Origin of the sequence: Rhizobium changzhiense (assembly GCF_013087625.1) — a bacterium.
GTDB classification, from domain to species: Bacteria; Pseudomonadota; Alphaproteobacteria; order Rhizobiales; family Rhizobiaceae; genus Rhizobium; species Rhizobium sophorae.
Window position 1 is genome coordinate 218,824 of sequence record NZ_JABFCQ010000002.1, and the last position, 911,017, is coordinate 1,129,840.

General features: G+C 61.4%; 874 protein-coding genes, 3 tRNA genes, 18 pseudogenes and 5 riboswitches (2 of these 900 running past the window's edge). Of the genes and pseudogenes, 449 read left to right on the plus strand and 446 right to left on the minus strand.

Going from position 1 to position 911,017, the window contains the following annotated elements; all coding sequences use genetic code 11:
* From G9X68_RS10500 to lpxB, 16 genes are all read left to right on the plus strand, one after another.
* Positions 1-844, plus strand: the 3' portion of a protein-coding gene (locus tag G9X68_RS10500; RefSeq protein ID WP_171603045.1) for a substrate-binding domain-containing protein. The gene continues 725 nt to the left of window position 1, outside the view; only the last 844 of its 1,569 coding nucleotides appear in the window; the start codon falls outside the window, past its left edge; its stop codon occupies positions 842-844.
* 7 nt (positions 845-851) lie between these two features.
* Complete coding sequence (locus G9X68_RS10505; RefSeq protein ID WP_171602327.1) at positions 852-1,469, plus strand: 5-bromo-4-chloroindolyl phosphate hydrolysis family protein; 618 nt, start codon at positions 852-854, stop codon at positions 1,467-1,469.
* Positions 1,469-2,575, plus strand: coding sequence for a type 2 periplasmic-binding domain-containing protein (locus G9X68_RS10510; RefSeq protein ID WP_171602328.1), 1,107 nt, complete (start codon positions 1,469-1,471; stop codon positions 2,573-2,575). Before G9X68_RS10505 ends, G9X68_RS10510 begins: the two co-directional genes overlap by 1 nt.
* A gap of 181 nt (positions 2,576-2,756) precedes the next feature.
* Positions 2,757-3,524, plus strand: a complete 768-nt coding sequence (gene rpsB, locus G9X68_RS10515; protein WP_064654227.1) for a 30S ribosomal protein S2 — start codon at positions 2,757-2,759, stop codon at positions 3,522-3,524.
* A gap of 240 nt (positions 3,525-3,764) precedes the next feature.
* Complete coding sequence (gene tsf / locus G9X68_RS10520) at positions 3,765-4,691, plus strand: translation elongation factor Ts (RefSeq protein ID WP_003559063.1); 927 nt, start codon at positions 3,765-3,767, stop codon at positions 4,689-4,691.
* A 96-nt stretch (positions 4,692-4,787) separates the two neighbouring features.
* Positions 4,788-5,510 (plus strand): UMP kinase, encoded by a 723-nt coding sequence (gene pyrH, locus G9X68_RS10525; RefSeq protein WP_003539289.1) that lies wholly within the window; start codon positions 4,788-4,790, stop codon positions 5,508-5,510.
* Between the two features lie 268 nt (positions 5,511-5,778).
* Positions 5,779-6,339 (plus strand): ribosome recycling factor, encoded by a 561-nt coding sequence (gene frr / locus G9X68_RS10530; RefSeq protein ID WP_018241888.1) that lies wholly within the window; start codon positions 5,779-5,781, stop codon positions 6,337-6,339.
* 37 nt (positions 6,340-6,376) lie between these two features.
* The gene (locus G9X68_RS10535; RefSeq protein WP_003539291.1) at positions 6,377-7,120 is read left to right on the plus strand and encodes an isoprenyl transferase; all 744 of its coding nucleotides are present in this window, start codon (positions 6,377-6,379) and stop codon (positions 7,118-7,120) included.
* Positions 7,120-7,950 (plus strand): phosphatidate cytidylyltransferase, encoded by an 831-nt coding sequence (locus G9X68_RS10540; protein ID WP_171602329.1) that lies wholly within the window; start codon positions 7,120-7,122, stop codon positions 7,948-7,950. Before G9X68_RS10535 ends, G9X68_RS10540 begins: the two co-directional genes overlap by 1 nt.
* A 37-nt stretch (positions 7,951-7,987) precedes the next feature.
* A complete protein-coding gene (gene rseP, locus G9X68_RS10545; protein WP_206679695.1) occupies positions 7,988-9,112 on the plus strand; it encodes an RIP metalloprotease RseP in 1,125 nt (374 codons plus the stop codon).
* Positions 9,113-9,310: 198 nt separating this feature from the next.
* Positions 9,311-11,644 carry an outer membrane protein assembly factor BamA gene (gene bamA / locus G9X68_RS10550; protein WP_129420786.1) on the plus strand — a complete coding sequence of 778 codons (2,334 nt, stop codon included), beginning with the start codon at positions 9,311-9,313 and terminating at the stop codon, positions 11,642-11,644.
* 50 nt (positions 11,645-11,694) lie between these two features.
* Positions 11,695-12,759 (plus strand): UDP-3-O-(3-hydroxymyristoyl)glucosamine N-acyltransferase, encoded by a 1,065-nt coding sequence (gene lpxD, locus G9X68_RS10555; protein WP_171602330.1) that lies wholly within the window; start codon positions 11,695-11,697, stop codon positions 12,757-12,759.
* The gene (fabZ, locus tag G9X68_RS10560; protein ID WP_171602331.1) at positions 12,752-13,219 is read left to right on the plus strand and encodes a 3-hydroxyacyl-ACP dehydratase FabZ; all 468 of its coding nucleotides are present in this window, start codon (positions 12,752-12,754) and stop codon (positions 13,217-13,219) included. Before lpxD ends, fabZ begins: the two co-directional genes overlap by 8 nt.
* Positions 13,216-14,034 carry an acyl-ACP--UDP-N-acetylglucosamine O-acyltransferase gene (gene lpxA / locus G9X68_RS10565; protein ID WP_171602332.1) on the plus strand — a complete coding sequence of 273 codons (819 nt, stop codon included), beginning with the start codon at positions 13,216-13,218 and terminating at the stop codon, positions 14,032-14,034. The genes fabZ and lpxA overlap by 4 nt, the downstream gene beginning before the upstream one ends.
* 3 nt (positions 14,035-14,037) lie before the next feature.
* Entirely contained in the window at positions 14,038-14,919 is an 882-nt protein-coding gene (locus G9X68_RS10570) for a UDP-2,3-diacylglucosamine diphosphatase LpxI domain-containing protein (RefSeq protein ID WP_171602333.1), read from the plus strand.
* The gene (lpxB, locus tag G9X68_RS10575) at positions 14,916-16,085 is read left to right on the plus strand and encodes a lipid-A-disaccharide synthase (RefSeq protein WP_171602334.1); all 1,170 of its coding nucleotides are present in this window, start codon (positions 14,916-14,918) and stop codon (positions 16,083-16,085) included. The genes G9X68_RS10570 and lpxB overlap by 4 nt, the downstream gene beginning before the upstream one ends.
* A gap of 31 nt (positions 16,086-16,116) precedes the next feature.
* On the opposite strand, the gene gltA is transcribed toward lpxB, so the two are convergent.
* On the minus strand, positions 16,117-17,406 hold the full coding sequence (gene gltA, locus G9X68_RS10580) for a citrate synthase (RefSeq protein ID WP_003539304.1): 1,290 nt from the start codon (positions 17,404-17,406) through the stop codon (positions 16,117-16,119).
* 290 nt (positions 17,407-17,696) lie between these two features.
* Between gltA and G9X68_RS10585 the strand changes: the two genes are divergently transcribed.
* A complete protein-coding gene (locus G9X68_RS10585) occupies positions 17,697-20,129 on the plus strand; it encodes a ComEC/Rec2 family competence protein (RefSeq protein ID WP_171602335.1) in 2,433 nt (810 codons plus the stop codon).
* Here G9X68_RS10585 and lexA read toward each other — a convergent pair.
* Positions 20,110-20,829 (minus strand): transcriptional repressor LexA, encoded by a 720-nt coding sequence (gene lexA, locus G9X68_RS10590; protein ID WP_029873161.1) that lies wholly within the window; start codon positions 20,827-20,829, stop codon positions 20,110-20,112. The two genes, G9X68_RS10585 and lexA, sit on opposite strands and share 20 nt — an antisense overlap.
* Positions 20,830-21,024: 195 nt before the next feature.
* On the opposite strand from lexA, the gene G9X68_RS10595 reads away from it, so the two are divergent.
* From G9X68_RS10595 to G9X68_RS10665, 15 genes and pseudogenes are all read left to right on the plus strand, one after another.
* On the plus strand, positions 21,025-21,921 hold the full coding sequence (locus G9X68_RS10595; protein ID WP_171602336.1) for a VOC family protein: 897 nt from the start codon (positions 21,025-21,027) through the stop codon (positions 21,919-21,921).
* Positions 21,918-22,763, plus strand: a complete 846-nt coding sequence (kdsA, locus tag G9X68_RS10600) for a 3-deoxy-8-phosphooctulonate synthase (protein WP_171602337.1) — start codon at positions 21,918-21,920, stop codon at positions 22,761-22,763. The genes G9X68_RS10595 and kdsA overlap by 4 nt, the downstream gene beginning before the upstream one ends.
* A gap of 137 nt (positions 22,764-22,900) precedes the next feature.
* Positions 22,901-24,175 carry a phosphopyruvate hydratase gene (eno, locus tag G9X68_RS10605; RefSeq protein WP_171602338.1) on the plus strand — a complete coding sequence of 425 codons (1,275 nt, stop codon included), beginning with the start codon at positions 22,901-22,903 and terminating at the stop codon, positions 24,173-24,175.
* A gap of 136 nt (positions 24,176-24,311) precedes the next feature.
* Positions 24,312-24,632 carry an FtsB family cell division protein gene (locus G9X68_RS10610; RefSeq protein WP_017960293.1) on the plus strand — a complete coding sequence of 107 codons (321 nt, stop codon included), beginning with the start codon at positions 24,312-24,314 and terminating at the stop codon, positions 24,630-24,632.
* A gap of 145 nt (positions 24,633-24,777) precedes the next feature.
* On the plus strand, positions 24,778-25,824 hold the full coding sequence (gene pdhA, locus G9X68_RS10615; protein ID WP_171602339.1) for a pyruvate dehydrogenase (acetyl-transferring) E1 component subunit alpha: 1,047 nt from the start codon (positions 24,778-24,780) through the stop codon (positions 25,822-25,824).
* Positions 25,825-25,839: 15 nt separating this feature from the next.
* Entirely contained in the window at positions 25,840-27,225 is a 1,386-nt protein-coding gene (locus tag G9X68_RS10620; RefSeq protein ID WP_168308814.1) for a pyruvate dehydrogenase complex E1 component subunit beta, read from the plus strand.
* Positions 27,226-27,240: 15 nt separating this feature from the next.
* Entirely contained in the window at positions 27,241-28,593 is a 1,353-nt protein-coding gene (locus G9X68_RS10625; protein ID WP_171602340.1) for a pyruvate dehydrogenase complex dihydrolipoamide acetyltransferase, read from the plus strand.
* 18 nt (positions 28,594-28,611) lie between these two features.
* Entirely contained in the window at positions 28,612-29,253 is a 642-nt protein-coding gene (locus G9X68_RS10630; protein WP_003539320.1) for an SGNH/GDSL hydrolase family protein, read from the plus strand.
* 2 nt (positions 29,254-29,255) lie between these two features.
* Complete coding sequence (locus tag G9X68_RS10635) at positions 29,256-29,837, plus strand: GNAT family N-acetyltransferase (protein WP_171602341.1); 582 nt, start codon at positions 29,256-29,258, stop codon at positions 29,835-29,837.
* Between the two features lie 16 nt (positions 29,838-29,853).
* Complete coding sequence (gene lpdA, locus G9X68_RS10640; RefSeq protein ID WP_171602342.1) at positions 29,854-31,302, plus strand: dihydrolipoyl dehydrogenase; 1,449 nt, start codon at positions 29,854-29,856, stop codon at positions 31,300-31,302.
* Positions 31,303-31,378: 76 nt separating this feature from the next.
* Positions 31,379-31,633 carry a GlsB/YeaQ/YmgE family stress response membrane protein gene (locus tag G9X68_RS10645; protein ID WP_003539329.1) on the plus strand — a complete coding sequence of 85 codons (255 nt, stop codon included), beginning with the start codon at positions 31,379-31,381 and terminating at the stop codon, positions 31,631-31,633.
* 25 nt (positions 31,634-31,658) lie between these two features.
* On the plus strand, positions 31,659-31,907 hold the full coding sequence (locus G9X68_RS10650) for a GlsB/YeaQ/YmgE family stress response membrane protein (protein ID WP_171602343.1): 249 nt from the start codon (positions 31,659-31,661) through the stop codon (positions 31,905-31,907).
* Positions 31,908-31,944: 37 nt separating this feature from the next.
* Positions 31,945-32,916 (plus strand): lipoyl synthase, encoded by a 972-nt coding sequence (lipA, locus tag G9X68_RS10655; protein ID WP_171602344.1) that lies wholly within the window; start codon positions 31,945-31,947, stop codon positions 32,914-32,916.
* Positions 32,917-33,215: 299 nt separating this feature from the next.
* A pseudogene (locus G9X68_RS10660) lies at positions 33,216-33,793 on the plus strand (AAA family ATPase).
* A 9-nt stretch (positions 33,794-33,802) separates the two neighbouring features.
* Positions 33,803-34,255: a type II toxin-antitoxin system RatA family toxin gene (locus G9X68_RS10665; protein ID WP_129420805.1), complete on the plus strand. Its 453-nt coding sequence runs from the start codon at positions 33,803-33,805 to the stop codon at positions 34,253-34,255.
* A 14-nt stretch (positions 34,256-34,269) separates the two neighbouring features.
* On the opposite strand, the gene G9X68_RS10670 is transcribed toward G9X68_RS10665, so the two are convergent.
* Positions 34,270-34,773: a CinA family protein gene (locus G9X68_RS10670; RefSeq protein WP_171602345.1), complete on the minus strand. Its 504-nt coding sequence runs from the start codon at positions 34,771-34,773 to the stop codon at positions 34,270-34,272.
* Entirely contained in the window at positions 34,770-35,984 is a 1,215-nt protein-coding gene (locus G9X68_RS10675) for a bifunctional 2-C-methyl-D-erythritol 4-phosphate cytidylyltransferase/2-C-methyl-D-erythritol 2,4-cyclodiphosphate synthase (RefSeq protein ID WP_171602346.1), read from the minus strand. Before G9X68_RS10675 ends, G9X68_RS10670 begins: the two co-directional genes overlap by 4 nt.
* Positions 35,985-36,129: 145 nt before the next feature.
* Here G9X68_RS10675 and dusB point away from each other — a divergent pair, with 145 nt between their 5' ends.
* The 3 genes from dusB to ntrC are packed head-to-tail and all read left to right on the plus strand — an operon-like array spanning position 36,130 to position 39,745.
* On the plus strand, positions 36,130-37,146 hold the full coding sequence (dusB, locus tag G9X68_RS10680) for a tRNA dihydrouridine synthase DusB (RefSeq protein ID WP_171602347.1): 1,017 nt from the start codon (positions 36,130-36,132) through the stop codon (positions 37,144-37,146).
* Complete coding sequence (locus G9X68_RS10685; RefSeq protein ID WP_171602348.1) at positions 37,143-38,297, plus strand: two-component system sensor histidine kinase NtrB; 1,155 nt, start codon at positions 37,143-37,145, stop codon at positions 38,295-38,297. Before dusB ends, G9X68_RS10685 begins: the two co-directional genes overlap by 4 nt.
* Entirely contained in the window at positions 38,294-39,745 is a 1,452-nt protein-coding gene (gene ntrC, locus G9X68_RS10690; protein ID WP_003539347.1) for a nitrogen regulation protein NR(I), read from the plus strand. Before G9X68_RS10685 ends, ntrC begins: the two co-directional genes overlap by 4 nt.
* A gap of 191 nt (positions 39,746-39,936) precedes the next feature.
* Here the strand turns inward: ntrC and G9X68_RS10695 are convergent, their stop codons facing one another.
* The 6 genes from G9X68_RS10695 to G9X68_RS10720 all read right to left on the minus strand — a co-directional run bounded on the left by G9X68_RS10695 (position 39,937) and on the right by G9X68_RS10720 (position 45,427).
* Complete coding sequence (locus tag G9X68_RS10695) at positions 39,937-40,920, minus strand: HupE/UreJ family protein (RefSeq protein WP_171602349.1); 984 nt, start codon at positions 40,918-40,920, stop codon at positions 39,937-39,939.
* Positions 40,917-41,798 carry a peptidyl-prolyl cis-trans isomerase gene (locus G9X68_RS10700; protein ID WP_171602350.1) on the minus strand — a complete coding sequence of 294 codons (882 nt, stop codon included), beginning with the start codon at positions 41,796-41,798 and terminating at the stop codon, positions 40,917-40,919. Before G9X68_RS10700 ends, G9X68_RS10695 begins: the two co-directional genes overlap by 4 nt.
* A 46-nt stretch (positions 41,799-41,844) precedes the next feature.
* Entirely contained in the window at positions 41,845-43,743 is a 1,899-nt protein-coding gene (locus tag G9X68_RS10705; protein WP_171603047.1) for a DUF3604 domain-containing protein, read from the minus strand.
* Between the two features lie 148 nt (positions 43,744-43,891).
* Entirely contained in the window at positions 43,892-44,227 is a 336-nt protein-coding gene (locus G9X68_RS10710) for a hypothetical protein (protein WP_171602351.1), read from the minus strand.
* Entirely contained in the window at positions 44,224-45,036 is an 813-nt protein-coding gene (locus tag G9X68_RS10715; RefSeq protein ID WP_171603048.1) for a DUF2092 domain-containing protein, read from the minus strand. Before G9X68_RS10715 ends, G9X68_RS10710 begins: the two co-directional genes overlap by 4 nt.
* A gap of 97 nt (positions 45,037-45,133) precedes the next feature.
* On the minus strand, positions 45,134-45,427 hold the full coding sequence (locus G9X68_RS10720; RefSeq protein WP_171602352.1) for a hypothetical protein: 294 nt from the start codon (positions 45,425-45,427) through the stop codon (positions 45,134-45,136).
* 265 nt (positions 45,428-45,692) lie between these two features.
* Between G9X68_RS10720 and G9X68_RS10725 the strand changes: the two genes are divergently transcribed.
* The 3 genes from G9X68_RS10725 to G9X68_RS10735 all read left to right on the plus strand — a co-directional run bounded on the left by G9X68_RS10725 (position 45,693) and on the right by G9X68_RS10735 (position 49,408).
* Entirely contained in the window at positions 45,693-47,876 is a 2,184-nt protein-coding gene (locus G9X68_RS10725) for an adenylate cyclase (RefSeq protein ID WP_171602353.1), read from the plus strand.
* 263 nt (positions 47,877-48,139) lie between these two features.
* On the plus strand, positions 48,140-48,895 hold the full coding sequence (locus G9X68_RS10730; RefSeq protein ID WP_244956148.1) for a hypothetical protein: 756 nt from the start codon (positions 48,140-48,142) through the stop codon (positions 48,893-48,895).
* Between the two features lie 39 nt (positions 48,896-48,934).
* Positions 48,935-49,408, plus strand: coding sequence for a hypothetical protein (locus G9X68_RS10735; protein WP_171602354.1), 474 nt, complete (start codon positions 48,935-48,937; stop codon positions 49,406-49,408).
* Positions 49,409-49,449: 41 nt separating this feature from the next.
* Here G9X68_RS10735 and G9X68_RS10740 read toward each other — a convergent pair whose 3' ends face one another.
* Complete coding sequence (locus G9X68_RS10740; RefSeq protein ID WP_171602355.1) at positions 49,450-49,824, minus strand: hypothetical protein; 375 nt, start codon at positions 49,822-49,824, stop codon at positions 49,450-49,452.
* 130 nt (positions 49,825-49,954) lie between these two features.
* On the opposite strand from G9X68_RS10740, the pseudogene G9X68_RS10745 reads away from it, so the two are divergent.
* The 7 genes and pseudogenes from G9X68_RS10745 to hflX form a co-directional block, all read left to right on the plus strand.
* Positions 49,955-50,269, plus strand: a pseudogene (locus G9X68_RS10745) (helix-turn-helix domain-containing protein); the annotation flags it as partial.
* A gap of 600 nt (positions 50,270-50,869) precedes the next feature.
* Positions 50,870-51,859, plus strand: coding sequence for a potassium channel beta subunit family protein (locus tag G9X68_RS10750; RefSeq protein WP_171602356.1), 990 nt, complete (start codon positions 50,870-50,872; stop codon positions 51,857-51,859).
* A gap of 1,132 nt (positions 51,860-52,991) precedes the next feature.
* Complete coding sequence (locus G9X68_RS10755; protein WP_171602357.1) at positions 52,992-55,268, plus strand: sensor histidine kinase NtrY-like; 2,277 nt, start codon at positions 52,992-52,994, stop codon at positions 55,266-55,268.
* Entirely contained in the window at positions 55,258-56,622 is a 1,365-nt protein-coding gene (gene ntrX, locus G9X68_RS10760; RefSeq protein WP_129420810.1) for a nitrogen assimilation response regulator NtrX, read from the plus strand. The genes G9X68_RS10755 and ntrX overlap by 11 nt, the downstream gene beginning before the upstream one ends.
* Positions 56,623-56,686: 64 nt before the next feature.
* Positions 56,687-57,550 (plus strand): D-amino-acid transaminase, encoded by an 864-nt coding sequence (locus G9X68_RS10765; RefSeq protein WP_171602358.1) that lies wholly within the window; start codon positions 56,687-56,689, stop codon positions 57,548-57,550.
* A gap of 112 nt (positions 57,551-57,662) precedes the next feature.
* Complete coding sequence (gene hfq / locus G9X68_RS10770; RefSeq protein ID WP_003539403.1) at positions 57,663-57,905, plus strand: RNA chaperone Hfq; 243 nt, start codon at positions 57,663-57,665, stop codon at positions 57,903-57,905.
* A 77-nt stretch (positions 57,906-57,982) separates the two neighbouring features.
* The gene (gene hflX / locus G9X68_RS10775) at positions 57,983-59,308 is read left to right on the plus strand and encodes a GTPase HflX (RefSeq protein ID WP_171602359.1); all 1,326 of its coding nucleotides are present in this window, start codon (positions 57,983-57,985) and stop codon (positions 59,306-59,308) included.
* A 172-nt stretch (positions 59,309-59,480) separates the two neighbouring features.
* On the opposite strand, the gene mazG is transcribed toward hflX, so the two are convergent.
* Positions 59,481-60,326: a nucleoside triphosphate pyrophosphohydrolase gene (gene mazG / locus G9X68_RS10780; RefSeq protein WP_171602360.1), complete on the minus strand. Its 846-nt coding sequence runs from the start codon at positions 60,324-60,326 to the stop codon at positions 59,481-59,483.
* Between the two features lie 21 nt (positions 60,327-60,347).
* Entirely contained in the window at positions 60,348-60,935 is a 588-nt protein-coding gene (locus G9X68_RS10785; RefSeq protein ID WP_171602361.1) for a deaminase, read from the minus strand.
* 268 nt (positions 60,936-61,203) lie between these two features.
* Between G9X68_RS10785 and cysG the strand changes: the two genes are divergently transcribed.
* Genes cysG through G9X68_RS10810 form a run of 5 tightly spaced genes read left to right on the plus strand, consistent with a single transcriptional unit; the run spans position 61,204 to position 66,409 of the window.
* The gene (cysG, locus tag G9X68_RS10790; RefSeq protein WP_171602362.1) at positions 61,204-62,640 is read left to right on the plus strand and encodes a siroheme synthase CysG; all 1,437 of its coding nucleotides are present in this window, start codon (positions 61,204-61,206) and stop codon (positions 62,638-62,640) included.
* A gap of 2 nt (positions 62,641-62,642) precedes the next feature.
* On the plus strand, positions 62,643-62,957 hold the full coding sequence (locus G9X68_RS10795; RefSeq protein ID WP_171602363.1) for a DUF2849 domain-containing protein: 315 nt from the start codon (positions 62,643-62,645) through the stop codon (positions 62,955-62,957).
* Between the two features lie 8 nt (positions 62,958-62,965).
* Positions 62,966-64,636, plus strand: a complete 1,671-nt coding sequence (locus tag G9X68_RS10800) for a nitrite/sulfite reductase (RefSeq protein ID WP_171602364.1) — start codon at positions 62,966-62,968, stop codon at positions 64,634-64,636.
* Between the two features lie 10 nt (positions 64,637-64,646).
* Positions 64,647-65,159 carry a DUF934 domain-containing protein gene (locus tag G9X68_RS10805; RefSeq protein ID WP_171602365.1) on the plus strand — a complete coding sequence of 171 codons (513 nt, stop codon included), beginning with the start codon at positions 64,647-64,649 and terminating at the stop codon, positions 65,157-65,159.
* 38 nt (positions 65,160-65,197) lie between these two features.
* Positions 65,198-66,409 carry a UbiH/UbiF family hydroxylase gene (locus G9X68_RS10810; protein WP_171602366.1) on the plus strand — a complete coding sequence of 404 codons (1,212 nt, stop codon included), beginning with the start codon at positions 65,198-65,200 and terminating at the stop codon, positions 66,407-66,409.
* Here G9X68_RS10810 and G9X68_RS10815 read toward each other — a convergent pair.
* The 8 genes from G9X68_RS10815 to G9X68_RS10850 all read right to left on the minus strand — a co-directional run bounded on the left by G9X68_RS10815 (position 66,377) and on the right by G9X68_RS10850 (position 74,658).
* A complete protein-coding gene (locus G9X68_RS10815; RefSeq protein WP_171602367.1) occupies positions 66,377-67,339 on the minus strand; it encodes an AEC family transporter in 963 nt (320 codons plus the stop codon). The two genes, G9X68_RS10810 and G9X68_RS10815, sit on opposite strands and share 33 nt — an antisense overlap.
* Positions 67,340-67,517: 178 nt before the next feature.
* A complete protein-coding gene (locus G9X68_RS10820; protein ID WP_171602368.1) occupies positions 67,518-68,453 on the minus strand; it encodes an MBL fold metallo-hydrolase in 936 nt (311 codons plus the stop codon).
* 212 nt (positions 68,454-68,665) lie between these two features.
* Entirely contained in the window at positions 68,666-69,154 is a 489-nt protein-coding gene (locus G9X68_RS10825) for a cupin (protein ID WP_171602369.1), read from the minus strand.
* Positions 69,155-69,451: 297 nt separating this feature from the next.
* Positions 69,452-70,243, minus strand: coding sequence for an SDR family NAD(P)-dependent oxidoreductase (locus G9X68_RS10830; protein ID WP_171602370.1), 792 nt, complete (start codon positions 70,241-70,243; stop codon positions 69,452-69,454).
* Positions 70,244-70,714: 471 nt separating this feature from the next.
* Positions 70,715-71,509, minus strand: coding sequence for a potassium channel family protein (locus tag G9X68_RS10835; RefSeq protein ID WP_171602371.1), 795 nt, complete (start codon positions 71,507-71,509; stop codon positions 70,715-70,717).
* Positions 71,510-71,572: 63 nt separating this feature from the next.
* Positions 71,573-72,343 (minus strand): SDR family NAD(P)-dependent oxidoreductase, encoded by a 771-nt coding sequence (locus G9X68_RS10840; protein ID WP_171603050.1) that lies wholly within the window; start codon positions 72,341-72,343, stop codon positions 71,573-71,575.
* Between the two features lie 312 nt (positions 72,344-72,655).
* Complete coding sequence (locus tag G9X68_RS10845; protein ID WP_171602372.1) at positions 72,656-73,111, minus strand: NUDIX hydrolase; 456 nt, start codon at positions 73,109-73,111, stop codon at positions 72,656-72,658.
* An 83-nt stretch (positions 73,112-73,194) separates the two neighbouring features.
* Positions 73,195-74,658 carry a CYTH and CHAD domain-containing protein gene (locus G9X68_RS10850; protein ID WP_171602373.1) on the minus strand — a complete coding sequence of 488 codons (1,464 nt, stop codon included), beginning with the start codon at positions 74,656-74,658 and terminating at the stop codon, positions 73,195-73,197.
* 128 nt (positions 74,659-74,786) lie between these two features.
* On the opposite strand from G9X68_RS10850, the gene G9X68_RS10855 reads away from it, so the two are divergent.
* The 3 genes from G9X68_RS10855 to G9X68_RS10865 all read left to right on the plus strand — a co-directional run bounded on the left by G9X68_RS10855 (position 74,787) and on the right by G9X68_RS10865 (position 78,309).
* Positions 74,787-75,242 carry an NUDIX hydrolase gene (locus G9X68_RS10855; protein WP_171602374.1) on the plus strand — a complete coding sequence of 152 codons (456 nt, stop codon included), beginning with the start codon at positions 74,787-74,789 and terminating at the stop codon, positions 75,240-75,242.
* Positions 75,239-76,267 carry an extracellular catalytic domain type 1 short-chain-length polyhydroxyalkanoate depolymerase gene (locus tag G9X68_RS10860; RefSeq protein WP_171602375.1) on the plus strand — a complete coding sequence of 343 codons (1,029 nt, stop codon included), beginning with the start codon at positions 75,239-75,241 and terminating at the stop codon, positions 76,265-76,267. The genes G9X68_RS10855 and G9X68_RS10860 overlap by 4 nt, the downstream gene beginning before the upstream one ends.
* 179 nt (positions 76,268-76,446) lie before the next feature.
* A complete protein-coding gene (locus G9X68_RS10865) occupies positions 76,447-78,309 on the plus strand; it encodes a glycoside hydrolase family 15 protein (RefSeq protein ID WP_171602376.1) in 1,863 nt (620 codons plus the stop codon).
* A 708-nt stretch (positions 78,310-79,017) separates the two neighbouring features.
* On the opposite strand, the gene G9X68_RS10870 is transcribed toward G9X68_RS10865, so the two are convergent.
* Positions 79,018-79,767 (minus strand): cytochrome c biogenesis protein CcdA, encoded by a 750-nt coding sequence (locus G9X68_RS10870; protein WP_171602377.1) that lies wholly within the window; start codon positions 79,765-79,767, stop codon positions 79,018-79,020.
* A 230-nt stretch (positions 79,768-79,997) separates the two neighbouring features.
* On the opposite strand from G9X68_RS10870, the gene G9X68_RS10875 reads away from it, so the two are divergent.
* Positions 79,998-80,073, plus strand: a tRNA-Lys gene (locus G9X68_RS10875).
* Positions 80,074-80,254: 181 nt separating this feature from the next.
* Here G9X68_RS10875 and G9X68_RS10880 read toward each other — a convergent pair.
* Positions 80,255-80,692, minus strand: a complete 438-nt coding sequence (locus tag G9X68_RS10880) for an ATPase inhibitor subunit zeta (RefSeq protein ID WP_342355323.1) — start codon at positions 80,690-80,692, stop codon at positions 80,255-80,257.
* A gap of 203 nt (positions 80,693-80,895) precedes the next feature.
* Here G9X68_RS10880 and G9X68_RS10885 point away from each other — a divergent pair, with 203 nt between their 5' ends.
* Entirely contained in the window at positions 80,896-81,099 is a 204-nt protein-coding gene (locus G9X68_RS10885; RefSeq protein ID WP_129420829.1) for a CsbD family protein, read from the plus strand.
* 89 nt (positions 81,100-81,188) lie between these two features.
* Here the strand turns inward: G9X68_RS10885 and G9X68_RS10890 are convergent, their stop codons facing one another.
* A complete protein-coding gene (locus G9X68_RS10890) occupies positions 81,189-81,416 on the minus strand; it encodes a hypothetical protein (protein ID WP_171602378.1) in 228 nt (75 codons plus the stop codon).
* A gap of 147 nt (positions 81,417-81,563) precedes the next feature.
* On the opposite strand from G9X68_RS10890, the gene G9X68_RS10895 reads away from it, so the two are divergent.
* Entirely contained in the window at positions 81,564-81,734 is a 171-nt protein-coding gene (locus G9X68_RS10895; protein ID WP_012757375.1) for a hypothetical protein, read from the plus strand.
* Between the two features lie 356 nt (positions 81,735-82,090).
* A complete protein-coding gene (locus G9X68_RS10900) occupies positions 82,091-83,605 on the plus strand; it encodes an FAD-dependent monooxygenase (RefSeq protein ID WP_171602379.1) in 1,515 nt (504 codons plus the stop codon).
* Here G9X68_RS10900 and G9X68_RS10905 read toward each other — a convergent pair.
* Positions 83,602-84,243 carry a hypothetical protein gene (locus G9X68_RS10905; protein WP_342355329.1) on the minus strand — a complete coding sequence of 214 codons (642 nt, stop codon included), beginning with the start codon at positions 84,241-84,243 and terminating at the stop codon, positions 83,602-83,604. The two genes, G9X68_RS10900 and G9X68_RS10905, sit on opposite strands and share 4 nt — an antisense overlap.
* On the opposite strand from G9X68_RS10905, the gene G9X68_RS32300 reads away from it, so the two are divergent.
* Positions 84,124-84,462, plus strand: a complete 339-nt coding sequence (locus G9X68_RS32300; RefSeq protein WP_342355332.1) for a hypothetical protein — start codon at positions 84,124-84,126, stop codon at positions 84,460-84,462. The two genes, G9X68_RS10905 and G9X68_RS32300, sit on opposite strands and share 120 nt — an antisense overlap.
* Here G9X68_RS32300 and G9X68_RS10910 read toward each other — a convergent pair.
* From G9X68_RS10910 to coxB, 5 genes are read right to left on the minus strand one after another with little or no spacing between them, the layout of a single operon-like run.
* Positions 84,438-85,484 carry a c-type cytochrome gene (locus tag G9X68_RS10910; protein WP_171602381.1) on the minus strand — a complete coding sequence of 349 codons (1,047 nt, stop codon included), beginning with the start codon at positions 85,482-85,484 and terminating at the stop codon, positions 84,438-84,440. The genes G9X68_RS32300 and G9X68_RS10910 overlap by 25 nt on opposite strands.
* Positions 85,475-86,107 carry a cytochrome c oxidase assembly protein gene (locus G9X68_RS10915; RefSeq protein ID WP_171602382.1) on the minus strand — a complete coding sequence of 211 codons (633 nt, stop codon included), beginning with the start codon at positions 86,105-86,107 and terminating at the stop codon, positions 85,475-85,477. Before G9X68_RS10915 ends, G9X68_RS10910 begins: the two co-directional genes overlap by 10 nt.
* Complete coding sequence (locus tag G9X68_RS10920) at positions 86,104-86,484, minus strand: hypothetical protein (RefSeq protein WP_171602383.1); 381 nt, start codon at positions 86,482-86,484, stop codon at positions 86,104-86,106. Before G9X68_RS10920 ends, G9X68_RS10915 begins: the two co-directional genes overlap by 4 nt.
* A gap of 4 nt (positions 86,485-86,488) precedes the next feature.
* The gene (gene ctaD, locus G9X68_RS10925) at positions 86,489-89,005 is read right to left on the minus strand and encodes a cytochrome c oxidase subunit I (protein ID WP_171602384.1); all 2,517 of its coding nucleotides are present in this window, start codon (positions 89,003-89,005) and stop codon (positions 86,489-86,491) included.
* Positions 89,002-90,054: a cytochrome c oxidase subunit II gene (gene coxB / locus G9X68_RS10930; protein ID WP_425328640.1), complete on the minus strand. Its 1,053-nt coding sequence runs from the start codon at positions 90,052-90,054 to the stop codon at positions 89,002-89,004. Before coxB ends, ctaD (G9X68_RS10925) begins: the two co-directional genes overlap by 4 nt.
* A gap of 931 nt (positions 90,055-90,985) precedes the next feature.
* Between coxB and G9X68_RS10935 the strand changes: the two genes are divergently transcribed.
* On the plus strand, positions 90,986-91,276 hold the full coding sequence (locus G9X68_RS10935) for a DUF982 domain-containing protein (protein ID WP_171602385.1): 291 nt from the start codon (positions 90,986-90,988) through the stop codon (positions 91,274-91,276).
* 186 nt (positions 91,277-91,462) lie between these two features.
* Here the strand turns inward: G9X68_RS10935 and G9X68_RS10940 are convergent, their stop codons facing one another.
* Positions 91,463-92,290 carry a nickel-binding protein gene (locus tag G9X68_RS10940; protein WP_171602386.1) on the minus strand — a complete coding sequence of 276 codons (828 nt, stop codon included), beginning with the start codon at positions 92,288-92,290 and terminating at the stop codon, positions 91,463-91,465.
* Positions 92,291-92,830: 540 nt separating this feature from the next.
* Between G9X68_RS10940 and G9X68_RS10945 the strand changes: the two genes are divergently transcribed.
* The 3 genes from G9X68_RS10945 (at position 92,831) to G9X68_RS10955 (ending at position 93,644) form a co-directional block, all read left to right on the plus strand.
* On the plus strand, positions 92,831-93,088 hold the full coding sequence (locus G9X68_RS10945) for a DUF982 domain-containing protein (protein WP_011651896.1): 258 nt from the start codon (positions 92,831-92,833) through the stop codon (positions 93,086-93,088).
* Positions 93,089-93,192: 104 nt separating this feature from the next.
* The gene (locus tag G9X68_RS10950; RefSeq protein ID WP_162039352.1) at positions 93,193-93,363 is read left to right on the plus strand and encodes a hypothetical protein; all 171 of its coding nucleotides are present in this window, start codon (positions 93,193-93,195) and stop codon (positions 93,361-93,363) included.
* Positions 93,363-93,644, plus strand: coding sequence for a hypothetical protein (locus G9X68_RS10955; RefSeq protein ID WP_171602387.1), 282 nt, complete (start codon positions 93,363-93,365; stop codon positions 93,642-93,644). Before G9X68_RS10950 ends, G9X68_RS10955 begins: the two co-directional genes overlap by 1 nt.
* A gap of 31 nt (positions 93,645-93,675) precedes the next feature.
* Here G9X68_RS10955 and G9X68_RS10960 read toward each other — a convergent pair whose 3' ends face one another.
* Both G9X68_RS10960 and G9X68_RS10965 read right to left on the minus strand, forming a co-directional pair.
* Positions 93,676-94,941 carry an MFS transporter gene (locus tag G9X68_RS10960; RefSeq protein ID WP_171602388.1) on the minus strand — a complete coding sequence of 422 codons (1,266 nt, stop codon included), beginning with the start codon at positions 94,939-94,941 and terminating at the stop codon, positions 93,676-93,678.
* 177 nt (positions 94,942-95,118) lie between these two features.
* A complete protein-coding gene (locus G9X68_RS10965) occupies positions 95,119-96,615 on the minus strand; it encodes an FAD-dependent oxidoreductase (protein ID WP_171602389.1) in 1,497 nt (498 codons plus the stop codon).
* A gap of 44 nt (positions 96,616-96,659) precedes the next feature.
* Here G9X68_RS10965 and G9X68_RS10970 point away from each other — a divergent pair, with 44 nt between their 5' ends.
* Both G9X68_RS10970 and G9X68_RS10975 read left to right on the plus strand, forming a co-directional pair.
* Positions 96,660-97,184 carry a MarR family winged helix-turn-helix transcriptional regulator gene (locus G9X68_RS10970; protein WP_171602390.1) on the plus strand — a complete coding sequence of 175 codons (525 nt, stop codon included), beginning with the start codon at positions 96,660-96,662 and terminating at the stop codon, positions 97,182-97,184.
* 110 nt (positions 97,185-97,294) lie between these two features.
* On the plus strand, positions 97,295-97,771 hold the full coding sequence (locus G9X68_RS10975) for a DUF2938 domain-containing protein (RefSeq protein ID WP_171602391.1): 477 nt from the start codon (positions 97,295-97,297) through the stop codon (positions 97,769-97,771).
* A gap of 404 nt (positions 97,772-98,175) precedes the next feature.
* Here G9X68_RS10975 and G9X68_RS10980 read toward each other — a convergent pair whose 3' ends face one another.
* The 3 genes from G9X68_RS10980 to G9X68_RS10990 are packed head-to-tail and all read right to left on the minus strand — an operon-like array spanning position 98,176 to position 101,170.
* Entirely contained in the window at positions 98,176-98,817 is a 642-nt protein-coding gene (locus G9X68_RS10980) for a ThuA domain-containing protein (protein ID WP_171602392.1), read from the minus strand.
* 18 nt (positions 98,818-98,835) lie between these two features.
* A complete protein-coding gene (locus G9X68_RS10985) occupies positions 98,836-99,936 on the minus strand; it encodes a Gfo/Idh/MocA family protein (RefSeq protein WP_171602393.1) in 1,101 nt (366 codons plus the stop codon).
* A 34-nt stretch (positions 99,937-99,970) separates the two neighbouring features.
* Positions 99,971-101,170 carry an ROK family transcriptional regulator gene (locus G9X68_RS10990; protein ID WP_003539497.1) on the minus strand — a complete coding sequence of 400 codons (1,200 nt, stop codon included), beginning with the start codon at positions 101,168-101,170 and terminating at the stop codon, positions 99,971-99,973.
* A 203-nt stretch (positions 101,171-101,373) separates the two neighbouring features.
* Here G9X68_RS10990 and G9X68_RS10995 point away from each other — a divergent pair, with 203 nt between their 5' ends.
* The 7 genes from G9X68_RS10995 to G9X68_RS11025 all read left to right on the plus strand — a co-directional run bounded on the left by G9X68_RS10995 (position 101,374) and on the right by G9X68_RS11025 (position 108,082).
* Entirely contained in the window at positions 101,374-102,678 is a 1,305-nt protein-coding gene (locus tag G9X68_RS10995; protein ID WP_171602394.1) for an ABC transporter substrate-binding protein, read from the plus strand.
* An 82-nt stretch (positions 102,679-102,760) separates the two neighbouring features.
* A complete protein-coding gene (locus G9X68_RS11000; protein WP_003559249.1) occupies positions 102,761-103,699 on the plus strand; it encodes a carbohydrate ABC transporter permease in 939 nt (312 codons plus the stop codon).
* A complete protein-coding gene (locus tag G9X68_RS11005; protein WP_131644008.1) occupies positions 103,692-104,540 on the plus strand; it encodes a carbohydrate ABC transporter permease in 849 nt (282 codons plus the stop codon). The genes G9X68_RS11000 and G9X68_RS11005 overlap by 8 nt, the downstream gene beginning before the upstream one ends.
* A gap of 22 nt (positions 104,541-104,562) precedes the next feature.
* A complete protein-coding gene (locus G9X68_RS11010; protein ID WP_171376041.1) occupies positions 104,563-105,636 on the plus strand; it encodes an ABC transporter ATP-binding protein in 1,074 nt (357 codons plus the stop codon).
* Positions 105,637-106,070: 434 nt separating this feature from the next.
* Entirely contained in the window at positions 106,071-106,736 is a 666-nt protein-coding gene (locus G9X68_RS11015; RefSeq protein ID WP_244956150.1) for a protein kinase family protein, read from the plus strand.
* A 90-nt stretch (positions 106,737-106,826) separates the two neighbouring features.
* Positions 106,827-107,549, plus strand: a complete 723-nt coding sequence (locus G9X68_RS11020; RefSeq protein WP_171603053.1) for a phosphotransferase — start codon at positions 106,827-106,829, stop codon at positions 107,547-107,549.
* Between the two features lie 32 nt (positions 107,550-107,581).
* Positions 107,582-108,082 (plus strand): GFA family protein, encoded by a 501-nt coding sequence (locus tag G9X68_RS11025; protein ID WP_171602395.1) that lies wholly within the window; start codon positions 107,582-107,584, stop codon positions 108,080-108,082.
* Between the two features lie 143 nt (positions 108,083-108,225).
* Here the strand turns inward: G9X68_RS11025 and G9X68_RS11030 are convergent, their stop codons facing one another.
* Positions 108,226-108,996, minus strand: coding sequence for an alpha/beta fold hydrolase (locus G9X68_RS11030; protein ID WP_171602396.1), 771 nt, complete (start codon positions 108,994-108,996; stop codon positions 108,226-108,228).
* 166 nt (positions 108,997-109,162) lie between these two features.
* On the opposite strand from G9X68_RS11030, the gene G9X68_RS11035 reads away from it, so the two are divergent.
* Positions 109,163-110,161, plus strand: coding sequence for an AraC family transcriptional regulator (locus G9X68_RS11035; RefSeq protein ID WP_244956151.1), 999 nt, complete (start codon positions 109,163-109,165; stop codon positions 110,159-110,161).
* 215 nt (positions 110,162-110,376) lie between these two features.
* Here G9X68_RS11035 and kdgD read toward each other — a convergent pair whose 3' ends face one another.
* The 3 genes from kdgD to G9X68_RS11050 all read right to left on the minus strand — a co-directional run bounded on the left by kdgD (position 110,377) and on the right by G9X68_RS11050 (position 113,086).
* Positions 110,377-111,303 (minus strand): 5-dehydro-4-deoxyglucarate dehydratase, encoded by a 927-nt coding sequence (gene kdgD, locus G9X68_RS11040; protein WP_171602397.1) that lies wholly within the window; start codon positions 111,301-111,303, stop codon positions 110,377-110,379.
* Positions 111,304-111,335: 32 nt separating this feature from the next.
* Complete coding sequence (locus tag G9X68_RS11045; RefSeq protein ID WP_168311863.1) at positions 111,336-112,310, minus strand: mannonate dehydratase; 975 nt, start codon at positions 112,308-112,310, stop codon at positions 111,336-111,338.
* A gap of 65 nt (positions 112,311-112,375) precedes the next feature.
* The gene (locus G9X68_RS11050) at positions 112,376-113,086 is read right to left on the minus strand and encodes a FadR/GntR family transcriptional regulator (protein WP_029873220.1); all 711 of its coding nucleotides are present in this window, start codon (positions 113,084-113,086) and stop codon (positions 112,376-112,378) included.
* A 133-nt stretch (positions 113,087-113,219) separates the two neighbouring features.
* Between G9X68_RS11050 and G9X68_RS11055 the strand changes: the two genes are divergently transcribed.
* Genes G9X68_RS11055 through G9X68_RS11075 form a run of 5 tightly spaced genes read left to right on the plus strand, consistent with a single transcriptional unit; the run spans position 113,220 to position 118,336 of the window.
* Positions 113,220-114,815 carry an ABC transporter substrate-binding protein gene (locus tag G9X68_RS11055; protein ID WP_171602398.1) on the plus strand — a complete coding sequence of 532 codons (1,596 nt, stop codon included), beginning with the start codon at positions 113,220-113,222 and terminating at the stop codon, positions 114,813-114,815.
* A 21-nt stretch (positions 114,816-114,836) separates the two neighbouring features.
* Positions 114,837-115,865, plus strand: a complete 1,029-nt coding sequence (locus G9X68_RS11060) for an ABC transporter permease (RefSeq protein ID WP_065279877.1) — start codon at positions 114,837-114,839, stop codon at positions 115,863-115,865.
* Entirely contained in the window at positions 115,862-116,764 is a 903-nt protein-coding gene (locus G9X68_RS11065) for an ABC transporter permease (protein WP_168316923.1), read from the plus strand. The genes G9X68_RS11060 and G9X68_RS11065 overlap by 4 nt, the downstream gene beginning before the upstream one ends.
* Positions 116,751-117,596: an ABC transporter ATP-binding protein gene (locus G9X68_RS11070; RefSeq protein ID WP_171602399.1), complete on the plus strand. Its 846-nt coding sequence runs from the start codon at positions 116,751-116,753 to the stop codon at positions 117,594-117,596. The genes G9X68_RS11065 and G9X68_RS11070 overlap by 14 nt, the downstream gene beginning before the upstream one ends.
* Complete coding sequence (locus G9X68_RS11075) at positions 117,593-118,336, plus strand: ABC transporter ATP-binding protein (protein WP_171602400.1); 744 nt, start codon at positions 117,593-117,595, stop codon at positions 118,334-118,336. The genes G9X68_RS11070 and G9X68_RS11075 overlap by 4 nt, the downstream gene beginning before the upstream one ends.
* A gap of 22 nt (positions 118,337-118,358) precedes the next feature.
* Here G9X68_RS11075 and G9X68_RS11080 read toward each other — a convergent pair whose 3' ends face one another.
* Complete coding sequence (locus G9X68_RS11080; protein WP_171602401.1) at positions 118,359-119,414, minus strand: LacI family DNA-binding transcriptional regulator; 1,056 nt, start codon at positions 119,412-119,414, stop codon at positions 118,359-118,361.
* 185 nt (positions 119,415-119,599) lie between these two features.
* On the opposite strand from G9X68_RS11080, the gene G9X68_RS11085 reads away from it, so the two are divergent.
* The 5 genes from G9X68_RS11085 (at position 119,600) to G9X68_RS11105 (ending at position 126,651) form a co-directional block, all read left to right on the plus strand.
* Positions 119,600-122,122, plus strand: coding sequence for a hypothetical protein (locus G9X68_RS11085; RefSeq protein ID WP_171602402.1), 2,523 nt, complete (start codon positions 119,600-119,602; stop codon positions 122,120-122,122).
* 65 nt (positions 122,123-122,187) lie between these two features.
* Positions 122,188-123,447, plus strand: coding sequence for an ABC transporter substrate-binding protein (locus tag G9X68_RS11090; RefSeq protein WP_171602403.1), 1,260 nt, complete (start codon positions 122,188-122,190; stop codon positions 123,445-123,447).
* An 11-nt stretch (positions 123,448-123,458) separates the two neighbouring features.
* A complete protein-coding gene (locus G9X68_RS11095) occupies positions 123,459-124,496 on the plus strand; it encodes a carbohydrate ABC transporter permease (protein ID WP_171602404.1) in 1,038 nt (345 codons plus the stop codon).
* Positions 124,493-125,542 carry a carbohydrate ABC transporter permease gene (locus tag G9X68_RS11100; RefSeq protein WP_171602405.1) on the plus strand — a complete coding sequence of 350 codons (1,050 nt, stop codon included), beginning with the start codon at positions 124,493-124,495 and terminating at the stop codon, positions 125,540-125,542. Before G9X68_RS11095 ends, G9X68_RS11100 begins: the two co-directional genes overlap by 4 nt.
* A 29-nt stretch (positions 125,543-125,571) precedes the next feature.
* Complete coding sequence (locus G9X68_RS11105; protein ID WP_171602406.1) at positions 125,572-126,651, plus strand: ABC transporter ATP-binding protein; 1,080 nt, start codon at positions 125,572-125,574, stop codon at positions 126,649-126,651.
* Between the two features lie 23 nt (positions 126,652-126,674).
* On the opposite strand, the gene G9X68_RS11110 is transcribed toward G9X68_RS11105, so the two are convergent.
* The 8 genes from G9X68_RS11110 to G9X68_RS11140 form a co-directional block, all read right to left on the minus strand.
* Positions 126,675-127,139, minus strand: coding sequence for a DUF411 domain-containing protein (locus G9X68_RS11110; RefSeq protein ID WP_171602407.1), 465 nt, complete (start codon positions 127,137-127,139; stop codon positions 126,675-126,677).
* 59 nt (positions 127,140-127,198) lie between these two features.
* Positions 127,199-127,486: a copper-binding protein gene (locus G9X68_RS11115; RefSeq protein WP_168311881.1), complete on the minus strand. Its 288-nt coding sequence runs from the start codon at positions 127,484-127,486 to the stop codon at positions 127,199-127,201.
* Positions 127,487-127,509: 23 nt separating this feature from the next.
* Complete coding sequence (locus G9X68_RS11120) at positions 127,510-127,989, minus strand: cupredoxin domain-containing protein (RefSeq protein WP_171602408.1); 480 nt, start codon at positions 127,987-127,989, stop codon at positions 127,510-127,512.
* Between the two features lie 31 nt (positions 127,990-128,020).
* Positions 128,021-129,367, minus strand: coding sequence for a multicopper oxidase family protein (locus G9X68_RS11125; protein WP_171602409.1), 1,347 nt, complete (start codon positions 129,365-129,367; stop codon positions 128,021-128,023).
* A 13-nt stretch (positions 129,368-129,380) separates the two neighbouring features.
* Positions 129,381-130,847 (minus strand): TolC family protein, encoded by a 1,467-nt coding sequence (locus G9X68_RS11130; RefSeq protein ID WP_171602410.1) that lies wholly within the window; start codon positions 130,845-130,847, stop codon positions 129,381-129,383.
* Positions 130,844-131,071: a hypothetical protein gene (locus tag G9X68_RS31855; protein WP_240603319.1), complete on the minus strand. Its 228-nt coding sequence runs from the start codon at positions 131,069-131,071 to the stop codon at positions 130,844-130,846. Before G9X68_RS31855 ends, G9X68_RS11130 begins: the two co-directional genes overlap by 4 nt.
* A gap of 93 nt (positions 131,072-131,164) precedes the next feature.
* Positions 131,165-131,578, minus strand: a complete 414-nt coding sequence (locus tag G9X68_RS11135) for a hypothetical protein (protein ID WP_171602411.1) — start codon at positions 131,576-131,578, stop codon at positions 131,165-131,167.
* Positions 131,579-131,731: 153 nt separating this feature from the next.
* Positions 131,732-132,235: a cytochrome b gene (locus G9X68_RS11140; RefSeq protein WP_171602412.1), complete on the minus strand. Its 504-nt coding sequence runs from the start codon at positions 132,233-132,235 to the stop codon at positions 131,732-131,734.
* A gap of 234 nt (positions 132,236-132,469) precedes the next feature.
* On the opposite strand from G9X68_RS11140, the gene G9X68_RS11145 reads away from it, so the two are divergent.
* The 8 genes from G9X68_RS11145 to G9X68_RS11180 all read left to right on the plus strand — a co-directional run bounded on the left by G9X68_RS11145 (position 132,470) and on the right by G9X68_RS11180 (position 138,438).
* Positions 132,470-133,030, plus strand: coding sequence for a cytochrome c (locus tag G9X68_RS11145; protein WP_171602413.1), 561 nt, complete (start codon positions 132,470-132,472; stop codon positions 133,028-133,030).
* A 166-nt stretch (positions 133,031-133,196) separates the two neighbouring features.
* Positions 133,197-133,406, plus strand: coding sequence for a hypothetical protein (locus tag G9X68_RS11150; protein WP_003586528.1), 210 nt, complete (start codon positions 133,197-133,199; stop codon positions 133,404-133,406).
* A gap of 10 nt (positions 133,407-133,416) precedes the next feature.
* The gene (locus tag G9X68_RS11155) at positions 133,417-133,791 is read left to right on the plus strand and encodes a GFA family protein (protein ID WP_171602414.1); all 375 of its coding nucleotides are present in this window, start codon (positions 133,417-133,419) and stop codon (positions 133,789-133,791) included.
* Between the two features lie 161 nt (positions 133,792-133,952).
* Positions 133,953-135,245 carry an efflux RND transporter periplasmic adaptor subunit gene (locus tag G9X68_RS11160; RefSeq protein ID WP_171602415.1) on the plus strand — a complete coding sequence of 431 codons (1,293 nt, stop codon included), beginning with the start codon at positions 133,953-133,955 and terminating at the stop codon, positions 135,243-135,245.
* Positions 135,246-135,257: 12 nt separating this feature from the next.
* Positions 135,258-135,974, plus strand: a complete 717-nt coding sequence (locus G9X68_RS11165; RefSeq protein ID WP_171602416.1) for an ABC transporter ATP-binding protein — start codon at positions 135,258-135,260, stop codon at positions 135,972-135,974.
* Complete coding sequence (locus G9X68_RS11170; RefSeq protein ID WP_171602417.1) at positions 135,964-137,166, plus strand: ABC transporter permease; 1,203 nt, start codon at positions 135,964-135,966, stop codon at positions 137,164-137,166. The genes G9X68_RS11165 and G9X68_RS11170 overlap by 11 nt, the downstream gene beginning before the upstream one ends.
* 74 nt (positions 137,167-137,240) lie before the next feature.
* On the plus strand, positions 137,241-137,600 hold the full coding sequence (locus G9X68_RS11175) for a VOC family protein (RefSeq protein WP_171602418.1): 360 nt from the start codon (positions 137,241-137,243) through the stop codon (positions 137,598-137,600).
* Between the two features lie 223 nt (positions 137,601-137,823).
* Positions 137,824-138,438 (plus strand): GntR family transcriptional regulator, encoded by a 615-nt coding sequence (locus G9X68_RS11180; RefSeq protein WP_171602419.1) that lies wholly within the window; start codon positions 137,824-137,826, stop codon positions 138,436-138,438.
* 51 nt (positions 138,439-138,489) lie between these two features.
* On the opposite strand, the gene G9X68_RS11185 is transcribed toward G9X68_RS11180, so the two are convergent.
* Positions 138,490-139,302, minus strand: a complete 813-nt coding sequence (locus G9X68_RS11185; RefSeq protein ID WP_003559318.1) for a ferredoxin--NADP reductase — start codon at positions 139,300-139,302, stop codon at positions 138,490-138,492.
* A 356-nt stretch (positions 139,303-139,658) separates the two neighbouring features.
* On the opposite strand from G9X68_RS11185, the gene pcsA reads away from it, so the two are divergent.
* From pcsA to G9X68_RS11255, 14 genes are all read left to right on the plus strand, one after another.
* On the plus strand, positions 139,659-140,387 hold the full coding sequence (gene pcsA / locus G9X68_RS11190) for a phosphatidylcholine synthase (RefSeq protein WP_012757415.1): 729 nt from the start codon (positions 139,659-139,661) through the stop codon (positions 140,385-140,387).
* Between the two features lie 10 nt (positions 140,388-140,397).
* The gene (locus G9X68_RS11195; protein ID WP_171602420.1) at positions 140,398-141,378 is read left to right on the plus strand and encodes a quinone oxidoreductase family protein; all 981 of its coding nucleotides are present in this window, start codon (positions 140,398-140,400) and stop codon (positions 141,376-141,378) included.
* A gap of 39 nt (positions 141,379-141,417) precedes the next feature.
* On the plus strand, positions 141,418-142,986 hold the full coding sequence (locus tag G9X68_RS11200; protein WP_171602421.1) for an ATP-binding cassette domain-containing protein: 1,569 nt from the start codon (positions 141,418-141,420) through the stop codon (positions 142,984-142,986).
* Positions 142,976-144,061, plus strand: coding sequence for an ABC transporter permease (locus G9X68_RS11205; protein WP_171602422.1), 1,086 nt, complete (start codon positions 142,976-142,978; stop codon positions 144,059-144,061). Before G9X68_RS11200 ends, G9X68_RS11205 begins: the two co-directional genes overlap by 11 nt.
* Positions 144,058-144,978, plus strand: a complete 921-nt coding sequence (locus G9X68_RS11210; RefSeq protein WP_171602423.1) for an ABC transporter permease — start codon at positions 144,058-144,060, stop codon at positions 144,976-144,978. Before G9X68_RS11205 ends, G9X68_RS11210 begins: the two co-directional genes overlap by 4 nt.
* A 50-nt stretch (positions 144,979-145,028) precedes the next feature.
* Positions 145,029-146,105, plus strand: a complete 1,077-nt coding sequence (locus tag G9X68_RS11215) for a BMP family ABC transporter substrate-binding protein (protein WP_003539583.1) — start codon at positions 145,029-145,031, stop codon at positions 146,103-146,105.
* Positions 146,106-146,251: 146 nt separating this feature from the next.
* On the plus strand, positions 146,252-147,214 hold the full coding sequence (gene ytfQ / locus G9X68_RS11220) for a galactofuranose ABC transporter, galactofuranose-binding protein YtfQ (RefSeq protein WP_003539585.1): 963 nt from the start codon (positions 146,252-146,254) through the stop codon (positions 147,212-147,214).
* A 229-nt stretch (positions 147,215-147,443) separates the two neighbouring features.
* Positions 147,444-148,967 carry a galactofuranose ABC transporter, ATP-binding protein YtfR gene (gene ytfR / locus G9X68_RS11225; RefSeq protein ID WP_171602424.1) on the plus strand — a complete coding sequence of 508 codons (1,524 nt, stop codon included), beginning with the start codon at positions 147,444-147,446 and terminating at the stop codon, positions 148,965-148,967.
* Entirely contained in the window at positions 148,964-149,977 is a 1,014-nt protein-coding gene (locus tag G9X68_RS11230; RefSeq protein ID WP_171602425.1) for an ABC transporter permease, read from the plus strand. Before ytfR ends, G9X68_RS11230 begins: the two co-directional genes overlap by 4 nt.
* Positions 149,974-150,942 carry a galactofuranose ABC transporter, permease protein YjfF gene (gene yjfF, locus G9X68_RS11235; RefSeq protein ID WP_171602426.1) on the plus strand — a complete coding sequence of 323 codons (969 nt, stop codon included), beginning with the start codon at positions 149,974-149,976 and terminating at the stop codon, positions 150,940-150,942. Before G9X68_RS11230 ends, yjfF begins: the two co-directional genes overlap by 4 nt.
* 16 nt (positions 150,943-150,958) lie before the next feature.
* On the plus strand, positions 150,959-151,744 hold the full coding sequence (locus G9X68_RS11240) for a FadR/GntR family transcriptional regulator (RefSeq protein ID WP_171602427.1): 786 nt from the start codon (positions 150,959-150,961) through the stop codon (positions 151,742-151,744).
* A 164-nt stretch (positions 151,745-151,908) separates the two neighbouring features.
* Positions 151,909-153,270, plus strand: a complete 1,362-nt coding sequence (glmU, locus tag G9X68_RS11245) for a bifunctional UDP-N-acetylglucosamine diphosphorylase/glucosamine-1-phosphate N-acetyltransferase GlmU (RefSeq protein WP_171602428.1) — start codon at positions 151,909-151,911, stop codon at positions 153,268-153,270.
* A gap of 109 nt (positions 153,271-153,379) precedes the next feature.
* Entirely contained in the window at positions 153,380-155,206 is a 1,827-nt protein-coding gene (glmS, locus tag G9X68_RS11250; RefSeq protein ID WP_171602429.1) for a glutamine--fructose-6-phosphate transaminase (isomerizing), read from the plus strand.
* 134 nt (positions 155,207-155,340) lie between these two features.
* Complete coding sequence (locus G9X68_RS11255; RefSeq protein WP_129420888.1) at positions 155,341-156,048, plus strand: DUF502 domain-containing protein; 708 nt, start codon at positions 155,341-155,343, stop codon at positions 156,046-156,048.
* Positions 156,049-156,129: 81 nt separating this feature from the next.
* Here the strand turns inward: G9X68_RS11255 and recG are convergent, their stop codons facing one another.
* A complete protein-coding gene (gene recG, locus G9X68_RS11260) occupies positions 156,130-158,235 on the minus strand; it encodes an ATP-dependent DNA helicase RecG (protein ID WP_171602430.1) in 2,106 nt (701 codons plus the stop codon).
* Positions 158,236-158,327: 92 nt separating this feature from the next.
* Between recG and G9X68_RS11265 the strand changes: the two genes are divergently transcribed.
* From G9X68_RS11265 to G9X68_RS11275, 3 genes are read left to right on the plus strand one after another with little or no spacing between them, the layout of a single operon-like run.
* Positions 158,328-158,633 carry an FAD assembly factor SdhE gene (locus G9X68_RS11265; RefSeq protein ID WP_012757428.1) on the plus strand — a complete coding sequence of 102 codons (306 nt, stop codon included), beginning with the start codon at positions 158,328-158,330 and terminating at the stop codon, positions 158,631-158,633.
* The gene (gene mfd, locus G9X68_RS11270) at positions 158,630-162,133 is read left to right on the plus strand and encodes a transcription-repair coupling factor (RefSeq protein WP_171602431.1); all 3,504 of its coding nucleotides are present in this window, start codon (positions 158,630-158,632) and stop codon (positions 162,131-162,133) included. Before G9X68_RS11265 ends, mfd begins: the two co-directional genes overlap by 4 nt.
* Positions 162,134-162,149: 16 nt before the next feature.
* Positions 162,150-162,617: an OsmC family protein gene (locus G9X68_RS11275; RefSeq protein ID WP_171602432.1), complete on the plus strand. Its 468-nt coding sequence runs from the start codon at positions 162,150-162,152 to the stop codon at positions 162,615-162,617.
* Positions 162,618-162,634: 17 nt separating this feature from the next.
* Here G9X68_RS11275 and G9X68_RS11280 read toward each other — a convergent pair whose 3' ends face one another.
* Both G9X68_RS11280 and G9X68_RS11285 read right to left on the minus strand, forming a co-directional pair.
* Complete coding sequence (locus G9X68_RS11280) at positions 162,635-163,306, minus strand: DsbA family oxidoreductase (RefSeq protein ID WP_171602433.1); 672 nt, start codon at positions 163,304-163,306, stop codon at positions 162,635-162,637.
* A 62-nt stretch (positions 163,307-163,368) separates the two neighbouring features.
* Entirely contained in the window at positions 163,369-165,171 is a 1,803-nt protein-coding gene (locus G9X68_RS11285; protein WP_171602434.1) for an extracellular solute-binding protein, read from the minus strand.
* A gap of 282 nt (positions 165,172-165,453) precedes the next feature.
* On the opposite strand from G9X68_RS11285, the gene G9X68_RS11290 reads away from it, so the two are divergent.
* Entirely contained in the window at positions 165,454-166,116 is a 663-nt protein-coding gene (locus G9X68_RS11290) for an invasion associated locus B family protein (RefSeq protein WP_168311909.1), read from the plus strand.
* A 114-nt stretch (positions 166,117-166,230) separates the two neighbouring features.
* On the opposite strand, the gene hspQ is transcribed toward G9X68_RS11290, so the two are convergent.
* From hspQ to G9X68_RS11305, 3 genes are all read right to left on the minus strand, one after another.
* A complete protein-coding gene (hspQ, locus tag G9X68_RS11295; protein WP_130739298.1) occupies positions 166,231-166,560 on the minus strand; it encodes a heat shock protein HspQ in 330 nt (109 codons plus the stop codon).
* Between the two features lie 158 nt (positions 166,561-166,718).
* Complete coding sequence (gene glnA / locus G9X68_RS11300; RefSeq protein WP_011651961.1) at positions 166,719-168,128, minus strand: type I glutamate--ammonia ligase; 1,410 nt, start codon at positions 168,126-168,128, stop codon at positions 166,719-166,721.
* Between the two features lie 78 nt (positions 168,129-168,206).
* A complete protein-coding gene (locus tag G9X68_RS11305; RefSeq protein ID WP_003539626.1) occupies positions 168,207-168,545 on the minus strand; it encodes a P-II family nitrogen regulator in 339 nt (112 codons plus the stop codon).
* A gap of 343 nt (positions 168,546-168,888) precedes the next feature.
* Here G9X68_RS11305 and G9X68_RS11310 point away from each other — a divergent pair, with 343 nt between their 5' ends.
* The 4 genes from G9X68_RS11310 (at position 168,889) to G9X68_RS11325 (ending at position 174,783) form a co-directional block, all read left to right on the plus strand.
* Positions 168,889-170,361, plus strand: a complete 1,473-nt coding sequence (locus G9X68_RS11310; protein WP_171602435.1) for an NAD(P)H-hydrate dehydratase — start codon at positions 168,889-168,891, stop codon at positions 170,359-170,361.
* A 345-nt stretch (positions 170,362-170,706) separates the two neighbouring features.
* Complete coding sequence (gene pstS / locus G9X68_RS11315) at positions 170,707-171,798, plus strand: phosphate ABC transporter substrate-binding protein PstS (RefSeq protein ID WP_171602436.1); 1,092 nt, start codon at positions 170,707-170,709, stop codon at positions 171,796-171,798.
* A 117-nt stretch (positions 171,799-171,915) separates the two neighbouring features.
* Entirely contained in the window at positions 171,916-173,649 is a 1,734-nt protein-coding gene (locus tag G9X68_RS11320; RefSeq protein WP_171602437.1) for a Na/Pi cotransporter family protein, read from the plus strand.
* Between the two features lie 114 nt (positions 173,650-173,763).
* Positions 173,764-174,783, plus strand: coding sequence for a DUF808 domain-containing protein (locus tag G9X68_RS11325; RefSeq protein WP_171602438.1), 1,020 nt, complete (start codon positions 173,764-173,766; stop codon positions 174,781-174,783).
* 21 nt (positions 174,784-174,804) lie between these two features.
* On the opposite strand, the gene corA is transcribed toward G9X68_RS11325, so the two are convergent.
* The 4 genes and pseudogenes from corA to uvrA form a co-directional block, all read right to left on the minus strand.
* Entirely contained in the window at positions 174,805-175,770 is a 966-nt protein-coding gene (corA, locus tag G9X68_RS11330) for a magnesium/cobalt transporter CorA (protein ID WP_171602439.1), read from the minus strand.
* Positions 175,771-175,872: 102 nt separating this feature from the next.
* Complete coding sequence (locus G9X68_RS11335; protein WP_171602440.1) at positions 175,873-176,679, minus strand: DUF72 domain-containing protein; 807 nt, start codon at positions 176,677-176,679, stop codon at positions 175,873-175,875.
* 24 nt (positions 176,680-176,703) lie between these two features.
* Positions 176,704-177,122: pseudogene (locus G9X68_RS11340) on the minus strand (GNAT family N-acetyltransferase).
* A complete protein-coding gene (gene uvrA, locus G9X68_RS11345; protein WP_171602441.1) occupies positions 177,119-180,040 on the minus strand; it encodes an excinuclease ABC subunit UvrA in 2,922 nt (973 codons plus the stop codon). Before uvrA ends, G9X68_RS11340 begins: the two are co-directional and overlap by 4 nt.
* Before the next feature lie 283 nt (positions 180,041-180,323).
* On the opposite strand from uvrA, the gene G9X68_RS11350 reads away from it, so the two are divergent.
* Positions 180,324-180,830: a single-stranded DNA-binding protein gene (locus tag G9X68_RS11350; RefSeq protein WP_171602442.1), complete on the plus strand. Its 507-nt coding sequence runs from the start codon at positions 180,324-180,326 to the stop codon at positions 180,828-180,830.
* A gap of 129 nt (positions 180,831-180,959) precedes the next feature.
* Here the strand turns inward: G9X68_RS11350 and G9X68_RS11355 are convergent, their stop codons facing one another.
* The gene (locus G9X68_RS11355; RefSeq protein ID WP_171602443.1) at positions 180,960-181,607 is read right to left on the minus strand and encodes a MarC family protein; all 648 of its coding nucleotides are present in this window, start codon (positions 181,605-181,607) and stop codon (positions 180,960-180,962) included.
* A 236-nt stretch (positions 181,608-181,843) separates the two neighbouring features.
* Between G9X68_RS11355 and gyrA the strand changes: the two genes are divergently transcribed.
* On the plus strand, positions 181,844-184,681 hold the full coding sequence (gene gyrA, locus G9X68_RS11360) for a DNA gyrase subunit A (protein ID WP_171602444.1): 2,838 nt from the start codon (positions 181,844-181,846) through the stop codon (positions 184,679-184,681).
* A gap of 162 nt (positions 184,682-184,843) precedes the next feature.
* Here the strand turns inward: gyrA and G9X68_RS32175 are convergent, their stop codons facing one another.
* The 3 genes from G9X68_RS32175 to G9X68_RS11365 all read right to left on the minus strand — a co-directional run bounded on the left by G9X68_RS32175 (position 184,844) and on the right by G9X68_RS11365 (position 185,580).
* Entirely contained in the window at positions 184,844-184,978 is a 135-nt protein-coding gene (locus G9X68_RS32175) for a hypothetical protein (protein WP_018445350.1), read from the minus strand.
* A 36-nt stretch (positions 184,979-185,014) separates the two neighbouring features.
* A complete protein-coding gene (locus G9X68_RS32180) occupies positions 185,015-185,143 on the minus strand; it encodes a hypothetical protein (protein ID WP_260685777.1) in 129 nt (42 codons plus the stop codon).
* Positions 185,144-185,292: 149 nt separating this feature from the next.
* Positions 185,293-185,580, minus strand: coding sequence for a hypothetical protein (locus tag G9X68_RS11365; RefSeq protein WP_171602445.1), 288 nt, complete (start codon positions 185,578-185,580; stop codon positions 185,293-185,295).
* 135 nt (positions 185,581-185,715) lie between these two features.
* On the opposite strand from G9X68_RS11365, the gene coaD reads away from it, so the two are divergent.
* The 5 genes from coaD (at position 185,716) to tgt (ending at position 189,662) form a co-directional block, all read left to right on the plus strand.
* Positions 185,716-186,210 carry a pantetheine-phosphate adenylyltransferase gene (coaD, locus tag G9X68_RS11370; RefSeq protein ID WP_171602446.1) on the plus strand — a complete coding sequence of 165 codons (495 nt, stop codon included), beginning with the start codon at positions 185,716-185,718 and terminating at the stop codon, positions 186,208-186,210.
* A 58-nt stretch (positions 186,211-186,268) separates the two neighbouring features.
* Positions 186,269-186,841 (plus strand): peptidylprolyl isomerase, encoded by a 573-nt coding sequence (locus tag G9X68_RS11375; RefSeq protein ID WP_171602447.1) that lies wholly within the window; start codon positions 186,269-186,271, stop codon positions 186,839-186,841.
* A 29-nt stretch (positions 186,842-186,870) separates the two neighbouring features.
* Positions 186,871-187,380 (plus strand): peptidylprolyl isomerase, encoded by a 510-nt coding sequence (locus tag G9X68_RS11380; protein WP_003539661.1) that lies wholly within the window; start codon positions 186,871-186,873, stop codon positions 187,378-187,380.
* A 69-nt stretch (positions 187,381-187,449) separates the two neighbouring features.
* Positions 187,450-188,535, plus strand: coding sequence for a tRNA preQ1(34) S-adenosylmethionine ribosyltransferase-isomerase QueA (queA, locus tag G9X68_RS11385; RefSeq protein ID WP_171602448.1), 1,086 nt, complete (start codon positions 187,450-187,452; stop codon positions 188,533-188,535).
* Positions 188,532-189,662 carry a tRNA guanosine(34) transglycosylase Tgt gene (gene tgt, locus G9X68_RS11390; RefSeq protein ID WP_171602449.1) on the plus strand — a complete coding sequence of 377 codons (1,131 nt, stop codon included), beginning with the start codon at positions 188,532-188,534 and terminating at the stop codon, positions 189,660-189,662. Before queA ends, tgt begins: the two co-directional genes overlap by 4 nt.
* A 31-nt stretch (positions 189,663-189,693) precedes the next feature.
* Here tgt and G9X68_RS11395 read toward each other — a convergent pair whose 3' ends face one another.
* The 5 genes from G9X68_RS11395 to G9X68_RS11415 all read right to left on the minus strand — a co-directional run bounded on the left by G9X68_RS11395 (position 189,694) and on the right by G9X68_RS11415 (position 194,326).
* Positions 189,694-190,122 carry a DUF4864 domain-containing protein gene (locus G9X68_RS11395; RefSeq protein ID WP_171602450.1) on the minus strand — a complete coding sequence of 143 codons (429 nt, stop codon included), beginning with the start codon at positions 190,120-190,122 and terminating at the stop codon, positions 189,694-189,696.
* An 80-nt stretch (positions 190,123-190,202) separates the two neighbouring features.
* Positions 190,203-191,468, minus strand: coding sequence for a beta-ketoacyl-ACP synthase II (gene fabF, locus G9X68_RS11400; RefSeq protein WP_171602451.1), 1,266 nt, complete (start codon positions 191,466-191,468; stop codon positions 190,203-190,205).
* 13 nt (positions 191,469-191,481) lie between these two features.
* Complete coding sequence (locus tag G9X68_RS11405) at positions 191,482-191,988, minus strand: winged helix-turn-helix transcriptional regulator (protein ID WP_171602452.1); 507 nt, start codon at positions 191,986-191,988, stop codon at positions 191,482-191,484.
* Between the two features lie 41 nt (positions 191,989-192,029).
* Positions 192,030-192,332 (minus strand): hypothetical protein, encoded by a 303-nt coding sequence (locus tag G9X68_RS11410; protein WP_171602453.1) that lies wholly within the window; start codon positions 192,330-192,332, stop codon positions 192,030-192,032.
* A gap of 131 nt (positions 192,333-192,463) precedes the next feature.
* On the minus strand, positions 192,464-194,326 hold the full coding sequence (locus G9X68_RS11415) for a calcium-binding protein (RefSeq protein ID WP_171602454.1): 1,863 nt from the start codon (positions 194,324-194,326) through the stop codon (positions 192,464-192,466).
* Between the two features lie 261 nt (positions 194,327-194,587).
* On the opposite strand from G9X68_RS11415, the gene G9X68_RS11420 reads away from it, so the two are divergent.
* Entirely contained in the window at positions 194,588-196,960 is a 2,373-nt protein-coding gene (locus G9X68_RS11420; protein ID WP_171602455.1) for an alpha-amylase family glycosyl hydrolase, read from the plus strand.
* A 19-nt stretch (positions 196,961-196,979) separates the two neighbouring features.
* Here G9X68_RS11420 and G9X68_RS11425 read toward each other — a convergent pair whose 3' ends face one another.
* A complete protein-coding gene (locus G9X68_RS11425; protein WP_029875172.1) occupies positions 196,980-197,168 on the minus strand; it encodes a hypothetical protein in 189 nt (62 codons plus the stop codon).
* Positions 197,169-197,313: 145 nt separating this feature from the next.
* Complete coding sequence (locus G9X68_RS11430; protein WP_171602456.1) at positions 197,314-197,451, minus strand: hypothetical protein; 138 nt, start codon at positions 197,449-197,451, stop codon at positions 197,314-197,316.
* Positions 197,452-197,462: 11 nt separating this feature from the next.
* Between G9X68_RS11430 and G9X68_RS11435 the strand changes: the two genes are divergently transcribed.
* The 6 genes from G9X68_RS11435 (at position 197,463) to G9X68_RS11460 (ending at position 203,174) form a co-directional block, all read left to right on the plus strand.
* Positions 197,463-197,858, plus strand: coding sequence for a hypothetical protein (locus G9X68_RS11435; protein ID WP_171602457.1), 396 nt, complete (start codon positions 197,463-197,465; stop codon positions 197,856-197,858).
* A 200-nt stretch (positions 197,859-198,058) separates the two neighbouring features.
* Positions 198,059-198,889, plus strand: coding sequence for a metallophosphoesterase family protein (locus G9X68_RS11440; RefSeq protein WP_171602458.1), 831 nt, complete (start codon positions 198,059-198,061; stop codon positions 198,887-198,889).
* Positions 198,886-200,133 (plus strand): ABC transporter ATP-binding protein, encoded by a 1,248-nt coding sequence (locus G9X68_RS11445; RefSeq protein WP_171602459.1) that lies wholly within the window; start codon positions 198,886-198,888, stop codon positions 200,131-200,133. The genes G9X68_RS11440 and G9X68_RS11445 overlap by 4 nt, the downstream gene beginning before the upstream one ends.
* Positions 200,126-201,049 carry a carbohydrate ABC transporter permease gene (locus tag G9X68_RS11450; RefSeq protein ID WP_171602460.1) on the plus strand — a complete coding sequence of 308 codons (924 nt, stop codon included), beginning with the start codon at positions 200,126-200,128 and terminating at the stop codon, positions 201,047-201,049. The genes G9X68_RS11445 and G9X68_RS11450 overlap by 8 nt, the downstream gene beginning before the upstream one ends.
* Positions 201,046-201,882: a carbohydrate ABC transporter permease gene (locus G9X68_RS11455; RefSeq protein ID WP_171602461.1), complete on the plus strand. Its 837-nt coding sequence runs from the start codon at positions 201,046-201,048 to the stop codon at positions 201,880-201,882. Before G9X68_RS11450 ends, G9X68_RS11455 begins: the two co-directional genes overlap by 4 nt.
* A 26-nt stretch (positions 201,883-201,908) precedes the next feature.
* Positions 201,909-203,174 (plus strand): ABC transporter substrate-binding protein, encoded by a 1,266-nt coding sequence (locus G9X68_RS11460; RefSeq protein WP_171602462.1) that lies wholly within the window; start codon positions 201,909-201,911, stop codon positions 203,172-203,174.
* A gap of 74 nt (positions 203,175-203,248) precedes the next feature.
* Here G9X68_RS11460 and G9X68_RS11465 read toward each other — a convergent pair whose 3' ends face one another.
* Positions 203,249-204,229, minus strand: a complete 981-nt coding sequence (locus G9X68_RS11465; RefSeq protein WP_171602463.1) for a substrate-binding domain-containing protein — start codon at positions 204,227-204,229, stop codon at positions 203,249-203,251.
* A 228-nt stretch (positions 204,230-204,457) separates the two neighbouring features.
* On the opposite strand from G9X68_RS11465, the gene G9X68_RS11470 reads away from it, so the two are divergent.
* Positions 204,458-207,376 carry a M16 family metallopeptidase gene (locus G9X68_RS11470; RefSeq protein WP_171602464.1) on the plus strand — a complete coding sequence of 973 codons (2,919 nt, stop codon included), beginning with the start codon at positions 204,458-204,460 and terminating at the stop codon, positions 207,374-207,376.
* A 14-nt stretch (positions 207,377-207,390) separates the two neighbouring features.
* Here the strand turns inward: G9X68_RS11470 and G9X68_RS11475 are convergent, their stop codons facing one another.
* The 3 genes from G9X68_RS11475 to G9X68_RS11485 form a co-directional block, all read right to left on the minus strand.
* Positions 207,391-208,071, minus strand: a complete 681-nt coding sequence (locus G9X68_RS11475) for a GNAT family N-acetyltransferase (protein WP_171602465.1) — start codon at positions 208,069-208,071, stop codon at positions 207,391-207,393.
* Entirely contained in the window at positions 208,068-208,559 is a 492-nt protein-coding gene (locus G9X68_RS11480) for a MarR family winged helix-turn-helix transcriptional regulator (protein ID WP_171602466.1), read from the minus strand. The genes G9X68_RS11475 and G9X68_RS11480 overlap by 4 nt, the downstream gene beginning before the upstream one ends.
* Before the next feature lie 117 nt (positions 208,560-208,676).
* On the minus strand, positions 208,677-209,843 hold the full coding sequence (locus G9X68_RS11485) for an MFS transporter (RefSeq protein ID WP_171602467.1): 1,167 nt from the start codon (positions 209,841-209,843) through the stop codon (positions 208,677-208,679).
* Between the two features lie 176 nt (positions 209,844-210,019).
* On the opposite strand from G9X68_RS11485, the pseudogene G9X68_RS11490 reads away from it, so the two are divergent.
* A pseudogene (locus G9X68_RS11490) lies at positions 210,020-210,930 on the plus strand (agmatinase).
* A gap of 52 nt (positions 210,931-210,982) precedes the next feature.
* On the opposite strand, the gene plsY reads toward G9X68_RS11490, so the two are convergent.
* Positions 210,983-211,642, minus strand: a complete 660-nt coding sequence (plsY, locus tag G9X68_RS11495; protein ID WP_171602468.1) for a glycerol-3-phosphate 1-O-acyltransferase PlsY — start codon at positions 211,640-211,642, stop codon at positions 210,983-210,985.
* 157 nt (positions 211,643-211,799) lie between these two features.
* On the opposite strand from plsY, the gene G9X68_RS11500 reads away from it, so the two are divergent.
* Entirely contained in the window at positions 211,800-213,308 is a 1,509-nt protein-coding gene (locus G9X68_RS11500) for a winged helix-turn-helix domain-containing tetratricopeptide repeat protein (RefSeq protein ID WP_171602469.1), read from the plus strand.
* Between the two features lie 331 nt (positions 213,309-213,639).
* Positions 213,640-214,845: a trypsin-like peptidase domain-containing protein gene (locus G9X68_RS11505; protein WP_171602470.1), complete on the plus strand. Its 1,206-nt coding sequence runs from the start codon at positions 213,640-213,642 to the stop codon at positions 214,843-214,845.
* Positions 214,846-215,014: 169 nt separating this feature from the next.
* Here G9X68_RS11505 and G9X68_RS11510 read toward each other — a convergent pair whose 3' ends face one another.
* From G9X68_RS11510 to G9X68_RS11525, 4 genes are all read right to left on the minus strand, one after another.
* A complete protein-coding gene (locus G9X68_RS11510) occupies positions 215,015-215,548 on the minus strand; it encodes a YidB family protein (RefSeq protein ID WP_171603055.1) in 534 nt (177 codons plus the stop codon).
* Positions 215,549-215,719: 171 nt separating this feature from the next.
* Positions 215,720-216,061, minus strand: a complete 342-nt coding sequence (locus G9X68_RS11515) for a hypothetical protein (protein WP_129420969.1) — start codon at positions 216,059-216,061, stop codon at positions 215,720-215,722.
* Positions 216,062-216,225: 164 nt separating this feature from the next.
* Positions 216,226-216,906 (minus strand): peroxiredoxin-like family protein, encoded by a 681-nt coding sequence (locus G9X68_RS11520; protein ID WP_171602471.1) that lies wholly within the window; start codon positions 216,904-216,906, stop codon positions 216,226-216,228.
* Positions 216,907-216,981: 75 nt separating this feature from the next.
* Positions 216,982-220,218, minus strand: a complete 3,237-nt coding sequence (locus G9X68_RS11525; RefSeq protein ID WP_171602472.1) for an adenylate/guanylate cyclase domain-containing protein — start codon at positions 220,216-220,218, stop codon at positions 216,982-216,984.
* 269 nt (positions 220,219-220,487) lie between these two features.
* Here G9X68_RS11525 and G9X68_RS11530 point away from each other — a divergent pair, with 269 nt between their 5' ends.
* Positions 220,488-220,739 (plus strand): ribbon-helix-helix domain-containing protein, encoded by a 252-nt coding sequence (locus G9X68_RS11530; RefSeq protein WP_129420972.1) that lies wholly within the window; start codon positions 220,488-220,490, stop codon positions 220,737-220,739.
* Between the two features lie 2 nt (positions 220,740-220,741).
* Positions 220,742-221,092, plus strand: a complete 351-nt coding sequence (locus G9X68_RS11535) for a type II toxin-antitoxin system RelE/ParE family toxin (protein WP_171602473.1) — start codon at positions 220,742-220,744, stop codon at positions 221,090-221,092.
* Positions 221,093-221,302: 210 nt separating this feature from the next.
* Here the strand turns inward: G9X68_RS11535 and ilvB are convergent, their stop codons facing one another.
* Together ilvB and G9X68_RS11545 are read right to left on the minus strand one after the other, a co-directional pair.
* Positions 221,303-223,009 carry a biosynthetic-type acetolactate synthase large subunit gene (ilvB, locus tag G9X68_RS11540; protein WP_171602474.1) on the minus strand — a complete coding sequence of 569 codons (1,707 nt, stop codon included), beginning with the start codon at positions 223,007-223,009 and terminating at the stop codon, positions 221,303-221,305.
* 416 nt (positions 223,010-223,425) lie between these two features.
* On the minus strand, positions 223,426-224,514 hold the full coding sequence (locus tag G9X68_RS11545) for a LacI family DNA-binding transcriptional regulator (RefSeq protein ID WP_171602475.1): 1,089 nt from the start codon (positions 224,512-224,514) through the stop codon (positions 223,426-223,428).
* A 348-nt stretch (positions 224,515-224,862) separates the two neighbouring features.
* Between G9X68_RS11545 and G9X68_RS11550 the strand changes: the two genes are divergently transcribed.
* From G9X68_RS11550 to G9X68_RS11560, 3 genes are all read left to right on the plus strand, one after another.
* Positions 224,863-225,825 carry a sugar-binding protein gene (locus G9X68_RS11550; protein ID WP_027665802.1) on the plus strand — a complete coding sequence of 321 codons (963 nt, stop codon included), beginning with the start codon at positions 224,863-224,865 and terminating at the stop codon, positions 225,823-225,825.
* Positions 225,826-225,904: 79 nt separating this feature from the next.
* Positions 225,905-227,446 (plus strand): sugar ABC transporter ATP-binding protein, encoded by a 1,542-nt coding sequence (locus G9X68_RS11555; protein ID WP_171602476.1) that lies wholly within the window; start codon positions 225,905-225,907, stop codon positions 227,444-227,446.
* 42 nt (positions 227,447-227,488) lie between these two features.
* Entirely contained in the window at positions 227,489-228,514 is a 1,026-nt protein-coding gene (locus tag G9X68_RS11560; protein WP_171602477.1) for an ABC transporter permease, read from the plus strand.
* A gap of 89 nt (positions 228,515-228,603) precedes the next feature.
* On the opposite strand, the pseudogene G9X68_RS11565 reads toward G9X68_RS11560, so the two are convergent.
* From G9X68_RS11565 to G9X68_RS11580, 4 genes and pseudogenes are all read right to left on the minus strand, one after another.
* A pseudogene (locus G9X68_RS11565) lies at positions 228,604-229,053 on the minus strand (helix-turn-helix domain-containing protein); the annotation flags it as partial.
* A gap of 442 nt (positions 229,054-229,495) precedes the next feature.
* Positions 229,496-231,646 (minus strand): mechanosensitive ion channel domain-containing protein, encoded by a 2,151-nt coding sequence (locus G9X68_RS11570; RefSeq protein WP_171602478.1) that lies wholly within the window; start codon positions 231,644-231,646, stop codon positions 229,496-229,498.
* A 138-nt stretch (positions 231,647-231,784) separates the two neighbouring features.
* Positions 231,785-233,095: an epoxide hydrolase family protein gene (locus G9X68_RS11575; protein ID WP_171602479.1), complete on the minus strand. Its 1,311-nt coding sequence runs from the start codon at positions 233,093-233,095 to the stop codon at positions 231,785-231,787.
* A 67-nt stretch (positions 233,096-233,162) separates the two neighbouring features.
* A complete protein-coding gene (locus tag G9X68_RS11580) occupies positions 233,163-233,606 on the minus strand; it encodes a VOC family protein (RefSeq protein WP_171602480.1) in 444 nt (147 codons plus the stop codon).
* Between the two features lie 304 nt (positions 233,607-233,910).
* Between G9X68_RS11580 and G9X68_RS11585 the strand changes: the two genes are divergently transcribed.
* Positions 233,911-234,864, plus strand: coding sequence for an alpha/beta fold hydrolase (locus tag G9X68_RS11585; protein ID WP_171603056.1), 954 nt, complete (start codon positions 233,911-233,913; stop codon positions 234,862-234,864).
* Here G9X68_RS11585 and G9X68_RS11590 read toward each other — a convergent pair.
* The 5 genes from G9X68_RS11590 to G9X68_RS11610 all read right to left on the minus strand — a co-directional run bounded on the left by G9X68_RS11590 (position 234,853) and on the right by G9X68_RS11610 (position 239,207).
* Complete coding sequence (locus G9X68_RS11590; protein ID WP_171603057.1) at positions 234,853-235,761, minus strand: LysR family transcriptional regulator; 909 nt, start codon at positions 235,759-235,761, stop codon at positions 234,853-234,855. The genes G9X68_RS11585 and G9X68_RS11590 overlap by 12 nt on opposite strands.
* 104 nt (positions 235,762-235,865) lie before the next feature.
* Positions 235,866-236,558, minus strand: coding sequence for a DUF599 domain-containing protein (locus G9X68_RS11595; protein ID WP_171602481.1), 693 nt, complete (start codon positions 236,556-236,558; stop codon positions 235,866-235,868).
* A 109-nt stretch (positions 236,559-236,667) separates the two neighbouring features.
* Positions 236,668-237,624, minus strand: a complete 957-nt coding sequence (locus tag G9X68_RS11600) for a 5-oxoprolinase/urea amidolyase family protein (protein WP_171602482.1) — start codon at positions 237,622-237,624, stop codon at positions 236,668-236,670.
* Positions 237,612-238,319 carry a 5-oxoprolinase subunit B family protein gene (locus tag G9X68_RS11605; protein ID WP_171602483.1) on the minus strand — a complete coding sequence of 236 codons (708 nt, stop codon included), beginning with the start codon at positions 238,317-238,319 and terminating at the stop codon, positions 237,612-237,614. The genes G9X68_RS11600 and G9X68_RS11605 overlap by 13 nt, the downstream gene beginning before the upstream one ends.
* A 108-nt stretch (positions 238,320-238,427) precedes the next feature.
* Positions 238,428-239,207, minus strand: a complete 780-nt coding sequence (locus tag G9X68_RS11610; protein WP_171602484.1) for a LamB/YcsF family protein — start codon at positions 239,205-239,207, stop codon at positions 238,428-238,430.
* Positions 239,208-239,508: 301 nt separating this feature from the next.
* On the opposite strand from G9X68_RS11610, the gene G9X68_RS11615 reads away from it, so the two are divergent.
* Positions 239,509-240,033: a PAS domain-containing protein gene (locus tag G9X68_RS11615; protein ID WP_171602485.1), complete on the plus strand. Its 525-nt coding sequence runs from the start codon at positions 239,509-239,511 to the stop codon at positions 240,031-240,033.
* A 71-nt stretch (positions 240,034-240,104) separates the two neighbouring features.
* Here the strand turns inward: G9X68_RS11615 and G9X68_RS11620 are convergent, their stop codons facing one another.
* Both G9X68_RS11620 and G9X68_RS11625 read right to left on the minus strand, forming a co-directional pair.
* Positions 240,105-240,482 carry a hypothetical protein gene (locus G9X68_RS11620; protein WP_171602486.1) on the minus strand — a complete coding sequence of 126 codons (378 nt, stop codon included), beginning with the start codon at positions 240,480-240,482 and terminating at the stop codon, positions 240,105-240,107.
* Between the two features lie 66 nt (positions 240,483-240,548).
* Positions 240,549-241,220, minus strand: coding sequence for a hypothetical protein (locus G9X68_RS11625; RefSeq protein WP_171602487.1), 672 nt, complete (start codon positions 241,218-241,220; stop codon positions 240,549-240,551).
* Between the two features lie 270 nt (positions 241,221-241,490).
* Here G9X68_RS11625 and G9X68_RS11630 point away from each other — a divergent pair, with 270 nt between their 5' ends.
* Positions 241,491-242,117 carry a TerC family protein gene (locus tag G9X68_RS11630; protein ID WP_171602488.1) on the plus strand — a complete coding sequence of 209 codons (627 nt, stop codon included), beginning with the start codon at positions 241,491-241,493 and terminating at the stop codon, positions 242,115-242,117.
* On the opposite strand, the gene G9X68_RS11635 is transcribed toward G9X68_RS11630, so the two are convergent.
* The 3 genes from G9X68_RS11635 to metG are packed head-to-tail and all read right to left on the minus strand — an operon-like array spanning position 242,114 to position 245,274.
* Complete coding sequence (locus tag G9X68_RS11635) at positions 242,114-242,932, minus strand: MBL fold metallo-hydrolase (RefSeq protein ID WP_171602489.1); 819 nt, start codon at positions 242,930-242,932, stop codon at positions 242,114-242,116. The genes G9X68_RS11630 and G9X68_RS11635 overlap by 4 nt on opposite strands.
* Positions 242,933-242,936: 4 nt before the next feature.
* Positions 242,937-243,719, minus strand: coding sequence for a TatD family hydrolase (locus tag G9X68_RS11640; protein ID WP_171602490.1), 783 nt, complete (start codon positions 243,717-243,719; stop codon positions 242,937-242,939).
* Positions 243,720-243,723: 4 nt separating this feature from the next.
* Positions 243,724-245,274 (minus strand): methionine--tRNA ligase, encoded by a 1,551-nt coding sequence (gene metG / locus G9X68_RS11645; protein ID WP_171602491.1) that lies wholly within the window; start codon positions 245,272-245,274, stop codon positions 243,724-243,726.
* A 234-nt stretch (positions 245,275-245,508) separates the two neighbouring features.
* Here metG and G9X68_RS11650 point away from each other — a divergent pair, with 234 nt between their 5' ends.
* Positions 245,509-246,297, plus strand: coding sequence for a sulfite exporter TauE/SafE family protein (locus tag G9X68_RS11650; protein ID WP_171602492.1), 789 nt, complete (start codon positions 245,509-245,511; stop codon positions 246,295-246,297).
* A 40-nt stretch (positions 246,298-246,337) separates the two neighbouring features.
* Here the strand turns inward: G9X68_RS11650 and G9X68_RS11655 are convergent, their stop codons facing one another.
* The 4 genes from G9X68_RS11655 to G9X68_RS11670 form a co-directional block, all read right to left on the minus strand.
* Positions 246,338-247,363: a DNA polymerase III subunit delta' gene (locus tag G9X68_RS11655; protein WP_171602493.1), complete on the minus strand. Its 1,026-nt coding sequence runs from the start codon at positions 247,361-247,363 to the stop codon at positions 246,338-246,340.
* 24 nt (positions 247,364-247,387) lie between these two features.
* Positions 247,388-248,068, minus strand: coding sequence for a dTMP kinase (gene tmk / locus G9X68_RS11660; RefSeq protein ID WP_171602494.1), 681 nt, complete (start codon positions 248,066-248,068; stop codon positions 247,388-247,390).
* Positions 248,069-248,199: 131 nt separating this feature from the next.
* Positions 248,200-249,393 (minus strand): D-alanyl-D-alanine carboxypeptidase family protein, encoded by a 1,194-nt coding sequence (locus G9X68_RS11665; RefSeq protein WP_171602495.1) that lies wholly within the window; start codon positions 249,391-249,393, stop codon positions 248,200-248,202.
* A 71-nt stretch (positions 249,394-249,464) separates the two neighbouring features.
* Positions 249,465-250,571: a septal ring lytic transglycosylase RlpA family protein gene (locus G9X68_RS11670; protein WP_171602496.1), complete on the minus strand. Its 1,107-nt coding sequence runs from the start codon at positions 250,569-250,571 to the stop codon at positions 249,465-249,467.
* A gap of 394 nt (positions 250,572-250,965) precedes the next feature.
* Here G9X68_RS11670 and G9X68_RS11675 point away from each other — a divergent pair, with 394 nt between their 5' ends.
* Both G9X68_RS11675 and G9X68_RS11680 read left to right on the plus strand, forming a co-directional pair.
* On the plus strand, positions 250,966-251,475 hold the full coding sequence (locus tag G9X68_RS11675) for a hypothetical protein (protein ID WP_171602497.1): 510 nt from the start codon (positions 250,966-250,968) through the stop codon (positions 251,473-251,475).
* Positions 251,476-251,589: 114 nt separating this feature from the next.
* Positions 251,590-251,793 carry a hypothetical protein gene (locus G9X68_RS11680; protein WP_171602498.1) on the plus strand — a complete coding sequence of 68 codons (204 nt, stop codon included), beginning with the start codon at positions 251,590-251,592 and terminating at the stop codon, positions 251,791-251,793.
* 93 nt (positions 251,794-251,886) lie between these two features.
* Here G9X68_RS11680 and G9X68_RS11685 read toward each other — a convergent pair whose 3' ends face one another.
* The gene (locus G9X68_RS11685; RefSeq protein WP_171602499.1) at positions 251,887-252,213 is read right to left on the minus strand and encodes a GYD domain-containing protein; all 327 of its coding nucleotides are present in this window, start codon (positions 252,211-252,213) and stop codon (positions 251,887-251,889) included.
* Positions 252,214-252,483: 270 nt separating this feature from the next.
* Between G9X68_RS11685 and G9X68_RS11690 the strand changes: the two genes are divergently transcribed.
* Positions 252,484-252,573 (plus strand) — tRNA-Ser (locus G9X68_RS11690).
* Between the two features lie 394 nt (positions 252,574-252,967).
* The gene (locus G9X68_RS11695; RefSeq protein ID WP_171602500.1) at positions 252,968-253,693 is read left to right on the plus strand and encodes a 3-keto-5-aminohexanoate cleavage protein; all 726 of its coding nucleotides are present in this window, start codon (positions 252,968-252,970) and stop codon (positions 253,691-253,693) included.
* Between the two features lie 330 nt (positions 253,694-254,023).
* Here the strand turns inward: G9X68_RS11695 and G9X68_RS11700 are convergent, their stop codons facing one another.
* On the minus strand, positions 254,024-254,476 hold the full coding sequence (locus tag G9X68_RS11700) for a hypothetical protein (protein WP_244956152.1): 453 nt from the start codon (positions 254,474-254,476) through the stop codon (positions 254,024-254,026).
* A gap of 122 nt (positions 254,477-254,598) precedes the next feature.
* Positions 254,599-256,041 (minus strand): MFS transporter, encoded by a 1,443-nt coding sequence (locus G9X68_RS11705; RefSeq protein ID WP_171602501.1) that lies wholly within the window; start codon positions 256,039-256,041, stop codon positions 254,599-254,601.
* Positions 256,042-256,185: 144 nt separating this feature from the next.
* Here G9X68_RS11705 and G9X68_RS11710 point away from each other — a divergent pair, with 144 nt between their 5' ends.
* Positions 256,186-257,082 (plus strand): LysR family transcriptional regulator, encoded by an 897-nt coding sequence (locus G9X68_RS11710; RefSeq protein WP_171602502.1) that lies wholly within the window; start codon positions 256,186-256,188, stop codon positions 257,080-257,082.
* Between the two features lie 97 nt (positions 257,083-257,179).
* Positions 257,180-257,401, plus strand: coding sequence for an alkylphosphonate utilization protein (locus G9X68_RS11715; protein ID WP_020050017.1), 222 nt, complete (start codon positions 257,180-257,182; stop codon positions 257,399-257,401).
* 24 nt (positions 257,402-257,425) lie between these two features.
* On the opposite strand, the gene G9X68_RS11720 is transcribed toward G9X68_RS11715, so the two are convergent.
* The 3 genes from G9X68_RS11720 to G9X68_RS11730 form a co-directional block, all read right to left on the minus strand.
* Complete coding sequence (locus G9X68_RS11720) at positions 257,426-258,253, minus strand: transglutaminase-like domain-containing protein (RefSeq protein WP_171602503.1); 828 nt, start codon at positions 258,251-258,253, stop codon at positions 257,426-257,428.
* A gap of 138 nt (positions 258,254-258,391) precedes the next feature.
* Complete coding sequence (locus G9X68_RS11725; RefSeq protein ID WP_171602504.1) at positions 258,392-259,264, minus strand: transglutaminase family protein; 873 nt, start codon at positions 259,262-259,264, stop codon at positions 258,392-258,394.
* A gap of 490 nt (positions 259,265-259,754) precedes the next feature.
* Positions 259,755-259,910 carry a hypothetical protein gene (locus tag G9X68_RS11730; protein WP_018445292.1) on the minus strand — a complete coding sequence of 52 codons (156 nt, stop codon included), beginning with the start codon at positions 259,908-259,910 and terminating at the stop codon, positions 259,755-259,757.
* Between the two features lie 735 nt (positions 259,911-260,645).
* Here G9X68_RS11730 and G9X68_RS11735 point away from each other — a divergent pair.
* Positions 260,646-260,900: a GlsB/YeaQ/YmgE family stress response membrane protein gene (locus G9X68_RS11735; protein ID WP_168311315.1), complete on the plus strand. Its 255-nt coding sequence runs from the start codon at positions 260,646-260,648 to the stop codon at positions 260,898-260,900.
* A gap of 79 nt (positions 260,901-260,979) precedes the next feature.
* On the opposite strand, the gene G9X68_RS11740 is transcribed toward G9X68_RS11735, so the two are convergent.
* Positions 260,980-261,261 (minus strand): hypothetical protein, encoded by a 282-nt coding sequence (locus G9X68_RS11740; protein ID WP_025394620.1) that lies wholly within the window; start codon positions 261,259-261,261, stop codon positions 260,980-260,982.
* A 219-nt stretch (positions 261,262-261,480) separates the two neighbouring features.
* Here G9X68_RS11740 and G9X68_RS11745 point away from each other — a divergent pair, with 219 nt between their 5' ends.
* From G9X68_RS11745 to G9X68_RS11765, 5 genes are read left to right on the plus strand one after another with little or no spacing between them, the layout of a single operon-like run.
* Positions 261,481-263,373 (plus strand): peptidylprolyl isomerase, encoded by a 1,893-nt coding sequence (locus G9X68_RS11745; protein ID WP_171602505.1) that lies wholly within the window; start codon positions 261,481-261,483, stop codon positions 263,371-263,373.
* Positions 263,374-263,381: 8 nt separating this feature from the next.
* On the plus strand, positions 263,382-264,398 hold the full coding sequence (gene trpD, locus G9X68_RS11750; protein WP_171602506.1) for an anthranilate phosphoribosyltransferase: 1,017 nt from the start codon (positions 263,382-263,384) through the stop codon (positions 264,396-264,398).
* A gap of 9 nt (positions 264,399-264,407) precedes the next feature.
* Positions 264,408-265,220 carry an indole-3-glycerol phosphate synthase TrpC gene (gene trpC / locus G9X68_RS11755; protein ID WP_171602507.1) on the plus strand — a complete coding sequence of 271 codons (813 nt, stop codon included), beginning with the start codon at positions 264,408-264,410 and terminating at the stop codon, positions 265,218-265,220.
* Position 265,221: 1 nt separating this feature from the next.
* Positions 265,222-265,719 carry a cyclic pyranopterin monophosphate synthase MoaC gene (moaC, locus tag G9X68_RS11760; RefSeq protein ID WP_171602508.1) on the plus strand — a complete coding sequence of 166 codons (498 nt, stop codon included), beginning with the start codon at positions 265,222-265,224 and terminating at the stop codon, positions 265,717-265,719.
* Entirely contained in the window at positions 265,716-266,939 is a 1,224-nt protein-coding gene (locus tag G9X68_RS11765; protein WP_171602509.1) for a molybdopterin molybdotransferase MoeA, read from the plus strand. Before moaC ends, G9X68_RS11765 begins: the two co-directional genes overlap by 4 nt.
* 10 nt (positions 266,940-266,949) lie before the next feature.
* On the opposite strand, the gene G9X68_RS11770 is transcribed toward G9X68_RS11765, so the two are convergent.
* Positions 266,950-267,615, minus strand: a complete 666-nt coding sequence (locus G9X68_RS11770; RefSeq protein WP_171602510.1) for a class I SAM-dependent methyltransferase — start codon at positions 267,613-267,615, stop codon at positions 266,950-266,952.
* A 659-nt stretch (positions 267,616-268,274) separates the two neighbouring features.
* Here G9X68_RS11770 and G9X68_RS11775 point away from each other — a divergent pair.
* The 3 genes from G9X68_RS11775 (at position 268,275) to G9X68_RS11785 (ending at position 271,725) form a co-directional block, all read left to right on the plus strand.
* Positions 268,275-268,649, plus strand: a complete 375-nt coding sequence (locus G9X68_RS11775) for a c-type cytochrome (protein WP_171602511.1) — start codon at positions 268,275-268,277, stop codon at positions 268,647-268,649.
* 343 nt (positions 268,650-268,992) lie between these two features.
* Entirely contained in the window at positions 268,993-269,466 is a 474-nt protein-coding gene (locus tag G9X68_RS11780) for a (2Fe-2S)-binding protein (protein WP_171602512.1), read from the plus strand.
* 12 nt (positions 269,467-269,478) lie between these two features.
* Entirely contained in the window at positions 269,479-271,725 is a 2,247-nt protein-coding gene (locus G9X68_RS11785) for a xanthine dehydrogenase family protein molybdopterin-binding subunit (protein ID WP_171602513.1), read from the plus strand.
* 247 nt (positions 271,726-271,972) lie between these two features.
* Here the strand turns inward: G9X68_RS11785 and G9X68_RS11790 are convergent, their stop codons facing one another.
* A complete protein-coding gene (locus G9X68_RS11790) occupies positions 271,973-272,866 on the minus strand; it encodes a LysR family transcriptional regulator (protein ID WP_171602514.1) in 894 nt (297 codons plus the stop codon).
* Positions 272,867-273,043: 177 nt separating this feature from the next.
* Here G9X68_RS11790 and G9X68_RS11795 point away from each other — a divergent pair, with 177 nt between their 5' ends.
* Positions 273,044-273,889: an SDR family NAD(P)-dependent oxidoreductase gene (locus G9X68_RS11795; RefSeq protein ID WP_171602515.1), complete on the plus strand. Its 846-nt coding sequence runs from the start codon at positions 273,044-273,046 to the stop codon at positions 273,887-273,889.
* 19 nt (positions 273,890-273,908) lie between these two features.
* Here G9X68_RS11795 and G9X68_RS11800 read toward each other — a convergent pair whose 3' ends face one another.
* The 5 genes from G9X68_RS11800 to G9X68_RS11820 all read right to left on the minus strand — a co-directional run bounded on the left by G9X68_RS11800 (position 273,909) and on the right by G9X68_RS11820 (position 280,159).
* The gene (locus tag G9X68_RS11800) at positions 273,909-274,343 is read right to left on the minus strand and encodes a GNAT family N-acetyltransferase (RefSeq protein WP_171602516.1); all 435 of its coding nucleotides are present in this window, start codon (positions 274,341-274,343) and stop codon (positions 273,909-273,911) included.
* Between the two features lie 66 nt (positions 274,344-274,409).
* Positions 274,410-276,380, minus strand: coding sequence for a DEAD/DEAH box helicase (locus tag G9X68_RS11805; protein ID WP_171602517.1), 1,971 nt, complete (start codon positions 276,378-276,380; stop codon positions 274,410-274,412).
* Between the two features lie 99 nt (positions 276,381-276,479).
* A complete protein-coding gene (locus G9X68_RS11810; protein ID WP_171602518.1) occupies positions 276,480-278,336 on the minus strand; it encodes a CHASE2 domain-containing protein in 1,857 nt (618 codons plus the stop codon).
* Positions 278,337-278,341: 5 nt separating this feature from the next.
* Positions 278,342-278,860 carry a FecR domain-containing protein gene (locus G9X68_RS11815; protein WP_171602519.1) on the minus strand — a complete coding sequence of 173 codons (519 nt, stop codon included), beginning with the start codon at positions 278,858-278,860 and terminating at the stop codon, positions 278,342-278,344.
* A gap of 153 nt (positions 278,861-279,013) precedes the next feature.
* Positions 279,014-280,159: a citrate synthase gene (locus G9X68_RS11820; protein WP_171602520.1), complete on the minus strand. Its 1,146-nt coding sequence runs from the start codon at positions 280,157-280,159 to the stop codon at positions 279,014-279,016.
* Between the two features lie 83 nt (positions 280,160-280,242).
* Here G9X68_RS11820 and G9X68_RS11825 point away from each other — a divergent pair, with 83 nt between their 5' ends.
* Positions 280,243-281,331: a citrate synthase/methylcitrate synthase gene (locus G9X68_RS11825; protein ID WP_171602521.1), complete on the plus strand. Its 1,089-nt coding sequence runs from the start codon at positions 280,243-280,245 to the stop codon at positions 281,329-281,331.
* A 37-nt stretch (positions 281,332-281,368) separates the two neighbouring features.
* Here G9X68_RS11825 and G9X68_RS11830 read toward each other — a convergent pair whose 3' ends face one another.
* The 5 genes from G9X68_RS11830 to G9X68_RS11850 all read right to left on the minus strand — a co-directional run bounded on the left by G9X68_RS11830 (position 281,369) and on the right by G9X68_RS11850 (position 286,189).
* Positions 281,369-281,839, minus strand: coding sequence for an SRPBCC family protein (locus G9X68_RS11830; protein ID WP_171602522.1), 471 nt, complete (start codon positions 281,837-281,839; stop codon positions 281,369-281,371).
* 73 nt (positions 281,840-281,912) lie between these two features.
* The gene (locus G9X68_RS11835; RefSeq protein ID WP_003539844.1) at positions 281,913-283,541 is read right to left on the minus strand and encodes a CTP synthase; all 1,629 of its coding nucleotides are present in this window, start codon (positions 283,539-283,541) and stop codon (positions 281,913-281,915) included.
* A gap of 143 nt (positions 283,542-283,684) precedes the next feature.
* On the minus strand, positions 283,685-284,215 hold the full coding sequence (gene secG / locus G9X68_RS11840; protein WP_171602523.1) for a preprotein translocase subunit SecG: 531 nt from the start codon (positions 284,213-284,215) through the stop codon (positions 283,685-283,687).
* A 118-nt stretch (positions 284,216-284,333) separates the two neighbouring features.
* Complete coding sequence (gene tpiA, locus G9X68_RS11845) at positions 284,334-285,104, minus strand: triose-phosphate isomerase (RefSeq protein ID WP_171602524.1); 771 nt, start codon at positions 285,102-285,104, stop codon at positions 284,334-284,336.
* A 185-nt stretch (positions 285,105-285,289) separates the two neighbouring features.
* Complete coding sequence (locus G9X68_RS11850; RefSeq protein WP_171602525.1) at positions 285,290-286,189, minus strand: alpha/beta hydrolase; 900 nt, start codon at positions 286,187-286,189, stop codon at positions 285,290-285,292.
* 219 nt (positions 286,190-286,408) lie between these two features.
* Here G9X68_RS11850 and parE point away from each other — a divergent pair, with 219 nt between their 5' ends.
* From parE to G9X68_RS11865, 3 genes are all read left to right on the plus strand, one after another.
* Positions 286,409-288,511: a DNA topoisomerase IV subunit B gene (gene parE, locus G9X68_RS11855; RefSeq protein WP_171602526.1), complete on the plus strand. Its 2,103-nt coding sequence runs from the start codon at positions 286,409-286,411 to the stop codon at positions 288,509-288,511.
* A 159-nt stretch (positions 288,512-288,670) separates the two neighbouring features.
* A complete protein-coding gene (locus G9X68_RS11860; protein ID WP_171602527.1) occupies positions 288,671-289,825 on the plus strand; it encodes an esterase-like activity of phytase family protein in 1,155 nt (384 codons plus the stop codon).
* A 116-nt stretch (positions 289,826-289,941) separates the two neighbouring features.
* Complete coding sequence (locus tag G9X68_RS11865) at positions 289,942-291,159, plus strand: AI-2E family transporter (protein ID WP_003539854.1); 1,218 nt, start codon at positions 289,942-289,944, stop codon at positions 291,157-291,159.
* Between the two features lie 19 nt (positions 291,160-291,178).
* Here G9X68_RS11865 and G9X68_RS11870 read toward each other — a convergent pair whose 3' ends face one another.
* Positions 291,179-291,637: a GNAT family N-acetyltransferase gene (locus tag G9X68_RS11870; protein WP_171602528.1), complete on the minus strand. Its 459-nt coding sequence runs from the start codon at positions 291,635-291,637 to the stop codon at positions 291,179-291,181.
* Between the two features lie 129 nt (positions 291,638-291,766).
* On the opposite strand from G9X68_RS11870, the gene G9X68_RS11875 reads away from it, so the two are divergent.
* Positions 291,767-292,159 carry a hypothetical protein gene (locus G9X68_RS11875; RefSeq protein ID WP_171602529.1) on the plus strand — a complete coding sequence of 131 codons (393 nt, stop codon included), beginning with the start codon at positions 291,767-291,769 and terminating at the stop codon, positions 292,157-292,159.
* On the opposite strand, the gene G9X68_RS11880 is transcribed toward G9X68_RS11875, so the two are convergent.
* The 3 genes from G9X68_RS11880 to G9X68_RS11890 form a co-directional block, all read right to left on the minus strand.
* Positions 292,156-293,298, minus strand: a complete 1,143-nt coding sequence (locus G9X68_RS11880; RefSeq protein WP_171603058.1) for a DUF2336 domain-containing protein — start codon at positions 293,296-293,298, stop codon at positions 292,156-292,158. The genes G9X68_RS11875 and G9X68_RS11880 overlap by 4 nt on opposite strands.
* 107 nt (positions 293,299-293,405) lie before the next feature.
* On the minus strand, positions 293,406-294,017 hold the full coding sequence (locus G9X68_RS11885) for a flavin reductase family protein (protein WP_168316994.1): 612 nt from the start codon (positions 294,015-294,017) through the stop codon (positions 293,406-293,408).
* Complete coding sequence (locus tag G9X68_RS11890) at positions 294,017-294,601, minus strand: nitroreductase family protein (protein WP_168316995.1); 585 nt, start codon at positions 294,599-294,601, stop codon at positions 294,017-294,019. The genes G9X68_RS11885 and G9X68_RS11890 overlap by 1 nt, the downstream gene beginning before the upstream one ends.
* A 113-nt stretch (positions 294,602-294,714) precedes the next feature.
* Between G9X68_RS11890 and G9X68_RS11895 the strand changes: the two genes are divergently transcribed.
* Entirely contained in the window at positions 294,715-295,812 is a 1,098-nt protein-coding gene (locus G9X68_RS11895; protein WP_171377764.1) for a hypothetical protein, read from the plus strand.
* 3 nt (positions 295,813-295,815) lie between these two features.
* On the opposite strand, the gene G9X68_RS11900 is transcribed toward G9X68_RS11895, so the two are convergent.
* From G9X68_RS11900 to G9X68_RS11925, 6 genes are all read right to left on the minus strand, one after another.
* Complete coding sequence (locus tag G9X68_RS11900) at positions 295,816-296,649, minus strand: lysophospholipid acyltransferase family protein (RefSeq protein ID WP_171602530.1); 834 nt, start codon at positions 296,647-296,649, stop codon at positions 295,816-295,818.
* A gap of 101 nt (positions 296,650-296,750) precedes the next feature.
* Positions 296,751-298,736, minus strand: a complete 1,986-nt coding sequence (thrS, locus tag G9X68_RS11905; RefSeq protein WP_168311344.1) for a threonine--tRNA ligase — start codon at positions 298,734-298,736, stop codon at positions 296,751-296,753.
* A 123-nt stretch (positions 298,737-298,859) separates the two neighbouring features.
* Positions 298,860-299,387 carry a DUF1697 domain-containing protein gene (locus G9X68_RS11910; RefSeq protein WP_062944392.1) on the minus strand — a complete coding sequence of 176 codons (528 nt, stop codon included), beginning with the start codon at positions 299,385-299,387 and terminating at the stop codon, positions 298,860-298,862.
* Complete coding sequence (locus G9X68_RS11915; protein ID WP_206679721.1) at positions 299,384-299,812, minus strand: DUF2267 domain-containing protein; 429 nt, start codon at positions 299,810-299,812, stop codon at positions 299,384-299,386. Before G9X68_RS11915 ends, G9X68_RS11910 begins: the two co-directional genes overlap by 4 nt.
* Complete coding sequence (gene yidD / locus G9X68_RS11920) at positions 299,809-300,213, minus strand: membrane protein insertion efficiency factor YidD (protein ID WP_171602532.1); 405 nt, start codon at positions 300,211-300,213, stop codon at positions 299,809-299,811. The genes G9X68_RS11915 and yidD overlap by 4 nt, the downstream gene beginning before the upstream one ends.
* A 5-nt stretch (positions 300,214-300,218) precedes the next feature.
* Entirely contained in the window at positions 300,219-300,665 is a 447-nt protein-coding gene (locus G9X68_RS11925; protein WP_171602533.1) for an iron-sulfur cluster assembly scaffold protein, read from the minus strand.
* 306 nt (positions 300,666-300,971) lie between these two features.
* Here G9X68_RS11925 and folE point away from each other — a divergent pair, with 306 nt between their 5' ends.
* The 3 genes from folE to G9X68_RS11940 all read left to right on the plus strand — a co-directional run bounded on the left by folE (position 300,972) and on the right by G9X68_RS11940 (position 303,140).
* Positions 300,972-301,586: a GTP cyclohydrolase I FolE gene (gene folE, locus G9X68_RS11930; RefSeq protein ID WP_017960561.1), complete on the plus strand. Its 615-nt coding sequence runs from the start codon at positions 300,972-300,974 to the stop codon at positions 301,584-301,586.
* Between the two features lie 25 nt (positions 301,587-301,611).
* Entirely contained in the window at positions 301,612-302,064 is a 453-nt protein-coding gene (gene hisI, locus G9X68_RS11935; RefSeq protein ID WP_012757552.1) for a phosphoribosyl-AMP cyclohydrolase, read from the plus strand.
* A gap of 113 nt (positions 302,065-302,177) precedes the next feature.
* Positions 302,178-303,140 carry a patatin-like phospholipase family protein gene (locus G9X68_RS11940; protein ID WP_171602534.1) on the plus strand — a complete coding sequence of 321 codons (963 nt, stop codon included), beginning with the start codon at positions 302,178-302,180 and terminating at the stop codon, positions 303,138-303,140.
* Between the two features lie 4 nt (positions 303,141-303,144).
* Here G9X68_RS11940 and G9X68_RS11945 read toward each other — a convergent pair whose 3' ends face one another.
* Positions 303,145-303,603 carry a MarR family winged helix-turn-helix transcriptional regulator gene (locus G9X68_RS11945; RefSeq protein ID WP_171602535.1) on the minus strand — a complete coding sequence of 153 codons (459 nt, stop codon included), beginning with the start codon at positions 303,601-303,603 and terminating at the stop codon, positions 303,145-303,147.
* A 287-nt stretch (positions 303,604-303,890) separates the two neighbouring features.
* On the opposite strand from G9X68_RS11945, the gene G9X68_RS11950 reads away from it, so the two are divergent.
* From G9X68_RS11950 to G9X68_RS11965, 4 genes are all read left to right on the plus strand, one after another.
* On the plus strand, positions 303,891-304,721 hold the full coding sequence (locus G9X68_RS11950) for a p-hydroxycinnamoyl CoA hydratase/lyase (protein ID WP_171602536.1): 831 nt from the start codon (positions 303,891-303,893) through the stop codon (positions 304,719-304,721).
* Between the two features lie 57 nt (positions 304,722-304,778).
* The gene (locus G9X68_RS11955; protein ID WP_171602537.1) at positions 304,779-306,359 is read left to right on the plus strand and encodes an AMP-binding protein; all 1,581 of its coding nucleotides are present in this window, start codon (positions 304,779-304,781) and stop codon (positions 306,357-306,359) included.
* Between the two features lie 93 nt (positions 306,360-306,452).
* The gene (gene mhpT / locus G9X68_RS11960; RefSeq protein WP_171602538.1) at positions 306,453-307,727 is read left to right on the plus strand and encodes a 3-(3-hydroxy-phenyl)propionate transporter MhpT; all 1,275 of its coding nucleotides are present in this window, start codon (positions 306,453-306,455) and stop codon (positions 307,725-307,727) included.
* Positions 307,728-307,759: 32 nt separating this feature from the next.
* On the plus strand, positions 307,760-309,205 hold the full coding sequence (locus tag G9X68_RS11965; protein WP_171602539.1) for an aldehyde dehydrogenase: 1,446 nt from the start codon (positions 307,760-307,762) through the stop codon (positions 309,203-309,205).
* A gap of 162 nt (positions 309,206-309,367) precedes the next feature.
* On the opposite strand, the gene G9X68_RS11970 is transcribed toward G9X68_RS11965, so the two are convergent.
* Together G9X68_RS11970 and G9X68_RS11975 are read right to left on the minus strand one after the other, a co-directional pair.
* Positions 309,368-309,802, minus strand: a complete 435-nt coding sequence (locus G9X68_RS11970) for a CBS domain-containing protein (protein WP_003539882.1) — start codon at positions 309,800-309,802, stop codon at positions 309,368-309,370.
* A 91-nt stretch (positions 309,803-309,893) separates the two neighbouring features.
* Positions 309,894-310,685, minus strand: a complete 792-nt coding sequence (locus G9X68_RS11975; protein ID WP_171602540.1) for a rhomboid family intramembrane serine protease — start codon at positions 310,683-310,685, stop codon at positions 309,894-309,896.
* Between the two features lie 265 nt (positions 310,686-310,950).
* Between G9X68_RS11975 and G9X68_RS11980 the strand changes: the two genes are divergently transcribed.
* The 7 genes from G9X68_RS11980 (at position 310,951) to G9X68_RS12010 (ending at position 317,742) form a co-directional block, all read left to right on the plus strand.
* Positions 310,951-311,595: a PAS domain-containing protein gene (locus G9X68_RS11980; RefSeq protein WP_171602541.1), complete on the plus strand. Its 645-nt coding sequence runs from the start codon at positions 310,951-310,953 to the stop codon at positions 311,593-311,595.
* Between the two features lie 124 nt (positions 311,596-311,719).
* On the plus strand, positions 311,720-312,331 hold the full coding sequence (locus tag G9X68_RS11985; protein ID WP_003539887.1) for a PilZ domain-containing protein: 612 nt from the start codon (positions 311,720-311,722) through the stop codon (positions 312,329-312,331).
* Positions 312,332-312,699: 368 nt separating this feature from the next.
* On the plus strand, positions 312,700-313,665 hold the full coding sequence (pip, locus tag G9X68_RS11990) for a prolyl aminopeptidase (protein ID WP_171602542.1): 966 nt from the start codon (positions 312,700-312,702) through the stop codon (positions 313,663-313,665).
* Between the two features lie 384 nt (positions 313,666-314,049).
* Positions 314,050-314,655 carry a transglutaminase-like cysteine peptidase gene (locus G9X68_RS11995; protein ID WP_171602543.1) on the plus strand — a complete coding sequence of 202 codons (606 nt, stop codon included), beginning with the start codon at positions 314,050-314,052 and terminating at the stop codon, positions 314,653-314,655.
* 206 nt (positions 314,656-314,861) lie between these two features.
* Complete coding sequence (locus G9X68_RS12000; RefSeq protein WP_171602544.1) at positions 314,862-315,647, plus strand: hypothetical protein; 786 nt, start codon at positions 314,862-314,864, stop codon at positions 315,645-315,647.
* A gap of 134 nt (positions 315,648-315,781) precedes the next feature.
* Positions 315,782-317,353 (plus strand): serine hydrolase, encoded by a 1,572-nt coding sequence (locus tag G9X68_RS12005; RefSeq protein WP_171602545.1) that lies wholly within the window; start codon positions 315,782-315,784, stop codon positions 317,351-317,353.
* A 113-nt stretch (positions 317,354-317,466) separates the two neighbouring features.
* Entirely contained in the window at positions 317,467-317,742 is a 276-nt protein-coding gene (locus tag G9X68_RS12010; RefSeq protein WP_131718531.1) for a hypothetical protein, read from the plus strand.
* A gap of 87 nt (positions 317,743-317,829) precedes the next feature.
* Here G9X68_RS12010 and G9X68_RS12015 read toward each other — a convergent pair whose 3' ends face one another.
* The gene (locus tag G9X68_RS12015) at positions 317,830-318,267 is read right to left on the minus strand and encodes a DUF1489 family protein (RefSeq protein WP_003559632.1); all 438 of its coding nucleotides are present in this window, start codon (positions 318,265-318,267) and stop codon (positions 317,830-317,832) included.
* Between the two features lie 61 nt (positions 318,268-318,328).
* Positions 318,329-319,732: an L-serine ammonia-lyase gene (locus G9X68_RS12020; protein ID WP_171602546.1), complete on the minus strand. Its 1,404-nt coding sequence runs from the start codon at positions 319,730-319,732 to the stop codon at positions 318,329-318,331.
* Between the two features lie 396 nt (positions 319,733-320,128).
* On the opposite strand from G9X68_RS12020, the gene G9X68_RS12025 reads away from it, so the two are divergent.
* A complete protein-coding gene (locus G9X68_RS12025) occupies positions 320,129-320,566 on the plus strand; it encodes a VOC family protein (protein WP_171602547.1) in 438 nt (145 codons plus the stop codon).
* Between the two features lie 87 nt (positions 320,567-320,653).
* Here the strand turns inward: G9X68_RS12025 and G9X68_RS12030 are convergent, their stop codons facing one another.
* The 5 genes from G9X68_RS12030 to G9X68_RS12050 form a co-directional block, all read right to left on the minus strand.
* Positions 320,654-323,836, minus strand: a complete 3,183-nt coding sequence (locus G9X68_RS12030; protein ID WP_171602548.1) for an efflux RND transporter permease subunit — start codon at positions 323,834-323,836, stop codon at positions 320,654-320,656.
* Positions 323,833-325,269 carry an efflux RND transporter periplasmic adaptor subunit gene (locus tag G9X68_RS12035; RefSeq protein ID WP_206679699.1) on the minus strand — a complete coding sequence of 479 codons (1,437 nt, stop codon included), beginning with the start codon at positions 325,267-325,269 and terminating at the stop codon, positions 323,833-323,835. Before G9X68_RS12035 ends, G9X68_RS12030 begins: the two co-directional genes overlap by 4 nt.
* Complete coding sequence (locus tag G9X68_RS12040) at positions 325,266-325,640, minus strand: FixH family protein (protein WP_171603060.1); 375 nt, start codon at positions 325,638-325,640, stop codon at positions 325,266-325,268. The genes G9X68_RS12035 and G9X68_RS12040 overlap by 4 nt, the downstream gene beginning before the upstream one ends.
* A gap of 158 nt (positions 325,641-325,798) precedes the next feature.
* Positions 325,799-326,182: a hypothetical protein gene (locus G9X68_RS12045; protein WP_171602549.1), complete on the minus strand. Its 384-nt coding sequence runs from the start codon at positions 326,180-326,182 to the stop codon at positions 325,799-325,801.
* A 62-nt stretch (positions 326,183-326,244) separates the two neighbouring features.
* A complete protein-coding gene (locus G9X68_RS12050) occupies positions 326,245-327,444 on the minus strand; it encodes an acyltransferase family protein (protein ID WP_171602550.1) in 1,200 nt (399 codons plus the stop codon).
* 302 nt (positions 327,445-327,746) lie between these two features.
* Between G9X68_RS12050 and G9X68_RS12055 the strand changes: the two genes are divergently transcribed.
* Positions 327,747-328,511, plus strand: coding sequence for a DUF599 domain-containing protein (locus tag G9X68_RS12055; RefSeq protein WP_003539916.1), 765 nt, complete (start codon positions 327,747-327,749; stop codon positions 328,509-328,511).
* Positions 328,511-329,500, plus strand: a complete 990-nt coding sequence (locus tag G9X68_RS12060) for a heparan-alpha-glucosaminide N-acetyltransferase (protein WP_171602551.1) — start codon at positions 328,511-328,513, stop codon at positions 329,498-329,500. Before G9X68_RS12055 ends, G9X68_RS12060 begins: the two co-directional genes overlap by 1 nt.
* 27 nt (positions 329,501-329,527) lie before the next feature.
* On the opposite strand, the gene G9X68_RS12065 is transcribed toward G9X68_RS12060, so the two are convergent.
* On the minus strand, positions 329,528-329,920 hold the full coding sequence (locus tag G9X68_RS12065; protein WP_168311362.1) for a MerR family transcriptional regulator: 393 nt from the start codon (positions 329,918-329,920) through the stop codon (positions 329,528-329,530).
* Positions 329,921-329,983: 63 nt separating this feature from the next.
* Positions 329,984-331,399: a magnesium transporter gene (gene mgtE, locus G9X68_RS12070; protein ID WP_168311363.1), complete on the minus strand. Its 1,416-nt coding sequence runs from the start codon at positions 331,397-331,399 to the stop codon at positions 329,984-329,986.
* A gap of 242 nt (positions 331,400-331,641) precedes the next feature.
* Between mgtE and G9X68_RS12075 the strand changes: the two genes are divergently transcribed.
* The 3 genes from G9X68_RS12075 (at position 331,642) to G9X68_RS12085 (ending at position 333,421) form a co-directional block, all read left to right on the plus strand.
* Positions 331,642-332,136, plus strand: coding sequence for a peptide deformylase (locus G9X68_RS12075; protein ID WP_171602552.1), 495 nt, complete (start codon positions 331,642-331,644; stop codon positions 332,134-332,136).
* 83 nt (positions 332,137-332,219) lie between these two features.
* Positions 332,220-332,738, plus strand: coding sequence for a BON domain-containing protein (locus G9X68_RS12080; RefSeq protein ID WP_171602553.1), 519 nt, complete (start codon positions 332,220-332,222; stop codon positions 332,736-332,738).
* 317 nt (positions 332,739-333,055) lie between these two features.
* Positions 333,056-333,421, plus strand: coding sequence for a hypothetical protein (locus G9X68_RS12085; RefSeq protein WP_171602554.1), 366 nt, complete (start codon positions 333,056-333,058; stop codon positions 333,419-333,421).
* A gap of 110 nt (positions 333,422-333,531) precedes the next feature.
* On the opposite strand, the gene G9X68_RS12090 is transcribed toward G9X68_RS12085, so the two are convergent.
* A complete protein-coding gene (locus tag G9X68_RS12090; RefSeq protein WP_171602555.1) occupies positions 333,532-333,888 on the minus strand; it encodes a winged helix-turn-helix transcriptional regulator in 357 nt (118 codons plus the stop codon).
* A 128-nt stretch (positions 333,889-334,016) separates the two neighbouring features.
* On the opposite strand from G9X68_RS12090, the gene G9X68_RS12095 reads away from it, so the two are divergent.
* Positions 334,017-334,895 carry an NAD(P)-dependent oxidoreductase gene (locus tag G9X68_RS12095; protein WP_171602556.1) on the plus strand — a complete coding sequence of 293 codons (879 nt, stop codon included), beginning with the start codon at positions 334,017-334,019 and terminating at the stop codon, positions 334,893-334,895.
* Between the two features lie 116 nt (positions 334,896-335,011).
* Here the strand turns inward: G9X68_RS12095 and G9X68_RS12100 are convergent.
* Positions 335,012-335,096 (minus strand) — tRNA-Leu (locus tag G9X68_RS12100).
* 182 nt (positions 335,097-335,278) lie between these two features.
* Here G9X68_RS12100 and lipB point away from each other — a divergent pair.
* The 8 genes from lipB to sugE all read left to right on the plus strand — a co-directional run bounded on the left by lipB (position 335,279) and on the right by sugE (position 341,994).
* Complete coding sequence (lipB, locus tag G9X68_RS12105; protein ID WP_171602557.1) at positions 335,279-335,998, plus strand: lipoyl(octanoyl) transferase LipB; 720 nt, start codon at positions 335,279-335,281, stop codon at positions 335,996-335,998.
* 75 nt (positions 335,999-336,073) lie between these two features.
* A complete protein-coding gene (locus G9X68_RS12110; protein WP_171602558.1) occupies positions 336,074-336,994 on the plus strand; it encodes a DMT family transporter in 921 nt (306 codons plus the stop codon).
* Positions 336,995-337,091: 97 nt separating this feature from the next.
* The gene (locus tag G9X68_RS12115) at positions 337,092-337,796 is read left to right on the plus strand and encodes a hypothetical protein (RefSeq protein WP_171602559.1); all 705 of its coding nucleotides are present in this window, start codon (positions 337,092-337,094) and stop codon (positions 337,794-337,796) included.
* A 75-nt stretch (positions 337,797-337,871) separates the two neighbouring features.
* The gene (locus G9X68_RS12120; protein WP_171602560.1) at positions 337,872-339,893 is read left to right on the plus strand and encodes an acetyl-CoA carboxylase biotin carboxylase subunit; all 2,022 of its coding nucleotides are present in this window, start codon (positions 337,872-337,874) and stop codon (positions 339,891-339,893) included.
* 185 nt (positions 339,894-340,078) lie between these two features.
* Positions 340,079-340,405, plus strand: coding sequence for a hypothetical protein (locus tag G9X68_RS12125; RefSeq protein WP_171602561.1), 327 nt, complete (start codon positions 340,079-340,081; stop codon positions 340,403-340,405).
* Between the two features lie 110 nt (positions 340,406-340,515).
* The gene (locus G9X68_RS12130; protein WP_168311371.1) at positions 340,516-340,989 is read left to right on the plus strand and encodes a GNAT family N-acetyltransferase; all 474 of its coding nucleotides are present in this window, start codon (positions 340,516-340,518) and stop codon (positions 340,987-340,989) included.
* Between the two features lie 10 nt (positions 340,990-340,999).
* A complete protein-coding gene (locus G9X68_RS12135; protein WP_171602562.1) occupies positions 341,000-341,467 on the plus strand; it encodes a YaiI/YqxD family protein in 468 nt (155 codons plus the stop codon).
* A gap of 212 nt (positions 341,468-341,679) precedes the next feature.
* The gene (gene sugE, locus G9X68_RS12140) at positions 341,680-341,994 is read left to right on the plus strand and encodes a quaternary ammonium compound efflux SMR transporter SugE (RefSeq protein ID WP_003559670.1); all 315 of its coding nucleotides are present in this window, start codon (positions 341,680-341,682) and stop codon (positions 341,992-341,994) included.
* A gap of 42 nt (positions 341,995-342,036) precedes the next feature.
* On the opposite strand, the gene G9X68_RS12145 is transcribed toward sugE, so the two are convergent.
* The 7 genes from G9X68_RS12145 to crcB form a co-directional block, all read right to left on the minus strand.
* Positions 342,037-342,429: a DoxX family protein gene (locus G9X68_RS12145; protein WP_171602563.1), complete on the minus strand. Its 393-nt coding sequence runs from the start codon at positions 342,427-342,429 to the stop codon at positions 342,037-342,039.
* A 139-nt stretch (positions 342,430-342,568) separates the two neighbouring features.
* Positions 342,569-344,101 carry an acyl-CoA carboxylase subunit beta gene (locus tag G9X68_RS12150; protein ID WP_171602564.1) on the minus strand — a complete coding sequence of 511 codons (1,533 nt, stop codon included), beginning with the start codon at positions 344,099-344,101 and terminating at the stop codon, positions 342,569-342,571.
* Between the two features lie 48 nt (positions 344,102-344,149).
* On the minus strand, positions 344,150-344,608 hold the full coding sequence (locus G9X68_RS12155) for a calponin homology domain-containing protein (RefSeq protein WP_168317020.1): 459 nt from the start codon (positions 344,606-344,608) through the stop codon (positions 344,150-344,152).
* A 67-nt stretch (positions 344,609-344,675) separates the two neighbouring features.
* Entirely contained in the window at positions 344,676-345,461 is a 786-nt protein-coding gene (locus G9X68_RS12160; protein WP_168317021.1) for an ATP12 family chaperone protein, read from the minus strand.
* 9 nt (positions 345,462-345,470) lie between these two features.
* Positions 345,471-346,124 (minus strand): HAD-IA family hydrolase, encoded by a 654-nt coding sequence (locus G9X68_RS12165; protein ID WP_168317022.1) that lies wholly within the window; start codon positions 346,122-346,124, stop codon positions 345,471-345,473.
* Positions 346,121-347,113 (minus strand): RluA family pseudouridine synthase, encoded by a 993-nt coding sequence (locus tag G9X68_RS12170; protein ID WP_168317023.1) that lies wholly within the window; start codon positions 347,111-347,113, stop codon positions 346,121-346,123. The genes G9X68_RS12165 and G9X68_RS12170 overlap by 4 nt, the downstream gene beginning before the upstream one ends.
* Before the next feature lie 94 nt (positions 347,114-347,207).
* The gene (gene crcB / locus G9X68_RS12175; protein ID WP_168317024.1) at positions 347,208-347,585 is read right to left on the minus strand and encodes a fluoride efflux transporter CrcB; all 378 of its coding nucleotides are present in this window, start codon (positions 347,583-347,585) and stop codon (positions 347,208-347,210) included.
* Between the two features lie 121 nt (positions 347,586-347,706).
* Here crcB and G9X68_RS12180 point away from each other — a divergent pair, with 121 nt between their 5' ends.
* The gene (locus G9X68_RS12180; protein WP_168317025.1) at positions 347,707-347,973 is read left to right on the plus strand and encodes a hypothetical protein; all 267 of its coding nucleotides are present in this window, start codon (positions 347,707-347,709) and stop codon (positions 347,971-347,973) included.
* A gap of 175 nt (positions 347,974-348,148) precedes the next feature.
* Here G9X68_RS12180 and G9X68_RS12185 read toward each other — a convergent pair whose 3' ends face one another.
* On the minus strand, positions 348,149-349,150 hold the full coding sequence (locus G9X68_RS12185) for a DUF1775 domain-containing protein (RefSeq protein WP_168317026.1): 1,002 nt from the start codon (positions 349,148-349,150) through the stop codon (positions 348,149-348,151).
* Between the two features lie 71 nt (positions 349,151-349,221).
* Positions 349,222-349,602 carry a hypothetical protein gene (locus G9X68_RS12190; RefSeq protein ID WP_171602565.1) on the minus strand — a complete coding sequence of 127 codons (381 nt, stop codon included), beginning with the start codon at positions 349,600-349,602 and terminating at the stop codon, positions 349,222-349,224.
* Between the two features lie 156 nt (positions 349,603-349,758).
* Positions 349,759-349,851, plus strand: a riboswitch (glycine riboswitch).
* A 156-nt stretch (positions 349,852-350,007) separates the two neighbouring features.
* Here G9X68_RS12190 and gcvT point away from each other — a divergent pair.
* The 4 genes from gcvT to G9X68_RS12210 all read left to right on the plus strand — a co-directional run bounded on the left by gcvT (position 350,008) and on the right by G9X68_RS12210 (position 354,771).
* Entirely contained in the window at positions 350,008-351,144 is a 1,137-nt protein-coding gene (gene gcvT, locus G9X68_RS12195; protein WP_171602566.1) for a glycine cleavage system aminomethyltransferase GcvT, read from the plus strand.
* Positions 351,145-351,167: 23 nt separating this feature from the next.
* A complete protein-coding gene (gcvH, locus tag G9X68_RS12200) occupies positions 351,168-351,530 on the plus strand; it encodes a glycine cleavage system protein GcvH (RefSeq protein ID WP_003539971.1) in 363 nt (120 codons plus the stop codon).
* Positions 351,530-354,394, plus strand: a complete 2,865-nt coding sequence (gene gcvP, locus G9X68_RS12205; RefSeq protein ID WP_171602567.1) for an aminomethyl-transferring glycine dehydrogenase — start codon at positions 351,530-351,532, stop codon at positions 354,392-354,394. The genes gcvH and gcvP overlap by 1 nt, the downstream gene beginning before the upstream one ends.
* Positions 354,395-354,525: 131 nt before the next feature.
* Positions 354,526-354,771, plus strand: a complete 246-nt coding sequence (locus G9X68_RS12210) for a DUF982 domain-containing protein (protein WP_171603061.1) — start codon at positions 354,526-354,528, stop codon at positions 354,769-354,771.
* Between the two features lie 181 nt (positions 354,772-354,952).
* On the opposite strand, the gene G9X68_RS12215 is transcribed toward G9X68_RS12210, so the two are convergent.
* Complete coding sequence (locus G9X68_RS12215) at positions 354,953-355,921, minus strand: SDR family NAD(P)-dependent oxidoreductase (RefSeq protein WP_171602568.1); 969 nt, start codon at positions 355,919-355,921, stop codon at positions 354,953-354,955.
* Positions 355,922-356,055: 134 nt separating this feature from the next.
* On the opposite strand from G9X68_RS12215, the gene G9X68_RS12220 reads away from it, so the two are divergent.
* The 4 genes from G9X68_RS12220 (at position 356,056) to G9X68_RS31860 (ending at position 359,031) form a co-directional block, all read left to right on the plus strand.
* On the plus strand, positions 356,056-356,640 hold the full coding sequence (locus tag G9X68_RS12220) for a TetR/AcrR family transcriptional regulator (RefSeq protein ID WP_171602569.1): 585 nt from the start codon (positions 356,056-356,058) through the stop codon (positions 356,638-356,640).
* 166 nt (positions 356,641-356,806) lie between these two features.
* On the plus strand, positions 356,807-357,853 hold the full coding sequence (locus G9X68_RS12225) for a glycoside hydrolase family 25 protein (RefSeq protein ID WP_171602570.1): 1,047 nt from the start codon (positions 356,807-356,809) through the stop codon (positions 357,851-357,853).
* Between the two features lie 160 nt (positions 357,854-358,013).
* Positions 358,014-358,319: a flagellar basal body rod protein FlgC gene (locus tag G9X68_RS12230; RefSeq protein ID WP_171602571.1), complete on the plus strand. Its 306-nt coding sequence runs from the start codon at positions 358,014-358,016 to the stop codon at positions 358,317-358,319.
* Positions 358,320-358,701: 382 nt separating this feature from the next.
* Complete coding sequence (locus G9X68_RS31860) at positions 358,702-359,031, plus strand: hypothetical protein (protein ID WP_244956153.1); 330 nt, start codon at positions 358,702-358,704, stop codon at positions 359,029-359,031.
* A gap of 99 nt (positions 359,032-359,130) precedes the next feature.
* Here G9X68_RS31860 and sufA read toward each other — a convergent pair whose 3' ends face one another.
* From sufA to G9X68_RS12270, 7 genes are all read right to left on the minus strand, one after another.
* Positions 359,131-359,523, minus strand: a complete 393-nt coding sequence (gene sufA / locus G9X68_RS12240; protein WP_171602572.1) for a Fe-S cluster assembly scaffold SufA — start codon at positions 359,521-359,523, stop codon at positions 359,131-359,133.
* Positions 359,524-359,638: 115 nt separating this feature from the next.
* Complete coding sequence (locus G9X68_RS12245) at positions 359,639-360,019, minus strand: SUF system Fe-S cluster assembly protein (RefSeq protein WP_003559708.1); 381 nt, start codon at positions 360,017-360,019, stop codon at positions 359,639-359,641.
* 12 nt (positions 360,020-360,031) lie between these two features.
* Positions 360,032-361,273, minus strand: a complete 1,242-nt coding sequence (locus tag G9X68_RS12250; RefSeq protein WP_171602573.1) for a cysteine desulfurase — start codon at positions 361,271-361,273, stop codon at positions 360,032-360,034.
* A gap of 12 nt (positions 361,274-361,285) precedes the next feature.
* Positions 361,286-362,560 carry a Fe-S cluster assembly protein SufD gene (gene sufD / locus G9X68_RS12255; protein ID WP_171602574.1) on the minus strand — a complete coding sequence of 425 codons (1,275 nt, stop codon included), beginning with the start codon at positions 362,558-362,560 and terminating at the stop codon, positions 361,286-361,288.
* 24 nt (positions 362,561-362,584) lie between these two features.
* On the minus strand, positions 362,585-363,340 hold the full coding sequence (gene sufC, locus G9X68_RS12260) for a Fe-S cluster assembly ATPase SufC (protein WP_018445225.1): 756 nt from the start codon (positions 363,338-363,340) through the stop codon (positions 362,585-362,587).
* 190 nt (positions 363,341-363,530) lie between these two features.
* Positions 363,531-365,000, minus strand: coding sequence for a Fe-S cluster assembly protein SufB (gene sufB / locus G9X68_RS12265; protein WP_168317039.1), 1,470 nt, complete (start codon positions 364,998-365,000; stop codon positions 363,531-363,533).
* 93 nt (positions 365,001-365,093) lie between these two features.
* On the minus strand, positions 365,094-366,311 hold the full coding sequence (locus G9X68_RS12270) for a cysteine desulfurase family protein (protein WP_171602575.1): 1,218 nt from the start codon (positions 366,309-366,311) through the stop codon (positions 365,094-365,096).
* Positions 366,312-366,528: 217 nt separating this feature from the next.
* Here G9X68_RS12270 and G9X68_RS12275 point away from each other — a divergent pair, with 217 nt between their 5' ends.
* Complete coding sequence (locus tag G9X68_RS12275) at positions 366,529-367,206, plus strand: alpha/beta hydrolase (RefSeq protein ID WP_003559715.1); 678 nt, start codon at positions 366,529-366,531, stop codon at positions 367,204-367,206.
* A gap of 142 nt (positions 367,207-367,348) precedes the next feature.
* The gene (locus G9X68_RS12280; protein WP_168317041.1) at positions 367,349-368,524 is read left to right on the plus strand and encodes an acyltransferase family protein; all 1,176 of its coding nucleotides are present in this window, start codon (positions 367,349-367,351) and stop codon (positions 368,522-368,524) included.
* Here G9X68_RS12280 and G9X68_RS12285 read toward each other — a convergent pair.
* Together G9X68_RS12285 and G9X68_RS12290 are read right to left on the minus strand one after the other, a co-directional pair.
* A complete protein-coding gene (locus tag G9X68_RS12285) occupies positions 368,521-369,048 on the minus strand; it encodes a GNAT family N-acetyltransferase (protein ID WP_171602576.1) in 528 nt (175 codons plus the stop codon). The two genes, G9X68_RS12280 and G9X68_RS12285, sit on opposite strands and share 4 nt — an antisense overlap.
* On the minus strand, positions 369,045-370,163 hold the full coding sequence (locus G9X68_RS12290; RefSeq protein ID WP_171602577.1) for an anhydro-N-acetylmuramic acid kinase: 1,119 nt from the start codon (positions 370,161-370,163) through the stop codon (positions 369,045-369,047). The genes G9X68_RS12285 and G9X68_RS12290 overlap by 4 nt, the downstream gene beginning before the upstream one ends.
* A 133-nt stretch (positions 370,164-370,296) precedes the next feature.
* Between G9X68_RS12290 and tyrS (G9X68_RS12295) the strand changes: the two genes are divergently transcribed.
* Entirely contained in the window at positions 370,297-371,553 is a 1,257-nt protein-coding gene (gene tyrS / locus G9X68_RS12295) for a tyrosine--tRNA ligase (RefSeq protein WP_171602578.1), read from the plus strand.
* Between the two features lie 56 nt (positions 371,554-371,609).
* Here tyrS (G9X68_RS12295) and G9X68_RS12300 read toward each other — a convergent pair whose 3' ends face one another.
* Complete coding sequence (locus tag G9X68_RS12300; protein ID WP_171602579.1) at positions 371,610-371,930, minus strand: hypothetical protein; 321 nt, start codon at positions 371,928-371,930, stop codon at positions 371,610-371,612.
* Positions 371,931-372,154: 224 nt separating this feature from the next.
* Between G9X68_RS12300 and G9X68_RS12305 the strand changes: the two genes are divergently transcribed.
* Positions 372,155-373,816 (plus strand): alpha-amylase family protein, encoded by a 1,662-nt coding sequence (locus G9X68_RS12305; RefSeq protein WP_171602580.1) that lies wholly within the window; start codon positions 372,155-372,157, stop codon positions 373,814-373,816.
* Positions 373,817-373,854: 38 nt separating this feature from the next.
* Here G9X68_RS12305 and G9X68_RS12310 read toward each other — a convergent pair whose 3' ends face one another.
* The gene (locus G9X68_RS12310; protein WP_171602581.1) at positions 373,855-377,253 is read right to left on the minus strand and encodes a YhdP family protein; all 3,399 of its coding nucleotides are present in this window, start codon (positions 377,251-377,253) and stop codon (positions 373,855-373,857) included.
* A 124-nt stretch (positions 377,254-377,377) separates the two neighbouring features.
* Between G9X68_RS12310 and G9X68_RS12315 the strand changes: the two genes are divergently transcribed.
* The 5 genes from G9X68_RS12315 to G9X68_RS12335 all read left to right on the plus strand — a co-directional run bounded on the left by G9X68_RS12315 (position 377,378) and on the right by G9X68_RS12335 (position 382,234).
* Complete coding sequence (locus tag G9X68_RS12315) at positions 377,378-377,851, plus strand: peroxiredoxin (protein WP_171602582.1); 474 nt, start codon at positions 377,378-377,380, stop codon at positions 377,849-377,851.
* On the plus strand, positions 377,848-378,675 hold the full coding sequence (locus tag G9X68_RS12320; RefSeq protein ID WP_171602583.1) for a DUF455 family protein: 828 nt from the start codon (positions 377,848-377,850) through the stop codon (positions 378,673-378,675). Before G9X68_RS12315 ends, G9X68_RS12320 begins: the two co-directional genes overlap by 4 nt.
* A gap of 104 nt (positions 378,676-378,779) precedes the next feature.
* Positions 378,780-380,099 (plus strand): peptidoglycan DD-metalloendopeptidase family protein, encoded by a 1,320-nt coding sequence (locus tag G9X68_RS12325; RefSeq protein WP_171602584.1) that lies wholly within the window; start codon positions 378,780-378,782, stop codon positions 380,097-380,099.
* 138 nt (positions 380,100-380,237) lie between these two features.
* Entirely contained in the window at positions 380,238-381,803 is a 1,566-nt protein-coding gene (locus G9X68_RS12330) for a DEAD/DEAH box helicase (RefSeq protein ID WP_171602585.1), read from the plus strand.
* Between the two features lie 8 nt (positions 381,804-381,811).
* Positions 381,812-382,234 carry an NUDIX domain-containing protein gene (locus G9X68_RS12335; protein ID WP_171602586.1) on the plus strand — a complete coding sequence of 141 codons (423 nt, stop codon included), beginning with the start codon at positions 381,812-381,814 and terminating at the stop codon, positions 382,232-382,234.
* On the opposite strand, the gene G9X68_RS12340 is transcribed toward G9X68_RS12335, so the two are convergent.
* Positions 382,235-382,552, minus strand: coding sequence for a TfoX/Sxy family protein (locus G9X68_RS12340; protein WP_003540033.1), 318 nt, complete (start codon positions 382,550-382,552; stop codon positions 382,235-382,237).
* Between the two features lie 35 nt (positions 382,553-382,587).
* Positions 382,588-383,082: a flavin reductase gene (locus G9X68_RS12345; RefSeq protein ID WP_171602587.1), complete on the minus strand. Its 495-nt coding sequence runs from the start codon at positions 383,080-383,082 to the stop codon at positions 382,588-382,590.
* Positions 383,083-383,263: 181 nt separating this feature from the next.
* Here G9X68_RS12345 and G9X68_RS12350 point away from each other — a divergent pair, with 181 nt between their 5' ends.
* The 5 genes from G9X68_RS12350 (at position 383,264) to purB (ending at position 387,757) form a co-directional block, all read left to right on the plus strand.
* Complete coding sequence (locus tag G9X68_RS12350; protein WP_171602588.1) at positions 383,264-384,346, plus strand: ABC transporter substrate-binding protein; 1,083 nt, start codon at positions 383,264-383,266, stop codon at positions 384,344-384,346.
* 67 nt (positions 384,347-384,413) lie between these two features.
* On the plus strand, positions 384,414-385,091 hold the full coding sequence (rpe, locus tag G9X68_RS12355) for a ribulose-phosphate 3-epimerase (RefSeq protein ID WP_064247082.1): 678 nt from the start codon (positions 384,414-384,416) through the stop codon (positions 385,089-385,091).
* The gene (locus G9X68_RS12360; protein ID WP_171602589.1) at positions 385,088-385,813 is read left to right on the plus strand and encodes a DUF2259 domain-containing protein; all 726 of its coding nucleotides are present in this window, start codon (positions 385,088-385,090) and stop codon (positions 385,811-385,813) included. The genes rpe and G9X68_RS12360 overlap by 4 nt, the downstream gene beginning before the upstream one ends.
* 32 nt (positions 385,814-385,845) lie before the next feature.
* Positions 385,846-386,331 (plus strand): hypothetical protein, encoded by a 486-nt coding sequence (locus G9X68_RS12365; protein ID WP_171602590.1) that lies wholly within the window; start codon positions 385,846-385,848, stop codon positions 386,329-386,331.
* A 118-nt stretch (positions 386,332-386,449) separates the two neighbouring features.
* The gene (purB, locus tag G9X68_RS12370; protein ID WP_171602591.1) at positions 386,450-387,757 is read left to right on the plus strand and encodes an adenylosuccinate lyase; all 1,308 of its coding nucleotides are present in this window, start codon (positions 386,450-386,452) and stop codon (positions 387,755-387,757) included.
* 78 nt (positions 387,758-387,835) lie between these two features.
* On the opposite strand, the gene G9X68_RS12375 is transcribed toward purB, so the two are convergent.
* The 3 genes from G9X68_RS12375 to G9X68_RS12385 all read right to left on the minus strand — a co-directional run bounded on the left by G9X68_RS12375 (position 387,836) and on the right by G9X68_RS12385 (position 389,733).
* Entirely contained in the window at positions 387,836-388,228 is a 393-nt protein-coding gene (locus G9X68_RS12375) for a hypothetical protein (protein WP_171602592.1), read from the minus strand.
* Positions 388,229-388,287: 59 nt separating this feature from the next.
* Entirely contained in the window at positions 388,288-388,767 is a 480-nt protein-coding gene (locus G9X68_RS12380) for a low affinity iron permease family protein (protein WP_171603062.1), read from the minus strand.
* A gap of 153 nt (positions 388,768-388,920) precedes the next feature.
* Positions 388,921-389,733 carry a DUF2189 domain-containing protein gene (locus tag G9X68_RS12385; protein WP_171602593.1) on the minus strand — a complete coding sequence of 271 codons (813 nt, stop codon included), beginning with the start codon at positions 389,731-389,733 and terminating at the stop codon, positions 388,921-388,923.
* 175 nt (positions 389,734-389,908) lie between these two features.
* Here G9X68_RS12385 and G9X68_RS12390 point away from each other — a divergent pair, with 175 nt between their 5' ends.
* The 7 genes from G9X68_RS12390 (at position 389,909) to G9X68_RS12420 (ending at position 395,882) form a co-directional block, all read left to right on the plus strand.
* Positions 389,909-390,463, plus strand: coding sequence for an RBBP9/YdeN family alpha/beta hydrolase (locus G9X68_RS12390; RefSeq protein WP_168311247.1), 555 nt, complete (start codon positions 389,909-389,911; stop codon positions 390,461-390,463).
* Positions 390,464-390,559: 96 nt separating this feature from the next.
* Positions 390,560-392,881 (plus strand): bifunctional diguanylate cyclase/phosphodiesterase, encoded by a 2,322-nt coding sequence (locus G9X68_RS12395; protein ID WP_171602594.1) that lies wholly within the window; start codon positions 390,560-390,562, stop codon positions 392,879-392,881.
* Between the two features lie 271 nt (positions 392,882-393,152).
* Complete coding sequence (gene purC / locus G9X68_RS12400) at positions 393,153-393,917, plus strand: phosphoribosylaminoimidazolesuccinocarboxamide synthase (protein ID WP_018242191.1); 765 nt, start codon at positions 393,153-393,155, stop codon at positions 393,915-393,917.
* 15 nt (positions 393,918-393,932) lie between these two features.
* Positions 393,933-394,175, plus strand: coding sequence for a phosphoribosylformylglycinamidine synthase subunit PurS (purS, locus tag G9X68_RS12405; protein ID WP_018072257.1), 243 nt, complete (start codon positions 393,933-393,935; stop codon positions 394,173-394,175).
* A gap of 44 nt (positions 394,176-394,219) precedes the next feature.
* Positions 394,220-394,774, plus strand: a complete 555-nt coding sequence (locus tag G9X68_RS12410; protein WP_171602595.1) for an RNA 2'-phosphotransferase — start codon at positions 394,220-394,222, stop codon at positions 394,772-394,774.
* On the plus strand, positions 394,771-395,442 hold the full coding sequence (purQ, locus tag G9X68_RS12415; RefSeq protein ID WP_171602596.1) for a phosphoribosylformylglycinamidine synthase subunit PurQ: 672 nt from the start codon (positions 394,771-394,773) through the stop codon (positions 395,440-395,442). The genes G9X68_RS12410 and purQ overlap by 4 nt, the downstream gene beginning before the upstream one ends.
* A gap of 44 nt (positions 395,443-395,486) precedes the next feature.
* On the plus strand, positions 395,487-395,882 hold the full coding sequence (locus G9X68_RS12420) for a hypothetical protein (protein ID WP_171602597.1): 396 nt from the start codon (positions 395,487-395,489) through the stop codon (positions 395,880-395,882).
* Positions 395,883-395,926: 44 nt separating this feature from the next.
* Here G9X68_RS12420 and G9X68_RS12425 read toward each other — a convergent pair whose 3' ends face one another.
* On the minus strand, positions 395,927-396,184 hold the full coding sequence (locus G9X68_RS12425) for a DUF1127 domain-containing protein (RefSeq protein WP_171603063.1): 258 nt from the start codon (positions 396,182-396,184) through the stop codon (positions 395,927-395,929).
* Positions 396,185-396,265: 81 nt separating this feature from the next.
* On the opposite strand from G9X68_RS12425, the gene G9X68_RS12430 reads away from it, so the two are divergent.
* Entirely contained in the window at positions 396,266-397,684 is a 1,419-nt protein-coding gene (locus G9X68_RS12430) for an aminotransferase-like domain-containing protein (RefSeq protein WP_171602598.1), read from the plus strand.
* A gap of 122 nt (positions 397,685-397,806) precedes the next feature.
* A complete protein-coding gene (locus tag G9X68_RS12435; protein ID WP_171602599.1) occupies positions 397,807-398,376 on the plus strand; it encodes an acyloxyacyl hydrolase in 570 nt (189 codons plus the stop codon).
* A 91-nt stretch (positions 398,377-398,467) separates the two neighbouring features.
* On the opposite strand, the gene lhpI is transcribed toward G9X68_RS12435, so the two are convergent.
* Complete coding sequence (gene lhpI / locus G9X68_RS12440; RefSeq protein WP_171602600.1) at positions 398,468-400,210, minus strand: cis-3-hydroxy-L-proline dehydratase; 1,743 nt, start codon at positions 400,208-400,210, stop codon at positions 398,468-398,470.
* Between the two features lie 262 nt (positions 400,211-400,472).
* On the opposite strand from lhpI, the gene purL reads away from it, so the two are divergent.
* Together purL and G9X68_RS12450 are read left to right on the plus strand one after the other, a co-directional pair.
* Positions 400,473-402,704, plus strand: a complete 2,232-nt coding sequence (gene purL, locus G9X68_RS12445) for a phosphoribosylformylglycinamidine synthase subunit PurL (RefSeq protein WP_171602601.1) — start codon at positions 400,473-400,475, stop codon at positions 402,702-402,704.
* Positions 402,705-402,723: 19 nt separating this feature from the next.
* Positions 402,724-402,957, plus strand: a complete 234-nt coding sequence (locus G9X68_RS12450; protein WP_004676237.1) for a BolA/IbaG family iron-sulfur metabolism protein — start codon at positions 402,724-402,726, stop codon at positions 402,955-402,957.
* Between the two features lie 328 nt (positions 402,958-403,285).
* Here G9X68_RS12450 and G9X68_RS12455 read toward each other — a convergent pair whose 3' ends face one another.
* Genes G9X68_RS12455 through G9X68_RS12500 form a run of 10 tightly spaced genes read right to left on the minus strand, consistent with a single transcriptional unit; the run spans position 403,286 to position 410,650 of the window.
* On the minus strand, positions 403,286-404,323 hold the full coding sequence (locus G9X68_RS12455) for a Gfo/Idh/MocA family protein (protein ID WP_171602602.1): 1,038 nt from the start codon (positions 404,321-404,323) through the stop codon (positions 403,286-403,288).
* Between the two features lie 2 nt (positions 404,324-404,325).
* On the minus strand, positions 404,326-404,775 hold the full coding sequence (gene aroQ / locus G9X68_RS12460) for a type II 3-dehydroquinate dehydratase (RefSeq protein WP_171602603.1): 450 nt from the start codon (positions 404,773-404,775) through the stop codon (positions 404,326-404,328).
* 32 nt (positions 404,776-404,807) lie between these two features.
* Positions 404,808-405,176, minus strand: a complete 369-nt coding sequence (locus G9X68_RS12465; RefSeq protein WP_171602604.1) for a 5-carboxymethyl-2-hydroxymuconate Delta-isomerase — start codon at positions 405,174-405,176, stop codon at positions 404,808-404,810.
* Positions 405,177-405,191: 15 nt separating this feature from the next.
* Complete coding sequence (locus tag G9X68_RS12470) at positions 405,192-406,052, minus strand: shikimate dehydrogenase (RefSeq protein ID WP_171602605.1); 861 nt, start codon at positions 406,050-406,052, stop codon at positions 405,192-405,194.
* A gap of 18 nt (positions 406,053-406,070) precedes the next feature.
* On the minus strand, positions 406,071-406,844 hold the full coding sequence (locus G9X68_RS12475; RefSeq protein WP_171602606.1) for an amino acid ABC transporter ATP-binding protein: 774 nt from the start codon (positions 406,842-406,844) through the stop codon (positions 406,071-406,073).
* 5 nt (positions 406,845-406,849) lie between these two features.
* Positions 406,850-407,674: a transporter substrate-binding domain-containing protein gene (locus G9X68_RS12480; protein ID WP_171602607.1), complete on the minus strand. Its 825-nt coding sequence runs from the start codon at positions 407,672-407,674 to the stop codon at positions 406,850-406,852.
* A 43-nt stretch (positions 407,675-407,717) separates the two neighbouring features.
* Entirely contained in the window at positions 407,718-408,368 is a 651-nt protein-coding gene (locus tag G9X68_RS12485; RefSeq protein ID WP_171602608.1) for an amino acid ABC transporter permease, read from the minus strand.
* A gap of 9 nt (positions 408,369-408,377) precedes the next feature.
* A complete protein-coding gene (locus G9X68_RS12490) occupies positions 408,378-409,046 on the minus strand; it encodes an amino acid ABC transporter permease (protein WP_171602609.1) in 669 nt (222 codons plus the stop codon).
* Positions 409,047-409,094: 48 nt separating this feature from the next.
* Complete coding sequence (locus G9X68_RS12495; protein WP_171602610.1) at positions 409,095-409,916, minus strand: sugar phosphate isomerase/epimerase family protein; 822 nt, start codon at positions 409,914-409,916, stop codon at positions 409,095-409,097.
* Positions 409,916-410,650: a GntR family transcriptional regulator gene (locus G9X68_RS12500; RefSeq protein ID WP_171602611.1), complete on the minus strand. Its 735-nt coding sequence runs from the start codon at positions 410,648-410,650 to the stop codon at positions 409,916-409,918. The genes G9X68_RS12495 and G9X68_RS12500 overlap by 1 nt, the downstream gene beginning before the upstream one ends.
* A gap of 252 nt (positions 410,651-410,902) precedes the next feature.
* On the opposite strand from G9X68_RS12500, the gene G9X68_RS12505 reads away from it, so the two are divergent.
* From G9X68_RS12505 to G9X68_RS12520, 4 genes are read left to right on the plus strand one after another with little or no spacing between them, the layout of a single operon-like run.
* Complete coding sequence (locus G9X68_RS12505; RefSeq protein ID WP_171602612.1) at positions 410,903-411,796, plus strand: intradiol ring-cleavage dioxygenase; 894 nt, start codon at positions 410,903-410,905, stop codon at positions 411,794-411,796.
* A gap of 21 nt (positions 411,797-411,817) precedes the next feature.
* On the plus strand, positions 411,818-412,435 hold the full coding sequence (locus G9X68_RS12510; RefSeq protein ID WP_171602613.1) for an FAA hydrolase family protein: 618 nt from the start codon (positions 411,818-411,820) through the stop codon (positions 412,433-412,435).
* 7 nt (positions 412,436-412,442) lie between these two features.
* Positions 412,443-413,207: a 4-hydroxy-2-oxoheptanedioate aldolase gene (hpaI, locus tag G9X68_RS12515; protein ID WP_171602614.1), complete on the plus strand. Its 765-nt coding sequence runs from the start codon at positions 412,443-412,445 to the stop codon at positions 413,205-413,207.
* 13 nt (positions 413,208-413,220) lie between these two features.
* The gene (locus G9X68_RS12520; protein WP_171602615.1) at positions 413,221-413,937 is read left to right on the plus strand and encodes a transporter substrate-binding domain-containing protein; all 717 of its coding nucleotides are present in this window, start codon (positions 413,221-413,223) and stop codon (positions 413,935-413,937) included.
* A 71-nt stretch (positions 413,938-414,008) separates the two neighbouring features.
* Here G9X68_RS12520 and G9X68_RS12525 read toward each other — a convergent pair whose 3' ends face one another.
* Positions 414,009-415,187, minus strand: coding sequence for an alpha/beta fold hydrolase (locus G9X68_RS12525; protein WP_171602616.1), 1,179 nt, complete (start codon positions 415,185-415,187; stop codon positions 414,009-414,011).
* A 163-nt stretch (positions 415,188-415,350) separates the two neighbouring features.
* On the opposite strand from G9X68_RS12525, the gene G9X68_RS12530 reads away from it, so the two are divergent.
* The 6 genes from G9X68_RS12530 (at position 415,351) to G9X68_RS12555 (ending at position 420,332) form a co-directional block, all read left to right on the plus strand.
* Positions 415,351-415,581, plus strand: a complete 231-nt coding sequence (locus G9X68_RS12530) for a hypothetical protein (RefSeq protein WP_171602617.1) — start codon at positions 415,351-415,353, stop codon at positions 415,579-415,581.
* A 173-nt stretch (positions 415,582-415,754) separates the two neighbouring features.
* Positions 415,755-416,090 (plus strand): Grx4 family monothiol glutaredoxin, encoded by a 336-nt coding sequence (gene grxD / locus G9X68_RS12535; protein ID WP_171602618.1) that lies wholly within the window; start codon positions 415,755-415,757, stop codon positions 416,088-416,090.
* Between the two features lie 137 nt (positions 416,091-416,227).
* Complete coding sequence (locus tag G9X68_RS12540; protein ID WP_171602619.1) at positions 416,228-417,433, plus strand: multidrug effflux MFS transporter; 1,206 nt, start codon at positions 416,228-416,230, stop codon at positions 417,431-417,433.
* Positions 417,434-417,468: 35 nt separating this feature from the next.
* Positions 417,469-418,749 carry a multidrug effflux MFS transporter gene (locus tag G9X68_RS12545; RefSeq protein WP_171602620.1) on the plus strand — a complete coding sequence of 427 codons (1,281 nt, stop codon included), beginning with the start codon at positions 417,469-417,471 and terminating at the stop codon, positions 418,747-418,749.
* A 174-nt stretch (positions 418,750-418,923) separates the two neighbouring features.
* A complete protein-coding gene (locus G9X68_RS12550; RefSeq protein ID WP_171602621.1) occupies positions 418,924-419,505 on the plus strand; it encodes a TetR/AcrR family transcriptional regulator in 582 nt (193 codons plus the stop codon).
* Positions 419,502-420,332, plus strand: coding sequence for an EamA family transporter (locus tag G9X68_RS12555; protein WP_171602622.1), 831 nt, complete (start codon positions 419,502-419,504; stop codon positions 420,330-420,332). The genes G9X68_RS12550 and G9X68_RS12555 overlap by 4 nt, the downstream gene beginning before the upstream one ends.
* Before the next feature lie 46 nt (positions 420,333-420,378).
* Here the strand turns inward: G9X68_RS12555 and G9X68_RS12560 are convergent, their stop codons facing one another.
* From G9X68_RS12560 to G9X68_RS12610, 11 genes are all read right to left on the minus strand, one after another.
* Positions 420,379-421,203 (minus strand): inositol monophosphatase family protein, encoded by an 825-nt coding sequence (locus G9X68_RS12560; RefSeq protein ID WP_171602623.1) that lies wholly within the window; start codon positions 421,201-421,203, stop codon positions 420,379-420,381.
* Positions 421,204-421,243: 40 nt separating this feature from the next.
* On the minus strand, positions 421,244-422,071 hold the full coding sequence (locus G9X68_RS12565; RefSeq protein WP_171602624.1) for an inositol monophosphatase family protein: 828 nt from the start codon (positions 422,069-422,071) through the stop codon (positions 421,244-421,246).
* 47 nt (positions 422,072-422,118) lie between these two features.
* Positions 422,119-422,988: a tRNA 2-thiocytidine(32) synthetase TtcA gene (gene ttcA, locus G9X68_RS12570; RefSeq protein ID WP_171602625.1), complete on the minus strand. Its 870-nt coding sequence runs from the start codon at positions 422,986-422,988 to the stop codon at positions 422,119-422,121.
* A 60-nt stretch (positions 422,989-423,048) separates the two neighbouring features.
* Positions 423,049-423,978 carry a glutaminase gene (locus G9X68_RS12575; protein ID WP_003540105.1) on the minus strand — a complete coding sequence of 310 codons (930 nt, stop codon included), beginning with the start codon at positions 423,976-423,978 and terminating at the stop codon, positions 423,049-423,051.
* 102 nt (positions 423,979-424,080) lie between these two features.
* Positions 424,081-424,698, minus strand: a complete 618-nt coding sequence (rpsD, locus tag G9X68_RS12580; protein ID WP_003586216.1) for a 30S ribosomal protein S4 — start codon at positions 424,696-424,698, stop codon at positions 424,081-424,083.
* Between the two features lie 221 nt (positions 424,699-424,919).
* A complete protein-coding gene (locus tag G9X68_RS12585; RefSeq protein ID WP_171602626.1) occupies positions 424,920-426,434 on the minus strand; it encodes a helicase HerA domain-containing protein in 1,515 nt (504 codons plus the stop codon).
* A 109-nt stretch (positions 426,435-426,543) separates the two neighbouring features.
* Positions 426,544-427,719 carry an MFS transporter gene (locus G9X68_RS12590; RefSeq protein WP_171602627.1) on the minus strand — a complete coding sequence of 392 codons (1,176 nt, stop codon included), beginning with the start codon at positions 427,717-427,719 and terminating at the stop codon, positions 426,544-426,546.
* 91 nt (positions 427,720-427,810) lie between these two features.
* On the minus strand, positions 427,811-428,614 hold the full coding sequence (gene murI / locus G9X68_RS12595) for a glutamate racemase (protein ID WP_027684519.1): 804 nt from the start codon (positions 428,612-428,614) through the stop codon (positions 427,811-427,813).
* On the minus strand, positions 428,595-429,425 hold the full coding sequence (locus G9X68_RS12600) for an RNA methyltransferase (RefSeq protein WP_171602628.1): 831 nt from the start codon (positions 429,423-429,425) through the stop codon (positions 428,595-428,597). The genes murI and G9X68_RS12600 overlap by 20 nt, the downstream gene beginning before the upstream one ends.
* Positions 429,426-429,429: 4 nt before the next feature.
* Entirely contained in the window at positions 429,430-431,469 is a 2,040-nt protein-coding gene (locus tag G9X68_RS12605) for an FUSC family protein (RefSeq protein WP_171602629.1), read from the minus strand.
* Positions 431,470-431,566: 97 nt separating this feature from the next.
* Positions 431,567-432,115, minus strand: coding sequence for a hypothetical protein (locus G9X68_RS12610; protein WP_171602630.1), 549 nt, complete (start codon positions 432,113-432,115; stop codon positions 431,567-431,569).
* A gap of 186 nt (positions 432,116-432,301) precedes the next feature.
* Between G9X68_RS12610 and G9X68_RS12615 the strand changes: the two genes are divergently transcribed.
* The 3 genes from G9X68_RS12615 to G9X68_RS12625 all read left to right on the plus strand — a co-directional run bounded on the left by G9X68_RS12615 (position 432,302) and on the right by G9X68_RS12625 (position 434,735).
* Positions 432,302-433,513, plus strand: coding sequence for an NADP-dependent isocitrate dehydrogenase (locus tag G9X68_RS12615; RefSeq protein ID WP_094085842.1), 1,212 nt, complete (start codon positions 432,302-432,304; stop codon positions 433,511-433,513).
* 71 nt (positions 433,514-433,584) lie between these two features.
* The gene (locus G9X68_RS12620) at positions 433,585-434,031 is read left to right on the plus strand and encodes a GNAT family N-acetyltransferase (RefSeq protein ID WP_171602631.1); all 447 of its coding nucleotides are present in this window, start codon (positions 433,585-433,587) and stop codon (positions 434,029-434,031) included.
* 77 nt (positions 434,032-434,108) lie between these two features.
* On the plus strand, positions 434,109-434,735 hold the full coding sequence (locus tag G9X68_RS12625) for a glutathione S-transferase family protein (RefSeq protein ID WP_171602632.1): 627 nt from the start codon (positions 434,109-434,111) through the stop codon (positions 434,733-434,735).
* A 44-nt stretch (positions 434,736-434,779) separates the two neighbouring features.
* On the opposite strand, the gene G9X68_RS12630 is transcribed toward G9X68_RS12625, so the two are convergent.
* From G9X68_RS12630 to recA, 3 genes are all read right to left on the minus strand, one after another.
* Positions 434,780-435,631 (minus strand): AraC family transcriptional regulator, encoded by an 852-nt coding sequence (locus G9X68_RS12630; protein WP_171602633.1) that lies wholly within the window; start codon positions 435,629-435,631, stop codon positions 434,780-434,782.
* A gap of 316 nt (positions 435,632-435,947) precedes the next feature.
* The gene (gene alaS, locus G9X68_RS12635; RefSeq protein ID WP_171602634.1) at positions 435,948-438,602 is read right to left on the minus strand and encodes an alanine--tRNA ligase; all 2,655 of its coding nucleotides are present in this window, start codon (positions 438,600-438,602) and stop codon (positions 435,948-435,950) included.
* A gap of 154 nt (positions 438,603-438,756) precedes the next feature.
* Positions 438,757-439,851 (minus strand): recombinase RecA, encoded by a 1,095-nt coding sequence (recA, locus tag G9X68_RS12640; RefSeq protein WP_003540131.1) that lies wholly within the window; start codon positions 439,849-439,851, stop codon positions 438,757-438,759.
* A gap of 229 nt (positions 439,852-440,080) precedes the next feature.
* Here recA and G9X68_RS12645 point away from each other — a divergent pair, with 229 nt between their 5' ends.
* Positions 440,081-441,025 (plus strand): carbohydrate kinase family protein, encoded by a 945-nt coding sequence (locus G9X68_RS12645; RefSeq protein ID WP_171602635.1) that lies wholly within the window; start codon positions 440,081-440,083, stop codon positions 441,023-441,025.
* An 85-nt stretch (positions 441,026-441,110) separates the two neighbouring features.
* The gene (locus G9X68_RS12650; protein WP_171602636.1) at positions 441,111-442,037 is read left to right on the plus strand and encodes a pseudouridine-5'-phosphate glycosidase; all 927 of its coding nucleotides are present in this window, start codon (positions 441,111-441,113) and stop codon (positions 442,035-442,037) included.
* Between the two features lie 247 nt (positions 442,038-442,284).
* Here the strand turns inward: G9X68_RS12650 and cckA are convergent, their stop codons facing one another.
* A complete protein-coding gene (cckA, locus tag G9X68_RS12655; protein WP_171602637.1) occupies positions 442,285-444,888 on the minus strand; it encodes a cell cycle histidine kinase CckA in 2,604 nt (867 codons plus the stop codon).
* Between the two features lie 299 nt (positions 444,889-445,187).
* Between cckA and G9X68_RS12660 the strand changes: the two genes are divergently transcribed.
* Complete coding sequence (locus G9X68_RS12660) at positions 445,188-446,246, plus strand: flagellar biosynthetic protein FliO (RefSeq protein ID WP_171602638.1); 1,059 nt, start codon at positions 445,188-445,190, stop codon at positions 446,244-446,246.
* A 443-nt stretch (positions 446,247-446,689) separates the two neighbouring features.
* A complete protein-coding gene (locus tag G9X68_RS12665; protein ID WP_171602639.1) occupies positions 446,690-447,325 on the plus strand; it encodes a DUF1062 domain-containing protein in 636 nt (211 codons plus the stop codon).
* 62 nt (positions 447,326-447,387) lie between these two features.
* On the opposite strand, the gene dksA is transcribed toward G9X68_RS12665, so the two are convergent.
* Positions 447,388-447,807, minus strand: a complete 420-nt coding sequence (gene dksA / locus G9X68_RS12670; protein ID WP_003569003.1) for an RNA polymerase-binding protein DksA — start codon at positions 447,805-447,807, stop codon at positions 447,388-447,390.
* A gap of 276 nt (positions 447,808-448,083) precedes the next feature.
* Here dksA and G9X68_RS12675 point away from each other — a divergent pair, with 276 nt between their 5' ends.
* The 3 genes from G9X68_RS12675 (at position 448,084) to G9X68_RS12685 (ending at position 451,207) form a co-directional block, all read left to right on the plus strand.
* Positions 448,084-448,578: a SixA phosphatase family protein gene (locus G9X68_RS12675; RefSeq protein ID WP_171602640.1), complete on the plus strand. Its 495-nt coding sequence runs from the start codon at positions 448,084-448,086 to the stop codon at positions 448,576-448,578.
* A 77-nt stretch (positions 448,579-448,655) separates the two neighbouring features.
* Positions 448,656-450,131, plus strand: coding sequence for a YcjX family GTP-binding protein (locus G9X68_RS12680; RefSeq protein WP_171602641.1), 1,476 nt, complete (start codon positions 448,656-448,658; stop codon positions 450,129-450,131).
* Positions 450,128-451,207, plus strand: a complete 1,080-nt coding sequence (locus G9X68_RS12685) for a YcjF family protein (protein ID WP_171602642.1) — start codon at positions 450,128-450,130, stop codon at positions 451,205-451,207. The genes G9X68_RS12680 and G9X68_RS12685 overlap by 4 nt, the downstream gene beginning before the upstream one ends.
* 63 nt (positions 451,208-451,270) lie before the next feature.
* On the opposite strand, the gene G9X68_RS12690 is transcribed toward G9X68_RS12685, so the two are convergent.
* On the minus strand, positions 451,271-451,408 hold the full coding sequence (locus G9X68_RS12690) for a hypothetical protein (RefSeq protein ID WP_171602643.1): 138 nt from the start codon (positions 451,406-451,408) through the stop codon (positions 451,271-451,273).
* A gap of 9 nt (positions 451,409-451,417) precedes the next feature.
* On the opposite strand from G9X68_RS12690, the gene G9X68_RS12695 reads away from it, so the two are divergent.
* Complete coding sequence (locus tag G9X68_RS12695; protein ID WP_003540146.1) at positions 451,418-451,969, plus strand: hypothetical protein; 552 nt, start codon at positions 451,418-451,420, stop codon at positions 451,967-451,969.
* Positions 451,970-452,037: 68 nt separating this feature from the next.
* On the opposite strand, the gene folK is transcribed toward G9X68_RS12695, so the two are convergent.
* Genes folK through folP form a run of 3 tightly spaced genes read right to left on the minus strand, consistent with a single transcriptional unit; the run spans position 452,038 to position 453,780 of the window.
* Positions 452,038-452,556, minus strand: coding sequence for a 2-amino-4-hydroxy-6-hydroxymethyldihydropteridine diphosphokinase (folK, locus tag G9X68_RS12700; RefSeq protein ID WP_171603064.1), 519 nt, complete (start codon positions 452,554-452,556; stop codon positions 452,038-452,040).
* Positions 452,549-452,914: a dihydroneopterin aldolase gene (gene folB, locus G9X68_RS12705; protein WP_171602644.1), complete on the minus strand. Its 366-nt coding sequence runs from the start codon at positions 452,912-452,914 to the stop codon at positions 452,549-452,551. Before folB ends, folK begins: the two co-directional genes overlap by 8 nt.
* Positions 452,911-453,780, minus strand: a complete 870-nt coding sequence (gene folP, locus G9X68_RS12710; RefSeq protein ID WP_171602645.1) for a dihydropteroate synthase — start codon at positions 453,778-453,780, stop codon at positions 452,911-452,913. Before folP ends, folB begins: the two co-directional genes overlap by 4 nt.
* Positions 453,781-453,881: 101 nt before the next feature.
* Here folP and G9X68_RS12715 point away from each other — a divergent pair, with 101 nt between their 5' ends.
* Positions 453,882-454,508, plus strand: coding sequence for a DUF922 domain-containing Zn-dependent protease (locus G9X68_RS12715; RefSeq protein ID WP_171602646.1), 627 nt, complete (start codon positions 453,882-453,884; stop codon positions 454,506-454,508).
* A gap of 317 nt (positions 454,509-454,825) precedes the next feature.
* Here the strand turns inward: G9X68_RS12715 and G9X68_RS12720 are convergent, their stop codons facing one another.
* Both G9X68_RS12720 and G9X68_RS12725 read right to left on the minus strand, forming a co-directional pair.
* Positions 454,826-455,146, minus strand: a complete 321-nt coding sequence (locus tag G9X68_RS12720) for a 2Fe-2S iron-sulfur cluster-binding protein (protein ID WP_003540151.1) — start codon at positions 455,144-455,146, stop codon at positions 454,826-454,828.
* A 260-nt stretch (positions 455,147-455,406) separates the two neighbouring features.
* Entirely contained in the window at positions 455,407-455,790 is a 384-nt protein-coding gene (locus G9X68_RS12725) for an Hpt domain-containing protein (RefSeq protein ID WP_003540152.1), read from the minus strand.
* Positions 455,791-456,252: 462 nt separating this feature from the next.
* On the opposite strand from G9X68_RS12725, the gene G9X68_RS12730 reads away from it, so the two are divergent.
* On the plus strand, positions 456,253-463,377 hold the full coding sequence (locus G9X68_RS12730; protein WP_171602647.1) for an apolipoprotein A-IV repeat region-like domain-containing protein: 7,125 nt from the start codon (positions 456,253-456,255) through the stop codon (positions 463,375-463,377).
* A 72-nt stretch (positions 463,378-463,449) separates the two neighbouring features.
* On the opposite strand, the gene G9X68_RS12735 is transcribed toward G9X68_RS12730, so the two are convergent.
* On the minus strand, positions 463,450-464,199 hold the full coding sequence (locus tag G9X68_RS12735; RefSeq protein WP_171602648.1) for an aminoacyl--tRNA ligase-related protein: 750 nt from the start codon (positions 464,197-464,199) through the stop codon (positions 463,450-463,452).
* A gap of 372 nt (positions 464,200-464,571) precedes the next feature.
* Between G9X68_RS12735 and G9X68_RS12740 the strand changes: the two genes are divergently transcribed.
* Entirely contained in the window at positions 464,572-465,447 is an 876-nt protein-coding gene (locus G9X68_RS12740; RefSeq protein WP_171602649.1) for a D-alanyl-D-alanine carboxypeptidase family protein, read from the plus strand.
* Between the two features lie 26 nt (positions 465,448-465,473).
* On the opposite strand, the gene G9X68_RS12745 is transcribed toward G9X68_RS12740, so the two are convergent.
* The 5 genes from G9X68_RS12745 to G9X68_RS12765 form a co-directional block, all read right to left on the minus strand.
* Entirely contained in the window at positions 465,474-466,727 is a 1,254-nt protein-coding gene (locus G9X68_RS12745; RefSeq protein ID WP_171602650.1) for a sensor domain-containing diguanylate cyclase, read from the minus strand.
* A gap of 148 nt (positions 466,728-466,875) precedes the next feature.
* Positions 466,876-467,487 carry an ABC-type transport auxiliary lipoprotein family protein gene (locus G9X68_RS12750; protein WP_171602651.1) on the minus strand — a complete coding sequence of 204 codons (612 nt, stop codon included), beginning with the start codon at positions 467,485-467,487 and terminating at the stop codon, positions 466,876-466,878.
* Positions 467,488-467,511: 24 nt separating this feature from the next.
* Positions 467,512-468,882, minus strand: coding sequence for an MlaD family protein (locus G9X68_RS12755; protein ID WP_171602652.1), 1,371 nt, complete (start codon positions 468,880-468,882; stop codon positions 467,512-467,514).
* Between the two features lie 9 nt (positions 468,883-468,891).
* Positions 468,892-469,734 carry an ABC transporter ATP-binding protein gene (locus tag G9X68_RS12760; RefSeq protein WP_171602653.1) on the minus strand — a complete coding sequence of 281 codons (843 nt, stop codon included), beginning with the start codon at positions 469,732-469,734 and terminating at the stop codon, positions 468,892-468,894.
* Between the two features lies 1 nt (position 469,735).
* The gene (locus G9X68_RS12765) at positions 469,736-470,905 is read right to left on the minus strand and encodes an ABC transporter permease (RefSeq protein WP_171602654.1); all 1,170 of its coding nucleotides are present in this window, start codon (positions 470,903-470,905) and stop codon (positions 469,736-469,738) included.
* Between the two features lie 102 nt (positions 470,906-471,007).
* Between G9X68_RS12765 and dgcA the strand changes: the two genes are divergently transcribed.
* Positions 471,008-471,991: an N-acetyl-D-Glu racemase DgcA gene (gene dgcA, locus G9X68_RS12770; protein ID WP_171602655.1), complete on the plus strand. Its 984-nt coding sequence runs from the start codon at positions 471,008-471,010 to the stop codon at positions 471,989-471,991.
* On the opposite strand, the gene G9X68_RS12775 is transcribed toward dgcA, so the two are convergent.
* From G9X68_RS12775 to G9X68_RS12785, 3 genes are all read right to left on the minus strand, one after another.
* Complete coding sequence (locus G9X68_RS12775) at positions 471,943-473,163, minus strand: MFS transporter (protein WP_171602656.1); 1,221 nt, start codon at positions 473,161-473,163, stop codon at positions 471,943-471,945. The two genes, dgcA and G9X68_RS12775, sit on opposite strands and share 49 nt — an antisense overlap.
* A gap of 212 nt (positions 473,164-473,375) precedes the next feature.
* A complete protein-coding gene (locus tag G9X68_RS12780) occupies positions 473,376-474,218 on the minus strand; it encodes a UDP-2,3-diacylglucosamine diphosphatase (protein WP_168311198.1) in 843 nt (280 codons plus the stop codon).
* Entirely contained in the window at positions 474,194-474,454 is a 261-nt protein-coding gene (locus tag G9X68_RS12785; RefSeq protein WP_171602657.1) for a hypothetical protein, read from the minus strand. Before G9X68_RS12785 ends, G9X68_RS12780 begins: the two co-directional genes overlap by 25 nt.
* On the opposite strand from G9X68_RS12785, the gene G9X68_RS12790 reads away from it, so the two are divergent.
* Positions 474,431-475,180, plus strand: a complete 750-nt coding sequence (locus tag G9X68_RS12790; protein WP_171602658.1) for a histidine phosphatase family protein — start codon at positions 474,431-474,433, stop codon at positions 475,178-475,180. The genes G9X68_RS12785 and G9X68_RS12790 overlap by 24 nt on opposite strands.
* Before the next feature lie 62 nt (positions 475,181-475,242).
* On the opposite strand, the gene G9X68_RS12795 is transcribed toward G9X68_RS12790, so the two are convergent.
* Together G9X68_RS12795 and G9X68_RS12800 are read right to left on the minus strand one after the other, a co-directional pair.
* Positions 475,243-478,395: an efflux RND transporter permease subunit gene (locus tag G9X68_RS12795; protein ID WP_171602659.1), complete on the minus strand. Its 3,153-nt coding sequence runs from the start codon at positions 478,393-478,395 to the stop codon at positions 475,243-475,245.
* A gap of 5 nt (positions 478,396-478,400) precedes the next feature.
* Positions 478,401-479,579: an efflux RND transporter periplasmic adaptor subunit gene (locus G9X68_RS12800; RefSeq protein WP_171602660.1), complete on the minus strand. Its 1,179-nt coding sequence runs from the start codon at positions 479,577-479,579 to the stop codon at positions 478,401-478,403.
* A gap of 217 nt (positions 479,580-479,796) precedes the next feature.
* Between G9X68_RS12800 and G9X68_RS12805 the strand changes: the two genes are divergently transcribed.
* Positions 479,797-480,357 carry a TetR/AcrR family transcriptional regulator gene (locus G9X68_RS12805; protein WP_171602661.1) on the plus strand — a complete coding sequence of 187 codons (561 nt, stop codon included), beginning with the start codon at positions 479,797-479,799 and terminating at the stop codon, positions 480,355-480,357.
* Positions 480,358-480,417: 60 nt separating this feature from the next.
* On the opposite strand, the gene G9X68_RS12810 is transcribed toward G9X68_RS12805, so the two are convergent.
* Positions 480,418-481,857 carry an FAD-binding oxidoreductase gene (locus G9X68_RS12810; RefSeq protein WP_171602662.1) on the minus strand — a complete coding sequence of 480 codons (1,440 nt, stop codon included), beginning with the start codon at positions 481,855-481,857 and terminating at the stop codon, positions 480,418-480,420.
* A 229-nt stretch (positions 481,858-482,086) separates the two neighbouring features.
* Between G9X68_RS12810 and G9X68_RS12815 the strand changes: the two genes are divergently transcribed.
* Positions 482,087-484,399 carry an NADP-dependent malic enzyme gene (locus G9X68_RS12815; RefSeq protein ID WP_168311191.1) on the plus strand — a complete coding sequence of 771 codons (2,313 nt, stop codon included), beginning with the start codon at positions 482,087-482,089 and terminating at the stop codon, positions 484,397-484,399.
* Between the two features lie 171 nt (positions 484,400-484,570).
* Here the strand turns inward: G9X68_RS12815 and G9X68_RS12820 are convergent, their stop codons facing one another.
* The gene (locus G9X68_RS12820) at positions 484,571-485,104 is read right to left on the minus strand and encodes a ribonuclease H family protein (RefSeq protein ID WP_171602663.1); all 534 of its coding nucleotides are present in this window, start codon (positions 485,102-485,104) and stop codon (positions 484,571-484,573) included.
* Positions 485,105-485,233: 129 nt separating this feature from the next.
* Between G9X68_RS12820 and G9X68_RS12825 the strand changes: the two genes are divergently transcribed.
* On the plus strand, positions 485,234-485,830 hold the full coding sequence (locus tag G9X68_RS12825; RefSeq protein ID WP_171602664.1) for a demethoxyubiquinone hydroxylase family protein: 597 nt from the start codon (positions 485,234-485,236) through the stop codon (positions 485,828-485,830).
* Positions 485,831-485,979: 149 nt separating this feature from the next.
* Here the strand turns inward: G9X68_RS12825 and G9X68_RS12830 are convergent, their stop codons facing one another.
* Positions 485,980-487,617: a hypothetical protein gene (locus G9X68_RS12830; RefSeq protein WP_171602665.1), complete on the minus strand. Its 1,638-nt coding sequence runs from the start codon at positions 487,615-487,617 to the stop codon at positions 485,980-485,982.
* Positions 487,618-488,192: 575 nt separating this feature from the next.
* On the opposite strand from G9X68_RS12830, the gene G9X68_RS12835 reads away from it, so the two are divergent.
* On the plus strand, positions 488,193-489,290 hold the full coding sequence (locus G9X68_RS12835) for a DUF2865 domain-containing protein (protein WP_171602666.1): 1,098 nt from the start codon (positions 488,193-488,195) through the stop codon (positions 489,288-489,290).
* A 116-nt stretch (positions 489,291-489,406) separates the two neighbouring features.
* Here G9X68_RS12835 and G9X68_RS12840 read toward each other — a convergent pair whose 3' ends face one another.
* Together G9X68_RS12840 and bluB are read right to left on the minus strand one after the other, a co-directional pair.
* Positions 489,407-490,153 (minus strand): SDR family NAD(P)-dependent oxidoreductase, encoded by a 747-nt coding sequence (locus G9X68_RS12840; protein WP_171602667.1) that lies wholly within the window; start codon positions 490,151-490,153, stop codon positions 489,407-489,409.
* 151 nt (positions 490,154-490,304) lie between these two features.
* Positions 490,305-490,991: a 5,6-dimethylbenzimidazole synthase gene (gene bluB, locus G9X68_RS12845; protein ID WP_171602668.1), complete on the minus strand. Its 687-nt coding sequence runs from the start codon at positions 490,989-490,991 to the stop codon at positions 490,305-490,307.
* Between the two features lie 42 nt (positions 490,992-491,033).
* Positions 491,034-491,221: riboswitch (cobalamin riboswitch) on the minus strand.
* A gap of 366 nt (positions 491,222-491,587) precedes the next feature.
* Here bluB and G9X68_RS12850 point away from each other — a divergent pair.
* From G9X68_RS12850 to G9X68_RS12860, 3 genes are all read left to right on the plus strand, one after another.
* Positions 491,588-493,462 (plus strand): methyl-accepting chemotaxis protein, encoded by a 1,875-nt coding sequence (locus tag G9X68_RS12850; protein WP_171602669.1) that lies wholly within the window; start codon positions 491,588-491,590, stop codon positions 493,460-493,462.
* A gap of 60 nt (positions 493,463-493,522) precedes the next feature.
* The gene (locus tag G9X68_RS12855; RefSeq protein ID WP_171602670.1) at positions 493,523-494,104 is read left to right on the plus strand and encodes a hypothetical protein; all 582 of its coding nucleotides are present in this window, start codon (positions 493,523-493,525) and stop codon (positions 494,102-494,104) included.
* Positions 494,105-494,430: 326 nt separating this feature from the next.
* A complete protein-coding gene (locus G9X68_RS12860; RefSeq protein ID WP_171602671.1) occupies positions 494,431-495,495 on the plus strand; it encodes a 3-deoxy-7-phosphoheptulonate synthase in 1,065 nt (354 codons plus the stop codon).
* On the opposite strand, the gene G9X68_RS12865 is transcribed toward G9X68_RS12860, so the two are convergent.
* Both G9X68_RS12865 and G9X68_RS12870 read right to left on the minus strand, forming a co-directional pair.
* Positions 495,492-496,319 (minus strand): TolB family protein, encoded by an 828-nt coding sequence (locus G9X68_RS12865; RefSeq protein ID WP_171602672.1) that lies wholly within the window; start codon positions 496,317-496,319, stop codon positions 495,492-495,494. The genes G9X68_RS12860 and G9X68_RS12865 overlap by 4 nt on opposite strands.
* Positions 496,320-496,397: 78 nt before the next feature.
* Positions 496,398-498,077 carry an NAD+ synthase gene (locus tag G9X68_RS12870; RefSeq protein ID WP_171602673.1) on the minus strand — a complete coding sequence of 560 codons (1,680 nt, stop codon included), beginning with the start codon at positions 498,075-498,077 and terminating at the stop codon, positions 496,398-496,400.
* A 177-nt stretch (positions 498,078-498,254) separates the two neighbouring features.
* Here G9X68_RS12870 and G9X68_RS12875 point away from each other — a divergent pair, with 177 nt between their 5' ends.
* Positions 498,255-498,785, plus strand: coding sequence for a DUF1003 domain-containing protein (locus G9X68_RS12875; protein WP_171602674.1), 531 nt, complete (start codon positions 498,255-498,257; stop codon positions 498,783-498,785).
* Here the strand turns inward: G9X68_RS12875 and G9X68_RS12880 are convergent.
* Entirely contained in the window at positions 498,782-499,180 is a 399-nt protein-coding gene (locus G9X68_RS12880; RefSeq protein WP_171602675.1) for a GFA family protein, read from the minus strand. The two genes, G9X68_RS12875 and G9X68_RS12880, sit on opposite strands and share 4 nt — an antisense overlap.
* Before the next feature lie 296 nt (positions 499,181-499,476).
* Here G9X68_RS12880 and G9X68_RS12885 point away from each other — a divergent pair, with 296 nt between their 5' ends.
* A complete protein-coding gene (locus G9X68_RS12885) occupies positions 499,477-501,315 on the plus strand; it encodes an ABC transporter ATP-binding protein (RefSeq protein ID WP_171602676.1) in 1,839 nt (612 codons plus the stop codon).
* 72 nt (positions 501,316-501,387) lie between these two features.
* On the opposite strand, the gene G9X68_RS12890 is transcribed toward G9X68_RS12885, so the two are convergent.
* Positions 501,388-502,761 (minus strand): class II 3-deoxy-7-phosphoheptulonate synthase, encoded by a 1,374-nt coding sequence (locus tag G9X68_RS12890; RefSeq protein WP_029875504.1) that lies wholly within the window; start codon positions 502,759-502,761, stop codon positions 501,388-501,390.
* Between the two features lie 219 nt (positions 502,762-502,980).
* On the opposite strand from G9X68_RS12890, the gene G9X68_RS12895 reads away from it, so the two are divergent.
* Entirely contained in the window at positions 502,981-504,270 is a 1,290-nt protein-coding gene (locus G9X68_RS12895; protein WP_171602677.1) for a vWA domain-containing protein, read from the plus strand.
* A gap of 19 nt (positions 504,271-504,289) precedes the next feature.
* On the opposite strand, the gene gor is transcribed toward G9X68_RS12895, so the two are convergent.
* Complete coding sequence (gene gor / locus G9X68_RS12900; RefSeq protein WP_171602678.1) at positions 504,290-505,675, minus strand: glutathione-disulfide reductase; 1,386 nt, start codon at positions 505,673-505,675, stop codon at positions 504,290-504,292.
* A gap of 226 nt (positions 505,676-505,901) precedes the next feature.
* Here gor and G9X68_RS12905 point away from each other — a divergent pair, with 226 nt between their 5' ends.
* Positions 505,902-506,114, plus strand: coding sequence for a hypothetical protein (locus G9X68_RS12905; protein ID WP_171602679.1), 213 nt, complete (start codon positions 505,902-505,904; stop codon positions 506,112-506,114).
* Between the two features lie 57 nt (positions 506,115-506,171).
* On the opposite strand, the gene G9X68_RS12910 is transcribed toward G9X68_RS12905, so the two are convergent.
* The 3 genes from G9X68_RS12910 to rpiA form a co-directional block, all read right to left on the minus strand.
* The gene (locus G9X68_RS12910) at positions 506,172-506,456 is read right to left on the minus strand and encodes an acylphosphatase (protein WP_171602680.1); all 285 of its coding nucleotides are present in this window, start codon (positions 506,454-506,456) and stop codon (positions 506,172-506,174) included.
* Positions 506,457-506,553: 97 nt separating this feature from the next.
* Entirely contained in the window at positions 506,554-507,117 is a 564-nt protein-coding gene (locus tag G9X68_RS12915; protein ID WP_171602681.1) for a DUF2059 domain-containing protein, read from the minus strand.
* A 15-nt stretch (positions 507,118-507,132) separates the two neighbouring features.
* Positions 507,133-507,831 carry a ribose-5-phosphate isomerase RpiA gene (gene rpiA / locus G9X68_RS12920; RefSeq protein WP_171602682.1) on the minus strand — a complete coding sequence of 233 codons (699 nt, stop codon included), beginning with the start codon at positions 507,829-507,831 and terminating at the stop codon, positions 507,133-507,135.
* A gap of 204 nt (positions 507,832-508,035) precedes the next feature.
* Between rpiA and G9X68_RS12925 the strand changes: the two genes are divergently transcribed.
* The gene (locus G9X68_RS12925; RefSeq protein ID WP_171602683.1) at positions 508,036-508,752 is read left to right on the plus strand and encodes an HAD family hydrolase; all 717 of its coding nucleotides are present in this window, start codon (positions 508,036-508,038) and stop codon (positions 508,750-508,752) included.
* Positions 508,753-509,071: 319 nt separating this feature from the next.
* Here G9X68_RS12925 and G9X68_RS12930 read toward each other — a convergent pair whose 3' ends face one another.
* The gene (locus G9X68_RS12930) at positions 509,072-510,985 is read right to left on the minus strand and encodes a L,D-transpeptidase family protein (RefSeq protein WP_171602684.1); all 1,914 of its coding nucleotides are present in this window, start codon (positions 510,983-510,985) and stop codon (positions 509,072-509,074) included.
* Between the two features lie 77 nt (positions 510,986-511,062).
* Positions 511,063-511,299: a hypothetical protein gene (locus G9X68_RS12935; protein WP_171602188.1), complete on the minus strand. Its 237-nt coding sequence runs from the start codon at positions 511,297-511,299 to the stop codon at positions 511,063-511,065.
* Between the two features lie 90 nt (positions 511,300-511,389).
* On the opposite strand from G9X68_RS12935, the gene fumC reads away from it, so the two are divergent.
* Positions 511,390-512,781, plus strand: coding sequence for a class II fumarate hydratase (gene fumC, locus G9X68_RS12940; protein ID WP_171602685.1), 1,392 nt, complete (start codon positions 511,390-511,392; stop codon positions 512,779-512,781).
* Between the two features lie 135 nt (positions 512,782-512,916).
* Here fumC and G9X68_RS12945 read toward each other — a convergent pair whose 3' ends face one another.
* Positions 512,917-513,750: an Ig-like domain-containing protein gene (locus tag G9X68_RS12945; RefSeq protein WP_138329244.1), complete on the minus strand. Its 834-nt coding sequence runs from the start codon at positions 513,748-513,750 to the stop codon at positions 512,917-512,919.
* Between the two features lie 188 nt (positions 513,751-513,938).
* Here G9X68_RS12945 and G9X68_RS12950 point away from each other — a divergent pair, with 188 nt between their 5' ends.
* Positions 513,939-515,546: a fumarate hydratase gene (locus G9X68_RS12950; protein ID WP_171602686.1), complete on the plus strand. Its 1,608-nt coding sequence runs from the start codon at positions 513,939-513,941 to the stop codon at positions 515,544-515,546.
* A 25-nt stretch (positions 515,547-515,571) separates the two neighbouring features.
* Here G9X68_RS12950 and G9X68_RS12955 read toward each other — a convergent pair.
* A pseudogene (locus G9X68_RS12955) lies at positions 515,572-515,779 on the minus strand (hypothetical protein).
* Positions 515,780-516,126: 347 nt separating this feature from the next.
* Between G9X68_RS12955 and G9X68_RS12960 the strand changes: the two are divergent.
* Positions 516,127-517,194 carry a GGDEF domain-containing protein gene (locus tag G9X68_RS12960; protein WP_171602687.1) on the plus strand — a complete coding sequence of 356 codons (1,068 nt, stop codon included), beginning with the start codon at positions 516,127-516,129 and terminating at the stop codon, positions 517,192-517,194.
* Between the two features lie 196 nt (positions 517,195-517,390).
* Here the strand turns inward: G9X68_RS12960 and G9X68_RS12965 are convergent, their stop codons facing one another.
* Both G9X68_RS12965 and G9X68_RS12970 read right to left on the minus strand, forming a co-directional pair.
* Positions 517,391-518,002, minus strand: a complete 612-nt coding sequence (locus tag G9X68_RS12965; protein ID WP_171602688.1) for a pyridoxamine 5'-phosphate oxidase family protein — start codon at positions 518,000-518,002, stop codon at positions 517,391-517,393.
* A gap of 37 nt (positions 518,003-518,039) precedes the next feature.
* Complete coding sequence (locus tag G9X68_RS12970; protein ID WP_171602689.1) at positions 518,040-519,020, minus strand: alpha/beta hydrolase; 981 nt, start codon at positions 519,018-519,020, stop codon at positions 518,040-518,042.
* A 47-nt stretch (positions 519,021-519,067) separates the two neighbouring features.
* Between G9X68_RS12970 and G9X68_RS12975 the strand changes: the two genes are divergently transcribed.
* Both G9X68_RS12975 and G9X68_RS12980 read left to right on the plus strand, forming a co-directional pair.
* Positions 519,068-519,547 (plus strand): MarR family winged helix-turn-helix transcriptional regulator, encoded by a 480-nt coding sequence (locus G9X68_RS12975; RefSeq protein WP_171602690.1) that lies wholly within the window; start codon positions 519,068-519,070, stop codon positions 519,545-519,547.
* A 69-nt stretch (positions 519,548-519,616) separates the two neighbouring features.
* Positions 519,617-520,240, plus strand: a complete 624-nt coding sequence (locus tag G9X68_RS12980; RefSeq protein WP_171602691.1) for a nuclear transport factor 2 family protein — start codon at positions 519,617-519,619, stop codon at positions 520,238-520,240.
* Positions 520,241-520,265: 25 nt separating this feature from the next.
* On the opposite strand, the gene G9X68_RS12985 is transcribed toward G9X68_RS12980, so the two are convergent.
* Together G9X68_RS12985 and G9X68_RS12990 are read right to left on the minus strand one after the other, a co-directional pair.
* Complete coding sequence (locus G9X68_RS12985; RefSeq protein ID WP_171602692.1) at positions 520,266-521,456, minus strand: low temperature requirement protein A; 1,191 nt, start codon at positions 521,454-521,456, stop codon at positions 520,266-520,268.
* Positions 521,457-521,517: 61 nt separating this feature from the next.
* Positions 521,518-521,892: a gamma-butyrobetaine hydroxylase family protein gene (locus tag G9X68_RS12990; protein ID WP_171602693.1), complete on the minus strand. Its 375-nt coding sequence runs from the start codon at positions 521,890-521,892 to the stop codon at positions 521,518-521,520.
* 135 nt (positions 521,893-522,027) lie between these two features.
* Between G9X68_RS12990 and moaA the strand changes: the two genes are divergently transcribed.
* Complete coding sequence (gene moaA / locus G9X68_RS12995; RefSeq protein ID WP_171602694.1) at positions 522,028-523,074, plus strand: GTP 3',8-cyclase MoaA; 1,047 nt, start codon at positions 522,028-522,030, stop codon at positions 523,072-523,074.
* A gap of 160 nt (positions 523,075-523,234) precedes the next feature.
* Here moaA and G9X68_RS13000 read toward each other — a convergent pair whose 3' ends face one another.
* Positions 523,235-524,020 carry a class I SAM-dependent methyltransferase gene (locus tag G9X68_RS13000; protein WP_171602695.1) on the minus strand — a complete coding sequence of 262 codons (786 nt, stop codon included), beginning with the start codon at positions 524,018-524,020 and terminating at the stop codon, positions 523,235-523,237.
* A 115-nt stretch (positions 524,021-524,135) separates the two neighbouring features.
* On the opposite strand from G9X68_RS13000, the gene G9X68_RS13005 reads away from it, so the two are divergent.
* The 3 genes from G9X68_RS13005 to G9X68_RS13015 are packed head-to-tail and all read left to right on the plus strand — an operon-like array spanning position 524,136 to position 527,095.
* Entirely contained in the window at positions 524,136-525,272 is a 1,137-nt protein-coding gene (locus G9X68_RS13005; protein WP_171602696.1) for an ABC transporter substrate-binding protein, read from the plus strand.
* 6 nt (positions 525,273-525,278) lie between these two features.
* The gene (locus G9X68_RS13010) at positions 525,279-526,349 is read left to right on the plus strand and encodes a FecCD family ABC transporter permease (RefSeq protein ID WP_171602697.1); all 1,071 of its coding nucleotides are present in this window, start codon (positions 525,279-525,281) and stop codon (positions 526,347-526,349) included.
* A complete protein-coding gene (locus G9X68_RS13015; RefSeq protein ID WP_171602698.1) occupies positions 526,343-527,095 on the plus strand; it encodes an ATP-binding cassette domain-containing protein in 753 nt (250 codons plus the stop codon). Before G9X68_RS13010 ends, G9X68_RS13015 begins: the two co-directional genes overlap by 7 nt.
* 114 nt (positions 527,096-527,209) lie before the next feature.
* Here the strand turns inward: G9X68_RS13015 and G9X68_RS13020 are convergent, their stop codons facing one another.
* The 4 genes from G9X68_RS13020 to G9X68_RS13035 form a co-directional block, all read right to left on the minus strand.
* On the minus strand, positions 527,210-528,160 hold the full coding sequence (locus tag G9X68_RS13020) for a sugar-binding transcriptional regulator (RefSeq protein WP_168310840.1): 951 nt from the start codon (positions 528,158-528,160) through the stop codon (positions 527,210-527,212).
* A 21-nt stretch (positions 528,161-528,181) separates the two neighbouring features.
* The gene (locus tag G9X68_RS13025) at positions 528,182-529,648 is read right to left on the minus strand and encodes an FGGY family carbohydrate kinase (RefSeq protein ID WP_171602699.1); all 1,467 of its coding nucleotides are present in this window, start codon (positions 529,646-529,648) and stop codon (positions 528,182-528,184) included.
* 69 nt (positions 529,649-529,717) lie between these two features.
* Positions 529,718-530,674, minus strand: coding sequence for a transketolase family protein (locus tag G9X68_RS13030; protein WP_168310842.1), 957 nt, complete (start codon positions 530,672-530,674; stop codon positions 529,718-529,720).
* Positions 530,674-531,483, minus strand: a complete 810-nt coding sequence (locus tag G9X68_RS13035) for a transketolase (RefSeq protein WP_171602700.1) — start codon at positions 531,481-531,483, stop codon at positions 530,674-530,676. The genes G9X68_RS13030 and G9X68_RS13035 overlap by 1 nt, the downstream gene beginning before the upstream one ends.
* A 204-nt stretch (positions 531,484-531,687) precedes the next feature.
* Here G9X68_RS13035 and G9X68_RS13040 point away from each other — a divergent pair, with 204 nt between their 5' ends.
* The 6 genes from G9X68_RS13040 to ribB all read left to right on the plus strand — a co-directional run bounded on the left by G9X68_RS13040 (position 531,688) and on the right by ribB (position 538,187).
* On the plus strand, positions 531,688-532,668 hold the full coding sequence (locus G9X68_RS13040; protein WP_171602701.1) for an ABC transporter permease: 981 nt from the start codon (positions 531,688-531,690) through the stop codon (positions 532,666-532,668).
* 116 nt (positions 532,669-532,784) lie between these two features.
* The gene (locus G9X68_RS13045) at positions 532,785-533,714 is read left to right on the plus strand and encodes a sugar ABC transporter substrate-binding protein (RefSeq protein WP_171602702.1); all 930 of its coding nucleotides are present in this window, start codon (positions 532,785-532,787) and stop codon (positions 533,712-533,714) included.
* A gap of 28 nt (positions 533,715-533,742) precedes the next feature.
* Complete coding sequence (locus G9X68_RS13050; RefSeq protein ID WP_171602703.1) at positions 533,743-535,221, plus strand: sugar ABC transporter ATP-binding protein; 1,479 nt, start codon at positions 533,743-533,745, stop codon at positions 535,219-535,221.
* Positions 535,222-535,243: 22 nt separating this feature from the next.
* The gene (locus G9X68_RS13055) at positions 535,244-536,032 is read left to right on the plus strand and encodes an SDR family oxidoreductase (protein WP_171602704.1); all 789 of its coding nucleotides are present in this window, start codon (positions 535,244-535,246) and stop codon (positions 536,030-536,032) included.
* A 266-nt stretch (positions 536,033-536,298) separates the two neighbouring features.
* A complete protein-coding gene (locus G9X68_RS13065; protein ID WP_171602705.1) occupies positions 536,299-537,081 on the plus strand; it encodes an SDR family oxidoreductase in 783 nt (260 codons plus the stop codon).
* 193 nt (positions 537,082-537,274) lie between these two features.
* A riboswitch (FMN riboswitch) is annotated at positions 537,275-537,425 on the plus strand.
* A 126-nt stretch (positions 537,426-537,551) separates the two neighbouring features.
* A complete protein-coding gene (gene ribB / locus G9X68_RS13070; protein ID WP_168310848.1) occupies positions 537,552-538,187 on the plus strand; it encodes a 3,4-dihydroxy-2-butanone-4-phosphate synthase in 636 nt (211 codons plus the stop codon).
* Between the two features lie 65 nt (positions 538,188-538,252).
* On the opposite strand, the gene G9X68_RS13075 is transcribed toward ribB, so the two are convergent.
* Positions 538,253-539,020, minus strand: coding sequence for an SDR family oxidoreductase (locus tag G9X68_RS13075; protein ID WP_171602706.1), 768 nt, complete (start codon positions 539,018-539,020; stop codon positions 538,253-538,255).
* A 329-nt stretch (positions 539,021-539,349) separates the two neighbouring features.
* On the opposite strand from G9X68_RS13075, the gene G9X68_RS13080 reads away from it, so the two are divergent.
* The 3 genes from G9X68_RS13080 to mobB are packed head-to-tail and all read left to right on the plus strand — an operon-like array spanning position 539,350 to position 541,427.
* Complete coding sequence (locus G9X68_RS13080) at positions 539,350-540,258, plus strand: DMT family transporter (RefSeq protein WP_171602707.1); 909 nt, start codon at positions 539,350-539,352, stop codon at positions 540,256-540,258.
* A gap of 21 nt (positions 540,259-540,279) precedes the next feature.
* On the plus strand, positions 540,280-540,909 hold the full coding sequence (mobA, locus tag G9X68_RS13085; RefSeq protein WP_171603065.1) for a molybdenum cofactor guanylyltransferase MobA: 630 nt from the start codon (positions 540,280-540,282) through the stop codon (positions 540,907-540,909).
* Positions 540,906-541,427, plus strand: a complete 522-nt coding sequence (mobB, locus tag G9X68_RS13090; RefSeq protein WP_171602708.1) for a molybdopterin-guanine dinucleotide biosynthesis protein B — start codon at positions 540,906-540,908, stop codon at positions 541,425-541,427. The genes mobA and mobB overlap by 4 nt, the downstream gene beginning before the upstream one ends.
* Here mobB and G9X68_RS13095 read toward each other — a convergent pair.
* The 3 genes from G9X68_RS13095 to G9X68_RS13105 form a co-directional block, all read right to left on the minus strand.
* Positions 541,359-543,524: a hybrid sensor histidine kinase/response regulator gene (locus G9X68_RS13095; RefSeq protein WP_171603066.1), complete on the minus strand. Its 2,166-nt coding sequence runs from the start codon at positions 543,522-543,524 to the stop codon at positions 541,359-541,361. The two genes, mobB and G9X68_RS13095, sit on opposite strands and share 69 nt — an antisense overlap.
* Positions 543,499-545,010: an ATPase domain-containing protein gene (locus tag G9X68_RS13100; RefSeq protein WP_171602709.1), complete on the minus strand. Its 1,512-nt coding sequence runs from the start codon at positions 545,008-545,010 to the stop codon at positions 543,499-543,501. Before G9X68_RS13100 ends, G9X68_RS13095 begins: the two co-directional genes overlap by 26 nt.
* 152 nt (positions 545,011-545,162) lie before the next feature.
* On the minus strand, positions 545,163-546,056 hold the full coding sequence (locus tag G9X68_RS13105) for a LysR family transcriptional regulator (protein WP_171602710.1): 894 nt from the start codon (positions 546,054-546,056) through the stop codon (positions 545,163-545,165).
* 186 nt (positions 546,057-546,242) lie between these two features.
* On the opposite strand from G9X68_RS13105, the gene G9X68_RS13110 reads away from it, so the two are divergent.
* Entirely contained in the window at positions 546,243-546,638 is a 396-nt protein-coding gene (locus G9X68_RS13110; protein WP_171602711.1) for a (R)-mandelonitrile lyase, read from the plus strand.
* 14 nt (positions 546,639-546,652) lie between these two features.
* Positions 546,653-547,642: an aldo/keto reductase gene (locus tag G9X68_RS13115; protein ID WP_171602712.1), complete on the plus strand. Its 990-nt coding sequence runs from the start codon at positions 546,653-546,655 to the stop codon at positions 547,640-547,642.
* 48 nt (positions 547,643-547,690) lie between these two features.
* On the opposite strand, the gene maiA is transcribed toward G9X68_RS13115, so the two are convergent.
* The 5 genes from maiA to G9X68_RS13140 all read right to left on the minus strand — a co-directional run bounded on the left by maiA (position 547,691) and on the right by G9X68_RS13140 (position 552,439).
* The gene (gene maiA, locus G9X68_RS13120; RefSeq protein ID WP_171602713.1) at positions 547,691-548,326 is read right to left on the minus strand and encodes a maleylacetoacetate isomerase; all 636 of its coding nucleotides are present in this window, start codon (positions 548,324-548,326) and stop codon (positions 547,691-547,693) included.
* 274 nt (positions 548,327-548,600) lie between these two features.
* Positions 548,601-549,017: an organic hydroperoxide resistance protein gene (locus G9X68_RS13125; protein WP_171602714.1), complete on the minus strand. Its 417-nt coding sequence runs from the start codon at positions 549,015-549,017 to the stop codon at positions 548,601-548,603.
* A 191-nt stretch (positions 549,018-549,208) separates the two neighbouring features.
* Positions 549,209-550,531, minus strand: a complete 1,323-nt coding sequence (locus G9X68_RS13130; protein ID WP_171602715.1) for an ATP-binding protein — start codon at positions 550,529-550,531, stop codon at positions 549,209-549,211.
* The gene (locus G9X68_RS13135) at positions 550,528-551,268 is read right to left on the minus strand and encodes a response regulator (RefSeq protein WP_171602716.1); all 741 of its coding nucleotides are present in this window, start codon (positions 551,266-551,268) and stop codon (positions 550,528-550,530) included. The genes G9X68_RS13130 and G9X68_RS13135 overlap by 4 nt, the downstream gene beginning before the upstream one ends.
* 121 nt (positions 551,269-551,389) lie before the next feature.
* A complete protein-coding gene (locus tag G9X68_RS13140; RefSeq protein ID WP_171602717.1) occupies positions 551,390-552,439 on the minus strand; it encodes an alpha/beta fold hydrolase in 1,050 nt (349 codons plus the stop codon).
* Between the two features lie 358 nt (positions 552,440-552,797).
* On the opposite strand from G9X68_RS13140, the gene G9X68_RS13145 reads away from it, so the two are divergent.
* From G9X68_RS13145 to G9X68_RS13195, 11 genes are all read left to right on the plus strand, one after another.
* Positions 552,798-554,573 carry a cytochrome c biogenesis protein DipZ gene (locus G9X68_RS13145; RefSeq protein ID WP_171602718.1) on the plus strand — a complete coding sequence of 592 codons (1,776 nt, stop codon included), beginning with the start codon at positions 552,798-552,800 and terminating at the stop codon, positions 554,571-554,573.
* A gap of 54 nt (positions 554,574-554,627) precedes the next feature.
* Positions 554,628-555,386 carry an alpha/beta fold hydrolase gene (locus tag G9X68_RS13150; RefSeq protein WP_171602719.1) on the plus strand — a complete coding sequence of 253 codons (759 nt, stop codon included), beginning with the start codon at positions 554,628-554,630 and terminating at the stop codon, positions 555,384-555,386.
* Positions 555,387-555,772: 386 nt separating this feature from the next.
* A complete protein-coding gene (locus G9X68_RS13155; protein WP_171602720.1) occupies positions 555,773-556,495 on the plus strand; it encodes a DeoR family transcriptional regulator in 723 nt (240 codons plus the stop codon).
* 177 nt (positions 556,496-556,672) lie between these two features.
* Complete coding sequence (deoC, locus tag G9X68_RS13160) at positions 556,673-557,701, plus strand: deoxyribose-phosphate aldolase (protein ID WP_171602721.1); 1,029 nt, start codon at positions 556,673-556,675, stop codon at positions 557,699-557,701.
* 5 nt (positions 557,702-557,706) lie between these two features.
* Entirely contained in the window at positions 557,707-560,094 is a 2,388-nt protein-coding gene (locus G9X68_RS13165; RefSeq protein ID WP_171602722.1) for an aldehyde dehydrogenase family protein, read from the plus strand.
* 158 nt (positions 560,095-560,252) lie between these two features.
* Positions 560,253-560,708 (plus strand): RbsD/FucU family protein, encoded by a 456-nt coding sequence (locus tag G9X68_RS13170; protein WP_171602723.1) that lies wholly within the window; start codon positions 560,253-560,255, stop codon positions 560,706-560,708.
* 11 nt (positions 560,709-560,719) lie between these two features.
* On the plus strand, positions 560,720-561,652 hold the full coding sequence (gene rbsK / locus G9X68_RS13175; protein ID WP_171602724.1) for a ribokinase: 933 nt from the start codon (positions 560,720-560,722) through the stop codon (positions 561,650-561,652).
* Positions 561,649-562,524: a carbohydrate ABC transporter permease gene (locus G9X68_RS13180; RefSeq protein WP_171602725.1), complete on the plus strand. Its 876-nt coding sequence runs from the start codon at positions 561,649-561,651 to the stop codon at positions 562,522-562,524. Before rbsK ends, G9X68_RS13180 begins: the two co-directional genes overlap by 4 nt.
* The gene (locus G9X68_RS13185; RefSeq protein ID WP_171602726.1) at positions 562,521-563,549 is read left to right on the plus strand and encodes a carbohydrate ABC transporter permease; all 1,029 of its coding nucleotides are present in this window, start codon (positions 562,521-562,523) and stop codon (positions 563,547-563,549) included. The genes G9X68_RS13180 and G9X68_RS13185 overlap by 4 nt, the downstream gene beginning before the upstream one ends.
* A gap of 44 nt (positions 563,550-563,593) precedes the next feature.
* Positions 563,594-565,048: an ABC transporter substrate-binding protein gene (locus G9X68_RS13190; RefSeq protein ID WP_171602727.1), complete on the plus strand. Its 1,455-nt coding sequence runs from the start codon at positions 563,594-563,596 to the stop codon at positions 565,046-565,048.
* 115 nt (positions 565,049-565,163) lie between these two features.
* Positions 565,164-566,252, plus strand: coding sequence for an ABC transporter ATP-binding protein (locus G9X68_RS13195; protein ID WP_171602728.1), 1,089 nt, complete (start codon positions 565,164-565,166; stop codon positions 566,250-566,252).
* Between the two features lie 210 nt (positions 566,253-566,462).
* On the opposite strand, the gene G9X68_RS13200 is transcribed toward G9X68_RS13195, so the two are convergent.
* A complete protein-coding gene (locus tag G9X68_RS13200; protein WP_171602729.1) occupies positions 566,463-568,637 on the minus strand; it encodes an OmpA family protein in 2,175 nt (724 codons plus the stop codon).
* 331 nt (positions 568,638-568,968) lie between these two features.
* Between G9X68_RS13200 and G9X68_RS13205 the strand changes: the two genes are divergently transcribed.
* The 4 genes from G9X68_RS13205 to G9X68_RS13220 all read left to right on the plus strand — a co-directional run bounded on the left by G9X68_RS13205 (position 568,969) and on the right by G9X68_RS13220 (position 571,962).
* The gene (locus G9X68_RS13205; RefSeq protein ID WP_171602730.1) at positions 568,969-569,742 is read left to right on the plus strand and encodes a transporter substrate-binding domain-containing protein; all 774 of its coding nucleotides are present in this window, start codon (positions 568,969-568,971) and stop codon (positions 569,740-569,742) included.
* Between the two features lie 113 nt (positions 569,743-569,855).
* Positions 569,856-570,662: an ABC transporter permease gene (locus G9X68_RS13210; RefSeq protein ID WP_171602731.1), complete on the plus strand. Its 807-nt coding sequence runs from the start codon at positions 569,856-569,858 to the stop codon at positions 570,660-570,662.
* On the plus strand, positions 570,659-571,489 hold the full coding sequence (locus tag G9X68_RS13215) for an ABC transporter permease (RefSeq protein WP_171602732.1): 831 nt from the start codon (positions 570,659-570,661) through the stop codon (positions 571,487-571,489). Before G9X68_RS13210 ends, G9X68_RS13215 begins: the two co-directional genes overlap by 4 nt.
* Positions 571,490-571,695: 206 nt before the next feature.
* Positions 571,696-571,962 carry an usg protein gene (locus tag G9X68_RS13220; RefSeq protein WP_018242327.1) on the plus strand — a complete coding sequence of 89 codons (267 nt, stop codon included), beginning with the start codon at positions 571,696-571,698 and terminating at the stop codon, positions 571,960-571,962.
* Positions 571,963-572,012: 50 nt separating this feature from the next.
* Here the strand turns inward: G9X68_RS13220 and G9X68_RS13225 are convergent, their stop codons facing one another.
* A complete protein-coding gene (locus G9X68_RS13225) occupies positions 572,013-572,738 on the minus strand; it encodes a DUF2270 domain-containing protein (RefSeq protein ID WP_171602733.1) in 726 nt (241 codons plus the stop codon).
* 132 nt (positions 572,739-572,870) lie between these two features.
* Between G9X68_RS13225 and G9X68_RS13230 the strand changes: the two genes are divergently transcribed.
* From G9X68_RS13230 to G9X68_RS13245, 4 genes are all read left to right on the plus strand, one after another.
* Entirely contained in the window at positions 572,871-573,689 is an 819-nt protein-coding gene (locus tag G9X68_RS13230) for a class I SAM-dependent DNA methyltransferase (RefSeq protein ID WP_171602734.1), read from the plus strand.
* A gap of 102 nt (positions 573,690-573,791) precedes the next feature.
* Complete coding sequence (locus G9X68_RS13235) at positions 573,792-574,478, plus strand: glutathione S-transferase family protein (RefSeq protein ID WP_171602735.1); 687 nt, start codon at positions 573,792-573,794, stop codon at positions 574,476-574,478.
* Positions 574,475-574,816, plus strand: a complete 342-nt coding sequence (locus tag G9X68_RS13240) for an ArsR/SmtB family transcription factor (protein ID WP_171602736.1) — start codon at positions 574,475-574,477, stop codon at positions 574,814-574,816. The genes G9X68_RS13235 and G9X68_RS13240 overlap by 4 nt, the downstream gene beginning before the upstream one ends.
* Positions 574,813-575,289 carry an SRPBCC family protein gene (locus tag G9X68_RS13245; protein ID WP_171602737.1) on the plus strand — a complete coding sequence of 159 codons (477 nt, stop codon included), beginning with the start codon at positions 574,813-574,815 and terminating at the stop codon, positions 575,287-575,289. Before G9X68_RS13240 ends, G9X68_RS13245 begins: the two co-directional genes overlap by 4 nt.
* 77 nt (positions 575,290-575,366) lie before the next feature.
* On the opposite strand, the gene G9X68_RS13250 is transcribed toward G9X68_RS13245, so the two are convergent.
* The 10 genes from G9X68_RS13250 to G9X68_RS13295 form a co-directional block, all read right to left on the minus strand.
* Positions 575,367-575,834 (minus strand): DUF1801 domain-containing protein, encoded by a 468-nt coding sequence (locus G9X68_RS13250; RefSeq protein WP_171602738.1) that lies wholly within the window; start codon positions 575,832-575,834, stop codon positions 575,367-575,369.
* A gap of 45 nt (positions 575,835-575,879) precedes the next feature.
* Positions 575,880-576,350: a DUF1801 domain-containing protein gene (locus G9X68_RS13255; RefSeq protein ID WP_171602739.1), complete on the minus strand. Its 471-nt coding sequence runs from the start codon at positions 576,348-576,350 to the stop codon at positions 575,880-575,882.
* 11 nt (positions 576,351-576,361) lie between these two features.
* Positions 576,362-576,583, minus strand: coding sequence for a hypothetical protein (locus G9X68_RS13260; RefSeq protein ID WP_171602740.1), 222 nt, complete (start codon positions 576,581-576,583; stop codon positions 576,362-576,364).
* Between the two features lie 57 nt (positions 576,584-576,640).
* The gene (locus G9X68_RS13265) at positions 576,641-577,051 is read right to left on the minus strand and encodes an SRPBCC family protein (protein ID WP_171602741.1); all 411 of its coding nucleotides are present in this window, start codon (positions 577,049-577,051) and stop codon (positions 576,641-576,643) included.
* Complete coding sequence (locus G9X68_RS13270) at positions 577,048-577,371, minus strand: ArsR/SmtB family transcription factor (RefSeq protein WP_171602742.1); 324 nt, start codon at positions 577,369-577,371, stop codon at positions 577,048-577,050. The genes G9X68_RS13265 and G9X68_RS13270 overlap by 4 nt, the downstream gene beginning before the upstream one ends.
* 246 nt (positions 577,372-577,617) lie before the next feature.
* Complete coding sequence (locus G9X68_RS13275) at positions 577,618-578,445, minus strand: ATP-binding cassette domain-containing protein (protein WP_171602743.1); 828 nt, start codon at positions 578,443-578,445, stop codon at positions 577,618-577,620.
* 10 nt (positions 578,446-578,455) lie between these two features.
* A complete protein-coding gene (ssuC, locus tag G9X68_RS13280; protein WP_171602744.1) occupies positions 578,456-579,292 on the minus strand; it encodes an aliphatic sulfonate ABC transporter permease SsuC in 837 nt (278 codons plus the stop codon).
* Positions 579,293-579,370: 78 nt separating this feature from the next.
* Entirely contained in the window at positions 579,371-580,546 is a 1,176-nt protein-coding gene (ssuD, locus tag G9X68_RS13285) for an FMNH2-dependent alkanesulfonate monooxygenase (RefSeq protein ID WP_171602745.1), read from the minus strand.
* A 369-nt stretch (positions 580,547-580,915) separates the two neighbouring features.
* Positions 580,916-581,881: an aliphatic sulfonate ABC transporter substrate-binding protein gene (locus G9X68_RS13290; RefSeq protein WP_171602746.1), complete on the minus strand. Its 966-nt coding sequence runs from the start codon at positions 581,879-581,881 to the stop codon at positions 580,916-580,918.
* Between the two features lie 198 nt (positions 581,882-582,079).
* Positions 582,080-582,448, minus strand: a complete 369-nt coding sequence (locus G9X68_RS13295) for a hypothetical protein (RefSeq protein WP_171602747.1) — start codon at positions 582,446-582,448, stop codon at positions 582,080-582,082.
* Positions 582,449-582,714: 266 nt separating this feature from the next.
* Here G9X68_RS13295 and G9X68_RS13300 point away from each other — a divergent pair, with 266 nt between their 5' ends.
* Positions 582,715-583,584, plus strand: a complete 870-nt coding sequence (locus tag G9X68_RS13300; protein ID WP_171602748.1) for an NAD(P)-dependent oxidoreductase — start codon at positions 582,715-582,717, stop codon at positions 583,582-583,584.
* Positions 583,581-584,264: a DNA alkylation repair protein gene (locus tag G9X68_RS13305; RefSeq protein ID WP_171602749.1), complete on the plus strand. Its 684-nt coding sequence runs from the start codon at positions 583,581-583,583 to the stop codon at positions 584,262-584,264. The genes G9X68_RS13300 and G9X68_RS13305 overlap by 4 nt, the downstream gene beginning before the upstream one ends.
* A 27-nt stretch (positions 584,265-584,291) precedes the next feature.
* On the opposite strand, the pseudogene G9X68_RS13310 reads toward G9X68_RS13305, so the two are convergent.
* The 5 genes and pseudogenes from G9X68_RS13310 to G9X68_RS13330 form a co-directional block, all read right to left on the minus strand.
* Positions 584,292-584,411: pseudogene (locus tag G9X68_RS13310) on the minus strand (LysR substrate-binding domain-containing protein); the annotation flags it as partial.
* Positions 584,412-584,730: 319 nt separating this feature from the next.
* Positions 584,731-585,759 carry a porin gene (locus tag G9X68_RS13315; RefSeq protein ID WP_171602750.1) on the minus strand — a complete coding sequence of 343 codons (1,029 nt, stop codon included), beginning with the start codon at positions 585,757-585,759 and terminating at the stop codon, positions 584,731-584,733.
* Between the two features lie 712 nt (positions 585,760-586,471).
* A complete protein-coding gene (locus tag G9X68_RS13320; protein WP_003540387.1) occupies positions 586,472-586,960 on the minus strand; it encodes an Lrp/AsnC family transcriptional regulator in 489 nt (162 codons plus the stop codon).
* 69 nt (positions 586,961-587,029) lie between these two features.
* On the minus strand, positions 587,030-587,662 hold the full coding sequence (locus G9X68_RS13325) for a uracil-DNA glycosylase family protein (protein ID WP_171602751.1): 633 nt from the start codon (positions 587,660-587,662) through the stop codon (positions 587,030-587,032).
* A gap of 4 nt (positions 587,663-587,666) precedes the next feature.
* Positions 587,667-588,224, minus strand: a complete 558-nt coding sequence (locus G9X68_RS13330; RefSeq protein WP_171602752.1) for a thermonuclease family protein — start codon at positions 588,222-588,224, stop codon at positions 587,667-587,669.
* A gap of 106 nt (positions 588,225-588,330) precedes the next feature.
* Between G9X68_RS13330 and G9X68_RS13335 the strand changes: the two genes are divergently transcribed.
* Positions 588,331-589,866 carry a sensor histidine kinase gene (locus tag G9X68_RS13335; RefSeq protein WP_171602753.1) on the plus strand — a complete coding sequence of 512 codons (1,536 nt, stop codon included), beginning with the start codon at positions 588,331-588,333 and terminating at the stop codon, positions 589,864-589,866.
* A 104-nt stretch (positions 589,867-589,970) separates the two neighbouring features.
* On the opposite strand, the gene G9X68_RS13340 is transcribed toward G9X68_RS13335, so the two are convergent.
* Both G9X68_RS13340 and cobT read right to left on the minus strand, forming a co-directional pair.
* Positions 589,971-590,360 (minus strand): diacylglycerol kinase, encoded by a 390-nt coding sequence (locus G9X68_RS13340; protein ID WP_171602754.1) that lies wholly within the window; start codon positions 590,358-590,360, stop codon positions 589,971-589,973.
* A gap of 137 nt (positions 590,361-590,497) precedes the next feature.
* Entirely contained in the window at positions 590,498-591,514 is a 1,017-nt protein-coding gene (cobT, locus tag G9X68_RS13345; protein WP_171602755.1) for a nicotinate-nucleotide--dimethylbenzimidazole phosphoribosyltransferase, read from the minus strand.
* Between the two features lie 169 nt (positions 591,515-591,683).
* Between cobT and G9X68_RS13350 the strand changes: the two genes are divergently transcribed.
* The 5 genes from G9X68_RS13350 to G9X68_RS13370 all read left to right on the plus strand — a co-directional run bounded on the left by G9X68_RS13350 (position 591,684) and on the right by G9X68_RS13370 (position 594,964).
* A complete protein-coding gene (locus G9X68_RS13350; protein ID WP_171602756.1) occupies positions 591,684-592,466 on the plus strand; it encodes an adenosylcobinamide-GDP ribazoletransferase in 783 nt (260 codons plus the stop codon).
* Positions 592,467-592,484: 18 nt separating this feature from the next.
* Positions 592,485-592,703 carry a DUF1289 domain-containing protein gene (locus G9X68_RS13355; protein ID WP_171602757.1) on the plus strand — a complete coding sequence of 73 codons (219 nt, stop codon included), beginning with the start codon at positions 592,485-592,487 and terminating at the stop codon, positions 592,701-592,703.
* Positions 592,700-593,401 carry a TIGR02281 family clan AA aspartic protease gene (locus G9X68_RS13360; RefSeq protein WP_171602758.1) on the plus strand — a complete coding sequence of 234 codons (702 nt, stop codon included), beginning with the start codon at positions 592,700-592,702 and terminating at the stop codon, positions 593,399-593,401. The genes G9X68_RS13355 and G9X68_RS13360 overlap by 4 nt, the downstream gene beginning before the upstream one ends.
* A 74-nt stretch (positions 593,402-593,475) precedes the next feature.
* Positions 593,476-593,913 (plus strand): EamA family transporter, encoded by a 438-nt coding sequence (locus G9X68_RS13365; protein WP_171602759.1) that lies wholly within the window; start codon positions 593,476-593,478, stop codon positions 593,911-593,913.
* A gap of 127 nt (positions 593,914-594,040) precedes the next feature.
* Positions 594,041-594,964: a LysR family transcriptional regulator gene (locus G9X68_RS13370; protein WP_171602760.1), complete on the plus strand. Its 924-nt coding sequence runs from the start codon at positions 594,041-594,043 to the stop codon at positions 594,962-594,964.
* Here the strand turns inward: G9X68_RS13370 and G9X68_RS13375 are convergent.
* From G9X68_RS13375 to G9X68_RS13430, 12 genes are all read right to left on the minus strand, one after another.
* Entirely contained in the window at positions 594,927-595,664 is a 738-nt protein-coding gene (locus G9X68_RS13375; protein WP_171602761.1) for an SDR family oxidoreductase, read from the minus strand. The genes G9X68_RS13370 and G9X68_RS13375 overlap by 38 nt on opposite strands.
* A 112-nt stretch (positions 595,665-595,776) precedes the next feature.
* Positions 595,777-596,538, minus strand: coding sequence for an ABC transporter permease (locus tag G9X68_RS13380; protein WP_003540416.1), 762 nt, complete (start codon positions 596,536-596,538; stop codon positions 595,777-595,779).
* Entirely contained in the window at positions 596,535-597,461 is a 927-nt protein-coding gene (locus G9X68_RS13385; RefSeq protein ID WP_171602762.1) for an ABC transporter ATP-binding protein, read from the minus strand. The genes G9X68_RS13380 and G9X68_RS13385 overlap by 4 nt, the downstream gene beginning before the upstream one ends.
* Positions 597,462-597,992: 531 nt before the next feature.
* Positions 597,993-599,606, minus strand: a complete 1,614-nt coding sequence (locus G9X68_RS13390; protein WP_171602763.1) for a glycoside hydrolase family 43 protein — start codon at positions 599,604-599,606, stop codon at positions 597,993-597,995.
* Positions 599,607-599,699: 93 nt separating this feature from the next.
* A complete protein-coding gene (gene mgrA, locus G9X68_RS13395; RefSeq protein WP_171602764.1) occupies positions 599,700-600,731 on the minus strand; it encodes an L-glyceraldehyde 3-phosphate reductase in 1,032 nt (343 codons plus the stop codon).
* Positions 600,732-601,042: 311 nt separating this feature from the next.
* On the minus strand, positions 601,043-602,176 hold the full coding sequence (locus tag G9X68_RS13400; RefSeq protein ID WP_171602765.1) for a Gfo/Idh/MocA family protein: 1,134 nt from the start codon (positions 602,174-602,176) through the stop codon (positions 601,043-601,045).
* Positions 602,177-602,185: 9 nt separating this feature from the next.
* The gene (locus G9X68_RS13405; RefSeq protein ID WP_168314354.1) at positions 602,186-602,947 is read right to left on the minus strand and encodes a sugar phosphate isomerase/epimerase family protein; all 762 of its coding nucleotides are present in this window, start codon (positions 602,945-602,947) and stop codon (positions 602,186-602,188) included.
* Between the two features lie 37 nt (positions 602,948-602,984).
* A complete protein-coding gene (locus tag G9X68_RS13410; RefSeq protein ID WP_171602766.1) occupies positions 602,985-605,444 on the minus strand; it encodes a glycoside hydrolase family 2 protein in 2,460 nt (819 codons plus the stop codon).
* A gap of 435 nt (positions 605,445-605,879) precedes the next feature.
* Complete coding sequence (locus G9X68_RS13415; protein WP_171602767.1) at positions 605,880-606,971, minus strand: ABC transporter ATP-binding protein; 1,092 nt, start codon at positions 606,969-606,971, stop codon at positions 605,880-605,882.
* Between the two features lie 4 nt (positions 606,972-606,975).
* Entirely contained in the window at positions 606,976-607,920 is a 945-nt protein-coding gene (locus tag G9X68_RS13420) for a carbohydrate ABC transporter permease (RefSeq protein WP_168310910.1), read from the minus strand.
* Positions 607,913-608,818: a carbohydrate ABC transporter permease gene (locus G9X68_RS13425; protein ID WP_168313757.1), complete on the minus strand. Its 906-nt coding sequence runs from the start codon at positions 608,816-608,818 to the stop codon at positions 607,913-607,915. Before G9X68_RS13425 ends, G9X68_RS13420 begins: the two co-directional genes overlap by 8 nt.
* A 179-nt stretch (positions 608,819-608,997) precedes the next feature.
* The gene (locus G9X68_RS13430) at positions 608,998-610,233 is read right to left on the minus strand and encodes an ABC transporter substrate-binding protein (RefSeq protein WP_168313758.1); all 1,236 of its coding nucleotides are present in this window, start codon (positions 610,231-610,233) and stop codon (positions 608,998-609,000) included.
* Positions 610,234-610,687: 454 nt separating this feature from the next.
* Between G9X68_RS13430 and G9X68_RS13435 the strand changes: the two genes are divergently transcribed.
* Positions 610,688-611,731, plus strand: coding sequence for a LacI family transcriptional regulator (locus tag G9X68_RS13435; RefSeq protein ID WP_012757809.1), 1,044 nt, complete (start codon positions 610,688-610,690; stop codon positions 611,729-611,731).
* A 57-nt stretch (positions 611,732-611,788) separates the two neighbouring features.
* Here the strand turns inward: G9X68_RS13435 and leuS are convergent, their stop codons facing one another.
* Together leuS and G9X68_RS13445 are read right to left on the minus strand one after the other, a co-directional pair.
* Entirely contained in the window at positions 611,789-614,305 is a 2,517-nt protein-coding gene (gene leuS / locus G9X68_RS13440) for a leucine--tRNA ligase (protein WP_171602768.1), read from the minus strand.
* 394 nt (positions 614,306-614,699) lie between these two features.
* Positions 614,700-615,608 (minus strand): LysR family transcriptional regulator, encoded by a 909-nt coding sequence (locus tag G9X68_RS13445; RefSeq protein ID WP_171602769.1) that lies wholly within the window; start codon positions 615,606-615,608, stop codon positions 614,700-614,702.
* A gap of 175 nt (positions 615,609-615,783) precedes the next feature.
* Here G9X68_RS13445 and G9X68_RS13450 point away from each other — a divergent pair, with 175 nt between their 5' ends.
* Genes G9X68_RS13450 through G9X68_RS13460 form a run of 3 tightly spaced genes read left to right on the plus strand, consistent with a single transcriptional unit; the run spans position 615,784 to position 618,069 of the window.
* A complete protein-coding gene (locus G9X68_RS13450) occupies positions 615,784-616,398 on the plus strand; it encodes a C39 family peptidase (RefSeq protein ID WP_171602770.1) in 615 nt (204 codons plus the stop codon).
* A gap of 34 nt (positions 616,399-616,432) precedes the next feature.
* Positions 616,433-617,509, plus strand: coding sequence for a D-alanine--D-alanine ligase family protein (locus G9X68_RS13455; RefSeq protein ID WP_171602771.1), 1,077 nt, complete (start codon positions 616,433-616,435; stop codon positions 617,507-617,509).
* 14 nt (positions 617,510-617,523) lie between these two features.
* A complete protein-coding gene (locus tag G9X68_RS13460; RefSeq protein ID WP_171602772.1) occupies positions 617,524-618,069 on the plus strand; it encodes an AAA family ATPase in 546 nt (181 codons plus the stop codon).
* 45 nt (positions 618,070-618,114) lie between these two features.
* Here the strand turns inward: G9X68_RS13460 and G9X68_RS13465 are convergent, their stop codons facing one another.
* The 5 genes and pseudogenes from G9X68_RS13465 to gndA form a co-directional block, all read right to left on the minus strand.
* Positions 618,115-618,732, minus strand: a complete 618-nt coding sequence (locus G9X68_RS13465; protein ID WP_171602773.1) for a class I SAM-dependent methyltransferase — start codon at positions 618,730-618,732, stop codon at positions 618,115-618,117.
* Between the two features lie 99 nt (positions 618,733-618,831).
* A complete protein-coding gene (locus tag G9X68_RS13470; protein WP_171602774.1) occupies positions 618,832-619,341 on the minus strand; it encodes a GNAT family N-acetyltransferase in 510 nt (169 codons plus the stop codon).
* A gap of 56 nt (positions 619,342-619,397) precedes the next feature.
* Complete coding sequence (locus G9X68_RS13475) at positions 619,398-619,892, minus strand: GNAT family N-acetyltransferase (protein ID WP_171602775.1); 495 nt, start codon at positions 619,890-619,892, stop codon at positions 619,398-619,400.
* A 13-nt stretch (positions 619,893-619,905) separates the two neighbouring features.
* A pseudogene (locus tag G9X68_RS13480) lies at positions 619,906-620,079 on the minus strand (carbon-nitrogen hydrolase family protein); the annotation flags it as partial.
* A gap of 82 nt (positions 620,080-620,161) precedes the next feature.
* Positions 620,162-621,613, minus strand: coding sequence for an NADP-dependent phosphogluconate dehydrogenase (gene gndA, locus G9X68_RS13485; protein WP_171602776.1), 1,452 nt, complete (start codon positions 621,611-621,613; stop codon positions 620,162-620,164).
* A 210-nt stretch (positions 621,614-621,823) separates the two neighbouring features.
* On the opposite strand from gndA, the gene G9X68_RS13490 reads away from it, so the two are divergent.
* The 3 genes from G9X68_RS13490 (at position 621,824) to G9X68_RS13500 (ending at position 623,444) form a co-directional block, all read left to right on the plus strand.
* The gene (locus G9X68_RS13490; RefSeq protein ID WP_171602777.1) at positions 621,824-622,615 is read left to right on the plus strand and encodes a helix-turn-helix domain-containing protein; all 792 of its coding nucleotides are present in this window, start codon (positions 621,824-621,826) and stop codon (positions 622,613-622,615) included.
* A gap of 70 nt (positions 622,616-622,685) precedes the next feature.
* Positions 622,686-623,084: a polyketide cyclase gene (locus G9X68_RS13495; RefSeq protein WP_017988601.1), complete on the plus strand. Its 399-nt coding sequence runs from the start codon at positions 622,686-622,688 to the stop codon at positions 623,082-623,084.
* Positions 623,085-623,444, plus strand: a complete 360-nt coding sequence (locus G9X68_RS13500; protein WP_171602778.1) for a VOC family protein — start codon at positions 623,085-623,087, stop codon at positions 623,442-623,444.
* 128 nt (positions 623,445-623,572) lie between these two features.
* Here G9X68_RS13500 and G9X68_RS13505 read toward each other — a convergent pair whose 3' ends face one another.
* From G9X68_RS13505 to G9X68_RS13535, 7 genes are all read right to left on the minus strand, one after another.
* Positions 623,573-624,289, minus strand: coding sequence for a PAS domain-containing protein (locus tag G9X68_RS13505; protein WP_171602779.1), 717 nt, complete (start codon positions 624,287-624,289; stop codon positions 623,573-623,575).
* Positions 624,290-624,527: 238 nt separating this feature from the next.
* Entirely contained in the window at positions 624,528-625,463 is a 936-nt protein-coding gene (locus G9X68_RS13510; RefSeq protein ID WP_171602780.1) for a lipid A biosynthesis lauroyl acyltransferase, read from the minus strand.
* Between the two features lie 4 nt (positions 625,464-625,467).
* On the minus strand, positions 625,468-626,496 hold the full coding sequence (locus G9X68_RS13515; protein ID WP_129420340.1) for a zinc-binding dehydrogenase: 1,029 nt from the start codon (positions 626,494-626,496) through the stop codon (positions 625,468-625,470).
* Between the two features lie 56 nt (positions 626,497-626,552).
* A complete protein-coding gene (locus G9X68_RS13520) occupies positions 626,553-627,839 on the minus strand; it encodes a beta-ketoacyl-ACP synthase (RefSeq protein WP_171602781.1) in 1,287 nt (428 codons plus the stop codon).
* 12 nt (positions 627,840-627,851) lie between these two features.
* On the minus strand, positions 627,852-629,057 hold the full coding sequence (locus tag G9X68_RS13525) for a beta-ketoacyl-ACP synthase (protein ID WP_171602782.1): 1,206 nt from the start codon (positions 629,055-629,057) through the stop codon (positions 627,852-627,854).
* Positions 629,054-629,536 (minus strand): 3-hydroxyacyl-ACP dehydratase FabZ family protein, encoded by a 483-nt coding sequence (locus G9X68_RS13530; RefSeq protein ID WP_171602783.1) that lies wholly within the window; start codon positions 629,534-629,536, stop codon positions 629,054-629,056. Before G9X68_RS13530 ends, G9X68_RS13525 begins: the two co-directional genes overlap by 4 nt.
* Positions 629,537-629,740: 204 nt before the next feature.
* The gene (locus G9X68_RS13535) at positions 629,741-630,019 is read right to left on the minus strand and encodes an acyl carrier protein (RefSeq protein WP_003540486.1); all 279 of its coding nucleotides are present in this window, start codon (positions 630,017-630,019) and stop codon (positions 629,741-629,743) included.
* Between the two features lie 443 nt (positions 630,020-630,462).
* On the opposite strand from G9X68_RS13535, the gene G9X68_RS13540 reads away from it, so the two are divergent.
* Positions 630,463-631,185, plus strand: coding sequence for a Crp/Fnr family transcriptional regulator (locus G9X68_RS13540; protein WP_171602784.1), 723 nt, complete (start codon positions 630,463-630,465; stop codon positions 631,183-631,185).
* Between the two features lie 113 nt (positions 631,186-631,298).
* Here G9X68_RS13540 and G9X68_RS13545 read toward each other — a convergent pair whose 3' ends face one another.
* The 8 genes from G9X68_RS13545 to G9X68_RS13580 all read right to left on the minus strand — a co-directional run bounded on the left by G9X68_RS13545 (position 631,299) and on the right by G9X68_RS13580 (position 637,934).
* Complete coding sequence (locus G9X68_RS13545; RefSeq protein WP_129420337.1) at positions 631,299-631,727, minus strand: L,D-transpeptidase; 429 nt, start codon at positions 631,725-631,727, stop codon at positions 631,299-631,301.
* A 150-nt stretch (positions 631,728-631,877) separates the two neighbouring features.
* Positions 631,878-632,078, minus strand: coding sequence for an ECs_2282 family putative zinc-binding protein (locus G9X68_RS13550; protein ID WP_171602785.1), 201 nt, complete (start codon positions 632,076-632,078; stop codon positions 631,878-631,880).
* A gap of 80 nt (positions 632,079-632,158) precedes the next feature.
* Positions 632,159-633,139, minus strand: coding sequence for an adenosylcobinamide-phosphate synthase CbiB (gene cbiB / locus G9X68_RS13555; RefSeq protein WP_171602786.1), 981 nt, complete (start codon positions 633,137-633,139; stop codon positions 632,159-632,161).
* Complete coding sequence (cobD, locus tag G9X68_RS13560; protein WP_171602787.1) at positions 633,136-634,161, minus strand: threonine-phosphate decarboxylase CobD; 1,026 nt, start codon at positions 634,159-634,161, stop codon at positions 633,136-633,138. The genes cbiB and cobD overlap by 4 nt, the downstream gene beginning before the upstream one ends.
* Positions 634,158-635,465 (minus strand): cobyrinic acid a,c-diamide synthase CobB, encoded by a 1,308-nt coding sequence (locus tag G9X68_RS13565; RefSeq protein ID WP_171602788.1) that lies wholly within the window; start codon positions 635,463-635,465, stop codon positions 634,158-634,160. Before G9X68_RS13565 ends, cobD begins: the two co-directional genes overlap by 4 nt.
* Positions 635,462-636,301 carry a uroporphyrinogen-III C-methyltransferase gene (cobA, locus tag G9X68_RS13570; protein ID WP_171602789.1) on the minus strand — a complete coding sequence of 280 codons (840 nt, stop codon included), beginning with the start codon at positions 636,299-636,301 and terminating at the stop codon, positions 635,462-635,464. The genes G9X68_RS13565 and cobA overlap by 4 nt, the downstream gene beginning before the upstream one ends.
* 189 nt (positions 636,302-636,490) lie before the next feature.
* On the minus strand, positions 636,491-637,444 hold the full coding sequence (locus G9X68_RS13575) for a nucleoside hydrolase (RefSeq protein ID WP_171602790.1): 954 nt from the start codon (positions 637,442-637,444) through the stop codon (positions 636,491-636,493).
* Positions 637,445-637,514: 70 nt separating this feature from the next.
* Positions 637,515-637,934, minus strand: a complete 420-nt coding sequence (locus tag G9X68_RS13580) for a cobalamin biosynthesis protein (protein ID WP_171602791.1) — start codon at positions 637,932-637,934, stop codon at positions 637,515-637,517.
* Between the two features lie 100 nt (positions 637,935-638,034).
* Between G9X68_RS13580 and G9X68_RS13585 the strand changes: the two genes are divergently transcribed.
* The 3 genes from G9X68_RS13585 (at position 638,035) to G9X68_RS13595 (ending at position 640,089) form a co-directional block, all read left to right on the plus strand.
* On the plus strand, positions 638,035-638,820 hold the full coding sequence (locus G9X68_RS13585) for a TSUP family transporter (protein WP_171603067.1): 786 nt from the start codon (positions 638,035-638,037) through the stop codon (positions 638,818-638,820).
* Positions 638,821-638,929: 109 nt separating this feature from the next.
* Complete coding sequence (locus tag G9X68_RS13590) at positions 638,930-639,295, plus strand: nuclear transport factor 2 family protein (protein WP_003560158.1); 366 nt, start codon at positions 638,930-638,932, stop codon at positions 639,293-639,295.
* Entirely contained in the window at positions 639,295-640,089 is a 795-nt protein-coding gene (locus G9X68_RS13595; protein ID WP_171602792.1) for a helix-turn-helix domain-containing protein, read from the plus strand. The genes G9X68_RS13590 and G9X68_RS13595 overlap by 1 nt, the downstream gene beginning before the upstream one ends.
* Positions 640,090-640,094: 5 nt before the next feature.
* On the opposite strand, the gene cobO is transcribed toward G9X68_RS13595, so the two are convergent.
* From cobO to cobU, 4 genes are read right to left on the minus strand one after another with little or no spacing between them, the layout of a single operon-like run.
* Positions 640,095-640,745, minus strand: a complete 651-nt coding sequence (gene cobO / locus G9X68_RS13600) for a cob(I)yrinic acid a,c-diamide adenosyltransferase (protein WP_171602793.1) — start codon at positions 640,743-640,745, stop codon at positions 640,095-640,097.
* Positions 640,746-640,758: 13 nt separating this feature from the next.
* Positions 640,759-644,916 (minus strand): cobaltochelatase subunit CobN, encoded by a 4,158-nt coding sequence (gene cobN, locus G9X68_RS13605; protein ID WP_171602794.1) that lies wholly within the window; start codon positions 644,914-644,916, stop codon positions 640,759-640,761.
* A gap of 4 nt (positions 644,917-644,920) precedes the next feature.
* Positions 644,921-645,961 carry a cobalamin biosynthesis protein CobW gene (gene cobW, locus G9X68_RS13610; protein WP_171602795.1) on the minus strand — a complete coding sequence of 347 codons (1,041 nt, stop codon included), beginning with the start codon at positions 645,959-645,961 and terminating at the stop codon, positions 644,921-644,923.
* A gap of 4 nt (positions 645,962-645,965) precedes the next feature.
* Entirely contained in the window at positions 645,966-646,475 is a 510-nt protein-coding gene (gene cobU, locus G9X68_RS13615; RefSeq protein WP_171602796.1) for a bifunctional adenosylcobinamide kinase/adenosylcobinamide-phosphate guanylyltransferase, read from the minus strand.
* 377 nt (positions 646,476-646,852) lie between these two features.
* Positions 646,853-647,249, minus strand: a riboswitch (cobalamin riboswitch).
* A gap of 259 nt (positions 647,250-647,508) precedes the next feature.
* Between cobU and G9X68_RS13620 the strand changes: the two genes are divergently transcribed.
* Positions 647,509-649,299 carry a chloride channel protein gene (locus G9X68_RS13620; protein ID WP_171602797.1) on the plus strand — a complete coding sequence of 597 codons (1,791 nt, stop codon included), beginning with the start codon at positions 647,509-647,511 and terminating at the stop codon, positions 649,297-649,299.
* A 21-nt stretch (positions 649,300-649,320) separates the two neighbouring features.
* Here G9X68_RS13620 and G9X68_RS13625 read toward each other — a convergent pair.
* From G9X68_RS13625 to G9X68_RS13635, 3 genes and pseudogenes are all read right to left on the minus strand, one after another.
* Positions 649,321-650,366, minus strand: a pseudogene (locus G9X68_RS13625) (adenylate/guanylate cyclase domain-containing protein).
* Positions 650,367-650,706: 340 nt separating this feature from the next.
* Complete coding sequence (locus tag G9X68_RS13630; RefSeq protein ID WP_171602798.1) at positions 650,707-651,477, minus strand: SDR family oxidoreductase; 771 nt, start codon at positions 651,475-651,477, stop codon at positions 650,707-650,709.
* Positions 651,478-651,576: 99 nt separating this feature from the next.
* A complete protein-coding gene (locus tag G9X68_RS13635; RefSeq protein WP_171603068.1) occupies positions 651,577-653,031 on the minus strand; it encodes a cobyric acid synthase in 1,455 nt (484 codons plus the stop codon).
* A 621-nt stretch (positions 653,032-653,652) separates the two neighbouring features.
* Here G9X68_RS13635 and G9X68_RS13640 point away from each other — a divergent pair.
* Together G9X68_RS13640 and G9X68_RS13645 are read left to right on the plus strand one after the other, a co-directional pair.
* Positions 653,653-654,654: a glycine betaine ABC transporter substrate-binding protein gene (locus G9X68_RS13640; RefSeq protein WP_171602799.1), complete on the plus strand. Its 1,002-nt coding sequence runs from the start codon at positions 653,653-653,655 to the stop codon at positions 654,652-654,654.
* A 20-nt stretch (positions 654,655-654,674) separates the two neighbouring features.
* Complete coding sequence (locus tag G9X68_RS13645; RefSeq protein ID WP_171602800.1) at positions 654,675-655,028, plus strand: hypothetical protein; 354 nt, start codon at positions 654,675-654,677, stop codon at positions 655,026-655,028.
* A 48-nt stretch (positions 655,029-655,076) separates the two neighbouring features.
* Here G9X68_RS13645 and G9X68_RS13650 read toward each other — a convergent pair whose 3' ends face one another.
* Both G9X68_RS13650 and G9X68_RS13655 read right to left on the minus strand, forming a co-directional pair.
* Positions 655,077-655,232 (minus strand): entericidin domain-containing protein, encoded by a 156-nt coding sequence (locus G9X68_RS13650; RefSeq protein ID WP_003540537.1) that lies wholly within the window; start codon positions 655,230-655,232, stop codon positions 655,077-655,079.
* 164 nt (positions 655,233-655,396) lie between these two features.
* Positions 655,397-656,338: a LysR family transcriptional regulator gene (locus G9X68_RS13655; RefSeq protein ID WP_171602801.1), complete on the minus strand. Its 942-nt coding sequence runs from the start codon at positions 656,336-656,338 to the stop codon at positions 655,397-655,399.
* 73 nt (positions 656,339-656,411) lie between these two features.
* Here G9X68_RS13655 and G9X68_RS31870 point away from each other — a divergent pair, with 73 nt between their 5' ends.
* A complete protein-coding gene (locus G9X68_RS31870) occupies positions 656,412-656,633 on the plus strand; it encodes a hypothetical protein (protein ID WP_240603064.1) in 222 nt (73 codons plus the stop codon).
* On the opposite strand, the gene G9X68_RS13660 is transcribed toward G9X68_RS31870, so the two are convergent.
* The gene (locus G9X68_RS13660; protein WP_171602802.1) at positions 656,611-657,219 is read right to left on the minus strand and encodes a LysE/ArgO family amino acid transporter; all 609 of its coding nucleotides are present in this window, start codon (positions 657,217-657,219) and stop codon (positions 656,611-656,613) included. The two genes, G9X68_RS31870 and G9X68_RS13660, sit on opposite strands and share 23 nt — an antisense overlap.
* A 100-nt stretch (positions 657,220-657,319) precedes the next feature.
* Between G9X68_RS13660 and G9X68_RS13665 the strand changes: the two genes are divergently transcribed.
* On the plus strand, positions 657,320-658,213 hold the full coding sequence (locus G9X68_RS13665) for a LysR family transcriptional regulator ArgP (RefSeq protein WP_171602803.1): 894 nt from the start codon (positions 657,320-657,322) through the stop codon (positions 658,211-658,213).
* Positions 658,214-658,251: 38 nt separating this feature from the next.
* On the opposite strand, the gene G9X68_RS13670 is transcribed toward G9X68_RS13665, so the two are convergent.
* The 9 genes from G9X68_RS13670 to G9X68_RS13710 form a co-directional block, all read right to left on the minus strand.
* Positions 658,252-658,611 (minus strand): FlxA-like family protein, encoded by a 360-nt coding sequence (locus G9X68_RS13670; protein ID WP_171602804.1) that lies wholly within the window; start codon positions 658,609-658,611, stop codon positions 658,252-658,254.
* Positions 658,612-658,718: 107 nt separating this feature from the next.
* Positions 658,719-659,201 (minus strand): transcription elongation factor GreA, encoded by a 483-nt coding sequence (greA, locus tag G9X68_RS13675; protein ID WP_171602805.1) that lies wholly within the window; start codon positions 659,199-659,201, stop codon positions 658,719-658,721.
* Positions 659,202-659,392: 191 nt separating this feature from the next.
* On the minus strand, positions 659,393-659,578 hold the full coding sequence (locus tag G9X68_RS13680) for a DUF3008 family protein (protein WP_028756545.1): 186 nt from the start codon (positions 659,576-659,578) through the stop codon (positions 659,393-659,395).
* A 122-nt stretch (positions 659,579-659,700) separates the two neighbouring features.
* On the minus strand, positions 659,701-659,934 hold the full coding sequence (locus tag G9X68_RS13685) for a DUF2171 domain-containing protein (protein WP_171602806.1): 234 nt from the start codon (positions 659,932-659,934) through the stop codon (positions 659,701-659,703).
* Positions 659,935-660,015: 81 nt separating this feature from the next.
* A complete protein-coding gene (locus tag G9X68_RS13690) occupies positions 660,016-660,972 on the minus strand; it encodes a DUF2950 domain-containing protein (protein ID WP_171602807.1) in 957 nt (318 codons plus the stop codon).
* 20 nt (positions 660,973-660,992) lie between these two features.
* The gene (locus tag G9X68_RS13695; RefSeq protein WP_171602808.1) at positions 660,993-662,357 is read right to left on the minus strand and encodes a DUF3300 domain-containing protein; all 1,365 of its coding nucleotides are present in this window, start codon (positions 662,355-662,357) and stop codon (positions 660,993-660,995) included.
* A 176-nt stretch (positions 662,358-662,533) separates the two neighbouring features.
* Positions 662,534-663,562, minus strand: a complete 1,029-nt coding sequence (locus tag G9X68_RS13700) for a DUF2955 domain-containing protein (RefSeq protein ID WP_171602809.1) — start codon at positions 663,560-663,562, stop codon at positions 662,534-662,536.
* Positions 663,552-664,658 (minus strand): HlyD family secretion protein, encoded by a 1,107-nt coding sequence (locus tag G9X68_RS13705; protein WP_171602810.1) that lies wholly within the window; start codon positions 664,656-664,658, stop codon positions 663,552-663,554. Before G9X68_RS13705 ends, G9X68_RS13700 begins: the two co-directional genes overlap by 11 nt.
* Before the next feature lie 152 nt (positions 664,659-664,810).
* Positions 664,811-665,068 (minus strand): VIT1/CCC1 transporter family protein, encoded by a 258-nt coding sequence (locus G9X68_RS13710; protein WP_171602811.1) that lies wholly within the window; start codon positions 665,066-665,068, stop codon positions 664,811-664,813.
* A gap of 144 nt (positions 665,069-665,212) precedes the next feature.
* Between G9X68_RS13710 and G9X68_RS13715 the strand changes: the two genes are divergently transcribed.
* From G9X68_RS13715 to G9X68_RS13735, 6 genes and pseudogenes are all read left to right on the plus strand, one after another.
* Positions 665,213-667,033 (plus strand): adenylate cyclase, encoded by a 1,821-nt coding sequence (locus G9X68_RS13715; protein ID WP_171602812.1) that lies wholly within the window; start codon positions 665,213-665,215, stop codon positions 667,031-667,033.
* A gap of 142 nt (positions 667,034-667,175) precedes the next feature.
* Positions 667,176-668,489: an alpha/beta fold hydrolase gene (locus G9X68_RS13720; RefSeq protein ID WP_171602813.1), complete on the plus strand. Its 1,314-nt coding sequence runs from the start codon at positions 667,176-667,178 to the stop codon at positions 668,487-668,489.
* A gap of 49 nt (positions 668,490-668,538) precedes the next feature.
* Complete coding sequence (locus G9X68_RS13725; RefSeq protein WP_171602814.1) at positions 668,539-670,695, plus strand: mechanosensitive ion channel family protein; 2,157 nt, start codon at positions 668,539-668,541, stop codon at positions 670,693-670,695.
* A gap of 50 nt (positions 670,696-670,745) precedes the next feature.
* Positions 670,746-671,151: pseudogene (locus tag G9X68_RS31875) on the plus strand (hypothetical protein).
* Positions 671,152-671,258: 107 nt separating this feature from the next.
* Positions 671,259-671,906: a MarC family protein gene (locus G9X68_RS13730; RefSeq protein WP_171602815.1), complete on the plus strand. Its 648-nt coding sequence runs from the start codon at positions 671,259-671,261 to the stop codon at positions 671,904-671,906.
* A gap of 329 nt (positions 671,907-672,235) precedes the next feature.
* Positions 672,236-672,436 (plus strand): hypothetical protein, encoded by a 201-nt coding sequence (locus G9X68_RS13735; RefSeq protein WP_168311610.1) that lies wholly within the window; start codon positions 672,236-672,238, stop codon positions 672,434-672,436.
* Between the two features lie 123 nt (positions 672,437-672,559).
* On the opposite strand, the gene G9X68_RS13740 is transcribed toward G9X68_RS13735, so the two are convergent.
* Complete coding sequence (locus tag G9X68_RS13740; RefSeq protein WP_171602816.1) at positions 672,560-675,352, minus strand: DEAD/DEAH box helicase family protein; 2,793 nt, start codon at positions 675,350-675,352, stop codon at positions 672,560-672,562.
* A gap of 488 nt (positions 675,353-675,840) precedes the next feature.
* Between G9X68_RS13740 and G9X68_RS13745 the strand changes: the two genes are divergently transcribed.
* Entirely contained in the window at positions 675,841-676,860 is a 1,020-nt protein-coding gene (locus tag G9X68_RS13745) for a GlxA family transcriptional regulator (protein WP_168311611.1), read from the plus strand.
* Between the two features lie 226 nt (positions 676,861-677,086).
* Here G9X68_RS13745 and G9X68_RS13750 read toward each other — a convergent pair whose 3' ends face one another.
* Together G9X68_RS13750 and G9X68_RS13755 are read right to left on the minus strand one after the other, a co-directional pair.
* Positions 677,087-678,418: a diguanylate cyclase gene (locus G9X68_RS13750; protein WP_017960878.1), complete on the minus strand. Its 1,332-nt coding sequence runs from the start codon at positions 678,416-678,418 to the stop codon at positions 677,087-677,089.
* Positions 678,419-678,604: 186 nt separating this feature from the next.
* Positions 678,605-679,435 (minus strand): response regulator, encoded by an 831-nt coding sequence (locus G9X68_RS13755; protein WP_171602817.1) that lies wholly within the window; start codon positions 679,433-679,435, stop codon positions 678,605-678,607.
* A 291-nt stretch (positions 679,436-679,726) separates the two neighbouring features.
* On the opposite strand from G9X68_RS13755, the gene G9X68_RS13760 reads away from it, so the two are divergent.
* Positions 679,727-680,710 carry a squalene cyclase gene (locus G9X68_RS13760; RefSeq protein WP_171602818.1) on the plus strand — a complete coding sequence of 328 codons (984 nt, stop codon included), beginning with the start codon at positions 679,727-679,729 and terminating at the stop codon, positions 680,708-680,710.
* A gap of 127 nt (positions 680,711-680,837) precedes the next feature.
* On the opposite strand, the gene G9X68_RS13765 is transcribed toward G9X68_RS13760, so the two are convergent.
* The gene (locus tag G9X68_RS13765; protein WP_171602819.1) at positions 680,838-681,362 is read right to left on the minus strand and encodes a DUF6428 family protein; all 525 of its coding nucleotides are present in this window, start codon (positions 681,360-681,362) and stop codon (positions 680,838-680,840) included.
* Between the two features lie 42 nt (positions 681,363-681,404).
* Between G9X68_RS13765 and G9X68_RS13770 the strand changes: the two genes are divergently transcribed.
* From G9X68_RS13770 to arsK, 6 genes are read left to right on the plus strand one after another with little or no spacing between them, the layout of a single operon-like run.
* Entirely contained in the window at positions 681,405-681,761 is a 357-nt protein-coding gene (locus tag G9X68_RS13770; RefSeq protein ID WP_171602820.1) for an ArsR/SmtB family transcription factor, read from the plus strand.
* Positions 681,758-682,288 (plus strand): arsenate reductase ArsC, encoded by a 531-nt coding sequence (locus tag G9X68_RS13775; RefSeq protein WP_171602821.1) that lies wholly within the window; start codon positions 681,758-681,760, stop codon positions 682,286-682,288. Before G9X68_RS13770 ends, G9X68_RS13775 begins: the two co-directional genes overlap by 4 nt.
* The gene (locus G9X68_RS13780) at positions 682,288-682,983 is read left to right on the plus strand and encodes an MIP/aquaporin family protein (protein ID WP_171602822.1); all 696 of its coding nucleotides are present in this window, start codon (positions 682,288-682,290) and stop codon (positions 682,981-682,983) included. Before G9X68_RS13775 ends, G9X68_RS13780 begins: the two co-directional genes overlap by 1 nt.
* The gene (gene arsC / locus G9X68_RS13785) at positions 682,980-683,402 is read left to right on the plus strand and encodes an arsenate reductase (glutaredoxin) (RefSeq protein ID WP_171602823.1); all 423 of its coding nucleotides are present in this window, start codon (positions 682,980-682,982) and stop codon (positions 683,400-683,402) included. The genes G9X68_RS13780 and arsC overlap by 4 nt, the downstream gene beginning before the upstream one ends.
* A complete protein-coding gene (arsH, locus tag G9X68_RS13790) occupies positions 683,377-684,102 on the plus strand; it encodes an arsenical resistance protein ArsH (protein ID WP_171602824.1) in 726 nt (241 codons plus the stop codon). Before arsC ends, arsH begins: the two co-directional genes overlap by 26 nt.
* Entirely contained in the window at positions 684,099-685,334 is a 1,236-nt protein-coding gene (arsK, locus tag G9X68_RS13795; protein WP_171602825.1) for an arsenite efflux MFS transporter ArsK, read from the plus strand. The genes arsH and arsK overlap by 4 nt, the downstream gene beginning before the upstream one ends.
* Before the next feature lie 20 nt (positions 685,335-685,354).
* Here the strand turns inward: arsK and G9X68_RS13800 are convergent, their stop codons facing one another.
* From G9X68_RS13800 to G9X68_RS13820, 5 genes are all read right to left on the minus strand, one after another.
* On the minus strand, positions 685,355-685,621 hold the full coding sequence (locus G9X68_RS13800; RefSeq protein ID WP_168313812.1) for a hypothetical protein: 267 nt from the start codon (positions 685,619-685,621) through the stop codon (positions 685,355-685,357).
* 112 nt (positions 685,622-685,733) lie between these two features.
* The gene (locus tag G9X68_RS13805; protein ID WP_171602826.1) at positions 685,734-688,271 is read right to left on the minus strand and encodes a mechanosensitive ion channel family protein; all 2,538 of its coding nucleotides are present in this window, start codon (positions 688,269-688,271) and stop codon (positions 685,734-685,736) included.
* A gap of 91 nt (positions 688,272-688,362) precedes the next feature.
* Positions 688,363-688,914: a DUF924 family protein gene (locus tag G9X68_RS13810; RefSeq protein ID WP_171602827.1), complete on the minus strand. Its 552-nt coding sequence runs from the start codon at positions 688,912-688,914 to the stop codon at positions 688,363-688,365.
* A gap of 220 nt (positions 688,915-689,134) precedes the next feature.
* The gene (locus G9X68_RS13815) at positions 689,135-690,199 is read right to left on the minus strand and encodes a sensor histidine kinase (RefSeq protein WP_171602828.1); all 1,065 of its coding nucleotides are present in this window, start codon (positions 690,197-690,199) and stop codon (positions 689,135-689,137) included.
* Positions 690,200-690,476: 277 nt separating this feature from the next.
* The gene (locus G9X68_RS13820) at positions 690,477-691,922 is read right to left on the minus strand and encodes an MFS transporter (protein ID WP_171602829.1); all 1,446 of its coding nucleotides are present in this window, start codon (positions 691,920-691,922) and stop codon (positions 690,477-690,479) included.
* Positions 691,923-692,008: 86 nt separating this feature from the next.
* Between G9X68_RS13820 and G9X68_RS13825 the strand changes: the two genes are divergently transcribed.
* From G9X68_RS13825 to G9X68_RS13890, 14 genes are all read left to right on the plus strand, one after another.
* The gene (locus tag G9X68_RS13825; RefSeq protein WP_171602190.1) at positions 692,009-692,158 is read left to right on the plus strand and encodes a hypothetical protein; all 150 of its coding nucleotides are present in this window, start codon (positions 692,009-692,011) and stop codon (positions 692,156-692,158) included.
* 444 nt (positions 692,159-692,602) lie between these two features.
* A complete protein-coding gene (locus G9X68_RS13830) occupies positions 692,603-693,928 on the plus strand; it encodes an ABC transporter substrate-binding protein (protein ID WP_168313817.1) in 1,326 nt (441 codons plus the stop codon).
* A gap of 123 nt (positions 693,929-694,051) precedes the next feature.
* Positions 694,052-695,020, plus strand: a complete 969-nt coding sequence (locus G9X68_RS13835) for a carbohydrate ABC transporter permease (protein ID WP_171602830.1) — start codon at positions 694,052-694,054, stop codon at positions 695,018-695,020.
* On the plus strand, positions 695,017-695,970 hold the full coding sequence (locus tag G9X68_RS13840; protein WP_171602831.1) for a carbohydrate ABC transporter permease: 954 nt from the start codon (positions 695,017-695,019) through the stop codon (positions 695,968-695,970). The genes G9X68_RS13835 and G9X68_RS13840 overlap by 4 nt, the downstream gene beginning before the upstream one ends.
* Positions 695,967-696,185, plus strand: a complete 219-nt coding sequence (locus G9X68_RS13845) for a hypothetical protein (RefSeq protein WP_129420277.1) — start codon at positions 695,967-695,969, stop codon at positions 696,183-696,185. Before G9X68_RS13840 ends, G9X68_RS13845 begins: the two co-directional genes overlap by 4 nt.
* A gap of 3 nt (positions 696,186-696,188) precedes the next feature.
* Positions 696,189-697,286: an ABC transporter ATP-binding protein gene (locus tag G9X68_RS13850; protein ID WP_171602832.1), complete on the plus strand. Its 1,098-nt coding sequence runs from the start codon at positions 696,189-696,191 to the stop codon at positions 697,284-697,286.
* A complete protein-coding gene (locus G9X68_RS13855; protein WP_171602833.1) occupies positions 697,279-698,286 on the plus strand; it encodes an ABC transporter ATP-binding protein in 1,008 nt (335 codons plus the stop codon). The genes G9X68_RS13850 and G9X68_RS13855 overlap by 8 nt, the downstream gene beginning before the upstream one ends.
* A 53-nt stretch (positions 698,287-698,339) precedes the next feature.
* Entirely contained in the window at positions 698,340-699,980 is a 1,641-nt protein-coding gene (locus tag G9X68_RS13860) for a dihydroxyacetone kinase subunit DhaK (RefSeq protein WP_171602834.1), read from the plus strand.
* Between the two features lie 47 nt (positions 699,981-700,027).
* Positions 700,028-700,648, plus strand: coding sequence for a dihydroxyacetone kinase subunit DhaL (gene dhaL, locus G9X68_RS13865; RefSeq protein WP_171602835.1), 621 nt, complete (start codon positions 700,028-700,030; stop codon positions 700,646-700,648).
* A gap of 14 nt (positions 700,649-700,662) precedes the next feature.
* Positions 700,663-701,061 carry a dihydroxyacetone kinase phosphoryl donor subunit DhaM gene (gene dhaM / locus G9X68_RS13870; RefSeq protein WP_171603069.1) on the plus strand — a complete coding sequence of 133 codons (399 nt, stop codon included), beginning with the start codon at positions 700,663-700,665 and terminating at the stop codon, positions 701,059-701,061.
* A complete protein-coding gene (locus tag G9X68_RS13875) occupies positions 701,061-701,405 on the plus strand; it encodes an HPr family phosphocarrier protein (protein WP_171602836.1) in 345 nt (114 codons plus the stop codon). Before dhaM ends, G9X68_RS13875 begins: the two co-directional genes overlap by 1 nt.
* On the plus strand, positions 701,389-702,993 hold the full coding sequence (locus tag G9X68_RS13880) for a putative PEP-binding protein (protein ID WP_171602837.1): 1,605 nt from the start codon (positions 701,389-701,391) through the stop codon (positions 702,991-702,993). Before G9X68_RS13875 ends, G9X68_RS13880 begins: the two co-directional genes overlap by 17 nt.
* A 1-nt stretch (position 702,994) precedes the next feature.
* The gene (locus G9X68_RS13885; RefSeq protein WP_171602838.1) at positions 702,995-703,405 is read left to right on the plus strand and encodes a hypothetical protein; all 411 of its coding nucleotides are present in this window, start codon (positions 702,995-702,997) and stop codon (positions 703,403-703,405) included.
* A gap of 47 nt (positions 703,406-703,452) precedes the next feature.
* Entirely contained in the window at positions 703,453-704,454 is a 1,002-nt protein-coding gene (locus G9X68_RS13890) for a dihydroxyacetone kinase subunit DhaK (RefSeq protein WP_171602839.1), read from the plus strand.
* A gap of 826 nt (positions 704,455-705,280) precedes the next feature.
* Here the strand turns inward: G9X68_RS13890 and G9X68_RS13895 are convergent.
* The 3 genes from G9X68_RS13895 to G9X68_RS13905 form a co-directional block, all read right to left on the minus strand.
* On the minus strand, positions 705,281-706,009 hold the full coding sequence (locus G9X68_RS13895) for an esterase family protein (RefSeq protein ID WP_171602840.1): 729 nt from the start codon (positions 706,007-706,009) through the stop codon (positions 705,281-705,283).
* Positions 706,006-706,965 carry an acetylxylan esterase gene (locus tag G9X68_RS13900; RefSeq protein WP_171602841.1) on the minus strand — a complete coding sequence of 320 codons (960 nt, stop codon included), beginning with the start codon at positions 706,963-706,965 and terminating at the stop codon, positions 706,006-706,008. Before G9X68_RS13900 ends, G9X68_RS13895 begins: the two co-directional genes overlap by 4 nt.
* An 81-nt stretch (positions 706,966-707,046) precedes the next feature.
* Positions 707,047-707,646, minus strand: a complete 600-nt coding sequence (locus G9X68_RS13905) for an NAD(P)H-dependent oxidoreductase (protein ID WP_171602842.1) — start codon at positions 707,644-707,646, stop codon at positions 707,047-707,049.
* Positions 707,647-707,739: 93 nt separating this feature from the next.
* Between G9X68_RS13905 and G9X68_RS13910 the strand changes: the two genes are divergently transcribed.
* The 3 genes from G9X68_RS13910 to G9X68_RS13920 all read left to right on the plus strand — a co-directional run bounded on the left by G9X68_RS13910 (position 707,740) and on the right by G9X68_RS13920 (position 709,975).
* Positions 707,740-708,411: a TetR/AcrR family transcriptional regulator gene (locus G9X68_RS13910; RefSeq protein WP_171602843.1), complete on the plus strand. Its 672-nt coding sequence runs from the start codon at positions 707,740-707,742 to the stop codon at positions 708,409-708,411.
* Positions 708,412-708,482: 71 nt separating this feature from the next.
* Positions 708,483-708,632 (plus strand): hypothetical protein, encoded by a 150-nt coding sequence (locus G9X68_RS13915; protein WP_171602844.1) that lies wholly within the window; start codon positions 708,483-708,485, stop codon positions 708,630-708,632.
* Positions 708,629-709,975 carry an epoxide hydrolase family protein gene (locus G9X68_RS13920; protein WP_171602845.1) on the plus strand — a complete coding sequence of 449 codons (1,347 nt, stop codon included), beginning with the start codon at positions 708,629-708,631 and terminating at the stop codon, positions 709,973-709,975. Before G9X68_RS13915 ends, G9X68_RS13920 begins: the two co-directional genes overlap by 4 nt.
* A 90-nt stretch (positions 709,976-710,065) precedes the next feature.
* Here G9X68_RS13920 and G9X68_RS13925 read toward each other — a convergent pair whose 3' ends face one another.
* Together G9X68_RS13925 and G9X68_RS13930 are read right to left on the minus strand one after the other, a co-directional pair.
* Entirely contained in the window at positions 710,066-710,458 is a 393-nt protein-coding gene (locus G9X68_RS13925; protein ID WP_171602846.1) for a VOC family protein, read from the minus strand.
* A gap of 183 nt (positions 710,459-710,641) precedes the next feature.
* Complete coding sequence (locus G9X68_RS13930; protein WP_171602847.1) at positions 710,642-711,424, minus strand: alpha/beta fold hydrolase; 783 nt, start codon at positions 711,422-711,424, stop codon at positions 710,642-710,644.
* A gap of 342 nt (positions 711,425-711,766) precedes the next feature.
* Here G9X68_RS13930 and G9X68_RS13935 point away from each other — a divergent pair, with 342 nt between their 5' ends.
* Positions 711,767-712,459, plus strand: coding sequence for a GntR family transcriptional regulator (locus tag G9X68_RS13935; RefSeq protein ID WP_171602848.1), 693 nt, complete (start codon positions 711,767-711,769; stop codon positions 712,457-712,459).
* 5 nt (positions 712,460-712,464) lie between these two features.
* Here G9X68_RS13935 and G9X68_RS13940 read toward each other — a convergent pair whose 3' ends face one another.
* Entirely contained in the window at positions 712,465-712,860 is a 396-nt protein-coding gene (locus tag G9X68_RS13940) for a Rap1a/Tai family immunity protein (RefSeq protein WP_171603070.1), read from the minus strand.
* 121 nt (positions 712,861-712,981) lie between these two features.
* Positions 712,982-713,065 (minus strand): annotated as a pseudogene (locus tag G9X68_RS31880) (O-methyltransferase); the annotation flags it as partial.
* A gap of 244 nt (positions 713,066-713,309) precedes the next feature.
* On the opposite strand from G9X68_RS31880, the gene G9X68_RS13945 reads away from it, so the two are divergent.
* Positions 713,310-714,080 carry a siderophore-interacting protein gene (locus tag G9X68_RS13945; protein ID WP_171602849.1) on the plus strand — a complete coding sequence of 257 codons (771 nt, stop codon included), beginning with the start codon at positions 713,310-713,312 and terminating at the stop codon, positions 714,078-714,080.
* A 148-nt stretch (positions 714,081-714,228) separates the two neighbouring features.
* On the plus strand, positions 714,229-714,735 hold the full coding sequence (locus tag G9X68_RS13950; protein ID WP_168313833.1) for a MarR family winged helix-turn-helix transcriptional regulator: 507 nt from the start codon (positions 714,229-714,231) through the stop codon (positions 714,733-714,735).
* A gap of 82 nt (positions 714,736-714,817) precedes the next feature.
* Here G9X68_RS13950 and G9X68_RS13955 read toward each other — a convergent pair whose 3' ends face one another.
* Complete coding sequence (locus G9X68_RS13955) at positions 714,818-716,119, minus strand: epoxide hydrolase family protein (RefSeq protein WP_171602850.1); 1,302 nt, start codon at positions 716,117-716,119, stop codon at positions 714,818-714,820.
* 232 nt (positions 716,120-716,351) lie between these two features.
* Here G9X68_RS13955 and G9X68_RS13960 point away from each other — a divergent pair, with 232 nt between their 5' ends.
* A complete protein-coding gene (locus G9X68_RS13960; protein ID WP_171602851.1) occupies positions 716,352-716,768 on the plus strand; it encodes an NUDIX hydrolase in 417 nt (138 codons plus the stop codon).
* A gap of 42 nt (positions 716,769-716,810) precedes the next feature.
* Here the strand turns inward: G9X68_RS13960 and G9X68_RS13965 are convergent, their stop codons facing one another.
* Both G9X68_RS13965 and G9X68_RS13970 read right to left on the minus strand, forming a co-directional pair.
* Complete coding sequence (locus G9X68_RS13965) at positions 716,811-717,857, minus strand: DUF3095 family protein (protein ID WP_171602852.1); 1,047 nt, start codon at positions 717,855-717,857, stop codon at positions 716,811-716,813.
* A gap of 118 nt (positions 717,858-717,975) precedes the next feature.
* Complete coding sequence (locus G9X68_RS13970) at positions 717,976-718,371, minus strand: Ohr family peroxiredoxin (RefSeq protein ID WP_171602853.1); 396 nt, start codon at positions 718,369-718,371, stop codon at positions 717,976-717,978.
* A gap of 281 nt (positions 718,372-718,652) precedes the next feature.
* Here G9X68_RS13970 and G9X68_RS13975 point away from each other — a divergent pair, with 281 nt between their 5' ends.
* Entirely contained in the window at positions 718,653-719,450 is a 798-nt protein-coding gene (locus G9X68_RS13975; protein WP_171602854.1) for a class I SAM-dependent methyltransferase, read from the plus strand.
* A 17-nt stretch (positions 719,451-719,467) separates the two neighbouring features.
* On the opposite strand, the gene G9X68_RS13980 is transcribed toward G9X68_RS13975, so the two are convergent.
* From G9X68_RS13980 to G9X68_RS13990, 3 genes are all read right to left on the minus strand, one after another.
* Positions 719,468-719,815 carry a CAP-Gly domain-containing protein gene (locus G9X68_RS13980; protein WP_012757920.1) on the minus strand — a complete coding sequence of 116 codons (348 nt, stop codon included), beginning with the start codon at positions 719,813-719,815 and terminating at the stop codon, positions 719,468-719,470.
* Positions 719,816-719,941: 126 nt separating this feature from the next.
* Positions 719,942-721,249 carry an extensin-like domain-containing protein gene (locus G9X68_RS13985; protein ID WP_171602855.1) on the minus strand — a complete coding sequence of 436 codons (1,308 nt, stop codon included), beginning with the start codon at positions 721,247-721,249 and terminating at the stop codon, positions 719,942-719,944.
* Between the two features lie 151 nt (positions 721,250-721,400).
* Positions 721,401-723,218 (minus strand): methyl-accepting chemotaxis protein, encoded by a 1,818-nt coding sequence (locus G9X68_RS13990; protein ID WP_171602856.1) that lies wholly within the window; start codon positions 723,216-723,218, stop codon positions 721,401-721,403.
* 289 nt (positions 723,219-723,507) lie between these two features.
* Here G9X68_RS13990 and G9X68_RS13995 point away from each other — a divergent pair, with 289 nt between their 5' ends.
* The gene (locus G9X68_RS13995) at positions 723,508-723,894 is read left to right on the plus strand and encodes an acyl-CoA thioesterase (protein WP_003540707.1); all 387 of its coding nucleotides are present in this window, start codon (positions 723,508-723,510) and stop codon (positions 723,892-723,894) included.
* Between the two features lie 18 nt (positions 723,895-723,912).
* On the plus strand, positions 723,913-724,500 hold the full coding sequence (locus tag G9X68_RS14000; RefSeq protein ID WP_171602857.1) for a hypothetical protein: 588 nt from the start codon (positions 723,913-723,915) through the stop codon (positions 724,498-724,500).
* 352 nt (positions 724,501-724,852) lie between these two features.
* Here G9X68_RS14000 and G9X68_RS14005 read toward each other — a convergent pair whose 3' ends face one another.
* From G9X68_RS14005 to G9X68_RS14015, 3 genes are all read right to left on the minus strand, one after another.
* On the minus strand, positions 724,853-726,025 hold the full coding sequence (locus G9X68_RS14005) for a DUF1501 domain-containing protein (protein ID WP_171602858.1): 1,173 nt from the start codon (positions 726,023-726,025) through the stop codon (positions 724,853-724,855).
* 12 nt (positions 726,026-726,037) lie between these two features.
* Positions 726,038-727,549: a DUF1800 domain-containing protein gene (locus G9X68_RS14010; RefSeq protein WP_171602859.1), complete on the minus strand. Its 1,512-nt coding sequence runs from the start codon at positions 727,547-727,549 to the stop codon at positions 726,038-726,040.
* A 212-nt stretch (positions 727,550-727,761) separates the two neighbouring features.
* Positions 727,762-728,109: a DMT family protein gene (locus G9X68_RS14015; protein ID WP_171602860.1), complete on the minus strand. Its 348-nt coding sequence runs from the start codon at positions 728,107-728,109 to the stop codon at positions 727,762-727,764.
* A 302-nt stretch (positions 728,110-728,411) separates the two neighbouring features.
* On the opposite strand from G9X68_RS14015, the gene G9X68_RS14020 reads away from it, so the two are divergent.
* Entirely contained in the window at positions 728,412-729,245 is an 834-nt protein-coding gene (locus G9X68_RS14020) for an RDD family protein (protein ID WP_171602861.1), read from the plus strand.
* Between the two features lie 71 nt (positions 729,246-729,316).
* Here the strand turns inward: G9X68_RS14020 and G9X68_RS14025 are convergent, their stop codons facing one another.
* From G9X68_RS14025 to G9X68_RS14035, 3 genes are all read right to left on the minus strand, one after another.
* Entirely contained in the window at positions 729,317-730,567 is a 1,251-nt protein-coding gene (locus tag G9X68_RS14025; RefSeq protein ID WP_171602862.1) for an MFS transporter, read from the minus strand.
* Positions 730,568-730,860: 293 nt separating this feature from the next.
* A complete protein-coding gene (locus tag G9X68_RS14030) occupies positions 730,861-731,670 on the minus strand; it encodes a class I SAM-dependent methyltransferase (protein ID WP_171602863.1) in 810 nt (269 codons plus the stop codon).
* A gap of 212 nt (positions 731,671-731,882) precedes the next feature.
* Positions 731,883-732,932 (minus strand): class I SAM-dependent methyltransferase, encoded by a 1,050-nt coding sequence (locus G9X68_RS14035; RefSeq protein WP_171602864.1) that lies wholly within the window; start codon positions 732,930-732,932, stop codon positions 731,883-731,885.
* Between the two features lie 98 nt (positions 732,933-733,030).
* On the opposite strand from G9X68_RS14035, the gene G9X68_RS14040 reads away from it, so the two are divergent.
* Positions 733,031-734,104 (plus strand): GlxA family transcriptional regulator, encoded by a 1,074-nt coding sequence (locus G9X68_RS14040; protein ID WP_171602865.1) that lies wholly within the window; start codon positions 733,031-733,033, stop codon positions 734,102-734,104.
* Positions 734,105-734,178: 74 nt separating this feature from the next.
* On the opposite strand, the pseudogene G9X68_RS14045 reads toward G9X68_RS14040, so the two are convergent.
* A pseudogene (locus tag G9X68_RS14045) lies at positions 734,179-735,061 on the minus strand (NmrA/HSCARG family protein).
* Positions 735,062-735,161: 100 nt separating this feature from the next.
* Between G9X68_RS14045 and G9X68_RS14050 the strand changes: the two are divergent.
* Positions 735,162-736,082 (plus strand): annotated as a pseudogene (locus tag G9X68_RS14050) (LysR family transcriptional regulator); the annotation flags it as partial.
* A gap of 25 nt (positions 736,083-736,107) precedes the next feature.
* Here the strand turns inward: G9X68_RS14050 and G9X68_RS14055 are convergent.
* The 5 genes from G9X68_RS14055 to G9X68_RS14075 form a co-directional block, all read right to left on the minus strand.
* Positions 736,108-736,359, minus strand: a complete 252-nt coding sequence (locus G9X68_RS14055) for a hypothetical protein (protein ID WP_171602866.1) — start codon at positions 736,357-736,359, stop codon at positions 736,108-736,110.
* 101 nt (positions 736,360-736,460) lie between these two features.
* Positions 736,461-736,838 (minus strand): response regulator, encoded by a 378-nt coding sequence (locus G9X68_RS14060; protein ID WP_171602867.1) that lies wholly within the window; start codon positions 736,836-736,838, stop codon positions 736,461-736,463.
* Between the two features lie 131 nt (positions 736,839-736,969).
* Positions 736,970-737,326: a DUF4087 domain-containing protein gene (locus G9X68_RS14065; RefSeq protein WP_425328641.1), complete on the minus strand. Its 357-nt coding sequence runs from the start codon at positions 737,324-737,326 to the stop codon at positions 736,970-736,972.
* Positions 737,327-737,475: 149 nt separating this feature from the next.
* Complete coding sequence (locus G9X68_RS14070) at positions 737,476-739,236, minus strand: phospholipase D-like domain-containing protein (RefSeq protein WP_171602868.1); 1,761 nt, start codon at positions 739,234-739,236, stop codon at positions 737,476-737,478.
* A gap of 260 nt (positions 739,237-739,496) precedes the next feature.
* Positions 739,497-740,285 carry a DUF899 domain-containing protein gene (locus G9X68_RS14075; protein ID WP_171602869.1) on the minus strand — a complete coding sequence of 263 codons (789 nt, stop codon included), beginning with the start codon at positions 740,283-740,285 and terminating at the stop codon, positions 739,497-739,499.
* A gap of 267 nt (positions 740,286-740,552) precedes the next feature.
* On the opposite strand from G9X68_RS14075, the gene G9X68_RS14080 reads away from it, so the two are divergent.
* The 4 genes and pseudogenes from G9X68_RS14080 (at position 740,553) to G9X68_RS14090 (ending at position 742,579) form a co-directional block, all read left to right on the plus strand.
* Entirely contained in the window at positions 740,553-741,053 is a 501-nt protein-coding gene (locus G9X68_RS14080; RefSeq protein ID WP_168311663.1) for a GNAT family N-acetyltransferase, read from the plus strand.
* Between the two features lie 86 nt (positions 741,054-741,139).
* Positions 741,140-741,303: pseudogene (locus tag G9X68_RS31885) on the plus strand (adenylate/guanylate cyclase domain-containing protein); the annotation flags it as partial.
* A gap of 58 nt (positions 741,304-741,361) precedes the next feature.
* Positions 741,362-742,009, plus strand: a complete 648-nt coding sequence (locus G9X68_RS14085) for an ankyrin repeat domain-containing protein (RefSeq protein WP_171377416.1) — start codon at positions 741,362-741,364, stop codon at positions 742,007-742,009.
* Positions 742,010-742,054: 45 nt separating this feature from the next.
* A complete protein-coding gene (locus tag G9X68_RS14090) occupies positions 742,055-742,579 on the plus strand; it encodes a YHS domain-containing (seleno)protein (protein ID WP_168311664.1) in 525 nt (174 codons plus the stop codon).
* Between the two features lie 19 nt (positions 742,580-742,598).
* Here the strand turns inward: G9X68_RS14090 and G9X68_RS14095 are convergent, their stop codons facing one another.
* Together G9X68_RS14095 and G9X68_RS14100 are read right to left on the minus strand one after the other, a co-directional pair.
* Positions 742,599-744,815: an adenylate/guanylate cyclase domain-containing protein gene (locus G9X68_RS14095; RefSeq protein WP_171602870.1), complete on the minus strand. Its 2,217-nt coding sequence runs from the start codon at positions 744,813-744,815 to the stop codon at positions 742,599-742,601.
* Positions 744,816-744,981: 166 nt separating this feature from the next.
* On the minus strand, positions 744,982-746,721 hold the full coding sequence (locus G9X68_RS14100; RefSeq protein ID WP_171602871.1) for a rhomboid family intramembrane serine protease: 1,740 nt from the start codon (positions 746,719-746,721) through the stop codon (positions 744,982-744,984).
* Between the two features lie 243 nt (positions 746,722-746,964).
* On the opposite strand from G9X68_RS14100, the gene G9X68_RS14105 reads away from it, so the two are divergent.
* Both G9X68_RS14105 and G9X68_RS14110 read left to right on the plus strand, forming a co-directional pair.
* Entirely contained in the window at positions 746,965-747,732 is a 768-nt protein-coding gene (locus tag G9X68_RS14105; RefSeq protein WP_171602872.1) for an adenylate/guanylate cyclase domain-containing protein, read from the plus strand.
* 161 nt (positions 747,733-747,893) lie between these two features.
* Positions 747,894-748,349, plus strand: coding sequence for a DUF805 domain-containing protein (locus G9X68_RS14110; protein ID WP_171602873.1), 456 nt, complete (start codon positions 747,894-747,896; stop codon positions 748,347-748,349).
* 275 nt (positions 748,350-748,624) lie between these two features.
* On the opposite strand, the gene G9X68_RS14115 is transcribed toward G9X68_RS14110, so the two are convergent.
* Entirely contained in the window at positions 748,625-749,014 is a 390-nt protein-coding gene (locus G9X68_RS14115) for a hypothetical protein (protein WP_171602874.1), read from the minus strand.
* 148 nt (positions 749,015-749,162) lie between these two features.
* Entirely contained in the window at positions 749,163-749,396 is a 234-nt protein-coding gene (locus G9X68_RS31890; protein ID WP_244956154.1) for a DUF982 domain-containing protein, read from the minus strand.
* A gap of 306 nt (positions 749,397-749,702) precedes the next feature.
* On the opposite strand from G9X68_RS31890, the gene uvrB reads away from it, so the two are divergent.
* From uvrB to G9X68_RS14140, 4 genes are all read left to right on the plus strand, one after another.
* Positions 749,703-752,729, plus strand: coding sequence for an excinuclease ABC subunit UvrB (gene uvrB, locus G9X68_RS14125; RefSeq protein ID WP_171602875.1), 3,027 nt, complete (start codon positions 749,703-749,705; stop codon positions 752,727-752,729).
* 654 nt (positions 752,730-753,383) lie between these two features.
* Positions 753,384-754,034: a hypothetical protein gene (locus G9X68_RS14130; RefSeq protein ID WP_244956155.1), complete on the plus strand. Its 651-nt coding sequence runs from the start codon at positions 753,384-753,386 to the stop codon at positions 754,032-754,034.
* A 64-nt stretch (positions 754,035-754,098) separates the two neighbouring features.
* A complete protein-coding gene (locus G9X68_RS14135; protein ID WP_171602876.1) occupies positions 754,099-754,485 on the plus strand; it encodes a GNAT family N-acetyltransferase in 387 nt (128 codons plus the stop codon).
* A gap of 381 nt (positions 754,486-754,866) precedes the next feature.
* Positions 754,867-757,638 carry a metal-binding protein gene (locus G9X68_RS14140; RefSeq protein ID WP_171602877.1) on the plus strand — a complete coding sequence of 924 codons (2,772 nt, stop codon included), beginning with the start codon at positions 754,867-754,869 and terminating at the stop codon, positions 757,636-757,638.
* 86 nt (positions 757,639-757,724) lie between these two features.
* On the opposite strand, the gene G9X68_RS14145 is transcribed toward G9X68_RS14140, so the two are convergent.
* Positions 757,725-758,036 carry a putative quinol monooxygenase gene (locus G9X68_RS14145; protein WP_171602878.1) on the minus strand — a complete coding sequence of 104 codons (312 nt, stop codon included), beginning with the start codon at positions 758,034-758,036 and terminating at the stop codon, positions 757,725-757,727.
* Positions 758,037-758,216: 180 nt separating this feature from the next.
* Between G9X68_RS14145 and G9X68_RS14150 the strand changes: the two genes are divergently transcribed.
* The 3 genes from G9X68_RS14150 (at position 758,217) to dusA (ending at position 760,616) form a co-directional block, all read left to right on the plus strand.
* Positions 758,217-758,684, plus strand: a complete 468-nt coding sequence (locus G9X68_RS14150; protein WP_168311672.1) for a DUF3828 domain-containing protein — start codon at positions 758,217-758,219, stop codon at positions 758,682-758,684.
* Between the two features lie 532 nt (positions 758,685-759,216).
* Positions 759,217-759,429 (plus strand): cold-shock protein, encoded by a 213-nt coding sequence (locus G9X68_RS14155; RefSeq protein ID WP_003540801.1) that lies wholly within the window; start codon positions 759,217-759,219, stop codon positions 759,427-759,429.
* A 185-nt stretch (positions 759,430-759,614) separates the two neighbouring features.
* Positions 759,615-760,616: a tRNA dihydrouridine(20/20a) synthase DusA gene (dusA, locus tag G9X68_RS14160; RefSeq protein WP_171602879.1), complete on the plus strand. Its 1,002-nt coding sequence runs from the start codon at positions 759,615-759,617 to the stop codon at positions 760,614-760,616.
* 37 nt (positions 760,617-760,653) lie between these two features.
* Here the strand turns inward: dusA and G9X68_RS14165 are convergent, their stop codons facing one another.
* Positions 760,654-761,610, minus strand: a complete 957-nt coding sequence (locus tag G9X68_RS14165) for a S1C family serine protease (protein WP_171602880.1) — start codon at positions 761,608-761,610, stop codon at positions 760,654-760,656.
* Between the two features lie 630 nt (positions 761,611-762,240).
* On the opposite strand from G9X68_RS14165, the gene G9X68_RS14170 reads away from it, so the two are divergent.
* The 3 genes from G9X68_RS14170 (at position 762,241) to G9X68_RS14180 (ending at position 763,807) form a co-directional block, all read left to right on the plus strand.
* Positions 762,241-763,077 carry an alpha/beta fold hydrolase gene (locus G9X68_RS14170; protein ID WP_171602881.1) on the plus strand — a complete coding sequence of 279 codons (837 nt, stop codon included), beginning with the start codon at positions 762,241-762,243 and terminating at the stop codon, positions 763,075-763,077.
* 43 nt (positions 763,078-763,120) lie between these two features.
* On the plus strand, positions 763,121-763,402 hold the full coding sequence (locus G9X68_RS14175) for a hypothetical protein (RefSeq protein WP_171602882.1): 282 nt from the start codon (positions 763,121-763,123) through the stop codon (positions 763,400-763,402).
* 195 nt (positions 763,403-763,597) lie between these two features.
* Positions 763,598-763,807 (plus strand): hypothetical protein, encoded by a 210-nt coding sequence (locus tag G9X68_RS14180; protein ID WP_171602883.1) that lies wholly within the window; start codon positions 763,598-763,600, stop codon positions 763,805-763,807.
* Between the two features lie 162 nt (positions 763,808-763,969).
* On the opposite strand, the gene G9X68_RS14185 is transcribed toward G9X68_RS14180, so the two are convergent.
* Together G9X68_RS14185 and G9X68_RS14190 are read right to left on the minus strand one after the other, a co-directional pair.
* The gene (locus G9X68_RS14185) at positions 763,970-765,022 is read right to left on the minus strand and encodes a calcium-binding protein (RefSeq protein WP_171602884.1); all 1,053 of its coding nucleotides are present in this window, start codon (positions 765,020-765,022) and stop codon (positions 763,970-763,972) included.
* Positions 765,023-765,095: 73 nt separating this feature from the next.
* The gene (locus G9X68_RS14190; protein WP_171602885.1) at positions 765,096-765,356 is read right to left on the minus strand and encodes a hypothetical protein; all 261 of its coding nucleotides are present in this window, start codon (positions 765,354-765,356) and stop codon (positions 765,096-765,098) included.
* 147 nt (positions 765,357-765,503) lie between these two features.
* On the opposite strand from G9X68_RS14190, the gene G9X68_RS14195 reads away from it, so the two are divergent.
* The 3 genes from G9X68_RS14195 (at position 765,504) to G9X68_RS14205 (ending at position 767,535) form a co-directional block, all read left to right on the plus strand.
* Positions 765,504-765,983, plus strand: coding sequence for a BA14K family protein (locus G9X68_RS14195; RefSeq protein ID WP_171602886.1), 480 nt, complete (start codon positions 765,504-765,506; stop codon positions 765,981-765,983).
* Positions 765,984-766,244: 261 nt separating this feature from the next.
* On the plus strand, positions 766,245-766,787 hold the full coding sequence (locus G9X68_RS14200) for a BA14K family protein (protein WP_171602887.1): 543 nt from the start codon (positions 766,245-766,247) through the stop codon (positions 766,785-766,787).
* 157 nt (positions 766,788-766,944) lie between these two features.
* The gene (locus tag G9X68_RS14205) at positions 766,945-767,535 is read left to right on the plus strand and encodes a GNAT family N-acetyltransferase (protein ID WP_171602888.1); all 591 of its coding nucleotides are present in this window, start codon (positions 766,945-766,947) and stop codon (positions 767,533-767,535) included.
* A 132-nt stretch (positions 767,536-767,667) separates the two neighbouring features.
* On the opposite strand, the gene G9X68_RS14210 is transcribed toward G9X68_RS14205, so the two are convergent.
* The 3 genes from G9X68_RS14210 to G9X68_RS14220 form a co-directional block, all read right to left on the minus strand.
* Positions 767,668-768,567, minus strand: a complete 900-nt coding sequence (locus G9X68_RS14210) for a DUF3313 domain-containing protein (RefSeq protein WP_171602889.1) — start codon at positions 768,565-768,567, stop codon at positions 767,668-767,670.
* A 180-nt stretch (positions 768,568-768,747) separates the two neighbouring features.
* Entirely contained in the window at positions 768,748-770,100 is a 1,353-nt protein-coding gene (locus G9X68_RS14215) for a sensor histidine kinase (protein WP_171602890.1), read from the minus strand.
* On the minus strand, positions 770,100-770,771 hold the full coding sequence (locus tag G9X68_RS14220; protein WP_171602891.1) for a response regulator transcription factor: 672 nt from the start codon (positions 770,769-770,771) through the stop codon (positions 770,100-770,102). The genes G9X68_RS14215 and G9X68_RS14220 overlap by 1 nt, the downstream gene beginning before the upstream one ends.
* 139 nt (positions 770,772-770,910) lie before the next feature.
* Here G9X68_RS14220 and G9X68_RS14225 point away from each other — a divergent pair, with 139 nt between their 5' ends.
* Positions 770,911-771,057 (plus strand): hypothetical protein, encoded by a 147-nt coding sequence (locus G9X68_RS14225; protein ID WP_165503865.1) that lies wholly within the window; start codon positions 770,911-770,913, stop codon positions 771,055-771,057.
* Positions 771,058-771,071: 14 nt separating this feature from the next.
* Here the strand turns inward: G9X68_RS14225 and G9X68_RS14230 are convergent, their stop codons facing one another.
* Positions 771,072-771,614: an NADPH-dependent FMN reductase gene (locus tag G9X68_RS14230; RefSeq protein ID WP_171603072.1), complete on the minus strand. Its 543-nt coding sequence runs from the start codon at positions 771,612-771,614 to the stop codon at positions 771,072-771,074.
* A gap of 162 nt (positions 771,615-771,776) precedes the next feature.
* On the opposite strand from G9X68_RS14230, the gene G9X68_RS14235 reads away from it, so the two are divergent.
* Genes G9X68_RS14235 through G9X68_RS14245 form a run of 3 tightly spaced genes read left to right on the plus strand, consistent with a single transcriptional unit; the run spans position 771,777 to position 774,399 of the window.
* Positions 771,777-772,796, plus strand: a complete 1,020-nt coding sequence (locus G9X68_RS14235) for an ABC transporter ATP-binding protein (RefSeq protein WP_171602892.1) — start codon at positions 771,777-771,779, stop codon at positions 772,794-772,796.
* Positions 772,793-773,593 (plus strand): ABC transporter permease, encoded by an 801-nt coding sequence (locus tag G9X68_RS14240; RefSeq protein WP_171602893.1) that lies wholly within the window; start codon positions 772,793-772,795, stop codon positions 773,591-773,593. The genes G9X68_RS14235 and G9X68_RS14240 overlap by 4 nt, the downstream gene beginning before the upstream one ends.
* Before the next feature lie 2 nt (positions 773,594-773,595).
* A complete protein-coding gene (locus G9X68_RS14245) occupies positions 773,596-774,399 on the plus strand; it encodes an ABC transporter permease (RefSeq protein ID WP_171602894.1) in 804 nt (267 codons plus the stop codon).
* Positions 774,400-774,424: 25 nt separating this feature from the next.
* On the opposite strand, the gene G9X68_RS14250 is transcribed toward G9X68_RS14245, so the two are convergent.
* Positions 774,425-774,946 (minus strand): winged helix-turn-helix transcriptional regulator, encoded by a 522-nt coding sequence (locus G9X68_RS14250; protein WP_171602895.1) that lies wholly within the window; start codon positions 774,944-774,946, stop codon positions 774,425-774,427.
* Positions 774,947-775,036: 90 nt separating this feature from the next.
* Here G9X68_RS14250 and G9X68_RS14255 point away from each other — a divergent pair, with 90 nt between their 5' ends.
* Entirely contained in the window at positions 775,037-775,678 is a 642-nt protein-coding gene (locus G9X68_RS14255) for a dihydrofolate reductase family protein (RefSeq protein ID WP_171602896.1), read from the plus strand.
* Between the two features lie 279 nt (positions 775,679-775,957).
* A complete protein-coding gene (locus tag G9X68_RS14260) occupies positions 775,958-776,161 on the plus strand; it encodes a hypothetical protein (protein ID WP_171602897.1) in 204 nt (67 codons plus the stop codon).
* 141 nt (positions 776,162-776,302) lie between these two features.
* Here the strand turns inward: G9X68_RS14260 and G9X68_RS14265 are convergent, their stop codons facing one another.
* Positions 776,303-776,947 carry a TetR/AcrR family transcriptional regulator gene (locus G9X68_RS14265; protein ID WP_171602898.1) on the minus strand — a complete coding sequence of 215 codons (645 nt, stop codon included), beginning with the start codon at positions 776,945-776,947 and terminating at the stop codon, positions 776,303-776,305.
* Positions 776,948-777,034: 87 nt separating this feature from the next.
* Between G9X68_RS14265 and G9X68_RS14270 the strand changes: the two genes are divergently transcribed.
* Positions 777,035-777,688, plus strand: coding sequence for an O-methyltransferase (locus tag G9X68_RS14270; protein ID WP_171602899.1), 654 nt, complete (start codon positions 777,035-777,037; stop codon positions 777,686-777,688).
* 51 nt (positions 777,689-777,739) lie between these two features.
* Here the strand turns inward: G9X68_RS14270 and G9X68_RS14275 are convergent, their stop codons facing one another.
* Complete coding sequence (locus tag G9X68_RS14275; protein WP_171602900.1) at positions 777,740-778,363, minus strand: TetR/AcrR family transcriptional regulator; 624 nt, start codon at positions 778,361-778,363, stop codon at positions 777,740-777,742.
* A 135-nt stretch (positions 778,364-778,498) separates the two neighbouring features.
* On the opposite strand from G9X68_RS14275, the gene G9X68_RS14280 reads away from it, so the two are divergent.
* Positions 778,499-779,530: an aldo/keto reductase gene (locus G9X68_RS14280; RefSeq protein WP_171602901.1), complete on the plus strand. Its 1,032-nt coding sequence runs from the start codon at positions 778,499-778,501 to the stop codon at positions 779,528-779,530.
* A gap of 183 nt (positions 779,531-779,713) precedes the next feature.
* Here the strand turns inward: G9X68_RS14280 and G9X68_RS14285 are convergent, their stop codons facing one another.
* Positions 779,714-780,589, minus strand: a complete 876-nt coding sequence (locus tag G9X68_RS14285; protein ID WP_171602902.1) for a bifunctional helix-turn-helix transcriptional regulator/GNAT family N-acetyltransferase — start codon at positions 780,587-780,589, stop codon at positions 779,714-779,716.
* Positions 780,590-780,651: 62 nt separating this feature from the next.
* On the opposite strand from G9X68_RS14285, the gene G9X68_RS14290 reads away from it, so the two are divergent.
* On the plus strand, positions 780,652-781,545 hold the full coding sequence (locus G9X68_RS14290) for a hypothetical protein (protein WP_171602903.1): 894 nt from the start codon (positions 780,652-780,654) through the stop codon (positions 781,543-781,545).
* A gap of 523 nt (positions 781,546-782,068) precedes the next feature.
* On the opposite strand, the gene G9X68_RS14295 is transcribed toward G9X68_RS14290, so the two are convergent.
* Positions 782,069-782,536, minus strand: coding sequence for an Lrp/AsnC family transcriptional regulator (locus G9X68_RS14295; protein WP_171602904.1), 468 nt, complete (start codon positions 782,534-782,536; stop codon positions 782,069-782,071).
* A gap of 124 nt (positions 782,537-782,660) precedes the next feature.
* On the opposite strand from G9X68_RS14295, the pseudogene G9X68_RS14300 reads away from it, so the two are divergent.
* Together G9X68_RS14300 and G9X68_RS14305 are read left to right on the plus strand one after the other, a co-directional pair.
* Positions 782,661-783,871 (plus strand): annotated as a pseudogene (locus G9X68_RS14300) (argininosuccinate synthase).
* Positions 783,872-784,125: 254 nt separating this feature from the next.
* The gene (locus G9X68_RS14305) at positions 784,126-784,299 is read left to right on the plus strand and encodes a hypothetical protein (protein ID WP_164735915.1); all 174 of its coding nucleotides are present in this window, start codon (positions 784,126-784,128) and stop codon (positions 784,297-784,299) included.
* 161 nt (positions 784,300-784,460) lie between these two features.
* Here G9X68_RS14305 and G9X68_RS14310 read toward each other — a convergent pair.
* Positions 784,461-784,728 (minus strand): annotated as a pseudogene (locus G9X68_RS14310) (VOC family protein); the annotation flags it as partial.
* Positions 784,729-785,129: 401 nt separating this feature from the next.
* On the opposite strand from G9X68_RS14310, the gene G9X68_RS14315 reads away from it, so the two are divergent.
* Positions 785,130-785,906 carry a phosphodiester glycosidase family protein gene (locus G9X68_RS14315; RefSeq protein ID WP_171602905.1) on the plus strand — a complete coding sequence of 259 codons (777 nt, stop codon included), beginning with the start codon at positions 785,130-785,132 and terminating at the stop codon, positions 785,904-785,906.
* 10 nt (positions 785,907-785,916) lie between these two features.
* Here the strand turns inward: G9X68_RS14315 and G9X68_RS14320 are convergent, their stop codons facing one another.
* Positions 785,917-787,797, minus strand: coding sequence for an ABC transporter ATP-binding protein (locus G9X68_RS14320; RefSeq protein ID WP_171602906.1), 1,881 nt, complete (start codon positions 787,795-787,797; stop codon positions 785,917-785,919).
* 178 nt (positions 787,798-787,975) lie between these two features.
* On the minus strand, positions 787,976-788,542 hold the full coding sequence (locus tag G9X68_RS14325; RefSeq protein ID WP_171602907.1) for a YybH family protein: 567 nt from the start codon (positions 788,540-788,542) through the stop codon (positions 787,976-787,978).
* A gap of 89 nt (positions 788,543-788,631) precedes the next feature.
* Here G9X68_RS14325 and G9X68_RS14330 point away from each other — a divergent pair, with 89 nt between their 5' ends.
* Both G9X68_RS14330 and G9X68_RS14335 read left to right on the plus strand, forming a co-directional pair.
* Positions 788,632-789,621, plus strand: a complete 990-nt coding sequence (locus G9X68_RS14330; protein WP_171602908.1) for a LysR family transcriptional regulator — start codon at positions 788,632-788,634, stop codon at positions 789,619-789,621.
* A gap of 121 nt (positions 789,622-789,742) precedes the next feature.
* Complete coding sequence (locus tag G9X68_RS14335; RefSeq protein ID WP_171602909.1) at positions 789,743-790,144, plus strand: GFA family protein; 402 nt, start codon at positions 789,743-789,745, stop codon at positions 790,142-790,144.
* A gap of 80 nt (positions 790,145-790,224) precedes the next feature.
* Here the strand turns inward: G9X68_RS14335 and G9X68_RS14340 are convergent, their stop codons facing one another.
* From G9X68_RS14340 to G9X68_RS14350, 3 genes are all read right to left on the minus strand, one after another.
* Complete coding sequence (locus tag G9X68_RS14340; protein WP_138334747.1) at positions 790,225-790,698, minus strand: VOC family protein; 474 nt, start codon at positions 790,696-790,698, stop codon at positions 790,225-790,227.
* 300 nt (positions 790,699-790,998) lie between these two features.
* Complete coding sequence (locus tag G9X68_RS14345; protein WP_171602910.1) at positions 790,999-792,003, minus strand: carbon-nitrogen hydrolase family protein; 1,005 nt, start codon at positions 792,001-792,003, stop codon at positions 790,999-791,001.
* Between the two features lie 221 nt (positions 792,004-792,224).
* A complete protein-coding gene (locus G9X68_RS14350; RefSeq protein WP_171602911.1) occupies positions 792,225-792,614 on the minus strand; it encodes a VOC family protein in 390 nt (129 codons plus the stop codon).
* Between the two features lie 193 nt (positions 792,615-792,807).
* Here G9X68_RS14350 and G9X68_RS14355 point away from each other — a divergent pair, with 193 nt between their 5' ends.
* Both G9X68_RS14355 and dapB read left to right on the plus strand, forming a co-directional pair.
* Positions 792,808-793,023, plus strand: coding sequence for a hypothetical protein (locus G9X68_RS14355; protein ID WP_171602912.1), 216 nt, complete (start codon positions 792,808-792,810; stop codon positions 793,021-793,023).
* 138 nt (positions 793,024-793,161) lie between these two features.
* Entirely contained in the window at positions 793,162-793,932 is a 771-nt protein-coding gene (dapB, locus tag G9X68_RS14360; protein WP_171602913.1) for a 4-hydroxy-tetrahydrodipicolinate reductase, read from the plus strand.
* A 15-nt stretch (positions 793,933-793,947) separates the two neighbouring features.
* On the opposite strand, the gene G9X68_RS14365 is transcribed toward dapB, so the two are convergent.
* The 3 genes from G9X68_RS14365 to G9X68_RS31895 form a co-directional block, all read right to left on the minus strand.
* Entirely contained in the window at positions 793,948-794,868 is a 921-nt protein-coding gene (locus tag G9X68_RS14365) for an ornithine cyclodeaminase family protein (protein ID WP_342355326.1), read from the minus strand.
* A gap of 98 nt (positions 794,869-794,966) precedes the next feature.
* Positions 794,967-795,473, minus strand: a complete 507-nt coding sequence (locus G9X68_RS14370) for a GNAT family N-acetyltransferase (RefSeq protein WP_171602915.1) — start codon at positions 795,471-795,473, stop codon at positions 794,967-794,969.
* 129 nt (positions 795,474-795,602) lie between these two features.
* Complete coding sequence (locus tag G9X68_RS31895) at positions 795,603-796,025, minus strand: hypothetical protein (RefSeq protein WP_244956156.1); 423 nt, start codon at positions 796,023-796,025, stop codon at positions 795,603-795,605.
* A gap of 314 nt (positions 796,026-796,339) precedes the next feature.
* Here G9X68_RS31895 and G9X68_RS14375 point away from each other — a divergent pair, with 314 nt between their 5' ends.
* The 4 genes from G9X68_RS14375 (at position 796,340) to G9X68_RS14390 (ending at position 800,248) form a co-directional block, all read left to right on the plus strand.
* Positions 796,340-797,743: a pyridoxal phosphate-dependent decarboxylase family protein gene (locus tag G9X68_RS14375; protein ID WP_171602916.1), complete on the plus strand. Its 1,404-nt coding sequence runs from the start codon at positions 796,340-796,342 to the stop codon at positions 797,741-797,743.
* Positions 797,744-797,817: 74 nt separating this feature from the next.
* Positions 797,818-798,138 (plus strand): arsenate reductase/protein-tyrosine-phosphatase family protein, encoded by a 321-nt coding sequence (locus tag G9X68_RS14380; protein WP_171602917.1) that lies wholly within the window; start codon positions 797,818-797,820, stop codon positions 798,136-798,138.
* A gap of 229 nt (positions 798,139-798,367) precedes the next feature.
* Positions 798,368-798,958, plus strand: a complete 591-nt coding sequence (locus tag G9X68_RS14385; protein WP_244956157.1) for a hypothetical protein — start codon at positions 798,368-798,370, stop codon at positions 798,956-798,958.
* A gap of 504 nt (positions 798,959-799,462) precedes the next feature.
* Positions 799,463-800,248 (plus strand): class I SAM-dependent methyltransferase, encoded by a 786-nt coding sequence (locus G9X68_RS14390; RefSeq protein WP_171602918.1) that lies wholly within the window; start codon positions 799,463-799,465, stop codon positions 800,246-800,248.
* A gap of 153 nt (positions 800,249-800,401) precedes the next feature.
* On the opposite strand, the gene G9X68_RS14395 is transcribed toward G9X68_RS14390, so the two are convergent.
* From G9X68_RS14395 to tyrS (G9X68_RS14405), 3 genes are all read right to left on the minus strand, one after another.
* Entirely contained in the window at positions 800,402-800,824 is a 423-nt protein-coding gene (locus tag G9X68_RS14395; protein WP_138334759.1) for a TIGR02594 family protein, read from the minus strand.
* Positions 800,825-801,324: 500 nt separating this feature from the next.
* Positions 801,325-802,500 (minus strand): MFS transporter, encoded by a 1,176-nt coding sequence (locus G9X68_RS14400; protein WP_171602919.1) that lies wholly within the window; start codon positions 802,498-802,500, stop codon positions 801,325-801,327.
* 137 nt (positions 802,501-802,637) lie between these two features.
* Positions 802,638-803,930, minus strand: a complete 1,293-nt coding sequence (gene tyrS / locus G9X68_RS14405; RefSeq protein WP_206679704.1) for a tyrosine--tRNA ligase — start codon at positions 803,928-803,930, stop codon at positions 802,638-802,640.
* Between the two features lie 338 nt (positions 803,931-804,268).
* Between tyrS (G9X68_RS14405) and G9X68_RS14410 the strand changes: the two genes are divergently transcribed.
* Positions 804,269-806,170 carry a potassium transporter Kup gene (locus G9X68_RS14410; RefSeq protein WP_171602921.1) on the plus strand — a complete coding sequence of 634 codons (1,902 nt, stop codon included), beginning with the start codon at positions 804,269-804,271 and terminating at the stop codon, positions 806,168-806,170.
* Between the two features lie 182 nt (positions 806,171-806,352).
* Here G9X68_RS14410 and G9X68_RS14415 read toward each other — a convergent pair whose 3' ends face one another.
* From G9X68_RS14415 to G9X68_RS14425, 3 genes are all read right to left on the minus strand, one after another.
* Positions 806,353-807,405, minus strand: coding sequence for an NAD(P)-dependent alcohol dehydrogenase (locus G9X68_RS14415; protein WP_171602922.1), 1,053 nt, complete (start codon positions 807,403-807,405; stop codon positions 806,353-806,355).
* Positions 807,406-807,471: 66 nt separating this feature from the next.
* Entirely contained in the window at positions 807,472-807,780 is a 309-nt protein-coding gene (locus tag G9X68_RS14420; RefSeq protein WP_171602923.1) for a putative quinol monooxygenase, read from the minus strand.
* 47 nt (positions 807,781-807,827) lie between these two features.
* Positions 807,828-808,628, minus strand: a complete 801-nt coding sequence (locus G9X68_RS14425) for a type 1 glutamine amidotransferase domain-containing protein (RefSeq protein ID WP_171602924.1) — start codon at positions 808,626-808,628, stop codon at positions 807,828-807,830.
* Between the two features lie 343 nt (positions 808,629-808,971).
* On the opposite strand from G9X68_RS14425, the gene G9X68_RS14430 reads away from it, so the two are divergent.
* Positions 808,972-811,860: an ATP-binding protein gene (locus tag G9X68_RS14430; protein WP_171602925.1), complete on the plus strand. Its 2,889-nt coding sequence runs from the start codon at positions 808,972-808,974 to the stop codon at positions 811,858-811,860.
* Between the two features lie 66 nt (positions 811,861-811,926).
* Here G9X68_RS14430 and G9X68_RS14435 read toward each other — a convergent pair whose 3' ends face one another.
* The gene (locus tag G9X68_RS14435; RefSeq protein ID WP_171602926.1) at positions 811,927-813,510 is read right to left on the minus strand and encodes a Na+/H+ antiporter; all 1,584 of its coding nucleotides are present in this window, start codon (positions 813,508-813,510) and stop codon (positions 811,927-811,929) included.
* A gap of 340 nt (positions 813,511-813,850) precedes the next feature.
* Here G9X68_RS14435 and G9X68_RS14440 point away from each other — a divergent pair, with 340 nt between their 5' ends.
* A complete protein-coding gene (locus tag G9X68_RS14440; RefSeq protein ID WP_171602927.1) occupies positions 813,851-814,627 on the plus strand; it encodes a dioxygenase family protein in 777 nt (258 codons plus the stop codon).
* A gap of 97 nt (positions 814,628-814,724) precedes the next feature.
* Here the strand turns inward: G9X68_RS14440 and G9X68_RS14445 are convergent, their stop codons facing one another.
* From G9X68_RS14445 to G9X68_RS14455, 3 genes are all read right to left on the minus strand, one after another.
* On the minus strand, positions 814,725-815,501 hold the full coding sequence (locus G9X68_RS14445; RefSeq protein WP_011652532.1) for a molybdopterin-binding protein: 777 nt from the start codon (positions 815,499-815,501) through the stop codon (positions 814,725-814,727).
* A complete protein-coding gene (locus G9X68_RS14450) occupies positions 815,498-816,340 on the minus strand; it encodes a cytochrome b/b6 domain-containing protein (protein ID WP_171602928.1) in 843 nt (280 codons plus the stop codon). Before G9X68_RS14450 ends, G9X68_RS14445 begins: the two co-directional genes overlap by 4 nt.
* 86 nt (positions 816,341-816,426) lie before the next feature.
* Positions 816,427-816,696: a pentapeptide MXKDX repeat protein gene (locus tag G9X68_RS14455; RefSeq protein WP_018485766.1), complete on the minus strand. Its 270-nt coding sequence runs from the start codon at positions 816,694-816,696 to the stop codon at positions 816,427-816,429.
* A gap of 234 nt (positions 816,697-816,930) precedes the next feature.
* Between G9X68_RS14455 and G9X68_RS14460 the strand changes: the two genes are divergently transcribed.
* The 3 genes from G9X68_RS14460 (at position 816,931) to G9X68_RS14470 (ending at position 818,537) form a co-directional block, all read left to right on the plus strand.
* Positions 816,931-817,479 (plus strand): sigma-70 family RNA polymerase sigma factor, encoded by a 549-nt coding sequence (locus G9X68_RS14460; RefSeq protein ID WP_168313114.1) that lies wholly within the window; start codon positions 816,931-816,933, stop codon positions 817,477-817,479.
* A complete protein-coding gene (locus tag G9X68_RS14465) occupies positions 817,476-818,120 on the plus strand; it encodes an NrsF family protein (protein ID WP_171602929.1) in 645 nt (214 codons plus the stop codon). Before G9X68_RS14460 ends, G9X68_RS14465 begins: the two co-directional genes overlap by 4 nt.
* 135 nt (positions 818,121-818,255) lie before the next feature.
* Positions 818,256-818,537 (plus strand): nodulation protein, encoded by a 282-nt coding sequence (locus tag G9X68_RS14470; RefSeq protein ID WP_171602930.1) that lies wholly within the window; start codon positions 818,256-818,258, stop codon positions 818,535-818,537.
* Between the two features lie 63 nt (positions 818,538-818,600).
* On the opposite strand, the gene G9X68_RS14475 is transcribed toward G9X68_RS14470, so the two are convergent.
* The 8 genes from G9X68_RS14475 to G9X68_RS14510 form a co-directional block, all read right to left on the minus strand.
* Complete coding sequence (locus G9X68_RS14475; protein ID WP_171602931.1) at positions 818,601-820,094, minus strand: right-handed parallel beta-helix repeat-containing protein; 1,494 nt, start codon at positions 820,092-820,094, stop codon at positions 818,601-818,603.
* A 435-nt stretch (positions 820,095-820,529) separates the two neighbouring features.
* Positions 820,530-822,017: a right-handed parallel beta-helix repeat-containing protein gene (locus G9X68_RS14480; protein ID WP_171602932.1), complete on the minus strand. Its 1,488-nt coding sequence runs from the start codon at positions 822,015-822,017 to the stop codon at positions 820,530-820,532.
* Positions 822,018-822,340: 323 nt separating this feature from the next.
* Positions 822,341-823,552: an ABC transporter permease gene (locus G9X68_RS14485; protein WP_171602933.1), complete on the minus strand. Its 1,212-nt coding sequence runs from the start codon at positions 823,550-823,552 to the stop codon at positions 822,341-822,343.
* A gap of 4 nt (positions 823,553-823,556) precedes the next feature.
* Complete coding sequence (locus tag G9X68_RS14490; protein WP_171602934.1) at positions 823,557-824,696, minus strand: ABC transporter permease; 1,140 nt, start codon at positions 824,694-824,696, stop codon at positions 823,557-823,559.
* Complete coding sequence (locus G9X68_RS14495; protein ID WP_171602935.1) at positions 824,693-825,391, minus strand: ABC transporter ATP-binding protein; 699 nt, start codon at positions 825,389-825,391, stop codon at positions 824,693-824,695. Before G9X68_RS14495 ends, G9X68_RS14490 begins: the two co-directional genes overlap by 4 nt.
* Positions 825,388-826,620, minus strand: coding sequence for an efflux RND transporter periplasmic adaptor subunit (locus tag G9X68_RS14500; protein ID WP_171602936.1), 1,233 nt, complete (start codon positions 826,618-826,620; stop codon positions 825,388-825,390). Before G9X68_RS14500 ends, G9X68_RS14495 begins: the two co-directional genes overlap by 4 nt.
* Before the next feature lie 215 nt (positions 826,621-826,835).
* A complete protein-coding gene (locus G9X68_RS14505) occupies positions 826,836-827,909 on the minus strand; it encodes a helix-turn-helix domain-containing protein (protein ID WP_171602937.1) in 1,074 nt (357 codons plus the stop codon).
* A gap of 106 nt (positions 827,910-828,015) precedes the next feature.
* Positions 828,016-828,996 (minus strand): SDR family oxidoreductase, encoded by a 981-nt coding sequence (locus G9X68_RS14510; protein WP_171602938.1) that lies wholly within the window; start codon positions 828,994-828,996, stop codon positions 828,016-828,018.
* A 265-nt stretch (positions 828,997-829,261) separates the two neighbouring features.
* Between G9X68_RS14510 and G9X68_RS14515 the strand changes: the two genes are divergently transcribed.
* On the plus strand, positions 829,262-829,438 hold the full coding sequence (locus G9X68_RS14515; RefSeq protein ID WP_171602939.1) for a hypothetical protein: 177 nt from the start codon (positions 829,262-829,264) through the stop codon (positions 829,436-829,438).
* A gap of 8 nt (positions 829,439-829,446) precedes the next feature.
* Positions 829,447-829,821, plus strand: coding sequence for a VOC family protein (locus tag G9X68_RS14520; RefSeq protein ID WP_171602940.1), 375 nt, complete (start codon positions 829,447-829,449; stop codon positions 829,819-829,821).
* 97 nt (positions 829,822-829,918) lie between these two features.
* Here the strand turns inward: G9X68_RS14520 and G9X68_RS14525 are convergent, their stop codons facing one another.
* From G9X68_RS14525 to G9X68_RS14565, 9 genes are all read right to left on the minus strand, one after another.
* Entirely contained in the window at positions 829,919-830,500 is a 582-nt protein-coding gene (locus G9X68_RS14525; protein ID WP_171602941.1) for a dienelactone hydrolase family protein, read from the minus strand.
* Between the two features lie 315 nt (positions 830,501-830,815).
* Entirely contained in the window at positions 830,816-832,336 is a 1,521-nt protein-coding gene (locus tag G9X68_RS14530; RefSeq protein WP_171602942.1) for an FAD-dependent monooxygenase, read from the minus strand.
* 524 nt (positions 832,337-832,860) lie between these two features.
* Positions 832,861-833,646 (minus strand): ATP-grasp domain-containing protein, encoded by a 786-nt coding sequence (locus G9X68_RS14535; RefSeq protein WP_171602943.1) that lies wholly within the window; start codon positions 833,644-833,646, stop codon positions 832,861-832,863.
* A gap of 69 nt (positions 833,647-833,715) precedes the next feature.
* Positions 833,716-834,081, minus strand: coding sequence for a cytochrome C oxidase subunit IV family protein (locus G9X68_RS14540; RefSeq protein WP_171602944.1), 366 nt, complete (start codon positions 834,079-834,081; stop codon positions 833,716-833,718).
* A 7-nt stretch (positions 834,082-834,088) separates the two neighbouring features.
* Positions 834,089-834,808, minus strand: coding sequence for a heme-copper oxidase subunit III family protein (locus G9X68_RS14545; protein WP_171602945.1), 720 nt, complete (start codon positions 834,806-834,808; stop codon positions 834,089-834,091).
* Between the two features lie 11 nt (positions 834,809-834,819).
* Positions 834,820-835,539, minus strand: coding sequence for a cytochrome c oxidase subunit 3 (locus G9X68_RS14550; RefSeq protein WP_171602946.1), 720 nt, complete (start codon positions 835,537-835,539; stop codon positions 834,820-834,822).
* Positions 835,536-837,314 (minus strand): cytochrome c oxidase subunit I, encoded by a 1,779-nt coding sequence (gene ctaD, locus G9X68_RS14555; RefSeq protein ID WP_171602947.1) that lies wholly within the window; start codon positions 837,312-837,314, stop codon positions 835,536-835,538. The genes G9X68_RS14550 and ctaD (G9X68_RS14555) overlap by 4 nt, the downstream gene beginning before the upstream one ends.
* Before the next feature lie 47 nt (positions 837,315-837,361).
* Positions 837,362-838,180 (minus strand): cytochrome c oxidase subunit II, encoded by an 819-nt coding sequence (locus G9X68_RS14560; RefSeq protein ID WP_171602948.1) that lies wholly within the window; start codon positions 838,178-838,180, stop codon positions 837,362-837,364.
* A 163-nt stretch (positions 838,181-838,343) separates the two neighbouring features.
* On the minus strand, positions 838,344-838,733 hold the full coding sequence (locus tag G9X68_RS14565; RefSeq protein WP_171602949.1) for a c-type cytochrome: 390 nt from the start codon (positions 838,731-838,733) through the stop codon (positions 838,344-838,346).
* Positions 838,734-839,001: 268 nt separating this feature from the next.
* Here G9X68_RS14565 and G9X68_RS14570 point away from each other — a divergent pair, with 268 nt between their 5' ends.
* Positions 839,002-839,646: a LysE family translocator gene (locus G9X68_RS14570; protein WP_171602950.1), complete on the plus strand. Its 645-nt coding sequence runs from the start codon at positions 839,002-839,004 to the stop codon at positions 839,644-839,646.
* 117 nt (positions 839,647-839,763) lie between these two features.
* Here the strand turns inward: G9X68_RS14570 and G9X68_RS14575 are convergent, their stop codons facing one another.
* Both G9X68_RS14575 and G9X68_RS14580 read right to left on the minus strand, forming a co-directional pair.
* The gene (locus G9X68_RS14575; protein WP_171602951.1) at positions 839,764-840,687 is read right to left on the minus strand and encodes an MYG1 family protein; all 924 of its coding nucleotides are present in this window, start codon (positions 840,685-840,687) and stop codon (positions 839,764-839,766) included.
* A gap of 225 nt (positions 840,688-840,912) precedes the next feature.
* A complete protein-coding gene (locus tag G9X68_RS14580) occupies positions 840,913-841,821 on the minus strand; it encodes a LysR family transcriptional regulator (RefSeq protein WP_206679705.1) in 909 nt (302 codons plus the stop codon).
* 104 nt (positions 841,822-841,925) lie between these two features.
* Here G9X68_RS14580 and G9X68_RS14585 point away from each other — a divergent pair, with 104 nt between their 5' ends.
* Complete coding sequence (locus tag G9X68_RS14585) at positions 841,926-843,296, plus strand: lactonase family protein (protein WP_171602952.1); 1,371 nt, start codon at positions 841,926-841,928, stop codon at positions 843,294-843,296.
* A gap of 256 nt (positions 843,297-843,552) precedes the next feature.
* Complete coding sequence (locus G9X68_RS14590; RefSeq protein ID WP_171602953.1) at positions 843,553-844,050, plus strand: HIT family protein; 498 nt, start codon at positions 843,553-843,555, stop codon at positions 844,048-844,050.
* A 62-nt stretch (positions 844,051-844,112) separates the two neighbouring features.
* Here the strand turns inward: G9X68_RS14590 and G9X68_RS14595 are convergent, their stop codons facing one another.
* From G9X68_RS14595 to G9X68_RS14605, 3 genes are read right to left on the minus strand one after another with little or no spacing between them, the layout of a single operon-like run.
* A complete protein-coding gene (locus G9X68_RS14595; protein WP_171602954.1) occupies positions 844,113-844,877 on the minus strand; it encodes an ABC transporter ATP-binding protein in 765 nt (254 codons plus the stop codon).
* Complete coding sequence (locus G9X68_RS14600; protein WP_206679706.1) at positions 844,874-845,905, minus strand: FecCD family ABC transporter permease; 1,032 nt, start codon at positions 845,903-845,905, stop codon at positions 844,874-844,876. Before G9X68_RS14600 ends, G9X68_RS14595 begins: the two co-directional genes overlap by 4 nt.
* A gap of 5 nt (positions 845,906-845,910) precedes the next feature.
* Complete coding sequence (locus tag G9X68_RS14605) at positions 845,911-846,927, minus strand: ABC transporter substrate-binding protein (RefSeq protein WP_171602956.1); 1,017 nt, start codon at positions 846,925-846,927, stop codon at positions 845,911-845,913.
* Between the two features lie 178 nt (positions 846,928-847,105).
* Positions 847,106-847,361: riboswitch (cobalamin riboswitch) on the minus strand.
* Between the two features lie 144 nt (positions 847,362-847,505).
* On the opposite strand from G9X68_RS14605, the gene G9X68_RS14610 reads away from it, so the two are divergent.
* The 3 genes from G9X68_RS14610 (at position 847,506) to G9X68_RS14620 (ending at position 849,380) form a co-directional block, all read left to right on the plus strand.
* Positions 847,506-848,141, plus strand: a complete 636-nt coding sequence (locus G9X68_RS14610; protein WP_171602957.1) for a TetR/AcrR family transcriptional regulator — start codon at positions 847,506-847,508, stop codon at positions 848,139-848,141.
* Positions 848,138-848,686 (plus strand): hypothetical protein, encoded by a 549-nt coding sequence (locus G9X68_RS14615; RefSeq protein WP_171602958.1) that lies wholly within the window; start codon positions 848,138-848,140, stop codon positions 848,684-848,686. Before G9X68_RS14610 ends, G9X68_RS14615 begins: the two co-directional genes overlap by 4 nt.
* Positions 848,687-848,777: 91 nt before the next feature.
* The gene (locus G9X68_RS14620) at positions 848,778-849,380 is read left to right on the plus strand and encodes a tetratricopeptide repeat protein (RefSeq protein ID WP_171602959.1); all 603 of its coding nucleotides are present in this window, start codon (positions 848,778-848,780) and stop codon (positions 849,378-849,380) included.
* 65 nt (positions 849,381-849,445) lie between these two features.
* Here the strand turns inward: G9X68_RS14620 and blh are convergent, their stop codons facing one another.
* Together blh and G9X68_RS14630 are read right to left on the minus strand one after the other, a co-directional pair.
* Entirely contained in the window at positions 849,446-850,726 is a 1,281-nt protein-coding gene (blh, locus tag G9X68_RS14625) for a bifunctional sulfur transferase/dioxygenase Blh (RefSeq protein ID WP_171602960.1), read from the minus strand.
* Between the two features lie 165 nt (positions 850,727-850,891).
* The gene (locus G9X68_RS14630) at positions 850,892-851,260 is read right to left on the minus strand and encodes a DsrE family protein (RefSeq protein ID WP_171602961.1); all 369 of its coding nucleotides are present in this window, start codon (positions 851,258-851,260) and stop codon (positions 850,892-850,894) included.
* A gap of 70 nt (positions 851,261-851,330) precedes the next feature.
* Between G9X68_RS14630 and G9X68_RS14635 the strand changes: the two genes are divergently transcribed.
* Positions 851,331-852,320 carry an AraC family transcriptional regulator gene (locus tag G9X68_RS14635; protein WP_171603075.1) on the plus strand — a complete coding sequence of 330 codons (990 nt, stop codon included), beginning with the start codon at positions 851,331-851,333 and terminating at the stop codon, positions 852,318-852,320.
* Between the two features lie 30 nt (positions 852,321-852,350).
* On the opposite strand, the gene G9X68_RS14640 is transcribed toward G9X68_RS14635, so the two are convergent.
* The 3 genes from G9X68_RS14640 to G9X68_RS14650 all read right to left on the minus strand — a co-directional run bounded on the left by G9X68_RS14640 (position 852,351) and on the right by G9X68_RS14650 (position 853,658).
* The gene (locus G9X68_RS14640; RefSeq protein ID WP_171602962.1) at positions 852,351-852,833 is read right to left on the minus strand and encodes a cupin domain-containing protein; all 483 of its coding nucleotides are present in this window, start codon (positions 852,831-852,833) and stop codon (positions 852,351-852,353) included.
* A gap of 42 nt (positions 852,834-852,875) precedes the next feature.
* A complete protein-coding gene (locus G9X68_RS14645) occupies positions 852,876-853,256 on the minus strand; it encodes a VOC family protein (protein ID WP_171602963.1) in 381 nt (126 codons plus the stop codon).
* A gap of 159 nt (positions 853,257-853,415) precedes the next feature.
* A complete protein-coding gene (locus G9X68_RS14650; protein ID WP_171602964.1) occupies positions 853,416-853,658 on the minus strand; it encodes a YjiS-like domain-containing protein in 243 nt (80 codons plus the stop codon).
* 176 nt (positions 853,659-853,834) lie between these two features.
* On the opposite strand from G9X68_RS14650, the gene G9X68_RS14655 reads away from it, so the two are divergent.
* Together G9X68_RS14655 and G9X68_RS14660 are read left to right on the plus strand one after the other, a co-directional pair.
* Entirely contained in the window at positions 853,835-855,847 is a 2,013-nt protein-coding gene (locus G9X68_RS14655) for a BTAD domain-containing putative transcriptional regulator (RefSeq protein WP_171602965.1), read from the plus strand.
* A 106-nt stretch (positions 855,848-855,953) separates the two neighbouring features.
* On the plus strand, positions 855,954-856,490 hold the full coding sequence (locus tag G9X68_RS14660; protein ID WP_171602966.1) for an ATP-binding protein: 537 nt from the start codon (positions 855,954-855,956) through the stop codon (positions 856,488-856,490).
* Between the two features lie 377 nt (positions 856,491-856,867).
* Here G9X68_RS14660 and G9X68_RS14665 read toward each other — a convergent pair whose 3' ends face one another.
* A complete protein-coding gene (locus G9X68_RS14665; protein WP_171602967.1) occupies positions 856,868-857,281 on the minus strand; it encodes a hypothetical protein in 414 nt (137 codons plus the stop codon).
* Between the two features lie 259 nt (positions 857,282-857,540).
* Here G9X68_RS14665 and G9X68_RS14670 point away from each other — a divergent pair.
* Positions 857,541-857,609: pseudogene (locus tag G9X68_RS14670) on the plus strand (DNA-binding response regulator); the annotation flags it as partial.
* A 367-nt stretch (positions 857,610-857,976) separates the two neighbouring features.
* On the opposite strand, the gene G9X68_RS14675 reads toward G9X68_RS14670, so the two are convergent.
* Entirely contained in the window at positions 857,977-858,189 is a 213-nt protein-coding gene (locus G9X68_RS14675; RefSeq protein ID WP_168312616.1) for a hypothetical protein, read from the minus strand.
* 348 nt (positions 858,190-858,537) lie between these two features.
* On the opposite strand from G9X68_RS14675, the gene ftsZ reads away from it, so the two are divergent.
* On the plus strand, positions 858,538-859,557 hold the full coding sequence (gene ftsZ, locus G9X68_RS14680; protein WP_011652582.1) for a cell division protein FtsZ: 1,020 nt from the start codon (positions 858,538-858,540) through the stop codon (positions 859,555-859,557).
* A gap of 213 nt (positions 859,558-859,770) precedes the next feature.
* Here the strand turns inward: ftsZ and G9X68_RS14685 are convergent, their stop codons facing one another.
* The 3 genes from G9X68_RS14685 to G9X68_RS14695 form a co-directional block, all read right to left on the minus strand.
* Positions 859,771-861,312, minus strand: coding sequence for an Ig-like domain-containing protein (locus G9X68_RS14685; protein ID WP_171602968.1), 1,542 nt, complete (start codon positions 861,310-861,312; stop codon positions 859,771-859,773).
* 248 nt (positions 861,313-861,560) lie between these two features.
* Positions 861,561-861,818 (minus strand): hypothetical protein, encoded by a 258-nt coding sequence (locus tag G9X68_RS14690; protein WP_240602963.1) that lies wholly within the window; start codon positions 861,816-861,818, stop codon positions 861,561-861,563.
* A 407-nt stretch (positions 861,819-862,225) separates the two neighbouring features.
* A complete protein-coding gene (locus G9X68_RS14695) occupies positions 862,226-863,056 on the minus strand; it encodes a helix-turn-helix transcriptional regulator (RefSeq protein ID WP_171602969.1) in 831 nt (276 codons plus the stop codon).
* A gap of 90 nt (positions 863,057-863,146) precedes the next feature.
* On the opposite strand from G9X68_RS14695, the gene G9X68_RS14700 reads away from it, so the two are divergent.
* Complete coding sequence (locus G9X68_RS14700; protein WP_171602970.1) at positions 863,147-864,037, plus strand: SDR family oxidoreductase; 891 nt, start codon at positions 863,147-863,149, stop codon at positions 864,035-864,037.
* A 99-nt stretch (positions 864,038-864,136) separates the two neighbouring features.
* On the opposite strand, the gene G9X68_RS14705 is transcribed toward G9X68_RS14700, so the two are convergent.
* Complete coding sequence (locus G9X68_RS14705; RefSeq protein WP_129420129.1) at positions 864,137-864,343, minus strand: hypothetical protein; 207 nt, start codon at positions 864,341-864,343, stop codon at positions 864,137-864,139.
* 1 nt (position 864,344) lies between these two features.
* Positions 864,345-864,545: a hypothetical protein gene (locus G9X68_RS14710; protein WP_168312621.1), complete on the minus strand. Its 201-nt coding sequence runs from the start codon at positions 864,543-864,545 to the stop codon at positions 864,345-864,347.
* Positions 864,546-864,763: 218 nt separating this feature from the next.
* On the opposite strand from G9X68_RS14710, the gene G9X68_RS14715 reads away from it, so the two are divergent.
* Complete coding sequence (locus tag G9X68_RS14715) at positions 864,764-864,937, plus strand: hypothetical protein (protein ID WP_003540992.1); 174 nt, start codon at positions 864,764-864,766, stop codon at positions 864,935-864,937.
* A gap of 254 nt (positions 864,938-865,191) precedes the next feature.
* On the plus strand, positions 865,192-865,884 hold the full coding sequence (locus tag G9X68_RS14720) for a DJ-1/PfpI family protein (protein WP_342355327.1): 693 nt from the start codon (positions 865,192-865,194) through the stop codon (positions 865,882-865,884).
* A gap of 36 nt (positions 865,885-865,920) precedes the next feature.
* Here G9X68_RS14720 and G9X68_RS14725 read toward each other — a convergent pair whose 3' ends face one another.
* Positions 865,921-866,409 (minus strand): anthrone oxygenase family protein, encoded by a 489-nt coding sequence (locus G9X68_RS14725; protein ID WP_171602971.1) that lies wholly within the window; start codon positions 866,407-866,409, stop codon positions 865,921-865,923.
* 91 nt (positions 866,410-866,500) lie between these two features.
* Here G9X68_RS14725 and G9X68_RS14730 point away from each other — a divergent pair, with 91 nt between their 5' ends.
* Positions 866,501-867,100, plus strand: coding sequence for a TetR/AcrR family transcriptional regulator (locus G9X68_RS14730; RefSeq protein ID WP_171602972.1), 600 nt, complete (start codon positions 866,501-866,503; stop codon positions 867,098-867,100).
* Between the two features lie 128 nt (positions 867,101-867,228).
* Positions 867,229-868,161: a hypothetical protein gene (locus G9X68_RS14735; protein WP_171602973.1), complete on the plus strand. Its 933-nt coding sequence runs from the start codon at positions 867,229-867,231 to the stop codon at positions 868,159-868,161.
* 59 nt (positions 868,162-868,220) lie between these two features.
* Here G9X68_RS14735 and G9X68_RS14740 read toward each other — a convergent pair whose 3' ends face one another.
* The 4 genes from G9X68_RS14740 to G9X68_RS14755 form a co-directional block, all read right to left on the minus strand.
* Complete coding sequence (locus G9X68_RS14740) at positions 868,221-868,664, minus strand: SRPBCC family protein (RefSeq protein ID WP_168312623.1); 444 nt, start codon at positions 868,662-868,664, stop codon at positions 868,221-868,223.
* Between the two features lie 114 nt (positions 868,665-868,778).
* On the minus strand, positions 868,779-869,192 hold the full coding sequence (locus G9X68_RS14745; RefSeq protein WP_171602974.1) for a GFA family protein: 414 nt from the start codon (positions 869,190-869,192) through the stop codon (positions 868,779-868,781).
* Between the two features lie 179 nt (positions 869,193-869,371).
* A complete protein-coding gene (locus tag G9X68_RS14750) occupies positions 869,372-870,064 on the minus strand; it encodes a type 1 glutamine amidotransferase domain-containing protein (RefSeq protein WP_171602975.1) in 693 nt (230 codons plus the stop codon).
* A gap of 165 nt (positions 870,065-870,229) precedes the next feature.
* On the minus strand, positions 870,230-870,781 hold the full coding sequence (locus G9X68_RS14755) for an alpha/beta fold hydrolase (protein ID WP_171602976.1): 552 nt from the start codon (positions 870,779-870,781) through the stop codon (positions 870,230-870,232).
* A gap of 330 nt (positions 870,782-871,111) precedes the next feature.
* On the opposite strand from G9X68_RS14755, the gene G9X68_RS14760 reads away from it, so the two are divergent.
* Positions 871,112-871,594, plus strand: a complete 483-nt coding sequence (locus G9X68_RS14760) for a DUF4168 domain-containing protein (RefSeq protein WP_171602977.1) — start codon at positions 871,112-871,114, stop codon at positions 871,592-871,594.
* Positions 871,595-871,769: 175 nt separating this feature from the next.
* Here the strand turns inward: G9X68_RS14760 and G9X68_RS14765 are convergent, their stop codons facing one another.
* Positions 871,770-872,156, minus strand: a complete 387-nt coding sequence (locus G9X68_RS14765) for an ectoine synthase (protein WP_130710439.1) — start codon at positions 872,154-872,156, stop codon at positions 871,770-871,772.
* A gap of 130 nt (positions 872,157-872,286) precedes the next feature.
* Here G9X68_RS14765 and G9X68_RS14770 point away from each other — a divergent pair, with 130 nt between their 5' ends.
* From G9X68_RS14770 to G9X68_RS14815, 10 genes and pseudogenes are all read left to right on the plus strand, one after another.
* Positions 872,287-873,165, plus strand: a complete 879-nt coding sequence (locus G9X68_RS14770; protein ID WP_171602978.1) for a LysR substrate-binding domain-containing protein — start codon at positions 872,287-872,289, stop codon at positions 873,163-873,165.
* A gap of 224 nt (positions 873,166-873,389) precedes the next feature.
* Positions 873,390-875,045 (plus strand): putative bifunctional diguanylate cyclase/phosphodiesterase, encoded by a 1,656-nt coding sequence (locus G9X68_RS14775; protein ID WP_171602979.1) that lies wholly within the window; start codon positions 873,390-873,392, stop codon positions 875,043-875,045.
* A gap of 75 nt (positions 875,046-875,120) precedes the next feature.
* The gene (locus G9X68_RS14780; protein ID WP_171602980.1) at positions 875,121-875,630 is read left to right on the plus strand and encodes a hypothetical protein; all 510 of its coding nucleotides are present in this window, start codon (positions 875,121-875,123) and stop codon (positions 875,628-875,630) included.
* Complete coding sequence (locus G9X68_RS14785; protein WP_171602981.1) at positions 875,627-876,799, plus strand: class I SAM-dependent methyltransferase; 1,173 nt, start codon at positions 875,627-875,629, stop codon at positions 876,797-876,799. Before G9X68_RS14780 ends, G9X68_RS14785 begins: the two co-directional genes overlap by 4 nt.
* On the plus strand, positions 876,799-879,159 hold the full coding sequence (locus G9X68_RS14790; protein WP_171602982.1) for a SpoIIE family protein phosphatase: 2,361 nt from the start codon (positions 876,799-876,801) through the stop codon (positions 879,157-879,159). Before G9X68_RS14785 ends, G9X68_RS14790 begins: the two co-directional genes overlap by 1 nt.
* 3 nt (positions 879,160-879,162) lie before the next feature.
* A complete protein-coding gene (locus G9X68_RS14795) occupies positions 879,163-879,723 on the plus strand; it encodes a slr1658 superfamily regulator (protein WP_171602983.1) in 561 nt (186 codons plus the stop codon).
* A gap of 7 nt (positions 879,724-879,730) precedes the next feature.
* On the plus strand, positions 879,731-880,069 hold the full coding sequence (locus G9X68_RS14800; RefSeq protein WP_017961073.1) for a slr1659 superfamily regulator: 339 nt from the start codon (positions 879,731-879,733) through the stop codon (positions 880,067-880,069).
* 247 nt (positions 880,070-880,316) lie between these two features.
* The gene (locus tag G9X68_RS14805) at positions 880,317-880,961 is read left to right on the plus strand and encodes a hypothetical protein (RefSeq protein ID WP_171602984.1); all 645 of its coding nucleotides are present in this window, start codon (positions 880,317-880,319) and stop codon (positions 880,959-880,961) included.
* Positions 880,962-881,560: 599 nt separating this feature from the next.
* Positions 881,561-883,336 (plus strand): adenylate/guanylate cyclase domain-containing protein, encoded by a 1,776-nt coding sequence (locus G9X68_RS14810; RefSeq protein ID WP_171602985.1) that lies wholly within the window; start codon positions 881,561-881,563, stop codon positions 883,334-883,336.
* Between the two features lie 100 nt (positions 883,337-883,436).
* Positions 883,437-884,349, plus strand: a pseudogene (locus G9X68_RS14815) (LysR family transcriptional regulator).
* 250 nt (positions 884,350-884,599) lie between these two features.
* Here the strand turns inward: G9X68_RS14815 and G9X68_RS14820 are convergent.
* The 5 genes from G9X68_RS14820 to G9X68_RS14840 all read right to left on the minus strand — a co-directional run bounded on the left by G9X68_RS14820 (position 884,600) and on the right by G9X68_RS14840 (position 891,312).
* Positions 884,600-886,732 (minus strand): beta-galactosidase, encoded by a 2,133-nt coding sequence (locus tag G9X68_RS14820; RefSeq protein WP_171602986.1) that lies wholly within the window; start codon positions 886,730-886,732, stop codon positions 884,600-884,602.
* A 17-nt stretch (positions 886,733-886,749) separates the two neighbouring features.
* Entirely contained in the window at positions 886,750-887,895 is a 1,146-nt protein-coding gene (locus G9X68_RS14825) for an ABC transporter ATP-binding protein (RefSeq protein WP_171602987.1), read from the minus strand.
* Between the two features lie 46 nt (positions 887,896-887,941).
* Positions 887,942-888,793 (minus strand): carbohydrate ABC transporter permease, encoded by an 852-nt coding sequence (locus G9X68_RS14830; RefSeq protein ID WP_171602988.1) that lies wholly within the window; start codon positions 888,791-888,793, stop codon positions 887,942-887,944.
* Positions 888,793-889,677, minus strand: coding sequence for a carbohydrate ABC transporter permease (locus G9X68_RS14835; RefSeq protein WP_171602989.1), 885 nt, complete (start codon positions 889,675-889,677; stop codon positions 888,793-888,795). Before G9X68_RS14835 ends, G9X68_RS14830 begins: the two co-directional genes overlap by 1 nt.
* A gap of 360 nt (positions 889,678-890,037) precedes the next feature.
* Positions 890,038-891,312, minus strand: coding sequence for an ABC transporter substrate-binding protein (locus G9X68_RS14840; protein WP_171602990.1), 1,275 nt, complete (start codon positions 891,310-891,312; stop codon positions 890,038-890,040).
* A gap of 200 nt (positions 891,313-891,512) precedes the next feature.
* On the opposite strand from G9X68_RS14840, the gene G9X68_RS14845 reads away from it, so the two are divergent.
* The 3 genes from G9X68_RS14845 to G9X68_RS14855 all read left to right on the plus strand — a co-directional run bounded on the left by G9X68_RS14845 (position 891,513) and on the right by G9X68_RS14855 (position 894,252).
* Positions 891,513-892,730 (plus strand): ROK family protein, encoded by a 1,218-nt coding sequence (locus tag G9X68_RS14845; RefSeq protein WP_171602991.1) that lies wholly within the window; start codon positions 891,513-891,515, stop codon positions 892,728-892,730.
* A 348-nt stretch (positions 892,731-893,078) separates the two neighbouring features.
* A complete protein-coding gene (locus G9X68_RS14850) occupies positions 893,079-893,465 on the plus strand; it encodes a cupin domain-containing protein (RefSeq protein WP_171602992.1) in 387 nt (128 codons plus the stop codon).
* Positions 893,466-893,724: 259 nt separating this feature from the next.
* The gene (locus G9X68_RS14855; RefSeq protein ID WP_171602993.1) at positions 893,725-894,252 is read left to right on the plus strand and encodes a cupin domain-containing protein; all 528 of its coding nucleotides are present in this window, start codon (positions 893,725-893,727) and stop codon (positions 894,250-894,252) included.
* A gap of 77 nt (positions 894,253-894,329) precedes the next feature.
* On the opposite strand, the gene G9X68_RS14860 is transcribed toward G9X68_RS14855, so the two are convergent.
* Positions 894,330-895,067: a phosphotransferase family protein gene (locus G9X68_RS14860; RefSeq protein WP_171602994.1), complete on the minus strand. Its 738-nt coding sequence runs from the start codon at positions 895,065-895,067 to the stop codon at positions 894,330-894,332.
* Positions 895,068-895,408: 341 nt separating this feature from the next.
* Here G9X68_RS14860 and G9X68_RS14865 point away from each other — a divergent pair, with 341 nt between their 5' ends.
* Positions 895,409-895,744 (plus strand): antibiotic biosynthesis monooxygenase family protein, encoded by a 336-nt coding sequence (locus G9X68_RS14865; protein ID WP_171602995.1) that lies wholly within the window; start codon positions 895,409-895,411, stop codon positions 895,742-895,744.
* Positions 895,745-895,892: 148 nt separating this feature from the next.
* On the opposite strand, the gene G9X68_RS14870 is transcribed toward G9X68_RS14865, so the two are convergent.
* Entirely contained in the window at positions 895,893-896,756 is an 864-nt protein-coding gene (locus G9X68_RS14870) for a DMT family transporter (protein WP_171603077.1), read from the minus strand.
* Positions 896,757-896,858: 102 nt separating this feature from the next.
* Between G9X68_RS14870 and G9X68_RS14875 the strand changes: the two genes are divergently transcribed.
* Together G9X68_RS14875 and G9X68_RS14880 are read left to right on the plus strand one after the other, a co-directional pair.
* Entirely contained in the window at positions 896,859-898,271 is a 1,413-nt protein-coding gene (locus G9X68_RS14875; RefSeq protein WP_171602996.1) for an aminotransferase-like domain-containing protein, read from the plus strand.
* Between the two features lie 199 nt (positions 898,272-898,470).
* Positions 898,471-900,294, plus strand: coding sequence for a methyl-accepting chemotaxis protein (locus tag G9X68_RS14880; protein WP_171602997.1), 1,824 nt, complete (start codon positions 898,471-898,473; stop codon positions 900,292-900,294).
* A 233-nt stretch (positions 900,295-900,527) separates the two neighbouring features.
* On the opposite strand, the gene G9X68_RS14885 is transcribed toward G9X68_RS14880, so the two are convergent.
* The gene (locus tag G9X68_RS14885) at positions 900,528-900,929 is read right to left on the minus strand and encodes a response regulator (protein ID WP_171602998.1); all 402 of its coding nucleotides are present in this window, start codon (positions 900,927-900,929) and stop codon (positions 900,528-900,530) included.
* 10 nt (positions 900,930-900,939) lie between these two features.
* On the minus strand, positions 900,940-902,685 hold the full coding sequence (locus G9X68_RS14890) for a sensor histidine kinase (RefSeq protein WP_171602999.1): 1,746 nt from the start codon (positions 902,683-902,685) through the stop codon (positions 900,940-900,942).
* An 86-nt stretch (positions 902,686-902,771) separates the two neighbouring features.
* Here G9X68_RS14890 and G9X68_RS14895 point away from each other — a divergent pair, with 86 nt between their 5' ends.
* A complete protein-coding gene (locus G9X68_RS14895) occupies positions 902,772-903,326 on the plus strand; it encodes a GNAT family N-acetyltransferase (RefSeq protein ID WP_171603000.1) in 555 nt (184 codons plus the stop codon).
* Positions 903,327-903,456: 130 nt separating this feature from the next.
* The gene (locus G9X68_RS14900; protein WP_171603078.1) at positions 903,457-904,329 is read left to right on the plus strand and encodes a hypothetical protein; all 873 of its coding nucleotides are present in this window, start codon (positions 903,457-903,459) and stop codon (positions 904,327-904,329) included.
* Between the two features lie 67 nt (positions 904,330-904,396).
* Here the strand turns inward: G9X68_RS14900 and G9X68_RS14905 are convergent, their stop codons facing one another.
* The 5 genes from G9X68_RS14905 to G9X68_RS14925 form a co-directional block, all read right to left on the minus strand.
* Complete coding sequence (locus G9X68_RS14905) at positions 904,397-905,311, minus strand: phosphotriesterase family protein (protein WP_171603001.1); 915 nt, start codon at positions 905,309-905,311, stop codon at positions 904,397-904,399.
* A gap of 181 nt (positions 905,312-905,492) precedes the next feature.
* Positions 905,493-907,781: an autotransporter family protein gene (locus G9X68_RS14910; RefSeq protein WP_171603079.1), complete on the minus strand. Its 2,289-nt coding sequence runs from the start codon at positions 907,779-907,781 to the stop codon at positions 905,493-905,495.
* Positions 907,782-907,950: 169 nt separating this feature from the next.
* Positions 907,951-908,319, minus strand: a complete 369-nt coding sequence (locus G9X68_RS14915) for a hypothetical protein (RefSeq protein ID WP_171603002.1) — start codon at positions 908,317-908,319, stop codon at positions 907,951-907,953.
* 201 nt (positions 908,320-908,520) lie between these two features.
* A complete protein-coding gene (locus G9X68_RS14920; protein WP_171376927.1) occupies positions 908,521-909,153 on the minus strand; it encodes a Vgb family protein in 633 nt (210 codons plus the stop codon).
* Between the two features lie 54 nt (positions 909,154-909,207).
* Complete coding sequence (locus G9X68_RS14925) at positions 909,208-910,428, minus strand: helix-turn-helix domain-containing protein (protein WP_171603003.1); 1,221 nt, start codon at positions 910,426-910,428, stop codon at positions 909,208-909,210.
* A gap of 119 nt (positions 910,429-910,547) precedes the next feature.
* On the opposite strand from G9X68_RS14925, the gene G9X68_RS14930 reads away from it, so the two are divergent.
* Positions 910,548-911,017, plus strand: the 5' portion of a protein-coding gene (locus G9X68_RS14930; RefSeq protein WP_171603004.1) for a DUF899 domain-containing protein. Its footprint extends 328 nt past the window's final position; the window shows 470 of its 798 coding nt (coding positions 1-470); it begins with the start codon at positions 910,548-910,550; its stop codon lies off the right edge, out of view.

Consider the following 911,017-nt stretch of genomic DNA (forward strand, 5'->3'; position numbering starts at 1 on the left):
CGCGATCTATCCGGCCGATGGTGTGGCCATGGCGGATTCGCCGATCGGTTTCGTCGATCATGGCCGCGGGCCAGAAGTCCAGACCTTCTTCAACGATCTGCTCGCCTATCTGAGCTCGGCCCCGGTGCAGCGGCGAATCGCTGATACCGGCCGGCGCATTCCGCTGACCGGCGTCGCCGCAAAATCGGAGCCAAGCTGGAATTTCGATCCCGCCCGGCTGGTGACGGCGATCCGCATGCCGGAGGCGCGCGTCATCCGCCAGGCGCTCAACCTTTATCAGGCAGCACTGCGCAAACCGTCGCTGACCGCGCTCTGCCTCGATTTTTCCGGCTCGATGCAGGGTGACGGCGAGGACCAGCTGCAGAAGGCGATGCGTTTCCTGTTGACGCCCGACGAAGCGAGCAAGGTGCTGGTGCAATGGTCGCCCGCCGATCAGATCATCGTCATTCCCTTCGACGGCAGCGTGCGCAACACTTTCATGGCGAGCGGAAATCCGCTCGAGCAGGAAGGGCTGCTGAACGAAATTTCCCGGCAGAAGGCGAATGGCGGCACGAATATGTATGCCTGCGCCGAACGGGCTCTGCAGCAGATTGCCCGAACCGACAAGCTCTCGACTTATCTGCCCGCCATCGTCATCATGACCGACGGCAAGTCCGATGATCAAAGCCGGGCCTTCACGAACGAATGGAACGCGATGGAGCCGCATGTGCCGATCTTCGGCATCACATTCGGCGATGCCGACAAGTCCCAGCTCGACAGCCTCGCTAAGCTGACCTCGGCGCGCGTGTTCGACGGCGGTTCGGATCTTGCCACCGCTTTCCGCACCGCGCGAGGCTACAATTAGGACAGGCATGCGCAACTGGCTCGGCAATGACGGCAACTGGATCGTGGCGGGACTGGCGGCGGCAATCACCGTGCCGCTCTTGAGCTTTGCCGCCGGCATGCCCTTCTGGATCGCCGCCATCATCGCCCTTCTGGTCTTTGCCGGCCTCGTCATTCTGCTCGCGCCGCGCCGGCTGTTCGAAGGCTTCGACATCAAGAGCATCGGCAGCGGGCGCGTCGCCTTTGCCCGCGACCTGCTGGAGGCCGCCGTTCCGTTTGCGCAGAGGCTGGAGACCGCCGCCGACACGATCAGCGATCGTCAGATGGCAGCCGCAGTCCGGCATCTCGCTGAGATCGCCGCCGATGTCTTTCGCAAGGTCGAGGCCAAGCCCGAGAGCGCCAATGCGGTACGGCGATTCCTCTCCTACTATCTCCCGCGCGCCGCCGAGGTGGCGGAAGGTTTTGCCGTCATCGAGGCCAAGCGTGTTCCGGATCCCAAGCAGTTGCAGGAGGTGCGCGGCGTGCTGCTGAAGCTCGAAGAGGCTTTCGTCCATTATGCCGACAGCCTGGTCGATGAGGAGCTCGGCACGCTGGACACCGATCTGCGCCTCATTCAGGCATCGCTCAAAGAGGATATCGGACGCTGATGGCCCTTTCTCGTCGCGCCTTTGGAGTGGGACTGCTTGGAGCCGGCGTCGTCGGCACCGGCGGTTATTTCGCTGTCCGGGATCGGCCGGAATTGCAGGGCCTGCTCGGCAGCCGCACGACGCTGTTCGGCTTCGTCGGCGGCGAGAAAGAGGCTTTCCTGGCCGACCCCGACGTCGTCAGGGCGCTCGGCGGATACGGATTGACGATGGACAGCCGCGTCGCCGGTTCCGTCGAGATGGTCCGCGAACAGGCACTGCTGTCGCAGCATCCGCAATTCCTCTGGCCGTCCTCCTCGATCATGGTCGATATCGCCAGGCAGAACGGCATTTCTATCCGTAACGACCGCGTCGTGCTGAACACGCCGATCGTCGTCTATTCTTGGCAGCCCGTCGTCGACGGACTGATGAAAGCGGGATTGGTGACGGTGACGAACGAAGGCCATCATCAGCTCGACCTCAAGGCTTTGCTTGATGCGATTCTTGCCGGATCCGACTGGTCGAAGCTCGGCGTCAATTCGCTCTATGGGCGCGCGCGCATCGTCTCGACCGATCCCAACCGTTCCAATTCCGGCTTCATGTTTGCGGGCCTGGTGCTCAGCCTGTTCAGCGGCAATGTCGCGACATCCGCCGACCTCGCTACGTTCGGCGGCAAGGTGCAGGCGATCTTCCGCAACATGGGCTTCAAGTCGCCGTCCTCAGGCAAACTTTTCGACCAGTATCTCGCAGGCGGCCTCGGCGGCGAGCCGATGATCGTCGGTTATGAAAACCAGCTGGTCGAATGGATCCTCGCCGATCCCGCACGCTGGGACCGCATCAAGGTAAGTGCCGGCGCAAAGCCTGTGGTGCTCTATCCGCGCCCGACCGTCTATTCAGCGCATCCGCTGATCGTCGTCGACGAGAATGCCAACCGGCTGATTGAAGCACTGGTAAGCCCGAAGCTCCAGGAACTTGCCTGGACGAGACACGGCTTCCGCGGTCCGCTGGGGACCGCCACCGGCAACGCCGACAGCGCAATCGGCACCCTGCTGCCGGCTGAGGTCGATGCCATCCTGCCGATGCCCGACGCAGGCGTCATGCTGTCGCTGCTGCCGACGCTGGCAAGCTGAGCCGCCAGGTTTTTTCGGCATAAGCCTTGCTTTTGCGCCAAATCGAATGTATGGGCACCGGCATTCCACACGTAAGGCATGGGATCGTCCGGGAGAAATCCGGGCTGTTCCGCCCGGTGGCATCCTCGAAGAGGGTGCTGTTCGCCTTGCGGAGGTTCAACCGGAAAAGGAGTAACAAGGCATGGCATTGCCTGATTTTTCTATGCGCCAGCTTCTTGAGGCAGGCGTCCACTTCGGCCACCAGACGCATCGCTGGAACCCGAAGATGAAGCCGTATATCTTCGGCGATCGCAACAACATTCACATCATCGATCTGGCCCAGACCGTTCCGATGCTGTCGCGCGCCCTTCAGGTCGTCAGCGACACCGTTGCCCGCGGCGGCCGCGTTCTCTTCGTCGGCACCAAGCGCCAGGCGTCTGAGATCATTGCCGACAGCGCCAAGCGCTCGGCCCAGTACTACGTCAACTCGCGCTGGCTCGGCGGCATGATGACGAACTGGAAGACGATATCCAACTCGATCCAGCGTCTGCGTAAGCTCGACGAGATCCTGAACGGAGAAGCCCAGGGCTTCACCAAGAAGGAACGCCTGAACCTCGAGCGCGAACGCGAAAAGCTGGACAAGGCTCTTGGCGGTATCCGCGATATGGGCGGCACGCCCGACCTGATGTTCATCATCGACACCAACAAGGAAAAGATCGCGATCGACGAAGCCAAGCGCCTCGGCATCCCGGTTGTCGCCATCATCGATTCGAACTGCGATCCGGACCTGATCGACTATCCGATCCCGGGTAACGACGACGCATCGCGCGCGATCGCTCTTTACTGCGAGCTGATCTCCCGCGCCGCCATCGACGGCATTGCGCGTCAGCAGGGCTCTTCCGGCCGCGATCTCGGCGCATCCATCGAAGTTCCGGTCGAGCCGGCTCTCGAGGAAGCAGCCGAAGGCTGATGAAAGCGGGCGGATCGAACACTCCGCCAAAGCTTACAGAGACTGGGAAAGGCCGCTTGCGACTCATCGAAGTTCGGCGGCCTTGCCTGTTTCAAGGGGAGGGCGTCAGGCTCTCCGCCCGATAAGTTTCGTTATGACGCGTCTTCATCACGCTGTCATACATACAGGTACATTTCGTGCCTCAATCCGGTGCCGAGCCGCGCTTTGCGGCCCACCGTATGAACCGACAAGAGGAAGCTAATGAGCGAGATTACGGCTGCAATGGTGAAGGAACTGCGCGAAAAGACCGGCGCAGGCATGATGGACTGCAAGAAGGCTCTTGCTGAAACCGCCGGCGACATGGAAGCGGCGATCGACTGGCTACGCGCCAAGGGCATCGCCAAGGCCGACAAGAAGTCCGGCCGCACCGCTGCCGAAGGCCTCATCGGCGTTTCGAGCCAGGGCACCAAGGCCGTCGTCGTCGAAGTCAATTCCGAAACCGACTTCGTCGCCCGTAACGATGCCTTCCAGGAGCTCGTCCGCGGCATCGCCAAGGTCGCCGTCTCGACCGACGGCACTGTCGATGCCGTTGCTGCTGCGACCTACCCGGCATCCGGCAAGTCCGTGTCCGACACGATCAAGGATGCGATCGCAACGATCGGCGAGAACATGAACCTGCGCCGTTCGGTCGCTCTCTCGGTCGAGGACGGCGTCGTCGCCACCTATATCCACAATGCTGTTTCCGACGGCCTCGGCAAGCTCGGCGTTCTCGTTGCGCTGAAGTCGACCGGCGACAAGGATGCCCTCAACGCCATCGGCCGCCAGGTCGCCATGCACATCGCCGCGACCGCGCCGCTGGCGATCCGCCCGGAAGAAGTCGATGCCGCCGTCGCCGAGCGCGAGCGCAACGTCTTCATCGAGCAGTCGCGCGCTTCCGGCAAGCCCGACAATATCATCGAGAAGATGGTCGACGGCCGCATGCGCAAGTTCTTCGAGGAAGTCGCCCTTCTCTCGCAGGCTTTCGTCATCAATCCGGATCTGACGGTCGCAGCCGCCATCAAGGAAGCTGAAAAGGCCGTCGGCGCACCGATCGAAGTTGCCGGCATGGCCCGTCTGCTGCTCGGCGAAGGCGTCGAGAAGGAAGAGACCGATTTCGCGGCCGAAGTCGCGGCTGCCGTCAAGGGTTGATCTTCCAGTCATAATTGGGAAAACACGAAGGGCATCGCGTGACAACGCGGTGCCCTTCGTGTATCGGGCATTCACGGCAATTTACGAGGAGCCAAGATGTCTTTAGAGCCTGTCTATAAACGCGTTCTACTCAAGGCTTCCGGCGAAGCGCTCATGGGTGGCCAGGGTTTCGGGATCGATGTGACGGTGGCGGACCGCATTGCATCCGACATCGCCGAGGCACGGCATATGGGTGTGGAAGTCGGCGTCGTCGTCGGTGGCGGCAATATCTTCCGCGGTGTCGCGGTAGCGTCCAAGGGCGGCGACCGGGTCACCGGCGACCATATGGGCATGCTCGGCACCATCATCAATGCGCTGGCGCTGGCGACCTCGCTGCGCAAGCTGAACATCGATACGGTGGTGCTTTCGGCCATCTCCATGCCCGAGATCTGTGAGAGCTTTTCGCAGCGTGCAACCCTTTACCATCTATCGATGGGACGCGTGGTGATCTTTGCCGGCGGCACTGGCAACCCCTTCTTCACCACCGATTCCGCTGCGGCACTCCGCGCCGCCGAAATGGGTGCGGAAGCGATCTTCAAGGGCACGCAGGTGGACGGCATCTACACCGCCGACCCGAAGAAATATCCCGATGCGACCCGCCTCGACCGGCTGACGCACCAGGAAGTGCTGGACAGGGGGCTGGCGGTGATGGACGTTGCCGCTGTGGCGCTGGCCAGAGAAAATTCCATTCCGATCATCGTCTTCTCGATCCACGAGAAGGGTGGTTTTGCTGAAATCTTGACGGGCGGTGGCCTCAAGACCATCGTCTCCGACAACTGATATAAGCTGCGCCGCGGTTTCGGCGCAGCCCTCGCTAGAACATGATGGTTTTAGGCCCGCTTGGCCTGAAAGCTGAATCATGTTCTACATTAAATAGTTAGAGCATGATGTCGTCCGAAAGCCGCTGACACTTTCCGGCATCATGCTCTAGAGCATGTCGCGCAAAAGTGTGCAGCGGTTTTGCGAAAACGACATGCGTAGAACCAGGACTTAAAGTGCGGCAAGCGAATCTGAAAGATCGCGACGCGCTTTATACGGGAGCATCGACATGAGTGAAGGTATCGACATCAAGGAACTGAAGCGCCGCATGGACGGCGCGATTTCCGCATTCAAGAGCGACATCGCATCGCTGCGCACCGGCCGTGCTTCGGCCAACATCCTCGACCCGGTGACGATCGAGGCCTACGGTTCGCGCATGCCGTTGAACCAGGTCGCCAACATCACCGTGCCCGAGCCGCGCATGCTGTCGGTTTCCGTCTGGGACAAGTCGATGGTCAGCGCCGTCGAGCGCGGCATTCGCGAATCCAATCTCGGCCTCAACCCGATCGTCGACGGCCAGAACCTGCGCATTCCGTTGCCGGAGCTGAACGAGGAGCGCCGCAAGTCGCTCGTCAAGGTGGCGCACGACTATGCCGAAAAGAGCAAGGTGGCGATTCGCCACGTCCGCCGCGACGGCATGGACGGCCTTAAGAAAGCCGAAAAAGACGGCGTAATCGGCCAGGACGAGAGCCGGGCACAGTCGGAACGTGTACAGAAGATGACGGACGAGACGATTTCCGAAATCGACCGCTTGCTTGGCGAGAAGGAAAAGGAAATCATGCAGGTCTAGTGGATCTGTGCCTTTGCCTGGAAAGACCGGACGGGAAATGTCGGAATCTGTATTTGTGACTGTGCCAGAGCATGTTGCCATCATCATGGATGGCAATGGCCGTTGGGCCAAGCAGCGTGGCCTGCCGCGCACGATGGGCCATCGCAAGGGCGTCGAGGCGGTGCGCGAGACAGTCCGCGCCGCAGGTGCCGCCGGCATAAAATATCTGACCCTCTTTGCCTTCTCCTCGGAGAACTGGCGCCGGCCCGAAGCCGAGGTCTCCGATCTGCTCGGCCTGCTCAAGGCTTTCATCCGGCGCGACCTCGCCGAGCTCCATCGCCAGAACGTGCGGATCAAGGTGATCGGCGACCGCCACAGCCTGCGCAGCGACATTCTGGGCCTCTTGCTGGAGGCGGAGGAGACGACCAAGGACAACACGTCACTGACGCTCGTCATCGCCTTCAACTACGGCTCGCGTGACGAGATCGCCCGCGCCGTCGTCAGCCTCGCCCGCGACGTCGAGGCCGGCCGCCTGAGGGCGCAGGACATCACCCCGGCGCTGATCAACGCCCGTCTCGACACGGCCGGCATTCCCGATCCGGATCTCATTATCCGCACCAGCGGCGAAGAGCGGCTTTCCAACTTCCTCCTCTGGCAGGCCGCCTATTCGGAGTTTATCTTCCTTCCGGAATATTGGCCGGATTTCAGCCCCGAAATCTTCCGCTCGGCGCTCGAGACATTCGCCTCTCGTGACCGGCGCTTCGGCGGCCTGTCGTCGCAGGCGGCCGCGGTCGGCACCTGATGCAGAGGGAATTGAAGCTCCGCATCGTTTCAGGACTGATTCTTGCGGTCATCGTTCTTGCCGCCACCTGGTATGGCGGCCTTGCCTTCCGTATCCTGGCGGTCGTGATCGGCCTGCTGATCTATTATGAATGGTCGAAGATCACCGGCATCGCGCGGGATTGGGTCGCCAATGCCGTCGGCTGGATCGGCGAGGCGGCGATTGCCTTCCTGGTGCTTGTCGGCAATTTCGAATTCGCCGCCGGCATGCTGGCCGGCGTCACCGCCGTCGGCATCGCCCTGATCATCCTGCAGGGTACGAGCCGCTGGTTTCCGGCAGGCCTGTTTTATGCCGGCGCCACCGGCCTGGCGCTTGCCGCGATCAGAAGCGATGACCGGCCTGGCCTTTACGCCATGCTCTTCGTCTTTGCCGTCGTCTGGGCAACCGATATTCTTGCCTATTTCGTCGGCAGGGCGCTTGGCGGACCGAAGCTTGCCCCTTCGATCTCGCCCGGAAAGACCTGGTCGGGTGCAATCGGCGGCGCCGTTTCGGCGGTCGTAGCCGGCGTCGTTCTCGTCCATTTTCTCATTCCCGGCGCTGAAATCATCGCCGCCTTCGTGGCACTCGTTCTCTCGGTTTGCAGCCAATCGGGCGATCTTTTCGAATCGTTCATCAAGCGGAAATTTGGCGTCAAGGATTCGAGCCGTCTCATTCCCGGCCACGGCGGCGTCATGGACCGTGTCGACGGACTGATTTTCGCCTGTTTTTCGGCGTTCTTGCTTGCTGGGCTTTTTTCCCTGATAAAGGGGGCCGAAATGACGTCGCTCGGCGCGGCATTGTTCGGACTCTGACAACGCGGCAGTCTGACGGAAGGGACTTATAGAAACGATGAGCGGCATATACGCATTTCTGATGGGGAACATCGTTACCTTCATCCTCGTGCTGTCACTGCTCGTCTTTGTGCATGAGATGGGCCATTACCTCGTCGGGCGCTGGAGCGGCATTCGCATCCTTGCCTTTTCCGTCGGCTTCGGTCCGGAGATCTTCGGCTTCACCGACCGCCACGGAACACGCTGGAAAATCTCGGTGATCCCGCTTGGCGGCTACGTCCGATTCTTCGGCGACGAGGATGCCTCGAGCAAGCCCGACACCGACAAGATCGCCGCCATGTCCGAGGAGGACAGGGCGCGCTCCTTTGCCGGTGCCAAGTTGTGGAAACGCGCTGCAACCGTCGCGGCTGGCCCGATCGCCAATTTTCTGCTGGCGATCGCCATCTTCACCATTCTGTTCTCGGTCTATGGCCGCACGATCGCCGATCCCGTCGTTGCCGAGGTCAAGCCCGACGGCGCCGCCGCTGCCGCCGGCATCCTTCCGGGCGATCTGCTGGTCGCCATCGACGGCGGCAAGGTCGAGACCTTCGACGACGTGCGCCGCTATGTCGGCATCCGCCCGAGCCAGAAGATCGTCGTGACGATCGAGCGCGCCGGCCAGAAGCTCGATGTGACGATGGTGCCGCAACGCGTCGACCAGACCGACCAGTTCGGCAACAAGGTCGAGCTCGGCCAGATCGGCATCGTCACCAGCCGGGAGGTCGGCAACTTCCGCCTGAAGACCTATACGCCACTGCAGTCGCTGCGCGAGGCTGTGATCGAGACCCGCGACATTGTCACCGGCACCTTCAAATATATCGGCAACATCTTCAGCGGAACGATGCGCGCCGATCAATTGGGCGGGCCGATCCGCGTGGCGCAAGCCTCGGGCCAGATGGCGTCGCTTGGGATAGGCGCGGTGTTGCAGCTTGCGGCGGTGCTTTCTGTTTCGATAGGATTGCTTAACCTGATGCCGGTTCCGGTACTTGATGGCGGCCACCTGATGTTCTATGCGGTGGAAGCGGTGAGGGGGAAACCGCTGGGCTCTTCGGCCCAGGAAATTGCATTTCGCATCGGCCTGGCGATGATACTGACATTGATGGTTTTCACGACCTGGAACGACATTGGCTCGTTGAGAGGGTAAACGAGCAAGGCGAGGCTAATTACTATTTATTTACGATGTTTCAAGGCTGTAGTGGCGAATGGGTCACGCTTGCAAATGAAGTAAACAGAAATTAACGACCTGCCTTGCTTGTATGTCAAAAGCGGGTAAAACGACACACGTGACCGGAATCGGGGTTTCCTGGGGCCGGGGACGAGGGAAACAAAGGTAATAGGTGAAATGAAGGCTGGTTCAAAGTTTTTGAACGCAGTATCGGCGGTTGCGCTGTCTGCTGGTGTTGTTGCTTCGGGCGCAGGTGCTGTGACGTTCGTTTCCGCTACGGCCGCTGAGGCCGCGGTCATCCAGCGCATCGATGTGCGCGGCGCAAGCCGTGTCGGCGCGGAAGCCGTCCGGTCGAACCTTACCATCGCTCCTGGAAAGAGTTTTTCGAACAGCGATATCGATGCCTCGGTCAAGCAGCTCTACGGGACGGGTTACTTCTCCGACGTCAAGATCTCGGTCTCGGGCAGCACGCTGGTCGTCAACGTTCAGGAAGCCCAACTGGTCAACCAGGTCGTCTTCAACGGCAACCGCAAGATCAAGGACGACAAGCTCGCGACGATCGTCCAGACCCACGCTGCCGGCCCCTACAGCGACACCCAGATCCAGGCCGACATCCAGTCGATCAAGGAAGCTTATGCAGCCACCGGCCGCAGCGAAGTCGAAGTCACGACGCAGGTAGTGCCGCTCGGCGAAGGCCGCGTCAACCTTGCCTTCGTCATCAACGAGGGTGACCGCACCAAGATCGATTCGATCAACTTCGTTGGCAACAATGCCTACAGCGCCGGTCGCCTGGCTGCCGTCATCAACACCAAGCGTTCGAACTTCCTGTCGTTCCTGACCCGCAAGGACGTCTACAACGAAGACAAGCTCCACGCCGATGAAGAAGCGTTGCGCCAGTTCTATTACAATCGCGGCTACGCCGACATGCGCATCGTCTCTTCCGATGCCACCTTCGACGACGCGACCAACAAATACACGCTCACCTTCAACATCGAGGAAGGCCAGCGCTACGACTTCGGACCGGTGACCGTCCAGTCGACCGTCGAAGGTGTCGGCTCAGAGCAGTTGCAGCCGCTGGTGCGCACCCGCGAAGGCCAGGTCTACAACGCCAAGGAAGTGCAGAAGTCGATCGAGGCGATCTCCGATCAGGTGGCGTCTGCCGGTTATCCCTTTGCGCGCGTCACGCCGCGCGGTAACCGCGATCTCAACAACAACACGATCGGTGTCGAATATCTGGTCGACCAGGGTGAGCGCGCCTATGTCGAGCGCATCGAGATCCGCGGCAACAGCCGCACGCGCGACTACGTTATTCGCCGCGAATTCGACATGAGCGAAGGCGATGCCTTCAACCAGCAGATGATCACCAAGGCCAAGCGGCGCCTCGAAGCGCTCGGTTACTTCTCCTCGGTCAACATTTCCACCGCTCCGGGCAGTTCTCCGGACCGTGTCGTGGTGATCGTCGACGTGCAGGATCAGTCGACCGGTTCGTTCGGTGTCGGTGCGGGTTACGCCGCCGGCGGCGACGGTCTGCTGCTCGAAGCCTCGATCGAAGAAAAGAACTTCCTCGGCCGTGGCCAGTACATCCGCATCTCGGCCGGTGGCGGCCAGGAAGGCTCGCGCGCCTACGGCGTCAGCTTTACCGAACCCTATTTCCTCGGCTACCGTCTGGCGGCAGGCTTCGACGTCAACCGTAGCGAAACGTCGAGCAACGACGACTACGACTACGAGGAAACCAGCGTCGTCCTGCGTGTCACTGCGCCGATCACCGAAGATCTGGCGACGACCTTCCGCTATAACTACAAGCAGATGAAGTATGACGGCGATACCGACGATCTTTCGGCGACCTACGCCAATCTGGTCGACGAGAGCCCGTGGACACGCTCTTCCGTCTCGCAGACGCTGACCTACAACACGCTTGACGACACCGTCCTGCCACGTGAAGGCATCTATGCGACGGCGACGCACGAACTTGCCGGCCTCGGCGGCGACTCGCAATTCTACAAGATCTACGGCAAGGCCCGTTATTACCACTTGCTCGCTGACGATGCCGATATCATCGGCTCGCTCTCCGCTTCGGCTGGTTATGTCGTCCCCTTGGGTGACCATCTGAACGTCTTCGACCAGTTCACGCTGAACAACGGTGATATTCGCGGCTTCGAGAACAAGGGTATCGGCCCGCGCATCCGCGGGGATAACGATGACCCGCTCGGTGGCACGACCTATTTCACGGCGTCTGCAGAAGCGACCTTCCCGATGCCAGGCTTCCCGCGCGACTTCAACCTGCGCGGCGCAGTCTTTGCCGATGCCGGCACGCTGTTCGGCAACGACGTCGAGCTTCTTGGGTCCGACCAGGCCGACGGCACCAGCGCTTCGCTGCGCGCTTCCGTCGGTGTCGGCGTCGTCTGGCAGTCTCCCTTCGGTGCATTGCGTCTGGATTACGCGATCCCGGTCCTCAAGGAAGACTTCGACAAGACGCAGAACTTCAAGTTTGGCATCAACAACCAATTCTGATATCGGCAGTCCGGAACTGTAAGACTCAATTCCGTTCTGGAGCATTGCCGATGGAGCAAAACGTTTTTTTTCTGCCCCATGAAGGTCTGAAGCTCGCTGAGCTGGCAGAGTTTCTTGGGGCGGAGCTTGCTAGTTCCGACTATGCCGATGTTATCGTCAGATCCGTTGCCCCCATCAGCCGGGCCCGGGCGGGCGATGTCTGTTATATCCTGTCGCGTCGCAACCGCGATGAGCTGGTGACATGCGAAGCCTCGGCAGTGATCTGCGACAAGGCGCTCGCCGATCTTGTACCTCCACACATCCCGGTCATCCTGTCGTCCAATCCGCATGCGGCTTTTGCGATGGCGGGCGGCCTGTTTTATCCCGCGGCATTGCGCCCGGTCGTCTTTTCCGGTGAAGGCGAGATCGCGCCGAGCGCGGTGATCGATCCAAGCGCCAAGCTTGAAAAGGGCGTGATCGTCGAGCCGATGGCCGTCATCGGGGCGCATGCCGAGATCGGCGAAGGGACGCGCATCGGCGCGCACAGCATCATCGGTCCGAATGTCAAGATTGGCCGGGATTGTTCGATTGCGGCCGGCGCGAGCATTCTCTGCGCGCTGCTCGGTAACGGCGTCATCATCCACAACGGCGCCCGCATCGGCCAGGACGGTTTCGGTTATGCACCAGGCCCGCGCGGCATGATCAAGATCGTCCAGATCGGCCGGGTGATCATCCAGGATAATGTCGAGATCGGCGCCAACACCACGATCGACCGTGGCGCCATGGACGATACGGTGATCGGCGAAGGCACCAAGATCGACAACCAGGTACAGATCGGCCACAACGTTCAGATCGGCCGCCATTGCGCCATCGTCGCGCAGGTCGGCATCGCCGGCAGCACGAAGATCGGCAATGGCGTGCAGATCGGCGGCCAGGTCGGCATCAAGGGGCATGTGACGATCGGCGACGGCGTGCAGATCGCCGCCAAAAGCGGTATCATGACCGATCTTGCCGCCGGCGGACAATATGGCGGTATCCCTGCACGTCCGCTAAATGACTATCTGAGAGATGCCGCCCAACTGGTGTCCAAGACCAGGCTGCGCGGGAAGAAAACTGGAGGCAAGCAAAATGACTGAGGAAGCCACGACAACGCTTTCTTCGGCTGACATCATCGAGATCATGAAGCTGCTGCCGCATCGCTATCCCTTTCTCATGGTCGACAAGATCATCGAGATCGACGGCGACAACACCGCGATCGGCATCAAGAACGTCACGGTGAACGAACCGCATTTCACCGGCCATTTTCCGGAATCTCCGATCATGCCCGGCGTCCTCTTGATCGAGGGCATGGCTCAGACCGCGGGCGCGATCTGTGCCAAGAAGGAAGGCCAGCCCGGCAACCTCGTCTATTTCATGACCATCGAGAATGCGCGCTTCCGCAAGCCCGTCGTGCCCGGTGATCGCGTCGAATTCCATGTCAGGAAGCACAAGCAGCGCGGCAATATCTGGAAATTCCATTGCGACGCCAAGGTCGACGGCGCGCTTGTCGCCGAGGCCGATATCGGCGCGATGATCGTTCGTAAGGATCAGGCATGAGCACTATCGCCGAAAGCGCCCGCATTCATCCGATGGCTGTCGTCGAAGACGGCGCGACCATCGGTGAGGGCGTCAAGATCGGTCCCTTCTGCCATGTCGGGCCGCACGTCGTCCTGCATGCGAATGTCGAGCTTTTGTCGCATGTGGTCGTGACCGGCCGCACCGTGATCGGCAAGGGCACGCGCATCTTCCCGATGGCGGTCGTCGGAGGCGATCCGCAGAGTGTGCATCACGGCGGCGAGGAGACGACGCTGACGGTCGGCGCCAACTGCACGATCCGCGAAGGCGTGACGATGAACACCGGCACGGCCGATTTCGGCGGCCAGACGATCGTCGGTGACAACAACCTCTTCCTCGCCAATTCCCATGTCGCGCATGACTGCCGGGTCGGCAATCACGTGATCATGTCGAACAACGTCATGCTCGCCGGCCATGTCGTCATCGAGGACCGCGTCATCCTGGGCGGCGGCTCGGCCGTTCACCAGTTCACCCGCGTCGGTCGCCAAGCCTTCGTCGGCGGGCTCTCGGCGGTGAGCTACGACGTCATTCCCTATGGCATGCTGAACGGCAATCCCGGGCTGCTGAGCGGCCTCAACGTCGTCGGCATGACGCGCGCCGGCGTCGACCGCGCCGTCATTCACAGGGTGCGCCGCGCCTACAAGTCGATCTTTGAAGGAACAGGCTCCGTCCGCGAAAACGCCGCCGCCATCCGCGAAGAATATGCCGATTGCGAGCAGGTGGTCCACATCCTCGACTTCATCGCCGCCGACAGCGACCGCGCCCTGTCCTCGCCGACCCGGGGGCAGAAGGGCTAATCCGTGGCTTTTTCCGGCGACACCGCTGCGGGTCGGCTGGCGATCATCGCCGGCGGCGGTCTTCTGCCTTCCTATGTCGCCGAAGCCGCGCGCGCGGCGGGCGAAAATCCGGTTATCGTCGCACTGAAGGACGAAAGCGACCGGCGCTGGGAAGGTTATGACCACGCCGTCATCGCTATCGGCGATTTCGCAGCTCTCGATGGGTTGCTCAACCGTTATGGCATCGGCCGTGTGGTGATGTCGGGCAGCGTGCGCCGCCGGCCGGAATGGCGTGAGGTGCGTCCAACGCTGCGCATTCTGATGAAGGTGCCGGCCGCCATCCGTACGCTGCTGTCCGGTGGCGACGACACGGTTCTGCAGATGGTGATCCGGCTGATCGAGGGAAACGGCCGCCGCGTCGTCGGCGCCCATGAAATCGCCCCTGACCTTCTTGCCTCCGTCGGCCCGCTTGGCGCAGCAGCACCCGGCGAGGAGGACCGGCGCGATATCAGCCGCGCCGCCGAGGCCGCCGACATGCTGGGCCGGCTCGATGTCGGGCAGGGTGCTGTCAGCATCGGCGGGCGTGTCGTCGCACTCGAGGGTCTTGAGGGCACGGATGAGATGTTGGACCGTGTCGCGGGTCTCAGAAACGCCGGACGCATCTCGCCGCGCCGCCGCGGCGCTCTGGTCAAGCTCTGCAAGCCGCAGCAGGATATCCGCGCCGACTTGCCGGCGATCGGCGTTTCCACAATCCAGAACGCTGCGAAGGCGGGCCTTGCCGGCATCGCCGTCGAGGCCGGCCGCTCGCTGGTGCTCGATCGCGCCGCCGTCATCAAAGCTGCCGATGAGGCCGGGCTTTTCGTCTGCGGCATCGATCGCGGCCTGCCGGCATGGGGGCTCGAATGAACGGGGCGCCGCTGAAGATCGCCGTCATTGCCGGCGAGGTGTCGGGTGATCTGCTCGGTGCCGATCTCATCGCCGCCCTGAAGCGGATTCATAGCGGACCGGTGGAACTCGTCGGCGTCGGCGGCGAGGGGCTGCAGGCCGAAGGCTTGCAATCGCTGTTCGATTTTTCCGAGCTGTCAATCATGGGTATCACCCAGGTGCTGAGCCGGCTGCCAAAGCTCTATACCCTGATCCGCCAGACGACGGCTGCCATCATCGCCGCAAGGCCTGATATTCTTCTCATCATCGACAGCCCGGATTTCACCCATCGCGTCGCAAAGCGCGTCCGCACCGCGCTGCCCGATCTGCCTGTTGTCAATTATGTCTGTCCGAGCGTCTGGGCCTGGAAGGAATATCGCGCCACGCGCATGCTCGCCTATGTCGATCACGTGCTCGCCGTCCTGCCCTTCGAGCCGGCAACGATGCAACGCCTCAATGGCCCGGCGACAACCTATGTCGGGCATCGTCTGGTCGCCGACCCCGCTCTGCTGGAGACACGTCGCCTGCGCGTGGGAAGGCGACCCGGCAGCGGCACGATCCTGCTTCTTCCCGGCTCACGCTCCTCCGAGATACAGAAACTTCTGCCCTATTTCGAGGTCGCAACGAACGAACTCGTCGCCCGCAACGGGCCGACACGCTTCGTTCTGCCGACGGTGACGCACAAGGAGGCGCTTATCCGCGAAATGACGGCCGGGTGGGGGATAAAGCCGGAGATCGTCGTCGGCGCAGAAGCAAAATGGAAAGCCTTTGCCGAGGCCGATGCAGCCATGGCGGCATCCGGAACCGTTATTCTTGAACTGGCGCTTGCAGATGTTCCCGTCGTCTCCGCCTACAAGGTCGACTGGATCATGCGCATGCTGACATCGGGCATCAAGACCTGGACCGGCGCGCTGCCAAACTTGATCGCCGATTACCCGGTCGTCCCGGAATATCTGAACGACGTCGTTCGCGGCGCAAGCCTCGCGCGCTGGATGGAAAGGCTGTCGGCCGACACCTATCAGCTAAAGGCGATGAAGGAAGGGTACGACCTCATCTGGCAGCGCATGCAGACCGAAAAGCCGCCCGGCGAGCATGCCGCCGAGATCCTTCTCGATGTGCTGAAAAAGAAAAAACCCGGTCATTTCTGACCGGGTTTCTTTTGGGTTCTTTCTGAAGCGATCAGCGCTTCGAAACCGGAATATAGTCGCGCTTCGGTTCGCCGACATAGAGCTGGCGCGGACGGCCGATGCGCTGTTCCGGATCCTCGATCATCTCGTTCCACTGCGCGATCCAGCCGACGGTGCGGGCGAGCGCGAAGAGCACGGTGAACATGGTCGTGGGAAAGCCCAGCGCCTTCAGCGTGATGCCGGAATAGAAGTCGATGTTCGGATAGAGCTTCTTCTCGATGAAATATTCGTCGGTGAGCGCGATGCGCTCCAGCTCCATCGCCACTTCGAGCAACGGATCGTCCTTGATGCCGAGTTCGCCGAGCACTTCATGCGTCGTCTTCTGCATGATCTTGGCGCGCGGATCGTAGTTCTTGTAGACACGGTGACCGAAGCCCATCAGGCGGAACGGATCGTTCTTGTCCTTGGCGCGGGCGACATATTCCGGAATGCGATCGACCGTGCCGATTTCGTTCAGCATGTTGAGGGCTGCTTCGTTGGCGCCGCCATGCGCGGGACCCCAGAGGCAGGCAATGCCGGCGGCGATGCAGGCGAACGGGTTGGCGCCCGACGAACCGGCGAGACGGACGGTCGAGGTCGAGGCGTTCTGCTCATGATCGGCATGCAGGATGAAGATGCGGTCCATGGCGCGGGCAAGCACCGGATTGACCACATATTCCTCGCAAGGCACGGCAAAGCACATGCGCAGGAAGTTCGAGGCGTAGTCGAGGTCGTTCTTCGGATAAACGAAGGGCTGGCCGATATGGTATTTGTAGGCCATGGCGGCAAGCGTCGGCATCTTGGCGATCATGCGCAGGCTGGCGACCATGCGCTGGTGCGGATCGGTGATGTCGGTGGAGTCGTGATAGAAGGCCGACAGCGCGCCGACGCAGCCGCACATGACGGCCATCGGATGCGCATCGCGGCGGAAGCCGGTGAAGAAGCGGCTCATCTGCTCGTGCACCATGGTGTGGTGCGTGACGCGGTAATCGAAATCCTTCTTCTGCACGGTGGTCGGCAGTTCGCCGTAAAGCAGCAGATAGCAGACCTCGAGGAAGTCGCCGTGCTCGGCGAGCTGCTCGATCGGATAGCCGCGATGTAAGAGGACACCTTCGTCGCCGTCGATGTAGGTGATTTTCGATTCACAGGATGCGGTCGAGGTAAAACCCGGATCGTACGTGAAGGAAGCCGTGTTCTTGTAGAGGGCACCGATATCGATGACGCTCGGGCCGATCGTGCCGCTTTTGACAGCAAGGTCGACAGACTTGTCACCGATTTTTATTGTAGCGCTTTGATCCGTCATGCTGATCCTCCGAAATGGCGGTGGCGCCATAAAAGCGCCATAGGGGTTAAGCGTCCTCACCGATAGCTATATGATCGCGAAGCTAATGCCAAGTTACCGTGATGGCATTTTGTGCATTGCGGTATCACCTTTTAGGCACTGCAGCGATGAGCCGCATGCATATCGGAAGCCGATGATTCGACTGGTCTTTTGGCGCTCGCGATTTTCCCTCATATTTCAATCGATTATGCTTGCCGGATTTGATTGGAGGTTGCATTCTGGCCGCCTTCGCAGCCGGGCTTGGGCGGTTCATGCAGGAGTTGACGACAGTCGAATTGCGGCCGGAAGCGGGCGAAGGCCCTGCCGACTCCTCCAGTTTTTCACCACCTGTCGTGGTGACGCGAGCGACAAGGACGCAGTCGGAGACACCATTGCGCCACCGGCTGCCGGCCGCAGCCTCGCAATTGCTGCGTGCCGGCATGCGCATGCTGGGCGAGGAGGTAGACCATGGCCGCCTGCTGCTGTTTTCGCCGGTCTTCCTCGGCGCCGGGTCAGCCGGCTGGTTTCTCGCGGCATCGGATTTTCCTCTCGTTGCATCACTGCTCTGCCTGTTGGCGCTGACCGTGGCGGTTCTCATCGCCGGCCGCAGCCGGGCGGCAGTGCGGGCAACGCTGCTGGCGCTTTCACTCGTGGCCTGCGGCATGGTCACGGCGCAGTTCGAGAGCCAGCGGGCTTCCACCGTGATCCTCGATTCCGCCGTGACGACGACGGTGACCGGCCGTGTCGAGCGGCGCGAAGGTGATGGTCGCGGGCGGTGGCGCTACATTCTTGCCGTTACCGGCACTGAGGCGCCACAGGTGAAGCGGCCGCCGGACCGCATCACCGCAATCGCCCGCGGCGCGGACGTGGCCTTCGAGATCGGCGATATCATCACTGGCAGAGCGCGGCTGACGCCGCCGGCAGGCCCAGCGCTTCCCGGGCTCAACGACTTCTCCTTCGGTGCCTATTTCGATGGCATCGGCGCCAACGGCTTCTTCTACGGTGCGCCGACGAAGGTCGATGTGCAGGCAGGTCCGCAGGCGGCCAGATCGACGACCGAAGCGCTGCTGGAATGGCTCTACCGGCTGCGCAGCGGTATCGGCGACCGCATAAGGTCGATCCTGCCCGGCGACACCGGCGCTTTTGCCGCTGCTCTGGTGACGGACGAGCGGCGCGCCATCTCGGATGCGACGACGGAAGCGCTGCGCCAGTCCGGTCTGGCGCATATCATCGCCATCTCCGGTCTCAACATGGCGCTGTCGGCCGGAATCTTCTTCGTCGGCTTGCGGATGCTGCTCAGCTTCTTTCCCGGTGTCGCCGAGGCCTATCCGACGAAGAAGATCGCCGCCGCCGGCGCGCTCATCACCGTCACCGCCTATTTCCTGATCTCCGGCTTTGCGGTCTCTGCCGAACGCGCTTTCATCATGATGGCCATTATGTTGATCGCCGTCTTCTTCGACCGGCCGTCGATCAGCCTACGCAATGTCGCTCTCTCCGCGCTTGTCATCATTGTCATTTCGCCGTCCGAGGTCTTGGGTCCGAGCTTCCAGATGTCTTTTGCCGCCACATTGGCGCTGGTCTCTGGCTATCAGCTTTGGAAGGATCGGCGGGTCCGCGAAAACGCTTTCCTGAAGCTGCCGATCATCAGGCCCTTCGTTACCGTTGCGGGCTTCTTCGGCGGCGTCTTCCTGACCTCGTTGATCGGCGGTTTTTCCACCGCGCTGTTTTCGATCGAGCATTTTCATCGCCTGACCGCCTACGGCCTGCCGGCAAATCTCGCGACAATACCGATCATCTCCTTCATCATCATGCCGGCCGGCTTGCTGGCAATGCTGCTCATGCCTTTCGGCTTGGATGTTTGGGCCTGGAAGATCGTCGGATTCGGCCTCGATCTGGTGATCGCGGTCGCCAAGACGGTGTCCGGCTGGGATGGCAATATCGACGTCGGCCGTTTGCCCGCCTGGTATTTCACCGTCGCCGTGGCAGGCTTTCTGCTGCTGACGCTGCTCCGCACCCGGTTGCGCCATATCGGCACATCGATTATCGGGGTCGCAACGCTCATCCTGCTGCTTCTGCCGGTTCCCCGGCCGCCGGATCTGGTGATTTCGGAGGATGGTAGTCTCGTCGCAATCGTCGAGGCGGCGGCAATGGCTTCCAACCGTGAAAGACCGCCGGATTTCATCTTCGACCAGTGGCAGAGAGCGCTGGTCCTGCCGAAGCATGATCCGCCGAAGATGCTGGACGGTCCTGCTATCCCGCCGGAGGGAGAAGATCGCCGCGTCAGGCTTTCCCGCGATCAGCAGAACGAAGCAAGGACCGCGATGCGGGCCGCCGCATCGGGCGGTGACGCAAACCGCTTTTCCTGCGTCAAGAAGGCCTGGTGCACATCAAGGCTTGGCAATGGTCAGGTGGTAACCGTCATCGACAATGCCGCCTATCTCGGTCCGGCATGCGACGCGGCCGATATCGTCGTGACGTCGGTCCGCCTTCGCTTCAACAGCTGCCGCTCAGGTGCGACGCTCTTCACCGGTGAGACGCTGCGCAGGAGCGGTTCCATCGAGTTGCGCTTCACGGACGCCGGCCCGGAGGTCGCAACCGCATTCGATGCATTGTCGCGGCCATGGATGCGCCATCGCGCCTATGACTGGCGCAGCAATAGTTTTACCGAAACCGGACTGGCCAATGTCAGTGATAGCGGCGAATGAGGCCGACGAGTTTGCCCTGTACCTTGACACGGTCCGGCCCGAAGATCCGGGTCTCGTACGCCGGGTTGGCGGCCTCCAGCGCGATCGAGGCGCCCTTGCGGCGGAAGCGCTTCAGCGTCGCTTCCTCGTCATCGACGAGGGCAACGACGATATCACCGGGACTTGCAGTGCTGCCGTTGCGGATGATCACGGTGTCGCCGTCGAAGATGCCGGCGTCGATCATCGAATCGCCCTTGACCTCCAGCGCGTAATGTTCACCGGAGCCGAGCATGTCGGCCGGAACGACGATGTCGTGGGTGTTGTTCTGGATCGCCGAGATCGGAACACCGGCAGCGATTCGGCCCATGACCGGCACGGAGACCGAATTGCCGTTGTCGGCGACGGGCTTTGCAGGAGCAGGGGCGGCGACCGGCTGTGGCTTGCCGAGGCTGCCCTCGATCACGCTCGGCGAAAAGCCGCGCCGGGGCTGGATGCTGGGGCTGTAGGCCTCCGGAAGCTTGATGACCTCAAGCGCGCGGGCGCGGTTCGGTAGGCGGCGAATGAAGCCGCGCTCCTCGAGCGCTGTAATCAAGCGATGAATCCCGGACTTCGAGGCGAGGTCCAGGGCATCCTTCATCTCATCGAAAGATGGCGGAACGCCGGATTCCTTCATGCGCTCATGAATGAAGAGGAGAAGCTCCTGTTGTTTGCGCGTGAGCATCGACGTTGTGACCTCGTGATTGAAACAAATCCAGAACAGACACTATATGTTCCATATGTGTTCCGCAAGTAGCTAAATTTCCGTAAAACTTGGCGCCAACTCGTTGAGATTTTTATTTTCATTCGCCGGATTGGGACACAAGTCTTGTATTGAAGGTCGCGCTGCACATCTCTTGACCTTTCCAGGAGGGACATGATGAACGAGCATTCCGCCAAACCGTACCCGCTGGATCATATCGTGCTGCCGGTCGTCAATATCGATCTGGCGCGCGAGAGGCTCGGCAAGCTCGGCTTCACCGTTGCCGCCGATGCGCGCCACCCCTTCGGAACGGAAAACGCCTGCGTCTTCTTTGCCGACAAGACCTATCTGGAGCCGCTCGGGATTGCGAGCGTCGAAGAGAGCGAGGCATCGGCGCGGCAAGGCAACGTCTTCACCGCCCGCAACCAGGCCTTCCGCTTCCGCTGCGGCGAGGAGGGGCTTTCGGGGCTGGCTTTCGGCAGCAAGGATGCCGGCATCGATCATCAGAATTTCGTCGGCAACGGATCGAGCGCCGGCGAGATGCTGCAGTTCACCCGGCCGATGACGATGCCGGACGGTTCCGAGACGATTGCCGGCTTCAAGCTGGCTTTTGCCGCCGACCTGCGCGCGCCTGATCTCCTGCTTTTCACCGTCGAGCGCGTCAATCCGCTGCCGACCGACCGCGCCGCGCTTGAAACACATGCCAATGGTGTGACCGGCATAGTCGAGATCGCGCTTTGCACGCCGGAGCCGGCCGCCTTCGCTGCCTTCGTCAGCCTTGCCGTGGCGCAATCGGCAGTCGAGAAAACCGGTTTCGGCGTCAATATCGCGGCATCGAATGCCAAAATCAGCCTGATGACGCCAGAAGGGCTGGAGGCCTATTTCGACATTGGTGGCTCATCCGCCGATCGCGGCCTACGCGGCCGGGCAATCCTCTTCACTGTCGCCGATCTTGCCGTGACAGAAGCGCATTTGGCTGCTAACGGGGTGACTTACACGCGCAAGAACAATCGCATTCTGGTGAAGCCCGCGCCCGGGCAGGGCACGCTCTTCGCCTTCGAGGAAACACGATGAGCACTGATACGAATTCCGAAGTCAGGATCGGCGAAGGCCAAGGCCAGGTCACCTTTTCCAATACCGGCCGCCTGTCGCTGATTGCCGGTCCCTGCCAGATGGAGAGCCGCGACCACGCCTTCATGGTTGCCGGCACACTGAAAGAGCTTTGCGGAAAGCTCGGCATCGGCCTCGTCTACAAGAGCTCCTTCGACAAGGCGAACCGGACCTCGCTGTCGGCCGAACGTGGTATCGGGATCGAAAAGGGCATGGAGGTCTTTGCCGACCTCAAGAAGGAATTCGGGTTTCCTGTCTTGACCGACGTCCATACCGCCGAGCAATGCGCGGAGGTGGCAAAGATCGTCGACGTCCTGCAGATTCCGGCCTTCCTTTGCCGCCAGACCGACCTCCTCATCGCTGCCGCCAAGACCTGCCGCGTCGTCAATGTCAAGAAGGGTCAGTTCCTCGCTCCCTGGGATATGAAGAACGTCTTGAAGAAGCTCAATGCCAGCGGCAATCCGAACGTGCTGCTGTGCGAGCGCGGCGCCTCCTTCGGTTACAATACGCTGGTCTCCGACATGCGCTCGCTGCCGATCATGGCGGCGATGGGCGCGCCCGTTATCTTCGATGCGACCCATTCCGTGGCGCAGCCGGGCGGGCAGGGCGAATCCTCCGGCGGTCAACGTGAATTCGTGGAAACGCTGGCGCGCGCAGCGGTGGCTACCGGTATTGCCGGCGTCTTCCTCGAAACCCATCAGGACCCCGATAATGCCCCTTCCGACGGACCGAACATGGTCTACCTCAAGGACATGCCGCGACTTCTCGAAAAGCTGCTTGCCTTCGATGCGGTCGCCAAGGCTTGACGTTCAACAGCCTGACATGATCGTGCTGTAGGCCACATCCCAACGCTGGTCCGAAGGCTATTGCAGCATTGTAATTTGCACACCTTCGACTAAGACAGGTTTCGAACCATTTATCACCCACCGAGCAGGAAGAACCCATGACTGCAATCACCGATATCATCGCCCGTGAGATTCTCGATAGCCGTGGCAACCCCACCGTCGAAGTCGATGTCTATCTCGAAGATGGCAGCATGGGCCGCGCGGCCGTTCCCTCGGGTGCCTCGACGGGCGCACATGAGGCGGTCGAACTGCGTGACGGCGGCAAGCGCTATCTGGGCAAGGGCGTCGAAAAGGCGGTCGAAGCCGCTAACACTGAGATCTTCGACGCGATCGGCGGCATCGACGCCGAAAATCAGATCCAGATCGACAATATCATGATCGAGCTGGACGGCACGCCGAACAAGTCGCGCCTCGGCGCCAACGCCATCCTCGGCGTTTCGCTCGCCGTCGCCAAGGCTGCCGCCCAGGCATCCGGCTTGCCGCTCTACCGTTATGTCGGCGGCGCATCCGCCAGCCTGCTGCCGGTGCCGATGATGAACATCATCAATGGTGGTGCCCATGCCGATAACCCGATCGATTTCCAGGAATTCATGATCCTGCCGGTCGGCGCCGATTCGATCGCCGAAGCCGTGCGCATGGGTTCGGAAGTCTTCCATACGCTCCGCAAGGAACTTGCCGCACAGGGTCACAACACCAATGTCGGCGATGAAGGCGGTTTCGCACCGGGCCTGAAGAGCGCGCCGGAAGCTCTCGACTTCATCATGAAGTCGGTCGAGAAAGCCGGCTACAAGCCGGGCGAGGATATCTACCTCGGCCTCGACTGCGCCTCGACGGAATTCTTCAAGGACGGCAAATATGTTCTCGAAGGTGAAGGCCGCACGCTCGAATCAGGCGCCATGGCCGAATATCTCGCCGAGCTCGCTGCCAAGTACCCGATCATCTCGATCGAAGACGGCATGGCTGAAGACGATTGGGACGGCTGGAAGACGCTGACCGACCTGGCCGGCAAGAAGACCCAGCTCGTCGGCGACGATCTCTTCGTCACCAACTCCGCCCGTCTTCGCGACGGCATCCGCATGGGCGTTGCCAACTCGATCCTCGTCAAGGTCAACCAGATCGGCTCGCTGACGGAAACCCTCGATGCCGTCAACACGGCGCATAAGGCAGCCTATACCGCCGTCATGTCCCACCGCTCCGGCGAAACGGAAGATTCGACCATTGCCGATCTCGCGGTCGCCACCAACTGCGGCCAAATCAAGACCGGCTCGCTGTCGCGTTCCGACCGCCTTGCCAAGTACAACCAGCTGATCCGCATCGAAGAAGGCCTCGGCCCCCAGGCTCAGTATGCCGGCCGCTCGATCATTCGCGGCTGATCGGATCTGATGTTCAATGGTTTGACCCGCGCCCTTCGGCGCGGGTTTTTTGTTGCTCGGTTTTTAGAGTCAACGAACGGTTAATCTCTGCGCGTTAGATTGAATGAATTGGTAATGCGTTCAAGAGCATGCGTGTATGTGGACAAAGCATCATAAGAAGAGAAGGATCGGTCGCTTCGTCATTCCGGCCATGACGGTCGCCTTCCTGTCCTATTTCGGTTATCATTGCATCCATGGCGATTACGGCCTGCGCGCGACGGAGACGTTTGAGCGTCAGCGTGTCGCCCGTGAAAAAGAGCTTGCGGTCTTGAAGGCGAAGCGCGAACATCTGGAAAATCAGGTCGCGCTGTTGAGTGACGGCTCGCTCGACAAGGATATGTTGGACGAAAAAGCGCGTTATCAGCTCAACATGTCGCGTGCCGACGAGATCGTCGTATTCAATCACTATTCCAATTAACTGGAAACAGGTTAATTGGAATTTTCATAGTTTTTCCAATAATTTAGCGCCGAATACGAGCCATGCAATTATGGCATTGCTGTGGTCATATTTCTTCCCTATGGTACGCGCCACCAAGAAACGACAAACCCATAGGGAGGGTTGAATGGCGCCGCGAAAGACCGCGACCGTTTCCAGCCGCAAAACTGCAGCAAAACCGGCAGCCAAGGCATCGAATGGAGGCCCGGTAGCCGACTTCGATCGTGATGAGGAGCTCAAGGCCTATCGCGAGATGCTGCTGATCCGCCGCTTCGAGGAGAAGGCCGGCCAGCTTTACGGCATGGGCTTCATCGGCGGCTTTTGTCACCTCTACATCGGTCAGGAAGCTGTCGTCGTCGGCATGCAGATGGCGCAGAAGGAAGGCGACCAGGTCATCACCGCCTATCGCGATCACGGCCACATGCTGGCAACCGGCATGGAAGCGCGCGGCGTCATGGCGGAACTGACCGGGCGCCGCAGCGGCTATTCCCACGGCAAGGGCGGCTCGATGCACATGTTCTCGAAAGAGAAGCATTTCTACGGCGGTCACGGCATCGTCGGCGCCCAGGTCTCGCTCGGAACGGGTCTTGCCTTCGCAAACCGCTACCGCGGCAACGACAATGTCTCCATCGCCTATTTCGGCGACGGCGCTGCCAACCAGGGCCAGGTCTACGAGAGCTTCAACATGGCTGCTCTCTGGAAGCTGCCGATCGTCTATATCGTCGAGAACAACCGTTACGCCATGGGTACCTCGACCGCCCGCGCCACCGCGCAGTCGAACTACTCGCTTCGCGGATCCGGCTTCGGCATCCCGGGCATTCAGGTCGACGGCATGGACGTTCGCGCCGTCAAGGCGGCGGCCGATGAGGCGCTCGAGCATTGCCGCTCTGGCAAAGGCCCGATCATCCTCGAAATGCTGACCTATCGCTATCGCGGTCACTCGATGTCCGACCCGGCGAAGTATCGTTCCAAGGAGGAAGTGCAGAAGATGCGCTCCGAGCAGGATCCGATCGAACAGGTGAAGGCACGCCTCATCGAAAAGGGCTGGGCTTCCGAAGACGATCTGAAGGCGATCGACAAGGATGTCCGCGACATCGTCGCCGACAGCGCCGACTTCGCCCAGGCCGATCCGGAGCCGGATGCATCCGAGCTCTATACCGACATTCTGCTCTAATCGGGGAGGGAACCCATGCCTATCGATATCCTCATGCCCGCCCTCTCTCCGACCATGGAAGAAGGCACACTGTCCAAATGGCTGAAACAGGAAGGTGACAAGGTCACCTCGGGCGATGTGATCGCCGAAATCGAAACCGACAAGGCGACGATGGAAGTCGAAGCCGTCGACGAAGGCGTCATCGGCAAGCTGCTTGTCGATGCCGGCACTGAAGGCGTCAAGGTCAACACCAAGATCGCCGTGCTGCTGCAGGACGGCGAATCGGCCTCGGATCTTTCCGCCGCCAAGCCGGCCGCCGCACCAGCTCCGGAAGTTGCCCAGGAAGAGAAGCCGACCAACACCGGCTCTGCCTCCGCACCGCTTCCAGCCGAGCCGAAGGCCGTCGTTCCGAACGATCCTGAAATCCCGGCCGGCACCGAAATGGTGTCGACGACCGTGCGCGAAGCGCTCCGCGACGCCATGGCCGAAGAAATGCGCGCCGACGAAAACGTCTTCGTCATGGGCGAGGAAGTCGCCGAATATCAGGGCGCTTACAAGGTCACGCAGGGGCTGCTGCAGGAATTCGGCCCACGCCGCGTCGTCGATACGCCGATCACCGAGCACGGCTTTGCCGGCGTCGGCGTCGGCGCCGCAATGGCCGGCCTTCGCCCGATCGTCGAATTCATGACCTTCAACTTCGCCATGCAGGCGATCGATCAGATCATCAACTCCGCCGCCAAGACGCTCTATATGTCCGGCGGCCAGATGGGCGCTCCGATCGTCTTCCGCGGCCCGAATGGTGCGGCTGCCCGCGTCGGCGCCCAGCACAGCCAGGATTATGCAGCCTGGTATAGCGCCATTCCCGGCCTGAAGGTCGTCATGCCCTATACGGCATCCGACGCCAAGGGCTTGCTGAAGGCTGCGATCCGCGATCCGAACCCGGTCATCTTCCTCGAAAACGAAATTCTCTACGGCCAGCACTTCGATGTGCCGAAGCTCGACAATTTCGTTCTCCCGATCGGCAAGGCGCGCATCCATCGTCCGGGCAAGGACGTCACCGTGGTCTCCTTCGGTATCGGCATGAGCTATGCGACCAAGGCTGTCGCCGAACTCGAGAAGATCGGCATCGACGTCGAACTGATCGACCTTCGCACCATCCGTCCGATGGACCTGCCGACCGTCATCGAATCGGTGAAGAAGACCGGCCGCCTGGTGACCGTCGAGGAAGGTTATCCGCAGTCCTCCGTCGGCACCGAAATCGCCACTCGCGTCATGCAGCAGGCCTTCGACTATCTCGATGCGCCGATCCTGACGATTGCAGGCAAGGACGTTCCGATGCCTTACGCTGCCAATCTCGAAAAGCTCGCCCTTCCGAACGTCGGCGAAGTGGTCGATGCGGTGAAGGCTGTTTGCTACAAATAAGGGGAGGGTGTTTCGATGCCGATCAATATCACGATGCCCGCCCTCTCTCCGACCATGGAGGAAGGCAATCTTTCGAAATGGCTGGTCAAGGAAGGCGACAAGGTCAAGTCTGGCGATGTGATCGCTGAGATCGAGACCGACAAGGCGACGATGGAAGTCGAAGCCGTCGATGAAGGCACGGTCGCCAAGCTCGTCGTTGCCGCCGGCACCGAAGGCGTCAAGGTCAATGCGCTGATCGCGGTTCTCGCCGCCGATGGCGAGGATGTCTCCGCTGCGGCCAGCGGTGCCGGTTCCGCCGCCCCGGCGCCGAAGGCAGACGGTGCGGCCGCGCCGAAGGCCGAAGCTGCCCCGTCTACTCCGGCTGCGGCACCTGTCACCGCCGCTGCACCCGCGTCGGTTTCATCAGATGGCAGCCGCACCTTCTCATCGCCGCTCGCCCGCAGGCTTGCCAAGGAAGCCGGTATCGACCTTTCGGCAGTCGCCGGCTCCGGCCCGCACGGTCGCGTCGTCAAGAGCGACATCGAGGCCGCCGTTGCCGGTGGCGGCGCCAAGGCTGCAGCCCCCGCCGCTGCTGCTTCCGCTCCGCAAGCCTCCGCAGCTCCTGCTCCGGCTGCCACTGCGCCGAAGGGCGCCTCCGAAGAAGCCGTGCTCAAGCTCTTCGAACCTGGCTCCTACGAGCTTGTGCCGCATGACGGCATGCGCAAGACGATCGCCAGGCGGCTGGTCGAATCCAAGCAGACGATCCCGCATTTCTACGTCAGCGTCGATTGCGAGCTCGATGCGTTGCTGGCGCTGCGCGCCCAGCTGAACGATGCGGCTCCGCGCAAGGACAACGCTCCGGCCTACAAGCTCTCGGTCAACGACATGGTCATCAAGGCCATGGCGCTGGCGCTGCGCGACGTTCCGGATGCCAATGTCTCCTGGACCGACAGCAACATGGTCAAGCACAAGCACGCCGATGTCGGCGTTGCTGTCTCGATCCCCGGCGGCCTGATCACGCCGATCATCCGCAAGGCCGAGGAAAAGACCCTGTCGACAATCTCCAACGAGATGCGCGATCTCGGCAAGCGGGCCAAGGACCGCAAGTTGAAGCCCGAGGAATATCAGGGCGGCACCAGTTCGGTCTCGAACATGGGCATGATGGGCGTGAAGAACTTCGCAGCCGTCGTCAACCCGCCGCATGCGACGATCCTCGCGGTCGGCGCCGGCGAACAGCGGGTCGTCGTCAAGAAGGGCGAAATGGCGATTGCCACCGTGATGTCTGTCACGCTCTCGACCGACCATCGCTGCGTCGACGGCGCGCTCGGCGCCGAGCTGCTCCAGGCCTTCAAGGGCTACATCGAGAACCCGATGGGCATGCTTGTCTGATAGCGGCGCGAGGCGGAAATGACCAAGACCGTTCTTTGCTATGGGGACTCGCTGACCTGGGGTTATGACGCCGAGACGATCGGCCGTCATGACTACAAGAATCGCTGGCCGAGCGTGCTTCAGGCAGCGCTCGGCGGTGACGCGCGTATCATCGCCGAAGGCTTGAACGGTCGCACCACCGCTTTCGACGACCATCTCGCCGATTGCGACCGCAACGGTGCGCGCATCCTGCCGACGATCCTGCAGACGCATGCGCCGCTCGACCTCGTCATCCTTCTGCTCGGCACCAATGACATGAAGCCGGTTGTGGCAGGCTCGGCCTTTGCCGCATGCCAGGGCATCAGCCGGCTCGTGCGGCTGATCCGCAATCATGCCTGGCCCTTCGAATTCGATGGGCCGGAGATTCTGATCGTGGCGCCGCCGGCGATCCGCGCGACGGGCAATGTGCCCTTCGCCGCATCGTTTCCCGGCGGCATCGAGGAATCGGCAAAGCTTGCAACGCTTTATCGTGATCTTGCCGACGAACTCGGTTGTGGCTTCTTCGACGGCAATTCGGTCGCCAAGACCACACCGATCGACGGCATTCACCTCGATGCGGAGAATACGCGTGCGCTCGGCCGCGGGCTGGAATCGATCGTGCGGATGATGCTGGGGATCTGATCATGACCTCCTTCATCGCCCTCCGGCAGGCCTCACGGCGGGATGCCTCGGAGCTGGCGATTCTGGCGGATATCGCATCGCGCGGTTTTGCCTCCTGGCTTTGGTTTGCCGATGTGGAGAGCGGCGTGAGCGACACGCCGCTGGAGCGGGGCCGGCTGAAGATGAGCGAGGAGGAGGCTGTCGGCGGCTGGCGGGATGCCGTCATTGCTGAGGCCTATGGCGAAGTGGCAGGTGTGGCGATCGGCCATGCGCTGGAGGAGGGCATAGCCGATATCGAGGCGAGCATCCCGGCGACCGAACCGATGCTCGCCTTGCAGAAAACGGTGGTCGGAAGCTGGTTCATCGGCAGTCTCGGCGTCTATCGCCATCTGCGCGGCATCGGCATCGGGCGCAGGCTGCTGGACGATCAGATCGACAGGGCCGATCGGCGGCCCGTCAGCCTGATCACCGCAAGTGATAACGAGGCGGCTTTGTCGCTTTATGGAAGAAACGGATTCCTGGAGGCTGCGCGCGCCGATGCCGTGCCGCTTTTCGAAAACAGCAAGAGACATGCGTGGGTGCTCATGACCCGCAGCGCAGCGTAACAAAGGCAGGAAACACATGGCTGAATCCTACGACGTCATCATCATCGGTTCGGGTCCCGGCGGCTATGTCGCCGCCATCCGCGCCAGCCAGCTTGGTCTCAAGACCGCGATCGTCGAGCGCGAGCATATGGGCGGCATCTGCCTGAACTGGGGCTGCATACCCACAAAGGCGCTGCTGCGCTCGGCCGAGGTGCTCGACCATGCCAATCACTTCAAGGATTACGGCCTCGTTCTCGAAGGCACGGTCAAGCCGGATGCCAAGGCCGTCGTCGGCCGCTCGCGCGCCGTCTCCGCCCGCCTGAATGCCGGCGTCGGCTTCCTGATGAAGAAGAACAAGATCGACATCATCTGGGGCGAAGCGAAGATCACCAAGCCCGGCGAGATCGTTGTCGGCAAGCCGTCGAAGCCCGTCGTCGAGCCGCAGCATCCGCTGCCGAAGAACGTCAAGAGCGGCGAGGGCACCTATACCGCCAAGCACATCATCATCGCCACAGGCGCCCGGCCGCGCGCGCTGCCCGGCATCGAGCCGGATGGCAAGCTGATCTGGACTTATTTCGAGGCGCTGAAGCCGGATGTTCTGCCGAAGTCGCTGATCGTCATGGGCTCGGGCGCGATCGGCATCGAATTCGCCAGCTTCTATCGCTCGATGGGCGTCGACGTGACGGTCGTCGAAGTCATGCCGACCATCATGCCGGTCGAGGATGCCGAGATCACGGCGATCGCCCGCAAGCAGCTTGAAAAGCGCGGCCTCAAGATCTTCACCAGCGCCAAGGTCTCGAAGGTCGACAAGGCCGCCGACAGCGTCACCGCTCATGTCGAGACGGCCGATGGCAAGGTGCAGCAGATCACCGCCGACCGGTTGATTTCGGCCGTCGGCGTTCAGGGCAATATCGAAAACCTCGGCCTGGAGGCGCTCGGCGTCAAGACCGACCGCGGCTGCGTCGTCATCGACGGCTACGGCAAGACCAATGTCGCGGGCATCTATGCGATCGGCGATGTCGCCGGCCCGCCGATGCTGGCGCACAAGGCCGAGCATGAGGGCGTCGTCTGCGTCGAAAAGATTGCAGGCCTGCCGAACGTTCATCCGACAGACAAGGGCAAGGTCCCGGGCTGCACCTATTGCAATCCGCAGGTCGCCTCCGTCGGCATCACCGAAGCGAAAGCCAAGGAGCAGGGCCGTGACATCCGCGTCGGCCGTTTCTCCTTCGCGGCGAACGGCAAGGCGATCGCGCTCGGCGAAGACCAGGGCATGGTGAAGGTCATCTTCGACAAGAAGACCGGCGAGCTCCTCGGCGCCCATATGGTCGGCGCCGAAGTCACCGAGCTCATCCAGGGCTTCGTCGTCGCGATGAACCTCGAAACGACCGAGGAAGAGCTGATGCACACGATCTTCCCGCATCCGACCGTGTCCGAAACGATGAAGGAAGCGGTACTCGATGCTTATGGCCGTGTGCTGAACGCTTGAGAATTTCCGAAGCTGCCCTTTATGTCCGGAGTGGAAAGCCACTCCGCCGGGGTGGAAAAAACGAAAGGAAATCATCATGTCTATGGAGACGCAGGCGTTGCTGGTGTTTTTGCTGATCGGCTTGGTTGCAGGCTTCCTCGCCAGCCTGGTCGTCGGTGGCGGCGGGTTGATAAGATGCCTGCTGAGCGGCATCATCGGCGCCTTCGTCGGCGGTTATCTGTTCAGCGCGCTCGGCATTTCGCTGGGCATTGAAAACGCGCTGGTCGTGCAGATCATCCATGCCACGGTCGGCGCCATCATCGTGGTTTTGATCGCAAGAGCGGTCGCTTAACGGTCAAAAGAGGGCAGGGCAGGGCATGGAAAGCGTCGGCTGGATTTCGGCAATCATCATCGGCGGGCTTGCGGGCTGGCTCGCCGGCAAGCTGATGGAAGCGCGATACGGAATTTTCCTGAACATCGTGCTCGGCATCGTCGGCTCGGTCATCGCCAGCGCCATCCTCGCGCAGTTTCATGTCGCGGTGGTGGGGGGTCGGCTCGGCTATTTCGTGACGGGTTTCCTCGGCGCCTGCTTGTTGATATTCCTTGCGCGGCTGGTGCGGCGCTAGATTTGCCGCATAGGGGCGGTAGAAAGCTGAAACTGCAATGGTGACCATCCTCGATACGATCAATCCCGACGCCAAGCGCGTGCGGCATCCCGAGAAGGCTCATCGGCCTGATACCGAAGTCATGCGCAAGCCGGACTGGATTCGCGTCAAGGCGCCGACCTCCAAGGGTTACGCCGAGACGCGCGCAATCGTGAAAGAGCACAAGCTCGTCACCGTCTGCGAGGAGGCCGGCTGCCCGAATATCGGCGAGTGCTGGGACAAGAAGCACGCGACCTTCATGATCATGGGCGAGATCTGTACCCGCGCCTGCGCCTTCTGCAATGTCGCCACCGGCAAGCCGAATGCGCTCGACATGGCCGAGCCCGAGAATGTCGCCAAGGCGGTCAAGGAGATGGGCCTCAGCCACGTCGTCATCACCTCGGTCGACCGTGACGACCTGGAGGACGGCGGCGCCGAACACTTCGAAAAGGTGATCTGGGCAATCCGTGCCGCCTCGCCGGTGACGACGATCGAGATCCTGACGCCCGACTTCCTGAAGAAGCCGGGTGCGCTGGAACGCGTCGTCGCCGCCAAGCCCGACGTCTTCAACCACAATATGGAAACGGTGCCGGGAAATTATCTGACGGTTCGCCCCGGCGCCCGCTACTTCCATTCCGTTCGCCTGCTGCAGCGGGTGAAGGAACTCGATCCCACCATGTTCACCAAATCGGGCATCATGGTCGGTCTCGGCGAAGAGCGAAACGAAGTCCTGCAGCTGATGGACGATCTGCGCACAGCCGATGTCGATTTCCTGACGATCGGCCAGTACCTGCAGCCGACCCGCAAGCACCACAAGGTCGAAAGTTTCGTCACCCCCGACGAGTTCAAGTCTTATGAGACCGTCGCCTACAGCAAGGGCTTCCTGATGGTCGCCTCCAGCCCGCTGACCCGCTCCTCCCACCACGCCGGCGACGACTTCGCGCGGCTCAGAGCGGCGCGCGAGAAGAAGTTGCTGATGGCCGCTGAGTAGGTCCGGCACTTGCTTTTTGATTGAACCGCGGCGATTTTTGCCGCGGTTCTGACAATGCAACTTCTCTTTCGTCATGCTCGGGCTTGTCCCACGGCTGCGGTTTGCGCCGATAGCTGCCCCTCACCCTAACCCTCTCCCCGTAAACGGGGCGAGGGACGTGCCCTGCAAAAGGTTGGCGTGGGACGGAGAGGTCGCGGCTTGGTCCCTTCGCCCCGTTTACGGGGAGAAGGTGGCGGCAGCCGGATGAGGGGCAGGCCTCGCGATCTCCTTGGCTGAGGCGTCTCATTTTGAGGTCGACGATGAACGTCATCTCCGGTTTGAAATCGACGCTGGTCGAAGCCGAACGTATCCTGGTGATCGGCTCTCCCGGCAGCGGCAAGAGCACGCTCGCAAAGCGGCTGTCGCAAGCGCTCGGCCTTGATTACATCTCCATGGATCGCGACTTTTACTGGCTGCCGGGCTGGAGAAAGAGGCAGCGCGACGAGATCGATCGCCTGATCGCCAGGGCGGTGGTGAAAGAACGCTGGATTATGGATGGAACGGGGCTGAATTCCTTCCATCTGCGCTTTCCGCGTGCCGAGGCCGTTATTTGGCTTCGGCTGCCCAGATCTGCATGCCTGTATGGAGCAATATCGAGAGGGTTGCGCTATTTCGGGCGCAACCGTCCCGAACTGCCTGCCGGCTGTCCCGAACGCCTCTCGTTGGAGTTGCTTGCCTATATCTGGAATTTCGAGCGGGATGCCGCCCCTTGATCGAGACCGCACTTCGGGATCATGTTGCCGGCATCGCCGTGAACGGCACTGACGTGCCGGTTCTTCAGCTAAAATCCCGCCGCCAGATGCGCGAGCTTCTTGATCTTCTCGGCCGGCCCGATTAATTGCCGCTTATGCCGCAATTCGAAACGCACCGTCCCGTCCCGCACACGCCCGAGCAGATGTTCGATCTCGTCGCCGATGTCGAGCGTTATCCGGAATTCCTGCCGCTCTGCGAAGCGCTCGCCATCAGGAGCCGCAAGGAGCGCGACGGCAAGATCCTTCTGGTCGCCGACATGACGGTCGGCTATAAGGCGATCCGCGAGACCTTCACGACGCAAGTGCTGCTGAACCGGGCCGAGCACGTCATCGAGGTCAAATATATCGATGGCCCGTTCAAATATCTCGACAATCGCTGGCACTTCGCCGAGATCCCGTCCGGCGGCTGCACCGTCGATTTCTTCATCGATTACGAGTTCAAGAGCCGCATCTTGGGCGCGTTGATGGGCTCGATGTTCGACCGCGCCTTCCGCATGTTCACCGAAGCCTTCGAGACCAGAGCAAACAGGATCTACACGCCGGTTTGATGAGCGAACCCGCGTCAGGCCGCATAGAGCGAGCGCACCATCTCCAGCGCCGTCCTGATCGTCGCCACCCGAACCTCGCTGCGGCCGATATCGCCATAGAGCATTCTCCGATGGATAAGCGTGCCGGCGCGCGATTTGGCGGCGAGATGCACGAGGCCCACCGGCTTTTCCGCCGATCCGCCGCCGGGGCCGGCAATACCGGTGACGGCGACGGCGATCTCGGCGCGTGAGCGGAAGAGGGCGCCGTGCACCATCTGCCGCGCCGTTTCCTCGGAGACCGCCCCGAAGCGCAGCAGCGTTTCGACCTGTACGCCGAGCATCTCGATCTTTGCGCTATTCGTATAGGTGACGAAGCCGCGATCGACGACGGTGGACGAGCCCGATATCTCCGTCAGCGCCCCGGCGATCAGCCCGCCGGTGCAGGATTCAGCGGTCGAGACCATCAGCCCTGCAGCCGTGAAATCGCGGATGATCGTCTCCGCCGCCGAAAGGATATCGTCGGGAAAAAGACTCATCATTTCCTCCCGCGATAGACGACGGTGGCAGTCGCGATCGCCGCGATGCCTTCGCGCCGGCCGACGAAACCGATCGTCTCGTTGGTCGTCGCTTTGACCGAACAGCGCTCGATATCGATGCCGAGATAATCCGATAGTTTTGCCCGCATGGCGTCGCGATGCGGGCCGACCTTCGGTGCCTCGGCGATCAGCGAGACGTCGGCATTCATGATCGTGCCGCCGTGCTCGCGCACGATCCGGGCGGCATGCTCGATGAAGATTCGCGAGGCGGCCCCCTTCCATTGCGGGTCGGACGGCGGGAAATGATCGCCGATATCGCCGGCGCCGCAGGTGGCAAGCAGCGCGTCCGTCAGCGCATGCAACGCGACATCGGCATCCGAGTGACCTTTCAGCTTCTGGTCATGCGGAATGAACACGCCGCAGAGTGTCACGCCATCGCCTGCTACGAGCTGGTGCACGTCGTAGCCGTTGCCGGTGCGCACGTCCGGAAGCAGCGAAGCCGACAGCTTGTCGTCGGCCATGGCGATGTCGTCCTTGACCGTCAGCTTGACGTTGTCGGCCGTGCCCCCAACGATCGTCACCGGAATGCCCAGCCATTCGGCGATCGAGGCGTCGTCGGTGAAATCGCTTCGTCCGCTTGCGGCAGCCTTCTCATGCGCATCGAGGATTGTTTCGAAGGCGAAGGATTGCGGCGTCTGCGCTGCGTAGAGGAGCTCGCGTGAAACCGTCGTCAGCACGGTGCCGGCATTGTCGGCACGTTTCAGCGTATCGGTGACCGGGATCGCCGGCAGGACTGCCTGTGCGCCGTCGCCAAGGCTCTCGGCGATGCGATCGAGAAGCGCATGGTCGAAAAACGGGCGCACGGCATCATGGATCAGCACATGGCTGATTTGCTTGTCCTTGAGATATCTGAGGCCGGCAAGCACGGATTGCTGCCTGGTCGCACCCCCATGCACCGTTTCGATCGGCGTTGCCGAGATGTGGCGGAAGGCTCTTGCAAACAGCGCCTCGTCATCGGGGTGGATGACGACGACGATCTCAGTTGCCGCTTCCCATGTCATGAAGTTTTCAAGCGTATGCACGATAACCGGCTTGCCGCCGATCATGCGATACTGCTTGGGGCCTTCCTTGGATGATCCCGCGCGCTCGCCGCGGCCGGCGGCAACAATGACAATTCCAGCCGATATCGGTTGCTTAGAAGGCATTTGCAGCATAAATCCCCTAAATTATGCGGAATTGACCGGAGTGCTCTAACGTCTTGCTTTGGCCTTTTCCAGCATCTGCCCGAAAAATATCAATTCCGGTCCCAGCCCCCTTGGCAAGTCAGGGAATAATGGCTAAAAATAATGCAGTTCTATTGTGTGCCCGAAAGATAATCATTTGATTTCCAAGGACCTCGCAGCGCCTTTCCAAATCGGACCCGTGTCCGTGCGGAACCGCGTTGTACTGGCGCCGATGTCCGGCGTCACGGATATGCCCTTTCGCGAGCTTGCCTGGCGCTTCGGCGCCGGCCTCGTCGTCACCGAGATGGTGGCGAGCCGCGAACTGGTCAATGACACGGCCGAATCCTGGTCGCGGCTGAGCGCTGCGGGCTTCCGGCCGCATATGGTGCAGCTTGCCGGGCGCGAGGCGCACTGGATGGCGGAGGCCGCCAAGATCGCCGCCGATCACGGCGCCGATATCATCGACATCAACATGGGCTGTCCGGCAAAGAAGGTGATCGGCGGTTATTCCGGCTCGGCGCTGATGCGCGATCCCGATCACGCGCTCGGTCTCATTGAGGCGACGGTCAAGGCCGTCGATATTCCCGTGACGCTGAAGATGCGCCTTGGCTGGGATGAGAATTCGATCAACGCGCCTGATATCGCCCGCCGCGCCGAGGCGGCCGGCATACAGCTCGTGACCATTCACGGGCGCACCCGCATGCAATTCTACGAAGGCCGCGCCGATTGGGATGCGATCCGCGCGGTCCGCGAGGTGATCTCCATTCCGCTGATCGCCAATGGCGATGTCGAAACCGCGGGCGACGCGCAGGAAATATTGCGCCGCTCCGGCGCCGATGCCGTGATGATCGGCAGGGGCTGCCAGGGCAGGCCGTGGCATGCCGGCGTCATATCGGGGGCGCCCGAGCCGCTACCGCAGGAGATCGCCGATATCGCCGTCGAGCATTACCGGATGATGCTGGATTTCTATGGCGAGGCGGTGGCGATCCGCCATGCCCGCAAGCACCTTGGCTGGTATCTCCAGCGTTTCGCGCCTGATCTGTCAGGCGCTGAAAAAGCGGAGATCATGACCTCGCGCGACCCGCGCGAGGTGGCCGCGCGTCTTTATGATGCGTTGGCTGTGAATATTGTCGACAGCCGGGAGGCGGCATGACGAAGGATATGACATCTCCGTCCGATCACGCCGGCGGGACCGTCGCCATGGCCGTGCTGAACGCCATCCAGAACCCCGTCGTCATGGTCGACGAATCCGGCTTCGTCGTTTTCGCCAATTGGGAAGCGGAGGCCTTCTTCGGCGCCAGCGCCTCGCATCTGGCGCGTTATCGGATCTCGACCTTCATTCCCTTCGGCAGCCCGCTGCTCGCCCTGATCGACCAAGTGCGCGAGCGCAAGGCGCCGGTCAACGAATATCGCGTCGATCTGAGTTCGCCCCGCCTTGGCCAGGACAAGCTCGTCGATCTCTACGTCGCCCCTGTGCTCAGCGAGCCCGGCGCCGTCGTCATCGTCTTTCAGGAACGCTCGATGGCCGACAAGATCGACCGGCAGCTGACGCATCGCGCCGCCGCCCGCTCTGTGACCGGCCTTGCCTCGATGCTGGCGCATGAGATCAAGAACCCGCTCTCCGGCATCCGCGGCGCCGCCCAGTTGCTCGAACAATCTGCGGTCGACGACGATCGGGCGCTGACCCGGCTGATCTGCGACGAGACCGATCGCATCGTCTCGCTGGTCGACCGGATGGAAGTCTTTTCCGACGAACGCCCCGTCGACCGCATGCCGGTCAATATCCATTCCGTGCTCGATCATGTGAAGGCGGTCGCCAAGGCGGGTTTTGCCCGCAACATCCGGGTCACCGAGAGTTACGACCCGTCGCTGCCGGCCGTCTATGCCAATCGCGACCAGCTTGTCCAGGTCTTCCTCAATCTGGTGAAGAACGCCGCCGAAGCGGTCGGCGATCGGCCGGACGGCGAAATCATGCTGACGACGGCCTATCGCCCCGGCATCCGTCTTTCGGTCGCCGGCACGCGCGAAAAGATCTCGCTGCCGCTGGAATTCTGCGTCCACGATAATGGCCCCGGCGTTCCCCTCGATCTGTTGCCGCATCTCTTCGATCCCTTTATCACCACTAAGCCGAACGGCAGCGGTCTCGGCCTGGCGCTGGTCGCCAAGATCATCGGCGATCACGGCGGCATCATCGAATGCGACAGCCAGAACAGCCGCACGACATTCCGCGTTCTCATGCCTGCGTCGAAGGACGCCTCGCTCGAGGACGCCTCTATAGCAAGCTCGACAGGACATTCTCGATGACAGCCACGATCCTCGTTGCAGATGATGATGCGGCCATCCGGACCGTGCTCAACCAGGCTTTGAGCCGCGCCGGTTATGACGTCCGCATCACCTCCAACGCCGCTACCCTCTGGCGCTGGATTTCGGCAGGCGAGGGCGATCTGGTCGTCACCGATGTGGTGATGCCCGACGAGAACGCCTTCGATCTGCTGCCGCGCATCAAGAAGGCGCGGCCCGACCTGCCGGTCCTCGTCATGAGCGCCCAGAACACCTTCATGACCGCCATCAAGGCCTCGGAAAAGGGCGCCTACGACTATCTGCCGAAGCCCTTCGACCTCACCGAGCTGATCGGCATCATCGGCCGTGCGCTGGCCGAGCCGAAGCGCAAGCCCGCCAAACTCGAAGACGACATGCAGGACGGCATGCCGCTCGTCGGCCGGTCGGCGGCGATGCAGGAAATCTACCGCGTGCTCGCCCGGCTGATGCAGACGGACCTGACGCTGATGATCACCGGCGAATCCGGCACCGGCAAGGAACTCGTCGCCCGCGCACTGCATGATTACGGCAAGCGCCGAAACGGCCCGTTCGTCGCAATCAACATGGCCGCGATCCCGCGCGACCTGATCGAATCCGAACTCTTCGGCCATGAGAAGGGCGCCTTCACCGGCGCGCAGACGCGCTCCACCGGCCGCTTCGAGCAGGCCGAAGGCGGCACGCTCTTCCTCGACGAGATCGGCGACATGCCGATGGACGCCCAGACACGGCTCTTACGCGTCCTGCAGCAGGGCGAATACACCACTGTCGGTGGCCGCACGCCGATCCGCACCGACGTGCGCATCGTTGCCGCCACCAACAAGGACCTGAAGCAGGCGATCAACCAGGGCCTCTTCCGCGAAGATCTCTATTACCGCCTCAATGTCGTGCCGCTGCGCCTGCCGCCGCTGCGCGACCGCGCCGAGGACATTCCCGACCTGGTGCGCCATTTCATCCAGCAGGCGGAAAAGGAAGGTCTCGGCTCCAAGCGCTTCGATCAGGAAGCGCTCGAACTGATGAAGGCCTACGCCTGGCCGGGCAACGTCCGCGAACTGGAAAATCTGATCCGCCGCCTGATGGCGCTCTATCCGCAGGATGTGATCACCCGCGAGATCATCGATGCGGAACTGCGTTCCGACGTGCCCGACAGCCCGATCGACAAGGGGCCGATGCGCAGCGGCTCGATGACGATCGCCCAGGCCGTCGAGGAGAACATGCGCAGCTACTTCGCAGGCTTCGGGGACAATCTGCCGCCGCCCGGCCTCTATGATCGCGTGCTGACCGAAATGGAATATCCGCTGATCCTCGCCGCACTGACGGCGACGCGCGGCAACCAGATCAAGGCGGCCGATCTTCTCGGTCTCAACCGCAACACCTTGCGTAAGAAGATCAGGGAACTTGGCGTCTCGGTCTACAGGAGTTCCCGCACCGCCTGAGCGTGTTCGGGCTTGCACGGTGCTCCCGTATACGATTTCCCTGAAATCTTAGGAGTGTCATATAAGCGGCTGAAATAATTAATCTTTCTTCCGATAACGTTCTGCGAGCGTCTGGCACTGATTTCGCCCTCAGGCACCCAATCTAGTGCTCGCAATCGGGTGGCCGCTGACGTCCTCGACGGTTGCACTCGTCAAAATCCCGCGAGCCGCTGGGCCAGCCAGAACGCCGACACCGATCCAATCACGTAAGCGAGACGGAGGCGCAGCCGGAGAATGTCGGCCACCAACAGTCGAACACCGGCCATCGTCAGCAGGGCCGTGGCAACGAAGACAAGCTGTCCTGCCTCGACCCCTAGATTGAACGTAAGTAGTGCCAGCGGCACGTCCTTCTGCGGCAAACCGATTTCCCGTAAGGCACCGCCGAAGCCGAAGCCGTGCAACAAACCGAAGAGGAAACTTATGATCCATGGATACCGACTTGAGAGATCCCGCTTTCCTCGATCCGACCGAACGATCTCCGCGCCGACGAACATGATGCTGAGCGCTATCAAAACTTCTACCGGGGGCTGCGGCACGGCCGCGATCCCGAGCGTCGCGAAGGCGAGCGTCACCGAGTGCGCTACCGTGAAGGAGGTAATGGTCGCAAGTAGCGTCCTTGGATTCCCGATCAAAAGCAGGAGTGCGAACACGAACAGGAGATGGTCCACGCCGGTCATGATGTGCTGGACGCCGAGTACGAAATACGTCCGGGCCGTGGCCATCGCAGTTGGCGTCGCGGCGATCACGACGTCCGGATAGTCGGGTGAAACGCGGCTCGTCTGCGTTGTGCCATCGAAATTGACCACTCTGATCAGCGCATCCGTGTAGGTCGACGCGAGGCCGTTGATGGCGACCACGCCGCCCGCCAGACCGCCCTCGCACACCGCCTGCCAGCGGGTGATGAAAGCATTGTCGATGAAACCGCCTGCGCGGTCGCCGTCCTGCATGCAGGATGGAGGGAGGAGCACGTCGAGCGCCATCTTGTAGTCGCCCTGAGCGGGAACCTTCCACGTCAATGCGTAGCGATGCGTTGCAACCTCGTCGATCTCGAGGTAGGCCGGTCTCAGCTCATGCGCACGGGCTGCGGAACAGGCGAGAAGAACGAAGCCGATGATGAGGTAGAGGGATCGGGTCATCTGACCCCCGATGTCTTGATTGCCGATGCGGACGTGCCGGTCGGCCAGATCACACGCACCTCGTAGTGCTTCTTCATGTCATCGTAACGCCGGGCTGCGATCTGCGCACGTCTTCCACTCTCCCAGTCAAGCCGGACAGCCTCTCGCACATCCGCAAGCGGCGGCGTGCCTCCGTCCTTCTTCTCATCGACATAGACGAGATGGCCGCCGAAAGGAGAGTTGAAGGGTCCGACCCACTCGCCTTTGGGGACGAGTTTCAGGGCCGCGACGAAGTCCTTGCCGAAGATGCTGGCGACGACGTCGGCATCCGACAGTTCCATTCGTTCGGGAAGAAGGGTCGGATCGCCAGCGGTTTCCTCTGAAGCCGCTGCTGTTTCGAGGTGCGCCAGGACGATTTTCGCTCTTTCTACGGTGCTCTCGGATGATCCCTTGCCGTCGAAGAAGATCTGGCGGAACGCCAGCCTGTCCTGAGTGCGGAACTTTCCCGCATTTGCAGCGAGATACGCCTCCAGTTCTCCCTCCTTCGGTGTCAGTTCTTCACCGCTCGGCTCGAGCAGGAACTCCATCTTCTGCTGCATGCGACGCCGCACGAGGGTGTCGTCCTTGTCGAGGCTCATCTTCAATCCCTCCCTGTAGAAGACCTCCTCCTTGACGCGGCTTTCGACGAGGTTCGCGAACTCCGCTTCGGTCGGCGGTCGCTGCCAGGTTCGCGAGAAGCTCTCGAACAACTGGCCGAGCTCGCCCTGTCCCAGCTCGATTACCTGGCCATCCGCTGCCACAGGCGATCGGTTCACGGCCGAATACAGACCGAAGACCGTGACACCCAGCAGTAGGAAATGCACCAACGGTTCCCTAATGATCGTTTTGAGGATCTTCATTCCAGCCCCCTGGCTGTCCGTAAACTCGGCATGCACACGGCGGTCCTCATGCCGGATTGTACCAGATCGGCGAGGTGTAGGCCCGCTCCTGGGTCTTCATCCGCACCTCGGGTCCCATCTCGATGCCGAAATACTTGGCGTCGTAGGCGGTCCACCGCGGCGTGGGAATTTCGAGAACGCGACCGTAGTAGAACGCCCTCTGGCTCGGATCGAATTCAGGGTCCTTCCAGAATGCGATCAGTTCGGAAGAGCCGATGGTGTTCGTAAAGGTGGCGTTGGCGACGTCGACGGTATCGCCGACGGGAGGCAGCTTTCCATCCGCCCCTGGTTTGCGCGCGTCGGACCAAGCGACGTCGTAGACCTTCTCGTGGACTTCGCCCGCCGCATCGAGCCAGCCCTTCACCACCTGGTAGCGGTCGAGGTTGGCACCGATCGGATCCTTCAAAGCGGCGACCAGGAAGGTGGGAACCTTTTCGTTCGGAGCGGGGCCGATGTCGCCGCCCATTGGGACACCCTTCGTATATCCGGCGATTGCCGGGCTGCGGCTGGTGGCGTCGGCCTCATCGAAATCGAACCCGCCGAAGAAACGCACCAACATCCGTGGTCCCGTGGTCGCATAGGTCTCCCGCCGTTTCATCGCGTCGAAGATGGATGCGCGGGTGTTGTCTTGCGCCCAGACAGCCGCGTAGCCAGATGCCGTCTGCTCCCAGCCCGTAATGGTTATGCCAAGGCTGGGATTCTTCATGAACGGATGTTTCCAGCGCTCGGCATTCGGCTCATTGCTCGAGATCTTTCCCCAGAAGTTGTCGTCGTCCGCGGTGGAAAGGCCGGTATGAGAATCCGTGCTGCCCACCAAACCGAACTTGTAGGGATTGACCCCGAGTTCCTTTTCGAGCTTCAAGCCGGTCTGAAACGCGGAGCGGGTATACTCGTACTGCAGCATGTCAGGCGTCTTCTTCTGGCTGACATCCAGATTACCCTTGTCCCAGCGCTCAAAATTGGCGAATTCGTCGTTGGGAGAAAGCAACGGATGCGTCTCGCCGTCGCCTTTCATCTGGGTGGTCTCGTAGAGAACTTCCCAGCGCGTGCGCTGCTCCGCATATTCCCGGTCAATGGGTTTGCCCGTGAACGACTCGATGATCGGGAACATGGTACCGTTGCTGAGATTGCCGTTATGGGCGATCGCCAGCGCCTGGCCGCCTGTCTTGTCCTCATAGGCTGCAAGCCACTTCCACAGATCGCGGGGATTGTTGCTGCCGAGCGGCGGCTGGGTAGTATAAGGCTCGATCATCGCCGCCTTGTCGCCGTTGTCACGGAAGATGACGTTGCGGTGAAGGTTGTTGCCCGTGGCAAGCGACGTCCATTCGTAGCCGATCAGCGCGGTGAAGCGGCCCGGCTCGTTCGCCTCCTCGGCGGCATCGATGATGCTCTGCCAGGTGGACCTGTAGGCGGCTGTTCCGGGTCGATAAAGGAGATCAGGAGGGAATTTCCCTTGGGAGAACGTGGTGACGATGTCGTAGGCGGCGGCGGCCCCCTGGCCATTCTGGATCATGTCGAACCAGCTTCGGGCCTGGGCATTTTTCAGGATTTCGGGCTTGCCTGCCATAAAGTCGGCAATGAAGCCGAGATTGTCGGAGTGATCGGCGACGACGAGGAAGTCGAGGGGCCTTGAGAGCTTGACGGGCTGGCCGCTCGAGGCGGTGATTTCTTCTCCCTTTGCAAGCCTATAGGCCTCGCGCGGCCCTATCCTGGCTCCTGCCGCGCCCGCGTCGAACGACAGGTTGGTATGCAGGTGGGTGTCGCCGAAGAGCGGCCGCATTGGAAAGTTACGTCCGGCCCAGGGCGAATAGGGCCGCTTCTTCGGAAAGATATCGGCTCCGGTGGTCTTGGTGATGTCACCGATGTCGGTGTGAACTGCATCCTGGGACCAGACCGGGTGAGGCATTCCGGCGGACAGAAATCCGACCAAGGCGATACCCGTCCACAAGTCGCGTCTGTTACCACTGCTGTTCAAGTACATTCTCGTTCTCCTCTACCGAACACAGTTTCCGCTTCCAGGTCGGAATCTCGAAATCGCAAGTTCCAGGGTTTGATCAGTCCACGTTGACGACGACGTAGCGGCCCCCGGCGGACTGATAGTATGCTCCTCCACATCGCCAGACGACCGCTCCGCCGACGCTCGTCTTCGCACAGCCGGCAGGCAGGGCGGCGACATACATCGAAGTCCGACGGATGGTTCTGCGCGTTGTGCGGCGAGCCACGCCTGCCACGCTGCCTGGCGTCACCGGTCTGCCCACGCGTGCTTGTGCTTGCGTGACGATGAAACCGGGCTGGCCCAACAGGACTGAGAGCCAGCCGTCGGTCACGACGAGGGCCGCCGCCATGGCTGCGGCCGAGATGAATTTGGAAACCGTGCGCTTCTTGCTCATTCCTGTGCCTCCAGTACGAGATCGCCGACGGCGTCCGAATAGACCGCGTCGAGCTTCTTCGCGTCCGCCGGGGGGGTGAAGGAAAACTGCTTGTCGTCGACCTTGTCGGTGTTCCAGTCTCGTAGACGCAGCGTGTACTGCGGCGCGCCCGTCACCCATTTGGTGGTGATCACGTATTTCAGGGGCAGCTTGCGGTCGTCGGCGCTGATCCAGATCTGCCAGTCCACGCGATCGTTTCGAAACGCCAGGTGATCGCACTCGACGCCGCCGACAAAGGAGGTGCCGACCAGTGATCCGGAGACCACGCCGTCCATCAGAAGCGGATAGGGATCGGCGGCGAGCAGGTCGGCGCCGACCGCGTCGAGACCGGTCGACATGCGGAATTCGTCCACCGCTTCGTCGATCGACGGGCCGGGGCTGTCGATCTGCGCGTAGGCGTTCAATGCCTTGCCATAGAGCGAGACGACCTTGCCGTCGAAGACGACTTCGGTGTCCGAGTATGGACCGATGCGTGTGACGCGCAAGCCGCTGGGACGCGATACTGCGATCGTCCCCGAGGCGCTGTACTGGAGCTTCTGGCCCTGCCGGTCGACGATCTCATGATCGGTGTCGTACTCGGCGCTGAAGGAAGCCATGCCCTTGAGCTTGTCAGCCATGGCGTGCAGGATGGCGTCCGCATCGGGGTCGATGGCACTCTGGCTCAAGGCTGGCGCAGCCGACAGCGCGACAGTGATCGCGGCAGCCGCCAGACCTGTGGCTCGGCGCCGCGATCCAGGCCGGGCGGCGTCATGGATGTTCTCTCGCTTCATGTCGTTCAATCTCCGTCCTTTGGGGAATGTCCTAAGACGCCCCGGCATCGTCGGGCGGCGGCCTGTCGGTCCTTCCGCCTATTCGGCAGAGATGGCATCACCGACTTGAACCGGGCGACCATCCCTCGCTCTCCCTCAGTACCTCGCCGATCTCGCAGACGAGGGTTTCGATCATCTCCCGCCATTCCTGCTTTCGCTCCTCGCACAACGCCGGCGGCGCTGTCGGAACGCTTGCCAACGCCCGTTCGGCGTCGGCGAGGTCCGCGCACAGATCGCAGAAGTTTTCGTTCCTGTTCATCAGTCTGCGGATCGCCAGTTCGGCCCGCGGGAACCGCAGCGCCGCAGCCGAAAAGGCCAGCTCCTTACGAGTCAATTCGCCATTCGTCGCCATCCGCCCGCTGCCACCAAGTCGCTAAGATCTGGAGCCTAAGATTTGTTTTCATGGCGGGCTAGAGAACTACTGTAGGTTACGTGGTATAATGGGCGTTCAATAGGGATCGGGTGAGCAACGAAACACCGTGGAACCTCTTGGCAGGCGGGTCGACGCGGATCGACGACGATCGCAGGCATGCACGAAAGTATATTGCTGGCAGTGTAACGGTTAAGACTTGGGGTTGAACGAGCGTTCTATTCGGCTTTCACGCACGGGGGGTGTCGTGATACACACTGCAGACGCCAAGCAGAAGTCATTACGGCCTTCAGCGGACATGTGCCGTGAGCAGCTCGCGCGCATCCTAGGGAGCACCGACTTTGACGCGACCGATCGCGAGCATCGGTTTCTCGAATATGTGGTGGAAGAGTGCCTGTCGGGGCGGAACGCACGGATAAAGGCCTACAATATCGCGGTCGAAGTGTTCGGGCGCCTCGACACGTTCGATCCCCAGGTCGATCCGATCGTGCGCATCGCGGCGAGCCACCTGCGGAGATCTCTTGAACGATACTATTTGACGGCCGGGAAATCCGATCCGCTTGTTATTGGCATCCCCACGGGTTCCTACATTCCAACATTTCTCGCGCAGTCGCCGGCCAACGAAGGCATCGCGCCACGAACCGGGGTAGCCGCGCCGCCGGATCGTCCCCCTCCCGGCGCAGACGACATCCGCGCCCAACTTGAGCGCTTGGCGCTGAGCACGGAATTTCCTGATACCGGGAGGACTGGAGCATTTCTCTCCTATATCGTCGAGGAAGTGCTTGCGGGGCGCGCCAACCGGATCAAGGGCTACTCGATCGGGCTCGAGGTATTCAAGCGCAGGGATGACTTTACGCAGGACGATCCGGTCGTGCGGATCGAGGCCGGCCGGCTCCGGCGCGCGCTCGAGCGATATTACCTTGTGGCGGGACAGAACGATCCGGTTCGCATAGACGTACCCAAGGGAGGCTACGTCCCGGTTTTCCACTGGAATGCCGCAGCCTCCTCGGAAGGAGATAGCGCTGTCGGGGATGACCACGTCGCGGCGCCATCCGCTCACGAGCAACGCCTCCCGCGATTGCCAAGATTGGGTTTTATCGGGACGACGGTCGTGCTCGCCATCGCGCTCGCCGCCTCCTGCTGGACGGTCGGACGCTACGTCTCCGTTTCGCCAAGCCGCCTGTCGTCTAAACCTGACGGCCCGACACTGGTGATAGCACCGTTTGCCAATCTCGGATCCGGCCCGAATTCTGAACTATACACGAAGGGACTGACGGAAGAACTGCTGACGGCCCTTCCTCGGTTCAAGGAAATCAAAGTGTTTGGTCGCGAGACCTCGACGGCGTTGCCCACGGATGTGGCCGCGGCCCAGGTGCGGAACCAGTTCGGGGCGCACTACCTGCTCGCCGGCGGGGTACGCGTCTCTGACAAGCGCATCCGGGTCACCGCTCGCCTTGTTGACACGTCGGACGGCTCCGTTCTGTGGACCCAGGACTATGACAACGACCTGCGGTCGCGCGATCTGTTCGCGATCCAATCGGACGTCGCCAACAAGGTCGCAACGGCGATCGCACAGCCATACGGCGTCATCGCCCATGTCGACGTGGTCAACCCTCCTCCGGACGATCTCGGCGCATACGAGTGCACGCTCGGCTTCTATGCCTATCGCGTCGAGCTGACCGTCGAACGGCATGCCAAGGTGCGGGAATGCCTTGAGAGGGCGGTGGCGCTATATCCAGGATATGCGACAGCCTGGGGGATGCTGTCGATCATCTACCTCGACGAGGGCAGGTTTCAGTTCAACCCGAAGCCGGGTTCGCCCTCGTCCTTGCAGAGGTCGCTGCAGGCGGCACGTCGGGCGACCCAGCTCGACCCGGACAACAGCCGCGCCCTCCAGGCGCTCATGACGGCACTGTTCTTCAATCGACAGCCGGACGAGGCACTGCGGGTCGGAGAACAGGCGGTCGCTGCCAACCCAAACGACACGGAACTCAAGGGCGAACTCGGCACGCGCCTGGCCATGGGCGGGCAGTGGGAGCGAGGCGCAGCGCTTTTGGACGAGGCTCTCGCCTTCAATCCCAGAGGTGGCGGATACTATCACGGAACCCGCGCGCTCGCCGCGTATATGCTTCGGGACAATCCTACTGCGGTCTCCGAGATCAAGCGAGCGGACCTGCAGAAGTTCTCCCTCTTCCACGTAGTTGCGGCGGTAATCTTCGCGGAGGCCGACATGTTGGAGGATGCCCATCGGGAAGGTGAGATTTTCATGCGAATGCGCCCTGATTTTATTCCGAACATCGAGGAGGAACTCAAGGCGAGGAATTTCCGGCCGGATGATCAGTTGCGGCTGGTCGCGAGCCTTCGGAAGGCAGGGCTGCCAGTGCCAGCCGGAGTGGAGGCTTCCATCTCCAACTTCGTGGCGACGCCCTAGGTGGAGCCGATAATCCCCCCAGCGACCGGCGGGCCGCCACGTAAACTACGGTATGTTACGAGCATTCCGGGCCGCCGTTGCGTAGTGTCGATCCGGCCAGAGGTTCTGGGCGCGTGGTTTGCAGTTCCGCTGACGCGGTGCGCCATCGCTGTGTCCAAGGCGCGAAAGACTGCGTCCCGTCGAAACCGGCGGCAACTGCCACTGATCAAGCAGTTGCTGCAAGGGAGAAAACAATGAATACCTGTCTATCAGCGACAATCCTGATGGTCGGCCTGGCATTACCGACGTTTGGCAGGACCGCCGAGCTGGGTCCGTTGGCGACGACGTCACAGGCGTCAGAAAACGCGGACGAATGGACTTTCACGGTCGCGCCATATTTCTGGGGCGCAGGAATCTCCGGGGATACGGCGCAGTTCGGAGTGCCGGAAGTCCACATTGATGCCGATTTCGGCGACCTTCTCAAGAATCTCGACTTTGCGTTCATGGCGGCAGGCGAGGCGCGGTATGACCGCTTCAGCATCTTCGGCGATGTCATCTACACCAAGCTTGGCGCGGACGGTGATACGAGGAACGGGATCCTGGCTGACAGCATCGATGTCACGTCGAAGATGTTTTCGGGCCTTCTCGGCGTCGGCTATTCCGTACTCGAAGACCAGACAGGAAACCTCGACATCGTCGGCGGGATCAAGGTGTGGTCGGTCGACACGGACATCTCGTTCAACGGCGGCGTTTTCGGCGGACGCGAGGCGAGCGACAGTGCGACATGGGTCGACGGCGTTGTCGGCGTCAGGGGCAACTACTTCTTCACGCCGGAGATCTACTTGACTGGATGGGGTCTGGTCGGCGCAGGCGGCGCGGACATCGACTGGGACGTCGCGCTGGGCCTCGGCTATAAGTTCGACGACACCATATCGGCAGTCGCAGGATACCGCGCCTTGGGCGTCAATTATGACAGCGACGGGTTCGTCTTCGATGTTGTGCAGCAAGGTCCAATCTTCGGAGTGGCCATCCGCTTCTAGCGGCGTTGCTGCCAGCGAAGCACGGGAGACTGTTCCGAAATGGCCGTGAAGCCACGACAGGAAGCGGTCTATGCGATCCTTTTGGCAGCTCAGACGCTGGCAGTGGGATTTCTGCTGTGGACAGTGTTTCCGATCTTTTATTCGGTCGTCACGCATCTCGGCGAACGGCAGAACGTCTCCTGGTCGAGCCTTCTTGGTCTCGCAGCGGGCACTGTGCTGCTCCAAGCGTGCTACTGGGGCAGAGTGTGCTGTGTGGCCGTGCCTGCTCCCTGTCGCAACCTCTTCATCGCCCACCTGGTCTTTTTCGCCGCACGTCTCAGCTTTCTGTTCGGAGGCGCCTTCTTTTCGGCTATCTTCTTCAGACATCTGCCCGCGTTAGGGTCCGCACCCCCGTTCTGGGAGGTCATCGTCAGGGTGATTTCGATCGGGGCGATGCTGTTCGGACTGTTCTGCTACTCGCTCGAGCTGGAGCGGCTTGGAAAGGCGATCGAGGAAGCGCCTTCCACAATGTGAACCCGCGCACGGCTAAGACGGGGGAGGGGCGCCGCCGTTATTCAATCCTCGTTGCCTGCTCTTAGCCAGGCCAGGAGCAGGGCGAGTCCAAGTACGGCATGCAACAGTGCCGCCGGCAACAATAGTGGCCCGGCAGTCGCCGTTTCGACGGCGAGAGCAGCCAAATAGACGGCCGCCAGAGCGTTGTATGTTAGCATGGCGGCGAGCGCGGGGCTTCTGCCGCTAATCTCCCTGCCTGTCCAAGCCATGACGGTCAGCGCGAACAACGCGATGCCGGTCAATCGGGCGACCGCCAGGCCGGGGTAGGACAGCACCTCCCCTAGTAGCAGCCGCGCGACGATGTTCGGAGCCAGGGCGAGCGTGATGGCGGTTAGACCTTCGATGCATGCGGTCATCCTGAGCAGAGCTGGCGTCATGTCCAATCCTCTTAGGTCCAAGACAGTTCCCACCACATTAGCACACCGGACCACGCCTAGGCGGCTGGCAGTCCAAAGTGACAGCCGCAACTGCGGCGTCGTTCCAGGTCTGCGCCCCTCCAGCGAGGATAGTGAGATACCGAGCAGGCATATCCCTTTGCGTGGCGGGAAGATTGGCGCGAGAAGCAGGGCTACTACGATGGCGATCGCGCAAGCCGTCGAAGAAAACATGCGCAGCTATTTCGCAGGCGACAATCTGCCGCCGCCCGGCCTCTATGATCGCGGGCTGACCGAAATGGAATATCCGCTGATCCTCGCCGCACTGACGGCGACGCGCGGCAACCAGATCAAGGCGGCCGATCTTCTCGGTCTCAACCGCAACACCTTGCGCAAGAAGATCAGGGAACTTGGCGTCTCGGTCTATAGGAGTTCCCGCACCGCCTGAGCCTGCTCGGGGCGCGATGAAAAGAAGGCGGCGGGCCCTCATGTTTGCCCACCGCCCACCCCTCCCGGCGTCCGCCGCCACGGTCGGGAGGAGAGGTGAGCCTATCTGAGCCAGGCCACGGTTTGTATCCAAGCAGACAAACAAAGATGCAGTGTCATTCGACGGTCACATAAGCATTTGTGAGGAGTGTTTTGCCGCCAGGCAAATGTCATTGAAGTTGCTGCGATCATCGTCGCGGTGCCTGTGGATAAGCTGTGGATATCCGGTGGATGACAGGATCAATCAGCGCGCGATAACGTCGCAGTTTCCAATCGCATGTTGCCAATCCGTTCTGAATCTCATCATTCTACTGTTGCTGCCGTCGACTTCCGCCGCAAACGTCGTCGATCGCATGCCACGGGGCGCTCCGACTGATGTCGTGGAGCGCCCTTTTCTTTACCGTTTGGGGCTGACGGGAACTGCGACATCGTGTTCCATGCCGGTCAACGGGCTGAGCCTCGCATATCGTTGTTCATGCCATAGATTACAATCGGTCGTCGATCGACCGGGCGACGTCGGCCCGGTGACCGGCCGGCACATGTTCATAACGGGAGTTGCATGATGGAATATCGACGTTTGGGAAAGTCGGGCCTGAAGGTGAGCGAGTTCTCCTTCGGCTCATGGGTGACGTTCGGCAAGCAGGTCAATGGAGGAGACGCCGTCGACCTCATGAAGCTTGCCTATGACAACGGGGTGAACTTCTTCGACAATGCCGAGGGATACGAAAGCGGCAAGTCCGAGATCGTGATGGGCGAGGCGCTCAGCAGGCTCGGCTGGAGCCGCGACAGCTTCGTCGTCTCCAGCAAGGTCTTCTGGGGAGGCCAGAAGCCGACGCAGCGCGGCCTGTCGCGCAAGCATGTGACCGACGCCTGCCATGCAGCGCTCAAGCGGCTTCAGGTCGACTACCTCGACCTCTACTTCTGCCACCGCCCGGATATCGACACGCCGATCGAGGAAACGGTCCGGGCGATGCACGATCTCGTCGCCCAGGGCAAGGTGCTCTATTGGGGCACATCGGAATGGTCGGCGCAGCAGTTGACGGAAGCCCACGCCGTCGCCCGCGACCTGCGCATCACGCCGCCGACCATGGAACAGCCGCAGTACAACATCTTCGAACGACAGAAGGTCGAGTCTGACTATCTGCCGCTCTATGATCTGATCGGCCTTGGCACCACGATCTGGTCGCCGCTCGCCTCGGGTGTCCTGACCGGCAAATACAATGACGGCGTGCCGGCCGACAGCCGTATGAACCTGCCGGGCTATGAATGGCTGAAGGAAAAATGGTCCAGCGATGCCGGCCGCGCCCAGCTCAAACAAGTCGGCGAACTCGCAAAGCTCGCGGACGAGATCGGCATATCGATCACCCATCTGGCCCTTTTGTGGTGCCTCGCCAACCGCAACGTCTCGACCGTCATTCTTGGAGCCTCGCGCGCCAGCCAGCTGCAGGACAATCTTGCAGCCCTCTCACACCGAGAGAAGATGACTTCTGACGTGCTGGACCGGATCGACACGATCGTCGGAAACAAACCGGAAGGACCACGGCGCTTCTAGAGGACCCAACCTCTCTAGACGGGTCAGATTAAGGCCCGCCGGGAGACGTCGCTGGCCAATCGTTCCAGCACGAAGGGTGTGAGAGGGCCTATGTATCCGTGACTAGGTTGGATCGGCTGTAACGAGCTTTTTGCAACAGTGACATGCTAGGGAGGCGGGATGCATTTTCTTGAAGTTTTCGCGATCGGAAGTCTTATAGCCGCTGGAATTTTTCACGTCTGCATGCTCTTCGCCTTCGAGCACTTGACCAGTAAGATCAACAAATATGGGCCGAACTTGGTAACGAAAAGGGGAAGGGCGCTCCCCGAAATTGATCAGAACAGCCAAGTGATTCCACTGGAATTAAAGAGTAAATTCGTGCTTTACAGGCAGTGTTGGATCGTTTTTATGATCGTCTTCATGATGCCCGTGGTAGTTTACTTAATCAGTAAAGCAAAATGAAATGCTTTAAGTTTCGTATCCTTGTGTGGCTGTTATTTTTCTGCGCCATCAGTCAGGGGAAAATCGAGGCGAATTTGACAGGCATCAGTCTTTTCGCAAGACCTGATAGTTTTGCCAGTATGTATCTGAGAATAAACGCTTTCGATGAATCCTTCACTCGCTGCAGGGTCGCCATGAACGTTTCAAGTTCGATCGGCGATGTGAGTTGCAGAAGGTCTCTACGACTCATCAACGAGTTCTCTGACCTGGTCGGCATGGGCGTAATACGCGATGATGACGAGAAGACGCTCAAACGCGTCTTAGATTTTTTGATCCGATACAGGGATCATAGTAAATGAGCCTGCAGTCTATTCTCCAAAGCGACGGAAAGGCTGACGACACACAGCATGGCAAACGGGCGGGCGATTTGCCTCGCCTACAGCGTCTGCTCGTCAGCGCATCATTCCGGCAACCGCGACGCTGCGACTGCACAAGGAAATTCAACGCGTGGCCGATAACACAGGGTCATGCACGGCTTGACAATGTGACGACACGCGTTGCATTTTCGCCACAATGCGTTGCTTAAAGGTCACGCAAGGGTTTTGGACATTCGCTCCCGATCGAGTCGTTGCAGCGCTGGCTTTTTGAGCCGGCGTTGCTTGGTTTTCGATCGGATGGCGAGGGCGGCGGGTGCCGTCTGAAGAGAGGCCGAATGACGCAGGATGGGGTATCGCCGGCGGCGGCGGCGGCGGGCGAGACGGTGACGACGGTGACCGACCGCCGCGCGCTTTTTGCCGTGCCCGGCCTCGTACTCGCCGGCGGCGCGCTTCTCTGTGCCACGGCCACGCTTTTCGTGCTGCTTGGCCTGACGCCGATCGCCCCGACGTCGCATGTCGTCATCACCTCGGTGATCGTCAACTCCTTCTTTGTCCTGACGCTGCTCGCCTTGATCGGCCGCGAGGTGGCAAGGCTGCTGAAAGCCCGCACTCGTGGCCGTGCGGCAGCCCGCCTGCACATCCGCATCGTCGTGCTCTTTTCGATCGTGGCGATCACGCCGGCGATCCTCGTCGCCATCTTCGCCAGTATCACGCTGAACGCCGGCCTTGATCGCTGGTTTGCCCTGCGCACCCAGTCGATCGTCAGCTCGTCGCGCAATATCGGCCAAGCCTACATGATGGAGAATGCCAGCTACCTGCAGGGGCAGACGGTCTCCATGGCCAACGACCTGGAGCGCAACCGCGCGCTCTACAGCCTCGACAGGACCGGCTTTTCCGATCTGATGACCCGCCAGGCGAGGGGCCGCGGCCTGCTCGGCGCCTTCCTCGTCGAGCGCGACGGCTCGGTGATCGTCCAGGCCGATATCGCCACCGAAAAGCCGCTGCCGGCCATCCCGCAGGACGCATTGGAAAAGGCGGCCGCCGGCCAGCCGACGCTGATCCCGCCCGGCGTCACCAATCTCGTCGGCGCCATCATCAAGCTCGATGCCATCCAGGGCACCTTTCTGTATACGGTGCGCGCCGTCGATCCCAAGGTCATGGGCGCCATGCGGATGATGGAGGAGAACGCCACCGAATACCGTTCGATGGAGGCCAACCGCTTCTCGCTGCAGGTCGCCTTCGCCGTACTCTATATCGGCTTCGCGCTGATCGTGCTCTTGGCGGCGATCTGGACCGCGATCGCCGTCGCCGACCGCATCGTCCGGCCGATCCGGCTGCTGATCACGGCGGCCGACAGCGTTGCATCGGGCAATATGGACATCGTCGTGCCGGTGCATGCCGTTGACGGCGACGTCGCCAATCTCTCGCGCACCTTCAACAAGATGATCTCGGAAATCCGCACCCAGCGCGACGAGATCCTCGAAGCCAAGGACGAGGTTGACGACCGCCGCCGCTTCATCGAAGCGGTGCTGTCGGGCGTCACCGCCGCCGTCATCGGCGTCGAACAGGATCGCCGCATAGCCATCGTCAACAGTTCGGCCGAAACGCTGATGTCGCTGTCGGCCGACGAGATGCTCGGCAAGCAGCTGGTCGATATCGCGCCTGAGGTCGATCACGTGCTGACCGAGGCGGCGTCGCGTCATCGCGGCGATTTCCGCAAGCAGATCGCGTTGGTGCGTGGCGGCACTGTGCGGACGCTGAGCGTGCAGGTCACCCGCGAGGAAGTGCGCGACATGAGCGAATCCTACGTGATCACGCTCGACGACATCACCGATCTCGTCATCGCCCAGCGCTCGACCGCCTGGGGCGACGTGGCAAGGCGCATCGCCCATGAGATCAAGAACCCGCTGACCCCGATCCAGCTTTCCGCCGAGCGCATCCAGCGGCGTTACGGCAAGCAGATCGACCCGAACGACCGGACCGTCTTCGACCAATGCACCGATACGATCATCCGCCAGGTCGGCGATATCGGCCGCATGGTCGACGAATTCTCCGCCTTTGCCCGCATGCCGAAGCCGACCAAGGAGCCGAGCGACCTGCGCGATATCCTGCGCGACGCGATCTTCCTGCGCGAGATGGGCAACCATCACGTCACCTTCGAGCAGGATTTCGGCGACCAGCCGCTGGAGGGCCTGTTTGATAGCCGCATGCTCGGCCAGGCCTTCGGAAATCTCATCAAGAATGCCGTCGAATCGATCGAGGCCGTGCCGAGCGATGAGCGGGACGAACGCAAGATTCTCGTCCGCGCCGCACTCGATACCGGCCGCGACCGCTTCACCGTCGACGTTATCGACAATGGCCGCGGCCTGCCGGTGGAGAACCGCCACAGCATTCTGGAACCCTATATGACGATGCGCGAGAAGGGCACCGGCCTCGGCCTCGCCATCGTCAAGAAGATCATCGAGGAACATGGCGGGCAGCTCGAGCTGCATGATGCGCCCGCCGATTTTGACCGGGGAAGAGGGGCCATGATCCGCGTGCATCTGCCACGCCTTGATCCGACGCCTGCTGCTCCCGCATCTAATGACAAGGAAAGCGTTTATGGCCTCTGATATTCTCGTCGTCGACGATGAGCATGATATTCGCGAGATCGTTTCCGGCATTCTCTCGGACGAGGGACACGAGACGCGCACGGCCCATGACAGCGACAGCGCATTGGCGGCGATTTCCGATCGCGTGCCGCGGCTGATCTTCCTCGATATCTGGATGCAGGGCAGCAAGCTCGATGGCCTGTCGCTGCTCGACGAGATCAAGACCCGCCATCCGGAATTGCCCGTCGTGATGATTTCCGGCCACGGCAACATCGAGACCGCCGTCTCGGCGATCAAGCGTGGCGCCTTCGATTTCATCGAGAAGCCCTTCAAGGCCGACCGGCTGATCCTGATCGCCGAACGTGCGCTGGAGAATTCCAAGCTGAAGCGCGAAGTCTCGGATCTGAAGCGCCGCACCGGCGACGCGCTGGAGCTGATCGGCACCTCGGTCGCCGTTTCGCAGCTGCGCCAGACGATCGAGAAGATCTCGCCGACCAACAGCCGCATCATGATCCTCGGCGCCTCCGGTTCCGGCAAGGAGCTGGTGGCGCGGATGATCCACAAGAAGTCGGCCCGCGCCAACGGCCCCTTCGTTGCGATCAACGCCGCCAACATCACGCCCGAACGCATGGAGGTGGCGCTGTTCGGCACCGAGGGCACGCCCGGCCAGGCGCGCAAGATCGGCGCGCTCGAGGAAGCCCATCGCGGCATCCTCTATCTCGACGAAGTTGGCGAAATGCCGCGCGAGACGCAGAACAAGATCCTCCGCGTCCTGGTCGATCAGCAGTTCGAGCGGGTCGGCGGTTCCAAGCGCGTCAAGGTCGATGTCCGCATCATCTCCTCGACCGCCTATAATCTCGAAAGCCGCATCGCCGAAGGCTGGTTCCGCGAGGATCTCTATCATCGCCTTGCCGTCGTGCCGGTGCGTGTGCCCGCACTAGCCGAACGGCGCGAGGACATTCCCTTCCTCGTCGATCAGCTGATGCGCCAGATATCGGAGCAGGCCGGCATCCGTCCGCGCCGCATCGGCGATGACGCCATGGCGGTGCTGCAGGCGCATGACTGGCCCGGCAACATCCGCCAGCTGCGCAACAATATCGAGCGGCTGATGATCCTTGCCCGCACCGACGGCCCCGATGCGCCGATCACCGCCGACATGCTGCCGACCGATCTCGGCGACATGCTGCCGAAGGTGTCCGCCAAGAACGACTATCACATCATGACGCTGCCGCTGCGCGAAGCCCGCGAGATGTTCGAGAAGGATTATCTGATCGCCCAGATCAACCGCTTCGGCGGCAACATCTCGCGCACCGCGGAATTCGTCGGCATGGAGCGTTCGGCGCTACACCGCAAGCTGAAGTCGCTCGGCGTCTGATCGTTTCCGGCGCGGCTGCCGTCGCGCCGCGTCCCATATTGCTTCCCGGAAGATCAGGTTTCCCATGCCGAGAATTGCCTATGTGAATGGCCGTTACGTCAAGCATTCCGATGCCAGCGTGCATATCGAAGATCGCGGCTACCAGTTTGCCGACGGCGTCTACGAGGTCTGCGAAGTGCGCCACGGCTATATCGTCGACCTCACGCGCCATCTGAACCGTCTCGACCGATCGCTTAGTGAGTTGCGCATCGCCTGGCCGATGGGCCGGGCGGCACTGACGCAGGTCATTCGCGAGACGCTGCGCCGCAACCATGTCCGCAACGGGCTTTTCTACATGCAGGTGACGCGCGGCGTCGCCCGCCGCGATCATGTCTTCCCGGCCGAGGGAACGCCGCCCTCCCTGGTGATCACCGCCAAGAGCACCGATGCCAGGATCATCGCCGCCAAGAACGCCAACGGCATCAAGGCGATCACCCTTGTCGACAATCGCTGGGACCGCGTCGACATCAAGTCCGTCGGCCTGCTGCCGAATGCCATGGCCCGCCAGCAGGCAAAGGAGACCGGCGCCCAGGAAGCGATCTATGTCGACGGCGACGGCATGGTGAAGGAAGGGGCGGCGACCAATGTCTGGATCGTCGATCCGGACGGAACGCTGGTGACGCGCCCGGCCGAACACGGCATCCTGCGCGGCATTACCCGCACCACTCTGATGGATGTCGGAGCCAAGCTGGGGTTGAGTATCGCGGAGCGGAATTTCTCCGTTTCGGAGATGCTCGCAGCCCGCGAGGTCTTCCTCACTGCAGCCACAAGCATTTGTTTTCCGGTCGTTTCCGTCGATGGCCAGCCCATTGCCAACGGCCATCCGGGCAGCGTTTCGCAGAAAGTCCGCGAGGCCTTTTTCGACGTTGCGGAAAAGATTGCGATTTGATACCAAGATTTGCTGGACAGGTGGAATGAGGAAGCCACCGGTCTTCGCATGGTGAGGTTGATTGATATTCTACCGGCCAGATCAGGTCGGCAATAAAGAAAGAAGCGGCGCGATGGCGGAACGTTCTCAGAATCTTCAGGACTTATTTCTCAATACTGTTCGCAAGCAAAAGATTTCCCTGACAATCTTTCTGATCAACGGCGTGAAACTCACGGGCGTTGTTACGTCTTTTGACAATTTCTGTGTTCTTCTTCGCCGTGACGGCCATTCGCAGCTCGTGTATAAGCATGCGATCTCGACGATCATGCCGGGCCAACCCATGCAGATGTTCGAGAGCGAAGAAGCAGCGTCCTAACAGGATCAGCCGTCATTTCGACACGCGATACCAAGAACGATTCGATCATCCCTGAAGCCGCCAAGCACAGGGACGACATGCGCGCGACTGTCGTCGTGCCGGTTCTGAAATCGCGCAGTCGCGGCGGCCAAAGCGAATCGGCCTCGACCCGCACGCCGGAAAGCCGGCTCGAAGAGGCGACCGGCCTTGCCCAGGCGATCGACCTCGATGTCGTCAATGGCCAGATCGTCCCGGTCAATGACCCGAGACCGGCCACACTGCTCGGCACCGGCAAGATCGAGGAGATCATGGCGCTGCTCGACGAGCGCGATTCCGGTCTTGTCATCGTCGATCATCCGCTGACGCCGGTGCAGCAACGCAACCTCGAAAAGGAATGGAACGCCAAGGTCATCGACCGGACGGGCCTCATCCTCGAAATCTTCGGCCGCCGCGCCTCCACCAAGGAAGGCACGCTGCAGGTCGATCTTGCGCATCTGAATTATCAGAAGGGCCGCCTGGTCCGAAGCTGGACCCACCTTGAACGCCAGCGCGGCGGCGGCGGCTTCATGGGCGGCCCCGGCGAAACCCAGATCGAAGCCGATCGGCGGATGCTGCAGGACCGCATCATCAAGCTCGAACGCGAGCTGGAGCAGGTCGTGCGCACCCGCCAGCTCCACCGAGCCAAGCGCCGCAAGGTGCCGCACCCGATCGTGGCGCTGGTCGGTTATACTAATGCCGGCAAGTCGACGCTGTTCAACCGCATCACCGGCGCCGGCGTGCTGGCCGAAGACATGCTGTTTGCCACGCTCGATCCGACGCTTCGGCGCATGAAACTGCCGCACGGCCGCACCGTCATCCTCTCCGACACCGTCGGTTTCATCTCCGACCTGCCGACCCATCTGGTCGCCGCCTTCCGGGCGACGCTGGAAGAGGTGTTGGAAGCCGACCTCATCCTGCATGTCCGCGACATGTCCGATGCCGACAACCAGGCGCAGAGCTCCGACGTGATGCGCATCCTGAACGATCTCGGCATCGACGAGGCCGAAGCCGAAAAACGGCTGATCGAGGTCTGGAACAAGATCGATCGGCTGGAGCCCGAGGTGCACGACACCATGGTGCAGAAATCGGCCGGCGCCAGCAACGTGGTCGCGGTTTCCGCTGTCAGCGGCGAGGGCGTTGACACGCTGATGGAAGAGATCAGCCGCAGACTGTCAGGCGTGATGACCGTGGCAACGATCCGCCTTCCGGTCGACAAGCTGGCGCTGCTACCCTGGCTTTACGATCACGCGATCGTCGACGGCCGCGAGGACAATGAAGACGGCACGATCACCCTCGATCTACGCCTGTCCGAAACCGAGGCAACCGAACTCGAACGCCGCATCGGCAACGGACAGAAATCTTCAAAGGAAGATTGGGAGCGGTAAGCGTGCCTTCTTGCTCCCTCTTCTCCCCAGCGGGGAGAAGGTGCCCGTAGGGCGGATGAGGGGGCCACACGGCACGCCTTTCATTGCTCTTCGCTTCCGCTAAGCGCATTTGCCCTGCCGGCATCTTCTCCCCGCTGGGGAGAAGGGAGATGTGGCAACGCTGTGCTTCACTTCACTCAACCCCCGACGTCACAGCTCTTTCAATCGCCTTCGCCGCCTGCCAAATTTCTTCCATGCGCTCGAGAGTGGCCGCCTCCAGCGTCTCGCCCTCTTCTTCAAGAACCTGTTCTATATGGCTGAAGCGACGACGGAATTTCGTATTCGTTCCCCGCACTGCTTGCTCCGGATCCGCCTTCACATGCCGCCCGATATTGACGACGGCGAAGATCAGGTCTCCGAGTTCGTCGCTGACCTTTGCCTGATCGCCTTCCCTGAGTGCCGCCCGCAATTCACCGATCTCCTCCTCGATCTTGTCGAGGATCGGCTCTGGCGCTGACCAGTCGAAGCCGACCTTGGCGGCGCGTTCCTGCAACTTCAAGGCTTCCGTCAATGCCGGGAAGCTGCGCTGCACGGAGCCGAGGAAGCCACTGTTGAAGTCCTCGGTGATGCCGCGCCGTGACCGCCGCCCAGCGCGCTCGCGTTTCTCCGCCTGCTTGATCTCGTCCCATTGTCTCTTGACCGCGTCTGGCGTATCCGCCGCCGAGCGGGCAAAGACGTGCGGGTGGCGGCGGATCATCTTGGTGGTGATGGCGTTGACCACGTCGCCGAAGGAAAATTCGCCGGCCTCCTCGGCCATGCGGGCGTGAAAGACCACCTGCAGCAGCAGGTCGCCCAACTCGTCGCAGAGGTCGTCCATATCGCCGCGCTCGATCGCATCGGAGACCTCATAGGCCTCTTCGATCGTATAGGGCTTGATCGTCTCGAAGTTCTGTTCGATGTCCCAGGGGCAGCCGGTTTCAGGATGGCGCAGCGCCGCCATGATCTCGATCAGCCGCGAAATGTCTTTGGAAGGTTGCATGTTGCCTCAGGTCAGGGGGCTTCAGTTCAGTGGAATGTCGTTGGCGGTCTTCGACGACTGGTAGCTGGTCGACAGCGCGTCGTAGCGCGCCTTGATGCGGGCGGTCTGCGTCTTCAGCGCGGTCTTCAGCTGAGCCTCCTCGGTCTCGACGAGATCGGCGATGGCAAAGCTGTTCCAGAAGGCGTTTTGCCTGCGGTAGCCGCCGGGTTCAAGCCCGAAGACTTCCTTCAGGATCTTCAGATCGTGCGGAATGGCGAAGGCGTCGCGAGAATCCTCATGGCTGAAAAAATAGTAGAAATTGTCGAATCCCGCCCAGGTGATCGCCGACATACACATGGTGCAGGGTTCGTGCGTCGACAGGAAGATCAGATCCTTGGTCGGCGGCTTGTCGCCAAGCTCGTAGAAACGCTTCAGCGTATGCACCTCGCCGTGCCAGAGCGGATTCTCCAGCTCGTTATTGGTCTCGGCGACGACAAGCGAAAGATCGGATTTCCTTAAGATCGCCGCACCGAACACCTTATTCCCAAGCGAAACGCCACGCTCCGTCAGCGGCAGGATATCGTCTTCCATGACCTGAAGCAGGCGGGAGGCAATGGTCTTATCAGGCATGAGGGCCCTCCAGTTTTCCTCAGTCTATCGCCTTGGCGGCGCGAGTGAAATGCGTGAAGCACCGGTGGACGTCTTTTGTCACAGGCTTTATACTGCATTGCAGCAAACGGGCTGGAAATATGCGGCTTTTCGGCAGCACGGGTGACTTTTCTCAAATCACCGACGGCACGAGCAAAAGAATACCTGCTTGCTTGGGCTTTCGAATTTCTGTTCCTTCAATCCCTTGTCGATCAAGGGCATATTCCGGCAACTTCGAAGTGGATTGATGATGCCTCCCAAGACTGAACAGCTTTCGGTATTTCCCGCCTTCTTTCGCGTGGAAGGCCAGAAGACGGCTGTCTTCGGCAATGGCGACGAAGCTTTCGCCAAGGTGCGCCTGCTGCTGAACACAAAGGCGCGGATTGTCGCCTATGCCGACCGGCCGGAAGCCGATTACCACGCCTTCCTGATCGCCAACCGTATCGAGACCGTTCGCGCTGCCTTCTCCGCCGAACAGGTCGAGGGTTCAGCACTCGTCTTCGCCGCAACCGGCAATGAAGCCGACGACCGCAGCATCGTCGACGCTGCGCGTGCCGCCAGAATTCCGGCCAATGCCGTTGATCAGCCCGATTACTGCGATTTCTTCACGCCGGCGCTGGTCAACCGCGCGCCCGTCGCCGTTGCGATCGGCACCGAAGGGGCCGGGCCGGTTCTGGCGCAGATGATCCGCGCGCAGATCGACCAACTTCTTTCGCCCTCGCTCGGCCGCCTTGCCGGGCTGGCAACGAGCTACCGCAAGGCCGTCGAACAACTGATTCCGAGAGGCGTCTCCCGCCGGGTCTTCTGGCGCCGTTTCTTTTCCGGTGCCGTTGCCGATGCGGTCGCCAACGGCAACCTGCCGCAGGCCCGCCATGCCGCCGATCGGCTGCTGCACGCGATGGACAAGGTCGCCGGCCACGTCTGGCTGGTCGGCGCTGGTCCGGGTGCCGAGGATCTTCTGACGTTGCGCGCGCAGCGCGTGATGATGGAAGCCGATGTCATCGTCTATGATGCGCTGGTGCCGCAAGCGATCGTCGATATGGGCCGCCGTGATGCCGAGCGGCTTTCCGTCGGCAAGCGCAAGGGCTGCCACTCGAAGTCCCAGGAAGAGATCAACGACCTGCTGGTCGATCTCGGTCGCCAGGGCAAGCGCGTCGTCCGCCTGAAATCCGGCGATCCCTTGGTTTATGGCCGGGCAGGGGAAGAGATGGCGGCACTGCGCGCCGCCGGCGTCACCTATGAGGTCGTGCCGGGCATCACCTCGGCCTTCGCCGCCGCTGCCGATTTCGAGCTGCCGCTGACGCTGCGCGGCGTCGCCTCCTCGCTGGTCTTTACCACCGGCCATGATCTTACCGGCGACGTGCTGCCTGATTGGGCAAGCCTTGCCGTCTCCGGCGCGACGATTGCCGTCTATATGGGCCGCACGGTCGCTGCCTCCGTTGCCGAGCGGCTGATGCAGGCGGGCATTCCTGCGGAAACCACCGTCGCCGTCATCGAAAATGCCAGCCGCGCCGATCGCCGCCTGCTGCATGGCACGCTTGCCGATCTGCCCGATCTGCAGCGCCGCGACGAGTTGACCGGACCTGTCATGGTCATCATCGGCGATGCGGTCGCCGGCGCCAATTTCGAACTGTCCGAGCCACTGGTGCGCGCGAACGCCCGGCTCGAGGAACTTGCAAGGAGCTGAATATGGGTGACAAGGTTCTGACCGCCAACCGGCTGACGGACGGCATTGCCGTCTGGCTGGATGCGAACGGCAAGTGGTCCACCTCGCTGCAGGAGGCGCTCGTTGCCCGTCATGCCGAGGCCGTTGCGGCGCTGGAAGAGATCGGCAAGAAATCCTATGCCGACAACGAGGTCGTTGACGTCGCCGTCGTCGACGTTCAGGAAACCAACGGCATTCTCTGGCCGCTTCGCCTTCGCGAGCGCATCCGTGCGCAGGGCCCGACCATGGAATATGCCCCGGGCTACGCTCCTGCCGATCCCGAATTCATTGCAGTCTGAGGAAGACGATGTACCGTTACGACGAATTTGACCATGCCTTTGTTACCGAGCGCGTCGAGCAGTTTCGCGATCAGGTCCAGCGCCGCCTTTCCGGCGAGCTCGCCGAGGACGCGTTCAAGCCGCTGCGCCTGATGAACGGCGTCTACCTGCAGCTTCATGCCTATATGCTGCGCATTGCCATTCCCTATGGCACGCTGAGCTCGCGCCAGTTGCGCATGCTCGCCCATATCGCCCGCACCTATGACCGCGGTTATGGCCACTTCACCACGCGCCAGAACCTGCAGTTCAACTGGCCGAAACTGTCCGATATTCCCGATGCGCTGGCCGACCTTGCCAGCGTAGAGATGCATGCGCTGCAGACCTCGGGCAATTGCATCAGAAACGTCACCGCCGATCACTTCGCCGGTGCCGCCGCCGATGAGGTCGCTGATCCCAGACCCTACGCCGAAATCCTGCGCCAATGGTCGTCGGTCCACCCGGAATTCTCCTTCCTGCCGCGCAAGTTCAAGATCGCCGTCACCGGCGCCGAGCGTGACCGCGCCGCAATCCAGGTCCATGATATCGGCCTGCACGTGAAGACGAACGACAAGGGCGAGATCGGCTTTGCCGTCTATGTCGGCGGCGGCCAGGGCCGTACGCCGATGATCGCCAAGCTGATCCGCGACTTCCTGCCCGAGGAAGATCTGCTCTCCTACACCACGGCCATCGTGCGCGTGTACAATCTGCACGGCCGCCGCGACAACAAATACAAGGCCCGCATCAAGATCCTCGTGCACGAAACCGGCACCGAGGAGCTGACGCGCCAGGTGGAAGCTGAATTCGCCGCGCTGAAGGATACCGAGCTCAAGCTGCCGGAAAAGGACGTGCAGTCGATCGCTGCCTATTTCGCGCCGCCTGATCTGCCCGAGCGCGCCGAAGGCTGGGAAAACCTTGCCCGCTGGAAGAAGGCCGATTCCGGTTTCTCCCGCTGGGTCCAGCAGAACGTGCAGCCGCACAAGAACCCCGATTACGGCATGGTGACGATCTCGCTGAAGCCGATCGGCGGCATTCCGGGCGATGCCTCGGATGCACAGATGGATGCGATCGCCGATCTTGCCGAGGAGTATGCTTTCGACGAGATCCGCGTCAGCCACGAGCAGAACCTCATCCTGCCGCATGTGGCGCTTGCCGATCTCGAAGCCGTCTATCGCGGCCTCGTCGCCATCAATCTGGCGGAAGCCAATGCCGGCCTGATCACCGACATCATTGCCTGTCCCGGGCTGGACTATTGCGCGCTCGCCAATGCGCGCTCCATTCCGCTGGCCCAGGAAATCTCCCGCCGTTTCGGCAATGCCGAGCGCCAGGCCGAGATCGGCGAGCTGAAGATCAAGATCTCCGGCTGCATCAATGCCTGCGGCCATCACCATGTCGGCCATATCGGCCTGCTCGGTGTCGAGAAGAAGGGCGCCGAACTCTACCAGATCACGCTCGGCGGCTCCGGCGACGAACATACCTCGATTGGCGAAATCATCGGCCGCGGCTTCGAGCCGGACCGGGTGACGGACGCGATCGAGACGATCGTCGACACCTATCTCGGCCTGCGCCTTAATCATTCCGAGAACTTCCTCGCCGCTTATCGCCGTGTCGGACCGCAGCCGTTCAAGACTGCGCTCTACGGCTCGGCCGCCGAAGCGGCATAAGGAGGGGATGATGACGAAGATCTGGAGAGAAACCGGTTTTGTCGAAAACGATCCCTGGGTGATCGAAACCGACGAGGTGAAGGCGACCGAGGAGCAGAAGCCGCTGCTCGGTCTCGACGAACTGATCGCCAAGGCCGACGAAAGCAACGATGTCGGCCTCGGCGTGCTGATCAAGCCGGCCGACGATGTGCGCCGTCTGGAGCCCTATCTCGATCGCCTCGAAATCGTCGCCGTCGCCTTTCCGGCTTTCAACGACGGCCGCGCCTTCAGCCATGCCTCACTGCTGCGCCAGCGCCTCGGCTATACCAACGAGCTGCGCGCCGTCGGTGACGTGCTGATCGATCAGGTGCCGCTGATGCTGCGCGTCGGCATCGACAGCTTTTCGGTCAGCAATGCCACGGCATTGAAGCGGCTTTCCGAAAACCGTCTTCCCGCCATTCCCCATCATTATCAGCCGGCGGTGCGTGACGCCGACGCCGGCAAGGGCTATAGTTGGCGCCGTCAGGCGAAGCCGGCCGCATAAGCGGCCGGTCCGCCTATTTACGATGGCGGAACAGTAGCATGAAGACATTCGAAGTGGCGGTGATCGGTGGCGGTCTCGCCGGCATGATCGCCGCAATCGCGCTTGCGCGCGGCGGTCGCAACGTGGCGCTGGTGGCACCTTCGGCTCCGAAGGAGGACCGGCGCACCACGGCGCTGATGGATCAATCGATCCGCTTCCTCGACCGCCTGGCGCTATGGGAAAAACTCCGTCCCGCGGCCGCTCCTCTGACCAGCATGCGCATCGTCGACGGCACCGATCGGCTGCTGCGCGCGCCGACCACCACCTTCCGCGCCGCCGAGGTCGGCCTCGATGCCTTCGGCTATAATTTCCCCAACAAGGCGCTGATCGATATCCTCGAAGAGGCCGCAGCCGGCGAGGGCAATATCACCCGCTTTACCCATATGGCCGAATCGATCGAAATATCGGCTGAAACCGTCTCGATCACGCTGGCCGGCGGCGAGACGCTGTCGGCCGATTTTGCCGTCGGCGCCGATGGCCGCGGCTCGAAGCTGCGCGAGACTTCCGGCATTACCGTGCGCAACTGGTCCTATCCGCAATCGGCTATGGTGCTGAATTTCACCCATTCGCTGCCGCACCAGAACATCTCGACCGAATTCCACACCAAACACGGCCCCTTCACCCAGGTGCCGCTGTCGGGGAGCCGCTCCAGCTTGGTATGGGTGCAGGATCCCGCTGAGGCGGCGAGCCGCTCGGAATTGCCGCTTGCTGAGCTGGGCAGCCTTGTCGAGGCGCGTATGCAGTCCATGCTCGGCAAGGTTGATGTCGAAGAGGGCGTTCAGGTCTGGCCGCTCTCCGGTATGATGGCGCATCGTTTCGGCAAGGGACGCATCGCGCTGATCGGCGAGGCCGCCCATGTCTTCCCGCCGATCGGGGCGCAGGGGCTGAACCTCAGCCTGCGCGATATCATGGCGCTTGCCGATATCCTGTGCGACAGGGCGGAGTTGCCGGTGCCGGCCGATGCCGGCGAAAGCTTCGACCGCCGGCGCCGCGCCGATATCATGACGCGCACGGCAAGCGTGGATATTCTCAACCGCTCGCTGCTTTCGGATCTCCTGCCCGTTCAGCTGCTGCGGGCTGCCGGCCTGCATATCCTCTCGGCCATACCGCCGCTGCGCAACATCGTCATGCGCGAGGGCATCGAGCCCGGCCGCGGCTTTCGCGATATTCCGGATTCGCTACGGGAAAAGCTGAAGCGGAAGAAGGCCTGAGCGGATCACGATCAGCCAGAGCGAAACGCTCACCACCGAAAACACCGTCGTGATCAGGATCGTCGCCGAGGCGCGCTCCTGCCAGACGCCGTATTGCTGGCCGATGACGAAGACGTTGGTCGCCGTCGGCAGTGAGGCGAGCAGCACGGCGGCCTGAATCCAGACCGGCTCGAAACCACCCACCGCCGTCAGCGCAACGAAGACCGCGATCGGATGCAGGATCAGCTTCGCCGGCACGATATAGGAGATCTCGGCCGGGATCCGCTTCAGAGGCCGCAGCGCCAGCGTCACGCCCATGGCAAAGAGCGCGCAAGGAGCCGCCGCCTGGGCGAGATAATCGACGAGGCGTTGAAACGCCGGCGGCTGATCGATGTGCAAGGCGGCCATGGCAAAGCCCAGCGCCGTCGACAAGATGAAGGGATGCAGCGCGACCTTCTGGACGATATCGGCGGCAAGCTGGCCTGTTGAACGTTTGTCGTCACCGGCCGCCGCCATCAGCGCCGGCGCCACGATGAAATGCAGCGCGTTCTCGAAGCAGATGATCAGTGCCACCGGCACGGCAGCGCCTTCGCCGAGCGCCAAGAGTGCCAGGCCCGGCCCCATATAGCCGATATTGCCATAGGCGCCGGCAAAGGACTGGATGGTGCAATCGGCAAGCGAATTGCCGCGCAAGACGCGGCCGATGACAAAAAGCAGGATGAAGACCGCATAGGTCGCCGCAATATCGGTGACGATGAAATCGACCCGCGTCAGCTCTTCGATCGGCGTGCGCGAGACGAGCTTAAAGAACAGAGCGGGCAGGGCGGCATAAATGATGAAGGTGTTCAGCCAGCCCAACGCCTCAGCCGGCTGCTTCGTCGCCTTGGCGGCGATGTAACCGATCAGGATCAGGCCGAAGAACGGCAATAGAAGGCTGACGATATCGGCCAAGAGGTCTTCCAGGGCGCGGGGATTACAGGGCGGGTCAGGATCTGACTTAACGTAATTCCAGCAAACGTGCATAGCGGTTTTGCCGGAATTGCGTGAAAACAAAGAGATAGAGCGTTTTCGTCACTCGGAGAAAAACGGAAACGCTCTAATTTTGTTGAGGTCCTAACCCGACAGGACGTCAGTAGTCCCAGAAAGCCGCTACCCAGCGAAAGGCGTCGCCGTCGACTGCCACCCGGCCGACGGAGGGGAACGGCAGGTGTGTGGCCACCAGCTGCTCGCCGGTCTCGGCCAGTTCCCGCAACAGACGGAGCCGAACGCGCGCCGCCTCCTCGGGGTCATGTTCGAAGCCGTTGTACCAGTCGGGATGTTCAAATCCGACCGCGAACACGGCGTCGCCGGCAAACATCAGCCGGTCGCCGCCGGATGTCAGCCGGATCACGCTGTGCCCGGGGGTGTGGCCGCCGGTGCGATGGACGACCACGCCAGGCGCTACCTCGTATTCCTCATCGAACAGCCTGAGATGGCTGCTGTATTCTTTCGCGAACCGCTTGGCAGCTGCCCGAAGCGCGTCCGGGAAGCCCGGCGGCATGGAGACATGGGAGAAATCGGGCGCCTCCCAGAACTTGACCTCGGCCGCCGCCACGTGGATCCGCAGGTCCGGACGTAGCTGGTCCTTCACCCCGTCGACGAGCAGCCCGCCGATATGGTCCATGTGCATGTGGGTCAGCACCACGTCGGTCACCGACGCAAGATCGATGCCGGCGGCCTCCAGTCGCTTGATCAGCTGCCCGGCCCGCGGCAGGTGCAAGTCCGGATCGACCCCCAGTCCGGCGTCGAGGAGTATGGTCTGGCTGCCGCTGCGCACCACGACGACGTTCAGCGCCCAATCCAAAGCGTCCAGCGGCAGGTACATGTCTTTCAGCCAGGCCGCCCGGGCCGCCGGATCGGCGTTGTGGCCCAGCATCGCGGTTGGGAGCGGCAGCACTCCATCACTGATCACCAGCACCTCGATCTCGCCAATATTCAGCGCGTAGCGCGACGGGACCAACTCGTCGAGCGGAGGTCTGCCAGGGGGTGCGGTGTTTTCCAGGCTCATCTTTGTCTCAAGGTTCATGTTCGTCTCCTTCTGACCGCCGCCTTAAAGACGGCATCGACGACGCTACATGGAGGCGTCTTTGCGATCGATTGGTCGAGGGATAAGGACGAGTGGGGCCGAGGGACAGGACAAGCCATACCACGGCATAGGTGCGGGCCTAGCTTTTTGCTGCCGACGTGGTGCTGATGGGGGCGGAGTCGATCAGATCGGCGATCGCGGTGCGCCAATGACTACCGCCATTTCTCGATGAGAAATCCCGATGGTCCTTGAACGGGATCGGTGTGGGGTAGGGGTACTGACGAGATTTTCGTCAGCGTTTCGCTTGAAGCAGCCGACGTCTGAATGTCGGCATGCTGTCCCTTAGGATAAGCGCCGATGACCTGGAAGTTCGACGTGCAGCCGAGATTCTGATGCCCTGTCCCGGCTGGAAGCACCAGACAGTCTCCGGCCGCCACCGCTATTGCTTGACCGCCGGGACCACCAATCAGCAGCGTGGCGCTACCAAGTGCAATTCCCAGCACTTCATGGGCACCGGAATGGTAGTGCTGATAATCGAAGACACCGTTTGCCCAGATGCCTGTCCAACCGTTTGCCGCGAAGCGACGTTCGAAATCCGTCGGTCCGCCGTCGGCAAACAGCCCTCTGTAAAGCAATACAGGAAGATGCGGGTTGTTCGGGACCCAGTCGCTCGGCCCGAAAATTATCGTCTCGGTGTTCATACTGAATTCCCAACGTAGTCGTCGATTGCCGCGACGCGACGGCCATCGAGCCGTCGACGTTGTTCGCCCAACTCTTTCGCCGCTTTTTCCATTGAACTCATCTGCGCTGGTGTTCTCAAAGCTAAACTTTGGCGGTCGCCAGCGGTTCCTTGACGTGCCGTAGTTTAGGAGACGACGCATTAGATTTAAGCTCATCGATGATGTTGGGATCGCCGGCGGCGGCCCACGAATGTGGGGCAGCGCATTGCGGAGACAACTTCCGACGAAGACGGTGCAGTGGCCGGACGGTGGAGGCCGTCAGAGCGTGTCGATCAGGCCTCCGTCCACGCGCATCGAAGCTCCAGTCGTTGCGGACGCCAAAGGCGAGGCCAGATAGGTGACGAGATTGGCAATTTCCTCGACGCTCGCAGCGCGTTGGATGATCGAACCGGCGCGGTGCTTCTTGACGAAGTCCGCCGCCACCTCCTCGATTGGTTTCCCCGTCTTCGCACGTTCCTCGGCAAGCATCGCCTCGACGCCTTCGGACAGCGTGGGGCCGGGAAGGACGGAGTTCACGGTGACGCCCGTGCCAGCCATGCGCTTGGCAAGGCCGCGGGCAACTGCGATGTCTGCGGTCTTGCTGACACCGTAGTGGATCATCTCGACCGGGATGTTAAAGCCGGATTCCGACGCGATGAAGATGACGCGGCCCCAATCGAGCTTCTGCATGCCCGGAAGATATGCGCGCGAAAGCCTGACGGCGGACATGACGTTCACCTGCCAGTGGCGGTCCCATACCTCGTCGTCCGCATCGAAGAAGTCTAGCGGCTGGAAGATGCCCGCGTTGTTGATAAGGATGTCCACATGTGGAACTTGGGCGACAAGAGCGTCACATCCGCCAGCGGTTGCGAGATCTGCCGCCACCGCGGTCACGCTTCCCTTGGCGCCTTCGCCTTTCAGGCGGTCGGCGGCCTTCGCGGTCTTATCTTCGGACCGGCCGTTGACCACCACGTCCGCGCCCGCCCTCGCGAGCTGGCGGACGATTGCGTATCCAATGCCTTCGGTGGATCCGGTAACCAGAGCGGTCTTGCCTGTGAGGTCGATCTGCATCTTCTGCTCCTGTGAGGTTGGATGACAGAACGTATGAACTGGCGACCGGTCTCGCAACAGCCCACGATGCGGATAATCCTTTCGCGTAGGGGATGATGTCGGCGGCGGCGTGCTCCCTCGGTATGGGCGGGCTACAATCCGACGGACCCGATTTGAAATGGTGCGCCGGGGCGGCGCAAACCAATGAGCTGGCACAACAACATCTGCGGGGCTGCGCTCCAACCTGAAGACGTGGCTCGCTTGCAAGATGCCACGTTCATTGGTTGTCCCAATACGATCTTGGGCGCCCTCTTAGAGCAGTTCCAGGAAAAGTGCGAAGCGGTTTTCCCAGGGCAAAGCGCGAAGCGCTTTTGCCGGGAATCGCGTAAAAACAAAAAGTTAGAGCGATTCTGCGTTTCCGTGAAAAGCTGAACCGCTCTAGACAACGACTGCGTGCGATTTCCTGGCGTATCGTCTAGCCAGGGTCGACGGTCACGATCCCTCGTCCGGTATGTTCAAGACCTCTCCGCACGCCTTGCAATGAACGGCGTCCGCGTCATGGCGCTGAAGGCCGCATCGGTGACAAGAATAGGTCACTTTGTGAGGGCGGACGACTGCCTGAGCAAGCCTGACGAACAGGGAGATGCCGACGATCATCGTCACAACGGAAGTGAGCTTACCCAGCGTTCCCGGAAGCGTGATGTCTCCGAATCCCGTCGTCGTCACCGTCGCGACCGTGAAGTATAGCGCATCGACGAATCCTTCGCTTCCCTCCCTGTTGTAGAAGAAGGACGTATAGACGAACCCGGTTGCCATGAAGAGGAACACAAGGAGGTTGATCACCGCCCGGACGACGTCGAGAAGGTATAAATAGCCGGCCTTGCGCAGCAAGTCCTTGAGCAGCGGACTCGTGCCGATCGCCCAGAACCGCATGATCCGCAGGAAAGCGAAATTGTAGAGCAGGTCCGGCAGCAACAGCGTGGCCAGCACCACGAAGTCGATCCAGGTCATCGGCCGCCGAATCCACTCGCGCAAAGAGAATGCGGCGACCGCCCGGCCGACCATCTCGGCGGCGATCCACACTGCTATCGCATAGTCGATGATCAGATAGGACGGACCGGATCGCATGTACGGGCCGAGCAGGAAGAAGGCGAGAATGGCGACGTCAATGGCAGCAAATACCAGCCGAAAGGCGACCGCCTGCCTGCCGTCGGCCCTATCGAGCTTGCGCAGCACCTGACGAAGCGAATTCTGCCGAGAGCCGTTGTCGGTTTCGAAGGTTTTCATCCAGAGAATCTAGATCCCTCACTGGCGTCTGCAAGTCGCCAAGAAATCGACTCCTCGGTGATTTCAGGCGACGGACCATCCACCGTCCACCAGCAGGTTAGCGCCGGTGATCAGGCTCGCAGCCGGTGATGCGAGGAAGACGACGGCGCCCACCACATCATCGGTTTCGCCGATCCGGCCGAGCGGGATATGACCAAGCGTCGCTTCGCGATTGTCGGCATCGGATAGAAAAGGTGCGGTGCCATCGGTGTGGATGAACGTCGGCGATACGGTATTTACGGTGACATTGTAGCGTGCCCATTCGGCTGCAAGGCAGCGCGTGAGGTGATTGATTGCCGCCTTGCTCATGCAATAGATTGCCTCGCCACGCAGTGCCACGGTACCGGCCTGTGAGCTGATGTTGATGATCCGGCCCCCATTACGCTTGATCATCTGACGGCCCACAGCCTGGGTCATCAGAAAGGTGCCCTTGATGTTGACATCGAGTATCTCGTCAAGGTCCTTCTCCTCGACGAGTTCCGCGAGATTGCCCGGAGCCACGCCGACATTGTTGACGAGGACGTCGATCCGGCCGAACGTCGCAAGCGCCGCGTCGACCGCTTGTGCGATATGCGCCTTATTGGGAATGTCCAGTTCAACGGGCAGAACTTTTCGTCCCGCGCCCTCCAGTTCAGCAACCAGGCTCGCCGACGCTGCGACATCGCGGACCCCTAAAACAATATCGGAGCCTGCTGCGGCACAGGCAAGTGCGCAAGCTCGACCGATGCCACGGCTCGCTCCCGTCACCAAAGTCACCTTGCCCTCAAGGCTGAAGTCCGGCGCATTCTTCTGCATCACGATGCCTCCCTCGATGAAGCTCATTTATGGCAGGGTCGGTGGGCGGATGCCAGATGTTCTGCGAGTGCTGAGGAGTGCCCCTTGACCAATGAGCGATCCCGCAACGTGAGACCGTTGGTTGCGATTTTCGCAACGTCCGTGGGCGTCCCGGTCGCACGGGCCGCGTTTTCGGCAGCCACACGGGCGTCCCCATATTGCGACAGGCCTGTGACCTTGCGGCAGGCAAGAGACGAGTTCACATTCCAGGAACTCTTGGCTGACGAAAGGCGGAACCGAAATTCCCGAGATCGATAATCCGCGACCGTCGAGCTAGGGAAGTCGTCCCCCGCGCTCGACCATTCGTCCGAACTTCAGCAGCAGGCGCTCAAGGTCCGGCTCCTCTACGCGGCGGGCGGCCTCAATCGGCGTCAGCCACACGGAATCTCGCTGCGCCATTTCTGGAAAGCGCTTTCGGCTACGGCGGACCTCCAGTAGGAAGACGGCAACGACCGGTCGCGCTCCACTTCCGTCCTGCATCAGCTTGTCATAGAGGAACTCGCCGAAGGGCTTCTTCTTCGCCCTCCCGATCACGCCAGCTTCCTCCCAGGCCTCACGTTCTGCCACCTTGCGCGGCTTCAGACCTGCTATCGGCCATCCCTTCGGGATCATCCAACGTCTCGTCTCCCGCGTCGTGATGAGAAGCACCTGTGGCCCCTTGGCTGTGTTTCGGAAACACAATGCACCATACTGCTGGATCGGCTTCGGATAGACGTCAATCTCATTCATCTGTCTGCTCGATGTTCATCGACGTTCTCGGCAGTGCCGGATAGACCGAGATTCCTTCGCTTAAGGTTCGTGGCGTCCTCATGTCAGCGCCAGAAGCGTTTCGTGTCGATGACCTCATCTACTGAGGACTGCGCCATGCGGATCAACGCATTCTTGTCACCGTGGGAAACGACAGAATCTCGAGCAGGGTGGTCGGCCAGTCCATGCTGCTCAAGCACGTCCGGTCCCGTAGCAAGATCGTTCAATGCTCCAAGATGGTCCTGCAACTCCTCCATCGCTGCGATAAATTTCCGGTGCCGACGGGCGCCGCGCTTGTCGTCGAACAGCGATCCGAAGAACTCGGCCGCGTAGCGAAGCTTCTTGGCGTCCTTGCGAACCTGGTGACGATGCGCGTCGTCGGTCTCAGCCAGCGCACTGCCATGCTTTTTCAGCTTCTTGCGCATCTTGTCGAGGGCCTTCGCGGCAAACTCCGAAGCCGACGCGTCCTCGGAAGTTGCGCCACCGCCGCCTGCGCGATCGGTGTCACATTGAAGCCACTCGTTGAAATCGAGCATCAGCGCGCGCGCTCTCGCCGATTCCAGAGCCTCGACAGCGTCGCCGTATGCCGTGTTGCGGGCATCCTTGAGCTTGGCCCGAAGGTCGGAGTCCTTCGCCTTCATCAGCAGGACGTCGAGATTACGCGCTTCACCTAGGACGCCAGCGAGCCAGCGAAGCTCCCCCTGCAGCCTGCTCGGCTCGTCGCCCGTCAAGAGCGGTTTGAACAGCGAGAACGCAGAGCGGAGACGCCGAAGAGCTACCCGCGCCTGATGAAGGGCTTCGGAATTTCGTCGCTGGAGAAGGATCTCTTCGTTGAGACGGAACTGCCGAAAGCAGGACGCGGCGATCTCTCGAAAGGCGGTAGATGCCTTGATGTTTCGCTCAAGATCGAGGCGCTCTGCCTTGAACATGAATTGCTGCCTGTCCAGAAGTGCCAGACCCCGTTCGGACTTGGACTGAATGCCGAACCGGAAAGGTGCGATCGCGTCGCTCTTGCGAATAAATACGAACAGGTCTTTCGGATCGCCGTCCTTCAGTTCGACCTCGATTTCCTGAACAGGCGAGCGCCTGTTGCCAGACGCCACCTCTCCCCGATCGACGACCACCTCCAGCCGAGAGCCGTTCAACTCGATGTTCCAGACGCGGCGTTCAATGAACACGTTAAAAGCGGCTTCCACCTCAAGTTCCGGTCCGAACTCGCTTATGAGAGGGCTCGTATGGTCGAGGACGGGTTCCATCCCTTCAAGGGGGGTCTCCCATTCCGAACGGACAAACAGTGATTTCGCCGGTCCGGATGCCTTCACAGTCTGGACGTGGGAAGCGCCGGTAGAGCGGACACGCAGAGAGAACCCTTTTTCCGACAGCCGACGATCGTCCGTCTCGAAGTAGGTCGAAGACTGCTGCAGTGCCTCGTCAGGCTCCCCGAGAAGATCGGAACCTAAAAGGCTCTCAAGGGCTTCGTTAGAGAGATCGAGCTTGATTTCGATTTCTGATGGCAAGGCAGGCTCCATTCTGATTGGACGCTCCTCAACGCTTGAGGCCCTGTCATAGTTCGGTTGCGTCACGACGTGATGAAGCAAACTGGACTCTTCAACGTTGCCCAGCTAGCTTGCGCGGGCTTCGAAACCGGAGGCGGACGATGCTCAACGAAAAAGCCCAGACGGAACTTACGAAAACCATGTCTGGTCGCGATGTCGCGCAGGCTGGTGCTCTCTGCTACCGTCGGAACGAAAACGGTGGAGTTGAAGTCCTTTTTGTAGGCAGCCGACGGAACGGTCGATGGGGCATTCCGAAGGGGCACGTCGAAGGTGGTGAGGCCAGCAGCGCCGCGGCGCTGAGAGAGGCGTTCGAGGAGGCCGGGGTCACGGGCGTCGTGGACAAGGCCGTATTCGGTACGTTTTCTTATCGGAAGGACACGAGTCCCAACCAATACCACGTGGCCGTCCATCTTCTTAAGGTCTGGAGGATCGCGGACAAGTTTCCGGAGAAGCATGTCCGAAAGACACGGTGGTTCCCCTTGGAAACCGCGCTGCGGGAAGCAGCGCAGCCGGGCCTGCGGACGCTGTTGTCGCGGCTTGAGACCGTGGGCGTATGAAGTTCGGTTTCGGCAAATCGCTAGCCCGGGTCCTCAAATCCCAGAAGAAATTCAGCAGGCTGATCGAAAAGGGCCTCAAGGCGCCGCGAAACAAGGCGAAACGCGCGACGTCGACACCCCGTGCCGCGAAACCGACTCTGGTCGAGACGACCGCATTTGGAAGCAATCCCGGCCGCCTGATCATGAAAACCTTCGTGCCGACAGCGCGGCTGCCGAAAAACCCCGCACTTGTGGTCGTGCTTCATGGCTGCCGACAAACACCCGAAAGCCTGGATAGTGCCGCTGGCTTCTCCAAACTCGCAAAGGACCGCGGCTTCGTTCTCCTTTATCCTGAGCAGAGAAGCGCCAATAATTCGCAACGATGCTTCAACTGGTACCGCCCAAGCGCCGTCGCCAGAGACCGCGGAGAAATGCTCTCCATCAAGCAGATGATCGAACATGCTTGCGAAAGACATCGCATCGACCGCTCGAGGATCTTTATCGCAGGATTGTCTGCTGGCGGAGCGATGACGGCCGCGCTCGTTGCCATCTATCCCCCAATGTTCGCAGGCGCCGCGATCATCGCAGGCATGCCCGTCGGATCGGCCCGAGATGCGATGTCCGCACTACGAGCGATGAAGTCGGGCGCGACGCCGCCGCCCGGCGGCTGGGGCCGAGCTGTTACGAAGATCTCTTCCGAGGTCAAGGCGTGGCCCGCGGTAACGATCTGGCAGGGCATGGACGATAGGACTGTGAACCCGGTCAACGCGAGCGCATGCATAGCACAGTGGCTCGAAGTCCAGGGCATCGACGAAGGCAGCGGACGTGCGGAGGAAAAACCGTGGGGCAGATTGCAGTCGTGGCGGGCCGCAGACGGTCTGAAGCTGGCCTCCTATTCGGTCAGGAACATGGGGCACGGGCTTCCAATCAAAATGCGGGACGCTGCGAAGTCGAGACGATCTGGAGACCCTTACGTCATTGCGGCAGAGATTTCGGCTCCAGCAGAATTGCTGCGACTATGGGGCTTGAAGAGACCTATGCTATAGTCGAAAACGCTGTGGCTAGGCCAAATTTTGTCTATTCCCGTTAACGCAAGGTCATTGGCCTGCGGCCCTCTCCCGGCGACCTCATTCGCTATTGCCGTTTCGAACCAAAGCGCCAAATCGGTGAAGTGGCGAGCTCCCTGCGGACTTTTCATCCGAAGCTCAGCCAAGAGGAACGCAGCATGGATGCAAACAGCGGGCTCATCGGGGATAAGGTTGCCGCAAAACGTAGCCAGGAGGACGCAGCCGTCGTTCCGCGCGCGATAGAGAACCACGGCGTCATCGGCGATTTGGCGACGATCGCGCTTGTCGCTACCGACGGCACGATCGATTTTCTATGTTGGCCCGATTTCGACAGTCCGACAATTTTTGCCGCGCTGCTCGACCCGGAAAGTGGTGGCATGTTTCAGATCGCTCCGGAGCTTGCCGGCGCCCGCGTGACGCAGCAGTATCTTCCGGATACGAACGTCCTCCTCACACGTTGGATGGGCGACAAGGCAAGTGGCGAACTTACTGATTTCATGTACGTGAAAAACAGCCGTAGCGGCGGCTCGAGCATGGTTGTACGGCGCTTTCGTGTGACGCGCGGGAGTTTGAAGTTGCGTATGTCGTGCACTCCTCGGTTCGAATATGCGAGAAGACAGCTCCCGGCGAAGATGGAAGAGGGCGCTGTAATCTGGCGGCAGGCGAACGGCGAAGTTCTACGACTCTTGGCTGGTGTGCCACTCGTCGAGATCGATGGCGGCGTTATCGCCGAGATCACCCTTCAAGCTGGAGAAGGCGTTGATTTCATTCTCGACGACGGTGACGACAATGTGGAAGAAGCGACCACGGAGGAGATGGAAGATCAGACGGTCGCCTTCTGGCAGAACTGGGCGAGACAGTCGACCTATCGTGGACGGTGGCGCGAAATGGTCAATCGCTCTGCACTGGCGTTGAAGCTCATGACCTCGCGCAAGCACGGGTCGATCGTCGCCGCCGCAACCTTTGGCTTGCCGGAAACCCCCGGTGGCAGCCGCAACTGGGACTATCGCGCCACCTGGATACGCGACGCCTCCTTCACAGTGTATGCATTGATGAGGCTTGGCTATCGCGACGAGGCGATGGCATTCAACGACTGGATCGGCCAGCGGGCGTCGGCATGTGACGCCGGCGGCCGACTGAAGGTCATGTATGCGATCGACGGCGGCGAGGTGCCTAATGAGGCCAGCCTCGAGCACCTGCACGGCTATGGCGGTGCGACGCCCGTCCGGGTGGGAAACAACGCTTCAGAACAGTTTCAGCTCGACATCTACGGTGAGCTTCTCGACTCGATCTATCTGAGCAACAAATACGGCCACGCAATCTCTCACGATCACTGGGAGGGGGTTCGAAAGGTTGTGGAGTTTGTCTGCGACCACTGGGAGGATCCTGACGCCGGGATTTGGGAGATGCGCCGCGAGCCACAGGAGTTCCTCCATTCCAGGCTCATGTGTTGGGTGGCGGTCGATCGGGGAATACGTCTCGCGACCAAGCGATCCCTCGCGGCGCCTTTTTCCAAGTGGCATGACGTCAGGAACGACATTTACGAAGACATTTGGAAAAACTTCTGGAACGAGGAGAAGGGGCACTTTGTGCAGACAAAGGGCGGCGACACGCTTGACGCCTCGCTGCTACTCATGCCGCTGGTGAGGTTTGTCAGTGCCACGGACCCGAGGTGGCTGTCGACCTTGACGGCGATCGGCGACCAACTAGCGGACGACGGTGTCGTGCACCGATATCGAAGTAATGACGGCCTTGACGGGGAGGAGGGCGCCTTCTCAGCCTGCTCATTCTGGTATGCAGAGTGTCTCGCACGAGCGGGGGACACCAAGAAGGCTCGCAGGGTCTTCGAGTCGGTTCTGAATTATGCCAACCATCTCGGGTTATATGCCGAGGAGTTTGATACCAAGGCGCAGCTCGCTGGCAATTTCCCGCAAGCCTTTACTCATCTCGCTCTCATCAGCGCAGCGTTCTACCTAGATCGCGAGCTCGACGATCGCAATAGCCAGGAATGGCGGCCGTAGAGCCGACGAATACCGCTCCGCCTCCGAGTGGGGGCCGCCTTCAGATGGTAACAAAGCGTTCGTCACTTCCTCGGAGGACAGTAGGATCGCGCCCGGCCAGCGCCACCGGATGTATTTCAGCTTAAGTTTATGCGCTGGCGTTGGCAGTTTGGCTGCCTCGGAACTTTCAATGTCCCCAGTCGGTTCGTACTGTTGTGGAGGAACCGGCCATGTCCAAAAAGAACAATGCCCCATCAAAGCAGCCTGTCAATCGCCCCGACCATAAGGAACCGCCGGAGCCTGACGATGGTAAACACCCGGCCCGTGATACAAGAGAGGCGCCGGTGCCCAACCCAAACGGCGAGCCTGTCGAGAAACTTTAGCGACTGCCAGACCCGTCATTAATTGGCTTTAGGGTCAGCCTCGGTGTTGCTTTGAACAAGCGAGATCCGACCGTTTCGCACGATGACACAAAGACCGATCCTTGGGACCGGCTTGAGCGATAGAGATGGACATTAACTGGGATTACGAGACGAATTTGGATATTCCCGAGCTGAAGTCGGCAAATGCGAGACGAAGACTCACGTCTGTACAAAAGGCGCAACTAAACGCCTGCGCTGACATCTGACTTTTTTATGAGAGCAAGTTGCACGGAATTGTGGGCGCCGCGCTATTTCTGACGAGCCCACGCAACCTGCCACATGGCCCGGAAAATCGGCAACCGGTGGCCTAGCCGATCTGCATCAGGATGGGAAAGGTCTGCTGGAACCAGATCGCCACATTGCTGACCCATCCGAACAGGAAGGCGAGGCCGGTAAGCACGAGGAACAGACCCATCACCTTTTCCACCGTGCCGAGATGGCGGCGGAAGCGCGACAGGAAGCGCATGAAGGCGCCGGAAAAGCCGGCGGCGACCCAGAACGGGATGGCAAGGCCGAGCGAATAGATGGCGAGCAGCCCGGCGCCGGAGCCGACCGTCTCGCGCGAGGCGGCAACGCCGAGGATGGCCCCGAGCACCGGGCCGATGCAGGGCGTCCAGCCGAAAGCGAAGGCAAGGCCCATGATATAGGCGCCCGTCAGCGTCGCCGGTTTGCCGCTGCCCTGGAAGCGCGCCTCACGCGCCAGCACCCCGATTCGAAAGAGGCCAAGGAAGTTCAACCCCATGACGATGATGATCAGTCCGCCGATCTTCGACAGGAGGTCGAGATGCTGGCGAAGCGCCATGCCGATGCTGGAAGCACCGGCGCCGAGCGCCACGAAGACGGTGGCAAAGCCGAGCGTGAAGAGCAGTGCGGAGAAGAACACGCCGCGCCTGACGTCGGGCGCCACCGCCACCGCACCGCCGCCGCGGAACTGCTCGACGGATATGCCGGCCATATAGCAGAGATAGGGCGGAACGAGGGGCAGCACGCAGGGCGACAGGAAGGAAAGCGCCCCGGCAATCAGCGCGCTCCACAGGGAAATATCGGCAATCGACACGCATTCTCTCCGGCTGCAATCTGCGTGATGTTCCTAGCTTTGCAGCCAAGCGATTGCCAATCACCTTTTTGCGCGCGCAAGAAATCTGTCTCTGCACGCAAGACATTGTCTTGGCGCCCGCAAGAAATGTGCCGAACGTTTGCAAAAGGCAAAATTTTCGGTTGACCGGCATTGGTCGCCTGCCTATGTTCCGCCCACTTCCAGCCGGGGTGGTCACACCCGCGGAGAGGGAGAGCGTAGCTCAGCTGGTAGAGCAACTGACTTTTAATCAGTAGGTCTCGGGTTCGAACCCCGACGCTCTCACCATAATTTTCAAGCAATATCAATACTGTAGTATGTGTAAAGGGCGTCAGTGATTGGGGCCTTTTACGCACTTTACGCCCACGATTGGCACATGACACATGGGCATGTAAAAAAACCGCCGGCTGGTGAGGTCGACGGCTACATACCGTATGGAACGCGCCCACAGTGCAGGAGCGCTCCGTGCTCAAGGCTGTCCAGCGGCCTCGACCAGAAATTCACTCATCTTTGCTGCCACGTCCTGCTCGCTGACGTTCTGACCAGCCGCTTGAAGATCCGATATAATTTTCGAGAGAACTCCAGCGTCTCCACCCCCTTTAAAGCGGGCATCAGTGATTTCAGCGCCGTAGCCCGCAACATCATCCCGACCAATGAGGCCTGCAATCCATTGCGCCAAAAGCCTGTCCATGCGCGATTTGAGCTTGATGGACCTCTCGGCGTCTTGGAAGTATTGATCCTCCATCGCCTTTTTGCGGTCTCCTAAGTCGGCCATCGTTTTTTCTCCCTGATTTGTGTCATCTCCGCCTGCAGAGTATTTTAGCACATTAAACGCCACACCATCTGATTTAACGTGATGATCGGCGTTCACGACGAAGTCATCATCTCTTTGGACATCGTGGGTCACGGGATTCTATCCGCACCTCCCGCAAGCCCGAGCCTCACGAAGCATCGCTTTTCGTAATCATGAACGAGTTGACAAGCGCCGGTATAAATTTCGCGGAAAGAGGGGTTGAATTTCGAGAATTCCACCCCGCCAATACGTGCCGGCTGGAACCAACTTCCCCTGCGGTCCGTTTTCTTCTCATCGACAAACAGGAGAAATCGACCATGGATTGGAATCGTGTCGAAGGAAACTGGAAGCAGGCGAAGGGCAAGATCAAGGAGCAGTGGGGAAAACTCACTGACGATGATCTCGACCAGATCGCCGGCAAGCGCGACCAGCTGGAAGGCAAGATCCAGGAGCGTTATGGCATCGAAAAGGACCGTATCAAACGCGACATCGATGACTGGACCGGTCGCCAGACTTGGTAATGCCAGACTTGGTAATGACCGAACAAAAACCCGGTGAAAGCCGGGTTTTTGCTGCCGAAGGAGTTAAGCCGGCTGATGACTGTCGGATGTCATGAATATCCGCCAAACGCCAAGAGAAGGGCGCCAATCGCGATAATCGCGAGCGCCGGCCAGTTCTGGGATATCCCGAGGAACCTGAGGCCTTGGCGCCGGGGCTCCAGCGTGGTTCCGCCTTGCGGCATTTGATGCGGATTACTCGGTTTTCGACCAAGCACCGACGTAAAGAGAAAAAGAAGTCCGCCGATGATGAGAGCGGCTCCGGTCAGGATTGCCCACATGATGGCCTCCGCTAGCGATGAGGATGTGGGTTAAACCAAATCCGGACCTGATCGTTCCGTGAGCGGCTATTCACGTGAACAACCGCCGCGTCGGAACCAAAAGGCGCTCGCGGTGAATTTGACCGCTGAGCAATCCGGGAGATCCTGATGGACAAGACACCGAAGACGGCCATCCGCGGAATGATGTTGTACGTGCTCGCTCTTCTCGTCCTGGGGGTGCTGGCGGGCGCCGCCTACACGATCTATGGCCATCCCGCCGATCCGTCCGAGCGACCGGCGGCCGAGACGATTCCGCAAAAAGCTCCGGCTCCACAGTGACATACGTCCTTCCAAGTCATTGATTGATTGATCGCCCTTCGAGAGGAGCGATGACGAGGGAAGGCGCCTGCCACATCCAGCGCCCACCCGGTCAGGACGGTATTGAGAAGCTTGGGCTCCACAGCAAGAGACCCGCAAGTGGCAGCAAATAGGGCTTTGGAGAGCAAGCCCGAAATCCTGTCGCAAGTCCTTCCAACCAGTATGGAGCTTATATTTATAGGGAGAACAACCTGCGACAGAGAAAAACGGCATCTGCGCAGGGCCGATGGGCCGATTAGATGGGAGGCGGCCGTGCGGCCAGGTCTCTGAAACCTTGAGATATGGCGTTGGAACAATTGAAATAAGGGAGTTTGCGGATGAGAGAACATGCAGTCGTGGTTGCTGGGGCAGGGCCGACAGGCCTGATGCTGGCGGGCGAGCTGGCCTTGGCGGGCGTCGACGTCGCCATTGTCGAGCGCCGACCCGACCAGGGGCTTGCCGGTACGCGTGCCGGCGGTCTGAGTGCGCGCACGCTCGAGGTTCTCGATCAGCGCGGCATCGTCGACCGGTTCCTCGCCGAAGGGCAGATAGCCCAGGTCACGGGATTCGCGGTCACGCGTCTGGATATCAGCGATTTTCCGACCCGGCACAATTACGGGCTGGCGCTGCGGCAAAAGCATATCGAGCGCATTCTGGCCGGCTGGGTCGGCGAGCTGGCGGTGCCGATCTATCGCAGTCTTGAGGTAACGGGTTTCGCGCAGGACGAGACCGGCGTCACCATCGAACTCTCCGATGACGCCTCGCTCAGGGCAGGCTATCTCGTCGGCTGCGATGGCGGCCGCAGTCTGGTTCGCAAGGCTGCCGGCATTGCGTTTGAAGGATGGGATCCGACGACCGGCAACATTCTCGCCGAGGTGGAGATGGAAGAGGAGCCGCCATTGGGCATCCATCGCACGGCTCTTGGCATCTACGCCTTCGGCAGGGAGGAGTATGAAATCCACGACGGCAAGATCGTCTTTGCCAAGGAAGGTCCGATCGGCGTGATGGTGCCGGAGAAGACTGCCGGCGCGACGACCGAACCGACGCTCGGCGATCTCAGGGACGCGCTGATTGCCGCCTTCGGAACGGATTACGGACTCCATCGCGTCAACTGGATTTCCAGGTTCACCGACATGTCCAGGCAGGCGACGGCCTACCGCAAGGGCCGGATACTCCTGGCCGGCGATGCCGCCCATGTGCATTCTCCGGTCGGTGGGCAAGGCCTCAACACGGGCGTGCAGGATGCCGTCAATCTCGGTTGGAAATTGGCCCAGGTGGTGAAAGGGACATCGCCTGAAGCCTTGCTCGACACCTATCACGCCGAGCGGCATCCGGTTGCTGCCCGCGTGTTGCGCATGACGATGGCGCAGGTCGCATTGCAGCGCACCGACGATCGCACCGAAGCCCTGCGTGAGGTGGTGACGGAGCTGCTTGGCATGGAGGAGCCACGCAAACGGATCGCAGCCGAAATGTCCGGATTGGCGATCCATTACGAGTTCGGCGAGGGGCATCCGCTGCTCGGCCGACGCATGCCCGACCTCGACCTCACCACGGCGGATGGTCCTGTGCGCCTCTTTGCGCTGCTCCAAGATGCGCGGCCTGTATTCTTGAACCTCGACGCGCCCGGCAGCTTCGACATTGCGCCATGGTCGGACCGCGTCAGGTCGGTCGACGCCGGATATGACGGCGCATGGGAGCTGCCTGCGCTGGGCTTGGTCTCGGCGCCGACGGCAGTGTTGATCCGGCCCGATGGATATGTGGCGTGGGTGGGCAACGGGACGCAGGATGGTCTGCAAGCGGCTGTGAATAGCTGGTTCGGACAACTCGGCTCAAGGCCGAAAAGCGCTGATTAAGCGGCGAGCGAGATCGGATCGCAATCCGATATCGTCGCGAGATCCGGCATCGGTTTGCCGCGGCGTTCCCACGTCCGGCGGCTGATGCCGAAAGCCTCCCAGGGGCGCACTTGACTGAAAGAATTGGCGAGATAGTCGGCTCTGGAAAGCGCGCCGGCGGCACGCCGTTGCTCCTCTTTTCGGCTTCGGTCCCGCTGCCGCCGCTTTTCCTTTTGAAATTTTGCTCTCTTCCGTTTCGGCACATCGAACGCACCGATGGTGCGGATATCGAGGGCGCTCCGTTCCGCGTAGCTTAAATGCAGAGCGTGGCCGAGCGCGTCGGCCGACAAGTCAGAAAAGCGCACTTTTGTCCGCTCGTAGATCACCTCCTCTATGTCGGCTTTCCCGGCCCAGGGAAGCCATCGCGCCGCCCAGCCAAGGACCACCTCGACAAACTCTTCCTTGAATTCGACAAGGGCGAGACCGGCGATCACCTCGATGTAAATCAATGCGTCATCGGCCTCGGGCACGATCTCTCCATGGCGATGCTTGATCAGTTTTTCGATCTCGCGCATCCGGCCGCGGAAATGGTTCCAACGGCTGGCCCGCATGCGGCGCTGGACGGCCTTGTAACCGATGAGACAGTCGCCGATCTTGATGGCTGTAACATCCCGCGCCAAACCCTCCGGCCGATCGGCTTTTGTCGTCCGTTTTTCCGATTGAGCCGCTTGATCTGGACCCATAAGTCGAGCCATCGATTTTCCTTTGCCATCTGCCTGAAGAGTGTAAAGGAAGGCCGAGGGGGTGATCATCCACTTTTTGCGATCGGCGACCAGCGTCGCGCAGGAAAGCTTCAATCCAGGGGCAACGCCCCGTAATAGGCCGCGAGCGCCTGAATATCGTCGTCGCTGAGACCAGTAGCAGCCCTGGTCATCACACCCGCATAGGCGCCGCCGCCACGATTTCCGCTGCGGAAAAGACCGAGCTGGTTCTCAAGATAGGGTACCGGTTGGCCGGCGAGGCGTGGATAGGCCTCGTTGGCGCCGGCAGCATCGTGGCACGCGGCGCAGGCTGCGATGCCACGCGTCCGGTCACCGCGTTCCGCAAGGGCCCTGCCGTGAGCTCTTTTTTCCGAATCCCGGCCCGTTTCAGTGGCTGCGCCCTGGTTGGCGAAATAGTTTGCCAGCTTTTTTCGGTCTTCGCTCGATGTCCGCGAGAGCGCAACCTTCATGACACCGCTTGGACGTTTGCCGGTCGCATAAGCCTCAAGACTGTCGCGGAGGTAAGTCTCCGACTGGTCGGTGAGACGCGGGATGAGGCTGGTTTCGTCGGGGCCTGCCGACGAATGGCAGCCTTCGCAGCTTTTCACGATCGCAGCGAAGTCCCGGGATGCCGTCGCGGAAAAGCCGGCGAGCCGCTGATAGGCGGCCTCGTCGAGGCTTGGATATTCCCGCAGGAAGGCCACCATGGCCCAGACCTCGTCATCCCGCTCCAGCGAAGGCCAGGCGGGCATGCCGGTATAGCGCACGCCATGTTTGACGATCGCGAAGAGTTCGGCATCGTTCCATGTCGCGATGACATGCTGCAGGTCGGGCGGAGGAGGAAGCATGTTTTCGACCGTGGCGGGTCGCGGCATTGCCGGCGAACCGTGACAGCCCGCACATCCGGTTTCGTAGTGACCTGCGGCAAGCGGCAGCATGGCCGCCGTAAACCGTGGTGCATGCCCGCCGAGGGCTGCTGTGCGCACGGATGACCGCATCACCCAATGCAGGAACCAGTCCGTGACGCGCCAATGCCCGGTACTGGCACGGATGTCGATGATGCCGGCCCAAGCGACGAACAGGCCCGCTGCAGCAAGTGCTGCGGCGCCGGCAGATATCCGTCTCAACCTTATCCGCATTGGCTGCCCCTTGAAGACGTGGGCTTGAGGACGTCGGTAAGCAGGATGATGGCGCCGAGCATATAGGCGGCTGCGCCGACCAGGAGCATGACGACACCTCCGAGTTGCTGATCGGTGTCACGGCTGAGCGCGAAACCGAGACAGGTGACATCTCCGATCCCATAAAGCGGGCGGGGCGCAAGTGTCAGCAGGACACCGAGCAGCGTCATGTGGATCGAGGTGAAGAGCAGGCCGATGATGCCCGCCAGCCGCTGGGTGCCTTCCTCATGACGCCGGAAACACGCGGTCCACAACAGAATGCCGGCGAGAAGGAAGCTTGCCTGTTCGAGAAGCATCGCATCAAGCCGCGTTTCCGCCAGCCGACGGAGCGCCGGCATATGCCAGAGCCAGACGACGAGGAGCTCGGCGACCGAGGCGAGTACCGGCCCGAACCAAGGCAGATGGACGGCGGGATCGAGCCGCCTGCCGCTGACTGCGATCGCCAATAGCGGAGCTGCAATGGCGACGGTCGTCATGTGGACGATCATATGCGCCGTCAGTGATCCGCCGTTCCAGTTCGTCGCAAGAAGCGCCAGCGCCAGACAAAGGGCAAGGATGCCGGCGACAAGAGCAAGGTTCTTCATCTTGCGCAGGCCTCGATAAAAAGCAGCGGGACCGATACGAAGATGACCGCGACGAAACTCAGGCCCGACAGCAGCAGCGTTGCAAAGCCCTGGAACAGCAACCGGTCTTCCCTCGTCGGTTCGTCATGGGGCGGATCGCCGCTGCCGAAGCCCCATTGCCGCCAGGCGAGCCAGGCGGCGCCGAGAATGGCAAGCAGCGCGAAAACCGTCACAATCGACAGGGTAAAGCGGAGCATGCCGAAAGAGAAAGCGATCTCCGATGCTTTCGCGCAATAGACGGCTGCTGCGACATAGCAGACAAGAAAATGCAGAGCCCAGACGACCGGGCCGGTAAACAGGGTCCAGAGCGTTTCCGCTTCTTTGGGAATCAGGCGCATCTCGTCACCTCAACTCCGGAAACAAGCCCAGCACTCCGAAGGAGGTGAGGGCAGTGATGATGAGGAAGTGCCAGTAGAGCACGACGTTGCGCAGGTCGGCGTCATATTCCGCCGTCAGGCGACCCGCAAAACTACCCGCCAGACAATAGAGCTGCATGATCACGGCAACGAGGCCATGAATGACCGTCCAGAGTATGATGACCCAGACGATCGCCGGATAGACATGCGCCGTCGGCTGCATGTCGTAGAGATATGGACCCGCCAGACCGGCGGCGCAGGCGGCAAGTGTGAGGAACGTGGCGGTGAGGAGACAAAGGCGGACAGATGCCACTCGGCCCATGGTATTGATGTATTGCGCAAACAGCATGGCAAGCCAGGCAAGCGCAAAGAGCGTTGCCGCCATCAGCGGCCAGAGCCTGCCCGGACCCGGCAATCCTGCCGTAAAATCGGGATGGATAGTCCAGTAGAAAAAATAGCCGAACATCAAGCTGGCATAGGCCGTGCCGTCTCCGGCCATGGTGATGAATACCGCCCACCAGCCGACCGAAGCCGGGCCGGAGGCGTAAAGGGGAACCTGCTTGCCAAGCCCGATATTCCGGAGGTTTTGCCTTGGTATCTCGCTGGTTCCGGTCCAGAGCCAGATCAAGATGGCGGCAAGTGTCACGGTGGCGCATAGCGCCGTCAAGATCCACCAATGGAAGGTTAGCGCGATGAACGCGCCGCCAAGTGCCAAAGCGGAAATGATGGTCAGAAGCGACGTGCCGCCGACCCGCAGGCATTGCAGCGGTTCGGCGTCCAGAACCGACGTCACGAGCGTTTCGCGCCGACCATCGGCCGCGTCCGGCAGATAGAACCTACCCGCCTTGATGCCGTCGATCAGCTCCGGCTGGTCCCAGAGTGGATACCGGCTTTTGATGATCGGAATGGACCGCACGCCCCAATTTTCTTCCGGCTCGCTGATCCACTCCAGCGTTCCGGCATTCCAGGGGTTCATTTCGCCTGTCGGTTCGCGATGTTTCGGACGCAGGATATCGACAACGATGATGGTGACACCGGCGGCAAAGACGAAAGCGCCGATGGTGGAGACGAGGTTCAGAAGGTTCCAGCCGACGTCGGACGGGTAGGTGAAGACCCGCCGCGGCATGCCGCGCAGACCAGTCAGATGCATGGGGAAGAAGGCGGTATTGAAACCGATGAACATGAGCCAGAAGGCGATCTTGCCCCATCGATCCGAGAGTTTTCGCGCGTTGATCAGCGGAAAATAATAATAGATTCCGGCAACCACCGGAAACAGCATGCCGCCGATCATCACGTAATGGAGATGGGCGACGACGAAATAGGTGTCATGTGCCTGCCAGTCGAAGGGCGCGAGCGCCACCATGACGCCAGTCAGCCCACCCATGATGAAGATTGCCAGTCCCCCGGCGCCAAAGAGCATGGGAAGGGAAAAGATCACCCGGCCAGCCAGCATGGTGGCGATGAAGACAAAGATCTGCACGCCGGTCGGGATTGCGACGGCCTCGGATGCTGCCGAAAAGAAGGCCAGTGAAATCTGCGGCAGGCCCGTGGTGAACATGTGGTGGACCCAGAGCCCGAAGCTCAGGAACCCGGTGCCGACGGCGGCCAGCACGATCCAGGAATAGCCGATGATCGGGCGCTGCGCAAAGGTCGGAACGATCATCGCCATGAGCGCGATGGCGGGCAGGAAGATGATGTAGACCTCGGGGTGGCCGAAAATCCAGAACAGATGCTGCCAGAGCAGCGGATCGCCGCCGCGTGCGGAATCGAAAAAAGGCCAGTCGAACATCCGCTCCATCTCGAACAGGATGTCGCCGGCAATCAGCGGCGGGAAGGCGAAGAGGATCATGCCCGCCACGATCAGCAGATACCAGGCAAAGAGCGGCATCATGTTGATCCGCATGCCCGGCGCCCGGCATTTCATGATGCCGACGATGAGCTCGACGGCTGCGGCGATGGATGCGACCTCGATGAAGGAAAGGCCGAGCAACCAGATATCCGCGCCGATGCCGGAATATTGCTTGTCGGTGGCAAGCGGCGGATACATGAACCAGCCCGCATTGGGCGCCGCCCCGAAAAAGATGGACCCGCAGACAAACACACCGCCGAGCGCAAAACTCCAGAAGCCGAATGCGGAAAGCCGCGGAAAAGGCAGTTCCCGCGCGCCGAGCATGGAGGGCAAGAGGAAGATCGCGACCGCCTCGAAGATCGGAACGGCAAACAGGAACATCATGACTGTGCCGTGCAGCGTGAAGGCCTGGTTGAAGAGATCGGCGGAGAGAAAGTCGTTGTCGGGGACTGCCAGCTGCAGACGCACGAGCAGCGCAAGCATGCCGGCAAACAGCATGAAGATGAAGGCGGCCGATCCATACCATAGGCCGATCTGAGTGTTGTTGACGGAGGTCCAGTAACGCCAGCCTTTCGGATTGGCCCAGACGCGCCGAAGTTCCGCTTCCTGCGCGGCGGATGTTTCGGCTGAGACCGAAGCAAGCGGTTCCGTCATTTAAGCCCCCCGAGATAGCGGGCAATTTCCTCGATATCACCTTCAGGCAGCATGTCGAAAGCGGGCATCTTCGCGCCCGGTTTCACCGACGACGGTGAGCGAATAAAGCGGGCGATGTTTTCCGGCGTGTTGGCAAGCGCACCTGCGCCGATCGAGAGGCGGGCGCCGATCAAGGAGAGATCCGGGGCGATCTGGCCGGCGATCTGCAGTCCACGGAGTGAATGACAGGCCACACAGCCATGGCGCTGCAGGAGTTGTCGGCCTTCAGCCGCAACGCTTGCGTCGCCATCGATCAGCCTGCTGCGCCAAGTGCTGTAATCGTCCTCCTCCATGACGACAACCGAGAAAGCCATATAGGCGTGCGAAGCACCGCAAAACTCGGCGCAAGGGGCACGATAGGTGCCGGTGCGCGTTGGCGTCAGCGTGAGGAAATTGGTCCGGCCCGGAATCATGTCCATCTTGCCGCCAAGCGCCGGAATCCAGAAAGAATGAATGACGTCGGTTGCTTTGAGAGAAAAGGCCGCGGTTCGGCCGATGGGCAGGCGAATTTCGTTGGCGGTCTCGAAAGCCGGCTGGTCGCCGACGGCCGGATAGCGAATACGCCACCAGAACTGCTCCCCGGTCACTTCGATCGCCCCGTCCTTTGCTGCAGGCGGGTTCCAAGGCCGTATGGCCGGCATCAGCCAGACTGCGTAGCCCAGCAAAAGCAGAAGGACGACAGTCGGAAAAGCAACTCCACCCCAGGCAATGAGCGCGCCAGCCTTCTCCGCCGCCCAGGCTTCCCGTCGATGGCGCGCAGCGTGAATGAGCAGGAAGGTTACGCCGACCCAAATCGACATGCCGCCAACAAGCATGACGACAAACAGCCGATAAACCGCCTCCGATTCCTCGCCGGCGGGGCTAAGCGCGGACTGCTGACCGTTGCAACCCGCAAGAACGAGTGCACTGAAAGGAACAAGACATCGCAGGACTGTCGGTCTCCCTTTCCTCCAATGCTCAAGCTCTCCGATATGGAACGCGTATCTCCGATGGCAAGTGGCGGGGCAGATCGCCGATGCCATAAACACCGTCACAACAGACGACCGAAAATTCCTGCGGTGAAACAGCCGGCTCGGCCGTCTTAAAACCTGTCAGAAGGCGTTGGCGGATCAATCGCGCGCTTCGTGAAGTGTTTTTCAACCAGGCGCTTGCTCCGGCTTCCCTCGTCCATATGATCGCCGGGAGAAGAAGACGCGGTTGAGCCGCCGCATGCCATCAGCACCTCTGCAATCAGCGGAAGCCGAAGAAACTCAAAATCGCAAGCACGATAACGACAGCGCCGACAAGCCAGATCAAATTGTTCATGGGAAACCGTTCTCCTGTTTAAGGGTCGGGCCATTGTGACCCGATCACTTAACGGTGAGGCAGGGCTTGGAGTTCCCAACCGGTCCAATTGCTGTGGCGTGCCACCTTCGGCGCAAAACCAATTTTCGGCTCTATGTCTTTCAATAGCTGCACGAGCGAGCATTGCCGGGTCTGAATCCACCCGCGCATGCCGGGTTTACTGATGTATCCCGCTGATATTGAAAATCCTGGTGATCCTGCCTTGCAGGCGATGTGCAGGAAGACGTGAACGCGGACACACCGATCAGCACTCCCGCTACCAATGGAAAAAATCGGCTCATCTGAACGTCTCTTCGCAAGCTTGTCATGGTTGTAATCTACCATGTCAGGACGAGAATATACGAAAACATCTGGCCGCCAGATCACGCTCACCTGAGTCGAAACATTCGTATGATTGATCAATCAATTTATAATCGTGATGCGCCGTGCCTCAACCGATGATCAAATTCGCGTAAGGCTAATCTGGTCGGGTTATTCTGTCGCTATGGAAGTAGTTGCACGAAGTTAATAGTCAAGCGGACTCGATTGTGACTTGAACAGATCACGGTTTTTCAGTAAAATTACACCATAAAAAAGTAATATAAATGGGAGGATACTATGTCGTCAACTCGGTTTGATCCGATTCTGCTTCACCGCAAACATTTCATCGATGAGATCAGCTCCCTCGATGAAATCTTCGATTTTCTCGACGAGTGGCCGGAGGACAAACGGGGTTTGGCATATGACACGCTGTTAAAGGCATGCAGAGACACGGCTAACGGGCGTTTCCCGCTGAGCGCTGCACGCGAGAATTTCCGGCGGTTCCTGAAGATGTCTGGCGTGCTTGCCAAGGTCGAGGGTGGCCCCAAATTCGACGGACTGATGAACCATCAAATGGGTAATGCTTAGTCAGAGTATAGGCCTGTTGGGGGCAGTCTGCATGGCAGGGAGGGCGCGCCGTGACATTAGTTGCGGCGCGTTCTGGTTTCGATATCTTCTGATCGGATGATCGCCTATTTCTTCGCCACAAAGCGTCGCGGCAAGCCCTTCCAAGAGGCAGCCGGCTATTTGGTCGGGTGTTGGATCCAACAGATCCTAGTTTACGCCGGCATTGGCCCAATCGCATCGGAAGACCAGCACGGGCTTCGAGAACCCCTTGAACCGTCGGCGTGTTGCGTGAGCGAAGAGATCGGCAGCGCCATATTCCCGAAAAATATTCTCTGATACCAGGATCTGGTCGCTAGAGGCTGCCGCGCAGAGCCGCGCGGCAAGTTGCACGGTCGAGCCGAAGAGGTCGTTGCTGTCTTCAACCGGCTCGCCGCAGTCCAGTCCGATGCGGATATGGATCGGCTCGGTGTTTCCGCCGTTGTAACGCTCGAATTCCCGCTGGATCGCCATGGCGCATTCGACGGCCGCCGTTGTCGCGGCGAAGGCCGCCATGATGCCGTCGCCGGTGTGCTTCACTTCGCGGCCCGAATTCTGGCTAAGGCATCGGCGCACGATAGCGTCATGGGCTCTGACCATTTCGGTCGCAATGCGGTCGCCGAGGCGCGATGTCATCGCTGTCGATCCGACGATGTCGGTAAAGAGGATTGCCCGGTGGCCGGGATCGACGTCGCTGGACGACTGGCCAGGGGCCGGCTCAGGGTCATGAATTCGGCCAAGAAAAGCCTCGACCGCCGACAAGGCGACCTCGACGATTTCGCCGGCGACGAAGCCATGCGCCTCGCGATGCACGCATTGCGCGGTTTCCGCATCCGGCGCATCCACGAGACAAAAGGCGGTCCCGCGCCGCTGATCGAACCAGTAGGTCAGGAACTTGACGCCGTATTTGTCCTGAACATCGAGATCCATGCGATGTGCCCGGGCAACGTCGGCGGCTGTCGTTCCTTCAAGAAAGTGCCGATCCATGAAAATAGGCATCGCGCGCTCCTCCCAGATCCGCCGCGTGCAGGAGAGGCATTGTACGACCCGGACGAAACTCCGTCCACCTCCGGGACAATCAATGAATGATTAGAGAGGGTTTTTGCTTCCAGCAAAGCATATGTGTTGCTGTAATCATTATAGAGTATAGAAGGAAAGACTGAGTTTTAATCAGCGGCGCGTGGGATGAAAGCCCGATATTTACCATAATCAGTCGCTTAATGACTGGTCGGGAGCTGTCGGGATCTTCAAGCGTTCCGTGTTCTCAAGCGCGGCGGCTGCCGGACCCGGGATTGGAGTAACACGTCTGTGACGGCCATGATTGACGAGGGCATGATACCGAAAAGTGTGAGCGGCTTTCGGACGACATCATGGTCTAACTATATAATGTAGAACAGGATTCAGATTTTAGGCCGACCGGTCCAAAATCATCTGTTCTAGGATCAAAAGCCACGCTTCGGCCGGTAGGCGGCTTGCCAACGGCACGCAAATTGCATCGTATTCCATAGCTCCACCGAAATTGGGAAAAGCTGTAGCAAAGTGAGACAGACGGCACATTTTCGACCGGTTGGCTTGGCCTCAATGGGGCTCGGCCATTATGCCGTTATTAACTCTGTGTGGGACGCCGCGCGCACGCTCCTGCGCGACTGGCCGGTAGACGACGGCGAAGAGTATTTCGAGGCCGTCAAGTCGTGCCTGGATGCGATTATCGGCGATCTCCCACCGGAACACGTGCGGGCGGCCTTCATCCGGGCGGCACAGGAGGCCGGCATTGCCGTCATAGAAGCGGCGGACTGAATACTCTCCGCGCTTCCACCCATCCTCAAAGCCATATCGTCCGACGCTTGACTTTTCCTGCCGAAGTTCTAACTTAGAACAAAACAGGAACATTGGAGATGATCATGACGCATACGGAACAGGTGATCGCCAACGCCCTCGCGCTTGTCGAAGCGTCCCGCGCAGCCCGCGAGCGGGATCAACAGCGGCGTGCCGCCTGGCAGAGAAAGGTCGAACTCAGCCGGCCGCTGCCGCCCTTGCCGCGCCCCGTTCAATTGCCGTTGGCGCTGAACTGATGCAGCCGGCAAAAGCCTTGGAACCCCATCGGGCACGCCCCGAACGAGCCGGGATCGAGCTAGCTGGGCTCGAGCAAGCCTGGCCCGATCAAGCTTGGCCCGATCAAGCTTGGGAAGTCGAAGCCGTGCTTGCCTGGCATGACGACAATGCCAAGGCGGCGATACGCTCGCTGCTCGATGACTGCAAACATCTCCGCCAGCAATTGGCGTTGGCGGAAAGCGTGATGAGCCGCGGGATGGCCCGCGGATGGGCGCCGCGATATGAGCGTGACGCCCTCTGAAACAGAGGCGATCCAGGCCTGGCAAGAGGCGTCAGCCGCCGGCAGCATTCGTCTCCGGATCGATCGCGGGGAGCCTAATGCGGGCGATGACGGCCCCGGCCAGTGCGATCGCCACCACGGCGCCGATCCATGCGCCATACAAGCTCTGCCCGAGAATGACGCCGGCAAGGACCGGCGTGACGATGTCGGTGACGGCGACAAGCGACTGCGTTGCTCCCATGACGATGCCCTGGCGTTGCTGCGGCACGTGCACAGAGAGCGCCGCAACGAATGTCGGCCGCGCCAATGCCACGCCCGTGCTGATGCAAAGGACGGCGAAGGCGAGGGCGGCGATGTCGGTAGCAAGGCCAGCCGTGACATAGCCAATCGAGAGAATGGTGAAGACCAGGACGATCAGGCCTCGCTCAGAGAAGGTGCCGCCGAGCCATCTCAGCAGGAAAAGCTGGACCAGGACGTTGATCGCACCGTCGGCGGTGAGCAGGTAACCCAACTCCTTCGGACCAAACGCATGCTCGTTCCAGGTGAAGGTATCCGCCAGAAAAACGGCGAGCTGCGAACTGAACATCCCGTATGAGAAATAGTGGCAGAGAAGAACCGCGACGAGGACGCGGGTGACCGGCGAGGCAAGCAGGCTTCGGAAGGAAACCTTCTCGCCGACCGTCTCGTTCGCTTTGCTGTCGTTGCCGAACCGGCCGCCCACATCGGCGCCTTTCAGCCAAAGCCCGGTCACCAGCATGCTGGTTGCCGACAGGGCAAGCGCGACCCAGATCGGCGCCGTCAGGGAAATGTCGGCAAGGTATCCGGAGAGGCTCGGTCCGATCATTCCGCCAAGGCCGAGGCCTGCACTCAAAATACCGATGGCCTGGCGCCGGGTGGTGAGGCTGCTGTTGTCGGCGGCATAGGCTGCCGCGGCCGAGAAGTTGGCTGCGGTCAGGCCGAGCAGGATCCGCGCCAGCAACACGAAGACGACGCTGTTGGCAAGCGCCAGCAGCAAGAGGCTGATCAGCGCTCCGGCCTGGCTGGCGAGCAAAACCCTCTTGCGGCCGTAACGGTCGGAAAGTTGACCCAGCCAGGGAGCGGCAACGAACTGGCTGAGCGCTTCCGCACCGAGGACAAGCCCGAGAATGAGCGGCGACGCGCCGAGATTCCGGAGGTAGAATGGCAGGATCGGCAGGATGGCGCCGCTGCTGGCGGTATCGAGGCTGACGATGATCAAAACCGGCAGCATCAGCCGCCAGTCAAGTTTCTGCGACGCGGCGCTTGCGGCAGCATCGATCGGACGCAGTTCATCGCTCATCACATCTCTCTCTCATTGACGGTAGGGCGCTGCGACGCGGGCGGGCGGTCGCGCTGAGAAACCGCGTCGACGCACGTCTCCGGCGTGCCACGCGATCGCGGCGGTTTTTTCTGAAACCGGCTCCAGCAGCGCGCCTGTTTTCAGACGCGCCGAGGCGGTGGCGCTATGAGTTGCCGCTTATGCAGCAAGGCCGACATTTGCGAGATAGGCTTCCAGGGCCCAGGCGTGAGCAGACGCAATGATAGCGCCGACATAGCCGTCCGGACGCACGAGCACCCAGTCGCCAGATGCCAGACCGTAGGCATCATGGAAATGCCCGCCTTCGTCGATGACGTCTCCGCGCCGGCCGATCCTGTGGATGTGCAGTCCGGCACGCGGCGGCACGGTGGCTTGCTCGGCCTCGTAGCCGAGCAGCGTCCAGTGCGGCCCCCTGAACAGTTCGAACAGACGCATCGGCTGGCCGGCGACACCTTTGAGCGGCGCATCGGGTGCACGGTCGCCCGCAAGCAGGCCGGCGTTCCGCTCCGGCTTTTCCAGCGCGAAGGAGGAGGAGGGATAGCCGATATCGAGTTGATGCACATCGCGGCCGCGCCGCATATCGCCTCGCTTCATGGCGTCGAGAAGATGGGTCGCCAGGCCGAGCACGGCGGCGGCGACCGGGCGGCGCTCTTCCTCGTAGCTGTCGAGCAGCGCGTCGGGAGCACCGGCAGTGGCCGCAGCCAGTTTCCATCCGAGATTATAGGCGTCCTGAACGCTGGTATTCAGACCCTGTCCGCCGGTCGGCGGATGCGTATGGGCGGCATCGCCGACCAGGAACACGCGGCCGAGCCGATAGCGATCGGCAAGCCGGGCGTTCATATGGAAGGCTGACGCCCAGGAGACCGATTGGATCTCGATGTCGTCGCGGCCGGTGCGTTCCTTCACCAGGGCAGTCAAGCCTGCCGCGGAGAGGTCGACCTCGCCTTCGAGCGGGATGGGTGCCTGGATCTGGAACAGATCCGTTCCCGCGAGCGGGCAAATGGCGATCTGCCGCTGCATGTCGCCATCGCCGAAGCGATGCCATACGTCTCGGTCCAATCCCTTGAGAATGACATCGGCGACCATGGCGCGCACGCCGAGCGTCTTGCCGGGAAAGCCGATATCCAGTGCGTGGCGCACGAAGCTGCGGCCGCCATCAGCGCCGACGAGCCAGCGCACGCGGATGGCCTCTTCACCGGATGTGCCCTTAAGCCGCGCAGTCACGCCCGTCTCATCCTGTTCGAAGCCGATGAGTTCGCATCCGAATTCTGGGCCATGCCCAAGCTCGAGCAGGCGCTCGCGCATCACGCCCTCGGTCAGGAACTGCGGCACCATCAGCGGAAGATGATAGGGCTCGGCCGGCGTCGGCTCCCCACCCACCACGGCGTCGGATTCGCTGACGCTACCGTCGTCACGATATTCCCGCTGCCGGGGATAGACGCCGCCGAGCGCGACGATCCGGTCGAGAATGCCGAGATCCTCGAACACCTCCTGGCTTCGCGGCTGAATACCCTTGCCGCGGGAACCGCGGAATGGGTCTTTCAATTTTTCGATCAGGCGGAAGGATACGCCTCGCCTTGCCAGCTCGATTGCCAGCGTCAGGCCGGCAGCCCCGGCGCCTGATATCAGCACGTCGACTGTGGAATTCTCTGTCATTGATCTCTCCATATGTGTATTATGCACATAATAGGAGAATCGGCATGACGTCAACAAAGAATGTGCAAAATACACATATAAGCGGAAAACTGCGCGAACTGCATGGGGCTTTGATCGAGATCGTCAGCGTCATGAACCGCCCGCAGCGCGACGAGCAGATGGTCCGCGAGGCGGGTATTTCGCTCGATCGCGCCCTGTTTCCTCTGCTGGTCACGATCGAACGGCTCGGTCCCATCGGCGTGGTCGAACTCGCCGACCGCGCCGGCCGCGATTACACCACCGTCAGCCGTCAGGTCGCCAAGCTCGAAAGTCTCGATCTGGTGGAGCGCCGCGGCAATGCCGCCGACCGCCGCGTGCGTGAGGCGGTCATCAGCCCGAAGGGCAAGGCAATGACCGATCGCATCGACGTCGCCCGCGAGCGGATGGGCCGGGCCATTTTCGAGAGCTGGGATGAACACGACTTCAATGAACTCGTGCGCCTCATGCGGAAGTTTGCCGAGGATATTAGTGGCGATATCGGCAATGGCGCGGGAGAAACGCAAGGCGAGGGCGGACCGCAGCCGGATTAGCCTCGGAATCCTTCCCTATGTGGCCTTTGAATTCACCGGAGGCATTGCGCCGGCGCGTCTGCGATGATCTTGTCGCGTCCTGCAATCGCAACGTTTTCCGGTGATTCCCAATGTTCGATATTCTGTGGCGCGGCCTGGTGATCGGCGCCGGCGCAACCATCCTCATGGACCTCTGGGCGATCCTGCTCACCCAGTTCGGCCAGTCGGCGCCCAACTGGGCACCGGTCGGCCGCTGGTTCTGGCACCTTGGCCGCGGCAAGGTCTTTCACGAGAGCATTGCCGACGCCGAGCCCTATGCCCATGAACTGGCGCTCGGCTGGATCAGCCATTACGCCGTCGGCATTCTCTATGGGGTGATCTTTGCCGTCATCATGGGCTCGGCCTGGCTGGCGGCCCCGACATTTCTTCCCGCCTGGATCTTCGGCATCGTCACCGTCGGGGCAGGGTGGTTCCTGCTGCAGCCGGGCCTCGGCATCGGCTGGGCCGCCTCCAAACACCCGACCCCGAACAAGGTCCGGTGCTTCAATCTGCTGGCTCATACGGTTTTTGCGCTGGGGCTCTACGGGACGGCATTGATCATCCGCTGAGCCCGGGGGCGTTTCGTCCGCCCCAGGGCGAGGGGACATGCCGCAACGTCTCGATTCCCTCTTCTCCCCAGCGGGGAGAAGGTGCCCGTAGGGCGGATGAGGGGGCCGGCGAAGCCGGTCGTGTCGTCTCGACCGAGGTCAGGGCGCTGGATCTTGGCGTTGCCGTCGGTGTGGCGGGATAGGTGGATTATGTGCGAGGTGTTCCGTGTGGCCCCCTCATCCGCCTGCCGGCACCTCCTCCCCGAGGGGAGAAGAGATTATGCCGCGACCTCTCCGTCCCTCGCCACATCTCGCAAGGCACGTCCTTCGCCGCGTTTACAGGGTCTGGAGGGTCGAGACGAGTGGCTCGACCCCGATAAGGTTAGATGAGAGGCAGCCATCCGCACGAACCGGACGGCCTCACCTTACCGCGCAGCCCAGTTGGCGCCGCGGCGGAAGATGGTTTTCATCTGGGGAACGTCGAATTCCTTGGCCTGATGGCCGAGCGAGGAATAGAAGACGCGGCCCTTGCCGTATTTCCGCTTCCAGACGACCGGCATGACGACGCCGTCGATCCAGTAGGCGTGTTCGCCGGTGAACTTGGTCGTCGCCAGAACCTCGTTCGAGGGGTCGATATGCATGTAATATTGCTCTGACGTATAGGGGAAATCGGCAATACCCTCCATGAGGGGATCGTCTGGGCGGGTGATGTTGACGGTATAATCGATGATGTTGCCGGGATGAGCCACCCACTGGCCGCCGATGATGAACTGGTAGTCGACGGATTCGCGGAAGGCGTCGCCCGCGCCGCCGTGATAGCCGGCGATACCGACGCCGCTTTCGATTGCGGTGGCGAGGTTCTTGACCTCTTCCTTCTCGATCTTCGACATCGTCATGATCGGCACGACGAGGCTGAGATCATGGACGGAGGGGTCGGCAAGCGCCTCGGTGCCGTGTTCGAGATAGACCTTGAAGCCGTCCTCCTCGAGCATGGTCTTGATGATTTCGGCGCACTCCTGCGGCTCATGCCCGCTCCAGCCGCCCCAAACGATCAGTGCTTCACGCATAGTCTTTCCTCCTGAAACTTATTTCGCCAGCCGTCCGTCGACGATGGAATCGGACAGCGGGGCAGGGCGCTCCGTTGCCGTGGTGATGGTCACCGTCCGGCCAGTTTCGGCAGCGGTGTGAAATGCTTCCATGACTTCCAGCACATGCAGGGCTAGATCGCCATTGGCGCGGTGCGGCCGGTTAGAGCGGATCGCATGCGCCATGTCGGCAACGCCGAGCGAACGGAAGTTGCCCTCGGCATAAGGCGCTGTCACCGACTGGTCCTCGAAGCCACCGCCCTTCTTCAGATATTCCACAGGGCCGCCGAACTTGTTCGGATCGGGAACGATCAGCGTGCCCTCGGTTCCGTAGACTTCCAACGGCACATGCTTGTGGCCGGAGACATCGAAGCTCATGGCGATCTGGACGACGGCGCCGTTGGCAAAGGCCATCATGCCGGTGACATGGGTCGGCACATGCACGGGAATGCGTTCGCCATTGCGCGGTTCGCTTGATATCAGCCGTTCCGCGCGCGGCGTCGTCGCAAAACCCGCGACTTGAGAAACCGGTCCGAGAAGATTGACGAGATCGGTGATGTAATAGGGCCCCATATCGAGCATCGGCCCGCCGCCGACTTCGTAATAGAAGGCCGGGTTCGGATGCCAGCGCTCATGGCCTGGGCACATGAAGGTTGCCGAGCCGCCGACCGGCTGGCCGATGACGCCTTGGTCTATCAAGGCACGCGCCGTCTGGTGGCCGCCGCCGAGGAAGGTGTCGGGGGCAGCGCCGATGCGGAGATTCTTCGCCTTGGCGGCTTCCGCCAATTTTTTCCCTTCCGCGAAATTAATCCCGAGCGGCTTTTCCGAATAGGTGTGCTTGCCGGCCTCGAGCGCCTGCAACGCCACGGCAACATGGGCCTTCGGGATCGTCAGATTGACGATGATTTCAACCTTTGAGTCGGCGAAAAGCTCTTCAACCGTCTTGGCCGGAACGTTGAATTCCGCAGCCTTTGCTTCCGCCAGCTCCCGATTGAGATCGGCGACGCCGCGGATCTCGAGAATGGGAAAGGACGCCATTGCCGTGAGATAGGCGCCCGAAATATTGCCGCATCCGATGATGCCGATACCGACCTTGTCCATGAATTCCTCCATTGAGTCTTGATTGTGACGCTCGTCAGAGCGCCGGCCCTGTCGTGCTCCAGGGCGATTCGTAGAGTTCGTAGAGCGCCACCGCCGCCGCACCCTGCGCCCAGAAATCATCGGTCGAATCGTCGAAGACGAGTTCGCTCACCCCGCGCAGCGATGGCGGAATGGCGAGCGCATAGGCATCGCGCAGGCTGTTGAGAAAGGGTTCGCCGAGCGCCAGGCTCGATCCGACCAGAATGACCCGCGGCGGCGCAAACAGCGTGACGATGTTGGCAATGGTCAAACCCACCGCTTCGCCGGCGCGGATCGCAGCACTGATCAGCCGGTCGTCATCGGCCTTGATCAGCGCCTGGGCATGGTTCATGCCGCGGCCGAGACGGATCGCTTCGGCAAAACGCCCGTCGGCCTGCTGTTCGCCGAGGATGGCGCTTTCGCCGGCCTGGCTGAAAAGCCGGACGACGCCGTTCGGTCCCATGCCGAGCACCAGGTCGCCGAGATTGTGGCTCAGGCCGCCGGCGCCGCGAAACAGGCTGTTGCCGTGCAGGACGCCGAGACCCAGCGTTTGCTCCAGCGAAATCAGCACCATATCTTCGAGATCGCGGGCCTTTCCGAACCAGTGATGGCCAAGCGTAATGGCGTGGGCGTCGCTTTCGACAATGGTCGGCGTTGCCAGCCGCGTCGACATTTCGGCGGCGAAATCGACATTGGTGTCGCGAAAGATCGGGCTGCTGCGGATATATCCGGTGCGATGCTCGATGACGCCGGGAAAGCCGAGGCAGACGCTGTCGACATCCTCCAGCGACAGCCCGGCATCGACGACGCAGCGCCGGACGCCATCCTCGACGAGATCGGCGATGACGCCGATCGGCTGCCGGTCGATGCGGATCGGCAAGGCGAGCTTCGACAGCACGTCGCCGCGGAAATTGGTGACGACGAACACCATCCTGTTGGCGGCGATCTTGGCGCCGACCACGCGGGCGGCATCGGGATTGAGCTCCAGCATCACCCGCGGCCGACCGCGCACGGCCTCATTGCGAATATCGCCTTCGTGACGTGGCAGGATCAGCCCGTCGTCGAGCAATGAGGCGGTGATGGCCGAAACGGTCGTGGTGGAGAGTTCGGTACGCTCGCTGATCTCTATCCGCGAGATCGGACCATGGCGCCTGATGGTATCGAGCACGTTCAAGCGATTGATCGCGCGCATTAATTCGGGATCTGCGGTCTTCATTGGAACTAGCCAGGCGAGCGTTTCGTTGGGGCGGAACCCAAATATTTTTAACGGGTTACGAAATAAATAGCAGGGAATTCAGTGGCCCTGTCAAGCGCATTTGATAAAAATAGAGGCATTGGGTTGACAATATGCCAAAGCGCCGTTGAATTAATCCGCATAGGGGAAAAATTGTGAGGACAGGACCCCTGGGAGGAAAAATCATGACTTTTAGGTTCAAGAGCACCGCTCTTAGCGGCAGGCGTATCGCATCCATGGCCGCGGCTGCCGGCATGTTGCTGGCCGGAGCAGGTGCCGCTTCGGCGGCGACGGTGGTCAAATGGCTGCATCTCGAGCTCGACCCGAAATATGTCGCGGCCTGGGAAGACATCGTCAAGAAATACGAAGCCCAGCATCCCGACGTTGATATCCAGATGCAGTTTCTCGAAAACGAGGCCTTCAAGGCCAAGCTTCCGACATTGCTGCAATCCGACGACGTGCCGGATTTCTTTTTCAGCTGGGGCGGCGGCGTCTTGAAGCAGCAGTCCGAGACCGGCGCCCTTCAGGATGTGACACCGGCGCTGGATGCCGATGGCGGCAAACTGCGCAACGCCTATAGCCCGGCTTCGGTCAGCGGCCTGACCTTCGAGGGCAAGACCTGGGCTATTCCCTATAAGGTCGGTCTGGTCAGCTTTTTCTACAACAAGGAACTCTTTGCCAAGGCCGGCGTGAAGGCCGAGGACATCAAGAACTGGGCTGATTTTCTCGCCACGGTGAAGAAGATCAAGGACGCCGGCATCGTTCCTATCGCCGGCGGCGGCGGCGAGAAATGGCCGATCCACTTCTACTGGAGCTATCTCGTCATGCGCGAAGGCGGCCAGAAGGTCTTCGAAGCGGCAAAGACCGGCCAGGGCGAAGGTTTCCTCGATCCCGCGATCATCAAGGCCGGCGACGATCTCGCCGAACTCGGAAAGCTCGAGCCGTTCCAGCCCGGCTATCTCGGCTCGACCTGGCCGCAGGCGCTCGGCGTTTTCGGTGACGGCAAGGCTGCGATCATCCTCGGCTTTGAAAATACCGAGGCCAACCAGCGCAAGAATGCCGGTGACGGCAAGGGTCTCGCACCCGAAAATATCGGCCGTTTCGCCTTCCCGGCGGTCGATGGCGGCGCCGGCAAGCCGACCGATACGCTTGGCGGTCTGAACGGCTGGGCGGTCACCAAGAAGGCATCCAAGGAAGCGATCGATTTCCTCGCCTTCCTGACGAATGCGGAGAACGAGCGGGCGATGGCCAAGGCCGGCATGCTTCTGCCCGTTGCCGTCGGCGCCGGCGACGGCGTCACCAACCCGCTGCTTGCCGAATCGGCAAAACAGCTGGCCGGCTCGACCTGGCATCAGAATTATTTCGACCAGGATCTTGGTGCGGCGGTTGGCCGTGTCGTCAACGATGTGTCGGTGGAAATCGTCTCCGGTCAGATGAATTCCAAGGACGGCGCCCAGATGATCCAGGACGCTTTCGAGCTGGAACAATAACCAGCGCCTGCAGACCCATCCTGGCGCTCCAGTGAAGAGCTGGAGCGCCAGCATTGCTGCCGACATGCCGAAAGCAGGAACAATGGCCAATATTTCAGTCCCGTCGATAACCACGGCCGCAAGGCCGGCAAAAAGAGCCGCAAACAGCAAGAGCTCGGTCGCCCATGACCGGCTGGCGGTGCTGTTGATCTTCCTGCCGCCGGCGCTGCTGCTTTTCACGCTCTTCGTCATCATGCCGATGGGCGAGGCGGCCTGGTACAGCCTCTACAAGTGGAACGGCTACGGCACGCCGACCGAGTTCATCGCGCTGCGCAATTTCCAGGTTCTGTTTCGAAATGCGGCCTTCACGCAGGCGCTGGTCAATAACGGCCTGATCATCGTAATCTCGATCTGCATCCAGGTGCCGCTTGCCATCTGGCTGGCCACCATGCTGGCGCACCGCATTCCGGGTGTCGTCGGCTACCGCCTGATCTTCTTCCTGCCCTATGTGCTGGCGGACGTTGCCGCGGGCCTTATCTGGCGCTTCGTTTATGATGGCGACTATGGCCTGTTTGCCGCCGTTTCCAATTTCTTCGGCTTCGCCAACCCTTACGTGCTCGCCGACAAGGACGTGGCGATCTATGCCGTGCTTGGGGTCATCGTCTGGAAATATTTCGGCTTCCACATGATGCTGTTCATCGCCGGCCTGCAATCCGTCGACAAGAGCGTGCTGGAGGCCGCCGAAATCGACGGCGCCACCGGTTGGCAGAAGTTTCGCTACGTCACGCTGCCGCTGCTCGGCTCGACCTTGCGTCTTTCCATCTTCTTTGCCGTCGTCGGCTCGCTGCAACTCTTCGACATGATCATGCCGCTGACCGGCGGCGGGCCATCCAACTCTACCCAGACGATGGTCACCTTCCTCTATACCTACGGCGTCATGCGCATGCAGGTCGGCCTCGGCAGCGCCGTCGGCGTCGTGCTCTTCATCATCTGCGTGACGCTGGCCTTCGGTTACAAAAGGATATTCATGCGCCATGACTGATATGAGCTCTTCCATCCGCATGAGCACGTCCACGCGCGTCTATCTCTACGTGTCGCTGAGCCTGATTGCCGCAATCGTGCTTGTGCCGCTGCTGACGACGGCGCTCGGCGGCTTCAAGACGCTGGGCGACCTGCGCACCAATCCCTTCGGCCTGCCGACAGAGTGGCAATGGACGAACTACACCGACATTCTTTTCGGTGAACGCTACTGGCTGCAGATCGGCAATTCGCTGGTGATCGCGTCGCTCACCGTCCTCCTGACGCTGATCGTATCGTCGATGGCGGCTTTCGCCTTCGCCCATGTCCGCTTCTTCGGATCGTCTTTCCTGCTCAATTATTTCCTGCTCGGCTTGATGTTTCCGGCGGCGACCGCGATCCTGCCGCTGTTTATCCGCATCCGCGATCTCGGCCTGCTCGATACCTATTGGGGCGTGGTGCTGCCGCAGGTGGCCTTCGGCCTTGGCATGAGCATCCTGCTGTTTCGAAACTACTTCCGCAATCTTCCGGAAGAATTGTTTCAGGCGGCCTTTGTCGATGGCTGCGGCTATCTCCGCTTCTTCTGGCATATCTCGCTGCCGCTTTCCCGCCCGATCGTCGCCACTGTCAGCATCATCTCCTTCGTCGGCAGCTGGAACAGCTACATCCTGCCGCTGATCATGCTGAACTCGGAATCGAAATATCCCTGGCCGCTCGGCATCATGGTCTATCGCGGCGAGTACGGTACGGAGTGGCAGCTGGTGCTGGCCTTCATCACGCTGACAATCCTTCCCACCATCATCGTCTTTTTCGTCGCCCAGAGACACATCATAGCCGGTCTGACCGCCGGTGCCGTGAAGTCCTGAGCCGAACCGTTGGAGTGCAATTATGGCATCCGTTGAACTCACCGATATTCGCAAGACCTATGGCGCCGTCGACGTCATCCATGGCATTTCGCTTCATATCGAGGATGGGGAATTCGTCGCCCTCGTCGGCCCGTCCGGTTGCGGAAAATCGACGCTGCTGCGGATGATCGCCGGCCTCGAGGAGATCACCGACGGCGAGATCGCCATCGGCGGCAAAGTCGTCAATGCCATGACGCCGCGCGAACGCAACATCGCCATGGTCTTCCAATCCTATGCGCTCTATCCCCACATGACCGTTGCCGAGAACATGGGCTTCAATCTGAAGCTTGCCGGCGTTGCCAAACCCCAGATCGAGGCCCGCGTTGCCGAAGCCGCCCGTATGCTGGATCTCGCCAACCTCCTCGACCGCAAGCCGGCCCAGCTTTCCGGCGGCCAGCGCCAGCGCGTCGCCATGGGCCGCGCCGTGGTGCGCAATCCCGCCGTGTTCCTGTTCGATGAGCCGCTGTCCAATCTCGATGCCAAGCTGCGCGTTCAGATGCGCTCGGAAATCAAGACGCTGCACCAGAAGGTCAGAACGACATCGATCTATGTCACCCATGACCAGATCGAAGCGATGACGCTTGCCGACCGCATCGTCGTGCTCAATCAGGGCAGGGTGGAGCAAGAGGGGACGCCGCTCGAACTCTACAAAAAACCCGCCAATCTCTTCGTCGCCGCCTTCATCGGATCGCCGGCGATGAACATGCTCGAAGGCACGGTCGACGGTGAAAATGGTGGGCCTGCTGCTCGTCTCAGCGACGGCACGGCGATCCGAATAGCGCCCGACCGCAAGGTCAAGGCCGGCCAGGCCGTCACCATCGGCCTGCGCCCTGAACATCTCATTCCCGGTGTTGCCGCCGGCACGCCGCTTGCCGGCCGGACGATGCTGGTGGAACCGACCGGCGCCCAGACCCATGTCGTCTTCGATCTCGCCGGACAGCAGGTAACCGCCATCGTCGACGGCGAATACCCCGCCCGTTACGGCGCCGTCTTCGAGGCAAGCATCACCAGCGATCAGGTCCACGTCTTTGACCGCGGTACGGGTGTGGCGCTGTAGCTGCAACGGCCGCGGGGCACGCGAATCCTCGGCCCAGGTGATCGCCGAAACCTGTGCTGCCGCCACCTTTGCCGGGGTCGAGCCAGGGACATGCCGCGACTCGTTGCGGCCGCAAGACTCGGGCCACTACTCCCTAGACCATAAACTGCCATTGGTGGTATTTACTGCATAACTCCGAGAACCTTCAAATCATTGCATGCATCAGTGATGATCGCCTGGAGCGGTTCGAGATCGTCAGCATGAATTGTGGCGGCCGAAATTGCTTGAATGATCCGACGATTTCGGCGTTAGGCGCTCCCTAAGGTATACGTTCCGTATGGAAGAAGAGACTTCATTGGACGGCGGCGGGCGTACCCGAGTTTCGCGACGCGGTAGCGTGGTCTTTCGCGCATCAGGTCCATGGTCTCATATGGTCATAAGTCTTCTGCAGCATCTTGAGCGCTCCGGTTTCTCTGAAGCACCGCGCGTTAGGCCGAGGTTTCGACGAGCAAGGACGCGAAATTTTATCGTTCATTGAAGGTGAAATTCTTCATCCCGGGCCTTGGGCCGACGACGCACTTCCCCGGTTGGGAGATATGCTCAGACGACTGCACGACGCCACCAGTTCATTTTCAGTTCCAAAGAATGCCGTTTGGCGACCGTGGTTTGGCCGCTCCGTCGGTCGTGGTCCGCTGGTCATTGGTCACTGCGACACTGGACCTTGGAACATTGTATCCCGTGCAGGCCTGCCGATTGCTTTGATTGATTGGGAAGTTGCCGGTCCAGTGCGCCTGGATATCGAACTGGTCCAGGCATGCTGGTTGAACGCGCAGCTCTATGATGATGACATCGCGGAAAAGATGGGTCTCGGCTCGGCAACAGCGAGGGCACGACAAGTCCGCATGCTGCTCGACGGATATGGCCTCGCAGGGAATGCTCGAAGCGGGTTTATCGACCAGTTGATCGAATTCGCAGTTCTGGATGCAGCAGCACAGGCAATCGAATCCAGCGTCACGGCGGAAAGGACGAACCCTGAGCCACTCTGGGCAATAACGTGGAGAACAAAGAGTGCGGCCTGGATACTCCGGAATCGCCACATATTGGAGGCCGTTCTTGTTTGACGACGCGCCAACCCCCAGACGCACACCGAAGACCCGTCACTGGGTGATCGCGATCATTTCCGAAATGAACAAATCCGATGGTTTCCCCCTATGAACGATCAAGAGATACCAATGAGAGGTGGGCGGGTCACAGCGGGTGTGGTCCGACTTGGCGATACCATCAGAAGACCGATCACGACGGATCGGTCGCACGTACATACCCTGCTCCTCCATCTCGAACAGCAGCAATTTTCCAGGGTGCCCCGCTTCCTGGGAACCGACGAGCGTAATCGAGAGATTCTAAGCTTCCTCCCTGGGAATGTTCCCCAGGATTTGGACCATTTCGATGATGAACAACTGTCGGCCGCTGCAGCACTGTTGCGACGTTTTCATGATGCGACAGTGGGCTTGGTTCGGGACGAAGACGGTGTGACCGAAGTGATTTGCCACAATGATTGGGGACCGCCCAACGCCGTGTTCTTTGACGGCTTGCCCATGGGCATCATTGACTTCGACACTATCGCACCCGGTCTTCGTCTTTGGGATTTGGGTTACTCGGCCTTCGCCTGGCTCAATCTCGGCAATCCGGACTATACGGGCGACGAACAAATTCAACGGCTGTTCGTGTTTGCCAAGGGATATGGATTGAAGCGGTGCTCCGCTGCCGCAATCGCTGCCTACGCTGTCGCGCGGCAGACGGCCCTGGCGGTATCGGGAAAAACAAAAGGTAATGCCGATATGGCCGCGTGGGCGGAATCGGCCGCGATGTGGACCGTCCTTAACGTGACCGAGCGATTGGCACCCACCGGCTATGGACTGATGTCGCGGGTCTAGCCAGCTTCCGGCACTTTGAAGGAGGAGAAAAAATGAAACGCATCGAGATGGAGGTGAGCGGCGGCTGCCAGTGCGGTGCCGTGCGCTTCCACGCAACCGCTATGCTTGACAATTCGCATCTCTGCCATTGCCGGATGTGCCAGAAAGCCGCGGGCAACATATTTGCCGCGCTCGTCGCTGCGCCCGATGATGCGCTCAGCTGGACACGCGGCAAGCCGAGCGTCTGGAAAAGCTCGGAGCTTGTCGAGCGCGGCTTCTGCGCCAATTGCGGCACGCCATTGTTCTTCCACCACCTCGAAAACGGTCGCACCAACCTGATGATCGGTTCGCTTGACGATCCGCACGCCTTCTCGCCTCTTGCCAATACCTGTACCGAGAACATGGTGGCATGGTTCGATACGATCACGGGCATAGAAAATACCGGTGCGACCGAAGACAACGGCGCCGACTGGGCCGCGGCGATTAAGGAGAGCAACAACCAACACCCCGATCACGACACCACCTCATGGGCGGTGAGGGGGCATGATGGCTGAGTCGTAATACCGCGGTTGCCAGTGCGGCGCTGTCCGAGGCCATGGCGCGTGGGCAGTGGCGGGGCTTTGCTCTGCGACTGGGATCGTTGCACATCGATGCTACCGACCACCGCTAGGCGGGCGATAGCATCGGTTGACAAAGGCTACTTTGCTCCTGCGGCCGCTTCTATGACCGCAGCCACTTCCTTGGCGTGCGAGGCCAGCGAGGCGTGGCTACCCTCGACCGTCGTCACCTTGGCCTTCATCCGTTCGGCAAAGAAAGCCTGTGCGTGGGGATCAAGGACGAGGTCCTTGGAGCTCAGGACGTACCAGCTTGGCTTGTCGTGCCATGCCGCGACCTCAGCAGGCGCATCGAAGGCAGTGTGGTTGATCGGCATCTGGTGCGCTGCCAGATGTTCACCGATCTTCTTGGGCAGGTCGCCCGCCACTGCACTGGGGAACACTGCAGCATCGATGCTCAAGTAACCCTTTGCGTCGGGCCGAATGGCCGCCGCTCCCGGGGTTGCCGGACCGCTGGCTGCCAATGCAGTGATGGTTTCACCTTTCTCGGGCGCAAAGGCCGAGACATAGACGAGTGATGCCACCTTGGCGTTGTCGCCCGCCTCGCCGATCACCACGCCACCCCAGGAATGGCCCACCAGGACAACCGGGCCATTTTGCGCATCCAGCACCGCATTGGTGGCAGCGACGTCGTCAGCAAGCGAAGTCAATGGATTCTTTACCGCAGTCACCTTGTAGCCCTTGGCGGTCAGGATTGCAGCGACGCCGTCCCAACTGGTTTCGTCGACGAAGGCGCCGTGGACAAGAACGATATTCTTGATCGTTTGATCCGGGAGAGCCGGCTGAGCCCATGCAGGTGCGGCACCAAGCATGGCGGTCGTCAGCATTAGGGCGGACATAAGAAGAGATTTCATTTGGAGCTCCTATAGAGCGCATCAGCGCGATTGCTTAATTCGGATAATCTGCAATGCTATCGGCTACACGACGGCGGGAAGACCGGGATGGCCTTGCCTTCGCGCAAACACCTGAACTGCCAGATAATTCCTCATTGAAGACAAAACCAAACTAGGGCTTGCCGAGATGGATCACCATGACCAGAGCCCCGCAATGCATGCTCCGTCGTCCAAAAATGCGATCATGCTCGCCTCTCGGGTGGATCTGCTCTCCCAGATTTTGGCCATGGTCAGCCTGCATGGCGAAATCGTCTTTACAGTCGAGCTCAGCCAACCATGGGCGCTACGCTTTCATCCAGGAGCGGCTTATTTCTTCATCGTGCTCGAAGGGGGCCTGACGGTTGTGAACGATCAGGGCCATGCCTTGCAGGTGGCAACCGGCGATCTGATCATGCTGCCGCGGGGCCTTGGACACGGCTTGAGCGATGGCGAGTGTGCAACTGAGGCTGACTTGGCAGCCCTGATGGCGGCGCAGGTTACCGCCGAAAAACTCAATGTCTCCCACGGCGGAGGCGGCCAACAGACCAAGCTTATCGCCGGAGCCTTTCGGTTCGAAAGCGCTTCCGTGCCCTGGCTCGTATCGGCACTGCCGTCGGTCATTCACATTCCAAAAGCCAGCGGCGAGACCGCCGGATGGGCCGAGGGGCTTGGCTACTTCATGATGAAGGAAGCCCAGGAGGTGTATCCCGGCGCGTCCATCATGATTTCACGGCTGATCGACGTGCTGGTGATCAGTATCCTGCGGAGCTGGGTGCGGATTGAGCGGGGCGGCAATGTCGGCTGGCTTGGAGCGCTCGGGGATGCGCGCATCAGCCGCGCGCTCAAGGCCATCCACGACGAACCTTATCGGCGCTGGACCGTGCTCGATCTGGCTCGGGTGGCGGGCCTGTCCCGGTCCGGCTTCGCGGCGCGATTTACAGCATTGGTGAAAGAAGCACCACTTTCCTACCACAGCCGCTGGCGGCTAACGCTCGCCTTGGGCTTGATGCGCCAGCCTGATGCCAAGGTTGGGTCGGTCGCCCGGCAAGTGGGCTATGATTCCGAAGCAGCCTTCAGCCGAGCCTTCAAGGCACAGTTTGGTTTTGCGCCCATGAATGCCAAATCGACAACTTTGCAGGATCGATGATGGCGTAGATCCGGCGCAATGCATACCAGATTGTAACGCGCGAATGTCCGACGTGGGGTCGAATGCCGATTGGCAGCTTTCTGCTGAACTCGCCCCGATAACAGACGCGCCACTTCCGGCCCCGTAGCGGTCGTCTATCCAAGCCGAGCCGATGTCCGTTGTTGGTGCGAAACGGACAGCCGCCGGGCCACCCGGCGGCCTACTGCCGCGATATATTATTCCGCCGCGATCCGTGTCACGCCGTTGGCCTGGACGATCTTTTCCAGCAGCGCGAGCTCTTCCGGGGTAAGATCCGTCAAAGGCGGGCGCACGGGGCCGGGATTCTGCCCGAGGGCGCGAAGGCCGGCCTTGATGATCGAGACGGCGTATCCCTTCTTGCGGTTGCGCAAGGCGACGAAGGGGAAGAAGAAGCTCTTCAGGATCTCATCGACAGTCGCCTGATCGCCGGTGCGCAAAGCGCCGTAAAAGCGCTGGGCGAGGGCGGGCACGAAGTTGAAAACGGCCGAGGAATAGGTCGTCACGCCTGCGGCGAAATAGGCCTGGGCGTAAACCTCATGGGTCGGCATGCCGCCGACATAGACGAGACGGTCGCCAAGCAGGGTGGTGATCTCGATCACCTTGTCGACATCGCCGACGCCGTCCTTGAAGCCGATCAGGTTCGGGCATTCCTCCGCCAGGCGCGCGATGCTGTCGGCGGTCAGGATGGCGTTGTCGCGGTTATAGACGATGACGCCGATGCCGACCGATTGGCAGACTGCCTTGACATGGGCGATGAGACCCGCCTGTTCGGCAAACATCAGATAGGGCGGCAGCAGCAGCAGTCCGTCCGCGCTGGCCTTCTCGGCTGCGACCGCGATCTCGATGGCGAGCGACGTGCCGTAGCCGGTCCCCGAAATGATCGGCGTCTTGCCGGCCGACGCCTTGGCGGCCCGGACAACCTGCGGAATCTCGGCCGGATTGAGAGAGAAGAACTCCCCGGTGCCGCCGGCGGCAAACAGCGCTGCAGCGTCATAACCGGAAAGCCACTCGACATGACGGCGATACTTGGCTTCGTCGAACTTGAGGTGATCGTCGAAATGGGTGACCGGAAACGACAGGAGACCGCTACCGACGGCCTTCTTCAATTCAATCGGGTTCATCATGAAGTCCTATTCTTGACGTGTTGGAAACCGGCTCACTCGCTGTCGAGCACTTGCAGAAGTGCTGCGATATAGCCGTAACAAAAGGCAAATGCGGTGGCGGTCGGATCCTTGCCGCTGACGGTCGGCACATGGTCGGGCATCAGCATGTATTTGAAGCCCACCTCCTTGTAGATCCTGGCCGAGCGGACCATGTCCATGTCGCCTTCTTCGGGGAAGGTCTCCATGAAGGACAGCTTGCCGCCGCGAATGTTGCGGAAGTGAACATTGAAGATCTTGCCGCGCTGGCCGAACCAGCGGATGACATCGTCGATTTCCTTGCCGGGATTTTCCAGCATCTCGCCGATCGAGCCCTGGCAGAAATTGAGGCCGTGATAGGGGTTTTCGCGCATCAGCACGAACTTCTTCAGGCCTTCCACCGTACCCAGCACACGCGTGACGCCGCGATAGCCCGGCGGCGTATAGGGATCGTGCGGATGGCAGGCGAGCCGGACGCGGTTGCTTGCAGCGACAGGAACGACGCGCTCCAGGAAATAGTCGATCCGTTCCCAGTTTTCGTCCTCGGAAAGCACGCCGGCAAGGCCGGGCTCTGCCTGCTGATCCGTCTTGTCCCAGCGGAAGCTCGCATTCAGCGACCCGCCGCGTCCCGGCTCATCCGGCGTGCGGGGAATGCCGATCAGGTTGAGATTGTACTTCACCGCAGGAATGCCGGCGGCGGCGACATTCTCGATCAGCTTGCAGACGGCGTCGATCTGTCTGTCGCGCTCGGGGCCGGCAAGCAGGATATCGGGATAGGAAGCCTTCTCGATCGGCTGCGAGGGCAGGGGCAACTGGATCATGTCGAGGATCAGGCCGAAGCTTTCGACCTTGTCACGATGACGTTCGAGATCGGAGAGCGTCCAGCTGCTCGGCTTTCCCGGCGGATCGGCGTTGATATGCTTCACACCCAGTTGCGCGAAGATACGATAATCGTCGTCATCTCGCGCTGCGACCTGTGTTCCCAGATACATTTGAGTCTCTTTCGAAATTACATAATGTCATATGACATAATATGAATTTTGAAGAGTGTCGAGCCCTATTGCTGCTCGGCGAGCATGCGGTAGCGGCGTTGGCTGGCCAGCATATGGGCGCGCATTGCCTGGCGGGCGCGTTCGGGATCCTGATCGGCGATTGCCGCGAGGATTTCGACATGTTCGGCATAAACCTTCTGAAGATAGCTGCGATCATTGGCTTCCGGCAGTGTCGGAAACTGGCCGCGGGGGATGGCTCTGGGGCCGAAATGGCGCAGGACATCGACATAGAATCGGTTGTTCGTGGCGGCGGCAATCGCCATGTGGAAGGCGTAATCCGCTTCCACGGTTTGCTGTCCGGTTTCGATCAGGTGCGCCATTCTGCGGTTGGCTTCGCGAATCGCCGCCTCCTGCTCGGCCGTGCGGCGATAGGCGGCGATTGCCGCCGCTTCACCCTCGGCCGCCATACGAAACTCCAGCAATTCCAGGGTTTCCGGAATGCTTTTGATTTCCACCGGCGTCAGCGACAGGACCGAATGCGCCTTCGGATCCGCGACGAAGACGCCTTTGCCCTGGATCGGCTTGACGAAGCCTGCCGACCTCAGATCGGCTATCGCCTCGCGCACCACGGTGCGGCTGACGCCGAATGTCGCTTCAAGCTGCGGCTCGGTCGGCAGCTGGTCGCCGACTCGTAGCTTCCCCGTCTCGATCTGCGCCCGCAACTGATCGATGACCTGCTGCGCCAGTCTCTGCCGGCCACCGCCGAGTGTCGTCATCTTCCGTTCCCCCAATCCCTTTGCATCATGTCTCCCGCTCGGGTCTTGCAAATCATATCAGACTTCGATAAATCATAATACGACATACGGGCGACATAATATGTCTTTTATAGTAGTCTAGGGAGGACTGACAATGAAGCATTTTTCTAAGGGCTTGTTCGTCGGCGCCGTGATCGGCGCCCTGACGGTGGCTGCACCGCTCTCGCAGGCCGCCACACCGCAGGACCAACTGGTGGTCGGCACATCGCTGGCGCAGGTACTGTCGCTGGATCCGCAGCAGGCGACCGAAGGCAAGGCGGTCGAGATCATGTCGAATCTGTATGATCGGCTGGTCGCCAGCACGGCTGATGGTAAGATCCTTCCGCAGCTGGCGGAAAGCTGGAAGGTTGACGACAAGGGCATCACCTTTACGCTGCGCAAGGCCAATTTCGCCTCCGGCAACCCGGTCACCTCAAAGGATGTCGTCTATTCGCTGGCGCGGCTCCTGAAGATGGACCAGGCCGCCGCCGCTAACCTCAAGCGCGTCGGTTACGACAAGGACAATGTCGAAAAGCTCGTCAAGGCCGTCGACGACCAGACGGTGCGGATCGATCTCTCCGAGCAGGTGACGGCAGAGCTTCTGCTCTACCGGCTGACGACGACCACCACCAGCGTGGTCGACAGCGTCGAGGTCGAGAGCCACGCCGTCGACAACGACTACGGCAACGCCTGGATGCGAACCCATTCGGCTGGCTCCGGTCCGTTCACCCTCAATCGCTGGTCTCCGAACGAACTGGTAATCCTTGACGCAAACAAGGACTATATGGCCGGCGCGCCGAAAATGCGCCGCGTCATCGTCCGGCATGTGCCTGAGAGCCAGGTCGAGCGGCTGATGCTCGAACGCGGCGATATCGATATTGCCAGCGCGCTCACCGCATCGGATCTCGCGACGTTCAACGACAAGAAGGGCTTCGCCATCCAGCGTATTCCGACGGGCGGTTTCTACGTGCTGTCGATGAATGCCGGCAACAAATACCTCGCCAACCCGAAGGTCCGCGAAGCCATTGCCTACGGCATCGACTACAAGGGCATCGAAAAGACGATCATGGGTCCTTACGGCCGGGCCAGAAACGTTCCCGTTCCGGAGAATTTCGAATATGCCATCCCGAATCCCGATTGGCATCTCGACGTCGAAAAGTCCAAGCAGCTTCTGAGCGAGGCAGGTTTCAAGGACGGCTTCTCGCTGTCGCTGAAGACCATCGCGCAAACGCCGCGCATCGATCTTGCCACCGCCATCCAGGCATCGCTTGCCCAGATCGGCATCAAGATCGACATCCAGCAGGGCAACGGCTCGGAAATCATCGCCGCCCATCGCGCCAGGGATTTCGATCTGCTGATCCCGCAGACCAGCGCCTATATGCCGAACGTCCTCGGCTCGATGGAGCAGTTTTCCTCCAATCCCGACAACTCGAAGGAAGCCAACAATGCTGGCAACTTCGTTTGGCGCTCGGCCTGGGACATCCCGGAACTCACGGCTCTGACGGCCAAAGCATCGATGGAGCCGGACGCCAAGAAGCGTGGCGAACTCTATGTTCAGATGCAGAAGATGTTCGTCGAACAGAAGCCTGCTGTGCTTCCGCTCTTCGAGCGCTTTGAGCCGATCGTCCTCTCCACCAAGGTCGAGGGATATGTGGGGCATCCGTCTCAGCTGACGCGTCTCGAGAACGTGACCAAGGTCGAAACCCAGTAATACTTCCCAGGACAGCCGATCATGAAGGAACTCTCCGTAGCCGAATTTGGCCGACGCCTGGCGCATTTGCTGGTCAGCCTGTTCATCCTCTTATGTGTGACCTTCGTGATCGGCCGCGTCTTGCCCACCGATCCGGTCGGCGCGATTGTCGGCGAGCTCGCCGATCCCTCAGCCTATGCGGCGATGCGGGCGCGTCTCGGGCTCGATCTGCCGATCTACCAGCAGTTTTTCCTCTATCTGAACGGCCTGGCCCACGGTGATTTCGGCACCGCCGTCCTCACCGGCAATCCCGTCTCTTCGGATCTCGCTCAAGCCTTTCCCGCGACATTCGAACTCGCGACGCTGGCGGTGATCATTTCGACCTTCGTCGGTGTTCCGCTCGGGCTGGTCGCGGCACTCTTTCGCGACAGTTTCATCGACAAGACGGCGCGCGTGGTAGCACTCGTCGGTCATTCGATCCCGGTTTTCTGGTTCGGCATCGTCGGGCTCGTCATCTTCTATGCCGGCCTCAATTGGGTCGGCGGGCCGGGCCGGATCGATGTCTTTTACGAAGGCCTCGTCACGCCGCAAACCGGACTGTTGTTGGTCGACAGCCTGCTGCAGGGCGAGACGGAAATCTTCTGGAATGCGCTCGGCCATATCATTCTGCCGGCCGTCATCCTCGCCTATGCGGCGATGGCCTACATCACCCGCATGACACGCAGCTTCACCCTGGAGCAGTTGAGCCAGGATTATGTCATTGCGGCCCGAGCCAAGGGTGTAAGCCCGCTCGGCACGATCTGGCACCACGTCCTGCCGAACATTGCGGTGCAGCTGATCACCATCCTTGCCATTTCCTACGGCGGTCTGCTGGAAGGCGCTGTCGTGACCGAGATCGTTTTCTCCTGGCCGGGCATTGGCCAGTACATGACGAACGCGCTGATGATCGGCGACATGAACGCCATCGTCGCCGGCACCATCATTGTGGGATTCATTTTCATGTTGTTGAACTTCCTGGCCGACGTCGCTTACGCCGTCTTTGATCCGCGTATGCGGGAGGCGGCCCGATGAGCGATGTTATCCGCAGCGAGATTCATATCCGCCCGCCAAGTGTGTCGACCCGTATCGCGGCGTCGTTTGCGCGCGCCGGCCGCAAATTGGCCCACGAGCCGCTCGGACTTGCCGGTTTCGTCATCCTTGGGCTGCTTTGCATTGTCGCGATCTTCGCGCCGCTCCTGGCGCCCTACGATCCGGCCATACAGTCGCTTGGCGAGGCCTTGCAGCCGCCGAGCCTCGCGCACCTGGCAGGCACGGACGAATTCGGCCGTGACATCTTGAGCCGCCTCATCTTCGGCACGCGCATCACCATCCAGACCGTGCTGTCGATTTCCTTGATCGTCGGGCCGATCGGCCTGCTGATCGGCGTCGTTGCCGGCTTCTTCGGAGGGCGCACCGATGCGCTGCTGATGCGCGCCACCGATATCGTTCTGTCTTTCCCGTCGCTGATCCTGGCTCTGGCTTTTGCTGCCGCACTCGGCGCCGGCTTGACCACGGCCATCATCGCTATCTCGTTGACCGCATGGCCGCCGATTGCCAGACTCGCGCGCGCCGAGGCGCTTGTCGTCAGAAACGCCGACTATGTGGTCGCAGCCCGCCTTTATGGCGCCTCGCCGATGCGCATTCTTCTTCTCTATATCGCGCCCATGTGCGTTCCCTCCGTCATTGTTCGCCTGACGCTCAACATGGCGGGTATCATTCTGACGGCGGCTTCGCTTGGCTTCCTCGGCCTTGGCGCCCAGCCGCCGGCGCCGGAATGGGGCGCGATGATCTCCAGCGGCCGCAAATTCATGCTCGATTATTGGTGGGTTGCCGTCATGCCGGGTATCGCCATCCTCTTCACCAGCCTTGCCTTCAACATCGCCGGAGATGCTCTGCGCGACCTTTTGGATCCCCGCCATGCAAGATCGTGATCTGCAGCCCGTTCTTTCCGTCGAAGGATTGAGTGTCCGTTTCGGCCGAGGCGCCGTGCCCGCCGTCTCCAACGTCAGCTTCGACGTCGGGCGCGAACGCGTCGGGATCGTCGGAGAATCCGGTTCCGGCAAATCGACGACCGGTCGCGCCATCATGCGCCTTTTGCCGCCGGCCGCGGTGGTCTCGGCCGAACGCATGGATCTTAGCGGCGATCCGTTGCTTTCAAAGAGCGAGCGTCAGATGGGAGCGCTGCGCGGCAAGGACATCGCGCTGATCATGCAGGATCCGCGCTATTCGCTGAATCCGGTGCTCTCGATCGGCAAGCAGATCGCCGAAGCCGCCCGCCTTCACCTCGGTCTTCACAAGAAACAGGCGCATGAGGCTGCCCGCGCCATGCTGGAGCGCGTGCGCATCAGCGATGCGGAGCGGGTCATGGCGCTTTATCCGCATCAGATCTCGGGCGGCATGGGCCAGCGCGTGATGATCGCCATGATGCTGCTGGCGCGGCCGAAGCTTGTCATCGCCGACGAGCCGACCTCGGCGCTTGATGTCAGCGTCCGCAAGGACGTGCTGCTGCTGCTTGATGAGCTGGTGCGCGAGAACAATTCCGGACTGCTGTTGATCAGCCACGACATTCGCATGGTGGCAGCCTTTTGCGAGCGCATCATCGTCATGTATGCCGGCCGGATCGTCGAGACCCTGACCCGTCTCGAAGACGCCAGCCATCCCTATACCCGCGGGCTGATCGCCGCGCTGCCCGACCCCAGGAACCCGGTTCGCCGGCTTGCTGTTCTCGACAGGACGAAACTCGATCTGGAGGCGGCGCAATGATCAATGTGCGTGACCTCGATGTCGTCTTTGCCTCCGGCAAATCAAGCAACCATGTCGTCAGAGGCATCAGTTTTCAGGTTGGCCAGGGGGAGACGCTGGGAATTGTCGGTGAATCCGGATGCGGTAAATCGACGGTGCTGCGTTGCCTCGCCGGCATGGAGGCCGGCTGGACCGGTCACATCGAGCTTGGCGGCAAACCGATCGGCAAGAAGCGCTCCCGCGACGAGCTGACATTCGCTCAGATGGTGTTTCAGGACCCTTACGGATCTTTGCATCCGCGCCATCGTATCGGCACCGCCTTGGCCGAGCCGCTGCGCGCCATGCGCCATTCGGATATCTGGTCGAAGGTCGAGAGGGCATTGATCCAGGTGGGTTTGCCGGCGAGCTTCGCAAACCGTTTTCCGCATGAGCTTTCCGGCGGCCAGAGACAGAGGGTGGCAATCGCCCGGGCCCTGATCCTGTCGCCGCCCATCCTGTTGCTGGACGAGCCGACATCGGCGCTCGATGTCTCGGTCCAGGCGGAAATCCTCAACCTCCTTGCCGATCAGCGCGAGGAAAAGGGCCTGACCTATCTGCTTGTCAGCCACGACCTCGCGGTCATCGCCCATATGTGCGATCGGGTGTTGATCATGAAGAATGGCTGCTTCGTCGACGAGCTCACCAAAGCGGATCTGCAGGCCGGCACGACGCATGATGCCTATGCGCGAGAACTGTTCGAAGCGAGTTTTATCGAGGCTTGATATCCTCGACCACCGTGGCTCGTCAGCGACCTTCCGTTACGGCAGACACATGCCTGACGGCTGCAACGCTACCCCTTTCGACGAGATGGCAGGCGAGCTCGACCCGCCGCCGCGGCGCCGCAAGGCCGAGCATCATGTCGCGCAGCAGATCGAGCGCGGTAGCGCCGAGTTCGCGCATCGGAATATGTACCGTCGACAGCGGCGGATTGAGAAAGGCCGACTGCGGCAGGTCGTCTATGCCCATCACCGAGATGTCCTGCGGCACGGCATAACCCATCGCCTGCAATCCGCGCACCGCGCCATTGGCAAGACTGTCGCCCGCCGTCAGGATGGCGGTGAAGGAGAGGCCTTTCTCGCGGACAAGGCGGGTGATCGCCTCGGCGCCGAGATCCGGCAGCCAGTCGTCGACCTCGAGCACCAGATCGGCATCGGCCGTCAGCCCATGATGCTGCAGGGCATCGCGCCAGCCCTCGAGGCGCCGCTCGATCGTTCGCCGACCCGGCCTCAGCATAAACAGGATGCGTTCATGCCCGGCTTTGATCAGCCGCTCGGCGGCGATGAAGGCGGCCGAGCGGTTGCAGGGCGTCACGCTCGAAAGCCGCATATAGGGATCGTCGCTGTTGACCAGCACCACGGGCTTTCCGAGATCAGCCGCCGCCGCCAGCATCTCCTCTTCGTCGACGGTCAGGATCAGCATGCCGCCAAAGCTCGGATCGTCACGCATCTCGGCGACGACGCGGGCCTCATCCCCCTTGTCGGCGACCGGGCGTATCGCCAGTTCGATGCCGAGGGCGGCTGCGCGCGCATTCAATCCTTCGAGCACGTAGAGCGTGAACTGGTTGCGGACATAGTCGATCATCGCCGCGCCGGAGGCGACGAGCATGACCTTCTTGCCGGCAACACTCGCCGGCAGGGCGTAGCTGACCGCACTTGCCGTTTCCAGCACCAGCTTGCGGATCTCCGGCCTGACGCCCTTTTCGCCGGCCAGGGCACGCGACACCGTGCTGATCGAGACGCCGCATCTGGCGGCAATGTCGTCGAGGCGCGTACGCCTGCCTTTTTTCTCTTCCGCCGCCATGTCTTTTCCCCGCTTGCCGCCACTATGCAAAAATCTTTCAGATTGCGCAAATGGAATGCCTATGCACAATCATTGCCTGAGGAGTCCGCGACAAGCGGCAGAGCAGGGAGGCTTTGAAATGTGGCTAGACGGCCAGTCCACGCGTCGGGCGTTTTACCCGTCCCAAGGCTTGAGCGGGCTGAAATATGACCACTGAGCAGCAATCCCATCTCCGCCGCGCAACGCCAAAGGCTAGCCCGATCGTCTACTGGCAGCTCGCCCATCTGTGGCAGGAGCGCTACGACGTCGCCGACCGTCCGATGGAAGGCAGCATGGATCCATTTTTCTTCGTCACCAAGACGAAGAATTTCATCCCGCATGAATATCCCTGCCGCACCGAATTCAAAAAATCCTTCTCCGGCCGGCGGCCGCAACCGGCTGCCGAATTCGAGGCTGTCCGCTGGTGGCTTCCCTTTGCTTCCCCGCGTGTCGATCTCTCCGGCTTCTGGTTTCGCCCGACACGCATCGGGTGCTGGGCGCGCACCTTTCTCGATGTCCAGTCGATGGGGCGTGCGACGCTCCGCCTGTCGACCTGCGGTGGCGCAATCCTCTTCGTCAATGGCAGCGAGCAGGGCTTCATGGCGCCTTACCAGCGCAACCTCGAAGCCCAGCAGCTGTTCGAGGTCGAGCTGGCGGCCGGCCCCAACGAGATCCGCGTGTATTTCGACGATCTCGCCGAGCGTGACGCCCGTTTCTATTTCCAGCTGGATTATGTCGAAGGGCCTGAGGTCGAAACATCAGTTCCCGTTCCCATCGCCGCCGGCGATGCGGATGCGCTGGAGATCATCCTCGAAGGCATGCGCTTCGACCGCACCGCCTATCTCGGCGAAGACGTGACCATCCTTTTTCCCGCGCCGCTGCCGCTGGCGCTGAACTGCCATGTCGAGATCGAAGGCGACTTCATGTCGACCGAGCGCTTCGATTATGATTTCGATCTGGAAGCGGGAGCAACGAAACTGGCGCTCGGAACCTCGGCTGATATGCCCGCCGATTTCCGTCATTTCCGCATCACCTTCAAAACAGGCGCGCTTTCGCTCGGTCGCACGCTCGGCGTCGAGATCTGTCATCCTGAGCGACAGGGGGATGCACCCGCCGCCCTTGAGGAACGCGTCGCCGAGGCGCTGGCCGAGGTCGCCGCCCATTCCGAGCCCGACACCGTTTGCGCTTTCGCGCGTCTCGCTCTCGGGCAGGGCGGCGAGGAAACCGAGGCGATGATCTCGGCGATGCTGCCGGTCATCGAGGATTGCCACGACTGCGCCGATTTCGTGCTGGTGCCGCTGCTCTTTGCCTATACGCGCTGGAGCGATCTGCTGTCATCCGAACTGCGCGACAGGATCGAGCATGCCGTCCTCAATTACCGCTACTGGATGGATGAGCCTGGCAACGACGTTCAGTGGTATTTTTCGGAAAACCACGCGCTTCTCTTCCACACGGCCGCCTATCTCGGCGGCAGGCTGTTTCCCGATGCCGTCTTCGTCCGTTCCGGCCGCACCGGCGCCGAGCAAATGAAGGTCGGCGAAGGGCGTGTCCGCGCCTGGCTCGATCATTTCGAGCGCTGGGAAATGGCCGAATGGAATTCCGTTCCCTATTTCCCGATCGATCTCAAGGGGCTGACGGCGCTGGCCGCCTGCGCGCCGGATGAGACGATCCGCAACCGGGCGAGTGCCAGCATCATTCGCCTGATGGAGATCGTCGCACGCTCGGCCCATCATGGCATACTGACCGGCAGCCAGGGCCGCTCCTACGAACACACGCTACGCCCCGGCCGCTCGGTCGAACTGTCAGCTATCGCCCGGCTGCTCTGGGGCCGCGGCTGGTACGGCCGGCGTGTCCACGCTTTGCCACAGCTTGCCGTCTGCATTCGCGATCATGGCCTGCGTTTTCCCGAAGCGCTTGCGGCGATTGCGGCGCACCACTCGGACGAGGCGCAGGAATGGACCTTTTCCCAGGGTGAGAACCGTTTCGCCGCCCTCTACCACTATAAGACCCGTGACACCGCGCTCGGCACCATCGCCCATTATCGCCCCGGAGCATGGGGCTACCAGGAGACGGTGCTGCATCTGCGCTTGGGCGACCGGCCGGAAGCGCAGATCTGGATCAACCATCCCGGCGAAACCATCCAGTTCGGCTACGGCCGGCCGAGCTTCTGGGGCGGTTGCGGAACGCTGCCGCGTGTGCATCAGTATCGCGATCTGGCGATCCTCGATTTCGAGATCCACGAGGGCCAGCCGGATTTCACCCATGCCTGGTTCCCGCTCGAGGCCTTCGACGACACGGTGGTCGACGGCAATCTGGCGCTCGCCCGCTCCGGCAACGGGATTGCGATGCTGATCGGCAGCGGAGCATTGGAGCCGGTAAAGCTTGGCCCGACGACGGATATCGAGCTGCGGCTGGCCGGCCATAAGGGCCGCTGGATCGTCCGTCTCTCCGATATCGGGCGTGAGGGCGGCCTTGACGGCATGCAGGCGCGTTTCGCCGCGCTTTCGGCCCGCCGCGACGACGAGGGCGCGTTGATCGTCGTCGATCCGGATTATGGCCGGGTCGTCTTCGAAGAGGACGGCACCGTGCGCGCCGAAGGCCGTATTCTTCGCCCGGCGGACTGGTCGGTGCGGGGAGACGCGGTACATTTGGAGATACCGGGCCGGCAGCCTCGGCGCGCGGCCTCGTAGACGACGTGTCCGGCAGGTGGAGGACCAGCCGGGCGCAGGAATTCATCGGTCAAGAGGAGGAGAAAATGACCAGAATGAAATCGATCGGCGCGGCCTTTGCTGCGGTTCTCTTGAGTTCCGTTGCCGCCCATGCCGGCGACGTGCGCATCATGTGGTATTCCGACGGCGGCGAGGGCGAGGTGATCAAGGACCTGCTCTCGCGCTTCTCCAAGGCCAATCCCGACGTCAACGTCATCCTCGACGAGGTTTCCTACGACGTCGTCAAGGAACAGCTGCCGGTGCAGCTCGAAGCCGGGCAGGGGCCGGATATCGCCCGTGTCACCAATCTGAAGGCGCAGGCCCAGCACTGGCTCGATCTTCGCCCGCTCCTGGCTGATGCGAAATATTGGGACGATAATTTCGGCGCCCAGGCCGACTGGATGCGTCCGGACGGCTCGAATGCCATCACCGGCTTCATGACGCAGCTGACCCTGACCGGCGGCTTCGTCAACAAGACGCTGTTCGAGCAGGCCGGCGTCGAAATTCCCGGTCCGAAGGCCACCTGGGATGATTGGGCGGCGGCCGCTAAAAAGGTCGCCGACAGCCAAAAGGTCTTCGCCATGGCGATCGACCGCTCCGGCCATCGCGTCTCCGGCCCGAACATCTCCTACGGCGCCAACTATATCGCCGCCGACGGCAAGCCGGCGCCGATCGATCAGGGCGCCAAGGACTTCCTCAGCCGCTTCGTCAAGTGGAACGAGGACGGCACCATGAACAAGGATGTCTGGGTCAGTGCTGCCGGCACCACCTACCGCTCCGCCGCCGAGGACTTCATCAATGGCGGCCTTGCCTATCTTTATTCAGGCAGCTGGCAGGTTTCGGGCTTCGCCCAGAAGATTGGCGACAATTTCGACTGGGTGATGGCGGGCAGCCCCTGCGGCACGGCCGCATGCTCCGGCATGCAGGGTGGCGCCGGTCTCGTCGCCGTCAAATACACCAAGAACCCGAAGGACGTCGCCAAGGTGATGGATTACCTGGTAGGGGCCGACGTGCAGAAGGAATTTGCCGAACGCAGCCTGTTCATTCCAGCGCATAAGGGTGTCGCTGCCGGCCAGATGGACTTCAAGACCGGCAATCCGCATGTGAAGGCGGCGCTGAAGGCCTTCGTTGAGGCGGCCGGCCAGACGGCGGCACCCGCCATAAAGCTGCCGGGCTGGAAGTGGTCGGATGCCTATTACAGCGCCATCGTCGCCCGCATCAGCCAGGTGATCGCCGGCGAAATGAAGCTCGACGATGCCTATGCCCGCATCGACGAGGACATCAGGGCCAAGGTCGCCGGCAACTGACGGAAGAACAGATGACGGCGAAGACGGATTCTTCTGAACCACCTGTCAAAACCGGTCTGCGGCAGGCGCTGCTTGCGCCTGTCCGGCTTGTCATGGGGATCGTCGACATTCCCATGCGCGGCTGGCAGAAGCTGACCGGGCTGAACGGCATGGCGGGCGTCTTCCTGGCGCCCAATATGCTGATCTTCACCGTCTTCGTGCTGCTGCCGCTGGTCATCAACTTCATCTATTCGACGACGAGCGGCAGCGCCATCTTCCTGCAGAACAGGACCTATGTCGGCGCCGACCAGTACCGCATCCTCTTCGATTGCGGCTCTTATCTCGACCCTTCGACCTGCGCGGCCGACACCTTCTGGGCGGCCGTGCGCAACACCGCCGTCTTCGTCGTCTTCCAGGTGACCGTGATGCTGATCGCAGCGCTCGCAACGGCGCTGATCCTCAACCGCGAGCTTTCCAATCGCGGCTTCTGGCGCGCCGTCTTCTTCTTCCCGGTGCTGCTGTCGCCCGTCGTCGTCGGCCTGATCTGGAAATGGATCCTGCAGCGCGAGGGCCTGTTGAACTATGCGCTGAGCCCCTTCGGCTTCGAACCCTTCTCCTGGCTCAGCGATCGTTTCTGGGCCTTCTTCTTTGCCGTCTTCGTCTCGGTCTGGGCGCATATGGGCTTTTATGCGCTGATCCTGCTCGCCGGCCTGCAGGCGATTCCGCGGGATCTCTACGAGGCGGCGGCGATGGACAAGGCGAGCCCGACCCGCATCTTCCGGCGCATCACCCTGCCGCTGCTGATGCCGAACCTCATCGTTGTGCTGGTCCTGGCGCTGATCCGCGCCGTGCAGATCTTCGACGAGGTCTTCGTTTTGACCGGCGGCGGGCCGGGCACCAGCACCATGTACATCACCCAATATATCTACGAGACCGGCTTTGCGAGTTCGCTGCGCAATCCGGGGCTGGCGTCGGCTGCCTCGATCCTGATGGGCATCGTGCTCGTCATCCTGACGCTGGTCCAGCTCGGCGTCAGTAGCCGCAACGAGAAGAAGGGAGCACGTCAATGAGCGCGGTCTCTGCCTTTCTGCTTCGCCGCCGCGGCCGAGGCTGGCACTGGACGGACATCGTCACCTGGATCTGGCTGATCTCAGGCGTCTTCCTGATGTTCGGCCCGGCCGTCTGGCTGGTCTTCTCCTCGTTCAAGACGCCGGCGGCCCTTGCCGAGTTCCCGCCCTCCTTCCTGCCCTATGTCACCGAACAGGCAGTGGTGCCGGGTTACGACAAGCCGTTGCCGCTCTATAAGGTCGCAATGCCGGATGGCAGCACCCGTGTGCTGGCTGAAGTCCGCCGCATCGGCATCATCGGCCAGATGGTCGATCCGAAACAGCCTGGCGAAATCGTCAAGGCGAATATCAAGGATCGCACGCCGGTGCGTCAGGTCGAATTCGCCGGCGGCAACTACACCGAACCGTTCCAGCGCTTCGATTTCTTCCTGTTCCTGCGCAACTCCGTTTTCGTCACCGTCGTGGCGACGGCGATTACGCTGCTCGTCAATTCCATGGCCGCCTTCGCGCTGTCGAAATACCAGTTTCCCGGCCGCACCGCCGTCATGCTGATGATCCTTGCGACGCTGATGGTGCCGCTTTCGGTCATCGTCGTGCCGCTCTATTCCGTCATCGGTACGTTGAACCTCTTCGACAGCCTTTGGGGCGTCATCCTGCCGACGGTCGCCACCCCGACGGGCGTCTTCCTGCTCAGGCAATACATGCTGACGATCCCCGACGAATTGCTCGACGCCGCGCGCATGGACAAGGCCAGCGAATGGCAGATCTACTGGCGCATCATCCTGCCACTGTCGGCGCCGGCGCTGGCGGTGCTGGCGATCTTCTCGGTCGTCTGGCGCTGGAACGACTTCCTCTGGCCGCTGATCGTGCTGTCGCGCAAGGAACTCTATACGCTGCAGGTCGGCCTCAACGTCTATGCCGGCGAGCTCAATGTGCAATGGCACTACATCCTCGCTATGACCGTCGTCTCGATGATCCCGGTCGTGCTGATCTTCGTCTTCCTGCAGCGCTTCATCACGACGGGCATCGCCGGCTCGGGGCTCAAATAGGCCATCTTAAAAAAGAAACAGGAGAGTGCATGAGCGGGCTCGAGCTCAGGAACATCGTCAAGAATTTCGGCGCCGTCGAGGTCATTCGCGATGTCTCGCTTCATGTCAACGACGGCGAGTTCGTCGCTTTCGTCGGCCCTTCCGGTTGCGGAAAATCGACATTGCTGCGCCTGATCGCCGGCCTCGATAAGCCCACAGGCGGCAGCATCGCCATCGACGGCAAGGATGTTACCGCTATCAGCGCCGCCGATCGCGGCCTAGCCATGGTCTTCCAGTCCTATGCGCTCTATCCACATATGAGTGTTAGGGAAAACCTCGCCTTTGGTCTTGAGAACACCAAGGTGGCGAAGGCCGAGATCGAAGCGCGCATCACCGACGCCGCACGCATGCTGGAGATCGAACCTTTCCTGCAGCGCCGCCCGGGCCAGCTGTCCGGCGGCCAGCGCCAGCGCGTCGCCATCGGCCGCGCCATCGTGCGGCGGCCGGATGCCTTCCTGCTCGACGAGCCGCTATCCAATCTCGACGCCGAACTCAGGGTCAGCATGCGTGCCGAACTGGCGGCCCTTCACGCCCGCCTGAAGGCGACGATGATCTATGTCACCCATGACCAGGTCGAGGCGATGACGCTGGCCGACCGCATCGTCGTGCTGAGAGGCGGCAGGATCGAGCAGGTGGGAACACCGCTCGAACTCTACAACAAGCCGGCCAACCGTTTCGTCGCCGGCTTCATCGGCGCACCGCACATGAATTTTCTCGAAGGTGCGATTGTCGGTCACGAGGGTGGTTTCGCTGAGGTCGAAACGGTCGGCGGCCATCGTCTCTCGGTGATTGCCAAGGAGGCACGCCCGACGGGCGAAAGAGTCAGCATCGGCATCCGCCCGCAACACATTACCCTTGCCGATGCGGGCTCGGCGGGCAGGCTGGATACCCGCGTTACCCTTGTCGAGGAATTGGGCTCGGAGACCGTCGTCCACGCCGACGCAGGCGGGAAGAAGCTGATTGCGGTCTTTGCCGGCCAGCAGCGGATGAAATCGGGCGACAGCTTGCCGCTGCACCTCGACCACGATGTGCTGCACCTCTTCGGCGAGGACGGCCGGCGTCTGTCCTGAGCCACAGCTCGGGCTTGGAGGCGTCAGGCCTTGCGGGGACGAACCTCCATAAACACGTATGGCGCGCTGGTTTCCGAGGGGATCGCATAGACGTCATAGACCGCGGCCGGATCGACACCCATTCCCAATGAGCCGGACGGCATCCCCGGCACGGCCAGTCCTCGGACCGGGGGCCGCTCTCGAAGCAGGCGCTGCACGGCCTCGAGCGGAACATGTCCCTCAAGGTAGTATTCCTCGACGACAGCGGTATGGCATCCTTCCATTTCGGAAGGCACGCGAAGCCGTGCCTTGACTGCGGCAAGGTCGTCGGTGTTGTGGAGATCGACGGAATAACCCGACTCCGCCATTGCTTTCGCCCATTCGTGGCAACAACCGCAATTCGGGTCCTTATGGACAGTCATTTCTGCCGGAGCCGCGGCACGGGCCTTTCCACTCAGGAACACCAGGGCAGAGCCCGCCATTGCAATGAAACTTCTTCTTCTGTGCATCGTCTGCGCTCCTCGATGTCCTGCCGCCCGGATCGACCGACCCGGGCGGCAGGAGGCGGTTATTTTACATTGGTGACGGTCAGCTTGCCATTCACACGCTCGGCAACGAACTCGACATTCGCGCCTTCTTTCAGTTTTTCGATCAGAGCCGGGTCTTCGACGCGGAAGACCATCGTCATCGCGGGCATGTCGAGGTTCTTCAGATCCTCATGCTTGATGGTGACCTTCTTTGCCTTTGTGTCGACCTTGTTGACGACACCCTTGGTGAATTCCTCGGCGAATGCGCCGAAGGCTGCGCTGGCGCAGAGCAGGGCGGCGAGGCCGATTTTGATCATTGCAGTTTTCATGTGTGTAGCTCCTTTGTTGCAGATTACTTGCCGGCGACGGTGACGTCGCCATGCATGCCGGCCTCGTAGTGACCGGGGATCAGGCAGGCGAACTTGAATTCGCCGTCGGTGGTGAACTTCCAAACGATCTCGCCGGATTGGCCAGGCGGAAGACGGATGGAGTTGGGGTCGGCATGTTCCATTTCCGGGAACTTCTCCATGACCTTCTTGTGCTCCAGGATCTTGTCTTCCTGATCGAGTACGAATTCGTGGTCGACGGTTCCGGCATTCTTGATCGCGATCTTGACCGTCTGCCCTTTGCGGACGTTGAAGGCTGCCGGGGTAAACAGCATCTTTCCGTCGTCGGTTTCCTTCATCGTGACGCGGATGGTCTGTGTCGCCTTGGCCTTGTCGCCGGGTTCTCCGATAGCCATCTTCTCGCCGTGGCCACCGGCATGATTGCCTGAGGCAAGTGCCGGCGACGCGAGTGCTGCGAGGGCCAGTGCCATGAGATAATTCTTCATCCGTAATTCCTTTCGATGTTGAGATTGGACCTCAGCCGTTTGTCGGCTTCGGCGTGATTTGCGTTTTCGCGTCTTTGGCCTTGGTCGCGTCCGGAAGTTCTCCGGTCCACTCGAAGGCCTGCGTTCCGGGCGGGTTTTCGTACCAGCCGGGATCTGAGTAATCGTCCGCCGAGATCCCCTCGCGGACCTTAACGACCGAAAACATGCCGCCCATTTCGATCGGACCATGCGGCCCCCAGCCAGTCATCATCGGAACGGTGTTCTCGGGGATGGGCATTTCCATTTCGCCCATGTCGGCCATGCCCTTGGTGCCCATGGGCATGTATTCCGGCTGCAGCTTCCTGATCTTCTCGGCGACCTTCGACTTGTCCGCACCGATGAAGGTTGGAATGTCGTGACCCATGGCGTTCATCGTGTGGTGTGATTTGTGGCAGTGGATCGCCCAGTCGCCGGGATGCCTGGCGTCGAACTCGTAGGCTCGCATCGCGCCGACCGGGATGTCGATGCTCACCTCCGGCCACCGCGCCTCCGGCCGGACCCAGCCGCCGTCGGTGCATGTCACCTCGAAGTCGTAGCCATGCATGTGGATCGGATGGTTGGTCATCGTCAGGTTGCCGACACGCACCCGCACCCTGTCGTTCTTTGAAACGACGAGAGGGCTGATGTCCGGGAACACGCGGCTGTTCCAGCACCACATGTTGAAGTCGGTCATCTCCATGATCCGCGGCACGTAGGAGCCCGGGTCGATGTCGTAGGCGTTGAGCAGGAAGACGAAGTCTCGGTCGACGCGCATGAACTTGGGATCTTTCGGATGGATCACGAAGAAACCCATCATGCCCATCGCCATCTGCACCATCTCGTCGGAATGCGGGTGGTACATGAAGGTGCCGGATTTCACGAGGTCGAACTCGTAGACGTAGGTCTTGCCGACTGGAATATGTGGCTGCGTCAGGCCGCCGACGCCGTCCATGCCCGACGGCAGGATCATGCCGTGCCAGTGGATCGTCGTGTGCTCGGGCAGCTTGTTGGTGACGAAGATGCGGACGCGATCTCCCTCGACAGCCTCGATCGTCGGTCCCGGTGACTGTCCGTTGTAGCCCCACAGATAGGCGGTCATGCCGTCCGCCATCTCGCGTTCGACCGGTTCGGCGACGAGGTGGAATTCCTTGACCCCATTGTTCATCCGATGCGGCAGGGTCCAGCCGTTGAGGGTGACCACCGGCTGGTATTCCGGGCCGGAGCTAGGGTGGAGCGGCGGCTGCATCTCCGCCGATTCCATCGTCGGGGCCTCAGGCAGACCCATCGCCGACGTCTTCGTCCAGGCGGCTGTGGTGAGCAGAGCGGCGCTTGCTCCAAAAAGTTGTCGTCTGTTGAACATGGTGTGTCCTTTCTCAATGACCGCCGTCACCGCCGCTTTCGGAAGCAGCAACGACCTCGGCCTCTGCCGACGCCTTCGTCGCGCCGCCGCCGTAGATCGCAGGCGCCAGATTGGCTTCGGCCAGCCAGAAATCGCGCTTCGCGTTGACGGAGAGCAGGGTGGAGTTGATCTTGTCGCGGGTGTCTGTCAGCAGCTCGAAGGTGTTCGAGATCATGCCGTTGTAGGTCAGCAGGGATTCCTCCTCGACCTTGGTTCGCAGCGGCACGACGTTGTTGCGGTAGTGCCGCGCGATATCGTAGTTCGAGCGGTAAGCCTCGTAGGCGGAGCGTGCTTCCGAGCGGACGTTGACGGCTTTCTCTGCCAAGAGGTTCGCCGCCCGCATGTAGGCCAGCTCGGACTTGCGCATCCGGGCCTTGCCGGTGTCGAAGATCGGGATGGCGAACTCAAGCTCGACCTGCCCGGTGGTTCGCGTTTTCGTCTCGTCGTCCTCGATTTCCCGTTCCGTTTCGAAACCGGTCAGGATCTCGAGATCGGTCACATAGCGCGTCGCCTCGGCGAGACCGTAGGATCTGGCCGTGGCCTCAAGGTCGAGCTTGGCGATCTGCAGGTCGATGTGGTTCCTGAGAGCCTCGCTCTCGATGGTATCGCGTCTGACGACGGATTTGGGGAGCGGGGGCAGGCTGTTCGGAACCTGATAGTCCAGGTCGGAGCCCCAGAGACCCATCAGCCGCGTCAGCTCCTCCTTGGCGAGACGTGCCGATAGCCGAGCCTTCGCCGTCTCTCCGGCGAGTTCGGCGACGAACACATGTTCACGGGCTTGGGCGCCCTTGGCCATTGCACCTGTCTCGCCGAGTTTCTCGGCGAGTTCCGAGGCTGCGTCGGCAGTCGCCTGGGCGTGCTGGAGCTGCCCGACATTCTCCCATGACGCGACCGCACCGATCCAGGCGCGCCGGGTGTCAGCGGCGACCTGAAGCGTCTTCACCGCCGCGATCAATTGCGCCTGCCGGAAGCGGGTGTCGGCGATCGCCATGTCCCTGTTCTTCGTGGCGAGCGCCAGGATGTTCGTCGTGATCATCCCTTCGATCGTTTTGAACGCCTGCAGTTCCGGAGTTCCGATCCCGGTCGTGCCGATGGAGACGGCCGGGTTGATGAACATCGTCGACTGCCAGGCGTCGGCGGCGCTGTCGCCAAGATCGGCATAGGCGGCCTGGAGGCCCTTGTTGTTGAGCAGCGCGATCTGGACGGCAGTCTCGACGTCGAGAGGTTTCGTTCGAGCAAGCAGACTTTTGACCTGCGCGGCCGCCGATCGGGCCTGGCTCTGGTTCTGGATCCAGACGGTTTCTTTCGCCGTCACAGTGGCGGTTTTGTTGGCAACGGAGGTGAAGCCCGCCTCTTTGCGGGAATAGTCGGCGCCTGTAACGCAGCCGCTCAAGGCGAGCGGGAATGCCAGCGCCGCGATCAGTCTTGTGGTGCCGATCATGAGTCGTCTCCATTCATGGGAGACTGCAGATCGTTCTGTCTGCGCCAGGGTTTGGGATCGACCGGCTGGCGGGCGACGTAACCTGTGATCGGCGACCTGTATGCCGCCGGAAGCGCGGACGGCTGAACGACCGCGGTGGGAAACGCCACCACGTCGGGAGGAAGCGTGGATGCGCAGCCACCGGCAACAAGCGGCAGCCCCACCACGAAAAACGAGGGTTTCATTTTGAAATGTCCGAATAGGAGATAGCCTACAGGGCGCTCGCCCAGAAGCAGGCAAGCGTCCGACTAGACCCGATCAAGCGGGTGCGTCTCTATTCAGATATTCGGGGGACGGTGGAGGGGCGGCAGTTCGCCAAGGGTCGTCCGGTCGTCGATGAACTGCCGGATCGAGGTTACGACCGGTCCGCCGACATCTTGGCCTTCACAAATAATGCCGAGCCCACCACAGAAATCCTTGCAGCATTCTTGCTTGACGGGCTTCGATACGCCATCTGCGTTACCGCCGGCCTCGCCCTGGGAATGGTCATGGACAGCCATCTTCGTCATGTCATGGCCATCGTGATGCTGCACAGCATCGGTTTCGGACACGACCGCTGCCATTTCGGGGAACGAGGAGCCATGCATGGCGGCGCTAGCGTTCGACAGCGAGTACCCCGCCAGTGATACGATGATCACCAGCCGTATCATCACGAGCAGCCTGCTCATTGCGATTCGGTACATCTTGCCCATGCTCCTCGAACTACATGCTAAGCAGTTCGATTTCAATTGCAACTCATCTGTCGTCAATGTTCGAGCCTTTTGTGTGGCACGAACATCATCCCGTTCACGATCCTGGTGTTCGCCGCCAAGACCGGCCGCTATGTCGTGCTGACGCTGGCCACTCTAGAAATTCTCGGCTGACCGCTTCCGGCGCGAGAACACCATGCGGTCGACCGTCTCGTCCCGGGCGACCAGCGTGTGCCAGGCCGCTGCGGCGAGGTGCAGCGCGACCATCGCCAGGATAATCCTCGACCCGATCACGTGATACGGCGCAATGGCGAACGAGAGATAGCTCGCGACGAACCCCATGCAGGCCTGTCCGATGATTGCGACGTAGAAGCCGTAGTGAAGCGCCTTCGCGGCCCGCCCGGCCCATGAATCCGGCCCGCTGGTTTCGGGCGGTTGAAGGAGACGAAGAACCAGCCGCACGCCCATCAGCAGGCCGATCGCCATTCCCGCGTAGTTGTGAAGTTGGTGCTGGACGACGTCCCAAGAGGATGGCGTGATACCCATGTGGACGGCGTGATGGGTTCTCTCGATGCTGCCGCCGGTCAGATACTGGACCGGCACCATGAAGGCGACCAGCCAGTGGAGTCCTATCTGGGCGAGCGAGTAGCCACTCTTCATCGATCCTCTCCGAGCGAGAGGCGCAGACTAACCGGCGACAGTTAATGCTTTCTCATCGCCCGGTTGCAAAAAGATCTGAGTGCTACAGATCAACGCCGATTGGAAGCTGAGAATGCGCGGGCCGCCTGATGGGCGCGCATCCGCCCTCTTGCTGCCCAGATAAAGACGGATATCCGGTCACGGCATCGGATATCCGTTGCAGCATCATGGTCACCAATCCAGGCGGCGTCGTCGATGAGATTAACAGCTGACGCGAACAAATTCGGACTGCTCGCCTTCGTGGCAGCGGTCCTGATAACGGCGGCCATGGCTTCTGCCGAGGAGGACGTTATCGCCATTCGGCAGGCGGACATGAAAGCCATGGCCGCAGCGGCAAAGACGATCTCCGGCATGTTCAAGGATTCGACGACCTACAAGGCCAGCGAGTTCAAATGGGCGGCCGACACCATCCGCGACAGGTCTGGAGGCGTTCTCTCTGCACATTTCGCGTCCGCGTCCGCGGCCGACAGTCGGCAGTCGAAGGCCGGGCCGAACATCCTTAAGGAGCGCGACCGGTTCGACCGCATCGCCAGCGACCTGCGCGACTACGCCGTCGCGCTGGATGCCGCCGCGCAAAAGAACCCCGGGCCGATGCCTGCCAGCATGCGCATGAGGCCCGGAGAGGCCATGGGTGGCGGTCCTTTCGGCACTCACGTCCGCAACGAGCACGAACTGTCGACGATGCCGGCGGAACACGCGTTCCACCTCATGCTGCAGACCTGCACGACCTGCCACACCCGGTTCAGGATGGAATGATGGCTGCCACCGCAACCTCGATCAAAAAAATGCGCATATCGAACGAAAAGGTTCCAGGAAAACAACCGCATCCATCCATGCCCGAAGCCGCTATGCGGCTCGCGGGCTCTTTCCAAATCGACAGGTCGCTCTAGCTTAAAGGGGACGTGACGAAAAGGAGAAACCCATGACCGACGCACCGAATACGGCGACCCCGGCGCGAAGAGTGTTGCGTGGCCGCCCCTACAGCATCGGCGAATTTGCCAGGAAATACCGGTTGGACGACAAGGAGGCAAAGCGCCTCTACGACAAGTTCGGCCCGTCGGCCACCGAACTCGACCTGTTGATGGCAGCAAAGCGGCGCCCGCCGGGCCTTCCCACAAGTCTCGACGCCTGAAGGCGCCTCTATGAGGATCCGAACCGGAAGTTGCCTTTGCGGGGCGGTGGCCTATCGGGTGGAAGGCGAGCCGCTTCGCATCGGCCTCTGCCACTGCGCCGATTGCCGCAAATCGAGCGGCTCCGCCTTCACCTTCTTCGCGGTCTGGCCGCGCCAGGCTTTCTCCCATAACGGCGAGATCGCCACTTTCTCCGGCCGCAGCTTCTGCCCCGCCTGCGGCGGCAGGCTTTTCTGCCTCAGGGAAGACGAGGCGGAAATTCGCCTGGGATCCCTGGACACTCCGCCGACCGACCTTGCGCCTGGCTATGAAGTCTGGATCAAGCGGCGGGAACCGTGGCTGCATCCTTTGCCCGGCGCGGATCAATTTGCCGAGGATGCGGATTGACCGACGGTTGCGCACCGAAACTTGACTTTTCTTACCAATATTTCATTTCCCCCATCCGCAATTCCGTGCCACTTCCGCGGCAACGCTAATGCCCGGTTCATCTGCGTTGTGATTATTTCGCTGCAGAGGCCGCAGGCGGCCACTGACGGATTGAGGACGACATGAACAAAATCGTAAGCGGTAGCGAAACCGGAGCAAAGACAGGCGCGGCGTCCGATCTCGCAGCGGTCCTTGCCGCGTCGGGACGGCAGGGCAAGCGCAGCCGCTGGCGCGGACGCCTGTTCATCCTGCTGATCCTTATCGCTGCCGCAGCCGTCGCCGCTTATTTCTATATGGGCCGCGGGCAAAGCGAAGTGAGCTATGCCACCCAGCCGGCAAAACGCGGCGACCTGACGGTGCTCGTCACCGCCACCGGCTCGGTACAGCCGACCGAGCAGGTGGATATATCGAGCGAGCTTTCCGGCACGGTCCGCGACGTCAATGTCGATTACAACAGCACGGTCAAATCAGGCGAAGTGCTCGCTCTCCTTGATACGAACAAGCTCGAGGCGGATGTGAAGAGTTCGCGCGCCAAGCTCAATTCGGCCAAGGCGAACGTCGTCAAGGCCAATGCCGATATGCAATCGGCAAGCACCTCTCTCGAGCGGTTGAAGAGCCTCGTCAGGAGCAACGTCTCCACCCAGCAGAGCCTCGACGACGCCAGCTACAAATATGATTCCGCCGTCGCCGCCAAACAGATCAATGAGGCCGAGGTTCTCGCCTCAGAGGCCGACCTGCAGCTTGCCGAGGTCAATCTCGCCAAGGCGAAGATCATATCGCCGATCGACGGCGTCATCCTCACCCGCTCCGTCAATCCGGGCGCCACCGTCGCAGCCTCGCTGTCGGCGCCGATCCTTTTCACCATCGCCGGCGATCTGAAGAAGATGGAGCTGCAGGTCGATGTCGACGAGGCCGATGTCGGCCAGATCGCCGTCGGCCAGAAGGCGAAGTTCACTGTCGACGCCTATCCCGACCGGACCTTTCCCGCCGAGATCGAGCAGATCCGCTTCGCCTCCGAAGTGGTCAACAATGTCGTGACCTATAAGGCGGTATTATCCGTCGACAATGCCGATCTGCTGCTGCGCCCCGGCATGACGGCGACGGCCGATGTCACCGTCGAGGCCGTCAAGGACACGCTGATGGTGCCGAACGCCGCGCTGCGCTACGCGCCGGCGCAGGCGGAAAGGCGCGGCCGCGGCATTTTCGGCATCTTCGGCCCGCCGCGCCAGCGCAACAACAATGCCGGTCCGGCGCTGAAGGGCGCTGAGCGCCGCGTCTGGGTGCTGCGCAACGGCCGGCCAGTGCCTGTTGTCATCCAGGTCGGCTCATCCGACGGCCAGTTCACACAGGTCGTCTCCGGCGACCTCAAACAAGACGACGCACTGGTGATCGACGCCACGGCGCGTGCGAACTAGGCGGAGAGACGGATGGCAAGCCCGCCGCTCATCGAATTCCGACAGGTCTCGAAAATCTACGGCGAGGGCGAGGCGGCTATCCGCGCGCTCGACCGCGTCGACCTAGCGATCAACGCCCATGAATTCGTCGCGATCATGGGGCCGTCTGGCTCCGGCAAGTCGACGGCGATGAACATTCTCGGCTGCCTCGACGTGCCGACATCAGGCGATTACATCTTCGAGGGCATTCCGACCAGCGGCTTCGACCGCAGCCAGCTGACGCTGCTGCGCCGCCACATGCTCGGCTTCGTCTTCCAGGGCTTCAACCTCCTGTCGCGCACCTCGGCCGTCGAAAATGTCGAACTGCCGCTGATCTATCGCGGCATGGCGGTGCGCGAGCGGCGCAATCGGGCCCGCGAAGCCCTGGCGTTGGTCGGCCTCACCGGGCGCGAGCATCACAAGACACAGGAACTGTCAGGCGGCCAGCAGCAGCGCGTCGCCATCGCCCGCGCCATCGTCACCGAGCCGGCACTGCTGCTCGCCGATGAGCCCACCGGCAATCTCGACACCAAGACCAGCGTCGAGATCATGGATCTGATGACGCGGCTGAACCGCGAGCAGGGCATCACCATCGTCATGGTCACCCACGAGCCCGATATCGCCGCCTATGCCCAGCGGCTGCTGCGTTTCGTCGACGGCAAGCTGGAGACGGAAGTCGAGCACCGGAGGAGGGCGGATCATGTTCTTTGAGACGCTGAAGCTGGCGCTGCGGGCCATCAGCCGCAACATGCTGCGCTCGTTCCTGACCGTGCTCGGCGTCGTCATCGGCGTTGCCGCTGTCATCGCGCTGGTGACGATCGGCAACGGCACCACCGCGCAAGTCTCGACCGAGTTGTCGCGGCTCGGCACCAACATGCTCTTCGTCCGTCCCGGCCAGTTCGGCCCCGGCCGGGCTAGCTCCGAGGCCAAGCGCTTCAGCGTTAAGGACGTCGCGGCCATCCGCGACCAGATCGGGGGCCTCAGGGCCGTGGCGCCGCTCAACCAGTCGACGGCGACCGTGATCTTCGGCGGCCAGAACCATTCCACCAGCGTCTCCGGCACTACCAATGATTATTTCATCGCGCAGGACTGGAACCTGGCGCTCGGCCGCAATTTCACCCCTGCTGAGGAACGCGGCCAAGCGCGCTGCATCATCGGTGAGACGGTGCGCTCGCAGCTTTTCGGCAGCGCCGACCCCACAGGCCAGCAGATCCGCGTTGGCAAGGTCTCGTGCCCCCTCATCGGCGTGCTGGCCAAGCGCGGCCAGTCCGGCATGGGCAATGACCAGGATGATGTTGTCATCATGCCGGTCAAGGTGTTTCAGCGGCGCATCAGCGGCAACAGCAACGTGCCGCAGATTATCATCTCGGCGCGCGACGGCGTCTCCACCGCGAAGGTGCAGTCCGATGTCGAAAATCTCCTGCGCGAGCGCCGTAAGATCGTGCCCGGCCGCCAGGACGATTTCAACGTCAACGACATGACCCAGATCGCCGAGGCGATGACCGGCACGACGACGCTGCTGACCGGCCTGCTCGGCGCCGTCGCTGCGATCAGCCTGCTCGTCGGCGGCATCGGCATCATGAACATCATGCTGGTCTCCGTCACCGAGCGCACCCGTGAGATCGGCATCCGCCTGGCGATCGGCGCACTCGAAAACCAGGTGCTCACCCAGTTCCTGGTCGAGGCGGTGGCGCTGTCGCTGTTCGGCGGCATCACCGGCATCATACTGGGCCTCGGCCTCGGCTTCGGCACCGTGACGCTGCTGAAAGTGCCCTTCGTCTTCAGCCCGCTGATGGTCGCCGTCGCCTTCCTCTTCTCCGCGGCAATCGGCATGATCTTCGGCTATTTCCCGGCGAGAAGGGCAGCGCAACTCAATCCCATCGAGGCGCTGCGGCACGAGTAATGCGCCGTGGCAAAACGCATGATGTCCATCTACTCTTGTCAATCGAACGCAACCGCTATCGGAGGCCAAGCATCATGCCGCTCAACAGGCTGGTGATCTACGCTGGGAATGTCGAGGAAACGGCGCGCTTTTATGAGAAACACTTCGGTTTCAAGGCGACCAGCCTGCCGGGCGACAGGATCGTTGAACTCATCGCTCAGGACGGCGGTGCGAATATCATGCTGCATCAAGCCGCCAAGGGGCAGCGGAGCGGTCAATCCACCGTCAAGCTGGTCTTCGACGTGGAGGACGTCGAGGCTTTCTGCAGGCGATGCGCGGAGAATGGCCTGGAGTTCGGAGCCATCCATAACGCCGACGGTTATCTGTTCGCCAATGCAAAAGACCCGTGTCAAAATTCGATCTCGGTTTCGAGCCGGGCTTTTCGCAAGGGGTGACCGAGGGGTAGGTGCCGGCCTGATGACGTGGGCGAGGCGGCGTGCCTCAGTAGGCCGGCGGGTGGTAGGACCCTTCACGGCGCAGACGTCAATGCGTCGCCGAGTTTCAGCAGCCTCGCCTATGTTATCTATCTGTCTCTATTATGATATTCAGTGCCGACTTGTCTTCGGTTTTTGACCGTGCCACTATGTGATATATCAGACTTGGCGACGGAGCTCCTTATTGCAGACTTCACAGAGCCATCTTGCTTATCTCGCACTGGAGCATCTGATCGTGACGCTGGCGCTGAAGCCCGGCGCGCTTGTCACTGAAAAGCAGCTGATCGATATGGCAGGCCACGGGCGTACGCCGGTGCGCGAGGCGATCCAGAAGCTCGCCTGGCAGGGGCTGATCCTGGTGAAGCCGCGTGTCGGCCTGCAGGTCGCCGAGATCGCGGCTGAGGATCATGGCAATGTCATGCAGGTGCGCCGTGAGCTGGAGCCGATCGCGGCAGGCCTCGTCGCCGAACATGCGAGCGACGAGCAGCGCGCGCGCCTCATCGACTGCGCCGGCGCGATGGAGGAATGCGCCGTCACCGGCGATCTCGCCGGCTTCTTCGCTGCCGACAAGGCCTTCGACGAAATCCTTGAAGATGCCTGCCCGAACGGCTTCATCACGGCAGCACTCGGCCCGGTGCAAACGCATTCACGCCGCCTCTGGTACTCCAAGGCAAGCCCGGAGCGCATGGATCGCTCCATTGCGCTGCACGTGGCCGTCATCCGCGCTATCCATCAGGGCAGGCCGGATGAAGCGCGCGCCACCATGACGGTGCTGATCGATTACCTCAGCCAGACATAGAAACGGCTCCGTTTCCGGAGCCGCTGTCAGAGCTGATTGTCGAGAAAAACGTCAGCCGACGAAAGCGCGCTCGATGACGAATTCGGCGGGCTTGCTGTTGGCGCCTTCATCGAGGCCGGCTTTCTCGAGCAGTTCCTTGGTATCCTTCAGCATGGCCGAGGAACCGCAGATCATGCCGCGGTCGATCACCGGGTCGAGCGGCGGTACGCCGAGATCGGTGAACAGCTTGCCGGAGGAGATCAGGTCGGTGATGCGGCCGCGATATTCGAAATCCTCGCGCGTGACTGTCGGGTAGTGGCGCAGCTTGTCGCCGACGACTTCCTTCAGCAATTCGTCGTTCTGAATCTCGTGCACGAGGTCGAAGCCGTATTTCAGCTCGGCGACATCGCGTGTTGTATGGGTGAGGATGACTTCCTCGAACTTCTCGTAGGTCTCGGGATCGCGGATCAGGCTGGCGAAAGGCGCAATGCCCGTTCCCGTCGAGAACATGTAGAGACGACGGCCGGGCGTCAGCGCATCGAGCACCAGCGTGCCCGTCGGCTTCTTGCGCATCAGCACCTGGTCGCCCGGCTTGATCGCCTGCAGATGTGAGGTGAGCGGGCCGTCCGGCACCTTGATCGAGAAGAATTCAAGCTCTTCGGCCCAGGCGGGGCTGGCGATCGAATAGGCGCGGAAGACCGGCTTGCCCTCGACCATCAGGCCGATCATCGCGAATTCGCCGGAACGGAAACGGAAGCCCTGTGGCCGGGTCATCGTGAAGCGGAAGAGCCGGTCGGTATAGTGCGTGACATCGAGCACCGTCTCGGCGTAGACGCCGGCGGGGATGGACGAGGCGAAGTCTTCGGTCTTTGCAGGCGCGTTCATTGCGGTAGAGGATCCCGTTTCGTCGGATGAACTGTCGGATGCGAGCGAGATATTACATATCGGGCCGGAATTAAAGGCATTCCATTCCACGCGACGCTTCTAAAGGGAAATATGCATGTCATCGTCAGGATTCAATGGGGAGCAGGGGGCGGGTGGGGAATGTCGTATTTCCCGCTGGCGAAGCCCGGCAAAGGATGCATATTAGAGCAGCACGCCGGAAACACATGCCGATTTTCGGCAAAAACGGTGCGACAACAAAGACCTACGGCGTCGAACCCGATTCAGCGACAGGGTCCGGCGATGGTGGCGAAAAAAGATGCTTGCCGGGGCGAGCGCGATAGGGCGGTCGGGGGAATATGAAGATTTTCAACTACAAGCGTGTTCCTTATGCGGAGATGCGCGCCTTTTCCGTCCATATCCTGACGGCATCCGGCTCCTTCCTTGCCTTTCTCGGCGTCGTTGCCGCCGCCGAGCACCGCTTCATCGACATGTTCTGGTGGCTGGGACTTGCGCTTCTCGTCGACGGCATAGACGGGCCCATCGCCCGCAAGGTGCGCGTCAAGGAAGTGCTGCCGAACTGGTCGGGCGACACACTCGACAATATCATCGATTACGTCACCTATGTGCTTCTGCCGGCCTTCGCGCTCTATCAGAGCGGCATGATCGGCGAGCCCTGGTCCTTCGTCGCCGCCGGCATGATCGTCGTCTCCAGCGCCATCTACTATGCCGATATGGGCATGAAGACGGATGAGTATTTCTTCTCCGGTTTCCCCGTCGTCTGGAACATGATCGTCTTCACGCTGTTCGTCATCGATGCCAGCGCCACGACGGCGCTCACCGTTGTCATCGTTTCGGTGGTGCTGACCTTCCTGCCGATCAATTTCCTCCACCCGGTCCGGGTCAAAAGGCTGCGCCCGCTCAACCTCGGCGTCTTTTTCCTATGGTCGGCGCTCGGCATTTTTTCGCTGCTGATGCATTTCGACACACCCGAATGGGCGCTCATTCTCTTCATCGTGACCGGCGCCTATCTTTACGTCATCGGCGCGGTGCTGCAATTCTTCCCCGCCCTTGGACGCGAAGCATAGGACAGGCAAGATGAGCAAAACGCAGGCTGTTTCATTTTCGAGAACGGGTGGGCCGGAGGTTTTCGACTATGTCGAGATCGATCTTCCCTCACCCTCGGCGGGCGAGGTGCAGATCAGCCAGGCGGCAGTCGGGCTTAACTTCATTGACGTCTATTTCCGCAACGGCACCTACAAGACGCCGCATCTGCCCTTTGTCACCGGCAAGGAGGGCGCCGGCACTGTGACATCGGTCGGCCCCGGCGTCGAGGACTTCAAGGTCGGCGACCGTGTCGCCTATGCCAGTGCCGACGGCGCCTATAGCGCCGAACGCAATATCGAGACGCGGCATCTGGTGCATGTGCCCCAGGGAATCGAGCTCGAAACGGCAGCGGCAATGATGCTGAAGGGCATGACCGCCGAATATCTCTTGAACCGCACCTTCAAGGTCGGGCCTGAGACGGTCCTGCTGTTCCACGCCGCTGCCGGCGGCGTCGGCTTGATCACCGGCCAGTGGGCAAAGGCGCTCGGCGCCACCGTCATCGGCACGGCGGGGTCGCAAGACAAGATCGAGCTGGCGCTCGCCCATGGCTACGACCATGTGATCAACTACAAGAGCGACAGCTTCGTCGACCGTGTCCGCGACATCACCGGCGGCAAGGGCGTGGATGTCGTCTACGATTCCATCGGCCGCGATACTTTTCCACAGTCCCTTGACTGCTTGAAGCCGCGCGGCCTTTTTGCCTCCTTCGGCCAATCCTCCGGGCCGATCGAGAATTTCACCCTTGCGGCTTTGGCGCAGAGGGGCTCGCTCTTTGCGACGCGGCCGACGCTCTTCACCTATATCGCCGCGCGCCAGGAACTGATCGACAGTGCGAAAGCGCTATTTGATATTGTGCAAAGCAACAAAGTGCGTATCAATATCAATCAAACCTATCCGCTGCGTGAGGTTGGGCAGGCTCACGCGGATTTGGAAACAAGAAAAACAACAGGAACGACGCTGCTGATTCCATGAGATCCGAACGGACCGGTTGGCAGAAGAAATGAGGGGAACGTGTCGCCATTGAATGTGCCGGATTCCGGCGCGTTATTATCGGTCCAGAAGCTGACGAAGTTCTTCGGAAGCTTTGCCGCCTGCAATGAAATCGATCTCGATATCGCGCCGGGCGAAATTCATGCGCTTCTCGGCGAAAATGGCGCAGGCAAATCCACCCTGGTGAAGATGCTGTTCGGCGTTCTCGAGCCGACGGGCGGGCATATCCTCTGGCAGGGTCAGCCGGTTGCGATCACCTCGCCGGGCGAAGCCCGCAAGCTCGGCATCGGCATGGTCTTCCAGCATTTTTCGCTGTTCGAGGCGCTGACGGTTGCCGAAAACATCGCGCTGTCGCTCGATGACGCCATCCCGATCGACAGGATCGCCGAGGAGGCGAGGGCGCTGTCGGTTGCCTACGGCCTGCCGCTCGACCCGCATGCCCATGTCGCCGATCTCTCGGTCGGCGAGCGCCAGCGCATCGAGATCGTCCGCGCGCTGCTGCAGAACCCAAAGCTCATCATCCTCGACGAGCCGACCTCTGTTCTGACCCCGCAGGAGGCGGACAGGCTGTTCGAGACGCTGTTCAAGCTTCGTGCCGAGGGGCGTTCGGTTCTCTATATCAGCCACCGTCTGGAAGAGGTGCAGCGCATCTGCGATCGCGCCACCGTGCTGCGCCATGGCCGTGTGACCGGCGCCTGCGATCCGAAACAGGAAACGCCTGCCTCGCTCGCCCGCATGATGGTCGGCAGCGAAGTGGCAACCGTGACGCATCCGGAGCGCAGCGACAGGGGCGAGGTGCAGCTTGCGGTCGCCAACCTTTCCGTCGCCGCGCGCACGCCCTTCGCGATGCCGCTGCGCGATGTGTCGATGGCGGTGCGCTCAGGCGAGATCCTCGCCATTGCCGGGGTCGCGGGCAACGGCCAGAGCGAGCTCTTCGACACTCTCTCCGGTGAAAATCCGGTCGCCTCGGCCGAGGCGATCGTCATCCGCAAAAAGCCGGTCGGCAACCAGGGCATTACCGCCCGCCGTCTTCTCGGCGCCGGCTTCGTGCCGGAGGAGCGCCATGGCCATGCTGCCGTCTCCGCCATGAAACTGTCGGACAATCTCGTCCTTGCCCGCAGCCAGTCTGACCGCAAAGCGTTTCTGGGCCTGCTCGGCATGATCCGCCGCGGGGCGGTGAAGTCCGCCGCAAGGCGCATTTCCGAGGCGATGGATGTCCGCAAGAGCGGCGATGATCCGGCCGCCGGCTCCCTGTCCGGCGGCAACCTGCAGAAGTTCATCGTCGGCCGCGAGCTCGACCGTCAGCCGGCGGTGCTCGTCGTCAACCAGCCGACCTGGGGCGTCGATGCCGGGGCTGCAAGCCGCATCCGCCAGGCGCTCGTCGATCTCGCAAGAAACGGTTCGGCCGTCGTCGTCATCAGCCAGGATCTCGACGAGATCTTCGAAGTGGCGACAGATATCGCCGTCATCTGCGAAGGCCGTCTTTCCCGCCCGTTTCCAGCGGGCGAGCTGACGCGGGAAAGGATCGGCTTGCTGATGGGCGGACTGCACGAGAGCAGCTCCGCCCCGGAGGCGCTCCATGCGCATTGAACTCGAAAAACGTCCCGACGTCTCGAAGCTTTTCGCCTTCGTCTCGCCGCTGCTTGCCCTTGTCCTGACGCTGGTGTTCGGCGCCATCATGTTCGCCATGCTCGGCAAGGACCCGATCGCCGCGCTGGAAGCCTTCTTCATCGAGCCGCTGCTCGAGGTCTGGTCGCTGCACGAACTGGCGATCAAGGCCGCGCCCCTGATCCTGATCGCCGTCGGGCTGGCCGTCTGTTATCGCTCGAACAACTGGAATATCGGCGCCGAAGGCCAGTTCACCATCGGCGCCATCACCGGCTCCTATCTGCCGATCATTTTCTACGACTGGCATTCGCCACTCGTGCTGCCGCTGATGCTGATATTGGGCGCGCTCGGCGGTGCGCTTTTCGCTGCAGTTCCGGCACTGCTGAAGGCGCATTTCAACACCAATGAGATCCTGACATCACTGATGCTGGTCTATATCGCCCAGCTCTTCCTCGACTGGCTGATCCGCGGCGCCTGGCGCGATCCGAAGGGCTTCAACTTTCCGGTTTCCCGCGATTTCGCGCCGGAAGCGGTACTGCCGGCGATCTGGGAAGAGTCGGGCCGCGCCCATTGGGCCTTCGTCTTCGCCATTGTCGCCGCAATCGGCGTCTGGTTCATGCTGCGCTATACGCTGAAAGGCTTCGAGATCGTCGTGCTCGGCCAATCGGAACGGGCAGGGCGCTTTGCCGGCTTTTCGTCGAAGAAGATGATCTGGTTCAGCTTTCTCTTCTCGGGCGCGCTTGCCGGCCTTGCCGGTATAGCCGAGGTCTCCGGCTCGATCGGCCATTTGCAGCCGGCGATCTCACCGGGCTACGGCTTCACCGCCATCATCGTCGCCTTCCTCGGCCGCCTCAATCCGCTCGGCATCATCGCATCCGGCCTGGTGCTGGCGCTGACCTATCTCGGCGGCGAGGCGGCACAGCTTTCGCTCGGTGTTTCCGATAAGGTCACCCGCGTCTTCCAGGGCCTGCTGCTCTTCTTCGTACTCTCCTGCGATACGCTGATCTATTACAAAATACGCCTGGTCTGGTCGCGGTTAAGGGGCAGGGCGGCATGAGCATCTTCGAAGCGATTCTGCTGACGGTCATCACCGCCTCCACGCCGCTCGTCATCGCCGCACTTGGCGAACTCGTGACCGAGCGCTCCGGCGTTCTCAATCTCGGTGTCGAGGGCATGATGATCATGGGCGCGGTCGGTGCTTTTGCCACGGCACAGCTCACCGGCTCGGCCTATATCGGCATTGTCGGCGGTGTCGTCAGCGGTGCGCTGTTTTCGCTGCTCTTCGCCTTCCTGACGTTGACGCTCGTCGCCAATCAGGTGGCGACAGGCCTTGCGCTGACGATCCTTGGCCTCGGCGCCTCCGGCATGCTCGGCGAGGCCTTCGTCGGCGCGCCCGGCGTCCGGCTGCTGCCGATCGAGATCCCGGTGCTTTCGGCCATTCCCTATGTCGGAGCGGTCCTCTTCAAGCAGGATCTGATCTTCTACCTGTCGATCCTGCTCGTTATCGCCGTTAACTGGTTCCTCTTCAAGAGTCGCACCGGCCTGAAGATTCGCGCCATTGGCGATAATCACGCCTCGGCGCATGCGCTCGGTATCGATGTCATCCGCATGCGCTACCTCGCCGTGATGTTTGGCGGCGCCTGCGCCGGCCTTGCCGGCGCGCAACTATCGCTGATCTATACGCCGCAATGGACAGAGAACATGTCCGGCGGGCGCGGCTGGATCGCGCTGGCGCTCGTCGTCTTCTCCTCCTGGCGGCCTTGGCGCCTGCTGGCTGGCGGTTATCTCTTTGGGGCAGTAACGATCCTGCAATTGCACGCACAGGCCTTCGGCATCGGCATTCCCTCGCAGTTCCTCTCGATGCTGCCCTATGCGGCTACAGTTGTGGTCCTCATCATCATCTCGCATAATCGGCGCACGACGTTGATCAATACGCCGGCCTCGCTCGGCAAAGCCTTCGTGCCGGACCGGTGAACAACAACAAACAAGACGGGTTTCGAAACTTCCAACCAACAGGGATCAATATGAAAAAACTTGCACTTGCTCTCGCAGCGACAGCTGCCCTCGTCCTGAGCATCGGTTCGGCCGCCGAGGCGGCTGACAAGACCAAGGTCTGCTTCGTTTATGTCGGCACTCGCACCGACGGCGGCTGGACGCAGGCCCATGAGAACGGCCGCCTCCAGATCGAGAAGGAATTCGGCGACAAGATCGAGACGCCCTACCTCGAAAGCGTCCCGGAAGGCCCGGATGCCGAGCGCGCCATCGAGCGCATGGCCCGCTCCGGTTGCTCGCTTATTTTCACCACGTCCTTCGGTTTCATGGACCCGACTATTGCCGTCGCCAAGAAGTTCCCAAAAGTGAAGTTCGAGCACGCGACAGGCTTCAAGGCCGCCGACAATGTCGCGACCTACAATTCCCGCTTCTATGAAGGCCGCTACATCAGTGGCATTATCGCCGGCAAGCTCTCGAAAACCGGCACGGCAGGCTATATCGCCTCCTTCCCGATCCCCGAGGTGGTGATGGGCATCAATGCCTTCGAAACCGGCGCCAAGTCGGTCAATCCGAACTTCAAGATGAAGGTTATTTGGGTCAACACCTGGTTCGATCCGGGCAAGGAAGCCGATGCCGCCAAGGCGCTGATCGACCAGGGCGTCGATATCCTCACCCAGCACACCGACACGACGGCTCCAATGCAGGTCGCCGAGCAGCGCGGCGTCAAGGCCTTCGGCCAGGCTTCCGACATGATCAAGGCTGGCCCGAACGTCCAGCTGACCGCGATCATCGACACCTGGGGCAATTATTACGTCAAGCGCGTCAAGGCGCTTCTCGACGGCACCTGGAAGTCAGAGCAGAGCTGGGACGGCCTCAAGGACGGCATCCTGACGATGGCGCCCTATACCAACATGCCCGACGACGTGAAGAAACTCGCCGAGGAGACCGAAGCCAAGATCAAGTCCGGCGAATTGCATCCCTTCACCGGCCCTATCAACAAGCAGGACGGCACTCCGTGGCTGAAGGCCGGCGAAAAGGCCGATGACGGCACGCTGCTCGGCATGAACTTTTATGTCGAAGGTGTGGACGACAAGCTGCCAGGTAAATAATCCGGCAAGTCATCTCGCAGATGCGAAGAGCGCCCTTGTGGGCGCTCTTTTTTTGCTGCAATGCATCCTAAGATTCCGATTTACAAAAGTAATACTATATGATTTTTTGACCCTGCGCCGCGAGGATGCGGCATTGGGAGGAAATCATGAAATTGAAGACTGCACTTTTGAGTGCCACGATTCTGGCTGCCTGCATGTTCGGTTCGGCTTCGGCCGCCGGCCTCACTGTCGGCTTCTCGCAGATCGGTTCGGAATCGGGCTGGCGTGCGGCTGAAACGACCGTGACCAAGGAACAGGCCAAGAAGCGCGGCATCGATCTGAAGTTTGCCGATGCGCAGCAGAAGCAGGAAAACCAGATCAAGGCTCTGCGCTCCTTCATTGCTCAGGGCGTCGATGCCATTCTCATTGCTCCGGTCGTCGAAACCGGCTGGGACGACGTTCTCAAGGAAGCCAAGGAAGCCGAAATCCCGGTCATTCTTCTCGACCGTACCATCAAGGCTCCTGACGATCTCTACCTGACGGCCGTGACGTCGGACCTGGTCCATGAAGGCAAGGTTGCAGGCGACTTCCTGGTCAAGACCGTAGGCGACAAGAAGTGCAATGTCGTCGAGCTTCAGGGCACCACCGGTTCCTCGCCGGCCATCGCTCGCAAGAAGGGCTTCGAAGAGGCTCTTGCCGGCCACGACAACCTCAAGATCGTTCGCAGCCAGACCGGTGACTTCACCCGCACCAAGGGCAAGGAAGTCATGGAAAGCTTCCTGAAGGCCGAGAATGGCGGCAAGGATATCTGCGCTCTCTACGCTCATAACGACGACATGGCCGTCGGCGCCATCCAGGCGATCAAGGAAGCCGGCCTGAAGCCCGGCAAGGATATCCTCGTCGTCTCCATCGACGCCGTGCCGGATATCTTCAAGGCGATGTCGGAAGGCGAGGCCAATGCCACGGTCGAGCTGACGCCGAATATGGCAGGTCCGGCCTTCGATGCGCTCGAAGCCTATCTGAAGGACAAGAAGGCTCCGGCCAAGTGGATCCAGACTGAGTCGAAGCTCTACACACCGGCCGACGAACCGATGAAGGTCTACGAAGAGAAGAAGGGTCAGGGCTACTGATCTGATGTGACGCCGCTGCACAATTCCTGAAATCGGCATTCGATTTCTGGATAAAATCATGCAGCAGTTCAAAGCGCTACAGCGTCCTTATGCGTCTCGAAAAGATGCGGGGGCGCTGTAGAACCGCACCGGCCCGTCATGGACCGGTGCGGAACTGCCTTGCCGCCTTGGGACGTCATGTCCGGCCGCGGTGCGGCTTTTGCCGTCAATATCAGGAAAACAGACCCTTATGATTCACGATTTCGAGAACGTTCTCGCGGCCTCCGGAATATCGAAATTCTTTCCAGGCGCAGTGGCGCTGGATAAGGTCGATTTCACGCTCCGCAGAGGCGAGGTGCACGCATTGCTGGGCGAAAACGGCGCCGGCAAGTCGACGCTGATCAAGTGCATCACCGGCGCCTATCATCGTGACGAGGGCAGCCTGACGCTCAACGGCCAGGAAATCAATCCGGCCAATACGCTTGCTGCCCAGAAGCTCGGCATCGGCACGGTCTACCAGGAGGTCAACCTGCTGGCCAATCTGAGCGTCGCCGAAAACCTCTTTCTCGGCCGCCAGCCAAGGCGTTTCGGCATGACCGACGTGCGTTCGATGAACCGCAAGGCGCGCGATCTGCTCTCCGGCTACGGCGTCGATATCGACGTCACCGCCGAGCTCGGTCGTTTCTCCGTCGCCGTCCAGCAGGTGGTCGCCATTGCCCGTGCCGTCGACCTCTCCGGCAAGGTGCTGATCCTCGACGAGCCCACCGCAAGTCTCGACAATCAGGAAGTGGCGCTGCTCTTCCGCATCATCGACGACCTGAAGAAACGCGGCCTTGGCATCGTCTTCATCACCCATTTTCTCGAACAGGTCTATGCGATCAGCGACCGCATTACCGTGCTGCGCAACGGCAAGCTCGTCGGCACCCGCGACGCCTCTGATCTGCCGCGCCAGGGCCTGATCGCCATGATGCTCGGCCGCGAACTGGCCCATGTCGAGGAGACGGTGAGAGAACACACCCTCGCCGCGGGCGAGGTCAGATACCGTTTTTCAGGCTACGGTAAACGCGGCAAGGTCAAACCTTTCGATCTTGAAGTGCGCGCCGGAGAGGTGGTCGGCGTCGCCGGGCTGCTCGGCTCCGGGCGCACCGAAACCGCCGAACTGCTCTTCGGCATCGAGCATGCCGACAGCGGCAGCGCCACGATCGATGGCCAGCCAGTGACGATTTCGAGCCCCCGCGCGGCGATCGGAAAGGGTTTCGGCTTTTGCCCGGAGGACCGCAAGACCGATGGCATCATCGGCGACCTGTCGATCAGGGAGAACATCGCTCTGGCGCTGCAGGCCCGCCGCGGCTGGACGCGGCCGCTGTCGCGCGCCGAGCAGAATGCACTCGCCGACCGCTACATCAAGGCGCTCGATATCCGCACCACCGACCGCGAAAAGCCGATCCGGCTGCTCTCCGGCGGCAATCAGCAGAAGGCGATCCTTGCCCGCTGGCTGGCAACCAATCCCAAGTTTCTCATCCTCGATGAGCCAACCCGCGGTATCGATGTCGGCGCCCATGCCGAGATCATCAAGCTCATCGAACAACTCTGCGCCGAAGGCATGTCATTGATCGTAATTTCCTCGGAACTTGAAGAGCTTGTCGCCTATAGTTCACGTGTCATCGTACTGCGCGACAGGCAGCATATCGCCGAACTGACAGGCGAGCGTATCACCGCTGCCGGCATCGTCGATGCCATCGCTGCGGCCGAACACAAGATGGAGGATGCATGAGGTCCTCGCTGAAAGCGCTGGCCTATCGCCTGGCGCCGCAATTGATTGCGCTCGTTGTCATTCTTCTGTTGAATTTCATCACGTCACCGCAGTTTTTTAATGTCGTGGTTCAGAATGACCGCCTCTATGGCAGCCTGATCGACGTGTTGAACCGCGGCGCGCCGGTGGCTCTGCTGGCGATCGGCATGACGCTGGTCATTGCCACCAAGGGCATCGACCTGTCCGTCGGCGCGGTCATCGCCATTTGCGGCGCCGTTGCCGCATCGTCGATTGTCTCAGGAAATTCAGTTGCCTACACCATTATCCTGACACTTGCGATCGGGCTTGCCTGCGGCGTCTGGAACGGGTTCCTGGTGGCCGTCCTCAATATCCAGCCGATCATTGCGACGCTGGTGCTGATGGTGGCCGGTCGCGGCATCGCCCAGCTGATCACCGAAGGGGCCATCCTGACCTTCAACGATGACGGGCTGACCTTCTTCGGCAGCGGTTCCATGGCTCTCCTGCCGATGCCTGTCGTCATCTGGCTTCTCGTTGGCCTGCTCGTCATCCTGCTCGTCCGCCGCACGGCGCTCGGCATGCTGATCGAGGCCGTCGGCATCAATCGTCGCGCCAGCACGCTCTCCGGCATTCAAACGCCGGTGCTGCTGATGGCGGTCTATATGCTGAGCGGGATCTGCGCCTCGATTGCGGGCATCATTGTCGCAGCCGATATCAAGGGCGCCGATGCCAACAATGCCGGCCTATGGCTGGAACTGGACGCCATCCTCGCCGTCGTCGTCGGCGGCAATTCGCTGCTCGGCGGCCGCTTCAGCATTCTCGGATCGCTGATCGGCGCGATGATCATCCAGGCGGTGAATACCGGCATCCTGTCCGCCGGCTTCCCGCCTGAATTCAACCTGATCATCAAGGCTGTCATCATCATCGTCATCCTCGTTATCCAGTCGCCGGCGGTACAATCGCTCGCCATCTTCGCCAGCCGCCGGCAGGGCGGCAGGGAGCAGCTGAAATGAATTCCAAATACCTGCCGCTGCTTGCGACCATCGTCATCTTCGTGCTCGCCTATGCCGGATGCGCGCTGCAATATCCGAACATTCTGTCGACGCGCGTCATCGGCAATCTTTTGACCGACAACGCCTTTCTCGGCATCGCCGCCGTCGGCATGACCTTCGTCATCATTTCGGGCGGCATCGATTTGTCGATCGGCTCGGTCATCGCCTTTACCGGCGTCTTCCTCGCGGTGATCCTGCAGAACACTGCGATCCATCCGCTGCTCGCTTTCGCGATCGTGCTCGTCATCACCACTGCCTTTGGCGGTATCATGGGCGCGATCATCCACTATCTCGAAATGCCGGCCTTCATCGTCACCCTTGCCGGCATGTTCCTGGCGCGCGGCATGGCCTTCGTGCTCTCGATCGACAGCATCCCGATCAACCACGAATATTATTCGACGCTGACGAGCCTCTATTACCGTCTGCCTGGCGGCGGGCGGCTGACGCTGATCGGCGGCGTCATGCTTCTGGTCTTTGCCGTCGGCATCTTCGTCGCCCAGCGCACCCGCTTCGGCACCAACGTCTATGCGCTCGGCGGCGGCACGCAGACGGCGCGGCTGATGGGCGTGCCGGTCGGCCGCACGACAATCCAGATCTATGCGCTGTCGGGCTTTCTGGCGGGGCTATCCGGGATCGTTTTTTCGCTGTACACCTCTGCCGGATATTCTCTTGCAGCAGTCGGCGTCGAACTCGATGCCATCGCGGCGGTCGTCATTGGGGGGACGCTGCTGACCGGAGGAGCGGGATTCGTGGCGGGAACCTTGATCGGTATCCTGATCCAGGGGCTCATTCAGACCTACATCACCTTCGACGGCACGTTGTCGAGCTGGTGGACCAAGATCCTGATTGGCCTTCTGCTATTTGCATTCATCCTGATGCAGAAAGCCATCCTGTTCGTTTCCAGTCTGAACAAGAGGTACGCCTGAGGGGGAGACGGATCGCTTGCGCTACAAATTGGACGAGACACGCAAGACGGGGCGCAGAACCCGGACGAGCCATGCTCAGGTCGTCGACGAACTCGGCAAGGCGATCGTCGCCGGCACCTATCCCGTCGGCTCGATCCTTCCGGGCGATACGGAACTGGCGCAGCGTTTTAAAGTGTCCCGCACCGTCTTGCGCGAGACGATGAAGACGCTTGCCGCCAAGGGCATGGTCGTGGCCAAGGCGCGGGTCGGCACGCGTGTGACCGAAAAGAACCTCTGGAACATGTTCGACAGCGAGATCATCGCCTGGCACTTCGACAACGGCGTGACGGAAGAATTCCTGCTGCAGCTCTACGATATTCGTCTCGCCTTCGAACCCTTCGCCGCCGGTCTCGTCGCCGAGCGGGCGAATGCCGAGGAGATCGAGATGCTGCGCGGGCTGGCGCTCGAGATGGCGGCGGCCGGTCATACGGCCGACAGCCTCGCACTCGCCGACCTTCATTTTCACCTGGCGATCGCCGAAGCCTCGCACAATCCCTTCATGCGGACACTGGGCAGCCTCATCGAAGCAGCCCTCGTCGGCATGTTCCGCATGAGCACGCCGCCAACCGAAAACGGCTTCGCCAATATCGCCGACACCCATATGCGCATCGTCGATGCGATTGTTTCCGGCGATAGCAATGCTGCGCGCCGCGCGATGGAGGACGTTATCCTGGACGGCCGTCATCATGTGCACGAAGCCTTCGTGGCCCGCGGTTCCGACGCCGTCACAGGGCCGATTTCGGCCGCAATTTCACCTTTGTGAAGGCTTTGCTTATCGACAGGGCCACGCGTCTTTTCGAGAGCCGCAAAGGACGCTGCAGCACTTTGAATGGCTGCATAATTTATCCTTAAATCGATTCCGATTTAGGGAATTATGCAGTATGAGGCGATAAAGCCGCCTCATGGCGCGGATTCGCGGAGCAAATCATGGAACGCACTTGTCTTGCCGTCATCCTTGCCGCCGGTGACAGCACGCGGATGAAATCCTCGAAATCGAAGGTGCTGCATCCGGTCGCCGGACGGCCGATGATCGCCCATGTGGTCGAGGCGGTTGCCTCCGCCGGCATCTCGTCCGTCGCCCTTGTCGTCGGCCGTGATGCCGAGGATGTGGCAAAGGCGGCAAGCATCGACGGCGTCGGCATCGAGTCCTGTTTGCAGAAGGAACGCCTCGGCACCGGCCACGCAGTCTTGGCAGCGCGTGAAGCGATCGCCAAGGGTTACGACGATATCCTTGTCACCTATGGCGACGTGCCGCTCCAGACCGACGGCCCGCTGAAGGCCGCCCGCCAGGGCCTTGCAGACGGCAGCGATGTCGTCGTCATCGGCTTCCACACCGACCGCCCGACCGGCTATGGCCGCCTGCTCGTCAAGGACGGCGAACTCATCGCCATCCGCGAGGAGAAAGATGCGACCGATGCCGAGCGCACCGTCACCTGGTGCAACAGCGGGCTGATGGCGATCAATGGCCGCAACGCGCTCGATCTTCTCACGCGCATCGGCAATGCCAATGCCAAGGGCGAATTCTATCTGACCGATCTCGTCGAGATCGCCCGTTCGCTCGGCGGACGCGTCACCGCCGTCGATGCTCCCGAGATCGAGATGACCGGCTGCAATACCCGTGCCGAACTCGCTGTCATCGAGCGTTTCTGGCAGGAGCGCCGCCGCCACGAGATGATGCTGGCTGGCGTGACCATGATCGCGCCGGAAACCGTCTATCTCTCCTATGATACCGTCATCGGCCAGGACGCGCTGATCGAGCCGAACGTCGTCTTCGGTCCCGGCGCGGTGATCGACAGCGGCGCCGTCATTCACGCCTTCTCGCATATCGAAGGCGCTCATGTCAGTCAGGGTGCGACCGTCGGCCCGTTTGCGCGGCTGCGGCCGGGCGCCGATCTCGGCAACGGTTCGAAGGTCGGCAATTTCTGCGAAGTGAAGAACGGCCGGCTGGGCGAGGGCGCCAAGGTCAATCATCTCACCTATATCGGCGATGCCGTCATCGGCGCCGGAGCCAATATCGGCGCCGGCACGATCACCTGCAATTATGACGGCGTCAACAAGAGCGAGACGGTGATCGGCGAAAACGCCTTCATCGGTTCCAATTCCTCGCTGGTCGCGCCGGTGACGATCGGCGACGGCGCCTATATCGGCTCCGGCAGCGTCATCACCGCCAACGTACCGGCCGACGCGCTGGCGCTCGGCCGTGCCCGGCAGGAGATCAAGCCCGGCCGCGCGACGCTGCTGCGTGAGCGTGCGCTCGCCATCAAGGCGGCGAAGAAGGCGAAAGCCTGACCAGCCTTGCGTAACCGGCGGAAATTGAAAGTGACCGCCGAGGTGATTGAGAAATAAGCAGGAATCGTTAGGACTGGCCTCGTCATCGAAGCCTTTATGGGGATACTATATGTGCGGCATTGTGGGGATCGTCGGAACTGCGCCTGTTGCCGGGCGCCTGGTCGATGCGCTGAAGCGTCTCGAATATCGCGGTTACGATTCTGCCGGTGTCGCCACCATTCATGACGGTGTGATGGATCGCCGCCGCGCCGAGGGCAAGCTGTTCAATCTGGAAAAGCGCCTCGACAGCGAACCGCTGCCCGGCACTGTCGGCATCGCCCACACGCGCTGGGCGACCCATGGCGTTCCCAATGAGACCAATGCCCATCCGCATTTCGTCGAAGGCGTCGCCGTCGTCCATAATGGCATCATCGAGAACTTCTCCGAGCTTCGCGACGAGTTGACCGAAGAGGGTTCGGTCTTCCAAACCCAGACCGACACCGAGGTGGTTGCCCATCTGATGGCGAAATACTTGCGCGAAGGCCTGGAGCCGCGCGCCGCCATGCTGAAGATGCTGAACCGGGTAACCGGCGCCTATGCGCTGGCCATCATGCTCAAGGCCGATCCCGGCACGATCATGGCCGCCCGTTCCGGACCGCCGCTCGCCGTCGGCTACGGCCGCGGCGAGATGTTCCTCGGCTCGGACGCGATCGCGCTTTCGCCCTTCACCAACGAGATCACCTATCTCGTCGACGGTGATTGCGCCGTCCTCACCCGAGATGGCGTCTCGGTGCTCGATTTCGCCGGCAGGCCGGTCAAACGCGCCCGCCAGATCTCGCAGGCGACTGCCTATGTCGTCGACAAGGGCAACCACCGCCATTTCATGGAAAAGGAAATCTACGAGCAGCCGGAGGTGATCTCCCACGCGCTCAGCCACTATGTCGATTTCGCCGAGAATACGATCGGCGCCAACGCCGCCACGATCGACTTCAAAGCTGCGACCGGCTTGGCGATCTCGGCCTGCGGCACTGCCTATCTCGCCGGCCTCGTCGGCAAATACTGGTTCGAGCGTTATGCCCGCCTGCCGGTCGAAATCGACGTCGCCTCGGAATTTCGCTACCGTGAAATGCCGCTGTCGCCGTCGCAGGCCGCTCTCTTCATCTCGCAGTCCGGCGAGACCGCCGACACGCTGGCATGCTTGCGCTATTGCCGCGACAACGGGTTGAAGATCGGCGCCGTCGTCAATGTCCGCGAATCGACGATCGCGCGTGAATCCGATGCCGTCTTCCCGATCATGGCCGGCCCCGAAATCGGCGTCGCCTCGACCAAGGCCTTCACCTGCCAGCTCGCCGTGCTGGCAGCGCTGGCGATCGGCGCCGGCAAGGCGCGCGGCACGGTGAGTGCAGACGAGGAGAGGGCGCTGGTGCGCCATCTCGCCGAAATGCCGCGCATCATGAGCCGGGTGCTGAACCTCATCCAGCCGCAGATGGAAAGCCTGTCGCGCGAGCTGTCGAAGTGCAAGGACGTGCTCTATCTCGGCCGCGGCACCAGTTTCCCGCTCGCCATGGAAGGCGCGCTGAAGCTCAAGGAAATCTCCTATATCCATGCCGAAGGTTACGCCGCCGGCGAATTGAAGCACGGGCCGATCGCGCTGATCGATGAGAACATGCCTGTCATCGTCATCGCCCCCTACGACCGTTTCTTCGAAAAGACCGTCTCGAACATGCAGGAGGTCGCAGCCCGCGGCGGCCGCATCATCTTCATCACCGACGAGGCCGGTGCAGCGGCCTCGAAACTGCCGACCATGGCGACGATCACCCTGCCTGTGGTCGACGAAATCATCGCGCCGATGATCTTCTCGCTGCCGATCCAGCTGCTCGCCTATCACACCGCCGTCTTCATGGGCACCGATGTCGACCAGCCGCGCAACCTGGCGAAATCGGTGACCGTGGAATAAGCCTGTAACGCCGCGACCTTCGCTCGAAACATATTGTGCGGGACCCCGAATTCTGGCAATTTTGGTCTGCGGACAAGGGGGAAGGGCCGGCGTACCAGCCTGTCCACGACTGAGATGGAGATCATCAGGAAACGATGACCGACAACACCCCCAGAATGCCGGTCGCGACCCGGCTGAGGAATAATTTTCTCGCAGGGCTGATCATCTGCGCGCCGATCGCGATCACCATCTGGCTGACCTGGACCTTCATCCATTGGTCGGACAGTTGGGTCCGGCCCTATATTCCGGCGCGCTGGAATCCGGAAAGCTATCTCAATTTCGCCATTCCCGGTTTCGGCCTGCTGATCGCCGTCGTGCTGATCACCGTCGTCGGCTTTCTCGGCAAGAACCTCATCGGCCAGAGCATCGTCCGGTTCGGCGAATCGATCGTTCAGCGCATGCCGCTGGTGCGCACGGTCTACAGAAGCGTGAAGCAGATTTTCGAAACCGTGTTGAAGGAACAGGCGAACTCCTTCAAGAAGGTCGGCCTCATCGAATATCCAGGCCCCGGCCTCTGGGCGCTGATCTTCATTGCCACCGACGCCAAGGGCGAAATCGCTTCGAAGTTCAATGCCATGGGCCAGGATATGGTCGCCGTCTTCCTGCCGCCGACGCCGGTGCCGACAGCCGGCTTCCTCATCTTCGTGCCGCGCGAGAAGATCGTCATGCTCGATATGTCGCCGGAAGACGCCGCCAAGTTCCTGATTTCAGGCGGGCTTGTCGCGCCCGAACACAAGCCGGCCGATCCCCAGCAGAAGCATTTACCGCGGCCAAAGCCGGTGGCAGTTTCCAAAGCGGAATGATGCATGTCACCCAAAAGTGTTCAGCGGTTTTGGGGTAACGACATGCATGGAACAAAGACTTAAAGCGCGCCGTAGCGCGCTTCATCCAGCACTGAGAAAACGGATCGCCTCGTCGCGGCGGAAAAGATAGAGCAGGGTGCGGATCGCCGTTCCCCTCTCGGTGGTCAGCTCCGGATCGCGCTCGATGAGGTAAGCCGCATCCTTGCGGGCGATCTCCAACAGGTCGGCATGCGCCTCGAGGCTGGCGATGCGAAAGCCCGGCGTGCCGGATTGCCTTGTGCCGAGCAATTCGCCTTCGCCGCGCAGCTTCAGGTCCTCCTCGGCGATACGGAAGCCGTCCTCCGTCTCGCGCATGATCGAGAGCCTGGCATGACCGGTCTCGCCGAGCGGTCCCTTGTAGAGCAGGATGCAGGTCGAGGCCTCGTCGCCGCGCCCGACGCGGCCGCGCAGCTGATGCAATTGCGCCAGGCCGAAGCGTTCGGCATGTTCGATCACCATGATCGTCGCATCCGGCACGTCGACACCGACCTCGACGACGGTCGTGGCGACGAGCAGCCTGGTCTCGCCGTTCTTGAACGCCATCATCGCCGCATCCTTCTCCGGCCCGCTCATGCGACCATGGATGAGGCCGATGCCCGGGCCGAGTGCGGAGGTGAGCGTCGCATGCCGCTCCTCGGCCGACATCAGGTCGAGCTCTTCGGACTCCTCGACCAAAGGGCAGATCCAGTAGGCCTTCTTGCCCTCGCCAAGCGCGCTTTGCAGCCGCCCGACGATTTCGCCGGTCCGTTCCATCGGCACGGTGATCGTCTGGATCGGCTTGCGGCCGGCCGGCTTCTCGGTGAGTTTGGAGACGTCCATATCGCCGAAGGCGGCGAGCACCAGGGTGCGCGGGATTGGCGTCGCCGTCATGACCAGCATATGCGGCGAGAGGCCCTTGGCGGTCAGCCGCAGGCGCTGATGCACACCGAAACGGTGCTGCTCGTCGACGACGGCAAGCATCAGATTGGCGTAGGCGACGCTGTCCTGGAACAGCGCATGCGTGCCGATGATGATCTGGGCAGCACCCGAGGCAATGCGCTCCAGGATTTCCTCCCGTTCGCGTCCCTTGGTGCGCCCGGTCAGCACTTCGATGTTGAGCCCAGCGGAGGCAGCAAATTTCGAGATCGTCGCGTGGTGCTGCCGCGCCAGGATTTCGGTCGGCGCCATCAGCACGGCCTGGCCGCCGCTCTCAATCACCGCCGCCATCGCCATCAGCGCCACCAGCGTCTTGCCGGAACCGACATCGCCCTGCAGCAGCCGCAGCATGCGCTCGTTGCCGGCCATATCCTTCAAAACCTCGGCGATCGCCTCGTTCTGGCTGCCGGTCAGCGAGAAGGGCAATGTCTTCAGGATCTTGCTGCTGATGGCGCCGGTCGCAGTGACCGGCTGGCCCGCCACCTTGCGCAGCCTCTGCCGCACCAGGCTCAGTGACAGCTGGCCGGCGAGGAACTCGTCATAGGCAAGCCGCCGCCGGGCAGGGGCCTGCGGATCGATATCGCTGGGGTCGCGCGGCTCATGCAGCATGTGGAAACTGTCGCGGATCGACGGCAGGCCTTGCTTCTCAGTCAGCGCCAGGTCGATCCATTCCGGCAGCTCGGGAAAACGCGGCAGGCCGGCGTCAATGATCTTGCGCAGCGTCTTAGGCGAGAGCCCCGCCGTCAGCGGATAGATCGGTTCGACCAGCGGCAGGCTCTCCGCCTCGTCGGCCCTGACGATATAATCGGGATGCACCATCGAGGCGCGGCCGTTGAACCAGTCGATCTTGCCGCTGACCGTCACCTCCGCGTCGATCGGCAGCTGCTTTTCCAGCCACGCCGCCTGTCCGCGGAAGAAGACCAGCGTCAGCTCGCCGGTCTCGTCATGCAGGAAGACGCGGTAGGGGATATTGCTTTTGCCGCCCGGCGACACCTGGTGCCGGTCGACGCGCGCCGTGATCGTCACGATCGCACCCTGCGGCGCGCGGGCGATTCCAGGCTGGTTGCGCCGGTCGATCAGCGAGAAGGGCGCGTGGAAAAGAAGATCTATGACCCGGCAATCCTCCAGCGTCTCGCGCCCGAGCAGCTTGACCAACAGGTCGGCGATCTTCGGGCCGACGCCCGGAAGGCCCGAAATAGGGGAAAACAGAGGATCGAGAATGGCGGGGCGCATGCGGCCAAAATGCGATGAACAATGCGGCCTTGGCAAGGCTGACAAGCCGCTTTCCAGGGTCTATAGAGGCGCATCAACAGGAAGGTAATGCCATGACAGGTGTCACGCTCACGAGTGCCGGTCTCGACCCGCGCCGCCGCAGAATCCTTTTCCGCTGCTGGCATCGCGGCATCCGCGAAATGGATCTGGTTTTCGGCCAATTCGCCGAAGCTGAGGTCGCCAGACTGTCGGAAGCCGAGCTCGACGAGTTCGAGACGATCATGGCGGAAGAGGACAATGATCTCGTTCGCTGGATCATGGGAACATGGCCGGTGCCTGAGCGTTTCCAGACACCGATGTTTGCCCGCATTGCCGCCTACAAGCCCGATTTTGACAAGCCCCTCAGGACGCCGGAATGATTCCTGGTTTCGATGCGAAGAAGCTTGCGGCCATTGCCGAGCCGCTGACGATCGGCAATGTGCCGGCAGGTCTTGAGACGCTGCTGCTCGCAGAACTTGCCCGAACGGGAGAGCCGGTCGCCTATGTCATGTCCGACGGCCACCGCATGGCCGACCTGGAGCAGATGCTGGGCTTCGTCGCCCCCGACATTCCGGTTCTCACCTTGCCGGCCTGGGACTGTCTGCCCTATGACCGCGTCTCGCCGAGCGCCGACACCTCGGCCCGCCGGCTTGCCGCACTCGGCGGCCTGATTGCCCATCGCAAGAAGCCGCATGCGGCAATCGTGCTCGTCACCGCCAATGCCATGCTGCAGAAGGTGGCGCCGCAGGATGTCATCGAAAGCCTGAGCTTTTCGGCTCGTCCCGGCAACCAGCTGCGCATGGACGATCTCGCCGGCCGCCTGGAGCGCAATGGCTTCGAGCGGGTCGCGACCGTTCGCGAAGTCGGCGAATATGCCGTGCGCGGCGGTATTCTCGATGTCTTCGTGCCGGGTTCCGAAGAGCCGGTCCGCCTCGATTTCTTCGGTGAGACGCTGGAGAGCATCCGCAGCTTCGATCCGGCCAGCCAGCGCACGACCGGGCAGGTGCGATCCCTCGATCTCAACCCGATGAGCGAAGTGACGCTGACGCCGGATACGATCAGCCGCTTCCGCAAGAATTATCTCTCCGCTTTCGGCGCGACCACCCGCGACGACGCGCTATATCTCGCCGTCTCCGAAGGCCGCCGTTACCCTGGCATGGAGCATTGGCTGCCGCTCTTCTACGAGAAGCTCGATACCGTCTTCGATTATCTCAGCGGCTTCCGTATCGTCATCGACCATACGGTACGTGAGGCAGCAGAAGAGCGCTCCAAGCTCGTTTTCGATTATTACGATGCCCGCCTGAATTCCGGCCAGCCGGCCAAGGGCCAGATGACGCAGGGCACGCCTTACAAGCCGGTGACGCCGGGCCAGCTCTATCTCGACAGCAAGCTTTTCGTCAAAACCCTCGACGCGCTCGGCGCGATCCGCATCAGCCCCTTCAACGAGCATGAGGGCGAGGCGCGGCGGGTCGTCAATGTCGACGCCCGCCAGGGTCAGCGCTGGGCCCGCTCGAACGCCGAAGGCGGCGGTGATGCCGAGCGCATCAATATCTTCGACGTCGTCGTCAAGCATATTGCCGATCGCCGTGCCGCCGGCGCGAAAGTGCTGGTCACCGCCTGGACCGAAGGTTCGCTGGAGCGCCTGCTGCAGGTGCTGAACGAACACGGCCTGGAAAAGGTCAAGCCGATCGAGGCGCTGAAGGATGTCGGCTCGCTGGCGAGAGGCGAGGCGGCTGCCGCCGTGCTCAGCCTCGAAGCCGGCTTTGAGGCCGGCGATCTCGTCGTCATCGGCGAGCAGGATATCCTCGGCGACCGCATGGTGCGCCGCTCCAAGCGCCGCAAGCGCGCAGCCGATTTCATCTCGGAAGTCGCGGGCCTCGACGAGGGCTCGATCGTCGTCCACGCCGAACATGGTATCGGCCGCTTTATAGGGCTAAGGACCATCGAAGCCGCAGGCGCGCCGCATGCCTGCCTCGAGCTGCAATATGCCGACGAGGCCAAGCTCTTCCTGCCGGTCGAAAACATCGATCTCCTCTCGCGTTACGGCGGCGAAGGCACCGAAGCCCAGCTCGACAAGCTCGGCGGCGGCGCCTGGCAGATGCGCAAGGCCAAGCTCAAGAAGCGCCTGCTCGATATGGCAGATGCGCTGATCCGCATCGCTGCCGAGCGCCTGACACGCCATGCGCCGATGCTGACGACGCCGGAAGGCCTTTACGACGAATTCGCAGCCCGCTTCCCCTATGACGAGACCGAAGACCAGGATAACGCCATCGAGGCCGTGCGTTCCGATCTCGCCGCCGGCCGGCCGATGGACCGTCTGGTCTGCGGCGACGTCGGTTTTGGCAAGACCGAAGTGGCGCTGCGCGCCGCCTTCGTCGCCGCGATGAACGGCGCCCAGGTCGCCGTCGTCGTGCCGACGACACTGCTTTCCCGCCAGCATTTCAAGACCTTCTCCGACCGTTTCCGCGGCCTGCCGGTGCGCATCCAGCAGGCCTCGCGCCTTGTCGGCGCCAAGGAGCTGGCGCTGACCAAGAAGGAAGTGGCGGAAGGCAAGACCGATATCGTCGTCGGCACGCATGCGCTGCTCGGCGCCGGCATCAAATTCGCCAATCTCGGCCTGCTCGTCATCGACGAGGAGCAGCATTTCGGCGTCAAGCACAAGGAGCGGCTGAAGGAGCTGAAGAGCGACGTGCACGTGCTGACGCTGTCGGCAACGCCGATCCCGCGCACGCTGCAGCTTGCCATGACCGGCGTGCGCGAACTGTCGCTGATCACCACGCCGCCGGTCGACCGCATGGCGGTGCGCACCTTCATCTCGCCCTTCGACAGCCTGGTGATCCGCGAGACGCTGATGCGCGAGCATTATCGCGGCGGCCAGAGCTTCTATGTCTGCCCCAGGCTTGCCGATCTCGAGGACGTGCATGCCTTCCTGCAATCGGATGTGCCGGAGCTGAAGGTCGCCGTCGCCCATGGCCAGATGCCGGCCGGCGAACTCGAAGACATCATGAACGCCTTTTATGAAGGCCGCTACGACTTGCTGTTGTCGACCACCATTGTCGAATCCGGCCTCGACGTGCCCACGGCCAATACGCTGATCGTCCACCGTGCCGATATGTTCGGCCTTGCCCAGCTCTATCAGCTGCGCGGCCGCGTCGGCCGCTCGAAGGTGCGCGCCTTCGCGCTCTTCACCCTGCCGGTCAACAAGGTGCTGACGGCAACCGCAGAGCGTCGCCTCAAGGTGCTGCAGTCGCTGGATACGCTCGGCGCCGGTTTCCAGCTGGCGAGCCACGATCTCGATATTCGCGGCGCCGGAAACCTGCTCGGCGAGGAGCAGTCCGGCCATATCAAGGAAGTCGGCTTCGAGCTTTACCAGCAGATGCTGGAAGAGGCGGTTGCCGAGGTCAAGGGTGTCGACGAGATCCACGATACCGGCTGGTCGCCGCAGATCTCGGTCGGCACGACGGTAATGATCCCGGAAGGCTACGTGCCCGATCTGCACCTGCGCATGGCGCTCTACCGCCGTCTCGGAGAAATCACCGAGATCAAGGAGATCGACGGTTTCGGCGCCGAGATGATCGACCGATTCGGGCCGATGCCGATCGAAGTCCAGCATCTGCTGAAGATCGTCTACATCAAGTCGCTCTGCCGCACCGCCAATGTCGAAAAGCTTGATGCCGGCCCGAAGGGCGTCGTCGTGCAGTTCCGCAACAAGGAATTCCCCAATCCGGCAAACCTCGTCGGTTATATCGGCAAGCAAGGCACGATGGCGAAGATCCGCCCCGATCACAGCTTGTTCCTGACCCGCGACCTGCCGACACCGGAGAAGCGCCTGCAGGGTGCGGCTGTTATCATGACGCAACTGGCAGAGCTCGCGAAATAAACCGGAGGAGAGGGTGATGGCAAAATACGGCGCAACGATCGCCTGGCAGCGCAACGGCGAGACCTTCACCGATAACCGCTATAGCCGCGTCCATCGCTGGACCTTCGACGGCGGCATCCAAGTGCGGGCGTCATCCTCCTCGCACAGCGTTCCTCTGCCCTATTCCGTCGAGGACGCCGTCGATCCGGAGGAGGCTTTCGTCGCGTCACTCTCCAGCTGCCACATGCTCTGGTTCCTGTCGATCGCCGCCAAACAGGGCTTTCGCGTCGACAACTACACCGATGTCGCCGAGGGCATTCTGGAGAAGAATGCCGAAGGCCGCCTTGCCATGACCGTCGTGACGCTGAGGCCGCATGTCGTCTTCAGTGGCGAGAAGCAGCCCTCGTTAAGCGAACTCGAAGCCCTGCACCATCGCGCCCATGACGAATGTTTCATCGCCAATTCGGTGAAGACCGAGGTGAGGTGCGTTCCGATTCTGGGCTGAAGCTGGAGCCGTCGGCGTCAGTTGAGGCCCGACCGCGCCTCGGCCTTCGCCTGGGCGATATCACGCAGCGCGTTCGCCAGCACGTCAGGCGTCTGTGCGCCGCTGACGGCATACTGCTGGTCGAAGATGAAGAACGGCACGCCGTTGACGCCCATCTCCTGCGCCGCCTTGATCTCGGCGACGATCAGATCGCGGTCGGCATCGGAGGCAAGCAGCGAGGCGATGACCGAGCGGTCGAGGCCGGCCTTTTCGGCGATATCGAGCAGCACCGTATGGTCGCCGACATTGCGGCCTTCCTCGAAATTCGCCTTGAACAGCGCGGCAACGACCTTGTCCTGCTTCTCGCGGCCTTCGATCATCGACCAGTGGACCAGCCGATGCGCATCGAGCGTATTCGGGCCGATCTTGATCGCCTCGAAATCGAAGGCGATGCCGACCTCGCGGCCGTAATCGGTGAGCATCTTATGCGCCTGCGCCACGCGCTCCTCGCCGCCGAGCTTCTCCGCCAGCGCCTTCTTCTGGTCGACGCCTTCCTTGGGATAGTCGGGGTTGAGCCGGTACGGCCGCCAGTTGATGTCGACGCCGATCTCGTCCTGCACCTCGGCGATGGCGAGCTCCAGCCGCGCCTTGCCGAGATAGCACCAGGGGCAGACGACATCCGAGACGACGTCGATGGTGATACGCTCCATGAGGGTCTTCCTTATTCTGTGAGTCTCCGAAGAGACATTGGGCTGTGGCGGTTCGGCGGCCTTTACTGCACGCTCGCATCCCACCAGACCGGCAGCTGGTAGCCGTAAAGCGGCGTCGTGTCGGGACGACCGATGCGCCTGCTGCGGGCGACCCATTGCTGGCCGATGTGATAGAGCGGCAGCACGTAGTGGCTCGATAGCAGCAGCCGGTCGTAGGAGCGCACCGCGGCAGTGAAATCGTCCGCCGAACGCGCCCTCAGCACATGATCGATCAGTGTGTCGAGATCGGGATCGTTGGCGCCGGCAAATGTGTCGTTACCCTCCTTTGTGCGCTCAGTGGAAGACCAACGACCGACCTGCTCTATTCCAGGCGACAGCGTGGACACATAGGATTTGACGATCATGTCGTAATCACGGCTGCTCGTCCGGCTCTGATATTGCGAATCATCGACTGTGCGGATCGAAACGGCGATGCCGATCGCCTGCAGCGAACGCTGATAGGCGACGGCGAGCTTCTCCTGATCGGCATTCTGCGTCATGATTTCGAAAGCGAGTTGGCGGCCGGAGGCATCGAGCATCTTGCCGCCCTGGATCGTATAGCCGCCTTCTTTGAGAAGCGCGACGGCCTGCTTCAGCACGTTGCGGTCGCGGCCGGAGCCATCGGTGACCGGCAGCTTATAGGTGCCGTCGAGAATTTCAGGCGCGATTTTGTTCTTGATCGGCCCGAGCAAGGCAAGCTCCGCTGCATTGGCGGGAACGCCAAAGCTTGAAAGCTCGGAATTTTGCCAAAAACTCTGTGTGCGTTTGTAGGCGCCCGAATAGAGATTCTTGTTCGCCCATTCGAAATCGAATACCAGCGACAGGCCCTCACGCACCTTCGGATCGGCAAAGATCGGCCGGCGTGTGTTGAAGACGAAACCGAGCATGCCGCTCGGCAGTTTCGGCGTGAACACATCCTTGATCACGGCTCCCGACGTGACGGCGGGAAAATTGTAGGCATTGGCCCAGTGACCCGGATTGCCGTCGGGATAGATGTCGACATCGCCCTTCTTGAAGGCCTCGAACAGCGTCGTGTCCTGCAGATAATATTGCACCGTGATCTGATCGTAGTTGTCGGTGCCGACTTTTGACGGAATATCCTTGCCCCAGTAATTCGGATCTCGCTCATAGGTGATGCTCTCGCCTGGCTTCACCGTCTTCACCTTATAAGGGCCGGAGCCCACCGAAGGTGTCAACGAACTACGGTCGAAGGTTTCGGGGTCGATCGCATGTTTCGGCAGCACTGGGAAAAGACCCAAAATCAAAGGCGTCTCGGGATTGGCTTTGTCGGTGAAGGTCAAGCGCACGCTCCGCTCGCCCACCTTCTCCATCTTGGCGACGACTTTCAGAGCATTAGAGAAGCGCGGGAGGCCCTTGTCGCGCAGCAGATCAAAGGTGAACATCACGTCTTCAGGCGTCACCGGCTGCCCGTCGAACCATTTCGCTTTTGGATTAAGGTTGAATTGGATGAAGCTCCTGTCTTCGTCCCATTCGACCGTCTCTGCAAGCAGGCCGTAAAGTGTAAAGGGCTCGTCCCGGGAGCGCTGCATCAGCGAATCATAGACGAGATTGCCATATTCCGGATCCCACATGCCGCGCGCCGTCGTGCGCATGCTCTTGAGAATGAACGGATTGAGGTTGTCGAAGGTGCCGACGACGCCGTAGGTGATCTTGCCGCCCTTTTTCACGTCGGGATTGACGTAAGGGAAGTGCTTGTAGTCCGGCGGCAAAGCCGGCTCGCCATGCATCGCGATGCCGTGCAGCGGCTTGGCAGCGACAGCGCCGCACAGCAGCGAGAGGACGAGGGGGACGACGATACGGAGCATTCGGCAATCCTTGATCCGTGAAACGGGCATGATTCAGCCCAAGATTATCATGGGGTCGACCAATTCCAACACAGAGCGGCGATTTCTTTGTCATCGCGACGAAATGCACCTCAAATTGCCAAAGAAATGCTGGATATCTTGCACGCTGCGATGTAACAGGTGAACCCGAAGTTTCGGGGTCATGCATTTGCCTTATTTTTTTAAGAGGTGGAGTGCCGAACGACCCGATGGTTGGGGCGGCAAGACGCTGCCCCGAACGCATATCAGGAGACGGAATTCGTTATGATGTTCAAGTCTGAAAAGAAAATGCGGGCAGCACTGTCCGTTCTGGCAGTGGTGTTCGGCGCTTCGGCTCCGGTCTCCTCCTTCGCGCAGAGCGCGGCGGCACCGGCTCCGGCCGATGCCCCGGCGCAGGCCGCAGGAGCGCCGAAGCTCGGCTGGTACAAAACCTGCAGCAAGCAGGAAGACAACGACATCTGTGTTGTCCAGAACCTGATCCTCGCCAATGGCGGCCAGCTCGTCACTGCCGTCGGCCTGATCTCGGTCTCGGGCAAGATCAACCGCAAGCTCCTGCAGGTCTCGGTTCCGACAGCGCGCCTCATTCCTCCCGGCATCATGATGCAGATCGACGGCGGCAAGGGTCAGAAGCTCGACTACGCCGTCTGCCTGCCGGACAAGTGCACCGCCGAAATTCCGCTGACCGACGCGATGATCGCCAGCCTCAAGAAGGGCAGCGACGTGATCTTCACCTCGATCAACTTCCGCCGCGCCCCGAACCCGATCAAGATCTCGCTCGAAGGCTTCACCGGCGCCTATGACGGCGAACCGGTTTCCGAAAATAAGCTTGCCGAAAGCCAGCGCAGCCTGCAGGAAGGCATGCAGAAGAAGGCGGAGGAAGCCCGCAAGAAGCTGGAAGATGCCCAGAAGGCAGCCAAGGCGCAGTAATCCTGCTACCTTCTTTGAAACAGAAACCCGGCTTCGCGCCGGGTTTTTTGTTGCGCAAAGAAAAGGCCTCGCCGGGAGAAGCGAGGCCTTGATTAAACGATCGGCACGAGTGACTTAGTGGGCGAAGCTCATCTTGGGTTTGAACTGCCCTGACGGGGCCCGATCGAAAATCTGGTAGATCTGTGGGTTGCGAAGCGGCGTGCCGCTTTCGTCGTTCATCAGGTTCTGCTCGGAGACGTAGGCGACATATTCGCTTTCGTCATTCTCGGCGAGCAGGTGATAGAAGGGCTGGTCCCTGCTCGGGCGCACTTCGGCCGGAATGGAATTCCACCATTCCTCCGTATTCGCGAACTCCGGATCAACGTCGAAGATGACGCCGCGAAACGGAAAAACCTTGTGCCGAACCACTTCGCCGATACTGAACTTTGCTACTCTTTCTTTCATGGTACGACTTCCTTTCATCACCAAATTTGGTGATTGGTGTCGCGCAAATCAAGATTTTTGCGCGAGTTCGTCACATGAACGTCACATCCTCCTGCTGGCGTCCATGACCCGGGAGGTGAAAGCCCCGGCGAACCGGGGCTTTCGGTCTTCGCAGCCGATCAGGCCGAATAGTACATGTCGTATTCGACCGGATGCGGCGTCATTTCGAAACGCATCACCTCAGCCATCTTCAGCTCGATGAAGGCATCGATCTGGTCGTCGTCGAAAACACCGCCGGCCGTCAGGAACTTGCGATCCTTGTCGAGGCTTTCGAGCGCTTCGCGCAACGAGCCGCAGACGGTTGGGATCTTCTTCAATTCCTTCGGCGGCAGGTCGTAGAGATCCTTGTCCATGGCCTTGCCGGGATGGATCTTGTTCTTGATGCCGTCGAGACCGGCCATCAGCATGGCGGCAAAGGCGAGATAGGGGTTGGCGGTCGGATCCGGGAAGCGGACCTCGACGCGCTTGGCCTTCGGGTTCGAGCCGAACGGAATGCGGCAGGAAGCCGAGCGGTTGCGGGCCGAATAGGCAAGCAGCACAGGGGCTTCGTAACCCGGGACGAGACGCTTATAGGAGTTCGTCGACGGATTGGTGAAGGCGTTGATCGCCTTGGCATGCTTGATGATGCCGCCGATGTAGAACAGGCAGCTCTCGGAAAGGCCGGCATATTCGTCGCCGGCAAAGGTCGGCTTGCCACCCTTCCAGATCGATTGGTGCACATGCATGCCCGAGCCATTGTCGCCGAAGATCGGCTTCGGCATGAAGGTCGCCGTCTTGCCGTAGGCGTTGGCCACCTGGTGCACGACATATTTGTAGATCTGCATCTTGTCGGCGTTGCGCACCAGCGTATCGAACTTGATGCCGAGTTCGTGCTGGGCGGCCGCGACTTCATGGTGATGCTTTTCGACGACGACGCCCATTTCGGAGAGCACCGTCAACATTTCCGAACGCATATCCTGGGCGCTGTCGACGGGGGGGACCGGGAAATAGCCGCCCTTGACGCGCGGGCGATGGCCGAGGTTGCCGGTCTCGTAATCGGTATCGTCGTTCGACGGCAGTTCGGTCGAATCGAGCTTGAAGCCGGTATTGTAGGGATCGGCCTTGTACTTGACGTCGTCGAAGACGAAGAATTCGGCTTCCGGGCCGACGAAGACCGTATCGCCGATGCCGGATGCCTTGAGGTAGGCTTCGGCCTTCTTGGCGGTGCCGCGCGGATCGCGGTTATAGGCTTCGCCGGAAACCGGATCGAGGATGTCGCAGACGATAACCATGGTCGACTGAGCGAAAAACGGGTCCATATGCACCGTTTCCGTATCGGGCATCAGCACCATGTCGGACTCGTTGATGGCCTTCCAGCCGCCGATTGAGGAGCCGTCGAACATCACGCCGTCGGCGAACATGTCCTCATCGACGCAGACAACGTCCATCGTCACATGCTGCAGCTTGCCCTTTGGGTCGGTGAAACGCAGATCGACGAACTTTACGTCGTTCTCCTTGATCTGCTTCAGAATTTCGCTTGCGGTCGCCATTAATGAGTTTCCTCCGATTTGCGATGACGGTGTAGGTCGGCGATGACGGTAACGGACTTTGCGCGATTGGCAAAGTGGTCAGATGGCATCGATGCCGGTCTCGCCGGTGCGGATGCGGATAACCTCTTCGACGTTGGAGACGAAGATCTTTCCATCGCCGATGCGGCCGGTCTGCGCCGCCTTCCGGATCGCATCGATGACGGCCTCCGCATTCTCGTCGGCCAACACGACCTCGACTTTGACCTTCGGCAGGAAATCGACGACGTATTCAGCTCCGCGGTAGAGTTCCGTGTGGCCCTTCTGACGGCCGAAACCCTTGGCTTCCGTGACCGTGATACCCTGCAGGCCAACTTCCTGAAGGGCTTCCTTCACTTCGTCCAGCTTGAAAGGCTTAATGATCGCTTCGATCTTTTTCATGAGAAAATGTCTCTCCGCTTCTCTTGTTATGGCAGGAACTTTCCCGCTCGCCGGGTATGATGCAGATATCGTGCCAGTTTGAAATCCATCTTATCGAAAAAAGACGTCGATTCGGTCAAAACGCGAGCGTTTGCGGGGAATTCTACGTGGTTTTGGTGACGAACAGGTGGAAAAACGTTGACTCCCAATCAAAATCCCACTCGAAACTGAAAAAGTCAGGTATTTTCGCAATCGCGAAAGTACCTCACCTGGAGATGAAAAGGTAGGCATATGCCTAAATTTCGTCCTTCTCTTTGCTGTTTCAGCCGGTTGTTTTTTAGGCGTTTTTTGATTGAATAGGATGATGACCAAACATCTGTCCGACCTTCTTCTCACGCCTGCTGAAATGGCCGCCGTCGATGCAGCCGCTGCTGCGTCCGGCATCGACTCCTTCGGACTGATGGAGAGGGCGGGTGCTGCGGTCGCAGCCGCTGCTCTGCGCCTTCATCCCGGAGCGTTGCGCTTCGTCGTCGTCTGCGGACCCGGCAACAATGGCGGCGACGCCTGTGTCGCAGCACGTCATCTACAGCAGAGCGGGGCGAGGGTGGCGCTCTTCCACCTCGGCGATCCCAAGAGGCTGAAGGGCGATGCCGCCCGTGCCCGAGCCGGTTGCGTGCTCGAGGGGCAAAACCTCGACCTCTATCGGCCGGAAACCGGCGACGTCGTCGTCGATGGTCTGTTCGGGGCGGGGCTTGGCCGCGAAGTGTCGGCCGATGTGGGCGCGCTGATCGGGCGCGTCACCGAGGCCGGTATTCCCGTGCTCGCCATCGATCTGCCCTCCGGCCTTGATGGTCGCACCGGCAAGGTGCTGGGTGCCGCCTTCCGGGCCCGCAACACCATCAGCTTCATGACCCGCAAGCCCGGCCATCTGCTGATGCCGGGCAGGGAGCTTTGCGGTGAATTGGAAGTCTTCGACATCGGTATCCCCGCCCGCATCATCGGCGCCGAGGCAAGCGGTCTCATCGCCGAGAACACGCCGGATGCCTGGAAGGGTGCGCTGCCGGCCGAGCAACTGGAAACCCACAAATACAAGCGCGGTCATCTGGTCGTCTTCTCAGGTGAGGCCGACAAGACGGGTGCAGCGCGCATGTCGGCGATCTCGGGCCTGAAGGCCGGCGCCGGCCTGGTGACGATCGCCGCCCCCCGCGCGGCGATGGCCGCCAATGCTGCGCATCTGACCGCCGTCATGCTGCATGCCATCGACGACGAGGCCGACCTCGGCGACTGGCTCTCAGACAAGCGGCTGCAGACCTTCGTCCTTGGCCCCGGTTTCGGTATCGGCGCCAAGGCGCGCGGCTTCGTCTCGGCCCTTGCTGATCGCCATCTGGTGCTCGATGCCGACGGCATTTCCTCGTTCAAGGATGATCCGCAACAGCTGTTTGATCTTTTCCGGGGTGAGCCGCGTCTGGTGCTGACACCGCACGAGGGCGAATTCGCGCGGCTTTTTCCCGATATCGCCAGCGACGATGCGCTCGGTAAGGTGGACAAGGCTGTGGCCGCCGCCCGCCGCGCCAATGCCGCGATCATTTACAAAGGCGCCGATACTGTCATCGCCGCGACTGATGGACGTGCGCTCATCAATACCAATGCCCCGGTCTGGCTTGCCACCGCCGGTTCCGGCGACGTGCTTGCCGGCATCATCGGCGGCTTGCTCGCCCAAGGCCTGCCGGCCTTCGAGGCCGCCGCTGCCGGCGTCTGGCTGCACGGCGAGGCCGGCCAACGCGCCGGCAAAGGGCTGACGGCGGAGGAACTCGCAGCCGAGGTATTGCCGCTTTAGCGCCGCCGCATCCTCTTTCACCTCGAACGCAGAAGCAATCCGCACCGTCGGTCTGGCCGTGGCGCAGGCTGGGTTGTTTTACCATTATAAATGCGGCCGATGTGTCAGTTGAGTGACGGTTTTATTTCGGATTTTTAAAGCGACATCGATCAGCGAAAGATGTCCCGCGCCGAGAATCAGCAATCCGCAAAACTAAACTGTCATTAAAATGTTAATGAATGGAAATACTTAATGGTGTCAGGAATTCCTGTCGGCTGGAACAAGGGTTCGTACGCCGGGTCCTGAGCTGATCTGGTTTGAATTCTGATCGAGTGCGCAGTGAACGGTTGCAAGGGGGAAGCGCCGATGGAACGTTTTTTTCGGCAAGTCCACAGAGTGACGAGCGCCGCCGCCTGCTTTGCCGGACTTGCGGCAGTTGTTGGTTCACTGTCCATCGCTCCTGCAGCCACGGCCGAGCCCATTCGCGGCGCCGGCTCCACATTCGCGGCACCCATCATCGCGAAGTGGGCAGAGATCTACGAGAAGGCGCGGATGGATGACGGCGACTTCAGCTCACCCGACTGGACGGTAGACTACGAGCTCGTCGGTTCGCTGGCAGGTCTGATGCGCCTTGATCAGCCGGAGCTGGATTTCGCTGCGACCGATGTGCCTGTCTCCCACGACGAGCTTTTGAAGCATGGCCGCCAGCAGTTTCCGATCGTGCTCGGCAGCGTGGCGATTGCCGTCAATCTTGACGGTATCGACAAGGGCCGTATCAACCTGACTGGCCCGCTGCTTGCGAATATCTATCTCGGCAAGATCCAGTCGTGGGCTGACCCTGCCATCAAGGCGATCAACCCGGAGATCAGCCTTCCCGATCAGAAAATCAGTCCGGTTACCCGCAAGGACGGATCAGGCACCACCTTCATGTTCACCGAATTCCTGTCCTCGGCAAGCCCGGAATGGAAGGCGGCACATGGAGCGGATACGCTGATCGCCTGGCCTGTGGGGACGAGTGTCGAGGGAACCGGAGATCTCATTCGCGCGGTGCAGGCAACCAAGGGGGCGATCGCCTATGCCGATTTTGGCCAGGTCGAGCGTGCAAACCTGCCCTATGCCGCTGTTCAGAACAAATCCGGCCAGTTCGTAAAACCGGGACCGGATGGCGTGCGGGCTGCGGCCAGCACCGCCTCATGGGATGAAGCGAAAGCTTTTTCGGTGTCGCTCACGGATCAACCGGGAGAGGCGGCCTATCCGATCAGCGGGGCGACATTCGCTGTCGTTCCAATGAAGGGACAGGCGCCCAATCGCTATCGCCGCGTGCATGATTTTTTCCGCCTGGCGTTCGAGACAGGCAGTAAGGACGCCGAGGCGATGGGCTATGTGCCTTTGCCGCCGCAGCTCGTCAGTCAGATCGTCAAATACTGGCTGAAGCAGGATGCATCCGCGAGCCAGTAATTCGTTCGCGCATGATACGCGGTCGGGACATCCCTGACTGTATGAAATCGGGCATATGAGTGAGGCGCGGGGGCGCCGTTGAAGCGCGCCATTTTGGCGCCAAGGGGGTAAGGCGTAATGAACATCGACATTTTCAAGGATATTCTCGTGCCTGTTATCGGCGGGCTGGGGATATTCATGCTCGGTCTGGAGTTCATGTCGAACGGCATCCAGGCACTCTCCGTCAACAAGATGCGCGCATTTCTCGCGAGAGCCGCAGGCACGCCGATCAAGGGCGTTATCGCGGGAACGCTCATCACCGGTGTCATCCAGTCATCGACGGCAATGACGGTCATGGTCGTCGGCCTCGTCAATGCCGGCGTTGTCGGATTGCGTCCGGCGATCAGCGTCATCATGGGCGCCAACATCGGGACGACGCTCGGAAACGGCCTGATCGCCTTGCCGCTGGGGCCTCTTGGCCTGATCTTTGCGGGCGTTTTTTCGCTGGTCTACTGCTTTGCCAAGAGCGAGCGGATCCGCAACGTCGCGCTTGCCTGCATGGGCTTCGCGCTGATTTTCTACGGTCTCAATCTGATGACCGGCGGCCTTCGACCGCTGCGCAACATACCGGAGGTCATGGATGTTCTGTCGACGCTGACCGCCGACTCCTATTACAACCTGATCAAATGCGTGCTGATCGCCGCCGGCGTCACCGCGATGATCCACTCCTCGTCGGCGACGATCGGTATCGTCATGGGGCTCGGTGCGGCCGGTGTCCTTGACTGGACGACGGCGGTTGCCTTCTCGCTGGGTGCGGATCTCGGAACCACGATCACCTCCTGGATTGCCTCGCTCAATCTGTCGAAGAACGCCAAACGCGCTGCCTATGCCCATATGTCCTTCAACATTATCGGCGTCTGCATAACGGTGCCCTTGTTCTTCGTCTCGATCGACGTTCTGGCATGGGCGATGCAGTGGTTCGGCGGCGATCCCGGCGTTCCGGTCGTGGTCGAGGGCAAGGAGACATTTCCGCTGGTTCCGGTCGCTGTCGGTCTCTATTCGACCTTCTTCAACGTCTTCAACACGGCGCTGCTGTTTCCCTTCGTCAGCGTCTTCGAACGTGTCTTGTCGCGCATCGGCCGCATCGACGCCGAGGATGTGGAAGATTATTCGACGCCGAAATTCCTCGACCGCAAGCTCACAGGCGACTTCGCGCGGGCCGTTCCGGCCGTCCAGCAGGAGACCGCGCGTCATCTGCAGGCCGGCGCGATGTTCCTGGATATTGCCCGATCCGCCAAGTCGGCGCCATCAGATCCGGGCGAACATTATCTTGCCACCGATATCCTCAGCCGTGACATTCGCGATTATACCGCATCGCTGATGAAGGAGGATCTGCCTTACGAGCAACTCGATCTGGTCGCCAGCCTGATCGAGGAGGCGGATTTCACCGCTGCGTTGACGGAATCGATGCATCAGGTCGCGCGGCGCGTGAAGCGTGAAAAATTCAGCGAACCCGCTTTGGCGATCGTCAATCTTGCACTGAGCAAGCTCGATGCCTCTTTGCAGGATATCATGCCCGACTATGGCGTGGTTCGTCCCTCCATGCCGGCCGGCCATGTCAGCCTTCCCAACGTCACCGAACTGCGGGAACAGACACTGGCACTTGGCCCGAATGCCGGTGCGGCCGAACGCGGCACGATCCTGGCGCTTCTCGGCTCGGTCGAGCGCGCGGAGATTCTGATCCGCCGCATCGACGAGGAGCGCAAATCCGTGAACCGCCAGAGCGTTTTGTCACGGGTTTCGCAGAAACGGGAACGGCAGGCACGTCCTCCGCTGGACGAGGGCGGGTTGAGCCCGATACCGGCTGAATAACGGCCATTGTCGTCGCGATCCTTGCGTGGCATCTTCCCGCCGGAGGATGCCACGTTTCGTTGATTGGTTTTCCGTTTTTCACTGCGCAAGTCTGTCTTCCCGACGGAGGCTCGAATGAGTGTTGGCCTGATCGCCCTTCTTGATGATATCGCGGCATTGGCCAAAGTGGCTGCGGCGTCGCTCGACGACATTGCCGGCCAGGCGGCCAAGGCGGGCGCGAAAGCGGCCGGTGTCGTCATTGACGATGCGGCGGTCACGCCGCGTTACGTCACCGGATTTTCGGCAGCGCGCGAACTGCCGATCATCGGCAAGATCGCGCTCGGCTCGCTGAAGAACAAGCTGCTGATCCTGCTTCCCGCAGCGCTTATCCTGAGTCTTGTCGCCCCGCAGGCGATCACGCCGCTGCTGATGATCGGCGGGCTTTACCTCTGCTACGAAGGCGTGGAAAAAGTCTACGGACTAGTGCTGCCGCATGCGGCCCACGCCCATGAATCGGCACTCGAGGCCACGAGCCTCGATGCCAAATCGGTAGAAGACGAAAAGGTCGCCGGTGCAATCAAGACGGATTTCATCCTGTCGGCCGAAATCATGGCGATTACGCTCGCCGCGGTGCCGTCAGGCGGCATGTTCACGCAGGCCCTCATCCTCGCCGTCGTGGGACTGGGCATCACGGTCTTGGTCTATGGCGGCGTGGCGCTTATCGTCAAGGCCGATGATCTGGGTCTGATGCTGGCGCGTGTGCGCACGGGCTCTCCGATCGGCGCCTTCTTGCGTGCGATCGGAAAGGGGCTTGTCACAGGCATGCCTTATTTTCTGAAACTGCTCGGCATCGTCGGCACGGCCGCCATGATCTGGGTCGGCGGCGGCATCATCGTTCACGGCCTCGAATCCTATGGCCTCGGCGGCCCTGCACATCTGATCCATGATGCCGGGGAGGCGACCGCGCATGCCATTCCCGCTCTGGCATCCGTGGTCAGCTGGATCGTCGAGGCCGCAGGAGCGGGCATCGTCGGTATCGTCGCCGGCTTGATCGCTATTCCGGTCGCCGGCTACATCGTCTCGCCGATCTGGCGGTACCTCAAATCGCTCCTGCCGCGCCGCCGGAAAGAGGCGCTGGCGGACGGGAAGAAATGAAGCCCATCGGCGAGCAAGGCGTCATATCCAGCGGGCGCGCTTGAAACGGATGAAAAGTGCGATGCACATGACGGCGATGACTGCCAGGACGATAAAATAACCGTAGCTGGTTTTCAGCTCGGGCATATTGTCGAAATTCATGCCGTAGATGCCGGCGATTGCCGTTGGAACGGCGAGAATAGCAGCCCAGGCCGCTAGCTGCCGAGTGATCGTGCCCTGTCTTTGCTGTTCAAGCAGATTGCTCGCTTCGAAAACCGATGTGATCACGTCGCGCAAGCTTGCAACCATCGTCTCGACACGGTGCATGTGCTGAAGCGCATCGCGGAAATAAGGCTTCGCTTCCTTGTCAAGCGACGGCAGGTCGAGATGGTAGAGCTTGCCGCAAAGGTCCAGCATCGCATCCAGCACCCGCTGAAACAGAATGACTTCCCGGCGCAACTTGAAAATCCGGGCGATCTGGCTGCGGTCGAGAAACGCATCGAGCATTTTTCGTTCCATCTCGAGAACGGAATCCTCGATCGTGCGCACGATGGGAAGATAGCCGTCGATAATGAAATCGAGAATGGCATGCAGAATGTAGTCGGTGCCATGGCAGAGCGTCTGCGGCGATGTCTCCAGCCGGCCGCGCAGCTCTCCGTGCCCCCGCTCCGACCCATTGCGGACGGTGATGATATAGCGCTTGCCGACGAAAATTGCGGTTTCCCCGTAGGTAATATGGTCCGCCTCGAGCTGTGCCGTCTTTGCGATGACGAACAGCTGGTCGTCATAAACGCTGAGCTTCGGCATCTGCAGAGAACTGAGCGCATCGGCGATCGAGAGTTCGTGAAGGCCAAAACGGCCTTGCAGCAGCAGGAGTTCGTCCCGGCTAGGCTTGTGCAGCCCGATCCAAATGAATTCGTTGTCCGTCGCCGGAATGGAGGCCGCCTCGAAAGGTATGGCCTCGACCCGCCGTCCGTTGCGATAGAGATAGGATGCGGCAACGCTCATGCGGGCCCCCGGGTTACCACGCTCATGATGCCCTCATGGGTTGCGTGACTGACGATGTGATACCCACAATGTTACGATCCTTTTGTGACTATCCAGCCTCGCCTATTTCGCCAGCGCCTGCTGCAGGGCGATCGCCCCGTGCGGCGCATTGACCTTGCCCTCATGGATCATGAAGGCGAAGACGTCGCGCGGCTCGGTCTTCACCTTGCGATCTCCATCGATCAGCGGCAGGTCATCAGGAACTTTGCCCTCGGCCCAGGTCTCCAGCCGGCCTGCCCAGGCCTTCAAGTCCTTTTCCGGATAGCAGGTCGGAATATCGTCCGAACCCTTCTGCAGCCGCGCATAGACGAAGTCGGCCGTCACGTCGGCGATCATCGGATATTCGAAATGTTCAGCGCAAACAGGCGCCACGCCATATCTCGAAAGCAGCGCCACGAACTCCGGCACCTTGAAGGAATCGTGCCGTACCTCGACCACATGGCGGAGCGCCAGCCCGTCCTGTTTCGCCGGCAGCAGCTTCAGGAAGGCCTCGAAATCGTCTGCATCGAACCTCTTCGTCGGCGCGAACTGCCACAGCAGCGGCCCGAGATGATCGCCGAGTTCGCTGATGCCCGATGAAAGAAACCGCTCCATCGATTCACCGGCTTCGGCAAGCACCCGCCGATTGGTGACGAAACGTGTCGCCTTCAGCGAAAAGATGAAACCCTCGGGCACATCCGCCGCCCATTTGGCGAAGACCGCAGGCTTCTGCGTGCTGTAATAGGTGCCGTTGACCTCGATGACCTTCAGCTGGCGGCTGGCATAATTCAGCTCGTCCTTCTGCTTCAGGTCATCGGGAAAGAAATGCCCGCGCCAGGGCTCGAAGGTCCAGCCGCCGATGCCGGTGCGGATAGTGCCGGATTTCGTCATGTCGTCCTCCCCATTCGCAGCCGCTCAGGCCGCATTGATCTCTTTCGTCATGTCGACGAGTGTCCATCCTGGCCGATAAGGGTTCGGCCGGCGACCCGTTTCCTGAAACCCGAAGGCGCTGTAGAGCGCGATGTTCCGCTCCATCCGCGCATTCGTGTAGAGCCGGATCTCCGGCGTGGCCCATTCCCGGCACCCTGAAAGGCCGGCGAGACCGCGATGCTGAACAGCATGAGGTGATCGCAATGCTGCTCGACGACCACCAGGCCGGCCGTTTGCCCGCCGATCTCGCGCAGCCAGACCTCGCCGCGTTCGATCCGCGGCGCGTAATCCTCCGTCACCGGGATCGGCGGAGCGCCGAACAGCTCGGTATAGGGCCGGTAGGCGGCGGTTGTCAGCGTCGCGATCGTTTCCAGATCATCGGGCGATGCTGGCCTCATCGTCATTCAGCCGCAACCGCCTTCTTCACCGGCCGCCGTTCCAGCAATTCCTTCAGGAAGTGTCCGGTATAGGACCGCTTCTCCTTGACGATCGCTTCCGGCGTGCCGACAGCCACGATCTCGCCGCCGCCATCGCCGCCTTCAGGACCGAAATCAAGCACCCAGTCGGCGGTCTTGATGACTTCGAGATTGTGCTCGATCACCACCACCGAATTGCCCTGGTTGACCAGTTCGTGCAGCATTTCGAGCAGCTTGGCGACGTCGTGAAAATGCAGGCCGGTCGTGGGTTCGTCGAGAATGTAGAGTGTGCGCCCCGTCGAGCGTTTCGACAGCTCCTTGGCAAGCTTGACGCGCTGCGCCTCGCCGCCGGAGAGCGTATTCGCCTGCTGGCCGACCTTGATGTAACCGAGGCCGACATCCTTCAGCGACTGCAGCTTATCGCGCACGGCAGGCACCGCCGCGAAGAAATCGACGCCTTCCTCCACCGTCATGTCGAGCACGTCTGCGATCGACCTCTGTTTGAAGGTGACGTCGAGTGTCTCGCGATTATAGCGCTTGCCGTGGCAGACGTCGCAGGTGACGTAGACGTCGGGCAGGAAGTGCATCTCGATCTTGATGACGCCGTCGCCCTGGCAGGCCTCGCAGCGCCCGCCCTTGACGTTGAAGGAGAAGCGGCCCGGCTGGTAGCCGCGTGCCTTCGCCTCCGGCAGGCCGGCGAACCAGTCGCGGATCGGTGTGAAGGCGCCGGTATAGGTTGCCGGGTTCGAGCGCGGCGTACGGCCGATTGGCGATTGGTCGATATCGATCACCTTGTCGATATGCTCGAAGCCGTCGATGCGGTCGTGATCGGCCGGGTTTTCACGCGCGCCCATGACGCGGCGCGCGGCCGATTTATAGAGTGTCTCGATCAGGAAGGTGGATTTGCCGCCGCCGGAAACGCCGGTCACCGCCGTGAACACCCCGAGCGGGATCGACGCCGTGACATTCTTGAGATTGTTGCCGCGCGCCCCGACCACCTTGATCTCGCGGCCCTTCTTCGGCTTGCGGCGCTCGTCGGGAACGGGAACGCCAAGTTCGCCGGAAAGATATTTGCCGGTCAGCGAGTTCGGACTGTCCATAATGTCCTGCGGCGTACCATGGGCGATGACCTGACCGCCGTGAATGCCGGCAGCCGGGCCGATATCGACCACGTCGTCGGCCGTCATGATCGCATCCTCGTCATGTTCGACAACGATGACGGTGTTGCCGATGTCGCGCAGATGCTTCAGCGTGTCGAGCAGCCGGGCATTGTCGCGCTGATGCAGGCCGATCGACGGCTCATCGAGCACGTAGAGCACGCCGGTCAGCCCCGAGCCGATCTGCGAGGCTAGCCGGATGCGCTGGCTTTCTCCGCCCGACAAGGTGCCGGAATTGCGCGACAGGCTGAGATATTCCAGGCCGACATCGTTGAGGAAGCGCAACCGGTCGCGGATCTCCTTGAGGATGCGCACAGCAATCTCGTTCTGCTTGGCGTTGAAGCTTGCCGGTAGCGTCTCGAACCAGTCGCGGGCGACGCGGATCGACATACCAGTCACTTCGCCGATATGCAGCGTGTCGATTTTCACCGCTAAGGCCTCCGGCTTCAGGCGGAAGCCGTTGCAGGAAGGGCAGGGGGCAGCCGACATGAAGCGCTCGATGTCTTCGCGCGCCCAGGCAGAATCGGTCTCCTTCCAGCGGCGCTCGAGATTGGTGATGATACCCTCGAAGTTCTTCTGCGTCGTATAGGAGCGGGCGCCGTCGGCGTAGTGGAATTCGATCTTGTCGTTGGTGCCATTGAGGATGACGTCCTTGGCCTCGTCGGAAAGATCGTTCCAGCGGGTGCCGAGCTTGAAGCCGTAATGTTTGCCGAGCGCTTCCAGCGTCTGGTTGTAATAGGGCGAGGTCGACTTGGCCCAAGGCGCGATCGCGCCGTCCCTCAAAGTCCGTTCGGGCTCGGGCACGATCAGGTCCGGATCGATCTTCTGCTGGGCGCCGAGGCCGTCACAGGTCGGGCAGGCGCCGAACGGGTTGTTGAAGGAGAACAGCCTGGGTTCGATTTCGGGAATCGTGAAGCCGGAGACCGGGCAAGCGAACTTCTCCGAAAACAGCACACGTTCATGCGTCTCGTTCAGAGACTTGTTGGCCGAGCCACCGGCCGAGGTCTCTTCCGGCGGCAGCGGCTTGTCGGCGAATTCGGCGACCGCCAGCCCGTCCGCGAGCTTCAGGCAGGTTTCGAGACTGTCCGCCAGGCGCGCCGAGACATCCGAGCGCACGACGATGCGGTCGACCACCACGTCGATATCGTGCTTGTATTTCTTGTCGAGCACCGGCGCCTCGGCGATCTCGTAGAACTGCCCGTCGACCTTGACGCGCTGAAAGCCCTTCTTCATCAGCTCCGCCAGTTCCTTCTTGTATTCGCCCTTGCGCCCGCGCACGAGCGGCGCAAGGATATAAAGACGAGTGCCCTCGCCGAAATCGAGGATGCGGTCGACCATCTGGCTGACGGTCTGGCTCTCGATCGGCAGGCCGGTCGCCGGCGAATAGGGAACGCCGACGCGGGCAAAGAGCAGGCGCATGTAGTCGTAGATCTCGGTGACGGTACCGACCGTCGAGCGCGGATTGCGCGAGGTGGTCTTCTGCTCGATCGAGATTGCCGGCGACAGCCCGTCGATCTGGTCGACATCGGGCTTCTGCATCATTTCGAGGAACTGCCGGGCATAGGCCGACAGGCTTTCGACATAGCGCCGCTGGCCCTCGGCATAGATCGTGTCGAAGGCGAGCGAGGATTTGCCGGAACCCGACAGCCCGGTCATGACGATCAGCTTGTTACGCGGCAGATCGAGATCGATGCTCTTGAGATTATGCTCGCGCGCGCCGCGGATGGAGATCGTCTTCAGTTCGCTCATCGTCTCTGCTTTGGTTTTCTGGATGACAGCCCTTATTTAGTGATGCCGACGGGCGAGTCGAGGCTGAATATCCACAAGGGCTGAAGGTTTTCGATTCTGTTGACAGGATCATACGGATAAACTAGAACAAATAAAGAACAAAATTCCTGATGGATGCATGGGGCTTTCTGATGGATAAACATGTGGATTAAATGCCGCCCATGCGCATCGGCGGTCCGTGATGGTTTAAGGTGCGCCGATCGATTAAACGCCGCCGGGCAGGGCGGCAGGCAGGGTGAGAAGCATGGCTGGTAGTGTGAATAAGGTAATTCTGATTGGAAACGTCGGTGCAGACCCCGAAATCCGCCGCACTCAGGATGGCCGGCCGATCGCCAATCTTCGTATCGCGACCTCGGAGACCTGGCGCGACCGCAATTCCGGCGAGCGCCGTGAGAAGACCGAATGGCACACTGTCGTCGTCTTCAACGAGGGCCTTTGCAAGGTCGTCGAGCAATATGTGAAGAAGGGCGCCAAGCTCTATATCGAAGGCCAGCTGCAGACCCGCAAGTGGCAGGACCAGCAGGGCCAGGACCGCTACAGCACGGAAGTGGTGCTCCAGGGCTTTGGTTCGACGCTGACGATGCTCGACGGCCGCGGTGAAGGCGGTGGCGCGAGCGGCGGCCGTGGCACTGCCGGTGGCGGCAACGATTATGGCGACGACTACGGCGCCCCGGCTCCCTCCTCATCGCCGAGCCGCGGCGGTGGCGGCAGCAACTTCTCGCGGGATCTCGACGACGACATCCCGTTCTGATCGATAGCCTTTGCTGGCTTTGTGAAAGACGTGTGAGAGCATGATGCCTTGGATGGCGTCATGCTCTTTTTCTTTGATTCCGCGGCAGATCATTCAGGCCGGATCGGCCTCAATCATCTACGGCCGTTTTCAGTGCGGCGTCGCGCTGATCAGATTGAGCGCCGATTTCGCGCCGTCGACGACGAATTGGGCGGCAAGGGCGGCGAGGATGACGCCGAGGAGGCGTGTCAGGATGGCCCGGCCGGTGACGCCGAGGAAACGGTCCAGCCTTTCGGCGACGAGCAGCATGAGGAAGGTCAGCAACAGATTGGCGGCAAGGACGCCGATCAGCTGCGCCTTTCCGACGGAGGTCGCCAGCGTGCCGGCCAGCAGGATCGTCGCCGAGATCGCGCCCGGGCCGGCGATCAGCGGCAAGGCGAGGGGAAAGACGGCGATATTCTCGATATGATCCTTGGTGATCGCCACCTCCGTGGCCTTTTCCTTGCGGTCCTGGCGCTTCTCGAACACCATCTCGAAGGCGATCCAGAAGAGCAGCAGTCCGCCGGCGATGCGGAAGGCGCCGATCGAGATCCCGAGTACGCCGAGCACGCCGGCGCCGAACAGCGCGAAGACGGCGAGGATGATGAAGGCGATGACCGAACCACGCAGCGCCACCTGCGTGCGCTCGGTACGGCTCATGCCTGTCGTCAGGCCGAGAAAGATCGGTGCGAGCCCCGGCGGATCGATGGTGACGAGAAGCGTCGTGAAGGCGTTGATCAATTGGTCGGCGCTTGCCATCGGCTCTCCGGAACCCCATATCAGTGCGTGGTTTTTATGATTGTGAAGCGGGGATTCCGATTTGGCAAATATCCCGCGGCGGGCTGCGGCGGATTCGTCGGGCCCAGCCGCGCAACTTGCATGTTTTACCCTCTTTAAGCCGCAAAAGCCTGTTCAAAACGCGCTGTGAAATTGGCGCGGGAACAGGCTTTCCGCTATAAATCTTCAAGTGATTCTAGAAGAGATCGTGATCTGTTTTGACTGAGCAAACACCCCCCGGCGGCGGGAAGCTCCCGCCAGGCATCGAGCCCATCTCCATCATGGAGGAAATGCAGCGGTCGTATCTCGATTACGCCATGAGCGTCATCGTCAGCCGCGCGCTGCCCGACGTGCGCGACGGCCTGAAGCCTGTGCACCGGCGCATCCTCTACGGCATGTCCGAGCTCGGCATCGACTGGAACAAGAAATACGTCAAATGCGCCCGCGTCACCGGTGACGTGATGGGTAAATTCCATCCGCACGGCAATTCCGCGATCTATGATGCGCTCGCCCGCATGGCGCAGCCCTGGTCGCTGCGTCTGCCGCTGATCGATGGTCAGGGCAATTTCGGCTCGGTCGATGGTGATCCGCCGGCGGCCGAACGTTATACCGAATGCCGCCTCGAAAAGGCTGCCCACTCGCTGCTCGACGATCTCGACAAGGAAACCGTCGATTTCCGCGACAATTACGACGGCACGCTCTCCGAGCCGGTCGTGGTGCCCGCCAAATTCCCGAACCTGCTCGTCAACGGCGCCGGCGGCATCGCCGTCGGCATGGCGACCAACATCCCGCCGCACAACCTCTCCGAAGTCATCGACGGCTGTATCGCGCTGATCGACAATCCGGCCATTGAGCTGCCGGAACTGATACAGATCATTCCCGGTCCCGACTTCCCGACGGGAGCGAAGATCCTCGGCCGTGCCGGCATTCGCTCAGCCTACGAGACCGGCCGCGGCTCCGTTATCATGCGCGGCGTTGCCGCCATTGAGCCGATGCGCGGTGACCGCGAGCAGATCATCATCACCGAGATTCCCTATCAGGTGAACAAGGCGACGATGATCGAGAAGATGGCCGAGCTGGTGCGAGACAAGCGCATCGAAGGCATCTCCGATCTGCGCGACGAATCCGACCGCCAGGGTTATCGCGTCGTCGTCGAGCTGAAACGCGATGCCAATGCCGAGGTCATCCTCAACCAGCTTTATCGTTATACGCCGCTGCAGACGTCCTTCGGCTGCAACATGGTGGCGCTGAACGGCGGCAAGCCCGAGCAACTGACCCTGCTCGACATGCTTCGCGCTTTCGTCTCGTTCCGCGAGGAGGTTGTTAGCCGGAGAACGAAATTCCTGCTGCGCAAGGCGCGTGACCGCGCCCATGTGTTGGTCGGTCTCGCCATTGCCGTCGCCAATATCGATGAGGTCATCCGCGTCATCCGCCAGGCGCCCGATCCGCAGTCGGCCCGCGAAGAATTGATGACCCGCCGTTGGCCGGCGGCAGATGTCGAAAGCCTGATCCGTCTGATCGACGATCCGCGCCACCGCATCAATGACGACCTGACCTACAACCTCTCCGAAGAGCAGGCCCGCGCCATCCTCGAACTGCGCCTGGCCCGCCTGACGGCACTTGGCCGCGACGAAATCGGCGACGAACTCAACAAGATCGGCGAGGAAATCAAGGATTATCTCGATATTCTCTCCTCGCGCGTCCGCATCCAGACTATCGTCAAGGATGAACTCATCGCCGTCCGCGACGAGTTCGGCACGCCGCGCCGCACCGAGATCGTCGATGGCGGTCTCGAAATGGACGACGAGGACCTGATCGCCCGCGAGGACATGGTCGTCACCGTCTCGCATCTCGGTTATATCAAGCGTGTGCCGCTCACCACCTACCGCGCCCAGCGCCGCGGCGGCAAGGGCCGCTCCGGCATGACCACCCGCGACGAGGATTTCGTTAGCCGACTATTCGTCGTCAACACCCATACGCCGGTTCTGTTCTTCTCCTCGCGCGGCATCGTCTACAAGGAGAAGGTCTGGCGCCTGCCGATCGGCACGCCGACTTCACGCGGCAAGGCGCTGATCAATATGCTGCCGCTCGCACCGGGCGAGCGTATCACCACGATCCTGCCATTGCCCGAGGACGAGACGAGCTGGGACGATCTCGACGTCATGTTCTCGACGACGCGCGGCACGGTTCGCCGCAACAAGCTGTCGGACTTCGTCCAGGTCAACCGCAACGGCAAGATCGCCATGAAGCTCGAGGAGGAGGGCGATGAAATCCTCTCCGTCGAGACCTGCACCGAAAATGATGACGTACTTTTGACGACGGCGCTCGGCCAGTGCATCCGCTTCTCCGTCGACGACGTCCGGGTCTTTGCCGGCCGCAACTCGATCGGCGTGCGCGGCATCTCGCTTGCCGGCGGCGACCGGATCATCTCGATGACCATTGTGCGCCATGTCAACGCCGAGCCGTGGGAACGCGCGGCCTATCTGAAGCGCGCCGCCAACGATCGGCGCCTGACGACGGGCGAGGCCGAGGAGATCGCACTGGTCGGCGAGGAAGTCACCGAGGAAGGCCAGCTGAGCGACGAGCGTTACGAGGAGTTGAAGCTGCTCGAGCAGTTCGTGCTCACCGTCTCCGAGAAGGGCTTCGGCAAGCGTTCGTCGTCCTACGACTTCCGCATCTCCGGCCGCGGCGGCAAGGGCATCCGCGCCACCGACACGTCGAAGACCGGCGAGATCGGCGAGCTGGTCGCGGCTTTCCCTGTCGATGACGGCGACCAGATCATGCTGGTCTCCGATGGCGGTCAGCTGATCCGCGTGCCGGTCGGCGGCATCCGCATTGCCAGCCGCGCCACCAAGGGCGTCACCATCTTCTCGACGGCCAAGGACGAGAAGGTCGTCTCGGTCGAGCGCATCAGCGAACCGGAGGAGGATGAGGCCGAGGAGGCTGTCGAGGTCGCCGAAAGCGCCCCTGCTACCGACGAAGGTGCTGCCGATGAAGGTGGCGGCGACGAGGCACCGATTGCCGATGGCGATCCGGCCGGGCCTGCCGAGGAATGATCAAATGAACGGGGCGGCTTCGAGCCGCCCTTTTCTTTTCAGATGGATGATGGTTCAGGACGACACCAAAGAAAAAAGCCGGACGCTGGGTGCATCCGGCTTTGAATGGCCCTGGCGACGGAAGGGTGCCGCTCAAGGGTGGGAAGAGGAGAGAAAGGAACGTCAGAATGCTCTATGTTTTTCGTTCAGAGCCTTCACCTCTTCGCCTTCGCGCCGGAGCGCTGAAATCGTCGAGGCCACAGACACGATGAACATGACGCTGATAAGGGCGGTGAGCACTGTCAAGATCGTGAACATAGGCATTCCTTTCCTGGGGAGTTGCGTTCTCGCCCCTCAGTACTGGCCTAGCACGGCCGTACGGGCCGAAGCATAGGGACCATAAACCTTGGACGTATCGACCTTCTGATCATAGAGAGCGACAGTTGCGGTCAGCATGCCCGTGACCATTACCATCCAGAGCACGTTAATCATCGTAATCTTGCCGGGCATTTTTAATCCTTCCGCGCCGCTCTATGTATCGGTTGAATGAACGCATCCGTCTGTAAATGGTTCCGCCGGATGTTGATCGGGTGTTTACCAATGCCGATCTGAAGCGACCTTGAATGTCTCGTTCATCTGGCATTCAGATTCGAAGCTCGTTTTTCGCGCAGCCGGCCCTGAGCGCGAACGATCGCCGCATGCTCGGCAAGCTCCGGCCGCACCCAGCTCATCTCGTATCGATCGGCGAAATAGCCATAGGCCATCTCGGCGGCGAGGGAGGAAACGATGGCAAGTGCAACGAGCACGATCAGCATGGACCTGGTCTTTCGGGGAGCGCTGGACGCCGGAATGGCATTGGCTGCTTGGATGATCGGAGTTAAGCAGATCCTGTCTGAAACGGTCTTGAACGGGCCATTCATCCGCCGTTTAACCGCCCGGCGCATAACGTCCTTTACGCGTCTGAAAAGACGCGCGGTGCTCTGGCCGGAGCTGGGCAAATCACTTGCGGGAAGGCGGTATCCGTGACAAAAGGCGTCAAACCAACGGTCGGGCCAATGACGACAGCTTTCTATCCGGGGTCCTTCGACCCGATCACCAATGGGCATGTGGATGTTCTGGTCCAGGCTCTCAACGTCGCCGAAAAGGTGATCGTCGCGATCGGCATCCATCCTGGCAAGGCGCCGCTCTTCTCCTTCGAAGAGAGGGCCGAGCTGATCCGCCGTTCTCTGGCTCAAGCGCTGCCCGGCAAGACCGGCGATATTACCGTCGTCGCCTTCGACAATCTGGTCGTCGATGCCGCTCGCAGCCATGGCGCCACACTGTTGATCCGCGGTCTTCGCGACGGCACCGACCTCGATTATGAAATGCAGATGGCCGGCATGAACCGGACGATGGCGCCCGATATCCAGACCATCTTTTTGCCGGCGGGCACGGCCTCGCGGCCCATTACCGCCACATTGGTCCGCCAGATCGCCGCCATGGGCGGCGATGTCAGCGCTTTCGTGCCTGCCGCCGTCCTGCAAGCCCTCACATCCAAGCGCCCAAACTAGTAAGAACAAAGACTAGCAAGCGCAAAGACCAGGCGGACCCCGCCGCAATGGAGCTCATATGAAACTCTTCTATCTCGCATTTGCCGGCGTGTTGTATCTCGCCTCCTTCGCGGGGGATGCCTTCGCCCAGTCGGCCGATCATTATCTCACCATCGAGCTGAAGAATGGCCCGGTTGTCATCCAGCTCATGCCTGAGGTGGCGCCGAAGCATGTCGCTCAGATCGAGGCGCTGGCCAAGAAGGGCGAATACGATAACGTCGCCTTCCACCGCGTCATCGACGGCTTCATGGCTCAGACCGGCGACGTCAAATACGGCAACATGGAAAAGGGCTTCGATGCGAGCCTCGCCGGCACGGGCTCCTCGGATATGCCTGACATCCCGGCTGAATTCTCCAAGACCCCGTTCGTGCGCGGCACGGTCGGCATGGCTCGTTCGCAGGATCCGAATTCCGCCAATTCGCAGTTCTTCATCATGTTCGCCGAAGGCTCCTTCCTCAACGGCCAGTACACCGTCGTCGGCAAGGTCGTTTCCGGCATGGAGAACGTTGACAAGATCAAGCGCGGCGAAGGCCAGAACGGCGAAGTCAAAAGTCCCGACCGGATGATCAAGGTCACCCTGGGCAAGAAGTAAGTTACGAGAGAAAACGAGAGGAAAAGACAATGGCCGAGATCAAGGATCCCGAAAACACCGTCATTCTGGAAACCACCAAGGGCAAGGTTGTCATTCAGCTTTTGCCGCAGGTCGCCCCGGAGCATGTCGCCCGCATCAAGGAACTCGCTCGCGAGAAGGCCTATGACGGCGTCGTTTTCCACCGCGTCATCCAGGATTTCATGGCCCAGACGGGCGATGTCGAATTCGGCAAGAAGGGCTCGGAAACCTTCAATCCCAGTCGCGCCGGCATGGGCGGCTCCTCGAAGCCGGATCTGAAGGCCGAATTCTCTGCGACCACGCATACGCGCGGCACCTGCTCGATGGCCCGTTCGCAGAACCCGAACTCGGCCAATTCGCAGTTCTTCATCTGCTTCACCGACGCGCCCTGGCTGAACAAGCAGTATTCCGTCTGGGGCCAGGTCATCGAAGGGATGGACAACGTCGACAAGATCAAGCGCGGCGAGCCGGTTTCCGATCCGGACTCGATCGTCTCCATGCGGGTTGCCGCCGACGTCTGATTGTGATTTCTGCTGAAACCCGCCCTTGCGTGACTGCGCGAGGGCGGGTTTCGCTTTGAAAGTGCCCTGATGCGCGTAGACCTTTTCGATTTCGATCTGCCCGATGAACGCATCGCGTTGCGGCCCGCCGAGCCGCGCGACAGTGCGCGCCTGCTCGTCGTCGATCCGAATGCGGCAAACAGCCTTTCGGATCACAGCGTCGGCGATCTCACGTCCTTCCTGCAAGCGGGCGATGCGCTGGTCTTCAACGATACCAAGGTCATTCCTGCCCAGCTCGAGGGCATCCGCCATCGCGACGGCGCCGGCGGCCAACAGGTGTCGGCAACGCTGCATATGCGCACCGACCCCAGCCGCTGGAAGGCCTTCGCCAAGCCCGGCAAGCGTATCAAACAGGGCGACCGCATCGCCTTCGGCCATTCCGGCGAAAGCTGTTTCCTCGGTTCGCTCGATGCCACCGTCGAGGAAAAGGGCGAGGCCGGCGAGGTGACGCTGCTGTTTGATCTCTCAGGCCCTGCGCTTGACGAGGCGATCGCCGCCGTCGGCCATATCCCACTGCCGCCCTATATCGCCGCCAAGCGCCCCGAGGACGAGCGCGACCGCGCGGATTACCAGACGATCTATGCCCGCGAGGAGGGCGCCGTCGCCGCGCCGACAGCCGGCCTGCACTTCACGCCCGCGCTGTTCGAAGCCCTCGACAAAGCCGGCATCGAACGCCATTTTGTTACGCTGCATGTCGGTGCCGGCACCTTCCTGCCGGTCAAGGCTGACGATACCGACGATCACAAGATGCATCTGGAAAGCGGCTATGTCAGCGCCGAGATCGCCGCCCGGCTGAATGCCGTGCGGGAAAGAGGCGGGCGCATCGTCTGTGTCGGCACGACCTCGTTGCGGCTCATCGAGAGTGCCGCCGGTGAAAGCGGAGAGATCAAGCCCTGGGCCGGCGCTACCGGCATCTTCATCACGCCTGGTTACCGCTTCAAGGCGGTCGACATGCTGATGACCAATTTCCACCTGCCGCGCTCGACGCTGTTCATGCTGGTCTCGGCCTTTGCCGGCTTCGAGACCATGCACGCGGCTTATAAACACGCCATTTCGACCGGCTACCGCTTCTACTCTTATGGCGACGCGAGCCTTCTTTTCCGGAAAGACAAATGACAGACAACTTCCAATTCACCCTGAAGAAGACCGATGCCGGCGCCCGTCTAGGCCAGGTTTCCATGCCGCGCGGCGAGATCCGCACGCCGGCCTTCATGCCGGTCGGCACCGTCGGTACGGTCAAGGCGATGTATCTCGACCAGGTGCGCGAGACAGGCGCCGACATCATCCTCGGCAATACCTATCACCTGATGCTGCGCCCGACGGCCGAGCGCGTCGCCCGTCTCGGCGGCCTGCATAAGCTCATTCGCTGGGAGCACCCGATCCTCACCGATTCCGGTGGCTTCCAGGTCATGTCGCTGTCCGGCCTGCGCAAGCTCGACGAGCAGGGCGTCACTTTCAAATCGCATGTCGACGGCAGCCTGCACCATATGTCGCCGGAACGCTCCATCGAAATCCAGGGGCTGCTCGGCTCCGACATCCAAATGCAGCTCGACGAATGCGTGGCACTGCCGGCCGAGCCGAAGGAGATCGAGCGCGCCATGGAAATGTCGCTGCGCTGGGCCGAGCGCTGCCGGGTCGCCTTCGGCGAGCAGCCCGGCAAAGCGATGTTCGGCATCGTCCAGGGCGGCGATATCCCGGCGCTGCGCATCCGCTCGGCCGAGGCGTTGAGCCAGCTCGACCTCAAGGGGTATGCCATCGGCGGCCTTGCCGTCGGCGAGCCGCAGGATGTCATGCTGCAGATGCTAGAAACAACGCTGCCGGTCCTTCCTCTGGAAAAGCCGCGTTACCTCATGGGCGTCGGCACACCGGACGATATCCTGAAATCGGTCGCCCGCGGCATCGACATGTTCGACTGCGTCATGCCGACCCGTTCCGGCCGCCATGGCCTGGCCTTTACCCGCCGCGGCAAGGTCAACATCCGCAATGCCCGCCATGCCGAGGATATGCGCCCGCTCGACGAACAGTCGAATTGCCCGGCCTCACGCGATTATTCGCGTGCCTATCTGCACCATCTCGTCCGCTCCAACGAGGCGCTCGGCGGCATGCTGCTCTCCTGGCACAATCTCGCCTATTACCAGGAACTGATGCAGGGCATCCGCAAGGCCATCGCCGAAGGCCGCTTCGCCGATTTCATGGCGGAAACGCAGGAGGAATGGGCGAGGGGCGATCTCGAACCCGTTTGATCCAATCAGACGAAGTTTGATCAGAGCGGGATCATATGCCCTTGCTGTCCGCGTCCGGCATGATCTGCACACCGTTGATCCTGTAGCTGCCGTCCGGCTGGCGCATGATCTGGTAGATCGCCGTCCAGTCCTTGCCGTCGCGGCCTGAGATCAGCACCTCGTGATAGATCAGCGCGCCGTTGTCGATCGAGCGGCTGCGCCCGAAGGCGTAATTGCCAGGGTGATAGACCGGCTCGTAGCTCTTCTTCACCATGGCGAAGAACAGGTTCTTGTCGGGATACATCGCCTTGATGCCGGGGGCGGCGAAGGAATAGGCGGTCTCGGCATCGTCCTTGAGGAAGGCGTTGATCTGGTCCTCGATCATCGTCCGCGTCGTGTCGATCGGATCTTCGGCGCGGGCCGAGACAGGGGAGAGGGCGGACGCGGCACACAGGATGAGAACTGCGAAGAAGGCGCGCATGGGGATCTCCGGCTCTATCGAGGGAATGTTCCCCTGATAGAACCAAAGTGTAGGCGATTTCTGGCGTAAGAAAAGAGACTTTACGACCAGCGCCGGAACAGGGCGCTGGCATTCACCCCGCCGAAGCCAAAACCGTTGGTAATGGCGTAGTCCATCGCTAGCGGCCGCGCCGTCTTGCCGATCATATCGATGCCGTCGGCGGCGGGATCGGCCTCATCGAGGTTGCGGGTCGGCGGCGCGATCTGGTCGCGCAGCGCAAGGATGGTGAAGATCGCCTCCAGCCCGCCGGCCGCCCCGAGCAGGTGGCCGGTCGCTGATTTCGTTGCGCTGATGGCAATGCCGCCACTGCGGCCGAAGACCGTGCCGATCGCCGCGATCTCGCCCCTATCACCGACCGGTGTCGAGGTCGCATGCGCATTCAAATGCCCGACCTCCGAAGCCGGGATCTTCGCCTGCCTGAGTGCCGCCTCCATCGCCCGGCGCGCACCGTCGCCGTCTTCGGGGCCTGAGGTCATGTGGTAGGCGTCTGCAGCCGTGCCGTAGCCGACGAGTTCGGCGAGCGGTGTGGCGCCACGGGCAAGTGCGTGCTCCAGCGTTTCGACGACCAGGATGCCGGCGCCTTCGCCCATGACGAAACCGTCGCGGGCCGTGTCGAAGGGCCGTGACGCAAGTTCCGGTGTTTCGTTGAAGCCGGTGGAAAGCGCCCGCGCAGCGGCAAAGCCGCCGAGGCTCACCTTGTCGATGCAGGCCTCGGCACCGCCGCAGATCGCCACATCCGCTTCGCCGGAGCGGATCAGCCGCGCCGCATCGCCGATTGCCTGGACGCTGGCGGCACAGGCTGTCACCGGAGCCCCGAGCGGCCCCTTGAAGCCGTAGCGGATGCTGACCTGGCCGGCGGCGAGATTGACGAGGAAGGAGGGCACGGTGAAGGGCGACAGCCGCCGGACGCCGCGCGTTTCGCCGATCCGCACCGCTTCGGCGATCGCCGGAAAGCCGCCGACGCCCGACGCAATGATCGTTGCCGTGCGCTCGCGCTCGCCTTCATCAACGGGCATCCAGCCGGCCTGCCTCACCGCTTCTTCCGTCGCCGCCATGGCGAAGTGGATGAAGCGGTCCATCTTCTTCTGGTCCTTCGGCGTGATGTAACGGTCTGGGTCGAAACCAGCCTCTGCATCCTCAGCGATAGCGGGAACGATGCCGCCGACCTTGGCCGAGAGTTCGCCGACGATATCCTCCGCCAGCACTCTCAGCCCCGAACCGCCACCGAGAAGGCGCTTCCAGGCAGGCTCGACGCCGGTGCCGAGTGGCGAGACAAGTCCCATGCCGGTGACAACGATGCGATCCATTGTATTTTCCTCTCTATCCGTCGATGCCGAGATACCAGGCGCGCATGCGGGCGATCCGTTCGCGCACCTCGTCGTCGGCGGCGGGGCCTGCAAGCAGGCTGGTGTTTTCGGGGGTCACTTCTTCGCCGGTCCGCGCATCGACCAGCATCGTCTCGCGCTTTTTGCCGGAAGCGGCATCGCCCAAGAGAAAGGCGAGATCCTCTTCCGGGATGTGCCGGCTTCCCCAGGAAAACAGCGTCATCAGAACGGGAAAGAAGTCACGGCCCTTGTCCGTCAGCCGATATTCGTAGCGGGCAGGGCGCTGATGGTAGAGCCGCCGTTCGAACAGCCCCTTTTCCGTCAGATGCTTGAGCCGCCGCGTCAGGATATTCGGCGCCACGCCGAGGCTTTTCTGGAATTCATCGAAGCGTGAAAGCCCCTGGAAGGCGTCGCGCAGGATCAGCATGCTCCACCAGTCGCCGACGCTGTCGAGCGCGCGCGCCGCCGGGCATTTGAAATCGCTGAAGCTCGTTCGCTGCATGGCTGATGTCACTATAGCAGTGACTATCATCATGCAAGTTACTATCGGGACTCGCCCTCGAAAATCCGGGCGAGCAGGATGCCGGTGACCAGCATGCCGGCCGCGACGAAGATCGTATCACCAAGCGTACCGATATAGAGCGGCCCGATATTGGCGAAGAGCAGGAAGGCGATGAGGAAATTGGCCCAGCCCCAGACGACATTCGCCGTCGGCGAGCCGAGCTTTGTCCCTTGCGCGAAGGGGATGCGGAAGCGCCGGCCGCTGACGCCGTTGACGAAATGCGGGATGCCGTTGGTCAGAAATGCCGCGGCGGTGAAATGGACGATATAGGCGATCCAGGGCAAAGGATTCTCCTGACCTGCACGGGTGGCGTCAACGGAGAATGTGGCCGGGATTCCGGCTCCGGCAAGAGGAGGAGACACGACTGCCCGTGACGCTGTGGGTCCGCCGCCTGAAAGGCGACGGGCCGACCGGCTCAGACAAGCAAGAGATCTTTGAAGTGAAGTGCAGCGGAATTGTCGAGATCGGCGACATGGATTGCCCCGCCTGCTGCGCTTCCATCCGCATCATAGGATAGGATGCCGCTGGCCTGATCGTAGATCAGCTTGTCATCAGCCTCGAGCGCCTTCGTTCCCAGAACGAAATTCTCGGCCGAAAAGCTCGATGGTTTGAGCCCGGTGAAAATCGCATCGTCGAACACCAGCTTATCGCCTGCGGCTGAAGAGAAATCGACGATCTTGTCGACGCGTGTATTGCTGGGCTTCACATCGAAGACGAAGGAATCGGCTCCGCCTCCGCCCGTGAGAACGTCAGCACCGGCCTTGCCAATGAGCTTGTCGTTGCCGAGTCCGCCGACCAATCGATCGTTCCCTTTCCCGCCGTTGAGAAAATTGTTTCCGTCGTTGCCGGTGAGAACGTTGGCCGTATTGTTGCCTGTCGCGCTGAGATTGGCCGTCTCGGTCAAGGTGAGGTTTTCGATTGTTCCGATCGCATGCGCCGTGTCCGCGAGGCTGAAGGAGATCGAAGCCTTGACGGTATCCGTTCCGCCGCCCCGGCTTTCGTCGACGATTTGATTCGCATTGGTCACGGTGAAGGTATCGTTGCCGGTGCCGCCATAGAGATGATTGGTGCTCGGCGGCGTGCTGGTACTGCCGCGTTCGATGTCGATGATAACGGGATGGTCGAGGACATCGAGCGTCAGGGACGACACGTTGCTGAGGCTTTTGATCGCCGTCGTTCCGGTCACGGGGTCGAAGACCTTAACGGAGCCGAAGGAGGCGCCGAGATTGACTTTGACGGCTGTCGTCGCGGCCTGAATGGCCGTGTCGGTGGTCTGGTTCCAGATATCGGGCTCGTTCCAGATGATGATCTGGTAGCTTCCGTCCGATTTTTCCGTGAGCAAGCTGCGGGCCGAGGACGGCAGGCCGTCGATCGAATAATCGAGGGTTCCCGCGCTGAAGTTGGCCTTCGTCGCACCGTTGTCCTCAAGGATTGTGGTCAGATTGTGGATCGCCGTCGCCGCCGGCTTGGCCGAATAGTCGAGACGAAAAAGGCCGAAATGCTTTTCTTGATTGGCGCCCTGCGGATCGGAATAGGCGTCCAGCAGCTCGTAGATGAAGGTCTGTTTCGAGCCGAGTGCGGCGCCGTCCATCAGCGTATTGAGCAGGAGCTTTGCCTGCGTCGCCTCCCTGACGCCTTCCCACCCGCCATTGGTGTCGGCGGTGAGCGAGGTGTGGTATCCGGTCTCGGTGATCGCCAGCGGCTTGCCCGGATCGGCAGCGCGCTGAACGCCGGCTTCCCGGGAAAGCCATGAATATGGCTGGTCGCCATCCTTCGCATAGGTATGGATCGTCGTGTAGTCGGAGGCGGAAGCGACCGTATATCCGGTAAAGCCGAGGACCGGGATATTTTTCAGCAAGGGATCGGCGTTGACGGCGGCAGAGAGGTCTTTCTGATAGGCGAGCGCCGCAGCCTGGCCGCTCAGGCCATGATAGCTGACCGGCCAGTTGTTGACTTCGTTCGGTCCTTCGATGCCGACGACCGATCCGGGATGGGCCTGCACGAAGTCATGCAGCCGCTGGGCGACGGTCGCGGGGTCCACCTCTCGCTGGGCGCTGAAGACGAATTGCACGCCGGCTTCGGCTGCATCGCCGAGATGTGTTTGACCGTTGGGATCGGAAGCGGAGTTGGGGGCGTGATCGCGGACTGTATCAAGGCCAAGATGGTCGAGAGCCTTAACAACTTCTTCGACATTGGAATATTTTCCGTCGGTGTAGTCGATATGCGTGTCAATTCCAAAGGAACGAATAATATCGTTTATTCGAACGGCTTGAGCCAAAGTTTTTCTCCCAGTTTATGAGGGAATTGGCGATGGGAATTTATTCTTCACATTTCTGATGCCAATTCGATTTAATACACGAGGAGGACCGTGCAGTGCTGCCCGTTAACCATGATAAATTGTCCTGAATGTGGCCCGCGCCGGATCGGTTTTAATGCCGAACCTATGCTTGCATTTTTGCATCCAGCCGGCCGATCATGACCCAGTGAAACAGACGCATAGGCAGAATCTGGCGAAGTCCAACATGGCCCGGAGGATCCGATGACCGTTAATGTTCAATTCCGGTTTCGCAGCGGCTTGCTGTCGACGGCGTTCGACAATGTCCGTCTCCGCGGCTGTTGGGACGAGCAGGGCCGTCCCTCGAACGAGTGGGCATCTGTTCCGATGCAGCGCTCTCGCGACGAGGATGGTTATGATGTCTTCGTCGCCAGGGTTTCTTTTCCCGATGACGAGATCGGTACGCATTTTCGCTGGGGGATCGAAGTCGATCGCCCCGGCGCTTCAAGCCTGTGGGCAATCGCCGCCGAATTGGACGACGAGGCCTCGACGCGTCGCGAACGCTCCTTCGATCTCCAGCAGGGGATAGCGCCGCAGACCTATTATCTGACATGGATCGGCCGTCTGGGGGCCAACCGGGTTGAAAGGCGCAACAGTGTCGACGGCATTCGCTTTTCGGTCTGGGCGCCGAATGCGCGAGATGTCTTGCTCGTCCTCGCCGATCCGGCCATCGGCTACGTCGCCGACGACGGCACCGGAACGGTTGCAACCATCGGGATGCGCAGGACAGTTGATGGCTTCTGGAGCGTTGAAACCGGCGAAGACCACGGCCTTTCCGATTTCGACGGCATGGTCGGCACGCCCTATATGTACCGCATCACCAGGGATGATGGATCGCTCGCCTACCGCACGGATATCTGGTCGCTCATGCAGATCGGCGCCGGAGACTTCGATCCGGATGGAGCGAACTATCACGGATCGCCGGCCGCATTGGATGGACCGCAAAGCTGCTCGGTCGTCTGCGATCCGAAGCGGGTCGTACTTCCATCCGGGCAGGAGGTTGCCGCCGAGACGTTCTGGGCTGACGAATTCGTTGGAGGTCGAACACTTCCGGAGCGGCTCGAGGATCTGGTGATCTATGAATTGCACGTCGGCGCGCTCGGTTTCGGCAAGGCCGTGCCCGGCACGCTTGATGATGCCATCGCCTTCATCGAGCATCTTTCGGCACTCGGCGTCAACGCCGTGGAACTGCTGCCGATTGCGGAATTCGAAACGCGGGCCAACTGGGGTTACGGCACGTCGCATTTCTTTGCCGCCGACCAGGGGGCTGGCGGCACCGACCGGCTGAAGATGTTCGTCAAGATCTGCCACCAGCGCGGCATCGCCGTCATCCTCGATGTTTGTTACAATCACTTCGACCCGGACGGCGAACGGGCGCAATGGGCCTATGATTCCACCGATCACACCCGCAATATCTATTATTGGTATGAAGGACGCCCCGGCGATTACGGCGATCCGACAGGCGGCTACATCGATAACATCTCCACGGGATGGGCGCCTCGCTTCGATGAGGAAGCGGTGCGCCAGCTTTTCATCTCCAGCGCGGCGTTCCTCGTCTCCGTCTGCCATATCGATGGTTTCCGGCTCGATCAGACAAGTTCGATCCATCAATATCCGGTCCTGCATGCCGACGGCCGGCGCGCCGATCGGGCCGCAGCCTTCGGCGCCAAATTCCTGAAGCAATGGACCCGCACGATGCGGCTGATCAAGCCGCAGCTTTTCCTGACGGCCGAGGACTATTCGGACTGGTCGGCGATGACCGAGCCGAGCCTGACTGGCGACGGGCTCGGCTTCGATGCGACCTGGTACGGCGATTTTCATCACAACCTCGTCGAATATCACGGGGGCGCGCAGGCGCAGCTGTTGAAGAATGCCGGCTTCGGGGACAAGTGGGCGCTGACCATGTCGTCTCTTGCCGGCGCATTGCAGACGAGCGCGCGATCTAAGGTGGTCTATAACCAGTCGCATGACGATTGCGGCAATCGTGAAGGATCGGCGCGAACCGCCGTTATCGCCGTCAATTTTGCGCCGATCGTCGGTGAGACAAGGGCGTGGGCTGAGGCGAGATCCCGGTTTGCGGCGGCGATGACGCTGCTATCGGCCGGCACGCCGATGTTTTTCATGGGTGAGGAAATCGGCGCCCAGAAGCCCTATCGCTACAATGATTTCCTTGAGAACCGGGAGAATATTCTCGGCGAAGCGGAAGGCAGCGGCGCAGGGATGCTCAGCTGTTATCGCGATCTGATCGCGCTCAGCGTCCATCAGGATGCCATTCGCTCCCGCAACATCGACATTCCCCTGGTTCACGACGAAAATCGGGTGATCGCGTTTCATCGATGGAATGACGGCGAGGATTTCCTTGTTGTGGGGTCGCTGAACGACGCGCCCTTCGAACACGGATATCGGCTGCACAGCGAACGTCTGGGGGATGATCTCTGGGAGGAGATCTTCAATACCGATGCTCACCTATATGGCGGCTGGAACGTCGGTAACGGCGGCGGAAGAATCAGAGCCACGGCGGGAGTGCTGAATGCCGTGTTGCCGGCATCAGGCGTTCTGGTCTTTCGTAGGCTGTGACGCGCCACGCCCGGAACGGTCAGACAAAGCCGAGCGGCAGATTTTCCACTTTCCTGTCATTGCCGTAGTCGCGCTCATGCGGCGAGCGACGGCGGCCGTCGCGGCGAGCGGAAAGATCGATCCGGTTTTCGGCGAAAATTCCATCGGGCCAGGTGCCGGTGTCATGGCAATCGGCGTCGATCTTGGGGGCAAGGATTTTCAGGATCATCGGGGGTTCCTCCAGGCGGAGCATCAACATTGGAAATGGGCGTCCGGTTCCTTTTATAAGTCCAGAATTATTAATAAATTAACCATAAGCGTGGGAGCGAGGGGCGCGGCGGCATTCGATCCGGTCCCTCGCAAAAGGGTGACATTTAATGGATGATTGATGACGAGGAAATCGACGCCAGCATCCGCTCGGTCGCCGGGATCAGCCGTGCCCCTTCTCCTTCAGTGGAAATGGCGTTGCCGTGGAACTCCGGACCTGGATGGCCGTTGAGGTGCATGAACATAGGAGGTTTCCATGCAGCTGATCGATACGCGAGTTACACAGGCCGGCGACATCTTTACCGTCGAATTCCTGGGCGAGGGAGGAGAATCGATTACCGTCAAAATCGACAACTCCCATGGCGAACTCGATGAGACGACGGCGGTCGACCGCGCCAAGGTCATGATGGTTCAGCTGACCGCCTTTACCGGGGCGGAAGCAGACGGCAGCATCAACCGCTACGATGCCTTGAGCAACGGCAATTTCGACGAAGGCAGCAAAGGCCTGATCGGTCAGCCGAGTGCGCGTTCGGCCGGTGATAGCGAAACGCTGGAGGAGGAACTCAACGAGGGCCTGGAGGACAGCTTTCCGGCAAGCGACCCCGTCTCGGCAACGGTCTCGTCCATCCCCGCCAACGCACCACGGCATTGATTTCACCGCAGTTTCAATTCCAAATGCAAGAAGAAGGCTGCCCGGTTCGCGCGGGCAGCCTTCTTCTTGCATGACAGATTGATGTCAAAACTGAGAAACAGCTGAAAACTTCAGCTGTGTGATTGACATGGGAGCCTTCTAGAGAGGGCACGAGAAGGGAGCGCCGGTGAGGCGCTGCCGACCTCTCGGAGACGCGCCCCATGAAAATCATTCAGATCACTGACACCCATTTCAGCCCCGACAAGCCGCATTTCAACGGCAACTGGGCGCCGCTTCTGAGCTGGATTGAAGAGACCGGCGCCGACTTGATCGTCCATACCGGCGATCTCACCGTCGATGGTGCTGACAAGGACGCGGATATTACCTTCTCGATGGACCTGATGCGTCAGGTGTCGATCCCGATGCTGATCGTCCCCGGCAATCACGATGTCGGCCACCTCAAGGGATCAGACCAGCCCGTCAATGCCGAGCGTCTGGCGCGCTGGCGAAGCCTTGCCGGCGACGACCGCTGGCTGGAGGATTCGGCCGGCTGGCGCTTCCTCGGGTTGAACTCATTACTTCTCGGCCATGAGGATGACGAGGAGGAGGCGCAGTTCGAATGGCTCGATCAGGCGCTGTCCGGCAGGGTAGGGCGGCGCGTAGCGTTGTTCGCGCACAAGCCGCTCTTCGTCGATGCCGCCGACGAAGGCGATACCGGATATTGGAGCGTTCGCCCGGCTCAGCGCCGGCGGCTCTATGATCTGATTGCTGCCCATGACGTGGCGCTGTTTGCGAGCGGCCATCTCCACTGGGCCTGGCAGGGGCGCTTTGACAACACCCAGCTGATATGGGGTCCCTCGGCCGCCTTCATCATCGACAAGATGGAGCGCGAGATGCCGGGCGAGCGACTGATCGGCGCCGTCGTCCACGAGTTCGATACGACAGTCGAAAGCACGATCGCCGCCGTTCCCGGCATGACCGCTTATGTGCTCGATGACGTCGTGCACGAAGTCTACCCCCAGGCGGTCAAGCAGCAGGAGTCCGTCGAATGAGCGCGCTCTCGCTTCGCGGCATCACCAAGGCTTTCGGCGGCAACCAGATCCTGAGTGGCGTCGGCCTGGATGTCGCCGCCGGCGAATTCATCGCGCTGGTCGGCCCTTCCGGCTGCGGCAAGAGCACGCTGTTGCGCGTCCTTGCCGGCCTCGACCATGCCGACCAGGGCGAGATCCTGATCGGCGGGCAGGATATGTCCGGCGTTGCGGCCGCCGATCGCAACATCGCCATGGTCTTTCAGTCCTACGCGCTTTATCCGCATCTGACGGCCTCTGAGAACATCGCCGTGCCCTTGGCGATGCGCCGGCTGTCGAGGATGCAGCGGCTGCCCTTCATCGGGTCATTGATACCGGGCCAGCGCGCCACCCGCAGGGCGATCGCCCGTGACGTCAGGGATATGGCTACGTCGCTGAAGATCGATCATCTGCTTGACCGCAAGCCCGGCCAGATGTCGGGCGGCCAGCGTCAGCGCGTGGCGCTGGCCCGCGCCATGGTGCGCCAGCCGAGCATCTTCCTGATGGACGAGCCGCTCTCCAATCTCGATGCCAATCTGCGCGTTCACGCCCGCGGCGAGATCGTCGACCTGCATCGCCGCGCCGGCGTGCCGACGCTCTATGTCACCCACGACCAGGCGGAAGCGCTTTCCATGGCCGACCGTGTCGCCGTGATGATGGGCGGAAAGTTGCTGCAGATCGCCAGCCCCGAGGTCATCTACGATGATCCCGCCCATATCGAGGTCGCCCGCTTCATCGGCCAGCCGCGCATCAATCTGCTGCCGGCCTTTGCCGAAGGCGGCGTCATTCTCTGCGGCGGCCTGCGCCTGACGCTTGAAAATGCGCGCGACGGGAAGATGCCGGTCACGCTCGCCATTCGCCCCGAATTCGTCTTTCTGTCCAAGAACCGGCATGACGGCCTTGCCGCCCGGATCGAACGTGTCGAATTCCTGGGCTCCGAAGTCATCCTCCATTGCCGGCTCGAGGCGATCGGCGAGACTATCGTTGCCAAGGTTCAGCCGGCCGAAGCCTCCGGCCTGGTGGCCGGCGATCCGGTCGGGTTGCGGCTTTCGCCCGGCCGCACGCTGATTTTTGCCGAGGACGGCAGCCGGCTGGCCGGCGGCGTAGCAACGGGTGACGCCGGGCTCGGCGCTGCCGATGCAGGGCTCGCCAATAGCGACGCCAGGCTCGCTGCAAGCGATGCCGGGCTCGCAATAAGCGATGCCCAGCGGGAGAGGGCGCATGGCTAGCATCGTCTCCATGGCCGTGTCACACGATGCCGCCGTTGCGCATCGGCGCAGCGAAGCCCGCATCGCCTGGATGCTGGTGATGCCGGCTGTGATCCTGCTGTTCCTCTTCGTGCTTTTGCCGGTTGTATCAGTCATCGTACTCGGCTTCACCGATTTCGAGCTGGGCTACGGCAAGTTCCGTTTCGTCGGCTTCGAGAATTACGCGCACCTGATCACCGACCGGACGTTTCGCAAGTCGCTGTGGAATACGACGGTGTACACGGCGCTCGTCGCACCGGTCTCGATCCTTCTCGGCCTCGGCATCGCCATGCTGATCGAGAGCGAGACCAAGGCGCGCAGCTTCTTCCGCACCGCCTATTTCCTGCCGGTCGCTTCGCTGATCGTCGCCATGGCGACCGTCTGGCAATATATGTTCCACCCCACAATCGGCCCGCTCAACGCGCTGCTGGCCCTCGTCGGGCTTCCAGGCCCGAACTGGCTCGGCAGTTCCGGCACGGTGCTCTACAGCCTCTCGATCATCGGCGTCTGGCAATCGGCCGGCTTCAACATGGTGCTGTTCCTCGCCGGGCTGACGGCGATCCCGCGCGAGCTTTATGCGGCAGCCGAGGTGGATGGCGCCAGATCCTCCCTCGACCGTTTTCTGCTCGTCACCTGGCCGATGCTCGGGCCGACGACGCTCTTCGTCATCACCATCAGCATCACCAACGCGGTCAAGGTCTTCGAGACGGTCAAAACGCTGACCGAGGGCGGCCCGAACAAGGCGTCGGAGGTGCTGCTCTTTACGATCTACCAGGAAGGCTTCGTCTATCTGCGCGTCGGTTATGCCTCGGCAATGACTGTGGTCTTTCTGCTGATCCTGGTGGTGCTGATGTTCCTGCAGTACCGCATTCTCGATCGCCGGGTGCATTACACATGATGACGAGCGCTTTTTCCCTCGGCAGGATCATCCGTCTCACCTTGCTGTCGCTCGGTGCGATGGTCTTCCTGTCGCCCTATGTCTTCATGATCTCGACGGCAGGCAAGGCCCAAAGCGACATCTTCACCTCGTCGTTGTCGTTGATCCCGGCGCACTTCACCTATGTCGAGAATTTCGCCAAGGCCTTGAGCCGGGTGCCGATGGCGCAGCTGTTGTGGAACGGTGTCGTCGTCTGCGGGCTGATCTTCTTTTTCCAGGTGCTGGTGGCGATCCCTTGCGCCTACGCCATGGCAAAGCTGCGCTTCGGCGCCGCCCGCGCCATGATGGTGCTTGTCATGCTCGGCCTGCTGGTGCCGATCCATGCGACCGCGCTGCCGCTCTATGTCGCCTTCGACCGCGCCGCGCTGCTCAACAGCTACGCCGCCCTTGTCGCACCCTTCACCATTTCGGTCTTCGCGATCTTCATGTTCCTGCAGTTCTTCCGCGCCATGCCGGATGATCTTATCCATGCCGCCCGTCTCGACGGCATGTCGGAACTCGGCATCGTCGCCCGCGTCATCGTGCCAAATGCCTGGCCGGCGGTCACTGCCTTCGCCATCTTCTCAGTCGTCGCCCATTGGAACGATCTCTACTGGCCGTTGATCGTCATCAGCAAGCAGGACTACGCCACGCCGCCGCTCGGTCTGATGTATTTCCGCGCCGCCGAGGCCGGCGACGACTACGGCGCGCTGATGGCGGCGACCCTCATCATTACCCTTCCCCTCGTCATCGCCTTCCTGCTTGCGCAGAAGCGCTTCGTCGAGGGCATCACCATGACCGGTCTCAAAGGCTGACCGGTTTCAACCCAGGAGAACGAGCGATGAAACATATCACCCAGCTTCTCGCCGCAGCGACCGTATCGATGGCAATCGCGCTTCCCGCGCATGCCGAGACGACGCTGACGGTTCACTACCCTATGCCGGGCTTCTTCAAGGACGTGATGGACACGATCTCGAAGAAGTTCATGGAAGAAAACCCAGATATCAAGATTCAGTTCGCCAGCCCGTCGGCGACCTATGAAGAAGGCATCCAGACGATCCTTCGCCAGGTCGGCACCAGCGAAATGCCCGATATCACCTTCATCGGCCTCAACCGCCTGCGCATGCTCGATGAACGTGACGTCGCCGTCGATCTCGGCCCGCTCGTCCAGAAGGACGGCAACATGGCCGAGCAGGGCTTCTCCGACACGATCCTCAAGCTCGCCCAGGTCAAGGGCAAGCAGGTGGGCCTGGCTTTTGCGACTTCCAACCCGATCATGTATTACAACGCCGATCTCGTGAAGGCGGCCGGCGGCGATCCTGAAAATCCGCCGAAGACCTGGGATGAGGTCATCGCGCTCGGCGGCAAGATCAAGGCGCTCGGCAACGGCGTCGACGGCATCGATTTCCGCTGGCAGGGCGACGACTGGATGTTTTCCGCACTGCTCTTCGGCGCCGGCGGCAAGATGCTGAGCGACGACGAAAGCAAGGTTGCCTTCAACGGCCCGGAAGGTCAGAAGGCCGTCGAGGTCCTGCATCGTCTGGTCACCGAGGGCGGCATGCCTGTGTTCACCAAGGCCGCCGGCGAACAGGCTTTCGCAGCCGGCAAGGTCGGTTTCGAATTCCAGACAACCGGCGCGCTGCGCAACACGATCAAGAATGTCGGCAACAAGTTCGATCTGCGTACAGCCAAGATCCCGCTGATCGATCCGGTGAACGGCCGCCTGCCGACGGGCGGCAATGCCGTCGTCATCCTGACGCATGATGCCGCCAAGCAGGATGCTGCCTGGAAATTCGCCAAATTCGCCGCCGGCCCTTATGGCGCTTCCGTCGTCGTCCCCGGCACCGGTTATGTCCCGAACAACGAGCTCGCCGCGAAATCGGCCGACTATCTCGGCGATTTCTACAAGCAGAACCCGCTGTTCCAGGCAGGTCTCAGCCAGATGCCGGTGATGATCCCCTGGTATGCCTTCCCCGGCTCGAACGGCGTCAAGGTCACGCAGACGATCGTCGACAACCTCTCGCGCATCGTCGACCAGTCGGCCGAACCGAAGGAAGCGCTCGACGACGCAGCCGCCGATGTCGAGGGCATGCTGCCGCGCAGCTGATCTCCTTCCTCACTAGGCATAAGGTAGAGGCCGCCATGCCGAGCGCGTGGCGGCCTCTTCTTTTCCCAAGCTTCTCAGATGGCGCGCACGGTACCGCCGCGGCGAAGCGTATAGGCGACGTCGAGATGGCGGGCGGGCGCGGCATTCTCCGCCATGTCGAGCAGCAGCGAGGCGGCCGTCGCCCCCATGCTGGCATCCGGCATTTCGATGGTCGTCAGCGGTGGATCGATCAGCCGGCCGATGGCAATGCCGTCGAAGCCGGCGACCGAAACATCCCCAGGGACCGACAGCCCCTCGCGCTTCAGCGCGCCGATGACGCCGAGCGCCAGGAGATCGTTGGAGGCGATGATCGCCGTCGGCGCAAGCGAGCTCATCGCGCCGCCAAGATCGAGCTGGTCGTAGCCGCTGACGAAGGGGATCTGCACTGCATCGAGCGGTGTCAGCCCGTTCTCGGCCATGGCGTCGAGATAACCGCGGTAGCGAAGCTGGGCGCGGTCGGAGGCGGCGAAATTGCCGGAGAGAAACAGAATGCGGCGATGGCCGATGCCGATCAGGAATGTCGTGATCTCGCGGCCTGCGCCGCGATTGTCGACAGTGACGGCCGCCGGAAACTGCGCTGTCGGCAGGTTGTTGAGCAGCACGGTCGGCGGGAGCTTGGCAAGCAGCGCCTCGCTGGTGGATGGATCGCAGACGGTGAGGATTAGCCCGGTCGGCCGGTCGTTCAAGAGTGCGGCGACGGCATCGGCCTCGCGCGCCGGATCGTAGTTCGACTGGGCGATCAAGACGCCGTGGCCGGCCACCAGCATGCGGTTCTGGATGCTCGACAGCGACGAGGCAAAGACCGGATTAGTGATGCTCGGGATCAGCACGCCGACCACAGGCCTGCGTCCGAGCCGCCCTGCAGACAGGCCGGCCGGGCGATAGCCGAGTTCTGCGGCCGCACGGCGCACCTTGCGCACCATCAGGTCGCTGGCCGGTCCGTTGCGGTTGAGAACCCTGCTTGCGGTCGCCAGCGAGCATCCTGCCCGGAACGCGACCTGCTCCAATGTTGCCATCGAAAACGCCTCCTGGTGACAGCATCGAGGCGCAATCCCTTAGGCGGGTTTGATGACATTGGTCTGACACCTAGAGCATGATGCCGAAAAGTGTGAGCGGTTTTCGGACGACATCATGCACTAACTCTTTAATTGAGAACAGGATTCAGTTTTTAGGCCGACCGGGCCGAAATCATCCCGTCTTGGGAAGACTTATCTACTTCTTATTCATTACACACATGGAAGTTGATGGGAAATGCAACCTGTGGAATAGTCAGGTTGACACCATCTACCCCCTTCATTCTCATCACCTGGACAAGAATGTCTCACAAAAAAATGGAATGCTCCACGGTGCGCTGGTTTCTCGCGACGGTCTTCCTCGTCGTAAACTTCACGTCGCCAGCCTATGCGGACAACCCGTCCGTGCCCTGGCCACAAATGCGAAGCGACATCCAAGCCGACCCCCATGTGCGTTTCGGCATGCTCGCCAACGGCATGCGGTTTGCGATCATGCGCAATGTCACGCCGCCCGGACAGGCAGCGATCCGCTTTCGCATTGCCTCCGGTTCGCTCGACGAAAACGACAACCAGCAGGGTCTGGCGCATGTTCTCGAGCACATGGCCTTCAAGGGTTCGACACATGTCGCCGAAGGGGAGATGATCCGTATCTTGCAGCGTAAGGGCTTGGCCTTCGGGCCGGACACCAACGCCCATACCTCTTATGACGAGACTGTCTATGCGCTCGATCTGCCCGAGGTCGATGCAGACACGGTTTCGACGGGCCTGATGCTGATGCGAGAAACGGCGAGCGAGCTGACCCTCGACGCCGGCGCCTTCGATCGCGAACGCGGTGTCATCCTGTCGGAGGAGCGGCTGCGCGACACGCCGCAGTATCGCGCGGCTCTCGAAATTATGAATTCGCTGCTCGCCGGCAAGCGCGCGACCATGCGGGCGCCGATCGGTAAAGCCGACATCATCAGCAATGCGCCTGTGGCCCTCGTCCGTGATTATTACCGGACCAATTACCGACCCGATCGGGCAACGCTGATGGTGGTGGGCGATATCGACCCCGCCGCCATGGAAATGGAAATCCGGCAGCGCTTCGGCGATTGGAAGGCCGTCGATCCGGCGCCGACAAAACCGGATCTCGGCACGCTGGTGACGAAAGGCGAAAGCGCTGACCTCATCGTTGTTCCCGGTGGCATGACGAGCGTACAGGTCGCCTGGACACGTCTCTATGACGCCGCGCCTGACACCTTCGCCAAACGCCGCGCTGAGCTTATTGAAAATCTCGGTCTCATGGTTCTCAATCGCCGGGTGAGCACCATCGCCGGCAAGGCGGATGCCCCATTCATCAGTGCGGGCGTCGGCTCTCAGGATATCGTCGATTCCGCTCATGTTGTCCTGATCGCGGCGAACTCCGAGCCGGACAAATGGCCGGCGGCGCTCACGGCCATTGACCAGGAACAGCGTCGTATCCAGAAGTTCGGCGCTACGCAGGCGGAAATCGATCGCGAAATTCTCGACTATCGCTCGGCCCTGCAGGCTGCTGCGGCCGGAGCCGCGACGCGCACGACCACCGACGTCGCTTCCATGCTGGTGAACAGCGTCGATGACGATCAAGTCTTCACCTCGCCTACCGAAGAACTCTCGCTGTTCGAGACGATGACGAACGGCGTCACGGCGGCCGAGGTCAATCAGGCGCTGCAGCGTGCTTTCTCCGGCAACGGTCCACAGGTCGTGCTGCAGACGGCCCAATCACCTGAGGGCGGAGCCGACGCGGTTCGGCAAGTCTACGATGCGTCGAATGCCGTTGCCGTCTCGGCACTTTCGAGTGCAACTGACGTCGCCTGGCCCTACGCCCATTTCGGCGCGCCGGGCGCTGTGGTCGAACGCCGCGCCGTCGACGATCTCGGCTTGACCTTGGTGCGCTTTTCCAACGGCGTGCGGCTTACCGTCAAGCCAACCAAGCTGCGCGCCAACGAAGTGCTGGTGCGTGAAGATATCGGCGGCGGTCGGCTGGACCTGCCGCACGACCGTTCCGCCCCGATCTGGGCATCTCCGGCCGTCGTGCTGTCCGGCGTCAAGGCCATGGATTACCAGGATATCCAGAAAGCGCTGACGGCTAATATCGTCAGCATCGATTTCTCGGTAGGCGACAGCTCCTTCAGGTTCGATGGTCGTACAAGGACTGAAGATCTTGCGACGCAACTGCAGCTCATGACCGCATACACCTCCGATCCTGCCTATCGCCCCGAGGCGTTCAAGCGCGTGCAGCAAGCCTATTTGAGCGGTCTCGATCAGTATGAGGCGACGCCCGGCGGCATTGTCAGCCGCGATTTCCCAGGTCTCGTGCATTCGGGCGACCCGCGCTGGACCTTCCCCGATCGCGCGCAGTTGTCGGCCGCTCATCCAGAGGATTTCGAGGCGCTGTTCCAACCTATGATCTCCAACGGCCCGATCGATATCACCATCGTCGGCGACGTGACGGTGGACGATGCGATCCGGCTGACGGCTGAAACCTTTGGCACCTTGCCGCCGCGGCCGGAGACGATGTCGAGCAACGATCGCAACGACGTGCGTTTTCCGGTGACGAACGAGAAGCCCGTTGTGGAGACCCATAACGGCAGGGCAGATAACGCCGCCGCCGCGGTAGGGGCTCCGATTGGCGATTTGCTTTCCGACCTGCCGCGGTCCTTCGCCGCCAATCTCGCCACCCAGATTTTCCAAAACAGGTTGATCGACCAGTTTCGCATCGCAGAAGGAGCAGGCTATGTGCTGGAGGGCGATGCTGACCTGTCAAGTGAAGTCCCTGGCTACGGCTACGCATATTTCTACGCCGAGACAGACCCGGCAAAGGTCGCGCGCTTCTACGCACTCGTCGACGAGATCGCCAAGGATCTGCGGTCACGTGATGTCTCCCCGGACGAACTTGCGCGCGCCCGGGAACCCATCATCGAGACACTGAAGCATCAGCAGCAGGGTAACGAATATTGGATTGAATATTTGCGCGGCGCTCAGACGGATTCGCGCGGCTTAGACCGGATACGCGACAATCTCAGCGGCTACGACAGGGTCGCCGCCGCAGATATCCGCGCGTTTGCCACGACTTATTTCAGCCCGGAAAAATTCTGGAAATTCGAAGTGCTGCCGCCGGCGGTGCGATAGGTCGTGGGCACGGCTCAGGAACGGCGTTTGACCACGCGCATGTTCATCTCCGCGCGAAGCGCAAAGCCATGTGTCTTGTAGAGCGAAATGGCCGATGTGTTCGCCGCATAGGCGTGCAGATAGGCTGCGTCGCCGCTCGATGCGATTTCGCCGGCAACGAAGCGGAAGAGCAGGGTGCCGAGGCCGCGTCCCTGGACATCGGGATGGGTGCAAAGCCCGCTGAGCTCGATGAAGCCTGTCTGACGCATCCGTTGTCCGGCCATCGCCACCAGGCGGCCTTCGCTCTTGATCCCCCAGAAGCTGCCGAGGCTTTGGGCTCGCAATGTGAACGGCCCAGGTTTGGTCAGTGTCGCCAAATCAAGCATGTCGGCGGCATCGGCCTCCGTCAGCGGCTGGATGCGAGAATCCGAAATCCTCTCATGGTGCCGCTCGGCAATCATCTGGACCACCGATGCTTCCGCGACGACGGCAAGACCCGATGGGATGGCGATCGGCCGGGATTCGACGAGAATCATGCTCTCCTCCGGCGAAGGCAGGTTCTCCAGGGCATCGAGGCTCTCCGGCGTATCGTCGGCTGACGCTGCGAAAGGAACGATGGAGGGTGGGTATCGCCGCGCGGACTTGCCACCTTCGGCAAGATCGGCATGCGCGGTCTCGAGTGCGCTCCAGATCGGTCGGTCGAGAATATGTTTCACTGTGTTTCCTCCTTGGCGGCGTTGCGGCGCGCAAGCGGCACCGCCGCAAGCCCGTCCTCGATGGCCGCGAGCTGTTCGAGGATCGGCCCGTCGAGATCGCCGCAGAGATCGGCAACGGCGGCGGCGATGCGCGGCCAGATCACCTTTTTCGAATGGTCGACGAGGTCCTGTCCCTTGTCGGTCAGCGAGACCAGTCTGCGACGCTGATCATCCGGGGCCGGCTGCATGTCGACGTAACCGAGTTCGAGAAGCTGGCCGATGGTGCGCGTTGCGCCGGGCTGAGTGATACCCACCGCCTGCGCAAGCTCGCCGATCGTCAGTGGCCCGGCCCGGTCGATCGCTGCAAGGAATGGATATTGGCCTGCCTGGATGCCAAGGCCCGCCTCATCGATGATCTGCTGCGTATCGGCCTGCAGCCTTTCTCCGATGCGCCGCAGCCGGCTGCCCATGCATAGAAACCCGAGTGTTCTGACCACATCCTCGACCATGCCGATCTCCATTTGTATTGGGTGTTATATAACGTGTTATGGATTAAATGGCAATTCGTCTGCGAGGGTGGTCGGCAGATGAGGCCAGGGGAAGGGCGGCACATGCAAATGTCTCGATCAGCCCCGCCATTTCCTGGCCATCAGAAACACCGCCAGCACGCAGCTGAGGAGGCCAAGGGACAGTGGCAGACCCTGATGTCCGATCAGTTGCATCGCCAGTCCTGTCGCGGGCGAGCCGACGATGCCGCCGATGCCCCATACCAAGGCGAAGGCCGCGTTGCCGGCGATCAGAGCCTGGCCGGTGAACCGCTCGCCGAGTTGAATCAGCGACAGGGTGTAGATCCCGAATGAGACCCCGCCCCAGAGGAAAACGAGCGGCCAGATAAACCACGAATTGAAGGCCGACGGCAGCAGCAGGCAGCCGGCGAGGCAAGCCAGGACGCAGAAGAGCATGATCCGCGTCGAGCCGAACCGTTCGGCCAAGCGCCCAAGTAAAATCTGCAGCACGGCATTGCCGGCGATGAAACAGGTGATGAGCGAAGCGATACGCTCCTCGGCACTGCCGAGTGCTGCGCCATAGACCGCGAACAGGGAAAGCAGGATCTGCTCGAAGGCGGCAGCGGTGAAAACCGCAAACAACAGCAGCGGCGCCAGTGCGAAGAAGCGGCCGACCGATGTTGCCTCGCCTTCGTCAGGCATCTCAGGCAGGTGTGGGACGACCGCAAGCACGATCAGGCCGCAGAGGAGGAGGGCCGCAATACCGATCACGAAGGGTGGCCAACCCTCAGTGCCGGTGAGCCAGAGCGACAGCGGGCCGACGGCGAAGCCGCCCGAAACGACCGACGAATAGAGTCCCATGATCCGGCCCCGCCGCGGCGCCGGCGTGATCGTGATCAGCCAGGTCTCGCTGATCACGTAAAGCGGATTGGCGAAGACGCCGAGCAGGAAGCGCAATGGCATCCAGGCCCACACGTCCTCAGCCCAGGCGATCGCAATCAGGGTGAGGGCGGCCAGGATCGAACACAGGATCGCCAGCCGCGCCCCACCCACGCGCCGCGAAAGCGCCGGAATGACGGGCGCCGATAGGATGAAACCCAGCGGCGTCATCGCCGCCGACAGGCCGATCAGGCCCGATGTCGTTCCCTGCCGCTCCAGAATGAAGCTGAGCAGCGGATAGGTCAGCCCCTGCGCCACGGCGAACACCGTCACGGTCGCGATGATACCCGCCATCGCGGCCCAAGGGATCCGGTCCTCTCGCGCTAATTTGATGCTTTCGGCAGTCATGCAGATGTCCTCATCAGACCGTATGGTTTGACGGGCCGGGGCGTCAAAGAGGATGAATTCTGCACGAGGCTGGGAGCGTCGTACTTAAGCTCTTCCAAAAAGTTCTCAAAAACGTCCAAAGGGACTAAACAGGTCACCACCGCAATTCAGCCGGACATCATCAGGACCATCAGGAAATGAGTGCCTCACTTTCCTTTCTCGACCTTCCCGATCACCTCGCCGATGGGCGCTTGCCCCGTGCGGTGATCTTCGAAGTCGCTCACGGCAGCACCTATCCCGGCAAGGACAGCAGCGGCTACGCTTTGGCCGCTGACGCCATCCGCGCTGCGAGTGAGGAGGATGCCCCACTCGTCGAGCACTGGGATTTCGATCTCGGTGGGCTGCTGTTCGACGGCAGGCCGGTCTTATGCATCGACGTTGGAGACATCCAGACCACCCTGCATGACAATGCCGGCAACCGGGCCCGGATCGAGGCGAAGACGCGCGAGGTCCTGGCATTGCCGGCCATACCGATCCTGCTCGGCGGCGACTGTTCCGTGACCATTCCCTTCCTCACCGGCTTTGCGGATCACGGGCCGGTCTGGGTCCTGCAGATCGATGCCCATATCGACTGGCGCGACGAGGTGCATGGCGAACGCTACGGCTATTCAAGCCCGATGCGTCGGGCGAGCGAGATGCCGCATGTCGCCGGCATGGTCCAGGTCGGCCTCCGCAGCGTCGGCAGCGCAGGCCTCGCCGACATCGAAGCGGCGCGGGCCTACGGCAGCCACTTCGTGACCGCCCGCGAGGTTCACGCCGAGGGCGTCAAAGCCGCTCTCCGGCATATTCCGAGGGAGCGCGGGTCGTTGTCACCCTCGACTGCGACAGTCTCGATCCCAGCATTATGCCGGGCGTTGCGGCGCGTACGCCCGGCGGCCTCACCTACACTGAGGTGATTGACCTGATCGCGGGCCTCGGCAGGCGGGCCAGGATTGCAGGATTCGACCTTGTCGAGCTCTATCCTCCCGCCGATATTGATGGCCTGTCGGCCCTGACCGCCGCGCGCCTTCTCGTCAATTTAATCGGCGCCATCGTCCGGCAAGATTGAAACTCTGCTCGCTCTGGCAGCAAGCAGAGCATGGTGCGGCGCGTTTTCGCTTCTAGGCGACCTTGCCCAGACGCGGTTCCGTCCCGGTCAGTAGCCGCCGAATGTTGGTGCGATGGCGGGCAATCACGTAAATGCCGCCTGCGATCACCAGCAGCCGATAGGGCAGCGGTTGTTCCAAACCGCAGACGAGAGCGATGGCCGTCAACGCCGCCAGCATGGAGCTCAGGGAAACAATCCGGAAGGCCGCCAGGGCAACGCCAAAAACCGCCACAGCGCCCAAACCTACGGGCCATGACATCGCCAGCAACACGCCGAGCCCCGTGGCAACCGACTTGCCTCCCGTAAAGTTGAGCCAGACCGAACGGCCATGGCCTAACAACACGGCAAGTCCCGCCAGGCAAACAGCCCAAGGCGCCGAGCTTTGCAGATAGAGCGCCGTCGGTGGCGTGGCTGATGAGACTGTCAAGAACCAGGGATAAAACCACCGGGCAAAGATGACTGCTCCTACACCTTTCAGCACATCGATCAGCAGAACCACCAATGCAGGCCATTTGCCCAGCGTTCGCAATACGTTCGTTGCTCCGGTGGATTTTGAGCCGTGCTCCCGGATATCGATGCCCTTGAGCAGTTTGCCCGCCAGATAGCCCGTCGGTGTGGAACCGAAGAGATAAGCGATCGCCAATCCAACCGCACCCGCTGTCCAGAAAATCATGGGAGTCACCTCGACGCTCTATTTTCAGGCAGTCATCATTTGGTTGTCACCGCCATCAGCCACTAGAACACGATTTACACTGCCCGCGTCCTCAATGCCACGCGGCCTAAGCGACGAACAGTTCCACTCAAGCTTTAAAGACTCTAGGATGCGCCCCATGCAGGGATCACGCTTTGCCTTTGGTCCGTTCGTGCTTGATCCGGTGGCGGGAACGCTCCTTCGGAGCGATGATCCCGTCGCGGTCGGCCATCGCGGGCTGAAGCTGCTTGCCGCACTCGTCGAACGATCCGGCGAAATCCTCGGCAAGGCCGAGTTGATGGACGCGGCTTGGCCGGGCAGGGCCGTCGAGGAGGGCAATCTCACCGTCCAGATCGCACAGCTGCGCAAGCTGCTTGGTCCGGCCGCCGACGGCGGTGAATGGATCTCCACGGTTCCGCGCATCGGCTACCGCTTCATAGGCGCCGTCAACCAGTTGGGCGGCGTGAAGCGAAAACCTTTGCCGCTGCCCGACAAACCATCGATATCAGTGCTGCCCTTCGTGAATATTAGCAACGATCCCGAGCAGGAATCCTTCGCGGACGGGCTGACCGAGGACCTCATCACCGACCTCTCCAGGATGCCGGGTCTGTTCGTCATCGCCCGCAACTCGGCCTTCGCCTACAAGGGCAAGGCTATGGATGTGCGGGAGATCGCCGAGGAACTCGGCGTGCGCTACCTGCTGCAGGGCAGCGCGAGACGCGTCGAGGCGCGCGTGCGCATAAACGCCCAGCTGGTCGACGCGGTGGGTGGCGATCATCTATGGGCGGAACGCTTCGATCGCAGCCTGGAGGATATTTTTGCCGTTCAGGACGAGGTGACTGGTAAGATCGTCGAGGCGCTGCTCGGCCGGCTGCGCGCACCGCCGCCGCGCAACCGGCCCAAAAATATCGAGGCTTACGATCTCTGCGTGCAGGCGCGCAGGCTGATGGACGACACGCCGCAGGCGGCGCGGGAAGCGCATCTGATGCTGGCGCGCGCGATTTCGCTCGATCCTGATTATGCCGAGGCCTATCGCTGGCTTGCCATGAACCACTGGATGGGAGAGGTGCATTCCGGCGGACCAACGCAACCCACCCGTGACCTTGCCTTGGGGCTGGCGCGCAAAGCCGTCGGGATCGATCCCAACGATGCCGGCTGCCGCTGGATCCTGGCTTACCTGCTTGCCTATGAGCGCAGCTTCGACGAGGCGGAGGCGGAATTTGCCAAGGCGATCGAACTCGACCCGAACGAGGCCGACACCTTCGCGGCGCTATCCGACATCGCGGTCCTGGCCGGGCGGGTCGGGGAGGGCCTAGAGCATATCGCCAAGGCCTTCCGATTGAACCCGTTTCCGGCAAGCTGGTACTATCTGGCGCTCGGCCAGGCGCAATATGCTGCCGGCCAATACGCAACCGCTGTCGAGACGCTGCGCAACGACGAGACCTATCGCACGAGCTCACGCCGTTTCCTGGCGGCAAGTCTTGCCCAACTCGGCCGGCTCGACGAGGCACGCGCCGAGGCCGAACTGTTTCTCGTCGCCAACCCGCATTTTTCAACCCGCCACTGGGCGGCGACCGAGCCATTCCGCGACGCTCGGACGCTTGAGCATTTCGTTGACGGCTACCGCAAGGCGGGACTTCCGGAGTGACGCGCCGCAAAAAAACCATTGCCATCCGGCCGTCGATCACCTTTGAGGAACATGTAGAAGGGAGCTGTCACCATCATTACGGATGGGCGTCGGCGAGCCTTCGAGCATTTGCTCTCGGAGTGAGGTTCCCGCACCGGGACGGGTCGGAGAGTGTCGTGTCTTGCCAAATAAGAGCCATATTCGAACGAAGACCAAGATGCTCGTCGACCTGATAGGCGAAAGGTTCGAACGGCAGCGGTCGGGCGCGACTCAAAATTAAGCTTGAGAACAAGACCCAGTTGCAAAGGCTCGAGCTGAAGTTCTAGTCTGCAGGCGCCTGGGGAAACTTCAAATGTCAGCTTTGTCTCGCGTACTTATAGCAGGCGCTCTGTCTGTGACACTTGCTTCCAATTGCTTTGCCGAGAGCCCAACTTCTTCGGGAACCGGCTTCACTGTGACCGGTGACGGCTGGCTCATGACAAACGCTCACGTCGTCCAAGGCTGTGAGCGGATCGAAGTGAAGGGGAAGGGCGATGCGTCCGATCCTCGCATCGACGCGACAAATGACCTTGCCCTCGTAAAGGTTCAATCAACCGTCCCCCTCAAACCGGTAGTCTTCCGTCAAGCGCCGACTCGTCTGGGAGAAGATATCGTTGCCGTCGGTTATCCGTTGGCGAGCTTGCTCGCGGATTCCGTCAAGGTCACGACCGGGAACGTCAATGCGCTCGCCGGGCTTCGAAACGACACACGCTACATACAGATTTCGACGCCGATACAGCCGGGCAATTCGGGAGGCCCGGTTGTCGACCGCGACGGATTCTTGCTCGGGATCACAAGCGCTACATTCTCGAAGCAGGCTGCTGACGAAATTGGCATTACGGCGCAAAACATCAACTTTGCCATCCGCGCATCGGTTGCTGATTTATTCATGCAGTCGCAGAGCATAGTCGGTCAGTCCGGTGGTCGAGCCGCCGATCGGCAACCAATGTCTACAGCCGACCTTTCGGACAAGGTGACGCCTTCTGTATTCCAGATCCTTTGCTACGGGAAGCCCGAGGAGCAGGCGTCGATCACGCCTTCAGGCGCGGCGACAAGCCTACCCACGCCGTCGGCGTCGGCTCTCATCGACGCCCGCGGTTATGACGCAATCGGGTTCGACTATCGGACCATCAAGGACGTTACTTTCGCCAGCTGCCATGAAATCTGCGAGGGCGACAGCCAATGCAAAGCGATCACGTACAATACGAAGTACCGCGCTTGCTTCCTTAAGGACAACGTCGTGGCGCTTATCCGAAACGGCGACGCGGTGGCAGCGTATTCGTCGGCGAAGGCAGCCGACGTTATTATGTCTGACTTCACAAGCTACAGCGGCATGGATCTGCCGGGTGGCGACTACAAGCGGCTCCGCGAAAGCAACTATCTCCAATGCTTTACGGCCTGCATTGGCGACAATTCATGCAAAGCCTTCTCGTACGTGCCGAAGAAGTCCGAATGCTGGCTCAAGGATACGTTAGGGCGTCCGAAGGCAACCAAGGGCGTCGAGCTTGGCGTGAAATGACACGGCATGAATGTTCACTCGGCCAGCCCGCCGGGTCGAACTGTTCCTCATCGCCTCTTCGTTGCCAACTCGCACTTTTCAACCTGTCACTGGGCAACGACCGAACCACTCCGCGCAAGGCGGGACGTCCGGAGTAAGCCCGGTGCACCGCCTCATAGACGGCCGGAGGTTAGATGGTGCCGGGCCGCGCGGAGGTTGTTGATTGGCTCGCGGAAGACAAAAAATCCTCTTCGGCGGAGGGCAGTTTTCCCTCTGGTGTCAGGTCGTCGACCGCTTTGGGAAGATCGCGCTTCAGCCGCCCCAGAATCTCTTCATGCGAAAGGCCGGTACTGGCAGCGATCTCGTTGAGAACGTCCGGTCCCAGTGCTTCCGCGAGCTGGCCGTCATTGATGTCCGCATTCGGTCCGGGCTTTACCCAAGACTCCGCCTTGTCACCGTGACCATTCTGCTGAAACGTCTTCAGCAGGTCGCCCAAACCGCCGCTGACGACGCTGCCGGACGTCAGCCCGCCGAGAAGGCCGCCGAGACCACCCGAGCCTGTCAGTCCGCCAAGAAGGCCGCCAAGCCCGCCGGGCTGCTGGCTTCCCGCGCCACCCTGTTGAGGGTTCTGAATGCCCCGTAGGAGCTCCCCGATCTTATCTCTGTTCTGGTAGCCGGCAACGGCAAGGACGGCGAGAAGCGCCTTCAATTGACCGCTCATCATGATGAATCCTCCTATGGTGCTCAAAGGTGCACGCGACCCAAAGCAGAGCGCTGCATGGGCAGCAATGTCCAGGGTGGCCAAAGGTTCCGCCGGTTTGAAAACAAGGCCGCGCAACCGCATTCCTTCGAAGATCTCGAAGGCTCGGCCGTCCACCTCAGTTGCTCACGCCGGTCAGATTTCCGGGCAGCCTCGCCGGTTTGCGAAGGTCATTCGTTCCGGTCCACGGCGCGTCATCCCTTGCACAACGATACTGCGAGGAGACATGCGGACGATTTGCGCCCTGCGAAGTCCTTCGCTGCGTGCGATGTCGAGAGCATCATCCGGGTCGCATCCTCGCGGTCCGCGCCGATCATATCCGTCATATCGATCACGATCACGATTACGGTCGTAAACGCCGACGCCACCGGGGCCGACCCGCAACTCCAAGTCTTGCGCGGCCGCAATTGTCGGAGAGATCGTCAACCCGCTTATCGCAGCCAAGCCGACCAGTACGAACTGAAGAGATTTGCGCATGAGTTCCTCCCATGGTCCTATGCTTATCCTAATGACAACATCGCCATGCGAGATTTGTTCCTTGAGGCAAGAGGACTCGGCGGACGCCGAACGGGTAGTTCGTCTCATGGAAAGCGCGTCGCATGAATCCAATTCGATGCGACGCGTTTTAAAGATCATTTGCTTCAAACAGCCATGTTCGACGCTGCCGACATCACTTCCCGAGGGGCCGGACCGCCGAACATATGGCGACCACCATCCTCGACTTCGGTGAAACACCAGCGCACGACGCCATCCCGATCGAGCAGGAATTCGCCAACGAGTTGGCCGTGGCCGGCGGCGATCATCCGCGTGTCATCCTCGGTGATTTCATAGCCGTCCGCCTTGTCGAGGAATTCGGCCGCCGCCATCGGGTCCATGGGCTCCGGAAGCTCGCCCGGCATGTCGATGCGCATCGACATCACCGTGTTCATGCTGACTTTGCGCGGCCAGTCGTTCTCGGCTTCGGTGAACTGAAGGTTCGGCAGGCCGAAGGCCTTGTGCGATACCCGTTCCGGGTCAGAGGCCGCCAGCAGATTGGGAAGCGGATGGTAGCGGAAATAGAGGCGGGCGCGGTCGATCGGCGTATTGACGACGGTCAGGCTGTCGATGCCTTTCTCTTGCAAGGCATCGGTGAGTTCGGCCATGGCGGCAATCTGCCGGCGACAGAAGGGGCAATGTAATCCGCGGAACAACCCGACGAACACCGGCTTCTGGCCGCGAAAGTCGTCTATGGCGACCTTACCCTGGCGGGTGATCGCATCCAGCACCACGTTTGGTGCGCGATCTCCCGGCTGCAATGGTCTTGCTGCGTGGTTCTCCTGCATGTTTCGTTCCTCCCTTTATGTTTTTGAATCGATTTGCCAAATCGATCTCCGGCGATCACTGCAACGAGGACAAGATCAGTCGAGAAACGGCAAGACGACGAGCGTGCCTGGATCCAGGTTGTGGCGGATGCACACATCCTGTGCCAGCGTGAAATAGCGTTCGGCCTCGTCCATGTCGTCATGCTCAAGGCTGAGTGTCGCCAAGCCATCATAGCACGGAAACAGCAATTGCGGCTCGTCAATTTCCTTCGCAACCTCAAGGGCTTCCTCGTAATACTTACGGGCTAGCTTCGGCTGCCCGTGGCATTGATGAATTTGGCCCAGCACGATCAGCGGCACGGAGAGATGGTCGCGCTGATCGAGCGCCCGGTCGATTTCGACGGCTTTCTCCGCGGCCGGTACACCCTCGGCGGCGCAGCGATCGGTGAAGGTGCAGCAGGCAACGGCGAGGTTGGCGAGAAGTCGCGCCTGGAAGCCGAGATCGCCGATACGGGTCGCAAGCTCCAGCCCGCGCCGGCAGATCTTGATGGCGTTGGCCGGGTCGACAATCGTGTAGAGAACGCCGAGATTGGAATAGGCGCGACAGGCAGCACTTTGCAGATCGGCCCTTTCGGCGACCGAGAGGCTGCGCTCCACTTCCTGCACGGCCTCGCGGCGACGCCCGAGCCGCGCAAAGGCCGCCCCCTTGGTGTTCAGCGCCTCCGCCATCGCTCGCGCTGTCTCCCGTCCGGTCTCGGTCGTCCCGTCGATGGGCAGCGTTTGCAGGCATTGCAATGCCTGCGTCGCCCACTCGGCGGCAGCCGCCTGATCCCCCATGCGGAAGGCCAGATGGCCGCGCTCCTGCAGGACGTGTGCACGTTCGACCGGCGCATCGATTGTTGCGATTATCGCTTCGGCTTCGGCCAAATGTGTCTCCGCTTGATCGCGGCGTCCTGCATCGAGATGCAAACGGCCGATCTTGCGCAGTATCCGCGCTGCGGCGATCGGGTTGTCTTCGACACGGTGGATCGCCAGCGCTCGCTGATAATGGGTCAGGGCGGCGTCGCGGTGGCCGGCAGGGCCGCAGAGATCGGCAAGACGCTCCAGCAGCGCCAGTTGCTCCGGCGTCGCCTCCGCCTCGTTTGCGAACGCCGCGAGGGCCTGCCGGTAGAGGCGCATTGCATCGTCATTGGCGTAGGTTTTGCGCGCCAGATCGCCCGCCGCCATCAGATAGCTGGCCCCCTTGGCCTTTTCGTTGGTCAGGCTGAAGTGATGGCCGAGCTGCGCCAGATGCTCGGGCCGGTCGGGCGCTACGCCATATTGACGTTCCAGAACCCGGCCGATCCGTTGATGAAGCTCCATGCGCCGTTGCAGCAGGAGATTGTGATAGATGACGTCATGCATCAGCGTCTGGCTGAAGCGATAGCCAGGCGACCCGCCAGCATCCGGCCCGCGCAATTCCTCGATGATATTGGCATCGCAGAGATGATCCAATGCAGCATCGATGGCGGCCGGGTCGGTGGCGATGGTGCGGAGCAGGGTGGTATCGAACTTTGGGCCGACCACCGCCGCCTCCTGCGCCAACCGTCTGATCTCCGGCGGCAGACGATCGACACGGGCAAGCAACAGAGCTTGCAGGTTCACCGGGATATCGACATCCGTGTCTTCCGCTGCGACATGCCAGCGCTGGCCGTCATTGTGCAACGTGCCCATGTCGATCAGCGCCCGAAGGATTTCTTCGATGAAAAGCGGATTGCCGCCGGCGCGGTCGAGGATGCGCTTGCGCATCGTCATCGGCAATTTGCCATGACCCTCGCCAAAAAAGGCAGCAAGCAGCTTCTGCCCGTCGGCGGCAAAGAGTGGGCCAAGACGTTGTACGGTGACGCTGACACGATTGGAGTCCAGCGGGTCGGTCTTCGAGGTCGGCCGGTAGATCGCCAGCAGCATCAACCGGCTGCGCTCCAGCCGATCCATCATGAAGCGAAGCACTTCCAGCGAGGCGGCGTCCGCCCAATGCAGATCCTCGATCACAAGCAGCAGGGGACCTTGCGCCAGCCGCCGCTCGAAGACGGTGCGGACGGCATAGAAGAGCTGCCGCCGCAACTGCTCCGGCTCGATGTACCGCAACGCGCCATCGGGATCGCCGAGGCCCAGGACATGCAGAAACAGCGGCAGAAGCCCCTCGATCTCATCCTGCGTCAGATCGAGCGCGCGGAACCCCGTTGCCAGCAATTGCCGCGCCCTCTCGAGATCATCCCGCTCACCGATGCCGTAGGCGCTGCGCACGACCGCGCCGAGCGTGCCATAGGATTGTTCGCCGAGCGGAGAGCAGGTCGCTTTGCGGATGGCGAGGCCCTGGAAACGGGCAGCACTGCCGGCAATTGCAACGAATTCGTTGACCAGCCGCGACTTGCCGATGCCCGCTTCGCCGATCAGTCGGACAAGCTGCGCCGCACCGCCGCAGGCAAGGTCGAGGCATGTCAGCAACCGCGACATTTCCGTATCCCGTCCGATCATCGGCGCCTGAAGGCCGAGACTTTCGAGCCCGCGCGCCGTATGCGGCGCTTCCGACACCCCTGTCAGCCGGTGGACAAGGACGTTTCCGCTTTTGCCGCGCAACGTCTGCGCGCCGAGATTGTCGAAGGCAAAGGCATGGCGGGTGAGGCGATAGGTCAGCGGCCCGACAAGGATATCGTTTTCGCCGGCCATGGATTGCAGACGTTGGGCGGTGTTCACCGTATCGCCGGTCACCGAATAGGATTTTGTACTGACCGCGCCGAAGCCGCCGGTGACGACAGGGCCGCTATTGATACCGATATGCAGACGCAGCGGCACGCCAGCGCGGGCGTGCCAGCGCTCGCCGACCTGAGTGGCCCGACCGATCATATCGAGTGCAGCACCAAGCGCCCGGACCGGATCGTCCTCATGAGCGACCGGCGCGCCGAACAGCGCCAGCAGTGCATCTCCGACGAACTTGTCGACGAAGCCGCCATAGGCTTCGACCGCCTGGGTCATCTCTTCAAACAATTCGTTCTGCAGCACCCGCATGACTTCAGGGTCGATCTGCTCGCTCAGCGTCGTGAAGCCGCAGAGATCGGCAAAGAGCACAGTCACCGGCCGCCGGTCGGCATCGCTGTCTGATACCGCCTCGATCTTGGGCTTCGATGCTGGTTGGACTTTGCCTGATATCGGCGCGCCACATCCGGGGCAAAAGGCAAAATCGGGCTGACAAGCATAGCCGCAGGCGGCGCAGGTGACAGGCTGCCTTGCGCCGCATCGCGGACAGAAAGCAAAACCGCTCTGAATATCGAACCCGCAGCCGCTACACTCCATCGGACGCATCTCACGAAACCCCGATGTACGGCTATTTCAGCCGCAAACCAGCGGGCCTCAGACAGGGGACAAGCATGAACCTGCTGCCACAGGCCCGCAAGCACTAAACACAAGCGGCGGAACGGCTATGATGATCCTGGTCAGAAGATCTTAAGACAGCCAGGTCGCCGAGTGAGCTCGAGAAACCATGTCACGATTAAATTCCTTGTGATGAATATTGACAATATATGCTACGCTGTCCCACGATAGAGTAACGAAAGGGTAGGTCGATGGCATCGGGCAGCATTCATGTGAAGGTCAGCGGCGTGCTGCAAGATCACATTCAGCAGCAGATCGGTGACGACGGCCTCTATGAGAATGCGAGCGAGTACATTCGCGCACTGATCCGACGCGATTTGCAAACGCGCGACGAGGCATGGGATGCCCTGCAAAAGGAACTTGCACCCGCGATGCGTGCCGACGACAGCGAGTTTGTCGTCGTTTCCGCTGAAGACGTTATCCGCCGCAACAAGCGCCGCTGAGCATGGTAGCCTATCGGTTTTACCCACGCGCTGACGCCGCGCAGGACAAGATTTGGCGTGACAGTTTCGAGACGTGGGGAGAAAAACAGGCAGATGCATATATTCGCGGGCTGCATGTTTATTTGCAGCGTTTGTGCGAGGATCGCCTGATCTGGCGACGGCTTCCGCAACGGTTGGCAGTTCCCGCTGACATCAGGCGCCGGGCCTATTTCAGCCGCTATGAGCATCACTACCTATTCTTTCGTGAGCTTGAGAATGGTGATCTTGGCGTCATGAGCATTCTTCACGAGCGGATGGATTTACCGGTGCGGCTTAAAGAGGACTTGGCCGCTCTTTCAAACAAAGAGTCGTGACATAGTATCTTTGGTCGGAACGGCGCGTACCTGGAATTCCTCGGACCGCAATTCGGCTTCTCTGCGGCCTGAAGAAAATCGATCTCATAGAGCGGCATAGATACATGATCGAGACGCCAGCCTCGATCATGATGTCCTGGGTTAACATAGACGATGACTGCGGCCTGCAGGATCGCACGGCTTGCTTTTGGGGTGTTCGATCACCGGCCGTTACTGCCGAAGGGTGTCGGCGAGCCTTGCAACCCGGCAGTGAAGGAGCACCGGCCGGTCCACGTCGATCATCTCCTCGATCCTGGCATCGAGTTCGCTCGGGCTCTCGCAGCGAAGGCCGACGGCGCCATAGGCTTCCGCGAGCTTGGTGAAATCGGGCAGCGAGGCCGAATAAGCGCGCGATCGAACATTGCCATCCGGCATTTCTTCCCATTTTCGCGCCATGCTTGGGTGCTCATCGCTCAAGATGAAGATCTTGATCGGCGCTTGATGCTGTATCGCCGTCGACAGCTCTTTCATCGTCGTTTGCACCGATGCTTCGCCGGCAATATCGATGACAAGGCGGCCGGGATTTGCGAGCTGCGCCCCCAGCGCGGCAGGAAGACCGAAACCCATGGTCCCCAATCCCCCTGACGTAATCCAGCGATTGGGCCCGTCGAAACCGAAGAACTGCGCCACCCGCATCTGCTGACCGATCTCCGTGGCGATGATGGGGTCGTGCGGCTTTGTCAGCGCATGCAGGCGCTCCAGGGCATGTTGCGGCATGATTGCATGGTCCAGCCGCTCGTAGGAAAACGAATGGTGGGTTCGCCAGTGATCGATCTGCGTCCACCAGGCCCGCAACCGCTTCTGGTCGGGGATGGTGGAAAGTGAGCGCCAGGCATGGATCATATCCGCCAGCACATGCGCGGCGTCGCCTTGAATGCCGATATCGACGGGAACGCGTTTGTTGATCGACGAGGCATCGATATCGATCTGGATTTTCTTCGAGTGAGGCGAAAACTCATGGATGCGCGAGATCGCAAGATCGTCAAACCGCGCGCCGATGACGACCATCAGATCGCACTCGCCAATTGCCATATTGGCTTCATGCGATCCGTCCCGTCCGGCGACGCGCAGCCAGTTCGGCCCGCTGGCGGGATAGGCTCCAAGTCCCATGACGGTGGACGTTAAGGGAAAGCCGGTGAGGTCGACGAACTCACGCAATAATCGCGACGCCTCCGGCCCCGAATTGATGACGTCGCCGCCGGTGTAGATGATGGGGCGCCGGGCTTCGGCGATCAATGCGACCGCCGCTCGGATCGCGTTTCGATCGCCTCGCATTGCCGGCTGGTAGCTCGGCAACGGAGATACCTTGTCAGGTGAGACGTATGTCCCGCTGGCGAAGAGCACGTCCTTCGGCATGTCGACGAGAACAGGACCGGGTCGACCGGCCGCCGCGATCCGGAAAGCCAGATGGATCGTTTTGGCCAGATCGTCGACGTGTTTGACGAGGAAATTGTGCTTTGTGCAGGGACGGGTGATGCCGACCGTATCGCATTCCTGAAAAGCGTCCGTGCCGATCAGACTTGTCGGCACCTGCCCGGCGAGGCAGACAAGCGGAACGGAGTCCATAAGGGCATCCTGCAGCGCAGTGACCGCATTTGTAATGCCTGGTCCCGATGTCACCAGCATGACGCCAACTCGTCCCGTCGATCGGGCATAGCCTTCGGCTGCGTGTCCGGCGCCTTGCTCATGGCGCACCAGGAAGTGTCTGATGTCCTCCTGTTGGAAGATTTCGTCATAGATCGGCAGCACCGCTGCGCCGGGATAGCCGAAGATGTGTTCGACATCGTTGTCGCGTAGCGCCTGCAGAACGATCTCGCCGCCGTTCATGCGACGATCAGAGGGGGTGTTGAGGGAAGAGTTGGCTGTCTCGCCGGTCATATCTGGGTTCCGTCGTGAGTGAGGTGATAGCTGCGACGGGGCATAAAAAAAGGCCCCGTCAGGGACCTGTTTTCGGCGCATGGGTGGCTATTGCCGGACGATCAGACCGTCCTGCCCATGCGCGATATCACCACTACGAGAACCATTGCGATTTTCATGGGCGATAGAGCTAGCTCTAAATCTACACGTCGTCAACGTCGCCTCTGCGTAGATTGTATCTGTGGTTGAGAATATTTGAGATCGGTTGTTGGTCAGTGACGAGGCAACGGCAGGGGGCAACCCGTTCGCAACCTATCGACAAGGCAAACACTGCCCGTTCCATTCGCCGCTAAGCGATTTCGACCGCCTCTTCCAGTGTCGCCGGTCACGGTTTCCGAGCCAGCCGCCGGCGTTCCGTCCCGGCGCGAACCTAAGTTCTATGGCGAGGTATATGCGCCATCGAGGATCTGCCGTGCCTCGGCCCGCGGCGCGGCGACGGAATGACGCTTAACGAGCGAGCATTCGAGCTTCGCAATGGGATAGCGCTTGCCGGGTGTACTTTCCGGGTTGAGATGTTCGATCGCCCATTGCCCCATGGCAAGATGTGGAAGGACCGAGGTCGTCAGCGGGGGTACGAGATGTCGTGAAATTTCTTCGTCGTCATAACCCACCACCGACATGTCCTGGGGAATGCGAAGCCCTGCATCCTTGAGCGCTTCATAGCACCCGATGGCGGTGCGGTCGTTCTGGCAGAAGATCGCGGTGGGCGGCTCTTTCAGAGCAAGCAGTTTCATCGTGGAGGCATAGCCGGCACCGGCCGACCAGTCGCCCTCAATGACCAATTCCGGATCGAAGGGTATATCGGCGGTCGCCAGCGCGCGGCGATATCCCGTCAGCCGGTCCTGCGCCGCCTGCATCCAGATTTCGCCGGTGATCGTCGCGATACGATGGTGTCCGTGCATGATCAGATGCCGGGTGGAGCTCTGCCCTCCCGCGATTTCGCTCGGCACCACGGCGGGAAAGGCATGGTCTGCCGTATAACAGTTCAGCAGGACCGTCGGGATGTTGAGCTTGCGGACATAGGAAGGAAGCTCCACCTGGCGGGTATAGATTGTCATATAGATGAGCGCCGATATGCCTCCGTTCGTCAACGCCTCGATTGCCTTCGGCTCCATGACGGGATCACCGAGCGTCTGGGTTACCAGAAGGACATTGCCGGCGTTCCAGGAGGCTTGCCGCGCGCCTTCGATCGCAACGATCGCTTCCGGGCTGGTGGCGAGCTGATCGACGGCGAAACCGATGACGTTGTCCAGTCCCGAATAAGAGGCCTTCGTCGCATAGGTCTTCTCCATGTAGCCGAGCGCGCGCGCCGCCTCCCATACGCGATCGCGCGTCTGTTGTGAGATACGGGTGCCGGGCGTGTTATTGAGGACGAAGGAGACGGCCGCCTGCGAGCAGCCAGCCGCCGCGGCGATGTCCATCATCGTCACGCGCGCAGGTTTATTTTGGGTCTTGGGTTTTCGCATTCGTGGAAACGGTCTCTCTCGGGATAATAGGGTAGGGTGGATTGATCGTCGTCTTAGATAATTAATATTAGCATCTATCTGAAAGCGCTGGCAATTGCGTGAATTGCTGCAACACTTGCAGTTATTGGCCATTGCCAGTACAAAATTGCCGTCCTTAGTCCTCCGCGATCAAATGTTTTGATCTGCATTGATAATACTATTTACTAATTAAATTTCTTGTATACCGTCAAGGAGCGATCGGAACCTATGCCACTCGTCGCTTTGCGACGGCCCTAGGAGGGGGCGCGCATCCGGCCGGCCGTAAATCGGAAACGGGCCCGTGAACTGCGGCCCCTCGGGAGGTGTATTATGAAACAGCTGAAACGCAATGCAGCCTTGTTCTTCGCCGGGTTGATGTTGAGCGCGGCGCCGATTGCCGTATCGCATGCTGCCGACAAACCGACGCTTGCATTCGTCGTCAACGGCGCATCCGACTTCTGGAAAGCTGCAGAGGCGGGCGTGAAGAAGGCGCAGGGCGAGATGCCCGACTACCAGATGGAGCTGAAGTACCCTGAGCAGGCATCTGTCGCCGTTCAGCAGCGGCTTATGGAAGACTTGGTCAGTGCCGGCGTCAAGGGGATCATGGTTTCCGCAGTCGATCCCAAGACCCAGACGGACGGCTTGAACAAGATCGGCTCGCAGACTGCTCTCTTCACCACAGATAGTGACGCGCCGCAGACCAACCGCGTCGCCTATATCGGCTCATCGAATATCGACGCCGGCATGCAGGCCGCCGAAATCGCCAAGAAAGCGATGCCGGACGGCGGCAAATGCATCGGTTTCGTCGGCCTGCTCGGCGCCGACAATGCCAAGGAACGCATCCAGGGCATGAAGGACGGCCTGAAGGGCACGAAGATCGAGCTGACAGATGTACGCGGCGACGATATCGACCAGACGCGCGCAAAGAAGAACGTCGAGGACGCGCTGGTGGCCAGCCCCGACGTCACCTGCATGGTCGGTTTCTACTCCTACAATACGCCGCGCATCTATGAGGCGCTGCGCGACGCCGGCAAACTCGGCCAGATCACCGTCGTCGGTTTTGATGACGATCCGATCACGCTCGGCGGCGTTAAGGAAGGCACGGTCGCAGCGACCGTCGTGCAACAGCCGTTCGAATGGGCCTATCAAGGCATGAAGCTGATGGCGGCCTACCTCAAGGGCGACAAATCCGGCGTCCCCAGCAACGGCTTGATCATCATCCCGACGGTAATCATCGGCAAGGATGACGTTGACAAATATGCCGCCAGCCTGAAGGCCATGTCTGGAAAATAACCCTCCTTCGCGGCGGGGGCACTTGCCACCGCCGCGAAAGACGTGTCATGCCGACAGTATTGGTAGCCATGGACAGGCGATGAACCACAGCTCCGACATCCCGTCAGCGAACGCGCTTGCAACGCCATTCCTTTCGCTTTCCGGCGTTGGCAAGACCTATCCGGGCGTCGTTGCGCTTGAGGGCCTGTCGATCGACATCATACCGGGCGAGGTCATCGGCCTCGTCGGCGAGAACGGGGCTGGAAAATCGACGTTGATGAAGATTCTCGGCGGCGTGATCGCACCCGACCGAGGCACGATTCTGCTCGACGGCGCAGAGCTTCGTTTCCTCACTGTGGAATCGAGCATCGCATCCGGCATCGCCTTCGTACACCAAGAACTGAATCTCTTTGAGAATCTTGACGTTGCTGCCAATATCTTCCTGGGCCGCGAGCCGCTGAAGGCCGGACCTCTCAAGCTCGTCGATCGCGATCGGCTGCGAGACATGGTGAAGCCGCTGTTGAAGCGGGTAGGGGCTCATTTCTCCGCCGACACACCCGTGGCATCGCTTTCCCTTGCCGAGCAGCAGATGGTGGAAATCGCCAAGGCGCTGTCCATCAACGCTAGGCTCGTCATCTTTGACGAACCCACGTCCAGCCTGCCGCTGGCCGAAACCGAGCGTCTCCTGAGCATTATCAAATCGCTGAAGGCCGATGGCATCAGTGTGGTTTTCATCTCGCATCGCCTCCACGAGGTTGAGCGCGTAGCAGACCGGGTCGTAGTCCTGCGCGACGGCACGCTTGTGGGCACGCTTGCCAAGAAAGACATCGGTCACGACCAGATGGTCAAGCTGATGATCGGCCGGGTGCTTGCGGCCCGGACCGCAAAACCGCAGCGCTCGCCCGGCTCGGTTGCGCTGAAGGCAAGCGGCGTGCGCACCGAGGCCTATCCCGGTCGCCCCGTTGATCTGGAAATCCGGTATGGAGAAATCATGGGGCTTGCAGGTCTCGTTGGGTCGGGCCGCACCGAGCTTGCAAAAGTACTCTTCGGCATCGACCGGAGCTACGGCGGAGCCATTCTGCAGGACGGGCGGCAAATTACGATCAAGTCTGCCCGGGACGCCGTCGCTCGTGGCATTTTCCTGGTACCGGAGGATCGCAAGCGCAACGGCATTCTTCTTGATTTTCCGATCGCCCAGAACATAAGCCTTGCCGATCTCCCCAAGCTCTCCAGCCGTTTCATGCTTTCTGCTGAGCGGGAGAGGGCGGCGGCCGAAAAGCAGCGCGTTCGCCTCGGTATCAAGGCGCCCTCCGTTTCGACGCGAACCGGCACTCTGTCCGGCGGCAACCAGCAGAAGGTGGTGCTTGCCAAATGGTTGTCGATGAGCCCGAGGGTGATGATCTTCGACGAGCCCACGCGCGGCATCGATATCGGCGCGAAGAACGAGATCTACGGCCTGATGCGAGCGCTTGCCGATGCCGGAGTGGCGATCCTGATGATCTCCAGCGATATGGAAGAGGTGATCGGCGTTTCCGACCGCATCGCCGTCATGCACGAGGGCCAGATCGCCGGCATATTGGAAGAGGACGAAATCAGCCAGGAAAGCGTCCTTTTGCTTGCTGTCGGCAAAAGGGTAAAATAGCGGCTGCGGCCAATACAAATAAGTATCGGGGATGGATCTCGAATGATCAAAAAAGATCTCGGACTGCTGCTTTTGATCGTCGTCGTCGGCATTGTCGTCGCCATCATCAATCCGCGCTTCCTGCTGCCGATCAACCTAGCCAACACCGCCAACCTGATCGGTCTGTTCGGCATCCTGTCGATCGGCCAAGCCTTTGTCATCATCACAGGCGGCATCGAGCTTTCCGTGGGTTCGCTGGTCGCGCTTCTCGGCGTGCTCTTCGTCGATTTCATCGCGGTCCAGGATATGTCCTGGATGCTGGCGCTGCCGCTCATTCTCGCGCTCGGCGCGGTCATAGGCGCCGTCCACGGCTGGCTGATCACCCGGCTCAACCTGCAGCCCTTCGTCGTCACCCTCTGCGGCCTCCTGATTTATCGTGGGGCAGCGCGCTTCTATACGGCCGACGGAACAGCCGGTTTTGCCTTCGGCCAAAATTTCCCTGACCTCGAATTCCTGACCGCTGGGCGGTTTTACGGCGTTCCCAACACTTTCATCGCACTGGTCATCATTGCCGTGGTCATGTGGGTCATGCTGCATCGCTCTGTCTTCGGGCGTTATCTTTACGCGATCGGGAAGAACGAGGAGGCGGCCCGCTATTCTGGTATCCGTACCGGCCGCATGGTCATGTCGGCCTATGTCATCTGCGGGCTGCTGACGGCGCTTTCGGCGATTTATTTCGCCATGTACACGCGCTCGATCTCGCCGGCGAGCCATGGCCAGTTCTACGAACTCTACGCGATTGCCGCTGCCGTACTCGGCGGCTTTTCGCTCCGAGGCGGCGAGGGGTCGATCGTCGGCGTCGTGCTGGGAACGGTCCTCCTCCAGGAGTTGCAGAATCTGGTGAATCTACTTGGTATCCCTTCGTCGTTGAATTTCGCCGTCATGGGTGGCGTGATCCTCATCGGCGTCCTGATCGACCAACAATGGCACGCGATCCGCGCAAAGCGCCGCCTTGTCTCTGCCGCCCGGCAGACCGAAACCCGTCTTTCCAACGAAGGCAGTTTGCCGGTGGTTGCCAATCAGGATTAGGTCAGTGCATGGGCCACGCGTATCGCGACCTTGCCCCGTTGAAATAATCCGCTTTCAAGATCAGATCAGTTGGGGCGGGTGAGGGGCGCCGAACCATCGATCTGCACGAGTTCACCGAAACAATCGCGCCGGCCGCGCGGCTGGAAAACCCGCTTCTTGCGCTCACGCCGCGAGATCCAGATACCGGCCTCGGTCATCCATTGCCGCAGCGTCTCCTTGGCGACCGAAATATGATGCAGTTCGATCAGCTTCTCGCGCGCCAGCGTCGGACCGAAATCCAGATAGCGTTCGCGGATGAGATCCAGCGCCGCATTGCGAAACTCCTCGCTGTGGCGCCGATTGCTCGGTTGTGATCGCTTCTTGGAAACAAGGCCGGCTGGACCATTCCGGTCATAAGCCTGCAGCAGCCGATGGATCTGACTTCGGCTGAGCCCAAGCAGATCGGCGGCCTGGACGACGCTCAGGCGCTGATCACGGATCTTCTGAATAACTTCGAGGCGATACAACTCTTTCTGCGACATGGTGATCATAAAGGACATGACGACTCCGACCGCTCATGGTCTCGACCAGACTGGAGGTCGTCATCCTTGCTCCCAACGTTGGCGTTGACCAGCGCGTCGAGAGGCGAGACTGTCGCATCTCTAACTGGCCCAACTGTCGCATTACTAAATAGCCCTTACAAACATCGATCGCATAAGATAGATTATGGAACATAAGGATGCTGTTTGATTACAATGGCATACCTTCGTCATCCATCTCATTGGCCCACTCTTTTAAAATCGGCCCGCTCGAATTTGCGTCTTAACGATCCAGCCCATCGACGAGTTCACCTGCGGACAGGCCCTCATAGAACAGCTGATCCCAGCCAACAGACTCTCTCGAAACCCGTGTCTCGGACGACGCGCGCTTGGCGACAACGTCCGGGTCAGAGTGTTGCTTTGACGGGATCCGACGGAAAGCTCGCCTGTCCGCTCGCCGTTGCTATTCCTCAAGTGTCGAGATGACCTTTGGTGGCCTTTGCAGCTCCGAGGCGGCAGCGGTTGCTGCTGCATCGGCGGGACCGCCGGAAACATGAACGGTCGGCGTTGCAAACTGGATGCCTTTTTCCGCGAATGTCTTCTTGAGCATGGCGAGCGCCTTTCGGCGAACGCCGAACTGTTCGCCGGGTTTCGCCATGAATTTCAGCCGAATCTGCACGCCGTAGTCCGCCATCTGCTCGATCCCCTGCATTTTCAAGGGCTCGATGATGTTGGGCCCGAGTTCAGCATCCTCCAGAAGCTCAACGCCGATGCGCTTGATGGTCTTGCGGACCTCCTCAAGGTCGCTGTCATAGTTCAGGGTGAGCGTAATGATGTCGATGACCCAGTCGCGGCTGAGGTTTTGCACCGCGCCGAGTTCGCCGAAGGGAACGATGGTGACCGGACCGCGGTGATGGCGCAAGCGGATCGATCGCAGTGAGAAACCTTCGACCGTGCCCTTATATTTCGCCGCCTGAATGTATTCGCCGATGCGAAAGGCATCGTCGAATAGATAGAAGACGCCGGAGATGATGTCCTTGACGAGTGTTTGGGCACCGAAGCCGACGGCTATGCCGACGACACCGGCGCCCGCCAGCAACGGTCCGATCTGAATGCCAACGGCATCCAGGATCATCAGGAAGCCGACAGCGCCGATCGCCAGGAACAGTACATTGCGAAGAATTGGAAGGAGAGTATTCAACCGCTGACGCCGGCGCGCGTCGGGTCCGTCCTGATGCCCTTCCTGCACGCTTCGCGACGCTACCGCCATCTGACTGTCGATCAGCGTGCTTGCGAGCTTCCAGACAACGTCGGTCACCAGCAGCGCGATAACGATGCGGATTCCGGCGCGGATCAAACGCGTGGTCACCGTTTCGGCTGCGGCGAGGTCACTGAGATTGACATTCCAGGCGCGGGCAATGAGCAGCGCAGCGACCACAATGAGGCCGTTACGCAGCGTTTGCATGATGACAACGGACCATCCGACGATGGCCGGATCTTCGACCGCCTGCCCCTCCCCGGATTGTATAATGCGACGAATGATATCACGAGCCACCGAAACGGTAAGCGGCAGAAGCGTAGCGATGATCACCGTCCAGAATGCTCCGTGGAGACCGGACACCCATAACAGCCACGATAGCAGGATGCTCGCGCTGAAGCCGACACAGACCAACCGGCTCACGGGCGGTCCGTCAGAACGAAAATGCCGCAGCCAGATCATAACGATCAAAGCGATTGAAACGACACCAAGCCATGCTGCGGTAAAGAGGTCGACCAAGATCGGTGAAGCTCGGATCGTCCCGATCACTTCAATGGTGGCCCAGCCAGCCGCCAGTACTGCGACGATTCCGAGGAGCCAATAGTACCAGAACCAGGCAAGCGGGGTGATAAGCGTCAGAAGCCGCATATGCGGCAGACGGGCGCCCGGCGCGATGACAATACGGCCCACGAGCACGCCAAGGCGCACCATGAGCGCGGCCGATAGCAGGATGAGCGCAATATCGCGAAACACGGCAGGCCATGGAAAGAGGATAAACGCGCCGAGACTTCCAATCAGGTAACCGACCAACGCGAGAAGGCCCATTGATAGCCGGGCGGCGTGGAGCTTGATCCGCTGCCGGACGGTGTCGGCGGGCGCGTTCAGCACAAAATGGAGCAGCCCTCGCCCCGACCACCAGGCAAGGCGCTGCGCAACGAACCCGCCTGCGACGAAGAGTATGACCGCCAAGATCAGGCCGACAGGCTCGATACGATCATCCGTTTGGAAGACCCGGATCGCCGACTGGATCTGCCCGGGAAGCGTCGGAACGGCATCGACGAGTGTGAGCAACCTCTGGCGCAATTCCTGTAGTGACGTGGCAATCGACGTCGGTGCCGCCTCTTGCGAGACTGCTACCGGCTGCGCCGGTTCCTGATTGCCCGGAACGATCCGATTGACCAACGCTCGTCCGGAATCATCATTCGGCAATTCGATAATAACCCGGATCGGCCCCGAGGAATTGGTCGGCTCAGCCGCTGAGACGGGGTTTGCGCTCGCGAGCAGAAGCGTTGAAAATAGCACCGTCAGGAATGTGGACACTCTGCGGAGGGGATGACGGTCGTCGTTGATGCGCATATAGCCGTGGTCCCCGCGACGTTACCGTCGCTTTGCTGGGTTGGTCGAAACTTCGGACTTTGTGCAGCGTTGCACGACCAACGTCAATCGACCAACCCGTCTGGCGGACGCAGACTGCGAACCAAGGGCTAGACGGTATTAAGACCGCAAGCTTCTGAACGCGTCCCGGATCTCTTGACTGAAGAGTTCTGGCTCCTCCCAGGCAGCGAAGTGACCGCCCTTGGAGGCGCGATTGTAATAGATGAGCGTCGGATAGGCCTTCGACAGCCAATGCTTTGGCGGCTTGTAGACCTCTCCGGGAAACACCGTGACGGCGACCGGGACTTTGACGGGCGTGAGCTTCGCGCCCGACATGACGTTTTCCCAATAGATCCGGCCACTCGAGGGGCCGGTATTCGTCAGCCAGTACAGTGTGATGTTGTCGAGGATGGCATCCTTGCCAAGAGCCTGTTCGGGATCGCCGCGTGTATAGACCCAGTCGGCGATCTTGTCGTAAAGCCAGGCGGCGAGGCCAACCGGAGAATCCGCAATGCCGTAACCGATCGTTTCAGGCCGCGTGCTCATGATGGCTGCATAGCCGAAGCCGTTGTTGAGGAAGTCCCGGGCCTCGTCGAAGACGACCTTCTCGTCCTGAGACAAGCTGTCGGGAGCCGGCCCTCCACCTTTAAGAGCCTGGGCTGCGTCCGCTGGGAAGGTCGTGGCACGCTCGACCCTGTTGACGTGGATTGCGAGCAGCCCATCGGGCGCCTGGCGACCCAAGGCGTCGCTGATGATCGCGCCCCAGTCGCCACCTTGCGAGACATATCGGTTATAGTCCAGTCGCTTCATCAGCATGTCCCAGGCAGCCGCTATCCGCTGGGGGTTCCAACCTGTTGCTGGCGGTTTCCCGGAGAAACCGAATCCTGGAATCGACGGGATTACCAGGTGGAAGGCATCATCAGCCGTGCCGCCATGCGCCGTCGGATCCGTCAGCGGCCCGATGACATCAAGCAGCTCGAAGACCGAACCTGGCCAGCCATGGGTCATGATCAACGGCAGCGCGTTTTCATGACGGGAACGGACATGGATGAAATGGATATCCAGTCCATCGATATTGGTGAGATACTGCGGAAAACTGTTCAGCCTGCTCTCTGCCCGCCGCCAGTCATAGGCCGATTGCCAGTAGCCCACCAGATCCTTCAGCCTGTCGGGCTGGACGCCCTGCGAACGATCCATAACGGTTTCGCCGTCGGGCCATCGGGTCTCGGCAAGACGCCGCCTGAGGTCTGCAAGCGCCGCCTCGGAGACCTCAACCTTGAACGGTCGAACCTCCTCGGACGCGGCGCCGACAACATCAGCGGCGTTGGACGTGCGCGGAAGGAGAACGGCGGTTATGCCGGCCGCGGCAAAGCCTGACAGCAGTGAGCGGCGCGATACGTTGCGGTGTTTCAAAACGTTCAGCATTGCCATGATGCCGTGTCCTTTCGTGATATCGAGGAGAGGAAAAGATGCCCTGCCCGCTTCAATGCCGAAAACGTCAGGCCGCGCCCGCGCCGGAACGAAAGATAAGAAACTTGTTGCCTTCGGGATCGCGAAAATAGGCGCAGTAAGGACCCGTGCCGTTCTCGCCACGCGGACCAGGAGCCCCTTCGTCCGAGCCACCCGCCGCCAATGCAGTTGCATGGGCTTCGTCGACCTTTGAACGGGACGGAGCTTCGAAAGCAATCATTCCACCGTTACCGACGGTGGCAGGGCGGCCATCGAACGGCTTGATGATACCGAATTCGAGCGTGCGATGACCGTAGTAGATGGCTCGGTGGGGCTGGACGAGGACTCGTCCGATCCCGAACACGGCCAGAAGCTTGTCGTAGAATACCGAGGCGGCATCCAGATCGTTCGTGCCGACAGTGGCGTGGCCCGGGAGGCCGCGGACCTTGTCGGGGGCGGCCGCAACCTGTCTGCTTTGGGTAATGCCAGTCATATCAGTTCTTCCTTATACTGTCGCGGCCGACGTTCTGCCTTCCGCAAGCAAACGCCAACGAAGCTGTCTCAAATCGGCGGCTGGTGGATATTTGGGCGGGTCGACGGCCGGCCGGCACCTCGGGAAAGTGAGAGGCACCCTCTCGTTCAGATCTCAGCCTTGGGCAGCCGGGTTGCAGCGCTGCCGCCGTCGAGAGGGTTCCTCTCACTTTCTCCGGCTACCGCGGGCTGACGCCATGCTCAATTATTTGTGGAGACAGCAGGCTTTTGGGCTTCGGCTGACCGCCGTTCAGAAAGGACATCCTATGTCTAAGGACAAAACCGTAAATGCTGCATCAGTCGTGGCAACTCCGCCTTCCCACACGCCTGAAGCCTTCGCTTCCGCTTCCGGAGAATCCGCGAAAGACGCCGTAGACTTCATCGAGATCGACGAGATCCTGACGCTGAGGAGGATGATTGTCCGCGCCCCCGCGCCAAAAGGCACCGTGCTTTTCCTGCATGGATTTCCGGAAACACTGATGGTCTGGGAGGGCATCGCGACAACGCTTGCTCGCGACTACGACGTCCACGCCTTCGATTGGCCGGGTTACGGGCAGTCGTCGCGCCCGGATTTGAACCGGTTTTCCTACGCGCCGAAAGAGTACGCCCGAGTGTTGAAGGCCTATATCGAACGGGCAGGCATCGACCGGTCGAAGCTCGTGATCTACGCGACTGACATCGGTGCCCTCCCCGTCCTGCTGCTTGCTCTCGACGAGCTGCCGATCGCCAGGCAGATCATCGTCGGAGACTTCGCGCCGTTCGACCGGCCGCAATATATGTGGGAGAACCTGCAGAACCTCAAAGCCGAGCCCACCGCCTCGCCGACCCGTGCCTATATGAACAAGACGAACGACGAGATCCTTCAGAACGTGCACAGGCGCGGCCTCTCACCCGCTGAACAATTCGATCTGCCGATCGAGGTCCAGCAAGACATGGTCCGTTCGTGGAGCGTTGATGGGATCACTTCGGCGGACGCCTTTGCCCACTACTACGCGAATTTCACCCGCGACCAGCATCACCTGGAGGCCAACCTCGACCGGCTGAAGACGCCCATGAAGGTGATCTGGGGCGAGAAGGACATCTACATCGCAAGGGAAATGGGCATTGAGTTTGCCGGCAAGATTGGAGTGAAACTCGACGTCCTGCCCGGCATCGGTCACTTTCCCCACCTTCAGAATTCGAAACAAACAGTTGAAGAAATACGCACATCATTCAGATAATGTTTCATTTTCTTCGCGGATATTCCGCAACCGCGGCAGTGCCCAGTCGACAAAAGCCCGTACCTTCAACGCGAGAAGCCCCTGTCGCGCGTAGACGATATGAATGGGCTGGGGTGGACCGTCGCAATCGCGGAGGATCGGAACGAGCGCGCCGGACGCCAGTTCGTCTGGAATCTGATAGTCGAACAGTCGCGCGATCCCCGCCCCGCCGACGGCCGCCGCAACACAGTTTGCTGCGGTATTCACCTCCAGCCGGTTGCGGGGCACCGCCTCCATCGGCGTGCCGTCGGCGTCAAAGGTCCAGAAGAATGTTCGCTTGTTGAAGATGATCCCGTCCCGATCGATGAGATCGCCGGGACGCTCGGGCATGCCATGCCGCTTGAGATAGGCAGGACTCGCGCAGGTCAGCAGGCGGAATTCGCCGACCTTGACGGCATGGAGGGCGCTGTCGGCGAGGTCGCCGAGACGGATCGCTATATCCACCTGCTCGGACACGAGATCGACCGTGCGGTCGAGCGACAGAAGGTTCAGCGACACCTCCGGGTATTTGTCCATGAAGCTCAGCGCAATGGGCAGCACGTATCGGCTCCCGTATTCGATCGGCATCGTGATCGTCAGCACGCCTCTGGGCGTCTGGTATTCCCCGGACGCTCGTCGTTCGGCCTCATCGAGATCCGCCATGATCTTTCGAGCGGCGTCGACATAGTCGCGCCCTGCATCGGTGAGTTGAAGATTGCGGCTGGTGCGGACGATGAGGTTTGTCCCAAGATGTCGTTCGAGTTCGGCCACCTTGCGGCTGACGCTGGGCAAGGGCGCGTCGAGCTTCCTGCTGCCGGCAGAGATGCTTCCGGCGTCGACGACCGCCAGCAATATGCGCATCGCTTCGAGACGATCCATCGGACACCTCCAATAACACACCGCTTCTGTTTGTCGTTCGAGCGCCGCGGCTGCCACAACGGTCCCAAACAAATTTCCGCTTCGGCCCAGCTTAAGGCTTGGCTTTAATCAAGCAGCTTGCGTATGGCCATGATCCCCTTTGCAGCGTCCGACCAGGATTGACGCCAGATCAAAATACCGACGCTGAGGATGGTCGCAACAGCAAATGGGATTGGCCCTAGAAACCAGAAGGCGGCCGCGAAGGTGAAGTAGTAAGATCGGACGCCGACGCTGAACGATCGAAGCGCAGGGTTCAAAACGAGGGTCAGGGCGTTCGTCCAACCGGCGATATCCCTTTCCTCATCGCGGGATGGGCTCGCCCCGATCGCCGCCAGGCAGTAGTTGATCTGCCGGACCGCCCAGATGAAATCGGATAGGCCCCGCAGCAGCGTCGCCATGATCAGGAGGACCTTGCATTGGAAAAACCAGGCCGGGTCCTGGGCCGCAAACATCGCGATCAGGCCACTACCCGATCCATAATTCGGCTCCATGAACAGCGCGCCGCTGAGCCCGACGATGACGATGAGATTGGCGGAGCCGAAGAAGGATGCCGAATTGATCGTGTGCCCGAGGATCGCGGCATCGCCGATGAAGTTGTTGTCTCGCGTCAGCACCTCCCGCATCCAGGCGGCGCGAATGCGCACCATATCAACGGAAAGGCTGTCGTTCTTCCTCGGCCACCCCGCTGCCATCAAAGGCTCGACGGCCACCCAGACGAGAAGGAAGAAAACGATCGCCGCGATGTTCAGCAAATCCATGGTGCCCCCGAACCGAATGTGGATTTTTTCTGAACAGTACTTCGAGCTAACGGCAGCTCCAAGCGTCTATCGCCGCCCTGCCCTTCAGATCAACACTCCTGTTCGCGCGTCATGGTCGATCGCGGATTGCTGCGAGGTAACGCGACATCGTCGAAGCCCGAAGCCGAATGTGTTCGATCGCCTGCTGCGGCGTCACGGCCAGGAAGCCGACATGGTCGCGTGGGCGCAGCTGGACGAAGGCGTCCAGATCGGAATCGACTACCGTGGCGATCTTGGGATATCCTCCGGTCGTCTGGTGGTCGGCCAGCAGAATGGTGGGAACGCCGTCTCCGGCGACCTGCACCGAGCCCCGCACGATAGCCTCCGACGGCATGTCCAGCGCGACGCTTGGCGCAAGCGACGGACCTTGGAGGCGTACCCCCATGCGGTCATAGGCGTCGCTCAGGCGGAAAGGCGACGAAAGGAAATTCGACAAGGTTTCTTTCGAGAAGAACCGATCCTGTGGACCGACCACCACACGCAGCTCGGATCGCGGTCTTGCGATGACCGGACATATGATCGGACCATGTCGATCGTCTCGTACTTCCGGATCGGCGACGGTGATGGTCTGACCGGCTGCGAGGCGCCCGCCGCCAAGGCCGGAGAGACTGTGCGTCGACATGCTGCCCAGCCAGATCTTCGCCTCGATATGACCGGCGAAGGCCAGATATGTCCAGCTTCCCCAATGTCCCGGGCGAATTGCCAGCCGCTCCCCGGCCCTCAAGGTGGCGACCATCCATGCGCCGCGCTTGTTGCCGGCATGCTCTACGATAAAACCTCCTCCCGCGACGGCGAACGTAATTTCCCCCGAGATGCAGTCGAGAACCAGGCCGCCCATGGAGACTTCGATTGCCGGCTGACCGGCAGGATTGCCGATGGCGGCGTTGGCGGCTGCAAACGAGGTCCGGTCCATTGGACCGGAGGCCGGAACGCCGTACCGCATCGATCCGTGACGTCCTTCGTCCTGGACCGCGACATGAGGACCCGCGAAGTTGATTGCAAGGACGGCTTCGCTCATACGAGGCACCTCGCGTCGAATTCTGCCCGCGATATGCGGCGGAAACGGACCTCGTCGCCGACGTCGAAAAGGAACGGCCGGTCGTTGGACGTGGCGTCGAGGATTTTCGTCGGCGAACGGCCGATGATCCACCAGCCGGTCGGCATGGCGAGCGTGCTCACCAGGCACTGCGGACCGGCGATCAGCACGCTTCCAGCGGCGATGCCGCGAATAGGCGCCGGCTTCCTCGGCTGCTGAATGGCTTTGGGCACGCCTGCAAGGTAAGCGTAGCCTGGAGCGAAGCCGTACATGAAGACGCTGTAATCGCCGGAGAGATGGGCGGATATAACGTCTTCCGGCGACAATCCGCTCGCCTCGGCGACGGCGGCAAGGTCGGGCGCAAGATCAGGATCGTAGCAGACTTCGACTTCGCGCATCGCTCCAATCGTCTTTGGGACCTCAGCCGCCAGACGCTCGGCAATGGCCGCCTCCGTCGTCCGGTGATCGGCCACGAGCGGATCGAAGCATACGAGAATGCTGGCATAGGCCGGAACGGCTTCGACGAATCCTTGAAAGGGTGCCACCTTCAAGGCGGCATCCAGCTTGACGACACGATCGTGGATCCGTTTATCGATGGTTGCGCCGAATTCGACGAGCACCGCGTGCCCGCCCACCGGGCGGTAGGTCGGAACGCTGCCGGACGCTGCGGACGGGTCCTGTGACAAATCAGTCGGCGCCTTCGATCATGAAGTTCGCATGCGCAGCACCTGCCCGAAGCGCCTTGGCTTCCGGATCGGTGACGGTAACCTCGGCGATAAGATAGCCTTTGGCCATCACCTGTTTTCCTTTGTCGGTTGAAGGAATGGTGCCACCTCGATGCCTGCCTTTTGCAGTGCCTGGCGCACGTGGACGGCCATGGCGAGCGCTCCTGGGTTGTCCCCATGAACGCAGATCGAATGCGCATCGAGACGGATCGGAACGCCGTCGACCGTCGGCATGAGGCCGCTGGACAGGTACCCGATCAATCTCGATGCTGCCTCCGCGGGATCATCGATCATCGCTCCCGACAAGTTGCGCGGAACGAGCCGACCTGTGGAGAGGTAGCCGCGGTCGGCAAAAATCTCACTGAAGACGGTCATCCCGGCATCGCGCGCCGCATGCTCCAGCTCTGTCCCGGAGATCGCCAGTATGGCAAGTTCCGGCGAGACCGCTCGGGTTGCGCGTATGATGGCGTCGGCGACCGGCCGTTCGTCGGCCGCCCAATTGGCGAGTGCGCCGTGCGGTTTGACGTAGCGGACGCGGGCGCCCGCCAGAGCTGCAGCTCCCATCAGCGCTCCTGTCTGCGTCGCGACAAGCTGCTCCACTTCCCGGACGCTCAAGGGCATCAGGCGTCGTCCGAAGCCCTCGCGATCTGCAAAGCCCGGATGCGCTCCGGCGACGACACCCCGCTCGCTTGCGAGCGCCAGCGTCTCCACCATGGTCGCCGGATCTCCGGCATGCCCGCCGCATGCGATGTTGGCACTGGTGACGACGTCAAGGATCGCCTTGTCGTCGCCCATGCGCCAAGGTCCAAACGCCTCCCCCAGATCAGAATTGAGATCGATTTTCGTCATGATGTCCGTCAACCTCTCGCGCCGGTCTTGTCAGCTTCGTCGCTTTCTGGAACGTCGAAGCCGAGGTGGAGCACATCTTCGCCGCGCGCGTCAAGAAAACGACGCTGCTGGCTGCATGCAACGAGCTCGTGTGGCGGTCGCGAGGCCCTCGAAATGTCCTTGCAGTTGCGTCCGATAGAAAGGCGGCTAAGATCGGGGTGAAATGGTCGACCGCCCTGTCATTGATCGAGCGCGTCCTTTTCTCTCAAGAACCGGGGGACCTAGCCACCCGGCAGCATGGCGTGCAGACCGGGGATGCGGAATGAGTCTTGTCAACAAAGCTTTGGGAACGTCCGAATTTTCTTTTGCCGAAGAGCCGGGCATTTTTACCTGGGACTTGGCGACCGACAAGGTTTATGCGGATTCGGCGCTGGCAAACCTCTTTGGGCTTGATCCCGAAGAGACTCTCACGGGGCTGCCGGTCATCAGATACCTCGACCGGATTCATCCGGATGACAAGCCATCCGTGGCCAAGGCAATTTCAGAATCGGTGATCACAGGAAATCCGTATCGCTGTGATTATCGGGTATTTGATCGAAGCGGGCAAATAGTCGCCGTCGCGGCCTTGGGCCGCTGCTTCAGGGATGAAGCCGGAAACCCGTCGCAATATGCGGGTATCGTCTTCCCGACGAATGATCATGCCCAGCAAGACGAATTGTCCGCTCACTGCAGCGCGGCACTGAAAATCGCCCGGTCATCCGGCCTGCAGAGGACAGCCGATGCGCTGGAAGCGATCGTCAGGGAGCTTGCTAAGCCGATGCCTTCAGACGTCGCGCCGATTCACTGATTTCCTTCCGCGCAGCGGTGATTAAACTAACCGCGCAAAAGCGCGGCGTTCGCAATCAGGCCTCAGGCCCGTCACTGCCGTCTCACCTCGTGGATATGGCCGGCAAATCCCGCAAGCAGCACGCCGAGCGGAAGACGCCGAAGCAGTCTGGCTGCAATGAAGGTTGCGCCGATTGCCGCGGCAAGTTTCAGCCAGGGATAGTCGCCGAGCTGGACATGGGCGCTCGCATCGACCGATGTGGCCTTGGCTTTCAGCGCCGCTTCCGCATCCTCGCGCAGCACGCCTATGCGGGCATTCAGCAGCCTGACCTCATGCTGCAGGGCGTTCAGGCTCTCGTCGGCCTTTTCACGCGCCGTCTGCTCAGCGGCATCGGCAAAAGGCGGATCACCTTCCGCGATCAGTTCGTCGGGATCCGGCGGAAGGCCGTGGCGGTTGATGGATGATTGCATGGAGGTATCCTCGAATAGGTGAGCTAGAGGAAATGAGGCCCGGCATTGCGGCCAGGCCTCGTAACGTCAGTGGTCGCGCCGGAAGCCCTGGCTCTGGTGAGACCTGCCCTGGGATTGCGACTGGCTTTGCGATTGCCGGTCGGCATCGTCCGATGGCTCAGAGCTACTGCCGGGCAAGGTATAGGCGCGCACTTTGGCGCTTCCATGCGTGGTGTCGCGCATTGCCACTGGGCGGGCATCGTCGAATGCGCTCTCGGACACGGCGAGATCTTCCGACGATTTGCCGCCGGAGGGTTGGCCGGCAAAACCGGTATTGGATGCGCCTTGCTGTCTGTCCTCCAACGACCAGAGATCCGCGCGTTCATCCATGTCGATACTGCCCTCATCGTCCAGAATATCGTGGACGGTCTCGTAGAGCGCGTCGTCGATATCATTGACCTGAACGAGGAAGCCGCCTCGCCGCAAGCCTTCTGCATAGACCGCACGATCCTCGTCGGGGAAGAAGAAGTCTGCCAGCGCGTCGAAGAAGCCGCTGCGGTCTTCGCGCATTGCGCCGGCATTTTTTGCGTCCGCCTCATATCCGGGCATCAGCCTTATTCTCGCGACCGGCACGCCTGCGTCCTCGAGACGGGAAACGGCGGATTCGGCGTCCGATCGGTTATCGAAAAATGCGGCAAGACTGCTGCCGCCTGTCGGGCCTGAAAAGGCCGGGTTGGTATCGTTGTAAATGCTGCCCATGGGACTCTCCTCTCGATGTGCAGATCCAGCCGCCAATGCGTTTTGGCCGACGTTTGGCCGGCGTCTGGTTTCCTGACTTGAAGAACCGTCGGCTGAGTTGAATGTTCCAGGGGTGGCGATGGGATTGGCGATAGGCCCGGCGGTGACTCCGGCGCGTCGCCTGCCATTTCGGCGCAGACTCGCAAATTACGCCGCTTGCGAAATCTCTCAGCGGTTGACGTCAAACCTTCGAGACGCTAGCACGGCTTTGACGCATTGGGGATAATTCATATGGACATGTTTACGGCAGCCGGTCTGACGGCTTTGCTGCAGGTCATTGCTATCGACCTCGTTCTCGCCGGCGACAACGCCGTGGTTATCGGTCTTGCTGCTGCCGGCCTCGAGGCGACGCAGCGCCGCAAGGCAATTATCGTCGGCATTGTGGCGGCGACCGTACTGCGTATTCTCTTTGCCAGCGTCGCAGTCTACCTGCTGGCGATCGTCGGCCTGCTGCTGGCCGGCGGCCTGCTGCTGCTCTGGGTCTGCTGGAAGATGTGGCGCGAGCTTCGCGCCGGCCATGGCGAGAGCCATGAGGCGGTGGGTGCCGAAGGCGCGCCGAAAAAGACCTTCTTCCAGGCGGCGACCCAGATCGTCATCGCCGACGTCTCGATGTCGCTCGACAACGTGCTTGCCGTTGCCGGTGCTGCGCGCGAACATCCGAGCGTGCTGGTCATCGGTCTTGCCCTGTCGATCGCGCTGATGGGTATCGCCGCAAACCTGATCGCCCGGTTGCTCAGCAGCCATCGCTGGATCGCCTATGTCGGCTTGCTGATCATCCTCTACGTCTCGCTCGACATGATCCACCGCGGTGGCGTCGAACTGTGGCCGTACGTGCAAGCGAGCGGGTTAAAGCTTTAGAGCTTGACCTCGGTCTCGAAGCTCATCTGGTCATACGCCGGCACCACATGGTCCGGCGTCTCGGCCATCACCACGTCGTAGTCGAGCGGCGTGTGCATATGGGTGAGGATCGCCCGTTTCGGCTTCAGCCGGCCGATCCAATCGAGCGACTGTTCCAGCGACAGATGGCTCGGGTGATAGGTATATTGCAACGCGTCGATGATCAGCGTGTCGAGATTTTGAAGCTTCTCGACGGTCTGCGGCGGAAAATCGCTGATATCGCTGCAATAAGCCACATCGCCGATCCGGAAGCCGAGCGAGTGGATATCGCCATGCTGCTGGATGTGCGGATGGAAGGCGATCGTCCCACCGGGACCATGAATTTCAACGGGCGTGTCGAGGTTTTCGATGACGATCGGCAGCACGATCGGCGGGTAATTGCTGCCCGGCGGTGTTTCCAGGCAATAGCCGAAGGCTTCCCGCAGCCTGTCCATGGTAAATTGGTCGGCAAAGATCGGCACCCGGCGGCGCGTATTGTGAAAATAGCCGCGCAGATCGTCGATGCCATGAATATGATCGGCATGCGGATGGCTGTAGAGCACGGCATCGACATGGTCGGCCCCTGCCCTGATCATCTGTTCGCGAAAATCCGGTCCCGTGTCGATGACGACGGTGGTGACACCGCCATCCGGTGCGAATTGTTGTACCATGAAAGCGGCGCGCGTGCGCCGGTTCTTCGGATTGTCGGGATTGCAGGCGCCCCAGTCGCCGGTAATGCGCGGCACGCCGGGTGACGACGAACAGCCGAGAATGGTGAAACGCCGCCGGTAGAGCACGCCGCTAGACCCTCGGCATCTTCGAGAACAGCCGGAAAGCGTTCTCCGTCGTGATCCGTGCGACCTCGGCATAGGAAAGGCCGATCGTCTCGGCGAGCACCTCGGCGGTGTTGACGACATAGGAAGGTTCGTTGCGCTTGCCGCGCCAGCGCTTCGGCGCCAGATACGGCGCGTCCGTTTCCACCAGCAGCCGATCCTGCGGGATCGTCTTGGCGATTTCCCGCAGCTCTTCCGACTTCGGAAATGTCAGGATGCCCGAGAAGGAGACATAGCCGCCGAGCGCGACGCCAGTCTTCGCAAGCTCCGGGCCCGCCGAGAAGCAATGCAGGATGAAGGGGAAGGCGCCCTCCCCGGTTTCCTCGGTCAGGATCGTAGCCATGTCCTCGTCAGCGCTGCGGCTGTGGATGACGAGCGGCAGCCGGGTCTCGCGCGCTGCGGCGATATGGCGGCGGAAGCCGGTCTGCTGGTCCTCAGGCTTTTGCGTATCGTAGAAATAGTCGAGACCGGCCTCGCCGATCGCCACCACCTTCTCATGGGCATTGGCAAGACGCACCAGTTCATCCGTCTCAATATCCAGCTCTTCGTCGACATTGTTCGGATGCGTGCCGACCGAGCAGAACACCGAAGGATATTTCTCAGTGATGGCAAGCAGCGTCTCGAGCTTGCGTACCCGCGTCGAGATCGTCACCATCTGCGCGACGCCAGCCTGATGCGCGCGCGCGACGATCTCGTCCCGCTCCGCCTCGAAGTCGGCGAAATCAAGATGGCAATGCGTGTCGATCAGCACGGCCTCAAGCCTCCGGAGCCACGTAGCGCGGGAAGACCGGCGTCGGCGCTTCGAGCGCCGTTCCGGCAACGAGACGGCCGGCCTCGCCCAGAGCGGCGAAGTCGCGCTTGTCTTCGGGTGCCGCGACCAGATCGAGCAGCTTGGCCGATGATTCCGGTATGAAGGGCTGCAGCAGGATGGCGATCTGGCGCACGACTTCGGCAGTCACATAAAGCACCGTGCCCATACGCTCCGGATCGGTCTTCTTCAGCGCCCACGGCGCCTGGCCGGCGAAATAGCGGTCGGTCTCGGAAACCACTGCGATGATCGAGGCGAGCGCCCGATGGATCTGCTGCTTGCTCATGTCCTCGCGCGTCGATGCGTGCAGCGCGTCGACTTGGGCCAACATCGCCTTGTCCTCGTCGCTGAGCGGGCCGCATTCCGGGATCTTGCCATCACAGTTCTTGACGATCATCGACAGCGAGCGGCTGGCGAGATTGCCGATGCCGTTGGCGAGGTCGGAGTTGATGCGCGTGCCGATCGCCTCTTCGCTATAGCTGCCGTCCTGGCCGAAGGACACTTCACGCAGAAAGAAGTAGCGCACCTGGTCGAGGCCGAAATGGTTCACCAGATTGACCGGATCGACGACGTTGCCGAGCGACTTCGACATCTTCTCGCCCTTGTTGAGCAAGAAGCCGTGGGCAAAGACCCGCTTCGGCAGCGGCAGCTTCGCCGACATCAGGAAGGCCGGCCAGTAGACGGCGTGGAAGCGGATGATGTCCTTGCCGATGATGTGCACGTCGGCCGGCCAGTATTTAGCCCGCGGGCCGTTCCTGTCCTCGATATAGCCTGTCGCGGTAATGTAGTTGGTCAGCGCGTCGACCCAGACATACATCACGTGGGCGGGATCGTTCGGCACCTTGATGCCCCAATCGAAGGTCGTGCGCGAGACCGAGAGGTCCTTGAGGCCCGACTTGACGAAGGAGATCACCTCGTTGCGGCGCTCGGCCGGGCCGATGAAGTCGGGGTTTTCGTCGTAATGCGCAAGCAGCTTCTCCTGGTATTCGGAGAGCTTGAAGAAATAGCTTGCCTCTTCCACCCACTCGACAGGCGTGCCCTGCGGCCCGTAGCGCACGCCGTCGGCGCGCAGCTCCGTCTCGTTTTCCTGGTAATAGGCTTCGTCGCGTACCGAATACCAGCCGGCATAGCTGTCCTTGTAGATGTCGCCATTGTCGGCCATCAGCTTCCAGATGTTGCGCGACGTCTCGTGATGACGCTCCTGCGTGGTGCGGATGAAATCATCGTTCGAGGCGTTGAGCAGCGTCGCCATCGCCTGGAATTCGCCGGAGTTTCGGTCGGCGAGCGCCTGCGCGGTGATCCCCTCTGCACGCGCCGTCTGCTGCATCTTCTGGCCGTGTTCGTCGGTGCCGGTCAGGAAGAAGACATCCTTGCCATCCAGGCGTTGATAACGCGCCATCGCATCGGTCGCGATCAGCTCATAGGCATGGCCGATATGCGGCTTACCGTTAGGGTAGGAAATCGCGGTGGTGATGTAGAAGGGTGTCTTGTCTGTCATGGCGGCCAATGTCCGGCTAACTCTATAAAATGGTCAGCCGCTCTTAGCGCATGTCACCGTCAAGCGAAACCTCAAGTTTCGCCACTGTCGATGATTTCCGGGACGATGGGAGCGTGAACTTGACTCAGCTTCTCGCCCAATCTACCCGTCTTGGGAAAGAGGGCGGGACAAGAACGAAGTGCCAGTTTTCATCTACCGGATTTGTCGTGGCCCCGCGCCGTCGGGGGCGCTTGTTTGACCTTCGAGCCGCTCTATTCGCTTTCCGGCCTGTTCGTCGGCGCCCTTGTCGGCATCACCGGCGTTGGCGGCGGTTCGCTGATGACGCCGCTGCTGGTGCTGCTCTTCGGCATCCATCCCGCCACCGCCGTCGGCACCGATCTTCTCTACGCGGCGATCACCAAGACGGCCGGCACGGCCATTCACGGCATGCATGGGCGGGTCAACTGGAGGATTGTCGGCAGCCTCGCAGCCGGCAGCCTGCCGGCCGCCCTGCTGATGCTCTGGCTGCTGGCCGGCGTCGATCGCAAAAGCATCGACCTGACCAACACGATCACCACGGCGCTCGGCTGGCTTCTCGTCATGACCGCGATCATGCTGGTCTTCCGAGGCCCGATCCTCGAACTGGCGCGGCGCGCCATCGGCGATCGAACGCCGCCGAAGCCGACGACCATCCTTGCCCTCACCGTCATTCTTGGGTTCGTTCTCGGCGTCCTCGTCACCTTGACCTCGGTCGGCGCCGGCGCGCTGGGGGTGACGATCCTGCTGGTCCTCTATCCCAGGCTCGATGTGCGCGAGATCGTCGGTTCCGATATCGTCCACGCGGTACCGCTGACCTTGATCGGCGGCACGGGCTATTGGCTGATCGGCGAGATCGACTGGCCGATGCTGTTTGCCCTGCTGATCGGCTCTATCCCCGGCATCATCATCGGCAGCCTTCTGGCGCCGAAGCTGCACGAACGCACCATCCGCATCGTCCTTGCCGTCACGCTTGCCGTTGTCGCATTGAAGCTGCTGACCGGCTGATCAGGTGCATGATGCCGAAAAGCGGCGGCGGTGACGCGCTTTAAAGGCCCGGCTGCTTGATGTCGGCGAGAATGCTGATGATCGTCTGCTTGCGGTCGAGGTTATAGCCATCGGAAATGGTCAGCCGCTCGGTGATCTCGGAATAGAGCCGAGCCAGCCGCTCCGCCGCGGCGATCTGCCCCTCGCCGGCCGCCGCGCGCGCACGGTTCATGATGTCGTCGCCGACATGGCTGACGAAGAAATCGAAGATCGTGTCGCTTTCCCGGCCGGAAAGCGCGTCGGCCAGCCGATGCATCGCCTTGCGGGCGGTCGGCCCTTCGGCGGAAAGCATCTCGTCATAAGCGGCAATGATCTCGCCGCCGCCGTAGTTCAGGAGTTTCAGCGCTTCGCCGACGCTGCCCTTGGCGGCCGAAAGCACCGCCCCGCCCTCGCCTGATATGCCGAGATGGTCAAGGGCCGCGACGAGTTCATCATCGGCAAGCGGCGTCAGTTTCAGCGGCAGGCAGCGCGAGCGGATCGTCGGCAGCAGCCGTCCCGGCGCATGGGAGAGCACCAGGAACAGCGCCCGCTTCGGCGGTTCTTCCAGAATCTTCAGGATGGCGTTGGCCGCATTGCGATTCATGTCGTCGGCCGGGTCGATGATGACGATCCGCCAGTTGCCGGTGCCGGACGTCTGCGAGAAGAATTTGCCGGCGCGGCGCACCTCGTCGACGGTGATTGCCGATTTCACCTTGCCGGTCTTTTCGTCTACCGGCCGGGCAAGATGCAGCAGATTGTGCGAGGCGCCCGACGCGATCTGCCGGCTGACGGGAGAGGCAGGATCTGGATCGCCGATTTTCTCCGGCGCTGTCGCGGGATCGGGATGCGAGAGCACGTGGTTGGCGAAGCGGAAGGCGAGCGTCGCCTTGCCGATGCCCTCCGGCCCTTCGATCAGGATGGCGTGATGGCCTTTGCCGGAGCGATAGGATTGCCCAAGGAAGGATTCCGCCTCCTCATGGCCGAACAGCCTGGTGTTTTCCCCCGGCCAGATGGCGCAGTCGAGCAGTCCGGGCCTTTCTTCACTCATGATGGGCTTCACTCATGATGGGCCTCACTCATGGTGAGCGGCTTCCGGCATTCTGGCACGACCTGCGGGCGATAGCAGCTGCTTGACGATCGCCAGGATCTCGGCGGCAATCGCTTCTTCCGTCTGCATGGCATTGATCACGTGGCAGCGCTCCGGCTCACGGGCGGCGATATCGAGAAAGGCCTCGCGCCGTTTCTCGTGCGTTTCCAGCCGCTCCTTCTCGAAGCGATCGGGACCATCGGCCGCGGCGCGCTTCTGCGCCCGCTCCAGCCCGACCTTGGCGGGGATGTCGAGGATCACGGTACAATCCGGCATGACGCCGTTGATGGCGATGCGCTGCAGCGTCTCGATGAAATCAGGTTCGAGATTGCCGGTGATGCCCTGGTAGACGCGGGAGGAATCCATGAAGCGATCGCAGAGCACGACCTTGCCGGCGGTAAGGGCCGGCCGGATCACCTCTTCGACATGGTCGTTGCGGGCCGCCGCAAAGAGGATCGCCTCCATCCGCGTGCCGAAGGCTTCAGCTGCCCCCGACAGCAGCACATGGCGCACGGCTTCGGCGCCAGGTGATCCGCCTGGTTCGCGCGTCACCAGCACGTCGTGACCTTCGCCTTTCAACGCCTCGGCGAGGCGGCGGATCTGCGTGGATTTCCCAGCGCCTTCCCCGCCTTCAAACGTAACGAACAATCCCGTACCGGATGACAATGACAACTTCCCGCATTCCAGGCGCCTCACGCGCCCCGCTCCTTCTATCTATCCGAAGATATCAGGGAGGAAAACCTTTCGCCGCGGCGACATATTCACCTTTCCCGGCAAATTGCATTGAAAACAGCTCGTCAGACGGGCGCGGGCTTGTCCCAGAGCCAGGAGAAGAACAGCGATTCGCCGAGTTCCAACATGGCGTCGACCGCCCGGCTGCTGAGCGAGCCCTCGCCGACTGCCTGCACGGTATAGAGCGGCACTTCCCTGAGCAGCCGGCTGCCGGCGAAAATCCTCAGCGTGCCTGCCTGGGTATCCGGCTTGACCGGCGCCGTCAGCGGCCAGCGATAGATGATGCGCGCCGACAGCCGGTCGGGATTGCTGATCGGGATATAGACGCTGACCGGCGCCTTGGCGACGAGATCGACGGTGCGCGCCGTGCCGCCATAGACGCTGGCGGCGCCGATCACTTCGTTCTCGCTGAAGATCTGCCGGTTCTCGAAGGCCGTCAGTCCCCATTCGAGCACCCGCTTGGCCTCCTCCGTCCGCTCCTTGTCGGAAGCGATGCCGGCAAGCGCAACAAACAGCCGCCTGCCGTCGCGCTGCACCGAAGCGACGATCGAATAGCCCTCGCCCTCGGTAAAGCCGGTCGCAAGCCCATCGGCGCCGAGATCGAGCCCGAGCAGCGGGTTGCGGTTGCGCTGGAAGATCTTGTTCCACTCGAAATCCGGCTGCGCGAAATAGGAATAGAGGTTCGGATAGGATTGCTGAAGGGCGGCGGCGAGCGTCACCATCTCGCGTGCCGTCACCTTGCTCTTGCCATCGGGAAGGCCGGTGGAATTGCCGAACTCGGCCTTCTCCATGCCGAGTTCGCGGGCGCGCCGCGTCATCGACACGGCAAATTGCTGCTCGCTTCCGGCCATGCCCTCGGCAAGGATGATGCAGCTGTCATTGGCGCCCTGGATGGCGACGCCCTTGATCAGGTCCTCGACGCGCACGCGCGATTTGAGGCTGGCAAACATCGTTGCCGTCCGCGACGGGGCACCGCCCGTCCGCCAGGCATATTCGGAAACGGGATATTCGGTATCGAGCGTGATCTGGCCCTTGGTCACCGCCTCGAAGACGAGATCCATCGTCATCAGCTTGGCGAGCGAGGCCGGCGAAAAGCCCTGGTCCTCGTTCTTGGCGAGAAGCACCGTGCCGGTGGCGGCCTCGATCATATAGGCCTGCGCCGCCTTGGTGGCGAAGCCGGCGGCACCGCCATCGGCTGCAAAGGCTCCGGTGGCGAACGGCATCAGGCATGCAAGCAGGCGAAGCGCGGGCTTCAGCATCGCAATTTCCATTGATCGAGCGGCGTATTTCAGGAGGTTAGAACGCGAGGAAATCCGATGCAATTGCCAGTTCAGCGCGCGGCGAACTTTGCCTGCTGGCGCTTGGCCGAGGCAAGGATGGACTCTTGGGTCAGCCCGTCATTGCGCACCATCACCGCGTCGAAGGCGAGATCGACGGTCACCGTCTTCACCTCTTCGTTCTGGTAGCCGAGCGCCAGCGAATTCTGGGGCCGCTCATAGGGCATCGGACCGATCTCCGGCAGCACGACCATCTGGTCCATGGCCTGCGCGCCGTTGTTGAAGGATGGTGCCGATGGCGCGACCAGAACATGGGCAGCCGGCGCCAGAGCGGGTGTTGTGGCGGCTGCCGCATTGTTGCGGGCGCTCGGCGTCGAGCCGGCATAGGAGGTGGCCGACCTCGGCACCGGCACGTTGGCCGGCGTCTCGTAGTCTTCCGAACTCTGCAGCTGGTCGCGGGTGATCTTGCGGCTGTTGGAGGCGACCATCACGCCGGTTGCGATCTGGCCTTCCGGATTGACGCCGGGAATGCGGCTGCCCTTCGGCGCGTAGGAGGCCATCAGATAGGGCATGTCGTGGCCGTCCATGCGGGCCCGGCCGACATATTGCACGCGCACCTTGCCGGTGCCGCTGTGCTGCAGGTCCAGCATGTCGGCCGTCTTGTTGGAAAGATCGATGATGCGGCCTTCGTGATAGGGGCCGCGATCGTTGACGCGCACGATGACGGAAGAACCACTTTCGAGATTGGTGACGCGCGCATAGCTCGGCAGCGGGAAGGTCGGATGTGCGGCGGAAAGATGCATCTGGTCGTAGACTTCGCCGTTCGCCGTCAGGCGTCCATGAAAGGCAGAGCCATACCAGGAGGCGACGCCGACCTTGTTATAAGAGAAATCTTCTTTCGGATAATACCACTTGCCCTTCACCTCGTAAGGGTTGCCGACGATGTAGCGGCCGCCGCCCTTCGGGATATTGTTGCCGGTGGCGACCCGCGGGCTCGCCTTCACGCCATATTCGGATTCGGAGAAATATTCTTTGCCGTGGGCTTTTTTCTTCGGCACCGCCTGCGTCGTGCCGCAAGCCGCAACCGTTGCACACATCGCCGAGATCGCCAGCCACCGTGCTGTCGTTGCGAAAGACGCCGCCCCGTAATCCAGTTTCATATGCCCCACGCCGCTCAAAGATCGTTATGGTTAAGGAACCCTGCCCATTCTGGGGCAATAGCGCCTTATTCCCGCCCGCCTAACGAGGCTTTAATCTTGCTAAGTTCGTGGCAAATTTACGAACGATTTCGCAGCGATAGCGACAATTCTAATGATTATAGTTTATAGATCATTAACAAAAGCTCATTCCGCCTGACCTTCCGCCGCCGCAATGAGGCGCGAAATCATCGTGCCGATGCGGGGCATATGGTGAACATCTGGGTGAGTCCGGACGCCCCAAAGCTCCATATTGGAACACGGCCTGCGCGTATTTGAGGAGCGGCGGCGCGTCACTAGCTTGCCTATCCCCGTGATATGACGCTATGCACTCTCGACGCGGGTTGAGGGCATAAGAATGGACAGAATTTTCAAAAGCTTGATCTTGCTGGTCTTGATATCAGCCTCATCGGCCGACGGCGCCGTCGCGGAGGAAATTCCCGCCTATTGGCGCAAGACGATGACCAATAATCCCAAGACGAATTTTTATCTGGCCGAGGCCTTGAAACCCTTACCAAACAAGGATGCCGAAACCCTCAAGGTGCTCAGGCTGTCGCTGATCGCCGGCAACCTTTGCCTCGACGCCGCCATCGACCGGAGAGCAGGCGAAGCATTTCTTCAACGGGCAGGCTATGGCCGCATCCGCGGAAAGGCGTGGGACGAAGCCGCCTTCCTCGCCAACGACTGGTTCAAATATTTCAACTACCGCTCCCTCGCCCACCTCTGCGCCGGTATCGACTATATTTTCGGGCGGGAGGGAAAGCTGGTGCCCAATCTGGTCAAGCCCGGCAAGGGTGAGCCGAAGGGAACCTACGATCCCCAAAATCCCTACCTGCGGCTTCCGCCCTTGCGCAAACCGAATGGCTAGGTAGCGTCGCCGATAGATGTGATGCAACGCGGGTCGCGTATTTGACGCTTCGTGGCTGTATGGGAACGAATTGTCGGCCACGGGCTTTGAAGGTTAGATCTTTGGAGGATCACCATGAACGATGAAACCCTGACTCAGCTCGACACGATCAGCCAGCAGTTGCATGCCCGATCTTGCGCGCTTGCCCAGTCGGATAAAGACAACGACATCGCAATCCTGATGTCGGCCCTCGCCGTGACGATGGAGGCGGTTCGATCTCTCGGCGAGGATATGAAACAGCTCAACGGCCCGAAGGGCCTTGGATCTGACGGAAGCTAAATCTCTCATGTCGCCGGCGCAATTCACAGAGCTCGCGTCGGGAATGATGCGCGCCAAGCGCTCATCTTCGACATGTTGGAAGCCGTGGGCCACCTACGCTGCCGGTGGACGATACCGAATCGACTTCGCCTTTTCCAAGGCGTCGATCGTATCCTCGACGCTGAGCAGGACAGTGGTTTCCATGGAGCTGAGCGCGCCTCCTGCGCCGATGGCAAGCGCGACTGCCGCCATCGATACGTTATCAGGCGCCTCCCACAGATTCCAACCATCATGCTCGCCGAAGGCGTACCAGAAGCCATGGAGCTTTCCGCCCACGGATTCAATGTAGCTCCGTGCCGCCTCTCGGCGATCCTCGGGGTTTTCGATCATCCGCGCCCAGGTCTCGGGCGTGTAGCTGAAGCGTGTGAGATACATGGCCATGGTTTGTTTCCTCCGCCAGAACACGCAGTAAACGCTCAAGCCGGGGCGAACGCGAGTCATTTCCAATGTGCGGAATGGACCTACCTCGGCTCATGCTCGAGCTTATTCGCGCGTTGCGCCAAGGATGCCGGCAAATGCTGCAGAGCACGTTGACGCTGCTATCAAAGCTGCTAAAAAGCCAGCCATCGAGTGATTGGGTAGCAAATCGGCCGCGATGGCCGGTTGGTAGAAATCAACAAGATGTTGATGTCTCAACCTTTTCAATCAGATGGAAGAGTGTCCGAGTGGTTTAAGGAACCGGTCTTGAAAACCGGCGTGCGGGAAACCGTACCGTGGGTTCGAATCCCACCTCTTCCGCCATATGTCGTTTTCCGAAAATTGCCGTTTTGCGCGAGATCCATCCGTTATCGCAACCGTCAAGAAGGTTGGCCTTCCCTGAGGCAATAGATGAGTTTCACGCCTCCTCCTTTGCGTTGACGATGAGATAATATACAGGCAACAACAGGACGCGACCGCCATTAACTTAAGAATGGGGTCGGGCGGCAGATTGACGTCACGTCGCTGCCACGAGATCACGTGGCCGTCCTCTGGTCCGCATCCGCACAGCTTGACCTTGCACGAGAGCAGCAGTCGCCTATCTCGACTGACTTGATAATATTGGGCGCAATGGCAAAGGAAGCGACCTTGTCAGCAGCGCCCCTAAGTCCTCAGGTTTCCAGTGTCTTAAGCGGTCCAACAAGAGCGAGGCTCCTTTATGATCGTTCAAGCTTGCATCAACGGCGCGCGGCCGAGCGATTTCCATCCTCTCCTTCCGCTGACGATCGATGCCATGGTGCGTGACGCCGCGGCTTCGGTCGCTGCCGGCGCCGCAGAGCTCCATGTTCATCCGCGTGCGGCGAATGGTAAGGAGAGCCTTGCCGCCGTCGACGACACTGTCGGCGCGATCCGCCGTGCCTGTCCGGGAACGCTGATCGGCGTATCCACCGGCGCCTGGATCGAAGGCGATCGGGAGAAAACGCGGGAAGCCATCCGCCGCTGGCGTGTCCTGCCGGATTATGCCTCGGTGAACCTCTCCGAAGACGATGCGCCCGATGTCATGCAGTTACTGCGGCAGAAAGATATCGGCATTGAAGTCGGACTGGCATCGGTCGCCGATGCGGAGCGCTACATCGCCCTCGATGATCATGAGCGGGTCTTTCGCTTGCTCATCGAACTCGATGACGAACAGGATTTGCAGCGCGCATGTGATATCGCGGACGGCATTGTCGAGGTGCTCAGGGATAGCCGGGTCAATCGGCCCATTCTTCTGCACGGTTTCGACGACACCGTCTGGCCCTTCGTCAGGCTGGCGCGCGAGCGGCGCTACTCCACCCGTATCGGCCTGGAAGATGGCAAGCACCTCCCAGATGGGACGATTGCGAACGACAATGCCGCGCTGGTCGCTGCGGCCGTTGCGATCTTCCGTGGCCAATCGAACTGATCCCGATGTGTCGGCGGCCGGTCTGCAGTGCGGAATCTCTTCGGCGCCATCGGCCGGTATCGTCAAGGCGCAGAATGTTTCGAAATACAGGCTTGGCGATGTCGATGATTCGCCGGACAGCCCTCATGAGAAGTACGAGTATATCAGGACGCCAATAGAACCCCAGAAGATAAGCGGCGTCAGTATCATCCCCGCAACGAACATTTTAGTCACAGCAAAACTCCGAACACCTCCACGCATGTCGAAGCAACCTATTGCATCACCGGAAAGTTCCTATGGGCACGAAGTCCGGGATGGATCGGACCTTGGTCTGAGCTTCGCTCGCGCGGACTAACCGAAAACGTTCAGCCGCTCGATGAAGCGCCCCTTCTGAGCGTGGCGTTCACGGATCGAATGCAGGCGGCGGATGAAATCGGCCGTGCCGCCATTTTGTTCGGCAATCGTCTTCAGGTCGGCGAGCAGGCTGGTCGCCTTGTCATAGCCGGAAGCGTTGCGGCGCTCGATCTCGGTCTCGATCTCGCGCCAGACAGCATCGCCCCGCTGGATGATCGCGTTGAGGCGCGCGCGGCGGGCGCGGGCCTCTTCTGCCTCCTGCTTTTTTCGCTCTGCCGCCAGCCGCTCCTTTTCCTTGCGCTCGCGGATCCCGTCGATCTGCGCCGATGGTTTGCCGAAACCGGCGATCTCAGGATGGACGAGACTGTGATCGCCGAGATCGCCGCATTCCTGCGCGAGAGCGACGTGAAGTCGGTGGTGACGGTGGACGCAATCATCGGCTGCCCCCACGAGGAGGGAATCGACTATCCGAGCGGCGAGGCCTGCCCGGATTGCTCATATTGGAAGGGGAGAAACCGCTGGACCGGCAAACTCGAGTCCAGTTGAATTCCCGGCGATTTGTGCTCGCATGTTCATACCGGGCGCCGATCATGCGCCTTCGGATTGGTTCGACGGAGGTAAGTCCCGGCCGCGATGACGAGCGCGACGACAACCAGTGCTGCCGCAACGGCGAAGGTCATCCGCATGCCTGAGGCAACGGCCTCAGGATGCGCCGCTGTGATATCGGGTGTTCCCGAAGAGAACGCGAAGACGGCGCCCATCACGGATGCGCCGGTAATCAACCCGAGATTGCGCGACAGGTTGAGCATGCCCGAGATGACGCCTCGCTGGTCGGGGCGCACATCCGCCATGACGGCGGTGTTGTTGGCTGCCTGGAACAGCTGATAGCCGGGTGTCAGCATGGCGATGGCGGCGATGTAGCCTGATATTCCGGGAAGCACGGCCATGGCGACGGAGGCTGCCGCCATGGCAACGAGCCCTGCGACAACCACGAATGGCGCGTCCAGACGGTCGACCAGCCGACCGGCCGGGACCCCGCTCAAGATGGAGATGACGGGGCCGATCGACATGACGATGCCGACGAGAGCTTGATTGAGCCCGAGCGCATGGGAGAGGTAGAACGGCGCGACGACCAGCGTCGCCATCATCACAGTCGAAACTAGCATGTTCATCGCCAGGCTGGCGGTGAGCACGCGATTGCGGAATACTGTCAACTGGATCAGCGGCGATGCCACTCTTGCCTCGGCGAAGACGAACAAACCGGTGCCGAAGACGGCGGCTGAGAGCAGGACGATGTTCAGTAGGCCAAAGCGGCCGTGCCCGGTCGTCATCGCCAGCGCATAGGCGGAAAGCGTCAGCGCAAGCAGCAGTGTGCCCGCCATGTCGAAGCCCTTCCAATCCGTCTTCCCCTTGCTGATATCGGCGGGCAGATAGCGATAGGCGAGAACGAAGGTCAGAACGCCAAGCGGCACGTTGACGAGAAAGATTGCCGGCCAGCCAGGCCCGGCGATCAGCAGGCCGCCCAGTGAGGGCCCAAGAGCAGTGCCGATCGCCGACATCATTCCAAGCAACCCCATGGCGCCCCCGGTTCTTTCCTTCGGCACCGTTTCGCCGACAAAGGCCATGGTCAGCGCCATCATGATGGCAGCACCGAGACCCTGCACCGCGCGCGCGGCAATCATCAGCCATAACGTCGGCGCGAGGCCGCAGAGGATCGAGGCCAGCGTGAAGAGCAGGATGCCGATGAGCAGCAGCCGGCGTCGGCCGGTGATGTCGCCGAGCCGTCCGACGCTGACGATTAGGGTGGTGATGGCAAGGAGATAGGCGAGAACGATCCACTGAACATCCTGGAAGGCGGCGTTGAATGCTTTCGCAAGGCTCGGCAGGCCGACATTGGCGATGCTGGTGCCGAGTGACGGCAGCAACATGGAGAGGGAAAGACTAGCAAGCGCCCAGCGGATGGAAGGTGTCCGTTCGGCGATTGCCTCGCCTCGTTCTGCAATGATCGGCTTCACCCGTGAACTCCGTTTTCTCTTAGCTCCCCAGAATGGGACTGATGAAAACCTAATCCTCGGCTTGATATGGCGGAAGGCGCATGATTTGCACTTCATCCATGCGTTTAACGCCACATCAGCATGAAACCGTGTTATACCTGATGTATGTCGACACCCGATCTCAACTTGCTAGCCACCCTCGATGTGTTGCTAGCCGAGGGCAGCGTTGCGCGTGCGGCGCGAAGGCTGCGGCTCAGCCCGTCGGCGATGAGCCGGGCCTTAGCGCGATTGCGCGAGACGACGGGCGATCCGCTGCTGGTGCGCGCCGGCCGCGGCCTCGTCCCCACGCCGCGCGCGCTCGAACTGCGCGAGCGGGTCGGCCAGATTGTCGAGGACGCGCAGGCGGCCTTGCGTCCTGCCGAGGCGCTTGACCTTCAACGCTTGGTCCGGACGTTCACGCTGCGCACCAGCGAAGGCTTTGCCGAGAGCTTTGGACCTGATCTCATCGCACGCCTCGGCCGGCAAGCGCCCGGTGTGCGGCTGCGCTTCGTGCAGAAACCGGACAAGGACAGCGGCCCGCTTCGCGATGGAACCGTCGATCTAGAAACCGGCGTCGTCAGCGGGACGACGGGTCCAGAGGTGCGGGCGCAGGCCCTGTTCCGCGATCGTTTCATCGGCGTCGTGCGCTTGGGGCATCCGCTTTGCGAGTGCGAGATGACACCCTCCCTTTATGCCGGCGGCGAGCACATCTACGTCTCGCGGCGCGGCCTCGACAAGGGACCGATCGATGACGCCTTGAATGCGCTCGGGCTGGAACGGCAGATCGCCACCATCGTCAGCGGCTTTTCCACGGCACTGGCGCTCGCCCGGAACTCCGATCTGATCGCCAGCGTGCCCGAACGGCACACCGGAGCCTTACGCGCGGGGATGCATAGTTTTCCCCTCCCCGTCCCGACGCCTGAGATTACGGTCTCGTTGCTCTGGCACCCCAGGATGGATGCCGACCCCGCGCATCGATGGCTGCGCGGCTGCGTTCGGGACACCTGCGAGCGCGCTGATTGAAGGGCCGCGTAGGATCTAAGGTCTGACCGGATTGATCCGTGTGTTGACTATCCCGCGTCGCCGTGATTTCCCGTTGTGATCACCAAACGAGGACGTTATGACCGACATCATTGTAAAGGACAGCAACGGAAGCCAGCTTCACGACGGCGATTCCGTGACGCTGATCAAGGACCTCAAAGTCAAGGGAACCTCGGAGACGCTGAAGCGTGGAACGCTGGTCAAGGGCATTCGTCTGACCGACAATCCGGGCGAGATCGAGTGCAGCACCAAGCAGGTCAAAGGCCTCGTGTTGAAAACCGAGTTTTTGAAGAAGGCATAAAGTCCCTCGCCCGTGACTCCGCGATCAATCGGCTTTCACCGCCTCCGGCGGCACTTCCTCGGTGATCACCTCGAAACGGGAGAGCGTTGCCGGGCCGAAGGCTGTCGACATGGCGACGTCGGTGGCGTCGCGGCCGGTTCCGATCAGGATCCGGCCGATGCGCGGCGTGTTGTGGCGAGCGTCGACCGTATGCCAGTGGCCGCCGAGAAAGACCTCTAACCAGGCGCTGAAATCCATCGGATTGGGATCGATCGGCACGCCGATATCGCCGAGATAGCCGGTGCAATATCTGGCCGGGATATTCATGCAGCGGCAAAGCGCGATGGCGAGATGGGCAAAGTCGCGGCAGACGCCTGCCTTGTCGATGAAGCCGCCATGCGCGGTGCGCAGGAGGTCGGCCTTCTGGTAATCGAAGGTGATGTGGTCATGGACGAAATCGCAGATCGCCTGAACGCGCGCCCAGCCGAGCGGCGTCGACGAGAAGGTTGCCCAGGCGAAATCTGCAAGCCTGTCGGTGTCGCAATATCGGCTGCCGAGCAGGAAGACCAGCACATCGTCCGGCAGGTCATTGATCGCGTGCTGGACGGCATCGTCGGGAACGATGTCGGGTTGGCCGCTGTCGTAGATCTCGAATTCCGTGGAGATCGTCGTCAGCCCCGGCGGAGCGACGATCCGGCTGCAGGCATTACCGAACACATCGGTATAGCCCCAGGCCTCGATCGGCCGGTCGAAAGTCAGGATCTGATCGCTGAGAAGATCGGCGCGACGGGAGGGATGGATGTTGAGGACGAGCAGCATCGGCGTCGGCTGCGTGCATTCATAGCCCAGATGAAACCCGGCGCGTATCTTCATTGTCGCTTCCTTGTCGCGTCTCCGCATCGGTGGAGGTGAGTATGGAACGTTGATCGCGCTACCCGGTTCCGTGGCCGCGGGACTGTCACTGCGCGGCCAACTCGTGGCAGTCCCAGATTACTTCGGAGGTAATCGAGATTACCTCGTGGTGACGTTGACCTGCACCGTCATGCTGTCGAAATCCTTCCCGTCCCCGTCATAGCTGCCGCTCAATGGGACGGCCTGGCGCGGATCGCGGGCAACCGCGACACGAATGAGATCGCGATTGCCGACGATGCCGTTGGTCGGATCGAACTCGGTCCAGCCGGCGCCTGGAAGATAGATCTGGCACCACGCATGCGTGGAACCGCCGCCGAGCACGGTGGAACCGTCCCGGTCGGGAACATAGACATAGCCTGTGACGAACCGCGCTGCGAGGCCGAGGATGCGTGCCGCCTCCATCATCAGAAGCGCAAAATCCCGGCAGGTGCCGGAGCGAAGCTGCAAGGTTTGCACCGGCGTCTGCGTTCCATGTTCATGGCGCCGCGCATAGACGAAGCTCTCGCGGATGGCGTAACAGAGCGTCATCAGCAGATGCCCGGTCTCCGTCGGACGCCCAAGGCGCACGAACTGCCGCGCCCAGCGTCCGACCTCGTCGTTCGGATCTGGATAATGGCGCTGCATCGCCGGCGTCAGATCGGCGATTTCGTCCTTGTCGTAGGAGAATGGATAGGTCAGGGCTGCGTCGTCGACCTTGAGATCCAGGGCCACCTGCGGCGTATGATCGAGCGTGATCCAGGTTTCGAAACGAAGTTCGGACGCCGGCCTCGAAAAATCGACGAGTGCCACGCAATTGCCGAAAACATCGTGGATCCAGCGCACATGACTTTCCTCAGGATAGATCGTCAACGACGCTTCGAGCAGCCGCTGGTCGAAACTGTCGCGCGGCCGGAACATCAAGCGATGCTCACCGAAATCGACGTCCCTGACGTAACGATAGGACGTGATGTGGCGGACGGAGAAAATCGTCATAAGCCACCGTCGAATCTGTTCACTTTGCTGCTCCAAGGCGGCAACGCCGCCTCTCTTCTGCGGAAGCGCCCTGCCGGCTTTCCCGCTCATCCCGATTTCTTGTCATATAAGCACGTCTGAAAGATTGCTATTGTATCTTTACCCGATCGACGGCAGGGCCCGTCCAACCTAAGAGGATAACATGCATATCATCTGGGACGTTCTGACGCTTCTGCTGACAATCGGCTCGCTCTATGGCGGTCGCGAATACCGAATTATTCGCGCTCGTGCCCGCGCTCAGAACTGGGGCAACTTCTGATTCGATCCGGATATCTCTGATTCGATTGCGAATCATGGCCGCATCGGTCGTTGCCGGTCGCGCTACGTCGAATGACGTAAAGTCATGCGCTTAAGAAACTGCTTTATGAGTTGAGGCGGAGTCTATCCGTCCATTCTCCCTGTTAATCCTAAGCCCGCCTCACCCCAGGCGGGCTTTTTTTCATCGCTTGCATCACTTCTTGGCGCCGGCCGAAAGCACCCGATGTGTCGCATTGTCCATGGCGTGGCTCGCCTCCTGTCCGTCCTTCTTCAGCCCGTATGCGGTATTGCCGCACCCGGAAAGTGTCAGCAGGCAGATGCAGGCGATGGCGATTGCAGCTTTTGGCATCAAGTGTTTCCCCGGATTGAATGGCGATCAAGGGAAGATGACGCATTCTTCGCCAAAATCAATCCGCAGGCGTGGAACTCGGTGACGCCACAGGCGTTTACGGGAGCCATCCAATCGGGGTTAACGACATGGATTACCAGATTGCCTTCGCTGCGACGGTCGCAACAGCGTCCTTCCTCGTCTTCATGCTCGTTGTTCACAGGACGTAGATCCGGCTGGCCTGACAGCCAGTTCGCTACTGGAACAGCTTCAGCACATTCTGCGGCCCGCTGGATTGCAGCACCAGTTGCCGCCTCGACAACAAGACGGAGACCGGAAGGTCTGGAGCGCATAGATCGCAGATGATCTGTCACTAACACGGGAAAAGTGCAAAACAAAGTTTTCAACATCCGCAAGTATTTTTCTGCTCATCGATGTATTTAATTTTAATTAATTGCCAGGCTTAACTATTCATTAACAATATTGTTGCGCTCCGCCCGCTTCCGCTTATGCTTTACGCAAAGGGGAGAGGGATGATGTTTAGCAAAAGCCTGATTATGCCTATTGGCTTCGCATTGCTCGCCATTGCAGGCCTGCTGTTCCAGATAGTCGCCCACGCGCTGCGCTCTCCGGTCACCCTGCTGCAGCTGTGAGTCACATAAGTTGCTGAACCCGCACACGATCTCCGTAACTGGGAGTGGAACTTCCTTTCATTTCGTGCATTCTGTGACTCGTTTTGCCAGGAGGGAGATAACCATGGAAGACGCAGGCGTGGGTTGGATTGCAGCCATCATTATCGGCGGCGTCGCCGGATGGCTGGCGGAAAAGGCCATGCGCAGCAGCATGAGCCTGCTCATGAACATACTGCTCGGCATCGTCGGCGCCATCGTCGCCAACTGGATCCTGGGTCTGTTGCACATCCAGCCGCTCGCCGGTTGGCTGGGTTATCTGATCACCGGTTTCGTCGGTGCCTGCATCTTGATCGCGATCGGGCGCGTCATCCGCCGCTAAGGGGCGCTCTTGCCGATCGTCGGAAATATTAAAAGCCGGGCGTTCATCACGTCCGGCTTTTCCTTACCCTCAATTCCGTTCAGCGGCGGCTGAGCAGGCCGAACACGTAGGCAATGCCTGCCGTCACGGCGAGTGCCACGAGCGGTTCTTCGCGCACCTTGTCGCGCAGCCGTTCCGTCATCAGCGAAGCCTCGTCGGTCACCGCCGACTTCGCCCCCTGCCCCAGCGCGACCACGCTTTCCGTCAGTCGGGAGAGATCGTTGCGAAGGGCTGCAACCTGTGCCGACAGATCGTCTGCTGCAATATCAGCCTTGACGCGCGCAGCGGTGGATTCGGCGGAAGCGGTTTTCAATTCTGCCATGGTCTGCTCCTGTTTCATGGGATGCCGCTTCAACGAAATGGCGGCCCGAAAGGTTCCGCCGCTACCGATCTTTTGTTCGCCGCAAAGCCACCGCGGCTGTGCGGGCCCCTTGTGCAGCTTTTCGCGCGAGAAACCCTTCATTTCCTGTCGGCTTTGTTTTAAGGAACGTCGAATGTCCGCCGGCGCGCGGGTCAATGATACTGCGAGGTTTGCGTTTCTATGTTCCATATCCTGAGAAGAGCTGCTCAGACCTGGGTTGCCAAGCTCCTCCTGCTTCTGCTCGTCGCGTCCTTCGGCGTCTGGGGCGTGTCGCATGAGCTGCTATCAGGCGGCAACAGCACCACGGTCGTGACCGTCGGCGATCAGCATGTGGACGTCAACGAGTTCCACCTCGCCTATCAGCGCCAGGTGGCAAGCCTCAGCCAGCAGTTCGGCACGCGCCTCACCCCCGAGCAGGCCCGCGCCTTCGGCGTCGAGCAGCAGGTGCTCGCCCAGCTCGTCGCCGGCGCCTCGCTCGACCAGCTCGCCGAAGACATGAACCTCGGCCTTTCCGAAGATCGCCTCGCCCAGCTGATCGCTGACGATCCGGCGTTCAAGGCCGTCAACGGCCGGTTCGACCGCGAGCTCTTCATCTCGCGCCTGCGCAATGCCGGCATCCGCCAGGACGATTACATCAAGGAGCGCAGCAAGGTCGCTGTCCGCAGCCAGGTGGTCGATGCCATCTCCAACGGCTTCACCGCACCGAAGACGCTGGTCGACGCCCTGAAGCTCTATGGCGAAGAAAGCCGCAGCGTCGAATATCTGCTGCTCACCAATGCCAATATCGAGCCGATCAAGGCACCTGCCGACGACGTGCTGGCCACGTGGTTCGAAGGTGTCAAGCAGCGCTACCGGGCGCCCGAATACCGCAAGCTCGTCTATCTCAAGCTGCAGCCTGCCGATATTGCCGATGCCGCGACCGTTACCGACGACCAGATCCACGAAGCCTTCGACAAGAGCAAGGATACCTATCGCACGCCGGAAAGTCGCACCATCGAACAGCTGACCTTCGCCAGCAAGGATCTCGCCGCTGCCGCCGAAACGGCGCTGAAGAGCGGCACCACGTTCGATCAGCTGGTCTCCGACCAGGGCAAGACGGCAAGCGACGTGCTTCTCGGTGAGTTCACCAAGGACAAGGTTCCCGACCAGGCCGTTGCCGATGCAGCCTTCGCGGTTTCGCGCGATGGCGGCACGACGCCTGTCGTCGATGGCTCCTTCGGCCCCGTCATCCTGCGCGTCACCAACATCAAGTCGGAAACGGCGAAGAATTTCGACGAGGTGAAGGAGGATATCCGCAAGCAGCTGGCGCTTTCCAACGCCTCTCAGGAAGTGATCAACGTTCATGACCGCATCGAGGATCTGCGCGCTGGCGGTTCGACGCTCGAGGATATCGCCGGCCAGCTGAATCTCAAGGCCGTAACCGTCGATGCCGTCGATATGACCGGCGCCGACAAGAATGGCAAAGAGGTCAAGGATATCCCAGCCAAGCAGCAGCTGCTCGGCGAAGCTTTCAAGACCGAAGTCGGCGTCGATGCGCCGCCGCTGCCGATCGGCAATGACGGCTATGTCTGGTTCAACGTCCGCGAAATTACGCCGGACCGCGACCGCCCGGTCGCCGAAGTGCGCGAAAAGGCCGTCGAGGACTGGACGGCGGAGCAGCAGAAAGCCGAGCTAGCCAAAAAGGCCGACGCGTTGAAGGCCGAGGCGCAGAAGGGCACGGCCCTTGCCGATATCGCAACGCCGCTTGGCATTGCCGTCGAAAGCAAGAGCGGTGTCACCCGCGCGACCGATGATGCAGTCCTCGGCCGGGCCGGCGTCACAGCCGCCTTCTCGGGTCCGGTCGATACGGTCGCAAGTGCTGTCGGCGCCGATCCTTCGACGCAGATCCTGCTGAAGGTCACCGAGGTCAACACCCAGCCGACCGGTGATGTGCTGAACAATCGCGATGCCCAGATCACCGCCATGGCCAATGCCGCCGGCGACGATATTCTCGATCAGATGGTCAACCTGCTGCAGACGCAGTATGGCGCTCAGATCAACCAGACACTCGCCGAACAGGCAACGACCCGCTAGGAGGCTTTATGACCGATCTGAAGCCGTTCCTGGCCAAGGCCGCAAGCCGCGAGCCGCTGACGCGTGACGAGGCCCGCGCCGCCTTCGACATCCTGATGTCGGGCCAGGCGACCCCCTCGCAGATCGGCGGCTTCCTGATGGCGCTGCGCGTGCGCGGCGAAACGGTCGACGAGATCGTCGGCGCGGTGACCGCGATGCGCTCGAAGATGCTGACGGTCGAGGCCCCGGCCGAGGCGATCGACATCGTCGGCACCGGCGGCGACGCCAGCGGCACCTACAACATCTCGACGCTGGCAGCGCTGATCGTCGCCGGCGCCGGTGTTCCCGTCGCCAAACACGGCAACCGGGCGCTGAGCTCGAAATCGGGCGCGGCCGACAATCTGGCCGCACTCGGCGTCAAACTCGACGTCGGTCCCGAGATCATCTCCCGCTGCATCGCCCAAGCCGGCGTCGGCTTCATGTTCGCGCAGCTGCATCATTCCGCCATGCGCCATGTCGGCCCCTCGCGGGTGGAGCTCGGCACGCGGACGATCTTCAACCTGCTCGGGCCGCTCTCCAATCCGGCCGGCGTCCGCCGCCAGCTGCTCGGCGTCTTCTCGCCGCAATGGCTGGTGCCGCTTGCCGAAGTCATGCGCGATCTTGGCTCCGAATGCGTCTGGGTGGTCCATGGCGACGGCCTGGACGAGATCACCACCACCGGCATCACGAAAGTCGCAGCACTGGAAGACGGCAAGATCCGCACCTTCGAGCTCTCGCCCGCCGATTTCGGCGTCAGTCCTTGCGTGCTCGCCGACATCAAGGGCGGTGACGGTGTCGCTAACGCCGCAGCGCTTCGCGAAGTGCTCGGCGGCGCCAAGAATGCCTATCGCGATGTCTCGCTCGCCAATGCTGCCGCCTCGCTCGTCATCGCCGGCAAAGTCGAGACGATCCGCGACGGCATGACGCTGGCCACGCAGTCGCTGGATAGCGGTGCGACCGCGCTCGCCCTCGACAAACTCATCGCCGTTTCCAACGATATCGATTAGGATTGTTCGATGACCGATATCCTGAAGAAGATCGAACTCTACAAGCGCGAGGAGATCGCCGCTGCCAAGGCGGTAGTGTCGCTTGCAGATCTGAAGGCGATGCAGGCCGGCCAGTCCGCCCCGCGCGGCTTCCACAAGGCGCTCATTGCCAAGCGCGACGCTGGCCGCTTCGGCCTGATCGCCGAGATCAAGAAGGCAAGCCCCTCGAAGGGTCTCATTCGCCCGGATTTCGATCCGCCGTCGCTGGCGAGCGCCTATGAGGCAGGCGGTGCCGCCTGCCTTTCAGTACTGACTGACACGCCGAGCTTCCAGGGCGCGCCGGAATTTCTGACAGCCGCCCGCGCTGCCTGCACGCTGCCGGCGCTGCGCAAGGATTTCATGTTCGAGACCTATCAGGTGCACGAAGCTCGCGCCTGGGGCGCCGACTGCATCCTGCTGATCATGGCCTCGCTGTCGGACGATGAAGCCGAGCGCCTGCAGGACGAGGCCTTCGCCCTCGGCATGGACGTGCTGGTCGAGGTCCACGACGCCGAGGAGATGGAGCGGGCGCTAAAACTCTCCTCACCGCTCATCGGCATCAACAACCGCAATCTCCGTACTTTCGAGGTCAGCCTCTCCGTCAGCGAGACGCTTGCCCCCGTGGTGCCGGCAGACCGGCTCCTGGTCGGCGAAAGCGGCATCTTCACCCATGCCGATTGCAAGCGCCTGCAGGCCGTCGACATCAATACCTTCCTTGTCGGCGAAAGTCTGATGCGCAAGGAGGACGTCGCCGCCGCCACCCGCACACTGCTCTTTGGCGAAGCCGCCATCGCGGCCGAATGATATGAGCGGCCCAAAGCCAGGCCTCACGCATATCGGTGCCTCCGGCGAGGCGCATATGGTCGATGTCTCCGACAAGGCCGAGACGGTGCGCATCGCCACGGCCGAGGGCCATGTGAAGATGGCGCCGGAAACGCTCGCTCTCATCCGCCAAGGCAATGCCAAGAAGGGCGATGTGATCGGCACGGCGCGCCTTGCCGGCATCATGGCGGCAAAACGCACCGCCGATCTCATTCCGCTCTGCCATCCGTTGATGCTGACGAAGGTCACGGTTGAGATCGAGGAAGATGCTGCCCTGCCCGGCCTGCGCGTCACGTCAACCGCCAAGTTGACCGGCAAGACCGGGGTGGAGATGGAGGCGCTGACCGCCGTCTCGGTCGCTTGCCTGACCATTTACGACATGGCCAAGGCGGCCGATAAGGCAATGGAGATCGGCGGCATCCGGCTCCTTGAAAAGTCCGGCGGAAAATCCGGCGATTTCCGTCATCCGGAGGCAAGATGAACCTTCTCCCGGTTGCCGAGGCCCTGAACCGCTTGCTCTCCAGCGCAAAGCCCGTTGCTGCGTCCGAGACGCTGCCGCTTGCCGAGGCTGAGGGCCGCGTCCTGGCCGTCGATCTGACGGCCAACCTGACCCAGCCACCCTTCAATGCCTCCGCCATGGATGGCTATGCACTGCGCCGCGAAGACGCGCCGGAACCGGGCGCCATGCTGAAGGTCATCGGCATGTCTTCCGCCGGCCACGGCTTCGAGGGAAGCGTCAGCCAGGGAGAGGCCGTTCGTATCTTCACCGGCGCGCCTGTCCCGTCGGGCGCCGATAGCGTCCTGCTGCAGGAGGATGCGGAGAAGATCGAAGGCGGCATCAGAACCAATTTCCCCGTCCGGCAGGGCCAGCATGTGCGTCCGCGCGGCCAGGATTTCGCCGAAGGTGAAGCCGTGCTCTCGGCCGGCACCGTGCTTGATTTCTCGCGGCTGACGGTCGCTGCCGGCATGAACCGGCCTGATGTCGAGGTGCTGCGGCGCCCGCTGATCGCCATCCTCGCAACCGGCGACGAGTTGCTGCCGCCCGGAAGCAGGCCCGGCCCTTCGCAGATCATCGCATCCAATACGTTTGGTATTGCAGCCCTTGCCCGCAAAGCCGGCGCCGATGTGCTCGATCTCGGTATCGTGCCTGACGACAAGGCCAGGATCAGCGCGGCGATCGACACAGCGCGGGACGCCAGGGTCGATGTGATCGTCACCCTCGGCGGCGCTTCGGTCGGCGACCATGATCTGGTGCGGGCCACGCTGATCGAGGCCGGCATGCAGCTCGATTTCTGGCGCATCGCCATGCGCCCCGGCAAACCGCTGATGGTCGGCAGCTTCGGCGAGACGCATGTGCTCGGCCTGCCCGGCAATCCGGTCTCGAGCCTCGTCTGTTCGCTGCTCTTCCTGGAGCCGCTGATCCGCAAGCTCGCCTCCCTGCCACCGGTGCAGCGCGAGGTTACGGTGGAGGCAGCCGTCACCCTGCGCGCCAACGACCACCGGCAGGACTATATCAGGGCGAAACTTTCGAAATCCGCTGCCGGCCACTGGCTCGCCGAGCCTTTCGGCAAGCAGGATTCCTCGATGATGAAGGTCTTCGCCGAAGCCGATTGCCTTGTCATCCGCCCGCCGCATGCCCCGGAGCTGCCGGCCGGAGCGCCCTGCCCGGTGATGCTGTTGCGGCCGGATCTCTTGACATAATCTCAGCCTTTCAGCCGTTGCCGAAGAGCGAGAATACGCCCGCCGGCACCGCCCCACCGCCGCAGCCTCCGCCGAAATCCGCAACCGCATGGGTGGCGATTCGCCTGAGTTCGTCCTGCGGCAGGTAGGCGCGCTCTGGATCACCGATCAGCACCTCGATGCCGCTCGTCTGGCAACGCCGCAGGAAGGCCATGACCCGCAAGGCTAGCGCTGGATCGTAGAACAGGTCGCCGACCGCGAGGAGATCTGTCTCCGGTGGCGGCCCCTCGATGATATCGGCGGCCCGGGCTACGATATCCACGCCGTTGATCGCCGCGTTGAGGCCGATCGCGACAATGGCATTGGCATCGATGTCGACCGCCGTAACCGTGCGCGCTCCAGCCTTTGCTGCCGCGATAGCGACGAGCCCTGAGCCGGCGCCGAGATCGAGGACACGGCGGCCCGCGACCGTTTCCGGCTGGTCGAGCAGATGGCGAGCAAGCACGGCGCCGCCGGCCCAGGGATAAGCCCAGTAAGGCGGCGGATCGGCCTCTCTGCTACCGGCAAGCCGCCAGAGCCCGCTCGCAGGCCCTGCCGTATGAAGGCAAATCTCGGGGATCGAGGGAACGGGTGATATAGGCAGGTTGGCACGGATGAAGGCGGCCGGATCGGGTTGCGACATGCCCGGGCGTTTCATCGTCGTCTGCTCCTGCCGAGGCTGTAAGGGCGTCATCGTTTTTAATAACAAGAGCAGGTCGCCGTCGTGGAATTCCCCGCCATTTATGCACGCCACGATTGAGGTGAATAATGAAGCCGAGCCCAGGCTTTTCGCAAGGACTGAACCGCTATTCGTGACGAGGCGTGCCATATGCCATTCAAGAACGCAACACAGGCCGTTGAAGCGAGACCGTCTTGGGAGCCTCGGCGCGTGCGAGATCTGCGAGAAACTACTCCATCAGCGGGGAATCACCAAGCCGACGATAGGCGAACTTCCGTCCTGCAACCGATGTCTGAGGAAAGCTTAAGCTTTCCTGATTGCACGCTGCGGCAGGCATCAACAGGGTTGATTCCTGCTCGTGCAAAGCAAGGCAGACAACCTTCGTCGACGATCGTTGGCTGTCGGGCATTTATGAACCTCATTTCTAACATCATGCAAATAGTACCGCCTAATGCTCCATGCTGAGGCGAGGTAACGTCCCCAACCAACCGCCGTCTCCAGTGCGATGCCATGTCCGGAGAAGATGAGGCGTGTCTTGGGTCTAAGGTCTTTGGCGCGGCCTGCCAGCAACGGTGCTGGCGCGCGCTACTACACCGTCCTTTCAGGGCTTCGGCAGCCTGTATTCGGGAAGTACACGCATGACAAAAATTTTGGCTTCTGTTGTTATCTCCACCTTGATCCTTGCGTCGGCGACGGCTCTTGCGGCAGCGCAGGGAGATGTCGCCTTGGGACAAAAAGCGTTTCAGCGCTGTTCCGCCTGTCATTCGACCACGGATCAGAAAAAGGCTGGGCCGGGGCTCGGTGGCGTTGTCGGGCGCGCGGCCGGCGCTGCGGAAGGCGTCCGCTATTCGCCGGCCATGAAGGCGTCGGGATTAGTATGGGACGAGGCGACGTTGGACCGATTTCTAGCAGCGCCGCGCGAAGTCGTACCGACCACCACGATGACCGTGGGCGTACCCAAGCCTGAGGATCGGCTAAACATCATCGCTTACCTGAAGTCCCTGTCGGAGTAGCGGCGAACCTCGTGGCTGAGCAAGCCGGCGATCGATGGGCACCCAACGCGGCTGATCATCGCCGGTCGGTCTTGGGTTGACGTGTCTGCTCGTGCTTTTGCCTCGCATTCAGAAGCCGCCTTTCTAACGTCGTGCAGGTTTTTCCAACTAATTTGGCGCCGCCGGACGAGCTAACGTTGCCGCGGAGAGCAGGCTCTTGGTCGACGGCGTCTCATCATCCTGGAGGTTGCTGGCGGCACTCCCGTCGCCGTCGCTCGCCTCAGAGATCGACGGTTCTAACCGTTAGCTAACGACCGCAGTCAACGAGCACATCCATTATGAAACATCGGAGAACCGACCAGTCATGATCACACTGAATATCAACGGTAATCAGCACGAGGTCGATGCCGACCCGGAGACACCCATCCTTTGGGTCCTGCGCGACACGCTCGGCATGACCGGGACCAAGTTCGGCTGCGGCGCCGCGCTTTGCGGCGCGTGCACGATACATCTGGATGGTGAGGCTGTCCGTTCCTGCAGCACCCCTCTCTCCGCTGCCGAGGGCCTGAATATCACCACCATAGAAAAAGCGACCGACGGCAGCGACCGCGTCGGCGCCGCTGTGCACGCAGCTTGGGTCAAGCACGATGTAGCGCAGTGCGGTTATTGTCAGAGCGGCCAGATCATGAGCGCCACAGCGTTCCTGGCATCCTTGCCCTCCGGTTCGCAGCCGACCGCCTCGGAGATCGATACGGCAATGGAAGGCAATATTTGTCGTTGCGGAACCTATGTCCGTATCCGCGCCGCCATAGCCGATGCTGCCAGCAATCTCGTTTGAGGGAGACACCATATGTTGCCGAACATGGATTATAGCGAATTACCACGTGCGCTGCAGCACATGCTGGAACGGGGTCGTTCAACGGCGGTTCAGGCGTTGCCACGCCGCAGCTTTCTAAAGCTGACGGGGACCCTCGGTTTGGCTGTCGGCATTTTCCCCCATCTGGCCGCCGCCCAGTCCACCGACGCGGGTGAGGTGCCCACCGCTCTGAAGCCGACCGAGCAGCCTTCTGCGTTTGTTCAAATTGCGCCAAATGGCGAGGTTATGGTCACAATCAACCGGCTGGAGTTCGGTCAAGGCGTCCAAACGGCATTGCCGATGATCCTTGCCGAAGAACTCGATGCAGACTGGAACCTTGTCCGCAGCCAGCTCGGCACCAATGACATGGCCTATGTCGATCCGGCCTTCGGCATGCACCTGACCGGCGGTTCGAACACCATCAAGAACAGCTTTACGCAGTATCGCGAATTGGGTGCGCGTGTCCGCGCCATGCTCCTTGCCGCCGCCGCAGACCGCTGGAACGCGGATGTTGCCACTCTGCGAACCGAGGCCGGTGCGGTTCTCGCCTCCGATGGTCGCAAGCTGGGTTACGGCGAGCTCGCCGAGGCGGCCATGGCCTTGCCGGTGCCGCAGAAGATCACGCTGAAGGACCCGAAGGATTTCCGCATTATCGGCAAGCCCACCCAGCGCCTGGACGCAAAAGCCAAGAGCAGTGGCCAACAGAGCTTTGGCATCGATTTCAAGCTGCCGGGACAATTGACGGCCGTGGTTGCTCGCCCTCCGGTCTTCGGCGCCAAAATTGCCTCCCTTGACGACAGTGCAGCGCGCGCCATCAAAGGCGTGAAGGCCGTCCTGCGCGTGCCGCTGGATCGCGGTGCGGAGGGGGTGGCCGTCGTCGCGGACGGATATTGGCAAGCGTCTCAGGGCCGCGATGCCCTTAAGGTGGAGTGGGACGCGTCGAAGGTCGAAAAAGTCGATACCGAAACGCTGCTTGCACAATTCCGCGAGATGGCCACGCAGACTGGCCCGCGCCAATTCGATGCCGACATGGCGCCATTGGCAACCGCACCACTCAGTCTGGAAGCTGAATTCGTGTTCCCCTATCTCGCCCACGCGGCGATGGAACCGCTGAACTGTACAATTCGGCTTTCCGACGATCGCGCCGAGATCTGGATGGGGAGCCAAAGTGCCGGGCTCGATGCCGGCGCGGCCGCAACCGCGCTCGGCCTCAAGCCGGAACAAGTTGTGGTCAACGTGCAGACGTCGGGCGGTGGGTTCGGCCGGCGCTTTTCCAGCAGCAGCGACACCATCATCGAGGCGTGCCAGATAGCCAAAGCGGCCAAGGCGGCGGGGCTGGACGCGCCAGTGCGAACACTGTGGAGCCGCGAGGACGATATGAAGGGTGGCTACTACCGTCCACTGCACCTACACCGCGCTCGCATCGGCTTCGACAAAGAAGGTAACGTGCTGGCCTGGGATCACAGCATCGTCGGCCAGTCGATATTGACGGGAACTGTGTTCGAGCAGTTCATGGTGAAGAACGGCATCGATGCCGCCACGACCGAAGGCATGCGGAACCCTTATCCGCTTCCTATGTGCCTGACGGTGCATCATCCAGTTGTCAACGTGCCGGTTCTTTGGTGGCGCAGCGTTGGCTCCACCCATACGGCTTTTGTCATGGAAACCCTGCTTGACGATATAGCGCGCGCAACCGACCAGGACCCGGTCGCCTATCGCATGAAGATGTTCGGCAACGAGCATATTCGTCACCGGGATGCCCTGCAGCTCGCCGTAGACAAGAGTGGTTACGGCTCCAAGACCTTGGCCGAAGGTAGGGCCTGGGGTGTAGCTGTGCATGAATCCTTTGCGTCGGTGGTGGCCTACGTGGTGGAAGCCTCCGTTGTCGATGGACAGCCGAAGCTGCATCGGGTCACGGCCGGGGTTCACTGCAATCTGGCCGTCAACCCTCGTACCGTCGAAGCGCAAGTACAGGGCGCGGCAATCATGGGCTTGTCGACATGTCTTGCCGGCGCGGAAATCACGCTCAAGGACGGTATTGTGGAGCAAGGCAACTTCAGCGAATTCACGGTGGCAAGGATCACGGATGTGCCGGAGTTCGACGTCAACATCGTACCGAGCGCGGATGCACCGACAGGCATGGGCGAACCCGGCCTGCCGCCTTTGGCGCCGGCATTTGCCAATGCCATCTCGCGTCTGACAGGCAAGCCAGTCAGGCAGATGCCTTTCAACCTCGCTTAGAACCTGGCTCGGACGAGAGCCTGCCCCGGTCCTGTGTTCCGCTGAATGCAGCGGGCCGCACAGGGCCGCGATATTCCTGTTGCGTGACGTCTTGACAATAATGGCGCCAACACTTCGCGGTCAGCGATGACCGCGCGCTTCACAAGCAATCAGGACAGGCAGGACTTCACGTCTATCGGCAATCGCGCAACCGAGATCAATCCCCCAACGCATCGCGGCCATCTACCGGGCAGCCCTGGCAGGAGCGTCAGCCTTTGAAACGAAGCGCCTCGACGAGGAGCGCAAACGCAGCCGTATGCTGACGTCGGCTTGGGTAATACAGGTGATAGCCAGGGAACGGCTGGCACCAATCGTCGAGGACTCGGATCAGTCGCCCGTCTGCAATGTATTGTGAAACCTGACTTTCGAAAGTGTAGGCAAGCCCGAGCCCATCCAAAGCAGCGGCTTCCAGCATCAAGCTATCGTTGAGGATGAGCGGCCCGTTCATTCTGACCACAAGTTCCTCGCCGTCGCGCTCGAACTCCCAGGCATACAACCCACCTCCTGTGGTTTGCCGGTAGCTAATACCCCGGTGGTCGCCGAGATCGCGGGGCGTCATCGGGATTGTGCGGTTCTGGAAGTAGGACGGCGATCCGACGACTGCCATGCGAAGATCAGGACCGATCCTGACGGCAACCATGTCTTTTTGAACCTGTTCTCCAATGCGAATACCGGCGTCGAACCGGCCGGCCACGATATCCGTCAGGCCCTCGTCAAGAATGACCTCCATTTCAATGTCCGGGTATTCCGCCAAGAATGTTGTCATGACAGGCCAAAGCACGCTCATGGCGGCATATCGAAACGTCGTGATGCGGATAGTGCCCGCCGGCTTGTCACGAAGTGAGGTGACGGCTGCGATCTCGCTTTCGATGTGTTCGAAGGCAGGGCGGAGGCTCCGAAGCATACGCTCTCCGGCATCGGTCAGCGACAAGCTTCGTGTAGTGCGCGAGATTAGCCGCACCCCCAGCCTCTGCTCCAGCATCCTGACCGAGTAACTGACGGCAGACTGGGAAAGTCCCAGCTTGGCGGAGGCGCGGGTGAAACTTCCGGCCTCGGCGACGGCGATGAAGGCTGCAAGTTCGCTGAAGTCACCGTGTCTCATTTATCAGCCCCATTTCTAACTTCATGCAGATTATAGCGGCTAATCATCGTTTGTCTTCATCGCTATCTGTCACTTCACAAACCGTTGACCGGCAAGATCAACGATGATCATGCGGCGCACGGGCGGAAGGCCAACGCATAAAGTGTCGGTATACAACTCGCCATCAAGGAGAACTCTATGAGTAAAGTCTGGATGATCACAGGCGCCGGGCGCGGCATGGGGCTCGATTTCGCCAAGGCGGTTCTGGCGTCCGGCGACAAGCTCGTCGCCACCGGCCGAAATCGTGAGCGCGTTGCCACGGCCATCGGTCAATCGGAAAACCTGCTGGTCGTCACGCTGGACGTGACAAAGTCTGCCGATGCGGACTCCGCTGTCAAAGCAGCACTTGAACGTTTTGGTCGCATCGACGTGCTGGTGAACAATGCCGCGAACTTTTACGCAGGCTATTTTGAGGAATTGACCTCAGCCCAGATGGGTCTGCAGTTGGCCAGTAATCTCCTCGGCCCCATGAGTGTCACCCGCGCCGTCCTGCCGGTGATGCGCCGGCAGGAATCCGGCAAGATCGTCTCGATCTCATCGACGGCCAGCCTGCTGGGCTTTGAGTTTTGCAGCGCTTACTCTGCCGCGAAGTTTGCCCTCGATGGTTGGATGGAATCGCTGCAGCCCGAAGTGGCGCCGTTTGGTATCGAAACGATGATCGTCAATCCGGGCTTCTTCCGCACGGAATTGCTGACTGACGAATCAACCCAATATGCTCGGTCATCTGTCAGCGACTACGACGAAAGACGCGCCCAACAGCTGGCATTCTGGAAATCCGCCAACGGTCAGCAGAGCGGCGATCCCGCAAAACTCGCCCAGGCGCTGATCACCCTGGTCAACCAACCGGAGCTACCCCGCCGGTTCATCGCCGGAGCTGATGCTGTTGGCATGGTGGAACAGAAAATCGCGCTGTTGCAGCAACAGATCGATGCCTACCGCGACCTTTCAAGTTCGCTTGCCTTCGACGTGAAAGCCCAAGACTGAAATGACGCGTCGCTGAAACTTAGTAATTCTTCATGGCAAGATGCGGCATGCCACCGTCAAGAAATTCCGCGCCATAGGCGACGAAGCCGAAACGCTCGTAGAGCGGCAGATTGTTCGCCTGTGCTGTGAGATAGAAGCGGTTGTCGCGGGCAGCGCGATGCAGTTCCATCGCTTGCCCGATCATTGCGGCTGCAATGCCTTGGCCGCGCCGTAGACCGGCAACCGCAACCCGGCCGATCTTCACATGTTCCTCGGCGTAAATGACCCGCAGCGTGCCGGAGACTTCACCCGCCGTGACGGCGACAAGATGATGGGCGTTGAGGTCGTCGGCATCGAATTCCTCGGCTTCAGGAACCTTCTGCTCATGCACGAAAACAGCACGCCGCAGCCGGAAGGCCTCATTGCAGAGTGTACTGAAAACCGGGACGCTGAGGATTGCCGTTTCCATCACCATCCTTGCCACCCTCAGGGGATACGGCCCAAAGCCCTCCGCCGGACCAGCGAAGGGCTGCCGGCAAAATCAGCCGGGCTTCTTCTTTGAGAACTTAGCTTTTGGTCCGGTGCCGCCCTTACCCTCATATTTGAGGGCTTCGGATCTGGGGCCTTCGAATTTCGGCTTGTCGAATTTCGGCTTGTCGGATTTCGGGCCATCGAAAGCTGGCTTGCCCGGCTTCTTGCTCCAGGGCTTGCTATCCCGTCTGTCCCCACCGGCATTGTCGGCCGCGGCATATCCGCCGCCCGGACCCTTGCCGAACTTGTTCTTCGGCCGCTCGCTGCGGAACGAATCATCCGGCCGCTCGTCACGGGATGGCTTGCCGGCATAGGGTTTTGGCGCAGGCGCCCGGCTGAAATCCGGCGTGCCGGAAAGCCTGGTTACGCGGATGCCACGTTCGAGCGCCTTGTTCGGTCCGATCGCCGCCAGGAAGCTTTCGGCACTCGCCGCGGCGATCTCCACAAAAGTTTCCTCGGGCTGCATCTTGATCGCGCCGATCTCGCGCTTCGTCACATTGCCGTTGCGGCAGAGCATCGGGATCAGCCAGCGCGGCTCGGCATTCTGCTTGCGCCCGACCGAGACGGAGAACCAGACGCTGGCGCCGAAATCCTCGCGCGGTCCCTTCTGCGCCGGCTCGTACGGTTCGGCATTGTCGCGGCGCTTGCGGCTGCGCTCGTCCTGCACGGTAACCTCGATCAGATCCTCCGGCGCCGAATGATTGGTGCGGTAAAGACGCAGGAAGGCAGCGGCAAGCTTTTCCGCGCCGTGGCTGGCGAGAAGCTGCTGTACCAGCCCCTGCTCTTCCTCCTGCGGCGTTTCGTTGAAAATCGGGTCGGCGAGCAGCCGCTCGTCGTCGCGCTCGCTCACTTCCTCGGCCGAAGGCGGCCGCGCCCAGGCAGCCGAAATACCGGCATTCTCGAGCAGGCGCTCTGCCTTGCGCCGTGCATTCAGCGGCACGATCATGGCGCTGATGCCCTTGCGTCCCGCCCGGCCGGTACGGCCGCTGCGGTGCAGCAGCGTTTCCGGATTGGTCGGCAGGTCGGCATGGATGACGAGATCGAGGCCCGGCAAGTCGATGCCGCGGGCAGCGACGTCGGTGGCGATGCAGACGCGGGCGCGCCCGTCGCGCATCGCCTGCAGCGCATGGCTGCGTTCGTTCTGGGTCAGCTCGCCGGACAGCGCCACCACGGCGAAATTACGGTTGTTGAAGCGGGCGGTCAAATGATTGACGGCGGCGCGCGTCGAGCAGAAGACGATGGCGTTGGTCGCCTCGTAATAACGCAGCACGTTGATAATCGCATTCTCGCGGTCGCTCGGCGCCACCATGAGTGCGCGATATTCGATGTCGATATGCTGCTTTTCCTCGGCCGCGGTGCTGATGCGCACGGCATCGCGCTGGTAGCTCTTGGCAAGCTTGGCGATCGCCGCCGGCACGGTTGCCGAAAACATCAGCGTCCGGCGTTCGTCCGGCGCCGCATCGAGGATGAATTCCAGGTCTTCGCGGAAGCCGAGATCGAGCATCTCGTCGGCCTCGTCGAGCACGGCGGCCTTCAGTTCCGACATGTCGAGCGCCCTGCGGCGGATATGGTCGCAAAGCCGGCCGGGCGTGCCGACGACGATATGGGCGCCGCGTTCGAGCGACCGGCGCTCGCTGCGGATGTCCATGCCGCCTACGCAGCTGACGATCACCGCACCGGTCATCTCAAAGAGCCAGTCGAGCTCGCGCTTCACCTGCAGGGCAAGCTCGCGGGTCGGGGCGATGACGAGAGCGAGCGGCGCGCCGGCATTGCCGAAGCGCTCCCTGCCCTCAAGCAGCGTCGGCGCGAGCGCCAGGCCGAAGGCGACGGTCTTGCCGGAGCCGGTCTGAGCCGAGACCAGCGCGTCGGAAGCGGCGAGCGCCGGATCGAGCATCGCCTTCTGCACCGGGGTGAGTTCGGCGTAACCGCGCTTCTGCAACGCCTTGGCGATCGCCGGAACGACGCCGTTAAATTCTGTCATGGGTTCGATCTTTCGGAGCTGTCAGGCGCGTTGCTGCGCCATGGCCGGAGCCAGCCGGCGGGGTATTTGCGCCGTTCCTAGCCGCTCCCGCAGCGATTGTCAAAGCGTGCGGCTGCGCCACAGCCAGGCGTCGATGCGGCTTGCCCGGCCGCGCAGCGCCGTTTCCAACGGTCCCTCCATCCGGCCGGACTGCGTAAGCACGCTGTCGGGACCTGCGGCGCGGACGATTTCGGCGCTCAGCGCCAGTTCGACACCATGGCGGGCGGCGACCTCCATCAGGCGGCTGCCGACATTGACGGTGTCGCCCGCCGCCGTGATCTGCTGCCGGTCGCCGCTGCCCAATCGCGAGGCGACGATCGGGCCGCAATGGGCGCCGACCTTGAAGCCGATCTTCTTCTGGGCAAAGCCGGCATGCGCTTGAAGCCAGGCCCTTGTGCGCTCGCACAGACTGACGGCGCAGGCGGCGGCCCGGGCGGCATCGTCATCGGCGGGCTCCGGCAGGCCGAACAGAATCATCGCCCCATCGCCCATGAAGCTGGTGATGGCGCCGCCATGGGCGCGGGCCTCCTCGTCGACCAGTTCGAAGAAGTCGCTCAACATCTCGCTGACCGCCACCGGCCCGACATTTTCGCTGAGGCCGGTGAAGCCCGAGAGATCGATGAAGATGACGGCGGCGTTCTGGCGCACCGGCGCGGCGAGGAAATTCGGATCGCGTGCCAGCCACTCGCCGAGGCCAGGCGCCTCGATGCGCTGCAGCAGCGCGCTCTGTTCGGCGTAATGACGGGCGCGGCCGCGGTCGAGCCAGAGTTCGGCCGCGCCATAAGCCAGCGCCGGCGGCAGCGCTGCGGCGATCGGCAGCGCTGCACTCAGCCAATAGCCATGTGCGAAGGCCGACAGATTGACCATCGCCCAGACGATCAGCGTCAGCACGATGATGACATAGCCTGCCGCACTCCGGCGCCAGGCGACCAGCGACACGAGCACGATCGGCAGTCCGATGGCGGTGGCGGCATCGATCAGCCGCATCCTGCGGTCGCGCACCATGCCGTCGCCGGTAACGAGATGGGTGATCGCCGTCGACATCACCTCGACGCCGGGCATGACGGGATCGAACGGGGTCGGGAAGACGTCGCCGCCGCCGGTGACAGTCGAACCGATGACGACGATGCGGCCAGCGACCGCATCCGCCGAAAGCTTGCCGTCCAGCGCATCGGCGGCGCTGAACGTGGCGATGCTGCCGTGCCCGCCATAGAATGTCACCGGCAGACGCTGGCCGATATCAGTGGGAATACGCAGCTTTCCGAGCATGATGGCGTCGCGTTCGATCGTGGGATCGACGCCGAGCGCCACCGACGCGGCACGCAGCGGAAAAGCCGGATCCAGCCGGTCTGCGGCACGCGAGATCAGCGGGATAAAGCGCGGTGTGCCGGTCTGGTCGGTTGCGACGTTGACGATGCCGACCGCGGCGGCCTCGGCAAAGCGGGCGAGCGGCAAGAGAAGCTGGTTTGCCTCCGGGATGGCGGCAAGCGGATCCTCGGCCGCATCGGTGACCCGCTGGCGGCTTTGCGCAAAAGTGGCCGCGGCCGCAATCACGCTTGGCCCCTGGCGAAGGGCTGAGGTCAGGGCCGCGTCGCCCTCCTCCGGCCCCGGATCGACCAGCAGAATATCGATGGCCACGGCCTTCGGCTTAAGCGCGGTGATGGCATCGACGAGGCGCGCAAGTGTCGCCCGATTGAGCGGATAGCCGTGCGCCCCAGCGGTGCGGTCGTCGATCGCGACGATCGAGACGACGGGAGGCGGTGTTTTCGCCCCGACGATGAGGCTGCGGATATCGGCAAGCGAGGCCTCCATCCGGTCGAGAAGGCCGCTTCCGGCATGGAGATTGGTATAGCCGAGCGCAGCTCCCCAAAGACCGGCGAGCAGCAGCGCGATCACAGTCAGCAGGCGATGGCTCATGGGACTTATTGGCCGAGACGGGCAAGAAGGGCAGCGGCGCGCGGCGCCGGCCAGCGACGCACGACGAGGGGTTCGGTTCCGGCGGTAACGTCGACGCCCTCTCCCGGCGACAGCAGCACCGGTTCGCCAGCCGGCCGGCGAACCGCGACGCTGCCTCTGACGACCAGCACCGAGGTCTGGCCGCCTGCGACATCGACAGCCCATTGGGTGCCGCGCACGGCCGCAATCGCCTGCGGTGTCACGACCTGAAAACCACCGGCGTGCTGGGTGTTGTCGACGTCGACAAGAATGGCCTTGCGGCGCAGCGATGCCGAATCGGGGCTGCCGTCACGGTTGCGGTCGACGAGGCTGTAGGCCGCGCCGGCCTCCGCCGTCACAGTGACGCCGCCGGGACAATTGAGCACCTGGCGGGCGCCGGCATCACGCGATACCGTGCAGCCGGCAGACTGCGCAAAGGCCGCCCCATGCGGAATGAGGCCGACAGCGAGTGCGGCGGCAAAAAGGTTGCGAAGCGTCGTATTCATGGAAAGTCCCCTTGACCGTGCGGACGGGTCTTTTCGAAAGCGTCCATCAACCGCGTCTTCTTCCCAACCGTCTTCTAATATGAAGCATGATAGCCGAATTCAAATATTTCCCTAGACCAAAAAAGCAAATCGTCGCAATCGCCGGCGAAATTCTTACGCTCTATTATCCGTTTCAGGCGCCGGTCCGGTATAACGCGCCCGCGGCCGGATCAATTCGCCGCTGTCGATCTGTTCCATTGCATGGGCAAGCCAACCGACTGAACGGGCAAGCGAGAAAATGATGATCGGCGCCTCCCTCGGGAGATCGAAGGCGGCACACATCGCGGCAAGCGCGAAATCGACGTTGACCTTCTCGCCGACCATCTCCTCGCCCACTTCCCGGACCTCGGCAAATTGCGGCGGCAGGTGGAACTGCGACAGCAGCGCTAAGGCCCGGACATCGCCATCGGGATAGAGCGGATGGCCGAAGGCCGAAAGGCGATTGCCCTGGGCGAGCGTGCGGCGGATCGCCTGCTCCGCCCCAAGCGCGGAAGCGGTATCGATCAAGGCATCGACGCCCTGCCAGGCAGCGCCATGCAGCGGCCCTGTCAGCGTCGCCAGACCGGACAACACGACGGCCGAAAGGGCTGCACCCGCCGATGCCGTGACCCGCGCCGCGAAGGCCGAGGCGTTGAGTTCGTGATCGGCAAGCAGCACCAGCGCGCGGCGCAGGCAATCGGCAGCCGCCGGCCGCTGCCAGCTTGCAGCAAGCCTGAGATGCAGCGGCCGGTCCGACGACCCAGGTGCTAGCGCATCGGCGACTGTATGGAGAACCCCGCTTGCTTCACGCCGAAGTGCGGCCTGCGAGCGGCCGAGCGACGGCAGATCCGATGTCACCCGCCCCGCCAGCGCCAGGAATGCCGCCTGAAGCGACGGAGAGGCATGTCCGGCCCCGGCGCTGCAGGAGAGTGGCTCCGCGCCGTTCCAGAGCAGTGCCGCCGTCTGCTCCAGCATCGCGACTTCAGCGAAACCGGCCGCATCCTTTCCGCGATAGAAAAGCCGTCCGCCGATGATGGTGGAGATTGCCGAGGACAGAACCGGATAGCCCCAGCGGATCGCCTCGGCGGCGACCGTTTCGGTCTTGCGGCGGCCGGCATGGCGCTCGGCAAGCCGCTGGACGTCAGCGGCCTGGTAGAGGCTGCGGCGCGGGTCGGCGGGATCGGGCTTGGCGCGGATGCGCCCGCGGCTGACATTGGCGTAGAGCGTCTGCGGCTTGGTCTTCAGTGCCCGCAGCGCCTCCTCGGCAGTCAGCCACGACATCGGAACCTCATATTGATCAATTGCATCAAGATTGACGTCAATGAGACTAGGTCGGATCATCATTGTCGTAAAGGAGAAACAACATGAAAAACGGCTTGGAAGATGTCATTGCTGCCGAAACGCAGCTTTCGGATGTCGATGGCGAAGCGGGACGTCTGATCATCCGCGGCGTATCGCTGGATCACCTGATTGCAGACGGCACTTATGAAGGCGTCGCCGCCCTATTGCTCGATGGGCTGATGGAAAAAAGCTTCGACGAAGCGGAATTGCGCGACTGGTTGGCGCAGGCGCGAACGAGGATTTTCGGCCATATCAAGGCCGCCGATGCCGCTCTGCTCGCTTTGCCTCCTGTTGATGCGATGCGGGCGCTGATCGCCCGCCTGCCCGACGGCGAGGATTTCGATACTGCTCTCAGCCTTCTTGCTGCGCCCGCAGTTTTCCTGCCGGCGATCCTTCGCATGCAAAGCGGCAAAAGACCGATCGCGCCCAACGCCTCGCTGCCGCAGGCGGCCGATATCCTGCGTATGCTGACCGGAAAATTGCCGACCAGGGAGCAGACGGCGGCACTCGACACCTATCTCGTGACGATATCGGACCATGGCCTCAATGCCTCGACCTTCGCATCGCGCGTCATCGCCTCGACGCAGGCCGGCCTTAACTCTTCCGTGCTCGCCGCACTGAGCGCGCTGAAAGGGCCGCTGCATGGCGGCGCGCCTGGTCCTGTGCTCGACATGCTGGATGCGATCGGAGCGGCGGAGAATGCTTACCCATGGCTCGAGGAAGCACTCGACCGTGGCGAAAGGCTGATGGGCTTTGGCCACCGTATCTACCGCGTTCGCGATCCGCGCGCCGATGCGCTGAAGGGCGCGCTGAAGCCGCTGATCTCGACCGGACAGGTAAACAGCGCCCGCAGTGCGCTGGCGGAAGCCGTGGAGGCTGCGGCATTGGCGATCCTGAAGGCGCGCAAGCCCAACCGTCCGCTCGACGTCAATGTCGAGTTTTATACCGCGCTGCTGCTCGAAGCGCTCGGCTTTCCGCGTAAGGCCTTCACCGGCGTCTTCGCAATCGGCCGCACCGTCGGATGGCTGGCGCACGCGCGCGAACAGGCGCTCGACGGCCGGTTGATCCGGCCACGCTCGGTCTATATCGGGCCGCTGCCGGCGGCGGCGTGAAGGTTAATTCGGCGGCAGCATGTCCTGCCGCCGATCCTCAACCGCCGACGAAAGCGGCCAGCTTGTCGAGCGTCGAGCGGCAGCCTTCCTCATTGTCTTCGAGGCGGATCCCGGACGGAATATTGTCGCAGACCATCGTCACATCGGTGCCTACATCCGCAGGCGACAACAGCGTGCTGACGGTCATCTCGCCGGAAAAGCCCTCGTCCTCGGAATCGAAGACCGTTGCCCAGACGATCCGTTCGTCCGGCACGAGCTTGGCAAAGCGGCCTTCGAACCTGTCTGTCTTGTCGGAGGTCTTGCCCGGTTGCGATATCTCGTCGTCGGGATAGACGAGCGACATGCTGAAGGCGCCGCCTTCCCTGCCCTCGAAGGCATGGACGATGCCCTTCATCGTATCAGGCGGAAGCCAGGTGGCGACCGCATCTGCATCGAGGAAGGCGCGGTAGATGCGCTCGCGCGGCGCTGCGATGAAACGTGAGACGGTCGTGCTGCGTGAAGGGGTCATGCCGGCAAGTTAGCGCAGGCATGGATGTTATCCAGATCGCGCCTGAAACAACGCGATCTGGTGCTGTCAGTCGTCAGACGAGACGGCTCTGTTCCGTCGCCGCTTCTATGAAGCTGGCAAACAGCGGGTGCGGGTCGAGCGGCCGGCTCTTCAGTTCCGGGTGGTACTGCACGCCGATGAACCAGGGATGATCGGGATATTCGATCGTCTCCGGTAGCACGCCGTCCGGCGACATGCCGGAGAAGACCAGGCCGCAGTTTTCGAGCCGGTCCTTGTAGTCGACATTGACCTCGTAGCGGTGGCGGTGACGCTCGGAAATATCGGTGGAACCGTAGATATCCGAGATCTTCGTGCCCTTCTTCAGCGCCGCCTTGTAGGCGCCGAGGCGCATCGTGCCGCCGAGATCCCCGGCTGCCGTGCGCTTCTGCAACTCGTTGCCCTTGACCCATTCGGTCATCAGGCCGACCACCGGCTCTTTCGTCGGGCCGAATTCGGTCGAGGAGGCGCCGGACACGTCGGCGAGATTGCGCGCCGCCTCGATGACCGCCATCTGCATGCCGAAGCAGATGCCGAAATACGGCACCTTGCGCTCGCGGGCAAAGCGGGCAGCGTGGATCTTGCCTTCCGAACCGCGTTCACCGAAGCCGCCGGGCACGAGGATGCCGTGCACCTTTTCGAGATAGGGCGCCGGATCTTCCTTTTCGAAAACCTCGGATTCGATCCATTCGAGATTGACCTTGACGCGATTGGCGATGCCGCCATGGTGCAGCGCCTCGATCAGCGACTTATAGGCATCCTTGAGGCCGGTATATTTGCCGACGATCGCGATCGTCACCTCGCCTTCCGGCGTGCGGATGCGGTTGCAGACCTCTTCCCATGGGTCGAGACGCGGCTTCGGCGCCGGCTCGATACCGAAGGCAGCAAGCACCTCGTCGTCGAGGCCTTCCTTGTGGTAGGCGATCGGCACGTCATAGATGTTGGCGACGTCGAGCGCCTGGATGACGGCGGACGGGCGCACGTTGCAGAACAACGAAAGCTTGCGGCGTTCGGCTTCCGGAATTTCGCGGTCGGCCCGCACCAGCAGGATATCGGGATGAATGCCGAGCGCCTGCAGTTCCTTCACCGAATGCTGCGTCGGCTTGGTCTTGAGCTCGCCGGCCGCCGGAATATAGGGCATCAGCGTCAGGTGAACGTAGACGGCAGTGCCGCGCGGCAGGTCGTTTCCGAGCTGGCGGATCGCCTCCATGAACGGCATCGCTTCGATGTCGCCGACCGTGCCGCCGATCTCGCAGATGACGAAGTCGTAGTCGTCATTGCCCTCGATGACGAAATCCTTGATCTCGTTGGTGACGTGCGGGATGACCTGCACCGTCGCGCCGAGATAGTCGCCGCGCCGTTCCTTGTCGATGATGTTCTTGTAGATGCGGCCGGTGGTGATGTTGTCGGTCTTGGTCGCCGAACGCCCCGTGAAGCGTTCGTAGTGACCGAGATCGAGATCGGTTTCCGCGCCGTCGTCGGTGACGAAGACCTCGCCGTGCTGGGTCGGGCTCATCGTGCCCGGGTCCACGTTCAGATAGGGGTCGAGCTTGCGAAGCCGAACCCGATATCCACGGGCCTGCAGCAACGCTCCGAGAGCCGCGGCCGCAATTCCTTTTCCGAGAGAGGAAACCACGCCGCCAGTGATGAATACGTATCGCGCCATGGGAGTCACCGGATACCTTTTCAAAAACGATTCCACCAGCCCAAAAATTCTTTTCCAGAACTTTCGATGCGTGGCGCAGGAATCTGAACAAAAGAAAACCGGCAGACCCGAGGGCCTGCCGGCGGTTTATGTCGAAGACCGGTTTACTGTCCCGTCGGGACGCCGGAGGGCTGAGCCGGTGCCGGTGCGGCCGGAGCTGCGGGCGTTGCCGGGGCAGTCGTTGCCGGAGCAGTCGTTGAAGGCGCGGTGGCCGCCGGGGCCTGAGTCGCCGGAGTGCCAGTTGCCGGAGCTTGAGCGGCGGGAGCCTGCGGTGCGGGTGCCGCCGCGCCGCTGCTCGGAACGCCGTTGCCGGCCGGCGGGGCTGCCGGAGCCTGCGCGCCGCCGAGCGAATCGAGAATACCGTTGCCCTGGCCGCCTGTTGCCGGAATGCGGTCGAGAATGTCGCTCGGACGGCTCTCGTAACGCGTCAGGATGCCCAGGCCGAGCGAGGTCAGGAAAAACAGGGTCGCAAGGATCGCGGTCGTGCGCGTCAGCGCATTGGCCGTGCCGCGGGCCGACATGAAGCCGGAACCGCCGCCGATGCCGAGGCCGCCGCCTTCCGAGCGCTGGATGAGCACGACGCCGACAAGGGCGAGCACGATCATGAGATGGATGACAATCAATACGGTTTGCATGGGTCCAGTCCTGCCCGCGTGGAGACGGACAAAGTTAAGAATTCTGGCGGCTCTTTACATGAGGCTTTCATCTATTCCAAGCCCTTCGGCCCGGAATAAACTGCCAATGAACAATGCCTCAGGCTAGCAGCGCCTCATAGGCCCGGTAGATGGCGAGGAAGTCGGCCGCTTTCAAGCTCGCTCCGCCGATCAGCGCGCCGTCGACATTGGCAACGCCCATCAGTTCATGGGCATTGGCCGGCTTGACGGAGCCGCCATAGAGAAGACGCATCTTGCGGCCTTCATCGCCGAAGCGGGCCACAAGCTCTGCGCGCATGAAGGCATGCGCCTTTTCGACATCAGCTGATGTCGGCGTCACGCCGGTGCCGATCGCCCAGATCGGCTCGTAGGCGATGACTGTGCGCTCGACGGTGGCGCCGTCCGGAACCGAGGCGGAAAGCTGGCGCTTGATGACGTCGAGCGCCTGGCCTGTCCGGCGCTCATCCGCGGTCTCGCCGATGCAGATGATCGCCGTCAGCCCTGCGGCGAAGGCGGCCTCCGCCTTGGCGCGGACCAGATGATCCGTTTCGGCATGGTCGGTGCGCCGCTCGGAATGGCCGACGATGACATAGGTGCCGAAACAATCGGCAATCATCTCGGCCGAGATGTCGCCGGTATGCGCACCGGACGGGTTCTGATGGCAGTCCTGAGCGCCGATCGCCAGCGGGCTGTCGGTGCACAGCGCCGTCGCCACATAGAGCAGCGTCGCCGGCGGGCAGATCAGCGCTTCGACCTTGTCGGCCAACGGCGGGCGAACACCCTCGGCGATCGTCTTGATCTGATCCAGGGAGGCACGCATGCCATTCATTTTCCAATTTCCCGCCACAAGCGGGCGCACGTCAGGTGTCATGCCGGCCTTCCACAATCTGCTTATGCCTTGGGCAATATCAAAAGCTTGCAGCAAAGAAAAGCATCATGCCCTTGACGTAAGGGGAATCTCTGCAATCCCGAGCATATTTCTGCCGAAAACCGCCTTTTGGTTTTTTCTGCATGCCGTTATCGAAAAAACGGCTGCACAGTTTTGCGCAATATGCCTTAGCCGGCCAGAATCCAGTTCACCACCCTGCGCCAGTCGATCATCCGGATCGGTGTCCCGTGATTGCCGGTCTGAAACAGCGTGAAACGCGCCGGATATTTTGCCTTGTGCAGGCTTTCGAACAGCGCCTGCTGGTTAGCGGCGGCATAGACCGGGTCGCGGCTGCCATGGGCAAACCACAGCGGCAGCTTTGCCTTGTAGAAGGCGCTCTTGATGAAATCCGGATCGGAGACCCCGCTCATGATCAGCATGCCCTTCAGCCGCTTGACACTGTCGCTGTCGCGCGCAATGCCCCAGCAAACCTGGCTGCCCATCGAGGCGCAGGAAAGGATGATCGGCCGGCCGGGCGATTGCGCGCTGGCATAGCGGATGAGGCCGGCGATCGCCGCAACGCCGCTGCTGTCGAAGCTTTTGACCGTCGGCGAATAATAGACGCCGCCATTGCCGGCGACGAGGTTCTTGAGGCGGTTGAAATTGCCACCGAAGCTATAGTCGTTGGCGCCGAGCCGGCGGTCGCCGTCGCGGCCATGGATGAAAATCACCGTGAAGGCGGCACTGCCAGCCGGTCCCACCCTGGTGACATCGAGCTTAATGCCGTCGAGGGACAGCGTCTCGTCCGCTTGCGCCTTGCGGATGCCGAGTGCCACATATTTCTGCTGCACCCGCTTTTGCGGGATCTGATCGCGGCCGTTGATATCGCGCATCTCGTCATAGTCGATGACCTCGAAGGCGCCGCCGTCGCCTGTCTCCAACACGGACTGCTTGGAAAACAGATCGTCCTTGAAAGGCGGCAAAGCGTCGGCCGCCTCTGCCGGGCCAACAGCGGACAGGATGGCTGCGGATAAGAAAAACGCCGCAATTGCGGTGATGATGGTGCAATGACTTGTGGACATTCGCATTCGGATGGTTCCTGAAGCCTGCCGCCGCTTGCCATTCTGCGCCCGGCAACGCAAATCATTTGGGAAAAGCCCGCCAAATCCGGCGGTGTCGCGTATAGAGGTGCTTTCTGGCAAAATCTGCCTGATTCGCAAACGTGGCATGAAATGCGGTGATTTTGGGTCGGCGGCGGATGCCCGCCCAAGCCAGACCCAAGACAGGATGAAGATCTGAACGGCTCCATGGACGATAGCAACGACCTCTTTTCCGGAATGCCCCTCTCTGAAAAACGCGAGGAGGCGCAGAAGCCTGCGGTGCCCTCCGAACGGCCGCCGGTGACGGCTGCGCCCGCCGCAGCGGCAGCACCTCCTGCTGCCGGAGCCTCCGCACGCCCGGCGCCCGCCGCCTCGAACTCCGATGATTACGGCGCTTCGTCGATCCGCGTCCTCGAAGGCCTCGAGCCGGTGCGCATGCGCCCGGGCATGTATATCGGCGGCACCGATGAAAAGGCGCTGCACCACCTGTTTGCCGAAGTCATCGACAATGCGATGGACGAGGCGGTCGCCGGGCATGCCAATTTCATCGAGGTCTATCTTGACCTCGAGGGTTATCTCACCGTCTCCGACAATGGCCGCGGCATCCCGGTCGAGAACCATCCGCAGGTGCCGGGCAAGTCGACGCTCGAAGTCATCATGACCAAGCTGCATGCCGGCGGCAAATTCGACGGCAAGGCCTATGAGACGTCGGGCGGCCTGCACGGCGTCGGCGTTTCGGTCGTCAACGCGCTCTCCGACGATCTCGAGGTCGAGGTGGCGCGAAACCGCAAGCTCTACCGCCAGCGCTTCTCCCGAGGCCTGCCGCAGGGCGGTCTCGAAGAGTTGGGCGACGTCCACAATCGCCGCGGCACCCGCGTGCGCTTCCATCCCGACCCCCAGATCTTTGGGGATCACATGAAGTTCGACGCCGCCCGCGTCTTCCGCATGGCGCGCTCGAAGGCCTATCTCTTCGGCGGCGTCGAGATCCGCTGGAGCTGCGAGGCGGGCGTGCTGCCCGAAGGTTCCGAGGTCCCTGACAAGGCCGTCTTCCATTTCCCCGGCGGCCTGAAGGACTATCTCCAGGCGACGATGGGCAAGGAGTTCACCGTCACCCGCGAGATCTTTGCCGGCAAGACGGAGAAGGTGAGCGGCCACGGCTCGATGGAATGGGCGATTACCTGGTATGGCGGCGATCCGCAGGTGCATTCCTATTGCAACACCATCCCGACGCCCGAAGGCGGCACGCATGAGGCCGGCCTTCGCATCGCGCTGACCAAGGGCCTGAAGGCCTATGCCGAGTTGACGCAGAACAAGCGCGCCGCGCAGATCACCACCGACGACGTGATGATTTCGGCCGTCGGCATGCTGTCGGTCTTCATTCGCGAGCCGGAATTCGTCGGCCAGACCAAGGACAAGCTTGCGACCGTCGAGGCCCAGCGCATCGTCGAGAACGCGCTGCGCGATCCTTTCGACCATTACCTTGCGGACAATCCGAACGAGTCGGCCAAGCTGCTCGACTGGGTGATCGAACGCGCCGAGGAGCGCCTGCGCCGCCGCAAGGAAAAGGAAGTCAACCGCAAGAGCGCTGTGCGCAAATTGCGCCTGCCCGGCAAGCTCGCCGACTGCTCGCAGAACACCGCCGAGGGTGCCGAACTCTTCATCGTCGAGGGTGATTCGGCAGGTGGTTCGGCCAAGCAGGCGCGCAACCGCGCCAACCAGGCCATTCTGCCGCTGCGCGGCAAGATCCTCAACGTTGCCAGCGCCGGGCGCGAAAAACTCGGCGCCAACCAGCAGCTCGCCGATCTCATCCAGGCGCTCGGTTGCGGCACGCGCTCGAAATACCGCGACGAGGACCTGCGCTACGAGCGCATCATCGTCATGACCGATGCCGACGTCGACGGCGCCCACATCGCCTCTCTGCTCATCACCTTCTTCTATCAGGAGATGCCGGAGCTGGTGCGCGGCGGCCATCTCTTCCTCGCCGTGCCGCCGCTTTACAAGATCACCCAAGGCTCGAAATCCGCCTATGCCCGCGACGACAATCATCGCGCCGAGTTGATGCAGACGGAATTCAAGGGCAAGGCCAAGGTCGAGATCAGCCGCTTCAAAGGTCTCGGCGAGATGATGCCCGCCCAGCTCAAGGAAACCACCATGGATCCGTCCAAGCGCACGCTGCTCAAGGTGCTGATCGACGAGGTGGATTTCGAAGGCACCCGCAGCGCCGTCGACGATCTGATGGGCACCAAACCGGAAGCCCGCTTCCGCTTCATCCAGGACCGTGCGGCCTTCGCGGAGAACCTCGATATTTAAAGCGTCGCCACGCATTTTAGCATCGACGATTTCACGGAACTGACGAAGAACCGTAACAACTCCGTCAAACAACCGGCGCATGAAGCGGTCGGCGCGCCTTCCCCTCGGAGAAGCAACTGCGCCGGTTCGAACCGTTTCAACCCATGCCGGATATTTGTCATGACCAAGCGTTCTCTCGCGGCTGCCGCTTTCGTTCTCCTGTCCAGCACTGCCACCGCCAGCACCACAGATATCGGGGCCACCGATATCGGCGCCACTTTCGAGACCGCCTGCCCCTTCGGCGATTGCGCCGCCGGCATTTCGCTCTCCTATCTCGGTGAATTCGTCATCCCGACCGGCCATATGGAAAACGGCGTCGAATTCGGCGGTATTTCCGGCCTCGATTTCGATGCCGCCACCGGCCACTATATCGCCATCAGCGACGACCGTTCGGAAAGAGGCCCTGCCCGTTTCTATGAACTCGAAGTCGATCTCGACGCGTCGGGCCTCAAGGGCGTTTCGGTCGTCAAGCAGGTGACCTTGAAGGACAAGAATGGCGAGCCCTTCGCTGCACGGACCGTCGATCCGGAATCGATCCGCCTCGGCAAGGACGGCATCTACTGGGGCAGCGAAGGCGACGGCAAGGCGCTGCTGGCGCCCTTCGTCCGTGTCGCGTCGCCGGACGGTTCCTTCGTCCGCGAATTCAAGCTGCCGGAGGGCTTTGCGCCGACTGCGGACAAGTCGACCGGCATCCGGGACAATCTCGCCTTCGAGGATCTTGCTGTTGCGCCCTCCGGCGATGTTTTCGTCGGTGTTGAAGCCGCCCTTTACCAGGATGGTCCGAACCCCTCGCTGACGTCGGGCGGCCTGTCGCGCATCGTCCGCTACGACGGCGCCACCGGCGAGCCGAAGGCTGAGTACGTCTACCCCGTCTCGCCGATCCCGCAGGCCGCCACCAAACCCGACGGCGGCAATGACAACGGCATGTCCGAGTTTCTTGCCCTCGACGATCACCGCCTGCTTGCCGTCGAACGCAGCTATGCCCAGGGATTCGGCAACAATATCAAGATCATGATGATGGATCTGACTGATGCCACCGATGTATCCGCTATCGCTTCGCTCGCCAAAAACGACCAGCGCGTCGTCCCCGCCCGCAAGAGCCAGATCCTCGATTTGAGGGCAATCGGCCTCGTTCCCGACAATATCGAGGCGATGTCGCTCGGCAAGGCCAAGGACGGCGCCGACGTCCTCATTCTCGGCTCCGACAATAATTTCTCGCCCAGTCAGAAGACGCAATTCTACGCCTTCAAGGTTCTCAGCCGTCCGCAGCAGTAAGGCGTTCGGATCTGGGGGGCGAATAGCGACGCTTTGTATACGCTTTCCCGCTACGGACCTTGAAACCGCCGGGTTGATGGCCCATAACCAGAGTACAAGAATAAGAAGAGGCGCGCGTGGGTGTGTTCGACCGTCAGAAAAGCAATCATGAACCGCGATGGCTCGGATCGTCGGCGCAGACGCGCACGCCGCTGATTCCCTCCATTTCGGCGGCGCGCTGGCTGCTGGTCCTGGTCGTCGCTGCCGGCGTCTATTTCTTCTACGGCTTCCTCGTGCCGGTGCTCGCGGCCCTCGTCATCGGTTTTGCCAGTTGGCCGCTCTATCGCAAGCTTCTTGCCCGCGTCGGCGGCAATACGACGATCGCCGCGACCATCGCCATCATCCTGATCATCACTTTCCTGGTTATCCCGATCGGGCTTGCGGTTACCTATACGACGGGCGAAGTGCGCACCTGGGTCGCCTGGGCTATACACGCCAACCGCGCCGGCGCCCCGACACCCGACTGGATCGTCGCCTTGCCTTGGGCCGGCGCCTATCTCGATGAAGTCTGGACAAAATATATCGGCAGTCCCGGCGCCCTGGGCGAAGTTATCCAGGCGGTCAGCGGCGCCAATATCGGCAACATCTATCGCGCCGTGCTGGCCGCCGGCGGTGGCGCCTTCCACCTGCTGCTGACGCTGCTCTTCATGCTGATCGCACTGTTCTTCGTCTATCGCGACGGTTTCTCCTTCTCCAAGCAGATCGACATGCTGGGCGAGCGCATCCTGCCGAACCGCTGGGAGCGCATTTCCCGCGTCGTGCCGGCGACGATCAGCTCTACCGTCATGGGCATGACGCTGATCGCGATCGGCGAAGGCATCGTGCTCGGCCTTGCCTACTGGATTGCCGGCGTGCCCTCGCCGGTGACGCTCGGCGTGCTGACGGGCGTGATGGCGCTGATACCGGGCGGTGCGCCGCTCTCCTTCACGCTGGTCTCCATCTATCTGCTGGCGAGCGGCTCGCATGTCGCCGGCATCAGTCTCTTCGTCTGGGGGACGGTCGAGCTCTTCATCGTCGACAAGACGCTGCGGCCGAAGCTCGTCGGTGGTCCGATCAAGCTGCCCTTCCTGCCGACCTTCTTCGGCCTCGTCGGCGGCGTCAAGACGATGGGTTTCCTCGGCCTCTTCATCGGCCCGGTGCTGATGGCGCTGATCGTCGCCATCTGGCGCGAATGGATCCACGAGGCCCGCAACGCCGACAAGAGCGAGACCGGACCCCAGATCATCATCGACGAACAGGCCCCGCCGCCGGTCCCCGGTTCGCCGAAAACCATGCCGCGCGTCGCCGAAGGCTAAACATGGTTTCGCAGACCGGCTAGCCCAGCTGCTTTTCCATGAACAGGCTGAGCGGGTCCGGCAGATAGCTGCCAAAGGGCTCGATTTCCCGATATCCGTATTTGCGGTAGAGAGCGATCGCCTCGGGCTGGTAGATGCCGGTTTCGAGCCGGATCGCCGTCAGCCCCTTTTCCCCGGCGATCGCTTCGAGCGCATTCATCAGGCCGCTGGCGATCCTCAGGCCCCTCGCCTCGGGATCGACGAACATGCGCTTGATCTCCGCCGTATCGTCCCCGGCCTCGACCAGCGCGCAGCAGCCGACGATCGCATCGTCGTTGCGCGCGACGAGGAAGCTTACCGAAGGTTTCTCTAGCACGGAAAGGTCGACCAGATGGTTGCTTTCAGCCGGATAGAGCGATTGTGCATAGGCATCGGAGAGATCGAGAAGCCGGATGACGCCCTCCTGGCGTGGCGGTTCAAGAGCGATGGTGACGGACATGTTGGCTCCCTCTGCCGGCGCGTGACAAAATTTTCCCCGATATGACGAAGAGTTAATACCCTTGCCTTCATTCGGTTGGAATTGCGCCCTCTAAGACGATGAGGTGCTCAATAATCAAGGAAGCAGAATATGCAAGCGGTGCTGATCGCGATGACCATTCTCGGCTGCGACGATTCCATCAGCCAGTGCAATTATGTCGCGACGGTCGATAAACGCTGGGAAACTGTTTCCGCCTGTGATGCCGAAGCCGAACGACGGCTGAAGACCTATGTGAATGTCAACTATCCCTCGGTGATCGCGGTGTGCGAGGCGCCGAAACCGGCGCCCCTGCCAGCCGCCGCGCCCGAGGTCGCTGTCGCAGCGCCCCAACCCGCAGAAAGGATTGCCGGTTTTGCTGAGCGCATCGCCGGGCAGGTCCGCGCCCACCTTCCCTCTGGCAGAAGCGTCAAGGACACACTGACCAAACCCGTGCACTTCGTCTCCGCCAGCTATTCCTGGGTGGTGACGCGGCTGGCCGATTAAGCCGCCGCAAGCGCCGCGTAGACGCGGGCCGATTGTCGCTGCTCGTTAACGTGCAGCTTTTCCACCATGTCGAGCAACTCGCCGATCGCGCCATGCGCGTCGTGATGGCGGAATTTTTCGAGAAGACGGCCGCAGATAGTGCCGAGCACGCTGCCCGGCGCTTTTCTGGCGGCGTCCCGCCACAGCATTGTCGCCTCGACGAAGATCACGCTGATATCCCTCGGCAGACCGGCAGACTCATAAAGCGCACGCACGGCATGCATACGCCCGGTTGCCAGGATCGAACGCACTCGGCGCTCGCTGCACGCGGTCAGATCGACGATTGCGCCGGCGAAAAAGTCGACCTTGCCGGCGCAGAGCGCATGCATCAGGAAGGACGACGTCAGCCGGCCGTTGAGGCGCAGATGCTGGACGAGATCGGGTATTTCGCGCGGCGCAATGTCGCCTGCGATCGAAACGATGGCGGCCTCGGTTGCCTCGCGGCTGATCCGCTGAAGCCGCTGCAGGCCGATCGCCGCCTGTGCCAGCGGCAAGCCGACCAACGCATTGCTGACATGCTGGGTCAGCAGTTGCCGGGCGTCGGCGGGAAGATCGCTCCGGTCGAGAAGCAGGTTGCGGATATCGCAGCAGTCGCCGAGCCGTTCGGCGATGCGTTTCAACGACAGGCTGGAGATCACCGCGCCGTCATTCTCGAGCAGGCAGAGCAGTTCTTCCTCATCGCCGACCTCCGCAAGCGCGGCGGAAACCGGGCGCGTCACGTGCGCCCTCGCCGCGATCAGCATGCGGGTGGCGCCGTTGCCGCGCGCGGCAAGGTCGACGAGATCGGCGTCGCTCAAAAGCGGCGAACAGGTCACCGCATGGCAGGCGACCTCGGGCTGGTCTTCGGCAAGCGAAAGAATCAGGTTGCGCGGTGCATCGGGCGACCAGGCGATTGCCTCGGCCAGCGCAAGCCGCACGCGCGGCGACGGATCGTCGAGAAGAAAGGCCATCGCCATTTCGGCCGCCGCACGCTCATCCGCGGACATTTCGGACTGCAGATAGGCGCGCCCGAGGGCATTTGCGGCCCGGGCCCGGTCACCGGTCTTGGCCGTTTCGATCCAACGAAGGAAAGCTTCTACGATCACGCGACGCCCCAGCAGTTGAACGCGATTCCCTCGCGCTCCATTCAATGCTGCGACCGTAGTGGCAAAAGGTTTAAGATTGGTTCACCATGTTTCTTAAGTCTTTGGGCACATTGCCGTTCGGCTCAGCGTTGCTGCGGCTTCGGCCGGATCATCTCGAAAACATCGCTGCCTTCGCTGTAATCCATGTAGCCCATACGGGCGACAGGTCGCGCGATCGACATGTCGAGGCGGCCGTCCCTGACAATTGCTTCGTCGATGCGGATGCCGACCACTTCGCCGAAGACAAGGACATTTTCGGACGGTTCGCCCGACAGCGTCTTCGGCTCGATGATCTCGGTAACCTTGCATTCGAGCACCGCGAAAGCCTCGCCGACATAGGGCGCGTCGATTAGTTCGGCCGGCTTCGGCGTCAGGCCGGCGAAGTCGAATTCGCTGTGGCCATAGGGCAGCACCGCCGAGGAGAGGTTCATCTTCTCGGCGAGATCGCGGCTGACGAAATTGCAGGTGAAGACGCCGGTCTCGGCCGCATTACGCTGGCTGTGTTTGCGCCCGGCCGAAGAAAACATCACCAGCTTCGGCCGGTCGGCAACGGCATTGAAGAAGGAATACGGCGCCAGATTGATCGAGCCATCCCTGCCCTTGCTGCCGATCCAGCCGATCGGGCGCGGCGACACTATCGCCTTGAACGGATCATGCGCGAGCCCGTGCCGGTTGCTGTCGGTGGTGTAGAACATCAGTCGTCTCCGCCGACCCAGGTCACGGTATCGGCAAGCTCTGGCCGCGGCCGTTCGATTGCCGGAAATGTGGTCGAGCCGATATGGATGAAGCCCGCCACCTTTTCATCAGGCCCGACGCCGAGCAGCGGATAGGCGCGCTCGTCATAGGCGAACCACTCCGTCAGCCAGTTGGCGACATACCCATTGGCATTGGCGGCGAGGATGACGTTGAAGCAAAGCGCGCCTGCCGACATCAGCTGCTCCCATTCCGGGATCTTTATATGCGGCCCCGCCTTGCTGACGACGGCGACGACCACGGGCGCACGGGTGAAACGGCTGCGCTCAACCTGGATCATCTCTTCGGAAAGGTCGGGCTTTGTCTGAAGTGCCAGCGTCAGAAGTTCCTCGCCGATACGCACGCGCTGCTCTCCGCGATAGACGATGAAGCGCCAGGGCGCGATCTTGCCGTGATCGGGAACACGCGAGGCAAGACGCAGGATCTCCTCGATCTCGGCCTTCTCGGGGCCTGGTTCGCACATTTGGAAAGCGGGGATGGAGCGGCGCACGGCGAGGTAGTCGATCAGCTTGATATCGGATTTCATACGGGAGAAGCTCTCATTTTTATGCTGCTGCAAAGGGTGGGTCTTGAATTTGCCATCGCGTTGGTCTTGAAGTGACCTTTGCGATTTCAGAAGTCAATCGGTTCACGAAACAGATGTTTGGCATTTTGCCTTTTGCACGCATCGGCCTTGCCATTGCCCTGATGGTATTGATGCCCCTCGGCGCCGGCGCTCAGGATGCCTTCAAGGAATTCAAACAGCTTGAATCGACACCGAAGATGCCGAAGCTCGATGCCTTTATTGCGCCCGGCACGGTGCCCCAAGGGGTCAAGCTGCGCGACGTCCCGATGGAGGCCAAGCTGACGGCTGACGGCACGCCGGTCGAGGAGGGTCTTTCCTGGTACGTCTTCAGCCCGATCGCCGGAACCGATGGCAAGCTGCCGCTGATCGCCAGCGCCAAGGGCGGGCCTGCCGCCTTCCAGCTCGCCCCCGGCGATTATTTTGTCAACGTCTCCTTCGGCCGCGCCGGGGTCACCAAGAAATTGACCGTGCCCGCTGAAGGCGAGGTCGACAAGCAGGTGATGGTGCTCGATGCCGGCGGCCTACTGCTCAATGCCGTCTCCGGCGCCGACGCCCGCATTCGCCCCGACCAATTGAGCTTCTCGATCTATTCCTCGGAAGTGCGCGACGACGGCGAGCGCGGCCTCGTCGTGGCCGATGTCTCGCCGAATACCGTCGTCCGTCTCAATGCCGGCACCTATCACATCGTTTCCGAATATGGCAGCGTCAACGCCGTGATCCGCGCCGACATCCAGGTCGAGGCCGGCAAGCTGACAGAGGCGACGATCCAGCATCGCGCCGCGCAGATCACCTTCAAGCTGGTCTCCGATGCCGGTGGCGAGGCGATCGCCGATACGGCATGGTCGATCCTGACGGCCGCCGGCGACAGCGTCGGCGAAAGTGTCAGCGCCTTCCCGACCATGGTTCTCGCCGAAGGCGGATATTCCGCCGTCGCCCGCAACAAGGACAAGATCTACCAACGCGATTTCACCGTCGTCGCCGGCAGGAACACCGATGTCGAGGTTCTGATGAAGGACCAGCAGCCGCAGCCGCCGGTCAGCGCGGCCCGCACGGTGCAGCAAGTACCGGTCGGCACGCCACCACCGCCAGGCGTCCAGCCGGCTCCAGTGGAGCCGCTGCCCTCCTATGAACAACTCGTGCCGCAGGGCGGCGACGACACCAGCCTCGATTGACTTTTACCGCGCGCGGTTTCGGCTCAACCGATACCTTTGGAAGGCGCGCTTCGGCGGCGCCATCGAGAACACGGCCTCATAGAGACGGGCAAGCAGACCCTTGCGGTCGCCGCCGCTGCTCAGCGCCTGCCAGGTCAGCACCTCGCCGACATGCGCCGTGATCGTGCTGCCGGACAGCCGGCGGAACTCGCCGATCAGCAGCGACAGGCGCAGCGTCATCGACACCCGGCTTGCCAGATGAAACAGCCGCCCGTTCTGGCCTTCGAAATAGATCGGCAGCACGCTGGCATGCGTCGCCTGGATGAGTTTTGCCGGAAACATCTTCCACGGTAGATCCTCGGCGCGGCCGAAGCCCCTCTTGGCGGTTGCAACGCCGCCTGCGGGAAAGACGATGATGGTGGTGCCTTCCCCCAGCAGCCGCACCGCCTCATGCCGGCTCTTCATGTTCATCGCCATCGCCGCCTTGGTCGCCGCAAAGGAGATCGGCAGCGAATAGGGCGCCATCTCCGGCATCTTCAGAAGGTCGTTATGGATCAGCACCTTGAAGGGACGGCCGAGCTGTTCGGCAAGCGCCAGCACGGCGATGCCGTCGCCGATGCCGAAGGGGTCGGCGGGAACGGGTTCGAGCGGCCAACTGCCTTTGACGTCGACCGACACGTCGATAAGACCGAGCGTCCTGGCGAACACGCGGTCGCTCTTGCCGATGATGTCGCTGCGCCATATGTCGTAGAGCCTGACATAGCGGTCGCGGCCCGAAAGCCCTTCGATCGAGCGGATCAGCCAGCGCTTCAGGCGTGGATCGCGATCATTGGCATAGGATAATTCTTCGAAGCGCACTCCGGCCTCGGGATGACCCGCTCCCCGTTCGTGGCGACAATATTGCAGTTACATATCAGATTTCCGACAGCGCCGGGTTCGGCGCTGTCGGAGCCATTTGTTCAGGCCGCCTTGGCTTTTTTTGCTTCGGCCTTGCGACGAATGTCGGGCGGTGTCGCTTCGAGGGTAAGGCTCTCGACGGCGGCGTCGAGCCCCATCGAAACCTGGTCCTGGCTGCCGAGGCGGCGGATATTGACCGTGCGCTCCTCGGCTTCCTTCCTGCCGCAGACGATTATGACAGGAACCTTGGTGACCGAATGCTCGCGGATCTTGTAGTTGATCTTCTCGTTGCGGAAGTCGGTCTCGACGTTGAGGCCGGCCTCGCGCAGCGCCTCGGCCACCTCAAGCCCGTAGGCGTCGGCTTCCGAGGTGATCGTTGCGACCACCACCTGCAGCGGCGATACCCAGAGCGGCATATGGCCGGCGAAGTTCTCGATCAGGATGCCGAGGAAACGCTCCATCGAGCCGCAGATGGCGCGGTGGATCATCACCGGCTGCGTCTTTTCCGAGTTGCTGTCGATATAGAAGGCGCCGAAGCGTTCCGGCAGGTTGAAGTCGACCTGCGTCGTCCCGCACTGCCATTCGCGGCCGATCGCATCCTTCAGCGTATATTCGAACTTCGGACCGTAGAAGGCGCCCTCGCCCGGCACGATGCCGGTCTTGATATTGTTGGACTGCTGCTGGATCGTCTCCAGCACGCCCATCATCACGCTTTCGGCGCGGTCCCAGAGCTCGTCCGAACCCACGCGCTTGTCCGGCCGGGTCGAGAGCTTGATGGTGACCTCGTCGAAGCCGAAATCCTTGTAGACCGAAAGGATCAGCTCGTTGATCTTCAGGCATTCGGCGGCCATCTGCTCGTCGGTGCAGAAGATATGCGCGTCGTCCTGCGTGAACCCGCGCACACGCATCAGCCCGTGCAGCGCGCCCGACGGCTCATAGCGGTGGACATTGCCGAATTCGGCCAGCCGGATCGGCAGCTCGCGGTAGGATTTCAGCCCGTGCTTGAAGATCTGGATATGGCCCGGGCAGTTCATCGGCTTCAGCGCGAAGACGCGGTCGTCATCGGTGTCGTCGCCGGCAACCGTTACCTTGAACATGTTGTCGCGATACCAGCCCCAGTGACCGGAGGTTTCCCATAGCGACTTGTCGAGCACCTGCGGCGCATTGACTTCCTGATAGTCGTCGGCAAGCCGGCGGCGCATATAGGCAACCAGCGTCTGGAATACGCGCCAGCCCTTGCCGTGCCAGAAGACGACGCCAGGACCCTCTTCCTGGAAGTGGAAGAGATCCATCTCGCGGCCGAGGCGGCGGTGATCGCGCTTTTCGGCTTCGGCAAGCATATGCAGGTAGTTGTCGAGTTCCGACTGCTCGGCGAAGGCCGTGCCGTAGATGCGGCTCAGCATCGGGTTGTTGCTGTCGCCGCGCCAATAGGCGCCGGCCACCTTCAAGAGCTTGAAGGCAGAGCCAATCTGGCCGGTCGAGGCCATGTGCGGACCGCGGCAGAGGTCAAACCAGTCGCCCTGGTAATAGATCTTGAGATCCTGCCCTTCCGGGATCGCGTCAACGAGTTCGACCTTGTACTGCTCGCCCTTGTCGGCGAAGACCTGTTTCGCCTTCTCGCGCGACCAGACCTGCTTGGTGAAGGCGGCGTTGCGGGCGATGATCTCCTTCATCTTCTTTTCGATCTTCGGCAGATCGTCGAGTGTGAAGGGCTCGTTCTTGGCGAAGTCGTAATAGAAGCCGTTTTCGATGACCGGGCCGATCGTCACCTGGGTGCCGGGCCAGAGCTCCTGCACCGCTTCGGCCATCACATGCGCCGCGTCATGGCGGATGAGTTCCAGCGCGCGGTCGTCATTGCGGGTGATGATCTCGATCCTGCCGGTCGTCACGGGATCGGAAAGGTCGCGCACGGTGCCGTCGATCGCAACGGCGACCGCCTTCTTGGCAAGCGACTTGGAAATGGATTCGGCGACATCCCGGCCGGTTGCGCCGGCATCATAGCCGCGCACGGAACCATCGGGAAACGTCAGGGAAATAGCTTGGGACATCGAAATTCTCCTTGTCCAGTCCCGCCAACGAATGCGGGTGGTTGACACGAACGCGCCTCCGCGGAGCTGAATGCGCAGCCGCCTGATAGCCAGATTTGCTGTCTGAGTAAAGAAAAAGCGGGGTTATATAATCATTTCAGTCAGGCCGCGCACGGTGTTCCAGTTGCGCATCGTACCGACGCCGAGCCGCTTGGTCGTCAGCGCCGAAAGCAGCTTGGATTGGCTCGGCTTGCCGGCGAAATCGATCCAGAGATCGCCGCCGACGACGGCGATGCGCTGTCCCTCCGTCATCAGCGGTTTCAGTGCCTCCACCTTCTTGGGATCGACCGGCAGACGCATCACCCGGACGATGACCTGGTCGCCATTGCCGTCCTTGAAGGGATTGGTGCTGCAAAGCGCCATCCAGGTGCAGTCGCTACGCACGATGATATCGACATGTTTGCCGAACTTTTCTTCAAAACCCTCTTCCAGATGGGTCTCGACTTCGTGCGGCCGCATCTCGTCGGCCTCGAAGACAAGATTGCCTGTGGAAACCAGCGTGCGCGGCTCGCGATAACCGAGTTCTTCGGCAAGTGCGCGCAAATCCTGCATGATGACGCGGCGGTCGGGCGTCAGGACAATGCTGTGCAGAAGGGCGATGAAGGTGCTCATGGCTGCCAGAACTCCTCCGCGCCGTCGGGCAAGGTCCTCAGCACTCTGTCGAATGCGGCGGCGTCGACATGTTTTCGAACGGCCATCGCCACGTCTCGGATGGCAGTGTCGGGGGCAAAATTATGGTCACTGCGCAGTGTCCGCACCTCCCGCGTCATCGCCACACGATCCTCGAAAGACCGTTTGGCCTCGTCGGGATTCCAGTCGGCGACGAAGATCGCGCGCAGCACAGGCGGCAGCACATCGGCAAACCGGAGCGCGTCTGCGACATCGAGGCGGCGGCGGAACGTCTGAAAGACCCCTTGGGTCATCGTGTAGACCACGTTTCGGCTGTCGATCAACGTATCGGCTCTCACATCATCGAGATAACCGTCGAAGTCCTCCGATGCACGCCTGTATTCGCGGGGCATCGTCATGGCCGTCAGCCTCTCTTGCGTCCGAGGGTGAGATAACGCCAAGGGGTCCACCAGCGGAAGCCGTCGCCGAGCATCTCCGGCACCTGGTCGAGGCCGCTGGTGCCGCCCGGGCCGCAGCGGCCGACGCGAAACAGCGTCATCCAGCCGCCGGCCCAAAGGCCGTGACGGGCGATCGACTCGTAGCCATATTCGGAGCAGGTCGGGATATGACGGCAGGAATTGCCGACAAAGCCGGAAAGCGTCAGTTGGTAGAGGCGGATCAGCCCCATGCCGAGCAGGCGGTCGGGCGTCTTGCGGAACGGACCGGTATAGTTGCGGGAGGTGCGTGCGGCCTTTTCGCGCGGCTTTGCTGATCCGGCGGCACCGCCGTCGTCCTCATCGTCAGTCTGCTGGGCGCAGAACTCGCACATCTCCGTTACGCCTCGACAATTTCCGCCCGTTTCGCCTCGATCTGCCCGATCGCGTCGACGACGGCATCGAAGGTCAGCATCGTCGAGGCATGGCGGGCCTTGTAGTCCCGCACCGGCAACAAATAGCGCATGTCTTCGAACCGTCCATGAGGCCCCGCCCCGTCCGCCCTCAACATGGCGAGCATGTCCTGGCGGGCCTGGCGTAGTTCGTCCGACGTGGCGCCGACGACGTGGCGCGCCATGATCGAGGACGAGGCCTGGCCGAGCGCGCAGGCCTTCACGTCATGAGCAAAACCGGTCACGGTGTCGCCATCCATCTTCAGCCAGATCCGCACCTTCGAGCCGCAGAGCTTGGAATGGGCCTGGGCACTCGCATCGGCATCATCAAGCATGCCGGTCAACGGAATATTGCCGGCGAATTCGAGGATTTTGCTGTTGTAGATATCGTCCATGCTGGATTTCCGCTCCAAAATCGCTGCGGATCGGCCTCTCTGGGGGCGTTATTGTCGTCAAAACAAAAAACACACCGTGTCGTGTGAGGATACTTACATACGATGGCCGTCTTCCTATATGTATGTCGTTCGAAGGCCATGAAAATGCAATGGCCTGGTGTAAGTTTGATTGGGAAACCGTGCCGGACGGGCGAACTTGCCCTGAAAGCCCCGGAGCCTGCCAAAGGTGCATGAATTCCCGCATGGGATTGACCAGTGGCGATTCCGACAGATGGGTCCGCGGTGCGGACCAGGAGACCATTGTTCATGGACGCCATCGTAAAGAATTTTCCGCAGACGAACCGCGACTCGGATCGCCCTTCCCAGCAGGAGGCGGAGGAAGCCGTTCGCGTTCTGCTGCGCTGGGCCGGTGACGACCCGACGCGTGAAGGTCTGCTCGAAACGCCGGCCCGCGTCGTCAAATCGTACCGCGAGCTTTTTTCCGGTTACGACATGGCGGCGGAAGACGTGCTCGGTCGCACCTTCGAAGAAGTCGCCGGTTACGATGACATGGTTCTCGTCAAGGATATTCCGTTCTACTCGCATTGCGAACACCACATGGTTCCAATCATCGGCAAGGCCCACGTCGCCTACATGCCGGACGGGCGCGTGCTCGGCCTGTCGAAGATTGCCCGTGTCGTCGAGATCTATGGCCGCCGCCTGCAGACGCAGGAAACGATGACCGCGCAGATCGCCCGGGCCATCGACGATACGCTTAATCCGCGCGGTGTCGCGGTGTTGATCGAGGCCGAACATATGTGCATGGCGATGCGCGGCGTTCAGAAGCAGGGCTCGACCACGTTGACGACGACGTTTACGGGAACGTTCAAGACCGAGCCGGCCGATCAGGCCCGTTTCATGACCATGGTGCGGAGCCGCTGATACCGGCTCCCTCAGGAGGGCCGCGATGAGTCAACTGATCTTCAATCAACCATCCGAGGACAAGTCGGCGTTGGAAGACGCCGGTGATTTCACGCCGCGTTTCGACGACCGTGGCCTGATCACCGCGATCGTCACCGACGCCGGTGACGGCGAGTTGCTGATGGTGGCGCATATGAACGCCCAGGCGCTGGCGCTGACCATCCAGACCGGCACGGCCCACTATTTCAGCCGTTCGCGCGGCAAGCTCTGGAAGAAGGGCGAAACGTCAGGCAATCTCCAGACGGTGAAGGAAATCCGCACCGATTGCGATCAGGACGCCATCTGGCTGAAGGTCGAGGTCGCCGGCCACGACGCCACCTGTCACACCGGCCGCCGCTCGTGTTTCTACCGGACGATCACCCTTCGCGACGGAAAGCCGATGCTTGATATCGTCGATGACGAGCGCCAATTCGATCCCGCGGACGTTTACGGAAAATAGCGCGTCCCGGGCATTTGCCCCTTATTGCGCCAAAAACCGCCTCTATATACCATTTGGAAACCGATCGGGCAGACTATCGGGAACCAAGTGTTCTGTTGGGAGGGGAGAACGCCATGCTGAGCTGGAGTTTGCATCGTCAAAGCTCCGAGGGCGAAGGTGCCGGTTCCGGCATGTCGACAACACTCGCGACGATCCCGCCTCCCGCGCCTGTCAAGAAAATCAAGATCGCCCTGGCGCTCGGCGGCGGTGCTGCCCGCGGCTGGGCTCATATCGGCGTGCTGCGCGCGCTCGACGAGGCAAAGGTCGAGATCGGCATGATTGCCGGCACCTCGATCGGCGCGCTGGTCGGCGGCTGCTATCTCGCCGGCAAACTCGATGAACTCGAAAGTTTCGCGCGCTCGCTGACGATGCGCCGCATCGCAAGTCTCCTCGATCTTACGATTGGCGGCAGCGGCCTCTTTGGCGGCATGCGGCTGACCAAGCGTATGCAGGAACATCTCGAAGGCCTGAACGTCGAGGATCTCGACCGGCCGTTCGTCGCGGTCGCGGCCGAGGTCAATACCGGCCATGAGGTCTGGATTGCCAATGGTTCGCTGATCACGGCGCTGCGCGCCTCCTATGCCCTGCCCGGCATTTTCGAGCCGGTGCGCAGCAATCACCGCACGCTGGTCGACGGGGCGCTGGTCAATCCCGTCCCCGTCTCCGTCTGCCGCGCCTATGAGCAGCCGCTCGTGGTCGCCGTCAATCTCAATTACGATCTCTACGGCCGCTCGGCCGTCGTCCGGCACAATGCCAGCCTGTCGGCCCAGGAAGTGCAGAAACAGGAAGAGGCGCCCTATGCGCGCCTCGGCATGACCGGCGTCATGGTGCAGGCCTTCAACATCATCCAGGACCGGATCGCCCGCGCCCGCCTTGCCGGCGATCCGCCAGATATTTCGCTGCAGCCGCGTCTCAGCTACATCGGCCTTTCCGAATTCCACCGGGCGGGCGAAGCGATCGAACGCGGCTACGAGGAAGCCAGAGCCCGGCTCCCCGAGATCCAACGCATGCAGGAAGTCTACGCCAACCACCCCTAGAAGTTTAATTCCAGATTTTAGCCAGCAATTCCCGGAGCAAGTCTCGCTCCGACGGCGACAGATTTGCCAGGACACGTTCTTCGTGACTGAAAACGATGTCGTGCCAAGTTTCCAGAGCCTCATATCCCGCGTCGGTTAGATACAGGCGTTGAACGCGCTTATCCCTCTCGTCGTCGACCCGGCTAATGTATCCGGGGCCTGAAAGCTCATCCAGGAGCGGTACGATGTTTGCACGCTGCAGCCCCAGCATCCGGCAGATCTCCGCCGACGTTATCCCGGGCTGCTCATTGATAATGCAGGCAACGCTGAAGCCGCTTGGTCGTTGTCCAACCGTTGCGAGAGCATTGGTGATGTCCTGCATGTTGAGAGCCGAAGCGCGCCTCAAATGGTAGCCGACATAGTCTTCCAACTGCTGCGGTAGTTGTCCTTTTGTCGCCTTCGTCTTGCTCTTTGTAGGTCCCATTCAACTAAATCCGCCTTGTCACTTGCAATTTCAATATTGCTATGCCATATAGCAATTATCGCTGCGGTAAACCACCAACGCGATCGGATGAATAGCATGACTGCTATGACGATATCACTCTGTATTGCCGTGCCAACTGCATCGCCCGACGCAGCCGAAAACCCGACGAAGCTATTCTGTCAGGGCAGCTGTGACGCGGGCATTTGGAATACAAGCTGAGATCTGCTGCCTCGGATTAGGCAGGTCTTCTGCGAATTAGACACCTTATTCGGACACAGGAGAAGAGAATGCGCTTGGCTGATGATCCAGTCGCCTTCGACGTCGTCGATAATATTGCGTGGGTGCGGTTCAATCGCCCCGAAAAGCGCAACTGCATGAACCCCTCGCTCAACCGTCGCATGATGGAAGTCCTCGAGGAGCTTGAATATCGCGACGACGTCGGTGTGCTCGTGCTCTCCGGCGAGGGAACGGCCTGGTCGGCCGGAATGGATCTCAAGGAATACTTCCGCGAAAGCGAGGAAAAAGGCCTTGGGGCGGTGCGGAAATCTCAGCAGGAGGCCTATGGCTGGTGGCGCCGGCTGCGGTGGTATCAGAAGCCGACGATCGCCATGGTCAATGGCTGGTGTTTCGGTGGGGGTTACGGGCCGCTCTTCTCCTGCGATCTCGCCTTTGCCGCGGATGAAGCTCAGTTCGCCCTGTCGGAGATCAACTGGGGAATCTTGCCCGGCGGCGGTGCAACGAAAGTGGTCGCCGATCTCCTTTCGATGCGGGACGCCATGTATCACGCTCTGACCGGCGAGTTGATCGACGGCAAAAAGGCTGCCGAATGGAAACTCGTCAACGAGAGCGTTCCGCTTGCCGAGTTGAGAACCCGTGTAAAGCAGGTTGCAGACGTGTTGCTGAGCAAAAATCCGGTCGCCCTGAAGGCCACCAAGGATGCGCTTCGCCGTGTCGCCGAGATGACCTACGACAGCGCCGAGGACTATCTGGTGCGGGCGCAGGAGGCGGCGAACTATTTCGACAATGAAGGCCGCAAGGAAGGCATTCACCAGTTCATCGATGAGAAGACCTACAAACCTGGGCTGGGCGCCTATGACAAGACGCGGCAAGCATCCTGATCGCTGCCGCTGAGCATATCCCGCGCCGGGGAAAGCGCTGGGATGGGAGGAGAACCTATGACGGAGTGGAAAGCACCGGACCCGGTACGTCTGCACGCCAGTTTGCGCCCGGGCGCCCTCGCCTGCGTCGATTTATCGAGCGGGCGTCGCTGGACCTACGCGGAGTTGAATGACGCGGTCAACCGGGCCGCCTTCGTGCTGTCGGACATCTATCAGGTCGCACGTGGCGAGCGTATCGCGGCGGTCGCCAGGAACAGCGCCGATTTCATCATTCTTCAGCAGGCGGCGATGCGCCTTGGCGTCATCTTCGTGCCGATCAATTGGCGCCTTTCGATGACGGAGCAAGAGCAGATCCTGCTCGATTGCAAACCTTCGTTTGTTTTTGGCGATGCGGTCTCGCAGGTGTCGATAAAGGGCGCACGCACGCTCGCAATGGCTGACTTCGTCACTGCGGTTGCGCAAGCGAAACCGAAGGCGGCCCGGCCGACGATCTCTGCCGATTCTCCCGCAGTTCTACTCTATACGTCAGGAACCTCAGGGCGCCCGAAAGGCGTGATGCTGTCGGCCCGAAATATGTTCGCGACAGCGGTCAATTTCGGTGTCCTCGGCGAGGTCTCTCAGGAGAGCGTCTTTCTCTGCGACACGCCGATGTTTCATGTCATTGGACTGGTCACGAGCATACAGGCGCCCTTCCTGCAAGGCGCCACCGTCCTGATCTCCGGAGGGTTCGACCCCGTCGCGACCAATGATCGCCTGGCGGACGCGGCATTCGCAGTGACCCATTATTTCTGCGTCCCGCAAATGGCCGACGCGCTGCGAAAGGCGGAGAATTTTCATCCGGAGCAATGGGCGAGCCTCAAGGCGCTGTTTACTGGCGGCGCGCCCAATCCTCCGGCAAATATCCGCTGGTGGCTCGATCGGAATGTCCTGATGGTCGATGGCTACGGCATGAGCGAGGCCGGCACTTTGCTCGGGATGCCGCTGGATCGGGCCATCATTGCGGAGAAGGCCGGATCGGTCGGATTGCCGCCGCCGGACATGTCACTTCGGATCCTCGCGGACAACGGTCTCGATGCCCAGGCCGGCGAAGTCGGTGAAGTTCTCGTCTGCGGTCCAAACGTCAGCGCGGGCTATTGGGCGTGCCCGGACGAAAACGCCCGCGCCTTCACGGATGATGGCTGGCTGAAGACCGGCGATCTCGCTAAGGCGGATGCCGACGGCTACGTGACGGTCGTCGATCGCCGCAAAGACCTCTTCATATCAGGTGGCGAGAACGTCTATCCCGCCGAGGTCGAAGCGGCCCTGATGGAACACCCCGGCGTCAAGGAGGCAGCGGTCGTCGGCATTCCCGATGAACGCTGGGGCGAAGTCGGGTGCGCCTATATCGTCCTCCACGATGGTGCGATTGCATCCGCAGTCGATCTCGCCGCCCACTGTTCCGCATTGATCGCCCGGTTCAAGGTGCCGAAAGAATTTGTTCTGATCGATGCGCTTCCGCGCAACGGCGCAGGCAAGATCCTGAAACGTGAATTGCGGCGGCTGGCGCTCGGGAAAAACCCGGAACCGGATCGGATCGGCAATATCCCGCATGCCCGGCACGCGAGTGCGAAGCCGGAAGAGCTGGCCGCGCAACGTTAACGGAATACGAAACTGTCGTTCGACTTTGGCTGAACCGGGCTGTTCAGACAGGGATCACTCATGCCCGGTTGGTATTTTCTCAGGGAGGATAAAATGGGAAAATCTGCGCGTGGAATAAGTCTCCAAACCAGCGGCTACAAGGTGCTGATACTGTGTTTTTGCGCCGCGATGATCGAAGGTTTCGATATCCAGGCCGCAGGTGTTGCCGCGCCGAAACTCGCGCCTGCGCTTGGCCTTGCACCGGGTCAGATGGCCCTCTTCTTCTCTTCCGCCACGTTCGGGTTGATCTTCGGCGCCATTGTCGGCGGGCGAATTGCCGATCGATTTGGCAGACGAACCGGGCTGATAGTGTCGCTCCTGACGTTTGGCCTGTTCTCTTTGGGCACCGCTCTGGTCGGCTCTTTTCCCGCTCTGGTCCTTATGCGCTTCCTCACAGGTGTGGGCCTGGGTGGAGCGCTCCCAAATCTTGTGGCAATCGCGGCCGAGGCGCTCTCACGCGAACGGCGCGGCACGGCCGTCGGGCTGATGTACGCCGGCATTCCGATCGGCGGCGCGATCGCGAGTGCGGTCTCGATCCTCGGACTGCATGACAGCTGGGAATCGATCTTCGTCATAGGTGGCATTTTACCCGTTGCACTCGTGCCCGTACTCTTGTTGTCGCTGCCGGACCTGAAAGTCGCGCGGGACCATGGCGACGAGGCAAATATCAGCACCACGTTCAGATCCATTTTCGGTCCTTCGAGCTGGCAGACGACGCTGCTTCTGTGGCTTGGCTTCTTCTTCTCGCTCCTCGTTCTCTATCTCCTGCTGAACTGGCTGCCGGCATTGATGGTCGCCAAGGGCTTCAGCAAATATGACGCCGGAATAGTCCAGATCGTCTTCAACATCGGCGGCGCGGCCGGAAGCCTGATGGTCGGCAATGCGCTCGACGGCATTCATCGCCGCCGCGCGGTCATTCTCAGCTACGGCCTGCTTGTCGCCGCACTGTTCGGTGTCGCCCTGCTGCCGAACAACCTTGCCTTGGCTATCGTCTCGGGCGTGCTTCTCGGGGGTACGATCATCGGCGTACAGGCAATCCTCTACGGTCTCGCGCCGCAAAGCTATACGCAGGAAGTGCGCGGCACGGCGGTGGGATTTGCGGTCGCGGCAGGCCGCCTTGGTTCCGTCGCCGGCCCGCTCCTTGCCGGCGCGCTCGTTGCCGGCGGAAAGTCCGCGACTGAAGTTCTGCTGGGCATCGTGCCGATCGCCATTCTCGGCGGCCTGGCCAGCCTGCTGCTTGTCCACCGCTTGGCTAAGGCGCAAAATGCTGGAAACCGCGATGCAGCGGCAGAATACGAAAGCACCGCCGTTTCGCAGACATCCGCTTGATCAGCAATTTCAATGTCGAACAGGAAGCTTCTATGAACATTCCCCTTCTCATCAACGGCGCAGATAGTCCCGCCGCAAGCGGCAGAACCTACGATCGTTTCGACCCCTTTACCGAACGGCTTGCAAGCCGCGCATCCGCCGCCGGACTTGAGGACGTCGCTGCTGCAGTTGAAGCCGCCTCAACTGCATTTGCGGCATGGTCAAAGACAGGCCCCACTCAGCGCCGCGCATTGCTGACGAAGGCGGCGGAGATCATGGAATCCAAGGCTGGAGAATTCACCAGATTGATGATGGAGGAAACCGGAGCCACCGCACCGTGGGCGGGCTTCAACGTCATGCTTGCCGCCAATATTCTGCGGGAGGCCGGCGCGATGACAACCCAGATCGTCGGCGAAATCATTCCCTCCGACAAGCCCGGCGCGCTGGCCATGGGCGTTCGCCAAGCAGTCGGCGTTTGCCTGGCGATTGCCCCCTGGAACGCGCCCGTCATCCTGGCAACGCGCGCAATTGCAATGCCGATTGCCTGCGGCAACACCGTCGTCCTCAAGGCGTCCGAGCAATGCCCGGGCACACATCGGCTGATTGCCACGGCCATGACGGAGGCAGGCCTGCCGGCCGGCGTCATCAATGTCATCACCAATGCGCCCGAAAACGCGGCGGAGATCGTTGCAGCACTCGTCGCTCATCCGGCCGTAAGGCGGGTCAACTTCACCGGGTCGACCAAGGTCGGCAGGATCATCGCCAAACTTGCCGCCGAACACCTGAAACCCGCCCTGCTCGAACTCGGCGGCAAGGCGCCGCTCGTCGTTCTGGACGATGCCGACATCGACGGCGCGGTCAATGCCGCCGTTTTCGGCGCTTTCTTGCATCAGGGGCAGATCTGCATGTCGACGGAGCGCATCATCGTGCACCAGGCGATTGCCGATGAGTTCGCTGCCAAGCTTGCAGCGCGCGCGGCCCAATTGCCGGCCGGCGATCCCCGGGGACACGTAGTCCTCGGCTCGCTCATCAGTCTCGACGCCGCCAAGAAGATGGAAGCACTGATATCAGACGCCGAGGCCAAGGGCGCAAAGCTCGTCGCGGGCGGCAAGCGCACCGGCACCGTCGTCGAGGCGACGCTGCTCGATCACGTCACCCGCGAGATGCGGATCTATTCCGAGGAATCCTTCGGGCCGGTTAAGCCGATCATCCGAGTGGCCGACGAAGAGGAGGCAATCCAGGTGGCAAACGACACCGAGTATGGTTTGTCCGCCGCGGTCTTCAGCCGCAATGTCCAAAGGGCGATGGCCGTTGCGGCCCGCATAGAGTCGGGCATCTGCCATATCAACGGGCCGACCGTTCACGACGAGGCGCAGATGCCCTTCGGTGGTGTGAAGGGGAGCGGCTACGGACGCTTCGGAGGGAAAGCCGCGATCGCGGAGTTCACCGATCTACGCTGGATAACCATTGAGGACGCTGCCCAGCACTATCCGTTCTAACAGAACGAGGCACCTACAACTCAGAGCCGAGCCGACGCAGATCGCACAGACATTTCCGCGCGCGATCTGCCAGCCGACGTCGTCATGGCATGGCCGATAAAGCCTGCGACAGCACCTGGCTTCGCGAGGCTATCGCCGACAAAAGCCCAAGCGGCGAAAACCTCAGCCGGCGATATAGGCCTTGATTTCCTCGGCCTCACGCTCGACTTCGGCGATGCGCGATTTCACCACGTCGCCGATCGAAATGATGCCGGCAAGCTTGCCGTTGCTTTCCACCGGCACGTGACGGAAGCGGCGGCTGGTCATCAGCTCCATCAGCTCGTTGACGGTCGTCTCCTCATGGCAGCGGTAGACCTTCGCGGTCATGACCTGGGCCAGCGGCTGGTCGAGGCCTTCCTTGCCGTGTTTGGCGATCGCATGCACGAGATCGCGCTCGGTGAACATCCCCGAAATCCGATTCTCCATGCCGACGACGACGATGGCGCCGATCTTCTTCTTACTGAGGATGGCGGCCGCCTCGGCGACGGTGGTGCTCGGCGCGGCAGTGATGACGTCCCGGCCCTTCAGGTCGAGGATTGCTTTAACTGAACTGGTCATTCGAACCTCCTATGTCCGTGAAACACTTGTCACAGGCATCCGCGGCGGTTTCTCCCCCCAGCGCGGATAGGTCAATCGTGCACCGCCCGGCTCAGGATTGCAACATATCCTTCTCGGTTCCGTCAGGTTCCATCACCGGTGGGCGCGGCGCCCGGTCGAACAGCGAAAACAGCAAGAAGCCGAACACGAAACCGCCGATATGCGCGTCCCAGGCAATCGCCTGGTCGCTGTCGCCGACGAGCGGGATGCCGACCGCAATCAGCGCGTTGCCGACCAGCCAGAGCAGCATGAAGATGATGACGGTGCGGCTCTTCAGCGCCTCGAAGATGGAAAGCCGGGGATTGAGATGCGCAGGCAGCATCGGCCGACGTTCGGCCGGAAAGGCGAATCGGCAGGCGGCGCCCATCAGCCCGGAGATGACGCCCGACGCGCCGATCAGCAGCGACACGTCCCCCCAGTTCAGCACCGCGTGCACGGCGGCGGAAGCGACGGCGGAAAAAATCCAGAAGAGCAAGAAACGCAGCGTCCCGATGCGACGCACGACCGGCGCGCCGAAGGCCATCAGCCAGAAGGCGTTAAAGAGGATATGCTGGACGCTGCCGTGCAGCAGCGAATAGGTGACGGGCGTCCAGAACAGCTCCGGCCCCTGCTGCGAAAGCGGAATCACATAGCGGGCGGGCACGAAGCCGAAGGTGAAGAACAGCCAGTTCAGCGCGTCATCGGACAGCAGGAGCTCCTGCACCGCATAGATGACGGCCAGCAGGCAAAGGCTGAAGAACAGCGCCGGCGGAAGGTTGAAGACCGGTTCGCGCGGTGGCCGTGCCGGCGGCTGGACCTCGGGAGGTTCGGGCGCCTTATGCGACTCGGCCGACTGCTCATTCATCTGTGTTTTGCCTCGTTGAGGCCACAGCCATACAGGAGCGACTGTCAAAAAAAAAGCCGTCCGAAGTGCCGGACGGCGTGACCCTGAGCTCCAGGAAAAGGCCTCGGCCCGGGCAGGTTGTGCTGAACTTCGAAAGTCGAAGCGATGGCAGGACAGTCTCACGACGGGCATCGCATCTCAACCGAAACCATCTCTTAACCTTAACCGCCGCGATTTGGCATGAAACCCGCAAGGTAGAGCCTGTACGGGCAATGACTGCCCGAAAATGCTCCGGAATGGGACAGGTTGGTGTGAAATGCGGCTACAAACGACCATCGAGATTTTTGACTACTGGAACCGTATCCGCGGCGCTGCCGATGCGCCGCTGAAATCACAGGTCGACCCCTCCGCCGTCCCCCATCTTCTTCAAAGTCTCTTTATTCTGGAGACGCGCGAGGGCGGAGATATCTGCTTCCGGCTCGCGGGCACCCGCATCTGTGATCTCTTTGGGCGTGACTTGCGCGGCGAACGTTTTTCGTCTCTCTGGGCAAATGGTCAGCTCGCGGACATCGAACGCACCGCGATGGGCGTCATGAACCATGCCATGCCGGCCCTGTTCAACGCCACCGGCTACAGCACCGTCGGTCATCAGGCCTCCTTCGAGATTCTCATGATGCCGCTGCGTTCGTCGGACGGCGCCTGCGACCGGCTGCTCGGCGCGATCGCGCCGGCGGCGGCCGCGAGCTGGCTGGAGATCGTACCGCTCGAATTCCTGGCGCTCGACCGCAGCCGGCTGCTGCCCGGAAAATTCGACAAGCCAGCACCGGCCAAACTGCGCCCCATCAACAGGATCGTCGCTGGCAAAAGCACCCATTTCGGGCAGGTCATGCGCCGCATGGTGTCGCAGCTGCTGAGCGTGGAGGCGCGCTGACGGTCCCGTTTCGGCACATCGGGCATACTCGTTTTCCGCTATATGCGGACCGGGCAAAACAACCTTCTGTTAATGGATTGTGGGTAAAGATCGGTCTCTGCGATTTTCATGAAGAAGCCCTTTGATGCACTCGTTCCAGCCAGCTCAGACGCAACGACCTGCGCCGCGCCCTGAACAGGGCGTTTTCCAGCGCGTGCCCATCAATATGCAGGGCCGGCTGATGCTTGCGAACTACGAGGAATTCGAATGCATGGTGATCGACATGTCGCCTGGCGATATGTACGTCACCTGCCTCGGCCGGCCGCGCGCCAACGAACGCGTCGTCGCCTATATCGACCATCTCGGCCGCGTCGAAGGTTATGTCCAGACGATCGATGGCCGTGGCTTCACCATGTCGATCAACGCCACCGACCGGAAACGCGAGAAGCTCGCGGCCCAGCTCACCTGGCTTGCCAACAAGCATGAACTCGGCCTGCCCGAGGATCGCCGCCACGACCGTCTGACGCCACGCGACACGAAGACCGAGCTGACGCTTGAAGACGGCACGCGTTATTCCTGCCGCATCATGGACCTTTCGCTGTCGGGCGCTGCCGTCGACGTCGAGATGCGCCCGTCGATCGGAACGGCCGTGCGCCTCGGCAACATGCGTGGTCGCGTCGTGCGCCATTTCGTCGAAGGCGTGGCGATCGAATTCCTGTCGATCCAGTCCCGCGAGACGCTGCGCGAATTCCTTTAACAGCTGCGGAAAATGGCGCTGCCTTGCCGGGATTCGGTGGAGGGGCGCAATTCTCGACGAACTTCCATCGAACGCGGTTGCCAGGTCCGGCGTGCGCCCGGTCAGGTCGTGTTGAAAAGCCGGCACTTCACGGCAAGAGCTTTGCAAGCGGCAACGAATCTGGCTTTGGAAAGCACGCGCGAAACCTGTCGCAAGTCGTTCCACCCAGTCGGTAGATAATATTATGAGTGGAACAAGCTGCGACACCGATCGGCACCCAATGAGGTTGGGGAAAAATGTGCAGTTTTTTGGCCTCGCGAATGCCTCGCCCGTCATCCCTTCGTCACGGATATAATGGATAAGGGCCCGCCTCGATTGCAGGTGCGCCCATGTCAGATCTTTATCCCGAAATCGAACCCTATGATCATGGTCAGCTCGATACGGGCGACGGCAATCTGATCTATTGGGAGACCTGCGGCAATCCGGCGGGTCGGCCGGCGCTGGTGCTGCATGGCGGCCCTGGTTCCGGCTGTTCGACCGCGGTGCGACGCTACTTCGATCCCGACGCCTATCGAATCATTTTGTTCGATCAGCGCAATTGCGGCCGCAGCCTGCCGAGTGCTGCCGATCCCGAAACCGATCTCTCGCTCAACACCACCTGGCATCTCGTTGCCGATATCGAGCGGCTGCGGTCCTGTCTCGGCATCGACAGCTGGCTGCTTTTTGGCAATTCCTGGGGTTCGACGCTGGCACTCGCCTATGCCGAAACCCATCCGGAGCGAGTTGCTGCGATCGTCATCGCGGGCGTGACCACGACAAGGCGCTCGGAAATCGACTGGCTCTATCGCGGCGTGGCGCCGCTCTTTCCGGAAGAATGGCACCGTTTCCGCCAGGCGGTTCCTCCTGGCAGGCAGGAACAGGACGAGGACATGGTTGCCGCCTACCATCGTCTCCTCAACGATCCGAATTCGGAGACGCGCTTCAAGGCGGCGCGTGACTGGCATGACTGGGAGGCGGCCTCGATCCTGCTCGCCGATCCCCAAGGCCGGCCGCGCCGCTGGGCCGACCCGGCCTATTTGCTGACGCGCGCCCGCATCATCACCCACTACTTCACCAACGGCGCCTGGCTGGAGGACGGCCAACTTTTGAAGAATGCCGCACGGCTCAGCGGCATCCCCGGTATCCTGCTGCAGGGAAGGTTCGACATTGAGGCGCCGCTCGTCACCGCTTGGGAACTCGCCCGCGCCTGGCCGCAAAGCGAGCTCAGCATCCTTGCGCATGCTGCCCATTCCACCGCAAATCCGGAAATGAGCGCAGCGATCGTCGCCGCCACCGATCGATTTCGCGATATTTAGCAAAAATAATTTTCCCGCCCACACCGGCGATCTGAAAGATATTCTGCTTTTGGGTCGGCCGACTCGGTCAATTCCGGCGGCATCGATGGCCAGGCCCACGTCGCTGCAGATCGCCTGCCGGCAGCCGGAATTTATCCGGCTCAACGAAAATCCTTAACATGACGACGGCAGCGCAACCTTTTTGCGGGCGAAAGCCTTGTTGTGTGGATTAAAATTTTAAGCGAATTCGCGACAAATCCGCATCGAATTTTATGCGCATTCGAATCTGTTTTTAGCCAAGCTTTATCGGTATTTGAATCAACTAAGCCTTTAATTCTATTGCGTAATTTTGCGTGAGATAAAAACGTCTGTGCCATTGTCACCTCAACTTACGGGGAGACGGCAATGACAACTACGAACATCCTGAAAGGCGGCCTTCTGGCCGGTGCCATCATGATGACAATGGCGGGTTCGGGACAGGCGATGCCCGCCAGCATGGCCCTTGCAGGCAATGCCAGCCCGCCGATCGGACACTACGAATTCTGCAAGGCTAATCCGACGGAATGTGTTGAAGTCGGCGGCGATGCCGGACCGGCGATCCTCACCGAAGATCGCTGGAAGGAAATTCTCAAGGTCAACTACACCGTCAATTCGGCAATCCAGCCGATGACGGATGAGCAGATCTACGGGGTCGAAGAGCGCTGGGCCTATCCGCGCACCGTCGGCGACTGCGAGGATTATGCCCTGCTGAAGCGCAAGATGCTGATCGATGACGGTTTCTCGCCGTCCGACACGCTGATCACCGTCGTGCTGCAGCCGAATGGCGAAGGCCATGCCGTGCTGACGGTTCGAACCGATCATGGCGACTTCATCCTCGACAATATGCGCAACAAGGTGCTGCTGTGGTCGGATACCGAATACACCTATCTAAAGCGCCAGTCCGCCGACGATCCGGCCCGCTGGTCGAAGCTTCAGGACGGCCGCGCTGTCGCGGTCGGTAGCGTCAAGTAAGCACAGCCTGCCGGCCATTGCCGGTTGCAGCTGCGGCCCGGTCAGTCCCCGCATCCCGTCCCCGACCGGCGCCCAAGAGCCGTTCCCGCTGTCCCGGGAACGGCTCGCTCGCCCCTTTTCAAGCCTTACCCATCAACATCTTAGCGAATTATTAACCTTGCCGGTCCGATCATGGTGATGAGATTCATCATCGGCACCGGCGGCTCATGTTCTTCCTGCGGCGGACCGAAACCCGAAGAACCGCCATGAGCCATGCCGCGCACAGCGCACCCGACGAGCAGCCGCTTCTTTCCATGGGGTTTCTCCTCCGCACGATGGCGGTGATCTCAGTCCTGGCGGTCCTGACTGTTGCCATCAGCATCGGCGGCCGCTGGTTCGGCAGGCATATCTCGCTCGCCGGCAACACCGACAGCACGGCTGAAATCAAGCTGGCCATCGGCCGCGACACCGTGAAACTCCCCGAGAATGCCATCCGCTTCCCGAGTCAAAGGCATGAAGGCGCCGCCGAGCGCGTCGATCTCTACCTCGCCTGGCCGGAAATGCAGGGTTACGGCCAGGAAAACCACCTTCGATTCGACGATATCACCCAATCCTCCGGGCTGATCTTCCTGCAGCTCACCCAGAGCACCATGTCGCGCGACATGTCCGGGCGGCTGGAGCCGATCTATTCGCATCTGCTCGAAGGACCTGCGGAGCCCTTCCGCGACGGGCTGACGCTGCACCGTCTTCGCGCCGATGCGGGTTACGGCGACGAGGTGCTGCTGACGGCGCCCGTCAAGGGCGGGCCGGATTACGTCGTGCGCTGCATATTGCCGTCAGCCCCGGATAAGGCGGCGGGCGGAGACTGTCAGCGCGATATCAAGGTCGGTCGGGATCTCAGCGTTCTCTACCGCTTCTCAAGCAGCCATCTCGACGATTGGGAACATATTGATGCCGCTATCCGCACCTTTGTAGACGCGCGTCTTGTGAACCGTTCTGCAACAAGTCCCTGAAATGCTCCACGAACGGCGAAATAAACGATTCATCATAAACGGATTGGTAACGCCCAACCGGTAATTTTAGAAGACGAGCTGTGCGGCGGGAGGTGTGCGGTTCCTGCCAAAATCTGAAGTGCCAAATATCTGAAATGCAAGCGAAGAGTGGAATAGTGTCAAGGTCAGTCTCCTCCGTATCATCGCCCCGATCCGGCAGTTTTTTCGCAAGGCTGCTGGCGATCCTTTCGGTGGCCGTCACGATCGTCATGGTCGATTCGGTGAATGCCGACGCGGAAGCGGCAAATCCGAAATATGCAGGCATCGTCGTCGACGCCAAGACCGGCAACGTTCTCTACAGTGAGAACGCCGACCGGCTGCAGTACCCCGCCTCCCTGACCAAGATGATGACCCTCTACATGACCTTCGAGGCATTGGAGCAGGGTCGCATCCGCCTCGATACGCCGGTTCCCTTCTCCGCCCATGCGTCAGCCCAGGCGCCGACCAAGCTCGGCGTGCGCGCCGGCGGTACGATCACCGTCGAACAAGGCATTCTCGGTCTCGTCACTCTGTCGGCCAATGATGCCGCAACCGCGCTCGGCGAAATGCTCGGCGGCGGCAGCGAGGATCGCTTCGCCCAGCTGATGACCGCCAAGGCGCATGCGCTCGGTATGACGCGCACCACCTATCGCAATGCGAACGGCCTGCCGAATACGGCGCAGATGACGACGGCGCGCGACCAGGCCCGCCTCGGCATCGCCCTTCGCCAGCATTTTCCGCAATATTACGGCTATTTCTCCACCCGCGCCTTCAAGTTCGGCAGCCGCACGATCCGTAGCCACAACCGCTTGGTCGGTTCGGTGCGTGGCGTCGACGGCATCAAGACCGGTTACACGCGGGCGGCCGGCTTCAATCTGGTAAGCTCGGTGCAGGTGGACGGCAAGTCGATCGTCGGCGTCGTGATGGGTGGTGCCTCGACGCCTGCCCGCGATGCCCAGATGCGCAATCTGATCGCCACCTATCTGCCGAAGGCATCGAGCCGCGGCGGATCGTCGGCGCTGATCGCCCAGGCAGCCCCTGCCCCGGCAATGATCGTGACGCCGGTTCCGGTCCAGCCCCAGAAGGCTCAGCAAGTAGCGAAGACCATCACCGCAGCGCAGCCGCCCGTTTCGGCCGCCGCTGCCGATCTCAGCCTGCCGCACAAAGGCCCGCTGCCGGATGCGCGCTATCAGGTCGCCGAGACCGAGGTCGCCTATGCCGAGGCCGCTGCACCGAAATCCGACAATCCGCTGGTAGCACAGCCGATGCCGGCGCCCACCAAGGTCAAGACCATGACCTTCAAGCAACAGGCAGCGGTCGCCGCACCAAAGCCGACGCCTGCATCTGTGCCGTCGGAACAGGGCGATACGTCGGTCGATAACGTCACAACCGCCTCGACCACTCCCTCCCCGACTCGCGCTGCTTCAACCAGCAATGGCCCGGCAGGTTGGGTCGTGCAGGTCGGCATCTCGCCGAGCCGGCAGATGGCCATGGATCTCCTGGAGGGCGCCAAGAGCAAGGGCGGCAAGGCATTGGCCTCGGCAAAGCCTTTCGCGGTCGCCTACGCCGCTGGTGGTGACCAGCTTTACCGCGCCCGCTTCGGCGGCTTCGACGATCAGCGCGACGCCGTCAACGCCTGCAAGGCCTTGAAAAGGGCCGGCATCAAGTGCTGGGCGGCTGCCCAATGAGCTATTCGATGCTGCCTGCAAGATGGCCGGCGGCATCGGTGACGGCCGGAATCGGTGTTTGCGTTTCCGGCCACCGTTCTTGAACTCGATCAGTATTGCGTACGGGGAAAACAATGGCAATCAATGAGAATGTTCCGGGAATGCCTTCAGACCGCCGCACGGCAGCCAAGGGGCGCTCATCCCTGCATCCGCTGCACGAGGCGGCTTTGCGCCTCGCCGAAATCGGCCTGCAGAGGCCGAAGGCGAAGTCTCCGAAGACCCGGGACCTTATCAATCTGCTGCTGTGCCATGGTGCCCGCGCCTGGCGCTATTCCCAGCCCGAAGCCCGCATCCATCTGCATGTGACCTCGCCGGATGGCAGCGCGCCGGTGCAGCTGCGCCTGCGCTGAACTGCAGCGTGCCGCACGTCCTTTCAACGCACGGGGACGTTCAATCCACGCATGAACCTTTCCGGAAATCGCTTCGCTTTTCGGGGATTAGAGCAGACCAAGGTCCGTAAGCTCGCGGCGAAGGTCCGCGGGCATTTCGGCAATACCGGCGCCAAGGCTTGTCAGGTCGCGCGGCACGTCGTCCTCGGTGTAATAACGCCAGCCCTGGAAGGGACGCTTCGGCTGCACAGCCGTCTCGATGACCTCAGGGCCGAGCATCAGGCGGCAGCGCGAAATGCCTTCGCCGTCGGTGAAGGTCTCGATGTCGAGCAGCTTCTGCCTCGCCTGCACCTGCCCCTTGATCACCCAGTAGAGCGAGCCGCCGTCAAGCAGCTCCTCCATCCGTTTCGGCGCCATGCGCGTCGTATGGACCGAATGCGGCTCGAGCCCGGCGGCGATGGCACGCAGCGAGCGTTCCGCCACCCATTCACGCAGATCGTCTATCGAGTCGGCGCCGACACAGAGTTTGATGAGATGCAATGCCATGCTGCCGTTGAAATCCTTTTGGCAGCGAGCGTCAAGCACCAAGCATCCGGCATCCACAAACTCAACATTCGACGACGTTGACGGCAAGACCGCCGGTCGAGGTTTCCTTATATTTCTCGCTCATATCATGGCCGGTCTGGCGCATGGTCTCGATACAGGCATCGAGCGGCACGAAATGCTGGCCGTCGCCCTTGATGGCGAGCGAGGCCGCGGTGACCGCCTTGACGGCGCCGAGCGCGTTGCGTTCGATGCAGGGAACCTGCACCAGGCCTGCGATCGGATCGCAAGTCATGCCGAGATGATGTTCGAGCGCGATTTCGGCGGCGTTTTCAATCTGTTCCGGCGTGCCGCCCATGACGGCGGCAAGGCCCGCGGCCGCCATCGCAGCCGCCGACCCCACTTCGCCCTGACAGCCGACCTCGGCGCCCGAGATCGAGGCATTGTGCTTGATGATGCCGCCGATGGCGGCGGCCGTCAGCAGGTAGTCGCGGATGCCGTTCTGGTCCCAGTCCTCGTGGAAATGCTCATAATAGCGGATCGTCGCCGGAATGACGCCGGCAGCACCATTGGTCGGCGCCGTGACGACGCGCCCACCGGCTGCATTCTCCTCGTTGACGGCCATCGCATAGACGCTCAGCCAGTCATTGGCGAGCAGCGGGTTGATGCGGTTGCTGCGCCACTCCTCCTCCAGCTTGTCGTGAATCCTGCGGGCGCGGCGCTTGACGTTGAGACCACCCGGCATGATGCCATCGACCTTGAGGCCGCGTTCGATGCAGGAGCGCATTGCCTCCCAGATCCGGTCAAGCCCCTGGTCGAGCTCCTCTTGGCTGCGCTGGCTCTCCTCGTTCGCCCGCTTCATCTGGGCGATCGACAACCCCGAGCGCTCCGCCATCTCGAGCATCTGCTTGGCGGTGGAGAAGGGATAGGGCACACGCGTGCCGCCGGGCGCGTTCTTCTTCGCCCGCATCTGCTCCAGCTCGGTGTCGGTGACGACGAAGCCGCCGCCGACCGAATAATAGATGCGCTTGACGAGAAGCCGGCCGTCCCTGTCATAGGCGGAAAAGACCATGCCGTTGGCATGGCCGGGCAGCGACTGTTTTTTGTCGAAGATCAGGTCGGTTTTCGGCTGGAACTGATAGGCGGGATGGCCCTCCGGCGTGATGCGGCCGGTGCGCTCCACGGCGTCGACGATGCCGTCCATTCTGTCGGGATCGACGCTGTCGGGCGCTTCGCCCATCAGCCCGAGAATGACAGCCCTGCCCGTGCCGTGGCCGATCCCGGTATGGGCGAGCGAGCCGTGCAGGCTGACCTTGATGGCTGTGACCTGCGCGCCCGATGACGGGCGCGGCCATTCGTTCGAGAGGATCAGCTCGAGAAACCGGTTGGCCGCCGACATCGGACCCATCGTGTGCGAGCTCGACGGCCCAACACCGATCTTGAAGACATCGAATACCGAGAGAAACATGGGTGCGCCTTCTGAATACGAGGATGCAAGCTTAAGCGAGGTCGGTTTCGAATCCGTGCAGCACACCGACATCGCATGGAGCCGGTGCGACATTCCGGCTGCACACTGGAGCGCCGCGTGTCCAATAGGACGCGCAGGCACTTTGAGTGTGCGCATAATCCTTCCCGAAAATCGAATCCGATTTTCGGGGTCATGCGCTAAACCAAGTGGTCCGCCTTGCCCGATATCGACGCAGAACCGATTGGACAACCGGATTGCGATCTTGGCCGTTAGCACTGGTTGATGAAGGCTATGCAGCGGAAGAACCGGAGCCTTGTCTTGACAGTCTGCACCGACTGCCAATGTCCTGCTGACGTCGATGCTAGACGACACCTTGTCGATTGGGAGATTGGACACATGGCGCTCAAACGGATGGACAACGTGGGAATCGTCGTCGATGACCTCGAAGAGACGATTGATTTCTTTCGCGACCTCGGCCTCGAGCTCGAAGGGCGGGCTGCGATCGAAGGAGAATGGGCTGGACGTGTCACTGGACTGGGCGATCAGCACGTCGAGATTGCCATGATGCGCACGCCGGACGGCCACAGCCGGCTCGAACTCTCCCGCTTCCTCAGGCCGCCTGCCGTCGCGGATCACCGCAATGCCCCGGTCAACGCTCTAGGCTACCTCCGCGTCATGTTCGCCCTGGACGACATCGACGAGACGCTTGAGAGGCTCCGCAAGCGCGGCGCGCAGCTCGTCGGCGAAGTAGTGGACTATCAAGATACCTATCGGCTCTGCTACATCCGCGGGCCTGGAGGGCTTCTCATCGGACTCGCCCAAGAACTTGGCTGAGCGCTATGCGAACAGAATAATGAAGAGCGTCCAATGTCAGCGAGCGCCTCTCACAAAGAGTGGAAAATGTAACGCCGGTTTCAAGCATCACCATTCAGGAGCGCCGATCAGCAGACTGCGCTCGCTGTGCTCGGCGATGGACTTGTAGGTGGCAGCCGTCGCAGGCAGCCCCCATCCCTTTATCAATCCGTAGACAGCCGGAATGACGATCAGCGTCAGCAGCGTGGACGATACCATGCCGCCGATCATCGGCACGGCAATGCGCTGCATGATCTCCGAGCCAGTACCCGTCCTCCAGAGGATGGGAACGAGACCGGCCATGATGGCGACCACCGTCATCATCTTCGGCCGAACGCGCTCGACCGCACCGACCATAATCGCTCTGTTGAGATCTAGCCTCGAGAAGGCGCGGCCTTCCTTTTCGGAGACTTCGCGCTGCTCCTTCATGGCATGGTCGAGGTAGATCAGCATGATCACCCCGGTTTCGGCGGCGACCCCGGCAAGCGCGATAAAGCCGACGGCGACCGCGACGGAGGCGTTGAAGCCCATCCACCACATCAGCCAGATGCCGCCCACCAGCGCGAACGGCAGGGACAGCATGACGATCATGGTTTCTGTCAGCGCCTTGAAGTTCAGGTAGAGCAGCAGGAAGATCAGCGCCAGCGTCAAGGGAACGACGACGGCCAGCCGCGCCTTGGCCCGTTCGAGATATTCGAACTGGCCGCTCCAGGCGACGGAATAGCCTGGCGGCATTGTCACTCTCTTGGCCACCACCTGCTGGGCTTCCGCCACATATCCGCCGAGATCGCGATTGGCGATATCTACGTAGATGTAGACGGCAAGTTGGCCGTTCTCGGTGCGAATGGTCGTCGCCCCGCGGGTCAGCTTGACGTCCGCCACCTCACCGAGCGGAACGGTTCCGCCGCCCGGCAAGGATATCTGCACATCCCTGGCGATGGACTGCGGATCGCTTCGAGACGCCCGCGGATATCTAACCGCCACGCCATATCGCTCGCGGCCTTCCACCGTCTGGGTGACGACCTCCGAACCGAGAGCCATGCCGACGACGTCCTGGACATCGTTGATGGTCAGTCCATAGCGGCCGAGCGCCGCCCGATCTGGAACGATGTCGAGGTAGTAGCCGCCGATCACCCGCTCCGCATAGGCGCTCGACGTTCCGGGGATCGCCTTCAGCACGGTCTCGATCTGGCGGGCGATCTTCTCCATCTCGCCGAGATCGGTGCCATAGACCTTGACCCCGACGGGCGTCCTAATTCCGGTCGACAGCATGTCGATGCGAGCGCGGATCGGCATGGTCCAGGCATTTGAGACGCCGGGGAACTGCAGGGCGGCATCCATCTCCTGCTTCAGGCTGTCGGTGGTCACTCCCGGTCGCCATTCGGATTTCGGCTTCAGGGTGATGATCGTCTCGAACATTTCCGTCGGCGCCGGGTCGGTGGCCGTGAGCGCACGGCCGGCCTTGCCGAAGACGCTTTGCACTTCGGGAAAGGACTTGATGATGCGGTCCTGTGTCTGCATCAGTTCCGCCGCCTTGGTGACCGATATGCCGGGCAAGGTGGTCGGCATGTACATCAGCGTGCCCTCGTCGAGATTGGGCATGAACTCGCTACCGATATGCTGGACGGGCCAGACGGTGACCCCAAGGATCAGGAGTGCCGCCAGTATGGTCAGCGTCTTCACCCGCAGCACGCCCGAGATGACGGGGCGATAGATCCAGATGAGGAACCGGTTCAGGGGATTCTTGTGCTCGGGGACGATGTAGCCGCGAACGAAGAGGATCATCAGCGCGGGCACCAAGGTCACCGACAGCAGCGCGGCGGCCGCCATCGAGAAGGTCTTGGTGAAGGCGAGCGGGCCGAACAGGCGGCCCTCCTGCGATTCCAGCGTGAAGATCGGCAGGAACGACACGGTGATGATCAGCAGGCTGAAGAACAGCGCCGGGCCGACTTCGCTCGCCGCCTCGACCAGGATGTTGATGCGGGGCTTGTCCGGCGGCGCGCGTTCGAGATGCTTGTGAGCGTTCTCGATCATGACGATCGCCGCGTCGATCATCGCCCCGATGGCAATCGCGATGCCACCAAGGCTCATGATGTTCGCGCCAATGCCAAGTAGCTTCATGGCGATGAAGGCCATCAGAATGCCGACGGGCAGTATGATGATGGCGACCAGCGCACTGCGCACGTGAAGAAGAAAGGCGATCGTTACCAGCGCGACGACGATCGATTCCTCGACCAGCGTGCCTTTCAGCGTCTCGATGGCCGCCTCGATCAGTGTCGAGCGGTCGTAGACGGGAACGATCTCCGTGCCATCAGGTAGGCTGCTCTTGATCGACTCCAGGCTCTTCTTGGCGTTGTCGATGACCTTAAGCGCATTGGCACCAAACCGCTGTAGCACGATGCCGCTGGCGACCTCGCCTTCGCCGTTCAGTTCGGTGATGCCGCGTCGCTCGTCGGGAACGAGTTCCACCCTGGCGACGTCGCTCAGCTTGAGCGGCACGCCGTTCTGGCTCTTCAGCACGATGTTCTCGATATCGGGAATGCCCTCGAGATAGCCGCGCCCGCGCACCATGAACTCGAATTCTGACAGTTCGACGGTGCGGCCACCGACGTCGGTGTTGCTGGCGCGCACGGCATTGGCCACGTCATAGAGCGTGACGCCCTGCGCCTTCAGCCGGGCCGGATCGACGACGATCGAATACTGTTTGACGAAGCCGCCGACACTCGCGACTTCCGAGACGCCTTCGGACTTGGAGACGGCAAAGCGTATCACCCAATCCTGTAGCGACCGCAGTTCGGCGAGCGACAATTGCTTGGCGACAACCGCATATTGATAGACCCAGCCCACGCCCGTCGCGTCAGGGCCGAGTGTCGGCGTGATGCCTTGTGGCAGACGGCTCTGCGCGGCGTTCAGATATTCCAGCACGCGGCTTCGCGCCCAGTAAGGATCGGTGCCATCGTCGAAGATGACATAGACGAAGGAGACGCCGAAGAAGGAAAAGCCGCGGACGACCTTCGATTTCGGCACCGTCAGCATCGAGGTCGTCAGCGGATAGGTCACCTGGTCCTCGACCACCTGCGGGGCCTGGCCGGGATATTCGGTGTAGACGATGACCTGGATGTCGGAGAGATCTGGGATGGCGTCGAGGGGAAGGGACCGCAGGGCATAAACGCCGCCCGCGACGGCGAGCGCCGCCCCGACTAAAATCAACACGAAATTGTGGGCGGACCACGAGATGACGCGCGAGATCATGGCTTGGCCTCCTCGGTCATGGCGCTCAGCGCGGAATTGAGGTTGCTTTCGGCGTCGAGCAGGAAGTTGGCGGCAACCACCACCTTATCGCCGGCTGCCACGCCCTTGGTGATCTCCGTCTGGTCCTCGCCGCGCACGCCAAGCTTGACGTCCCTTGGTTCGAATTGCCCACCGCCCTTGTCGATGAAGACGACCTGGCGGTCGCCGGTATCGATGACGGCACTGTTCGGGACGGCGACGACGGGCTTCGGCGCCCCCGCCTCGATCTCGACCTCGGCATACATGTTGGACAGCAGCACGCCATCCGGGTTGGGAAGCTCGATACGGACCTTGGTCGTCCGCATCTGCATATCGACCTGAGGATAGATAAGGTCGACCACCCCGTTGAACGACTTGCCGGGAAGGCTCCTGACAGTGACGGTGACCTCGGCTCCGTTGCGGATGGAGGCCAGATCGTATTCCGGCACGTCAGCCACCACCCAGACATTGGAGATGTCGGCGATGCGGAACAGCACGTCGCCCGGTTTGGCCATCATCCCGGTCGTTGCCATGCGTTCGAGAATAATGCCGTCGCGCGGGGCGACGTAGCTGATGCTCGGCGGCACCTGACGGGTGTTCGCTACGCTATCGATGACCTCCTGCGGGACGCCGAGGTTCTTCAGTCGCAGCGCCGAACCAGCGTCGCCGTTGCCACGGGCATCGCTCCTGCCTGCGGCATATTCCGACGCGGCGGTCGCGATCTCTCTGGAATAGAAGCGGAAGAGCTTCTCGCCCTTGCGGATATGGTCGCCCGTGGTGACATCGGCGACATCGTCAACGAAGGAATCCGTTCGCATCGAGATGATGCTGACGAGACGTTCGTCCAAAGCGACGGTCCCCGGCACCTCTATTTTACGGGTGATGCTGGCCATCTCCGCGGTGGCCGTCTTCACGCCCGTGCGTTGCAGCTTGCCGAGTGAGACCTTCACGGTAGAAGCGTCACCCTGGTCGCCGTCGAATACAGGAATGTAATCCATACCCATCGAGTCCTTCTTCGGCACCTTGGAGGTGTCCGGTAGGCCCATCGGGTTTCGGTAGTAGAGGATCTTGCGCTCCGCCGGCTTCGCGCCGGTTTCGGCTGCCTCCACCGTTTTGTTTGGCTTGGCGGCGGTGTCGCTGAAGCTGACGTCTTCGCTTTCCCTGACGGCGACGAAAGGTCGGCCATCGTCGGTATTCTTCGGCGATGCAGAGAACCGGGACAGTCCGTCGGGATGGCGGTAGTAGATGACCGCGCCGCTCGGGGCGGTCATGGAAGCCTCGGGCGTAGCGCAAGCCGGCTCGACGACGTGAAGGCCAAGCCGCGCGCCAAGATCGTTCGTGCCAGCCCAATAGCCTCCCCCGCCGAGCAATACGGCGAGGGAGAGCGTGGCTGCCACACGAGATGGCGTGTTCAAGGGGCTGCCTTCAGGACGAGTTCGCCCTGAACTGTGTCAGGTTCGCCCTGGACCTTGGCGGCGAGCTTGAAACGCCAGCCGCCCGCCATGGTGAAGTTGGTCCTGAAGACGTAGACGCCCGGCTCCGTCGAGGAAGCAGCCTCGACCGGGGTCGTCATCATCTCCATGCCTTCCGGAGCCATGTCCATTCGAGTGGTGAAGATGACGGCGTCGGGAACCGGCTTGCCGGTGCGTTTGTCAACGAGGCGGACGGACACGAGCGATCCCTGGCCTTGTTTCCCATCGGTCGAAACAGGTTGGAATTCGTAGTCCTGCGAGGCTGCAAGGGTCACGGTGGCGGAGCCGACGATCAGCACGCTGGCGAGGAGCATCGTTCCTGCGGAAAGAGTAGTTTTGTTCATGATTTTCGATCTCGTCGGGACGGATGTCTGGATCGCGTCCTCGGGTCAAAAATGATCGCCGTGGGATCAGCACAGACGCAGTCAAGCGTCTGACGCGAACCGTAGGCATGCTCAAAAATGGATTGAGATCAGGCTTTCGGAGGTCGGGCCGGAGGCTCGACGAGCGCGGACATCAGTTGCGACGTCGGCAAGAGGTCGTAGCGGTGGGACTGCCATTCAATGGCGAACGACCAACCGTGACTCTCGGGAGCGTGGGCCGAGATCGAGGTCGTGCAAACCAGGGCCAGGGGGCATCCCTTGTCGCAATCCGGCTTGACAGGCTGCTCGTCCGGGCAGCAGGGCATATCTTTCGCCATCTGCATGCCGGGCATGGCGCTTGCCATACCCTCCATCGTTGCGGCACCCGAAGACGCCATAGCACTGCCGGCCAGCCCGATGCTCATCGGACCGATAACGATCGCGAGCATGGCGACAAACAAGAGCAGTCGATGAATGACAAGCGCACCTTTCATGTTCGCGAACTTATCCTCAGGCAAAACAATTTGAAAGTGGGTCACACAAACGTGCATCTGCGCTATGCGCGAAGCTTCTCGTCGCGATCATCTTGAATGATCGTGCCATCGGCTCCATCCCGGGGTTCGGCCGCCGTTGAGATTTGTCGTTGATCGGCCTTGGCTGACGTTGCGCCGCTCAGCAGGCGCTTTTCGATCTCCTGCAGGTCGAGTATTGCGCGGTCCATTTGGTCGGCCGGAGTTTTGCGCGAAACCAGACGCCGGCGATTATCCTGCCATAGCCGGACCAGCAGCCGCCGGCCTGGAACCTCTATCGTCTCGTGGATGAACCATGCCCCAACCACCGCAACGCAAAGCGTCACCACGACGAGCGCCGGTTCGGGCATCAAGGCATCAAAAGTCAGACGCGCCAGGAACATGATGGGGACATGGAAAAGGTAAAGTGAAAAACTGATCTTTCCGAAAAACCGTACTGGTGCAGCTGCCAGGACACGGGCAGAGATGGGAGGCTGTCGAGCGACGAGCCCGACAATGACGGCTGCGGCCACCGCACTTTGCAGGCCCCAGAATTCAGGGGAAAAGCCGGGCAAGATATGTCGGTAAGCGAAGAACACCGCCAGGAGGAAAAGCGTTGAAACTCCTGTGAGCGCAGATGGAATCCAGCTCTTCCAGTAGGAATGCATCATTCCGGCAAGTGCGCCGAAAAGAAAATACGGGAGCTTGGAGACGAGCATTATTCCCGGGCCAGGCAATTCAACCAGGCCATCCACGACGACGACCACGGTGAGGCCCACAATCATTCCGCTATAGCGGTGCGGCTGGGCCAAGCAAAGCCACAGGACGGGGAAGAGCAGATAGAATTGGATTTCGGGTGGTATCGACCAGAAAACGCCACTCGAGCCGAGAAGAAAGACATGACGGACAAAATCCGTGCTGCCAACGATCGGCTGAACAAAATCTAGATTTTGCATGCTCGACAGCATCGCCACAAAAATGACGGCCACCAGATAAACCGGATAGACTCGGGCAAAGCGGCTCACAAGAAAATCAAGCACGTTTTCTCTCGTGAGCGGCCGTGAGCCGTAGAGATGAGCCATCAGGAAGCCGCTGAGAGCAAAAAACAAACCGACAGCTTCGTCGCCCAGTGTCACGAGATGCGGAGCTGTGATCGGAAAGATAAAGCCAATATGGGCTTCAACGACCAGAAGCGCAGCGACACCGCGCAGGCCATCGAGACTGGGAATGTAATCCGGCCGGCTCATCGGTCACTTTTGAATCAGGTGTTCAGGACAGTCCTGAACAATTTGGCCATCACAACTTTACAAGCGGTTAACACGGTAGCTCGTCTACCGGTTGCCATGCAGGCCCGATTGACAAGACGGATTTCGGCGCTCCCTCCAGAAGAGGCCGGTCGGCTATCCACAAAGCCTTGTCGTTTCCCGACGGCTCGATTATGCCGAACTGCCGGATGGCCGAAAGCCCGCGTAAAGCCGCCGAACTCGGCCATGCGGCATAATCCGACTTGCGGCATAGTGGCCGCGTTCATGCGGAGACGGAATCACTGATGACGACGGCGGATTATATCGCTCTGGCTTTCTTTGCCTTTGTCTGGATGGGCTATTCCTGGCTGCTGCACGGCCGTACCTTCTTCGGGCGCACCAGCCTGACCCATGCGATGACCGAACGGCGCCGGGAATGGATTTACAATTCGCTGCGCCGCGACCTGAAGATGATCGACACGCAGATCATGGCCGGCCTGCAGAACGGCACCGCCTTCTTCGCTTCGACTTCGATCTTCGCGATCGGCAGCTGCTTTGCTTTGCTCGGCGCGACGGAGAAGGTCGACGCCGTCTTCGCCGACCTGCCCTTCGTCTTCCATGGCGGCCATGCCGTCTTCGAGATGAAGGTCGGCGGCCTGGCAGCGCTTTTCGGCTATGCCTTCTTCAAATTCGGCTGGTCCTACCGGCTGTTCAACTACTGCACCATCCTCTTCGGCTCGATCCCGATGATGCGTGACACCGAGCGCGACATCATCGCCGCCGAGCGGGCGGCCGAACGCGTCATCCGCATGAATGTCATTGCCGGCAGCAATTTCAACGAGGGCCTCAGAGCGATCTTCCTGTCGATCGGCTATCTCGGCTGGTTCATCAACCCCTATGTCTTCATGCTGACGACGGCGATCGTCATCTTCGTGCTGACACGCCGGCAATTTTTCTCGCAAGCGCGACTGGCGATTATGGATACCGGCCCGCCATCAAATCTCCACCTTTCTGCTATTCGCCGCGATAGGCCGTCGAGCGACGGAAATGATTTGTCCGAGGGACTTTGATGACATTGCCGGAAAGGGAAGCCGACGCGGCGGCAAAACCGCCGCGCATCGGTCTATTGGATACAGCGCGCGGCGTCGCGCTGATCGCCATGGCGAGCTACCATTTCAGCTGGGACATGGAGTTCATGGGCTATCTCGCGCCAGGCACAGCCGAGACCGGCTGGCTGAAGATCTATGCCCGGGCGATCGCCACCACCTTTCTCTTCATCGTCGGCATCAGCCTGGTGTTGTCGAGCACGCCCGAGATTCGCTGGCCCTCCTTCTGGAAGCGCTTCGGCATGATCGCCGCGGCAGCCGCGCTCATCTCGATCGCCACGCGGATCGCGATGCCGAACGAGTGGATCTATTTCGGCATCCTGCATTGTATCGCGGTGCTCACGCTCATCGGCGTCGTTTTTTTGAGACTGCCGCTCGCCTTCACGCTTGTCGCCACGCTGGTGCTCTTTGCCGCCTGGATCACCGATAATTTCGGGCCACCCGGCCTGCTTCGCTCATCCTTCTTCGATCCGCGATATCTCGCCTGGATCGGTCTTGCCGTGACGCCGGAACGGTCCAACGACTACGTCCCGCTGTTCCCCTGGGCAACGCCCTTCTTCGCTGGATTGAGTATCGCCTCGATCGCCATCAGAACCAGGCTGCCGCAACGGCTTGCCGCCATCGGCACCGGCTCCTGGTGGTCGGCAAGGCTCGGCCGCCATAGCCTTGCCTTCTATCTTATCCACCAGCCGGTGTTGATCGGCATCGCCTATGGGATTTCCCTCGTCATCCCGCCGCAAGCCCCTGATCCGGTCGCAACTTACCTAAGGCAATGCAACGCCTCTTGCGTCATGCAGCAAGGCGAAGCGCTCTGCCACAGCTTCTGCCAGTGCACGCTGGGGAAATTGCAGGCGCAAGCCCTGTTCACGCCGCTGCAGGCGGGCGCGATCGATATACAGAACGACAAGCGGGTTCAGACGATCGCCGCCGAATGCAGCGCCGAGGCGCAATAAAGGCCGGCAATCGCTCTGCGGCGCTTTTCAGGTGTTGACGCCGATTTCGGCGAGGCGGCCGAGGCAAGTCTCTTCGATAGAGTCGAGTTCCGCCAGCGTGTCGTCGATATCCTTGCGCTTCTGGCGCAGGTCGTCGCGCTTCTCGTCGACGCGCTTCATCAGGAGTTTCAGCTGGCCGAGTTCGCCCGGCGGCTCTTTGTAGACCTGGATGATCTCGCGGATCTCCGCGATGGTGAAGCCGATGCGCCGGCCGCGCAGGATTTCCCCGATCAGCCGCCGGTCGGCTTGCCGGAACAGACGCGTGCGCCCGCGCCGCTCCGGGTGGATCAATCCCTCGTCCTCGTAGAAGCGGAGCGTGCGCGTCGAGACCCCGAATTCCCGCGTCAGCTCCGTTATGCTATAAAACTTGTTCACCGGCATGTGTTCCCCGTCGTCGGACAGACGATAATATTGACTTTTACGTAATAGTCAATTTTGAGCGGTTCAGATGCCGAACCACCAGGTGGCGATGCCGAGAAAGGCGAAGAAGCCGGTACAGTCCGTCACCGTCGTGACGAAGACGGAAGAGGCGATCGCCGGGTCGGCCCCCATCTTGTCGAGCAGCAGCGGCAGCAGGATGCCGGCAAGGGCTGCCGCTATCAGATTGATGATCATCGCCGCCGCAATCACCCCGCCGAGCTGGTAGTCGTGGAACCAGGTGCCGGCGATCGCGCCCATGATCGTCGCGAAGACGATGCCGTTGAGGATGCCAACGCCCGCCTCCCTGCGGATGATGCGGCCGGCATTGTAGATGTCGAGATCGCGGGTGGCGAGCGCGCGCACCGTCACCGTCATCGTCTGCGTGCCGGCATTGCCGCCCATCGACGCGACGATCGGCATCAGCACCGCAAGCGCGATCATCTTCTCGATCGATGCATCGAACAGGCCGATGACGCTTGCCGACAGCATCGCAGTGCCGAGGTTGATCAAAAGCCACAGGAAGCGCGAACGCACCGTCGAGAGCACATTGTCCGACAGCTCTTCGTCGCCGACGCCGCCGAGGCGCTTGATGTCCTCGTCCGCCTCCTCGTGGATAACGTCGACCACGTCGTCGATGGTCAGCACGCCGACCAGCCGGCCGTTTTCGTCGACGACGGCGGCCGAGAGAAGGTCGTATTGCTCGAAGAGTTGGGCCGCCTCCTCCTGGTCCATCTCAGCCGGAACCGGATGGTTGGTCTCACGCATGATCTGCTCGATCTTCGTCTGCCGCTTGGTGCGCAGGATCTGGTCGAGATCGACGGCGCCAAGCAGCTTGAAGGTCGGATCGATGACGAAGATCTGCGAGAAGGAATAGGGCAGATCCTCTTCATCGCGCATGTAGTCGATCGTCTGGCCGACCGTCCAAAATGGAGGCACGGCGACGAATTCCGTCTGCATGCGGCGCCCGGCCGAGCTTTCGGGATAGTCGAGCGCCCGGCGCAGCCGCACTCGCTCGGTGAACGGCAGCTGGGCGAGGATCTCTTCCCGATCCTCCTTGTCGAGGTCTTCGAGAATGTAGACGGCATCGTCCGAATCAAGCTCACCGATGGCTGCCGCAATCTGCTCGTTCGGCATCTGGTCGACGATTTCGCGGCGGATCGCCTCGTCGACCTCGGTCAGCGCCGTCATGTCGAAATCGTCGCCGAGCAGGCGCACTAGCGCCAGGCGCTGATCCGGCTGGATCGATTCCAGCAGGTCGCCTATTTCGGATTCATGCAGGCGGGCAACATTCTGGCGCAGGAACAGCGTATCGCGGTCGGCGATCGCGGCACCCACGAGCGCCAGGAAATCGCCGCGGACATTGCCGTCCTCGTCGTAGATATCGGCTTCCTCGTCATCGGGACGCCTGCGAATACGGTCGTCCCCATCGGTCGTCGTCATCTGCCGCCCTCGCATCTGGTTCGAATTTCAACGACTGCCGCGCCGCATTCGCAAATGTCGGCCGAAAACACATTATCAACAAGCGGATAAGCGAATCCCGCGCGAGGCTCCCGCAACCGGAATTCTTGGCCCCTGCTAGCCCAAAGCATCCGTGTCGTAAAGCGGCAAACCTTGCTTCATGATGACAATGCCCACGGCCGGCGATAGTTTCCTCACCCGTCCACGCAGAGGAAGCCCGCCCCATGCCCATCCGTCCGATTCTGCGTTATCCGCATCCGGGCCTGAGGACTGTCTGCGCGCCGGTGACGGTCTTCGATTCCTCGCTCACAGCACTCGCCGATGACCTGCTGGCGACGATGCGCGCAGCCCCAGGCGTCGGCATCACCGCCGCCCATATCGGCGTCTTCAGCCGTGTCACGGTGCTGGAACTCGACAAGGCCGACGGCGTGCGCCTTTACGTCAATCCTCATATCACCTGGTTTTCGAAGGAAACGATGAGCCATGCCGAAGGCAGCGTCTCGATGCCCGGCGCGACGGACGAGATCACCCGCCCGCGGGCGATCCGCTTCCGCTATCAGGATGCTGAGGGCGCCGTGCACGAGGACGCTGCGGAAGATTTCCTCGCAATCTGCATCCAGCACGAAGTCGACCAGCTCGACGGCATTTTCTGGCTGCAGCGCCTCTCACGGCTGAAGCGCGACCGTCTCGTGAAGAAATGGGAGAAGGCCCAGGGCTGACAATCACGGCCGACAAATCACCGTCCATGCCGAACCATTCGCCGCTGCCGGCGTTTCCAGCAGAGAAACAAGGAGCAAATGCAATGGCAAGGATCGGTGACAAGACCCAGTTTTCCCGGGAGAAGCCTGAGCTTTCCCGGGAGGAAGATTATCGCGACCTCGAAGAGCGCAATCTCGACGAAGGCTGGCCCTATGCCGATGGCAGCGGCGCCGGCACCGGCGGCCCGGAAAATCGTCCTTACGGCGAGACCGCGGCCAATTTCGACAGCGATCCCAACAAAGGCTTCCGGATAGATGGCACGGATGAAGACGGCAACGAGAACCGCCTGAGAGATTCGCTGCGCGCCGATATGATCGACCGTGATGAAAGCGACGACCTCGAAGCGCGGGTGAACGACAATCTCGAAAACATTCCCGAGGTCGATATCGACAGCGTCGAGGTTCATGCAGACGGTCACGTCGTTACCCTGGAAGGATCGGTGGAGACGATCGGCATCGCCCGCAAGGTCGAACTCGGCGCGCTTTCGGTCGACGGCGTCCATCATGTCCGCAATAAGTTGCAGCTGACCGGTGTCGACGCGCATATCCCGAACGAAGACTGACTTCACGCAAAGGCGGAGATTATCAACGGGAGGCGGCGGCCGCCTCCCTGACGAGCCCTCTCAACATTACCAAAAGTTAACAATTTACGATTGTAGCACCAGCTGTCTTATTCACGAGACCAATCGCCAATTTCTGTTAGGCGGCTTCTGTCACGAGAGCGTCAATTCCGTTGACAACACTGTGATTTCATTCGGACAAATGGTCGCGGCTGTGTCGCCGTATTATCACAAAATTGCCTGAATTGGGGCGCGAACTCGTGAGTGCCGAGGGTTAATTTTTGTTGTGGAATTCAACAGCAGATTGAGGAGATAGACCCATGCGCATCAAATTTGCCCTTGCCGCGTCCCTGTTCGCCGTCAGCCTTGCAGGCGCTGCCTTCGCCCAGCCGACCTATTCCAGCGACTACACCAACGACAGCGACGGCTTTGCTCCGAGCCCGGTCGCAAAGCCGGCTCCGGTCCACTACAGCAGCCGCAAGGCGCCGGCCTATTCCAGCGACTACACCAATGATAGCGACGGCTTTGCCCCAAGCGCCATGGCGGCTCCTGTCGTCGACAAGAGCGCAACGGCCAGTATCAACCCCCTGCCCCCATGCCACAGCATGATTGGCCCGAAGGGCTCCCACACCAAGGGTGCAGACAGCGGCGCCTCCCGCACCGAGGCATGCCGCGCAACGCATTGATTGGCAGAAAGAAAGGGCCGAAATCGGCCCTTTCTTTCGTGCATTCGTCTGCCCGTTGGCACCGCAACTCTCACGAAATTGCCGTCTGCTTTTCGCTTCTACCTGACGTTTTACAATGATGCAGGAGTTGCATAGACTTGGGTCGAAGCCTCGGCGACAGGGCTAAATTGCTCGGCCCAACGACATAGGGCGTCGGCTGCGGTGTTGAGCGCTATGCCGCGCTCCGTTAGCGAATAGACGACCTTCGCCGGCAATTCCGGATAGACTTTTCGATCGACAAGTCCGTCAGCCTCCAATTCGCGCAACTGCTGCGCCAGCATCTTTTCACTGATCTCGGGAATCGCCTGCCTCAGCCGGCCGAACCTGCGCGACGCCGTTCCTAGCTCGCAAAGGATATCCACTTTCCACTTGCCTTCGATCATCTTGATCGCGGCCGCGAAGCCGCAATTATCCGTGGGCTTGCTCATGATGTCCTCCTAACCGTCCGGTAACCACTTACGCCTCGGTGTGTATTGTGCGCCGCGCATCCCTCCATAACCTTTGCCCGTGGTGACAAGAGCACGGCGCATCGCGCCAATGGATATGGAGTGTAGTCATGAAGCCTGCAATCAGCATTTTGGGGACGGGACGTATGGGATCGGCGCTAGCCCGCGCCTTGGTCCGGGCGGGGTATCGCACAACGGTCTGGAACAGGACGAAACAAAAGGCCGAGCCCTTGGCCGCGATCGGCGCCACCGTTGCGGCGTCCGTCCTGGAGGCTATTCAGGCCGCACAGATCATCATCGTGAACGTCAGCGACTACACTGCAACCGCCGCACTTCTGCGCAACGAGTCCATAGCGTCAGCCATTCGCGACAAGTTGGTTGTGGAACTCACGTCAGGAACGCCGCATGGTGCACGCGAAGCAAGCCATTGGATCGTTGAGCGTGGGGCCAGGTACCTCGATGGGGCGATCATGGCCACTCCGGACTTCATCGGCACGGATGGTGGCACGATACTGCTTTCCGGACCAAGAGAGGTCTTCGATTCAAACAGGGACGTCTTTCAGGCACTCAGCGGCAATGCCCAGCATATCGGGGAGGAGCCAGGTCTCGCCAACGCACTTGATAGCGCGTTGCTGGCCCTGATGTGGGGTGCACTGTTCGGAACGCTGAACGCGATCGCCGTCTCTCAAGCCGAGAGGATAGACCTCGGTGAGTTGGCACGGCAATGGACCGCGACAGCGCCCGTCGTCGAAGGATTGGTTGCCGACCTTATCAAACGGACCAGCGCTGGACGTTTTGCCAGCGATGACGAAACACTCTCATCGATCTCGCCGCACTACGGCGCCTTCCAGCATCTTCTGGAACTGATGGAAGCGCGCAAGATCGACCGTTCGGTGGTCGACGGCTATGATAAGATCTTCCGGCGAGCGATCGCATCCGGCCATTTGCATGATGACTTCGCCGCACTATCGCAATTCATGAAGGAGTAAAGAACGTTCGGCATGCAGCCATCGCGGACATCTGCGCTCGACGAGATATCCGCAGAAATAAAGGCATAAAAAAACCTCGTAGAACCAAATGGTCACGAGGGTTTTTTAAACACTTTTGGTGCGGTCGAGAAGACTCGAACTTCCACGGGTTGCCCCACAGCGACCTCAACGCTGCGCGTCTACCAATTCCGCCACGACCGCATCGTGGTAGGTGCCGATTTGCGTCGGCGGGGCAGCATGTACCAAAAGCATCTGGGGTGCACAAGGGCGATATGACAGTTTTTTTTAAAACCGCTCACGTCATTTGAATTGCCTCCGAAACGGGTCCATATAGCTGTCCTGCCGCCACCTTTTTCGCTGTCGTTGCAGCGGAGCGGCAAGGAATGGCCATGCTTCGTACCGATCTCGAATTCTCCATGCTTCCGCAACTCGGCACCCGGCCGGTGCGCTGGCGCATCGCCGATGGCCTCGTTCCCTATGTAGAGGCGGTGGAGACTATGGAGCGCGAGGTGGCGGCGATATCAGATGGCGGCGATGAGCTTGTCTGGCTCGTCGAGCATCCGCCGCTCTATACCGCCGGCACCAGTGCCAATGCCAAAGACCTCGTCCAGCCCGACCGTTTTCCGGTCTTTGCGACAGGACGCGGCGGCGAATATACCTATCATGGACCCGGCCAGCGCGTTGCCTACGTCATGCTCGACCTGAAACGGCGGCGCCAGGATGTGCGTGCCTTCGTCGCTGCGCTGGAGGATGTCGTCATCCGCACGCTTGACATGATGAACGTGCGCGGCGAACGGCGCGAGGATCGCGTCGGCGTCTGGGTGCGCCGGCCGGAAAAGCCGTTGCTGGCCAATGGGACGATGGCCGAGGACAAGATCGCCGCCCTCGGCATCAGGCTGCGGAAATGGGTGACCTTCCATGGCCTGTCGCTCAACGTCGATCCCGATCTCGATCACTTCGGCGGCATCGTGCCCTGCGGGATATCAGCCTATGGGGTCACCAGCCTCGTCGATCTCGGCCTGCCTGTCATGATGGCGGACGCCGATATTAGGCTGCGCGCCGCCTTCGAACAGATTTTCGGCGAAACGGCGAACGAAGTCTGACCTCTTCGCGGTGCTCGGCTTGATCGCCCGCCCCTGCCGTGGTTGATGGCATGATCCTCGCAAGAATCAGCAGCCATGTCAGAGCCCCATCAAAATCACCTGCAGGGCATGGCCATCATGGCTGGCGCCATGTTCATTCTGCCGACCATGGATGCTATCGCCAAATATATGGCGACCTTCGAGGCGATGTCGCCGGGTCAGGTCACCTTCTACCGATTCTTCTTCCAGATCGCCTGCACCCTGCCGATTCTCTTTGCCCTTTTCGGGCTGAAGGCGCTCTCGGCCAAACGGCCGTGGATGAACCTGCTACGCGGTGTGCTGCATGGTGCTGCAAGCCTGCTGTTCTTCGTTGCCGTCAAATACATGCCGCTTGCCGATGTCTTCGCCATCTATTTCGTCGAGCCCTTCATGCTGACCGCCCTGTCGGCGCTGTTTCTCGGTGACAAAGTCGGCTGGCGGCGCTGGACGGCGATCGTCGTCGGTTTCGGCGGCGCGATGATCGTCATTCAGCCGAGCTACGAGATTTTTGGCCTGAAGGCGCTGCTGCCGGTCGCCTGCGCCTTTCTGTTCTCGCTCTATCTCTTCCTCAACCGCGCCATCGGCGAGGCCGATTCGCCACTGACCATGCAGACGATGGCCGGCATCGGCGGAACGGTCTTCATGGCGGCCGCCCTTCTTCTCGGCAACAGTTCCGGCAATGCCGATTTTGCCGTCTCTCTGCCCTCCTCCAGCCTCGGCCTAATTCTGCTTCTCGCCCTTGGCTCGATCTCGGGATATGCGCATATGCTCGTGGTCCGGGCTTTCCGGCTCGCGCCGCTGTCGCTGCTTGCGCCGTTCCAGTACTTCGAGATCATCTCGGCGACCGTTCTCGGCTATGCGCTGTTCAACGATTTCCCGAGCTTTTCCAAATGGATTGGCATCTTCATCATCGTTGCTTCAGGCCTCTTCATCATCTGGCGCGAGCGGCTGCAGGCGCAATCGTTAAAATCTTCCTGACCCCGGGGATATCGGGTTAACTCCTCTTCTTGAGGGATCGTCAATTCGCAGGCGGTAAAACTGTCTCCGGTTTCATGATGAAGCCTGGAGTTAAAACATGAGCGAATTTCGTCTCGCTTTTCCGGCCTGTGTGGTGGCCGGCAAGCATCGGCTGACGGCCGAAGATATAGTATTGCTGCGCAAACATAGTTTTCCCGAGGGTATCCGGACATCCGACGATGTCGTGGCGATGTTGGCGCTCAACAATTCCTGCCCTGAAAAATGTGCCGACTGGAACGCTTTCTTCGTGGAGCAGCTCGCCGGTTTCATTGTCCATTACACCTATCCGCAGGGCTCGCTGGATGAAATCAATGTCGCCTGGATCATGCGCATGTTCACGACCGATGGTGTCGTCAACTCGGCGCTCGAGCTCGAACTCATTCTCCACGTCATGGAGGTTTCGGCCAACGTTCCCGGTGAGTTGAGAGCGCTCGCCCTCGATCAGCTCCGCCTGGCGATCACCGACAATATCGGTGGCTACAAGCTGTCGCGCGCCATCGATCGCCGGAGCATCACCCGCCAGGACGTCGATTACGCGATGCGCTTATTCAGAAGCGTCGCCGAAGGCGGCATCATCCCGGTCTCGTCGATCGAATACGGCGTCCTCCAGCAGATTGAGCAGGCAACGCTCGCCGGTGCCAATCATCCGCATTGGGCGGGGATCATGGCCGCCGTCGAGCTGCGCGACTATGCCGAGCCGCGGCGCAGCCGCTGGCTGCGCATCGTCGACGAGGAACCCGTCGCAGGAGCTGCCGTCGCCTGACGCTCCGCAAGCCTGATTGTGCGTTCCGGTGTTTTGTGCGTAAAACTCCGGGATGCATTTCTGGGTGGAGTCTCGATGTTCAAGAAAATCCTGATCGCGAATCGCGGCGAAATCGCCTGCCGCGTGATCAAGACTGCGCGCCGCATGGGCATTTTGACCGTTGCGGTCTATTCGGATGCGGATCGGGACGCGCTGCATGTCGAGATGGCCGACGAGGCCGTTCATATCGGCCCGGCCGCGGCGTCGGAGAGTTATCTGGTTGCCGAAAAGATCATTGCCGCCTGCAAGGCAACCGGCGCCGAGGCGGTGCATCCGGGCTACGGCTTCCTGTCCGAACGCGCCTCTTTCTGCGCTGAACTGGAAAAGCAGGGCATCGTCTTCATCGGCCCGAAGCCGAAGGCCATCATGGCGATGGGCGACAAGATCGAATCGAAGAAATTCGCCAATGCCGCCGGTGTCTCCACCGTGCCCGGCCATCTCGGCACCATCGAGGATGCCGCCCATGCGGAAGTAATATCAGGCGGGATCGGTTATCCCGTCATGATCAAGGCGTCTGCCGGCGGCGGCGGCAAGGGCATGCGCATTGCCTGGAACGAGGCGGAAGTGCGCGACGGCTTCGAGCGCGCCCGCTCGGAGGCGAAAAGCTCGTTCGGCGACGACCGCGTCTTCATCGAGAAGTTCGTCGTCGAGCCGCGCCATATCGAGATCCAGGTGCTCGCCGATGCCCATGGCAACGTCGTCTATCTCGGCGAGCGCGAATGCTCAATCCAGCGGCGGAACCAGAAGGTCGCGGAAGAGGCGCCCTCACCCTTCCTCGACGAGAAAACCCGCAAGGCGATGGGCGAACAATCGGTGGCGCTGGCGAAAGCCGTCGAGTACCAGAGCGCCGGCACCGTCGAATTCATCGTCGACCGCGACCGCAATTTCTATTTCCTGGAAATGAACACCCGCCTGCAGGTCGAGCATCCGGTGACCGAACTCGTCACCGGCATCGATCTCGTCGAGCAGATGATCCGTGTCGCAGCGGGAGAGCCCCTTCCCTTTGCCCAGAAGGATATCAGGCTTGACGGCTGGGCGATCGAGAGCCGGCTCTATGCCGAGGATCCCTATCGCAACTTCCTGCCCTCGATCGGCCGCCTGACGCGGTACCGGCCGCCGGCGGAAGGCAGGACCGGCAATGCCGTCGTCCGCAACGATACCGGCGTCTTCGAAGGCGCCGAGATCTCGATGTATTACGATCCGATGATCGCCAAGCTCTGCACCTGGGCACCCACGCGGCTGGAAGCGATCGAGGCCATGGGTCAGGCGCTCGACGGTTTCGTCGTCGATGGCATCGAGCACAATGTTCCTTTCCTGTCGGCGCTGATGAAACATCCGCGCTGGCGCGAGGGCCGGCTGTCCACAGGCTTCATCGCCGAGGAATATCCCGATGGTTTCGCGCCGATGAAACCGGACCCGGCGGAAGAGGCCGTGCTTGCCGGCATCGCGCTTTCCGCCTCGCTGATCGAGACCAACCGCCGCGAACGTTTCGCCGATCGCCTGCGCGCCGCAGCAGGCGCGCTGCGCGAGGATTGGGTGGTCAAGATCGGCGACAACCACGTCGCGGCAAGATTGCTCGACGGCCTCGTCACCATCCCCTTCGATATGGACATGACGATCGAGGGGGCGATAGAAGGCGAGAGCCAGAATGTTGTCACCGATTGGAGACCGGGCGAGCCAGTCTGGAGCGGCAAGGTCGGCGGTCGCGACATCACCGCGCAGATCCGTCCCGTTCTGAACGGCTTGCGTATCGACTGGCAGGGGCTTTCAGTGACGACCAAGGTCTTTTCGCCGCGTCATGCCGAGCTCGACAGGCTGATGCCGATGAAGCTGCCGCCCGATACTTCCAAGCTCCTGCTCTGCCCGATGCCCGGCCTCGTCGTCGCCATCGCGGTGGCCGAGGGCCAGGAGGTCAAGGCCGGCGAGACGCTTGCGATCGTCGAAGCGATGAAGATGGAAAACGTGCTGCGCGCCGACCGCGATCTCGTCGTCTCGAAGATCAATGCCGCAGCCGGCGAAAGCCTGGCCGTCGATGCCGTGATCATGGAATTTGCGTGAGGCAAAAGTGGCAGGCCAGACCTTCCGCGCTCGGCCTACCGCCTAGCGAAGATTGGCCGTGACAAAGCAATATCGAGATCGACGCAATGACCACCCATCCCATACCGCTGGATGACATCAATAGGGGCTGTGAGCTGATGCAATCCGGATGTCTATTCGCAGCTTAAACCTGGTTTTGATCGTATATGGATTTGCTAAAGAACTGGAAATTGAAACTACGATACGGAAAGCTGAAAACTGCTTTCCGCCATTTTACCGTTATTGCAGAGGGAGAAATCATAAACTCCAATCCGGACTTCGGTACCACGGCGGGCTCGGCAGCCTTCTTTACCATACAAGCTTGGGCGATCGACAATGACCAAGCTGTTGATATGATCGTGACGATTGGTCGGGATTTGGGATTTAGCGCGTCCAAGCGAATCTATGTTTACTCCACCGAACCGCAGCAGCCTCCGACCGAGGCTTCTCATGCGTACGGCTTGAACTTTCATCAGTACCTTCGCGAAGATTAGCAAAACAGGAGCAACCGTTTCCTCGCTTGAAGTCAACGTTCCCGTCGTACATATACGGAAAACCTCGAGCTCATGCATTCCGGCGAGAGCATCCGCAGCGTGGTCAAATGATGGCTCCGACGACCTACACAACCGACATCAAGGGTCTCGACGAGTTCTCCGCGCGGGAACTCTACGACCTCCTGAGAATGCGCGTCGACGTCTTCGTCGTCGAGCAGAACTGCCCCTACCCGGAACTCGACGGCAAGGATATCGATGCCCTGCATCTGCGGCTGCTGGAGGGCGCCGAACTGCTGGCCTCGGCGCGGATCCTGAAACCGCATAAGCCGCAGGATGCGTCGAAGATCGGTCGCGTGGTCGTCTCGCCTGCCCATCGCGGCAAGCGTCTGGGCGATGCGTTGATGAGCGAAGCGATCACCGCCTGCGAGCGGCTTTATCCGGCAAATGCCATCGCCTTGTCGGCGCAGGCCCATCTGCGGCGCTTCTATGAATCCTTCGGTTTTATCGGGACATCGCAGGAATATTTGGAAGACGGCATTCCCCACATCGATATGGTCCGCCAGCCGGCCACGCAGCCGGCATGAGGATATTGCCATGATCTATGTCGACGCCGATGCCTGCCCGGTCAAGCCGGAAATCCTGAGGGTCGCGGAACGCCTTGGCCTCGAAGTCACCTTCGTCGCCAATTCCGGCCTGCGCCCCTCGCGCGATCCGATGATCCACAACGTCATCGTCTCCAATGCCTTCGATGCCGCCGACAACTGGATCGCCGAACGCGCCGGCGCGGGCGATGTCGTCGTCACCGCCGATGTGCCGCTCGCCGTGCGTTGCGTCGCGACCGGCGCCTTCGTCAGCAGTCCCACGGGACGCGTCTTCGACCAGACCAATATCGGCATGGCGAGCGCCATGCGCGATCTCGGCGCGCACCTGCGCGAAACCGGCGAGAGCAAGGGCTACAACGCAGCCTTCAGCCCGAAGGACCGCTCACGCTTCCTCGAAACCTTCGATCGTCTCTGCCGCCGCGCCAAAAGCCTTGCCGCGGAGGCTGGCGGGCAGCCGTGATGCAGCAACTAAAGGTGCTACGGCGTCCTTGCACGTCTAAAAGACGCGCGGCGCTATAGGCCGCAAGAAACGGGTGGCATGGCAGCCATGCCGATTCCTACCTTGAAGTCGGCCATTTCCTCACGCATATAGGCGCAATCGCAGACGACTGCGGCATCCTCTGGGATGCAACCGTCGCGGGGACGGCCTCGCTCTTGAACAAGGAGAGTCGCATGGCCTGGTTTCTGCTTTTTCTCGCCGGTCTTTTCGAATGTGGCTGGGCAATCGGCCTTAAATATACCGAGGGTTTCACACGGCCGCTGCCGACGGCGCTGACCGTCATATCCATGGTGGTGAGCATCGTGCTGCTCGGCCTGGCGGTGAAGCACCTGCCGATCGGCACCGCCTATGCGGTCTGGACCGGCATCGGCACGGTCGGCACCGTATTCCTCGGCATCTGGCTGCTTGGCGATGAGGCAAGTGTCTCCCGTCTTGCCTGCATCACGCTGATCGTCGCCGGCATCGCCGGTCTCAAGCTTACCGCCTGATATGAAATCGAGGGGCGCTGCCGACGCCCCTCAGTCCGTCGTTCAAACCGTCTTGCGGTTATCGACGGCAAAAGCGCCGGGACCGGAGAAGACCAGATAGAGGAAGACGAAGCAGAACAGGATCGCCGCGTCGCCCTGGTTGACGGCCGGGAAGAAGCTGCTCGGCGCATGCGCCATGAAATAGGCGACCGCCATTTCACCGGCCAGCAGGAAGGCGACAGGGCGCGTCAGCAGGCCGACGAGAATAAGGATGCCACCGACAAGCTCGAGAAAGGCCGCGAAAAGCATCAGCGGCGACAGCGAGCCCGCCATCTGCGAAGCCGGGAAACCGAAAAGCTTCATCGTGCCATGCTCGATGAACAGCAGGGCGGTGATGATTCTGAGAGCGGCCAGCCCATAGGGGCGATAGGCAGAAAGACGCTCGAAACTTGACATTAAACCTCTCCTTTAAAACAATAAGAGCCGAGCGTTAGCTTGTCCTCGGCAAGGATTGAACACACGGATCGCTGACGGCTGTTCACTTTTTCGACAGCAGTTAAACACCTGAGGCCACAGCTTTATTCGGCGGAAAATGTCAAAGCGGAATGTTGTCGTGTTTCTTCCACGGATTGGCGAGATCCTTGTTGCGCAGCATCTTCAAACCGCGCGCCAGCCGCCGCCGGGTCGAATGCGGCATGATCACCTCGTCGACATAACCGCGCTCGGCGGCGACGAAGGGCGAGAGGAACCTGTCCTCGTACATTTTCGTGTGCGCGGCGATCTTCTCCGGATCGGCGATATCCTTGCGGAAGATGATCTCGACGGCGCCCTTGGCGCCCATCACGGCGATCTGCGCCGTCGGCCAGGCATAGTTGAGGTCGCCGCGCAGATGCTTCGACGCCATCACGTCATAGGCGCCGCCGAAGGCCTTGCGGGTGATGACGGTAAGCTTCGGCACCGTCGCCTCGGCATAGGCGAAAAGCAGCTTGGCGCCGTGCTTGATGAGGCCGCCATATTCCTGCGCCGTACCCGGCAGGAAGCCCGGCACGTCGACGAAGGTGACGATCGGAATATTGAAGCAGTCGCAGAAGCGCACGAAACGGGCCGCCTTGCGTGAGGCGTCGCTGTCGAGAACGCCGGCCAGCACCATCGGCTGGTTGGCGACGAAACCGACGGTGGAACCTTCGATGCGGCCGAAGCCGCAGACGATGTTTTTGGCAAAGCTTGCCTGGATCTCGAAGAAATCCCCCTCGTCCGCCACCTTCCGGATCAGTTCCTTGATGTCGTAGGGTTTGTTGGAGCTCGCCGGCACCAGCGTATCGAGCGAGGCATCGATTTCTGTCACCGACTGGTAACATTCGATCTCCGGCAGCGGCGCCGTGTTCGAAAGCGGCAGGAAATCGATCAGCCGGCGCACCTGCAGCAGCGTTTCGACATCGTTCTCATAGGCGCCGTCGGCAATCGACGAGCGCACCGTATGCACCACGGCGCCGCCGAGTTCCTCGGCCGTCACCGTCTCGTTGGTGACGGTTTTCACTACGTCCGGCCCGGTGACGAACATATAGGAAGTATCACGCACCATAAAGATGAAATCGGTCATGGCAGGCGAATAGACGTCGCCGCCGGCGCAAGGACCCATGATCACCGAGATTTGCGGAATGACGCCGGAGGCGAGCACATTGCGCTGGAATACCTCGGCATAACCGCCGAGAGCCGCCACACCCTCCTGGATGCGGGCACCGCCCGCATCATAGATGCCGACGATCGGCGCGCGGTTCTTCAGCGCCATGTCCTGCACCTTCATGATCTTCTCGGCATGCGCTTCCGACAGCGAGCCGCCGAAGACGGTGAAGTCCTTGGCGAAGACGAAGACGGTGCGGCCATTGACCGTGCCCCAGCCGGTGACGACGCCGTCGCCGGCGATACGGCTCTTGTCCATGCCGAAATCGGTGGAGCGATGTTCAACGAACATATCGAACTCCTCGAAGGAGCCTTCGTCGAGAAAAAGGTCGATGCGCTCGCGCGCCGTCAGCTTGCCGCGCTTATGCTGGGCGTCGATGCGGGCTTTGCCGCCGCCGAGGCGGGCGATGTCGCGGCGTCGTTCCAGCTCTTCGAGAATTTCCTTCATGCGATCTCCCTCGCCGCTGCGGGCGGCAATCCGGCGGTAGATTTTGTTCTAGCGGCTGCGTCCGCTAAGCGAGAAAACCGAGCGTATCCTTGCGGCGGCGTCCTCGGCCAGGATCTCGTCGGCAAGCTTGGGATCGGCAGCGATACTGGTGACGTCGAAGGCGCTGACGGCGATGACCGAGCCATCCTCGACCGAGGCTGCGTCGATGCTGATCTTGGCGACGTTGCGGTCCTTCTGGAACCCGAGACCCTTCTGGATGGAAACCACGCGGATCGTCAGCACCACCCGTGGCAGCACGGTGTCGCGCACGGTGGCATTGATCGCTGCGTTGACGCGGTCGTTGATGCCGGAAAGCAGCTCGGCCGGCATGTTCGGACCGGAGAGAACGACGGCACTGCGTACATCATAGACCGGCGCCGCCGGCTTGGTGGCCGAGAGACTGCCGCAGGCCGTGAGCGCGACACAGACGAGTGTTGCCCGGCAAAAACACGACCTCAGCCAATTCATTGCAAAATCCCGCACCACCCCGTTGGAGTCGCAGACTTCGTCATAATGCATTGGAAGGCAATATGTTTCAGGCGCTTAGGGCGAAAAAAACATCCGCTGCGGCTTTGAACTCGGCAAAGCGCTTGGCCCGCCGCTCCTCGGCTTCCTCGTCGCTGCCCCAATGCTCGATCGTCCAATCCTCGTCGAGATGGGCAAGCGACCAAGCCTCCTCCACAGTCACCCGGCCCTCGGCGAAGGCGAGCGCCAGGATGGCCGAGCCGGTCAGTGTGGTGACTGTGTGGAGGGCAGCAAGCGCCATCGGGCTATCATATCTCGCGAGCGTAACGGCGAAGGCGGCAATCGCCTCGCGCGGCTGCTCATGCGGCATCACCCCTTCGATGAGGATGAAGCGGGCGCCGAGATCGGTCGCCACCCAGTCGATCACGGGATCCCAGCGTTCGGCCTGGCGCTCGACCAGCAGTTCCGGTTCCTCGGCGCGGTAGCAGATGAGGTCGCTGGATGAAAAACGCAATATATCCTCGAAGATCGCCTGCGCGTTGGCGGCAACGCCGTCGAGCGCCGTATTGACGAGCCGCGTCACCGGCATACTCAGGGGATTGATCTCCTCGCCCTGTGCCTGCCATTCGGCGGCAACAAGCCGCGCCAGCGCCTCGGTCGGTACTGCGAGAACTTGGCGCGCCGGCGTGCGCACCATCTTGCCGTCGAGCGTGATCGCAAAACCACCTTCGTGCTCGGCAACGGAGACATCGGTATAGAAACGCTTCGGCAGCGGCTTCTTCATCTGGATCTGCGCGCGGCGGATGGGATCGGGATGGCTCAGGCCTTCGGAAAGGTCGTTCAGCAGATCGCGCATGGGCTCACCTCAGGAAAAATGACGCAATATCTCGTTCGGATGGTAGGCGATCGCATCGGCGCCGTTGGCGATCAGCTCATCCACGCTGGCATAGCCCCAGGCAACGCCGATCGCCTTGGCGCCGGCGGCCTTTGCCATCTGCATATCGTAAACCGCATCGCCGATGACAATGGTGTCGGCAGCATTCATGCTGGTTTCGTCGCAGCATTCCGTCACCATGGCCGGATGCGGTTTGGAGGGGCAATCGTCGGCGGTGCGTGCGACGATGAAATGCTTGTCGAAACCGTGCGTCTCCATCACGAGCTTGAGCCCGCGCCTGGATTTGCCCGTCACCGCGCCGATCAGCAGATCATCGCGTCCGCTGATCGCGTCGATCATCTCGCGAATGCCCGCAAATAGCGGCTCCTTATAGTCAAGATCCTGACGCACGATCGAGAACAAAGATTTGTAATGCGCCGTCATGTCGATGTCTTGCTGCTCGACATGCGGCCTGCCCTGCATGCGGGCGATCGCGATATCGAGGGACAGGCCGATAATAGCCTTGGTGTCTTCAAATCGCGGTTCCGGCTTGCCGAACTTGTCGAAGGTCCTGCGCATGGTTTCGTGGATCAGCGCAGCACTGTCGACCAGCGTGCCGTCGCAATCGAAAAGGGCAAGTTTCATTCGGCGTCCCTCTCAGCGCCGGCGAGGTCGAGACCAAGAAGATTCCAGGTCTGGACCATATGCGACGGCAGCGGCGCACTGACGCGCAGCCGCCCACCGGAGGGGTGCGGGATGTCGATGTGACGCGCGTGCAGATGCAGCTTCTTCTGGACGCCGCCTGGAAAATCCCAATTCGGATCGTCGTCGAAATATTTCGGATCGCCGATGATCGGGTGGCCGATATGCAGGGCATGAACGCGCAACTGATGGGTACGGCCGGTATAGGGCTCCATCTCCAGCCATGCGAGGTTCTGTGCCGCCGTCTCCAGCACGCGGTAGAAGGAAATCGCATGGTCGGCGCCGTCCTCGCCGTGCTTGGCGATGCGCATCCGATCGCCGTCGGCGGTCGGCTCTTTCACCAGCCAGGTCGAGATCTTGTCCTCGTGCTTGCGCGGCACGCCCTTGACCAGCGCCCAGTAGGTCTTTTTGGTATCGCGCTCGCGGAAGGCAGCCGTCAGTTTCTGTGCCGCACCGCGGGTGCGGGCGATGACGAGAACACCCGATGTGTCGCGGTCGAGACGATGGACGAGCCGCGGCTTCTCGCCCTTCGGGCTGGTCCAGGCTTCGAGCATCTGGTCGATATGCCTGGCCACACCCGAGCCACCCTGCACCGCAAGACCAGGGGGCTTGTTGAGCACGATCACCTTTTCGTCCTCGTGCAGCACCATGCGCGACAGAAGTTCGAAATCGGTCGAATGCTTGAGATCCTTACCGGCGATCGGTCCGGATTTCAGCTTCGCATCGACATCCATCGGCGGCACACGCACCGTCTGGCCGGGCTGCACGCGCGCATCCGATTTGACACGTCCACCGTCGACGCGCACCTGGCCGGAGCGCAAGAGCTTCTGCAGCGGACCGAAGCCGAGCCCAGGAAAATGCACCTTGAACCAGCGATCGAGCCGCATGCCGGCTTCATCGGGTTCAACCTTGATATGTTCTATGCCAGCCATAAGAAATCTTTCGGAAATTGCAGCGCAGGCCAAGCCGGCGTTCTTGCCGCAGCCTTTAGAGCATTTTCGCGCAAAACGGAAACCGGAAAAGAAATCAGGCCAAAGCGCGCATGACGGCAAGGCCGGCGATGACGGCCGCCATCGAAAGCCCGACGCTCGCCGCAATGTAAATGCCGCCGGCGACAGCCTCGCCGCGCTCGAATAGCGAGATCGCATCCAGCGAGAAGGCCGAGAAGGTTGTAAAGCCGCCGAGGAAGCCGGTGATCAGCAGGAGGCGCAGCTCCACCGAAGCGTTGAACTTCCGCGCGATCAGTTCGGCGAAGACGCCGATGACGAAACAGCCGACGACATTGACGGCGAGCGTGCCCCAGGGAAATGATGGACCCATGAGTCTCAGCGCCCATTGGCCGACATAATATCTGAGAAGGGAACCGATAGCGCCGCCGACGGCGACGAGAAGAGCCTGGATCATCAGCCGGATTTATCGCAACTCCGCAGCGATTCCAATCGAGAAGGAATGAATTCTTACCATCCGGTAAAATGCCGATGATTTTTTTATAATGGCGCCAAGGTCGTGCCGATACGCTGACGGCATGACCCAGCTCCTGTCCATATCGGCGAGCACCGCCGCCATTGCCTTCGACTCGCTCCGAATCCCGCAGCGAGTTGCGACGAGCAACGCCGCCCGCGATGCGCGTCGCATTGCCGACCGGCAGTTGAAGGCCGAAGGCACTGAGGAAATAGACGAGCCCTCCAGCATCATCCAGTCGACCGAAGTGGCCCTCGACCTGATGGCCAAAGGCAACCGCCAGCCGCAGGCCGGCCTGAAACAGGCGCTGCGATCCTACGAAGATTTCTGAGGCCATCGCCTTCCAAACGAAAGCCCGCGACCGCAGTTATGAACTGACCCCCGAAAGTTGGACATCCAACCTCGGGGGTCAGTTCATTGCAGTCGCGGGCTTTTCTGTTTTAACGACAGCGCCGCGCGTCCTTTCAGACGCGCAAAGGACGCTGTAGCACTTCGAATCGCTGCACTCATTTGCCCTGGGCGGAGAGCACCTGCAGGACCAGGTCGACCTTGCCGGCCTTTTCGAAGGCCAGCGTCACCGGCACCGTATCGCCCTGCTTGAACGGCGTCTTCACCTTCTGGAACATCAGGTGCAGGTTGCCGGGCTCGAGCTTGACCGTCTGGCCGGCGGCGATGGCGATGCCGTCCTTCAGCTGGCGCATCCGCATGACATTGTCCTTCGTCACCATCTCGTGGATCTGAACCTCCCCAGCTGCAGACGAGCTGACCGACACCAGGCGATCGTCCGCCTGGCCGTTATTCTTCACCGTAAAAAAGCCGCCGCCGACCGGCTGGCCGGGCAGCATTGCCTTGGCGAACCCGCCGGAGATTTCGAGATCACCGGCCTTGACCGTGTCGCCGGCCGGTGCAGCAGCGCCCATGCCCGCCATACCAGACATGTCCATGCCGGCCATATCGTGATGATCGTGGCCATGGTCTTCACCGGCAACGACCTTCAACAGCGGCGCCGGGCTTTTCATCCCATGCGCGTCGCCGCCTTCCTTGGCCACCTGATCCCAGGCCGTGACCGTGTCGCCGCACATCTGCGTCACCGGAAAGGCGAGCGAGGTGCCGGCCTCGACGCCCGATACTTTACCCTGGATGACGAAGGTGTCGTAGAAATCGTCGGAGAGATTGCCATTCTTCCAGCGGATCTCGATCGCGCCCGTCTTCACCGTGTCGCCGTGATTATCGTAGGTCTTCCGGTAGTTGCCCTTGATCACCTCGAGTTCCCAGCCGGCCTTCGGCTGCGGCTTGGCGAAGACGAAGCCTTCCGGCAGTTTGACCCGCACTTCCGTGGTCGCCTTGCCGTCGCAGCCATGCGGCACCTGCAGCGCGGCGAGAATGGTGCTGTCCTGCGTCGCCTCTCTGTCGAGGAAGGTCACATGCGCCTCGGCGCCGGCAAAGGCGGCCACGGAAAAAACGGCAGCAAGCCCGAACGTCTTGCCAAATGTCTTGATAGTTTTCATCGGATGTCTCCTCGCCGGCCGCGGACTTCTCTCGGGCGGACCGGCATGCTGCTCATGATTGCGAAGGCAGATCAGGCGAGGATGGGAGGCGCGCGGGAATTCGGCCGGCTGACAGCACTTGCATCGGCAACGGCTGAGATTTCGATCGGCGCGTTGATCAGCGAGGCGAGTTTGCGCTCGAGCCAGGAGCCCGCATCCGGCATCGGCAGGATGACGGAGGCCGACAGCCGGCAGGCTTCGCAATTCGGTTTGAAGGCGGAGGTCTTGCCGTCGGCGTCCTTCACGGTAATGCAGAGCGAGGCGAAAGTGCCGTCGGGCAGCACATAGGCCGCGCTATCGTAGCCTTCGGAGGCGACAGCCTGCGGCGCCTGATGGGCGAGGCCGAGCAAAGCCAAGCTCAATGCGCAAAGCATGCGCAGGAAGAGCGTCGCTTTCAGTCCGGTCTGCCGCATGAGATCCCCTTCAACAGCATGTCGCGATAGCCGGTTTCCCGGTGAAATGCAAAAGCAGATTGCCGCAGATTAGGGCTCAGCCGGCATATGGCGACAAAAAATTGTCCGGTGACGACATTTGGCCTTGCCAAGCGCTGCACCCGCCGGATAATTGCGCCAACCTTGTTGGGAGAAGCCGGTGCTTTCGCCACCGGTGCCGAAGGAGCAACCGCCCCGGAAACTCTCAGGCAAAAGGACCAGCAAGGGGCAGACGGAACTCTGGAGAGAAGCGTTCTCGAAACGCTCGCCGAAGGGATAACAATCTCAGGCAAAGGGACAGAGGGGGCTCAGGAGAGAAGTGCGCAGCCGCGCCTTCAGATTTGAGCCCGCGCCTTCGCGAGAAGGCGCAAACCCCGGAGGCGTCTTTTGGACGATACTGCTGCCCTGAAGAAAACCCCGCTGCATGCCCTGCATCTTTCGCTCGGCGCCCGCATGGTGCCGTTCGCGGGTTACGACATGCCGGTGCAATACCCCTCAGGGGTGATGAAGGAACATCTTCATACCCGCACTGAGGCCGGCCTCTTCGATGTCTCCCACATGGGCCAGGTCATCGTGAAGGCGAAGTCGGGCAGCTATGAGGATGCGGCGCTGGCGCTCGAAAGGCTGGTGCCGGTGGACATCCTAGGCCTTGCCGAAGGTCGCCAGCGTTATGGCTTCTTCACCGATGATACCGGCTGCATTCTCGACGATCTGATGATCGCCCATCTCGACGACCACCTCTTCGTCGTCGTCAACGCCGCCTGCAAGGAGGCCGATCTCGCCCATCTGCAGGCCCATATCGGCGACCAGTGCGACGTCACCCTTCTCAACCGCGCTTTGATCGCGCTGCAGGGGCCGCGCGCAGTCGCGGTTCTCGCCGAACTCTGGGCCGACGTCGCTGCGATGAAGTTCATGGACGTGCGCCACTGCCGCCTGCACGATGTTTCCTGTCTGGTCTCGCGCTCCGGCTATAGCGGCGAGGACGGCTTCGAGATCTCGATTCCATCAGACAAGGCCGTGGATGTCACCATGCGCTTGCTCGAACATCCCGATGTCCAGGCGATCGGCCTCGGCGCCCGCGATTCGCTGCGCCTCGAAGCCGGTCTCTGCCTCTACGGCAACGACATCGACACGACCACCTCGCCGGTCGAGGCGGCGCTGGAATGGGCCATGCAGAAGGCAAGGCGCGGCAACGGTGCGCGTGCCGGCGGCTTCCCGGGCTCCGGCCGCATCCTGTCCGAACTCGAAAACGGCGCTGCCCGCCGCCGCGTCGGCCTGAAGCCGGAAGGCAAGGCGCCGGTGCGCGGCCATGCCAAGCTTTATGCCGATGCCGAGGGCAAGATCGAAATCGGCGAGGTCACCTCGGGCGGCTTCGGCCCCAGCGTCGAAGGACCCGTCGCCATGGGCTATGTGCCGCTCTCCCATGCTGCGGCAGGCACGCTCGTCTATGCCGAGGTGCGTGGCAAATATCTGCCGATTACCGTCAGCGCCCTGCCCTTCGTTACCCCGACCTACAAACGCTAAACCTTTTCCAGAGAGGACGAACAATGCTGAAATTTACCGAAGAACACGAATGGCTGAAGATCGAAGGCGGCGTTGCAACGGTCGGCATCACGACTTATGCCGTCGAACAGCTCGGCGATCTGGTTTTTGTCGAACTGCCGGAAGTCGGCGCGACCTTCTCCAAGAACGGCAATGCCGCGACCGTTGAATCCGTCAAGGCTGCTTCCGACGTCTATTGTCCGCTTGATGGCGAGATCACCGAGGTCAATCCGGCGATCGTTGCCGATCCCTCGCTGGTCAATTCCGATCCTCAGGGCGCCGGCTGGTTCTTCAAGCTGAAGCTGGCAAATGCTGCGGACGCCGATGGCCTGCTCGACGAGGCGGCCTACAAGGAGCTCACCGCGTAATGACGACGCCGACAGAATTCCAGTTCACCGACTATCAGCCCTACGATTTCGCCAATCGCCGCCATATCGGCCCCTCGCCGGCCGAGATGACCGATATGCTGAAGGTGATCGGCTATAACAGCCTCGATGGCCTGATCGACGCGACGCTGCCGCCCTCGATCCGCCAGAAGGCGCCGCTCGTCTGGGGCGCGCCGATGACCGAGCGCGAGGCGCTCGACAAGCTGCGCGAGACCGCTAACAAGAACAAGGTGCTGGTCTCGCTGATCGGCCAGGGTTACTACGGCACCATCACGCCGCCAGTCATCCAGCGCAACATCCTGGAAAACCCGGCCTGGTACACCGCCTATACGCCCTACCAGCCGGAGATCAGCCAGGGCCGCCTGGAAGCGCTGTTGAACTACCAGACGATGATCTGCGACCTTACCGGCCTCGACGTCGCCAACGCCTCGCTGCTCGATGAGGCGACCGCCGCCGCCGAAGGCATGGCGATTGCCGAGCGCGTCGCCAAGTCGAAGGCAAAGGCCTTCTTCGTCGATGCCGACTGCCATCCGCAGACCATCGCCCTCATCCGCACTCGCGCCGAGCCGCTCGGCTGGAGCGTCATCGTCGGCAATCCTTTCACCGATCTCGATCCTGTCGACGTCTTTGGCGCGATCTTCCAGTATCCCGGCACGCACGGTCATGTGCATGATTTTACCGGCCTGATTTCCCGCCTGCATCAGACCGGCGCCATCGCAATCGTCGCCGCCGATATCCTGGCGCTGACGCTGTTGAAATCGCCCGGCGAAATGGGTGCCGATATTGCCGTCGGCTCCTCGCAGCGCTTCGGCGTCCCGGTCGGCTACGGCGGCCCGCATGCGGCTTACATGTCGGTCAAGGATGCCATCAAGCGCTCCATGCCCGGCCGCCTCGTCGGCGTTTCCGTCGATGCCCGCGGCAACCGCGCCTATCGCCTGTCGCTGCAGACCCGCGAACAGCATATCCGCCGCGAAAAGGCGACGTCGAACATCTGCACCGCCCAGGTGCTGCTGGCCGTCATGGCCTCGATGTACGCCGTCTTCCACGGCCCGAAGGGCATCAAGGCGATCGCCCAGCAGGTGCACCAGAAGGCCGTGCTGATGGCCAAGGGCCTGGAAAAGCTCGGTTACAAGGTCGAACCCGAGACCTTCTTCGACACCATCACCGTCGATGTCGGCCATATGCAGGGCCTCATCCTGCGCGCCGCCGTCGCCGAAGGCGTCAATCTGCGCAAGGTCGGCGAAACCAAAGTCGGCATGAGCCTCGACGAACGCACCCGGCCCGCGACGCTCGAAGCAGTCTGGCGCGCCTTCGGCGGCAATTTCACTATCGCCGATTTCGAGCCTTCCTACCGTCTGCCGAAGGGCCTGCTCAGGACCAGCGATTACCTCACCCATCCGATCTTCCACATGAACCGCGCCGAAAGCGAGATGACGCGTTACATCCGCCGGCTCTCCGACCGGGATCTGGCGCTCGACCGCTCGATGATCCCACTCGGCTCCTGCACGATGAAGCTGAATGCCACGGCGGAAATGCTGCCGATCACCTGGCCGGAATTTTCCGACATCCATCCCTTCGTGCCATCAGACCAGGCGCTCGGCTACCGCGAGATGATCGACGACCTGATCGAAAAGCTCTGCGCCGTCACCGGTTACGACGCCTTCTCCATGCAGCCGAATTCCGGTGCGCAGGGCGAATATGCCGGCCTGCTGACCATCCGCAACTATCATATCGCCAATGGCGACGGCCATCGCGACGTCTGCCTGATCCCGACCTCGGCGCACGGCACCAACCCGGCTTCGGCCCAGATGGTCGGCATGAAGGTCGTCGTCGTCAAGGTGCGTGAAAACGGCGATATCGATCTCGACGATTTCCGCGCCAAGGCTGAGCAGCATGCGGCAAACCTCTCCTGCTGCATGATCACCTATCCTTCGACGCACGGCGTCTTCGAGGAGACCGTCAAGGAAATCTGCGATCTGGTGCATGAGCACGGCGGCCAGGTCTATCTCGACGGCGCCAATATGAACGCCATGGTCGGCCTGTCCCGTCCCGGTGACATCGGCTCCGACGTCAGCCACCTGAACCTGCACAAGACTTTCTGCATCCCGCATGGCGGCGGCGGACCCGGCATGGGCCCGATCGGCGTTAAGGCGCATCTGGCTCCCTATCTGCCCGGCCATCCCGAAACCGACGGCCGCTCGGGTGCGGTCTCGGCCGCTGCCTTCGGCTCGGCCTCGATCCTGCCGATCTCCTGGAGCTATTGCCTAATGATGGGCGGCGAAGGCCTGACGCAGGCGACCAAGGTGGCGATCCTCAACGCCAACTATATCGCCACCCGGTTGAAGGGCGCCTACGACGTGCTCTACAAATCGGAGGCCGGCCGTGTGGCGCATGAATGTATCATCGATACCCGCCCGCTGGTCGACAGCTCCGGTGTCACCGTCGACGACGTCGCCAAACGCCTGATCGACTGCGGCTTCCATGCGCCGACCATGAGCTGGCCGGTCGCCGGCACATTGATGATCGAACCGACGGAAAGCGAGACCAAGGCCGAACTCGACCGTTTCTGCGAGGCGATGCTGGCGATCCGCGAGGAAGCCCGCGCCATCGAGGACGGCCGCATGGACAAGGTGAACAACCCGCTGAAGAACGCCCCGCACACGGTGGAAGATCTCGTCGGCGAATGGGATCGCCCCTACAGCCGAGAACAGGCCTGCTTCCCGCCCGGCGCCTTCCGCGTCGACAAATACTGGTCGCCGGTCAACCGCGTCGACAATGTCTATGGCGACCGCAACCTGATCTGCACCTGCCCGCCGGTGGAGGCCTACGCAGAGGCCGCCGAGTAGCGGTCAAGCCTGATGCAGTAGCGAAAGGCTGGACAATCCAAGCCCCTTCCATCATGGGAGGGGCTTTCCTAATTCTGATGGAAATGCGCGAAGGAAGTCATCTCATGCCCCAGGATCCAAGCGAAGCAAGAATGCAGGCGCCCTGGTCGAAGCCTGTGCTCATCGCCCTCGAAGAGCCCGGCCAATACGTGACCATCGATAACACCCAGGCCGCCTCCTGGGCGATGATCGAGGACTGGCCGACGGAAGACGGTGCCGCACTCGACCAGGCGCTGCTGATCTGCGCCGACGTTATCAAGGGCAAGCGCACCGGCGAGGGTGCACGCAAGGCATTCATCGCCGCCGCAGTCGAAGCGGGCCTCGACATCAAGGCCTGAACGGCGGCGATCGGCAAAGAGCCGCTGGAATGGACGATAAAGACTCCGCGCCCGGCATAGCTCAACGTAAGAGCAGTGGACGGGTTTGCAGCCGATCCGGGTTCAATTCCTCGGCAGGGGCACCAGTTTCCCAGTACCCCTGCTCTCCTCTGTCAGCACCAAAGTGTGTGCGGTTTACCGCCTAGAAGCGCTCGCCGACCATATCCTCGCTTTTGGCCCACAAGCCCCTGGCCGTCTCGGGATCGAGCGCGTAGGGACGCACGCCTTCGGAAATCGGGCTGATCTCTGCATCCGTCACTTCGGAGACGTGGCAGTTTTCGCAATATCTGCCGCCGACCACGTCTGCCGGGGCGACGAAACCTGCCCAGACGGAGGTAGCGGCACCCTGCGGGATCGTCTTCCACTGGAAGGGCGGCTTGCCCTCGGCGGCGAGTGCTGCGTTGATCTGCGCTATCATACCTTCGATCATGTCAGGCTCGAGATGACGGCCGAGCTCGGTGTTGATGCCGCCGGGATGCAGTGCCGTCGCACGGATGCCGCGCTCCTGGAAGCGTCGGTCGAGTTCCACCGCGAACAGGACATTTGCGGTTTTCGACTGGGCATAGGCCGCCCAAGGCTCATAGGTCTTGCTCGCGAAATTGAGGTCTTCGAGGCTGAACGGAGCCATGCGATGGCCCGAGGATGCGACGATCACCACACGTCCACCCGATTTGACGAGCGGTGCGATGCGGTTGACCAGCACGAAATGACCGAGATGGTTGGTGCCGAACTGCGTTTCGAAACCATCGGCGGTGCGCCCGAAGGGAGCGGCCATCACGCCGGCATTGGCAATGACGACATCGAAGGGGCGGCCATCCGCAATGAGCGCATCGGCGCAGGCGCGCACGCTTGCCAGAGAAGCAAGATCGAGCTCGACGATATCAAGGCTGCCACCATTGGCGGCACCCGCGCGCACGACTTCCGTTGCCGCCCTCGCCTTTGCGAGGTCACGTGCCGTACCCACCACCTGCGCTCCACGGGCTGCCAGCACACGCGCGGTTTCCACGCCGAGCCCGGCCGAAACACCCGTCACCAGAACACGCTTGCCCTTGAGATCAACGCCGGCGAGCACCTCGTCGGTGGTTGATGTCGCGCCAAAAAATCCACTCATGATTATCTCCTTGATCATGGACGCACCGCTCCGGACTGGTGAACCATTGCCCACCGGCCTCAAATGGAATAAAAGGAGGATGCCTCCAGATAAATACGGAGGGCGCCTCCGTTTATCAAGGGGACCTCTCGGAAATGGCCGAAAAAAGTGACGGGTCCACCGTCCGAAAGCCGCGTGCGGATGCCGAACGCAATCGTCTTCTGCTGATGGAAACGGCAAAGACCGTCTTTGCCGACAAGGGTTCCAGCGCCAGCCTGGAGGAAATCGCCCGGATCGCCGGCGTCGGCATCGGCACACTCTATCGCCATTTCCCGACGCGTGATGCACTGGTTTCCGCCATCTACCGCAACGAGACGACGCAGCTTGCCGCTGCCGCAAAAAGCCTTGCCGAGACACATCCGCCTGTCGAAGCGCTTCGCCTGTGGCTGGTGCAGTTCGTCGATTATGTCGTGACGAAACGCGGCATGTCCGAGGTACTGGATTCTTTGGTCGGCGGCACCTCCGAGCTCTATGCCGATTCTGCCGATTTGATCGTAGGCGCCGTCAATCTGCTGGTGGATCGCGCAGTCGCCACCGGCGAAATCCGTCTGGCGATGGACCCGCTCGATATCCTGCGCGCGCTGGCCGGCGGCGCGAGCATCAGCTGTGGCCCCGCCTGGCGGGATGCGGCAAGGCAACTCATCGATATTCTGATTGCGGGTATGAGAGCCAGTCGCTGAGGCTGTTTCGGACGGAGGTGCGAGAGAATGGCGACATCGACATGGAGGATTTCCGGGCACAAGGATCAAATTTAACCTTTCTTAGCAAGTCTCTGTTAGCAATTCAGAAAGGCGGCTTCCATCAGAGTGGATCACCGTCGATCCCTTGTTTTGCGTGCAGGTTCTTATGCGTCCATCGGCAGTGCCAGCAATCCTCCTCGCCGCCCTGATCCTCTCGGGATGCGCTGCCAGTTCTGGCGCCGAAGATGTGCTGGGCAATGTGCCGTCACCGGAAACGACTAATGCCATCGCCCAGCCGAGCGGCCCGATTCCTGCCGCCGCGGTGGGCGTTTCCGCGCCGCTGGCAAGCCCGCCGCAGCAGGCGTTGAGCTGGGCTGGACAAGTTCCCGAGCCGCAGGCGCTCGTGCCCGCCGACAGGCCGGTCGGAATGCCGCTGCCGACAGATAAGCCGGTCGCGCTGCTGATGCCGTCCAATCCCGCCGGCAATGCAATGCCCGATGTCGGCACCAGATCGCCGACACGCGGGCAAATTTACGGCCACCGCTTCCGCGATGCCAAGCCGATCAACTTCGGCTCCACTTCGCCGAGAAAGCTTGCCGTGCACGGCGTCGATGTGTCGCGCTGGCAGGGCGAGATCGACTGGGAGACGTTGCGGCGGCAAGGCGCGAACTTCGTCTACATCAAGGCGACCGACGGCGGCGATCACCTTGATCCGATGTTCAAGAAGAACTGGCGCCGGGCCAAGGAAGCCGGCCTGAAACACGGCGCCTATCACTTCTTCTATTGGTGCCGGACAGCCGGTGAGCAGGCCGACTGGTTTATCCGCAACGTGCCGAGGGAAGCCAACGCTCTTCCGCCCGTCATCGACGTCGAATGGAACGGCGAATCGAGCTGCAAGAGGCGCATCTCCCCCGCACGTGTTCGGGAAAAGATGCAGGTTTTCATGGACAAGCTGGAGCGCCATTACGGCCAGCGCCCGATCATCTATACCGCGCCGGATTTCTACCGCGACAATTTGAAGGGTCAGCTGCTCAACTATCCCTTCTGGCTGCGCTCGGTGGCCGCTCACCCCTCCAAGGTCTACCCCGGCCGCAAGTGGGTCTTCTGGCAATATTCCGGCTCCGGCCTCTCCGAAGGGGTCGACGGCAAGATCGACCTCAACGTCTTCAACGGCAGCGAGAGCGATTGGCACGACTGGGTGGCGTCGCGATAGCGACTGCTCCATGGTTCTGCCGCCTCCCGTTCCGTACCAATCCGGAACAGATGCAGCGGCAAGGCGCGCGCATCTATAGGTCTTTGCTAACGCAACGCCTTCAACATTCTCTAAGCCCTTGCATGTAGAAGAATTTCATCCAGTTCTGGGGAAACGGCTGATGAGCATATCGGGTATTACGAGCATTGCTCTTTCGGGAATGCGGGCGCAGACCACACGTGTCGGCGCAATTGCCAACAACATCGCAAACAGCAGCACTCCGGGCTATGCTAGGCTGAACACCAGCCTCACTTCTATTGAAGCAAGCCGCGTCCAGGCCGTCGTCAGCCCGACGGCGTCGGGTGTCGATCCCGCTACCGAACTGACGGACCTGATTGAAGCCGAACAGAGCTATAAGGCAAACGCCGTTGTCTTCGAGACTGGCGCCGACATGTGGGAAATGCTGATGAGCATCAAGCGCGACTAAGCACGATCCTCAAAGTCGTGGCGCTGTTATAATACTGTTTTACATCACACTTGTGCCGATCCACGTACTGGCCGTGGCCGTTACGAAATCAGCAGCCTAGCGTAATGCTCCGATCAGGGGCTCATATATCCCTTAGGGAGAGAATTCCGCTTGCGCCGCATTTACCTTGTCAGTTCTTCTGAATTTAGCCCTGATAACCAGTGCCAGCGCTAGCGAAGACCTTTCCAGCGTTTGGCGTGATCTGTTCACACGGTGTCGAATTGCCGTAGAGACGGGCAAAGACTTTGATGCAACAGGATTACGCGACCTTGGGCGCGACGTTAAGACAGTAGCCCCGGTAACGGATCCCAGGGTGCCCTTTCCACTTTTACCTGGATACCAGGTGACTGAACAGCGCTGGGAGGTTCCTGAATCTCGTTTCGTGGTCGTGGAAGCCGAGTATCCACCCCATGATGGCAAATCAAGACGTTCGTGCAAACTCGAAATCATTCAGGGAGCAAAGCCGATCTCAACAGCCGCGGAAAAGCACCTGAGGGCAACATTTTTCGCCGAACGAGATGAACTCCTCAGCACCGGACGTTACGAGCGCTTGAATCCGGATCCTATATTTTCCACGAACCTCGGTGTTCGGCTGGCCGGCAACAACCCTCACGGCTGCCGTGTTGTCTCGTACCTAACATCGATACGCAACGCGCACCATCGTTTCTTGTGACGGGTTCTGCTGAACAGGACGGAGCATGCGGTGCGGCGCCTCGCTTTGCTCACCCATAAAAGACACCGACACGGCCCCGAAGAGGCTAACCAGATCCTATCAGGAATGCGCCGGCGCGCTTTGGCGCTGGGCGGCAAGGGCTGCGAGATCGGCAGGTTTCAGCTCGACGGATTCGCCGCAGCCGCAGGCCGATGTCTGGTTCGGGTTGGTGAAGGTAAAGCCGGAGCGCAACGTCGTCGTCTCGAACCCCATCTCGGTGCCGAGCAGATAGAGAGCTGCCGATGGCTCGACCCAGACTTTGGCACCGTCGCGCTCGATCAGGTCGTCCTTGGCGTTGGGCTCGGTCACCAGGTCGATGGTATATTCCATCCCGGCGCAGCCGCCCTTCTTGATGCCGACGCGCACGCCCTTGGCCTCCGGCCCCGAGTTCTCGACGATCGCCTTGACGCGAGCCGCAGCACCGTCCGTCATGCTCATGATTGCAAAGCCCATCGGCCCATTCTCCTTCTGCCACCGGGGTCAAGATCCGGCGCATCGTGACTCAAATGTAGTACCCGTTCGTAAACGGATCAATACCGCGGGATGTCAGTCCCAGCACCGCGGGATGTCAGTACCAGCCGACCGCGACCTGCGCCTCTTCCGACATGCGGTCCGGCGTCCACGGCGGATCGAAGGTCATGGCAACCTCGACGCCCGACACGCCTTCGACAGCGCCGACGGCGTTTTCGACCCAGCCGGGCATCTCGCCGGCCACCGGGCAGCCGGGTGCGGTCAGCGTCATCATGATCTTCACCATCCGGTCGTCCTCGATGTCGATCTTGTAGATCAGACCGAGCTCGAAGATGTCGGCAGGAATCTCAGGATCGTAGACGGTCTTCAGCGCGCTGATAACGTCGTCGCTCAGCCGCGCCAGCTCATCGGCCGGAATGCTGGAATGCACGATGCCTTCGCGCACGTCGATCTTCTGTTCGCTTTCGTCCAGGCTCATCACGGACACTCCTCAAGCAAAGAACTTGCGCGCATAATCAAGCGCATCGGCCAGGGCATCGACCTCGGCGCGGGTATTGTACATGCCGAAGGATGCACGGCATGTGGAGGTGACGCCGAAGCGTTTCAAGAGCGGCATGGCGCAATGCGTGCCGGCCCTGACCGCAACACCCTGCCTGTCGATCACCATCGAGACGTCATGGGCATGAATGCCTGCAAGTTCGAAGGAGAAGATACTTCCCTTCTCCGTCGTCGTCCCGAACATGCGTAGCGAATTGACCGATCTGAGACGTTCGAAGGCATAGGCGGCAAGATCGGCTTCATGGCTGGCGATCGCCTCGCGGCCGATCTTCTCCATATAGTCGAGCGCATAACCCAGCCCGATCGCCTGCACGATCGGCGGCGTGCCGGCCTCGAAGCGATGCGGCGGATCATTATAGGTAACCACGTCTTCGGCGACTTCGAAGATCATCTCGCCGCCGCCCTGGAACGGGCGCATCTCGAAAAGCCGCTCCTTCTTGCCGTAGAGCACGCCGATGCCGGACGGGCCGTAGAGCTTGTGGCCGGTCATCACGTACCAGTCGCAATCGATATCCTGCACGTCGACAGGCAGATGCACGGCGCCCTGGCTGCCGTCGATCAGCACCGGAATGCCGCGCTCATGCGCGATCCGGCAGACTTCCTTGACCGGAACGATCGTGCCGAGCGCATTCGACATATGGGTGATGGCGACGAGCTTGGTGCGCTCCGTCAGGCTCTTTTCAAAATCCTCGATATGGAAAGCGCCCTCGTCGTCGACCGGCACCCAGACGAGTTTGGCCCCCTGCCGCTCGCGGATGAAATGCCAGGGCACGATGTTGGAATGGTGCTCCATGATCGTGAGCACGATCTCGTCGCCTTCACCAATCTTCGGCATGCCCCAGCCATAGGCAACGGTGTTGATCGCTTCCGTCGAATTCTTGGTGAAGACGATGTCGTTCACCGAAGGCGCATTGAGGAAGCGGCGGACCTTCTCGCGCGCTCCCTCATAAGCGTCCGTCGCCGCATTCGAGAGATAGTGCAGGCCGCGATGCACATTGGCATATTCATGGGAATAGGCATGCGAGATGGCATCGATCACCACCTGCGGCTTCTGCGCCGATGCGCCGTTGTCGAGATAGACCAGCGGCTTGCCATACACCTTTTCCGCCAGGATCGGGAAATCCCGGCGGATGGCTTCGACGTCGTATTGCGTGGCCGGCGCTATCTTGTCCATTGCTATATCCGATCAGGCGTGCTTTTCGAGCCAGGCCGAAATCACGCCTTCCAGCGCCTCGACCAGGGCTTCGTCTTCCAGTTCCTCGACGATCTCGGCGACGAAGGCGTTGACGAGCATCGCTCGCGCCTTGTTCTCCGGAATGCCGCGCGCCATCATGTAATAGAGATGGTTGGCGTCAATATCAGTCACCGTCGCGCCGTGACCGCACTGCACGTCGTCGGCGAAAATTTCGAGCTCGGGCTTGACCGAGAATTCGGCATCGTCGGACATCAACAGCGTGTTGCAGGCCATCTTGGCATCGGTTTTCTGCGCATCGGGCGCCACCCGGATCATGCCCTGGAAGACGCCTTTGGCGCGGTCGAAGACGACGTTGCGGATGACTTCTGTCGAGCCGGTATTCGGCACGTCATGGCCGAGCACCATCGTCACGTCGGTATGGCTTTCTGCTCCGAGCAGGTTGATGCCGCGCAGCGTCAGGTCGGCGCCCTCGCCCGTCACCTTGATATGCAGCTCCTGCCGCACCAGCTTGCCGCCGGCATTGATGACGAAAAGCCGGAGCTTGGCGTCAGCCCCGAGATCGATGCGGATCTGCCCGAGATGCGTATCATCGGCCCCCTGCTGCTGCAGGAAGATCCAGGTCAGTTCCGTGCCTTCGCCGACCGTGATGTCGCTGACATGGGACACCAGTGCTGCATCACCGGTCACCGTGCGGTGACGCTCGATGACAGTCGCCTTGACACCGGCACCGAAGGACACGGGAAGGCGCGTATGTGTCTGCCCGCCGGCATGGATGAATTGGATTTCGAGCGGGTTTTCAAGCTCGGTATCGGCAGGCACGTCGACGACATAGCCGTCGCGCACGAAGCTGCCATTGATGCGGCCGACCGCGTCGTCGCTGCCGAGCGCATCGAGCCCGCCTGCGGCAGAACCGTCAAGCAGACGTTCGGAATAGGCCGAAACGCCAAGACCGTCGACCGTCGCCTTCTGGTTGGAATGGCCCTGGATCACCGCCAGCACCGTGGAGTCGGCAACAAGCGGCTCCAAAGCCTGCCAGCCGGCATCGCCCGCCTGCTGCGGGACAGTGCGCAGCAGGTTCTTGAGGTCGCTATAGTGCCACGCCTCGATGCGGCGCGTCGGCAGGCCGGCCTTCTTCAGGTCGTCGAGAAGCCGGTCGCGCAGTGCCGTCACCGCGCCATTGCCCGGCAGCTCGCCGATCTGCTGGTTGAAGGCCTCGATCAGCGCCGTCTCGGCCGCCGTCAGGCGGCTCGTCGTCTGCATATTCATGGACGTCGTCCTTTCCACCCGAACTCAGGCCGCCGTGCCGATGATATCGGCATAGCCGTTGGCTTCCAGCTCATGTGCCAGCGTCTTGTCGCCCGACTTGATCACCTGGCCCTTGTAGAGCACGTGGACGGTATCCGGCACGATATAGTCGAGCAGGCGCTGGTAATGGGTGATGACCACGACGGCGCGATCCGGCGAACGCAGCGCGTTGACGCCATCGGCGACGATCTTCAGCGCATCAATGTCGAGGCCGGAATCGGTTTCGTCAAGCACGCAGAGCTTCGGTTCGAGCAGCGCCATCTGCAGAATTTCGGCGCGCTTCTTCTCGCCGCCGGAGAAGCCGACGTTCAGCGGACGCTTCAGCATCTCGGTATTGATCTGCAGCTTGCCGGCGGCATCCTTGACGCGGCGCATGAAATCCGGCGTCGTCAGCTCGTCCTCGCCGCGCGCCTTGCGCTGCTCGTTCATCGCCACCTTCAGGAACTGCATGGTGGCAACGCCCGGAATTTCGACCGGATACTGGAAGGCCAGGAAGATGCCCTTGGCGGCGCGTTCGGCCGGATCGAGCTCGAGAATGCTCTCGCCATTGTAGAGAATGTCGCCCTCGGTGACTTCGTAGTCGCTGCGGCCGGACAGGACGTAGGAGAGCGTCGACTTGCCGGAGCCGTTCGGCCCCATGATCGCGGCAACTTCGCCGGCCTTCACCGTCAGGTTCAAGCCACGAATGATCTCGGTGCCGTCTTCGGCAATGCGGGCATGGAGGTTTCTGATTTCAAGCATCTCGTTCTTCCTGTTCATAAAGCGGGTTCAAGTGCCGCCTGATAGACCGTTCGCACCGGTCTCAATCCGTCATCCTCGGGCTTGTCCCGAGGATCTAAGCCTTCAATTGTAATCGTCCTACTGCTCCGACGTGACTTTCCGCATAGGTGCGTAGATCCTCGGGACAAGCCCGAGGATGACGGGCCTGTGCTTAGCCCACCGAGCCTTCCAGCGAGATGCTGATCAGCTTCTGCGCCTCGACGGCGAATTCCATCGGCAGCTCCTGCAGGACTTCCTTGACGAAGCCGTTGACGATCAGCGCGATCGCCGCTTCGGTCGGGATGCCGCGCTGCAGGCAGTAGAACAGCTGATCCTCGGAGATCTTCGAGGTCGTCGCTTCATGCTCGAACTGCGCCGTCGAGTTCTTCGCCTCGATGTAGGGCACGGTATGGGCGCCGCACTTGTCGCCGATCAACAGCGAATCGCACTGGGTGAAGTTGCGCGCGTTCGACGCCTTGCGGTGAGCCGAAACCTGGCCGCGATAAGTGTTGTTGGAAACACCGGCGGCAATGCCCTTGGAAACGATGCGGCTCGACGTGTTCTTGCCGAGATGGATCATCTTGGTGCCGCTGTCGATCTGCTGATGGCCGTTGGACACGGCGATCGAGTAGAACTCGCCGCGGCTGTCGTCGCCGCGCAGGATGCAGGATGGATATTTCCAGGTGATCGCCGAGCCGGTTTCGACCTGCGTCCACGAAATCTTCGAACGGTCGCCGCGGCAATCGCCGCGCTTGGTGACGAAGTTGTAGATGCCGCCCTTGCCGTTCTTGTCGCCCGGATACCAGTTCTGCACCGTCGAATATTTGATCTCGGCATCATCGAGCGCAACCAGCTCGACCACGGCAGCGTGCAGCTGGTTTTCGTCGCGCTGCGGCGCCGTGCAGCCTTCGAGATAGGAGACGTAGGCGCCCTCTTCCGCAATGATCAGCGTGCGCTCGAACTGGCCGGTGCCCTTCTCGTTGATGCGGAAATAGGTCGAAAGCTCCATCGGGCAGCGAACGCCCTTCGGCACGAAGACGAAGGAACCGTCGGTAAAGACTGCCGAATTGAGCGTCGCATAGTAGTTGTCGCTCGTCGGAACGACGGAGCCGAGGTACTTCTGCACCAGTTCCGGATGCTCGCGGATGGCTTCCGAGATCGACATGAAGATCACGCCGGCCTTCTTCAGCTCTGCCTTGAAGGTGGTGACGACCGAGACGCTGTCGAAAACGGCGTCGACGGCGATCTTCGGCTTCTCGACGCCGGCAAGGATCTCCTGCTCACGCAGCGGGATGCCGAGCTTCTCATAGACCTTCAACAGCTCCGGATCGACCTCGTCGAGCGATTTTGGACCCGGCGTGCTCTTCGGCGCGGCGTAATAATAGATGTCGTTGAAATCAATCTTCGGATAGTCGACGCGCGCCCAGGTCGGCTCTTCCAGCGTCAGCCAGCGACGATAGGCCTCGAGACGCCATTCCAGCATCCATTCCGGCTCCTGCTTCTTCGCCGAAATGAAACGAATGATGTCCTCGGACAGGCCTTTCGGCGCCTTGTCCATCTCGATGACGGTCTCGAAACCGTATTTGTACTGATCCACATCGATCAGGCGCACCTGGTCGATTGTTTCCTGCACGGCAGCCATCTCATTCTCCAATCTCGCCGGATACAAGGTCCGGCAGCTTGTAGCGTTTGGGCAATTATCTTGCCCCTCATGTAAGAGGCCAAAAGGGACTTTTCAGCCCGATTGGCAAGCAGAAATTTGCGTTTCCGCAAGTTTTGACAGCGGGCACGCCGCCTCCCCAGCCGACCTGCGCCGGTTGGCGATCTTTGCGAAAGCCGCAATCGCCCTGTCGATATCCTCTTCCGTCGTCGAAAAGCCGAGCGAGATGCGCAGCGCCCCGAGCTTGGCATCACGTCCCATCGCCGTCAGCACGTGGCTTTCGCCAAGCCGACCCGATGAGCAGGCCGAACCTGCGGAAAGTGCAACGCCTTCGAGATCGAAGGCGATCTGTCCGGTCTCGGCCTTCAGCCCCGGCAGGGTGAAGAAGATCGTATTGGTGACACGCTCACCACCCTCGCCGTGGATAAGCACATCGGCTGCTGCTTCACGCATGCCGGCTTCGAGCCGCTCGCGCAACGCGCCGATTGCCGCATTGCGCGCCTCAAGTTCGTCGGCCGCCGCTTCTGCTGCCGCGCCGAAGCCGATCAGCGCCAGCGAATTCTGTGTCCCTGAGCGGTGACCCCGCTCCTGCCCGCCGCCCTGGATCAGCGGTCTGGGCATCAGCGCCTCGCCGCGCGCAATGAGCGCGCCGGCCCCCTTCGGCCCGCCGATCTTGTGCGAGGAAACGATCATGAAGTCGGCGCCGATCTTCTCGATATCGAGCGCGATGCGACCGGCCGCCTGCACGGCGTCGACGACGAAGAGCCCGCCGTAAGCGTGGACGATCCTTGCCGCTGCCTCCACAGGCTGGACGATGCCCGTCTCGTTGTTGACGAGCATGATAGCGACCATCGGCAGGCCGGCGGCCTTGTCATGCGCATCGAGCAGGCGGCCGAGCGCGTCGAGATCGACGATGCCGGCTTTCGTCACCGGGATCTCCGTCATCTTCTCTCTGGCGAAGCGGCCGCCTTCGCGCACCGCAGGATGCTCGATCGCCGAAAAATAAAGATGGCCAAGCCGAAGCGGCGTGCGGCCCATGCGGAAATCCGACGTCAGCACGAGATTGGCGGCCTCAGTCGCGCCGCTGGTAAAGACCACATTGCCGGCATCGGTACCGACAAGTGCTGCTACCTTGCGCCGTGCGCCTTCGATGGCGGCGCGGGCGGCCCGGCCCTCGCCGTGAACGGAATTTGGATTGCCGAAAATATCGATGGCGCGCATGATCGCCGCGCGTGCTGTGGGGTGCAGCGGCGCTGTGGCGTTCCAGTCGAGATAAAGGCGTGGCGGCGCCATGATCTTCAGTCCTGCGCTTGACGAGCTTGCTTCAGCATCAGCGGTTCATTTTTCTTGAAATTTCCGCCGGGCTTGCCTTATGACACATTCCACGATGCGTGGATCGCCATGCAAGTTTCGAATTGTTCTAAACTGCGTTTTAGAAAAGCTGACAACACTAGTCAAGTCATGTTGTCGTCCAACGCCGCGCGAACGCGAAATAAAACCCGGAGTACCAATGCCCGAAGTTATTTTCAACGGCCCAGCCGGCCGTCTTGAAGGCCGCTACCAGCCCTCCAAGGAAAAAAGCGCGCCCATCGCCCTGATTCTGCATCCGCATCCGCAGTTCGGCGGCACGATGAACAATCAGATCGTCTACCAGCTCTTCTATATGTTCCAGAAGCGCGGGTTCACGACGCTGCGCTTCAATTTTCGGGGAATCGGCCGCAGCCAGGGTGAATTCGACCACGGCGCCGGCGAGCTCTCGGATGCCGCCTCGGCCCTCGACTGGGTGCAGAGCCTGCATCCCGATTCGAAGACCTGTTGGGTCGCCGGTTATTCCTTCGGCTCCTGGATCGGCATGCAGCTCCTGATGCGTCGGCCGGAGATCGAAGGCTTTATGTCGATCGCGCCGCAGCCGAACACCTACGACTTTTCCTTCCTGGCGCCCTGCCCGTCTTCCGGCCTGATCATCAACGGCGAGGCCGACAAGGTGGCCCCGGAAAAGGATGTCAACGGCCTGGTCGAGAAGCTGAAGACCCAGAAGGGCATCCTCATCACCCACCGCACCGTTGCCAACGCCAACCACTTCTTCAATGGCCAGGTGGAAACGCTGATGGGCGAATGCGAGGACTATCTCGACCGTCGCCTCAACGGCGAACTGGTGCCGGAACCGGCCGCCAAGCGGATTCGCTGACACCACAAATCTCGGCCTCATCAATGCCATGACGGTCCGGAACACAACCGGGCCGGCTGTGCCGGAACAGATCACCTACCGTGTTGCAATCCATGTTGCAGTGCGGTAGGGTCCTCGCGATCCTAATAAAGCGAGGTCCGCAATGACCAAGTCGTTCGGGGAAGTCCTGGATAAGTATAGGGGAATTGGTCCGGGGTTCGATTTCCTTCGAATAGGGCTCGCCTTTTCCATCGTATTGACCCATTCCTTTTTGTTAACCGACAACAATGACTTCATCAGGGGGTCAGTATTCTGGTTCACTGAATACGCTCTTGTTCCAATGTTCTTCGCTTTGAGCGGATTCCTGATCGCCGGCAGCGCCCAGCGCCTGAGCCTGCGGAATTTTCTGATCAACCGGGGCTTGCGCATCGTCCCGGCCCTTGCCGTCGATATCGTCGTTTGTTCGCTGATCATCGGGCCGATCATCACGGTCGTTTACCACTCCGAATATTTTACCGATCAGCGGTTTTTCAAATACTTCCTGAATATCGTCGGCTGGATCCATTACGAGCTGCCGGGCGTCTTCCAGGATAATCCGAGCCAGCGTGTCAACGGCGCTCTCTGGACGGTTCCCTGGGAAATCTTCTGCTACATCATCATGTCGTTCCTGATGATCACCGCCATCGTCAAGACGCGCTACAAGCTGCTGGCGGTCACGATCGCCTACATCGTCATCGGCCTTATCGTGCAGAAGATGCCTTATCTGTTGCCAGGCTCGATCAAGCCGATCGCTCGCTTCCTGTTCATGAGCCGCGGCTCCCAGCTGATAACGGCCTTCATGATGGGCATCGTCGCCTTTCAGTTCAGGGCAGTCATTCCGCATTCCCGCTGGATATTCGGCGCCGCCTGCCTGGTTTGCATCGTCGCCATCCTCACCCTCGACAGCCGGGCGACGGAGTCGGTGCTCAACCGGCCTTTGGTCATCACCTCTCTTGTCTACATCACCGTCTTCGTCGGCCTGTCCGAGGTGCCCATCCCGGCCTTTTTCAGGAAAGGCGACTATTCCTACGGCGTTTATCTCTATCACGACCCGTTTTTGCAGATCTGGATCAGCTCGTTCCCGTCGGTTTTCCTCTATCCGAAATATGGTGCGCTGGCGCTCTATCTCGTCGGCCTGCCATCGGCTCTCGCCGTTGCGGTGCTGTCCTGGCATTTCATCGAGAAGCCGATCCTCGGCCTTCGCAAGAAATTCTCGTTCATCGCCCAGGTCAGGGGCGTCGAGGATGGCAATCAGGCTGGGCGTGAACCCAATGTTCGGCCGGTCGCCGTAAAGAGCTAGGACTTTGCCGGCCGCATCTCGGCGGTGAGTTCAAAGGCGGTATCCAGCACTCCATCGACCAGAATCGGCGCGCGTTCGCGCATGCCGATCTTTCTGAGGACGCGCTGCGAAGCGGTGTTTTCGGGATGCGTGAAGGAGATGAAGCCCGATGCAAGCTCCCTTTCGAAGAACCAGTCGGCAAGCGCGCTCGCCGCTTCTGTTGCCAGGCCCTTGCCCCACGCCTCCTCGCGCAGGGAATAGCCGAGTTCGAATTGCTCGTTCCTGAACTTCGAAATCCCCGCACGGCCGACAAATCGACCGTCCTCGGCGAGGAGCTTGTATTTGGTCGTGCCGTCGCGCGCCTGTTCCTCGAACCAGCCGCGCAGCCGTTCCTCAGCCTTTTGGAGGCTCCACGGCATGTTGCCGGACAGATATTGGGTCGTCGCCATCGTTGAATGCAGCTGTTGCACCAGGGTCGCATCACCTTCGTCCCACATGACGAAGATAAGCCGTGGCGTCTTCAGTATGACCCTTTTCTCTGTCATGGCGTTGCCAGCACCCCGCCGCTGACGGGAGCCGCGACCCCCGTCGTGCCGGGAAATGTCAGCGGCAGCCCGTCCAGCGAGCGGACGGCGAGATAGGCCCAGGCCTCGGCTTCCATCGCGTCGCCGTCGAAGCCCGCCTCCTCGGCCGTCAACACCCTCGAGCCCAGCCTTTCGGCCATGACTGAGAACTCTGCCATCAGAGTGGCGTTCAGCCGCCCGCCGCCGCAGATGATATAGAGCGCTGGGGTCTCGGGCAGGAAACCGGCGGATTTGATGATCGAGGCGGCGGCGACGTGCGCCAGCGTCCGGGCGCCGTCTTCAAGACCCGCCTCCTCCGGCCGAAGCGGTGCAAAATCGCCGCGATCGAGGGAACGACGAACATTGCCGCGGAAGAACGGGCTTTGCAGATAACGTTCCGCGAGAGCGGCCACGACCTTGCCGCGCCCACCGATCTCGCCGCCAGGGTCATAAGTTTTGCCGGTCTGCATCTCCACCCACTGGTCGATCAGCGTATTGCCCGGACCGCTGTCGAAGGCCGATATCCGGCCGTCCGTGCCGATAAAGGTCAGATTGGAGATGCCGCCGATATTGACGAAGCACACTGCCTGTCCCGCCTGCTGGAATTTTCCTGCAAGTGCTGCGTGATAGGCCGGCACCAGCGGTGCGCCCTGCCCGCCATGAACCATGTCGTTGGCGCGCATGTCGTAGACCACAGATATGCCGGTTCGGCGCGCCAGCTCCCCGCCGTCGCCGATCTGGATCGTCAATCCCTCATCAGGGCGATGAAGCACCGTCTGGCCATGGAAGCCGAGGATATCGACCGCATCGGCAGAAAGCTCGAAACGCTGCATGAATGCCGTAACGGCAATTGCATGCCGCAACGTCAGTTCAAGCTCGATATCGCGCAACTCAGCCGGTCGCTGGCTTCTCTCACTGAGTGGACGCGACAGTTCAAGCGCCCGCTTGAGCTGCTCGCGAAAATCCGCGTCATAGGGCACGCCCATGAACGGCCCGCGCTCGATGAAGCCGCGGCCGTCGGTCCTGATCAACGCCACGTCGATTCCGTCCATCGACGTGCCGCTCATCAGCCCGATCGCGGTCCTGATGACATCCATGAGGCTTGCCTCCCATGCGATTCCCGGATGCACTTTTATAAAAACAGTGCTAAACGCGCCGCGACAGATCAACAACAACGAACTTGCACCAAGCCCCCATGGGGTGCGGAGCAGACACCAAGAGACGAAACCTATGTCCGAGTTCAAGTCCGATTTCCTCCGCACGCTGAAAGAGCGCGGCTTCATTCATCAGATTTCCGATGAAAGCGGCCTCGACGACCTGTTCGCCAAGGAAACCGTGACGGCCTATATCGGCTTCGATCCGACGGCGCCCAGCCTGCACGCCGGCTCGCTGATCCAGATCATGATGCTGCACTGGATGCAGAAGACCGGTCATCGCGCCATCTCGCTAATGGGCGGCGGCACCGGCATGGTCGGCGATCCCTCCTTCAAGGAGGAGGCGCGCCAGCTCATGACCGTGGATACGATCGAAGGCAATATCGCGTCGATCAAACGCGTCTTCTCCAATTACCTGAACTACGGCGACGGTCCCAAGGAAGCGCTGATGATCAACAACGCCGAATGGCTGCGCTCGCTTAACTATCTCGAATTCCTGCGCGATGTCGGCAAGCACTTCTCGGTCAACCGCATGCTGTCCTTCGACAGCGTGAAGACGCGTCTCGACCGCGAACAGTCGCTGTCCTTCCTGGAATTCAACTACATGATCCTCCAGGCCTACGACTTCGTCGAGCTTGCCAAGCGCTATGATTGCCGCCTGCAGATGGGCGGTTCGGACCAGTGGGGCAATATCGTCAACGGTATCGATCTGGGTCACCGCATGGGGACAAAGCAACTCTATGCGCTGACATCGCCGCTGCTGACGACGTCGTCCGGGGCCAAGATGGGCAAGTCGGCGACCGGCGCTGTCTGGCTGAACGCCGACATGCTCTCGGCCTATGATTTCTGGCAGTACTGGCGCAACACCGAGGATGCAGACGTCTCGCGATTCCTGAAGCTCTACACAACGCTGCCGATGGATGAAATCGCCCGTCTCTCCGCACTCGGCGGCTCGGAGATCAACGAGGTCAAGAAGATCCTTGCAACCGAGGTGACGGCAATCCTGCACGGCCGCCAAGCCGCTGAACAGGCTGCCGAAACGGCACGCAAGACCTTCGAGGAAGGTGGTCTCTCGGAAAACCTGCCGTCGGTCGATGTGCCCGCCTCCGAGCTCGACGCTGGCATCGGCCTGCTGTCGCTGATCGTTCGTGCCGGCCTTGCCTCGTCGAACGGCGAGGCCCGCCGTCACGTCCAGGGCGGCGCAGTCCGCATCAACGACGAGGCGGTCAGCGACGAACGCAAGATGATCGGCAGCGGCGAAATCACCGCCGACGGCGTCATCAAGCTCTCACTCGGCAAGAAGAAGCACATCCTGATCCGCCGCGCGGCGTAAGGATCTTCAATTCCGAATATCGAAGCCGGCGCCCGGGCCGGCTTTTCTTTGCCTCACTATTCGGGTTGGGGAGCAAGATCATTCAGCTCCCCGCCGGTATTCTTTGTCATCTCGTCTGGTGTCTTAAGAAGATAGCCCGGCGGATCGATGCTAGAAGCGGGTTTCACCCGCGACCACCAGCTGATCGAGAAGATCGGCGGGGTCATCATCGCGCCCAGAGGAACCATCAGGACGTGGTCGGAACGAACGACCGCCTCTTCCGATTTCAGTCGCACGCTCTTTTCCGCAGAAAGCGACACGTCGGCAATCGTGACGGCCATTATGGCGGCCGATGCAAAAGAAACTGTCCGGGCGCACCGCATCGCATCCTCCGACATTGCACCGGCCGTTGCTTCCTGGCCGGGACACTATAGTACATCAGATTTTCCTAAAATAGGCAAAGCATCACTGCCGGATTTGTCAGCCTGGCTTGGGATCGGTTTTGTCGAGGAGGAGCCCGCGCATTTTCTACTGCGAAGCTTAGCGACCCTCATAGCGAATGCTTTATCGGAACCTTTTCCGCCCCCCGGGATTTGCGACCAGATTGGATTGGAGCCCCGGCATGATCAACGACCTCTGGTATAAGAACGCTGTCATCTACTGCCTCTCCGTCGAGACCTTCATGGATGCGAACGGTGACGGCGTCGGCGATTTTCAGGGCTTGATGCGGCGCCTCGATTATCTCTCCGGCCTCGGCGTGACGGCGATCTGGCTCATGCCGTTTCAGGCGTCGCCCGGTCGCGACGACGGTTACGACGTCTCCGATTATTACAATGTCGACCCGCGCTATGGCTCGCTCGGCGATTTCGTCGAATTCGCCCATGGCGCCAAGCAGCGCGGTATCCGGGTGCTGATCGATCTGGTGATCAATCACACATCCAAGGACCATCCCTGGTTCCAGGACGCCAGGAGCGATCCGCGCTCGCGCTATCGCGACTGGTATGTCTGGTCGGAGAAGAAGCCTGATAATGCCGATCAGGGCATGGTCTTCCCCGGCGTCCAGAAGACGACCTGGACCTATGACGACAAGGCGAAGGCCTATTATTTTCACCGCTTCTACGATCATCAGCCCGATCTCAATACGTCGAACCCCGAGGTGCAGGCGGAAATCCTCAAGATCATGGGCTTCTGGATCCAGCTCGGCGTCTCCGGCTTCAGGATGGATGCCGCCCCGTTCATCATCGCAACGAAAGGCGCCGACGTTACCAAGCCTATCGAACAGTTCGATATGCTGAGGAAGTTTCGCGAATTCCTGCAGTGGCGCCTGGGCGATTCCATCATACTGGCTGAGGCCAATATCCTGCCGAAGGACAATTTCGAATATTTCGGCGATGATGGCGACCGCATGCAGATGATGTTCAATTTTCAGGTCAATCAGGCGCTGTTTTACGCTCTCGCCAGCGCCGATACGCGGCCGCTCAAGAAGGCCATGGAGGCCACGAAACCGCGCCCGGCGACCGCCCAATGGGGCCTCTTCCTCCGCAACCACGATGAACTGGATCTCGGCCGGCTGACGGAAAAGCAACGCGGCGCGGTATTTGCGGCCTTCGGAGCTGAAAAGGACATGCAGCTTTACGACAGGGGCATTCGCCGCCGCCTGGCGCCGATGCTCGGCGGCGACCACCGCAGGATCGAAATGGCCTACAGCCTGTTGTTTTCGTTGCCTGGAACGCCCGTCATCCGCTACGGCGACGAAATCGGCATGGGCGACGATCTAGGCCTGCCGGAACGCAATTGCGCACGCACGCCGATGCAATGGTCGACGGAGCCGGAAGGCGGATTCACCAAAAGCAAAAAGCCCATCTTGCCGGTCATCAAGGATGGTCCCTACGGTTTCCAGCATGTGAATGTTGCCGAACAGCGGCGCGATCCCAATTCGTTGCTGAACTGGACCGAGCGGATGATCCGGATGCGCAAGGAGGCCCCTGAAATCGGCTGGGGCGACTTCTCCGTGATCGACACCGGGAATGACGGCGTGCTGGCGCTTCGTTATGACTGGCGTGGCAATTCCGTGTTGATCCTGCACAATCTGCATGCGCAGCCGACGGAAGTGACCTTTGATCCCGATAGAGGCGAAGACGGCCGACAATTGATCGATATCGCCGATGGCGCGAGCAGCAAGGCAGACGAGAAAGGATTTCATACCGTCATGCTCGATGCATACGGCTATCGCTGGTATCGCGTCGGCGGCCTCGACTATCTCCTCAGGCGGACGGAGATTTAAGTACTTCTCGGCACGGCCTCTGCCGTGACCGCTTCCCCTCACTGAAACTCAAAAATCTGCCGGAAAACACCAGGCGCGATGATCGACAGCGGATTGATCTGCAGGTTCGGCTGGTCGAACTTGCCTGTCAGCTTGAAGGTAATGCCGATCAAACCGCGGTCGCTGCCATTGCCGAGGATGACGCCGATCAATGGCAATTCGGCGAAGAGGCGGTTGAGGCCGTAGGCCGGCATGAAGGTGCCGGTCATGTCCATGTTGCCCTTGCGGTCGCGCACGATGCCCTGGAAGGTTGCGCCGATCTGGTCGCCGCGCAGCACGCCGTTCTCGATGCCGACCATGCCATTGCGCGAGACGACGCGGGCAAAGCCGCGCTGGAAGCGCTGCGACGAAGTATCGATGTCGCGCTTGACCGCTTCGTTGAGACTGCGCTGCTCATTTCCGACCGGTGTCGAGACGATCGAGCGCAGGCGTTGTTCGTTGACGATCGCGAAGCGGCGCACGTCGAGCGAGCCGTCCCAGCCGCCCTCCGCCGAAAGTCGGATCGCCAGATTGAGCAGGCCGCCCTGCATGTGCTGGTAGAGATCGGCGAAACGCGATACCGCGCCGGCATCGCCGCTGGTGATGTTGATGACGCCACCGTCCTTCATCTGGCTGACCACGGCCTCGCCGCTGTCGGTAACGGCGGAAAAATTGAGTGCCTGCAGCTTGTCGCCGCGCAGTGATATTTGCGCCTGAAAATTGCCGACCTTCTCGTCGTTGAAGCCGATGACGTTTTTCAGTCTGGCGCGCACCGATACGCCGGTGTTGCCGCCATCACCGTCACCATCGCCGTCCGAGCCCGCTTTCAACCGCGCAATGACCGGCCGCGCATCGGCGCTGTCGCCGGAGACCGAGACGTCGAAATTGCCTTTGCTGCGCTTCACCGACAGGGCGAAATCGTCGAGCGACGAGAGCTTGACGCTGTCGAAATCCGCCGAGATCAGCCCGCCCTTGCCGATGTTCAGCGATCCGTTGGCGCCGAAACCATCGCCCTTCAGCCGGAAGTTCTTGATCTGAGTATTGTCGGCCGGGCCTGATGTTTCGAATTCGGCGGTGGCGGCAATGCCGCTGCCCTTCGACCAGCCGATCCAAGGGAGTTCCAGCAGCGACTTGGTAAGGTCGAGCTGGACATCCTGCCGATCGTCGTCGATTCGCGTCAGCACCATCTTCACGCTGCCGCCGACGATGCCGGAAAGGCCGGGTATTAGCTTGTTGCGCTGGTCCTCGGAAAGCGTCGCGGTGATCACCCGCTGCCTGGCCGCTGCATCGGCTGCCTCGACCGGTTCGGTAAGTTCGATATCGGCCGGGACGCCGTCGATCTGGGCCTTGGCGTCGAGCGTGATCCGCTTCGGATTGCCGTTCAGCGTGCCGTCGAGATTGCTGATCATCCGGCCGGAAAACGGCTTGGCAAGATCGATATCGGTGAGCTTCATTGCCGCCGTCCATTCGGCCGGCGGCGGGTTTTGCGAGGAGAGCAGGCCGAAATGCGCCTTCACATTAGCCTCGATCCGACCCTTGAGATCGTCGGGCGTAAAGCCGGCGCGCTGCAGCACCCGGATCGGCCGGTAGGTCAGAAGCTCGCCGACGGCGTCCGCCGCTCCGGAGACCGCGAGATCGATATCGGCCATCAGCGGTTTATCGTAGGTGGCGGGCAGGATGAACGTCCCCTGCCCGAGGTCGACCGCCCGGCCGGAGGGGAAATAGGAGGTACCGCTCTTGATCGCGATCGTCGCCACCGGACCGGTCAGGTCGAAATGTGCCGACGTGTCGCGGATCGGCGGAATGTCGCCGGCGACGTTCATCCGCGCCTCCGCAATGTCGAAGCCGATGCGGATCTGGTTGGCGTCGAGCTTCAATCCCTTGCCGCCGGCTGCCTCGTCCAGCCTGCCGAAGGGAATGAAGACGGATATGGTGGCGTCGGTGACGGTGCCGCCAAAGAGATTGCCATGCACCCAGGTGCGCACCTTGGGCGCCATCCAGAACGGCCAGAGCTGCCTGATCGCCGTCGTCTGCAGCTGCGCCGACTGGCCGGCAAAGCTGATTTCCGGCGATTTGTCGCCGAGCTTGATATCAAGTGAACCGTAGAGCGCGCCGAGCGGGCTGGAAACGGTCATGTTGGGAAACTGGAATTCGCGGCCGGCTACCATGTAGCGCCCGGTCGCCTGGATGTCGAAGGAGAGTGGCTGCTCGCCGGAGCCGCCGGGGGCTGCCGTGCCGCCACTGACGAGCAGGTCGATGCCGAAGCCTTTGCCGGCCTGCGGGTCGAGCTTGTCGAGATCGATCAGCGCGCCGTTGATGGGAAGCGTGGTCGCGCCGAACCGGGCGTTCGACCGGGCGATCTCGAGTGTCTGCTTGGAGAAATCGTAGACGAGGTTGATTTGCCCGCCCGACAGTTCCTGCGGATCGCCGTCCGCATAGATCTGGCCGGGATCGATGTCGATCGTCGCCGTAAGCGCCGGCTGCACGCCATCACGCGCTCGGGTGGCCGACACTGTCAGATCGGCAAAGGCACTGAGTCCTTGCCGGATCACGCCCTGATCGTTGCGTTTCAGCGCAAAAGGGGTGAGGTCGGCATGCTTGAGTGTCGCCACAACCTTCGACACGTGGCCGTCTTCCTTCTCGGCCAGCACGTCGAGCTCCGCCACTTCGCCGTTCAGCGCGACTTCGCCGGTCAATTGCAGCGAGGACGGGCCTGCATGGGCAAAGACGAGATTGTCGATGACGAGCGACAGCGGGCCGTTGGCGGTATCGGCAAGCTTGATGTCGATGCCGGAGATGCGCACAGAATTGGTCGAGCCGCGGGTCACGATGCTGTCGAACATGTCGAACTGCGAGAAGATCTTCTCCATCGCCGCAGGCATGGCGTCGATGCGCAGATCGTCGAGCTTGACGGCATTGCCGGAGGGCAGAAGCGCGGTATCGAGCGCGATATCCTCCGCTTCGATGTCCGCGACGGCGATGCGGCCGCGGAAAAGCTGCAGCGGATCGAGCCCCAGGCGCACCGAACCCGTCGTCGACAGGTGCTGGCCGCTCTCCTGGTCGATCATGTTGACGTTGCGCGCTTCGAGCGCCAGCCGGAAATCCGAGGTGAAGCGGATGACGGTGGAGCCGACCTCAGCGCGATAACGCGGTCCGGCTACCCCATTCAGCGCCGCCTGCGCCTGTTGCGACAGCGGCTTGTCGAACATGCCGCTCTCGACGGTGAAAATGATGGCAGCGAGAATAAGGAGGATCAGTCCCAGAAATCCTGAGGTCAGCTTCGCCGTGCGTCGCATCGACGAACGCGGCGGCGGGCAATGGACGATGATCGGATCCTCGGCCTGGGCGGACGGCAAGCGGTCCAGCGCAACGATATCCTTCTTGCGAAACGTGACCTTTTCGCCGCGGATGGCTGACATGCGCCCTCGGGCTCTCCCTTTAGTGAAGAATTGAACCCGGCCATGCTGGACGGGTATCCGTCCACTATATAATTCGGGGAGAGAAAGTGTCATCCACAAACCCGGCAAAAGAAAGGTTTTCCCAATGGCGGTTCCCGGCATCGGCGCCACGGCCCCTGATTTCAACCTTCCCCGCGACGGCGGCGGCCGCGTTTCGCTGGCCGAATTCCACGGCAAGCCGCTCGTATTGTTCTTCTATCCTAAGGACGACACGACGGGCTGCACCGCCGAATCACTAGCTTTCACCGCGCTAGCAGCCGAGTTCGAAGCGGCGGGTGCTGCCGTCATCGGCATGTCGCCCGATTCGGCCGCCTGCCATGACAAGTTCATCAAGAAGCACCGTCTTTCGGTGGCGCTTGCCTCGGACGAGGAAAAGACGACGCTGCAGGCCTACGGCGTCTGGAAGGAAAAGAGCATGTACGGCCGCAACTTCATGGGCGTCGAGCGTACCACTTTCCTGATCCGCCAGGACGGCACGATCGCCACCATCTGGCAGAAGGTGAAGGTGCAGGGCCATGCCGAAACCGTGCTCGAGGCCGTCAGGAACCTGGCGGCGTGACCGGGGATCTCACGATAAGCTCGCTGCGCGGCGGTGCCATCGATGCGATCTCTTCCGCCGATCTCGACCGCAAGACGGCACTTGCGCAGGAAAGCGCTACCCGCTGGTTCGCCCGCCGGGTGTCGCTGCGCTCGCCGCTCGATGCGGCCCTGCCCGACAGACCCGGCCGTCCTGAGAAACCCGTGTTGACGCCGCCGACCCAGGTGGAGAAGCGCTCGCTGCATACGCTCAAAGGGCGGATCGCTCTGCTCCATGCCATCGCCCATATCGAGCTCAACGCCGTCGATCTGGCGCTCGATATCGTCGCGCGATTCGCGACCGAGCAGGTGCCGAATTCCTTTTTCGACGGCTGGATGCTGGTCGCCTTCGAGGAGGCGAAACATTTCCGCATGGTGCGCGCCAGGCTCAACGATCTCGGCGCCGATTATGGCGATCTGCCCGCACATGACGGGCTCTGGCAGGCCGCCCATTCGACGCGCAACGATCTGACGGCAAGGCTCGCCGTCGTGCCGCTGATTCTGGAAGCCCGCGGCCTCGACGTCACGCCGTCGCTGCAGGCGAAGATGCGCCAGACAGGCGATCTCGAAAGTGCAGCGGTGCTCGACGTTATCTACAATGACGAGAAAGGCCATGTCGCCGTCGGCGCCAAATGGTTCCGCTTCCTCTGCGCCCGCGAGAAGCGCGACCCGGCAAAGGCCTTCCAGGAGTTGGTGCGCGCCAATTTCCGCGGACCGCTGAAGCCGCCCTTCAATGACCTTGCCCGCGCCGAAGCCGGACTGACGCCGTCTTTCTACCGCTCGCTCGCATCGATCAGCTACGCTTGAAGTCACTGAAATTTATGATGTGACGACGACAGCGAAAGCATTCATTAACCATAACGGTGTCTAATTTCCGAAAGAGGCGTAGAGCATCAATCGGGAGAGCCTGCGTGAACAGCGGACATCAGCACCGGGTATTCGGCAGGCGGGCGCAGGAACATATCCTCATCCTCGCAAGCGGCGACAAGGTCCGCCATATGACGGTCCGGCCATGGATGGCAGCACTTGCCTTCTGCTTCGTCGGCGTCTTCTCGATCGGCTATCTCCTCGCCACGTCCTATCTGGTGCTGCGCGACGACCTGATCGGCGCCACGATGGCCCGCCAGGCCCGCATGCAGCACGATTATGAAGACCGCATCGCCGCCCTTCGCGCGCAGGTCGACCGCATCACCTCCCGCCAGCTTCTCGACCAGCAGGTGGTGGAAGACAAGGTCGACAAGCTGATGGAGCAGCAGATGGCGCTGACCTCGCGCCATGGCAAACTCGACAATCTGCTCGACCGGGCCGAAAGCTCCGGCCTGACGGAAAAGGACGGCGCCCCGCCTACGCCGTCTTCGCCCGTTCAGTCCTATGCACCCGATGTCAAGGATAAGCGCGCTTCGCTTAACCGTGGCGGCATCGAGGCGATCGAGAAACAGCTGGCGAGCGGCGCGCCCGCCGATGCGACGCCCGACAATTCGACGCTTGCCTATGTGCCGGCCACTGACACGGTCGGCGACCGCGCCGACCGCATCTTCTCCAAGGTGACGCTGTCCCTTAAAGATGTCGAACAGGATCAGCGCAGCCGTGTCGAACAGTTGACGAGCGATGCCGGCAATGCCGCCAACGCCATCGAGACCGTGCTGACCCGCTTCAAGATTCCGATGCCCGAGACCGCTGCCAGGAAAGACGATGACGATTCCGTCGGCGGCCCCTATATCGAGCCAGAAAGCAACGACGGCTTCAACAATTCGCTGGCAGCGCTCGACGGTGCGCTGACCCGGCTCGAAGCCGTGCGCAGCACTGCCGAATCCCTGCCCTTCCGCAATCCCGCTATCGGCAAGGAAGTGACCAGCCCCTTCGGCAATCGCCGTGATCCCTTCCTCGGCCGCCTCGCGCTCCATTCCGGCATCGACTTTCGCTTTTCGCCGGGCGAAAGGATCCGCCCGGCGGCGCCCGGCAAGGTGGTTTCGGCCGGCTGGACCGGCGGCTACGGCAACATGGTCGAGGTCGATCATGGCAACGGCATCTCGACGCGTTACGGGCATATGTCGGAGGTTCTGGTCAAGGTCGGCGACACCGTCGACCGCAACGACGTCATCGGCCTTGCCGGCAGCACCGGCCGCTCGACGGGCACGCACCTGCATTATGAAGTGCGCCAGGATGGCCATGCCGTCGATCCAGTATATTTCATGAATGCTGGCCTTAAACTCGCCACCTATATCAAGTAACTCCTGCCCGGTAACCAACGCTTCACTCTGCAATGGGTGCGGCGTCTCTATTTCTTGACTTGCCGGCCATTCGGGGCTATGTCGCGCTGCATTGCGGCATGCAATCCCGCCGACTCGTTCAGAGCTCGGCCGAACGGAATGGAAACAGTTTTCCCTTTGACGACATTTGCTGACCTTGGCTTGAGCCAAAAAGTGCTATCCGCTGTTACGGATGCGGGCTACACGATCCCCACGCCCATTCAGGCGGGAGCCATCCCGTTTGCGCTTGAGCGCCGCGATATTTGCGGCATCGCGCAGACCGGCACTGGCAAGACGGCATCCTTCGTGCTGCCAATGCTGTCGCTTCTCGAAAAGGGCCGTGCGCGTGCGCGCATGCCCCGCACACTGATTCTCGAGCCGACGCGCGAACTCGCCGCCCAGGTCGCCGAGAATTTCGAGAAATACGGCAAGAACCACCGCCTTAACGTCGCCCTTCTGATCGGCGGCGTTTCCTTCGAGGACCAGGACCGCAAGCTCGAACGCGGCGCCGACGTGCTGATCTGCACCCCCGGCCGCCTTCTCGACCATTTCGAGCGTGGCAAGCTCCTGATGAGCGGCGTCGAGATCCTCGTCATCGACGAGGCCGACCGCATGCTCGACATGGGTTTCATCCCGGATATCGAACGCATCGCCAAGATGATCCCGTTCACCCGCCAGACGCTGTTCTTCTCGGCAACCATGCCGTCGGAGATCCAGAAGCTCGCCGACCGCTTCCTGCAGAATCCCGAACGTATCGAGGTTGCAAAGCCGGCTTCCGCCGCAGCGACCGTGACGCAGCGTTTCGTCGCTTCGCACGGCAAGGATTACGAAAAGCGCGCCGTTTTGCGCGAACTCGTCCGCGCCCAGACCGAACTCAAGAACGCCATCGTCTTCTGCAACCGCAAGAAGGATGTCGCCGATCTCTTCCGGTCGCTCGAGCGTCACGGCTTCTCGGTCGGCGCCCTGCATGGTGACATGGACCAGCGCTCCCGCACGATGACGCTGCAGAGCTTCCGTGACGGCAATCTCCAGCTTCTGGTCGCTTCCGACGTCGCCGCCCGCGGCCTCGATATCCCTGATGTCAGCCACGTCTTCAATTTCGACGTACCGATCCATTCCGAGGATTACGTCCACCGCATCGGCCGCACCGGCCGTGCCGGCCGCTCGGGTGCCGCCTTCACTCTCGTCACTAAGCGCGACACTAAGTTCATCGATGCCATCGAGAAGCTGATCGGGGAAAAGGTCGAATGGCTGAGCGGTGACCTGACGTCGCTGCCGCCGCCGGCAGAAGACAGCCGGGACAGCGAACGCCCGCGCCGCAATAGCCGCGAGCGTGGCGCCAGAGACGGTGCAGGCCGAGATCGTGCGCCGAGAGAGAATGGCGACAAGGATCGTGGACGCGGACGCGGCAATCGCGCCGCCGCGAGTCATAAATCTGATAACGACATACAGGATAATGGCGTCGACGTGATCGAAGCAGCACCAGTAAAGGCCGACATCGTGAAGAACGAGCGCAAAGCAGAGCAGAAGCCGCAGAACAATGCGCGCAACAGTCGGCCCTACCCGGCAAACGACGACAGCCGCGACCGCCGCCGTCATCGCGATCACGACGACGGCCCAACTCCGGTCGGCTTCGGCGACGACATTCCCGCCTTCATGCTGATCGCCGGCAGCGCCAAGGTCTGAGCATTGCCATGGGTAAGCCCGGTCTCGATTTTCCGGGCTTCGGCGTCGGCCTTGTGATTCTGCGCGACGCCAGGATCCTTCTTTACAAACGCATGCGTCCACCTGAAGCCGGCTATTGGAATATCGTCGGCGGCAAGGTCGATCACATGGAGCCGGCTGAGGAAGCCGCGCGTCGTGAGGCCGAGGAGGAAACCGGCCTGACGATCGGCCGCATCGAGCGAATCGGCATGACCGAACAGATCATCGATGCCGACCGCCAACACTGGATCTCAATTCTCTATCTCGCCCGCGATGTCGAGGGCGAGCCTCAACTGACCGAACCGGACAAGCTCTCGGATTTCGGCTGGTTTCCCCTGACGGATCTGCCCGAGCCACTGTCGGCCTTCACCAAGGCTGCCATAGCAGCCTTGCCGACTGCCGAACGCGGCTAGTCATTCGGCGCGAAGCGACGCCTCATAGGCAAGCCGCACCCATTTCGCCATCAGATCGGGATCGTCGTAGGCCTCGTCGGGGATCGACCAGTAGGGCATTTTTACCGGCTTGCCCTTTTTGCCCTCATAGGTCCATTGCGTGGCGCCGGCAGCGGCAAACTCCGGAGCGCTTGTCTCGTCGGCTTTCAGCAGCATCTCGTCGCGCACTTCGAGCGCGATGATGCGCCCGAGATGATAGATGCCCTTGCCGCCGAACATGCGCTTGACCGTGACGGGGCCGAGCCCCTGAAACATTTCCTCGATGCCGGCATTGTCCATGCTCTTATTCCCTTGAAATCCTGTCGCCGCTCACATCACAGCGCGTGATAATCCCGGTCCATATAGATGAGCGCCGGGTGTTTTTCGCTGAAGCGGACAGCCGCGACCTCGCCGAAGACGACATTGTGCGTCGGCATTTCCTTGATGTCGGTCACCCGGCAATCGAAGGCGGCGAGCGCATCGAAGAGAACCGGCGCGCCGGTGACGAGTGTGTCGAAACGGGCGCTGGCGAAGCGGTCGTCATTGGTAAGCGCGGTGCGCCCGGAGAAAGCGTCGGCAACGGCCTGGTGATGAGCGCCAAGCGTGTTGAGCACGAAGATGCCGCTACGGAAGAAGATCTCGTTCTTCGGATTGGTGTTGTTGAGGCAGATCAGCACCGAGGCCGGATTGTCCGAGACCGAGCAGGCGGCGGTGATGGTGACGCCGCGGCGCAGCTCGCCCATCGCCGTCGTCACGAGCTGCACATGGCCGGCATAGCGGCTCATGGCATCGCGATAAAGGCCGGGGTCGATATGCTGCCTGTTCAACACCTGCTTCTCCCGTAGGCTTATTCTGTCTGGATCGACTTGTTATCGCGCCAATATGGCGAGCATCGGTTACCTTTTCTACAATAGGACCGGTGAAAAGCGCTGTGTTGCGCTTGTTTTTCTTTGACGATCGCGGCCTTGCGGATAAAAGGGCAAGGACGATGGCTAGGGATCTCCGCCTTTCATGATCAACCTGCGTGGCATAGCAGCTTTTCTGGCGCTGCTGGGAGCGGCGGCTGAAAGCCATGCGGCCGGCGTGACGATCGGTGTCGTCGCCCCTCAAAACGGCCCCCTCTCTCTGCTCGGCGCCCAGATTGCCGCCGGCGCCGGTTTCGAGATCCAACAGTCCGGAAATACCCTCGTCGCCATCAACGAGACCTGCGAGGACAATAGTGGTGCCGCGGTCGCCGATGCGCTTGTCAATGCCAAGGTGCAGGTCGCGGTCGGCTTTCTCTGCAGCGAGACGCTGGAAGGCGCGCTGCCGAAACTGAAGGACGCCAATATTCCGGCGATCACCGTCTCCGTGCGCTCCCGCATCCTGATGGAGGATGCGCTGAAGAACGGCTGGCCGCTCTTCCGGGCGGCGCCCGCCGACGGCGCCGAGGCGGCAAGGGTCATCGAGGTGATCCTGAAAGACTGGGCCGCCGATCCGATCGCCCTGATCGAGGACGGCACCATTCATGGCCGCGAACTGACGGAAGCGGTGCGCAACGCGCTGGAGCAGAACGGCCTGAAGCCGGTCTTTACCGATACCTATCGGCCGGGACAGGAGCAGCAGATCGCCCTCGTTCGCCGCCTGAAACGAGCCGGCGCCACCAGGGTCTTCATCGGCGGCGACCGCAACGATATCGCCGTCATCGCCCGCGACGCCAAGGCCGAGAACATCCAGCTGTCCATCCTCGGCGGCGATGCCATGCGCGCCGCCAATCAGCCGCTGCCGCTCGCAGATGGCGTGCGCGCCGTCGCCCTGCCCGAATACGCCCTTCTGCCGGAAGGCACAGTTGCAGCCGATGCGCTACGCGCCAAAGGCATCGAGCCGGAAGGTTATGTCCTGCCGTCGCTGGCCGCCGCCCTCATTGCCGGCCAGGCGGGAGAAGCCGCCGCCGCAGCGGGCAAACCTCTGCAAGAGACGCTTGTCGGCACGACATTCCAGACGCCGATCGGCGCCGTCGGCTTCACCGGCGCGCATGAACTTTCGCAAAACCCCTACCGCCTGCTCGAATGGCGGGGCAACGGCTTTTTTCCACCTGCCGCGCCGACGCAATGAGCGGCGGCGCGCCAGCCTTGAATTCAGGCCCCGCGCTCAAATGGCGGCCCATACGGAGTAAGATTTGATGACGCTGCCCATTCGCATTGCCCCCTCGATCCTCGCAGCGGATTTCGCTAGGCTCGGCGAGGAGGTGCGCGACGTGACGGCCGCCGGCGCCGACTGGATTCATCTCGACGTGATGGACGGGCATTTCGTGCCGAACATCTCCTTCGGCCCCGATGTCATCAAGTCGCTCCGCTCCTATACATCAGCCACCTTCGACTGCCACCTGATGATCTCCCCGGTCGACGACTATCTCGAAGCCTTCGCCAAGGCCGGCTGCGATCGGATCACCGTCCATGCCGAAGCCGGACCGCATCTGCACCGCTCGCTGCAGACCGTCCGCAATCTCGGCAAGAAGGTCGGGGTGACGATCAATCCGGCGACACCGCTCAGCGCCATCGAGAACGTGCTCGACGATGTCGATCTCATCCTGATCATGTCGGTCAATCCCGGTTTCGGCGGACAGAAATTCATTCCGGCGATGGCGAAGAAGATCGCGGCGGCAAAGTCACTGATCGGTGATCGGCCGATCGAGCTCGAGGTCGATGGCGGCGTCACCGTGGAAACGGCGCCTGATATCGCGCGGGCGGGCGGCAACGTCCTCGTCGCCGGCTCGGCAATTTTCAAGGGCGATACGGTCGAGGATTACCGCCGGACTGTCGCCGATCTGCGTCAGGCAGCTGAAGGGGCACGAGCATGAAGAAACGTCTGATCATTGGTGGCATGCTTGCTGCCGCATTTGCCGGCCTGCCCGGCCTGTCACTTGCCGGCGACATCGCCAATATCCAGCCAATCGGTTTTTCCGCCGACGGCAAGGTCTTCGGATTTCAGGAGTTCGGCATCGAGGAGAGCGGCAACCTTCCCTACTCCAACACTTATTTCATCGATACCGAAAACGGCCACTATCTCGAGGGCACGCCCTTCCATACCGAACTGACCGACAAGGACGCCAATCTCTCCAAGGCGCGGCGGCAGAACCTGACGGCGGCGCGCAGCCAGATGGACAAATACGATCTCCTGACCAATCCCGGCCTGATCGCCGCCTTCAATCCGCCGACCGAACTCGGCTCCCCTTCGAAGACGATCCGCTACACGACGCTTGCAACCGACGGCCCGCCGAAATCGCCTTATACGCTCTCGCTCGGTGAGATGCCGGTGCCGACGCCAAAGGACTGCACGGCGGTCGACAAGCGCGTTATCGGTTTCAGCCTGCAGATGATTGAGAAGGAAGGCGCTCCGAACCGGCAGGCGGCGCGCCAGGCCACCGCAGTTCCGGCCGAGCGTGTATGTTCGGTCGAATACCGGATCGGCGGCGCCGTGGTCTATCAGCCGGAAGGCGGAAACCAGGTTCACATCGCCCTCGTCCTCGCCTTCGATGCCGACAGGAACGGACGCTGGATCGCCGTTCCGGTTCATCCCTGAGCATGGATAGCCCGAGGACGGATCGCCCCAGGATGGATCGTCTAAGAGCTGCACGACCGCCCTACCCCGATCTGATCGCCGGCGCGTTGCTTTGGGGCATGCAGATGCTTGCCGCCGCCATGCTCGGCCTTTACTTGCGCAATGGCCTGCAGACGAGCCGCCTCGCCGAGATCGCCGCACTCTATTTCGCCGGCGGCCTGTTCGCCTGGCCGTTCGCCCTGCCGGTCGCCCGCTTCCTCGCCTTTGACAGGCCGCCGGAAGCGCGTTTTGCCGCTTTTTTCGTGACGCTGACGGCGGCCACGATCCTGATGACCGCTTTCCTCTTCGCCATGGAATACCGGATGTTCTATTCGCGCTGGCACGCCCCCTTCGGCAGTATCGTCTGGGCTTTCCAGTTCGTCTTCACCAGTATCAGCGCCGTCTACCAGTTCCTGGTGATTGGCCTGCGCCTCTTCCTGCCGCTTGGCCTCGTCTGTCTTGTCGCAAGCAGCTATCATCTTGCCAAACGCATGCGTTGAGATTGCCGCCCGTCTTTGCTACAGGGGCCTAAAGCAATTTCAGCAAAAGTGCCCAGCGGTTTTGCGTCCGAAATTGCGTCTTAGATGCTCAAACCTCTTGAAATGAAGGCAGCCGCCCATGATCCCGCGTTATTCCCGGCCCGAAATGGTCGCCATCTGGTCTCCCGAAACCAAGTTCCGCATCTGGTTCGAGATCGAGGCTCATGCCTGCGACGCGCTGGCCGAACTCGGCGTCATCCCGAAATCGGCGGCAAAGACGATCTGGGAGAAAGGCGGCGCCGCCACCTTCGACGTCGACCGTATCGATGAGATCGAGGCCGTCACCAAACATGACGTCATCGCCTTCCTCACCCATCTCGCTGAGATCGTCGGCCCGGATGCGCGCTTCGTCCACCAGGGCATGACCTCGTCCGACGTGCTCGACACCTGCTTCAACGTGCAATTGGTCCGCGCCACCGACATCCTCATCGCCGATCTCGACCGCCTGCTCGAGGCACTGAAAACCCGCGCCTTCGAACATAAGGACACCGTCACCATCGGCCGGTCGCACGGCATCCATGCCGAGCCGACCACCTTCGGCGTCAAGCTGGCGCTCGCCTATGCCGAATTCGAGCGCTGCCGCCAGCGCCTCGTCGCCGCCCGCGAGGAAGTCGCGACCTGCGCCATATCGGGCGCCGTCGGCACCTTCGCCAATATCGATCCGCGCGTCGAGGAACACGTCGCTAGAGCCCTTGGCCTGAAGGCCGAGCCGGTCTCGACGCAGGTGATCCCGCGTGACCGCCACGCCATGTATTTCGCCACGCTTGGCGTCGTCGCCTCGTCGATCGAGCGGCTGGCGACCGAGATCCGCCACCTGCAGCGCACCGAAGTGCTGGAAGCCGAGGAATATTTCTCGCCCGGCCAGAAGGGCTCTTCGGCCATGCCGCACAAGCGCAACCCGGTGCTGACCGAAAACCTGACCGGCCTTGCCCGCATGGTCCGCTCCTACGCCATGCCGGCCATGGAAAACGTCGCCCTCTGGCACGAGCGCGATATCTCCCATTCCTCGGTCGAACGCATGATCGGCCCCGATGCCACCGTGACGCTCGATTTCGCCCTCTCGCGTCTCGCTGGCGTCATCGAAAAGCTGCTCGTCTATCCCGAGAACATGGAAAAGAACCTCAACAAGTTCCGCGGCCTCGTCCACTCCCAGCGCGTCCTGCTGGCACTGACCCAGGCCGGAACCTCCCGCGAGGACGCCTACCGCCTGGTGCAGCGTAACGCGATGAAGGTCTGGGAACAGGGCAAGGATTTTCTGGAAGAGCTGCTTGCCGATGCCGAGGTTCGCGCCGCGCTGTCGGAGGAGGATATTCGGGAGAAGTTTGATCTCGGGTACCACACCAAACATGTCGATACGATCTTCCGCCGCGTCTTCGGCAACGCCTGAGCGATCTGCAATCAACGATATAGCGGCGCCCTTGCAGGCGCCGTTTTTCTGCCGGCAACCCTCTCCATCAAGAATCTGTCAGACGGCTTTCCTCAGTCGCAGCCTGATCATAACTGGAAAGTAGAGGCATGCGACTAAGACAGAAGGCAGAGAAATGAGTAGGAGAAAAGCTAACAAGGTCAGCCTCTGAATACTTTCGCCTAACAAAAAGAAAACCGCCACAATCAGCAACAAAATTACTATAAAAACAATAGATGACCAAAGAAATGGGCGTGAATTTATTTCGCAGTATTTAACACGATAAAAAATAAACAATACAAAGACGACTGGTAGCGAAACAATAAACTTTGGGATAAACGCGATAAAGGCGATATCATCGAAGAAAAATGGCAAATGACCTAATGTCATTCCTATGAAATAAGCCTGAAAGAACAGCTCGACCTGCGGCTGTCTAAGAAAGGAGTCGTTCATTTTCCCCTACGGAGTTGGATTTAATGAACTCAATATAATTGCCGATTCTATTTCATAGTCTAGCTTTTCTCAAGCGGCCGTTGTTTTTGCTTCGGCGCTTTGGCAGCCATAGAGCGTTTGCGTGCCTCCGCCTTCTTCGACGGAGCAGCATTCACTGCCTCCGATGTCCTGCAAGCCTCCGTCTCGCCCCTGCCCTTTGCGGCCTTGGCGACCAGCTCGTCGAGACGTTTCAGCTCTTCCTCGTCGAGATTCTCGATACCGATGAAACGGTTTTCGGCATGGCTGGTCAGGATGATTTCGTTGAGCTTGGCCTGGATCGCCCTGGTGTCGCGTGTCTGGGCGTTCTGCAGCACGAAGACCATCAGGAAGGTGACGATCGTCGTGCCGGTATTGATGACCAGCTGCCAGGTTTCCGAATAATCGAAGAAGGGGCCGAGTGCCGCCCAGATGACGACGGCGATCAGTGCCAGGATGAAGATGACGGGTTTGCCCGCCCATTCCGATACCTTTGTTGCGAAGCGGGCGAACAGATGCTTCATCGTCACCTCTGGAATCCTCCCTCGAAGTCTCCGGAGCATGATGTCGACGACATCATGCTCTCGGCTGAACAAACTCCGAGCCAGGATCGAGGTTCCCCAGGGATCTCAGATTCCCCTAGGGATCTCCGTGATTCCCCGCAGGCGAAGCCGTGGTTATGCTGTGACTTCCCCTTCCCGCCCAATCAGTTTGCGATAGAGATGCCAGGTCGCATGGCCGAGGATCGGGATGACGAGCGCAAGTCCGGCAAAGACCGGGATCGTGCCGATGACGAGCAGTGCGGCGACGATCAGGCCCCAGAGCAGCACCGGCACCGGATTGAGAACCGTGGCGCGGATCGACGCCGTGACGGCAGCGACTGCCCCGACATCGCGGTCGAGCAGCAGCGGAAAAGTGATGACGGTCATCGCCAGCACGACGAGCGCAAAGACGAAGCCGATGAGATTGCCCCAGATGATCAACTGCATGCCCTCTGACGTGCCGAAGACCTGGCGGAAGAAATCCGCCATGCTGCGCGGGAACACTTCGCCGAGCAGATTGCTGTAGAGCGTCTGCGCCGTCACCAGCCAGACGACGAAAAGGCCGCAGAGCATCAGTCCGACCGCCACGATCGACGGCAGCGCCGGCGAATGGCGCACCTCAAGCGCATGCGTCCAGGACGCGTCGAGGCCGGCCTCGCGCCGGCGGCTGATCTCGTAGAGGCCTATCGCCGCGATCGGGCCGATCAGCACGAAACCTGCCATCAGCGGGAAGACCATCGGCAAAAGATTGGCGCCCGAGGTCCACAGGGTCAGGAAGACGCCGGCGATCGGGTACATCAGGCACAGGAACACATAGTGGGACGGTTTCTCCATGAAATCGTCGTATCCGCGCTTCAGCGCGTCGAAGACGTCGGCGATACCGATGCGATTGACCACGGGCCGCGCGAAGCTTTCGCCAGCACCCGTCATGACATGAAATGTCGCCATGGCTTTCTCCTCCTCAGCCGAGACCTGGTCGGCGGCGGTAAGCATCGGCGGGCAAGCCGACACGAAATCCGCAACCGGCACTGGCGCAATATAACAAATCTCAGCGCCCGTGTCGCTCTCTTGCTTGACATCCCCTCTTGACATCTTGGACCAGCTTTCTCACATCGGCGGCACTATGAAAGCCTCAGACGCAGATATCCTCATCATCCCCGGCTACACCAACTCCGGCCCGAGCCATTGGCAGAGCCGCTGGGAGGCAAAACTCAGCACGGCGCGGCGCGTCGAGCAGGCCGAATGGACAAAGCCGGTCCGCGAGGATTGGATCGCCCGCATCGCCGAGGAGGTGAACGCCTCGACCCGTCCGGTCGTCCTCGTCGCCCATTCGCTGGGCGTGCCCTCGGTGATCCATGCCATCCCGCATTTCCGCAACCGCGTGGCGGGCGCTTTCCTGGTCGCTCCGCCCGATGTCGCCAATCCCGACATCCGCCCGAAGCACCTGATGACTTTCGGCCCCTATCCGCGCGATCCGCTGCCCTTCCCGTCGATCACGGTGGCCAGCCGCAACGATCCTTTCGGCAGCTACGACCATGCCGACGATATTGCCAGCAGCTGGGGCTCCTTCCTCGTCGATGCCGGCGAGTCCGGTCATATCAATGCCGATTCCGGTCACGGCCCCTGGCCCGAAGGTACCATGGTCTTTGCCCAGTTCCTCGGCCGGCTCTCCCCCTGATCGAGGAAAAGCCGCCATCTCGCTTGTTGAGCAGCTGCTTTCTAAGTCTTTCTTAATGGAATGACAGCAGACTGAGCCGAGGTGAGATAAGCGAGAATGCCCGTGAAGAAAGCCCATACAGAGGCCGGTGATCCGCATGGCGATGCCGCAGCGGTTGAGGCAGGCATCGGCAATGGGGCGACCGACGATTCCGAACTGGCCGAGCGGGAGAGCCGCTGGAATTATGCGCTCGTCGGCTCTGGCCTCGGCGTATGGGATCACAACTACCGTCTCGACCGGAAATATTACTCGCCAACGTGGAAAACCATCCGCGGCATGGCGCCCGACGAGGAAGCCGACGGCGATTACGAAGCCTGGCTGCAGCTCGTTCATCCCGACGATCGCGATTTTGTCGTCCATGCAATCGACCGGCAGAATGCCGGCGATCCAAATTACCAGATCTTCGAATATCGCGAGCGTCACAAGGACGGCCACTGGGTCTGGATCGAGTGTCGCGGCGCCTGCGTCGAATGGGACGAGAACGGCGTGCCGACGCGCATCATCGGCACGGATACGGATATCACCGCCCGCAAGGAAGCCGAGGAAACACTATCGCGTTTGTCGCGCCGGCTTGATCTGGCGCTGGAGGTTTCCCGCATCGGCGTCTTCGAGGCCGATATCGAGCGTGATAGCGTCGAATGGGACGACCGCCTCATCGCCATTTACGGGCTCCAAGGCGCCTCGCGCCTGATCGGCGGCGACGCCTGGGCGGAAAGCCTGCATCCCGACGACCGCGAGCGCGTGCTTGGCTTGTCCGACCGCAGCGTCGAAAGCGGAAGCGATTTCCAGCAGGAATACCGCATCATCCGCGGCGACGGCGCCGAACGCGTCATCCGCGCCCGCTCGGCCTTCTTCATCGACGGCAACGGCCACCGCAAGCTGATTGGCGCCAACTGGGACGTCACCGAGGAAGTCGCGCTCCGCAACGAACTGCAGCGCGCCAAGGATCTGGCCGAGGCGCGCAACCGCGAGCTCGAAGCCGCCAAGGAGAGCATCGAGCACCTGGCGCTGCACGATTATCTCACCGGCCTGCCGAACCGCCGCTATCTCGACAAGATGCTGGGGGAGCGCTCGGGCGAATGCCGGGCAAAGGGCCTGGCACTGGCGATCCTGCATATCGATCTCGACCGCTTCAAGCAGATCAACGACACACTCGGTCACCGGGCCGGTGACGCCATGCTGCAGCACGCCGCAAGCGTGCTGAGAAATTCCGTCCGCGCCGCCGATTTCGTCGCCCGCATCGGCGGCGATGAATTCGTCATCCTCTGCGCCGTCGATCCAGCGTCGAAGAAGATCGCCGGCCTTGCCGAACGTGTTATCCGCGAATTGCGCAAACCCGTCAGATATGAGGGGCACGATTGCCGTTTCGGCGCCAGCATTGGAATCGCCATCGATAGCGGACCGACGCTCGACGCCAAGCAAATGCTGCTCGACGCCGATATCGCGCTTTATCGGGCCAAGGGCCTGGGCCGCAATCGCTTCGAATTCTTCTCGGCCGCTGCCCGCCGCGACATCATCTCCGCCAAGCACCTTGCCGACGAGATCCTGATCGGCCTCGAGCGCAATGAATTCGTGCCTTTCTATCAGCTGCAGTTCGATGCCCGCACGCTCGATGTCGTAGGCATTGAAACGCTTGCCCGCTGGCAGCACCCGGTGCACGGGCTGCTGACGCCCGACCGCTTCCTCGACATCGCCGAAGACCTCGACGTCGTCTCGACCATTGACGCCTTGATCCTGGAGCGAGCGCTGGCCGACCGCCGCGTCTGGATCAAGGACGGGCTGCCGATCCCGAAGATATCGGTCAATGTCTCCGCCAGGCGGCTCGCCGACCCCGATCTCGGCAAGAAGCTTCGGGCCCTGAAGATCGAGCCCGGCACCATCTCCTTCGAGTTGCTGGAATCGATCTCGCTCGACGATTGCGACGAGGCGGTGGCCGCCAACCTGAAAAAGCTGCGCAAGCTCGGCATCGACATCCAGATCGACGATTTCGGCACCGGCCATGCCTCGATCGTCAGCCTGCTGCGATTGAGCCCGAAAACGCTGAAGATCGACCGCGAACTGATCCGCATGCTGCCGCAATCGTCCGAGCAGCGCAAACTGGTCGGCTCGATCATCGATATCGGCCGCTCGCTGAACATTCTCGTCATCGCCGAGGGCGTCGAGACGGCGGATCATATCCGCATTCTCGAAGAACTCGACTGTGACACGCTGCAGGGCTACGCGCTCGCCCGGCCGATGCCGGCCATGCAGATCCCCTCCTTCATCCGCGCCGGAAGCTGGCGCCACGGGCAAATCGCTGCTCGCGCCTTGCAGACGCAGCTCCGTCGCGCCTTGCAGACGCAGCTCCGTCGCGCCCTGCGAAGCAGAGCCGCCAAATAAAAACCTGCAAAAGCGCCCCGCCATTTTGCCTTCATTCCACCGTAGAGGAAAAGACGCTAAACTCGTCTTGCGAATTCATTCGATTCTCTTGGCGGTATTCCGTAAAATTGGAAACCAGGGCCGGGAAAACCCGAAACCGGGTCAAGAGAATCCGAAACCCGGGAAGGAGCGACAGGCGGATTGTGAAACCCTCTCTTTTCCTTTAAGGGGACGCCACGAGATCGATCCACTCGCGCTATCCCAAGAGCGCCAACAACAGAGAATGACCACGATGAACCGTCGCCGCCGTATCTACGAGGGCAAGGCAAAGATTCTGTATGAAGGCCCGGAACCGGGCACTTTGATTCAGTTCTTCAAGGACGATGCCACTGCCTTCAACAAGAAAAAACACGAAGTCATCGATGGCAAGGGCGTCCTCAACAACCGCATTTCCGAGTATATCTTCAGCCATCTGAACAAGATCGGCATTCCCACTCATTTCATCCGCCGGCTCAACATGCGCGAGCAGTTGATCAAGGAAGTGGAGATGATCCCGCTGGAGATCGTCGTGCGCAATGTCGCGGCCGGTTCTCTCGCCAAGCGCCTCGGCATCGACGAAGGCGTCGTGCTGCCGCGCTCGATCATCGAGTTCTATTACAAGTCCGACGCGCTCGACGATCCGATGGTCTCCGAGGAGCACATCACCGCCTTCGGCTGGGCAAACCCCGCCGAACTCGATGACATCATGGCGCTTGCCATCCGCGTCAACGACTTCATGACCGGCCTCTTCCTCGGCGTCGGCATCCAGCTCGTCGATTTCAAGATCGAATGCGGCCGTCTCTTCGAAGGCGATATGATGCGCATCATCCTCGCCGACGAAATCTCGCCGGACAGCTGCCGGCTCTGGGATATCGAAACCCACGAGAAGATGGACAAGGACCGCTTCCGCCGCGACCTCGGCGGGTTGCTCGAAGCCTATTCCGAAGTGGCGCGCCGTCTCGGCATCATCAATGAAAACGAGCCTGTGCGCGGCACCGGCCCGGTTCTCGTCAAGTAAGGCAGGAAAGACAAAGTGATCAAGGCTCGTGTCACCGTCACGCTGAAAAATGGCGTTCTCGATCCGCAGGGCAAGGCTATCGAGGGTGCGCTTGGCGCCCTCGGCTTCTCAGGCGTCGGCCATATCCGCCAGGGCAAGGTCTTCGACCTGGAGCTGGAAGGCGCCGACAAGGGCAAGGCCGAGGCCGACCTCAAAGCCATGTGCGAAAAACTGCTCGCCAACACGGTGATCGAGAATTACGCAATCGCGATCGACTGATGATCACAGACCCGTCGTCTGGCGGACTTTGAGGATTTGGCGTCATGATGAAAGCAAAGCTGGAGACGGAAGTCTCGAAATATATGAGCTATGTTTTGCGTCATGCGCCGGAATCTGCGGGCTTGACGCTTGATAGCGAGGGTTGGGTGTCGTTCGACGAGCTCGAAAAAGCGTTGACGTCGAAATATGACGTTTCCCGCGCCGAGATCATCGAGATTGTCGAAAACAATCCGAAGAAGCGCTTCACGCTCGCCGATAACAGAATTCGCGCAAACCAAGGTCATAGCGTCGAGGTCGATCTTGCATTGAACCAAGTTGAACCGCCGGCTGCTCTTTTTCACGGCACGTCTCTGACGAACTGGCAGTCGATCGAGCGCGAAGGCTTGAAGAAGATGCAACGGCATCACGTTCATCTGTCTGCAGATGTCGAAACGGCGAAAATCGTCGCAATGCGCCGCAAGGGTGAACATCTCATCCTGCGTGTGGACGCGGCCCGCATGTTTTCAGAGGGTCATTCTTTCTTTGTCTCCGACAATGGAGTATGGCTCGCCGAAAGCGTTCCAGTTCAATATCTTTCGCGAAACGCAGGGACCCCATGAAATCAGCCGTCGTTCAACTTCCGGGCCTCAACCGCGACCGCGACATGATCGCCGCCTTGACCAAGATCTCCGGCCAGCCACCGGTGACGATCTGGCAGACGGAAACCGAGATCCCTGATGTCGACCTGATCGTCATCCCCGGCGGCTTTTCTTATGGCGATTATCTGCGCTGCGGCGCGATTGCAGCCCGCATGCCGGTCATGCAGGCGATCATCGACAAGGCTGCAAAGGGCGTGAAGGTGCTCGGCGTCTGCAACGGCTTCCAGATCCTCGTCGAGGCCTGCCTGCTGCCCGGCGCGCTGATGCGCAATTCCTCCCTGAAATTCGTCTGCCGCGAGATCAAGCTCGAAGTCGTCAATGCCGAGACGGATTTCACCCGCGCCTATGCGCAGGGCCAGGTCATCCGCTGCCCGGTTGCCCATCATGACGGCAATTATTTCGCTGACGATGCGACGCTGGCTGCGATCGAAGGCAATGGCCAGGTGGTGTTCCGTTATGCCGAAGGCACCAACCCGAATGGCTCGATCAATGATATCGCCGCCGTCATGAACGAAAAAGGCAACGTGCTCGGCATGATGCCGCATCCCGAGAACCTGATCGAGGCCGCCCATGGCGGTTCGGACGGCCGCGGCCTCTTCGCCTCGGCGCTCGACGTCATCGCCGCCTGAACCTCGGCACACGAAAATCCTTCTGTTCGGATCTGGAGCAATCGATGCGCCCTCGCCTCTCTGTCGCACACGCCGCCCTGCTGACCGCTATCGCAGCCATGGTGGCAGCTTGCCAGACGCCGGCGCCGACAGGCCCGAACCGCGCCGCACTGCCGACGATGGAACGCGTGGCGCTTGGCGCCAATGCCTGCTGGTTCAAATCGGGCGATCCGGCCTTTGCAGCCTATAAGCTCGCGCCGGAGCTCAATTCCTTCTCCGGCCGTCCGCGCATCCTGCTCGTCCATAAGGGCAGCCCGGAAAGCCGGCCGCTGCTCGTGGTGCAGGCCGAGGGAAGCCCGTCGCGCCTGCAGGCCTTCGGTCCGATGATGCAGGAACCGGTCGCCGGTCGCATCACCGCCGACGTCAATCGCTGGTCTGGCGGCAACAAGGCCTGCAGCTGATCGCCCCGATCAGGACCGAAATACGATCACTCCCGAAAGCACTGTCAGTCGAAGAAAAACGACTTGCCGACTTCGCGCGCCGCATCGGATTGCGACACACCGATATCCTTCAGTTCGGTCGCCGTCAGGCCTCTCAACACGCGCCGGCCTTCCCGCTTTTGATGCCAGAGAAGAATGGCCGCCCAGATTCGCTCCAAACGCGTCGTCGCCTCGGCGGGTGCGTCGGGGAGGATGATCTGCCTTCTATCTTCCAAGGAGACAATCGGTACAATCGGCATATTTATCTCGGGTAACGCAGACATTCCAGGAATCCTCTCGGCTTGCCATTGGAATTGACTCATACGCTTGACGGGTACAATGTGACAATATATACAATTGTCACCATGACAAATTGGCTTCCCGATATATCCCGCGGTTCCGGGCCGGTCTATCTCCGGCTTGCCGACAGCATCGAATCCGCCATAGCAAGCGGCGCCCTGCCCGCCGGCAGCAAATTGCCGCCGCAGCGCAACCTCGCCTATGATATCGGCGTGACGATCGGCACGATCGGCCGCGCCTATGCGCTGGTGCATGAGCGCGGCCTGGTCGCCGGCGAAGTGGGGCGCGGCACTTATGTGCTGAACCGTTCCGAGACGCCGCCCGGGGAACAGATTGATCCGCTGACCGTCTCGCTCGGCGGCACCCGCGTCCAGGATGCGCCGGCGAACAAGATCCGTTTCGACACGACAGCCGCGCCCGATCTCGGCCAAGGTAAGGTTATAGCGGGTATCCTCGCCGAGATCGGTGAGCAGCATCTTTCCGAAATCTCCTCCTATTCCCGGAGTTTCCCGCAGAACTGGTTCGAGGCCGGCCGCCTGTGGCTTGCCCGCAGCGGCTGGACGCCGGAGGTTGAAAACATCGTGCCGACGCTCGGCGCCCATGCGGCGGCGATCGCCGTTATCGCCGCCGTCTCGGCGCCGGGTGACAAGATCGTCTTCGAGGATCTCACCTACACCCAGGTCAGCCGCAGCGCCCGCCTGCTCGGCCGCCGCACACTGACGGTCGATTCCGACAAGCTTGGCATGATCCCCGAGGATTTCGAGCGGCTCTGCCAGCAGCAGCATCCGAAGATCGCCTTCCTGATGCCGACCGTCCACAATCCGACGCTGGCGATCATGCCCTATGAGCGGCGCGCGGCCATCGCTGCAATCGCCAGGAAACACAGCGTCTGGCTGATCGAGGACGACCTCTACGGCGGCATGGCCGACGACGATACGCCGCTGCTCGCCTCGATCGCGCCCGACCGCACCTTCCTCGTCAACGGCCTGTCGAAATCGGTCGCCGCCGGCGTGCGCGGCGGCTGGGTCGCCTGCCCGCCGCATTTTGCCCAGCGCATCAGGGTGACACACAAGATGATCACCGGCGGCCTGCCCTTCATCCTGGCGGAGACCTGTGCGCGCCTCGTCGAAAGCGGCACAGCGCACGAGATCCGCAAAGCGAGCGTCAAAGAACTTTCCAGGCGCGTCCAGCTCGCCCGCGAGCAGTTGCAGAGTTTCGATTTCGAATCGCATCTCCACGCGCCCTTCCTCTGGCTGAAACTGCCGGAGCCCTGGATGTCCGGCACCTTCAAGAACGCCGCCTACCGCGACGGCGTGCTCGTCGACGATGAGGACGAGTTCAAGGCGGCCCGTGGCGAGAAAGCCTATCACCGCGTTCGCATCGGCTTGTCCTCGCCGAAGACGGGGCAGGAACTGACCTCGGGACTGATGATCCTGCGCCGGCTGCTGGAAAATGGCGGATCCGCCTATGACGGCGAAATATGACGTGTTGCAAATGCACGTCATAAATCGGAAAAAACGCCGCAGCCTCTTCGGAGCGCTTTAGCGACTCAACCTCCGTGTTACCTCTTTGTTGTTCCCGTCTGATGCAAATCAAAGGACAGCAAATGAGGGTCGACTTCGGAAGGATCGGGTTGCGTTTTTTGAGTATGGCAGCGGCAGCCACCGTCTCGGTTGCGGGCTCTGCAACTGCCGCCGAGCAGATATTTGATGAATTACGCTTCGGCGCCTCGGCCTCGGTGCAGTCGGGCCATTCCAGGGAAGACGGCGTCTTTCCGGAGATTACCGCTCTCTTCGATCCTTTCGGCTACGACACGGCAGTCGGCTGGCAGCAACAGCTGCTGCACCCACGTGTCCATCTCGGTACCTCGATCGGCACGTCGGGCGAAGCCACCCAGTTCTTCACCGGTTTCACCTGGACGGTCGATTTCAACGAGAAGCTCTTTGCCGAAGCCGGCTTCGGCGGCGTCATCCATACAGGCGATCTCGAAGGCGATGATGACGGTCCGGAACTCGGCTGTCGTGTTCTCTTCCACGAATATGTGGGCGCCGGCTACCGTTTCAACGCCCACTGGAATGTCATGGCCCAGCTTGCCCATTCCTCGCACGCCAATCTTTGCGACGGGCCGAACGACGGCATGACGCGCGCCGGCCTGCAGATCGGCTACAAGTTCTGAGAGTCCGTTCGACAATTTCAGCGGGTTGGCCGACGGATGATTGAACTGCTCATTACGGCCGTCTGATCGACCATCGGCAGGCGGGAACCGTTCAGTCCCATGTGGGACGAACAGGCTTCAACTCGCCCTGACAAGCCGCCGCGACGCAGTCCGCCAGGCTGCCAAACCGAAGCGCCTTACCCGTCAATCCAGGACCGTAGTGAGCGAACTTCGCGGAATTGGTGATAATTGTATTGACCGATTTTGGGATGACAGGCTCCGCAAGTGTGCACCAGCACGCATCGGTTACGAATTCTACGCCGAAGTCCGACAATTTGCCGACAAGATGCGCAGCGGAAGCCCTTTCGAACGTCGCACGGTTGCAGGTAACCAGAACCTTAACGTCAGGATGTTTCGCCAGGCCTTCGCAGAGCGCGGCCAGCCGCTCGCATTCGTCGAAAGAGAAATGGGGATTGCCCAGCGCAACGAACTCGATGCCATCCACAGACCCGCCGTTGAGTTTCCTCCAGTCGGCAACGACGTCCTCGGGACAGACTTCATAGCTCGCCTTGATCTTACTTCCGACAACGCTCTCAAGGCTGTCGGCCTCCGGCGTGACACCGACGATATGGAACATGGGAGAGCCTGATGTCGTCGCGAAACCCGCCCCGAACGCCTTTAGGTCGTCCAGATTCGGCTTCCACGTCTCTAGGCCGATCACGACCGGAATTTCATCTCCGACAAGCTTGCCGATGTGGTAGCCGAGAATGGGGTAGACCATGTCATCCCGCGACACGAAGCCCGACACCTTGACCACGAGGCTCCCGCGCCTGTTGTCGGCGATATGCGGCCCGGTCAGCGGCGCGCGCCCCGTGAGAGCGATGCACAGATCCAGGTAGTCAGGATACTTGGCAGTGCGAGCACCCAAAACGCTGTTCGCGAATACGACGGCGTTCGACTCCGCCCAAGCCACCTGCTCACCCTGCCTGGGTGCGGACGACAGCTGATAGGGTGCGCAGGTGAACGTCTTTCGTGCTCCCATGGAGGCGTAAGCCTCACCCAATTCGGATGCGGGTCCGGCGACGCCGGGAGACACGCCCTGCTCCCGCCAACGCATCTGGTCCACCGATATCGAGTTCAGGGTCGTTGGAACGACAACCCTACCCTCCCAGTCCCGCATGCGTTTCGCGAATTCCAGGCTGGTCGGCCCGGTGTAGATGCAGCCATCGATATGGACCTGGGAGATATCGATAAGTTCCGTCGCTCCCTGAATTTCAGCCATGCGCGTCGTGGCCCTCATTGCCACCTGCACGGCCTTGCCCATTTCCCCGTTCAAAGCCGACCGATCCCTCGATGTCAGCACTATTGAATTTCCATAGGTGCGATCGGCGGCATCGAAACCGGGGGCGGTTTCGATCCGGCCCGCGATGACCTTGTCGCCGATGAGGGTGACTTCAGGGATAGAGTGCAGCTCGGCGAAGTCGTCTTCGGAGAGCTGGACAACGGGGATCGATCGGCCGAACACTTCGTCCGCGACGATCACTCCGAGCGACAGTATTTCCTCCTGGCGCGAGACCACGATGCCGGCGGGAGCGTGCCCGTTCATGATCAGCTCCATGAGCACGCTGCTGCCCGTACACGAACCGCGTCCGCCGGGGATGGCGAGAATCTTTCCTGTCAGGACCTGTGTCGACAGGGGATGGTGGCGGTCGATGACTTCTCCGGTCCGGGAGTCGACGCCGCCCCAGAAGCTGAGCGCCGTGTCGCTGAATACGATCGACCCTGTAGCGAAGCCAGCCACAAGCGCGCGCCCGGCAAATACCTTTTCGTCTGCCTGTTGTTGTATGTCCGGCATTGTATCTCGATACCATCAACCAAGAAGAAAAGTTTCCTATAGGAAACATCAGCGGCACACAAAAGCTGGGCCGGAGCCTTGCCCATTGCTATCGATCGAGAATCAAAAGCAAGTTGTCAAACAGACTCTGAGAAGCGGCCGCCCGTATGGGGCCGAAGAAGTCGCCCGCCCGCTGTTGACGGCGGGCATTTTCCTGTCGCGCGCCGTCCCTACATAGGTTAAAGAGCGGAAAACGCGCAACGGCAGGGACTTCCGAGAGCTCATGACCATTCCAAACACCATCCCGATCACGCCGGAACTCATCGCGAGCCATGGCCTGAAGCCCGACGAGTACCAGCGTATTCTGGATCTGATCGGTCGCGAACCGACGTTTACCGAGCTCGGCATCTTCTCTGCCATGTGGAACGAGCACTGCTCCTACAAATCCTCGAAGAAATGGTTGCGAACACTGCCGACCAAGGGGCCGCGCGTCATCCAAGGCCCGGGCGAAAATGCCGGCGTGGTCGATATCGATGACGGCGATTGCGTCGTCTTCAAGATGGAGAGCCACAACCACCCCTCCTATATCGAGCCTTATCAGGGCGCTGCGACCGGCGTCGGCGGCATCCTGCGCGACGTCTTCACCATGGGTGCGCGCCCGATCGCCGCGATGAACGCGCTGCGCTTCGGCGAACCGGATCACCCGAAGACCCGCCACCTCGTCTCCGGCGTCGTTTCCGGCGTCGGCGGCTACGGCAATTCCTTCGGCGTGCCGACGGTCGGCGGTGAGGTCGAGTTCGACGCCCGCTACAACGGCAATATCCTGGTCAACGCCTTTGCCGCCGGCATCGCCAAATCCAACGCCATCTTCCTGTCCGAAGCCAAGGGCGTCGGCCTTCCGGTCGTCTATCTCGGCGCCAAGACCGGCCGCGACGGCGTCGGCGGCGCGACGATGGCATCGGCCGAATTCGACGAATCGATCGAAGAGAAGCGGCCGACCGTTCAGGTCGGCGACCCCTTCACCGAAAAGTGCCTGCTGGAAGCCTGCCTAGAGCTGATGCAGACCGGCGCCGTCATCGCCATCCAGGATATGGGTGCGGCCGGCCTCACCTGCTCGGCTGTCGAAATGGGCGCTAAGGGTGATCTCGGCATCCTGCTCGAACTCGACAAGGTGCCGGTGCGCGAAGAGAGAATGACGGCCTACGAGATGATGCTGTCGGAAAGCCAGGAGCGCATGCTCATGGTGCTGCAGCCTGAAAAGGAAGAGGAAGCCAAGGCGATCTTCGTCAAGTGGGGCCTCGACTTTGCCATCGTCGGCTGGACGACCGACGATCTGCGCTTCCGCGTCATGCACCAGGGTGAGGAGGTCGCCAACCTGCCGATCAAGGATCTCGGCGACCAGGCGCCCGAATATGATCGCCCCTGGCGCGAATCCGGCAAGCACGCTCCCCTGCCCGCCAATCTCGTCGCCGCACCTCAGGATTACGACCAGGCGCTGCTGCAACTCGTCGGCTCCGCCAACCAGTCGAGCCGCCGTTGGGTCTATGAGCAATACGACACGCTGATCCAGGGCAATTCGCTGCAGCTTCCGGGCGGCGATGCCGGCGTCGTACGTGTCGACGGCCATCCCTCCAAGGCGCTCGCCTTCTCCTCCGACGTCACTCCGCGTTATGTCGAGGCCGATCCCTTCGAAGGCGGCAAGCAGGCGGTCGCCGAATGCTGGCGCAACATCACCGCGACAGGCGCCGAACCGCTCGCCGCCACCGACAACCTGAACTTCGGCAATCCCGAAAAGCCCGAGATCATGGGCCAGTTCGTTCAGGCGGTGAAGGGCATCGGCGAGGCCTGCCGCGCGCTCGACTTCCCGATCGTCTCCGGCAACGTGTCGCTCTACAACGAGACCAACGGCGTCGCCATTCTGCCAACCCCCACGATCGCGGGCGTCGGCCTGCTGCCGGACTGGAGCAAGATGGCCCGCATCGGCAGCGCCAACGACGGCGATAAGGTCATCATGATCGGTGTCGACGGCAGCCATCTCGGCCAGTCCGTCTATCTCCGCGATGTGCTTTCCAGCCGCGAAGGTCCGGCGCCGGAGGTGGATCTGTTTGCCGAACGCCGTAACGGCGATTTCGTTCGCTCGGTGATCCGCAACGGCCAGGCGACCGCCTGCCACGACATTTCCTCGGGTGGTCTAGCGGTGGCGCTCGCCGAAATGGCGATGGCCTCGGGCAAAGGCCTGACGATCGATCTGAGTGAAGGCAAGGGTGAACCGCATGCGCTGCTCTTCGGTGAGGATCAGGCGCGCTACGTGCTAACGTTGCCTGCCGATGTCGCCGATTTCGTCTGCGTCAATGCAGAAGGTGGCGGCGTTCCCTTCCGCCGTCTCGGCACGGTCGGAGGATCGGCGCTCGTCGTCGGCGATCTGATCTCGCTGCCGATTCAGCAATTGCGCGATGCCCATGAATCGTGGTTCCCTGATTTCATGGAAGGCCGCGGCGAGCTTGCTGCGGAATGATGCGCAAGGAGTAACGATCATGGCCATGAAACCCGGCGATATCGAAGACATGATCAAGGCTGGGATTCCCGGTGCCAAGGTGACGATCCGCGATCTGGCGGGCGACGGCGATCACTACGCCGCCGAAGTCGTCGCCGAAGCCTTCCGCGGCAAGAGCCGCGTGCAACAGCACCAGATGGTCTACGAGGCGCTGAAGGGCAATATGGGCGGCGTACTGCATGCTCTGGCCCTGCAGACCTCCGCGCCGGATTGACATGCCAACTTCGGCCGGTTGAAGCTTTGAAATGAAACAGACCCGGGTGGAAGGATTCCTTCCTGCCGGGTCTTTGGTTCTCTGCAAAGCGGTTCCAGATGACAAAGGCGTCCGGACTCGTTGTGCGCCGTACTTCAACCTCCCCGTTCCTGTACCTGTCACAGCGCGCGCGTGTCCTTATGCTCAAGGGTGTCCTCGCGGCGTCGCGCCCGTCCATAAGGATGACGGACCTGTGGCCGTGTTCCAGAGAGGTCCAGCATCACCTCACGCGAGATGGCGTAAGATCGTTCGCGCGAGTTGCGACCGCCTTAAGCTGGCGCGCAACCATTTAGATCAGGCTGATACGCTGACCCGCTGCGGCGGATCGCTTCACGGCGTCGATAACCTTCAAGGTTTCCAGTCCCTCACGTCCGCTGACCAGCGGTGCATCCTCGCCTCTGATGACCCTGCAAAGCTGGCGTATCTGCAGGACGAGCGGATCCTCGTTCTCAATTTTGGCGCGATTACATTCGAACGGTTCCATCCAGCCCCTGTTGCCGGGATTGCTCCACATGTTGAGTGACGGCACCGACAGCGACCCGTGGGTGCCGCCGATCATGTAGCAGGCCTCCTCAGTTTTAGGATAAGCGGGGTTTTCGCCGGTCGTCATCTCCCAACTCCAGGGCGCGACAACGGAATCCGAAACGGAAGCAGAGCCGAGAATTCCGTTCTTGAACTCGATGAGGATCACCGCGGTCTCCTCAACGGCGTTTCCGCGAACTGCGTTGGATTCGCGTGCCTGGACCGCAGTGACCTCCCCGAATAAGTAGCGAAGGTTGTCGATGTCGTGGATCAGATTGAGAAAGATTGGCCCCGCTCCGCGTTCGCGCCGCCAGGCAATATCGAAGTATTCGTCCGGCTTGAATAGCCAGAACATCGCATTCACGACCAGTATCCGCCCGAGCTTTCCGCTTTCGATGATCTGTTTAGCTTTTTGCATCATCGGATTATGTCGGCGATGATGTCCGGTCAGCAACGGGATTCCTTTGGCCGCCGCCGCCGCGATGAGCTCTTCGCCGGCGCTAATATCGTCGGCGATAGGCTTCTCGATCAATGCCGGGATGCCGGCCTCTACGGCCTCAAAACCGTTTCTGACATGGATCTGGTTGGGCGTCGCGATGATGACGCCGTCAGGGCGAGCTGCGGCGACCATTTCAGCGAAGCTCGAAAACCATTTGGCGCCGACCTCGCTTGCGATCGCCTTTCCAACCGGGCTCGGGTCGACGATCGCGACAAGCTCCGCCATCGGTTCGTCCAGCACGTGTTTGATGTGACGCCTTCCGATAAGCCCCGCGCCGAGGACCGCCAGTTTGACTGGGGGAGCCATTGTCAGTCCTTCTTCGGCGCCTTGAGCAACGTCGCGATGCGGCGGATTCCGAGCTGATAGCCTTCCGTACCAAGACCGGCGATGACGCCGTCGGCGCGGTGGGAAACGAAGGAATGATGACGGAAGCTTTCGCGCTTATGCACGTTGGAGATATGGATCTCGATGATGGGACCCTCGAACGTGTTCAGGGCGTCGAGGATGGCAAGCGACGTGTGCGTGAATGCAGCCGGATTGATGACGATGCCGACTCCGTCTTCGCGCGCTTCGTGGATCCAATCGATGATTTCATATTCACGGTTGCTCTGGAGGAAACGGATCTCGTGGCCGAGTTCCGAGGCCAGTTTCCGGCAGTCTGCCTCGACGTCGGCCAGCGTCTCGTGACCATAGATGTGAGGCTGACGCTTGCCGAGCAAATTCAGGTTTGGGCCGTTGAGAACGTAGATCAGGCTCATTGCAATTGTCCTTGTGAGGGGCGTTGCCAAGCTCAGGCAAACGCTATTTCCTGGAATGCGAAATCCGGATCGGATTCGTAAAGATCGGCCCGCAGCCCCAGCCGGCCCGCTTGCAGCGCGGGGGCCGCAACATCGCGCGCCGCTTCGAGGACAGCCTTCAACAACTCCCGTTTCGTTTCTGCCGGCCGGCCAGGCGCCACGCGGACGACTATCTGGATGAAGTGATTGTCCGGGTGCTCGTCCCCGACGCAGGAGAAGGTCGCCTCCCTGGCGAAGGTCCGCACGGCAGTGGGCTTGACCAGGCCTCCGTCGCGCACCCGATGGTGGATCGCTCTGGTCAATTCATCGATCGCCACCCGTTCGGCAGCACCCTGGCTATAGTCGATAATGATGTGCGGCAAGGCATGTTCTCCCGGTCAGGCTGGAGCTCGGCACAATTCTTCGAAGTGACGCGACATGCGTTCCGCATCCGGTTTTACACCCGTGAACAGTTCAAAGGCCGCCGCGGCCTGGAACACGGTCATGCCGCCGCCCGGCAAGGTCCTGCACCCCTTCTTCTCTGCCAGGGCCAGAAGTTCGGTCACGAGCGGCATGTAGACGATATCGGCGACCCAGTGACGTGGATGAAGCCATTCCGGTTCGATCGGGAGACCCGGATGACTTCGCATGCCCGTCGGCGTAGCGTGAATCAGCCCGTCGGCCGAAGCGAGCGCCGCACCGACTTCCCTGACCGGCTGCGCGCAGGTTCTTGAAAAGCGTCGGTTGAGCTGATCGGCAAGCGCGGCGGCGCGATTTGTGTCCTGGTCGAAGATCGAGAGCATCGCGATACCGAGCTTGATTGCTGCGTGCGCTACGGCGACCCCTGCGCCGCCTGCGCCGAGCAGGACGGCATGAGTTTTGGCGACACCGGGCATACCGCGCTCGAAATTCTTGTAGAAGCCATACCAGTCCGTATTGTGCCCGATCCGCTCTCCATCCCGAAGCACGACTGTGTTGACTGCTCCGAGCATCTCGGCGTCCTCGGACAGGCTGCTAAGATGGGCGATGACCGTCTGCTTGCACGGGTGCGTGATGTTGCTTCCTGCGAAGCCGCGGTCTTCGAGTTCTACGAGCAATTCAGGCAGCGCAGAAGCGGGTAAACTGCGCTCGGCGAAATCGACGAGCTCGTAATGGTAATCCAGCTCCAAGTGCCGCGCCTCGGTTTCGTGCAGTGCGGGCGACTTCGACATCTGGATGTCGGCCCCGATGAGACCGACGAGGAATTTGTTGTTGTTCATTTCGATAGCCCCATCAGCTCAGTGATGTGCGAGGATCTCGCCAAGGAAAGCCTTGGTGCGCTCATGCTTCGGAGACTTGAAGAAGACCTCGGGCTCGGCCTCCTCTATGATCTCGCCGGAAGCCATAAAGATGACCCTGTCTGCAACCTGACGGGCGAAGCCCATTTCATGGGTGACGCAGATCATGGTCATGCCGTCGCGTGCGAGACCGATCATCGTGTCCAGCACTTCCTTCACCATTTCCGGATCGAGCGCCGATGTCGGTTCGTCGAACAACATCGCCTTGGGTTCCATGCAGAGCGCCCGGGCAATGGCGACACGCTGTTGCTGCCCTCCGCTGAGCTGAGCGGGATACTTCTCCGCCTGATCAAGGATTCGAACCCGTTCGAGGTACTTTCTCGCCAGCCTCTCGGCGTCGGCCCGGCTGGTTCCGCGGACCCTCATAGGCGCAAGCGCGCAGTTCTGCAGGACGGTCATGTGCGGGAACAAATTGAAGTTCTGGAACACCATCCCGACTTCACGCCGAATGGCATCAACCGCCTTGCTTGTGCCGTCGAGCAACTGTCCCTCGACGACAATCCTGCCTTCCTGGATCAGCTCGAGAGCGTTGATGCAGCGGATCAACGTCGACTTGCCGGAACCCGAAGGTCCGCAAAGTACGATCTTCTCGCCTTTGCGAACCGACAGGCTGATGTTTTTCAGCGCATGGAAGGAGCCGTACCATTTCTCCACTTTATCAAGAGATATCAATGTCGACTGATCATTAGCGGAACTGAGCACGGCGCCCTCCATATGCTTTACTTGACGGTGAACGGGATGTTGGGGATGGATTCCGGGAACGTCGGCAGATCGATGTTCATCCACTTCTTGGTGATGGCTGCAAGTTCGCCATTAGCCTTGATCTTGTCGAGGAAGGCATTGACGGCCTCGTTCCAGTCCTTCTCGCCCAGCCGCGTCCCAACGCCGTTGTAAGTCGTCAGGAAGTCGATCTTGCGCTCGTAGGTGCCGGCGCTGGCGGCATCGAGCCGCTGTCCGTAGAACATGTTGCCCCCGACGGCCTTGACCTGTCCGGAAACCAGCGCCTGAATGGTTGCGGCGTCGTCGTCGAAGCGGCGGATGGTGGCCGTCGACCCCATCGCGTCGGTAATGGCCTTGTCCTGCGAGCTGGACTTCGGCACGCCGATTTCCCAGCCGGCAACATCGGCAGGCGTTTTAGCGGTATCGGCCTTTGCCGCATAAAGTGAGATCGTGTTCGCCGCGTATGGCTTGCTGTACTGGATTGATTTGGCGCGCTCTTCCGTCATGGCCATGGTGGCGAACAGGATGTCGACCTTGCCGGTGGTCAGGGCCGGAATGCGGTTGGCGACGGCAAGCGGTTGGAACTGGACCTTAACTCCGAGCTCCTTGGCGAAGAGTGCCGCGACATCGGCGTCGAACCCGTCCTGCTTGCCGCTCGTGTTGACGAAGCCCCATGGCGCGTTGTCGCCCTGAATGCCGACGACGATCGTGCCCTTGGCCTTGATCTCCTCGACGGTCGCTGCGGAAGCTGCAGCCGCGCCGACCGTGGCGAAGGCGGCCGTAGCCAGGGCCATTCCAAGAAATTGTCTGCGATTGCTATACATTCCATTCTCCTCCTCTGTGGTCTTTGCTTCGGGCGAAGCAAGGTTATCGGACAGCTTTCGCCATCCGTTTTTCGAGGCCGCTCCCGATGTGGGAGAGAGGCCAACAAATGATGAAGTAGATTATTCCGACGATCCCAAAGACGAGCAGCGGGCGGTAGGTCTGGTTCGAAATGATCTGTCCGGCACGGGTCAGCTCTATGAAGCCGACGATTGCGGCGAGCGATGTTCCCTTGATCAGCTGGACGAGAAATCCGATGGTTGCAGGCATGGAAATCTTCAGCGCCTGCGGCAGGATAACGTCCCTCATTCGGGAGATGTAATGCAGCCCGAGTGCGTTCGCGGCTTCGGTCTGGCCCTTCGGAACGGCTTCGATCGAGCCGCGCCAGATCTCGCCCAGGAAGGCGCTCGCATGGAGGGTGAACGCGATTGCCACAGCGATCCATGCATTGACGTCGACGCCCAATAGCGCGACGCCGTAGTAGACGACGAAGAGCTGCATCAGGAGCGGCGTGCCCTGGAAGAGCGCGATGTAGCCCGACGATACGAAACGTGCGAAGCGGTTCTTCGACGTGCGCACCAGAGCGATCAGGATTCCAAATACACCTCCGCCGAGGAAGCCGATGATGGCCAGCAGCACAGTCCACTTCAGACCCTGCAAGAGGAAGAACAGCTCGTTTTCGCCGATGGGACCCATGAACGCCTCCTATCGTGTCGGGTAGTTGAAGTAGTAACGGGAGATAAGGGCGAAGATGCCCATCATCAGGCTCGAGATGACGAGGTAGATTGCGGTCACGCTGAAATAGACCTCGAAGCTTCGGAAAGTGTCGGATTCGATCCGTTGGGCCGCCGAGGTCAACTCGTAGGCGGCGATCGAAGTGCAGACCGAAGTCGTCAAGGTCAGCATCACGAACTGGCTGGTCAGGGACGGATAGATCGCCCGCAGGGCCGGCTTCAGAACGATCAGCCGGAACACATCGGCCTTATGCAAGCCCAACGCAAAGCCTGCCTCAACCTGTCCCTTGCTCACGCTTTCCACGCCGCCTCGAATGATCTCAATCGCATAGGCGCCGCCATTGATCCCCAGCGCGATGATAGCGGTAGCGGTGGGGTTCAGTCGGATGCCCATGAGCGGAAGTGCGAAGTAGATGAAGAATATCTGCACCAGGAACGGTGTGTTTCGAACAATCTCGACGAAGGTAATCACTGGAGCTCGAACGAGTTTGTTCTTGGATGTTCTTGCAGCGACGCCGAGAATACCGATCGCGAGCGCAAGGATCATTCCGGCAACCGCAAGACCGAGCGTCCCAAGCGAACCCCAAAACAATTCCGGGGCGCGGTCGAAGACCGCACCAAAATCGAACGTATAACCCATATGTTGACTTCCTCCCTCCGACGCGGCTCACGCCGCGCCGGCGCCGGATCAGCGATCCGGCCCGAATAATCCTTCGGCCTTGTCGTACAGTTGTTTCAAATGCGTCTCAGGCGGGGCAGACCCCGCGAGTGGGACTTCCACCGAGATCGCCGCGGAGCTAGCGACCGCTGCGACGAGTTCCTTCAACGGCAATTCGCCCTCCCCCGGTGCGAACCGCCCGCCTCTAGCTTCAGCAATCATCTCCTCTGGTGTCACCGGCGCCGGTCCAGCGACATCGCACAACTGAACGTGCTTTACCCAGCCGATCTCGGTTCGGAGCGAGGCGAGCGTGCCGCCATTCCTGAAGAAATGTACTCCGTCGACAAGGACGCCGGCATTGCGGGCACCACTCGCCTTCACAAGGCCGACGCTGTCCTGGAAGGTTTTAATCACCCGCCAACCCATGTTCTCGATGTCGACGGCCAACCCGTAGCGGTCCGCAAGGCCGCAGAGATCCGAGAAGTTCGATGCCAATCTGGCTTGGTCAGGATCATCTCCGCAGACACTGAGCCGGCGTGCTCCAATGTTCGCAGCCGCGGCGACTGTGGCCTCCACCGAAGACGCGTCGAAGGACGGGTCGATTACGAAGAACTCGATATCGAAAACCTCGACGCCTTCACCCGTAAGTACGGATTTCAGCTCGCCTGCAGCTGAACTACCGACAGGCAATTCGTAGTAAGGCGCACCAGGGAACGCCGGATTCAGTCTGAGCCCGATCCTGGAAAATCCCGCGCGCGCTGCGGCCTTCGCAAATTCCACGGGAGACAGCAATATCGATGAGAAGTGCGCGACGCCAATCAGGGGCGCCGATTTCGATGTTGCGGCGGCCATCACGCGATTCCCTTCGTCGCGAGATGGTTGCGAAGATTGGTGCCGGTGCGATGAATGTGCTGAAGGAGCTTTTCGCAGGCATAGTCGACATCACGCGCGACCGCTCCCTGGGCAATCTCGCTGTGCTCCTGCCCTACATTGCGGTCCCCCGACGTACGGATCAGGAAGACGCGGCGATATCGGTCGTTGAGATTCAGCAGAAGACTGCAGAAGTGAAGTAGCAGAGGTTTGCCACACCCCGAGATCAAGGTGAGGTGGAATTCGCGGTGAAGCGCTTCCCAGTGCTCCAGCGTTTCGGGACGCGCGGCGTCGCGCTCCGTGCGGTTTAGACGATGAAGCGCACGCATAATGTTGCCCTCCCATTCGACGTCGCCAAGACGCATGGATTCACGCAGCGCGAAAACCTCGAGCTCCTCGCGCAGGCTCGTGACCTCTTCGAGATTAGCCAGCGAGATCGGCGCGACGCGATAGCCTCTGTTGTCCTGAAACTCGACCAGGCCGTCTGAAATGAGCCGGGCTAAGCCCTCCCGCAACGGGCTCAGACTGACATTGAAAGTCTTCCGCGCCTTGTCGAGATTGATCTTGCTGCCGGCTTCCAGCTCACCGGAGATGATCGCCTCCCGAAGGCGCGATGCGAGCTGGCTGCCGATGGTGTTCTTGCCATCGTCGAGGAAGCCGGCTGGCGGCACATCTTCTGTCAACGGCCCAAGAGAGCTGTCGTCGGCCGAGTCCATCTTTCCTCCAAGCAATTCAACCAAGTTTCGATGATCGATATAATAAACGATTATTTATGTCAACTTGATAGGGTCAAAAAGCACTGAATGCCTACGTCTTTGCCTGTGTAAATTCACGTTAATCAAGTTATTACAGGTATTTATTTGCCATCAAGCGCGATTCCGTCTCCGCCACGAGCGTTGAAAATTCAATGAGCGACTTGACTGATAATCGATTATTCTGATAGTCGAGCCTCATTGGGAGGTAGCCTTATGGCAATCAGGACCGAAAGCGAGTTGACGCCTACCGTCCTCGCCGTGATGAACCGCACCGAAGATCCACGGTTGCGAGATATACTCGTTGCGATGGTGAAGCATCTCCACGCATTCGTGCGGGAAGTCAGGCTGTCGGAAGTCGAGTTTCGCGAAGCGACCGCCATCCTCAACGAAATTGGCCAGTTGAAGACCGACAGCCACAACGAATTCGTGCTCATGGCAGGATCGCTTGGCGTCTCGTCGCTTGTATGCCTGCTCAACAACGGCGACAACGGGCAGACAGAGACTTCACAGTCGCTACTCGGGCCGTTCTGGCGGCTCAACTCTCCGCGGGTCGAAAACGGCGGAACCATCATCCGGTCGGAAACTCCGGGAACACCCTTGTTTGTCCACGCGAAGGTGGTTGATCGGGGAGGTAAGCCCATCCCAGGCGCCGAGATAGACGTATGGCACGCCTCTCCTGTCGGCCTTTACGAGAACCAGGATCCTGATCAGGCGGAAATGAACCTGCGCGGCAAGTTCACTACGGACGACGAGGGTCGGTTCTGGTTTAGAACGGTCAAGATGGTCGGCTATCCCATCCCTGTCGACGGAGTCGTAGGTCGGCTTCTCCAAGCGCAAGGCCGCCACCCCTACCGACCTGCTCATCTGCACGCGCTGATCTTCAAAGAGGGATACAAAACCCTCATTTCCCAGGTCTTCGACCCGAGCGATCCGAATATCGAGTCCGACGTGCAGTTCGGCGTCACCGCGGCTTTGACAGGCGACTTTGTCCGTCATGACGAGCCGCACCCATCCGACACGGACGTCAGTGGCCCGTGGTTCTCGCTCGACTACACCTACGTCATGGAGCCGGGCGAGGCCATTCTGCCGCGTCCCCCGATCAAGTAACGAAACCAGCAGAGCCACATCATGATTACGGAAAAAGAACGCCAGGCGGCAGCCGACGCACTGCTGAAGGCAGAAACCGAACGCAAGCCCATCGTCCAGCCGAGCAGGACATATCCGAATTTGGAACTTGAAGACGCTTACAAGATCCAAGCACTCTGGGCGCAGGCGCGGATCGCAAAGGGCGCGCGGATCGCGGGTCATAAGATCGGACTGACATCGCGGGCGATGCAGATGGCCTCGAAAATGACCGAGCCCGACTACGGCGTCATTCTCGACGACGCCCTTTTTAACGACGGAGCGCAGATCAAGGCGGAGCTCTTTATCAAGCCTCGCCTCGAAGTCGAGCTCGCCTTCGTGATGGGTGAGGATCTCGAGGGACCGGGCACTCGGATCTATGATGTCATGCGCGCGACGGAGTTTGTCGTCCCTGCGCAATCGGGTGTCTCAGCCGCTATCATGGGGCATCCGGCCGCGGGTATCGCCTGGCTCGTGAACAAGCTCCATGCCGTCGGAGGCGGCTTGAAGAAGGGCCAGATTGTGCTTGCCGGCTCGTTCACCCGCCCCGTGGACATCGTCAAGGGCGATGTCATCCAAGCCGACTACGGTCCGGTCGGCTCCATCGGCGTCTCGTTCGTGTGAGGCGCCGATGGAACTTCCCGTCAATCACTTCAAACGGAAACTGAGAGCCGGTAAAAGCCAGATCGGTCTCTGGTGCGGCCTTCCCGGAAGCTACGCGGCAGAAATCGTCGCGCCGTCGGGCTTCGACTGGCTGCTGTTCGATACCGAGCACTCTCCAAGCGACGTCCTTACCGTCCTACCGCAATTGCAGGCGGTCGCGCCTTACGACGTTTCCCCAGTCGTACGCCCGGCATTCAACGATCCCGTGCTGATCAAACGCTTTTTGGACATCGGCGTCCAGACGCTCCTCGTTCCCTATGTGCAGAACGAAGAGGAAGCGAAGGCAGCGGTCGCCGCCATACGGTATCCGCCGCACGGCGTTCGCGGGGTCTCCGCCTTGACGCGCGCCACCCGCTTCGGGCGCGTGCCGAACTACGCGCGGATTGCCGAACAGGAGATCTGCCTGCTTCTGCAGATCGAGACCCGAGAGGCACTCGGTCGGCTAGAGGCCATCGCAGCGACCGAAGGCGTCGACGGCGTCTTCATCGGTCCCGCCGATCTGGCGGCCAGCTTCGGTCATCCCGGCCAACCGGGGCATCCCGAGGTGGTCGCGGCGATCGAAGACGCGATCGGACGCCTGAAAATTCTTGGAAAACCGGTAGGCATCCTCACGCCGGACGAGACGTTTGCAGCCCGCTGCATTTCGCTCGGGACGTCGTTCACCGCCGTTGGCGTAGACGTCGCCCTTCTTGCGAGAGGATCCGAGGCGCTAGCGGCCCGGTTTGCATCTTAGGGAGTTCGCGCCGATGTCGACGCGGAAAAAAGTTCTGTCCGAGATAGCGCCCGCGGGCGTAATCAGGGCCGCCGTCAACATGTCGAATGCAGCCTTGGTCCGCTGGGACGATCAGGCGGCCGCATTGATCGGTCCAAGCGCTCTGATGGGACACAAGATTGCCGAGCAACTGGATTGCGGACTGTCGCTGATCCAGTACGGCTCGGCCGCCGACATCCTCGCCGCTGCGGATCGCGGCGAGTGGGACATTGCTTTCATTGCCTCGGATGCATCCAGAGCCGACCGGTTCTCCTTTTCACCCCCCTATATGTCCGTCAAAGCGACCTATATGGTGGCTGAGGCTTCGGCGTTCCGGACGGTCGGAGACCTCGACATTGAAAGCGTGCAAATCGCCTCCGCAAGGAGTGCCGCCTATACGAAGCAGCTCGAACGTATCCTTGAAAAGGCCACTGTCTCGCATACTGACAGCCCGGCAGCTGCCATCGATCTCCTTGTCGGGTCGCAATGCGACGCGGCTGCGGGTTTGACCGAATTCCTCGTTCAGACTTCGGAGCGGATTTCCGGCTTCCGACTAGTGGAGGGAGCATTCTCCGAAATTCCCCAGACGATCGCCGTGCACCGAAGATCCGTTCATGCCTCGGCCTTCTTTGCGGATTTCATACGCCGTCTGAACGAAACTGCTGCGGGAGACGTTGACTTGGCCGGCGACGGTGAAGAGAAGCTCCCATGATGGCGGCGTGCGGAAATGGGTCGAGCTTGATCCCGCGCTCGCCGAGCAGCAAAAACTCTGCAACCCAGCCCTCAAGCCGGCAGCTTGTTCTGCTCCGGAGAGGCAAAGACCGACGCCGGCATCGGCCCCGAGGTCATCAGTGTGAAATCGAACGGCGCCTTCAGATCAGGCCCTAGCACATATTGCCGATGAACGCGCAGCTGGTCTTTGCGAATCTTGCGGTAATGTTCGCGCGTCAGCATCTGCTTGACACGAATGAACAGGATCTTCGCCGGAGGCGAATCCTCATGCCCTGAGACCGCCACAACCGGCACCTTGTAGAAATTGATCGAATCCGTCAGGCACTGCACGTCGAGCCAGGAAATCTCGGGACAGCGGGCGATCAGACCGACGCGGGCGCGCAGCAGGCTCGCCGATGACAGCAGCGCGCATTGCAGGATGGCGCTGCCGAGCGTGGCGAATACCACTCGCTTGCCCGCGAAGATCTCCGGCTCCCTTTCGAGCAACATGCCAATGACATGGGCGGCCACACTCGATCCCATGCTGTGCGACGAGATCACATACTCGTCCGCTTCTTCGGTGAACACCTCACGCACGACGGTCGCCCGGTCTTCCAGCCAGTTATTGAAATCGGCCCGGTCCATCCGGCCGAGCGCCACCGCCATTCCCCAGTCGGCAAAGAGATGCAGCGTGTGGAAGCGTTCGGAAAACGGCAGAAAAGCGAAGATAAAGAAGCAGAGCGCCAGCGGTCCGCTCCAGAGCGTGTGCCAGGCGGAAAAGCCGAGACTATAGGGCGTAAGGGCGATTACCGCGGTCAACACGATTGCCAGCGCCGTCAGCAGAAAGGGGAAGAGGAAGAACAGCCCGAAACGCCAGGCATGGCGGAAATATCCCCGCATGCCGCCTTCGATCATGATCTGGGCGCAGCTGCGAAAGCCCGCAAGAATCTGACTGATCGTATTGCCGCTGCGCAACCGGCGCACGAGCAGATCATGATCGACCATATAGATCCGGCTCTTCGTCTGCCAGGCGGAGGATATGGTCTCTGACCCGGACGCCGCTTCGCCGGCTGTCGTGACCGTGAAGTTCAACGGGTTGCTTTCCGACACCGGCGCCCCCATCTCGAGCGAATAGCCCCAGACGGCCGCACTCTGTTTTGCCGAACGCTCGTAGCGCGCCCGGTGGGCGGTACCGTCGAGCGGCTCGAAGCCGGGAAAGTGCAGGACGACCCGCTTCTCGATCAATTTCATTCCGTTCTTCCGGCCGGGCAATGGCCGGCTTGTTGCTGCGATCCGGCTGCTGGTCGCTTATATCGGCGAAAAAGCAGCTACGGTCTCGAAGCGGTCTTGCTAACCGAACTCTTCCGGAATTCAATAGCGGCCATGTCGTTTCCAACACGAACGGAGGGGTTTTGTGGCCGACCTGGTGAAAGAATTGATATCGGGCGTCGTCGACACCGTGCTGAAGGAAATCCTGAAGAAAACCACCGGCCGCGCTACGACGAAGCGCAGGAGGCGTAAGACACGCCCCGTCGCGACGACGACGGCAACGCGCAAGACGACCTCGGCCAAGGCCAAGCCCGCCCGCAAACAGGTCAGCAAGCGCCGCACCGCCGCCGGCCGCAGCCGCCAGCGTCGCAGCTGAGGCGAGCGGCAAAAACTCCGGCCGTAACGCGACGGCAACAATCCTCAGCGAGGCCCAGCCCGAATTGGTCTTTTTTTGGTTCGGGCGGCTGGAATTCCTGCCGTCGCATGCTATCTAAAGGCAACGATTGAAACGGTGGGCCTTTAACCCGCCTGTTGAAAGGATTAGGTCCCATGAGCGGCATTCACGAATTCATCGACAACGAAATCAAGAGCAACGACGTCGTCCTCTTCATGAAGGGCACGCCGCAGTTTCCGCAGTGCGGTTTCTCCGGCCAGGTCGTGCAGATTCTCGATTACATCGGCGTCGACTACAAGGGCGTCAACGTGCTCGCCGATTCGGAAATCCGCCAGGGCATCAAGGAATATTCCAACTGGCCGACGATCCCGCAGCTCTACGTAAAGGGCGAGTTCGTCGGCGGTTGCGACATCGTCCGGGAAATGTTCCAGGCTGGTGAACTGCAGCAGCATCTCCAGGAAAACGGCATCACGGTGCGCGCCGCCTCCTGACCGGTCACCGGACGTCCGCCCGGTTTCCAAATCTGTTTCTTGAGTTCGAGGCGCTGCGGCCAGCAGCGCCTTGACCTGTTTATGGGAATTTCATTGTGACAGATTCTTCACAAGCCGTGTCCGCGGGCCGCCTGCCCATGGGCAAGCGAGAATTCATCGCGCTCGCAGCCTTCCTGATGGCCATTAACTCGCTGGCGATCGACATCATGCTCCCGGCCTTGCAGCAGATCGGCGCGAGCCTCGGCGTCGAGAGCGAGAACCACCGGCAATTCGTCGTCTCCACCTATCTGCTCGGCTTCGGCTGCGCCCAGCTGTTCTACGGTCCGCTCTCCGACCGTTTCGGCCGCCGCACGCCGCTTCTGATCGGCCTCGTCATCTATATCCTGTCCGCCATTAGTATCGTCTTCGTTCCTTCCTTTGCTGGGTTGCTCGCCCTGCGCTTCATCCAGGGTGTCGGCTCCGCCGCAACCCGCGTCATCACCGTCTCCATCGTTCGCGATATCTATGGCGGCCGGCAGATGGCTGAAGTCATGTCGCTGATCATGATGGTCTTCATGATCGTACCGGTTATTGCGCCGGGCACTGGCCAGATCGTCATGTTCTTCGGCAACTGGCACCTGATCTTCCTCTTCATCGCCGCGATGGCGACTGCTATCGCCGTCTGGGCCTATCTCCGTCTGCCGGAAACCTTGCATCCGCAGAACGTCCGCCCCTTCACTGCCCGCTCGATCTTCGGCGCCTTCAAGCTGGTGCTGACCAATCGCGTGGCGCTCTGCTACACCATCGCCAGCACCTTCATCTTCGGCGCGCTCTTCGGCTTCATCAATTCCGCCCAGCAAGTCTATGTCGGCATCTACGATCTCGGCGTCTATTTCCCCTTCGCCTTCGCCGGCGTGGCGATCTTCATGTCGTTGTCCTCCTTCTTCAATTCGCGCTTCGTCGGCAAGCTCGGCATGCGCCGCCTGTCGCACGGTTCGCTCATCGGCTTCATCGCCATCAACACCATCTGGCTGATCGTCCAGATGGCCAGCACGGAGCCGATGCCCTTTGCTCTGTTCATCTCCTTCTTCGGCCTTTCCATGTTCCAGTTCGGCTGGATCGGCTCGAACTTCAATTCGCTCGCCATGGAGCCGCTCGGCCATGTCGCCGGCACCGCCTCCTCCGTCCTCGGCTTCATGAGCACGGTCGGCGGCGCCATCATCGGCGCCGGCATCGGCCAGGCCTTCGACGGCACAGCACTGCCGATGGTCGCCGGCTATTTCGTCGTGTCGATCATCGGGCTCGTCTTCGTGCTGATCGCCGAGAAGGGCCGCCTCTTCCAATCGCAGAACCCAGCCGTCTGAACGGCGGGCCTCGTACGCATCCGGGATTTCACCACATGACGCCGCCGCATAAACCGCACCAGGAAAACCAGGGCTCCCGCCGCATCGGCATGGGCTTTGGCGAATTCGTCGTTACCATCGCCATCATGACCGCCAGCGTCGCTATGGCGATCGACAGCATGCTGCCGGCATTGCCCAATATCGGCCATTCCCTCGGCGTCACCAATACCAACGACGCGCAGCTGATCATCGGCGTGTTCTTCTTAGGCTTCGGCGTCTCGCAGATATTCTTCGGCAGCCTTTCGGATACGTTCGGCCGCCGCAACATCCTGCTCGGCGGCTTGGCCTGCTATATTGTCGGAATGTTTGCCGCCGCAGCGACCGGCAGCTTCGAAATGCTGCTCGTCATGCGTTTTGTCCAGGGTATTGGCGGTGCGGCCGTGCGCATCACCACCATGGCCATGGTGCGCGACTGCTTCGGTGGCCGCGAAATGGCCCGTGTCATGTCCTATGTGATGATCGTCTTCATGATCGTGCCGATCGTTGCCCCATCCGTCGGCCAGCTCATCATCCTCTATGCCAACTGGCACTGGATCTTCATCCTGCTCGGCATCATCGCCACCATCCTGTTCGTCTGGGCTCTCCTGCGGCTGAAGGAATCGCTGCCGCCGGAAGAGCGGCTGCCGCTGTCGGTCGCCTCTGTCGTGGATGGCTTCAAGACCGTGCTCACCAACCGCATCACCTGCGGCTATATGATCGGCCTCACCATGTTCACCGGTGTCATCAGCGCTTATGTGATCTCGGTGCAGCAGGTCTTCGGCGAGGTCTATGGCCTTGGCGACTGGCTGCCGATCGCCTTTGCGGCCACCGCTGGCGGCATCGCCGTCGCCAATTTCGCCAACGGCTTCTTCGTGCGCAAATTCGGCATGCGCCGTATCTCGCACGCCGCCCTGCTGATCTTCACGGCGCTATCGGCTGTCGGCTTTTTTTATTCGCTGGCCGGCAAGCCGGATTTCGCCATTGCCTACGGCATATTCACCATCGTGCTGATGATGTTTGCCCTGATCGCCACCAATTTCACCGCGATCAGCCTCGAGCCGATGGGCAATCTCGCCGGCACGGCAACTGCCATCACCGGCTTCGTCTCGACGACCGCCGGTGCCATCCTCGGCGGCCTGGTCGGCCAGATGTTCAACGGCACGGTGCAGCCGCTCTTCGGCGGCTTCGTGCTCTTCGGCGCGGTGACGATCGCAGCCACCCTCTGGGCCGAAAACGGCAAGCTCTTCACCCATCCGGGAGACAGCCCGCAGCTCGATCCGGGCGCTGCCCATTTCTGAAATGGGAAGCGCCGCAGAAGGCTGATTTTTGCGACGCTGTGAAAATCAGACGGAAAACTGTCGTCTCGATCGGGAGATTGGGCAATGCATCCCTGTGCGATCGCCCGTTGACCAAAGCTGGCGGTCGATATATGAGTGAGACAGGTCTGTATCATTTAAGATTTAAGGTCTCCCATGTCGCTTCGCGCCGACGCCGCCGAGAAACGCCAACATATCGTTGAAACCGCCTATCGCCTCTTCAAACGAGACGGCTTCCATGCCACCGGCATAGACAAGATCATTGCCGAGGCTGCCGTCGCAAAGATGACCATGTATCGGCATTTCCCAAGTAAGGACGGCCTCATTGTCGAGGTTCTGGACTGGCGGGCGGAGAGGTTCAAACGCCAGCTCGACCGGCTGGCCGAAGCGTCATTGTCGCCGCAAGAGAGCATCCTCGCAATTTTCGATTGGCATGAGCGCTGGTTCAACAGTCCGGATTTCCACGGATGCTTGTTTCAGCACGCGCTTGCCGAGTTCGGGGAGCCGAAACATGTGGTGTTCGAGGCAGTCACACGACAGAAGCGCGATCTTCAGGAGCGGCTGCAACGCATCCTGGCGCAATCCATACCGGAAGATCGTGCGAAGCAAGCCGCCATGAGCCTGTTCATGCTGATCGAAGGGGCGACCCTGCTCGCGCAGATGGCACAAGGAAAGGAAGCGATCAACAACGCTCGAAGGATCGCGCCCGGGATTCTCTCGGCGGAAATACGACAGTGAGTGCCGTCGTTATCGGCCTGGCGCTCTTTGCAGCGATCCTGCACGCGACCTGGAACGCATTCCTGCGTAGCGGCGGCGATCGGCTTCGGACCGTTACCGTCATGAGCTTTGCCAGTACGACCGTGGCCCTGCCGTTCCTGTTCGTCTATCCCCTGCCGACATCCGACGCGTGGCCCTATATTCTACTCTCGGCCGCTCTTCAGGTGGGTTATAGCGTCTTCCTCGTCGCCGCCTACCGAAATGGAGAACTGGGACAGGTCTACCCGATCGTTCGCGGGACTGTCCCACTTCTGGTGACAATTGGCGGCTTCATCATCGCGGGCGATCGTCTGGACCTTTCCCAGATTGCTGGCGTCGTGCTTGTCGCTCTGGGAATCATGAGCCTGTCGCTTGGCAAAGGCAGAGCCTCTACCGCGTCCAATCTGCTTGCTCTCGCGACCGGGACCATCATCGCCGCCTATGCTACCGTCGATTCCATCGGTGTGCGGCAGACCAGTGCGAGCGGTGCATATACAGCCTGGGTATTGGTGCTCTACGGCACGTTTCTTCCAGCCATGTTCATCGCCATGCGCAGGCGGCTGGTCGTCGATTTTCGAGCGCCGGACACATGGAAGGCGCTTGGCGGCGGACTGGTCGCTATGATCGCCTACGGGGTTGTCATCGCAGCCTTCTCGCTCGGGCCTGCCGGACCGATCACGGCGCTGCGGGAAACGAGCGTCGTTTTCGCCGTCCTGATCGGCTGGCTGTTTCTGAAGGAAACCCTGACGTTTCGGCGCATTCTCGCCTGCTTGATCGTCGCAGCGGGCGCAATTCTGCTCGGACATTAAATTATGCGACGGTACGGCTAGCCCGATCGCTTGGCTTTCCGTGCATTCAGACCGTGAAAACCTCGTGCCGCAACACGTCCCACGAGGCCTTGTCGGGCGCAATCAGCAGCCCGCCGTCAAGATGGTGCGGCAGATAGGGTGAGCCGTCGAAGCGCGCCGCATAGGCGCCGGCCTCCTGCGAGATCAGCGTGCCGGCAAGGTGATCCCAGGGCATCAGCTTGTTGTACATGAGGTAATGCACATGGCCGCCGGCAAAGGTGCGGTATTCGTGGGCGGCGCAGCGGTAATTGGTGAGGAAGCGCACTTTGGCAAGATTGCCGAGCACTTCGGCGCGCTTCTGCTGCGGCAGGTAGCCGGTGGAAGCCATGCCGACCATATGCTCCAGTCCCACAGGAGCTGCCACCGAGAGCCGCTGCGCTTCGCCATCCGGCCGCCGCAGCCAGGCGCCGCCGCCCTTTTCTGCCATCACCCAGTCGTCGCCCATCGGATCGTAGATGATACCGGCGACCGTCTCGCCGCCGGACACAACGGAGGCCATGACGCCGAAGGCCGGGATGCCGGCGGCGAAATTGAACGTGCCATCGACCGGATCGACGACGATCGCGAGATCGGCATGTTCGAGCCTGTGGAGCAAATCGGGATCGGCCGCGACTGATTCTTCGCCAAGGAACAGCGCGCCCGGCCAGAGCCTCTCAGCTTCCGCCTTGATCATCCGCTCGGCCTGCTCGTCGGCCTCGGTGACGAGATCTGTCGCCTCGCTCTTGGCGCGCACATCGCTCTGACCAAGCCGGCGGAAGCGCGGCAGGATCTCTGCTTTCGCCGCGCGGCGCAGCAGATCGGCAAGAACGGTCACGTCGACAGTCGAAGTCATGTCAAATCCTCACGCTTAGGTCTCTCAGGAGAACCTTGAATCAGATGCCGACGATCTCGCGCCGGATGAGCTGCCAACTCTCCGGGTCGGGCGCGGAGATGATGCCACCCGTCGTCTCGCCGGGGCGATAGGGCGTTCCGTCGAATTTCGCCGTATGGCCGCCGGCCTCCTGATGCGCCAGCACGCCGGCCAGGTGATCCCAGGGCATCAGCTTCGCATGGCCGATGAAATGCATCTTGCCGGAGGCGACCATCCAATATTCGTAGGCCGAGCAGTTGAAGGCAAAGGTCATCCGGATCTTCGCCATGTTGGCGCAGATACGCGCGCGATCCGGTTCGTCCATGTGGCTCCATGACAGGCCACCGACCATCTGGTTCAGGCTAGCAGGCTCAGCGACCTTCAGCTTTGTCGACTGCCCATCCCGACGCGTCAGAAAGGCGCCTGCCCCCTTTATCGCCGTCACCGTGTCACCGAGAACGGGATCATGAATGATGCCGGCGACCGTCTCGCCCTTGATCGTCACCGCCAACATCGTCCCGAAGACGGGAAGCCCGGCGGCGAAATTGAACGTCCCGTCGACAGGGTCAATGACGAAGGCGAGCTCGGCATCGGCAAGTGCCGACACGACGGACCGGTCGGCATCATAAGCCTCCTCGCCGACGACAAGTGCTTTGGGAAAGCGCTCTCTCAGCGCCGCGGTGATCCGGTGTTCGGCAAGCACGTCCGCCTGCGTCACCAGATCGATTGCCGAAGTCTTCTCCGAAACATCGGCAGCGCCGAGATTACGGAAACGCGGCATGATCTCGGCTTGCGCCGCTTCCCTGACGCAATCGCCGAGAAAGAGAATATCCTGGTCTGAAATAGTCATGCGAAATCCTGTCCGTCATACAATAAGCAGCCTGCTTAGCCGGCCTTTCATGAAGGATCGGTGACACCAAGGGTGGAAAAGTCGAAGAGTTTCGGGTCGAGCAGATGCGACGGGTTCACATGCGAAAGCGCCCGCAGCATCGTATCCTTGCGTCCCGGCATCCGCCGCTCGATATCGGCGAGCATGTCCTTCATCGCATTGCGCTGCAGCCCGTCCTGCGAGCCGCAGAGATCGCAGGGAATGATCGGAAACTGCATGGCGGCAGCAAATTTCGCGAGGTCGTCCTCGGCGGCATAGGCGAGCGGCCGAAGCACCATCAGGTTGCCCTCGTCGTTCAGAAGCTTCGCCGGCATCGAGGCGAGCCGTCCGCCATGGAAGAAATTCATGAAGAAGGTTTCGAGAATGTCTTCGCGGTGGTGGCCGAGCACCAGCGCATCGCAGCCCTCTTCGCGCGCCACGCGGTAGAGATTGCCGCGGCGCAGCCGCGAACAGAGCGAGCAATAGGTGGCGCCTTCAGGCACCTTCTCCTTCACGATCGAATAGGTGTCGCGATACTCGATCCGATGCTGAACGCCGATCTTCGTCAGATAGTCCGGCAGCACGTGCTTCGGGAAATTCGGCTGTCCCTGGTCGAGATTGCAGGCGATCAGTTCGACCGGCAGCAGGCCGCGCCATTTGAGATCGAGCAGCAGTGCCAGCAGCCCATAGGAATCCTTGCCGCCGGAAAGGCCGATCAGCCAGCGCTTCTGGCCCTTCAGCATGTCGAAATCGTCGAAGGCCTGGCGCACCTGCCGCAGCAGCCGCTTTCGCAGCTTGTTGAAGGAGACGGAACGCGGCGCATCGGCAAACAGCGCATGGCCGCCGGTGTCGGCCTCGCTATTCTCCAACACGTCGGCGATATTGGCTGCGATATTCATTGCTTCGTCCTACCGAAATTCCACACTTGCTCTAGCAGAAACCCGCCTGGCAACACAGCGTCAATCGCCGAAAACCGACCAGCCGGTGCGCGCTGCGAGCATTTCCAGCGCCGCGGCGCCGAGCTGCGAATTGCCGACCTTGTTCAGCCCCGGCGACCACACCGCGATCGAGGCAATACCGGGCGCCACCGCGAAAATGCCGCCGCCGACGCCACTCTTGCCGGGCAGGCCGACATGATAGGCGAAATCACCCGAGCCGTCGTAATGGCCGCAGGTCAGCATCAGCGCATTGATGCGCCGGGCCCGCTTCGGCGAGACCACCGAATGGCCAGTCGTCGGATTGCTGCCGCGCGCCGCCAGGAACAGCCCCGCGCGGGCGAGTTGCTCGCAGCTCATCGACAAGGCGCATTGATGGAAATAGACGCCGAGCACGTGGTCGACGGGATGGTCGAGATTGCGGTAGGCGCGCATGAAATTGGCAAGCGCGAAATTGCGGTATCCCGTCTGCGTTTCCGAGCGCGCCACCTTGTCGTCGATGGTAATCGACTCGTCATCGGCAAGATAGCGAACGAAGCGCAACAGCTCGCCGATTGCCTCGCGCGGGGCATGGCCGGCCATGACGACGTCGCTGACGGCGATCGCACCGGCATTGATGAAGGGGTTGCGGGGGATGCCGCTCTCGTGCTCGAGCTGGACGATCGAGTTGAAAGCCGATCCGGAGGGTTCGCGCCCGACGCGCTTCCACAGCCCCTCGCCGACCTTGCCGAGCGCCAGCGTCAACATGAAGACCTTCGATATGCTCTGGATCGAGAAGGCGATGTCGGCATCGCCGACGCGATAGACTTTGCCGTCGACGGTGACGATCGCCATGCCGAACTGCTTCGGATCGACCTTGGCGAGCTCGGGAATATAATCCGCGACCTTGCCCTCGCCGATCCGCGGCTGGATATCGGCGTAGATGCTATCGAGGGTCGCCTGCAAATCTGCCATTGCTTCTCTCCAGATCGCAAAAAAGCCGCTCGAAAGAGCGGCTTTCCGTATATCGACGCATGCTGTTGTCTCGCAATCGGTTTCGACTGCGAGACGAAGGCATTAACGCGAATAGAATTCGACGACCAGGTGCGGTTCCATGACGACCGGGAACGGAACGTCGCTGAGCGTCGGAACGCGGCCGAAGGTTGCGACCATCTTGTTGTGATCGACTTCGATATAGTCGGGAACGTCACGCTCTGCGAGGCTGACGGCTTCCAGAACGATTACCAGCTGCTTCGACTTTTCGCGAACTTCGATGACGTCGCCGGCCTTGCAACGGTAGGAACCGATGTTGACGCGCACACCGTTGACGGTGACGTGACCATGGTTGACGAACTGGCGGGCAGCAAAGACCGTCGGGACGAACTTGGCGCGATAGACGATTGCGTCGAGGCGCGATTCCAAGAGGCCGATCAGGTTTTCAGACGTGTCGCCCTTGCGGCGGTCGGCTTCGGCGAAGATCGCGCGGAACTGCTTTTCGCGCAGGTCACCGTAGTAACCCTTGAGCTTCTGCTTCGCGCGCAACTGCACACCGAAGTCCGAAAGCTTGCCCTTGCGGCGCTGGCCGTGCTGGCCCGGGCCATATTCGCGGCGGTTCACCGGGGACTTCGGACGACCCCAGATATTTTCGCCCATACGGCGGTCAATTTTGTACTTGGACGATTCGCGCTTGCTCATCGTATTTCCTTTCAAAGGTTTATGACGGTTTGTTGCCAAACCGCATGAAGGAAACACGCCCTCCTCTGGTATCTTCCAACCTGACAGGATGTTCCGGTTAGCGAACAGGAACGATCCACGGGACATGTTAAATGAAACACCGGACATTGCTGCCCGGTGCTTGCGGCGGTCTTTAGAGCGCCGTCATGAAAATGTCAACAGCAGCATCCTGGAAAGCGCCACTATTCCGCCGCCAGCGGTTGGTCCCCGCCAGCATCAGGTGCGTTGGCATCGCCCGGCGCCGTCTGGCAGTCCATATCAGGGAAAGCGACGATACGCTTGCCGGAAAAATCGGCGTGCACGACGATGATGCCCTGCTCCTCGAAATAGCCAAGCAGGCGCCGCGCACGGCGGGCGGAATGAGTGCCGTAGGAGCGGGCGATGCGGGCGTCCGACGGACACGGCTCGCCGCAGACGGCGGCCTTGGCGAGCATCAGGAAGACGCCCTGCAGGTCGTCGGTGACACCCGATGACAGCGACAGCGCCGTCGCCCAGGCATCGGTCGCGGCCGTTGCCGCATCGACGCCGGAGCGCGAAATCGCCACCCGCCGGCGGAAATCCGGCAGCGCGATCGGCGGTCCCGGCACCCGGCGCATGCGCAGCCGGACCAGAAAATCCTGGTAGAGCACCGAATCGGTACGGAAGGCGGAGGTGGGATCGTCGAGGATTTCGGCAAGCACACCGGCAAGCCGCTCCTCCCGCTCCTCGGCGGAGACTTCCACCTGGCTGGCCCTCGCCTCGGCAGGTGCAGCCGATGCCGCCGGCGTCGAGCGCGAGAGTTCGGCCAGAATATCGGTCGTCGGCCGCGGCGCCGGCGGGGCGCGGCGCACCAGCGGGCGTTGGAATTCCTCCGGATCGGGCGTGAAGATCAGGTCTTCCACATCCTGAGGCGCATCCGGCAGCGGCATCAGCTTCGGGCTGGAAGAGCGCGCCGAGGTCTCGACATTGCCGATCTGGATCGGCAGCGGCCGGCGCGACAATGCCGGACCGAGCGCTACGAAATGGCCGCGCTTGAGATCTCGGAACATTTCCGCCTGGCGACGGTCCATGCCGAGCAGGTCTGCGGCGCGCGCCATGTCGATATCGAGGAAGGTGCGACCCATCAGGAAGTTCGAGGCTTCAGCCGCCACGTTCTTTGCAAGCTTGGCAAGACGCTGTGTGGCTATGACGCCGGCAAGTCCGCGCTTTCGCCCGCGACACATGAGATTGGTCATGGCACCGAGCGAAGCCTTGCGCGCATCTTCCGACACGTCGCCGCCGACCGACGGCGCAAACATCTGCGCTTCGTCGACCACGACGAGAACAGGATACCAATATTCGCGATCGGCATCGAACATGCCGTTGAGGAAGGCGGCCGCCGCCCGCATCTGCTGCTCGATATCAAGCCCTTCCAGCGTCAGCACGCAGGATACTCGGTGCTGGCGGATACGGTTGGCAATGCCGGCAAGCTCGGCCTCGGTGCGCTCACCGTCGACGACGACATGGCCGTACCTGTCGCTGAGTGTGACGAAATCACCCTCGGGATCGATGATGACCTGCTGCACCCATTGCGCCGATTGCTCGAGCAGGCGGCGCAGCAGATGCGACTTGCCCGATCCGGAATTGCCCTGAACGAGCAGGCGTGTCGCCAGCAGCTCCTCGATATCGAGCGTCGCAGGAGCGCCGGACGCCAGTCCCATATCGATGCCAACCTGCACGTCCAATTCCCCTTACAAATTCCCGGCCCGTCTCTAGCAGATTCGCAGCCGCTGTTGTCGTCAAACCGTCAAGAACCCACAGGGAAAGTCAGCCCTGGGAAATAGGTTTTTACACCGCCTCGCGCTCAACGAGGTCGGCCACCATGTCCTTCTGCATCGGAATCAGCAAACGGGTGCAGAGCAGGCTGACGAAAAGCGGTATCAGCAAGACCGCAAGCCCCACACGCAAGCCCAGGAGTTCGCCGAGAAAGCCGATGATCGGCGGCCCGATGAGAAAGCCGCTCAGGGCTGCGAAGGAGAGCGTCGCAACGCTTGACGCGGGCGGGCGGTCGGTCAGCGAAGCGACGGCTGTCACCGCAAGCGGAAACCCGACCGAGACGCCGACACCGACTGCGGCAAAGCCGATGAGGGCAAGCGGCGTCGCGGGCGCAAGGAGAACGACGAGCATGCCGGCAAGCGAGGCGATGCCGCAGCCGCGGGCAATGGCAACCGCGCCGAAGCGGCCTTTCATGTAATCACCGCTGAAGCGCCCCGCCGCAACCATGAAAGCGAAAACCGAATAACCAAGGCCGGTTTGCGCGCCCTCGGCATGCATGACATCGCGGAGGTAAATCGCCGACCAATCGGCGATCGCACCTTCGGTCATGGTCACGCCGAAGACGAAGGCGCAGATCCCGAGCAGCGCAAGGCTTGGCGGCTTGAAGCCGGTCTTTGCCTGCGAATTCTCCGCATGGTGACTTTCCGGCAATTTCGGCAGGCGCAGGCTGGCAATCAGCGCCACCGGCAGGATGACGATCGCCGTGATCAGGATCGACCAGTGCGGCGAAAGCCCGATTGCTATGGCACCAACACCGATCAGGCTGCCGGCCATGATGCCGAAGCTCCAGAAGCCGTGGCAGCGGCTCATGATGATCAGCCCCGTCGCCTTCTCCGTCACATCGGCCTCGACATTCATGCCGAGTTCCACCGTCGAAAGCGCGACCCCAACGACAATCAAGGCGAAGAACAGAAGCATGGCGCTGGGCGCGAAGGCTGGAAGCGAAACCACGGCAAGAAAGAAGATGAAACCATAGATAATCGCCATGCGCCCGCCGATGCGCGAGACGAGGCGGCCGGCAAACGGCAGGGTGATCAGCGTGCCGATCGGCAATCCCAGAAGTGCGACGGCCAGATCGGCGGTGCCGAGTTCAAGCTTCGCCTGGATATCGGGAATGCGCGGTAACCAGGCACCAAAGGCTATCGGCTGCAGAAAGAAGATCAGCATGACAAGTCTTTGCAGCGGCACGGCGCATCCCTTTATGTAATTAGCGGACACCTGCCTGCGATTCCCCGGAGATCTTGCGCGATGACATCGGTGAAATAAAGCGCGCAGTGCCTTATCGCGTGCTGAGACCGAAACCCTGCATCAGTCGGCGCGTCGCAAAGTCGGGATTGCCGGATGTAAAGACGGCAAAGTCGAAATTATCGGGGTGAACAGCATCGGCGATCTGCGGAACCAGTGTGCGCGCCCGCCGGGCAATGGCTTCTGCCGGATCCAGCCAGTCCACCGGCCAAGGCGCCAGTCTGCGGAATAAATTGGCCATGAAGGGATAGTGCGTGCAGGCGAGCACGACGATATCGGTCCTCTGACTGTCCTTCTCGACGAAACATTGATCAATTTCGGCAAGCACGGCGTCGTCGGAGACAGCGTCACCGCGAATATAGGCCTCTGCCATGCGCGCAAGGTTCTCCGAGCCGACGAGGCGAACATGGCATTGCTGCGCGAAGGACTGGATGAGATCGCGCGTATAGGCGCGCTTGACCGTGCCCGGCGTCGCGAGCACCGAGACCAGGCCGGACCGGGTGCGCTCCGCCGCCGGTTTGATCGCCGGCACGGTGCCGACGAAGGTCATCTGCGGAAAGGCGGCGCGCAGATCGGCACCAACAAGCGTGAAGGCGGTGTTGCAGGCGATGATGCAGACTTCGGGATCGTGCTCCTCAAGCAGCCGGCCGAAAAGCCCGATCACCCGCTCCTTCAGCGCCTGCTCCTCCCAGCCGCCATAGGGGAAACCGGCATCGTCAGCGACATAGATGAAGCCGCGTTCCGGCATCAGCACACGCGCCTCGCGCAAGACGGTCAGCCCGCCGATGCCGGAATCGAAGACGAGGACGGGTTTCAGCTCATGCGTCGGCGCTGTCATCTGGCGGTGTTTCCTTGGCCGCTGTGGGGAACCGGCCGCCGCGCGGGCTCTTGCGCGAGAAGCGGTCGAGAGAGGAGATGACGCCGCGCAGCACGCTGATTTCCTGCTCCGTGAAGGCCCGGCGGGAGAGAACGGCACGCAGATTGTCGACCATTTTCGGCTTTTTCCCGGCAGGATGGAAATAACCGCGCGCATCGAGCGCCTCTTCCAGCTGGTCGAACAGGCCGAACAGCTGTTCCTTGGTCGAAGGCGTCTGCCCCATCGCCTGGAAGGGCACGGCGCCAAGATCCTCCATGCCGGATTTCATCCATTCATAAGACATCAGCAGCACGGCCTGGGCAATGTTCAGCGACGCGAAAGCCGGATTGACGGGAAAGGTGACGATCTCGTCGGCAAGCGCGACCTCCTCGTTGGTCAGCCCCCAGCGCTCACGGCCGAAAAGGATGCCGGTCCCCTCGCCCGCGCGGAACCTGGTCCTCAGCGTTTCGGCGGCGATGACGGGTGAACGCACCGGCTTGTAACCGTCGCGCTCACGCGCCGTCGTCGCATAGACGAAGTTGAGATCGGCGACGGCCTGCTCCAGCGTGTCGTAGACCTTGGTCGCCTCGATCACGTGATCGGCCTTGGAGGCGGTCGCCAGGGCTTTCTCGTTCGGCCAGCCGTCGCGCGGATTGACGAGGCGCAGTTCAGCAAGGCCGAAATTCGCCATGGCACGCGCCACCATGCCGATATTCTCGCCCATCTGCGGCTCGACCAGAATGATGGCCGGCCCTTCGGCCAGAAGTTGACGCTCGCTGTTCGTGCCTGCCATGGTTCTATCCCTGTTTCGAGCGCGCAATAACCTCGCCCGGTGCAAACGGCAAGACATCAGCCTGCGGATAGAGCCTTTCCAGCGCCGAACCGATCATTTCGAGCCCGAGTCTGGCGCCCTCGCGCGACAGCGGCAGGTGCCGGCCTGTCGTCCGCGACGCCTTGCGCTCGACGAAGAAACAGGTCGAGCCGCGCGGGGCCGCATCCTTCATCAGCGCCAGATCCGACGCGATTAGCCTCTTCAGCTCGTCGGCCTCGGCCGATGCTGCGTAGCTCTTCGCCAGGATGCGCGCCCAATAGGTGCAGGAGAGGAAGATCGCCAGCGTCTGGCGGATCTGGCCGGGCCGCGTCACCACCGACCAGGACGAGCCGAGCGGCCGCGCCGCCACCGTTACGTCGCGGTAGCAGGCATCGATCTTCTGCGACAGCGCAATCAGCGCAAGACCGCTCTTGCCTTCGCCGATCGCGCTCAACAACTCGTCCAGCGCCTGAAACCAGCGGGCGAGTGCTGCATCAAGCGCGCCACGCGTGCGTGCGGGAAAGACGAGGAAGGCGACCGCTGTCCCGGCCACCGCGCCGATCACGGTCTCCCCAATGCGCAATTGCAGGAGATCGAGCGTCAGCACCCCGGTCATGCCGTAGACCAGGCAGAGCACGATTGAGATGAAGAAGGTCATCGTCGCATAGGAGACCTGCAGGAAATAGAAGGCGAGGAAGATGCAGGCGGCCGCTACCGGAATGGCGATGACCAGTTGACCCGAAATCAGCGTCGCCAGCGCAAGGCCGATGGCAATCCCGAACACCGTGCCCAGCGAGCGCGACAGCGCCTTCATCGCCGTATCGCCGCGTGAATTGGTGTTGGTGAAGACGAGGAAGGCGGCCAGCACCGCCCAGAACCAGCGTTCGCGCGACAGAAGCAGACCGAAGCCCATGGCGAGTGCCGAGGCGAGCGTGATCTGCAGCGCCGAGCGCAGCAGCGGATTGGCAAAGGAAAAGTCGATCTTTTCAGGCTGCGCCGTGTCCTTGACGGCATCGATGCCGGCAAAGCCGGAAGCCTGCCCCTCGCCAATCGCCTGCGTCAATTGCTGCTGCGCCTCGCCGAGCCAGAGCAGCGCCCGCACGGTTTCGCCCTGCGGCTCGTCCTTGATGGCTTCCGCCATGGCACTATAGGGTGCTAGCTCAGTCGCATCCGCCTCGATCACCGCATGAACGAGCGCAAAGGGCGGCAGGCTCTGAAAACTCACCACGATCGCGCTTTCGGCAGCGAGATGCGCATCGAAGAGCCGGATCGCCAGTTCCGCGGCAGGATCGGAAGCACCGTCGAAGACGCCGGCCGGCGGGCGCGGGATGAAGGTTTCGGCCATCAGCACCACTTCCTTCAGCCGGTCTTCCAGCTGGCGCAACTCCTGCCGGTCGGCCTCGCCGATATGACCGCTGCCGGCAAGGGTGGCGAGCTTGAAGAGGATCTGGTTGATCCGGCCGCGCACGCTTTCGAGCGAGCGCAGCAGGTCGCGCCGCCAATCATCCGGCAGAAGCACCGCCCTCACCACATGGCCGACCAGCACCGCGACGACGGGGCCGGTCGCCACATAAGGCAGCTCGGCAAGCGAAGGCTGGAAATAGGCGCCCATGAAATAGGAGGTGAAGGCGAACATGCCGATTGCGAAACCGCGCGGCCCGAACACCCGCCCAGCCGATGCGAGCGCGATCACCACCAGGAAGACGAGATCGGAGAGAAAACGTCGATCCTCCAGCCCCGCGGCGATGGCGACGACGGCAATGCTCGCGAGACAGCCGAAAAGCCGAGTCACCAGCTGGCGCGAATTGCCCTTGTCGCGCACCGCCACCCCACCTTCGATCGACAGTACGATGCCGAGACCGAAGGCCGCCGTCGGCAGCGGCACGATGAACATCTGGATGGCAAACAGGATGGCAAAGGAAAGGACGATCGTCAGCGTCACCCGCGAGGCCATGCGCAGGCGCGAAAGCGCCGGATCGTTGGCAAGCAGCCAGTCGCGGAACTGAAAACCGGAAAACAAATGCAAGAGCCCCTCATGCCGCCCAGGGATCAACAGATACCGCCGCAAGAGCGGAAATCAAACCGCCCGAGATCGAATCTCGATGCTCTTGAACGTCCCGCGCCTATTGGCCCTTGGCAATCAGCGCCATCGTTGTCTTCAGGGAATCGCGCGCCTGCGTTTCGATATTCTCGGTGACGATATCGTCGATGACGGGCTTGCCGCCTTCCTCGACCACCTCGAAACGAACGGTCGTATAATCCTTGGCATCGGGCGCATGCGAACAGGCGGATTTCTTGAAGCGCACGGTCACCTCGGCCACGCCGTCGACCACAGGCGCTGCCACCATCGTCAAATCCTCCAGCGGGCAGGCATCCTGGCCATTGACGATGACGTCGTAGTCGAAGGGCGAAATGCCATCGTCGTCGACGGCGGGAAACTGCGCCGCCGCCTGGTATTTCGCGACGAAATCGCGGCTGTAGAGATGATCAAGCCGGCTCGCGTCGAAGATGTCGGTCCAGTCGCTGTTATTGTCGGCCCAGTTGCTCCTGGTCGCATCCATGATCTCCTTCACGGGAGCGGTGATGTCAGCGGCATCACCGATGTCGGCGCCAGCATGGCTGGCGCCCGAAAAGGCGATAAGGCATGCGATAACAACGGCGATTGTCTTCATGGTCGAATGTCCGGAGCGGTAGATCGAGGCGGACATTAGCTAAATTTCAGCGCCTGGCAATGCCGGCAAAAACGCATTGTCGAACCCCTTGCAGCTTTGCGTTCCCGGTTCACAATGCTATAGCGCTCCTCATCACATCACCCACCCGGGACTCCGTCCCCATTCAAGCTCGAACGAGGCAGATACATGAACAAGATCAAGGTCGCCAATCCCGTCGCCGATCTCGACGGCGATGAAATGACGCGCATCATCTGGCAGCTCATCAAGGATAAGCTGATCCATCCGTATCTCGACCTCGACATCGACTATTTCGACCTGTCCGTCGAAAACCGCGACGCCACCAACGACCAGGTGACCGTCGATGCCGCCAACGCCATCAAGAAGTACGGCGTCGGCATCAAGTGCGCGACGATCACGCCGGATGAAGCCCGCGTCAAGGAATTCAACCTCAAGGAAATGTGGAAGAGCCCGAACGGCACGATCCGCAACATCCTCGGCGGCGTCATCTTCCGCGAGCCGATCATCTGCAAGAATGTGCCGCGCCTGGTTCCCGGCTGGACCAAGCCGATCGTCGTCGGCCGTCACGCCTTCGGCGACCAGTACCGCGCCACCGATTTCAAGTTCCCCGGCAAGGGCAAGCTGACGATCAAGTTCGTCGGCGAAGACGGCACCGTCATCGAGAAGGAAGTCTTCAACGCACCGGGCGCCGGCGTTGCCATGGCCATGTACAACCTCGACGAATCGATCCGCGAATTTGCCCGCGCTTCGATGATGTACGGCCTGATGCGCAAGTGGCCGGTCTATCTGTCAACCAAGAACACCATCCTCAAGGCCTATGACGGCCGCTTCAAGGACATCTTCGAGGAAGTCTACGAGACCGAATTCAAGGATCAGTTCAAGGAAGCAAACATCACCTACGAACACCGTCTGATCGACGACATGGTCGCCTCGGCGCTCAAGTGGTCTGGCGGCTACGTCTGGGCCTGCAAGAACTATGACGGCGACGTCCAGTCCGATACCGTCGCCCAGGGCTTCGGCTCTCTCGGCCTGATGACCTCGGTTCTGCTCACGCCCGACGGCAAGACGGTCGAAGCCGAAGCCGCGCACGGCACGGTCACCCGTCACTACCGCCAGCATCAGAAGGGCCAGGAAACCTCGACGAACTCGATCGCCTCGATCTTCGCCTGGACCCGTGGCCTGGCGCATCGCGCCAAGCTCGACGACAATGCCGAGCTTGCCCGCTTCGCCGCAACGCTGGAAAAGGTCTGCGTCGACACCGTCGAATCCGGCTTCATGACCAAGGACCTGGCGCTGCTCATTGGCCCCGATCAGCCGTGGCTCTCCACCACCGCCTTCCTCGACAAGATCGATCAGAACCTGCAGAAGGCCATGGCGTAAGCCGGCCTTTCCGAGATAACATCGAAGCGGCGGGGATTTCCCCGCCGTTTTCATTTTGGGAGAATGAACCGATGACGGCCATCCTGCGACCGCTCGAACCCTTTGACCGAGCCGCTTGGGAACCCCTTTGGGAGGCCTATCAGCGCTTCTACGAAGTGGTCATCCCGCCCGAAACCACGGATCTCACCTGGGCTCGCTTCCACGATCCTGACGAACCGATGCATGCGCTCGGCGCCTTCGACGAAGACGGCCGTCTCGTCGGCATCGTCCATGCCATCTTTCACCGTTCCTGCTGGCTGCCGCAATGGACCTGCTACCTGCAGGATCTCTATGTCGACCACAGCCAGCGCGGGCTCGGTACCGGTGCCGCTTTGATCGAGGCCGTCGCCGACCTCGCCCGCGCCAACGGCGCAGGCAGGCTCTATTGGATGACCCACGAGACCAATGCAACGGCCCGCCGGCTCTATGACAGCATCGCCGAGCGCTCCGGCTTCATCCAATATCGCAAGCCGCTCTGACGATTGGGGCTTGCAGGCAGACATCGCTGCCCTATTGATTCCGTGGGATGGAATAACCGGAACACGAGGAGGATTTCATGACCGAGGAACTGGTATTCTATACGAACCCAATGTCGCGCGGCCGCATCGCGCGCTGGATGCTGGAGGAGATCGGCCAGCCCTATCGCACCGAATTCCTGACCTTCGGCGAAACCATGAAGGCGCCGGAATATCTCGCGGTCAATCCGATGGGCAAGGTGCCGGCAATCCGCCACGGCGACACCGTCGTCACCGAATGCGCGGCGATCTGCGCCTATCTGGCCGAAACCTTCCCCGAAAGGGCGCTGGCGCCGAGACCGGAGGAGCGCGCCCGCTATTACCGCTGGATGTTTTTTGCCGCCGGTCCGCTCGAATCGGCGGTGACGATGAAGGCTCTCGGCTTCGAAATTCCGAAGGAACGCCTGCGCATGGCCGGCTGCGGCGGTTTCGACGACGTCATGGACACATTGGAGAAAGCCGTCTCCGCTTCGACCTACATCGCCGGCGAGCGCTTCACCGCCGCCGACGTCTATGTCGGCTCCCATATCGGCTGGGGCATCGGATTCGGCGGCATCGAAAGACGCCAGGCCTTCCTCGACTATGTCGGCCGCATCAGCCAGCGTGAGGCCTACAAGCGGGCCAACGCCCTTGATGACGAAGCCATCAAGACCATGCAGGCCGCTTGAGTTTCAAAGGCGCGGCGGATCCGCCGCGCCCCCGACCGACGACTTTAGACAAGCGGCATGTGAATGTCCGTCAGAAGCTCGGTCGGCGGCACCTCGCGCGGATTGTTGAGATATTCCTCGAACATGACCCTGTCCTTCAACTGCCGGCCGGATTTCGGCAGCCATTCGGCAAAGAGCCACTGATAGGACTTGGACATGTCGGCATAGGGACCCTTGTGGCGCAGCACCGCATAATCGCCGCCGTCGATCGTGCGCCGCTCGAAGGGTGCCGCCGCCGGCATTTCGGCAGCGCCGGTGACGCAGGCGATCGAGCGCAACTTTTCTTCCGGAACAAGATCGGGATCGTCGAGATAGATGCCAATCATCCGCATGTCGGGCTTGGCGAGGCCGCGGGCGTAAAGCGTGCCGAACAGCGTCTCGAAGGCCTTGTCGATCTGCATGTAGGAACCGGTATGGGCAACGCCGATCACCTCGATCGGCCCGATCTCGCGTATGGTAATGTCTAACATGGCTTTGGTCTTTCCGTTAGGTGAGGGTTCAAAGGCTGTGTGGCTTCCCTCTTTCCGGTAGCGGGCCGGCGGCATGCCGTAGACCGACTTGAAGATACGATTGAAGGATTGGAGATTGGGATAGCCTGATCGCTTCGCAATTTCGCTGACGGCAAGCTCGGTGCGGACGATCTCGCCCGCCGCGCGATGCAGCCTGAGCCGCTTGACGGTGGCCGCCAGCGTCTCGCCGTAAATCGCCCGGTAGATCCTGTGCCAGTGATAGCTCGACATGCAGGCGATCTCGGCAAGGCGCTCCATATCCAACTCTTCGTCGAGGTGGTCGTGAATATAGGCCGAAACCCGTCTCAGACGGTTTTCATAAAGTGCCCATGCCGTTTCGCCATTCATGTCGGAACCTCGTGCAAATCGATCGGCTTGAGAGAACCATATCCCGATTTGACAAATCCTGCTGACTTGCTAGCTCCGGAGGCCAACGCTACGCCATCGACCCGCTAAGCGGCAGAGGAAAGCGTCGCTATATGCGGGCTCACTGCCTCTCCTCCCTCATTCCTGTGCTTGTCACAGGAATCCAGCCACGGCGCGTCCGCGCCGTGAATGAATCAGTAGCTAAAGAGAAAGAGTCCTTCGCGCCCAAGGACTTGGGCGCACTGGATTCCTGTGACGAGCACAGGAATGAGGGAGGCGAGCCGACGTACCCGACAGGTCAGCCGGCGAGTGCCACCGCCACCGCTTCGATTGCTTCGTCGGCCTTGGCGCCGTCAGGGCCGCCAGCCTGTGCCATGTCCGGGCGGCCGCCGCCGCCCTTGCCGCCAAGCGCGGCAGAAGCGACACGCACCAGATCAACGGCGCTGAAGCGATCGACGAGATCGGGCGTGACGGCCACGACCGCACTTGCCTTGCCATCCTCTGAAACGCCGACGAGAGCAACGACGCCGGAGCCGATGCTGGTCTTGCCGTCATCGGCAAGTCCCTTCAAATCCTTGGGATCGACGCCCGAAATCGCTTTGCCGAGGAACTTGACGCCGGCGACTTCACGCACGGCATCGGCCGAGCCGCCCTGCCCGCCGCCCATGGCGAGTTTGCGCTTGGCGTCGGCCAATTCCTTTTCGAGCTTGCGGCGCTCGTCAATCAACGCTTCGACACGTGACAGCACTTCGCCCGGCTGCACCTTCAGCGAGGCGGCAAGCGTCTTCACGCGCTCGTCCTGTTCGGCCAGATATTCGCGCGCCGATTCGCCGGTGACGGCCTCGATACGGCGAACGCCGGCGCCGACGGCATTTTCGCCGAGAACGCGGATCAGGCCGATCTGGCCGGTGGCTCCGACATGGGTGCCGCCACAGAGTTCGATCGAATAGGGCTTGCCGGCCTTGGCGCCGCGTACACCCTCGCCCATCGCGACAACCCGGACTTCATCGCCGTATTTTTCGCCGAACAGCGCCATCGCGCCTTCAGCGATCGCATCATCGACGCTCATCAACCTCGTGGTAACCGGCGAATTCTGCAGCACGATCTCGTTTGCCATATCCTCGACGATCTTCAGCTCCTCGGCCGACATCGGCTTCGGATGCGAAACGTCGAAGCGCAGGCGCTCGGGCGCGACCAGCGACCCCTTCTGCGCCACATGCGTGCCGAGCACCTCGCGTAGCGCCTCATGCAGCAGGTGGGTCGCCGAGTGGTTGGCGCGCAGCCGCGAACGACGGGCATGATCGACCGTAAGCACAACCGCGTCGCCGTCCTCGACCACACCGTCGATGACAGTACCCTGATGCACGAACAGGCCTTCGCCCCTCTTCTGCGTGTCTGAAATCTCGATCTTGCCGTGATCGGACGAGATCACGCCTGTATCGCCCATCTGGCCGCCGGATTCGCCGTAGAACGGCGTCTGGCTGACGACGATCTGTACCTTGTCGCCGGCCATGGCTTGGGCCGCAACAGCGCCGTCCCTAACGATCGCCTGCACCACGCCTTCAGCCGTCTCAGTGTCGTAACCCAGGAATTCGGTCGCGCCGTGCTTTTCCTTGAGCTCGAACCAGATGGTCTCGGTCGCCTTTTCGCCTGAACCGGCCCAATGCGAGCGGGCTTCCGCCTTCTGGCGCTGCATCGCATCGGTGAAGCCGGAGATGTCGACGCCGATCTCGCGGGCGCGCAGCGCATCCTGCGTCAGGTCGAGCGGGAAACCATAGGTATCGTAGAGCTTGAAGGCGGTCTCGCCATCAAGCATGTCGCCCTTGGCAAGGTCCGCAGTCGCGTCGGAGAGAAGCGACAGGCCGCGCTCCAGCGTCTTGCGGAAGCGGTTTTCCTCGAGTTTCAGCGTTTCGGATATCAGCGGCTCGGCACGCACCAGTTCCGGATAGGCGCGACCCATCTGCTGCACCAGCGTCGGCAGCAGCTTGTACATCAGCGGTTCTTTGGCGCCGAGAAGCTGCGCATGGCGCATGGCGCGGCGCATGATACGGCGCAGCACATAGCCGCGGCCTTCATTTGAAGGCAACACGCCGTCAGCAATCAGGAAGGCAGAGGAGCGCAGGTGGTCGGCGATGACACGGTGGCTGGCGCTGCCCTCCGCCTTGACGCCTATCGTATCCTCGATGGTGCCGGTCAGCGTGCGGAAGAGGTCGGTATCGAACACGCTCTGGACGCCCTGGAGAATACAGGCCATGCGCTCCAGACCCATGCCGGTGTCGATCGACGGGCGGGGCAGCGGGTTGCGAACGCCAGGCTCGGTCTGTTCGAACTGCATGAAGACGAGATTCCAGAATTCCAGGAACCGGTCGCCATCTTCTTCCGGGGAGCCTGGAGGCCCCCCCCAAACATTCTCACCCTGGTCGATGAAGATTTCCGAGCACGGGCCGCAGGGGCCGGTATCGCCCATCTGCCAGAAATTGTCAGAGGTCGGGATGCGGATGATCTTGTCGTCGGAAAAGCCGGCGATCTTCTTCCAAAGCGCTGCTGCTTCTTCGTCCTCGGAATAGACGGTTACCAGCAGGCGGTTCTTCGGAAGGTCGAAGCCTTCGGTGACGAGCTTCCAGGCAAGCTCGATCGCATTCTCCTTGAAATAGTCACCGAAGGAGAAGTTGCCGAGCATCTCGAAGAAGGTCAGGTGGCGTGCGGTATAGCCGACATTGTCGAGGTCGTTGTGCTTGCCGCCGGCGCGCACACATTTCTGCGACGTCGTCGCCGTCGAATAGGGACGCTTTTCGAGGCCGGTGAAGACGTTCTTGAACTGCACCATGCCGGCATTGGTGAACATCAGCGTCGGGTCGTTGCGCGGCACGAGCGGGCTCGACGGAACGATCTCATGGCCGTTCTTCTTGAAATAGTCGAGGAAGGTCGACCGGATATCGTTCACGCCGCTCATGCTATGCCCTTCAATGCTGCCCGAGGCAGGTAAATTTAAATCCATCGGCTTTTAACGTTCGCCCCCGCCACTGTCCAGCAGACAAACAAAACCGGCCGCATTCTCATCAGGAATGCGGCCGGTTGGAACTGTCCGATGAGTTCAAGCGCGAAAATTACATTTCCGCAGTGGCATCGCCATCGCCGTCATCCGGGTCCGGTCCGCCATTCTGCAGGAAGCGGTCGGCGATCAGGCCGGCATTCTGGCGCAGCGACAGTTCGATCTCGCGGGCGAGATCCGGATTGTCGCGCAGGAAGGTTTTGGCGTTTTCACGGCCCTGGCCGAGACGCTGGCTGTTATAGGAGAACCAGGCGCCTGACTTCTCGACGATGCCGGCCTTGACGCCGAGATCGACCAGTTCGCCGGTCTTGGAAACACCCTCGCCATACATGATGTCGAACTCGACCTGCTTGAAGGGCGGCGCCATCTTGTTCTTGACGACCTTGACGCGGGTCTGGTTGCCGATCACCTCTTCACGTTCCTTGACCGCGCCGATGCGGCGGATGTCGAGGCGCACGGAGGCATAGAATTTCAGCGCATTGCCGCCCGTCGTCGTCTCAGGCGAACCGAACATGACGCCGATCTTCATGCGGATCTGGTTGATGAAGATAACCATGGTGTTCGACTTGGAGATCGAAGCGGTGAGCTTGCGCAGCGCCTGGCTCATCAGGCGCGCCTGAAGACCGGGAAGGCTATCGCCCATCTCGCCCTCGATTTCGGCACGCGGCGTCAGTGCGGCGACCGAGTCAACGACGAGAACGTCGACGGCGCCGGAGCGCACCAGCGTATCGGTGATTTCGAGCGCTTGCTCGCCGGTATCGGGCTGCGAGATCAGAAGGTTCTGCAGGTCGACGCCAAGCTTGCGGGCATAGACGGGATCGAGCGCATGTTCGGCATCGACGAAGGCGCAGATGCCACCCTTCTTCTGCGCTTCGGCAATCGTCTGTAGTGCAAGCGTCGTCTTGCCGGAGCTTTCCGGCCCGTAGATTTCGATGATGCGGCCCCTCGGCAGGCCACCAACGCCGAGTGCAATATCGAGGCCAAGCGAGCCGGTCGAGATCGTCTCGATCTCGACAACATTCTCGTTGGAGCCGAGTTTCATGATCGAGCCCTTGCCGAACGACCGCTCTATCTGTGAGAGTGCCGCTTCAAGCGCCTTGCTTTTGTCCACCGATTTGTCCTCTACCAGCCGCAATGAATTCTGAGACATCCGATCCACCTTTAGGTTATTGAAGCCGCTCAAGCAATGTCGAGTTTGTACCCTATTTGTTCCAATCTCGCAATAGGCGATCAAACAGTTGAAAGAAAAAGGTAAAACGACACGTGTTCTGCATTTGTTTTATCAATGAAAAGCAACGGCTTAGGCCAAAAGTGTCGACTCAACCGCGACGTGGCGCACCGTATCGATTCGTCCTTCGGGCATCGGGAGAGCGGATCGGATGAAGAAAAAGATTCTTGTTCTCGGCGGCGCCCATGTCGACCGGCGCGGCCGCATCTCCGGTGAGACGGCGCCTGGCGCCAGCAATCCCGGCACCTGGTTCGAGGAACCGGGCGGCGGTGGCTTCAATGCGGCGCGCAACTTGGCGAGGCTCGGTTTTCAGGTGACGATGATCTCGCCGCGCGGCGGCGATCCGATGGGCGAGACGGTCGGAGAAGCTGCCGATTTCGCCGGCATCGACGACCGGCCCTTCGTCTTCCTGGACCGCAAGACGCCGAGCTACACGGCGATCATCGAGAAGGACGGCAATCTGGTGATCGCCCTCGCCGACATGGATCTTTACCGCTTCTTCGTGCCGCGACGTCTCTCCATCCGCTGGGTGCGGGAGGCCTTCGCCGCGCATGATTTCATCCTCTTCGACGCCAACCTGCCGGAAGAGACGATCGCGGCGATCGTCGCCAAGGCACGCTCGCTAGACAAGCCCGTTGCGGCAATTGCCATCTCGCCGGCCAAGGTCGTCAGGCTGAAGCCCTGCATCGGAGATATCGACTACCTGTTTCTGAATGAGGCTGAAGCTGCCGCCCTTGCCGGTGAGCGGCCGGAAGAGGCTGCGGGCTGGCCGCCGTTGCTGAACGAGATCGGCATCAGGAACGCCGTCGTCACCCGCGGCCGGCGCGAGCTCGTCGCGTTTTGCGATGGCAGCGCCGTGACGCTGCAGCCGCCGATCGCCGACACCGTCGCCGATGTCACGGGTGCCGGCGATTCTCTTGCTGCCGGCACACTCGCTGCCTTGATATCAGGCCTGCCGCTCGAAGAAGCCGTCCGCCACGGCACTGCGGCCGCCATACTGACCGTGCAGTCGCAGCACGCCGTCAACGAAAATCTGACGCCCGATCTGCTGAATGAGGTGCTCGCCCTTGTTCCCAAGGTCAGAATTCTGCATTGAAGCGGCTAACTATAGTTGAGCATGATGTTGTCCGAAAGCCGCTCACACCTTCGGCATCATGCTCTGTCGATCACAGGACAAGACCATGACCAAGCCCGTCTCCCCTCTTTTGCCGATCGCTTATTCGAAGGAAGTCGCCAGCGCCAAGCAGCGCGGCGCGCCGCTGGTGGCGCTGGAATCGACGATCATCACCCACGGCATGCCCTATCCCGGCAATATCGAGATGGCCCGCAGCGTCGAGGCGATTATTCGCGAACAGGGTGCGGTGCCGGCAACGATCGCCGTCATTCACGGCACGCTGCATATCGGCCTTGAAGCCGCGGAACTGGAGCAACTCGCCAAGGCGACCGAAGTGATGAAGGTGTCGCGCGCCGATCTCGCCTTCGCCATCGCCGAGCGCCGCACCGGCGCCACCACGGTCGCGGCGACGATGATTGCGGCGGCGCGCGCCGGCATCCGTGTCTTTGCCACAGGCGGCATCGGCGGCGTACATCGCGGCGCCGAGGAAAGTTTCGATATATCAGCCGATCTCGAGGAACTCGCCCGCACCGGCGTCATCGTCGTCTGCGCCGGCGCCAAGGCGATCCTCGACATTCCGAAAACGCTGGAAGTGCTGGAAACCCGCGGCGTGCCCGTCGTCACCTATGAGAGCGAGGAATTCCCCGCCTTCTGGTCGCGCTCCTCCGGCATCCCAAGCCCACTGTCGCTGAACAGCCCGGCCGCGATCGCCAATTTCCAGACGGTGCGCGAGCAGCTCGGCATCGATGGCGGCATGCTCGTCGCCAACCCCGTGCCCGAGGCCGACGAAATCGCGCGTGAGGAGATGGAAATCTATATCGAGCGGGCACTCGACAGCGCCGAGCGCGACGAAATCACCGGCAAGGCCGTGACGCCCTATCTGCTCTCGACCATCTTCGACCTGACGGATGGCCAGAGCCTGAAGACTAACATCGCGCTCGTCGAAAACAACGCGCGGCTTGCTGCTGAAATCGCGGTGGCGCTGGGCGAGTAAGGACTACGGGCCGCCGGCGGTGCCAGGCAAGCCCCCTCTGCCCTGCCGGGCATCTCCCCCACGGGTGGGGAGATTGGCAGGAAGCACCGGCTTCCCCAACCAAGTTTCCATTGCAGCTCGGAGAAACGTTGATGTGATGGAAAGCGTTCGCCCCTTGTGATCTCCCCACCTGTGGGGGAGATGCCCGGCAGGGCAGAAGGGGGCTGACACGGCACAACGCCCACGCTCACCCTCCGACAACCCTCCCTCACCCGTCCAACGTCTCCTTCACCACAACAGCAAGCTGCTTCAGCGAAAACGGCTTCGGCAGGAAGCCGAATTTCGCCTCCGGCGGCAGGTTGCGGGCAAAGGCATCTTCGGCATAACCGGAAACGAAGATGAACTTCATGTCGGGATAGGTCTTGCGCAGCTCGCGCAGCAGCGTCGGACCGTCCATTTCGGGCATCACGACGTCGGAAACGACGATATCGACCTTGCCGTCGAGTTCTTCCAAGATGCTCAGCGCCTCGACGCCCGAGCCCGCCTCGTGCACGGTATAGCCGCGCGTTTCCAGCATGCGCTTGCCGCCGCGGCGCACCGCCTCCTCGTCCTCGACGAGAAGGATGACGGCCGATCCCGTCAGGTCCTCCGGCTGCTGCGGCGATACCGGCAGCGGCACCACTTCGGCCCCGGCGATGGCGCCGTCGATCGAGCCCGCTTCGGCGGCCACCGCCGGCTCCGGAATGTGGCGCGGCAGGAAGACGCGGAAGGTCGTGCCCTTGCCGACTTCGGATTCCGGCTGGATGTAGCCGCCCGACTGTTTGACGATGCCGTAGACCATGGCGAGGCCAAGCCCGGTGCCCTTGCCGACATCCTTGGTCGTGAAGAACGGCTCGAAGATCTTGTCCATTATCTCCGGTGCGATACCGGTGCCGTTGTCGGCGACTTCGACCAGCACCATGTCCTCTGCCGGCATGTAGGAGTAATTGAAGGCCGAGACCTCGGCGGCAGTCAGATTGCGGGTGCGCAGCGTCAGCGTGCCACCTTCGGGCATTGCGTCGCGCGCATTGACGCAGAGATTGATCAGCACCTGCTCGAATTGCGAAAGATCTGTTTTCACTGGCCAGAGGTCGCGGCCATATTGCACGTCGAGCTTGACGTTGGTGCCGGAAAGCAGCCGGTCGACCAGCATGCGCAGGTCGCCGACGACATCGGTCAGGTTCAGCACCGAGGGCCGCATCGTCTGCTTGCGCGAGAAGGCGAGCAACTGGCGCACCAACACGGCGGCGCGGTTGGCGTTGCGCTTGATCTCTATCAGGTCGGCGAAGCTGGCATCGGCCGGCCGCGCCTGCAGCAGCAGATGGTCGGAGGAAAGCAGGATCGCCGTCAGCACGTTGTTGAAATCATGCGCGATGCCGCCGGCGAGCGTTCCCACGGCATTCATCTTCTGCGTCTGCGCCATCTGCGCTTCCAGCGCCTTCTGCTCGGTCACCTCGACGGCATAAACGATCGCCGCCTCCTCTGGCGCCTCGTCGCTCTGGTCGATGACGGCATTGACATAGAAGCGGAAATAGCGCGCCTCGTCGGTCGGTGTGCGGGTGTCGAGGGGCGCGATGTCACCCTGCCGGTCCTTGGCCGCCGCCAGCGCCGCGGCCAGCTGCGGCCGGTCGCTCTCCTGCACGATGGTTTCAAGATGCGGCGCCTTTTCGAGATCGTCGCGCGAGACGACGCCGGAGAACATCTTCAGGAACGGCGCGTTGGTCCGCAGGATGCGCCCGCTGCCGTCGACCGAGGCAATCGCCATCGGCGTGTTGTTGAAGAAGCGTGTGAAGCGCATGGCGGCGGCCGAAGCGGACTGGCCGCCGGCATCGCTCTTTTCACGCGCCAGCACGATCGTCCGGCTTTCGCCCGGTGCGCCGTCGCGCATCGAGGTAACGCTATGAATGATTTGTACAGGCAGGCTCTGGCCGTTGCTCTTGCGCAGGTCGAGATCGAGCGTCACGGTCTTCTTCAGGCCCGGTTCGGCCTGCACCGACTGGATCAGCGCCAGTCCCTCGCCGGCCACGACGTCGCCGATCGTCATCGAGCCCGGCACGAACTTGGTGAGGTCGAGGCCCAGCCATTCGGCAAGCGTCGCATTCAGGTAGAAGATCTCGCCCTTCCTGCCGGCGGAAAAGAAGCCGGCCGGCGCATGGTCGAGATAGTCGATCGCGTTCTGCAATTCCTTGAAGAAGCGCTCCTGGTCGTCGCGCTCCGTGGTGATATCGGTGATCTGCCAGATCTGCAGGGGCTTGCCGCCGTTTTCCTCCGGCTGCAGCAGCCGCGCCTTCAGCCGGTACCAATGCGCGCCGGAGCTGTTGCTGCCAGGCCCGACGGCGCGCAGCAGGCGAAATTCCTCCCGGCCTTCCTTGCCCTCGCGCAGGCCGTTGACCAGCCTGTAGAGCGCCTCGTTGGATTCGCGGTGGCGCGACAGCAGCGTTTCCAGCGTCTGCACCTCGGTCCCTTTGCGCGCGCCGGTCAGCGCGCCATAGGCGGCATTGGCATAGATGATCCGGCCTTTTTCGTCGGTGATCAGCGTACCGTCGGGATGGCTGTTGAGGAAGGCGCGCGCCAGGCTGTCGGACTGGTGCTGCGGCATCACCTCGATGAAGCCGATGACCGAAGACACCAGGAAGAAGATGCCGACCATGGCGAGCACGCCGAGACCGCCAAGCACGACCTCGTTGTCGAGCGATTTTTTGAAGAAGACGAAGGCGCCGGCAGCCGCGATCAGCACGAGCGCCAGCACAAGAATGCGCAAGACCGTGCCAGAACGCCCCCCACGATCCACAAGCGGTGCGTTATAGTCGTCGGCCTGACGCGGTTTCGTCATGTATTCCTCACATAAGCCCTCCCGCTTCGTAGCACGAACACGAAGCAGGAATCAGGCACTCTTTCCTTCTTAGCAATTTGCCGCGTCGGCAAAAACACCGCTAGCCGGCAAGACTGCTTGAATTCACAGGCAACAGCGCCATCTGCCCCAGAAGCCCAACGCTGCCACCCGTGCGCAAGGTCGCCGGGTGCCAAGCAGCGGAACACGAAATCGCGTTCTCCCGTGACTGGACAGCACCGGCGGCCCTTGCCTAGGGAACGGAAAAGTCGTCAATATGTGCCGAATACGAAATGGAGTGAGTGACTATGTTGGATGATGTTGTCGGAGCTTATGGCAGCCGTTTCCTGCTTGCGGCCGGTGGCGTCGGCCTGGCGCTTCTCCTGCTCATCATCGTGCTCTGGGTGATCCGCAGCCGGGCGCCCTCGCCCTTCGTGCGCGGCGGCCGCAACCGCCAGCCACGCCTGCAAGTGCTGGATGCCGCAGCCGTCGATGCCCGTCGCCGGCTGGTGCTGGTGCGCCGCGACGATGTCGAGCACCTGATCATGATCGGCGGCCCGAGCGATATCGTCATCGAAAGCCGCATCCTGCCGGCAGCGGCCGAGCAGCCGGACAGCGCCATCCGTCCGCAACCCGTCGAGCAGCGTCCGATAGCTGTCGCGCGGCCCGAAACACCGCCGGTCTCGCCACCGCGCCCGCCGGTCGCAGCCCGTGTCGAGCCGGCCGCCGAGCCCACTTTCTCCGCGCCGGTTTCTCCAGAGCCGCGCCCGCGCCCAGAATCATCGGCCCAACCGCCGGCCCAGCCGGCCGTGGCACCGCCGGTGGTCACGAGCCCCCTTCCGGCAGAGCCCGTGACAGCTCCGCTGTCGGCCGAACGCGACAATCCTCTGCGTGCCGTCCTGCCCCAGCCGCGCCCGCTGGAGCGTCCCGCCGCTCCCGCAGCCGCGCAGCCCGCACCGTTTCACGATACCTCAAGTGCCGCCGAGATCCTCGATGCCGCCCGCCAGCGCGTGCTGCCGCAGCAGCGCATCGAGCCCGAGGTCTCCGCCCCGCCTGTCAAGGAAATGCCGGCGGCCGCACGCGCCGCACCAGGTAGCGCCGAAGACGATTCGGCTGCGCAGTCGGCAGCAGCGAGCCGTCTTGATTTCCAGCGGGTGCTGGAACAGGAAATGTCGAACAATCTGACTGCCGAACGCATCGTGCCGGCGCCGGCAAACCAGGCGCCCCGGCCCGGAGCGCCGCAACCCGGAAATCTGCCGCGCCGCGATCCGGAAATGGCCCCGATCACCGGCGCCGATACCGATCTGCAAAAGGAAGTTGCCCGCATCTTCGGCGAGATGAGCGTCAACCGCGACAAGTGACTGGGCGCGACAAGTGACCGGGGCGACAAGTGACCGGGGGCGACAAGTGAGCGGAAACGCACGTCCGACTTTCTTCATCACCAAGTTGCATAAAAGCCGCAATGCGGCGACTTTCAGTTCCCGATGTGTCAGGGGACTCCATCCTGTGCTGATAATTTGGTATCGCTCCGGTTGAAGAGCGTTGGCGCATCGAGGTCATACTTTGCCTAAGTAAATACCGGTCTCACTCCAGTTTCACCCGTACTTCCGGACAGCGACACGCTGACGGCGTATGAACATGTTCATCGGGTGGTGGCGAGAGACCGGTTTGGCATTGTTGACATGTGCCATGTGCAGCTCCGCTGTCTCAGCTCTTCCGCCGCCCAGAACATCGCCACACCGCGCCCGCAAGGGCTTTCTCACGCATCATCCTGGTGGACTTCCGAACGGAAGGCCAACACGATATGTGCAATACCCTTCGGGTCCGATGGACCATTCTGCCGAAAACAGCGCCCCAGCCCTGGATTGTATGCAGCGGCTGCGGGGGCCTCAGAGCTTTCCGATGCAGTGACAAGATCCGGCTCAACGCCAATGGCCGCAAGCTCGATGCCTGGCTTATCTACAAATGCTCGACCTGCGAAAAGACGTGGAATCGTCCGATCTTCGAGCGCCGCAATGTTCGCGACATCGATCCCGCAATCCTCGAGGCGTTGCAGTCCAACGATCCGGATTGGATCCGGGCAGAAGCGTTCAACCTCGAGGCTCTCAGGCGCAAGTCGCAGCATGTCGACGAGTTTGCCGAATTTGAAATCGCAAAAGAGATGCAGCAGGAAATTGCCAATTGGACGAGACTGGAAATCGAACTGATGGTCCCGTTTCCATCAAGCACGCGCCTCGACCGCCTGCTGGCGTCCGAGTTGCAAGTTTCACGCACCCGGCTACAGGCTCTTCACGATGGTGGCATGCTGCGGACGGATTCGAATCGAGCCGACGTTTTGCGGCGGCGGATCAAGAACGGCACCACGGTTACAGTCGACCTCGCCGCCGAGACCGGCCGGGAGCAATGGTGGAGGTCTGTGGCGACCGGAAGCTCACCGTAATTGTAAAAGGCACCGCGATCGGATCGCGGCGCCTTTCTGCTCTGATGCCTGCATCAAAACTCTCATTCGTCGCGATAAACCTTTTCGCGGCGTTCGTGACGCTCCTGCGCCTCGATCGACAATGTCGCGATCGGGCGGGCGTCGAGACGCTTGAGGCCGATCGGTTCGCCGGTTTCCTCGCAATAGCCGTAGGTGCCGTCTTCGATGCGCTGCAGTGCTGCGTCGATCTTGGAAATCAGCTTTCTCTGCCGGTCACGGGCGCGAAGTTCGATCGCCCGGTCTGTTTCCGACGACGCTCGGTCGGCGAGGTCGGGATGGTTTGCGCTTTCCTCGGCCAGATGGTCGAGTGTCTCGCGCGCTTCTCTAAGGATATCGTTTCTCCATGCAACCAGCTTCGTCCTGAAGTAGGCACGCTGGTTTACGTTCATGAACTCTTCCTCTTCCGAGGGAACGTAATTGCTAAGATCGATCTTCTCACTCAACGCGATTCTCCTGAAGAACATCTCATCTGGCGGCTGTATATCCCAAGCGCTAGTCGCGATTCAAGCCAAATACGACAGGTAAACAGATTTTTAAATCTGTTACAATTTTCGGCTAACAATCTATTTTGTCATGGTTATTCCGGCTGCCGGTTTTTGCTTCGCCTTCAAAACGCCGCGTTGTCAGCCACGTTTTGGGCAGTTGCGACATGGCTGGCGATTGACGACAGCCAATCGCAACCGCTACTGAAAAGACCCTGCCCGATCCTGGATTTGCCCATGACCGTACCGCTGCCTCCGCCCAACCGCATCTATCTCCTGCGTCATGCCGAGGCCGCCTGGGCCGAACCAGGACAGCGCGATTTCGACAGGCCGCTGAACGAAAAGGGCTTTGGCGATGCCGAGATCATCGCCGACAAGGCCGCCGACAAGGGCTACCGTCCTGATCTCCTGATCAGTTCGACGGCGCTTCGCTGCCGCGATACGGCCGATGCGGTGTATAGGGCGATCGGCCTCTCGCTCGAGGTTCGTTATGTCGACGCGCTCTACAACGCCACTGTTGATAACTATATCGAGATCGTCGATTCGCAGGAGGTGGCTGCCGTCATGCTGGTCGGCCACAATCCAACCATGGAGCAGGCGTTGGAGGTGCTGATCGGCCATGAGGCTATGGTCCGCGCCCTTCCCGGCGGCTTCCCGACGGCAGGCCTTGCCGTCGTCGATTACGACGCTTCCGCCACCGCCTGGCGCCTCACCGATTTCGTCGTCGTCTAAAGTCTTTCGCGCCGCTCTTCTTTTGCGGGCGGCGGACCCTTCCTATATTGCCGGCAGTCACCAACCGGAATCGCGCCTTGCCGCCACGCCTGACATCCTTTGCCGATGACGCCCGCATCGCCTTCGACAATCTCGCCGACCGGGCGAGCGGCCTCGTCAATCCAACCGTGCGGCTCGGCGTCACCGGCCTCTCCCGCTCCGGCAAGACGGTCTTCATCTCCTCGCTGGTCCACAATCTGCTGCACGGCGGCCGCCTGCCGCTGTTCGAGCCGGTCCAATCCGGCCGCGTTTCGGCGGTGCGGCTGGAGCCGCAGCCCGACGATGCCGTGCCGCGCTTCCAGTATGAGGACCATATTCGCGCGCTGGTGAAGGACCGTATCTGGCCGGATTCGACCCGCGCCATATCGGAACTGCGCATCACGCTGGATTACCAGAGCGCCAGCGGCTGGAACCGGTTGTTTTCGCCTGGCCGCTTGTCGATCGATATCGTCGATTATCCCGGCGAATGGCTGCTCGACCTGCCGCTGCTCGGCAAGGAATACCGCACCTTCAGCGCGGAGGCGATCGCGCTTGCCGAAACCGGCGTCCGCTCCGAGCTGTCGCGCTCATGGTTGGCGCTGACGCGCGCCGCCGATATCCAGGCCGGCGCCGACGAGATGGTCGCCCGCGACCTCGCCACCGCTTTTGCCGATTATCTCAAAGCCTGCAAAGCCGACGAACGCTCGCTTTCCACCCTGCCGCCTGGCCGCCTGCTTCTGCCCGGCGATCTCGACGGCTCGCCGGCGTTGACCTTCGCGCCGCTGGCTCCGCCGCCGGACGGCCGTCCCGGCCGCGGCTCGCTCTGGACGATGATGGAGCGGCGCTACGAGGCTTACAAATCGGTCGTCGTCAAACCTTTCTTCCGCGAGCATTTCGCCCGGCTCGACCGCCAGATCGTCCTGGTCGATGCGCTGCAGGCGATGAACCGCGGCCCCGAAGCCGTGCAGGATCTGGAACGCGCACTGACCGACGTGCTCGCCTGTTTCCGCCCCGGCACCAATTCGCTGCTCTCCTCCCTGCTCGGGCGCCGCATCGACCGCGTGCTGGTCGCTGCCACCAAGGCCGATCATCTTCACCATGAAAGCCACGACCGGCTCGATGCGCTAACCCGCCGCCTGGTGGATCGTGCCATCGACCGCATCGGCATGGCCGGCGCCGGCATCGACGTCATGGCGCTTGCCTCCGTGCGCGCCACCCGCGAGGCGACCGTCAAACGTGACGGCCATGAACTGCCGGTTATCGTTGGCACGCCGATGGAGGGCGAAACCATCGCCGGCGAGCGTTTCGACGGGGAGAGAAAGACCGCGATCTTCCCCGGCGACCTGCCGGAGGATCCGGAAAGCCTGTTTGACCGCATCGCCTCGGCCGAGACCGGCCTGCAGCTGCCCGATGTCAACGTCGTCAGGTTCCGGCCGCCGCATCTTGAGGAAACCGGCGGCGGCATCAAGCTGTCGGTGCCGCATATCCGCCTCGACCGTGCCATGCAGTTCCTGTTCGGAGACCGTCTCGCATGAGCAAGCCCCCGTCCGATCCGCCGCGCCGCGCGCCCGCCGCCTTCATCTACGAGGACGAAGCCACCGAGCGGCGTAACAACGGCCGGCAAGGAAGTAAGCGGCGCAAGCCGGAAAGCTTCTCCGAGAACATCGTCGTGACGCCTGATGGGGACGATCCCTTCCTCAATCCCGACAAGGATCTGAGCGCGGTCCCCGTTGCAGCGCCGCGCAAGCGGCGAACCTCCTTCGGCAAGATCGCCGCCGGCGCCTTCGGCATCCTGCTGTCGCTCGCCATCGGCCTCTGGACCGATAGCCTGATCCGCGATCTCTTCACCCGCGCCGATTGGTTGGGCTATGCCGCCCTTGCCGTGCTCGCAGTCGGCATCCTCGCCGTACTGGCCCTCGTCATCCGCGAGACCGTCGGCATGCTGCGCCTTGCCGCCGTCCAGACGATCAAGGCGGAGGCAGACGCGGCGATGCTGGAAACCCGACCAGTGAAGGCGCGCGCCGTCGTCGCACGCCTTACCACGCTCCTTTCCGCTAATCCGGAGACGGCGAAGGGGCGCGCGACGCTGAAGGCGACCGAGGGCGAGGTCATCGATCCCCCGCATCTGATCGCACTCGCCGAACGGGAACTGCTCGCTCCGCTCGACCGCAAGGCCCGCGCCCTGATCGTCAACGCCTCGAAGCGCGTCTCGATCGTTACCGCCGTCAGCCCGCGCGCCGTGGTCGACCTGCTCTACGTGCTCTATGAGGCCGTGCGCCTCATCCGCGCCATGGCCGAGCTTTACGGCGGCCGCCCCGGCACGCTCGGCATGTTCCGTCTGCTGCGTGACGTGCTGGCGCATCTGGCCGTCACGGGCTCGATTGCCGTCGGCGACAGCCTCGTCCAGCAGGTGCTCGGCCACGGGCTGGCCTCGAAGCTCTCGGCACGACTGGGCGAAGGCGTCATCAACGGCCTGATGACCGCCCGCATTGGAATCGCGGCGATGGATCTCTGCCGCCCGCTCGCCTTCCGCGCCCTGAAGCGGCCGGGAATCGGTGATTTCATCGGCGATCTCACCCCCTCGATGTCGCCGCGCGGCAACAATCCCTGAACGAAGCAGCGAATAAGCAGATTTCGCTTGCCCTAGCGTAATGTTGAAGAAATTTCAGTCGATTCAAGGCTCTAGTGACGATGTTTTAAAATCAATGCGGCGCAAAAGCCCTATATTGCCTTGCATTTCGGCACAATCGAAAGGAAGGATTAACCATTCTTCGGCAAAACTTGCAGCCAGTTCGTGAGTGGTGTTTGCCAAGGAAAATCCATGTATTCGCGCAAGTTTCTCATCGTATGCGGCTTGGCCGCCGCGGCATTGTCTCCCGTCGCAGATGTCGCACCGGCAGCCACCGCTGCAACCCGTGACAAGGCCTTCTTCGATTCCGTTGCCGGCTCCTGGAAGGGCCCCGGTGAAATCGTCGCCGGCAAGTACAAGGGCACAAAATTCACCTGCAACCTGATCGGTGAGCCCACTGGCGACAGCAGCGCCGGCATCAAGCTCGACGGCACCTGCCGCGTCGGCGTCTTCAAGCAGCCGATGACCGCCGTCATCTCTCAGTCGGGCTCGAGCTACAAGGGCAAATTCCTCGACGGCGCCGCCGGCAAGGGCCTTGACGTCGTCTCTGGCGCCGTCAGCGAGGATACCGTCGTCGTCGGCATCAACCGCGCCAAGCTGAACGGCGCGATGATCGCCCGCGTGCGCGACGACAAGACGATGAACGTCACCGTTTCGGTCAAGGTCGAAAGCCAGATGATCCCGGTGATCGGCCTGACGTTGACCCGCCAGGTCGACGAGATGGCAGTCGGTTCCATCCAGTAGACAAACCGCACTGCGGATTTTCCTGAAGCGGCGGGTTTCCCGCCGTTTTCCGTTTCAGTTTCCCTGCTTCAGGCGCTCAGCCACCAGTCGCGACTGTCGTCGGCAATCTCGATGCCGGCCACCTCGGCATCACCTAGCCAGTCACTGACCGCCCTGCCCCTGACCAGAAGACCCGGCGCGATATCGGCAAGCGGCATCAGCACGAAACCACGATCGGTCATGCGCGGATGCGGCAGTTCCAGCCGCGGCGCGTCCTGGATCACGTCGCCATAAGTCAGCACGTCGATATCGAGCGTGCGCGGACCCCAGCGCTCGATGCGCTCGCGTTTCATCTCCCGTTCGATCGACAGGCAGACATCGAGCAAAGCCTCGGGCTCCAGCCTGGTCTCGACGGCGGCGCAGGCATTGAAGAAGAACGATTGGTCGGTCTTGCCCCAGGGCGGCGTGCGATAGAGCCGCGAGACCGCCGTAACCCGGCAGTCGTTGCGTCCGTCCAGCTTCTGCAGTGCCGCAGCCATCGCCTTCACGGGGTCGCCGATGTTGCCGCCGAGGCCGAGTGTGGCGGATTGCAGTGCGGCCTCAGGCAAAGTGTTCAACGCTCACCTGCACGAAATCGAGCACGCCGGGCACCGGCGCGTTCGGCTTGCGCACCGTGATCTTCGCCCGCCGGATCTGCGGGAATGTCTCGCAGAGCCCCTTGGCGATATCGAGCGCCAGGGCCTCGATCAGGTAGCGCCGCTTGCCGGTGACGATCTGCTCGATCACGGTGAAGGCGATGCCGTAATTGACGGTATCGTCGATCGAATCGCTTTCGAGCGCCTCGCCGGCGACGACATCGAGCTCGGCATCGACGAAGAAGCGCTGGCCGAGGAATTCCTCCTCGTCATGCACGCCGTGGCGCGCGAAGAAGGCGCAGTTCTGCAGCGTGATCGTGTAGGTAGTCATGTCGGCCGCTTCCTCTCGAATTCCTGGCGCGCATTGAGCATAGCATCGGCGATATCGAGCGCGTCCCTGTTGATTGCGACATTGTGCACGCGGAAAACCGCAGCTCCTTTAAGCCTGAGCAGCGCGCTGGTCGCAGCCGTCGCCGCATCCCGCCCCTCGGCCTCACGCCCCGTCACCGTACCGAGGAATCGCTTGCGCGACGTGCCGGCGAGCAGCGGCAAGCCGAAGCGGGAAAGTTCGGAAAACCGCGCCATCAGTTCCAGATTCTCCTCCGCCGTCTCCTTGGCGAAGCCGAACCCCGGATCGAGCACGATACGGTCGCTGTTGACGCCTGATGCAGCGGCGATCGCAAGCGACCGTTTGAGAAAATGCACCTGGTCGGCAATGACATCGGGAAGCCTCGCCCTGTCGCGGCCGGTGTGCATGATGCAGAGCCCGGCTCCGGTCACCGCAGCGATATCGGCGATATCGGGCTCCTTCTGCAGCCCGAAGACGTCGTTGACGATATGGGCGCCGGCACTGATCGCAAGCCGCGCCGTCTCGGCGCGATAAGTGTCGATCGAGATCAGCGCCTGGGTGCGGCCGCGCAGTGCCTCGATGACGGGTAGCACACGCGCCTGCTCCTCGGAAGGGCTGACGGTTGCTGCGTTCGGCCGGGTCGATTCGCCGCCGATATCAATGATGCCGGCACCCTCGCTCACCGCCCGCAGCGCCTGTTCGACCGCCGCATCGACGGTTTCAAAGCGTCCGCCGTCGGAAAAGGAGTCCGGCGTCACGTTGATGATCGCCATGATCACCGAACGACGGCCGAGTTCGATCTCCCGGCCATGGCCGACACGCCATATACTGCCTTCGAGCCCTGTCACCAGACTTATCCCATTGAGGACGAAAAAAGCGCCATCCGATATTGCGCTTGCGGTGGCTATGCCCCAAGCTCCTGTCGATTTCAACACGGGTTGCGTTCAGAATGCCGCTTGCAGTGCGTTATATGGTCGTTCCCATCGCCTTTTCCATTGCTCTTTCTCTCTGCAGCCCGTCGGCAGCCGAAGTGATCGCATCGAAAAGCTATTCCTATTTCGACATTCGCGGCAAAACCGCGGATGAACTCGACCGCGAACTCAGCCGGCGCGGCCCAACGGCAAGCGGTTCGTCGGCACGCCATCCCGGCGCTACGAAGATCCGCTTCGGCGGCGAGGCAACCTATATTCAGAATAACGGGCGCTGCCGCGTCGGCAACGTCAAGGTCACGGTCCACACCCAGATCATCCTGCCGCGCTGGAGCAGCCGCAAGGGCGCCAGCAAGGAGCTGTCGATGATCTGGGACGCGCTGTCGAGCGATATCAAGCGCCACGAGGAGCGCCATGCCGAGATCGCTCGCGACCAGGCCCGCGCCATGGAGCGCGCCATTCGCGCGCTGCCGCAGCAGCGCAGCTGCGAAGCCATGCAGGAACTCGTCTCCGGCGAATCAGCTCGCGGTATAGAGGAGCACGACGGGCAGCAGGCGCGATTCGACCGGGTCGAGGCGGTCAATTTCCAGAAGCGCATGCTGAGGTTGCTGAACAATCGAATCAATGGTCGAGCCGGCGCAAAATAAGGCTTTTTCAGTCTGGTTGCGAGCGGAAACCCTTAGCTGCATAACGAAACTTGTGCGAAACTTACCCCCTCCCCAGCGATTGAATGGTCATTTTTCATCCTGGCAGACTCAACCGGAACGCGTTAATATGAACACATTCGAAAGTTCAGGTACGGCATCTGCACTTTCATCGCTGGGTTCTCCTGGCGCGTTCCGAAGCCGCGGATGTTCCTCCCTCATCCGTAGGTAATGCGCCCGCCTCGCCTCGCTCGCTCTAGCGCGCGAGGCGTCTTTTTTTGTATCGAATTTTTTTGGCGACGTTTGAAGCGCAGCGTGCTTCAGGCCTGGCGTTCCGGCACGTGCACCACGAGCCCGTCATAGACGGCCTTCATCCGGATCTGACAGGACAGCCGCGAGGTCGGACGCACATCGAAGGCGAAGTCGAGCATGTCCTCTTCCATCGCTTCCGGCTGGCCGACCTTCTCCGTCCACTCCTCGTCAACATAGACATGACAGGTCGCGCAGGCGCAGGCGCCACCGCATTCGGCCTCGATGCCGGGCACCGAATTGCGCACGGCATTCTCCATCACGGTGGAGCCTTGGTCGACGTCGAGGTCGAAGCGCGTGCCGTCGAAGGCGACGATGGTAAGTTTGGGCATCAGGACTATTTCCGGTCTTCAAGTGGGTGGGCGGATTTTCTTCCGACAATTCGACGCGTCAGTCAACATGGCGGAAATTCGCCATAGCGTCGCAGATCGGGCCTTTGCCCGCCGTCTTCAAAGCGTCATCAGGGACGTCGCAAAAAGACCCGCGGTTCCGCAATGGAACAACGGGCCTCGTTCGAACGGTATCTTATGCACGTCACCCAAAAGTACGTAGCGGTTTGGGACAACGACATGCATCGAATAAAACTCAGAGATCAGCCGCGGCAGAGCTTCAGGATGAAATTCTCGGCGTCGATGACGGCGGCACCGAGCGCTGCCGTCGCGCCGGCATCGCCGCCGTTCTCCTCGACGGCTTCCGCCGTCTGCGACACGCGGAACGCGCCGACCGAGCTTGCCGCGCCCTTCAGCCGATGCGCGGCTGCGCCGATACGGATGGTTTCGCCGCTGGCAATATCCTGAAGGCACGCGCGGGCCTGGCGCGCAAACATCTGAAGGACTTCGAGTTCCAGCGTCTTGTCGCCCATCGTCTGCTTTGCGAGATGGACCAGATCGATCGGCCGGACCTTGGAGGGACACGGTCCCTTTGCATTATCAGGCGCCTCGAATACGATGTTCAATGCTGCCATCTGGGCTGCCATTGCCAATTCTCCCGTCTCTGTCGTCCGCAGTTGCAACAGTTCTGCGACAGGAGGGTGGCCATCACGTTAAATTCCGGCACATTCAGGGTGGAAATCTCGCCATATGGTTAACATCCGTTAAATATCCCTAAATTATTGGTTTTTAAGCCGCGCCTAGGATTCAAAGGTGTTAACAACGGGTTAACGTGCCGTGAATCTCAAGCCTTCATTAATTGTGTGAAGAGCCCAGATGTGTCACTACGATACTGGTGGAGCGGGTTTATGGTACGCGCCTTTGCCGAGCGAGTGGATAATGGTAGTGTTTTGATACCTTCCGTTTGAAAAAGCGGCTATCTACTCTGAAATGACATGCTTATCCGTCCTTCGTTGGGATGGAAGGCTGGAACGGCAAAGTTGTTCCCGGGTGAGGCGGAAGCCCAGGATGCGCTGTCGGACTGGCTGACAGTAACGAGGCATAACCGAATGGCGAACAACAAATATAACGAGTCAATTGAGGACAAGGCGTTCAAGGCATTGGACGAGGCGCTCCAGATCGACTTTAGCAAGGATAACGTACCGTCTCGCCGTGGCGACGCGCCCCAGGCCCCGGAGGCTAATGTGTCTGATCCAGTAAATGCGCGTAACCAGCAGGCCCAGGAAGAAGCGCAGCGCCGCAGCCGCCGCGGTGCCGCCGGCGAGCAGGCTTCCAGGGGTCCGGCCTTCGCGCCCGCCAACGATGCCAGCCGCAATACGCCCGCCTCGATCCTGAAATCCTTTGACGGCGCCTCCAGCCGCTCGGCGGTGCGCACCGCCACCCTGTTTTCCGTGCTTTGGGTCATGGCCGGCCTCGGCCTGATGTCGCTGCTTTATGCTCCACAGATCTGGCAGATCCGTTCGCTCGCCGATCTCGTCGCCCTGCCCGGCGTTATCGCCGGCCTCGTCGGCATCATCATTCCCGTGATGATGTTCTATGCCTTCGCCATCATGATCTCCCGCGCCCAGGACATGCGCAACGCCGCCCGCTCCATGGCAGAGGTGGCGTTGCGCCTGGCAGAGCCGGAAACCATAGCCTCCGAGCGCATCATGACCGTCGGCCAGGCCGTGCGCCGTGAGGTCTCGGCTATGAATGAAGGCATCGAGCGCACCATCGCGCGTGCCTCCGAGCTGGAAACGCTCGTTCATTCCGAAGTCAATGCGCTTGAGCGTTCTTATGCCGACAACGAGTTGCGCGTTCGCGGCCTTGTCCACGAACTCGGCTCCGAGCGCGAGGCGATCGTCAACCATGCCGACCGTATCCGCACTTCGATCGGCAGCGTCCACGACCAGTTGAAGGAAGAGCTGTCGCTTGCGACCGAAGAGATCGCGGTGCGGCTTGCCACGTCGGGTGAAGCCTTCGCCTCGCTGATCGATACACGCGCCGCGACGATCCTGGAAAAGTCGGACAGCGCCCTGCAGTCGATGGGCAGCCTGCTCGCAGCCAAGACCGATACCCTGCTGCAGACCCTGAACGCATCGGGTTTTGCGCTGGCCACCGAATTCGACAACCGCCTCGAAGCCCTCTCCGTCAATCTCAACGACCATGGCGAAAGGCTGCTTAGCCAGTTCGAGACGCGCGCCTCGACCATGGACAGCAGCACCGAAAAGCTGAATGCGGCGCTGAACGAGCGTACGCACCAGCTCAACGAGATCCTGATCGCCCGCACCCGCGAGATCAATGAGAGCCTGACGTCAGGCGAACGCACCATCGGCGGCACGCTCGACGACGTTCTGTCGAAGCTTAACAGCGCGCTCGACGAAAAGGGCGCAAGCTTCCGCCAGAGCCTGCAGACCACCGCCGACGACGCCGTCATGGATCTCGACGTGCGCTCCGGCTTCTTCGAGGAGCGGCTGCAGACGACCGTCGCCCAGCTGTCGACCGCCTTCGACGAACGCGTCGCCGAATTCACCAGCGCCTTCGACAAACGCACCGGCTCGCTCGACACCAAGCTGATGGAGAGCCTCGCCCGTATCAACGAGACGCTGACCGGCGGCTCGGATTCAATCGACGGCATCCTGAATACCGGCATCGACCGGCTCGGTTCGTCGATGAGCGACCAGTCGCTGGCGCTTGCCACCGCGCTTGCCACCGGCCACGAAGTGCTGGAAAGCACGCTCGGCAACCGGGTGGACGAAATCACCACGGCACTCACCAGCCGCACCGGCGAGCTGACCTCGGCGCTGCAGAGCGCCACTTCGGAAATTGCGCTGACGCTTGCGACCGGCACCTCCGAGCTGCAGAACAACCTTCAGACACGCTCGGCCGAATTCCGCGACACGCTGCGCACCACCACCACCGATCTGACGACGGCCGTTGCCTCTGGCACCGAGCAGGTGACCGCTGCCTTCGGCGGTCGCGCCGAGGAGCTCAGCGGCGTGCTTACCGCCCGCGCGGCCGAAATCAGCGAGGCGCTCGGCACGGCCCACGGCCGTATCGACAGCGTCATGGCAGAGCGCGGCGGCGCATTGCTCGAGGCGCTGACCACCCATCACGGCCGCTTCGAGGAAGCGCTGACGACCCGCTCCGACGCCATCATCAATGCCGTCTCTGGCACCCATGACCGTCTTGCCGAGACGCTCGATGAAAAGGCGATGGCGCTTGCCATCTCTCTGAACGAGAGCCAGGCCCGCATCGAGGACACGCTCGAGACCCGCTCCGAAGCTTTGTTGAACGCCGTCTCCGGCACCCATGATCGCCTCTCCGAGACGCTCGACGAGAAGGCGATGGCGCTGGCCATTTCGCTCAGCGAAAACCAGGCCCGCATCGAAGATACGCTCGAGACGCGCTCCGAGGCCTTCCTCAATGCCGTCTCCGGCACGCATGATCGCCTGTCGGAAACGTTGGACAGCAAGGCGGCGGCCCTTACAACCTCGCTCGACGAGCGCCATGCCCGCATCGAGGATGCGCTTGGAACGCGCGCCGAGGCACTTCTGAACACTGTATCCGGCACGCGCGACCGCCTTGCCGAGACGCTCGACGAGAAGGCGATGGCGCTCGCCATTTCCTTGAACGAAGGCCAGGCCCGCATCGAGGATACGCTTGAAACCCGTTCCGCCGCCCTGCTGAACGCCGTCTCCGGCACCCATGACCGCCTCTCGGAGACGCTGGACGGCAAGGCGGCAGCTTTTGCCGCCTCGTTGAGTGAAGGCCAGGCCCGTATCGAGAATACGCTCGAAACCCGCTCCGCAGCGCTGCTGAATGCCGTCTCCGGTACCCATGATCGCCTCTCCGAAACGCTCGACGAAAGAGCGATGGCACTCGCCATCTCGCTCAACGAAACCCAGACGCGGATCGAGGACACGCTGGAAACCCGCTCGACGGCCCTGCTGAATGCCGTCTCCGGCACCCATGACCGTCTGTCCGAAACGCTGGACGAGAAGGCGATGACGCTCGCCATCTCGCTCAATGAGAGCCAATCGCGGATCGAAGACACGCTGGAAGCACGCTCCGAAGCCTTCCTCAAGGCCGTGTCCGGCACGCACGACCGTCTCTCGGAGACGCTCGACGAAAAGGCGACGGCGATCACCGCCTCCCTGAACGAGAGTCAGAGCCGCCTGCAGGATACGCTGGATAGCCGCTCAGAGTCCTTCCTGAATGCGGTCTCCGCCACGCACGACCGCCTGTCGGAGACACTCGACGATCGGGCGATGGCGCTTGCCATCTCGCTGAACGAGAGCCAGAGCCGTCTCGAGGAGACGCTGACAACAGGCGCCGATGCGATCACCAATGCGGTCTCCGGCACGCATGACGGCCTGAACGGTGTACTCGACCAGAAGGCCGCCGCCCTCGCCTCCTCGCTGAGCGAAGGCCAGGCCCGCCTCGAAGAAGCCTTGGGCCACCGCACCGCCGCGATCATCGGCGCCGTAACGGCAACCCACGATCGGCTCACCGATACGCTCGATGAAAAGACCATGGCGCTCGCCATTTCGCTCGACGATAACCAGAGCCGCTTCGACAGTGTGCTCGAAGCCCGCAGCAACGCCATCATGGAGGCCGTCTCCGGTGCCGAGGCACGAGTGGCCGGCGCCTTCTCCGACAAGACCGATGCGATCCGCACCGCCTATACCGACAATCAGCAGCGGCTCGAAAATGCGCTTTCCGAACATAGCGCCGCCCTCTCGGGCGTTCTCGATGCCGGCGGCGACCGCTTCGAGGATCTCGTCGGCGGCTTGACCGGCCGCATCGAAGGCCGCCTGACCGATGCACATACGCGGCTCGGGGGCCTCGCCGACGAGGCCGCGGCGCGCATCGAGGGCGGGCTCGCCTCTGCCCATGAGCGCATCCGCACGACGCTCGAAGACCGCGCCAACGCCATAGACCTGTCGCTGAACCAGGCCCATGCGCTGATCAGCGATACGCTGGCCGAACAGGCGACCAGCATCGGCACCTCGGTGGCGACGAGCGTCGGCATGCTCGAATTGTCGCTGGAGCACCGTGAAGCCGCTATCCGCCAGGCGATTGATGCCGGCGCCCAGACATTGGAAGATCGCATGCATGCCGGCGCCGGCCAGATCGCCGGCCGTTTCCAGGAGGCGGCAAACGCGATTTCGAGCTCCACCCAGGATTTGTCCACCCATCTCGATCGGTCGGTCGAAAGCCTGACGGGCCGTTTTGAAGAAACCGGATCGCGTGTGGAAGCCGGTCTTGCTGCGATCGAGACCCGCATCCGCGACGGCGTTGGCGGCGTTGCCGAAAAGGTCGAAGCGGCCAGCAGCCAGTTGTCCGGCGTGCTTGCCGACGGCGTTTCCCGTCTCGGTGCGCTTAGCGACGACGCTGCGCAGCGCATCTCGGCGACGCTCGAAGGCAGTGCTGCAAACCTCACTCAGGCGATCGACAGCCGCACCGCCAATCTGGCCGAGACGCTGGACAGCCGCACCACGACCCTGACGGGCGCCATCGAAGGCCGCACTGCAAGCCTCGGCGAAACCCTCGACCGCGGCAATGAACGCATCGAGGAACGTCTCTCGACCATGGACCGCGCCTTGACCGTCGGCCTTGAAGCCGTCAACCGCACCATCGAAGGCAAGGCCGCCGGTCTCGCCTCGACGCTGCGCAGCGCGGTTGCCGACGCAGCCCAGGGAATGGAGGGCGAAGCGACGAGAACCACCGAACTGCTCGGCAAGACCGGCCAGCAATTCGCCAAGGATCTCAATGCAAAAAGCGACGAATTCACCCGCACCATGGATGAGCGCTCGTCACAGATCGTCACCCGGGTCGCCGAAGCTCAGAACCGGCTGGCAAGCCAGGCCGCTGCCGTCGCCCAAACCTTCTCGGAAGCCGGCAACGCCATCGTCAACAAGGTCGCCGAGGCCGAGACCATTGTCGGCACGCAGGTCAATGCCATCTCCAAGGTGCTGTCGGATGCCGGCCAGTCTCTGGAGGCGCGCGGCAGTGCCATCCGCTCGACGCTGTCAGGCGCCGGCAGCGAGATTTCCGCCACCATGGCGGATGTCGACCGAGCGCTCGAAGCCCGCAGCAGCGCCATCCGCTCCAATCTCGAGGAGCGCGCCCGCGAGATCGATACGACGTTCTCCGAGATCGACCGGGGGCTCGAAGCGCGCGGCAACTCGATCCGCTCGACGCTCGAGGAACGCACCCGCGACCTCAACTCGATGCTCGCTGGTCGTTCGGTCGAATTGACGCGCATCCTCGACGAAACGGCCCGCCCGATCATCGACCGCTACACCGATGCCGGCGAGCAGGCTGCCGCTCGCATCACCGCCGCGGCCAACCTCAGCGCCGATCGTCTGCGCGCCGAAAACGAAGCGCTCGCCAGCGCCGTTGCCGCCCGCACCGAGAATGTCGCCAATGCCGTCAGCGCCATCGAGAACAGCCTGGTCGGCAACGTCAACGGCCTTGTCGAGCGCATGTCGGAAAGCAGCGCGGCGATGGCGATGATGATGAACCGCGCCGCCGAGCAACTGACCAGCGTCGACGGCCGTCTCGGCGATACCACGACGCGCTTTGCCGATTCCGCCACCAAGGCTGCTGAAATGGTCTCGGCCTCGACCAGGCTTCTCGAAGGCAAGGTCGACCGCCTCTCCGACATTTCGGGCCAGACGCTATCGCAAGTCGGCAGCATCATCGGCCGCTTCGACGAACACTCCAAGGTCCTGACCCAGGCCTCGCAGCTTCTCGGTGCCGCCCAGTCCAACCTCGCCTCGACACTCGAGGAGCGCGAGAGCGCTCTGCAGACGCTCTCCGTCGGCCTCGTCCAGCGCTCGGCCGAGATCGAAAAGACCATGCGCGGCCTCGGCGGCATGATCGAAACCGTATTCGAGCGGGCAGAGCAGCGCTCGACCCAAGTCACCGGCAATCTGCGCCAGGGCGTGCAGTCCTCCTTCGCCGATATCGGCCGCATTCTCACCGAAACCGAGAAGCGCGCCCAGGAAGCGGCAGAGACGATGCGCGAGGCGATCACCCGCGCCGGCGACGAGGCCAATACGACGATCGACGGCACCTTCGCCAATGTCGAGCGCCGCTCCGGCGATCTCTCCAATCGCATTCGCGGTGGTCTCACCGCCTCGCTGTCGGAGGTCGAGCGCATGCTCGGCGAAGCCGGCCGCGCCTCCGACGGTGCCGCCCAGCACATGCGCGAAGCGCTGCGCGAGGCGATCGATGATGCCGTCGGCCGCTTCTCCGGCGCCACCGAGGATATCCGCCGCTCCGCCGCCGACATCCGCAGCGAACTCGACGCCACCCGCGCCGAACTGAAGCGCGGCGCCTTCGATCTTCCCGAAGAGGCCAAGGAAAGCGCCTCGGCCATGCGCCGGGCCGTCGCCGAGCAGATCAAGGCGCTGCAGGATATCTCCCAACTCGTCGGCCGCTCCAGCCAGCAGCTCGAGATCTCCGAGCCCGTCGCCCGCACGCTCGCCCAGGTCCAGCCGGCGCCCCGCCCCGCCCAGCCGGTCGCAGCCCAGCCTCCGCAGCCGGCAGCGCCGCCGCCGATCGAAGCGACAGGTCTGCGCGGAACGATCGCACCGTCTGCGCCGGCTGCCGCCTCCCAGCGCGCCGCCTCGCAGCCTGCCCCCGCTCGCCAGGAAACAGGTCGCCCGGAAACAGGTCGCCAGGAGCCGGCCCGTCCGGAAAGCGGCGGCTGGATCAGCGATCTCCTGCGCGGCGCCTCGCGTGAGGAGGCTGCTGACGAGGCGGCTGCCCGCGCTCCGGCCCGCCCGGCGGAAACTGCAGCACCGACCGCGCGCAGCAATGACAGCCGCAATCCGCGCCACGTCGTCGAATCGCTGAACTCGCTCTCGGTCGATATCGCCCGCGCCATCGACCACGACGCCTCGGTCGATCTCTGGCGCCGTTATCAACGCGGCGAGCGCGACGTCTTCACCCGCCGCCTCTACACGCTGAAGGGCCAGCAGACCTTCGACGAGATCAAGCGCAAATACGACCGCGAACCGGAATTCCGCACAGCCGTCGACCGCTACATCGGTGATTTCGAAAAGCTGCTCGCCGATGTCGCCCGCACCGACCCGAACCGCACGGTGACGCAATCCTACCTCACCTCGGACACGGGCAAGGTCTACACCATGCTCGCTCATGCAGCAGGCAGGCTCGGCTGAACTTGCTGATCTGAACCAGATATGGGAAAGCCGCTTGAACAGGTGTCAGGCGGCTTTCGTTTTACAATGCCCTCACCGATCGGCCGCTATGTTCCAGTTATAGATACACCGGTCGAGGCCGATGGCGATTTCAAGCACGAGAACATCGTGCTCGACGGCCGCTCCCTTCCTCGGCTGCGACTGGTAGCGCTGTGGAAAGTCCGTGCGTCGGGAGATCGAGCAGACCTCCATCCACTTGTCGCCATTGTCGACCTCGATATCCATCGTCACCTCGGAATAGGCCGGCAACCGGTCGGAGGGTACGATCCGCGTCGGCAGATGGATCAGCGAGGCGATCATGCGGCGCACCGGTTCGAGGCAGGCGGCGTGATAGTCGTTGCCGCTAGCGGCGGTGAAGGCACATTGGAATTCGAGCTGCCAGAATTCCTTCAGCCGCATGTGTTTGCTCGGCTGTTCCTGCTCGCGACGATAGGATCGGCCCGCCTGCCAGACGCAGAGTGGCAGCCGTGTCTTCGAGTGATTGCCGAGAATATGCTGCATGTAGATGTAGGTCGACGGCGTGGTCTCCGGTCTTAGCACCAGCGCGGCATCGCTGGCGGAAAGCTGTTCCTGGACCCAGATATCGGCGTTCGAATAGGCGCTTGAAACCAGCGATCGCGGCATCAGCGCCGGCGCCTCGACCCTTCTGACATCCCAGGCCGGATTGACGGATCTGAGAAACCTGCGGACCTCTTGCGAGAAGAAGCCGATCATATGATCGCGCAAATGGATCTCGCGCTCCTCCCAATGGACGAGCGAATTGACATGATAAAGATTGAGCACGGCGCCTGTCTCCCTGGCAACCTTGATTGACGTGGTGAGGGGCTTTACGTCCAGCAGCGCGCCGGACGCCTCGCGCCCTGGCGTCACAGCAGGACGCGAAGACCTCGTCCGCCAAGAGCGCGCACGATCGCGACCTGCAGGCAGGTGCTGATATGACGGGAGAAAGACGCGCGCTTCATGCTCATGGCGCGTTTTTTTACGTGCAGTCCGCATCATTGTCAAAACCGAAGAGGGTGAGACAAAAGGAATCAGCTGTGGATGATCCTTTTTTATTGCCCCCTGTCCTTCATTCCGTCACAAACTTTTCTGATCCGCTCATATTCAAACAGAACGGCTCACTCCGCCATCCAAACGACAGAGACAGCAACATTGATGACCAAGACGACATCCCGGCTCCTTGCCACCGCGCTCTCCTCCTTTTTCCTGATGGGTGCTTTCACTCAGGTTCAGGCAGGCCAGGCAAGCTTCGTCGTGGATGTGCAGTCCGGCCAGGTCCTCGAAGGTTCCAACCAGGACGATCTGAACTACCCGGCGTCGCTGACCAAGATGATGACGCTCTATCTCGCCTTCGAAGCCCTGCATGACGGACGCCTCAACTGGGACCAGAAGCTCACCATGTCGGAAAATGCCGAGAGCAAGGAGCCCTTCAAGCTCGCCGTCGGCGTTGGCCGCAAGGTGACTTTGCGCGAAGCCGTCGAAGGAGTCGTCGTGCTCTCCGCCAATGATGCAGCTGTGGCGATCGCCGAGCAGCTTGGCGGCACCGAACAGGCCTTCGCCAAGACGATGACCGACAAGGCGCGCCAGCTCGGCATGAAGGATACGGTCTTCAAGAACCCGTCGGGCCTTCCCGATCCCGAGCAGGTCACCACGGCGCGGGACATGGCGACGCTCGGCGTTTCGCTGATGCGGGACTTCCCCGAGGAGTTCAAGCTCTTCTCCATGCGCGGCTTCCAATTCCGCGGCATGAAGCTGCGCGGCCACAACAACCTCATGTATCGCTATGATGGCGTCGACGGCATCAAGACAGGCTACACCGATGCATCGGGCTACAACGTCGTGACCTCGGCCCTGAAGGATGGCCGCCGCGTGGTCGGCGTCGTCATGGGCGAAAAAACCGCGAGTATACGCGATGACAAGATGGCAAGTCTGCTGGACAGCACGCTGTCATCGTCATCGACCGCCACGGCATCCACGACACCGGGCAGCCAGCCGGGAGCGACGATGACGGATTCGCAGCCGACGAAGTAGTTGATGAGCGGTGACTCGTCGACAGATTACCTGAAAGCTACTTCCAGATGCTGGCGGTCTTGCGCGATCACCCGGCAATTCGTTTCGAATCCTTCGCCTTTGATGGCCAGGATGAATTCCGAAGGAATGCCTGATGTATTGGAGACTGAGATGCCGGCGCTCTCCGAGCCGATGGATTTGACGGTGCAGTCGATGGTCGAGCGTCGATCGTTGAACAGGATCGAACCCGCCTTCAGCACCCGCCGCCGAGCGCCAATGGCGTGATCGGCGTGGATGGAACTCCACGACACGCAACGATTCCGTCCGCCATGCTTGGCCTGATACATCGCCGCATCCGCCTGAGCCAGCAGGGTCTCGATCTCCTTGCTGACGATCGAGAGTGCCGACGTTCCGAAGCTGGCTGTTACGGTCAGGGTGCCATGATCGCCGCGTATGATCTGAGAGGCGACGGCGGCTCTGAGTTTCTCGGCGACGGCGACGGCACCTTCCCGATCGACATGCGGCAGGATGACGGCAAATTCCTCGCCGCCAAGACGGCCGAACAGATCACCGGCTCGAAGGGCCGTCTTGCAAGTCGATGCGACCGCCTTGAGAACCTCGTCTCCTGCCGCATGCCCATGCGTATCGTTCACCTGCTTGAAATGGTCGATATCGAAGACGATGCACGACAGGTCGTGTTGGTGTCGCAAAGCGAGCGAAATCAGCTGCTCCGCCTCCTGCTTGAAGGCACGCCGCGTCATCGCCTCGGTGAGGCTGTCGATCGCGGCCGACTGCATGAGCTCGATGCGGTCCATCGCGGCCCCCGCCAGTTCCTCGAGAATGCCGAGATCTCGGTTGCCGAATGATCGTGGCCTGCGGTCGATGGCGCATACCGTTCCGATCATGTGCCCGGCTTTTGTTCTCAACGGCACACCGGCATAAAAACGAATATTGTCCTCGCCCGTCACCGCGGGATGCTGTGAAAACCGCGAGTCCTTGGTGGCGTCCTGCACGACAACAGGCTTTTCACAGTCCACGACATAGCGGCAGAACGTGTCTTCGCGCGACACTTCGTCGGCCGAAAGGCCGGAGCACGCCTTATACCATTGCCGATGCGCATCGATCAGCGACACGATGCCGATGTCGATGGAAAATATCTCCTTTATCAGCCGTACGATCCGCTCGAAGCCCTCGTCCCTCGGCGTGTCGAGGATGTCGAGTTGCTGCAGCACAGCCAGGCGATCATTTTCGCGTTGGATCGCTTCCGATGACGATTTCCCGAAGACTCGTGCAGCCACCATGCAACATTCCTCCTGAAAAGGGATTGTATGATGCGTTCCATAAATTCATGAAGAAATTGAATACGATGACGACACCCATGCCATGGGATCAAATATTTTTCAAAATCGACAACCCCCGATATTCACTGGGCGGCCTCGAAATTCCAATTCAAATTGAGCGCAGCGTCCAGGTGACGATTTCGGAGGCAACCGTTGAGAAGGCGCGGTCGAGGCCCTTGACAAAGCCGTCATTGTCGCCGCCGGCCGGCGCCATGGCGCGGAACACCTTCTGAGCGCGCACCGAGCCGTTGCGATCGTTGAGGATCTTGGCGGAAATTTCGACCACTGCCTGGTTGCTGTTCGAAGCATCGATCTCGAAGGCGCGGATATCGGTGACGATCTGGTAGTCGATCGCCAGCCCCTGCCCCGGCATGCCGACGCCGCCGAGCTTGCCCGAGTTCTCGAAGGCTTCCACCAGCTTCGACTGCACTATGCGCGGCAGCTTGTCGCCCCACTGCGCCTTTGAGAGATACTGGATTTCCGACGGCGAAACACGGATGACGATCTGCTCGCTGTCGAGCGACCTTAGCGCCGTGGGGCTGGCGATCAGAATTTGGCGGGATTTGGCCGCGGGTCCGCTGCCGTCGACGGCAGCGGGCAGGTCATAGGTGTCGTTCTTGGCCGCGGTGCCGCACCCCGAAAGGATCAGCGCCGTCAGCGGCAGCGCGATCACCGTTCCCCTGATCCAAGAACGGCGCGACAACAGATGCGATGCGACCATATTAGGCTACCCCTGATTTCCCAGTTAACGCCGCGTCCGGCCGTCATATTGCTTCACCGTGTCCCCGCCGAAGATCAGGCGCTGCGGATTACGGTCGAAGTTGGTGATCGTATCGTTCAGATTGCTCACGGTTCCGCGCATGTCGTTGACGAGAGTCTGCACGTCGCGCAAGCCGCCGCTCGAGAATTTCTGCAGATTGTCGGCAATCGGCCCGATCCGAGAGTTCAGGTTGTCGGCGACCTTCTTGAAGGATTCCAGCGTATTGCGCGCTTCCGTGAACAGCGATTGCGTATTGTCGGTTCCAAGCAGCGCATCGACCTTGATGAGAATGCCGTCGATTCGGGTCGAGGCCGAATTCAGCTTGTTGGAAAGCTGCGACACGTCCTGGATCGTCTGGTCGATATCTTTCTGACGCGCCGAAACCGTGTTGGCGACATCGCGGATCGAGGCGACGGCGGCGCGCGCATCCTTGGTCGCCTGCGCGATATCGTCGACGGAACCCTTCACCTTCGCCGGGTCGATCTGGGCAACGAGCGTATCGACGCGGTCGAGTGTCACCTGAGCCTGCTTGCCGAAATCGTTGAAGGTGGTGGCCGTCTGGTCGAACTTCTGGATCGCGCCCTTGAGGTCGCCCGAGGCATCGGCGACATTGGCGGTGATCTTCTCGGCATTGGAGACGATGTTGTCGATCTTCTGCGCATCGACCGCCTTGACCAGCGATTCGACAGCTTGAAGCGTCGAATCGACACGGCCGGAGACCGCCTTCACCGTATTGGAGAGCTCACCCACGCTCTGCAGGAAGGCATCGATATTGCCGGAATTCTTGGCAAGCGCATCCGAAAACGTCTCGGCATTCTTGAAAGTCTCGGTCAACGGCCCGCGCGAATCTTCGATGAAACCCTGAAGCTCGCCGACCGCGTCGTTGGCGCGATCGAGGATCTTGTCGGCGGTCGCCAGAAGATTGGTGACACTCGACTGGTCGGCGACGATGACGGCGCGTTTGTTATTGTCGATCGCATGCTGGAGGATGCTTTCCTCGCCCTTGCGACCGCCCGAGAGTTCGATATAGGCAGCCCCGGTCAAACCCTGGATTTCAAGGGCGGCCTTGGTGGAGGGGTAGATCGGCGCATCGGTGCGCACCTGAGTGAAGGCCAGCGAATATTGCGGATCGTCGGCATCGATCGACAGCGTCTGCACCGAGCCGATCTGGATACCGTTGAAGCGCACCGGCGAGCCGACGCTAAGCCCGTTGGCCGAGCCCGGAATACGAACGATCAGCTCCGTCATCGGGCCGCCGCGGCCATATTCGGCCATCCAGTAAACGAAGCCGAAGGCCGCCGCGATCACCAGCACCGTGAAAAAACCGACAATTGTGTAATTGGCTTTGGTTTCCATCTTATCCGGTCACTTCCCGCTGCTGCCGTGCCGCGCGCCATCGTCCTGCGGCACGATCGACCGCGCCCGCTTACCTTTGAAATAGGCCTGCACCCACGGATCGTCATAGGCCAGCATGTCTTCGATCGTGCCTTCCACCATTACCCGTTTCTTTCCGAGCACGGCAATACGGTCGCAGACCGAAAACAGGCTGTCGAGGTCGTGCGTCACCATATACACGGTCAGTCCAAGACTATCGCGCAGGTTGGCGATCAGTTCGTCGAATTCGGCCGCACCGATCGGGTCGAGACCCGAGGTCGGTTCGTCCAGGAAGACGAGTTCCGGATCGAGCGCCAGCGCGCGGGCAAGGGCGGCGCGCTTGATCATGCCGCCGGAAAGCTCGGACGGATATTTGTCGGCGGCGTCGGCCGCAAGCCCGACCATGCGGATCTTCAGATGCGCCAATTCGTCCATCAGCGAGCGCGGCAGGTCGAGATATTCGCGCATCGGCACCTGGATGTTTTCCTTGACCGTCAGCGACGAGAACAGTGCCCCCTGCTGGAACAGCACGCCGAGCCGCATGTCAAGCGCGTTGCGCTGCGGTTCATCGAGCTCGTCGAAATCCTGGCCGAGGATCTTGATCGTGCCGGAGCGGCGCGGCAACAGCCGGAGCACCGTGCGCATCAACACCGATTTGCCGGTGCCCGACGCGCCGACGAAACCGAGGATCTCGCCGCGATAGATATTGAGGTTCAGATTGTCGAGCACGACCTTGGAGCCGAAGCCGACGGTGACGTCGCGCGCCGACAACACGATGTCCCTTTCGTCCTTGTCTTCCGTATCGATCGGTTTCTCGTCCACGCGGTCTGCCATCCTAGAAATCGATCGCTGCATAGAACATCGCAAAAAGCCCGTCCATCAGGATGACGACGAAAATCGCCTTCACCACCGCGGCCGTCACATGCTGGCCGAGCGATTCCGCGCTGCCGCCGACCTTCAGCCCCTCGACGGCGGCGACGATGCCGATGACGAGCGCCATGAACGGCGCCTTGATCATGCCTGAGAGCACCGTCGACAGTGTCACCGCCTCGTGCAGGCGCGACAGGAAGTTGGCGAAGGTGATGCCGGAATAGCCCCAGGCAACAGCGGCAGCCCCGCCCAGCGAAGCGAAATTTGCGAGCACCGTCAAAAGCGGCAGCGCGATGGTCAGCGCCACCAGCCGCGGGAAGATCAGCACGCCGATGGGGTTCAACCCCATCACCTTCAGCGCGTCGATCTCTTCGCGCATCTTCATCGAGCCGATTTCGGCGGTGATGGCGCTGCCGGAACGGCCGGCGATCATGATCGAGGTCAGAAGCACGCCGATTTCGCGCAATTGCAGGATGCCGACGAGATCGACGACGAAAACCTCCGCGCCGAAATAACGCAGCTGGAAGGCGCCCTGCTGGGCGATGATCGCCCCGATCAGAAACGACATCAACAGAATGATCGGAACGGCGCGAACGCCCATATGGTCGATCTGGTTGACGATGGAGGCTGGCGAAACGCCGCTGCCGCGGCCGAACTTCATCTGCGCGCCGCGCACCGCCGAGCCGAGGATATACATGGAGGCGGCGAAATTGTCCCAGAGGTCGTAGGTCATCCTGCCGATCGGCGCGAATATGCGCGCGGCAAGCGAGACTTTTTCCGTCTGCTCCGGCTCGGGTTTGGCCGGCTCCTCGGAAAACATCTCCAGCATTTCGTCGATATGCGGATTGGTGCCTTCGAAGCGAACCGTACGCCCGCCAGCCTCTTCCTGCTTTTTCAGCCGGCACAGCAGCCAGATGCCGGCTGTGTCGATCTCCGAAATATCCGAGAGGTCTACCGTCAGGTCGCCGGTCTTCTTCTGCAGGAGCTTTTCGAAATCGCGCAGCACCAGATGGATGTAGGCGCTGCGCCAATTTCCCTGAAGACGCACACGCTGTCCCGAGCCATCAGCCTGGTCGTCCACATCAAGGGAGGCGGCGTTGCGATTCTCGGCGTTCAAGATACTTGTGTCTTTCAAGGCTTACAGCGACATCGCCGAATCGCGAAGCAGATCGTTCGTCGCCCGGCGCGTCAATATACAGAAGCACCGTGCAATTTCCATGCTTGCAGGAGAGCAATAATGCCGCGCACCCTCGATATCCAGATGAATTCCTTTCCGATTGCCGGGACCTTCACCATCTCGCGCGGGGCAAAGACCGAAGCCGAGGTCATCACCTGCACGCTTATCGAAGAGGGTGCACAGGGGCTCGGCGAATGCGTGCCTTACCGCCGCTACGGCGAGACCATGGAGAGTGTTTTCGCCCAGATCGAGGCGGCGCGACCGCTGATCGAGGCCGGCATCTCGCGCCATGACCTGCTGTCGGCCATGCCGCCGGGTGCGGCCCGCAACGCCGTCGACTGCGCCCTTTGGGACCTCGAGGCGAAGCGGACGGGAGACAGTGTCGCCGTCCGCCTCGGCCTGTCCGCTCCGCAGCCGCTCACCACAGCCTACACCATCTCGCTCGGTGAGCCGGAGGTGATGGCCGCCCAGGCGCGCGAGCATGCCGGCCGCGCCCTGCTGAAGGTCAAGATCGGCACCGGCGACGATGAAAGCCGCATCCGCGCCGTCCGCGCCGCCGCGCCCGATGCCGAAATCATCCTCGACGCCAATGAAGGTTGGCCGGAAGCGGTGTTGGAGCGTCATCTCCATATCGCCGCGGAAGCAGGCATCGCCCTCGTCGAGCAGCCGCTGCCGGCCGGCCGCGATGGGCTGCTCGCCGAAATCCGCCGCCCGCTCCTCGTCTGCGCCGATGAGAGCGTCCACCACACCGGCGATCTCGCAAGCCTTGCCGACCGCTACGACGCGATCAACATCAAGCTCGACAAGACGGGCGGCCTGACGGAGGCGTTGTCGATGAAGGCCGAGGCCGAACGGCTTGGATTCAGCATCATGATCGGCTGCATGGTCGGCACCTCGCTTGCCATGGCGCCCGCCGTTCTGCTCGCCCAGAATGCCGATTTCGTCGATCTCGATGGTCCGCTGCTACTTGCTCGCGACCGCGAACCTGGCCTGCGTTACGCCGCTTCCCTGGTATTTCCGCCCGAAACTAGCCTTTGGGGCTGAAGGTAATAGGCTGAGATAACGAGGCCGAGGCCGGCGAACGCCACGACGGCCATGACGTAATAGCTGACGACGCCGAGCCAGGCATAGAGATAACCCGACGCCAGGGTCATCAGCGCCATCGCCATGCCGACATAGAAGAAATAGGCGCCCTGTGCCGAGGACTCCTGCGTCTCCTGCACCGTCGCCACGATCCGCCGCTGAACGCCGGTATGCACGAAGGCATAGGTGAAACCGTGGAAACATTGCAGCAGGAAGAAACCGGCAAAACCCGTATTCATCGGAAACAGGATCCAGCGGCAGACGCTGACGGCGCAGCCGAAGCGGATCAGCGTCCAGGCGTCGAAGCGACGGCTGAGACGCTTCGACAGAAAGAACACCGTCACTTCCGAAGCGACGCCGGCGCTCCAGAGCAGGCCGACCTCGGTGCCGGAAAAGCCGAGGTGATGCCAGTAGATCGAGGAGAAGGCGTTGAGCACCGCATGGCTCGATTGCTGGATGGCGACGCCGATCAAGAGCAGCAGCAGGTGCGGCTCACGCAGGCCGCTGCCGGTGGCGGCCGGAAGATCGATCGGCTGGCCTCGCCGCCGCGTCGGCCCGATGCGCGGGCAGAAGATCGCCATGACCACGGTCATGATAAAGCCGAACATCATGATCGGCAGCACCATCCCCCCGCCCCACTGGTTGATGAGTTCGCCGCCGACCAGCGTCGAAACGATGAAAGCAATCGAGCCCCAGACCCGCATCGATCCGTAATCGAGCCCCCAGCGGCGCACGCCCGATATGACGATCGATTCGACGACCGGCACATAGGGCGCGAAGGTGGCGCCCTGCAGCGTAAAGACGATGAAGACAGGCCAGAAAGTCGTCGTCCAATAGAGTGCTACCGCCGTCAGCAGCGACAGGCCGCCTGACCAGAGCAGCACGTCGGCGCGTTCCTTCATCCGGTCGGCGATCATGGCGACAATAGGCGCCACAAGCACGCGCACCACCATGGGAACGGCCAGGATGACACCGATTTCATGGTCGCTGAAGCTGTGGCCCGCAAGCCAGACGGGGAAGAACGGCAGGACGATGCCGTTGACGAGCAGCGGCGCGCAATAGGAAAGCGCGCTGAGCAGCCGGAAGCGCGGCGGCGCTCCCTCACCCGTCGGAGAATTTTGAGCGGGAATCATGGGGGGACCTGAAGGAAACTGGTCGTTGTCCTAACACACCACCCTGGAGGCGGCTATTGCGAGAAATAGCCGTTCTGAAACGTTTTAGAAAATAAATAGGGCCTGTCGCCTGACGGTAACGGCTAAATTCCTACGGCAAAATTTCAAAGGTGCTAAGGCGTCCTCTGCGCGTCTCAAAAGATGCGCGGCGCTGTAAAGCGCGGTCGCCAAAATCAGGCGGCCTGCGGGGCCAGCTCACCCTCGTCATGCATTTCGATGGCTGCAAGCGCCGGCACACTGCTGGCGAGCGACCGCCAGGTGATCAGTTCGAAGGTGCCATCCTCGTGTTCGGCAACCGCCGTGCAGCTTTCCACCCAATCGCCGGTGTTGATGTAGCGGATGCCGTCCATGTCCTGGATCACGGCGTGGTGGATATGTCCGCAGATGACGCCGTCAGCGCCGTTTTTGCGGGCTTCCTCGGCCACGACGCGCTCGAATTCGCCGATGAAATTGACGGCATGCTTGACCTGCAGCTTCGCCCAGGCCGAGAACGACCAGTAGGGCATGCCGAGCCGGCGGCGCACCGCCGCCAGGATGATGTTGATGCGGATTGCCGTGTCATAAGCCCAGTCGCCGAGGTAGGCGAGCAGCCGGGCGTTGCGGACCACGACGTCGAACTCGTCGCCATGCAGGATCAGGTATTTTTTTCCATCGGCGCCGTCATGCATCATGCGCTCGACGACCTCGATGCCGCCGAAATGCATACCCGGGAAGGCGCGCAGGAATTCGTCGTGATTGCCGGGAATATAGACGACGCGCGTGCCCTTGCGCGCCTTGCGCAACAGTTTCTGGACGACGTCGTTGCAGACCTGTGGCCAGTACCAGCTGCGCTTCAGGCGCCAGCCGTCTACGATGTCGCCAACGAGCACGATCGTATCGGCCTCGTGGTGGCGGAGGAAATCCAGCAGGAAGTCGGCCTTCGCGGCCTTGGAGCCGAGATGGACATCGGAAATGAAGAGCGTGCGGAAATGTCTGGGTTCCATCATGTCTTTCACGAGCTGCCGCTCATGTCCCATCTTTCATCTAGCCTTCCAAAACCAGACTCGTGTTTCAGGAAGATGACAAGCTGGGGAAAAGCCCTGCAAACCTGTTCATCCCACGCGGGCAGAATGCCCGTCGCCGTGCGGGCAGTATGCCCGTCACCGCCAGGCCCGCCGACAAGGTTGCCCTGTGCATTGAGGGCGTTCATGATGATGGCGATTCCATATCCGACAATGCGGGATGGCTGATGCGTCTCTTTCTCGTTCGCCACGGCGAATCCCTCGGCAACATCAACGAACAGGCCTACCGCCAATTCGGCGATCACAACGTGCCGCTGACGCAGTGGGGCCATCGGCAGGCACTCGAGGCAGGCGGCGTGATCGCGTCCTATCTCAAGGCATTGCCGAGCGCGGGTTTCGGCAAGCTGCAGATCTGGTATTCACCCTTTCTGAGGACCCGGCAGAGCAAGGATGCGCTGCTCGAAGCCCTGCCGGAAAGTTTTGTCGGCGATATCAGGGAGGATTATCTGCTGCGCGAGCAGGATTTCGGTCTCTTCACCGAAATCTACGACCACGCCGAACAGAAGCAGAAGTTTCCCGAGGAGTTCGAGAAATGGGCGAGGCTGCGCAGCAACAGCGGCAAGTTCTACGCACGGCCGCCGGATGGCGAAAGCCGGGCGGATGTGGCCCAGCGGGTGCGCCTGTTCCTCCAGACCGTCATGCACGACGCTGAAAATAGCGACCACAACGTCGTGATCGTCGGTCATGGCGTTACCAACCGGGCGGTCGAAATGAATTTCCTGCACCGCCCGGTCGAGTGGTTCGAGCGCTCCGACAATCCCGGAAACGCCGATATCACCCTGATCGAGGGGACGCGCTCGCAAGGGTACGAGTCGATCCTGCTGCATCAGGCGGCCGACCGGCAGCCCGGACAGGAAGGCGAACTGCGCGATGCTTATGGCGCCGACGTGACGATCACGCCGAAGCCGACGGCATAATTCCTCAAAGCGGACCGGCGCAAAGGTGGCGGGTTGCGCAAGGCACCCGCCAATTCTTCACCTCAGGTCGGCGACGTGACGGTTGCCGGCTCCTGCGCGGCCGGCGTCTCCTCGTTCACAGTCTCCGGCCGCTTCGTCCTTAAGAGACGCAGCACGAAGACGAAAAAGACGGGAACGAAGAAGATCGCCAGCACCGTCGCCGAGATCATGCCGCCGAGCACGCCCGTGCCGATGGCATTCTGGCTCGCCGCACTTGGCCCGGTGGCGATCGCCAGGGGCACCACGCCCAATGTGAAAGCGAGCGAGGTCATGATGATCGGCCGGAAGCGCAGACGGGCGCCTTCGATCGCGGCCTCCATCAGCGATTTGCCCTCTGCATAGCCGTCTTTGGCGAATTCGACGATCAGAATGGCGTTCTTCGCCGACAGCCCGATGATCGCGATCAGGCCGACCTTGAAGTAGATGTCGTTGGACATGTCGCGGCTCATCACCGCGAGCACGCAGCCGATGACGCCGAGCGGCACGACCAGCATCACCGACAACGGGATGGACCAGCTTTCGTAAAGCCCCGACAGCAGCAGGAAGACGAAGAGAATGCTGAGGCCGAACAGGAACGGCGCCTGCGATCCCGATCTTAGCTCCTCCAGCGACTGGCCGGTCCATTCGAAGCCGAAGCCGTCGGGAAGTTCCGCGGCCAACCGCTCCATTTCGACAATTGCCGCGCCCGATGAATATCCAGGCGCCGGAGCGCCGGAGATACGCACGGAAGGGTAGCCGTTATAACCGACGATCTGTGCCGGTCCCTTCTGCCATTCGGCGACGGCGAAGGATGATAGCGGCACCATGCCGCCGCTTGCATTGCGGACATTGAGCTTCATCAGGTCTTCCGCCTGAAGTCTGCTCTTGTCCTGCGCCTGCACGATGACGCGCTGCATGCGGCCCGAATTCGGGAAGTCGTTGACATAACTCGAACCGAGATTGGCGGTGATCGTGCTGTTGATGTCAGCGAAGGCGACGCCAAAGGTATTGGCTTTTTCGCGGTCGATGACCAGCACAAGCTGGGCCGAGTCGGGCATGCCTTCCGGGCGGATACCGGCGATGATGGGATTCCCAGATGCCTTGCCGATCAGCATGCCAGCCGCCTCGGTCAGTGCCGCCTGGCCCTTCCCTCCGCGATCCTGCAGACGGAAGGTGAAGCCGTTGGTCGTGCCGAACCCTTCGATCGGCGGAGGCGAAAGCGCGAAGGATGTGGCGTCCTTCAGCCCAAACAACTGCATGTTGGCGCGGTTGGAGATCTCTTGTACCGAATTGCCGGCGCCGCGTTCGGCCCAGTCCTTGAGCGTGACGAACACCAGGGCAGCGTTCGGTCCCTGCCCCGAGAAGCTGAAGCCCTGGATCGCGACGACGTTTGCAACGGCCGGCTCCTTCTTGAAGATCGCCTCGATGCTTTCGAGCGAGGCCACCGTGCGGTTGCGGCTCGCCTCAGGCGGTCCCTGCACGTCGACGATCAGGAAGCCCTGATCCTCATCCGGCACGAAGCTGCTCGGCAGGTTGACGAAGAGGTAGCCAAGGCCGATGAGCAGCGCGACATAAACGGCCATGACCCGCCAAGAGCGCTTGGCCAGTCCTTCGACGGTGCGGGCATAACGGCCGGTCAGCCGGTCGAAATTGCGGTTGAACCAGCCGGCGATGCCCTTCTTCTCGTGATGACCCTTGATCGGCTTCAGGAAAGTGGCGCAAAGCGCCGGGGTCAGCGACAGCGCCAGGAAGGCCGAAAACAGGATGGATACGACCATGGTCAGGCTGAACTGACGGTAGATGATGCCGGTCGAGCCCGGAAAGAACGCCATTGGCACGAAGACGCAGGAGAGAACCAGCGTAATCCCGAGGATCGCACCGGTGATCTGCCGCATCGCCTTCTTGGTCGCTTCCTTCGGCGACAGCCCTTCCACCGCCATCAGCCGCTCGACGTTTTCCACCACCACGATGGCGTCGTCGACGAGAATGCCGATGGCAAGCACCATCGCAAACATCGTCAACACGTTGATCGAGAAGCCGGCGGCATACATGACAGCCAGCGTCCCGAGCAGCGCGACGGGCACGACGAGCGTCGGAATGATAGTGTAGCGGAAGCTCTGCAGGAAGATGAGCATGACGACGAAGACGAGCGCGACGGCTTCTGCAAGCGTATGCGCCACCTTCTCGATCGATGCCGAGACGAACGGGCTGGTGTCGTAGGGAACGGAATATTCGACGCCATCAGGGAAGAAGCGTGACAGTTCCTCCATCTTCGCCTTGACCAGGTTGGACGTATTGACGGCATTGCCCGTCGACGACAGCTGGATGGCGATGGCCGCACTCGGCTGCCCGTTCAAGCGGGTGGAGAAGCTGTAGCTCTCGCCGCCCTCTTCGATGCGCGCGACGTCGCGCAGCCGGACGTTCGATCCGTCGGCATTGGCGCGCAGCACGATGTCTCCGAACTCCTTGATGTCGGTCAGTTGCCCCTTGACCAGCACCGTCGCCGTCAGGTCCTGCGAGATCGGATTGGGCGCCGCGCCGATCTGGCCCGCCGCCACCTGGGCATTCTGCGCCGAGATCGCCGCGCTGATGTCGGACGCGGTGAGGCTCAGGCCGACCATCTTGTCGGGATCGATCCAGATGCGCATCGCCCGCTGCGAAGCAAACAGCTGCGCGCGGCCGACACCCTCAAGACGGCGCAGTTCGCCGATGACGTTTCGGTTGAGATAATCGCCGAGCGCCACCTCGTCGGTCTTCCCGTCCGTCGAGGTCAGCGAGATGAACATCAGGAAGCCTGAGGACGCCTCCTCGACGGTGATGCCCTGATCCTTGACGGATTGCGGCAGCCTCGGTTCGACGCGACGGATGGCATTCTGAACGTCGACGGAAGCCTGGTCGATATCAGTGCCCGCGGCAAAGGTCGCGGTGATCGTCATCGCGCCCGATGTATCGGAGGTCGACTCAAAATAGGAAAGGTGCTCGACCCCGTTCAGCTCCTCCTCGATCTGGCGAGTGACGCCCTGATAGATGTCCTGCGGCGATGCGCCGGGATAGCTAGTGGTTATGCTGAGCTGCGGCGGCGCGACCTTCGGATATTGCGCGACCGGCAGGAACGGCAGCGCGATCAGGCCGGCTATGGAGATGAAGATCGCAAAGACCCAGGCAAGGATCGGGCGATCGATAAAGAAACGTGCCATCGATCCTACTCCGGCTTCTTGGCGTCACCGGACGCGAGCTGGCCATCCCGCCATTCTTCCGGCGCGACCTGTGCGCCCGGCTGCAGTTTCTGGCTGCCGTCGACAACGAGACGCTCACCTGATGACAGGCCGCTTTCGACCACCCATTCATTACCGAAGGATTGACCGAGCTCCACGTCACGCGGCTGTGCTACGTCTCCCTCCTGGACGACATAGACCTGCGCCTTGCCGTCGGCCGTGCGGATGACGGCGCGCTGCGGGATGAGGATTGCCTTCTCACGGACGGCCTGTTCGATGCGGACCCTGATGTAAAGACCCGGCAGCAGATCGCCCTTCGGATTGGGAAATTCACCGCGAAGGGTGACCTGGCCCGTCGTCGCATCGACGCTGGCACTGCTGAAGAGCAGCTTGCCGGCTTCGCCATAGACCGTGCCGTCATCGAAGACGAGCTTGATATCGGCCTTGCCTGGTTCGGTCGATGTGAGGCTGCCATTCTCGACCGCCCGCTTCAGCGCCAGCAGGTCTCCGGAAGATTGCGTGAAGTCGGCATAGACGGGGTCGATCTGCTGGATCATCGCCAGCGCATCGCCGGCGTCGGCCGTCACCAGCGCGCCTTCCGTCACCAGTGCGCCGCCGATGATGCCTGATATCGGCGCACGAACTTCGGTATAGCCGAGATTGATTTTCGCTTCGTCGAGGGCGGCCTGCGCCAGCGCGACATCGGCATCGGCCTGGGCAAGGGCGACGGCTGCCGCATCGTATTCGATACCGCTGGCAACATCGCGGTCCCGCAGCGACTTCTGCCGGTCCAGTTGCTGGCGAGCATTCAGCTGCGTCGCCTTGGCGCGATCGAGGCTTGCCTCCGCACTTGCCACCCGGACGCGGAACAGCGCCGGATCGATCCGGTAGAGCACATCGCCTTGATGAACGAGGCTGCCCTGCTCGAAGATCCGCTGCTGCAAGATGCCGGAAACCCTGGCCCGCACTTCGGAAACGCGCGTTGCGGCAATGCGGCCGGGCAGTTCGCTGACCACAGGAACGGGGCGGCTGCTAAGCGTCAGGACACTGACGGCGGCAGGCGGCATCGCCCCGCCTTCCTGGGCGGAAGCCGGCAGGCCTGCACTGAGAAGCAGCGCCAAGGTCAGCGCGTAACGCAATGATTTCGTATGAAGAAGCATGGTCATCAGCCTTCCAGGTGGCCCCAATGTCGTCCAAAAAAGCACAGCCCGCCGACATGACGTTCGGCGGGCCTCTGAGCCGACAGATAGTCGATATTTTTCCGCTTTGCAAGATACCTACCGGTTGGTATGATAGCTTTATCACGTTCAGCGTGCCCATGGAACCGCGATCCCGGGAGTGATACTGATCGTCACGAAGCTCATCTCGAACACGAGTCATGCATTGGTAGATAGCCCCCGCAACAGAAAGAAACAGCCGGATGTCGTGCGGCAGGCTCTTCTCGATTGCGCCACCAAGCTTGCGCTCGAGCATGGTCTGGCCGCCGTCAGCCTGCAGGCTGTCGCCAGCGCAGCCGGCGTGACCAAGGGAGGTCTGTTTCACCACTTCCCCAATAAGCAGGCGCTTATAGAGGCCGTGTTCGACGGCATGATGGAAAACCTCGACCGCGAAATCGACCAGGAACTGGAAAAGGATAAGGGCGGCCGCGGCACATTCACCCGCGCCTATGTCCGCACCCTGTTTGCCGACCGCGCCCTCAACAACAGCCCATGGTCGGCGCAAACCATGACCGTGCTTGCCGACCCCTACTCCAAGAGCCTCTGGCACAGATGGATGAATGACCGGCTTGTCAGGCACGCCGAAACCGACGCCGGAATGCGGCTCGAGATCGTTCGCCTGGCAGCAGACGGAGCATGGCTTGCCCATGTTTTGCGGCCTGACGGCCATGCCGCGTCCGACGACGCGGTTCTGCTGCGCGAATTGATCGAACTCACTGAGGGGTGACAAGCGATCGGCGCCTCATCCCGCGCCCGGGTATATCACCCGAGCACGGGATCGTCGGGGCTAGGCAGCGCGCACTGACGCCGTCGGTTTAACATTCTGGTTCATCCGGAACAGATTGTTCGGATCGTAGCGCCGCTTGATCTCGGCAAGGCGAGCGTAGTTGGCGCCGTAGGCGGTCTCGACGCGATCGCCTTCGTCTTCGGGCATGAAGTTGATGTAGGCGGTGCCGACAGAATGCGGCTTGGTAGCCTCGAAGAGCTCCCGCGCCCAGCCGATGCAGCTTCCGTCCACCCCGGCCTCCCGCCAGCGCGCATGCACATTCATGACGAAATGCGAGCTGCGTTGCGGAAATGCGGTGGCCTCGATGGGCACACGCCCGGCAGCACCGCCGACATGGCCGATGAAGATCTCGCATTCCGGTCCGGGCAGCTTGCGCACGGCCTTGAGCAGCACATCGATCGCCGCATCCGAGAGCGAGGCGAAATCCTGGCTCTTCCAGTAATTGCGTGCACCGGGCGTGAGCAGCGGGTCGAATGCCTGCTGCCAGCCGGTAAACGGCACCGGGCCAACGACGTCGGCAATCGGATTTCCGATGGTGCGCAATCTGGCCGCCGCCTTTTCGCCCGCAGCGATGTCTCCGCAATAGCACATGGCGAGCACGACGATCTCCTTGCCGTGCCATTCGGCCGGAAGGAACGGCAGCGGCGGCGCCTGGCGCATCACCACCCAGCAGGTCAGCTCATCGGGTGCCGCGTCCAGCGCCTGCCGATATTCCCTCAGCACCTTCTCCGCATCGGCGAAGGGATGCACGACCAGCCCGGCGAGCACCTCCGGATTGAGCGGGTTGAGTTTAAATTCAAAGGATGTGACGACACCGAAATTGCCGCCGCCGCCGCGCAACGCCCAGAAGAGGTCCGGCTTTTCCGTCTCGCTCGCCTTGACCAACTCACCATCGGCCGTCACCACGTCCACTGAAAGCAGATTATCGAGCGTCAGCCCGAATTTGCGTGTGAGCCAGCCGAAGCCGCCGCCGAGCGTCAGCCCGGCGATGCCGGTGGTGGAATTGATGCCGGTCGGCAGCACCAGCCCGAAGGCCAGCGTTTCCTTGTCGACATCGGCAAGCGTGGCGCCCGGCTCGATCCTGGCGCGCCGCGTTTGCGGATCGACTCGCACCGATTTCATCGCCGACAGGTCGATGACCTCACCACCCTCGCAGACGGCATTGCCGGCAATGCCGTGCCCGCCGCCGCGAACTGAAACGAGCAGATTGTTGTCGCGTGCAAACCGCACCGCCCGCACGACATCGGCGGCACCGGCACAGCGCGCAATAAGCCCGGGCCGGCGGTCGATCATCGCATTCCAGATCGTCCGCGCCTCGTTGTAATCCATATCCTTGCTGGTCAGGAGACTGCCGCGAAATCCGGCGGCAAAGGCATCGATGGCCACGTCATTGACCATCGTCTGACCCCTTTGCAGGGTCGTCAGGTTCAAATTGTCCATGATTTCCTCCATGCGACCGGCGCCCCGCACCGTCGCGGCGGCATTTTGCGCTTGTTGAAGTCGTCAAACAAGTTTTCCAAAAGGATTAGCCATTGGCATCAGGGTCGAATGGTCGTCCCGCGGGACCCCGCCCACCTCACGAAAACTTCTCCCATCCCTCATTTCCGTACTGTCGCGCGTATCCGATTGATGTATGGAGGGAGCTCAAAAGACGTGCACGGAGGCGGCGATGGATCACCTGGAAAAATCGAAGACGGAAAAGAACCTGACGAGCGGCGATCTCGACGAACAGGCGCTTTTCTTCCACCGCTATCCCCGCCCCGGCAAGCTTGAGATCCAGGCGACAAAGCCGCTCGGCAACCAGCGCGACCTGGCGCTTGCCTATTCGCCCGGCGTTGCCGCCCCTTGCCTTGCCATCCGCGACAATCCCGAAATGGCGGCAGAATATACCTCGCGCGCCAATCTCGTCGCCGTCATCTCCAACGGCACCGCCGTGCTTGGCCTCGGCAATATCGGCCCGCTTGCCTCCAAACCGGTCATGGAGGGCAAAGCCGTACTCTTCAAGAAATTCGCCGGCATCGACGTCTTCGATATCGAGATCGACGCGGCAAGCGTCGACCAGATGGTCTCGACCATCGCCTCGCTGGAGCCGACATTCGGCGGCATCAACCTCGAAGACATCAAGGCGCCGGAATGTTTCGACGTCGAGCGGCGCCTGCGCGAAAAGATGAAGATCCCCGTCTTCCACGATGATCAGCATGGCACGGCGATCATCGTCGCCGCCGCGATCCTGAACGGGCTGGAGCTCGCCGGCAAGAACATCGCCGACATCAAGATCGTCGCCTCCGGAGCCGGTGCTGCCGCCCTAGCCTGCCTCAACCTGCTTGTCATTCTCGGGGCAAAACGCGAAAACATCTGGGTCCACGATCTCGAAGGCCTCGTCTATGAGGGCCGCATCGAGCTGATGGATGAATGGAAATCCATCTATGCCCAGAAGAGCGAGACGCGCACGCTCGCCGAAAATATCGGCGGCGCCGACGTCTTCCTCGGCCTTTCCGCCGCCGGCGTGCTGAAGCCGGAGCTGCTGGCGCAGATGGCCGACAAGCCGCTGATCATGGCGCTCGCCAATCCGACGCCCGAGATCATGCCCGATCTCGCCCGTGCTGCCCGCCCCGACGCGATGATCTGCACCGGCCGCTCGGATTTCGCCAACCAGGTCAACAACGTCCTCTGCTTCCCCTATATCTTCCGCGGCGCGCTCGATTGCGGCGCCGAGACGATCAATGAAGAAATGAAGATGGCGGCCGTGCGCGCCATCGCCGCACTTGCCCGCGAAGAGCCCTCCGACGTCGCCGCCCGCGCCTATTCCGGTGAAACTCCGGTCTTCGGCCCTGACTACCTCATCCCCTCGCCCTTCGATCCGCGGCTGATCCTGCGCATCGCACCGGCCGTCGCCAAGGCCGCCGAACAGAGCGGGGTGGCACGCCGCCCGATCCAGGATTTCGACGCCTATCTCGACCAGCTGAACCGCTTCGTCTTCCGCTCCGGCTTCGTCATGAAGCCGATCTTCACCGCCGCCAAGGCCGCCGAGCGCAAGCGCGTCATCTTCTCCGAAGGCGAGGACGAGCGCGTGCTGCGCGCCGCCCAGGTGCTGCTCGAAGAAGGCCTTGCCGAACCGATCCTGATCGGCCGCCCGCAAGTCATCGAGACGCGCCTGAAGCGCTACGGCCTGCGCATCCGGCCGCTGCAGGATTTCGAAGTCATCAATCCGGAAGACGATCCGCGTTTCCGCGAATATGTCGATCTTTATTTCTCCCTCGTCGGCCGGCGCGGCGTCATCCCGGAAGCGGCCCGCACGATCGTGCGCACCAATACCACCGTCATCGGCGCGCTGGCGCTGAGGCGTGGCGAGGCCGATGCGCTGATCTGCGGCCTCGAAGGTCGCTACGAGAAGCACCTGCGCGATGTTCGCCAGATCATTGGCAAGCGCAAGAATGTCCGCGATTTCTCCGCACTCAGCCTGATGATTTCGCAGCGCGGCGCCACCTTCTTCACCGACACCTACGTCACCTTCAATCCGACCGCCGAGGAGGTTGCCGAGGCGACGGTGCTGGCGGCCGAGGAAATCCGCCGTTTCGGCATCACCCCGCGCGCCGCCCTAGTCTCGCATTCCAACTTCGGCTCGCGTGAATCCGAAAGCGCCACGAAGATGCGCAGCGCCCTGCAGCTCGTGCGTGACGCTGCACCGGACCTTGAAGTCGACGGCGAGATGCACGGCGAAAGCGCCATCACCGAAGCGCTGCGCAAGCGCGTCATGCCGGACACGACGCTGCACGATGAGGCGAACCTCCTGGTCTTCCCGAACCTCGATGCCGCCAACATCACCCTCGGTGTGGTGAAGTCGATGACGGACGGCCTGCATGTCGGCCCGATCCTCCTCGGCACGGCGCTACCCGCCCATATCCTCGCCCCCTCGGTCACCTCCCGCGGCGTCGTCAATATGGCAGCGCTCGCCGTCGTCGAGGCATCGCAACCGGCGTGAGCCGGCTCAGACTGCCGACAAGCCGACCAACGCTTCTTTCGTCATGCTCGAGCTTTGTCCCGAGCATCTGTATCAGGTGCAGCAGATACCAGGCACGGGGCCCTGGGATAAAATCCTTTGGTACGAGCGGCCCTTGAAGCCGCTCCGATACATGTCCTGATGTCACACAGATCAGGTACCCCGCAACGACAGGCGCCCTCTATCCGCCAGTTCATCCGCGCGTTCGTTGCCGTCAATGCCGGAATGTCCCTTACACCAGGCAATGGTCACCAGAGCGTTCCGGGATAACTGAAGATCCAACGCTTTCCAGAGTTCCGCATTGGCGATCGTTCGGCTTCGGCCATTCCCATTTGGGCTGCTTTTCTTCCAGCCATTGTTCTTCCAGATATGTCGCCTGCTGTTGCAGCCTTTGACGGCGTAGATGGAGTCCGACCAGATGGTCGCAGCTTCGCCCGACGCTTCGCTATTGATCCATAGTGCTGCCTTGAGGACAGCGATCAATTCCATCGAATTATTGGCGGAATCTTCGACGCCACCAAAACCGGAGCCGATTTCCACGGCATCGCGGTAAACGACAAATGCCCATCCTCCTTGCGCGGAGCCGGGCTCATGACAACCATCCACGAAGACATGAAGGCCGTGTTGGATTTCCGGTATTCCAATCGTCGTCGCAGGGGAGCGGAGTTCATTGGAAATGCCTGTCATTGTCTCCGCCATTCTCGCTTTCGCCGCGCCCGCTCATTGGAATTGCACCTCATCCACTGTGTCAACCGTTGACGATCATGGCGGCACCAGTGCCTTATTGTGTACCGGGAACAGTGGGCAGCGTGGATCATGGACAATCCGTTGAACAAGACAGGTAAGCGCGATGGAGCTTTAACCGTTCGCCGCATTCTCAAGGTCAATCACGCCGGCGAGTTCGGCGCAATTCGCATCTACGGCGCACAGATCTGGATGGCCCGTCGGCTGTTTCCTGACATCGTGCCGGCGCTTTGTGCCATGCGGGACGACGAGATCGAGCATTGCCGCCTGTTTCGAGACGCAATGCCCACCAGGGATGCCAAGCCCTGCCGCGTCATGGCATTCTGGAGCCTCGGCGGTTATGTGCTCGGTTTTCTCACAGCCCTCGGCGGACGCAACATGGTCTGGATCTGCACCGAGGCGGTCGAAAGCACGGTTCACCGTCATCTGGAAGATCAATTGGCTTTCCTGGAGACCCGTGATCCACAGCTTCACGGCCTTATTGCCTCCATTCAGGAAGAGGAATTGGCTCACCTCAGGAAGGCCGAGAAAAACCAGACAAGGCGCGGCGTCGGCCACGCACTGCTTCTGCCCGTCGTCGCCGCGCTTACCGACCTGATGATCTGGCTCTCGACATGGGGAGACTCAAGCTGGATGCGCGCCGAAATGGCGCGCTCCAGGCGGGTCTGATGGTCTGGCGACCGGAGTGAGCTGTGTGCGAACGACGACCTTTTGTGATGTACGATAATCACTGCCGGCTCGAAGCTGCTCCCGCCCTCCCTTTGGAAGGCGGGGCATCTGCTCAATAAGATCGAGAAAATACTGGGCGTGTGAAAGTTTCAGTGCGTTCGCCGAAACCTTCTGAACGCGCCAGCGGTAACGCTATCCTGCTGTCTCGCTGTCTGGATGTCCGACGCCAGCTCAGAAAGTGCGGTCGATGTTTCTGCATCGGTTATCGCATTTTCAAATGTCGTAACCGAAAGGCGCGTTTTTGCAAGGGCTGGTGTCCGAACCTCGCTGCTCGGCTCACTGAGCGCAACGGTCGGCTCTGTGCGTCGCAAAAATCTTTGAAGATTGTCACAACGCGCGGGAAGAAAGCTGTTCACAAGCGCCTCGGACAGTTCGGCCTTCTCATTTATGTGTGTGAAAGCCAATGCATTCGGCCATTTGATATCAGCTTGTGGCGCTATCTCCTTGCCCTGTGTAAGGTTGTGGCAGCCTGCGCAGCTCAGCGCCTCGGCACGCGCCAGAATGTGTTCCGGAGTGAGAGTCCAACCAGTGGGAAGCTTGTATTTCATCAACTCATGATCGATCCGCGAGATCAGACTGGAGGAACCGCGTACGACATCTGCGCTGCCTTGCGAAACGCTTTCAAAATCATTGAACTTGTCGTCGAAAGCGGCGCTCAGCTGGTTGAATAGCTCGTCGCCTGTGGGTTTCCGACCTTGTAGCGCCGCCTCGAGATCCACGTCGATTAATTCTCTGACATGACTGACAACGAACTTGTCTTGAAACTCGGCGCGAAGATCAACAAACCCTTGGTCGCGGCCGTTGCCGGCAAGATTGATCGGGTCGTCATTGTAGAGTTCGGGGTTTGGGTTGGACTTCACCGTATCTGGGACGAGTGTCGTGACAGACTGAGCCGAAGGAAATGTCCGCCATTCCCTCAGCATCCATGGAATGACGCCAGGCCCTTCCGGCTGCGTAAGGAAAAGATTGCCTCTCACCTGACCGAAGGGAACGCCGAAGTGCTGGTTGTGAAGCACGGGCGTGATAGGCGGTTTGCCGTCACCCAATTCACCGTCATAGTAAAAACTGCGAAGAGCATCCGGCAGTTCGCCCTCCGGCTTGGACTGTAGTCCTCCCCAGAATTCGGCAATGCGGTGACAGCCGATTTCGGCGTTCGTAGGGTCGGGATTGTCGACGGCAGCCTCGAATATCAGGAACATTCGATTTGTTCCGGTACCCATTGCGTACACCACGCGATGCTCCCCACAGTAGCTCCAATTCGCGGGAGCAAGGTCGAAGCGGTTGAACAGGCCTACAGGTTTCATGGAAGCCAATAGCGCCTCTGGCTCCAGCTCGGCCTCGTGTAGGCGGAACGTTGCGTTGTTGGTGACACCATTGGATGAACGATCCAGATTCCGAAATGATCGGATCAAGCTCGTCAACAGCGCAAGCTGTTCGGTGTGGGACGACGCGAGCGCTTTCTGCTGTTCGACAGGGATGGGAGATCCCGTTTTGGGCGTGAAGGCCGTGGCAAGAATGGATTGCAGGGTAAGTGAAAGAGAAAAACGATCTCCATCAAAGACCGTGGAATGATCCTTCTGAGTGATAACGACTGTTTTCAACGCGTCGGCGGTCAGCTTACCATCTGCGCGTGGACAGGAAGGCGGTTCCGCCGCCAACGCGGTGAAAGGGAGGGAAATCGAAACAAAGCCGTTGAAAATCATTCTCGCAAGCGACACTTTTCTCATGCTCATTCCTCCTAAGCCTACGGAAAAGTTGATCGAATAGAAAATGCTTGGGGCACGCATCAAGCGCGGCATTCGCGTTGCACGAAGGTCGACATAGCAACCGATAGCTATCGAACAGCGGGCCTAAGTCCGGTGCTCGGTACTCTCAACAGGTTAAAGTCGTACCCATCGCCCCCAGCGGCATTACCAAGGGCGACAAGTACTTCTATGGCAACCATAAAAAGAGATACTAATCGCATCGCCAGCATCAGGCGATTTAAGCTTATGTATGGTTGCATTATTAATTTAATAGGTCAATCATTTATTGTATTTGCTTAATCGGTATGGCGCATACCGTCAACGCGACTGGCCCCATGATCGCTTCCAGTTTTGGCTGGGGGTGAGATGGATCAATGACTGGAATACGGCGCGAATGGCAGCTGACGTCCCTCGGCGGACGTGGCCTGCTGGATAAGATCGCGAAAATGCGCTAGGAATTTCTCCAAGCTTATTAAGAGAAACACGTTAAGAGACAACGCGCGGCGATCGAGGCCGCAATCGACCGATCGATTCTTTGCTCATTCCGGGACGACGCCGTGAAACGCCGAAACCTGTCTCTTGTCCTTCTCCTTGCCCTTGCGGCGCCTGCCGCCGCGCAAAGCAGCGCAATCTGTGAGGATCTGCGCGGCCGCCTTGCCGACCTGCCGCGATCGATCGGCAATGGCAACGGGCCGGAAGCCCGCCACTATTCCAGCGCCCTGGCAGAACAGAACCTCGAGTTGCGCAAGGTCCGCAACGAGCTGCGCAGCAATGACTGCACGTCGGGCAGCATGGTCGTGATCGGCGGCGAGAATGCCGATTATTGCGATGAGCTCTCGCAATCCGAAGCCCGCATGATCGACAATATCCGCTATCTCCAGGACCGCCGTGCCGAATTGCTCGGCCGGGGCAGCGACAACGACCAAGCCCGCCGCGAACTGATGGCTGCTCTCGACCGCAATGGCTGCAACAGCGAAAACTTCTATGCCCCGGACGAGCGCAGCGCCGCCGAGCCGCCCCCGAGTGTCGAGGAACAGGCGATGCGCGCCGATACCTTCATCCCGCTCGGCGGCGGCGAAGAGGTCGATCCACGTTACGGCCTGCCGCGGGCCGAGATGCTGTCGCCAGTCAGCACCATGTGCGTGCGCAGCTGCGACGGCGGCTTCTTCCCGATCAGTTCGAACGCCACATCGGTCGATTTCGGCCGCGACGCCCAGACCTGCGCCAAGATGTGCCCGGGTATCGAGACCGAATTGTTCTATCGCGACGTGACGAGCACCGAAGCCTCGAACATGATCTCGGTCGCAACGGGCACGCCCTACAGCGCCATGAAGAACGCCTTTGCCTACAAGAACCGCACGCCGGGGGAAAAGTCCTCCTGCGCCTGCAATCTCAACGCCTATTACGAGGAGATGCGCGGTAAGCAGGCGATGAGCGAACCGCCGCAGCAGGGCTCGATCACCACCATCCGCACCACCCCTCCGGCGAAGGATGCCGCAGCCGCCGCGCCGCAACCATCTGTTCCCGAGCGCCCCTATGATCCGACGCAGAACCGCGTCCGTCAGGTCGGTCCGCAGTTTCTGGCCGGCGATCAAGGCTCGATCGACCTCGCCAACCCGGCAACGCCGGGCCCGCAGCCGCAACAGCAGCAGTGATTGAACAGCTGGAACAGCGGCGGCGGAACCATAGCGACGTTGTGCCAGGGTGCATGAGATGCGGCGATGTCACGTGAACATTCGGCGGGATGTGAATGCGGGTCGCTTGAGCATGGTCAGTAGGTCGTACGACCGCCGCTCAGGTCGAACGTCGATGCGGTCGTGAAGGAATTCTCTTCGGAGAGCAGCCAGACGACCATCGAAGCGATCTCACCAAGTTCAACGAAACGATCGCGCGGAATGCGGACGCGCATATATTCGATAAACTCGGGTGTCAGCCCGTCCAATATAGGTGTCTTTGCGGTGGTCGGCGTTACCGCGTTCACGGCGATTCCCGTCTTTGCGAGTTCCTTGCCAAGAGACTTGGTGAAGCCCAGCACACCAGCTTTCGCTGCGCTGTAGGCGGCGATGTTCGGATTTCCTTCCTTGCCCGCAACCGAGGAGATGTTCACGATCCGCCCGTAGTCGCGCTTTAACATGACTGGAACGACGTGCCGGCAACAATTGAAGGTTCCCGTGAGGCAGACATCGATGACGTCTTTCCACTCGCTGACATCGTATTCGATCGCGGGCTTTACCGGACCGGTAATCCCGGCGGAATTGACGAGCCCGTCGATACGGCCAAAAATCTCTTCGGTCGTCGCCGCCGCGTTTTTCACTGATACGGGATCTGCGACGTTGACGCCGAAAGCGACCGTACCGGATCCGAGAGCGGAAGCGCTGTCCTTCGCCAGGTTTTCGTTCAGGTCCCAGATGGCCACCTTGCCACCAGACTGGATGACGCGCTCTGCGATAGCATAGCCGATGCCGCGCGCACCGCCTGTGATCACGATGATCCGCTCCTTCAAGTCGATCATGTTCATTGGGCCGTTATCCTCCGATTGAGCCGCAGATAGCCGAATATCTAGTTCCGGGATTTCGCTTTCAGCGTATCGATATGAAGGTCAGGAATAAAGATATCACTCGGCCTCGCACGGCGTCGGCGATACCGGCATCGAAAGATCGCGACGCGCTTTAGGTGTTCAGTCCCCATCCATCGTAGAAGACGAGTTCATCGAGCGGCAGCCGCTGCCGCCAGCCTTTGACGGAGAGTTCCGGCTCGTCATAGAGGCGATCGACGAAACCGGCACAGAGCCAGGCGACCACCTCGATATGCTCGGGTATGCCGAGAATTGTTCTCAGGTCGCCGTCGCGAAAAATGCTGACCCAGCCGATGCCGACCCCTTCCGCCCGCGCCGCAAGCCAGAGATTCTGGATGGCGCAGACTGTGGAATAGCTATCCATCCTGGAATTGTGCGTGCGCCCCAGCACGACGCTGCCGCTGCGGGTGGGATCGCAGGTCACGCATATGCCGAGCGGCGCCTCGACGATACCTTCAAGCTTGAGGGCGCGGTAGGCCTGCCGCCGCTCGCCGGCAAACATCAGCGCCGCCTCGTCGTTGGCGCTCGCGAAGGCATCCCGGACGCGCGTCCGGACAGCGGCACTTTTCACCAGAATGAAATTCCACGGCTGCATGAAGCCGACGGAGGGTGCATGATGGGCTGCCGTCAGCAGCCGCCGCACAAGGTCATCCGGCAAGGGATCGGGCAGGAACTGGCTGCGAACGTCGCGCCGCGTCATGATCGCATGATAGACGGCCTCGCGTTCGGCCAAGGAAAAACCGGACGCCGCCGAAAGGGCATCCTCATCAAAGGGTCGCATCGTCAAATCCCCAACAACGCAACCGCTCCGCCGTCCGCGCGGATCGGTCTATCTAGTCAGGCCGGTCTTCTGACTCGGCGTCATCCGTCTGCCGCAGCCTTCCCGGCGAGAAGCCAGTGGCGAGATGAAGCGGCAAACGTAGGCCTTACAGCGTTGGGCACGTTCCGGCCTTGCACCGGATTCCCGATTCTCCCGCCTTACCGGCGGGCACCTGACGGCGCATCTATTTCAGCAAACCGGCGCGGCGGCAAGCCGCGAACCAGATGGTTGATTCTAGCCGCGCGCCAAGCGGTGCCATCTGTCTCTTTTCTTCGGCCGAGGCGTAGGGAACACGGACGCGCGACCTACCTCTTCTCCCCAGCGGGGCGAGGCAGATCTCCAATGGGCGTGATAGCGAAATAACACGCGTGTGCTCCGACATCCCTTCTACTTTATGATTTATTCACATATCAAATACACACTGCGTTTTGCGCGTTTTGGGTCGCTATCAGGACATGGGCATGAGCGCTCGTGATGTGACCGTCAGCGTCGATGCCCGTATTGAGACGCCGGTCGGGAACATGTCCGACTGAGCCGCAATTCTAGGCCGCCGCGGAATGTTCCAATTTTTGAAAACGATGCCTCTGACAGCCAAGCTGGCGGCGATTATCGTTGCCGTCAACCTCTGCGGCATTTCCGCTTTCGCCACCTATACGTGGATGTACGAAACCCGGGCATTGATCGATGGCGCCAAGGCCAACTGGTCCAAGGATGCGGAGCAGTTTGCCTCGCTAGCCGCCGGCGGCGTGAAATGGGGGAAGGCGAACGCCGTTCGCGAGGCTTATTCGCTCTATCGCGACGACCCCTCGCTCGATCTTGTGCAATTCGCCGCATTCAACGCGGAGCCTGCCGCCGTCGACACCTGGACACGGGACGGCATCAACGGTCTGCCCGCACCGGCGGATCTGGCGAAAGGCCTGAGTGCGAAGCCGGAAAAGACGACCATCGATGACGGCGGGTTATCTGCCGGCGTGGTGACGATTACCGCGCCGCTCCCGCTGGACAAGTCAGGCAAGATCACCGGTTATATCGTCACCAACTGGTCCGTCGAAAAAATCGCTTCCGAAGTCAAGCAGAAGGTTCTCGTTTCGCTGCTCACGCAGTTCGTGATCACCGCCTTGGCCGTCATCGCCTTCCTTCTTGCCATGCGCAGCCTCGTTGGCCGGCCGATCCGGATCATCAGCGAACGGATCAGCGCCTTGCAGAAAGGCGATCTGGCTTCTCCCGTCACCTACAAGGAAAATGGCGACGAGATCGGCTTTCTGGCGCGTGCCTTGGAAGTTTTCCGCCACGAGGCGATTGCGAAGGTCGAAAGGGAGCAGGCCGCTGCCGAGCAGAGCGCTTCGCTCGATGCCGAACGGGCGCGCAATGCATTATTCACGGAAGAGGCCAGCAACACGCAGCGGCTGGTCATGACCGCTCTCGCAAATGCATTGGAAAAGCTCGCAGCAGGCGACTTCTCCGTACACCTGGCCGATCTCGGTCCGGAGTTCGATAAGTTGCGGCAGGATTTCAACAACATGGTCGAGGCCGTCGCCGCCGCGCTGACGGAGATCAAGGCCGCCTCCGTGGCGGTTGAAGGCGGCTCGAGCGAGCTTGCCTCCTCCGCAGATCAACTCGCCAAGCGGACCGAGCAACAGGCGGCATCATTGGAAGAGACCGCTGCCGCACTGGATGAGGTGACCACCACGGTCCGAACATCGTCGCAACGCGCCGAAAATGCCGGGAAACTGGTCGAGGAGACAAAGCGGAGTGCTCATGTCTCGGCGACGGTGGTGCGTGATGCCATTGGGGCGATGGACCGGATTCAGACCTCGTCGAGCCAGATCGGCCGCATTATCGGCGTCATCGATGAAATCGCGTTCCAGACAAACCTGCTGGCGCTGAACGCCGGCGTCGAGGCGGCACGTGCAGGCGAAGCCGGCAAAGGTTTTGCGGTTGTCGCGCAGGAGGTGCGTGAACTCGCCCAGCGGTCGGCAAATGCGGCCAAGGAAATCAAGAACCTGATCAATGTGTCCGGCCAGGAAGTTGCCGCGGGCGTCGGGCTGGTGAACGAAACCGGCGACGCCCTGCTGAAGATCGAGGAGCAGATCAACCGCATCAGCGACAGTATCGCTTCCATCGTCCAGTCCTATCGCGAACAGGCGACGGGTCTGCAGGAAATCAACGGCGCGATCAACCAGATGGATCAGGCGACGCAGCAGAATGCGGCGATGGTCGAGGAAACAAACGCGGCCTGCCAGGAACTGCTGCAGCAGGGACGCCTTCTGCAGGACTCGGCCGGCAGGTTCGTCGTCGGCGCGTCCGCGGCCAGCCAGACCAAACCCGTTCAACCCGCCCGCCAATCTCGTCCCGAACCCAGAGCCTACGTGCAGCGGCATGCAGGAAATGCCGCCGTTGCCGCCGCTCCCGGTGCCTGGGAGGAGTTCTGACGCCGTCTTCGTCCGATAAGCCTTAGTTCTCAGCAACCTATAATCAGGAAGGAAACAGTTATGAAGAAACTCGTGCCCGCATTTCTTTTGGCCTGCACCGCAGTTGCCGCGCCCCTGGGCGTATCCATGGCGCAGGATGCCAAGCTTGCCCCGATCTTCGACTACGTGAAGAGCGACGTAACGCCCTGGTTGAACGACCCCGCCATCATCGAGGCTGTCAAGGCGCAGGACGCTGCCAATGCCAACCTGAGTGCGGCTGATATCGACGCCCTCGACAAGAAGTGGCGCGCCGAAGTCGATGGTTCCGACCATTCGATGATCGACGGCGTGCTCAACAATGCGCTGTCGAAATTCCTTCAGGCAAAGAAGGAGGCCTCCGGCGGCAAGATCACCGAGATCTTCGTCATGGATGCCAAGGGCCTGAATGTCGGCCAAAGCGACGTCACCTCGGACTACTGGCAGGGCGACGAGGGCAAGTTCCAGAAGTCCTTCGGCGCCGGCAAGGATGCCGTCTTCGTCGATGAGATCGAAAAGGATGAATCGACCCAGACGCTCCAGTCGCAGGCCAGCGTCACGATTTCAGACGACAAGGGAACCCCGATCGGCGCCATCACCGTCGGCGTGAACGTCGACGCCCTCTGATCTCAAAAACCCTGAGCACGTCGCATGAGTGAGATCGAGTGCGACGTGCTTCCTGCCCGGTGGGTGTAGCTCGCGTAAGAGCAGTTGCTGTCCCCAGGAGCGTCCGGTTTAGGCGGAAAAATCTGCGTGACAATGCGCGGGCGTGACGCTACATCAGCCTCATGTCGATCACGTCAATCAACGCCTCGCGATTTTATTGGTACCGCTGCTCCCAGCGGATGCGGGTCCATGCGTAACTGAATTCGACGCGACGACAACCCGAACAGCCGCTAGTCTACCTGGCGGCTTTTTTGTTCCGCACGGTATGACCAAACAGGAGCCATACCGTGTCTGATGCCATTGATGATCTACGTATCCTCGAGATCACGCCCCTCACCAAACCCGCCGATATCCTCGCAGAAATTCACCGCGATACTGCCGTCACCGAGACAGTGACCAGCAACCGCGATGCGATCCACAAGATTCTCCGTGGCGAAGACGATCGCCTGATTGTCGTGATCGGCCCCTGCTCCATCCACGATCCGGTTGCCGCCCGGGAATATGCCGCGCGGCTCGAGGAACAGCGGCGGCGCTTTGCCGGCGATCTCGAGATCGTCATGCGCGTCTACTTCGAAAAGCCCCGCACGACCGTCGGCTGGAAGGGCCTGATCAACGACCCACACCTCGACGGCAGCTACCGCATCGAGGAAGGGTTGAGGATTGCACGACGCCTGCTGCTCGATATCAATGCAATCGGCCTTCCGGCCGGTGTCGAATTCCTCGACACGATCACCCCGCAGTACATCGCCGACCTCGTCAGCTGGGGCGCGATCGGCGCGCGCACGACCGAAAGCCAGATCCACCGGCAGCTTGCCTCCGGCCTTTCCTGCCCGATCGGCTTCAAGAACGGCACCGACGGCGGCGCACGCGTGGCGCTGGATGCCATCCTCGCCGCCTCACAGCCGCATCACTTCCCGGCCGTGACCAAGGACGGCCAGGCGGCCATCGCCTCGACGACGGGCAATGAGGACTGCCACATAATTTTACGCGGCGGCAAGCGGCCGAACTATGAACCGGCCGACGTCGAAGCGGTGATCGGCGAAGCCGTCAAGCTCGCCGTCGCCCCGCGCATCCTCATCGATGCCAGCCATGCCAACAGCGGCAAGGATCCGTTGAACCAGCCGCGCGTCGTCAAATCCGTCGCAGCGCAGATCGCCGCCGGCAACAACGACATCAAGGGCATGATGATCGAAAGCAACCTCGTCGCCGGCCGCCAGGATCTCGTTCTAGGCAAACCGCTGGTCTATGGCCAGTCGATCACCGACGGTTGCATCGATTGGGATATGTCGGTCGCAGTGCTGGAAGACCTCGCGAAATCGGCACGCGATCGTCGCAAGGCAGCGGCGGCCTAACCCGCCGGAAAGTACCGGACATAGGCGAATTCTTCGCCGTCAGGTGACCAGCAGGGCACGTTGATCGTGCCCTGCCCGCCGAAAAGCTCGAACAGCGTCTTCAGATTGCCGCCGTCCATGTCCATCAGCCGCAGCCGCACGTCGAGATCGCGCGGATGGTCGAACACCGAAGGGTCGTAGGACAGGATCAGCACCTTGTCATTGGAAGGCGACGGATGCGCGAACCAGTTGCCGTAATCGTCCGACGTCACCTGGTGGAGACCCGTGCCATCGGGATGGATGCGCCAGATCTGCATCAGCCCGGTGCGGCTGGAATTGAAATAGATCCATTGCCCGTCGACAGAATAATCCGGTCCGTCATTGCGGCCCTCGCCATGCGTCAGCCGCGTCTCTGGGCCGCCGTCGACGGAGATGGTGTAGATATCGAAGAGGTCGTCGCGGATGCCGCAATAGGCGAGCTGGCGCCCGTCCGGCGACCAGCCATGCCAGTAGGATGGCAGGTTCTGGGTGATGAGCCGCGGCGTGCCGCCTTCGATCGGCAGGATATAGATCGCCGACTTGCCGAACTCGGTCTTGTCGGAAATGACGATCTCAGTGCCATCGGGCGAAATGCCGTGATCATTGTTGCAGTTGACGGCAAAGCCGGTATCGACCTTGACCACCTCGCCGCCATCGAGCGGCAATCGGTAGAGCAGCCCGTCGCCGTTCAAAAGCAGGGTGGAACCGTCGGGCGAGAAGTTCGGCGCCTCGACCAGCCTGTCCGTCTGCCAGACTTCGCGCGCCCTGCCCGTCCTGACATTATAGATCTCAACCGAGCTGCGCATGGTTTCTCCCAAAAGTCTTGACCGTCAGCGATCTCGATTGCGTCAGCGATCTCGATTGCGTTAGCTATCTCGATTGCGTTAGCGATCCCGGAAACGGTTGGTGATCGGATAACGTCGGTCGCGGCCGAAATTCTTTTTGGTGATCTTCACGCCGGGCGCCGATTGCCGGCGCTTGTATTCGGCGAGATAGAGCAGATGCTCGACACGGTGAACGGTCGCAACGTCATGGCCGCGCGCGACGATCTCCTCGACCGCCATCTCTTTCTCCACCAGGCATTCTAGAATATCGTCGAGCACGGGATAGGGCGGCAGCGAATCCTGGTCTTTCTGATCCGGACGCAACTCGGCCGACGGCGCCTTGTCGATGATATTCTGCGGGATGACCTCACCCGATGGTCCGAGCGCACCCGGCGGCACGTTTTCGTTGCGCCAGCGGGAAAGCGCATAGACCTGCATCTTGTAGAGGTCCTTGATCGGGTTGAAGCCGCCGTTCATGTCACCATAGAGTGTCGCGTAGCCGACCGACATTTCCGACTTGTTGCCCGTCGTCACCACCATCGAACCAAACTTGTTGGAGATCGCCATCAAGATGACGCCGCGCGCCCGGCTCTGCAGGTTCTCCTCGGTGATGCCGCTATCCGTGCCTTCGAAAAGGCTGGCGAGCGCGCTGCTGAAACCCGTCACCGGCTGTTCGATCGGCACGATATCGTAGCGGCACCCAAGCGCCTTGGCGCAATCGGCCGCATCCTTCAGCGAATCCTCGGAAGTATAGCGGTAGGGCAGCATGACGGTGCGCACCCGCTCCTCGCCGAGCGCATCGACAGCGATTGCCGCGCAGATCGCCGAGTCGATACCGCCGGAAAGGCCGAGCACAACAGTCTTGAAGCCGTTCTTGTTGACGTAGTCGCGAAAGCCGAGCAGGCAGGCGCGGTAATCGGCCTCCTCGCGCTCGGGAATATGCGCCATCGGCCCTTCGGCGCAATGCCAGCCGCCGTCGCCGCGCTTCCACGTCGTCACCGCCAGCGCCGTTTCGAACTGGCTCATCTGGAAGGCGAGCGACTTGTCGGCATTGAAGCCGAAACTCGCACCGTCGAAGACGAGTTCGTCCTGGCCGCCCAGCTGGGCGGCATAGATCAACGGCAGGCCGGTCTCGATCACCTGCTTCAGCACCACCTGATGGCGGATATCGACCTTGCCGCGATAATAGGGCGAACCGTTCGGCGACAGCAGGATTTCCGCCCCGCTTTCGGCCAGCGTCTCGCAGACGCCGAGATCACCCCAGATATCCTCACAGATAGGAATGCCGATGCGCACGCCGCGGAAATTCACCGGCCCCGGCATGGCGCCTTGGTCGAAGACGCGCTTCTCGTCGAATTCGCCATAGTTCGGCAGGTCGATCTTGTCGCGCACGGCAATCACTTTGCCGCCGTCGAGCACCGCGACCGAATTGTAGCGCCCGGTCCCGTCCTGCCGGGGAAAGCCGATGATGACGCCCGGCCCGCCGTCGGCGGTATCGGCTGCGAGATTCTCGACCGCCTTCCAGCAGGCGCGGATGAAGGCGGGCTTCAGCACCAAGTCCTCCGGCGGATAACCGGAGATGAAAAGCTCGGTCAGGACGAGCAGATGCGCGCCCTCCCGGGCAGCATCGGCGCGCGCCTCGCGCGCCTTGGCAAGATTGCCGGCGACGTCGCCGACCGTTGGATTGAGCTGGCCGATGGCGATGCGGAAGATATCAGAGAGCGCGTTTTCCTGTGTCATGTCATTTATTTAGCCTGCAGCTTCCGCAACGGCAACATGTTCGCCGCGAAAGCACCACCCGGCAGTGACGAAATTTTTATGAAGGGTGCGCCAGAGCGCCGCGGGACTCGATACACATTGCAATTTACAGACGACGCGGAATACTGCGCCGGAAGCGACAGCATCGGAAACACAGCCATGAATAACTTTTCGAACTTCGTGCACCATCATTTCGACAAGCCAGCCGAAGAGCTCGGCACGATCGAGAAGCGCGTGCTGGCAAAAGCGCACGCGCGCAAGATCATCTCGACCGACGTCAATGCCGCCTTCTCCGCCGAAGCCTCATTCGGCGAGCGTGTCGCCGACGGCATCGCCCGCGTCGGTGGCTCCTGGTCCTTCATCATCGCCTTCCTCGCCTTTCTCGTCGTCTGGACTGTGATCAACACCATCATCCTGGCGACCGGCGCTTTCGACCCCTACCCCTTCGTCTTCCTGAACCTGATCCTGTCGATGCTTGCCGCCATCCAGGCGCCGATCATCATGATGTCGCAGAACCGCCAGGCCGAGCGCGACCGCTTCGAGGCCGCCAAGGATTACGAAGTCAATCTCAAGGCCGAGCTCGAGGTGCTCTCGCTGCACCAGAAGATCGACATGAGCGTGCTGACCGAACTGACGGCGCTGCGCGAGGATGTGGCTCGCCTCAGCGCTGCGCTTGCCGCCAAGGGTTAAACCGGATTCACCGCGTATTGCGGAAGGCCGTCCGATATTTCGTAGAAATCGCCCTTGTCGGCGCAGTAGATATGATGGCCGAAGGCAAGGCCACTCGGCGTGTCGAAGGCGCCGGCCATGACCGAAATCTCCGCCGATCCGTCCGCCTGCCAGAACAGCGCGGAGCCGCAATTCGAGCAGAAGCCGCGCTGCGCCTCTTCGCTTGACCGGTACCAGCGGACCGCCTCAGTGCCATCAACCGAAAGAGCCGCGCGGGCCACGTTGACCGCGGCGTAATAAAACCCCGTCTGCCGGCGGCACTGCGAGCAATGGCAGCCGACAACAGGTCCTGGCTTCGCCGTCGTTGAAAATCGCACGGCGCCGCAAAGGCAGCCGCCTATATACCGTTCGGTCATGATCGCTCTCCCGCTTATGACCGAACGTTGCCGCCGATCGCCCGCGGCGTCAAATCCATTCCGTTCAACGAAATCATCAGAAATCTTGAAAATCGCCGGCCCTATGCATGCGTGGTCGGCTTGAGCACCTGTTGCTCGACGACAACAGCCGCCAACCTCATCTCATCCCGGCATTGAATTGCCGGCTGTTGTCGGCGATACTTAAGGTCCAATTCATTCGACCCCCTGGGAGACTGACATGAGAGCGACCCTGTCCGAACAGAAAGGAAAAATCCCCCACAAGGACATTCAGCTTCATGAACATTTCGTTCTCCCGCGCGAGGAAAAGCTCGCGACGCCATAACTCCTTCCTGAAATTCCTCCGCGACGATGCGAATGCCGCCGACCGCGAGCAGCGTTGGTCGCGTATGCGCAAATTCCTCTCCTACTACCGTCCGCACCTGCCTTTGCTGCTGGCGGATCTGCTTTGCGCCATCCTGGTCGCCGGCACGGCGGTCGCCCTGCCGCTCTGCGCCAACGTCGTCACGAGCCGTCTTCTGGCTCTGCCCGACGCGCCGCAGGCCTTCGCACAGATCCTGGCAATGGGCGGCATTATGCTGGCGGTTCTAGCTGTCCAGATCGCTGCGATCTTCTTCGTCGACTATCGCGGCCACGTCATGGGCGCGCGCATCGAAGCGACGGTGCGGCAGGAACTCTTCGAGCACTGCCAGAAGCTCTCGTTCAGCTTCTACGACCGCCAGCGCACCGGCCAGCTGATGAGCCGCATCACCAATGACAGCCTGTGGCTGGGCGAGCTCTTTCACCACGGCCCTGAAGATCTCTCCATCGCCGTGCTCAAATATGGCGGCGCCATGCTGGTGCTCTTCTTCATCGATCCGCCATTGGCAAGCATCATCCTGCTGCTCACCCCGGTGGCGGTGGCCTATGCGCTCTATTTCAACCGCCGCATGAACCGCGCGCTCGAAGCCAGCAAACGCCAGATCGCCGCCGTCAACGAGCGGGTGGAGGATGCCCTTGCCGGCATCCGCGTCGTCCAGTCCTTCGCCAACGAGGCGCTGGAGAAGGAACGCTTCGCCGAGCAGAACCGGCGCTTCCTGCGAAGCCGCGCCGAGGGCTACCGCAGCGAGGCCTGGTTTTCGGTCGGCACCGAAACCTTCGCCCAGCTCGTCACCATATTGGTGATCATCGTCGGCGGCCTGCGCATCCTGGCGGCGGAGCTGACCGTGCCTGATATGCTGACCTTCCTGCTCTGCGTCGCCGTGCTGGTGGATCCCGTGCAGCGGTTGGCGAATTTCGTGCGCCTCTGGCAGGAGGGTTATACCGGCTTCGTCAGGGCCATGGAGATCCTGGAGATCGCGCCCGATATCACCGATCGGCCGGCGGCGCGTCCGATGCCGGCACCAAGGGGTGAAATCAGCTTTACCGATGTCGCCTTCGGTTACGAGGCCGATGGCCCGCGCGTGCTCGAGCAGCTGTCGCTCACCATCGCCCCCGGGGAGTTCGTCGCCCTGGTCGGCCCCTCAGGGGTCGGCAAGAGCACGCTTTGCGCGCTGATACCGCGTTTCTACGATGTCGAGGCCGGGGCGATCCAGATCGATGGCATCGATATCCGCGAGGTGACGCTGGCCTCGCTCCGGCGCCATGTCGGGGTGGTGCAGCAGGATGTCTACCTGTTTGCCGGTACGGTGGCGGAAAACCTGCGCTACGGCCGGCCCGACGCCACCGACGCCGAGCTGGAAGCCGCCGCGCGCGCTGCCAATGCGCACGACTTCATCATCGCCCTGCCCCATGGCTATGACACAGATATCGGCCAACGCGGCGTCAAGCTCTCGGGCGGCCAGCGCCAGCGCATCACCATCGCCCGCGCCTTCCTCAAGAATCCGGAGATCCTGATCTTCGATGAGGCGACCAGCGCGCTCGACAACGAGAGCGAACGGGCGGTGCAGCAGGCGCTGATCAGCCTGGCAAACGGCCGAACCACCCTGGTCATCGCCCACCGCCTGTCGACCGTCCGCCATGCCGACCGCATCCTGGTCCTGACAGCGGATGGCATCGTCGAACAGGGCACCCATGACGAGCTCATGGCGCAAGACGGCGTCTACGCCAATCTGCACAGCGTCCAGGCGAGTATATGAGGGACTGGTGCGCCTCCACTGCAATAAAAAAGCCCGGCAGCGCCGGGCTTTTTTCATCATTTGAGGCTAATCTCAGCCGTTGGCGACCATCCGCTTTTCGTCGCGGCCGCCCTTCATGCGTTCGGCAAGCAGGAAGGCCAGCTCGAGCGCCTGGTCGGCGTTGAGGCGCGGATCGCAATGGGTGTGGTAGCGGTCCTGCAGGTCTTCTGCGGAGACCGCGCGGGCGCCGCCGGTGCACTCGGTCACGTCCTTGCCGGTCATCTCGATATGGATGCCACCCGGGTGCGAGCCTTCGGCGCGGTGGATCTGGAAGAAGCTTTCGACTTCCGACAGGATCCGCTCGAAGGGACGGGTCTTGTAGTTGTTGAGCGTGATCGTGTTGCCGTGCATCGGATCGCAGGACCAGACGACCTTGCGGCCCTCGCGCTCGACGGCGCGAATGAGCTTCGGCAGGCTGTCGGCGACCTTCTCATGGCCGAAGCGGCAGATCAGCGTCAGGCGCCCGGCCTCGTTGGCAGGATTCAGGATGTCGATCAGTTGCAGCAGGTCGTCGGCCTGCAGCGACGGGCCGCATTTCAGGCCGATCGGGTTCTTGATGCCGCGGCAATATTCGACATGCGCATGGTCGGCCTGGCGCGTACGGTCGCCGATCCAGATCATGTGGCCCGACGTTGCATACCAGTCGCCCGATGTGGAATCGACACGGGTCAGCGCCTCCTCGTAACCGAGCAGCAGCGCCTCATGGCTGGTGAAGAAGTCGGTCTCGCGCAGGCTCGGATGGTTTTCCGAGGTAATGCCAATCGCCTTCATGAAATCCATGGTTTCGCTGATCCGGTCGGCAAGTTTGCGGTAGCGCTCGCCCTGCGGGCTGTCCTTGACGAAGCCGAGCATCCACTGATGCACGTTTTCGAGATTGGCGTAACCGCCCATCGCGAAGGCGCGCAGCAGGTTCAGCGTTGCAGCCGACTGGCGATAAGCCATGGCCTGGCGTTCCGGATTCGGAATGCGCGACTCCTCGGTGAACTCGATGCCGTTGATGATGTCGCCGCGATAGGCCGGCAGCGTCACGTCGCCCTGCTTCTCGACATTCGACGAACGCGGCTTGGCGAACTGGCCGGCGATGCGGCCGACCTTGACGACCGGCAACTGCGCACCGAAGGTCAGCACCACGGCCATCTGCAGGAAGGCGCGGAAGAAATCGCGGATATTGTCGGCGCCGTGTTCGGCGAAGCTCTCGGCGCAGTCGCCGCCCTGCAGCAGGAAGCCGTTGCCTTCGGCGACATTGGCGAGATGCTTCTTCAGGCGGCGCGCTTCACCTGCAAAGACAAGCGGCGGATAGCTGGCGAGCGTGGCTTCCGTTGCCGCCAAAGCGGCTGCGTCGGGATATTCGGGAACCTGCAGGATCGGTTTTTGCCGCCAGCTGCTCGGGGTCCAATTGTCTGCCATCTCACTCACCTGTTCTCACATCCATACCTCAGGATGCCCTCAATATGCGGCGGCTTATAGACCTTTAGACCCGGCTTGCAAAGACCATTCGCCGACAGTTGTCGCCTTGCCGCCGCCGCCCGCCCTGCTCTGGTTAAACCAGCATATACCATGTCGATTTTCCCATATTTTAGACTTTCAATGTAGAACCGGAGAGAGTTTCAATTTCGGGGACATGGCATGGCAATCCTTCCGCCCGGTTTCATATCGGACCGCTCGGGCAATTTCGGCATCATGACGGCACTGCTGGTGGTGCCGCTCTTCGGTGCGGCCGGCATGGCGGTGGATTTTGCCCACGCGCTCAGCCTGAGGACACAGCTTTACGCCGCTGCCGATGCCGCCGCCGTCGGTGCGATCTCTGAAAAATCCGGCGCTGTCGCCGCCGCGATGAAAATGAGTGGCGACGGCACGATCTCGCTCGGCAAGGACGACGCTCGCAACATTTTTACGTCGCAGATGTCCGGCGAGCTGACCGACGTTCATGTCGATCTTGGCATCGACGTCACCAAGACCGCCAACAAGGTGAATTCGCTGGTCTCCTTCAGCGCCACCATGCCCACCACCTTCATGCGCATCCTCGGCCGGGACACCGTCACGATCTCCGGCACGGCCACGGCCGAATACCAGACCGCCACCTTCATGGATTTCTACATTCTGCTCGACAACACCCCTTCGATGGGTGTCGGCGCAACCGCCGACGACGTCGCGACCATGGAAAAGAACACCAGCGACACCTGCGCCTTTGCCTGCCATGAAACCGAGAACAAAAACAATTACTACAAACTCGCCAAGAAGCTGGGCGTCAGCATGCGCATCGACGTTGTGCGCCAGGCGACCAAGGAGTTGACAGAGACCGCCGAGCTCACGCGCGTCTCCGACAACCAGTTCCGCATGGGAGTCTATACGTTCGGCACCAAGGCCGAAGACGCAAAGTTGACGACCATATCCGACCCAACGGACAAACTTGATCAGGTGCGCACCTATACCGATGCGGTCGATCTGATGACCATCCCGAGGCAGGGCTACAACAATGACCAGCAGACGAGCTTCGATAGCGCGCTGGATCAGATGAAAACCATCATCACCACCCCCGGCGATGGCAGCACCTCCGCGACACCTCAAAAGATCTTGTTCTTCGTCTCTGACGGCGTCGGTGACAGCGAAAAGCCGAAGGGCTGCACGAAGAAACTCACCGGCAAACGCTGCCAGGAGCCGATCGACACATCTTTCTGCCAGCCGCTGAAGAACAAGGGAATCAGAGTTGCGGTGCTCTACACCACCTATCTGCCGCTGCCGAAGAACAACTGGTACAAAGACTGGATCAGGCCCTTCCAGAACGAGATTCCCGCGAAGATGCAGGAATGCGCCTCGCCCGGCCTTTATTTTGAGGTATCGATGACCCAAGGCATCACCGAAGCGATGAAGGAACTCTTCCTCAAGGTCATCCGCGCGCCCCGCATCACCAGCTAAGTGGGCTCAGAGGCAGAGGTCAAATCCGCTTGCCGTCGCGGATCCGATAGCTCGGCGCATACATCGTGACGAGCTCTTCGGCCGCCGTCGGGTGCAGCGCCATCGTCCGGTCGAAATCATCCTTGGTGCAGCCGGCCTTCAGCGTGATGCCGAGTAGTTGCGCCATCTCGCCGGCATCGTGGCCGAGGATGTGGGCGCCGACCACCTTGCGGCTCGCCGCATCGACGATCAGCTTCATGATCATCCGCTCGGCCCGCCCGGAAAGCGTGGCCTTCAGCGGCCGGAACTGGGCGCGGTAGACTTCGAGTTCGGAATAACGCTTGCCCGCCTCCTCTTCCGAGAGGCCGACGGTGCCGATCTCAGGCTGCGAGAAGACGGCAGTCGGGATCAGCTCGTAGTCCGGCCGGGTCGGATTATTCTTGTACTCGGTCTCGATGAAGCACATCGCCTCGTGGATCGCCACCGGCGTCAGCTGTACCCGGTTGGTGACATCGCCGAGCGCATAGATGTTTTCGACATTGGTGCGGGAATATTCGTCAACGATAACGGCGCCGCGTTCGTCGACGGCGACGCCGGCCGCCTCGAGGCCGAGGCCTTGCGTGTTCGGATCGCGCCCGAGAGCCAGCATGACGACGCCGGCTTGCAGCGTGCCGTTGTTCAGCGTCTCCAGAATGAGCCCCTCCTCACCCTTCGAAACCTTCTGCAGCGTGTCGTGGCAAAGGATGCGTATGCCCTTGGCGGCCATCGCCTCATGCAGCCCACGCCTCAGATCCTCGTCGAAACGCGACAGGATCTCGGCGCCGCGATAGATCAGCGTCGTCTCGATGCCGAGACCATGGAAGATATTGGCGAACTCGACGGCGATATAGCCGCCGCCCGCGATCACGATCGATTTCGGCAGCTCTTCGAGATGAAAGGCCTCGTTGGAGGAGATGCAGAGCTCGTGACCGGGAAGCGCTGCATGCGGATTCGGCCGTCCGCCGGTGGCGATTACGATCGTCTTTGCCGTCACCGTCTGTCCGGTCTTCAGCAGCCGGACCGTATGGGCATCGACGAGTTCCGCGCGCGTTTCCAGGATCTCGGCATTGGCGCCGGCGAGACCTTTCTTGTAGAGGCCTTCCAGACGGGCGATTTCAACATCCTTGGCCGCCACCAGCTTTTTCCAGTCGAAGCTGCTTTCGCCAACCGTCCAGCCGAAGCCCGCCGCATCCTCGAAATGCTCGTGGAACTGCGACGCATAAACGAAGAGTTTCTTCGGCACGCAGCCGCGGATGACGCAGGTGCCGCCGTAGCGATACTCCTCGGCGATCGCCACTTTCTTGCCGAGCGATGCGGCGACACGGGCGCCGCGCACGCCTCCAGAACCGCCGCCGATGACGAAGAGGTCGTAGTCGTAGGAAGACATGAGGAGCTCCGGAAGGGAATCGCAGGAAGGATGTTCCTGATATAGGGGCGATCGTCATGAAAACAAAAGCCCGCTCCTGCGTCATCCGGTTCCCATCGCCGAATCTTCATTGTAAAGGGCTGACCCCAGTCACCGTCTTCGGTTGACCAGTCACCGTTTGCGGTTGACCCGGTCGGCCGAGGCTGGCAGGCAATCCATGGGATGGAAAAGAACGGCGGAGCAAAAGATGGATCAAACTCTCTTCACCAACCTGTGCAGGGCCGGCAAATTCAAGGAAGCGCTCGGCCTCGCCATTCAAGGCCATGAGAATGAAAAATACACGCCGAGCCGCTTCTCGATCGACAAGAAGACGAGGCTGCCGATCTTCTATCGTGGCAACAAGCGCGTAGAGCCGGATGAGACGGGTGAATGGCAACTCTCAAAGAACCCGAACCCGTAGGGGCTGAGTTGCGGCGCACATGCGTTGCCAATTGCATATTCTTAGCGATCGGCGCTGTCAGCGGGTAATCCGGAAATCCGTCGGGTTCTTCTCAAGCTGGGTTGCTTCCGTCTCGACGCTCGAAACAGACGCCCCCGAAGGCCCGCGCCTGAAACGCTCGATCATTGTCGTGACGGCGGCGTCGGGTCCTGCGATCACAGCGACGACAGCCCCGTCCTCTTCATTGCGAACCCAACCCGTCAAGCCGAGCCGCACCGCCTCATCGCGGGTCCAATAGCGAAAACCGACACCCTGGACCTTGCCGGATATCCGCACTCGGACGGCCCTACCGTGATCGGACATGTCTGCAGTCACCTGAAGCCTCGCCGGCAGCATTTACCGCATCATAACAAAAAAGCCCGGACGATGCCGGGCTTTTGCAAATTTGAGGGGCCAGACCTTACTGCTGGGCAGCCGGTGCCGGAGCCGGAGCGGTCGGGCTGTCGGTTGCCGGCGGCGGTGCCTTGATCACCTTGGAAAGTTCGGCGTTGCTCTGCTTTTCCAGGTCGCGGGAAATGCCCTGCGCCCAGATGTCGGCAGCCTTCGCCGTCTCGCGCGAGGCGACCGGGCCATCGCGCAGCAGCTTCTTGCCGACGTCGGAATTATAGAAGTCGGCGATCGCCTTCAGCTCGTCGACGGTGAAGGTCTTGGCATAGGTCAGTGCCGCCTCCTTCTCCAGATCGCCGCGGCGCGGCGCCAGCGCCAGCGCCTGCGCATCGACCGTCGACGAAATGATGTCCTGGTAGTTCGGCGAATCCTGGATCAAGCCGGCCTTCAGACGCTCGGCGAGACCGGGCAGGATGTTGTCGAACTGGGCCGTGGCGCCGATGGCGTCGATCGCCGCGCGAGACGCCTTCAGCTGCTCCTCGGAGACTTCCTGCGCCTTGACGACGGAGCCGAAGGCAAGCCCGGAAAGAACGACGGTCGCAGCGGCGAGACGGCCAAGACCTGCAATGTTCATCATGAGTATATGCTCCTGTTATCTGTTTGCCTGCAGCGTGCGCGCACCCGCAGGACCGGCAATGATCGCAAGTGCCGCCATATTGATAAAGAGCCCGTGTTCAACGACGCCGGGTATGGAATTCAGCTCGCTCGAAAGCGCCTCTGCATCAGGAATGCGGCCAAAAGATGCATCGATGATGTGATGGCCGCCATCCGTGGTAAACTCTCCGTCACCCGCCTGGCGCAGATCGAGTTCACCGGCAAGACCGAGCCGAGCCGCGACCTTTTCGATGGCGATCCGCGTCGAGACGAGCCCGAAGGGATTGACCTCGATCGGCAGCGCGAAGGCGCCGAGCGTTTCCACCAGCTTGCTCTCGTCGGCAATGACGATCATTCGCTCGGAGGCGGCCGCGACGATCTTTTCGCGCAACAGCGCGCCGCCACCGCCCTTGATCAGCCTGAGCGCCTGATCGACCTCGTCGGCGCCATCGATCGTTAGGTCGAGTGCCGGCAGTTCGTCGAGCGACTTCAGCGGCACGCCGAGTTCGACGCAGAGCCGCGCGGTTCGTTCGGACGTCGGAACCCCTTCGACCCTGAAGCCGCCCGCGACCTTCTCCGCCAGCAGGCGAACGAATTCTTCCGCCGTGCTGCCGGTGCCGATCCCGAGACGCATCCCGCTTTCGACATGAGCGAGTGCGGCCTCGGCGGCCTTGATCTTCATTTCGCGGGCATCCATGCGCCGCCAGCTCCGATTATTGCGTTGGATGTGCTGTTTACACGGCTCGCCTGGCAAACGAAAGTCAAAATCATCACGGAAAATGAAAAGCCGAAACAGAGGCCTGCAGCCTTCCCGACCATCGCCGGACGTTGCTTTCCGCCGCATGATCGCCTACCTCAGGACGATCCATCGCTCCTCAAGACGACCATCGCTCAAAGAGACATGCCCTTGACCCCTGTTCCCGCTCGCCCGGCGCTCGTCGTCTTCGATCTCGACGGCACCCTTCTTGATACCCACGTAGATCTGGTCGAGAGCCTGAACCATACGATCGCGGCCCTTGACCTCGAACCGGTCAGCTACGACGACCTCACTCATCTCGTCGGCCAGGGCGCGCGCGTCATGATCGAGCGCGCCTGCCGGCTGCGCGGCCATCCGCTTGAAAGCGACGCCTTGCCGCCGCTGGTCGAGCGTTTCGTCGCCCATTATGCCGGCAACATGCCCGGCCGGACCGAACCCTATCCGGGCCTGGTTGCCGCGATGGACCGGCTGAAATCTCAGGGTTACCGCCTCGCCGTCTGCACCAACAAGATGGAGAGCCTGGCGCTCGGCCTGCTCGGCAAGCTCGAGCTTACCCGATATTTCGACGCCATCACCGGCGGCGACAGCTTCGAATACCGCAAGCCCGACGCCCGCCACCTCACCGGCACCATCGAACGTGCCGGCGGCGACATCGCCCGCACCGTGATGATCGGCGACAGCGTCAACGACATCGCCGTGGCGAGAAACGCCGGCGTACCGTCGATCGCCGTGCCTTTCGGTTATTCGGATGTGCCGGTCTTAAGCCTCGATCCGGATAAGATCATTATGCATTACGATGAGCTGACGCCGGAACTGGTGGAGAGACTGTTGCGGGAGTTTGCGACGAAGGTTGCGGTCTGAGGCGGCCGCTCACCTCTCCTCCCTCATTCCTGTGCTCGTCACAGGAATCCAGCCACGGCGCGTCAGCGCCGTGAATGAATCAATACCTCAAGGGAAGAGTCCTTCGCGCCCAATGACTTGGGCGCACTGGATTCCTGTGACGAGCACAGGAATGAGGGAGATGGTAGTCGCGGTTCTCGCCAAGTTTTTTGCCAACGCGGATAAAGCCCATTCATCCGAAGCTTCGGGCCACACTGCACTTCTATGGCGCGCAAACGCCGCCAAAAACAAAACGGGCGGCCCGGAGACCGCCCGCCAGCACCACTAATCAAATCCGATATCAGATCTGCGCCCCACGCGCCTTGCTCGTCGCGTCAAAGGCCTTTTCGACATAGGCATCGCGGCCGTAGACGTCGTCGAAATATTCCACCACGCCGTCCTTGTTCGGCCAGGCGGTGAAGTAGGAGACGTAGACCGGGATCTTCTGGGGCACGCGGACCGCATGGTTCTGCCCACTGGCGATCTGCTTGGCGATGTCGTCGGTCGTCGTGCCGAGCACGGCGGCCGCCATCGCGCGCGGATCGGCAAGGCGCACGCAACCGTGGCTCAGCGCCCGCATGTCGCGCTTGAAAAAGCTCTTCGACGGCGTGTCGTGCATGTAGATCGCGTGGCTGTTCGGGAAGAGGATCTTCAGTTCGCCGAGCGCATTGTCGCTGCTCGGCGGCTGGCGCACCGAAACATTATTGGTCGAGCCGTACCAGTCGACACTCGACGAGGCGACGGCGTGGCCGTTCACCTCGACCTCATAACCGAGCTGGTCGAGATAGTTCGGATCCGAGCGCAGCTTCGGCAGCATCTCGTTGATGATGATCGACTGCGGCACGCCCCAGAAAGGGTTGAACTCGACCGTCTCGATTTCGTCGTCGAAGAAATAGGTCTGGTTGTTCTTGCCGCCGACCACCACGCGCATCGACAGCTGTTCCTTGCCGTCATTGTGGTAGTAGACCATGTAAGCCGGCTGGTTGATCATGACGTAACGGGAACCGAGATCCTCCGGCAGCCAGCGCGCCTGCTCCATGGCGACGACGAGCTTGTCGATCTTCGAGGCATTGGTATCGCCGCCGGTCATGGCGCGCACCGTCGCCTGGCCGATGACGCCATCGGGCTTCAGCCCACGCTCTTTCTGGAAATCCTCGACCAGCGAAACGATGTCGGGCGAATAGTCGATGCTGCCGGCGTAAGCAGCAAGCGTTGCCGCATGATCGGCCCTCAGCGTTTCGGAACCGTGCTTGCCGATCGCCTTGACGATATTGGCGATCTCCGGCGAGCTGTCGCCAGGCCTCAGCAACCTGTCGAGCGAAACGACGATTCGCTCCTCATTGCCGCCGTCGGCGGCGCGAAGCTTGGCAAGCTCCGCCTTCAGCGCCTGGAACTGCGGACTATCAGGCGAGCGGCTGGCGATGTAGGCGCCGACATCGGGGCTCAGGCGGGCAAGCTTCAGCACCGGGGCCAGATTGACCACCTTGCGCTGGAAGTCGTGATAGCCGGAGATCTTGTTCGGATCGATGCGGCCGCGCACCGTGTCCTGCACGAAGGCGAGCACCTTGGCGGAGAGATCGAGCTCGAACTGTGTCAGCGCCCGATCGCGAAAGGCGGGATCGGGATTGGCCGGGTCGATATCAGGCGTCTGGACGGCGTAATCCGCCGGGTCGAGGCCAACGAAGGACGCATCGGCAAGTACCAGCATCGCCGACTTGGCGCGGTCGTTGATCTGGTTGCCTTCGACCCAGACAAGCGGATTGCGGCTGTCGCCGTAATAGGCTTCAAGCGCCTTTGCGACGTCGGCATTGGCGCGCACCTTGGCCTGCGCCAGGAAACGGCGCTGCACGGCCGGCTCGGCGCTGGCATCACCGCTGCCCGAAACATCGGCGACCGCGCCGGTGACGACGGGATCGGCGAACCTGCCGGTGTCGACGAACTGCAGCGTCTCAGTTTTATAGGTGTAATAACGCGGACCGCTCACCTTCGGCAGCGGCGCTTCCGGGTCGAGCCCGCCAAGCGATCCGCCAACGCCGCCCCGCTGGCCTACGCGGCCGGGCGGCATCTGGTCCATGAAGATAGTGCTCTGGGTCCGCTGCCTATCGCCGCGCAGCATATCCATCAGTGTGTAAGCATGCGCGGGAGCGGCGCTCATCACTGCCACGCCGCAGGAAATTGCCAACGCGGATGCCGCGCTTTTAAAAACGAAGGTCATATATATATTCCAGTCCCGGTGTCATGCTGTTCTCAGCTCAAATCCCGCGAAACTCAAGCAGCGTAGGGCCTCATTGATCAGAAACCGGCTTGCGCCGCCAGCGCCGGCGGACTCAATTCTGTGTGACGGGGATCCTGCACGGCGCCGTGCAGCAGTTCACACAAAATTATGAAATTATTAGTTAATTTTTTACCGAATTTTTGCCGGCAGACCAGTGCGGCGAAAACGCCTCGGCGCATAAAATATCCAACGTGGCCTAAAAAGCACGCCGCCAGGCCAGGGCAAACATGAGTTCCGCTTTCAATATTTCGCACGGCGTCCGGTTTTCTTATCAAGCTTTCCAACCTATAAGACCTCATCTTCGAAAATGTCCGAAAACAGCATGTAAAGGGAAGGCAAGGCTGATGACCGCAACCCGCACCGAAACCGATACTTTTGGCCCGATCGAGGTCGCCGCCGACCGATATTGGGGCGCCCAGGCCGAGCGTTCGCTCGGCAATTTCAAGATCGGCTGGGAAAAGCAGCCGCTGTCGATCGTGCGCGCGCTCGGCATCGTCAAGCAGGCCGCCGCCCGCGCCAACATGTCGCTCGACCAGCTCGATCCTGCCCTCGGCAAAGCGATCGTCGAGGCCGCCCAGGAGGTGATCGACGGCAAGCTGAACGACCACTTTCCGCTGGTCGTCTGGCAGACCGGTTCAGGCACGCAGTCCAATATGAATGCCAACGAGGTGATCTCCAATCGTGCGATAGAAATGCTCGGCGGCGTCATGGGTTCCAAGAAGCCGGTGCATCCGAACGATCACGTCAACATGAGCCAGTCGTCGAACGACACCTATCCGACGGCCATGCACATCGCCTGCGCCGAGCAAATCGCCCATCACCTGCTCCCGGCCCTCAAGCACCTGCATGCCGCCCTTGATATGAAGGTCACCGAATTCAGCCACATCATCAAGATCGGCCGCACCCACACCCAGGATGCGACGCCGCTGACACTCGGCCAGGAATTTTCGGGTTATGCCGCACAGGTCGGCTCCGCCATCAAGCGCATCGAAATGACCCTGCCCGGCCTTTGCGAGCTCGCCCAGGGCGGTACTGCCGTCGGCACCGGCCTCAACGCGCCGGTGGGCTTTGCCGAAAAGGTCGCCGAAGAGATCGCCGCCATCACAGGCATGCCTTTCGTCACTGCGCCCAACAAGTTCGAGGCGCTCGCCTCGCATGACAGCATGGTCTTTTCCCACGGTGCCATCAACGCGGCAGCCGCCGCCCTCTTCAAGATCGCCAACGACATCCGCCTGCTCGGTTCCGGCCCGCGCGCCGGCCTCGGCGAGCTGGCGCTGCCGGAAAACGAGCCCGGCTCCTCGATCATGCCCGGCAAGGTCAATCCGACCCAGTGCGAGGCGCTGACGCAGGTCTGTATCCATATCTTCGGCAACAACGCGGCTCTGACCTTCGCCGACAGCCAGGGCCATTTCGAACTCAACGTCTATAATCCGATGATGGCCTATAACTTCCTGCAGTCGGTGCAGCTGCTCGCCGACGCCGCCGTCTCCTTCACCGACAATTGCGTCGTCGGCATCGAGGCGCGCGAAGACAATATCAAGGCGGGCCTCGAACGCTCGCTGATGCTGGTCACTGCACTTGCCCCGAAGATCGGCTACGACGCGGCGGCCAAGATCGCCAAGACGGCGCACAAGAACGGCACGACGCTGAAGGAAGAGGCCCTCGCCAGCGGCCTGGTGACATCGGAAGAGTACGACGAGATCGTGCGCCCGGAAACGATGATCGGGCCGAAGTAAGAAGGTCGCATAGGCCACAGCCCCTCATCCGGCTGCCGCCACCAACCGGGGTCGAGCCACAGGTCTCGACCCGTCCTTCGGACCCCCGCTCGGGGGGAGAAGGGGATATGCCGCAACGCCTCGACTCCCTCCAGCCTATAGCAAGGCAAACAGCGAAAAATTGTCCATCACGACGGAATTGCCCATGAAATCGAAACGGATTTCTTCAATGTCTTCGAGATTGACCTCGAGAGTGGGGCCGGTGACTTCAAGCTCCTGCTGATAGACGATCTGGCCATCGTTCAGGGCGGTGAGCGTCAGGTGAAAGGGCGCTGCCGACAATTCGGCAATCGAAACGCTCTGAAAGGTGAACTCCCCGCCATCGAGCATTTTCAAGCTTACGGGCGCGGAACCTGGAAATAGGACCGTATCGCTGAAACCGTCCTCGGTGATGGCGTCGACGCCCGGGATGGTATCATAGACATACCCGTTCAGAAGCGTCAGGTCGTGGCTGCCGTTCACCGAAAGTGCAAAGTTGCGGTAGTCAGGTAGAGAGAAATTATCCGCCCTCGAGGTGACGCCCATATCGTCGAAATCCAGGACTTCGTGGTATTTTTCGCCTACGTCGACGCCGTCGATCGCAAGGGTCAGCACGCCGAGGTCCGTGCCCCCTGAGCCATCGGACATCTTGTAGCTCAGCGTCTCGATGAGCTGATCGTATTTCCCTAAATTCTTCACGACGTCGAGCGTGTAGTCCAGCTCATATTCGAAGTGGCCGTCCGGCTTCACTCTGAAGGTTCCGTACTCGCCCTTGATGATCGTTTCATGGTCAGGCCCATGTTTGGCGTCGATACGCACGCCATTAACGAAGCGAGCATACATGTCCGCTCCCTCGGGATCACTGGCGAGGCGCAGCAGATCCCCACGGATCCAATTGTCTTCGAAAAAAACGAGAAGGTCGTCGACAGCAGTTGGCTTTGCATTTGTCATTGGAAGCCCCGGCAAGTTAACGCTGCCGGGAATATGAACTGGCCTCGACCGGAAGGCAACCTGAAGTCGTCCTTTATCGAGGCACGCGCCGATCCCACCGAACTCCGGCCGTATCCTGATTGCATTTGCCCCGCGGCGGATTTAGACCGGTTCCAATCTAGCGACGCCCTACCAGAAAGGTCACTTCGATGGCTGACGATCTCTTCCCTCTCGGCAAGGATACCACCCCCTACCGCAAGCTCAGCGGCGACCACGTCTCGGTCGACACGTTCAAGGGCCAGGAGATCCTGACCGTCGAGCCGGAAGGCATCCGCCTGCTGGCCGAAACCGCCTTTGCCGACATCAACCATCTGCTGCGCCCCGGCCACCTGAAACAGCTCGCCTCGATCCTCGATGACCCTGAGGCGACCGATAATGACCGTTTCGTTGCCTACGACCTCTTGAAGAATGCTAATATCGCCGCCGGAGGCGTGCTGCCCATGTGCCAGGATACCGGCACGGCGATCATCATGGGCAAGAAAGGCCGCAGGGTCTGGACCGAGGGCGAGGATAGTGCAGCGCTGGCCCGCGGCGTCATGGACGCCTACGAGAAGAAGAACTTGCGTTACTCGCAGCTCGCGCCGGTCAAAATGTTCGAGGAGAAGAACACCAGGAACAATCTGCCGGCCCAGATCGACATCTACGAGGAAGGCACAGACGCCTATGAATTCCTCTTCGTCGCCAAGGGCGGCGGCTCGGCCAACAAGACCTTTCTCTACCAGGGCACGCCCTCGCTCTTGACCCATGACCGGATGATCGACTTCCTTAAGGAGAAGATCCTGACGTTAGGGACGGCAGCCTGTCCTCCCTATCATTTGGCGATCGTCATCGGTGGCACTTCGGCCGAAATGAACCTGAAAACCGTCAAGCTTGCCTCGACGCGTTATCTCGACGAGCTGCCGACCGAAGGTTCCGAGAGCGGCCACGCCTTCCGCGACGTCGAAATGGAGAAGGAAATCCACAAGCTGACCCAGCAGATGGGCGTCGGCGCTCAGTTCGGCGGCAAGTATTTCTGCCATGACGTGCGCGTCATCCGCCTGCCCCGCCACGGCGCCTCGCTGCCGATCGGCCTCGGCGTCTCCTGTTCCGCCGACCGTCAGGCCAAGGGCCGCATCACCCGCGATGGCATCTTCCTCGAACAACTCGAAACCGATCCGTCGAAATACATGCCCGAGATCGACGAGGCGAAACTGTCGGAATCGACGGTGCGTATGGACCTCAACCGGCCGATGCCCGAGGTGCTGGCCGAACTCTCCCGACATCCCGTCAAGACACGCCTGTCCTTGACCGGCACCATCATCGTCGCCCGTGACCTCGCCCATGCCAAAATCCGCGAACGGCTCGAAAAAGGCGAAGGCATGCCCGATTACCTGAAAAACCACCCGGTCTATTATGCCGGCCCCGCCAAGACGCCGGTCGGCTACGCTTCCGGCTCCTTCGGCCCGACCACGGCAGGCCGCATGGACAGTTACGTCGACCAGTTCCAGTCCTTCGGCGGCTCGATGGTGATGCTCGCCAAGGGCAATCGTTCGCGCGCCGTACGCGAAGCCTGCAAGAAACACGGCGGATTCTATCTCGGCTCGATCGGCGGCCCCGCCGCCCGTCTTGCCCAGGACTGCATTCGCAAGGTCGAGGTCTTCGAATATCCCGAACTCGGCATGGAAGCGGTCTGGAAGATCGAAGTCGAAGACTTCCCGGCCTTCATCGTCATTGACGACAAGGGCAATGATTTCTTCCAGGAGCTGAATTTGGGGTAATGGGCAGGCTGCGTTGCCGCCTGCGCTACCGTGCCGACGCCTTATCCGACGCGTTGACATTCCGCGCCGTCACCGCCTCGCCTACGCTCACCACATCCCCGGCATCGACCCTTGCCAGGATCTCCGTGCGGAACGCGCCGGCGAAGAAGCCGGTGTGCTCCAGCAGCAAGGTGCCGGCGGCCAGCACGGTGAAGGCGAGGATAGCGAAAGAAAATATGACGGCAGGTTTCCACGATCTCACGCCCTGGCTTGCAGGCTACGATCGGGTTTGCCGTCAAGAAATATCATGCCGAAATACCGGGACTGCAATACGAAACGGCCAAAACCAGCTGTCGACAAGATGAATACGGTCTCCGCCAGAGAAGAACTGTTAGTTTTCCGGACACTGTACCCGCTCAGCGAGTATGCACTGTCCTGCTAAAGATACGTTTTTCCGTGGAGAATCATAGGCCTGATCGAAGTATTGGCCCATGGAGCATTTGTCGTATGTAATCTTTGGTATATATCGCTTTAATCTTTTCCCAAGAAATTTAAGCTAACAAACAGAATATTGCCTTTGAATATATGAGGAGTTCGCCGGATGAATACGGCTGTCGCGCCCAAGGTGCCGGTTCCCGACGTTGCGGGTCAGATCACCTATGCCATGCGCTCCATGGGCGTTGCGCCGATACCGCGCAATTACGAACTCTTCTACGAGGCCTATATCGGCTCCAATCCTGCGCTGACCCGCGAGCTCGCGGCCCTCGGCGGCCAGGTGACCCAGGCCGAACTCGATGCGCTCGGCGCGCAGCACTTCACTCACAGCCCGGCCCGTGTCTTCGACGACGCCCATACGCGCATTGCCGGCGAACTCGACGGCCTGCTACGCATTCTCAGGCAGGAGCAGAGCTCGCTCGAAAGCTATACCAGGCTGCTCGGCGAGACCCACAAGCGCATCACCTCCAAGAGCAATGCCAGCGTCGAACTGATCGAAAACGCCATCGATCTGCTGAGCCAGGCGACCGGAGACACCATGGCGCATGGCGAACGCACCGTCGAGGACGTCGTCCAGCGCTCGCAGGAGATGGATCAGGTCCGCAAGGAACTCGACGAATACAAGCGCATCGCCAACACCGACTCGCTGACGCGCCTTTCCAACCGCCGCGCCTTCGACGACCGTCTCGCCGCCATCTTCGACAATTCTAGCATGCGGCCGGTGACGGCACTGCTGCTCTGCGACATCGACAATTTCAAGAAGATCAACGACACCTACGGCCATCCGGTCGGCGACAAGGTGCTCGCCACCGTCGCCTCTGTCATCCGCAGCAACGTTCGTCGCGACATCTTCGTCGCCCGCACTGGCGGCGAGGAGTTCGCCCTCATCATCGACGGCAACACGCCCGAGGAAGTTACCGCGATCGCCGAGCGCATCCGCCGCACGCTTGAGACGACGCCCTTCAAAAATTCTCGCACGCGGGTAAATTACGGTCCGGTCACCGTCTCGATCGGCATCTGCATGGCCTCCAATGCCGAGGATGCCGGCGAACTCTATAGCAAGACCGACATCGCGCTCTACGGCGCCAAGAATGCCGGCCGCAACTGCACCATCCTCTATCAGGACGGCATGCAGAAGGATTTCACCAAGAGCTGGTTGATTTATAAGACGTGAGGTGATCCAACGCCGCGCGCTGTCACCGGCAGGTGACGGTTTGATTTGTTGACAAACCTCGTTCCTTACTCGGCGTCATCCTCGGCCTTGTGCCGAGGATCTGCTGCACCGGCTGCAAATGCTCGGGACAAGCCCGAGCATGACGAAATAAAAGTTGGCCGACTTTGTCGGCAGTCTGGGCCAAGGTGACGATGCCCTACCACATCGTCTTCGCCGCGCGCCCCGGCCATTCCCGGTCGTAGGTTTCCTGGTCGAAATCGCCGGTCGCGGCCTTCAGCATCTGCCCGGGCGTCGGCAGCTTCGCCGGATCGGCAAAGTGTTCTCCATTCCAGAGCTCGGCCCGCATCACGGCACGTGCGCATTGGAAATAGACCTCGTCGATCGAAATGACGACGACGGTGCGCGGATGTTTGCCGTCCATCTCGAAGCTCGAAAGCAGCGCCTCATCGTTGGAGACGACGCCTCGGCCGTTGATACGCATCGTCGTGTTCGAGCCGGGGATCAGGAACATCAGCGCCAGCCGCGGATCACGGACGATGTTGGAGAGCGAATCGACGCGGTTGTTGCCGCGCCAGTCCGGCAGATGCAGCGTCTCGTTGTCGATGACACGCACCACGCCGCCAAGATCGCCGCGCGGTGAACAATCGAGCCCTTCCGGCCCGACGGTCGCAAGCGCCGCAAACGGTGAGATCTCGATCATCTCACGATAGAGCGGGGTCAATTGCTTCGTCACCTTGGTGACCGAGGCCGGCGAAAGCCCGGCGCCATAGATCGTATTGAGCTCTTCGATGCTGCTGATGATTTTCATGAGGCGTCCCGCCGCGGCTTGATCTTCGCGACGGACGCTACAATGCCGCGCGCCTTGCCGGAAGCTCAAAAAACGGAATGATCTCCGCATCTTTTTTGATGCTTTCATCCAGCACTTCACCCACGCCCCGATCGCCGTCGAGAAACGCCGCGATCGCGGCAAGAACCGGCGCGGCGCCGATGATGCGCCGGTGGCCGAAGCCGTTCGCCCAGAGGAGTCGAACGCCCTTTCCCGCCGCGCCGTAGCGCCTGGCATGGAGTGACGACACCTCCTTGTCATCTTCGGCATGGATGACGAGCACCGGCCGGCCGATGACGCCCGCCGCCGCGCCGGCGTCGAAATCCTCAAGTCTCCGTCCGGTGACGCGATGGACTTCATTTTCCAGTGCCGCTTGCGTTGCAGCGCGAAGGCCGATCATCCGGCCGAAATCGGTAAACAGCCAGCCCATCTCGCTCGGCGCGCCGATCAGCACCAGGCGATCGCCGCCAACAGGGGCCACGCCGGGCAGCAGGCCAGCCGCCGAAACCATCAGCGCCGCCCCACCGAAGGAATGGCCGATCGCCGCATCGAATGCCCCGAAGCGCGCCTCGGCCGCCGCGATCGTCTCGACGGCAAGCCCCATATGCAGGAAGCGCCCGCCCGAACGGCCGTGGCCGGGAAAATCGAGTGCCACAACCTCCGCGCCCGTCGCCGCAAGCATCGAGACGAGTTCGGCCATATAAGCCGCGCTCGATCCCCAGCCATGCGTCACCAGATAGCGCTTGCGTTTGCCCCTCGCCCCGCCGTTCAGCCGATAGGCATGCGCTTGGCGCCCGCCGGCAAGCCGGAGGGTGAAGCGTTCGGCACCGGCAAGCCGGGCCGCGCCGACCGCATGCGCCGCCTTCGCCTTTGCTCCCTTCGGCTTTGTCGATGGCGTCCGGCAGAATAACTGGAACGCCGCTCTGCCTGCCAGATCAGGAGAAACCGCCTGCAGAACCGAAAACCCGAGGCGGGTGACGTCAAGCGCAAAGTTTGCCATAGTGGGATTCCAAAAGACTGTTCAACACTGAACAATAAAGTACAACGATGAACAAAAATCAATCCCTTCCCTGGGATCATCCGCGTTTTCGCAGCTGGATCGCGGTGGCTCGCGCTTGCCAGCTGATGCAACAATCCCTTTCCCGCTCGCTTGCCGATCTCGACATCAAGCCGCCGCACCTCGATATCCTGGTCAATCTCTATCGTTTCGAGGGCATCTCGCAGCAGGAGCTGGCGCGCAAGCTGCTGGTCGGCCGCTCCAATATGAGCATGCTGCTGCCACAGATGGAAAAGCGCGGTCTGCTCCTTCGCCGCGATGACGAGCGCGACAAGCGCGTGCTGCGCCTCTATTTGACGCCAGAGGGTCGAAAGCTCAGTGAGGAAGCCATGGCCATCCAGACCGGCCTCATCGACCGCGTGCTGTCGGACGAGCCGATAGAGCAATGCATGGCGACCGCCGCATCGATGGAGCGGATCATCACCGTGCTGCTCAGGGACCTGCGCGACGAAGATCGAGCAGAGAGCTGAATTGGTTCCGGTATCAAGTGGGTGTGTGCTATCTTCGAAACCTGTAGCGCACAAGCGGGGTAAGCGATCATGTCGGGATGGGACGACAAGCTTGCAATCGATGAGCTTCTCCACAACTGGGCGATCTGGCGGGATGCCGGTCATTGGGAGCGCTTCCAGACCGTGTGGCACGACGACGGGTGGATGATGGCGACTTGGTTCCAGGGGCCTGCAACGGAGTTCATTCGGGTCAGCAGGGAGGGCTGGGACAAAGGCGTCAATATCCTCCACTTTCTCGGAGGCAGTTCGATCGACATCAGAGCGCATCGGGCGATCGCTCAGACCAAGATGACAATCTCCCAGCGGGCATCGATTCACGGCTGCCTTTGCGACGTCGTCTGCACCGGCCGTTTCTACGATTTCCTTGAAAAGAGAAACGACCGCTGGGCGATCGTGATCCGGCAACCGATCTATGAGAAAGACAGGATCGACCCCGTTTTGCCGGCTGACTTACCCGAGCTCGACCAGGGGGCTTTACAGGCATTTCCGGAAGGATACCGGCATCTCGCCTATATTCAGGAGCAGATCGGCTATCGCGTAAAACGCGACATGCCGGGTCTGAAGGGCAAGCAGGTGGAGGCGCTCTATCAGCGCGGCGATCGCTGGCTGGAGGGGCTTGCCGTTACGCCACAGGAGTTTCTGTCGGTCACGTGAGCTTATGCCTCGGCGCCGGACGACGCTAGTGCAGCGTCGGCGCCGCCGTCGTGCCGGTCAGCGAGCGATATTCCCAGGCGGCGACGATGATCAGCACCAGTGTTGCCAGAATACCCATCAGATAGACCTCGATGAAGGGCGCGACAAAGGCAAGCAGGATCAAGAACACCAGGCCGGCGAGATGCGATAGCGGCATCTTCCCGCTGGTCGCGCCCTTGAACCAGAGATTACCGATCAGGAACAGGCCGGAGCCGCCGAGCACGGCCGCGGCGATGCCGAGATTGCCCGTCTCGTGCGGATGCGAGAACATGAACTCGACCGCGACCGCATGGACGATGATGCCGGCAAGAATTGGGATATGCCCATAGGTGAAGGCCTGCCGCGCCAAGCTTCCCGGCGCCTCTTCATGCTCGATCCGGTGGGCGGCGCGCCCGTGGCCGAAGCGGAAGTAGAGCCACCACATGGCGACCGTGCCGATGAAGGCGGTGACGAAGACGACGCCGGTCAGCCCCGAGAACGGCAGCTCGGAAAAGGTGCGGCCGGAAACGAGGATTGCCTCGCCGAGGCAGATGATAACGAAGAGCGCGCAGCGCTCCGCCATGTGCGCGCCGGAAACGTCCCAGTCCCGCGCCGTCGAGTGGCCGAGCCCCGGCACGGCAAAGCCCGCGGCCGGCCCAGCATATTCGATCGCAAGCGCTATCACCCAGGCAATCAGCCGGGCTTCATGCTCGAGCAGCCCGCCGGCAATCCAGAAGACCCCGGAAACCACGAGCCAGGCGGTAATGCGGACGAAATTCAGCGTATTGGCGCGGTCGACGCGTGTCATCGCATAGGTCGTAAACAGCGAGCGCCCGACCTGCATCGCCACATAGGCGCCGGCAAACAGCAGCCCCTTGTCGCCGAAAGCCTCGGGGATCGAGGCAGACAGCAGCAGCCCGAGCATCATCAGCGCCACCAGCATCCCGCGCACCGGCATCTTGTCCGGATCGAGCCAGTTCGTCACCCAGGTTGTGAAGATCCACACCCACCAGACGGCGAAAGTCATCAGCGCCGCTTCGGCGGCACCGAGCGGCGTGTAGTGGGCGGCGAGCGCATGCGAAAGCTGCGAGATCGAAAAGACGAAGACCAGGTCGAAGAACAGTTCGAGGAAGGTCACCTTGTTGCCGGCAGCACTCCCCTTGGCGCGCAGCCAGTTCTTTCCGTTCGTTTTCGCCATATGGCCCCCGATGGCTGGAATTATGGGTCTATTGAAACTGATAGCGGCGCTCTCGTGAGCGTCAGCGCGGCTTCTCCGCCGTGTCGCGGTTCATGCCCTTTTTGCTGAGCTCGTCCTCATAGGCCGAAAACAGCTCCGCGCCCCGTTCGCCGAGCTCGCGCAGATAGGTCCAGGTGTAGATGCCGGTATCGTGCATGTCGTCGAAGCCGATCCGGACCGCGTAATTGCCGGTCGGCATCATCGAGATGATCGCAACATTGCGTTTGCCGGGCACCGTCACTTTCTGCCCCGGCCCGTGGCCCTGCACCTCGGCCGAGGGCGACAGCACACGCAACAGCTCGGCCGACAGATCGAAGCTCTGGCCGTCATTGAAAGTCACCACCAGCCGCTGCCTGTCTTTCGAGACGCGAAGTTCGCTCGGCCAGATATCGCTCATCATTTTGTCCTCTTCTCATGCGAGGAGTAGGCGCTGATCTTTTTCAGCGCAAGCTGAAATTGGCATGCTCGCGCGGCTGTTTCCCTTGACGTGACAATAGCATATGCCCACATTGATGAGAGTACGGAGATACAGGTGAACACCAGAGTCGGAACGATAGGCAATGCATCGCCGCTGGTGGCGGATGCACACCCGATGATCGACCCCTTCGGGCGGGCGGTCACCTATCTCCGTGTCTCCGTCACGGACCGCTGCGATTTCCGCTGCACCTATTGCATGGCGGAGAATATGACCTTCCTGCCTAAGAAGGATCTCTTGACGCTGGAGGAGCTTGACCGGCTCTGTTCCGCCTTCATCGCCAAGGGTGTCAGCAAGATCAGGCTGACCGGCGGCGAGCCCTTGGTGCGCAAGAACATCATGTATCTGCTGCGCCAGCTCGGCCAGAAGATCGGCGCCGGCCTCGATGAGCTGACGCTGACCACCAACGGCTCTCAGCTTTCCCGCCATGCCGACGAGCTCTATGATTGCGGCGTGCGCCGCATCAACGTCTCGCTGGATACGCTCGACCCCGACAAGTTCCGCAAGATCACCCGCTGGGGTGATTTCGCCAAGGTCATGGAAGGCATCGATGCGGCTCAGAAAGCCGGGTTGAAGATCAAGCTCAACGCCGTGGCGCTGAAGGATTTCAACGATGCCGAGATGCCGGAGCTGCTGCGCTTCGCCCATGGCCGCGGCATGGATCTCACCGTCATCGAAACCATGCCGATGGGCGAGATCGACGAAGACCGCACCGACCAGTACCTGCCGCTTTCGAAACTGCGCGCCGACCTCGAAGACCAGTTCACCCTTGCTGACATCGATTACCAGACCGGCGGCCCGGCGCGTTACGTCAGGGTCGAAGAAACCGGCGGCCGCCTCGGCTTCATCACGCCGATGACCCATAATTTCTGCGAAAGCTGCAACCGCGTGCGCCTGACCTGCACCGGCACGCTCTATATGTGCCTCGGCCAGAACGACGCCGCCGATCTCCGCGCCGCACTCCGCGCCACCGAAGACGACGCCCTCCTCCACGCCGCCATCGACGAGGCCATCACCCGCAAACCCAAAGGCCACGACTTCATCATCGACCGCACGCATAATCGCCCTGCCGTGGCCAGGCATATGAGTGTTACTGGTGGGTGAGAAGCGGTCCCGCAAGCGGGAGCAATCGATCCAGTGAATCGATTGCAGCTTCGAACGCCCTGAGCCATGCGAAGGGCCGGGATAGGGTGCGGCAGACTCCATCTTCTCTTCTCCCCAGCGGGGAGAAGAGGGGGCAAGTGGAACCGCCGCGCCAACCCCATCACCCAGGCTTACGCGCACAAATCGCAAACCGCTCCTGCACCATCCGCTCAAGCCCGCGCAGAAACGGCATCTTTCGAGCCTGCGCCCAATGGATGTCGGCGAGTTTGCGGTCGACGACAATATCCGTAAAACCGGCTTGGCGCAGAAGATCGACGACTGCTTCCGCTGGCATCTGCTTGGAGAAATGCACCCGAGAGCGGATCTTCTGGTGCCGTGCCATCATATCCGGCGACATATGGCTCGCTGGCGGTTTGCCTGTCACCTTCGTCCAGAGCTTCTGCAGCCCCTTGACCCAGGTCTCCTTGCCCATATTGCCGTCGAGGATTAGCACTTTGCCGCCCGGCTTCAGCACCGAGAACCATTCCTTGAAGGCCGACGCCGGGTCCACCAGTGTCCAGACGAGATGCCGGTTGGTGATGACGTCGTAGCTGTTCTTGGGCTCCATCGTGTTTTCGGCGTCGCCGGAAACGAAGCGGATATCGGTGCCGCGCTTCTTCGCCTTGGCGCGCGCCTGCGCGAGCATCGCATCCGACCAGTCGAGCCCCGTGACCGCAAAGCCGGCATCATGCATCAGATGCGAGATGACGGCGGTGCCGCAGGCGAGATCGAGGGCCGCGCGCCCCTTCCCTTCGCCGAGATGTTTTCTGATCAGCCGCTGCCAGCCTTTGCGTTCCGCTTCCGAAAAGATTTCATGGCCGACGCTCTGGTCGAAGGTCGCCGCCCTTTCCGACCAGAAGTCGCGAATTTCGTCGCGGATCGAGTAGTTCGTATTCATGGAATTCATCTTGGGCATCCCGGCTTTGGATCACTTTGGAAACGCTCTAAAACATAAAACTTGATTCACAAAGTCATATTTCATATGCCTGCGGACATTATTCAGACATCGGGGGAATTTCCAGATGAATTTCGTAAAAATGCTCGCAGTCTCCGCAGCTGCGATTGCCGGCTTCATGCCGCTTTCGGCTTGGGCGCAGTCCTTCACCATCAAGGACGTGGCAGGCCGTGAGGTGACCTTCGACAAGCCGGTCGAGCGTGTGATCCTTGGGGAAGGCCGCATGCTCTACGCAGTCGCGCCGATCGAGAAGGAAGATCCCTTCGCCAAGATCGTCGGTTGGCGCAACGATCTCTGGACCACCGACAAGGACGGCTTCAACGCCTATGTCGAGAAGTTTCCGAAGGGCAAGGACCTGCCCTTCCTCGGCAACCTGACCGACGGCACGCTGCAGACCGAGACGGTCGTCAAGCTTCATCCCGATGTGCTGCTGCTGCCGATCGGCAACAAGGCAGCGGCCGACGAGGTGAAGCTCGAAGACATGCTGAACGGCATCGGCGTGAAGATCGTCTATATCGATTTCCGCGAGCACATTCTCGCCAACACCGAGCCGAGCCTGAAGATCCTCGGCCAGATCTTCGGCCATGAAGACCGCGCCGAAGCCGTCGCCAGCTTCTGGAAAGAGCAGATGGCCCGCGTCACCGACAAGCTGAAGGCCGCCAACCCGCCGAAGCCCAATGTTTTCATGTACCGCGCCGCAGGCCTGGTCGAATGCTGCGGCACCTTCGGCCCCGACAATTTCGGCCTGATGGTCGATTGGGCCGGCGGCCACAATCTCGGCTCCGATTTCCTGCCGGGCTATACCGGCTCGATCAATGCCGAGCAGGTCGTCGCCTCCAATCCTGACGTCATCGTTGTCACCGGCTCCAACTGGAGCCAGACCAAGAATGCCAAGGACTTCGTGAATGTCGGCCCGAAAGCCGCCGCCACCTTCGACGACAGCCGCAAGGCGCTGAACACGCTGATGGAAAACCCTGCCTTCACCGGCTCCAGGGCGGTTGCCGGCGGCAATGTCCATGCGATCTGGCACCAGTTCTATACCAGCCCCTACCAGTTCGTCGCCGTCCAGCAACTGGCCAAGTGGTTCCATCCTAACCTCTTTGCCGACCTCGATCCCGATGCCACCTTCAAGGAATTCCACGAAAAATTCCTGCCGGTCGCCTACCAGCCGGGTTACTGGGTCGACGCCAAGGCGGGTCGGTAATCCGAAATGGTCGAGATCGCCGCCATATCGATCGAAGCCGAAGCCGGGAGGGAGCGCTACCGCGCCCTCGCCCGGCGCAAGCTGCTGATCCTTGCCGCCATGACGGCAGCGCTCTGCCTCTCCTTCGCCGTCGATCTCGCCTGGGGGCCGGCCCGCTACAGTCTCAGCGAAGTCGTCTCCGCCCTTCTCGACCCCTCCTCCGTTTCCGACCAGGTGCGGGCCGTCGTCTGGGGCATCCGCATGCCGGTTGCCGTGATGGCGATCGTCGTCGGCGCCTCGCTCTCCGTCGCCGGCGCGCAGATGCAGACGATCCTCGCCAATCCGCTCGCCAGCCCCTTCACGCTCGGCATTTCGGCGGCGGCAAGCTTCGGCGCGGCCCTTGCGATCGTCACCAGCGTTCCACTGCTGCCGGTCGCCGCCGGCCTGCTGGTGCCGGTCAATGCCTTCATCATGGCGCTGATTGCCACGCTCTTCATCCATTTCGTCTCGCAGGCTCGCGGCGTCTCGGTGCAGACGGTGGTACTGCTCGGCATCGCGCTGGTCTTCACCTTCAATGCGTTGCTCGCCTTCCTGCAATATCTCGCCTCAGAACAGGCGCTGTCGGCTGTCGTCTTTTGGACGATGGGCAGCCTCACCAAGGCCACCTGGCCGAAGATCTGGGTAACGCTTACCGTTCTCCTGATCGCCCTGCCGCTCTTTGCCCGTAACGCCTGGGCGCTGACCGCGATCCGCCTCGGCGAAGACAAGGCCGCGAGCTTCGGCGTCAATGTCCGCCGCATCCGGCTTGAGACCATGCTCGTAGTCTCGCTGCTCGCCGCAGTGCCGGTCAGCTTCGTCGGCACAATCGGTTTCGTCGGCCTTGTCGGGCCGCATATATCACGCATGATCCTCGGCGAGGATCAGCGCTTCTTCCTGCCGGGCTCGATCCTGTCAGGCGCGCTGCTCCTGTCGCTGACCTCGATCGTCTCGAAGTCGATCATCCCGGGTGTCGTCTTCCCGATCGGCATCATCACCGCGCTGGTCGGGGTCCCCTTCTTCTTCTCGCTCATCCTCTCGAACAGGAGCCGGTCGTGGTAGCGCTTCAGTTGCAATCGGTCGGCGCCTATCACGGCCGCAAGCTCTTCGTCGAAGACGTGACGACGCCGGTGATGACATCGGGTGAGGTCGTGGCCGTCATCGGCCCGAACGCCGCCGGCAAGTCGACCCTCTTCAAGCGCATCACCGGCCTGCTCAAGGGGCCGGGCCATGTCGTCGTCGAGGGCTCGAAGGCGAAAAACGCCATCGGCTACATGCCGCAGGATACTTCGGCAAACGCGGTTCTGACGGTCTACGAATCCATCCTGCTTGCCCGCAAGCAGGGCCAGTCCTGGGCCGTCAGCGACAGCGACCTACGCTTCATCGACGAGGTCATGAAGGCGCTCGATATCACCGCCATCGCCTTCCGTGATCTCGGCGCGCTTTCCGGCGGCCAACGCCAGCTCGTCTCGATCGCCCAGGCGCTCGTCCGCGAGCCCGAAATCATGCTGATGGACGAACCGACCAGCGCGCTCGACCTTCACCGCCAGGTCGAGGTCCTCGGCTTCATGCGCCGCCAGGCCCGCACCAAGGGCATGATCGTGCTGATCGCCCTTCATGACCTCAACCAGGCGCTCCGCTTCGCCGACAAGGTCCTCATCATCGCCAACGGCCGCATGCACGCCTGCGGCGCCCCAAGAGATGTCGTCACTGCCGAGATGCTGCGGGAGATCTACAGAGTCGAGGCCCGGGTGGAGAAATGCTCGCTGGACCACGACCATGTGATTGTGGATGGAACGGCGCATTGACCCAAGAGAGCCTATCCTGAGGCGCCAATAATACTCGAGAGAGCCTCATCCTCCGGCGCGTAGCCCATAAGGCGAAGCCTCGAAGGACGAGGCGGGCGCTCCCACCCTGCCCCGTCAGTCGATCAATCGCTGCGCGGTAAACTTGTCCGTAACAAGCATGTCGATGACGCCCACGCGGAGCGCGCCTGCGATAGCGTCGGTCTTTTTAGACCCGCCGGCAAGAGCAATGACCCGGTCCACCCGTTCGAGATCCTCGAGTGGAAGCCCTATGACCCGGTCGTCCAGGGGCGTCTTGACCGGCTTGCCGTTTTTATCGAAGAAGCGAAGCGAGATGTCGCCGACGGCTCCCGCTTCCGCGAGATCGGACAGTTCGCGAGACGAAAAAATGTTGCCGGACCGTGCGAGAAGTTCGGACGGTTCGACTGCTCCGATTCCGACAATCGCAAGCGTTATGCTGCCGAACAGGTCCATCGTCTCCCGCACGTATGGATCGGCCTGCATAAGAAATTTTGCCTCTCTGGACGTCGTAACACCCTGCACAGCGAGCAGTTTTGGCTCAGCGCCGGTCAGCCGAGCAAGCCGCGTGGTAAGCTGCGTCGCATGCGTCTGCACTGATGGGTCGCCCATGCCTCCGAGGGTCTGGACGACATACTTCGCCTGAGCGCTCTTCAGGGGATGAATGTTCTCGACCATCTTGGAGATGGTCTGGCTCCAACTCGAAACGCCGATGATCTCCCCTGGCGCAAGCGTCACCTCGAGGAGATGAGCCGCTGCCTCTCCGATACGGGCCATGATGGCTCCGTCCCGATCTTCCGTGCACTCCACGACGACCGCCTCCGGCAAATCATATTTCTCGCGAAGGGCGCCCTCAAGCTCGCTGTAGGTGCCAACGGGGGGCGTCACGCTGGTTCGCACGATATCTTCAGCCTCGGCACGCTTGAGCATGCGCGACACCGTCGCCTGCGACAGGCGAAGGTGCTGTGCGATCTCCGCCTGTCGCCGTCCCTCCAAGTGGTACATCTGGGCGACCCTTGAGATGAGGCGGAGTTCATTGAGGCGAGTCATCGCTAATCCTAGGGTGAATTTTTATTCATCATTAGCCGTTGTTTCGCGTAACGTCGAGCGGGCAAGCGCGTCATTCCAGCTATTCAGAAGCACCGCTCGATCCACGGGTTCCGGGTCAATGACATGTGAGCTCCGGGGGAGCTCTGCGATAGCCTGAAGATTGCTCCACAGGCCCAGTGAGAGACCCGCGAGATATGCGGCCCCCAAAGCCGACGCCTCGGGTGCTTCGCATTGGATTACGGGATGTTCGATAAGATTCGAGACACACTGCATCAGGAAGCGGTTTTGGCTCGGTCCGCCGTCTACATAGAGCGCCCCGAGCTCGCCGCCGCTTTGCGCTCGCATGGCGGCGATGACGTCGTGCACCTGGAAGGCGATCGAATCGGTGACCGACCGCGCCATTTGCGCACGTGTCGTATTGAAGTTGATCTGGGAGAACAGGGCACGGGCGTTGGAGTTCCAATAGGGTGCGCCCAGTCCCACGAATGCCGGCACGAAGCCCGGTCCGCCCGGTGGGGCGCTCGCCGCAAGTTCGACAAGGGCCGCCACGTCCGAAAGGCCGAGAATGCCTGCCATCCAGGGGAGACTGGCGGCGCAAACGAGAATATTGCCTTCGAAAGCGAAAGCCGGCCTTCCCTTGATACGCCATGCGACGGTGGTTGTGACGCCGTTGCGTGGGGGAATGAATCGCGAAAGCGTCGTCATCACCGAAGAGCCGGTTCCAAAGGTCACCTTGCCGTCGCCCGGCTTGAATGCTCCGTGACCGAACAGCGCAGCATGGCTGTCTCCGATCGCAGCCATGATGGGAGTTCCATCCGGTACGCCCGGCAATCCTTGCGTCGTGCCGAAATCGGCAGAGCTGTCGAGCACCTCGGGAAGGAGCGCGATATCGACGCCGAAAATCTCGCCGAGTTCCTCGCTCCATCTCTGCTCCTGGAGATCGAACAACTGGCTCCTGGCGGCATTGGAAGCATCGCAGACATGCCGGCGCCCACCCGTCAGGCAGTGCACGAGCCAACTGTCGACCGTTCCCAGCCGCACTAATCGCCCGGCCGGAATACGGTCGAGCAGCCATCGGAATTTCGAACCCGGGAACATCGGATCCAGTGGCAGGCCCGTGAGCGCCTGCACCCGGTCAAGGTGGCCTTCGGCAATGAGACGTTCGCAATCCTGTGCCGTTCGACGGCACTGCCAGCTCACCACCGGTCCAAGTGCTTCTCCCGTTTCGGCGTCCCAGGCCGTGACCGACTCGCGCTGATTGGAAATCGCCACGGCCTCGATAACCACGTCAGGGGCGGCCTTCAGGCAGGCGTCGATCGCCTCGCAGACGGATGCGTAGAGCCGGCGTGGGTCTTGTTCGACCCAGCCTGGCTTGGGATAGGTGATGCCGACAGCAGCCGAACCTCTGCCGACAATTTCTCCCTTTTCGGAAACGAGAACGGCCTTTGAATTGGTCGTGCCCTGGTCAATTGCCAGAATTGCCCGCATTCTATCCTCCCCAGATCAGACGGCAGCCGGGACGACAAATAGGCGGCCCGGCCGATCACGTGATCCCAGTTACTTGCGCCTGATCAGCGACTGCGCGGCGTCGGCGATCGCGGACGGCGCCATCCCGAATTCGTCGAGCAGGAACTCTGCCGAACCGGTCGGAGCGTAGACTCCGGGAACGCCGAGACGTTTCATCGGGACTGGAGCGTTGTCGACCACCACTTCGGCGACCGCGGAACCGAGCCCGCCAAAGATCGAATGCTCTTCGGCTGTGACGATCGCTCCGGTTTCCTTCGCCGCGGCGATGATGGCGTCCTCGTCGATCGGACGAACCGTTGCAAGGTTGAGCACTCTGGCGTTGATGCCGCGTTCTGCGAGGATCTCGGCAGCCTTCAGAATTCGATGAGTCAAAGTACCGTTTGCGATAAGGGTGACATCGGAACCCTGGCGAAGGAGGTTTGCCTTGCCGAGTTCGAACTTGTGACCCTCCGGAAGGAGATCAGGTACACCTACGCGAGACAGACGCAGGAAACAGGGACCGTTGTAGGTCGCGGCCCACTCAACCGCAGCAGCTGTTTCGATGCGGTCACAAGGTGCAATGACCGGAAGATTAGGCAGAACCCGCGTCCAGGCGAAGTCTTCGATCGAGTGATGGGTCGGACCAAGTTCGCCATAGGCCATTCCAGAAGAAATGCCGACCAGCTTGACGTTGGCATTCGAATACGAAATATCGGCTTTGATCTGCTCCAGCGACCGTCCCGTGAGAAACGGAGCGGCGGCGCACACGAACGGAAGGCGTCCGCCGTTGGCGAGGCCTGCTCCAACCCCCACCATGTTCTGCTCGGCGATACCGACATTGACCAGGCGCTCTCCAAACTTCGCCTTGAAGCCGCCGAGCTTGGAGGAGCCGACGGAGTCGTTGCAGACGGCAACGATCGTTTCGTTTTCGGCTGCCAGCCGCTCGAGCGTAGAGGCGAATGCGTCGCGGCAATCGTAGAGCTTGGGTGCGTTTATTGGCGCGTTCATTACTGTGCCTCCGACAATTCTGCCAATGCGATTTCGTATTGTTCCTTGCTCGGTACCTTGTGGTGCCAGTCGACTCGGTCTTGCATGAACGAGATTCCATGCCCCTTGTTGGTATGGGCGACGATGCAATGCGGTCTCGATCCCCGGTGTTCGAGGGCTGAAACCACTTCGCTCATATTGTTCCCATTGATCTCGGTGACTTCCCAATCGAAAGCTTCAAGCTTCGGACGCAGCGGGGCGAGATCGTTGGTCTCCGCCAGGGCGGCGCCCTGCTGGAACCTGTTGTGGTCGATGACCAGCGTCAAGTTATCGAGCTTGAACTGCGCGGCCGCCATGATCGCTTCCCAGTTGGAGCCCTCCTGCATCTCACCGTCGCCGGTGACGACGTAGGTGTGATATTTCGCGCCCGAGAGTTTGGCGGCTTTCGCCATTCCTATTGCGACTGGAAGACCGTGCCCGAGCGGCCCGGTATTCGTTTCGACGCCAGGAACCTTGTTGCAATTTGGATGCCCGTTCAGCCTCGAATGCGGCTGCAAGAAGGTGGAAATCTCTTCCTCCGGGATGAAGCCGCGTTTTGCGAGCGTCACATACAGAGCGCATGCCGTATGTCCCTTCGACAGAACGAACCTGTCGCGGTCGGGGTGCTTCGGCTGATCGGGCCAAACATTCAGCACACGAAAATAGAGGGCAGTCAAAATGTCGATAACAGACATTTCCCCGCCTATATGGCCGGCGCCCGCTTCGAAAACCGCCTGGAGATCGCGCAATCGAATCTCGCGAGCGATCCGCTCGAGTTCTGTCGTATTCATGGATTCCTCTCATGCATAAATATTCAGTTATCAATATTTTTGCACATGGTGCCGATTAGTCAAGCCCTTTAAGCAGTATACTGGCAGTTGCAGGTCTAGAAAATCCTGTTGACAGCTTGGAGGCAACTTGTTAATGAATTTTCCAGCATCAGTGAATATTTATTCTAGATGAACTAGCGGTTAGCCTAGGCATAGGGAGGAACAATGGTGGCGCTCGAAATCAATGAAAACGGGCTTTCGTCCGGCGCCTGGTTGAGCAAGCTCAAGGGAGCCACCGGGCCGCTCGTGGGGCTGCTCGCGCTTTGCGTCTTTCTGAGCTTCAGCACCGACACGTTTCTTTCGGTTCGGAACGGCCTCAACATCCTCGATCAGATCACTGTTCTCGGCATCATGGCCGTCGGAATGACCTTTGTCATTCTGATCGGCGGCATCGATCTCTCCGTCGGCTCGGCACTCGCTCTTGCGATGATGGTCATGGGCTGGACTGCGAATGTCGCCGGCCTACCGCTGCCGGTCGGGATCGCTTTTGCTCTGGTCGCATCGGGCGTTTCGGGCCTGATCGTCGGACTTCTGGTGACGCAATTCAGGGTTCCCGCGTTTATTGCCACTCTTGCGATGATGTCCGCGGCTCGCGGCGTCGCAAATATGATCACGGACGGCCAGCAGATCGTCGGATTTCCCGACTGGTTCATGATGCTGGCAATCGATCGCCATTTCGGCGTGTTGACAGCCACTGTGTTCCTCATGCTTGCGGTTGTTCTTGCTGCGTGGCTTTTCCTGCACTTCCGGTCCGAAGGTCGCATGCTCTACGCGGTGGGAGGAAATCCGGAAGTCGCTCGGCTGGCGGGTATCAACGTCCCGCTCGTGACGATTGGCGTCTATGTCGCAAGTTCAGTCCTTGCGGGGCTCGCAGGCATCGTACTGGCCGCCAGGCTGGATTCCGTCCAGCCGTCCAGCGGCCTGGGCTATGAGCTGGACACCATCGCTGCCGTCGTCATCGGCGGGACTTCGCTCTCGGGGGGCGCGGGCGGTATCGGAGGGACACTGATCGGTGTTCTTATCATCGGCGTCCTTCGCAACGGGCTCAATCTTCTCAACGTCTCACCGTTCCTGCAGCAAGTGATCATCGGCATCGTCATCGTGCTCGCGGTCGGCGCGGAGACCATTCGTCGGCGTCGCGCCTGACGAGCGGGGTCCGCCGTGTTGGCGGACCCGGAATTCCGCCCCGGAATGTTGGGGCGGATCAATACCCCGAGGGGGAGGACATACCCGAGGGTTCCATCAACAACGGAGGAAATACAATGAAAATTGCGCGCACCATGCTCGCGTCTGCTGCACTGCTCAGCCTCACGCTCGGCCCCGTACATGCGGCGGAACTGAAGAAGCTCGGCCTGGCCGTTGCCAACCTTCAGGCAAACTTCTTCAACCAGATCAAGCAATCCGTCGAAGCCGAAGCCAAGAAGCGCGGCATCGAAGTCATCACCGTCGACGCAAAGGGCGACGGGCCGACGCAGGTCAATCAGATCCAGGACCTTCTGACCCAGAAAATCGACGCGCTGATCTACATTCCGGCAGGTGCGGCGGCTGCGACCGTTCCGGTCAAGCTCGCGAAAAGCGCCGGTATTCCGGTCGTGAACGTTGACCGCAACGCCGACGGAGCACCCGGTGATACCTTCCTTGCAACGGATTCCGTCGCCTCTGCCAAGGCGGTGTGCGACTACATCCTGAAGGAAGCCGGCGGCAAGGGGAAGATGGTCATCATCCACGGCCAGAAGGGCACGACGCCGGAAGTCGATCGCTCGAAGGGCTGCGCTGAATCTCTCAAGGCATATCCGGACGTCAAGGTTGTCGCCGAGCAGTTCTCGAACATCTGGAGCCAGGATGAAGGCTTCCAGATCATGCAGAATATGCTGCAGGCAAATCCGGACGTTTCGATCGTGTTCGCCCAGGCCGACGGCCTCGCCCTCGGCGCCGCGCAGGCGATCAAGGTCGCCAATCCTTCCCAGAAGATCGTGGTTGGCGGCTTCGATGGTGACACCGCAGCTCTCGAAGCGCTCAGCAAGGGTGTCTTCAACGTAACTGCGACCCAGCAGACGCAGAAGATGGGCCGCGACGCGGTTGAAAACGCCGCCAAGCTTGTCGCCGGAGAAAAGGTGCCACCGGTCCAGCTCCTGGATGCCACGCTGACAACCAAGGAAAACGTCGCAGGCTTCATCGCCAACCATCCGTAATGAAGTTGAGGTCTTGAGGAGGTGTGCCGTGACTGATCCAGTTCTTTCCCTGAGGGGCATATCCAAATGGTATGGGCCGCTCCAGGTTCTGAAGAATGTCAGCTTGGACGTCTATCCGGGCGAAGTGGTTGCACTTCTCGGTGAAAACGGAGCGGGCAAGTCAACGCTATCAGGCATCATCGCCGGGTCACGCACACCGTCCGAAGGATCAATGACATGGCTGGGGCAGCCTTATGCCCCGGCCACCCCAAGGGAAGCGATCGACAAGGGCGTTGTCCTGATCCACCAGGAGCTGCAGCTTCTGCCGCAGCTGTCGATCGCGGAAAACGTCTTCATCGGACGTTGGCCGATGAAGAACGGCGTCGTCGACCGCGCCCAGATGGTTCGCCGGGCCCAGGACCAGCTCGCTCGATTGAACCTTCACATCCCTGCAACGCGGACGGTCGCCGGCCTTTCCACGGCAAATCAGCAACTTATCGAGATCGCCAAGGCACTGGCTCTCAACGCAAAGCTGCTGATCCTCGATGAGCCGACAGCCGCCCTTGGCGGCGCCGAGACGGAAGCTCTCTTCGAACAGGTTCGGAAGCTTCGCTCAGAAGGTGTCGGCATCGTCTACATTTCCCACCGCATGGAAGAGATCAAGCAGATCACCGACCGGATCGTCGTTCTTCGCGACGGCGAGCGGGTGCAAGAATTCTCAGACAGCGCGACCCCGGTGCGAACGATCGTCGAGAGCATGGTTGGACGCCCGCTTGACCGCTTGTTCCCCGCCCTGCCCGTTCCGACAGACCGACCGGTACTTGAGGTATCCGGGCTGAGTTCGCCGGAAAACTCGTTCCGTAATGTTACCTTCGAGGTGCGGGCCGGAGAAATTCTCGGGATCGCCGGATTGGTCGGCGCCGGCCGCACCGAACTGGTGCGTGCGATTTCGGGAGCAGACCCAATCAGTGCCGGTTCGATCAAGCTGGAAGGCGAGGAACTCAGGCTGCGCGATCCGGCGGACGCGATCGCCAAGGGTGTCGTGATGGTTCCGGAAGACCGCAAGGAGCAGGGGCTCATCGTCGGGCACCGGATCAGCGAGAACATTATCTACGCCAATCTCGACAAGCTGGGCGGGCGTTGGATTACGCCGCGCGTCAAGCGCTCGTTTGCGGAGAAGGCAGTTGCCAAGTTCGGCGTAAAGGGCCGTGCGGAGCAATATGCCTCGGACCTGTCCGGCGGCAACCAGCAGAAGGTCGTCATCGCGAAGTGGCTGATGCGCGATCCCAAGGTCGTCGTACTCGACGAACCGACGAGAGGCATCGACGTCGGCGCCCGAGCGGGCATCTACGACATCATCGTCAATCTTGCCAAACGGGGCGTGGCGGTCATCGTCGTAAGCTCGGACCTCGAGGAGGTTCTCGGAGTTTCCAATCGCATTCTCGTGCTTGCCCAAGGCAAACAGGCAGGCATTCTCAATCGTGACGAGGCGAATGACGTTTCGGTCATGGAGCTAGCCACTATCTAAACAGACAGAGAAAGGAAGAGCGGTGTCCGACATCACTCTGAACGCCCCGAAGCTTTTCGATCTCAGCGGCCAGGTTGCCATCGTTACCGGAGCCGGAAGCGGCATTGGGCAGCGCATTGCCATCGGCCTTGCGCAGTGCGGCGCCGACGTGGCGTTGCTCGACCGCCGAACCGACGACGGACTGGCCAACACGGCCGAACATATTCGCGCCGCCGGCCGCCGCTCGATCCAGATCGCGGCTGACGTCACCAGCAAAACCTCCCTTGCAGATGCCGTGGCACGCACCGAAGCGGATCTCGGCGCGTTGACGCTGGCCGTCAACGCCGCCGGCATCGCCAACGCCAACCCGGCGGAAGAGATGGAGGAGGATCAATATCAGACCCTGATGGACATCAACCTCAAAGGCATATTCCTGTCCTGCCAGGCCGAGGCTCGCGCCATGTTGAAGAATGGACGCGGCTCCATCATCAACATCGCTTCCATGTCCGGTGTGATCGTAAACCGCGGGCTGAACCAAGCGCATTACAACGCCTCCAAGGCGGGCGTGATCCATATGTCGAAATCTATGGCGATGGAATGGGTCGACCGCGGCATTCGCGTCAACACCATCTCCCCCGGATACACGGCAACGCCCATGAACACCCGTCCGGAGATGGTCCACCAGACCAAGCTCTTCGAAGAACAGACGCCGATGCAGCGCATGGCAACGGTCGACGAGATGGTCGGTCCGGCGGTGTTCTTGCTGTCGAATGCAGCCAGCTTCGTGACCGGCGTCGATCTTCTCGTCGACGGCGGCTTCTGCTGCTGGTGACAACTGGAAAAATGAACGGTCTCGCTTCCTCCCTGGCTGAGATCGAGGCGCTGAAGGGACCAACGGGCAAGACGGTGTGCGATATCGTCGTCTTGCCCGCCCTTCACGCCGAATGAACGGGCGGAGGGCTCGGGGCATCGTCATCGGTGCTCAAGACTGCCTGAATTCGCCGAGATCTCGGGCAACCGCTTGAGCTCCAATAATGATCGCAGGGTAGATCGCGCCGAGATTTGCTGTTTATCGACGGATACCGGGAAGGAAAGAGCATGAAACGCTTTGAGCAAAAGACTGTCGTCATTACCGGAGGCAGCCGCGGCATCGGCGCGGTGATCGCCAGGCGCTTTGCGCGCGAAGGCGCCAATCTTGTCGTCTCGGCCAATGAGGATCTGGTCCACGGCGTTGCCGATGGGATCCGTGCCGAAGGCGGCAGGGCGATCTCCTTCATCGGCGACGTCACCGACAAGGCGAGCGTCACCGCCCTCTACGATGCCGCCGAGAGGGAATTCGGCGCGGTCGACGTCTCGATCCAGAATGCTGGGGTCATCACCATTGCCCGCGTCGAGGACCTGACCGAAAACGAGTGGGACAAGGTCATGGCCGTCAACACAAAGGGCGTTTTCCTCTGCGCTCAGGAGGCGATTCTTAGAATGCGCAAGCACAAGCGCGGAGGTCGCATCATCAACACCGCCTCCGGCCAGGCGCGCGACGGCTTCATCTACACGCCGCATTATGCCGCCTCGAAAATGGGCGTCGTCGGCATCACCCAGAGCCTGGCCAAGGAAGTCGCGACCGAGAAGATCACCGTCAACGCCTTCTGCCCCGGTATCATCGAGACTGACATGTGGGCCTATAACGACCAGGCCTGGGGCAAGCTGCTCGGCAACTACGCTCCCGGCGAATTGATGAAGGAATGGGTCGAGGGCATCCCGATGAAACGGGCCGGCTCCGGCGAAGACGTCGCCGGCCTGGTCACCTTCCTCGCCAGCGATGACGCCGCCTATATCACCGGCCAGACGATCAATGTCGACGGCGGGCTGATCATGTCCTGACACAGGTCGCCCAAAACTGCGCAGCGGTTTTGGGACAACGACATGCATGGAAAGATCAAACCACCAATGAAGCGCGGAAGGCGACACGGTCGTCGCCTCCGTGTGAACAGTGTGTCCATCGGCGTTAGGGCAGCTTTGCATTTTCGCCCGGTCGAGTGACCTTGCCATCCGCCTGTGTTTGATCCTATCTTTGAAATGTTCTCAGGGCGGGGTGCAATTCCCCACCGGCGGTATCAGGAGCAATCCTGGAGCCCGCGAGCGCTTCCGGCACCTCCTGTCGGAAGGTCAGCAGATCCGGTGAGATGCCGGAGCCGACGGTATAGTCCGGATGGAAGAGGACAACACGGGCAGTCGCACTCCATCCCGGAGTCGGCTGACGTTTGTTCGCCCAAGGGCAGAAGGCTGGCTCACGGATTGAGCCTTGCAGACCATGTCAGCCCGCTGACATAACCCTTGAAAGGCCAGACAGCATGACTATCGCAACAATTGAAGATGCCATATCAGCCATCGCCAGCGGCAAGATGGTCGTCGTCGTCGACGACCAGAACCGGGAAAACGAAGGCGATATCGTGGTCGCGGCCGATGCCGTCACCCCGGAAACAATCGCCTTCATGATGACCCACGCCCGTGGTCTCATCTGCATCGCCATGGAAGGCGAGCGTCTCGATGCGCTCGATATTCCGCTGATGGTGCCCAACAATACGGAATCGCACAAAACCGCCTTCACGGTCTCGGTCGATTATCTCAAGGGCACGACGACGGGCATCTCGGCTGCCGACCGCGCCGCCACCGTCCGCGCCCTCGTCGACGATCGCGCAAAGCCTGACGAATTCGCCCGCCCCGGCCACATCTTTCCGCTGCGCGCCAATCCCCGCGGCGTCCTCGGCCGCCCCGGCCACACTGAAGCCGCCGTCGACCTCGCCCGCCTGGCCGGAAGGATCCCCGCCGGCGTCATCTGCGAAGTCGCCAACGACGACGGAACCATGTCCCGCCTGCCCGAACTCACGCTCTTTGCCGAACGCCACAACCTCCCGCTCGTCACCATCGAGGACCTGGTCGCCTATCTCGACCGCCAGGCAGCAAGAGACATACGCGAAGTCGCCTGATCGGTGCCTTTGTTGCGGCGGCATAGCCCCGCCGCAACTCTGACGACACCTTCCCCTTGCCCGTCCTATGTCCGGCTGATCGAAACCCCGCCATCCGCCAGCATCGCCGTGCCGGTGACGAAGCTCGACATGTCGGAGGCGAGGAAAAGCGCCGCATTGGCGATCTCTTCGGGCTGCGCCATGCGTTTCAGCGCATGCAGCCCCTCCACGAAGGCTAGCACCTCCGGCGTGGCATCAGGCGCGTTGGTGATGCTGGCGGGCGTGTCGGTGCCGCCGGGAAGCAGTGCGTTGACGCGGATCTTTTGCGCTCCGAGTTCGGTGGCGAGCACCTGCACGAAGCCGATCAGACCCGCCTTGCTCGCCGCATAGGCGGCCATGCCAGGCATGCCGACGGTGTGCCCGACGAAAGTCGAGGTGAAGATCAGCGATCCGCCGCCTTTTCCCATCGCCGCCGACTGGTGCTTGGCGCCGAGGAACGCGGCGGTGAGATTGGTCTCGATCGTCTCGCGCCAGCCCTCCAGCGACAACCCGGCGACCGGCCCCATCTCACCGATGATGCCGGCATTGTTGAAGGCGATGTCGAGCCGGCCGAAACGCGAGACTGCCGTCTCGACGAGCCTTGCCTGCAGAGCCTCGTCCCTGACATCGCCGGATATGGCGACGGCCTGACCACCCTCCGCCTCGATTTCGGCGATGACGGCATCGAGCGCGTCCTGCCGCCGGCCGGTAACCACGAGCTTGGCGCCTTCCCGGGCAAAGAGTTTCGCCGCCGCGCGGCCGATGCCGGAGCTTGCGCCGGTGATGATTGCGATCTTATCGTTGAGAAGTGTCATATCGGTCTCTCCTGGGTTGTTGCGATATCTGAGATGCTCAAACTTCAGACGATGCAGCCACCCGTTTCCCGCGCAGCACGAGAAAAACGCCTATGGGCGAACCGGCAGGCGCGACGACGTTTCCCCATCGACGCCGTGATTGCGGCGTCGGAAATAGCGGAATTCGTCTTATAAAACGGGGATTTGCTGGGACTCCCACCCCGATGCCTGCGTTGGCATCAGTGCCGTTGTGCACTGCATGATCGATTTATGCCTGGTGTGACATTCATCCGATTCCCTTCATCCATCTTCGCGACTAAAAGGAGCGCACAGGTAAAGGGAATCTCTTCATGCCGCGGTCACGCAATACTCAGGGCGCCATCTATATGAGCATGGCGATGGCCGGCTTTTCCGCAAGCGACGCCCTGTCCAAATCGGTGGTCGCCTATATGAACGCCGGCGAGATCATGTTCCTGCGCGGCCTCTTTACCAGCCTGCTCGTCTATCTGATCGCCTGGAAAATGGGCGCGCTACGCTCCTGGCGCGTCGTGCTGCAGCCGATGATCATCTTCCGGATCATCTGCGAGATGCTCTCCGCCGTCACCTATATCACCGCGCTCGGCATGATGCCGATTGCCAATGCCTCGGCGATCCTGCAGTCGCTGCCGCTGGTCGTCACCTTCGGTGCGGCGCTTTTCTTCGGCGAGCCGGTCGGCTGGCGGCGCTGGTCGGCAATCCTCGTCGGCCTCGTCGGCGTGATGATCATCATCCGCCCCGGCCCGGAAGGTTTCACTGCCGCCGCCCTCCTCTGCGTCGGTGCGGTGCTGACGACAGCCGGCCGTGATCTCGCCACCCGGAGCATCAGTCCGGAAATCCCCTCGCTGATGATAACCGTCATCACCGCCATGTCAGCCTCCTTCTTCGGCGCGCTGCTCATCCCGGTGCTCGGCGGCTGGCAGCCGGTCAGCGCTACCGCGCTCGGGCATCTCCTGCTTGCCTCTGTACTGGTGCTGGTCGGCTACCAGTCGGTCATCCTCGCCATGCGTACCGGCGAAATCTCCTTCGTCGCCCCGTTCCGCTATACCAGCCTGATCTTCTCCTCCCTGCTGGGTTTCTTCTTCTTTGCCGAAGTGCCTGACAGCTGGACGCTCGTGGGGGCTGCAATCGTCATCGCCTCCGGCCTCTATACGTTCTATCGTGAGGCCAAGCGCCGCGTGTCTCCGATCGCGCAGGAATCCGCGCCGCGCGCGCCGGTCTGAGGAAGGATTTTGAGCAGTGTGATGGCTGACTTCTCGCTCGACAGATCTGACATAGCAGGCGTCGTGTTGGCCGGCGGCCGCTCGCAGCGCATGGGCCGCGACAAGGCGGGCGTAATGCTTGGGGCCGAGAGCCTGCTCCGCCATGTGTTGACCCGCCTCTCGCAGCAGATCCCGCTCGTTGCAGTCAATGCCGATACTGCCGCCGAGGACGTGCCTGTCGTTCCCGACCTTTTTCCCGGCAAGGCCGGGCCGATGGCCGGCATCCATGCGGCCATGGTCTATGCCGCCGGCCTGCCATCGATTACCCATGTCGCCACCGTCTCGGTGGATTGCCCGTTCTTCCCGGCCGATCTCGTCGCCCGGCTGGCGGCAACGGTCGAGCACCCCTCGCAGATCGCCATCGCCGCCTCCGAGGGCCGCAGCCATCCCGTCTTCGGGCTCTGGCCGGTGACGCTGGCCGCCGATCTCGAAACCTGGATCGCCACCGACCAGAAGCGCCGCGTACGCGACTTCCTGTTGCGGCATGACGTTACGGAAGTGGCGTTCCCGCTGCATCCGACCCGCGCCAGCCTGCTCGATCCCTTCTTCAACATCAACACGCCCGACGATCTCGTCGAGGCGGAACGCTGGCTGGAGGCCCTTCGCGCATGACCGCACCGAAAATCTTCGGCATCTCCGGCTGGAAGAACTCGGGCAAGACGGGTCTCGCCGTCCGGCTGGTGACGGAGTTCACCCGCCGTGGTTACAGGATCTCGACGATCAAGCACGCCCATCACGATTTCGACATCGACAAGGTCGGGGCCGACAGTTACCGCCATCGCCAGGCGGGAGCCCATGAGGTCACCATCGTCTCCGGCACACGCTACGCCATCATGCACGAGTTGCGCGGCGCCCCCGAACCTGAGTTCGAGGAGATACTCGCCCGTCTCGCACCCTGCGATCTCGTGCTGATCGAAGGCTACAAACGCGAACCGATCCCGAAGATCGAGGCCCGCCGCCTGGAGGCCGCCAATCGTGAACCGTTGGCGCCGAGCGATCCCCATATCTGCGCCATCGCTGCTGATCATGCCGTTCCGGATACGGCCCTGCCGGTCTTCGATCTAGACGACACAGGCGCCATCGCCGATTTCATCGCTGACATCGTTGGCCTTGGAGAGGCGAGGCATTGAACCACCTGCGTCAATGCCGGATCTAAGAAGCGAAACCGTTTCGCTTGCCATCGCCTTGGCGATTTCCTTGGCGAGCTGAGTCTGATCATAGGGCTTTGCCAATCTCGGAAGATCGATATCGGTACCGGCAGGAAGATCGGCGTAGCCTGTCGCCAGCACGATCGGCAATTCCGGATGAATGTCGCGCGCAGCCTGGGCGAGCTGTGCGCCGGTCATACCGGGCATCGAATAGTCGGTAATGACAAGGTCGAAATGCTGACCGCTGCTGATCAGTTCCAGCGCCTGTGAGCCGGAGTTTGCTTCGACGACCTCGTGGCCGAGATCTTCAAGCATGTCGACCGAACTCATGGCAATCAAGGCATCGTCATCGACGAGCAGAATCTTCAGTCTGGATGCAGCTTGCGGGACGGGCAGCTCCGCCTCGGCTGGCCGCTCGGGGCGCCGTTCGGTCGCCGGAAGCCACAGTTCGGCGGTCGTTCCGACACCAAGCTCGCTGGTCAGAAGAAGTGCGCCATTGAGCTGAACGGCAAGTCCGTGGATCATCGATAAGCCGAGGCCTGTGCCCTTTCCGAGTTCCTTGGTCGAGAAAAACGGATCGACCGCCTTCTTCAATGTTTCCGCGTCCATGCCGGTGCCGCTGTCGGCCACTGCCAGCACAAGATAGGCCCCTTTACCGAGAGCGCCGCCATCGCCGACAACCTCTTCCTCGCGCAGCGATATGGCCAACGTCCCGCCATCCGGCATCGCATCACGGGCATTGACGGCAAGGTTGAGCAGCGCCAATTCGAGCTGGTTCGCATCAACCAGGGCCGGCGGCAGGCTTGTCGGCAGATTGGTTTCGATGCTGATCGAGGATCCGACCGAGCGCTGCAGCAGGTCGTTCATGCCGGAGACTAGCTCGGCCAGATCGACGGGCTTGACCTGCAGATCCTGCTGCCGGGCAAAAGCCAGCAGCCGTTGCGTCAGAGCCGCTCCGCGCCTCGCACCCTGCACTGCCCCCTCAACCAGACGCGTCGCCTTGGCATCTCCGGCAACGTGCTTGCCGAGTAATTCCAGATTACCAAGAACGACCATCAGCAAATTGTTGAAATCGTGGGCGACGCCGCCGGTCAACTGACCGATTGCCTCCATCTTCTGCGATTGGCGTAGCTGCTCCTCGGCTTTTTCACGCTGGGCGACTTCTTCGAGCAGCGTCTGGTGAGCGGCGTTGACCTCCCTCGTCCGTTCCCGCACACGCTCTTCGAGGTTTTCATTGAGGCGTCTCAGATTTTCCTCGATGGTCTTGCGGGCGGTGGTATCGGAACAGACCCCGACGAGTTTCCTCGCGGAACCATATCTGTCGGAATAAAGCTGCGCATGGACCTCCGTCCAATGGAGTGAACCATCCGGCCAGATTGTCCTGTGCTCGATCGAATAGTCGCGTCCGGTATCGATCGTCTCGCGCAGGCGTGCCAGCACAAGATCTCGGTCGTCGGGATGGATGCTTGCGATCAGATCGTCGCGTGTGACATCATCGTCCGGCTTTCGGCCGAAGACTGCCTTGCAGGTGGCCGAGGCAGACAGGGCCATCGAGGATAGCTCCAGCTCCCACGCCCCAAGACGACCGGCTGCAAGCGCCGTCTGCAACCGTCGCTCGCCCTCGCCCAAAGCCTCGAGCTGAGCTTGAGCCTCATATTGGCGCAGGCGCCCTTTTAACGCGGTCCGCGCAATACTGATGAAGGAGGTCGCATGGAACGGCCTTTCCAGGAAAGTGACGTTGCCGAGAACCTCTGAAAGCCTGGCAGCGGCCGGATTTCGTTCAGGTCCGCCGCCGCGCGTGGTGAGCACGATGAACGGTAGATCGGACCAGCTTGGCTGGGCGGAGACCCAGGCAGCAATTGGCTTCAAATCGCTCCAGCGAACGGCCTCTTCGGTCAGCACGCCAACCGCGATCTCATCGTTAAGTAAAGAGGCAAAGACATTCAGGTCGGCAGCCGCGATCGATGATAGGCCGGCTTCGTCGATTAGCGATACCGCCACCTGGGCATCGCGTCCGGCAGGAGTATAGATCAATGCTTTCGGCTTTACGGAGTTAGGAATTGCCGCGATCCCCGCCATCAGTCGACAGGAGCGGCTCTGCGCTAGTGACAAATTCGGGAACGCCGCGAAGCACACCCTGGAACCCGACCAGAGGATCCCCGAACGTCAGCCCCGAACTGTCGATACGATACTCTCGGATTGTATCCTCATGCAGCCCAGTTCTTTTCTTGATCACGGAGACCGCTCGCCGCACCCTCCCCGCGGCCTCGAAGTAGCGCAACAGTATGACTGTGTCCGCAAGATAGGTCACGTCGACAGGCGCCTTCATGTCGCCGACAAGTCCATGCTGTGCAACGGTAAGGAAGGTATTGGCGCCTTGCCTGTTCAAATATTGAAGCAACTCATGCATGTGAAGGATCAGCGAATTTTCATCCGGCATCGATGCTTGATAGCCGTTGATGCTGTCGATGATGACGGTCTTGGCATTCGACTTGTCCACGCACTCGCGCACGCGATGCGCGAATTCACCTGGTGACAGTTCAGCGGCGTCGAGCTGTTCGATGTGAATTAGACCGCTGCTCCTTAGACTCTCGAGATCTATTCCCAGCGCCTTGAGCCGCGTAAAGAGCAGGCCAAGCTCTTCGTCGAAGATGAAGGCCGCGGCTCTCTCGCCACGCGCAACCGCCGCGACCAGGAATTGAAACGAGAAAGTGCTCTTGCCGGTACCGGATGGACCGAGGATAAGTGTACTGGAACCTCTCTCCAACCCCCCGCCCAATAGAAGGTCCAGTTCCGGAATATTTGAGGATAACTCATCGCGGACATAGGTCGACCGATGTTCGGCGGCGACGAGACGTGGAAAAACAACGACGCCGCCGGTTTGAATGGTGAAATCGTGGAAACCGCCGCGGAAGGCTTGCCCACGGTATTTCGTGATCCTGAGCCGCCGGCGCTCGGCCCCATAGCTCGGCGCCATCTCCTCGAGATGGATGACGCCGTGCACGACGCTATGAACCGTTTTGTCAAGCACGTCGGACGTCAGATCATCGAGCAAAAGGACTGTCGCCCCCTGCCGGGCAAAATAGTGTTTGAGCGCGAGGATCTGCCGCCGGTAGCGCAGCGAGCTTTGCGCCAGCAGCCTGATCTCCGACAGGCTGTCGAGAACCACACGACTGGGCTTAACCCGCTCGAAAGCGGCAAAGATCTCCTTTGTCGTCTCTCCGAGTTCCAGGTCTGATGAATAGAGCAGGCTCTGCTGCTGGTCGGCATCCAGCAGGCTTTCCGGAGGCACGACCTCGAAGACCTCGATATGGCCGTCGATCACCATCCCGTGCGATGCCGCACCGGCACGAAGCTCACTCTCGGTTTCGGAAAGGGTGATGTAGAGCCCCTGCTCGCCGATCCGCGCACCCTCGATCAGAAACTGCAATGCAATCGTTGTCTTTCCCGCCCCTGGATTTCCCTCCAGGAGAAACACGTGCCCCGGCGAAAGCCCCCCTGCCAGAATTGTGTCCAAACCGGACACGCCAGTCCGGGCTTTCATGGCAGGTATAGCAGTATTCATTCATTGTTTCCTTCAGCTTATAACGGGAATTAGTGGCGACCGATGGAATGTCAAATAGTCAAGCGCGCATGATTTCATCTTCGGCAAGAGCCAATCGATTGGACGTCAGGTAGCTCGGATCTATGCCCTGTCCGGACAGATCGAAACGGGACCTATCCCCGATAGCGAAGTGCATCGACGACGAGGGCGAATGCCGGCGACGTATGCCTGCGGCTCGGATAGTAGAGATGGTAGCCGGAAAACGGCAGGCACCAATCCTCGAGGACCCGCACCAGCCGCCCATCGGCAAGATGCGTCTCGACCAAGTTCTCCGGCATATAGGCGAGGCCCAGACCGGCCAGCACGGCATTCAGCCGGAGCGCTATATTGTTGAAGACCAACTGTCCTTCGACGCGAACCCTGAGCTCGCGCCCATCCTTCTCGAACTCCCACGCATAAACGCTGCCATAGGTCGGGAGGCGCAGATTGATGCAATTGTGATCCGTAAGGTCCTGCGGCGTCAGCGGCTTCGGCCTGGTGTCGAAATAGGCGGGAGCGCCGACAACGGCCATGCGCATGTCGGGGCCGATGCGCACCGCAATCATGTCCTTCGCCACCTGTTCTCCAAGCCGCACTCCCGCATCGTAACGCTCCGCGACGATGTCGGTCAGGCCGTAGTCGACGATGATCTCGACATTGATATCGGGATAATCAGGCAGCAGCTTTTCCAGGGCGGGCCAGAGGACGGCATCGGCCGCATGCTCGCCGGCATTGATGCGAATGGTGCCTGCCGGCTTCTCCCGGAACGCGCTCAAGGCAGCCAGCTCGCTCTCGATCTCGTCTAAGCGCGGTCCGATGGAGACGAGCAGGCGTTCGCCGGCTTCCGTCGGCGAAACGCTACGGGTCGTGCGTGTCAGCAATCGCAGTCCAAGCCGTTCCTCAAGCCCTCGGATGGTGTGGCTGAGCGCCGACTGAGACACACCGAGCTTGCCCGCCGCCTTGGTGAAGCTTTGAGCGCGCGCTACGGCGATGAAGGCGATGAGGCCGTTGACGGCGGGGCGCGGCATTTATGAAACTTTCTCATGGGTTCTTGCCGTTTATACTATCTAATCACAACCAAGCGCACGCGGTAAATATCCTGTCATCCCGGGCAGACGCATCTGCCCAGGCAGACCTATCTGCCCCGGCCAGACCTGTCCTGCACAGGCGGACTTGTTTACCTGGCCCCACCCCGACATCGGAAGGAAGACGAGATGGAGATCAAGCGAAGCGGTTCGCAGCCTTCGGCCAAGGGACCGGCCGACTGGTTCACCGGCAGCGTGCGTGTCGACCCACTATTTGCCGTGGCCAGCCCCGCACGCGCGGCTGGCGCCAGCGTCACCTTCGAGCCTGGCGCCCGCACCGCCTGGCATACCCATCCTCTCGGCCAGACGCTGATCGTCACGTCGGGCTGCGGTCGCGTGCAGCGCGAAGGCGGCCCCGTCGAGGAGATCCGGGCTGGCGACGTCGTCTGCTTCGCACCGGCTGAACGCCATTGGCACGGCGCATCGCCGACGACGGCGATGACCCATATCGCCATCCAGAAACAGCTCGACGGCAAGGTCGTCGACTGGATGGAGCATGTCACCGACACGCAATACCAAGGCTAGAAAAGGAAACTTCTATGCAGAAACGTGAACTTGGAAAGAGCGGACTTCATGTCTCGGCTATCGGTCTCGGCTGCATGGGGCTGAGTTACGGCTATGGCCCGGCGACAGATATTCAGGAAGCGACCGCACTGATCCGCCGCGCGTTCGAACGTGGCGTGACCTTCTTCGACACGGCCGAGGCCTATGGTCCCTATAAGAATGAAGAGCTTCTGGGAGAGGCGCTGGCACCCTTCCGCGACGAGGTGGTGATCGCCACGAAATTCGGCTTCAACTTCGATGCCAATGGCGGCCAGAGCGGCATGAACAGCCGGCCGGAGCAGATCCGCGCAGTCGCCGACCAGGCGCTGAAGCGTTTGAAGACCGATGTCATCGATCTCTTCTACCAGCATCGCGTCGACCCCGATGTTCCGATCGAGGATGTCGCCGGCACGGTCAAGGCGTTGATCGCCGAGGGCAAGGTCAGGCATTTCGGTCTCTCGGAAGCCGGCGCCCAGACGATCCGCCGCGCCCATGCCGTCCAGCCGGTGGCGGCGTTGCAGAGTGAATATTCGCTATGGTGGCGCGAACCCGAGCAGGAAATCCTGCCGATGCTAGAAGAGCTCGGCATCGGTTTCGTGCCCTTCAGCCCGCTCGGCAAGGGCTTCCTCACCGGCGCGATCAGCGAAACGACGACCTTCGACAGCAAGGACTTCCGCAACATCGTGCCGCGCTTTTCTCAGGAAGCGCGAAAGGCCAATCAGGCGCTCGTCGATCTCCTCGCCGAAATCGCCGCCCGCAAGAAGGCCACCTCCGCACAGGTGGCTCTCGTATGGCTGCTGGCGCAAAAACCTTGGATCGTGCCGATCCCCGGCACCACCAAGCTGCATCGCCTGGAGGAGAACATCCGGGCCGCCGAGGTCGAATTGACGGCCGAGGATCTCGGCAGTATCGAAAGCGCGCTCGCCACCATCAAGGTGGAAGGCGATCGATATCCCGCGCATCTGCAGGCAAGGGTCAACCGCTGAGAAAAGAAACGGCCGCCATCGTTTGCGGTCGCTTCTTCATTGATCGCATCATCGTCTCGGCGCCGGCGCATTCTCCTGGAAAGCCGGGATCGCCTCGAGCCTGTCGACAATCTCCGCGATATTGGGCCACAGGGCGAGATCGAAGCCCATGCGCCGGGTGCTGATCGCCTGCGGGAAGAGAAAGATATCGGCAATACCCGCCCGGTCGCCGATGGCGAAGGCGCCTTGCCTGCGGCCGGCGATCATCGTCTCCACAGCGGCCATTCCCTCGCCGACCCAGTGACGGCTCCAGGCGGCAATGGCATCGGCATCCGCCTGGAAGGCCGTTTTGAGGTGGAGGCCGATCCGCGGCGGCAGCAGCGCATGGATCTCGGCTGCGATTGCAAGCGCGATCGACCGCGCCAGCGCCCTGCCCTCCGTCGTGTCGGGCAGCAGCGGCGGTTCGGGGTGAAGCTCGTCGAGATATTCGACGATCGCCAGTGACTGGGTGATGAGGACGCCGCTGTCCGTCAGCAAGGCCGGCACCAGCCCTTGCGGATTGACGCTGCGATATCCGGCCTGCCGGCTCTCGGCATCTTCGCCGAGGATGGTCACCGGCAGTGTTTCCGCCGTCAATCCCTTCAGGGCGAGCGCGATGCGGACTCGCGATGTCGCCGAGGAAATTTCATTATGATAGAGCTTCACGGGTCTTCTCCCTGATGACTTAAAAGAGGGGCTGGAACGGCCGCTTGCTCCCCGGAAAACGATGCTGCCGTCACGAGGCCCGCTAGCGGCGAAGGCTCCTGCGAGCTTACGTCGTAGATGCAGGGCGCGGCGAAGACCGCCGCTCCCAGAATGCAGATGATCATCAATCTCATCAGATCCTCCATCGGCGAGGCCCGGTCGGCCTCGTCCTGTTTGCTTTCGGCTCCTGTCCTTTGCCCGCCGCAGCCAATGGCCTTCGGCGGGCAATGATTCGTCAGGCAACGCTCAATTCGACATGGATATTGCCGCGTGTAGCCTTCGAGTAGGGGCAGGTCTGGTGAGCCTCTTCAATGAGTGCTCTTGCCACATCCGCTTCGATTCCCGGCAGGCTGACCTTGAGACGGGCCTGCAGGAAATAGCCGCCATCGGCCGTTCCCAAATCGACCTCGGTGTCGACGGCAAGATCGGCGGGGAGCCTGACCTTTTGATTGGCCGCGGCAAAGCCGATCGCGCCGATGAAGCAGGCAGACCAGCCGGCGGCGAAAAGCTGTTCGGGATTGGTGCCGGCGCGGTTGCTGCCCGGAGGCGAAAGCTTGATCTCCAACTGGCCGTCGTCGCTGTGCGATGCGCCATCGCGCCCGCCCGTCGTATGGGTCTTGCCGGTATAGAGAACCTTATCGATCTTTGTCATGGAACACTCCTTGTGTTGCGTCGCTCCAGGCGACTGGCCGCGCTGCGCGGCCGGGTTGACGGAGTGTGGTTTGACCGACGGATATATCCGCCATGTTTCCGAAATCGCCCGAAATGTCACGAAACGTAGCATCCGATATCGGGGACATCTTTATATACAAACATCTCGAAATTTTGCGACGACTGCCGATGTCAACGGATGGTGACTTCTGCTGCCAGTCCGCCGCCGGTGCGATTATAGAGCCGGAGCGCCCCGCCGATCTTGGCCGTCAGTTGCTGGGCGATCGCAAGACCGAGACCGGTGCCGCCGGTTTCCCGGTTGCGGGATTGTTCCAACCGGAAGAATGGCTGCATGGCGGCTTCCAGCATATCGTCCGGAATTCCCGGCCCGCGATCCATGACTGTGATGACGATATCGTTCTCGGCGCTGCGCTCGACGCTGATCTCGGCAGCACCAGCGAACTTCAGGGCATTGTCGATGAAGTTCGACAGGATTCGGCGAAGCGCATGCGGCTTGGTGAAGGCAGCGCCGTGAACCAGCCCGACGACGGTGACGGCCTTTCCGGTATCCTGGTAGTCATAGGCTATGCTGTCGATGAACGAGGCGAGATCGATCCGGGCGCTCTTCTCGCCGTTGCCATGCGCGCTGCGAGCATAGGCAATGCCATCCTGGACGAGACGCTGGATCTCGCCGAGATCATGCACCAGCTTGTCTTTCTCCGGCGACTCCTCCGCCATGTCGGCGCGCAGCCGCATGCGGGTGATCGGCGTCTGCAGGTCATGCGAGATTGCCGCCAGGATCTGGACGCGCTCTTCGAGGTAATGGGCAATCCTCTCCCGCATCGCGTTGAACGCCCTTGCCGCATGCGCGACCTCGCTCGGCCCCGCCTCGCTCAGGGCCGGACCGTCCTTGTTCGGGTCGAGAGCATCGGCGGCGGCGGCAAGCTCGCCGAGCGGCCGGATCGCCTGGCGAACCGCAAACCAGGTGCAGAGGATCAGCAGAGCCATCTGGACGATAAAGACATAAGGCAGCCATGCGGCAATCGGCATGACGCCCTTCGGCGTGACGTCGATCGTCAAGGGGCTTCCGTCGGTCAGCGTCAGATGCGCCTGCAGCCGGTTCACATCGCCTGGAATCCGTTCGATCCGGATTGGAAAGCGGTGCCCGATAGCCTCCTCGATCTTTCCTGAGATTTCCGCCCCTTTGCCTGACGTGTCAGGCACGCCGGGAAGGCCGGGTCCGAGCACGAAACGGTAATTGCCGCGGCTCAGCCGATCGAGCAGGTCGCCGCGCTCACCTGGAGGAAGCCGATCGAGAACGGCAATCGATGTTGCCACATCGTTTTCCAGCGTGCCGAGCATCACCGCCTTGGCCGACATGTAGCGCTCCATATAGAGCACACTGAAGGACAGACCGTAGGCGAAGGCCAGTCCGATCAGCAGGATCAGGAAGATCCGCGACCGCAACGTGCTCGGCCACGTCAGGCCCAAACGCAAGGGGATTGCCGCCTTCATTGGCGCGGCTCCGATATTTCGACGGGAACCGAAAACACATAGCCTTCACTGCGTACCGTCTTGATATAGGTCGGTTCGCGCGCATCGTCACCCAGCCGCTGACGCAGGCGGCTGACCAAGAGATCAATCGAGCGATCGAAGAGATCAGCGTCGCGGCCCTGTGTCAGGCTCAGAAGCTGGTCGCGATTGAGCACACGTTGCGGGTGATCGATGAAGACACGGAGCAGACGGTATTCGGCCCCGCTCAGCGCAATCGCGGTCCCTTCCCTGTCGAGAAGGTGCCGGGCGACGGTATCGAGCCGCCAGTCACCGAAAGTCAGCAACTGTCCGGCCTCGCTGATCTGCAGGTTGGGCGGCAGCATCCGCGTCCGCCGCAGCACCGCCTTGATGCGGGCGAGCAGCTCACGCGCGGCAAAGGGCTTGGGAAGATAGTCGTCGGCGCCCATCTCCAGCCCGAGGATCCTGTCCATCTCGTCGGTGCGGGCCGTCAGCATCAGGATCGGGATCGCCTTGTGCCGGCCGGCGCGCAGTTCGCGGCACAGCACCAGCCCATCGTCACCGGGCATCATCACATCGAGCACGATCAGGTCGACCGCATTGGCCTCGATAAAGCTGCGCATCTGGCGCCCGTCCGCAGCCACGCTTGTCCTCAAACCGTTCTTCTGCAGATAGCCCGAGATCAGCTCGCGGATTTCGCGATCGTCATCGACGATCAGGATGTGATCGACATGATCCATATTTCCCGGTTCCTTACCGATAGAAGCGGCCGCGCCCTCCACCCCATACGAGGCGGTTGACACGACCTACACATATTCCGCCGGCCGGAGCAACGAGGCCCTGCAGCCCGATACCGTCGGCTTAAAAGCGATCGACGTCTATGACAGCCTGCGCGAAGGCCTGCGGCGCCTCCTGAGGCAAATTGTGGCCGATGCCGCCGCCGATGGTGCGATGCTCGTATTTGCCGGAGAATTTTCCGGCGTAGGCGGAAGGCTGCGGATGCGGCGCACCGTTTGCATCGCCTTCCATGGTGATGGTCGGCACCGAAATGACAGGCGTTGCGGCGAGAGTCGTCTCGTAGGCATCGTACTTTGCCTCGCCTTCGACAAGCCCCAGGCGCCAGCGATAATTGTGAATGACGATGGCGACGTGATCGGGATTGTCGAAGGCAGCGGCCGACCTGTCGAATGTCGCATCGTCGAAGTTCCACTTCGGCGATGCCGTCTGCCAGATGAGCTTTGCGAAATCATGCGTGTTGCTCTCATAGCCCAGCCGACCGCGTTCGGTGGCGAAATAGAACTGATACCACCAGGCAAGTTCGGCCTTCGGCGGCAGCGGCTTCTTGTTGGCCTCCTGGCTGCCGATCAGGTAGCCGCTCACCGAGACCATTGCCTTGCAGCGCTCCGGCCAGAGCGCCGCCATGATGTTGGCGGTTCGCCCGCCCCAGTCGTAGCCGGCAATGACCGCCTTCTCGATATCGAGCGCATCGAGCAGCGCGATCATATCGGCGGCGAGCGCTGATGGCTGGCCGTTGCGCGGCGTCTGGTCGTCCAGGAAGCGGGTCGTGCCGTAACCGCGCAGATAAGGCACGATCACCCTGTAGCCTGCCGAAGCAAGCAGCGGTGCGACATCGACGAAACTATAGATGTCATAGGGCCAGCCATGCAGCAGCAATACGACAGGGGCATCCGCCTTCCCCGCCTCGGCATAACCGATATCGAGCACCCCTGCCTTGACCTGCTTCAGCGCTTCGAAGGACGTGCTGGTTCCGGGCTTTACAGCTGGCACCGTTGCGGCCGTCGCAGACGACTGGGCGGCGGCCGTGCCAGCCACGCCAAACTCGACCGCCGCAAGGGCGATTGCCGTCATGCCGAAGAAACGGCGGCGGTGATGGTTGATTTGCTCTGACATCGGTCTCTCCTGTCGAATGGATCACAGTGCGGATATGACGCGGCGCTTGTATCGCCCATATGTCGCAAGTCCTCGGTTTTGAATACGGATGTAGCTTCCGGCCGTCGGGATACATTCTGATACAATCGCGCCGACGGAGCAAAGCATCGCACCGGCAGCAGCCATTTCACCGCGGCCCGCCGCCGGGACAGCAGTTTGTATCACTTTGTATCGTCCGCGCCTCATCGCACTAGTTCGGTACATTTCCCCGCCAAACCCGACACATCGGGGATACGTCCGCCCGGCCATATCCCCGCCGTTGCTGGTTCAGGCCCCATCGCCGCCCAGAGCCCGATCAATCGGTTCAAAGGAAACGATGATGACACTTCTGATCATTGCCTATCTCGGAGGCGCGCTGACCATCCTCAGCCCCTGCATCCTCCCCATCCTCCCCTTCGTCTTCGCCCGTGCCGGACAGCCCTTCGTCAGGAGCACGCTGCCCATGCTGGCGGGCATGACTGCCACCTTCGCGCTGGTCGCCACGCTTGCCGCAGTCGGCGGCAGCTGGGCCATTCGCGCCAATGAATATGGCCGCCTTGCCGCCATCGTCCTGCTTGCGCTCTTCGGCGTGAGCCTGCTTTCGCCGCGCTTTGCAAGCACGCTTGCCCGGCCGGTCGTCGACCTTGGCAACAATCTTATGAACGCCAGCGGCGGCGGGCGCGGCACCACGACCGTGAAGAATGCGCTTCTTCTCGGCGTCGCCACCGGACTGCTCTGGGCGCCCTGCGCCGGTCCGATCCTCGGCCTGGTGCTGACCGGCGCCGCATTACAGGGCGCCAATCTGCAAACGACCTTCCTGCTGATCGCTTATGCTGCTGGTGCTGCAAGTTCGCTTGCCGTCGCCCTGCTGGTCGGTGGCAAGCTCTTCGCCGCCATGAAGCGTTCCCTCGGCCTTGGTGACCGGATTCGCCAGGTGCTCGGCGCAGCCGTGTTGGCGGGTGTCGCCGTCATCGCCCTTGGACTGGATACCACCCTGCTGGCGCGGATTTCCTATGCCAGCACCGCGTCCCTGGAACAGGCCGTTCTTGACAGGCTGCATGCGAAGCCCTTGGGCGGCGCATCCTCAGAGGTAGCGAGCAACGACGTGATGATTGCGGCCGCCGATGCAAAGCAGCCTTTCCGCAGCGATCTGCCCATCGAAGGCCATGCGCCGTCGCTTGGCGGTGCGGTCGAATGGCTGAACTCCAAGCCGCTGACATCAGAGCAGTTGCAGGGTAAAGTGGTCCTCGTCGACTTCTGGACCTATTCCTGCATCAACTGCATTCGCACCATCCCTTATGTCAGGGCCTGGGCGGAAAAATACGCCGATCAAGGCCTCGTGGTGATCGGCGTCCACGCCCCGGAATTTGCCTTCGAGAAGAAGATCGACAACGTCAAAAGCGCAATCGACGATTTCAAGATCGGCTATCCCGTTGCGATCGACAATGATTACAAAATCTGGCGCGCTTTCGAAAACAGCTACTGGCCGGCCGCCTATCTGATCGATGCCAAGGGCCAGATCCGCTACCATCATTTCGGTGAAGGCAATTACGGCAGGACCGAAAAGGCCATTCAGGACCTGTTGCGCGAGGCCGGCAGCCAGACAACGGCAAGCGCGCCAGTCGCGCCGGATGCCAAGGGCGTGGAAGCAGGCCCGGATCTCCGCAATATCCGCTCCGGCGAGACCTATCTCGGCTACGAACAGGCGGCGAATTTCGCCTCTCCGGAAGGGCTGCAGGCTGACATGGCACAAAACTATACGGTCGGCGAACCCGGTCTCAACGGCTGGGGCCTGTCCGGAAGCTGGGTCGTCGGCCGGGATCAGGCGACGCTTGATCAGCCGGGCGGCGGCATCACTTATCGCTTCAGCGCCCGCGATCTGCATCTCGTTCTCGGGCCTGGTGCCGGCGGCAAACCGATCCGCTTCCAGGTGAAGATCGACGGCAAGATGCCGGGGCCTGACCACGGTGCAGACATCGATGCCGACGGCAACGGCACGGTGACCGCGACGAGGCTTTACCAGCTTGTCCGCCAGTCCGGCCCGGTCGTCGCCCGCAATTTCGAAATCCGCTTCCTCGACCCCGGGGTGCAGGCCTACGCCTTCACATTCGGCTGAACCTGAAACGCATCAATATCCCGATCATCAACAATGACCAAAGGAGTGATAGTCATGAACAAACGTCTTCTTTTCACGGCCGCGCTTGCATTTGCCACCACCGCCATCGCGTTCGCAGCAGAGGCTGCCGCGGTCAAGAACATCGTGATCGTCCACGGCGCGCTGGCCGACGGCTCGGGATGGCGCAAGGCGACGGAGATTCTCGAGAATCGCGGCTTCAACGTCACCATCGTCCAGCAGCCCATTACCTCTCTCGACGACGATGTGGCGGCGACCAAGCGGGTTCTCGACCTTCAGGACGGACCCGTCCTGCTCGTCGGCCACAGCTACGGCGGCATGGTCATCACCGAAGCCGGCAACGATCCCGCGGTCGCGGGCCTGGTCTATGTCGCGGCATTCCAGCCCGACAAGGGAGAAAGTCTGCTGAGCCTCGCCAGCTCGAAACCCGCAGGCAGCATGGATATAAAGGAAACGAAGGACGGCAAATACCTCTATCTCGATCCGGGCGCCTTCGCCGCGGCTTTCGCAGCCGACCTTCCGCAAGCCGAAGCCGATTTCATGGCAAAGTCACAGGTCTTCGCCTCGAAGCAGGCATTCTCCACCAAGATCACTCAGCCGGCATGGCGGACGAAGAAAAGCTGGTCGATCGTCGCCACCGAGGATCGTTCTATCAACCCCGAGCTGGAACGCGACATGGCAAAACGTGCCGGCAGCGAAGTGACCGAGATCAAGGCCAGTCACGCCGTCTTCGCCTCCCAACCGGAAAAGGTTGCCGATGCGATCGAAACGGCAGCAAGGAAAGCTGGCGAGTAGCGCGCAGCCAGGAATGTTCCTAAGCATGAAGCCTCTGGTCGGACGCCCGCCCGGCCAGAGGCGTGAGAAGTCGCGGCCGGCCAAATGTCGATCTCGTCGTCACCCGCCTCCCCGCAGCCGAAGTCGGGCCACCATCCATGCAATTTTGTGACTATTCCATCAAAAAATGGAAGATAAGTCACAAATTCTCATTTCAAATTGCCGGGTTTCCCTATAAAATAATTGAGATGATATGCCATGTTGCGCGCAACCGGCTGGTGCAGAAGCTGTATCTCAGCGCAAATGCCGAATCGTAGGTCGAGGACAACCGAGATGGGAATGGCAGTTCCTTGTTAAATTTTCATCAAAACACTATTCCATAGTAAACGATAAGGGAGACATGCGGTATGGATAGTCGCAGGGGCCGGCGCATCGCAGTCTTATCCGAGGCCCTTTCACAACATCGCATTCTGCACATCAAGAATGCTGCCGAGATCCTGGGCGTCTCAGAGATGACGGTGCGACGTGATGTCAGCGCCAATGCAGGCCAGTTCGCCTTCCTCGGCGGCCATATCGTCCCGGCTGTCGAAACGGAAAACGATCCCTATGAAATTTCCAAGGCAGCCGACAGTCATGCCGCTGCAAAACGGCTAGTTTGCCAGCAAGCCATTGATTACATTCACCATGATGATACGGTGTTTTTCGATTGTGGCACCACCTTGCCCTATCTGGTCGATCTTCTCCCAGACCGGATTCACATAACGGCGATCTGTTACGCCATGAATGTCGCCGATCGTCTGACCCGAAAACCCAACGTTCGCCTTGTTATGCTGGGTGGTCTTTACCACCCAGCATCGGCCAGCTTTTCCGGTGCCTCGGGGCTGGAAATGCTCGATCAGCTTGTGATCAACGTGGCATTTCTTTCTGCAGCCGGTGTCGATGCCCGGCGTGGCGCGACCTGCGCGCATTTTCACGAAGCGGAGATCAAGAAAAAGGCGATGTCCCGGGCACGAAAGAATATTCTTCTCGCCGACAGCAGCAAAATCGGCAAACTCAAGCCGGCCTTTTTCAGCGACATGAAGTCGTTCGATGTGGTCATCACCGAAAACGGCATGAACGATTTCGACTGAGAAATCCCGCACTTTTTCTGCGTCTGGCGAAATCTAAACTTGACGCAGCGGCGCGGTGATGCAAACCTCACAAACAGTGAAAAAAAAATCACATTTGAGCCAGTCGTGAAGCTTCCTCTGCGTGCCTCTGCACTTGATGGCAACAGGATCTTCACGCTCGGATCGGGAGGATTCTAGTTGGAAACCGTTGCTGTTCACAATGCGGCAAACGCGGCGCATCATGGAGGCCCTTCGCGATTGCCGGGCAGTACCCATAACCGGCCGCGCAATACCGGGATGGAACTCGATCTGTCTTGGGTGCTTGACACCCGGGTCAACCTGTCTGCCACCGAGCGCCGCGTAGCCTCGCTTCCCGGACGCCGGACTGTTAAAAAGGACGCACAGGCGGCTTGGCTCCTGAAGGCGGTGACCTGCATCGACCTGACGACATTGAACGGCGACGATACCCCCGAACGCGTCAAGCGGTTGTGCGCGAAGGCGATGAATCCGATACGCGCCGACATTCTGGATTCGCTTGGCATGAGCGGCCGTTCGATCACCACCGGCGCCATCTGCGTCTACCATCGTTTTGTTGCAACGGCCGTCGAGGCGCTCGGAGATTCCGGCATTCCGGTCGCCGCGGTTTCGACCGGTTTCCCTGCCGGCCTCAGCCCGCACCACCTCAAGGTCAAGGAAATCGAGGCGTCAGTTGCCGATGGCGCGAAGGAAATCGACATCGTCATCACCCGCGAGCATGTGCTGACCGGCAACTGGACAGCACTCTACGAGGAAATGAAAGAATATCGCGCCGCCTGCGGTGATGCGCATGTCAAGGCCATTCTGGCGACCGGCGACCTGAGGACGCTCCGCAATGTCGCCAAAGCCTCGCTGGTCTGCATGATGGCGGGAGCCGATTTCATCAAGACTTCGACCGGCAAGGAAGGCGTCAATGCGACGCTGGCCGTGACATTGACCATGCTGCGGGCGATCCGCGCCTATTATGAGCGCACCGGCATCAAGATCGGCTACAAGCCGGCCGGTGGCATTTCCGCGGCGAAGGACGTGTTGAACTACCAGTTCCTGATGAAGGACGAACTGGGGCGCGAGTGGCTGGAGCCCGATCTCTTCCGCATCGGTGCATCGAGCTTGCTTGCGGATATCGAGCGGCAGTTGGAGCATCACGTCACCGGTGCCTATTCGGCCCTCAACAGACACCCGATTGGATGATCCAGATGACTGTTGCAAAGTATTTCGACGAAATGTCCTACGGCCCTGCCCCTGAATCCGATATCGAAGCTCGCGATTGGCTGGCGCGCCACGCTTCCGGTTTCGGTCACTTCATCAATGGCGCATTTGTGCCCTCCGTGTCGGGCAAGAGCTTCGACACGTTCGAGCCAGCCACCGGCAAGGTCCTGGCGAAGCTCGCCAACGGCGGCGCGGCGGATGTGGACAATGCGGTTGCTGCGGCCCGCAAGGCACAGGCGTCATGGGCGCGATTGCCAGGCCACGCGCGGGCGCGCCGTCTCTATGCGCTTGCCCGGATGATCCAGCGCCACGCGCGTCTGATTGCTGTGGTCGAGGCAATCGACAACGGCAAGCCGATCCGCGAAACCCGCGATCTCGACGTGCCGCTGGCAGCCCGTCATTTTTATCATCACGCCGGATGGGCGCAAATCCAGGACACGGAATTTGCCGATCATGTGCCGGTGGGCGTCGTCGGCCAGATCATCCCGTGGAATTTCCCATTCCTGATGCTGGCCTGGAAAGTGGCGCCGGCTTTGGCGCTCGGCAACGCCGTCATCCTGAAGCCTGCCGAATTCACCTCGCTGACGGCGCTTCTCTTTGCCGAACTGGCATCTGCGGCGGGCCTTCCGCCGGGCGTGCTCAATATCGTGACGGGAGAAGGCGAAACAGGCGCGCTGCTCGTCGAGCATGAGGATATCGACAAAATTGCTTTTACCGGATCGACCGAAGTCGGGCGCATTATTCGCGAGCGTACCGCAGGCAGCGGCAAATCATTGACGCTCGAACTCGGCGGCAAGTCACCTTTCGTCGTTTTTGACGACGCCGATATCGACGGCGCCGTGGAAGGCGTGGTCGACGCGATCTGGTTCAATCAGGGACAGGTCTGCTGCGCCGGTTCGCGGCTTCTGATCCAGGAAGGCGTTGCCGATCTTTTCCACGAGCGGCTGAAGCGCCGCATGCAGACATTGCGGGTCGGTCAGCCTTTGGACAAGTGCATCGATATGGGTGCGATCATCGCACCCGTGCAATTGACGCGTATCGAAACCCTGGTGAAAAAGGGAGTTTCAGAAGGCGCGACGCTGCATCAGGCTAAGATCGACCTGCCGAAAGGCGGCAGCTTCTACCCGCCGACGCTTCTGAGCGGCGTGCAGCCGACATCGATCGTCGCGACCGAGGAAATCTTCGGGCCGGTTGCGGTCTCCATGACTTTTCGCACACCGGAAGAGGCTATCCAGCTTGCCAATCACACCCGCTACGGCCTCGCCGCGAGCGTCTGGAGCGAGACGATCGGCTTGGCGCTGAACGTTGCGGCAAAGCTCGCAGCCGGCGTGGTCTGGGTGAATGCCACCAATCTTTTCGATGCCGCCGTCGGTTTTGGCGGCAAGCGTGAATCCGGATTCGGCCGTGAAGGCGGACGCGAAGGTTGCTACGAATATCTGAAGCCGAAGGCTTGGGTCGGTCGCAAGGCGCGCGCAGCAATGCCCGCACTTTCGCAAGTAAAGCCGGTTGCCGGCGATTTTGCCCTGCCAAGCATCGACCGGACGGCAAAGCTCTTCATCGGCGGCAAGCAGGCACGCCCGGACGGCAATTATTCCCGGGTCATCGCCTCACCCAAGGGCAAGGCGATCGGGGAGGTCGGCGAAGGCAACCGCAAGGACATCCGCAATGCGGTGGTTGCTGCTCAGGCCGCCTCCGGCTGGTCGAATGCGACCGCTCATAACCGCGCCCAGATTCTCTATTACATCGCCGAAAACCTCAGTGGCCGCGCCGACGAGTTCGCCTCGCGGATAACAGCGATGACCGGAGCTTCCGCAGCCAATGCAAACGCCGAGGTCGACGCCGCGATTTCGCGTCTCTTCACCTACGCAGCCTGGGCGGACAAATATGAAGGCGGCATTCACCAGCCGCCGCTTCGCGGCGTTGCCCTGGCCATGCCGGAAGCCATCGGCGTGGTTGGCGTCATTTGCCCGCCGGAAGCGCCGCTGCTCGGCTTTATCAGTCTGGTTGCGCCGTTGATTGCCACCGGCAATCGTGTCGTCGCTGTGCCGAGTGAGCCTTTCCCGCTTTCGGCGACGGATTTCTATTCCGTTCTGGAAACGTCGGACGTGCCTGCTGGTGTCGTCAATATCGTCACCGGGTCGGCGATGGAACTGGCAAAGATCCTTGCCGCGCACAATGACGTTGATGCGTTGTGGGCCTTCGGCTCGGCGGAACTTTCGACGACGGTGGAGAAGCTGTCTTCGGGCAATCTCAAGCGAACCTTCGTGGACAATGGCAAGGCGACGGACTGGATGGACAGAGCAGCCGCCGAAGGCGCGCTATACCTTCGCCGCGCTGTGGATGTGAAGAATATCTGGATCCCCTACGGAGAATAAGGGATCCAACTCTGGTCATCCGGGCGGGAGGAGAACCGCTCCGGCAGGCGAGAACCACGGAATTTGAGGGAATCGCAGAGCTGTAACGGCGCTGCGGTTATCGGGCGCTGTTTTGCGGCAGGAGGTGCTGCGAAATGGTGCAATTAAGGGAGGACTTCATGCTGAAGAATATCGATCCGGCTCTGAATGCCGATGTGCTGCACGCACTCCGGTCCATGGGGCATGGCGACACGCTCGTCGTTTCCGACACTAATTTTCCTTCCGATGCGATTGCCCGGCAAACGGTGCTCGGCAAGCTGTTGCGCATAGACAATGTGTCCTCTGCCCGCGCCATCAAAGCTATTCTTTCGGTAATGCCGCTGGATACGCCGCTGCAGCCGTCTGCCGGGCGAATGGAAATCATGGGCGCGCCGGACGAGATCCCTCCAGTGCAGCAGGAAGTCCAGGCCGTGATCGACGGCGCCGAGGGCAAGCCGGCGCCGATGTATGGCATCGAGCGTTTCGCCTTCTATGAGGAAGCCAAAAAGGCCTATTGCGTCATCACCACGGGCGAAAACCGCTTCTACGGCTGCTTCCTGTTCACCAAAGGCGTGATTCCGCCGGAAACCGTATGAGGGGAAACGAAATGAAGGTGGGTGTTTCGATCCTCGGGATTTTCGTCGCCGACACGGCTTATCTGGCTAAGCGCATGCCAAACATTGGCGAAACCATCACCGGGACCGGTTTTGCGGTAGGCCCAGGCGGCAAGGGCTCCAACCAGGCTGTCGCTGCTGCCCGCGCCGGCGGAACAGTCTCCTTCATCTCGAAGATCGGCCGCGACACATTCGGCGACATGGCCCTGAAGACCTATGCGGAAGCAGGCGTGACGCCGAAGGTCGTACAGATGGACGATATGCCGACCGGCGCTGCCTTCATCTACGTCAATGACGGTAACGGCGACAATGCGATTATCGTCTATCCAGGTGCCGCAGGCACCATAGGCGTTGGTGATGTTGAGGCGGCACGCGAAACCATCGAGCAATCGGCTGTTTTCGTGACCCAGCTCGAACAACCGGCTGAAGCGGCGCAGCGCGCCCTCGAAATCGCCCATGCGGCCGGCGTTACCACTGTTTTCAATCCAGCGCCGGCCGAGCCGTTTCCGGACACGATCTATCCGCTCTGTGACTATATCGTGCCAAACGAAACCGAAGCGGCCGCCATCGTCGGTTTTCCGCTCGACACGCTCGACGACGCCAGACGGGCTGGCGACGCCTTCCTTGCCAAGGGCGTGAAAGCCGCGCTGATCACACTGGGTGGTCGCGGTGTGCTGTATCATACGGCCGGCCAATCGGTTCATGTTCCGGCGGTCTCGTCGGGAGCGGTCATCGATACCACCGGCGCCGGCGATGCATTTGTCGGCGGCTTCTCGGCAGCGCTCTCGCGGGGCGCTAGTCCGGTCGAGGCCGTGCGTTTCGGCTGCGCGACCGCCGGTATTGCGGTGACGCGGCGCGGTACCGCGCCGGCAATGCCGACGATCGAGGAAATCGAGGCGCTTCTCCAGAAAGGAAGCGCGGCATGACCCGCAACGATCCGATCAAACACGTCTTCATCTGGCCGGCGTTGCTGATCGTGCTGGTGATCTCGATCTTCCCGCTGATCTATTCGCTGACCACCAGCTTCATGAGCCTGCGGCTCGTCCCGCCGATCCCCGCGCGTTTCGTCGGCTTCGGCAATTATACGGAACTGCTTCAGAATCCGCGCTTCTGGAATGTCGCCTGGACGACGACGATCATCGCTTTTGTCGCGGTGACGCTGCAGTATGTCATCGGTTTTTCCGTGGCGCTGGCGCTCAACCGTCGCGTGCCCGGCGAAGGTTTGTTTCGGGTCAGCTTCCTGGTGCCGATGCTGGTGGCGCCCGTTGCTGTTGCACTCATTGCCCGCCAGATCCTCAATCCCACGATGGGCCCGCTCAATGAGTTGATGACCGCTTTCGGCTTTCCGAATCTGCCATTTCTGACGCAGACCAGATGGGCTATCGGCGCCATCATTTCCGTCGAAGTGTGGCAGTGGACACCCTTCGTCATCCTTATGCTTCTTGCCGGGTTGCAAACCCTGCCGGAGGACGTCTACGAGGCTGCCGCGCTTGAAAATGCCAGCCCCTGGCAGCAGTTCTGGGGGATCACTTTCCCGATGATGCTGCCGATTTCGGTGGCTGTGGTCTTCATCCGCCTCATCGAGAGCTACAAGATCATCGACACGGTATTCGTCATGACAGGCGGTGGGCCCGGCATTTCGACCGAAACGCTCACCTTGTTCGCGTATCAGGAGGGCTTCAAGAAGTTCAACCTCGGCTACACCTCCGCCCTGTCCTTCCTGTTCCTGATCGTCATCACCGTCATCGGGCTCGTCTATCTCGCCATCCTGAAGCCCTATCTGGAGAAGCACAAATGAGCGTTCGTGACCTCAAAGGATCCGGCCGCTGGTGGGCGCTCGCAGGCTGCCTGCTCTGGCTGGCCTTCACCTTCTTTCCGCTTTACTGGGTCGCGATCACCTCGTTCAAGTCGCCGCTTGGCGTCGTCGGCGGGCCGACCTATATTCCATTTGTCGACTTCGACCCGACGCTGACAGCCTGGAGCGAGCTTCTGTCGGGCGCGCGCGGCCAGTTCTACAACACCTTCATCGCCTCCACGATCGTCGGGCTTTCCGCATCGGTGCTGGCCACCTTCATCGGATCGATGGCAGCCTATGCGCTGGTGCGCTTCACCTTCGAGGTCAAGCTGCTGTCCGGCGTGATTTTCGTCGTTGTTGCCTTCGGCGGATATCTGCTTGGTCGTCATGTGCTGGGTTACGGGCAGGCTGTTTCGCTGATCTTTGCCTTTGTTGCAGCGCTTGCGCTCGCCATCGGCTCCAGCCGTATCAAGCTTCCAGGGCCGGTCCTCGGCAATGACGATATCGTCTTCTGGTTTGTGAGCCAGCGCATGTTTCCGCCGATCGTCGCCGCCTTTGCCTTGTTCCTGATGTATACGGAAATGGGCAAGTTGGGGTTCAAGCTGGTGGACACTTATACAGGCCTCACCTTCGCCTATGTCGCCTTCTCGCTGCCGATCGTGATCTGGCTGATGCGCGATTTCTTTGCGGCGCTGCCGGTTGAAGTCGAAGAGGCGGCGATGGTCGACAATGTGCCGTCGTGGAGAATTTTCTTCGGTATCGTCCTGCCCATGTCCAAGCCGGGCCTGATCGCGACATTCATGATCACCCTCGCCTTCGTCTGGAACGAGTTCCTGTTCGCACTCTTCCTGACCAGTTCCAAATGGCAGACGCTTCCCATTCTCGTCGCAGGGCAAAACAGCCAGCGCGGCGACGAGTGGTGGTCGATATCGGCAGCCGCCCTGGTCGCGATCATACCCATGGTCGTCATGGCGGGCATTTTGAGCAGGCTGATGCGGTCCGGCCTGCTTTTGGGAGCAATAAAGTGACCGTTCGACAAGCCTAGTCATTGTTCAATTCCGGGGAGGAAAACATGAGAAGATTACTACTGAGTTCAACGGCCGCAGTACTGCTTGCTGCGGCGGGCACAACATCCGCGCTCGCATGCGAACCGGACTACACCGGTGTCACCCTCACGGCCACGACGCAGACGGGACCTTACATCGCTTCTGCGCTGCAACTCGCGGCCAAGGGCTGGGAGGAAAAGACCTGCGGCAAGGTGAATGTGGTGGAATTTCCGTGGTCGGAACTCTATCCCAAGATCGTCACCTCGCTGACCTCGGGCGAAGACACGTTCGACGTGGTCGCCTTCGCACCGGCCTGGGCGCCGGACTTCACTGATTTTCTCTCGGAAATGCCCAAGGCGATGCAATCGGGTGCCGATTGGGACGACATCGCCCCGGTTTACCGCGAGCAACTGATGGTCTGGAACGGCAAAGTGCTGTCACAGACCATGGACGGTGACGCTCATACCTATACCTACCGCATCGACCTTTTCGAGAACGCCGACAACCAGAAAGCCTTCAAGGCAAAGTATGGTCATGATCTCGCGCCGCCGAAAACCTGGAAGGAATATCTCGATATCGCCGAGTTCTTCCAGCAACCGGACAAGGGCCTCTGGGGCACGGCGGAAGCCTTTCGCCGTGGTGGCCAGCAATTCTGGTTCCTGTTCAGCCATGTTGCCGGCTACACAAGCCATCCCGACAATCCCGGCGGCATGTTCTTCGATCCGGATACGATGGATGCGCAGGTCAACAATCCGGGCTGGGTACGCGGCCTGGAGGAATATATTCGCGCTTCGAAATTGGCGCCGCCAAATGCGCTGAACTTCTCGTTCGGCGAAGTGAACGCGGCCTTTGCCGGTGGCCAGGTCGCGGAATCGATCGGCTGGGGCGATACCGGCGTCATCGCCGCCGACCCGAAGCAGTCCAAGGTCGCCGGCAATGTCGGTTCGGCATCGCTGCCGGGCTCGGACGAGATCTGGAACTACAAGACCAAGAAGTGGGACAAGCAGCCCGATGTCGTCCAGACTTCCTTCATGGCCTTCGGCGGCTGGCAGGCGGCTGTTCCGTCGTCCTCCAAGAACCAGGAGGCGGCCTGGAACTATATCCAGTTCCTGACGAGCCCGGCAGTTTCCGGTCAGGCGGCGATCACCGGCGGCACAGGCGTCAATCCTTACCGTCTTTCGCACACGACAAATACGGAATTGTGGTCGAAGATATTCTCCGAGCGTGAGGCAAAGGAATATCTTGGAAGCCAGAAGGATGCGGTCACCGCCAAGAACACCGCACTCGACATGCGCCTGCCGGGCTATTTCTCCTATACGGAAATTCTCGAGATCGAGCTTTCCAAGGCATTGGCTGGAGAAGTCACGCCGCAGCAGGCGCTGGATACCGTGGCTGCCGGATGGAACAAGCTGACGGACGAGTTTGGCCGCGACAAGCAACTGGCAGCCTATCGTTCGTCGATGGGCCTGCCTGCGAAGTAAACCCATCCTCAACACCCATCCCGGCGATGCCGGGATGGGATCAGACATCGTTGCAGAAGATGGAGACTATCGTCGCTTAGGGCTGGCGATGGAATTCTCGTGAAAAGGTTACAGCATGTCCCAGGTGCGTTTGGATCAGGTCACCAAATCCTTTGGTAGCGTTGAGGTCATCCCTCCGCTCGATTTGGCAATTGCCGACAAGGAATTCGTGGTTCTCGTCGGGCCGTCCGGCTGCGGGAAGACAACCACCCTGCGGATGATCGCGGGGCTGGAACAGACGACGTCCGGGGAAATCCGTATCGGCGAGCGGGACGTTACGACGCTGCGCCCGGGTTTGCGCAATTGCTCGATGGTGTTTCAGAATTACGCGCTCTATCCGCATATGACAGTCGCCGAAAACATCGGCTACGGCATGAAGGTGCGCGGAACGCCGAAGCAGGACATCGATGCCGCCGTTGCAAATGCGGCGCGCATTCTCAATCTCGGTGCCTATTTAAAACGCAAGCCGAACGCGCTTTCGGGTGGCCAACGCCAACGCGTGGCGATTGGCCGGGCGATCGTTCGCCAGCCGGATGTGTTCCTGTTCGACGAACCGTTATCCAATCTCGACGCCAAATTGCGCATTGAAATGCGAACAGAAATCAAACTCCTACATCGCAGGCTCAAAACCACGATCGTGTATGTTACGCACGATCAGGTAGAGGCGATGACGATGGCAGATCGTGTCGTGGTTATGAATCAAGGGCGTATCGAGCAGGCCGCTGATCCGATCACCCTTTATGAATCTCCGAAGAATCTCTTCGTCGCTGCCTTTATCGGCTCGCCAAGCATGAACTTCATCGACGGGCGACTTGTGCAAACCTCCGGTGGAATTGCCTTCCAAGCCGAGGGTGACGTCGACATTGCGATTCCTACGCAAAGAGCCGAGCGCCTTTCGGCGGCGGTAGGACAGTCGGTGGTTCTCGGAATCCGACCGGAACATACTATGGTCAGGGATGCAAACGCTTCGACTGCAAGCCTGCATGTCGCCGATATCGAGCCCCTCGGCCCATACACACTGGCGATCGGCAAGGTCGGGACAGCGGCCTTTACTGCCCAAATCGACGCGTCCTCGCGCGTTGGCCCGGATGACAGGATCAACGTTCCCATTGATGCCCAAAAAATGCACTTTTTCCTTAAAAGTACCGGAGACACGGTCGGCTAGCGCATCGGCCCGAAAATCAGAATTGATTTTCGGGCCGATGGGAGAATTGAAACTGTTCGAGCGTCCTTTGTGCGTCCGAAAGGACATTCGGACATCGCGATCTGCGCCGGATGAACTGATACGTGGTGTTGGCAGCGCCGCTTAGGCGCTAAAGCGCGTCGCGCAAAAGAGCGAAATGCCCCTCCCCGGGAATGGAGAGGGGCAACATCATTACCTGTTGGCAGCGACCGGGCGGACCAGCGCCGTGACGCGGCGGATGGTGACGCGGCGGTTTTCCTGCTCGGGGGCCGACGTGTTGACCTTCAGATACTGCTCACCATAACCCTGCGTCGCGAGGTTCTCCGGCGCGATGCCGTAAACGTCGGAGAGCACATTGGCGACCGATTCCGCCCGCTGGTCGGACAGGACCAGGTTGCTCTGGTCTGAGCCGACGGCATCGGTATGCCCCTCGATCAGGAAGGTCTCGCTCGGATCCTTCTTGAGCACCTCGCTGATCGCGTCGGCGACCTTGCGCAGCGTGCGCGCCTGGGTCATCGGGATATCGGCGCTACCGGTCGCGAAGGTGATCGTGTCGAGGTCGATGCGGCGCACCTTGTCGCGGATACGGGCCGAATACTTCACCTCGTCCAGCGAATAGACGCGTTCCACAGGCTCGACCGGCGGCTCGCTCAGGAACTCGTAATAGTCCCGGTTCGGGTCGCTGCGGGTATCAATGATGTAGTCGCTGAGCGGCACGCGCAGCCGCATCGGCGGCAGATCGGCGCCCGGATCCTCGAAATAGTCGCGGTCCGGATCGTCATAGAGGTCCTGCGAATAATAGAGCACGTCCTCGCGCCCGCGGGCGTCGACGCGCGACCGCTGGATGATGTCGCCGTAACGGTTGCGGATCGTCACGATGCGGTAGCCTTCCGGCCGCGTGATCGTCTCGCGGTAGCGGTCGCCTGAGAGCTCCTCATAACTCGGCCGCTCGCCGTCGCGCAGGAAGCGCCTGTCGTCGTCGCCGCGCACGATCGTCCTGTTGTCGTACTGGATGATCACACGGCTGTCGTCGCCGCGGTCGTCGAAGCGCGCGCCGTCGGGACGGACGAATCGTGGCCGCTCATCGAGCTTCCTGCCCTTCTCGCGGGTCACCGCCTCGAGCTTGACCGGCGCCGGCGCTTTGGCGCCGCTCGAAGCCTGTGCATCGGCATCCGAGGTCGGCACCTTCACCTCCTGGCTGTCGGCGCGCTGCCTATCGCGATCGCGGCGGCCTTCCCGGCCCTTGCTGCGGTCCGCATCCTTGTCGCTGTCGAGCACAGCGGCACCGTTCTCCACCGGCAGCACGACGGTCTCGTTGCTCTTGGCCGGATCTGCGGCGATCTTCTTGCGGCGCTCCAGCTCCTCGGGCGATACCTTTTCCGGCGCCGGAATGGCCTGCTCCGCCTGCTGGCCGCCACTGGCGTCCGGCAGCGGCTGGGCGGTATCAGTTGCGGGCGCGGCCGGCTGCTCGCCGGCGGGCTTTGCTGCCGTACCCTCCTTCGGCTTCTCGGCGGGCTCGGCTTCCGGTGCCGCCGCCTTGTCTTCGGTCGTCTTAGCCGCAGGTGCCTTGTCTGCAGGTACCTTGTCTGCAGGTGCTGCAGTCTCGCCCTTTGTCGGCTTCTGCTCGGCAGGCGCTTCGGCTGCGGGTTTCACCTCTGGTTTGGCTTCGGGCTTGGCCTGTTCTTCGGTCGGTGTCACCGCCTCGGGAGCGGCAGTCTCAGCCTTGCCCTTGCCTTTATCTTTGCCTTGGGCCTTATCCTGCCCTTTCTCCCGCTTGCCGCCTTCCGGCTTGGCTTCAGGTTGTGCCTGTTCCGTTTCCGGCTGAGCTTCCTTTGCTGCCGGCTGCTGTTCGGGCTGCGGCTGAGCCTCCGGCTCGGCCTGCTGCGTCTCCTGCTTCCTCGGCTTCTTCGGCTTTTCCTGCGTTACCGGCTGCTCTTCCTGCTGCGGCGCGGCCTCCGGCTTTGCCTCGGGCTGGGCCTGCTGTTTGGCTTTCCGCTCGGGCTTGCTTTCAGGCTGCTCCGCAGGTGCCTCCGCCTTCGGCGCTTCCGGCTCTGCCTTGGGTTCAGGCGCTTCCTTCCGCTCGGCCTTCGGCTTTTCGGCAGGCGCTTCCTGCTGCGCCGGCTGCTCGGCGGCAGGCGCCTTTTCGGCCGGAGCTTCCTCCTGCTGCTTGCGCTTCTTCTTCAGCAGTTCCTCCTCGGAAGGCGCATCCTGCGCCACCTCGAAGCTGCCCTGCTCAGCCTGCCGCACGGCCGATGCCTGCGTCGCGACGTCGCGTACGGCTGCCATCGCCGATGCCGGCTGCAGCGCCAGCGACAGAGAAAGCAGCGGAAAAGCCGCGCTCGCGAACAATCTTGATTTCATGCCCATCGGGTTTCCTCGATCCTGTTTGAGCTTCTTGAAGGCCGCAAGGCCCTGGTTCCGCCCCTAGCGTCGCATTGAGGCGAAACGGCGGAATGGCAATCGCCGAGCCGCCGATTTGTTCCGGTTCTAGGAAGTCGGGGATTAACCTCGCGTGAATGTTGTAGTCTGCCGGCGTTCATCTCGCCTGTTATTTGCACCGCACAATTGCGATGGGATTTGTGTTGCAATTCCATGAAAAAAAGTCTGATTATCGCCGCAAGGCGGTCTCAGCACCGTTGAACTGCAGCCGTCAGCCCAACAGAAAAAGGAGCGACGGCTACCAACAGAGAGGATCCTCATGCTTAATTCCACCCGTATTTTCGCGGCAGCCTCGATCGCGGCGATGTCCCTTTTTGCCGGCTCGGCCATGGCCGATGGCGAGAAGTATGTGATCGGCACCGATTCGACCTATCCGCCCTTCGAATTCGTCGATGCCAGCGGCACGATCCAGGGCTTCGACATCGATATCACCAAGGCGCTCTGCGCTGAGATGAAGGCCGAATGCTCCTTCGTCAGCACCGACTGGGACGGCATCATCCCGGCGCTGAACGCCAAGAAGTTCGACATGATCGTCTCCTCCATGTCGATCACACCGGAGCGCCTAAAGCTCGTCGACTTCTCCAACAAGTACTACAACACCCCGCCGGCAATCGCCGTGCCGAAGGATTCGACGATATCAGACGTCGCCGGCCTCAAGGGCAAGGTGATCGGCGCGCAGACCTCCACGACGCACGCCAACTATGCCGAGAAGCATCTCGCCGACACAGAGCTCAAGCTCTATCCGACCGCTGACGAATACAAGCTCGACGTTGCCAGCGGCCGTGTCGACGCCGTCATCGACGACGTCGTCGTTCTCTCCGAATGGGTCAAGTCCGACGCCGGCGCCTGCTGCAAGATCCTGACGACCCTGCCGGTCGACAAGGAAATCAATGGCAACGGCGCCGGAATTGCTATCCGCAAGGGTGACCCGCTCAGGGAAAAGCTGAACACGGCGATCGCCGCGATCCGCGCCAACGGTGAATACAAGAAGATCCAGGACAAGTACTTCGACTTCGACGTTTACGGCGAATAAGAAATTCGCTATCTGGCCGATGAAGATAGTGGCGGAAGGCTTGCTCTTCCGCCATTTTTGTTTGACAAAGATGGCAAGATCAAAACGGCAAAAGCCGTGAGGGGAATTCTCGCATGGGCGGATTATATTCCGCGCTAGGCTCCTTCTGGAGCTGGATTGTGCATATTTTCGATCCGCTATGCGGACCCGTTGGCATCTTCACTTGGTTAGGTCCGTCGACGATTCTTGCCTGTGGCGATACCGGCTGGGGCGACGAGATCGCGCTTGGCCTGCAGGTCACCGTTTCGGTGGCGATCGTCACCCTGCCGATCGGCCTCGCCATCGGCTTCCTGGTGGCGCTCGGCCAGCAGTCGGAGGAAAAGCCGCTGCGGCTGGCGGCCGGCATCTACACCACGATCTTTCGCGGCCTGCCGGAGCTTCTGACGCTCTTCATCATCTATTACGGCATGCAGATGCTGATCCAGTCTCTGCTGACCTTCGTCGGTTATGACGGACCACCGGTCGAGATCAACGCCTTTCTCGCCGGCGTCATCGCGCTCTCGGTCGTCTTCTCCGCCTACTGTTCGGAGGTGCTGCTCTCGGCCTTCCGCGCCATTCCCAAGGGGCAATACGAGGCAGGCGACGCGCTCGGGCTGCATAGCGGCCGCACGCTACGCCTGATCATCCTGCCGCAGCTCGTGCGCATCGCGCTGCCAGGCCTGACGAACCTCTGGATGGTGTTGCTGAAGGACACCTCCTACGTCTCGATCATCAGCCTTGCCGATATCCTCCGCCAGACGAGTGTCGCCGTGCGTGTGACCAAGGAACCCTTCTTCTTCTATGGTCTGGCCTGTTGCCTCTATCTGGTGCTCGCCATCCTCTCTTCCTTTCTGCTCGTCTATGTCGAGCGTTGGGCCAAGCGTTCGGAGATCCGCCGATGAGCTACGCCGAAACGCTGATCCCGCCGCAGCCCGCACCCCGCGAAGTGACGAAGCCGATGACGCCGGCGCGCATGGCCGGCTATATCTTCGTCGCCGTCTGGGCTCTGCTCGCGGCGCTCCTTGTCTATTCCGTCGTCAACGGCTGGGATCCAGAAAAATTCGCCCGTTACGGGCCGCGTTACCTCCATGGTCTGTGGATAACGCTGAGCCTCGTTTTCATTTCCGTCATCTGCGGCGCCATGCTGTCGCTGCCGCTTGCCGTGGCGCGCATGTCAAGGAACCGGGTGCTGAATGCGCTGGCCTACAGTTACATCTACTTCTTCCGCGGCACACCGCTGCTTGCCCAGCTGTTCCTGGTCTATTACGGCCTCGGCATATTCCGGCCGCAGCTTGAGGCCGTCGGCATCTGGTGGTTTTTCCGCGATGCCTGGTATTGCGGCCTCTTTGCCATGACCATCAATACCGCGGCCTACCAGGCGGAAATCCTGCGCGGCGCGATCGAAAGCGTGTCGCATGGCCAGCACGAGGCGGCCGCCGCACTCGGTATCCACAAGTTCATCGCTTTTCGCAAAATCATCCTGCCACAGGCTCTCATCGTCGCGCTTCGCCCGTATGGCAACGAGATCATCCTGCTGATCAAGGGCTCGGCGGTCGTCGCCATCATCACCGTGCTCGACCTGATGGGCGAAACCCGCTACGCCTTCTCCCGCACCTTCGACTACCAGACCTATCTCTGGGCGGCGATCTTCTATCTCGCCATCGTCGAGGCTCTACGCCATCTCTGGGCCTGGATCGAACGCCGCCTGACCCGGCATCTCAAGCGCTGATGCGTGTCACAGTTTTGGGATAACGGCATGCATGACACAAAAGCAGACTTGGCAGCACTCTCGGCATGATGCTGCCAAGCCATTGATATAAAAAATAAATTGTCCTTTTCTGAAGTATCTGTAAAGTTTTCATTAACCACTCGCATGTTTCCATATCACGTAGCGCTAATAAGCGCGCGAGTGGGAACAAGAAGAAGTGGAATGCGATGCACAAGGACATGGAAAAACAATTGCAGGGCTACGGTCTGACGACCGCCCAGATCCTCTACCACCTGCCGGACCACCCGGCGATCCTGCAGACCTATGTCTGGCAGGACTATGACCTCGCCCCCGATTTTCCCGAAATGCGCGGTTTCCTGAAATTCTGGGAAGAGAAGCTCGACGGGCCGCTGCATTCGGTGCGCTACATCCACCGCAAGCTGATCTCGGCAACCGAGTGGCGGGCGCTGAAGGGGGAGTTCATCCTGCACTGATCGGCTCTGCAGCAGGATGCCGAAAAGTGTGAGCGGTTCGGGCGGCATGGTCAGACATGCGCCTCGCCATGGCCGAACTCGCCTTCGTCGCGATCCGGGCGAAGCGCGAAACCGAGCATGCCGAGATAGAAGGCGACCACAATGGCGATGACCGCAAGGCCGGGAACCGGCCCGAGCACGGCATTGTCGATGACATAGGCCCATGACTGCGCCTGCAGCGCCGGCATGCCCTCCGTCTGCAGTTTCGGCGTCGAGATCTTCAGGCACCAGGCGAGCAACAAGATGAAATACATCCAGCCGTAGTTGCGTTTGAGCCGGCGGTGCATCGCCTCCTGATAGCTGAGCAGGAAGCGCGGTTTGCGCAGGCTGCGGGCGACCACCATCGCCCATTCGCCACCAGTCCCGACCTCCGGCGCGAGAATCTGCGCGAAATAGCAGCGCTCGATCTGGCGAATGCGGGCGCGGTAAATATCGAAGAAACGGTAGCGCCGCGCTTCGATCATCAGCAGCAGCGTCACCAGCATCATCCCGAACAGCAGCACTCCGTGATGCGAGGTCGGCGTCGACAGCGACACCGAGAGCAGTGCTGCGACGACGGTGATCGCCCAGTTGGACGTCCGGTCGATGCGGTCGCGCCAACTCGTCATCCGTCCGAGTTCGCCACGGTAATAATGAATGAGCGTGTTGGTGACCTCGCCTGGTGTACTTGGCAGCAGCAATGGCCGCGCGCCCTCTCCTTCCCGTACCGATGACGTCCTGTCTTCCTCCATTTTCATGGCTCGTTCCTCCCTTCGTCTTCTTTTCGGCCATTCTGCGCCCGCAAGCACGCCATTGCAAAACATCGAAAGCAGCCTTAGACGCATGCCTGAAACAAAAGGACGGCCTGAAACAAAGGACGATGAGCTGCGATGGCAAAGAAAATCGACGAAGAAGCCCTTGGCGAGGCCTATAACCGGGCGCTGGCGCTGGAAAAGGCCGGCGATGTCGATGCGGCCGTTGCAGCCTATGAGGAAGTCCTAGCACTCGATCCCGACGATCACGGCGGTGCGGCCGTGCGCATTGCCGCGATGGGCCTCGGCGAAACGCCGGTCAAGGCGCCCGATGCCTATGTCGAGACCTTGTTCGACCAGCATGCCGAAGTTTTCGAGGACGTGCTCGTCGAGCAGCTCGGCTATCACGTGCCGATGCTGGTGCGCCAACGCCTGCAGGCGCTAAAGCTCGGACCGTTCAAGCGGCTGCTTGATCTGGGCTGCGGCACGGGTCTCACCGGCGGCGCACTGCGCGACCTCTGCGCTGATATGACCGGCATCGACATATCGGAGAAGATGGTCGAGATCGCCCATGAGAAGGATCTCTACGAGACGCTCTTCGTCGCCGAGGTCGAGGATTTCCTCGACGACAACGACGAGGAGGCCTTCGACATCATCGCCGCCACCGACGTGCTGCCCTATCTCGGCGCACTCGAACCGCTGTTCTTCGGCGCCGCCGAGAACCTGACGCCGGGCGGTCTGTTCATCTTCTCCTCGGAAACCCTGCCCGAGGAAGTCCTCGCCGGCCGCGCCTACATGGTCGGCCCGCACCAGCGCTTCGCCCATGCCGACGCCTATGTAAGAGAACGCCTGACGGCCACCGGTTTCGAACTCGTCGAGATATCGGATATCAACGTGCGCATGGAAGACGGCCAGCCGACGCCCGGCCATCTGGTTATCGCCCGCTATATCGGCTGACGGATACTTGCACGATTGGCGAAGTATCTATTGCCTGATGCGTCGCGACCTGATAGTTAGTCGATGGGTAAAGTTTACCGCAACGATAGGAAAGGTTGCCGCATGTCGCTCGTGCTCTATGGGCATCCGCTCGCCTCCTTCTGCCACAAAGTGCTGATCGCGCTTTATGAAAACGCCACCCCCTTCGAAAATCGCATCGTCGATCTTTCCGATGAGACCTCTCGCGCCGATCTTTTCCGTTTCTGGCCGATCGGCAAGATGCCGCTGCTCAGGGACGAAGCGCGCGACAGCACCATTCCCGAGACATCCATCATCATCGAATATCTCGAGCAATATTATCCCGGCCCCGTTCGCCTTCTGCCGCTGGAGATCGACCGGGCGCTGCAAGTCCGCCTCTGGGACCGCTTCTTCGACCACTATGTCCAGGCGCCGATGCAGACGCTCGTCAGCAATCGCCGGCGGCCCGAGGGCGCGGCGGATGAAATCGAGGTGGCCGCCGCCAAGGCGACGCTCGCCAGCGCCTATGCGATGATCGAAAAGCAGCTCGCCGGCAAGCAATGGATATCGGGCGCCGGCCTCACCATGGCCGATTGCGCCGCAGCCCCTGCGCTCTTCTATGCTGAGACGCTGATTCCCTTCACTCAGGAACAGCCGAACCTTCGCGCCTACTATGATCGGTTGCTGGAGCGCCCGTCCTTTGCAAGGGTTCTGGAAGAGGCCCGCCCCTACTTCAAGTTCTACCCCTACAAAGAAAGGCTGCCAGCCCGCTTCCGGGATACCGCGGGATGATCGAAAGCCAGGCGGATCTCGACCGTATGTTCCATGCGCTTTCCGATCGCAGCCGCCGCGGCATGATCGATCGCCTCGGCCGCGGCCCGGCCTCCGTCACCGAACTGGCCGCGCCGCTCGCGGTTGCGCTGCCGACAGTGATGAAACATCTGCAGGTGCTGGAGGAAAGCGGCCTCGTGCTCTCCGAAAAATCCGGCCGGGTGCGAACCTACCGCTTGCAGCAGGACGCGCTTGCCGCCGTCGAGCGCTGGGTGGAACAGCGGAAGATCCAATGGACGACCACCTTCGACAGGCTGGACCACTTTCTCGCCAATGAAACGGAGACCCTTCCCGAATGACGACACGATCTGCCGAACACACCACTCTCGTCATCGAACGCCACCTGAAGGCGCCAGTCGCCCGCGCCTTCCGCGCCTGGTCAACACCGGAATCCAAACGGCAATGGTTCGCCTGCCATGGCGAGTGGGTGCCGCTGGACTACGGGCTCGATTTCCGCCCCGGCGGCACGGAAAGGAACTACGTCGCCGATACTGACGGCCTTCTGCACGCCTATGACGCCCATTACATCGATATCGTGCCCGATGCCCGCATCATTTATGCCTATGAGATGAAGCTTGGGGAAAGCCGCATCTCCGCGTCGCTCGCCACCGTTGCCTTCGAAGCCGCACCCGGCGGCACGAAAATGGTCTTCACCGAACAGGTGGTCTTCCTCGACGGCTACGCCGACAACGGCGCCCGTCTCCAGGGCACCGAGATCGGCCTCGACAACCTGGAACTCTTCCTCGAGCGCGAGGAAAGCCCGATCCACTGATCGCATGTCACGCAAAACCAAATCGCCTCGCATGAATCAGTTTGAGGCGACGCGTTTCAGACGAAATAAGCCAAGCCTCAAGCGCTGCTTTGTTTCTTCCGCGAGCCGGCAGGACGAGCGGCGGCCCGCTTTGAAGTGTTGAGTGCGACAGCGCCGCGAATGAGCGCTGTCAACGCCTGCTCGTCAATCTCGTCGCCCTCATGGAAATCGATGGCACGTCTGGTATTGCCGTCAAGACTGGAGTTGAAGAGGCCTGAAGGATCCTCCAGCGAGGCGCCCTTGGCGAAGGTCAGTTTCACCACGCTCTTATAAGTCTCGCCAGTGCAAATGATCCCGGCGTGCTCCCACACGGGAACGCCTCTCCACTTCCATTCCTCGACCACGTCGGGCTCTGCCTGCCTGATGAGAGTTCGGACTTGAGCGAGCGTCTTGCCGCGCCAATCGCTCAACTCCTCGATTCTCGCATCGATCAATCGAGAAGGAGAGTCGCCGTCCTTCTCTTCGCTGGAGCCGCTCTTCTTCAGCGTTGCCGTGGCTTTCTTCATCGATATCGCTCCTCCGTCTCTTAGTGCTGATAGCCTGACATCCGCTCACATTCGTTCGCCGGGCAATTGGCTTGCCTGTTCCACCCAGGCGGCGAGCTGAGCCTCGTCGAGTTGGTCTTCCTCATGAATGTGGAAGTAGCGCACTTCCTTTTGTTTGGACTCGCCGGGCGGGATGGGACTGAGTGACCTGCCGCGGAAGAAAGCGACCTTGATATATTTCGCGAAGCAATGAACACCGAGAAACCAGCCCTGCCCTTCTATGCCATAGAGGGGCGAATTCCATTTCACGGCCTTATACACTCCGGGCACCGCACGCGTGATGAGCGCGTCGAGACGGCGCCCGACGTCGCTTTTCCAGCCGGGCATAGCGGCGATGTAGGCTTGCACGGGAGCGTCGCCGTAGCCCTTGGCGATCTGAGGGTTGCCACCGGAGAGAAGGACCGGCTCCGCGGCACCAGGCTTGGCGGTTGTCTTCTTCGTGACCTTTGCTGCGGTCTTGGATGTCTTCCCGGACATTGCCTTCACTCCTACCCTCCGCTGCGTCCCGCGCCGTGCCACTTGGCGGCATATGGCAGCGCAAACAAGTAGAGACCGGTGAGCAGCAGCAAGGTCAGCGGCAGCAGCGCCATGAAGCCCACCCAGACGGACGATTTCTCCTGCACCATCGCGATGATATTAATTATGACGGCCAGCGTAAAGGCAATGGACAGCCAACGGTGGATCTGCCGAAGCCAGTTATTCCAAGTCAAGGGAACCTCCTGCGAAAACAAGCGAAGCGGATGGCGTGATCCGTTTTGGCAGCGGTCTCACTCTATGCGCGTCAGCAACTGCTCCAGCTTTGCGAAAAACTGCTGCCAACCGCTTTTGGCGCCTCCGTAAGCCTGCCGCTGATCCGGCCGGAAGCCCGACTGCTCCATGCGCAGGTGCGTGCCCGCGCCCATGGGCGTGAGAGTCCAGGTGACGACACTTTCGAGATCATAGGCAGCCCAGGTGTAAGACAGGGTTTTGTTCGGCTCGACTTCCAGGACCTGGCAGTCGACGGAGCCCCAATCCGCGCTCAGCTTGAAACGGTGATCCACGACCGGCACGAAGTCGTTCTTCATCAGCCAGTCCGCGATCAGATGCGGTTGGGTGAGCGCGCGCCAGATCTTTTCCGGCGGAAAAGGGATCTGTCGTTCGACGATGACGGAACGGGTTTCGTTTGAAATTTCGGTCATTGGTCCATCCTTTTCAATAGATCCTCCAGCTGATCGAACCGATTTTGCCAGAAGCCCGCCATCTCGCTTGTCCAGTCGACCAGCGGCGCCAGCGCACCGAGCTGCGCGCTATAATGCGTCTGGCGACCTTCATGGCGGTCGCGCACCAATCCGGCCTGCTTCAGGATTCCGAGATGTTTTGAAACGACCGGTTGCGAGACCCCCGCCCGCGCCGTGAGAGCTCCGACCGTCTTCTCTCCTTCACGGCACAGCCGCTCGAAAAGCGCCCTCCGGGTCGGATCGGCGAGCGTCCTGAAGAGCATGTCCTGAGCGTTCGACATCTACGATCCATACCCTGATAGCTATGAGTTAACGTATAGCCATAGAGGTATGAGTGAGTCAAGCTAGACGTGAAACGGCTTGAGGGAGCTGTTGTTGCCGAGTTACGCGCATGTGGCAGCACGCCTCGGCAGAGACAGGTTATTTCTCATACCCAGACGCCTATACATTTTCGCCATCGGTCGCATGCTCGCGTCGACAGGCCTCGCCTATGCCGAGATCATACAACTTCGCGAATAGCGCTGGGATCAATGACCGCCGTCGGTGCCGAGGATCGCGGCGAGCAGCCGGCCTTCGAGCTCGGCAAGGTCGGGGTTGCCGTGCCGCCGCGGATGCGGATAGGGAATGGGAAGATCGAGTGCGATCCGCCCGTCGTCGAGCACGATGACCCGGTCGGCGAGATGCACCGCCTCGCTGACATCATGGGTGACGAGCACGGCGGTGAAGCCAAGTTCGCGCCAGACACGGTTGATGAGTTCCTGCATGCTGATCCGCGTCAGCGCATCGAGTGCGCCGAGCGGTTCGTCGAGCGCCAGCACGCCGGGCCGGCTGACCAGCGCCCGCGCCAACGCCACGCGCTGCCGCTGCCCGCCAGAAAGCCGCGCCGGCCATTCCCTGGTCTTTTCGCCAAGCTGGACTTCGGCAAGCACGGCATCGGCCGCCTTTGCCGCCGCCCGACTGTCGATGCCATCGCCGAGCCCGACCACCACATTATCGGCGACACTAAGCCAGGGTAGCAGCCGCGGCTCCTGAAAGACGATGCGCGTGTTCGGGCTCGCCTGCGCCCCGTCGGCATCTTCGAAATGCAGCTCGCCGGCACTCGGCTCGTCGAGGCCCATCAGGATGCGCAGCAGCGTGCTCTTCCCGCAGCCGCTCTTGCCGATCACGGCGACGAACTGGCCGGCCGGAATATGCAGGTTGATGCCGCGCAGCACGCGGTTGGCCCCAAAACTCTTTTCAAGCCCCGTCAGGCTGATCGCCGCTGGCGCACTACGGCCCACTGCCGGCGCGTTTTCGCGCGCATAAGCTGGCTCTTCGGCGACGGCGTGAAAACGCTCATGTGCGATCGATGTCATCGCGTCTCTCCTATTTCTGATAGACCGGGTTCCAGGCAAGCAGCCGCCTCTCCAGAACGCGGGCGATGACATCGGCAAGCTTGCCGAGCACGGCATAAATGACGAGGGCGAGCACGACGACATCAGTCATCATGAATTCGCGGGCATTGTTGGCCATATGGCCGATGCCTGAGGATGCGGCGATCGATTCCGATACGATCAGCGTCAGCCACATGATGCCGAGCGCATATCTGAGGCCGACGAAGATCGACGGCAGCGCACCTGGAAAGATCACCTTGCGGAACAGCGTCCAGTTGCCCATGCCATACACCTTGCCCATCTCGATCAGATCGCGATCGGCATTGCGCACCCCATGATAGGTGTTGAGATAAACCGGGAAGAGCACGCCGAGCGAAGTCAGAAACAGCTTCGATTCCTCGCCGATCCCGAACCACAGGATGACGAGCGGGATCATCGCCAGATGCGGAATGGTGCGCAGCATCTGCAGCGTCGTATCGGTCAGCTGTTCGGAAATGCGCGATACGCCATTGGCGATGCCGAGCAGGAAGCCGATCGAGCCACCGACGAGAAGGCCGGCAAAGGCGCGGCCGGCGCTCACCAGCACGTCATTCGGCAACTGGCCGGAAACCGTCGTCGACCAGAAGGCGAGGCCGACATCGGCCGGCGACGGCATGATGCGCGACGAGATCCAGCCGACAGAGGAGGCAAGCTGCCAGAACGCCACGATCGCCACCGGCACCAGGTAAGGCGTCAGCTTCTCCAGGCCGGGCAGCGGCAGGCGCAGACCCGCCTTCCCGGCCTTTTCGGAAGCGACCGATCGTACGAACGGAGTATCGAAAGTCGACATGCTTTGTCCTCGCGTCTATCGAAAGCAGGATGGCGCAAGCCGTAAGCGGCTTGCGACGGTGTCACGCTCTGTTCGAGCTCAGGAGCCGGAAACGACTTTCAGATTGCCGCCATGGCTGCCGCCTGCGAAGACCTGCTTGCGGCCGAACTCGTTGTTGAAGCCCAGGCGCTGCTGCTCGCGGGTAATGCCGAGTTCGGGGAAAAGCAGTTCGGCGACGCGATAGGCCTCTTCCAGATGCGGATAGCCGGAGCCGATCACCGTATCGATGCCGATCTCCTGATACTCGCGAAGGCGCGCGGCCACCGTCTTCGGCGAGCCGACCAGCGCCGTGCCCGCGCCGGCGCGCACCAGGCCGACGCCGGCCCAGAGGTTCGGCGAGACTTCGAGCTTGTCGCGCCGGCCGCCGTGAAGGGCGGCCATGCGCTTCTGGCCGACCGAGTCGGACTCGTGGACGAAGCGCTCCTGCGCCTCGCGGATCGTATCGTCGTCGAGATGGCGGATCAGTCGCTCGGCCGCCTCCCATGCTTCATCATCGGTTTCGCGCACGATAAAGTGTAGACGAATGCCGAAGCTCACCTCACGGCCGCGCTCGCCGGCAGCCTTGCGCACCTTGGCGACCTTTTCGGCCACCTGCGCCGGCGGCTCGCCCCAGGTCAGATACTTGTCGACACGGCCGACGGAGAAATCGATACCCGCATCCGACGACCCGCCGAAATAGAGCGGTGGGCGCGGGTTCTGCACCGAGGGGAAGCCGAGGCGCGCATTGGTCGCCTTGATGTATTTGCCGTCGAAACTTGCCGTTCCCTTTTCCAGCAGTTCCTCGAAGACGGTGAAGAACTCCTCGGCATGGGCGTAGCGCTCGTCATGTTCGAGATGGATGCCATCGCCGGCAAGCTCCGCCGGACTACCGCCGACGACGATGTTGAGCAGCAGGCGGCCGTTGGAGATGCGGTCGAGCGTCGTCGCAAGACGCGCGTAATAGGCAGGCGATGCCGTGCCGGGACGAATCGCCACCAGGAACTGCAGCTTCTCGGTCTTGGCGGCAAGGGCTGCTGCCGTCACGAAGGATTCTTCGCAAGCAACTCCGGTCGGCAGCAGCACGCCGGAATAGCCGAGCCGGTCGACGGCCTGGGCGATCTGCGTGAGATAGCCGATCTCGGGCGCGCGGTTGAGATCGGAGGAACCGAGATAGGTGCCGTCGCCCGATGTCGGGATGAACCAGAGGAAATTGATGGGATTTGAGGTGGCGGTCATGGAAGACGGTCCTTTGCTGCGAGTTCGAAAATCAACTCACGTGGTCAAGATGGCCCCTGGCCAGCGACAACACGCGCAAACCGTCTGCCTGCGCAGCGCCGCCGCCGCGCGGATGCTTGGGAGGATCGCGGTGGTGGCGGAGAAGGCCGGGTGGCTGTCTGTGCGTGAGCATCTGAAATATTCCTGTCGATCGGGTGGATACGTTGCCGGCATCCACCCACGGATCGCGAGAATAGTGACATAGACCACTAATTAGATCGACAATATCAATTTGCTATTGTAGTCCATTTTGGAGAATATTTTTCCGGATCGGCGACATGGAGGCCCTCTCCATGCCGCCCCGCGAAAAACTTCGCCCCGGGCGAAAAATCAGCTCGCCTTAGGACGCCAGACGATATCGCCTGTCGTAAGCTTCTTCGGCAGGATGCCGAGCCCGTGGAACTCGTCGGCGAGCGCCTGCTGATAGGCGGCAGCGGCATCGGTGATGGTCGAGACGCTGCCGAGATCGGCGCCCTTGCGCGTCAATGTCGCGCGCGTCACCTCAGCCGGCACACCGGTGATTTCGGAAAGCTCCTTCACCGTCGCGTCGAGATTGCTTTGTGCCGACTTGCCGACCTTGGCAAGCTCATCGATCACGTCGACGATCACCTGCCCGTTCGCTTCGGTGAAATCACGGTTGGCGAGGAAGAAACTATAGGAGTCGACAATGCCTTCGGCGGTCGTCAGGATACGCGTCTCCGGATCGGCTTCGGCAATCGCCAGATAAGGATCCCAGATCGACCAGGCGTCGATACTGCCGTTCTTGAAGGCGGCGGCGGCATCCGGCGGCGAAAGGTCGACCTGCTCGACATCTTCGGGCTTCAGGCCCGCCCTACGCAGAACCTTGACAGTTACGTTGTGGGCGCTGGAGCCGCGCTTGAAGGCGACCTTCTTACCCTTGAGGTCTTCAAGCGTCTTGATGGGCGAATCCTTGCGCACGACGATGGCCGAGGCTGCCGGGCTGCCCTTGTAGAGACCGACATAATAGAGCTGCCCGCCGGCCGCCTGGGCAAACAGCGGCGGCACATCGCCGGTCGCGCCGAAATCGAGAGCGCCGGCGCCCAGTGCTTCAAGAAGCGGTGGGCCGGAGGTGAATTCCGACCAACTGACGGTAATGCCGCGATCGGCAAGCCGCTTTTCAAGTGCGCTGCGACGCTTGGCGAGCGCCAGCACGCCGTTCTTTTGCCAACCAATGCGGAATTCGCTGGCGGCAGCGCGTGCCGGCCTGACAGCCGGCAGGATTGCCGTGGCCGCGGCTGCTGAGAAAAGCCCGAGCGTTTGTCGACGTGAAATCATGACTTTCCCCTTTTTGATGGTGCCGGGCCTGTTTTCGGCTGGTCGACCCTGTCAGTGATGAAGGCCATGATGATGAAATCTATAATTTATATCGACAATTTTATTTGCAAGTTTCCGCCTTTGCTGAAATTTTGCGGCCCGAAAATCGCCCTCAAGCGAAATTTTTTTCGCGCGCGGCTTATGCTTCCCTAACCGGGCTCACTCCCGACCTTCGGCGGCGAGCCGCTCCCGGATGAAGGTGGGGCCGCCGGCAAGACGCTTCGCAAGCAGGCTTGCAGGATCGACCATGCGCCAATAGGGCGTGACCGTCGAAACCGGCTCGCCCTTTTCCAGCACGCCGAAGGACTGCTCAGCGATCGCGCGCAGATGCCGCTGCACGGTCACCGGGCAACAGGCGTCCGCTCCGTATTGGGCAGCGAGGCGGCGGCGGAGGACGCCGCCGTCGGTGAGAATGCCTTCCGGTGCCGATCGTATCTGCTCTGCGACCATCTCTTGCGACGGAATGAGCATCGCCTGCATTCCGCTGCGGCCTTTGCGCCGCGGCTTGATCGTCGGAATTTCGCTCATGTCACCCCCGGAACATAATGCCTTCCCTCCAATCTAGAGCATGTCTCGCAAAAGTGTGCAGCGGTTTTGCGATAAAGACATGCGGAAAAGTAAAGACCTAACGCGTGGCAAGCGTATCTGAAAGATCGCGACGCGCTTTAGGGCTCGTCCGAAAGGCCGCCAGCCTCATATGCGTCAATCGGAAGGAAGTCCGCCTTCACGGGCTTTTCTGCTCCCGCCGTTTCGGTTAATCCTCGGACCTGCACTTGAGGAAAAGGATAGGACATATGGCTAAAGTCGCGTTCATCGGTCTCGGCGTCATGGGTTTCCCCATGGCTGGCCATCTGAAGACGAAGGGCGGCCACGATGTTACCGTCTACAACCGTACCGCCGAAAAGGCCGCCGCCTGGGCCGAGAAATTCTCCGGAAAATCTGCCCCCACCCCGGCCGAGGCCGCGGCCGGCGCCGATTTCGTCTTCGTCTGCGTCGGCAATGACGAAGATCTCCGCTCGGTGACATCGGGTGAGAACGGCGCCCTGCACGCCATGAAGCCGGGTTCGGTGTTGATCGACAACACCACCGCCAGCGCTGAGGTCGCCCGCGAACTTTATGCCGCGGCCAAGGAAAAAGGTGTCGATTTCATTGACGCTCCCGTCTCCGGCGGCCAGGCCGGCGCCGAAAACGGTGCCCTGACCGTCATGTGCGGCGGCGACGAGGCCGTCTTCGAACGCGCCAGGCCTGTCATCGACGCCTATGCCCGCATGGTTGGCCTGATGGGACCGGCGGGCTCGGGCCAGCTGACCAAGATGGTCAACCAGATCTGCATCGCCGGCCTCGTCCAGGGACTTGCCGAAGCGCTGCATTTCGGCAAGCGCGCCGGCCTCGATATCGAAAAGGTCGTCGAGGTGATTTCCAAAGGTGCGGCCGGTTCCTGGCAGATGGAAAACCGCCATAAGACCATGAACGCCGGCAAATATGATTTCGGCTTCGCGGTCGACTGGATGCGCAAGGATCTAGGCATCGTGCTCACCGAAGCCCGCCGCAATGGCGCCAAGCTGCCGGTCACCGCCGTCGTCGACCAGTTCTATGGCGACGTGCAGGCAATGGGCGGCAATCGCTGGGACACATCCTCGCTGCTCGCCCGCCTCGAGAAATGATCGGCCCCTCCTCCGAGGCGGCCGAATTGATCGCGCATCTCGAAACGCTGCGTTCGGAGGAGAATGTTGCCGGCATGGCGCGCTTCGGCATCGTCACCGATCGCGCCCTCGGTATCTCCAATCCCGATATCAAGGCGGTCGCCAGACTGGCGAAGAAGGATCATGTCAGGGCTATGCAGCTCTGGCGAAGCGATATCCGAGAAGCCCGCCTGCTTGCCCTCTACACAGCCGAGCCGAAGCGATTGACGACGGAAGAAGCCCGAAATTGGGCAAATGATTTCAACTCCTGGGAGATCGTCGATTGCGCCGCCGATCTCTTTGTTGAAGCCCGGCTGGACGAGCTCATCTGGGACTTCGCCGCCGACGACCGTGAATTTATCAGGCGCACCGCCTTCGCCATGATTGCCGGTGCCGCCGTCCATCGGAAAGAGGAGTCCGACGCGACTCTCCTCGCCTGGATGCCGCTGATCGAGGCCCATGCCGGTGACCCGCGAAACTTCGTGCGCAAGGCGGTCAACTGGGCGCTGCGCAGCATCGGCAAGCGCGATCTCGCCTGCCATACGCCGGCACTGGCACTCGCAAAGATCCTCGCGGAAAGCCCCGATAAAACCGCCCGCTGGATCGGCAAGGATGCCGCCAGGGAACTGGCCGGCGAAAAGCTATTGGCACGGTTGAGATAAGGCGGGATGCCGGCTCGAATAGCTAAATCAATGCTGCCTGGACTTTTCGACCAGGAAATCGATCAGGACCCGCACCGCCGGCGGCATGCCCTTGGCCGTCGTGAAGACGATGTAGAACTGGCTCTCCTCCGATTGCCAGTCCGGCTTGTTGCGACAAAACCAGCCGACACAGAATAGGACAACGGACAAGCAGCCGCCCGCACGACAATTCTACCGGTCGATCCAGCACGTTGAAAAAATTGAAAACGGGGTACCTCAAGAAACAAGGCTGGCAGGAAGCCGACATGTGATCGGCTCGCCAAAAGCCATCGTGATCGACGGCCTTGAAGACGGTACACCAGAAACACTGCAAGGACGGCCCGGCAGGGAAGACCGGACCCGTCCCCGTAGCTGATCGGAGGTCACTCGGATCAGAAACTGATTGAAGTGCCCCCGATCCGAAGACCGGGAGCATCCACCAAGTGGATTAGAACGAACGCTGCAGGCGGAAGAAGCCCGAAGTGGAGTCGTCACCATCATCCGGATCGAGATACGATACGGTAGCCTTGGCGTAGAAGTTGTCGACGATCTGGTAATCAACCGTCAGACCGACCTTCCAGGCATCGCCGAGACCGTCGAAGTCATCCGGAACGACAGTGCCGCCGCCGAAGTAGTTGCCGTAGTACTGGACGGCCGGGGTGATCTTGAGCTTGTCGGTTGCCTTGATAGCGTATTCAGCAGCAACAGCCCATTCAGCTGCGGAGTAGTAGGAGTTCGGGCCGGTGGAGTACACGCCGGCGAGGCCGAGCGTACCGGGACCGATGTCAACCGTACCCATTGCACGGATAGCGCCGTCTTCGTTGTCGACGTCATAGCCACCGGTGATCTGGTAGCTGAACGCACCGGCAGTGCCGCCAACGCCGAAGGCAACGCCAACGTTGTTGGCTTCTTCGCCGAGCTTGTAAACGCCGTCTTCCAGTTCATCGACGCTGAGGCCAGCGTAGAAGGTGCCGCTTTCATACTGATAGCGGAGGGAGTTGTGCAGCGTTACGACCGAACCGATGTCGTCGGTTTCACCGGAGAGACCATCGTCCCACCAGCTGTAGAACAGACCGGCGCGGAAGCCTGCGACGTCGAGGTAAGCGGAGTCGAGAATGGCATCCTGATCGGTGGCGTTGTCAGCATTGAACTGCATGACGATGACGCCAGTCAGCGGACCATACTCGGTGTCGCTCTTGGCCGTGAACTGAACCTGACCGCGAGTTACTGCATCCCAATCAGAATCGTTGTCACCACCTGGCTGGTCGCCAACGTTGACCTGGAAACGGATGTAGCCTTCGATCTTGAGGCAGGTTTCGGTGCCCGGGATGTAGAAGTAGCCGGTGCCGTAAGCGTCGCAGACGCGAACATATTCAACCGGTTCCGGCTCGGCAGCAACGATAGCGTCAGCTGCAAGAACCGGCGTCGATGCTGCAAATGCTGCTGCTGATGCAAGCAAAACCATTCTGATGTTCATTTACCAATCCATTCCTTTGTCGATCGGAGCTGGCTTCAGATCGGGGAGTCGATTTGAAGCCGGCCCAGTTTGAACAGCCATCTCGGCGTGCGGATCGATCGAACCGCCAAACCGTCATCACATACGAGGCCCTATCAAGCAATTCACGATACTCGCCGGATGGGTCCCTTGAGACACTTTCACCGGCAACGTGATTTTTATACAACAACTTCAAATGCTTAGATGAAAGAAACACCAAAAGGCTCCGCGACGGAAATCCTCCATCGCAAGCCGCAAACGCTATACCCCCATTGTTAAATTCTCCACCGTCCAACCCCCGTCGAACATACTGGTGAAGCGCATAAATTCTACCGCCGGCTAACAAGCACAAACAAGGTGACGGTCTAGAACATGGTGTTCTGAATTCGATACCAATGAGACAATATTATGACATATCGCCATTGGTTACCTCGACCGTATCCCCGGAATCCTTACCAGGCTATTCACTTTTCCAGGAATTTGGACCGATTTGAGCGTTTTTTCGCTATTTTTAAGGCTTTTTGCAGTCGCCGCCGGATATGCCAAAACCCGGTCTTGCCGAACCGGCATTCCCGCGCGCGGCCAGGGTGTCACATCTCGCCACCAACGGGCATATCGCCGGCCAGACTGACGCCTGGTCTAGTCCTCGTTGGATTTTGCAAGATTGCGTGCGGTCATCGCCGCACGCTGGACCTCAATCCTCGTTGGATTTGGCATTGTCGAGAATCATGTAATCGAGCGGCAGTTGCGTCGAATACTTGATCTGCTCCATCGCAAAGGCGGAGGAAACGTCGCGAATCTCGATCTTGGCGATCATCCGCTTATAAAAAGCGTCATAGGCGGCAATATCGGGCACGACGACTCGCAGGAGATAATCGACATCGCCGCTCATCCGGTAGAATTCGACCACCTCGGGGAATTCGGCGACCACCTCGGAAAAGCGGCGCAACCACTCAATCGAATGGGTGGCAGTGCGAATCGACACGAAGACGGTGACCTTGGTGTTGACCTTCTCCGGATCGAGGATGGCGACTCGGCGCTTGATGACGCCGTCTTCTTCCATTTTCTGGATTCGCCGCCAGCACGGCGTCGTCGAAAGCCCCACTTTCTTGGCGAGATCGGCAACGGCAAGCGTCGAATCTTCTTGCAGAAGACGCAGTATTTTTCGGTCGAGGCGATCCATGCGCACAACAGTCCTTTCGAATTATTTTCTTTGTATAACTCGATTCCGCGTAACGAAAAGAATTTTGTTTCAGGAAAGCAGCATTTTCGTCCGATCCTGCAAGACCGGGAGCAATTCTTGCTCGAACCAGGGATTACGCTTCAGCCAGCCGCTGTTGCGCCAGCTCGGGTGCGGCAGCGGCAGCACCGCCGGCGATCGGCCGGACAGAAGACTGTCGCGCCACGCCCGCACCGTCTCGGTCATATTGTCCCGCCTTTCGCCGGCCATATGCCAGGCCTGCGCATATTGGCCGATGACCAGCACCAGTTCGATCTGCGGCATGGCCGAAATCACTCTTTGCCGCCAGAACGGCGCGCATTCGCGCCGCGGCGGCAGATCCGCGCCCTTGTCGTCGTAGCCAGGAAAGCAGAAGCCCATCGGCACGATGGCGACGCGGTCTCGGTCGTAGAAGCTTGCCCTGTCAACGCCGAGCCATGATCGCAGCCGGTCTCCCGATGCATCGTCGAACGGCAGACCGCTCTCATGCACCCGAAGCCCGGGCGCCTGCCCGGCAATCAGGATGCGCGCGCTCGATGAGATCACCGCCACCGGCCGCGGCTCGTGCGGCAGCCGGTATTCGAGGCCTTTCGCCGGTACGTCTCGGCAGATGCGACAGGAGGCGATCTCCTGCCGCAGCGTCTCCAGCATGGCTTCGTCGCTCATGGCTTTACTCCCATCCGACGATCTGCCCGATGAAGCGCAGGGCGCCGTCGAAAACGGAAGTCTGGCGCGCATGATCGCGCACATCGCGCGGCCGTTCGAAAGTCCCGGCCCAGAGACCCGCCTTCTGAGCCTTGGCCTCGGCCTCCTCCTTGCCATAATCGCCATAGGAAATCGCCATGCCCCGGCGCACCATGGCGGCATTGATGTCGCCGCCTGCCCCGCTCCGGCAGACGACGAGCAGCCTTTCGTAGCGGTCGCGCCGGCTGCCCTGACAAAGCGTTCCCGATACCAGCACCATCTCCTGCAGCGCCGCACGCGCCGCCCGCCCGCAGGCCCAGGCTTTCCCCGCCCGCTCGCAGCTCTGGTTGAGCTCCGGCGCATCGATACCTTCGAGGCGCAAACGCTCGTCTCCCAATGCCAAGCTGTCGCCGTCGGCAGCATGGAAGGCGCCGGCATGCTCGATTTTTGCTGCATCGTTGAACTTGGCGGCGATCAGCGCCACGAGCGCCAGCAGGGCAAAAGCAGTCACGCCGTCGCGAATCAGGCGCAGGCCCCGTGTCACGCTTTTGCCTCCTTAAAAAACAAATCCTTGGCAAAGATGGCAAACATCTTCTTAAGAATTGCCGGTTAAGCTCTTATCCACCCTGGGATGAAGTTTCAACGTGCACATGAGTACCGGCGTAAGCACATCGACCGACAAGATCATCGTCGACAGGTCGCGCAGCCACCGCAACAAGGCCGTTTCCAAGGCCGTGCGGCAAACGCGCGAACGTCTTCAGTCCGGTCATGCGTCCAATTCCTCCTTCGATCGTGACGTGCTCAACATGTATGTGGCGTCGGTGCTGCAGGGCGCGACGATCATGCCGCTCTTCGTCGTCATCATCACCGCGCTTGGCGTCTATTTCACCCAGAACACGCAATTGCTCTTCTGGGCGCTGCTGACACTCACCTGTCACGCCGGCAATATCCTGCTTGCAAGGCGCGCGCGCCGGCAGGAGATCACCTCCGAGAGCGCCCGCAAATGGCGCCGCCTGCTGCTTCTCGGCCAGTTCCTGCTCGGCTGCTGCTGGGCCGTCTTCGCGCTGCAGGGGTGCAACACCTGCGAGCCATCGAGCTTCATTCTTTATAAGGGCGCCACGCTGCTGATCGCGCTCTCCGTCACGGCGATGTCGAACTTCATGCTGACGCCCGCCGTGCTCGCCGCCTTCTCGCCGGCGGTCCTGGCGCTTGCCGCCAAGAGCGGCCTGTCGCGCGACCTCCTCGAAATCAGCCTGACGGGGCTCTTCACCACCACCCTCGTCTTCTTCAATTATATCAGCGACCGGCTCTTCAAATCGAACCTCAGGATCCTTTCCTACCAATCGGAGAAGGACGACCTGATCGCTGAGCTGGAAGTCGCGAAGTCGATGTCCGACGAGGCCCGCCGCCGCGCCGAAGAGGCAAACCTCGCCAAATCGCGCTTCCTTGCCTCCATGTCGCACGAGCTCAGAACCCCGCTCAACGCCATCCTTGGCTTTTCCGAGGTGATGACGGCCGAAGTCATGGGGCCGCTCGCCAATCCGACCTACAAGGAATATGCCGGCGATATCCACCGCTCCGGCCAGCATCTGCTCGATCTCATCAACGAGATCCTCGACCTCTCCCGCATCGAGGCCGGAAAGTACGAGCTGAGCGAGGAGGCGATCTCGCTTCTCGATATCACCGAAGATTGCATCGGCATGGTCCAGCTGCGCGCACGCGCCAAGAACATTGCCATTTCGGACCAATTCGAGCGGCAGCTTCCGGCCATCTGGGCCGATGAAAAGTCGATGCGCCAGGTGGTGCTCAACCTTCTCTCCAATGCCGTCAAGTTCACGCCGCAGGGCGGCGAAATCCACGTCAAGGTCGGCTGGACGGCCGGCGGTGGACAATACATCTCGATCAAGGACAACGGCCCCGGCATTCCGGAAGAAGAGATTCCGGTCGTTCTGTCGGCTTTCGGCCAGGGCTCGATCGCCATCAAGAGCGCCGAACAGGGTACCGGCCTCGGCCTGCCGATCGTCCAGGCGATCCTTGCCAAGCATGACGGTCAGTTCCTGCTGAAATCGAAGCTGCGCGAGGGCACCGAGGTCATCGCCATCCTGCCCGCCAAGCGCGTGCTCCAGAGCCTGCCGGCCGTCGAGGAAGCGCAGGCCGTCGCGCGCAAGCGCAAGAGTTTTGCCTGATTCAGCGAAAGCATGATGCCGAAAAGTGTGAGCGGTTTTCGGGCGACATCATGCTCCAATTTTTGACTTGGATCCGGATGACTTCAGGCCGACCCAGCGTGAAATCATCCGGATCCAAAGAACAGGTGCTTGGCTAGGACGAAGCCGAGATAGAGGCAGCAGGCGGCGATCATGCAGGTCACCGCGAAGGAGCCGAGATCCTTGGCATGCTTGCCGACGATTGAAATCTCCGGCGAAATCCGGTCGATCACCTCTTCGACGGCGGTATTCATCGCCTCCATCGAAAAGAGCCCGAGAAACAGAAGCACCGCGACGACGATCTCACCCGCAGTAGCTCCCACCAGCGCCAGCGCCGCGATCGAAGCGACGAAGAAACCGAGTTCCTGGCGGAAGGCCGCTTCTTTCAGCACCCGCAGGAAGCCTGCCCAGGAATAGCTGGCCGCGGCGATGAAATGCCGAATTCCGGTCTCTTTCGTCACCGCAGGCTTCGTCAAGATGCCCTCTCCTCTTCCCGTTGCATCACAGACCGGGAGAGGCTTTGCCGTCTCCTCTTTGATGAGCGAATACGCAAATACCGAATCCACTTGAGCCGTGCAAGCGAACGCGCTGACTAGCGGCACCGGCCGCAGCCTCAATGCTTGTTGGTTACACCTGCCTGGGCGAAGGTCGCCATGCCGGAATGGCAGGCAGCGGCCGCCTTGACGATGCCGGCGGCCAGCGCCGCACCGGTGCCTTCGCCGAGCCGCATGCCAAGCGCCAGAAGCGGCGTCTTGCCGAGCATCTCGATCGAGCGAAGATGTCCGGGCTCGCCGGAGACATGGCCGATCAGGCAATGATCGAGTGCCGACGGATTGGCGGCTTTCAGGATCGCCGCCGCGGCGGTCGCGACATAACCGTCGATCAGAACCGGGATGCGCTCCATGCGGGCGGCAAGGATGGCGCCGGCCATCGCCGCGATCTCGCGGCCGCCGAGCCGGCGCATGATCTCGAGCGGATCGTCGAGATGGTCTGCATGCAGCGCCACCGCCTTTTCCACCGCCGCGATCTTGCGCTCCAGCATCTCGCCCTCCGAACCGGTGCCGGGCCCTACCCAGTCGCGCGCCGAGCCGCCGTAGAGCGCATAGTTGATCGCCGCAGCAATCGTCGTGTTGCCGATGCCCATTTCACCGATGCAGAGCAGATCGGTGCCTCCGGCGATCGCCTCCATGCCGAAGGCCATGGTCGCGGCGCAATCGCGCTCGGAAAGCGCTGCCTCCTCGGTGATATCGCCGGTGGGATAATCGAGCGCCAGATCGAAGACTTTCAGTCCGAGATCATAGGCGACGCAGATCTGGTTGATCGCAGCACCGCCGGCTGCAAAGTTCTCGACCATCTGTTGCGTCACCGCAGGCGGAAAGGGCGTGATGCCCTGTCTGGTAACGCCATGATTGCCGGCAAAGATCGCCACCAGCGGCCGGTTGACGGCAGGTATGCGGCCCGTCCAGGCGGCAAGCCAGAAGGCGATTTCCTCGAGCCGTCCGAGCGCGCCCGGCGGCTTGGTCAGCTGCGCGTCGCGTTCGCGCGCGGCCACCAGTGCGCGGGCATCCGGCCCCGGCAGGTCGCGGAGAAGGGTACGGAAATCGTCGAACGGCAGGCCTGATACGCTCATCTGTGCGGTTTTCCTATAAATCCGGGTATTCTTGTTTTTTCCACGCAAATCAGCTTCTTTGCGGATGGCCACTCTCTTAAAGCGGGCGGACGAGGCGAACAACTCCAAAAGCGCCGCCGCGACCATAAGCCGAGACCACAAGCCGAAACCTCTGGCAGAACGAAGCAGAATGAAGATCAAGGACCATGCGGTCGATACCGCCCGCGCCGTCGCCTTCCTCAGCCGCATTCCCATGCCGCAATCGCTGTTCAAAGGCTATGACGGCAGGCTCGGCCGGCTGGTGCGCGCCTTTCCCTTTGCCGGCATCGTCATCGGTCTCATCCCCGCACTCGCCCTCCTCCTCCTTTTGGCGCTGCGTGCGGACCCGCTGATGGCAGCCTTGATTGCGCTTTCCATCCAGGTCCTCGTCACCGGCGCGCTGCACGAGGACGGTCTGGCCGATACGGCCGACGGCATCGGCGGCGGCAAGAGCCGCGAACAGAGCCTTCTCATCATGAAAGACAGCCGGATCGGCACCTATGGCGCGATAGCGCTGATTCTCTCCTTCGCGATCCGCGCAGCCGCGCTTGCTGTGATCGCCCGCAATTCCGCGCCGCTCACTGCAGCCCTCGCCATTCCCGCCGTCGCGGCTCTCAGCCGCGGCGCCATCGCCTGGCACTGGCAGCGGTTGGCACCGGCAAAGGCCGATGGCGTGGCCGCCTCGACGGGCCAGCCGGACGAGGCGGCGATGCAGTTTGCGCTCGCCTCAGCCGGCCTCGTCGCAGCGCTTCTGATCTGGCCGGCATTCGGCCTGCGGCCGCTGGTTGCAAGCCTGCTCGCCACCGGCATCGCAGGGCTCGCCTTCACCGATTTCATCCGCCGCAAACTTGCCGGACACACCGGCGATACGCTGGGCGCGACGCAGCAAATTTGCGAGATCGCCACTCTTTGCGCCCTTGCCACGGCTCTTTGAAACTCCGATATATCCTTCATGCAAACGCCCTGCATTCACCTCTGTTCCCTGGAGCCCACCACCGGATTTTGCGCCGGCTGCGGCCGGACTCTTCAGGAAATCGGCAACTGGACGAGCTATTCCGACACCGAGCGGCAACGGATCATGGCGCTGCTGCCGGCAAGGCTTGCAGGCGCTACCACGCTGTCGAACCATATGAAAATGAGCCTCGCTGGCGGGCCGGAGCGGGTTTTATGATCCGTTTGACCGTCTTCCTCGTCGTGATAGGCATCGGCCTTGCCGTACTGATCGTCAACAATGACAGCAGCCGCATCCTTGGCCTGCAGAGTGATGACTTCGGCCGCGTCGTCTACCTGCTGCCGATCGCGCTGATGTTGTCGGCCGGCATCTGGGCGAGCCGGCGCAGTGTCGGCGAAACGATGCGCCAGATGATGATCTGGCTGGTCATCATCCTGGCGCTCGTGACCGTCTATCTCTATCGCCAGGAAGCGCTCGGCGTCGGCAACAGGCTGCTCGCCGGCCTGGTTCCCGGCCGCGCCGTCGTCGTCACGACAAGCGAGGGCGGCCGGGAGATCATCCTGCACAAGCTGCTGAACGGCCATTTCGAAGCTGATGTCTCGGTCAATGGCCAGACGGTCGAGATGCTTGTCGATACCGGCGCCAGCATGGTGGCGCTGTCGCACGACGATGCCGAACGGATCGGTATCGACCTCTCCCGCCTCACCTATTCCATGACGATCATGACCGCCAATGGCCGCGGCCGCGCAGCACCCGTCACGCTCGATCAGGTGGCGATCGGGCCTATCGTCCGCAACAATGTCGCAGCCAGCGTCGCAGAGGACGGCCGGCTCGACCAGAGCCTGCTCGGCATGAGCTTCCTGGAAACGCTGGGCTCGCTCCAGATGCAGACCGACGAACTCCGCATGCGTGATTAAGCCTCGCAGAGCTCATGATCCGCTGCCACTGCGGGCGTCTTTACGGCAGCGGTCGGTGCGACAGGAGCTTCGCAATGAATTCACTCTGGCCGATCGTCATCGGCGGCGTTCTGCCCGCCCTCTTCTGGGGCATCACCGCCATCTTCCAGAAACAGAGCGCCACATCGGCCACCGGCTCCGCCGACTATCTGATCGCCTTCGGCGCTGCCTGCGCACTCGCCGGCATGATTGCCGCCCTGATCTGGCCCCCTGCCCCCTGGACCGCCGAAGGTCTCGGTTTTGCCGCCACCGTCGGCGCCTGCTTTGCTATCGGCACCGGCCTCATCAGCTTTGCGCTTTTCACTTATGGTGTCCCGGTCTCGAAGCTCGCCCCAATCTGGAGCTGCAACGTGCTGGTGACGCTGGCAATCGGCGCCGTCTTTCTCGGCGAAGCCTCCGAACTCGACATAATAAAGCTCGCCGCCGGCACCCTCCTCATCATCTCGGGCGCCGTTCTCGTCAGCAGCGCCTGACGGGAACTGGTGCAATATGCAGCAGCATAAGACAAGCAGTTCGCCGCCACATGCTCCTGCGTTGCAGCGCCTTCTGCTTTGTTGATATCCTGCGTCACGGCGCCTCCGCGCCATGCCGGAGCTCGATATGAACCCACGACAATTGAAGACATTCCTCGCAGTGATCCGGCACGAAAACCTCACGCGCGCCGCTGCCGAGGTCAATCTCGCTCAGTCGAGCCTCAGCGACCAGATACAGGCGCTGGAAGAGGAACTGGGTGCAGAACTCTTCCTCCGCTCCCGCCAGGGCGTAATCGCGACACCCGCAGGCGCGGTCCTCAAGGCCTATGCCGAAGAGATACTGGCGCTGAACGAGGAGGCGAAGGCCGCCATCAGTGCTGCAGCCGGCAATGCCGAACAGTCCGTCACCTTGGGTACGCTCGAAACCATCGCCGCCGAGCGGCTGGCGCCCTGGCTGTCACTCTTTCGCAAGAAGAACCCAGACGTCGGCCTCAAAATCAAGATCGGTAACAGCGGCGGATTGCTGGCGCAATTGCAGCACGGCTCGATCGATGTCGCCTTCACCTTCGATCGCGGGCAGCAGGATGAGCGCTTCTTGACGCGCCGAATCTGCAGCGAACCGCTGGTGCTGATTGCCGGGCGCGATTTTCAAGCCCGACCACCCGCAAGCCTCGCGGCACTGAGCACCGCGCCCTTCGTCGCCACCGAAACCGGCTGCGTCTACCGGCACCTGTTCGACACTGCCTTTGCCGAAGCGCAGATTGCAGCGCCTTCAATCGTCACGGAAGCCGACAGCATCGCGACGATCGTCCGGCTCGTTGCATCCGGCGCCGGCTTTGGCCTCGTCCCCCGCCTTGCCGTCGGTCCGGCCGCAACGCTGGGCAACGTCGTAGAACTGCCATGGCCGGGCGAACCGCCTGCCGCCTCGCTGGTGATGATGTGGCGGCGCAGGCGCGTACAGCCGCCGGCGCTTACTCTCCTGCTGCAATCGGCAAGCGAAGAACTCTCGCCGCTCAGACCAGCCGATGCCCGCCTTCGACATGCAGGATAGTGCCGGTGGTGAATCCGTTGCCGATCAGGAAGCGGATCGCATCGGCAATATCATCGGGCCGCCCAACGCGTCCGACCGGCAGGCGCTGTGCCATAGCCTCAAGCGTCGCCTGCTTGGCGTCGCCGGCGACGAAGCTCCAGATCGGCGTATCCACCCATCCGGGCGACACCGCATTGATCCGGATCGGCGCTAGTTCGACAGCAAGCGCCCTGACCAGGCCTTCCAGCGCCGCATTGACGGCTGCGACCACCGATCCACGCGCCGCCGGCCGGTAGGCCGCGACACCTGACGTATAGGTGATCGATCCTGACGGCGGCAAATGGGTGGCCCCGTATTTCGCCAGCAGTAGTGGCCCGTAGAACTTACTTTCAACCACCCGTTGCGCCACCGCAAGCTCGATCGAAGGCAGCAGCTGATAGGCGCCTTCGATATCGGCCGCCGTGCTGACGATGTGATCGACTGTCCCGCTACTGCCGAAAAGCGCCGCGACCTCTTCCTCGCGCGATATATCGACGGCATACGTCTTAAGTTTCGGATGGTCACCGAGATCGCGGCGGGCCGCAGCAAGCTTATCTTCGCCGCGTCCTGCGATCGTCACCGCCGCCCCTTCCGCGAGCAACCGCCTCGCCAGCGCCAGTCCCATTCCGGAACTGCCGCCAACAATAATGATCCTCGCGCTTTCGATTCTGATATCCGTCATCTGCCGTCTCCTTCTTGGCTAACGCAGCAGATGCCTCGGGCCGGAGCGGAAGAAAATCGGAAGAAACCGATGACGTCATCGGGTTTTCCGATGGCGCTGTTCGGGTGATTGATCAGTTGCGCAGCCGGTAGCCGGTCTTGAAGATCCAGGCGAGTGTTCCCAGGCAGATCACCAGGAACACCGTGATCATTGCCAGGCTGATCGCCGGGTTGACGTCGGCGATCCCGTAAAAACTCCAGCGGAAGCCGCTGACGAGATAGAGCACCGGGTTGAGGTGACTGACCGCCTGCCAGAAGGGCGGCAGCATGCTGACGGAGTAGAAGCTCCCACCGAGGAAGGTCAGCGGCGGCACGACCAGCATGGGAATGAGATTCAGCTGTTCGAAATTGCCGGCCCAGATACCGATCATGAAGCCGAACAGGCTGAAGGTGATCGCCGTCAGCAGGAAGAACAGGATCATCATGAAGGGATGCTCGATCCTGACGTCGACGAAAAGATTGGCGGTCAGGAGGATGATGAAGCCGATGATCATTCCCTTGGTCGCCGCGGCCCCGACATAGCCGAGCAAGATCTCCGTCATCGCCACCGGCGCGGAAAGCACCTCGTAGATCGTGCCGGTGAATTTCGGGAAATAGATGCCGAAGGAGCCGTTGCTGATGCATTGGCCGAGCAGCGTCAGCATGATCAGGCCGGGCGTGATGAAGGCGCCGTAGGACACGCCCTCCACCTCCTGGATGCGCGAGCCGACTGCGGCGCCGAAAACGATGAAATAGAGCGAGGTCGAGATGACGGGCGAGATGACGCTCTGCAGCAGGGTGCGGCGCGTGCGCGCCATCTCGAAGAAATAAATCGATTTGACGGCCTCGACGTTCATTTATCCGCTCCCACCAGCGCCACGAAGATGTCCTCGAGCGAGCTTTGCCGCGTCGAGAGATCCTTGAAATGGATATTGTTCTCGCCGAGCCGGGTCAGCAGGGCAGCGATGCTTTCCTGTTCGTTGCCAGCGTCGAAATCATAGGTCAGCCGGTTGCCGTCCGCTTCCAGCGTCAGCCCGTTGCCAGCAAAACAATCCGGCAGGCGGCTCAGCGGTTCGGTGAGATCGAGGATGAGCTGCTTGCGGCCGAGCTTGGCCATCAGCGCTGCCTTGTCCTCGACGAGCAGCAACTCGCCACCGTTGATGACGCCGACACGGTCGGCGATTTCCTCGGCCTCTTCGATATAATGGGTGGTCAGGATGATAGTGACGCCGGAGGCTCGAAGCTCTTCGACGACATGCCACATGTCCTTGCGCAGCGTCACATCGACGCCGGCCGTCGGCTCGTCGAGGAAAAGGATATCCGGCTCATGCGAGAGCGCCTTGGCGATCAGCACCCGCCGCTTCATCCCGCCAGAAAGCTGGCGCAGCATATTGTCCTTCTTGTCCCAGAGCGAGAGCGCGCGCAGCACCTTCTCAATATGCGCAGGATTGGCTTTCTTGCCGTGCAGCCCGCGCGAAAAGCTCACCGTATTGAACACCGTCTCGAACTGATCGGTGGTGAGCTCCTGCGGCACCAGCCCGATCATTCCGCGGGTGGCGCGGAAATCCTTCACCACGTCGTGGCCGGCGACCAGCACCCGGCCGCCGCTCGGATTGGCGATGCCGCAGATGATAGAGATCAGCGTCGTCTTGCCCGCGCCGTTCGGCCCGAGCAGCGCCAGAATCTCACCCTTTTCGACGTCGAGATTGATACCCTTCAGGGCCTCGAACCCATTGGCATAGGTCTTGGTGAGGTTCTGAACGGAAATGATGGGGGCCATGCGGGACTCTTGCGGATTCTCGGAAGTTACTTCGGCCGCTATATAGTCCCTTTGTAACGCTTTAACATCCTTAAGCGCATGAACACTGCATTCGCGCGCTGTTAACACAGTTTGGCTTAGGCGTCCCGCTGGTGCAGGTGGACCCGCTGGCGCAGGTGAGATAGCCGGCATCGGGTCTTTGCGACGAAGCCGGCCTCGCCGGCAAAAGAAAGGCAGCAGCTGGTTTCAAATGTCATCATCTGGTGACATTCGTGCCCGATAAGAGAACCGAGGCCAGCACCGGCATCCGCCCCGCCGCCCACCCCTTTGCGGAGCCGTCTCGGGTGTTCTCGTTGCGCCCCTTTTTTTGCTGCCTCGGCATGTAGTGAAAGTTATTGTTCAGTCACGAAGTGCTTGGAACCGGCCAGTATCCCCTGTCTAACCGCGTTCCGTCTTAGCCGGCCCTGCGCCGGCTTTCTTTTTATCTGCCTCTTCTCCGCTCCTCGCTCTTTCCGATCCACTGCGGATGAAAGCGACCAAGGGTGGCCCCCCTCACAGTTCGTCGTAATTGAACCAGTCGAAATCCGCGACCTTCGCCCGGCCCGACGTATCGAAGGCGAATACACCAGCGAAGGCGCCGGTGAAGGAGCCGTGTTCGCCGCGTCCGCCTTCGTCGGAAATCACGCCGGCGTCGAGGATCGGGCCGATCGGCTGCCAAGAGCCCTTGCCTTCTGTCTGCCAGAAGAATTGCAGGTCGTTCTCGCGGATTTCCATGGCAAGCTGGACGCGGCCCTCGGCGGCGATCGCCACGCCGCTTTCGGCGGGAAAGCTGAGGCGTCCGTTCGGGTAGTCGCCGTTGCAGGAGAGGATTGTCACGCAGCGGCCGAGTGTTTCGTGCAGCGTTACGGCGACCGCGTGAAACTTGTGGCGGTTGTAATAATGCGTCAGGCCCGCCACCTGCTGATAGATGTCGGGCGAGAACTCGATCACGGTTTCGGCGCGGAAACTGTGGTGTTCCTGGCGGCGGGCGACCAGCGACTGTTCAAACCAGGAGCCGATGCTTTCGCGTGCAATCAGACGCAAATGGCCGGGACGATCCGTCAGGTTGAAGATGCGCGCGGGCTCTGGCGTGCGCAGCCATTGGAAATCGGCGGGCAGCGTGCCGCCATCGAAGCTGTATTCGCTGCGCATCGGCTTTTCCACGGGCACCGCGCCGGAGAGGCCGGGCACATCGACATCGGGCACGGTGGTTCCGTTTTCGAGATAGAGCCAGTCGTCGTCGCGCCAAACGCACTTTTGCAGGGCAGTCTCGCGGCCCAGCGTGCAGCGCCGCTTTGGGGGTAGCGGCCGGCCGCAGAGATGGGTGTGATAGGCCTCGCCCTCGGGCGTCTCGACATATTGACCGTGCCCTGCCCGCTGCAGCACCGCGCCCGGGTGATCTTTGGAGGTGATGAGATGCATGTTCGGATGCATCTCATAGGGTCCGTCGATACTACGCGACCGCGCCATGGTGACGGCATGGTCGTAGCCGGTGCCGCCCTCTGCAGTGGTCAGATAATACCAGCCGTTGCGTTTGAAGAGATGCGGGCCCTCGACGAGGCCGAGCGGGCTGCCGGCAAAGATGTTCTTGATCGGCCCCTTCAGCGCCTTTGCCGCCGGATCCCATTCCTGCAGCAGGATGCCGTCGAAGGCCGGCGATTTCGGCGAGCCGCCATAGCTTTCGGTGCGGTGGTTCCACTGCATGTTGACGAACCACTTGCGGCCGTCATCGTCGTGGAAGAGCGAAGGATCGAAGCCGGAGGAATTGACATAGACCGGCTCGGACCACTCGGCCTCAATCGTGGGGGCCGTGACGATGTAGTTCGGCGCGTCCTTGAAGCTGCCGTCGAAGCGCTTGACGTCGGTATAGACCAGCCAGAATTGCCCGTCGGCAAAGGAAAGACACGGCGCCCAGATGCCGCAGCTATCGGGGTTGCCGCGCATGTCGAGCTGCGATCTGCGCTCCAACGGCCGGCGCACCAGCGTCCAGTTCACCAGATCGCGCGAATGGTGGATTTGCACACCCGGATACCATTCGAAGGTCGAGGTAGCGATGTAATAATCCCTGCCGACGCGGCAGATCGACGGATCGGGATTGAACCCGGGCAGGATGGGATTGCGGATCATGACAGGGTCTCCTCCGACCGGCGGTGTTTTGCTGTACGTACATCAGATTATAGCAGAAAAGGCCGGGAAGAGTTGCCTCCGGGCCTGAGATGACTATTCGCGTTCGGCGGACTTGGCCCAGAGGTTGATGTCGGCCTCGCGGGCATAGACATCGATCTCAGCAAGCTCCTCGACACTGAATTCGAGATTATCCAGCGCCTTGACGCAATCGACGATCTGCGACGAGCGGCTTGCGCCGATCAGCGCCGAGGTCACGCGGCCGCCGCGCAGTACCCAGGCGATCGCCATCTGCGCCAAAGTCTGGCCGCGTCTTTCGGCGATCTCGTTGAGCTTGCGGATATTGTCGATGATCGAGGGGCGGATGTAGTCGCGCTTGAGAAAGTGGTTCTGCGCCGCGCGGCTGTCTTCGGGAATGCCACCGAGATATTTCGTCGTCAGCATGCCCTGGGCGAGCGGCGAGAAGACGATCGAGCCCATGCCGACCTCATCCAGCGTATCGAGCAGCCGGTCGTCCTCGACCCAGCGGTTGAGCATCGAATAGCTCGGCTGGTGAATCAGGCACGGCGTGCCGAGATCCTTGAGGATCTTTGCGGCTTCACGCGAGCGCTGCGAATTATAGGAGGAAATACCGACATAGAGCGCCCGGCCGGAACGGACGATATGATCGAGCGCGCCGCAGGTCTCTTCCAGCGGTGTTTCCGGGTCGAAGCGGTGTGAGTAGAAGATGTCGACATAGTCGAGGCCCATGCGCTTCAGGCTCTGGTCGCAAGAGGCGATCAGATATTTCCGGCTGCCCCATTCGCCATAGGGTCCAGGCCACATGTCGTAGCCGGCCTTGGAGGAGATGATCAACTCGTCGCGAAGCCCGACGAATTCGGTGCGCATGATTTCGCCGAAGGCGGTCTCAGCGCTGCCGGGAGGCGGGCCGTAATTGTTGGCGAGGTCGAAATGGGTGATGCCGAGGTCGAAGGCCGTGCGGCACATATCGATTTTGCGGTCACGCGGCGTGTCGCCGCCGAAATTATGCCAAAGGCCGAGCGAGACGGCCGGCAGCTTCAGGCCGGAACGGCCCGTGCGGTTATATTTCATTTTCGAATAACGGTCTGCGGCCGGTTGCCAGCTCATCTGAATGTCTCCTTGATAAAATAGCTATCTGGTCGTCATGCGACATCCTCGGCCCAAGAGATTGCCGACACCTGCCCCTCATCCGGCTGCCGCCACCTTCTCCCCGTAAACGGGGCGAAGGGACATGCCGCGCCGCCTTCCTCAACCTCAACCTCGACGCTGCGTTTGGCACGCCCCCTCTCCCCGTTTTTTACGGGGAGAGGGTTAGGGTGAGGGGCAGGCGCGAACCGGACAGCCGTGGGACAAGCCCGAGCATGACGAACTATTGTTACAAATGCGCCGATACGGCAAGCGCACGGCGCGCGTCATCTCTACCTCAACAGCGCCTGCGCCTCCTCGATGCCGAGGGCGGCCGGCTGCGTGCAGGTCGTGGTCAGGTCGATGAAACGGCCCTCTTCGCCCGATTTCAGGATCGAGGTCATGATATCGACGCCGTGCAGCGTGCGGTCGAGCGAGCAGCGCGCATCACGGCCTTCGATCAGCGCCATTGCCATGTCGGCAAGGCCGGCAGTGCGGTAGTTGGCGCGCGATCCGTTCGGGCTTTCCTGGTTGATCTTGCCGAATGGATGTTCCCAGGCGTCGAGCGGCTTGATGTCCTTGTCACGGCCACTTGCCTCGACTACGCCGCCGAAGAAGTTCGGATCCGGCACGTAGAGCGAACCGTCGGTGCCGTAGAGCTCCATATTGGCATGGCGGTGCGACCACACGTCCCAGCTCGCCGTCAGCGTCACCGTGGCACCGTTGACGAATTCGAGCAGCGCCTGGATCGTCGTCGGCGTCTTGACCGGGATGATCTCGCCGTTGCGCGGCTGGCTGGTGATGGTGCGTGTCGGCGACGCCATTGAGGTCATGCCGCCGACACGTTTGACCGGGCCGATCAGGTTGATCAGGTTGGCGATGTAATAGGGGCCGAGATCGAGGATCGGGCCGCCGCCCGGCAGGAAGAAGAAATCCGGGTTCGGATGCCACATCTCCATGCCGGGGCTCATGACGTAGCAGGCGCCCGAAGTCACCCGGCCGATGCCGCCGTCATCGATAAACTTGCGGGCGAGCTGATGGGCGCCACCGAGAAAGGTGTCTGGCGCACAGCCGACGGCAAGGTTCTTTTCCTTGGCGATGCGGCGAAGCTCCTCACCCTCTTCGAGTGAAAGCACCAGCGGCTTTTCGGAATAGACATGTTTTCCGGCCTCAAGGATCGCCTTCGATACCCGGAAATGCGCATCCGGGATCGTCAGATTGACGACGACGTCGATCTCGTCATTGGCGAGAAGCTCGTCGATCGTCTGCGCTTTGACGCCATATTCCTTGGCGCGCGCCTCGGCCGCCTGCGCATTGATATCGGCGCAGGCCAGCACCTTCAACCCTTTGAAGAGCGGTGCCAGTGAGAAGTAAGTGGTGGAGATGTTGCCGCATCCGATGATGCCGACGCCAAGTTCCCTGGTCATGATGAAGCCTCAGTAGGTCTGGAAAGATGCGATCGAACGGCTGATATTGCGGTCGATGTCATTCGGGTTGTCGTGTTCGACGACGTAGTGCTTGGCCTTCGTGGCGCGCAACGCCGTCATTAGCCTCCCCCACTCGACCTTGCCGTGACCGACATCGGCCCAGCCGCTCTCATCCGTCGCCTCGCCAGCCGGTGCGATGTCCTTGACATGCACAGCGGTGATCCGCGGTCCGAGCTTCTCGATCCAGGCGAAGGGATCGGCGCCGCCGCGGATCACCCAGGCGATATCGGCCTCCCAGGAAATGTCGGGCGCGCCTTCGAAGATGCGCTCGATCGGCCGCGAGCCGTCCTGCAGCTTGAAGAATTCGAAATCATGATTGTGCCAGCCGAATTCGTAGCCGGCAGCCTTGTAGGGCTTGCTGATCTCCTGCAGGCGCCTGCCGAAGGCGACCCAGCCGGCAGCGTCGGACGGGCGCTCCTCGGCGGCGAGATGCGGCGCATAGATCGAATCCATGCCGAGGATCTTGGCAATGTTCAGCGACTTCTCGGCTTCCTTCTCCAGGAAATCGGGGCTGAAATGGCCGCTCGCCATCACCAGGCCGTTCTTGTCGAGATCGGCGCGAAGGCTCTTCAGCCCGGCATCATCGAGATCGGCATAGATGCCGCCGAAGCCCTCGACTTCGGCATAGCCAGCCTTGCCGAGCTTTTCGAAGATCGCCGAATAGGGCTGGAAGTTGCGGGCGCTATAGAGCTGGTAGCTGAGTTTCGTCATCATGTTCTCCTTGGGCCTCGTGCCCATTCTTGCAATATCAATCCGCCGACTGGCAGGAATACAGGTCGTAGAACCGGAACTCCGGAAGCGCGCCACGATCAAGCGGCCGTGCCGGGGTAAAGGTGATGCGGCGGCTCTCGCCGGCCGCAAGATCGAAGGCGTTGTCGGAATATTTGCCGTCGGTCTCGGTTTCGATCATCACGAAAAGCGCAAGTCCCTTCGCGGTGACGTTGATGTCGACGGAGCCATTCTCCTCGACATATTCGTGGGTGACAGCAAGCCCCGCAGGTTCCAGCTCCAGCGCCTTGTAGGTACCGTTGACATGGTGCCCCTCGCCGCCCGTGCCGTTCGACGCGGTGAAACGCCAGGCAAGCAGCGTTCCCTCGGGAATATCGGAAACGTCGATGCTCGTGGCAGTGACGGCCGCATCCGGCGAACATATGGCCTGTACGTCTCTCATGTGCCGGCGCTCGCCCTGCGTCGTCAGCAGCGAGATCGAAAGGTCGACGCTGACATCGACAAGCGTGTCGTTGACCAGCGAGAAGCGGATCGTCTTTCCGTCTTCGGAAGGAATGGCGGCGACCGCGACCGGCTGGAAGAAGCGCTTGACGAGATAGTGCATCGCCTTCCAGCGGCCGCCATAGTCGAGGCTCGACCAGGAGGCGACCGGCCAGGTGTCATTGAGCTGCCAGTAGATCGTGCCCATGCAATGGGGTTTGAGCGACCGCCAGTATTCCACCGCTGTCTTGATCGCCAGCCCCTGTTGGATCTGGGAGAGATAGACGAAGTTCGGAAAATCCTTGGGGAAGCGGAAATAACGGAACATCGTACCGGCGATGCGCTCGTTGCCGCCGGCATTCTTCTGGTGCAGCTCCATGACCGGGGAAGCGACGTTCATGTCCTTCGCCTCGGCATAGGTCTTGATCACAGGCAGCGACGTATAGGACTGGAAGCCGAATTCCGAGCAGAAGCGTGGACGCACCGAACGGTAATTGTCGAACGACTTGTTCTCGTGCCACACCGACCAGTAATGCATGTCGCCGGACCCGTCCGCATGCCAGGCATCGCCGAAATCGAGATAACCGGACGCCGGGCTCGACGGCCACCAGAGCGCGCCGGGCAGCGCCTTTTTCACTGCCTGCTCGATCGTGCGGTTGAGGCGATCATAGGAGACGAGATAGCGGTCGCGGTCCTTCCGCGATTCCTCGAACCAGGTGAGCGCTCCGACCAGTTCATTGTCGCCGCACCAGAGCACGATCGAGGGATGCGAGGAGAGCCGGCGCACCTGGTAGTCGACCTCGATCGTCACATTGTCGAGAAAGTCCTCGGTCGAGGGATAGAGGTTGCAGGCGAACATGAAGTCCTGCCAGACCATCAGGCCCAGCCGGTCGCAGAGATCGTAGAAATGATCCTGCTCATAGAAGCCGCCGCCCCAGACACGGATCATGTTCATGTTGGCGGCTTTCGCCGATTGCAGCAGGCCTTCGGTCTTTGCAGGCGAAGACAGCGAAAACAGCGCGTCGGCCGGGATCCAGTTGGCGCCGCGGCAGAAGATCTCGCGGCCGTTGACCTTGAACGCGAAGCGGCTGCCGGCCGCATCCGGCGTGGTGATCAGCTCGACGGTGCGAAGGCCGATCTGCTTGACCATTTCATCCGTCGGCGTTTCGACCGAAAGCCTGTAGAGCGCCTGCTCGCCGCTGCCGGAGGGCCACCAGAGGCGCGGATTGTCGATATGGAAGAGATGGTTGACATGGGTCTCGCCATTGACGCCGACATCCAGGCGCACGCGCTCGCCATCGAGGTCGAAATAAACTTGGGCAATGTCCTGCCCCTTGGAAAACAGCGTCGCGGTCACTTTGAGATCGACCGAGCCGTCATTATTGTGGGTCTGGCGGGTGACGACGTGTTCGATGCGCGCGGTTTCGAGCTTTTTCAGCGCGATCGTCCCGTAGAGGCCGAGCGGCGCAATGGCGATGTTCCAGTCCCAGCCGAAATGGCATTGCGGCTTGCGCAGCATGTTGCCGTCGGGAATCGGCGAATTGCCCGTGCTGTAGGGAATGTAAAAGGGCTGCTGCTTCTGTCGCGCAGCGCCGACGGCGATGTTCGAGGCAAAGACGATGCGGATGCTGTTGTCGCCTGATTTCAGCATGCTGGAGACGTCAGGCCGGTAGCGGCGGAAGCTGTTGTCGGCTTCGAGCGCCAGGAAGCCGTTGACGTGGACGCTGGCGACCGTGTCGAGATAATCGATATCGAGATACCAGTCGCCTTCGACCTCCTGAAGCGTGAAGCTGCGCTCGACCGCCCATTCCCGCTCGGCGACCCACTGCACCTTTTCCTCGTTGCGGCCGAAATAAGGATCGGGGATCAGGCTTGCGCGGTGGAGCGCGGTGTGCACATCGCCCGGCAAGATGATCGCGGTGCGGATCTCGCCGTCGACTGAGGCAAGCTGCCACGAACCGGAAAGGTCGATGTTGGGAGTAGTTGATCGATGCGTCACGATATCGTTTCCGATTTACGTTTTTGAAAGAGACGGCGCATGGTCGTCGTCCGGTAGCTGTCGTTCGTCAAAGGGCTTGGCTCCCTCTTCTCCCCAGCGGGGAGAAGGTGGCCCGAAGGGTCGGATGAGGGGGCCACACGGCACGCCCTTAGTTGCACTTCACTTGCGCTCAGCGCCTCGCTCCTATCGTCACTCACCCCCTCATCCGCCTGCCGGCACCTTCTCCCCGCTGGGGAGAAGAGATGTGTAGCAGCGCCTTGGTCCCCTTCCGTCCGCCCCAGCCTCCGTCATGCTCGGGCTTGACCCGAGCATCCACAGCGTATCCACCAGCAGCAGCGGGGATAGATCCTCGGGTCAAGCCCGAGGATGACGGAGAGTGGATTGGTCTTCTCGCCAAACTCGCCCTGGCCTAGTAGCCCCCGCCCATAGAACCTTCTAAAGACGCAGCTCGCTTTCGGCATCGAAGACCGAGGCGACCGACATGTCGAAGCTGAGCTTCACCTTCGCTCCGACATTGAAGCGACGCGCGCCGTTGACGCGTACCGACATCGTGTGACCGGCATGTTTCAGCCACAGCAGATTGTCCGCGCCCATCGGCTCCTCGATATCGACAGTGGCGTCATGTTCTTCGCCGCCGGTATTCTCGTTGACTTTGATGTGTTCTGGACGAACGCCGAGCACCACTTTGCGGCCGGGCTGCAGCGTCTCGGTAGCGTCGTAAGCAGCGAGCGAAAAAATGACGCCGTTGGCCAAAAAGGCAATGCCGTCGCCTGATTTAACCAGCTCGCCGTGCAGGAAATTCATCGATGGCGAGCCGATGAAGCCGGCAACGAACAAATTGCGCGGCCTGTTGTAGATCGTCGTCGGATCGTCGAGCTGCTGGATGATGCCGCTCTTCATGATGGCGATGCGGTCGGCGAGCGTCAGCGCCTCGATCTGGTCGTGGGTGACGTAGATCATCGTGTTCTTCAGCGACTGGTGCAGCCGCTTGATTTCGACGCGCAGCTCCGAGCGGAGCTTGGCGTCGAGGTTGGACAGCGGCTCGTCGAACAGGAAAACGTCGACGTCGCGCACCAGTGCCCGGCCGATCGCCACGCGCTGGCGCTGGCCGCCGGAAAGCTCCGCCGGCTTGCGCTTGAGGAGTGGCTGAATTTGCAGGATCTCGGAGGCACGCGCCACCCGCTTGTCGATCTCGGCCTGCGGCACCTTGGCGACGCGAAGGCCGAAGGACAGGTTCTTCTCGACGGTCATCTGCGGATAGAGCGCATAGGACTGGAACACCATGCCGATGCCGCGGTCCTTCGGCTCTTCCCAGGTGACGTTCTTGCCCTTGATGAAGATCTGCCCTTCCGAGGCGTCGAGCAGGCCGGCGATGCAATTCAGCAAGGTCGACTTGCCACAGCCGGACGAACCGAGCAGCACCAGGAATTCGCCGTCGTTGATGTCGAGGTTGAGATCCTTCAGCACGCTGACCGAGCCGAAGTTCAGGGACAGATCCTTGATGGAGACGCTTGCATTCATATTCATGAGATCAACCCTTCACTGCGCCGGCGGCGATGCCGCGGACGAAAAGCCGTCCCGACACGAAGTAGACGATGAGCGGCACAAGACCGGTGAGAATCGTTGCCGCCATGTTGACGTTGTATTCCTTCACGCCCTGGACGGAATTGACGATGTTGTTGAGCTGCACGGTCATCGGATAGGTATCCGGTCGGGTGAAGACCACGCCGAACAAGAAGTCGTTCCAGATGCCGGTCACCTGCAGGATCATCGCGACGACGAAGATCGGCAGCGACATCGGCAGCATGATCCGCAGGAAGATCTGCCAGAAGCCCGCCCCGTCGACACGCGCCGCCTTGAACAGCTCCTCCGGCAGCGACACGAAATAGTTGCGGAAGAGCAGCGTCAAGATCGGCATGCCGAAGATCGAATGGACGATGACGAGGCCGGTCAGCGTGCCGTAGATGCCGATTTCGCGCAGAATGATGACGATCGGATAGATCATCACCTGATAGGGAATGAATGCCCCGATGATGAGGATCGAGAAGAAAAGCTCGGATCCCCTGAAGCGCCAGTTGGCCAGCGCATAGCCATTTACCGAGGCGATTGCGATCGAGATGATGACCGACGGCACCGTGATGCGCACCGAGTTCCAGAACCCACGCGACAGCCCATCACAGTTCAGGCCGGTGCAGGCCTGCGCCCAGGCCTTCACCCAGGGTTCGAAGGTGATCTCCATCGGCGGAGAAAAGATGTTGCCGAGACGGATTTCAGGCATGCCCTTCAGCGACGTCACGACCATCACATAGAGCGGCAACAGGTAGTAGAGCGCTGCGATGATCAGTGTGCCATAGAGCATGATGTTGCGCGCCGACACCGCCGGGCGTGGTCGGGGGCCGCTGGGGCCTTCGCCGAGTTTCGGCGCGACGGCGTCGATGCCCGCAGCCGTGGTGTTGAGAGTTCCTACATCAGCCACGCTTGCGCCCTCCGCCGAATTCCAGATAGGCCCACGGAACGATAATGATCGCGACGGTGACGAGCATCATGGTCGAGGCAGCAAAGCCCTGCCCCAGGTTTTGCGCCTGGAACATGTAATCGTAGACATATTTCGCCGGCACTTCCGAGGAAATGCCCGGTCCGCCGGATGTCTGCGCCACCACGAGGTCGTAGACCTTGACGATGCCGGAGGCGATGATGACGATCGTCGTGATGAAGACCGGCCGCATCATCGGGATGACGATGAAGAGATAGGTCCTCCACATCGGAATGCCGTCCACACGCGCCGCTTTCCAGATGTCCTCGTCGATCCCACGCAGGCCGGCAAGCATCAGGCACATGACAAGACCCGTTCCCTGCCACAGCGCCGCGATCAGAATGCCGTAGATGACGATCTCAGGCGTATAGAGCGGATTGAAGGTGAAGCTCGTCCACCCGATCGAGCGCACCACCGCCTGAATGCCGAAGTCAGGGTTCAGAACCCATTGCCAGACGAGGCCCGTCACGATGAAGGATAGCGCGAAGGGATAGAGAAAGATGGTGCGGAAGGTGTTTTCGAAGCGGATTTTCTGGTCCATCAGCGCAGCGAGCATGAAACCGATGACCAGGCTGAAAATCAGCGAGAGGATGCCGTAGACGGCCAGGTTCTCGATCGCCGTCACCCAGCGGGGTGCCGCCCATAGGCGCTCGTACTGATCGAAGCCGACAAAGCTCAACCGCGGAAGCAGTTTGGAATTGGTGAAGGAATAAAAAACCGTCCAGAGCGTGCCGCCGACAAAGATCACCAGCGCCGTCATGATCATCGGAATGGACGCAATCTTGGCATTCAGATTGCGTAGCAACTTGTTTGGCCGGCCTGCTCGCGCTTGACCCGTCATAAACTTCTCCTCAATCGCAATTGCGACAAGTAACAAAACGGCAAGGCGCCGCCTGTCGTCCCCACCTCCGAACCCGTCGAAGATACCGGAGGGACGCCGCCACCCGCCGGACCATCACCGACCGTCCGTACCGATCCGGCCCCCATGGGAGCCGGACCGCAAGGCAGCAAGTCTGCAGATCAATCAGCAGAAGCGATGATCCCGGCGAAACGCTTCTGAGCGTCTTCTGGCGTCATCGACGGATTGGCGAAAAATTCGGAGAAAAGGTCTTCCTTCTGCTTCTGGCTGTCGGCCGAAAGCAGCTGGTCGGTGCCTTGGATCACGTTGCCCTTCTGAAGGATTTCGAGACCCTTCTTCATGCAATCGTTGGCGGCAGCGAGATCGACGTCACCGCGAACCGGCAGCGAACCCTTCTTCAGGTTGAAGGCAACCTGGGTCTTGGGATCGAGCAGGGTCTTGGCAAGCACCCCCTGCGCCTTGGACTTTTCTTCGTCCTTCAGCAGCGGGAAGTAGAAGGCGTCGCCACCCGTCGAGATGATCTCGTTCACGCCGAGGCCCGGCAGGCAGGTGTAGTCGGTGCCGGCCTTCTGACCGGCCAGCGCAAATTCACCCTGCGCCCAGTCGCCCATGATCTGGCCGCCGGCCTTGCCCGTGATGACAAGGTTGGTGGCCTGGTTCCAATCCTGGACGTTGCTGCCTTTGGCCATACGCCGAGCATCGTCGGCGGCCTTGAACACCTTGGCGATTTCAGGACCGGCAGCAACTTCCGCATCCTTGTCCTTGAAGACCTTGTTGAAGGTATCCTTGCCGGCAACGGCAACCATCAGCACGTCGAAGGCGCCTGTCGCCTGCCACGGCTGACCGCCGACGGCAAGCGGAATGATGCCGGCCTTTTCGAGAGCCGGAGCCGCAGCGACGAACTCGTCCCAATTCTTCGGTACTTCGACGCCGGCCTTCTTGAAGGCGGCGTTCGAAAGCCACAACCACTGCCAGGAGTGGATATTGACGGGAGCGCAGTAGATCTTGCCGTCGATGGTGCAGGAATCGAGCAGGCTCGACGGACGAATGATATCCTTCCACTTCTCGGCGGTCGCCACGTCGGTCAGATCGCGCATCAGCCCAGCCTGGACGAGTTCCTCGGCCTGGCGCCCATGGTTGAATTGCGTCGCGCCCATCGGGTCGCCGCCGGTGATGCGGCTGATCATGATCGGGCGAGCAGTGCCGCCGGAGCCGGCGATCGCGCCGTCGACCCAGTGGTTACCGGTGGCGTCGAATGCCTTGGCCAGCTCGGCGACCGCTGCAGCTTCTCCGCCAGAAGTCCACCAGTGGGTGACTTCAAGGTCGGTGGCATTGGCGACTCCTAGCGGAAGTGCGACCGAAGTGGCAAGCAGGGCGGCCATTAGACGGATTTTCATGAGTTTTCCTCCCTCACTGAAACGTTGCCGGAAAAACTTAGATCAATCGATTTCCTCACGCAACTGCCCGCAGGCAAATTTTTCCGTGATAACCGGAATTGCTACTTCTGCCTGTTTACATCAGGAGCACTGCATCCCCTTGAAACGATACCCGGCAGGGCGTTCTCGCACATGCGTTTCCACTTTATCAATTTGAATTTGCGTAATAATTTCACACAAGAAATTTAGCCTTCCATTTCAGTCTCTTCGCAAGCGCAATAAAAGAGAGCACGGATTGCCGATTCAACCTATACGTACAATGTTGCAATGCACACAACAAAAAGCACTCGACATTTCTACTGTATCGTTACAGATTGCATTCTTCAGGGAGGTGCGATTTTGGCATGCGGCGGGCTTACGACGCTGGAAAAAGCCTCTATAAGCGACACCAATTCGCGCAGGACGGCCTAAAGGGATGGAAAACAAGGGAAATTTCGGGAACGCGGCATCGACGCCGGCAGCGCGCGAGCGCCCGACGTTGAAGACGATCGCCTTCATGACGGGCCTTGGCGTGACGACGGTGTCGCGCGCGCTGAAGGATGCGCCGGATATCGGGGCCGAAACCAAGGAGCGAGTGCGCATGGTCGCCCGCCAGCTCGGCTACCAGCCGAACAGGGCGGGTGTGCGCCTCCGTACCGGCAAGACCAACGTCATCGCCCTGGTCCTCAGCATTGACGAGGAGATCATGGGCTTCTCGAGCCAGATGGTCTTCGGCATCTCCGAGGTGCTGTCCGGCACGCCCTATCATATCGTCATCACGCCGCATTCGCACAGCAAGGACCCGATGCTGCCGGTGCGCTATATCCTTGATACCGGCTCGGCCGACGGCGTCATCATCTCACGCATCGAGCCAGACGATCCGCGCGTAAGGCTGCTGAGCGAGCGCGGCATGCCCTTTGCCACGCATGGGCGCACCGATGCGGGTCTCACGCATCCCTTCCACGATTTCGACAACGAGGCCTTCGCACATAAGGCGGTGGAAAAGCTGGTCAAGCGCGGCCGGCGCCGCATCGCCCTGCTGCAGCCGCCGAGCAAGCTCACTTACTACGCCCATATCCGCATCGGCTTCCAGACCGGCCTGCATGATTACGGCGCCGAGGAAGTGCCGCTGCGCATCAACACCGACGCCCCGCTCGCCGACATCCGCGACGTCGTCGAGGTGATGATGCGCTCGGCCAACGCACCTGACGGCATCGTCTGTTCAGCCGGCAGTGCTGCAATCGCCGTCAATGCCGGGATTGAAGCCGCCGGCAAGGCGCTCGGCCGCGATCTCGACATGGTCTCCAAACAATCGGTACCGATCCTGAACTGGATCCGCCCCGAGATCATCACCGCCCAGGAGGATGTCCGCCACGCCGGCCGCGAAATGGCCAAAGCCGTCATCGCCCGCATCGACGGCGTCGAACCGGAACTGCTGCAGAGCATTAGTCAGCCGACCTGGCCGGAGAGTGGCAGGTAGGCGGTCGGTTGAAGGAACGGACCGTCGGGCTGAAATCCGACGATCCGCTTTGGATCATCACAGGTCTTCGACGACGAAATTCACCAGTCGCCCCGGGACCAGAACTTCCTTGACCACCGTTTTGCCGTCGAGCAAGGCCATAACTGAAGGTTCGGATCGCGCCGCTGCAAGCAGCGCCTCGCCGAGATCGGCGGCGGCTTCGAAGCGGTGGCGAACCTTGCCGTTGATCTGCACGACATATTCGCGGGTCTCCATTTCGATCATTGCGGGATCGAAGGTGGGCCAGGAAACCCATGTCAGTGTTTCCCCGTGACCAAGCTTGCTCCATAACTCCTCCGCGATGTGAGGCGCAAAGGGTGCGAGCAACAGCACGAATGTCTCCACCACTTCGCGCGGACGCACTGCTTCCGCCGTCAGTGCGTTGGCCAGTTCCATCAGCCGGGAAACCGCGGTATTGAACCGAATTGCTTCGATATCCGCCGTCACGGTCTTCACCGTCTGGTGGCGCAAGCGCAGAAGCTGCGGGCTGGGGGCCGCCTCCAGCACCACTGGAGAGAGTCCATCGCTCTCGTCGCAGACAATACGCCAAGCACGCTCCAGAAACCGACGCACGCCGCTCACACCAGCGGTCTGCCAGGGCTTTGCCGCGTCCAGAGGTCCCATGAACATCTCGTACAGGCGCAAGGCGTCGGCCCCGAACTGACGGACGACATCGTCGGGGTTAACAACGTTCAGCCGCGACTTCGACATCTTCTCGACGGCGCGCTGCACTTCGACCGACCCAGCGAACCATCTGCCCTCCTCTTCGACGACGGACGACGGCGCGCAATACCGGCCCGCCGCATCGCGGTAGGAATGAGCAAGGATCATGCCCTGGTTGAACAGCCGCTGGAACGGCTCTTCCGTCGAAACGACGCCGATGTCGTAGAGCACCTTATGCCAGAAGCGGGCATAGAGCAGATGCAGGACCGCGTGCTCGGCGCCGCCGACATAGAGATCGACCGGCATCCAGTAGCGCTCGGCCTCGCGCCCGACGGGTTCGCTGGTGTTCTCCGGATCGAGGAATCTGAGATAATACCAGCAGGAGCCCGCCCATTGCGGCATCGTGTTGGTCTCCCGCCGTGCCGGAATGTCGGTGCCCGGCACGATCGTTTCGACCCAGGCCTGCGCACGGGCAAGCGGCGGTTCGCCATCCGGCGTCGGAGCGTAGTCGTCCAGTTCAGGCGGCAGCAGCGGCAGGCATTCCTCGGCCAGTGGCATCACCGAGCCGTCCGCCAGATGCAGCACCGGTATCGGCTCGCCCCAGTAGCGCTGGCGGGAGAACAGCCAATCACGCAGGCGATAGGTGACCTTCTGCCAGCCCGCACCGTTCGCCTGCAGCCAGGCGATGATGGCTTTCCTAGCCTCCGGCGAGGCCAGACCATTCAGGAAGCCGGAGTTGACGATCGCCCCCTCGCCCTCAAACGCCGCCTTTTCGATATCGTCCGCACTGTCGATCACGCGAATGATCGGCAGCTCGTGCGCATGGGCAAAAGCGTAGTCGCGCGCGTCATGAGCCGGCACCGCCATCAGGGCGCCGGTGCCGTAGCCAGCCAGCACGTAGTCGGCCACCCAAACCGGCAGCCGGGCTCCGTTGGCAGGGTTGATCGCATAAGCGCCGGTGAAGACGCCCGCCTTCTCGCGCCCGGCATCGGCCCTCACCGTCTCTTCCAATCCTTCGGCCTCGGCAATATAGGCGGCCACCGCCTCGCGCGTTTCCGGCTCGACGATCGCGGCAACCGCAGGATGCTCCGGCGCGAGCACGATATAGCTTGCTCCGAACAGGGTCTCGGGGCGCGTCGTGAAGACGGTGATGACCTCTTTGCCGTGCTCGAGCGGAAACCGGATTTCGGCGCCCTCGGAGCGTCCGATCCAGTTGCGCTGCATGGTTTTCAGGTTTTCGGGCCAGTCGAGGCCGTCCAGTCCCTGCAGCAGCCGATCGGCATAGGCCGTGATGCGCAGCATCCACTGGCGCATCCTGCGGCGAATGACGGGATCGCCGGTCTCGACATAACGCCCGTCCTTGACCTCCTCGTCGGCAAGCACCGCGTTCTGGGCCGGGCACCAGTTGACCGCGACCTCCGCCTGATAGGCGAGGCCCTTCTCGAGCAGCTTCAGGAAGATCCACTGCGTCCAGCGCACATAGGCGGGGTCTGTCGTGGCAAACTCGCGACTCCAGTCATAAGAAAAACCCAGCCTCTGCACCTGCCCGCGAAACGTCTCGATATTGCGCTTCGTCGTGATATCGGGATGCACACCAGTCCGCATCGCGTGGCGCTCCGCCGGCAGGCCGAAACTGTCCCATCCCATCGGATGCAGGACGTTGAAGCCGCGCATGCGCTTGTAGCGGCACGTTATATCAGTGGCCGTATAGCCGAGGGGATGGCCGACATGCAGGCCCGCACCCGAAGGATATGGGAACATGTCGAGTGCGTAGAATTTCGGTCTGGCCGGATCGATCTCCGCTCGAAAAATACGGTGATCGGCCCAATAAGCCTGCCACTTCGGTTCGATCGTCCTGGGATCATAAGGCATGCATCACTCCTGGCGCCGGCCGGCTCCGCGGCGGCGTGTCCTGAAAAATGGGGGCGTTCTGTGGTTCAGGAGCAGCTACGGCTGCCGGTGCTCCGGTGACGTCCGGCAGCCGCGGCTAAGTCGAAACGCGCGCGGAGTTGCGGCGCAGGACGTCTGCGCGACGCTCCGGACGAAAAAAGCACGATGTGGCTTTGAAAACGATCTGGTGTCCATGGACGGTGGCTCAAGGCAAATAAGGAGAAAGCAAACGACAGTATTAGCCGGCTCCGATCAGGAGGCCGTGGTGGTAAGTCGTGCGTCGCGTGCGCGAACGTCTGCTGCTTGAGTTGCCATAATCATGAACCCAAGAGTGCCCGATATGATCGCTCCTGCCAAGAGTGCATTCGCCCGAAAATCAGGATCTGTTCAAATCCCGCGGCGCGCTCTTTACCAGTTGATCGAGCACCGTCGCGATCTTCGGGTTGCGGCCCTCGCTGCGTCGCGTGATGGCATAGATGCCCCGGTAGGTGGATGGCGCCAGCGGCTTGACAATCAGCTTTTCACCGAAATCGCGAAGCGCCAGTCCGGGCATCACCGAAATCGAACATCCGGCTTCGACAAGCGCGAACACGACTTCGAAACTGTCGCTGGAACCGTTGATGACGGGCACGAAACCAATATCGCGGCAAGCCTTGCGGATGGCCATGGAATAGGCGTTGGAGGCGACGTCGAGCGCCCAATGTTCATCCCTCAGCTGGGCGAGTTCGATGACGGGCTCGCTCTCCAGCCTATGGCCTGCGGGCAGAAGCACGAAGAGCTGGTCGCGGCAGAGGAACAGCGTGTCGACCGTGCCCTCCAGCGTATGCGGATCGAACGATATGTCGTCGGCAACGACGATATCGGCCTGCCAGGCTCCGAGGGCCGCCACGCCTTCGGCAGGTCCCATCGTCGTCATGACGATGTCGAGATGCGGATGGTCGATGGCGAGCTGGCGCATCGCAGCGGCAATGAAGGACGAAGCCGCGGAGGGTTGGGCGGCGATCCTCAGGTCGCCGGCGACGATGTTCTGCAGCTCGGCAATATCGGTCTTGGCTTCCTCGACGACGGCGAATATTCGGTCGGCATGCAGGACGAGCCGCCGGCCTGCCGGTGTCAGCGTCACCCCTCGCCCGCGCCGCTCGACGAGCGGGATTCCAACTTCGTCCTCCAGTTGGGCGATCTGCTGGGAAACGGCCGATGAGGAAATGCCCAGCGCGTCGGCGACCGCCGCCATCGTCTCGCGGCGCGAGAGCTCGCGAAGCGTGCGCAATCGGAAGAAATCCAAGCCCGTTTCTCCGGTTGATCAATCGGCCATAATTTCTAACCTATATGCTTATTTTAATTAAGTAGACCTGAAGAAAACTGCATCTTAGCCTTGGATTCGCAAGCGGGGCATCGGTTCGAAAAAAGCCAAGATTGCCGGCCATCTCATAAGGCGAACCACGGGGGATATCGACAGGATGCAGCAGAGCGGCGTGCCTTATTTCAGCCAATGGGAAACACCCGGCATGACGTTGCCGGTGCTTGCCGAGGGATCGCAGGCTCTGCTCAGCGATCCGCTCTGGCGCCATTCTGGGGCCGCGACCATCGAAGAATATGCGCGCTGGGCGGTGAATGTCTGCGGCATGGCCTGCCTGAAGATGATTCTTGCCGCGCGCGGCGAGATCCACTCAACCCTCGAGCTGGCCCGCGCCTGCACCGCCTATGGCGGTTATGTCGTCAACGAGATCGATGCATCGATCAAAGGGCTGATCTACGCGCCCTTCGTCCGCTTAGCCGCCGACCGATTCGCGCTTAGCGCCGAGACGGTGACCGGCGTCGAGACATCGGCCATTCCCGACCTTCTGTCGAAGCGCCGGTTCTTCATCGCTTCGGTGAACTCGGGCATCCGCTGGCCTGAGCGCGAGCCGCCGTCGAAGGGCGGACACCTGGTGCTGGTGACGGCAGCCTCGCAGGAGACGATCCGTTTTCACAACCCGTCCGGCCACGACGAAGCGAGCCAGGCCGATGTGACGCTGCCGCTTGCCGTCTTCGACCGCTTCTTCGCCAATCGCGGCATATCGGTCGACGCCTGACCTTTTCAACACCAGATCGTTTTTGGAGACTTTCATGACCCCTTCCCCACACAGGCTACGCATTGCCGTGCTCTTCGGTGGCCGCTCGGCCGAGCATGAGGTTTCCGTGCTCTCGGCAACCAATGTCATGGGCGCGCTCAAGCCCGAAAAATACGATGCCGTCCCCATCTTCATCACCCGCGCGGGACAATGGCTGCTGAGCAATTTCGAAGACGGCATATTGGCGACGCCTTCATCGGGCACCGAAATCTGCCTTGTGCCGGGCGGACGGGGCCGGATGCTGGCGATCCCGGCCCATGGCACGCCGCATGAGTTGGCAAGGATCGACATCCTGTTTCCCGTGCTGCACGGCCCCCATGGCGAAGACGGCTCAGTGCAAGGCGTGGCGGAGGTGGCTCGCGTGCCGCTTGCCGGCTGCGGCATCCTCGGCTCCGCCGCAGCGCTCGACAAGGACATCGCCAAGCGCCTCCTGAGGGCGGCGGGCCTGCCGGTAGCGCGTGCGGTGACGATCCATCAGGGTGCTGCCCCTTCGCTGGCAGCCCTCGAAGGTGAACTCGGCCTGCCGCTCTTCATCAAGCCGGCGCGGCAGGGATCGTCGGTCGGCGTCGCCAAGGTCCATGCCAGCCAGGAATTCGCGCCCGCCCTTGCCGAAGGCTTCCGCCACGATCGCACGCTGCTCGCCGAAGAATTCGTGCGTGGCCGGGAGATCGAATTCAGTGTGCTGGAGGATGCGGCAGGAGAACTCTTCGTCTCTCGGCCGGGCGAGATCGTGCCGGCGGAAAGCCACGCTTTCTACAGTTACGATGCCAAATATATCGACGAGAAAGGTGCGGCGCTGAAAGTGCCGGCCGAACTGCCGCAGGAGGTCGAGGCCGCCATGCGCGACGTGGCCGCCAGAGCCTTCCGGGCCGTCGGTTGCGACGGCATGGCCCGCATCGACTTCTTCCTGACGGATGACATGCAGTTCCTCGTCAATGAAATCAACACCATCCCCGGCTTCACCGATATCAGCATGTATTCCAAAGCGATGGCGGCAAGCGGCGTCGGTTACGCCGAAATCATCGACAGGCTCGTCGATCACGGCCTGGCGCGCGCCCGCCGGGCCGCCTAGGCGGGAGCTTGAACATGAACAAGTCGGTCTTGATTTCGGGATGTTCCGGCGGCGGAAAATCGACGCTGCTTCAGGAGCTTGCCGCCCGCGGTCATGCCGTCGTCGAAGAGCCCGGCCGGCGGATCGTCAGCCAAGAACTTGAAGGCGACGGCGCAGCCCTGCCCTGGGTCGACATGGTGGCCTTCGCCCGTCGCGCGATCCACATGGCGATCGCCGACCACGCAGGGGCGCGTGAGCAATCCGGCTGGACGTTTTTCGACCGTGGGCTGATCGATGCGGCGGCAGCGCTCCAACACCTCACCGGAGAACCGATGCTGGAAAAATTGAGCGTCGCCCACCGCTATCACCAGAGGGTTTTTCTGACCCCGCCATGGCCAGAAATCTACACGACCGACCCCGAGCGGCGCCATGGCTTCGACGAGGCGGTCGCAGAATATGACCGGTTGGCCGCGATCTATCCGACGCTCGGCTACGACGTCGTCACGCTGCCGAAAATTGCAGTCGCAGACCGGGCGGATTTCATCCTCGACTGCCTCTCTCGGGAAACGAGGCAGCAGTAGACGAGATCATCAGGGTCGTGCCTGTCGGCCGCCGTCTCCGAGGGCTCAGCACCTGCGAAAGACGCACCACTGGAACGACTGCCGGCCACCAGCGGGTGTTGCGTGCTCCTCGCGCCAGTCACGCTGCAGCGCGAAGGTGGAGGAGAATTCGGTCGCAAGCGCCACCGCGTCGTAACGTTGAACCGGCAAGCCGCTGCATCGCTCCGGCCCGTCCGGCGCAAAGGTCGCGATGATTACGACGCTGCCCGCCACCGTGCCGGCTTCGAGCGCGCGTCGGTAGGCCAGCCGCTGCTCGGGCTCAGTGAGGAAGTGAAAGACGGCGCGGTCGTGCCACACATCGTAATGGCGGTCGGGTTGCCATGCCGTGACGTCAGTAACCACCCAGGCGATCCGGCCGGCTTCATCCCGCAGCCGCGCCTTGGCGACCTCGAGCGCCGGCGCGGCGATGTCGAGGACAGTCAGGTCAGACCACCCGCGCTCAATGAGACGGTCGACAAGGTTTGATGCGCCGCCGCCCACATCGATCAGCGAGGCCGTGGCCGGCAGTTGCAGCTCGTCAAGCGCCCGCAAGGAAGGCCCGGGCGTCGGCTGATACCAGCTGACACTGTCGGCAGATTTCGTGCGGTAGACCTCGTCCCAGTGTTCCCGTTTCCCGCTTGTCATCCGATATCCCATCTCTCGCGGAGCCCGACATCCTAACTGATCGACATGTAGGGACTGAGACGTCCGCAACCAGTCGCAGTGCGCCTCAATATTCTCGGTTCAGGAAGCGAAGTGACGGTAGACCAGATCCTTAGGATCACTTCGGGGTGCTGCGGGATCGAGGCGCGCTCCCAGCCGTTCCGCAACGGCAACGGAAGCAGCATTGCCGGGAGCGATATAGCTGACGAGCGATGGCAGCTTGAGCGTCGCAAGGGCCCAGTCGCGCAGCGCCAGGGCCGCTTCGGTGGCATAGCCCTTGCCCTCATATTCCTCATAGACGAACCAGCCGAGCTCCTTCTCTGGAAAGAGCGGTCCGTGATTGATCCCCACCTGACCGACGCATTCGCCGGTTTCGCTGAGCTCGATCATCAGCGCTCCGTGCCCGAAAAGCTGCCAGAGAGCGACGTCGTGACAGAACATCCCCCACGCCGCGCGCAGATCGAACGGGCCGCCCATTCCGACCGATCGCGGCGACGCCATCAGCTGCGCATAGGCGGCAAAATCGTCGATCTCCGGCATGCGAAGCCTGAGACGCTCGGTTCGGATAGTCATCGCGCCCATTTCGGACATGCCGTCGCCTTCTCTGTCAGCTTGGGTTTGGAGTTTCGACCCTTGAAGGTAATATCCTAGCTTTCAAATGCCGGGGCGAATTGCAACGTCCCGCTTGGCGGGGATCCGCGAAAAACAATCCGCTGCACGAGCCGCGTATCGAGGTCGAGGTACTTCAGTTGCCCGTCACTGCTGAAACCGACACGGCTATAGATGTCGGGATTGCCGATCAGGGCACATCCGCTGGCACCCATCCCCTTCAGCAGTTCGAGACCCCTGGCAATCAGCGTCTTGCCGATCCCCTGCCGCTGTCTCTCCGGCTTCACCGATATCGGCCCAAGACCGAACCAGCCGTCATGCGCGCCGTCGATCGTCACCGGCGAAAACGCGACATGCCCCAGGATCTCGCCGTCCTGCTCAGCGACCAGCGATATCGTTAGATCGCCGTTTTCGCGAAGTCTTCGGACAATCTCCGCTTCCGTCCCGTCGCTGTAAGGCATCGGCTTGAAGGCGGTCCAGGTCAGATCATGGATCGCGTCGATATCCTCCGGCGTTTCGTCTCGGATAAGCATCTCTATCAATTCCTCAAGCGCGATAGCTCACAGGTTCTATGCAAGGAAAGTCGAAGACCAGCAAGCCGGGTTCCTCCAGCGGCAGTTGCGCCACGACCTGCCCTTCCGGGTTCAGCACCGCCGTCGGCCCCCAGGCGATGCGCCCGTCGCGCTCGCCTGTCACGTCGGACGAGATCAGCCACAGGCCGGCAATAGGGGGCCTGAGCGATGCAACCACGAAAAAGCCCGGCGCGGCGGCCGGGCTTTTCCTCGATCTCTTCTCAGCAACCTCAGAAGGTCGACGCACCGCTGCCCCAGGGGCCGTGGTGGAAATCCTTGCCGTCCAGGCGGTCGAAACCGTGGGCGCCGAAGAAGTCGCGCTGCGCCTGGATGAGGTTTGCCGTTCCCCTGCCCTGGCGATAGGCGTCGAAATAGGTGAGCGCCGAGCTCAGCGCCGGCACCGGCAGGCCGGCGGCAATCGCGGCACCGACGACACGGCGCAGCGCCGGGATCGATTCCTTGACCATGTCGGAGAAAGCCGGCGTGACGATCAGGTTTGCAGCATCAGGCGCCTTGGTGAAGGCCGAGGTGATCTCGTCGAGGAACTGCGAGCGGATGATGCAGCCGGCGCGCCAGATCCTGGCAATCGTCGGCATCGGCAGCGACCAGTTGAACTCGCGCGATGCTTCCGCCATCACCGCGAAGCCCTGCGCATAGGCGCCGATCTTGGCAGCGAAAAGCGCCAGCTCCAGATCCTTGTTGAGCTCGGGGCCGTAAGCGATCGGGAAGGACACGGCCTGCGTTCCGAAGATCTTCTCGGCGGCCTCACGCTGCGACTTCATCGAAGAGAGGCTGCGGGCGGCGACGGCGGCTTCGATCGCCGTTGCCGGAATGCCCATGTTCTGCGCCTCGATCGCCGACCACTTGCCGGTACCCTTCTGGCCGGCCTTGTCGAGGATCATGTCGACCATCGGCCCGCCGGAAACCGGATCGGTGGCGGCAAGCACCTTCTCGGAGATTTCGATCAGGTAGGAGTTCAGCCGGCCCTTGTTCCATTCGCCGAAGATGCCGGAGATTTCGGAGGCACTCTTGCCGAGGCCGTCGCGCAGGATGCCGTAGATTTCGGCGATCATCTGCATGTCGGCATATTCGATGCCGTTATGGATGGTCTTGACGAAATGGCCGGCGCCGTCATTGCCGAGCCAGGCGACGCAGGGCTCGTCATTGTAGCGGGCGGCAATCGAGGTCAGCACCTTCTCGACGCGCTTCCAGGACTCTTCGGTGCCGCCGACCATGATCGACGGGCCGTGGCGCGCACCTTCTTCGCCGCCGGAAACACCCATGCCGATGAAGGTCAGATCGGTATTCTTCAGCCGATCGAAGCGGGCGACGGTGTCGCGGAAATTGGCGTTGCCGGCATCGATCATGATGTCGCCCTTGGAGAGATGCGGGCGCAGCAGCTCCATCTGCTGGTCGACGGGCTCGCCCGCCTTGATCATGATGATGATTGGACGCGGCGGCCGGATCGCATCGACGAATTCCTCGATGGTCTTGCAGGGAATGATCTGCTTCTTCAGATCGCCGGCGCTTTCGTAGAATTCGTCGGTTTTCTCCGGCGTGCGGTTGAACACAGCGATTTTATTGCCTTTCTCCGCGATGTTGAGCGCCAGGTTGGAGCCCATGACCGCAAGGCCGATCAGTCCGATTTCTGCCTTTTCCACGACAAACCTCCGATGTGTCATTTGGACCGGTGTTGTGGCACTGTCTCGGTCAAACGGCAAGTCTCGCAAGGGTCTAATCGGTTCGCAAAGGCCAACGAAATGAGGCTTGCAATATCGCCGTTTGTCCGACAACCCACCGGCTGCCGCTTAATCCGAAGCCGCAAGTTTTTCGCGCGTCCTGCCCGCAATGCCCTATCTCATGGTATCATCAGTGCCTCGGGAGATATCGCATTGGCATCGGAAAAACGGAAAGACACGGCTCTCCTGGCGGCCCGCGCCGGCCGCTACCGCGAATATGCGCCGCCGCCGACGCTGCGACGCCATTTCAGCCGGCTCTGGTCGCATGCGCTCCACGACAGACCGGCGGCAATGGTGGCGATCGTGCCGGATGGCTATTGCGATCTCCTCTGGATCGACGGCCGGCTGGTCGTCGCCGGCCCCGACAGGACGGCGGCCTTTCCCGTCATCCGGCCGGGCGCGACTGTCATCGGCGCACGTTTTGCGCCCGGCGCCGCGGCACCCTGGCTGAAGACGCCGCTCTCGGCACTGGTCGGCTGCTCGGTACCCCTTGCCGACATCGGCCGGAAGGACACCGCCGAGTTCGAAGCGCGGCTTGCGGATTGTCCCGCCCCCTCAGCCGCGAGGGCGCTGTTTGGCCGACTGCTCGAAGAGATCGCGCGCGATGCGGAGGAGCCTGCCCGCGACGCCGCCATGATTTTCGCCGCCGCCGACAGCGGTCGCCCGGCTTCCAGCCTGCTCGACCGGCTCGGCATGAGCGAAAGGCAGCTGCGCCGCCGCTGCCACCATCATTTCGGCTATGGCGCAAAGACGCTGGAACGGATCCGTCGGTTCCAGCGTTTCCTCGACCTCTGCCGCAAGTCGGGCACGATGCCGCTTGCCCGCCTTGCGCTAGAAGCTGGCTTTGCCGACCAGCCCCACATGACACGGGAGGTCGGCGAGCTTTCGACGCTGACGCCCGCTGTCATTTTCGACCAGCTCGGCATGCGGAAAAGAGCCGACTGACCGTTTTGTTCAAGACGCTGCCGGCAGGTTTGTTATTCTGACGAAACCAAATGACAGGGACCTGCAAGCCATGACGACAATGCCCGCGAAAATCATCCACCGGTCGATCGAGCGCGATTGGCGCGACGTCTATGAATTCGCCGGAAAGCCGGAGAACATGCCGCTCTGGGCCTCCGGCCTTGCGACCGGTCTCGATCCTGATGGTGCCGACTGGGTCGCCGATGGCGCTCTCGGAAAAATCAGGGTGAGCTTCGTGCCTGCCAATGAATTCGGCGTGATCGACCATACGGTGACGATCGAATCCGGCCTCAGAGTCTATAATGCCCTGCGCATCGTTCCGAACGGCGATGGCTGCGAGGTCATGTTCACGCTGCTGCGTCTGCCCGGCATGACCGACGCGCAGTTTTCCGCCGATGCCGCCCATGTCGAGAAGGATCTCGCCATGCTGAAAGCCCTGATGGAGAGATAGATGGCCGAGAAGACAGAAAACAACGACCGCCGCATCGACTATGTCGAATTCAACGTCGCCGACATCGCTGCCGCCAAAGCCTTTTACGGCTCGGCCTTCGGCTGGCGCTTCACCGATTACGGCCCCAATTATTGCGAATTCGACGATGGCCGGCTGAAGGGCGGCTTTACCGATTTCGGACCGGTTCGGCCGGGCGGCCCGCTGGTCGTCGTCTATGCCAGTGATCTGGAAGAAGTGCTGACCTCAGTCGAAAGAGCCGGCGGCACGATCTGCCGGCCGATCACCGATTTTCCCGGCGGCCGTCGCTTCCACTTCCTCGACCGCGACGGTTACGAGCTCGCCGTCTGGGCGACCGCTTAGAGCAAATCCAGGAAAAGTGTGAAGCAGTTTTCCGTACGGAATGCGTAAAAACAAAAACTTAGAGCGGTTCTGCGTTTCCATGAAAAGCTAAACCGCTCCAGCCAGACTACCCAAGGCAGCCGGATTGCTCAGGCGGCCTGCGACAGCCGATCGAGATCTTCCATGACGAGCAGGGCGCCGATCACCGTGCCGCCCGCATCGCGCAGCGGCGACATGCGACAGCGCACCTGCCGCGATCCGCCGCTGCCGGCCGAGCGCTCATAGGTATAGTCGATCTGGTCGCCGGCAAAACAGGCGTCGAGCTTATGCTTGGCGCATTCGGCAAACCGCTCCTCGCCGATGAATTCGGAAAGGTGGCGGCCGATGAGTTCCATCGGCTTTCTGTTGAGATGGGCGCTGTTGGCTGGATTGGAATAGAGGTAGCGATAGTCCCTTGTCAGCACCGCCACGCGGTCCGGCAGGCTTTCGAGGATCACCGCGTTGAGGAATTGGCCATTGTCGGTATCCGGCACATAGGCTGGCGGCGGCTCGATGCGCACATCCTGCGGCGAAGGCACGCGCCAGTCCGGCCCATGCGCCCCGAAATAGCGGTCGAGCAGGTAGGAAAGCACCGACGTGTGCTCCGTGACGCTGGCGCTGTCGTCGGCATCCTGGCTGATCAGGTGGCTCACAAACTGCAATTGCATGTAGACTTCGAGCAGATTGGCAGCCCGGCAGGCGAGGATTGCCTCGACCAGCGGCTCGACATGACGGTCGAGCGCCGTGACGCGCTGGTCGTCGCCCAGGCGTATGGCTTCCTCGATTTGCACGCAACGCAAAGAAAAAGCTCGAAAAAGCTCCAGCAAGACGCCTCCCACTCCCATTGCCCAAGAGACGAGTCCGAAACCTCACATGCTGCATTTCCAAAAAATGCGCCTTCCGGTAGACACTATTCGCGTCTTGGTGGTGACGGGTAACATGAAGTGCCCTCAGTTTCAATCCGAGAGCAGCTGCCGCTTTTCACCGCTGATAAATGGGGGTGGACCTTTTTTAGAGTATGATGCCGAAAAGTGTGAGCGGTTTTCGGGCGACAGCATGCTCCAACTAAGGCACGAGCGTCTGCTTGATCTGCCAGCGATCATGATACCAGAGCCATTGCTCCGGGTATTCCCGCACCCAGCTTTCCACCTTGTCGTTGAGCAGCTGGGCGGCGGCCGGCAGGTCGAGATTGCCCTTGGCGTCGCGGGGCATGTCTAGCCGCGGCTCGATTTCCAGCCGGTAGCGATTTCCGGGCAGTCGGATGCAGCGGGCCGGATAGACTTCGCAGTCGAACTGTCGCACCAGCTTCGGCAGCAGCGGATTGGTCTTGACGTCGCGACCAAAGAAGGTGCCCTTCAGCCCCTTACGGAATTTCTGGTCGACCAGCACGCCCACGCCCTGGCCCGCTTCCAGCTGACGGGCAAGCGCGAAGGAGGAGCCGGCATGCGACGGCACCAGCTTGCCCATGCGGGCGCTCCGGAAGTCGAACACCTTCTTGGCGACATAAGGATTATTCGGCGGCCGAAAGAGCACGGTGACGTTGAGCCCGAAGGCGGCACCCGCCACCGGCAGCAGCTCGAAATTGGCGGTATGGCCGGTAAAGACGATGAAGGGGCGCGGATTGTCACGCAGGTCGAGGAAGATCGGGACGCCCGACACCTCTACCCTGCCCGGCTCCGACTTTTCGGGATCATAGTCGAACAGCTGATCGAGGAAGACGTATTCAGCCGCAAGCCGGCCCATATTGCCCCAGCTGCCAAGCGCGATCTCCTCGATCTCGGCCTCGCTCTTCTCAGGGAAGGCGTTGCGGAGATTGGTCAGCATCAATCTGTGGCGGCTGGTCAGCCGGCCGAGGCGGCGCATCGTCCTGTCGGCAAAACGGATGGCGCCATCGGCCGGAAACAGCTTCAGGAAATTCAGGAAGCCGAACATCACCTGAGCCACCAGCCATTGCTGGAAATTCCTCAGCGCCAGAACGATCCGGGTGATGAAGAGCTTCACGCGGTCAATCCATCTTCAGGATGATCTTGCCGAAGATCTGGCGCGATTCCATCCGCTCCAGCGCCCGGTCGATATCGCTGAAGCTGACCTCCGTATCGATGACGGGATGGACGAGCCCGCGACCCATCTTCTGCATCGCATCCGCCATGTTCTCCATGCGGCAGCCGAAGGAGCCGAAGAGCTTCAGCTGCTGCTGGAACAGCATCATCAGGTTCATCTCTGTGGAAACACCCGAGGTCGAGCCGCAGGTGACGAGGCGCCCGCCGCGCTTCATGCAGAGCATCGAGCCTGCCCAGGTGTCCTTGCCGACATGTTCGAAGACGACGTCGACGCCCTTCTTCTTGGTGAGCTTGCGCACCACGCCTTCGAAACGGTCGGTGCGGTAGTTGATCACGTGATCGGCGCCAAGCGCCTTGGCCTTTTCGATCTTGTCGTCCGAACCGACCGTGGTGATGACGGTGCAGCCGATCTTCTTGGCAAGCTGGATCGCCGCCGTGCCGATGCCGGAGCCGCCGGCATGGACGAGGATCGTCTCGCCCGGCTCAAGCTTGGCATTGTCGAACAGCATGTGCTCGACCGTGCCGAAGGTGACGGGAGCAAGCGCCGCGCCGATCGCATCGACGCCGGGAGGAGCCGGCACCAGCAGGCGCGCCGGCAGGTTGACCTTCTCCTGCGCAAAGCCGTCGAGATGGAAGCCGTGCACGCCCGAGACATGTTCGCAGAGATTGTCGCGGCCTTCGCGGCAAGGGCGGCAAAGGCCGCAGGTACGCGCGCCGTAGATGGAGACGAGCTGGCCCGGCAGCACGTTGGCGACGCCCGGGCCGATCGCCTCGACGACTCCAGAAGCTTCCGCACCGATGACCAGCGGCATCTTGCGCTTGGCGAATGCCATGCCGCGCCAGCCCCAGACGTCGATATGGTTGAGCGCCACCGCCTTGACGCGCAGCGTCACCTCGCCGGCACCAGGAGCGTCCGGTTCCGGCAGGTCGGTGATCTCAAGCTTGCGGTCATCGATCAGTTGCAAAGCGCGCATGGCAAAATCCCTCGCCTTCAAGACGGTCTTCTTGTTTTGAAATTGTCGCGAACCGCTTAAGCCGGTTCGAGCGCCATGACAAGGCTGGCATTCTGCCCGCCGAAGCCGAAGGAGTTGGAAAGCACGGCTGAAACCTGAGCTTCCCGCTTCTTGTTCGGCACGACATCGAGAACGATCGACGGATCGGGGTTATTGTAGTTGATGGTCGGCGGCAGCGTTCCGGTCAACATCGTCTGCAGCGAGAACACCGCCTCGACGGCGCCCGCCGCCGTCAGCGTATGGCCGATCATCGACTTGTTGGACGACACCGGAATGCCGACGAGCCGATCACCGAACACAGCCGACATCGCGCCATACTCCATCTTGTCGTTCTCAGGCGTCGAGGTGCCATGCGCATTGATGTAGCCGATACCGCTCTCGTCGATGCCGGCATCGGCAAGGGCCGCGCGGATCGTCGCAATTGCCGGGCCGCCGTCGGGCGACGACCGGGTACGGTGGAAGCTGTCGGCCTTGTCGCCGGCGCCCTTCATGATGCCCAGCACCTTGGCGCCGCGGGCAACCGCTGATTCCAGCGATTCCAGCACCAGGGTCGCTGCACCTTCGGCGATGACGAAGCCGTCGCGATCCTTGCTGAACGGCTTGGAAGCCTTGGTCGGCGGATCGTTCTGTGTCGAAAGGGCTGACAGCAACGAGAAGCGGATCAGCGCTTCGGCACTCAGCGATCCGTCGGTTGCGACCGTCAGCGCGCGATCCGTACGGCCTTGGCGGATCGCCTCAATGCCGAGCTGGATCGCCGTGACGCCGGAGGCGCAGGCCGTCGACAGCGTGACGGGAAGGCCTCGGGTGCCGAACCGGTCGGCAAGGCGCTCGGAAATCGCGCCGAACAGGGCGGCCTCATGGAAGGCAGGATCCGGACGCTGGCGCAGCGCCGTCAGGAAGCGCTCATAGGCATCCCCTGGATGGTCGGAAGCCGGCGAACGGTCGGCAAGCTCGAAACGCGCGCTCCATTCCGGTTCGATCGGCGGGGCAGCGAGAAACAGCGGGCCGTTGAAATCGCCGGAAAGGCCGGCATCGGCAAGCGCCTCGATCGTCGTCTCGCGGGCGAAGGCATAGGAGCGCTCGACAGCGTTCGGCGCCGGAATGCCGATAAAATCGACGGTGCCGGCGATCCGCGTCGATAGGCCTTCGGTCGGGAAGCGGTTGATCTCGTGGATGCCCGACGTGCCTGACGAAAGCGCTGCCCAGTTGTCGCTGAGGCCTTGGCCGAGCGAGGTGATGATGCCCATGCCGGTAACAGCCACGATCGGACGGCCGAGGTGATCTCTATAAGCGGAAGCTGTCATATCTCTCACTCCTCACGCGTCTGCGGAAAGAACGGCAACGCCCTCGCCGCGCTGGTGTCCGACCGTGGTCACGACGGCGGCCGTGGCCCCTGCCCGCATCGGCGCCTCATGGGCGGCGTCGAAGGGCGGAACCTTGGCCCTGCCGTCGACGGCAAGGGCTGCAAGCGCCAGACCCAGGGTGAACTGCGTCTCGATCGTATGGCCGGTGACGCCGCCGAAGCCGCGGATCGCAACGTCGGGCAATTGATGCTCGAGCACCGCCCGCTCGCGAGCGGCAAGATCGTGCATGCCGGTCGATCCGGAAAAGATCGCCGTGCTCTCAGCGGCAAGCCCGGCAGCCGGCGCCAAGAGCCGCTCCAGCCGGACTTCGAGATTGCCGGAATTGCGGTTGCCGCGGTCGCCCTCGACCGCGTCGATGACGGCATAGATATGGGCGCCGCGGGCTTCGGCGTGTCTGCGCGATTCGAGCACCAGGAAGGCGCCTGCCGAACCGGTGATCATGCCGCCGCCGTCGCTCGGCTTGCGCGACCAGAGCGGCACCCAGTCGCCGCGCGCATGAGCGCCGATCGCTTCGGTGAGCAGGATCATATCCGGCCGTTCAGCCGCGAAGGCGCCTCCAACAAGCGCATGCGAGGATTCGCCTGATTTGATGCGGTAGAAGGCGGTTTCGACGGCGGATATGCCGGCCGCTTCCTCGCCCATGAAGGTGCGCGAGGAACCGGTGACCTTGTGCACGATCGAGATATTACCGGCGAGCAGGTTGGAAAGCTGGGCGAGGAACAGTGTCGGCCTCAACTCGGTCGTCAGCTTCTCGTTGAGCAGCAACTCGCGGTCATTGCGCTTCAGCGCCTCGTCGACGATCAGTGTGTCGACATTGATGTCGCGCTCGCCGCCCCCGGCTGCCACGATCATGTCCATCGTGCCGCAGGCTTCGATATCATCCTTGAAGCCGGCATCGTCGAGCGCAAGGCCGGCGGCAAAGACACCGATGCGCTGCCAATTCTCCATCTGGCGCTGATCGCCGCGCTTGGCAATCTGCTGCGACCAGTCGATCTCGGGCAGCGGATGCACCGGATAGGGCTTGAACTTCTCGGTCTCGACGATCGCCTTCGGGCTGCTCGCGGCCGAAAGCAGCGCGATATGCGCGTCCTTGCCGACGCCCTGACAGGTGACGATGCCGATGCCCGAGATAACGACGTCGTTTGCAGCCTTGCTCATCCAATCACTCCCTGCGCCGCGATCGCTTCGAGAAGCCCGATCTCGCCGGCACGTTTCTTCACGATATCGCCGAGCGGCACCTCGGAAAACGGCATGGTGCGCAGTTTCAGCTGCGCATCGCAGACCTTCTTGCCGCCGCTGGTGATTTTAGCCTTGGTGACCGCAAAACCCGAACCGTCATGCTCCAGCACCGCCTCGATGTCGAGCACGGCTTCCGGCTCGACGAAGGTGCGCATCTTGGCGCCGTCGACCGCCATCAGGAAGGGCATGGCGGCAAAATTGGTGACGGCAAGCACCAGCATGCCGGAGGCCTGGGCCATGGTCTCGATCAGGAGCACGCCGGGAACCAGCGGCATTCCGGGAAAATGACCCTCGAAGACGGGGCTCTTGGCCGGCACGACGGATCGCGCCTTAAGCGTGCCCTTCTTCAGGTCCACCGCTTCGACGCGGTCAATCATCTGGAAATATTCCAGCAGCATTCGGATCCTCCGGCCCGACAGGCCAGATCCGCCCGCCGGTGACGCCTAAAGCGCGTCTGGTTCGCACTTTAGGTCTTTGTTTTTATGCATGCCGTTGTCCCAAAACCGCTGCGCACTTTTGGGCGGCATGCACTAGTTAGGAACGAAACCGCCCGGCCGCCATATTCACGGCGGCAGGGCGTTCAAAAAAGACTGTTATATCGCTCAGGCCTTGGCTGCTTTGAGCTCGTCGATCTTGGCGCAGAGGTTCTTCAGCACGAAATATTCTTCGGTGGAAACCTTGCCTTCGTTGACTTCCTGCGTCCACTTTTCGAGCGGGATCTTGATGCCGAATTCCTTGTCGATCGCAAAGACGATGTCGAGGAAATCGAGGCTGTCGATACCGAGGTCGTCGATCGTATGGCTCTCCGGCGTGATCGTCGCGCGGTCGATCTCGCTGGTTTCTGCAATAATGTCGGCAACTTTATCGAATGTAGCGGTCACGCGCTGTACCTCATGAAATGACGATTTAAACCCCCTCATAGGCAAATCCATTTCAAAAGCCAATGCTTTCGTCCCGGCGTTGCGGCAATTTGCCGGCTGGGTGTTGCCTAAACAGCAATGGAATGCCGGCCTTTGCCGTCACCCAGGGCACGAGGCGATGCCGCAGCAGAAAGTTCGCCCCGCCGGCGGGGCGAAGAAGCCGTCCGAATCAAGCCCGCGGACGGCCTCTTCTCGGCGCAGGCGCCTCCAACAACAACAGCCAGGGCACGGAAACTTTGATCTGGATCAAATCGCGATCCCGGCGAAATTGATAATCATCAAGCCGCGCTGGAAGAAATCGGGATAGCCGAACCCGCAATCGCGGCGTAATCGTCTAGGGTATGCCCAGCACGCCCGGCATGCGCAGCCATACCGGCACACGCGGATTTCGAAGGGATCAGGACATGGACGTCGCACGCAGTGAGGTTTCCGACGCCGGCACTCTCGTCGCCTGCCGTTCCTGCCAGGCGCGGCACGGCGTCGTCTGCGGCGCGCTGTCGGGCAGCCAGCTCCGGGAACTCGGCCGCCACTCGCTGCGCCGCAAGGTCGATGCCGGCAGCGAGATCATCGCTCAAGGCTCGGAAAGCTCTTTCTATTCGAACATCATGCGCGGGGTGGTGAAACTCTGCAAGGTGATGCCGGACGGGCGCCAGCAGATCGTCGGCCTGCAATTCTCCCCCGATTTCGTCGGCAGGCCCTTCGTGCGCGAAAGCACGCTGTCGGCCGAGGCTGCGACCGATTCCGAAATCTGCGTCTTCCCGCGCAACCTGCTCGACCGCATGATATCGGAGAGGCCGGAACTGCAGCGCAGCCTGCACGATCAGGCGCTGACGGAGCTGGATGCCGCGCGCGAATGGATGCTGACGCTCGGCCGGCGCACCGCCGAGGAGAAGGTCGCAAGCCTGCTCCACCTCATCGCCACCCACGCCGAACCGCAAACGGCCACGAGCACCGCCTTCGACCTGCCGCTATCCCGCGCCGAGATCGCCGACTTCCTCGGGCTGACGATCGAAACCGTCAGCCGCCAGATGACCAGGCTGCGCAAGAGCGGCGTCATTCGCATCGAGAACTTCCGACATATCATCGTTCCCGACATGGATGAGCTGGAGCGGATGATCAGCGCGTAAACTGGGATCAGCTGCCGATTTCGGGTCAGGCGCTGATCTGAGATCAGCGCATAAAAGGGGGATCAGCTGTCGATTTGCTGATCCGAGATCAGCGCGGCGCATAACCCGTTGGGTTAGCGCGTAATGACCACGCGGGTATTGGCAAGGCCGGCCTGCCGCGTCAGCGAGAAGAACTGGGCGGCATTGTCGGGATGCAGCCGAACACAGCCATGCGAAGCCGGCCGACCCAGGCGCTTCAGGTCGAAAGTGGCGTGAACGGCATAACCGCCGTTGAAGAATACGGCGTAGGGCATCGGCGCATTGTCGTATTTCCTGGAGCGGTGATCGCGCGACAGCCACTTGGCGCGCCACGAACCGGTCGGCGTGACATAGCCGTTGCGCGCGGTCGAAACCTTCCACCGATACTTGACGAAGCCGTTCTCGGAAACAGTCATCGTCTGCTTGCCGATGCTGATATTGGCGACCAGCGTTGCTGCCTGAGCGGCAACAGGAGAAAACTGCAGCAATAAACTTGCGGCCGCAGCCGCCAAAATCGTCTTCATCATAACCCCTCTTCGAACTCGCGCAGCTTAATTGCGCCCTCACGAAAGAGAGACTACGGCAATACTTATTAGATTGCTTTAATCCGAATGGTAATCACAATTTTAACGGGGCAGGCCGGACACGATGCACCGTAAGAACGCAGCGCCCGCTTACTGCAGCTTGCGCGCCGCCGAAGGCTGATTCAGCCGCTGATAGGCCTTGTTCATCTTCTCGCGGATCGAGGCCATCGTACCGAGATTATGGCCGCAGGCAGCGCAGGTGATGATGTCGGTCTCCTGGATCTCCGGGCGCTCGAACTTCATCTTGGTGCTCTTGCACTTCGGGCACGGTAATTCAACCTGAACTGTCATCGCTCTGTTTCCGTCTGATAAGATATGAGGCGGTTCGAATAAACCTTTGCGGCGGCCATGTCCACCGGGCGTGGGGTACCCTAGAGAAAACACAAGAACAGCCCGAAGATGATGCCCGTAAGCACCATGCAGCTGGCATAGAACACCGAAACGCCGTCCTCGATGTCGGCCGCAGTGGCCATATCGCGCCCGGGATTGTTGATCATCGGCTCTGCCACGAGGACGCCGCCATAGACCCGGGGGCCGGCGAGCTGGACATTGAGCGCACCGGCCATTGCCGCTTCCGGACGGCCGGAATTCGGCGAGCGGTGCAGGCCGCCATCGCGCATCGCCACCCGAACCGCTTCTCGGCTGGCACTGGTGCCGCGCCTGATCCAGGCGCCGGCGGCGATCAGCAGGATCGAGAGGCGGGCAGCCGGCCAGTTGGCGATATCGTCGAGCCGGGCCGCCGCCCAGCCGAAATCGATGTATTTTTCCGACCTGTGGCCGATCATCGAATCGGCTGTGTTCAGCATCTTGTAGACGAGCAGTCCCGGCAGGCCGAAGACAGCATAGCAGAGCGCCGGCGCCACCACGCCATCGGAGAAATTCTCGGCAAGGCTTTCGATCGCCGCGCGACACACGGCCGGTTCGTCCAAAGTCTCGGGATCGCGCCCGACGACGCGTGAGACCGCGGATCGCCCGCCGGCAAGCCCCTCGTCGCGTAAGGCGACGGCAACGGCTGCGACATGATCGGCAAGACTTTTTTGCGCCAGGAAGATCGCCACCAGCCCCGTTTCCAGCAGAATGCCGGCAAGGCCGAACAGCGCGAAGAACCGGTCGAACACGAACCCTGCGGCCCCTGCCAGAAGAAGCAGCGCCAGGATAGCGGCGACGCCGTTCATCCGGCGTTGCGAACCCGTCAGGCTTGATGGATTGAGCTGCTGGTCGGCATAGGAGATCGCCGCGCCGAAGATGGCGACGGGATGCGGCACCCGCGACCACAGCCATTGCGGATCGCCGACGATCCGGTCGAGCAGGAGCGCCAGAAGCAGCACGAGAAGGTTTTCGTCGATCGTCATTGCTCAAATCTCTGAAGGGCTTGGCTAAGCCGCCTGTCCGCCGCCACATCGGGCGTCAGCCCGAAACGCAGCCACTCCGGCGCATAATCGAACTTGCGGACGAGAATATGATGGCGGCAGAGATGCGTGTAAATGTCGCCGGCTCTCGCATCGGCGACAAGGGTAAACAGCGCCGTCCCTCCCGCCATCCGCAATCCCGCGCCCTTCAGCACTGCATGCAGACCGGCGCAACGCTCATTGATGCGGCTGCGGATCGGAGCAACGTCCGAGCGCAGCAGCGAACCTGCAATCGAAAGAGCCGGGCCGGAGACCGCCCAGGGGCCGAGCCAGTCTTCGAAACGCGCGAGAATATCATCCCGCGCAATCGCAAAACCGAGCCGCAGGCCGGCAAGCCCGAAAAACTTGCCGAAGGAGCGGAAGATGATCAGGTTGGAAAGTTCTTGCACGCGAGCTGCGAGGCTCAGCGCCGGATCGGTATCTCCGAAAGCCTCATCAACGACGAGAAGCCCGCCTGCCGCTTTCATTCTGTCGTGGAGGGCAATCAGCGTTTCGGCCGGCCAGGCCCTGCCGTCTGGATTGTTCGGATTGACAACGACGGCCAACAGATGCTCGGCGCGGACCGCGGCGACATCGCCGACCGCATCGACGGCAAAACCGGCCGAGGTGAAAGCCCGAGCATATTCCCCATAGGTCGGCGACACCACGGCCACGGCAACCCTCTTGTCCGTCGTGGTTCCCCTGCCCGCCTCGATGAGGCGCGGCAGAAGCTGGATCACCGATTGCGTGCCGGGCACGGGGAGCGGCAGGATCTCACCGCTGCCATAATGATCACGCGCCGCGCGCCTTGCCTCATCGACGAGATGCCGGTCCGGCAGGCGATGCCAGGCCCTTGCCGGAATGTCAGGCAGGGCGACAGGGCATGGATTGATGCCGGTGGAAAGATCGAGCCAGTCTTCCGGCCTGCCGCCGAAGATGGCGGCAGCGGCGGTGATGCCGCCGCCATGGGCGATCGGTGCGCTCATGCGGCAGCTCCGGCCAGATCGATCAGATGCATGTAGGAGCCCGCCACCTGGTCGCGCCGGAGCCCGGCAGCACCCAGATCGGTCCCGAGTGCATCTTGCGTTGCAAACAGTCGCTTCCCCTCGCCCTCGGAGACGACGGTGGAATAGTGGAATTCATGCGCCGTCATCGTCCGCGCGAAGAAGGCGCCGTCGAGCGGCATGACACGGCGATAGCCGAGATGGCGTTTCCGCTTGGCATAGCTGGTGACGACGGGCAGCAGACCAAGCATTTCATGGCGTCGCCCTTCCGCGTCGATCAGCCCGTCGCCAAGCACCATGTAGCCGCCGCACTCGCCGTAGATCCTGATGTCGCGCGCCGCCGCGTCAAGCATGCCGGCGCGGAAATTCTGCGCCTCCGCGAGCCGCCCTGCATACAGCTCGGGATAACCGCCGGGCAGATAGATCGCATCGGCATCGCCAGCCGGCGCCTCGTCGGCAAGCGGCGAGAAGAAGGAGATCGCAGCACCCCGGCGACGCCAGCCGAGCAGCATATGCTCGTAGGAAAAGGCAAAGGCGACATCGCGTGCCACCGCGATACGGGCGCCCAGCGGCATCAGCCGGTCGATATTGGCGGCCGATGGCCGGTTGAGCCCCTGCCTGGCGATGCGCAGCAGGAATTCGAAATTGCATTCCTCGGAGACGGCATCCGCCGCGTGATCGATGAAGCTTTCAAGGGTCGCATGTTCACCGGCTTGGACGAGACCGAGATGGCGCTCCGGCAGGGAAAGCGCCTTGTCGGTGCCGATGACGGCGATGACGGGCATACGGATAGCTTCAAGGGCCTGGCGCAGCATCGCCTCGTGCCGGTCGCTGCCGACCTTGTTGAGGATGACGCCGGCAACGCGGACATCGGCGCGAAAACCGGCAAAACCGGCAACCAGCGGCGCCACCGACTGCGACATGCGCGAGGCATCGACGACGAGCACCACGGAAAGGCCGAGCTGGGCGGCAAGATCGGCGGCCGTGCCCTTTCCGTCAGCCGCGCCGTCGAAAAGCCCCATCATCGCCTCGATGACAAGAATGCGGTCGCCTGAGCGGTGAAGAGCTGAGTTGGCCGAGATCAGCTCGGGGCGCATCGCCCAAGGGTCGAAATTCAGGCAGGGCGCGCCGCTTGCCGCCGCATGGAAGGCCGGGTCGATATAGTCAGGGCCGGCCTTGCCGGGCGCGACCGCAATACCGCGCCGGCGAAGCGCCCTGAGCAACCCGAGCGTCACCGTCGTCTTGCCGGCGCCGGAGGAAGGGGCTGCGATCAGGAGGCCGCTCATGCCCGCACCTTGCCTGACCGCCGGAACGGATCGGGCAGCAAGCGCCGCCCAGCCAGTGCACCGAGCCAATCGAGTGAAGCCCGGAGCCGCACCACCTCGCCGACGACGACTACGGCCGGCGGTTCGAGCCCTGAAGCGGCAACAGCCTCGGTCGCCTCTCCGAGCGTCGTCTCCAGCACCTGCTGCCGGCCGGTGGCGGCATTGCAGACGAAGGCGACGGGCTCGGATGGCAGCCGGCCTGCGGCGATCAGGCGGGCGCTGATCTCGGCGACATGCTTCATCGCCATGTACATGACGATGACGGGCGAACCTCGGCCGATCGCCTCCCAGTTGATCCTGTCGGGCACGATGCCGGAAGAATCATGGCCGGTGAGGAAGGTCACGGCATGGTTGATGTCGCGATGCGTCACCGGGATGCCGGCATAGGCGAGCCCGCCGATGCCGGCGGTGATGCCTGGCACGATGCGGAAGGGGATATTGTGCTCGACCAGCGTCAGCGCCTCCTCGCCGCCGCGGCCGAAAACGAAGGGATCGCCGCCCTTCAGCCGCAGCACCCGCTTGCCGGCACGCGCCAGCTCCACCAGCCGCAGCGAAATGTCGCGCTGTTTCGCTGAAGGCTTGCCGCCGCGTTTGCCGGCATATTCCACCAGCGTTTCCGGCCGCGCCAGCGCCAGGCATTCCTCATTGACCAGCGCATCGTGGACGATGACCTCGGCCTCGAAAAGCCCCTTGGCGGCGAGCAGCGTCAAAAGCCCGGGATCGCCGGGACCGGCGCCGACCAGCCAGACGCTGCCCGGCTCAAGCACCGGAAGATGGGAGAATGCGGCATCGATCATGTTGCTGATCTAGGCCCCGCAAAGGGTAAGGTCAACGCCGCGCCCGTCACCTCACTGGAAGTTGCTGAGATTGCTATGACTCACTTTGTGAAAAGGCGGATTCGATTTCGCAACAAACCCACCCAACAATATGAATACATTATAAATCATCACAAAGGCTAGCCGCGGCGCGGCCGGCCTTCCAGTCCGTCAGGCGGCAAGCAGCGTGTTGCGGATGAGGTCGATGACCTTCTCCGAATCGATGCCGGTGCAGACGATCTGGCTTGGCAGTCCGTCCCAGGCGCCATCGGGCGGGAAATGCCGGCCGTCCCGCTTGACGATCGTCTGGCCATCGGCGATGCCGCCGCAGACAACGCGCACCGCACCCGATATCGACGAGAACAGCTCCGGCGCCACGGCATAGACACAAGCGCAGCTGTCATGCACCATCATGCCGTCTTCGACCGCATGCTTGTAGAAATCGATGTAGGACTGCGAGAGTGCGTCAAGCTGCTTGACCGCCTTGTCACCCCTCGCTGCCATTTCGCCGAGATAGCTGCGGCTCATCGTGGTGATTGCGGTGACGTCGAGGCCGATGACGGCCACCTTCCACGGCGCGGTCATGACGATGTCGGCAGCCTCGGGATCGCCGTGGATATTGGCCTCGGCGACCGGCGAAACGTTGCCCGGCACATAGAAATTGCCGCCCATGATGACGACGTCCTTGACCAGCGTCGCAATCTCGGGGTCTTCCTTCAGCGCCAGCGCCAGATTGGTCATCCGGCCGACGGCGACAAGGCGTACCTCGCCCGGATTGGCGCGCACCGTATCGATGATGAAGCGATGCGCCGGGCGCGGATCGAGCGGCAGGTCGATCGTCTCGGGCACGTCGATATCACCGAGGCCGTTATCGCCATGCACCATGGCCGGCCATGGCCGCTCCGTGCGCGAGGAATCGATGGTGACGCCGGCGCCTTTGGAAACGGGCGCCGGAATATTCCATTCGCGCTTCAGGAAGAGCGCATTGCGCGTCGTCGTCTCGACTGAAGCATTGCCGAAGACGGTGGTGATGCCGAGAAGGTCGATTTCGGGATGACGGTGCAGGAAGAGAAGCGCCATGGCGTCGTCGACGCCAGGGTCCGTGTCATAGATGACCTTATGCATGAGATATCCTCTGAATGTGAACCGCGAAGCTGCCGGACGGCGCCGCGAATTGCCGCCACCATAACGTCCACTAGGCTTTCTGCAACCCGCTGCGGGCAACTGCCGCCGTCGCATGTGCAGATTTGATCTTAGCGACAGCAAGCTCGGCATCCGGCCCCGCAGCCGCCAGCGCAGCGGCCTCGGCGACCCCATGGCAGCCGACGCGGGCAAAGACGAACGCAGAGGGATTCGCGAGCCGCGGCGTCTCCTCCTCTAGCCGCGGCGCGTCGAAGAACACGGCAGGCACGGAAAAATGCGCGGCAACGGCAAGGATCGCCGGCTCCAGTCTTCGGCTGTCGATCGAGGCAATGGCTGCGAGTTCCGCCGCGCCAATACCGGCTACATCGAGCGCCTCGATCGCAAGCGCCAGCACCTCTGCAGGCGACGTCCCGCGCTCGCAGCCGAGGCCGAGCACGTGGAGCCTCGCCGTATCGAAAGAGATATCGCTCATGGAAACCGTCAAATACGCCCTGCCCATGTCGTTGCAGCCATTGCAGCTTGGGACGGCAAATGCAACAAGGCCGTCCGAAATCCCTCCCCGGAATACCACCTTGCCCGATATCGCCTTCCATCTGCTTCTGCTTCTCTGCGCAGCGGCTTTCTTTGCCGGTTTCGTCGATTCTATTGCCGGCGGCGGCGGCCTCATCACCGTTCCCGTCATGCTGATCGCCGGCATTCCGCCCATCCAGACCCTCGGCACCAACAAGGTGCAGTCCCTCTTCGGCGCCGCCTCGGCCACGATCGCCTACGCCCGAAAGGGTCATATGCAGCTTGCTGAACAATTGCCGATGGCGCTGATGGCCATCCTGGGCGGGGCGCTCGGCGCGGCACTCGCCACTATTGTTCCAGGCCAGGTGCTACAGGCCATCATGCCGGTGCTCCTGGTGGCGATCGCCATCTTCTTCGCCGTCAAGCCGAACCTCAACGACCTCGACACGCACCGCCGCGTGACTCCCTTTATCTTCGGCCTGACGCTGGTACCCGTCATTGGCTTCTATGACGGCGTCTTCGGCCCCGGCACGGGCTCCTTCTTCATGCTGGCCTTCGTCACGCTCGCCGGCTTCGGCGTGCTGAAGGCGACGGCCCACACCAAGCTTCTCAATCTCGGCTCGAATTTCGGCGCGCTGATCGTCTTCGCGAGCTTCGGTGCGATACTCTGGAAGATCGGCCTGTTGATGGGTGCCTGCCAGTTCCTCGGCGCGCAGCTGGGCTCGCGGCTTGCCATGCGCATCGGCGCAAAGCTCATCAAGCCGCTGCTCGTGATCGTTTGCGTCGCCCTTGCGGTGAAGCTGCTCGCCGACCCGGCAAATCCGCTGCGTGTCTGGCTCGGCGTCTGACCGAACCCTCGACCATCTTCCATTACCTCTGACGTAATTGATAAGATGCATCGCCTTCCCGCATGATCGGGCTGCCTGGATTTGACGGGCGATCAAAGGAGATGACCTGATGAACGACGCAAACACCAACGCAGAGCGCTATCTCGCCATCTGGAATGAAACGGATGCCGCTCGCCGCCGCGCTCTCATCGCCGAGAGCTGGAGCAAAGCCGCGACCTATATCGACCCGCTGATGCGCGGCGAGGGCCATGAGCAGATCAACTCGCTGGTCGAGGCCGTGCAAAGCCGCTTCCCCGGCTTCCGCTTCGCCCTGATCGGGGCGGCCGACGGCTACGGCGACAACCTGCGCTTCTCCTGGGGCCTCGGCCCGGAAAATGGTGAAGCGCTGATCAAGGGCACGGATTTCGCCGAGCTCGAAGGCGGCAAGCTGAAATCCGTCCGCGGTTTCATAGATTTGCTGCCGGAAGCCGCCTGATGACGCCGACCGCCCGCTCCCTTGGAGACCATCTGCGCGAATGGCGCCAGCGCCGCCGCATGAGCCAGCTCGACCTCGCGCTGGAGGCGGAGATCTCGCAGCGGCATCTGAGCTTCATCGAGAGCGGGCGCTCGACACCGAGCCGCGACATGCTGCTGCATCTTGCCGAACGGCTCGACGTGCCCCTTCGCGATCAGAACCCGCTGCTGCTCGCGGCGGGTTTCGCTCCTGTTTTTGCCGAACGCGCCCTCGACGATCCCGCACTGGAGCCGGCCCGTCGCGCCATCGACATGGTGCTGAAAGGGCACGAGCCCTTCCCGGCAATTGCCGTCGACCGCCATTGGACACTCATCGCAGCCAATGCGGCCATCGCTCCGCTGCTCTCAGCCGTTGCCGACCAGTCCCTGCTCACACCGCCCGTCAACGTACTGCGCCTCAGCCTGCATCCACAAGGATTGGCGCCCCATATCAAAAACCTCTCCGAGTGGCGCGCCCACCTTATCGGCAGGCTGCGCCAACAATTCTCGGCTTCGGGTGATCCAATGCTGGACAAGCTTTTGAAGGAGTTGCTGTCCTATCCAGCGCCCAAAACTGCTGGCGAGGTCCATCCCGACTATGCCGGCATCGCTGTTCCCCTTCAGCTTTCGACCAAGGCCGGCTTGCTTTCGCTGATCTCGACAACGACGGTCTTCGGCACCCCCGTCGACATCACTTTGTCGGAACTCGCGGTCGAATCCTTCTTTCCGGCGGATGAGGAAACGGCTGCCATCCTGCGCAGCCTCTCGCTCAACTGACCGCCTCAGAACTCGACGCCCGGCTGACCTTTGATGCCGGAGCGGAAGGGATGTTTGATCAGTTCCATTTCGGTGACCAGATCGGCGATCTCGATCAACTCCTCCTTGGCGTTGCGCCCCGTCAGCACGACATGCGTCATGGCGGGCTTCTCGCTCTTAAGAAAGGCAACGACTTCGTTGATATCGAGATAGTCGTAGCGCAACGCGATGTTGATCTCGTCGAGCAACACCATGGAATTGCGCTCGTCGCGGATCAGCTCTTTGGCCTTTTGCCAGGCGGCCGAGGCTGCAGCGACATCGCGGGCGCGGTCCTGCGTTTCCCAGGTGAAACCCTCGCCCATCGTGTGGAACTGGCAGAGATCGGAGAAATGCTTCTCGATCAGATCGCGCTCGCCGGTCCACATTGCGCCCTTGATGAACTGCACGACGGCGGACGGCTTGCCATGGGCGATGTGGCGGAAGATCATGCCGAAGGCGGAAGACGACTTGCCTTTGCCTTTGCCGGTATGGACGATGATCAGGCCCTTGCCGTCGGTCTTGGTCGCCATGATCTTGTCGCGCGCGGCCTTCTTCTTCGCCATCTTCTCGGCGTGGCGCGCGTCGTCTTTTCCGGTTTCGTTTCCCGGGATCTCGTTCTCTGGTGCTTCGTCGCTCATTGGTCACCTCATTCTATTGTCTGGCGGCCAGGTCGAACCGGGCCGAATTGCTGCGCGGCGTCCAGAGGCTGCGCTCGATTGCTTCGCGCAGCCGCTCCCTCATCTCGTCGAATGCCGCCGGGTTTTTCTCGATCATGAAGTCACGCACGGCCGGATCGGCGACGAAGGCCTGATAGACGGCCTCGAAATGATGAGCGCCGACCGCACCCGTCGTCGCCGAAAAGGCGAAGAGATAGTCGACGGTGGCGGCAATCTCGGCCGCCCCCTTGTAGCCATGGCGCATGACGCCCGCGATCCATTTCGGATTGACGACACGCCCGCGCACCACCCGGCCGATTTCCTCTTCCAGCGAGCGGATCACCGGCCTTTCCGGCCTGGAATGGTCGTTGTGATAGATCGAAGGACGCGCGCCGGCGAGTTGCTCGGCCGCCGCCGCCATGCCGCCCTCGAACTGGTAATAGTCATCGCTATCGAGCAGATCGTGCTCGCGGTTGTCCTGGTTCTGGATCACCGCCTGCACCGAACGCAGCCGCTCCTCGAACAAGCCGCGTTCGGCCTTGCCCTCCTCGCCGGCACCATAGGCATAGCTGCCCCAGACGAGATAGGCTTCGGCGAGATCAGCGCGCCGCTCCCAGCCCTTTTCATCGATCAGTGCCTGCAGGCCGGCGCCATAGGCGCCAGGCTTCGAGCCGAAGACGCGATAGCCCGCCCGGCGCCTTGCCGAAACCTCGTCCAGGCCGGCGGCGGCAAGCCTTGCCGCCTCGCCACGCATGCGCGCCGCGATCGAATTATCGGCCTCGTCCTCGTCAAGCGCGCCGACGGCGCGGATCGCCTTGTCGAACAGCGCGATCTGCTCGGGAAAGGCATCGCGGAAGAAGCCGGAAATGCGGAGCGTCACGTCGACGCGCGGCCGCCCGAGCATCGCCGGCGGAATGATCTCGTAGCCGGTGACACGGCGCGAGCTCATGTCCCAGAGCGGCTTGACGCCGATCAGCGCCAGCGCCTGGGCGATATCATCGCCGCCCGTGCGCATGTTCGACGTGCCCCAAGCCGTCAGCCCGAAGGAGACAGGCCATTCGCCATGATCCTGCACATAGCGGCGGACAAGCAGCTCCGCCGATTTCTTACCGAGCTCGTAGGCGGCCGGCGTCGGTACGGCGCGGCTGTCGACCGAGTAGAAATTGCGGCCGGTCGGCAGCACGTCCGGCCGTCCGCGCGTCGGCGCGCCGGAGGGTCCGGGCGCAACGAAGCGACCGTCGAGGCCCTTGAGCAGGCCGGCGATCTCGGTGGGACCGCAGGCGAGGATGGAGGGTTTGAGACGGGTGTCGATTTTGGAGAGCACCGATCTGGTTTGGAGCCAGAGGGCTGGGCATTCCATTTCGCCCGAGACGAACTTTGCCGCCAACAGTTCGATGCGCTCGACGGTGTCTCCGTGGGTTCGCCATGGGGTGTCGACGATATCTGCGAGGACGTCAGGACGTGGGCCTGTCCAGGGAACGGTCATATTGCAGTCGAGAGGGTCGAAGGTGGAGGCACCCCCCTCTGCCCTGCCGGGCATCTCCCCCACAAGGGGGGAGATCTGATCGGCGAGAGCTCCTCCCCAAACAACCGATGTAAGGCTGCGGTCCGGCCCCTTGCCGATCTCCCCCCTTGTGGGGGAGATGTCCGGCAGGACAGAGGGGGGTGTCACAGGCACGGCGCTCAATCCCGCATCCACCGCAATCGCCCTTTGCAAACTCGCATCCCCGCCCTCGCCCAACCCGCGCGGCACCCGCGCCAGCGCCACGGTGAGATCCGTCAACAGCCGCCCCTCGGGCGAAACGCCGAACACATGCAGCCCATCACGAATCTGCATTTCCTTGAGGTCACAGAGATAGGCGTCGAGCTTCTTCAACGCCTCACCCTCGCTTTCACCCTTGGCAATGCCGGCATCACGGTCGAGGCCGATATCGGTCACCAGATCGAGGATCTGACGGCTGAGCAGGCGGATGCGGCGGGGATCGCCGCCGGAGGCCTCGTAATATTCGTCGACCAGCGCCTCCAGATCCTTCAGCGGCCCATAGCTTTCGGCGCGCGTCAAAGGCGGCGTCAGGTGATCAATGATGACGGCACTGGCCCTGCGCTTGGCCTGCGTACCCTCGCCCGGATCGTTGACGATAAAGGGATAGAGGTGCGGCAGCGGCCCGAGAACCGCTTCCGGATAACATGTCTCCGACAGCGCCAGCGCCTTGCCCGGCAGCCATTCGAGATTGCCGTGTTTGCCCATATGGATGACCGCATGCGCACCGAACTCGCGCCGCAGGAACGCATAGAAGGCGAGATAACCGTGCGGCGGCACAAGATCCGGCGAATGGTAGCTCTCCTTCGGATCGATATTGTAACCCCGCGCCGGCTGGATACCGACAAGCACCCCGCCGAACCGGGCGAAAGGCAGAGCGAAAGCGCCCCCGCGAAAATATGGATCGTCTTGCGGGCCGCCCCAGCGGGCTCGCATCTCGTCCTGAATCTTTTTCGGAAGAGATCCCAGGAAGCTGTTGTAGCGACTCAGGGAAAGCGTCTCGCGGATGATCTTGCCGTCATGGCCGGAATTGGTCGGCCCTTCCATCAGATGCCGTATCAACGCGTCGCCATCGGCCGGGATGTCCGCGACCGGATAACCCGCCGCCCGCATTGCCTCCAACACCTCGATGGTGCCGGCCGGCGTATCGAGGCCGACGCCGTTGCCGAGCCGGCCGTCGCGATTCGGATAGTTGGCCATGACCAGCGCGATACGCCGGTCGCCGGCGGAAGTCTTCCGCAGCCGCGCCCAATTGGCGGCAAGCTCCGCCGTATAACGTACCCGGCCAGCATCCGGTTCGCTGGCGACAATATTCGTCTCGACGGCAGCATCGTAGCGCGCCGCCGTCTTGAAGGAAACAGCCCGTGCCAGCACCCGCCCGTCGACTTCAGGCAGCGCCACGTTCATGCCGAGATCGCGCGCCGACAGACCTTGCGAGGAAGCGACCCACGCCTCCCTCGACGAGGCCGAGAGGATCGCCTGCAGCACGACCGCCTCGTTTGCTTCCAACACCGTCGGCTGCCGGTCTGCACCGGGTGCCGAGACGGCAAAGCCGGTCGTGTTGATGACGACATCGGGTTTCAGCGCCGAGAACACGCTTTCGAGAATGCCTGTCGAAACCGGATCTTTCAGGCTATAGGCAAAGACCGGCAGCGGCCGGAGGCCGAGTGTCATCAGCGCTTCGACCAGTGCTTCGATCGGTCCGGTCTCGCCGCTCTGGACGAGGGCGCGGTAGAAGCTGATGGCGACGATGGGGGACGATGTGGATTCGAATCCCACCTCTTCCGCCGAACTTGAGGTACCCCCCTCTGTCCTGCCGGACATCTCCCCCACAAGGGGGGAGATCGGCAAGTCGCTTGGGCTTCTCACAAAAGAAACGTTTGAAGACGCCGCACCTTTGGCCCGGGAGATGGAACGAGACCTCTCATCCTCGATCTCCCCCCTTGAGGGGGAGATGTCCGGCAGGACAGAGGGGGGTATCTCTAGCTCAACCGACAAAGGGACAGCCACACGCGAAGACACCACGGCAGCAGCAACCCGCCCCCACTCCTCAACCCCAATCAGCCCCCGCCCCGGCCACCAGATGCCTGCCTTCATCAAAGGGGCCGCCGGTGCCGGCTTCTCCGTGCCCGACAGCATCGCCCCGGCGTAATCGAGAAAGGCCCGCGCATTGGCATCGCCGCCCTCGATCAGATAGGCCCAGAGCGCGTTGAAATCGTGGAGATCGACATTGGAAAAAGGAATCAGCCCCGCATCTGGCCTGGCATCGCCCGGCAGCACCGCGATCAATGCACCGACGCGGGACGCGGCCGCATGCAGCGCTTCCAACGCATAATGGAAATAGCTGGCGCCCCCGAGCGCCCGCACGATGATCAGTTTGGCATGCCGCGCAGTGCGCTCGACATAGGTGTCGACCGACATCGGATGCTTCAAGCTCATCAGGCTGGCGAGCCGCAGCGAATGCGCCCCCCCTCGGTCGCGATAGGCGGCTGCGATCGCGGCAAGCTCGCTGTCTGCAGCCGACAGGAATAGGATGTCGCCCGGCGTCTGCCCGAGGTCGATCGCCTCCTCGCCGTCGCTGATCGTTCCCTGCTGAGCCAGAAGCAGATGCATCGGTCTATGCCAGCGCTTCGATCGCTGCCCGCACCGCGTCCTGATCCATCTCATGCAGGCCGATGACGACGAGGCGCGTGGCGCGTCTTTCACCAGGTGCCCAGGCGCGGTCGAAATAGTGGTCGATGCGGCTGCCGACGGCCTGGATCTGCAGGCGCATCGGCTTGCCTGACACATCGACAAAGCCCTTGAGGCGCAGCACGTCATGCGCAGCGATGATCGTCTTCAGCGACTCGATAAAGCCGGCGGGATCGGCAACCGGGCCGAGATCGACGACGAAGCTGTCGAATTCATCATGGTCGTGCGGCGCACCGTCTTCATGCTCCAGCTCGTGATGCGACTTGCGATTGGCGACATCGTCCTCCGTGCCGATGCCGAGGCCGAGCAGGATGCCGGCCGACACCTCGCCATTCCTCGCTTCGATCATCACGGGTTTGCGCGCCGTGCGGGAGGCGACCTCGTTGCGCACCCTGATAAGGCCGGCAGCGTCGATCAAGTCTGTCTTGTTGAGCACGATGAGATCGGCGCAGGTGAGCTGATCCTCGAACAGTTCCTCGATCGGGCTTTCGTGATCGAGCGATTCATCTTCGGCACGGCGCGCGTCGACGGCATCATGATCGTCGGCAAAGCGGCCAGCGGCAACAGCCGCGCTGTCGACCACCGTGATGACGCCGTCGACGGTCACCTGGGTGCGAATGTCGGGCCAGTTGAAGGCGGCGACCAGCGGCTGCGGCAGGGCGAGACCGGAAGTCTCGATGACGATATGGTCGGGCCGCTGTTCGCGCTCGAGCAGCTTCGTCATCGTCGGAATGAAGTCGTCGGCGACGGTGCAGCAGATGCAGCCGTTGGTGAGTTCGATGATGTCGTCCTCGGTGCAATTCTCCGCACCGCAGCCCTTCAGCACGTCGCCGTCGACGCCAAGATCGCCGAACTCGTTGATAATCAGCGCAATCTTCTTGCCGCCGGCATTGGTGAGCAGGTTGCGGATCATCGTCGTCTTGCCGGCACCGAGGAAGCCGGTGATCACGGTTGCGGGAATCTTCATTAACTTAACCCTTCATTTTCAGCGGCAGGCCTGCCGCGATGAAATAGACCTCAGTGGCTTTCGCCGCGATCGATTGGTGCAGCCGGCCGGCATGATCGCGAAAATCCCGCGCCATGCGATTATCCGGCACGATGCCGAGACCGACCTCGTTGGAAACGAAAACGAGCCGCGCCTTCGCGGCGGACAGGAAATCGGCAAGCGCGGCAAATTCCGCCGCCATGTCGCGCTCCTCGATCATCAGATTGGTGACCCAGAGCGTCAGGCAATCGATCAGCACGATGCGCCCTTCGCCGTCGATGGCAGTGAGCTTGCCGACGAGATCGATCGGCTCTTCATGCGTTGTCCAGGACGGACCCCGATCGGCCTTGTGCTGGACGATGCGCGCCTGCATCTCCTCGTCCCAGGCGCGGCCGGTCGCGAGATAGTGGCGGTCGAGGCCGGTTGCCGTGACGAGGGATTCGGCGAAACGGGATTTGCCGGAGCGGGCGCCGCCGAGGATGAAGGTGGCGGCCATACTCAAACGCCCCTCAGGGAGAGGGCGTAGCCGTGGCCTGTTCCGAATGCACCTTTCTCGGCTAATGAGGGTGTGACACCCCCCTCTGTCCTGCCGGACATCTCCCCCACAGGGGGGGAGATTGAATCGCCGAGAGCTTTTCTCCAAACAATTGATGTAGGACGACGGTCGTGCTGCTTGCCGATCTCCCTCCTTGTGGGGGAGATGTCCGGCAGGACAGAGGGGGGTACCCAGCATTCGACAAAAGCGGCCGAAAACATTCCTCTTGCAGCGCTGCTTGGAGGCGTGGCGTGCGCCGCACCAGGCCGCGCCGAATTCAATCGTTCAGCCAAGACAACCTCCGTGCTGGCAACGGGCATAGTGCCCAGGTGTGGGCTTCTCGCCCGGCACGCATGGCAGGTCTCCTGGCTCGCGGTTATCGGCCGCGATCGGGGCAGACCGGAAACCGGTCGCCCTGATCGCGCCAGCGGATCATCCTCGCCTTCCCGGCTGCATCAGTGAAAAGGTGGACGATTCGTAGACTTGAGAGGCGTCCGACCCCGGTTGATCACCATGCATATCCAGTGGCTTTTCCGGCATGTCGCCCATCCCGCCCGCTTGCATGATTGCAAGCCGCCGGCCGGAAGGGCCTGATGCCGGATGGAAGACCCTGACCGCTCTACAGTCGCGGGGTCGGCTGTGATGAAGGCGCCCGGCTTGGGTCCGCCCCGTCACATTCCCTCTTCATCCGGAAGGGCGCTACACCGATCCGGAACCATCCGTTATGTCAGGATGGTCAGTCGACCATCCGTTATCGGGATGGTTAGGCAAGCGCAGGGATGAAGTCAACCGGCCTTGGCGGCCGCCCGATGGCTGGCCCTGCGGCGTGACCACCCAAACACGACTTACCCTACCTAAAATATCGTCATTTATCAGAGACTTACGTCACCGAAATTTATTCAAACCGCCGGCTTTTCGCCGCAATTGCATCGCAAGCGGACTGCGCGACCATCTCTGCCCTTGACCGGGCCTCTCCCCGCCTAGTTGTCTAGCCATGCTTATGAAATTGGATCGGCGCCGTTTTCGTGCGCTGCGTGTATTCTTCGATCCGGGACGCCTGCGGGCTCTGACCCGGCGCAGCGAGGTCGGCCTGTCGCTGGCGGGCGCCGTCGTCGGCGTCATCTCGGGTCTCGCCGTCACCGGCATGAGCTACGTCTCCAACGAGCTGCATCAGCTGGTCTTCGGCATCGCCGACAGCGAAAGGTTGAGCTCGTCCGAGATCGACAACAAGCTGCTGCTGCTCACCGCCCCCGTCATCGGCGGCGCCCTGCTCGGCCTGCTGCTTTTCGTGCTGGCGAAACGGCGCAAGAAGCCGATGGTCGACCCAATTGAGGCCAATGCGCTGCATGGCGGCCGCCTGTCCCTGACCGACAGCATCATCGTTGCCGTGCAAAACCTGATCTCCAACGGTTTCGGCGCCTCGGTCGGCCTGGAGGCCGGCTATACCCAGCTTGCCGCCGGACTCGCTTCCAAATTCGGTCTGAAGCTGCAGCTTCGCCGCTCGGACCTGCGCACCCTCGTCGGCTGCGGCGCGGCGGGCGCCATCGCCGCCGCCTTCAACGCGCCGTTGACCGGCGCCTTCTATGCTTTCGAGCTGATCATCGGCACCTATACGATCGTCTCGCTGACCCCGGTCGTCGTCTCTGCCCTTGTCTCCACCCTGATCGCAAGGCTGCTCGCCGGCAGCGATTTCACCATCGATATCGGCAGCTTCGGCTCGGTCGTGCCGGCCGATTATATCCCGGCGCTGCTGCTCGGTGCTTTCTGCGCCGGTGTGGGCATCCTGATCATGCAGGGCGTCGCCTTTGTCGAGGAGCTGGCGCGCAAGAGCTCGATCGCCCCACCCTTCCGCCCGGCTCTCGGCGGCATCATCGTCGGGCTGTTGGCGATGATCTCGCCGCAGGTGCTCTCGGCCGGCCACGGCGCGCTGCATCTCAACCTTTCCCATGAGGTGGCGATCCCGACGCTGATCGGCCTCTTCCTCTTGAAATCCTTCGCCTCGGCGATCTCGATCGGCTCCGGCTTCAGGGGCGGGCTGTTTTTCGCCTCGTTGTTCATGGGCGCCCTGCTCGGCAAACTCTTCGCCTATTGCGGCCCCTATTTCGCCGATGCGACGCTGACGCCGGTCATCTATGCCGTGGTCGGCATGAGTTCGCTTGCCGTCGCCGTCATCGGCGGGCCGCTGACCATGACGTTCCTGGCGCTCGAAATCACCGGCGATTTTCCGATCACGGCGCTGGTGCTCGCCGCCGTCATCACCTCCTCGCTCGTCGTGCGCTCGACCTTCGGCTACTCCTTCGCCACATGGCGCTTTCATCTCCGCGGTGAAAGCATCCGCAGCGCCCATGATGTCGGCTGGATCCGCAACCTGACAGTCGACAAGCTGATGCGCGCCGACATCAAGACGGCAAGGGCGGGCATCTCTCTGGAGGAATTCAAGCAGGCCTTTCCGATCGGCTCGACCCAGCGCGTCATCCTCGTCGAGGAGAGCGACAAATATGCAGGCCTCGTACTGGTGCCGGAGATCTACGCCAACCCGACCGATGCGCAGGACGAGGGCAAGACGCTTGCCGATTTCATCCACTACCGAAACGATTTTCTGCAGCCGCAGATGAATGCCAGGCAGGCGGCGGCGATCTTCGACAAGAGCGAAAGCGAAGCGCTCGCCGTCGTCAACAACCTGATCGAACGCAAGGTGATCGGCCAGCTCAGCGAAAGCTATACGCTGCGCCGCTACAGCGAAGAACTCGACCGCCGCCGCCGCGAGGTCTCAGGCGAGATCTGAGCAAGTCGGAACACGCCGTCGTCAGTCGGCGTCCGCGAGCTTGAAGACGTTGACCGGCTTCGAAACTCCGCTCAATTCGAAGGAGCCGAGACATTCACTGGCAACGGCAGTGGTGACGGCGAAACTCTCCGACATCAGCAGATGGTGCCCAAGCGTGCCGCAGAGCTTTTCGAGCCGCGAGGCCTCGTTGACTGCGCTGCCGATGACGGTGAAATCAAGCCTGCCACGTGCGCCGATATTTCCGTAGAAGACCTCGCCGAGATGCAGCACGACATCGACGCCGATGTCAGGACCTCCATCATTCCTCCGCTGACCGTTCAGCGCCTTGTTGGCTTCCAGAATATTCCGTGCGGAAGCCAGTGCGGCCATGCAGGCCTTTTGCGGATCTTCAGCATCGGTCGGAAAGATCGCCAGCACGCTATCGCCCATGAACTTGAGGATCTCGCCCGAATTTTCCTCGACATGCCAGCCGATCAGCTCGAAATGTTCATTCAGAAACCCGGCGATTTCGCCCGGCTGATAAACCTCGGTCAGCGCCGTGAAGTTTCTCAGGTCCGCAAGCAGGATCGCAGCATTGATCGCCCCTCCCTTTCCCCTTTGAATATCGCCTGCAAGGATGCGTGCACTTGTTTTGGCGCCTGTATAGACGGCAAGGATATCCGATGCGGTTTTCGATGCCGCAATACGATAACAAGCCAGCCCCAGCCCGGGAAGAGCTTCGCGACGATCGCCAGTTGGTCGTCAGAAAATCCGCCCGGCCTGTCGCTTGTGAGAGACAGACTGACCCCGCGCAGCGCAGCCTCCTTTGGAAATTCCAGCAGGCTGACCAGGTGATCCGTGCCGCCGCCATCCGCGAATTCCGCAAGCTGCGGGTAGTCATCGACACCCTCGCCCTTGGCGATGTTCCAGCGACCTGACGTTTCGCTGCGGCCCAAAAGATAGTAGATCGGGGTCTTCTCGAAATTCAGCACTGCCGCACTGCCATATTCGGCATTCTCGATCGTGGTCGCACCGCCGCGCACGAAATTGGCCGAGACGCCGCCATACATGGGATGAATAGACGGCATTGAAATGCTTCCCCGCCAGATCGGAAAGCCATCCGCGATCAGCCGATCGCACAATCCGGCTATCAGCTCGCCAATATGCTCAGCCGTGATTCCGTGTTCTATAAGCCACTGAATATGATTGTTAATTTCCGAACCTCCAAATGACCGACGCAGTTTATGGTCGGAAATCGGGCAAATGGACGGTGATGATCACCGGGGTTGCCACATCAACCAATAGTCGAGTCAGGCAGATATTTCTAGCCGTGGTCTCAGGCAACGACAATCAGTCATTCGCCTGCCGACGAGGAGCTGTGAGAGTGCCGCAGAAGTGAAAGATGGTGCCGCAGCGCCTATGGATATCTCACATCCTGACTGTCATGCCGCCGTCCACCGTCAGCACGTGGCCGTTGACGAAGGAAGCAGCGTCACTTGCAAGAAACAGCGCCGCGCCGGCGATTTCGTCCGGGCGTCCCCAGCGCTGGACCGGGATGCGCTGACGCACGAAGGGCATCAATTCCTCGTTCGCGGCCATCGCCGCGTTCGTCTCGGTGGCAAACCAGCCGGGCGCAATCGCGTTGCTGGTGATCCCGTGCGGGCCGAATTCGACCGCCATGCCACGCATCAGTCCGGTCAGGCCCTGCTTGGCTGCCGGATAGACGCAGTCGCCGGGCATGACGACATGGCCGCTGATCGAGGTCACCGCGATCAGGCGGCCGTGATTGCGCCGCTTCATCAGCACGGCAGCGTCGCGCGAAAGCGTCATCGCCGCCGCCAGATCGGTGCGCAGCAGCTCGATGATCGCATCATCGTCGAATTCGGCCAACGGCCGCCGGTCACGGGCGCCGACATTGTTGATCAAAATATCGAGACGGCCATGGGTCTTATCGATATCGGCCATCACAGCACGCTGTGCCTCGCGGTCGGCGACGTCGAATACGGCCGCCTCCGCCGCGCCGCCCGCAGCCCGGATGGCCTTTACGGCGTCTTCCAGCGTCGCCGCCGTGCGTCCGTTGACCATGACATGCGCGCCGGCCTCGGCAAGGGCGCGCGCCATCTCGAATCCCAAACCACGCCCGCCGCCGGTCACCAGCGCCACCTGTCCTGCCAGTGAAAATCTATCCAGTACGCTCATAGTTTTCGTCGCTCTCAACCGGGTCCGCCGTAACAATTAATGGACTCAGTCAACTAATTTGGCAATAGCGGAACGACGAGACCGGATGACGCATCCGGCTTAATCGAGCAGCCCGGCCAGCCAGTGCGGATCGAGATGACGTTCCAGTTCTCCGGCGATCTCGTCGAGCGCCTGCTCGACGAGATCGCGGTAATTCCGCTGCTCGCCTGATAGGCCGAAGCTTTGAAGCAGCCGGGCACGGTACGCGTCGCTGCCGAAGAGCCCGTGCAGATAGGTGCCCATGATCCGGCCGTCGGCCGAAATCGCCCCGTCGGGCGCGCCGTCGATGATCGCCGAAGGTCGATTGCAATCCAGGCCGCGGGTGATGCCGAGATGGATCTGGTAGCCGGCAAGCGGCGCGTCATATTCGGTGGAGCGAGCCTGGCTATTGCGCACGGTCTTTTCCGGCGCCATCTCGGTCTCGATGTCGAGCAGCCCAAGCCCCGGCGTCTCGAGCGTCCCGCCCTCGATGCCAAGCGGGTCGTGCACCGTCCGGCCGAGCATCTGGTAGCCGCCGCAGATGCCGATCACCCGGCCGCCGCGCCTGACATGTGCCTGGAGATCGCGGTCCCAGCCCTGGACCCTAAAGTCGGCGAGATCCGATATCGTCGATTTCGAGCCGGGAAGCACGACGAGGCTCACGTCCCCAGGGATCCGCTCGCCTGATCGCACGAAGACCAGTTCGACATCCGGCTCGGTCCGCAGCGGATCGAGATCGTCGAAATTGGCGATGCGCGGCAGCACCGGCACGGCAATCTTCAGCGCGCCGGCCCTGCCCCTTGCCAACCGTTCGAGCACGACCGAATCCTCGGCCGGCAGGCGCGCCGCACCCGGCAGCCACGGCACGACGCCGAAACACGGCCAGCCGGTAAAGCCCTCGATGGCGCGGATGCCGTCGTCAAACAGCGAGACGTCGCCACGGAATTTATTGATGATATAACCCGCAATCATCGCCCGGTCGCCATCTTCGAGGATCGCATGCGTGCCGACCAGCGAAGCGATGACGCCGCCGCGGTCGATATCGCCGACGAGTACGACCGGCACGCCGGCCCGCGTCGCAAAGCCCATATTGGCGATATCGCCGACCCTGAGATTGATCTCGGCCGGCGATCCGGCGCCCTCGACGATAACGAGGTCGGTCCCCGCAGCCACGTTTCCAAAACTCTCGAGCACGGCGCCGAGCAACTCAGGCTTCAGCCGCTGGTAGTCCCGCCCCTTCGCCTGTCCGAACACCCTGCCCTGAACGATGATCTGGCTGCCATTCTCCGATTGCGGCTTGAGCAGCACCGGGTTCATGTGGACCGAAGATGGCGTGCGCGCGGCCAGCGACTGCAGCCACTGCGCCCGGCCGATCTCGCCGCCGTCATCGGCGACCGCCGCATTGTTCGACATGTTCTGCGGCTTGAACGGCCGGACCGTCAGCCCGCGATTGGCCGCCAGCCGGCAGAGCCCCGCGACCAGCACCGTCTTGCCGACATCGGAGCCGGTTCCCTGCAGCATGATCGCTCTTGCCATGGTGGCCCGCATTCGCCTCTCGTTCAGGCGAGGCCTACAATGGGCGGTAATCCCGGGTCAAGACTTGGCCTCAGTCACGTTCCCACACAAACGCGAAAACCGCGCATGGCCTTGGCTCTGCGCGGTTTGCCGAAAACTCAGGCGTCTTCGCCCTTACACGGCGAAGCTCGCTTTCTCCGGTACGCACTACCTGAACCGGAGAAGCGGCGGTCATTGCTGCCACGACCCAACTGATAACGGCACATTCTTACCGGAGAGTTATTGAAGACTTACGCAAATGTTAATTTTGATCTTTTTTGACATTCTGGTCGAAATTTCTGCCGAAGATCCGCCGCCGGTTGCGAAGAGCGTGCTTTTCGCCCGAGGGCGCCAATTTCGGGATGCTGACATAAATTCTTCGAATTCAATAATTTAGTCACGCAACCATGAGCAGAAGATGGTTGATTTCTGCGAGCGAACGGGTAGGCTCGGTCATAACGCGCCATTGTTGAACATGGCCTGCCCAGGAACCGGAAAGCCCGTTGCGGTATTGCCCGGCAGGCATTTTCCCTTCGGGTGCCGGAGATATTTGTCGGTGAATTTCAGAGCCTGCTGCGCGTCTGCCTAAGAAGAATTCGGGGAATGACGATGAAGACGTTTTTGATTCCGGCCGTCTTTGCCGCGGCTCTTTCAACCGTCGCGCCGGCCGAAGCCGCCGAATGCGGCAGCGTTTCGATCGCCGAAATGAAATGGGCCTCGGCAGGCATTGCCGCAAGCTTCGACAAGATCATTCTGGAAAAGGGATATGGCTGCTCCGTCACCATCGTCGATGGCGACACCCTGCCGACCTTCGCCTCGATGAATGAGAAAGGCATCCCCGACATCGCCTCGGAATACTGGATCAATTCCGTGAGGTCCCTGCTCGATCAGGCTATCAACAGTGGCCGGCTGGTACAGGGGGCCGAAATCCTGGCCGACGGCGCCGTCGAGGGTTGGTGGATCCCGAAATTCATCGCCGACGCCCACCCCGACATCCGCTCGGTCGAGGACGCGCTGAAACATCCCGAACTCTTTCCCGCTGAAGACGACCCGTCGAAAGGCGCAGTTTACAACTGCCCCGCCGACTGGAGTTGCCAGATATCGACCACCAACCTGTTCAAGGCGCTTGCCGCCGACAAGAAAGGCTTCGAGCTTGTCGAGACCGGCAGCCCCGAACGGCTCGATGCGTCGATTGCCCGCGCCTTCGACAACAAGATCGGTTGGCTCGGTTATTACTGGGCGCCGACCGCCATCCTCGGCAAATACGACATGACGCGCCTGAGCTTCGGCGTCGGCCACAACAAGAATGAATGGGATCGCTGTACCGCGGTTGCCGGTTGCGTCAGGCCCGAGCTTAATTCCTACCCGGTCTCGCGCGCCTTCACCCTGATGACCAGGTCCTTCGCCACCCGCGCCGGACCAGTCACGACCTATCTCAAGACCCGCAAATGGGACAATGCGACAATCAACCAGGTGCTCGCCTGGCAGGACGAAAACCGCGAAAGCAACGAGGATGCCGCGATCTATTTCCTTCGCAATTACGAGAGTCTGTGGACGAAATGGGTGCCAGTCGATGTAGCCGAGAAGGTCAAAGCGAGCTTATAACGGCCAAAACACGATCAAGCATGGACGATTCGATGATTCCCTTTCCCGACCGCGATACCGTTGCGGAAAAGCTCGCCGCGCTGTCGGAGACCGACAAGTCCTACCTGGCGCTGCTGATGGAAAACGCTGCCCAGGACGACAACCTGCTTGACGGCCTGCGCCGCCATCTCGATCTTGCCGCCGGATCACGTTTCCTGAATTCGCTCAAGCTCGAAAATCTCGGAATGTGGCTCGGAAGCAATGCGCCGGACCGGTTGCAGATCCGGCTCACCGAAACCGCCCGCTCCAGCCAACACCCCGCCTACCAGGCCTTCCGGACCGGCCTTAGCCGATCCGGCAGGCTGGAAAAGGTTTACCCTCCGGCCAACACTTGATCCCCCGGTCAGCACCCGATCCGGCGATTCTAGCAGCAATCTGAACCGTCACTTCTTCGCGGCGCGGTCGACCGAGCGGCCGGCATCCTGCGTGGCGTTCACGGTGTTTGCCGTATCCTTTCCTATGCCGCGGATCGTGTTGCCGCAGGAGGAAAGGGCAAGAAGAACCATCAAGGCTGCGGCAATTTTGGCCGTTGTCGTCATCTCGGATATCCTTTTTTGAAATCAACCCCGAACGGCGACAAATGCCGTCCGCGCCGATAACGCACGACAAACCAAAAGGTTCAGCGCTGAAAGGATACGCGCTGTCACTTTCGATCGGCGCATAATCCTGTCCGGAATCGGTTCCGATTTTCGGGGTTGTGCGGCTAGGCGGCGACCGCCTTCGCTCTTTCGGCAAAGGCGCCGCGAATGCTGTCGGCCACCGTTTCGATCGGCCCCGACACCTGCGAGGCGGTCAGCAGACGGATATCGAAGGCGCCCAGCTCCGGCAGCCCTTCCTGAGGCCCAAGGATCGCCATGTCCTCGTTGACATAGGACAGCGGCAGCGGCGCGATGGCGAGATCGGAAAGCACGGCGGCGCGCTGCGCCATCGTGTGGCCGCTGAGATAGGCGACGCGATAATGCCGCTTGTTGCGTTCGAGTTGGGAGAGTGCCTCCTGGCGCCAGATGCAGCCGTCTTCCCAGATCGAGATCGGCAGCGGATCCCGGCGATGCGCCGAACCGCACTTGGCGCCGGCCCAGACCAGCCGCTCGCGGAACACCACTTCACCGCCCGTCGGGAACGGCCGTGTCGCACAGTTGATCAACGCCAGGTCGAGCCGCTGCTCTTCCATGCGCTTCTTCAGCCCGATGCTCATGTCGATCGTCACGTCGACCATGATGCCGGGATAGCTTTCGGCAAAACTCTTCAGGATGCTCGGCAGCAACCGTTCGCCGATATCCTCTGGCGCGCCGAGCCGCACGACGCCGCTAAGCTCCGGCATGATGAAGCGCGACACCGCCTCGTTCGACAGCGCCAAGATGTTGCGGGCATAGGAGAGCAGCATCTCGCCGTGGCGCGTCAACGAAACCGAGCGGGCGTCGCGCAGAAACAGCGTCGCACCAAGCTGTTCTTCAAGCTTCTTGATCTGCATCGACACCGCCGACGGCGTGCGGAACACCGCCTCTGCGGCGGTCGAAAAATTGCCTGTCTCTGCGATAGCCACGAAAGTGCGCAGCACGTCGTTGTCAAGCAGTGGAATGGGACGGCGAAAGGGAATACTCATCGTCGCATCTTTCAATTTTTCTGATTTATAACCCCATATCATTTTGTTTGATTGAATGTCAATTGACACTCATATTTCGAGCGTCGGCAGCTAAATGCAGCAAAGGAGGCCCGACATGTCTCAAACAAGCATCTGGAATATCGTACAGGCCCTTTCCGCATTCAAGTCGCAGAGGCGCAGGGATGCGAACCATGAGCATGCGCTCCGGGAACTAAGGCGTTTTCCGCCACATCTGCTGGCAGATTGCCAGCGCGAGATGGAGTTGACCGTCCCCCCTCGGCCGCTGAAGCGAATGATCGACGATCGAACAGCGGTCACAACCCGCCCAGCAGCTTGAACGCTATGATCCACATCGTGAAAGCGACGAGCGTTTCCAGCATGCGCCAGGATGAGGGTTTCGAGAAGATCGGCCGCAGCCGCGTCGCGCCATATCCGAGCGAAAAGAAGAACAGGAAGGACCCCGTCACCGCCCCTGCCGCAAAAGAAGCCTGCTGTCCCGGATATCGTGTCGATATCGTGCCGAGCAGCACGACAGTGTCGAGATAGACATGCGGGTTGAGCCAGGTGAGTGCGAGGCAGGTCGCGAGCGTCTGCCGAAAGCTCGACGGCTTGGCTTCCCCGGCCGTCAGAGCGGCGGACGACCGCAAGGCGGAATAGAGGCTTTTTGCCCCGTACCAGACCAGAAATGCGGCTCCGCCATAGCGCATGACGGGATCGAACCAGGGCATGAACCTGGCGATTTGATGGAGGCTGGTCACGCCAAGCACGATCAGCGCCGCATCCGATACCGCGCATGCGAGGCAGACGGCGAAGACATGCTCGTTGCGTAGGCCCTGGCGGAGGATGAAGGCGTTCTGCGCGCCGATGGCGACAATCAGGCTGAGGCCCATCATCAGGCCGGTTATATAGATCGAAAAATTCATCTCTTCGGCTAAGCCTCTCATTTCGGTGAGGTTGCGCCTACCGCGATTGTGAGAATTAGGCTAATTAATCCAACTTACTCCGATTAAGTGAAACTAATCCATGCTCGACTATCCCGCTCTTCGCGCCGTCGCAACCATTGTCCAGACAGGCAGCTTCGAAAGAGCGGCGGCCGTCCTGAACGTGACCCCTTCAGCCATTTCGCAGCGCGTGAAACAGCTGGAAGAGCGTCTCGGCGTCGTCCTCATCGTCAGGGGCACGCCGTGCACGGCAACGGAAAAGGGAGAATGGCTCTGTCGCCATATGGAGAATGTCGGCGTGCTCGAAGCCGAACTCTTCGGCCAGCTGCCGGCTCTCGTCGATCCCGACGAGCCCCGCCAAAGGGTCACGCTTCAAATCGCCACGAATGCCGACAGCCTCGGGACATGGTTCGTCGAGGCCATGTCGAATTTCGCCAAAAGCTCTTCCTATCTGCTGAACGTTGCCGTCGACGATCAGGACCACACCGCCGAATGGCTGCAGCGCGGGCGGGTGATCGCCGCCGTCACCAGCCTGGAAAAGCCGGTTCGCGGGTGCCGGCGTTTTGCCCTTGGCGCTCTGCGTTACCACGCCACGGCAACGCCCGATTTCGTCGCGCGCCATTTTCCGCAGGGCGTAACATCAGAGGCGATCCGCAATGCTCCCGCCCTGACCTTCAACCAGAAAGACAGGCTGCAGAGCAGCTGGATACGCAAAACGTTCGGGCGCGATCTCGATTTTCCCACCCACTGGCTGCCGTCGCCGCAGAGCTTCGTCGAGGCGAGCCTTTCAGGCATGTGCTGGGGAATGAACCCGATCCAGCTGACTCGCGAGCATCTCGCATCCGGACGGCTGGTCGAACTGGTGCCCGACACACCGCTCGATGTCCCGCTCTACTGGCAGATAAACCGCCTCGCCGCCGACCGCCTGGCGGATCTGACTCGCGAAGTCGTCACGGTGGCCAAGCGCCGTCTTTGACGGGTCACTCAAGAATGCAGCAGAACCGGGTCGCTTTGTCAGACGTAAGCCGTGCGGCTGCCGAACGCGCTGGTCTCGTCAAAATTCGTCGTGCCGATACGCTCGCTTTCGCCGGAAAGTTCTTTCGGAGCTTCATTGGCAGGCTTCGATGCAGCGGACGCTTGAGTTTGGCTGCTCTCGCTCGCTTCGAGCTTGGCGATCTTCGCTTCCAGCGTATCGATAGATTTTTCGATCGTGGCCTTCTCCTGCTCGTCCTGCGTTTCCGACAGAGCTGCCTTCTCTTCGGCGAGTTGCGCCTCGAGAGAGGCAAGCTGGTCCGACAAACTGGAAGACGAGGCTGAAGCGGCGGAACTCAAAATGGTGGATGCAGAACTGGAAATTGCGCTGACCATGAGCATGACTTTCGATGATGGAATGTCATCGTTCTAGCCACGGATGGTAAAGGTTCGATAAATAAAGTACCGGATGGTACCAAAATAATGAGGACCAAGCAAAGAGCGCGCTCCTATGCGATGGCGATGATCTCCAGTTCCTGCCCGCCTGTCTCCGCCACATCACCGACAGCCTTGCCCATCAGCAACCGCGCCACCGGGGAGACGTAGGAAATCGATCCGGCCTTGGGATCGGCTTCGTCCTCCCCGACGATGCGATAGGTCTGCACGCGCCCGTCGTCACGGCGGAAAGTCACCGTGCTGCCGAAGACGACGGTGTCGGTTGACGTAGGGTCAGGCATGAGCTGGGCGGTGCGAAGTCTTGCGGCCAAGTAGCGGAGATCACGCAAAGGATTGGCTGTCTGCCGCCGCCGTTCGTTCACATCGTCGATGGTGCTCGCAGCATCATAGGCCTCGCGGGCCTGCCGGAAATGCACCTCCAGAGCCTTCAACCCCGCCTCCGTGACAAGGTTCGGGTGCGGCGAAATCGGACGGTCGGGCAGCAGGGTTTCCGAAGCCGTTTCAAAACTCTCTTCCTTGGTAAAGGCGACGGCCAATCTCGGACTCCGTTTTAGGCGCAGTGCGCACTTCTAGCTGATGGGCAATTGCCCCAAATCTCTGTCGAAACCATACATCGACCGCGCACGAACCGCCAATCCTGCTTCATCGGCAGCCGCTTTCAAGATCATGACTCCCTAGATTGGGAGCGGCGGGAAGGTCCGACACCGCTGGCGGTGCCCCCATCCCTTTATTTCGACACGTGCTCGGGCTTGCCCTTCCTCTTGGTTGATGCGAACTCCTCGAGCTGTTTTTCGCTCATGGATTCGACCATCTGTTTTGAGGCGCCTTTGAGTTCACTCTTCGGCGTCTCGCCACGCTTGGCAGAAAGTGCGGCGCCTGCCGCCTTTTGCTGGGCCTTGGACTTAGCTGGCATATCGATCTCCTGTCTCTTGAGCGCCCCCCGCGTCAAACTATCTTGAATTCGTCAGGCCTGCGTGCAGCGCGCTGGCTCCCTTGCAGGGAGGCTGCGGCCCGTAGGCCGCAGCCGACCAACTGTCAGTTGATGGTCGCCCATTGCATCCGGACATCCCTGGCATTCTTGGACAAATGGACGTGTGCATCGACGTGATCGACCCAATCGATGGGGATCAAGTGGTGCTTGCCGTCTTCCGAATCGAGCTTCGTCAGCTTGATGCGCGTGGGGCCGTCGAGATGGTCGACTGTGCCGACTTGGGTGCCGTCGGCAGCCCGTACTTCCATATGTTCGCGGATCTGATCTGCGGAAATCATTGTTTCCTCCTTTGTATCATTGTCGGGTACGAAGCGGCAACGACGTGCAGCAGACTTGGTTCCCAACACCCGCGACCCTGTTCAATCGGCCGTCACGTTCCAGTTGTCGTCGGGATTGAAGGTCCTGATGCCGGCCGCTATTTTTTCGGTCTCGCGGCCTAGATCAGCCTGGTAGACCGTGCCATTGGCATTCACCGCGAAGGTGTGCACGCCGGTTTCGCCATATCGGATCGGCCAGGCGATCAGGGCAAATCCCGCGATCATATTGCCGTTGATCACATAATCGAACTCTCCGCCGGCGATGTTCGGTCCCTGGGCGTCGATGATCCTGTAGCGATAGCCGTAATAGCCCTCGCCGGCCTTGGCCTTATCAAGCGCCGCATTGTCTTCGAGCGCGTTTCCCGCCGGGCTATCCCCCTCGCCCAGATCAGGCGACCAGTAGAGACCATCGGTTTTTCCGTCGCTGCTGATCAGTTTCTGGGCATATTCGAGAACGCCGTCATCATCGTGGTCGGCGGAAGCATATTCCTTTTGAGCGTCTACATAGGCCTGCATCGTGTCGATGGTCTGTAATTCGTTCTCGCCGACGCGACGATTGATGATCTCCTCGAACCCGGCATAGGTGTCGAAACCCCACTTGCCATCGTCGCCCTTCACGATCGGAAACGGCAAAGGCCATAATTTGTCGCCGATCTCGATGATCTTGCGGCCATCGACGTCCTTCACGACGACCTTCTTCTGTGTGCCGTCGCGGATTTGGGCATAGGTGTCCATCACCCCTTCGCCTGCCTTCGCTTTCGCTGCATCGATACCCAGCAGCGCCGCGAACTTGTCGAAATCATCAGCCGCCAGCGCCGCCTTGAAGGCGTCGACGGCTTGTTCCGGCGTCTCGAATACGGGCGGATCGCTCTGCGAAGCGAAGCCCGAGATGACGGTCGCGTCGGATGGCTCTTCTGCAGATGCCGGAACCGGATTGGTGGCGAGAGCCGCAAGAGCAAACACCGAACCCAGAAGCATGTTTCTGACTGACTTTGTCATGACTTTCCTCCTTCTTCCGGTTATCGACGACGGCCGCCGCCACCGCCGCGGCGCATTTCTCCACCGCCACCACCGCGACTGCCGCCGGCCATGGCCTGTCTGCCGCGGCTGGACTGCATCTGAGCGCGTCTGCCGCTGTCGACCTGACCGAGCGCCGAAGGCTTTTTGGGACGGCTGTCGACCCGGGCCGCAGGCTTCGGCTTTGCGACCGGGCGTTTGGCGTTGACCCCGGGCCTTGCGTTTTCGGCAGCCCTGTTCGGCGTCCTTGCCTCAGGCCTGCGGTTCTGCGCAGCCTGCGCTCCCTTCCCGCCCCCGGAAGCCGCGCCTGTATTGCCTGCCTTGTTGCGAGCAGCATTGACCCTGTCCGCATCGATCTTGCTCTTGCGGACATCGTTGACACTGACTTTGCCTGGCTTGTCGCGGATCGTGTTCGCACGGTCGTTGCCTCTTGCTCCGACCCTGTCGCCGGCGTTCGCCTCGATACTGGTCCGGAAGGAGCTGCGGTCGATCTTGTTGAACTGCGCGCTGTCGAACCCGATCTTGCTGCGGTCGACGTTTTTCCAGTCGACGTCGTTGATATTCACCTTGCCGTTGATGTTGTTCAAACAGTTGTTGCAATCGATATCGACATTGCCGTTCCAGCGCCCGCCCCATACGCCCCAGCGGTTCCAGTCGACGGTGGCGGCCCACACCGCTCCCGTCACCACGCCCGCGAAAAAGGTGGCGGTCGGATAGTAGTAGTTCGGATACGGCTCGGAATAGTAGCCGATCGGCTCGGCCACATAGTTCGGTTCATACAGCATCTCCGGCGCGTATTGCGGAACGTAGATCTTCTCGGGACTGGCGGAGACGATCACCACGTTGTCATTCTCCTGGCTGACTTTGATCTTGTCATCGGTCTTGATGATGCCATCGGCGACCGCTTTGTCGCGCAGTTGCTGTATGGCGATCAGAACTTCCTTCTGCTGGTAGGAGAGCGCCTCTCCAAGAGACTGCGTCCAGTCCAGATCCTCGCTCATCATCGTGACGATCTGAGGATAATTCAGCAGCGATACGATGCTACCGTCCCACGTCGTCTTCGGCTTGAGCTTGGGCTGCTTCTTCAAGGTTTCGAGGAACCGGGCCGCTTCCACGACCTGCAGCGGATAGAGCGACGCCGACGTGACGAGCGCAACCAGTTCATCCGGATAGAGCGCGATCCGCGCCACGAGGATTTCGAGTTCGTCCTCGCTCAGAGGCGCCGGCGCGTCGTCTTCCGCCGCGACGGGACTGGAAGCAGCCGGCTCCTGCGCGGCGGCGGTCAGCACCAGATGTGGCGAAAACGGGAACCCTGCAAAAGGCAGGAACAGGCCCGTGGCGAGTAACAAAGCGTGAGGTCTAGCCATCTCAAATCCTCCTTGCGGTCAGACATGGTGTGTAGGCTGTCGACTATTGTATTTTCGCTTATGCTTATATTCTCCTCAGTGGAGCAGAATTGATAGCGAAAACATCGGCACAGCCGTCTTTGCGCCTTTGGGAGGCAGCCGACGTCCTCGGGTGAGGTGCTCTCCGAGAGCGTGCGTCATGCCGATATACTCTTCGCGTTGCTGGTTCGCGGCCAGAGGATGGCGGCAAACAGCAGTGCGTAGATCAAGGCCGCCGCGACATAGACGATGCGAGTGGCGAAGGATTCTGCAGCACTCCCCGGCAAAGGCGAGACCCCGAGGCCGAAGAGGATCAGGAAGGTCGTCAGGGCACCGGCAAATACTGGTGCGTCCTTTGACCGGGCGGCTGCGCGCCCTCCGAGCAGGAGGGCGACGACGAGAACGATGAGGAAGATCGAGAGGAGATTAGGGCGCAGCGACAGCGCGGCATACGCGACAGAGGCGAGCACGCCGCCGAACAGATTGACGAGCACGAGCCCCATCGCTGCCCGCCCGCTCGCGCCAACGTCGAGCTGTCCGAGCAGCGACGCCACTGTTATCGGAATGACTGCCGCAGCCGTTAGGTTGTCGCTCGTCAGGCAGATCACGACGGAGCCCAAAAGGATGACCGTGTTTGCCAGCGCCCGAAGCAAAGCCGGCGGCCGCTCGTCGATCGCCACCGCCTCGACCTCCGGGGAGAGCGGCTCGGGAAAGATCGCATGGGCGAGCCACATCAGAACTGCGCCCGACAACACCCCGGCGACCAGGATGGACAGAATGGAATTGGCGAGCTCCTTGTTCAGGATACCCAGCAGAGGCACGATGATCGAAACGACGAGCACGAGAAAGACGGCCGGTCCTCCCTTTCCCGTCGACTGTGCGGCGAAGCACGCAAAATAGGTTAGCCCTAGGATCAGAAGGAACGGCGCCGGACGGTCGCCGAGCATGTTGGTCAGAACCATCATCGCCATCCCGGCGATCAGAATAACCATCGCCGCGCCGACGGTCTTGCCGAGCGGCATGGGCCGCGAACTTCCGAGCAGAAACTGGGCGGCAAAGAGCGGACCGAGGAACGGCACGATGGCCCCGGCATAGACTGCGAACGTGAAGCCGATGGAGACGGCGAACGCAACCCGAAGCCCCTTGCGTTTCTGCTCCTCGACAGCGGGGCTCCTCTCAGCGAACATAGGTCAGCACCGACATGATGCGGATCCAGAGCGATCCCCAGGCATTGGTGACCGGGTTGTTGCCCGTGTAGATGACGACGGTCGCCTGCGAGCCGTAGCGCACGCCGCCCTTGGGCCGCTCAGCCTCCTCGATGATGAGGCGGACTGGAAACCGCTGCGGCTCCTGGACCCAGCCGCTATCACTCCGGATCGTCGGCAATCCGGTGTTCGGGTCCGTGCTGCCCTGCGATACGCCGAAACCAACGCTCTCGACTTGCGCCGGAAACAGCCGACCGGGAAGCGCGTCGAAAAGGACTTCCGCCCGGTTGCCGACTGCCACATTCTCGAGGCTGTTCTCCTTGAAGGCGGCGGTGATCCAGATCGTGCCGGCATCGATGAAGGTCATGGCTGACTGTCCAGCCGACACGACCTTACCGGTTGTAAGTTGGAGGTTGGTCACGACCCCGGCCGAAGGTGCCTGAACGGTGGTCCGCAGCAGATCGAGTCTTGCCTTTTCGAGCGCTGCCAGAGCTGCCCGGAGCTGCGGATTGTCATTTCCGCTCGGCCCGAGCTGCTCCTTGGCCTTGGCCAGCTCGGCCTCAGCACCGGTGACGGCCGCCTCTGACTGACCGAAAGCCGATTTGGTTGAATCAGCCCGCGCTTTGGAATACACGCCCCTCTTTTGCAGCTCTTCGGCGCGCGCAGCTTGTTCGCGAAGATTGTCCCGATCAACCTGGGCCGTGACGAGCTTTGCCTGCGCCGCATCGACAGCAGCCGTTGACGCGCCCATTGACTGGCCGACACTTGCAAGGCTCGCCTCGGCCTCATTGACCGCGAGCTCGTAGCGCTCGGGATCGATACGAAAGAGAACCTGATTGGCCTCGACGCGCGAGTTGTCGGCGACTCCCACTTCCACCACACGGCCGGTGACTTCGGGCGCGATGCCGACGATATAGGCCTGGACCTGGGCTTGCGAGGTCGATGGCGTGCGCCGCTCCATGAAGATGGAGAGGACGAACAGGACGAGCGCCAGCAGGACGACGATAAGCGCTATCCTGCGGAGTGGATTCCGAGGCGCTGGGGAAATGGCAGGCTCGTCCAAGTTTTCGGAAACCACGGCAATATCCTTCGGAAGCGTTTTGTTTCGTGGAAGCTGAAAGTTCAGTGCTGGACCTCTGTCGTGATGGTCGTTACCGGGCGATGGAACGCAAGTAGGTAACCGTAACATACGCCTGGCGATGCCTGGCCGCCGGAGCCTGGCCGCGCATATCAGCGAGGTCGCGATAACGAGGCGTGGTCAAGCGCGCCCTCTATCTCCTTGGAGAGTTCTGCGACCAACTCCTGGTATTCGACGACGCGCTCGGCGCGCTTCGGATCTGTTGAGACGTCCCATTTCTCCAGCGCCGATTGAGCGTCGGCAAAGTCCCTGCAGATCTCTCGAAAGTCCTCACTGCGGGCAGAGAGATCGTCGATCGCCTTGATCCTGGTTGGAAATTGCCGACGGACTGCGGTCATGCCTTCGTCCATGGTTCACTCCTTAACGGCCTCCGGGACGCTGCCTCTGCAACATGGTGCCGGCCAATCTTCATGGACGAAGGAGGGTTCGTGGAGTATGTTACCGTAACATACGGTCTGGCAGTGATGTGACTCAACGGGGGATTGGGGACAGACATGCAGACGTGGGTACCAGCAGAGGGGTCTGCAGCACGGATTTCTTTGAGGCCTGTGCCTCAAGCCGAGGATATCAGGGAGCAGTTGGAGCGTGTCGTCTCCAGCCCTGAATTCCCAGGCGTCGGTCGGGCCGCAGCGTTTCTTCGCTATGTCGTCTCGGAAACCCTCGAGGGTCGGGGGAACCGGATCAAAGCCTATTCGATCGCGATCGAGGTGTTCGGCCGGGATGCCGGCTTCACCCAGGACGATCCGGTGGTCAGGATCGAGGCCGGGCGGCTGCGGCGGTCGCTCGAGCGCTATTATCTCGTCGCCGGACAGCATGATCCGGTCAGGATCGACATTCCCAAAGGCGGATATATCCCAACTTTCGCCTGGTCCTGTCCGGAGTTAGTCGACACTGGGCACGAAGAAGTCGAAGACGCATCACCCTCCAAGGTCCACACCGGACGCTGGTGGGCCACAAAGCGGGTTTTGTTGCCGGGTGCCGCCGCCCTCGCTGCAGTCGCCATTTCGCTCTATTGGATCGGGACGCGGTCTCCCGCTCCGTCGCTCGACCGCGTTGCAGGCCTGTCGCCCGATCGTCCGGCCCTCGTGGTGGCCCCGTTTGCCAATCTCGGCGAAGGGCCGGAAGCGCAGCTCTACACTGCCGGCCTGACCGAGGAACTGATGACCATCCTGCCACGGTTCAAGGAGATCAAGGTGTTCGGCCGCGAGACGTCCAAGTCCCTCCCCGCGGATGTGGGTGCATCGGAGGTCCGGGCCGAATTCGGCGCTCGTTATCTCCTTGCCGGCGGAGTCCGCACGTCGGGCAAGCGTCTTCGTGTGACGGCGAGATTGCTCGATACGTCGGACGGCGAGATCCTCTGGTCGGAGAATTATGACAATGATCTCGCATCGGGCGACCTGTTTGCGATCCAGACGGATGTCGCCAGAAAGGTTGCGACCGCTATCGCCCAACCCTACGGGGTCATGGCGCAGGTCGACTCCGCCAGCCCGCCGCCTGATGATCTCGGTGCCTATGAATGCACTTTGCGCTTCTATGCCTATCGTTCGGAATTGAGCGTCGAGGCACATGCCCGCGTCCGGGATTGCCTCGAGGCCGCGCTAGCGCGGTTTCCAAGCTATGCGACCGCTTGGGCAATGCTGTCGATCGTCTATCTCGATGAGGACCGCTACAAGTTCAATCCGACATCAGGCCAGGATTCAGCCACACGGCGTGCCCTCGATGCCGCCAGGCGCGCAACCCAGATCGATCCGAACAATACGCGCGGACTTCAAGCGTTGATGACGGCGCTGTTCTTCGACAGGCAGCTTGCTGAATCGCTTCGGGTGGGCGAGCAGGCACTCGCCACCAATCCCAACGACACCGAACTGATGGGCGAATTCGGAACGCGGCTTGCGATCGCCGGCCAGTGGCAGCGCGGAGCAGCCCTCCTGGACCAGGCCATTGCCCTTAATCCGGGCAGCGGCGGCTTCTACCACGGAACGCGAGCCCTTGCCGCTTACATGCTTCACGACAACGACACCGCCGTGCTGGAGATCAGGCAGGCGAACATGCAGAAGTTCCCTCTCTTCCATGTCGTCGCCGCCATCATCTACGCCGAGGCAGGTCTGATGGACGACGCCCGCCGGGAAGGACAGGTCTTCGTCAGCATGCGACCTGACTTCCTGCCGAACGTGGTCACGGAACTCGCGATGCGCAACATGCAGCCTGCAGATCGCGACCGCTTGATCGAAGGACTTCGCAAGGCGGGGATGACGGTGCCTGATCCCGATGCAATTGCGTCGAGCGCCGCCACCTCGGACCTGCAACCCCGCTGATACTGTCTCCCTGACCGTAACATACCCGATCATACGAGTAAGCCATCTCATCTTCGCATAGTCTCGCCCAGTGCCGACTTCGACCGCCGCCGCGCGTGGCGTCGAGGCCCGTACAAACTTGACAGGGCTATGAGGAACGCCAGTGAGCACAGCAAAATGTCGTGACGGCCGAATTCAACTAAGCCTTTCCCCGGGTTTGAAATGGATTTCGGCTCTGCTGCTGCTCTGCGCATTGTCCGGATGCGGAGGCCACCCGAAGAACGTGCTCATCCCCGTTGCCGATAGCGCGCCGAACGCCACCAAGGTCGACATGCTCGTGACCACGACGCGCAGCCGCTCCACGATCCAAGGCGAAATGTTCACAGGCGAGCGTGCACTCGCCCCGGCCTTTGCCGACATCACCGTATCCATCCCGCCTGCGAACGTCCGCAAGATCGGCGAAGTCGCCTGGCCGAGGCGGCTTCCCTCCAACCCGGCAACCGACTTCGCAACCTTGAAAGCCGACGAGATCACCCGCGACGACGCCAGGAAATGGCTGAGCGCCTCAGTCAGGAAGAGCCGCGACCGCAGCGTGCTGGTCTTCATTCACGGCTTCAACAACCGTTTCGAAGACTCAGTCTATCGCTTCGCCCAGATCGTCAAGGATTCCGGCGTCCACAGTGCACCGGTGCTGGTGACGTGGCCGTCGCGCGGCAGTCTGCTCGCATACGGATATGACAGGGAGAGCACGAACTACACCCGCAACGCCTTGGAGACACTCTTCCAGTATCTCGCCAAAGACCCGGAGGTGAAGGAAGTCTCGATCCTGGCGCATTCCATGGGGAACTGGCTGGCGCTGGAAGCCCTTCGCCAGATGGCGATCCGCAATGGCCGCCTTCCCGATAAGTTCGAGAATGTGATGCTGGCCTCGCCCGATGTGGATGTCGATGTCTTCCGCCAGCAGATCGTCGACATGGGCAAACAGCACCCAAAGTTCACCCTGTTCGTTTCGCGAGACGACCGCGCGCTCGCGGTATCCCGCAGGGTATGGGGCGACGTCGCCAGACTCGGCGCCATCGATCCCGAGCAGGCGCCCTTCAAGAAGGAACTGGCCGACAGCCAGATCACGGTGATCGACCTCACCAAGGTCAAGGCGGGCGACAGGCTGAACCACGGAAAATTTGCGGAATCGCCCGAGGTCGTTCAACTGATCGGCGCGCGGATTTCCGACGGCCAGACGCTGACCGACAGCAAGGTCGGGCTCGGGGACAAGATCCTTGCCGCGACGACGAGCACTGCGGCGGCGGCAGGCAGCGCAGCCGGCCTGATCCTTGCCGCCCCGGTCGCCGTCGTCGATGCGGATACCAGAGATAATTACGCCGGCCAGGTCAGCGGCCTCACAGGTCCTGTGGGTACGCAGCCGCGAGCACCAGACTGCATTGCCGCAGGCCGGTCGAAGGAGTCGTGCAGGCAATGACGGCTTAGGAACCGGCAGGCGAACAGGTTCATCGAGATCAGGATAAACGATGTTATTACTTTCCAGGATCCGCATGTTTAGATCGCTTTTTACCGGGGCTGCTCTGGTGTCCGTCCTCCTTGGCGCTTCGATTGCCATGGCCCAGAGCGTGACGCCCGCAAGCCCACAGCCGGAAAGTGTCCAGCGCTTTATCGGAATGCTCTCGGATCCCGACGTCCAGCGCTTCCTGCAGCAGCAATCGCAAGCAGCCAAACCCGCGGCGGAGCCGCCTTTGGAAGTCCCGAACCGCGACCCTTCATTCTCCGAATTCGCGATGCGGTTCCGTGCCCATGCCTCCGGCCTTCTCGGCGCCATCCAGTCCTTTCCCCTGGAGACGATGCGCGGCGGGGCCGTACTCGAACGTGACATCCAGGCGAACGGCGGGACACGGCCGATCTTCCTGGTCGCGGCCTTCGTCGCCGTCGGGCTGGCCGCACAATGGCTGTTCTGGTGGATCAGCACCGGCTGGCGCTCCTGGATGGCGCGCGCGCCCTTTGCCACGGTTCGCGAGAGGGTGATCGCACTGGCCGCGAGGCTTCTGTGGGCGGCATGTTACGTCCTTTCATTCGGCCTCGGCAGCATAGGCTTCTTCCTGCTGTTCCAATGGCCGCCTGTTGTCAGGGAGATCGTCGTCGGCTACCTCTTCGCGATCGTCGTCTTCCGCCTGGCGAGCGCGCTTTTCGACGTGCTTCTGGCGCCACGGGCGGAGGAAGAGGGTCGGTTCCGTGTCGTCCCGATCACGAAGGATGCCGCCGGCCACTGGGCGAAACGCTTGGGTTATCTCGTTGGCTGGTATGCCTTTGGCTGGGTGACCATCCGCCTGCTCGGCACTCTCGGCTTTTCCGTCCCGGCCCGGCAACTCGTCGCCTATTCGCTTGGCCTCGTGTTGCTCGTCATCGGCATCGAAGCTGTCTGGAGACGTCCGACCCCATTATCTGCCGGCCAAGCCAGCCGGATCGGACTGCGGGCGCGGAACTGGCTCTGGACGGTCTACTTCGCAGCCGTCTGGCTGCTGTGGGTGCTCGGCGCCATGAGGCTGTTCTGGATTGCGGTGGTCTGTGCCGCCCTGCCCGGCGCCATTGCCCTCACCAAGGCGTCCGTCAACAATATCCTGCGTTCTTCCGTCGCCGAAGAGGACGGCCTCCAAAGAAGCACCGTCGTCTCAGTAATCGTCGAGCGCGGCATAAGGGCGGCGCTCATCGTCGGCGCCATCATTCTGCTTGCGGATGCCCTGGACGTCAGGCTGACTGAGATGACGATGCAGGATTCCCCGCTTCTGCGCCTCGTGCGCGGCCTCCTCAGCGCCGGGATCATTCTGCTGGTCGTCGATCTCGCCTGGAATATCGTGAAAGTGCTGATCGATCGCAAGCTCGGCGATACCGAGGCGGCCCTTGAAATCGGCAGCGAAAGGGAGCGGCGGCGCACGCGTATCAGAACGCTGCTGCCGATCCTTCGCAATTTCCTGATGATCCTCTTCGTCGCCATCGCGATCATGATGGCGCTGTCGTCGCTCGGCGTCGAAATCGGCCCGTTGATCGCGGGTGCCGGCGTGGTCGGCGTCGCCATCGGCTTCGGGGCGCAGACCGTGGTCAAGGACGTCATCAGCGGGATGTTCTACCTGCTCGACGACGCCTTCCGGGTTGGCGAATATATCCAGAGCGGCAGCTACAAGGGCACCGTCGAGTCCTTCAGCTTGCGGTCCATCAAGCTCAGGCATCACCGCGGCGCGGTCTACATCGTCCCGTTCAGCGAACTCGGAGCGGTCCAGAACATGAGCCGCGATTGGGTGATCGAGAAGATGACGATCACCATCACCTACGATTCCGACATCGAGAAGGCCCGCAAGATCATCAAGAAGATCGGCCTGGAACTGTTCGAGGATCCGGAGTTCAAACCGACCACGATCGAGCCGTTGAAGATGCAGGGGATCGACAGCCTGGGCGACTCCGGCCTGCTTCTGCGGATGAAGGTCATGACGCTTCCGGGCGAGCAGTTCACGCTGAAGCGGCGGGCTCTCCGGATGATCCATCAGGCTTTCAACGAAAATGGCATCAAGCTCGCCGTGCCGACCGTCCAGGTCTCAGGCGGAAAGGACGATAGCATCGCAGCCGCGGCTCAGCAGACGCTCGCCGCGCAAAACGCGGCGACCGCCGCAGGCCCGGCCTGAGAAGCACTGAGGATATGAAGCGAAACACGAGAGCAATGGGAGGAAATGAAATGAAGATTCTGGCCATCCTATCGCACATGCTTGCGACACTTGCCGTCATAGTGACGGTCTGCGCTCCCGTCCTTGTTCCCGCGACGGCCGAAGCCGCTGGTCGAGGCGTTGCGGCATGTGGCCCCGAGAGGCTGCGGCGCTGCGGCATGCGGATCGCGTGGATGCGCTGCCGTCGGACGCCGGACCGCTCCAGTCGTTCGCCCGCCCGTCCGGCGTAGTGTCGTGGTCGTCGCCCCTCGCCGCTACTGGCGTCCCGGTACAGCCATCGCCGCGGGTGCCGCCATCGGCTTTGTCGCCGGAGCCGCCACCGTTTCACTGGCAGGCACGCCGCCGCAGTCCGGTCAATGCTGGTACTACACCTCACCCGCCAAGACGACGGGCTTCTGGGACGTGTGCCCGCGCTGAGCAGTTCGGCAGAAAAACTGCAAGCTCGCTTGGCTCTCCTCGCCGCCCGCCCTCCCCGGAGTGGGGAGGACCTCGATTTCCACGTCACAATTTAGAGGGTACGTTCCATGGATTTCACCGTCATCGATGCCGCACTCGTCGGAAAACTTCTGCTGCTGCTTCTGATCGGCATGGGGCCGAAGATCGCCCTGGTGCCGTTTCTGGAAAAGACCCACGCCTTCGACACCGCAACCAAGGTGCGTATCGGCCGCCAGATGGTTCTGATCGCCGTCGTCACGGCGCTGATCCTTTTCGCCACCGGCGCTCTGCTGATGCGGCTTCTCCATATCACGGGTGGCGCAGTCGCCGTTGCCGGCGGCATCATCCTCGCGCTGATCGCGATCAAGATGGCATCAGGACCAACGGAGAAGCCGCACGACGACTTTGCGGCCCCCGTCGACCCGGACAAGCTGGCCATCTTTCCGCTCGCGGTCCCTTACCTCCTTAATCCTGTCGGCATCACGGTCATCATCATCGCTTCCGGCGAAGTCGTCTCGATCGCCAGCGCGATCCTCGTCATCGCTCTGATCCTGATCGTCGGTGCGTTGGACTATCTGGTGTTCACCAACATCGACAAGCTCGCCAAGCGTATGAAGCCAGTCACCATGATCGTCTCGGAGGTCGTCTTCGGCATCCTGCTGACCGCAGTCGCAGTCCAGCTGATCGTCGCCGGGCTTGGAAATCTTGGCATCATCACCCCGACTGCCGCGCATTAGATGCGGACGATTTGCGGCCGGGCCAGCCCAAAAATCTGAACCCGGATTTATCAAGAATCGGAGCCGATAGCCGCCAGGTTTTCGGCATCATGCTCAGCTGCGAATTTGCTATCCCCTGCGTGGAAAGCCCGGGGGTATCGTCGGTTGGAAAGACAGCAAAACGTGTCATCGACGGCCGCCGGGCACGCAACGATCATTCAATATCCCTGATGTTATCCATAAGTTCTATTCGTTTGAATGATGAGTGCCCGGGGTCCATATTAGGATCATGGACGTGGACGAACCTCCCAACGACGACCATGTCCCCGACCCAAGAAAGGAACCGGAAAATGACCACGCTCACCTATCGGGGTGGTGGCAAGACCCTCACCTCCAGCGAAAGCCGCTTCGATCTGGCACATTATGCCCGCAAGCTCGTGCTCGCCTGGACACGCTGGCAGACCGCCCGCGAAATTGAAGCCATGCCCTTCGATATCCGCAAGGACATCGGCTGGCCGAGCACGGACGACAGCAAACACCGGACCATGTAATGAATGCGACATTCCTCCCAAGATAAGGGCGGCGCCTGCCTCGTGCAACGCCGCCTTTTTCGCGGCCTGATCCGCAGGATCGCTCTGTCGGTCGCGGCGTACTCGGCTCTTCAGCTTTTCCAATCACTCCCAACGGCTAACTCTATCGGTTTTCCTGGTAAATGCCGAAGCGAATGATTTCGCGCGGAACTGGAGCAGTATCAGCCGGCCCTGCACACTGCGTGTGTAGATGAGATCGGAGTCACCGACATAACGATTCCAGAGCTTGGCGAAATACACGGCATCTTCTCTCTTCCGGCCGATGAGCGAAGGGACTGCGTGATAATCCACCCGCTTCAGCCGCCAGAATGTGGACCGCCTCACGACGATGTAGCGCGGATTCTGTGGGGGAACCAGAACCTCTCGCAGGGCGTCGAGAAAGCGGGATCGTTCGATCGTGGTTGCGCCCTCAAGCCGGCAGTAAATTATGCCGTTTTCGTCGAGCGTTGCCTCGACGCTTATTTTTCCCAATTCCGTCTTTATGACGCCAATATGATGCAGCGCCTCCAGAACGGTTGTCCCCACCTGCTTCATGCTCCCCTCCAGCGAGCCGTTGCGCAACAGCAACCGGCCCGCCTTGAGCGCGCCCGGCAAACTGAAGATGGCCAGCAACGCGAACACAACGAATAGGACTAACTCGAGTTGTTGGAGCGATCGAATATGCGCCCCCCGCAAGCCGTGCAAGAATCCGTTCACGATCATGCCGGCGATCGCGGCGCTCTGTGCAAACAGAAATTTTGTCGTGTTCCAATTAACCAGCCCCTTGGGGGCATAGTTGCTTTCCAATGTTTCCTGCATCCTCGCAACGGCACGTTTGCTGCGCAGCGCGCTATGCCAACGTGCTTTCAGCGATTGACGGTCGATGGCCCACCGCTCCATCATTGTGTTGATGTCATCGACACCCCGCGCGTTCCACCGTGCTGAGCCCAGCATCAATCGTTGAAAGCTGCTTTCGATCAGTGGAGGCTCGCCGAAGGACAGCCCCTCAAACGCATAAAACCGGCGTTTCAGCGCGTCGACGTCGCTGCCCAGGTCTATTGTCATAGTGTCGAACGGGTCGGGCGCTTTTCTGTCGGTCGATTTCCTCCCGAAGCGCAGCGGTATTCGCTGCTCAAGCTTTTCAGGGTCGATCACCGCCAGGTGCCAGACGTTTGCAGTTTTCTGAGGTTTTTGAGGGTCGATGCGAATGGCACGCCCCCGCATCTGATTGGAAAGTACATATGAACCCACCGTACTTGCCAGGATCAAGGTGTTTACGGAGGGTGCGTCCCATCCCTCCCCCAGCAAAGCCTGGGTGCCGACCAGAACCGTGATCCCGCCGCGACCGAACAGTTCGGTGATCATATGAACGATATTGCGGCTCCGCTCGCCTTCGAGTTCCACGCTGACGAAACCAGCATCGAACGCCGCCTGCTGATAACGCATATGCTCCGCGCCTATGCCAAGATGGTCTGCGATCTCATCAAGAATTGCTTTCGACCCCGCCGGAATGAGAACCATGCTCCCCGTCAGAATTCCAAGCTTGAGATCGAGTCCGGACCGCCGCAGGGTCTCGAAGATAGGGACGACGCCCATTCTCCCGAGAGGCGGAAGGTCTGCGGCGGAGGTCGGCAGCGTATCCTTCCTGATATAGTCGGAGAGGATAACCATACGGAGTTCGTCACGCATCGACACGCTTTCGAGCCGGGCTATATCGACGATCGCGTCGAGCTTGCTCACACTCGACACCAGCAGCTTCTGAACCGATCGCGGATCGGTCAGTCGCACTTTGCCGTGGTCCACGGCCTTGATTTCCCTCAACCTCTCTTGCTGGTAGCGGATTATCTGTTCCGCCTCTCCGAAATCATCGCGATAGGTGTAGATGACGCCGTTCAGCAGCGCCTCTATCCATTCAAGCGTCAGATCCGGTATTTCGCGCGCCTTGACATCGAGAATATCGAGAGTCGATTGCGGCAGATCGACATACTGCGAATTGAGAAAAATCAGCATGCTGGATAAAAAGCGGGCATCATCCAGTATATGCTCCACATTTTCGATCGGCTGCGTGATCCACGGGTGACGCAGAATTGCCTGCTTGAATTCTGCGCTCTTGAGCAGCGTCTCGATGAAGTCCCCGACCTCAGCGCGGAATTCCGCGAGTTTCTGTGCTTCCAGCGTGCTCGGCAGGCTGAAATGGACATAATCCTGATGCGGACAAAGGTCGCCTTGCAATACGAGTTCCGGCACGGAAATTTCACCATCGATCGGCCCGCAAAGAGCCTGATAGCGGTCCCATTCCTGGGGATCGACATCATATGGAGGCGTAGCTGTCAGCGCGACGACGGTGGGCTTGCCCAATGCTTCCTTGAGCATAGTCAGCGCTTTCCACCACTCGTTTCTAAGATGGTGCGCTTCATCGAGCACAAGCGTGCGAACCTTCTCCTCACGCAGTTTCGCGATGATTTTCTTTCTCGCCTTCTCTGTCTCCTGCTTGCCGGGTTCGCCGGCTTGCGCCCCGTCGCTGCCCTCCTCTTCACTGTCGAGGGTCTCTTCGTCGGACGTATGGCCCGAGAACGCCGCATGCAGCGCCTGGTAGGTTATGATCGTGACAGCGCCCGGCGCTCTTAAATCATGGGAAATCCAGTCCGGTTCGGCGACATTGGCCGGCAGAAACATCATCCGCAGCCGCTGCGCCCATTGGTCCCGGATGGTCTTGCTGGGTGCGAGGATCAAAGTCGCCTCGCCGAGCCTGCGCATCACTTCAAGGCCTAAAATCGTCTTGCCTGACCCGGGTGCCGCGACGATATGCAATCCGTCTTCGCCTATGAGATTTGCCAGATCATCGAGTATCTTCTGCTGATATGTTCGCCACGTGCCTTGGAAAGCGAGGTCCTTCATTCACTGCTGCCTTTTGGGGATCAAACGTGACGAGTCGTTGTGGAAGCTGCGGCGGAAATGCCTTTGCTGGAAACACTGCACCATCTTAGCGCGTGTCATGCAACGGCTGTCATTTTCTCCCACGCGCCTTTTGACGAGATTTCTCAACGACGGACTGCCCGAGCACGGACGACAGCAAACACCGGACCATGTAATGAATGCGACATTCCTCCCAAGATAAGGGCGGCGCCTGCCTCGTGCAACGCCGCCTTTTTCGTGGCCTGACCGTCCTATTCCAAACCCATTTTCAACATTGAATTTCAGTTGCCTATCATCCTGTCATGTGCCTGCCGGCGGCCATTCCGACGGTTTGAGCGGCCAAATCGTCAGTGATGTCGCATATTTGCTCTTCCCGGCCGCATTTTTCCATGCCAGTGTCGCTTTCAGGACATCGGCGCGACGCATTCCGCGCAACGAATGTATCATCGCCCTCGAGCATGGATTTCGCTATGAACAGGATGCAGATCAAGAAGCGTTCACTGGTCTTCTTTATGGTACCGCAATTCACCATGCTGCCCTTTTCGGCGGCCGTGGACACGTTGCGCATCGCCAATCGCATGCTCGGCTATCAGGCCTATACCTGGCGGCTGACCTCCGTCGACGGGGAAAAGGTCTATTCGTCTTGCGGCATCGGCGTCGAGGCCAATTCCTCGCTCGCCGAGGAACGCCGCCATCTCGGCGGTGAAAACCGGCCGGGCATGGTGCTCGTCTGTTCCGGCATCGATGTCGAAGAGTTCAACAACAAATCGGTCAATGCCTGGCTGCGTGAATGCTACAATCGCGGCGTTGCCGTCGGCAGCCTCTGTACGGGCGCGCATGTGCTTGCCCAGGCCGGCCTCCTGAACGGCAAGCGCTGCGCCATCCACTGGGAAAACCTACCGGGCTTTTCGGAAGCCTTCCCGCAGGCGGAGGTCTATGCCGATCTCTACGAGATCGACGGCAATCTCTACACCTGCGCCGGCGGCACCGCCTCGCTCGACATGATGCTGAACCTCGTCGGCGAAGATTTCGGCGAAAGCCTTGTCAACCGCATCTGCGAGCAGCACCTGACGGACCGCGTGCGCAACCCGCACGACCGCCAGCGTCTGCCGCTGCGCGCCCGCCTCGGCGTGCAGAACGCCAAGGTGCTGTCGATCATCGAGCTGATGGAAGGCAATCTCGCCGAGCCGCTGTCGCTGATCGAGATCGCCGACGGCGCCGGCCTCTCGCGCCGCCAGATCGAGCGGCTGTTCCGCCAGGAGATGGGACGCTCGCCGGCCCGCTACTATCTGGAAATCCGCCTCGACCGCGCACGCCACCTTCTGGTGCAGTCCTCGATGCCGGTCGTCGAGGTCGCTGTCGCCTGCGGCTTCGTCTCGGCCTCGCATTTCTCCAAGTGTTATCGCGAACTCTACCATCGTTCGCCGCAGCAGGAGCGCGCCGAGCGCAAGATGACCATGGCGACCGCAAGACAGGCGGTTGCGGCTTGAGATAACCACCGCTGAAGAAAAAGAGAGAGGCAGCTCACTCAGCCGCCTTTGAGATTCTGATGAGGGCACTAACCCCTCTTCCGTCTTGCTCGGGCTTGTCCCGAGCATCCACCGCCGTTTCGTGTTTTGATATGTAGCAGATCCTCGGCAACGAGGCCGAGGATGACGTCAGACGTCAGACGTCAAGCGGCCAGTCCAAACCACCTATCCAAAGATCAGGCAAACTCTACTGCGCCGCCTCTTCCGTCATTCTGGCGTCGGAATAGACTTGGTTGCGGCCCCTGTGTTTTGCCATGTAGAGAAACTGGTCGGCGGCGTTGAGGTAATTCTCGAAGGTTTCGTAACCGGCGATTTCGGCGATGCCGATCGAAATCGTGACGCCGAGTTCCTCGTCGTCGGCCGTGACCTTCAGCCGCGAAATGTCCGAGCGGATCTCGTCGCAGAGCTTGGTCGCGGCTGCCGAATCCATCTGCGGGAAGAGGATGGCGAATTCCTCACCCCCGAGCCGCGAGAGAAGATTGTCGCTGCCCTCGAAGATCGTGAACAGCCTGTTTGCGACAGCCTTCAGCACCTTGTCGCCGATCTCGTGGCCATAGGTATCGTTCAGCCGCTTGAAATGGTCGATATCGAGAATGGCGACGGAGCTCGGCACCTTCAGCCGTAGGCACTCGTTCACCAGCTTCGGGCCGTTGTCGTAGAAATAGCGGCGGTTATAGAGGCCGGTCAGATAGTCGCAGGCCGCCGCTGCCCTCAGCTGCCGCATCTGCGCCAGCGTTTCGGCATTGTTGGCGATTCGGCATTGCAGCTCCTCGGCGACGAAGGGCCGGTAGACGAAATCGCTGGCGCCGGCCTTGAGGAAACTCGCCGAAAGCATGCGGTCGTTGGAGGAGGAAACGCCGATGACGCGCAGCCTGTCCGAACCGAAGCGATGGCGGATGCGCCGCGTCAGTTCATAGCCGCTCATATCGGGCATGTGATGATCGGTGACGACGAGCTCGATATCGCTATAGGCCTCGAGCGCTGCCAGCGCCTCGAGCCCCGAATTTGCCTCGACGACGAGATATTGCTGTGCCTTCAGGAGGTCGACGAGCACCTGGCGCGCCGAGACGACATCGTCGACGACGAGCACCCGCGTCTTGCGGTTGGAGATCGCCCGCCGGACGGTGGCGACCAGATTGTCGAGCGCGAATTCATTGTCCTTCAGCACGTAATCGATGACATTGCGCTCCATGATCTTGTTGCGCGTGTTGAGATCGAATGTCGCGGTGAAGACGATCGCCGGGATATCGTGCTCGATCGTGCAGTCGAGCGCTTCGCCATAGGGCGAATCCGGCAGGTTGAGATCGACGACGGCCATGGTGTAGCCGTGAGCGTCGTCGGCAAGTTCCTTGCGAAGAGCCTTCAGCGACGGGCAGGATTTGACGGCAAGGCCGAGTTCCGTCTGGAACCGGTGACAGAGCACCGCGGAAAACATCCGGGAATCTTCAACCAGAAGTATTTTAAGCCCGCCGGAGCGTAACCCGATGCCATCCCGCTGAAAATCCGCTTGAAAAGCCACAGCCGCTACTCCCCCATACGTCTGACGGGCGCGACTCGGCCCTCTCCCCGGCGGGGACGATAACCGACAGGCCTGTGCGCGTGAAGGGGACAAATAATGGTGCCATTACTTGTAATTGCATAAATTCGACGACTGTCCTCGACCGTCATTTCCGCCCCCCTGGCGATACCGATACTGGAAGGGCCGTCAGGCAACCGCCCGTTCCTTACGCATCGATTGAATTTGCAGCAGCGTATCGAGGTTCTGGTTGACGCGGCAGTAGAACTCCTCGTCGATGAAGGGACGCAGCATGAAATCATTGCCGCCGGCCTTCAGGAATCGTGCCGAAAGCAGCCGGTTCGAGGAGGAGGAAACGCCGATGATGCGCAGTTCGTGCGAGCCGATACTGGCACGGATGCGCCGCGTCAGTTCGAAGCCATCGATGTCGGGCATGTTGTAGTCGGTGATGACAAGGCCGATATCGCGGTTGGTCTTCAGGATTTCCAACGCCTTGCCGCCACTCTCGGCGACGCTGACACGGAAATTGTAGCGCTTCAGCCGGCTCGACAGCAAAGCGCGCGCGGTCGCGCTATCGTCGACGATCAGCACGTGGTGGCGATGATTGGTGAGGAAGCGGCATATCGATTCCGCCAGAAGATCGACGGCGAAGATATTGTCCTTGAGGATATAGTCGACGATATCCTTGGCCATCAGCTTGTCGCGCATGTTTTCATGGAAGGTGCCGGTGAAAACGATGGTCGGGATGGAGAGATCGACCAGATATTCGAGCGCTTCGCCGTTTTCGGCACCGGGCAGGTTGATGTTCGAGATCGCCAGAGTGATCGGATCGGAAGACTTGTCGTAGGAAAACTGCAGATCCTCGAAGCTGCGGCAGATCTCGACATCAATGTCGAACAGCTCCTTGAGGCGTTTGCTGATCATCGAGGTGAATACGTTGGAATCTTCCGCGACAATAATACGCGCACCGGCAAACATTTCTCCGGAATATTGCATCCCCGAAATACCTAGAAACGCCATAGCAAACCTTTGATGTAAAATATGTACCCGGATCAAATCGATACATCGATTGATTTGAATAATTATTAATCGGCGGGCCTGATATAAATGAAGAGGCCGCCCGAGGGGGCCGTCTCCGACTTCTTTGCGGATATGATTAAGAAATCAGGCGCGAAACGCCGCATGCTCGGCATCGAAAAGGCTTTCGCCGACAACCGTTAGACGATTTCCCGTGGACCTGTCCGGGTGGCACTGCTCAGCCGAAGCGATTATAAACGAGCCATCGACCCCGACCCGCCGACAGGTTCGCCCATGATCCAATCCGACCCGGTGATCGCATGGCTTCTCGACTCCGACCCGTCGATCCGATGGCAGGTGATGCGCGACCTGCTCGATGCTCCGGAGCGGGAATGGATGACTGAGCGGGCCAAAGTCGAGACCGAGGGCTGGGGCGCCAGACTGCTCTCCTGCCAGGATGAGGACGGGCAATGGGCAGGCGGCGCCTTCCTGCCCGCCGGTTTCGACCCGCACGAGTGGAAGGAGCATGGCCAGCCGTGGACGGCCACGACCTTCTCGCTGTCGCAATTGCGCGAATTCGGTCTCGATCCCGCCTGCGATTGCGCCAGGCGCACCGTCAAATTGATCGGCGCCAACGCCCGTTGGGAAGAAGGCGGCCAGCCCTATTGGGAAGGCGAAGTCGAGGAGTGCATCAACGGCCGCACCGTCGCCGATGGCGCCTATTTCGGGATCGACGTCTCACCCATCGTCGACAGGCTGGCCGGCGAGCGTCTCGACGACGGTGGCTGGAACTGCGAGCGGATCAATGGCTCCGTCCGCTCGTCTTTCGCCAGCACCATCAATGTGCTGGAAGGCTTTCTGGAATACCAGAGATCGACCGGCGGCACGCATCAGTCTCGAGAGGCGCGCAGGACGGGTGAGGAGTTTCTGCTGGCCCGCAACCTCTTCCGTCGCCTTGGCACCGGCGAGCCGGCCGACGAGGGCTTCCTGCACTTCCTGCATCCGAACCGGTGGCGCTACGACATTTTGCGCGCGCTCGACTATTTCCGCGCAAGCGCGATCCTGACCGGCGCCGACCCCGATCCGCGCCTCGGCGAGGCAATCGACCACCTTCGTTCCCGGCGCTTGCAGGACGGCAGTTGGCCGCTCGACGATAGCCCTGCCGGGCGGGTGTGGTTCGAGGTCGATGACGGGCAAGGCAAGCCTTCGCGGTGGGTGACGCTCCGGGCGATACGGGTGCTCAGATGGTGGGATGCCCAGCCCTCAATCAATGCCTGACGGCAATCCCAGTCGACGTAGGAAATGTCGCCTCACCGATGCCGGGCTGATTGACCGCACCGTGCAGGATTGACGCGGGATCACTGACCAACCAGGCATTCTCGCCAACACCCGATCTTACATGTCCTTACGCGCAACAACCGCTCGTTGCCGCTCGCGGCCCACAGCAGGCCGCGGCCTTGCTGTTTTCCTCTGCCAGCCAGCGATCGCGCGGCTTGCAGCTTGCCGGTCGCGGCGAAAGCGTAACGTGGACGGCGCCGGCGCGGAGAACCGGCGTCGCAGCGCAGTAAAGCTGCATCGGCTGCACGCCGTCGCTGACTTCGAAGGTGAGCTTGGCCGACCCATCCAACTGCACATGGTCCGTCACCTTGCGGATAATGGAATAGAACTTGCCGGCCGGCATATGCGTGCGGTCACCCTCCTCGATATCCCAGAGCTGGATGAAGATCTCCGTCCAGGCCTCGGGATTGCCGCCGCAATCAAGCGCAGAGAATTGGCCCGCCTTGACCTCGGTGATATGATAGCCAGGCTTCACCGGTTGGCCGCCGTAATAGAAAACCAGCGGCGAGTCTCTCTCGCCGGCGAGTATGTTGAGCAGCAGGCCAAGATTGATGTCGTCCGCCTGAATTTTGCTATTGTCGATGACGTTCATATCAGCTAATCCTCGTTTCAACACTTCAAGGATTATTGAAATATGGATCAACGTCAAGCCCTCGTCGCATTCGGTGCGCTCTCGCAGGAGACCCGCCTGCACATCGTCCGCATGCTCGTAGTATCGGGGCCTGACGGAATGGCGGCGGGCTCAATCGCCGAAAAGGCCGAAGTCTCGCCATCCAACATCTCCTTCCACCTGAAGGAGCTGGAACGCTCCGGCCTGATTGCCCAGCAGCGGGAATCCCGCTCGATCATCTACACCGCCAATTACGAGGCCCTCGGCGGCCTGATCCGTTTTCTGATGGAGGATTGCTGCGGCGGCAACCCGGAGATCTGCGCTCCGGCTGCCGCCGTAGCCGCATGCTGTACACCTGCAACCAAGGGGGAACTGCAATGACCACAGACCGCGTTTACAATGTGCTCTTTCTCTGCACCGCCAATTCATCCCGCTCGATCCTGGCGGAATCCATCATGGAAACCGAAGGCAAGGGCCGGTTCAAGGCCTATTCGGCCGGCAGCCAGCCGAAGGGTGAGGTCAATCCCTATGCGTTGAAGGAACTTGCGGCGCAGGGCTATCCCACGACCGGCTTTCGCTCCAAGAGCTGGGACGAGTTCGCCGAGCCTGGAGCTCCGGAGATGGACTTCATCTTCACCGTCTGCGACACCGCCCATGGCGAAGCCTGCCCGGTCTGGATCGGCCATCCGATGACCGCCCACTGGGGCGTCGAGGATCCCGCTGCCGTCGAGGGCAGCGAAGTCGACAAGGGCCGTGCTTTCGCGCAGGCCGCTCGCTTCCTGAAGAACCGGATCATTGCCTTCCTCAGCCTGCCGCTGTCGTCGATCGACAAACTGGCGCTGCAATCGCACCTACATCAGATCGGCGCCATGGAAGGCACGACCGCAAAACCGTCCAAGGCCGGCTGATGGCGTCGTTCGATTTGCCGCGCCGTCTGGTCGCTGAAGCCCTCGGCACCGCCATGCTGGTCGCGACCGTCGTCGGGTCCGGCATCATGGCGACATCGCTGACTGAGGATGTGGGACTTGCCCTGCTCGGCAATACGCTGGCGACGGGCGCCATCCTGGTGGTGCTGATCACCGTTCTCGGACCGATCTCCGGCGCCCACTTCAATCCGGCAGTCTCGCTGGTCTTTGCGATGTCGCGCGTACTGCCGAAACGCGATCTCGGCGGATATGTCGTGGCGCAGATTGCCGGCGGTGTGGCTGGCACAATCGCCGCCCACCTCATGTTCGACCTGCCACTCGTCGAATTGTCGAGCAAGGTTCGAACCGGCGGTGCGCAATGGTTCTCCGAAGTTGTTGCCACCTTCGGCCTGGTGGCGGTCATTCTTGCCGGCATCAAGTTCGAGCAGAAGGCGGTGCCGTGGCTGGTCGGGCTTTATATCACCGCCGCCTACTGGTTCACCGCCTCGACCTCCTTCGCCAATCCGGCCGTCGCGCTCGCCCGGTCGCTGACCGACACCTTCTCCGGCATCCGCCCGGTCGATCTGCCCGGCTTCTGGATCGCCGAAATCGCAGGCGCGGTCGCAGCCCTTCTCCTCTTCACCTGGCTGTTGCAGCCAGGCGCTTCATCAACCCTGTCGTCAGAGGCAAAGCTATGAACGTCACCATCTACCACAACCCGGCATGTGGCACGTCCCGCAATACGCTTGCGATGATCCGCAATGTTGGCATCGAACCTGATATCATCGAATATCTGGAAAATCCGCCGTCACGTGCCGAACTGGTCAGGATGATTGCCGACGCCGGCCTCACCGTGAGGGAATCCATTCGGCAGAAGGATACCCCATACGGCGAACTCGGCCTCGACAATCCAGAACTCAGCGACGACCAGCTTCTCGACGCCATGCTCGCGCAGCCGATCCTGATCAACCGGCCATTCGTCGTCACGCCGCTCGGCACACGCCTGTCACGGCCGTCCGAGGTGGTTCTGGAAATCCTGCCGGAAACCCACAAGGGCGCTTTCACCAAGGAAGACGGCGAGAAGGTGCTCGATGCCGAAGGCAAGCGCATTGTCTGATCTGCCTGCAGCGTCCCCGATGCATTTGCATCAACCGGATATGGATGCCCTCAGGCCGGCGTTCTCGACGCATAAGCCGCGCATCCTGATCCTTTATGGCTCGTTGCGAGCAGTGTCCTACAGCCGCCTCCTCGCACAGGAGGCCGGGCGGCTGCTCGAATATTTCGGCTGCGAAGTGCGGATCTTCAATCCGGAAGGTCTGCCGCTGCCCGACGCGGAACCGGCGAGCCACGCAAAGGTCCAAGAACTGCGTGAATTGTCTGCATGGTCGGAAGGCCAGGTGTGGGTCAGCCCTGAACGGCATGGCGCAATGAGCGGCATCATGAAAGCGCAGATCGACTGGATTCCACTGTCGGTGGGCTCGGTACGGCCGACACAAGGCAAGACGCTGGCGGTGATGCAGGTCTCCGGCGGTTCCCAGTCCTTCAATGCGGTGGGCCAGCTTCGCATCCTTGGCCGCTGGATGCGGATGATCACGATCCCCAATCAGTCCTCGGTCGCGAAAGCTTTCCAGGAATTCGACGCGGACGGCCGTATGAAACCCTCATCCTATTACGACCGCGTCGTCGACGTCTGCGAGGAACTGGTGAAGTTCACCCTGCTGACCCGTGACGCCTCGAATTATCTGACCGACCGCTACAGCGAGCGGAAAGAAGAAGCCGAAAAGCTCGAACAGCGCGTGAGCCTGAGATCCCTATGACAATCGTCAGCGCCGAACGGCCGCCGGTAGCCGCGATCGCCGCACTCGGGCTGACGCAGGTCATCGGCTACGGAACGCTCTATTACAGCTTCAGCATCCTCGCGCCTGATATGGCCAGGAGTTTCGACTGGTCGACGGAATGGATCTTCGGCGCGCTCTCCGCCGCCCTTCTGATCGGCGGCCTGGCAGCACCTCTCATGGGCCGATGGATCGATCGCTTCGGCGCCGGCCGCGTCATGACATCAGGCTCGGCGATTGCCGCCGCCGCCCTTGTCGCCTGCGCCTTTGCGCCGGGAAAGATCGCCTTCGTCGCAGCCCTGATCGCCGTCGAGACAGCGTCGAACCTCGTGCAATATGGCGCTGCCTTCGCCCTTCTCGTCCAGATCAGGCCGCGGGTCGCCCAGCGCAGCATCACTTACCTGACCCTGATCGCCGGCTTCGCCTCGACCATCTTCTGGCCGATCACCACGGCGCTGCATGCGCATCTCTCATGGCAGAACGTCTATCTGATCTTCGCCGCGCTCAACCTCGTGGTCTGCCTGCCCATTCATGCCTGGCTGTCCCGTGGCGTCAGCGAAACGCGCAAGCGCGAGGCGGGGGAAGCCGCAAAGCACGTCGAGCCGGGCCTTCAGCCGTCGATGCGCAGGCCGGCCTTTGTCCTGATGGTGACGGGTTTTGCTTTGGAAAGCTTCGTGAACGCGGCACTTCTGGTTCACATGGTGCCCGTGATGTCGGCGCTCGGCCTCGGCGCCATGGCAGTGGTGGTCGGAACGCTCTTCGGCCCGTCACAGGTGCTAAGCCGCCTCATCAACATGGTCTTCGGCGAGAGCTTGTCGCAAGTCATGCTGGCGATCATCTGTGCCATCCTGCTGCCGACAGCCCTTGTCATCCTCATCGCCACCGCACCCTCGGTGCCCGGCGCGCTGGTCTTCGCCGTCGTTTTCGGCCTCGGCTCGGGCCTTAACAGCATCGTCTACGGAACCTTGCCGCTCGCGCTCTTCGGAAGCGATGGCTACGGCCAGCGGCAAGGACAAATCATGTCGGTCCGTCTCGTCGTCTCCTCGATGGCGCCGTTCGCACTCGCCTTCCTGATGGGTAATCTCGGCGTATCGTGGTCGCTTTCGATCGCTGCATTGCTCAGCACCGTCGCCGTTGCCGCATTCTTCGCCATTATGCGGCTGACGCGCCCGGTTGCCGGGCCGGAAACCGTTCCCAATCCCCGAGAAGCTTGAGCGCATTAGTCAGACAGGCGCTACTTGACGACGGCCGAGCCCTTGACGATGTCGATCGTCTCGCCGCCGTCGAGCCCGATGCGGTCGCCGTCGGGCGTTGTCATGAAGCAGCCGGAAGCACAGAGGTTTTCCGAAGCGCCGGCATCGACCACGACCTCGACGCGCTGGCCGCTCTCGGTGATGACGAGCACGACGGCTGCCGGATCGGTGTTGGTGATGGATGCCGCTTCAGCCGCGGTTGCGGCAAGCAGCGGGACAAGCAGAACGGCGGCAAATCTTGCCATCATGTGCGGCGGCGCTGGCGCGCCCTCCCCTCGAACGATCGGTGCTGCCCCCGGCAGCGATCCCGATAATGGAGATCATGCACATATAGCTGTGAATGATGGCTGAATGACCCGTTCAGCCTTTCCGATTGCCGTCTGCCGTCTTGCTGCGCAATTGCCGCACCGGCTGCTCTTCCTCTTCCATGAGCGTGTCCGCCGAGCTTTCCTGCTCGTTGGGTTGATCCCTGCCCGCTTCGGCAAGCGCGGGACGAGCCTCCCGATGGATGGTAAGATCGGTCTGTGGCAGCGGGATCTCGATGCCCTCGGCCTTGAAGCGCTTGAGGATCTCGATCCTGAGATTGTTGCGCACCGCCATACCGTCGCCCATGTCGGCGAGGAAGAAGCGCAGTTCGAAATCCAGCGAATAGGGGCCGAAGCGCAGGAATTCGACATGCGGCTCCGGATTGCGCATGACGAGCGGTATCTTGGCCGTCAGCTCGAGCAGGATGTCCATCACCTGCTGCGGATCAGCGTTGTAGGCGACGGAAACCGGAATTTCCGAGCGGCCGATCTTGTTGCGGTGCGTCCAGTTGCCGACGAGGCCGTTGATCAACTCGGAATTCGGCACGATGATCGACTGCTTGCGGAAGGTCTCGATCTCGGTGGCGCGCACCGAAATGCGTTTGACGATGCCTTCGGCCGTGCCGGAAACCACATGGTCGCCGACCTTGAACGGCCGTTCGACGAGCAGGATCAGGCCGGAGACGAAGTTGGAGACGATGTTCTGGAGACCGAAACCGATACCGACCGAAAGTGCGGAAGCGACGAGCGCGAAGCTCGACAGGTCGATGCCGGCCGCCGAAACGCCGATGATCGCCGCTATGCCGACGCCGAGATAGCCGATGCCCGTCTTGACCGAATTGCGCACGCCAAGATCGACATGGCTTCTGGCCATCACATTGCCATCGAGCCAGCGCTGCAGCCAGCGCGTCAGCAGGTAGACGCCGGCAAACAAGAGGATGCCGGTGCAGATGCCGAGCAGCGAGATGCTGATGCCGCCGAGCCTGACCTCGGTGAACAGTCGGTAAGCGATAAGCTGCAGATCCTGCACATGGAAGCCCCAGAGCAGCAGGATCAGTGGGATGCCGACGAGCAGCGCCACCGCATAGATGGCAAGGCCGACGAGCAGGCCGGCCTGGTCGATCGCCACCGGCCCAAGCTTGAAACGGCGCGTCAAGAAGCTTGCGAAGAAGGTGTCGGCGAAGCTTTCCTGCCGGGATATCGCCTTGCCTGAGAGCAGGCCGACATACATGGTGGCAACGACCGCGCCGGTGATGATGAGCTGCGTGGCGATGAAGCGCGCCAGGCCGACATAACCGGTTAGCGCGGTGAGGATGAGGCCGGCGCCGACGACGCGCAGGATGATCCCCATGCCGCGCGGCCAATGCCGGCCCGGCGCATCGGGATCGCCGTTCTTCGCCAGCATCGGCTTGCCGAACGAGACCGCGATCAGGATCAGGCCGATGATCAGCGCGGCAATCAGGCTCCTGACCACGGTTAGCACCAGCGGCGAGCCCATCGCCTCGCCGATCGTACCAAACAGATAATCGAGCGCGTTGACGATCGCCATCGCCAGCAGGCAATAGCCGATCGAGCGAGCGCCGAGATTGGAAAGCCTGACGAGCCGCCAGCGGGGTTCGCGCGGCGCGAAGATGGCGTTGACGAAGCGGCCGACGAAATAGACGAGCCCGATCGCTCCGAACAGGGCGCCGATGACAGGTGCGATGTCGGGCCGCAGAACATTGAAACTGTTGAGGAAGAAGAACGAGGTGACGAGCAGTACCGAGAGCGCCATGGTGCGGATCAACGTCGACCAGAAGGCGATCGACAGCCGGCCGATATAGGACGGGTTCTCGATCGCCTCGTCCCGGCGCAGATACGAGCCGAACAGCCGATAGCTGCCGGATAACAGGATGAGTGCTGACGCAAGCGACAGGAAGATTGCGGCAAACAGCGGGAACCGCTTGAACTTCCAGACGAAAGAGGCCCAGCTCGACAAAGCCTGCGAGAATTCGCTGACCTCGTGCACGAAGGCACTCGCGGCATCGTCGAGCACCGAGACTGAGATCTCGGTGCGCCTGAAAAGCGTGTCGGCGAAAAGTCGCCGCCGCATCTCGATGATCTCGTTGAGGAGCTTCGTCACCGCGATCGACAGGTTTTCGGCGTCACCGGTCACCGCGTTGATCTGCGCGCGCTCGGCAGTAAGCGCATTGCGCTCGTCCGCGACAATCTGCGCCTCCGGCGGCTGCCCGTCCTTCGGCGGATCGCCGATCTCGGCAAGCCGGTTCTTGATCTGGTCGAAACGCGGCCTGAGATTGACCGATATGGTGATGACGGCGCGACTGAGCTCGTCGGCCTTGGTGGCGAGCCCGACCAGGGCATCGTCATTGTCGGCATTTTGCTTGGCGCCGTCCTGAAGCGCCGTCAGCTGGACCTTCGCCTTTTCGATCTCCTTTGTCGCCTGGTCGAGCGGCGTATCGGTAAGCGGTGCCTCCTGCGCGGCAGCCGGTGCCTGCGGCTCCTGCGCGAAGGCCGCAGCACCCTTGAAATGCGCGCCGGCGACCGCCAGCGTCAGCAGAAGAATGGTGCGAAGCAGGATCGGTCTCAGCCGCAAAAGCGCCTCCGGAAGGGTTGTCGTCGGAATAGAATGCCAGCTTGTCTTAGTAAAGAAAGGCGACAGAAAGGCGGAAGCTCCCTGGAAAGGCTTAGAAACCGGCGCCGGGCGTAGAGAGATAGTCGCGCTCTGCCGCCGTCGACTCCCGCCCGAGCATGGCATTGCGGTGCGGAAAACGCCCATAGGCGGTAATGACGTCGCGGTGGCGGATCGCATAATCGCGATATTCCTCGTCGCCGAGGGCGGTGAACAATTCCACCGAACGCTCCTGCTCGCTGAGGTTTTCGGCATGTTCGAACGGCATGTAGAAGAAGGTGCGGCATGCGCTCTCGACCGCGCGGTCGGCACCCGCCGCAAGCGCCAGCTTGGCTTCCCGAAGCGCCAGCCCGTCGGTCGCAACGGCAAGCGCCGTGCCGCGATAGATGTTGCGTGGAAACTGGTCGAGCACGATGACGGCCGCCAGCCGACTGACAGGGTCGGCCCGCCATTCGTCGCTCACGCCTGCGGCAAGCGCCAGATGCGTATCGCGGAAGCCTTCGCGGATCTCGACGTCGAGTTCCGGCGGCGGACGGAACCACAGCTCCCGGCCGCATCGGATGAACCAGAAATCATACACTTCGCGTGGCGTGCGGATGGTCGTCATGTTTCCTCCCCTGGCGTTAGGCTTGATGATGCGGCTTCGGTAAATTATTGTAGGAAAAGGGATAACACCGTGCCGGTGGCCCCTCATCCGGCTGCCGCCACCTTCTCCCCGCTGGGGAGAAGAGATTCGCGGCAACATCTCCATTCCCCCTTCTCCCCTCGGGGAGAAGGTGCCCGTAGGGCGGATGAGGGGCCACACGGCACACCCTACGCTGCCCGTCCTACTTCCCCTCATGCAGCGAAAACACCAGCGTCGCCTTCGTCCCATCATGCCCGGGGTCATAGGCGAAATCCGATTTCAGGCTGGCTGCCATGGCCGCCAGGATGCGTGTACCAAGGCCGGTTCCCCTGGCCGGGCTCGACGGGTCGAAACCGGCGCCGTCATCCTCGACGATGACGCGCAATGTCTCATCCGTCTGGTCGACGATGACGCGGATCTCGCCCGGCACGCTGTCCGGATAGGCATATTTGAAGGCATTGGTGACGAGCTCGCTGACAATCAGCCCGAGCGTGATCACCTTGTCGGTCGCCAGATTGACCGGCTGCGCGGTCAGTACGATCCGGTGCGGCCGCTTGTCGTCGCGCATCGAGGTTTCGAGTTCGGTGAGCAGGCTGTTCAGATATTCATCGACCTGCACCGAGCCGACCTGCCGGTTGGTATAGAGCCGGCGGTGCACGCTGGCGATGGCGTTGATGCGCATCTGTGTTTCGTGCAACGCGTCGATCGCCACTTGATCCGTGGTCATCGAGGATTGCATGCGGATCAGCGCGCCGACGAGGCCGAGGCTGTTGGCGATGCGGTGATTGACTTCGGCAAGCAGCATTTCTGCAAGGTCGCGCTGCTGGCGGATCACCTCCTGTGCCTGCGCCGTCTCGCGGCGAAACCGCGCCCGCTCCAGCGACTGTTCGAGGGCGGCGGCGAGCAAGTCGAAATAATCGGCTGAGATCCCCTTCAGCATGTAATCGTCGGCGCCGGCCTTCAGCGCGGCGACCGCGATGCTGGTATCGTCCGAACCTGTCGCATAGATGACCGGCGGATGATCCGGCATCGCCGTGATGCTGGGCAGAATGTCGAGGCCGGTCTCGCCGGCCAGGACATGATCGAGCACGACGGCGTCGATACCGCCTTCGCCAAGTCTCGCAAGGCCGGCGGCGCCGCTCTCGGCCCACTCGACCGAAAAGCCGCGCCGGCGCAGGTTTTTCTGCAACAGTAGGGCAAGCCCCTCGTCGTCGTCGATATAGAGGATGTGGATCAGGGCATCCGCATCGCCGCTAGAATTGCTCATTCGGTCTCCCGGCGTTCTCTCGCAGCGACGACCGCCCGCAAGCGTCCGAGTCGTCCGCATGGCAATGTCGTATTGCATTGGCCGCCTGGGGTAAACAGCGGTTATCCCTCGCTCTTGTCGCGGGCGGCGCGGAAGGAGGATGTCGGGAAGACGGCATTTTCAGAACATGACCCTGACTTGGGAGTATCCCTATGGAAGTCGTTGAAGGAGATGGGGAAACGAAAACCTGAAATGAGATGCATGAACGCCGAGCGGCCCGATTGGTTCCGTAAATAAGCTAACTTTTCTGGAATTTCCGATGACCGGATACTTCGGCCCCTGCCTCTGCCGGCAATTGCAGGAAGCGCAGTGACGAGACGACGCCGATCGCGCCGACCAAGATGAAAGCCCAGCGAAAATCGGCAAGAACGGGATTGTCGGCACCCCTGAGAGCCGAGGCGATATTGAGCACGGCCGCCGCCACCGCCACGCCGAGTAGCATCGACACCTGCTGCAGCATGCTCGACAGCGTCGAGGCCGAGCTTCGCTGCGCCGGGCCGATATCGGCAAAGGCGAGCGTGTTCAAAGCGGTGAATTCCATCGACCGCGACAGGCCGGCGAGGAAAAGCAGCGCATGGATGAAAAACGGCGGCGTCTCCGGCGAGAGGAAACCGCAGCCGACGATCGAAAGCGCTGCGATCAGCCCGTTGACCCCAAGCACTGTGCGAAAGCCGAAGAAGCGCAGCAGCGGTGTCGTCACCGCCTTCATGCTGAAATTGCCGAGGAAATAGACGAGCAGATAGGTGCCAGCGGCAATCGAGCTCAGGCCGAAGCCGAGCTGAAACAGCAAAGGCAGCAGAAACGGCGTCGCATTGATCGCCACCCTACAGGCCGTGCCCGCCGACAGCGTCGACATCGAGAAGGTCTGGATGCGGAAAGCCGAAAGGTCGAGCAGCGGATTGTCGACGGCGAGGAAATGCCGCGTCGCCATGACCGACAGCACGATGCCGGCTGCCAGCATCGATATGACCGGCAAGAGACCGCCGTGCCATTTGACTGAAAGCTCCAGCGCGGCAAGCAGGACAGTCAGCCCGGCAGCACTGAGGACGAAGCCGACGAAATCCAGCCGGCCGGGATTGGTCTCGCGCCGCTCCGGCACGAAGCGCAGCACCAACGCGATGCCGAGAATGCCGATCGGGATATTGATGAGGAAGTTCCAATGCCAGCTGGCATAGGTGGTGATGAAGCCGCCGAGCACCGGGCCGAGAACCGGCGCCGTCAGCGCCGGCCAAGTGATCAGTGCGATCGCCTGCACGAGTTCCGACTTGCGGGCATTTTTCAAGACGATAATGCGCCCGACCGGCGTCATCAGTGCGCTGCCCGCCCCCTGCACGGCGCGCCACAGGACGAACTCCGCAAGGCTGCCGGAGAGCCCGCAGAACAGCGAGGCGCCGGTGAAGACGGCGATCGACATCAGGAAGATACGGCGCGCGCCGAACCGGTCGCCGAGCCAGCCCGACAGCGGAATGAAGGCGGCCATCGTCAGCATGTAGACGGTGATGCCAATGCTCATCGACACCGGCTGCACGTTAAAGCTTGCCGCCATCTGCGGCAGCGAGGTGGCGACGATCGTGCCGTCGAGGATCTGCATGAAGAAGGAAACGGCAACGACCAGTGCCACGATCTTCGCCTGGCGGCCGCCTGCGGCCTCTTGCCCATTCTCGCTCGTCTCTGCCGTGGTCATCGATCTGCCAATGAAAATTCAAGATGACGCGGCAGGCAAACGGGAAGGAAGCCGATCAGAGATCTGCCGCGCGGAGGAGCGCGGACATGGAAAGCCGCGCACTGGCTGAATACGCCCGTTGCATCCGGCCGGAAAGGCTAAATCTCGCACTGCGCGGGAATATTCCCGATGCGGCCCGATACCTAGAGCATGATGCCGAAAAGTGTGAGCGGTTTTCGGACGACATCATGCTCTAACTATATAACGTAGAACGGGATTCAGATTTTAGGCCGACCCGGCCTAAAATCATCCTGTTCTGGCGGCATCGACCCAAGAAGGGATTCAAGAAAAAGGCCCCACCGAAGCGAGGCCAAGCTTGAACCGCTCCGGGGAAAAACGGGAGCGGCGTGCAGTCCATACCGTGCGATTCATGTCGCAGCGAGGCCAGATGTTGCTGCATCGGTACGCTCGCCAAGAATTTTTCGCGTTCTGCCAAAAAGATCGGCCTCCAAAACTATCCGCCCATGTGGTGCGACGCCTGTCGCATTGCAGCAACGATTGGCGCTTGCAATGTTTATAAAAATAGATATCACTAAACATATTGCTAAACATGATGATTGAGGAGTTCATGTGAGCATTCTCTGAAGTGGGTGAACATGCGACGCTGGCGGGGAGCCGGCTCTTGGTTCTGGGAGGAACTTATGCAGAAAACATCGAAAGCCCTTTTCGGGCTAGCCACGGCATTCGTCATGTCGTCGGCATTGCCCAATCTCGCCAAAGCCGATGAACTGACGTTGTGCTGGGCCGCATGGGACCCCGCCAATGCGCTCGTCGAGCTGTCGAAGGATTTCACCGCCAAGACCGGCACGCAGATGAAGTTCGAATTCGTTCCCTGGACGAGTTATGCCGACCGCTTCCTCAACGAGCTGAATTCCCATGGCAAGCTCTGCGACCTCATCATCGGCGACAGCCAGTGGATCGGCGGCTCGGCCGAGAATGGCCACTATGTCAAGCTCAACGACTTCTTCGACAAGGAAGGCATCAAGATGGATGACTTCGTGCCGGCGACCGTCGTCGGTTACTCGGAATGGCCGAAGAACACCCCGAACTACTGGGCGCTGCCTGCGATGGGCGACGTCGTCGGCTGGACCTACCGCAAGGACTGGTTCGAGAAGCCGGAACTGCAGAAGGAATTCAAGGAGAAATACGGCCACGATCTCGCAGCGCCGAAGACCTATGATGAGCTGAAGCAGATCGCCGAGTTCTTCCAGAAGCGCGAGATCGACGGCAAGACCGTCTACGGCGCCTCGATCTATACCGAGCGCGGCTCCGAAGGCATCACCATGGGCGTGACCAACGTGCTCTACGACTGGGGCTTCCAGTACGACAACCCGCAGAAGCCCTATGACATGGAAGGCTTCGTCAACTCGGCCGATGCGGTCAAGGGCCTCGAATTCTACAAGTCCCTCTACGACTGCTGCACCCCGCCCGGCAGCTCCAACGTCTACATGGTCGAATCCGCCGACGCCTTCAAATCCGGCCAGGTCGCCATGCAGATGAACTTCGCCTTCACCTGGCCCGGCCTCTACAAGGACGAGAAGGTCGGCGGCGACAGGATCGGCTTCTTCCCCAATCCGGCTGAGAAGGCGCATTTCGCCCAGCTTGGCGGCCAGGGCATCTCGGTGGTCTCCTACTCCGACAAGCGCGACTCCGCCCTGCAATACATCAAATGGTTCGCACAGCCCGACGTGCAGGCCAAGTGGTGGGAACTCGGCGGTTTTTCCTGCCTGAACTCCGTCGTCAACGCGCCGGACTTTGCCAAGAGCCAGCCTTATGCCCAGGCCTTCCTGGACTCGATGGCGATCGTCAAGGACTTCTGGGCCGAGCCGAGCTACGCCTCGCTGCTGCAGGCCATGCAGAAGCGCGTCCACAACTACGTGGTCGCCGGCAACGGCACCGCCCAGGAAGCACTCGATGGCCTGGTGAAGGACTGGAGCGACGTCTTCAAGGACGACGGCAAGATCTGACGCGTGGCATCCCTGATGCGCGCTATCCTCGGCAGGATGGCGGCCCGGATCGGCAGACGAGCCGGGCCGCCAGATTTCCCATATCCCAAAAGACCCAGTAATCCAAAAAGGCCAGGTGAAAACTTGACTATTTCCCCTTCCTCCATCGTCGAGAAGGCAGCCGATGCGACAGTAAGGGCAACGCCCTCCTCGGTCGCCCGGCGCGTCCGCGGCCTCTCCGACAGGGCAATCGCCTGGCTGTTCATTGCGCCTGCCATCACGCTGCTCTTGGCGATCAACATCTTCCCGCTGCTTTGGGCGGTCTATCTCTCCTTCACCAACTACCGCGCCAACCGGCCGAATGCGCCGGTCCTGGGTGTCGGCTTCGGAAATTACCAGCGCGTCCTCAACGATCCCGATATCTGGCAGGCAATGCAGACCACCGCGCATTTCGTCTTCTGGACGATCGTGCTGCAAACAGTGATCGGCTTTACGCTCGCCTATCTGATCGACCGCAAGTTTCGCGGCCATGCCTTCTGGACGACGATCATCCTGATCCCGATGATGCTGTCGCCCGCCGTCGTCGGCAATTTCTGGCGCTTTCTCTACGAGCCGCAGATCGGCCTCTTCGCCTATGCCGTGTCGCTGGTCACAGGCATTCCGACATCGGATATCCAGATGCTCGGCAATGTCTCTTTGGCACCCTGGGCAATCATCATCGTCGATACCTGGATGTGGACGCCCTATGTGATGCTGATCTGCCTCGCCGGCTTGCGCTCGATCCCCGACTATATCTATGAGGCGGCCGAGGTCGACCGCGCTTCGCCATGGCGCCAGTTCTGGTCGATCACCGTGCCGATGGCCCTGCCCTTCATCATGCTCGCCGTGCTCTTCCGCGGCATCGAGAATTTCAAGATGTTCGACATGGTGACGCTGCTCACCGGCGGCGGTCCGGGCTCGGTCACCGAAGTCGCCTCGATCACGCTGAAGCGCGCCGCCTTCGAAAGCTGGGCGACCGGCCGGGCCTCGGCCTTCGCCATCATCCTCTTCGTCGCGGTGTTCGGCCTCGCCAACATCTACGTCAAGGCATTGAACAAGGTGAAGCAACGATGAGCGCCGCCAACTCCGCCCATTCGGTCGTCGAACCGAGCCTGTCCAGCAAGCGCATCGCCGGCACGATTGTCGTGCTCTATGCGCTGATCACCCTCATCCCGCTCGTCTGGATCTTCCTGACCAGCATCAAGTCGCCACCGGATTCAATCAGCTATCCCCCCAAGATCGTCTTCACCCCGTCGCTCGAAGGCTATTGCAACCTGTTCACGACGCGCACCCGCCAGACGCCTGACTATATCGCCTCGCTGCCGGCACCGGTCGGCACCTGCGATGAGGTGACGCGCAAGCGCAACATGGTGATAGCAGGCCCGTCGAATTTCGTGCCGCGCTTCGTCAATTCGCTGGTCATCGCCTTCGGCTCGACCTTCCTGGCGGTCTTCCTCGGCACGCTCGCCGCCTACGGCTTCTCCCGCTTCAGGGTGCCGCTCGCCGACGACCTGCTGTTCTTCATCCTGTCGACGCGCATGATGCCGCCGATCGCCGTCGCCATCCCGATCTACCTGATGTATCGCGAGCTCGGCCTGTCCGACACCGCCTTGGGCATGATCCTGCTTTACACCGCCGTCAACGTCTCGCTCGCCGTCTGGCTGCTCAAGGGCTTCATCGACGAAATCCCGCGCGAATACGAGGAAGCGGCAATGATCGACGGCTATACGAGACTGCAGGCCTTCCGCAAGGTCGTGCTGCCGCAGGCAACGACCGGCATTGCCGCGACCGCGATCTTCTGCCTGATCTTCGCCTGGAACGAATATGCCTTCGCCGCCCTTCTGACCTCGGGCGAGGCCCAGACCGCGCCGCCCTTCATCCCGACGATCATCGGCGAAGGCGGACAGGACTGGCCGGCGGTCGCCGCCGGCACGACGATCTTCCTGATCCCGATCCTCGTCTTCACCATTCTCCTGCGCAAGCAGCTGCTGCGCGGCATCACCTTCGGAGCCGTCCGCAAATGAGCCATCTGATCGAAACGCGCACACGCACCCCTGCCCGCCCGAAACGGCCGTTCTTCCTGCGGCGTGGCCCGATGGAGGCCATCGCCACCGTGCTGATCGGGCTCGGCTTCCTGATGCTGTTCCAGCCCTTCCTGCTGGTGCTCTATACCTATTCGCTTGTGACCTTGCTCATAGGCACCGTCATGTTCATCATCGTTTCGAAATTCCCGGAGTGAACCATGGCGGACATCCGGATCGAAAATCTCCGCAAGGAATTCGGCAGCTTCGTCGCCGTCGAGGATTCGAGCTTCACCGTCCATGACGGCGAGTTCCTGGCGCTTCTAGGCCCTTCCGGCTGCGGCAAGACGACGACGCTTCGCATGATCGCCGGCCTCGAGCTGCCGTCGAGCGGCAAGATCTATCTCGACGGCGAGGACGTCACCTTCAACCGCGCCAGCGCCCGCGACATCGCCTTCGTCTTCCAGCTCTTCGCGCTCTATCCGCATATGAACGTGCGCAAAAATATGGGCTTCCCGCTGCTGTCGCAGGGCATGCCCAAGGCTGAAATCCATCAGCGTGTCGAAGAGACCGCGCGTCTGCTGCAGATCGATCATATTCTAAACCGCTCGGTCTCGGGCCTTGCCGGCGGTGACCGGCAGCGCGTGGCGCTCGGCCGCGCCATCGTCCGGCGTCCGAAATGCTTTCTGATGGACGAGCCGCTCGGCACACTCGACGCCGAGTTCCGCGAGATCATGGTCCATGAGCTGCGCGAACTGCACAACCGCATCCACGCGACCACCGTCTACGTCACCCATGACCAGCATGAGGCGATGGCAATGGCCGACAAGATCGCCGTCATGAACCATGGCGTCATCGAGCAGTTCGGCACGCCGCAGGAGATCTATGCGAAGCCGGCGACTATGTATGTCGCCGATTTCATCGGTTCGCCGCCGATGAACTTCATGCGCTTCACCTCCGGCCTGAAAAGCGGCGACCGTTCCATCCTGCTCGACGGCGTCGATGTCGCCGTTCCCGAAATCCATCAGGACATGGCCGAAAGCGAACTGGCGCTCGGCGTGCGGCCGGAGCATATCCGCTTCAGCGACGCCTCGCAGCTGCGCGGCGCCGTCTATGGCGCCGAATATCTCGGCACCAATCAGGTCGTGGCTGTGGAAACCCCGGGGGGCCTGATCAAGGCCCGCGTTCCCGCCAATCGCAGCTTCCAGATCGGCGAGACCGTCGGCCTCGAATTCAACCCGGCGAAACTCGCGCTCTTCGACTGCACGTCCGGCCGCGCGGTGCCATCCTCGCTCTATCAGGAGACCCGGCATGGCTGATGTCGCCCTCAGGAACCTCGCCAAGCGCTTCGGCGACACCCAGGCTTTGGTCGACCTCGATCTTTCGATCCGCGACGGCGAGTTCGTCGTGCTGCTCGGGCCGACCGGCGCCGGCAAAACGACGACGTTGCGGCTGATCGCCGGCCTCGAAAAGCCCGATAGCGGCGGCATCGAGATTGGCGGACGCAACGTCGCCGCCGAAGCGCCTGCCGAACGCGATGTCGCCTTCGTCTTCCAGCAATATTCGCTCTATCCGCATATGACGGTTTACGAGAACCTCGCCTTCCCACTGAAGGCGCCGGTCCGTAAGCTGAGTGCAGCGGAGATCGACCGGCGCGTGCGCGAAGTCGCGCGCATGGTCCGGATCGACCACAAGCTGGAGAACCGCTCGACCAGGCTTTCCGGCGGCGAGATGCAGCGTGTCGCGATCGGCCGGGCGCTGGTGCGCCGGCCGGCGATCTATCTGATGGACGAACCGCTGTCGTCGCTTGACGCCAAGCTGCGCGCCGAACTGCGCCTGGAACTGAAGCGTATCCAGAAGGAACTCGGCTCGACGCTGCTCTATGTCACTCACGACCAAGTGGAAGCCATGACCATGGCCGACCGCATCGGCATCGTTGCCGAGGGACTGCTGATGCAGATTGGAACGCCGCGCGAGATTTATGGTAATCCCGCCAACCTGCATGTGGCCGCCCGCCTCGGCCAGCCACTTATCAATCTGTTGCCGGCCGACCTTCTCCCGGGCGGCCAGCCACCGGCCGGCACGAAAACAGTCGGCGCCCGCACCGAACATCTTGATATCGTCTTAGGCCCGGATGCCAATGCCGAGATCGATTGGATCGAGCATCTCGGCGACCAGAACCATCTGCATATCAGAGCTGGCAATCACAAGCTCGTCACACTTGCAGATCCTTATCTGGCGATTGCGCCAGGCGACCGAATCAGCCTGACGCTGCGTGATCCGCTTTATTTCGATGCGGCTGGACAGCGCCTGTCCTGACCGGCAAACAGACATGACGATGGCATGAAAAACAAACAGACGGGTCTCAATCGATGAAACATTTCTTCAACCGCAGGGAAAACATCGTCACCGAAGCCTTGGACGGTCTGCTTCTGACGAGCAGCAAAGGCCGTCTTGCCCGCCTCGACAGCTTTCCCGACATCAAGGTGATCCTGCGCGCGGACTGGGACAAGTCGAAGGTGGCGATCATATCCGGCGGCGGCGCCGGCCATGAGCCCTCGCATGCCGGCTTCGTCGGTAAGGGCATGTTGACGTCTGCCGTATCCGGCGAAATCTTCGCCTCGCCGAGCGTCGATGCGGTGCTGACGGCAATCCGCGCCGTGACCGGCCCGAAAGGCGCCCTGCTGATCGTCAAGAACTACACCGGCGACCGCCTGAATTTCGGCCTCGCCGCCGAGAAGGCGCGCGCCGAGGGCTTCGACGTCGAAATGGTCATCGTCGCCGACGACATCGCCATCCCCGGCATCACCCAGCCGCGCGGCGTCGCCGGCACGCTGTTCATCCACAAGATCGCCGGCTATCACGCCGAAAGGGGCGAGGACCTGAAGACGGTCGCAGCCCATGCCGTGGCTGCGGCCGGCGACATCGTCTCGCTCGGCATGTCGCTTTCCACTTGCAGCGTGCCCGGCCAGCCGCATGAGGACCGCCTCGGCGAGAACGAGGGTGAACTTGGCCTCGGCATCCATGGCGAGCCGGGTGTCGAGCGCATCACTTTGCAGCCGGTCGCCGATATCGTCGCCACCATGGTGGCGCGCCTGTCGCCGACACTGCGCGAAGGGGCAAGCCACTGCCTCCTCATCAACAATCTCGGCGCGGTGCCGCCGCTCGAAATGACCGTCATTGCCAAAGCCGTGCTCTCATCGCCGCTTGCCGATCGCATTCGGCTGATCGTTGGCCCGGCGCCGATGATGACCGCGCTCAACATGAATGGTTTCTCGCTGTCGCTGATCCGGCTGGATGCCACGCGCGAAGCGGCGTTGACGGCAGCGATCGAGCCGCATGCCTGGATGCCGGCCGTCGAACGCCACGAGATCCAGACCATCGCCGCACCGAGGACGGCGGCCGGATTGAACGGCGCGGCTGTGGCCGGGGAGAACGCCCGCAACCGGCGCCTGATCACGGCGCTCTGCGAGCATCTGATCTCACAGGAAAGCGAGCTCAACCGGCTGGACGGCCGCGTCGGCGATGGCGATACCGGTTCGACGGTGGCGACGGGCGCCCGCAGCGTGCTTGCCCGCCTCGACGCGCTGCCGCTCGACCGGCCGGCGGCAACGCTCGCCGCGCTCGGCGATATTCTCGGCACCAGCATGGGCGGATCGAGCGGCGTGCTGTTGTCGATCTTCTTCACTGCGGCGGCAAAGGCCATGGCCGACAAGGCCGATATATCGGCAGCCCTTCTTGCTGGGCTCGACAGGATGACGTTCTATGGCGGAGCCGCAGTCGGCGACCGGACGATGGTCGATGCGCTCTCGCCTGCCCTGCAGGCGCTCGCATCCGGCGATGTCGCCGCAGCCGCAAGGGCAGCCGTAGTGGGGGCGGAGTCGACCAAGACGATGACGAAGGCGAGAGCCGGACGCGCCTCCTATGTCGGCGAAAGGGATCTGGCGGGCGTTGCCGATCCCGGTGCGGTCGCGGTTGCCGGCGCGTTCGGCGTGGTGGCAAGCCTCGCCTGACCGGCGTAAAGTTCGAGAGCCGCGCGGGAGACGCGGCGACAGGGAGGATGGCAGTGCAGGCGGAACCGATGCTGGTGGCAGGATTGATCGAGGTGTGCCGCGCGACGATCGCGGAGAACACCGATCGCCTCTGCGCACTCGATCGCGCCATCGGCGATGGCGATCACGGGACCAATATGCGGCGCGGCTGCGAGGCGGTGAGCGCCGAGGGCGAGAGCCTGTCCAGCCTGCCCTTCCCCGACGCCGTGGAAAAGATCGGCCTGACGCTGGTGATGAATGTCGGCGGTGCTGCCGGACCGCTCTACGGCACGCTGCTGATGGAGATCGGCCGCGAGCTTCGCAAAAGCGAGGAGAAGGCCGATTTCTCGCAGGTGCTGAAACAGGCGATCGACGCGGTGGCAAGGCGCGGGCGGGCGCATGCCGGCGACAAGACGCTGCTCGACGTGCTCTATCCCGTGCATGCCGCGCTGGCGAAGCGGTCACCACTCGGCGATATCGCCCGCAAGGCCGAACGGTCAGCCAGCAGAACCGCACCGATGAAGGCGATGCGCGGGCGCGCCGCCTATCTCGGCGATCGCTCCATCGGCCATGTCGATCCCGGCGCGTCGAGTTGCGCGCTGCTGACCACGGCGATCTGCCGCTACCTCGGGGAGCACCGCCCCCAATGAATGCAAGGACCGACATGAATGGAAAGACCGCAAATGTGGGTATCGTGATCGTCTCCCACTCGCCGCTGGTGGCAAAGGGGATCGCCGACATGGTCCGGCAGATGGTCGGTGACTGCGTGCCGCTCGCCTGGTCGGGCGGCAATGTCCATGGCGAGCTCGGCACCGATGCCGCCGGCATTCTGAGGGCAATCGAGGCCGCCTGGTCCGATGCCGGCGTCGCCGTCTTCGTCGATCTCGGCGGCGCAGAAACCAACAGCGAGATGGCGATCGAAATGCTGGGGCTTCCCCGTTCGGGCCTCGTCTCCATCTGCAATGCGCCGCTCGTCGAAGGCGCCGTCATCGCCGCTGCCGAAGCGTCGGGGGGCGCGTCGCTCGCCAAGGTCGTCGCCACAGCCGAGGAACTCTCCCCCTGATGACGAACGGGTTGCGTATTGAAAAACAGGAGCCTGGTCCATTGCATGTGAACTGCCAGACGGAGGTGGAAGTCAAGCATGGCGTCGGGCTGCATGCCCGCCCCTCCGTCACCTTCACGCGGCTTGCCAAGTCCTTCCCCTGCTCGATCGAGGTCGCCGTCAACGGCAGCGATGTCTGGCTGAATGGCAAGAGCATCATCAAGATCATGGGCGCGAGGATCCGCAAAGGATCGATCCTCCGGATCCGCGCCGACGGCATTCTCGCCGAAGAGGCGATCCGCGCCCTGAAGGAACTCATCGAGCGCAACTTCGATGAGGAAAAGAAACATGGCCGAACCGCTTAAGCTGAAGGCAAAGAGCGCATCCCCGGGTATCGCATCCGGCCCGGCCTTTCTCGCGGAGGAGCCGAAGGCTCCTTCCGCTGCCGAACGGCCGGACGCTGCCGCAGCACCCGGAACCGTCGGAGGATTCGGCGCGCTGGAAAAGGCGATCGACATCTCGATCGGCGAACTCGAACGCCTCGCCGAGGGCGCCGACGCCGAAAGCCGCGATATCATCGATTTCCAGATCGAGGTGCTGCGCGACCCGACGATCGCGGAAGCGACCGGCGCACGCATGGAAGAGGACCAGAACGTCGTCTTTGCCTGGGTCGCCACCCTCGACGCCTATATCGGCGAACTCGAAGCGGCTGATGAGGAACAGATGCGGGCCCGCGCCGTCGATATTCTCGACATCAAGAACCGCGTGCTCGGTGCGCTCGCCGGCACTCCGATCGCCGATTTTCCGCTCGGCTCGGTCTTCGTCGGCAAGGACATGGAGCCGAGCCGTTTTCTCGCCCATGACTGGTCGAAAGGCGGCGGCATCGCGCTCTTTGCAGGCAGCACCGCCGGCCACGTCGCCCTGCTCGCCCGGGCGAAATCGGTACCGATGGTGGTCGGCACCGGCCGCTTTTCGGTCGCGGAGGGCGATCCTGTCAGCGTCGATGGCGACGCCGGCACGGTCGTCCTGCAGGCGGGCGGCATGCTGATCCCGCCGCTTGCACCCCCACAAGCGCCCGCCGGCGACACGCAAACCGAAAGCGGTGAACTGCGCACGGCAGACGGTGTGCCGATCCTCGTCTCCATCAACATCAACGATCCCGCCGAGATCGATGCGCTCGATCCGGCAACGGCGGGCGTCGGCCTGATGCGCTCGGAATTTTCCGTCACCTCGCTCGCCGATGCCGCCAATGAGGAACGGCAGCTCGCGATCTATCGCCACGTGATGGAACAGGCGGGCGAAAAGCCGGTGACCATAAGAATGCTCGATATCGGCGGCGACAAGCCGCTCGCCGGCCTCGAAGATCTGCCGGCTCTCTCCCCAGGCCTGCGCGGCATCCGGCTGCTGCTTGCCCGGCCGGAAATCGCCCGCGTCCAGGCCCGCGCCCTGCTGCGCGCCGCCGTCTTCGGCAAGCTGTCGGTAATGCTGCCGATGGTGACCTTTCCCGACGAGATCGACAGGATGCGCGAAATATTCCGCGAGGAAGCCGAAAAGCTCGGCCGCCGTTCCCTGCTCCATCGTATGCCGCCGATCGGCATGATGGTGGAGGTGCCGGCAGCCGCATTGATGCTCGACACTTTTGGATCTGCCGCGTTCTTCTCGTTCGGAACCAACGATCTCACCCAGTATCTCGCCGCCTCCGCCCGCGACGACATCGACGCCGATGCCGGCAAGGCAGCGCCCGCCGTGCTCCGGCTGATTGCCCAGGCGGTGAAGCTTGCCGCCGGCAAGCCCATCAGCATCTGCGGCGACATGGCCGGTGACCCGCACTATCTGCCGGGATTGCTCGCCGCCGGCCTCCGGCATTTTTCCGTGGCGCCGGCCCGGCGTCCCGCGATAAGATCGGCGATCATCGGCCTCAACGCCGATGGCACAAGGGCAGCCGGAGAGTAGAATGGCGCGCGAAGACACCGAAGACGCCATTATCGCCTACAAGTCCATTCTGGCGCAGATCATCGACAACAGGCCATCGGGCACGCGCCAGCGCCTGGCAACGGCGCTTGGAAAACACCGCAGCTTCGTCACCCAGATCACCAGCCCGACCTATGCGACGCCGCTGCCGGCGCGCCATCTCGCGACGATCGTCCGCGTCTGCCATTTCAGCGCCGCTGAACAGGAGCGCTTTCTCGAAGCCTATCAGGCCGCCCATCCCGGCAAGCTGCCGGACCTCGGCCATTCCGAGAAATTGCGGCACCTGTCGCTGATGGTGCCTGATTTCGGCGACGACAGGAAAAACCGCCTGCTGGAAGAGGCGATCTCCGATCTGGTGCAGAAGATCGTCGCGCTTTCAGGGGCGAGTGAGTAGTGAGCAGATTAACGTAACGTAATGCCCTTGGCCTTGGGAGAGGCTTGATGAAGAAGTTCATGAACACTGCGGAAACCATGGTCGCCGAAAGCGTCGAAGGCTTCGTGCGCGCCCATGAGGCCTTCGTGGTGTTCGGGCCCGAGCGCAAATGCATCCGCCGCCGCCATCTTACCCCTGGCAAGGTGGCGCTCATATCAGGCGGCGGCGCCGGTCATGAGCCGATGCATATCGGCTTCGTTGGCCACGGCATGCTGGATGCCGCCTGCGTCGGCCATATCTTCACCTCGCCGACACCGAGTCAGATCATTACCGCCATCGAAGAGGCCGATACCGGCGCCGGCTGCCTGCTCGTGGTCAAGAATTACGACGGCGACCTGATGAACTTCGAAATGGCGATCGAGATGGCCGGCGACCACCACAGCCTCGACATGGTGGTCGTCAGCGACGATATCGAAACATCGAGAACGGGCGAAGGCCGCGGTCGGCGCGGCGTCGCCGGAACGCTGATCGTCGAAAAGATCCTGGGTGCTGCGGCCGAACGCGGCATGCCGCTTGCCGAGTTGAAGCAGCTTGGCGAGGGGTTGAACACGCGCATCCGCTCGATGGGTGTGGCGCTGAACGGCGTGACGGTGCCGCAGACCGAGCGCACGACGTTTGCGCTCGGACCCGACGAAATGGAAATGGGCGTCGGCATCCATGGCGAGCCCGGCCATGCCAGGCAGCCGTTCACCACCTCCGACGCCATCATCGGCCATCTCTGCGAAACCATCGCCGGCGACATCGCGGCAGCGCCGGGTACGAAGGCGCTGCTCTTCGTCAACGGCCTCGGGGGCACCCCGCCCGCCGAGCTCTACCTCGCCTATAACAGTGCCCGCCGTTTCATCGAGGAGAAAGCCATCCCGGTCGAGCGCTCGCTGGTCGGAACCTACGTCACCTCGCTCGACATGCAGGGACTGTCGGTCACCCTTGCCTTGCTGACCGACGAGGAGATCGTGCTCTGGGACGCCCCTGTGGCGACGGCCGCATTACATTGGGGCGGCATTCCGTGAATCTGCCTGCTGCCGTTACTCGTTTCGATCTCGACAAATGCGTGGCCGAAACCCAGAATAAAATTATTAACGCCTATTGTAGCGAGCCCATTAGTTGTCCCCTACGGAAGAATATCCATTACACATATTTTTTCGTCAGCGAAAACCTCAGTTAGGTTTCCACATCCATCGGAATTCCAAGCGACTGAGAAGTACGACATCCCACACCAAGTCCGAATCTCTTTAAATCTACTATTTATTTTCTTCGCAGCGGCTACCCGCTCAGAGGATCTTCGGATCTCATCATCTTCGTCGATAGTAGCTGTATCGAAGGGACCGTAAGACAGCCAGCTAAAGCTCTCCTGATCCATCCAAGATGAAAGCCGGCTAGCAGGCGTAGTAAGTGGAAAGGCGGCAATAACGTCGCTCTCAAAACTCCAGAAGAACCCAAGAAAACCAGAGGGAGGAGTGGGAAGGCTTGAACCTTCAATGTTTTGGTGACAAGTCAGGCCTGCCGCAGTCGCTTTAAATCCCGGCAAAAATACCAGTGCAGCGACAATAAGCCCGTAAAGACGAGGGCGACCGAGAAACAAACTTCTACCCCAATATTCAATCTTAAGCCGAGTAAATTCATCATATTTGCAGAACAAGTCTGATGCGGTTGTTAAACAACGACCAGAATACTAATCCTCTGCGTGCATTTCGATCGCCAAAAACGTTTTACGTTTGAATTACTCTTTGCAAATGTCAATGCTTCAAAGGCCGACGCACATAAAAACTACGACATTCATAGGTGCCGCTTACACCTCGGCGAGTTTGGATTGCATATGAACGCATCCCGAGGACGTCAGATGTAAAGCGGCGCCATCTTCCTCCAGGCGCCGGCGCGGTGGGCGCGTCCGTCCCAGACATGCAGCTGATGGCCGATATTCTTTTCACCAAGCAGCCGGCTGAGATAGCGGTTATTGTCGAGGAAGGGGTCGGCATCGCCGATGGTGAGGACGATGTCGCTCTCGCGCAGCCTGTCTAGCCGCCAGTCGCTGCCAAGACCGGGAAGGAAATGCGTCGGCGTGTGGAAATAGACGCTGTCGTCGTAATAACCGTCGAACAGGTCGCCGAAGGATTCCACCCTCATCGTCAGGTCGTAGCGGCCGGAAAAGGCGACGAGCTTGCGGAAGAGATGCGGATGACGAAAGAACAGGCTTGCCGCCTGGAAGGCGCCGAGGCTGCAGCCGTGCACGATGGTGCAGTCATGCGGGTTCTTCGCCGCCATCAACGGCAGAACTTCGTGCAGGATATAATCCTCGAAGGCGCCATGCCGGCGGATGCGCTCGGCCGGGTGATGGTGGAAGGCATAGAAGGTCTCGACCGCCAAGCCTTCGATGCAATAGAGTTGAAGTTGTCCCGCCTGCAGCTTGTCGGCAAGGCTGCCGACCAGGCCGAGCTGCTCATATTCGAAGAAGCGCCCTTCCCGCGTCGGAAAAACCAGCACCTTGGCGCCGGCATGGCCGAACACCAGCATCTCCATGTCTCGATGCAGCCGCTGACTGTACCAGCGCAGATATTCGCGGTTCATGGCACCCTGAAAAACTGTCCCACCTTGTCGCGGAGAACCGCCTCTTGCTCAGCGCTGCCAGGATAGTCGAAATGCCCTACATCCAGGATGAAGATTTCATTAAATTTTGGTATCGCATTCGCGACAGCAAACTGGCAGGGCGGCGCCACCGAAGGATCGAACAGCGCAACGGCAACCAGCATCGGCACCTTGATCCGCGAAGCGGCCGTTGCCGCATCGTAGAGCCGAAGCGTCTCGAGCACATCTGCGTGTTTCTTATAATACTCCTGCACCGATTGCGCGCTGCCGACTGTCGGCAAGGTCAGCCGCAGCGGCTGATCCCCGAAGCTCGGCAGCGCCAGATGACCGCGATCGATGCGCTGGTCGTAAGCAATCGCCATCGCCCCGACACCGCCGCCGAAGCTGATGCCGCTATAACCGATATGCCCTGACAGCCAGGGATAGAGCGCCGCAAGCGTCGAAACCGCGAGCCAGATATCCTCGACGCAGCCGCCGATGATATAGGATTTCGGCTTGTCGATATCGTGGAGCACATGCCAGGAGGGATTCTGCGAGATCGGCGGACGAGCACTAAGCGACAGCCCGCGGCAGCAGGGAAAGAGCACCGCCGTCTCCGTGACCGGCAGATCGAATTCAGGCCGATCCCGCCCGCCATAACCATGCCCGACGACGAGGCCGCGCCGCACCTCCCCCTTGCGCGGCAGGATGAGCCAGCCGCCGATCCGGAAAGAGCCGGTCGAGAGATAGACGAGGTCGAGCACGTGCCAGTCGGGATGGGTGATCTTGCTCCGGCGCAGCACCGGCTGCGGATCAACCGCCAGCGCTTTCAGATAGCGCGCCTGCCAGAACGCATCAAAACCCTCAGGCGCCTCGGGCGGCTCGACCGCGAGAAGCTCCGCGAGAGGCATGCCGTAGGTGGGGTCGAAATCGAAGGGATGTGTCTTGGGAATGCTCATCCAAGGCTTTTCTCGTGAAAAGGCCGGCGGCGCAAGACTCTGCCTCCGCCGACCCGCAAAACGGCGCGGCCGGACAGCCCTCTATTGCCGCGAACCGTCAAAAAGCCCGCAGCCGATGGCGCGCGCCGCCTTGAGATGAGCGGCCACATCGTCCGGCCCGGCTTCGAGCAGCAGCTCCGATGTCACTACGGGGGCGCCGCAATAGTTGAAGATGCCGTGATCGATCTGTGTCTTCATGGCGCCGAAATAGCCGTGCCGCGCATAGGTCCCGGCATCGGCGCCGCCAAGCCCGACCAGATGCACCGGCAGACGGCCGAGCAGCTTCGCCACCCCGGTACCCGAGCGATCGTCATAAGCCCAGCCATTGGTGAACACCCGGTCAATCCATCCCTTGAGCAGCCCCGGCATCGACCACCAGTAGACGGGATAGACGAGCACCAGCGCATCGGCGCGGTCGATCCTCGCCTGCTCGGCGGCGACATCGGCCGGCACCGCCTCGTCCCTCAGATGCAGGCCGAGATCGGCAGCGCTGAACCGGGGATCGAAGCCCTCGGCCGCGAGATCGGCAAACTCAACGGAATGGCCGGCATCGGCAAGCGCGACACCCTCGGCAAGATGGGCGGCGACGCCGTGGGTGAGCGACTGGGGATCGGGATGCGCGACGACGATGAGCGCGTGCATGCAAAAAACTCCTGTTGAATGATTGCGGACGGAAGACGCGGGCTGTATACCTTTGGTAAGCTACTTTCAGTAAGTTACTTTTGGTATATAGTGATGTCAAGCGCCGAAACAACAGGTCAGCCGACCGATCCGCAACCGCGCCGCCGCCTGTCGCGGCAGGATCGGCATCGCCAGTTGCTCGACGTCGCTTGGCAGATCGCCCGTGACGAGGGAACGGAAGCGCTGACCCTCGGCCGGCTTTCCGAGCGGGCGGGCGTAACGAAACCCGTTGTCTATGATCATTTCGAAACCCGCCCCGGCCTGCTCGCAGCGCTCTACCGCGAATTCGACGCCCGCCAGACGGCTGTGATGGACGCAGCCCTTGCAGCAAGCCAGCCGTCGCTCGTAGACCGGGCCACAGTCATCGCCACCTCCTATGTCGACTGCGTGCTTCTTCAGGGCCGCGAAATCCCCGGTGTGATCGCAGCACTTGCCGGCTCGCCGGAACTCGAAAGGATCAAGCGCGAATACGAAGCGGCCTTCATCGAGAAATGCCGCATCGCGCTTTCGCCCTTTACCGGTGCCGGCACGATCGCCGCAGCCGGCCTCTGGGCCATGCTCGGCGCCGCCGAAGCCCTCTCCTATGCCGCCGCGTCGGGCGACATCACCGCTGTCGAGGCAAAGAACGAACTCTTCGAAACCATCGTCGCGATGGTGGCGAGAAGTATGGGCGGCGGCACGCATCCCGCTCACCTGCGCGATACGGCCGGCCTCGCATCGAGATGATCCGGCGGGACTACCTGTATCGAATCCACCGCCCGTTTCGCCATGGAACTCGGTTATTTCGGGACGACCTGGTGAGCGACGCGACGGCCGCCTTCTCGCACCAAATGATGGATCCTGCGCACAAGCTGAACGGCCCGACCTACGCCCATGCTATTCTGACGACGGCCGAACTCATCGAAGTCTTGCCCAAGGCGTCTGCTTCAAAGGAGACAATGCCATGACCATGCTCTTCAAAATGCTCACAAGTGCCGGCTCGGAATCCCTGAACCGCGACCGGCGCAGGTTCCTGACCACCGCTGCGATCGGGATCGCCGCCGCGGGCGCGACCAGCCTGTTTCCGTCCTATCCGGCATCGGCTGCCACGGGAGATGCGATCCGCCCGTTTCGCGTCGACACTCCCGAGGCGGACCTCCTCGACCTTCGCCGGCGCGTGCTGGCAACACGCTGGCCCGAACGAGAGACGGTCGACGACCAGTCACAGGGCATACAGCTCGAAAAGATCAAGCCGCTCGTCGATTATTGGGGCACCGGCTACGACTGGCGAAAGGCGGAAGCGAAGCTGAACGCGCTGCCGCAATTCATCACCGAAATCGACGGCCTAGACATCCACTTCATTCACGTCCGCTCGAAACATCCGAATGCCCTGCCCGTCATCATCACCCATGGCTGGCCGGGATCGGTATTCGAGAACCTCAAGATCATCGGCCCGCTCACCGATCCGACCGCTCACGGCGGACGCGCCGAAGATGCGTTCGACGTGGTCATTCCGTCGATGCCGGGCTACGGCTTCTCCGGCAAGCCGACCGGCACCGGCTGGGGGCCGGACCGCATCGCGCGGGCCTGGGCGGAATTGATGAAGCGCCTCGCTTACAGCAGCTACGTCGCCCAGGGCGGCGACTGGGGCTCGCCGGTCTCCGGCGCGATGGCACGGCTCGCGCCACAAGGCCTGCTCGGCATCCACATCAACCTGCCGGCTGTCGTGCCGCCCGAAGTTGCCGCGGTGCTCGCCGCGGGCGGGCCGGCGCCGCAGCGACTCTCCACCGAGGAACGCGCGGCGTTCGATGCCCTCAGCGCCGCAGCCAAGATGGGGAACAGGTCCTATGCCACGATGATGGGCACGAGGCCGCAGACGATCGGCTACGCCATATCGGATTCCCCGGCCGGCCTTGCGGCATGGACGCTCGGTCATCCAGGCTTCACACACTGGACCTACGACAGCAGCGATCCCGAAAAGTCTCCCGACGAGGTGCTCGACGACATCACGCTTTACTGGTTGACCAACAGCGCCGCTTCCTCGGCCCGGATCTACTGGGAATATGGCGGCGGGCGCAGTCCCGTCCTTGCGGCCGGGGAGAAGACCTCCAAGATCGCGCTTCCGGTCGCCATCACCGTCTTTCCTGGGGAGAGCTATCAGGCCCCCGAGACATGGGCCCGTCGCGCCTATCGCAACCTTAGCTATTTCCACAAGGTCGACAAGGGCGGCCACTTCGCCGCCTGGGAGCAGCCGGAGCTCTTCTCCGCCGAGCTTCGAGCCGCGTTCAGGCCGTTGCGCCGACCGATATGAGAGGAGCGGCGGCCCCTCGCCGCTCAGGGATGCTGCCGCCTGGTATGATTGTCCATGATCGGCACGGGGTCGCCTCCCTTGGCGCCAAGCTCACGGATTCCAGCCGCCGCTGCCATAAGCGCGCGTGATGATCTCAACCAGGTGGCCGTTCGGATCTTCGAAATAGACCCCGCGCCCGTTGTCGTGGTCATTGGTCTCGCTCGGCTTCCGCTGGCCGGGGTCAGCCCAGTAACGCAGGTTCCGCTCGCGAATTCGATTGAATATCGCCTCGAATTCATCATCTCCGACCAGGAAGGCGTAGTGTTGGCGGACGATCTCGCCTTCCGTATCCATATAATCGAGATTGGCGTCGTTGTCGGTCGTGACCATGTAGAACGGCCCCCAGCGCCGCGGCGCCGGCAGCCCCAACATATCGGCCAGAAAATCTGCCGAGGTCTTGCTGTCGCGAGCCAAGAGGATGGTATGATTGAAGTGGATGGCCATAGCGGTCTCTCGCAAACGAGGTGAACTGCAACTTCGATGGAGGCTTAGTTCGGTGAACACCCTCGGCCGCCTCTTGTTCCGAACCTCGGCCAAACTTGACGCGACCGTCGCGGCATCATGGCCCATCACCAAAGCAAGCGGTGACCAGCCGGCGAACGGCCCTGCCGCTTCCCGGCCTCGGCATCAGTCCGTATTCTGCCCCGCCGCCTCGAGGATCAGCTTTGTGATCTCGTCCGGGTGGGAGATCAACGACAGATGGCTGGCCTGGATTTCAATGGTCTTCGCGCCCATCCGTTTGGCCATGAAGCGTTCGAGATCGGGATTTATCGTCCGATCCTCGGTCGAAACCGCATACCAGCTCGGCTTCGAACGCCAGGCGGCCTGCGTCGTCTTGCCGGTCAGCAGCGCCTTTTGGAATGGCTGCTGCACAGCATAGAGAACTTTCGCTTTCGCCTCCGGCAGGTCGCCGGCGAAATCACGCAGGAAGGCTTCCTCGCTCAGCCGACCCTCGTCGCCGTCGAAGACGATGCCGGCAGAAGCCGGCGGCGTTGGGAAGGTTTTGGCGAGAGCGGTATAATCCTCACCTGCATCCGGCGCCCGCGCCGCCACATAGACGAGCGCCGAAACATCAGGGTGCACGCCGGCCTCGGTGACCATCATGCCGGAAAACGAATGCCCGACCAGAACCGTCGGGCCATCCTGCCGGTCGAGCACGCGCTTTACGGAATCGACGGCCTCGGGCAGCGTCGTCAGCGGGTTCTGCACCGCCGTGGCATTGAGCCCCGCCGCCTGCAGGCGCGCAATCACCTCGGTCCAGCATGAGCCGTCGGCAAACAGCCCGTGCGCCAGCACGACGTTGCGCGCCTTAACGGGAGCCGATGTCGCGGCCATGCCGCGGGTGGCAAGCAGAGAAGCGGCGGCGCCGGCAACAAGGGCAGCCGAGAAAGTCCGTCTGTTCATCATCATGATCTGGTTCCTTGTGCGTAGGGAATTGAAGGATCGAAGGCATGTAGCTCGGGACCGAAGAACCGAAGCCAAGTCAAAATTGGTCTGTGATGCCTTATCGAAACGGTTAGTTTGCCCGGCGCAAGGCGCTGGTCTTCGTCGCGTTGCGGCTGCCGAGGCGGCTTCGTGTATGCAGAAGCCTGCTCGCTGGGGATTTATGTATTCCCATTCGATATAAAGTCAATTATTGAATACGTAACACCTTCGTGATGTCATAAGTGTATACGCTGAGCGGCGCGTCAATCGCATTTGCATACACAATCGATCGAGCCGTCGATGCTGAGACAGATCGGAGATGACGGAATGGCGAATGGTTTCGAAACCGAGGATGACGGCGATGATCGCGGGTTGCTCTCCGACCGCATTCGCAACGCCCTGACGGACGAGATCGCCACCGGCACGCTGGCGGCGGGCGCAGCGTTGGACGAACAGCAGCTTGCCGATCGTTTTGGCGCCTCCCGGACGCCGGTTCGCGAAGCGCTGCGTCAGCTGGCGGCGGGCGGCCTCGTCGAGCTTCGCGCCCGGCGCGGCGGCGTCGTCGCCCGCATGACGCCGGAGCGCATCATGGAAATGTTCGAAACGGTGGCCGAGATCGAGGCCGTATGTGTCAGGCTCGCCACCTACCGCATGACGCCGCTGGAGCGCAGCCATCTGATCGAACTGCACGACCTCTCAAAGCCGATTGTCGAAGCCGGAAATTTCGACGCCTATGACAGCTTCAACCGCCAATTCCATGAAGCCATCTATCACGCCACCCACAATAGCTTCCTTGCCGAACAGGCGATCGCCGTGCGCAACCGCCTGAATGCCTTCCGGCGCACGCAGCTGCGCCAGGGCGAACGGCTGCGCCGATCCCGCGACGAGCACGAGGCGATCATGCAGGCGATCGCCGAAGGCGACGGTGAGATGGCATCGCGGCGCATGCGCGCCCACATGCTGAACGCCGCCACCTCGCTCAGCCGCTTCATCGAAACCAACAAGCCGGGGGGAGTTTGACGTTCCTACGGCACGGGGCAGCGGTATTTATAGGCGATCAATGTCGTCATCAGCTCGTCGCCCGTGGCCTCGCGAATGCCGGGATTCTCGTCTAGGAATGTACACAACGTATCGCCGATTGCTTCCGCGGTCGTTCCAACCGGCACACAGACGTTTACCCCGACGGAGTTGGCAAAATACGCCGAGTTCACCATTGCTTTCGACGCAGGAACGACTTCGGTGAAAATACGGCGGGCCAGATACTCGTCCCGGTTCCACTTGTCCAACCAACCCGCGACATATCCAACGACAAACTGCCGTGAGCCGCCGCAATCAGAATAGAGGAAGTCACCGCTGGAAAATCCGGCGGGAATCTTTGGTGAAACCGTTGCCAACAGCGTGGCGATAAGAATGCCCGACATCACATCTCCAAAGCTCGCGATGGCGGAGCTTTGATCGGGAAAGTGTCGGAAATTAGCTTCAAACGTGTCATCTTTTTTGCTGCAACCAAAAAACAAAATGGCCGCTAATCTCGCCTCAGCCTCAATAGAACCGACTGACCTCAAGCCCGCTCCCGACCGGCAGCAGCACGCTTGATATCCCTGGCTTGGCGCGAACGGCTTCCGCTGATCGGCCGATCATTGCCCCGGCGGAACGGCACCGGAAAGTTAAACTTTGGCAATCATCGCTCTTGTTGACCACCTTGCCGTTGCAGATGCCGCCGTCGTCGGCTACATCATGCCGTCAATGGTCGGGTCACCCGGCCACGTAAGCGTTAACGTCACTCAACGCGTATGATCGAACGGCTTTGCGGCTTCGATCTGCGCGACTGTGTCCTGCGGATCGAGCTTCAGAAGCCCCGGAAGGACACATGGATAACAATCAATTCCAAGATCAAGCTTCATCGACCCCTGGCATTGAGCGGATTCGCCACGATACGCGGCGGCGCTTACTGACGGTCGAAAGCGTCATCAATATCACTCCGAGCATGCGCCGGGTCATATTGGCAGGTGACGATCTCGCCGATTTCATCAGTCTCGGTGCTGACGATCACATCAAGATCTTCACTCCCACTGCCGATGGTGGAGAAGAACGTCGTGACTACACGCCGCGCCGCTATGACAATGCCGAGCGGAAATTGACCATCGACTTCGCCCTGCACGAAGCAGGCCCGGTGACCCAATGGGCGATCAATTCGCGCCCCGGCGACAGGCTCGAGATCGGCGGACCAAGGGGCTCCGCCGTAGTTTCCGCAACAGTCAAACGGTGGCTGCTGATTGGCGACGAAACCGCGTTGCCGGCGATCGGCCGCCGGATCGAGGAGAGCGGCGCCGGAACCGTCATCACCACAATCGCAGCCGTCACCGGCCCCTTGGAAGAGCAGAGCTTCGAGACATCAGCCGAACTGCACCTCCACTGGGCGCATCGGCCTCTCTCGCAGGCAACCGATGCCGCAGCGCTGCTGAAGCTGTTGAGCGCGGTCGATATCCAGCCGGAGACCTTCGTCTGGGTCGCGGCGGAAGCCTCGGTGACACGCGATATCCGCGCCTACCTGCTGGAACGAGGTTGCCCACTCGGCTGGATCAAGGCGTCCGGCTACTGGGTATTCGGCAAGGCCGATACGACGGAGAAGTTCGGCTAGGCGGCGAGGCGTCTACGGACCGCCGCTCCCGAAACTGGGGGCGACGGCCGGACAAGCTGGTCGAAAAGAGTCACAAATTCAGTTGCGATTTAATCGGATACGATGTATATGTAACTCCTAGTATTCAGAGCCTGGATAGGATGAAACCATGCCCGTATCTAAAACCGCAAGACAGCCTGGGACGCCTGCGCCCGCCTCCCCGTCAGCGGGCAAGGACGGCCGGAAACTTTCCAACTTTCTGTGCTTCGCGGTCTATTCTGCAAATCTCGCCTTCGGCCGCGCCTACAAGCCGATCCTAGATGAACTTGGCCTGACCTATACGCAATACATCGCCATGGTGGCCCTCTCCGAAGAGGATGACCAGACCGTTGGAGTGTTGGGGGAAAAAATGTTCCTCGAATCCAACACGCTGACGCCCATCCTCAAGAAGCTGGAGTCGAATGGCTATATCACCCGTCACCGCGATCCCGCCGACGAACGGCAGGTACGGGTCAGCCTGACGCCGGCAGGGCGCCAACTCGTTGAAACCGATCCCGGCAACGCGCTGCTTGGGGCCACCGGCCTTGGCGACGACTTTCCCGTCGTCCAGAAGTCGGTGACGACGCTGCGCGACAACCTCCTGCGGTCAACGCAGGGCGAACCGGGGAAATCGTGATTGCGGCATCAGTCGCCCGATCCCGCCTAGAGCATGTCGCGCAAAAGAAAGCGAATCTGAAAGATCGCGACACGCTTTAGGTCTACTGTCGCAGCGGCCGGAACGCAGCCCTGAGCTCGGCAGTGAAAACCATCGGCTGTTCCCAGGCGGCGAAGTGACCGCCCTTCGGCAGCCGGTTGTAGTGGATGAGCTTCGGATAGGCCTTCTCCGCCCAGCTCTGCGGCGCCTGGTAGATCTCATCGGGAAAAGCACTGACCGCCACCGGGATCTTGATGCCCCTGGGATCGAAGAACCCGCCCGACGGATGGTGCGCGTTGTCCCAATAGAGGCGTGCCGAGGAGATTGCTGTGTTCGTCAGCCAGTAGAGCGTGACGTTGTCGAGGATATCATCCTTGGTCAGCCCCTCGGGCTCTCCGTCGAAAACGCGGGCGATCATCCGGTAACTGCGGATGTCGTGATCGAGCATCCACGCCGCAAGCCCGACCGGCGAGTCGACGATCCCGTAGAGCGTCTGCGGCCGGTTGTTCATCTCGACGGCATAGCCCAGCCCATTCTTGTAGAAATCGTCGAGCTGATCGAAGGCGCGCCTTTCGTCCGGCGACAGGTCGGCTGGCGGCATGCCGCCGGCGGCAAGAGCCTTGGCGATGTCAGCAGGAACCGTGGCCGCCATGTTCGTGTGAATGCCGAGCAATCCCGCCGGCTCCTGCACCGCCATCAATTCGGTGACCGCATTACCCCAGTCGCCACCCTGCGCCACGAACTTCGTGTAGCCGAGACGTTGCATCAGCGTCGCCCAGGCATGCGCGATGCGCGGTGGGTTCCAGTTCCCCGACCCCGTCGGTTTCCCGGAAAAGCCGTAACCCGGCAAAGACGGGATCACCACGTCAAATGCGTCCTCTTCGCTCCCGCCATGCGCTGTCGGATCGGTGAGCGGTTCGATGATCTTCAGTTGTTCGATGATCGAGCCGGGCCATCCATGTGTGACGATCAGCGGCAGCGCATTTTTATGCTTGGAGCGGACGTGAATGAAGTGGATATCCAGCCCGTCGATTTCGGTGATGAATTGCGGCAAAGCATTGAGCCGCGCCTCCATCTTGCGCCAGTCGTAATCCGTCGCCCAATGTTTCGCGAGTTTCTGGATTGTCGCGAGCTGCACGCCCTGCGTATCATCGGCGACGGTCTCCTTATCAGGCCAACGGGTGGCCGCGACGCGCCGGCGCAGATCGTCAAGCTGATCCTCGGGGAAATTGACGCTGAACGGGCTAAACCCGTCGCCATTCGCCTCAGCGCTGCGCGTCCCGGCAAGCATGCCGATGGCCCCGGCGGCGGCCGTGGCGGCAAGCAGCTCGCGTCGCGTGGGCGTTGATAGGGATGTGGGTGGCATGACGCTCTCCTCTCCGTTTGATCTGTTCGGAAACGGACGAAGATCGACTGACCGACCTCGTTCGCAACAGCAGGTCATTCGCGTCTGTCTGGGGACTATGCGCCCGGGCAATACAGGGGTCAACTTACCCTGTCAGGCTATGCCTCGACTGTCTCGACTGACGACCGGTCATTGCAAAGAGCCGTGGCTGCGGGCAGCATCGGCGCCAGATCGATGAGGCAGAGGAGATTGCATGCCCGACATCGCGATGGGCGTCTTGAGCCAGAACGGAACCGTTCTTCTGGCCAAGCGCAGTTCCAAGCGCAGGGTACACCCGGATCGCTGGAGCCTCCCGGGCGGCCATATCGAAGACGGCGAAGACGCCGAGACGGCAATGCGCCGGGAATTGATGGAAGAAATAGGCGTGACGCCGCAGCGCTGGCAGTTTGCGGGAAAGTTCGTATCGGAAGACCCGCCCGAGGCATCCGCCACCTTTCATGTCTATCGCATCGATCAGTGGCACGGCTATCCGCGGCTGGTCGATGACGAACACACCGAGCTTAGATGGTTTGGTGTCGCCACGATAGAATGCGATGTCGAGCTGGCGCCACCGCAACTCGGCAAAATGCTCGCAAACCTGGCCAGCCGGGAAACGGGGAAGCCCGCTTAGATCTCTTGGCGGCTATGATCCCGCGCCGGCTGAGTCCTGAGCCTAAGGAGCGTGATGCCGGACGACATCGTCAAGCGCGCCTTCCTCCATTTTCTCGGCGGCCCTGGCATAGCCGCCGCCCATTCCATCGAGGAAATGCAGGTGCGAATCCGGCCTGTCTGATGGCACCAGACAGGTCATCAGCGCATGGGATTGCCGATGCAGTCCGAAGTTGATCTTGCCGCGCGCCCTCGCCGGAACGAGGATCGCTTCGACCCTGTCGATCTGTTCCGGTGTGCAGTCCAGCGTCAGACGCAAACCGTCGTCGAACTTGCGGAAATCCGAATTGGCGGCGACCTCCGACCAGCCTTTCGCATCGACCTGCTTCCCGCCGTCTCCTGACATGGGAACATCGCCGGGAAGCGGATGAGATTGGCGCGGTGCGGCATCGAAAATCGCAAGCACGCGTTTCGCCAGCGCCGCAAAGACCTCGGGACGGGTATGGTCATTTGGCTCGACCAGCAGCGACAGGATCTCGCCTCGCTGGCTTGGGAACGGGGTCCAGTCACAGCTGAGGCCGGTCAGGTCGGGCTTCGTCGCGTAGCGGCCCGGCTTGACCAGATACCGGCCGTTCTTGATCTGCTGCTCCGCCCATTTGAGCCCGCCCCCTGCAAACATCGCATAGTTCGCGTTCTCGGAGGCGGCATAACGGGCAATTCTGACATCGCGCCCACTGGTGCGGATCTCGCGCACGGTCAGCAGCCCGATACGAAGGGTAAGATCGAGATCGGCTCTTGCAAAGCCCGCGACCTGCCGCAATGCCGATGTCGCCGCCATGATGCCCTGGGGCGGCAAGGCGAATGCTGCCCCGTCTCCGCGAAACACGAAGGGGAAATCGAACGAACCCCAGGCATTGCCGAGAGCGGCGATGATCGATGCGCCCGCATAGTTGACGTCTTCGTAGCGCCCCGACCGGATCGCCGTGGTCGAGTTGACGACATCAGTGATGCCGATCAGCCAGTCATCGGGCAACGGCTCATAGACATCAGGGTCGAGCACATGTGAAAACTCATCATAGGCCTGGTGCGACTGGCCGTGGCTATTGATCATGGCTTGCTCTCCAGATCGGCAAGGTTTCCCGTGCCTGCTACTTCAGAAAGAGGTCTGCCGGCCGACCGGCAGGCCCTCCGCATCAAATCCTCCGGCGAGGAGGTCTGCCCTCGCCCGCTCAGACAAGCTTGGTCTCGACGTCGATATTGCCGTGTGTCGCCTTGGAATAAGGGCAGATGCCATGGGCTGCCTCGATCAGCTCCTGCGCGATGTCGCGATCGATGCCGGACAGGCTGACATTGAGGCGCGCCCTCAGGAAGAAGGAGCCGTTGTCGGCGTTGAGAGTAATCTCCGCGTCGACCTCGGGACCGGCCGGCAGCGTGATCTTTCTCTGGGCAGCGGCAAGTTCGATGGCGCCGATGTAGCAGGCCGACCAGGCGATGCCGAACAGGTTTTCAGCGGCCGGATGCGGCTGCGGCAGCTTGATGTCGATCGTCCCGTCGCTGCTGCGTGCGGAGCCGTCGCGGCCGCCGGAGATGTGGGTTTTGCCGGTAAAGAGAAGCTTCTCGGTCATGGTGATATCCTTTCGGTTTAAGTTTTATTCGCATCCGATTAAATCGGATGCGCTCTAATACGCTCAGCCAAAACCGATGTCAACAACATTCCGATTTAATCGGATGCGATTTGTTTCTATAGGCGAAAACGCGCCATATCCGGGCAACCCTCAGCGGCAGCTATGCGAACAAGGGCGCCCGTGGCGCAAGGTCACGTCTTGTCCGGGAATAGGGCCATCTATAGGCTCTGCCGACGAACCAAAGGCGGGGCGCATCCTGTGAAGAAACCCGGAGAGATGCCATGTCCTCCATAACAGCAGACAATGCGGGACAGTATGGCGACAGCCGGAAGCTTGCCGCGCGGGCTCGACTGCATAGCCAATACACCATCGCCGAGACGGCCTGGTTTCCATGGGTTGCGGCGCGATTGCCACTGAAACCGGGCGATCGCGTCCTCGACGTCGGCTGCGGGCCAGCCTGGTTCTGGGCGGCAACGGCAGGTCTGCTGCCGGCGGACCTCCACCTGACGCTCGCCGACCTCTCACCTGGCATGGTCGACGAGGCGGTGGGGCGTTGCAGCGCGCTGCCGTTCGGCTCCGTTCGAGGCTGCCGAGCCGATGCTGCCGCGCTCCCCTTCGACGATGAAGCCTTCGATGCCGTGATCGCGATGCATATGCTCTATCACCTGCCCGACCCGGCGGCCGGCATCGCCGACATGTCAAGAGTGCTGAAGCCGGGCGGCGTTCTCGCGGTCACCGCCAACGGCGCCGATAATATGCGGGAGATTTACGAGCTGACGACCATATTTGGCAGTGCCCCATCCGATCCGGCTGCCGAAGCCTTCGGATATGACGCTGCCGAACGATCGATGCGGTCGCAGTTTGGAAACGTCAGCATGTCGCAGCATCCGGCAAGCCTGCGGATCACCGAGCCCGAGGATGTATTCCTGGCGCTCACCTCCTATCCGCCCGGCGATCGCGCCGGCGAAACTCAACTCATCCGGTTCCGTCAAGCCATTGCCGAAGCGTTCAGCCAACGCAGCGGCGTGCTTGAGGTCCGCAAAGAGGTTGCGCTGTTCCTCAGCAGAAAGACGGGCTGATCGGTGCCGTGGGGCGTTCAGACCTTCTCTTTCTTCCTGATTTTTTCTTTCGGTTCGACCGGTGCATCGGGCGTCGGCGCCAACAGCTTGCGCAGTGACGAGATCTTGTCCTTCACCAGCGGCCGGAAGCGCGTCGCGCGATAGGGCATGTCGGCCGCCCCATAACCTTCCGGCCCGTCGTCATTGCCGCGATTGATTTCCGCGAGTTTCACCCCGATGAACGTGCCGTCGATATAATGGGTATATTCGCCCACCCAGCGGATCGTATAGATCTCGCCCTTGCGGATCAGCTGGTCGATGCTGACATGCTTGAAGGTATCGTTGATGCAGACGACCTTCTGGCCGACGTGGAAATCATAGCTCATGGATCAAACTCTCGAAACGGCAATCCGCCTGGCCGATCTATAGCGTGCCCTGCGGCGGGGATGAACCGTTTTCTGCTAGCCCGGCCGCAACATCAGCATCCGCCGCATGGTTTAGCAGGACATGCATCAGTCACAATAGGCCTTGCCGCTCTTGCGGGAGCGAAGATCGAAGTGGAAGTGGTTCCAATGCTCCGGGTTGCTGCCGGGGCCGAGCACGGTGTTGAAATAGCGGCAGCTGTCGCTGCGCACCGCCTTCAAAAGCCGCCCTTCGCGTAACGAGAACAGGCCCTTCTTGCGCACGTCGATCTCGTGGCCGTTCTTCAGCACGAACTTGCCGACGTCGATGGCGTTGCCGCGGGCGTGTTCCGACATCGGATTGTATTTCTGCCGGCTGTTGTTCATGCGTCGGCAGGAATAGCCGCCGAGCGGCTGGATCGTCTTGATGCCGGACCAGTAACGGTAGCGAGCGGACGGCGCCAGTTCGTTCTTCACCCATTTGGCGAAGGCAAGCGTCACCTGGCAGTTCAGCGTCACGGCGGGGCGGACGCCGATATTGCCGGAAAGCCCCTTCAGCGACACCGGATAAGGTACCTGGCAGGCCGGCCCGTTCGAGATCGGCGGCTTGTTGTCGAAGAGAACCCCCATGCGCTTCAGCTCGCGCCGGCAGGCAAGCTCGGAGGATGGCATGACGCTGGGATCGACGGGCGCCGCCGGCTCGCTCATCATCGGATTGTTCGGCCGCAGCATCGCGACCTCTTCGCTCTCGTCCTCTTCGGGAACACGGGCCGGCGCCACAACAGGGCTGCCGTCGTTCCAGGCGGGCGCCCGGCTCATCTGTGCCTCGGCCGCCGGCTGCGGCATTGGCTGCTGCGGGGGCTGGCGCATAGGTTGGTTGAGCTGCGTTGGATTGTCGGTGCCGATGCCGTCGACAACCGGCTCGGTGGCGTTGCCCTCGGCGATCTGCTGATGTTGTTCCTGCGCCAGCCCGACGACCGGCTCGGCCCCGAGATTGTCATCCATGTTGACGCCGCCGGACGGGATCGCAAGATCTTGCGTGCCGCCCCAGTTCTGGTTCTGCTGCGCCAGCGCCTCGTCGCTGTCGATCATCGGCAGCCTCCCCCCCTGCGCCCGCGGTGCGGTTCGCGCCGCGTGGCCGGTGCCGGCAAGGTTTGGCGTATCGAGATAATCGACGGAGCCCTGGCTATTGCCGACGGGCGCGCTGGAAACCGGATAGGAGGCCTGGCTCTCCACCGGAGCCATGCGCACGGCAGGCGCCATGCGCGCTGCCCCCCGCGACGGCGAGATCGAGCTGACCCTGGTGCCGTTGTCGACATTGGCCGGCGGCACCAGCCCATCACTGATCGAACAGGTCGTCAGCACCACCGAGAGCAGCACGGGCAAAAGGGATCGCCGAGGAAAGGAAACAAACGCCATACTCTTATCGCTTCCGCAGGCTGGCTGGGCAGTGACCGAAAAAACTCACTCCAATTTTAATTAAAAACGGTGAATGAAAACTTACCGGCACAATCTGAACGCGACGGAAATGAAAAAGGCCGGTTTCCCGGCCTTTCATCTCTACGTTTCCTCACGCTGCCCGTGTGTATCGGGTCACCGGTGGCGGCTCCCCGCGCAGGCGGAAATTCGAAAGCAGAGCCTTCAACTGGGTGCTCTCGTCGGCGAGTGTGCGGCTAGCCGCCGTCGTCTCCTCGACCATCGCGGCATTCTGCTGCGTCATCTGGTCCATGTGATTGACCGAGCCGTTGATCTCGTTCAGCCCGGTCGACTGCTCGCGCGCCGCCGTCGCGATTGATGCGACGTGATCGTTGACCTGGTTGACCAACGCCTCAATCTCCAACAGTGCCTCACCCGTCGAGCGCACCAGCGCCACCCCACCCTCGACCTCCGTTGCCGACCGGCTGATCAGTTCCTTGATCTCCTTGGCCGCATTGGCGGAACGCTGGGCAAGTTCACGCACTTCCTGGGCGACGACGGCAAAGCCGCGGCCCGCCTCGCCCGCCCTCGCAGCCTCGACGCCGGCATTCAGTGCCAGAAGGTTCGTCTGGAAGGCGATCTCGTCGATGACCGAGATGATCTGACCGATGCGGTTGGACGAATCCTCGATCCGGCCCATCGCGGTGACCGCGTTGCGGACGATCTCGCCGGATTTTCCGGCGCTTGCCTTGGTCTCCGCTACCATCTCGCGCGCCTCGTTCGCCCGCTCGGATGCCGTCTTGACCGTCGCGGTGATCTCATCGAGCGCTGCCGCCGTTTCTTCGAGTGCGGCTGCCTGCTGCTCCGTACGCTTCGACAGATTGCCGGTCGCCTCGCTGATGTCGGACGCGCTGTCGTTGACGACACGGCTCGATGCGGCGATCGCATGGATGACGCCGTTCAGCGCGTCGACGGCGGCGTTGAAATCGCCCCTCAGCTTGGCGTAGTCCTCGCCGATATCGCCGATCGCGACCGTCAAATCGCCGCTCGCAAGCTTTTCGAGGCCGACGCCGAGCGCCTGCATCGCATGGGTCTGCCGTTCGGAGGCAGAGCGCAGGCTCGCCTCGTTGCCGCGGCGCTCCTCCTCGATCTGCCGCTGCCGCTCGTCTTCCCGCCCGCGCAGCGCGCTGCGTTCGTCGACGGAGTCACGCAGTACCAGCAGAACCTTGGCCATCTGTCCGACCTCGTCGCGGCACTCGCTGCCGGCGATCTCCACCGATGCTTCTTCGGCGGCGATCGCGTTCATCGCCGTCTTCAGCCGGGCGATCGGCGCCGTCACGCTGCGCACGATGGCAAAGGCGATCGCGATCGTCGCCGCAGCGCCGATCAGGCAGGCCATCGTGGCCCAGAGCAAATTCTGGCGATAAAGCGCGGCAAGGTCGTCGGCATAAACGCCGGTGCCGACGATCCAGCCCCAGGGCTCGAAACCGGCGACATAGGAGTATTTCAGCACTGGCTCATCGGCGCCCGGCTTCGGCCAGAGATAGTCGACGAAACCCCTGCCGTCCTTCTTCACCTTGTTGACGAACTCGACGAACAGGAATTTGCCGGTCGGGTCCTTCATCTGCGAGATATCGGTACCATCAAGTGCCGGCTTGATCGGGTGCATCACCATTTTGGGATGCATGTCGTTGATCCAGAAATAGCCGTCGGCGCCGTAGCGCATCGCGCCGATCACGTCCTTGGCGGCCGCCTGCGCCTGCTCGCGGGTCATCGTGCCCGCCTGCTCCATCTTGTAATATTTTTCGAAGATGCCGAGCGCCGTCGCATCCAACTGCGCCAGCCCTGCCTTCCGCTCGTCTTCCAGCTCGGAGTAAGAATAGTTCAGAAAGAAGACCATCGTCGCCGCGAGCACGGCAAGCGTGAAGCCAACGAGACAATAAAGACGGGTGGAAATCTTGACGTTGCGCATGAGGTTCCCAGCGATTCTTATAGGTGAAATCAATCGCATTCTGAATTGCCGGAATTACTGGAGCGTAAAGCTTAATTAGAAGAAGATTAAATAACGTAAGGTTAGGTGACATCCCTAAAATTCAACCATTTGAAATCGAATGAAATTTCAATCGGCAACGGCAGCAACATTTTTCCCATCGGCCGTCCGTAGCGCTTGGTCTTGACGTCTTTTACAGCCCTCAGCCTTTGCACTAGGGTGCTTCGCAGTGAATCGCCGGCCCGACGCCACACCAGATGGAGAAGACTCGATGACCGATGCCGCCAAGCCGAGAGGCGAACTGACGCTCAGGACGCTTGCCATGCCAGGCGATGCCAATCCGGCTGGAGATATCTTCGGCGGCTGGGTCATGGCGCAGATGGACCTTGCCTCAGGCATCCGTGCGGCCGAGCGCGCCAAGGGTCGCGTCGTCACCGCCGCCGTCAAGGAGATGGCCTTCGAGCTGCCGGTCAAGATCGGCGACACGTTGTCCGTCTATACGGATATCGACCGTGTCGGCCGCACCTCGATCACGCTGTGCGTCGAAGCCTGGGCGCACCGCGCACGTTACGCCAAGATGGAAAAGGTCACAGCTGGCACCTTCATCATGGTGGCGCTCGACGAAGAGGGCAAACCGAAACAAGTCCCCGAAGAGTGACAGGCCAGGATCGAAAGCATGGAAACGGTGAGCTCGCCGGAGGTCTTCCTTCACATCAAGGTGGTGATGGGCATGGTCATCAGCCTTTCGCTTGCCAGGGTGCTCACCGGCCTTGCCGGCATCGTCCAGCATCCTGGTAAGGCCAAGGTCTATCCGATCCATCTCGGCTGGGCGCTGTCGATGTTCCTGTTCATCATCCATATCTGGTGGTGGGAATATCGCCTGCAGGCGGTGCCGGCTATCGGCTTCGGCATCTATCTCTTCCTCGTCTGCTTCTGCAGCCTGTTCTTCCTGCTCTGCGCCCTGCTCTTTCCTGCCTCGCTCGACGAATATGGCGGCTACGAGCAATATTTCATTTCCCGGCGCAAATGGTTCTTCGGCATCCTCGGTCTCACCTACGCCATCGATATTCTCGACACGGCGATCAAGGGCCATGAGCGCATCCTCTCGCTCGGCTGGGAATATCCCGTCCGCAACATCATCTACATCATCCTCTGCGCCATCGCCGCCTGGACCCCCAACCGCCGCTTCCATACGGTCTTCATCATCGCGAACCTGGTCTACCAGGTGAGTTTCATCTTCCGGCTTTATGATGTTCTGGGGTGAGATGCGATCCCGCGAAGCGGGAGCAATCGATCCAGTGAATCGATTGCAGCATCGAACGCCCTGAGCCCAAGCGAAGGGCCGGGCAGCGGTTCGCTCCACAAACCTTCACCTCAAGCCCGCGGCCTCTCTCCAGTCTCGTCCTTGTACGCAGGCCAAAGGCCGGAGCCTCGAAGGGCGAGGCTGGCCACCCACTTCGCAAATGCGGATGCCGCCGAGGGCGCGAAGCCACCCGCCCCCGTGGTTCGAGACGGCCCTTTGGGCCTCCTCACCATGAGGGCTGGTCGGTGTACCGCGCTCCCCGCCCTCCGTACAGTGCCGTCACAAAAGGCGGAGCAAGACGTCCGCCATCCCCTCACCCCTTAATAAACTGCGACCCCTTATCAAACCCCAGCCCCGGAAAGATCTTCCCCGTCAGATCATCCGCACTCACATCGAACTGCCGGTAGAGCATCGCCGCCGCCACCTCGCGCACATCGGCCGTCGGCATCAAATCGCGGTCGTCGAGCAGTTGGCCATCCCCAACTCCGGGCCAACGGCCGAGGATGCGGCCGCCGTTGATGGCGCCGCCTGATAACAGCGCACAGCCGCCGGTGCCGTGGTCGGTGCCGGCTGAGCCGTTCTGGCGGACGGTGCGGCCGAATTCGGTCATGGCGAGCACCACCGTCTTTGCCCAGATCTCAGACCCGAGCGTGGTCTTCAGCGTATTGATCGCCTGCGAAAGGTCCTGCACCGGCCGCTTGAACTGGCCGGCCTGGCCGATATGGGTGTCCCAGCCTGATATCGAGAAGCTGGCGATGCGGTAATCGCCCTTCAACATGGTGGCGGCAAGGGCCGCCACATCGGCGACCTTTGCGCCGCGCTGGCCCTCCGGCTCGACCATCATCGACGCGCTGTTGGCCCGCGTCGCCTCGGCAAGCGCCTCGGCGAACGGCGGATCGCCGGCATAGAGCCGCTCCAGGAATTGCATCTCGTCGCGCGCCGGCGCCAGATTGGAATCCGACGCCCAGACATCGACATTGTTCGGCCCGGAGAGGATCAGCTCCGTCGAAGTGTTGATGTCGATCGCCTTGCGCGCATCCGAACGCGGAATGACGGCGAGCGCCCGGTTCAGCCAGCCGGTCTTTTCCTCGGCGACATGCTCGCCGCCGGATTCCAGCATGTCCTGCCCGTCGAAATGGCTGCGCTGGTCGCGGTAGGGCGTCGACACCGCATGCACGAAGGCAAGCTCGCGGCTTTTCCACAGCGGCAGCAGCTCGGCCGCCGCAGGATTGAGGCCGAAATGCCCATCGAGATCGAGAAGCCCGGTATCGGGCGTCAGCGCCAGGGTCGGCCTGAGCGCGGCAAAGCCGGCATCGCCATAGGGCTGCACCAGATCCAGCCCGTCCATCGCGCCGCGCAGCACGATGGTGACGAAACGGTTGTCACCCGGCATCGCCGCGAAAGTGACCGGCGTGAAGACGGGGGCCGCGGCAAGACAGCAGGCCGACGTCAGAAAGCCACGGCGGGAAAGCAGGATCTGGCTCATGGGCAGACGCTCCTATCGGCGATTGAATTCGGGGGAAGCCAGCACCAGCGTCAATCCGCTGATCTTGTTCGGCGCCTGCGACACCACGCGGATCGTTTCGTCGCGCGCGGCATCGGCAAGCGTCGATTTCAGGAATTCGCGCGGATCCTCGTCCCGGCCGAACTGTGCTGCGGCCCGCCTTGCCCAGGCCAGCCGCTCGGCGAGCTGGCTGCCGGTGATCCAGGCGGAAAAGCCTTCCTCGAAACCGGCCGGGCTCGGCGGCAGCCAGGTCGGCTGGCCCATGCGCCTGAGTGCACCCTGCCCCAGCGCCCGCGCCGTCTGGAAGGCTTTGAGGCGTTTGTCCCTCGCCTCGCCGGCGGGATCCGTCGTCACCGGCGATCCTGCCATGCCGGGCGTGTTCGCCGTCATGTCGCCCTCGTCCGTGCCTTGCTGGTTCGCCGCTAGGAAGCTGCCGACAACGCCGTTGATCGGTCCCGCATTCAACGCCCTCAGGCCGGCGACGATATAGTCGAAAGGCTGGCGCGCCTTGGCGCCCTCGTCGCGCCAGGCCGCGGGATGGTCGAGCATCGCAGTGTAGACGGCGGTCAGGTCTCCATCCGTCTTCTTCCAGGCGTCTGCCATGTCGGACACCATGCCCTCGTCGGGCTGGTCGGCGATGAAATGCACCGCGAGCTTGCGGCTGATATGCGCCGCCGTCTTCGGATGGAGCGCGAGATCGTCGAGCATATCGAGATAATCGTCGCGCGAACGCCTGCGCCCGCCATAGCTGACGCCAAGCACCTCATGTACACCGGGCTCGGAAATATTCGGCCGGAACGCGATGCCCATCTCCTTGCGGTCGATGGTAAGCCCCGTCAGTACCATGGCCGCCGCCGTCACATCCGCCTGGCTGTAGCCGCTGCCGGCGCCGAGCGTGTGCAGCTCCAGCAGTTCGCGGCCGAGATTTTCGTTCAGCCCTTTGTTGCGCTTGATGCCGCCGGCCGAATCCGGCCCGAGCGAATCCGCCTGGTCGAGATAGATCAGCATGGCCGGATGGGCGGTGGCATTGCGCAGCAGATCGCCGAACTTGCCTGATATGAACGGCCGGATCGCCTCGGCCTCGTAGAGCGGCACGATGAGGCGCATCGGCAGGCTCTTATTGGCGCTGGTGGAGAAATGATCGGTCCAGAAGGTCGAAAGCCTCTCGTAGAAGCCGTACGGCGACAACACCGCCTGCATCAGCCGCAGGTTCGCATCGTGCTGGAACTGCTGCTGCACTTGCCGCTGCACGCCCTTGCGCATCTCGCGCTGCGTCGTATCGTCGGTCACCGTCTTGGCAGCCTGTCGGATCTGCTTCAACTGCGCCTGCAGGCTGAGAATCGCCTGGTGGCGCATATCGGGGCCGCCGAGGGGAAAGTCCGGCGTTGCCGTCGCCCCCATGCGCAGCTGGTCGATGAGCTCGTCCTTGCTGCCCGGCGGCACCTCGCCCGGCCGGAAACCATAGCCGAACCGGATCGCTGCCATCGTCGGGAAAGACAGGCTCATGGCCGTTCACCTCCTGATCACCGCTAAAGCAATTCCAGCAAAAGTGCGTCGCGGTTTTTGCGTCCGGAATTGCGTGAAACAAACGTCAGAGCATTTCCGTGACCCGGAAATGCTTGAGGTGACAGGGTCTCAACCAATTGCGACGCCAATCTGTAGGAAATGTGGCGTTTTCCCGACATGGACAATTTGTAATCTATTGAAAAGGCTAAAGTTTATGCGCGGAAGATGAAGGATGCCCCGATTGCAATCAGGGCAAAGCCGATCGCATGGTTCCAAGTCAGGTTCTCGCCGAGCCAGAAGATCGAGAAGCCGGCAAAGACGATTAGCGTGATCACCTCCTGCATCGTCTTCAGCTGCGCCGTCGTATAGACCGCCGAACCGATACGGTTGGCCGGCACTGCCAGGCAATATTCGAAAAAGGCGATGCCCCAGCTGACGATGATGGCGAGGAAGATGGCGCTCCCCTTGTGCTTGAGATGCCCATACCAGGCAAAGGTCATGAAAATGTTGGAGGCAAACAGCATGACGACGGGCCAGACGGCGGCGGGAGAAAATGGCATAGGAAAACTCGGGAGCTATGAAGGGGAAAACCGATCCGGCAGGGAGATACCGGCAGCCCTTAACTAGCATGCCGCCATTGGACGGCAAGCCCCCGGGAACGGTTGCGATCTTACGCCACCGAGACGCGATGAGGATGACATGGAGGTCCTGCGGCGGTTCGCCTTCCCAGCACAGAAATTGCACCGAAACCGGACTTTAGCGTGAGCACGGTGCTTCTCTCAAAAAGACCGTGCATTTTTCCACTTCATGTTGAAACGAATCAACGTGCGGGACTAGGTTGCGCGGATACATGGGGCGAGACATGGACACGACACCGCCGATGCCGCAATCCATCGCTTTGCCTTCCCGCTACTTTTGGCGACGCCTCGCAGCCTTTGCCGTCGACATTGTCATCTTTCAAGCTGCCATCCTCATAGCAGTTCATTACATTTCTACGGCCTTCCCTGCGGGCTACCACTTCCCCGGATGGGCCCCCATGGAATGCACAGAGGGAGTGCCTGATCAGCTTGCAAAGCGAATTGACGCCGGCTGGCCGTTGAAGACGAACGAATTTCGCACCAACAAGATCTGCGAAGTGCGTCAATTTGGTTTTGGAAAGCAGAGATATCTGCAGATAATTGTTCTGATCGAACCATGGGACTACGTGACGTCAGCTCAAGAGCTGACCGTCCCTCTGGACGCCGACGACAATCCGGTGATCAAGACCATACCTGCGTATCCCGGCTTGATATCAAGCACAGCCAACACCATGCTGATCGTGCTGGCTTTCGCCAGCTTTTCCGCGAATGGCCGCCGCACATTCGGAAAGGCGGTTTTCTTCCTGAGAGTCCAATCCGTCGATGGAGAAAATCCCGACTTCGGCACCGCGTTTAAACGGGAAATCCTCAAATTCAGCCCGTGTCTGTTTTTTAGCGCCGGGGTTTTCGCAATGTCGCTGCTTCCGGTCTACCCGGCGCAGGATTTCGACATATTGCTTGCCGCGTTCAGCAAAGGATTTGCACCTTCGTACGATGGCACGCCCGGGTTCTACGTCGTCTGGACAATGGCGGCCGTGACCGGGTGGCTCTTGCCGCTCATCCGGCGAGGAAAGACATTTTACGATCGCATCTGCGCCTGCAAGGTGGTGAGCGCCTGAAAGGGATCGGGGGGCAGGGCACAAGGAAAGGCCGGCGACAATGCCGCCGGCCTTCATAGCCGCAGGCAGCGCTAGATTCGCATCGCGCCATGCGGTTCCTCGGCCTCCTCCGTGCCGAAGCGGACATCCTTCCTCTCGTAGCCGAAGCCGGCAAGGGCCGCGACGACGAGCGCCACGACCGCCGCGACGATCAGGAGCGCATAGGCATAGTCGCCGTCCCAGCGAGCGGCCAACCCCGCCTGCAGCGTCGCATTGCCTGACGCCAGCAGGTTGCCGAGCTGATAGGCAAAGCCGGGGAATGTGCCGCGCACCTCGTCGGGGGATAGCTCGTTCAGATGCACCGGCACGATGCCCCAGGCGCCCTGGACGAAGAACTGCATCAGGAAGGCGCCGATAGCGAGCAGCACCGGTCCCGGCGCATAGGCCCAGAGCGGCGCCACGGGTACCGCGATCAGCGCCGCGATGACGATCGCCTTTTTGCGACCGATCCGCTGCGACAGTGCCCCGAAGAACAGCCCGCCGCAGATCGCCCCGATATTGTAGACGATGGCGATCACGCCGACCGTGTAGCTCGAATAGTTGCGCTGCGTCTCCAGAAAGGTCGGGTAGATATCCTGCGTGCCATGGCTGAAGAAGTTGAACGCCGTCATCAAAAGCACCGCCCAGATGAACAGCGGAATGTTTTCGCGCAAGACCGTCAGGAACGGCCGGCGCCTCTCGGCCTGCCGCTTCAGGAAGGCCGGGCTTTCCTCGACGTTGCGGCGGATATAGAGCACCAGCAGCGCCGGCACTGCGCCGACAAAGAACATGCCGCGCCAGCCGATGACAGGAAAAAGCAGAAAGAACACGATCGAGGCGATCAGATAGCCGGAGGGATAGCCCGCCTGCAGGATGCCGGAAACGATGCCGCGGCTCTGCTCCGGCACCGTCTCCATGACCAGCGAGGCGCCGACGCCCCATTCGCCACCCATGGCGATGCCGTAGAGCGCCCTGAGCACAAGGAACGTGGTGAGCCCGGTGGAGAAGCCGGTCAGAAATTCGAACAGCGAATAGAGCAGCACGTCGGCCATCAACGTGATGCGCCGCCCGTAACGGTCGGCCGCCAGCCCGAAGACCAGTGCGCCGAGCGCCCGCATGGCAAGCGTCAGGAAGATCGCCACCGAGACGGCGGGAACGTCGGTGTGGAACTCTTCGGCGATATATTTGAGAACGAAGACGAGAATGAAGAAATCGAAGGCGTCGAGCGTCCAGCCGAGATAGCTGGCGATCACGGTGTTGCGCTGCTGCGGCGTCAGCCGGCGCAGGCTTTCCAAAGCGGACATCTGATATTCCTCCGTCCGAAAGCGGCGGCGAGGCGGGCAATTCCGGATGCCGTCGGAAGGGGTGCCCGAAACGGGCGGGTGATGCTGTTGCCGCTGCGTTTGCAGTCGGAGACAGCGGGCAATAACGTCAGCAATCCTGCCGCTGTTCCATCACGATCGGCGTGATCGGGTGGCGTCCCACGCGGCTCCTTGTCGCAGGCATACGACTGTCCAGAGCCCCGCTCCCCGGCCCGGCATCCTCTTGGATGTTGCCGCCATACCCACCACAGGCAGCCACAGCGAAAACGCTATGCCTAGCTCTTTCCCGGCACCCTGCCCCGGCAGGCCCACGCCACCGATGCGAACGACCGCGGTCCATCCGGCTCGCCGGCCTCGTAAGCGGTCCTGACGGCGACATCGACCGCTTTTCGCTTCGCCGGGTCCAGCCCTGCAACATATTTGCCGAGTGGTCCCTCCCCGGCGGCGATCGGGTCCCAGTAATCCTCGAAGGTGAGGTATTCCATCCGGATCAGCAGCGAGGTTTCCTCGACCTCGGCAAGGCCCTGCGCGATGAAGCTTTCCCTCATTTCCCCCGGCCGCATCATCGGCTGGAAACAATATTTGCGGCGCAGGGGCAGCGCGCCCTCATCAAGCATCGCCACCGTATCCCACATCATCCGCATGCCGGACATGCCGCCATAATGGTCCCAGACGGCGGCCGCGACCACGCCGCCCGGGCGCACAACACGAGCCATCTCGGATACCGCCTTTCCTGCCTCCGGCACGAAATGCAGCACGAGCAGCGACATCGCCCTGTCGAAGCGGTTATCCTCGAAGGGAAGCGCGCAGGCATCGGCCTGCCGGATCGAGACGCGCGGGTCGGTGTTGCGCCGCGTTGCGGCCTCGACGAAGACCGGTGAATAGTCGATGGCGACGATCTCCTGCAGGCCCGGCGTTTCCGCGAGGGTGAAGGTCAGGCTGCCAGTCCCGCAGCCGACATCGAGCACACGATCCCCATCCGCCAAACCGGCGAAATCGATGAGCATCGGCGCCAGCCTCTTGCTCCAGCGCCCCATCAGCCGTTCATAACCATCCGCATTTTCGACGTTGAAACTCGACGGCATTGAAGTCTCCGTTCAAGGACGATGGTCCGCCGTCGGACAATAGGGCCTCGCCGCAACCGCCGCAAGTTGAACCGCCGTTCTCAGCCCACCCTAGCATCCGACCAGTAGCGCTTCAGCGACATCGTCGCCCGCCCGACCGCACAGGCGTGAGCGTGCGGTCAGCAGCGGGTGGCCATCGGCAACCCGCTTATTGAACTACCTCCTCGGAGACGTCAGAGCCGAGCTTCCAGCATCATGTTGAACGGCGTCTCGGTCGCGCGCCGCACCTTCGAGAAGCCGCCCGCCTTGAGCACCTCGGTCAGCTTTGCCTGGCCGGCCTGCGCGCCGAGGGCGGCGCCCACTTCCTGGCCGAGCGAGGCCGGTACGCAGGTGTTGGCCGAGGCGGCATAGAAGACGCGGCCGACGGGGTTGAGGTTGTCGGCCAGGCTGTCGCCCGCCATCGGCTCGACCAGCATCAGCGTGCCCTCCGGCTTCAGAGCCTGGGCGATATGTCTGACGGCACCGACCGGGTCGCCCATGTCGTGCAGCGCGTCGAAGATGGTGACGAGGTCGAAGCCCGCCCCTTCGAAATCCTGTGCGCGGGCGGTTTCGAACCGGACATTGCTCATGCCCCCGGCGTGCTTGCTCGCATGCTCGATCGAATGGGCGTGAAAATCGATGCCGGTGAATTGCGACTTCGGAAACGCCGTCGCCATCATCAGCGTCGACGAACCGAAGCCGCAGCCGACGTCAGCAACCCGCGCGCCGCGCTCCAGCTTCTCGACGACGCCGTCGAGTGATGGCAGCCAGTTGTCGACGAGATTGGCCTTGTAGCCCGGCCGGAAGAACCGGTCGGTGCCGCAGAACATGCAGGTGCAGCGGTCCGTCCACGACACGCCGCCGCCGTGGCGGAAGGCATGGGTGAGCTTGGCGCGATCGGCATAGACGGCGTCGAGCGCCTGGAAGCCGCCGGTCATGTTGACGGGACTATCGTCCACGGCAAAGACCGCCGCCTGTTCCGGCGAAAGCGTGAACTTTCCCGTCGCCGCGTCATAGTCGACAAATCCCGATGCGGCCTGCGCCGATAGCCATTCCCTGACGTAACGCTCCTTGGTGTCGGTGGCTTCGGCAAGCTCGGCGGAGGAGACAGGTCCCCGGTCCGCCATCTTGCGATAGAGATCCAGCTCCTCGCCGATGATTACCAAGGCGGCATTCTGCGCCGCCCCGAGCTCGTTGACCATGACGCCGAGCAGCGTCTGCAATTTCTCGATATTCAGTTCCATTGATGCGATACCCTCTCCATCAGGCAGCGACATGCCGCCCCTTTCGAAGCGCCTTTTACGTGTTGCTAATGGTCCGCAGCAGAGGCAGGATGGCCGCTATGAAGCCGATAGAGCCACATTCCGCCAAGCGTCCCTTGCGGGTCAGCATCGTCGCGTTTCCGGAATGCGACCCCTCGATCATGTACGGCATCTTCGACACGCTTTGGATCGCCGGCGCCAACTGGAAGAGCAGCTCGAACGAGCCGACGAGCGAGGTGATGTTCGCGCCGCGCCTGGTCGCTGCCGAACCCGGCCCGCTGAGGCTGATAACAGGCGTGACGATCATGCCGCAGGAAACGATCGATGACATCGAAGAGACCGACTATGTCCTCGTCCCGAACGTGCTTGTCGACACGCCAGAAACCATCAGGGCGCTCGACCGGCGGCTGCTGACCTGGATTGTCGAGATGCATCGGCGCGGCGCGCGCCTGCTGGCTGCCTGTGGCGGATCAATCGTGCTGGCCGAGGCAGGGCTGCTGGAGGGGCAGCCGGCAACGACGCACTGGATGTATGCGCCGCTGTTTCGCAGCCAATTTCCGAATGTGGAGCTTAAGGAAGAGCGCATCCTGGTCCAGGCCGGCGCTGGTCATTCTATCGTCTGTGCCGGCGGCGCATCCTCCTGGCAGGACCTGACGCTCTTCCTCATTGCCCGGCATGCCGGAACGGCGGAAGCCATCCGCATATCGAAGATCTTCCTCTATCAATGGCATCGCGATGGCCAGCTGCCCTACGCCTCGATGATCGCCAATGCCGATCACTGCGACGCCGTGGTGAAGAAATGCCAGGAATATGCCCCCCTGCACTATCAGTCGGCCGACATCGTCTCCGAGTTGCTCAGGCTCTCCGGCCTGCCGAAGCGGTCCTTCGACCGCCGCTTCAGGAAAGCGACGGGTTATTCGCCGCTCGAATATGTCCAGTGGCTCCGCGTCGAGGAAGCCAAGCAAATGCTCGAGATGGAGGATGGGCCGATCGAGGAGATCGCGCTCGAAGTCGGCTATTCCGACCTCGCCTCGTTCCGCCGCCTGTTTCGCAAGCTGGCAGGCCTGACGCCCGGCGAATACCGCCGCCGCTTCCGGCTGCCCGCCAATGTCGAGGCGGCACTGCAGGCAGTGGCGCCGGCAGCGCGGGCCTGAGCACGACGAGATCGGGAAAGCGGACCTGACCGGCCCGCCTCCATCAAGATGTCACCACTCGATGACGTCGCGACTTAACCGGCCGTCTTGTCGAGTACACTCCAGTTGAAGCCCTTCGCCCAGTCTGCATAACGATGCCAGCCAACCTCAGGAAAATCCCGGCGCAGGGCTGAAAGGTCAGCGTCGTAGCCGGTGCGGTCGAACCATTCGAACATCAGCGCCGTATCCTCGCTCTGCTGCCGTATCGCCGCAATCGGCAGTTCCTGGTAGCGGATCGGGCGGCCGAGCACCTCGGACAGGATCTTCGCCTGCTGTTCGCCCGACAATTCGTCGCCGGCGATATCGAAGCGCTTGCCGAACACCTGCTCGCGCCGCTCGGCCAACACCGCCACGAAAGCCCCGATATCATCGATGGTGATCTGCTGCAGCACGCGGGTGGGCGGCAGTGCCGCGGCATAGACGCCCTGGCGCAGGCCGTCGATCGCCCAGGGCGCCACGGTGTTTTCCATGAAGGCCACGGGCGCGCTGATCGTGTAGGGAATGCCGAGGCCGGCTAGATGCTGCTCGACGAGATACTTGCTGTCGAAATGCGGAATGCCGGTCTTCTTGTCGGCATCACCGACGGAGGAATAGATCAGGTGGCCGATGCCGGCGGCCTTTGCCGCATCGGCAGCAAGGATGCCCTGGCGCGTTTCCGCTTCCACTCCGGCCTCGTAGCTGTTGCCCATCAGGAACATCGTGTCGACGCCGCTTGCGGCCTTCGCGACCGATACGCCGTCATCAAGATTGCCTGCGACGACTTCGACCCCCTGCCGCGGCCAGCCGCTTCGCGCCGTCGCTGTCAGGCTTGCGCGAGATCGCCCTGACGCGATGTCCCCGCGCGATCAGGGCGCGCACGACCGCGCCGCCCTGCTGGCCGGTAGCGCCGGTGACCAGAACGCTTCTTATATTGCTCATCTGTCTGCTCCTTGTTGTGACCGATGAAGCAAAGTTAGGGCCTGTCGCATTGAACCATAATGGCATATAATTGGAAAACATCGTGCCATCCCAGGATACAATGCTCGATCTCAACGATATCATGATCTTCGCCCGAGTCGTCGAAGCGGGCAGCTTCACCGCCGCCGCGCGCTTGCTCGGCATGCCGAAGACGACGGTCAGCCGCCGCATCGCCGAGCTGGAACGCGAACTCGGCGTGCGGCTGTTGCAGCGCACGACCCGCAGCCTCAACCCGACGGCTTCAGGGCGTCTCTATTACGAAGAAAGCAGCCAGGCGCTGCGCACCATCGAAGGCGCCAACCAGCGGCTTGCGGAAGCGCGTTTGGAGCCTGCCGGCACGATCCGTATATCGGCGCCGGTCGGCTTCGGCGGCCACTTCCTCCAGGATGCGATCTTCGAATTTCTTTCGACCTACCCGAAGACGAGGGTCGAACTGCGCCTGACCGACGACAGGCTAAACCTCGTCGAAAGCGGTATAGACCTCGCCTTCCGCACCGGCGTCCTCGAAGATTCTACCTTGGTCGCCCGCAAACTCGGCTCGATGCACCGCCTTCTCTGCGCAAGCCCAGATTATCTCGCCCGCTGCGGCCCGCCCGCTACGCCTGAAGATCTCGTCCGCCACGACTGCGTCATCGCCGGCCAGGCCGCCCATGCGCAATGGTTGCTGGAAGGTCCGCACGGTCAGGAAACGGTCGCGGTTTCGGGCCGCTTCGCCGCCAACGAGATGCAGGCGGTGATGGCGGCCGCGATCGCCGGCCATGGCATCGCCCAATTGCCGCACCGATTCGCCGAAGCCTGCATCAAGGACGGGCGGCTGCGCCGCGTTCTCGACGGTTACACCACCCCTGCCGGCGGCCTGCACGTCGTCTATCCCAGCAGCCGGCACCTGCCGCCTTTGGTCAAGGCATTCATCGAGCTGGCCGTCAGACGGCTGAACGCCACGGGAACCGCCGGCGGCGATGATTTCGCGATCGTCTCGCGCTTGGGCGCTGAGGAACCGGAAGTCCTCACTGCCAAAGGAAGTCCGGCCCCGTGCTCTGGGAGGTAAGCTTAAGCGTTCCGTCCGGCTGGACCACATAAGTCTCGAACACACGGTAACCGAAATCGCCGAGAAAGGTATTCTTGACCACCGTTCCCGGACGGTAGGGTGACCGGATGACCTTTCCGCCATAGGTGAGGCTGCCGGGAAGAGGCTGCGGATCCGCTGCGCTGGCGCAGGCCGAGAGAGCGAAGAGAACGGCAAGGAGCGCGTGTTTCATCCGGACTGTCTCCTCGGGCAGACGCCAGCGGCCTGACGACGTCGATTTCCTTCTTATCACAACGCCGCCGGTCGCTGTTCACAACGTAGCGTCACGGCCGTTCACAACGCAACCTTGCTGCTGTCGAAGTTTCGACGTCGCTCCTCCGCCCGCGAGAGCGCACTGGCAATCCTCTCATCGGTGAAGGGCTTGGAGATGACATCAAGCGCGCCTTCGATACCATGCCCGACATTCTCGGGACTGCCGGTCACGAAGATGACGTCAACCCTATGGCGGTCGATCAGCCGGCGCGCGAGCTGGGCGCCACTCAGCCCATCGGAGAGACTGAGATCGACGAGCGCGACATCGCTTCTTTGAGCGTGGGCGAGAGCCTGCTCCACTGTCGAAACCGGCCCAATAGTCTGGTGTCCAGCCTCTTGCGCAATGCGTTCGAGCTCCAGAGCAATAAAATTCTCATCTTCAACAATCATGACCTTCATGAATAAGCCTCCTCTTAGCGTGCTGTCAGGCGCACTACTGGTAGCGGCTACAACGCAACCGTCGCCGGAAGGTTTCCACTTTGAGAAGAATATGTTGGCGATCGACGGGCAGCGCCGCGTTACCGGTTCTGCTATTCGTCCTTGCGAAGGAACCAGTCGATGGCGCGGTCGCTCCGGCATCGGGAAAGCGCCAATTGCCGCACGGAATGAATCCGAGTGATCACCCCTTCATCATCCGTATCGACGTTCATGCAGGCGCAGGCATAACCGTGAGCGGCATTCGTGTAGACATACTCGCCGCTCGTCAGGTCGGGAATCTCATCCATTCCCTCAGCCGTGGGACCGCCTGTATTGTCCATGATGCTCCAGCCGCCGTCGGCATCGTTCAGCGACCAGGTCCGCGTGGCGGGATTGTCCAGCCAGCCGCAGCGCTGCTCGGCGTGCGCCGTAGCGGCGCAAGTAACGTCATCAGAACAAACGCAGTCAATCTATTCATCAACCACCTCCACGGACCACTATGCATACCGTTCGACGGACAAGGCAATCGCCTCAAAGCGAAAGACCGTCTCACCGCAGCCGTCCGTCGATATCGCCCGCATGGAATGGTTGAGGTTAAGGGCCGTCGTGACCGGCAGCATTACTCCGCCCGTGAAAACAGCTCCCGGTCGCGGGCGCGGATGGGGTCGGTCCAGTCGCGCTCGAACCAGGGCGTGCCGCCGGGCTCGGGCGGGCGTTTCAGCTCCAGCGGGCGGGCGGCGCCGTCGTTTGCTTCGGAGGCGACGCGGAAGATGTAGTGGTCGTACATCCGGAGCGCCTCGATCATGTAGCTGGTCGCAACCGTCCGGTCGCGCACGAGAACGAGGTTCTCGCCATTGTTGTCGTCGGCGGGTTCGGAGAAATTGTAGGAGCCGAGATAGACGCGCGCCGTCGGCTTGTCGAAGTCGAGCACGACGAACTTGTGGTGCATGCGCGTGCCGCGCTGGTTGCCGTCGACACCGGCAAGGCCCGAGGGTTCGGTCAGGAAGGGCGGCGGCACGTTGCCCGTCAGTGCCGAGGCGCGCACCACCTTGCGGCGATTATCGGGCGTCAGCACGGTGAGGCCGAGATTGCCCGCCCGCACCTCGGCATCGGCGATGCCCATGACATGCATGTTGGGACGCTCCAGGGCGCGTCCCAAGGCCGGGCCGATCGCCCCCCTGGTCATCTGGCCGAGGAAGGCGAGCGAGAAGAACACGCTGGACTCTGCGGTATCGATATCGGCGCCGATTTCATCAAGCCGGCCATTGGCGGCGCTGTGCGGGGAAAAAGCGACCTTGGCGTCGACGCCGGCAAGGCCGAGATCGATCCAGCCGGCGGAACTTGGCGAGTCGCGGAAATCCTCGGCGCGATTGGCGGTGAAATAGCTCTCGAAGGCGGTGAAATAATCGTCGATCGCCTTTTCGCTATGGACGGCGAGGCTGTTGTTCGACTGCACATAAAGGCCGCGCCAGCTGAGATTGGTCGAGCCATAGAGCACCGTCGAGATGCCGCCACCGCTGACGGCGATCGACTTCTGGTGCTGCAGGTTCGCCATATGCTGGCGCTTGACGTTGGCAGCCCCCGCCGAGGCGATCAGCCGCTCCGCCGCCCTCGTCTCCGGCGAATTCGGGCGGCCGTGGCCCTCGGTGCGGTTGCTGTCGTCGATGATGATCTTGAGCTTCGGCCCCAGCGCCTCCAGCCGGGTGACCACCTCGGGCAGGTTCAGGTCATAGGCGATGACGCGCACCTCGGCGCCAGCATCGTGCGCCCTGGTGAGCAGATCGAACGTTTCGGCCCGCGCCTCGAAGCCCATCCAGGCAAGCGCCTGCTCTGCATCGGCATGGGTCGGCACGAAGTCCAGCCCCTGGTCGCCATCCGGCGGCACCAGCGTGACGATCGTCGGCTCGCCGGCGGCAAAATTGCGAACGAAAGCCTGCGACGAGACGAAGCCACGGGTGAAGGCGACGTTGAGCTTGCCGGGAATGGTTTCGCGCATCAGCGCCAGCTCCGCCTCCTGCGCCTCGCCTGATGTCAGCGCGCCCGCCGCATCCATGAACTTTGGCGTGATGCGATAGGTAAACTTGCCCGGCAGATCGGCATTGAAGGGAAAATGCACCCAGCGAAACTTCTGAATCGGCGCCTCTGTTGTGCGGATGCCGTCGTCGGGAACAGGCTGGCCGGGAAAGCCGATACGGTTGCGCACTGTCTTGAAGAAATCCGTGCCCGGCTCGCGATACTGGATGGCGAAGCCGACGAAATCGACCGGCGGCCGACCGTCCTTCCAGTCCATGCCGAGCAGCACCATGCCATCGCCGCGATGGATGGTCAGCGCAAAGAGCGCAGCCGCATTCCCGCCGGTCACACGAAAATCCGTATCCATGCCCACCTCCCCTCAAAATCGGAGGAAATCTAGCATGGTTCCATGACAGTAAGGAGATATGTCGGTGAAATTTTGCCCGCAGAAGGTGCAGGGCGTGACGGCATGGCGCAAGCACGTTCTGGGATAGCGCCCCGTCGCACAATCTTCGGCCAAGGTGAGCACGCTGAGCCCTACCACTCCGAAAAACCGCCGAAATAAATCTCAGGCGGACCGCCGTACCCTCCTGCCCCGGCAGGACGGAGGATACAGCCGGACCAACCCTACGGTTTCTCGTTTGCGCTCTCGACCCTGAACGCCGCCTCGCCGGCGTCGGAGACCTCGATCCATTTCTTGTCTGGCTCGGCGTCCGGCACATAGCTGTCGTGCCAGTTCCACCACTTATAGGTCGGCGTCTGCGGATAGCCCTCGGGCGAATCCTCCCAAACTTCCTGGCGGCCGAGCGGCGTGATGTCGAGATAGTTCCAGGTGCCGCCCATCTGCTCGTCACCGCGGTTGTTGATGAAATAAGTGCGGAAGATGCGCTCGCCGTCGCGGTAAAACACATTCGTGCCGTGCCACTCGTCGACGCCAAAATCCTTGTCGAAGCTGTCGGTGATCGTGACCCACGGCATGGTCCAGCCCATCCGCGCCTTCAGCCGTGCAATGTCGGCCTGCGGTGCGCGCGAGGCGAAGACCAGTGTCGTGTCGCGCGCGTTGAGATGGGCGACATGGGCAACCTGATCGGCCACCATCGAGCAGCCGCGGCAGGCATGCTCGGGCCAACCGAACACACCGGGCTCGTAGAAGGCGCGGTAGAGGATGAGCTGGTGTCTGCCTTCGAACAGGTCGAGCAGGCTGACCTTGCCTTGAAGCCCTTCGAACGCATAGGCCTTCTCGACAGCCATCCACGGCATGCGCCGGCGCTCGGCGGCCAGCGCGTCGCGGGCGCGGGTCTCAGCCTTTTCCTTGACGAGCAACTGCTCGCGGGCCGCCTCCCAGGCCTGCGGCGACACGACCGGCGGTTTGTGCATCGCTTGTCCGCTTTTTCCATTCTCGGCTGAAGCAGTCATGGCTTTCGATCTCCTCATTGGGGCGAATTCCCGCGCCTCCGTGGTGAAGCGCGCTTCCCTTCGCTGCTCGTTACTCGTTTATGGAGATAGTTTGGCAGCGGATATCGACCACTGGGAGTAACAAGTGTGACGCTATTCCGTTCCGCGAAGGTTCGCTGAAGGCCGGGGTGCTCCTGCAGGGCATGCCAAGGTCCGAGAGGCAACTGTTGCACTTGCCTGGAAAGGCCGTAGGAATATCGGATCGGCTGCTGCCTAGGAGGGCGGTTTATGGAAGTCCATGCCATTGGTTCCCGGTCCGACTTCGAAGATGCGCTTGCGCTGATCGATGCTATGGGCAAATGGGATGCTGAACAGTCCAGCCAGTTCGGAGTGCCCGAAGTCGAGCTGCTGGAATATGTCTACGGACACACGGTTGAAACCCTGATGGAAAAGTTTCGCGAACCCGGCGCGGGCTTCTTCCTTGCGCGTGCGGACGGAAATGTCGCCGGCTGCGCTGGCTATTCGAAGTCGAATGATAGCATCGCCGAGTTGCAGAAAATGTATGTTCGCACCGAAGCACGCGGCAAAGGCGCAGCCAGGGGTCTGATGACCGCCTGCCTGAATGGAATGCGCGATGACGGGTACGATCGCGTGCGGCTGGAAACCGTGAGCTTTATGTGTGAGGCCATCGCCCTCTACGAGAGCTTTGGCTTCAAACCCTGCGATCAATTTCGGGAGATTCCCGCGAGCTTACAGCCGATCACGATTTTCATGGAGAGGAAGCTCTAGGAACCGATGCCTGAGTACGGCGAGTGTTCCGGAGCCCAACAGGAGAGTTGCCAAAGCCGGCGACTGGCGGAAGCTTCCCTCCGGCCATGGCGGGCGGATCGCAGGACATCACGACAGACGCCTCGTCCAGGAAGCCCGCCGGGCACGGAAGTGGCACGATCTGCCGCCGTGGCTGTGACCAGATGCATATGCCGGTCCAGATCGGCGGCCCGCTCGCCCTGCCTTCCGCGCCTTCGGTATCCACCGCAGCGCAAGTGGGGTTGAGGGGAGCGCATCCATTAGCGTAATCTTGTTTACGAATTGCACACGTGCTAAAACGCGGCAAAACGGCGCATACGAACCCTGATCAAACCGAGATCGTGCCCGTGAATATTTTTATCGCGACTGTTGCTACGCTTGTCATTGGCGTCCTGCCGGCATGGGCAGGTCCTTTGCATCAGGCGGCCAAGGACGGCGATATCGCCCGCGTCACACAGTTGCTGGACCAGGGCTCCGATCTGTCGGAGCTCGATGAGGCGGGCGAGCCGGCGCTGATTATCGCGTCATTGGCGGGCCATGCCGATGTCGTCGTTCTTTTGCTGGATCGCGGCGCCGACATCGAAATTCGCAACAAGGGTGGGCTGACGGCGCTGCATGCAGCAGCCTATGCAGGAAAACTGGAGGTGGTGAAACGGCTTGTCGCCGAGGGAGCTGATGTCAACGACAGGAAGAATTTCTATCAAATGTCGCCGCTGCACGGCGCCGCCGAAGAGGGCCGCACCGATGTGGTCGCTTTTCTGCTGACGAAGAGCGCGGATGTCGAAGCGACGGAAAGAAACGGGTACACGCCTCTCACTCAAGCCGGGTGGCGGGCGCATTGGGATACGGCCAAATTACTGATGGAAGCCGGTGCTGTTTGCCAGAAAGCCGAGCTTGTGGGTGAACCGCTCTACAAGGAATGCACCAAACGGCAATAGCGTTTCGCTTGAGGTAATAGACCGCGTCCGGGAACGGAGCTTGGTATGTCTTATCACGTGCAAAAATGCGGAAAGCGGACGGGAGCGGCGCTTGGGGCTGCGGTCATGCTGCTTTCTTTCCTTCAGCCCGCGGCAGCGGAAGATCTCGTCAATACCGGCTATTTCGGCGATATCGCGATCAAGGGTTATGACCCGGTTGCCTATTTCACCGAAAACCAGGCCGTTAAAGGGTCCGAGACATATTCCTACCACTGGCTTGGCGCGACCTGGCATTTCGCCAGCGCGGAAAATCGCGATCTCTTCAAGGGCGATCCATCCAGGTATGCGCCGCAATATGGCGGCTATTGCGCCGACGGCGTGTCTTTCGGGACGGTGACCACCAATATCGATCCGAAGGCCTGGCGGATCATCGATGGCAAACTGTATCTGAGCTATGACCCGGGGGCAGCGGAAGGCATGGAGAAGAATCCGACCAAGGTGACCGACTCGAAGAAGCATTGGTCCGAAGTTCAGCAGACGCTGATTTCGGAGAAGATGCACACCGTCTGGCAGCAACCGGATACGAAATGAAGCCGCAACGCCCGGCCCGTCAAGGTGTGGGTGAAAAGAACGTCAAGGCGCGCGGCGTGACATGTACGTATGGCCTGTCGCGCTGTTCGCCGGAGGTGTTGCGGTAAACATATCCGCACACCATCCGGTCGAGGAAATAACCGTCGAATTTTTCGCAGAGACTGTCGCCCCGCACCTCGATCGTGCCGGTGATGTTGGTATTCGCGCTGCGATAGGCCGTGTTTCCAGCCTTGTCGAAATACTGGGTGAAATCCGTGCCGTTCTTGTGCTTGCCGGTCCAGCTCTTGCCATCGACAAGATTGCGCAGGTCTGCCTCGCCGAGCCTATCGGCTTGACTGCCTGTAAAGCCGAAGGGCCATTCGGGAATGCCGGCCTTTCGCAATCCGGCCAGATGGCGCTGCAGATCGCCGTCCCGCCAGTAATCATAGAGATAGCCGTAATAGGTGAGATTGCTTTCGGGGAACAGCTCCAGCAGCTTTGCCGTCTCCGCTGCAGCCTTGGTTTCATTGCCCTGGTCGGCATAGGCCGCAGCCAGATATTCGCGTGCCGGCTCGACCTTCGGCAGGCTGTCGAGCGTCGGCTCTATCAGTGAGATCGCGCGCTGATCGTCGCCCGCGGTATAAAAGACGATCCCCGCCAGCAGTTGAAAGCTCGACGCCGGCGAAGGGTCGAGCCGCAAAGCCTTTTCAATCTCCGTGATCGCCTGCCCGCTGCTTCCGGTGTGGACCAGGATGAGAGCGAGGTTGGCGGCGGACTCCGCATCGTTCGGCTCCATTGCAACCGCCATGTTGGCGGAGTTCCTGGCCTCCGTCTCGCGCCCATCCACCCATTGCAGCAGGGCAAGCACCGTGTGCGCCCTGGCATTGTTGGGATCCAGCTTGAGGGCTTGCCCGGCGGCGTCATAGGCAATCTTGCGGGCGACGGCGGCCGACCAGAGGTAATTATAGTCGTTGCGCCAGACATCGACGGCCACGCGGGCGATTCCCGCATGGGCATTGGCAAAGCCCGGATCGAGGTCGATCGCCTTCTGGTAGAAGGACAGGGTCCGGCGATAGGTATCGACATCCCGTAAAATGAAGCCCTCCTGCTCGGCCCTCAAGTAATAATCGTAGGCTTCGAGATTTTCGGTCGGGATTTGGGCCAGTTGATCGCGCTCGCGGGCGCTGAGCTTGACCGACAGGGCCGAGATGATCTTGCCGATCACATCATCCTGAACGGCGAAGAGGTCGGCATATTGGCGATCGTAGCGCTCGGCCCAGATCGAGAGGCCGGTGACCGCGTCGATCAGTTTGACATTGATCCGAAGCCGTGGCCCGGCCCGTTGCAAGGTCCCTTCGAGCACGTAGTGAACGCCGAGTTCGGCGGCCACATCCTGAATCTTGCCGACGGAGTCCCGGATGGCGAAGACCGAATGGCGGGCAATGACGAAGAGACCCGATACTTTGGACAGTTCGGTGATCAGATCGTCCGTCAACCCCTCTGCGAGATGGTCGTGCTCGGTGTCGCCGCTGACATTGATGAAGGGCAGAACCGCGACCGATGGCCTGTCCGGCAACGGATAGGCGAAACGTTCTCTGAGCGCCGGTGGTTTTGCCAGCGTCCACGGCTGCCACCAGAGTGCTGCGCCCGCAAGAGCAAGGACAACGGCCGCTACGATGCCCGCAAAGAGCCGACGTCTTGGCAGGCGCCTCCGGCTTGTGACGGTTTTGCCGGCAGCAGTCGGGTCAAGCAGGACGCGATAGACCCGGACCGGTTCGGCAATGCCTTTCAACCGCTGCTCGCCGAGCGAAGCGAAACCGACCGGGACTTTCGATTTCACCTGGTCGTATGTCGTTCCCGATATGACGATGCCGCCCGGTTCCGCCAGCGCCTGCACTCGATCGGCGATATTGACGCCGTCGCCCTGGATATCCTCGCCCTCGACGATGATATCGCCGAGATTGATGCCGATCCGGAACTCGAGCCGGTGTTGCGGCAGGGCTGCGGCATTGCGGGTGGCTTTCAGTTGCTGAACCTCCGCCGCGCAACGCAAGGCATCGACCACACTCTGGAATTCGACCAGCAAACCATCGCCCATGGTTTTGACCAGCCGGCCGTGATGTCGCTCGATCGCCAGCTCGAAGACTTCATCCTGATCCGCCTGGAATCGCGCACGCGTGCCCTCCTCGTCGATCTGGCTCAATCGACTGTAACCGACGACATCGGCGATCAGGATTGCTGCAAGACGGCGCTCCATCCCCGGTCTTTCCTGGAGAGCGAAAGTATTGTTAACAACATCCTACAGTAGGTCAGATCGCGATGCTATCGCCGGGTCGCGCGATATTCAACTTGTCGGCGATGGATTCCAGCGAACGAAGCAGACATCTCCCATTTGCCAGTTTCGGGCCTGAGCAGGCACGCAACTACTGCGCGCCAAGGCTTTTCAATTCGCCTTTCGCGCCGTCATATTCCAGGAAGGTCGCGGGGCAGGAGGACAAGGCAGTCTGGAACCGTGGGCGCGCCTCCGCGGTGTTTCCATTCAACAGGTACCATTCGCCACTGTAAAATGTGGCCTCACAACGCTGGTTGCTATCGGCTGCCTTCGCCATCAGCTCATCCGGTTTCAACGCGCCGAGAAAAAGACGGTAGACGGGATAGGGCCATGTCCCCTGATCCATTTTACCAGCCGCGATCTCGAGGTCGGCGATAGCTTTTGTATCCTTGCCCCGCTTTTGAGCGAAAAAGCGCCAGAGATGAAAATAGGGAGCATTCGCGGGATCCTCGGTTGCCTCGGTAGCAAAACCTGTGGCAGCCTGCTCGTACTTTCCTGCGAAAAAGTTGGTCATCGGGTTATTGGCGACGATCCGGATGGTGCTGCTGATAGGCCAAAGCGACACCGCCGCCACAATAACAAACAGAGTGCTGAAGGCTATCGCCGCCGCTCCGAAACGAGGCGTCGGGCGCTCTTTCGGCCAGAATGCCAGCAGCAGGAACGATAGCGCTGCCCCGGTCAATGCGCCGCCGAAATGTCCGGCATAATCGATGTTCTCACCGCTTCTTGCAGCCGAGAGGAACGGCAGCAGGGAGGGGATCAGAATTTGAGCTGCTCCAATCCGCAGGTTATCTGCAATCGGCCCTGACCGGAATCGGAAGCTTGCCGCGACGACGGCTGCGAAAAGCCCGACGATCCCGCCGGAGGCGCCGACCCCGACCGTGTATTGGTCATTGATCCACACCGATGCGATTGACCCGCCGAGCGCGCTGGCGAAAAAAATCGCTGCAAACCAGCGCCAGCCGATCAGCCGCTCGAACAACCGTCCGGCGAACCACAGGGCAACGCAATTGAACGCGAGATGGAGGATGCCTCCATGCATGAATGGTGCGGTAAACAGCCGCCACCATTCGCCGTGCTCGACGATGCTTTGACGAACCGTGCCGCCAAGGAGGTAGAGAGACCAGGTGGAGGGAGAGCCGGCGACCGGTGGCTCGACACTGAAGGCGAGTTCGGCAAGATAGACCGCGACCAGAATAGCCAGAAGAATATAGGTGAAGAGCGGATGGCCGGCGCTGTTGACAGCGGGTTCCGATGCTTCTTCCTCTTCGTCCTTGGGAATCGAGCTGTCTTCCGGCATGGCCTGACGTTCGGCCTCATGAGCTTTGGACAGCAATCCGACGAACTGGCCGAATATCGTGTCCGGATTGCCCCGCAATACCTGCAAAGGGATACCGACCTTTGCGCGTGAACCGGTGAGCCATTCCGGCAGCCGGCTCACCAGCCACTGCCTGGTCAAGGTTTTGGCGGCAATGGGATCGAGGTGAAGAACGATGACATCCGAATATTTGGCCCGGACTCTGTCAAAGCTTCGGATGGCAGACCACGCCACTATCTGGTCAGGAAAATTCGGCACCTGGATTCCAGCCGTTGAAATGATCAGTCCCGGCCGCTTCGAGAGGAGTTTGGGCAATGCCAGCGATGTGAGGATTCCAAATAATGCCAGCCATAACGACACGAAGAACCAGATGGCGTAAGGATCCTTATCCTTGGGCGGATAGAAACCTAACCAGACGATTCCCGCTGTGATGGCAACCATAACCAGGAATACCCGGAGCAATTTGCTTTTATTGTAAGCGTATTCCGCTCTGCGCAATTCTTGAGGATTCATCGAAAATTCTCGCTAAAAAGTATCGACTACACCTTCTAGACAAGGCGATGACACTGAACCGAATTTATCTACCGGGAATAGCACTTTGCAAGGCGGGTTTCGACATCTTGGCAAAAACGAAGGCATCATAATTCGATATGAAATACTTCAAGCTATTCGTCCCCTAGACCATCAGCAGTGTTGCCAAAAGCAATCGAGTGGCGGAAGCTGGTTTTTGGGTTATCAGGCGACGGATTGCTTGACATGACGACAGCCTCATCAATTGAGCCGGCAAGGCACGGCAGTGCCAGGATCTGCCGCGGCTGCTGGGACCAGATGCATATGCCGATCCCGATCGGCGGTCCGTTTGCCTTGCCCTTCCGCGCCCTCGGCATCACCCGCAGCAAGATGAACCCCGATATCTGCACGATCTGCGAACGCTCCTTCCAATATGTCAAGAAGCAGCGCCAGATCACCGTCGACGCCACCATTCTGTTTGCCGATATCAGGGGCTTCACGGATCTTTCGGAGCGCATCGAGGCGGTGCAGCTCAGCGAAATCGTCAGCCTGTTCCAGGATCGCTGCGCCCAGGCGATCTGGGCGCATGACGGCATCGTCAACAAGCAGATGGGCGACGGCCTGATGGCGATCTTCAATTTCCCGATCGTCAGCAAGGATCATGCCGCCGCCGCGATCTTGGCTGGGCAGCAAATACAGCGGAACTGTGCCGCCGCGCTGAGCAGCCTGGCGCTCGGGCTATTGCCCGGCCGCACCCTCGGCGTCGGCGTCGGCATCCATTCCGGCGAGGTCCAGATCGGCGAATTCTCCAGCTTCCGCAGCGATTTCACCGCCATCGGCGGCGTCGTCAACCAGGCCGCACGGCTGGAATCCCAGGCCGCCGCCGGGGAGATCCTGATCTCGGCCGAGACGGCCACCAAGGCTCCCGACCTCGCGGCGGGCGCAGAAACGCGTATGCTGGCGCTGAAGGGCATCGAGCAGCCGGTGCAGGCAAGCGTGCTGCTCAAGCGCTGAGCGACGGCGATTGCGGCCGTCTCAAAGCATCATCGCGCCGCCAACATGGCAGCCGCAATTTCTCAAGCTGTGATTGCGAAACACATCGGATCACAAGCAGGTTAATCCTCCGGAAACAAACATCGCTTATCTCTAAGCTATTCTAACAGCTGGGGTATCTCATGGGCAGCTTTTCTCTGTTTCACTGGTTGATCGTCTTGATCCTGATCGGCGTGCCATTGATCTTCGTCTTCAGAAAACCGCTGGCCGGGCCGAACCGCTTCGGCGGCCTGCCGCCGGCCATGGGTTTCGGCCAGGCGATCGGAAGCTTTTTCAAGAATTATGTGAACTTTAGCGGTAGAGCGAGCCGATCGGAATTCTGGTACTCGTTCCTCTTCGCCGTTCTCGTCTCCATCGCTTTGTACATCGTGGATCGAAGCGAGACCCTGAGGCTGATCTGGTCGCTGGCCACGTTTCTTCCGTGGATCGCCATGGCCGCCCGACGCCTTCACGACATCAACCGAAGCGGATGGTGGCAGCTTCTTGGACTATTAGTTCCTATTGGACCGGTTGTCCTCCTCGTATGGTACTGCAGGGCGTCGACAATGGATGATTCCAGGGAAGCCGTCTTTGCTTGAGCAAGGTATGAGGATGGTCCTCGCGGACTGCGGGATGCGCAGTCCGCTTAGAGACCGCCTCCTACACCCACTCCGGCAAAGAAACCCGTCGCTTGAAATACTGTTCGATGGCTGCAAGCAGCAACGTCATATCCCGTGCTTCGAGGCTCCGCCCTGCGGCTAAGCACCTCCGCATGAGGAAGGTTGGAGGGTGCCGCGCCTTCGGGACGCTGGAGCATGTCGCGGCGCCGCTCAACAAAGCCTCGAACGGCGACGCGGCCGGAGCCCTCGCCCTGTCAGGTCTTCATGCCGTTCATCTCAGGAAACGGGTAGTAACGCAGCCGCTTGTCGCGGCAGCGATTATCATTCACCGTCGCGCCTAATATTTTGTCATCCGTGAAGGAGACGCCGAGATAGGCCCAGTCTCCCCAGCTGCGCTTGGGCACCACCCGCACACAGTAAGCGTAGATCTTTTTTTCAGGATCGAGCAGAACCACACTGGAGATGCGGGCCCATACGACTTCTCCCGCTTCGTGCCGGTAGGTTCTCTTGAACACGATGTTGATGAAATTCTGCCGGACGTCACTCGAGGGAGGACGCTGGGAATCCGCAACGGATTGCGACACCGGCGCATTGCAACCGGCCAGTACCAGCAGAGCAGCGCAAACAAGGACTTTAATTTTCATTCAGCTGAATCCCTAAAGAATCGGAGCGCAATAAACGCTGCCTATTCCTACAAACACAGCGAGAATAATATTTGCAATACATCGTGGGAATATTGCTGCAACAGCGCGATACCGGCTGCGTGACGCGGATATATCAATGTTGGCTCAGCTACACCGAGGGCTTCAAAACAGAACTTCCGGCCTCATCTTCATCATCGTCGTTGATCGCCACCCCAGCTTCCAGCGCCGCCAGGATAAAGGCCTGCCGCACCGTCTCGGCCGGCATGCGGCCGGCGAGCCAGGCACGGCAGAAATCGATCGCCCGCTGCTGATGGACGCCGCCCTTGACCGGCCAGTCGGAGATGAGTGTGTAAAGCGCATCCTGCGGCGAGCGGAGAACCATCCGTTCGCCGGTATCGAGGTCGATGGAGATCGGTTTTTTCCAGAAGGCGGAATGGTCGCTAATGGCAGTCGCACCTGTAGCTGAATTGACAGGAAACTAACTGCGGAAGGCTGATTTCGGTTCCAGTGCGGGGCCGGAGGTTGGCAACTGCCCCGCTCCCAAGAGAGCCTCATCCTTGAAGGGGCGGATGCGCCGCCTCGCGGCCATAGTCCGGGAGATTGTTGACCCGATTCGAACGATTCATTCGTTTCCCTTTTGTACTCTTTCCCTCTTCACTTTCGTCCTGACTCTCTCCATATTCGCCGCATGGCCAAATCTCCGAAGAAATCCCCCGCCCCGAATGGCTTCGAGGAAGCCCCTCAATCGTCCTTTGAGGGCGCGCCGCTTTCCGGCTCCGTCGCCGATTGGGTGAAGCAGCTGGAGGCCGATGCCGAGGCCTCGGGCGTCGAGACCCAACGCCAGATCGCCTCCAAGGCCGGTAAGCACCGCAAGAAGGTGGAAATCGCCGCAAGGACGAAAACCAGCGACGGCGTCAGCGCTTCAAAAAGCGCCCGCGGCACCTCCATGGGCGGCTCGACCGACCCGAAGACGCGCGCGGCCGCCGGCCTCAATCCTGTCTCCGGCATGGATACGACGCTGGAGGAGGCCTCGTCGCTGCAGGCCGGCACTGCCGTCACCGCCACGGTCGAGGCGCTGTCGGCGCTGATCGAGAGCGGCAATCCGCTGCACAAGAACGGCAAGATCTGGACGCCGCACCGCCCTGCCCGACCCGACAAATCCGAAGGCGGCATCGCCATCCGCATGCAGTCAGATTACGAGCCGGCCGGCGACCAGCCCACCGCCATCCGCGACCTCGTCGAGGGGCTGGAGAATGGCGACCGCAGCCAGGTGCTGCTCGGCGTCACCGGCTCCGGCAAGACCTTCACCATGGCCAAGGTGATCGAGGCGACGCAGCGCCCGGCCGTCATCCTGGCGCCGAACAAGACCCTGGCCGCCCAGCTCTATTCCGAATTCAAGAACTTCTTCCCCGACAATGCAGTGGAATACTTCGTTTCCTACTACGATTATTACCAGCCGGAAGCCTATGTGCCGCGCTCCGACACCTACATCGAGAAGGAATCCTCGATCAACGAGCAGATCGACCGCATGCGCCACTCGGCGACGCGCTCGCTGCTCGAACGCGACGACTGCATCATCGTCGCCTCGGTCTCCTGCATCTACGGTATCGGCTCGGTCGAAACCTATACGGCGATGACCTTCCAGATGTCGGTCGGCGACCGGCTCGACCAGCGCCAGCTGCTGGCCGACCTCGTCGCCCAGCAATACAAGCGTCGCGACATGGATTTCACCCGCGGCTCCTTCCGCGTGCGCGGCGATACGATCGAGCTTTTCCCCGCCCACTTGGAGGATGCCGCCTGGCGCATCTCGATGTTCGGCGACGAGATCGACGCCATCACCGAGTTCGACCCGCTCACCGGCCAGAAGGTCGGCGACCTGAAATCGGTGAAAATCTACGCCAATTCGCACTATGTCACACCGCGCCCGACGCTGAACGGCGCCATCAAGTCGATCAAGGAAGAGCTACGGCTGCGCTTGGCCGAGCTGGAGAAGGCCGGCCGCCTGCTGGAGGCCCAGCGCCTGGAGCAGCGCACCCGCTATGATATCGAAATGCTCGAGGCGACCGGCTCCTGCCAGGGCATCGAGAACTATTCGCGCTATCTCACCGGCCGCGACCCCGGCGATCCGCCGCCGACGCTGTTCGAATATATCCCCGACAACGCCCTCGTCTTCATCGACGAGAGCCACGTCACCGTGCCGCAGATCGGCGGCATGTACCGGGGCGACTTCAGGCGCAAGGCGACGCTGGCCGAATACGGCTTCCGTCTGCCCTCCTGCATGGACAACCGGCCGCTGCGCTTCGAGGAATGGGACGCCATGCGCCCCGACACGATCGCCGTTTCGGCCACGCCCGGCGCCTGGGAAATGGAGCAATCCGGCGGCGTCTTCGCCGAACAAGTGATCCGCCCGACCGGCCTGATCGACCCGCCGGTCGAGGTCCGCTCCGCCCGCACCCAGGTGGACGACGTGCTCGGCGAAATCCGCGAAACATCGGCCAAGGGCTACCGCACTCTCTGCACGGTGCTGACCAAGCGCATGGCCGAGGACCTGACCGAATATCTGCATGAGCAGGGCATCCGCGTCCGTTACATGCACTCCGACATCGACACGCTGGAGCGCATCGAGATCCTCCGCGATCTCCGCCTCGGCGCCTTCGACGTGCTCGTCGGCATCAACCTCCTGCGCGAAGGCCTCGACATTCCCGAATGCGGCTTCGTCGCCATTCTCGACGCCGACAAGGAAGGTTTCCTGCGCTCGGAAACCTCGCTGATCCAGACGATCGGCCGTGCGGCGCGTAACGTCGACGGCAAGGTCATCCTCTATGCCGACCAGGTCACCGGCTCGATGAAGCGCGCCATGGAGGAAACCGGCCGCCGCCGCGAAAAGCAGATGGCATATAACGCCGAACACGGCATCACCCCGGAATCGGTCAAGGCCAGGATCTCCGACATCCTCGACTCCGTCTACGAACGCGACCACGTTCGCGCCGATATCTCAGGCGTCTCGGGCAAGGGCTTCGCCGATGGCGGCAACCTCGTCGGCAACAACCTGCAGACCCATCTCAACGCCCTCGAAAAGAGCATGCGCGACGCCGCCGCCGACCTCGACTTCGAAAAAGCCGCCCGCCTCCGCGACGAAATCAAACGCCTCAAGGCCGCAGAGCTTGCCGTCATGGACGATCCGATGGCTCGTGAAGAGTCAAAGGCAATGGAAGGCGTCAGACGGAACGCCAAAGCGACCAGCGAGTCCCTTCTCCCCAGGGGGGTCCAAAGGACGGATCGAGACCAGCGGCTCGATCCCGGTCAGGTGCCTGGCAGGGCGGATGAGGGGGCCACCCCCTCCTACTTCTCCAGACCCAGCCTCGACGACATGGGCCCAGGCACCGACACCACCACCCCCCTCTTCCGCAAACCCGCCCTCGACGAGATGGGCCGCGACATCGCCGAACCCACAAAGAAGACCCTTTTCCGCAAAAACGACCTCGACGAAATGACCGTCGGCCGAACGGAAAAGCCGGTCACCGGCGCGCTGCCGGAAAAGCCGGATGCCGCCAAAAGCACGAAGCGGTTTTCACCGCTGCTCGAAGGGCAGCCGGAGCGCGACGACGTGCGGCCGGTCGTGCGCGGGAAGACGGGCGTGGGGAGCTATGAGGACCCGGGTGAGCAGAAGCGTAAGGGGCGGACGAAGGGGAAGACCGGGCGGCCGGGGCGATAATGACTATCTAATCATGTAAGGTCAAAGTTGCGCCGCACATGGACGGCATTCATGAATATTCAAAATAACGTTCAAAATAGAAATCAAGCTGGCATGCGTACGCTGGGCCCCGCGCGACTTCACCCACGTCCTGTCCCGCAACCTCGCCCGGCATAAGACCGCCGCCCTCTCCCGGGCGATGCGCCTCATCCGTCATTGATCGGCAACAGCTTTGCCCTAGCTTCTGTTGGCGGCCGGCTGTCGCGGCGGCCTCGGGGGACGACATGCATGAACAGACGTCTGAAACGCGCCGCATAAATCCGGTTGGCCGCAACGCGTTTCGGCCGGCGGCCGGGCGGCTGCCGCCTCTTTCGCCGGCGCCCAGCATGCGGATCATCAATCTTTCAGCCGGCATCGCCTTGATCCTGACGCCGACGGCAGCTTACGAGGACACGACACATCAGGGAAACGCCGACATGTTCGAGACCCTTCTCTCGAAAATAGGCCTCCGCTCCGAAGCGCAGCCCATCTCTGCCACGCCGCCCGACGCTGGCGCAACTGCGCGACGCCGTTGCCGCGCGCCTGCGCAGCGAGCCCGAGGTCCAGGAGGTTGCGATCGACCCCGGCAATCCCGCCGTTCTCCGCGTGCGGCTTGCCAATAGCGGAAGCGAAGCCGTGACGGGAACGATCGATGTCACCAACGTCTACGGCAGGCTTTATACGCTCCGCAACGATCTGGACCGCGAGGCTGCCATCGAAAACCTCGTGCAGAGCGTTCTCGTCACGGTCCGCAGGCCGGAACTCGACCTGCAGCATGTTTTCGCCAATATCCGCTTCCGGCAGCCTGGGAATGAGCAGGATGCGGCAACGTCCCTGGCGGAGGAACTTGCCGGCGACGTGGCGATTGTCTTGCAGCTGGACACGCCGCAGAGCCTGGTCGGGCTCTCGCGCGCCGATCTCGGCGAGCGCTCTGTCGCCGAGATCCGCCAGGCCGCGCAGGGGAATATTCTACGGGAAATGTCGAAACTCCAGGAAGAACGGGTCAACGATCACATGATCGCCTACCGGATCGACGATAACCCGCCGCTGACGCCGGCCATCGTGATGACGGATGAATTCTGGGCGATGGTGGACAAGAATTTCCCGGATGGCGCGTTTCTGATCCTGCGCCAGCGCGACGAAGTCGCCGTGATCGACCGAAAAGCGCCCTCCGCGCTGACCATGGCCCGGCAGCTGATCGACATGGCGAAGCACCGAGGTGTCGATTTTCTCTCCGACAGGATTTTCGAGCGACGCGACCGCCGGCTGGTCGCCGTGACAGAATGAGCCCGTGACGTCGCCCGCCTTGATCCGGACGAACTCCATGCCCACTGAATGAAGGGAACCGCCAATGCCGGAACTGCGCATCGACCCCTTCCCCTGCGCCGCGGAACTCAACGCGCTCTTTTCCGCCGCCTGGGGCAGCCCGCACGACCGCGATTTCACCCCCATCCTGTCCCGCAGCCTTGCTCATATCGGCGCCTATCAGGACGATCGGCTCGTCGGCTTTGTCAATGTCGCCTGGGATGGCGGCATCCATGCCTTTATCCTCGATACATCGGTGCACCCCGACATGCGAAGGCAAGGGATTGCGACGCGCATGGTTCGGCAAGCGACGAGCCTCGCCCGCGAGCGCGGCGCCGAGTGGCTACATGTCGATTTCGAGCCGCACCTGACCGGTTTCTACCGCGCCTGCGGCTTCAGGCCGACGAAGGCAGGACTCATCAAGCTCATGTGAGTTTTCCCGCGCGGGAAGCCGGAACAAGTCGAAGCCAGCACCAACCTGCGATGGTGACGCGAACGGTCGCGCGTCGCAGCATTATCGAGGAACCCGCTGAAAACACAATTTTCGCGAGAGCATCTCATCCGAAAATGAAAGATAATACTATTTACGAAACCAAATTATGACCTTGAGTTCTCAAAATAAAATTCGTTTCCCCAGTATTTCATCCCTAGTTTTTCATTAAAAAATCAATGAAAAGACACAATTTTGCATTGAAAACTTAATCGGGGATTGGCATAGATCCCCGAGGGGTTGTCATCCGTTGAGCAATAAAACAGTTCTTTCGGGGATGTCTCATATTGCCGAGTACAACGCATCTTTTGGGGAAAGATATATATGGCCTTGAATATTCTGGACACGAACGGCGCCACAGTTACCAAGACCGGCGCTGAGTTCGAAGCCTACGATGTTATCCGCGACTCTGAAGCCAGCCCTTCCGCACCTGTCTCCCTTACTGTTTCCGATTCGTCCGTGGTGGATCTCGCCGACGAGCTGGGCTCCGTCTCTGCACACGTGATTGGCTCTTACTACGGTAATGCGATCACGACGGGCGCGGGCAACGACACCATCTCAGGCAACGACGGCAATGACACGCTGAACGGCGGCGCCGGCGACGATGTGATCAGTGGTGGTAGCGGCAACGACAAATTGATCGGCGGCGCAGGTAACGATACAATTTATGACGGTGGCATCCCCTGGCCGGGAACGGGCGACCAGCAGCAACTTACCGACATCGACGCCGGTGACGGCGACGATTCCATAGTCGTGGAGAGATACAATCCACTGATTTCAGGAACAGTCGATGGCGGCGCCGGAATCGATATGCTGCAAACCTCGTCGCTCGACGGTCTGACGATCAAGAATATTGAAGTACTTAATACGGAAAGATCTACCGTTAGCGGTTCGAGCGCGCAGTTCGAGAGTTTTGACAAGATCATCGGGTCGACCGATCCGTTCTTCAATTTTTCCGCTATTTTGGAGTTGACGGACAGCGCCCACCTCGATCTTTCCGACGAGCTGGTGGACCGCCGAGCTCATATCTGGGGCTGGAACAATCCCTCCGGCGTTGACGTCAAGACCGGCGACGGCGACGACGTATTTGCGGGCAGCGACGTCAGCGACATTTTCGACGGTAGCGGCGGCAACGACATTTTCGACGGCAGGGGCGGCAATGACAAATTGACCGGCGGCACCGGCGACGACGAGCTCGATGGTGGCGACGGCACCGACACGGCTGTTTTCGCCGGTAATTTTTCCGACTATTCCCTTGCATTGGAAAATGGCAGGGATGTCGTCACGAGCGCGCTAGAAGGTACGGATACGCTGACGGGCGTCGAATTCGCGCGCTTTGCCGATGGTGTCTACGATTTCGCCACCGGAACTTTCACCGGCGACAGTACCGAGCCAGGTAACCCTTTGAATATCTTGGAGACGAACGGCGCCACGATCACCAAGACCGGCGCGGAGTTCGAAGCTTACGACGTCATTCGCCACTCCGAGCTCAATCCCCTCGTCGCGGCCACCCTGGTCATCTCGGATTCCGGAACGGTAGACCTTTCCGGCGAACTGGGCTCGGGCTCCGCCAATGTGAGGGGTTCGAGTGGCGACGATACAATTACGACGGGCGCAGGCAACGACACCATCTCCGGCGGTGACGGCGCAGACACGCTGAACGGCGGCGCCGGAAACGATCATCTCCATGGCGGTTCTGGCAATGACTCGCTGAATGGCAGCGCCGGCAATGACCAGATCTTCGGAGACGGCGGGAATGATGTCATCAGAGGCGGCGCCGGCAACGATACGATCACCGACGGTGATGTTGGCAACTTCTCTCCGGATCTCGGGCTCGTGCCGGAAGTCTTGAACATCTACGCCGGCGATGGCAGCGATGTCGTTATTGTGCAGCCATTCGCTCCGTTGATTTCCGGAACAATCAATGGCGGTGACGGATTTGATACGCTGCAAGCACCCGATCTGAGAGGCCTGACGATCGAGAACATCGAAGTCCTCGACACTGCAAGATTTCAGGTTGCCGGTTCGAGCGTGCAGTTCGAAAGCTTTAATAGCATTGTCGGGTCGATCAATCCGTTCGACGTTGTTTCTCGCCCCTCACTGGCAATCACGGACAGCGCCCACCTCGATCTTTCCGATGAGCTGGGAGACCACGGAGCTTTTATCACCGGCTATGGCTCCAGCATTGACGTCAAGGCCGGCGGGGGCGACGACGAGTTTACGGGCACCGACGGCAACGACATTTTCGAGGGCGGCGGCGGCTACGACATCATCGATGGCGGCGCCGGCACCGACACGGCGGTCTTCTCCGCTAAGTTCGCCGACTATATGCTCGGCTACCGCTATGATAATGAATCCCACATCGTGAGCAGCCTGGGCGGGCAGGACGCTGAGGATATCCTGACCGACGTCGAATTCGCCCGTTTTGCCGACGGCGTCTATGAATTCACCACGGGAACCTTCACGAGCACCAATAACGCGCCGACCAACATCCAGCTCTCGAAAACCGCCCTCTCCGAGGACACGCCGATCTGGACCACGGTCGGCCTGCTCAGTGCCAAGGACGCCGATGGCGACGCGCTCACCTACACGCTGATCGACGGGGCGGACGATCACTTCCGGCTCAACGGCAATCGCATCGTCACCTCGAAGGCGCTGGACCACGAGACGGACAAGTCGCACACGATCAAGGTGGCTGTCTCCGATGGCACGGTCACGGTCGAAAAGGACATCACGATCAATGTCCTCGACGTCAACGAAGCCCCTGTTAATCAGGCGCCGATCAAGCTCTCCTTCTCGCGCAGCTCCGTCTCCGAAAACATCGCGATCGGCACCTCGGTCGGCCTTCTCTCCGCCGTCGATCCCGAAGGTGGGGCGGTCAAGTGGCGGCTGACCGATGATGCGGACGGTATCTTCAAGCTCGTCGGGAACAAGATCCAGACGAAAGCTGCGATCGATTACGAAAGCACCCACAGCCTGACCTTCACCGCCCAAGCCTACGACGCGGCCGGAAACATCACCAGCCACGATTTCACGCTGGCCGTGAAGGACGTCTTCGAGCCGTCGTTTGCGCTGTCACATGAGGCATTGATCTAGCCTTGACGGAATTGCCCCGGCACCGAGGTGGGACTTGCAGTCGTGCAAGCCCCACCGACGGGTGGCCGCGCGAAATCAGGCACGCATCAGTCAAACCGCTCGTCGATATGCTCCACCTGAGCGGAAATCACATTGTCGATCACGACATGCGACAGCAGCGTCGGGCCGACGGCCCATAGCTCGTGCATGTGGTCCGTATCCTCGTGCCGGCGATGCGCTTCCTCGCTGGTGAAGGCCTCTGCCAGCAGGATCTTGTCGGGATGCTCGGGCATCGGCACCAGCTCGATATAGAGACAATCCGGGTCGAGCCGGCTCTGTTCGAGATGGTTCTGCGCCGCGGCCAGATAGGCATGGCGCTTTCCAGGCTTGGTCATGAAGAATCCGACGATGCATTTCATCTCACCCTCCCCAGCTTGATTTGGAAGTCTCGCCCGGGCGCCTGTCACAAACAAGCGTGGGGCGTGGTCATTGGAACGGGGCCGATGACCACGACAGATCCTTACAACCCGCCCCTAAATTGCCGCTCCACCTCAGCGCCCGATTCCGCTATGATTCACCGCTCATCGAGGAGAGCCCGCATGCGCCTGCCCACATTCATCCTCGCCCTCGCCGTGTCGGCAGTCGCAGCCTTGCCGGCATTGGCGCAGACCTACAAGACGCCGCAGGCGCTGCTCAAGGCGCTCTATAGCTACGACACCGACAACAGCGACGCCGAGGCGCCCTCGCCCTATTCGACTTTCTTCTCCGACCACCTGAATGAGCTCCTTCAGACCGATCTCGACAACACACCGGAGGGCGATGTCGGCGCGATCGACTTCGATCCCGTCATCGCGGGTCAGGACGGCGCGGCCAGCGACGTCAGGATCGGCCAACCGATCCTGCTGGATGACAAAGCCGAGGTGGAAGTGGAATTCGAAAACGGCGAAGAGGTGACACTCTTCTACACCCTGGTGCGCGAACACGGCGGCTGGAAGGTCGACGACATCGCGAACCAGAAGGGGGATAATCCGTGGAGTCTCGGCGCGTTGCTGGGTGATGCGCGGTAGGTAGGCGGCCCAGCCACCCGCCGTCGCGGTTCCCTGCGTTTGCCACCGATTTCACTGGATCAATTGCTCCGTTCCTCCCCCACCATGAAGACTGATCGGTGTGCCCTGCCGCCCGACCGGCCCCGAACAAATCCCTGCCCGACTATCGAATCCGCCTGTCATCCCGTTTCGGCACGGAATCCCGATATGGCACAGCCGTGCAAGAATCCGTTAACCCACCGTCAAGTATCTGAATCTTCGGCATTTCCCGGTATCGATGCGGGCGTGCCACAATAATCCCGCTTGCTTTTTGCCCGAAATGCTGGCACGAATTGACTTACTCGGGCATTTGCATGCCGGTGACTGGACTGATGTGGTAATCCCTTCCGTTTGGAAGGCGGCGCGGGACTACCCGCCTACGTAGACGTTCTTTCCCCGTACGTGACTTCTCCGACTGACCCTTCGTCCCAATCGATCGGGGCGAAAGCTAAAGCCGTCCGCTTCCTCTCGGGGGCGCGGATACTACACAGACTAAGGGAAAAGGACGATCCCAATGGCCACCAAGGGCACCGTAAAATTCTTCAACCAGGACAAGGGTTTTGGTTTCATCACGCCGGACGGCGGCGCAAAGGACGTTTTCGTCCATATCTCTGCGCTGCAGGCTTCTGGCATCCAGTCGCTGCGCGAAGGCCAGCAGGTTACCTTCGACACCGAGCCGGACCGCATGGGCAAGGGCCCGAAGGCCGTCAACATCTCGGCTTCGTAAGTCAGACATCGCTTCGGCGGCATGAACGGCGCTCCGCAAGGGGCGCCGTTTCTGTTTGTGGTGATCGGCGGTCATTTGTCGATCGCATTGGCAAGTGTTATATGCGCGCTTTATGGATGCCCGCCCGATGCGGCGGTGACGGCGCCCGCGCTGCGGCCCCGGTAACAAGGAACAATGGAACGTCGATGACGCAGAAGAGGCCGATTTTTGCGGTCGCCCCGATGATCGACTGGACGGATCGGCATTGCCGCTATTTCCACCGCCAGATCAGCCGCGAGGCGCTGCTCTATACCGAGATGGTGGTGGCCGATGCGATCATCCACGGCCCGCGCGACCGGCTGCTTGGTCATGACGCCGCCGAGCACCCGCTGGCGCTGCAGCTCGGCGGATCGGAGCCGGCAAAGCTTGCCGAGGCGGTGAAGATCGCCGAACCCTACCTCTATGACGAGATCAACCTCAACGTCGGCTGCCCCTCTGACCGCGTGCAGTCCGGCACCTTCGGCGCCTGCCTGATGCTGACGCCGGAAACTGTGGCCGCATGCGTCGCTGCGATGAAGGCAGTCGCGACCGTGCCGGTGACGGTGAAATGCCGGATCGGCGTCGACGAGCAGGACCCGGAACAGGCGCTGCCCGAGCTGATCAGCCGCGTTCTCGATGCCGGCGCCGACGCGATCTGGATCCATGCGCGCAAGGCCTGGCTGAAGGGCCTGAGCCCCAAGGAGAACCGCGAGATCCCGCCGCTCGACTACGAGATCGTCTATCGGATGAAGCAGCGCTGGCCCGATGTTTTCATCGGCATCAATGGCGGCATCCGCACGCTCGACGAGGCCGCAGCCCACCTCGAACATATCGACGGCGTCATGCTGGGCCGGGCCGCCTATCAGAATGCCGCGATCCTTGCCGATATCGACCAGCGCTTCTTCGGCGCGCCTGCGGCCGAACGGGACTGGGAAGGCCTGCGTGACCGGATGATGGTCTATGCCGAACGCCACATCATGAGCGGCGGCCGGCTGCAGCACGTTGCGCGCCACATGGTCGGCCTCTTCACCGGCCTGCCCGGCGCAAGGCGCTACCGCCAGATCCTCTCGACCGATGCCGCGAAAAACGGCGCCGGGCCGGAGGTGCTGGCGGCAGCCTTTGCGGCGGTGGATTTTTCGGGAACCGAGCAGGAGGCCGTCAGTGCCTGACGTAAATGACGGCTTGTCACGACGCCGAAGTGCGGCGTCATGACCGGGCCATCGGCAGCAAGATCTTCTTCTCGATCCGGCCCGCCACCGAAAACACCAGGATTTCCGTATCCCTGCCAATCCTGCTGCCATCCATCAATCGGACGATATCATCGACGCCGCCAACCGGGCTGCCGTCGATGGCGAGGATATAATCGCCCTCCTGCAGCCCTCCCTTCGCCGCCGGCCCATCGGGTTCGACGCGCCGGATGCGGACAGAGGTCGTCTGCGCCGTGCCCGCCGCCAGTGCCACTCTGCGCGGCAGCACGATCGTATCGCCGGCGATACCGATGAAGGCGCGCCTGACCTGGCCATAGCGAAGAATCTCCGAAACCACGAAATTGGCCGTGTTCGACGCCACGGCAAAGGCGATGCTCTGCGCGCCCTGAATGACGGCGGTATTGACGCCGATGACCTCGCCGCTGGAAGACACCAGCGGCCCTCCCGAGTTGCCGGGATTGAGCGCCGCATCGGTCTGGATGACGTCCTCCATCAACCGGCCGCTGGCTGCCCGCATGGAGCGGCCGAGCGCCGAGACGATACCGGCGGTAACAGTCCATTCGAAGCCGAGCGGGTTTCCGATCGCGATGGCGATATGCCCCCTGCGCAAGCGCTGGGAATCTCCGAGCTTCGCCCAGGCGCCGGTGCTGGTATTGGCGCGAATGAGGGCGATGTCGGTATCGACGTCGCGACCCAACACCCGGCCCTCGGTGACAAATCCGTCAGGCGTGGTGATGCGGACGACCTTGGCGTCTTCGACGACATGGCTGTTGGTGATGATCAGGCCGTCAGGCGAGACGGCGAAGCCTGACCCGTGCCCCTGCCGGCCACCCACCCTCTCAATCCGGCTGACCGCCGGCCCGACGATATCGACTGCTGCTGCGATCGATTGCGAATAGGCATCGATCAGCGCCCCATCATTCTGAGGCGCTATGTCCTTATCCATGTAACCCATTATTTGATCCTCAGGCGGCAATAACGGCCGTCCCGCCGCCGGCGAAGCGGTCGCGATTGCGACGGTTCGCCATTGTGCTGTTGTGTGAGGATTAGATGGTTGGGCGTCGACCCGGGTTCAAGTGAGCGTCAGCAGTCTGCAATGCGCGCAACGCAGAGAATGCCAACACACCTAGCCGGACAGATATATTGAACTACCCAGACAGATATCTTGAACGAACGGCAAAAAATTGGCTCATTGCAGACATTCGCCGTCAAATCAGCCGCCTTAGCTGCGCCATGACGAACGTGCCTGAGGTGTCCAACAGGCCGACATACCGGGGATCAAAAGATGTTCGCAGCACGAAGCAGCCAGGCGAGGATCGCCAAATCCCCCGTCCCGTCATGCGAGATGGACGGGTGCTGCGTGCTCAACTGACGAAACCATACAAACTTCTGTCATATCAATAGAATAGAAAGAGCCATTCAATAAGCATATCAGCATATTTCGAGCCGGTTGATCCCCTCAGGCGTGATCTTCTTGCCCCAAGCCTCCGGCGCAACCACGCTCGTGGCCTTGCCAATTCTGCCGGCAACGGCGCAAACTTCTGACCGCATTAATCCAACCAACCCCAACCAACGGAGCCAAAAGATGAGCACGGTTACCACCAAGGACGGCGTCGAGATCTTCTACAAGGATTGGGGGCCGAAGAGCGCCCAGCCGATCATGTTCCATCACGGCTGGCCGCTATGCTCCGACGACTGGGACGCGCAGATGCTGTTCTTCCTTGAGAAGGGCTACCGCGTCGTCGCCCATGACCGGCGTGGCCACGGCCGCTCCACCCAGGTGGGCGACGGTCACGACATGGATCATTACGCCGCCGATGCCGCAGCCGTCGTCGAGCATCTCGATCTCAGGAACACCATCCATATCGGCCACTCCACCGGCGGCGGCGAAGCGACGCATTATGTCGCCCGCCACGGCCAGCCGCAGGGCCGCGTCGCCAAGCTCGTTATCATCGGCGCCGTGCCGCCTATCATGGTGAAAACCGATGCCAATCCCGGCGGCCTGCCGATCGAAGTCTTCGACGATCTGCGCAAGCAGCTCGCCGCCAACCGCTCGCAATTCTATCGCGATCTGCCGGCCGGCCCGTTCTACAGCTTCAACCGGCCGGGCGCAAAAGTGTCGGAGCCGATCATCAACAATTGGTGGCGCCAGGGCATGATCGGCGGTGCCAAGGCGCATTACGACGGCATCAAGGCCTTTTCGGAAACCGACTTCACCGAAGACCTGAAGATCATCACCGTGCCGACCTTCGTCATGCACGGCGACGACGACCAGATCGTGCCGATCGCCGACTCCGCCCTGCTCTCGTCCAAGCTCCTGCAGAACGCTACGTTGAAGGTCTACGAGAAATTCCCCCACGGCATGTGCACCACCCATGCCGACATCATAAACCCCGATATCCTCGCCTTTATCAAAGGCTGATCCGTGATGTTGCCGGGCGCCGATCAGGCGCCCGGTTGCCACGATGGCCTGCCATCCTAGACGCCGGCGTTCTGGCCATGTCGATCGATTGGCAGCCAGAGACTCATTTTCCCATGAAACCGTTTTCGCCGATTTGCGTTTAGCGGCCATGAAAAGAGAACGTGAACCCTCATCAAAGGCTTACCGGCAGGATCGTTTCGAAAACACCGAGCGAGCCGCCAAGGAAACCATCGAGGCGGAACAGCAGGCCCGCCGGGAAAAAACCAAGCGGCTGAAAGAGCTGCGCCTATCGCAGCTAGGCGCCAAGGACCCCGCAACCAAGTAGATCTCACGCTCACTCTGTCCTGTCGACACGCCGATCGGTCTCATATTCATGCCCTGCCGCCCTCGCCCGTATCTTCCCGTGCGTGCCCAGAATTGTTTTTGAATTCGGACCTTCGCCCATCTTGCAGAGCAAAGATCGCGAAATTATCTTTTTTCACAAAAGCGATTCACGGCATCCAAAAAAGGGCAGATTGCGATGTCAGACAAGCTGTTCAGCACGCGTGACGAACCGCTCGCCTCCGAGGACCTCGATGTGTGCAGGCGTGTCCACGAAGCTCTCTGTAGTGGGCTAAGGATCGACCGATCAGGCAAGGAGGCCGACCGCTTAGGCGCCCTCATCATCGAGCTTTACCGCCAGGGTGTGCATGACGAGAACCAGCTTCGATTGCTGGCCGGCGGAGGGTGAGCCTGATAGCGGCCTCACGTTAGCACAACGAAGGGCGGACCGGCTCCTCCCGCCATCTACCGGCACCGACAGGCACATGGAGAGACCCTGGGCGCGGAAACTTACGCCGCCGCTGATGAACACACCACGTTGGGGGTCAGCGCAGTCATTCCAGTTCAGCACCTAGCGCATAAGAATCTTGTCCCTGTCCCAGGACATTCCATCGGAAAATTCGATCTTTTCGATTCCCCAATAGCCCTCGGCCAAGAACTGCTTCTCGACGGTGATCACTTCGCCCGTGGGCTTGACGATCACCATCAGCTTTGCCGCATCCCGCAGCAACATCACGTCGGAAGCGGTGAGATCGGTCAGGCGAAGCGTGTCGATCTCGTTCGACATGTTGACGATGTCATCGATGACGTCGGAGCCATGGCCGCTGGCATAGACATAGGTGTCGTCGCCAAAGGATCCGGAAAGCGTGTCGTTTCCTTCAAGTCCGATGATCAGATCGTCGCCCATCGTGCCTTCTAGAGTTTCCCAGCCGACAGTGCCGGCAATACCCTCGGGCAGAACCACACTGATATGCGCGGCGATGTCCTGCTTCGACCAGATTGTCCCGTCGCTGAACCTGATGCTTTCGATCCCCTTCTCGCCGCCTGATCGTCCCGACTCGATGAGGATAGACCCGCCCGCGGCCATACGTGCTGCAGTCCTTTCAAGCGCCCAGATGAGCCTGCCGTCGCTCTTGGCCGCAAGCCTCGCTTCCTCGATAATAGATACGTTCTTGGCGGCATCTGCCGCACTCATCCTGATCGCAATGATGAGATCGTCGCCCTCCTGGCGAAGGCCGATATCGCCGGGGCCGATATCGGAAAAGATCAGCGTGTCGGCATTGCCGCTATCCTCGATCGTTTCCACAATGGTGTCGTTGCCGTCGCCGCGGGCATAGCCGTAGGCGTCGTTGCCGGTGCCGCCGGTCAGAAGATCGTCATCCTCGTTGCCGTAGAGCGCGTCATCTCCCTCGTCACCCCGGATTTCATCCTGTCCGCCTCGGCCATACACCACATCATCGCCCGCACCGGCATGGATCTGCTGGTTGCTGTCCGGGTCGGATGTAAGGATGATGTTGTTGACGACCCGCCCGCTGTCACGGGATGTCCTATCGTAGATGCTTATCGACAAAATCAGACCCAACCCAAGGATCAGGGCCGTCCGCCGCAAGCGCCAATTCAGCATTCTTCCAGTCCCCGGCAAGACGCGCCCCGGTGGCATCGACCGCCGCCAGTAACCAAGCCCTTTTTGGAAGGAATTACCACTCTGAGATGTCTGTTGCGTTAACGCTACCTATTGCCAGAAGACAGATCCCCACACCCCTCCAGCAAATCCCGTTCCCCCACCACACAAACGTATTGAAAGCCCGCACCCGCGCCGTCCGGCTGAGATCGGCGTGTATCAGCAGCCGCAATTCCGAAACCGCATCCGGCAGCGTCTCGGCGCCATCAGCGGCATAGATCGCGAAGGCCACCGCGGAGACGCGCCGGCCGATCAGCGTTTCGGATGGTCCGGCCATTCGCGGTATCGCGCTGTCGGCCTTTGGGCGAGCACCCGTTGCGTTAGCGCTGACGCACATATGCCCCTCCCGTCCATCCCAAAATGAAACCTATCCCCTGCCCCCGCATTATCCGTTCGACACATCCGTTTACCTAAGGTGAGTGAAATGAACAGATTCGCCATCGTTGCCCTGTCGACAGCGACGGCCTTCTCGGGAATGCCGGCCTCGGCAGGCCCGGCTTTCCTGCCGAGCCCGATGCAATCGGCGCAGCCGACATTTCAAAGCTCCGATGCCCGCATCATGACTGTTGGCTGCAACAATTTCACGAACTGCCCGGGTCAGTTCAGCAATAATCGCAGATGGTATCGCAACCGCCATGACTATCGCGACCGGCGCTACTACCGCGACGACCGCTATGGCTGGGATCGGCGCTACGATCGCCGGTACCGCCGTCACGACAACACCGGCGCCATTATCGGCGGCCTAGCGGTCGGCGCCATCATCGGCGGCATCATCGCTTCGCAGCCGCGCGCACGTGCCTATGGTTCTTCGCATGCGGACTATTGCTACAGCCGCTATCGGTCCTATCGCGCCTCCGACAATACCTATCAGCCGAACCACGGCCCGCGCCGCCGGTGCCGCTAGGGCCGATCCATTAGGGCAAGCCTCGTATGAAGATGCAGGGCTTTTTGATTGCCGAAAGCCCGTTACGCGACTTCCCAGGACACCGTAGACTGCACGCCGTCCAGCAAATCGCCTTGCCCCCTATCGACCAGCCCTATATGTATGAAAGCACGGTACGTTAGCAGATACGCACATAAATAACCCCTCGCCATCCCAAAATGAAACTTATTCCCTCCCCCCGCGTTATCCCCTCCATACATCCGTTGACCCAAGGTGAGTGAAATGAATAAATTCGGCATCATTGCCCTGTCGATAGCGACGGCCTTCTCGGGAATGCCGGCCTCGGCAGCCCCGGTCTTCGTGCCGAGCCCGATGCTATCGGCCCAGCCGGCGCCTCAAAGTACCGATGCCCGGATCGTGACCGTCGCCTGCAACCCATACTCCATCGTCTGCTCGCGCGATGGCGACAACCGCCGATCCTACCGCAATCGCGACCGCGACAACGATCGCGACCGCGACCGCCTTAGCTACCGCGAACGCCGCTATGACCGTGACGACCGCTATGGCTGGGATCGCCGCTACGATCGTGGCGACCGGTACGGCTGGGATCGCCGCTACGATCGCCGGTATCGCCGACATGACAACAGCGGCGCTATCATCGGTGGCCTCGCAGCCGGCGCCCTCATCGGCGGCATCATCGCTTCGCAGCCGCGCGCGCGTGCCTATAGTTCACATGCCGAGTATTGCTATAGCCGCTACCGGTCATACCGCGCCTATGACAATACCTACCAGCCGAACTACGGCCCGCGCCGCCAGTGCAGGTAATCCAATCATCCATCGGAGCAAGCCTCGCATGAAGATGCGGGGCTTTTTTGATGGCCGGAAGCCCGTTGCACGGCTTCCGATCGCCGGTCGGTCGTGCTTGTCTGCGCGGCCAGGATTGGTCGACCCATTTAGTTAGATAACGCGCTTTAGGTGCGAAATGACATCTGGAGATACAGCAAAGCCCGCCGGCCCCGTCATCCTGCTGCCGCCGGATCTGGAAAACCTGTCGGGCTTCGAAGCAGCGCTCGCCGCCGGCTGGTCTCCCGATCCGCGCCGAGCGGGCGACCAAGCCTATGTTCGCGGCGAGCTTCAGCGGCTGCGCCAGGACAGATCAAGGTTTCTCGACGATCTCATTGCTGATGGCAGGCGACGCGCCGGATCCGGACCGCCGCCGCTGACCATCCGTCTGTTCTGGATCTGGGACGGCGAATTCTGCGGCAGCATCAGCCTGCGCTTTCGAGCGTGCAACGAAGAGCTGCCGCCCGAGGTGTCGGGCCATGTCGGATATTCCGTCGTGCCGTGGAAGCAGCGCAATGGCCACGCGACCACCGCCCTGAGCCTTCTGTTGGCCGTGGCGGCGAAGGAAGGCCTCGACCGCCTCACCGTCCTCTGCAACGAGGGCAACGACGCCTCGCGGCGCGTGATCGAGCGCAATGGCGGCGAATTGTTCATGCGCGGCCCGCATCCCTCCGACAGGCCCGATCAGATCAAACTGTATTTCTGGCTGAAGCCCGGAGCCGCCGGCTGACGTGAAATACGCGACGGACTTTCAGACGGACGGAGCACAAGCCTTACCCGCTTTTGCTCCGTCCGTCCCCTCAGCCTGGGGCGGGCTGAGTGCTGATCGCGGCCGCTTGTCGGGCGCCGCCGCCGGATTCTCTCAATAGGTCGCGGCCGGTTTCGGCTTCTTCTCTGTCCATTGCGGGGGGGCGCCGTATTTGGCGGCCACCGCCCCCATCAGCCCGGGCGGCCGGCCGAAGGCGTCGCAGGCGGCGTATTTCGGTTTCCCGCCGAGCCAGGATTTCATCCGCTGCCCTGAGGGCAGCGAGATATCCAATCCCTTCGGCTCCTTGCCTTTGATCAGCATGCGGGAAAACTCGCTGCTGAATTTCGAAGCCAGGCTATAGGCATCGCCCACTTCGGAAACGCGGGGGTTGTTCTGCAGCGAGTTTGCCCCGCGCGACCAGACGATCGCCGCCCGCTGCACTCCACCGCTGTCGACGGCTTCCGCCTCGACCGCCAGCCCGCCGAGGCCGGCCGGCAACCGCGGCACGCTGACGGGCAGCACGAAACCGGTGCCGACGGTCACGACGGTCGAAACACCCGCCATCGCCTTGTTGGTCGGCACGATGTCGGTAACGACGGAGCGGATCGTTAGATCCGCTGGCTGACCGGCAGAGACCAGCTGATATCTGTCGCTGAGCGAAATGCAAAGCGCCCGGTCCAGAGCATTCGCCACCATCACGCGGTCAGCATCCGACTTGACGCGGGTCGCAGCGTGGAAGGCGAAGGTCGTCGGCACGATGCTCACCGTCTTTGCCGGGCTAAGGCGCGTCCCGTCGACATAGACGCGCGATTTCGACAGCTTGCCCTTCGGCACGCCGAGATTGCCGTAGGAAGAAAGCGTGCCGGCCTCCTTCAGCGGCACCGAGCTGCACCCGGCCGCGGCCAAGGCGAGCGCCAGCGGCAGCGCGAGCGACAAACCTCTCGACGCCCGTGGGAAGGAAAATGGGAATGGATTGCTGCGCACGCTGTCTGGCCTCCGTCGCCGATAGCGCATAACCCCAAAATCGAAATCGATTTTCAGAAAGGATTATGCGCAGGTTTAAAACGCTAGAGCGTCCTTGGCGCGTCTTGTCGGACGCGCTGCGCTCTAGTGTCGGGCGAAAGTGGCGGTCGAGAATTGCCGCAGCATTACAGTTTGTTTCGGAGGAGCGGATGCTGCTCAAACAGGCCTGACCTATGCGAGATCGATCGTCACGCGCGTCCAGGCAGCACCGCTTTCGATGCTGACCTCGCCGCCATGATTTGCGACGACCTGCTTGACAAGGCTGAGGCCGAGACCGGCGCCCTTACTCTTCGGGGTGACGCGATAGAAGGGCTCGAAAACCAGCTCCCGATGCTCGGCCGGAATGCCTGGCCCTTCGTCGGCGACACTGATCCGGCCACTGCCGGAAGTCGAGCGCGACACCGAAACCGTGATCATGCCTCTGTTGCCGCCATGGTCGATGGCGTTGCGTACGAGGTTGCTCATAGCCCGCGGCAGGGCGGAAGGGCTGCCCTTGCGTTCGAGCCTCTCGATCTCGCTTTGAAACGAAATTTGGTAGCCGGCGCCGATTGCGAGTGGCGCGAGATCGGCCACCACGCCGCGGGCGATCTCGACGAGATCGACGGGTTCGTCGAGGTCAGCCGCTTGATCGTTGCGCTCGAAATCGAGCAATTGCTCGGCCGCCTCGGCCAGCCGCGCCACGTCGTCAAGCAGCCGCTGCCGCTCGCGCCCATCGGGCATGCCGTCTATGCGCGTCTGCATGATGGCGATCGGCGTCCGCAGCTCATGCGCCGCATCGAGCAGGAAACGCTGGCGTTTCTTAAACTCGTTCTCAAGCCGCTCAAGTGTTCCGTTAAAAGCAATCACCAATGGTCCGATTTCCGTGGGAATACCATCCACCGGCAATCGGGCTCCTTGCCGGCGGGGTTCGATTTCCGATGCCTTGCTCGCTATATCCTTCACGCCGGCCAAAGCGCGCGATACGACGCGGGGGATCGTTAGAAAAACCCCGGGCAAAGCGATGGCCAAAAGTGGTGTGTAAATGAGGTAGGTTTTGCCGAGTATCGCCAGAAATGCGGAGCTTCTGCTGGCGTTTCCGCCGTACATCACTCTGTACTCGCCTTCTGCCGTGTCGACACGGTCGATGGAGGCGACCTCGGTCGTACTAGACGCCCCTCGTATGTCGGCGTCTTTGATGAGGTAGACGTACCGGGCTAGGTCCGCATAGGGCGCCGGTATTACGCCGTAGGAGGCCGTTTCTCCACTGGGTGTTGCGACGAAAAACCAGAGCCTGTTGTTCTCAGCCTTGAACGACCTGAGACGCGGGCTATCAGCTATGACGATCCCGCCCTGCGTGTCACGCGTAAGAGCTTCCTCGAGGGCTGCAGTCAGTTGAACCTGCATTCCTTCATTGGGCGAGAGGATGCTGGTGGCGTAAATGCAAAGCCCGATGATCACCGTCGCAACAACGGCCACGAAAAAGATACTGAGCTGCCAGCTGAGCGTCCACCAGAGTGAAAGGTTCGACTTGGTCGCCTCGCGCATCATTCTTCCTTCATGAGATAGCCGACGCCACGAATATTATGGATCGCGACCCCGGCGCCGGCATCGATCAGCCGCTTGCGCAGCCGCGAAATATGCGCGTCGAGCGCGTTCGACTGGATTTCCTCTTCGTAGTTGTAAACCGCCGCCTCCAGGGTCGAGCGCAGCACGGTCTTCTCCTTGCGCCTTGCGAGTGCCGCCAGCACCAGAAGTTCGCGCCGGGGCAGATCGAGCGGCACGGCATCGACGGCGACACTCAGATGCAGCGGGTCGATCACCATCCGCCCGGCCGTGATCTTGAGTTCGGCCAGTTCGGGCGATCGCCGCAGCACGGCCCTGAGCCGCGCCATCAGTTCCTCCACCAGGAACGGCTTTCCGAGATAGTCGTCCGCCCCGAGGTCGAGGCCTTCGATCCGCTCCTTCGGTTCGTTCAGCGCAGTCAGCACGATGATCGGCGTATCTTTCCCCGTCTGCCTGAGCTCAGGAATGAAACTCAGCCCCTCTCCGTCGGGCAGGCGCCGGTCGAGCAGGATCGCATCGTAGAGGTTCTGCCGCGTCAGCTCGACCGCATCGGCCAGATGCATCGTGTGGTCGGTGACGATCCCATGTTTGCCGAGTGCGGCCGACAGCGCTTCGGCCAGCTCCCTCTCATCCTCTATCAACAGTATCCGCATCGCCCGTCCATTGTCTCGCTCTCCCCTCTCTCTGCCACAAGGGTTGCGGCAGCATTGCGGAGCTTGCAAGGCAGCCGGTCATGCTGCTGCAATTGTTGAAGTCCAGCACAAAGAATATCTGCAGCCGCTGGAGATCAAGATGATCCGACCAATCCTTCGTCTCCTGACGAGACACTTCCTCTCCGCCTTCATCCTCGCCGCGCTGCTCGCAGCCCCGCTCGTCATTCTGCACACGCTTCACGAAAAGACGGCATTCGAGAACGGCCTGCTGATGGAGGTCCGATGATGCAGCGCGAAACCTCAGGCGGTCTGACTGCCTGCCATGCAATAGGCCGAGAATGCCTGAAGATAGGCCTGCACTCTGGAACGGTTCTCCGCTGCCTCGACGGCCTTGAACACCTCGGCCGGCTCCAGCTTCATCAGAGGAAGCCTGAGGAAAATATCGCCAGCGAACCGGTCGGTGATGGTCGCAAGAACGGTGCGAAGACCCGCCAGCATATCATCGCCTCGATGCGATGCGTGCAGCAGGGCGAGCGGCTTATGGACGATCTCGTCTCCTGACACGAGCCAATCGATCGCATTCTTGAGGCCGCCGGGAATGGATCGGACATACTCCGGGCTCGCAATGATCAGGCCATCGCTCTCTGCGATGACACCGATCAACTCCCGCACCGCCTCCGGTAGATTCTCCCCCTCGAGATCAGGCGAGAATACCGGCAACCGCCCCACGCCGTCGAAGATCGAAATCTCGATCTCACTTGGCGCAATGGCACAGACAGCCTGCAGCATGGCCATATTGGTGGAATTGTGCCGGACGCTGCCGGATATTGCGAGAATCTTCATGACCCCAACAGGAAATGTTTGATCATGGCTGTCAACGCAAAAGGCTCGGCTAGGCTCGATTGAGTAGCGCCCAAAAAGCGACTTTTGCTTGAACTGGCCGAGCCCCGCGTTAGCCTGGATGCTGCTGCCGAATCGGCTGGAACCACCCTCGAGGAAATACATATGACGGCTTTGATCGAGGCGCGGGACGTCAGCAAACGCTTCCGACAGCACAAGAGATTTCCGGGTCTGCTGGGTGCGCTGAAGACGTTGGTGACCAACGAATATACGGAAGTTCTGGCCGTTTCCGACATCGGTTTCGACATTGCGGCAGGCGAAGCCGTTGGCTATCTCGGCCCGAATGGCGCCGGCAAATCGACGATGATCAAGATGATGACCGGCATTTTGGTGCCGAGCGCCGGCGCGCTTTCGGTACTCGGCCGAACGCCCCATCTGAAGCGAATGGACAATGCCCGCGAGATCGGCGTCGTTTTCGGCCAGCGCAGCCAGCTGTGGTGGGACCTGCCACTGGTCGACAGTTTTACCTTGCACCAGCGCATCTACGACATCCCCGCCGCCCGTTATGCGGATAATCTCCGACGTTTCAGCGAGTTGCTGGACTTGACGCCCTTTCTCGACCGCCCGGTGCGCCAGCTCAGCCTCGGTCAGCGCATGCGCGCCGAGATCGTGATGTCGCTGCTGCACGATCCCAAGATCCTCTTTCTGGACGAGCCGACCATCGGGCTTGATGTGGTCGCCAAGGATGCCGTGCGGCGTTTTCTCGCCGAGATCAACCGTGAGCGCGGCGTCACCATCATCCTCACCACCCATGATCTGCAGGACATCGAGACCATCTGCCCGCGGCTGATTATGGTCGATCACAGCAGGCTCATCTTCGACGGTGAGTTGAAGAGCCTGCGCGCGGCATTGGGCTCGGCTCGGCGGCTGACGCTCGAATTTGCCAGCGACCCCGGACCGCTGTCGTTGCGCACCGCGACCCTCGTCAGCGACGAAGGCTTGCGCAAGAACTATCTCATCGAGCGTGAAGACATCTCGCTGGTCGCAATCCTGTCGGAGGTGGGCAGCGGGCGCGGCCTCAAGGATGTGGCGCTGCATGAGCCCGACATCGAAGAGGTCATCCGCACCTTCTACCAGCGCCGCAACGCCGACCAGCGTGGCAATGCCAAGGCCCGGGCATCATGAGCGCCTATTTCGCCTTCGCGCGCAGTGCCTTCCATTCGCAGCTCGCCTATCGCAACGAAGTATGGGCCAATATCTTCGGCAAACTCGTGCAGGTCTTCGCGCGTGTCGCCATCTGGCAGGCGGCCTATGCCGGCGTCGGCGCAATCGTCGTCGACGGGGTCTCCCTGCAGCAGATGGTGACCTATGCCCTGCTCGGCGGCGCTGTGATGGGCGCAACCCGCCCGGAAAGGATCATCGGCGAGATCGGCCGGTCGCTCAAAACAGGCGATGTCGCAGTCTGGCTGCTCAAGCCCTTATCCTATCCGCTCTATCTCTTCGCCAACGAATGCGGCAGCTTTGGTTATCGCCTGATGACCCAGGTCATTCCGACCGTCGCCTTCACCGCGTTGTTTTACGGCATGCTGCCGCCGGCGACCCTGTTCGATGGCCTGATGTTCATCGCCTTCTGGGCGCTGTCCTTTACGCTGCTGTTCCTGATGTCGGCGCTCTTCGGACTCGTCGCCTTCTGGCTGATGACGAGCTTCTCGCTGGACTGGATCCTGGGCGCCCTGCTGCAATTGTTCTCGGGCCTGCTGATACCGTTCTGGTTCTTCCCTGAACCGCTGGCCACGATTGCCCGCCACCTGCCCTTCGCCTGGGTGGTCTATTATCCCAATGCCGTCTATCTCGGCAGGCTGTCCGCGGCCGATGTCTGGCTCCATCTCGGCCTGGGCCTTGCCTGGGCCGCGCTGTTCCTCGCCGGCGTCCTCTGGCTGTGGCGCTGCGCCTCCACCCGCATCACCGTGCAGGGAGGTTGATCATGCTCATGCATCACCTGCGCGTCCTTCCTCTGCTGGTGCGGATGCATGTCCGCTCCAAGATGGAATATCGCGGCGCCTTCTGGCTCGACCGTCTGGCGCAGATCCTTTCCTATGGCAGCGTCTTCGCCACCATCGGAATCCTGCTTGCCCGCTTCGACACGCTCGGCGGCTGGACCTGGCCGGAGCTTGCGCTGCTGTTCAGCTTCCAGCTGCTGGCTTACTCGCTCGGCGCTGCGATGAGCTTCGTACAGCTGCGCGAGCTCGAAGAACTGGTGCGGCTCGGCACTTTCGACACCCTGTTGGTCAAGCCTTTCAGCCCATGGGCCTATCTGGTCTTCTCCGGTCTCAATATCGGTTATGCCGGCCACGTCATCCTCGCGGTGGCGCTGATGGCTTGGGCCGTTCTGTCCGTCGACTTCACCTGGTCGGTCTGGTCCGCGTCATTCTTCATTGCTGCGCTTATCAGCGCAACGCTGCTGACGGGTGCGCTCATCACCATGATCGGCGCCACGGCGCTGATCTGGGTGCGGTCCAACCACCTGTTCTCGATCTTCTTCGGGTTTTGGGAATTGACCCGCTACCCGCTCAATATTTTTCCGGGCGGCATCCAGACCATCCTCATCACCGCAGTCCCGCTGGCCCTCACCAGTTCTGTTCCCGTCGGCGCCCTGCTCGGCAAACCCATCCCGATCCTCGGGGACTGGGCCGGGCCCGTGGCTCTCGTGGCCGGCCCAGTCTGGGTGTTGATATCAATCGCTCACTGGCGGTATGCCACCGGCAAGTACCAGGGCGCTGGCGGCTGATTAGGCGGACTGATCTTCCTGGATATCAGGATGCCTGCGACAACGATCTCGCGCGGACCTCGAGGAACGCAGCCGTCAGCTTCGCCAGCACCGGCGAGGTGCATGTGCCGTTGGCGCCACCGATTGGATCGGCGATGTGGATCTGCCGGAGATCCTCCATGAACTCGTCCCACAGCGGCGGCCCGCCTTCTTCGAGAAGCTGCGCTCGAATGCTCAACTCCTCGCTTGCAGGCAGATGCCGTCGTCCCCAGGCGCCGATCATCGCAAAGACGGGCACGAGTTGGATCGCTGGCTCCGCAAGGCTGTAGATCGCTTTCTGGCTGTGGCTCGGGTCGTCCCGCTTGCTGATGAATCCGAGCGAGAGCATACGCTTCAGCCTGGCGGCCAGAATATTGGAGGCAATTCCCTCCTCCGAATGGGTCAGGAGATCGCGGAAATGGCGGCGGTTGCCGAACATGACGTCCCTGATGATGATGAGGCTCCACCGATCGCCCAGCACTTCCATCGTCAGGTTGATCGGGCAGCCCGACCTCAGTTCAATATCCACGAATTCTCTCCTTAAAACTGGTTGCAATATAGGATCACTTATGCGACAACGCAACTAGTTTCGGTCCGCAATCAGATGGAGGAGAGCAGGATGTCCAAAGTGCGTGTCGCAGCATTTTCCCTTTCCGTGGATGGTTTCGGCGCCGGGCCGGAGCAAAGCATGACCGATCCGCTGGGCAAGCGGGGAACGGAGATGTTCGAATGGTTTTTCCGTACCCGCACCTTCCGCGCGATGATCGGAAAGGACGGCGGTTCTGAAGGCGTCGACGAGGGTTATGCGGCCCGCGGCATGGCCAATTTCGGCGCCTTCATTCTCGGGCGCAACATGTTCGGCCCCATCCGCGGCGAGTGGCCGGATGACGTCTGGAAAGGCTGGTGGGGGCCGAACCCGCCCTATCACGCGCCGACCTATATCCTGACGCATTATCCCCGCGAACCGATTGTCATGGAAGGCGGCACGACGTTTCACTTCGTCACCGGCGGCGTCGAGGAAGCGCTTGATAAGGCGAAGGCCGCGGCCGGCGGCAAGGATGTGAAAATCGGCGGCGGCGTCAGCACCGTCCGCCAATATCTGCAGGCCGGCCTGATCGACGAACTGCATTTCGCCATCTCCCCCGTCGTCCTCGGCAAGGGCGAAGCAATGTTCACAGGCATCGACCTCCCGGCCCTCGGCTTCCGCGTCGCCGAGCATGTCGCAACCGAACACGCTACGCATATCGTGCTGGCGAAATAAACGAGCCCGGTCGATATCTTAGGCGCTTTCAGGTGGAATACCTTGTCCGCATTGAAGGCGTCCGCAACATCAAGACGGAAATCCCGATGCAGAAGATCCAGCAATCCTGGCAGGTACCGCTCTGACGGCCGCCTGTCGGGATCGTTCGGCTCTCACCAAACTGTGTCAAAATGGCCGTGGTATTGCTGTGGAATGGGCGTAGAGTAAACGCCATCGGATCATCGACGCGACCGCTTGAGAGACCATAGGTGCTCTTGCCGCTTCATGGAGGGTACGAAGTTGCTCCTGTCCCTCATCTCACTGAATGATGATGAAATAACCATCGTCACCGATGCCGTTCGGCAATGGTGCTGCGACAGGAAGTTCGACATCGACAGCGTCCAAGGACGCCACGCCATCACCGTCGCCGTCGATCTCGTCCAGATGAACACCGACCGCGACAAGCTTTTTGCCGAGATGTCAAAGCAACTGGACCACCTGTAGAACCCTACTCCATCCATCGAACGACCACAGCTGCGATGACAGGCGGATGGGATGCAGCGCTTTCGCTTACCACTCCCCTCGCGCCGCCGCCCTGAGCACCCACATCCAGGAGCACCGGCCCAACAGAGCGCAGCCTGAATATCATGCGCCTTCCCGGCCAGTCCCAAGCTGTTCGAGGTAGGCACCGAACATATCGGCCATGGCGTCGGCATAGGCTAGGATCTCGGCAGCGCTTCGGGGTGCCTCCGAGAACTGCTTTCCCACTGTGCCGAGGGTCGCGATGATCAGGTCACCGGCGAGCACCCGTGTCGCCTCCGGCGCGTGAGGCAGCACTTCCTGCATGAACAGTTCGACGATGCGGTCTCCAGATGCCCTCGCCGCCTGCGCCTCCGGTGCATCACGATAAAGGGGCGCGGCATCATGGAGCGCCACGCGCATCGCCGCCTCCTCGCACTCCGAGCGGAGGAAGGCATGGACGAGGCGGCGCAGCCTTTCGAGCGGCGGCCTTTGCGTATCGGCAAGGATGCCGCCGAGCATATCCGTCGTCTGTCGCCATTCGTCGCTTTGCAGCCGGAAGAGGATCGCCGCCTTGTTGGGGAAATATTGGTATAGCGATCCGATGCTGACGCCGGCCCTTTCGGCCACCCGCGCCGTCGTGAAGCGCTGGGCGCCTTCCCGCGCCAAAACCTGAGCAGCGGCATCCAGGATCGCCGCCACGAGCTCTGCCGAACGGGCCTGTTTGGGCTGTTTTCGTGAGGAAATCCGGGCTCTTGGACGATCGGTCATGGCAGCGCTCCGCAATGCGAATAGCAGATGCGACGAATTACTCGTATTTTTCGCTCCACACAAGAACCTGTCACCAAGGAGATTTATATGACGACACTGACCACCGCCCCGCTGGCGCCCCTGCTCTACGGCCTGTTCGAGGAGGCTGATACGGCGACGAGCCCTGCAATGTCGGGCCTGTCAGACGATGAGCGGATGCGCCTGATCGGCAGCAAGACCGAATATCTAGACCTTTACGGGCGCCTGAAGGATCTTTGGCTTCCCGTCTCCAGAGAGGCCGGCGTGCTGCTCTACATACTGGCGCGAAGCAGCCGCGCACGAACGATCGTCGAATTCGGCACATCCTTCGGCATCTCGACCCTCCATCTCGCAGCCGCGCTACGCGACAATGGCGGCGGCCGGTTGATCACCAGCGAGTTCGAGGCGTCGAAGCTGGCTCGCGCCCGCGCCAACCTGACGGCCGGCGGCCTCATCGACCTCGTCGAGATCCGCGAAGGCGATGCCCTCGAGACCCTGAGCACGGATCTCCCGGACACGATCGACCTGCTGTTCCTCGATGGCGCCAAGGCGCTCTATCGCGATATTCTGGAACTGGTGGAGGACCGCCTGAGGCCGGGCGCCCTCATCGTCGCCGACAATGCCGACCTCTGCCCGGAATATCTCGCCCGCGTGCGCTCGCCGGCAGCCGGCTACCTCTCGACGCCATTCGAAGAGGATATCGAGCTGTCGATGCGGACCTGATGACGCTAAGCCGTTGCCCGGCCAAGCGCGCATGCCGGGCAACGGCCCGTTTCATAGTCGCTGTACAGCGCCGTAGCGCAGCCCGTCGACGAGCAGGGAAACCATACGCCGGGCATGTTCGGAGCCCTGGGCGTAGGCGTGCATGCTGAGGCTTGCTGCCGCATTCAAAAGATCCTCGGCGGCGATATCGGTGCGGACCTCGCCGGCGGCAGCGGCAGCGTCGAGAAGCGAGCGAAGGGCCGGCTGCAGCCGCTGCTGGAAGTAGGCGGGCAAGGCATCGAAGGCGGGGTTGCCGGAGTGCAGGGCCGCCGCAAGCCCGCGCTTTGCCGCGATGAAATCCACGAAACGCTGCATCCATCTGGCCAGCGCCTCGCCCGGCGCATGTCCGGCGGCAAGGATCGGCGCGGCGTCGGCGCAGGCGTCGATTTCGCGGCGGAAGACGGCGACGACGAGGTCGGAACGCTCGGGAAAATGCCGGTAAACGGTGCCGATGCCGACGCCGGCCTTCTCCGCGATCTCACGCACAGGGGCATCGACGCCGGAGGTTGCAAACACGGTCAATGCCGCCTGAAGCAGCCCGTCGAGATTGCGCTTGGCGTCGGCGCGCACGCGCCTGTCCGCCCTTTCCCCGGGTTTCAGGCCGTCCTCATGCTCTTTTCTCTCGTCGCTCATCATTCACTCACTTGCAAAACGGAACATTGTTCCGTATATAAACGGAATACGGTTCCGTTTATGCAAATTAACACAGCGAGACGGTGTTGGCCACATCGATGCGCACGAAGTTCACCTCCCCAATGAAAGGAACAGACAATGCAATACCGCACGCTTGGAAGAACCGGCATCAAGGTCAGCCCCTATTGCCTCGGCGCGATGATGTTTGGCGCCGCCGGCAATCCCGACCACGAGGATTCGATCCGGATCATCCACAAGGCTCTCGATGCCGGCATCAACTTCATCGATACCGCCGATATCTACAGCCGCGGCGAATCCGAGGAGATCGTCGGCAAGGCGCTCAAGGGCCGGCGCGACGACGTCGTGCTCGCCACCAAGGCGCATCTGCCGATGGGCGACGACCCAAACCGACAGGGCAATTCGCGCCGCTGGCTGATCCACGCAGTCGAGGATTCGCTCCGTCGCCTGCAGACCGACCATATCGATCTCTACCTAATCCACCGGCCGGCGCCCGATACCGATATCGAGGAGACGCTATCGGCCCTCACCGACCTGATACGGACGGGCAAGGTGCGCGCCGTGGGATCGTCGACCTTCCCCGTCTCGGAGATTATCGAGGCGCAATGGGTTTCCGAGCGCCGCGGGCTGGCACGTTTCCGCGCCGAGCAGCCGCCCTATTCGATCCTCAACCGCGGCATCGAACGTGAGGTTCTGCCCGCCTGCGAGCGTTACGGAATGGGCGCGATGGTGTGGAGCCCGCTGGCGATGGGCATGCTCACAGGCAAATATCGCAAGGGCGCACCGCAACCCGACAGCGCCCGCGCCAAGCGCTTCCCCAGGCAGATGAACGACGAGCGCCGGCTGGACGCGGTCGAACGACTCATCCCGCTCGCGCAGCAGGCAGGTCTTTCGCTGGCGCACATGGCGATGGCTTTCACCATCGCCCATCCCGCCGTCACCTCGGCGATCATCGGCCCGCGCACGATGGAGCACTTCGACGATCTGCTTGCGGGCGCCGGGGTGAGCTTGACGGACGAAATCCTCGACCGGATTGACGCGATCGTCCCGCCCGGCACCGACACCGGACCGTTGGAGGCGGCCTATAACCCGCCTGCGGTAACGCAGCCGGACCTGCGCCGCCGCCCGATAGCGGCACGCTTCGCAGCCTGACCGGCAGGGGGTGAGGCCCGGTCCTGCGAAGCAGGAGCGATCGATCCAGTGAATCGATCGCAGGGCCGAACGCCCTGAGCCACGCGAAGGGCCGGACAGCGGCGGCGCCTCACTCTCCGTCATTCCTGTGACGAGCACAGGAATGACGGAGGAGAAGTGGGCAGCAGCTCAAGTGAGCGTCGCTTAAATGCGCTTCTCAAAGAACGTGTCCGGGTATGGGTCGTCATTGAAACGGTCGATCTCACTCCAGCCGGTTCCGCGATAAAGCTGCGTTGCCTCGGGCAGCGCGCTATTCGTATCCAGACGCAGGAGCTTGATGGATAGTTCGCGGGCGATGTTCTCCGCGGCTGTCATAAGGCGCGTTGCGAGCCCAAGGCCACGCGCGGATGGGGCGACCCAGAGCCTTTTGATCTCCGCGACCTCGCCGCCATTGCCCTTCAGCCCGACACAGCCGATCGGCAGCCCATCCGACATGGCCACCAGGAACGCACCGCGCGGACGGATCATATCCTTGGCGTCTGGATCGCGAGAAAGCGATACATCGAAACCCTTCTCGAAGCGGCGTGCGAGTTCGCCGTAGTATTCGCGCAGACAATAGCTGGCGTCCTCGTGTCGCGGGTCTTTCTCCTCGAGCACGATCTGCTCACGTCTCAGCGAAGAAGCGACGATATCCATGGCGCGCAGCAATTCGTCCGGGCGACGATGGCGCGCCAGAAACGATTTCGCTTGCGCATTGGAAAGCGCTTCATAAGCCTGAAACTCGCAACGGCCGGTTTCGGTCAGCCTGGCAACGCGGCGACGCGCGTCCTGAGGGTTCGGCACCGTCTCGATGAGACCCTCCTCTTCCAGACTGCGCAGCAGGCGACTCATCAAGCCAGAGTCGAGACCGAGATAATCGCGGATCACCGCAACATCCGATTGCCCGCGGCCGATCGAATTGAGGACGCGGGCGGCACCCAGCGGACGGCCGCGTCCGAGGAAAGACGTATCGAGAGCACCGACTTCGGAGGTGACGGCACGGTTAAAGCGACGGACGCGAGAGACAGGATCGTAGGTCATATTATCTGACTTTAGTCAGATAATTGAACCTGTCAATTCAAAGCACTCCAGGGGACGCGCAAATGAGTCGCGCACACCCGCCATCGCCTTGCGCGCCACCATCCCCTCGCTTATGGGAATGGCAGCACCCCCAAGGCTTTCCCGTGTTCCGTTTTGCTCTACACGCCCTGATCTTTCTCATTCTGACGTTGCTGACGCAGATCGGCGGCATCGCCTATCTCGTGGCGCTGGCCGCCTCACGCGCCTGGGGCTTACGGCGATTTCTGCCCAAGCTTGCGATCTTCCTGCTTTGCTATGCTAGCGCCACCTTTACCGCGACCTTCGCCGCGCCGATCTTCGGGCGGGTTCCCCTCTCCTGCCTCGCCGACGCCGCGGACCGGCTCGTGGTCCGCTCCCCGATCTATTGCCTGCTGAACCGCAACTACGTCACACCCGAGGTGCACGATCTGGCAAAGGCGCTTGCCGCCCACATGGACAGGGAATTTCCTGGAACCGTCACCGTCGCGCTGGATGCGAATTTTCCCTTCGTGAGAGGCTTTCCGCTGCTGCCGCATCTGTCGCATGCCGACGGAAAAAAGCTGGACTTCGCCTATTATTACAAGGATGTGGACGGCGCCTTCCTGAATGGCGCCACCCGCTCCCCGATCGGCTATTTCGCCTTCGAGCAACCCGCCCCCGGCGACGAACTGCCATGCGAAGGGCGCAACGACTGGCTCACAACCCGCTGGGATTTCAATGTGCTGCAGCCTCTGTTTCCGGCCTATCGCATCGAGGAGCAGCGCACATCGGCCGCGATCGGCTGGTTGACGAGCGAAGGCGTTGCGCGCTTCGGCCTGCAGAAGATCTTCATCGAGCCGCATCTGAAGAACGCGCTCGGCATCACCGACGGCCATATCCGCTTTCAAGGCTGTCGCGCCGCCCGCCACGACGACCATATTCATATCCAGGTCGAGTAACCCTCTCGCCGGCCCTCTGGCCCAGACCCTCAGGATCGGAGGTTTGTCCGCCAAACGCGGATGCAACCATTACCGCCATTACAAAAAGTTTGGGGAGGGCGCTTCCCACTCTCAGCGGATCGCACCTTGGGATGAGGCTCATTTCAACGCTGGTGCGGCATCACCAACGTATCTATTGGAAGTGCGGCATCCTACAACGTCCCTTATCCTTGTACGCGCAGCCCGAAGGGCGAAGCCTCGAAGGACACGCCGCAGCACTGCATCCTGAATCCATCAAACGCCGGAACACCTGCCACGCAGGGTGGCAGGGAGGGCAAGTGGCGCTGCATGCTGATATCGCCGGATGAGACGCCGGTGGCCGGCCCCGTCCTTCGAGGCCCCTCCGGGGCACCTCAGGACGAGGCCGGAGGGAGGGTCGTACGACCCCGCAAGCCGCGATGATCCTGCTCCTGGTCACCGGCCTCGTCTGGCTGGCAAGGAACCGGAACCCCTCTCCCTCGGGATAAGGATCGAGCCACGACGCCTATCGCAACGGCAGTTCGTAGCTCCGCTTCAGCGTCTCCATCGGCACGTCGGTCTTGACGCTGAGGACGCTCGGGATGCGCGTCAGGTGATCGGCCTGAAAACGCCAGTAACTATGCAGATCGGCGGTGACGATCCGAAGCACGGCGTCGCACTCCCCTGTCGTCAGGTAGCATTCCATCACCTCGGGAAACCGCCTGACGGCTTCGGCGAACCGGAGCGTGACCTCGGCATCCTGGGTCTTGAACCACACGCGGGCAAAAACCGTCAGCCCCGCCCCGACTTTTGCAGGGTCCAGCACGGCGACGTAGCGATCGATGATCCCGGCCTCTTCCAGCAGCCGCACGCGACGCAGGCACGGTGACGGTGAAAGGCCGACCTCCTTCGCCAGATCGACGTTCGAAATACGCCCGTCACGTTGAAGCACGCGCAGGATATGGCGGTCGATCGGATCCAAGGTAACTGGCATTTCATAGCTCCAACCCGTGCCGCAATGGCATGATATGCTAAACTTTCGCAATTTTACGGACGCTTCGCAAGCTCATTGCGTAGGACTTGGCCTATCGTTCCAGCATCGAGATGGAGATGGGTTGATGACGAAGATAGAGAAAATTGTGCTTTCCTATTCGGGCGGGCTGGATACCTCGATCATCCTCAAATGGTTGCAGGAGACCTACGGATGCGAGGTCGTGACGTTCACCGCCGATCTCGGCCAGGGCGAGGAACTCGAGCCAGCACGAGCAAAGGCGGAGATGTCAGGGATCAAGGACATCCGCATCGTCGATCTGCGCGAGGAGTTCGTCAGCGATTTCGTCTTTCCGATGCTGCGGGCGAACGCGCTCTATGAGGGGCAATATCTGCTGGGCAGTTCCATCGCACGGCCGCTGATTGCCAAGCATCTGGTCGGCATAGCCCGGGAGGTTGGCGCGGATGCCATTGCCCACGGCGCGACAGGCAAGGGCAATGATCAGGTCCGGTTCGAGCTGGCCGTCAATGCACTCGATCCGTCGCTTAAGGTCATTGCTCCCTGGCGCCAATGGAACATCCGCTCCCGTACGCAGCTTCTGGAATATGCCGAGAAGCATCATATCCCGGTGCCAGGCGACAAACGCGGCGAGGCGCCGTTTTCGATCGACGCCAACCTGCTGCACACCTCGACCGAAGGCAAGATTCTCGAAAATCCGGCGGAGGTCGCGCCCGATCATATCTATCAGCGCACGGTTGATCCGCTCGATGCTCCTGACACCCCCGAGATCATCACCATCGGTTTCGAGGGAGGTGACCCGGTTTCCCTGAACGGCACGGCAATGACACCGGCCGCATTGCTGAGCGAACTCAATGACTGGGCGGCCGGCATGGTGTCGGACGCCTCGATCTGGTCGAAAACCGCTTCATCGGCATGAAGTCGAGGGGAATATACGAGACGCCGGGAGGGACGATCCTCCTCGCCGCACATCGCGGCATTGAATCGATCACGCTCGATCGCGCCGCGGCGCATCTGAAGGACGAGATCATGCCCCGCTACGCCGAGCTCATCTACAACGGCTTCTGGTTCGCGCCGGAGCGGGAAATGCTGCAAGCCTTGGTCGACCAAAGCCAGGCTTTCGTCAGCGGCGAAGTGACGCTCAGGCTCTACAAGGGAAGCGCCTCGGTCATCTCGCGCACCTCTCCCTGGTCACTCTATTCAGCCGACCTCGTCACCTTCGAGGAAAGCCCGGTCGCCTACGATCATCATGACGCCGAAGGTTTCATCAGGCTTAACGGCTTGCGGCTTAAGAGTTGGGCAGCCCGCAACGGCAGATGACCGGCCGATCTTAGGTCAGCGCACTTCGCGCTCACGACACTGCAAACGCCTTCCCCTCAGCGCTTCGCCCGGCGGAAACCGGACGAAACGAGCCGGTTAGGATGGAGATGCGCGACCAATTTCAAACGATTTTAAAAACAGCAACTCGAAAGTTAATCGATTTTAATTTTGTCGTTAAAATTTTCTTGTTGCGACGCAAAAGAATTTAGACATTAATTGTTGCGGATGCTCAGTTTATTCGTTGGAGAACTCGCATGACTGTGACATTTCCGTTAACCGAAAAGCGCGACCCCGAGACATTGCTGAAACACTTGACGTTGCACAAGCTAAGCGTTCCGGGAAACTGCGTCGTGTCGCTCAAAGCCAACGTCGCCCACGTCTCATCCTCCCATACGACCGCGCTCGGCACCGCCCGTACCGCCTGGTAGGGATCGAGGCGGCACTCTCCAACTCCCTCCGCCTCGAAGGACGCGCGAAACGCCGCTTCTTGCCAGTCGGACGCCTGCGCGTCCGCCTGCGGCGCCGATCCCCATGTCGGGGCAAATAGGAACATTCCCCGAGACATCGGAGAACGGCAATCGAGCTGACCTCAGCCGTTGCAGACGACAGCAACCTTGTTCCCAGCCGGGTCACGCATAAGCGGAATACCAGTTCGGCCCGTAATGCGGACGTAGACCAGATGCGCCCTCATCCGTTCCCCCATCGGTCATCGCAGCTTCGTAGAAAGCGTCTACCTCGGCGCGGGACTGTGCCATGAAACCAACCATCGAGCCGTTTCCAGCGCTTGCCTGCTCACCATTGAAGGGCCTGCAGACCCACAGAATAAAACCTTCGCCTTTTCCGCGCTCGGAATAGGCTCTATCGTTTTTCAGGTAATTTCTTTTGCCGTCGATGTGATCGGAGAATTTGTTCAGCCTTTTCAACGGATGGAAGCGGACGCTCCGTCCGGAGAACATGAAAGGCGCCGCAATTATCATCGGGACACCCGCAGGGCACCACATCAACATGATACCTGCTTTTCCCTGCTCGCTTTTGCAGAGCGTTCATTTTCTCTTCGCTCTTTATCGTGTCGACGATCGCACCGCGCTTGAGAAATTTACCAACCATTACCGATCTGCCTCGTCTTGTCCTGTCAGGCTTGGGATACAGCATAGTCGGGCGATGCAATAAGCCGGAAGCCACACCCCGCTCCATCATACTATTGCAATCTCATAAATAAACGCTTCACTGGCGATATGAAAGAGCGGACGCAGCACTGATGACCTATCTCAAACACGGCATAGTCGCCGCCGCCATCATGCTGGCAGCAACGATGACATTCTTGCATCAAGCGCGTGCTGAACAATGCGAACAGCAAAGCTTCGAAGAGGCGAAATACGTCGTCTGCACGCTGGAGCCGGGCAAAGCCGACCTGCGATTATTCTGGAAGAATGCCGACGGCGCGCCATACCGCGCTTTTTCAAGCCTTGCCGAAGCCGTTCGCGCCGAGGGGCGAACACTGACATTAGCTGTTAACGCCGGGATGTATCGTGCCGATTTTTCGCCGATGGGACTCTATGTCGAGAACGGCAGGGAATTAAAACCCGCCAATACGACAGAGGCCGAAAGCTCCGCCGGTCAGGTACCGAATTTCTATAAGAAACCGAACGGCGTGTTCTTTCTGGGTGAAGCAAGCGCCGGCATACTCCCGACGGATGAATTTCTGAAGCATCGGCCCAAAGTGCGGTTCGCCACGCAATCCGGTCCGATCCTTGTCATCGCCAACAAGCTAAACCCGATCTTCATCGTCGACTCGACCGACCGAACCCGCCGCAGCGGTGTCGGCGTCTGCGAGGGTGGCGCGGTTCGTTTCGCGATCAGCGAAGACGGGGTGAATTTCCACGATTTCGCACGGCTCTTCCGCGACCATATGAAATGCCCGGATGCCTTGTTTCTCGATGGCGGACGGGGTGTCGGACTTTACAATCCCGAAATGGGCCGCAACGACCGGTCTTGGCACGGCGGTTACGGCCCTATCTTCGGGCTCGTCGAATAGCGCACTCGCATCAGGTCGCAGGCGAGGCCGACAAGGGTTCGTCGATATCTTCGGGAATGAAGCCGCCGGTCTGGCGTTTCCATAGGCGCGCGAACAAGCCGTCTTGTTCGACCAGTTCGTCCGGCCTGCCCTCCTCCACGATGCGCCCGTGGTCGAGCACGACGATCCGGTCCATCCTGGCGATAGTTGAAAGACGGTGGGCGATGGCGATCACCGTCTTTCCCTCCATCACAAGGTTGAGCCGTTCCTGGATGGCGGCTTCGGATTCGCTGTCGAGGGCGGAGGTCGCTTCGTCCAGCACCAGGATCGGCGCGTCTTTCAGGAGAACGCGGGCGATGGCCACGCGCTGGCGCTGGCCGCCGGAGAGCTTGATGCCGCGGTCGCCGACGAAGGCGTCGTAGCCCCTGCGGCCCTCGCCGTCCGCGAGATCGGCAATGAAGCCATCGGCGCTTGCCATCTTTGCCACCGCTTCGATCTCGTCCTTCGTCGCCTCCGGCCGGCCGTAACGGATATTGTCGCCGACTGAACGGTGCAGCAGCGCGACGTCCTGCGCGATGACCCCGATGGCACGGCGAAGGCTTGCCTGCGTCACCTCGCGAATGTCCTGACCGTCGATCAGGATCGCGCCGTCGCGAATGTCGTAGAAACGTAAAAGCAGGTTTGCGAGCGTCGTCTTGCCAGCCCCGGAGAGACCGACCAGCCCGACCTTTTCGCCGGGCCGGACCGTCAGCGATAGTCTGTCGATGACAGGCTTGCCTGACTTGTAGGCGAAGTCGACGTTTTCGAAACGGATCTCTCCGCGGCTGACCATCAGGCTTTTCGCATCAGGCCGGTCGGTAATGGTGGGCGGCGTCGTTAGGACGGGCATGGCGTCCTTGATCGTGCCGATCGCCTGAAAGATCTGCTGGCCCATCTGCAGAAAAGTGAAGGTGTGCCCAGACAACCGCTGGAGGATATAGACCGCGCCCACGAACTCGCCGACCGTCAGAAAGCCCTTGACGAGGCCCGAGAAGCCGATCGAAAGCATGGCGAGCCACAGCACCATGTTGAGCGCCACGACGATCAATTCCGACGTGCGGTAGATACGTTGCTCACTATGTTGCGTCTGCACGGATTTCTGAATGACGCGGCGTATTGCGCCCGCCTCGCTATCTTCGGCCGCAAACTGTTTGATCATCTGCATGTTGGTGTAAAGATCAGTGATGGCGCCGGCGACAAGACTGCGCTGCTTGGCGGTACGGCGCGAGCGTTCGGCAAAGTTCGGCGCCATCCTGATGGCGAGCGCCACATTAAGCGCGATCCAGACGATAACAGGCACGGCAAGTTGCCAGGACAGGCTCATGAGCAGGATCACCGAGCCGATCATCTGCAGCAGGAAACGCGGGCCGGCCTGGAAGGCAATAATGATCTGCTGCTGGACGGAGGACACCACCTGCGACAGGCGTGAGGCGACCTGTCCGGCAAAAAGATCGTGAAAGAAGGCGAGATCCTGCCGCTCCACCGCCTTGTGGCCCTGCCACTGGATGGCGGCTGGCATGCCGACGCCGAGCGTATGCGAGTTGAACGTGTTGAGTAGGAACGAGGCGATCGGCATACCCGGAAAGATCAGCAGCCCGAGGAAGGCAAGCAGTGGCCATTCGCTGTGTAGGAAGGCTGGCGCGCCCGTTTGCGTCACCCCGTCGACGATGACTGAAAGCCCCCAGATGATCGTCAGATTGATGGCCTCGATCGCCATGGAGGCAAGCGCGAGCGCAATCAGAACGCCTCGAAACATCGAGATGAAATGCAAAAGGACGGCCACCGGCCCCTTGGCCGGCAGCGGCCGGTAAGGGAGGTCGAGCGGCCGGATCAAGGTTTCGAAGGGACGATAGATCGCATCTGAAATCGACATGGGCCACTCGGATCAAAAATCGGGAGGAGGCGTGGACTCAGCTACGCTGGGTCGCAGAAAATCACCTTCCGGCCACCATCTCAATCAGAAATTTCAAAAAATCTCCCAACAGGCGTTTATCGTGAAAGGCTGACCGGCAGCATTCCCATTCAGGCGATCGATTCAATCCCAACGGACATCATTCGCCCCGGGCCAGGGCTGCGGCATGTTCCAGCGAGATCTTTTCAACCAGGGGGTCGGCATGACGGTGGGCGAGCCGCCAGTCCGATCCATGCCGGCGATAGACCTGGGTGACGCGCAGCGACCAGTTCTGGTCCGGCAAGCCGCCAACCTCACCATGCTGGCGCTCGATCATCACCAGTACGATCAGATCGCCGCAGACATAGGACTTTTCCACCTCCAGGGTTCCGCCGCCGTTGCGGAAGTACCGAGCGAGTTCGGCCAGATGCTCGGGACTATCGTCGAAGCCATGGCTGGCCGGGCCGCCGAATGGCTGCATCAGGGTGAAATCGTCATCGAGCTGGATGAGGCTCGCCCACCTTGTCATGTCGCCGGCCATGAAAGCCGCTGCCTGCTGTTCTGTGCGGCGGATGATGCCTGGCAACGCCTGATCGGATGCCGGGGTGGCATGCACGACGCGCCCTGTTGCAGCGATCGCCATCGTCGGGGCGGCTCGCCGGGACATGGTTGTGGCCTCGTGCACGGGTTGGTCGCCGCGCGCCGTTTTGTTTTTGAAAGAGGACATTGGATCTTCCCTTCGGTGGCCGGCAATACCGGAATGATGGTTATTTCCCACTTTCACGATGATGAATCCAATGATACAATTTCATCAATATGCTGAACCAAATTGATCTATCCAGAATCGATCTCAACCTGCTTGTGCTGTTCGAGACTGTCATTGAGGAACGCCATGTCGGGCGTTCGGGGCAGCGGTTGAACCTCTCGCCTTCGGCCATCAGTCACGGCCTTGGTCGGCTGCGCATGCTGCTGGACGACCCGCTGTTTCTCAAAACACCCAAGGGTGTCGTTCCGACAGACCGGGCCGAGGAACTTGCCGCACCCATCGCCGATATATTGGCGCGCGTTCGCAGCGTGGTGGCGACAGCGGAGCCATTCGATCCAGCCCGCTCTCAGCGACGCTTTACGATCGGGGCGCCCGATGGCGTTTCGTCTGTGTTTCTGCCGCCATTGCTCGATCTATTGGCCAAGTCTGCTCCCGGCATCGCAATCAGCGTCCGGCAACTGCTGCCTAAACAGGGCGAGCCATCGCCAGATCTGGCTTGGCGCGATGCGTTGGTTGCATTGGAAGCCCGCGACTTGGACATCGCCATCATTCCTCAGGCCGAATTTCCGGTCCGCTTTGCAAGCCTGCTGCTCTACGAGGAGGATTTTGTCATCGCTGCGCGTCAGGGCCACCCTTTTCTGACAGATCAGACACTGGCCACCTACTGCGCCATGCAGCACCTTGTGGTCTCGCATCTGGGCGATACACATGGCTTTGTCGACAATGTGCTGGCCAGCCATGGATGCTCCAGGCGAGTGGCGCTGACGGTCCCGAACTTCATGTTGGCGCTCGCCGTGCTTGCGGAAACCGACTTTATCTCGGCCTTGCCACGCCGTTTCGTCGAAATGCATGCCGCGCGGTTCGGCGTCGTCAGCGTCAATTCTCCCCTGCCCCTCGGACGCTTCGCCATCAACGCGGCTGCACCGAAGGCGGCAATGCGTGACGAGGGCGTGGCCTGGCTCGTAAGGCTCCTGCAGGCATCCATCGGCAACGCGATAGATAAAACCCGCACTGACAGCGGAAGTCGTCGGGCCCCATAAAGGCGGGCACTTGAGCCGCCGCTAGCATAAGACCGGACACCCAGGATCGCCCAATTGCGGTCGTCGCGCGATTGAGGCAGGATGCCGCCCTTGAATAGAAAGCAGGATCGAACCGACGCTCATGCTGACGGGCTCATGTCATTGCGGCAAGGCAAGCTGGAAACTCGAAGGTGATCCGGGCTCGATTACCGCCTGCAACTGCACGCTCTGCCGACGCTACGGCACGCTGTGGGCCTATGACTACGAAGGAGAGCGCATCGCTCTCACCGGTGAGATCGCCTCCTACACCCGCGCCGACAGAGACGAGCCGTCTCTCGAAATATTGTTCTGCCCTTCCTGCGCCTGTGTCTTGAGTTGGCGCAGCTTGCGGCTTCGAAAGGATGGCCGCAGGCGCATGGCCGTCAATATCCGGCTTGCGCCGCCGGAAATCGTTCAGGATCTGACTATCGATCATTTCGATGGCCTGGATACATTTGAAGACCTTCCGTCCAAGGGGCGCTGCGTACGCGATCTCTGGTTCTGAACCGACCCGCGAAGACGCCACCGAGCCGGATCGCATCAGATGCGAGCTCCTGGTAAAAGATCGTTCTGCGCGAAGCTGCCTCAGCCGCGCCGGGCGGCCTCGATCACCGCGACGTCGATCTTCCTCATGGTCATCATCGCGTCAAAAGCACGCTTTGCCTGACCGCCACCCGCCGCCAGCGCTTCGGAGAGGATGCGCGGCGTAATCTGCCAGGACACACCCCACTTGTCCTTGCACCAGCCGCACTCACTTTCCTGGCCGCCATTGCCAACGATGGCGTTCCAGTAACGATCGGTTTCTTCCTGATCGTCGGTTGCGATCTGAAAGGAGAAGGCTTCGTTGTGTTTGAACACGGGACCGCCGTTCAGGCCGATGCAGGGAATACCCGCAACGGTGAATTCCACGACCAGGACGTCTCCCTGCTTGCCGTCAGGATAATCTCCCGGTGCCCGAATAACGGCACCCACGGCGCTGTCGGGAAAAGTCGCGGCATAGAAGCGGGCAGCAGCCTCAGCGTCTTTGTCGTACCATACGCAGATCGTGTTCTTTGCCATTGCGCAGTCCTTTCGCTCTTCGTTTCGCATTGCCCACTGAAATAAGACGCAAACCGTCTTTCTCCAGCCCGGTCCTAGCGATTTCACGCGGACGATTGCGAACGCTGCTAAATTGGTGGAGCGCCGCCTACCTCCCCTCCTTTCATCCCCGTGCTCTTCACAGGGATCCAGTGCGCCCAGTCCTTGGCGCGGGAGATACTTTTACAAGCGGGAGATTGCGGAACTGTGGATTACAGTTCCGCATGTGCATTCAGCGTCATCTGCATTTACTCGGCGGGCATGCCGTGGACGCGACGCGATCTAAAACATATTCCGCGCGTCGCTGCGCGGATCGCCCGCCACGCGGTGCGGCTCGTAGAGGCCGCTCCGTGCCTTGCGCCGCCACGGCCGGGAAAGATCGCCGGGATTGTCGTCGATATCCGCGAGCGATATAGCAGCCGTTCCTTCCGAAGGGCATTGCGCCGCCCATCGGCCGCCGGGCGCGACGACCCCGGAAGAGGCCGGATCAGCCTGACCGGGATGGGCAAGGGCCGAGAAACTGACCCAGTAGCTGTTGCTCGCCGCATGCCCTTGTGCCTCGGCGGCGAAGGACGGCTCGTTGGCCGGCGAACCGCCTGTTGTCGAGAACAGCACGCAATGGACGTCGAGCCGCTCATATTCGCTAAAAATCTCCGGATAGTGGCATTCCATACCGAGAGCGCAGCCAAAGCGGATGCCGTCGACCTCGAAGGTCACTGGTATCGAGCCCGGCGTGTACATGAAGGAGATCTTGGTGTTGGACAGCAACCGCTCGTCGTAGCGCGTCACCAGTTCGCCGCGATCGGAGACGACATAGAGGCTGTTGTGCGGCCGGTGCGGCGGCGTCAGCGGATGCACCGAGCCGATGACCGTCCACAGTCCAAGCTCGCGGGCCAGCTTGCGCGTTGCATCCAGCTCCTCGCGCAACACGGCCCATTCGAACCGCCGCCAATCGGACGGCCCGATCTCTCTCGGCCCGATTTCCGACATGATGCGCTTGTTCGGCGATGATGTCGTTCCTTCGGGAAAGTGGATGAGCCGTGCCCCTGCCTCTCGCGCCTGCCTCATCAGCAGGCGCATCTCCTGCCCGCTTTGGCGAAGCTTGTCGATATCGCGGGGATCGTCCGCATAGGTGGTCTGCGCCACGGCCAGACGCAGGCGTTTCACCTCAGGCGCTGCGTCATTCGCCGATTTGGGGAGAACATGCATGCGGGCGGCGGTGTAGGATTCACCCGTCTTGGCGGCGCGCGCACGCACCCGCCGCTTGAAATTTCCGTTCTCAGTCATATCATGGCCTCTCACGTTCCGGACATCGTTCCCCAGCAACAGGCCCGAAACATCAGGACCAAGGATCACGACCCGAGACGAAAGTCCCTTTGCCTCCGGTTGAAGACCCTGCTGGGGAAGGTCTAGGGAGGTTCGGCGTTAGGCCACGCCGAAGCAAAGATGCCGAGGCGGCCGCGATTCGTCAATTCGGAGAATGGTCGGGATCGGCCGGCGCCAAGGCCCTACTTCGGGTGGTCCACCTTATCCACTCGCCATGGCGGATCGGTGCGGTTCGATCCGGCGAAATAGAGGATGATGCGGTTGCCGCCGGGGTCGAACAGCTCGACTTCACGCCAGAGCCAACTCTTGTCCTCTGGCCCGGTGACGAAACGAAGACCAGCCTCGATGAGGCTGCCGACCGTCTCGTCCAGCTTCTCGCACTCGAAATACACCGTGGTTCCGCCACCGCCACTTTCGCCCTGATGCAGGGAGAAGGTGCTGTCTCCGTCCGGGCAGACGAAGCGTGCATAGCGAGGACGAGCGTCGACGATGGGCCTGAGACCGAGAGCGCAGTAGAAGTTCCAGCCCGCATCGAGGTCAGGCATCGTTACGGTTACCTGGTTCAGGCGCATGATCTACCCTCCTCGGCTGAACTCGACCAACTATGCAGCGGTTTGGCACCACGACACTCATAAAAACAAAGAGCTGGAGCCGTCGCATGAATCAAATTCTAAACAGCGCGCTTTTTGTGTCCTCGACACAAAACTCGTGTCAGACTGGGCTCGCTGCGCATACGCCTGCACGACGATCGAAAGGCCCGAAGCCATGCACAAGTTCACCGTCACCATTGCCCGCGAGATCGAGGCCGACACTGCTGAGGAGGCCGCCCTGCTTCTGTATCAGGAACTATCAAGGGGACCAGTCCCTGACCGCTACGCGGTCACCGACGAGACGAAGGCGACCACGGAGGTGAGGCTGGACCGGGAGAAGGCCGATGAATTCGCCAGCATCGATCACACCGCCGACCCCGGCAATTGGTAAGTCCGACGACCATGGGGCAATCACGGTAGATCCGATTTGCGCCGGGAGCGGAATGCGGTAGTTGCATATCCCCTTCTCCGGCGCGAATGCTGGATGTAAATAGCCGTTCGGCCGGAAATATCGAGCCAAGGAAAGACCGTGATTTCACCAATCAAAATAGCCGTCGCCGGCGCGAACGGCCGCATGGGGCGCGCCATCCTGCCGCTACTGACGACAGATCCGGCTTTTGCGTTCGTCGGCGGCATTGGCCGTGAGGGCTCCATGGGCGCCGGGCTGATCGACCGTTCGGCTGCGGTTAAGGCGGCCGACGTGATCCTGGATTTCACGACGGGACGCGCTGCCGCCGAACTTGCCGGCTTGTGCGCGTCGGCCGGCGGACCGGCCCTGGTGATCGGGGCGACGGGTTTCGAGCCGGATGAGCTCGAACGGATCGCAGAGGCCGCCCGCGGGATTCCGATCCTGCGCTCCGGCAATTTCTCCATTGGCGTCAACATGCTGGTCGGCCTCGTCGCCCAGGCCGCGCGCACCCTTCCCGCGCATGGCTGGGATATCGAAATCCTCGAAGCCCATCACAACAAGAAGATCGACGCGCCGTCCGGCACGGCGCTGATGCTTGGCGAAGCGGCCGCCGAGGGCCGTGGCGTTTCTCTTGCATCCGTCGAGCGGCGCGGGCGCGACGGCATTACCGGCGAGCGCCCGCCCGGCGAAATCGGCTTTGCCGTGTTGCGGGCCGGCGGGATCGTTGGAGAACACAGCGTGCTGTTTGCCGCCGCCGAGGAGGTCGTGACACTCTCGCATTCGGCTCTCGACCGCGGCATGTTCGCCCGCGGCGCGCTTGCCGCCGCCCGCTGGATCGCAGGGCGCGCACCCGGCGAATACGCCATGAGAGATGTGCTGGGTCTGCCGTGAAGAAGCGAAACAGGCTCACAGCATATCAAGGATTGCCGAGGCGACGACGACCTCGGTTCCAGCCAACCCGACCGAGCAAAACAGCGTCGTATCGCCAGGCGATCCTCTCCCGGCCGCTTTCCCGGCAATGATATCAGCAAGGTCGGCCATGCGATGCTCATTGCCGGAGCCGGCGAGGAAAAACGGCGAAGCATAGGCGCGCGTCTGTTCGGAAGAATCCGTCGCGATCACGGCTGCGACATTGGCGATATTCAGGCCGAGTTCGTATCCCTCACACGTTTTCGGGCCGACGGTGTTGACGTGCACGCCGGGCTTCAAATCCCTGGCCTGAATGACGGGCGTTCGGCTCGTCGTCGCGCAGATGACGATGTCGGCGTCATCGACGGCTTCTGAGGCGCTGCCGGCAGGCTCCACTTCAATACCCAAGGTCTGCTGCATCTCAGCTGCAAAGGCGGCGCGATTTTTCTCGTCACGGCTATAGACGCGTGCGCGGTCTAAGTTCCGAACGGCGGCAGCCGCGGCAAGTTGGGTTCGCGCTTGGGCTCCGCTGCCGAGTATCCCCACGGTCCTGGCATCCGGCGCGCTGAGATGGCGGATGGCGAGACCTCCGATCGCACCGGTTCTGAGGTTGCCAAGACGCTCTCCGAGAACAATGCCCTTGAGCTTGGCGTCATCGGCCGACCATACCGCGACGATCTGCGAATGCTCCGCCCCATCGAATGTTTCATAGACCCGGAAGCCCGCGAGCGGTTTCTCGCCGAGGATGCCGCCGACGGTGAAGACGAGATCGCCGCGCTCGGGAAACGAGACATGGTGCCGGGGCGGAGAGATCAGTCGATTGTCGGCTCTCGCGAGAAAAGCGGTCTCGAGAGCATCGATCGCGATCATCATCAGCGAGCTGCCGACCAGATCCTCGTCTTTCAGAATTTTAGTCACCGCCAAACCTCCAGGCATGCCGGCATGCTGCAACCCCAACCCCGCTTGAGGTCAATAGGTCGCGCAAGCCGATATGCGTTGAGCCATCCGCGTGAGACCTAACCGACCAAACGGCGAGCCATCATGACGTCGTCGATCTCCCTGCCCTCCTCCAGAACCCCGCCGGGAATCCTGCCGATCTCGGAGAAGCCTTCCCGCTGATAGAAGCGTATTGCCGCCGGGTTCTCCGCGCTGACGAAGAGTTCCAGCTGCAGGATGCCGATATCGCGCGCGTGATCGGCCACCGCGCTGAGCAGCTTGCCGGCAAGGCCCGTTCCGCGCATGCTCCTTCTCACGTAAACCATGATGATCGTCGCACGATGGGCCATCTTGCTCGGCCGCTGTCGAACTAGGCCGGTTATGCCAACGGGTTCGTCACCCTGAAAAGCGATGAAAACCGGCTCATTCAGGCGATTGCGCCACTCCTCGAGAGAAAGAGCCTCCCAGTCCTCGTAGCGGCTTGCAAAGAGGGACGGTTCGGTACGAAGCGCTTCCAGACGGATGCGCCGGAAAGCCTCCACTTCGTCTGCCTGGATATGCCTGATCGTCGTGCCGCTTCCATCCATCGGGACCTCCTGCAAGATGAGAGGTACTCTCAATACAGATGGTCCCAGCCGTCAACCAGGGAAGCTTCATAGTTCAGCATATGCTCGAAGTTACGAAATCGAACGGAAATCCGTCATCTCAGGCGCCGGTCACTGCGCCGGACTCCCCAGCCGGCCACCCTTCCGGACGACCGGTTCGCCGGTCGGACTAACCACCGATTGATTGGGCGGCCTCGTAGCCGGTTCGCCGGTTGGCCCGACCACCGGTTCACGGGCTGGCCCGTCGACCGGCCGGCCGGTGGATCGGACAACCAAGGGATCGGCTGGCTGGACGGCGGATTGATCTGTTGTTCGCCTGGGCACCGGCTCGCCGGTTGGTCGGACCGATTGCTCGGTTGGGCCGCCAGCTGGCTCATCAGTTGAGCCGACCACCGATTGATCGGTTGGCTTGTCGATCGTGAAAGGTACAACTTCATGGATAATAAAGAGAAGAACCATCCCGACCAACGTGCATGTCAGCGCGTAGAGAAGGAAATATTTCAGTGCATATCCCTCGCTGATTGGCAGCACCAACTTGACAATGGCGCAAATGATATTTCCACATCATTGAACGATACTTGCAGCGAAGGCAATCATTTTCAACAAGAGCCGCAAAATTTGAGAAATGGACAACACTGGATAAGGTAGTTATTGTAGATATTTAGGAAGCGCCTCCCCGATGCTCAATTTGTCTTGAGGTCTCGGCAAGCCCGAGGGAGGGCCCTAGAACCCAGATCCGAGATCTGCCAGGCGAAGACAGCCTCGGCGATATGGGCTAGATTGTGTGTGCTGGCAGCCTGCTTTCGAGGGTAAGTCCCTCTAGGATCGGTGGCGGCAGGGGGATCCGCATGACGGCCATTGCATCTCTGTTTCAGGAAGCCGCCCGCCTTGCGGCAGGATTCCGGCAGGCAGCGCCCGCCCGCCATATGCCCATCCACGACTACTCGGCCTCGCTTGCCTGTTTCGAAGAGCCGCTGCCGGCGGCCGGTTCCGATATGCTTGATGTCATCAGGCGTCTCTCGCACGGCGCCGAACCCGGGCTGCATGCAACCACTGGGCCGCGCTTTTTCGGCTGGGTCATCGGCGGCTCACATCCAGTCGGCGTCGCCGCCGATTTCCTCACCAGCGCCTGGGGCCAGAATGCCGGAAACCATGCCGCCGCCCCGGCCGCGGCCGCAGTCGAGACCGTCGCGGCGAGATGGCTTCTCGATCTCCTGAAGCTGCCGGCCGAAAGCTCGGTCGGCTTCGTCACCGGCGCGACGGTGGCGAACTTCACCTGCCTTGCCGCCGCCCGCGGCGAGGTGCTGCGCCAGGTGGGCTGGGATGCCGATGCAAAGGGCCTGTTCGGGGCGCCTGAGATTACCGTTCTGATCGGCGACGACGCCCACACGACCGTCTTCTCCGCGCTTCAGTTCCTCGGCCTCGGCCATGATCGCGTGCTGCGCCTGCCCACCGATCCGGTAGGCCGGATAGACCGCGCCGCGCTGGCGGGCACGCTCGATACCGTCTCTGGACCAGTCATCGCCATTCTCCAGGCGGGGCAGATCAATACTGGCGCCTTCGACGATTTCGCCACCATCATCCCGCTGTTGAAGGCGAAGCGCGCCTGGGTGCATGTCGATGGCGCCTTCGGGCTCTGGGCGCAGGCGTCAGCGAAGACCAGCCACCTCAGCCGCGGCATCGAAGCGGCCGACAGCTGGGCGACAGACGGCCACAAGTGGCTGCAGACGCCCTATGATTGCGGCTATGCGATCGTCCGCAACGAACTCGCCCATCGCCGCGCCATGACGATCGCCGCGAGCTATTTGCCGCTCGCCGGCGAAGGCGAACGCGATCCTTCCCACTACGTGCCCGAGCTTTCGAGAAGGGCGCGCGGCTTTGCCACTTGGGCGATGCTGAAACATCTCGGTCGCGACGGCATCGCCGCCCTTATCGATCAGTGCTGTGCCTCAGCGCGGCTGGCGGCCGATCTCCTGTCGCAACAACCGGGCATCGCCATTCTGAACGAGGTGACGCTGAACCAGCTCGTTATCCGTTTCGGAGCGGACCTGCCCTCCGAAGAAGGCGACGCGCTGACGCGAAAGACGATCGAAAAGATACAGGCGGACGGCATGATCTTCGCCGGCGGCGCCAAATGGCGCGGCCGCGACGTCCTGCGCCTTTCGGTCACCAATTTCCAGACGACGTCGGATGAGGCGCAGCTCGCCGCCCAAAGCATCATCGCCGCGTTCAAGAGTGTGAGCGGCGGCTGACGCAACTACTGCCTTGGTTCGCTGGGACACGGAATTGTGCTACCGCCGGCTCTGTTCACTTGAAGAGAGAAACCGTGAAAAACGTCCTGTTCGTCTGCAGTCAGAACAAGCTTCGCAGCCCGACGGCCGAACAGGTCTTCGCCAGCTCGCCCGATATCGAAGTCTCCTCGGCCGGCACGAACAATGATGCCGAAAATCCGTTGTCGAACGAGCTGATCGAATGGTCCGATATCGTCTTCGTCATGGAGAAGGCCCACCGTACGGAAGTCCAGGGCAAATACCGGGCAGCTCTTAAAGGCAAGCGGCTGATATGCCTAGATATTCCTGACGATTACGATTTCATGGATCCTACGCTCGTGCAACTGCTGAAGGTCAAGGTACCGCGGCATCTCTAAGCCCGCTCATGCGACCGCAAAATCACCGCCTTCGAGAGTTTCAGCAGCGGCTGACGCAACCCGATGCCAAGTCCGCGCAAAGCCCCGGCCATTAACGTAAACAGCGAATAGTTCCCGCCGCAGGAATCAGCTTCGTGACAGTTCCCACGCGCTCCGGTATTGCCAGCCGGTCAAACGCGATCAGAAGGTGAAGAACCATGACGATCCAGCTTATCGGAAGCGAAAAATCATGATGAAAAGCCGCCTTGCTTCGTTGTTCATTGCCGCCCTTCTGCCTGTTGCCGCTCACGCAGCCGATTGTCCGTCAGCCGACACGGCCGGTAAGGGTTTCGTGCTTGAGAATGGCGGTGCACGGAGCGAGTTCAGCAAGGCGGAAGGGCAGATCGTCAAATCAGTCAATCATTTCAGCGATTCATCGCAGCAGACGGTATTTTCGTTTGCCGGCCTGTTCGATCTGGCCCGTTTCAGCAAAAGCGAACAATATGCGATGCACCCCTTGTCCGATCTCAGCCGCATCGTTCCGCTGAAGAAAGGTGCGCGCGCCAACATTGCTTTCGTGCAGCTCGGCCCAAACGAGCTTGCCGATACGCGCTGGAACCTGGAACTGACCGTCGCCGGACAGGAAACCTTTAGTCTCGGGGAATGCAAATACAAGGTGCTCAGGATCAAGCAGGTGACCAAGAATGGCAACGAGCAGGTCGACGTCTTGAGCGTGCTCTACTCGCCTGATCTCCAAGCCACCTTGGCGAAGGTCTATGATGAAGGCACGGCCGATGAGTACACGGTCCGCTACGACAGTATCCAGTCCCTGACGCAGTAACGTATGCTACGCATCGACTATTGACACGTTTTCGGGCAAGCCTGGGTCTTCTCTTCTCGGTTGAGGAATCAGGATGCGCAGAGGAACAGGCTGCATGCCGCGGCCAGAATGGGCGCCATCGTAGTGCCAGTGCTGATTTCGGTTTGCGCCGCTGTTTCTCATCTTCAGCTTCTTCGCCTAGCGGCATGGGCTGACTACTCCTCGCGCGGCTGTCCTGATGCCAATCAGTGCGAGGATGCCGTGACCGTGATGTGGCTTAGTGGCTTTATGTCATTCGCCTGCGTTACGGTCGTTGTCGTGTTCGTTTGGCTGATCTTTTGTTCGGACCGACGACGTCGAAACGAGAAGGCGATCGAAACGAAATGACAGCTTCACGCCTCCCTTCCCTCAATCCATTTCATGCGACGGGGTTGCTTTAACGCTATCCGTTTAGCACTGTCTTCCCATTGTCACCCGCTCCGCCTATAGCTCCCCGCCCATCCCGATCGAGCAAGGAGGAGAGCCATGAACGCCAATGATGTCGCCGCCCATTGGGAGAGCAATGCCGAGACCTGGACGATCTATAGCCGCGCCGGTTACGACAAGTATCGCGACGCGCTGAACACGCCGGCCTTTCTGAAGATGCTGCCGCCGGTCGCGGGCCTTGCCGGGCTTGATCTCGGCTGCGGTGAAGGTTCCAACACCCGCGCCGTCGCTCGCCTCGGCGCCCGCATGATCGGTCTCGACATCGCCCCGACCTTCATTCGTTATGCCCGCGAGACCGAGACGCAAGCGCCGCTCGGCATTGATTACGTGCTCGGCGACGGCCAGAGCATCGATTTCCCGGAGGCGAGTTTCGATTTCGTCACCGCCTTCATGTCGATGATGGACATGGCCGATCAGGGCCAGGTGCTGAAGGGCATCCACCGCGTCCTGAAATCGGGCGGCTTCCTGCAATTTTCGATCCTGCATCCCTGCTTTGTGCCGCCGACGCGGCGCAATATCCGCAATCAGGCCGGCGAGCCCGTCGCCGTTGAGATCGCCGATTATTTCGACGAGAGCGACGGCCGGGTCGAGCGCTGGATTTTTTCCTCCATCCCCGAGAAAGAACGGGCGACGCTGACGCCCTTTGCCATTCCGCGTTTTCACCGGACGCTGTCAACCTGGGTGTCGATGATCGTCGAAGCGGGGCTGACGATCGAAGCTTTCGGCGAGCCCATGGCGTCAGTCGAGGTGGCGCTCGCCGAGCCAATAGTCGCCGATACCCGCATCGCGCCGATCTTCCTCCACATCAGGGCGCGCAAGGCGTAAGGCCTGTTTCCCGCCAAAGCCTCGCTCTCCATTCGGCGTCATCCTCGGCCTTGTGCCGAGGATCTGCTGCACCGGTTGCAGATGCTCGGGACAAGCCCAAGCATGACGAAAGATGAGTTGGCCGACTTTGTCAGGAGAGGTTTTCACCCGACATTATCGTCGCACCGCGACGACCGAACTGGCGCGATATCTGGACAGCTGAACCCGGTTGGATTGGTTGCCGCCGAACAGGTAGACGTACTGCCGGCGCTGGTCGATGTGATCGAACAGGCTCACATGAAAGCGCCGGCCGGTGCGGATCACCACGACATCCCCTCGCCTGGCGGAGCGGACACCGACCGGCTTGCCAAACTTCCTCCAGGACGCCGCCATGTTGGGGTTGGGCGGCGGTTGCCGCGAAGATCGCTTGGCGACAAAGGCCAGGAACGCCCCGCACCACGATACTCTGCGCGGATTGATGCTGAGGAAAGAGATGGAACGTTCGTGCATGCTTTTGTACTTGGATGCCGTAACGAGCATGTCTGCCTCACAGGGCACGGCAAGCGCCGTGAGGACGATGACGAGAATAACCTTCATAGTTACCCACCATTGTTTGTATAATGTTGAAATTCCAAAATGTGGCGAAGAATAAAACAGGCGCGGCAACGTAGATGCGAATTATGGCGTGATTTAGAAACAACTAATACTGGCATTTTGGCGGCAGAAATTTGTCCGAAGCGAGGCGCGAAAGCTCTGTAGGCGAACCTGCCTTTTGGCCGGACACGACCTTCGAAAACCCCGAAAAACATATGGTTTGCTAGGCCGAGGGCTGGAAGTTTCGCCCCCCAACCAGGTCTATTCAGACGAGATGGACTGCGTCCGCAAAGCTTGAGCAGCAAAACCATTCGCCAAGAGTTGACGATAGTGCGCGGAATCAGCTCCTCACCTATACGAGCTATATTTCCGATTACCGCTAATAATACTTCGACGTGATGGGAAATACATCGCTCTCGCCCAATTCACCAGCAAAAGCCGGAGGTTGCCCCTCCGGTTGCGGACGTGAACGAGCGTAGGACAGCGGAGGCCGGCGTGGCGTGTCAACCGTGTGGTTGCGCCGGTTCGGGTTGGCCTGTGACCGGGGCAGGATCCGCGGCAAGTGCCCTGGTGACCAGCAGTGCTGCGGCGAGAACAGGCACGACCGCCCAGTACGAAAAGCGGATGCCGAAGTGTTCGGCAACGAAACCGAGCAGTGGCGGCCCGGCGAAAAACACAAGGAACGTCGTCTGCCCGAGCGCTGCAACGTTGACGGGTGCAGGTCGATCCGTGCGGCGGGCCGCAGCCGAGATGGCAAGCGGATAGACCGAAGAACAGCCGATCCCCGTCAGGCCAAAGCCTGCGAGCGCGACAACAGGATGTGTCGCCGTCGCAACCAAGATAACACCGATGGCCGCGATCCCCAGGAGGGTTATTGTGACGGGGCGTGGATTGAAGCGGTCGATCACAGAGTCCATGCTGAGCCGTCCGATGGCGATGAACGAGGAGAAAATGGCCACGCTGAGCCCGCCGACGAAGGGTTCGACCGCGAACACGTCGCGCATATAGATCGCCGACCAATCGACGCTCGCGCCTTCGGCGAGAAGCGGAGCTGCGCCTATGAGGCAAAGGGGAAGCAGCCCGATCGTGGGAAAAGCGACGAGCGGAGCATCGCCGGGGTGAGCGTCCTGCCGCCGAGGCGCATTCTCGATCCCGGAGAAAACGATCGACCCGGCAATCAAAACCGTCACCAGGACCATGAAGGTATGCAGTTCGATGGAAACGGCAGCCTGCCGCATGCCGGCGGCAACAAGGGCGGTGATGCAGAATCCGAGGCTCCACATGCCGTGAGCCCGGCTCATGATGCGGTACCCGAGCAACGCCTCATGGCGATCGGTTTCGATATTGGCGTTGATCTCGAATGCGCCGGCGAAAATGCCGGCAATAAAGAACAATGGCATCGCCAGGGGAACAGAAGGCATCCAGGGGATCAGTGCGTAAAACAACGCCGCACCGAAGACGGTGACGAAGGCCGTTGTGCGCGCACCAAGCCTCTCGATGAACCTCGCCGAGAACGTCAACCCGCAGAGAACCCCGAGCGACATGATAGCGAGCAAAAGTCCCAGCTCTCCTTCGGTCAGGCTATATTTGATCTGAATGTCAGGCAGCCGCGAAAGAAACGCACCCACGGAAAGGGCCACGGCAAACTGAATGAAGAAAATACGATGGTGCGGCTTCATCTCGGGGACTCTGCTCCGATTGGCGGGATTGAAGTCCAACTATCCCCAGTGGGATAGCTGGACATTCCGACGAAATGGCGACTGGCTCGGAAACCCGCGGTTCCCGCATCGTCGACCACCCATGCTGACAGCCCCTGTCAGCATGGTGGCGCCACTGCCGATTGAAGGAGGACGTGTCGCTTCTTGCCGACGGACAGCCGGATGACACCATCCTGAACGTCGAAGTGACCAAGCTGCGTTGCTTCGTCGTTTACACTGCCGCCGTTCACCCGCACACCGCCGCCGACGATCAATCGACGAGCTTCGCTTTTCGACTTGGCAAGCCCGGCAACGACCATGGCGTCGACGAGCGGAAAGGTGCTGTGACGGCTATCCGGGAGCCTGACCGTCGGGAGGCCAGCCGGCACCTCGCCTGCTTCGAAGGTGCGCCGGGCGGTTTCGGAAGCTTGCGCTGCCGCATCTGTCCCATGGCACAAGCTGGTGATCTGGTCCGCAAGTATCTTCTTTGCTTCGTTGATCTCGGAATCCCGAAGCACCTCAAGGCGGGCAATTTCACTTAAGGGCAACTCGGTGAACAGCCTGAGAAAACGCCCCACATCGGCATCCCCCGTATTTCTCCAGAATTGCCAGAACTCATAGGGCGACAACCGGTCGGCGTTCAGCCAAACCGCCCCCGAAACGCTCTTGCCCATCTTCGCGCCCGACGGTGTCGTCAGCAGTGGAGCAGTCAATCCAAACAGAGCGCGTCCCCCGATCCGCCGCCCAAATTCGACGCCGCTGACGATGTTGCCCCATTGGTCTGACCCACCAAGCTGAAGCAGGCAGCCGCGGTTTTCTGCGAGCATATGAAAGTCGTAGGCTTGCATGACCAGGTAGTTGAATTCCAGCAATGACAGCGATTGCTCTCGTTCCAACCGTTGGCGCACGCTCTCCGATGTGAGCATCCGGTTGACTGAAAAATGCGGTCCGACATCGCGCAGGAAGTCGAGGTAGTTGAGCCCACCCAACCAATCGGCATTGTTGACCATCACCGCATCGGCCGGGCCATCCCCGAAAGCGAGGAACCGCTCGAAGACGCACCGGATGCTGATCAGGTTTTTCATGATCTGCTCTTCGCTGAGAAAAGGGCGTGACGTGTCGCGCAAGCTCGGATCGCCCAGGCGGCTTGTCGCACCGCCGAGCAAAGCGATGGGTTTGTTACCCGTCTTCTGGAACCACCGAAGCATCATGATCGGAATGAGATGCCCGACATGCAGGCTGTCGGCGGTGAGATCGAACCCGTTATAGGCGGTGCCGGCTCCTGAACAAAGCCAGCTGTCGAGTGCTCCTAAGTCGGTGCATTGATGCAGGAAGCCGCGCTCGCTCAAAGTGCGAAGAAAGTCGGACCTAGGTCCGGTAGGCTGAGAGGATAGTATCACGAGGGTCTCCATTTGGGCCGATGAGGCCGGAGACCTTCTGTTGACACACGTGCCGCCGACCGTGCGGCGTCTCTAGTGTCAGGAATATGACCTTGCGCCGCTCTCTATGGGAGCAGCGTGTAATAGAAGCTCGAAAGGGTCCGGGCGCAGGTCATGCATCCTTATTACCATGCGAAAGCGGAATCACAAGGGGATGCGAACGAGGTTTGAACGGATCGCAACGCCATCCTTCCCACGCCCAGATCCGCCTCCGCCCGTCATAAAAAAATTAGCACCCGCATCAATTTGCTTGCCGTTCCGCAATGCGGCATATGTTTGTGCTCATAGGCAAATGGCATGAGCGGGGAACCATGACGTCGACGCATATGGATAAGACGGGGGATGGCGCCGGCCGGAAGGGTTTTGTCGGACTGGTCATCGGCGCGGTCGGCGTCGTCTATGGCGATATCGGCACCAGCCCGCTCTATGCCCTTCGCGAGGCGCTGAGGCCCTTTGCCGCCGATGGCGTACACGAAGCCGAGGTCATCGGTCTCATTTCGTTGATGGTCTGGACGCTGACGATCATCGTGACCTTCAAATATGTGCTCTTCCTTCTCAGGGCGGACAATGACGGCGAAGGCGGCACGCTTTCGCTTCTCGCCCTCCTGATGAAGAAGATGGGGCGAAACGTACCGGTGCTCTTCTTCGCCGGCCTGATCGGAGCGGCACTCTTCATCGGCGATGCGATGATCACGCCTGCTTTGTCGGTCATGTCGGCGCTGGAAGGCCTGAAACTGGTCACGCCGGCCTTTGCCGATTACGTCCCGCTGGCATCGGCTGCGATCATGATCGTTCTCTTTGCCGTCCAGTCGAAGGGAACCGCCGCCGTCTCGATCTTTTTCGGGCCGATAACGGTGTTGTGGTTTCTGGCCATGGCGGCGGGCGGCCTGATCCATATCGGCGACGATTGGAGGATTCTGGACGCGCTCAATCCGATCAATGCATTCCTGTTCCTCACCCATGCCGGCAGCGTCGGCCTCATCGTGCTCGGCGCCGTCTTTCTGACGGTCACGGGCGCCGAAGCGCTCTATGCCGATCTCGGGCATTTCGGGCGCCGCCCGATCCAGATGGCATGGTTCGTGCTCGTTTTTCCCGCACTGCTCCTGAACTATCTCGGCCAAGGCGCGCTCGTTCTCGCCCATCCGGAAGCCGCCACCAATCCGTTCTTTCTGATGTATCCCGACTGGGCCTTGCTGCCGGTGGTTATTCTGGCGACGATGGCAACGATCATCGCCAGCCAGGCGGTGATAACAGGCGCATTTTCGCTGGCCCGCTCGGCGGTTCACCTCGGCTTCCTGCCGAGGCTCAGGATCAAGTTCACGTCGGAAACCAACACCGGCCAGATCTACGTGCCGAGCGTCAATCTTCTCCTGCTGGTCGGCGTCTTGATGCTGATCTTTTCCTTCGGTGACTCCGAGTCTTTGGCGACGGCTTATGGCATCTCGGTGACCGGAACCATGGTCATCTCGACCATGCTGGTCTTCCAGTTTCTCCGAGCCGTCTGGGGCTACTCCCTCGTGCTCGCCGCCGTCCTGCTGCTACCCCTCTTCATCATCGAAGTCCTGTTCCTGGCGGCCAACCTCTTGAAGATCCACGATGGCGGCTGGGTTCCAGTCGCCCTTGCGCTGGCGATCATGATCCTGATGTGGACATGGACCCGAGGCCAGGCCTATCTGAAGAGATTGCGGGCCAACAACGAGATCCCCCTCGATTCCTTCATCAGGTCGATCGAGCGAAAGTCGGACCATTCCCCCGTCACCGTTCCGGGAACGGCTGTCTTCCTGACCAGCGTGCCGGATCGGACGCCGAACGTCCTGCTCCACAATCTCAAGCACAACCACGTGCTCCACGAACAGAACGTCATCCTGACCGTCTGGACCGAGGACGAACCTTATGTCCCCGACAGCCGCCGCATCAAGATCAGCCAGCTCTCGCCGCGTTTCGTGCGCCTCGACATCACCTTCGGCTTCATGGACGACCCCGATGTCACCAGAGCATTGGCTCTCTGCCGGGAGGGCGGCTTCAAGTTCGAGATCATGAGGACCTCCTTCTATCTCGGCCGCCGGAACCTCGTCAGAACGCCGAACACCGGCTTGCCCGCCTGGCAGGAGCGCATATTCATGGCGCTGGAGGGCTTGGCGATCGATCCCTCCGATTACTTCAACCTGCCGTCCAACCGCGTCGTCGAACTCGGCGAGCAGATTGCCATCTAGGGCATGATGTCGAAGAGCAGCCAGCATCAAGGGAATTCATCCCTATACTTGGTATCAACTTCGCACTGTGGAGCCCGCTCGGGATCGGCTTCCCAAACGGCCCGATCGACGTAGGGATGCGCTTTGCTGAGGTGTCTCGCCGCGCGCTCCGTCCGCACCCCTACCCAACGTGGGCGAGCACCTCAGAATGTCATGACGGCCCTGCCCACGATATCTCCCGCTCTCAGGCGGTCGATATACTCATTGACCTGCTCGAACCCGAAGGTCTTGATCGTGTGGCGGATCTTGCCTTGGGCGGCCAGCGTCATCACCTCGCTGAGGTCGTTGTTGTTGCCCCAGAACGAGCCTTGAATGGTCTGCTCGCGAGAGACCCGGGGGAAGAGCGGAATGTCGATTCGGTCGCCGACCAGCCCGACATCGACATAGTGGCCGCTGATCCCCAGCAGGCCGGTTGCCAGCTGTATCACCTCAGGGGCACCTGTGCAGTCGATGATGGCATCGAGATGATCCTGGCCCGTCGCCTTTTTGAGTTCCGCAGCAACATCGGCAGGCGTCTTGTTCTTGATGCCGATGACGTGGTCGGCACCGTCCTCCGTGGCGACGGCAAGCTTTTCGGGATTGCGGCCGAAGGCAACGACAGTCGAGCCGCTTCCAAGCAGCCTGGCATACTGCACCGCATAAGCGCCGAGCCCGCCGATGCCGAAGATGCCGAGCACCCGGTCGGGGCCGAGCGCGCCGGCGTCGCGGAGTTTCTTGATACCGCGATAAGGTGTCATGCCCGCATCGGTGAGCGGCGCGATTTCCTCAAATTTCAGCCCTCTGTCCACCTTGATCAGATAGCGGGCCGGCACCGGCAGAAACTCCGCAAATCCGCCATAGAGACCAAAGCCCGGCCAGCGTACGTTCGCGCAAATATGCGTATTGCCCACCTGGCAATGACGGCAGGTGCCGTCGCCCCATCCAGGTGCGACGACGACGTGCTCGCCCTCCCTGAACTCTGACCTCGGCACGTCACCGCCGATCTTGCGCACGACGCCGGTGATCTCATGGCCTGGCGTGATCGGCCGCGGAATATCGGCATATTTGTGGAAATAGCCGTCGACGAGCTGCACGTCGGACCGGCACATGCCGCAGGCCTTGACGTTGACGAGAATTTCATCGGGCTGAATGTCGGGGACCGCTATGTCCTCGAGGACGAGAGGTTTGTGAAGTTCATGCAAGCGAGCCGCTTTCATATCCGTTCTCCTTTGCTGTTTTGGGGGCGTGCAGCCGACATCAACGAACGCGTACCGATCTCGGGGCTACGGGCGCAAATCCTCAACCTCGATCGGGCTCAGCACCAACGCAGAGCGGTCTGCAAGATCCTCAATCCGCGCGCGATAGTCCTTGTAGTGCGGGGTCTCGCGATGCGCTGCGACGGCGGCGGTATCACGGTAGAGTTCGTCGAGGACGTAGCGGCTGGGCTGTGACTGGTCCTGCCAGATATCCCACCGCAGATTGCCCTGTTCTGACCGACAATGCGGCGCCATCCCGAGGAGCAGCGCCTTCAGCCCTTCGGCCTTGTCCGGCCGGGCAGTGAGGATTGCGGTGATCTTGACATGCGCCGACATGATCGAGGTCCTTCGACTTTTGCGCGCGGGTGCAGGCCGCTGAACGCTCAGACGGTCGCCTTCGCGCGATCGAGCGCTGCGACGAGCTTCGCGGCGAGCGGATGGTCGGACCGCGGGTTCTGGCCGGTGATGAGCTCGCGGTCCTCGATCACATTAGGCTCGAAGTCGACCGGGGTGGTGCTTACATGGCCGCCCGCAGTCTGCAACGCATCGGGCATCGTGAAGTACAGCTTGCCGTGAAGGATGTTCTCCTCAATGGGCTTCTCCTCGCTGGCCGAAAAGACTGTCATCTTGTAGCCGGCATACTGCCAACCTTTTCCCAGTTCCGATGCCCTGGCCGTGTCACCGGCGATCAAGGCAGCCCGAAATTGCTTGGCATTCGGCAGGGCCGCGAGCGACGCGATCGGGCCGTGGCAGAGGAAGGCCGTGGGCTTTTTGAGCGCGTGGAAGTGCCGTAGAATCTCGCCGAGTTCGCCATCCTGCATGAGATCGACGACCGGCGCCTGGCCGCCGGGAACGAACACCCCGGCGAAATTCTCCAGCCCTTCCTCGAGCACCGAACGCAGCGTGCGCACCTCATTCATCGAGGCGTCCCGCGCAAAGAATGTTCGAGCCCGTTGATAGGCCTGTTCGTCGCCGCCGAAATGCTGGGCCGAATCCGAAACTTCATCGATATGCGGCTTCCTGCCGTTCGGCGTGGCCAGCACCACGGCATAACCGGCTTCAACGAGCGCCATGGCGGGCACGACCGTCTCGTTCAGATATTGACCCGTCGGTCCGGCACCCCCGCCCTGGATCTCGATCTGGGTGGCGTTTGAACCGACGACGAGCACTGTTCCCTTGGTCATGTGTTTGCCTCCTCTGCGGAGCGACCCATTCGCCACGCCGCCGCCGATGCAACTCTACTCCAATGGGGTAACGGCCATCGGTTAAAGGAGGTTAATTTCCGTAGACTCCGGAAATCCACGCGTCCCGAGGGCGGGTTGCAAGTCGGCCGGCAGACATGCGCTCGTAACCGAACAGCGATAATGATAGTATGAGCAGCCTTTCGGCATGCCGACTCTTCGCGTTGCTAGTAGGTCACTTGTCTGAGATGGGGGTTATCCGGCTCGATGGACGACTTTACTTGGCGCAACCAAGCTCTTTTGCACGACCACTGCGAAGTCCGCAGGACAGGAGCGGTTTGTTGACATGGAACCGGCGGAACCAAACGAGGTCGTGGATTTTGGTCCGTTCCGGCTTTACGCACGACATCGCAAACTGTTCTGCAGGAGTGAGGAAGTCCATCTCGGTGGCCGGGCCATGGATGTTCTTCTGGCGCTTGCCCGGAAGAAGGGCGAGCTGGTCACGAAGGAACAGCTCTTCGAGGCTGCCTGGCCCGATGTTTTCGTCCACGAAAGCAATTTGAAGGTAACGGTCGCTTATCTCAGGCGTGCGCTCCGCGAATTCTCCCCTTCTCACGAATATCTCACCACAGTCGTCGGTCGGGGTTACTGGCTCGGCACCGACGCTCCGCCTGAGGAAACCGGAGGCAAGACGGATCTGCCTGTGGCCGCAGGTGCGCCGCTTCCCGAGCTTGGCACGGTCATTGGCCGCGACGCAGAGATTGCGGAACTGCGCGAGATGCTGGCCAATAACCGCCTGACGACGATCGTCGGCGCCGGCGGGATCGGAAAGACGACTGTCGCCGTCGCTGTCGCTCAACTCTTCGAGGACGAGGGCGGCGGCTCCGTGGCCTTCGTCGATTTCGCCCGGGTCGCGAGCGAGGAATTCGTGACCTCGTCACTGGCCGCAGCCCTGGGGGTAAGTTCGAACGGCGACGACAGGCTTCAGGCGATCGTGTCGATCCTGGCCCGGCGGAAGGCTGTGCTCCTCCTCGACACCTGCGAGCACGTCCTCAATGCCGTGGCGCATATCTGCGACGTCGTGCTAGCGCAAACGCCTGACATCCGGATCCTGGCAACCAGCCGCCAGGTGTTGCGCGCACGCGGCGAGAAGGTCGTATGGCTCGCCCCCTTGGAAGTCCCACCTGCTGATCACGCAGACACGGCCCGGGACGTCTTGCTATACTCTGCGCCCCAGCTGCTGGCCGCACGGGCGTTCGAGAAGACAGGCTATCGTGTCGAGGACAAGGACGCGCGGGCGATCGCCGAAATCTGCCGCCGGCTCGATGGCGCGCCACTTGCGATCGAGTTGGTGTCATCTAGGCTGGCCGGCCGCAGCGCCGGCACCGTACTTGAGGAACTCGATGATCGATTTCGCACTCTGAGGCGGGACAGTCCCGGCGGTCCCTTGCGGCAACGGACCCTCCTCGTCACGCTCGAGTGGAGCTACGCGCTGCTGACCAGCGACGAGGCCGCCGTCCTTCGCGCGATCTCGATCTTTGCAGGTTCCTTCGACACTGACGCGGCGGTTCGCGTCGTCGCGCATCTTGGCCTTGCGCCGAGCGCCACGTTCGACGCCATTGCCGGCCTGAGCGCCAAGTCGATGCTCAGCGTCGATCAGACATTCGGTGAGCTCCGCCATCGCCTGCTGGACAGTACGCGCGCCTTTGCCGGCGATCTGCTGGACAGTCAGGGAGAATTGGATGCGGTATCGGCAAGTCACGCGCGCCTTCAGCTCGAAATCCTCATGCGCGCCGGCGCGGAGCACGCGACGATGCCCGCGCGCAAGTGGCATGCGAGCTATGGCGGCCAGGCGGACGATCTGCGCAAGGCGCTCGATTGGGCGCTTGACCACTCGGGCGATCCGCTGCTCGGCATTCAACTCGTCGCCGCAGGATTGCCCCTGTGGCACGAACTGTCTCTGGGAGAAGAGACCCGCATGAATTGCGAACGGGCGCTCATCGAGTTCGACCGTATCGACTGCGCCGATACCGCGTTGAAGCTGACGTTGGTCTTGGGATTGGCGACGGTCAGCACCTATCTCTCAGACGATCCCGGAAAAACCGTTGCCTTATTCGAAACAGCGATCCAGCTGGCTCGCGAGACGGCGGATGCCAGCGCCGAATGCCGCGCCCTGGGAGCCCTGTCGACCTTTGCGGTTCTGACTGGCCACCAAAGTGCCGTGCTGGAGACACTCCAGGCGATGCGGGACGCCGCCATTCGCGCCAATGACCGGCCTGCACTGTGGGAGCGGGAACTGCTTCGCGCGGTATGGGACGTCCTAGACTGCAAATTCCAAGCGGGTTACCAACGACTGATGAAGCTTTGCGAGGAGATGCGAGATCATTCCGAAGGCGCCGTGCCGCGCTTTCACATCCATCAGAAGACCAATATGGAAGTCCAGCGAGGCGCGCTCTGCTGGCTCATCGGCAAGCCCGGACGCGCCCTACGCGTCATCGAGAAAGCGGCGCGCGATGCAATGGAAACCGGCCACGGGCTGACTCTCACGCATGCTCTTGCGCGCGGCATCATATGGACGATGCACGAATGCCATGACTATGCGATGGCAAGATTTTATACGGACCATCTCAAGAACACCATCGATCGTCACGGCATGGCGGCGTGGATTCCGATAGCGGATTGCTACAGCGCGTCCATCGACGCTCTGACCGGTGCTAGCCCTTCATCCGAAGGCTTACGGGCCGCCTTCGACAATCTCAGGAGAGGCTCATTTCAGGTCGGTCATCACAGTTACTATGCGATGCTCGCCAATGCGATGGTTGCAATCGGCCAATGGGACGACGCCACGCGCACGATCGATCATGTTTTTCAGGTTTATCCGGAACGGTGGATCCTGCCCGAGATTCTGCGCCTCCGGGCGGCGACCGAGCGGGCATACGGATGCGACGACGATGCGATGGCCACGCTGCGGCAATCCTTGCAGGCCGCCGGCGAGATCGGTTGCCTCGCCTGGAAACTGCGTGCGGCCCATGATCTCGCATCACTGCTGCATGACAAAGGCGCGCCGGCCGAGGCCAGGCGGGTTCTCGAACCTGTTTATGGTCAGTTCACGGATGGATTCAATTCCGGCGATCTCAGGAATTCGCGCAAACTGCTGGAGCAACTGGGTTGGATTCATGTTGAGGCAACCATCGTTGCCGAAGACGGAAACACCCGCCAAAGCAGCCATGAGTGACCCACCGCAGTGAGTATCGTGACGGACGGGCCTGACCGCCGATCGCCATGAAAGCGGACCGTGAAGTCACGCCTTGGCCGAGATCGCGCTCAGCTCCTCGAGATCGAGATCCCGTTCCAGCTCGTCTAACGTCTCGTCGTCGATGTCGCCGGCGCGATGGAGACGAATGAGTTCGCGGCGCCCTGATGCAACCGCTTCGAGAACGACGTCGAAATGAGCATGGAGCACCGGCACGTAATGCTCGGTTCTCTCGGCATAATCGACGATCGCTGTCGCCCTGCGCTGGTAGCGCTCCAGCAATTGCGGGTGGATGAGCGTTCCCTCTGCGTCATATGCCAGGTTTTGGACGATCCCGAGCTGCACCTGTGCCATGGCGGCTTCGGCTTGGCTCATTGTGAGGCGCGCTCTTTCCGTCTCCGTCTCCACCAGCCGCGCCCAGGCAATCACCCGCCCCAATGTCGTGCCCTGCACGAGCACGGTTCCGAGAATGACGGCGAAGGATGTGGCGAGGATGAAGTCACGGCCCGGGAACCCCTCCGGCAGGCTGAGCGCCAGAGCGAGCGTGATCACGCCGCGCACGCCTGCCCAGCTGAGAACCGTCGCGCCGCCAGCGCCAAGCGGCTGAGCTCGCGTCACCCCCAGGACTGCACAAAACCTGATGACGAGATCGGAGGCGAAGACCCAGGCAAAGCGCGCGACCACGAGTGTGACAAGGATCGCCAGCATCGGCAGCCCCATCGTCGCGATCACCGTGGTCAAGCCGCCGCCGCGTTCGAGCACATCCCGCAGCGAGAGGCCGATCAGGGTGAAAACCGAAGCTTCCATCAGGAAGATCATCACGGTCCAGAACGACGTGCCGCGCATGCGCGTTGCGGCTGAAAATACGGTGTGCTGGTGCCAGGACGCGATCAGGCCGGTGGTGACGGTGGCGATGACGCCGGAAACATGCAGCAGCTCTCCGAGCAGATAGGAAATCCAGCCGAGCAGCACCGTGGCTGCGATGATCAGATATTCGTCACCGAGACGCCGAATGAGCTTGACCCATGCCGTTCCCACAACGACGCCGACGACGGCGCCGCCGAGCGCCAGCACGAAGAAGCTGGCGATCGCCTCCCCTGCGCTGAAGGCTCCGGTTGCGGCGGCGGCAACGGCAAAACGGAAAAGAACCAGGCCGCTCGCATCGTTGAGCAGGCTCTCGCCTTCCAAAAGAATCTGCAGCCGCCGCGGCAGCCTGACTCGCTCGAGCACGGCGCGCGCCGAGACCGCGTCCGGGGGTGCAACAATCGCGCCAAGCGCCGCGCAGGCTGCCCAGGGAAGCGATGGAAAGATAAGATGGGCCACGACAGCCACCACCGCGCAGGTGAACAACACAGCACCGACGGCCAGCGAGGCGATGCCGATCATATGGCGCCGTAACCGCGCCAGCGCGATGGCCCAGGCGCCGTCCATCAGGAGCGGCGGCAGGAAGATGACCAGCACCAGTTCCGGATCGACTGATATCGCCGGCAACCCGGGTACAAACGCCAGCAAGGCGCCACCGGTCAGCAGCGCGACGGACGGCGGCAGCCCGAGCCTGTGGGCGGCATAGTGCAGCGCGATGATCGCAAGAAACATCGCGATGACGAGCTCGAATAAGTGGGTTGGTTCCATACGCCTGTGCCCTGGCTCGGAAATGAATCTTGATGCCTACTGCATAGCTAAAAGCGGAATCGATGCAAGATAGAACTATCAGGAAATTCAATGCTTTACAGCATCTTTTACGCGACAGGAACCCAATGGGCGCCTCGGAGCAACCGTCCATTTGCAAACATCGTCAGAATACGCTTTCCCGTCAATCCGGCTGCAAACAGTAGTGGCCGTTCGAGACCCACCTGCCGTCTCGACGGCATTAGATGCAGATGATCTCGTTGCCGCCGATCATGGCGTGGATCTAATTGGAATTTTCTGCGCATCCTCCTTAAATCCTGCGTCTTGAGGCAAAGGAAGACAGATGAAGAGGCGGACACTTGTGCTTGGAGGTGCGGCCATTGTCGCATCATCCGTGGCTGCGGTGGCGGTCTGGCCGCGGCGGCATGTCGTTGTTGCGGCCAAAACTTTCGACTGGAAGGGAACGGATTTCCTGACCGGCGGCACAAAGGCGGTGACCCTGGAAAAGCTGCCCGAGCCGCTCTTCCGCGGCAGTCCGAATTGCGTCGTGACCATCGCCCAGACCCTTGGCCCCTGCCATGTCAACAATACTCCTGCCCGTCAGGACGTCTCGGAAGGAAAGGCCGGGCTGCCTTTGCGGTTGGCCGTTCGGCTCGTCCACGCCGCCGACTGCCGGCCGATCGAAAATGCCGATATCGAAATCTGGCATACCGATCGTCGCGGCATCTATTCCGGCCGCGAGGCTGCTGAGATGTGCACCTTCGGCGATGCCGAGGCGGTCAGCGGACTCGCTTTCCGCGGCCGCCAGCTGACGAATACCAAGGGGCAGGCAAGCTTTTTGACGGCCTATCCGGGATGGTACAAAGGCCGCACGCCGCATGTTCATTGCCGCATCCTCGTCGACGGCAAGGAGCTTCTCGTCAGCCAGATCTATTTCGACGATGTGCTGAGCGATATCATCTACGGCGAGCATCCCGACTATCTCGGACGCCCTGCCCGCGATACGCGCAACGACGAGGACGGCCTCATCCCGGAGGATGCGGCCGACCACATGTTCGATTTCGAAAAGCTCGATAGCGGCGTGCTGTCCGCCACCATCACCATCGGCCTCTCTGCCTGAGCGCGGCAGCGGCCGGGCTGCGCACCCTCGATCACGACGACCTCTCCGGCCGTGGAACCCGACACGAGGAAAGCGTCAGTCGGCATGTCGGTTGGGACTATATGCCCGCATACCATTCATAACCGCGATCCTCCCAGAAGCCGCCATTGCCGCCGTAGAGCTGGCCGAGATCGGCGACGGCTTCGATGCCGGTCAGGTATTTTGCCTGCTTGTAGCCGAGCTGGCGCTCGACCCGGAGCCTCAGAGGCGCGCCATGGGCGACTTCGAGATCGCGGCCGTTCATGGTGTGGGCAAGGATCGTCTGGGGGTGAAACGCATCGACGAGATCGATGCTTTCGTAATACCAACCGCTGCCGTCGAGCGTCTTTTCATATTCGTCGGCGCAGTGGAAGACAATGTAGCGGGCTTCGGGTTTCAGGCCCGCCGCCTGCAGCAGCGCGCCGAGCGGCACGCCGGTCCATTTGCCGATCGCGCTCCAGCCCTCGACGCAGTCATGCCTTGTGATCTGCGTGCGAGCCGGCAGGGCTTTCAGCTCCGCCAGCGACAATTGCATCGGCTTGTCGACCAGCCCGCCGACCTCGAGTTTCCAGCCCGAAAACCGCTGGTTCATCCAGTCGATATAGCGGGCATTGTCGGGCATGCTCGTGCCATTGGCGCGGAAGGTCGGCGAGATATCGGCTTCGGTGAATTCACGGGCGAGCGCGTCGTCACCGAGCAGGAAGCGCTGCGTCTTCATGCTGAGGCCTTCGGCGATCTTCAACACCGATTTCGTCCGATCGTTTTCGACGAGGGCATCGCAGCCGGCGAGCCCCAGCGCCGATGCCGTCATGGTCGCGCCGATCAGGAAGCGACGCCTGGTGATGATGCGGCTCATGACTTTCCTCCCTGCCCGATGTCGTAATAGCCGGTGATCATCGAACGCAAATTGTTGAACACGCCCGAGACGAGCACCATCGCCACATGCACGGCGACGAAGGCGACGAGCGAGAAGGCGGTCAGGAAATGCAGCGTGCGGGCCGATTGCCGGCCGCCAAACAGATCGAGCAGCCAGGGCGCGACCGCGTTGAAGCCCGGCGACATGGTAAGCCCCGTTCCGATCATCAGCGGCAGCAGCACGAAGATCACGGCGACATAGGCGAGTTTCTGCAGCGTATTGTAGTGGCGGGCCTCGGCCCCTTTGGGAAAGCGCAGCCGGGCGTGGCTGACGATCTCATGGCCGAGATGCGAAGGCTTCAGCTCTTCGGCCGCCGGCAGCAGATCGCGGCGGAAATGCCGGCTGACGAAACCATAGGCGAGATAGATGAAGCCGTTGATGACGAACAGCCAGGCAAAGAAGAAATGCCAGCGCCGGCCCGATGCCAGATCCTGGTAGCTCGGCAAGGTCAGCCAGTTCGGAAAACCGCGCACCGCAGCCTCGCCGTCGACATTCGAAACCCCGAGAATGCCCGTCGTATCGAAGCTCAATCCGCCCAAGTGCGTCACACCCTTCAGCGCATCGCCTTCCTGTTCCGCCTCCATGGAAATGAAGGAAGGATCGTTGTCGGCGCCGTACTGGCCCCAATAGAGCGCCGGATGGGCGTTGAATATCTGCAGGCCGCTGTATAGCAGCACCGTCATGCACAGCACGTTTACCCAGTGCGACAGGCGCACCAGCAGGCCATGGCGGTAGAAGAGCGTGCGTCCGCTCGCCATGCCGGCATCAGTCGTGGCCATTGTAGTTCCTCCGGATCGGCGTGAAAGGTCTTCGCGAGAAAGGACGCGGCCGCCGGCCAAATAGTTTCAGCGGCCGCGGCGGAAGCTTATTTCATCGCGTCGCAGGCCTTCATCATCGTGTCCTTCTTCATCGTGTCCTTCTCCATGCCGGCATTGTGCATGCAGTCGGCCTTGGTGCTGCCGGTCGCCATTGCGTCCTTAGACATCGCATCCTTGGACATCGCATCCTTCGACATCGTGTCGGTCTTCATGCTGTCTTTCTTCATGGCATCGCTGCTTTGGGCGCTGGCGGCGCCGGCAAGCGACAGGCCGATGACGAAGGTGCAGGCGGCAAGGCTGGAAAGGATCTTGGTCATGAGGGTCTCCTCGGATCGATTGACATGTCCGCCGGCACCCGCCGACGGCTCACAGTCCTGAATTCGATCGCTTTGCGAAGGCGGTTACAGCCTCACGCTTATGTGATAGCGCTACAGCGCCGCGCGGCTTTTGGAGACGCGCAAGTGACGCTGTAAACTTTGAATTGCCGGCAGAAGTTTTTTGAACCCGCCTGTAACGAAAGCGTCATCCACCCGAATGATATTGCAGACGACATGACGAGCGCCCATTCGGAACAAGCACTGAAGATGCTGATGCTTCTTTCCCTCGACGGGGACGAGGCAGCCTATCGGCGTCTGCTCGTGACGTTGCGAACCCTGCTCGTCGGTTATTATGGCGGGCGGATCGGCGCCACGGCGAAATCCGACACGGAAGATCTCGTGCAGGAGACCTTGCTGGCGCTGCATGCGCGCCGGGCGACCTATGACAGGGAGCGGCCGTTCACCGCGTGGTTCTTCTCGATTGCCCGCTACAAGCTGATCGACCACCACCGAAAGCATGGCGGCCGGTACAAGGCGGAAATGGAACTGGACGAGGAGATCGAAGACGACTTCAGGGAGGATGCGATTGCAGCGCGCATGGATGTCGAACGGCTGCTGAACGGCCTGCCGCAGCACCAGCAGGAGCTTATCCGTCAGGTCAAGCTCGAGGGGCAGTCGGTGGCCGACACGGCAAGCCGCACCGGACAGTCGGAATCGGCGGTCAAGGTCGGCGTTCACAGGGGCATCAAGGCGCTGGCGGCAAGATTGCGAGGTGGGATGTGAGAGAGACCGAGGACGTCATCGACAGCCTTGTCCGGGATCTGAAGCCGGTGCCGAGGCATGCGCTCGAACGCCGCTTCGCGCTCGCCATCCTGCCTGCTCTGGCAGTCTCGCTGCTACTGATGATTATCGTCCTCGGCCTTCGCACCGATATGGCGCAGGCGCTGATGCTGCCGGTCTTCTGGATCAAGTCCGCCTACAATGCCTTGCTTGCAATCGCCGCCTTCGCGGCCGTTTACCGCCTGTCCCGGCCGGATGGCTCGGAGGGCCGCTTTTTCGGGATTGCCGCAGCCATCATACTCGCCCTCGCCGTCATGGCGGTCATTCAACTCGCTCTGTCGCCGGCCGCAAGCTACCCCATGCTGGTGCTCGGCTCCTCCGCCTTGCATTGCCCGCTGCTGATCTTTGCCTTTGCCATGCCGATCCTGATCGCAAATACCTGGGTTCTCCGTGGCGGCGCCCCGAGCAACCTCGGCATCACAGGCTTCATCGCCGGCATTGCCGCCGGCGCATCCGGCGCCTGGGTCTATTCCTGGTTCTGCACGGAAAACGGCCTGCCCTTCGTCACCCTCTGGTATTCGCTTGGCATCCTCTTGACCGGCGCAATCGGCGCGCTGCTCGGCCCCCGCCTCCTGCGCTGGTAGCACCGGCTGTTTACGGCACTGCGCCACTATTCCTTCATCCGGCATGAAACCAGATGCAGCATTCCTGCGTACTAGTCAGGGGATGAGTCTTGCGTACCCCTGGATCGGAAAACACAGGCAGCGAGGAATGACGGCATGGTCAGGAAAGAAGGCGTAGCCCACCTCACCCGGCAGGTCGCGGAACAGGGGCTGGCCAGGCTGATGATGAGGCTGCCTGCGACGCGGGCAACGATCAGAGCAGTTGCGGCGAGCCAACCCCATTTTTATGAATTGTGCGGCGCCTACGGCGAAGCCTGCGCCGTCCTCGATCGCATGCGCCGGGATAGATCGGCCGATCCCGCAATCATCACCGAATATGAGATCATTTGCGCGGAAATCGAGGTCGACGTCATCAGGATCCTGCTCGGCGATCAATGACTTCGCAAGTGCTGGGCGGAAGGGCCCGCGATGATGCAACGCCATTTACTGCCGGCATCCCTGTCAGCTCGCCAGGTCATCCACATGGATGGAGATGCTCAGCGTATCCGTGTCGAAATGCAGCGAAGTCCCATCGGAGATCTTGTAGTGGAAGGACTCGCTCACCTCTCCGCTAAGCCCGGCGAGCTTTGCCGCGTCGGCCGTATAGCTATAGTCACCATCACCGTCGATATGGATGGTGCCGTATTGGCCGGTCAGCGTCACGCCGTCCTTGTCGACGAATTCGCCCTCGAAGCGGCGAAGCAGCAGGGTTCCATTGGCCGAGCTGTCGTTTTCGAGGAGATTGCCGTAATGGGCGCCATCCAGATCGGAGGAAATTTTCAGGCTGTCATGGGTTGCGACAAGCGCAGGCGCCGTGTCCGTGTGCGTCGTATCGCCGACGGCGAGACTATCGCTGCTCGCAAGCATCGTCGCCTGGGCCTCGTCGAGCGTCGTGTTGTTGCTGACGGGGAAGGTGTTCGCGGCGATGATGGCGGGAGATATGCTGTAGGGCTTGACATCGCTGGCGATGACATTGTCGTGGAAGGAGCCGGATGCCGGCCTGTCAACCTTCAGCGCTGCCTGCGTCAGGTCGTCGAAGACGTTGTTGTGGATCTCGATACCCTCGCGAACGTAACTGGTCGTGCCGGAGGCGCTGACCGCCACGCCCCATACACCATCGTGGATGTAATTGCCTGAAATGTCGTAGTCCCTCGTGTTGCCCTGGTCGCCGAGACCGATGGCGTAGGACCAGCTGTACCCGCCATACCCCGATATATCGTTGTCGTGGATGGCGATGTTCGTGCCCGCTTGCGCGCTGATCCCGAAGCCGCCGCCAACCAGTGCATTGTCCTCGACCACGGCATTCGCTATGCGGATGAGCGCCAGCACGCCCTTCGGCGTAGCGGCGCCCGTCTGGTCGAGGTAATTGCCGCTGATCACGATATTGCTGCAGTCGTTCATCTGGACGGCATCGGCCGCGGTGCCGTGGGCATTGGTGACGGTGTTGTTGAGAAAATTGACGCCGTTGACTTTTTCGATCCAGACGCCGTCGCCGTTCACGTCGTTGATCGTGCTGTTTTCGATGGTGATGTTCGAGCCGGTCCGGAAGGTGATGGAACCTGACTTGCCCGCCAGTCCGGTGTGATCGACCTCGACGTTGCGGACCGTCCAGTTCGAAACACTGCCGCCATAGATGGCCGCGCCGCCAGTGTCGGAAATCTTGATGTTCTCGATGACGATGTTCGATGCATACAGGCTGTGGATGCCGTCGTTGGGGCTATGGATGACCGGCGCCGCGCCGACACCATAACTGCCGATCGTAATCGGAGCCGCAACGCTGCCGGAGTATTTAAGGTCAAGCTGATCGTTGAAAACGCTGCCGGCGGCAAGCAGCACGCTGTCGCCCGGCTGCAGCTTCAAGTTTTCCACTGCCCAGAACGATGCAAACGGCGTGTCTTCGCTCGTTCCGTTGTTGCTGTTGGAGCCTGTCGCTGGATTCACATAATAGATTGCCATATCGCCTTGTTCTCGAATTGCCCGCGCAGCCGTCTGAATCGGCTGCGACGCGTGGATCGGATGCGGTCGGGGCTAAAGGCCAAGTCAAAAGGCCTTCGATATTGCCCTCACGACGGTTGGCAGACCCTGTGGGCCTGCCTTGGTCCCGAGAACGCCTGGCGGAGGCGGTATCCTGCAAATGACAACTTATACGAAAACAATCTACTAAATAACGACCGAAAGGTGAATGAACGATAATCGTACACCTCGTCGCAGAGGTGAGACGTCCTGTTTCAGGTCAGTCGCAAGCCGGAAAGGTTGAGGCCGTATTGCAGCCCCTTACCCTCACCCGGCGACAGCCGGATGAGGGACACTGCGGAGCCATTTGATGGCGAGAGCAACGCTTCCCCGGAAGGAACGCCTCCCGGCATAGCGCCGGCTCCCGGCACACTCACCTCAGCTCAGCAAGCCATCCAGATGGATGAAGACGGTCAGCGTATCCCCGTCGCTATGATGGGAGGTTCCATCGTTGATCCCGTAGCTGAACGACTCGCTCACATGTCCGCTATGGTCAGGGAGCTTCGTTTCATCGAGCGTGTAGGCATAGTTGCCTTCCCGATCCACGTGGATCTCACCATATTCCCCGGTCAGCGTCAGGCCGTGCTTGCCGACGGTTTCCTCCCCGAAGCGCCGAAGCACCAGAGTGTCGTTATCCGAGCTGTCGTTTTCGAGGAGATTGCCGCGATGGGCGTCGCCCGTATCGGTAAAGATCTTCAAATTGTCATGGACGGCGACAACCGCCGGATCCGCGGAGGCCTCCATCACTGCCGCAGTCTTCGCAACCGGGCTTGCCAGCGCCGTCTCGACATTCGCGACCGTATGGTTGCCTTTGACCGTGAAGGTATGCGCGTCGGCAATGGCCGGCGATATGCTGGTGGCCTTGGTGCCGGTCTCGATCGTATTGTTGTAGAAGGAGCCGGATGCCGGCCTGTCGACCTTCAGCGCCGCCTGCGAGAGGTCGTCGAAGACGTTATCGTGGACCTTGATATTCGTGCGGGTATAGCTGGTGCCGCTGGGGGCACTGACGGAAACGCCCCATGCGCCGTCATGAATATGGTTCCCTGAAATATCATAGTCCCGCGCATTGCCCTGGTCGCCGAGACCGACGGCGAAGGACCAGCTGTAACCGTGGTATCCGGATATGTCGTTGTCGCGGATGGCGACGTTCTTGCCCGCTTGCGCGCTGATGCCGAAGCCGCCGCCGGTGAGCACATTGTCCTCAACCACGACATTCGTGTCCCGCACCAGCGCGATCACGCCCTTGGGGCTGCTGGCATGCGTCTGGTCGAGATGATTGCCCTTGATTAGAATATTGCTGCTGTCGTTCACTTGCACGGCATCGGCCGTCGAACCATTCGCGCTGGTCACGGTGTTGTTGAGAAGCTTGACGCCGGCGACCTTCTCGATCCAGAAGCCGTCGCCCTTGACGCCCGATATCTTGCTGTCTTCGACCGTGACGTTCTTGCTGCTCCGGAAGGTGACGGCGCCTGCGTTTTCCGACAATCCCGTCTTGGCGATCTCGACGTCGCGGACCGTCCAGTTCGTGACACTGCCGCCATAGATGCCCGCACCGCCGGTATTCGATATCTTCAGGTTCTCGATGACGATGTTCGAGGCATAGAGACTGTGGATGCCGTCGCCACTGCTGTGGATGACGGGTGCCGCACCCGTCCCGTAACTGCCAATCTTGATCGGCGCACTCTCGCTGCCGGAATATTTGATATCGAACTGCTCGTTGAACACGCTCCCCTTGGCAAGGAGCACGCTGTCGCCGGGTTTCAGCTTCAAGGATTCCACTTTGGACAAAGTCTCAAAAGCCGATTTCTGGCCCGTTCCGCTGTTGCGGTCGGAGCCAGTTGCTGAGTTCACATAGTAGACTGTCATATCGCCATGTTGCCCTGTTCGTCGGATCGCTATGTCGCCGCCGGGATCGACCAGGATCGGCCGATCGGATGCGGCGGGGGCAACCGGCCACGGCAAGAAGGCGATAAGATGTTGTCAATGGGGCAGAGCGCGGGCTCGCGGGCCTTATTCCACAGGCAATCGCGCAGGTCTGATACGATACCGGAAAGCTGCAACCTGTCCGAAAAACTTTTGGCACTGTAATTGCATAAATCGGGGCTCGCATCGTTCGGTGACGGCTGGGCGGCAACGCACTCCAACTCGCCGCAGCGGCCCCGTCCTTCGAGGCCCCCCACGGCGCGATTTCACCCCCTCGCCTGTAACGCCGCCCTCAGCGGCAACCGCGTCGCCGCAAGCGCCGGCAGCGCGCCGCCGATGATGCCGATAGCAAGACCCAGCAAACCCGCCGTCAGGATGACGTCAGGGGTGACGTCGAGCTGGAAGGCCATCTTGGTATTGTTGGCGCCCATCGTGCTTGCCTGCCAGCCGTCGAAGGCAAGACGGGAGGCGAGGATGCCGAACGCCGCACCCGCGACGGAAAGCAGCACGGCCTCGATCCAGGTCGCGGCGAAGGCCGGCAGGCGGCCGAAACCGAGCAGCCGCAGCGTGGCGATCTCGACGGTCCGGTCGGAGACCGAGCTCATCATCGTATTCAACGCCCCGGCCGTGGCGCCGACCGCCATCAAGAGCGCAATCGGCCAGCCGAACAGGCGGATCAGGCTCTCGGTGCGCTCGGCCTGCGCGGCATAGAGATCAGCCTCGGAGACGGCGGTGAGGGGCGGACCTGAGAGACCGGACAGGCGTGCGCGCAACGTCGCCAATGCGCTCGCGGCATCGCTCCCGCCATCGAGCCGCACCCGCAGGCTCTGCACCTGCCCCTGCCGGTCGAAGGCCGATTGCACCGCTTCCAAATCCGCCCAGATCTCGGATTCGAAGGCGCTGCCGCCTGAGGTGAAATGGCCGGCGACCCTCCAGTCGACCGCGCCGAAGCGCACCGTCTCACCGACGGCAAAGCCGGAGAAAGTCTGGGCGATGCGGGCGCCGACGACGATCTCGCGGGCGCCGGGCGAAAATAACCGCCCTTCAGAAAGCCGGGCGCGCTCGCGCAAGCCCGGGCCTGCCGCGTCCATGCCCCTCAGCGACAATGTCTGGTCGGCATCGTCGCTTGCCCTGATATCGACGGGAACGACGGTCTCGCGCGACAGCGCCAGCCCGCCCTCACTGTCGCGGGCAATCCCCGTGTCGCCGCTCATGGCGGCAAGGCTGCGGATCGCCTCGGCCGGCACATCCGAGCCGGTCTCCTGGTTGGTGCCGCCGCCGAGGATAACGGCGACATCGGGCGAGCCGGCCCCGGCAAGCGCGGCCTCGAAGCCGCGCGCCATCGCCAGGAAGCCTGCGAGTACCGCCGCGACAAGGGCGACCGAGAGTACCATCGACAACGAGATCGCCAGCCGCCGCGGCAGGCTGCCGAGGTTGATTCTGATCATGAGAAAGGTCTGCTTGAGCGCTGATGACATTGGATTATCTCGTCCTGAAAGCGTTGACGATGGGCAGCCGCATGGCGCTGAAGGCGGGCAACAGCCCGGTCATGAGGCCGAGACCGACAATGATCGCGACGGATTTCAGCAGCACATCGGCGCTGAAGACGAGGCCGAATGCCGGCCCGATCGAGAGCGTCGCGAGCTTGGCGAGAATGAGCCCGCCCGCGCCGCCGACGGCGAAGATGAACAGCGTCTCGCCGAGGATGAGCGCCATGATCCGCCCGCCGGAAAAGCCGAGCACTTTCATGACGCCGATTTCGAAGCGGCGTTCCCTCACGGCAAAGAGCATGGTGTTCACAGCGATCATCAGGATCGTCACGAAAGCGGCGCCGACGACGAGGCTGACGATCAGGCCGACATCGGCGAATTGGCGGAGAAAGGCCTCGAGGAACTGCTTTTCCGACTGCGTCCTGGTCTGAGCCGCCGAATTGGCGAAAAGCGCGTCGATTCGCGCCGCGAGCAGGCCTGATGAAACGCCCTGGCGCGGGCGCACCACGAAGGCGTCGACCGTATCCTTGTCGCGGGCGCGGGCCGCATTGATCGTGTCGTAGCGAGCGAGCATGAAATAGGTGTCGGTGCTGGCATCGGCCCCCTCGAAGATACCCGCGATCACGAAACCCCAATCACGGCTGCCGTCCTCCTTCATAAGCTGGCTGGTGACGCCGATGCGCTGGCCGACCGACCAGCCCTGCGCCTCGGCCAACGCCCTGCCGACCAGCACCCGGTCGCCGCCCTCTTCGAGCGCGGCGATCAGCTCCGGTGTCAGCCCGAGCTCTTTGCCATTGGCGGCGGCAATCGCGCTCGGATCGACGGCGCTGACGACGACCACATTCTTCGCGACCTCGACGAAACCGCGCATGCGCGCGGTATAGGCGACGGCGGCGACATCGCCGTCGGCCGCGATCCTGTTCAGATAGGCGAAGGGCAGCGGCAGCCCCCGGCCCGATTTGTTGAAGACGCCGAGCAGATTGTCGCTGGCGCCTGTCGCCCCCTGGCTGCCGCTGACGAAGCTCGCCGTCAGCCCATAGATCAGGAAGGCGATGCCGACGGAAAACATCAGCAGCACGGCGCGCAGCCGTTTGCGCCAGGCATTGCGCCGCATGAGTTCGAAGACGGTCATCGGTCTGCCCCCTCGGCGAATTCGCCCTTGTTGAGATGCAGCGTGCGCCGGGCGAAGGAGGCGGCCTCGGGATCATGCGTGACCATGATGATGGTCTTCTGAAGCTCGCGATTGAGAAAGCCCAGCATCTCGAGGATATCATTGGCGGATTTCCGGTCAAGATCGCCGGTCGGTTCGTCGCAGAGCAAGAGGTCGGGATCGCCGACGATGGCGCGGGCGATGCCGACGCGCTGCTGCTGCCCGCCGGACATGCTGGATGGAAACTGCCGCTGTCGCCCGGAGAGCCCGACCAGATCCATGACGGTCTCGACGCGCGCCCGCCGCTCCTTGCGCTTGAGCGGCTTCAACAGCAGCGGCAGCTCGATATTCTCGCCCGCATTCAGCATCGGCAGCAGGTTGTAGAACTGGAAGACGATGCCCATGCTGTGTGCGCGCCAGGCGGCTCTGGCGCCTTCGCCCATCTGCTCGAGATGGCTGCGGCCGATCCTGATCTCCCCTCCGTCGGGGCTGTCGATGCCGCCGAGCATGTTGAGCAGCGTCGATTTCCCCGAACCCGACGGCCCCATGACGGCGACGAAATCGCCACGTGCAATGGAAAGGTCGAGCCCGGAAAAGATCGGGATCGTCTCCGCGCCGATCCTGAATGCCTTCCTGACGCCGCGAAGCGCGATATAGGGTTCTTGAGTGTCGGTCATCGCTCTGCTCCTTGCTGATGGTCTGTGCTATCCCCGGCCTCACCCACCAGAAGGCGGATGCGCGCGGCCATGGCGGGACGCATGTCTGACGGCGGCGAGGAGAGTGCCAGGCGTAGCGTCACTGTCCCCTTCTCCCGCGAAATCATTGGCGCGATCTTCGATATTTCGACCGCAAAGGGCCGGTCGGGAAAGCCGTCGAGCACCGCCTCGCCACGCAACCCCGACCGCATCAAGGCGATATTCGCCTCGGCCACGTCGGCATCGATGACCATGTTTGCCATGTCGGCAATCGCAAGCAGGCTTTCATTCTCCCGGACGCTGTCCTCTCTCGACAGCACGGTGTCGCCGACATGTGCGGTAAGTCGCGTGACGGTGCCTGATATCGGCGCCCGGACGGTCAGCGCTTCCACCTGCTCGCGCGCCCTGTCGATATCGAGATCCGCCTTGGCCACGTCCTGCCGTGCCTGCAGGGCAGCATTTTCGGCAGTGTCGAACGCCGTCTTCGCCTCCTCCAGCGTCTGCGCCGACATCGCATCGCGCCCGGCCAGCCGCTCGGTGCGCATGAGGGAGGACCGCGCCTGCGCCAATTCAATAGTCTTCGCTGCCAGCGCCAACTCCGCCGATTGCCGGGTGATCTCGGCTCCCTGAAGCGCAAAGCGGGCGCCGGCATCATCGAGCCGCACCAGCACCTGGCCTGGTACGACCCTGTCGCCCGCCTCGACCTCGACGGCAACGATCCGACCTTCATATTTGGAAAAGACGGTAGCGATATCGGGCGCCACGACGTAGCCGGAGCCGGTGACTTCCCGGGTTGGCAATCCCCTCTCCTCTGGGGTATCTGAGGGCAGCGCCCGGATAGGACCGGCGGCGGGCACGTCGGTTCCATCGACGGATATTGCGGCCTCGTCCTCGCCTATGAGACCCGCAAGCACAGTCTCGATGCGCTCCAGCGTTTCGGGCCGATAGAGAAGCGCCACCGCCAGCGATGCCGTCGCGACAAGGGCCAGTATTGCTCCGGGAATCACCCGCCGCCGGGCCTGACGATCCGGCGGTTCCGTCTTGAAGGCCGCGGGCTCGATCGAAAGCGATCTCAACTTGGCGGCAAGGTCTCGGTCATGTTCTGATGTCGTGTTCATGCCGCCAGAATGACCAACGGCAACAAAACCGCGACCTCGAACGCGTTTCTGACAGTCCTCGATCGCGATTGTGTACTTGGCGCGGCAAGGCACCCGGGTCAGCCCTCATGGTGAGGGTGAGAAGCGGTCCGCGAAGCGGAGCAATCGATCCAGTGAATCGATTGCAGTGACGAACGAAGGGCCGTCTCGAACCACGAGGGCGGGTGATTGTGTGCATCTGGCTGTGTGAAGCGCCGGCGGCCAGCCCCGTGCTTCGAGGCCCCTACCGGGCGCCTCAGTATGAGGCTGGAGAGAGGACAGTCGTCACTTCAGGGCGAAGCCGAAGAGACGCCGGATCCGCCCTTCCTCTCACGCCAGGCAAGCGGCGTCATATCCGTGACGCGGCGGAATTCGCGGTTGAAGTTGGACTTGGTCTGGAAGCCGACCTCGAACATCACCTCGGTCACCGATTTCTGGGTCGCAGCAAGCAGCCGGCAGGCCTCGTCGATCCTGTAGTCATTGACATATTGCGAGACATTCTTGTCCATCGCCCGGTTGATCGTCGCCGAGATCTGGCGAGCGGGAATGCCGGCCTTGCGGGCCAGCCGGTCGAGATTGAGATTGGCGTCGCGATAGAGTTTCCTTGCCTCCATCAGCGCATCGACCGTGGCGATCGTCTGCTTGTCCTCGGTCGTTTCGGACTTCAGCACCGTCTCCACCGCCTCGGCCGGCGCCCGGCTTCGGCTGGCGGCGGCTGCCGCGATGCCGAGGATGACGAGAACCGCGAGATTGCTGACGCTGATCAGCGTCAGCGCATGCTCGCCATGCGCCCATGTGAAATCGAAAAAGACGAAGATATCGACCAAGGCCGACAGGCACAGCGCCGCCGCCGCGAAGATGATTGCCCGATAGGCCGGCACCGCTCCCTCGAAGGGCGCTAGCCGAAGCGCATCCGCGCCCGGCCGCATCAGAAGCAGGATCGCCAAGGCATAGCCGACGAAAACAAGCACCAGCGCGAGATCGATCGCATCCCGCCGGAACGCCATCAAAAGCAGGATGACCGCGGCAGGCACCGCATGCAGTGCAATGCGCGTCGGCAGCGGCCGCCGGCTCGTCCTTACCAGCCTCGAAACCCCGGCATAGGCAAGCGGCGGCACCATCGCCGCGGTGACAGGCATGATCACGCCCACCGCCTGCACCCCGTAGCCCCAGCGCAGGCCGGAGAGGGCTGATTGCAGCACGGCGAGCAGAATCAGTGCCAGAAACGGCAGGTTGGGCTGCGCCTCCTCGTCGCGCCTGAGGACGGCAACGAAGAGGATGAGCAGCAGAAGGGCAACGACGAAGGGAAGCGGAATGAACAGCATGGCCTGATAGGATCGGAGTGGCGAATGGATGGCCATCATTGCCGAGATCCTCAGCCGGCGCGACCTCCATCATGTTTTAGTACGCGTTTAGGCTGGGATTTTTTTGTGAGCGGCATTGCCATGAAGTTGCTCTACTGCGAGCTGCCTAGCCGAGAGCGCTTTGTGCTGCGCAGATCCGATCGACCAAAGCATCGAGATCGCCCCTTGGCGGACGGTTCTTGGCCAGGCGCTGCTTGAGATGCACGATCGGCTCCGCCAGAATTTCATCAAGGCTCTCGGCGCAGGTGAAGTCGCCCGCCACGCTTTTGACCTTTGAATTGTCAAAGATCGCCGACCATGCCTTGTCGCCCCGCAGCGGGCCAACCCACTCCGGATTGTACCGGACCAGGGTGTCCGTCGGCACGTGTACGATCTTGGCCTCGACGCCCAACAATCTGGCGATCGCCGTCTGAATATCGTTCCAGATATGAGCGCGATCGGAGGTGATGTGGAAGATCTCGTTCAACGCCGCCGGCTTGCCGAAAAGCCCGACAAAGGGCACCGCGAAATCAACCGAGCGGGTCAGTGTCCAGGGCGTGTGGCCATCGCCCGCCACGATGGTGGGCTCGCCGTCCAGCATGCGTCTCGCCATGACGTCGCTGTCACCCATCATGATGGGCAGGCCGGTGCGAACGGTGTGACTGGGACGGACGATGGTCCAGGCGAGATTCTCGGAGTTCTTGAGCAGCGTCTCGCAGGCAATCTTGTCCTGGCTATAGCGCCAATAGGGGTTGATCGCCGGTGTCTGCTCGGTAATCACATAGTGACGCGGCGGCTTTTCATAGACCGAAGCCGAAGAGATGAAGATGTACTGGCCGCAGTGCCCGGCAAACACATCGATGTCACGCGCGACTTGATCCGGCGTAAAGGCAATGAACTGGCACACGACGTCATAATTGGCCTTGGCCAAGTCCGCATAGGCGGGTGCCGCGAGATCGCCGACGATCGCGGTAACCCCCGCAGGCAATGGGTTGCCTCTCAAACTGCGGTTATAGACGCTGACATGGTGGCCCTGAACCACGGCGCGCTCGACGCATGGATATGAAATCTGGCCGGTACCGCCAACGAAAAGGATTTTCAAAGCCATGGGAAGGACCTCGGTGTCGGATGTGGCGGGATATGCGGTCAGTCTTCATAGCGCGAAAGAAATCGGTCGTCTCCTGCAAAACACGTACACCGGCTCGCGTCGTTTGGATCGACCTGTCCCGTAAACCAACGTGGTGCCATTCCGTATAAGCCGATCGGACAACGTGAGGTTCGGCCGCAACCAGCCATTGCCGATACCGCGAAGATCTCTATCTCAAGCCAATAATGCCTCTTCTGTTTGAGATCAGCACAAGACGGAGGTTCTCTTGAAGGATTATCTGCCCTATGCAGCCGGGGCGCTGGCAGGATTGCTGGTCGCCTTTCTCATATCTCGCCTGTTGATGCTGTCGGAGACACCGCAGCTCGTGCTTTTTGCATTGCTGCCGGCAGTCGCCGGCGCGGTCGTCGAACGCGTTTGCCATCGCCGGCCCAACAATTTTTGAAGGGTTCCATGGCAAGGCTGAAAGAAATCGTCATCGATTGCGACATTCCCTCGCGTGTCGCCCGCTTCTGGGCGGAGGCGCTCGATGGTTACGAGGTGATGCCATATGACGACGACGAACTGACCCGCCTGGCCGCTCTCGGATTGACACCCGAGACTGACCCCACCGTGATGGTCGAAGGTCCCGGAACCCGCCTTTGCTTCCAGCTTCGCTCAGGGGAACGTCCCGCCCGCAACCGGCTTCATCTCGATATTGCCACCCCCGATCGGGCCAGGGAGGTAGAGCGGCTTCTATCGCTCGGCGCGACCTTCGTCCGCGAAGCGGATGGATACACGGTCTTGAATGATCCCGAAGGCAACAATTTCTGCGTGGTGTCGGAATAGTCCGCTCCGGGCCGAAAGCCCGCGCTGCAGCATGAACGGCACCCATCTCAGGTCGGCCATACCAGCGCCGAACCGGATCTCCCGCGGAATGTCTGGATCAGACGCGATTCAGGAACTCGATCACGCGGAGGGTGAGCAGCACGGTCGCATCCGCATCATAGGACGGCAGCGAGCTGTCGGCGAAGTAGTGCTGGTCGCCTGGGTACAGGAAAAGCTCCGCGTCCTCGACCTTCTCCACGATCTCGCGGGCGGCGTCGATGTCGCCCTCGCCGACGAAAATCGGGTCGTTGTCCATGCCGTGGATCTGCACCGCGACGCCGTCCGGCCAGGGTCCGATGGCCCACTCGCCGCTGATCGGCAGGCAGGAATAGAAGAGCAGAGCCCCGCGGGCGCCGGGCCGCGTCTGCGCCAGCTTCTGCGCCGGCAGCACCCCGAACGAGAACCCGGCATAGACGAGCGTGGGCGGCAATTCGCCGGCGAGGCGCACGCCGCGCTCCCGCATGGCGTCGAATCCGATCTCCCCGATATAGGCGATCCCCGCTTCGATGCTTGGGAATGTGCGCCCGTCAAACAGATCAGGCGTGTGCACGATGTGACCGGCTGCCCTGATATCGTCGGCAAACGAGCGCACACCCGGGGTCAGCCCCTGTGCGTGATGGAACAAGAGGATCTCAGCCATAAGGAGCCTCCGGGCGGTACGGTCGGGCACATCACCACTCTACAGCGTCGCCGCCTTGCCGGGAAGAGTACGGACACGTTGCCGAACAACATCTGCAAACCCGCCGAAAACCGATCGGTGGGAAACCTCCGTGACGCTTTACCGGACTGATAAGGCTGAAAAACCTTTCTGAGACCTGTACATCGACTGCTCCATTCCGACGGCATTTTCCACAGATCTTCTCCTATGCCTTCATGCGCTCAGTCCGGCATTTTAGAGCGGGAAAAGCGGCCAAAGAAACGTCCTTCCAAACCTCAATGGCGGGGCGGCATAGTTTCAGGCTTTGCCGAACCACCGCGATGCGGCCTGCGCGGCTTTCTCATTGTCAGGTATAGCCTCACCAGCCCACGCCACGAAACCGTCGGGGCGCACGAGCAGCGCGCTCAGTCCCAGCCGATCCCTGGCGTCACTGGCGACATAGGTGATCCCATTCCAGCGACCTGCCAGCGCTTGCAGCGGTGCACCGGCGTCAAAGTCCAAAAGCAGGCCTTTGCCCTCCCTGAGATGATCGCCGAGCTTCGTCCCGTTGGCCAGCTCGAAATCGGGAGCGCTGCGGCCGACCAGCGGGTGACTGCCGCCAAGATCGTAGCGGAGAGACACACCCCAGACGCGCTCGGCAAAGTATGTCGCGCCGTCACGCGTGTCGATCAGGTCGCGGATGATGGCTTCGAGCGCGCGCGAACTCCGACTCGGCCGCATCAGTGCGACCTGGGCGCGCGACCAGTCGAGAATCTGCACTCCAACTGGATGCCGTTCGCCGAAATAGCTGTCGAGCAGGCCCTCCGGCGCATCGCCGCGGATCGTCGCTGCAAGCTTCCATCCAAGATTCATCGCATCGCCGAGCCCGAGATTCAGGCCCTGGCCGCCCAACGGGGAATGGATGTGCGCGGCGTCACCTGCAAGCAGCACTCTGCCCTTGCGGTAAGCCGTCGCCTGGTAGGCGCGATCCGTCCAGGTGGTGGCAAGCTCAAGGCCCGTCACCGTGACATCGGCGCCGGAAATACGCCGCAACACCGATTGCACATGCTCCGGCGTAATCGGCTGCGTTCGGTGAAACGCGCCCCCGTCGAAATCGACCATCGCGATGGTGCCGGGCTTTTGGTAGGTATACATGCCTGTTGGCGTGTAATGGCGGCCCGGGGCGAGCTTCTCCGGACCGGCCATCTCGACCTGAACGGAATAGCCGGTGAACTCCGGATCGGTGCCAACGAATTCAAAGCCGCCTGCCCTGCGCACGGTGCTGCGCCCGCCGTCACAACCGATGAGCCATCGTCCGCGAAAGATCTGGCCACCCGCGCGAACGGTCACGCCTTCGCCCGACTGGTCGAAGCCATCGACACCGAGCCCGCGCCTGATCTCGACACCCATCGCGCTTGCGTGGGCGGCCAGCGCGGATTCGAGGTGCTCCATCTCGACCGCCATGCTGGTACCGGCCGGACCTGGCAGGCGATAGGGCCACGTCGAGGTGTCGATGGTGTCGTGAAAGAACTGAATGCCGGCGAAATGCCCGCCCGGGCGACGCGGCTGCTGCATCCAATGCGCTGAAGTCGCTTGATCTTTTTCGCGCTTCGGCGCCATGATGTCATCCAGCAGCGCGCGACGGTAGAAGGCTTCGATGGTTGGCGCGGAAAGGCCGCGCATGCCGAACGGCAGCCGCTTCAACGGCGAATGCGGGTCTTCGGCCTGCTCCAGCACCAACACCGAGAGGCCGGCCAGCCGCAGCTCGCAGGCCAGAAACAGACCGACCGGACCTGCACCTGAAATCACAACGTCATGAATCATGAGAAAATCGGGCATGAACTACTCCTTTATGGTCGTTCGACCGGAGCAGTTCGTCGTTTTGAGAACCACACGGACGAACAATGGGACGCTTGAACAGCGTCCGTTGTTCGTCGTGGAGAACTCATGCGCGAGGCAAGGAACAGAGCTTTCGTTTCCGAAAGGACTTGGGCCAACCACACCAAGTCATGCCTTTTCCGACATCGGCAACATAGCCGCCGAGCGATCGATCGGCAACAGAAGATATTCTCTTCTGAAGGTCTGCGGGGGTAATGCCGCTTATGCCATGTCGGACGACGTGTACAAGATTTCTTCCGCAGATAGAGGGAGATGCGCTGATCTGCCAGTCGGCCGATTTCATCGCAGCAGCCCGGCAAGGCTGACGCTCTCCCGATTTGCCGTGCGAGACATCGGCGAACGCGGGCGCACCCTCGGGTCAGCCCTGTACGTGATGAAACAACAAGACCCCAGCCACACGGAGCCTCCGGGTGGGACAGTCGGGCGCTCATTCTCCCCAGCGCCCTCGCCTCGCCGGGAAGACGTCAGTCGCGGGCCAGGCCGTCGATCGCCGCCGCCAGCTTCACGAGGTCTGCGGCGTAGAACCCGGCGGCGTTGAGGCAATTCGTCTCAAGCAGCTTCAGTCCCTCTTCGGTCCGACAGATATCGATGACATAAGCTTGGGAGTAGCCAGGATTGATGTCGACCATGCGCTGCCCGAAGTCCAGCGCATCGTCATCGACCTCGTGGCGGTGGACGACACGCGATCCCTCTTTGTAGAGCGAATAGGTGACGATCCGACCGTCGACCACCCAAAGACGCCATTCGCGCAAGATGCGAACAGGCTCGGTGAGCATCAGCAGCGTGTCGTGACGAAGCGATCCGTTCGGGATTTCATCTTCGTCGAGCGCCAGCACCGTCTCTGCCATACGGATGATCTCGCCGGTCGATTTAACATTGCCGGGCTCCTCCTTGCTGTCGTCGACCGGGCGCAGGAACCAGTCCCTGCCGTCATCCGCCAGACGCTGGGGGACATCCCGGAGTGTCAGGAACAGCGCATCAGCGCCGTTGAGGAGGTAAGGATGCCACACCTGTTCGTGAACGAAAGGACGCAGCTTGAAGACACCCGGCCGGTAACCGTTCGCTTCGGCGTTCTTCCACAGCGTGTAGGAGCCGAACATGACTACTGAACCCGGATCAGCAACGATCGGCTCGGGGATGAGCTCGCCGACGAACGGTACGACCTTGTGCCATGTGTAGGAGATTCCAAGCTGGTCGAGCGCCTCGGCCAGCTTGCTAGTATCTTCGAACTGCTGGAGAAGCCACTGCATTCTGTTGGATGCCTTTCAACGACTCGCTGGACGACCAGGAATCTATTTAAAGGTCATCGCATCCGATGCCTACGGCCCCGCCCCAAAGAATGCCAGCCGGGTGAAGATCGTGTAGTCCGCTTCCGATACCATCAGCGCCACGAAAACCAGCACCAGCAGCGGCGGCAGCAGGATGGCGTAGACGAGCGCCAACCGTTCCCAGGCCATGTGCATGAAGACGGCGACGATCAGCCCGGCCTTCAGCATCATGAACACGAGGATCAGCGTCCACCTGAGATAACCCTGGATGCCGAGATAATCGACCATGTAGGATAAGGCGCTGAGCACGAAGAGCAGGCCCCAGACAAAGAGATAGAGCCGGATCGGGTGCTGCTGTCCGGTGTGTGTTTGTGCATGCACCGTTTGGCTTTGCGCATGCGCCGTTGTCTCGCTCATGACGACCTCACCACAGATAAAAAAACGCGAAGATGAAGACCCAGACCAGGTCGACGAAGTGCCAGTAGAGGCCCATGATTTCGACGGCCTCGTAGCGGCCTTTCCGACTGGTGAAGAAACCGCGCCGTTCCACGTCGAAATCGCCACGCCAGACCTTGCGGGCAACGATGAGCAGGAAGATGACGCCGATCGTGACGTGGGTGCCGTGGAAACCGGTGATCATGAAGAAGGTCGATCCGAACTGTGCCGCCCCCCACGGGTTCTCCCAGGGTCGCACGCCTTCGGTGATCAGCTTCGTCCATTCAAAGGCTTGCATGCCGACGAAGCATGCCCCGAGAACGGCCGTCAGCAGCATCAGCATCGCCGTCATGCGGCGGTCGCGGCGATAGCCGAAATTGACCGCCATCGCCATGGTGCCGCTGCTCGAGATCAGCACGAAAGTCATGATCGCGATCAGGATCAGCGGCACGTTCTGGCCGCCGATGTGGAGCGCGAAGACTTCGCTCGGATTGGGCCAGGCGACCGGCGTCGACATGCGGGCGGTCATATAGGCGATCAGGAAACAGCCGAAGACGAAGGTGTCGCTCAACAGGAAGATCCACATCATCGCCTTGCCCCAGGAGGCGGTCTTGAAGGCGCGCTGATCCGAGCTGAAATCGGCGGCGACACCGCGCAGACCGGCTGGCCGGAGGTCGGGCTCGCCGTGTGTCTCGATAGTCTGTGCCATCTGCAAATCTCCTAGCTGAGCAGTGTGCGGCAGAGATCGACGAAATCATTCGCCCATCCGGCAAAGAGCGCGAAGAGCAACAGCCAGACGGCGAGCATGAAATGCGAATAGATAGCGGAAAGATCGACGCTGAGGCGCAGCCTCTCCGGCGCAACGTCGGTTGAAAATGCCCTGACCGTCGTGTGCGCGAGCACGGCAAGCCCGCCGAGGATATGCAAGCCGTGCAGCCCGGTCAGCATATAGAAGAAGCTGTTGGAAGGGTTATCGGCCAGCACATACCCCGCCGCCGTCAGCTCCCGCCATGCCTGGATCTGTCCGACGAGGAAGAAGATGGCAAGCGCAAGTCCTGCCACAAGCGCCGGCCGCAGGCTTTCCATGCGGTCGCGCTGCGCTTCACGTTTCGCCCATTGCAGCGCCGCGCTGCTCAAGGCAAGTGCTGCGGTGTTCACCCAAAGCAGCCGCGGAACGGGTGTCGCCCACCAGTCCGCCGACGCCGCACGCATGAAATAGGCGCTGACGGCAAGGCTGAAGACTGCGCCGACGACGCCGAGAAACACGAAGAGCCCGATTTTCACTGCCGGCGCCGGCAGCCTTTGCCGCTCGGCACCGTTATGACCCGGCAGCTGCACCGACCCTGTTTCGAGCCATGGCTTCGAGGTCAACCGCTGCCCGGAAAGCCACCAGAAGATAATGGCGGCGATTGCGGCAAGGAAGATCAGCATGACGTTCATGCGTGGACCTCCCTTGTGACGCCGCCGCCTGACGGCACCGTCTGCGGAATGAAGTCCTCGGCCGCCCCGGGCACGCTGTAGTCATAGGCCCAGCGGTAGACGACAGGCAGATCCTTGCCCCAGTTGCCGTGGGCAGGCGGCGTCTGCGGCGTCTGCCATTCGAGCGTCGTCGCCCGCCACGGATTGCCGCCGGACTCCCTGCCCCGGAAAAGACTCCAGACCAGATTGAAGAGGAAGACCATCTGCCCGGCCCCGACGATCAGCGCCATGACGGTGATGAAGATATTCAGCGTATGGGCCGAAGGCGGAACGAAGGCCGTCTCTCCCATCTCGAAGTAGCGGCGTGGCACGCCGAGCAGACCGAGATAATGCATCGGAAAGAAGATCGCATAGGTGCCGAGGAAGGTGATCCAGAAGTGGATATGGCCGAGCACGTCGTTTAGCATGCGTCCCGTCACCTTCGGATACCAGTGATAGATCGCCCCGAAGATGACGAGGATCGGCGCGACGCCCATGACCATGTGAAAATGCGCAACGACGAACATCGTATCCGACAGCGGCACGTCGACGACGACGTTGCCGAGGAACAGGCCGGTCAGCCCGCCATTGACGAAGGTGACGATGAAGGCGAGCGCAAAGAGCATCGGCAGGGTCAGGTGGATGTCGCCGCGCCACAGCGTCAGCACCCAGTTATAGACCTTGATCGCCGTCGGGACGGCGATGATCAGCGTCGTCGTGGCGAAGAAGAAGCCGAAGGCCGGGTTCATGCCGCTGACATACATGTGGTGCGCCCAGACGACGAAGCTGAGCGCGCCGATGATGACGATCGCCCAGACCATCATGCGGTAGCCAAAGATGTTCTTGCGCGCATGCGTGCTGATCAGGTCCGAAACAATGCCGAAGGCAGGCAATGCGACGATGTAGACCTCCGGATGACCGAAGAACCAGAACAGGTGCTGGAAGAGGATCGGGCTGCCGCCGCCGTGCTGCAGCTGCGTGCCCATTTCGATGATGGCAGGCATGAAGAAGCTCGTGCCCAGCAGGCGATCGAACATCATCATGACGCAGGCGACGAAGAGGGCGGGAAAGGCCAAGAGCGCCATCACGGTCGCGGTGAAAATGCCCCAGACGGTGAGCGGCATGCGCATCAGCGTCATGCCGCGCGCGCGCCCCTGCAGCACTGTCACCACATAGTTCAGCCCGCCCATGGTGAAGCCGATGATGAAGACGATCAGCGAGGTGAGCATGAGCAGGATGCCCCAGTCCTTGCCGCCCGGCGTGCCGGAGAGAACGGCCTGTGGCGGATAGAGCGTCCAACCGGCTCCCGTCGGGCCGCCGGGGGCGAAGAAGCCCGCGGCGAGGATCAGCACTGCGAGCAGATAAATCCAATAGCTCAGCATGTTGGCGTAAGGAAACACCATATCGCGCGCGCCGACCATCAGCGGAATGAGGTAGTTGCCGAAGCCGCCGAGGAAGAGCGCGGTCAGGAGATAGATCACCATGATCATGCCATGCATGGTGATGAACTGGTAATAGTGATCGGCATCGATGAAGGAGAAATATCCGGGAAAGGCGAGCTGAATCCGCATCAGCCAGGAGAGTACCAGCGCCACCAGGCCAATTGCGATGGCCGTTACCGAATATTGCACGGCTATGATCTTGGCGTCCTGGCTGAACACATATTTCGTCCACCAGCTGTGCGGATGATAAAGCTCGACATCCTCGACTTCGGCAGAGGGGATGGCGTCTGCTCTGTCGGATGGAATCTCGACCATGATCTCTCTCCCCTACGTCTCCCAGCGGTCTACGACCGCTGCGGGGTTCAGTTTGCCGGCGGCATCTCTCCCGATGACGCCGTAAGCTGGGTGAATGTCTGCTGCTGTCCGAGCCAGGTTTGGTAGTCCGCATCCTCGTCGACGACGACGGTGCCGCGCATTTGCCCATGGCCGACGCCACAGAGTTCGGCGCAGAGGATGTCGAAGGTCCCTTTCCGCGTCGGCGTAAACCAGAAATAGGTGATCATGCCGGGGATCATGTCCATCTTGGCGCGGAATTCCGGCACGTAGAAATCATGGAGCACGTCGACCGAGCGCAGCAATATATGCACCGGCTTGCCGATCGGCAGATGCAGTTCGCCGCCCTCGATGATGACGTCGTCAAGGCCGCTTGCGTCGTTTTTATCAAGGCCGAGCGGGTTTTCGGGGGTGACGTCGCGCGTCTCGGCGCGGCCGAGCTTTCCGTCGGCTCCAGGCAGCCGGAAACTCCACAGCCACTGCTGGCTGACGACCTCGACCGATGCGGCATCGGCAGGCACCGTGATGAACTGGTTCCACACGATGAGGCCAGGCGCCAGCATCGCCGCAACGCCGACCGCCGTTCCCCCTCCCAGCAGCAATTCCAACCTACGGTTCTCGGGCTCGTAATGTGCCCGGTTGCCCGGCTTGTGCCGGAAGCGGAAGACGCAATAGGCCATGAACGAAACCACCGCCACGAAGACGATGCCGGTGATCCAAAAGGTGATGACGAGGGTGGTGTCGATATAGGTCCAGTTGGACGCGATCGGCGTCCACCACCACGGGCTCAGCACATGGAACAGCACGGAGCCGACGACAATCAGGACGAGGATCAGCACGACAGCCATGTCCGCTCCTCCTCGAGCAGGTTGACCCGTGAAACCGCATTCCGCAAAAAGTCCGTGTTTATTATCGCACAGATAGAAAATATCGGCAATTACGGCAATTTAGGCATGCGCCCCAGCCGCGAGCCGCCATTTGGAGTATTGCCCGTCACTGGGAATATGCCCATCACTGAGAATATTGTTTGAGATAAGCGATGAGATTGGTGATCTCCTGCTCGTCCTTCACGCCGACGAAGGCCATCTTCGTGCCCTTAACCTTCGCTTTCGGATTGTGCAGATAGTCGCGCAGCGTCGCCTCGTCCCAGACGAGACCGCCGTCGCCGGCCGCCTTCATGCCTGTCGAATAGGCGAAACCAGGATGTGTTCCGGCCTTTCGCCCGAACAACTTGTTCAGCGACGGACCAACCTTGTTCGTATCGGAATCAGCGACATGACAGGTCACGCATTTCTTGAAAACGGCAGCACCGGCCGTCGCATCACCCTCCTGCGCCCCGGCATTGCCGGGGGAAAGGGCAGTGATGGCTGTGGCGATCAGCAGAACAACACGGTAATCCACGGCAAACCCCCATCCTCCTCAAGGTTGCCAGCCACTTGCACTCTCCGCAATCTCTCGCGTGTGGGTAGTGGTTGTATGACTTAAAGCTTAGTCCTTCGCGGCAGCAAGTCAATCGGTTCCACAATTGGGACGCGGGCCAGGCCTGTTCCCGTCCTCCCGGGAGGGTCCGTCACCCTAGAGGATTGGATATTGACGCCGGTATCGGCGACGACATACTTGACCGTCGGCTTCAAAGCCGCCCTCGAAACCAGCCTAGGAAAAGCGCGCAATGTCGATTGCTGAAATTCTGTCTTTTGCTTTCGTCACCTCGCTGCTGATCATTTCCCCCGGGCCTAACGGCGTCCTCATCGCCAAGACGGTGCCGGCCTCGGGGCGTGGCGCCGGTTTCGCCAATATTGCCGGCTTCGTCGCCGCCTTCTATGTGCACGGCACCCTGTCGATCTGCGGCATCTCCCTGCTGCTGGCGCAGTCGGCGCAGGCCTTCCTCGCCGTCAAGATAATTGGCGCCGCCTATCTCTGCTGGATCGGTATCAAGGCGCTGGTCGGCGCTTGGCGCGGTTATGCTGCCGTAACGTCAGTGGCCCCTTCCCGTAAGGTAAGGCACCTCCCCCGCGCCTTCCTCGAGGGGTTCCTCACCAACGCCCTGAATCCGAAGGTGTCGATGTTCTACCTCGCGGTTTTCCCGCAGTTCATCCATCACGATGCCAATGGCCGGGCCGCGATCGGCGAGGCTTTCCTTCTGGTCACCGTCCATGCCAGCCTCAACGTCATCTGGTTTGGCTCGATGGTCATGCTCTTTGCGAGGCTCGCCAGAGCAGCGCGCAACCAGCGCTTCCAGCGCTGGCTGAAAGCCGCGACAGGCGTGGTCTTCATCGGCTTCGGCGCCAAGATGGCGACATTGCAGGCCGGATAGCGAAGACGAGCAAACCGCCTTCGTCACGGCTGGGCGAACGTCCGCGGCAACAGGATCAGCGACCTGTCGCCGGGACTGGATATGATACCGGCCTCACGCAACCTCAACTGCCGCCATTTAACTACGCCCCGAAAGCGCCTCTTTTACCGCCAACTCGGCCATGGAAAGCGCCGCCTCTCGGGTCCTGGCGGCGGCGATGAAGCGGCCGTTGTGGCAGAAGCTCGCGCCCTCTATGCCGCACACTGCTTCCAGCGCGCCATTGGTGAGCCCGGCCCAGGCCGCCGGCAGGTCGGCCCTGAGTTCAAACCCCTCCTCGGCGCGGCGGATACCAGTCACGCACCAATCCTTTTCGCGCGGATGGACGACGAACAGCAGGTGATCGGCGCCCGCCTTGACGATGGCAGGACGGAAGGGCATGCCCCTCGGCAATTCCAGAACGCGCCCCTGCCCCGCGGCTTCGATTGCCCGATACACGATCGTCTCGGCCCGCAATTTCGCGGCACTCTGGGCGATCCTGGCCTCGACGAAACTGCGGGCGATGGCAAGGGCGGCATGGAAGGCGCGGTCGTCGGCCGCAGGGTCGGCATCGTCGAAGACCGGTTTCAGCGTTTCCAACAGCACCGGCAGCGTCAAGCCGGCCAACGGCCCGGAGGGGCTGAGCGCGCCATTGTCGGTCAGATCGACGGGCAGCACGAAGCTGGCGTCGAAAGAGCCATGCATCGCCTCGACATGTGCTTCGGGAAGGCCGGAAGCTGCGAGATAATCGCGGCCATAATGCTTCCAGATCAGGCCGAACGAACTGTAGGGCTGGCCATCTTCGCGCAACGGTGCGCCGCGCTGGTGGTGATCGAATATCCCGGCAGCAGGGTCATAGGCGCCGCCGACATCGTAGACGATGCGGTCCTCGCCCGGCGTGATCCATTCCGGCGCCCGACTGCGGACGATACGCGCCTGCGGGAAAAGCCGAGTCAGAATGACGCTCGACAGCAGTTCGTCGGCATGGAAGCCACCGGAATGGGTGACGAGGAAATCGGGGATCATGAAAGGCCTTGTCGTTTTCGGCGGGTCCGCCTGGGTCAGCACCAGATAGCGGTTGGCGGATATGACGACAAGCCTCTATGGGATGAGGCTCTTGGACTTTGGCGCATTGGCAACGGCAGGGACCCCGGCGCTGGAACAGCAAGAGCAAATCCGCGGCAACCGAAGCGCCCTACGCCGCCACGGCTCTCCTGGACCTTCGAGGCTCCTGCCTTTGACCCGAGCATCTCAGGATCGGCCTCCCCCCGATGCGGCTCCTTCCACAACCAACCCTCTCACAATCTCCAGGAAGTGTTCGCCACTGGCGGACAATGCAGGTTGGCGCCATGCGGCGGCAATCGGCAGGGATGGCGGCTCAGGCAGAACGGGACGATAGGCGACGCCCGGCCGGGCCGCCCGGGCGATGCCTGCGGTAACGAAACCGAGGCCGGTTCCGGCCGCGACCAGGCCGACCAGCGTGGTCATCGGCGTCACCTCCTGGACGATCAGCGGGCTGATGCCCTCGCTGCTGAAAAGGGCGATCACACGGTCGTATATGCTGGGGCCGATCGCCCGCGGCGCAAGCAGCAGGGGCTCGCCGGCCAAATCGGCGACGCGGATGACCGGCTGCCCCGCCAGCCGGTGCATCGCCGGAAGCGCCAGCACGAACGGCTCGTCCGGCAGGGGGTAGATGATCAGATCGCGCGTCAGCGGCGGATGCAGCACGCCGAGGTCGATGTCACCCGATGCAAGGGCGGTTTCCAGCAAAGGCGAGCTCATCTCGATGAGATCGACTTCGATCTGCATGTAGCGGGCACGAAACGCCTGCACCGCCTCCGGCAGCACGCCGTAAAAGGCAATGGGTGTGAAGCCGAGCCGCAGACGCCCGACCTCGCCGCGCACCGCCCGCATGGCCTCCGCCTTCGCTATGCCAGCCTGCCGCACCGCCTCGCGAGCCGGACTGAGGAAGGCCGCTCCCGCCGGCGTTAGTGCCACGCTGCGGCGGTCACGCTCGAAGAGATCGGCCCCGACCTCTCCTTCCAGCGCCCGGATCCGCTGGCTGAGCGCCGGCTGCGTCAGATTCATCCGTTCCGCCGCACGGCGAAAATGCAGATCTTCAGCAACGGCCACGAAACAGGCGAGCGTGCGGATATCCAAGACAACCTCCTGATGCAAAATACCTATCACAGGCGGCAGGATTGCAATTGGAAAATTATCAGCAACGCGGCATTTTCAAAGGACCGTCAACAAGGAGCAGGATCATGAAAGGACCAATCCTCGCCGCTGCAACGCTCGCCATCAGCTTCGGCCTCGCCGCACCACAGAGCATGCAGGCCGCCGAGGACGCCCAGGCTGCGTCCAGTATTCTCAGCCGCATTTCGGCGAGCCGGATCGCCGTCATCTCCGACGGTGATTTCCTCGCCCGAACCTATGGCACCGCTGAGCTTGCGCCGCAAAAAGCCGGCTATCGCGACCTGTTGACGATTATGTCTCCGCGCAGCGACAAGATCGTCACCGGCTCGATACCGATCTCCAATTCGGTGACCTCGGCGCCTGAAATCCTAGCCCTCAGTGAAGACGGGCAAACCGCCTTCGTCACGGAAAGGCTGGGCGAACGTCCCGAGGGCGACAACAGTGTCAGCGACCTACCGCCGGGCCGGCGTCTCTTCGCGGTCGACCTTTCGGACGGCGCAGCACTCCGCCTCTCCGACACGGTGGAGATCGAAGCCTTCCCCGAGGCCTTGTCACTCAGCCCTGATGGAGAGAGCGTTGCCGTCGTCTCCAACACGCCGGAGGCGAGCTTCGTCCAGATCGTCACCTATCGCGACGGTCGCTTCGGCCGCCTCACCCGGTTCGACCTCGCCGACCTCGAGGTGAGAGGATCGGCGCCGAACCCACGCGGCGGCGTGACCGCGACCAACGTCCACTGGCATCCCTCAGGCCGTTTCCTGGCGGTCAACATCAACACGCAAAACCGGGTCGCCTTCTTCGAGGTCACCGGGGCCGACGACGCGCCCATGCTGCGCCCCTGGGGCAATGTCGTCGAGGTTGGCGCCGATCCCTTCGTCGGCCGTTTCGCGCCGGATGGGCGCCATTATCTCACCGCCAACTGGGGCCGGAACTTCGCCGCCAAAAACCTGGAGGGCCGCATTCCGCAGACACCGTCGACGATCAGCGTCATCAGGCTCGCCGATCCCGCAGCATCGCCGCAATCGGCCCGTCACGATCTCCGCGGCGGCGCCGAGACAGACCTTTCCTCCGAGGGCATCGCCATCAACCCGGATGGCCGGCTCGTCGCCACCGTCAACATGCGCGGCACGGCCATCCCGCCCGGCTCTGCCCGATTCCACCGCAACGCCAGCGTCACCCTTTTGAGCTTCGACCCGGCAACCGGCGCCATGACGAAGCTCGCCGACTATCCCTTCGAGGGCTCCCTTCCGGAAGGCGGCGCCTTCGACGACACGGGAGACCATTTCCTCGCCACTGTGTTCCAGGGCCATGACGGCGCAGGGCCTGAGGCCGGCCCGGGGCTCGAAGTCTTCCGCGTCGAAAAAGGCGACCGGCCGACGCTTAATCGGCTCGGCCGCGTGCCGCTGCCGCACGGCGCCCACCATGTCGATCTCGCACCGTAGGGCGCCCGGAGATCGGCCTTGGTCATATCTCGGATGCGCTTTGCAGCCATCGCAAAGTCACCTATCTTGCGCCGTGGCAAATATCAGGCGCAACCCATTGCCTTCCTCGGGAATCTCGCGGCAGCGACCACGAAGGAAAACAGCCGTTGGATGGAAACCCATCATTTGCGCAGACGGCGAAGGTGAGGCGACCTGGGCCGAAACAGGCGGCCTCAGAAGTAAATAGGACATTTGCGAAAGCGGAAAGAGGCAGCGCTTGGAGATTCCTGAACATTTTCATGTTGCCGAGACGGTCGGATGGCTTGTGAACCACCGCATGAACTCCGCCCTTCCCGGTTATCTCATGATCAGCTCCAAGACCGACACTAACGATCTGTCGGATTTGCCGGAAGATGCTTTGGCCGAATTCGGCCCGTTGCTCGCAAAGGCTCAGAGCGTCCTGAAACGGGAACTGAATGCACAGCGCGTCTATATCGGTCGATACGGGCACGCGCCCGGTTATCCAATCCATTTCCATATGATCCCGATATATGACTGGGTGGAGGAGTTGTTCTGGAAGGATACTCGATATCGCCTGCTCGATAATTTTGCAGAGGGACCGGGGGAAACCGCAACGGATGGCGCCGAACTGACGCTGTTTGTCTGGCGAGAATTCTGCGAACGCGCGAAGCCGCCGCCCGTCAGCGGGCCATCGGTCTCAGAGGTCATCAAGCTGTTGCGGGAGGCAATGCGGTTTCCGGCGCCTCAAGCCTAAGACAGCGCCTGTCCCGGCTGCCTTGCGACGAGCGCACGGCGCCAGGCCCGGAAAAGGCCACCTCAATCCATGACGTACTGGATATGATGCCGGCCGTGCACGGCCGATTTCTGGACATGGGCACGAACGCCGAAGACTCGGCCGATCATATCCTCCGTCAGCACCTCCTCCGGCGCGCCGGAGGCAACGACCTCGCCCTTCTGAAGCACCGCCAGCCTGTCGCAGAACATCGCCGCCAGATTGAGATCGTGCAGCGCGACGATACAGGTGATGCCGAGCTTCGAGATCAGCGAGAGAATGTCGAGCTGATGCTGGATATCGAGATGGTTGGTCGGCTCGTCGAGCAGCAATTCGCTCGGCGCCTGCGCCAGGGATCTCGCAATATGGACGCGCTGGCGCTCGCCGCCCGACAGCGTCTGCCAGAGCTGGCCCGCCCTCTCCTGCATACCCACCCGCGAAAGGGCCTCGTCGACGGCGGCGTCGTCTCCTGCGCACCAGGACGACAACAGCCCGCGATGCGGCGTGCGGCCGAGCCGTACCACGTCGCGCACGGTCAACTGCGTATCGGTCGTCGACTGCTGCTCGACGAAGGCGACGCGACGTGCAAGTGCGGCGCGCGGCAGCGAGGAAATGTCATCGGCACCCAGCCGGATGATGCCGCTGCGAACCTTGCGCAGCCGGCAGATCAATCTGAGAAGGCTCGATTTGCCGGAACCGTTCGGCCCGAGCAGGCCGAGCACCTTGCCCTTTTCCACCGTCAGGCTGACGCCATTGACGATGACGATATTGCCGGCGGCAAAGCTCACCTCGTCGATGCTGATGCTCATGCCTTCCCCCGCACACGATAGAGGATGACGGCGAAGGCCGGTGCGCCGAAGAGCGCGGTGACGACCCCGATCGGCAGGATCTGCTGCGGGATGATGATGCGCGAAACGATATCGGCGCCGATCATGTAGATCGCGCCGCCGAGCGCCGTCGCCGGCAGCAGCCGCCTATGCGCTGGCCCGACGAGGAAGCGGGCGGCATGGGGGATGACGAGGCCGACGAAGCCGATCGAACCCACCATGCTGACGACGCTTGCCGTCATCGCCGCCGTCATGGCGAACAGCACGATCTGGACGCGGCGTACGGCAATGCCGAGCGAGGCGGCGGCATCCGTGCCGAAGGCGAAGGCGTCGAGCGCCCGCACGTGGGCCATGCAGATGACGAAACCCGTAAGTGCGATCGGCACCGACAGATAGACATCGGGCCAGCGCACGCCGCTGAGCGAACCCAGCAGCCAGAACAGGATGCCGCGCGCCTGCTCGGCATTCGCCGATGTCGTCACGATGTAGGAAGTCAGCGCATTGAAAAGCTGCGAACCGGCGACGCCGCACAGGATGATGCGCTCGCCGGTTCCCCCCACACCCGTCGCCAGGATGCCGACCAGCAGAAAGGCAATGACCGCACCAATGAAGGCGCCGCTCGACAGGCCGAGAACGCCATAGCCGAAGCCGAGGATCATCACGCAGACGGCGCCCGTCGAGGCGCCAGCGGAGATGCCGAGCACATAGGGTTCGGCCAGCGGATTGCGCAGCAGCGCCTGGAGGATCGCGCCGGACAGCGAGAGCGACGCGCCGATGCTGGCGGCGACGAGCGCGCGGCTCAGACGATAATCCCAGACGATGCCCTGGTGGATGCGGCTGAGTTCGAAATTCGTTCCGAACAGCCGGTTCGAAACCGCCTCCGCCGTGGTCGCAAGCGGGATCGCGATCTCGCCGATGGAAACGGCAAGACTGATCATCATCACGAGCAGGAGAAGTGCCGCAATGGTGAGCGCGCCAAGCGCCCACCATCCCTGTTGCCTGAGCGACATTGCCTTCACTGCGCCAGGCCGAAGGACTTGATGCCGTTCGCCAATGTCTCGATACCGTCGATCGTGCGGATCGTCGGGTTCATCGACAGCGCGTCCATCATCACGAAGTGTTTGTTTTTGACCGCGTCCAGTTCCTTGGTCACAGGATCGTTTTCGAGGAAATCGACCTTGACCTTGGGATCGTCAGCGGCGTAACGGCGGCGGTCCATGGTTGCGAGCACGATCACGGCAGGGTTCGCCTGGGCGATGGTTTCCCAACCGACCAGCGGCCATTCCTCTTCCGTGGTGACGACGTTCTTCGCACCGATCGTCTTCAGGATATAGGCAGGCGCGCTGTTCTTGCCGGCAATGAAGGCGTCGCCGTTGACCTCCTTGCTGGAGAACCAGAAGACGACGGGCAGGATCTTGCCCGAGGCGCCCGATATCGAAGCGACGGCATCCGCCTCGCGCTCCTTCAGCTCGGAAATCAGCGCATCGCCGCGCTCCTTCACGTCGAACACCTCCGAGAGCTCGGCGATCTCTCGGTAGATCAGCTCCATCGTGAACAGTTCCCGACGCACGCCGTCGCCGCCATCGGTGTTGACCTTGGCGACGCAATCGGCCGGCGCGAGATAGGTATTGATCCCGAGATCCTTGAACTGCTCCCGCTTGCCGACGGACCCCTGGGCGCCGACATGCCATTCGAACTCGGCCGTCACCAGGTCCGGCTCCTGCCCGACGACGGATTCGAAGCTCGGATCATTGTCGGCGAGACGTTTGATCTTGCTGTTGGCCTCGGCATATTGCGGCAGGATAGGTCCGACCCAGACGGCCGTACCAATGATCTTGTCGGCAAGGCCGAGCGAGAAGAGTACTTCGGTCATGCCCTGGCCGATTGAAACGATCCTGGCGGGCGCCTTCTGGAATGTCACCTGCTGGCCGCAATTGGTGATGGTCAACGGATATCGGGTCGCGGCAAGGCTGGGTGCCGCAAGGCCGGCGAGCCCGAAGGCGAATGTTATGGTGGCGAGAATCTGGCGCATGGAAAACCTCGATGAAGGGAAAAATCACGGCTGTTCCGCGCATGTGCGCGGACCGAAAGCACGCTTAGGCGTGCACTAGCCGCAGGAGGCCCAATCGAGACGGATGCATGCCCGAATTCGGCGAAGGTTCAGCAGGTCAATCATATCTCTTCCTTGTCCGGGCATCCCCGCCCGGTTGATTGGATCGTGATTGACGGCAGGTCTCCTGGCTTGCGGATATCCGTCGTTTCATCCTCCTTCCCGCGATATCTCGCAGTGGCAGGGCCATGAGCCCTTCAGAGATGGCCAGTCGCTGGCCACTCCTGAGATGATCGACAATCCGCTTACAGTTGCGGGGGCAGCCACGGTCTCGGTCCCTGCTGGGTCGTCCTCACCGTGTTCCCTATTAATCCCCTTGGAGTCATCTTCAGGGAACCGTCGCGCCCAATTACGTCGCCTGCCCACCCGGCGTCAATAACTATTCCCCGCCCATTGTGCCGCCTCACCGATAAATAGGCTTCAGTCGCCTTCACCGCGCAAACCGCCGGTTGCCAAAAGACGCTTGACAGTAATGCTGCCATTATGGCATTAATACTGCCATGAATAAAGTGACACCGCCTCGCCCCACGGCCCGCGAAGAGTTGGCGACCATCACGCAGGACCGCATCATGGAAGGTCTTGCCGCCCTGTTGCGCGCCGGTAGCGACGAGGTCACCTTCGATCTTGTCGCCCGCCAGTCCGGCGTGCCGCAGCGCACGCTCTATCGCTATTTCGCCAACAAGGAGACGCTGCTCGGCGCGTTCTGGCACTGGGTCAATGCGCTGATCTCCGTGCCGGCGCTGCCGGCTTCGCCTGAGCAAGTGGTGGCGCATATTCCCGAGCTCTTTTCTGCCTTCGACCGCGACGAGCCGCTGGTGAGAGCCATGCTGCACAATCCCCATGGCCGCGCGGTGCGGCTCGCCCATGCCAAAGCGCGGCGCGAGAAGTTTTCGATCGCGCTGCGCGATGTCACCGGGACGATTCCCTCAGAAGATGCCCAGCATCTGCTCGCCGCTGTGACAGCCCTCTGCTCGGCTTCGGGATGGGAGAGCATGAAAGATAACTGGAGCCTGTCGGGCGCTGAAGCCGCGAAGGCCGCGCAATGGGCCGTGCAGGCCCTGATCGATGATGCCCGCCGGCTTTCCCGCGGACCCGAGGGCCGCCAGCCGGCAACAATGGAAGGAGACGCGCGATGATTCATCACATGTCGTTCGGCGCGCGCGATCCCGGTCGCGTCGCCCGCGTGCTGGCGGAACTTATGGAGGCGACCGCGCTGCGGCCGCCGACCCCGCCCTTTCCATATAGTGCCTGGCTCGTCGTATCAGGCGATACGCAAGGCTCCTTCCTCGAGATCCTGCCCGCCACCGCAGTCTTCGATCCGGACGCGCCGCTCGGTATCCGCCAGCGCCCCGCCACCTTCGAGCCGGTGACCGCCCATGTACTGGTCAGCGCGGCAGTGGATGCCGCCGCGATCGAGGCTGTCGCCATCGGCGAAGGTTGGCGCGCCGAGCAGGTGGAAACCGGCCTCTTCCGGATCGTCAAGCTCTGGGTCGAAGGCAACATCCTGGTCGAATTCCTGGCAAAGGGTGACGCCGATCGTTACATCGAAGCCTTCGGCCCCTTGGGTCTCCCCTCGCTCGACGGCAAATTGCGCGACCTCGAGGCAAAGCTTGGCGATGCCCTCGCGCAGAAGCTGCCGCCTGGCGTGCTGGAAAAAGCGCTGGGGCATCCGCGGGCGTAGTCGTTGCCGGATCTGCGTCACGACGGATTGCGGAAGGCTGGCGCCCGACATAGCTTTGGCGCCACCGATTTCAACGAGGTTTGATGTAGCAATGAGCAATCCGGATAGCGCCGATCTCGCCGCCGCAAGGATAGACGCAATTCGCCAAGCAGCCGAGAAAGGCGATGCGCAAGCACAATTTGAATTGGGCCACATGACCGCACGCGGTGAAGGTGTCACCCGCGATAAAGCAGAAGGCGCAAGATGGATCGGGAAAGCGGCCGAACAAGGTCATGTCGACGCGCAATTCCTCGTGGCGGGCCTGTATCTCATGGGGGACGGAGTTGCGCAAAGCGCGCAGGAAGGCCGCATGTGGCTTGAGAAAGCCGCAAATCAAGGCCACGCCGACGCGCAATATTTGCTGGGCTTGATGAGAGAAGACGGCGACGGTTGCGAGATCGATCCAGCAGACGCCGTCAGATGGTACACCCAGGCCGCAGATCAGGATCACGCCGGCGCACAATACAGGCTGGCCCAAATGAAAGAGCACGGCGTGGGCTGCGAGATCGATCTGACAGAGGCTTTCAAATGGTACCGCCGTGCAGCGCTTCAGGACTACCCTGATGCAAGAGAGGACCTGCTCGGATTATGCCGCGCACATCCAGACCTGCCGCTTCCAGTATCAGAATTGCTCGATGGCAAAGGTCGTTCCTGATTCCCAGCGCTTTGTCCGCTGGCGCAATCGTCCAGACGCCGTCGCCGCCCGCTATTCACTCCGCCCTACAACGCATCCAACGGGATCTTCAAATACCGCCGGCCATTCCCCTCCGGCTCGGGCAGCCGCCCGCCGCGGATATTCACCTGCAGCGCGTGCAGCATCAGCTTCGGCTTCGGCAGCGTGCGGTCGCGCGTCTGGCGCAGCGCCACGAAACCGGCCTCGTCGATGCCTGCAATATGCGGATTGGCGCGCTTCTGCGCCGCCACCGTGCTTTCCCAGCGCGGGTGCCGGCCGCCGGGCTGATAATCGTGGCCGGAAAAGAGGCGGGTCTCCTCGGGCAGCGACAGGATGGCCTGGATCGAGTGCCAGAGGGCGCTCGCACTGCCGCCCGGGAAATCCGTGCGCGCCGTGCCGGAATCCGGCGTGAACACCGTGTCGTGTACGAAGGCGGCGTCACCGACCACATAAGTGATCGAGGCGAGTGTGTGCCCGGGCGAAAACATCACGCGGACTTTAAGCGCACCGATCTCGAACGTGTCGCCATCGGCAAACAGCCGGTCCCATTGCGAGCCGTCGGTTTTAAGCGCCGGCCAGTTGTAGATCTCCTTCCAAAGCGTCTGCACGTCGGTGACATGGGCGCCGATCGCCGTCGGCGCGCCGGTCTTCTCATGCAGATAATGCGCGGCGGAGAAATGATCGGCATGCGGATGCGTGTCGAGGATCCATTCGACCGTCAGCCCTTCGCTTTCGATATGAGCGAGGATGGCATCGGCATTGGCCGTGCCGGTCGCCCCTGACATCTCGTCGAAATCGAGCACCGGGTCGATGATGGCACAGCGTTTCGTCGCCGGGTCGGAAACGACATATTGCACACTACAAGTACGGGGCTCGAAGAAGGCCTTCACAAGAGGCGCCTGCCCTGCCCGCTTCTCCAGCCAGCGGCGCGCGCCAGCAAGATCGAAGCCGAGGTTTTGACCGAAGGTCTCGACATCCCCGGGCTTCATCCGCCCGTCCAGCACCTCGCCCAGCGCATGGAGCGTCAGCGCCCGCGTGCCGCTCTTGCAATGGGCGACGACCGGCCCTTTGGCTTGCGCCATCGCCGCCTGGAAGGCGAAGATATCGGCCTCGGTAATCTCGGAGCCTCTCACCGGCACGAACTCGTAGGAAAGCCCGGCGGCAGCGGCCGCCGCCTTTTCCGCAGCATTGCCCGGCTGATCCGGCTCCTCGCCATCAGGCCGGGCATTGATGACGGCGGCAAAGCCGTCTGCGGCGAACGCGGCAAAGGCTGCGGCGTCGGGCTGCCCCGCCACCGACAGCAGTTCATTGACCTTCACGCATGTCATTAAAGCCCCCGAAAGCCTCGCGCCGCCCTCGTCATGCAGTATCGCATGTATATCGACCCAATCACACAAGTATATTTCAGGGTGCAAGAATGCCGCAGATCAGGAAAACTCGAGCATGCCGGCGCAAGACGCTCCTCGACGCCCGCCCGACCCTGCTCTTCCCGGTCAAAACGACAGCGTCGCAGCACCCTCCTTGATCTCGGCATGCATGGCGCTGGCGCCGACGATGACGATCCCGTCGAGCAAGTCTTCCTGCGTATAACCGCGAGAGGTCACGCAGGGCGGGCAAGCCCAGATCGTGCCGCCGCGCTGCTGGAAATTCTCGATCAGGCTCGCCAGCGGATCGAGCGGCGGCACATGCGTCATGCGCTGGCCGCTCTTGCGCACCAGATCGATGCCGGTGCTGGTGAGGAACACTGAAACCTTCAGCCCGGCGGTGATGCCGCCATTGGCAATGGTGAAGGCGACGGAGGACAGTTCGGATTCGATGCCCTTGGTCACGAGCACGACCAGTTTGTCGCTTTGAGTTTGCATAGTATTCTCCTCTCATTGGGTTTGAATGCACTGATGATAGGAGAGCGCGCGGCGCGCGTATTTGGCCGGAATGCGTGAAGCCTTGTCCGAAAATCCAGATGCTGCGGGTGTCGCACGCGACGACGTGCTGTCGGCGCTGCTGTCGACGATCCGCCTTTCGGGATCGCTGCAGTTCTGCTTCATGCCGACGGGCGACTGGCAGACCGATGCCACGCCGGCCTTAGCGAGCCTTTCGGCGAAGGCTACGGGCACGATGCCGTTTCACATCGTTGTGAAGGGCCACTGCTGGCTGAAGACGGAAGGAGAAGAGACCGATCTCGAGGCCGGCGACGTGCTGGTCTTCCCCTTCGGCACCGGCCATCAGCTCGGCGCGGGAAGAGACGGCATGCTGGTCCTGCCGACCCGCGATCTGCCGCAGAAGCCATGGCGTGAGATTCCCGTGCTGCGTTACGGCGACGAGACACAAGGCGTGCGGCTGCTCTGCGGCTATCTGCAATGGGACGGGCTGAGCTTCGCGCCGCTTCGTCAAGCGCTGCCCAAGCTGATCCATGTCAGGACACGAGCCGCCAATGACGGCGACTGGCTGCGCGCCACCATCCGCCAGATGGTCGAGGAGGTCGACAGGCCACGCGCCGGCGGCGTCTCGATGCTGCCGCGACTGACGGAAATCCTCTTCATCGAGATCTTGCGCCACCAGATCATGATGGCCGAACCGGATGCGATCGGCTGGCTGGCAGCGCTCGCCGACCCGGCGCTGTCGCGCTGCCTCTCCCTGATCCACGACGATCCCAGGCGCGACTGGTCGCTGGAGCAACTGGCGGCGGCATCGGGAATGTCGCGCAGCGCGCTGGCCGAACGCTTCCAGGCGATGCTTTCGACATCGCCGATCCGCTATATCCGGGACTGGCGGCTCTATCTCGCAAGCGTCGCACTCGCCACCTCAGGCCAGCCGATCGCGGCGATCGCCTATGACGCCGGCTACGCCACCGAAGCCGCCTTCAACCGCGCTTTCTCCCGCAGCTTCGGCACCCCCCCGGCCGCGTGGCGGGCACGAGGCTGATCTGGTTCCGATCGACACCCAGATGATCGATCAGCGCGGTTGCGGGCCTGTCAATCCGAGGGCAAGCGTAATGTCGTTGATGATCCCCAGTCGCGCTTCGATCACCGCGATTTTCTCAGGCGTATCGGCACCAAAAGCCTCGACATCGATGAACATTTGCTCGCAGCCGCCTGGCGTGACCGTGCCGAACATCTGGCCGGGTTCGTCGCCTATGTTTCGCCAGCTGTGCGGCACATGTGGTGGCAGAACGACGACGGTTCCCACAGGCGCGTCGAACGCCTCGTCGCCGCATTGGAATCGATAGAGCCCGCGGATGACCCGAAAGACTTCCGTCTCCCGCGTATGCGTGTGCGGGGCCGGACCATGACCGGGCGGCGTGAAGGTTTCCCACATCCCGAACGCGCCGCCGGTCTCGGCGGCCGTGGCATGAATGACGATCCTCGCGCCAAAGGGCGTCCTCGCCACGCGCTCCTTGCCGGGTAAAGAGACGACGGCATTCCTGAAACTCGACATATCCACCCCCCTCGATTGCAATCTTTGGACGGAGCCTGCGCCTCACCCCTGCGGCGCCGGCTCATTGAGCATCGCTTCGATGTTGTATCCGTCGGGATCGAGAACGAAGCAGGCACAATAGTTCTCTTCATATTCCGGCCGCGGGCCGGGTGCGCCATTGTCTCGGGCGCCGGCTTCGAGCGCGGCGCGATAAAACGCCTCGACCTCCGCCCTGCTTTGGACCCGGAAGGCAACGTGCAAACGCGTCAGAGGCGGCCTGTCGTCGGTGTGCTGGATCTCAAACAGGCTGCCGCCGACATCGAAGGCCCAGAACACGCCCTCCTTCCTGAAGGAGAGGCGATAACCCAAAGGTTCGAAAGCGCGTTCATAGAACAGCTTGCTCTTCTCAAGGTCACTCACTGCAATGGTGATATGATCGATCATGCCGTGCCCTCCCTATCGTTCCATCGCCCCATCCTAGTTGAATCCCGGCAGCGGAAAAACAGACAAAGCCCACTCGATATCCTGCCAACGCCGCCCGCCGTGAGCTCTTTCCGGCCGCTCGACCAGCAGCCGGTGCGTCCGCGCGGTGGTACGTTCCGACTACCGCATCGACATCAACTTTGTCATCAGCCCTGCTTTGATTTCGAGTACGGGTCGGTTGGCCTGCGGATAACCGATGTCCCTCAGCTGGTCGGGCGTCAACTCTGCCAATGCCTTCCGTCTAACGACGGCCCGCCGCCACGCCCTCAGGGCGGCGGCGATGGTTGCGACGCTGTTCGGCCCGGACCCGAACACCTGTCTTTCTGGCGCGCTGATGCCGGCATGCGTTTCCGTGTGAGTCATTTTCAGTCTCCCATTTGTGAGATTTGCAAGCGGGAGCCTGACACGCGGGCGTATTCCGGCTGTTCGGCTGAGCGTGAACGGCCTGGAAAACTTCGACACGCCGCCGCTAAATCGGTGTTAAATCTCTTTGCCGAGATGCTATTCTGCGGCGGCAGTCGAAATCTGGGGGACAATCTGTGCGCATCAGGTTGCTGGGTGGCCTCGAAGTGACTTCACCGGAGCATCGGCAGGTTCGCTTCACCACGCGCAAGACGTCGCTTCTCTTTGCTGCCCTCGTGCTCGGTGGCCCCCGCGGCCATCGCAGGGAACTGCTTTCCGAGACCTTTTGGCCGGGACGAAGCAGTGAGCAGGCCCGCAATAGTCTGCGCCAGGCGCTGGTCGATATCCGGCGATCGTTTCCGGCCGGCGAAGATGCCACCGTCTACATCGACGGGGATCAGGAGACCGTCGCGCTGATAACAGGTCCTGAAGAAACCGACATTTCGACCTTCGACGGTAAACTGGAGGCCGGCCGGACGGCCGATCTCGCCTTCGCCGCCGATCTCTACCGTGGCGAGGTGCTGGCAGGCGAGGCCATTCCAGACGAATTGGACGAGTGGTTCGGCCCGTATCGGAGCACATATCAACGCAAGGCGCTGCAACTGGTGGAGCGGCTGAGCCAAGCGCTTTCCAAGCCAGGTACCGCGGAAGAATCGGCCTGCGAAGGACTGGCCGAAAGGCTGCTAGCTGTGGACCCAACCATGGAGGCCGCCCATCGGGCGCTGATGCAGATCCACGCTCTCAGGGGTCACGAGAACGCGGCCCTGCGCCAGTACGAAGCCTGCCGGACGCTTTTGAGGAAGCATCTTCAGGCAGAACCGGAGGCAGAGACCTCCTCCCTGGCCGCTTCACTGCAATCGCGGCAGGGATCGGAACATCGGCGGACGGCGCCCGGCCTCGACGTCGCCTCGCAGCCGCAGGTCTTCCTGGCCCCGACGAAACAACAAGATCGGCCATCGGTTGCCGTGTTGCCGTTTCAGAATTTGAGCGGCGACGCGGAGCAGGAATATTTTGCTGACGGCATCGTCGAGGACATTACCATCGCACTTGCTCAATTCCGCCATCTCTATGTCATCGCCCGGAATTCGAGCTTCACCTACAAAGGTCAGGCGGTCGACATAAAGCAGGTCGGGCGCGAGCTGGACGTACGCTATGTGGTTGAAGGAAGTGTGCGCCGGACCGGTGACCGCCTGCGCATTGCCGGGCAGCTCATCGACACGTCGACCGGTACACATCTTTGGGCCGATCGTTTTGACGGAACCTTGGCGAATGTCTTCGATCTTCAGGATCAAGTCGCCTCGAGCATCGTCGGCGCCATAACGCCGAAAGTGGAGGAGGCTGAGATCGCGCGTGCCAAACGCAAGCCGACCGAGAGCCTCGACGCTTACGACTATTATCTCCGCGGCCTGGCGGCCTTCGACCGGACGGTCACCAACCGATCGGTCATCGACGAGGCCTTGCAGCTGTTCATGAAGGCGATCGAGCGTGACCCGGAATTCGCCGTAGCCCATGCCCGGGCGGCACGCTGCTATGCTACGCGAAAGAGCAACGGCTGGATGCTCCATGCCGCAGACGAGACTGCTGAAGCCACCCGGCTGGCCCGGAGAGCGGTCGAACTCGGCTGGGACGATGCGGTTGCGCTCACCTACGGCGGATATGTCATCGGTTATGTCGGCGGCGACCTCGACGACAGTGCGGCCTGCATCGATCGCGCAGTCTTTCTCAACCCGAACCTGGCCGCTGCGCTCGGCGTCAGCAGCTGGGTGAAGGCGTGCCTCGGCGAGCCCGATAAGGCCGTCGAACACGCAGCCCTTGCCATGCGCCTAAGCCCTCTGGATCCGCGCTTGTTTGCCTGGCAGTTCAACACCGGGCTCGCGCATTTTTGCGCCGGCCACTATGACGACGCGGCCTCTTGGGCGGGAAAATCGCTACGCCACCAGCCGAACTACCCAAGCGCCATGCGCGTGATGGCGGCGGGCCAGGCCATGGCCGGGCGGCTTGCGCAAGCCGGGGAAACGATTGCCCGCCTGTGCCTCATGGACCCTGCCCTTCGGCTTTCGAATCTCGCGGACGTGCTGCCACCATTCCGGCGACCGGACGATCGCAATCGATATATCGAGGCTCTCAGAATAGCGGGACTGCCGGAGTAGCTGCCGCTTCAGCGGCTTCTTCGGAACGAAGGGGGATGCCGAGCTATTACCGACCCCCTATCGGCTAACTGCGAAACAATGCTGCTTCGTGCGAAATTGCCATACTATGAATCACACGGGCGAAGTTCTCATTCTCACCGGGCCACCGGGCTCCGGAAAAACCACGACGGCCGAGGCGCTCGCCAACGAGCCCGGCTCGCCGAAGGTCCATCTTCATTCCGACGACTTCTGGCATTTCATCAAGAACGGCGTGATCCCGCCCTATCTGCCGGAAGCGCATGAACAGAATATCGTTGTCGTCGACGTGTTGACGAAGGCGGCGTCAGGCTATGCCGCCGGCGGCTACTTCGTCGTCGTCGACGGCATCGTCGGGCCGTGGTTCCTGGAACCGTTCCGGAAAATCGCGGCACCCTTCCACTACGTGGTTCTGCGCCCGCCGCTCGATGTCGCCATCCGGCGCTGCCGGGAGCGTGGCGGCGACACCCTGACCGATCCCGGCCCTATTGCGGCGCTATATCAGCAATTCTCGTCACTTGGCCCGTTCGAACAACATGTCGTCTCGACGGAGGGGCACGACAGGGAAGATACGTTGCGCACGGTGATCGAGGCTATGCGCAGCGGCACGTTTCGCCTGGCGTCATAACGCCAGCCCTCAGCTTTTGGCGCAAGCAGCAGACACTGCCCGGATCCTCTTACCCGATCCCGGTTCGCCCTCTCCGAGCGAGCCCGGAAACTCATGAGCAGACCTCATAAGTTCATGCCGATATCCCCGGCTAATCGCCTCTGGACTTTGCCCTATCTTGGGATCAAACCTGGGAAGGAGAACTTGAAATGATCAAGCAAGCTCGGCCAAAGAGGCCCTGACGTCTCGGCGATCGGCTTCGGCTGCATGGGGCAACATCATTCTCTGACGTTTGTCTTCGACGGCGGTGTCACGGCCCCGAGAAACCCGCAAAACCGCCCGCGAGAAAATGCGGGCGGCTGCATCATCGTGCGGCATCCGCCTCAAAGCACGGATGATCAGTCCTGGCCCTGCAGGCGGTCCATCACCTGGAGCAGCAGATCGGCGCAGGCCTTCATCGGTTCGTCCTCGGCGCATTTGAGATCGATCCGGGTGTTCCCATCCTCGATCCGGAAATGTGCTGCCTTGGACGGCGGTGGCGGTGGCGGGCGATGACCACGGAAACCACGGAAGCCCATGTCGCCTCTCCGACCGTGCCAGCGGTAATCGGGGCGATCTCCCGGCCGCGCATCCGGCCGGTCTGTCATCTGCTCATCGTCATCAGGAGCGGACGGAGACGGCGGCGGAGGCGGCGAGCCGGGTTCAGCCGCTGCGGGCGGAGTCCCGGCGGATGGCGGAGCCGGCAGCTGCTGGGCAAAAGCGGTGCCGGCCAGTGCGGCAAGGGCAAGGCCTGATAGGAGAAGTCGTTGCATGGAAGCGTTCCTTTCGGAGTTATGAGGCGTGTCTGTTAACACCGGAGCGCGGCTTTGGTTCACGCCCGTCACGGCCTGTGATCGAAATCTGCAAATCGTCTGTGCGGCGGACCTTTCGGCGGACGCAGCGCTTCGGTTCGTCCATCCTGACGAACGAGGTAGCTCGCATGCACGAAGCCGTCGTCCAAGCGTCCCTGGACGGCGACGGCTTCATCCTGGCTGACGAGAGCCATTGTCGCCGGAGATGAAGCCCTGCCCCATGCGCGTACTGCTCGTCGAGGATGACGAAGACCCGAGCAGCCGGATCGCCGCCGTGCTGCGATCGGAGATGGCGACTTTGACAGTGTAGTCAAGAAGGCTATGCATCGGATGATAATGAAGCTGAGACGATGAGAGTGATGAGATTGCCTTGACCAGCCGCAAGCAGTCCGCAGCCTGGCAACAGCGAATCCAAAATTGTGCTCGGAAATGAAAGAATGCGTCTATCTCTATCCTGGGCCGACCGCTGACGTCCGCGTCAGCAAGGTGGGCGAACACTTCTATATTTTGAATGAAAGCATCATTGACGCATTTCCCTAGCGATCTCGTAGGGATGGATGCACGATCCGCCTGTCGCACCGGCGCGGACTGGACAGCCGGCGCGATCGATAGTGGCTTCCGGGAAATCGCCGCGATCAACGGTCGTTGATTCGCGATCACCTGTCGTTGATCGTGGGAAGGTGCGTTTCGACCTCTACGCGGCGCCGCTCATCCAGCGGCTCAATGTTCTTCTGCCAGAAAGCCTCGGCCTCCGGCGTGTCATCCTCCCAGTGGCGGATCTTGACGATATTGTCATCAATCTTGGCCAGCCGTTTGCCGCCAAGCCGCAGATATTCATCCGCCAGTTCTTTCGATCGGGTCGTTTGCATGTCGTGCTCCTCCATAGGTGAACTGAAAGACCGATCGTCATTGCCGGATAGGCCGGCTCTCCCGCGATCGGCGTCCCTGTTATCGGCGCTTCCGCGCGTCTTCCAGTTAAACAGCACGGGTGCGATCCTGGTTCCAATTCATGGGCCGAAACCGGTCCGCGCATTCAGCTGAAGGAGTGGCCGCCACGGCGCCCTCCCTCAAACCAGCACCAACCCCCGTCCCGATCATGATCGCTCCCGCCGAGACGTCTTTCGCCTCGCCTATGCCTTGTTGCTCGCGTATCCTGACGCTCGATTCGCCGTCCGCAAACGAGGGTGGGCATGAACGAAGCATCAAAGGAGAGCGCGATGACGGACGCCAAGGGCGGCATTTCTGGACTACGGCCGCATATTACAGTCATCGGCGTCGGCGGCGGTGGTGGCAATGCGATCAACAATATGATCGCGGAAAAGCTGGCGGGCGTCGAATTCGTCGCCGCAAACACGGATGCTCAGGTGCTCGCCACCTCCAAGGCGACGCGCCGCATCCAGCTTGGCGCGAATGTGACGGAAGGTCTCGGCGCCGGTTCGCTGCCTGAGGTCGGCCATGCGGCTGCCGAAGAGTCGCTCGATGAGATCATGGATCACCTGGCCGGCTCGCACATGTGCTTCGTCACCGCCGGCATGGGCGGTGGAACGGGCACGGGTGCTGCACCTGTCATCGCCCGCGCTGCGCGTGCCGCCGGCATCCTGACGGTCGGCGTCGTCACCAAGCCCTTTACCTTCGAAGGCAACCGCCGCATGCGGATGGCGGAAATCGGCATCGAGGCGCTTCGCCAGGCGGCCGATACGGTCATCGTCATTCCCAATCAGAACCTTTTCCGCATCGCCGATGCAAAAACCACCTTCGCCGATGCCTTCATGACGGCCGACCGCGTGCTCTATGCCGGTGTCGGCTGCATTACCGACCTGATCGTCAAGGAAGGCCTGATCAACCTCGATTTCGCCGACGTGAAGTCGGTCATGTCAGGCATGGGCCGTGCGATGATGGGCACTGGCGAAGCCTCCGGTGAGAGCCGCGCGATGAAAGCGGCGGAAGCGGCGATTGCCAACCCGCTTCTCGACGATATCTCGATGCGGGGCGCCAGGGGCGTGCTGATCTCGATCTCCGGCGGTTCGGATATGACGCTGTTCGAAGTGGACGAGGCGGCAAGCCGCATTCGTGACGAAGTGCAGGAAGACGCCGATATTGTCGTCGGCGCGATCTTCGACCGCAGCCTCGATGGCAAGTTCCGCGTCTCGGTCGTGGCGACCGGCCTGGAAGGCAGCCCCCTGCCCGCATCCGCGCCTCACGCCGCCGAGCAGGTTCAGACGCGCACGCTGCAATAGCGCGGCTGCAATATTCTGCTGATTTTCGTTTCCGAGGCTCCGGCCGATTAAACGCCCCGCCGTGAAGAGAACGGGCGGGGCGGCGTCGGCATTCGGGCGGTCAAGGCCCATTAGAGCGCCGTGCGTCCTTTCGAACGCACAAAGGACGCTCTAACTCTTTCGATCCTCGCATCGTGCTTTCCGAAAACCGATTCCGATTTTCGGGCCGATGCGCTAGACGAACAGACTGTCCGAGATGTTGTGCACCACGGCGATTTCGTCGGTCATGCTGTTGGTGATGTAGAGATTATCCGCCGCTGAGTCATAGACCACGTTGGTGGTGGAGTCGTCTCCCGGTATGGCGATGTTGACATCGACCGTTGTCTTGACCCCGGTCGCAAAGTCGAATGCCGTGCCAATATGCTCGCTGTTGGAGGAATCGCCGAAGAAGAACGCGCCGTTGACGGCAAAGCCGTATCCGAGCCCGCCGGCCGAAAAGGTCTTGGATTCGATCGGGTTCAGCGTGTCGGGATCGATCTTGGAGACTTGCCAGGTGGCATCATCGATGCGGCCGACGACGTAAATGCCGGTCGAATCCTGCATCGTATTGACGGCCGTGAATCCGCCCCAGTCGAACGTACCCGCCCCGTTCTTGCCGACAAGGCCGTGGATCGGGTCGCCCTTCTGATCAAGCGATCCGTCGGCGGCATCCCACTTTGCGACATAGGTCTGATCGGGCAAAGGGTCCTCCTCGCCTCTCGCCTCGTTGGTTCTTCCGATGATCTCGCCGCCGCGAACCGAAAAATAGGTTCCGCCGATGTCATATTCGCCCTTGTCATAGTCGCCGAGAGAGATGGCGCCGCTGGCGTTGCCGGCCTCGAATGCCGAGGCGTTGTCGTAAATGCTCACCATGGAATCGTCTGGGAAACCATTGCCGGAGCTGACGTAATACTTGCCCGTTAGCGGATCGACCGCGACCCCCTGGAGTTCGTAATGGTCCAGGAAGGGGCGCACCACATCCGCCTGGACCTCGACATGATTGGTGTTCAACGACTTCCCGTCCGTCACGCCGTCAACGGTCAGGGTGATCACGCCGGCATCGGCGTGACCGGCGCCGTCGGAGACCTTGTAATATTGGAGTTTCTCCGTGACGTGCTCACCGTCGTTGAGGCCCGCCTTCACGGCCGGATCGAGATCGTAGGTGAAGCTTCCATCGCCTGCGAAATGGAAGGTGCCGAATTCACCCGCCACGTCGGTCGTCTGCCCTTGCCCCTGACCGGCAGGAATGCTCGTGCCCTCGACCGAACGCAGGAAGAGCGTGCCCGCCTCTCCCGCGTGATCATTGGCAAGCACGTTGCGCGCCATCTCGCTTCCTTCGCGGAAGGAGAAGGCGTCGTCGACCGCCACCGGCGGGCTCGTGACCCCGTGAATGTCGAGCGTGAAATGGCCGACATCGGTGTTGCCGGAGCCGTCGGAAATCTTGTAGCCGATCGTCTCCGTCAGCGTCATTCCCTCAACGAAGCCCGCCTTGGCGGCCTCGTTCAGCGTATAGGTGTAAGAGCCGTCGGCCCTGACGTGGAACGTGCCGTATTCACCCTCGATATCGGTGATCGCACCATCCTTCTTGGCAAGCACCCTCTCGCCGTCGAAGAAGTTGAGAAACATGTTGCCGGAGCCCCCGGCCAGATCATTTTCCAGCAGATTGCCTGAGATCACCTCATTCTCGGAAGCGCTGCTGACATCGTCGACCGCCACAGGTTTTCCAAACACTGTCATTGGATATCTCCTTCAAGATCCATTCGCCTTGGTCCATCGGAAAGAAAGCAGCCGAGACCGGGCAGGTCAATGAATTTTCTAGTAGGAGTAGTATTTTAGCTTTTCACAGCTTTGTCATGCGTGGAGCTTTTGCCCACAGGCTGCACACCTAAGCATTAGGGGACGGCAGAGGATGAAATAGGACAATTTCTAAAGAGGTTCAAAGATATCAAAGCCACCGCAGTGCCCTTCAATGCCCAGCCCCGCCGCTACTGCTCGGGAAACTTCTCATAGTCGCAGATCCCGGTGAAATAGAAGGTTTGCCCTTCAAATTCAGACTTTGAGAGGCCGAATTCGACAACGCTCATTTTCTTGTCGGGATAGATATAGGCCGCCCCGATGAACTCCCCGAGTCTGCCGCAGTCTCCGGTGCCGAAACCCGTGTAAATCGGCACTGTTTTACCTTTGAAGGTCCCCTTCAGCACCCTCTCGATTTCAAACTCACCGCTCGTTATCCGGTACTTCACGCCTCGCTCTCGGATCCGGCATATCGACGCCAATTGTCACCGATTTCATGCGGCCCCTTACGACCAGATCGGAACTGGCAAACTTCTCCTTATCGGACATTTCTTTGCAACTGCAGGCGGATGCCGCCGAAGCCGATAACACCATCAGGACCGACACGGCGACCAAGACCGCGGCACGATATTAATTCATTGAAATCCCCATCCGCGCGGCTCAAATCTTGCGCGCGTCGATTCACAGCATGCAGATTTGTCCGGATTGAGGCGACGTCGTAACCTCATTGACAATCGGATAATCAGAACTTACCTCTCGCTTTGATTGAGGAAAACATCATGCCTGAGCAGGGCGAGCCAAGAAGCTCCACTGCAACAGAGCGATAACGCAACCAAACTGCCCTTCACACACCCGCTCAGCTCACGCCCACCAACCCCTCGATCTTCGCCGCATCCTCCGCCGTTGCCGGGTTGTACACCACCATGCTGAGATCGGGCCGGCCGTCCACCTGGAAGGCGGAATATTCGAAGGAGAGCAGGCCGAGCACGGGATGTTTTATGTGTTTGGCGCCCTCGCCGTGGGTACGGACGTCGTTGTCGCGCCACATGGCGAGGAATTCCGGACTCTTGTGGCACAGTTCGTCGATCAGCGGCTCCACTTCGGCGGCCGCGCCCGCGCGCGCCGCATCCACCCGGAAGGCGGCGACGACGAAGCGGGCCACACTTTCCCAGTCGTATTGGGCGGCGCGCACGCGCGGATCGAGAAAAATGAAGCGCAGCACGTTGCGCTCTTCCGGCGGCAGGGCGCCGTAATCGGTGAGCAGCACGGTCGCCGCCCGGTTCCAGCCGACCACGTCCCAGATCGCGGTGCGGATCAGCGCTGGGCTCGGGTCCAGCGCGTCGAGCACGCCCTGCAATCGCGGCGTGATGCCCTCCTCCTTGCGGTAGCGCACCTCGGGCGGCCGGCCGAGGCCGATGAGGAAGAGGTGCTCGCGCTCGATATCGGTCAGCATCAGGGCGCGGGCGATCCGGTCTAGCACGTCGGCCGATGGCGCGCCGCCGCGGCCCTGCTCCAGCCAGGTGTACCAGGTCGGGCTGATACTGGCGCGGCTCGCCACCTCCTCGCGGCGAAGCCCGGGCGTGCGGCGGCGCTCAGCCGCAAAGCCGAGGGCGGCGGGATCGAGCCTGGTGCGACGGTCCTTGAGATAGGCGCCTAGCCGATTGTCCGAGGTGGTGAATGCGCTCATCCTGTTAGCTTTTATACCATGATAAGATCACTCCTTTACCATGATAGCAGCCCGTCCGATATCTGTCGCCTCAAATCAGGAGACATCGACATGCGCGTATTCGTCACTGGAGCGACCGGCTGGGTCGGCTCGGCCGTCGTCAATGAATTGATCGCCGGCGGCCACCAGGTGCTTGGTCTTGCCCGCTCGGACAAGGGAGCGGCCGAACTGGCGGCATCGGGCGCAGAAGTCCAGCGCGGCACGCTCGACGACCTGGAGGGTCTGCAACGCGGCGCGGTCGGGGCGGACGGCGTCATCCACACGGCCTTCAATCATGATTTCTCGAAATTCGCCGAAAACTGCGCCGCCGACCGGCGCGCCATCGAAGCGCTCGGCGAAGCGCTGCGCGGTTCCAGCCGTCCGCTGCTGGTGACGGCAGGCCTCGGCCACGCGCCGGGCCGCATCGGCACCGAGAAGGACCCGCCGATGCCTTCGACCGAAACCTATCCCCGTGCCTCCGAAATCACCGCAGTATCGCTTGTCGCCCGCGGCGTGCGCGCCTCCACCGTCCGGCTCCCGCCCTCGGTGCACGGCCACGGCGACCACGGCTTCGTGCCGATCCTGATCGATACCGCCCGGCGGAAGGGCGTCTCCGCCTATATTGACGACGGGGCCAATCGCTGGCCGGCCGTGCACAGGCTCGATGCCGCCCGCGTCTATCGCCTGGCGCTGGAGCGCGGCGCTGTCGGCGGTCCGTTCCTGGCGGTGGCGGAAGAAGGTGTGGTATTCCGGGAGATCGCCGAGCTCATCGCCCAGCGGCTCAACGTGCCGACCGTCTCGCTGTCGCGGGAAGAGGCGGCAGAGCATTTCGGCTGGTTCGGAATGTTTGCAGGTTTCGACGTGCCGACATCAAGCGCCCACACCCGCGCCCTCCTCGGCTGGCAGCCGGCAGAGCCCGGCCTGCTCGCCGATATCGACCACCCGGCTTATTTTGGTGGGTAGCCTTGTCTTGGTCACCAGCCCAAGAGAGCCATCCTTGAGGCCCCCCCTCGAAGGACGAGGCGGGCGCGCCGACATCAGCATGCCGCAAGTCGGGAGCACTCAGCGCATGCGCCCCTCGTTCATATCGGCGGGATCGTAGTTGATGTCCCAGTCCTTCCCCGCCTTCTTGCCCGGCGGGTTCTTGTTCACCGTGGCATCCTCCGAGCCGGTGATCACGGTCGGCTTGGCGCTGGCAACACCAGTGCTCTTCCTATCGGCCTGGGATTTGGCGAACTGGCCGGCGGCGTCCTTTTTCGGATTGCCCATGTCACTCGCCTTTCTGCTTCAGCGCGTCGGAGATGTCGTTCATCTCGGGGTCGCTATTGTTCTCGCCGTTGGCATCGCGGTTTTTGTCCGGATCGTCCTTGGGTTTGAGATAGCCGCGCGGGGTGTTTTCCTTCGGCCCTTCCCAGCGGGGGGATTGATCGGTGGTGCCGGGTGCACCGTCCTTGGGGGTCGTCATGCCCATCTTCGTTTCTCCTTGTTGAGAAGGGAAAACCGGAAAGATCGCCAAGTGTTCCCGCCATTACCGGATCGAGGCAAGCGTGACGCAGCGGCGGCAGCGATGACGGCGAGGAATCTCATAGTGGAGGAACGGCGGCCGGACGAAGGGTTCCCGGAAAATATGGAACAGTGTCGCCCGTGATCGGTTGTCGAGAGGTCGTGAACCTCGAAAGGGAGCCGAAAATGAGCAAGACCAACGTCCGTGAACTTCAGAAACGCGCCGAACGGCAGGTCAAGAACACCAGCGCCGGTGGCCATCTCGGCGGCACATATTTCGGGCAGCAACCGGACGGAAAAACCGCCTCGTCGACCAACAACGACAGCGCCAAGGCGCGGCCGAACGACGGAAGCAAATAAGCGCCGCAGGCGCGCCTCATTTTCTCCAAGCATTAAACTTCCTTTGCGCCCAGAAACCTGGGCGCATGACATCGTGAAAGGGAAATGCCCCCATGATCAAGGGCACATGAGCGACAGGAGCGCGTGCTTGGAAGCTGCTTTGCCTCCGGGATTGCGCAAAACAGAAGACAAACTTTGCGTGACTGGGAGAAAAACGGAAATACTCCGGTCGAAGGAGTCGCCTTGGGCGACCGCATTGCAGATGGGAGATTTCGGTGAGCCGCGCAATGGAAGTCACCCGCATCGGGTTCGTCTTATTCCCTGACCTGACCCAGCTGGATCTCACCGGGCCGTGGGAGGTTCTGACGCGCCTGCCCGGCGCCGATTGCCAACTCCTCAGTCATGAGCTCCGGCCTGTCAAAAGTGCGAGCGGCCTCAGTATCCTTCCCACCCTGACCTATGTGGATTGTCCTCAGCTTGACATCATCGTCGTGCCAGGCGGACCGGGACATGTGGATGCCATGCAGGATCCAGGTCTCCTGGAGTTCCTGCGGCAGCAGGCGCCGCAATGCAGGTTCCTGACCGCCGTCTGCACCGGTACCCTGGTGCTTGCGGCAGCAGGCTTGCTGATCGGATACAGGGCCACAACTCATTGGGCCTCGGTCCACCGGCTGCCGGTTTTTGGTGCGCTCGCCGCGGAAGACAGGGTGGTCCTGGACAGAAACCGGCTGACGGGCGGCGGCGTTACCGCTGGTATCGATTTCGGCTTTCGCCTCCTGGCCGAGCTTGGCGGCGTTGATCTGGCCAAGGAAGTCCAGCTGCAGATGGAATATGCACCAGAGCCTCCCTTCGCAGGGCATCCGAGCACCGCCGACGCCGAGACGGTCAAAGTGCTGAAAGAACGAGGCTTGACGTTCTTTTCCGAGATCGCGCCTATCGATGCAAGCCTCGCCTCTCGAATCCGCTGACCGCCGAGCGTCTTCGGTGTGATCGGGGCGAAGCGGTCACAGCCTTGCCACTCCCAAAGCTGCAAAAGCCAGGGCTATTCCGGAAGCCAGCGCCCTCGCCTGGTTCCAGACCTGCCATCGCGGCGAATAGTCCCGCCAGATCTCCCGCGCCGCCGCGATGTCACCAGGGACGGTAGTGGCGGCCAGTGCCTCGTTCATCGGTACGTTCACCGTGAATGTGAGCATCAGCCCGAAAACCAGATAGACGGCCGCCGCCGCGCCGAACCAGAAAGCCGCCGCTCCGCGGCCGCTAAAATGCGCGGCTGCAGCAGTCAGCCCGAGAATAACGGGCGTCAGGAAGAAGGCCGGGAAAAACACCGCGTTGCGGACCGAGGCATTCATCGCCTGCATGGCCGCGATCGCAACCCGCGGATCGGCTCGGTCGAGCCCCCACATCGTCGAACAGACCCAGGCGTAGAAGAAGCCGAAGATCGCCCCTGAGAAGACGACCGATGTTACCGACAGTCCCAGAACCGTGCTGCGCATCGCTTTTCTTCCAAATCCGTACAATCTTATACGCCTTTACTTAGGCGTATAAGATTGTACGGTTACCGTCAAGACGATGCGAGTGGCCGGAATGCGGGAAGACACGAAGACCAGGCGTCAAGCCGAGATCGAGACGGCGGCCTACGAGCTTCTGAAGGAAAGAGGCTATCGCAGCACGTCGATGCTCGACATCGCCAAGGCGGCGAAAGCCTCCAATGAAACACTCTATCGCTGGTACGGCGACAAGAATGGCCTGTTCAAGACGATGGTCGAAAGCAATGCCGGGGCGACGAAAGCGGCCCTCGATGCGGCGATAAGGGGCGACGTGGATCCCCTGGAAACCCTCGCGCATGTCGCGCCGATCCTGCTTTCGATGCTGCTCGGCGACAAGGCAATCTCCCTGAACCGGGCCGCCGCCGCCGACGAAAGCGGCGAACTGGGAGCGACGATCGCCGCCGCCGGCCGCGATAGCGTCTTTCCGCTGATCGAGAAGCTGATCGGCCGCGGCCTTGAAACGGCAGCGCTGGCGGCGCCATCGGCAGGTGTGGCGGCCGAATGGTTTCTGAGCCTGCTCATCGGCGATCTGCAGATCAGGCGGGTGAACCGCACGCTGCCGGAACCGTCGGACGAGAATATCCGCGCGCGAGCAGCCGCCGCCATGAGCGCATTCAGAAGGCTCTGCGGCGCATAGAGCAATCCCGGCAAAGTACTGCGTCGATCGATGCTGCCGCTATTGATCGTCGACGCCTCCGCGCTAGCTTCTGCTCGCGGCCGATCGGCCGCTGGGGATATGATCTTTGGGCGAAGGCGGAGGGGGACGTGGCATCCTATTCGATTGACGAGGCAATCCGGGAACTTGCCCCGGCTCTCGGCAAGGCGCCGGCCGGCGCGGTCAGCGGCGATTGGACCGCCACCACGATGCAGGCGGGGCACTCCTCCCGGACGGGCGGCTACCTCGATGCCGAGGGAAAGCATGTCCCGGAGGATTCCAGGCATCCGCTCGACATCATCGCGGATGTCGTCGAAAAGCTCGAAGCCTCAGAGGTGCCGCGTTTCAACAAGGTGGTGATCCGCTGGAAGAAGCCGAAATTTCCGTTCATGCAGGCGAAGATCACGCTCGAAACCAGCTATGACCAGACGATCGTGCCGCGCGGCCCCGACGACCCGATCTACGAGACCGCTGCAGCTGTCCGGCGCGTCTTCTGGCAGAGCCGTGGCACGCTGCAGGAGGACTTTGCCGTCGAGCGCGCAACGACCAATATCTATGCCCAGACAAAATGGTTCGGCCCGCATCGCCGCATCCTCACCATCCATGCGCCGGGAAGGCTGACGCTGGTCACCGACGGGCTGTCGACCCCTTGGGCCGGCATATCCGAGCCGGAGAACGGCGTCGAATGCGAGCTTTTCATGGAATTCGATGCCGAGACACTGGATGCGGCCGGGATCGAAAACTGGGCGAACCTGCTGATCAACATCGGAGACCTCGTGGCAGACGGTTATCGTGTCGCCCGCGATGTCGAGAAGCACGGCGCCATCCTGTTCTGCCGGCTGACCGAGGATTACCGCCCGATGACCCGCATCATGCTGAGCCGCGACGCCGGGCGCATCGACGGCCTGCCTTTCGGCTCCGTGCCGCTGATCCGGGCAACGCCGATCGCCGAAACCGAAATCGACGGGCAGGACCTTTCCGACGACTGGGGCGCTGCGGCCGCCCGCAACGCGCTCGCCAAACGCGGCATGAGGATTGATTGATGTCGCCGATGCCGGCGCCAATGCCGGGCAATTATCGCCCGGCCGGCGCGGTCCTCACGCTATTCCTGGATGTCGGGTTCGACGACCCTGGCGAGGTTTTGCAGTGACTCCTGCCAGCCGAGATAGCAAGCCTCGGGCGGAATGACGTCAGGCACGCCTGCCTGTACGATATCCACCTCGGTGCCGACCGAAACCTTCTTCAGCGTCACGGTGACTTCCATTTCGCCCGGCAGGTTGGGGTCGTCGAACCTGTCGGTGTAGCGCAGGCGTTCGCCGGGGACGAGCTCGAGATACTCGCCGCCGAAGGCGTGGCTATTGCCCGTCGTGAAGTTGCGGAAAGACATTCTGAACGTGCCGCCGACGACCGGCTCCGAATGATGCACGGTGCAGAGAAAGCCGTTCGGCGGAAGCCACTTGGCAAGCGCGTCGGCCTCCAGGAATGCGCGGTAGACTTTCTCCGGGCTGGTCGCCAGAACGCGGTGCAAGCGTATGGTACTCGGCATGGTCGTGATCCTTTCTGGATTTATGGAATGGACGAACCTAGGACGGGCGTGGCTTGGCTGATCCGACACCGGATCGAATTTTTCTTCAAGAAAAATTGCTCGGGCTATGGCGGCTCAGCCGGGCATGCCATCGAACTGCGGAACATCGAGCGGTCTTGCCCAGGCCAGCCGCCGCCTGGTGAACATCTCGACCCCCGGTTTGATCAGTTCGGGCCGGTCCAGGCTGCCGAGCGTCACGAAGACGAGGCCGGGGAAGCTCTCCAGGTTGCTGCTGAACAATCGGGCGCCGCAATCGGGGCAAAAGTTGCGGTCGAGCCCCTTGCCTGAATCGGCGATATAATGAAACGCCTTCGGGCTGCCGCCGATCACGGTGAAATCTTCCTGCGGCACGGCGAAGAACGTCGCGGCCTCGCCGCCCGTCGCCCTCTTACAGTCCAGGCAATGGCAGTTGGCGACGAAGTTCGGGTCCGTGTCGAAGGCAAATCTCACTGCGCCGCAAGCGCATTGTCCCGTATATTTCCCCGTCATGTCAGGCGCCTCTCATCCCATGTTCGAACTTTTGCGTTGGCTCTCCACGGCCTTAGATCGCCGAGCGTCCCTGCGGACGCACAAGGACGCTCTAACTCTTTGAATCGACACGTGGGCACGAGCCGAGTGAGGAAATCTCGCCTCCCCGTGGGTGGCCATCGTGCCCAAGGCCGAAGCCCTTAAGCCGCGGCCTGCTTTCTCAAGGTGTCGAGCAGCGTCCGGGCGCCCTGTTTTGACGAAGCCGGGTTTTGGCCGGTGATCAGCAGGCCATCCTGGACGACATGCACGCCCCAATCCCCCGTCTTCGAAAACTTTGCGCCCTGCTCCTTCAGCACGTCCTCGAGCAGATAGGGAACGACCTCGACGAGGTGCATGGCTTCTTCTTCGGAATCGGTGAATCCCGTGACGGCACGACCCTTGGCGATGGGCTTTCCATCCGCTGCCTTCACATTCGTCAGGATTCCCGGTGCGTGGCAAACGAGCGCCACGGGTTTTCCCGCCGCAAGCATATCCTCGATGAGCGACAGCGCATTGCGGTCGTTCGTCAGATCCCAAAGCGGGCCGTGCCCGCCGGGGAAGAACACGCTGTCATAGTCCGCCTGCTTGATGTCGGACAGCCTCAGGGTGTTGGCGAGCGCAGCAGTTGCCGCCTGGTCTCGCTCGAACCGTCGCGTGTCTTCCGTCTGGAATGCCGATTCGTTGCTCTTCGGATCGAGTGGAGGCTGGCCGCCCTTCGGCGAAGCGAGCGTGATGTCGGCCCCGGCGCCACGGAAAACAAAGTAAGGGGCGGCGAGTTCCTCGAGCCAGAAACCCGTCTTCCTGCCGGTGTTTCCCAGTTGATCATGCGATGTGAGAACCATGAGAATTTTCATTGCTCAGCTCCTTCAAAGCCGGCCGGCGGACAACGCCGTCGGCATCCGGTTTTACGGTGAATACTGCCTGCAGATCTCATGCTGAAACGGGTGAGCACATAGAGCGGCTCCGCTGGGAAACAAGCTTTCTCGCGTGATGTTTGATAGAATTGCTTAAGTGAAAGCCTAACAAAACGAAACGATATCTCGGGCGACCTCGCTCATGTCATCATTGAACTGGTGATCCCTGCCGTCTAGCGTGCGGACCACGGCGTGCGGAATCGCTTTCGCGTACAGATGGACGTGAGCCGTGGGCACCTCGTCGTCATCAGTCCCATGATAGAGACGGACGGGAAGGCCGGGCGGAAGGGACCCCGAGAAATCCTCGGCATCGCCGATGTCATCGCTCGGCCATCCGCCTTCGCCGATGAAGGGTGCGGCGATGAGAAATAGCCCGCCCAACCTCGGTGTCGGCGGCTGCTCGGCAAGCGCATGGATCAAGATGGTGCCGCCGAACGAATGGCCGACGAGCATTGCTCCGTCTTCCAATGAGGCAAATTCCTTCATCAGCGCAGCCTTCCAGGCAGAGAAGCTGGGATTGTCTTCGCCGGGCATTCGGGGATAGCGGACAACATAGTTTCCGCCGAGCTCGCGCTTAAGGCTCGCCACGAGCTTGTCATCCCAGTGGTCATGGACACCTTCGCCGGCGCCTTGGACGAAGAGAACCTGTTTGATCATCCCATCAGCTTATTCTCCGCAGCAGACGCAGACAAGATTGGGCAGTTGCCGTGACCCCGGCATTGGCTCCCCCGCCCCCTCGCAAAGGCGCACCGCGCTTGCAAAGGACGGTCTGAGAACCCCAGGCTGACCGGCTCGCGTTGGAATTTCCCGTATCAGTCGAATGCCGACGGCCACAAAGCCGCCGCTCAATCGTCAGCAAATCGCCCCGTTACCGCCGCACCGTGCCCTCTTAAAGGTTCCATCGTCGCGACCTCGCCCAGCCTTTGAGTGGCTGAGCGATCGACCGAGGCGGTCTTGCTGCCAATCAAATCATGCACTTGAAGAGGAATGAATATGATCACTCGTTACACATCTGTCGCAGCATTGAGCGCGACAGTCTTCAGTCTGCTTGCTTTCAGCCCGGCATCCGCTGTCGACATGGCCCAGGCGCAACAGCAGCCGGCACAGGCGCAGCCGCCGGCGCAAGGCCAGACACCGATGCAGGGACAGCCCGGCGGCAACGGTGCGGCCGCCCCTGTCAGCGATCAGAAAATCGAAGCCTTCGCCGTTGCCTATCTGCAGGTCGACAAGGTGAGACAGGAATATTCGGCCAAGATCGGCGCGACCAAGGACGAGGCTGCGAAACAACAGCTGCAGGAGGAGGCCAAGAAGCAGATGATCGATACCGTCCAAGCTTCTCCCGACATCTCCGTCGAGGAATACTCGTCGATCCTGACGGCCGCCCAGAGCGACCCGGCTCTGGCCAAGAAGGTTCTGGAAAAGATCGGCACACCGCCGCCGGGCCAGCAACAACAACAGCCGCAGCAATAGGCTGCGCGCAGCGCTTAAGTCGCCACGAATAGGGTGCGGATGCCTTGCCGTTCGCGCCGGAAGCAGCGCCCGCCATTTGTCGGGCTCTGCTTCCGCCTTGGAAGTCGACGAAGAGATCGGCTAGAATAGGATGTCGTCCGAAAACCGCTCACACTTTTCGGCATCATGCTCTGGTTCAGTATTGCGATCCGCTCTTATTGTTCAGGTCGTGCCGTTCGGTGCCCGTCAGCGGCGGGTTGAAGATGCTGACGAGAACGAGATCCTGATCCTTGCCGCCGCGCAGATAATGCCGGTCGTGCTTGTCGAGTACGTAGATATCGCCGGCGCGGATTGGAAAGACGTTGCCGTCCATATCCTCCACTTCGCCCTCGCCTCTGATGCAATAGCAGGCCTCCAGGTGATTGCGGTATTGAAGCAGGGCCTCGCTATTGGCGCGAACGACGGTATGGCACACCGTAAAGCCCATGCCGTCGTCTTTGGTCAGCAGCCGATGGCTCGTGCCGTTTCCCCAGTCGACGAAACGCTCGGTGAGCTCCACCTCTTTCAGATTTCTGACGAACATCGTCGATTCCCCTGATAATTTATTGAAGATGCAGCGATGATTCATTTTCATCGCCCCCAACAACTAGCTATTGAAATAACTGGCATTTTCAAATGATGATTTCTGCGTCATCTGTGAGGAAATTTTACAAATGCAGTTGCCGCCGTTAAACGCTTTGCGCGCTTTCGAAGCCACGGCCCGCCTGATGAGCCTTTCGAAGGCGGGCGACGAGCTGCACGTCACTCACGCGGCGATCAGCCATCAGATCAAGCATCTGGAAACCTGGCTCGGCCGCAAGCTAATGCAGAAATCGGGCCGCGGCATTACGCTGACCGCAGCCGGCGGCGAATATTACCGCGCCGTCTCCGGACCGCTGGCGGCGATCGCGCATGCGACCGGCAGTATGCGGCGCGATCACGACATGCGCACCATCACCGTCGGCTGCATTCCCTCGATCGCATCGCGCTGGCTCGTCCCTGCCCTGCCCGCCTTCCAGGAAAGCGACCCCGATCTCGACGTCAGGATCGTCTATGCCCGCGCCGAAGAACGCTTCGACGACGAGAGCCTCGACGTGCTGATCACCATGGGCGAGGATCTGAGCGGCGGCAGGGAAAGCCGCCTGCTCTTCTCCCGCCGCAACCAGCCTGTCGCCAGCCCCCATTACCTCGCCAAACGCAACTGGGCGATCGACGACGTCTCGCTCGCCGGCGCCGACCTGCTGCACGACGAATCCGTCGACGGCTGGAAGGAATGGTTCCGCAAGGCCGGCCAGAAAGCGCCGGAGCTGCTCCGCGGCCCGATATTCCAGGATTTCAACATGCTGGCGACGGCCGTAATCGCCGGCCACGGCGTGGCGCTCTGCCCCGTCGAAGTGTTCCGCCGCGAGATCGAACGCGGCGACCTGCTGGTGCTTTCCGATATCGCGACGGCAGAAAACCAGGGCTATTACGTCATATCGAACAGCTGGGCGAAAAAACCGGTCCGCCGCTTCACCGGCTGGTTCATGATGGAGTGCGGATCGTGTGTGTGAGATCTCGTGTCCGCAGCCCATCGAAGGGTCGCCGCCGAGATGATGGATGCAGATAGGCAGCGATGATAGAGAGGCATTATGAGCCATCCGTGAGCGAATTGCGCAGCGGTTTGGGGGTTGTTAATCAGAAATGCCTAATGTAAATTTCAGCGTGCGCAAGTTGTGTGGGAGTCGAACTGCTACGATATCTGGTTAGGACATTTGGCCTAGGGAGAGCCTCAAACATGCGGAAAATTCGTGCGGCCCCCACGGCCCTCGGACAAACGGAGGCAAAAGCTTTGAGCTCGATCGATCGGCTTTTGTTCTTTGACCGCGACTTCAATCCCGTCGAGAATTTGCTGGGCAACGAGCTGCCTGCTTCTGTCAAACCAGCAGCGTCGTTTTGGGAGCATTTTCCAGATTTGGACAAATCGGCGATTACGCTCGCCCTCCGTTCATTGGGCGACAGTGCCCAGCCTTTGCGAATATCGGGGGATCTTGGCACACCAGGGTCGCACGGGCTGACGATCTATCGGATCGGAGATCTGTTTGCCGTGGTTCGGTCCGAGGAATCTATTGACGATGAGCGCGCAACCCTTTTGCATCTGGCCACCCACGATCCGCTCACTGGACTGCCGAACCGACGCCAGTTCAGTGAGGACCTCGCTGTGTCCTTACTGGAGACGGAAGGCTCGAATGAAGCTCTATCTCTCATGCAACTCGACCTTGATGATTTCAAGCCTGTGAACGACACGCTTGGGCATCCGGCTGGCGATAAGCTTCTTCAGCTCGCTGCAAGCCGCATTCAAGCGTGCCTCTCCAGCGATGACAGAGCCTATCGACTGGCCGGCGATGAATTCACGGTCATTTCCATGGGCCCGGGGCATCCCGCCAAAGGGCATCAGCTAGCAGAAGTCTTGGTTGATGCATTCAAAAAGCCCTTCACGATAGATGGCATCGCACTGTTTGTCGGTGCCAGCATCGGCATATCTGCTTCTCCCCCGGACGGTACAAGCCCGGAGCAGCTTATGAAGGCGTCGGACGTCGCACTCTATGCCGCGAAGAAGGAAGGACGCGGCCGCGCGAAACCGTTTGATCCCTCAATGCTTGAATTGCTGGAACAACGCGAACTGCTGCGCCGCAGCCTTCGCATGGCGTTGGTCCAACAGCAATTCTCCGTCGAGTACCAACCCATCGCCGAGGGCGGCTGCATTGTCGGCTTCGAAGCATTGCTGAGGTGGTACCATCCCTTACTTGGAAAAATTCCGCCTGCGGCATTTATTCCGATGGCCGAGGCCGATGGAATGATGCCGGAAATAGGTGCGTGGGTTTTGGAGCAGGCCTGCCGCGAGGCGATGAAGTGGCCGCAGAACTACCTGGTCGCCGTCAATTTATCAGCGGCTGAATTCCTGACAAGCGGCCTCACCGATCGGGTATCCCAGACGCTCGACCTGGTCGGCTTGCCGCCAGACCGTCTGGAGCTTGAGATAACCGAAAGCGTGCTGCTTGAGCGCACCGTCAACAATATCGACACCCTGAATACTCTCAACGTGCTAGGGATAAGAATCTCGCTTGATGATTTCGGGACCGAATATTCTTCGCTCAGCTATCTGAAGACATTCCCTTTCGACACGATCAAAATAGACAAATACTTTATCACCGACCTCGAAAGCGATCTGAAAAGCCAGGCAATCGTCCGCTGCATCGTTAATCTCGCACATGACCTCGATATGCAGGTGACAGCCGAAGGAGTCGAGACGCCAGGTCAGGCGGAATGGTTGCGCAGCGTGGGCTGCGACAGGCTTCAAGGCTATCTGGTCAGCAGGCCGCTTCCGGTCAAGGCAATTGGCGAGTTCATCGCCCGGGCGGAAACATCCCTAAGCCACGCCCTGCCGCAGTGAACAACCGATTTCGCCGTGTTTTTCGTGATTGGCATGCATCGACCTGACGCCGCAGGCAAACGAATGGAGGGTCTATTGGAAGAGGAAGCACCTGGCTTCGATGACCATGCATTTGCGCCGATGGTATCGCTGGAAATGAACGTTGCGATGTTCAAATCTCGATGGCAGTTTTGCGACAGGATCACGGAATATCTCTCGGACATTCTCGGCCAGGGTCACAGCGATCCCGCTCGATATTCGAATTTTCTTTCCGTCGCAGCCAACGAGCTCATTGAACTCGCTTTCCGTTCAACGGGTGAACTGGGAAGGATACGTTTCAGTCTCTATCGGAGCGCGGCATTCAATCGGCTGAGAATTGCGTTTCCCGGCGAGGAAGCATCTGGCCGCAAACACACGAGTGCGAGATCAGGCGAATACCTGCCTGTCCCCGATACCGAGTCCGGATACTTGGTCATGAAATCCGATGGAACGGTTTTGCTCAGCGATTTGGCAACAATATTCCGCGCCGCTATCCGAATTGAGAAAGACGGCGGACAAGGGATTCAAATCATTGCGGATTTCCCCTCGGCCGAGGACTTCCGATGAACCTGCTGCTGCAACCCTTCACGGTTTATTTTGATCCGACAAATCAGGAGCTGGTGCTGTCTGGCAAGATGCGGCCCGAAAGTCCCGCCGAGATTGGCGATGCTCTCGAGCTGGTGCAGCAAAGTTTGGGAAAATACGGCGGGGTCGTTTACGTCAACGTCAAACGTCTGACGCACATCAACATGACCGCCTTCGCCGCCCTGTCCGATGTTCTCGCGGCAAGCTGCCGGACCAGGCCGGAGCGGAAGATCGTCATCATTACGTCGAGCGTGGTGGCATGGTCGACCTCGTTATTCCAAACGCTTGCGGCATCACAACCAAACTTATCGGTCGAGGTCTACGATTCGGCATTCTATCCGGGCCAGAGCTTTGTCGAGGATGAGACTTTCATTCCGATTCTCCGCACCCAGACGAAAATGACATGGAGGCACGAACGCGAATTGCTGCCTCGCCACGGCCTGCGCAGCGGTCTTGTCATCGCCGATATCTGTTGCGGAATAGGTGATTTCGCGGCCTTGGTTCAGAGGGAATTTAAACCGGCACGCCTTGTCGCACTGGATCATTCGGTGCGCAGCCTCGAATATGCCCGCAGGGTCGCCGCCGACTTCGATCTGCAGGGAATCGAGTACACCTATGGCGACGCCTCGCAAATGTTGCTGCGAGACAATCAATTTGACTTTGTGACCTGCCGACATTCGCTGCAGATCTTCAACCGTCCCGAGATGCTGCTGCGGGAACTCTACCGCATCTGCAAGCCTGGCGGCCGTGTCTACATCACGAACGAAAAAAACTCGCATTGTCTGGGCGAGCCACATGCTGAATCCATAAAATGGACTTACGAAGAAGTCGCCAAACTGTTCAAGCACTTCGACATGGATGTCGAGATGGGGCCGAAAAGCCGCCACCTCCTCGCCGATGCAGGGTTCGATAACATCAAGGTCGATTCCTTTATGGTCACGAATCTTGACGGAGATCCCCAGGACTTCGCAGACATCATCGAAGCTTGGGAAAATGTCTACGCGGGTGAGATGGCCGTTCGACGGGGCGACTCATCAGATTTCATTCGCAGGTTCCGGCAAGGATTCAAAGATCATGTCTTTGCTGCGCTTCACCCCAAGGGTTATGCAGGCTGGCCGATCTGGGCAGCTTCCGGCCGAAAGCCGCTGTGATGGACGGGAGCTCCTCGAAAAGACCGGCAAGACTAGGCTCGTTTCGGGCGAAGTTCATCTTGGTCGTCGGTGGAGCCGTTCTCTTTGACTTGCTGGTCAGCGGTGGACTGGCGCTTTGGAATGTTCAGAGGCTGTCGCGCGACGCCACCCTCGAAGTCGGACAGGGTCTGGAAGCAGCAAGCCAGGAATACATCCGCACATATGCCGATTCCACCGCAGCCCAGGTGAGTTTGCTCCTGCGGCAGGTTCACAGCGACGTCAGCACCTTGGCAGGTGTGCTCCAGGCGCAGATCGACGATCCCGAGCGTAATTCCGATGTCGGCGCGGCGATCGCGCGCACATCGCCTGGCAGCGTCAGCCTTGTTTACGACGAGAAGGGAAAATGGTCTCAGAACCTGCCCGGCTCCGCTTCGGTTGTGAGCGTCTGGGGTTACTTGCTCGGACCTGACCATCGGCCGAAACCCGACATCCAGCGCGATCTAGAGACGAGCGCGGTTCTCGACATCGTTGCGCCGAGCCTGCTGCAGCACGGCGCTTCCAAGCTGCAGATGTACTACATCGGACCGAAAGAACGGCCAATCTTCAGGACGGCGCCCTACACCGACCAGGCTCAGACCTTCGATCGCCTTTATTCGGGGCACAACGAAGCCGATTTCTGGGACTTCTTTTTCCCCGGGCTTTACGAGTCCTGGCAGAGCTGGGCCAAGGACGCGAAAACGCGGCCGGTCGCCGACGATATCACGCAGACCGCTCCATATACCGATGCCATTACCGGAAAGCTGATCGTCAGTTTCTTTCATCCATTGTGGACAGCCGACCGGCAGGATGTCGCCGGGACGGCTGGCGCGGACATCACACTCGACCAGCTCGCGCAGATTGTTGAGAATGTGAAAGTGGCCCAGTCCGGCTTTGGATTTCTCGCAATGTCCGACGGAAACGTTGTGGCGATCAACAGCACAGGAGAAAAAACCCTCGGTCTGCGTTCTGCGAGCGATGCGAGCGGAGCCAGCGCCTTGACCGGCCTGGAGCGCTCCCTGAAGGGAAGCTCCCAGCCTGCGATAGCAAAACTGGCCCTTGATCGCGAACTGGGCATCCAACATTTGTTGTTGCAGCAGGAGGGTAGCGAGGTCCCCTATATCGTTATCGTCAAGAAACTCCCCGCGACCAATCTCTGGTCCAGCGGCCCGGTTCGGCAGGAGGCGATGTCTCTTGGAGTAGTTGTGCCTGAACGAGAAATCCAGGCCTCCCTCTATGCGGCCCAAGCCAAAATTTCGGAAGCTACCAACCGGATCGTGATCTACCAAATCCTGGCGATCCTAATGTCACTGCTTGTTGTGGCTATAGCAGTAATTGCGGTTTCGAAACGAATAACGAGCGGAATCAGTGCACTTGCAGATGCCGCCAAGCGGATTCAGGCGAAGGATTATTCGGTCAGGGTGGCCATCGCCAGCAAAGATGAGGTCGGAGAGGCCGGTGAAGCATTCAATCGGATGGCCGAGGAGATCAGCTATCACACGGAAAATCTCGAACAGCTCGTCGAGGAGCGAACCGCTCAGATCGAAGATGCAAAGGAGGAGATTTCGACCCTGAACGCACAGCTCCAGCGAGAAAATCGACGTCTTGGAACAGAGCTGGCCGTCGCCGAGAGAATCCAGCTCATGGTTCTTCCGCTGCACCAGGAGCTTGAGGAATTTCAGGCGCTCGAGATCGCCGCCTATATGAGACCGGCGGAAGAAGTCGGCGGCGATTATTATGACGTATTGAAGAGCGGAAATCGGTTGAAGATTGGCATCGGCGACGTCACCGGACACGGGCTCGAAAGCGGCGTGCTGATGTTGATGGTTCAGTCCGTCGCCCGCGCCCTGCAGGAAGCAGGAAACACCGACGCCGTCAAATTTCTCACAGACCTGAACAGCGCCCTGTTTAAAAACATAGTGCGAACTAAAATCGACAAGCATCTCACTCTGGCGTTTCTTGATTACGACGGCAAAGAGATGATCCTGTCGGGACAACACGAGGAAGTTGTCATCGTGCGGGCGAACGGCGAGGTCGAGCGCATAGACACTATGGATCTGGGTATACCGATCGGGCTGGAAGCCGATATTTCTGCCTTCATTAAGACTCGCGAAATAACCTTCGAGACGGGCGACCTCATACTCCTGCATACCGATGGCGTAACAGAAGCCGAAAACGACGCTGGAGAACTCTTTGGCATCGAACGTCTATGCCGCGAAGCACTGCGCTTGAAGGACCAGAGCGCTGAGAAAGTCGTTGCCGGAATTGTAGCGACATTGATGCTCTTCATCGGACCGCAGAAGATTTACGACGACATTACGCTTCTCGCAGTGCGACATAGGTGAGACATGACGCCAACGGTATATGGTATCGAATCTCTGGCGGGCATAAGCTTGGATTCAAGTACTCGCCTCACGTTAAGCGACGGACCGCTTCGGCTTGGATGGAAGCATTCAGGAATGACTTCGGACTTTATAGCGGAAGTCATGGCTCTGCGTTATTCACGTTCAAGAAAAGATTATGTGCAGGCGCATCATGACATCGGATATCTCAGCAACGAATTGATCGAAAATGCCGTTAAGTTTCGACAGCCTGGGGAGATCCTCATTGAAGCCGGCATATTCGACGGAACTTTTTTAATCAGGGTGAAGAACACGATCGATGGCGTGACATCCTTTCGCTTTCAGCAACTGCTGCATCGCCTTCAATCGAGGGACCCCGGGGAACTTCTTCTTGAGCAAATCGAAACCAATGCCATATCGGCAGAAAGCGGTTCGGGCTTGGGGTTGCTCACCCTTCTGAGCGACTACGACGCAAAAATGGCATGGGCATTCGAAGGCAATAATGACGAGCGTATCATACTGACGACGACTGCAGCAGTGGCGATGCCGCCCTCCTCCAATCTGTGAGCGAAGAATGGAAATCAGCGACGAAAACTTCCGTGTATGGGCTGAGAAAAACGAGGTCTATTTCGATGGCGTGTTCCGGCTGGCGGGACCGGACGCCTATGCGCCCATTTACTCATTGATATCAGGCCTGCTCCATGAGGGGCACAAACAGGTGACGTTCAACCTGACGGGTCTCGAGTTCCTCAATTCCTCTGGCATAAATCTCCTGGCCAAGCTGACGATCGAAGCCAGAAAGATGGGCGACCTCCTGCTCGTCGTCAAAGGCACCAGCCAATATCCTTGGCAAGCGAAATCGCTGCCGAATCTCAAGAAATTACACCCGCTTGTCGATCTGCGCTTGGCGTAATTTCTCCTTCGGCCCAATCGGGACGCTTGCGTGAAAGCATCAGTCTTCGCTTACCGCACAGATATCGCCTCACGCCGGCGCCCGGCTGATGATGTGGATTTGTTAAGTATTTCAATTTGTTTAGGACCATAGTCCGACCGACATCGGACCTCGGACCGATGTGGAAGATGCAATCAAGGTCTAACCTCTGACATCTCAAGCGCGATGCACCGACACCGCGTTTGATGATCCGATCCGGAGGAAAATGATGCGGATAGCAACTTTGGCGTCCTTGGCCGCACTCTCGCTGGCCCTTGCAGCAAGCCCGGCAACCATTGCAGGCTTCGACATATCAGTGCTCGCAAAGGACGGCGGCAACGGCGGCGGAAATGGTGGTGGCAACGGCGGCGGCAATGGAAACAGCGGCAGCCACGGCAGCAGCAACCAGGGCAGTGGTTCAAACCATCGCAGCGGTGCAACCCATGGCAGCGCCAAATCCTCAGGCGTGAAAGGCAAATCCACTGAAGCAGGCAGCAAGTCCAAGGCTGACAAGACCAAAACCGTCACGAAAGAGAAGAACCTGTCGGCGCAACTTGCGGGCCTGAACTCTCTGAAGCGGAATTACAAGGCGTTGATGCATACGTCGGACCCACGCATGACCGCCATCGCGGCCTATGCCGTGGCTTATGCCCAATACGAACTCGACAATGGAACCGAGCCCGCACCCGATGACCCTCTGTTGGGGGACGAGGCGCTGGAGGACGCATTGGCTTCCGCAACGAAAACCGGTGAAGTCAGTCCAGCGGTTCTGAACCAGGCCAAAACCATTCTCGGGGTTGGCGACGCAAACGGGAAGATCGATCAAATTCGCACCTCGCTGGAGAACGCCGCGCCGGCGACATCAGACGAATAGCCGCGAATTCAGGTGCGAGCAGTGTGGAGCTGACAAGTATAGCTCCGCACTAAACTAAGAGAGCATTTCCGTTTTGTTTGAGTGCGGAAATGCTCTTTTTTTGCATATTTTCGAACGCAACCCGCTGCGCCGGCGAACGAGGGCCGACTAGGAGGCCTCCGTGTCGACTGGATGCGGTCCTGGTTGAACTTGTAGGCGGTGCGCCACGTGAGCTCGATCGCCTTGACGCCGATGTGAAGGTCGTTCTCGACGACGAAGCCGAGCGGCGATGCCGGCATCCGCTATATATCGATGCCTCGGCTATGATCTCTGCCTTCCATCTTGAACGAACGATTTCGGGCCGAGAGGACTGGCAGCTTCGAGACTCGAATCGTCAGAAGTGGATATTCAGGCTCCTTGGGGCATCGACGTGCTCTGACCCTGAGCGGGCCTTCGGAGCAACTGCGTCAAACGGACGACCGCCGATAGAACATGCATTGCCCGGATCTGCACGGCGGCTCGCCCACATGAGACATCGTCCAAGATCGCTCCGAAAAGAAGCGAAAAGTTCCGTCTTGCCCACTGTCTTCCTGCTATAGTGGAGAAGAGGAGACGGCTCAATGGGCGAGAATCGCAAGCTGGCCGCAATTCTGGCCGCCGACGTGGTCGGATACAGCAGGCTCGCAAGCGCGGACGAAGATCGTATTCTGGCGAGGTTGCGGGCACTGCGTAGCGACCTGATCGATCCAACTATAGCTGTGCACAACGGCCGCGTGATCAAGCGCACAGGCGATGGGGCATTGGTCGAATTCCGCAGCGTGGTGGACGCCGTCCGCTGCGCCGTCGAGGTGCAGAATGCCATGGTCGAACGCAATGCCGGCGTGCCCCAAGACCGCCGTATTGAGTTCCGAATCGGCATCCATTTGGGGGATGTGGTCGAGGAAAGCGATGGTGACCTGATGGGCGACGGCGTCAATATCGCGTCGCGCCTGGAGGGCGTCGCAGCGCCAGGCGCAATTTGCCTGTCGGAAGATGCCTATCGCCAAGTCAAGGCGAGGCTCGATCTCTCCGTCACCGATCTCGGCAGCACACAGCTCAAGAACATCGCCGAGCCGATTCGGATCTATTCGCTTCAGGTCGGCGTCGCCGCGCTGGCAAAGTCAACAGTGACCGCCTACGCCGCCGCTGGTCGCGTGCCAGCCGCATCGCCGCCGGCGCTCTCGATTGCCGTGCTGCCCTTCGCCAACATGAGCGGTGATGCCGAGCAAGAATACTTCGCCGATGGCATCTCCGAAGACATCATCACGGCTCTGTCAAAGCTGTCGCAGCTGTTCGTCATCGCCCGCAACTCGTCCTTCACCTTCAAGGGCAGGAACGTGAACGTCCAAGAGGTGGGCCTCGGCCTTGGCGTGCGCTACGTGCTGGAGGGCAGTGTCCGCAAATCGGGCAGCAGGGTGCGGATCACCGCACAGCTGATCGACGCGACATCAGGCGGCCATCTGTGGGCGGAGCGTTTCGATCGCGACCTGACCGACATCTTTGCCGTGCAGGACGACGTAACGCAGCAGATTGTCGGCGCGCTCGCTCTCAACCTGAGAGAGGGCGACCAGCAGCGGCTGGCTGCGGAGCAGACCGAGAGCCTGGAAGCGTATGACTGCTTCCTTCGGGGCCGTGAACACATGTGGAGGTTGACGAGAGAGCAAAACAGGCAGGGCCGGGAACTGTTGCAACGCGCCATCGAACTTGACCCGAAATTCGTTCCGGCCTACGCGTTCCTCGCCGTCACACATGGGCTGGCCTACATGAACCAGTGGAGCCAATCGCCGTCGAAATCGCTTGAACAGGCGATTGAGGCTGCCACGCGGGCGGTGGCGCTCGACGATCAATATCCCTACGCACATTGGGCGCTCGGCGTCGTCAAACTGCACTCGCGACAGCACGACGTGGCCATCGCCGAGGCCGAACGCGTGATCGCGCTTGCTCCCAATTCTGTCGAGGGGTACGAGAACCTCGGCAACGCACTGCACTATGCCGGAAGGTCGGCCGAGGCGCTTGCCTATTTCGAACGGGCAATGGCCCTGAACCCCTATTACCCGGACCTGTTCCTGCACTTCTACGCGCAGGCGATGTTTCAGCTAGGCAGGTACGAGGAGGCCGTCGTCATCCTGAAGCGGCGGCTCGTCCGTAATCCAGACACAGACGTCTCGCGAGTGCTGCTGGCGGCGAGCTATGGTCACCTGGGGCGCTTCGAGGAGGCGCGCGGTGAGTGGGCGGAAGTGTTCCGAATCAATCCCGACTATTCCCTGGAGCACAGGCGCAAAGTACTGCCCTACAAGAACCCTGCCGATTTCGAACGCATTGTGGACGGCCTGCGGCAGGCTGGCCTGACTAGCTGATTGTTTTGCCGCCAGCGGCAATGGGCCCTACCAGCTTCCCCGAGCGACGTGCGCTGATAAGACGAGCAAATCTACGCAGCTTGATAAGGTAGGCTTCGCAATGGATCAGTTTCGTTTGGATAGCCTGGATGTTTTTGCGGCGATCGTCAGGTGCGGCGGATTCAGGGCCGCCGCCCTGGAGCGGGGCGTTTCATCATCGGCACTCAGCCAGACAATCAACGCTTTGGAAGAGGCGCTCGGCATCCGCCTGCTCAACAGGACAACAAGAAGCGTTTCGCCGACGGAGGGGGACAGCATCTTCTGCAGCGCCTCGGTCCAGCTTTGACCGACATCCGTCTCGCAGTCGATGACCTTAACCAGTTAAAGGAAAACCCATCCGGCACCCTTCGCATCAATGCGCCAGGCCCCGCAATCGATCACCTCCTCTGTCCGGCAATGTTCACCTTTTTGGACACATACCGGACATCAAGGTCGAGCTCATCAGCGATGCAGCGGTCATCGACATCGTCGAGCAAGGCTTTGACGCGGGCGTTCGGTTCGGAAAGCAACTGGCACAAGATATGATCGCAGTACCGCTGGGACCATCGCTTCGATACGCGATCGTGGCGTCGCCGGACTATATTGCAAAGCATGGCCTGCCTCTGACCCCCAACGATCTCGCCGGCCACAACTGTATTCGACGACGATTTCCCGGCGGCACGCTGGTATCCTGGAAATTTGAAGAGGGCGGAGACGCGCTGGAAGTCTTGCCGGAGGGGCGATTGACGGTGAGTTCAGCACACAACGAACTGCAGGCCGCTGTCGCCGGATGCGGATTGGCCCATATCTTCGAGGACTACGCCACACCCTACCTGACGAACGGCCGGTTGACGGAGGTTCTGAAGGACTGGAGTCCCCTTTTGCCGAGCTGGTATCTTTATTACCCGAGCAAAAGACACTCCAGCGCCGCCATGCGAGAGCTGGTGAGCTTCTTGCGCTCCTACGATTGGAAGGTGTCGCAGATGCCGGCTTAATTGAACGATCGTGACCTACGCCTGACAAGCCGGCCTGAAAGGACAACGCCGACGTTGACAGGTCGCAATCGGCGCGTCTGCGCCGTGAAGGAGTCCTTCCGCTGGCAGTCCTCTCCATCATGCTCGGGATCGACCGGAGCATCTACAATGGCACCCGTCAGCGCCCGTGATATGGGTCCTCAGCTCAAGGCCGAGGACGACGGAGAATCCAGCAGCAGCCCTCGCCAAGCTTTCGCCTGGCGAGCGCAACTCACTCCGCGAGTTCGATGATCGCGCAGCCATAGCCTTCGAGATCGAGCCTACCGGCAACCGGCTTTTCGTCATCGAGGAGATCACGGCCAGTGGGAACGCCGCCGATGGCGGCCGGCTGGTCGGTGTAGTTCTGGATGAACAACAACTGGCGGTGGTCATTCATCCGCATGGTCACCTCGACGCCCTCGGGAAGCTCGCCGATCAGCGGCTCGACGCCGACGGGTGCAAATAGCCTCTCGGCAAGAGCTGCCGTCAGATCCGGGGTGAGATAGGTGCCGACATAGACCACCTGCCCCTTGCCGAGCTTGCGCGACGTCGCTATCGGCTGGCCCTCGGCATAGCGGTTGGACCAGGCCGCAACCACCTCGACATCGTCGTCGGTCGCAAGGTTTTCATAAAAATAGCCGGCAGCCAGTTCGCGGTTGCCAATCTTGAAGCGGCGCTCGCGCCGGTGCGATTCCGCCGGCTTGTTCGGTGGAATGACAAGCCCGCCGGAGCGTTCCATCACGTCGAACAGCCCGTTGGCGCCGGGGGCGGCGAGACGGCCGAAATCCTCGACGCGCACGCCCGTCAGCTTCGAAAGCGCGGTGCCTGGCGCGGTCTCTCGGATGACGTGGTTGTCCTCGTTGCGGGTGCCCGTGCGTGCGCCTATGACGACGGTGCCGCCTGCTTCAGCGAAGGCTTCGAGCTTGGCCGTCCATTCGTCCTTCCACATCACCCAATGGGGGACATAGAGCAGCTTCAGCTTGGAAAGATCGTCCTCGGGGTGAATGAAACCGCAGGCAATGCCGCGGTCGTAGCAATATTGGTGCAACAGGATCGCATCGTCCTGCGGGCTCGGCAGGCCGATCGGATAGGTCTTGTGCGCTTCCTGATTGTCGAAATCGGAGCCGGCGATGCCGACATCCATGCGCACATAGGTGCCGAGGATCTTGTCCTTCAGCGCCGTCATTTCGGTCGCGAAGCGCTTCGCCTCTACATAGCGGTGGCGGCCGATATCGTCATGGTCGATGATGCCCATCCAGTAGATCTCGGCGCCGAAATGGGCGGGCCGCCAGCGGAAGAACATCAACCCGTCAGCGCCATGGGCAACCGAGGAAAGCGCCATGCGACGCAGCTCCCCCGGCTCCGGCGTCAGCGTGCAGAAGCCCGGCTGGCTGCCGAAACCCGACTGCTGCTCAGGCACGATGTAGTTGCCGGAGAAGCCGCGGCAGATATCGAGGTGCAGCGCCTGAACCTTGGCGTGATTTCCGAGCCGCTGGAACTCGTCATAGAGCATCGGATAGATATCGTAGCCGACGAAATCGAGATCGGTGGTGAACTGGCCGCGAAAGTCGATATCCCTCAAGCCGCCGAGATTGTGGAAGACGAACCAGGAAGGCTTCACATCCCGCAGGATCTCCACCTGATCGTGCTGGAAGCGCGCCGTCGAGAAGGCGAGGAAGCGATGGTAATCCTGCAGATGGCCGGGGCTCGGGAAGGTCGGGCCGAACTCGATCGGCAGCACCACCTGGTCGAAGCTGTCATAGGCCGTTGCCCAGAAATCTCCGCCCCAGGCCGCGTTGAGCTTGCCGATCTCGCCGTATTTGCCGGCCAGAAAGGCCTGGAATTCGGAAAGCGTTGCCTTCGAAAAGCTTTCCGGCATGCTGGTGTTCAGCTCGTTGTCGGTCTGCCAGCCGACGACATAAGGGTTGTCGCGATAATGCTCGGCCATTGCTTTGGTGATACGCCGGCTGTGTTCGCGAAAGATCGGGCTTGCGGTATCGCAATGCTGTCGCGAGCCATGGCTCATCGGCCGGCCCTTGCCGTCGACCCTTAAAATCTCCGGATGTGCCACGGTCAGCCAGCGCGGCGGTGTCGCCGTCGGCGTGCACATGATCGTGTCGATGCCGTAGCGCCCGAGCATGGCGATGGCGCGGTCGAACAGGTCGAAATCGAAGGTGCCGAGTTTCGGCTCGAGAATATGCCAGGCGAATTCGGCCATTCTGACCACGTTGAAGCCGGCCTTCGCCATGCGCTCGGCGTCGCGCTCCCAGTAGCTTTCATCGACGTGCTCGGGATAGTGCGGGGCGCCGACGAGGAAGCGGTCGGTCTTGACGGGGTTCCATACGGAGAGGGTCTTGTCGGACACGGTGATGTTTCCTGTGATTATCTGTCGAGGATGGTCTTGCGGGCGCTGATCGTGCGTCCGCCATCGGATGAAAAGAGATAGAGTTCCCGGGCGTCGAGCTTCAGCGCCACGTTCTGGTCGGCGGCAAAAGGCGCGACGTAGCCAAGCTGCACCGTGATGTTGCCGGTGCCGCTTTCCGAGGCGATGGTCTTGAGATTGCCGGCGTCGACATAGAGGATGGTTTCGCGGCCGAGATGCTCGACGAGCCTGATCTGGCCGTGGATCGCCCCGCCCTCGCCGCCATCGGCGACCATCGATATGTTCTCCGGCCTTACACCGAGCGTCAGGCTAGCGCCCCTCTCCAGCACCGTCGCCTCCGCCAGTTCCACCGTCACCGGCAAGAGGCCCGGCGCCGAAACCGTGACATTGCGGCCGGACACGTCGTCGACGGTAACGCCGAGGAAGTTCATCCGCGGGGCACCGAGAAAGCCCGCGACGAAGAGATTGTCTGGGTTGCGGTAGAGCTCGAGCGGCGAGCCGACCTGCTCGATCACCCCCTGGTTCAAGAGGACGATCCGGCTTGCCATGGTCATGGCTTCCACCTGGTCGTGGGTGACGTAGACCATGGTGGCGCCGAGCTCGGCGTGCAGGCTGCTGAGTTCGACACGCATCTGGGTTCGAAGTGCCGCATCGAGGTTCGACAACGGCTCGTCGAAGAGGAAGACGTCGGGCGAACGGGTGATCGCCCGGCCGATCGCCACGCGCTGCCGCTGCCCGCCGGAGAGCTGCTTCGGCCGCTTCTCAAGCTGGTCGGTGATCCTCAGGATCCTGGCTGCGCGCGCCACCGCCGCCTCGATCTCGGCCTTCGGCCGCTTGGCCATGCGCAAGCCGAAGCCCATGTTCTCCGCCACCGTCATATGCGGATAGAGCGCGTAGGACTGGAAGACCATGGCGATGCCGCGGTCCCCAGGCTCCTGTTTGCTGACGTCGCGGCCGTTGATCAGGATTTGGCCGGAGGAGATCTCCTCCAGGCCGGCGATCGTCTTCAAAAGAGTGGACTTGCCGCAGCCGGAGGGGCCGACCATGACGATGAACTCGCCTTGCGCTACGGAAAGATCGATGCCGCGCAGCGCATGATAGGCGCCGTAATTCTTGTTGATCTGTCGGAGTTCGAGACTGGTCATGCGTCCTGGCTCTCTGCTGTTGAAACTTGGAACTTTAGGAGATCGCTCATCCCTTCACCGCCCCCATCGTCAGGCCGGCGATGAAGTGCCGCTGCATCAGGAAGAACATGACGACGGGCGGCACGGCGACGACGATCGTGCCGGCGGAAATCAGGTTCCAGGCCGAGACCCACTCGCCGCGAAGATTGGCAAGGCCGGCGGTCACAGGCTTGACGCTGTCGCTGACGGTCAGCACCACGGCCCAGAAGTAATCGTTCCAGATGAAGGTGAAGATCAGGATGGCGAGTGCGGCAAGCGCCGGCCGCACCAGCGGGATCGCCACATGCCATAGCGTCTGGAAGGGAGACGCCCCTTCCGCCCGGGCCGCCTGGAACAGTTCATCGGGCAATGCCGCGATAAAATTGCGCATGAACAGCGTCGCAAAGCCGGTCTGGAAGGCGACATGGAAGATGATCAGCGCTGCGGTCGTATCGATCAGATCGAGCCGGACCATCAGGTCGCGCACCGGGATCATCATGATCTGGTGCGGCAGGAAATTGCCGCCGACGAACAGCGCGAAGATCAGCATGTTGCCGGGAAAGCGGTAGCGCGATAGCACATAGCCGGCGAGCGTGGAGAGCACCAGCACTCCGATCACCGAGGGAATGGTGATCGTCAGGCTGTTGAGGAAGTAGCGGGCCATCGGCGTCTGAGTGAAAACATCAGTATAATTGTCGATGACGCCGATGCCGGTCGGCCATCCCCACAGATTGCCGCCCATCACATCCTCGGTCGAGCGGAACGAGGTGAGGATGATCGCAAACAGCGGGCAGAGCCAGAGCAGAAGGATGATGACGACAGCGAGCACGTAGAGGCGGCGCTGCCAGATGGCGGCATCGGAAATGGGACGAGGATACATCAGCCTCCCCTTTCTTCGGTATGGATGATGCGGCTGAGGTACCAGACGATGAAGGCGGCCATGATCACGAACAGCACCGAGGCGATCGCCGCGCCGTAACCGAAGCGGTAGGAGAAGATCGACTGTTCGAACATCTGGTAGGCGAGAACCGAGGACGAACCGAACGGGCCGCCGTTCGTCATCACCGACACCATGTCGAAGGACCTGAGCGCCCCGACAACGGTGACGGCAATGGCGATGAAGGTGACCTGGGTCAGCTGCGGCAGCACGATGTGCCACAACATGTTCAAGCCCCTCGCCCCATCGACGCGCCCTGCCCCGATCAGCTCTTCGCTCAAATTGTTGAGGCCGGCGAGATAGAGCACCATGCAGAAGGTGATCTGCGGCCAGAGCGCGGCAATCACGATGGCGAAAGTGACGAAATGCTCGTCGGAGAGAACCGCCGGCGCCGTCGCCCCGAACGCCCTGAAGATCAGTGCGAGCAAGCCGAACTCCGGCGTATAGACCCATGTGAAGACGACACCGACCGTCACCGAGGCGAGCACCAGCGGAATGAAGAACAGCGACTTCAGGAAGCGCATGCCGCGGATTTTCTGGTTGACCAGCAGCGCGATGGCGAGCCCGAGAGGGGGTGCCGCCATGAACATCACCAGCCAGATCAGGTTGTTCTTCAGCGACACGTAGAATTGCGGATCGTTGTAAAGCTCGACGTAATTGCCAAAGCCGATCCACACCATCGGGCCAAAGCCATCCCAGTCGTGCAGGCTGATCCAGAGGCTCCTGACGGCCGACAGCAGGATGACCGTGAAGAACAGCACGATCGCGGGCGCGATGAGCAAAGTCGGGGTCAGCCACCAACGCTGGCGGCGCCATAATGTCTGCATTTCAGGAGCCTCATTTTATTCGTATGGGCTTTGCCGCCCCTCAAGCCGCTGTCAAAGCCCGCCAACCCCTCCTTTCGTCATGCTCGGGCTTGTCCCGAGCATCTACCTCCCCGTCGATAGGGCAGCAGATCCTCGGCACAAGGCCGAGTATGACGTCGAGTGAAGGGCGGGCATCGCTAGGAGCGGAGTGACGCCCTCGGTCTGATGACAAAGGCCGCCAACCTCTCTTCCGTCATGCTCGGGCTTGTCCCGAGCATCTGCCTCCGTTCGATGGGGCAGTAGATCCTCGGCACAAGGCCGAGGATGACGTCGAGTGAGGGGCGCGGCTTACCAACAGACAGAGCGGCCGAGAGCCGCCCCTTAAATCTTATAAATCCGCTTGCGCGTCCCCTCGAGGCGGGTCAGGATGGCCTTGCGCCGGTCGGGTTTGGCCATGAACTCCTGGAAGCCAACGAGCCCCGCCTGCGCCATGTCGGGGTCGCTGTCGCGGTCGTAATATTGCGACGTGCCCTGCACCGTCTTCATCGTCTCGACGGCGATATTGACGAGCGGATCCTTGCTCGGCGGCAGATCGCTGCGCGGCGGCACGTTGCCGGCCGGCTCCAGATAGGCCGCCAGATTCTCCGGCTTGTAGAAATAGGCGAGGAATTCGCGCGCGCCCTGCTTGTTCTTGGCCTTGGCGGGAATGTGGATCGAGTTGACCGAGAACTCCTCGTAGTGGCCGACCTTGGCGTCGAGCACCGGGAAGGTCGCATAGGAGAGCTGCGGCAGATCTTCGGCGGTGAAAGCCGAGCGCAGGAAAGCGCCGAGGTTCATCATGCCGGCCTTCTTCTGCGCCAGGAGCGCCGCGGCCTCCTGCCAGCCGAAAGAGGTGTGGTTTTCCGTGAAGAACCCCTTCGAAATCATCGCCTCCCACTGGTCGAAAACCGCCGTCAGCGCGGGATCGAGATAGCTCATCTCGCCGTTCATCAGCGCCATATGCTTGTCGAGGCCGTTGACGCGAAGGTTCATCTGGTCGAACCAGCCGGCCGCCGGCCACAATTCCTTGGTGCCGATCGCGACCGGCGTGATGCCCGCGGCCTTGCACTTGTCGCCATAGGCCATGAACTCTTCGGCCGTCTTCGGCACGGTCAGGCCATGCTGCTCGAACACATCCTTGCGATAGAACATGCCCCAGAGCGTGCCGCCTGTGGGAAGGCCGTACTGCTTGCCGTTTTCGGTGACGGCCCCTGCCGTCGCGCCGAGCACGTCCTTGTATTTTTCCTTATCGAAAAGGTCGGAGATATCGTCGAACAGACCGCGCTTGACGAAGGCCCGCATGCGGTTGCCCGAAAACCAGGAGCAGACGTCGGGCGCGCCGGCGACGAGATAGTTGCGAATGGCCGTCTTGTGGGCCTCGTGGTCCATATTGTTGATGACGACGTTGACGCCGGCTTCCTTGCTGAAGCCCGCGGCAATCGCCTTCAGCGCGTCGAGCGCAGCGCCATTGTTTTCGGCCGAGATCATCGTGACCTCTTGGGCCTGTGCGATCGCCGGGATCGGAAAACTGCCGGTGACCGCCGTGGCAGACATCATGCCCGCACCCTTCAGGAAGCTCCTGCGGGTGGTTGACGGAAATTGCTTCGAAAATGCCATTGAATTCCTCCCAGTTGATCGATCGACACCGCCTGGCCCAAGCGGCCTCCTCCTTGAAGCGCTCGATCAGGCATTCAACGCGCCGATCCATCCGTCATCCCAAGGCGTATAATCCGCTTGGCTCAGTTGATCGGCGGCCAAACTTATGCATAGATCGAACCAGCCCGCAATAATTAATTTACAAAATTAAGGAATGCATCGTGAAGCTGAAAGGCGACCAGACCACGGCGAGAGCCATGAACCGACGCCTCATCCTCAACCTCCTCCGCCGCGAGGGGCCGAGGAGCCGCGCCGATATCGCCACCGTCATTGGCTTGAGCCCGGCCGCAGTCACCTTCGTCGTCGCCGATCTTCTGGAAGAAGGCATCGTCATCGAAGGGAAGACCGTACCCGGCCTCACCGGCCGCCGTCCGATCCCGGTGGATATCAACTACGAGCACGCGCTCGCTGTCGGCTTTAAGCTGATGATCGATTCGGTGGAGTGCGTGGCAACCGACCTTGCCACCAACCCCGTCGCCGCCATGCGGGTAAGCCTCGACGGCCACGACCCCGATAAGGTCGCCGACCTGCTGGCCGGTACCGTGCCCGAACTGGTGAAACTCGCCGGCCGGCCGAACGCGAAGCTCGCCGGCATCGGCATCTCCATGCCGGGCGTCATCAATCATGAACAGACGGCCTGCGTGCGCAGCCACCGCTTCAGCTGGGATAACGTCCCCCTCGCCTCGCTAGTCGCCAGCCGCGTCCATGTCCCGGTCTGGCTGGAGGACGACACCAATGCCTATGCCATCGCCCAGCAGCTCTTCGGGCTCGGCCGCCAGCATCGCAACATGGCCGTTCTCGCCGTCGGCGTCGGCATCAGCTGCGCGCTCGTCATCGACGGCAAGCTCTATCGCGGCGCCAATGGTGCCGCCGGCAAGTTCGGCCACACGCTGTTCGAGGAAGGTGGCCGCCTCTGCGAATGCGGCAAGCGCGGCTGCTTGATGGCCTATCACTCCGAAATCTCGATGCTCCGACGCTGGCGGGAAGCGACCGGCCGCGAGGAACTGGGACTGCCGGAATTGTCGGCTGCGCTCGCATCAGGCGATGCCGCCGCCCTCGCCCTCGTCGCCGATTCCGGCCGCGGCATCGGCACCGCTCTTGCCAATCTCGTCAACATTACCGATCCCGAAGTCATCGTCGCCGGCGGCGAAGCCGTCTCCCTCGGCGACCCTTTCCTCACGCCGCTACGCGAAGCGCTTTCCGCCCGGACCTTCCGAACCGCCCCGCCGCTCTTGCCCGACTGGGAGGACAATTCCTGGGCTCGGGGGGCGGCCGCCCTCGTCACCCAAAAAATCTTCGACTTCGAATCCTCCGGCGGCATTACGGACATTGCCAGCTTGGCGAGTGTCATGACCGCAGGTTCGTCGTCGGCGGCGTAATTCAGGCAACGGCGTCACCCACGTTCCTGTGCTCGTCACAGGAATCCGGCCACGGCGCGCCCGCGCCGTGATTGACTCTGCTGCAAGAACAAGTCTCCCGCGCCCAGGGACCTGGGCGCACTGGATCTCTGTGACGAGCACAGAGATGAGGGAGATTGGGTTGGCGGTCTCGCCAACCCCGCACCGCCTCCAAACAGGACCATGTCAGAGCAGACCAACGCCGCCGCGCCGCAGATACACTGGCTTACAAAAATGCGGGTTTGCCGACACATCCCTGGTTCAATCATCGACTTAAATCCCGATGCGGCCAATGAGCCGACAAATGGTCAATTCAGGAAGGATGACGACATGAAAATGATCCAGGCTATGGCGCTTGCCCTTGTTCTCGGCGGCGCGGCAGCGGCACATGCGGAACAGCCGATCCAGCGCACCGATCTCATCAAGAACGATATCGACGTGCCCGGCCACGAGGTCGTTCAGGTCCGCGTCGATATCGCCCCGGGCGTTCTCGCGCCGAACCACTCGCATCCCGGCGAGGAAGTCGCGTTCGTCCTCGAGGGCACGCTGGAATACCAGCTCGAAGGCAGTGAGCCGGTGACCCTGAAGGCCGGCCAATCCCTGTTCATTCCCTCCGGCGTCGTTCACTCGGCAAAGAACGTCGGTAGCGGCAAGGCGTCGGAATTGGCAACCTACATCGTTCGCAAAGGGGCGCCGCTCGTCGTGCCCGCCAAGTGAGCCGTTTGTAGAAATTTTCGTCCGGATCGGGAGCTGCCGTGGCAGGGATCCTCGGATCAAGCTTCCGCCCTCGCATGGCAACTCCCTTCGACCCGTTTACCGAGACGGGGTTAGCGCGAAGGGCGCCCCGGGCCGAATGCCGACGGACGGCCACGCCGCTTGCGTTGGAGCCACCGTTTTGCCCTTGCGGTCGCCTTCCATTCACGGCAGCATGTCCGTCTCCTCAATCATCTGAACCTCTCACATCAGGAGGATTACCATGGCAACGTCGGAGCGCCCCTCCTTTGTCGTCCACTGGAGCGAGATCGAACGGCCTGACGACTCGCACTATGACGAAGACGACGAGTTGATGAGCATCGGTGCGCCCTTCGGACGCTATTTTGGCCTGGCAAAATTGGGCATTCATCATGAGCGCTTGCCGCCCGGCCGGCGTACATCCTTTCCGCATGCCGAGAGCGCCGAGGAAGAATTCGTCTATGTCATCGAAGGCGAGCCCGACGTCTGGCTCGATGGCCATCTGCATCGGCTGAAGCCCGGCGACGCCGTCGGATTTCCTGCCGGCACCGGGATCGCCCATAGTTTCCTCAACAACACGCAAGCCGAAGTGCATCTCCTCGTCGTCGGCGAGCGCCACAAGGCCGAAAACCGGATCTTCTATCCACTCCACCCTCACCGTCGACCACTGCATAATGATTGGTGGGATGACCATCCAACCCATGCCCTCGGTCCGCACGATGGAATGCCGGACCTGGTGAGGGAAGCAAAGGGCCGAGGAAACAGCGAATAGATCAGCCAGGCCGATAGTCGGCCGCAATGGCGGCTTCGCGCAAAGCGGAGACCAACGCTTGGCTGGAGCTTCGACAGTTATGGGCTCAGGCCAGCCAACCGCAATAGCTCGTCATTTTCGTTTGCAACGCCTTCCGTCAGCCGGGCGGCGGCAATCGCGGGAAGCCAGGCCAGAATGCTGCTGACCTCCGATCCGGTGACAGAGGCGTAAGCTTCGACATAGCCCATCGCCCTGTCCGGCACCGCATGGTGCAACAGGAGGTATGTTCGGCAGACATCGGCCAGAGGATTGCCACAGCAGGCGTCGAGCCAGTCGACGATCATAAACCCCTGCCCCGACCCGTGAATATTCCAGGGGTGAAAATCGCCATGACACACCCTGTCGCCATCCGGAAGGGAATCGAGTTCCAACAGGAGCCGCTTTCTGGACGCAGGATCCAGCCCCTCGGCTCGCCGGATCCTGGCGGAAAGCCTGGCCATGAGAGACGGCAACCCGTCGCCGGGTTTTTCGTGAATGCTTCGATGCAGTTGCGCCATGTCTTCAAGCGGCGCTCTTCCTGCCGTCGAGACGAATTGGTCGGCAAAACAGAAGCTGGGCGCGCGATCCATCAACACGCCCCAGCGCCCATCGAATTCGCCGACCGCGTGGACCTTTGGCGCCGGCAGCGCGAGCCTCTCAAGGATCGACAGGTTCGCGGCTTCCCTGAATGACGACGCCTTGGAGGCGGCTTGCCTGTACAGCTTCAGCGCCAAGGCCCCATATTCGAAGACCTCTGCCTCTTTACCCGAACCAAGGAGCCGACCCGTTTCGGTCATTGCGGTGCCTCCGTCTGAATTCAGGACAGCTCGCGGAATTGTCGCGATCACTGTCATTGCAGTTTGCCATGTCGGCGTGTGCCGATCGCGCAGGCTGACACGATCATCCCGCCAAGCCAAAACAAAACCCGTCAGTTGGACGTGTCATTCCCTTGTCGCGCATCAGCCCGCCGCATATCTTGGGCGGCGGCCGCGCTCCGATATCAGGGCAGCCATGGCGGATTACCTCACGATGAACGGCAATCCGCCGCGTCCAAGATTACTCGCTTTCGCAGTATGCCGAGAGCATTGCGGTGCTGAGCCGCGCATGATGACGTTCATAGCAACGGATCGGAGCTCAAATGTCCACCGCCACTTTGCCTGAACCGCCATACTATATGGTCAGTTTTTCATCTCAACGAACAAAGGTCGACAACGGCTATGGCGAGATGGGTTATGCGATGACGGAACTTGCAAAACAGCAGCCCGGCTATCTCGGCTTCGAAAGTGCTCGCGGGGCAGATGGTTTCGGCATACTGATTTCGTATTGGAAGGATGAGGATAGCATTCGAGCCTGGAAATCCGTCGTCGATCACGTTGAGGCGCAAAATCGCGGTCGGTCAGATTGGTATACTCGGTATGAAATCCGTATTGCGCTCGTCGAGCGAGCCTATGGATTCAATATTGAAGAGACATGAGTTGGTTTGTTGGAGGGGAGTTCTACGACAGCCCAAAACCAGATTCGATCTCGTCATGCTCAGATGCTGAGTGACTTCACGGCCGAATTGGCGAAGCGGTAGCGGTCTCGCCCTCCTAAACTTATCCTCTGCAAAGCGACTGACAGGCCTACCGCGCAAACCTGCGGGCACCGGCCACGCAGAGGATGACGGCGACGGTGACGGCGAGCATGGCCCAGGTCACGGGCTCGTGCAGCAGGGTTGCGGCGAGCGCCAAGCCGAAGAACGGCTGCAGCAGCTGCAGTTGGCCGACGGCGGCGATGCCGCCCTGCGACAGGCCGCGATACCAGAAGATGAAGCCGATCAGCATGGAAAACAGCGAGACATAGGCCAGGCCAAGCAGCGCCGGCGTTTCGATGCCGGAGAAGGTCGCCGGCCGATGCAAAAGCGCGACTGCGACCGTCACCGGCAGCGACAGCACGAGCGCCCAGGAAATCACCTGCCATCCGCCGAGCGTGCGCGAAAGCCTGCCGCCTTCGGCATAGCCGAGGCCGCAGACGACGACAGCCGCCAGCATCAGCAGATCGCCGACCGGCGACGCCGTCAGGCCCTGCACCAATGCGAATCCCGCCACCAGCGCACTGCCGAGGACGGAGAACAGCCAGAATGCCGGCTTTGGCCGTTCTCCACCGCGGATCACACCGAAGGTCGCGGTCGCGAGCGGCAGCAGGCCGATGAAGACGATCGAATGAGCGGAGGTGACGTGCTGCAGCGCCAGTGCCGTCAATAGGGGAAAGCCGACCACGACGCCGAGCGCCACGACCGCCAGGGAGAGAATGTCGCGCCGGCTCGGCCGCTTCTCTCTAAAAGCGATCAGCAGGCCGAGCGCAAGAAAGCCGGCGATCGCCGCGCGCGCCACGGTGAGGAAGACCGGATCGAACTGCATCACCGCCACGCGCGTCGCCGGCAGCGATCCGCTGAAGATCACCACCCCGATAAAACCATTGATCCATCCCGATGCCATGCGGTCCATCTCGCGCTCCATGATGCGCTGCACTCCTTCATTCTCTAGCTCTTATCGGCCAACACGGATGGTTAGGACAGTCACAGTCTGCTACAATTTCGCGAAACTGTAATGGTGCAGGAAGCAATACGGATGAACGAAGGACGCACACGCGCGGAGATGGTCGCCGCGACGATCAGGCAGCGCATCGCCGGGCGCAGCCTGACGCCGGGCGCAAAGCTACCATCTGTGCGGGGGCTGGCCGCGACGTTGAAGCTGTCGACATCGACCGTCGTCGACGCCTATGAGCGGTTGGTTGCCGAAGGCGCGATCTTGGCAAGACCGGGCTCGGGATTCTACGTCGCCAATCAGGCAGCCCCCTTTGCGCTTGCCGAGGCCGGGCCGAAGCTCGACCGCGCCGTCGACCCGTTCTGGATATCGCGGCAATCGCTGGAGGCGGGAGAAGCGGACCTGAAGCCGGGATGCGGCTGGCTCCCGCCTTCCTGGCTGCCGGGGGACGGCATGCGCCGCGGGCTCAGAACGCTTGCCCGCGCCGACGGGGCAGCACTTGCCGATTACGGCTCGCCGCTCGGCTTGTCGCAACTGCGTCAGCTGATTTCGCGGCGCATGGGGGAACGGGGGATCGAAGCCTCCCCGGACCAAATCATGCTGGCCGATTCCGGCACGCAGGCAATCGATCTGCTCTGCCGTTTCCTGCTGGAACCCGGCGACACGGTGCTGGTCGACGATCCCTGCTATTTCAATTTCCATGCGCTGTTGCGCGCCCATCGGGCAAAGATCGTCGGCGTGCCCTACACACCATCCGGTCCCGATATAGAGCTGTTTGCACAAGTCGTCGCCGATGAGCGGCCGCGGCTCTACATCACCAACTCCGCCATCCACAATCCGACCGGCGCAACCTTGTCTCCCGTTACGGCTCACCGGGTTTTAAAACTCGCCGACCAGTTCGACCTGACCATCATCGAGGACGATATCTTTTCCGATTTCGAGTACACGCCGGCGCCCCGCCTTGCCGCCTTCGATGGGCTCGAGCGGGTCATCCACATCGGCAGCTTCTCGAAAACCCTGTCGGCCTCGGCCCGCTGCGGTTTCGTCGTGGCGAAGCCCGAATGGATCGACGGCCTGACAGACCTCAAGATCGCCACCTCCTTCGGCGGCGGCCGGCTGACGGCGGAACTAGTGCTGAACGTCTTGAGCGACGGCAGCTATCGCAAACATATGGAGACGCTGAGACACCGGCTCTCCCGGGCAATGAGCGAGGTCTCGGCCCGGCTGAAGAATCTCGGCATAGAGCCCTGGCTGGAGCCGCAGGCCGGAATGTTCCTCTGGTGCCGGCTGCCCGATGGCATCGATGCGGCTGATGTGGCGCGGGCCGCCTTAGAAAAGAGGATCGTTCTGGCTCCCGGAAACGCATTCAGCCTGTCGCAATCGGCAACGAATTTCATGCGCTTCAACATATCTCAGACGCTCGATCCTCGTGTCTTCGAGGTGCTCGGCGATATCTTGACGCAAGAGAGGAATTAGACGCAAAGGGCCCTCTTCGGCGACAACCGTCCTCGTACCAGCGCCATCCGCTAAGGCGCAGCGGACGCACCGCCTGACCCGCCGCGCCTCATACATACATTCATTTTTCTTTAAATACAGAATGTTAGAATTCGCACACCCTAAACGATCGACAAGTCTAAAAACTTGGGCCTGATCATTGTTTCCAGGAAGGTGTTGCATGCGCAAGCCGCAGGTTCGAACCTCGCTGATAATCATCAATGTAGCGTTTGCATTGATCTTCCTGATTTTCGCGCTGTTTTCTCTCAGGAGCGTGCAGCAGGTTAACCAGGATACGACGGCAATCGCCAAGAACTGGCTGCCGAGTGTTTCGGTAGCCCGCAATATCGGCTTCGAGCTGGAACGCATGAAGTTCGACTACGCCAACCATATCATGTCGATCAGCGACCAGGCCATCGCCGCCGCAGAAACACAGATTTCCTCTCAGCGCACCGAGCTTGTCGACGCGATTGCAGCCTACCGGCCGCTTATATCCTCGCCGCGCGAAGCCCAACTGCTGCAGCAGATCGAAGAGCAGGCCGCCGGCTACCAGAAATCGTCCGAGCCTATGCTGGAAAAATCCCGCAAGAACGACAACGATGCCGCCAAGGTGATCTTCTATTCCGACATGGAGCCATTCGTCGACCGCGCGGAAGAGCTGGCCGATGAATTGCTGACGATCAACGTCAATGGCTCCGAGGCGTCCTACGAAAGCAGCCAATCGACCTACTCGAACATTCTCTGGACGACCTGGGCATTGACGGCATTGGTGTTTGCGGTCGTCGCGGGCGCGATCTCCTATGTAGCAATCCAGATCTCGCGTCCGATCAAGAAGATCACGCAATCGATGACCGGCCTGGCCGCCGGCGACACCAGCACGCAGATCCCCTATTCCAGCCGCACGGACGAAATCGGCGCGATGGCGGGCGCGGTGGAGGTCTTTCGGCAGACGGCGCTTGCCAAGATCAGAGCCGATGAAAATATCGAAACGAACCGGGCGCTGACGGAATCCGAGCGGCAGCGCCGCGAGCAAACCGAGCGCGCTCGCGCTGCGGCCATGGCACAAGCCACCAATGGATTGGCAGAGAGCCTGAAACAACTTGCCGGCGGCGATCTCACCGTGCAGATCAGCGAGCCTTTCGATGCGGATTTCGAGGGCCTGCGCCGGGATTTCAACGGCGCCGTGGCAAAGCTCTGCCAGACCCTCGCCAAAGTGGCGGGATCAGCCGTCAATATCGACGGCGGCTCGAATGAAATCGCCAATAGCGCAAACGACCTGGCGAAACGAACCGAACAACAGGCAGCGGCACTGGAACAGACAGCCGCTGCTCTCGATGAAATCACAGCCAATGTCGCATCCGCCTCCAAGCGCGCCGAGGAAGCGCGCGAGGTGGCCGCGCAGGCGAATGCCGGTGCGACGACATCAGGTGAGATCGTCAGCCAGGCGGTCCAGGCCATGAGCCGGATCGAGCAATCCTCCAGCCAGATTTCCAACATCATCGGCGTGATCGACGAGATCGCGTTCCAGACCAATCTCTTGGCCCTCAATGCCGGTGTCGAGGCCGCGCGCGCCGGCGAGGCAGGCAAGGGATTTGCGGTCGTGGCCCAGGAGGTCCGCGAACTGGCACAGCGCTCCGCGCAGGCGGCCAAGGAAATCAAAACGCTGATCCAGGCATCGGCGGGAGAAGTCGCGGCCGGCGTCGGACTGGTCTCGAAAACCGGCGAAGCGTTGAAAACCATCGGCGAGCTGATCGTTGCCATGAACCGCCATGTCGAGGCAATCGCCGTCTCCGCCCGGGAACAATCCGTCGGGCTGGCGGAAATCAATACGGCCGTCAACAGTCTCGACCAGACCACGCAGCAAAATGCCGCCATGGTCGAGGAGGCGAGCGCCGCTTCAGCATCGCTTGCCGACGAAGGCGCCACGCTTCGCCAGTTGATCAGGCAGTTCAATCTGAACGAGACCGCGCAGCAAAGCGCCTACGCCCTTCGCAGAACGGCTTGAGCCGGAGGAACGATCGGCCACACGAAGCACGGGGTCTACCGGCTTCTCGAATAGGAATGCGGCCGCAGCGCCATTGTGCGATCTTCGATGCCGGCCCATTGAGAACAACCATCTGCTGAAAAATCGTCTTCCATCAGGGAAACCATTGCCGGCTGAACCGGCAATGGCAAAATCGCGCAAGGCGTGGAACGGGATATGTCGCGCAGCCCGCACGCACGTCCCACCGTCAAACGTCAGAACGACCGGTTGACCGCCTTGTCGTTGGCAAGGCGCGTCACGCAGCCTTCGAGTTTGGCGAGAAGCAGATCGAAGTCGAGCGGCTTCGTCAGATAGTCCGCCGCTCCGCCACGCAGGCCGGCCAGCGTGTTTTCCCGGTCGGTCAGCGCCGTCAGCAGGATGAACGGAATGTTGGAAAGCTCCGGGTGATTGATCTGAATTTCCGCCAGAAGCTGGTGCCCGTCCATCACAGGCATCGAAATGTCGCTGATGACGATATCGGGCCATTTCGACAGGATCACTTCCAGTCCCTCGGCGCCGTTCGAGGCCTCGAGCGTCTTATAGCCGGCTTCGCTCAATTCTTCGACGAGGAGGTTCCGGATCTCGACTTCGTCTTCTATGCACAGGACTGTAACCATGAGCTCTTCCTTAAGCTGCGACTTGTTGATCCGACAATAGAAACTCTATTGGCAGAAGAATGGTGAATGTTGTGCCTTTGCCGAGCTCGCTCGTCACCTCGACGGTGCCGCCGTGCAGTTCGACGACCTGCTTGACGACGTTGAGGCCGATGCCGGTTCCGGCAATGCCCGTCGCGCTGCGGGCGCGGTAATAGGGCTGGAACAGCTTCGGCAGATCCTCCGCATCCATGCCGATGCCGCTGTCGGAGATGGCGATCTCCACCGTCTTCTCGTCGACCCGGGCGCGAACATGAATGTCAGGCGCGTTGGGCGAATATTTGACGGCGTTCGAAACCAGGTTGGTGAAGACCTGTTCCATCGCGCTGCGGTCGAACGTCAATACATCCGGTATGGGCTCGAGATCGAGATGGAACACATGCGTGCGGCTGAGATGGCGCTGCCTGTCGCAGCAGGTGACGAGCAGGGCTTTCAGATCGCCTTCGCTACGCTTCAGTGTGATCTGTCCGGTTTCGAGCCGGCCGCTGGCCAGGATGCTTTCCATCAGGTCGACCATGCGCACGACGGCGCTTCGGATCACGCCGGCTTTTTCGTGAACGTAATCGCCACTGACGTTGGTCGTCGAGCGGCAAAGCCGCTGGGCGGCGGCGTCGATGATGGCGAGCGGCGTGCGAAACTCGTGCGAAGCCATGGCAACGAACTGGCGCTGGAGCGCATTCACCTGGCGTTCGTGCACCAGCAGGCGGTCCAGTTCCTCTCTCTGCCTTTCAATCTCGGCCGTTCGATCGGCCACCATCTCTTCCAGATGGTTGCGGTGATGGGTGAGCTGCGCCTGGCTATCCAGCAGGGTCAGCGAAGTGCGATGCAGACCTCGTCCGAGCCAGAAAACGACGGCGATCAACAGCGCCAGGCAGCCGAGCCCCGCCGGCGCAATCTGCCGAAGCAGCATGAATCCCGGCAGGATAGGCGGCCACACGAGGTAGCCGATCGTGCCGCCGTCATGGGACGACACAGGCACTTGCGCCCGTTCGTCCTCACTTTTCGAAGGCGCAAAATGCAGGCCTTCGAGCCGCGCATAATGGGCGATGCTTTCGGCAGCCTTTCCATCGATGAACTTGACCGAGACGGCGATGAACTCCTGGCCCGCCTCGATCTGCATCCTGGCCGAGCTCGGCAGAATGGGACGCGCGCTTGCTATCGCCGGCCTGTTGCCGATCATGATCGTCCGAACCGTCGCCAGTTGACCGAGCGCTTCGGCGCCGGGCTCTGCAGCCCGCTCGACAAGAGCGGCGCGCATCTCACGGGCGAGAGCGGTCACGTCTCGGCCGTCGTCGTCACCGAGCCGTGGCGGCATGGCATCCGCGCCGTCGCGGAACGCAAACATCAGGCGATTGGTATCGTCGAAGATATAGGTCCTGTCGTGCCCGAAATACCGGCTCGTCCACCGGCCGACATTGTCGAGCAGCCATTCATGGTTCCGTTGCTTGGCATAAAGGAAGGCGTCATCCCATTTGGTGACGCTTTCCTGCTCCCGGGGAAGTGCCGCGATCTGCTCTTCCAATCCTTGGCCGACGAAGTCGGCCTGCCGGCGCAACGAGAGATCATCGACCTTCACCGCCGCGAGCCATGCAAATCCGCACAGCAACACAGCCGCAGCGCAGGTGAGCGTTACCAAGACGAACGTAATGTGGGATGTGAGCCTGACCGTCAACACCTGCAACCTTTTGATGGCGCCCCTTACCTGGAAATTGACACGCAAAGGTTGACGGACCGTGAATTATGCGCTCCCGTGCGGGTCTGCGGCATGTCTCCTATAGGCATTTCGCGACCTTGAAGGAGAAGCACATGGATGCAGCAGCATCGTCGGATACGTCAGGCATCAGGATCGAGCCGATCGCTGCCGCCCATATCGACAGCTTTCATCATGCGCTCGACGTGGTCGCGCGGGAGAAAAAATACCTGTCCATGCTGGAAGCAACTCCCCTGCCGCAAACGCGCGAGTTCGTGAAGGGCATGATTGCAAAAGGCAATCCGCAATTCGTTGCGACCGCTCAAGACCAGGTGGTCGGCTGGTGCGACATCAGCCGGCATTTTTTCCCGTCGCACGCCCATCGCGGAAACCTCGGAATGGGAATCCTTCCCGCCTATCGGGGCAAGGGTCTCGGACGAAGGCTCATCGAGACGACATTGAGAGCCGCACAGAAAGGCGGTTTCGCCAGGGTTGAACTCGATGTTTACGAAGGCAACGCCCGTGCTATCGCTCTCTACGAAAAGATGGGATTTGCCCGCGAAGGCATCATCCGGCGTGCGGCGCGCATCGATGGCCGGTTCATCGATGCGATCAGCATGGCGCTTCTGTTCGACGAGCGCGGCGCGGCTGATATCGCCGAGAATTCTTGAACGAGTCCAGCTGACTCCTACCTCTCTCGGACGATCCTCTTTTCGACCGGGAGTTGGAACAAATGCTCTTTCACGCGATTAGTCCGATGCGAATGCGCCGCCATGCATAGGGCTCAGCGAGGAGGCAGCCATACACATCACCCGCCGGCAATTTGCAGCACTTGCAGCCGTAGTTTTCCTGCCGGGGATGGCACGCGCGGCAGACGAGGACAACGCTCTCTTCTGGCGCGCCAAATCCGCCGCGAATGACCATGTGCTTTTCGGCTACGTGCGCACCCGCGCCGACAGTTTTCCTGACATCATGGCCGAGGGAAAACGCCTGGTCGATCAATCGAAGACGGTGCTGATCGACGTCAATCCCGGCCTCACCCTGTCGACCACCAAGTTCAAGAACAGCGATATCAAGCCCGTCTTCGCAAGTTTGACACCATCTGATCAGGATGAGTTCAAGACCATTCTGTCGACATCCCCGGCAAAGGGAGCGATCGAAAAGCTTTCCGGTTTCGAGGCGAGCCTGCTCCTCATCGGCGAAGGACAGCATGCCTTCGGCGCCGACGCGCCGAGCATCGGCCTGGCGCTTGCGAAGTACGGCGTATCGATCGGGCGCGATGTGAAGACGCTTGCCGCCGACGGGGAAATGCAGGCCATGCAGAAGCCATTGACGCTCGAAACGGTCAATTCCGTCGGCCCCGCCTCGATCACCTACCTTCTCGAACTGCGCCGCCGGATCGGACCGATCGGCGCCCATTTCGACGAGCTCTATAAGGCTCGAAAGAGCGCAGAGATCGCACGCCTCGGAGAGGAAATCACCGCCAAGAGTATCGTGAGGCCCACCGATCTCATCGATGCGGACAAGTTGCGCGCGCTTCTGATCGAGCGGATCGCGAACCTCCCGGCAGGCACGAGCGCCTTCATCATCCTGCCGATCGGGCTTTTGAACGGTCCCCATAGCATTGTCGGCGACCTCCGCTCTCGCGGCGCCGAAGTGGCGGCAATCGGGTGAACCGGGTTTTGAGCAATTCCAGGCGTCGCGGCATGATTAAGCGGGATTCTTTCGCCGGGCCACGCACCTATCGGGCGAAAGCCTCGAACGGATTGTCGTGGGTCAGGCGCACCAGTGTGCCGTCGTCTATGCCCCGGCGTTTCAGCTCGGGCAGTAAGACCGTGGAAAGATGCGTATACGGTTTGGGCGTTCCGCCCATCGGCAGCGCCGGATCGAACCAGCCGCGGTCATGGCTCAACAACAAGCGATCGCCGCAGCCCGCCTCCAGCGCCTTGATCACCAGCTCCGCCACCTCGTTGTCCCCGGCCCGGCCGACATGATCATACTCGATCCAGGCGCCTCGCTCGGCGACGGCGACATTATAGGCGAAGTCCTTTTCCTCCTGCGTGTGGATCGAGATGAACCTGTCGGCCCTGTAGCCCTCCGCCTCGATGACATCGAGCTGGTCCATGACGACCCGTCCCCTGATCGTATGGCTGCCGATGACGGCGTCCGTCTGCGCCGCCGCGCGCGCGGCTGCCCGCAGGATTTTCGTCTCGAGCGCCGTCATCCCGTCATCGCCGGCGCTGAGCTTGATCCAGCCTGCCTGGAACCCGGTTTCGTCGATCTGCTCGGTCAGCTCGCGGAGCATCCATGCCTCCAGCTCCTTCTCGGAAGCCTGGCGGACCCATTCGGGAATCCAGGGTTCACGGTAATTGCCGGTGGGAACGACGATCGGAAAATCCGTCGCGAGCGACACGGCAAGATCGATATCCGCACGGCGCCCGACGCCGCCCGTCGAGCATTCGACCAATGCCGTCACCCCGAGCTTCTTGATCCGCTCGATCTCGGGGGCCATCAGCCGAACAACGTCGTCGGTCACTGCTTCGGCATAACCGGGCTGGTCCGGCGTCCTGAGATCGACGAAGACGTGCTCGTGCGGGAGGATCATCCCAAGTTCGGATTTGCTCTTGGGTCCGAGCGTCGTGCGCAGATATTTCAAAGTCTCTCTCCCCCTACAGCCGCACCGGCTTTGCGTGCAGCCCTCGACCGACACCGAAGCATCGACACTGCCGCGAAAGTAGATCGTTACATGATGAAATCAATTGCTCGCTCGATGGAAATTCTGACAACCTGACCCTTGATGTCGACTTCCGACCTGACGCCCTCCGGCAGCCATCCCGCTACCACTTCACGCTGAACCCAACCTTGGCGCCGACGGCGTTGCTGTCGCCAAAATCCTTGAGCCTGGTGCGGGCAAAGGCTTCGCCGTTGACGGCATAACGGTCGTCCGCCCAGCTGAGCGAGCCGCCCATGCCAAGGCCGGCCCAGAGCGCCTGGTTCTCACTGATAAGCTTGGTCCCCGAGACATCGACATCCGAGCCGTTGAGGAAGTCGTAGTAGAGATTGGCGATGCCGTAGAGCTTCGAGCGACTAATCTTTCCGGAGACATCCTTCCAGTCGTTGTCATAATCGGCTGAGATGCCGAGACGGCCGGTCAGGCTGTCGCCATCGTCGAGCGATGTAGCGGCGCCATAGGCATCGGTGAAGTCATCGAAACGCACGGAGGAATAGGCAAGCTGCGCCTGCGGCGTCAGCGACCATTGGTTGGTCAGTGCAATCTTCTGGCCGGCTTCGACGCTGAGCCCATAGCCGAAGCCGTCATTGTCGTCGGCAAGCGTGGTGTGAAGCGTCGAGGATTTGAGATCACTGCTGTACCAGGTCACGCCAGCCTGCGTGTCGATGTAGAAGCCGCTGTTGCCGTACCAGGTCAAGGTGCCGTCGAAGCCGTAGCCTGTGGTGTCGATGTCGCCCTTGCCGAAGCGCGAAGAGACGTCTGCCGAGGCCGTATCGACATGAAAGCTGAGCCCGCCGATCAGCATGCCTGCCCCGCTTTCGTGCAGCAATCCGTCGAGACCCGTCTGCAGCGTCCAGCTGTTGACGTCATATTCGGTGCCGGACGTCGAGGTTTCCGGCTCGAAATGCGAATGCGTCCCGTCGATGCGGGTCCAGATCGCCTTGGAAGGGTCGTTCTGGGCGGCGGATTGGCCACCGTCCACTTCGCGGCCGCCGGTGCGCTGGCGCAGCGTGCCGAACTCGTTGAGGCTCTGCAGAACGCCGGCATAGGCCTCGTAGAGCGGCACGGCAGGCGAATAGACCGGCCCGGTCGCCGTGCCGGCGGCATCGAGAACAGCCGAGCGCAGATACCAGTCGCCGTCAGCCGGCGTGCTGACGCCCCCTTGGTAAAGTCGATAGGCATAGGCGCCGCCGACCACGGCCTGATCGCCCTCGAACACATAGTCGCCGAGCAGCGAGAAGGTGCCGGCCGACGTACCGCCGACATCGACGATCTTGATGCCTTCGACGGTTTGTCCGCCACCGCCCCCGAGGTTGGTCACCTTGACATCGGTGGTGCCTGATGTGTTGCCGGTGACGACGAGGCGGTCGGTCGCGGAAGTATCGTCGCCGAGCACGCTCTCGATCTCCAGAGTGCCGCCGCTGCCAATATAGTTACCTGATATCGTCAGCGTGCCTATGGAATTGCCCGGCGCCACCACGCCGGCATTGGTCACATCGCCGAAGATCGTGCCGGTGCCGCCGAGAATACCGACGCCCGATGTCGTGACCGGGCTGGCGATCGAGCCGTTGACGGCGAGCCGGCCGCCGCTCACCGTCGTGGCGCCAGTATAGGTGTTGACGCCCGAAAGCGTCTGGCTGCCGCCGGTGACGGCCAGCCCACCCGTGCCGCCGATCACGCCCGCGAACGTGTCGTTGGCATTAGCGATCGTCAGGGTTTGGGGCCCGAGCAGCACGGTGCCGCTGCCGGCCAGGCTCTGGATGGTCGGGCCTGCTGCCCCGGAAACGTCAAGAGCGCCGTCGGCGACAACCCGGCTGGAATTGGCGACGGCGCCGGCGCCGGAGAGGGCGAGGCTGCTGCCGAAATCGATCTGCGTCTCGCCGGTATATGTGCTGTTTGCCAGAAGTCTGAAGACACCGCCACCGGTGACGGTCAGGCCGCCCACGCCGGTGAACCCGGACGCGGCGTCGGTGCCTACGGTGAAGCCGTTGGTATCGAGTGTCAGCCCGCCGGCGAGCAGATTGAGCTCGCTGCCGGAAAATCCGTTGATGAAGGTCGCGTTAGCGGCGGTAGCGCGCAGAATACCATCATCGAAATTGGCCTGGCTCGCGCCTGCGCCGCCGCGCAAGGTTTGAGCCTGCAGCGTGCCGCCGCCGGTGATGTTGAGCGTGCCGGAAGATGTCACGCCGCTACCTAGGGTCGTGGTTGTCGCGCCGACTTGCCCGCCGTTCTGAATGTTGAGCGTACCAGCGCCTTGAAAGCCGAGTACAAGAGGTCCGAGCGCGTTCCATTGCGATCCCGGTCCTGTCACCGTGACGATGCCGGTGCTTCCAGCCGCAATTCCCAGCCGGGCCTGGCCCGTGCTTGTCAGGGTGCTACCATTCTGGATCGTCAGAACCCCAGGCACTGTACCAGCTTGGCCCACGGCTGTGATTCCCACCGAGACGCCGACCGGCCCGTTGACGCCGAGGACAGTCGGCCCCTGCGATGGCGGCTGACCAATGGTTACGGGTTGACCGGCGACGGGAGCGATGCCCGCCGACCAGTTGCTCGCGTCTGTCCAGTCACTGCTTGTTGCTCCGGTCCAAAAAGCGGTTTGGGCCGAGGCCGCCCCCGCGGACAGGGCCATAAGCACCGCTCCCGACACTATCGAGAGATAAAGGTGCCGCGCTATAAACTCCCGACGCTTTCCCGCGCTGCTTAAAGCCGGCGTTGCGAACGAACAGCCGGAACTCAGCACCGCGAAGCAAATCCGTGAAAGAAGCTTCTGTTTCCTGGTACTCGAAACACAGAGCTTGCCCGCATGATGTCGCCCCATAAAATGCTCTTAAAGATTGATTTAAAATAGATTTTATCGAATCAGCAACTAAACCGCGATTAAAATTGACGAGTGTTAAGAAATCATGACAGTCTCGGGCGCTAAAAATGGCCATAAGGCAGAGCCGTGGATGGGCCACCCGACTGACGGTAGCCGAAACATCGCAGCACTTTGCTTTCCTAGATGCGGCTGGCCGTCCCCGGCCACGCCGCATCGACAACTCGCCTTCCATCCTTGCCTCTCCCAGCCCTTCGCATAGCTCAGGGCGTTCGGCCGATCCACTGGATCGATCACTCCCTCTTTGCGGGACCGGGCCTCACTTCGGCCGGCTGATCGCGCGGACCTTACCGCTGGCGCCGCCACCGCAGAAGAAGCAGTCGGCGCCGTCGGATTCGAGGCCGGAGACGCCGGTGCCTTCGGGCATCTCCAGCCGCTCCAGCACCTCGCCGGTTTCGGGGTCGATGCGTCTGACGTCGCTGTCATCACCCTCCCAGGTTCCGTGCCAAAGCTGGCCGTCGACCCAGGTGACGCCTGTCACGACGCGGTTTGATTCGATCGTGCGCAGGATCTTGCCGGTCCCAGGGTCGATCTGATGGATCCTGCGGCCGCGGTGCTGGCCGACCCAGAGCGAGCCTTCGGCCCAGGCAAGGCCGGAATCGCCACCATTGCCAGGCGCCGGGATGGTGGAAAGGATACGACCGGACTTCGGGTCGATCTTGTGAATGACATCCTCGGCGATCTGATAGAGGAACTCGCCATCGAAAGCCGTACCGGCATGGGACGCAACCTCGATCGAGCGCACCACCTCGCCGCTTGCGGGATCGAGCGCGTTCAGCCTGTCGCCGGAGGCGAACCAGACATGCTCACCATCGAAGGTGACGCCGTTGACGCGCTCTGCACCGGGAAAGGGTCCATATTCACGGATAATCGTCGCAGCCGACTTTTTCATCTCTTCCATCCTGTTTGCCCGTTGACCAGGGCCATCTTCATCAGTCAGGCCATACTAGTCGCTTGGCAAAGGTCCCGGGAGTAACAAGATCGTCGGGAAACCGGGCAGCGGCGGGCTCATCCAGCGTCGCGCCCGCCCGCGCCCGAAGGATTGCACCTTGCTCTCCTCCGCAAGTGAATCCAGCGCCCGCTGCACGGTGCGCGGGCTGGCACCGAGCGCGATCGCCAGCGCCGAACTCGACCACGCCTCGCCATCGGCGAGAAAGGCGAGCACCACCCCATGCTGGCCTTCGACCAGCGGCGCCAGCACGGCGGTCTCTCCGGCACGGCGCGGCGAGAGCGCAAAGCCGCGTTTCGTCGCCGAGACCTCGGCGAGCGCCCGCAGTTCGGCACGCAGCCGGCCGATCTCGACGCGCAGCCGGGCACGGTGCGATTCATCGGCATGTTTGCCGCGGAAGGCGCGCGCGATGAGCGTGCCACGTGCCACATCTGCCGGCCAAGCTTCGGCAAGCGTCCGGGCGAGCGTGAAGAGCACCGGCCGCGTTGCCAGCGACAACGAAAGCTGATCGTCGCGCACGACATGGCGGCAGGCATCGACGACGAGCGTGCCCGAACCTAGCAGCTCTTCCACCTCCTCGAGCAGCAACGGGCTTTCCCGCCAGCGCGAGATCAGCCGCGCCACCGGCACGCTGAGCACGCCGGCAGCATTTTCCACCTCCGCCGTCAGCACCGGCATATCGGCGTCGCGCGCCGCCTGCCGCGCCCGGTCAAGCGCCGCTCGCGCCGCTTTCGTCTGCAGGCGCCGGATCGCGATGCCCGCAACCACCAGCTCATGGGCAGCCCTTGCCGCCGGCGGCAGCGGCGTCGGGTCGAGTGTCTCGAGCGCCCGCTCGGCCTCGTCGAGCCGGCCGACCAGCACCAGTCGGCGAAGCTCGACATTTCTGGCATGGGCGGCATTGACCCTGTCGCCATGCGCTTCGAGCACCTTGCGCGCCGCCTCCAGCGCTTTGGGCGGCCAGGTGAGATCGCGCGAGACGAGCGCGATCTCGGCCTCGGCGACCACGCAGCGGGCCCGCGCCACCGCCTCCCTCGGGCCGAAAGCACGCGCCGCACTCTTCAACAGCGCCTTGGCGCGGACGAGATCGCCGAGCTGCGCCATCGCAATGCCGCGCAGCGCCAGCGCCGGCGCATCGTCGCGCAGCGCCACCCGCTTCAGCGCGCCGAGCGCATCGCCTGTTGCCAGCGCTCGCGCCGCCGCCGTGATCAGCGAGTCCATTCAAATCCCGTCACACTTGTCACTCCCGCCATTTCCCCACTCGGCCTTAGATTTGTCGTCGACCGGCAAGCAAGCCTGCGCCGGATGCTACGATGAGAGACAGGCAAAGGAGAAGACCCATGACGGCACAGCTGAACGCAACACGCCAGCAGTGGCTGGCAGCAAGGCTCGATCTGCTCGAGGAGGAGAAGGAACTGACCCGGCAGAGCGACGCGCTGGCGATGAAGCGCCAGCAATTGCCGCGTGTCAGGATCGACAAGCAATATCGCTTCGACACCGACGACGGCAACGTCTCGTTGAAGGATCTCTTCGGCGGGCGCTCGCAGCTTCTCGTCTATCACTTCATGTTCGGACCGGATTATACTGCGGGATGCCCGTCCTGCTCCTCGATCGCCGACGGTTTCAACGGTGTCTTCGTCCATCTTGAAAACCACGATGTCGCCTTTTGGGCGGTCGCGCGCGCGCCGCTCGCAAAACTCGAAGCGTTCAAGCGGCGGATGGACTGGAGCTTTCCCTGGGCCTCCTCCTTCGGCAGTGACTTCAACGGCGATTTCAGCGTCTGGTTCTCTGCCGAGCAGCAGCATCAGGG

Coding starts and splice junctions, on each gene's coding strand:
- lpxD (WP_171602330.1), top strand. CDS start 11,695: ATGGAGCAAAACGTTTTTTTTCTGCCCCATGAAGGTCTGAAGCTCGCT.
- rpsB (WP_064654227.1), top strand. CDS start 2,757: ATGGCATTGCCTGATTTTTCTATGCGCCAGCTTCTTGAGGCAGGCGTC.
- G9X68_RS11090 (WP_171602403.1), top strand. CDS start 122,188: ATGACCAGAATGAAATCGATCGGCGCGGCCTTTGCTGCGGTTCTCTTG.
- G9X68_RS12375 (WP_171602592.1), bottom strand. CDS start 388,228: ATGAACGACTCCTTTCTTAGACAGCCGCAGGTCGAGCTGTTCTTTCAG.
- G9X68_RS13545 (WP_129420337.1), bottom strand. CDS start 631,727: ATGAAGACGATTTTGGCGGCTGCGGCCGCAAGTTTATTGCTGCAGTTT.
- G9X68_RS12050 (WP_171602550.1), bottom strand. CDS start 327,444: ATGAGCCGGCCGGATTACATTCCCAGTCTCGATGGCCTGCGCGGTGTC.
- metG (WP_171602491.1), bottom strand. CDS start 245,274: ATGACAGACAAGACACCCTTCTACATCACCACCGCGATTTCCTACCCT.
- G9X68_RS11585 (WP_171603056.1), top strand. CDS start 233,911: ATGTCTAAGGACAAAACCGTAAATGCTGCATCAGTCGTGGCAACTCCG.
- G9X68_RS10505 (WP_171602327.1), top strand. CDS start 852: ATGCGCAACTGGCTCGGCAATGACGGCAACTGGATCGTGGCGGGACTG.
- G9X68_RS14615 (WP_171602958.1), top strand. CDS start 848,138: ATGATTCATCACATGTCGTTCGGCGCGCGCGATCCCGGTCGCGTCGCC.
- G9X68_RS14175 (WP_171602882.1), top strand. CDS start 763,121: ATGGCCTGCCATCCTAGACGCCGGCGTTCTGGCCATGTCGATCGATTG.
- G9X68_RS13640 (WP_171602799.1), top strand. CDS start 653,653: ATGACGATGAAGACGTTTTTGATTCCGGCCGTCTTTGCCGCGGCTCTT.
- G9X68_RS12620 (WP_171602631.1), top strand. CDS start 433,585: ATGACGGCCATCCTGCGACCGCTCGAACCCTTTGACCGAGCCGCTTGG.
- mgrA (WP_171602764.1), bottom strand. CDS start 600,731: ATGAGCTGGCAACCGGCCGCAGACCGTTATTCGAAAATGAAATATAAC.
- G9X68_RS14285 (WP_171602902.1), bottom strand. CDS start 780,589: ATGACCTACGATCCTGTCTCTCGCGTCCGTCGCTTTAACCGTGCCGTC.
- G9X68_RS12825 (WP_171602664.1), top strand. CDS start 485,234: ATGGACAATCCGTTGAACAAGACAGGTAAGCGCGATGGAGCTTTAACC.
- G9X68_RS14395 (WP_138334759.1), bottom strand. CDS start 800,824: ATGAAGGTTATTCTCGTCATCGTCCTCACGGCGCTTGCCGTGCCCTGT.
- G9X68_RS12575 (WP_003540105.1), bottom strand. CDS start 423,978: ATGGCAGATTTGCAGGCGACCCTCGATAGCATCTACGCCGATATCCAG.
- G9X68_RS14700 (WP_171602970.1), top strand. CDS start 863,147: ATGCGCGTATTCGTCACTGGAGCGACCGGCTGGGTCGGCTCGGCCGTC.
- tgt (WP_171602449.1), top strand. CDS start 188,532: ATGACAGACAACTTCCAATTCACCCTGAAGAAGACCGATGCCGGCGCC.
- G9X68_RS12425 (WP_171603063.1), bottom strand. CDS start 396,184: ATGTCTGCGTTACCCGAGATAAATATGCCGATTGTACCGATTGTCTCC.
- hpaI (WP_171602614.1), top strand. CDS start 412,443: ATGGAACTTCCCGTCAATCACTTCAAACGGAAACTGAGAGCCGGTAAA.
- G9X68_RS14400 (WP_171602919.1), bottom strand. CDS start 802,500: ATGAAGCCGCACCATCGTATTTTCTTCATTCAGTTTGCCGTGGCCCTT.
- G9X68_RS11730 (WP_018445292.1), bottom strand. CDS start 259,910: ATGCCAAAAGCTGCAATCGCCATCGCCTGCATCTGCCTGCTGACACTT.
- G9X68_RS10840 (WP_171603050.1), bottom strand. CDS start 72,343: ATGCAGAAGAATGCGCCGGACTTCAGCCTTGAGGGCAAGGTGACTTTG.
- G9X68_RS11505 (WP_171602470.1), top strand. CDS start 213,640: ATGTCAGCTTTGTCTCGCGTACTTATAGCAGGCGCTCTGTCTGTGACA.
- G9X68_RS10950 (WP_162039352.1), top strand. CDS start 93,193: ATGACGCATACGGAACAGGTGATCGCCAACGCCCTCGCGCTTGTCGAA.
- G9X68_RS13710 (WP_171602811.1), bottom strand. CDS start 665,068: ATGGACGAAGGCATGACCGCAGTCCGTCGGCAATTTCCAACCAGGATC.
- G9X68_RS12285 (WP_171602576.1), bottom strand. CDS start 369,048: ATGACAGAGAAAAGGGTCATACTGAAGACGCCACGGCTTATCTTCGTC.
- G9X68_RS10795 (WP_171602363.1), top strand. CDS start 62,643: ATGGGTGACAAGGTTCTGACCGCCAACCGGCTGACGGACGGCATTGCC.
- G9X68_RS13110 (WP_171602711.1), top strand. CDS start 546,243: ATGGAGATCAAGCGAAGCGGTTCGCAGCCTTCGGCCAAGGGACCGGCC.
- G9X68_RS11210 (WP_171602423.1), top strand. CDS start 144,058: ATGAGCATCTTCGAAGCGATTCTGCTGACGGTCATCACCGCCTCCACG.
- G9X68_RS13350 (WP_171602756.1), top strand. CDS start 591,684: ATGAAGATCAAGGACCATGCGGTCGATACCGCCCGCGCCGTCGCCTTC.
- G9X68_RS11365 (WP_171602445.1), bottom strand. CDS start 185,580: ATGAATGGCCCGTTCAAGACCGTTTCAGACAGGATCTGCTTAACTCCG.
- G9X68_RS13900 (WP_171602841.1), bottom strand. CDS start 706,965: ATGAGCATTCCCAAGACACATCCCTTCGATTTCGACCCCACCTACGGC.
- G9X68_RS12385 (WP_171602593.1), bottom strand. CDS start 389,733: ATGGCGACATTTCATGTCATGACGGGTGCTGGCGAAAGCTTCGCGCGG.
- frr (WP_018241888.1), top strand. CDS start 5,779: ATGAGTGAAGGTATCGACATCAAGGAACTGAAGCGCCGCATGGACGGC.
- G9X68_RS14255 (WP_171602896.1), top strand. CDS start 775,037: ATGTCCAAAGTGCGTGTCGCAGCATTTTCCCTTTCCGTGGATGGTTTC.
- G9X68_RS12085 (WP_171602554.1), top strand. CDS start 333,056: ATGCGCATCAAATTTGCCCTTGCCGCGTCCCTGTTCGCCGTCAGCCTT.
- G9X68_RS13655 (WP_171602801.1), bottom strand. CDS start 656,338: ATGATATGGGGTTATAAATCAGAAAAATTGAAAGATGCGACGATGAGT.
- G9X68_RS12495 (WP_171602610.1), bottom strand. CDS start 409,916: ATGGCCGCCGCAACATCGAAATCGGCGCCCCTGATTGGCGTCGCGCAC.
- G9X68_RS13950 (WP_168313833.1), top strand. CDS start 714,229: ATGCCCGTATCTAAAACCGCAAGACAGCCTGGGACGCCTGCGCCCGCC.
- glmS (WP_171602429.1), top strand. CDS start 153,380: ATGTGCGGCATTGTGGGGATCGTCGGAACTGCGCCTGTTGCCGGGCGC.
- G9X68_RS13775 (WP_171602821.1), top strand. CDS start 681,758: ATGACCACAGACCGCGTTTACAATGTGCTCTTTCTCTGCACCGCCAAT.
- cobW (WP_171602795.1), bottom strand. CDS start 645,961: ATGAAGATTCCCGCAACCGTGATCACCGGCTTCCTCGGTGCCGGCAAG.
- G9X68_RS11175 (WP_171602418.1), top strand. CDS start 137,241: ATGCCGCTCAACAGGCTGGTGATCTACGCTGGGAATGTCGAGGAAACG.
- G9X68_RS11320 (WP_171602437.1), top strand. CDS start 171,916: ATGAACATCGACATTTTCAAGGATATTCTCGTGCCTGTTATCGGCGGG.
- G9X68_RS12130 (WP_168311371.1), top strand. CDS start 340,516: ATGGCTCCGACGACCTACACAACCGACATCAAGGGTCTCGACGAGTTC.
- G9X68_RS13645 (WP_171602800.1), top strand. CDS start 654,675: ATGGACGATTCGATGATTCCCTTTCCCGACCGCGATACCGTTGCGGAA.
- G9X68_RS13565 (WP_171602788.1), bottom strand. CDS start 635,465: ATGAGCGGCCTCCTGATCGCAGCCCCTTCCTCCGGCGCCGGCAAGACG.
- G9X68_RS13430 (WP_168313758.1), bottom strand. CDS start 610,233: ATGAAAATCCGTCTAATGGCCGCCCTGCTTGCCACTTCGGTCGCACTT.
- G9X68_RS10755 (WP_171602357.1), top strand. CDS start 52,992: ATGACGCAGGATGGGGTATCGCCGGCGGCGGCGGCGGCGGGCGAGACG.
- lpdA (WP_171602342.1), top strand. CDS start 29,854: ATGGCTGAATCCTACGACGTCATCATCATCGGTTCGGGTCCCGGCGGC.
- G9X68_RS10990 (WP_003539497.1), bottom strand. CDS start 101,170: ATGAAGACCGCAGATCCCGAATTAATGCGCGCGATCAATCGCTTGAAC.
- G9X68_RS13230 (WP_171602734.1), top strand. CDS start 572,871: ATGGCAAAGAAAATCGACGAAGAAGCCCTTGGCGAGGCCTATAACCGG.
- G9X68_RS14005 (WP_171602858.1), bottom strand. CDS start 726,025: ATGAGCCAGATCCTGCTTTCCCGCCGTGGCTTTCTGACGTCGGCCTGC.
- G9X68_RS14150 (WP_168311672.1), top strand. CDS start 758,217: ATGCGCCTGCCCACATTCATCCTCGCCCTCGCCGTGTCGGCAGTCGCA.
- G9X68_RS14635 (WP_171603075.1), top strand. CDS start 851,331: ATGCGTGAAGCCTTGTCCGAAAATCCAGATGCTGCGGGTGTCGCACGC.
- hisI (WP_012757552.1), top strand. CDS start 301,612: ATGAGTCAACTGATCTTCAATCAACCATCCGAGGACAAGTCGGCGTTG.
- G9X68_RS14435 (WP_171602926.1), bottom strand. CDS start 813,510: ATGGAACCAACCCACTTATTCGAGCTCGTCATCGCGATGTTTCTTGCG.
- G9X68_RS13965 (WP_171602852.1), bottom strand. CDS start 717,857: ATGATCAATAGCCACGGCCAGTCGCACCAGGCCTATGATGAGTTTTCA.
- G9X68_RS14145 (WP_171602878.1), bottom strand. CDS start 758,036: ATGAAATGCATCGTCGGATTCTTCATGACCAAGCCTGGAAAGCGCCAT.
- G9X68_RS11075 (WP_171602400.1), top strand. CDS start 117,593: ATGATCAATGTGCGTGACCTCGATGTCGTCTTTGCCTCCGGCAAATCA.
- G9X68_RS12830 (WP_171602665.1), bottom strand. CDS start 487,617: ATGAGAAAAGTGTCGCTTGCGAGAATGATTTTCAACGGCTTTGTTTCG.
- G9X68_RS12115 (WP_171602559.1), top strand. CDS start 337,092: ATGAGCGAATTTCGTCTCGCTTTTCCGGCCTGTGTGGTGGCCGGCAAG.
- lexA (WP_029873161.1), bottom strand. CDS start 20,829: ATGCTCACGCGCAAACAACAGGAGCTTCTCCTCTTCATTCATGAGCGC.
- G9X68_RS12685 (WP_171602642.1), top strand. CDS start 450,128: ATGAGCAAGCCCCCGTCCGATCCGCCGCGCCGCGCGCCCGCCGCCTTC.
- G9X68_RS12890 (WP_029875504.1), bottom strand. CDS start 502,761: ATGGCAGACAATTGGACCCCGAGCAGCTGGCGGCAAAAACCGATCCTG.
- G9X68_RS12025 (WP_171602547.1), top strand. CDS start 320,129: ATGGCGCTCAAACGGATGGACAACGTGGGAATCGTCGTCGATGACCTC.
- purC (WP_018242191.1), top strand. CDS start 393,153: ATGAACCGTCGCCGCCGTATCTACGAGGGCAAGGCAAAGATTCTGTAT.
- G9X68_RS13205 (WP_171602730.1), top strand. CDS start 568,969: ATGCTTAATTCCACCCGTATTTTCGCGGCAGCCTCGATCGCGGCGATG.
- G9X68_RS11860 (WP_171602527.1), top strand. CDS start 288,671: ATGACCAAGCGTTCTCTCGCGGCTGCCGCTTTCGTTCTCCTGTCCAGC.
- G9X68_RS11525 (WP_171602472.1), bottom strand. CDS start 220,218: ATGGAGTGTAGCGGCTGCGGGTTCGATATTCAGAGCGGTTTTGCTTTC.
- G9X68_RS12160 (WP_168317021.1), bottom strand. CDS start 345,461: ATGCGCGATCTGCTGAACGACCTTTCCGAAGGCCTGAGCCATCCCGAT.
- G9X68_RS14870 (WP_171603077.1), bottom strand. CDS start 896,756: ATGGACCGCATGGCATCGGGATGGATCAATGGTTTTATCGGGGTGGTG.
- G9X68_RS10645 (WP_003539329.1), top strand. CDS start 31,379: ATGTCTATGGAGACGCAGGCGTTGCTGGTGTTTTTGCTGATCGGCTTG.
- G9X68_RS14430 (WP_171602925.1), top strand. CDS start 808,972: ATGGAACCGGCGGAACCAAACGAGGTCGTGGATTTTGGTCCGTTCCGG.
- G9X68_RS13335 (WP_171602753.1), top strand. CDS start 588,331: ATGAGTACCGGCGTAAGCACATCGACCGACAAGATCATCGTCGACAGG.
- G9X68_RS13880 (WP_171602837.1), top strand. CDS start 701,389: ATGGCCGAACCGCTTAAGCTGAAGGCAAAGAGCGCATCCCCGGGTATC.
- G9X68_RS10675 (WP_171602346.1), bottom strand. CDS start 35,984: ATGCTGCAAATGCCTTCTAAGCAACCGATATCGGCTGGAATTGTCATT.
- G9X68_RS13860 (WP_171602834.1), top strand. CDS start 698,340: ATGAAACATTTCTTCAACCGCAGGGAAAACATCGTCACCGAAGCCTTG.
- G9X68_RS14070 (WP_171602868.1), bottom strand. CDS start 739,236: ATGGATACGGATTTTCGTGTGACCGGCGGGAATGCGGCTGCGCTCTTT.
- G9X68_RS12905 (WP_171602679.1), top strand. CDS start 505,902: ATGGATCAAACTCTCTTCACCAACCTGTGCAGGGCCGGCAAATTCAAG.
- G9X68_RS14770 (WP_171602978.1), top strand. CDS start 872,287: ATGCAGTTGCCGCCGTTAAACGCTTTGCGCGCTTTCGAAGCCACGGCC.
- G9X68_RS13135 (WP_171602716.1), bottom strand. CDS start 551,268: ATGGATCATGTCGATCACATCCTGATCGTCGATGACGATCGCGAAATC.
- fabZ (WP_171602331.1), top strand. CDS start 12,752: ATGACTGAGGAAGCCACGACAACGCTTTCTTCGGCTGACATCATCGAG.
- G9X68_RS14645 (WP_171602963.1), bottom strand. CDS start 853,256: ATGATCGATCATATCACCATTGCAGTGAGTGACCTTGAGAAGAGCAAG.
- G9X68_RS13255 (WP_171602739.1), bottom strand. CDS start 576,350: ATGTCCGGGAAGACATCCAAGACCGCAGCAAAGGTCACGAAGAAGACA.
- G9X68_RS12510 (WP_171602613.1), top strand. CDS start 411,818: ATGATTACGGAAAAAGAACGCCAGGCGGCAGCCGACGCACTGCTGAAG.
- G9X68_RS12250 (WP_171602573.1), bottom strand. CDS start 361,273: ATGGACAAGATAGCGCCGGCCACGCAATACGACGTCGAAGCCATCCGC.
- G9X68_RS10985 (WP_171602393.1), bottom strand. CDS start 99,936: ATGGACAAGGTCGGTATCGGCATCATCGGATGCGGCAATATTTCGGGC.
- G9X68_RS13115 (WP_171602712.1), top strand. CDS start 546,653: ATGCAGAAACGTGAACTTGGAAAGAGCGGACTTCATGTCTCGGCTATC.
- G9X68_RS10635 (WP_171602341.1), top strand. CDS start 29,256: ATGACCTCCTTCATCGCCCTCCGGCAGGCCTCACGGCGGGATGCCTCG.
- G9X68_RS13500 (WP_171602778.1), top strand. CDS start 623,085: ATGGCCGAGAAGACAGAAAACAACGACCGCCGCATCGACTATGTCGAA.
- G9X68_RS12475 (WP_171602606.1), bottom strand. CDS start 406,844: ATGGAGGGCGCCGTGCTCAGTTCCGCTAATGATCAGTCGACATTGATA.
- G9X68_RS11965 (WP_171602539.1), top strand. CDS start 307,760: ATGAACATTCCCCTTCTCATCAACGGCGCAGATAGTCCCGCCGCAAGC.
- G9X68_RS31890 (WP_244956154.1), bottom strand. CDS start 749,396: ATGGTTCTCCGCTCGCCGCAGGATGCGCTTTACACACTCATCTCCGAC.
- ilvB (WP_171602474.1), bottom strand. CDS start 223,009: ATGACCGGCGAGACAGCCAACTCTTCCCTCAACACCCCCTCTGATCGT.
- G9X68_RS13855 (WP_171602833.1), top strand. CDS start 697,279: ATGGCTGATGTCGCCCTCAGGAACCTCGCCAAGCGCTTCGGCGACACC.
- G9X68_RS14010 (WP_171602859.1), bottom strand. CDS start 727,549: ATGAGCCTGTCTTTCCCGACGATGGCAGCGATCCGGTTCGGCTATGGT.
- G9X68_RS13715 (WP_171602812.1), top strand. CDS start 665,213: ATGCAGACGTGGGTACCAGCAGAGGGGTCTGCAGCACGGATTTCTTTG.
- recG (WP_171602430.1), bottom strand. CDS start 158,235: ATGCGCCCCGCCATTCTCGATCCTCTGTTTTCCCCTATTTCGGGCCTT.
- G9X68_RS12300 (WP_171602579.1), bottom strand. CDS start 371,930: ATGTCGGAGGATGCGATGCGGTGCGCCCGGACAGTTTCTTTTGCATCG.
- G9X68_RS13130 (WP_171602715.1), bottom strand. CDS start 550,531: ATGAAGGCGGCAATCCCCTTGCGTTTGGGCCTGACGTGGCCGAGCACG.
- G9X68_RS11685 (WP_171602499.1), bottom strand. CDS start 252,213: ATGGCCATGTATCTCACACGCTTCAGCTACACGCCCGAGACCTGGGCG.
- G9X68_RS10750 (WP_171602356.1), top strand. CDS start 50,870: ATGGAATATCGACGTTTGGGAAAGTCGGGCCTGAAGGTGAGCGAGTTC.
- G9X68_RS11770 (WP_171602510.1), bottom strand. CDS start 267,615: ATGAAACGCCCGGGCATGTCGCAACCCGATCCGGCCGCCTTCATCCGT.
- G9X68_RS11230 (WP_171602425.1), top strand. CDS start 148,964: ATGAGGTCCTCGCTGAAAGCGCTGGCCTATCGCCTGGCGCCGCAATTG.
- G9X68_RS12290 (WP_171602577.1), bottom strand. CDS start 370,163: ATGGATGTCATCAGGACCGCGATCGGGCTGATGAGCGGCACGTCGATG.
- G9X68_RS13105 (WP_171602710.1), bottom strand. CDS start 546,056: ATGCCGCGCCCCGCCGTCAACGGCCTCATCGCCTTCATCGCCGTAGCG.
- G9X68_RS13515 (WP_129420340.1), bottom strand. CDS start 626,496: ATGCGCGCTTTGCAACTGATCGATGACCGCAAGCTTGAGATCACCGAC.
- G9X68_RS14450 (WP_171602928.1), bottom strand. CDS start 816,340: ATGGCCACGACTGATGCCGGCATGGCGAGCGGACGCACGCTCTTCTAC.
- G9X68_RS14455 (WP_018485766.1), bottom strand. CDS start 816,696: ATGACCAAGATCCTTTCCAGCCTTGCCGCCTGCACCTTCGTCATCGGC.
- G9X68_RS12625 (WP_171602632.1), top strand. CDS start 434,109: ATGACCGAGGAACTGGTATTCTATACGAACCCAATGTCGCGCGGCCGC.
- G9X68_RS11515 (WP_129420969.1), bottom strand. CDS start 216,061: ATGCGCAAATCTCTTCAGTTCGTACTGGTCGGCTTGGCTGCGATAAGC.
- G9X68_RS13435 (WP_012757809.1), top strand. CDS start 610,688: ATGGAAAACAAGGGAAATTTCGGGAACGCGGCATCGACGCCGGCAGCG.
- G9X68_RS14545 (WP_171602945.1), bottom strand. CDS start 834,808: ATGGCACAGACTATCGAGACACACGGCGAGCCCGACCTCCGGCCAGCC.
- uvrB (WP_171602875.1), top strand. CDS start 749,703: ATGGCCAAATCTCCGAAGAAATCCCCCGCCCCGAATGGCTTCGAGGAA.
- G9X68_RS13125 (WP_171602714.1), bottom strand. CDS start 549,017: ATGACAAAGATCGATAAGGTTCTCTATACCGGCAAGACCCATACGACG.
- G9X68_RS14035 (WP_171602864.1), bottom strand. CDS start 732,932: ATGGAACTGAATATCGAGAAATTGCAGACGCTGCTCGGCGTCATGGTC.
- G9X68_RS12550 (WP_171602621.1), top strand. CDS start 418,924: ATGTCGCTTCGCGCCGACGCCGCCGAGAAACGCCAACATATCGTTGAA.
- G9X68_RS11445 (WP_171602459.1), top strand. CDS start 198,886: ATGAGCGCGCTCTCGCTTCGCGGCATCACCAAGGCTTTCGGCGGCAAC.
- G9X68_RS12720 (WP_003540151.1), bottom strand. CDS start 455,146: ATGCCCAAACTTACCATCGTCGCCTTCGACGGCACGCGCTTCGACCTC.
- G9X68_RS13825 (WP_171602190.1), top strand. CDS start 692,009: ATGGAAAGCCGCGCACTGGCTGAATACGCCCGTTGCATCCGGCCGGAA.
- G9X68_RS11020 (WP_171603053.1), top strand. CDS start 106,827: ATGAACGATCAAGAGATACCAATGAGAGGTGGGCGGGTCACAGCGGGT.
- alaS (WP_171602634.1), bottom strand. CDS start 438,602: ATGAGCGGCGTGAACGATATCCGGTCGACCTTCCTCGACTATTTCAAG.
- G9X68_RS10920 (WP_171602383.1), bottom strand. CDS start 86,484: ATGCGCCTGATTCCCAAAGAAGCGGAAACGCTCTGGACCCTGTTTACC.
- G9X68_RS13080 (WP_171602707.1), top strand. CDS start 539,350: ATGCCGCGGTCACGCAATACTCAGGGCGCCATCTATATGAGCATGGCG.
- tyrS (WP_206679704.1), bottom strand. CDS start 803,930: ATGGAGACCCTCGTGATACTATCCTCTCAGCCTACCGGACCTAGGTCC.
- G9X68_RS12880 (WP_171602675.1), bottom strand. CDS start 499,180: ATGACCGAACGGTATATAGGCGGCTGCCTTTGCGGCGCCGTGCGATTT.
- G9X68_RS11875 (WP_171602529.1), top strand. CDS start 291,767: ATGCAAGCGGTGCTGATCGCGATGACCATTCTCGGCTGCGACGATTCC.
- rpsD (WP_003586216.1), bottom strand. CDS start 424,698: ATGAGCAAGCGCGAATCGTCCAAGTACAAAATTGACCGCCGTATGGGC.
- G9X68_RS13385 (WP_171602762.1), bottom strand. CDS start 597,461: ATGGCCCCCATCATTTCCGTTCAGAACCTCACCAAGACCTATGCCAAT.
- G9X68_RS12650 (WP_171602636.1), top strand. CDS start 441,111: ATGACCAAGCCCGTCTCCCCTCTTTTGCCGATCGCTTATTCGAAGGAA.
- G9X68_RS12040 (WP_171603060.1), bottom strand. CDS start 325,640: ATGCTCCTCGCCAGCGTGCTGATCGTCGGCTCCGCCACCGTGACCCTT.
- G9X68_RS10610 (WP_017960293.1), top strand. CDS start 24,312: ATGTGGACAAAGCATCATAAGAAGAGAAGGATCGGTCGCTTCGTCATT.
- G9X68_RS14190 (WP_171602885.1), bottom strand. CDS start 765,356: ATGGCCGGACCATCCGAAACGCTGATCGGCCGGCGCGTCTCCGCGGTG.
- G9X68_RS13635 (WP_171603068.1), bottom strand. CDS start 653,031: ATGGCAAGAGCGATCATGCTGCAGGGAACCGGCTCCGATGTCGGCAAG.
- G9X68_RS13075 (WP_171602706.1), bottom strand. CDS start 539,020: ATGACACTTCTCAACGATAAGATCGCAATCATCACCGGCGCAAGCTCC.
- G9X68_RS10585 (WP_171602335.1), top strand. CDS start 17,697: ATGCAGGAGTTGACGACAGTCGAATTGCGGCCGGAAGCGGGCGAAGGC.
- G9X68_RS11455 (WP_171602461.1), top strand. CDS start 201,046: ATGATGACGAGCGCTTTTTCCCTCGGCAGGATCATCCGTCTCACCTTG.
- G9X68_RS12305 (WP_171602580.1), top strand. CDS start 372,155: ATGATCAACGACCTCTGGTATAAGAACGCTGTCATCTACTGCCTCTCC.
- G9X68_RS13460 (WP_171602772.1), top strand. CDS start 617,524: ATGAACAAGTCGGTCTTGATTTCGGGATGTTCCGGCGGCGGAAAATCG.
- G9X68_RS11120 (WP_171602408.1), bottom strand. CDS start 127,989: ATGAAGAATTATCTCATGGCACTGGCCCTCGCAGCACTCGCGTCGCCG.
- recA (WP_003540131.1), bottom strand. CDS start 439,851: ATGTCTCAGAATTCATTGCGGCTGGTAGAGGACAAATCGGTGGACAAA.
- G9X68_RS11185 (WP_003559318.1), bottom strand. CDS start 139,302: ATGAACGCGCCTGCAAAGACCGAAGACTTCGCCTCGTCCATCCCCGCC.
- G9X68_RS12725 (WP_003540152.1), bottom strand. CDS start 455,790: ATGGCAGCCCAGATGGCAGCATTGAACATCGTATTCGAGGCGCCTGAT.
- G9X68_RS12485 (WP_171602608.1), bottom strand. CDS start 408,368: ATGGGTCCCATCGGCGAAAACGAGCTGTTCTTCCTCTTGCAGGGTCTG.
- G9X68_RS11775 (WP_171602511.1), top strand. CDS start 268,275: ATGACAAAAATTTTGGCTTCTGTTGTTATCTCCACCTTGATCCTTGCG.
- G9X68_RS11765 (WP_171602509.1), top strand. CDS start 265,716: ATGAACCTTCTCCCGGTTGCCGAGGCCCTGAACCGCTTGCTCTCCAGC.
- G9X68_RS13580 (WP_171602791.1), bottom strand. CDS start 637,934: ATGAGCGATATCTCTTTCGATACGGCGAGGCTCCACGTGCTCGGCCTC.
- aroQ (WP_171602603.1), bottom strand. CDS start 404,775: ATGAGCCTGATCTACGTTCTCAACGGCCCAAACCTGAATTTGCTCGGC.
- G9X68_RS10810 (WP_171602366.1), top strand. CDS start 65,198: ATGAAGACATTCGAAGTGGCGGTGATCGGTGGCGGTCTCGCCGGCATG.
- G9X68_RS13030 (WP_168310842.1), bottom strand. CDS start 530,674: ATGAACGCGCCAATAAACGCACCCAAGCTCTACGATTGCCGCGACGCA.
- G9X68_RS11440 (WP_171602458.1), top strand. CDS start 198,059: ATGAAAATCATTCAGATCACTGACACCCATTTCAGCCCCGACAAGCCG.
- G9X68_RS14000 (WP_171602857.1), top strand. CDS start 723,913: ATGGAAACGGTGAGCTCGCCGGAGGTCTTCCTTCACATCAAGGTGGTG.
- G9X68_RS10625 (WP_171602340.1), top strand. CDS start 27,241: ATGCCGATCAATATCACGATGCCCGCCCTCTCTCCGACCATGGAGGAA.
- G9X68_RS14040 (WP_171602865.1), top strand. CDS start 733,031: ATGAAGCCGATAGAGCCACATTCCGCCAAGCGTCCCTTGCGGGTCAGC.
- G9X68_RS14550 (WP_171602946.1), bottom strand. CDS start 835,539: ATGAACGTCATGCTGATCTTCCTTGCCGCAATCGCCGCCATTATCTTC.
- G9X68_RS12915 (WP_171602681.1), bottom strand. CDS start 507,117: ATGATGAACATTGCAGGTCTTGGCCGTCTCGCCGCTGCGACCGTCGTT.
- G9X68_RS12965 (WP_171602688.1), bottom strand. CDS start 518,002: ATGAAAATCATCAGCAGCATCGAAGAGCTCAATACGATCTATGGCGCC.
- G9X68_RS14685 (WP_171602968.1), bottom strand. CDS start 861,312: ATGACAGTGTTTGGAAAACCTGTGGCGGTCGACGATGTCAGCAGCGCT.
- G9X68_RS10630 (WP_003539320.1), top strand. CDS start 28,612: ATGACCAAGACCGTTCTTTGCTATGGGGACTCGCTGACCTGGGGTTAT.
- G9X68_RS13680 (WP_028756545.1), bottom strand. CDS start 659,578: ATGCCAGCTAAGTCCAAGGCCCAGCAAAAGGCGGCAGGCGCCGCACTT.
- G9X68_RS12480 (WP_171602607.1), bottom strand. CDS start 407,674: ATGTATAGCAATCGCAGACAATTTCTTGGAATGGCCCTGGCTACGGCC.
- G9X68_RS13300 (WP_171602748.1), top strand. CDS start 582,715: ATGGCTAAAGTCGCGTTCATCGGTCTCGGCGTCATGGGTTTCCCCATG.
- G9X68_RS11145 (WP_171602413.1), top strand. CDS start 132,470: ATGAGATTAACAGCTGACGCGAACAAATTCGGACTGCTCGCCTTCGTG.
- G9X68_RS13800 (WP_168313812.1), bottom strand. CDS start 685,621: ATGATGGCAAGATTTGCCGCCGTTCTGCTTGTCCCGCTGCTTGCCGCA.
- G9X68_RS14225 (WP_165503865.1), top strand. CDS start 770,911: ATGATCCGACCAATCCTTCGTCTCCTGACGAGACACTTCCTCTCCGCC.
- G9X68_RS13980 (WP_012757920.1), bottom strand. CDS start 719,815: ATGAGCTATGATTTCCACGTCGGCCAGAAGGTCGTCTGCATCAACGAT.
- G9X68_RS11110 (WP_171602407.1), bottom strand. CDS start 127,139: ATGCACAGAAGAAGAAGTTTCATTGCAATGGCGGGCTCTGCCCTGGTG.
- G9X68_RS11025 (WP_171602395.1), top strand. CDS start 107,582: ATGAAACGCATCGAGATGGAGGTGAGCGGCGGCTGCCAGTGCGGTGCC.
- G9X68_RS14895 (WP_171603000.1), top strand. CDS start 902,772: ATGGATGCAGCAGCATCGTCGGATACGTCAGGCATCAGGATCGAGCCG.
- G9X68_RS11655 (WP_171602493.1), bottom strand. CDS start 247,363: ATGAGTGAAGAAAGGCCCGGACTGCTCGACTGCGCCATCTGGCCGGGG.
- G9X68_RS11785 (WP_171602513.1), top strand. CDS start 269,479: ATGTTGCCGAACATGGATTATAGCGAATTACCACGTGCGCTGCAGCAC.
- G9X68_RS13700 (WP_171602809.1), bottom strand. CDS start 663,562: ATGTTCGCTGAGAGGAGCCCCGCTGTCGAGGAGCAGAAACGCAAGGGG.
- G9X68_RS14925 (WP_171603003.1), bottom strand. CDS start 910,428: ATGGACTCGCTGATCACGGCGGCGGCGCGAGCGCTGGCAACAGGCGAT.
- G9X68_RS14920 (WP_171376927.1), bottom strand. CDS start 909,153: ATGAAAAAGTCGGCTGCGACGATTATCCGTGAATATGGACCCTTTCCC.
- G9X68_RS14440 (WP_171602927.1), top strand. CDS start 813,851: ATGAAGAGGCGGACACTTGTGCTTGGAGGTGCGGCCATTGTCGCATCA.
- G9X68_RS11890 (WP_168316995.1), bottom strand. CDS start 294,601: ATGAAATCCGATATCAAGCTGATCGACTACCTCGCCGTGCGCCGCTCC.
- G9X68_RS12960 (WP_171602687.1), top strand. CDS start 516,127: ATGAATACGGCTGTCGCGCCCAAGGTGCCGGTTCCCGACGTTGCGGGT.
- G9X68_RS11150 (WP_003586528.1), top strand. CDS start 133,197: ATGACCGACGCACCGAATACGGCGACCCCGGCGCGAAGAGTGTTGCGT.
- G9X68_RS12990 (WP_171602693.1), bottom strand. CDS start 521,892: ATGAGCGATATCTGGCCGAGCGAACTTCGCGTCTCGAAAGACAGGCAG.
- G9X68_RS11160 (WP_171602415.1), top strand. CDS start 133,953: ATGAACAAAATCGTAAGCGGTAGCGAAACCGGAGCAAAGACAGGCGCG.
- G9X68_RS13405 (WP_168314354.1), bottom strand. CDS start 602,947: ATGACGAAACTCAGCTACCAGCTCTATAGCGCCCGCAACTTCCAGCCC.
- G9X68_RS14775 (WP_171602979.1), top strand. CDS start 873,390: ATGCGGAAAATTCGTGCGGCCCCCACGGCCCTCGGACAAACGGAGGCA.
- G9X68_RS11780 (WP_171602512.1), top strand. CDS start 268,993: ATGATCACACTGAATATCAACGGTAATCAGCACGAGGTCGATGCCGAC.
- secG (WP_171602523.1), bottom strand. CDS start 284,215: ATGCAAACCGTATTGATTGTCATCCATCTCATGATCGTGCTCGCCCTT.
- G9X68_RS14305 (WP_164735915.1), top strand. CDS start 784,126: ATGACTGTGACATTTCCGTTAACCGAAAAGCGCGACCCCGAGACATTG.
- G9X68_RS12985 (WP_171602692.1), bottom strand. CDS start 521,456: ATGGCGAAAACGAACGGAAAGAACTGGCTGCGCGCCAAGGGGAGTGCT.
- G9X68_RS10865 (WP_171602376.1), top strand. CDS start 76,447: ATGGATGCAAACAGCGGGCTCATCGGGGATAAGGTTGCCGCAAAACGT.
- G9X68_RS13930 (WP_171602847.1), bottom strand. CDS start 711,424: ATGATGATGAACAGACGGACTTTCTCGGCTGCCCTTGTTGCCGGCGCC.
- G9X68_RS12500 (WP_171602611.1), bottom strand. CDS start 410,650: ATGGACTCGGCCGACGACAGCTCTCTTGGGCCGTTGACAGAAGATGTG.
- G9X68_RS12125 (WP_171602561.1), top strand. CDS start 340,079: ATGGATTTGCTAAAGAACTGGAAATTGAAACTACGATACGGAAAGCTG.
- G9X68_RS13725 (WP_171602814.1), top strand. CDS start 668,539: ATGTTATTACTTTCCAGGATCCGCATGTTTAGATCGCTTTTTACCGGG.
- G9X68_RS11580 (WP_171602480.1), bottom strand. CDS start 233,606: ATGACTGGCATTACCCAAAGCAGACAGGTTGCGGCCGCCCCCGACAAG.
- pcsA (WP_012757415.1), top strand. CDS start 139,659: ATGAAGATTTTCAACTACAAGCGTGTTCCTTATGCGGAGATGCGCGCC.
- G9X68_RS14795 (WP_171602983.1), top strand. CDS start 879,163: ATGACGCCAACGGTATATGGTATCGAATCTCTGGCGGGCATAAGCTTG.
- G9X68_RS14095 (WP_171602870.1), bottom strand. CDS start 744,815: ATGGAGCGCCGTCTTGCAGCAATCCTGATCGCCGATGTCGTCGGTTAC.
- sufC (WP_018445225.1), bottom strand. CDS start 363,340: ATGCTTGAAATCAGAAACCTCCATGCCCGCATTGCCGAAGACGGCACC.
- G9X68_RS13820 (WP_171602829.1), bottom strand. CDS start 691,922: ATGACCACGGCAGAGACGAGCGAGAATGGGCAAGAGGCCGCAGGCGGC.
- G9X68_RS11205 (WP_171602422.1), top strand. CDS start 142,976: ATGCGCATTGAACTCGAAAAACGTCCCGACGTCTCGAAGCTTTTCGCC.
- G9X68_RS13920 (WP_171602845.1), top strand. CDS start 708,629: ATGACCATGCTCTTCAAAATGCTCACAAGTGCCGGCTCGGAATCCCTG.
- eno (WP_171602338.1), top strand. CDS start 22,901: ATGACTGCAATCACCGATATCATCGCCCGTGAGATTCTCGATAGCCGT.
- G9X68_RS11380 (WP_003539661.1), top strand. CDS start 186,871: ATGGCCGAGATCAAGGATCCCGAAAACACCGTCATTCTGGAAACCACC.
- G9X68_RS10805 (WP_171602365.1), top strand. CDS start 64,647: ATGACGAAGATCTGGAGAGAAACCGGTTTTGTCGAAAACGATCCCTGG.
- G9X68_RS13885 (WP_171602838.1), top strand. CDS start 702,995: ATGGCGCGCGAAGACACCGAAGACGCCATTATCGCCTACAAGTCCATT.
- G9X68_RS10885 (WP_129420829.1), top strand. CDS start 80,896: ATGGATTGGAATCGTGTCGAAGGAAACTGGAAGCAGGCGAAGGGCAAG.
- G9X68_RS11745 (WP_171602505.1), top strand. CDS start 261,481: ATGTTCCATATCCTGAGAAGAGCTGCTCAGACCTGGGTTGCCAAGCTC.
- G9X68_RS13690 (WP_171602807.1), bottom strand. CDS start 660,972: ATGACAAAGTCAGTCAGAAACATGCTTCTGGGTTCGGTGTTTGCTCTT.
- pstS (WP_171602436.1), top strand. CDS start 170,707: ATGGAACGTTTTTTTCGGCAAGTCCACAGAGTGACGAGCGCCGCCGCC.
- G9X68_RS14475 (WP_171602931.1), bottom strand. CDS start 820,094: ATGGCAATCTATTATGTGAATCCAGCGACAGGCTCCAACAGCAACAAC.
- G9X68_RS10845 (WP_171602372.1), bottom strand. CDS start 73,111: ATGAATGAGATTGACGTCTATCCGAAGCCGATCCAGCAGTATGGTGCA.
- G9X68_RS10710 (WP_171602351.1), bottom strand. CDS start 44,227: ATGAGCAAGAAGCGCACGGTTTCCAAATTCATCTCGGCCGCAGCCATG.
- G9X68_RS11430 (WP_171602456.1), bottom strand. CDS start 197,451: ATGTTCATGCACCTCAACGGCCATCCAGGTCCGGAGTTCCACGGCAAC.
- lipA (WP_171602344.1), top strand. CDS start 31,945: ATGGTGACCATCCTCGATACGATCAATCCCGACGCCAAGCGCGTGCGG.
- G9X68_RS14760 (WP_171602977.1), top strand. CDS start 871,112: ATGAATATGATCACTCGTTACACATCTGTCGCAGCATTGAGCGCGACA.
- G9X68_RS13415 (WP_171602767.1), bottom strand. CDS start 606,971: ATGAATATGAATGCAAGCGTCTCCATCAAGGATCTGTCCCTGAACTTC.
- G9X68_RS11575 (WP_171602479.1), bottom strand. CDS start 233,095: ATGGCAATGCTGAACGTTTTGAAACACCGCAACGTATCGCGCCGCTCA.
- G9X68_RS11945 (WP_171602535.1), bottom strand. CDS start 303,603: ATGGGACCTACAAAGAGCAAGACGAAGGCGACAAAAGGACAACTACCG.
- G9X68_RS13595 (WP_171602792.1), top strand. CDS start 639,295: ATGACGCCGACCGCCCGCTCCCTTGGAGACCATCTGCGCGAATGGCGC.
- G9X68_RS12560 (WP_171602623.1), bottom strand. CDS start 421,203: ATGACTTCGACTGTCGACGTGACCGTTCTTGCCGATCTGCTGCGCCGC.
- G9X68_RS11670 (WP_171602496.1), bottom strand. CDS start 250,571: ATGAAACTGGATTACGGGGCGGCGTCTTTCGCAACGACAGCACGGTGG.
- G9X68_RS14810 (WP_171602985.1), top strand. CDS start 881,561: ATGGGCGAGAATCGCAAGCTGGCCGCAATTCTGGCCGCCGACGTGGTC.
- G9X68_RS14750 (WP_171602975.1), bottom strand. CDS start 870,064: ATGAAAATTCTCATGGTTCTCACATCGCATGATCAACTGGGAAACACC.
- kdgD (WP_171602397.1), bottom strand. CDS start 111,303: ATGATGAACCCGATTGAATTGAAGAAGGCCGTCGGTAGCGGTCTCCTG.
- G9X68_RS14640 (WP_171602962.1), bottom strand. CDS start 852,833: ATGTCGAGTTTCAGGAATGCCGTCGTCTCTTTACCCGGCAAGGAGCGC.
- G9X68_RS12970 (WP_171602689.1), bottom strand. CDS start 519,020: ATGGCAAACTTTGCGCTTGACGTCACCCGCCTCGGGTTTTCGGTTCTG.
- G9X68_RS11290 (WP_168311909.1), top strand. CDS start 165,454: ATGATGTTCAAGTCTGAAAAGAAAATGCGGGCAGCACTGTCCGTTCTG.
- G9X68_RS13240 (WP_171602736.1), top strand. CDS start 574,475: ATGATCGAAAGCCAGGCGGATCTCGACCGTATGTTCCATGCGCTTTCC.
- G9X68_RS14245 (WP_171602894.1), top strand. CDS start 773,596: ATGCTCATGCATCACCTGCGCGTCCTTCCTCTGCTGGTGCGGATGCAT.
- G9X68_RS12165 (WP_168317022.1), bottom strand. CDS start 346,124: ATGAAACTTGCCCTTTTCGATTGCGACGGCACGCTGGTCGACAGTGCT.
- G9X68_RS12000 (WP_171602544.1), top strand. CDS start 314,862: ATGTTCTTCCTGCGGCGGACCGAAACCCGAAGAACCGCCATGAGCCAT.
- G9X68_RS14030 (WP_171602863.1), bottom strand. CDS start 731,670: ATGCCGTCGAGTTTCAACGTCGAAAATGCGGATGGTTATGAACGGCTG.
- G9X68_RS12080 (WP_171602553.1), top strand. CDS start 332,220: ATGGCAAGGATCGGTGACAAGACCCAGTTTTCCCGGGAGAAGCCTGAG.
- gcvH (WP_003539971.1), top strand. CDS start 351,168: ATGCTGAAATTTACCGAAGAACACGAATGGCTGAAGATCGAAGGCGGC.
- G9X68_RS10705 (WP_171603047.1), bottom strand. CDS start 43,743: ATGCCTCACCCGGTCTGGTCCCAGGATGCAGTTCACACCGACATCGGT.
- G9X68_RS31870 (WP_240603064.1), top strand. CDS start 656,412: ATGTCTCAAACAAGCATCTGGAATATCGTACAGGCCCTTTCCGCATTC.
- G9X68_RS10910 (WP_171602381.1), bottom strand. CDS start 85,484: ATGCGGATAAGGTTGAGACGGATATCTGCCGGCGCCGCAGCACTTGCT.
- G9X68_RS12790 (WP_171602658.1), top strand. CDS start 474,431: ATGCGTCTCTTTCTCGTTCGCCACGGCGAATCCCTCGGCAACATCAAC.
- G9X68_RS14630 (WP_171602961.1), bottom strand. CDS start 851,260: ATGCAAACTCAAAGCGACAAACTGGTCGTGCTCGTGACCAAGGGCATC.
- G9X68_RS13845 (WP_129420277.1), top strand. CDS start 695,967: ATGAGCCATCTGATCGAAACGCGCACACGCACCCCTGCCCGCCCGAAA.
- G9X68_RS12150 (WP_171602564.1), bottom strand. CDS start 344,101: ATGAAGGAAATTCTCGAAGAGCTGGAACGACGCCGCGACATCGCCCGC.
- G9X68_RS12855 (WP_171602670.1), top strand. CDS start 493,523: ATGAAGAAACTCGTGCCCGCATTTCTTTTGGCCTGCACCGCAGTTGCC.
- G9X68_RS12310 (WP_171602581.1), bottom strand. CDS start 377,253: ATGTCAGCCATCCGCGGCGAAAAGGTCACGTTTCGCAAGAAGGATATC.
- G9X68_RS12930 (WP_171602684.1), bottom strand. CDS start 510,985: ATGACCTTCGTTTTTAAAAGCGCGGCATCCGCGTTGGCAATTTCCTGC.
- G9X68_RS12365 (WP_171602590.1), top strand. CDS start 385,846: ATGGATCGTCTAAGAGCTGCACGACCGCCCTACCCCGATCTGATCGCC.
- G9X68_RS10695 (WP_171602349.1), bottom strand. CDS start 40,920: ATGACCCGATCCCTCTACCTCATCATCGGCTTCGTTCTTCTCGCCTGT.
- G9X68_RS13140 (WP_171602717.1), bottom strand. CDS start 552,439: ATGTCAGAGCAAATCAACCATCACCGCCGCCGTTTCTTCGGCATGACG.
- G9X68_RS13390 (WP_171602763.1), bottom strand. CDS start 599,606: ATGATCCGCAATCCCATCCTGCCCGGGTTCAATCCCGATCCGTCGATC.
- G9X68_RS14320 (WP_171602906.1), bottom strand. CDS start 787,797: ATGTCGATTTCAGATGCGATCTATCGTCCCTTCGAAACCTTGATCCGG.
- G9X68_RS11085 (WP_171602402.1), top strand. CDS start 119,600: ATGACCACTGAGCAGCAATCCCATCTCCGCCGCGCAACGCCAAAGGCT.
- G9X68_RS11995 (WP_171602543.1), top strand. CDS start 314,050: ATGACAACTACGAACATCCTGAAAGGCGGCCTTCTGGCCGGTGCCATC.
- G9X68_RS10890 (WP_171602378.1), bottom strand. CDS start 81,416: ATGTGGGCAATCCTGACCGGAGCCGCTCTCATCATCGGCGGACTTCTT.
- G9X68_RS12975 (WP_171602690.1), top strand. CDS start 519,068: ATGAACAAAAATCAATCCCTTCCCTGGGATCATCCGCGTTTTCGCAGC.
- G9X68_RS11720 (WP_171602503.1), bottom strand. CDS start 258,253: ATGAAGATACGCGCCGGGTTTCATCTGGGCTATGAATGCACGCAGCCG.
- G9X68_RS14665 (WP_171602967.1), bottom strand. CDS start 857,281: ATGCAACGACTTCTCCTATCAGGCCTTGCCCTTGCCGCACTGGCCGGC.
- G9X68_RS13695 (WP_171602808.1), bottom strand. CDS start 662,357: ATGGCTAGACCTCACGCTTTGTTACTCGCCACGGGCCTGTTCCTGCCT.
- G9X68_RS13190 (WP_171602727.1), top strand. CDS start 563,594: ATGAGAAGATTACTACTGAGTTCAACGGCCGCAGTACTGCTTGCTGCG.
- G9X68_RS11000 (WP_003559249.1), top strand. CDS start 102,761: ATGGCCAATATTTCAGTCCCGTCGATAACCACGGCCGCAAGGCCGGCA.
- G9X68_RS14660 (WP_171602966.1), top strand. CDS start 855,954: ATGAATCACACGGGCGAAGTTCTCATTCTCACCGGGCCACCGGGCTCC.
- G9X68_RS10595 (WP_171602336.1), top strand. CDS start 21,025: ATGAACGAGCATTCCGCCAAACCGTACCCGCTGGATCATATCGTGCTG.
- G9X68_RS12645 (WP_171602635.1), top strand. CDS start 440,081: ATGAAGAAAAAGATTCTTGTTCTCGGCGGCGCCCATGTCGACCGGCGC.
- G9X68_RS10540 (WP_171602329.1), top strand. CDS start 7,120: ATGCAGAGGGAATTGAAGCTCCGCATCGTTTCAGGACTGATTCTTGCG.
- G9X68_RS13245 (WP_171602737.1), top strand. CDS start 574,813: ATGACGACACGATCTGCCGAACACACCACTCTCGTCATCGAACGCCAC.
- G9X68_RS11630 (WP_171602488.1), top strand. CDS start 241,491: ATGGACATGTTTACGGCAGCCGGTCTGACGGCTTTGCTGCAGGTCATT.
- G9X68_RS13100 (WP_171602709.1), bottom strand. CDS start 545,010: ATGAATACTGCTATACCTGCCATGAAAGCCCGGACTGGCGTGTCCGGT.
- G9X68_RS10800 (WP_171602364.1), top strand. CDS start 62,966: ATGTACCGTTACGACGAATTTGACCATGCCTTTGTTACCGAGCGCGTC.
- hspQ (WP_130739298.1), bottom strand. CDS start 166,560: ATGAAAGAAAGAGTAGCAAAGTTCAGTATCGGCGAAGTGGTTCGGCAC.
- G9X68_RS12395 (WP_171602594.1), top strand. CDS start 390,560: ATGCCCGTGAAGAAAGCCCATACAGAGGCCGGTGATCCGCATGGCGAT.
- G9X68_RS11570 (WP_171602478.1), bottom strand. CDS start 231,646: ATGCGCATCAACGACGACCGTCATCCCCTCCGCAGAGTGTCCACATTC.
- G9X68_RS14520 (WP_171602940.1), top strand. CDS start 829,447: ATGGCAAGGCTGAAAGAAATCGTCATCGATTGCGACATTCCCTCGCGT.
- G9X68_RS11375 (WP_171602447.1), top strand. CDS start 186,269: ATGAAACTCTTCTATCTCGCATTTGCCGGCGTGTTGTATCTCGCCTCC.
- G9X68_RS14885 (WP_171602998.1), bottom strand. CDS start 900,929: ATGGTTACAGTCCTGTGCATAGAAGACGAAGTCGAGATCCGGAACCTC.
- dhaM (WP_171603069.1), top strand. CDS start 700,663: ATGAATGGAAAGACCGCAAATGTGGGTATCGTGATCGTCTCCCACTCG.
- lpxA (WP_171602332.1), top strand. CDS start 13,216: ATGAGCACTATCGCCGAAAGCGCCCGCATTCATCCGATGGCTGTCGTC.
- G9X68_RS14415 (WP_171602922.1), bottom strand. CDS start 807,405: ATGAAAGCGGCTCGCTTGCATGAACTTCACAAACCTCTCGTCCTCGAG.
- purL (WP_171602601.1), top strand. CDS start 400,473: ATGACCATTCCAAACACCATCCCGATCACGCCGGAACTCATCGCGAGC.
- G9X68_RS14765 (WP_130710439.1), bottom strand. CDS start 872,156: ATGTTCGTCAGAAATCTGAAAGAGGTGGAGCTCACCGAGCGTTTCGTC.
- dgcA (WP_171602655.1), top strand. CDS start 471,008: ATGCCGCGCACCCTCGATATCCAGATGAATTCCTTTCCGATTGCCGGG.
- G9X68_RS12820 (WP_171602663.1), bottom strand. CDS start 485,104: ATGACAGGCATTTCCAATGAACTCCGCTCCCCTGCGACGACGATTGGA.
- G9X68_RS14215 (WP_171602890.1), bottom strand. CDS start 770,100: ATGCGCGAGGCGACCAAGTCGAACCTTTCACTCTGGTGGACGCTCAGC.
- trpD (WP_171602506.1), top strand. CDS start 263,382: ATGACCGATCTGAAGCCGTTCCTGGCCAAGGCCGCAAGCCGCGAGCCG.
- plsY (WP_171602468.1), bottom strand. CDS start 211,642: ATGATTTTCTGGACAGCGGGTGCGGTTGGATTGGCGATCGCTTATCTC.
- G9X68_RS11010 (WP_171376041.1), top strand. CDS start 104,563: ATGGCATCCGTTGAACTCACCGATATTCGCAAGACCTATGGCGCCGTC.
- G9X68_RS11870 (WP_171602528.1), bottom strand. CDS start 291,637: ATGTCCGTCACCATCGCTCTTGAACCGCCACGCCAGGAGGGCGTCATC.
- G9X68_RS14525 (WP_171602941.1), bottom strand. CDS start 830,500: ATGGCTGAGATCCTCTTGTTCCATCACGCACAGGGGCTGACCCCGGGT.
- G9X68_RS13010 (WP_171602697.1), top strand. CDS start 525,279: ATGGTCGAGATCGCCGCCATATCGATCGAAGCCGAAGCCGGGAGGGAG.
- G9X68_RS11560 (WP_171602477.1), top strand. CDS start 227,489: ATGATCAAAAAAGATCTCGGACTGCTGCTTTTGATCGTCGTCGTCGGC.
- G9X68_RS12120 (WP_171602560.1), top strand. CDS start 337,872: ATGTTCAAGAAAATCCTGATCGCGAATCGCGGCGAAATCGCCTGCCGC.
- G9X68_RS12275 (WP_003559715.1), top strand. CDS start 366,529: ATGCCCGAAGTTATTTTCAACGGCCCAGCCGGCCGTCTTGAAGGCCGC.
- G9X68_RS11435 (WP_171602457.1), top strand. CDS start 197,463: ATGCAGCTGATCGATACGCGAGTTACACAGGCCGGCGACATCTTTACC.
- G9X68_RS13375 (WP_171602761.1), bottom strand. CDS start 595,664: ATGACGGATATCAGAATCGAAAGCGCGAGGATCATTATTGTTGGCGGC.
- G9X68_RS10965 (WP_171602389.1), bottom strand. CDS start 96,615: ATGACAGAGAATTCCACAGTCGACGTGCTGATATCAGGCGCCGGGGCT.
- sufB (WP_168317039.1), bottom strand. CDS start 365,000: ATGGCTGCCGTGCAGGAAACAATCGACCAGGTGCGCCTGATCGATGTG.
- G9X68_RS14840 (WP_171602990.1), bottom strand. CDS start 891,312: ATGGCATTTTCGAAGCAATTTCCGTCAACCACCCGCAGGAGCTTCCTG.
- G9X68_RS11545 (WP_171602475.1), bottom strand. CDS start 224,514: ATGCGAAAACCCAAGACCCAAAATAAACCTGCGCGCGTGACGATGATG.
- G9X68_RS13295 (WP_171602747.1), bottom strand. CDS start 582,448: ATGAGCGAAATTCCGACGATCAAGCCGCGGCGCAAAGGCCGCAGCGGA.
- G9X68_RS12780 (WP_168311198.1), bottom strand. CDS start 474,218: ATGGGACATGAGCGGCAGCTCGTGAAAGACATGATGGAACCCAGACAT.
- G9X68_RS12270 (WP_171602575.1), bottom strand. CDS start 366,311: ATGGCGCCGCCACGCCTTTATCTCGACTGGAACGCCACAGCGCCGCTG.
- G9X68_RS12220 (WP_171602569.1), top strand. CDS start 356,056: ATGGCCGAAAAAAGTGACGGGTCCACCGTCCGAAAGCCGCGTGCGGAT.
- G9X68_RS14170 (WP_171602881.1), top strand. CDS start 762,241: ATGAGCACGGTTACCACCAAGGACGGCGTCGAGATCTTCTACAAGGAT.
- fumC (WP_171602685.1), top strand. CDS start 511,390: ATGACCGCAACCCGCACCGAAACCGATACTTTTGGCCCGATCGAGGTC.
- G9X68_RS11130 (WP_171602410.1), bottom strand. CDS start 130,847: ATGATCGGCACCACAAGACTGATCGCGGCGCTGGCATTCCCGCTCGCC.
- G9X68_RS11095 (WP_171602404.1), top strand. CDS start 123,459: ATGACGGCGAAGACGGATTCTTCTGAACCACCTGTCAAAACCGGTCTG.
- uvrA (WP_171602441.1), bottom strand. CDS start 180,040: ATGAGCGAACTGAAGACGATCTCCATCCGCGGCGCGCGCGAGCATAAT.
- G9X68_RS13905 (WP_171602842.1), bottom strand. CDS start 707,646: ATGCACGCGCTCATCGTCGTCGCGCATCCCGATCCCCAGTCGCTCACC.
- G9X68_RS11835 (WP_003539844.1), bottom strand. CDS start 283,541: ATGGCGCGATACGTATTCATCACTGGCGGCGTGGTTTCCTCTCTCGGA.
- cobN (WP_171602794.1), bottom strand. CDS start 644,916: ATGCATCTGCTTCTGGCTCAGCAGGGAACGATCAGCGACGGCGAGGAG.
- G9X68_RS11955 (WP_171602537.1), top strand. CDS start 304,779: ATGACGGAGTGGAAAGCACCGGACCCGGTACGTCTGCACGCCAGTTTG.
- G9X68_RS13495 (WP_017988601.1), top strand. CDS start 622,686: ATGACGACAATGCCCGCGAAAATCATCCACCGGTCGATCGAGCGCGAT.
- glmU (WP_171602428.1), top strand. CDS start 151,909: ATGGAACGCACTTGTCTTGCCGTCATCCTTGCCGCCGGTGACAGCACG.
- G9X68_RS13455 (WP_171602771.1), top strand. CDS start 616,433: ATGACCCCTTCCCCACACAGGCTACGCATTGCCGTGCTCTTCGGTGGC.
- G9X68_RS12280 (WP_168317041.1), top strand. CDS start 367,349: ATGACCAAGTCGTTCGGGGAAGTCCTGGATAAGTATAGGGGAATTGGT.
- gor (WP_171602678.1), bottom strand. CDS start 505,675: ATGTCTTCCTACGACTACGACCTCTTCGTCATCGGCGGCGGTTCTGGA.
- cobU (WP_171602796.1), bottom strand. CDS start 646,475: ATGGCCGCCACCTTCATCCTCGGCGGCGCCCGCTCCGGCAAATCCCGT.
- mazG (WP_171602360.1), bottom strand. CDS start 60,326: ATGCAACCTTCCAAAGACATTTCGCGGCTGATCGAGATCATGGCGGCG.
- G9X68_RS12450 (WP_004676237.1), top strand. CDS start 402,724: ATGGCCATGAAACCCGGCGATATCGAAGACATGATCAAGGCTGGGATT.
- cobD (WP_171602787.1), bottom strand. CDS start 634,161: ATGAGCGCACCGATCGCCCATGGCGGCGGCATCACCGCCGCTGCCGCC.
- G9X68_RS11895 (WP_171377764.1), top strand. CDS start 294,715: ATGTTTGGCATTTTGCCTTTTGCACGCATCGGCCTTGCCATTGCCCTG.
- G9X68_RS13470 (WP_171602774.1), bottom strand. CDS start 619,341: ATGTCCGAAATGGGCGCGATGACTATCCGAACCGAGCGTCTCAGGCTT.
- G9X68_RS12875 (WP_171602674.1), top strand. CDS start 498,255: ATGAATAACTTTTCGAACTTCGTGCACCATCATTTCGACAAGCCAGCC.
- G9X68_RS14620 (WP_171602959.1), top strand. CDS start 848,778: ATGAGCAATCCGGATAGCGCCGATCTCGCCGCCGCAAGGATAGACGCA.
- G9X68_RS14075 (WP_171602869.1), bottom strand. CDS start 740,285: ATGACTGCTTCAGCCGAGAATGGAAAAAGCGGACAAGCGATGCACAAA.
- G9X68_RS13370 (WP_171602760.1), top strand. CDS start 594,041: ATGAACCCACGACAATTGAAGACATTCCTCGCAGTGATCCGGCACGAA.
- G9X68_RS14675 (WP_168312616.1), bottom strand. CDS start 858,189: ATGCAAACGACCCGATCGAAAGAACTGGCGGATGAATATCTGCGGCTT.
- mhpT (WP_171602538.1), top strand. CDS start 306,453: ATGGGAAAATCTGCGCGTGGAATAAGTCTCCAAACCAGCGGCTACAAG.
- G9X68_RS13290 (WP_171602746.1), bottom strand. CDS start 581,881: ATGATTTCACGTCGACAAACGCTCGGGCTTTTCTCAGCAGCCGCGGCC.
- G9X68_RS10915 (WP_171602382.1), bottom strand. CDS start 86,107: ATGAAGAACCTTGCTCTTGTCGCCGGCATCCTTGCCCTTTGTCTGGCG.
- G9X68_RS14605 (WP_171602956.1), bottom strand. CDS start 846,927: ATGCGCCAGATTCTCGCCACCATAACATTCGCCTTCGGGCTCGCCGGC.
- G9X68_RS12490 (WP_171602609.1), bottom strand. CDS start 409,046: ATGGGTTATACGTTCGATTTTGGTGCGGTCTTCGACCGCGCCCCGGAA.
- G9X68_RS11950 (WP_171602536.1), top strand. CDS start 303,891: ATGCGCTTGGCTGATGATCCAGTCGCCTTCGACGTCGTCGATAATATT.
- G9X68_RS12870 (WP_171602673.1), bottom strand. CDS start 498,077: ATGACACAGGAAAACGCGCTCTCTGATATCTTCCGCATCGCCATCGGC.
- G9X68_RS13665 (WP_171602803.1), top strand. CDS start 657,320: ATGCTCGACTATCCCGCTCTTCGCGCCGTCGCAACCATTGTCCAGACA.
- G9X68_RS13575 (WP_171602790.1), bottom strand. CDS start 637,444: ATGCATAAGGTCATCTATGACACGGACCCTGGCGTCGACGACGCCATG.
- G9X68_RS12020 (WP_171602546.1), bottom strand. CDS start 319,732: ATGTTTCTCTCGGTATTCGATGTCTTCAAGATCGGTGTTGGGCCGTCG.
- G9X68_RS12750 (WP_171602651.1), bottom strand. CDS start 467,487: ATGGTCGCATCGCATCTGTTGTCGCGCCGTTCTTGGATCAGGGGAACG.
- G9X68_RS14705 (WP_129420129.1), bottom strand. CDS start 864,343: ATGGGCAATCCGAAAAAGGACGCCGCCGGCCAGTTCGCCAAATCCCAG.
- cysG (WP_171602362.1), top strand. CDS start 61,204: ATGCCTCCCAAGACTGAACAGCTTTCGGTATTTCCCGCCTTCTTTCGC.
- G9X68_RS14375 (WP_171602916.1), top strand. CDS start 796,340: ATGACGGCCATTGCATCTCTGTTTCAGGAAGCCGCCCGCCTTGCGGCA.
- bamA (WP_129420786.1), top strand. CDS start 9,311: ATGAAGGCTGGTTCAAAGTTTTTGAACGCAGTATCGGCGGTTGCGCTG.
- G9X68_RS11480 (WP_171602466.1), bottom strand. CDS start 208,559: ATGGTCGAGGATGTGGTCAGAACACTCGGGTTTCTATGCATGGGCAGC.
- G9X68_RS10740 (WP_171602355.1), bottom strand. CDS start 49,824: ATGACGCCAGCTCTGCTCAGGATGACCGCATGCATCGAAGGTCTAACC.
- G9X68_RS13985 (WP_171602855.1), bottom strand. CDS start 721,249: ATGGCGTTTGTTTCCTTTCCTCGGCGATCCCTTTTGCCCGTGCTGCTC.
- G9X68_RS14155 (WP_003540801.1), top strand. CDS start 759,217: ATGGCCACCAAGGGCACCGTAAAATTCTTCAACCAGGACAAGGGTTTT.
- lipB (WP_171602557.1), top strand. CDS start 335,279: ATGGCCATGCTTCGTACCGATCTCGAATTCTCCATGCTTCCGCAACTC.
- G9X68_RS11450 (WP_171602460.1), top strand. CDS start 200,126: ATGGCTAGCATCGTCTCCATGGCCGTGTCACACGATGCCGCCGTTGCG.
- G9X68_RS10975 (WP_171602391.1), top strand. CDS start 97,295: ATGTTCGATATTCTGTGGCGCGGCCTGGTGATCGGCGCCGGCGCAACC.
- G9X68_RS12435 (WP_171602599.1), top strand. CDS start 397,807: ATGAGGGTCGACTTCGGAAGGATCGGGTTGCGTTTTTTGAGTATGGCA.
- G9X68_RS13450 (WP_171602770.1), top strand. CDS start 615,784: ATGCAGCAGAGCGGCGTGCCTTATTTCAGCCAATGGGAAACACCCGGC.
- G9X68_RS10855 (WP_171602374.1), top strand. CDS start 74,787: ATGCTCAACGAAAAAGCCCAGACGGAACTTACGAAAACCATGTCTGGT.
- ftsZ (WP_011652582.1), top strand. CDS start 858,538: ATGACGGACGCCAAGGGCGGCATTTCTGGACTACGGCCGCATATTACA.
- folE (WP_017960561.1), top strand. CDS start 300,972: ATGGACGCCATCGTAAAGAATTTTCCGCAGACGAACCGCGACTCGGAT.
- G9X68_RS14495 (WP_171602935.1), bottom strand. CDS start 825,391: ATGACCGACACTCAAGAACCCTATATCGCGCTTCGCGGCGTCAGGAAG.
- lhpI (WP_171602600.1), bottom strand. CDS start 400,210: ATGCCGGACATACAACAACAGGCAGACGAAAAGGTATTTGCCGGGCGC.
- G9X68_RS13170 (WP_171602723.1), top strand. CDS start 560,253: ATGCTGAAGAATATCGATCCGGCTCTGAATGCCGATGTGCTGCACGCA.
- G9X68_RS12360 (WP_171602589.1), top strand. CDS start 385,088: ATGAAGAAACGTCTGATCATTGGTGGCATGCTTGCTGCCGCATTTGCC.
- sufD (WP_171602574.1), bottom strand. CDS start 362,560: ATGAATATGCAGACGACGAGCCGCCTGACGGCGGCCGAGACGGCGCTG.
- G9X68_RS11080 (WP_171602401.1), bottom strand. CDS start 119,414: ATGGCGGCGGAAGAGAAAAAAGGCAGGCGTACGCGCCTCGACGACATT.
- G9X68_RS14585 (WP_171602952.1), top strand. CDS start 841,926: ATGAAAGGACCAATCCTCGCCGCTGCAACGCTCGCCATCAGCTTCGGC.
- G9X68_RS11135 (WP_171602411.1), bottom strand. CDS start 131,578: ATGGGCAAGATGTACCGAATCGCAATGAGCAGGCTGCTCGTGATGATA.
- G9X68_RS14715 (WP_003540992.1), top strand. CDS start 864,764: ATGAGCAAGACCAACGTCCGTGAACTTCAGAAACGCGCCGAACGGCAG.
- G9X68_RS14830 (WP_171602988.1), bottom strand. CDS start 888,793: ATGTATCCTCGTCCCATTTCCGATGCCGCCATCTGGCAGCGCCGCCTC.
- G9X68_RS14370 (WP_171602915.1), bottom strand. CDS start 795,473: ATGGATGGAAGCGGCACGACGATCAGGCATATCCAGGCAGACGAAGTG.
- purQ (WP_171602596.1), top strand. CDS start 394,771: ATGAAATCAGCCGTCGTTCAACTTCCGGGCCTCAACCGCGACCGCGAC.
- G9X68_RS11355 (WP_171602443.1), bottom strand. CDS start 181,607: ATGGCAAGCGCCGACCAATTGATCAACGCCTTCACGACGCTTCTCGTC.
- G9X68_RS12135 (WP_171602562.1), top strand. CDS start 341,000: ATGATCTATGTCGACGCCGATGCCTGCCCGGTCAAGCCGGAAATCCTG.
- G9X68_RS14135 (WP_171602876.1), top strand. CDS start 754,099: ATGCCGGAACTGCGCATCGACCCCTTCCCCTGCGCCGCGGAACTCAAC.
- G9X68_RS14510 (WP_171602938.1), bottom strand. CDS start 828,996: ATGGCTTTGAAAATCCTTTTCGTTGGCGGTACCGGCCAGATTTCATAT.
- glnA (WP_011651961.1), bottom strand. CDS start 168,128: ATGGCGACCGCAAGCGAAATTCTGAAGCAGATCAAGGAGAACGACGTA.
- G9X68_RS11715 (WP_020050017.1), top strand. CDS start 257,180: ATGACCGACATCATTGTAAAGGACAGCAACGGAAGCCAGCTTCACGAC.
- G9X68_RS11520 (WP_171602471.1), bottom strand. CDS start 216,906: ATGCAGGAGAACCACGCAGCAAGACCATTGCAGCCGGGAGATCGCGCA.
- G9X68_RS13180 (WP_171602725.1), top strand. CDS start 561,649: ATGACCCGCAACGATCCGATCAAACACGTCTTCATCTGGCCGGCGTTG.
- G9X68_RS12520 (WP_171602615.1), top strand. CDS start 413,221: ATGTCGACGCGGAAAAAAGTTCTGTCCGAGATAGCGCCCGCGGGCGTA.
- hflX (WP_171602359.1), top strand. CDS start 57,983: ATGCGCGCGACTGTCGTCGTGCCGGTTCTGAAATCGCGCAGTCGCGGC.
- G9X68_RS14355 (WP_171602912.1), top strand. CDS start 792,808: ATGCACAAGTTCACCGTCACCATTGCCCGCGAGATCGAGGCCGACACT.
- G9X68_RS13215 (WP_171602732.1), top strand. CDS start 570,659: ATGAGCTACGCCGAAACGCTGATCCCGCCGCAGCCCGCACCCCGCGAA.
- G9X68_RS13275 (WP_171602743.1), bottom strand. CDS start 578,445: ATGACATCGATCGCACATGAGCGTTTTCACGCCGTCGCCGAAGAGCCA.
- tsf (WP_003559063.1), top strand. CDS start 3,765: ATGAGCGAGATTACGGCTGCAATGGTGAAGGAACTGCGCGAAAAGACC.
- G9X68_RS12615 (WP_094085842.1), top strand. CDS start 432,302: ATGAACAAGATCAAGGTCGCCAATCCCGTCGCCGATCTCGACGGCGAT.
- pip (WP_171602542.1), top strand. CDS start 312,700: ATGTCAGATCTTTATCCCGAAATCGAACCCTATGATCATGGTCAGCTC.
- G9X68_RS13660 (WP_171602802.1), bottom strand. CDS start 657,219: ATGAATTTTTCGATCTATATAACCGGCCTGATGATGGGCCTCAGCCTG.
- G9X68_RS11070 (WP_171602399.1), top strand. CDS start 116,751: ATGCAAGATCGTGATCTGCAGCCCGTTCTTTCCGTCGAAGGATTGAGT.
- G9X68_RS14570 (WP_171602950.1), top strand. CDS start 839,002: ATGTCGATTGCTGAAATTCTGTCTTTTGCTTTCGTCACCTCGCTGCTG.
- G9X68_RS14200 (WP_171602887.1), top strand. CDS start 766,245: ATGAATAAATTCGGCATCATTGCCCTGTCGATAGCGACGGCCTTCTCG.
- yidD (WP_171602532.1), bottom strand. CDS start 300,213: ATGTGCGAGTTCTGCGCCCAGCAGACTGACGATGAGGACGACGGCGGT.
- G9X68_RS12225 (WP_171602570.1), top strand. CDS start 356,807: ATGCGTCCATCGGCAGTGCCAGCAATCCTCCTCGCCGCCCTGATCCTC.
- G9X68_RS14390 (WP_171602918.1), top strand. CDS start 799,463: ATGAACGCCAATGATGTCGCCGCCCATTGGGAGAGCAATGCCGAGACC.
- G9X68_RS12950 (WP_171602686.1), top strand. CDS start 513,939: ATGGCTGACGATCTCTTCCCTCTCGGCAAGGATACCACCCCCTACCGC.
- G9X68_RS14205 (WP_171602888.1), top strand. CDS start 766,945: ATGACATCTGGAGATACAGCAAAGCCCGCCGGCCCCGTCATCCTGCTG.
- G9X68_RS11510 (WP_171603055.1), bottom strand. CDS start 215,548: ATGATGAGCGGTCAATTGAAGGCGCTTCTCGCCGTCCTTGCCGTTGCC.
- sufA (WP_171602572.1), bottom strand. CDS start 359,523: ATGGGCTTTGCAATCATGAGCATGACGGACGGTGCTGCGGCTCGCGTC.
- mfd (WP_171602431.1), top strand. CDS start 158,630: ATGATTCCTGGTTTCGATGCGAAGAAGCTTGCGGCCATTGCCGAGCCG.
- G9X68_RS12245 (WP_003559708.1), bottom strand. CDS start 360,019: ATGAGCCTGGACGAAAGCGAACAGAAGATCGACGTGCGCGAAGGCATC.
- G9X68_RS13520 (WP_171602781.1), bottom strand. CDS start 627,839: ATGACAGCTTCCGCTTATAGAGATCACCTCGGCCGTCCGATCGTGGCT.
- G9X68_RS14345 (WP_171602910.1), bottom strand. CDS start 792,003: ATGACTGAGAACGGAAATTTCAAGCGGCGGGTGCGTGCGCGCGCCGCC.
- G9X68_RS11115 (WP_168311881.1), bottom strand. CDS start 127,486: ATGAAAACTGCAATGATCAAAATCGGCCTCGCCGCCCTGCTCTGCGCC.
- G9X68_RS13970 (WP_171602853.1), bottom strand. CDS start 718,371: ATGACCGAGAAGCTTCTCTTTACCGGCAAAACCCACATCTCCGGCGGC.
- G9X68_RS11825 (WP_171602521.1), top strand. CDS start 280,243: ATGAAAAACGGCTTGGAAGATGTCATTGCTGCCGAAACGCAGCTTTCG.
- G9X68_RS13165 (WP_171602722.1), top strand. CDS start 557,707: ATGACTGTTGCAAAGTATTTCGACGAAATGTCCTACGGCCCTGCCCCT.
- G9X68_RS13365 (WP_171602759.1), top strand. CDS start 593,476: ATGAATTCACTCTGGCCGATCGTCATCGGCGGCGTTCTGCCCGCCCTC.
- G9X68_RS12030 (WP_171602548.1), bottom strand. CDS start 323,836: ATGATCTCGCGCGTCATCTCGTGGTCCGCCCACAATTTCGTGTTGATT.
- tyrS (WP_171602578.1), top strand. CDS start 370,297: ATGTCCGAGTTCAAGTCCGATTTCCTCCGCACGCTGAAAGAGCGCGGC.
- G9X68_RS13815 (WP_171602828.1), bottom strand. CDS start 690,199: ATGAGCAATTCTAGCGGCGATGCGGATGCCCTGATCCACATCCTCTAT.
- G9X68_RS11665 (WP_171602495.1), bottom strand. CDS start 249,393: ATGCTGAAGCCCGCGCTTCGCCTGCTTGCATGCCTGATGCCGTTCGCC.
- G9X68_RS10850 (WP_171602373.1), bottom strand. CDS start 74,658: ATGGAGCCTGCCTTGCCATCAGAAATCGAAATCAAGCTCGATCTCTCT.
- G9X68_RS14265 (WP_171602898.1), bottom strand. CDS start 776,947: ATGACCGATCGTCCAAGAGCCCGGATTTCCTCACGAAAACAGCCCAAA.
- G9X68_RS12505 (WP_171602612.1), top strand. CDS start 410,903: ATGGCAATCAGGACCGAAAGCGAGTTGACGCCTACCGTCCTCGCCGTG.
- G9X68_RS13810 (WP_171602827.1), bottom strand. CDS start 688,914: ATGACGACCATCCGCACGCCACGCGAAGTGTATGATTTCTGGTTCATC.
- G9X68_RS13040 (WP_171602701.1), top strand. CDS start 531,688: ATGGTGGCGCTCGAAATCAATGAAAACGGGCTTTCGTCCGGCGCCTGG.
- G9X68_RS13465 (WP_171602773.1), bottom strand. CDS start 618,732: ATGACAAGCGGGAAACGGGAACACTGGGACGAGGTCTACCGCACGAAA.
- G9X68_RS11325 (WP_171602438.1), top strand. CDS start 173,764: ATGAGTGTTGGCCTGATCGCCCTTCTTGATGATATCGCGGCATTGGCC.
- G9X68_RS13475 (WP_171602775.1), bottom strand. CDS start 619,892: ATGCTTATCCGAGACGAAACGCCGGAGGATATCGACGCGATCCATGAT.
- gltA (WP_003539304.1), bottom strand. CDS start 17,406: ATGACGGATCAAAGCGCTACAATAAAAATCGGTGACAAGTCTGTCGAC.
- G9X68_RS14790 (WP_171602982.1), top strand. CDS start 876,799: ATGGACGGGAGCTCCTCGAAAAGACCGGCAAGACTAGGCTCGTTTCGG.
- G9X68_RS14600 (WP_206679706.1), bottom strand. CDS start 845,905: ATGTCGCTCAGGCAACAGGGATGGTGGGCGCTTGGCGCGCTCACCATT.
- G9X68_RS10730 (WP_244956148.1), top strand. CDS start 48,140: ATGGTCGGCCTGGCATTACCGACGTTTGGCAGGACCGCCGAGCTGGGT.
- G9X68_RS13530 (WP_171602783.1), bottom strand. CDS start 629,536: ATGCTGCTGGAATATTTCCAGATGATTGACCGCGTCGAAGCGGTGGAC.
- G9X68_RS11940 (WP_171602534.1), top strand. CDS start 302,178: ATGCTGAGCTGGAGTTTGCATCGTCAAAGCTCCGAGGGCGAAGGTGCC.
- arsC (WP_171602823.1), top strand. CDS start 682,980: ATGAACGTCACCATCTACCACAACCCGGCATGTGGCACGTCCCGCAAT.
- G9X68_RS32300 (WP_342355332.1), top strand. CDS start 84,124: ATGGCGATGCTTGATCAGTTTTTCGATCTCGCGCATCCGGCCGCGGAA.
- G9X68_RS13235 (WP_171602735.1), top strand. CDS start 573,792: ATGTCGCTCGTGCTCTATGGGCATCCGCTCGCCTCCTTCTGCCACAAA.
- G9X68_RS11155 (WP_171602414.1), top strand. CDS start 133,417: ATGAGGATCCGAACCGGAAGTTGCCTTTGCGGGGCGGTGGCCTATCGG.
- G9X68_RS10715 (WP_171603048.1), bottom strand. CDS start 45,036: ATGAAGCGAGAGAACATCCATGACGCCGCCCGGCCTGGATCGCGGCGC.
- G9X68_RS13620 (WP_171602797.1), top strand. CDS start 647,509: ATGCTTATGAAATTGGATCGGCGCCGTTTTCGTGCGCTGCGTGTATTC.
- mgtE (WP_168311363.1), bottom strand. CDS start 331,399: ATGACGACGACCGATGGGGACGACCGTATTCGCAGGCGTCCCGATGAC.
- G9X68_RS12850 (WP_171602669.1), top strand. CDS start 491,588: ATGTTCCAATTTTTGAAAACGATGCCTCTGACAGCCAAGCTGGCGGCG.
- G9X68_RS12410 (WP_171602595.1), top strand. CDS start 394,220: ATGATGAAAGCAAAGCTGGAGACGGAAGTCTCGAAATATATGAGCTAT.
- bluB (WP_171602668.1), bottom strand. CDS start 490,991: ATGCGACCCTTTGATGAGGATGCCCTTTCGGCGGCGTCCGGTTTTTCC.
- G9X68_RS14220 (WP_171602891.1), bottom strand. CDS start 770,771: ATGCGGATACTGTTGATAGAGGATGAGAGGGAGCTGGCCGAAGCGCTG.
- cbiB (WP_171602786.1), bottom strand. CDS start 633,139: ATGACGATCGACGAAAACCTTCTCGTGCTGCTTCTGGCGCTCCTGCTC.
- G9X68_RS13890 (WP_171602839.1), top strand. CDS start 703,453: ATGAAGAAGTTCATGAACACTGCGGAAACCATGGTCGCCGAAAGCGTC.
- G9X68_RS12675 (WP_171602640.1), top strand. CDS start 448,084: ATGACCGTACCGCTGCCTCCGCCCAACCGCATCTATCTCCTGCGTCAT.
- G9X68_RS13155 (WP_171602720.1), top strand. CDS start 555,773: ATGGATAGTCGCAGGGGCCGGCGCATCGCAGTCTTATCCGAGGCCCTT.
- G9X68_RS11910 (WP_062944392.1), bottom strand. CDS start 299,387: ATGAGCACCTTCATCGCCCTTCTGCACAGCATTGTCCTGACGCCCGAC.
- lpxB (WP_171602334.1), top strand. CDS start 14,916: ATGAACGGGGCGCCGCTGAAGATCGCCGTCATTGCCGGCGAGGTGTCG.
- G9X68_RS13960 (WP_171602851.1), top strand. CDS start 716,352: ATGCCCGACATCGCGATGGGCGTCTTGAGCCAGAACGGAACCGTTCTT.
- G9X68_RS13745 (WP_168311611.1), top strand. CDS start 675,841: ATGAACAGGATGCAGATCAAGAAGCGTTCACTGGTCTTCTTTATGGTA.
- ntrX (WP_129420810.1), top strand. CDS start 55,258: ATGGCCTCTGATATTCTCGTCGTCGACGATGAGCATGATATTCGCGAG.
- pdhA (WP_171602339.1), top strand. CDS start 24,778: ATGGCGCCGCGAAAGACCGCGACCGTTTCCAGCCGCAAAACTGCAGCA.
- G9X68_RS10620 (WP_168308814.1), top strand. CDS start 25,840: ATGCCTATCGATATCCTCATGCCCGCCCTCTCTCCGACCATGGAAGAA.
- blh (WP_171602960.1), bottom strand. CDS start 850,726: ATGACATGCGTGAAGGTCAATGAACTGCTGTCGGTGGCGGGGCAGCCC.
- G9X68_RS13975 (WP_171602854.1), top strand. CDS start 718,653: ATGTCCTCCATAACAGCAGACAATGCGGGACAGTATGGCGACAGCCGG.
- G9X68_RS11195 (WP_171602420.1), top strand. CDS start 140,398: ATGAGCAAAACGCAGGCTGTTTCATTTTCGAGAACGGGTGGGCCGGAG.
- trpC (WP_171602507.1), top strand. CDS start 264,408: ATGACCGATATCCTGAAGAAGATCGAACTCTACAAGCGCGAGGAGATC.
- G9X68_RS12800 (WP_171602660.1), bottom strand. CDS start 479,579: ATGACCATGCTTCTTCATACGAAATCATTGCGTTACGCGCTGACCTTG.
- G9X68_RS11425 (WP_029875172.1), bottom strand. CDS start 197,168: ATGATCCTGAAAATCCTTGCCCCCAAGATCGACGCCGATTGCCATGAC.
- cckA (WP_171602637.1), bottom strand. CDS start 444,888: ATGACGAAACCGCGTCAGGCCGACGACTATAACGCACCGCTTGTGGAT.
- G9X68_RS13325 (WP_171602751.1), bottom strand. CDS start 587,662: ATGAGCGACGAAGCCATGCTGGAGACGCTGCGGCAGGAGATCGCCTCC.
- G9X68_RS12715 (WP_171602646.1), top strand. CDS start 453,882: ATGCCGCTTGCAGTGCGTTATATGGTCGTTCCCATCGCCTTTTCCATT.
- G9X68_RS12230 (WP_171602571.1), top strand. CDS start 358,014: ATGAGCATATCGGGTATTACGAGCATTGCTCTTTCGGGAATGCGGGCG.
- G9X68_RS11460 (WP_171602462.1), top strand. CDS start 201,909: ATGAAACATATCACCCAGCTTCTCGCCGCAGCGACCGTATCGATGGCA.
- G9X68_RS14240 (WP_171602893.1), top strand. CDS start 772,793: ATGAGCGCCTATTTCGCCTTCGCGCGCAGTGCCTTCCATTCGCAGCTC.
- G9X68_RS14915 (WP_171603002.1), bottom strand. CDS start 908,319: ATGGCCATTTTTAGCGCCCGAGACTGTCATGATTTCTTAACACTCGTC.
- G9X68_RS14535 (WP_171602943.1), bottom strand. CDS start 833,646: ATGCAGTGGCTTCTCCAGCAGTTCGAAGATACTAGCAAGCTGGCCGAG.
- G9X68_RS13095 (WP_171603066.1), bottom strand. CDS start 543,524: ATGGCGGGGATCGCGGCAATTCCTAACTCCGTAAAGCCGAAAGCATTG.
- G9X68_RS11470 (WP_171602464.1), top strand. CDS start 204,458: ATGGGAAATGCAACCTGTGGAATAGTCAGGTTGACACCATCTACCCCC.
- G9X68_RS14185 (WP_171602884.1), bottom strand. CDS start 765,022: ATGCTGAATTGGCGCTTGCGGCGGACGGCCCTGATCCTTGGGTTGGGT.
- G9X68_RS11140 (WP_171602412.1), bottom strand. CDS start 132,235: ATGAAGAGTGGCTACTCGCTCGCCCAGATAGGACTCCACTGGCTGGTC.
- G9X68_RS11530 (WP_129420972.1), top strand. CDS start 220,488: ATGGCATCGGGCAGCATTCATGTGAAGGTCAGCGGCGTGCTGCAAGAT.
- G9X68_RS13020 (WP_168310840.1), bottom strand. CDS start 528,160: ATGACTCGCCTCAATGAACTCCGCCTCATCTCAAGGGTCGCCCAGATG.
- G9X68_RS10935 (WP_171602385.1), top strand. CDS start 90,986: ATGTCGTCAACTCGGTTTGATCCGATTCTGCTTCACCGCAAACATTTC.
- G9X68_RS11305 (WP_003539626.1), bottom strand. CDS start 168,545: ATGAAAAAGATCGAAGCGATCATTAAGCCTTTCAAGCTGGACGAAGTG.
- G9X68_RS11620 (WP_171602486.1), bottom strand. CDS start 240,482: ATGCAATCATCCATCAACCGCCACGGCCTTCCGCCGGATCCCGACGAA.
- G9X68_RS11695 (WP_171602500.1), top strand. CDS start 252,968: ATGATCGTTCAAGCTTGCATCAACGGCGCGCGGCCGAGCGATTTCCAT.
- purB (WP_171602591.1), top strand. CDS start 386,450: ATGATCCCGCGTTATTCCCGGCCCGAAATGGTCGCCATCTGGTCTCCC.
- G9X68_RS11310 (WP_171602435.1), top strand. CDS start 168,889: ATGACCAAACATCTGTCCGACCTTCTTCTCACGCCTGCTGAAATGGCC.
- G9X68_RS12840 (WP_171602667.1), bottom strand. CDS start 490,153: ATGAACATGATCGACTTGAAGGAGCGGATCATCGTGATCACAGGCGGT.
- G9X68_RS11680 (WP_171602498.1), top strand. CDS start 251,590: ATGAACGATGAAACCCTGACTCAGCTCGACACGATCAGCCAGCAGTTG.
- G9X68_RS14460 (WP_168313114.1), top strand. CDS start 816,931: ATGACGAGCGCCCATTCGGAACAAGCACTGAAGATGCTGATGCTTCTT.
- G9X68_RS13035 (WP_171602700.1), bottom strand. CDS start 531,483: ATGAATACGACAGAACTCGAGCGGATCGCTCGCGAGATTCGATTGCGC.
- G9X68_RS12340 (WP_003540033.1), bottom strand. CDS start 382,552: ATGGACAATGCCGGCATCGAGGAAATGTTTCAGGGGCTCGGCCCCGTC.
- G9X68_RS11735 (WP_168311315.1), top strand. CDS start 260,646: ATGGAAGACGCAGGCGTGGGTTGGATTGCAGCCATCATTATCGGCGGC.
- hfq (WP_003539403.1), top strand. CDS start 57,663: ATGGCGGAACGTTCTCAGAATCTTCAGGACTTATTTCTCAATACTGTT.
- sugE (WP_003559670.1), top strand. CDS start 341,680: ATGGCCTGGTTTCTGCTTTTTCTCGCCGGTCTTTTCGAATGTGGCTGG.
- G9X68_RS14020 (WP_171602861.1), top strand. CDS start 728,412: ATGGACACGACACCGCCGATGCCGCAATCCATCGCTTTGCCTTCCCGC.
- parE (WP_171602526.1), top strand. CDS start 286,409: ATGGACGATAGCAACGACCTCTTTTCCGGAATGCCCCTCTCTGAAAAA.
- G9X68_RS14860 (WP_171602994.1), bottom strand. CDS start 895,067: ATGACCGAAACGGGTCGGCTCCTTGGTTCGGGTAAAGAGGCAGAGGTC.
- G9X68_RS10820 (WP_171602368.1), bottom strand. CDS start 68,453: ATGAACCTTGAGACAAAGATGAGCCTGGAAAACACCGCACCCCCTGGC.
- G9X68_RS12630 (WP_171602633.1), bottom strand. CDS start 435,631: ATGAATGGCGAAACGGCATGGGCACTTTATGAAAACCGTCTGAGACGG.
- G9X68_RS11035 (WP_244956151.1), top strand. CDS start 109,163: ATGGATCACCATGACCAGAGCCCCGCAATGCATGCTCCGTCGTCCAAA.
- G9X68_RS14105 (WP_171602872.1), top strand. CDS start 746,965: ATGACGACAGCCTCATCAATTGAGCCGGCAAGGCACGGCAGTGCCAGG.
- G9X68_RS14055 (WP_171602866.1), bottom strand. CDS start 736,359: ATGAAACACGCGCTCCTTGCCGTTCTCTTCGCTCTCTCGGCCTGCGCC.
- G9X68_RS12945 (WP_138329244.1), bottom strand. CDS start 513,750: ATGACAAATGCAAAGCCAACTGCTGTCGACGACCTTCTCGTTTTTTTC.
- G9X68_RS11280 (WP_171602433.1), bottom strand. CDS start 163,306: ATGGAGCGTATCACCATCGACGTCGTCTCGGATGTCGTCTGCCCCTGG.
- G9X68_RS14110 (WP_171602873.1), top strand. CDS start 747,894: ATGGGCAGCTTTTCTCTGTTTCACTGGTTGATCGTCTTGATCCTGATC.
- G9X68_RS13000 (WP_171602695.1), bottom strand. CDS start 524,020: ATGAATTCCATGAATACGAACTACTCGATCCGCGACGAAATTCGCGAC.
- ctaD (WP_171602384.1), bottom strand. CDS start 89,005: ATGACGGAACCGCTTGCTTCGGTCTCAGCCGAAACATCCGCCGCGCAG.
- gndA (WP_171602776.1), bottom strand. CDS start 621,613: ATGACACATCGGAGGTTTGTCGTGGAAAAGGCAGAAATCGGACTGATC.
- G9X68_RS13525 (WP_171602782.1), bottom strand. CDS start 629,057: ATGAGCAAGGCTGCAAACGACGTCGTTATCTCGGGCATCGGCATCGTC.
- G9X68_RS14560 (WP_171602948.1), bottom strand. CDS start 838,180: ATGGCTGTCGTGCTGATCCTCGTCCTGATTGTCGTCGGCTCCGTGCTG.
- G9X68_RS13990 (WP_171602856.1), bottom strand. CDS start 723,218: ATGCGCAACGTCAAGATTTCCACCCGTCTTTATTGTCTCGTTGGCTTC.
- coaD (WP_171602446.1), top strand. CDS start 185,716: ATGACGACAGCTTTCTATCCGGGGTCCTTCGACCCGATCACCAATGGG.
- dusA (WP_171602879.1), top strand. CDS start 759,615: ATGACGCAGAAGAGGCCGATTTTTGCGGTCGCCCCGATGATCGACTGG.
- G9X68_RS12330 (WP_171602585.1), top strand. CDS start 380,238: ATGGAAACAGTTTTCCCTTTGACGACATTTGCTGACCTTGGCTTGAGC.
- G9X68_RS12795 (WP_171602659.1), bottom strand. CDS start 478,395: ATGGCACGTTTCTTTATCGATCGCCCGATCCTTGCCTGGGTCTTTGCG.
- G9X68_RS13670 (WP_171602804.1), bottom strand. CDS start 658,611: ATGCTCATGGTCAGCGCAATTTCCAGTTCTGCATCCACCATTTTGAGT.
- cobT (WP_171602755.1), bottom strand. CDS start 591,514: ATGAGCGTATCAGGCCTGCCGTTCGACGATTTCCGTACCCTTCTCCGC.
- G9X68_RS12695 (WP_003540146.1), top strand. CDS start 451,418: ATGTATTCGCGCAAGTTTCTCATCGTATGCGGCTTGGCCGCCGCGGCA.
- G9X68_RS11970 (WP_003539882.1), bottom strand. CDS start 309,802: ATGACCAGTTCAGTTAAAGCAATCCTCGACCTGAAGGGCCGGGACGTC.
- ssuC (WP_171602744.1), bottom strand. CDS start 579,292: ATGTCGACTTTCGATACTCCGTTCGTACGATCGGTCGCTTCCGAAAAG.
- G9X68_RS11125 (WP_171602409.1), bottom strand. CDS start 129,367: ATGTTCAACAGACGACAACTTTTTGGAGCAAGCGCCGCTCTGCTCACC.
- G9X68_RS12545 (WP_171602620.1), top strand. CDS start 417,469: ATGACGCCGCCGCATAAACCGCACCAGGAAAACCAGGGCTCCCGCCGC.
- G9X68_RS14180 (WP_171602883.1), top strand. CDS start 763,598: ATGTCAGACAAGCTGTTCAGCACGCGTGACGAACCGCTCGCCTCCGAG.
- G9X68_RS14480 (WP_171602932.1), bottom strand. CDS start 822,017: ATGACAGTCTACTATGTGAACTCAGCAACTGGCTCCGACCGCAACAGC.
- G9X68_RS13380 (WP_003540416.1), bottom strand. CDS start 596,538: ATGAACGTCGAGGCCGTCAAATCGATTTATTTCTTCGAGATGGCGCGC.
- G9X68_RS13210 (WP_171602731.1), top strand. CDS start 569,856: ATGGGCGGATTATATTCCGCGCTAGGCTCCTTCTGGAGCTGGATTGTG.
- G9X68_RS14080 (WP_168311663.1), top strand. CDS start 740,553: ATGGAAGTCCATGCCATTGGTTCCCGGTCCGACTTCGAAGATGCGCTT.
- G9X68_RS12055 (WP_003539916.1), top strand. CDS start 327,747: ATGACGACGGCGGATTATATCGCTCTGGCTTTCTTTGCCTTTGTCTGG.
- G9X68_RS14025 (WP_171602862.1), bottom strand. CDS start 730,567: ATGTCCGCTTTGGAAAGCCTGCGCCGGCTGACGCCGCAGCAGCGCAAC.
- G9X68_RS11395 (WP_171602450.1), bottom strand. CDS start 190,122: ATGCGCGCCTTCTTCGCAGTTCTCATCCTGTGTGCCGCGTCCGCCCTC.
- G9X68_RS12095 (WP_171602556.1), top strand. CDS start 334,017: ATGAAGCCTGCAATCAGCATTTTGGGGACGGGACGTATGGGATCGGCG.
- G9X68_RS12390 (WP_168311247.1), top strand. CDS start 389,909: ATGAAAGCCTCAGACGCAGATATCCTCATCATCCCCGGCTACACCAAC.
- crcB (WP_168317024.1), bottom strand. CDS start 347,585: ATGATCCAGGCTCTTCTCGTCGCCGTCGGCGGCGCTATCGGTTCCCTT.
- G9X68_RS11925 (WP_171602533.1), bottom strand. CDS start 300,665: ATGGACGATATCTACAACAGCAAAATCCTCGAATTCGCCGGCAATATT.
- G9X68_RS14100 (WP_171602871.1), bottom strand. CDS start 746,721: ATGAATCCTCAAGAATTGCGCAGAGCGGAATACGCTTACAATAAAAGC.
- G9X68_RS11005 (WP_131644008.1), top strand. CDS start 103,692: ATGACTGATATGAGCTCTTCCATCCGCATGAGCACGTCCACGCGCGTC.
- G9X68_RS11610 (WP_171602484.1), bottom strand. CDS start 239,207: ATGACGAAAATCGATCTCAATTCTGATCTGGGGGAGGCGTTTGGACCT.
- G9X68_RS13305 (WP_171602749.1), top strand. CDS start 583,581: ATGATCGGCCCCTCCTCCGAGGCGGCCGAATTGATCGCGCATCTCGAA.
- G9X68_RS13590 (WP_003560158.1), top strand. CDS start 638,930: ATGAACGACGCAAACACCAACGCAGAGCGCTATCTCGCCATCTGGAAT.
- G9X68_RS14335 (WP_171602909.1), top strand. CDS start 789,743: ATGCTGACGGGCTCATGTCATTGCGGCAAGGCAAGCTGGAAACTCGAA.
- G9X68_RS10860 (WP_171602375.1), top strand. CDS start 75,239: ATGAAGTTCGGTTTCGGCAAATCGCTAGCCCGGGTCCTCAAATCCCAG.
- G9X68_RS12525 (WP_171602616.1), bottom strand. CDS start 415,187: ATGAAATTGATCGAGAAGCGGGTCGTCCTGCACTTTCCCGGCTTCGAG.
- G9X68_RS11820 (WP_171602520.1), bottom strand. CDS start 280,159: ATGTCGTGGCTGACTGCCGAGGAGGCGCTGCGGGCACTGAAGACCAAG.
- G9X68_RS12540 (WP_171602619.1), top strand. CDS start 416,228: ATGGGCAAGCGAGAATTCATCGCGCTCGCAGCCTTCCTGATGGCCATT.
- G9X68_RS11065 (WP_168316923.1), top strand. CDS start 115,862: ATGAGCGATGTTATCCGCAGCGAGATTCATATCCGCCCGCCAAGTGTG.
- G9X68_RS13730 (WP_171602815.1), top strand. CDS start 671,259: ATGGATTTCACCGTCATCGATGCCGCACTCGTCGGAAAACTTCTGCTG.
- G9X68_RS14295 (WP_171602904.1), bottom strand. CDS start 782,536: ATGCCAGTTACCTTGGATCCGATCGACCGCCATATCCTGCGCGTGCTT.
- G9X68_RS10700 (WP_171602350.1), bottom strand. CDS start 41,798: ATGAAGATCCTCAAAACGATCATTAGGGAACCGTTGGTGCATTTCCTA.
- folB (WP_171602644.1), bottom strand. CDS start 452,914: ATGACTACCTACACGATCACGCTGCAGAACTGCGCCTTCTTCGCGCGC.
- G9X68_RS13765 (WP_171602819.1), bottom strand. CDS start 681,362: ATGAACGTCATCGACAATAGCAAAATTCAGGCGGACGACATCAATCTT.
- dhaL (WP_171602835.1), top strand. CDS start 700,028: ATGGCAGTGCAGGCGGAACCGATGCTGGTGGCAGGATTGATCGAGGTG.
- G9X68_RS11590 (WP_171603057.1), bottom strand. CDS start 235,761: ATGGATCGTCTCGAAGCGATGCGCATATTGCTGGCGGTCGTCGACGCC.
- G9X68_RS14090 (WP_168311664.1), top strand. CDS start 742,055: ATGTCTTATCACGTGCAAAAATGCGGAAAGCGGACGGGAGCGGCGCTT.
- G9X68_RS14530 (WP_171602942.1), bottom strand. CDS start 832,336: ATGCCCGATTTTCTCATGATTCATGACGTTGTGATTTCAGGTGCAGGT.
- gcvP (WP_171602567.1), top strand. CDS start 351,530: ATGACGACGCCGACAGAATTCCAGTTCACCGACTATCAGCCCTACGAT.
- G9X68_RS14315 (WP_171602905.1), top strand. CDS start 785,130: ATGACCTATCTCAAACACGGCATAGTCGCCGCCGCCATCATGCTGGCA.
- G9X68_RS13925 (WP_171602846.1), bottom strand. CDS start 710,458: ATGGCCATCCACTTCAATCATACCATCCTCTTGGCTCGCGACAGCAAG.
- G9X68_RS14695 (WP_171602969.1), bottom strand. CDS start 863,056: ATGAGCGCATTCACCACCTCGGACAATCGGCTAGGCGCCTATCTCAAG.
- kdsA (WP_171602337.1), top strand. CDS start 21,918: ATGAGCACTGATACGAATTCCGAAGTCAGGATCGGCGAAGGCCAAGGC.
- G9X68_RS14650 (WP_171602964.1), bottom strand. CDS start 853,658: ATGACTCACACGGAAACGCATGCCGGCATCAGCGCGCCAGAAAGACAG.
- G9X68_RS14140 (WP_171602877.1), top strand. CDS start 754,867: ATGGCCTTGAATATTCTGGACACGAACGGCGCCACAGTTACCAAGACC.
- G9X68_RS12740 (WP_171602649.1), top strand. CDS start 464,572: ATGACCAAGACGACATCCCGGCTCCTTGCCACCGCGCTCTCCTCCTTT.
- G9X68_RS13045 (WP_171602702.1), top strand. CDS start 532,785: ATGAAAATTGCGCGCACCATGCTCGCGTCTGCTGCACTGCTCAGCCTC.
- G9X68_RS13780 (WP_171602822.1), top strand. CDS start 682,288: ATGGCGTCGTTCGATTTGCCGCGCCGTCTGGTCGCTGAAGCCCTCGGC.
- G9X68_RS14725 (WP_171602971.1), bottom strand. CDS start 866,409: ATGCGCAGCACGGTTCTGGGACTGTCGGTAACATCGGTCGTCTTCTCA.
- G9X68_RS13935 (WP_171602848.1), top strand. CDS start 711,767: ATGGCGAATGGTTTCGAAACCGAGGATGACGGCGATGATCGCGGGTTG.
- G9X68_RS12090 (WP_171602555.1), bottom strand. CDS start 333,888: ATGAGCAAGCCCACGGATAATTGCGGCTTCGCGGCCGCGATCAAGATG.
- pyrH (WP_003539289.1), top strand. CDS start 4,788: ATGTCTTTAGAGCCTGTCTATAAACGCGTTCTACTCAAGGCTTCCGGC.
- G9X68_RS10685 (WP_171602348.1), top strand. CDS start 37,143: ATGACGAAGGATATGACATCTCCGTCCGATCACGCCGGCGGGACCGTC.
- G9X68_RS12730 (WP_171602647.1), top strand. CDS start 456,253: ATGGCGAACAACAAATATAACGAGTCAATTGAGGACAAGGCGTTCAAG.
- G9X68_RS11165 (WP_171602416.1), top strand. CDS start 135,258: ATGGCAAGCCCGCCGCTCATCGAATTCCGACAGGTCTCGAAAATCTAC.
- G9X68_RS11805 (WP_171602517.1), bottom strand. CDS start 276,380: ATGACAGAATTTAACGGCGTCGTTCCGGCGATCGCCAAGGCGTTGCAG.
- G9X68_RS14610 (WP_171602957.1), top strand. CDS start 847,506: ATGAATAAAGTGACACCGCCTCGCCCCACGGCCCGCGAAGAGTTGGCG.
- G9X68_RS14330 (WP_171602908.1), top strand. CDS start 788,632: ATGCTGAACCAAATTGATCTATCCAGAATCGATCTCAACCTGCTTGTG.
- G9X68_RS14235 (WP_171602892.1), top strand. CDS start 771,777: ATGACGGCTTTGATCGAGGCGCGGGACGTCAGCAAACGCTTCCGACAG.
- G9X68_RS11885 (WP_168316994.1), bottom strand. CDS start 294,017: ATGTTCTACACCACCGACAGCAACCGGCACGGGCTCGCGCATGATCCG.
- G9X68_RS13875 (WP_171602836.1), top strand. CDS start 701,061: ATGACGAACGGGTTGCGTATTGAAAAACAGGAGCCTGGTCCATTGCAT.
- G9X68_RS14805 (WP_171602984.1), top strand. CDS start 880,317: ATGCGGATAGCAACTTTGGCGTCCTTGGCCGCACTCTCGCTGGCCCTT.
- fabF (WP_171602451.1), bottom strand. CDS start 191,468: ATGGATCGCATCGTTGTCACCGGCATGGGACTTGTCTCGCCACTCGGC.
- G9X68_RS14785 (WP_171602981.1), top strand. CDS start 875,627: ATGAACCTGCTGCTGCAACCCTTCACGGTTTATTTTGATCCGACAAAT.
- G9X68_RS10960 (WP_171602388.1), bottom strand. CDS start 94,941: ATGAGCGATGAACTGCGTCCGATCGATGCTGCCGCAAGCGCCGCGTCG.
- G9X68_RS11335 (WP_171602440.1), bottom strand. CDS start 176,679: ATGACGAAATCCGGCACTATCCGCACCGGCATCGGCGGCTGGACCTTC.
- G9X68_RS12110 (WP_171602558.1), top strand. CDS start 336,074: ATGTCAGAGCCCCATCAAAATCACCTGCAGGGCATGGCCATCATGGCT.
- G9X68_RS13550 (WP_171602785.1), bottom strand. CDS start 632,078: ATGACAGTTCAGGTTGAATTACCGTGCCCGAAGTGCAAGAGCACCAAG.
- G9X68_RS11725 (WP_171602504.1), bottom strand. CDS start 259,264: ATGACGATTTTCTCCGTCCGCCACATCACGTCCTATCGTTACGTCAGG.
- G9X68_RS13185 (WP_171602726.1), top strand. CDS start 562,521: ATGAGCGTTCGTGACCTCAAAGGATCCGGCCGCTGGTGGGCGCTCGCA.
- thrS (WP_168311344.1), bottom strand. CDS start 298,736: ATGTCCCAAGCTATTTCCCTGACGTTTCCCGATGGTTCCGTGCGCGGC.
- G9X68_RS14230 (WP_171603072.1), bottom strand. CDS start 771,614: ATGAAGATTCTCGCAATATCCGGCAGCGTCCGGCACAATTCCACCAAT.
- G9X68_RS12775 (WP_171602656.1), bottom strand. CDS start 473,163: ATGATTCCCGCTCAAAATTCTCCGACGGGTGAGGGAGCGCCGCCGCGC.
- G9X68_RS13760 (WP_171602818.1), top strand. CDS start 679,727: ATGATCCAATCCGACCCGGTGATCGCATGGCTTCTCGACTCCGACCCG.
- G9X68_RS14490 (WP_171602934.1), bottom strand. CDS start 824,696: ATGACCGTCTTCGAACTCATGCGGCGCAATGCCTGGCGCAAACGGCTG.
- G9X68_RS14595 (WP_171602954.1), bottom strand. CDS start 844,877: ATGAGCATCAGCATCGACGAGGTGAGCTTTGCCGCCGGCAATATCGTC.
- G9X68_RS11100 (WP_171602405.1), top strand. CDS start 124,493: ATGAGCGCGGTCTCTGCCTTTCTGCTTCGCCGCCGCGGCCGAGGCTGG.
- G9X68_RS10940 (WP_171602386.1), bottom strand. CDS start 92,290: ATGCCTATTTTCATGGATCGGCACTTTCTTGAAGGAACGACAGCCGCC.
- G9X68_RS11055 (WP_171602398.1), top strand. CDS start 113,220: ATGAAGCATTTTTCTAAGGGCTTGTTCGTCGGCGCCGTGATCGGCGCC.
- G9X68_RS14575 (WP_171602951.1), bottom strand. CDS start 840,687: ATGATCCCCGATTTCCTCGTCACCCATTCCGGTGGCTTCCATGCCGAC.
- G9X68_RS13400 (WP_171602765.1), bottom strand. CDS start 602,176: ATGACCAGGGAACTTGGCGTCGGCATCATCGGATGCGGCAACATCTCC.
- G9X68_RS12565 (WP_171602624.1), bottom strand. CDS start 422,071: ATGACTATTTCAGACCAGGATATTCTCTTTCTCGGCGATTGCGTCAGG.
- G9X68_RS11275 (WP_171602432.1), top strand. CDS start 162,150: ATGGCAAAATACGGCGCAACGATCGCCTGGCAGCGCAACGGCGAGACC.
- G9X68_RS11830 (WP_171602522.1), bottom strand. CDS start 281,839: ATGACCCCTTCACGCAGCACGACCGTCTCACGTTTCATCGCAGCGCCG.
- G9X68_RS31855 (WP_240603319.1), bottom strand. CDS start 131,071: ATGAAACCCTCGTTTTTCGTGGTGGGGCTGCCGCTTGTTGCCGGTGGC.
- G9X68_RS11265 (WP_012757428.1), top strand. CDS start 158,328: ATGACAGGTGTCACGCTCACGAGTGCCGGTCTCGACCCGCGCCGCCGC.
- G9X68_RS12760 (WP_171602653.1), bottom strand. CDS start 469,734: ATGGCAGACCGCGTGGACGAGAAACCGATCGATACGGAAGACAAGGAC.
- G9X68_RS13895 (WP_171602840.1), bottom strand. CDS start 706,009: ATGAACCGCGAATATCTGCGCTGGTACAGTCAGCGGCTGCATCGAGAC.
- G9X68_RS13360 (WP_171602758.1), top strand. CDS start 592,700: ATGATCCGTTTGACCGTCTTCCTCGTCGTGATAGGCATCGGCCTTGCC.
- G9X68_RS11675 (WP_171602497.1), top strand. CDS start 250,966: ATGGACAGAATTTTCAAAAGCTTGATCTTGCTGGTCTTGATATCAGCC.
- G9X68_RS11350 (WP_171602442.1), top strand. CDS start 180,324: ATGGCTGGTAGTGTGAATAAGGTAATTCTGATTGGAAACGTCGGTGCA.
- G9X68_RS10720 (WP_171602352.1), bottom strand. CDS start 45,427: ATGGCGACGAATGGCGAATTGACTCGTAAGGAGCTGGCCTTTTCGGCT.
- G9X68_RS14195 (WP_171602886.1), top strand. CDS start 765,504: ATGAACAGATTCGCCATCGTTGCCCTGTCGACAGCGACGGCCTTCTCG.
- G9X68_RS12865 (WP_171602672.1), bottom strand. CDS start 496,319: ATGCGCAGCTCGGTTGAGATCTATAATGTCAGGACGGGCAGGGCGCGC.
- G9X68_RS11485 (WP_171602467.1), bottom strand. CDS start 209,843: ATGACTGCCGAAAGCATCAAATTAGCGCGAGAGGACCGGATCCCTTGG.
- G9X68_RS14210 (WP_171602889.1), bottom strand. CDS start 768,567: ATGCGCTATCGGCGACGGAGGCCAGACAGCGTGCGCAGCAATCCATTC.
- G9X68_RS11740 (WP_025394620.1), bottom strand. CDS start 261,261: ATGGCAGAATTGAAAACCGCTTCCGCCGAATCCACCGCTGCGCGCGTC.
- G9X68_RS14115 (WP_171602874.1), bottom strand. CDS start 749,014: ATGAAAATTAAAGTCCTTGTTTGCGCTGCTCTGCTGGTACTGGCCGGT.
- murI (WP_027684519.1), bottom strand. CDS start 428,614: ATGACAGCGCCGACGCATGAGCTGAAACCCGTCCTCGTCTTCGATTCC.
- G9X68_RS10895 (WP_012757375.1), top strand. CDS start 81,564: ATGGACAAGACACCGAAGACGGCCATCCGCGGAATGATGTTGTACGTG.
- G9X68_RS11465 (WP_171602463.1), bottom strand. CDS start 204,229: ATGGCAACATTGGAGCAGGTCGCGTTCCGGGCAGGATGCTCGCTGGCG.
- G9X68_RS14325 (WP_171602907.1), bottom strand. CDS start 788,542: ATGTCCTCTTTCAAAAACAAAACGGCGCGCGGCGACCAACCCGTGCAC.
- G9X68_RS13195 (WP_171602728.1), top strand. CDS start 565,164: ATGTCCCAGGTGCGTTTGGATCAGGTCACCAAATCCTTTGGTAGCGTT.
- G9X68_RS11105 (WP_171602406.1), top strand. CDS start 125,572: ATGAGCGGGCTCGAGCTCAGGAACATCGTCAAGAATTTCGGCGCCGTC.
- G9X68_RS12015 (WP_003559632.1), bottom strand. CDS start 318,267: ATGGCATTGCATCTCATCAAACTCTGTGTCGGCGCCGACTCGATAGAC.
- G9X68_RS12185 (WP_168317026.1), bottom strand. CDS start 349,150: ATGAAAACTATCAAGACATTTGGCAAGACGTTCGGGCTTGCTGCCGTT.
- G9X68_RS12145 (WP_171602563.1), bottom strand. CDS start 342,429: ATGTCAAGTTTCGAGCGTCTTTCTGCCTATCGCCCCTATGGGCTGGCC.
- G9X68_RS11800 (WP_171602516.1), bottom strand. CDS start 274,343: ATGGTGATGGAAACGGCAATCCTCAGCGTCCCGGTTTTCAGTACACTC.
- G9X68_RS13840 (WP_171602831.1), top strand. CDS start 695,017: ATGAGCGCCGCCAACTCCGCCCATTCGGTCGTCGAACCGAGCCTGTCC.
- G9X68_RS14275 (WP_171602900.1), bottom strand. CDS start 778,363: ATGATGAGCGACGAGAGAAAAGAGCATGAGGACGGCCTGAAACCCGGG.
- G9X68_RS11815 (WP_171602519.1), bottom strand. CDS start 278,860: ATGAATACGACGCTTCGCAACCTTTTTGCCGCCGCACTCGCTGTCGGC.
- G9X68_RS11985 (WP_003539887.1), top strand. CDS start 311,720: ATGCACTCGTTCCAGCCAGCTCAGACGCAACGACCTGCGCCGCGCCCT.
- G9X68_RS11060 (WP_065279877.1), top strand. CDS start 114,837: ATGAAGGAACTCTCCGTAGCCGAATTTGGCCGACGCCTGGCGCATTTG.
- G9X68_RS11405 (WP_171602452.1), bottom strand. CDS start 191,988: ATGCAGCGAACGAGCTTCAGCGATTTCAAATGCCCGGCGGCGCGCGCG.
- G9X68_RS11285 (WP_171602434.1), bottom strand. CDS start 165,171: ATGCTCCGTATCGTCGTCCCCCTCGTCCTCTCGCTGCTGTGCGGCGCT.
- G9X68_RS11555 (WP_171602476.1), top strand. CDS start 225,905: ATGAACCACAGCTCCGACATCCCGTCAGCGAACGCGCTTGCAACGCCA.
- G9X68_RS12180 (WP_168317025.1), top strand. CDS start 347,707: ATGACCCAGCTCCTGTCCATATCGGCGAGCACCGCCGCCATTGCCTTC.
- G9X68_RS10785 (WP_171602361.1), bottom strand. CDS start 60,935: ATGCCTGATAAGACCATTGCCTCCCGCCTGCTTCAGGTCATGGAAGAC.
- G9X68_RS32175 (WP_018445350.1), bottom strand. CDS start 184,978: ATGTTCACGATCTTGACAGTGCTCACCGCCCTTATCAGCGTCATGTTC.
- G9X68_RS12060 (WP_171602551.1), top strand. CDS start 328,511: ATGACATTGCCGGAAAGGGAAGCCGACGCGGCGGCAAAACCGCCGCGC.
- G9X68_RS11215 (WP_003539583.1), top strand. CDS start 145,029: ATGAAAAAACTTGCACTTGCTCTCGCAGCGACAGCTGCCCTCGTCCTG.
- yjfF (WP_171602426.1), top strand. CDS start 149,974: ATGAATTCCAAATACCTGCCGCTGCTTGCGACCATCGTCATCTTCGTG.
- G9X68_RS12455 (WP_171602602.1), bottom strand. CDS start 404,323: ATGGCTCCCCCAGTCAAACTGGCGGTCCTCGGCGCGGGGCTTATCGGA.
- G9X68_RS12755 (WP_171602652.1), bottom strand. CDS start 468,882: ATGGAAACCAAAGCCAATTACACAATTGTCGGTTTTTTCACGGTGCTG.
- G9X68_RS14710 (WP_168312621.1), bottom strand. CDS start 864,545: ATGGGCATGACGACCCCCAAGGACGGTGCACCCGGCACCACCGATCAA.
- G9X68_RS11535 (WP_171602473.1), top strand. CDS start 220,742: ATGGTAGCCTATCGGTTTTACCCACGCGCTGACGCCGCGCAGGACAAG.
- G9X68_RS10765 (WP_171602358.1), top strand. CDS start 56,687: ATGCCGAGAATTGCCTATGTGAATGGCCGTTACGTCAAGCATTCCGAT.
- G9X68_RS12350 (WP_171602588.1), top strand. CDS start 383,264: ATGATCAACCTGCGTGGCATAGCAGCTTTTCTGGCGCTGCTGGGAGCG.
- G9X68_RS12665 (WP_171602639.1), top strand. CDS start 446,690: ATGTGCAATACCCTTCGGGTCCGATGGACCATTCTGCCGAAAACAGCG.
- G9X68_RS13065 (WP_171602705.1), top strand. CDS start 536,299: ATGAAACGCTTTGAGCAAAAGACTGTCGTCATTACCGGAGGCAGCCGC.
- rpe (WP_064247082.1), top strand. CDS start 384,414: ATGACGCTGCCCATTCGCATTGCCCCCTCGATCCTCGCAGCGGATTTC.
- G9X68_RS14290 (WP_171602903.1), top strand. CDS start 780,652: ATGAGTCGCGCACACCCGCCATCGCCTTGCGCGCCACCATCCCCTCGC.
- G9X68_RS12910 (WP_171602680.1), bottom strand. CDS start 506,456: ATGTCCGATCACGGTAGGGCCGTCCGAGTGCGGATATCCGGCAAGGTC.
- tpiA (WP_171602524.1), bottom strand. CDS start 285,104: ATGACACCTGACGTGCGCCCGCTTGTGGCGGGAAATTGGAAAATGAAT.
- G9X68_RS12210 (WP_171603061.1), top strand. CDS start 354,526: ATGCAGGCGCCCTGGTCGAAGCCTGTGCTCATCGCCCTCGAAGAGCCC.
- grxD (WP_171602618.1), top strand. CDS start 415,755: ATGAGCGGCATTCACGAATTCATCGACAACGAAATCAAGAGCAACGAC.
- G9X68_RS13270 (WP_171602742.1), bottom strand. CDS start 577,371: ATGTCGAACGCTCAGGACATGCTCTTCAGGACGCTCGCCGATCCGACC.
- G9X68_RS14165 (WP_171602880.1), bottom strand. CDS start 761,610: ATGGGTTACATGGATAAGGACATAGCGCCTCAGAATGATGGGGCGCTG.
- G9X68_RS14825 (WP_171602987.1), bottom strand. CDS start 887,895: ATGACCAGTCTCGAACTCCGACAGATCAACAAGAATTACGGCGCCTAT.
- G9X68_RS14740 (WP_168312623.1), bottom strand. CDS start 868,664: ATGCCGAGTACCATACGCTTGCACCGCGTTCTGGCGACCAGCCCGGAG.
- G9X68_RS11790 (WP_171602514.1), bottom strand. CDS start 272,866: ATGAGACACGGTGACTTCAGCGAACTTGCAGCCTTCATCGCCGTCGCC.
- G9X68_RS12005 (WP_171602545.1), top strand. CDS start 315,782: ATGCAAGCGAAGAGTGGAATAGTGTCAAGGTCAGTCTCCTCCGTATCA.
- cobA (WP_171602789.1), bottom strand. CDS start 636,301: ATGATCGATGCCGCATTCTCCCATCTTCCGGTGCTTGAGCCGGGCAGC.
- G9X68_RS13995 (WP_003540707.1), top strand. CDS start 723,508: ATGACCGATGCCGCCAAGCCGAGAGGCGAACTGACGCTCAGGACGCTT.
- G9X68_RS10670 (WP_171602345.1), bottom strand. CDS start 34,773: ATGATGAGTCTTTTTCCCGACGATATCCTTTCGGCGGCGGAGACGATC.
- G9X68_RS13770 (WP_171602820.1), top strand. CDS start 681,405: ATGGATCAACGTCAAGCCCTCGTCGCATTCGGTGCGCTCTCGCAGGAG.
- G9X68_RS12170 (WP_168317023.1), bottom strand. CDS start 347,113: ATGGCTGGCATAGAACATATCAAGGTTGAACCCGATGAAGCCGGCATG.
- G9X68_RS14015 (WP_171602860.1), bottom strand. CDS start 728,109: ATGCCATTTTCTCCCGCCGCCGTCTGGCCCGTCGTCATGCTGTTTGCC.
- mobB (WP_171602708.1), top strand. CDS start 540,906: ATGACCGCACCGAAAATCTTCGGCATCTCCGGCTGGAAGAACTCGGGC.
- G9X68_RS13830 (WP_168313817.1), top strand. CDS start 692,603: ATGCAGAAAACATCGAAAGCCCTTTTCGGGCTAGCCACGGCATTCGTC.
- G9X68_RS14350 (WP_171602911.1), bottom strand. CDS start 792,614: ATGCGCCTGAACCAGGTAACCGTAACGATGCCTGACCTCGATGCGGGC.
- G9X68_RS12215 (WP_171602568.1), bottom strand. CDS start 355,921: ATGAGTGGATTTTTTGGCGCGACATCAACCACCGACGAGGTGCTCGCC.
- G9X68_RS13940 (WP_171603070.1), bottom strand. CDS start 712,860: ATGTCGGGCATTCTTATCGCCACGCTGTTGGCAACGGTTTCACCAAAG.
- ytfR (WP_171602424.1), top strand. CDS start 147,444: ATGATTCACGATTTCGAGAACGTTCTCGCGGCCTCCGGAATATCGAAA.
- G9X68_RS11550 (WP_027665802.1), top strand. CDS start 224,863: ATGAAACAGCTGAAACGCAATGCAGCCTTGTTCTTCGCCGGGTTGATG.
- G9X68_RS10535 (WP_003539291.1), top strand. CDS start 6,377: ATGTCGGAATCTGTATTTGTGACTGTGCCAGAGCATGTTGCCATCATC.
- G9X68_RS12010 (WP_131718531.1), top strand. CDS start 317,467: ATGGCAATCAATGAGAATGTTCCGGGAATGCCTTCAGACCGCCGCACG.
- G9X68_RS14505 (WP_171602937.1), bottom strand. CDS start 827,909: ATGATGGCCATCCATTCGCCACTCCGATCCTATCAGGCCATGCTGTTC.
- G9X68_RS13250 (WP_171602738.1), bottom strand. CDS start 575,834: ATGAAGAAAGCCACGGCAACGCTGAAGAAGAGCGGCTCCAGCGAAGAG.
- G9X68_RS14470 (WP_171602930.1), top strand. CDS start 818,256: ATGGTCAGGAAAGAAGGCGTAGCCCACCTCACCCGGCAGGTCGCGGAA.
- G9X68_RS12380 (WP_171603062.1), bottom strand. CDS start 388,767: ATGAAGCATCTGTTCGCCCGCTTCGCAACAAAGGTATCGGAATGGGCG.
- G9X68_RS10970 (WP_171602390.1), top strand. CDS start 96,660: ATGACGTCAACAAAGAATGTGCAAAATACACATATAAGCGGAAAACTG.
- G9X68_RS13945 (WP_171602849.1), top strand. CDS start 713,310: ATGGATAACAATCAATTCCAAGATCAAGCTTCATCGACCCCTGGCATT.
- G9X68_RS14425 (WP_171602924.1), bottom strand. CDS start 808,628: ATGACCAAGGGAACAGTGCTCGTCGTCGGTTCAAACGCCACCCAGATC.
- G9X68_RS12810 (WP_171602662.1), bottom strand. CDS start 481,857: ATGGACAATTTGAACCTGACGACCCTGCAAAGGGGTCAGACGATGGTC.
- leuS (WP_171602768.1), bottom strand. CDS start 614,305: ATGCCTTATGATCCCAGGACGATCGAACCGAAGTGGCAGGCTTATTGG.
- corA (WP_171602439.1), bottom strand. CDS start 175,770: ATGAGCGTTGCCGCATCCTATCTCTATCGCAACGGACGGCGGGTCGAG.
- G9X68_RS13650 (WP_003540537.1), bottom strand. CDS start 655,232: ATGACGACAACGGCCAAAATTGCCGCAGCCTTGATGGTTCTTCTTGCC.
- G9X68_RS11810 (WP_171602518.1), bottom strand. CDS start 278,336: ATGAGCCATCGCCTGCTGACTGTGATCGCGCTGCTGCTCGCCGGTCTT.
- queA (WP_171602448.1), top strand. CDS start 187,450: ATGCGCGTAGACCTTTTCGATTTCGATCTGCCCGATGAACGCATCGCG.
- G9X68_RS13225 (WP_171602733.1), bottom strand. CDS start 572,738: ATGAAAATGGAGGAAGACAGGACGTCATCGGTACGGGAAGGAGAGGGC.
- G9X68_RS12895 (WP_171602677.1), top strand. CDS start 502,981: ATGGCAATCCTTCCGCCCGGTTTCATATCGGACCGCTCGGGCAATTTC.
- G9X68_RS13740 (WP_171602816.1), bottom strand. CDS start 675,352: ATGAAGGACCTCGCTTTCCAAGGCACGTGGCGAACATATCAGCAGAAG.
- G9X68_RS10835 (WP_171602371.1), bottom strand. CDS start 71,509: ATGAAAACCTTCGAAACCGACAACGGCTCTCGGCAGAATTCGCTTCGT.
- G9X68_RS11710 (WP_171602502.1), top strand. CDS start 256,186: ATGTCGACACCCGATCTCAACTTGCTAGCCACCCTCGATGTGTTGCTA.
- G9X68_RS13355 (WP_171602757.1), top strand. CDS start 592,485: ATGCAAACGCCCTGCATTCACCTCTGTTCCCTGGAGCCCACCACCGGA.
- G9X68_RS13955 (WP_171602850.1), bottom strand. CDS start 716,119: ATGCCACCCACATCCCTATCAACGCCCACGCGACGCGAGCTGCTTGCC.
- G9X68_RS14745 (WP_171602974.1), bottom strand. CDS start 869,192: ATGACGGGGAAATATACGGGACAATGCGCTTGCGGCGCAGTGAGATTT.
- G9X68_RS13910 (WP_171602843.1), top strand. CDS start 707,740: ATGTCAAGCGCCGAAACAACAGGTCAGCCGACCGATCCGCAACCGCGC.
- G9X68_RS11795 (WP_171602515.1), top strand. CDS start 273,044: ATGAGTAAAGTCTGGATGATCACAGGCGCCGGGCGCGGCATGGGGCTC.
- ntrC (WP_003539347.1), top strand. CDS start 38,294: ATGACAGCCACGATCCTCGTTGCAGATGATGATGCGGCCATCCGGACC.
- G9X68_RS12155 (WP_168317020.1), bottom strand. CDS start 344,608: ATGAATTGGCTGAGGTCGTGTTTTTGCCGGGCAACACTCGTCTGTGTC.
- G9X68_RS10650 (WP_171602343.1), top strand. CDS start 31,659: ATGGAAAGCGTCGGCTGGATTTCGGCAATCATCATCGGCGGGCTTGCG.
- G9X68_RS11420 (WP_171602455.1), top strand. CDS start 194,588: ATGACCGTTAATGTTCAATTCCGGTTTCGCAGCGGCTTGCTGTCGACG.
- G9X68_RS11625 (WP_171602487.1), bottom strand. CDS start 241,220: ATGGGCAGCATTTACAACGATACCAACCCGGCCTTTTCAGGCCCGACA.
- G9X68_RS14730 (WP_171602972.1), top strand. CDS start 866,501: ATGCGGGAAGACACGAAGACCAGGCGTCAAGCCGAGATCGAGACGGCG.
- G9X68_RS12315 (WP_171602582.1), top strand. CDS start 377,378: ATGGCGGTTCCCGGCATCGGCGCCACGGCCCCTGATTTCAACCTTCCC.
- G9X68_RS10900 (WP_171602379.1), top strand. CDS start 82,091: ATGAGAGAACATGCAGTCGTGGTTGCTGGGGCAGGGCCGACAGGCCTG.
- G9X68_RS12470 (WP_171602605.1), bottom strand. CDS start 406,052: ATGAACAACAACAAATTCCTCGTCGGTCTCATCGGGGCCGACATCCAG.
- G9X68_RS14420 (WP_171602923.1), bottom strand. CDS start 807,780: ATGTCGGCGCATGTCAAGATCACCGCAATCCTCACTGCCCGGCCGGAC.
- G9X68_RS13315 (WP_171602750.1), bottom strand. CDS start 585,759: ATGAACATCAGAATGGTTTTGCTTGCATCAGCAGCAGCATTTGCAGCA.
- G9X68_RS10830 (WP_171602370.1), bottom strand. CDS start 70,243: ATGCAGATCGACCTCACAGGCAAGACCGCTCTGGTTACCGGATCCACC.
- G9X68_RS14410 (WP_171602921.1), top strand. CDS start 804,269: ATGACGTCGACGCATATGGATAAGACGGGGGATGGCGCCGGCCGGAAG.
- G9X68_RS12190 (WP_171602565.1), bottom strand. CDS start 349,602: ATGCGGCAGACCGGACTGAAAGCGACGCTCTTCCTGCGCATGCTTTGC.
- G9X68_RS14280 (WP_171602901.1), top strand. CDS start 778,499: ATGCAATACCGCACGCTTGGAAGAACCGGCATCAAGGTCAGCCCCTAT.
- G9X68_RS13850 (WP_171602832.1), top strand. CDS start 696,189: ATGGCGGACATCCGGATCGAAAATCTCCGCAAGGAATTCGGCAGCTTC.
- G9X68_RS12065 (WP_168311362.1), bottom strand. CDS start 329,920: ATGCCGGTGAACAAGTTTTATAGCATAACGGAGCTGACGCGGGAATTC.
- G9X68_RS13540 (WP_171602784.1), top strand. CDS start 630,463: ATGGACGTCGCACGCAGTGAGGTTTCCGACGCCGGCACTCTCGTCGCC.
- G9X68_RS13220 (WP_018242327.1), top strand. CDS start 571,696: ATGCACAAGGACATGGAAAAACAATTGCAGGGCTACGGTCTGACGACC.
- G9X68_RS11030 (WP_171602396.1), bottom strand. CDS start 108,996: ATGAAATCTCTTCTTATGTCCGCCCTAATGCTGACGACCGCCATGCTT.
- G9X68_RS11500 (WP_171602469.1), top strand. CDS start 211,800: ATGCAGGGATCACGCTTTGCCTTTGGTCCGTTCGTGCTTGATCCGGTG.
- G9X68_RS13265 (WP_171602741.1), bottom strand. CDS start 577,051: ATGACCGAAATTTCAAACGAAACCCGTTCCGTCATCGTCGAACGACAG.
- G9X68_RS12430 (WP_171602598.1), top strand. CDS start 396,266: ATGACAAATTGGCTTCCCGATATATCCCGCGGTTCCGGGCCGGTCTAT.
- G9X68_RS11980 (WP_171602541.1), top strand. CDS start 310,951: ATGCTCCGGAATGGGACAGGTTGGTGTGAAATGCGGCTACAAACGACC.
- G9X68_RS11255 (WP_129420888.1), top strand. CDS start 155,341: ATGACCGACAACACCCCCAGAATGCCGGTCGCGACCCGGCTGAGGAAT.
- G9X68_RS13755 (WP_171602817.1), bottom strand. CDS start 679,435: ATGGCGTTTCTAGGTATTTCGGGGATGCAATATTCCGGAGAAATGTTT.
- G9X68_RS13425 (WP_168313757.1), bottom strand. CDS start 608,818: ATGACGGGTCAAGCGCGAGCAGGCCGGCCAAACAAGTTGCTACGCAAT.
- G9X68_RS13735 (WP_168311610.1), top strand. CDS start 672,236: ATGACCACGCTCACCTATCGGGGTGGTGGCAAGACCCTCACCTCCAGC.
- G9X68_RS14485 (WP_171602933.1), bottom strand. CDS start 823,552: ATGTCATCAGCGCTCAAGCAGACCTTTCTCATGATCAGAATCAACCTC.
- G9X68_RS14060 (WP_171602867.1), bottom strand. CDS start 736,838: ATGAAGGTCATGATTGTTGAAGATGAGAATTTTATTGCTCTGGAGCTC.
- G9X68_RS14855 (WP_171602993.1), top strand. CDS start 893,725: ATGGCAACGTCGGAGCGCCCCTCCTTTGTCGTCCACTGGAGCGAGATC.
- G9X68_RS13025 (WP_171602699.1), bottom strand. CDS start 529,648: ATGCGGGCAATTCTGGCAATTGACCAGGGCACGACCAATTCAAAGGCC.
- G9X68_RS11045 (WP_168311863.1), bottom strand. CDS start 112,310: ATGTATCTGGGAACACAGGTCGCAGCGCGAGATGACGACGATTATCGT.
- G9X68_RS13630 (WP_171602798.1), bottom strand. CDS start 651,477: ATGAGCGTACTGGATAGATTTTCACTGGCAGGACAGGTGGCGCTGGTG.
- G9X68_RS12335 (WP_171602586.1), top strand. CDS start 381,812: ATGGGTAAGCCCGGTCTCGATTTTCCGGGCTTCGGCGTCGGCCTTGTG.
- mobA (WP_171603065.1), top strand. CDS start 540,280: ATGGCTGACTTCTCGCTCGACAGATCTGACATAGCAGGCGTCGTGTTG.
- G9X68_RS14875 (WP_171602996.1), top strand. CDS start 896,859: ATGGTGCAGGAAGCAATACGGATGAACGAAGGACGCACACGCGCGGAG.
- rbsK (WP_171602724.1), top strand. CDS start 560,720: ATGAAGGTGGGTGTTTCGATCCTCGGGATTTTCGTCGCCGACACGGCT.
- G9X68_RS14800 (WP_017961073.1), top strand. CDS start 879,731: ATGGAAATCAGCGACGAAAACTTCCGTGTATGGGCTGAGAAAAACGAG.
- arsH (WP_171602824.1), top strand. CDS start 683,377: ATGCCGAAGGCAAGCGCATTGTCTGATCTGCCTGCAGCGTCCCCGATG.
- moaC (WP_171602508.1), top strand. CDS start 265,222: ATGAGCGGCCCAAAGCCAGGCCTCACGCATATCGGTGCCTCCGGCGAG.
- G9X68_RS12075 (WP_171602552.1), top strand. CDS start 331,642: ATGCCCATCCGTCCGATTCTGCGTTATCCGCATCCGGGCCTGAGGACT.
- G9X68_RS12600 (WP_171602628.1), bottom strand. CDS start 429,425: ATGGCAGGCACGAACAGCGAGCGTCAACTTCTGGCCGAAGGGCCGGCC.
- G9X68_RS12815 (WP_168311191.1), top strand. CDS start 482,087: ATGGATCACCTGGAAAAATCGAAGACGGAAAAGAACCTGACGAGCGGC.
- G9X68_RS13145 (WP_171602718.1), top strand. CDS start 552,798: ATGACACTTCTGATCATTGCCTATCTCGGAGGCGCGCTGACCATCCTC.
- G9X68_RS12610 (WP_171602630.1), bottom strand. CDS start 432,115: ATGAAGACAATCGCCGTTGTTATCGCATGCCTTATCGCCTTTTCGGGC.
- G9X68_RS14340 (WP_138334747.1), bottom strand. CDS start 790,698: ATGGCAAAGAACACGATCTGCGTATGGTACGACAAAGACGCTGAGGCT.
- G9X68_RS14755 (WP_171602976.1), bottom strand. CDS start 870,781: ATGATCAAACAGGTTCTCTTCGTCCAAGGCGCCGGCGAAGGTGTCCAT.
- G9X68_RS10510 (WP_171602328.1), top strand. CDS start 1,469: ATGGCCCTTTCTCGTCGCGCCTTTGGAGTGGGACTGCTTGGAGCCGGC.
- G9X68_RS14445 (WP_011652532.1), bottom strand. CDS start 815,501: ATGAGCCGCATCATCACCAGGCGTCGCTTCCTGATCGGCGCGACCATG.
- G9X68_RS14385 (WP_244956157.1), top strand. CDS start 798,368: ATGATGAAAAGCCGCCTTGCTTCGTTGTTCATTGCCGCCCTTCTGCCT.
- G9X68_RS10665 (WP_129420805.1), top strand. CDS start 33,803: ATGCCGCAATTCGAAACGCACCGTCCCGTCCCGCACACGCCCGAGCAG.
- G9X68_RS11595 (WP_171602481.1), bottom strand. CDS start 236,558: ATGGATTTGCTGAACATCGCGGCGATCGTTTTCTTCCTTCTCGTCTGG.
- G9X68_RS14880 (WP_171602997.1), top strand. CDS start 898,471: ATGCGCAAGCCGCAGGTTCGAACCTCGCTGATAATCATCAATGTAGCG.
- ctaD (WP_171602947.1), bottom strand. CDS start 837,314: ATGGTCGAGATTCCATCCGACAGAGCAGACGCCATCCCCTCTGCCGAA.
- ribB (WP_168310848.1), top strand. CDS start 537,552: ATGACTATCGCAACAATTGAAGATGCCATATCAGCCATCGCCAGCGGC.
- G9X68_RS14540 (WP_171602944.1), bottom strand. CDS start 834,081: ATGAGCGAGACAACGGCGCATGCGCAAAGCCAAACGGTGCATGCACAA.
- G9X68_RS13150 (WP_171602719.1), top strand. CDS start 554,628: ATGAACAAACGTCTTCTTTTCACGGCCGCGCTTGCATTTGCCACCACC.
- G9X68_RS12885 (WP_171602676.1), top strand. CDS start 499,477: ATGAACATTTCGTTCTCCCGCGCGAGGAAAAGCTCGCGACGCCATAAC.
- G9X68_RS13200 (WP_171602729.1), bottom strand. CDS start 568,637: ATGGGCATGAAATCAAGATTGTTCGCGAGCGCGGCTTTTCCGCTGCTT.
- G9X68_RS12925 (WP_171602683.1), top strand. CDS start 508,036: ATGCCCTTGACCCCTGTTCCCGCTCGCCCGGCGCTCGTCGTCTTCGAT.
- G9X68_RS14270 (WP_171602899.1), top strand. CDS start 777,035: ATGACGACACTGACCACCGCCCCGCTGGCGCCCCTGCTCTACGGCCTG.
- arsK (WP_171602825.1), top strand. CDS start 684,099: ATGACAATCGTCAGCGCCGAACGGCCGCCGGTAGCCGCGATCGCCGCA.
- G9X68_RS12980 (WP_171602691.1), top strand. CDS start 519,617: ATGTCGGGATGGGACGACAAGCTTGCAATCGATGAGCTTCTCCACAAC.
- G9X68_RS10955 (WP_171602387.1), top strand. CDS start 93,363: ATGCAGCCGGCAAAAGCCTTGGAACCCCATCGGGCACGCCCCGAACGA.
- G9X68_RS13005 (WP_171602696.1), top strand. CDS start 524,136: ATGAATTTCGTAAAAATGCTCGCAGTCTCCGCAGCTGCGATTGCCGGC.
- G9X68_RS11975 (WP_171602540.1), bottom strand. CDS start 310,685: ATGAATGAGCAGTCGGCCGAGTCGCATAAGGCGCCCGAACCTCCCGAG.
- G9X68_RS10735 (WP_171602354.1), top strand. CDS start 48,935: ATGGCCGTGAAGCCACGACAGGAAGCGGTCTATGCGATCCTTTTGGCA.
- G9X68_RS11170 (WP_171602417.1), top strand. CDS start 135,964: ATGTTCTTTGAGACGCTGAAGCTGGCGCTGCGGGCCATCAGCCGCAAC.
- rpiA (WP_171602682.1), bottom strand. CDS start 507,831: ATGGATGCCCGCGAAATGAAGATCAAGGCCGCCGAGGCCGCACTCGCT.
- G9X68_RS13320 (WP_003540387.1), bottom strand. CDS start 586,960: ATGGATCGCCTCGACCGAAAAATACTGCGTCTTCTGCAAGAAGATTCG.
- ytfQ (WP_003539585.1), top strand. CDS start 146,252: ATGAAATTGAAGACTGCACTTTTGAGTGCCACGATTCTGGCTGCCTGC.
- G9X68_RS14835 (WP_171602989.1), bottom strand. CDS start 889,677: ATGCAGACATTATGGCGCCGCCAGCGTTGGTGGCTGACCCCGACTTTG.
- G9X68_RS14865 (WP_171602995.1), top strand. CDS start 895,409: ATGTCCACCGCCACTTTGCCTGAACCGCCATACTATATGGTCAGTTTT.
- G9X68_RS12745 (WP_171602650.1), bottom strand. CDS start 466,727: ATGGTGGCTGCACGAGTCTTCGGGAAATCGTCATCGGAAGCGATCCAA.
- G9X68_RS14850 (WP_171602992.1), top strand. CDS start 893,079: ATGAAAATGATCCAGGCTATGGCGCTTGCCCTTGTTCTCGGCGGCGCG.
- G9X68_RS11850 (WP_171602525.1), bottom strand. CDS start 286,189: ATGCGAATGTCCACAAGTCATTGCACCATCATCACCGCAATTGCGGCG.
- G9X68_RS11615 (WP_171602485.1), top strand. CDS start 239,509: ATGAGTCTTGTCAACAAAGCTTTGGGAACGTCCGAATTTTCTTTTGCC.
- cobO (WP_171602793.1), bottom strand. CDS start 640,745: ATGAGCGACGAAGCACCAGAGAACGAGATCCCGGGAAACGAAACCGGA.
- G9X68_RS13685 (WP_171602806.1), bottom strand. CDS start 659,934: ATGATTTCCGCAGATCAGATCCGCGAACATATGGAAGTACGGGCTGCC.
- G9X68_RS12045 (WP_171602549.1), bottom strand. CDS start 326,182: ATGAAAGGTGCGCTTGTCATTCATCGACTGCTCTTGTTTGTCGCCATG.
- G9X68_RS12420 (WP_171602597.1), top strand. CDS start 395,487: ATGCGCCCTCGCCTCTCTGTCGCACACGCCGCCCTGCTGACCGCTATC.
- rseP (WP_206679695.1), top strand. CDS start 7,988: ATGAGCGGCATATACGCATTTCTGATGGGGAACATCGTTACCTTCATC.
- G9X68_RS10980 (WP_171602392.1), bottom strand. CDS start 98,817: ATGCGTGAAGCACTGATCGTTTGGGGCGGCTGGAGCGGGCATGAGCCG.
- G9X68_RS11050 (WP_029873220.1), bottom strand. CDS start 113,086: ATGACGACACTCGGCGGTGGCCGGCAGAGACTGGCGCAGCAGGTCATC.
- G9X68_RS10995 (WP_171602394.1), top strand. CDS start 101,374: ATGACTTTTAGGTTCAAGAGCACCGCTCTTAGCGGCAGGCGTATCGCA.
- G9X68_RS10825 (WP_171602369.1), bottom strand. CDS start 69,154: ATGAACACCGAGACGATAATTTTCGGGCCGAGCGACTGGGTCCCGAAC.
- ssuD (WP_171602745.1), bottom strand. CDS start 580,546: ATGACCGCCACCTCAAATCCCATCAATTTCCTCTGGTTCATCCCGACA.
- ttcA (WP_171602625.1), bottom strand. CDS start 422,988: ATGAATATCGCAGCCAATATCGCCGACGTGTTGGAGAATAGCGAGGCC.